General features: G+C 54.7%; 836 protein-coding genes, 17 tRNA genes, 23 pseudogenes, 2 riboswitches and 2 other annotated features (2 of these 880 cut by a window edge). Of the genes and pseudogenes, 542 read left to right on the top strand and 334 right to left on the bottom strand.

The genetic code is table 11. The annotated features are described in order from the left end of the window. Positions 1 to 695, top strand: the 3' portion of a protein-coding gene (locus BFV63_RS16120; protein WP_045330514.1) for a nickel/cobalt transporter. The gene continues 286 nt to the left of window position 1, outside the view; only the last 695 of its 981 coding nucleotides appear in the window; the start codon falls outside the window, past its left edge; the stop codon is at positions 693 to 695. A gap of 61 nt (positions 696 to 756) precedes the next feature. Here BFV63_RS16120 and suhB read toward each other — a convergent pair whose 3' ends face one another. Continuing rightward, positions 757 to 1,560 carry an inositol-1-monophosphatase gene (suhB, locus tag BFV63_RS16115; RefSeq protein WP_003860668.1) on the bottom strand — a complete coding sequence of 268 codons (804 nt, stop codon included), beginning with the start codon at positions 1,558 to 1,560 and terminating at the stop codon, positions 757 to 759. A 132-nt stretch (positions 1,561 to 1,692) separates the two neighbouring features. Here suhB and trmJ point away from each other — a divergent pair, with 132 nt between their 5' ends. From trmJ to sseB, 11 genes are all read left to right on the top strand, one after another. Continuing rightward, complete coding sequence (gene trmJ / locus BFV63_RS16110; RefSeq protein ID WP_003860666.1) at positions 1,693 to 2,418, top strand: tRNA (cytosine(32)/uridine(32)-2'-O)-methyltransferase TrmJ; 726 nt, start codon at positions 1,693 to 1,695, stop codon at positions 2,416 to 2,418. A gap of 216 nt (positions 2,419 to 2,634) precedes the next feature. Continuing rightward, positions 2,635 to 3,126 (top strand): Fe-S cluster assembly transcriptional regulator IscR, encoded by a 492-nt coding sequence (iscR, locus tag BFV63_RS16105; protein ID WP_003860665.1) that lies wholly within the window; start codon positions 2,635 to 2,637, stop codon positions 3,124 to 3,126. A gap of 117 nt (positions 3,127 to 3,243) precedes the next feature. Then, entirely contained in the window at positions 3,244 to 4,458 is a 1,215-nt protein-coding gene (gene iscS / locus BFV63_RS16100) for a cysteine desulfurase (RefSeq protein WP_003860663.1), read from the top strand. A 24-nt stretch (positions 4,459 to 4,482) separates the two neighbouring features. Further along, the gene (iscU, locus tag BFV63_RS16095) at positions 4,483 to 4,869 is read left to right on the top strand and encodes a Fe-S cluster assembly scaffold IscU (protein ID WP_003860661.1); all 387 of its coding nucleotides are present in this window, start codon (positions 4,483 to 4,485) and stop codon (positions 4,867 to 4,869) included. A gap of 13 nt (positions 4,870 to 4,882) precedes the next feature. Further along, positions 4,883 to 5,206 (top strand): iron-sulfur cluster assembly protein IscA, encoded by a 324-nt coding sequence (gene iscA, locus BFV63_RS16090; RefSeq protein WP_003860659.1) that lies wholly within the window; start codon positions 4,883 to 4,885, stop codon positions 5,204 to 5,206. 76 nt (positions 5,207 to 5,282) lie between these two features. Continuing rightward, a complete protein-coding gene (gene hscB / locus BFV63_RS16085) occupies positions 5,283 to 5,798 on the top strand; it encodes a co-chaperone HscB (RefSeq protein WP_032609855.1) in 516 nt (171 codons plus the stop codon). A gap of 14 nt (positions 5,799 to 5,812) precedes the next feature. Continuing rightward, positions 5,813 to 7,663 (top strand): Fe-S protein assembly chaperone HscA, encoded by a 1,851-nt coding sequence (hscA, locus tag BFV63_RS16080; RefSeq protein ID WP_050870816.1) that lies wholly within the window; start codon positions 5,813 to 5,815, stop codon positions 7,661 to 7,663. Position 7,664: 1 nt separating this feature from the next. Then, entirely contained in the window at positions 7,665 to 8,000 is a 336-nt protein-coding gene (fdx, locus tag BFV63_RS16075; RefSeq protein ID WP_003860652.1) for an ISC system 2Fe-2S type ferredoxin, read from the top strand. 1 nt (position 8,001) lies between these two features. Further along, positions 8,002 to 8,202, top strand: a complete 201-nt coding sequence (iscX, locus tag BFV63_RS16070; protein ID WP_003860650.1) for a Fe-S cluster assembly protein IscX — start codon at positions 8,002 to 8,004, stop codon at positions 8,200 to 8,202. A 60-nt stretch (positions 8,203 to 8,262) separates the two neighbouring features. After that, positions 8,263 to 9,549, top strand: coding sequence for an aminopeptidase PepB (pepB, locus tag BFV63_RS16065; protein WP_003860647.1), 1,287 nt, complete (start codon positions 8,263 to 8,265; stop codon positions 9,547 to 9,549). Positions 9,550 to 9,627: 78 nt separating this feature from the next. Next, entirely contained in the window at positions 9,628 to 10,404 is a 777-nt protein-coding gene (sseB, locus tag BFV63_RS16060) for an enhanced serine sensitivity protein SseB (RefSeq protein WP_023325069.1), read from the top strand. A gap of 17 nt (positions 10,405 to 10,421) precedes the next feature. On the opposite strand, the gene BFV63_RS16055 is transcribed toward sseB, so the two are convergent. The 4 genes from BFV63_RS16055 to BFV63_RS16040 all read right to left on the bottom strand — a co-directional run bounded on the left by BFV63_RS16055 (position 10,422) and on the right by BFV63_RS16040 (position 15,051). After that, complete coding sequence (locus BFV63_RS16055; RefSeq protein WP_015572161.1) at positions 10,422 to 11,192, bottom strand: MurR/RpiR family transcriptional regulator; 771 nt, start codon at positions 11,190 to 11,192, stop codon at positions 10,422 to 10,424. Beyond that, the gene (sseA, locus tag BFV63_RS16050) at positions 11,192 to 12,037 is read right to left on the bottom strand and encodes a 3-mercaptopyruvate sulfurtransferase (protein ID WP_017383536.1); all 846 of its coding nucleotides are present in this window, start codon (positions 12,035 to 12,037) and stop codon (positions 11,192 to 11,194) included. The genes BFV63_RS16055 and sseA overlap by 1 nt, the downstream gene beginning before the upstream one ends. Positions 12,038 to 12,126: 89 nt before the next feature. Then, positions 12,127 to 13,494, bottom strand: coding sequence for a 6-phospho-alpha-glucosidase (locus tag BFV63_RS16045; RefSeq protein ID WP_057059253.1), 1,368 nt, complete (start codon positions 13,492 to 13,494; stop codon positions 12,127 to 12,129). Positions 13,495 to 13,506: 12 nt separating this feature from the next. Beyond that, the gene (locus BFV63_RS16040) at positions 13,507 to 15,051 is read right to left on the bottom strand and encodes a PTS transporter subunit EIIC (RefSeq protein WP_063155748.1); all 1,545 of its coding nucleotides are present in this window, start codon (positions 15,049 to 15,051) and stop codon (positions 13,507 to 13,509) included. A 286-nt stretch (positions 15,052 to 15,337) separates the two neighbouring features. On the opposite strand from BFV63_RS16040, the gene BFV63_RS16035 reads away from it, so the two are divergent. From BFV63_RS16035 to BFV63_RS15960, 16 genes are all read left to right on the top strand, one after another. Next, positions 15,338 to 20,290 carry an alpha-2-macroglobulin family protein gene (locus BFV63_RS16035; protein ID WP_048240413.1) on the top strand — a complete coding sequence of 1,651 codons (4,953 nt, stop codon included), beginning with the start codon at positions 15,338 to 15,340 and terminating at the stop codon, positions 20,288 to 20,290. A 1-nt stretch (position 20,291) separates the two neighbouring features. Then, a complete protein-coding gene (pbpC, locus tag BFV63_RS16030; RefSeq protein ID WP_048240414.1) occupies positions 20,292 to 22,619 on the top strand; it encodes a peptidoglycan glycosyltransferase PbpC in 2,328 nt (775 codons plus the stop codon). Between the two features lie 88 nt (positions 22,620 to 22,707). After that, positions 22,708 to 25,086: a DMSO/selenate family reductase complex A subunit gene (locus tag BFV63_RS16025; protein WP_023325065.1), complete on the top strand. Its 2,379-nt coding sequence runs from the start codon at positions 22,708 to 22,710 to the stop codon at positions 25,084 to 25,086. Continuing rightward, on the top strand, positions 25,083 to 25,712 hold the full coding sequence (locus tag BFV63_RS16020; RefSeq protein WP_023314649.1) for a DMSO/selenate family reductase complex B subunit: 630 nt from the start codon (positions 25,083 to 25,085) through the stop codon (positions 25,710 to 25,712). The genes BFV63_RS16025 and BFV63_RS16020 overlap by 4 nt, the downstream gene beginning before the upstream one ends. Further along, the gene (locus BFV63_RS16015) at positions 25,705 to 26,484 is read left to right on the top strand and encodes a dimethyl sulfoxide reductase anchor subunit family protein (RefSeq protein WP_045349786.1); all 780 of its coding nucleotides are present in this window, start codon (positions 25,705 to 25,707) and stop codon (positions 26,482 to 26,484) included. The genes BFV63_RS16020 and BFV63_RS16015 overlap by 8 nt, the downstream gene beginning before the upstream one ends. Further along, complete coding sequence (locus BFV63_RS16010; protein WP_045343141.1) at positions 26,484 to 27,359, top strand: 4Fe-4S binding protein; 876 nt, start codon at positions 26,484 to 26,486, stop codon at positions 27,357 to 27,359. The genes BFV63_RS16015 and BFV63_RS16010 overlap by 1 nt, the downstream gene beginning before the upstream one ends. 124 nt (positions 27,360 to 27,483) lie before the next feature. Next, positions 27,484 to 27,915, top strand: a complete 432-nt coding sequence (gene ndk / locus BFV63_RS16005) for a nucleoside-diphosphate kinase (RefSeq protein ID WP_003860625.1) — start codon at positions 27,484 to 27,486, stop codon at positions 27,913 to 27,915. Between the two features lie 147 nt (positions 27,916 to 28,062). Continuing rightward, positions 28,063 to 29,229: a dual-specificity RNA methyltransferase RlmN gene (gene rlmN / locus BFV63_RS16000; protein WP_003860623.1), complete on the top strand. Its 1,167-nt coding sequence runs from the start codon at positions 28,063 to 28,065 to the stop codon at positions 29,227 to 29,229. A 291-nt stretch (positions 29,230 to 29,520) separates the two neighbouring features. After that, on the top strand, positions 29,521 to 30,528 hold the full coding sequence (gene rodZ / locus BFV63_RS15995; protein WP_069597568.1) for a cytoskeleton protein RodZ: 1,008 nt from the start codon (positions 29,521 to 29,523) through the stop codon (positions 30,526 to 30,528). A gap of 26 nt (positions 30,529 to 30,554) precedes the next feature. After that, the gene (ispG, locus tag BFV63_RS15990; protein ID WP_003860619.1) at positions 30,555 to 31,673 is read left to right on the top strand and encodes a flavodoxin-dependent (E)-4-hydroxy-3-methylbut-2-enyl-diphosphate synthase; all 1,119 of its coding nucleotides are present in this window, start codon (positions 30,555 to 30,557) and stop codon (positions 31,671 to 31,673) included. 81 nt (positions 31,674 to 31,754) lie between these two features. After that, on the top strand, positions 31,755 to 33,029 hold the full coding sequence (hisS, locus tag BFV63_RS15985; RefSeq protein ID WP_045336895.1) for a histidine--tRNA ligase: 1,275 nt from the start codon (positions 31,755 to 31,757) through the stop codon (positions 33,027 to 33,029). A 13-nt stretch (positions 33,030 to 33,042) separates the two neighbouring features. Then, the gene (locus BFV63_RS15980; RefSeq protein WP_003860614.1) at positions 33,043 to 33,663 is read left to right on the top strand and encodes a YfgM family protein; all 621 of its coding nucleotides are present in this window, start codon (positions 33,043 to 33,045) and stop codon (positions 33,661 to 33,663) included. A gap of 10 nt (positions 33,664 to 33,673) precedes the next feature. Then, entirely contained in the window at positions 33,674 to 34,852 is a 1,179-nt protein-coding gene (gene bamB, locus BFV63_RS15975; protein ID WP_003860612.1) for an outer membrane protein assembly factor BamB, read from the top strand. Between the two features lie 112 nt (positions 34,853 to 34,964). Next, on the top strand, positions 34,965 to 36,437 hold the full coding sequence (gene der / locus BFV63_RS15970; RefSeq protein ID WP_003860611.1) for a ribosome biogenesis GTPase Der: 1,473 nt from the start codon (positions 34,965 to 34,967) through the stop codon (positions 36,435 to 36,437). A 301-nt stretch (positions 36,438 to 36,738) separates the two neighbouring features. After that, positions 36,739 to 38,280, top strand: coding sequence for a peptide MFS transporter (locus tag BFV63_RS15965; RefSeq protein WP_003860609.1), 1,542 nt, complete (start codon positions 36,739 to 36,741; stop codon positions 38,278 to 38,280). A gap of 58 nt (positions 38,281 to 38,338) precedes the next feature. Continuing rightward, positions 38,339 to 38,560, top strand: coding sequence for a zinc ribbon domain-containing protein (locus BFV63_RS15960; RefSeq protein WP_032609830.1), 222 nt, complete (start codon positions 38,339 to 38,341; stop codon positions 38,558 to 38,560). Here BFV63_RS15960 and BFV63_RS15955 read toward each other — a convergent pair. Genes BFV63_RS15955 through xseA form a run of 3 tightly spaced genes read right to left on the bottom strand, consistent with a single transcriptional unit; the run spans position 38,557 to position 41,358 of the window. After that, the gene (locus BFV63_RS15955; RefSeq protein ID WP_003860606.1) at positions 38,557 to 38,907 is read right to left on the bottom strand and encodes a protealysin inhibitor emfourin; all 351 of its coding nucleotides are present in this window, start codon (positions 38,905 to 38,907) and stop codon (positions 38,557 to 38,559) included. The two genes, BFV63_RS15960 and BFV63_RS15955, sit on opposite strands and share 4 nt — an antisense overlap. Continuing rightward, a complete protein-coding gene (locus BFV63_RS15950; RefSeq protein ID WP_023325046.1) occupies positions 38,907 to 39,926 on the bottom strand; it encodes a M4 family metallopeptidase in 1,020 nt (339 codons plus the stop codon). The genes BFV63_RS15955 and BFV63_RS15950 overlap by 1 nt, the downstream gene beginning before the upstream one ends. A gap of 58 nt (positions 39,927 to 39,984) precedes the next feature. Continuing rightward, positions 39,985 to 41,358, bottom strand: coding sequence for an exodeoxyribonuclease VII large subunit (gene xseA, locus BFV63_RS15945; protein ID WP_048240415.1), 1,374 nt, complete (start codon positions 41,356 to 41,358; stop codon positions 39,985 to 39,987). Between the two features lie 159 nt (positions 41,359 to 41,517). Between xseA and guaB the strand changes: the two genes are divergently transcribed. Next, positions 41,518 to 42,984, top strand: coding sequence for an IMP dehydrogenase (gene guaB, locus BFV63_RS15940; RefSeq protein WP_003860601.1), 1,467 nt, complete (start codon positions 41,518 to 41,520; stop codon positions 42,982 to 42,984). A gap of 67 nt (positions 42,985 to 43,051) precedes the next feature. Continuing rightward, positions 43,052 to 44,629 (top strand): glutamine-hydrolyzing GMP synthase, encoded by a 1,578-nt coding sequence (guaA, locus tag BFV63_RS15935; protein ID WP_003860599.1) that lies wholly within the window; start codon positions 43,052 to 43,054, stop codon positions 44,627 to 44,629. 102 nt (positions 44,630 to 44,731) lie between these two features. On the opposite strand, the gene BFV63_RS15930 is transcribed toward guaA, so the two are convergent. Further along, positions 44,732 to 45,085, bottom strand: a complete 354-nt coding sequence (locus tag BFV63_RS15930) for a helix-turn-helix domain-containing protein (protein WP_022651570.1) — start codon at positions 45,083 to 45,085, stop codon at positions 44,732 to 44,734. Positions 45,086 to 45,423: 338 nt separating this feature from the next. Here BFV63_RS15930 and BFV63_RS15925 point away from each other — a divergent pair, with 338 nt between their 5' ends. Further along, positions 45,424 to 46,599 (top strand): multidrug efflux RND transporter periplasmic adaptor subunit OqxA, encoded by a 1,176-nt coding sequence (locus BFV63_RS15925; RefSeq protein WP_048240416.1) that lies wholly within the window; start codon positions 45,424 to 45,426, stop codon positions 46,597 to 46,599. Positions 46,600 to 46,622: 23 nt separating this feature from the next. Next, positions 46,623 to 49,775 (top strand): multidrug efflux RND transporter permease subunit OqxB, encoded by a 3,153-nt coding sequence (gene oqxB / locus BFV63_RS15920; RefSeq protein ID WP_003860594.1) that lies wholly within the window; start codon positions 46,623 to 46,625, stop codon positions 49,773 to 49,775. A 67-nt stretch (positions 49,776 to 49,842) separates the two neighbouring features. Here the strand turns inward: oqxB and BFV63_RS15915 are convergent, their stop codons facing one another. The 3 genes from BFV63_RS15915 to BFV63_RS15905 form a co-directional block, all read right to left on the bottom strand. Beyond that, positions 49,843 to 50,322, bottom strand: a complete 480-nt coding sequence (locus BFV63_RS15915; protein ID WP_003860591.1) for an efflux pump transcriptional repressor OqxR — start codon at positions 50,320 to 50,322, stop codon at positions 49,843 to 49,845. A gap of 167 nt (positions 50,323 to 50,489) precedes the next feature. After that, positions 50,490 to 51,878: a sensor histidine kinase gene (locus tag BFV63_RS15910; RefSeq protein ID WP_045345530.1), complete on the bottom strand. Its 1,389-nt coding sequence runs from the start codon at positions 51,876 to 51,878 to the stop codon at positions 50,490 to 50,492. After that, positions 51,878 to 52,555 (bottom strand): response regulator, encoded by a 678-nt coding sequence (locus BFV63_RS15905; RefSeq protein WP_017383516.1) that lies wholly within the window; start codon positions 52,553 to 52,555, stop codon positions 51,878 to 51,880. Before BFV63_RS15905 ends, BFV63_RS15910 begins: the two co-directional genes overlap by 1 nt. A gap of 203 nt (positions 52,556 to 52,758) precedes the next feature. Here BFV63_RS15905 and BFV63_RS15900 point away from each other — a divergent pair, with 203 nt between their 5' ends. Then, positions 52,759 to 53,595: a MipA/OmpV family protein gene (locus BFV63_RS15900; RefSeq protein WP_048240417.1), complete on the top strand. Its 837-nt coding sequence runs from the start codon at positions 52,759 to 52,761 to the stop codon at positions 53,593 to 53,595. A gap of 129 nt (positions 53,596 to 53,724) precedes the next feature. On the opposite strand, the gene BFV63_RS15895 is transcribed toward BFV63_RS15900, so the two are convergent. The 3 genes from BFV63_RS15895 to BFV63_RS15885 are packed head-to-tail and all read right to left on the bottom strand — an operon-like array spanning position 53,725 to position 56,230. Beyond that, positions 53,725 to 54,471: an alpha/beta fold hydrolase gene (locus BFV63_RS15895; protein ID WP_003860584.1), complete on the bottom strand. Its 747-nt coding sequence runs from the start codon at positions 54,469 to 54,471 to the stop codon at positions 53,725 to 53,727. Between the two features lie 10 nt (positions 54,472 to 54,481). Next, positions 54,482 to 54,949 carry a DUF6130 family protein gene (locus tag BFV63_RS15890; protein WP_048240418.1) on the bottom strand — a complete coding sequence of 156 codons (468 nt, stop codon included), beginning with the start codon at positions 54,947 to 54,949 and terminating at the stop codon, positions 54,482 to 54,484. Positions 54,950 to 55,000: 51 nt separating this feature from the next. Further along, the gene (locus BFV63_RS15885; RefSeq protein WP_048240419.1) at positions 55,001 to 56,230 is read right to left on the bottom strand and encodes an MFS transporter; all 1,230 of its coding nucleotides are present in this window, start codon (positions 56,228 to 56,230) and stop codon (positions 55,001 to 55,003) included. Between the two features lie 97 nt (positions 56,231 to 56,327). Here BFV63_RS15885 and BFV63_RS15880 point away from each other — a divergent pair, with 97 nt between their 5' ends. Beyond that, positions 56,328 to 57,218 (top strand): LysR family transcriptional regulator, encoded by an 891-nt coding sequence (locus tag BFV63_RS15880; RefSeq protein ID WP_003860578.1) that lies wholly within the window; start codon positions 56,328 to 56,330, stop codon positions 57,216 to 57,218. Here BFV63_RS15880 and BFV63_RS15875 read toward each other — a convergent pair. Then, complete coding sequence (locus BFV63_RS15875; protein WP_017383512.1) at positions 57,215 to 57,385, bottom strand: YfgG family protein; 171 nt, start codon at positions 57,383 to 57,385, stop codon at positions 57,215 to 57,217. The genes BFV63_RS15880 and BFV63_RS15875 overlap by 4 nt on opposite strands. A gap of 368 nt (positions 57,386 to 57,753) precedes the next feature. Here BFV63_RS15875 and BFV63_RS15870 point away from each other — a divergent pair, with 368 nt between their 5' ends. Continuing rightward, the gene (locus BFV63_RS15870) at positions 57,754 to 59,994 is read left to right on the top strand and encodes an EAL domain-containing protein (RefSeq protein ID WP_023314636.1); all 2,241 of its coding nucleotides are present in this window, start codon (positions 57,754 to 57,756) and stop codon (positions 59,992 to 59,994) included. Positions 59,995 to 59,998: 4 nt separating this feature from the next. On the opposite strand, the gene ppx is transcribed toward BFV63_RS15870, so the two are convergent. The 4 genes from ppx to purM form a co-directional block, all read right to left on the bottom strand. Then, a complete protein-coding gene (gene ppx / locus BFV63_RS15865) occupies positions 59,999 to 61,537 on the bottom strand; it encodes an exopolyphosphatase (protein WP_003860570.1) in 1,539 nt (512 codons plus the stop codon). A 3-nt stretch (positions 61,538 to 61,540) separates the two neighbouring features. After that, positions 61,541 to 63,601: a polyphosphate kinase 1 gene (ppk1, locus tag BFV63_RS15860; RefSeq protein WP_022651559.1), complete on the bottom strand. Its 2,061-nt coding sequence runs from the start codon at positions 63,599 to 63,601 to the stop codon at positions 61,541 to 61,543. Positions 63,602 to 63,829: 228 nt separating this feature from the next. Then, positions 63,830 to 64,471: a phosphoribosylglycinamide formyltransferase gene (gene purN / locus BFV63_RS15855; RefSeq protein WP_006811493.1), complete on the bottom strand. Its 642-nt coding sequence runs from the start codon at positions 64,469 to 64,471 to the stop codon at positions 63,830 to 63,832. Further along, positions 64,468 to 65,505 carry a phosphoribosylformylglycinamidine cyclo-ligase gene (gene purM / locus BFV63_RS15850; protein WP_003860563.1) on the bottom strand — a complete coding sequence of 346 codons (1,038 nt, stop codon included), beginning with the start codon at positions 65,503 to 65,505 and terminating at the stop codon, positions 64,468 to 64,470. Before purM ends, purN begins: the two co-directional genes overlap by 4 nt. Positions 65,506 to 65,771: 266 nt before the next feature. Here purM and BFV63_RS15845 point away from each other — a divergent pair, with 266 nt between their 5' ends. From BFV63_RS15845 to BFV63_RS15830, 4 genes are all read left to right on the top strand, one after another. Continuing rightward, positions 65,772 to 67,202, top strand: coding sequence for a 6-phospho-beta-glucosidase (locus BFV63_RS15845; RefSeq protein ID WP_003860562.1), 1,431 nt, complete (start codon positions 65,772 to 65,774; stop codon positions 67,200 to 67,202). 215 nt (positions 67,203 to 67,417) lie between these two features. Beyond that, positions 67,418 to 68,044 (top strand): uracil phosphoribosyltransferase, encoded by a 627-nt coding sequence (upp, locus tag BFV63_RS15840; RefSeq protein ID WP_003860560.1) that lies wholly within the window; start codon positions 67,418 to 67,420, stop codon positions 68,042 to 68,044. Between the two features lie 82 nt (positions 68,045 to 68,126). Beyond that, entirely contained in the window at positions 68,127 to 69,416 is a 1,290-nt protein-coding gene (gene uraA, locus BFV63_RS15835; RefSeq protein WP_003860558.1) for a uracil permease, read from the top strand. Between the two features lie 96 nt (positions 69,417 to 69,512). Continuing rightward, on the top strand, positions 69,513 to 70,214 hold the full coding sequence (locus tag BFV63_RS15830; protein WP_211482948.1) for a DnaA inactivator Hda: 702 nt from the start codon (positions 69,513 to 69,515) through the stop codon (positions 70,212 to 70,214). A gap of 86 nt (positions 70,215 to 70,300) precedes the next feature. Here the strand turns inward: BFV63_RS15830 and BFV63_RS15825 are convergent, their stop codons facing one another. From BFV63_RS15825 to celB, 3 genes are read right to left on the bottom strand one after another with little or no spacing between them, the layout of a single operon-like run. Further along, positions 70,301 to 71,719 (bottom strand): leucyl aminopeptidase family protein, encoded by a 1,419-nt coding sequence (locus BFV63_RS15825; RefSeq protein WP_023325034.1) that lies wholly within the window; start codon positions 71,717 to 71,719, stop codon positions 70,301 to 70,303. Next, positions 71,719 to 72,675, bottom strand: coding sequence for a glycosylasparaginase (locus BFV63_RS15820; protein WP_032659720.1), 957 nt, complete (start codon positions 72,673 to 72,675; stop codon positions 71,719 to 71,721). Before BFV63_RS15820 ends, BFV63_RS15825 begins: the two co-directional genes overlap by 1 nt. Positions 72,676 to 72,678: 3 nt before the next feature. Beyond that, positions 72,679 to 73,998 (bottom strand): PTS cellobiose transporter subunit IIC, encoded by a 1,320-nt coding sequence (gene celB, locus BFV63_RS15815; RefSeq protein WP_048240421.1) that lies wholly within the window; start codon positions 73,996 to 73,998, stop codon positions 72,679 to 72,681. A 147-nt stretch (positions 73,999 to 74,145) separates the two neighbouring features. On the opposite strand from celB, the gene BFV63_RS15810 reads away from it, so the two are divergent. Continuing rightward, entirely contained in the window at positions 74,146 to 74,970 is an 825-nt protein-coding gene (locus BFV63_RS15810) for a hypothetical protein (RefSeq protein ID WP_023314633.1), read from the top strand. On the opposite strand, the gene arsC is transcribed toward BFV63_RS15810, so the two are convergent. Continuing rightward, complete coding sequence (gene arsC / locus BFV63_RS15805) at positions 74,967 to 75,323, bottom strand: arsenate reductase (glutaredoxin) (protein WP_003860549.1); 357 nt, start codon at positions 75,321 to 75,323, stop codon at positions 74,967 to 74,969. The two genes, BFV63_RS15810 and arsC, sit on opposite strands and share 4 nt — an antisense overlap. 13 nt (positions 75,324 to 75,336) lie before the next feature. Further along, positions 75,337 to 76,800 (bottom strand): beta-barrel assembly-enhancing protease, encoded by a 1,464-nt coding sequence (gene bepA / locus BFV63_RS15800; RefSeq protein WP_003860547.1) that lies wholly within the window; start codon positions 76,798 to 76,800, stop codon positions 75,337 to 75,339. A gap of 220 nt (positions 76,801 to 77,020) precedes the next feature. Between bepA and BFV63_RS15795 the strand changes: the two genes are divergently transcribed. Beyond that, positions 77,021 to 78,085: an AI-2E family transporter gene (locus tag BFV63_RS15795; RefSeq protein ID WP_003860546.1), complete on the top strand. Its 1,065-nt coding sequence runs from the start codon at positions 77,021 to 77,023 to the stop codon at positions 78,083 to 78,085. 82 nt (positions 78,086 to 78,167) lie between these two features. On the opposite strand, the gene bcp is transcribed toward BFV63_RS15795, so the two are convergent. Further along, positions 78,168 to 78,638, bottom strand: coding sequence for a thioredoxin-dependent thiol peroxidase (gene bcp, locus BFV63_RS15790; protein WP_003860544.1), 471 nt, complete (start codon positions 78,636 to 78,638; stop codon positions 78,168 to 78,170). Then, a complete protein-coding gene (locus tag BFV63_RS15785; protein ID WP_000213743.1) occupies positions 78,638 to 79,207 on the bottom strand; it encodes a glycine cleavage system transcriptional repressor in 570 nt (189 codons plus the stop codon). Before BFV63_RS15785 ends, bcp begins: the two co-directional genes overlap by 1 nt. Before the next feature lie 145 nt (positions 79,208 to 79,352). Between BFV63_RS15785 and dapA the strand changes: the two genes are divergently transcribed. The 6 genes from dapA (at position 79,353) to ypfH (ending at position 85,810) form a co-directional block, all read left to right on the top strand. Beyond that, complete coding sequence (gene dapA / locus BFV63_RS15780; RefSeq protein ID WP_003860542.1) at positions 79,353 to 80,231, top strand: 4-hydroxy-tetrahydrodipicolinate synthase; 879 nt, start codon at positions 79,353 to 79,355, stop codon at positions 80,229 to 80,231. Positions 80,232 to 80,247: 16 nt separating this feature from the next. Beyond that, the gene (bamC, locus tag BFV63_RS15775) at positions 80,248 to 81,282 is read left to right on the top strand and encodes an outer membrane protein assembly factor BamC (RefSeq protein WP_003860539.1); all 1,035 of its coding nucleotides are present in this window, start codon (positions 80,248 to 80,250) and stop codon (positions 81,280 to 81,282) included. Between the two features lie 109 nt (positions 81,283 to 81,391). Continuing rightward, positions 81,392 to 82,105 (top strand): phosphoribosylaminoimidazolesuccinocarboxamide synthase, encoded by a 714-nt coding sequence (purC, locus tag BFV63_RS15770; protein ID WP_001171626.1) that lies wholly within the window; start codon positions 81,392 to 81,394, stop codon positions 82,103 to 82,105. Between the two features lie 120 nt (positions 82,106 to 82,225). Further along, positions 82,226 to 83,095, top strand: coding sequence for a KPN_02809 family neutral zinc metallopeptidase (ypfJ, locus tag BFV63_RS15765; protein ID WP_001303362.1), 870 nt, complete (start codon positions 82,226 to 82,228; stop codon positions 83,093 to 83,095). Continuing rightward, positions 83,095 to 85,041 (top strand): tRNA(Met) cytidine acetyltransferase TmcA, encoded by a 1,947-nt coding sequence (locus BFV63_RS15760; RefSeq protein WP_032609805.1) that lies wholly within the window; start codon positions 83,095 to 83,097, stop codon positions 85,039 to 85,041. Before ypfJ ends, BFV63_RS15760 begins: the two co-directional genes overlap by 1 nt. Before the next feature lie 73 nt (positions 85,042 to 85,114). Further along, on the top strand, positions 85,115 to 85,810 hold the full coding sequence (gene ypfH / locus BFV63_RS15755; protein WP_023314628.1) for an esterase: 696 nt from the start codon (positions 85,115 to 85,117) through the stop codon (positions 85,808 to 85,810). A gap of 86 nt (positions 85,811 to 85,896) precedes the next feature. On the opposite strand, the gene BFV63_RS15750 is transcribed toward ypfH, so the two are convergent. From BFV63_RS15750 to BFV63_RS15740, 3 genes are read right to left on the bottom strand one after another with little or no spacing between them, the layout of a single operon-like run. Beyond that, complete coding sequence (locus BFV63_RS15750; RefSeq protein WP_000383991.1) at positions 85,897 to 86,094, bottom strand: YpfN family protein; 198 nt, start codon at positions 86,092 to 86,094, stop codon at positions 85,897 to 85,899. 24 nt (positions 86,095 to 86,118) lie between these two features. Then, the gene (gene dapE, locus BFV63_RS15745; RefSeq protein WP_003863566.1) at positions 86,119 to 87,246 is read right to left on the bottom strand and encodes a succinyl-diaminopimelate desuccinylase; all 1,128 of its coding nucleotides are present in this window, start codon (positions 87,244 to 87,246) and stop codon (positions 86,119 to 86,121) included. A 3-nt stretch (positions 87,247 to 87,249) separates the two neighbouring features. After that, complete coding sequence (locus BFV63_RS15740) at positions 87,250 to 87,606, bottom strand: ArsC family reductase (RefSeq protein ID WP_015572203.1); 357 nt, start codon at positions 87,604 to 87,606, stop codon at positions 87,250 to 87,252. Positions 87,607 to 87,993: 387 nt separating this feature from the next. Between BFV63_RS15740 and ypfM the strand changes: the two genes are divergently transcribed. After that, entirely contained in the window at positions 87,994 to 88,053 is a 60-nt protein-coding gene (gene ypfM / locus BFV63_RS23120; RefSeq protein WP_015572204.1) for a protein YpfM, read from the top strand. Positions 88,054 to 88,162: 109 nt separating this feature from the next. On the opposite strand, the gene acrD is transcribed toward ypfM, so the two are convergent. Beyond that, positions 88,163 to 91,276 carry a multidrug efflux RND transporter permease AcrD gene (acrD, locus tag BFV63_RS15735; protein WP_003863561.1) on the bottom strand — a complete coding sequence of 1,038 codons (3,114 nt, stop codon included), beginning with the start codon at positions 91,274 to 91,276 and terminating at the stop codon, positions 88,163 to 88,165. 141 nt (positions 91,277 to 91,417) lie between these two features. Next, complete coding sequence (narQ, locus tag BFV63_RS15730; RefSeq protein WP_045896665.1) at positions 91,418 to 93,112, bottom strand: nitrate/nitrite two-component system sensor histidine kinase NarQ; 1,695 nt, start codon at positions 93,110 to 93,112, stop codon at positions 91,418 to 91,420. Positions 93,113 to 93,264: 152 nt separating this feature from the next. Between narQ and aegA the strand changes: the two genes are divergently transcribed. The 3 genes from aegA to BFV63_RS15710 all read left to right on the top strand — a co-directional run bounded on the left by aegA (position 93,265) and on the right by BFV63_RS15710 (position 97,052). Further along, positions 93,265 to 95,241 carry a formate-dependent uric acid utilization protein AegA gene (gene aegA / locus BFV63_RS15720; protein WP_059370730.1) on the top strand — a complete coding sequence of 659 codons (1,977 nt, stop codon included), beginning with the start codon at positions 93,265 to 93,267 and terminating at the stop codon, positions 95,239 to 95,241. A gap of 67 nt (positions 95,242 to 95,308) precedes the next feature. After that, entirely contained in the window at positions 95,309 to 95,902 is a 594-nt protein-coding gene (gene nudK / locus BFV63_RS15715; RefSeq protein WP_003863554.1) for a GDP-mannose pyrophosphatase NudK, read from the top strand. A gap of 106 nt (positions 95,903 to 96,008) precedes the next feature. Further along, complete coding sequence (locus tag BFV63_RS15710; protein WP_047653871.1) at positions 96,009 to 97,052, top strand: DUF1176 domain-containing protein; 1,044 nt, start codon at positions 96,009 to 96,011, stop codon at positions 97,050 to 97,052. 59 nt (positions 97,053 to 97,111) lie between these two features. On the opposite strand, the gene tkt is transcribed toward BFV63_RS15710, so the two are convergent. After that, positions 97,112 to 99,100, bottom strand: coding sequence for a transketolase (gene tkt, locus BFV63_RS15705; protein WP_045330443.1), 1,989 nt, complete (start codon positions 99,098 to 99,100; stop codon positions 97,112 to 97,114). A 19-nt stretch (positions 99,101 to 99,119) separates the two neighbouring features. Beyond that, positions 99,120 to 100,070, bottom strand: a complete 951-nt coding sequence (gene tal, locus BFV63_RS15700) for a transaldolase (RefSeq protein WP_045896673.1) — start codon at positions 100,068 to 100,070, stop codon at positions 99,120 to 99,122. A 286-nt stretch (positions 100,071 to 100,356) separates the two neighbouring features. Between tal and maeB the strand changes: the two genes are divergently transcribed. Further along, entirely contained in the window at positions 100,357 to 102,636 is a 2,280-nt protein-coding gene (gene maeB / locus BFV63_RS15695; protein ID WP_032659706.1) for an NADP-dependent oxaloacetate-decarboxylating malate dehydrogenase, read from the top strand. A 110-nt stretch (positions 102,637 to 102,746) separates the two neighbouring features. On the opposite strand, the gene hemF is transcribed toward maeB, so the two are convergent. Both hemF and amiA read right to left on the bottom strand, forming a co-directional pair. Continuing rightward, positions 102,747 to 103,646 (bottom strand): oxygen-dependent coproporphyrinogen oxidase, encoded by a 900-nt coding sequence (gene hemF / locus BFV63_RS15690; protein ID WP_048210140.1) that lies wholly within the window; start codon positions 103,644 to 103,646, stop codon positions 102,747 to 102,749. After that, positions 103,646 to 104,521 carry an N-acetylmuramoyl-L-alanine amidase AmiA gene (gene amiA / locus BFV63_RS15685; protein ID WP_023325022.1) on the bottom strand — a complete coding sequence of 292 codons (876 nt, stop codon included), beginning with the start codon at positions 104,519 to 104,521 and terminating at the stop codon, positions 103,646 to 103,648. The genes hemF and amiA overlap by 1 nt, the downstream gene beginning before the upstream one ends. 212 nt (positions 104,522 to 104,733) lie before the next feature. On the opposite strand from amiA, the gene BFV63_RS15680 reads away from it, so the two are divergent. The 10 genes from BFV63_RS15680 (at position 104,734) to pdxK (ending at position 113,028) form a co-directional block, all read left to right on the top strand. After that, positions 104,734 to 105,159, top strand: coding sequence for a GNAT family acetyltransferase (locus BFV63_RS15680; protein WP_003861292.1), 426 nt, complete (start codon positions 104,734 to 104,736; stop codon positions 105,157 to 105,159). Continuing rightward, positions 105,146 to 105,595, top strand: a complete 450-nt coding sequence (locus BFV63_RS15675) for a DUF2919 domain-containing protein (protein ID WP_003861294.1) — start codon at positions 105,146 to 105,148, stop codon at positions 105,593 to 105,595. The genes BFV63_RS15680 and BFV63_RS15675 overlap by 14 nt, the downstream gene beginning before the upstream one ends. A gap of 63 nt (positions 105,596 to 105,658) precedes the next feature. Beyond that, positions 105,659 to 106,234, top strand: coding sequence for an RpoE-regulated lipoprotein (locus BFV63_RS15670; RefSeq protein WP_045330439.1), 576 nt, complete (start codon positions 105,659 to 105,661; stop codon positions 106,232 to 106,234). Between the two features lie 92 nt (positions 106,235 to 106,326). Next, positions 106,327 to 107,226: a Dyp-type peroxidase gene (locus tag BFV63_RS15665; protein WP_003861297.1), complete on the top strand. Its 900-nt coding sequence runs from the start codon at positions 106,327 to 106,329 to the stop codon at positions 107,224 to 107,226. 175 nt (positions 107,227 to 107,401) lie between these two features. Next, complete coding sequence (locus tag BFV63_RS15660; protein WP_045894686.1) at positions 107,402 to 108,415, top strand: sulfate ABC transporter substrate-binding protein; 1,014 nt, start codon at positions 107,402 to 107,404, stop codon at positions 108,413 to 108,415. Further along, positions 108,415 to 109,248, top strand: coding sequence for a sulfate/thiosulfate ABC transporter permease CysT (gene cysT / locus BFV63_RS15655; protein ID WP_045330438.1), 834 nt, complete (start codon positions 108,415 to 108,417; stop codon positions 109,246 to 109,248). The genes BFV63_RS15660 and cysT overlap by 1 nt, the downstream gene beginning before the upstream one ends. Continuing rightward, positions 109,248 to 110,123 (top strand): sulfate/thiosulfate ABC transporter permease CysW, encoded by an 876-nt coding sequence (gene cysW / locus BFV63_RS15650; protein WP_003861305.1) that lies wholly within the window; start codon positions 109,248 to 109,250, stop codon positions 110,121 to 110,123. Before cysT ends, cysW begins: the two co-directional genes overlap by 1 nt. After that, complete coding sequence (cysA, locus tag BFV63_RS15645) at positions 110,113 to 111,207, top strand: sulfate/thiosulfate ABC transporter ATP-binding protein CysA (RefSeq protein ID WP_045896678.1); 1,095 nt, start codon at positions 110,113 to 110,115, stop codon at positions 111,205 to 111,207. Before cysW ends, cysA begins: the two co-directional genes overlap by 11 nt. A 67-nt stretch (positions 111,208 to 111,274) precedes the next feature. Continuing rightward, positions 111,275 to 112,186 (top strand): cysteine synthase CysM, encoded by a 912-nt coding sequence (cysM, locus tag BFV63_RS15640; RefSeq protein WP_003861311.1) that lies wholly within the window; start codon positions 111,275 to 111,277, stop codon positions 112,184 to 112,186. A 5-nt stretch (positions 112,187 to 112,191) separates the two neighbouring features. Then, positions 112,192 to 113,028: a pyridoxine/pyridoxal/pyridoxamine kinase gene (gene pdxK, locus BFV63_RS15635; protein WP_048240422.1), complete on the top strand. Its 837-nt coding sequence runs from the start codon at positions 112,192 to 112,194 to the stop codon at positions 113,026 to 113,028. Positions 113,029 to 113,072: 44 nt separating this feature from the next. Here the strand turns inward: pdxK and crr are convergent, their stop codons facing one another. The 5 genes from crr to cysZ form a co-directional block, all read right to left on the bottom strand. Then, on the bottom strand, positions 113,073 to 113,582 hold the full coding sequence (gene crr, locus BFV63_RS15630) for a PTS glucose transporter subunit IIA (protein WP_003861316.1): 510 nt from the start codon (positions 113,580 to 113,582) through the stop codon (positions 113,073 to 113,075). A 40-nt stretch (positions 113,583 to 113,622) separates the two neighbouring features. Beyond that, entirely contained in the window at positions 113,623 to 115,350 is a 1,728-nt protein-coding gene (gene ptsI, locus BFV63_RS15625) for a phosphoenolpyruvate-protein phosphotransferase PtsI (RefSeq protein WP_023314613.1), read from the bottom strand. 45 nt (positions 115,351 to 115,395) lie between these two features. Further along, on the bottom strand, positions 115,396 to 115,653 hold the full coding sequence (gene ptsH, locus BFV63_RS15620) for a phosphocarrier protein Hpr (protein ID WP_000487600.1): 258 nt from the start codon (positions 115,651 to 115,653) through the stop codon (positions 115,396 to 115,398). A 317-nt stretch (positions 115,654 to 115,970) separates the two neighbouring features. Then, positions 115,971 to 116,942 carry a cysteine synthase A gene (gene cysK, locus BFV63_RS15615; RefSeq protein WP_003861321.1) on the bottom strand — a complete coding sequence of 324 codons (972 nt, stop codon included), beginning with the start codon at positions 116,940 to 116,942 and terminating at the stop codon, positions 115,971 to 115,973. Positions 116,943 to 117,105: 163 nt separating this feature from the next. Continuing rightward, positions 117,106 to 117,867, bottom strand: a complete 762-nt coding sequence (gene cysZ, locus BFV63_RS15610) for a sulfate transporter CysZ (RefSeq protein ID WP_003861323.1) — start codon at positions 117,865 to 117,867, stop codon at positions 117,106 to 117,108. A gap of 229 nt (positions 117,868 to 118,096) precedes the next feature. Here cysZ and zipA point away from each other — a divergent pair, with 229 nt between their 5' ends. From zipA to BFV63_RS15595, 3 genes are all read left to right on the top strand, one after another. Then, positions 118,097 to 119,164: a cell division protein ZipA gene (gene zipA, locus BFV63_RS15605; RefSeq protein ID WP_048240423.1), complete on the top strand. Its 1,068-nt coding sequence runs from the start codon at positions 118,097 to 118,099 to the stop codon at positions 119,162 to 119,164. Positions 119,165 to 119,232: 68 nt separating this feature from the next. After that, positions 119,233 to 121,248: an NAD-dependent DNA ligase LigA gene (ligA, locus tag BFV63_RS15600; protein ID WP_069597567.1), complete on the top strand. Its 2,016-nt coding sequence runs from the start codon at positions 119,233 to 119,235 to the stop codon at positions 121,246 to 121,248. Position 121,249: 1 nt separating this feature from the next. Further along, positions 121,250 to 121,465: a DUF3820 family protein gene (locus tag BFV63_RS15595; protein WP_003861328.1), complete on the top strand. Its 216-nt coding sequence runs from the start codon at positions 121,250 to 121,252 to the stop codon at positions 121,463 to 121,465. On the opposite strand, the gene BFV63_RS15590 is transcribed toward BFV63_RS15595, so the two are convergent. Continuing rightward, positions 121,462 to 122,457: a bile acid:sodium symporter family protein gene (locus BFV63_RS15590; RefSeq protein WP_003861330.1), complete on the bottom strand. Its 996-nt coding sequence runs from the start codon at positions 122,455 to 122,457 to the stop codon at positions 121,462 to 121,464. The two genes, BFV63_RS15595 and BFV63_RS15590, sit on opposite strands and share 4 nt — an antisense overlap. An 89-nt stretch (positions 122,458 to 122,546) precedes the next feature. Here BFV63_RS15590 and BFV63_RS15585 point away from each other — a divergent pair, with 89 nt between their 5' ends. Continuing rightward, positions 122,547 to 123,488 carry a LysR family transcriptional regulator gene (locus BFV63_RS15585; RefSeq protein ID WP_003861331.1) on the top strand — a complete coding sequence of 314 codons (942 nt, stop codon included), beginning with the start codon at positions 122,547 to 122,549 and terminating at the stop codon, positions 123,486 to 123,488. Here the strand turns inward: BFV63_RS15585 and BFV63_RS15580 are convergent. The 5 genes from BFV63_RS15580 to BFV63_RS15560 form a co-directional block, all read right to left on the bottom strand. Beyond that, the gene (locus tag BFV63_RS15580) at positions 123,479 to 123,820 is read right to left on the bottom strand and encodes a FlxA-like family protein (RefSeq protein ID WP_003861333.1); all 342 of its coding nucleotides are present in this window, start codon (positions 123,818 to 123,820) and stop codon (positions 123,479 to 123,481) included. The two genes, BFV63_RS15585 and BFV63_RS15580, sit on opposite strands and share 10 nt — an antisense overlap. A 137-nt stretch (positions 123,821 to 123,957) precedes the next feature. Further along, positions 123,958 to 124,033, bottom strand: a tRNA-Lys gene (locus tag BFV63_RS15575). 4 nt (positions 124,034 to 124,037) lie between these two features. Beyond that, positions 124,038 to 124,113, bottom strand: a tRNA-Val gene (locus BFV63_RS15570). Between the two features lie 29 nt (positions 124,114 to 124,142). Further along, positions 124,143 to 124,218, bottom strand: a tRNA-Val gene (locus BFV63_RS15565). Positions 124,219 to 124,259: 41 nt separating this feature from the next. Continuing rightward, a tRNA-Val gene (locus BFV63_RS15560) sits at positions 124,260 to 124,335 on the bottom strand. 258 nt (positions 124,336 to 124,593) lie between these two features. On the opposite strand from BFV63_RS15560, the gene gltX reads away from it, so the two are divergent. Beyond that, positions 124,594 to 126,009, top strand: coding sequence for a glutamate--tRNA ligase (gene gltX, locus BFV63_RS15550; RefSeq protein ID WP_003861336.1), 1,416 nt, complete (start codon positions 124,594 to 124,596; stop codon positions 126,007 to 126,009). Between the two features lie 52 nt (positions 126,010 to 126,061). On the opposite strand, the gene BFV63_RS15545 is transcribed toward gltX, so the two are convergent. Both BFV63_RS15545 and BFV63_RS15540 read right to left on the bottom strand, forming a co-directional pair. Next, positions 126,062 to 126,448, bottom strand: a complete 387-nt coding sequence (locus BFV63_RS15545; RefSeq protein ID WP_017383469.1) for a YfeC-like transcriptional regulator — start codon at positions 126,446 to 126,448, stop codon at positions 126,062 to 126,064. A 1-nt stretch (position 126,449) separates the two neighbouring features. Beyond that, positions 126,450 to 126,809, bottom strand: a complete 360-nt coding sequence (locus BFV63_RS15540) for a YfeC-like transcriptional regulator (protein ID WP_003861339.1) — start codon at positions 126,807 to 126,809, stop codon at positions 126,450 to 126,452. A 217-nt stretch (positions 126,810 to 127,026) separates the two neighbouring features. On the opposite strand from BFV63_RS15540, the gene BFV63_RS15535 reads away from it, so the two are divergent. The 3 genes from BFV63_RS15535 (at position 127,027) to BFV63_RS15525 (ending at position 129,621) form a co-directional block, all read left to right on the top strand. After that, positions 127,027 to 127,102: transfer RNA gene (locus BFV63_RS15535), tRNA-Ala, on the top strand. A 41-nt stretch (positions 127,103 to 127,143) separates the two neighbouring features. Next, a tRNA-Ala gene (locus tag BFV63_RS15530) sits at positions 127,144 to 127,219 on the top strand. Between the two features lie 212 nt (positions 127,220 to 127,431). After that, positions 127,432 to 129,621: an EAL domain-containing protein gene (locus BFV63_RS15525; RefSeq protein WP_032659683.1), complete on the top strand. Its 2,190-nt coding sequence runs from the start codon at positions 127,432 to 127,434 to the stop codon at positions 129,619 to 129,621. Between the two features lie 45 nt (positions 129,622 to 129,666). Here BFV63_RS15525 and nupC read toward each other — a convergent pair whose 3' ends face one another. After that, a complete protein-coding gene (gene nupC / locus BFV63_RS15520) occupies positions 129,667 to 130,854 on the bottom strand; it encodes a nucleoside permease NupC (RefSeq protein WP_003861341.1) in 1,188 nt (395 codons plus the stop codon). A 345-nt stretch (positions 130,855 to 131,199) separates the two neighbouring features. Between nupC and BFV63_RS15515 the strand changes: the two genes are divergently transcribed. Beyond that, positions 131,200 to 132,438, top strand: coding sequence for an Nramp family divalent metal transporter (locus BFV63_RS15515; RefSeq protein WP_003861343.1), 1,239 nt, complete (start codon positions 131,200 to 131,202; stop codon positions 132,436 to 132,438). Positions 132,439 to 132,471: 33 nt separating this feature from the next. Here the strand turns inward: BFV63_RS15515 and ypeC are convergent, their stop codons facing one another. Further along, positions 132,472 to 132,819 (bottom strand): DUF2502 domain-containing protein YpeC, encoded by a 348-nt coding sequence (gene ypeC, locus BFV63_RS15510; RefSeq protein ID WP_003861345.1) that lies wholly within the window; start codon positions 132,817 to 132,819, stop codon positions 132,472 to 132,474. Between the two features lie 126 nt (positions 132,820 to 132,945). Next, positions 132,946 to 133,944, bottom strand: a complete 999-nt coding sequence (gene mgrA / locus BFV63_RS15505; protein ID WP_048240425.1) for an L-glyceraldehyde 3-phosphate reductase — start codon at positions 133,942 to 133,944, stop codon at positions 132,946 to 132,948. 186 nt (positions 133,945 to 134,130) lie between these two features. On the opposite strand from mgrA, the gene ipdC reads away from it, so the two are divergent. Then, on the top strand, positions 134,131 to 135,789 hold the full coding sequence (ipdC, locus tag BFV63_RS15500; protein ID WP_069597566.1) for an indolepyruvate decarboxylase: 1,659 nt from the start codon (positions 134,131 to 134,133) through the stop codon (positions 135,787 to 135,789). On the opposite strand, the gene BFV63_RS15495 is transcribed toward ipdC, so the two are convergent. Further along, positions 135,790 to 137,025, bottom strand: a complete 1,236-nt coding sequence (locus tag BFV63_RS15495; RefSeq protein WP_045896737.1) for an ion channel protein — start codon at positions 137,023 to 137,025, stop codon at positions 135,790 to 135,792. It lies immediately after the preceding gene. Positions 137,026 to 137,230: 205 nt separating this feature from the next. On the opposite strand from BFV63_RS15495, the gene glk reads away from it, so the two are divergent. Beyond that, the gene (gene glk, locus BFV63_RS15490) at positions 137,231 to 138,196 is read left to right on the top strand and encodes a glucokinase (RefSeq protein ID WP_003861352.1); all 966 of its coding nucleotides are present in this window, start codon (positions 137,231 to 137,233) and stop codon (positions 138,194 to 138,196) included. Positions 138,197 to 138,231: 35 nt separating this feature from the next. Here the strand turns inward: glk and BFV63_RS15485 are convergent, their stop codons facing one another. Further along, the gene (locus BFV63_RS15485; RefSeq protein ID WP_003861354.1) at positions 138,232 to 138,963 is read right to left on the bottom strand and encodes a LytR/AlgR family response regulator transcription factor; all 732 of its coding nucleotides are present in this window, start codon (positions 138,961 to 138,963) and stop codon (positions 138,232 to 138,234) included. Positions 138,964 to 138,976: 13 nt separating this feature from the next. Further along, the gene (locus BFV63_RS15480; protein ID WP_003861356.1) at positions 138,977 to 140,674 is read right to left on the bottom strand and encodes a sensor histidine kinase; all 1,698 of its coding nucleotides are present in this window, start codon (positions 140,672 to 140,674) and stop codon (positions 138,977 to 138,979) included. A gap of 386 nt (positions 140,675 to 141,060) precedes the next feature. Between BFV63_RS15480 and alaC the strand changes: the two genes are divergently transcribed. Then, positions 141,061 to 142,296 (top strand): alanine transaminase, encoded by a 1,236-nt coding sequence (alaC, locus tag BFV63_RS15475; RefSeq protein ID WP_023314600.1) that lies wholly within the window; start codon positions 141,061 to 141,063, stop codon positions 142,294 to 142,296. A gap of 58 nt (positions 142,297 to 142,354) precedes the next feature. Here alaC and ypdK read toward each other — a convergent pair whose 3' ends face one another. Next, a complete protein-coding gene (gene ypdK, locus BFV63_RS23115; RefSeq protein ID WP_099458937.1) occupies positions 142,355 to 142,426 on the bottom strand; it encodes a membrane protein YpdK in 72 nt (23 codons plus the stop codon). A gap of 359 nt (positions 142,427 to 142,785) precedes the next feature. After that, positions 142,786 to 143,706, bottom strand: a complete 921-nt coding sequence (lpxP, locus tag BFV63_RS15465; RefSeq protein WP_086527955.1) for a kdo(2)-lipid IV(A) palmitoleoyltransferase — start codon at positions 143,704 to 143,706, stop codon at positions 142,786 to 142,788. Positions 143,707 to 143,974: 268 nt separating this feature from the next. On the opposite strand from lpxP, the gene BFV63_RS15460 reads away from it, so the two are divergent. Then, positions 143,975 to 145,354, top strand: a complete 1,380-nt coding sequence (locus tag BFV63_RS15460; RefSeq protein WP_003861362.1) for a diguanylate cyclase — start codon at positions 143,975 to 143,977, stop codon at positions 145,352 to 145,354. Positions 145,355 to 145,367: 13 nt separating this feature from the next. On the opposite strand, the gene BFV63_RS15455 is transcribed toward BFV63_RS15460, so the two are convergent. Beyond that, positions 145,368 to 145,439 (bottom strand) — tRNA-Arg (locus tag BFV63_RS15455). Between the two features lie 75 nt (positions 145,440 to 145,514). Beyond that, the gene (locus tag BFV63_RS15450; protein WP_003861364.1) at positions 145,515 to 146,444 is read right to left on the bottom strand and encodes a formate/nitrite transporter family protein; all 930 of its coding nucleotides are present in this window, start codon (positions 146,442 to 146,444) and stop codon (positions 145,515 to 145,517) included. A gap of 314 nt (positions 146,445 to 146,758) precedes the next feature. Between BFV63_RS15450 and mlaA the strand changes: the two genes are divergently transcribed. Continuing rightward, positions 146,759 to 147,511, top strand: a complete 753-nt coding sequence (mlaA, locus tag BFV63_RS15445; protein WP_003861365.1) for a phospholipid-binding lipoprotein MlaA — start codon at positions 146,759 to 146,761, stop codon at positions 147,509 to 147,511. A gap of 44 nt (positions 147,512 to 147,555) precedes the next feature. Here the strand turns inward: mlaA and fadL are convergent, their stop codons facing one another. Then, positions 147,556 to 148,839: a long-chain fatty acid transporter FadL gene (gene fadL, locus BFV63_RS15440; RefSeq protein WP_003861367.1), complete on the bottom strand. Its 1,284-nt coding sequence runs from the start codon at positions 148,837 to 148,839 to the stop codon at positions 147,556 to 147,558. Between the two features lie 372 nt (positions 148,840 to 149,211). Between fadL and BFV63_RS15435 the strand changes: the two genes are divergently transcribed. The 4 genes from BFV63_RS15435 to sixA all read left to right on the top strand — a co-directional run bounded on the left by BFV63_RS15435 (position 149,212) and on the right by sixA (position 153,877). Further along, entirely contained in the window at positions 149,212 to 149,496 is a 285-nt protein-coding gene (locus tag BFV63_RS15435) for a YfcZ/YiiS family protein (protein ID WP_003861368.1), read from the top strand. A gap of 228 nt (positions 149,497 to 149,724) precedes the next feature. Further along, positions 149,725 to 151,035 (top strand): acetyl-CoA C-acyltransferase FadI, encoded by a 1,311-nt coding sequence (gene fadI / locus BFV63_RS15430; protein ID WP_032609764.1) that lies wholly within the window; start codon positions 149,725 to 149,727, stop codon positions 151,033 to 151,035. After that, positions 151,035 to 153,182, top strand: a complete 2,148-nt coding sequence (fadJ, locus tag BFV63_RS15425) for a fatty acid oxidation complex subunit alpha FadJ (protein WP_048240427.1) — start codon at positions 151,035 to 151,037, stop codon at positions 153,180 to 153,182. The genes fadI and fadJ overlap by 1 nt, the downstream gene beginning before the upstream one ends. A gap of 209 nt (positions 153,183 to 153,391) precedes the next feature. Further along, complete coding sequence (gene sixA / locus BFV63_RS15420) at positions 153,392 to 153,877, top strand: phosphohistidine phosphatase SixA (RefSeq protein WP_003861375.1); 486 nt, start codon at positions 153,392 to 153,394, stop codon at positions 153,875 to 153,877. Between the two features lie 46 nt (positions 153,878 to 153,923). On the opposite strand, the gene smrB is transcribed toward sixA, so the two are convergent. Beyond that, positions 153,924 to 154,475 carry an endonuclease SmrB gene (gene smrB / locus BFV63_RS15415; RefSeq protein ID WP_015572246.1) on the bottom strand — a complete coding sequence of 184 codons (552 nt, stop codon included), beginning with the start codon at positions 154,473 to 154,475 and terminating at the stop codon, positions 153,924 to 153,926. A gap of 145 nt (positions 154,476 to 154,620) precedes the next feature. On the opposite strand from smrB, the gene prmB reads away from it, so the two are divergent. From prmB to BFV63_RS15385, 6 genes are read left to right on the top strand one after another with little or no spacing between them, the layout of a single operon-like run. Further along, on the top strand, positions 154,621 to 155,553 hold the full coding sequence (gene prmB / locus BFV63_RS15410; RefSeq protein WP_003861381.1) for a 50S ribosomal protein L3 N(5)-glutamine methyltransferase: 933 nt from the start codon (positions 154,621 to 154,623) through the stop codon (positions 155,551 to 155,553). 60 nt (positions 155,554 to 155,613) lie between these two features. Then, the gene (gene aroC / locus BFV63_RS15405; protein ID WP_003861383.1) at positions 155,614 to 156,699 is read left to right on the top strand and encodes a chorismate synthase; all 1,086 of its coding nucleotides are present in this window, start codon (positions 155,614 to 155,616) and stop codon (positions 156,697 to 156,699) included. A 2-nt stretch (positions 156,700 to 156,701) separates the two neighbouring features. Continuing rightward, a complete protein-coding gene (gene mepA / locus BFV63_RS15400) occupies positions 156,702 to 157,526 on the top strand; it encodes a penicillin-insensitive murein endopeptidase (RefSeq protein WP_069597565.1) in 825 nt (274 codons plus the stop codon). Then, positions 157,526 to 158,335, top strand: coding sequence for a sulfite exporter TauE/SafE family protein (locus tag BFV63_RS15395; RefSeq protein ID WP_003861386.1), 810 nt, complete (start codon positions 157,526 to 157,528; stop codon positions 158,333 to 158,335). Before mepA ends, BFV63_RS15395 begins: the two co-directional genes overlap by 1 nt. After that, positions 158,335 to 158,880 carry an elongation factor P hydroxylase gene (locus BFV63_RS15390; RefSeq protein ID WP_069597564.1) on the top strand — a complete coding sequence of 182 codons (546 nt, stop codon included), beginning with the start codon at positions 158,335 to 158,337 and terminating at the stop codon, positions 158,878 to 158,880. The genes BFV63_RS15395 and BFV63_RS15390 overlap by 1 nt, the downstream gene beginning before the upstream one ends. 13 nt (positions 158,881 to 158,893) lie before the next feature. Beyond that, entirely contained in the window at positions 158,894 to 159,172 is a 279-nt protein-coding gene (locus BFV63_RS15385; RefSeq protein ID WP_003861391.1) for a YfcL family protein, read from the top strand. Between the two features lie 58 nt (positions 159,173 to 159,230). Here BFV63_RS15385 and mnmC read toward each other — a convergent pair whose 3' ends face one another. Continuing rightward, complete coding sequence (gene mnmC, locus BFV63_RS15380; RefSeq protein WP_048240429.1) at positions 159,231 to 161,228, bottom strand: bifunctional tRNA (5-methylaminomethyl-2-thiouridine)(34)-methyltransferase MnmC2/FAD-dependent 5-carboxymethylaminomethyl-2-thiouridine(34) oxidoreductase MnmC1; 1,998 nt, start codon at positions 161,226 to 161,228, stop codon at positions 159,231 to 159,233. 158 nt (positions 161,229 to 161,386) lie between these two features. Between mnmC and fabB the strand changes: the two genes are divergently transcribed. Beyond that, complete coding sequence (gene fabB / locus BFV63_RS15375) at positions 161,387 to 162,604, top strand: beta-ketoacyl-ACP synthase I (RefSeq protein WP_003861395.1); 1,218 nt, start codon at positions 161,387 to 161,389, stop codon at positions 162,602 to 162,604. Between the two features lie 68 nt (positions 162,605 to 162,672). After that, positions 162,673 to 163,850, top strand: a pseudogene (locus tag BFV63_RS15370) (arabinose transporter). 87 nt (positions 163,851 to 163,937) lie between these two features. Here the strand turns inward: BFV63_RS15370 and flk are convergent. Beyond that, on the bottom strand, positions 163,938 to 164,942 hold the full coding sequence (flk, locus tag BFV63_RS15365) for a flagella biosynthesis regulator Flk (RefSeq protein WP_032659659.1): 1,005 nt from the start codon (positions 164,940 to 164,942) through the stop codon (positions 163,938 to 163,940). Between the two features lie 111 nt (positions 164,943 to 165,053). Here flk and pdxB point away from each other — a divergent pair, with 111 nt between their 5' ends. The 15 genes from pdxB to hisP all read left to right on the top strand — a co-directional run bounded on the left by pdxB (position 165,054) and on the right by hisP (position 179,147). Beyond that, the gene (gene pdxB / locus BFV63_RS15360; protein WP_023314591.1) at positions 165,054 to 166,190 is read left to right on the top strand and encodes a 4-phosphoerythronate dehydrogenase PdxB; all 1,137 of its coding nucleotides are present in this window, start codon (positions 165,054 to 165,056) and stop codon (positions 166,188 to 166,190) included. A 66-nt stretch (positions 166,191 to 166,256) separates the two neighbouring features. Beyond that, positions 166,257 to 167,270 (top strand): aspartate-semialdehyde dehydrogenase, encoded by a 1,014-nt coding sequence (locus BFV63_RS15355; protein ID WP_048240430.1) that lies wholly within the window; start codon positions 166,257 to 166,259, stop codon positions 167,268 to 167,270. Next, positions 167,270 to 168,082, top strand: a complete 813-nt coding sequence (gene truA / locus BFV63_RS15350) for a tRNA pseudouridine(38-40) synthase TruA (protein ID WP_048240431.1) — start codon at positions 167,270 to 167,272, stop codon at positions 168,080 to 168,082. The genes BFV63_RS15355 and truA overlap by 1 nt, the downstream gene beginning before the upstream one ends. Before the next feature lie 28 nt (positions 168,083 to 168,110). After that, a complete protein-coding gene (locus BFV63_RS15345; RefSeq protein ID WP_003861406.1) occupies positions 168,111 to 168,770 on the top strand; it encodes a DedA family protein in 660 nt (219 codons plus the stop codon). Between the two features lie 154 nt (positions 168,771 to 168,924). Next, positions 168,925 to 169,830: an acetyl-CoA carboxylase, carboxyltransferase subunit beta gene (gene accD / locus BFV63_RS15340; protein ID WP_003861408.1), complete on the top strand. Its 906-nt coding sequence runs from the start codon at positions 168,925 to 168,927 to the stop codon at positions 169,828 to 169,830. A 70-nt stretch (positions 169,831 to 169,900) separates the two neighbouring features. After that, positions 169,901 to 171,169: a bifunctional tetrahydrofolate synthase/dihydrofolate synthase gene (gene folC / locus BFV63_RS15335; protein ID WP_017692992.1), complete on the top strand. Its 1,269-nt coding sequence runs from the start codon at positions 169,901 to 169,903 to the stop codon at positions 171,167 to 171,169. Next, positions 171,159 to 171,845 (top strand): cell division protein DedD, encoded by a 687-nt coding sequence (gene dedD / locus BFV63_RS15330; protein WP_003861412.1) that lies wholly within the window; start codon positions 171,159 to 171,161, stop codon positions 171,843 to 171,845. Before folC ends, dedD begins: the two co-directional genes overlap by 11 nt. 253 nt (positions 171,846 to 172,098) lie before the next feature. After that, a complete protein-coding gene (cvpA, locus tag BFV63_RS15325) occupies positions 172,099 to 172,587 on the top strand; it encodes a colicin V production protein (protein ID WP_000262116.1) in 489 nt (162 codons plus the stop codon). A 33-nt stretch (positions 172,588 to 172,620) separates the two neighbouring features. Continuing rightward, on the top strand, positions 172,621 to 174,138 hold the full coding sequence (gene purF / locus BFV63_RS15320; RefSeq protein WP_008502595.1) for an amidophosphoribosyltransferase: 1,518 nt from the start codon (positions 172,621 to 172,623) through the stop codon (positions 174,136 to 174,138). Positions 174,139 to 174,227: 89 nt separating this feature from the next. Then, positions 174,228 to 174,797 (top strand): UbiX family flavin prenyltransferase, encoded by a 570-nt coding sequence (locus tag BFV63_RS15315; RefSeq protein ID WP_023314587.1) that lies wholly within the window; start codon positions 174,228 to 174,230, stop codon positions 174,795 to 174,797. A gap of 290 nt (positions 174,798 to 175,087) precedes the next feature. Beyond that, complete coding sequence (argT, locus tag BFV63_RS15310) at positions 175,088 to 175,870, top strand: lysine/arginine/ornithine ABC transporter substrate-binding protein ArgT (protein ID WP_048240432.1); 783 nt, start codon at positions 175,088 to 175,090, stop codon at positions 175,868 to 175,870. A gap of 226 nt (positions 175,871 to 176,096) precedes the next feature. After that, entirely contained in the window at positions 176,097 to 176,879 is a 783-nt protein-coding gene (gene hisJ, locus BFV63_RS15305; RefSeq protein ID WP_063155741.1) for a histidine ABC transporter substrate-binding protein HisJ, read from the top strand. Between the two features lie 88 nt (positions 176,880 to 176,967). Next, positions 176,968 to 177,654 carry a histidine ABC transporter permease HisQ gene (locus BFV63_RS15300; RefSeq protein ID WP_015572256.1) on the top strand — a complete coding sequence of 229 codons (687 nt, stop codon included), beginning with the start codon at positions 176,968 to 176,970 and terminating at the stop codon, positions 177,652 to 177,654. Next, positions 177,651 to 178,364 carry an ABC transporter permease gene (locus BFV63_RS15295; protein ID WP_003861424.1) on the top strand — a complete coding sequence of 238 codons (714 nt, stop codon included), beginning with the start codon at positions 177,651 to 177,653 and terminating at the stop codon, positions 178,362 to 178,364. The genes BFV63_RS15300 and BFV63_RS15295 overlap by 4 nt, the downstream gene beginning before the upstream one ends. Positions 178,365 to 178,373: 9 nt before the next feature. Next, positions 178,374 to 179,147, top strand: a complete 774-nt coding sequence (hisP, locus tag BFV63_RS15290; RefSeq protein WP_003861426.1) for a histidine ABC transporter ATP-binding protein HisP — start codon at positions 178,374 to 178,376, stop codon at positions 179,145 to 179,147. A 140-nt stretch (positions 179,148 to 179,287) separates the two neighbouring features. Here hisP and BFV63_RS15285 read toward each other — a convergent pair whose 3' ends face one another. From BFV63_RS15285 to yfcG, 4 genes are all read right to left on the bottom strand, one after another. Next, the gene (locus tag BFV63_RS15285) at positions 179,288 to 179,788 is read right to left on the bottom strand and encodes a GNAT family N-acetyltransferase (protein WP_022651543.1); all 501 of its coding nucleotides are present in this window, start codon (positions 179,786 to 179,788) and stop codon (positions 179,288 to 179,290) included. 44 nt (positions 179,789 to 179,832) lie between these two features. After that, the gene (locus BFV63_RS15280; RefSeq protein WP_048240434.1) at positions 179,833 to 180,726 is read right to left on the bottom strand and encodes a TIGR01777 family oxidoreductase; all 894 of its coding nucleotides are present in this window, start codon (positions 180,724 to 180,726) and stop codon (positions 179,833 to 179,835) included. Positions 180,727 to 180,739: 13 nt separating this feature from the next. Then, positions 180,740 to 181,108 carry a dihydroneopterin triphosphate 2'-epimerase gene (folX, locus tag BFV63_RS15275; RefSeq protein ID WP_003861432.1) on the bottom strand — a complete coding sequence of 123 codons (369 nt, stop codon included), beginning with the start codon at positions 181,106 to 181,108 and terminating at the stop codon, positions 180,740 to 180,742. A 75-nt stretch (positions 181,109 to 181,183) separates the two neighbouring features. Then, positions 181,184 to 181,813 (bottom strand): GSH-dependent disulfide bond oxidoreductase, encoded by a 630-nt coding sequence (gene yfcG, locus BFV63_RS15270; protein WP_003861434.1) that lies wholly within the window; start codon positions 181,811 to 181,813, stop codon positions 181,184 to 181,186. 140 nt (positions 181,814 to 181,953) lie between these two features. Between yfcG and yfcF the strand changes: the two genes are divergently transcribed. The 3 genes from yfcF to yfcD are packed head-to-tail and all read left to right on the top strand — an operon-like array spanning position 181,954 to position 183,828. After that, a complete protein-coding gene (gene yfcF / locus BFV63_RS15265; RefSeq protein WP_048240435.1) occupies positions 181,954 to 182,598 on the top strand; it encodes a glutathione transferase in 645 nt (214 codons plus the stop codon). Positions 182,599 to 182,654: 56 nt separating this feature from the next. Next, positions 182,655 to 183,206, top strand: coding sequence for a phosphodiesterase (gene yfcE, locus BFV63_RS15260; protein WP_017692997.1), 552 nt, complete (start codon positions 182,655 to 182,657; stop codon positions 183,204 to 183,206). Positions 183,207 to 183,261: 55 nt separating this feature from the next. Further along, positions 183,262 to 183,828: an NUDIX hydrolase YfcD gene (yfcD, locus tag BFV63_RS15255; protein WP_003861439.1), complete on the top strand. Its 567-nt coding sequence runs from the start codon at positions 183,262 to 183,264 to the stop codon at positions 183,826 to 183,828. Positions 183,829 to 183,831: 3 nt separating this feature from the next. On the opposite strand, the gene BFV63_RS15250 is transcribed toward yfcD, so the two are convergent. Beyond that, on the bottom strand, positions 183,832 to 184,851 hold the full coding sequence (locus tag BFV63_RS15250) for a LacI family DNA-binding transcriptional regulator (protein WP_003861441.1): 1,020 nt from the start codon (positions 184,849 to 184,851) through the stop codon (positions 183,832 to 183,834). Between the two features lie 236 nt (positions 184,852 to 185,087). Here BFV63_RS15250 and BFV63_RS15245 point away from each other — a divergent pair, with 236 nt between their 5' ends. From BFV63_RS15245 to BFV63_RS15225, 5 genes are all read left to right on the top strand, one after another. Further along, positions 185,088 to 185,531 (top strand): PTS sugar transporter subunit IIA, encoded by a 444-nt coding sequence (locus BFV63_RS15245; RefSeq protein ID WP_022651541.1) that lies wholly within the window; start codon positions 185,088 to 185,090, stop codon positions 185,529 to 185,531. 79 nt (positions 185,532 to 185,610) lie between these two features. After that, positions 185,611 to 185,883, top strand: a complete 273-nt coding sequence (locus BFV63_RS15240; protein WP_048240437.1) for a PTS sugar transporter subunit IIB — start codon at positions 185,611 to 185,613, stop codon at positions 185,881 to 185,883. Between the two features lie 21 nt (positions 185,884 to 185,904). Continuing rightward, entirely contained in the window at positions 185,905 to 187,296 is a 1,392-nt protein-coding gene (locus BFV63_RS15235) for a PTS ascorbate transporter subunit IIC (protein ID WP_022651540.1), read from the top strand. Next, positions 187,293 to 188,123: a transketolase gene (locus BFV63_RS15230; RefSeq protein ID WP_022651539.1), complete on the top strand. Its 831-nt coding sequence runs from the start codon at positions 187,293 to 187,295 to the stop codon at positions 188,121 to 188,123. Before BFV63_RS15235 ends, BFV63_RS15230 begins: the two co-directional genes overlap by 4 nt. Further along, the gene (locus tag BFV63_RS15225) at positions 188,116 to 189,069 is read left to right on the top strand and encodes a transketolase family protein (protein WP_069597563.1); all 954 of its coding nucleotides are present in this window, start codon (positions 188,116 to 188,118) and stop codon (positions 189,067 to 189,069) included. The genes BFV63_RS15230 and BFV63_RS15225 overlap by 8 nt, the downstream gene beginning before the upstream one ends. 107 nt (positions 189,070 to 189,176) lie before the next feature. On the opposite strand, the gene pta is transcribed toward BFV63_RS15225, so the two are convergent. Together pta and ackA are read right to left on the bottom strand one after the other, a co-directional pair. Then, on the bottom strand, positions 189,177 to 191,318 hold the full coding sequence (pta, locus tag BFV63_RS15220; RefSeq protein WP_022651538.1) for a phosphate acetyltransferase: 2,142 nt from the start codon (positions 191,316 to 191,318) through the stop codon (positions 189,177 to 189,179). A 75-nt stretch (positions 191,319 to 191,393) separates the two neighbouring features. Then, the gene (gene ackA, locus BFV63_RS15215) at positions 191,394 to 192,596 is read right to left on the bottom strand and encodes an acetate kinase (RefSeq protein WP_015572267.1); all 1,203 of its coding nucleotides are present in this window, start codon (positions 192,594 to 192,596) and stop codon (positions 191,394 to 191,396) included. Positions 192,597 to 192,933: 337 nt separating this feature from the next. On the opposite strand from ackA, the gene yfbV reads away from it, so the two are divergent. The 4 genes from yfbV (at position 192,934) to BFV63_RS15195 (ending at position 196,555) form a co-directional block, all read left to right on the top strand. After that, a complete protein-coding gene (gene yfbV, locus BFV63_RS15210; RefSeq protein ID WP_003861459.1) occupies positions 192,934 to 193,389 on the top strand; it encodes a terminus macrodomain insulation protein YfbV in 456 nt (151 codons plus the stop codon). Between the two features lie 92 nt (positions 193,390 to 193,481). Further along, positions 193,482 to 193,976, top strand: coding sequence for a YfbU family protein (locus BFV63_RS15205; protein ID WP_003861461.1), 495 nt, complete (start codon positions 193,482 to 193,484; stop codon positions 193,974 to 193,976). Positions 193,977 to 193,987: 11 nt separating this feature from the next. Next, positions 193,988 to 194,647 carry a sugar phosphatase gene (locus BFV63_RS15200; protein WP_003861463.1) on the top strand — a complete coding sequence of 220 codons (660 nt, stop codon included), beginning with the start codon at positions 193,988 to 193,990 and terminating at the stop codon, positions 194,645 to 194,647. A gap of 75 nt (positions 194,648 to 194,722) precedes the next feature. Further along, complete coding sequence (locus tag BFV63_RS15195; protein ID WP_023314585.1) at positions 194,723 to 196,555, top strand: SLC13 family permease; 1,833 nt, start codon at positions 194,723 to 194,725, stop codon at positions 196,553 to 196,555. 53 nt (positions 196,556 to 196,608) lie between these two features. Here BFV63_RS15195 and yfbR read toward each other — a convergent pair whose 3' ends face one another. Both yfbR and alaA read right to left on the bottom strand, forming a co-directional pair. After that, positions 196,609 to 197,208, bottom strand: a complete 600-nt coding sequence (gene yfbR / locus BFV63_RS15190) for a 5'-deoxynucleotidase (protein WP_003861468.1) — start codon at positions 197,206 to 197,208, stop codon at positions 196,609 to 196,611. Between the two features lie 117 nt (positions 197,209 to 197,325). Next, positions 197,326 to 198,540: an alanine transaminase AlaA gene (alaA, locus tag BFV63_RS15185; RefSeq protein WP_003861471.1), complete on the bottom strand. Its 1,215-nt coding sequence runs from the start codon at positions 198,538 to 198,540 to the stop codon at positions 197,326 to 197,328. 937 nt (positions 198,541 to 199,477) lie between these two features. Between alaA and lrhA the strand changes: the two genes are divergently transcribed. The 14 genes from lrhA (at position 199,478) to nuoN (ending at position 215,987) form a co-directional block, all read left to right on the top strand. After that, complete coding sequence (lrhA, locus tag BFV63_RS15180; RefSeq protein WP_003861473.1) at positions 199,478 to 200,416, top strand: transcriptional regulator LrhA; 939 nt, start codon at positions 199,478 to 199,480, stop codon at positions 200,414 to 200,416. A 631-nt stretch (positions 200,417 to 201,047) separates the two neighbouring features. Next, positions 201,048 to 201,488, top strand: a complete 441-nt coding sequence (nuoA, locus tag BFV63_RS15175; protein WP_003861475.1) for an NADH-quinone oxidoreductase subunit NuoA — start codon at positions 201,048 to 201,050, stop codon at positions 201,486 to 201,488. 15 nt (positions 201,489 to 201,503) lie between these two features. Continuing rightward, a complete protein-coding gene (gene nuoB / locus BFV63_RS15170; protein WP_003861482.1) occupies positions 201,504 to 202,178 on the top strand; it encodes an NADH-quinone oxidoreductase subunit NuoB in 675 nt (224 codons plus the stop codon). An 89-nt stretch (positions 202,179 to 202,267) separates the two neighbouring features. Continuing rightward, positions 202,268 to 204,070 carry an NADH-quinone oxidoreductase subunit C/D gene (gene nuoC / locus BFV63_RS15165; protein ID WP_003861484.1) on the top strand — a complete coding sequence of 601 codons (1,803 nt, stop codon included), beginning with the start codon at positions 202,268 to 202,270 and terminating at the stop codon, positions 204,068 to 204,070. A gap of 2 nt (positions 204,071 to 204,072) precedes the next feature. Beyond that, positions 204,073 to 204,573, top strand: coding sequence for an NADH-quinone oxidoreductase subunit NuoE (gene nuoE, locus BFV63_RS15160; RefSeq protein WP_003861486.1), 501 nt, complete (start codon positions 204,073 to 204,075; stop codon positions 204,571 to 204,573). Then, positions 204,570 to 205,907 (top strand): NADH-quinone oxidoreductase subunit NuoF, encoded by a 1,338-nt coding sequence (gene nuoF, locus BFV63_RS15155; protein ID WP_003861487.1) that lies wholly within the window; start codon positions 204,570 to 204,572, stop codon positions 205,905 to 205,907. Before nuoE ends, nuoF begins: the two co-directional genes overlap by 4 nt. A 54-nt stretch (positions 205,908 to 205,961) precedes the next feature. Then, on the top strand, positions 205,962 to 208,685 hold the full coding sequence (gene nuoG / locus BFV63_RS15150) for an NADH-quinone oxidoreductase subunit NuoG (RefSeq protein ID WP_045894496.1): 2,724 nt from the start codon (positions 205,962 to 205,964) through the stop codon (positions 208,683 to 208,685). Beyond that, positions 208,682 to 209,659, top strand: coding sequence for an NADH-quinone oxidoreductase subunit NuoH (nuoH, locus tag BFV63_RS15145; protein ID WP_003861490.1), 978 nt, complete (start codon positions 208,682 to 208,684; stop codon positions 209,657 to 209,659). The genes nuoG and nuoH overlap by 4 nt, the downstream gene beginning before the upstream one ends. A gap of 14 nt (positions 209,660 to 209,673) precedes the next feature. Further along, positions 209,674 to 210,216, top strand: coding sequence for an NADH-quinone oxidoreductase subunit NuoI (gene nuoI / locus BFV63_RS15140; protein ID WP_003861491.1), 543 nt, complete (start codon positions 209,674 to 209,676; stop codon positions 210,214 to 210,216). 10 nt (positions 210,217 to 210,226) lie between these two features. Then, positions 210,227 to 210,781 (top strand): NADH-quinone oxidoreductase subunit J, encoded by a 555-nt coding sequence (gene nuoJ, locus BFV63_RS15135; protein ID WP_003861493.1) that lies wholly within the window; start codon positions 210,227 to 210,229, stop codon positions 210,779 to 210,781. Next, positions 210,778 to 211,080: an NADH-quinone oxidoreductase subunit NuoK gene (gene nuoK, locus BFV63_RS15130; RefSeq protein WP_003861496.1), complete on the top strand. Its 303-nt coding sequence runs from the start codon at positions 210,778 to 210,780 to the stop codon at positions 211,078 to 211,080. Before nuoJ ends, nuoK begins: the two co-directional genes overlap by 4 nt. Then, positions 211,077 to 212,918 carry an NADH-quinone oxidoreductase subunit L gene (gene nuoL, locus BFV63_RS15125; RefSeq protein WP_003861497.1) on the top strand — a complete coding sequence of 614 codons (1,842 nt, stop codon included), beginning with the start codon at positions 211,077 to 211,079 and terminating at the stop codon, positions 212,916 to 212,918. The genes nuoK and nuoL overlap by 4 nt, the downstream gene beginning before the upstream one ends. A 75-nt stretch (positions 212,919 to 212,993) precedes the next feature. Next, the gene (nuoM, locus tag BFV63_RS15120; RefSeq protein WP_003861498.1) at positions 212,994 to 214,523 is read left to right on the top strand and encodes an NADH-quinone oxidoreductase subunit M; all 1,530 of its coding nucleotides are present in this window, start codon (positions 212,994 to 212,996) and stop codon (positions 214,521 to 214,523) included. A gap of 6 nt (positions 214,524 to 214,529) precedes the next feature. Then, complete coding sequence (gene nuoN, locus BFV63_RS15115) at positions 214,530 to 215,987, top strand: NADH-quinone oxidoreductase subunit NuoN (RefSeq protein ID WP_003861500.1); 1,458 nt, start codon at positions 214,530 to 214,532, stop codon at positions 215,985 to 215,987. Positions 215,988 to 216,150: 163 nt separating this feature from the next. Here the strand turns inward: nuoN and BFV63_RS15110 are convergent, their stop codons facing one another. Together BFV63_RS15110 and rnz are read right to left on the bottom strand one after the other, a co-directional pair. Then, positions 216,151 to 217,155, bottom strand: a complete 1,005-nt coding sequence (locus BFV63_RS15110; RefSeq protein WP_003859465.1) for a chemotaxis protein — start codon at positions 217,153 to 217,155, stop codon at positions 216,151 to 216,153. Between the two features lie 64 nt (positions 217,156 to 217,219). Further along, positions 217,220 to 218,137, bottom strand: coding sequence for a ribonuclease Z (gene rnz / locus BFV63_RS15105; protein ID WP_048240438.1), 918 nt, complete (start codon positions 218,135 to 218,137; stop codon positions 217,220 to 217,222). Positions 218,138 to 218,208: 71 nt separating this feature from the next. On the opposite strand from rnz, the gene BFV63_RS15100 reads away from it, so the two are divergent. The 8 genes from BFV63_RS15100 to menE all read left to right on the top strand — a co-directional run bounded on the left by BFV63_RS15100 (position 218,209) and on the right by menE (position 226,120). Next, the gene (locus BFV63_RS15100; protein WP_048240439.1) at positions 218,209 to 218,673 is read left to right on the top strand and encodes a GNAT family N-acetyltransferase; all 465 of its coding nucleotides are present in this window, start codon (positions 218,209 to 218,211) and stop codon (positions 218,671 to 218,673) included. A 50-nt stretch (positions 218,674 to 218,723) separates the two neighbouring features. Further along, on the top strand, positions 218,724 to 219,029 hold the full coding sequence (gene elaB / locus BFV63_RS15095) for a stress response protein ElaB (RefSeq protein ID WP_017693006.1): 306 nt from the start codon (positions 218,724 to 218,726) through the stop codon (positions 219,027 to 219,029). 86 nt (positions 219,030 to 219,115) lie between these two features. Then, positions 219,116 to 220,411 carry an isochorismate synthase MenF gene (gene menF, locus BFV63_RS15090; RefSeq protein WP_048240440.1) on the top strand — a complete coding sequence of 432 codons (1,296 nt, stop codon included), beginning with the start codon at positions 219,116 to 219,118 and terminating at the stop codon, positions 220,409 to 220,411. Between the two features lie 88 nt (positions 220,412 to 220,499). Beyond that, positions 220,500 to 222,170: a 2-succinyl-5-enolpyruvyl-6-hydroxy-3-cyclohexene-1-carboxylic-acid synthase gene (menD, locus tag BFV63_RS15085; protein ID WP_045345840.1), complete on the top strand. Its 1,671-nt coding sequence runs from the start codon at positions 220,500 to 220,502 to the stop codon at positions 222,168 to 222,170. Continuing rightward, positions 222,167 to 222,943 (top strand): 2-succinyl-6-hydroxy-2,4-cyclohexadiene-1-carboxylate synthase, encoded by a 777-nt coding sequence (gene menH / locus BFV63_RS15080; protein WP_045345841.1) that lies wholly within the window; start codon positions 222,167 to 222,169, stop codon positions 222,941 to 222,943. The genes menD and menH overlap by 4 nt, the downstream gene beginning before the upstream one ends. Further along, positions 222,940 to 223,797 carry a 1,4-dihydroxy-2-naphthoyl-CoA synthase gene (menB, locus tag BFV63_RS15075; protein ID WP_023314580.1) on the top strand — a complete coding sequence of 286 codons (858 nt, stop codon included), beginning with the start codon at positions 222,940 to 222,942 and terminating at the stop codon, positions 223,795 to 223,797. The genes menH and menB overlap by 4 nt, the downstream gene beginning before the upstream one ends. Then, entirely contained in the window at positions 223,797 to 224,762 is a 966-nt protein-coding gene (gene menC / locus BFV63_RS15070; protein WP_048240441.1) for an o-succinylbenzoate synthase, read from the top strand. Before menB ends, menC begins: the two co-directional genes overlap by 1 nt. Beyond that, a complete protein-coding gene (menE, locus tag BFV63_RS15065; RefSeq protein ID WP_048208315.1) occupies positions 224,759 to 226,120 on the top strand; it encodes an o-succinylbenzoate--CoA ligase in 1,362 nt (453 codons plus the stop codon). The genes menC and menE overlap by 4 nt, the downstream gene beginning before the upstream one ends. Here the strand turns inward: menE and BFV63_RS15060 are convergent, their stop codons facing one another. The 3 genes from BFV63_RS15060 to BFV63_RS15050 are packed head-to-tail and all read right to left on the bottom strand — an operon-like array spanning position 226,121 to position 229,070. Next, complete coding sequence (locus BFV63_RS15060; protein ID WP_003859445.1) at positions 226,121 to 227,635, bottom strand: tripartite tricarboxylate transporter permease; 1,515 nt, start codon at positions 227,633 to 227,635, stop codon at positions 226,121 to 226,123. Positions 227,636 to 227,646: 11 nt separating this feature from the next. Then, a complete protein-coding gene (locus BFV63_RS15055; RefSeq protein WP_003859443.1) occupies positions 227,647 to 228,078 on the bottom strand; it encodes a tripartite tricarboxylate transporter TctB family protein in 432 nt (143 codons plus the stop codon). An 11-nt stretch (positions 228,079 to 228,089) separates the two neighbouring features. After that, entirely contained in the window at positions 228,090 to 229,070 is a 981-nt protein-coding gene (locus tag BFV63_RS15050; protein WP_003859441.1) for a Bug family tripartite tricarboxylate transporter substrate binding protein, read from the bottom strand. A gap of 152 nt (positions 229,071 to 229,222) precedes the next feature. Here BFV63_RS15050 and tctD point away from each other — a divergent pair, with 152 nt between their 5' ends. The 4 genes from tctD to BFV63_RS15030 all read left to right on the top strand — a co-directional run bounded on the left by tctD (position 229,223) and on the right by BFV63_RS15030 (position 233,259). Continuing rightward, positions 229,223 to 229,897 (top strand): transcriptional regulator TctD, encoded by a 675-nt coding sequence (gene tctD, locus BFV63_RS15045; protein ID WP_017693014.1) that lies wholly within the window; start codon positions 229,223 to 229,225, stop codon positions 229,895 to 229,897. Further along, positions 229,884 to 231,293 (top strand): sensor histidine kinase, encoded by a 1,410-nt coding sequence (locus BFV63_RS15040; protein ID WP_023314574.1) that lies wholly within the window; start codon positions 229,884 to 229,886, stop codon positions 231,291 to 231,293. Before tctD ends, BFV63_RS15040 begins: the two co-directional genes overlap by 14 nt. A gap of 129 nt (positions 231,294 to 231,422) precedes the next feature. Next, complete coding sequence (locus BFV63_RS15035) at positions 231,423 to 231,965, top strand: YfaZ family outer membrane protein (protein WP_048208320.1); 543 nt, start codon at positions 231,423 to 231,425, stop codon at positions 231,963 to 231,965. 94 nt (positions 231,966 to 232,059) lie between these two features. Next, the gene (locus BFV63_RS15030; RefSeq protein WP_045343019.1) at positions 232,060 to 233,259 is read left to right on the top strand and encodes a nicotinamide mononucleotide deamidase-related protein YfaY; all 1,200 of its coding nucleotides are present in this window, start codon (positions 232,060 to 232,062) and stop codon (positions 233,257 to 233,259) included. Positions 233,260 to 233,290: 31 nt separating this feature from the next. On the opposite strand, the gene glpC is transcribed toward BFV63_RS15030, so the two are convergent. From glpC to glpA, 3 genes are read right to left on the bottom strand one after another with little or no spacing between them, the layout of a single operon-like run. Further along, positions 233,291 to 234,481 (bottom strand): anaerobic glycerol-3-phosphate dehydrogenase subunit GlpC, encoded by a 1,191-nt coding sequence (glpC, locus tag BFV63_RS15025; RefSeq protein ID WP_023324990.1) that lies wholly within the window; start codon positions 234,479 to 234,481, stop codon positions 233,291 to 233,293. Then, positions 234,478 to 235,695: a glycerol-3-phosphate dehydrogenase subunit GlpB gene (gene glpB / locus BFV63_RS15020; protein WP_048240442.1), complete on the bottom strand. Its 1,218-nt coding sequence runs from the start codon at positions 235,693 to 235,695 to the stop codon at positions 234,478 to 234,480. The genes glpC and glpB overlap by 4 nt, the downstream gene beginning before the upstream one ends. Next, complete coding sequence (gene glpA, locus BFV63_RS15015; RefSeq protein ID WP_015572285.1) at positions 235,685 to 237,313, bottom strand: anaerobic glycerol-3-phosphate dehydrogenase subunit A; 1,629 nt, start codon at positions 237,311 to 237,313, stop codon at positions 235,685 to 235,687. The genes glpB and glpA overlap by 11 nt, the downstream gene beginning before the upstream one ends. Before the next feature lie 250 nt (positions 237,314 to 237,563). On the opposite strand from glpA, the gene glpT reads away from it, so the two are divergent. Together glpT and glpQ are read left to right on the top strand one after the other, a co-directional pair. After that, a complete protein-coding gene (gene glpT, locus BFV63_RS15010; RefSeq protein WP_003859423.1) occupies positions 237,564 to 238,916 on the top strand; it encodes a glycerol-3-phosphate transporter in 1,353 nt (450 codons plus the stop codon). A gap of 11 nt (positions 238,917 to 238,927) precedes the next feature. After that, positions 238,928 to 239,980 (top strand): glycerophosphodiester phosphodiesterase, encoded by a 1,053-nt coding sequence (glpQ, locus tag BFV63_RS15005; RefSeq protein ID WP_045331095.1) that lies wholly within the window; start codon positions 238,928 to 238,930, stop codon positions 239,978 to 239,980. A 23-nt stretch (positions 239,981 to 240,003) separates the two neighbouring features. On the opposite strand, the gene yfaE is transcribed toward glpQ, so the two are convergent. The 4 genes from yfaE to ubiG form a co-directional block, all read right to left on the bottom strand. Next, on the bottom strand, positions 240,004 to 240,258 hold the full coding sequence (gene yfaE, locus BFV63_RS15000; protein WP_003859419.1) for a class I ribonucleotide reductase maintenance protein YfaE: 255 nt from the start codon (positions 240,256 to 240,258) through the stop codon (positions 240,004 to 240,006). Continuing rightward, complete coding sequence (gene nrdB, locus BFV63_RS14995; RefSeq protein ID WP_023314567.1) at positions 240,258 to 241,388, bottom strand: class Ia ribonucleoside-diphosphate reductase subunit beta; 1,131 nt, start codon at positions 241,386 to 241,388, stop codon at positions 240,258 to 240,260. The genes yfaE and nrdB overlap by 1 nt, the downstream gene beginning before the upstream one ends. Positions 241,389 to 241,496: 108 nt before the next feature. Beyond that, the gene (nrdA, locus tag BFV63_RS14990) at positions 241,497 to 243,782 is read right to left on the bottom strand and encodes a class 1a ribonucleoside-diphosphate reductase subunit alpha (RefSeq protein ID WP_003859415.1); all 2,286 of its coding nucleotides are present in this window, start codon (positions 243,780 to 243,782) and stop codon (positions 241,497 to 241,499) included. 348 nt (positions 243,783 to 244,130) lie between these two features. Next, entirely contained in the window at positions 244,131 to 244,859 is a 729-nt protein-coding gene (gene ubiG, locus BFV63_RS14985; RefSeq protein ID WP_048240443.1) for a bifunctional 2-polyprenyl-6-hydroxyphenol methylase/3-demethylubiquinol 3-O-methyltransferase UbiG, read from the bottom strand. A gap of 146 nt (positions 244,860 to 245,005) precedes the next feature. Between ubiG and gyrA the strand changes: the two genes are divergently transcribed. Beyond that, complete coding sequence (gyrA, locus tag BFV63_RS14980) at positions 245,006 to 247,642, top strand: DNA topoisomerase (ATP-hydrolyzing) subunit A (RefSeq protein WP_047653831.1); 2,637 nt, start codon at positions 245,006 to 245,008, stop codon at positions 247,640 to 247,642. A 135-nt stretch (positions 247,643 to 247,777) separates the two neighbouring features. Next, complete coding sequence (gene rcsC / locus BFV63_RS14975; RefSeq protein ID WP_069597562.1) at positions 247,778 to 250,624, top strand: two-component system sensor histidine kinase RcsC; 2,847 nt, start codon at positions 247,778 to 247,780, stop codon at positions 250,622 to 250,624. Between the two features lie 111 nt (positions 250,625 to 250,735). Here rcsC and rcsB read toward each other — a convergent pair whose 3' ends face one another. Further along, positions 250,736 to 251,386 (bottom strand): response regulator transcription factor RcsB, encoded by a 651-nt coding sequence (rcsB, locus tag BFV63_RS14970; RefSeq protein WP_003859405.1) that lies wholly within the window; start codon positions 251,384 to 251,386, stop codon positions 250,736 to 250,738. Positions 251,387 to 251,402: 16 nt separating this feature from the next. Further along, positions 251,403 to 254,075, bottom strand: a complete 2,673-nt coding sequence (gene rcsD / locus BFV63_RS14965) for a phosphotransferase RcsD (RefSeq protein WP_003859403.1) — start codon at positions 254,073 to 254,075, stop codon at positions 251,403 to 251,405. A gap of 744 nt (positions 254,076 to 254,819) precedes the next feature. On the opposite strand from rcsD, the gene BFV63_RS14960 reads away from it, so the two are divergent. The 6 genes from BFV63_RS14960 (at position 254,820) to mgtE (ending at position 262,162) form a co-directional block, all read left to right on the top strand. Continuing rightward, positions 254,820 to 255,914: a porin OmpC gene (locus tag BFV63_RS14960; RefSeq protein ID WP_047055377.1), complete on the top strand. Its 1,095-nt coding sequence runs from the start codon at positions 254,820 to 254,822 to the stop codon at positions 255,912 to 255,914. 114 nt (positions 255,915 to 256,028) lie between these two features. Then, positions 256,029 to 257,084, top strand: a complete 1,056-nt coding sequence (gene apbE / locus BFV63_RS14955; RefSeq protein ID WP_048240444.1) for an FAD:protein FMN transferase ApbE — start codon at positions 256,029 to 256,031, stop codon at positions 257,082 to 257,084. Positions 257,085 to 257,156: 72 nt separating this feature from the next. Further along, a complete protein-coding gene (ada, locus tag BFV63_RS14950; RefSeq protein WP_048240445.1) occupies positions 257,157 to 258,215 on the top strand; it encodes a bifunctional DNA-binding transcriptional regulator/O6-methylguanine-DNA methyltransferase Ada in 1,059 nt (352 codons plus the stop codon). Further along, entirely contained in the window at positions 258,215 to 258,865 is a 651-nt protein-coding gene (gene alkB, locus BFV63_RS14945; RefSeq protein WP_032609716.1) for a DNA oxidative demethylase AlkB, read from the top strand. Before ada ends, alkB begins: the two co-directional genes overlap by 1 nt. 76 nt (positions 258,866 to 258,941) lie before the next feature. Next, positions 258,942 to 260,585: a multidrug ABC transporter permease/ATP-binding protein gene (locus BFV63_RS14940; RefSeq protein WP_048240446.1), complete on the top strand. Its 1,644-nt coding sequence runs from the start codon at positions 258,942 to 258,944 to the stop codon at positions 260,583 to 260,585. Between the two features lie 140 nt (positions 260,586 to 260,725). Beyond that, complete coding sequence (mgtE, locus tag BFV63_RS14935) at positions 260,726 to 262,162, top strand: magnesium transporter (RefSeq protein ID WP_006811337.1); 1,437 nt, start codon at positions 260,726 to 260,728, stop codon at positions 262,160 to 262,162. Here mgtE and BFV63_RS14930 read toward each other — a convergent pair. Then, positions 262,125 to 263,420 (bottom strand): SulP family inorganic anion transporter, encoded by a 1,296-nt coding sequence (locus BFV63_RS14930; RefSeq protein WP_032610259.1) that lies wholly within the window; start codon positions 263,418 to 263,420, stop codon positions 262,125 to 262,127. The two genes, mgtE and BFV63_RS14930, sit on opposite strands and share 38 nt — an antisense overlap. 187 nt (positions 263,421 to 263,607) lie before the next feature. Between BFV63_RS14930 and mqo the strand changes: the two genes are divergently transcribed. After that, a complete protein-coding gene (gene mqo, locus BFV63_RS14925) occupies positions 263,608 to 265,257 on the top strand; it encodes a malate dehydrogenase (quinone) (RefSeq protein ID WP_069597561.1) in 1,650 nt (549 codons plus the stop codon). 134 nt (positions 265,258 to 265,391) lie between these two features. Here the strand turns inward: mqo and eco are convergent, their stop codons facing one another. Further along, the gene (gene eco / locus BFV63_RS14920) at positions 265,392 to 265,901 is read right to left on the bottom strand and encodes a serine protease inhibitor ecotin (RefSeq protein ID WP_047653827.1); all 510 of its coding nucleotides are present in this window, start codon (positions 265,899 to 265,901) and stop codon (positions 265,392 to 265,394) included. Between the two features lie 202 nt (positions 265,902 to 266,103). On the opposite strand from eco, the gene BFV63_RS14915 reads away from it, so the two are divergent. Next, complete coding sequence (locus tag BFV63_RS14915; RefSeq protein WP_006811332.1) at positions 266,104 to 266,364, top strand: DUF2534 family protein; 261 nt, start codon at positions 266,104 to 266,106, stop codon at positions 266,362 to 266,364. Positions 266,365 to 266,430: 66 nt separating this feature from the next. Here BFV63_RS14915 and BFV63_RS14910 read toward each other — a convergent pair. The 3 genes from BFV63_RS14910 to BFV63_RS14900 all read right to left on the bottom strand — a co-directional run bounded on the left by BFV63_RS14910 (position 266,431) and on the right by BFV63_RS14900 (position 268,588). After that, positions 266,431 to 266,507, bottom strand: a tRNA-Pro gene (locus BFV63_RS14910). Between the two features lie 73 nt (positions 266,508 to 266,580). Continuing rightward, positions 266,581 to 268,341, bottom strand: coding sequence for an LPS biosynthesis-modulating metalloenzyme YejM (yejM, locus tag BFV63_RS14905; RefSeq protein WP_003859380.1), 1,761 nt, complete (start codon positions 268,339 to 268,341; stop codon positions 266,581 to 266,583). Between the two features lie 19 nt (positions 268,342 to 268,360). Continuing rightward, positions 268,361 to 268,588 (bottom strand): YejL family protein, encoded by a 228-nt coding sequence (locus BFV63_RS14900; RefSeq protein WP_001135586.1) that lies wholly within the window; start codon positions 268,586 to 268,588, stop codon positions 268,361 to 268,363. Positions 268,589 to 268,722: 134 nt separating this feature from the next. On the opposite strand from BFV63_RS14900, the gene yejK reads away from it, so the two are divergent. Then, a complete protein-coding gene (gene yejK, locus BFV63_RS14895; protein ID WP_017383403.1) occupies positions 268,723 to 269,730 on the top strand; it encodes a nucleoid-associated protein YejK in 1,008 nt (335 codons plus the stop codon). A gap of 51 nt (positions 269,731 to 269,781) precedes the next feature. On the opposite strand, the gene rplY is transcribed toward yejK, so the two are convergent. Both rplY and BFV63_RS14885 read right to left on the bottom strand, forming a co-directional pair. After that, entirely contained in the window at positions 269,782 to 270,066 is a 285-nt protein-coding gene (gene rplY, locus BFV63_RS14890) for a 50S ribosomal protein L25 (protein WP_003859376.1), read from the bottom strand. A gap of 125 nt (positions 270,067 to 270,191) precedes the next feature. Next, complete coding sequence (locus BFV63_RS14885; protein ID WP_022651520.1) at positions 270,192 to 271,952, bottom strand: DNA repair helicase RadD; 1,761 nt, start codon at positions 271,950 to 271,952, stop codon at positions 270,192 to 270,194. 151 nt (positions 271,953 to 272,103) lie between these two features. Between BFV63_RS14885 and rsuA the strand changes: the two genes are divergently transcribed. The 3 genes from rsuA to BFV63_RS14870 all read left to right on the top strand — a co-directional run bounded on the left by rsuA (position 272,104) and on the right by BFV63_RS14870 (position 274,647). After that, positions 272,104 to 272,811, top strand: a complete 708-nt coding sequence (gene rsuA, locus BFV63_RS14880) for a 16S rRNA pseudouridine(516) synthase RsuA (RefSeq protein WP_045896180.1) — start codon at positions 272,104 to 272,106, stop codon at positions 272,809 to 272,811. Positions 272,812 to 272,826: 15 nt separating this feature from the next. Next, positions 272,827 to 274,026: a Bcr/CflA family multidrug efflux MFS transporter gene (locus BFV63_RS14875; RefSeq protein WP_003859373.1), complete on the top strand. Its 1,200-nt coding sequence runs from the start codon at positions 272,827 to 272,829 to the stop codon at positions 274,024 to 274,026. Positions 274,027 to 274,302: 276 nt separating this feature from the next. Beyond that, on the top strand, positions 274,303 to 274,647 hold the full coding sequence (locus BFV63_RS14870; protein WP_003859372.1) for a YejG family protein: 345 nt from the start codon (positions 274,303 to 274,305) through the stop codon (positions 274,645 to 274,647). 3 nt (positions 274,648 to 274,650) lie between these two features. Here BFV63_RS14870 and yejF read toward each other — a convergent pair whose 3' ends face one another. The 9 genes from yejF to BFV63_RS14825 form a co-directional block, all read right to left on the bottom strand. Next, positions 274,651 to 276,240, bottom strand: coding sequence for a microcin C ABC transporter ATP-binding protein YejF (yejF, locus tag BFV63_RS14865; protein ID WP_023314556.1), 1,590 nt, complete (start codon positions 276,238 to 276,240; stop codon positions 274,651 to 274,653). A 1-nt stretch (position 276,241) separates the two neighbouring features. Beyond that, a complete protein-coding gene (locus BFV63_RS14860; protein WP_023314555.1) occupies positions 276,242 to 277,267 on the bottom strand; it encodes an ABC transporter permease in 1,026 nt (341 codons plus the stop codon). Beyond that, positions 277,267 to 278,361, bottom strand: coding sequence for a microcin C ABC transporter permease YejB (locus tag BFV63_RS14855; protein ID WP_003859369.1), 1,095 nt, complete (start codon positions 278,359 to 278,361; stop codon positions 277,267 to 277,269). The genes BFV63_RS14860 and BFV63_RS14855 overlap by 1 nt, the downstream gene beginning before the upstream one ends. Before the next feature lie 9 nt (positions 278,362 to 278,370). Then, a complete protein-coding gene (locus BFV63_RS14850; RefSeq protein ID WP_048240458.1) occupies positions 278,371 to 280,176 on the bottom strand; it encodes an extracellular solute-binding protein in 1,806 nt (601 codons plus the stop codon). A 75-nt stretch (positions 280,177 to 280,251) separates the two neighbouring features. Beyond that, positions 280,252 to 281,805, bottom strand: coding sequence for a cyclic di-3',5'-guanosine monophosphate phosphodiesterase PdeN (locus BFV63_RS14845; RefSeq protein WP_048240459.1), 1,554 nt, complete (start codon positions 281,803 to 281,805; stop codon positions 280,252 to 280,254). A gap of 127 nt (positions 281,806 to 281,932) precedes the next feature. Continuing rightward, positions 281,933 to 282,502: a bifunctional murein DD-endopeptidase/murein LD-carboxypeptidase gene (mepS, locus tag BFV63_RS14840; RefSeq protein ID WP_003859364.1), complete on the bottom strand. Its 570-nt coding sequence runs from the start codon at positions 282,500 to 282,502 to the stop codon at positions 281,933 to 281,935. A 415-nt stretch (positions 282,503 to 282,917) separates the two neighbouring features. Further along, positions 282,918 to 283,631, bottom strand: coding sequence for a phosphatase PAP2 family protein (locus BFV63_RS14835; RefSeq protein WP_003859363.1), 714 nt, complete (start codon positions 283,629 to 283,631; stop codon positions 282,918 to 282,920). A 33-nt stretch (positions 283,632 to 283,664) separates the two neighbouring features. After that, positions 283,665 to 284,651 carry a CobW family GTP-binding protein gene (locus tag BFV63_RS14830; protein ID WP_003859361.1) on the bottom strand — a complete coding sequence of 329 codons (987 nt, stop codon included), beginning with the start codon at positions 284,649 to 284,651 and terminating at the stop codon, positions 283,665 to 283,667. Positions 284,652 to 284,774: 123 nt separating this feature from the next. Then, complete coding sequence (locus BFV63_RS14825) at positions 284,775 to 286,241, bottom strand: mannitol dehydrogenase family protein (protein WP_045350241.1); 1,467 nt, start codon at positions 286,239 to 286,241, stop codon at positions 284,775 to 284,777. A 205-nt stretch (positions 286,242 to 286,446) separates the two neighbouring features. Between BFV63_RS14825 and uxuA the strand changes: the two genes are divergently transcribed. After that, positions 286,447 to 287,637, top strand: a complete 1,191-nt coding sequence (gene uxuA, locus BFV63_RS14820; protein ID WP_003859357.1) for a mannonate dehydratase — start codon at positions 286,447 to 286,449, stop codon at positions 287,635 to 287,637. A 116-nt stretch (positions 287,638 to 287,753) separates the two neighbouring features. Here uxuA and yeiP read toward each other — a convergent pair whose 3' ends face one another. Continuing rightward, positions 287,754 to 288,326, bottom strand: coding sequence for an elongation factor P-like protein YeiP (gene yeiP / locus BFV63_RS14815; protein ID WP_003859355.1), 573 nt, complete (start codon positions 288,324 to 288,326; stop codon positions 287,754 to 287,756). Positions 288,327 to 288,490: 164 nt separating this feature from the next. Here yeiP and BFV63_RS14810 point away from each other — a divergent pair, with 164 nt between their 5' ends. Further along, a complete protein-coding gene (locus tag BFV63_RS14810; RefSeq protein ID WP_003859353.1) occupies positions 288,491 to 288,745 on the top strand; it encodes a YkgJ family cysteine cluster protein in 255 nt (84 codons plus the stop codon). Here the strand turns inward: BFV63_RS14810 and setB are convergent. Together setB and BFV63_RS23110 are read right to left on the bottom strand one after the other, a co-directional pair. Beyond that, a complete protein-coding gene (gene setB, locus BFV63_RS14805; protein WP_032609703.1) occupies positions 288,742 to 289,923 on the bottom strand; it encodes a sugar efflux transporter SetB in 1,182 nt (393 codons plus the stop codon). The genes BFV63_RS14810 and setB overlap by 4 nt on opposite strands. 103 nt (positions 289,924 to 290,026) lie before the next feature. Then, positions 290,027 to 290,206, bottom strand: coding sequence for a hypothetical protein (locus BFV63_RS23110; protein ID WP_136129487.1), 180 nt, complete (start codon positions 290,204 to 290,206; stop codon positions 290,027 to 290,029). Between the two features lie 75 nt (positions 290,207 to 290,281). Here BFV63_RS23110 and fruB point away from each other — a divergent pair, with 75 nt between their 5' ends. From fruB to fruA, 3 genes are read left to right on the top strand one after another with little or no spacing between them, the layout of a single operon-like run. Continuing rightward, positions 290,282 to 291,412: a fused PTS fructose transporter subunit IIA/HPr protein gene (gene fruB, locus BFV63_RS14800; RefSeq protein ID WP_003859349.1), complete on the top strand. Its 1,131-nt coding sequence runs from the start codon at positions 290,282 to 290,284 to the stop codon at positions 291,410 to 291,412. After that, positions 291,412 to 292,350, top strand: a complete 939-nt coding sequence (gene fruK, locus BFV63_RS14795) for a 1-phosphofructokinase (protein ID WP_006811313.1) — start codon at positions 291,412 to 291,414, stop codon at positions 292,348 to 292,350. Before fruB ends, fruK begins: the two co-directional genes overlap by 1 nt. A gap of 16 nt (positions 292,351 to 292,366) precedes the next feature. After that, a complete protein-coding gene (gene fruA / locus BFV63_RS14790; RefSeq protein WP_023314547.1) occupies positions 292,367 to 294,052 on the top strand; it encodes a PTS fructose transporter subunit IIBC in 1,686 nt (561 codons plus the stop codon). 46 nt (positions 294,053 to 294,098) lie between these two features. Here fruA and nfo read toward each other — a convergent pair whose 3' ends face one another. Together nfo and BFV63_RS14780 are read right to left on the bottom strand one after the other, a co-directional pair. After that, the gene (gene nfo / locus BFV63_RS14785; protein WP_003859342.1) at positions 294,099 to 294,956 is read right to left on the bottom strand and encodes a deoxyribonuclease IV; all 858 of its coding nucleotides are present in this window, start codon (positions 294,954 to 294,956) and stop codon (positions 294,099 to 294,101) included. A 64-nt stretch (positions 294,957 to 295,020) separates the two neighbouring features. Next, the gene (locus tag BFV63_RS14780) at positions 295,021 to 296,067 is read right to left on the bottom strand and encodes a YeiH family protein (RefSeq protein ID WP_048208341.1); all 1,047 of its coding nucleotides are present in this window, start codon (positions 296,065 to 296,067) and stop codon (positions 295,021 to 295,023) included. A 97-nt stretch (positions 296,068 to 296,164) separates the two neighbouring features. Here BFV63_RS14780 and yieE point away from each other — a divergent pair, with 97 nt between their 5' ends. Both yieE and BFV63_RS14770 read left to right on the top strand, forming a co-directional pair. Beyond that, the gene (yieE, locus tag BFV63_RS14775) at positions 296,165 to 297,031 is read left to right on the top strand and encodes a DNA-binding transcriptional regulator YeiE (protein ID WP_003859337.1); all 867 of its coding nucleotides are present in this window, start codon (positions 296,165 to 296,167) and stop codon (positions 297,029 to 297,031) included. A gap of 170 nt (positions 297,032 to 297,201) precedes the next feature. After that, positions 297,202 to 298,668, top strand: coding sequence for an amino acid permease (locus tag BFV63_RS14770; RefSeq protein WP_003859336.1), 1,467 nt, complete (start codon positions 297,202 to 297,204; stop codon positions 298,666 to 298,668). A 57-nt stretch (positions 298,669 to 298,725) separates the two neighbouring features. Here the strand turns inward: BFV63_RS14770 and BFV63_RS14765 are convergent, their stop codons facing one another. Together BFV63_RS14765 and fghA are read right to left on the bottom strand one after the other, a co-directional pair. After that, positions 298,726 to 300,711, bottom strand: a complete 1,986-nt coding sequence (locus BFV63_RS14765; RefSeq protein ID WP_003859334.1) for a ligand-gated channel protein — start codon at positions 300,709 to 300,711, stop codon at positions 298,726 to 298,728. 268 nt (positions 300,712 to 300,979) lie between these two features. Further along, positions 300,980 to 301,807 carry an S-formylglutathione hydrolase gene (gene fghA, locus BFV63_RS14760; RefSeq protein WP_048240460.1) on the bottom strand — a complete coding sequence of 276 codons (828 nt, stop codon included), beginning with the start codon at positions 301,805 to 301,807 and terminating at the stop codon, positions 300,980 to 300,982. A gap of 137 nt (positions 301,808 to 301,944) precedes the next feature. Between fghA and BFV63_RS14755 the strand changes: the two genes are divergently transcribed. The 7 genes from BFV63_RS14755 (at position 301,945) to mglC (ending at position 310,138) form a co-directional block, all read left to right on the top strand. Continuing rightward, positions 301,945 to 303,093, top strand: coding sequence for a YbfB/YjiJ family MFS transporter (locus BFV63_RS14755; RefSeq protein WP_048240461.1), 1,149 nt, complete (start codon positions 301,945 to 301,947; stop codon positions 303,091 to 303,093). Positions 303,094 to 303,195: 102 nt separating this feature from the next. Then, entirely contained in the window at positions 303,196 to 303,864 is a 669-nt protein-coding gene (gene folE / locus BFV63_RS14750; protein ID WP_003859328.1) for a GTP cyclohydrolase I FolE, read from the top strand. An 18-nt stretch (positions 303,865 to 303,882) separates the two neighbouring features. Further along, the gene (gene yeiB / locus BFV63_RS14745; protein ID WP_045337657.1) at positions 303,883 to 305,040 is read left to right on the top strand and encodes a DUF418 domain-containing protein YeiB; all 1,158 of its coding nucleotides are present in this window, start codon (positions 303,883 to 303,885) and stop codon (positions 305,038 to 305,040) included. 155 nt (positions 305,041 to 305,195) lie between these two features. Continuing rightward, a complete protein-coding gene (gene galS / locus BFV63_RS14740; protein WP_045337656.1) occupies positions 305,196 to 306,218 on the top strand; it encodes an HTH-type transcriptional regulator GalS in 1,023 nt (340 codons plus the stop codon). Between the two features lie 295 nt (positions 306,219 to 306,513). After that, positions 306,514 to 307,512 (top strand): galactose/glucose ABC transporter substrate-binding protein MglB, encoded by a 999-nt coding sequence (mglB, locus tag BFV63_RS14735; protein WP_045337654.1) that lies wholly within the window; start codon positions 306,514 to 306,516, stop codon positions 307,510 to 307,512. 79 nt (positions 307,513 to 307,591) lie between these two features. After that, entirely contained in the window at positions 307,592 to 309,112 is a 1,521-nt protein-coding gene (gene mglA / locus BFV63_RS14730) for a galactose/methyl galactoside ABC transporter ATP-binding protein MglA (protein ID WP_003859320.1), read from the top strand. 15 nt (positions 309,113 to 309,127) lie between these two features. After that, positions 309,128 to 310,138, top strand: a complete 1,011-nt coding sequence (gene mglC, locus BFV63_RS14725) for a galactose/methyl galactoside ABC transporter permease MglC (protein ID WP_003859318.1) — start codon at positions 309,128 to 309,130, stop codon at positions 310,136 to 310,138. 38 nt (positions 310,139 to 310,176) lie between these two features. Here the strand turns inward: mglC and BFV63_RS14720 are convergent, their stop codons facing one another. From BFV63_RS14720 to BFV63_RS14695, 6 genes are all read right to left on the bottom strand, one after another. After that, entirely contained in the window at positions 310,177 to 310,614 is a 438-nt protein-coding gene (locus BFV63_RS14720; protein WP_003859317.1) for a helix-turn-helix transcriptional regulator, read from the bottom strand. Then, entirely contained in the window at positions 310,611 to 311,960 is a 1,350-nt protein-coding gene (locus BFV63_RS14715) for a type II toxin-antitoxin system HipA family toxin (RefSeq protein WP_045331150.1), read from the bottom strand. The genes BFV63_RS14720 and BFV63_RS14715 overlap by 4 nt, the downstream gene beginning before the upstream one ends. Before the next feature lie 134 nt (positions 311,961 to 312,094). Then, complete coding sequence (gene sanA / locus BFV63_RS14710; protein ID WP_003859314.1) at positions 312,095 to 312,805, bottom strand: outer membrane permeability protein SanA; 711 nt, start codon at positions 312,803 to 312,805, stop codon at positions 312,095 to 312,097. A gap of 127 nt (positions 312,806 to 312,932) precedes the next feature. Continuing rightward, positions 312,933 to 313,817, bottom strand: a complete 885-nt coding sequence (gene cdd, locus BFV63_RS14705) for a cytidine deaminase (RefSeq protein WP_003859312.1) — start codon at positions 313,815 to 313,817, stop codon at positions 312,933 to 312,935. A 128-nt stretch (positions 313,818 to 313,945) separates the two neighbouring features. Continuing rightward, on the bottom strand, positions 313,946 to 314,641 hold the full coding sequence (locus BFV63_RS14700) for a CidB/LrgB family autolysis modulator (RefSeq protein ID WP_048240462.1): 696 nt from the start codon (positions 314,639 to 314,641) through the stop codon (positions 313,946 to 313,948). Further along, the gene (locus tag BFV63_RS14695) at positions 314,638 to 315,033 is read right to left on the bottom strand and encodes a CidA/LrgA family protein (RefSeq protein ID WP_003859308.1); all 396 of its coding nucleotides are present in this window, start codon (positions 315,031 to 315,033) and stop codon (positions 314,638 to 314,640) included. Before BFV63_RS14695 ends, BFV63_RS14700 begins: the two co-directional genes overlap by 4 nt. 168 nt (positions 315,034 to 315,201) lie before the next feature. Here BFV63_RS14695 and dusC point away from each other — a divergent pair, with 168 nt between their 5' ends. Then, positions 315,202 to 316,137 carry a tRNA dihydrouridine(16) synthase DusC gene (gene dusC, locus BFV63_RS14690; protein WP_003859306.1) on the top strand — a complete coding sequence of 312 codons (936 nt, stop codon included), beginning with the start codon at positions 315,202 to 315,204 and terminating at the stop codon, positions 316,135 to 316,137. Between the two features lie 44 nt (positions 316,138 to 316,181). On the opposite strand, the gene yohP is transcribed toward dusC, so the two are convergent. Continuing rightward, on the bottom strand, positions 316,182 to 316,265 hold the full coding sequence (gene yohP / locus BFV63_RS23635; protein ID WP_015572324.1) for a small membrane protein YohP: 84 nt from the start codon (positions 316,263 to 316,265) through the stop codon (positions 316,182 to 316,184). Positions 316,266 to 316,469: 204 nt separating this feature from the next. Between yohP and mdtQ the strand changes: the two genes are divergently transcribed. Continuing rightward, a complete protein-coding gene (mdtQ, locus tag BFV63_RS14685) occupies positions 316,470 to 317,888 on the top strand; it encodes a multidrug resistance outer membrane protein MdtQ (protein ID WP_048240463.1) in 1,419 nt (472 codons plus the stop codon). Positions 317,889 to 317,938: 50 nt separating this feature from the next. After that, positions 317,939 to 318,703, top strand: coding sequence for an SDR family oxidoreductase (locus BFV63_RS14680; protein WP_023324964.1), 765 nt, complete (start codon positions 317,939 to 317,941; stop codon positions 318,701 to 318,703). Positions 318,704 to 318,759: 56 nt separating this feature from the next. Here BFV63_RS14680 and BFV63_RS14675 read toward each other — a convergent pair whose 3' ends face one another. Continuing rightward, positions 318,760 to 319,332 (bottom strand): DedA family protein, encoded by a 573-nt coding sequence (locus BFV63_RS14675; protein ID WP_048240464.1) that lies wholly within the window; start codon positions 319,330 to 319,332, stop codon positions 318,760 to 318,762. 157 nt (positions 319,333 to 319,489) lie between these two features. Between BFV63_RS14675 and BFV63_RS14670 the strand changes: the two genes are divergently transcribed. Both BFV63_RS14670 and pbpG read left to right on the top strand, forming a co-directional pair. Continuing rightward, the gene (locus tag BFV63_RS14670) at positions 319,490 to 320,077 is read left to right on the top strand and encodes a Yip1 family protein (protein WP_003859296.1); all 588 of its coding nucleotides are present in this window, start codon (positions 319,490 to 319,492) and stop codon (positions 320,075 to 320,077) included. A gap of 167 nt (positions 320,078 to 320,244) precedes the next feature. Then, positions 320,245 to 321,168, top strand: coding sequence for a D-alanyl-D-alanine endopeptidase (gene pbpG / locus BFV63_RS14665; protein ID WP_003859292.1), 924 nt, complete (start codon positions 320,245 to 320,247; stop codon positions 321,166 to 321,168). Between the two features lie 96 nt (positions 321,169 to 321,264). On the opposite strand, the gene BFV63_RS14660 is transcribed toward pbpG, so the two are convergent. Both BFV63_RS14660 and dld read right to left on the bottom strand, forming a co-directional pair. Then, the gene (locus BFV63_RS14660; protein ID WP_003859289.1) at positions 321,265 to 321,819 is read right to left on the bottom strand and encodes a GNAT family N-acetyltransferase; all 555 of its coding nucleotides are present in this window, start codon (positions 321,817 to 321,819) and stop codon (positions 321,265 to 321,267) included. A 102-nt stretch (positions 321,820 to 321,921) separates the two neighbouring features. Next, positions 321,922 to 323,679 carry a D-lactate dehydrogenase gene (dld, locus tag BFV63_RS14655; protein WP_003859288.1) on the bottom strand — a complete coding sequence of 586 codons (1,758 nt, stop codon included), beginning with the start codon at positions 323,677 to 323,679 and terminating at the stop codon, positions 321,922 to 321,924. Between the two features lie 189 nt (positions 323,680 to 323,868). Here dld and bglX point away from each other — a divergent pair, with 189 nt between their 5' ends. The 5 genes from bglX to BFV63_RS14630 all read left to right on the top strand — a co-directional run bounded on the left by bglX (position 323,869) and on the right by BFV63_RS14630 (position 330,054). After that, positions 323,869 to 326,166: a beta-glucosidase BglX gene (gene bglX, locus BFV63_RS14650; RefSeq protein ID WP_023324962.1), complete on the top strand. Its 2,298-nt coding sequence runs from the start codon at positions 323,869 to 323,871 to the stop codon at positions 326,164 to 326,166. A 136-nt stretch (positions 326,167 to 326,302) separates the two neighbouring features. After that, on the top strand, positions 326,303 to 327,220 hold the full coding sequence (gene osmF, locus BFV63_RS14645) for a glycine betaine ABC transporter substrate-binding protein OsmF (protein ID WP_003859284.1): 918 nt from the start codon (positions 326,303 to 326,305) through the stop codon (positions 327,218 to 327,220). A 12-nt stretch (positions 327,221 to 327,232) separates the two neighbouring features. Continuing rightward, on the top strand, positions 327,233 to 328,390 hold the full coding sequence (locus tag BFV63_RS14640) for an ABC transporter permease (protein ID WP_003859282.1): 1,158 nt from the start codon (positions 327,233 to 327,235) through the stop codon (positions 328,388 to 328,390). Next, positions 328,383 to 329,333, top strand: a complete 951-nt coding sequence (locus BFV63_RS14635) for an ABC transporter ATP-binding protein (RefSeq protein WP_003859280.1) — start codon at positions 328,383 to 328,385, stop codon at positions 329,331 to 329,333. Before BFV63_RS14640 ends, BFV63_RS14635 begins: the two co-directional genes overlap by 8 nt. Then, a complete protein-coding gene (locus tag BFV63_RS14630) occupies positions 329,317 to 330,054 on the top strand; it encodes an ABC transporter permease (RefSeq protein ID WP_003859277.1) in 738 nt (245 codons plus the stop codon). Before BFV63_RS14635 ends, BFV63_RS14630 begins: the two co-directional genes overlap by 17 nt. Here BFV63_RS14630 and BFV63_RS22705 read toward each other — a convergent pair. Beyond that, the gene (locus BFV63_RS22705; protein ID WP_022648678.1) at positions 330,029 to 330,142 is read right to left on the bottom strand and encodes a protein YohO; all 114 of its coding nucleotides are present in this window, start codon (positions 330,140 to 330,142) and stop codon (positions 330,029 to 330,031) included. The two genes, BFV63_RS14630 and BFV63_RS22705, sit on opposite strands and share 26 nt — an antisense overlap. Before the next feature lie 69 nt (positions 330,143 to 330,211). Beyond that, positions 330,212 to 330,952 (bottom strand): HTH-type transcriptional regulator MlrA, encoded by a 741-nt coding sequence (mlrA, locus tag BFV63_RS14625; protein ID WP_045350289.1) that lies wholly within the window; start codon positions 330,950 to 330,952, stop codon positions 330,212 to 330,214. A gap of 218 nt (positions 330,953 to 331,170) precedes the next feature. Here mlrA and BFV63_RS14620 point away from each other — a divergent pair, with 218 nt between their 5' ends. The 3 genes from BFV63_RS14620 to BFV63_RS14610 are packed head-to-tail and all read left to right on the top strand — an operon-like array spanning position 331,171 to position 334,086. Next, positions 331,171 to 332,856: a sensor histidine kinase gene (locus BFV63_RS14620; protein ID WP_003859271.1), complete on the top strand. Its 1,686-nt coding sequence runs from the start codon at positions 331,171 to 331,173 to the stop codon at positions 332,854 to 332,856. After that, the gene (btsR, locus tag BFV63_RS14615; protein WP_003859268.1) at positions 332,850 to 333,569 is read left to right on the top strand and encodes a two-component system response regulator BtsR; all 720 of its coding nucleotides are present in this window, start codon (positions 332,850 to 332,852) and stop codon (positions 333,567 to 333,569) included. Before BFV63_RS14620 ends, btsR begins: the two co-directional genes overlap by 7 nt. Before the next feature lie 46 nt (positions 333,570 to 333,615). Then, on the top strand, positions 333,616 to 334,086 hold the full coding sequence (locus BFV63_RS14610) for a YehS family protein (protein WP_003859267.1): 471 nt from the start codon (positions 333,616 to 333,618) through the stop codon (positions 334,084 to 334,086). Between the two features lie 109 nt (positions 334,087 to 334,195). Here BFV63_RS14610 and metG read toward each other — a convergent pair whose 3' ends face one another. After that, on the bottom strand, positions 334,196 to 336,229 hold the full coding sequence (gene metG, locus BFV63_RS14605; RefSeq protein WP_023324959.1) for a methionine--tRNA ligase: 2,034 nt from the start codon (positions 336,227 to 336,229) through the stop codon (positions 334,196 to 334,198). Between the two features lie 137 nt (positions 336,230 to 336,366). Between metG and apbC the strand changes: the two genes are divergently transcribed. Then, on the top strand, positions 336,367 to 337,476 hold the full coding sequence (gene apbC, locus BFV63_RS14600) for an iron-sulfur cluster carrier protein ApbC (protein ID WP_003859263.1): 1,110 nt from the start codon (positions 336,367 to 336,369) through the stop codon (positions 337,474 to 337,476). A gap of 89 nt (positions 337,477 to 337,565) precedes the next feature. Here the strand turns inward: apbC and BFV63_RS14595 are convergent, their stop codons facing one another. Both BFV63_RS14595 and BFV63_RS14590 read right to left on the bottom strand, forming a co-directional pair. After that, a complete protein-coding gene (locus BFV63_RS14595; protein ID WP_032609688.1) occupies positions 337,566 to 338,045 on the bottom strand; it encodes a GNAT family N-acetyltransferase in 480 nt (159 codons plus the stop codon). After that, positions 337,996 to 338,328: an RcnB family protein gene (locus BFV63_RS14590; RefSeq protein ID WP_003859260.1), complete on the bottom strand. Its 333-nt coding sequence runs from the start codon at positions 338,326 to 338,328 to the stop codon at positions 337,996 to 337,998. The genes BFV63_RS14595 and BFV63_RS14590 overlap by 50 nt, the downstream gene beginning before the upstream one ends. Positions 338,329 to 338,808: 480 nt before the next feature. On the opposite strand from BFV63_RS14590, the gene BFV63_RS14585 reads away from it, so the two are divergent. From BFV63_RS14585 to BFV63_RS14575, 3 genes are read left to right on the top strand one after another with little or no spacing between them, the layout of a single operon-like run. Continuing rightward, the gene (locus tag BFV63_RS14585) at positions 338,809 to 339,948 is read left to right on the top strand and encodes a polysaccharide export protein (protein ID WP_045331179.1); all 1,140 of its coding nucleotides are present in this window, start codon (positions 338,809 to 338,811) and stop codon (positions 339,946 to 339,948) included. After that, entirely contained in the window at positions 339,948 to 340,397 is a 450-nt protein-coding gene (locus BFV63_RS14580; protein WP_045331182.1) for an arsenate reductase/protein-tyrosine-phosphatase family protein, read from the top strand. The genes BFV63_RS14585 and BFV63_RS14580 overlap by 1 nt, the downstream gene beginning before the upstream one ends. After that, complete coding sequence (locus BFV63_RS14575) at positions 340,397 to 342,595, top strand: polysaccharide biosynthesis tyrosine autokinase (RefSeq protein ID WP_048240465.1); 2,199 nt, start codon at positions 340,397 to 340,399, stop codon at positions 342,593 to 342,595. The genes BFV63_RS14580 and BFV63_RS14575 overlap by 1 nt, the downstream gene beginning before the upstream one ends. Before the next feature lie 44 nt (positions 342,596 to 342,639). On the opposite strand, the gene BFV63_RS14570 is transcribed toward BFV63_RS14575, so the two are convergent. The 4 genes from BFV63_RS14570 to BFV63_RS22700 form a co-directional block, all read right to left on the bottom strand. After that, complete coding sequence (locus BFV63_RS14570; RefSeq protein WP_048240466.1) at positions 342,640 to 344,106, bottom strand: pyridoxal phosphate-dependent decarboxylase family protein; 1,467 nt, start codon at positions 344,104 to 344,106, stop codon at positions 342,640 to 342,642. A gap of 18 nt (positions 344,107 to 344,124) precedes the next feature. Further along, positions 344,125 to 345,501 carry a diaminobutyrate--2-oxoglutarate transaminase gene (locus BFV63_RS14565; RefSeq protein ID WP_015572345.1) on the bottom strand — a complete coding sequence of 459 codons (1,377 nt, stop codon included), beginning with the start codon at positions 345,499 to 345,501 and terminating at the stop codon, positions 344,125 to 344,127. A 311-nt stretch (positions 345,502 to 345,812) separates the two neighbouring features. Then, a complete protein-coding gene (locus tag BFV63_RS14560; protein ID WP_032609683.1) occupies positions 345,813 to 346,256 on the bottom strand; it encodes a hypothetical protein in 444 nt (147 codons plus the stop codon). Between the two features lie 185 nt (positions 346,257 to 346,441). Then, positions 346,442 to 347,524 (bottom strand): YadA-like family protein, encoded by a 1,083-nt coding sequence (locus BFV63_RS22700; protein WP_071957448.1) that lies wholly within the window; start codon positions 347,522 to 347,524, stop codon positions 346,442 to 346,444. A gap of 778 nt (positions 347,525 to 348,302) precedes the next feature. Between BFV63_RS22700 and BFV63_RS14545 the strand changes: the two genes are divergently transcribed. Both BFV63_RS14545 and BFV63_RS14540 read left to right on the top strand, forming a co-directional pair. After that, positions 348,303 to 349,661 (top strand): site-specific integrase, encoded by a 1,359-nt coding sequence (locus tag BFV63_RS14545; protein ID WP_025653402.1) that lies wholly within the window; start codon positions 348,303 to 348,305, stop codon positions 349,659 to 349,661. A gap of 110 nt (positions 349,662 to 349,771) precedes the next feature. Beyond that, complete coding sequence (locus tag BFV63_RS14540) at positions 349,772 to 351,220, top strand: ATP-dependent nuclease (RefSeq protein WP_227474036.1); 1,449 nt, start codon at positions 349,772 to 349,774, stop codon at positions 351,218 to 351,220. 319 nt (positions 351,221 to 351,539) lie between these two features. On the opposite strand, the gene BFV63_RS14535 is transcribed toward BFV63_RS14540, so the two are convergent. Further along, positions 351,540 to 352,559, bottom strand: coding sequence for a major capsid protein (locus BFV63_RS14535; protein ID WP_069597559.1), 1,020 nt, complete (start codon positions 352,557 to 352,559; stop codon positions 351,540 to 351,542). 14 nt (positions 352,560 to 352,573) lie between these two features. Continuing rightward, positions 352,574 to 352,945 (bottom strand): hypothetical protein, encoded by a 372-nt coding sequence (locus tag BFV63_RS14530; protein ID WP_069597558.1) that lies wholly within the window; start codon positions 352,943 to 352,945, stop codon positions 352,574 to 352,576. 1,911 nt (positions 352,946 to 354,856) lie between these two features. On the opposite strand from BFV63_RS14530, the gene BFV63_RS14520 reads away from it, so the two are divergent. The 7 genes from BFV63_RS14520 (at position 354,857) to BFV63_RS23440 (ending at position 359,615) form a co-directional block, all read left to right on the top strand. Further along, positions 354,857 to 355,282: a hypothetical protein gene (locus tag BFV63_RS14520; protein WP_063867907.1), complete on the top strand. Its 426-nt coding sequence runs from the start codon at positions 354,857 to 354,859 to the stop codon at positions 355,280 to 355,282. A gap of 25 nt (positions 355,283 to 355,307) precedes the next feature. Further along, the gene (locus tag BFV63_RS14515) at positions 355,308 to 355,568 is read left to right on the top strand and encodes a hypothetical protein (protein WP_063867909.1); all 261 of its coding nucleotides are present in this window, start codon (positions 355,308 to 355,310) and stop codon (positions 355,566 to 355,568) included. Next, positions 355,565 to 355,735, top strand: coding sequence for a hypothetical protein (locus BFV63_RS23250; RefSeq protein WP_007777902.1), 171 nt, complete (start codon positions 355,565 to 355,567; stop codon positions 355,733 to 355,735). The genes BFV63_RS14515 and BFV63_RS23250 overlap by 4 nt, the downstream gene beginning before the upstream one ends. Continuing rightward, the gene (locus BFV63_RS14510; RefSeq protein WP_069597556.1) at positions 355,716 to 356,342 is read left to right on the top strand and encodes a helix-turn-helix domain-containing protein; all 627 of its coding nucleotides are present in this window, start codon (positions 355,716 to 355,718) and stop codon (positions 356,340 to 356,342) included. Before BFV63_RS23250 ends, BFV63_RS14510 begins: the two co-directional genes overlap by 20 nt. Positions 356,343 to 356,429: 87 nt before the next feature. Then, positions 356,430 to 357,002 carry a hypothetical protein gene (locus tag BFV63_RS14505; RefSeq protein ID WP_069597555.1) on the top strand — a complete coding sequence of 191 codons (573 nt, stop codon included), beginning with the start codon at positions 356,430 to 356,432 and terminating at the stop codon, positions 357,000 to 357,002. 136 nt (positions 357,003 to 357,138) lie between these two features. Beyond that, positions 357,139 to 357,477, top strand: a complete 339-nt coding sequence (locus tag BFV63_RS14500) for a phiTE-211 family phage-derived protein (protein WP_069597554.1) — start codon at positions 357,139 to 357,141, stop codon at positions 357,475 to 357,477. Then, positions 357,477 to 359,615 carry a tape measure protein gene (locus BFV63_RS23440; protein WP_234794285.1) on the top strand — a complete coding sequence of 713 codons (2,139 nt, stop codon included), beginning with the start codon at positions 357,477 to 357,479 and terminating at the stop codon, positions 359,613 to 359,615. The genes BFV63_RS14500 and BFV63_RS23440 overlap by 1 nt, the downstream gene beginning before the upstream one ends. Positions 359,616 to 359,684: 69 nt before the next feature. Here BFV63_RS23440 and BFV63_RS14490 read toward each other — a convergent pair whose 3' ends face one another. Next, the gene (locus BFV63_RS14490) at positions 359,685 to 360,251 is read right to left on the bottom strand and encodes a tyrosine-type recombinase/integrase (protein WP_032984030.1); all 567 of its coding nucleotides are present in this window, start codon (positions 360,249 to 360,251) and stop codon (positions 359,685 to 359,687) included. Positions 360,252 to 361,603: 1,352 nt separating this feature from the next. Next, positions 361,604 to 361,700: riboswitch (TPP riboswitch) on the top strand. A 35-nt stretch (positions 361,701 to 361,735) separates the two neighbouring features. On the opposite strand from BFV63_RS14490, the gene thiM reads away from it, so the two are divergent. The 3 genes from thiM to BFV63_RS14475 are packed head-to-tail and all read left to right on the top strand — an operon-like array spanning position 361,736 to position 364,092. Continuing rightward, positions 361,736 to 362,506, top strand: a complete 771-nt coding sequence (thiM, locus tag BFV63_RS14485) for a hydroxyethylthiazole kinase (protein ID WP_032609682.1) — start codon at positions 361,736 to 361,738, stop codon at positions 362,504 to 362,506. Continuing rightward, entirely contained in the window at positions 362,503 to 363,303 is an 801-nt protein-coding gene (gene thiD, locus BFV63_RS14480; RefSeq protein ID WP_023324951.1) for a bifunctional hydroxymethylpyrimidine kinase/phosphomethylpyrimidine kinase, read from the top strand. Before thiM ends, thiD begins: the two co-directional genes overlap by 4 nt. 42 nt (positions 363,304 to 363,345) lie before the next feature. Next, positions 363,346 to 364,092: a GntR family transcriptional regulator gene (locus tag BFV63_RS14475; protein ID WP_003859242.1), complete on the top strand. Its 747-nt coding sequence runs from the start codon at positions 363,346 to 363,348 to the stop codon at positions 364,090 to 364,092. Here BFV63_RS14475 and BFV63_RS14470 read toward each other — a convergent pair. Genes BFV63_RS14470 through BFV63_RS14460 form a run of 3 tightly spaced genes read right to left on the bottom strand, consistent with a single transcriptional unit; the run spans position 364,066 to position 367,294 of the window. Further along, a complete protein-coding gene (locus BFV63_RS14470; RefSeq protein ID WP_045337646.1) occupies positions 364,066 to 365,019 on the bottom strand; it encodes a PfkB family carbohydrate kinase in 954 nt (317 codons plus the stop codon). The genes BFV63_RS14475 and BFV63_RS14470 overlap by 27 nt on opposite strands. Further along, the gene (locus tag BFV63_RS14465; protein ID WP_032609678.1) at positions 365,016 to 366,020 is read right to left on the bottom strand and encodes an ADP-ribosylglycohydrolase family protein; all 1,005 of its coding nucleotides are present in this window, start codon (positions 366,018 to 366,020) and stop codon (positions 365,016 to 365,018) included. The genes BFV63_RS14470 and BFV63_RS14465 overlap by 4 nt, the downstream gene beginning before the upstream one ends. Continuing rightward, positions 366,017 to 367,294 (bottom strand): nucleoside permease, encoded by a 1,278-nt coding sequence (locus tag BFV63_RS14460; RefSeq protein WP_048240478.1) that lies wholly within the window; start codon positions 367,292 to 367,294, stop codon positions 366,017 to 366,019. Before BFV63_RS14460 ends, BFV63_RS14465 begins: the two co-directional genes overlap by 4 nt. A gap of 248 nt (positions 367,295 to 367,542) precedes the next feature. Between BFV63_RS14460 and fbaB the strand changes: the two genes are divergently transcribed. After that, complete coding sequence (fbaB, locus tag BFV63_RS14455; protein WP_000129585.1) at positions 367,543 to 368,595, top strand: class I fructose-bisphosphate aldolase; 1,053 nt, start codon at positions 367,543 to 367,545, stop codon at positions 368,593 to 368,595. Positions 368,596 to 368,991: 396 nt separating this feature from the next. Here fbaB and yegS read toward each other — a convergent pair whose 3' ends face one another. The 12 genes from yegS to yegD all read right to left on the bottom strand — a co-directional run bounded on the left by yegS (position 368,992) and on the right by yegD (position 387,158). Then, positions 368,992 to 369,891 (bottom strand): lipid kinase YegS, encoded by a 900-nt coding sequence (yegS, locus tag BFV63_RS14450; protein WP_048240479.1) that lies wholly within the window; start codon positions 369,889 to 369,891, stop codon positions 368,992 to 368,994. Between the two features lie 170 nt (positions 369,892 to 370,061). Then, positions 370,062 to 370,667, bottom strand: coding sequence for a hypothetical protein (locus tag BFV63_RS14445; protein ID WP_049126625.1), 606 nt, complete (start codon positions 370,665 to 370,667; stop codon positions 370,062 to 370,064). Positions 370,668 to 370,674: 7 nt separating this feature from the next. Beyond that, positions 370,675 to 371,640: an Ssp4 family T6SS effector gene (locus BFV63_RS23190; RefSeq protein ID WP_032609677.1), complete on the bottom strand. Its 966-nt coding sequence runs from the start codon at positions 371,638 to 371,640 to the stop codon at positions 370,675 to 370,677. 410 nt (positions 371,641 to 372,050) lie between these two features. Then, positions 372,051 to 373,412 (bottom strand): prephenate-dependent tRNA uridine(34) hydroxylase TrhP, encoded by a 1,362-nt coding sequence (gene trhP / locus BFV63_RS14435; RefSeq protein ID WP_022651495.1) that lies wholly within the window; start codon positions 373,410 to 373,412, stop codon positions 372,051 to 372,053. Positions 373,413 to 373,563: 151 nt separating this feature from the next. Further along, positions 373,564 to 374,502, bottom strand: a complete 939-nt coding sequence (locus BFV63_RS14430) for a hypothetical protein (protein WP_045350251.1) — start codon at positions 374,500 to 374,502, stop codon at positions 373,564 to 373,566. Positions 374,503 to 374,651: 149 nt separating this feature from the next. Next, on the bottom strand, positions 374,652 to 375,374 hold the full coding sequence (baeR, locus tag BFV63_RS14425) for an envelope stress response regulator BaeR (protein ID WP_015572364.1): 723 nt from the start codon (positions 375,372 to 375,374) through the stop codon (positions 374,652 to 374,654). Next, the gene (gene baeS / locus BFV63_RS14420) at positions 375,371 to 376,774 is read right to left on the bottom strand and encodes an envelope stress sensor histidine kinase BaeS (RefSeq protein WP_006811258.1); all 1,404 of its coding nucleotides are present in this window, start codon (positions 376,772 to 376,774) and stop codon (positions 375,371 to 375,373) included. Before baeS ends, baeR begins: the two co-directional genes overlap by 4 nt. Continuing rightward, positions 376,771 to 378,186, bottom strand: coding sequence for an MFS transporter (mdtD, locus tag BFV63_RS14415; RefSeq protein ID WP_003862087.1), 1,416 nt, complete (start codon positions 378,184 to 378,186; stop codon positions 376,771 to 376,773). The genes baeS and mdtD overlap by 4 nt, the downstream gene beginning before the upstream one ends. Next, positions 378,187 to 381,264: a multidrug efflux RND transporter permease subunit MdtC gene (gene mdtC, locus BFV63_RS14410; protein WP_048240480.1), complete on the bottom strand. Its 3,078-nt coding sequence runs from the start codon at positions 381,262 to 381,264 to the stop codon at positions 378,187 to 378,189. Further along, positions 381,265 to 384,387 carry an MdtB/MuxB family multidrug efflux RND transporter permease subunit gene (locus BFV63_RS14405; protein ID WP_048240481.1) on the bottom strand — a complete coding sequence of 1,041 codons (3,123 nt, stop codon included), beginning with the start codon at positions 384,385 to 384,387 and terminating at the stop codon, positions 381,265 to 381,267. It lies immediately after the preceding gene. Further along, positions 384,387 to 385,589, bottom strand: a complete 1,203-nt coding sequence (locus BFV63_RS14400) for an MdtA/MuxA family multidrug efflux RND transporter periplasmic adaptor subunit (protein ID WP_022651490.1) — start codon at positions 385,587 to 385,589, stop codon at positions 384,387 to 384,389. The genes BFV63_RS14405 and BFV63_RS14400 overlap by 1 nt, the downstream gene beginning before the upstream one ends. A 216-nt stretch (positions 385,590 to 385,805) precedes the next feature. After that, entirely contained in the window at positions 385,806 to 387,158 is a 1,353-nt protein-coding gene (gene yegD, locus BFV63_RS14395) for a molecular chaperone (protein WP_048240482.1), read from the bottom strand. 130 nt (positions 387,159 to 387,288) lie between these two features. Between yegD and alkA the strand changes: the two genes are divergently transcribed. Continuing rightward, on the top strand, positions 387,289 to 388,161 hold the full coding sequence (alkA, locus tag BFV63_RS14390; RefSeq protein WP_047055230.1) for a DNA-3-methyladenine glycosylase 2: 873 nt from the start codon (positions 387,289 to 387,291) through the stop codon (positions 388,159 to 388,161). On the opposite strand, the gene BFV63_RS14385 is transcribed toward alkA, so the two are convergent. Continuing rightward, entirely contained in the window at positions 388,126 to 391,455 is a 3,330-nt protein-coding gene (locus BFV63_RS14385; RefSeq protein ID WP_048240483.1) for a diguanylate cyclase, read from the bottom strand. The genes alkA and BFV63_RS14385 overlap by 36 nt on opposite strands. Before the next feature lie 342 nt (positions 391,456 to 391,797). Here BFV63_RS14385 and udk point away from each other — a divergent pair, with 342 nt between their 5' ends. The 3 genes from udk (at position 391,798) to asmA (ending at position 394,986) form a co-directional block, all read left to right on the top strand. Beyond that, positions 391,798 to 392,439 (top strand): uridine kinase, encoded by a 642-nt coding sequence (gene udk / locus BFV63_RS14380; protein ID WP_000130320.1) that lies wholly within the window; start codon positions 391,798 to 391,800, stop codon positions 392,437 to 392,439. A gap of 91 nt (positions 392,440 to 392,530) precedes the next feature. Next, a complete protein-coding gene (gene dcd / locus BFV63_RS14375) occupies positions 392,531 to 393,112 on the top strand; it encodes a dCTP deaminase (protein ID WP_013097886.1) in 582 nt (193 codons plus the stop codon). 23 nt (positions 393,113 to 393,135) lie between these two features. Beyond that, the gene (asmA, locus tag BFV63_RS14370; RefSeq protein ID WP_045346752.1) at positions 393,136 to 394,986 is read left to right on the top strand and encodes an outer membrane assembly protein AsmA; all 1,851 of its coding nucleotides are present in this window, start codon (positions 393,136 to 393,138) and stop codon (positions 394,984 to 394,986) included. 113 nt (positions 394,987 to 395,099) lie between these two features. Here asmA and BFV63_RS14365 read toward each other — a convergent pair whose 3' ends face one another. Then, positions 395,100 to 396,683 carry a TerC family protein gene (locus BFV63_RS14365; RefSeq protein ID WP_048240484.1) on the bottom strand — a complete coding sequence of 528 codons (1,584 nt, stop codon included), beginning with the start codon at positions 396,681 to 396,683 and terminating at the stop codon, positions 395,100 to 395,102. A 693-nt stretch (positions 396,684 to 397,376) separates the two neighbouring features. On the opposite strand from BFV63_RS14365, the gene BFV63_RS14360 reads away from it, so the two are divergent. From BFV63_RS14360 to ugd, 33 genes are all read left to right on the top strand, one after another. Further along, entirely contained in the window at positions 397,377 to 398,513 is a 1,137-nt protein-coding gene (locus tag BFV63_RS14360) for a polysaccharide export protein (RefSeq protein WP_003862079.1), read from the top strand. A 6-nt stretch (positions 398,514 to 398,519) separates the two neighbouring features. Beyond that, the gene (wzb, locus tag BFV63_RS14355; protein WP_003862078.1) at positions 398,520 to 398,963 is read left to right on the top strand and encodes a low molecular weight protein-tyrosine-phosphatase Wzb; all 444 of its coding nucleotides are present in this window, start codon (positions 398,520 to 398,522) and stop codon (positions 398,961 to 398,963) included. Positions 398,964 to 398,965: 2 nt separating this feature from the next. Beyond that, complete coding sequence (wzc, locus tag BFV63_RS14350; RefSeq protein ID WP_015572374.1) at positions 398,966 to 401,128, top strand: tyrosine-protein kinase Wzc; 2,163 nt, start codon at positions 398,966 to 398,968, stop codon at positions 401,126 to 401,128. Positions 401,129 to 401,279: 151 nt separating this feature from the next. Next, on the top strand, positions 401,280 to 402,122 hold the full coding sequence (gene wcaA / locus BFV63_RS14345; protein ID WP_048240486.1) for a colanic acid biosynthesis glycosyltransferase WcaA: 843 nt from the start codon (positions 401,280 to 401,282) through the stop codon (positions 402,120 to 402,122). Continuing rightward, on the top strand, positions 402,122 to 402,613 hold the full coding sequence (gene wcaB / locus BFV63_RS14340; protein WP_048240487.1) for a colanic acid biosynthesis acetyltransferase WcaB: 492 nt from the start codon (positions 402,122 to 402,124) through the stop codon (positions 402,611 to 402,613). The genes wcaA and wcaB overlap by 1 nt, the downstream gene beginning before the upstream one ends. Further along, the gene (gene wcaC / locus BFV63_RS14335; RefSeq protein WP_045350258.1) at positions 402,610 to 403,827 is read left to right on the top strand and encodes a colanic acid biosynthesis glycosyltransferase WcaC; all 1,218 of its coding nucleotides are present in this window, start codon (positions 402,610 to 402,612) and stop codon (positions 403,825 to 403,827) included. The genes wcaB and wcaC overlap by 4 nt, the downstream gene beginning before the upstream one ends. Further along, positions 403,802 to 405,022, top strand: a complete 1,221-nt coding sequence (wcaD, locus tag BFV63_RS14330; RefSeq protein WP_045350260.1) for a colanic acid polymerase WcaD — start codon at positions 403,802 to 403,804, stop codon at positions 405,020 to 405,022. The genes wcaC and wcaD overlap by 26 nt, the downstream gene beginning before the upstream one ends. Positions 405,023 to 405,038: 16 nt before the next feature. Beyond that, positions 405,039 to 405,785 (top strand): colanic acid biosynthesis glycosyltransferase WcaE, encoded by a 747-nt coding sequence (gene wcaE / locus BFV63_RS14325; RefSeq protein ID WP_003863510.1) that lies wholly within the window; start codon positions 405,039 to 405,041, stop codon positions 405,783 to 405,785. Between the two features lie 16 nt (positions 405,786 to 405,801). Beyond that, a complete protein-coding gene (wcaF, locus tag BFV63_RS14320) occupies positions 405,802 to 406,350 on the top strand; it encodes a colanic acid biosynthesis acetyltransferase WcaF (protein ID WP_003863512.1) in 549 nt (182 codons plus the stop codon). A 24-nt stretch (positions 406,351 to 406,374) separates the two neighbouring features. Continuing rightward, positions 406,375 to 407,496 (top strand): GDP-mannose 4,6-dehydratase, encoded by a 1,122-nt coding sequence (gene gmd, locus BFV63_RS14315; RefSeq protein ID WP_003863514.1) that lies wholly within the window; start codon positions 406,375 to 406,377, stop codon positions 407,494 to 407,496. 2 nt (positions 407,497 to 407,498) lie between these two features. Continuing rightward, positions 407,499 to 408,464, top strand: a complete 966-nt coding sequence (fcl, locus tag BFV63_RS14310) for a GDP-L-fucose synthase (protein WP_003863516.1) — start codon at positions 407,499 to 407,501, stop codon at positions 408,462 to 408,464. 2 nt (positions 408,465 to 408,466) lie between these two features. Next, positions 408,467 to 408,946, top strand: coding sequence for a GDP-mannose mannosyl hydrolase (locus tag BFV63_RS14305; RefSeq protein WP_003863519.1), 480 nt, complete (start codon positions 408,467 to 408,469; stop codon positions 408,944 to 408,946). Continuing rightward, positions 408,943 to 410,166, top strand: coding sequence for a colanic acid biosynthesis fucosyltransferase WcaI (wcaI, locus tag BFV63_RS14300; protein ID WP_023314469.1), 1,224 nt, complete (start codon positions 408,943 to 408,945; stop codon positions 410,164 to 410,166). The genes BFV63_RS14305 and wcaI overlap by 4 nt, the downstream gene beginning before the upstream one ends. 3 nt (positions 410,167 to 410,169) lie before the next feature. Next, entirely contained in the window at positions 410,170 to 411,606 is a 1,437-nt protein-coding gene (gene cpsB / locus BFV63_RS14295) for a mannose-1-phosphate guanyltransferase (RefSeq protein ID WP_003863522.1), read from the top strand. Positions 411,607 to 411,715: 109 nt separating this feature from the next. Then, positions 411,716 to 413,086 carry a colanic acid biosynthesis phosphomannomutase CpsG gene (cpsG, locus tag BFV63_RS14290; protein WP_003863524.1) on the top strand — a complete coding sequence of 457 codons (1,371 nt, stop codon included), beginning with the start codon at positions 411,716 to 411,718 and terminating at the stop codon, positions 413,084 to 413,086. A 46-nt stretch (positions 413,087 to 413,132) separates the two neighbouring features. Further along, positions 413,133 to 414,527, top strand: a complete 1,395-nt coding sequence (gene wcaJ / locus BFV63_RS14285; RefSeq protein WP_003863525.1) for an undecaprenyl-phosphate glucose phosphotransferase — start codon at positions 413,133 to 413,135, stop codon at positions 414,525 to 414,527. 1 nt (position 414,528) lies between these two features. Next, positions 414,529 to 416,007: a colanic acid undecaprenyl disphosphate flippase WzxC gene (wzxC, locus tag BFV63_RS14280; RefSeq protein WP_023324941.1), complete on the top strand. Its 1,479-nt coding sequence runs from the start codon at positions 414,529 to 414,531 to the stop codon at positions 416,005 to 416,007. A 15-nt stretch (positions 416,008 to 416,022) separates the two neighbouring features. Next, a complete protein-coding gene (gene wcaK / locus BFV63_RS14275) occupies positions 416,023 to 417,303 on the top strand; it encodes a colanic acid biosynthesis pyruvyl transferase WcaK (protein WP_006811234.1) in 1,281 nt (426 codons plus the stop codon). Next, a complete protein-coding gene (gene wcaL, locus BFV63_RS14270; protein ID WP_048240489.1) occupies positions 417,300 to 418,520 on the top strand; it encodes a colanic acid biosynthesis glycosyltransferase WcaL in 1,221 nt (406 codons plus the stop codon). The genes wcaK and wcaL overlap by 4 nt, the downstream gene beginning before the upstream one ends. A 12-nt stretch (positions 418,521 to 418,532) precedes the next feature. Next, positions 418,533 to 419,924, top strand: a complete 1,392-nt coding sequence (gene wcaM / locus BFV63_RS14265) for a colanic acid biosynthesis protein WcaM (RefSeq protein WP_048240490.1) — start codon at positions 418,533 to 418,535, stop codon at positions 419,922 to 419,924. Between the two features lie 174 nt (positions 419,925 to 420,098). Beyond that, entirely contained in the window at positions 420,099 to 420,995 is an 897-nt protein-coding gene (gene galF / locus BFV63_RS14260) for a GalU regulator GalF (RefSeq protein ID WP_048240491.1), read from the top strand. 291 nt (positions 420,996 to 421,286) lie between these two features. Continuing rightward, the gene (locus BFV63_RS14255; protein WP_048241819.1) at positions 421,287 to 422,720 is read left to right on the top strand and encodes a lipopolysaccharide biosynthesis protein; all 1,434 of its coding nucleotides are present in this window, start codon (positions 421,287 to 421,289) and stop codon (positions 422,718 to 422,720) included. Then, positions 422,710 to 423,642 carry a glycosyltransferase family 2 protein gene (locus tag BFV63_RS14250; protein ID WP_048240492.1) on the top strand — a complete coding sequence of 311 codons (933 nt, stop codon included), beginning with the start codon at positions 422,710 to 422,712 and terminating at the stop codon, positions 423,640 to 423,642. Before BFV63_RS14255 ends, BFV63_RS14250 begins: the two co-directional genes overlap by 11 nt. 9 nt (positions 423,643 to 423,651) lie before the next feature. Then, positions 423,652 to 424,833: an EpsG family protein gene (locus tag BFV63_RS14245; RefSeq protein WP_072059006.1), complete on the top strand. Its 1,182-nt coding sequence runs from the start codon at positions 423,652 to 423,654 to the stop codon at positions 424,831 to 424,833. Positions 424,834 to 424,836: 3 nt separating this feature from the next. Next, a complete protein-coding gene (locus BFV63_RS14240) occupies positions 424,837 to 425,898 on the top strand; it encodes a glycosyltransferase (RefSeq protein ID WP_048240493.1) in 1,062 nt (353 codons plus the stop codon). Beyond that, positions 425,888 to 426,430, top strand: coding sequence for an acyltransferase (locus BFV63_RS14235; RefSeq protein ID WP_053071050.1), 543 nt, complete (start codon positions 425,888 to 425,890; stop codon positions 426,428 to 426,430). Before BFV63_RS14240 ends, BFV63_RS14235 begins: the two co-directional genes overlap by 11 nt. Continuing rightward, a complete protein-coding gene (locus BFV63_RS14230; RefSeq protein WP_048240494.1) occupies positions 426,427 to 427,566 on the top strand; it encodes a glycosyltransferase family 4 protein in 1,140 nt (379 codons plus the stop codon). Before BFV63_RS14235 ends, BFV63_RS14230 begins: the two co-directional genes overlap by 4 nt. Continuing rightward, on the top strand, positions 427,566 to 428,723 hold the full coding sequence (locus tag BFV63_RS14225; RefSeq protein ID WP_047728961.1) for a glycosyltransferase family 4 protein: 1,158 nt from the start codon (positions 427,566 to 427,568) through the stop codon (positions 428,721 to 428,723). Before BFV63_RS14230 ends, BFV63_RS14225 begins: the two co-directional genes overlap by 1 nt. Before the next feature lie 22 nt (positions 428,724 to 428,745). Then, positions 428,746 to 429,759, top strand: coding sequence for a UDP-glucose 4-epimerase GalE (gene galE / locus BFV63_RS14220; RefSeq protein WP_048240495.1), 1,014 nt, complete (start codon positions 428,746 to 428,748; stop codon positions 429,757 to 429,759). Between the two features lie 94 nt (positions 429,760 to 429,853). Beyond that, complete coding sequence (gene gndA / locus BFV63_RS14215) at positions 429,854 to 431,260, top strand: NADP-dependent phosphogluconate dehydrogenase (protein ID WP_006811221.1); 1,407 nt, start codon at positions 429,854 to 429,856, stop codon at positions 431,258 to 431,260. 89 nt (positions 431,261 to 431,349) lie between these two features. After that, on the top strand, positions 431,350 to 432,435 hold the full coding sequence (gene rfbB, locus BFV63_RS14210) for a dTDP-glucose 4,6-dehydratase (RefSeq protein WP_048240496.1): 1,086 nt from the start codon (positions 431,350 to 431,352) through the stop codon (positions 432,433 to 432,435). Beyond that, entirely contained in the window at positions 432,436 to 433,317 is an 882-nt protein-coding gene (gene rfbA / locus BFV63_RS14205) for a glucose-1-phosphate thymidylyltransferase RfbA (RefSeq protein WP_048240497.1), read from the top strand. A 239-nt stretch (positions 433,318 to 433,556) separates the two neighbouring features. Continuing rightward, positions 433,557 to 434,723, top strand: coding sequence for a UDP-glucose 6-dehydrogenase (gene ugd, locus BFV63_RS14200; protein ID WP_003859477.1), 1,167 nt, complete (start codon positions 433,557 to 433,559; stop codon positions 434,721 to 434,723). A gap of 49 nt (positions 434,724 to 434,772) precedes the next feature. On the opposite strand, the gene BFV63_RS14195 is transcribed toward ugd, so the two are convergent. Next, entirely contained in the window at positions 434,773 to 435,777 is a 1,005-nt protein-coding gene (locus tag BFV63_RS14195) for an NAD-dependent epimerase (RefSeq protein ID WP_048240498.1), read from the bottom strand. Between the two features lie 193 nt (positions 435,778 to 435,970). Between BFV63_RS14195 and wzzB the strand changes: the two genes are divergently transcribed. Next, on the top strand, positions 435,971 to 436,951 hold the full coding sequence (gene wzzB / locus BFV63_RS14190) for an LPS O-antigen chain length determinant protein WzzB (protein WP_045897100.1): 981 nt from the start codon (positions 435,971 to 435,973) through the stop codon (positions 436,949 to 436,951). 38 nt (positions 436,952 to 436,989) lie between these two features. Here the strand turns inward: wzzB and hisIE are convergent, their stop codons facing one another. The 9 genes from hisIE to hisL all read right to left on the bottom strand — a co-directional run bounded on the left by hisIE (position 436,990) and on the right by hisL (position 444,206). Then, positions 436,990 to 437,601 carry a bifunctional phosphoribosyl-AMP cyclohydrolase/phosphoribosyl-ATP diphosphatase HisIE gene (gene hisIE, locus BFV63_RS14185; RefSeq protein WP_048240499.1) on the bottom strand — a complete coding sequence of 204 codons (612 nt, stop codon included), beginning with the start codon at positions 437,599 to 437,601 and terminating at the stop codon, positions 436,990 to 436,992. After that, on the bottom strand, positions 437,595 to 438,371 hold the full coding sequence (gene hisF, locus BFV63_RS14180) for an imidazole glycerol phosphate synthase subunit HisF (protein WP_003859481.1): 777 nt from the start codon (positions 438,369 to 438,371) through the stop codon (positions 437,595 to 437,597). Before hisF ends, hisIE begins: the two co-directional genes overlap by 7 nt. After that, positions 438,353 to 439,090 carry a 1-(5-phosphoribosyl)-5-[(5-phosphoribosylamino)methylideneamino]imidazole-4-carboxamide isomerase gene (hisA, locus tag BFV63_RS14175; RefSeq protein ID WP_048240500.1) on the bottom strand — a complete coding sequence of 246 codons (738 nt, stop codon included), beginning with the start codon at positions 439,088 to 439,090 and terminating at the stop codon, positions 438,353 to 438,355. The genes hisF and hisA overlap by 19 nt, the downstream gene beginning before the upstream one ends. Beyond that, positions 439,090 to 439,680 (bottom strand): imidazole glycerol phosphate synthase subunit HisH, encoded by a 591-nt coding sequence (hisH, locus tag BFV63_RS14170; RefSeq protein ID WP_032609636.1) that lies wholly within the window; start codon positions 439,678 to 439,680, stop codon positions 439,090 to 439,092. The genes hisA and hisH overlap by 1 nt, the downstream gene beginning before the upstream one ends. Further along, complete coding sequence (gene hisB, locus BFV63_RS14165) at positions 439,680 to 440,747, bottom strand: bifunctional histidinol-phosphatase/imidazoleglycerol-phosphate dehydratase HisB (protein ID WP_003859487.1); 1,068 nt, start codon at positions 440,745 to 440,747, stop codon at positions 439,680 to 439,682. The genes hisH and hisB overlap by 1 nt, the downstream gene beginning before the upstream one ends. After that, positions 440,744 to 441,805: a histidinol-phosphate transaminase gene (gene hisC, locus BFV63_RS14160; RefSeq protein WP_048240501.1), complete on the bottom strand. Its 1,062-nt coding sequence runs from the start codon at positions 441,803 to 441,805 to the stop codon at positions 440,744 to 440,746. Before hisC ends, hisB begins: the two co-directional genes overlap by 4 nt. Then, the gene (gene hisD, locus BFV63_RS14155; protein ID WP_048240502.1) at positions 441,802 to 443,106 is read right to left on the bottom strand and encodes a histidinol dehydrogenase; all 1,305 of its coding nucleotides are present in this window, start codon (positions 443,104 to 443,106) and stop codon (positions 441,802 to 441,804) included. The genes hisC and hisD overlap by 4 nt, the downstream gene beginning before the upstream one ends. 5 nt (positions 443,107 to 443,111) lie before the next feature. Beyond that, positions 443,112 to 444,011, bottom strand: coding sequence for an ATP phosphoribosyltransferase (hisG, locus tag BFV63_RS14150; protein WP_003859492.1), 900 nt, complete (start codon positions 444,009 to 444,011; stop codon positions 443,112 to 443,114). A gap of 45 nt (positions 444,012 to 444,056) precedes the next feature. Beyond that, positions 444,057 to 444,180: a sequence feature (His leader region), on the bottom strand. After that, the gene (hisL, locus tag BFV63_RS23100) at positions 444,156 to 444,206 is read right to left on the bottom strand and encodes a his operon leader peptide (RefSeq protein ID WP_099516347.1); all 51 of its coding nucleotides are present in this window, start codon (positions 444,204 to 444,206) and stop codon (positions 444,156 to 444,158) included. Its footprint overlaps the feature before it by 25 nt. A 172-nt stretch (positions 444,207 to 444,378) precedes the next feature. On the opposite strand from hisL, the gene BFV63_RS14145 reads away from it, so the two are divergent. From BFV63_RS14145 to plaP, 4 genes are all read left to right on the top strand, one after another. Then, positions 444,379 to 445,203: an SDR family oxidoreductase gene (locus BFV63_RS14145; protein WP_003859494.1), complete on the top strand. Its 825-nt coding sequence runs from the start codon at positions 444,379 to 444,381 to the stop codon at positions 445,201 to 445,203. 41 nt (positions 445,204 to 445,244) lie between these two features. Next, positions 445,245 to 446,174 (top strand): LysR substrate-binding domain-containing protein, encoded by a 930-nt coding sequence (locus tag BFV63_RS14140; protein WP_003859497.1) that lies wholly within the window; start codon positions 445,245 to 445,247, stop codon positions 446,172 to 446,174. 219 nt (positions 446,175 to 446,393) lie between these two features. Beyond that, positions 446,394 to 446,456 (top strand): membrane protein YoeI, encoded by a 63-nt coding sequence (gene yoeI, locus BFV63_RS23095; protein ID WP_099458931.1) that lies wholly within the window; start codon positions 446,394 to 446,396, stop codon positions 446,454 to 446,456. After that, entirely contained in the window at positions 446,446 to 447,804 is a 1,359-nt protein-coding gene (gene plaP / locus BFV63_RS14135; RefSeq protein WP_003859499.1) for a putrescine/proton symporter PlaP, read from the top strand. The genes yoeI and plaP overlap by 11 nt, the downstream gene beginning before the upstream one ends. A 123-nt stretch (positions 447,805 to 447,927) precedes the next feature. Here the strand turns inward: plaP and sbcB are convergent, their stop codons facing one another. Beyond that, the gene (gene sbcB, locus BFV63_RS14130; protein WP_015572402.1) at positions 447,928 to 449,364 is read right to left on the bottom strand and encodes an exodeoxyribonuclease I; all 1,437 of its coding nucleotides are present in this window, start codon (positions 449,362 to 449,364) and stop codon (positions 447,928 to 447,930) included. A 191-nt stretch (positions 449,365 to 449,555) separates the two neighbouring features. On the opposite strand from sbcB, the gene dacD reads away from it, so the two are divergent. From dacD to BFV63_RS14110, 4 genes are all read left to right on the top strand, one after another. Continuing rightward, positions 449,556 to 450,728: a serine-type D-Ala-D-Ala carboxypeptidase DacD gene (dacD, locus tag BFV63_RS14125; RefSeq protein WP_139124753.1), complete on the top strand. Its 1,173-nt coding sequence runs from the start codon at positions 449,556 to 449,558 to the stop codon at positions 450,726 to 450,728. Between the two features lie 118 nt (positions 450,729 to 450,846). Beyond that, the gene (gene sbmC / locus BFV63_RS14120) at positions 450,847 to 451,320 is read left to right on the top strand and encodes a DNA gyrase inhibitor SbmC (protein WP_023314443.1); all 474 of its coding nucleotides are present in this window, start codon (positions 450,847 to 450,849) and stop codon (positions 451,318 to 451,320) included. Positions 451,321 to 451,411: 91 nt separating this feature from the next. Further along, positions 451,412 to 452,470, top strand: coding sequence for an FUSC family protein (locus BFV63_RS14115; protein WP_003859506.1), 1,059 nt, complete (start codon positions 451,412 to 451,414; stop codon positions 452,468 to 452,470). A 147-nt stretch (positions 452,471 to 452,617) separates the two neighbouring features. Continuing rightward, positions 452,618 to 452,953, top strand: a complete 336-nt coding sequence (locus BFV63_RS14110; protein ID WP_000450410.1) for a DUF496 family protein — start codon at positions 452,618 to 452,620, stop codon at positions 452,951 to 452,953. Positions 452,954 to 453,100: 147 nt separating this feature from the next. Here BFV63_RS14110 and BFV63_RS14105 read toward each other — a convergent pair. Continuing rightward, positions 453,101 to 453,176: transfer RNA gene (locus BFV63_RS14105), tRNA-Asn, on the bottom strand. Between the two features lie 226 nt (positions 453,177 to 453,402). Between BFV63_RS14105 and emmdR the strand changes: the two genes are divergently transcribed. Both emmdR and BFV63_RS14095 read left to right on the top strand, forming a co-directional pair. Continuing rightward, positions 453,403 to 454,821: a multidrug efflux MATE transporter EmmdR gene (gene emmdR / locus BFV63_RS14100; protein WP_023324934.1), complete on the top strand. Its 1,419-nt coding sequence runs from the start codon at positions 453,403 to 453,405 to the stop codon at positions 454,819 to 454,821. 103 nt (positions 454,822 to 454,924) lie between these two features. After that, positions 454,925 to 455,000 (top strand) — tRNA-Asn (locus tag BFV63_RS14095). 135 nt (positions 455,001 to 455,135) lie between these two features. Here BFV63_RS14095 and BFV63_RS14090 read toward each other — a convergent pair. Beyond that, positions 455,136 to 456,590, bottom strand: a complete 1,455-nt coding sequence (locus BFV63_RS14090; protein ID WP_048240503.1) for an AMP nucleosidase — start codon at positions 456,588 to 456,590, stop codon at positions 455,136 to 455,138. A gap of 76 nt (positions 456,591 to 456,666) precedes the next feature. Further along, complete coding sequence (shiA, locus tag BFV63_RS14085) at positions 456,667 to 457,983, bottom strand: shikimate transporter (RefSeq protein WP_057059327.1); 1,317 nt, start codon at positions 457,981 to 457,983, stop codon at positions 456,667 to 456,669. Positions 457,984 to 458,239: 256 nt separating this feature from the next. Here shiA and pagP point away from each other — a divergent pair, with 256 nt between their 5' ends. Then, complete coding sequence (gene pagP / locus BFV63_RS14080) at positions 458,240 to 458,815, top strand: lipid IV(A) palmitoyltransferase PagP (RefSeq protein ID WP_032609626.1); 576 nt, start codon at positions 458,240 to 458,242, stop codon at positions 458,813 to 458,815. On the opposite strand, the gene BFV63_RS14075 is transcribed toward pagP, so the two are convergent. From BFV63_RS14075 to BFV63_RS14065, 3 genes are read right to left on the bottom strand one after another with little or no spacing between them, the layout of a single operon-like run. Then, positions 458,812 to 459,777, bottom strand: coding sequence for an acyltransferase (locus BFV63_RS14075; protein ID WP_057059325.1), 966 nt, complete (start codon positions 459,775 to 459,777; stop codon positions 458,812 to 458,814). The genes pagP and BFV63_RS14075 overlap by 4 nt on opposite strands. Next, the gene (locus tag BFV63_RS14070; RefSeq protein ID WP_045340743.1) at positions 459,774 to 462,836 is read right to left on the bottom strand and encodes an efflux RND transporter permease subunit; all 3,063 of its coding nucleotides are present in this window, start codon (positions 462,834 to 462,836) and stop codon (positions 459,774 to 459,776) included. Before BFV63_RS14070 ends, BFV63_RS14075 begins: the two co-directional genes overlap by 4 nt. Beyond that, a complete protein-coding gene (locus BFV63_RS14065; RefSeq protein WP_048240508.1) occupies positions 462,836 to 463,921 on the bottom strand; it encodes an efflux RND transporter periplasmic adaptor subunit in 1,086 nt (361 codons plus the stop codon). The genes BFV63_RS14070 and BFV63_RS14065 overlap by 1 nt, the downstream gene beginning before the upstream one ends. A gap of 472 nt (positions 463,922 to 464,393) precedes the next feature. Between BFV63_RS14065 and BFV63_RS14060 the strand changes: the two genes are divergently transcribed. The 3 genes from BFV63_RS14060 (at position 464,394) to ldtA (ending at position 468,552) form a co-directional block, all read left to right on the top strand. After that, positions 464,394 to 464,825, top strand: a complete 432-nt coding sequence (locus BFV63_RS14060; protein ID WP_003859525.1) for a universal stress protein — start codon at positions 464,394 to 464,396, stop codon at positions 464,823 to 464,825. Between the two features lie 47 nt (positions 464,826 to 464,872). After that, positions 464,873 to 467,566 carry a cation-transporting P-type ATPase gene (locus tag BFV63_RS14055; RefSeq protein ID WP_048240509.1) on the top strand — a complete coding sequence of 898 codons (2,694 nt, stop codon included), beginning with the start codon at positions 464,873 to 464,875 and terminating at the stop codon, positions 467,564 to 467,566. A 62-nt stretch (positions 467,567 to 467,628) separates the two neighbouring features. Beyond that, positions 467,629 to 468,552: a L,D-transpeptidase gene (gene ldtA, locus BFV63_RS14050; protein ID WP_032659287.1), complete on the top strand. Its 924-nt coding sequence runs from the start codon at positions 467,629 to 467,631 to the stop codon at positions 468,550 to 468,552. A gap of 92 nt (positions 468,553 to 468,644) precedes the next feature. Here ldtA and BFV63_RS14045 read toward each other — a convergent pair. Then, a tRNA-Asn gene (locus tag BFV63_RS14045) sits at positions 468,645 to 468,720 on the bottom strand. Between the two features lie 319 nt (positions 468,721 to 469,039). Here BFV63_RS14045 and nac point away from each other — a divergent pair. After that, the gene (gene nac / locus BFV63_RS14040; RefSeq protein WP_003859531.1) at positions 469,040 to 469,957 is read left to right on the top strand and encodes a nitrogen assimilation transcriptional regulator NAC; all 918 of its coding nucleotides are present in this window, start codon (positions 469,040 to 469,042) and stop codon (positions 469,955 to 469,957) included. Positions 469,958 to 470,053: 96 nt separating this feature from the next. Beyond that, positions 470,054 to 471,004 carry an HTH-type transcriptional regulator Cbl gene (gene cbl / locus BFV63_RS14035; protein ID WP_003859532.1) on the top strand — a complete coding sequence of 317 codons (951 nt, stop codon included), beginning with the start codon at positions 470,054 to 470,056 and terminating at the stop codon, positions 471,002 to 471,004. A 99-nt stretch (positions 471,005 to 471,103) separates the two neighbouring features. On the opposite strand, the gene BFV63_RS14030 is transcribed toward cbl, so the two are convergent. The 6 genes from BFV63_RS14030 to BFV63_RS14005 form a co-directional block, all read right to left on the bottom strand. Next, a tRNA-Asn gene (locus tag BFV63_RS14030) sits at positions 471,104 to 471,179 on the bottom strand. 167 nt (positions 471,180 to 471,346) lie between these two features. Then, the gene (locus BFV63_RS14025; protein ID WP_023324924.1) at positions 471,347 to 473,536 is read right to left on the bottom strand and encodes a TonB-dependent siderophore receptor; all 2,190 of its coding nucleotides are present in this window, start codon (positions 473,534 to 473,536) and stop codon (positions 471,347 to 471,349) included. A gap of 26 nt (positions 473,537 to 473,562) precedes the next feature. Then, complete coding sequence (locus BFV63_RS14020; RefSeq protein WP_048240511.1) at positions 473,563 to 474,888, bottom strand: lysine N(6)-hydroxylase/L-ornithine N(5)-oxygenase family protein; 1,326 nt, start codon at positions 474,886 to 474,888, stop codon at positions 473,563 to 473,565. Beyond that, positions 474,885 to 476,627, bottom strand: coding sequence for an IucA/IucC family protein (gene iucC / locus BFV63_RS14015; protein WP_045350297.1), 1,743 nt, complete (start codon positions 476,625 to 476,627; stop codon positions 474,885 to 474,887). Before iucC ends, BFV63_RS14020 begins: the two co-directional genes overlap by 4 nt. Continuing rightward, positions 476,624 to 477,571: a GNAT family N-acetyltransferase gene (locus BFV63_RS14010; protein ID WP_023314431.1), complete on the bottom strand. Its 948-nt coding sequence runs from the start codon at positions 477,569 to 477,571 to the stop codon at positions 476,624 to 476,626. The genes iucC and BFV63_RS14010 overlap by 4 nt, the downstream gene beginning before the upstream one ends. Then, positions 477,571 to 479,313 carry an IucA/IucC family protein gene (locus BFV63_RS14005; protein ID WP_048240515.1) on the bottom strand — a complete coding sequence of 581 codons (1,743 nt, stop codon included), beginning with the start codon at positions 479,311 to 479,313 and terminating at the stop codon, positions 477,571 to 477,573. The genes BFV63_RS14010 and BFV63_RS14005 overlap by 1 nt, the downstream gene beginning before the upstream one ends. Positions 479,314 to 479,451: 138 nt before the next feature. On the opposite strand from BFV63_RS14005, the gene BFV63_RS14000 reads away from it, so the two are divergent. Further along, positions 479,452 to 480,651, top strand: a complete 1,200-nt coding sequence (locus BFV63_RS14000) for an MFS transporter (RefSeq protein WP_045350299.1) — start codon at positions 479,452 to 479,454, stop codon at positions 480,649 to 480,651. Positions 480,652 to 480,654: 3 nt separating this feature from the next. Here BFV63_RS14000 and mtfA read toward each other — a convergent pair whose 3' ends face one another. Beyond that, positions 480,655 to 481,452, bottom strand: a complete 798-nt coding sequence (gene mtfA / locus BFV63_RS13995; RefSeq protein ID WP_003859539.1) for a DgsA anti-repressor MtfA — start codon at positions 481,450 to 481,452, stop codon at positions 480,655 to 480,657. A gap of 266 nt (positions 481,453 to 481,718) precedes the next feature. Here mtfA and psrA point away from each other — a divergent pair, with 266 nt between their 5' ends. After that, the gene (gene psrA, locus BFV63_RS13990; RefSeq protein ID WP_003859540.1) at positions 481,719 to 482,621 is read left to right on the top strand and encodes an L-proline-binding transcription factor PsrA; all 903 of its coding nucleotides are present in this window, start codon (positions 481,719 to 481,721) and stop codon (positions 482,619 to 482,621) included. Here the strand turns inward: psrA and BFV63_RS13985 are convergent. From BFV63_RS13985 to BFV63_RS13975, 3 genes are all read right to left on the bottom strand, one after another. Further along, positions 482,593 to 483,381, bottom strand: a complete 789-nt coding sequence (locus BFV63_RS13985) for a substrate-binding domain-containing protein (RefSeq protein ID WP_045350300.1) — start codon at positions 483,379 to 483,381, stop codon at positions 482,593 to 482,595. The two genes, psrA and BFV63_RS13985, sit on opposite strands and share 29 nt — an antisense overlap. A gap of 6 nt (positions 483,382 to 483,387) precedes the next feature. After that, positions 483,388 to 484,689 (bottom strand): MFS transporter, encoded by a 1,302-nt coding sequence (gene tcuC, locus BFV63_RS13980; RefSeq protein WP_003859542.1) that lies wholly within the window; start codon positions 484,687 to 484,689, stop codon positions 483,388 to 483,390. A gap of 260 nt (positions 484,690 to 484,949) precedes the next feature. Further along, the gene (locus tag BFV63_RS13975) at positions 484,950 to 486,245 is read right to left on the bottom strand and encodes a serine hydrolase domain-containing protein (RefSeq protein ID WP_069597553.1); all 1,296 of its coding nucleotides are present in this window, start codon (positions 486,243 to 486,245) and stop codon (positions 484,950 to 484,952) included. 95 nt (positions 486,246 to 486,340) lie between these two features. Here BFV63_RS13975 and BFV63_RS13970 point away from each other — a divergent pair, with 95 nt between their 5' ends. Then, positions 486,341 to 487,246 (top strand): LysR family transcriptional regulator, encoded by a 906-nt coding sequence (locus BFV63_RS13970; protein ID WP_032609605.1) that lies wholly within the window; start codon positions 486,341 to 486,343, stop codon positions 487,244 to 487,246. Here the strand turns inward: BFV63_RS13970 and fumA are convergent. Beyond that, entirely contained in the window at positions 487,235 to 488,884 is a 1,650-nt protein-coding gene (fumA, locus tag BFV63_RS13965; protein WP_048240521.1) for a class I fumarate hydratase FumA, read from the bottom strand. The genes BFV63_RS13970 and fumA overlap by 12 nt on opposite strands. Before the next feature lie 52 nt (positions 488,885 to 488,936). After that, a complete protein-coding gene (locus tag BFV63_RS13960; protein ID WP_003859551.1) occupies positions 488,937 to 490,445 on the bottom strand; it encodes an anion permease in 1,509 nt (502 codons plus the stop codon). Positions 490,446 to 491,055: 610 nt separating this feature from the next. Here BFV63_RS13960 and BFV63_RS13955 point away from each other — a divergent pair. Both BFV63_RS13955 and BFV63_RS13950 read left to right on the top strand, forming a co-directional pair. Further along, complete coding sequence (locus BFV63_RS13955; RefSeq protein ID WP_069597552.1) at positions 491,056 to 493,836, top strand: flavocytochrome c; 2,781 nt, start codon at positions 491,056 to 491,058, stop codon at positions 493,834 to 493,836. 58 nt (positions 493,837 to 493,894) lie between these two features. Further along, positions 493,895 to 494,857 carry an FAD:protein FMN transferase gene (locus tag BFV63_RS13950; protein WP_032609600.1) on the top strand — a complete coding sequence of 321 codons (963 nt, stop codon included), beginning with the start codon at positions 493,895 to 493,897 and terminating at the stop codon, positions 494,855 to 494,857. On the opposite strand, the gene dcuR is transcribed toward BFV63_RS13950, so the two are convergent. Beyond that, positions 494,838 to 495,557, bottom strand: a complete 720-nt coding sequence (gene dcuR / locus BFV63_RS13945) for a two-component system response regulator DcuR (RefSeq protein ID WP_032609598.1) — start codon at positions 495,555 to 495,557, stop codon at positions 494,838 to 494,840. The genes BFV63_RS13950 and dcuR overlap by 20 nt on opposite strands. Then, positions 495,554 to 497,170: a sensor histidine kinase gene (locus BFV63_RS13940; RefSeq protein ID WP_023324912.1), complete on the bottom strand. Its 1,617-nt coding sequence runs from the start codon at positions 497,168 to 497,170 to the stop codon at positions 495,554 to 495,556. The genes dcuR and BFV63_RS13940 overlap by 4 nt, the downstream gene beginning before the upstream one ends. A 153-nt stretch (positions 497,171 to 497,323) precedes the next feature. Here BFV63_RS13940 and BFV63_RS13935 point away from each other — a divergent pair, with 153 nt between their 5' ends. Next, positions 497,324 to 498,187: an N-acetylmuramic acid 6-phosphate etherase gene (locus BFV63_RS13935; protein WP_032659244.1), complete on the top strand. Its 864-nt coding sequence runs from the start codon at positions 497,324 to 497,326 to the stop codon at positions 498,185 to 498,187. A gap of 54 nt (positions 498,188 to 498,241) precedes the next feature. Here the strand turns inward: BFV63_RS13935 and ompC are convergent, their stop codons facing one another. Beyond that, positions 498,242 to 499,408 carry a porin OmpC gene (ompC, locus tag BFV63_RS13930; protein ID WP_048240525.1) on the bottom strand — a complete coding sequence of 389 codons (1,167 nt, stop codon included), beginning with the start codon at positions 499,406 to 499,408 and terminating at the stop codon, positions 498,242 to 498,244. A gap of 284 nt (positions 499,409 to 499,692) precedes the next feature. On the opposite strand from ompC, the gene BFV63_RS13925 reads away from it, so the two are divergent. Genes BFV63_RS13925 through BFV63_RS13915 form a run of 3 tightly spaced genes read left to right on the top strand, consistent with a single transcriptional unit; the run spans position 499,693 to position 502,343 of the window. Then, positions 499,693 to 500,394, top strand: coding sequence for a phosphohydrolase (locus BFV63_RS13925; RefSeq protein WP_023324909.1), 702 nt, complete (start codon positions 499,693 to 499,695; stop codon positions 500,392 to 500,394). A gap of 43 nt (positions 500,395 to 500,437) precedes the next feature. After that, positions 500,438 to 501,871 (top strand): DNA cytosine methyltransferase, encoded by a 1,434-nt coding sequence (locus BFV63_RS13920; protein WP_086531994.1) that lies wholly within the window; start codon positions 500,438 to 500,440, stop codon positions 501,869 to 501,871. Continuing rightward, positions 501,852 to 502,343: a very short patch repair endonuclease gene (locus BFV63_RS13915; RefSeq protein ID WP_003859567.1), complete on the top strand. Its 492-nt coding sequence runs from the start codon at positions 501,852 to 501,854 to the stop codon at positions 502,341 to 502,343. Before BFV63_RS13920 ends, BFV63_RS13915 begins: the two co-directional genes overlap by 20 nt. Here the strand turns inward: BFV63_RS13915 and yedA are convergent. Then, positions 502,315 to 503,229, bottom strand: a complete 915-nt coding sequence (gene yedA, locus BFV63_RS13910; protein WP_003859569.1) for a drug/metabolite exporter YedA — start codon at positions 503,227 to 503,229, stop codon at positions 502,315 to 502,317. The genes BFV63_RS13915 and yedA overlap by 29 nt on opposite strands. A gap of 178 nt (positions 503,230 to 503,407) precedes the next feature. On the opposite strand from yedA, the gene BFV63_RS13905 reads away from it, so the two are divergent. The 3 genes from BFV63_RS13905 (at position 503,408) to dgcQ (ending at position 506,364) form a co-directional block, all read left to right on the top strand. Then, positions 503,408 to 504,319 carry a DUF808 domain-containing protein gene (locus BFV63_RS13905; RefSeq protein WP_003859571.1) on the top strand — a complete coding sequence of 304 codons (912 nt, stop codon included), beginning with the start codon at positions 503,408 to 503,410 and terminating at the stop codon, positions 504,317 to 504,319. 77 nt (positions 504,320 to 504,396) lie between these two features. Then, positions 504,397 to 504,579, top strand: a complete 183-nt coding sequence (locus BFV63_RS13900; protein ID WP_003859574.1) for a YodC family protein — start codon at positions 504,397 to 504,399, stop codon at positions 504,577 to 504,579. A gap of 84 nt (positions 504,580 to 504,663) precedes the next feature. Further along, positions 504,664 to 506,364, top strand: coding sequence for a cellulose biosynthesis regulator diguanylate cyclase DgcQ (gene dgcQ, locus BFV63_RS13895; protein WP_048240527.1), 1,701 nt, complete (start codon positions 504,664 to 504,666; stop codon positions 506,362 to 506,364). Here the strand turns inward: dgcQ and BFV63_RS13890 are convergent. Both BFV63_RS13890 and yodD read right to left on the bottom strand, forming a co-directional pair. Beyond that, on the bottom strand, positions 506,349 to 507,149 hold the full coding sequence (locus tag BFV63_RS13890; RefSeq protein ID WP_003859579.1) for a mannosyl-3-phosphoglycerate phosphatase-related protein: 801 nt from the start codon (positions 507,147 to 507,149) through the stop codon (positions 506,349 to 506,351). The genes dgcQ and BFV63_RS13890 overlap by 16 nt on opposite strands. Before the next feature lie 295 nt (positions 507,150 to 507,444). Next, positions 507,445 to 507,672 (bottom strand): YodD family peroxide/acid resistance protein, encoded by a 228-nt coding sequence (yodD, locus tag BFV63_RS13885; protein ID WP_017383339.1) that lies wholly within the window; start codon positions 507,670 to 507,672, stop codon positions 507,445 to 507,447. Between the two features lie 128 nt (positions 507,673 to 507,800). On the opposite strand from yodD, the gene dsrB reads away from it, so the two are divergent. After that, positions 507,801 to 507,989, top strand: a complete 189-nt coding sequence (gene dsrB / locus BFV63_RS13880) for a protein DsrB (RefSeq protein ID WP_003859583.1) — start codon at positions 507,801 to 507,803, stop codon at positions 507,987 to 507,989. Between the two features lie 99 nt (positions 507,990 to 508,088). On the opposite strand, the gene rcsA is transcribed toward dsrB, so the two are convergent. The 14 genes and pseudogenes from rcsA to fliF all read right to left on the bottom strand — a co-directional run bounded on the left by rcsA (position 508,089) and on the right by fliF (position 519,611). Next, positions 508,089 to 508,712, bottom strand: a complete 624-nt coding sequence (rcsA, locus tag BFV63_RS13875; protein ID WP_003859584.1) for a transcriptional regulator RcsA — start codon at positions 508,710 to 508,712, stop codon at positions 508,089 to 508,091. 290 nt (positions 508,713 to 509,002) lie between these two features. Next, positions 509,003 to 509,795, bottom strand: a pseudogene (fliR, locus tag BFV63_RS13870) (flagellar biosynthetic protein FliR); the annotation flags it as partial. A gap of 6 nt (positions 509,796 to 509,801) precedes the next feature. Beyond that, positions 509,802 to 510,071, bottom strand: coding sequence for a flagellar biosynthesis protein FliQ (gene fliQ, locus BFV63_RS13865; protein WP_048240532.1), 270 nt, complete (start codon positions 510,069 to 510,071; stop codon positions 509,802 to 509,804). Between the two features lie 10 nt (positions 510,072 to 510,081). Continuing rightward, positions 510,082 to 510,819 carry a flagellar type III secretion system pore protein FliP gene (fliP, locus tag BFV63_RS13860; protein ID WP_003859589.1) on the bottom strand — a complete coding sequence of 246 codons (738 nt, stop codon included), beginning with the start codon at positions 510,817 to 510,819 and terminating at the stop codon, positions 510,082 to 510,084. After that, positions 510,819 to 511,193 (bottom strand): flagellar biosynthetic protein FliO, encoded by a 375-nt coding sequence (gene fliO / locus BFV63_RS13855; RefSeq protein ID WP_048240533.1) that lies wholly within the window; start codon positions 511,191 to 511,193, stop codon positions 510,819 to 510,821. Before fliO ends, fliP begins: the two co-directional genes overlap by 1 nt. A 2-nt stretch (positions 511,194 to 511,195) precedes the next feature. Next, on the bottom strand, positions 511,196 to 511,609 hold the full coding sequence (gene fliN / locus BFV63_RS13850) for a flagellar motor switch protein FliN (protein ID WP_003859592.1): 414 nt from the start codon (positions 511,607 to 511,609) through the stop codon (positions 511,196 to 511,198). Then, on the bottom strand, positions 511,606 to 512,610 hold the full coding sequence (fliM, locus tag BFV63_RS13845; protein WP_003859594.1) for a flagellar motor switch protein FliM: 1,005 nt from the start codon (positions 512,608 to 512,610) through the stop codon (positions 511,606 to 511,608). Before fliM ends, fliN begins: the two co-directional genes overlap by 4 nt. Positions 512,611 to 512,614: 4 nt before the next feature. Beyond that, the gene (gene fliL, locus BFV63_RS13840; protein ID WP_003859598.1) at positions 512,615 to 513,085 is read right to left on the bottom strand and encodes a flagellar basal body-associated protein FliL; all 471 of its coding nucleotides are present in this window, start codon (positions 513,083 to 513,085) and stop codon (positions 512,615 to 512,617) included. A gap of 106 nt (positions 513,086 to 513,191) precedes the next feature. Further along, positions 513,192 to 514,406: a flagellar hook length control protein FliK gene (gene fliK / locus BFV63_RS13835; RefSeq protein WP_048240535.1), complete on the bottom strand. Its 1,215-nt coding sequence runs from the start codon at positions 514,404 to 514,406 to the stop codon at positions 513,192 to 513,194. Continuing rightward, on the bottom strand, positions 514,403 to 514,846 hold the full coding sequence (gene fliJ, locus BFV63_RS13830; protein ID WP_006811155.1) for a flagellar export protein FliJ: 444 nt from the start codon (positions 514,844 to 514,846) through the stop codon (positions 514,403 to 514,405). Before fliJ ends, fliK begins: the two co-directional genes overlap by 4 nt. A gap of 21 nt (positions 514,847 to 514,867) precedes the next feature. Beyond that, complete coding sequence (gene fliI / locus BFV63_RS13825) at positions 514,868 to 516,238, bottom strand: flagellar protein export ATPase FliI (protein ID WP_045330340.1); 1,371 nt, start codon at positions 516,236 to 516,238, stop codon at positions 514,868 to 514,870. Beyond that, the gene (gene fliH, locus BFV63_RS13820) at positions 516,238 to 516,945 is read right to left on the bottom strand and encodes a flagellar assembly protein FliH (RefSeq protein ID WP_045330338.1); all 708 of its coding nucleotides are present in this window, start codon (positions 516,943 to 516,945) and stop codon (positions 516,238 to 516,240) included. Before fliH ends, fliI begins: the two co-directional genes overlap by 1 nt. Continuing rightward, positions 516,938 to 517,936 (bottom strand): flagellar motor switch protein FliG, encoded by a 999-nt coding sequence (gene fliG, locus BFV63_RS13815; protein WP_003859608.1) that lies wholly within the window; start codon positions 517,934 to 517,936, stop codon positions 516,938 to 516,940. Before fliG ends, fliH begins: the two co-directional genes overlap by 8 nt. Further along, positions 517,929 to 519,611 carry a flagellar basal-body MS-ring/collar protein FliF gene (gene fliF / locus BFV63_RS13810; protein ID WP_045617692.1) on the bottom strand — a complete coding sequence of 561 codons (1,683 nt, stop codon included), beginning with the start codon at positions 519,609 to 519,611 and terminating at the stop codon, positions 517,929 to 517,931. Before fliF ends, fliG begins: the two co-directional genes overlap by 8 nt. A gap of 228 nt (positions 519,612 to 519,839) precedes the next feature. Here fliF and fliE point away from each other — a divergent pair, with 228 nt between their 5' ends. Next, positions 519,840 to 520,154: a flagellar hook-basal body complex protein FliE gene (fliE, locus tag BFV63_RS13805; RefSeq protein WP_003859612.1), complete on the top strand. Its 315-nt coding sequence runs from the start codon at positions 519,840 to 519,842 to the stop codon at positions 520,152 to 520,154. A gap of 74 nt (positions 520,155 to 520,228) precedes the next feature. Beyond that, positions 520,229 to 520,642, top strand: a complete 414-nt coding sequence (gene yedD / locus BFV63_RS13800; RefSeq protein WP_003859613.1) for a lipoprotein YedD — start codon at positions 520,229 to 520,231, stop codon at positions 520,640 to 520,642. 445 nt (positions 520,643 to 521,087) lie between these two features. Here the strand turns inward: yedD and amyA are convergent, their stop codons facing one another. The 4 genes from amyA to fliD form a co-directional block, all read right to left on the bottom strand. Continuing rightward, positions 521,088 to 522,575, bottom strand: coding sequence for an alpha-amylase (gene amyA / locus BFV63_RS13795; RefSeq protein WP_003859614.1), 1,488 nt, complete (start codon positions 522,573 to 522,575; stop codon positions 521,088 to 521,090). 98 nt (positions 522,576 to 522,673) lie between these two features. After that, positions 522,674 to 523,045 carry a flagella biosynthesis regulatory protein FliT gene (gene fliT, locus BFV63_RS13790; RefSeq protein WP_003859615.1) on the bottom strand — a complete coding sequence of 124 codons (372 nt, stop codon included), beginning with the start codon at positions 523,043 to 523,045 and terminating at the stop codon, positions 522,674 to 522,676. Then, positions 523,045 to 523,455 carry a flagellar export chaperone FliS gene (gene fliS, locus BFV63_RS13785; RefSeq protein ID WP_006811147.1) on the bottom strand — a complete coding sequence of 137 codons (411 nt, stop codon included), beginning with the start codon at positions 523,453 to 523,455 and terminating at the stop codon, positions 523,045 to 523,047. Before fliS ends, fliT begins: the two co-directional genes overlap by 1 nt. Before the next feature lie 30 nt (positions 523,456 to 523,485). After that, the gene (gene fliD, locus BFV63_RS13780; protein ID WP_032659217.1) at positions 523,486 to 524,898 is read right to left on the bottom strand and encodes a flagellar filament capping protein FliD; all 1,413 of its coding nucleotides are present in this window, start codon (positions 524,896 to 524,898) and stop codon (positions 523,486 to 523,488) included. A gap of 267 nt (positions 524,899 to 525,165) precedes the next feature. Between fliD and BFV63_RS13775 the strand changes: the two genes are divergently transcribed. The 8 genes from BFV63_RS13775 (at position 525,166) to sdiA (ending at position 532,744) form a co-directional block, all read left to right on the top strand. Then, complete coding sequence (locus BFV63_RS13775) at positions 525,166 to 526,893, top strand: FliC/FljB family flagellin (protein ID WP_023314396.1); 1,728 nt, start codon at positions 525,166 to 525,168, stop codon at positions 526,891 to 526,893. Positions 526,894 to 527,056: 163 nt separating this feature from the next. Further along, positions 527,057 to 527,776 carry an RNA polymerase sigma factor FliA gene (locus BFV63_RS13770; RefSeq protein WP_003859623.1) on the top strand — a complete coding sequence of 240 codons (720 nt, stop codon included), beginning with the start codon at positions 527,057 to 527,059 and terminating at the stop codon, positions 527,774 to 527,776. Between the two features lie 54 nt (positions 527,777 to 527,830). Beyond that, positions 527,831 to 528,382, top strand: coding sequence for a flagella biosynthesis regulatory protein FliZ (gene fliZ, locus BFV63_RS13765; protein ID WP_015570235.1), 552 nt, complete (start codon positions 527,831 to 527,833; stop codon positions 528,380 to 528,382). Positions 528,383 to 528,468: 86 nt separating this feature from the next. Further along, positions 528,469 to 529,269, top strand: a complete 801-nt coding sequence (gene tcyJ / locus BFV63_RS13760) for a cystine ABC transporter substrate-binding protein (RefSeq protein WP_003859627.1) — start codon at positions 528,469 to 528,471, stop codon at positions 529,267 to 529,269. 103 nt (positions 529,270 to 529,372) lie between these two features. Continuing rightward, positions 529,373 to 530,359, top strand: coding sequence for a D-cysteine desulfhydrase (dcyD, locus tag BFV63_RS13755; RefSeq protein ID WP_003859630.1), 987 nt, complete (start codon positions 529,373 to 529,375; stop codon positions 530,357 to 530,359). A 21-nt stretch (positions 530,360 to 530,380) separates the two neighbouring features. Then, positions 530,381 to 531,049 carry a cystine ABC transporter permease gene (tcyL, locus tag BFV63_RS13750; RefSeq protein ID WP_003859632.1) on the top strand — a complete coding sequence of 223 codons (669 nt, stop codon included), beginning with the start codon at positions 530,381 to 530,383 and terminating at the stop codon, positions 531,047 to 531,049. Beyond that, positions 531,046 to 531,798 carry an L-cystine ABC transporter ATP-binding protein TcyN gene (gene tcyN / locus BFV63_RS13745; RefSeq protein WP_003859634.1) on the top strand — a complete coding sequence of 251 codons (753 nt, stop codon included), beginning with the start codon at positions 531,046 to 531,048 and terminating at the stop codon, positions 531,796 to 531,798. The genes tcyL and tcyN overlap by 4 nt, the downstream gene beginning before the upstream one ends. Positions 531,799 to 532,021: 223 nt before the next feature. Continuing rightward, the gene (gene sdiA, locus BFV63_RS13740; RefSeq protein WP_003859639.1) at positions 532,022 to 532,744 is read left to right on the top strand and encodes a quorum-sensing transcriptional regulator SdiA; all 723 of its coding nucleotides are present in this window, start codon (positions 532,022 to 532,024) and stop codon (positions 532,742 to 532,744) included. Between the two features lie 64 nt (positions 532,745 to 532,808). Here the strand turns inward: sdiA and BFV63_RS13735 are convergent, their stop codons facing one another. Further along, entirely contained in the window at positions 532,809 to 533,033 is a 225-nt protein-coding gene (locus BFV63_RS13735; protein ID WP_003859644.1) for a DUF2594 family protein, read from the bottom strand. Next, positions 533,020 to 533,100, bottom strand: a complete 81-nt coding sequence (locus BFV63_RS23520) for a hypothetical protein (protein WP_418235935.1) — start codon at positions 533,098 to 533,100, stop codon at positions 533,020 to 533,022. Before BFV63_RS23520 ends, BFV63_RS13735 begins: the two co-directional genes overlap by 14 nt. A 397-nt stretch (positions 533,101 to 533,497) precedes the next feature. On the opposite strand from BFV63_RS23520, the gene uvrY reads away from it, so the two are divergent. The 9 genes from uvrY to BFV63_RS13695 all read left to right on the top strand — a co-directional run bounded on the left by uvrY (position 533,498) and on the right by BFV63_RS13695 (position 538,776). Beyond that, a complete protein-coding gene (gene uvrY / locus BFV63_RS13730; RefSeq protein WP_003859647.1) occupies positions 533,498 to 534,154 on the top strand; it encodes a UvrY/SirA/GacA family response regulator transcription factor in 657 nt (218 codons plus the stop codon). Continuing rightward, a complete protein-coding gene (gene uvrC, locus BFV63_RS13725) occupies positions 534,151 to 535,983 on the top strand; it encodes an excinuclease ABC subunit UvrC (RefSeq protein WP_045337574.1) in 1,833 nt (610 codons plus the stop codon). The genes uvrY and uvrC overlap by 4 nt, the downstream gene beginning before the upstream one ends. Positions 535,984 to 536,039: 56 nt before the next feature. After that, complete coding sequence (gene pgsA, locus BFV63_RS13720) at positions 536,040 to 536,588, top strand: CDP-diacylglycerol--glycerol-3-phosphate 3-phosphatidyltransferase (RefSeq protein ID WP_003859652.1); 549 nt, start codon at positions 536,040 to 536,042, stop codon at positions 536,586 to 536,588. Positions 536,589 to 536,751: 163 nt separating this feature from the next. Further along, positions 536,752 to 536,827: transfer RNA gene (locus tag BFV63_RS13715), tRNA-Gly, on the top strand. Between the two features lie 51 nt (positions 536,828 to 536,878). Beyond that, positions 536,879 to 536,952, top strand: a tRNA-Cys gene (locus BFV63_RS13710). A gap of 11 nt (positions 536,953 to 536,963) precedes the next feature. After that, positions 536,964 to 537,050 (top strand) — tRNA-Leu (locus BFV63_RS13705). A 291-nt stretch (positions 537,051 to 537,341) separates the two neighbouring features. Beyond that, complete coding sequence (locus tag BFV63_RS23090; RefSeq protein WP_154816366.1) at positions 537,342 to 537,494, top strand: hypothetical protein; 153 nt, start codon at positions 537,342 to 537,344, stop codon at positions 537,492 to 537,494. 2 nt (positions 537,495 to 537,496) lie between these two features. Next, positions 537,497 to 537,820: a hypothetical protein gene (locus tag BFV63_RS13700; protein WP_003859653.1), complete on the top strand. Its 324-nt coding sequence runs from the start codon at positions 537,497 to 537,499 to the stop codon at positions 537,818 to 537,820. A 29-nt stretch (positions 537,821 to 537,849) separates the two neighbouring features. Then, positions 537,850 to 538,776, top strand: a complete 927-nt coding sequence (locus BFV63_RS13695; RefSeq protein WP_048240541.1) for a LysR substrate-binding domain-containing protein — start codon at positions 537,850 to 537,852, stop codon at positions 538,774 to 538,776. A gap of 5 nt (positions 538,777 to 538,781) precedes the next feature. On the opposite strand, the gene BFV63_RS13690 is transcribed toward BFV63_RS13695, so the two are convergent. The 6 genes from BFV63_RS13690 to BFV63_RS13665 form a co-directional block, all read right to left on the bottom strand. Further along, complete coding sequence (locus BFV63_RS13690) at positions 538,782 to 539,252, bottom strand: hypothetical protein (RefSeq protein ID WP_032659207.1); 471 nt, start codon at positions 539,250 to 539,252, stop codon at positions 538,782 to 538,784. 163 nt (positions 539,253 to 539,415) lie between these two features. Then, positions 539,416 to 540,132 (bottom strand): ABC transporter ATP-binding protein, encoded by a 717-nt coding sequence (locus BFV63_RS13685; RefSeq protein ID WP_017384431.1) that lies wholly within the window; start codon positions 540,130 to 540,132, stop codon positions 539,416 to 539,418. Then, on the bottom strand, positions 540,129 to 541,004 hold the full coding sequence (locus BFV63_RS13680) for an ATP-binding cassette domain-containing protein (RefSeq protein WP_003859662.1): 876 nt from the start codon (positions 541,002 to 541,004) through the stop codon (positions 540,129 to 540,131). Before BFV63_RS13680 ends, BFV63_RS13685 begins: the two co-directional genes overlap by 4 nt. Then, the gene (gene livM / locus BFV63_RS13675; RefSeq protein WP_048240542.1) at positions 541,001 to 542,275 is read right to left on the bottom strand and encodes a high-affinity branched-chain amino acid ABC transporter permease LivM; all 1,275 of its coding nucleotides are present in this window, start codon (positions 542,273 to 542,275) and stop codon (positions 541,001 to 541,003) included. The genes BFV63_RS13680 and livM overlap by 4 nt, the downstream gene beginning before the upstream one ends. 11 nt (positions 542,276 to 542,286) lie before the next feature. Then, positions 542,287 to 543,201 (bottom strand): ABC transporter permease subunit, encoded by a 915-nt coding sequence (locus tag BFV63_RS13670; RefSeq protein WP_003859667.1) that lies wholly within the window; start codon positions 543,199 to 543,201, stop codon positions 542,287 to 542,289. A 68-nt stretch (positions 543,202 to 543,269) separates the two neighbouring features. Further along, positions 543,270 to 544,391 carry a branched-chain amino acid ABC transporter substrate-binding protein gene (locus BFV63_RS13665; RefSeq protein ID WP_003859669.1) on the bottom strand — a complete coding sequence of 374 codons (1,122 nt, stop codon included), beginning with the start codon at positions 544,389 to 544,391 and terminating at the stop codon, positions 543,270 to 543,272. A 411-nt stretch (positions 544,392 to 544,802) separates the two neighbouring features. Here BFV63_RS13665 and BFV63_RS13660 point away from each other — a divergent pair, with 411 nt between their 5' ends. Further along, complete coding sequence (locus BFV63_RS13660; protein ID WP_003859671.1) at positions 544,803 to 545,471, top strand: YecA/YgfB family protein; 669 nt, start codon at positions 544,803 to 544,805, stop codon at positions 545,469 to 545,471. Positions 545,472 to 545,787: 316 nt separating this feature from the next. Here BFV63_RS13660 and tyrP read toward each other — a convergent pair whose 3' ends face one another. Next, positions 545,788 to 546,999 carry a tyrosine transporter TyrP gene (gene tyrP / locus BFV63_RS13655; RefSeq protein WP_032634191.1) on the bottom strand — a complete coding sequence of 404 codons (1,212 nt, stop codon included), beginning with the start codon at positions 546,997 to 546,999 and terminating at the stop codon, positions 545,788 to 545,790. A 192-nt stretch (positions 547,000 to 547,191) separates the two neighbouring features. Here tyrP and BFV63_RS13650 point away from each other — a divergent pair, with 192 nt between their 5' ends. After that, positions 547,192 to 547,428, top strand: coding sequence for a YecH family metal-binding protein (locus BFV63_RS13650; protein WP_003859673.1), 237 nt, complete (start codon positions 547,192 to 547,194; stop codon positions 547,426 to 547,428). A gap of 36 nt (positions 547,429 to 547,464) precedes the next feature. On the opposite strand, the gene ftnA is transcribed toward BFV63_RS13650, so the two are convergent. Together ftnA and yecR are read right to left on the bottom strand one after the other, a co-directional pair. Beyond that, a complete protein-coding gene (gene ftnA / locus BFV63_RS13645) occupies positions 547,465 to 547,962 on the bottom strand; it encodes a non-heme ferritin (protein WP_003859676.1) in 498 nt (165 codons plus the stop codon). A 200-nt stretch (positions 547,963 to 548,162) separates the two neighbouring features. Next, positions 548,163 to 548,501, bottom strand: coding sequence for a YecR family lipoprotein (gene yecR / locus BFV63_RS13640; protein ID WP_003859678.1), 339 nt, complete (start codon positions 548,499 to 548,501; stop codon positions 548,163 to 548,165). A 245-nt stretch (positions 548,502 to 548,746) separates the two neighbouring features. Between yecR and BFV63_RS13635 the strand changes: the two genes are divergently transcribed. Then, on the top strand, positions 548,747 to 549,385 hold the full coding sequence (locus BFV63_RS13635) for an RpiB/LacA/LacB family sugar-phosphate isomerase (RefSeq protein WP_003859680.1): 639 nt from the start codon (positions 548,747 to 548,749) through the stop codon (positions 549,383 to 549,385). Positions 549,386 to 549,428: 43 nt separating this feature from the next. Here BFV63_RS13635 and BFV63_RS13630 read toward each other — a convergent pair whose 3' ends face one another. Then, positions 549,429 to 550,847, bottom strand: a complete 1,419-nt coding sequence (locus BFV63_RS13630) for an MFS transporter (RefSeq protein WP_003859681.1) — start codon at positions 550,845 to 550,847, stop codon at positions 549,429 to 549,431. 214 nt (positions 550,848 to 551,061) lie between these two features. On the opposite strand from BFV63_RS13630, the gene azuC reads away from it, so the two are divergent. Beyond that, complete coding sequence (gene azuC, locus BFV63_RS23085; RefSeq protein WP_003859682.1) at positions 551,062 to 551,145, top strand: stress response protein AzuC; 84 nt, start codon at positions 551,062 to 551,064, stop codon at positions 551,143 to 551,145. A gap of 106 nt (positions 551,146 to 551,251) precedes the next feature. Then, a complete protein-coding gene (locus BFV63_RS13625) occupies positions 551,252 to 551,503 on the top strand; it encodes a DUF2766 family protein (RefSeq protein ID WP_003859683.1) in 252 nt (83 codons plus the stop codon). A gap of 80 nt (positions 551,504 to 551,583) precedes the next feature. On the opposite strand, the gene BFV63_RS13620 is transcribed toward BFV63_RS13625, so the two are convergent. Beyond that, positions 551,584 to 552,927, bottom strand: a complete 1,344-nt coding sequence (locus BFV63_RS13620) for an anaerobic C4-dicarboxylate transporter (protein WP_045896088.1) — start codon at positions 552,925 to 552,927, stop codon at positions 551,584 to 551,586. A gap of 141 nt (positions 552,928 to 553,068) precedes the next feature. Then, a complete protein-coding gene (locus tag BFV63_RS13615; RefSeq protein ID WP_032609548.1) occupies positions 553,069 to 553,572 on the bottom strand; it encodes a non-heme ferritin-like protein in 504 nt (167 codons plus the stop codon). A gap of 502 nt (positions 553,573 to 554,074) precedes the next feature. On the opposite strand from BFV63_RS13615, the gene BFV63_RS13610 reads away from it, so the two are divergent. The 6 genes from BFV63_RS13610 to otsA all read left to right on the top strand — a co-directional run bounded on the left by BFV63_RS13610 (position 554,075) and on the right by otsA (position 560,875). Beyond that, entirely contained in the window at positions 554,075 to 554,632 is a 558-nt protein-coding gene (locus BFV63_RS13610; protein ID WP_003859686.1) for a DJ-1/PfpI family protein, read from the top strand. A 316-nt stretch (positions 554,633 to 554,948) separates the two neighbouring features. Continuing rightward, entirely contained in the window at positions 554,949 to 555,938 is a 990-nt protein-coding gene (araF, locus tag BFV63_RS13605) for an arabinose ABC transporter substrate-binding protein AraF (protein ID WP_017384422.1), read from the top strand. Between the two features lie 71 nt (positions 555,939 to 556,009). Continuing rightward, on the top strand, positions 556,010 to 557,524 hold the full coding sequence (gene araG, locus BFV63_RS13600) for an L-arabinose ABC transporter ATP-binding protein AraG (protein WP_003859688.1): 1,515 nt from the start codon (positions 556,010 to 556,012) through the stop codon (positions 557,522 to 557,524). A 14-nt stretch (positions 557,525 to 557,538) separates the two neighbouring features. Next, entirely contained in the window at positions 557,539 to 558,519 is a 981-nt protein-coding gene (araH, locus tag BFV63_RS13595) for an arabinose ABC transporter permease AraH (RefSeq protein WP_003859689.1), read from the top strand. A gap of 153 nt (positions 558,520 to 558,672) precedes the next feature. Beyond that, on the top strand, positions 558,673 to 559,476 hold the full coding sequence (gene otsB, locus BFV63_RS13590; RefSeq protein ID WP_003859690.1) for a trehalose-phosphatase: 804 nt from the start codon (positions 558,673 to 558,675) through the stop codon (positions 559,474 to 559,476). Next, positions 559,451 to 560,875, top strand: coding sequence for an alpha,alpha-trehalose-phosphate synthase (gene otsA / locus BFV63_RS13585; RefSeq protein ID WP_003859691.1), 1,425 nt, complete (start codon positions 559,451 to 559,453; stop codon positions 560,873 to 560,875). The genes otsB and otsA overlap by 26 nt, the downstream gene beginning before the upstream one ends. A gap of 15 nt (positions 560,876 to 560,890) precedes the next feature. Here the strand turns inward: otsA and uspC are convergent, their stop codons facing one another. Next, positions 560,891 to 561,319 (bottom strand): universal stress protein UspC, encoded by a 429-nt coding sequence (gene uspC, locus BFV63_RS13580; protein ID WP_045329912.1) that lies wholly within the window; start codon positions 561,317 to 561,319, stop codon positions 560,891 to 560,893. Positions 561,320 to 562,115: 796 nt separating this feature from the next. On the opposite strand from uspC, the gene flhD reads away from it, so the two are divergent. The 6 genes from flhD (at position 562,116) to cheW (ending at position 567,521) form a co-directional block, all read left to right on the top strand. Further along, a complete protein-coding gene (gene flhD / locus BFV63_RS13575; RefSeq protein WP_003859693.1) occupies positions 562,116 to 562,466 on the top strand; it encodes a flagellar transcriptional regulator FlhD in 351 nt (116 codons plus the stop codon). Positions 562,467 to 562,468: 2 nt separating this feature from the next. Beyond that, positions 562,469 to 563,047, top strand: a complete 579-nt coding sequence (flhC, locus tag BFV63_RS13570; protein ID WP_003859695.1) for a flagellar transcriptional regulator FlhC — start codon at positions 562,469 to 562,471, stop codon at positions 563,045 to 563,047. Between the two features lie 123 nt (positions 563,048 to 563,170). Next, positions 563,171 to 564,058 carry a flagellar motor stator protein MotA gene (motA, locus tag BFV63_RS13565; protein WP_003859696.1) on the top strand — a complete coding sequence of 296 codons (888 nt, stop codon included), beginning with the start codon at positions 563,171 to 563,173 and terminating at the stop codon, positions 564,056 to 564,058. Then, on the top strand, positions 564,055 to 564,984 hold the full coding sequence (gene motB, locus BFV63_RS13560) for a flagellar motor protein MotB (RefSeq protein ID WP_045337563.1): 930 nt from the start codon (positions 564,055 to 564,057) through the stop codon (positions 564,982 to 564,984). Before motA ends, motB begins: the two co-directional genes overlap by 4 nt. Positions 564,985 to 564,988: 4 nt before the next feature. Further along, positions 564,989 to 566,998: a chemotaxis protein CheA gene (gene cheA, locus BFV63_RS13555; protein WP_048240546.1), complete on the top strand. Its 2,010-nt coding sequence runs from the start codon at positions 564,989 to 564,991 to the stop codon at positions 566,996 to 566,998. Between the two features lie 19 nt (positions 566,999 to 567,017). After that, positions 567,018 to 567,521 carry a chemotaxis protein CheW gene (gene cheW, locus BFV63_RS13550; protein ID WP_003859699.1) on the top strand — a complete coding sequence of 168 codons (504 nt, stop codon included), beginning with the start codon at positions 567,018 to 567,020 and terminating at the stop codon, positions 567,519 to 567,521. Between the two features lie 45 nt (positions 567,522 to 567,566). On the opposite strand, the gene BFV63_RS13545 is transcribed toward cheW, so the two are convergent. Continuing rightward, on the bottom strand, positions 567,567 to 568,826 hold the full coding sequence (locus tag BFV63_RS13545) for a dicarboxylate/amino acid:cation symporter (RefSeq protein WP_003859700.1): 1,260 nt from the start codon (positions 568,824 to 568,826) through the stop codon (positions 567,567 to 567,569). Positions 568,827 to 569,252: 426 nt separating this feature from the next. Here BFV63_RS13545 and BFV63_RS13540 point away from each other — a divergent pair, with 426 nt between their 5' ends. From BFV63_RS13540 to bglB, 16 genes are all read left to right on the top strand, one after another. After that, the gene (locus BFV63_RS13540; RefSeq protein WP_003859701.1) at positions 569,253 to 569,825 is read left to right on the top strand and encodes a Csu type fimbrial protein; all 573 of its coding nucleotides are present in this window, start codon (positions 569,253 to 569,255) and stop codon (positions 569,823 to 569,825) included. A 7-nt stretch (positions 569,826 to 569,832) separates the two neighbouring features. Next, a complete protein-coding gene (locus BFV63_RS13535) occupies positions 569,833 to 570,381 on the top strand; it encodes a Csu type fimbrial protein (RefSeq protein ID WP_032659181.1) in 549 nt (182 codons plus the stop codon). A gap of 16 nt (positions 570,382 to 570,397) precedes the next feature. Then, entirely contained in the window at positions 570,398 to 571,159 is a 762-nt protein-coding gene (locus BFV63_RS13530; RefSeq protein WP_022651454.1) for a fimbrial biogenesis chaperone, read from the top strand. Continuing rightward, entirely contained in the window at positions 571,135 to 573,519 is a 2,385-nt protein-coding gene (locus BFV63_RS13525; protein WP_048240548.1) for a fimbria/pilus outer membrane usher protein, read from the top strand. Before BFV63_RS13530 ends, BFV63_RS13525 begins: the two co-directional genes overlap by 25 nt. Beyond that, positions 573,516 to 574,478 (top strand): Csu type fimbrial protein, encoded by a 963-nt coding sequence (locus tag BFV63_RS13520; RefSeq protein ID WP_022651452.1) that lies wholly within the window; start codon positions 573,516 to 573,518, stop codon positions 574,476 to 574,478. Before BFV63_RS13525 ends, BFV63_RS13520 begins: the two co-directional genes overlap by 4 nt. Before the next feature lie 85 nt (positions 574,479 to 574,563). Continuing rightward, entirely contained in the window at positions 574,564 to 576,231 is a 1,668-nt protein-coding gene (gene tar / locus BFV63_RS13515) for a methyl-accepting chemotaxis protein II (protein ID WP_023324886.1), read from the top strand. Between the two features lie 44 nt (positions 576,232 to 576,275). After that, positions 576,276 to 577,877 (top strand): methyl-accepting chemotaxis protein IV, encoded by a 1,602-nt coding sequence (gene tap / locus BFV63_RS13510; RefSeq protein ID WP_048240550.1) that lies wholly within the window; start codon positions 576,276 to 576,278, stop codon positions 577,875 to 577,877. Positions 577,878 to 577,896: 19 nt separating this feature from the next. After that, the gene (gene cheR, locus BFV63_RS13505; RefSeq protein ID WP_003859714.1) at positions 577,897 to 578,763 is read left to right on the top strand and encodes a protein-glutamate O-methyltransferase CheR; all 867 of its coding nucleotides are present in this window, start codon (positions 577,897 to 577,899) and stop codon (positions 578,761 to 578,763) included. Further along, complete coding sequence (locus tag BFV63_RS13500) at positions 578,760 to 579,809, top strand: protein-glutamate methylesterase/protein-glutamine glutaminase (protein WP_003859716.1); 1,050 nt, start codon at positions 578,760 to 578,762, stop codon at positions 579,807 to 579,809. Before cheR ends, BFV63_RS13500 begins: the two co-directional genes overlap by 4 nt. Positions 579,810 to 579,826: 17 nt before the next feature. Continuing rightward, the gene (gene cheY, locus BFV63_RS13495) at positions 579,827 to 580,216 is read left to right on the top strand and encodes a chemotaxis response regulator CheY (RefSeq protein ID WP_000763862.1); all 390 of its coding nucleotides are present in this window, start codon (positions 579,827 to 579,829) and stop codon (positions 580,214 to 580,216) included. Between the two features lie 10 nt (positions 580,217 to 580,226). Beyond that, positions 580,227 to 580,871, top strand: a complete 645-nt coding sequence (gene cheZ, locus BFV63_RS13490) for a protein phosphatase CheZ (protein ID WP_003859718.1) — start codon at positions 580,227 to 580,229, stop codon at positions 580,869 to 580,871. A gap of 150 nt (positions 580,872 to 581,021) precedes the next feature. Then, positions 581,022 to 582,170 (top strand): flagellar biosynthesis protein FlhB, encoded by a 1,149-nt coding sequence (gene flhB / locus BFV63_RS13485; protein ID WP_003859720.1) that lies wholly within the window; start codon positions 581,022 to 581,024, stop codon positions 582,168 to 582,170. After that, positions 582,163 to 584,241 (top strand): flagellar biosynthesis protein FlhA, encoded by a 2,079-nt coding sequence (gene flhA, locus BFV63_RS13480; protein ID WP_003859723.1) that lies wholly within the window; start codon positions 582,163 to 582,165, stop codon positions 584,239 to 584,241. Before flhB ends, flhA begins: the two co-directional genes overlap by 8 nt. Continuing rightward, positions 584,241 to 584,633 (top strand): flagellar protein FlhE, encoded by a 393-nt coding sequence (gene flhE / locus BFV63_RS13475; RefSeq protein WP_048240552.1) that lies wholly within the window; start codon positions 584,241 to 584,243, stop codon positions 584,631 to 584,633. Before flhA ends, flhE begins: the two co-directional genes overlap by 1 nt. 261 nt (positions 584,634 to 584,894) lie before the next feature. Then, a complete protein-coding gene (locus BFV63_RS13470) occupies positions 584,895 to 586,478 on the top strand; it encodes an MFS transporter (protein ID WP_022648498.1) in 1,584 nt (527 codons plus the stop codon). A 4-nt stretch (positions 586,479 to 586,482) separates the two neighbouring features. Beyond that, positions 586,483 to 587,622, top strand: coding sequence for a beta-galactosidase BglB (gene bglB / locus BFV63_RS13465; RefSeq protein WP_048241825.1), 1,140 nt, complete (start codon positions 586,483 to 586,485; stop codon positions 587,620 to 587,622). Between the two features lie 34 nt (positions 587,623 to 587,656). On the opposite strand, the gene argS is transcribed toward bglB, so the two are convergent. Continuing rightward, positions 587,657 to 589,390, bottom strand: coding sequence for an arginine--tRNA ligase (gene argS / locus BFV63_RS13460; RefSeq protein ID WP_023314352.1), 1,734 nt, complete (start codon positions 589,388 to 589,390; stop codon positions 587,657 to 587,659). A gap of 238 nt (positions 589,391 to 589,628) precedes the next feature. Between argS and BFV63_RS13455 the strand changes: the two genes are divergently transcribed. Then, complete coding sequence (locus BFV63_RS13455) at positions 589,629 to 590,189, top strand: VOC family protein (protein ID WP_015570274.1); 561 nt, start codon at positions 589,629 to 589,631, stop codon at positions 590,187 to 590,189. A gap of 78 nt (positions 590,190 to 590,267) precedes the next feature. Beyond that, positions 590,268 to 591,011 carry a copper homeostasis protein CutC gene (gene cutC / locus BFV63_RS13450; RefSeq protein WP_023314351.1) on the top strand — a complete coding sequence of 248 codons (744 nt, stop codon included), beginning with the start codon at positions 590,268 to 590,270 and terminating at the stop codon, positions 591,009 to 591,011. Positions 591,012 to 591,271: 260 nt separating this feature from the next. On the opposite strand, the gene cmoB is transcribed toward cutC, so the two are convergent. The 4 genes and pseudogenes from cmoB to BFV63_RS13430 all read right to left on the bottom strand — a co-directional run. Continuing rightward, a complete protein-coding gene (gene cmoB / locus BFV63_RS13445; protein WP_003859733.1) occupies positions 591,272 to 592,243 on the bottom strand; it encodes a tRNA 5-methoxyuridine(34)/uridine 5-oxyacetic acid(34) synthase CmoB in 972 nt (323 codons plus the stop codon). Further along, positions 592,240 to 592,983, bottom strand: coding sequence for a carboxy-S-adenosyl-L-methionine synthase CmoA (gene cmoA / locus BFV63_RS13440; protein WP_003859735.1), 744 nt, complete (start codon positions 592,981 to 592,983; stop codon positions 592,240 to 592,242). Before cmoA ends, cmoB begins: the two co-directional genes overlap by 4 nt. Positions 592,984 to 593,023: 40 nt before the next feature. Next, a complete protein-coding gene (locus BFV63_RS13435) occupies positions 593,024 to 593,419 on the bottom strand; it encodes an MAPEG family protein (protein WP_003859737.1) in 396 nt (131 codons plus the stop codon). A 51-nt stretch (positions 593,420 to 593,470) separates the two neighbouring features. Further along, positions 593,471 to 593,818: pseudogene (locus BFV63_RS13430) on the bottom strand (DUF72 domain-containing protein); the annotation flags it as partial. Positions 593,819 to 593,871: 53 nt separating this feature from the next. Between BFV63_RS13430 and BFV63_RS13425 the strand changes: the two are divergent. Both BFV63_RS13425 and BFV63_RS13420 read left to right on the top strand, forming a co-directional pair. Further along, on the top strand, positions 593,872 to 595,428 hold the full coding sequence (locus BFV63_RS13425; protein WP_081329673.1) for a recombinase family protein: 1,557 nt from the start codon (positions 593,872 to 593,874) through the stop codon (positions 595,426 to 595,428). A gap of 54 nt (positions 595,429 to 595,482) precedes the next feature. Next, complete coding sequence (locus tag BFV63_RS13420) at positions 595,483 to 595,806, top strand: hypothetical protein (protein ID WP_045626083.1); 324 nt, start codon at positions 595,483 to 595,485, stop codon at positions 595,804 to 595,806. Positions 595,807 to 595,871: 65 nt separating this feature from the next. On the opposite strand, the gene BFV63_RS13415 is transcribed toward BFV63_RS13420, so the two are convergent. Further along, complete coding sequence (locus BFV63_RS13415) at positions 595,872 to 596,795, bottom strand: hypothetical protein (protein ID WP_069597551.1); 924 nt, start codon at positions 596,793 to 596,795, stop codon at positions 595,872 to 595,874. Positions 596,796 to 597,086: 291 nt separating this feature from the next. After that, on the bottom strand, positions 597,087 to 597,422 hold the full coding sequence (locus BFV63_RS13410) for a hypothetical protein (protein ID WP_042893383.1): 336 nt from the start codon (positions 597,420 to 597,422) through the stop codon (positions 597,087 to 597,089). 229 nt (positions 597,423 to 597,651) lie between these two features. Here BFV63_RS13410 and BFV63_RS13405 point away from each other — a divergent pair, with 229 nt between their 5' ends. From BFV63_RS13405 to BFV63_RS13375, 10 genes are all read left to right on the top strand, one after another. Beyond that, entirely contained in the window at positions 597,652 to 598,206 is a 555-nt protein-coding gene (locus tag BFV63_RS13405; RefSeq protein ID WP_069597550.1) for a recombinase family protein, read from the top strand. A gap of 873 nt (positions 598,207 to 599,079) precedes the next feature. After that, positions 599,080 to 599,229, top strand: coding sequence for a type II toxin-antitoxin system HicB family antitoxin (locus BFV63_RS23080; protein ID WP_154598168.1), 150 nt, complete (start codon positions 599,080 to 599,082; stop codon positions 599,227 to 599,229). A 57-nt stretch (positions 599,230 to 599,286) separates the two neighbouring features. Beyond that, entirely contained in the window at positions 599,287 to 599,850 is a 564-nt protein-coding gene (locus tag BFV63_RS13400; protein WP_069597549.1) for a helix-turn-helix domain-containing protein, read from the top strand. A gap of 1 nt (position 599,851) precedes the next feature. Then, the gene (locus BFV63_RS23485) at positions 599,852 to 599,983 is read left to right on the top strand and encodes a hypothetical protein (protein WP_256044401.1); all 132 of its coding nucleotides are present in this window, start codon (positions 599,852 to 599,854) and stop codon (positions 599,981 to 599,983) included. Next, the gene (locus BFV63_RS23075) at positions 599,973 to 600,140 is read left to right on the top strand and encodes a hypothetical protein (RefSeq protein ID WP_154598169.1); all 168 of its coding nucleotides are present in this window, start codon (positions 599,973 to 599,975) and stop codon (positions 600,138 to 600,140) included. Before BFV63_RS23485 ends, BFV63_RS23075 begins: the two co-directional genes overlap by 11 nt. A 162-nt stretch (positions 600,141 to 600,302) precedes the next feature. Beyond that, positions 600,303 to 601,139, top strand: coding sequence for a hypothetical protein (locus tag BFV63_RS13395; RefSeq protein WP_038991815.1), 837 nt, complete (start codon positions 600,303 to 600,305; stop codon positions 601,137 to 601,139). Between the two features lie 407 nt (positions 601,140 to 601,546). Then, positions 601,547 to 602,110, top strand: coding sequence for a hypothetical protein (locus BFV63_RS13390; protein ID WP_069597548.1), 564 nt, complete (start codon positions 601,547 to 601,549; stop codon positions 602,108 to 602,110). Further along, entirely contained in the window at positions 602,110 to 602,370 is a 261-nt protein-coding gene (locus BFV63_RS13385; RefSeq protein ID WP_045626074.1) for a hypothetical protein, read from the top strand. Before BFV63_RS13390 ends, BFV63_RS13385 begins: the two co-directional genes overlap by 1 nt. 1 nt (position 602,371) lies before the next feature. Next, complete coding sequence (locus tag BFV63_RS13380; RefSeq protein ID WP_045626072.1) at positions 602,372 to 602,560, top strand: hypothetical protein; 189 nt, start codon at positions 602,372 to 602,374, stop codon at positions 602,558 to 602,560. Between the two features lie 405 nt (positions 602,561 to 602,965). Further along, complete coding sequence (locus BFV63_RS13375) at positions 602,966 to 603,859, top strand: hypothetical protein (RefSeq protein ID WP_087866529.1); 894 nt, start codon at positions 602,966 to 602,968, stop codon at positions 603,857 to 603,859. Between the two features lie 27 nt (positions 603,860 to 603,886). Here BFV63_RS13375 and BFV63_RS13370 read toward each other — a convergent pair. Beyond that, positions 603,887 to 604,381 (bottom strand): annotated as a pseudogene (locus BFV63_RS13370) (DUF72 domain-containing protein); the annotation flags it as partial. Further along, complete coding sequence (locus tag BFV63_RS13365; RefSeq protein WP_017384353.1) at positions 604,378 to 604,944, bottom strand: hydrolase; 567 nt, start codon at positions 604,942 to 604,944, stop codon at positions 604,378 to 604,380. The gene BFV63_RS13365 and the pseudogene BFV63_RS13370, both read right to left, overlap by 4 nt. A gap of 262 nt (positions 604,945 to 605,206) precedes the next feature. Here BFV63_RS13365 and aspS point away from each other — a divergent pair, with 262 nt between their 5' ends. The 6 genes from aspS (at position 605,207) to ruvB (ending at position 610,462) form a co-directional block, all read left to right on the top strand. Then, positions 605,207 to 606,979, top strand: a complete 1,773-nt coding sequence (aspS, locus tag BFV63_RS13360) for an aspartate--tRNA ligase (RefSeq protein WP_003859743.1) — start codon at positions 605,207 to 605,209, stop codon at positions 606,977 to 606,979. Position 606,980: 1 nt separating this feature from the next. After that, positions 606,981 to 607,424, top strand: a complete 444-nt coding sequence (gene nudB, locus BFV63_RS13355; RefSeq protein WP_003859745.1) for a dihydroneopterin triphosphate diphosphatase — start codon at positions 606,981 to 606,983, stop codon at positions 607,422 to 607,424. A 27-nt stretch (positions 607,425 to 607,451) separates the two neighbouring features. Further along, positions 607,452 to 608,192 carry a YebC/PmpR family DNA-binding transcriptional regulator gene (locus BFV63_RS13350; RefSeq protein WP_003859747.1) on the top strand — a complete coding sequence of 247 codons (741 nt, stop codon included), beginning with the start codon at positions 607,452 to 607,454 and terminating at the stop codon, positions 608,190 to 608,192. Positions 608,193 to 608,226: 34 nt separating this feature from the next. Beyond that, entirely contained in the window at positions 608,227 to 608,748 is a 522-nt protein-coding gene (gene ruvC / locus BFV63_RS13345) for a crossover junction endodeoxyribonuclease RuvC (RefSeq protein ID WP_003859749.1), read from the top strand. An 80-nt stretch (positions 608,749 to 608,828) separates the two neighbouring features. Beyond that, complete coding sequence (gene ruvA / locus BFV63_RS13340) at positions 608,829 to 609,443, top strand: Holliday junction branch migration protein RuvA (protein ID WP_003859751.1); 615 nt, start codon at positions 608,829 to 608,831, stop codon at positions 609,441 to 609,443. An 8-nt stretch (positions 609,444 to 609,451) separates the two neighbouring features. Continuing rightward, positions 609,452 to 610,462, top strand: coding sequence for a Holliday junction branch migration DNA helicase RuvB (gene ruvB / locus BFV63_RS13335; RefSeq protein ID WP_003859753.1), 1,011 nt, complete (start codon positions 609,452 to 609,454; stop codon positions 610,460 to 610,462). A 52-nt stretch (positions 610,463 to 610,514) separates the two neighbouring features. On the opposite strand, the gene znuB is transcribed toward ruvB, so the two are convergent. Together znuB and znuC are read right to left on the bottom strand one after the other, a co-directional pair. Then, complete coding sequence (gene znuB / locus BFV63_RS13330) at positions 610,515 to 611,300, bottom strand: zinc ABC transporter permease subunit ZnuB (protein WP_003859755.1); 786 nt, start codon at positions 611,298 to 611,300, stop codon at positions 610,515 to 610,517. Continuing rightward, positions 611,297 to 612,052: a zinc ABC transporter ATP-binding protein ZnuC gene (znuC, locus tag BFV63_RS13325; protein WP_003859757.1), complete on the bottom strand. Its 756-nt coding sequence runs from the start codon at positions 612,050 to 612,052 to the stop codon at positions 611,297 to 611,299. Before znuC ends, znuB begins: the two co-directional genes overlap by 4 nt. A 77-nt stretch (positions 612,053 to 612,129) precedes the next feature. Between znuC and znuA the strand changes: the two genes are divergently transcribed. The 3 genes from znuA (at position 612,130) to lpxM (ending at position 615,498) form a co-directional block, all read left to right on the top strand. Then, complete coding sequence (znuA, locus tag BFV63_RS13320; protein WP_003859760.1) at positions 612,130 to 613,074, top strand: zinc ABC transporter substrate-binding protein ZnuA; 945 nt, start codon at positions 612,130 to 612,132, stop codon at positions 613,072 to 613,074. Positions 613,075 to 613,089: 15 nt separating this feature from the next. Next, a complete protein-coding gene (gene mepM, locus BFV63_RS13315; RefSeq protein WP_003859762.1) occupies positions 613,090 to 614,409 on the top strand; it encodes a murein DD-endopeptidase MepM in 1,320 nt (439 codons plus the stop codon). Between the two features lie 117 nt (positions 614,410 to 614,526). Beyond that, positions 614,527 to 615,498, top strand: coding sequence for a lauroyl-Kdo(2)-lipid IV(A) myristoyltransferase (gene lpxM / locus BFV63_RS13310; protein ID WP_022651444.1), 972 nt, complete (start codon positions 614,527 to 614,529; stop codon positions 615,496 to 615,498). A gap of 43 nt (positions 615,499 to 615,541) precedes the next feature. Here lpxM and pyk read toward each other — a convergent pair whose 3' ends face one another. Together pyk and BFV63_RS13300 are read right to left on the bottom strand one after the other, a co-directional pair. Further along, positions 615,542 to 616,984, bottom strand: coding sequence for a pyruvate kinase (pyk, locus tag BFV63_RS13305; RefSeq protein WP_003859767.1), 1,443 nt, complete (start codon positions 616,982 to 616,984; stop codon positions 615,542 to 615,544). Between the two features lie 114 nt (positions 616,985 to 617,098). Next, positions 617,099 to 617,968 (bottom strand): MurR/RpiR family transcriptional regulator, encoded by an 870-nt coding sequence (locus BFV63_RS13300; protein WP_003859769.1) that lies wholly within the window; start codon positions 617,966 to 617,968, stop codon positions 617,099 to 617,101. Positions 617,969 to 618,324: 356 nt separating this feature from the next. Between BFV63_RS13300 and zwf the strand changes: the two genes are divergently transcribed. The 11 genes and pseudogenes from zwf (at position 618,325) to BFV63_RS13250 (ending at position 631,999) form a co-directional block, all read left to right on the top strand. Beyond that, positions 618,325 to 619,800 (top strand): glucose-6-phosphate dehydrogenase, encoded by a 1,476-nt coding sequence (gene zwf, locus BFV63_RS13295; RefSeq protein WP_003859771.1) that lies wholly within the window; start codon positions 618,325 to 618,327, stop codon positions 619,798 to 619,800. 233 nt (positions 619,801 to 620,033) lie between these two features. Then, entirely contained in the window at positions 620,034 to 621,845 is a 1,812-nt protein-coding gene (gene edd / locus BFV63_RS13290; protein WP_032659039.1) for a phosphogluconate dehydratase, read from the top strand. A gap of 39 nt (positions 621,846 to 621,884) precedes the next feature. Beyond that, entirely contained in the window at positions 621,885 to 622,526 is a 642-nt protein-coding gene (gene kdgA, locus BFV63_RS13285) for a bifunctional 4-hydroxy-2-oxoglutarate aldolase/2-dehydro-3-deoxy-phosphogluconate aldolase (RefSeq protein WP_003859774.1), read from the top strand. Between the two features lie 333 nt (positions 622,527 to 622,859). Then, positions 622,860 to 625,373, top strand: coding sequence for a DUF2345 domain-containing protein (locus tag BFV63_RS13280; protein ID WP_048240583.1), 2,514 nt, complete (start codon positions 622,860 to 622,862; stop codon positions 625,371 to 625,373). Beyond that, positions 625,370 to 627,484 carry a T6SS effector phospholipase Tle3 domain-containing protein gene (locus BFV63_RS13275; RefSeq protein WP_045329869.1) on the top strand — a complete coding sequence of 705 codons (2,115 nt, stop codon included), beginning with the start codon at positions 625,370 to 625,372 and terminating at the stop codon, positions 627,482 to 627,484. The genes BFV63_RS13280 and BFV63_RS13275 overlap by 4 nt, the downstream gene beginning before the upstream one ends. A 9-nt stretch (positions 627,485 to 627,493) precedes the next feature. After that, positions 627,494 to 628,201: a T6SS immunity protein Tli3 family protein gene (locus BFV63_RS13270; RefSeq protein WP_069597547.1), complete on the top strand. Its 708-nt coding sequence runs from the start codon at positions 627,494 to 627,496 to the stop codon at positions 628,199 to 628,201. A gap of 3 nt (positions 628,202 to 628,204) precedes the next feature. Further along, positions 628,205 to 628,912 carry a T6SS immunity protein Tli3 family protein gene (locus BFV63_RS13265; RefSeq protein WP_039264792.1) on the top strand — a complete coding sequence of 236 codons (708 nt, stop codon included), beginning with the start codon at positions 628,205 to 628,207 and terminating at the stop codon, positions 628,910 to 628,912. Positions 628,913 to 628,915: 3 nt separating this feature from the next. After that, positions 628,916 to 629,623 carry a T6SS immunity protein Tli3 family protein gene (locus BFV63_RS13260; RefSeq protein WP_069597546.1) on the top strand — a complete coding sequence of 236 codons (708 nt, stop codon included), beginning with the start codon at positions 628,916 to 628,918 and terminating at the stop codon, positions 629,621 to 629,623. 3 nt (positions 629,624 to 629,626) lie between these two features. Next, positions 629,627 to 630,335 (top strand): annotated as a pseudogene (locus BFV63_RS23610) (T6SS immunity protein Tli3 family protein). 12 nt (positions 630,336 to 630,347) lie between these two features. Beyond that, on the top strand, positions 630,348 to 630,605 hold the full coding sequence (locus BFV63_RS22670) for a PAAR domain-containing protein (RefSeq protein WP_023324870.1): 258 nt from the start codon (positions 630,348 to 630,350) through the stop codon (positions 630,603 to 630,605). Beyond that, positions 630,605 to 631,999 (top strand): KPHS_23130 family T6SS system protein, encoded by a 1,395-nt coding sequence (locus BFV63_RS13250; protein ID WP_023324869.1) that lies wholly within the window; start codon positions 630,605 to 630,607, stop codon positions 631,997 to 631,999. Before BFV63_RS22670 ends, BFV63_RS13250 begins: the two co-directional genes overlap by 1 nt. Before the next feature lie 61 nt (positions 632,000 to 632,060). Here BFV63_RS13250 and purT read toward each other — a convergent pair whose 3' ends face one another. Then, on the bottom strand, positions 632,061 to 633,239 hold the full coding sequence (gene purT / locus BFV63_RS13245; protein WP_048240584.1) for a formate-dependent phosphoribosylglycinamide formyltransferase: 1,179 nt from the start codon (positions 633,237 to 633,239) through the stop codon (positions 632,061 to 632,063). A 171-nt stretch (positions 633,240 to 633,410) separates the two neighbouring features. Between purT and BFV63_RS13240 the strand changes: the two genes are divergently transcribed. Continuing rightward, positions 633,411 to 634,061: a tellurite resistance TerB family protein gene (locus BFV63_RS13240; RefSeq protein WP_032609515.1), complete on the top strand. Its 651-nt coding sequence runs from the start codon at positions 633,411 to 633,413 to the stop codon at positions 634,059 to 634,061. A gap of 75 nt (positions 634,062 to 634,136) precedes the next feature. Beyond that, positions 634,137 to 636,212 (top strand): oligopeptidase B, encoded by a 2,076-nt coding sequence (ptrB, locus tag BFV63_RS13235; protein ID WP_023314339.1) that lies wholly within the window; start codon positions 634,137 to 634,139, stop codon positions 636,210 to 636,212. On the opposite strand, the gene exoX is transcribed toward ptrB, so the two are convergent. From exoX to BFV63_RS13220, 3 genes are all read right to left on the bottom strand, one after another. Next, positions 636,194 to 636,856 (bottom strand): exodeoxyribonuclease X, encoded by a 663-nt coding sequence (gene exoX / locus BFV63_RS13230; RefSeq protein WP_015570288.1) that lies wholly within the window; start codon positions 636,854 to 636,856, stop codon positions 636,194 to 636,196. The genes ptrB and exoX overlap by 19 nt on opposite strands. Before the next feature lie 24 nt (positions 636,857 to 636,880). Further along, the gene (locus BFV63_RS13225) at positions 636,881 to 637,531 is read right to left on the bottom strand and encodes a carbon-nitrogen hydrolase family protein (protein WP_003859783.1); all 651 of its coding nucleotides are present in this window, start codon (positions 637,529 to 637,531) and stop codon (positions 636,881 to 636,883) included. A 111-nt stretch (positions 637,532 to 637,642) separates the two neighbouring features. Further along, the gene (locus tag BFV63_RS13220; RefSeq protein WP_003859784.1) at positions 637,643 to 637,873 is read right to left on the bottom strand and encodes a DNA polymerase III subunit theta; all 231 of its coding nucleotides are present in this window, start codon (positions 637,871 to 637,873) and stop codon (positions 637,643 to 637,645) included. A gap of 137 nt (positions 637,874 to 638,010) precedes the next feature. Between BFV63_RS13220 and yobA the strand changes: the two genes are divergently transcribed. The 3 genes from yobA to BFV63_RS13205 are packed head-to-tail and all read left to right on the top strand — an operon-like array spanning position 638,011 to position 639,608. Next, positions 638,011 to 638,382, top strand: coding sequence for a CopC domain-containing protein YobA (yobA, locus tag BFV63_RS13215; RefSeq protein WP_045329847.1), 372 nt, complete (start codon positions 638,011 to 638,013; stop codon positions 638,380 to 638,382). Between the two features lies 1 nt (position 638,383). Next, positions 638,384 to 639,253 carry a copper homeostasis membrane protein CopD gene (gene copD / locus BFV63_RS13210; RefSeq protein WP_048240589.1) on the top strand — a complete coding sequence of 290 codons (870 nt, stop codon included), beginning with the start codon at positions 638,384 to 638,386 and terminating at the stop codon, positions 639,251 to 639,253. A 16-nt stretch (positions 639,254 to 639,269) separates the two neighbouring features. Continuing rightward, complete coding sequence (locus tag BFV63_RS13205) at positions 639,270 to 639,608, top strand: YebY family protein (protein ID WP_048240591.1); 339 nt, start codon at positions 639,270 to 639,272, stop codon at positions 639,606 to 639,608. Positions 639,609 to 639,734: 126 nt separating this feature from the next. On the opposite strand, the gene BFV63_RS13200 is transcribed toward BFV63_RS13205, so the two are convergent. Beyond that, positions 639,735 to 639,932, bottom strand: coding sequence for a hypothetical protein (locus BFV63_RS13200; protein ID WP_032609507.1), 198 nt, complete (start codon positions 639,930 to 639,932; stop codon positions 639,735 to 639,737). 45 nt (positions 639,933 to 639,977) lie between these two features. After that, a complete protein-coding gene (locus BFV63_RS13195; RefSeq protein WP_045337549.1) occupies positions 639,978 to 640,958 on the bottom strand; it encodes a VirK/YbjX family protein in 981 nt (326 codons plus the stop codon). A 167-nt stretch (positions 640,959 to 641,125) separates the two neighbouring features. Here BFV63_RS13195 and pphA point away from each other — a divergent pair, with 167 nt between their 5' ends. Then, positions 641,126 to 641,770, top strand: a complete 645-nt coding sequence (gene pphA, locus BFV63_RS13190) for a protein-serine/threonine phosphatase (RefSeq protein WP_045337547.1) — start codon at positions 641,126 to 641,128, stop codon at positions 641,768 to 641,770. A gap of 34 nt (positions 641,771 to 641,804) precedes the next feature. Here pphA and BFV63_RS13185 read toward each other — a convergent pair whose 3' ends face one another. The 4 genes from BFV63_RS13185 to yebS all read right to left on the bottom strand — a co-directional run bounded on the left by BFV63_RS13185 (position 641,805) and on the right by yebS (position 647,556). Beyond that, complete coding sequence (locus BFV63_RS13185) at positions 641,805 to 642,044, bottom strand: YebV family protein (protein WP_003859885.1); 240 nt, start codon at positions 642,042 to 642,044, stop codon at positions 641,805 to 641,807. Positions 642,045 to 642,150: 106 nt separating this feature from the next. After that, positions 642,151 to 643,614 carry a 16S rRNA (cytosine(1407)-C(5))-methyltransferase RsmF gene (gene rsmF, locus BFV63_RS13180; protein WP_048240593.1) on the bottom strand — a complete coding sequence of 488 codons (1,464 nt, stop codon included), beginning with the start codon at positions 643,612 to 643,614 and terminating at the stop codon, positions 642,151 to 642,153. 56 nt (positions 643,615 to 643,670) lie between these two features. Next, positions 643,671 to 646,304 carry a PqiB family protein gene (locus tag BFV63_RS13175; RefSeq protein WP_003859888.1) on the bottom strand — a complete coding sequence of 878 codons (2,634 nt, stop codon included), beginning with the start codon at positions 646,302 to 646,304 and terminating at the stop codon, positions 643,671 to 643,673. Further along, positions 646,273 to 647,556, bottom strand: coding sequence for a membrane integrity lipid transport subunit YebS (gene yebS, locus BFV63_RS13170; RefSeq protein WP_048240595.1), 1,284 nt, complete (start codon positions 647,554 to 647,556; stop codon positions 646,273 to 646,275). Before yebS ends, BFV63_RS13175 begins: the two co-directional genes overlap by 32 nt. A 132-nt stretch (positions 647,557 to 647,688) precedes the next feature. Between yebS and BFV63_RS13165 the strand changes: the two genes are divergently transcribed. The 4 genes from BFV63_RS13165 (at position 647,689) to htpX (ending at position 652,112) form a co-directional block, all read left to right on the top strand. After that, complete coding sequence (locus tag BFV63_RS13165) at positions 647,689 to 648,186, top strand: GAF domain-containing protein (protein WP_032609503.1); 498 nt, start codon at positions 647,689 to 647,691, stop codon at positions 648,184 to 648,186. Positions 648,187 to 648,282: 96 nt separating this feature from the next. Beyond that, positions 648,283 to 648,969 carry an RNA chaperone ProQ gene (proQ, locus tag BFV63_RS13160; RefSeq protein ID WP_003859895.1) on the top strand — a complete coding sequence of 229 codons (687 nt, stop codon included), beginning with the start codon at positions 648,283 to 648,285 and terminating at the stop codon, positions 648,967 to 648,969. Between the two features lie 19 nt (positions 648,970 to 648,988). Continuing rightward, the gene (gene prc, locus BFV63_RS13155) at positions 648,989 to 651,037 is read left to right on the top strand and encodes a carboxy terminal-processing peptidase (RefSeq protein WP_003859896.1); all 2,049 of its coding nucleotides are present in this window, start codon (positions 648,989 to 648,991) and stop codon (positions 651,035 to 651,037) included. A 193-nt stretch (positions 651,038 to 651,230) separates the two neighbouring features. After that, a complete protein-coding gene (gene htpX, locus BFV63_RS13150; RefSeq protein ID WP_003859899.1) occupies positions 651,231 to 652,112 on the top strand; it encodes a protease HtpX in 882 nt (293 codons plus the stop codon). 51 nt (positions 652,113 to 652,163) lie between these two features. On the opposite strand, the gene BFV63_RS13145 is transcribed toward htpX, so the two are convergent. Beyond that, positions 652,164 to 653,537: an MFS transporter gene (locus BFV63_RS13145; RefSeq protein WP_048240596.1), complete on the bottom strand. Its 1,374-nt coding sequence runs from the start codon at positions 653,535 to 653,537 to the stop codon at positions 652,164 to 652,166. Between the two features lie 178 nt (positions 653,538 to 653,715). Between BFV63_RS13145 and kdgR the strand changes: the two genes are divergently transcribed. After that, positions 653,716 to 654,507 carry a DNA-binding transcriptional regulator KdgR gene (gene kdgR / locus BFV63_RS13140; RefSeq protein WP_003859903.1) on the top strand — a complete coding sequence of 264 codons (792 nt, stop codon included), beginning with the start codon at positions 653,716 to 653,718 and terminating at the stop codon, positions 654,505 to 654,507. A gap of 63 nt (positions 654,508 to 654,570) precedes the next feature. Here the strand turns inward: kdgR and BFV63_RS13135 are convergent, their stop codons facing one another. Continuing rightward, on the bottom strand, positions 654,571 to 654,810 hold the full coding sequence (locus BFV63_RS13135; RefSeq protein ID WP_003859905.1) for a YobH family protein: 240 nt from the start codon (positions 654,808 to 654,810) through the stop codon (positions 654,571 to 654,573). A gap of 160 nt (positions 654,811 to 654,970) precedes the next feature. Here BFV63_RS13135 and mgrB point away from each other — a divergent pair, with 160 nt between their 5' ends. The 6 genes and pseudogenes from mgrB to rlmA all read left to right on the top strand — a co-directional run bounded on the left by mgrB (position 654,971) and on the right by rlmA (position 659,328). Next, on the top strand, positions 654,971 to 655,114 hold the full coding sequence (gene mgrB / locus BFV63_RS13130) for a PhoP/PhoQ regulatory lipoprotein MgrB (RefSeq protein WP_003859906.1): 144 nt from the start codon (positions 654,971 to 654,973) through the stop codon (positions 655,112 to 655,114). 74 nt (positions 655,115 to 655,188) lie between these two features. Continuing rightward, positions 655,189 to 655,476 carry a YebO family protein gene (locus BFV63_RS13125; RefSeq protein WP_003859907.1) on the top strand — a complete coding sequence of 96 codons (288 nt, stop codon included), beginning with the start codon at positions 655,189 to 655,191 and terminating at the stop codon, positions 655,474 to 655,476. A gap of 668 nt (positions 655,477 to 656,144) precedes the next feature. Then, positions 656,145 to 656,289 (top strand): annotated as a pseudogene (locus tag BFV63_RS13120) (DUF2627 domain-containing protein). Between the two features lie 12 nt (positions 656,290 to 656,301). After that, positions 656,302 to 656,511, top strand: coding sequence for a transcription antiterminator/RNA stability regulator CspE (gene cspE, locus BFV63_RS13115; protein WP_001062678.1), 210 nt, complete (start codon positions 656,302 to 656,304; stop codon positions 656,509 to 656,511). Between the two features lie 216 nt (positions 656,512 to 656,727). Further along, on the top strand, positions 656,728 to 658,473 hold the full coding sequence (gene ftsI / locus BFV63_RS13110; RefSeq protein WP_069597545.1) for a peptidoglycan glycosyltransferase FtsI: 1,746 nt from the start codon (positions 656,728 to 656,730) through the stop codon (positions 658,471 to 658,473). Positions 658,474 to 658,512: 39 nt separating this feature from the next. Further along, entirely contained in the window at positions 658,513 to 659,328 is an 816-nt protein-coding gene (gene rlmA, locus BFV63_RS13105) for a 23S rRNA (guanine(745)-N(1))-methyltransferase (protein WP_045329821.1), read from the top strand. Here rlmA and mntP read toward each other — a convergent pair. The 5 genes from mntP to manX all read right to left on the bottom strand — a co-directional run bounded on the left by mntP (position 659,325) and on the right by manX (position 663,480). Next, entirely contained in the window at positions 659,325 to 659,891 is a 567-nt protein-coding gene (gene mntP / locus BFV63_RS13100; RefSeq protein WP_048241833.1) for a manganese efflux pump MntP, read from the bottom strand. The genes rlmA and mntP overlap by 4 nt on opposite strands. Before the next feature lies 1 nt (position 659,892). Then, positions 659,893 to 660,094: riboswitch (yybP-ykoY riboswitch) on the bottom strand. Between the two features lie 198 nt (positions 660,095 to 660,292). Then, on the bottom strand, positions 660,293 to 660,751 hold the full coding sequence (locus BFV63_RS13095) for a DUF986 family protein (RefSeq protein WP_003859912.1): 459 nt from the start codon (positions 660,749 to 660,751) through the stop codon (positions 660,293 to 660,295). Between the two features lie 54 nt (positions 660,752 to 660,805). Beyond that, positions 660,806 to 661,657 (bottom strand): PTS mannose transporter subunit IID, encoded by an 852-nt coding sequence (locus tag BFV63_RS13090; protein ID WP_006810994.1) that lies wholly within the window; start codon positions 661,655 to 661,657, stop codon positions 660,806 to 660,808. 12 nt (positions 661,658 to 661,669) lie between these two features. Next, a complete protein-coding gene (gene manY, locus BFV63_RS13085) occupies positions 661,670 to 662,470 on the bottom strand; it encodes a PTS mannose transporter subunit IIC (protein ID WP_003859914.1) in 801 nt (266 codons plus the stop codon). 47 nt (positions 662,471 to 662,517) lie between these two features. Further along, entirely contained in the window at positions 662,518 to 663,480 is a 963-nt protein-coding gene (gene manX, locus BFV63_RS13080) for a PTS mannose transporter subunit IIAB (protein WP_022651434.1), read from the bottom strand. A 463-nt stretch (positions 663,481 to 663,943) separates the two neighbouring features. Between manX and yoaE the strand changes: the two genes are divergently transcribed. Further along, complete coding sequence (gene yoaE / locus BFV63_RS13075; RefSeq protein WP_003859916.1) at positions 663,944 to 665,503, top strand: CNNM family cation transport protein YoaE; 1,560 nt, start codon at positions 663,944 to 663,946, stop codon at positions 665,501 to 665,503. Between the two features lie 6 nt (positions 665,504 to 665,509). Here yoaE and BFV63_RS13070 read toward each other — a convergent pair whose 3' ends face one another. From BFV63_RS13070 to pabB, 4 genes are all read right to left on the bottom strand, one after another. After that, positions 665,510 to 667,108, bottom strand: a complete 1,599-nt coding sequence (locus BFV63_RS13070; protein ID WP_048240598.1) for a cyclic di-3',5'-guanosine monophosphate phosphodiesterase PdeD — start codon at positions 667,106 to 667,108, stop codon at positions 665,510 to 665,512. Between the two features lie 129 nt (positions 667,109 to 667,237). Next, the gene (gene sdaA / locus BFV63_RS13065; RefSeq protein ID WP_003859920.1) at positions 667,238 to 668,602 is read right to left on the bottom strand and encodes an L-serine ammonia-lyase; all 1,365 of its coding nucleotides are present in this window, start codon (positions 668,600 to 668,602) and stop codon (positions 667,238 to 667,240) included. 184 nt (positions 668,603 to 668,786) lie between these two features. Further along, positions 668,787 to 669,365: a CoA pyrophosphatase gene (locus BFV63_RS13060; protein WP_003859921.1), complete on the bottom strand. Its 579-nt coding sequence runs from the start codon at positions 669,363 to 669,365 to the stop codon at positions 668,787 to 668,789. Beyond that, a complete protein-coding gene (gene pabB / locus BFV63_RS13055) occupies positions 669,362 to 670,696 on the bottom strand; it encodes an aminodeoxychorismate synthase component 1 (RefSeq protein ID WP_048240599.1) in 1,335 nt (444 codons plus the stop codon). The genes BFV63_RS13060 and pabB overlap by 4 nt, the downstream gene beginning before the upstream one ends. Positions 670,697 to 670,757: 61 nt before the next feature. Between pabB and BFV63_RS13050 the strand changes: the two genes are divergently transcribed. Next, positions 670,758 to 670,940 carry a YoaH family protein gene (locus BFV63_RS13050; RefSeq protein ID WP_003859925.1) on the top strand — a complete coding sequence of 61 codons (183 nt, stop codon included), beginning with the start codon at positions 670,758 to 670,760 and terminating at the stop codon, positions 670,938 to 670,940. 5 nt (positions 670,941 to 670,945) lie between these two features. Here the strand turns inward: BFV63_RS13050 and BFV63_RS13045 are convergent, their stop codons facing one another. Continuing rightward, positions 670,946 to 671,290, bottom strand: coding sequence for a RidA family protein (locus BFV63_RS13045; RefSeq protein WP_003859927.1), 345 nt, complete (start codon positions 671,288 to 671,290; stop codon positions 670,946 to 670,948). A gap of 133 nt (positions 671,291 to 671,423) precedes the next feature. Between BFV63_RS13045 and BFV63_RS13040 the strand changes: the two genes are divergently transcribed. The 5 genes from BFV63_RS13040 (at position 671,424) to rnd (ending at position 677,803) form a co-directional block, all read left to right on the top strand. Continuing rightward, on the top strand, positions 671,424 to 673,334 hold the full coding sequence (locus tag BFV63_RS13040; protein ID WP_003859928.1) for a DNA repair helicase YoaA: 1,911 nt from the start codon (positions 671,424 to 671,426) through the stop codon (positions 673,332 to 673,334). A gap of 66 nt (positions 673,335 to 673,400) precedes the next feature. Further along, entirely contained in the window at positions 673,401 to 674,096 is a 696-nt protein-coding gene (gene tsaB / locus BFV63_RS13035; protein ID WP_032658967.1) for a tRNA (adenosine(37)-N6)-threonylcarbamoyltransferase complex dimerization subunit type 1 TsaB, read from the top strand. A 37-nt stretch (positions 674,097 to 674,133) separates the two neighbouring features. Beyond that, a complete protein-coding gene (locus BFV63_RS13030) occupies positions 674,134 to 674,715 on the top strand; it encodes a Slp family lipoprotein (RefSeq protein ID WP_003859931.1) in 582 nt (193 codons plus the stop codon). A 203-nt stretch (positions 674,716 to 674,918) separates the two neighbouring features. Further along, positions 674,919 to 676,604 (top strand): long-chain-fatty-acid--CoA ligase FadD, encoded by a 1,686-nt coding sequence (gene fadD, locus BFV63_RS13025; RefSeq protein WP_003859933.1) that lies wholly within the window; start codon positions 674,919 to 674,921, stop codon positions 676,602 to 676,604. Between the two features lie 83 nt (positions 676,605 to 676,687). Then, positions 676,688 to 677,803: a ribonuclease D gene (gene rnd, locus BFV63_RS13020; RefSeq protein ID WP_122975202.1), complete on the top strand. Its 1,116-nt coding sequence runs from the start codon at positions 676,688 to 676,690 to the stop codon at positions 677,801 to 677,803. 86 nt (positions 677,804 to 677,889) lie between these two features. On the opposite strand, the gene minE is transcribed toward rnd, so the two are convergent. Genes minE through minC form a run of 3 tightly spaced genes read right to left on the bottom strand, consistent with a single transcriptional unit; the run spans position 677,890 to position 679,702 of the window. Continuing rightward, entirely contained in the window at positions 677,890 to 678,156 is a 267-nt protein-coding gene (gene minE, locus BFV63_RS13015; protein WP_003859937.1) for a cell division topological specificity factor MinE, read from the bottom strand. A 3-nt stretch (positions 678,157 to 678,159) separates the two neighbouring features. Continuing rightward, positions 678,160 to 678,972, bottom strand: a complete 813-nt coding sequence (gene minD / locus BFV63_RS13010; RefSeq protein ID WP_003859938.1) for a septum site-determining protein MinD — start codon at positions 678,970 to 678,972, stop codon at positions 678,160 to 678,162. Positions 678,973 to 678,994: 22 nt separating this feature from the next. Beyond that, positions 678,995 to 679,702, bottom strand: a complete 708-nt coding sequence (gene minC / locus BFV63_RS13005; protein WP_048240602.1) for a septum site-determining protein MinC — start codon at positions 679,700 to 679,702, stop codon at positions 678,995 to 678,997. Positions 679,703 to 679,825: 123 nt separating this feature from the next. Here minC and BFV63_RS13000 point away from each other — a divergent pair, with 123 nt between their 5' ends. From BFV63_RS13000 to BFV63_RS12990, 3 genes are all read left to right on the top strand, one after another. Beyond that, positions 679,826 to 680,101 (top strand): YcgL domain-containing protein, encoded by a 276-nt coding sequence (locus tag BFV63_RS13000; protein ID WP_006810982.1) that lies wholly within the window; start codon positions 679,826 to 679,828, stop codon positions 680,099 to 680,101. Between the two features lie 47 nt (positions 680,102 to 680,148). Continuing rightward, the gene (locus tag BFV63_RS12995; RefSeq protein WP_003859945.1) at positions 680,149 to 680,808 is read left to right on the top strand and encodes a fumarylacetoacetate hydrolase family protein; all 660 of its coding nucleotides are present in this window, start codon (positions 680,149 to 680,151) and stop codon (positions 680,806 to 680,808) included. 93 nt (positions 680,809 to 680,901) lie between these two features. Next, positions 680,902 to 681,342 carry a cysteine cluster protein YcgN gene (locus BFV63_RS12990; RefSeq protein WP_015570314.1) on the top strand — a complete coding sequence of 147 codons (441 nt, stop codon included), beginning with the start codon at positions 680,902 to 680,904 and terminating at the stop codon, positions 681,340 to 681,342. Between the two features lie 99 nt (positions 681,343 to 681,441). Here the strand turns inward: BFV63_RS12990 and dsbB are convergent, their stop codons facing one another. Both dsbB and nhaB read right to left on the bottom strand, forming a co-directional pair. After that, positions 681,442 to 681,972: a disulfide bond formation protein DsbB gene (gene dsbB / locus BFV63_RS12985; RefSeq protein ID WP_048240604.1), complete on the bottom strand. Its 531-nt coding sequence runs from the start codon at positions 681,970 to 681,972 to the stop codon at positions 681,442 to 681,444. Between the two features lie 46 nt (positions 681,973 to 682,018). Then, positions 682,019 to 683,557, bottom strand: a complete 1,539-nt coding sequence (nhaB, locus tag BFV63_RS12980; RefSeq protein ID WP_023314322.1) for a Na(+)/H(+) antiporter NhaB — start codon at positions 683,555 to 683,557, stop codon at positions 682,019 to 682,021. Positions 683,558 to 683,758: 201 nt separating this feature from the next. On the opposite strand from nhaB, the gene fadR reads away from it, so the two are divergent. Beyond that, entirely contained in the window at positions 683,759 to 684,478 is a 720-nt protein-coding gene (gene fadR, locus BFV63_RS12975) for a fatty acid metabolism transcriptional regulator FadR (protein ID WP_003859951.1), read from the top strand. Between the two features lie 113 nt (positions 684,479 to 684,591). On the opposite strand, the gene BFV63_RS12970 is transcribed toward fadR, so the two are convergent. Further along, complete coding sequence (locus tag BFV63_RS12970; protein ID WP_022651425.1) at positions 684,592 to 686,124, bottom strand: SpoVR family protein; 1,533 nt, start codon at positions 686,122 to 686,124, stop codon at positions 684,592 to 684,594. 321 nt (positions 686,125 to 686,445) lie between these two features. Here BFV63_RS12970 and BFV63_RS12960 point away from each other — a divergent pair, with 321 nt between their 5' ends. The 3 genes and pseudogenes from BFV63_RS12960 to BFV63_RS23435 all read left to right on the top strand — a co-directional run. Further along, the gene (locus BFV63_RS12960; RefSeq protein ID WP_015570317.1) at positions 686,446 to 687,744 is read left to right on the top strand and encodes a D-amino acid dehydrogenase; all 1,299 of its coding nucleotides are present in this window, start codon (positions 686,446 to 686,448) and stop codon (positions 687,742 to 687,744) included. A 9-nt stretch (positions 687,745 to 687,753) separates the two neighbouring features. Further along, positions 687,754 to 688,824 carry a catabolic alanine racemase DadX gene (gene dadX / locus BFV63_RS12955; protein WP_032658963.1) on the top strand — a complete coding sequence of 357 codons (1,071 nt, stop codon included), beginning with the start codon at positions 687,754 to 687,756 and terminating at the stop codon, positions 688,822 to 688,824. A gap of 105 nt (positions 688,825 to 688,929) precedes the next feature. Further along, positions 688,930 to 689,034, top strand: a pseudogene (locus BFV63_RS23435) (hypothetical protein); the annotation flags it as partial. Here the strand turns inward: BFV63_RS23435 and BFV63_RS12950 are convergent. Together BFV63_RS12950 and ldcA are read right to left on the bottom strand one after the other, a co-directional pair. Continuing rightward, positions 688,987 to 690,654 (bottom strand): annotated as a pseudogene (locus BFV63_RS12950) (potassium/proton antiporter); the annotation flags it as partial. The pseudogenes BFV63_RS23435 and BFV63_RS12950 sit on opposite strands and share 48 nt — an antisense overlap. A 97-nt stretch (positions 690,655 to 690,751) precedes the next feature. Continuing rightward, on the bottom strand, positions 690,752 to 691,666 hold the full coding sequence (ldcA, locus tag BFV63_RS12945; RefSeq protein ID WP_045347067.1) for a muramoyltetrapeptide carboxypeptidase: 915 nt from the start codon (positions 691,664 to 691,666) through the stop codon (positions 690,752 to 690,754). A gap of 107 nt (positions 691,667 to 691,773) precedes the next feature. On the opposite strand from ldcA, the gene emtA reads away from it, so the two are divergent. Then, on the top strand, positions 691,774 to 692,385 hold the full coding sequence (gene emtA / locus BFV63_RS12940; protein WP_048240606.1) for a membrane-bound lytic murein transglycosylase EmtA: 612 nt from the start codon (positions 691,774 to 691,776) through the stop codon (positions 692,383 to 692,385). Between the two features lie 37 nt (positions 692,386 to 692,422). On the opposite strand, the gene ycgR is transcribed toward emtA, so the two are convergent. Beyond that, complete coding sequence (gene ycgR / locus BFV63_RS12935; RefSeq protein ID WP_048240607.1) at positions 692,423 to 693,154, bottom strand: flagellar brake protein YcgR; 732 nt, start codon at positions 693,152 to 693,154, stop codon at positions 692,423 to 692,425. A 160-nt stretch (positions 693,155 to 693,314) separates the two neighbouring features. Here ycgR and BFV63_RS12930 point away from each other — a divergent pair, with 160 nt between their 5' ends. Next, positions 693,315 to 695,417 (top strand): TonB-dependent siderophore receptor, encoded by a 2,103-nt coding sequence (locus BFV63_RS12930; protein ID WP_069597544.1) that lies wholly within the window; start codon positions 693,315 to 693,317, stop codon positions 695,415 to 695,417. Positions 695,418 to 695,502: 85 nt separating this feature from the next. On the opposite strand, the gene BFV63_RS12925 is transcribed toward BFV63_RS12930, so the two are convergent. The 3 genes from BFV63_RS12925 to BFV63_RS12915 form a co-directional block, all read right to left on the bottom strand. Further along, positions 695,503 to 697,185: an alpha,alpha-trehalase gene (locus tag BFV63_RS12925; protein WP_048240610.1), complete on the bottom strand. Its 1,683-nt coding sequence runs from the start codon at positions 697,183 to 697,185 to the stop codon at positions 695,503 to 695,505. A gap of 213 nt (positions 697,186 to 697,398) precedes the next feature. Further along, positions 697,399 to 698,409: a type I glyceraldehyde-3-phosphate dehydrogenase gene (gene gap, locus BFV63_RS12920; protein ID WP_047054906.1), complete on the bottom strand. Its 1,011-nt coding sequence runs from the start codon at positions 698,407 to 698,409 to the stop codon at positions 697,399 to 697,401. A gap of 78 nt (positions 698,410 to 698,487) precedes the next feature. Further along, positions 698,488 to 699,468, bottom strand: coding sequence for a GlxA family transcriptional regulator (locus BFV63_RS12915; RefSeq protein WP_023314314.1), 981 nt, complete (start codon positions 699,466 to 699,468; stop codon positions 698,488 to 698,490). Positions 699,469 to 700,316: 848 nt separating this feature from the next. Between BFV63_RS12915 and BFV63_RS12910 the strand changes: the two genes are divergently transcribed. The 42 genes and pseudogenes from BFV63_RS12910 to comJ (BFV63_RS23600) form a co-directional block, all read left to right on the top strand. Further along, positions 700,317 to 700,811: a hypothetical protein gene (locus tag BFV63_RS12910; RefSeq protein WP_006810964.1), complete on the top strand. Its 495-nt coding sequence runs from the start codon at positions 700,317 to 700,319 to the stop codon at positions 700,809 to 700,811. A 23-nt stretch (positions 700,812 to 700,834) separates the two neighbouring features. Beyond that, complete coding sequence (gene tssJ / locus BFV63_RS12905; protein ID WP_015570327.1) at positions 700,835 to 701,338, top strand: type VI secretion system lipoprotein TssJ; 504 nt, start codon at positions 700,835 to 700,837, stop codon at positions 701,336 to 701,338. Between the two features lie 28 nt (positions 701,339 to 701,366). Then, the gene (tssK, locus tag BFV63_RS12900; RefSeq protein ID WP_022651416.1) at positions 701,367 to 702,710 is read left to right on the top strand and encodes a type VI secretion system baseplate subunit TssK; all 1,344 of its coding nucleotides are present in this window, start codon (positions 701,367 to 701,369) and stop codon (positions 702,708 to 702,710) included. 17 nt (positions 702,711 to 702,727) lie between these two features. Beyond that, positions 702,728 to 703,966: a DotU family type VI secretion system protein gene (locus tag BFV63_RS12895; RefSeq protein ID WP_003859963.1), complete on the top strand. Its 1,239-nt coding sequence runs from the start codon at positions 702,728 to 702,730 to the stop codon at positions 703,964 to 703,966. A 2-nt stretch (positions 703,967 to 703,968) separates the two neighbouring features. Continuing rightward, the gene (tssM, locus tag BFV63_RS12890) at positions 703,969 to 707,589 is read left to right on the top strand and encodes a type VI secretion system membrane subunit TssM (protein ID WP_022651415.1); all 3,621 of its coding nucleotides are present in this window, start codon (positions 703,969 to 703,971) and stop codon (positions 707,587 to 707,589) included. A gap of 16 nt (positions 707,590 to 707,605) precedes the next feature. Beyond that, complete coding sequence (tagF, locus tag BFV63_RS12885; RefSeq protein WP_006810959.1) at positions 707,606 to 708,322, top strand: type VI secretion system-associated protein TagF; 717 nt, start codon at positions 707,606 to 707,608, stop codon at positions 708,320 to 708,322. 11 nt (positions 708,323 to 708,333) lie between these two features. Then, the gene (tssA, locus tag BFV63_RS12880; protein ID WP_003859964.1) at positions 708,334 to 709,350 is read left to right on the top strand and encodes a type VI secretion system protein TssA; all 1,017 of its coding nucleotides are present in this window, start codon (positions 708,334 to 708,336) and stop codon (positions 709,348 to 709,350) included. 75 nt (positions 709,351 to 709,425) lie between these two features. Then, positions 709,426 to 709,950, top strand: coding sequence for a type VI secretion system contractile sheath small subunit (gene tssB / locus BFV63_RS12875; protein WP_008502644.1), 525 nt, complete (start codon positions 709,426 to 709,428; stop codon positions 709,948 to 709,950). Positions 709,951 to 709,953: 3 nt separating this feature from the next. Then, entirely contained in the window at positions 709,954 to 711,453 is a 1,500-nt protein-coding gene (tssC, locus tag BFV63_RS12870) for a type VI secretion system contractile sheath large subunit (RefSeq protein ID WP_006810956.1), read from the top strand. Between the two features lie 79 nt (positions 711,454 to 711,532). Continuing rightward, positions 711,533 to 711,958 carry a Rap1a/Tai family immunity protein gene (locus BFV63_RS12865; protein WP_022651414.1) on the top strand — a complete coding sequence of 142 codons (426 nt, stop codon included), beginning with the start codon at positions 711,533 to 711,535 and terminating at the stop codon, positions 711,956 to 711,958. Between the two features lie 3 nt (positions 711,959 to 711,961). Continuing rightward, positions 711,962 to 712,456: a T6SS effector amidase Tae4 family protein gene (locus tag BFV63_RS12860; protein WP_022648411.1), complete on the top strand. Its 495-nt coding sequence runs from the start codon at positions 711,962 to 711,964 to the stop codon at positions 712,454 to 712,456. Beyond that, positions 712,441 to 712,890 (top strand): T6SS amidase immunity protein Tai4 family protein, encoded by a 450-nt coding sequence (locus tag BFV63_RS12855; protein WP_022651413.1) that lies wholly within the window; start codon positions 712,441 to 712,443, stop codon positions 712,888 to 712,890. The genes BFV63_RS12860 and BFV63_RS12855 overlap by 16 nt, the downstream gene beginning before the upstream one ends. A 180-nt stretch (positions 712,891 to 713,070) precedes the next feature. Next, positions 713,071 to 713,553: an Hcp family type VI secretion system effector gene (locus BFV63_RS12850; protein ID WP_014884229.1), complete on the top strand. Its 483-nt coding sequence runs from the start codon at positions 713,071 to 713,073 to the stop codon at positions 713,551 to 713,553. Positions 713,554 to 714,152: 599 nt separating this feature from the next. Continuing rightward, positions 714,153 to 715,169: a hypothetical protein gene (locus BFV63_RS12845; protein WP_022651412.1), complete on the top strand. Its 1,017-nt coding sequence runs from the start codon at positions 714,153 to 714,155 to the stop codon at positions 715,167 to 715,169. Then, the gene (locus BFV63_RS12840) at positions 715,170 to 715,562 is read left to right on the top strand and encodes a hypothetical protein (protein ID WP_032628301.1); all 393 of its coding nucleotides are present in this window, start codon (positions 715,170 to 715,172) and stop codon (positions 715,560 to 715,562) included. A gap of 4 nt (positions 715,563 to 715,566) precedes the next feature. Further along, a complete protein-coding gene (locus BFV63_RS12835; RefSeq protein WP_022651411.1) occupies positions 715,567 to 715,989 on the top strand; it encodes a hypothetical protein in 423 nt (140 codons plus the stop codon). Between the two features lie 90 nt (positions 715,990 to 716,079). Beyond that, a complete protein-coding gene (gene tagH, locus BFV63_RS12830) occupies positions 716,080 to 717,855 on the top strand; it encodes a type VI secretion system-associated FHA domain protein TagH (protein ID WP_045337519.1) in 1,776 nt (591 codons plus the stop codon). Beyond that, the gene (locus BFV63_RS12825) at positions 717,852 to 718,649 is read left to right on the top strand and encodes a PP2C family protein-serine/threonine phosphatase (RefSeq protein ID WP_003859969.1); all 798 of its coding nucleotides are present in this window, start codon (positions 717,852 to 717,854) and stop codon (positions 718,647 to 718,649) included. The genes tagH and BFV63_RS12825 overlap by 4 nt, the downstream gene beginning before the upstream one ends. A gap of 16 nt (positions 718,650 to 718,665) precedes the next feature. Continuing rightward, positions 718,666 to 719,652, top strand: a complete 987-nt coding sequence (locus BFV63_RS12820; RefSeq protein WP_023314307.1) for a hypothetical protein — start codon at positions 718,666 to 718,668, stop codon at positions 719,650 to 719,652. Positions 719,653 to 719,661: 9 nt separating this feature from the next. After that, positions 719,662 to 720,474, top strand: coding sequence for a type VI secretion system accessory protein TagJ (locus BFV63_RS12815; RefSeq protein ID WP_048240614.1), 813 nt, complete (start codon positions 719,662 to 719,664; stop codon positions 720,472 to 720,474). Next, a pseudogene (gene tssE / locus BFV63_RS12810) lies at positions 720,467 to 721,031 on the top strand (type VI secretion system baseplate subunit TssE). The gene BFV63_RS12815 and the pseudogene tssE overlap by 8 nt, the downstream one beginning before the upstream one ends. A gap of 2 nt (positions 721,032 to 721,033) precedes the next feature. Next, the gene (gene tssF / locus BFV63_RS12805) at positions 721,034 to 722,905 is read left to right on the top strand and encodes a type VI secretion system baseplate subunit TssF (protein WP_032628408.1); all 1,872 of its coding nucleotides are present in this window, start codon (positions 721,034 to 721,036) and stop codon (positions 722,903 to 722,905) included. After that, entirely contained in the window at positions 722,902 to 723,945 is a 1,044-nt protein-coding gene (gene tssG / locus BFV63_RS12800; RefSeq protein ID WP_048240616.1) for a type VI secretion system baseplate subunit TssG, read from the top strand. Before tssF ends, tssG begins: the two co-directional genes overlap by 4 nt. A 38-nt stretch (positions 723,946 to 723,983) precedes the next feature. After that, positions 723,984 to 726,599, top strand: coding sequence for a type VI secretion system ATPase TssH (gene tssH, locus BFV63_RS12795; protein ID WP_023314304.1), 2,616 nt, complete (start codon positions 723,984 to 723,986; stop codon positions 726,597 to 726,599). 24 nt (positions 726,600 to 726,623) lie between these two features. Next, complete coding sequence (locus BFV63_RS12790) at positions 726,624 to 728,057, top strand: serine/threonine protein kinase (protein ID WP_022651404.1); 1,434 nt, start codon at positions 726,624 to 726,626, stop codon at positions 728,055 to 728,057. Positions 728,058 to 728,082: 25 nt separating this feature from the next. Then, a complete protein-coding gene (locus tag BFV63_RS12785; protein ID WP_048240618.1) occupies positions 728,083 to 729,549 on the top strand; it encodes a Tle-like phospholipase domain-containing protein in 1,467 nt (488 codons plus the stop codon). 11 nt (positions 729,550 to 729,560) lie between these two features. Continuing rightward, entirely contained in the window at positions 729,561 to 730,307 is a 747-nt protein-coding gene (locus BFV63_RS12780; protein ID WP_032628406.1) for an ankyrin repeat domain-containing protein, read from the top strand. 52 nt (positions 730,308 to 730,359) lie between these two features. Beyond that, positions 730,360 to 730,776, top strand: coding sequence for a hypothetical protein (locus BFV63_RS12775; protein ID WP_023314301.1), 417 nt, complete (start codon positions 730,360 to 730,362; stop codon positions 730,774 to 730,776). 84 nt (positions 730,777 to 730,860) lie between these two features. Then, on the top strand, positions 730,861 to 732,819 hold the full coding sequence (locus tag BFV63_RS12770; RefSeq protein WP_048240619.1) for a type VI secretion system Vgr family protein: 1,959 nt from the start codon (positions 730,861 to 730,863) through the stop codon (positions 732,817 to 732,819). Positions 732,820 to 732,840: 21 nt separating this feature from the next. Further along, positions 732,841 to 733,911: a PAAR domain-containing protein gene (locus tag BFV63_RS12765; RefSeq protein ID WP_048240621.1), complete on the top strand. Its 1,071-nt coding sequence runs from the start codon at positions 732,841 to 732,843 to the stop codon at positions 733,909 to 733,911. 24 nt (positions 733,912 to 733,935) lie between these two features. Beyond that, entirely contained in the window at positions 733,936 to 734,382 is a 447-nt protein-coding gene (locus BFV63_RS12760) for a hypothetical protein (protein WP_048240623.1), read from the top strand. A gap of 14 nt (positions 734,383 to 734,396) precedes the next feature. Continuing rightward, on the top strand, positions 734,397 to 735,470 hold the full coding sequence (locus tag BFV63_RS12755; RefSeq protein ID WP_023314297.1) for a hypothetical protein: 1,074 nt from the start codon (positions 734,397 to 734,399) through the stop codon (positions 735,468 to 735,470). Between the two features lie 482 nt (positions 735,471 to 735,952). Further along, a complete protein-coding gene (locus tag BFV63_RS23505; RefSeq protein ID WP_230246519.1) occupies positions 735,953 to 736,036 on the top strand; it encodes a hypothetical protein in 84 nt (27 codons plus the stop codon). A gap of 209 nt (positions 736,037 to 736,245) precedes the next feature. Then, on the top strand, positions 736,246 to 737,316 hold the full coding sequence (gene tri1, locus BFV63_RS12745; RefSeq protein ID WP_048240625.1) for an ADP-ribosylarginine hydrolase Tri1: 1,071 nt from the start codon (positions 736,246 to 736,248) through the stop codon (positions 737,314 to 737,316). Between the two features lie 363 nt (positions 737,317 to 737,679). Further along, on the top strand, positions 737,680 to 738,117 hold the full coding sequence (locus tag BFV63_RS12740; RefSeq protein ID WP_225535802.1) for a hypothetical protein: 438 nt from the start codon (positions 737,680 to 737,682) through the stop codon (positions 738,115 to 738,117). 58 nt (positions 738,118 to 738,175) lie between these two features. Continuing rightward, positions 738,176 to 740,758, top strand: coding sequence for a type VI secretion system Vgr family protein (locus BFV63_RS12735; RefSeq protein ID WP_048240628.1), 2,583 nt, complete (start codon positions 738,176 to 738,178; stop codon positions 740,756 to 740,758). A 1-nt stretch (position 740,759) separates the two neighbouring features. After that, entirely contained in the window at positions 740,760 to 741,266 is a 507-nt protein-coding gene (locus BFV63_RS12730) for a hypothetical protein (protein WP_223831766.1), read from the top strand. A gap of 208 nt (positions 741,267 to 741,474) precedes the next feature. Further along, positions 741,475 to 741,915 (top strand): DcrB-related protein, encoded by a 441-nt coding sequence (locus BFV63_RS12725; RefSeq protein ID WP_048240630.1) that lies wholly within the window; start codon positions 741,475 to 741,477, stop codon positions 741,913 to 741,915. Positions 741,916 to 741,918: 3 nt separating this feature from the next. Then, a complete protein-coding gene (locus BFV63_RS12720; protein ID WP_225535800.1) occupies positions 741,919 to 746,286 on the top strand; it encodes an RHS repeat-associated core domain-containing protein in 4,368 nt (1,455 codons plus the stop codon). 1 nt (position 746,287) lies between these two features. Further along, positions 746,288 to 746,764, top strand: a complete 477-nt coding sequence (locus BFV63_RS12715) for a hypothetical protein (RefSeq protein ID WP_032628402.1) — start codon at positions 746,288 to 746,290, stop codon at positions 746,762 to 746,764. Positions 746,765 to 746,835: 71 nt separating this feature from the next. Next, positions 746,836 to 747,387 carry a hypothetical protein gene (locus BFV63_RS22660; protein WP_022651387.1) on the top strand — a complete coding sequence of 184 codons (552 nt, stop codon included), beginning with the start codon at positions 746,836 to 746,838 and terminating at the stop codon, positions 747,385 to 747,387. A 281-nt stretch (positions 747,388 to 747,668) separates the two neighbouring features. Continuing rightward, positions 747,669 to 748,034, top strand: a pseudogene (comJ, locus tag BFV63_RS23600) (competence protein ComJ); the annotation flags it as partial. A gap of 32 nt (positions 748,035 to 748,066) precedes the next feature. On the opposite strand, the pseudogene BFV63_RS12705 reads toward comJ (BFV63_RS23600), so the two are convergent. After that, positions 748,067 to 748,474: pseudogene (locus BFV63_RS12705) on the bottom strand (DUF933 domain-containing protein); the annotation flags it as partial. Here BFV63_RS12705 and BFV63_RS23595 point away from each other — a divergent pair. The 3 genes and pseudogenes from BFV63_RS23595 to BFV63_RS12690 form a co-directional block, all read left to right on the top strand. Next, positions 748,461 to 748,619: pseudogene (locus BFV63_RS23595) on the top strand (RHS repeat domain-containing protein); the annotation flags it as partial. The pseudogenes BFV63_RS12705 and BFV63_RS23595 overlap by 14 nt on opposite strands. Before the next feature lie 153 nt (positions 748,620 to 748,772). Further along, entirely contained in the window at positions 748,773 to 749,561 is a 789-nt protein-coding gene (locus BFV63_RS12700) for a macro domain-containing protein (RefSeq protein WP_044704307.1), read from the top strand. Between the two features lie 629 nt (positions 749,562 to 750,190). Then, entirely contained in the window at positions 750,191 to 750,709 is a 519-nt protein-coding gene (locus BFV63_RS12690) for a hypothetical protein (RefSeq protein WP_022651381.1), read from the top strand. A gap of 520 nt (positions 750,710 to 751,229) precedes the next feature. On the opposite strand, the pseudogene BFV63_RS12685 reads toward BFV63_RS12690, so the two are convergent. Next, a pseudogene (locus tag BFV63_RS12685) lies at positions 751,230 to 751,627 on the bottom strand (DUF933 domain-containing protein); the annotation flags it as partial. Between BFV63_RS12685 and BFV63_RS23070 the strand changes: the two are divergent. The 4 genes and pseudogenes from BFV63_RS23070 to BFV63_RS12665 all read left to right on the top strand — a co-directional run. Beyond that, a pseudogene (locus BFV63_RS23070) lies at positions 751,623 to 752,360 on the top strand (RHS repeat-associated core domain-containing protein); the annotation flags it as partial. The pseudogenes BFV63_RS12685 and BFV63_RS23070 overlap by 5 nt on opposite strands. Further along, positions 752,355 to 752,798 (top strand): hypothetical protein, encoded by a 444-nt coding sequence (locus tag BFV63_RS23430; RefSeq protein ID WP_072048882.1) that lies wholly within the window; start codon positions 752,355 to 752,357, stop codon positions 752,796 to 752,798. The pseudogene BFV63_RS23070 and the gene BFV63_RS23430, both read left to right, overlap by 6 nt. An 8-nt stretch (positions 752,799 to 752,806) precedes the next feature. Beyond that, complete coding sequence (locus BFV63_RS12675; RefSeq protein WP_048240633.1) at positions 752,807 to 753,370, top strand: hypothetical protein; 564 nt, start codon at positions 752,807 to 752,809, stop codon at positions 753,368 to 753,370. Between the two features lie 949 nt (positions 753,371 to 754,319). After that, on the top strand, positions 754,320 to 754,838 hold the full coding sequence (locus BFV63_RS12665; protein ID WP_048240635.1) for a hypothetical protein: 519 nt from the start codon (positions 754,320 to 754,322) through the stop codon (positions 754,836 to 754,838). A gap of 650 nt (positions 754,839 to 755,488) precedes the next feature. Here the strand turns inward: BFV63_RS12665 and BFV63_RS23425 are convergent. Next, a pseudogene (locus BFV63_RS23425) lies at positions 755,489 to 755,665 on the bottom strand (hypothetical protein); the annotation flags it as partial. Between BFV63_RS23425 and BFV63_RS12655 the strand changes: the two are divergent. From BFV63_RS12655 to BFV63_RS23420, 8 genes and pseudogenes are all read left to right on the top strand, one after another. After that, a pseudogene (locus BFV63_RS12655) lies at positions 755,624 to 756,913 on the top strand (RHS repeat domain-containing protein); the annotation flags it as partial. The pseudogenes BFV63_RS23425 and BFV63_RS12655 overlap by 42 nt on opposite strands. A 5-nt stretch (positions 756,914 to 756,918) precedes the next feature. Further along, the gene (locus BFV63_RS12650) at positions 756,919 to 757,125 is read left to right on the top strand and encodes a hypothetical protein (RefSeq protein WP_022648388.1); all 207 of its coding nucleotides are present in this window, start codon (positions 756,919 to 756,921) and stop codon (positions 757,123 to 757,125) included. A 447-nt stretch (positions 757,126 to 757,572) separates the two neighbouring features. Next, complete coding sequence (gene comJ, locus BFV63_RS12645) at positions 757,573 to 757,857, top strand: competence protein ComJ (RefSeq protein ID WP_032666353.1); 285 nt, start codon at positions 757,573 to 757,575, stop codon at positions 757,855 to 757,857. Next, positions 757,854 to 758,336, top strand: a complete 483-nt coding sequence (locus BFV63_RS12640) for a hypothetical protein (protein WP_069597543.1) — start codon at positions 757,854 to 757,856, stop codon at positions 758,334 to 758,336. Before comJ (BFV63_RS12645) ends, BFV63_RS12640 begins: the two co-directional genes overlap by 4 nt. A gap of 26 nt (positions 758,337 to 758,362) precedes the next feature. After that, positions 758,363 to 758,839 (top strand): hypothetical protein, encoded by a 477-nt coding sequence (locus BFV63_RS12635; protein ID WP_069597542.1) that lies wholly within the window; start codon positions 758,363 to 758,365, stop codon positions 758,837 to 758,839. A 79-nt stretch (positions 758,840 to 758,918) separates the two neighbouring features. Then, positions 758,919 to 759,299 (top strand): hypothetical protein, encoded by a 381-nt coding sequence (locus BFV63_RS12630; protein ID WP_022651375.1) that lies wholly within the window; start codon positions 758,919 to 758,921, stop codon positions 759,297 to 759,299. Positions 759,300 to 759,315: 16 nt separating this feature from the next. Continuing rightward, complete coding sequence (locus tag BFV63_RS12625) at positions 759,316 to 759,681, top strand: hypothetical protein (RefSeq protein WP_003856647.1); 366 nt, start codon at positions 759,316 to 759,318, stop codon at positions 759,679 to 759,681. Positions 759,682 to 759,781: 100 nt separating this feature from the next. Continuing rightward, positions 759,782 to 760,072: pseudogene (locus tag BFV63_RS23420) on the top strand (YciI family protein). Between the two features lie 54 nt (positions 760,073 to 760,126). Here the strand turns inward: BFV63_RS23420 and ychF are convergent. Next, a complete protein-coding gene (ychF, locus tag BFV63_RS12615; protein WP_003856650.1) occupies positions 760,127 to 761,221 on the bottom strand; it encodes a redox-regulated ATPase YchF in 1,095 nt (364 codons plus the stop codon). A 126-nt stretch (positions 761,222 to 761,347) separates the two neighbouring features. Then, positions 761,348 to 761,932: an aminoacyl-tRNA hydrolase gene (pth, locus tag BFV63_RS12610; RefSeq protein ID WP_006810922.1), complete on the bottom strand. Its 585-nt coding sequence runs from the start codon at positions 761,930 to 761,932 to the stop codon at positions 761,348 to 761,350. 274 nt (positions 761,933 to 762,206) lie between these two features. Between pth and ychH the strand changes: the two genes are divergently transcribed. Together ychH and BFV63_RS12600 are read left to right on the top strand one after the other, a co-directional pair. Beyond that, entirely contained in the window at positions 762,207 to 762,482 is a 276-nt protein-coding gene (gene ychH / locus BFV63_RS12605) for a stress-induced protein YchH (protein WP_003856655.1), read from the top strand. A 121-nt stretch (positions 762,483 to 762,603) separates the two neighbouring features. Continuing rightward, positions 762,604 to 763,662, top strand: coding sequence for a MerR family transcriptional regulator (locus tag BFV63_RS12600; RefSeq protein WP_022651374.1), 1,059 nt, complete (start codon positions 762,604 to 762,606; stop codon positions 763,660 to 763,662). Here BFV63_RS12600 and dauA read toward each other — a convergent pair. The 4 genes from dauA to lolB form a co-directional block, all read right to left on the bottom strand. Next, positions 763,648 to 765,327, bottom strand: coding sequence for a C4-dicarboxylic acid transporter DauA (gene dauA / locus BFV63_RS12595; RefSeq protein WP_032658872.1), 1,680 nt, complete (start codon positions 765,325 to 765,327; stop codon positions 763,648 to 763,650). The genes BFV63_RS12600 and dauA overlap by 15 nt on opposite strands. A gap of 124 nt (positions 765,328 to 765,451) precedes the next feature. Further along, the gene (gene prs, locus BFV63_RS12590; protein ID WP_003856663.1) at positions 765,452 to 766,399 is read right to left on the bottom strand and encodes a ribose-phosphate diphosphokinase; all 948 of its coding nucleotides are present in this window, start codon (positions 766,397 to 766,399) and stop codon (positions 765,452 to 765,454) included. A 125-nt stretch (positions 766,400 to 766,524) separates the two neighbouring features. After that, positions 766,525 to 767,394, bottom strand: coding sequence for a 4-(cytidine 5'-diphospho)-2-C-methyl-D-erythritol kinase (gene ispE, locus BFV63_RS12585; RefSeq protein WP_003856664.1), 870 nt, complete (start codon positions 767,392 to 767,394; stop codon positions 766,525 to 766,527). Next, complete coding sequence (lolB, locus tag BFV63_RS12580; protein ID WP_003856665.1) at positions 767,391 to 768,002, bottom strand: lipoprotein insertase outer membrane protein LolB; 612 nt, start codon at positions 768,000 to 768,002, stop codon at positions 767,391 to 767,393. The genes ispE and lolB overlap by 4 nt, the downstream gene beginning before the upstream one ends. 201 nt (positions 768,003 to 768,203) lie before the next feature. On the opposite strand from lolB, the gene hemA reads away from it, so the two are divergent. From hemA to kdsA, 6 genes are read left to right on the top strand one after another with little or no spacing between them, the layout of a single operon-like run. After that, positions 768,204 to 769,460 (top strand): glutamyl-tRNA reductase, encoded by a 1,257-nt coding sequence (gene hemA / locus BFV63_RS12575; RefSeq protein WP_048240641.1) that lies wholly within the window; start codon positions 768,204 to 768,206, stop codon positions 769,458 to 769,460. Between the two features lie 41 nt (positions 769,461 to 769,501). Then, positions 769,502 to 770,584 carry a peptide chain release factor 1 gene (gene prfA / locus BFV63_RS12570; RefSeq protein ID WP_003856667.1) on the top strand — a complete coding sequence of 361 codons (1,083 nt, stop codon included), beginning with the start codon at positions 769,502 to 769,504 and terminating at the stop codon, positions 770,582 to 770,584. Beyond that, entirely contained in the window at positions 770,584 to 771,414 is an 831-nt protein-coding gene (prmC, locus tag BFV63_RS12565; RefSeq protein WP_003856668.1) for a peptide chain release factor N(5)-glutamine methyltransferase, read from the top strand. The genes prfA and prmC overlap by 1 nt, the downstream gene beginning before the upstream one ends. Further along, positions 771,411 to 771,803: an invasion regulator SirB2 gene (gene sirB2, locus BFV63_RS12560; RefSeq protein WP_003856669.1), complete on the top strand. Its 393-nt coding sequence runs from the start codon at positions 771,411 to 771,413 to the stop codon at positions 771,801 to 771,803. The genes prmC and sirB2 overlap by 4 nt, the downstream gene beginning before the upstream one ends. Positions 771,804 to 771,806: 3 nt before the next feature. Continuing rightward, entirely contained in the window at positions 771,807 to 772,616 is an 810-nt protein-coding gene (gene sirB1 / locus BFV63_RS12555) for an invasion regulator SirB1 (RefSeq protein ID WP_003856670.1), read from the top strand. 36 nt (positions 772,617 to 772,652) lie between these two features. Next, positions 772,653 to 773,507: a 3-deoxy-8-phosphooctulonate synthase gene (kdsA, locus tag BFV63_RS12550; RefSeq protein ID WP_003856671.1), complete on the top strand. Its 855-nt coding sequence runs from the start codon at positions 772,653 to 772,655 to the stop codon at positions 773,505 to 773,507. Positions 773,508 to 773,613: 106 nt separating this feature from the next. Here kdsA and chaA read toward each other — a convergent pair whose 3' ends face one another. Next, positions 773,614 to 774,714, bottom strand: a complete 1,101-nt coding sequence (gene chaA / locus BFV63_RS12545) for a sodium-potassium/proton antiporter ChaA (protein WP_003856672.1) — start codon at positions 774,712 to 774,714, stop codon at positions 773,614 to 773,616. Positions 774,715 to 774,982: 268 nt separating this feature from the next. On the opposite strand from chaA, the gene chaB reads away from it, so the two are divergent. Both chaB and BFV63_RS12535 read left to right on the top strand, forming a co-directional pair. Beyond that, positions 774,983 to 775,213, top strand: a complete 231-nt coding sequence (gene chaB, locus BFV63_RS12540) for a putative cation transport regulator ChaB (RefSeq protein ID WP_003856674.1) — start codon at positions 774,983 to 774,985, stop codon at positions 775,211 to 775,213. Between the two features lie 176 nt (positions 775,214 to 775,389). After that, a complete protein-coding gene (locus tag BFV63_RS12535) occupies positions 775,390 to 776,085 on the top strand; it encodes a gamma-glutamylcyclotransferase (protein ID WP_017384255.1) in 696 nt (231 codons plus the stop codon). Positions 776,086 to 776,115: 30 nt separating this feature from the next. On the opposite strand, the gene BFV63_RS12530 is transcribed toward BFV63_RS12535, so the two are convergent. The 3 genes from BFV63_RS12530 to BFV63_RS12520 form a co-directional block, all read right to left on the bottom strand. Beyond that, positions 776,116 to 776,355, bottom strand: coding sequence for a hypothetical protein (locus tag BFV63_RS12530; RefSeq protein WP_003856678.1), 240 nt, complete (start codon positions 776,353 to 776,355; stop codon positions 776,116 to 776,118). Positions 776,356 to 776,549: 194 nt separating this feature from the next. Then, the gene (locus BFV63_RS12525; RefSeq protein ID WP_048240642.1) at positions 776,550 to 778,334 is read right to left on the bottom strand and encodes a methyl-accepting chemotaxis protein; all 1,785 of its coding nucleotides are present in this window, start codon (positions 778,332 to 778,334) and stop codon (positions 776,550 to 776,552) included. A 106-nt stretch (positions 778,335 to 778,440) separates the two neighbouring features. Next, entirely contained in the window at positions 778,441 to 778,794 is a 354-nt protein-coding gene (locus tag BFV63_RS12520; protein WP_015570354.1) for a DsrE/DsrF/TusD sulfur relay family protein, read from the bottom strand. A gap of 73 nt (positions 778,795 to 778,867) precedes the next feature. Between BFV63_RS12520 and nasR the strand changes: the two genes are divergently transcribed. The 7 genes from nasR to BFV63_RS12485 all read left to right on the top strand — a co-directional run bounded on the left by nasR (position 778,868) and on the right by BFV63_RS12485 (position 791,260). Further along, on the top strand, positions 778,868 to 780,040 hold the full coding sequence (gene nasR, locus BFV63_RS12515) for a nitrate regulatory protein NasR (protein WP_032658858.1): 1,173 nt from the start codon (positions 778,868 to 778,870) through the stop codon (positions 780,038 to 780,040). 227 nt (positions 780,041 to 780,267) lie between these two features. Beyond that, positions 780,268 to 781,515: a CmpA/NrtA family ABC transporter substrate-binding protein gene (locus tag BFV63_RS12510; RefSeq protein WP_023296759.1), complete on the top strand. Its 1,248-nt coding sequence runs from the start codon at positions 780,268 to 780,270 to the stop codon at positions 781,513 to 781,515. A gap of 2 nt (positions 781,516 to 781,517) precedes the next feature. Next, entirely contained in the window at positions 781,518 to 782,396 is an 879-nt protein-coding gene (gene ntrB, locus BFV63_RS12505) for a nitrate ABC transporter permease (protein WP_048240644.1), read from the top strand. Positions 782,397 to 782,405: 9 nt separating this feature from the next. Next, positions 782,406 to 783,194 (top strand): ABC transporter ATP-binding protein, encoded by a 789-nt coding sequence (locus BFV63_RS12500; RefSeq protein ID WP_015570359.1) that lies wholly within the window; start codon positions 782,406 to 782,408, stop codon positions 783,192 to 783,194. A gap of 12 nt (positions 783,195 to 783,206) precedes the next feature. Next, entirely contained in the window at positions 783,207 to 787,193 is a 3,987-nt protein-coding gene (gene nirB / locus BFV63_RS12495; RefSeq protein ID WP_072203149.1) for a nitrite reductase large subunit NirB, read from the top strand. After that, a complete protein-coding gene (locus tag BFV63_RS12490; RefSeq protein WP_057059125.1) occupies positions 787,190 to 789,667 on the top strand; it encodes a nitrate reductase in 2,478 nt (825 codons plus the stop codon). Before nirB ends, BFV63_RS12490 begins: the two co-directional genes overlap by 4 nt. 174 nt (positions 789,668 to 789,841) lie before the next feature. Continuing rightward, positions 789,842 to 791,260, top strand: coding sequence for a YchO/YchP family invasin (locus BFV63_RS12485; protein WP_048240648.1), 1,419 nt, complete (start codon positions 789,842 to 789,844; stop codon positions 791,258 to 791,260). 1 nt (position 791,261) lies between these two features. Here the strand turns inward: BFV63_RS12485 and narL are convergent, their stop codons facing one another. After that, complete coding sequence (gene narL / locus BFV63_RS12480; RefSeq protein ID WP_003856701.1) at positions 791,262 to 791,912, bottom strand: two-component system response regulator NarL; 651 nt, start codon at positions 791,910 to 791,912, stop codon at positions 791,262 to 791,264. Next, entirely contained in the window at positions 791,905 to 793,701 is a 1,797-nt protein-coding gene (gene narX / locus BFV63_RS12475) for a nitrate/nitrite two-component system sensor histidine kinase NarX (RefSeq protein WP_003856703.1), read from the bottom strand. Before narX ends, narL begins: the two co-directional genes overlap by 8 nt. A 309-nt stretch (positions 793,702 to 794,010) precedes the next feature. Here narX and BFV63_RS12470 point away from each other — a divergent pair, with 309 nt between their 5' ends. The 5 genes from BFV63_RS12470 (at position 794,011) to narI (ending at position 802,449) form a co-directional block, all read left to right on the top strand. Next, positions 794,011 to 795,408 carry a NarK family nitrate/nitrite MFS transporter gene (locus BFV63_RS12470; protein ID WP_003856705.1) on the top strand — a complete coding sequence of 466 codons (1,398 nt, stop codon included), beginning with the start codon at positions 794,011 to 794,013 and terminating at the stop codon, positions 795,406 to 795,408. A 381-nt stretch (positions 795,409 to 795,789) separates the two neighbouring features. Further along, the gene (locus BFV63_RS12465; protein WP_048240649.1) at positions 795,790 to 799,533 is read left to right on the top strand and encodes a nitrate reductase subunit alpha; all 3,744 of its coding nucleotides are present in this window, start codon (positions 795,790 to 795,792) and stop codon (positions 799,531 to 799,533) included. After that, a complete protein-coding gene (narH, locus tag BFV63_RS12460; protein WP_017384243.1) occupies positions 799,530 to 801,065 on the top strand; it encodes a nitrate reductase subunit beta in 1,536 nt (511 codons plus the stop codon). The genes BFV63_RS12465 and narH overlap by 4 nt, the downstream gene beginning before the upstream one ends. Then, positions 801,062 to 801,772 (top strand): nitrate reductase molybdenum cofactor assembly chaperone, encoded by a 711-nt coding sequence (narJ, locus tag BFV63_RS12455; protein ID WP_003856710.1) that lies wholly within the window; start codon positions 801,062 to 801,064, stop codon positions 801,770 to 801,772. Before narH ends, narJ begins: the two co-directional genes overlap by 4 nt. After that, positions 801,772 to 802,449: a respiratory nitrate reductase subunit gamma gene (narI, locus tag BFV63_RS12450; protein WP_003856712.1), complete on the top strand. Its 678-nt coding sequence runs from the start codon at positions 801,772 to 801,774 to the stop codon at positions 802,447 to 802,449. The genes narJ and narI overlap by 1 nt, the downstream gene beginning before the upstream one ends. Before the next feature lie 211 nt (positions 802,450 to 802,660). Here narI and BFV63_RS12445 read toward each other — a convergent pair. The 4 genes from BFV63_RS12445 to BFV63_RS12430 form a co-directional block, all read right to left on the bottom strand. Next, a tRNA-Tyr gene (locus BFV63_RS12445) sits at positions 802,661 to 802,745 on the bottom strand. 34 nt (positions 802,746 to 802,779) lie between these two features. Continuing rightward, positions 802,780 to 802,864: transfer RNA gene (locus BFV63_RS12440), tRNA-Tyr, on the bottom strand. Between the two features lie 157 nt (positions 802,865 to 803,021). Then, complete coding sequence (gene purU / locus BFV63_RS12435; RefSeq protein ID WP_003856715.1) at positions 803,022 to 803,864, bottom strand: formyltetrahydrofolate deformylase; 843 nt, start codon at positions 803,862 to 803,864, stop codon at positions 803,022 to 803,024. A gap of 41 nt (positions 803,865 to 803,905) precedes the next feature. Further along, positions 803,906 to 804,370 (bottom strand): YchJ family protein, encoded by a 465-nt coding sequence (locus BFV63_RS12430; protein ID WP_022651365.1) that lies wholly within the window; start codon positions 804,368 to 804,370, stop codon positions 803,906 to 803,908. 113 nt (positions 804,371 to 804,483) lie between these two features. On the opposite strand from BFV63_RS12430, the gene rssA reads away from it, so the two are divergent. From rssA to galU, 3 genes are all read left to right on the top strand, one after another. Then, a complete protein-coding gene (gene rssA / locus BFV63_RS12425; protein ID WP_045333132.1) occupies positions 804,484 to 805,386 on the top strand; it encodes a patatin-like phospholipase RssA in 903 nt (300 codons plus the stop codon). A gap of 89 nt (positions 805,387 to 805,475) precedes the next feature. After that, a complete protein-coding gene (rssB, locus tag BFV63_RS12420; RefSeq protein WP_003856721.1) occupies positions 805,476 to 806,489 on the top strand; it encodes a two-component system response regulator RssB in 1,014 nt (337 codons plus the stop codon). A gap of 199 nt (positions 806,490 to 806,688) precedes the next feature. Then, entirely contained in the window at positions 806,689 to 807,594 is a 906-nt protein-coding gene (gene galU / locus BFV63_RS12415; RefSeq protein ID WP_003856723.1) for a UTP--glucose-1-phosphate uridylyltransferase GalU, read from the top strand. 202 nt (positions 807,595 to 807,796) lie between these two features. Here galU and hns read toward each other — a convergent pair whose 3' ends face one another. Continuing rightward, positions 807,797 to 808,210 (bottom strand): histone-like nucleoid-structuring protein H-NS, encoded by a 414-nt coding sequence (gene hns / locus BFV63_RS12410; protein ID WP_003856724.1) that lies wholly within the window; start codon positions 808,208 to 808,210, stop codon positions 807,797 to 807,799. Between the two features lie 550 nt (positions 808,211 to 808,760). Between hns and tdk the strand changes: the two genes are divergently transcribed. Then, positions 808,761 to 809,375 carry a thymidine kinase gene (gene tdk / locus BFV63_RS12405; RefSeq protein ID WP_032610234.1) on the top strand — a complete coding sequence of 205 codons (615 nt, stop codon included), beginning with the start codon at positions 808,761 to 808,763 and terminating at the stop codon, positions 809,373 to 809,375. A gap of 69 nt (positions 809,376 to 809,444) precedes the next feature. Here tdk and adhE read toward each other — a convergent pair whose 3' ends face one another. Continuing rightward, positions 809,445 to 812,126, bottom strand: coding sequence for a bifunctional acetaldehyde-CoA/alcohol dehydrogenase (adhE, locus tag BFV63_RS12400; protein WP_003856730.1), 2,682 nt, complete (start codon positions 812,124 to 812,126; stop codon positions 809,445 to 809,447). Between the two features lie 480 nt (positions 812,127 to 812,606). Here adhE and BFV63_RS12395 point away from each other — a divergent pair, with 480 nt between their 5' ends. The 7 genes from BFV63_RS12395 (at position 812,607) to BFV63_RS12360 (ending at position 820,487) form a co-directional block, all read left to right on the top strand. Then, positions 812,607 to 813,254, top strand: a complete 648-nt coding sequence (locus BFV63_RS12395) for a YchE family NAAT transporter (RefSeq protein ID WP_017384236.1) — start codon at positions 812,607 to 812,609, stop codon at positions 813,252 to 813,254. A gap of 769 nt (positions 813,255 to 814,023) precedes the next feature. After that, on the top strand, positions 814,024 to 815,655 hold the full coding sequence (oppA, locus tag BFV63_RS12385) for an oligopeptide ABC transporter substrate-binding protein OppA (RefSeq protein WP_003856736.1): 1,632 nt from the start codon (positions 814,024 to 814,026) through the stop codon (positions 815,653 to 815,655). Positions 815,656 to 815,737: 82 nt separating this feature from the next. Then, positions 815,738 to 816,658 carry an oligopeptide ABC transporter permease OppB gene (gene oppB / locus BFV63_RS12380; RefSeq protein WP_003856738.1) on the top strand — a complete coding sequence of 307 codons (921 nt, stop codon included), beginning with the start codon at positions 815,738 to 815,740 and terminating at the stop codon, positions 816,656 to 816,658. A gap of 12 nt (positions 816,659 to 816,670) precedes the next feature. After that, the gene (gene oppC, locus BFV63_RS12375; protein WP_015570372.1) at positions 816,671 to 817,579 is read left to right on the top strand and encodes an oligopeptide ABC transporter permease OppC; all 909 of its coding nucleotides are present in this window, start codon (positions 816,671 to 816,673) and stop codon (positions 817,577 to 817,579) included. Positions 817,580 to 817,590: 11 nt separating this feature from the next. Continuing rightward, positions 817,591 to 818,604 (top strand): ABC transporter ATP-binding protein, encoded by a 1,014-nt coding sequence (gene oppD, locus BFV63_RS12370; protein WP_003856742.1) that lies wholly within the window; start codon positions 817,591 to 817,593, stop codon positions 818,602 to 818,604. Next, on the top strand, positions 818,601 to 819,605 hold the full coding sequence (gene oppF, locus BFV63_RS12365; RefSeq protein ID WP_048240653.1) for a murein tripeptide/oligopeptide ABC transporter ATP-binding protein OppF: 1,005 nt from the start codon (positions 818,601 to 818,603) through the stop codon (positions 819,603 to 819,605). Before oppD ends, oppF begins: the two co-directional genes overlap by 4 nt. A gap of 45 nt (positions 819,606 to 819,650) precedes the next feature. Further along, entirely contained in the window at positions 819,651 to 820,487 is an 837-nt protein-coding gene (locus tag BFV63_RS12360; protein ID WP_003856745.1) for an ion transporter, read from the top strand. A 31-nt stretch (positions 820,488 to 820,518) separates the two neighbouring features. Here the strand turns inward: BFV63_RS12360 and BFV63_RS12355 are convergent, their stop codons facing one another. Both BFV63_RS12355 and cls read right to left on the bottom strand, forming a co-directional pair. After that, on the bottom strand, positions 820,519 to 820,848 hold the full coding sequence (locus BFV63_RS12355) for an HI1450 family dsDNA-mimic protein (protein WP_003856748.1): 330 nt from the start codon (positions 820,846 to 820,848) through the stop codon (positions 820,519 to 820,521). Positions 820,849 to 820,881: 33 nt separating this feature from the next. Continuing rightward, positions 820,882 to 822,342: a cardiolipin synthase gene (cls, locus tag BFV63_RS12350; RefSeq protein ID WP_003856750.1), complete on the bottom strand. Its 1,461-nt coding sequence runs from the start codon at positions 822,340 to 822,342 to the stop codon at positions 820,882 to 820,884. Positions 822,343 to 822,485: 143 nt separating this feature from the next. Between cls and BFV63_RS23065 the strand changes: the two genes are divergently transcribed. The 4 genes from BFV63_RS23065 (at position 822,486) to leuE (ending at position 824,031) form a co-directional block, all read left to right on the top strand. Beyond that, positions 822,486 to 822,659 carry a YciY family protein gene (locus tag BFV63_RS23065; RefSeq protein WP_017384232.1) on the top strand — a complete coding sequence of 58 codons (174 nt, stop codon included), beginning with the start codon at positions 822,486 to 822,488 and terminating at the stop codon, positions 822,657 to 822,659. A 118-nt stretch (positions 822,660 to 822,777) separates the two neighbouring features. Beyond that, a complete protein-coding gene (locus tag BFV63_RS23590) occupies positions 822,778 to 822,906 on the top strand; it encodes a KPN_01571 family protein (protein ID WP_210911827.1) in 129 nt (42 codons plus the stop codon). A gap of 11 nt (positions 822,907 to 822,917) precedes the next feature. Next, positions 822,918 to 823,328, top strand: coding sequence for an Exc2 family lipoprotein (locus BFV63_RS12345; RefSeq protein WP_003856751.1), 411 nt, complete (start codon positions 822,918 to 822,920; stop codon positions 823,326 to 823,328). 67 nt (positions 823,329 to 823,395) lie between these two features. Then, positions 823,396 to 824,031, top strand: coding sequence for a leucine efflux protein LeuE (gene leuE, locus BFV63_RS12340; RefSeq protein WP_022651359.1), 636 nt, complete (start codon positions 823,396 to 823,398; stop codon positions 824,029 to 824,031). Positions 824,032 to 824,064: 33 nt separating this feature from the next. Here leuE and BFV63_RS12335 read toward each other — a convergent pair whose 3' ends face one another. After that, positions 824,065 to 824,361 carry a YciI family protein gene (locus tag BFV63_RS12335; protein WP_003856755.1) on the bottom strand — a complete coding sequence of 99 codons (297 nt, stop codon included), beginning with the start codon at positions 824,359 to 824,361 and terminating at the stop codon, positions 824,065 to 824,067. A gap of 221 nt (positions 824,362 to 824,582) precedes the next feature. Here BFV63_RS12335 and tonB point away from each other — a divergent pair, with 221 nt between their 5' ends. Next, positions 824,583 to 825,311, top strand: coding sequence for a TonB system transport protein TonB (gene tonB, locus BFV63_RS12330; RefSeq protein ID WP_003856757.1), 729 nt, complete (start codon positions 824,583 to 824,585; stop codon positions 825,309 to 825,311). Between the two features lie 38 nt (positions 825,312 to 825,349). Here the strand turns inward: tonB and yciA are convergent, their stop codons facing one another. The 5 genes from yciA to BFV63_RS12305 form a co-directional block, all read right to left on the bottom strand. Then, the gene (yciA, locus tag BFV63_RS12325; protein WP_003856759.1) at positions 825,350 to 825,745 is read right to left on the bottom strand and encodes an acyl-CoA thioester hydrolase YciA; all 396 of its coding nucleotides are present in this window, start codon (positions 825,743 to 825,745) and stop codon (positions 825,350 to 825,352) included. A 98-nt stretch (positions 825,746 to 825,843) separates the two neighbouring features. Further along, entirely contained in the window at positions 825,844 to 828,030 is a 2,187-nt protein-coding gene (locus tag BFV63_RS12320) for a TonB-dependent siderophore receptor (protein ID WP_048240654.1), read from the bottom strand. Positions 828,031 to 828,210: 180 nt separating this feature from the next. Further along, positions 828,211 to 828,750: a septation protein A gene (locus BFV63_RS12315; protein WP_003856762.1), complete on the bottom strand. Its 540-nt coding sequence runs from the start codon at positions 828,748 to 828,750 to the stop codon at positions 828,211 to 828,213. 13 nt (positions 828,751 to 828,763) lie between these two features. Beyond that, positions 828,764 to 829,507 (bottom strand): YciC family protein, encoded by a 744-nt coding sequence (locus tag BFV63_RS12310; RefSeq protein ID WP_048240655.1) that lies wholly within the window; start codon positions 829,505 to 829,507, stop codon positions 828,764 to 828,766. Positions 829,508 to 829,532: 25 nt separating this feature from the next. Continuing rightward, positions 829,533 to 829,937 (bottom strand): YkgJ family cysteine cluster protein, encoded by a 405-nt coding sequence (locus tag BFV63_RS12305; RefSeq protein WP_003856766.1) that lies wholly within the window; start codon positions 829,935 to 829,937, stop codon positions 829,533 to 829,535. Between the two features lie 282 nt (positions 829,938 to 830,219). On the opposite strand from BFV63_RS12305, the gene ompW reads away from it, so the two are divergent. Next, positions 830,220 to 830,852: an outer membrane protein OmpW gene (gene ompW, locus BFV63_RS12300; protein ID WP_003856769.1), complete on the top strand. Its 633-nt coding sequence runs from the start codon at positions 830,220 to 830,222 to the stop codon at positions 830,850 to 830,852. Between the two features lie 29 nt (positions 830,853 to 830,881). After that, the gene (gene ymcF / locus BFV63_RS23630) at positions 830,882 to 831,103 is read left to right on the top strand and encodes a cold shock small protein YmcF (protein WP_463726345.1); all 222 of its coding nucleotides are present in this window, start codon (positions 830,882 to 830,884) and stop codon (positions 831,101 to 831,103) included. A 35-nt stretch (positions 831,104 to 831,138) separates the two neighbouring features. On the opposite strand, the gene yedF is transcribed toward ymcF, so the two are convergent. The 8 genes from yedF to trpL form a co-directional block, all read right to left on the bottom strand. Beyond that, the gene (gene yedF, locus BFV63_RS12295; protein ID WP_003856774.1) at positions 831,139 to 831,372 is read right to left on the bottom strand and encodes a sulfurtransferase-like selenium metabolism protein YedF; all 234 of its coding nucleotides are present in this window, start codon (positions 831,370 to 831,372) and stop codon (positions 831,139 to 831,141) included. Beyond that, the gene (gene yedE / locus BFV63_RS12290) at positions 831,369 to 832,580 is read right to left on the bottom strand and encodes a selenium metabolism membrane protein YedE/FdhT (protein ID WP_045346342.1); all 1,212 of its coding nucleotides are present in this window, start codon (positions 832,578 to 832,580) and stop codon (positions 831,369 to 831,371) included. The genes yedF and yedE overlap by 4 nt, the downstream gene beginning before the upstream one ends. A gap of 174 nt (positions 832,581 to 832,754) precedes the next feature. Further along, positions 832,755 to 833,564 (bottom strand): tryptophan synthase subunit alpha, encoded by an 810-nt coding sequence (gene trpA, locus BFV63_RS12285; protein ID WP_032609356.1) that lies wholly within the window; start codon positions 833,562 to 833,564, stop codon positions 832,755 to 832,757. Beyond that, on the bottom strand, positions 833,564 to 834,757 hold the full coding sequence (trpB, locus tag BFV63_RS12280; protein WP_003856780.1) for a tryptophan synthase subunit beta: 1,194 nt from the start codon (positions 834,755 to 834,757) through the stop codon (positions 833,564 to 833,566). The genes trpA and trpB overlap by 1 nt, the downstream gene beginning before the upstream one ends. Positions 834,758 to 834,767: 10 nt before the next feature. Continuing rightward, positions 834,768 to 836,126 carry a bifunctional indole-3-glycerol-phosphate synthase TrpC/phosphoribosylanthranilate isomerase TrpF gene (trpCF, locus tag BFV63_RS12275; protein ID WP_069597541.1) on the bottom strand — a complete coding sequence of 453 codons (1,359 nt, stop codon included), beginning with the start codon at positions 836,124 to 836,126 and terminating at the stop codon, positions 834,768 to 834,770. A 3-nt stretch (positions 836,127 to 836,129) separates the two neighbouring features. Beyond that, positions 836,130 to 837,725 (bottom strand): bifunctional anthranilate synthase glutamate amidotransferase component TrpG/anthranilate phosphoribosyltransferase TrpD, encoded by a 1,596-nt coding sequence (gene trpD, locus BFV63_RS12270; RefSeq protein WP_003856782.1) that lies wholly within the window; start codon positions 837,723 to 837,725, stop codon positions 836,130 to 836,132. Then, positions 837,725 to 839,287, bottom strand: a complete 1,563-nt coding sequence (locus BFV63_RS12265) for an anthranilate synthase component 1 (RefSeq protein WP_045346340.1) — start codon at positions 839,285 to 839,287, stop codon at positions 837,725 to 837,727. The genes trpD and BFV63_RS12265 overlap by 1 nt, the downstream gene beginning before the upstream one ends. A 23-nt stretch (positions 839,288 to 839,310) precedes the next feature. After that, positions 839,311 to 839,405 (bottom strand) — a sequence feature (Trp leader region). Then, a complete protein-coding gene (gene trpL / locus BFV63_RS23060; RefSeq protein ID WP_071524153.1) occupies positions 839,382 to 839,426 on the bottom strand; it encodes a trp operon leader peptide in 45 nt (14 codons plus the stop codon). It overlaps the preceding feature by 24 nt. Positions 839,427 to 839,553: 127 nt before the next feature. On the opposite strand from trpL, the gene rnm reads away from it, so the two are divergent. The 3 genes from rnm to rluB all read left to right on the top strand — a co-directional run bounded on the left by rnm (position 839,554) and on the right by rluB (position 842,037). Further along, positions 839,554 to 840,447, top strand: coding sequence for an RNase RNM (gene rnm / locus BFV63_RS12260; RefSeq protein ID WP_023314252.1), 894 nt, complete (start codon positions 839,554 to 839,556; stop codon positions 840,445 to 840,447). Further along, positions 840,444 to 841,064, top strand: coding sequence for an L-threonylcarbamoyladenylate synthase (locus tag BFV63_RS12255; protein ID WP_003856793.1), 621 nt, complete (start codon positions 840,444 to 840,446; stop codon positions 841,062 to 841,064). The genes rnm and BFV63_RS12255 overlap by 4 nt, the downstream gene beginning before the upstream one ends. A 97-nt stretch (positions 841,065 to 841,161) precedes the next feature. Further along, positions 841,162 to 842,037 (top strand): 23S rRNA pseudouridine(2605) synthase RluB, encoded by an 876-nt coding sequence (gene rluB / locus BFV63_RS12250; RefSeq protein ID WP_003856794.1) that lies wholly within the window; start codon positions 841,162 to 841,164, stop codon positions 842,035 to 842,037. A 36-nt stretch (positions 842,038 to 842,073) separates the two neighbouring features. Here rluB and cobO read toward each other — a convergent pair whose 3' ends face one another. Next, complete coding sequence (gene cobO / locus BFV63_RS12245; RefSeq protein ID WP_048240656.1) at positions 842,074 to 842,664, bottom strand: cob(I)yrinic acid a,c-diamide adenosyltransferase; 591 nt, start codon at positions 842,662 to 842,664, stop codon at positions 842,074 to 842,076. Continuing rightward, positions 842,661 to 843,422, bottom strand: a complete 762-nt coding sequence (locus tag BFV63_RS12240; protein ID WP_048240657.1) for a YciK family oxidoreductase — start codon at positions 843,420 to 843,422, stop codon at positions 842,661 to 842,663. The genes cobO and BFV63_RS12240 overlap by 4 nt, the downstream gene beginning before the upstream one ends. Before the next feature lie 252 nt (positions 843,423 to 843,674). Between BFV63_RS12240 and sohB the strand changes: the two genes are divergently transcribed. Then, positions 843,675 to 844,721 carry a protease SohB gene (gene sohB, locus BFV63_RS12235; protein WP_048240659.1) on the top strand — a complete coding sequence of 349 codons (1,047 nt, stop codon included), beginning with the start codon at positions 843,675 to 843,677 and terminating at the stop codon, positions 844,719 to 844,721. A gap of 35 nt (positions 844,722 to 844,756) precedes the next feature. Here the strand turns inward: sohB and BFV63_RS12230 are convergent, their stop codons facing one another. Next, positions 844,757 to 845,008 carry a YciN family protein gene (locus BFV63_RS12230; protein WP_003856804.1) on the bottom strand — a complete coding sequence of 84 codons (252 nt, stop codon included), beginning with the start codon at positions 845,006 to 845,008 and terminating at the stop codon, positions 844,757 to 844,759. A 398-nt stretch (positions 845,009 to 845,406) separates the two neighbouring features. Here BFV63_RS12230 and topA point away from each other — a divergent pair, with 398 nt between their 5' ends. The 6 genes from topA to acnA all read left to right on the top strand — a co-directional run bounded on the left by topA (position 845,407) and on the right by acnA (position 852,892). Next, complete coding sequence (gene topA, locus BFV63_RS12225) at positions 845,407 to 848,004, top strand: type I DNA topoisomerase (RefSeq protein ID WP_003856806.1); 2,598 nt, start codon at positions 845,407 to 845,409, stop codon at positions 848,002 to 848,004. A 186-nt stretch (positions 848,005 to 848,190) separates the two neighbouring features. Then, positions 848,191 to 849,165 (top strand): HTH-type transcriptional regulator CysB, encoded by a 975-nt coding sequence (gene cysB / locus BFV63_RS12220; RefSeq protein WP_033486857.1) that lies wholly within the window; start codon positions 848,191 to 848,193, stop codon positions 849,163 to 849,165. Between the two features lie 336 nt (positions 849,166 to 849,501). Then, positions 849,502 to 849,642: a YmiA family putative membrane protein gene (locus BFV63_RS12215; protein ID WP_213083754.1), complete on the top strand. Its 141-nt coding sequence runs from the start codon at positions 849,502 to 849,504 to the stop codon at positions 849,640 to 849,642. Between the two features lie 8 nt (positions 849,643 to 849,650). Beyond that, positions 849,651 to 849,815, top strand: a complete 165-nt coding sequence (locus BFV63_RS23185) for a YciX family protein (protein ID WP_162183706.1) — start codon at positions 849,651 to 849,653, stop codon at positions 849,813 to 849,815. Positions 849,816 to 849,952: 137 nt separating this feature from the next. Continuing rightward, positions 849,953 to 850,051, top strand: coding sequence for a small membrane protein YmiC (ymiC, locus tag BFV63_RS23415; protein WP_032103392.1), 99 nt, complete (start codon positions 849,953 to 849,955; stop codon positions 850,049 to 850,051). A gap of 165 nt (positions 850,052 to 850,216) precedes the next feature. Beyond that, on the top strand, positions 850,217 to 852,892 hold the full coding sequence (gene acnA / locus BFV63_RS12200) for an aconitate hydratase AcnA (RefSeq protein ID WP_048240661.1): 2,676 nt from the start codon (positions 850,217 to 850,219) through the stop codon (positions 852,890 to 852,892). Between the two features lie 36 nt (positions 852,893 to 852,928). On the opposite strand, the gene ribA is transcribed toward acnA, so the two are convergent. Continuing rightward, positions 852,929 to 853,519, bottom strand: a complete 591-nt coding sequence (gene ribA / locus BFV63_RS12195; protein WP_003856813.1) for a GTP cyclohydrolase II — start codon at positions 853,517 to 853,519, stop codon at positions 852,929 to 852,931. A gap of 197 nt (positions 853,520 to 853,716) precedes the next feature. Between ribA and pgpB the strand changes: the two genes are divergently transcribed. The 5 genes from pgpB (at position 853,717) to yciH (ending at position 857,365) form a co-directional block, all read left to right on the top strand. Beyond that, positions 853,717 to 854,484, top strand: coding sequence for a phosphatidylglycerophosphatase B (gene pgpB, locus BFV63_RS12190; protein ID WP_069597606.1), 768 nt, complete (start codon positions 853,717 to 853,719; stop codon positions 854,482 to 854,484). Positions 854,485 to 854,632: 148 nt separating this feature from the next. After that, positions 854,633 to 854,941: a LapA family protein gene (locus BFV63_RS12185; RefSeq protein WP_003856817.1), complete on the top strand. Its 309-nt coding sequence runs from the start codon at positions 854,633 to 854,635 to the stop codon at positions 854,939 to 854,941. A gap of 6 nt (positions 854,942 to 854,947) precedes the next feature. After that, positions 854,948 to 856,117 (top strand): lipopolysaccharide assembly protein LapB, encoded by a 1,170-nt coding sequence (gene lapB / locus BFV63_RS12180; RefSeq protein WP_003856819.1) that lies wholly within the window; start codon positions 854,948 to 854,950, stop codon positions 856,115 to 856,117. Positions 856,118 to 856,301: 184 nt separating this feature from the next. After that, complete coding sequence (gene pyrF / locus BFV63_RS12175; protein WP_003856820.1) at positions 856,302 to 857,039, top strand: orotidine-5'-phosphate decarboxylase; 738 nt, start codon at positions 856,302 to 856,304, stop codon at positions 857,037 to 857,039. Further along, complete coding sequence (gene yciH, locus BFV63_RS12170) at positions 857,039 to 857,365, top strand: stress response translation initiation inhibitor YciH (RefSeq protein ID WP_003856822.1); 327 nt, start codon at positions 857,039 to 857,041, stop codon at positions 857,363 to 857,365. The genes pyrF and yciH overlap by 1 nt, the downstream gene beginning before the upstream one ends. Positions 857,366 to 857,469: 104 nt before the next feature. On the opposite strand, the gene osmB is transcribed toward yciH, so the two are convergent. From osmB to BFV63_RS12155, 3 genes are all read right to left on the bottom strand, one after another. Then, on the bottom strand, positions 857,470 to 857,688 hold the full coding sequence (gene osmB / locus BFV63_RS12165; protein WP_003856823.1) for an osmotically-inducible lipoprotein OsmB: 219 nt from the start codon (positions 857,686 to 857,688) through the stop codon (positions 857,470 to 857,472). A gap of 262 nt (positions 857,689 to 857,950) precedes the next feature. After that, on the bottom strand, positions 857,951 to 858,703 hold the full coding sequence (gene yciT / locus BFV63_RS12160) for a DNA-binding transcriptional regulator YciT (RefSeq protein WP_003856824.1): 753 nt from the start codon (positions 858,701 to 858,703) through the stop codon (positions 857,951 to 857,953). Between the two features lie 37 nt (positions 858,704 to 858,740). Continuing rightward, on the bottom strand, positions 858,741 to 858,923 hold the full coding sequence (locus tag BFV63_RS12155) for a YciZ family protein (protein WP_003856825.1): 183 nt from the start codon (positions 858,921 to 858,923) through the stop codon (positions 858,741 to 858,743). Between the two features lie 191 nt (positions 858,924 to 859,114). Between BFV63_RS12155 and BFV63_RS12150 the strand changes: the two genes are divergently transcribed. Then, positions 859,115 to 859,984, top strand: coding sequence for a crotonase/enoyl-CoA hydratase family protein (locus BFV63_RS12150; protein WP_003856826.1), 870 nt, complete (start codon positions 859,115 to 859,117; stop codon positions 859,982 to 859,984). On the opposite strand, the gene pdeR is transcribed toward BFV63_RS12150, so the two are convergent. The 4 genes from pdeR to fabI form a co-directional block, all read right to left on the bottom strand. Continuing rightward, positions 859,981 to 861,972, bottom strand: coding sequence for a cyclic di-GMP phosphodiesterase (gene pdeR, locus BFV63_RS12145; RefSeq protein ID WP_003856827.1), 1,992 nt, complete (start codon positions 861,970 to 861,972; stop codon positions 859,981 to 859,983). The genes BFV63_RS12150 and pdeR overlap by 4 nt on opposite strands. A 204-nt stretch (positions 861,973 to 862,176) precedes the next feature. Further along, a complete protein-coding gene (locus BFV63_RS12140) occupies positions 862,177 to 864,111 on the bottom strand; it encodes an exoribonuclease II (protein WP_048240663.1) in 1,935 nt (644 codons plus the stop codon). An 88-nt stretch (positions 864,112 to 864,199) separates the two neighbouring features. Continuing rightward, positions 864,200 to 865,186 carry a CMD domain-containing protein gene (locus BFV63_RS12135; RefSeq protein WP_045333123.1) on the bottom strand — a complete coding sequence of 329 codons (987 nt, stop codon included), beginning with the start codon at positions 865,184 to 865,186 and terminating at the stop codon, positions 864,200 to 864,202. Between the two features lie 152 nt (positions 865,187 to 865,338). Beyond that, positions 865,339 to 866,127 carry an enoyl-ACP reductase FabI gene (gene fabI, locus BFV63_RS12130; protein WP_003856831.1) on the bottom strand — a complete coding sequence of 263 codons (789 nt, stop codon included), beginning with the start codon at positions 866,125 to 866,127 and terminating at the stop codon, positions 865,339 to 865,341. A 393-nt stretch (positions 866,128 to 866,520) separates the two neighbouring features. Here fabI and BFV63_RS12125 point away from each other — a divergent pair, with 393 nt between their 5' ends. After that, entirely contained in the window at positions 866,521 to 867,861 is a 1,341-nt protein-coding gene (locus BFV63_RS12125) for a sensor domain-containing diguanylate cyclase (protein WP_032658628.1), read from the top strand. A gap of 8 nt (positions 867,862 to 867,869) precedes the next feature. Here the strand turns inward: BFV63_RS12125 and BFV63_RS12120 are convergent, their stop codons facing one another. Continuing rightward, positions 867,870 to 868,691, bottom strand: coding sequence for a helix-turn-helix transcriptional regulator (locus tag BFV63_RS12120; RefSeq protein ID WP_048240664.1), 822 nt, complete (start codon positions 868,689 to 868,691; stop codon positions 867,870 to 867,872). A 47-nt stretch (positions 868,692 to 868,738) separates the two neighbouring features. Beyond that, the gene (locus BFV63_RS12115) at positions 868,739 to 869,140 is read right to left on the bottom strand and encodes a RidA family protein (protein ID WP_003856835.1); all 402 of its coding nucleotides are present in this window, start codon (positions 869,138 to 869,140) and stop codon (positions 868,739 to 868,741) included. Between the two features lie 132 nt (positions 869,141 to 869,272). On the opposite strand from BFV63_RS12115, the gene BFV63_RS12110 reads away from it, so the two are divergent. After that, on the top strand, positions 869,273 to 869,863 hold the full coding sequence (locus BFV63_RS12110; protein ID WP_069597540.1) for a TetR/AcrR family transcriptional regulator: 591 nt from the start codon (positions 869,273 to 869,275) through the stop codon (positions 869,861 to 869,863). Here BFV63_RS12110 and sapF read toward each other — a convergent pair. The 6 genes from sapF to pspF all read right to left on the bottom strand — a co-directional run bounded on the left by sapF (position 869,860) and on the right by pspF (position 876,220). Next, positions 869,860 to 870,666 (bottom strand): putrescine export ABC transporter ATP-binding protein SapF, encoded by an 807-nt coding sequence (gene sapF, locus BFV63_RS12105; RefSeq protein WP_003856838.1) that lies wholly within the window; start codon positions 870,664 to 870,666, stop codon positions 869,860 to 869,862. The genes BFV63_RS12110 and sapF overlap by 4 nt on opposite strands. A gap of 1 nt (position 870,667) precedes the next feature. Further along, entirely contained in the window at positions 870,668 to 871,660 is a 993-nt protein-coding gene (gene sapD, locus BFV63_RS12100; RefSeq protein WP_003856840.1) for a putrescine export ABC transporter ATP-binding protein SapD, read from the bottom strand. Continuing rightward, positions 871,660 to 872,550 (bottom strand): putrescine export ABC transporter permease SapC, encoded by an 891-nt coding sequence (gene sapC / locus BFV63_RS12095; protein WP_003856843.1) that lies wholly within the window; start codon positions 872,548 to 872,550, stop codon positions 871,660 to 871,662. Before sapC ends, sapD begins: the two co-directional genes overlap by 1 nt. Continuing rightward, entirely contained in the window at positions 872,537 to 873,502 is a 966-nt protein-coding gene (gene sapB / locus BFV63_RS12090) for a putrescine export ABC transporter permease SapB (protein ID WP_003856845.1), read from the bottom strand. Before sapB ends, sapC begins: the two co-directional genes overlap by 14 nt. Further along, positions 873,499 to 875,139: an ABC transporter substrate-binding protein SapA gene (gene sapA, locus BFV63_RS12085; RefSeq protein WP_003856847.1), complete on the bottom strand. Its 1,641-nt coding sequence runs from the start codon at positions 875,137 to 875,139 to the stop codon at positions 873,499 to 873,501. The genes sapB and sapA overlap by 4 nt, the downstream gene beginning before the upstream one ends. Before the next feature lie 88 nt (positions 875,140 to 875,227). Continuing rightward, a complete protein-coding gene (gene pspF / locus BFV63_RS12080; RefSeq protein WP_160858845.1) occupies positions 875,228 to 876,220 on the bottom strand; it encodes a phage shock protein operon transcriptional activator in 993 nt (330 codons plus the stop codon). Between the two features lie 151 nt (positions 876,221 to 876,371). On the opposite strand from pspF, the gene pspA reads away from it, so the two are divergent. The 15 genes from pspA (at position 876,372) to BFV63_RS12005 (ending at position 890,801) form a co-directional block, all read left to right on the top strand. Further along, on the top strand, positions 876,372 to 877,040 hold the full coding sequence (gene pspA / locus BFV63_RS12075; protein ID WP_048240666.1) for a phage shock protein PspA: 669 nt from the start codon (positions 876,372 to 876,374) through the stop codon (positions 877,038 to 877,040). Between the two features lie 49 nt (positions 877,041 to 877,089). Next, positions 877,090 to 877,314 carry an envelope stress response membrane protein PspB gene (gene pspB / locus BFV63_RS12070; protein ID WP_003856853.1) on the top strand — a complete coding sequence of 75 codons (225 nt, stop codon included), beginning with the start codon at positions 877,090 to 877,092 and terminating at the stop codon, positions 877,312 to 877,314. Further along, the gene (gene pspC / locus BFV63_RS12065) at positions 877,314 to 877,673 is read left to right on the top strand and encodes an envelope stress response membrane protein PspC (RefSeq protein WP_045333121.1); all 360 of its coding nucleotides are present in this window, start codon (positions 877,314 to 877,316) and stop codon (positions 877,671 to 877,673) included. Before pspB ends, pspC begins: the two co-directional genes overlap by 1 nt. Before the next feature lie 12 nt (positions 877,674 to 877,685). After that, positions 877,686 to 877,910 (top strand): phage shock protein PspD, encoded by a 225-nt coding sequence (gene pspD, locus BFV63_RS12060; RefSeq protein ID WP_003856857.1) that lies wholly within the window; start codon positions 877,686 to 877,688, stop codon positions 877,908 to 877,910. Positions 877,911 to 878,105: 195 nt separating this feature from the next. Continuing rightward, positions 878,106 to 879,803 (top strand): sugar phosphorylase, encoded by a 1,698-nt coding sequence (locus tag BFV63_RS12055; protein ID WP_048240668.1) that lies wholly within the window; start codon positions 878,106 to 878,108, stop codon positions 879,801 to 879,803. 13 nt (positions 879,804 to 879,816) lie between these two features. After that, the gene (locus BFV63_RS12050) at positions 879,817 to 881,109 is read left to right on the top strand and encodes an ABC transporter substrate-binding protein (protein ID WP_017693335.1); all 1,293 of its coding nucleotides are present in this window, start codon (positions 879,817 to 879,819) and stop codon (positions 881,107 to 881,109) included. A gap of 21 nt (positions 881,110 to 881,130) precedes the next feature. Next, the gene (locus BFV63_RS12045; RefSeq protein WP_045346333.1) at positions 881,131 to 882,012 is read left to right on the top strand and encodes a carbohydrate ABC transporter permease; all 882 of its coding nucleotides are present in this window, start codon (positions 881,131 to 881,133) and stop codon (positions 882,010 to 882,012) included. Next, positions 881,999 to 882,841: a carbohydrate ABC transporter permease gene (locus tag BFV63_RS12040; protein WP_003856865.1), complete on the top strand. Its 843-nt coding sequence runs from the start codon at positions 881,999 to 882,001 to the stop codon at positions 882,839 to 882,841. Before BFV63_RS12045 ends, BFV63_RS12040 begins: the two co-directional genes overlap by 14 nt. A gap of 28 nt (positions 882,842 to 882,869) precedes the next feature. Continuing rightward, positions 882,870 to 883,922 (top strand): D-guloside 3-dehydrogenase, encoded by a 1,053-nt coding sequence (locus BFV63_RS12035; RefSeq protein ID WP_047055162.1) that lies wholly within the window; start codon positions 882,870 to 882,872, stop codon positions 883,920 to 883,922. Positions 883,923 to 883,938: 16 nt separating this feature from the next. Then, positions 883,939 to 884,727, top strand: a complete 789-nt coding sequence (locus BFV63_RS12030) for a 3-dehydro-D-guloside 4-epimerase (protein ID WP_003856868.1) — start codon at positions 883,939 to 883,941, stop codon at positions 884,725 to 884,727. An 11-nt stretch (positions 884,728 to 884,738) separates the two neighbouring features. Continuing rightward, positions 884,739 to 885,797, top strand: a complete 1,059-nt coding sequence (locus tag BFV63_RS12025; protein ID WP_086598565.1) for a D-glucoside 3-dehydrogenase — start codon at positions 884,739 to 884,741, stop codon at positions 885,795 to 885,797. Beyond that, complete coding sequence (locus tag BFV63_RS12020; protein WP_048240670.1) at positions 885,791 to 888,070, top strand: glycoside hydrolase family 65 protein; 2,280 nt, start codon at positions 885,791 to 885,793, stop codon at positions 888,068 to 888,070. Before BFV63_RS12025 ends, BFV63_RS12020 begins: the two co-directional genes overlap by 7 nt. Continuing rightward, on the top strand, positions 888,060 to 888,725 hold the full coding sequence (gene pgmB / locus BFV63_RS12015) for a beta-phosphoglucomutase (protein WP_048240671.1): 666 nt from the start codon (positions 888,060 to 888,062) through the stop codon (positions 888,723 to 888,725). The genes BFV63_RS12020 and pgmB overlap by 11 nt, the downstream gene beginning before the upstream one ends. A gap of 13 nt (positions 888,726 to 888,738) precedes the next feature. Beyond that, on the top strand, positions 888,739 to 889,821 hold the full coding sequence (locus tag BFV63_RS12010; RefSeq protein WP_048240673.1) for an ABC transporter ATP-binding protein: 1,083 nt from the start codon (positions 888,739 to 888,741) through the stop codon (positions 889,819 to 889,821). Positions 889,822 to 889,886: 65 nt separating this feature from the next. After that, positions 889,887 to 890,801 carry an OmpG family monomeric porin gene (locus BFV63_RS12005; RefSeq protein ID WP_032609320.1) on the top strand — a complete coding sequence of 305 codons (915 nt, stop codon included), beginning with the start codon at positions 889,887 to 889,889 and terminating at the stop codon, positions 890,799 to 890,801. A 33-nt stretch (positions 890,802 to 890,834) separates the two neighbouring features. On the opposite strand, the gene BFV63_RS12000 is transcribed toward BFV63_RS12005, so the two are convergent. Then, the gene (locus tag BFV63_RS12000) at positions 890,835 to 891,845 is read right to left on the bottom strand and encodes a LacI family DNA-binding transcriptional regulator (RefSeq protein ID WP_023324782.1); all 1,011 of its coding nucleotides are present in this window, start codon (positions 891,843 to 891,845) and stop codon (positions 890,835 to 890,837) included. 155 nt (positions 891,846 to 892,000) lie between these two features. Here BFV63_RS12000 and BFV63_RS11995 point away from each other — a divergent pair, with 155 nt between their 5' ends. From BFV63_RS11995 to tyrR, 3 genes are all read left to right on the top strand, one after another. Next, a complete protein-coding gene (locus BFV63_RS11995) occupies positions 892,001 to 893,398 on the top strand; it encodes a YcjX family GTP-binding protein (RefSeq protein WP_045336517.1) in 1,398 nt (465 codons plus the stop codon). Then, entirely contained in the window at positions 893,395 to 894,447 is a 1,053-nt protein-coding gene (locus tag BFV63_RS11990) for a YcjF family protein (RefSeq protein ID WP_048240675.1), read from the top strand. The genes BFV63_RS11995 and BFV63_RS11990 overlap by 4 nt, the downstream gene beginning before the upstream one ends. A gap of 111 nt (positions 894,448 to 894,558) precedes the next feature. After that, on the top strand, positions 894,559 to 896,100 hold the full coding sequence (gene tyrR, locus BFV63_RS11985) for a transcriptional regulator TyrR (protein WP_003856887.1): 1,542 nt from the start codon (positions 894,559 to 894,561) through the stop codon (positions 896,098 to 896,100). Between the two features lie 34 nt (positions 896,101 to 896,134). Here the strand turns inward: tyrR and tpx are convergent, their stop codons facing one another. Beyond that, positions 896,135 to 896,641 carry a thiol peroxidase gene (gene tpx / locus BFV63_RS11980; RefSeq protein ID WP_003856889.1) on the bottom strand — a complete coding sequence of 169 codons (507 nt, stop codon included), beginning with the start codon at positions 896,639 to 896,641 and terminating at the stop codon, positions 896,135 to 896,137. 106 nt (positions 896,642 to 896,747) lie between these two features. On the opposite strand from tpx, the gene ycjG reads away from it, so the two are divergent. Continuing rightward, entirely contained in the window at positions 896,748 to 897,713 is a 966-nt protein-coding gene (gene ycjG / locus BFV63_RS11975) for an L-Ala-D/L-Glu epimerase (RefSeq protein ID WP_023324778.1), read from the top strand. Here the strand turns inward: ycjG and mpaA are convergent. Continuing rightward, a complete protein-coding gene (gene mpaA, locus BFV63_RS11970; protein WP_022651338.1) occupies positions 897,704 to 898,417 on the bottom strand; it encodes a murein tripeptide amidase MpaA in 714 nt (237 codons plus the stop codon). The genes ycjG and mpaA overlap by 10 nt on opposite strands. Positions 898,418 to 898,600: 183 nt before the next feature. Here mpaA and BFV63_RS11965 point away from each other — a divergent pair, with 183 nt between their 5' ends. The 9 genes and pseudogenes from BFV63_RS11965 to dbpA all read left to right on the top strand — a co-directional run bounded on the left by BFV63_RS11965 (position 898,601) and on the right by dbpA (position 908,357). Beyond that, a complete protein-coding gene (locus BFV63_RS11965; RefSeq protein WP_023324776.1) occupies positions 898,601 to 900,217 on the top strand; it encodes a peptide ABC transporter substrate-binding protein in 1,617 nt (538 codons plus the stop codon). A gap of 614 nt (positions 900,218 to 900,831) precedes the next feature. Continuing rightward, positions 900,832 to 901,323 carry a type VI secretion system contractile sheath small subunit gene (gene tssB / locus BFV63_RS11960; RefSeq protein ID WP_048240677.1) on the top strand — a complete coding sequence of 164 codons (492 nt, stop codon included), beginning with the start codon at positions 900,832 to 900,834 and terminating at the stop codon, positions 901,321 to 901,323. 40 nt (positions 901,324 to 901,363) lie between these two features. After that, entirely contained in the window at positions 901,364 to 902,899 is a 1,536-nt protein-coding gene (tssC, locus tag BFV63_RS11955) for a type VI secretion system contractile sheath large subunit (protein WP_069597605.1), read from the top strand. A 33-nt stretch (positions 902,900 to 902,932) separates the two neighbouring features. Continuing rightward, positions 902,933 to 903,460, top strand: a pseudogene (locus BFV63_RS11950) (VasL domain-containing protein); the annotation flags it as partial. A gap of 28 nt (positions 903,461 to 903,488) precedes the next feature. Further along, positions 903,489 to 903,978 (top strand): annotated as a pseudogene (locus BFV63_RS11945) (hypothetical protein). Positions 903,979 to 904,294: 316 nt separating this feature from the next. After that, positions 904,295 to 905,425, top strand: a complete 1,131-nt coding sequence (locus BFV63_RS11940; protein ID WP_022651306.1) for a methyl-accepting chemotaxis protein — start codon at positions 904,295 to 904,297, stop codon at positions 905,423 to 905,425. 90 nt (positions 905,426 to 905,515) lie between these two features. Continuing rightward, positions 905,516 to 906,499: a zinc transporter ZntB gene (zntB, locus tag BFV63_RS11935; RefSeq protein WP_032609311.1), complete on the top strand. Its 984-nt coding sequence runs from the start codon at positions 905,516 to 905,518 to the stop codon at positions 906,497 to 906,499. Positions 906,500 to 906,773: 274 nt separating this feature from the next. Next, the gene (gene ynaL, locus BFV63_RS23055) at positions 906,774 to 906,926 is read left to right on the top strand and encodes a proline-rich small protein YnaL (protein WP_015570430.1); all 153 of its coding nucleotides are present in this window, start codon (positions 906,774 to 906,776) and stop codon (positions 906,924 to 906,926) included. Between the two features lie 57 nt (positions 906,927 to 906,983). Beyond that, positions 906,984 to 908,357: an ATP-dependent RNA helicase DbpA gene (gene dbpA, locus BFV63_RS11930; RefSeq protein ID WP_032609310.1), complete on the top strand. Its 1,374-nt coding sequence runs from the start codon at positions 906,984 to 906,986 to the stop codon at positions 908,355 to 908,357. Between the two features lie 43 nt (positions 908,358 to 908,400). On the opposite strand, the gene ttcA is transcribed toward dbpA, so the two are convergent. The 9 genes and pseudogenes from ttcA to BFV63_RS11885 all read right to left on the bottom strand — a co-directional run bounded on the left by ttcA (position 908,401) and on the right by BFV63_RS11885 (position 914,256). Continuing rightward, on the bottom strand, positions 908,401 to 909,336 hold the full coding sequence (ttcA, locus tag BFV63_RS11925) for a tRNA 2-thiocytidine(32) synthetase TtcA (protein ID WP_001186974.1): 936 nt from the start codon (positions 909,334 to 909,336) through the stop codon (positions 908,401 to 908,403). Between the two features lie 49 nt (positions 909,337 to 909,385). Then, a pseudogene (locus BFV63_RS22640) lies at positions 909,386 to 910,625 on the bottom strand (Arm DNA-binding domain-containing protein). Between the two features lies 1 nt (position 910,626). Further along, on the bottom strand, positions 910,627 to 910,839 hold the full coding sequence (gene xisR / locus BFV63_RS11910) for an excisionase family protein (RefSeq protein WP_014884030.1): 213 nt from the start codon (positions 910,837 to 910,839) through the stop codon (positions 910,627 to 910,629). Positions 910,840 to 910,903: 64 nt separating this feature from the next. Then, entirely contained in the window at positions 910,904 to 911,146 is a 243-nt protein-coding gene (locus tag BFV63_RS11905) for a DUF4060 family protein (protein WP_048240684.1), read from the bottom strand. A gap of 38 nt (positions 911,147 to 911,184) precedes the next feature. Further along, positions 911,185 to 911,802, bottom strand: a pseudogene (locus tag BFV63_RS11900) (recombinase RecT); the annotation flags it as partial. 1 nt (position 911,803) lies between these two features. Then, positions 911,804 to 913,045, bottom strand: a pseudogene (locus BFV63_RS11895) (RecE family exodeoxyribonuclease); the annotation flags it as partial. A gap of 140 nt (positions 913,046 to 913,185) precedes the next feature. Next, positions 913,186 to 913,350 carry a YdaE family protein gene (locus BFV63_RS23240; protein ID WP_048240690.1) on the bottom strand — a complete coding sequence of 55 codons (165 nt, stop codon included), beginning with the start codon at positions 913,348 to 913,350 and terminating at the stop codon, positions 913,186 to 913,188. Continuing rightward, positions 913,343 to 913,498: pseudogene (locus tag BFV63_RS23410) on the bottom strand (hypothetical protein); the annotation flags it as partial. The pseudogene BFV63_RS23410 and the gene BFV63_RS23240, both read right to left, overlap by 8 nt. 365 nt (positions 913,499 to 913,863) lie before the next feature. After that, positions 913,864 to 914,256: a helix-turn-helix domain-containing protein gene (locus BFV63_RS11885; RefSeq protein ID WP_022651301.1), complete on the bottom strand. Its 393-nt coding sequence runs from the start codon at positions 914,254 to 914,256 to the stop codon at positions 913,864 to 913,866. A gap of 99 nt (positions 914,257 to 914,355) precedes the next feature. Between BFV63_RS11885 and BFV63_RS11880 the strand changes: the two genes are divergently transcribed. The 6 genes from BFV63_RS11880 to BFV63_RS23180 all read left to right on the top strand — a co-directional run bounded on the left by BFV63_RS11880 (position 914,356) and on the right by BFV63_RS23180 (position 918,072). Further along, on the top strand, positions 914,356 to 914,583 hold the full coding sequence (locus BFV63_RS11880; RefSeq protein WP_022651300.1) for a transcriptional regulator: 228 nt from the start codon (positions 914,356 to 914,358) through the stop codon (positions 914,581 to 914,583). A gap of 4 nt (positions 914,584 to 914,587) precedes the next feature. Further along, positions 914,588 to 915,139, top strand: a complete 552-nt coding sequence (locus tag BFV63_RS11875) for a toxin YdaT family protein (RefSeq protein ID WP_045903090.1) — start codon at positions 914,588 to 914,590, stop codon at positions 915,137 to 915,139. Positions 915,140 to 915,223: 84 nt separating this feature from the next. Beyond that, entirely contained in the window at positions 915,224 to 916,141 is a 918-nt protein-coding gene (locus BFV63_RS11870; RefSeq protein WP_048240695.1) for a phage replication protein O, read from the top strand. Beyond that, positions 916,138 to 916,824: a replication protein P gene (locus tag BFV63_RS11865; protein ID WP_048240697.1), complete on the top strand. Its 687-nt coding sequence runs from the start codon at positions 916,138 to 916,140 to the stop codon at positions 916,822 to 916,824. Before BFV63_RS11870 ends, BFV63_RS11865 begins: the two co-directional genes overlap by 4 nt. A 276-nt stretch (positions 916,825 to 917,100) precedes the next feature. Beyond that, positions 917,101 to 917,550: a carboxymuconolactone decarboxylase family protein gene (locus tag BFV63_RS11855; protein WP_014832179.1), complete on the top strand. Its 450-nt coding sequence runs from the start codon at positions 917,101 to 917,103 to the stop codon at positions 917,548 to 917,550. 303 nt (positions 917,551 to 917,853) lie between these two features. After that, positions 917,854 to 918,072: a hypothetical protein gene (locus tag BFV63_RS23180; protein WP_014832178.1), complete on the top strand. Its 219-nt coding sequence runs from the start codon at positions 917,854 to 917,856 to the stop codon at positions 918,070 to 918,072. A gap of 343 nt (positions 918,073 to 918,415) precedes the next feature. Here the strand turns inward: BFV63_RS23180 and BFV63_RS11845 are convergent, their stop codons facing one another. Beyond that, complete coding sequence (locus BFV63_RS11845) at positions 918,416 to 919,597, bottom strand: diguanylate phosphodiesterase (RefSeq protein WP_048240701.1); 1,182 nt, start codon at positions 919,595 to 919,597, stop codon at positions 918,416 to 918,418. Positions 919,598 to 920,085: 488 nt separating this feature from the next. Here BFV63_RS11845 and BFV63_RS11840 point away from each other — a divergent pair, with 488 nt between their 5' ends. The 6 genes from BFV63_RS11840 to BFV63_RS11820 all read left to right on the top strand — a co-directional run. Beyond that, entirely contained in the window at positions 920,086 to 920,535 is a 450-nt protein-coding gene (locus BFV63_RS11840; protein ID WP_048240703.1) for a VOC family protein, read from the top strand. A gap of 364 nt (positions 920,536 to 920,899) precedes the next feature. Next, a complete protein-coding gene (locus BFV63_RS11835) occupies positions 920,900 to 921,124 on the top strand; it encodes a DinI family protein (protein ID WP_023296481.1) in 225 nt (74 codons plus the stop codon). Positions 921,125 to 921,513: 389 nt separating this feature from the next. Continuing rightward, complete coding sequence (locus tag BFV63_RS11830) at positions 921,514 to 922,116, top strand: DUF1367 family protein (RefSeq protein WP_057059623.1); 603 nt, start codon at positions 921,514 to 921,516, stop codon at positions 922,114 to 922,116. 4 nt (positions 922,117 to 922,120) lie between these two features. Continuing rightward, positions 922,121 to 922,321 carry a hypothetical protein gene (locus BFV63_RS22630; RefSeq protein WP_071957454.1) on the top strand — a complete coding sequence of 67 codons (201 nt, stop codon included), beginning with the start codon at positions 922,121 to 922,123 and terminating at the stop codon, positions 922,319 to 922,321. A gap of 2 nt (positions 922,322 to 922,323) precedes the next feature. Continuing rightward, positions 922,324 to 922,686, top strand: a complete 363-nt coding sequence (gene rusA, locus BFV63_RS11825) for a crossover junction endodeoxyribonuclease RusA (RefSeq protein WP_048241839.1) — start codon at positions 922,324 to 922,326, stop codon at positions 922,684 to 922,686. Continuing rightward, positions 922,683 to 922,746: the start of an antitermination protein gene (locus BFV63_RS11820; protein ID WP_048240707.1), read on the top strand. Its footprint extends 752 nt past the window's final position; the window shows 64 of its 816 coding nt (coding positions 1-64); the start codon lies at positions 922,683 to 922,685; its stop codon lies beyond the right edge, outside the window. Before rusA ends, BFV63_RS11820 begins: the two co-directional genes overlap by 4 nt.

Raw genomic sequence — 922,746 nt, 5'->3', positions numbered from 1 at the left:
TCACGACCTGGCTTGCCACGCATCCGTCGAAGCTGAAATCGAGTATCGGCCTGACGCTGGCTTCTTCTTTACTTCAGGGCGGGGTGGCGATTGCGCTGGTCGTGGTCGTCCTCTCGCTGCTACAGCTGCCGGCTCGCCAGCTGCATATGAGCAGCTTCTGGCTGGAGAAGGGGAGTTACGCGCTGGTAGGCGTGCTGGGGTTGATCCTCTGCTGGCGGGCGCTGAAAAAATTGCGCGCGTTGCTGCAAAAACCAAAATTCAAAGCCTTTACGCCGCATCACGTTCACCATGAAAACTGCGGGTGCGGGCATCAGCATCTGCCGACGCAGGAACAATTACAGAATGGTGACGACTGGCGTGCGCGTCTGATGATTGTGCTCTCAATGGGGATGCGTCCGTGCTCGGGCGCAATCATGGTGCTGTTGTTCAGCAAAGTGACAGGCGTATTTGGCTGGGGCATGCTCTCGGCGCTGGCGATGGCGGCGGGAACGTCTCTGACGATCTCTTCGTTAGCCTTGCTGGTGCACAGCTTCCGTCAGCTGGCGGTAAAACTCAGCGGCAATAAAACGCCGGTATTGTGGCGACAGGTTGGCTGGACGACGCTTGCGTTGGCGGGCGGGGTGATTCTGCTGGTGGCTGCGGTCACGATGTGGATGAGCGCGCTGCCGGTGGGAAGGGGGTTGCGGCCTTTCTAGCCGTATCTGAGGCGTGTTGTAGGCCCGGTAAGCGTAGCGCCACCGGGCTTAACAGACTGAATTAACGCTTCAGCGCATCGCTCAGTTCATCACGCATGTTTGCCAGCATGGCTTTAACAACGCGCGGGTTACCTGCAACGATGTTGCCGGTAGACATATAGTTATGGCCGCCGGTGAAGTCGCAAACAATCGCGCCAGCTTCACGTGCGATCAGCTCGCCCGCCGCGAAGTCCCACGGCTTCAGTGACAGCTCAAAGTAACCGTCAACGCGGCCGGTCGCCACGTAGGCCAGATCCAGTGCAGCAGAGCCAGTGCGACGGAAGTCCGCGCATTCGGTGAACAGCTTGCCCAGGATATTCATATAGGTGGTTGCGTGCTGCTTCGCCTTGAACGGGAAGCCAGTCGCCAGAATGGTGCCGTCGAGATCGCGTGCATTGCTGCAACGCAGACGGTAGCCGTTCAGCTGCGCGCCCTGACCGCGGGTTGCGGTGAACAGTTCGTTACGCATTGGATCGTAAACAACAGCGACTTCAGTACGGCCTTTGATGCGTACTGCAATAGACACAGAGAAGTGTGGCAGGCGTTTAACGAAGTTGGTGGTGCCATCCAGTGGATCGATAACCCATTGAACATCCTGATCGGTACCTTCATGTTCACCGCTTTCTTCGGTGATGATGGTGTGCTGCGGGTAAGATTTGCGGATCGTTTCGATAATAATCGCTTCTGCGGCTTTATCGACGTTCGTCACGAAATCATTGCTGCCTTTCTGGCTGGTTTCTACGGAGTCTGGGGTTTCGTAGTGTTTGGCAATTACATTACCCGCCTTGCGCGCTGCGCGCACGGCGATGGTCAGCATCGGATGCATCGGTCTCTCTCACTGGATGTTAAAGAACAGGAAAATCGGCGCAGAGTATAGCAGCGGGATCGGATTATGTCTCTCGTTTATGATAATATGCCCGAATATTCTTCAGACACTGAATCCAGACATCTAAAAATTATGCTGCAAAACATTCGAATCGTGCTGGTCGAAACATCGCACACCGGCAACATGGGCTCTGTGGCCCGCGCTATGAAAACCATGGGCTTAACGAACCTGTGGCTGGTTAATCCGCTGGTGAAACCAGACTCTCAGGCTATTGCTCTGGCGGCCGGCGCCAGCGACGTGATCGGGAATGCGCAGATCGTGGACACCCTGGACGAAGCCCTGGCCGGTTGCAGTCTGGTGGTGGGGACCAGCGCGCGCTCCCGTACGCTGCCCTGGCCGATGCTGGACCCGCGCGAATGCGGCCTGAAAAGTATCTCAGAAGCGGAACAGGCGCCGGTTGCGCTGGTGTTTGGTCGTGAACGCGTTGGCCTGACCAACGAGGAACTACAGAAGTGTCACTACCACGTGGCGATTGCCGCCAATCCGGAATACAGCTCGCTGAACCTGGCGATGGCGGTGCAGGTCATTGCCTACGAAGTGCGCATGGCATGGCTGGCGACGCAGGAGAAACCGGTCGAACCTAAAGAAGAGACGGCCTACCCGCTGGTGGACGATCTGGAGCGCTTCTACGGTCATCTGGAGCAGACGCTGCTCTCAACCGGCTTTATCCGTGAAGGCCACCCGGGCCAGGTGATGAACAAGCTGCGCCGTATGTTCACCCGCGCCCGCCCGGAAAGCCAGGAGCTGAACATCCTGCGCGGGATTCTGGCGTCGATTGAGCAGAAGAACAAAGCGTAGTGTCGATTTCCCCCTCTCCCCGTGGGAGAGGGCTGGGGTGAGGGCATCAGGCCGCACCTATATTATGAAGGCACAGAAGGTTAAATACCTGACTAAAACAGTCAAGTAAATAGTTGACCAATTTAGTCAGGAATGTCAGACTTGGCCCTGCTATGCAATACCCCCATTTTACAATAAAAAACCCCGGGCAGGGGCGAGTTTGAGGTTAAGTAAGACATGAGACTGACATCTAAAGGGCGTTATGCCGTGACCGCGATGCTGGACGTTGCGCTCAACTCCGAAGCGGGCCCGGTTCCGTTGGCTGATATTTCTGAACGACAAGGGATCTCCCTCTCTTACCTGGAACAGCTGTTCTCCAGACTGCGTAAAAATGGACTGGTGTCCAGCGTTCGTGGCCCGGGCGGCGGTTATCTGCTGGGTAAAGACGCGGGCAGTATTGCGGTTGGCGAAGTGATTAGCGCGGTTGACGAATCCGTTGACGCGACCCGTTGCCAGGGTAAAGGCGGCTGTCAGGGCGGCGATAAATGCCTGACCCACGCGCTGTGGCGCGATCTGAGCGACCGTCTGACCGGCTTCCTGAACAACATCACCCTCGGTGAGCTGGTGAATAACCAGGAAGTTCTGGATGTCTCTGGGCGTCAGCATAGTCAGGATTCACAGCGCAGCACCCGCACGCAGGACGCCATCGACGTTAAACTGCGCGCGTAATTAAAAAGATAAGTATTCAGAATCAGGCCGGGGTGGTCACACCCCGCGTACTCGGTCGTACATCCAGCCGGTTGCCTGATTCCTTGCATTGAAGCGATGTACGGAGTTTATAGAGCAATGAAATTACCGATTTATCTCGATTACTCCGCAACCACGCCGGTGGACCCGCGTGTTGCCGAGAAAATGATGCAGTGTCTGACCCTGGACGGAAACTTTGGTAACCCAGCTTCCCGTTCACACCGTTTTGGCTGGCATGCTGAAGAGGCGGTTGATATCGCCCGTAATCAGATTGCTGACCTGGTCGGTGCCGACCCGCGTGAAATTGTTTTCACCTCCGGTGCGACCGAATCCGACAACCTGGCGATTAAGGGTGCAGCCAACTTTTATCAGAAAAAAGGCAAGCACATCATCACCAGCAAAACCGAACACAAAGCCGTGCTGGACACCTGCCGTCAGCTGGAGCGTGAAGGGTTCGAAGTCACCTATCTGGCGCCACAGAGCAACGGCATTATCGATCTGAAAGAGCTCGAAGCGGCGATGCGTGATGACACCATTCTGGTCTCCATCATGCACGTCAACAACGAAATCGGCGTGGTACAAGACATCGCGACCATCGGCGAAATGTGCCGCGCGCGCGGTATCATCTACCACGTGGACGCGACCCAGAGCGTGGGCAAACTGCCTATCGACCTGAGCCAGCTGAAAGTGGACCTGATGTCCTTCTCCGGTCACAAAATCTATGGTCCGAAAGGTATCGGCGCGCTGTACGTTCGTCGTAAGCCACGTATTCGCATCGAAGCACAGATGCACGGCGGCGGTCACGAGCGCGGCATGCGTTCCGGTACGCTGCCTGTTCACCAGATCGTGGGCATGGGCGAAGCCTACCGCATTGCAAAAGAAGAGATGGAAACCGAGATGGCACGCCTGCGCACGCTGCGTAACCGTCTGTGGGACGGCGTGAAAGATATGGAAGAAGTGTATCTGAACGGCGATCTCGAGCAGGGCGCGCCGAACATCCTCAACGTCAGCTTCAACTATGTTGAAGGCGAGTCGCTGATCATGGCGCTGAAAGACCTGGCCGTTTCTTCCGGCTCTGCCTGTACCTCTGCAAGCCTGGAGCCATCCTACGTACTGCGCGCGCTGGGTATGACTGACGAGCTGGCACACAGCTCTATCCGTTTCTCTTTAGGTCGTTTTACTACCGAAGAAGAGATTGACTACACCATCAAGCTGGTTCGTAACTCCATCGGCCGTCTGCGCGACCTTTCTCCACTGTGGGAAATGTTCAAGCAGGGCGTGGATCTGAACAGCATTGAATGGTCACATCACTAATCGGTACATAAGGAGAATTCAATCATGGCATACAGCGAAAAAGTCATCGATCATTACGAAAACCCGCGCAACGTTGGCTCTTTTGACAACAGCGACGAATCTGTTGGTAGCGGCATGGTCGGTGCGCCAGCATGTGGCGACGTGATGAAGTTGCAGATCAAAGTCAACAATGAAGGTATCATTGAAGACGCGCGCTTCAAGACCTACGGCTGCGGTTCTGCTATCGCGTCCAGCTCCCTGGTCACCGAATGGGTGAAGGGCAAGTCTCTGGACGAAGCACAGGCAATCAAGAACACGGATATTGCTGAAGAACTCGAACTGCCGCCGGTGAAAATTCACTGCTCAATTCTGGCAGAAGACGCGATCAAAGCCGCCATTGCGGATTACAAAAGCAAACGTGAAGCAAAATAATTGAGGTTTGAGTATGTCGATTACCCTTAGCGACAGCGCTGCCGCGCGAGTAAGCTCTTTTCTGGCGAACCGTGGTAAAGGCTTTGGCCTGCGACTGGGCGTACGTACCTCCGGCTGTTCTGGTATGGCTTACGTACTGGAGTTTGTTGACGAACCGGCGTCTGATGACACCGTGTTTGAAGACAAGGGCGTGAAGGTGGTGGTCGATGGCAAAAGCCTGCAATTCCTCAACGGCACTCAGCTGGACTTCGTAAAAGAAGGCCTGAACGAAGGGTTCAAATTCACGAACCCGAACGTCAAAGACGAGTGTGGTTGCGGCGAAAGCTTCCACGTTTAACCGCGCGTCATCCGAAACCCCACCGTGGCTTTGCTACGCGTGGGGTTTGTTCTAACAGGCTACCCCTGAGATTGTTATGGATTACTTCACTCTCTTCGGACTACCCGCTCAATACCCGATCGATCTCCAGGCGCTGACGGTCCGTTTTCAGGATCTCCAGCGTCAGTACCATCCGGATAAATTCGCCAGCGGGACGCAGGCAGAGCAACTGGCTGCGGTATCACACTCCGCCACCATCAACCAGGCCTGGCAAACGCTGCGTCATCCGCTGGCGCGTGCAGAATATCTGCTCTCGCTTCACGGTTTCGATCTGGCGAGCGAACAGCATACCGTGCGCGACGCCGCCTTTCTGATGGAACAGCTGGAGCTGCGCGAAGAGCTGGATGAAATTGAACAGGCTAAAGACGAAGCGCGCCTGGAAAGCTTTATCACGCGCGTAAAGGGTATGTTCGATACCCGCCATCAGCAGATGGTGGAGCAACTGAACAACGAGACCTGGGACGTGGCGGCAGACACTGTGCGCAAACTCCGTTTTCTCGATAAACTGCGAAGCAGTGCTGAACAACTCGAAGAAAAGCTGCTCGATTTTTAATTTCGGAAGCAATTATGGCCTTATTACAAATTAGTGAGCCTGGCTTAAGTGCCGCACCGCACCAGCGTCGTCTGGCGGTCGGTATTGACCTGGGCACCACCAATTCCCTCGTGGCGACCGTGCGCAGCGGCCAGGCGGAAACGCTGGCTGACGAGCAGGGGCGCCATCTGCTGCCTTCCGTAGTCCACTACCAGCAGCAGGGTCACGCGGTCGGGTTTGATGCCCGCGCTAACGCCGCGCGCGATCCGGCCAATACCATCAGCTCGGTTAAGCGCATGATGGGCCGCTCGCTGGCTGATATCCAGACCCGTTACCCGCATCTGCCGTATCAGCTACAGGCCAGCGAAAACGGCCTGCCGATGATCGCGACGTCAGCCGGTTTGCTGAACCCGATTCGCGTTTCTGCTGACATCCTTAAAGCGCTGGCGGCACGCGCCACAGCGACGCTCGGCGGCGATCTGGACGGCGTGGTGATCACCGTTCCGGCCTATTTCGACGATGCACAGCGTCAGGGCACCAAAGACGCCGCGCGTCTGGCGGGCTTGCACGTGCTGCGTCTGCTGAACGAACCGACGGCGGCGGCGATTGCCTACGGCCTCGACTCCGGTCAGGAAGGGGTGATCGCGGTTTACGATCTCGGCGGCGGGACGTTCGATATCTCAATCCTGCGCCTGAGCCGCGGCGTGTTCGAAGTGCTGGCGACCGGCGGAGATTCCGCGCTCGGCGGCGATGACTTCGACCATCTGCTGGCAGATTACATCCGCGAGCAGGCGGGCATCAGCGATCGCAGCGATGCGCACGTGCAGCGTGAACTGCTGGATGCGGCCATCGACGCCAAAATCGCCCTGAGCGATGCACAGTCCGTCAGCGTGAACGTCGCAGGCTGGCAGGGTGAGATTACCCGCGATCGGTTCAGCGAACTGATTGCGCCTCTGGTTAAGCGTACCCTGCTGGCCTGCCGTCGCGCATTGAAGGATGCAGGCGTTGAGGCTAACGAGGTGCTGGAAGTGGTCATGGTTGGCGGCTCAACCCGCGTGCCGCTGGTACGCGAGCGCGTGGGGGAATTCTTTGGCCGCACGCCGTTGACCTCTATCGACCCGGACAAAGTGGTTGCCGTCGGCGCCGCTATCCAGGCCGATATTCTGGTCGGCAACAAGCCGGACAGCGAAATGCTGCTGCTGGACGTCATCCCGCTGTCTCTCGGTTTAGAAACCATGGGCGGCCTGGTGGAGAAAGTGATCCCGCGTAACACCACCATTCCGGTGGCGCGTGCGCAGGAGTTCACCACCTTTAAAGACGGCCAGACCGCGATGTCCATCCACGTGATGCAGGGCGAGCGTGAGCTGGTGCAGGACTGCCGCTCCCTGGCGCGCTTTGCGCTGCGCGGCATCCCGGCGCTGCCAGCTGGCGGGGCGCATATTCGCGTCACCTTCCAGGTTGATGCGGATGGCCTGCTGAGCGTGACGGCGATGGAAAAATCCACCGGCGTGGAATCATCCATCCAGGTGAAGCCGTCCTACGGCCTGACCGATGGCGAAATCGCCTCCATGATCCAGGATTCAATGAGCTACGCCGAGCAGGATGTGAAGGCGCGTATGCTGGCTGAACAAAAAGTTGAAGCCGCACGCGTGCTGGAAAGCCTGAACGGGGCGCTCGCTGCCGATGCCGCGCTGTTAAGCGCCGCTGAGCGCCAGGTGATTGACGACGCTGCCGCGCGCTTAAGCGCCGTGGCCGAAGGCAATGACGCTGACGCGATAGAAGAAGCCATTAAAAACGTTGATAAACAAACCCAGGACTTCGCTGCTCGCCGCATGGACAAATCTGTCCGCGTCGCGCTGAAAGGCCAGTCCGTGGACGAGGTTTAATATGCCAAAGATTGTAATTTTGCCTCATGCGGACCTCTGTCCGGATGGTGCTGTTCTGGAAGCGAAGACCGGTGAAACCATTCTCGATGTAGCCCTGCGTGCAGGTATCGAAGTGGAACACGCCTGTGAAAAATCCTGTGCCTGCACCACCTGCCACTGCATCGTGCGTGAAGGTTTCGACTCTCTCGCCGAGAGCACCGAAGACGAAGACGACATGCTGGATAAAGCATGGGGTCTGGAGCCAGACAGCCGCTTAAGCTGCCAGGCCGCGGTGACCGATGAAGATCTGGTCGTGGAGTTCCCACGCTACACCATCAACCACGCACGCGAGCACTAATATGGGACTGAAGTGGACAGACAGCCGTGAAATCGGCGAAGCGCTCTACGACGCGAACCCGGATCTCGATCCGAAGACCGTACGATTCACCGACATGCACCAGTGGATCTGCGATTTAGAGGATTTCGACGACGATCCTAACGCATCCAATGAAAAAATTCTGGAGGCGATTCTGTTAGTCTGGTTAGATGAAGCAGAATAAATAACAAAACGGGCTGCCTTCAGGCGGCCCGTTTGCTAGTTGCTAATAAGGATAAATAAAATGACCGAAGCGATGAAGATTACGCTCTCGAATCAGCCTGCCGACGCGCGCTGGGGCGAGAAAGCCACCTACAGCATTAATAACGACGGCATTACCCTGCACCTGACGGGCAACGATGATTTGGGCCTGATCCAGCGCGCCGCGCGTAAGATTGACGGCCTTGGCATTAAGCATGTGTCGCTGGAAGGGGAAGGTTGGGACACCGACCGCAGCTGGGCGTTCTGGGCAGGCTACAAAGGGCCGAAAGGCACCCGTAAAATTGAGTGGGCGAACCTCGACGAAGCCGGTCAGAAAGAGCTGGAAAGCCGCCTGAACATTATCGACTGGGTGCGCGACACCATTAACGCACCGGCGGAAGAGCTGGGGCCGGAACAGCTGGCGCAGCGCGCCGTTGACCTGCTGTGCGGTGTGGCGGGCGAAAAGATGTCCTACCGCATCACTAAAGGGGAAGACCTGCGCGAGCAGAACTACATGGGTATCCACACCGTGGGCCGTGGCTCAGAGCGTCCTCCGGTCCTGCTGGCGCTGGATTACAACCCAACCGGCGACAAAGAAGCCCCGGTCTTTGCCTGTCTGGTCGGGAAAGGCATCACCTTCGACACCGGCGGCTACAGCCTGAAGCAGAGCGCATTCATGGACTCCATGAAGTCCGACATGGGCGGCGCGGCGACCATTACCGGCGCGCTGGCCTTCGCCATCACCCGTGGCCTGAACAAGCGCGTGAAGCTCTACCTGTGCTGCGCGGACAACATGGTGAGCGGCAACGCCTTCAAGCTGGGCGACATCATTCGCTACCGCAACGGTAAAAACGTTGAGGTGATGAACACCGACGCCGAAGGCCGTCTGGTGCTGGCCGATGGCCTGATCGACGCCTCTGCGCAGAAGCCGGAGCTGATTATCGACATGGCGACCCTGACCGGCGCGGCGAAAACTGCCCTGGGTAATGACTATCACGCCCTGTTCAGCTTCGACGACAAGCTGGCCGCTCGCCTGCTGGCCAGCGCGGCGGCGGAAAACGAACCGTTCTGGCGTCTGCCGCTGGCCGAGTTCCACCGCAGCCAGCTGCCGTCTAACTTCGCCGAGCTGAACAACACCGCGAGCGCAGCGTACCCGGCGGGGGCAAGCACCGCAGCAGGCTTCCTGTCTCACTTCGTTGAGAACTACCATGAAGGCTGGCTGCACATTGACTGCTCCGCAACCTACCGTAAAGCGGCGGTTGAGCAGTGGTCTGCGGGTGCGACCGGTCTGGGCGTGCGTACCGTAGCGAACCTGCTGACGGCTGAGTAATGCTCTTTGCCCTCACCCTAACCCTCTCCCCATGGGAGAGGGCAGGGGTGAGGGGGAAATTCGACATCTGGAATTGTTATGTCAGAAACCAAAAACGAATTAGAAACCCTGTTGGAGCAGGCGGCGACCGAGCCCGCCCACCGTCCGGCCTTTTTCCGCACGCTGCTGGAATCCACCGTCTGGGTGCCGGGCACCGCAGCGGAAGGGGAGCAGGTTGTCGAAGACAGCGCGCTGGATCTGCTGCACTGGGAGAAAGACGACGGCACGTCGGTGATCCCGTTCTTTACCTCGCTCGAGGCCTTGCAGGAAGCGGTAGAAGACGAACAGGCGTTCGTGGTGATGCCGGTGCGCACGTTGTTCGAAATGACCCTGGGGCAGACGCTGTTCCTCAACGCCAAACTGCCGACCGGGAAAGAGTTTACTCCGCGCGAAATCAGCCACCTGATTGGTGACGAGGGCAACCCGCTCAGCACTCAGGAGGTGCTGGAAGGGGGCGAAACGCTGCTGCTGTCTGAAGTGGCCGAGCCGCCCGCGCAGATGATTGACTCCCTGACCACGCTGTTTAAAACCATCAAGCCGGTAAAACGCGCGTTTCTCTGCTCCATCAAAGAGAGCGCTGACGAAAAGCCTGTTCTGCTGATAGGGATTGAGGCCGACGGCGATATCGACGAGATCATCCAGGCGGCGGGAAGCGTGGCGACCGACACCCTGCCGGGCGATGAGCCGATTGATATCTGTCAGGTGAAGAAAGGTGAGAAGGGGATCAGCCACTTTATTACCGAGCACATCACCCCGTTCTACGAGCGTCGCTGGGGCGGCTTCCTGCGCGATCTTAAGACCAACCGCATTATCTGATTACAGCGGGGTGATCTTCACCCCGTTGCTTCCAGCAGCAGTAAATCCATCAGCAGCACCAGATTCGACTCAAACGACGTCACACCTGCGGCTTCGGCGGCGAAATGTACCGCTTCGTCATAGAGAGCAAAATGCACGTCCGCCATACCCGCCAGCGTATTGGCCGACGCGCGGGTAAACGCGACGATCGTCATGCCGACGTTTTTGGCGATCCGCGCTTTATCCAGTACCTGCTCCGTTTCGCCGCTGCGTGAAACGGCAATAAACACCTGATAGCGCGCGGCGTTGCTGAGAAAAATATTCCGGCTGTCTCCCGGCCCGGAGATGAACGCCGTTTTTCCTAGCACCTGCAACTTCTTGGTCAGGTACTCGGCAAAAAGGTACGAAAACCCGGCGCCGTAGAGAAAGAAGCTCTCTTTCTGGCGCAGCAGGCTGGCAAACTGCTGGCGTTTGTCCTGAGTGACCCACTGGAAGGTCTGCTGATAGTTGGCAACGAACCGGGTAAAAAGCGCGGGCATTTCCGCATGTTGCTCAGGCTGTACGGTGATATGCGGCGTGTCAGAAAGCAGCTGCTTGCAGTGCCAGATAAACTCGCTAAAGCCGCTAAACCCCAGCTTCTGGCACAGCCGCATAATCGTCGCGGTAGAGACAAATGTCGCCTGCGCCAGCTCGCGCACCGTGATGTTGCCCACCAGCAATGGATGCTCAGTGAGGTGGGCGAGGACGCGATACTCCGCGCGGGTCAGCGACGACCCGCGCGTTAACAGCGTTGCCAGGCGGTTATCCATTATTTCGCCGGTTCAACCGGCAGATCGTCTCGTGCACCCCATTCACTCCAGGCGCCGTCGTACAGGGTCACGTCATTTGCGCCAAGGGTTGCCAGCGCCAGGATCACCACGCAGGCCGTTACGCCGGAGCCGCAGCTTGCAATAACCGGACGATGCAAATCCACGCCCTGACGTTCAAAAATGGCACGCAATTCATCGGTGGTTTTCAGCTCGCCTTCAAACACCAGATCGCCCCACGGCACGTTCAGCGCCCCCGGGATATGTCCTCGTTTCAGTCCCGGTCGCGGCTCGTCCGCTTCTGCGTTGAAACGTGGAGCGGGACGCGCATCGACGATTTGCGCCGTGTTTTCGTGGCTCACGACCAGCACGTCGGTCAGGCGCTTGACCACGTTAGCGTCAAACGTGGCATCAAATTCCCCTTCCGGCAGCGTGACGTCACCCTGCTGAAGCGGTAGTTCGTCGCGCTTCCAGCCTGCAAGTCCGCCCGCCAGAATCGATACCTTTTCCACGCCGAAGTTTTTCAGCATCCACCACGCTCGCGGCGCGGAAAACAGATTACCTTCATCGTAAACAACAAGATGTTTATCTTTGCTGATGCCCAGCTCGCGCATCGCCACGGAAAACGCTTCCGGGCGAGGCAGCATGTGCGGCAGGGGAGAGGTGTGATCGGAGAGGGCTTCGATATCAAAAAATACCGCGCCAGGCAGGTGCCCTGCCCGGTATTCAGCGGGAACGTCACGATGCTCCTGGCCCGGAGGGGCCATGCGCGCGTCGATAATCTGAACTTCCGGGTCGTCGCCGTGCTCAATCAGCCAGTCGGCAGCGACAAAATATGAGGTGGACATGGTTGCCTCCATTCTTTTCCGTAAAAAAGGATTGTCGGTGTTTTTTCTGACACCGACAAGCTAACCACGTTCAACTCGCGAGCAAGCCCCTATTTTTTCACCGCTTCACCGTCCTGCCAGGCCTTTTGCAGCGCAGGCCAGTAGTCGCGGTTGGCTTCGATCATCTCATCCAGAATCGCTTTCGCGTGCTCCATGGTTGGCACGGTGCGGTTCAGAGTGAACGCCTGCAACGCTTTCTCGTAGCTGCCTTCGATGGTTGCCTCAACCAGCAGCTGTTCAGAGGCCAGCTGCTGTTGCAGGAGCGTCTGGTGGAACAGCGGCACCTGACCCACGCGGACAGGCTCCGGCCCTTCGGAAGTGATATAGGCAGGCACTTCCACCACCGCATCGTACGGCAGGTTGGTAATCGCCCCGCGGTTTTCCACCATCACCAGATGGCGTTGGCGCAGGTTGAATGCCAGCGAGCAGGCGACATCGACGATAAATTCGCCGTGAACACCTACGTGGAAGGCGTCCGGTAAGATCCCGCTGCGCTGGTACTCTTCGGCGGCGGCGAACAGCTTTTTCTCGCGCCCGTTCATCACTTCGTTGGCGCGGGTATAGTCCGGGTTTTGATGCTCCACAATCTGGTTTGGCATCAGGTAGTACTGTAGATACGGGTTCGGCAGGTACTCCGGGAAGTTATCCATAATCGGCTTGATGTTGCGCCAGGTTTTCACCCATGACGGATCGGAATGCTGCGGGTCGGTTTTTGCGGCATCTTCCGTCAGCAGGCCAAACTTCGCGATATGCTTACGCAGCGCCGGGAGCTTGTCTTCGCCGTCCACCAGCACGCGGGTAAACCAGCCGAAGTGGTTTAGGCCAAAATAGTCCACCTCCAGTTTATGACGATCCACGCCCAGAATGGCACCCATATTGCGCATCGCGGCAACCGGCATATCGCAGATGTTCAGCACGCGTGCGTTGGGGCGCAGGCGACGCACACCCTCAGCGACAATCGCCGCCGGGTTGGAGTAGTTCACGATCCAGGCTTTCTCGTGCGCGTAGCGATCGACCAGATCGATAAGCTCCACCATCGGCAGGATCGTGCGCAGGCCGTAGGCCAGCCCGCCGGGGCCGCAGGTTTCCTGGCCCACCACGCCGTGACGCAGCGGAATTTTTTCATCCTGCTCGCGCATCTTGTACTGCCCGACGCGCATCTGGGCGAAGACAAAATGCGCGCCGCTAAAGGCCACTTCTGGGTCGCTGGTGACCGTAAATTTGATGCTCTGGCTGTGGTCGCGAATAACCTTCTCCACCACGGGCGCGATGGTGTTCTGGCGCGCCTCGTCAATGTCATACAGGCGGATCTCTGCCAGAGGGAAATCGTGCAGACGCACCATCAGGCTTTTCACAATACCTGGCGTGTAAGTGCTACCGCCGCCGGCAATCGACAGAATAAATGGGGGTGTAAACATCTTTAGCTCCTTTCAGAGAAACGTCTCAACGGCTTCTCGCATTTTTTTGACATGCAGCCCGTAGACCACCTGAACGTTGTTACCTTGTTTGATAATCCCTTTCGCGCCGGTCGCTTTCAGGCGCGGTTCGTCGATGATGGCGACGTCCTTCACCGTGACGCGTAAGCGGGTGTAGCAGTTATCCACTACCTCTATATTTTCCCGACCGCCCAGACCCACAACGATCGATTCGCCCAGCCCGTCGTTATTGCCCTTCGCCTGGTACTCCTGCTTGCTGTAAAGGCGTGTCTCCTGGTCCTCATCTTCACGCCCCGGCGTTTTCATGTTGAAGCGCAGGATAAGGAAGCGGAACACCACAAAATAAAGGGCGAACATGATCAGCCCGACCACGATGTACATGGGCCAGTTGGACTTCTCCGTGCCGAGCGGCAGGTTGTAGAGGATGAAATCGATAATCCCGTTGGCGCCGATGGCGTGAACGCCAAACAGCGAGAACAGCATCATGCCGATACCGGTCAGCACCGCATGCACCACGAACAGCAGCGGGGCGACAAACAGGAAGGAGAACTCAATCGGCTCGGTTACGCCGACCAGCAGCGAGGTCAGCGCCGCCGGGATCAGAATCGCTTTCGCAATCGCTTTACGCTCTGGCTTCGCGGTCATGTACATCGCCAGCGCGGCGGCAGGAAGGCCGAACATCTTGCTGATGCCGCGCGCATCCCACACCACGGTACTGCTGAGCTGCTTCACGTCCGGGCAGGCCATCTCGGCGAAGTAGATATTGCGCGCGCCCTGGTAAGCCGTACCGCACACCTCCTGCGTACCGCCCAGTTCGGTATACAGGAACGGCGTATAGACCAGATGATGCAGGCCCGTCGGCACCAGAATGCGTTCAAGGAAACCGTAGATCGCCACGCCAAACGGACCGGACGCTTTGATCGCCAGCGCCAGGGCGCTAATTCCATGCTGTGCGTACGGCCAGAGTTCGCTCATGATCACGCCGAGCAGCATAGAGACAGGCAGCATTACAATCGCGACAAAGCAGTGGCCGGAGTAAATCGCCATCGCGCCGTTAAACTGGACACCGGAATATTTGTTGTACAGATAACCGGAGAGCGCCCCGGTCAGGATCCCGGCGAAAACGCCCATTTCCAGCACCTGGACGCCCAGCACCATGCTTTGTCCGGCGGCTTTCATCTGTTCCGCAGGGGCCAGTTCCCCCTGAAGCTGTAACGTCACGTTCATGGCATTGATAAACACGATAAAAGTTACCAGCCCAATCAGCGCCGCGTAGCCTTTGTCTCGGGTTGCCAGTCCAATGGGGATCCCAACGGCAAACACCAGCGCCAGGTTGACCAGCACCGACACGGCAGACTTGGCGATCAGCTGGCCGACACTCTGGATCAGCGGGTGGCCAAGAAACGGCAGGTACTCGGCCAGATTGCCGTTACCCAGCACATTCCCAAAGGCGATAAACAGGCCGACGATGGGTAAGATAAGTACAGGTCCGTAAAGTGATTTTCCGAAATTTTGTAGGGCGTTCACGGCTCGTTTCATGGCTTTCTCTCTTATTGAACCGCGCACTCAGGGTGCGTCATGGTCATAAAACTAGCAGGCCTGATGCGAGCTTATCCAGCTATCTTCTTGTTTTAAAAACAAATGACGTGAAAGGTAACATGTAACGTTATGCGCTGTGATCGCGGTTCCATCACGGCGTAGCGGCGTGATGCCATTCTGCGAGGTGCTTTCCAGATTATAAAATTGGACTTTTTGTATTAACGAAACTTGCGGATAATACTTATCCGGACGATGACCAACAGGCCCCTCAGGCCAGGGACACAGGATGAAACCGTTTCGCTTAGCTGCGATCTCTCTCGCGCTGCTCACCACCTTTACGCTTGTCGGCTGTGATAACAGCGACGACAAACCTCAGGCCGCTGCCCCCGCAGCGTCTACTGCATCAGAACAGAAAACCCCGGCGACACCGGATCCTGAAAAGCTGGCTAAGCTGGCCGCGCAGAGTCAGGGTAAGGCGTTGACGCTGCTGGATGCCTCTGAAGTGCAACTCGACGGCGCCGCGACGCTGGTTCTGACCTTCTCTGTACCGCTGGATCCCAGCCAGGATTTTGCGAAAACGGTACATGTGGTGGATAAAAAAAGCGGCAAAGTGGACGGCGCCTGGGAACTGGCCCCCAATCTGAAAGAGCTGCGCCTGCGCCATCTGGAGCCGAATCGTAATCTGGTTGTCACCGTCGAACGTGATTTGCTGGCGCTGAACAAAGCGACATTCGGCATTGACTATGAAAAAGCGATTACCACCCGGGATGTTGAACCGACGGTCGGATTCGCCAGCCGCGGCTCGCTGCTGCCGGGTAAGGTGGTGGAAGGGTTGCCGGTGATGGCGCTCAACGTCAACAATGTGGACGTGAACTTTTATCGCGTGAAGCCGGAGTCGCTGGCCTCGTTTGTCAGCCAGTGGGAGTACCGTAACTCGCTGACCAACTGGGAATCTGACAATCTGCTGAAGATGGCGGAACTGGTCTACACCGGCCGTTTCGACCTCAACCCGGCGCGCAACACGCGTGAAAAACTGCTCCTGCCGCTTAAAGATATTAAGCCGCTCCAGCAGTCTGGCGTCTATATCGCCGTGATGAATCAGGCTGGTCACTATAACTACAGTAACGCCGCGACGCTCTTTACCTTAAGTGATATTGGGCTGTCCGCTCACCGTTATCATAACCGCCTGGACATCTTCACCCAGAGTCTTGAAAACGGTGCGGCGCAGTCAGGCGTGACCATTACCCTTCTGAACGATAAAGGGCAGACTCTGGCCGAGGCGAACAGCGACGCCGATGGTCATGCGAAACTGGAAACCGATAAAGAAGCCGCGCTGATCCTGGCCAGTAAAGATGGCCAGACCACGCTTCTTGATCTCAAACTTCCGGCGCTGGATCTGGCGGAGTTTGATATCGCCGGTAACCCGGGTTACAGCAAACAGTTCTTTATGTTTGGCCCGCGCGATCTCTATCGTCCGGGTGAAACGGTGATCCTGAACGGCCTGCTTCGCGACAGCGATGGCAAACCGCTTCCCGAGCAGCCGGTAAAACTTGACGTGCTGCGTCCGGACGGCCAGGTAGCGCGTACGGTCGTTGTGCAACCTGAGAACGGCCTTTATCGCTTCAACTATTCGCTTGATAGCGGCGCCCAGACCGGCATGTGGCATATTCGCGCGAATACGGGGGATAACCAGCAGCGCATGTGGGATTTCCACGTCGAAGATTTTATGCCTGAGCGTATGGCGCTGAATCTGACCGGGCAAAAAACGCCGGTTTCCCCGCAGGAGGATGTGGACTTTAACGTTGTGGGCTATTACCTGTACGGCGCGCCAGCTAACGGCAATTCTCTGCAAGGCCAGCTTTTCCTGCGTCCGCTACGTGACGCGGTGCCTGCGCTGCCTGGCTTCCAGTTCGGTGATATTGCCGAGGAGAACCTGAGCCGCAGCCTGGATGAAGTGCAGCTTACGCTGGACGAACAGGGGCGCGGACAGGTTACCACCGAAAGCCAGTGGAAAGAGGCGCACTCGCCGCTGCAACTGATTTTGCAGGCCAGCCTGCTGGAATCAGGTGGGCGTCCGGTAACGCGACGCGCTGAGCAGGCTATCTGGCCGGCGGCTGAGCTGCCGGGTATTCGCCCTCAGTTCGCCAGCAAGGCGGTTTACGACTACCGCACCGATACTACCGTCAACCAGCCGATCGTCGACGAGAACGGCAACGCCAGCTTCGACATCGTCTATGCCGATGCCAGCGGAGCCAAAAAGGCCGTTTCCGGATTACAGGTACGACTGATTCGCGAGCGTCGTGACTACTTCTGGAACTGGTCCGAGAGTGAGGGCTGGCAGTCTCAGTTTGATCAAAAAGATCTGGTTGAGGGCGAGCAGGAGCTAAACCTCAAGGCCGATGAAACCGGTAAAGTCACCTTCCCGGTGGAGTGGGGCTCATACCGTCTGGAAGTGAAAGCCCCTGATGACATGGTCAGCAGCGTGCGCTTCTGGGCAGGCTACAGCTGGCAGGATAACAGCGACGGCACCGGGGCCGCGCGCCCTGACCGCGTGACGCTGAAACTGGATAAGCCATCCTATCAGCCAGGCGATACCATCCAACTGCACATCGCCGCGCCGGCCGCAGGCAAGGGCTATGCGATGATCGAGTCCAGTGAAGGGCCGTTGTGGTGGAAAGAGATCGACGTACCGGCTAACGGTCTGGATCTCGCTATCCCGGTCGACAAGGCCTGGAAACGTCACGATCTCTATCTCAGCACGCTGGTGGTTCGTCCTGGCGATAAATCAAAATCCGCCACGCCAAAACGGGCGGTTGGCCTGCTGCATCTGCCAATGGGGGACGAAAATCGTCGCCTGAACATCGCACTGGATAACCCGCAAAAAATGCGTCCGAACCAGACGCTTTCTGTGAAAGTGAAAGCCAGCGTAAAAGAGGGGGCTGTGCCACAGAAGGTGAACGTGCTGGTCTCGGCTGTCGATAGCGGCGTGCTGAACATTACCGACTACGTCACGCCGGATCCGTGGCAAGCTTTCTTCGGTCAGAAGCGCTATGGCGCGGACATCTATGATGTTTACGGCCAGGTGATTGAAGGTCAGGGACGTCTGGCCGCACTGCGCTTTGGCGGAGACGGCGATGAACTGAAACGCGGCGGTAAGCCACCGGTGAACCATGTCACCATTATTGCCCAGCAGGCGCAGCCGGTTACGCTTGATGCCAACGGCGAAGGTACCATCACGATGCCGATTGGCGATTTCAACGGTGAACTGCGTCTGATGGCGCAGGCCTGGACGGAAGACGATTTCGGCAGCAGCGAAAGCAAAATCATTGTGGCGGCTCCGATTATCACCGAGCTTAACACGCCGCGGTTCCTCGCAAGTGGCGATACCTCCCGCCTGACGCTGGACCTGACTAACCTGACTGACCAGCCGCAAACGCTGAACATTGCGTTAACCGCAGCCGGTAAGTTGTCGCTCGAAGGTGCTCAGCCAGAGCCGGTTAAGCTGCCGCCTGGCGCACGTAGCACCCTGTTTATACCGGTGCGTGCCCTGGAGGGCTATGGCGATGGGGAAGTGACTGCTCAGGTGACGGGCCTTCAGCTCCCAGGTGAGACGTTTGCGCCGCAGCAGAAGAGCTGGAAAATTGGCGTGCGTCCCGCATTCCCGGCGCAAACCGTGAATACGGGCACGATGCTGAATCCTGGCGAATCCTGGAGTGCGCCAGCACAGCATATCGAAGGTTTCTCGCCTGCCACGCTACAGGGGCAGCTGTTGCTCAGCGGTAAACCACCTTTGAACCTGGCGCGCTACATACGTGAACTTCAGGCCTATCCGTATGGATGTCTTGAGCAGACCACCAGCGGCCTGTTCCCGTCCCTCTACACCAACGCGGCACAGCTGAAGGCACTGGGCATTAAAGGCGATACCGACGATAAACGCCGTGCGGCCATTGATATCGGGATCTCCCGTCTACTGCAAATGCAGCGTGACGATGGCGGTTTTGCCTTGTGGGATAAAAACGGCCCGGAAGAGTACTGGCTGACCGCCTATGTCACGGACTTCCTGGTGCGGGCAGGGGAGCAGGGTTACAGCGTGCCTGCCGAGGCGGTGAATAACGCCAACAGCCGACTGCTGCGCTATTTACAGGATCCGGGCATGATGTCCATCCGCTACAGCGACGACACCCAGGCCAGCAAATTTGCTGTCCAGGCGTATGCTTCGCTGGTGCTGGCGCGTCAGCAAAAAGCGCCGCTCGGTGCGCTGCGTGAAATCTGGGAGCGCCACGCTCAGGCTGCTTCCGGGCTTCCGTTGATGCAGCTGGGCATGGCACTCAAACTGATGGGGGATGCACCGCGCAGCCAGCAGGCGCTGGATCTGGCTCTCAAAACACCCCGTAACGACAGCCGAAACTGGATGGCGGATTACGGCAGCCAGCTGCGTGATAATGCCCTGATGCTCTCCCTGCTGGAAGAGTACAAGCTGCTGCCGGATGCGCAAAACAGGCTGCTGAACGCGTTATCTGAAGACGCGTTCAGCCAGCGCTGGCTGTCTACCCAGGAGAGCAATGCGCTGTTCCTGGCCGGACGATCACTGCAAACCTTGTCAGGTGCGTGGCAGGCAACGACCTCTCTCTCTGAACAGACCCAGAGCAGTGATAAAGCGCAGGTAGAAAACCTGAACGGCGATCAGATTGGTGCGTTGAAGATGACGAATACCGGCACTACGCCGCTGTGGGTACGACTGGACACTACTGGCTATCCGGAGTATGCGCCTCAGCCATCCTCTAATGTCTTGCAGATTGAACGTCATATCCTGGCGACAGACGGCAGCAGCAAGTCGCTCTCTTCTCTGAAGAGCGGTGAACTGGTTCTGGTATGGCTGGAAGTGAAGGCCAGCCAGAACGTGCCGGATGCGCTGGTGGTGGATCTGCTCCCGGCAGGTCTGGAGCTGGAAAACCAGAATCTGGCGAGCAGCAGTGCCAGCTTGCAGGACAGCGGCAGTGAAGTGCAAAACCTGCTGAATCAGATGCAACAGTCTGATATTCAGCACATGGAATTCCGCGACGATCGCTTTGTGGCCGCGGTGCCGGTCAATGAAGGTCAGCCGGTCACGCTGGTTTACCTGGCCCGTGCCGTTACGCCGGGAACCTACCAGGTGCCTGTTCCGATGGTCGAGTCCATGTACGTTCCGCAGTGGCGGGCAACGGGGGCGGCCAGTGGCCCGCTGATCGTTGTTCCGTAAGATGCGGATAGCACGCCTGATTCGCTCCCACTGGCTGTGGCTGGCGGGAGCGCTTCTCGTTTCAGGGGGGCTGATTGTCGTCGCTGACCGCGTGTGGCCGTTGCCCCTGAAAGAGGTCAACCCTGCGCGAGTGGTGGTGGATGAGCAGGGTGTTCCGTTGTGGCGTTTTGCCGACAGCGAAGGCATCTGGCGCTATCCGGTTACCATTAAAGAGGTTTCCCCACGCTATCTTGAGGCGCTGATCCAGTATGAAGATCGCTGGTTCTGGGATCACCCGGGCGTCAATCCGCTATCTGTACTGCGTGCCGCCTGGCAGGATCTCACCTCCGGGAGAGTGGTTTCTGGCGGGAGCACGCTTACCATGCAGGTGGCACGCCTTCTGGATCCGCATCCGCGAACCTTTGGCGGTAAAATTCGTCAGCTGTGGCGGGCGATGCAGCTGGAATGGCATCTCTCCAAGCGTGAAATCCTGACGCTGTATCTGAACCGTGCCCCGTTTGGCGGCACGTTGCAGGGCGTGGGCGCGGCAAGCTGGACTTACCTTGGCAAACCGCCGTCTCAGCTGAGCTATTCCGACGCGGCGCTGCTGGCTGTACTACCACAAGCACCCAGCCGTCTGCGCCCGGACCGCTGGCCGGAACGTGCCGAAGCGGCGCGGAACAAAGTACTCGACCGCATGCTGACTCAGGGCGTCTGGTCTGAGAAGCAGGTGAAAGAGTCCCGTGAAGAGCCGGTCTGGCTGGCCCCCCGGCAGATGCCGCAACTGGCGCCGCTCTTTTCCCGCATGATGCTGAGTAAAAGTCGTGACACAAAAATAGTCACCACGCTGGATGCAGCATTGCAACGACAGCTTGAAGAGCTGGCAATGAACTGGAAATCACGCCTGCCCGCCCGCAGTTCGCTGGCGATGATCGTCGTGGATCATACATCCATGAAAGTGCGTGGCTGGGTAGGCTCGGTAGATATCAATGATGACAGCCGTTTCAGCCACGTAGATATGGTCAATGCGATCCGATCGCCGGGATCGGTTCTCAAACCATTCATCTATGGCATGGCGCTGGACGATGGTCTGATCCATCCCGCTTCGTTATTACAGGATGTTCCAAGAAAAACGGGGGATTATCGTCCCGGCAACTTTGACAGCGGCTTCCATGGGCCGGTCAGTATGAGCGAAGCCCTGGTGCGTTCCCTCAACCTGCCTGCGGTGCAGGTTCTGGAAGCGTACGGCCCAAAACGTTTTGCCGGAATGCTGAGCAACGCGGGATTACCGCTCATTCTGCCTGCGGGGGCACAGCCCAACCTCTCTCTGATCCTGGGGGGCGCAGGCGCACGCCTGGCTGATATCGCTGCCGCCTATAGCGCCTTTGCGCGTCAGGGTAAGGCGGGCCGGCTGCGTTTACAGCCGGGCGATCCGCTGATCGAACGTCCGCTGTTATCGCAGGGGGCGGCGTGGATTATTCGTCGCATTCTCGCTAATGAAGCACAGCCCCTGCCGGACAGTGCGCTGCCCCAGGTAGCGCCGCTGGCGTGGAAAACGGGCACCAGCTATGGCTACCGGGATGCCTGGGCCATCGGCCTGAATGCCCGCTATGTCATCGGAATCTGGACCGGACGCCCGGACGGCACGCCCGTTGCCGGGCAGTTTGGTTTCGCCAGCGCGGTACCGCTCCTGAATCAGGTCAATAACATGCTTCAGTCCCGCTCGATGGTGGATGAAGCGCGCCTGCCGCGCGATCCGCGTCCCGCAAGCGTAGGACGGGGCGTGATTTGCTGGCCGGGGGGCCAGTCCCTGCCTGAAGGGAGCGAAAACTGTCGGCGTCGGCTGTCAACCTGGCTGCTGGAAGGCAGTGAACCGCCTACGCTGCTGCTGCCGGAACAGGAAGGTATTCGCGGGATCCGTTTCCCGGTCTGGCTGGATAAAGAAGGCAAACGCGTTGCGGCGGATTGTCCTGATGCGACAGAAAAAGTGCTGGATGTCTGGCCGCTGCCGCTGGAGCCCTGGCTGCCTGCTGCCGAAAAACGGGCTGCTCGTCTCCCCGCCCGTTCAGCAATTTGCCCTCCGCTGGATAACCATAATGCGGCGCCGCTGATGTTGTCAGGCGTCAGAGAAGGGGCGGTAATTAAACGTCTTCCAGGTGAGAAAAATATTACCCTCAACGTTTTAACCAGCGGCGGGGAGGGGCAACGATGGTGGTTTTTGAATGGCGAACCGCTGGACGGGCATCAGAAGAATTATTCACTGCAATTATATTTGCCTGGTAAATATCAATTAATTGTATTAGATGAAACAGGACAAACGGTGACGGTGAATTTTGAATTAGATCGCTAAGTGTTACTCCTCAAGAGTTAGCTTGATAATTATCAATATTCGTTCCTGAAAAAAAACGAGAATGCGTTTTTATTTGAAGGAACGAGCAATGAAAAAAAATAAACATCAGGGAGAAGGGCTTATTCCCGCCATATCCCGGCGTCATTTTATTCAGGCAGGGTCGGCGCTCGCCGCCCTGCCGTTTGTCGTCAAAACCGGCAAAGTACAGGCACAGGACGCGGCGGTTTCAGACGCTACGCCTGAAGAAAAAGTGGTGCAAACCTGTAGTACGTTTGACTGCGGCGGCAAGTGTGATATTCGTGCTCACGTCAGTGATGGCGTTGTGACCCGAATTTCAACGCGACCGGATAACGCGCTGGATCCGCAGATGCCAGTGATGCGCGCCTGCGTTCGTGGTCGGGCTTATCGGAAATTTGTTTATCATCCCGATCGGCTTAAATATCCAATGAAACGCGTGGGTAAACGTGGCGAAGGAAAATTCGAACGTATTACCTGGGATGAAGCCACCACCCTTATTGCGAATCAATTAAAAACTATTACGCAAAAATACGGTGCTGCGTCACGCTATGTTCATGTGGGCACCGCGGTGTCCGGCGGGACCTTTTCCGGCGATAAAATGGTTCGTCGTCTGCTCAACTTAACCGGCGGCTATCTCGAAAGCTATCACTCGGTCAGTATGGGTAACACGGCGGCGGCAACGCCGTATACCTATGGCACCGCCGCCAGCGGCAGCTCTCTGGACACGCTGCTGGACACCAAACTGGTCATTCTCTGGGGGCATAACCCGACGGAAACCATCTTCGGGCACAGCAACCACTTCTACCAGAAGATGAAGCAAAACGGCACGCGCTTTATCGTTGTTGACCCACGCTATTCCGATACGGTTTCCTCCCTTGCCGATCAGTGGATCCCATTGCTTCCTGCCACGGACAACGCCCTGATGGACGCGATGATGTATGTGATCGTCACGGAGAATCTGCACGATCGCGACTTTATTCAACGCTACACCCTGGGCTTTGACGAAGACGCCATGCCAGAAGGCGTTCCGGCCAATGAATCCCTGATGGCTTACCTGAGCGGTGCAAAGGATGGCGTGGCGAAAACGCCCGAGTGGGCAGAGAAAATCACTCACGTGCCTGCACAAACTATTCGTCAGCTGGCGCGCGACTACGCAACCACCAAACCCGCCGCGCTGATCCAGGGCTGGGGACCGCAGCGTCACAACTGCGGCGAGCGCACCGCGCGCGGCTCGACGATACTGGCCACGCTGACGGGTAACGTTGGGGTGAAAGGCGGCTGGGCAGCAGGCTATGGAGGCTGCGCAAACCGCAAATTTGCGGCCGGGCCAGAGATGCCGGACAACCCGGTCAAAGCCAAAATTTCGGTCATGAACTGGGTGCAGGCTGCTGATGATGCTTCTAAGGTAACCGCGGAAGATGGCCTGAAGGATGCTGAGAAGCTGGACAGCAATATCCGCATCCTGTTCTCGCTGGCGGGCAATTATCTGGCTAACCAGAACCCGGATCTTCATCAGGCAACCCGTGTCCTGGAAGACGAGTCGAAAATCGAGTTTATCGTCGCAAGCGATCTGTTTATGACGCCTAGCGCCAGATACGCCGACCTGCTTTTGCCGGAAACCAGCTTTATGGAACGCTGGAATATCGGCGAAACCTGGGGCACGGCAAGCTATCTGATCCTGTCAGAAAAGCTCATTGAACCTGAATTCGAACGCCGTTCAGACTACGACTGGCTGCGGGAGGTCGCTGCTAAGCTTGGCGTCGAGCCAGCGTTCAGCGAGGGCCGTGACGAAAAAGCGTGGATTGAGCACATCTGGGAGCAGACGCGGCTGTCCATGCCGGATGAAAACCTGCCGGACTTCGCGACGCTACAGAAGACGCGTCAGCATCTTTTCAAAAGCGCGCCGTACGTTGCCTTTGAAGACAACATTCGCGATCCGCAGAATCATCCGTTCCCGACGCCGTCCGGAAAAATTGAGATCTTCTCGAAGCGTCTGTACGACATGCATCACCCGGAAATTCCGGCGCTGTCGCACTACGTGCCTGCCCATGAAGGGCCGGAAGACGAGCTGGCGAAAACCTTCCCGCTCCAGCTGATCACCTGGAAAGGGAAAAACCGCGCTAACTCCACCCAGTACGCCAACCCGTGGTTAATTGAGGCGCAGCAGCAAAAGCTGTGGATCAACCCGCAGGATGCGCAAAAGCGCGGCATTGCGCAGGGGGATACCGTGCGTATTCATAACGCGCGCGGCATTTGCGAGATCCCGGCGGAGGTCACGCCGCGCATCATTCCAGGCGTGGTGGCCATGCAGGCAGGCGCCTGGTGGCAGCCGGACGAGCAGGGTATCGATAAAGGCGGCTGCGCGAACGTGCTCAGTTCCGCCCGTATTACCGCGCTTGCGAAAGGGAATTCCCATCAAACCATGCTGGTGGAGGTAGCTAAAGCATGAGTCAGTTTAAACATTACGCACCGGTGAGCGACAAACAGCTGGGTTTTTATATCGACTCTTCTCGCTGCTCGGGCTGCAAGGCATGCCAGGTGGCGTGCAAAGATAAAAACAACCTTGAGGTCGGACGTCGTTTCCGTCGCGTTTATGAAGTCAATGGCGGGAATTTCATCCCAACCGGGCAGGGCGGCGTCAGCAACAATGTGTTTGCCTACACGCTCTCTATTTCCTGTAACCACTGTGCAGACCCAATCTGCACTAAAAACTGTCCGACCACGGCGATGCACAAGCGTCCGGGAGACGGCATTGTGCGCGTTGATACTGATAAGTGCGTCGGCTGCGGCTACTGCGCGTGGTCTTGCCCTTACGGCGCGCCACAGCTCAACGAGCAGACCGGGCAGATGTCCAAATGTGATTTCTGCGTGGATCTCCAGGCGAAGGGAGAGCAGCCCGTCTGTGTGGCAACCTGTCCACTCGAAGCGATTAAATTCGGGCCGATTGATGAACTGCGGGCGAAGTATGGTGCGGTCTGTGATGTGAAAGGCTTGCCTGATTCCTCCATCACCAAACCAAACCTGGTGATCAAAGCGCATCAGGGCGCAGAGAAAGAGGGGAAATGTCATGCATGAGTTACCGCTGCTGATTTTTACGCTGTTCCTGCAAGGATCGGTTGGCGTTACGCTGTGGCTGGCGTTCGGAAGCACGCAACGTAGCGCGCTGCTGCCGGCTGCCGGAGCGTTTGTGCTGGCGAGCCTGGGGCTGCTCGCCTCCGCGCTGCACATGGGCTATCCGCTTAATGCTCTTAACGCGCTGCGCCACGTATCCAGCTCCTGGCTGAGCCGTGAGATTATCTTTGCCAGTCTTTATCTTGCGGCGCTTGGCTTCGCAACGCTGCTGATGTTTGTCAAAAAGCCAGGCTGGAAGCCACTGTTGGTTGTGGCAGGTCTGGTTGGTTTAGTCGATGTGTTCTGCATGGCGCAGATCTACATGCACGCATCCGTGGTGACATGGCAGCATGTTAACACTCTGGTGCTGTTTATCGGTTCGGTGGGGATTATCGGCTCAGCCTGCATGGCCGTTGGGACGCGTTCCCAGTCAACCGTGCGTGCGGCGGTTGTCATTATCACGCTGCTGGTGCTTGTGCGTCTGGTGATGCAGCCCGTCTGGCTGGCAGATATTACGGCTATGGACCACACCGTGGTGACGTTCCCTCACGCACCGCTACAGATGCTGGAGCAACTGCGAACCGTTCATCTGCTGAGCTGGTGCGTATCCGTTGCGGGTATGCTGTGCTTTGCTGCGGGCGGCTTAAAAGCGGCGCGAGGCACAATGCTGTTGGGCAGCGCCTTGCTAATTGTGGGTGAGCTGATGCTGCGCTTTGTTTTCTTCAGTATTGGCTGATGGGCGGATTAACCTTTGCCCCGGCGATGGACGTGACGCATGCGTGCGTCCGTCGTCGTTTTCGCCACTCTTCCTGCTGTGCCTGCGCGGACGTCTGTCCCGTGCAGGCTTTTTCTTTTACCGACTCAGGCGTCTCGGTTGATGACAGCCGCTGTATTGAATGCGGTGACTGCCTGTTCGTCTGCCCCGCTGGGGCCATCACCGGCATCACGCCGCGAAAACGCTTTCTGAGTGGCGATACGCTTGTTGGGCCGTTTACTGACCGTGCGCCAGGGGTGAATGAGCTTCTGCTGTGGCACGCGCAGTACCACGTTCGTTTTATCAGTATCGACGCGGAGCAGAATCCTGACTGGTTGCTGGCTATTGCCCGGCTGAATCTGGCGCTTCGTCGACGCGGTGAAGCGGCGTGGGCGTTTAAACATATACCCGTCAACGAGGTTAATACCGCCCGGCGTGCGCTGATGCACGTTCCCCGTGAGGATGTCCGGGTCTGTAGCGTCGTGCCCGGTCAGCGTGATCTGCGCAGGGCGTTTTCTGCGTTTAGCGAGGCAGAGATAACTCTCGATACCGAATCCTGCGTACTCTGCGGCGCGTGCTGGCGGAGTTGTACGGAAAACGCGATTCGGTTTGAGAACACTGAACTGGTCGTGGAAACCGGACGCTGTACGGGGTGCGGCGGCTGCGAAGCGGTATGCCAGCATGCGGCGATAAACGTGACGCAAACAGAAGGAACAGCGAAAAGCGTGACCATACCGGCATATGAAGCCGTTTGCCTGACGTGCCACCGTCATTTCTGGTCATTTACGTCTGATGAAAAGCAGTGTCCGCTCTGTTTTCATCATCAACACGGTATGCGAAATACGAGCTGTTGCTAATCTTCGTCTCATTTTAAAAAAATGTTATGCATAACCATAGGCAATGGCGCTATTGCTCTTTATAATCCGCGCCACACCATACTCAGGTATGCAAAAACAACAGAACATTTTACAGAGGTTATCAATGGCTATTGAACGTACTTTTTCCATCATCAAACCAAACGCGGTGGCAAAAAACGTTATTGGCAGCATCTTCGCTCGCTTTGAATCAGCAGGGTTTAAGATCGTTGGCACCAAAATGCTGCACCTGACCGTTGAACAGGCTCGCGGTTTCTACGCTGAGCACGAAGGTCGCCCATTCTTTGACGGTCTGGTCGAGTTCATGACTTCTGGCCCAATCGTGGTATCCGTACTGGAAGGCGAAAACGCGGTACAGCGTCACCGCGATCTGCTGGGTGCAACCAACCCGGACAACGCACTGGCAGGTACTCTGCGCGCCGACTACGCAGACAGCTTCACCGAGAACGGCACCCACGGTTCCGACTCTGTTGAATCTGCTGCGCGCGAAATCGCGTTCTTCTTCGCTGAAGGCGAAGTGTGCCCGCGCACTCGCTAATAATTTCGTAAATGCCGCGTGCAAACGTGGCATCCCTGCGCCAGACTTTGTACAATGCAACGCCCCGGACGAGCAGACTGCTTACCGGGGCGTTTCTTTTCAACCCACCAAGGGCCACAACGTGTAACAACGAGGCCGGAAAAAATTATGTCTGAATTAGTGAATACCTCCGAAGTCGCCATTCCTGCGGTTCCCAATAAAAATGGAAAAATTAACCTGCTGGACCTGAACCGTCAGCAGATGCGCGAGTTCTTTAAAGAGATGGGCGAGAAGCCGTTTCGTGCCGATCAGGTCATGAAATGGATGTACCACTATTGCAGCGACAACTTTGATGACATGACGGACATCAACAAAGTGCTGCGCAATAAGCTTAAAGAAGTGGCTGAAATCCGCGCACCGGAAGTGGTGGAAGAGCAGCGCTCTTCAGATGGCACCATCAAGTGGGCCATTGCCGTTGGCGATCAGCGCGTTGAAACCGTGTATATCCCGGAAGACGATCGCGCCACGCTGTGCGTCTCTTCTCAGGTGGGTTGTGCGCTGGAGTGCAAATTCTGCTCTACGGCGCAGCAGGGCTTTAACCGTAACCTGCGCGTGTCGGAAATCATCGGCCAGGTCTGGCGTGCCGCGAAAATCGTGGGCGCGGCGAAAGTCACCGGTACACGTCCAATCACCAACGTGGTGATGATGGGGATGGGTGAACCGCTGCTCAACCTGACCAACGTCGTTCCGGCGATGGAAATTATGCTCGACGATTTCGGTTTTGGCCTGTCCAAGCGCCGCGTTACGCTCTCTACTTCCGGCGTGGTGCCTGCGCTGGACAAACTGGGCGATATGATTGACGTTGCGCTGGCCATCTCTCTTCACGCGCCAAACGACGCCATCCGTGACGAAATTGTGCCGATCAACAAAAAGTACAATATCGAAACCTTCCTGGCTGGCGTGCGCCGTTACCTGGAGAAATCCAACGCTAACCAGGGCCGCGTGACCATTGAATACGTGATGCTGGATCATGTTAACGACGGTACCGAGCATGCACATGAGCTGGCTGAACTGCTGAAAGATACGCCATGCAAGATCAACCTGATCCCATGGAACCCGTTCCCGGGCGCGCCGTATGGCCGTAGCTCGAACAGCCGTATCGATCGCTTCTCAAAAGTGCTGATGGAGTATGGTTTCACCACCATCGTACGTAAAACGCGTGGCGACGATATCGACGCAGCCTGTGGCCAGCTGGCGGGTGACGTTATTGACCGTACCAAACGTACGCTGCGTAAGCGTATGCAGGGTGAGTCAATCGCGGTTAAAACCGTTTGATTATTATGCAGACACGGCGCATTTTTTGCGCCGTGAAGCATTAATTTACTGAATATTCAGTCACAATCATCACGACTGATTAATAATTACGGTGCGTTTCATACGACTTTCGGGCAGTATGTAACGACGTAACAACAGTTTAGCGTGAAGGCCTGCCAGCGCTGTCATCTGCGGCCCGACAGTCTTATACTGTTTGTTCCAGGTTAACTGACCTAAAGTTTCGCGGTGCGGGTGGCATTGTGACTCACCGGCACCTGAACCCTTATTTTCACGTACCAGTAGTTGTAGCGAATGAATACTGAAGCCACTCACGATCAAAATGCAGCACTCTCCACTGGCGTTCGTCTTCGCAACGCCCGTGAACAACTCGGACTTAGCCAGCAAGCCGTTGCAGAACGCCTGTGCCTGAAGGTTTCCACCGTTCGCGATATTGAAGAAGATAAGGCACCCGCCGATCTGGCTTCAACGTTTCTGCGCGGTTATATCCGTTCTTACGCCAAACTGGTTCATATCCCTGAAGACGAATTACTGCCGATGATGGAGAAGCAGGCGCCTGTGCGTGCGGCAAAAGTTGCGCCGATGCAAAGCTTCTCTCTGGGTAAACGTCGTAAAAAACGCGATGGCTGGCTGATGAGCTTTACCTGGCTGGTCCTGTTTGTGGTTGTCGGCCTGACGGGCGCATGGTGGTGGCAAAACCACAAAGCGCAGCAGGAAGAGATCACCACCATGGCCGATCAGTCCTCCGCTGAGCTTAATCAGTCTGGTAATAACGGCGCGCAAAGCGTGCCGTTGAGCACCGAAGGGGCGACCTCCAGCGAACCTCAGTCGGCAGCAAGCAACACGCCTGCAACCGAGCCAGCGGCGACGCCAGAAGCGACGGCGAATACCGCGCCAGCCACCCAGACCCAGGATCAGAACGCGGTCGTATCACCTTCTCAGGCCAATGTTGATACCGCCCCTGCGGCAACGGCACCGGCAGAGAACACCGCGGCGTCACTGCCAACTGACCCGGCTGGCACGGCGGCACCTGCCGTGGACCCGAATGCGCTGGTGATGAATTTTACGGCTGATTGCTGGCTGGAAGTGACTGACGCGACAGGTAAAAAGCTGTTCAGCGGCCTGCAACGTAAAGATGGCACGTTAAATCTAACGGGCCAGGCACCTTACAAGCTTAAAATCGGCGCACCGGCAGCGGTACACATCCAGTATCAAGGAAAACCTGTCGATCTGAGCCGCTTTATCAGAACTAACCAGGTTGCGCGTCTTACCGTTAATGCCGAACAATCAGCAGCACAGTAACAGACGGGCAATGCGGGAGATTTTACATGCATAACCAGGCTCCTATTCAACGTAGAAAATCGAAACGGATTTACGTTGGGAACGTGCCAATCGGCGATGGGGCGCCTATCGCCGTCCAGTCGATGACCAATACGCGTACTACGGATGTAGAAGCGACGGTCAATCAAATCAAAGCATTAGAACGCGTCGGCGCGGACATTGTTCGCGTCTCTGTGCCTACCATGGACGCCGCCGAGGCGTTCAAACTGATCAAGCAGCAGGTGAGTGTTCCGCTGGTTGCCGATATTCACTTCGATTACCGTATCGCGCTGAAAGTCGCTGAATACGGTGTCGATTGTCTGCGTATTAACCCAGGCAACATCGGCAACGAAGAGCGCATTCGCATGGTGGTTGACTGCGCCCGCGACAAAAACATTCCAATCCGTATCGGCGTAAACGCTGGCTCTCTGGAAAAAGATCTCCAGGAAAAGTACGGGGAGCCGACGCCGCAGGCGCTGCTCGAATCCGCAATGCGTCACGTCGATCATCTGGATCGCCTTAACTTCGATCAGTTTAAAGTGAGCGTGAAAGCGTCTGACGTCTTCCTGGCCGTTGAATCGTATCGTCTGCTGGCAAAACAGATCGATCAGCCGCTGCATCTTGGCATCACCGAGGCGGGCGGTCTGCGCAGCGGTTCGGTAAAATCTGCGATTGGTCTCGGCCTGCTGCTCTCTGAAGGCATCGGCGACACGTTACGCGTCTCCCTGGCCGCCGATCCGGTGGAAGAGATCAAAGTCGGATTCGACATCCTGAAATCACTGCGTATCCGCGCGCGTGGGATCAACTTCATCGCCTGCCCAACCTGTTCACGTCAGGAGTTTGACGTGATCGGCACCGTGAATGCTCTGGAGCAGCGCCTGGAAGACATCATCACCCCGATGGACGTTTCCATCATCGGCTGCGTGGTGAACGGTCCGGGTGAAGCGCTGGTGTCCACGCTGGGCGTGACCGGCGGTAACAAGAAAAGTGGTCTCTATGAGGATGGCGTTCGTAAAGATCGTCTGGATAATAGTGACATGATCGACCAGCTCGAAGCCCGCATTCGTGCAAAAGCGACGATGATGGACGAAGCGCAGCGCATCAGCGTTCAGCAGGTTGAAAAATAACGTGATGGGAAGCAGGCTGCTTCCCATGTATGATTGAACCCATTCTTTGGGTTCTTTTTTGTATATAGAAAGAGAATAAACGTGGCAAAAAACATTCAAGCCATCCGCGGCATGAACGATTATCTGCCTGGCGAAACCGCCATCTGGCAGCGCATTGAAGGCACACTGAAGCAGGTGCTCGGCAGCTACGGTTACAGCGAAATTCGTTTGCCGATTGTAGAGCAGACCCCGTTATTCAAACGCGCGATCGGCGAAGTAACCGACGTGGTTGAAAAAGAGATGTATACCTTTGAGGACCGCAACGGCGACAGCCTGACCCTGCGTCCTGAGGGGACGGCGGGTTGCGTACGCGCCGGCATCGAACATGGTCTCCTGTACAATCAGGAGCAGCGCCTGTGGTATATCGGCCCGATGTTCCGCCACGAACGTCCGCAAAAAGGCCGCTACCGTCAGTTCAACCAGCTTGGCGTGGAAGTGTTTGGTCTGCAAGGACCAGATATCGATGCCGAACTGATTATGCTGACTGCCCGCTGGTGGCGTGCGCTCGGTATTTCTGAGCACGTTTCCCTGGAGCTGAACTCTATCGGTTCTCTGGAAGCGCGTGCGAACTATCGCGATGCGCTGGTGGCGTTCCTGGAACAGCACAAAGAGAAGCTCGACGAAGACTGTAAGCGTCGTATGTACAGCAACCCGCTGCGCGTACTCGATTCCAAAAATCCTGACGTACAGGCGCTGCTGAACGATGCGCCAGCGCTGGGTGACTACCTGGATGAAGATTCTCGCGAACACTTTGCCGGCCTGTGCAAGCTGCTTGAAGCGGCGGGCATTGCTTATACCGTTAACCAGCGTCTGGTGCGCGGTCTGGACTACTACAACCGCACCGTATTTGAGTGGGTCACCACCAGCCTCGGTTCGCAGGGCACCGTCTGTGCTGGCGGTCGTTATGACGGTCTGGTCGAGCAACTGGGTGGTCGCGCAGCACCGGCAGTAGGCTTCGCGATGGGCCTTGAGCGACTTGTTTTGCTGGTTCAGGCAGTTAATCCGGAATTTAAAGCCGATCCTGTTGTCGATATATACCTGGTGGCCTCAGGTGCGGATACGCAGTCTGCGGCAATGCAGCTTGCCGAACGCGTGCGCGATGCGCTGCCGGACGTTAAGCTGATGACCAACCACGGCGGCGGCAACTTTAAAAAACAGTTTGCTCGTGCCGATAAGTGGGGCGCAAGTATCGCACTGGTGCTGGGTGAGTCCGAAGTGGCCATCGGCGAAGTGGTAGTTAAAGACCTGCGCTCTGGTGAGCAAACTACGGTAACGCAGGATGGCGTTGCGGCGCACTTGCGCACTCTATTGGGCTAAGGAGAAGGACTGCGTGGAAATTTACGAGAACGAACACGACCAGGTTGATGCGGTTAAACGCTTCTTTGCTGAAAACGGCAAAGCACTGGTTGTAGGGGTTATTTTAGGTGTTGGTGCGCTGGTAGGCTGGCGTTACTGGAACAATCATCAGGCTGACTCTGCTCGCGGTTCGTCCCTGAACTACGAAAATACCGTTAGCGCAATCCGTGCCGATCAGCCGCAAACGCTGACGGCTGCGGAGAAATTTGCCGCTGACAACAAAAACACCTACGGCGCGCTGGCTGCGCTGGAAGTGGCTCAGCAGTATGTTGATAAAAACGAACTGGACAAAGCCGCTGCGCAACTGTCTCAGGGGCTTGCTGCTGCCAGTGACGATAATCTGAAAGCGGTGATCAATCTGCGTCTGGCGCGTATCCAGGTTCAGCAGAAAAAAGCCGACGACGCGCTCAAAACGCTTGATACCATCAAAGGCGAAGGCTTTGCCGCTATTGTTGCCGATCTTCGCGGTGAAGCACTGCTGAGTAAGGGTGATAAAGCGGGCGCGCGTAAAGCGTGGCAAGCTGGCGTGGATAGTAAAGCTTCACCTGCGCTGAGCGAAATGATGCAGATGAAAATAAATAATTTGTCCGTCTGAGAGGGACCCAATGCAATTGCGTAAATTACTTCTGCCAGGACTGCTTTCTGTTACGTTATTGAGTGGTTGTTCACTGTTCAGTGGCGAAGAAGACGTTGTTAAAATGTCCCCGCTGCCGACGGTTGAAAACCAGTTCACCCCATCTACCGCCTGGGACACTTCCGTAGGCGATGGTATTGGCGATTTTTATTCCAACCTGCACCCGGCATTTGCTGACGGCGTTGTCTATGCGGCCGATCGCAAAGGCACCGTTAAAGCGCTGAACGCTGATGACGGAAAAGAAGTGTGGTCCATTAACCTGGCGGAAAAAGACGGCTGGTTCTCCCGTAAACCTGCACTGCTTTCTGGCGGCCTGACCGTTACTGGCGGTCACGTGTATGTGGGCAGCGAAAAAGCGCAGGTTTACGCGCTGAATGCCAGCGACGGTTCGGTTGCATGGCAGACCACCGTTGCCGGTGAATCCTTGTCGCGTCCGGTTGTTAGCGACGGCCTGGTGCTGATCCATACCAGCAACGGCCAGTTGCAGGCGCTGAACGAAGCCGATGGTCTGGTAAAATGGACGGTTAACCTGGATATGCCAGCGCTGTCTCTGCGTGGTGAATCTGCTCCGGCGACCGCATTTGGTGCCGCCATTGTGGGCGGTGACAACGGCCGAGTCAGCGCGGTACTGATGCAGCAGGGCCAGATGATCTGGCAGCAGCGTATTTCCCAGGCGACCGGTTCAACTGAAATCGACCGTCTGAGTGACGTGGACACCACGCCAGTTATCGTCGACGGTGTGGTTTACGCGCTGGCGTATAACGGCAACCTGACGGCGCTGGACCTGCGTAGCGGCCAGATCATGTGGAAACGTGAGCTGGGTTCCGTGAACGATTTCATCGTCGACGGCAACCGTATTTATATGGTGGATCAGAACGACCGCCTGCTGGCGCTGAGCACCGAAGGTGGCGTAACGCTGTGGACGCAAAGCGATCTGCTGCACCGTCTGCTGACCGCACCGGCACTGTATAACGGCAGCCTGGTGGTGGGCGACAGCGAAGGCTATATGCACTGGATCGATCCAGAGAATGGCCGCTTCGTGGCACAGCAGAAAGTGGATAGCTCAGGCTTCCTGACGGAGCCCGTTGTGGCTGACGGCAAACTGCTGATTCAGGCAAAAGACGGCACGCTGTACGCGATCACGCGTTAATTACCCGGCGGTTGTAGTATACTAAACGGCTCCTGTTCACTCAGGAGCCGTTTTGACATTTTTAAAAACGCTGCGAAAGCGACGTTATTTTGAATTTTATGAGGCTTCAAACATGGTACCTGTGGTCGCGCTTGTCGGGCGCCCTAACGTTGGAAAATCCACTCTTTTTAACCGTTTAACACGCACCCGTGATGCGCTGGTTGCGGATTTCCCGGGGCTGACGCGTGACCGTAAGTACGGTCGTGCAGAGGTGGAAGGACGCGAGTTCATCTGTATCGATACCGGGGGTATTGACGGTACGGAAGACGGCGTAGAAACCCGCATGGCAGAGCAATCTCTGCTGGCTATCGAAGAAGCGGATGTCGTTCTGTTTATGGTGGATGCTCGCGCTGGCCTGATGCCCGCGGATTCTGCTATCGCTAAACATCTGCGTTCACGCGAAAAGCCAACCTTCCTGGTGGCGAACAAAACTGACGGCATCGATGCCGATCAGGCCATTGCGGATTTCTGGTCTTTAGGCCTGGGCGATATTTATCCTATCGCGGCCTCGCATGGCCGTGGCGTCACCAGCCTGCTGGAAACCGTTCTGCTGCCGTGGGTTGATGAAGTAAACCCACCGGAAGAGGTGGACGAGGACGCTGAATACTGGGCGCAGTTTGAAGCCGGAGAAGAAGGAGAGGAAGAGCCGGAAGACGACTTCAACCCGCAGGATCTGCCTATCAAGCTGGCTATCGTGGGTCGCCCAAACGTGGGTAAGTCTACGCTTACTAACCGTATTCTCGGCGAAGAGCGCGTGGTGGTTTACGACATGCCAGGCACAACGCGTGACAGCATCTACATTCCAATGCAGCGCGATGAACGTGAGTACGTACTTATCGACACCGCAGGGGTGCGTAAGCGCGGGAAAATCACCGATGTGGTGGAAAAATTCTCGGTGATCAAGACCCTTCAGGCGATTGAAGACGCCAACGTGGTGCTGCTGGTTATTGACGCACGTGAAGGTATCTCCGATCAGGATCTCTCTCTGCTCGGCTTTATCCTCAATAGTGGGCGCTCACTGGTTATCGTCGTCAACAAGTGGGACGGCCTGAGCAATGAAGTGCGCGAGCAGGTGAAAGAGACGCTGGACTTCCGTCTGGGCTTTATCGACTTTGCCCGCGTTCACTTTATCTCTGCCCTGCACGGGAGTGGTGTCGGCAACCTGTTCGAATCCGTTCGTGAAGCTTATGACAGCTCTACCCGCCGTCAGAGCACGGCGATGCTGACCCGTATCATGAACATGGCTGCTGAAGACCACCAGCCGCCGCTGGTGCGCGGTCGTCGCGTGAAGCTGAAATATGCTCACGCCGGGGGATATAACCCGCCTATCGTGGTGATCCACGGTAACCAGGTGAAGGATCTGCCGGACTCCTACAAACGGTACCTGATGAACTACTTCCGCAAGTCGCTGGACGTGATGGGTACGCCTATCCGTATTCAGTTCAAGGAAGGGGAAAACCCGTTTGCGAATAAACGCAACACCCTGACGCCGAACCAGATGCGTAAGCGTAAGCGTTTGATTAAGCACATTAAGAAAAGCAAATAATCCTTACCGATCTCACTAAAACCCGCGCCTGTCGCGGGTTTTTTTTTCGCTCATTCAAAAGGCCCGCCTTCCCTGTGTGATGTCAATCACTATTCGCTTTGAACCATGTTTATATCTAAGAAAGTAGACAATCGTCGAATTTTCGTCTTAAAGTCCAGGGTTCGGTACTAGACAAAACTAGCGCCTGGTTATCAAATGGTTAACCAACATTTCGCCGCATGTAAAAAATCGATCGGATACGTAACCGTTCGGCGTACATGCTGGTGTTTACAAGCACGACACATACCTTTTCGGGAGAATTATGCAATCCTCTGTTAATCAAAAAGAGAGCCGAACCTTCTTCGGCCATCCTTATCCGCTCGGTTCGCTGTTCTTCACCGAGATGTGGGAGCGTTTCTCGTTTTACGGTATTCGCCCGCTACTGATCCTGTTTATGGCCGCCACCGTGTATGACGGCGGAATGGGCCTGGCGCGTGAAAACGCCTCGGCGATTGTCGGTATTTTTGCCGGCACCATGTACCTCGCCGCGCTGCCGGGCGGCTGGCTGGCGGATAACTGGCTCGGCCAGCAGCGGGCCGTCTGGTACGGTTCGATTTTGATTGCGCTTGGGCACCTGTCGATTGCCCTGTCGGCCATCATGGGCGACAACCTGTTCTTCATCGGCCTGATGTTTATCGTGCTCGGCTCCGGCCTGTTCAAGACCTGTATCTCGGTCATGGTGGGGACACTGTACAAAAAGGGCGATGCGCGTCGTGACGGCGGTTTCTCGCTGTTCTATATGGGCATCAACATGGGCTCGTTCATTGCCCCTCTGATTTCCGGCTGGCTGATTAAAACCCACGGCTGGCACTGGGGCTTTGGTATCGGTGGTATTGGGATGCTGGTCGCCCTGATTATCTTCCGCGTGTTTGCCGTTCCGGCCATGAAGCGTTACGACAGCGAAGTCGGTCTGGACTCCACCTGGAACAGTCCGGTAGTGAAACGTAACGGCGTGGGCGCCTGGCTGCTGGCGCTGGCAGTGGGTGTTGCAATCATCGTTACGTTGATTGCCCAGGGCGTGATTGTGATTAATCCGGTCGCGGTCGCCAGCGTGCTGGTGTATGTGATTGCCGCCTCCGTCGCGCTCTACTTCATCTATCTGTTCATCTTCGCCGGGCTGAATCGCAAAGAGCGCGCAAGGCTGCTGGTGTGCTTTATTCTGCTGGTCTCCGCCGCGTTCTTCTGGTCCGCGTTCGAGCAGAAGCCAACCTCCTTCAACCTGTTCGCCAACGACTACACTAACCGCATGATCGGTGATTTTGAGATCCCGGCGGTGTGGTTCCAGTCGATTAATGCCCTGTTCATCATTCTGCTGGCCCCGGTATTTAGCTGGGCATGGCCGAAGCTGGCGAGCAAAAACATTCGTCCGAGCAGCATCACCAAGTTCGTGATCGGTATTCTGTGTGCAGCGGCGGGCTTTGGCCTGATGATGCTGGCGGCGCAGAACGTACTGAGCAACGGTGGGGCAGGGGTTTCTCCGTTCTGGCTGGTGGGTAGTATCCTGATGCTGACGCTCGGGGAACTGTGCCTGAGTCCGATTGGTCTGGCGACCATGACCCTGCTGGCGCCGGAAAGAATGCGCGGCCAGATGATGGGCCTGTGGTTCTGCGCCAGTGCGCTGGGTAACCTGGCTGCGGGGCTGATTGGCGGTCACGTGAAGGCCGACCAGCTGGATATGCTGCCAGACCTCTTTGCCCGTTGCTCCATTGCGCTGCTGATTTGTGCTGCGGTGCTGATCGTCCTCATTGTTCCGGTACGTCGCATGCTGGAAAATGCGCAAACTAAACCGGCTACCGAAGCCTGATACTATTCAGTCTGCCGGGGCAGTTGTCCTGTCCCGGCCCAACTCAACAGGAGAGAGCATGTCGATTACCTGTCCGGATTGCCACGCAGCGCTCGAGCCGCAAAACGGTATCGCGCACTGCGACAGCTGCAATAAAGATATTCCCCTCGAAGCGCGCTGCCCTGACTGCCATCAGCCGCTTCAGGTACTCAAGGCCTGCGGCACGGTGGATTACTTCTGTCAGAACGGCCACGGGCTGATCTCAAAAAAACGCGTCGAGTTCGTCAGGGCTGGGGCTTAATCGCACACGCAGCCTTCTCCTTTTTGCCATAGCTCAATCAGCGATTCCGGCGCTTCCTGCTCCGGAACCAGCACAATAATATCGGTATACTGCGCCTGATTGTGCCGGGTCCAGATTATCTGAATGCGAAAATAGCGCTGATCGCCGCTGCCCGGAGACGACGCCTGGCCCGGTGGCTGTCCGCGCGGGATAGCCTGTTCCAGAATATTTACCACGCGCTGACGCTGCGCCTCGTTGAGCGTGGAGAGGGCGATTGTGCGCTGACCGCTCAGCTTAGGAATAAAGGCGACGCCGCCTTCCCGGGCCAGCTCAACCACGGCGTCATCCGTCAGTTCCGGTACCTGCATTACAGTACTCCCACCTGTTCCCAGGCTTGTTTAATGGCCGCCCCAACGTCGCTACCGGAGCGTTTCTCGCCGTGGGCGATCGTCAGTTTTGCGAAAGCGTCAAAATCCGCATCCTGCGCCAGGTTGCGATCGCAAACCGTGTCGTACCAGGCATAACCCGCTTTTTCCCAGGCGTAGCCACCGATTGCCGTTGCGGCCAGGTAAAACGCCCGGTTGGGGATGCCAGAGTTAAGGTGTACGCCGCCGTTATCCTCGCGCGTTTTGATAAAATCTTTCATGTGCGCGGGCTGCGGGTCTTTGCCAAGGAGGGGATCGTCGTAGGCGGTGCCGGGTTCAGACATTGAGCGCAGCCCTTTGCCGTTAATCCCCGCTGCCAGCAGCCCTTCGCCAATCAGCCAGTCTGCCTGGTCGGCGGTTTGCTTAAGATAGTATTGCTTCACCAGCGAACCAAACACGTCGGATAACGACTCGTTCAGCGCGCCAGATTGTTCAAAGTAAATGAGCCCGGCTTCGGTCTCCGTCACACCGTGGCTCAGCTCATGCGCCACCACGTCGATGGCAATGGTGAAGCGGTTGAAGATTTCCCCGTCGCCATCGCCAAAGACCATCTGCTGGCCGTTCCAGAAGGCGTTTTGATACTCACGGCCGTAATGCACGGTGCCGGTCAGGATCAGCCCCTTATTATCGAGCGAATCCCGCTGATACTCCTTCCAGAAGAAATCATGGGTGATCCCCAGATAATCGTACGCTTCATCCACCGCCACATCGCCGTTGGAGGGCTGGCCTTCATAGCGCACCTGGCTACCCGGCAGCTCCTGGGTCTGTTTCGCATCGTAGATGTCACGCTCAAGCTGACCGGCTTTATTCACATGCGGCGCGGCGGGTTTGCCCGGCATATGCGCCATCAGGGTTTGCACATGGGTTAATGTCTGACGGGCGCAGCGCTGCTGGGGCTCTGAACCGCTTTCGATAATACGACGAAGAATATACGGAGGGATGACGCTATGAAGATGGGGCATGCTGCTCTCCTTATCAAAAAAGGCAATAGCAGCAGTATAGTTTGTAACCGGCGAAGATTTATCCGCTTTTACGCTGGCGCGTTTTTTTCACCGGTTTGATCTCTTTTACCTCACTCTCGACCCAGCCGTCAGAAAGCCGGGTGGTGAGCACATCCCCGGCTTTAACCTGTTTCGTTTGTTTCAGCACTTTGCCGTCCGTCGCGGTGGTCACACTATAGCCGCGAGCCAGCGTGGAGAGCGGGCTGACGGCTTCCAGATGGGTGACCGCATTGCCCAAACGCTCGCGCGTGGTGCTCAGGCGTGAGCGGATATTTTCCGCGAGGCGGAACTCAAGCTGCTGGATACGCGTTTGTGCGCGATAAATCTTCGGCTGCGGGTTTTGCTGGTTCAGACGCTGCGTGACGCGCTGCTGGCGAGATACCGCCCGCTTAAGCTGGTTATCCAGCGCGAAGTTCATCCGCTGACGCAGACGTTCCAGCACGGTTTGCTGACGCGCCAGACGAAATTGCGGATGCTGCTGTTGCAGACGATGGTGAAGCTGGGTAAAGCGGCGGGTACGGTTGGCGAGGAAGTAGTCCATCGCCATCTCCAGGCGCTGCTGCCCGTTCTGGATCTGACGCAGCAGCTCCTGCTGGTTACGGCTGACTACCTCTGCCGCCGCGGACGGCGTGGGCGCGCGTAAATCCGCGACAAAATCGGCAATCGTCACATCCGTTTCGTGACCGACGGCGCTCACCACCGGGATAAGGCTGGCAAAGATTGCCCGCGCCACGCGCTCGTCGTTAAAGCTCCACAGGTCTTCCAGCGAGCCGCCGCCGCGCCCGACGATCAGGACATCACACTCCTGACGCGCATTCGCCAGCTCAATGGCGCGCACGATCTGCCCCGGCGCATCGTCACCCTGAACGGCAGTCGGGTAGATAATGACGGGCAGGGAAGGGTCACGGCGCTTAAGGACGTGCAAAATATCGTGCAGGGCCGCACCGGTTTTCGACGTGATAACCCCAACGCAGTGGGCTGGTGAGGGAAGGGGTTTTTTAAACTGCTGGTCGAACAATCCCTCAGCCGAAAGCATGGCTTTTAGCTGCTCGTACTTCTGTTGCAGCAAGCCTTCACCGGCGGGCTGCATGCTCTCGACGATAATCTGATAATCGCCGCGCGGCTCATACAGGGTAATGTTGGCGCGAACCAGAACCTGCTGGCCATGCTGAGGACGGAACGTCACGCGACGGTTGCTGTTGCGGAACATCGCGCAGCGCACCTGAGCGGTGTCGTCTTTCAGCGTAAAGTACCAGTGACCGGAAGCAGGCTGCGTGAAGTTAGAGATTTCACCGCTGATCCAGACCTGTCCCATTTCCTGCTCAAGCAGCAAACGCACCGTCTGATTAAGGCGGCTGACAGTATAGATTGAGGGGGATTGAGAGGATAACATGTGAGCGGGATCAAATTCTAAATCAGCAAGTTATTCAGTCGATAGTAACCTGCTGAGAGGTGAGCGCAAGCATTTTTTTCAAAAAAGTGTGGATGCAATCGGTTACGCTCTGTATAATGCCACGGCAATATTTAACCACCCAGGTCAGAGATATTGCCCATGCTACGTATCGCTAAAGAAGCACTGACGTTTGACGACGTCCTCCTCGTTCCCGCTCACTCCACCGTTCTGCCGAATACTGCCGACCTCAGCACGCAGTTGACGAAAACCATTCGTCTGAACATTCCTATGCTCTCCGCAGCAATGGACACCGTGACTGAAGCGCGTCTGGCTATCGCCCTGGCACAGGAAGGCGGCATTGGCTTTATCCACAAAAACATGTCTATCGAGCGTCAGGCGGAAGAAGTTCGCCGCGTGAAGAAGCATGAATCCGGTATCGTGTCCGATCCTCAGACCGTTCTGCCAACCACCACGCTGCACGAAGTGAAAGCCCTGACCGAGCGTAACGGCTTTGCAGGCTACCCGGTAGTCACTGAAGACAACGAACTGGTCGGCATCATTACCGGTCGTGACGTGCGTTTCGTGACTGACCTGAACCAGCCTGTAAGCGTCTACATGACGCCAAAAGAGCGTCTGGTGACCGTGCGTGAAGGCGAAACCCGCGACGTGGTGCTGGCGAAAATGCACGAAAAACGCGTTGAGAAAGCGCTGGTTGTGGACGCGAACTTCCACCTGCGCGGCATGATCACCGTTAAAGATTTCCAGAAAGCAGAACGTAAACCGAACGCCTGTAAAGACGAGCATGGCCGTCTGCGCGTCGGCGCTGCGGTTGGCGCGGGCGCAGGTAACGAAGAGCGCGTTGACGCGCTGGTTGCCGCGGGCGTTGACGTGCTGCTGATTGACTCCTCCCACGGCCACTCCGAAGGCGTTCTGCAACGTATTCGTGAAACCCGTGCTAAATACCCGGATCTCCAGATTATCGGCGGTAACGTGGCAACAGGCGCAGGCGCTCGCGCGCTGGCGGAAGCGGGTTGCAGCGCGGTGAAAGTGGGTATCGGCCCTGGCTCTATCTGTACCACCCGTATCGTCACTGGCGTAGGCGTGCCGCAGATCACGGCGGTTTCTGACGCGGTTGAAGCGCTGGAAGGCACCGGTATTCCGGTTATCGCGGACGGCGGTATCCGCTTCTCTGGTGACATCGCCAAAGCGATCGCCGCAGGTGCCGCAGCCGTGATGGTGGGCTCCATGCTGGCCGGTACCGAAGAATCTCCGGGTGAAATCGAACTCTACCAGGGGCGTTCTTATAAATCCTACCGCGGTATGGGCTCCCTGGGCGCGATGTCCAAAGGTTCCTCCGACCGTTACTTCCAGACCGATAACGCTGCTGACAAACTGGTACCGGAAGGTATCGAAGGTCGCGTGGCGTATAAAGGCCGCCTGAAAGAGATCATTCACCAGCAGATGGGCGGCCTGCGCTCCTGTATGGGTCTGACCGGCTGTGGTACCATTGACCTGCTGCGTACCAAAGCGGAATTCGTACGCATCAGCGGTGCGGGTATCCAGGAGAGCCACGTTCACGACGTGACGATCACCAAAGAGTCCCCGAACTACCGTCTGGGCTCCTGATAAATTTCCGCGCCCGGCTCAATGCCGGGCGCTTTGTTTTGTTTCACTTGCCTCGGAATTAGCGTCAATGACGGAAAACATTCATAAACATCGCATTCTCATCCTGGACTTTGGTTCTCAGTACACTCAGCTGGTGGCGCGCCGCGTGCGTGAGCTGGGCGTTTACTGTGAGCTGTGGGCGTGGGATGTCACGGAAGCACAGATTCGCGAATTCAATCCAAGCGGCATCATCCTGTCCGGCGGCCCGGAAAGCACCACCGAAGAGAACAGCCCGCGCGCGCCGCAGTACGTGTTCGAAGCGGGCGTACCGGTGTTCGGCGTTTGCTACGGTATGCAGACCATGGCGATGCAGCTGGGCGGCCACGTAGAAGGCTCTAACGAGCGTGAGTTCGGCTACGCGCAGGTTGAAGTTGTCACCGACAGCGCGCTGGTGCGCGGTATCGAAGACTCCCTGACCGCAGACGGCAAGCCGCTGCTGGACGTGTGGATGAGCCACGGCGACAAAGTCACCGCCATCCCATCCGACTTCGTGACCGTTGCCAGCACCGAAAGCTGCCCGTTCGCCATCATGGCGAACGAAGAAAAACGTTTCTACGGCGTGCAGTTCCACCCCGAAGTGACCCACACCCGTCAGGGTATGCGCATGCTGGAGCGCTTCGTGCGTGACATCTGCCAGTGTGAAGCCCTGTGGACCCCGGCAAAAATCATCGACGACGCCGTGGAGCGTATCCGCCAGCAGGTTGGCGATGACAAAGTGATCCTCGGCCTCTCCGGTGGCGTGGACTCCTCTGTGACCGCGATGCTGCTGCACCGCGCCATCGGCAAAAACCTGACCTGTGTCTTCGTGGATAACGGCCTGCTGCGCCTGAACGAAGCGAAGCAGGTTATGGACATGTTTGGCGACCACTTCGGTCTGAACATCGTTCACGTGGAAGGCGAGCAGCGTTTCCTGGACGCGCTGAAAGGCGAGAACGATCCGGAAGCGAAACGTAAGATCATCGGTCGCGTGTTCGTGGAAGTGTTCGACGAAGAAGCGCTGAAGCTGGAAGACGTGAAATGGCTGGCGCAGGGCACTATCTACCCTGACGTGATCGAGTCTGCGGCCTCCGCAACCGGTAAAGCGCACGTTATCAAATCTCACCACAACGTGGGCGGCCTGCCGAAAGAGATGAAGATGGGTCTGGTGGAACCGCTGCGTGAGCTGTTCAAAGACGAAGTGCGTAAAATCGGTCTGGAGCTGGGGCTGCCGTACGACATGCTCTACCGTCACCCATTCCCGGGCCCGGGCCTCGGCGTACGCGTGCTGGGCGAAGTGAAGAAAGAGTACTGCGACCTGCTGCGTCGCGCGGACGCGATCTTCATCGAAGAGCTCCACAAAGCTGACCTGTACAACAAAGTGAGCCAGGCGTTCACCGTGTTCCTGCCGGTACGCTCCGTCGGCGTGATGGGCGATGGCCGTAAGTACGACTGGGTTGTTTCCCTGCGTGCGGTGGAAACCATCGACTTCATGACCGCGCACTGGGCGCACCTGCCGTATGACTTCTTAGGCCGCGTGTCTAACAGAATAATCAATGAAGTCAATGGCATATCGCGTGTCGTGTATGACATCAGCGGCAAGCCACCGGCGACGATCGAGTGGGAGTAAGCCCATAACCTTTCCTGCGAAGTTATAAGCAGGTAAGACTGATAAAACCCTCTGTTTACAGAGGGTTTTTCTTTTGTAGCTGATATCCGAACGGGACGTGAGCTACTGGCTCATCTGCCGGGATCCACGGCAGCCGATACTGCGTCGCCATGCCCCTGGCGCCTGACCATACTGACGCTTAAAGCTGCGATTGAAGGACTGCTGAGAGTCAAAGCCCAGCGCGATCGCCACGTTCAGAATCGGTTCATCGCTGTGGGCTAAGCGCTCAACCGATTTTTGCAGCTTTTGCGCGCGAATATATTCGGCGAGAGGGGAGCCGGTATGTTCTTTGAAAAGCCGCTGGAGGTGCCATTTCGAATAGCCGGCTCGCCTGGAGACGGTTTCAATGTCCAGACGGCTATCGAGGTTGTTGTCGATCCAGTCGAGTAAATCGTGAATGAATGCACCCGTATTCATCTTGCTTCCCCCTACGCCACGCATTAAAAAGCATCTTTGTTTGTTGCACTTAAAGGTGACCCGTTTTTACATTAATTGCAAGTTTTATTGTTGCATTTAAATCCCTGTTCAAAACACGTGATTTACCTTTGCCGCAAATAGCACATAAAGTGCAACAATTATTCTTGCACTTAGTTAAGCGCCTTCCTACAATCGCCGCGAATAGTGTATTCGCAACTGTTACAGTTTTGTGGCGATGAACGACACAAATGGCCTTAAGCCAGCTACCGGACAAAGGAAGTGGCGCGGCGTCTCCCGCTGCGTCTTGCCCGGCGGCTACAATAACCGGAATAAAAATAATGAGCCTGCAAAAAACCTGGGGTAACTTTCATCTGAGCGCGATGGGGGTGGTTTTACTCTCCGTGCTTCTCGTCGGGTGCGATGACAGCGTCGCGCAAAATGCCGCGCCGCAAGCGCCCGTTGTCAGCGCTGCTGACGTGGTGGTGAAATCCATTAGCCAGTGGGACAGCTTTAACGGTCGCATTGAAGCGGTGGAAAGCGTTCAGCTGCGTCCGCGCGTGTCCGGCTACATTGAGAAAGTGAATTACACCGACGGCCAGGAAGTGAAGAAGGGCGAGGTGCTGTTCACCATCGATGACCGAACCTATCGCGCCGCGCTGGAACAGGCGCAGGCGAACCTGGCAAGAGCCAAAACGCAGGCCAGCCTCGCGCAAAGTGAAGCCAACCGTACCGATAAGTTGATCAATACCCATCTGGTCTCACGGGAAGAGTGGGAGCAGCGTCGCTCGGCTGCCGTTCAGGCGCAGGCCGACATTCGCGCCGCGCAGGCGGCGGTTGACGCAGCCCAGCTCAACCTGGACTTCACCAAAGTGACTGCGCCTATCGATGGTCGCGCCAGCCGGGCGCTGATCACCAGCGGGAACCTGGTGACTGCGGGCGATACCGCCAGCGTCCTCACCACGCTGGTCTCGCAGAAGACGGTGTACGTCTACTTTGACGTGGACGAGTCAACCTACCTTCACTATCAAAACCTGGCCCGCAGCGGGCAGGGGGCGTCCAGCAATCACACGGCGCTGCCGGTGGAGATTGGCCTGACGGGCGAAGAGGGCTATCCCCATCAGGGCAAAGTGGATTTCCTGGATAACCAGCTTACGCCGGGTACGGGGACCATCCGCATGCGCGCGCTGCTGGATAACTCACAGCGTCAGTTCACGCCGGGACTGTTTGCCCGCGTACGCCTGCCGGGCAGTGCGGAATTTAAAGCCACGCTTGTTGACGATAAGGCGGTGCTGACCGATCAGGATCGTAAATACGTCTATATCGTGGATAAAGACGGAAAAGCGCAGCGCCGCGACATCACGCCCGGGCGTCTGGCCGAAGGTTTACGTATCGTACAGCAGGGGCTGAATCCCGGGGATAAAGTCATCGTCGATGGTTTACAAAAAGTGTTTATGCCGGGTATGCCGGTTAATGCAAAAACCGTTGCCATGACCGCCAGCGCCGCCCTCAACTGATCCCTTACCTGAGAATCCAATCCATGGACTTTTCCCGTTTTTTCATCGACAGGCCGATTTTTGCCGCCGTACTGTCGATTCTGATTTTTATCACAGGATTAATCGCCATCCCGCTGCTGCCGGTGAGCGAATACCCTGACGTCGTGCCGCCAAGCGTGCAGGTGCGCGCCGAGTATCCGGGCGCCAACCCGAAAGTGATTGCTGAGACCGTGGCAACACCGCTGGAAGAGGCGATCAACGGCGTTGAAAACATGATGTACATGAAATCCGTCGCGGGCTCCGACGGCGTGCTGGTGACTACCGTCACCTTCCGCCCGGGCACCGATCCGGATCAGGCGCAGGTTCAGGTGCAAAACCGCGTCGCGCAGGCCGAGGCGCGTCTGCCGGAAGACGTGCGGCGTTTGGGCATCACGACTCAGAAACAGTCGCCCACGCTGACGCTGGTGGTGCATCTGTTTTCGCCTGGTGGTAAGTACGATTCACTGTATATGCGTAACTACGCCACGCTGAAGGTGAAGGACGAGCTGGCGCGTCTGCCCGGCGTGGGTCAGATCCAGATTTTTGGCTCGGGTGAATACGCGATGCGCGTCTGGCTGGATCCGAACAAGGTGGCTGCCCGCGGTCTGACCGCTTCGGACGTAGTGACGGCGATGCAGGAGCAGAACGTGCAGGTCTCCGCCGGTCAGCTTGGCGCCGAGCCGCTGCCGAAAGAGAGCGACTTCCTGATCTCCATTAACGCCCAGGGCCGCCTGCATACCGAAGAAGAGTTTGGCAATATTGTCCTGAAAACAACGCAGGATGGTACGGTCGTCCGCCTGCGCGACGTGGCGCGGATTGAAATGGGTTCCGGGAGCTATGCCCTGCGTTCCCAGCTGAACAATAAAGATGCGGTCGGGATTGGTATCTTCCAGTCTCCTGGGGCGAACGCCATCGATCTGTCTAACGCGGTGCGCGCCAAAATGGACGAACTATCGACGCGATTCCCGGACGATATGAAATGGGCGGCGCCGTACGACCCGACGGTATTTGTACGCGACTCGATCCGCGCGGTGGTGCAAACGCTGCTGGAAGCGGTGGTGCTGGTCGTGCTGGTGGTGATCCTGTTCCTGCAAACATGGCGCGCGTCGATTATCCCGCTGATTGCGGTGCCGGTATCGGTAGTGGGTACCTTCAGTATTCTCTACCTGCTGGGCTTTTCGCTGAATACCCTGAGTCTATTCGGGCTGGTGCTGGCGATTGGTATCGTAGTGGACGATGCCATCGTGGTGGTGGAAAACGTCGAACGAAATATCGAAGAGGGGCTCGCCCCACTTGCGGCAGCGCATCAGGCGATGCGTGAGGTGTCCGGGCCGATTATTGCCATTGCGCTGGTGCTCTGTGCGGTATTCGTTCCGATGGCGTTCCTCTCCGGCGTGACCGGTCAGTTTTACAAACAGTTTGCGGTAACGATAGCCATTTCCACGGTGATCTCCGCCATCAACTCGCTGACGCTCTCGCCAGCGCTGGCCGCGCTGCTGTTGAAGCCGCATGGCGCCCCGAAAGATTTCCCGACCCGGCTTATCGATCGTCTGTTCGGCTGGATTTTCCGTCCGTTTAACCGCTTTTTCCACCGCAGCTCGACTGGCTATCAGGGGCTGGTGAGCAAAACGCTCGGCCGACGCGGGGCGGTGTTTGTGGTTTATTTGCTGCTGCTTTGCGCTGCGGGGGTGATGTTTAAAGCCGTTCCCGGCGGGTTTATTCCGACGCAGGATAAGCTGTACCTGATTGGCGGCGTGAAAATGCCGGAAGGCTCGTCGCTGGCGCGTACCGATGCGGTGATCCGCAAAATGAGCGAAATCGGGATGAATACCGAAGGCGTGGATTATGCGGTCGCGTTTCCTGGCCTGAATGCGCTCCAGTTCACCAATACGCCGAACACCGGGACGGTCTTTTTTGGCCTGAAGCCGTTCGACCAGCGTAAACATTCCGCGGCGGAAATTAACGCGGAGATCAACGCGAAAATCGCGCAAATCCAGCAGGGCTTTGGCTTCTCGATTCTGCCGCCGCCGATTTTAGGGCTGGGTCAGGGGTCGGGCTATTCGCTGTACATACAGGATCGCGCTGGTCTGGGCTATGGCGCGCTGCAAAACGCGGTGAACACCATGTCCGGGGCGATTATGCAGACGCCGGGGATGCATTTCCCCATCTCAACCTACCAGGCTAACGTGCCGCAGTTGGACGTCCAGGTTGACCGCGATAAGGCGAAAGCGCAGGGCGTGTCGCTGACCGATCTCTTCGGGACGCTGCAAACCTATCTGGGCTCGTCGTACGTCAATGATTTCAACCAGTTCGGGCGTACCTGGCGCGTGATGGCGCAGGCCGACGGGCAGTTCCGCGACAGCGTGGAAGATATTGCGAATCTGCGTACCCGCAACAGCCAGGGCGAAATGGTGCCGATTGGCAGTATGGTGAACATCACGACCACCTACGGTCCGGACCCGGTGATCCGCTACAACGGCTACCCGGCGGCGGATCTGATTGGTGATGCCGACCCGCGCGTGCTCTCTTCCGCGCAGGCGATGACGCAGCTGGACGCTATGTCTAAGCAGATCCTGCCGAACGGGATGAATATTGAATGGACGGACCTGAGCTTCCAGCAGGCCACCCAGGGCAACACGGCGCTGATCGTCTTCCCGGTCGCAGTGCTGCTGGCGTTCCTGGTGCTGGCGGCGCTGTATGAAAGCTGGACGCTGCCGCTGGCGGTGATCCTCATCGTGCCGATGACGATGCTCTCCGCGCTGTTCGGCGTCTGGCTGACCGGGGGCGATAACAACGTCTTTGTGCAGGTAGGGCTGGTTGTGCTGATGGGGCTGGCCTGTAAAAACGCGATTCTTATCGTTGAGTTTGCCCGCGAACTGGAAATTCAGGGCAAAGGCATCATGGAGGCTGCGCTGGAGGCGTGCCGCCTGCGTTTACGCCCGATTGTAATGACTTCTATCGCCTTTATTGCCGGGACTATTCCACTGATCCTTGGTCACGGGGCAGGGGCAGAAGTGCGCGGCGTCACCGGGATCACCGTCTTTTCCGGGATGCTGGGCGTGACGCTGTTTGGTCTGTTCCTGACGCCGGTCTTTTACGTGACGCTGCGTAAGTTCGTGACGCGCGGCAAAGCGGAAAGAGAGGTGTTGCCTGCGTAGGACGTAGCAGATAGCAAAAAGCCACCTTCACAATGAAGGCGGCTTTTTTTTTCGCAGTCTGTCAGGATTAAGGCGCTTTTTTATGCTGCGTACAGAGTTCCGGCACCGGATCGCACCCGCTGGTATCGGCTTTTTTCACCTCTTCCAGTGCGCTGGCGACGGTATGGCGCGCTAAAACCGCTAACGAAGCCTGCTCCGCTTCATCAGCGATTGATTTGAAGTACCAGCAGGCGTTGGCGCTGACCACGCAGCGGGCCGGGACGTCAGGACGGGACGCCCACAGCTTTTTATCTTCAGTGACGGAAAGGTAGATATCACGCAGGGTGATCTCTTCAGCCGGGCGGCCAAGGTGAATAGAGCCGTTGCGGCCAAGCGTGGAGACGATAATGCCGTCGCGGGCGAGCGGAACCATTAACTTGCGGATAAAGCTCGGATTCGCCTCCAGGCCGTAGGCCAGGATTGCACTCGTCGAACGTTCACCCGATTGCTCCGCCATCGCTACGCTGAGAACCATCTGCAAAGCTGTCGGGAAGCGGTAATCTAACATTTTTCTGTCCTGGGTTGCGGTGAATCTTGTTCTTTTTGGCACCGCAGAGGTGAATAATCAGTAAGTAACAATATAACAAATACGGTAATTTTATTGAAGCAATCTGCGGCATACGTGAAGTAACGCTGCGCTGACACATGTCAGGACGTGTAGCGCCGGGTTTACGTTCATGCGAACGCCGGATTCGGGAAATCAACGGTCACCATAAGACCACCTTCGGCTGACGTACTCAGATTGACCCTGCCGTTGTGTTGCTGCGTAACGGCTTTGACGATGGCAAGCCCCAGTCCACTCCCGCTTTGGGTCTGATTAGGATCGCGGAAAAATCTGTCGAACACGCGCTCCCGCAGTTCAATCGGGATACCGGGGCCCGCGTCTGAGACGCGCAGCTGAGCGCATTTATCACGCGATTGCAGTTGTACCTCAATGCGTCCACCCTCAGGGCTGTACTTCACGGCATTCTCAATTAAATTGTCGATCAGCGACACCAGACGTTCCCGAATGCCTGCGACATGGATTTCATCGTCGGCGAAGAATTCAAACTCAATTCTGCGTCCGGACGCCAGCGGTTCCAGGGCAGCCATTCGCTCCTGAATAAGCGTTGTCAGCGGCACAGGCGACATCACCGTGCTGATGTGTGCTTCGCTGTGCATCATCAGCAGAAGCTGATTGACGAGACGCGCAGCACGGCTATTGCTGCGAACAATGCCCGCAAGCAGTTCCTGCTGGCTTTCGCTGATGACCCAGGACTGCAATGCCTCGACGTTGATCCGCATCGCGGCCAGAGGCGTACGCAGTTCGTGAGCGGCATCGGCAATAAACATTTTTTCCCTTTCGGCGCTTTCCCGCACCCTGGCCAGAAAGTCATTAATCGCGTCGACCGTCTGGCGAAGCTCTCTGTGTCTGGGGACGGCTTTTAAAGGCGAGAGATCGTCCGGCGTGCGCAATGAAATTTCATCTACCACCTTGTTCCAGGGGCGCATCGCGATGCGGATGGACAGCCACGCGGGGAACAGAAGAAAAGGGATGCATATCATCAGCGGCATGACGTAGTAGCCGCGCGAGTTCAGATAGATAAAGAAATTCCAGCTACCGGCAGGGGTAAAAAGGGTGACCTCCACGTCGGAGTGCGCGGATTTGAGGGTACGGCTTGTCCATGTATGGTCCTCACTCTGGACATGCTGCATGACCCCCAGACGGCTATTTTTTACCCCCGTTGGCGCACCATCCGAAGAAAAAATAATCTCGTTATTCTTGCGAACAATGAGGTTGATGGACAGCTCCGGATCTTCGCCGCCGCCATAGCCCTCCCGCAGAGCCTTGCTGAACGCTGCCAGCACGGCATCACGCGCCTGCGGACGATCGTCCATACTCTCCACCAGGGAAAAAACGGTTTCATAAGTCTCACTGCCCGTCAGTATGGGAGGGCTACGCAGGTCTTCCAGCAAAATGAAGGTTAAAAAGAGACACCAGAGCAACGTAAGCAGCAGCATCTGGGCGACCAGCATTCGCCTGACCAGCGTGGGAAGCCGGAGGTGGTGCCAAAAATTACGCATCAACCTGCCGCCTTCTGAACGGGTACGGTATCAATGACATACCCAACGCCTCTTACCGTTCGCACAAAGCCATCGCCAATTTTTCGCCGCAGGTTACCCATATGCACGTCAAGCGCGTTGCTGAGGTTTTCTTTCGTGCCAAATATCCTTTCTTCCAGATACCGTCGCGTAAGCACGCGATCGGCGCGCAGCATTAACGTTTCAAGCAGCGCATATTCGCTTGCCGTCAGCTCAACGTGGCGTGCGCTCACCGTTACGCGACGCGTCGGAATATGAAGCGACAAACCGCGAATTTCTATTGCCTCATTTTCAAAACCGTAACTGCGCCGCGCAAGGGCTCTCACGCGCGCCAGCAGTTCGGCGAGAACAAAAGGTTTGACCAGATAATCGTCTGCACCTGCATCCAGCCCGCACAGGCGGTCCTGTAGCGTGCCTCGCGCCGTCAGGATGATGACGGGGACGCCCTTAAGCTGTTGACGGAGGCGCGTCATCAGGCTCATGCCATCGCCATCGGGCAGCCCCAGGTCGAGCAAAATAAGTTCCGGCACGCAGATCCCAAGCTGATGCAGCGCATCCTCTTTGCGGCGTACCCATATGACATCAAATCCTTGATCTGCAAGGGCGATACGCACGCCATTGCCGAGATCCAGGTCGTCTTCAATTAGTAGAATTTTCACATTGGTAACTGTATCAACAGTGCATGAAGAACAACTGAAGAAAAAACGGTAACAGGAATTCTTCAGGGTTTACAGAACCTTCACGTGCTTTAGCATTTCTTCATTTACGGCTCATAAGAACCTTAGGGTGAGTATTCAGAATGAGCGCTCTGGCGTTTAACACCGCTTGTATCGCAATCATCTGAATCCAAAGGGCTTCTTTAATGAGAAACATCACACTGCGTAATAGTTTCCCCCGTTCACGCATCGGTCGCAGCATGAAAAGCATCTTGCCGGGGGCCGTCCTGGCGTTACTGGCTACCCCGACCCTGGCGGCAGATCAGCCTCAGGGCAACGTGTTAACCCTGGGAGGCGGCGTGGATGTTGCGCCACGCTATTCCGGTTCGGACAAGAGCCGGGTCTCTGCGGCTCAGGTGGTTGATTACGCGATGGCCAATGGTTTTTTTGTCAGCACCACGCGGGGGATCGGCTACGGCAACAGCTTCGGTAACCTGGACTACAACGCAGCGCTGAGCTATCGCGCAGGACGTAAGGATCGCGACGTAAGCAGCGATTCGATCGCCTCCGGCAGCGACGACCTGCGAGGAATGGGTGACATTAAAGGCTCAGCTATCGTTGTGCCAGGGCTGGGATACAGGGTGACTGACTGGCTGACCGTGCAGTTGCAGGCAGAGGTCCCGGTTTCTGAGAGAGACAATGGTGAAGCTGTGCATTTCGGCATTGCCAGCCCGTTCTATACATCTCCGAAAAATGCGTTAACGCTGGCGCTGACCGGTAGCTGGGGATCCAGTAAGTACGTGCAAACCTATTACGGGGTGAATGCCGCCCAGTCGGCCGCATCGGGTTTTGCCCGACACGATGCCGGATCGGGACTATATGCGTATTCGCTGAACCTGGACTGGACTCATAAGCTCACCTCCCGCTGGAGCCTGCTTGCCGCAGCTGGCGTTACGCAGCTGACGGGAGAGGCTGGCGATAGCCCCATTGTTCAGCGAAAAACGTCTCCTGTGGGAAGTTTGAAGGTGACGTACAGCTTCTGATGGTTAAGAGAGGGGGAAGGCGCGTTTGTGACAAAACCGCACATAACCCCGTTGCAGGAGCCAGAAGTGCATAAAGCCCGCAGGATGGCGTGGCCCGAAGTCGGACCGTTCATCATGCGGGCTTTTTTATCACTGTTGACCCGATAACGCCTGTTCAATCGTACGGGTAACGACGTCCGGCTGGCTGACCATCGATACATGGCTTGCCGCTACCTCCGTGGTGTTGGCGTTGATTTTCTTCGCCATTGCGCGCTCAAGCTCAGGATTGATCATCCGGTCATTTTTGCTGATCACATACCAGCTCGGTTTGTCATGCCAGGCGGCATGCGCGACTTTCTCCCCAAACGCATCGGCCTTAATAGGGCTTTGCGTCGCGGCAATCACGCTGCGCTCAACGTCCTTCACGTCAGGGGCAAAATTCTCGCTGACCGCTTTTGTCGGCAGATATAAATACCCCTCTGACGTTTTAGCGAGGCTGGCGCTCCCTGGCGGAGCAGGATAACTGTCTGCCAGATCTGCGGTCGACTGGCCGGAATCCGGCGCAAAAGCGGCAACGTAAACCAGAGACTTCACCCGCGCATTATTGCCCGCTTCGCTGATTACCGACCCGCCCCAGGAGTGCCCGACCAGCACAACGTCTCCATGAGCCCGGGCGATAGCACGCTGCGTGGCGGCGACATCATCTTTCAGAGACGTGAGCGGAAGTTGTACCGCAATGACCTCGTTATGGTGTTTTTGCAGCCGGGTAATCACCTTATTCCAGCTGCTGCCGTCGGCAAACGCCCCGTGCACCAGCACCACGCTGGCTTTCGTCTCTGCCAGCGCGCTGGTGGAAACCGCCAGCAGCGCCGCTGTTAATACAGACAATGCTTTCATAACAGGCTCCTTAAAAGTGATGGACCGCGGCGTGTGGCGGCACGGTGAACTCAACGGTTTTATGGTCGATGGGCTTATGCGTCGGGTCGGCAACGATGATGGTTACTTTGTGTTTCCCGGCGGGCAGCCCGACCAGGATCACCGGCTCGCCGCTGGTATCAGCCCAGTGCCAGGGCGCGTCATCCACCACAACGTGAATATGGCCGATACGCGGAGTGACTTTCAGCGCGTCGGGTCCAAATACAGGTTCAATGCGCAGGTTTTCGACGCGGTACTGAATAAAGACCGCACCTTTACTCAGCGGTCCCGCCAGCGGTGGGTCGACGATCAGTTTTGCTGGCGGCTGGGGTTTTTCCTGCGGCGCTACGGCGGCCGGGCCATTAACATCAGCAGCGCTCAGGCCATCCAACGGTGCGGCCAGTGCGTCAGCAAAGGACGTCAGCGCAAATACAGGAAGCAGGAAATATCGACGAATCATCTGTGTCTCTCCTCATCAGTTTATTATGGCGAGGGATACAGAAGACCATTTTTATGTATCGGGGATGTTTGCTTCTGCGGGCGTTTTGTACCGGTTTGTCAGCGTAGCGCTCGGGATACAGTGCGATACAGTTTGTTTGCCTGGGCTGCGCACGAGCGCCACTGCGAACCCCGCAATGACCAGCGTCAGTCCTGCGGAAACCCACATTCCGCCTGTTATACCCAGCGACTTATTCAGCCACGCATACGCAAACGGAGAGGCGGCTGCCATCAGTTGGCCTGGAATAAGCAGCAGCCCGGTGCGGCTGGCATAGCGCTCTGTACTAAACAGTTCCAGGGGTAGCGTCGCTTTGACGATAGTCACCAGCCCGTTAATGGCACCAAAGCCGAACACAAATCCGGCGGCACACCAGGCCAGCATGTCGCTGCTCAGTCCGATGAGAAAACAAAGCGGCATGGCGAGCGCAGTGAAAAGCGTCAGTTTTAGCGGAGTGAGGCGCGCCCCTGCCAGCACCTCCATAAGGCGCGCACCGGTCTGCCCCATTCCCCACAGCATGCCGACGGCGACCGGCAGGCCGAAGCTGGCGATAAATTCGGGAAGGTGTGTAGAGGTGCCGTTAGAGACGAAGGTGATGAGAGCAATGAAGGTTGCATAAAGCCAGCCATTACGCCTGTCAAGAGGGGAAACCTGCGTACATGCTTTGGGCTTGACCGTAAAGCGCTGGCGCGGGAAGCGCCGAAGAAGCAGGGCACTGAGCAGACCGAACAGGGCGTAGATCTTCAGCGCATCCTGCCAACCCATCACGTTCAGTAAGGCGTCTCCCAGCGGCCAAAAGACAGCGGACGCCAGCCCGCCTGCCAGGGTGACACGAGAGATTGTCCTGCGTGCCTGCGGTCCGTATAGGTTCACAAGAGCGGAGAAAAGCGCATCATACAGCGACAGGCGCATCCCGATGCCGGTCAGCAACCAGGCGCCATACCAGCCTGAAAGTGTGGGCGTAAAGGCCATTGACAGACAGCTTACGGCGATCAGCAAGGTCCCGCTCATTACCACCCTTTGTCCACCAAAACGCGCCAGCAGAGGAGCGACAAACGGCGAGACAATAGCCATAACCAGCATGGCCAGCGTCAGGCCAAGATAGATTTTGGGGGACGACCAGCTTCGGTCTGCTGTAATGGCATGAGCAAAGGTTCCCGGCATGTAAAAGGAGATCCCCCAGTTAATGAGTTGATTACATCCCGCAGTGAGCGCAAGACGGCGAGGGAGTGCAGGTGTTTCCATTATTTTTCATTCCGTTAGGCAGTTGTCCCGAGCATACAGGGCGCGGTATTGTGCTGGCAGAGCCGTATCCTTATTCACCCTATAAGAGAAACTTTGCATGACGACGCTCAATCTGGGACACCTCGCCACTTTTCGTCTGGTCGTTCAACGCGGCAGCTTTTCTGCGGCAGCAGATGTAATGGGTATTTCCCAGCCCGCCGTCAGCCTGCAAATACGCCAGCTGGAGCAGTTTCTTCAGACGCGGCTGATCGAACGTACGGGGCGTGGAATCAAAGCCACTGCTGCCGGTGAGGCGCTACGGGTGCACGGTGAACGTCTTGAACTGGCGGTTGAGGAGACAATTCGTTCGGTTAGCGCGTTCAATCAGGAAGTGAGCGGCACCATCACGCTCGGCACGGGCGCGACGGCCTGTATTCATCTGCTTCCAGCGCTGTTGCAGCAGCTTCGTGAGGAGTATCCCCTGTTACGGATCGGAGTGACGACGGGAAATACGCCAGATATCGTCAGGGCGATTGAGGAGAATCGGCTGGATATGGGGCTGGTCACGCTACCGGCGAGCGGTCGTACGTTGGCGATTATGCACGCGATGCAGGAAGAGTTTGTCTGGATTGGCGCGCAGGTTCAGCCGGAAGAAGGGGAGCAGTTTACGCCAGACTCTTTATACGCTCAGCCGCTCATTGCGTTTGAGTCGGGCAGCGGTACGCGAACGTTGATTGACGGCTGGTTTGAAGCCCGCGGACTAGCCGTCTCACCGGTTATGCAGCTTGGCAGTATTGAGGCCATCAAACGCATGGTACGTGCAGGGCTGGGCTACAGTATTGTGCCGCGAATGGCGGTGGAGCATGCCGACGACCGGGAGGGATTACGCGTTCAATCGTTAACGCCCGTTCTGCGCCGGCAACTGGCGATAGTGATGCGTCAGGATAAGATCCTCAGCAAAGGGATGACGGTAATTATTCGGCTGTTACAGCGTGAACATGGACGTTAGCGCTCGGGCGAATCCACAACGAGGCCTGATTGCTGCGACTGAATTTTGTCCTGATGGTGATACCAGGCGCCAATGGAGGAATAAACAAAGCGGCCAAAGAAAAACAGGAAACTGATGAGCAGTATGATGCGGGTCATCCGGGTGTTAAATCGATGTCGTTTTCGCATACGCGTAGCCTGACTCACTTTCTTTTCCTGAGTATACCCTTTTGGGCGATACGGCTATTAAGGCACAGCCGCAAGTCTGGGTCAATTCGGCGAAATGTAAAATACCGTCAATGCTTACATTAATTTATGTTATTAAAAACAACGCTTTTATTTATCGCATTGATAATTACAGGAAAAATATTCAAAAAAAACGTAAGAAAGGTTTATTCAGATAAATTAATTTGATTTAGGTCAACCGCATCCCGTCGTTGATATTTAAAATCCCTCCTCCACTGTGCTTGCCAGGAATTTTCCGGGCAACGTGTACGTCAGGTTGGATGCCTGTCTTCCTTTACCCTCTGGAGCGCAAGGGTTGTAAACGAGCATCTATGAATATTCACCACATCCTGAAGCAAAATAAAGACCGCTGGTGGGCACTTCCTCTTATTTTACCCGTCGTGTTACTCCCGGTACTAAGTGTGGCTAATACCTTAACGCAGCTGGGCGACGGTATCGTTGCGCTCTATTATCTCCCGCTCTCTTTTCTGCTGGCGCTGATGTTGTTCTTTGGCCTGGAAGCCCTCCCCGGGGTGGTGGTATCGCTATTTTTACGTTATTACCCCTCCGTTGGGTTATTTGAAACCGTGGCTGGCATTCTGCATTTTATCGTTCCTCTGGTGCTCAGCTGGGGCGGTTATCGCGTATTTGCGCCCCGGCGTAATATGACCGCTTACGGTGACATACGCCTGATGGGGCAGCGTATTTTCTGGCAGGTATTTTGTCCGGCAACGCTTTTTCTGGTGCTGTTTCAGTTTGCGGTTTATCTCGGCATTTATGAGAGCCGCCAGAGCCTCGCGGGGCTAAATCCCCTCAATATTCGGACACTTATTAACTATCAGGGGCTACTGGTGAGCGGGCTGACGGGCGTGCCGCTAAGCTACCTGCTGATCCGCCTGATACGGCATCCGCGCTATATCAAGGGACTGATGTCCCAGCTCCGCGCGCAAATAGACAAAAAGGTGACGGCCGTTGAGTTTGTGGTGTGGTTTTTAGCCCTGGGCGGGTTGCTGGTCATGCTGCTGCTGCCCATGAATGCAAACAGTTCCATTTTCAGTACCAACTACACCTTGTCCCTGCTGATGCCCGTGATGCTCTGGGGGGCGATGCGCTTTGGCTACAAGCTGATGTCACTCATCTGGACGCCGGTCCTGCTGGTGTCGATTCACTTTTTTTATCACTACATTCCGGTGCAAGAGGGGTATGGCATTCAGCTGGCGATCACCTCATCCAGCTATCTGGTCTTTTCCTTCGTTGTGACGTACATGTCGATGCTGGCGACACGCCAGCGCGCCATCAATATTCGCTCCCGCAGTCAGGCTTTTCTCGATCCGGTGGTGCATATGCCCAACCTGCGGGCGCTGTCGCGCGAGCTGGCCAGTCATCCGTGGTCAGCGCTCTGTTTACTGCGCGTGCCCGAGCTGGAGGTACTGGGACGCAATTACGGCGTGATGCTGCGGATCCAGTATAAACAGCAGCTGGCGCAATGGATAAACGGCACTCTTCAGCCCAATGAGCGAGTCTATCACCTCACCGGGTATGACATGGCGGTGCGTCTGGATGCGGAGTCGCATCAACAGCGCATTGAGACGCTGGACGAGCATATCAAGCAGTTCGTTTTTGTCTGGGATGGTATGCCGGTACAGCCTCAGGTCGGCATAAGCTATTGCTATGTGCGCTCACCCGTCAATCACCTCTATCTGGTGCTGGGGGAGCTGGGCATCGTGGCCGATCTCTCCCTTTCTACCAACCACCCGGAAAATCTTCAGCAGCGCGGGGCTGTTCACTTGCAGCGTAGCCTGAAAGATAAGGTCGCGATGATGAGCCGTTTACAGGCCGCGCTGGAGCAGGACGCTTTTACCCTGCTGGTTCAACCCGTTCGCGGGCTGCGCGGCGATTGTTATCACGAGGTGCTGCTGCGAATGCGTGATGATAATGGGGCGCTGATCTTTCCCGAACAGTTCCTGCCCATAGCACAGGAATTTGGTTTATCGTCGCGTGTCGATTTATGGGTACTGGAGCGTACGTTGAGTTTCCTGGCACAGCACCGCCAGCGGTTGCCGGGCCAGCGCTTTGCGATCAACCTCGCACCTTCTACCGTCTACCGGGCGCAGTTCCCGCTTGAAGTGAGCCGCCTGTTAGCTAAATACGCCGTTGAAGCATGGCAGTTGATCTTTGAAGTGACCGAAAGCAGCGCCTTTGGTCATGCGGATCTGGCGGCGTCTACCCTCAGGAAATTACAAAAAATGGGCATCCGGATCGCCATTGATGATTTTGGCACCGGCTACGCCAGCTATGCGCGGTTAAAAAGCGTGGACGCCGACATCCTCAAAATCGACGGCGGTTTTATTCGCAATATTGTCAGCAACAGCCTGGATTACCAGATTGTGGCTTCTATTTGCCATCTGGCCCGGATGAAGAAAATGCTGGTGGTGGCGGAATATGTGGAAACAGAAGAGATACGTAGCGCGGTGCACGCGCTAGGTATCGATTATGTGCAGGGCTATTTGATTGGGTTGCCGGCTGAGCTTGATACGTTGCTCGACACGGAGCCTTCTCAGGAGAGCGCCTGAGCCGTTACGCTGCCGCCTCTGAACTCTCTTCTTCAATCTTCAACAGCCAGCCGGTGACCGCTTCCCAGTACTGCTGCTCTTTTTCCAGATCCAGCAGTACCAGCGCGTTCTGGCTGAACCAGTCGTGCGGGAAGCTCAGCGTCCAGTGATAGTCATCCGTTTTTAGCTTCAGCGTCGGCGGCGTGGTGGTCGCCTGTCGCTGATTATTGAGCAATACGCCCAGGCGCAACAGCTGAATGAGCGGCAGGAACTGCTTTTTCTTAAACAACGTAAAGCGCGGCAGATCGTCGAGCTTGATGGCTTTGCGGTGATAGCGGACCAGCGTCGCCATCATGGTTTGCTGCTCCTGGTTGAAGCCAGGCAGATCGCTGTTTTGCAGAATATAGGCTGAATGGCGATGCATTCCGCTGTGGTTAATGTTCAGCCCCACCTCGTGCAGCATGGCGGCCCATTTTAACAGTGCGGCCAGCTGCGGATGCGCCAGCTTAGGATTTTGCTCCTCCCACTGCTCGTACATCTGCACCGTGGTTTCGAGAACGCGCTTCGCCTGTTCACGGTCGATGTTGTACTGGTTGGCCAGGCTCTGCGCGGTACGGCTGCGAATATCCTGATGACGGAAACGTCCTTCCATCTCATACAGCACGCCTTCACGCAGGGCGCCGTCAGAGAGACGCAGCTCTTTGATCGCCAGCGCGTCAAACACGCCGCAGAGGATCGCCAGCCCCGGTACGAACACGGCTTTGCGTTCGTCGGACAGACCCGGCAAACTCAGGGCGTCGAAGCTCTTATGCTTAAGCACCTCTTCGGTGAGTTTCACCAGGCGCTCGGGCGTAATAAACCCGTCTTTTTCACCCATCGCCAGCAGCACTTCATGGGCCGCTTTAATCGACCCTGATGCGCCCAGCGCCACGTTCCAGCCCTGAATACGGTATTGCCAGGCCAGATTTTCCAGTTTTTGAACGGCGGCCATGCGCGCGCGCTGGAAGTTTTCGCGGGTGATGACGCCGCCCGGGAAATACATCTGCGCGAAGCTGACGCAGCCCATACGGCGGCTTTCCACCAGACGCGGTTCGAAGTCTTCGCCAATCACCAGTTCCGTGGAGCCACCGCCGATATCAATCACCAGCTTGCGGCCTTTTTCCGGCTGCGTATGCTCCACGCCCATAAAAATCAGGCGCGCTTCTTCGTTACCGGAGATGATCTCAATCGGGTAGGGGATAACCTTTTCCGCGCGCTTAAGAAATTCCGGCGCGTTCAGCGCCTGGCGTAGCGTATGCGTTCCAACGATGCAGACGCTGGACGGTGAAAAGCCTTGCAGACGTTCTGCGAACAGCGACAGGCAGTTCAGCCCGCGCTCCATAGCCTCTTCGCTCAGCATGTTACGTGCGTCGAGACCATCGGCCAGATGCACACGCTGCTTCAGACGACCGATGATCTGCATCGCGCCATCCACCTCGCGGGCGATGACCATATGGAAACTGTTTGAGCCAAGATCGACCGCAGCGAACTCCTGCGGGCGTGGGGTATTATCGTTTATTGGCATAGGTTAATCGGGTTGCTCAAGTGATTTAATGTAATCGTAAATCGCCAGCTGCGAGCGCACTTTACGGCGATTGCCGCGCGGTACATAGCGATTACTGAGTTCTTTGTCGATATAACGTGCTTTCACCGTATCGCTGAACAGGATCTCGATAATGTCCAGGATACGCTGCTTCAGGCGAGGATCCAGCAGCGGTGCCGCCACTTCAATACGGTAATCAATGTTACGCGTCATCCAGTCGGCGGACGAGAGGTATACGCGCTTATCACCGGCGTTATCGAAAATATAGACGCGATCGTGTTCAAGATAGCGATCCACAATGCTGATCACGCGGATGTTATCGCTAATGCCTTCCAGTTCCGGAATGAGCGAGCACATGCCGCGAATGAGCAGATTTACCGGAACGCCAGAGCTGGAGGCCGCGTACAGGCGGTCCACCAGCCCTTTGTCCACCAGATTGTTAAGCTTCAGCGTGATGCCGGACGACAAGCCGTTCTGCGCATTGGCAATCTCTTTGTCGATCATATCGTACAGCAGGCGCCGTGAGTTCTGCGGTGACACCAGCAGATAATCGAAGCTCACCGGGCGGTACGGGTTCTCAATGAAGTTGAACACCCGACGCACTTCGTTGGTGATGCGGGCATCGGCAGTCAGCAGCGAATAGTCGGTGTAGATTCTCGCGGTTTTCTCGTTAAAGTTCCCGGTACCGATATGGGCGTAGCGCACCACGTCGTCACCCTCTTTACGGGAGATCAGGAACAGCTTGGCGTGAATTTTCAGCCCCGGCGCGGAGAAGATGACGTGCACGCCCGCTTCCGTCAGTCGGCGCGCCCAGTGGATGTTGGCCTCTTCGTCGAAGCGAGCCTGGAGCTCAACTACCACGGTCACTTTCTTGCCGTTGTGCGCCGCGTGGATCATCGCATCGATGATGCGGGAATCTTTCGCCACGCGATAAATATTGATTTTAATCGCCAGCACGTTCGGATCGAATGAGGCCTGACGCAGCAATTCCAGCACGTGCTCAAAGGTATGATACGGATAGTAGAGCAGTACATCCCGTTCGCGGATGGCGTCGAACCCGTTGCGGAACTTATCGAACCAGATATGGCGCAGGCGCGGCAGCGGTTTGTTCACCAGATTGGCTTTGCCGACGTTCGGGAAGCCAATGAAATCTTTAAAGTTGTGGTAACGCCCGCCGGGAATAATGGAGTCGTAGCGGGAGATGGTCAGCTTATCGCGCAGCATCTCCACCATTGCGTCCGGCATATCACGCTGATAGACAAACCGCACCGGCTCCGCCGTCAGGCGCTGCTTGAGGCTGGAAGACATCAGCTCCATCAGGCTGGCTTCCATCTCATGCACCAGATCGTACTCGGCGTCACGGGTCATCTTCATAGAGTAGGCGTTGAGCGCGTCGTAATCGAAGAAGCCTTTGAAGATATCGTCCAGGCAGTAGCGCAGGATGTTATCCAGCAGGATCATCGGTTTACGTCGGCGCGGGGTTTCCGGCGGCAGGTTTACAAAGCGTGGGACTTTATCAGACGGTATTTCCAGCAGCGCGTAGTTAATGGTCTCACCACGAATGATTTCTACCGCCAGATAGGTGTAGTCATCTTTCAGGAACTGCACCAGATCGGTTTCACGGTTGATCAGAATCGGGGTGATATGCTGGCGCAGATAATGTTTAAAATAGTGGCGCAGCCAGTTTTGCTGATTCGCGGAGAGCTGGCGTTCGTTGATCAGGAAGATTTGGTTGCGTGCCATTTCCAGCAGCAGCTCGTTATAGAGGCCATCAAATTCCTGATCGGCTTTCATGACGCGAGACTGGATTTTTCCAAGCAGATGTCGCGAGTGGGAGTTTAAGCCCTGTTCTTCGCTGATGATGATTCGGCGTTTCAGTTCGGCGAAGCGAACCTTGTAGAACTCATCCAGATTGTTGGAATAGATGCCTAAAAAACGCATACGTTCAATCAGCGGGTTGGTTTTATCGGCCGCTTCCTGAAGTACACGTTCGTTGAATGCTAACCAGCTTAGCTCTTTCTCGATGTATAACTTTTCCTGACCCATTACAGCTCACACTCCAGTTCAATCACAGGACGTGGTAAATCCGTCTCGTCCTTATTATGGCGAGCATTTCCACGATATGTCCAACAGTGCCAGAAAAGTATGACAGTTATTTTTTTATTGGGGAATTTAGAGGGTTGGGGGAGGGGATGTCGGGTGGCGCTGCGCTTACCACGACCTACGGGACCGTAGGCCCGTGCAAGCGAAGCGCCGCCGGGCAATTCAAACACACTACTCTTCGGCAGCATAACCCTGCGGGGGCAACTTCACGCCGTCCAGCCAGGCTGCGCCGTTGCGCATCTCCAGACGTCCATCGACAAACCAGCTTACCACCAGCGGATAAATGGCGTGTTCCTGCGTCTGCACACGTTCGGTCACGTCGTCTTCGTTGTCGCCGTCAAAGACCGGTACTTTTGCCTGCAAAATGACCGGACCGCCGTCCAGCTCGTCGGTGACGAAATGCACGGAGGTACCATGCTCCTCATCGCCGTTCTCCAGCACCTGACGATGGGTGTGCAGACCGGGGTATTTTGGCAGCAGGGAAGGGTGGATATTGAGCAGTCGTCCGGCGTAGTGTGCAACAAAAGCCGGGCTCAGGATGCGCATGTAGCCTGCCAGCACCACCACGTCAGGCGCGTAGGCGTCAATCTCCTGCACCAGCTCACGGTCAAAGGCTTCACGCCCGGCGAACTGGCTGGCTTCCAGCGCGTGCGCAGGAATGTTCGCTTCCCGCGCGCGCTCAAGGCCGAATGCATCGGCCTTGTTGCTGAATACTGCCCGAATGGTGCCATTGATTTTCTTCTGTTTGCAGGCGTCTATGATTGCCTGCAAATTGCTTCCGTTGCCGGAAATGAGCACCACGATGTTTTTCATTCAATGACCACACGCTGTTCGGAATCGGAAGCTTTAATCGTACCGATTTTCCACGCGTTTTCACCTTTTTCTGTCAGCAGCTTAATCGCTTTATCCGCTTCGCTGGCGGGCAGGGCGATAACCATGCCCACGCCGCAGTTAAAGGTGCGGTACATTTCATGCTCGCTCACGTTGCCTGCGGTTTGCAGCCAGTTGAAGACGGACGGCCACTGCCATGAGGAGGCGTCGATCACCGCCTGGGTATTATCCGGCAGCACGCGCGGAATGTTTTCCCAGAAGCCGCCGCCGGTAAGGTGAGCGATGGCGTGCACGTCAACGTTCTCAATCAGCTCCAGCACGTTTTTCACGTAGATGCGGGTCGGGGCCAGCAGGTGATCGGCCAGCGGTTTGCCGTCCAGCTCGGTGGTCAGCGGGTCGCAACCGCTCACTTCGAGGATCTTACGCACCAGAGAGTAGCCGTTGGAGTGCGGACCGCTGGAGGCCAGCGCAACCAGCACATCGCCGTCAGCCACTTTGCTGCCGTCGATAATTTCTGATTTTTCTACCACGCCGACGCAGAAGCCTGCGACGTCATAATCTTCACCGTGATACATGCCAGGCATTTCTGCGGTTTCACCGCCGACCAGCGCACAGCCGGATTGCAGGCAGCCTTCGGCGATACCGTTAATGACGCTGGCTGCGGTATCCACGTCCAGCTTGCCGGTCGCGTAGTAATCCAGGAAGAACAGCGGCTCAGCGCCCTGTACCACCAGGTCGTTGACGCACATCGCCACCAGATCGATACCAATCGTATCGTGACGCTTAAGATCCATCGCCAGGCGCAGTTTTGTACCGACACCATCCGTACCCGAGACCAGCACAGGTTCACGATATTTTTGCGGCAGCGCGCACAGTGCGCCGAATCCACCCAGGCCACCCATCACTTCCGGGCGGCGGGTTTTTTTCACCACACCTTTGATTCGGTCAACCAGCGCATTACCTGCGTCAATATCAACACCGGCATCTTTGTAGCTGAGAGAAGTTTTGTTGGTCACGGCTTAAATCCCCACGCGATTGCATAGCTAGTAAGAAAAATCGGCGCAATTCTAACAGTCCAGGCAAACGTTTGCGAGCCTATTCTCGGCGTGGGGATCTTTTTTTCTGTGCGGCCTGTACAGGGCAACAAACTTGACTCTGTTCACGAAAATGAAACCGGTTTCGGCGATCTGCTTGCAACGGCAATCCCCTTTGCACATCATCAAACTGAAACCGGTTTCTGTAACTGTTTTTGCAGAAAATAACGCAGAATGAGGGATAGCGAATGTCAGGATTTAAAGCAGGTTTTCTGTGGGGTGGGGCCGTTGCGGCGCACCAGCTTGAAGGCGGCTGGAAAGAGGGCGGCAAGGGCGTGAGCGTTGCCGATGTCATGACGGCAGGTGCCCATGGGGTACCGCGTGAAATCACCAACGGCGTGATGGAGGGGAAAAATTACCCAAACCACGAAGCCATCGACTTCTATCACCGCTATAAAGAAGACATCAAACTCTTTGCCGAAATGGGGTTCAAATGCTTTCGCACCTCCATCGCCTGGACGCGTATCTTCCCGAAAGGCGACGAGCTGGAGCCGAACGAAGCGGGACTCCAATTCTATGACGATTTGTTCGACGAGTGCCTGAAGCACGGCATCGAGCCGGTGATCACGCTTTCCCACTTCGAGATGCCTTTCCACCTGGTGACGGAATACGGCGGCTGGCGCAACCGTAAGCTGATCGACTTCTTTGTCCGCTTCGCGAAGGTCGTTTTTGAGCGCTACCAGCATAAAGTGAAGTACTGGATGACCTTTAACGAGATCAACAACCAGGCCAACTTCCACGAAGACTTTGCGCCGTTTACCAACTCCGGGCTGAAATATGCGCCGGGAGAAGATCGCGAGCCGGTGATGTTCCAGGCGGCGCACTATGAGCTGGTGGCCAGTGCTCTGGCGGTGAAGGCGGGGCGCGAGATCAACCCGTCACTGCAAATCGGCTGCATGATTGCCATGTGCCCCATCTATCCGCTGACCTGTGCCCCGGACGACATGATGATGGCGATGAACGCCATGCATCGCCGCTACTGGTTCACCGACGTTCACGTGCGCGGCAAGTATCCGCAGCATCTGCTCAACTACTTTGAACGTCGCGGCTTCGCGCTGGATATTACCGAAGAAGATAAAGTGGCGCTGACCCAGGGCTGCGTGGATTACATCGGGTTCAGCTACTACATGTCTTTCGCTACCAAAGCGACGGCGGATAATCCGACGCTGGATTACGACGAGAGCAAGAGCCTGGTTTCTAACCCGTACGTGCAGAAATCGGACTGGGGCTGGCAGATCGATCCTGTCGGGCTGCGCTACTCCCTGAACTGGTTCTGGGATCACTATCAGCTGCCGCTGTTTATTGTGGAAAACGGTTTTGGCGCGATCGACGTGCAGGAGAGCGACGGCACGGTGAACGACCAGTACCGCATTGACTACCTTTCCGCCCACATCCGCGAGATGAAAAAAGCGGTGGTGGAAGACGGCGTGGATCTGATGGGCTACACGCCGTGGGGCTGTATCGACCTGGTCTCTGCCGGCACCGGCGAGATGAAGAAACGCTACGGCTTTATCTTTGTCGATAAAGATAACGAAGGTAACGGTACGCTGAACCGCAGCAAGAAGAAATCGTTCGACTGGTATAAGCAGGTGATTGCCAGCAACGGAGAGCAGCTATAATTGCCCGGTGGCGCTGCGCTTACCGGGCCTACGGGATGTCCAGGCCGGGTAAGCGTTAGCGCCACCCGGCAGAATCCCGCCCCAAGCCGGAGCCTCGCCTCCGGCTTTTTTGTTTTTGATTGATGTATGTCAAGCAAGATGGGTATGGCGCAATCCGAAAAAAGCGGTATAATCCCGCGATTTTTTTGCGGATGCCACCTCAGAGGAGAAAGAGAATGAAGATTGTGGAAGTGAAACACCCACTCGTTAAACACAAGTTGGGCCTGATGCGTGAGCATGACATCAGCACGAAGCGTTTTCGCGAACTGGCTTCTGAAGTGGGTAGCCTGCTGACCTACGAAGCGACCTCTGATCTGGAAACGGAAAAAGTGACCATCGAAGGCTGGAACGGCCCGGTACAGGTTGAGCAGATCAAAGGTAAAAAAATTACCGTGGTGCCAATCCTGCGTGCGGGTCTGGGCATGATGGAAGGCGTGCTGGAGCACGTCCCAAGCGCGCGTATCAGCGTGGTGGGTATCTACCGTAACGAAGAGACGCTTGAGCCGGTCCCGTACTTCCAGAAGCTGGTCTCTAACATCGATGAGCGTATGGCGCTGGTGGTTGACCCGATGCTCGCGACCGGCGGTTCGATGATCGCCACCATCGACCTGCTGAAAAAAGCGGGATGCAGCAGCATCAAAGTGCTGGTACTGGTTGCGGCGCCGGAAGGTATCGCGGCGCTGGAAAAAGCGCACCCGGACGTTGAACTCTATACCGCGTCTGTCGACCAGGGACTGAACGAGCACGGGTACATCATCCCGGGGCTCGGCGATGCCGGCGATAAGATTTTTGGTACTAAATAATCGAATAACGATAAAGAAGCCGACTTTGATAGTCGGCTTTTTTTTGAATAAAAGCCAACAATGACACTCAGAGGAAAACACTATGACGCGCCGTGCTATCGGGGTGAGTGAAAGACCGCCGCTTTTACAGACAATCCCGCTTAGTTTGCAGCACCTGTTCGCCATGTTTGGCGCAACCGTGCTGGTGCCAATCCTGTTTCACATTAACCCGGCTACCGTGCTGCTGTTTAACGGCATCGGTACGCTGCTTTACCTCTTCATCTGTAAAGGCAAAATCCCGGCCTATCTCGGGTCGAGCTTCGCGTTTATCTCCCCGGTACTGCTGTTGCTGCCGCTGGGTTATGAGGTCGCGCTGGGCGGCTTCATCATGTGCGGCGTGCTGTTCTGCCTGGTCTCCTTCATCGTGAAGAAAGCCGGTACCGGCTGGCTGGACGTGATGTTCCCGCCTGCGGCAATGGGGGCCATCGTTGCCGTCATCGGCCTGGAGCTGGCGGGTGTCGCGGCGAACATGGCTGGGCTGCTGCCTGCGGACGGTCAGTCACCGGATTCTAAAACCATTATTATTTCGCTGGTGACGCTGGGCGTGACGGTATTCGGTTCCGTCCTCTTCCGCGGCTTTATGGCGATTATCCCAATCCTGATCGGCGTGCTGGCGGGTTACGCGCTCTCCTTCGTGATGGGCGTTGTGGATACCACCCCGATTGCCGAGGCGCACTGGTTCGCGCTGCCAACCTTCTACACCCCGCGCTTTGAATGGTTCGCCATTTTCACCATTCTGCCTGCTGCGCTGGTGGTGATTGCTGAGCACGTCGGCCACCTGGTGGTGACGGCGAACATCGTGAAGCGCGACCTGATCCGCGACCCGGGCCTGCATCGCTCCATGTTTGCCAACGGTTTCTCCACCATCATCTCTGGTTTCTTCGGCTCCACGCCAAACACGACTTACGGTGAGAATATCGGCGTAATGGCGATCACCCGCGTCTACAGCACCTGGGTTATCGGCGGCGCGGCGATCATCGCCATTCTGCTCTCCTGCGTTGGTAAACTGGCGGCAGCGATCCAGATTATCCCGGTGCCGGTGATGGGCGGCGTTTCTCTGCTGCTGTACGGGGTGATCGGTGCCTCCGGTATTCGCGTGCTGATTGAATCCAAAGTGGATTACAGCAAGGCGCAGAACCTGATCCTGACCTCCGTTATCCTGATTATCGGCGTGAGCGGCGCGAAGGTGCACATCGGCGCGGCAGAGCTGAAGGGTATGGCGCTGGCGACCATCGTCGGCGTCGGCCTGAGCCTGATTTTCAAGCTGATCTCGGTGATCCGCCCGGAAGAGGTGGTGCTGGACGCGGACGACAGCGAAAAAGCGCCACATTGATCGTCATGCCGGGCGAAGGATCGCCCGGTTCTCTCCTTGCAGGTTCCGTGTTAAACTCCATTCCGATTTTATGTAAGATCTCTGGTTGAGGTATTTCTGAACGGACCGGCACAGCTCTCTCTGCCACTTTATCTCCCTGACGATGAAACTTTCGCGAGTTTCTGGCCGGGTGATAACCCCTCTTTACTGGCTGCACTGCAAAACGTGCTGCGCCAGGAACACAGCGGATACATCTATATCTGGTCACGCGAAGGCGCGGGACGCAGCCACCTGCTGCATGCCGCCTGTGCGGAGCTTTCGGCGCGCGGTGACGCGGTAGGCTATGTGCCGCTGGATAAACGCACCTGGTTTGTGCCTGAGGTGCTGGAGGGCATGGAACATCTCTCCCTGGTCTGCATCGATAATATCGAATGCGTGGCGGGGGACGAACCGTGGGAAATGGCGATCTTTAACCTCTACAACCGCATTCTGGAGTCGGGCAAAACCCGGCTGCTGATCACCGGCGATCGTCCGCCGCGCCAGCTCAATCTGGGGCTGCCGGATCTGGCGTCTCGTCTGGATTGGGGGCAAATCTACAAGCTGCAACCGCTGTCGGATGAAGACAAACTCCAGGCACTTCAGTTGCGCGCCAGACTGCGCGGATTTGAACTGCCGGAAGACGTAGGGCGCTTCCTGCTCAAGCGTCTGGATCGGGAGATGCGCACGCTCTTTGATACGCTCGATCAGCTCGATCGCGCCTCCATCACCGCCCAGCGCAAGCTGACCATTCCGTTTGTGAAAGATATTCTTAAGCTTTGAGTTTTTTGCCCGGTGGCGCTGCGCTTACCGGGCCTACGAAAACCCGTCATACCTTGCAGGCCGGGTAAGGCGCAGCCGCCACCCGGCTAAAGATCCCCCAACAAGTGCTCCACCAGCAGCGGAATCGGTCTTCCCGACGCCACGCTCCGTCCGTTTTCTCGCCACAGCGCCGTCCCGCTGATATCCAGATGCGCCCACGGAATAGTCGGCGGGCAGAAATGGTGCAGCAGCCACGCCGCCGAGGCGCTGATCGCCGCATTGTTGGTCGGCGTGTTGCACAGATCGGCAATCGCGCTGTCGGTTTGCTTTCTCAGCCTCGCATCCAGCGGCAGGGACCACACCTCGTCGCCGCTCCGTTTGCCCGCGAGCGTCAGTGCCTGACGCAACGGCTCATCCTGGGTCATCAGCCCGCTCAGCTCATACCCCAGCGCTTTCACCACCGCTCCGGTTAAGGTCGCCATATCAATAATATAATGCGCCTGCGGATGGCGCTGACTCGCCCAGGCGATAGCGTCTGCCAGCACCAGCCGGCCCTCGGCATCGGTGTTGTTGATTTCCACCGTAATGCCGTTGCAGGCTGTTGCCACCGTGCCGGGCTGCATGGCGTCGGGGCCGATGGCGTTTTCCGCCAGCGCCAGCACGCCCATGATGCGCACGGGTAATTTCTGCTCCGCAACGGTCAGCATCAGCCCGAGCACGTTAGCCGCGCCGCACATGTCATATTTCATGGTGTACATGCCCGCGCCTTCCTTCAGCCACAGGCCGCCGGTGTCAAAGGTAATGCCTTTTCCCACGTAGCAGCGCACCGGGCCATCAGACACGCCGTTATAGTGAATAGCCAGCAGGCGAGGCGGGCAGGTCGCCCCTTTGCCAACGGCGTGCAGTAGCCCCAGCCCCTGCTCAACAATTTGCTTTTCATCCAACACCTCGCAGCGCAGAGCAGGGCTGGCGGCACACAGTTTTTGCGCCTCTTCCACCACAAACTGCGGCGTACAGCGGTCGGATGGCATATCCGCCAGACGTCGTGCCGCAACCATGCCGAGCGCAATGGCCTGCTGCTGGCGGAAGGTCGTCTCCAGCTTCGCCTGCTGTTCCGGCAGGCAGAGGGCAGTGATGCAGGTAAGGCGCAGCGCTTCGTCCGTCTTCTTCAGCTTCAGGTCACTGAGCATGTGCGCCTGATTAAAGAGAAAACGCAGTACCTGCGCCAGCACCACATCGTCGATATCCGTCACGTCCAGCACGAGTTCGGCGCTGGCGGGGGCGGTAAGCAGCGGTCGCAGGGCCGTGATCAACCCTTCGGTCAGGGCGTCATGCCAGAGCGCATCCGGCAACAGAGTGATGCGGGCAAACGGCGCGCAGCCAAAGCGCGCGTCCGCGACGGTGCTCTGCTGGCGCATTTCAGCGATAAGAGCGCTATCCGGTAACAGGGAACTGTCAGCGCGCGCAATCAAATGGCTCTGCGGCTTCGCGTCTGAAAGCGCGTTGATAAACTGGTACGTGATCATCATAACTCCTCAATCGGTGCGCGGATCCGCGCGGCATAGGCCTGCATCCACTCCTCATCTACCGCGTGATAGTGCGTTTTCTCCCGCAGGCGTTCAGTACGGAAAACGGTGAGGGGCTGGCGAGCCGTCGCCACCACGAACGAGAAGGTTTTGATGTTGGTCGCGGCGCCAAATTCTCCTTTGCTGTTCATGCACACCACGGAGAGATCGCCCGCGCGACCGAAGCGCGACATCAGTTTGTCTTCCAGTTCGAACACGACCGAATCCGCCGCCTGCTGCGGCGTCATGCCTTGCGCCATCCGGCGAACGATTTCGTAGCTGGTACAGCCCTTCATCAGATCTTCACCGACGCCCGTGGCGGTGGCCGCGCCGGTTTCGCTGTCGCAGTAAAAGCCGGAGCCGATGATGGGTGAGTCACCGAGGCGACCGCGTTTTTTCATAAACAGGCCGCTGGTGGAAGTGGCGACGCTCATCGAGCCCTGTTTATCGAGGCCGATGATGCCGACGGTGTCATGTCCGTCGTAGGGGCTTAACCCCTTATCCAGCGTTTCGCGGCAGCGCTTACGGTAGTGTTGCATGGCGCGATCCGTGAGCATGGTTTTATCGGCAAAGCCCTGACTCAGCGCCCATTCGCGCGCGCCCTGGCCGACCAGCAGGCTGTTATAGCGCTGACGGCTGAGCGCGTGCGCCACGCGCACCGGGTTGGCGATATCCACCAGATTGCCCACGGCGCCGAACGCCAGCGTGTCGCCGTCCATATAGGCCGCGTCCAGCTCCACCTCGCCGTTCTCTGTCGGCAGCCCGCCGTAGCCGACGGATTTATACAGCGGAAAGTCCTCGACGGCGGCGACGGCATCCACTACCGCCGCAGCGACCGGTTTGCCCGCAGCCAGCGCAGACGCAGATTCCGTGACGCCTTCAAGCGCCATTCGCCAGGTTGCGATAATTCCCCACATGCTTTACTCCTGTTTTGCAAGGGTGGTGTCGGTTTGCGTAACGCTGGCTATTTCCGCCGCGCGGTACTGTTTATCCAGGATACGCATGAAAGGCAGGTACAGCATGGCGCCAATCAGCAGGTTGATCAGCTGCATCACGCTGCCGCTCAGGTGCCCGGTGACGATAAAGCCGCTAATAACCGGCGGCAGCGTCCAGGGGATAAACACCCCGGTGGTGACGGCGACCGCACCAATTTTCATCGCCGCATACTGCACGGTGACCAGCACCAGCGGCACCAGATTGAACGGGATGAGCATGATTGGGTTCATGATCACCGGCAGGCCAAAGAGAATCGGTTCGTTGATGTTAAACACCGAGGCACCCGCACCGAGGCGCGCCACTTCGCGCATGTTTTTGCTGCGGGCGAAAATCAGCATCGCAATCACCAGCGACAGCGTGGCGCCCGCGCCGCCCATCCAGATCATGTCAAAAAACTGTTCGGTGATGATGTGCGGCGGCGTCGTTCCCGCCTGAATCGCGGCGATGTTGTCGGTCTGGTTCTCCATCCACAGCGGACGAATAATCCCGTTGATCATCGAACCTGAGTTAATGCCCACTGACCACAGAATGGTGATGCTGAATACGGTCATCAGCGCCCCGAAATAAGAGGTGCCGTAGTGGCGCACCGGGGTGGCAACCACTTCATAAATAAACTGGTGGATGGTGTGGTAGTGGGTGTTTTCAAAGATGATGCGGATAAGCAGCACCAGAATCATCACCAGCAGGGCCGGGATCAGGGCCGCGAACGACTCCTGCACCGCAGGAGGCACGCCGTCCGGCATTTCGATGACCAGCTTTTTGCGCTTCAGCCAGCAGAACAGTTCCGTCCACAGCAGGGAACCGATCATCGCCACGAACAGCCCTTTGCTGCCAATCCACTCCACCGGCATCACGGTAATGCCGCCGTTTTCCGCCACTTTGATAAAGGGCGTCAGGATCAGAAACGCGACCAGCGCCAGGATGCCGCAGGAGATGCGGTCCTCGCCATAATGCTCAGCCAGGCGGTAGGCCACCAGGAAGCTGATAAACAGCGACATGGTTGAGAACACCGCGTTAAACGGGATCTCTATAATCGCACTCCAGCTCTCACCAAAGGCCTGAGACATAAACTGCTGATAGGCCTGATTCGGAAAGGAGGAGATCACCAGCAGGATGGAGCCGACGATGATAAACGGCATGAATGAAACGTAGGCCCCACGAATGGCCCCAAGATGACGCTGCTGGGCCGTTTTCGCCGCCAGCGGCATCAGTTTTGCTTCAAGAAATCCCAGAACATTGTTCATTGTGAACTCCGTACAAGATTGAGAGGTGTTGTTTATGTTATGTCTGTGGATTATCAGTGAAGCGCGGCGAGCGAAAGGTGAAATCGGTCACAAAGCATTCGCTGCTCTGATATAAATCTCATAAGATTAGTTGCGGAGAGAGACGCGATGGAAATCAAACTGCATGCCAACGCCACCACCACACCGCGTATCCGTCGTTATCTTCAGCAGTCAGATAAAAGCGACAGAGAGCTTGCCGTTGAGTTGGGTATCTCGGTCACCACCGTCAGGCGCTGGCGCAACCGCGACCAGGTTTCGGATAACCACACCACGCCAAAAGTGATACATAAAGCGTTGAGACAAGAGCAGGCAGCACTGATAAATGCTCTGCGTGATATCACCGGTGCACCGCTGGATGAACTGCTGCTGCTGGTGAATGACGGACTCGGGATCGCCGTTTCCCGCGCGACCCTGAACCGCTACCTCAAACCGGCTTCGGTAAGACAAAAGGGGGCGTCGTTGCAGGGCAAAAAGGCGCTGAAGGCCGGTATCATGCCGCAGAAGCTACTTCTGCATCATCAGCCGCTATCGCTGCATATGGACGACGGTGGGGAGCAACACCTGCTCTGGGCGCGTGAACCCGTTAGCGGCTGGTGCTACGCCCGGCTTTATGCCGGTGTCTCGCCGCAGTTGCTGACCCGCTGGACGAACGAGGTGCTGGCTGCCTGTCCGGCTGATATTCAATCTGTTGAGACTTTTGGGCTGGCAGTGAACTTGCCGGAGCATAACGTCACCGTAAAAGTGCATTCACAGTATTATCTTGCCCTTCAGGCCACCGTGCCGTTACGTGAGATCATTCCGCGGGTGAACAGTGAACCGGCGGAAGCGCTGTTGATCCAACTGTGTGAGTTTTACAACCGGGGAAAAGCGCAGAAAAAGCTGGGAGAGCGTACGCCGCAGGCGTTTCTGGAAGCGCTGCGGCGTAACGATTAGACGATCCCGAGCACGTCTTCCGGCGGACGGCCGATACGCGCCTTGCCGTTCGCCACCACAATCGGGCGCTCAATCAGCTTTGGATTGTCGACCATCGCCTGAATCAGCCGATCTTCTGTGAGACTGGTATCGTTCAGATTAAGCGACTTATACAGATCTTCTTTCTGACGCATCAGGTCGCGTGCGCTGCCCATGTTAAGCATCTTCAGCAGCTGGCGGATCGTCTGCGCATCCGGCGGCGTCTCCAGATACAACACCACTTCCGGATCGATGCCGTTAGACTTCAGCAGATTCAGCGTCTCGCGGCTCTTGGAGCAGCGAGGGTTATGGTAAATTTTTACCGCGTCTGTCATGACTTCTCCTTTATTACATCTTCTCGTACGGCTTAAAGCGTTGTTGCAGGCCGCGCAGCTGGTCGATTCGCGCATCGTAGCGGGCCTGTTGCAGGCTGCCAAGCTTCACCTGTGAGCTGGCGCTGCTCAACAGGGAAATGGCCTGATCGAGGCGACCCGCCAGCGCCAGGCCTTCCGCACGCGCGGCCAGCTCCTGATCGCGGTTACCCAGTTGCCCCTGGGCCTGGGCGAGCAGTTCCCAGCCGTTCTGGTCATCTTTATTGTTAAAGGTGTAGCGGTTCAGAATGGTCACCGCCTCGCCGGGCTGGCCGCCCTGTAGGTAGGCGTTCGCCAGGTTAAGCTGCAATACCGGATTGTTGCGAATGTCTTTCGCCCCTTTCAGACGATTGATCGCATCGGTCGCTTTTTTCTGCCCCAGATCGATATCGGTGGCGAGGTCAAGATACCATGGATTGTCAGGCGCCGACGCCAGCAGCGGCTGTAGCGCTTTACGCGCTTCATCGTACTTGCTGGCCTCCATCGCCTGGAGCGCCTGACCATACTGCGCCGCGTTTTTCTCGCGCACGTTGCCTTTCGCCAGCGCGTCCAGCAGATCGCTGGTGAGCTGATTACGTCCGGAGTTGTACATGCCAAGCGTTCTCACTTTGGCCATGTAGAAATCCTGCGAAGACTGCACCACGACCGGACGCATCTGGTTGGCACGGTTACGGGCATCCGAGAGTCGGCTTTCCGGCAGCGGGTGGGTCAACAGAATTTCAGGCGGGCGCGACGAGTAGCGTGCCTGGTCGAGCAGTTTTTCCAGGAAGCTCGGCATGGCCTGCGGGTCAAAGCCGGAACGCTGTAAAACCTGAATGCCGATGCGGTCTGCTTCCTGCTCGTTCTGCTGGGTAAAGCTGATCATCCCCTGACGCGTCCCCGCCAGCGTCCCGGTAAGCGCCGCCATCCCGGCCTGCGGGCTGGCCATCGCCAGCAAAATGGAACCCAGCGCGCCCACCCAGGTCAGGGGGGCGTTACGCTTCTGATCTTCCATCGCACGCGCCAGATGGCGCTGGGTGACGTGCGAAATTTCGTGCGCCATGACGGACGCCAGCTGGCTTTCGTTATCGGAATAACGGAACAGCGCCGAATGCAGCACCACGTTCCCGCCAAAGAAGGCGAAGGCGTTGATTTCGTCGTTATTGATTAAATAGAAATGGAAGGGCGTTTTTACCGAGTCGGCGTGCGCCACCAGCCGCATCCCCAGACCGTTGATGTACTGCACCAGCAAAGGGTCGTTAATCAGCGGAGCACTGCCGCGCAGCTGGCGTACGTAATAATCACCCATCTGCATCTCCTGCCCGATGGAGAGCGTGCTTCCTGCCGTGGTGCCCATGTCCGGCAATGAATCGGACGAGTCAGCGAAAGCGGGCAACACCTGACCCACCGTCACGGCGGCAATCAGTGTCGCAACCAGTGTTTTTCTCAACTGCCTGAACATAACCACTGTCCTGTATTTTGGATGTGCTAATTTGACCGATGAACCCGCATAACGTTCATCTCCGCTGCTCTGCGAGTGTAGCCGTGTTAAGAGATGAAGAAAATCCCATTCATCAGGGTTTTGCGAAACCTGACAGTGAAACAAAAAGGAAAGTCTTTTTTGTGACAGTTAGATACAATTCACCGTCTCACTCCCGCCATTCGATTCAGGGAAGGGTTGTATGCTCGAAATGTTAATGCAGTGGTATCGGCGTCGGTTTAGCGACCCGGAAGCCATTGCTTTGCTGGTCATTCTGGTTGCCGGATTCGGTATCCTGTTCTTCTTTAGTGGCCTGCTGGCACCGCTACTGGTGGCGATTGTACTGGCGTATCTGTTGGAGTGGCCCACCGCGCGTCTGGAACATATCGGCTGTTCCCGCCGCTGGGCGACCAGCATTGTCCTGGTGCTGTTTGTCGGTATTCTGCTGCTGATGTCCTTCGTGGTGATGCCCATCGCCTGGCAACAGGGGATCTACCTGATCCGTGATATGCCCGGCATGCTGAATAAACTGTCTGATTTTGCCGCCACGCTGCCGCGCCGCTATCCTGCGCTGATGGACGCCGGGATTATCGATGCGATGGCCGAAAACATGCGCGCCCGCATCATGACCATGGGTGATTCGGTGGTGAAATACTCTCTGGCCTCGCTGGTGGGGTTGCTGACGCTGGCGGTTTACCTTGTTCTCGTGCCGCTAATGGTGTTTTTCCTGGTCAAAGATAAAGAGCAGATGCTGAACGCGGTGCGCCGCGTGCTGCCGCGCAATCGCGGTCTCGCCGGTCAGGTCTGGCAGGAGATGAACCAGCAGATCACCAACTACATTCGCGGCAAAGTGCTGGAGATGATTGTGGTGGGCGTGGCGACCTGGATTGGCTTCGTGATCTTCGGGCTGAACTACTCGCTGCTGCTGGCGGTGCTGGTCGGATTCTCGGTTCTGATCCCGTATATCGGCGCGTTTGTGGTGACCATTCCGGTAGTCGGTGTGGCGCTGTTCCAGTTTGGTCTGGGTACGGAGTTCTGGAGCTGTTTCGCCGTATACCTGATTATTCAGGGACTGGATGGGAACCTGCTGGTACCGGTGCTGTTCTCAGAAGCCGTTAACCTGCATCCGCTGGTGATTATCCTGTCAGTGGTGATTTTCGGCGGGCTGTGGGGATTCTGGGGCGTGTTCTTCGCCATTCCGCTGGCGACGCTGATTAAAGCCGTGGTCCACGCGTGGCCGGATGTGCCGGCGGTGGAGGAGAAGTAGTTTTGCCGGGTGGCGCTGCGCTTACCCGGCCTACTTATTCTTGTAGGTCGGGTAAGGCGAAGCCGCCACCCGACACTCACTTTCAGGCACTTTCTTTCAGCCACTTCAACACCACGTCGTGGTGGTTGCTGGTTTTGAAATCATCAAACACGTGCTCAACTCTACCGTCAGCGCCAATCAGGAAGCTGATACGGTGAATACCGTCGTACGTTTTGCCCATAAAGGACTTCTCACCCCAGACGCCAAACTGCTCGCAAACCTGGTGGTCTTCATCGGAAAGCAGCGTGAAGTTCAGCAGCTCTTTTTCCGCAAAACGTGACAGCTTCTCTGGCTTATCGGTGCTGATGCCCAGCACTTCCACACCGACCTTTTTCAACTCATCCATGTTGTCGCGTAGACCGCAGGCCTGTACGGTACAGCCCGGGGTCATGGCTTTCGGGTAGAAATAGACCAGAACACGCTGTCCCTGGAAGTCGGTCAAATTTACTTGCTCGCCGTCTTGATCCGGTAAGCTAAATTTCGGTGCGATATCACCGGCTTTCAGTGGGTTCATTACTCAACTCCATCCTGTTCGTGCTGCGAATAATCGACGACGCTTATACTGCCTTGCGCGTGTAATTCTGTACAGAGGGCTTTGAACGCTTGCTCGATATTTGACGCATCCTGCGAGGCAGGGCTGTGTGCGGTAATTTGAATAAACAGCGTCGGGATTGCGTTTTCATCGCCCGGCTGCGTGCGGGAAACCAGTTCGGCAATGTTCATCTGATGGCTGTCAAACAGCGCCGTAAAACGTTCAATCAGATGAGGTGAATCAGGCACTTCAACCTGTACCCAGACCGTGGCAGGCAGAGCCGGACGCGGGCGCGCGGTGGTGCGCTTCATCACAATCAGTAAATCCAGCTCTGCGCCTTTCAGCGGCAGGGTAGATTCGATGAGGGTAATGGCATTCCATGTTCCGGAAAGCAGCATGATGAACGTGAACTCTTCGCCAAGCATAGCCAGCCGGCTGTCTTCGATGTTGCAGCCGCAGCTGCTCACGTGGCGAGTGATGGTATTCACGATACCCGGCCTGTCAGCACCCAGCGCAGTGATAACCAGGTAATGTTGTGATGAGGTTGTCAAACCTGTTCTTCCTTTGCGTGGTTAAGTCTTCCTAAGGAAAGCATAAAAAAAACATGCATACAACCGCCTGAGAGCCTCAGGTCGCTTGCTTTTATTACAGTTCCAAACGTAACATTGAGGCTCTTGTTCGCACAGAGGATGGCTCATGTTCACGGGAAGTATTGTCGCGCTTGTTACACCGATGGATGAAAAAGGTAATGTCTGCCGGTCAAGCATGAAGAAGCTCATTGATTACCATGTCGCCAATGGAACCTCGGCGATCGTTTCGGTAGGGACTACCGGTGAATCCGCTACGCTGAGCCACGAAGAGCACGGCGACGTTGTGATGCTGACCCTGGAACTGGCGGACGGGCGTATTCCGGTCATCGCGGGGACGGGCGCAAACGCAACCGCAGAAGCTATCAGTCTGACCCAACGTTTTAACGACAGCGGCATTGTCGGCTGTCTGACGGTGACCCCTTATTACAACCGTCCTACTCAGGAAGGTTTGTTCCAGCATTTCAAAGCCATCGCTGAACATACTGACTTGCCACAAATTCTGTATAATGTTCCGTCCCGTACCGGTTGCGATATGCTGCCGGAAACCGTTGGCCGTCTCTCGAAAGTAAAAAATATTATCGGGATTAAAGAGGCGACAGGGAACTTAAGCCGCGTTCATCAGATCAAAGAGCTGGTTTCAGACGACTTTATCCTGTTGAGCGGTGATGATGCGACCGCGCTGGACTTTATGCAGCTCGGTGGTAACGGCGTGATTTCCGTGACGGCGAACGTGGCGGCGCGCGATATGGCTGACATGTGCAAACTGGCCGCAGCCGGTCACTTTGATGAAGCTCGCGTGATTAATCAGCGTCTGATGCCGTTGCACAATAAATTATTTGTCGAACCCAATCCGATCCCAGTGAAATGGGCATGTAAGGAGTTGGGGCTTGTAGCAACCGACACGCTGCGTCTGCCAATGACACCGATTACCGACCACGGTCGTGAAATTGTCGCTGGCGCGCTGAAGCATGCCGGTTTGCTGTAAAGTTTAGGGAGATTTGATGGCTTATTCAGTACAGAAGTCGCGCCTGGCGAAGGTTGCGGGTGTTTCGCTTGTTATGCTCCTCGCTGCCTGTAGTTCAGACTCGCGCTACAAGCGCCAGGTGAGCGGTGATGAATCCTATCTGGATGCGCCGCCGCTTGCTGAACTTCACGCGCCTGCCGGCATGATCCTGCCGATCCAGAACGGTGATTATAATATTCCGGTTACCAACGGCAGCGGCCTGGTGGGTAAAGCGCTCGATATTCGTCCGCCAGCTCAGCCTCTGGCGCTCGTGAGCGGCGCGCGCACGCAGTTCACCGGTGATACAGCTTCTCTGCTGGTGGAAAGCGCACGCGGTACAACGCTGTGGCCGCAGGTTGTAAGCGTCATTCAGTCGAAAAACTATACGATTGATAAACGCGACGACGCCAGCCAAGCTTTAACTACCGACTGGATTGAGTGGAACCGTCTCGATGAAGACCAGCAGTACCGTGGTCGTTATCAAGTCTCCGTTAAGCCGCAGGGTTATCAGCAGGCGGTTACCGTTAAGCTGTTGAATCTTGAGCAGGCAGGTAAACCGGTTGCCGATCCGTCCGCCATGCAGCGCTACAGCACTGAAATGCTGAACGTGATTGCAGCGGGTCTGGATAAGAACGCTACCGATGCCGCAAACGCCGCGCAGAACCGTAACGGCTCAACCTTTGACGTGCAGAGCGGTGCAGACGATACCGGTCTGCCGATGCTGGTGGTGCGTGCGCCGTTTAACCAGACCTGGCAGCGTCTGCCAGCAACGCTTGAAAAAGTGGGCATGAAGGTGACTGACAGCACCCGTTCAACGGGCAGTATCACAGCGACCTATAAGCCGCTGTCTGATAGCGCCTGGCAGGAGTTGGGGGCAAGCGATCCACAGCTGCCTTCCGGTGACTACAAAATCCAGGTCGGCGACCTCGATAACCGCAGCAGCCTGCAATTTATCGATCCGAAAGGACACACGCTGACCCAGGCGCAGAACGATGCGCTGGTCGCTGCCTTCCAGGCCGCATTCAGCAAATAATAGTGAGGGCTGGTTATTCCAGCCCTTTTTATTTTCGTGCTACGCAAACGTGTGCGTGGCATAATATGGCCAGTTTTGAATACAAATCATCACACCAGGAGTAATGAAGATGCAGAAGCAAGCTGAGTTGTATCGTGGCAAAGCGAAAACCGTATACAGCACGGAAAACCCGGATCTGTTGGTGCTCGAATTCCGCAATGATACGTCAGCAGGAGACGGCGCACGCATTGAGCAGTTCGATCGTAAGGGCATGGTGAACAACAAGTTCAACCACTTCATTATGACCAAACTGGCCGAAGCCGGTATCCCGACTCAGATGGAAGCGTTGTTGTCCGATACGGAATGTCTGGTAAAAAAACTGGATATGGTGCCGGTTGAGTGCGTGATCCGTAACCGTGCCGCAGGCTCCCTGGTGAAGCGTCTGGGCATCGAAGAAGGTATCGAACTGAATCCACCGCTGTTCGATCTGTTCCTGAAAAACGACGCCATGCATGACCCGATGGTCAACGAATCCTACTGTGAAACCTTCGGCTGGGTAAGCAAAGAGAACCTGGCGCGCATGCAGGAACTGACCTACAAAGCCAACGACGTGCTGAAAAAGCTGTTTGATGACGCGGGCCTGATCCTGGTCGACTTCAAGCTGGAGTTCGGTCTGTACAAAGGCGAAGTGGTGCTGGGCGACGAATTCTCTCCGGACGGCAGCCGCCTGTGGGACAAAGAGACGCTGGATAAAATGGACAAAGACCGTTTCCGCCAGAGTCTGGGTGGCGTGGTCGAAGCGTACGAAGCGGTTGCTCACCGTTTAGGCGTTAAGCTCGACTAAACTGCGCATTTGCCAAAGGATGTTGGCATCCTTTGGCGTCTTATCCTTGTTTACTATGGTAATCCTTTCATTAACCGCCTACGATCATAGCTATTATAAATGGAATAGTTCGAGGTGTTTATGCGCTGGCAAGGGCGTCGTGAAAGTGACAACGTAGAAGACAGACGCAGCAGTGGTGGCGGTGGTCCGTCTATGGGCGGGCCAGGTTTCCGGTTACCCAGCGGCAAGGGCGGCATTATTCTGCTGGTCGTCGTGCTGGTGGCGGGCTACTACGGTGTCGACCTGACCGGTTTGATGACCGGTGAAACCGGGCAACAGCAGCAGTATTCTCAGCGCTCCATCAGCCCAAATGAAGATGAAGCGGCGAAATTTACTTCCGTTATTCTCGCGACGACCGAAGATACCTGGGGTCAGCAGTTCGAGAAAATGGGGCGGACTTATCAGCCGCCAAAACTGGTGATGTACCGGGGCGCAACCCGCACCGGCTGTGGCACCGGGCAGTCCGTTATGGGGCCGTTCTACTGCCCGGCGGACAGCACCGTCTATATCGATCTCTCCTTCTATGACGACATGAAAAGCAAGCTGGGCGCCGACGGCGATTTTGCCCAGGGCTACGTGATCGCGCATGAAGTCGGCCACCATGTGCAGAAGCTCCTCGGCATTGAGCCTAAAGTGCGTCAGATGCAGCAGAATGCGTCTCAGGCGGAGGTGAATCGTCTTTCCGTACGCATGGAGCTTCAGGCCGACTGCTTCGCTGGCGTCTGGGGACATAGCATGCAGCAGCAGGGCGTGCTGGAAACAGGCGATCTGGAAGAGGCCCTGAATGCCGCACAGGCGATTGGTGACGATCGCTTGCAGCAGCAGAGCCAGGGGCGCGTTGTGCCGGACAGCTTTACCCATGGCACCTCAGAGCAGCGCTACAGCTGGTTTAAGCGTGGCTTCGACAGCGGCAACCCGTCGCAGTGTAATACCTTCGGCAAAGCTATGTGATGTTGGGGTTTGAACAGCTGGTTAACCAGCTTCAGCGTACCGGGCACCGCCGGCTGGTGGTGCTCAGCGGCGATGAAGCGTGGACGTTGAGCCAGGTGACCCATCTGCGCGATACGTTACCAGGAGACTGGCTGTGGCTGGAGGAAAACCCCTCTAAGGCCATCAGCGGCCTGCTGGGACGTGAATACCTGCACGCCGTTTTTGACGCGCGAGACGGGTTTGACGTCTCGGCCTTCGCCGCCCTCAGCGGGACCCTGCGCGCCGGAAGCCTTCTGGTGCTGCTGGTGCCGCCGTTCTCCGTCTGGGCCGACAGGCCCGACAGGGATTCTCTGCGCTGGAGCGACAGCGCAGAGCCGATCGCCACCACGCACTTTGTTCACCACTTTTGCCGGATGCTTACCGCCGATTCAGATGCCATCGTCTGGCATCAACATCGTCCTCTGTGCCTTCCCGTTGCGCCAGATTTACCCGCCTGGCAGCCCGCCAGCGGTGAACCGCAGCGCGAGCAGGCTGAAATCCTCGACGCTCTTCTGACCATGCCTGCGGGCGTGGCCGCCGTGACGGCGCCGCGCGGACGCGGAAAGTCCGCCCTGGCGGGCATGTTGCTGAGCGGCATTCAGGGGAGTGCAGTAGTGACGGCACCGGCAAAAGGGGCGACGGATGTCATCGCGCGTTTCGCCGGGGAACGTTTTCACTTTATGGCCCCGGATGCGCTGCTGGCCTCCACCACAGAAGCTGACTGGCTGATTGTCGATGAGGCAGCCGCTATCCCCGGCCCGCTGCTGGAGAAGCTGGTGTCGCGCTTTCCCCGCGTGTTGCTGACCACCACGGTGCAGGGTTATGAAGGCACGGGCAGGGGATTCCTGCTGAAGTTCTGCGCCCGGTTCAGCGGGCTGCGGCGTTATACCTTATCCACGCCAGTTCGCTGGGCTGCCGGATGCCCCCTTGAGCGGATAGTGGCGAACGCGCTGCTGTTCGACGATGCGCTTATCGATCGCAAACCGGCAGGGGAGGTACGTTTAACGTCGCTGGAGCCCGGGATATGGGAGAACGATCCGGCGCGCGGGGCAGGCGTGTATGAACTGCTGTGTGCCGCGCACTACCGAACGTCCCCCCTCGATTTACGCCGGATGATGGACGCCCCCGGCCAGCACTTTGCTGTTGCTCAGGCGGGCGCGGAGATCGCGGGCGCGCTCTGGCTGGTGGAGGAGGGGGGATTACCCCCTGAACTTAGCCGCGCAGTATGGGCGGGGTTTCGTCGGCCGCGTGGAAATCTGGTGGCGCAGTCGCTGGCGGCGCACGGCGGTTCGCCGCTCGCGGCGACGCTGAAAGGCCGACGCGTCAGCCGCATTGCGGTTCATCCCCATCGCCAGCGGGAAGGCATCGGCCAGCGGCTGATCCGCAGTGCCAGCGGAGAAGATTATCTCTCGGTCAGCTTTGGCTATACCGACGAGCTGTGGCGTTTCTGGCGGCAGTGCGGGTTTGTGCTGGTGCGGATGGGCAGCCACCGGGAAGCCAGCAGCGGGTGCTATACGGCGATGGCGTTGCTGCCGCTGAGCGAGGCGGGGCATCAGCTCTGCGAACAGGCGCATCAGCGTTTATGTCGTGATATGCGCGTCCTGTCGGCCTGGAATGGCGAAAAGATCCCGGTGACGGATGCATGGGAAGCTACCCTTAATAGTGATGACTGGCTGGAGCTGGCGGGGTTTGCCTTTGCTCACCGGGCGTTTTCAACCTCGGTTGCGGCGCTAACGCGATTGGTGTTAGCCGTGGACATCCCACTCCCGGCGCTGCGCGGGAAAATGGAAGGGAATACGCACGATTTCGGGCGCAAAGCGCTGCTGGCGAAGCTACGCGAGGAAACCGCACACGCGCTTGAAAGGCTTGATTACTCCCGTAGCCAGCAGCTGAAAGCCGACATTTTGCAATGGCAATTTTTTCAATGACTTCTTCAGTAAAGTGGCATGGTCATTACCCCGCAGAGGCGTAAAATCCTGCTTATCAATTAAGGAGATCGCCATGAAACATGACCATTTTGTTGTGCAAAGCCCGGATACGCCTGCTAAACAGCTCCTGCTTCTGTTTCATGGCGTGGGCGACAATGCCGTCAATATGGGACAGATTGGCAGCTGGTTTGCACCCGTTTTCCCACACGCGCTGATCGTCAGCATCGGCGGCGTGGAGCCGTGCGGTCCGGACGGCCGGCAGTGGTTTTCCGTCGAGGGCGTGACGGAGGAGAATCGTCAGGCGCGTATTGATGCCGTTATGCCAGCCTTTATCGATACCGTGCGTTACTGGCAGCAGCAGAGCGGCGTAGGCGCCGACGCAACGGCGCTGATTGGCTTCTCTCAGGGTTCAATCATGTCGCTGGAAAGCGTAAAAGCGCAGCCCGGACTGGTGTCCCGCGTGATTGCCTTTAACGGGCGTTTTGCGACGTTACCGCAAAGCGCGACCACGCAGACTACGATCCATCTCATTCATGGGGGTGAAGACCGGGTAATTGAGCTTTCGCATGCAGTAGCCGCCCAGGAGACGCTGATGCGCGAGGGCGGAGATGTGACGCTGGATATCGTAGACGATCTGGGGCATGCCATTGACGATCGCAGCATGCAGTTCGCGCTCGATCATCTGCGTTATACCGTACCGAAGCACTACTTTGATGAAGCGCTCAGCGGCGCTAAGCCGAATGACGATGATATCGTCGAGTTTATTTAAACATTTCCCCTCTCCCCAAAGGGAGAGGGAACAAAACCCCCCTCGTCCCTCTGGGGAGAGGGGCCGGGGGTGAGGGGTGTGTACAATTACTTCTTCTGGTCCTTCTTCGGCCAGTCGTCTTCATCGTCCCACTTGTCGTTAAAATCACGGTGCGGCGGAAGATCCGGTTTGTTGGCAAGGAACTTTTTGTGGTCAACGCGCTTGAGATCTTTAATCACGTTAAGCAGCACGCCTACCAGAAATACCAACACCAGAATCCACCAGTACTTTGAAAGCCAGTCCATTCGCTAATCCTCTTTAAGCACCCGTCAGGCGACGAGTTGCTCCATAATACGTTGATACATGCGGGCCAGCAGTTGTAAATCGGCAGCGTTCACGCATTCATTGATTTTGTGAATCGTCGCGTTAACCGGACCCAGTTCGACAACCTGTGCGCCCATGCGGGCGATAAAGCGTCCGTCAGACGTGCCGCCCGTTGTCAGCAGTTGTGGCTTAATTTCATTATAGTGCGCAATGGCGTTCACTACCGCATCCACCAGTTTACCGCGCTGCGTCAGGAACGGCTGGCCAGACAGCCACCAGTCGAGGGTATAGCGCAGCTGATATTTCTCGAGCAGCGCAATCACTCGCGCTTTGATCATCTCGTCAGTCAGTTCGGTGCTGAAGCGGAAGTTAAACTGGACGAAGAGATCGCCGGGAATGACGTTGTTGCTGCCGGTGCCAGCCTTGATGTTGGCTATCTGCATGCTGGTTGGCGGGAAAAATTCATTGCCTTTATCCCATTCAATGCTCACCAGTTCGTTCAGCATCGGCGCGGCGCGGTGTACCGGGTTATCCGCCAGGTGCGGATAGGCAACGTGGCCCTGCACGCCATGAATAGTCAAATTGCAGGTCAGGGATCCACGGCGGCCATTTTTCACCACATCGCCCACCACTTCGGTGCTGGACGGTTCGCCCACCAGACAGTAGTCCAGACGTTCATTGCGCGCCATCAGCGCCTCAACGACCTTCACGGTGCCGTTGTGGGCGCTGGCTTCTTCATCGGAGGTAATCAAAAACGCAAGACGGTTTTTATGGTTCGGATGCTGGGCGACGAAACGCTCTGCCGCCACGACCATCGCAGCCAGGGAACCTTTCATGTCCGCAGCGCCGCGTCCGAAAAGCATGCCGTCTCGAATGGTCGGCTCAAAAGGCGGGTTGATCCAGCGGTCTGCGTCGCCCGCGGGAACTACGTCAGTATGTCCGGCAAACGCCAGCGTCTCCCCCTGACCGCGCCATGCCCAGAAGTTCTGCGTATCGCCAAAATCCATGTGCTCCACGGTAAAACCGATGGCACGCAGGCGCTCAATCATTAATGCCTGACAACCTGCGTCGTCCGGGCTAAGGGAAGGACGGCGAATAAGCTGCTGAGTCAGCTCAATGACCGGGCATGACATAGACTACACCTCAACGAATAAATCTGAATAAAGGGTTTCACTGAAACCCAGCAGCATAGGCTGACCTGGCTTGCAGAGCAATGGGCGTTTGATGATTGCCGGCATTTCAAGCATCAATTTGGCTGCGCTGTCGGCGTCGTTGATCGTGGCCCGGAGAGATTCATCCAGTTTTCGCCAGGTGGTCCCGCGGGTATTCAGCAGCGCTTCCCATCCCAGTTCGTTGATGGCGGAATGGAGAAACGCGGGGTCAAGCCCGTCGGCACGGTAATCGTGGAAGCGATAGTCGATGTTGTGTGCTTCCAGCCAGCGGCGGGCTTTTTTAATCGTGTCGCAATTCTTAATGCCGTACATCACAACCATAGTGAATCCTTTTGTTCTTTTGTGGATTTAATGTTCAATATTTTCGAAGATATATCCTTAAGTGGAATATAACACATTCGGAATTTTTCGGGATTTACAATTCTCCATAATTCAACGAACAGCTGTAAGCTGAATAGTCTTTCATCTTTTAAGCATAGTTGTCCACCCTGTTTAAATTGCCAATAAACTCAGGGGGAAATTAAAAATGCTGTCATTTTTCCGACTATTTCAAAATATTGCTGTAGGTCACATAAAATTTACCCGGCAACGCTCATAGTGATCCTAAACCTACCAGTACAGCGGGGCTCAATCACAGCAATCGGTTAAAGTGGCTTCACAATGATGATACGTTTTCGTAGAATGCGCATAATAATAAGAGAGGTTGTTATGATTGAACGTGAACTGGGGAACTGGAAAGATTTTATCGAAGGCATGCTTCGTAAATGAATTTCCGGTAAGAAATGCAAGAGCACTTAATTAACTAAAATAACCATAGTGTGAAAGAATCACACAATAAAAAGGCGGCCTGTAAAGCCGCCTTTTTTATTTCAACGGGTTATTCCGGCTTATCCTTCAGCGGGAAACGACGACGTATCAGCACAAAGAACAGCGGTACGAAATAGATAGCCAGTATCGTCGCGGATATCATTCCCCCCATAACGCCCGTACCCACTGCGTGCTGGCTGCTGGAGCCTGCGCCGGAGCTGGTGGCCATCGGCAGGACGCCAAATACAAACGCCAGAGAGGTCATCAGGATCGGACGCAGGCGCTGACGACAGGCGTGCAGCGTGGCGGCCATCAGTTCGTGACCTTTGGCATTCATCTCATTGGCAAATTCGACGATCAGAATGGCGTTTTTTGCCGACAATCCGATCACGGTGAGGAGTCCGACCTGGAAATAGACATCATTTTCCAGGCCGCGCATCCAGGTTGCCAGCAGCGCGCCGATGACCCCGAGAGGCACCACCAGCATCACCGAGAACGGCACTGACCAGCTTTCATACAGCGCCGCCAGGCAGAGGAATACCACCAGCAGCGAAAGAGCATACAGGGCAGGCGCCTGAGCGCCGGAAAGCCGTTCCTGGTAAGACATCGCCGTCCACTCCAGGCCAAAGCCGGTCGGTAACTGCTGAACCAGTTTTTCCATAATGTCCATTGCGGTACCGGTACTGACGCCCGGCGCGGCTTCACCGACAATCTCCAGCGCCGAATAGCCGTTGTAACGCTCCAGACGCGGCGAACCGGTCTCCCAGCGTGACGTCGCAAACGCCGAGAACGGCACCATGCCGCCGGTGTTATTGCGCACATACCAGCGGTTGATATCGTCCGGCAGCATGCGGTATTTGGCGGCAGACTGAACGTAGACCTTCTTCACGCGGCCGCGATCCATAAAGTCATTTACGTAGCTTGAGCCCCATGCCGTTTGCAGGGTGTCGTTAATGTCGTCGATGGAGACGCCCAGCGCCTGCGCTTTACGCTGGTCAATATCCACCTGTAGCTGAGGGCTGTCATCCAGACCGTTATGACGAACGCGGGTAAGCTGCGGATCTTTCCCGGCCAGCTCGAGCAGTTTATCGCGAGCAGCCATCAACGCGTCATGCCCGGCACCCGCGTGATCCTGAAGCTCCATATCAAACCCGGCTGAGCTGCCCAGGCCGCTGATGGCGGGCGGGCTGCTGGCGAAAACGCGCGCTTCCTTGATTTTGTTGAACGCTTTGGTTGCACGCTCAATGATGGCAAAGGAGGAGCCGGTATCGCTGTCGCGCTGGTCCCAGTCTTTCAGGCGCACAAACATACGCGCCACGTTCTGCCCGTTACCGCCGGGGCCAGAGCCGACGGTGGAGAAGACGGAGACCACGTTATCTTTCTCCTGAGTATGGAAGTAGTTCTCAACCTTCTGCACCACTTTCAGGGTCTGCTGCTGGGTCGAGCCGCTCGGTAACTGTACGGAGGTAATAAACATGCCGCGATCTTCCAGCGGCAGGAACGAGGTTGGCAGCCGCAGGAACAGGAACACCATGCCGCCGAGCAGCAGGACATAAACCACCATCCAGCGCACGCTGCGGTGCAGTACTTTACCCACGCCCGCTTCATAGCGCGCCGCATTGCGGTTAAACATGCGGTTAAACCAGCCGAAGAAGCCTTTTTGACCGTGGTGTTCGCCCTTATGCAGCGGTTTGAGCAGCGTCGCGCACAGGGCAGGGGTAAGGATCATTGCCACGAGTACGGAGAGCACCATTGCAGAGACGATGGTGATCGAGAACTGGCGATAAATCGCGCCCGTGGTGCCGCCAAAAAATGCCATCGGGATAAATACCGCCGACAGCACCATGGCGATACCGACCAGCGCGCCCTGAATTTGTCCCATCGATTTGCGCGTGGCCTCGCGGGGCGAAAGCCCTTCCTCGCTCATAATGCGCTCGACGTTTTCCACCACCACGATGGCATCATCCACCAGCAGGCCGATGGCCAGCACCATGGCGAACATGGTCAGGGTGTTGATGCTGTAACCGAAGGCATACAGCACCGCAAAGGTTCCCAGCAGCACCACCGGCACCGCAATGGTGGGGATCAGCGTGGCGCGGAAGTTTTGCAGGAACAGGTACATCACGAGGAACACCAGCGCGATAGCTTCGAGCAGGGTTTTCACCACATCTTCGATGGAGGCTTTTACGAATGAGGTGGTTTCGTAGGCGACTTTGTACTCCAGTCCGTGCGGGAAGTAATGCGACAGTTCATCCAGACGCTCTAACACCCGCTGCGCGGTCGCCATTTCGTTGGCGCCGGAGGCCAGTTTTACCCCCAGTCCGGACGCGGCATTGCCGTTAAAGCGACTCAGGTAGTCATATTTTTCCGCCCCCATTTCCACGGTGGCGACATCCCCCAGACGCACTTCCGAACCGTCCTGATTCACGCGCAGAGTAATATTGCGGAACTGGTCAGGTGTCTGGAGCAGCGACTGGGAGTTGATGGTGGCGTTAAGCGCCTGGTTGTCCACGGACGGCGTACCGCCGAGCTGCCCCACGGCAATCTGGGCGTTCTGCGATTCGATAGCGTCGGTGACATCTTTAGCGGTCATCTGCACGCTGTTCAGCTTGTTGGGATCCAGCCAGATACGCATGGAGTACTGCGAGCCGTAGGCGTCGATATCACCCACGCCGTTGATACGGCTGAGCGGGTCCTGAATATTACTGGCGACGTAGTCCGCGATGTCCTGCTTATCCATCGAGCCATCGGTTGAAACAAACGCGATGGTCAAAATATTGGTGTCACCGGTTTTACGCACGGTCACCCCCTGGTTCTGCACCGCCTGAGGCAGTTTACGCAGGGCCGATTGCAGCTGGTTTTGCACCTGCTGCACCGCTTCATCCGGATCCGTGCCCGCCGTAAAGCTCAGGGTTACCGTCGCCTGGCCCGTGGCACTGCTCTGCGAGGACATGTACATCAGGTTATCAAGACCCGTCATGTTCTGCTCGATAACCTGCGTGACGGTATTTTCCAGCGTCTGTGCCGAGGCGCCAGGATAGTTCGCCGTGATACGCACGTTGGGGGGCGCGAGGTCGGGGTATTGCTCAACAGGAAGGGAAGTAATCGCCAGGACACCCGTCAGACACAACAGGATTGCAAGCACCCAGGCAAAAATGGGGCGATCGATGAAAAAATTCGCCATTAAAGTGTGACCTCGTTTTGCTGCACGTCATTATTGTTTATTGCCCGCCTAACTTTAGCGGTAAGGCCCAGGTCAAACGTGGAGAAATAAAGGAGATAATGTAAATTATCATGCGCTTTTTTCAGCGCGCCTTCTTTCCCACTATTTTTCAGCCTGCGCCGCAGGCGTCCGGAACGTTACGCTGACCTGTGTCCCACCCTGTGGCGGCTGAGAAAAGTGTAATGTCCCGCCGAGCCGTCCCGCGCGTTCGCGCATGATATTCAGCCCGTAATGCCCCGGCGGTTCACTGGCGTCGCCGATACCAATACCGTTGTCGCGGATCGTGACCGTGTGAGTGCCGTCCGCGGTGGTGACGCAGCTGACCACAATCTCGCTCGCGTCGGCATGTTTAATCGCATTCAGCACTGCCTCACGCACAATCTGTAAGAGGTGCACCTGTTTTTGCGCGTCCAGCGCCAGCGATGAGAGACGGCAGTCGAGCACCAACTTCGCGCTGGTCTGGCTTTGCAACCCGTCAAGAGACTCCTGTAGCGCGGCAGGAAGATTGGCGTGATTGAGCGTCAGGCGGAAGGTGGTGAGCAGCTCGCGTAGCTGATGCCAGGCGTTATTCAGCTCGCGGGAGAAGTCCGTAATGATGGCCTGCGCCGGGGCATTGTCGCCCGGCACGGCATGCTTCAGCAGCGTAAGCTGAATACGCAAATAGGAGAGCACCTGCGCCAGCGAATCATGCAACTCGCGCGCGATGGTGGCGCGCTCTTCCATCAGCAGCAACTGCTGATAATGTTTCTGCGCCTGATTGAAATAGAGCCCCCGGCCCAGCATCGTCGCCACGCTTTCCATGAGCGGCAGCGGAACATCCCCGGTCGCGCTTTGCCAGCGCAGTTCGCCGTACAGGGTGTCCTGCATTAATACCGGTAAATTGTGCATTTTCTCGCCCGGGGACTCCTGTCCTTCGTAAAGCTGCCAGTCGTCACTGGTGCGCAATTGCAGGTAATTCATCTGCGTATAGTCATGCACAATCTGCAAAATATGCCGGAAGCAGTGGCTGTCTATCTGCCCGGTATTCAACGCCTGTGAGCATTTGAACAGCATTTCGAGCTGCTGATGCGCTTCATTCAGGTGGCGGGTTTTTTCAGCAACGGAGTGCTCCAGGGAACGGTACAGGGTGTGTAATTCCGCCGACATATGGTTGAAGGCGCGGGAAAGCTGGCCCAGCTCGTTGGGAAGCATAATATCCGGCGCGGGGGTATCGAACTGCCCCTGTTCGATACGCTCGCTCGCTGCCACCAGATTATTCAGCGGCAGCACAACCTGACGGCGGATGCGCCGCAGGGTCATCACCGCCAGCAGCAGGATGCCCAGGCCGCCCGTCAGCGACATGAAAATCACCAGCTGTATCTTATGTTCGGTGTAGTGCTGTAGCGCCAGCACAAAGGCATCTATCCGGCCCACGAAATCCTCTATGTGGCTCTGATACCACCCGGTATCGCCGCTGGCGATACGCGTGTCCATCTCCTGCCAGCCAAGCTGCAACTGCTGGTAACGCTGTTTGACGTCCTCTGGCACATACCAGCGGTTTAGCTTCTGCAACGCAGGCGCGCTCAGCGTTTTCTGCCAGACCGCGCGGTGCCCTGCCAGCGACGGGCTGGCGCGCTGCATTTCGTAGCCCAGGCGGTAGCTCTGCATGCGCAGCGATCCGGCGATGTTAATCGCCTCGGCGTCGCGCTGGCTGCTGGCGAGTGTAACCAGCGCAATGGCGCTGATCAGAACGGACAAGACAATCATCGAAAAGAAAGCCCGAGCCAGGCTTCCCGATACGGGGCGTTTAACGGTCACTCATCGGCTTCCTGAATTAAATTGATCTGCCACAGGTTCACTGGAAATAGTTCGCCTTCCAGGGCATTTGAACATTGCGTCGCCATGCCACTGTGGGTAAATACGATAACAATAGAAAGAATAAGGTTATTGAACCAAAAACAGGTGTTGTTATGAATCGTTTTATTATGGCCAACGCTCAACAGTGTATCGGTTGTCGCACCTGCGAAGTTGCCTGTGTGATGGCGCACAACGGGGAGCAGCACGCGCTGAGCGAGCGCCATTTTCATCCCCGCATTACGGTCCTTACCTCAGGCTTGCGAAAAAGCCCCGTGACCTGCCACCACTGTGAAAACGCGCCCTGCGCGCAAAGCTGCCCGAACGGAGCCATCACGCAACACAGCGACAGCGTACAGGTCAATCAACAAAAATGCATTGGCTGTAAAGCCTGCGTGGTGGCCTGTCCGTTTGGCACGATGGACATGCTGATCGCCCCGCTGGAAAACGACAGCGTAAAGGCCTCGGCGCACAAATGCGACCTCTGCCTGGAAAGGCCGCAAGGCCCGGCCTGCGTTGAAAACTGCCCGGCAGAGGTGCTTACGCTCGCCACCCCAGCCGTGCTGGATAAGCTGGTTAAACAGCGCCGACAGCGCAGCGCAAGGCTGGACGCGCTGCCGTGGCACAGCGAGGCGGTTCAGTCAGTCCCTCCGCAAACCAAACGGCAACAGATGCAAAACACCCCGGCGCGCGGTGAGCCGGATAAGCTCAGCCCCGACGCGCGCGCCGGCCATTTTAACGAGATCTACTTGCCGTTTCGCCCGGAACAGGCGCAGCGCGAAGCATCCCGGTGCCTGAAATGTGGCGACCACAGCATTTGCGAGTGGACCTGCCCGCTGCATAACCATATTCCACAGTGGATTGAGCGGATCGGGGCGGGGGATATCGTCGGTGCGGCTGAGCTTTCTCACCAGACTAACTGTTTACCGGAAATTACCGGCCGCGTCTGTCCACAGGATCGATTATGTGAAGGCGCCTGCACCCTGCGGGATGCGTCAGGGGCGGTAACCATCGGGAATATCGAACGGTATATCTCGGATCGGGCGCTGGCGATGGGCTGGACGCCGGACGTCAGCCACGTTAAACCGGTCGGTAAGCGCGTCGCCATCATCGGTGCCGGTCCGGCAGGGCTGGCCTGCGCCGACGTACTGGTGCGCAGCGGCGTCGGTGTGACGGTCTACGATCGCCATCCGGAAATCGGCGGATTGCTGACCTTTGGTATTCCGGCCTTCAAGCTGGATAAATCCCTGTTAGCGCGGCGCAGAGAGATATTCAGCGCGATGGGCATCCGCTTCGAGCTGAACTGCGAGGTGGGAAAAGACGTATCGATGGCCCAACTGCAAAACGACTACGATGCCCTGTTCATCGGCGTAGGGACCTATCGTTCCATGAAAGCGGGTATCCCTCACGAAGACGCGCCGGGCGTGTACGACGCGCTGCCGTTTTTAGTGGCGAACACGCGGAACGTGATGGGCCTTGACCCTGCCGCAGACGAGCCGTTTATCGACACGCAGGGGTTAAACGTGGTGGTGCTGGGCGGGGGCGATACGGCGATGGACTGCGTGCGCACCGCGCTGCGACATGGCGCGGCGAAAGTCACCTGCGCCTATCGGCGGGACGAGGCCAACATGCCGGGCTCAAAGAAAGAGGTTAAAAACGCGAAAGAAGAGGGCGCGGCCTTTGAATTTAATGTCCAGCCGGTTGAGCTCACGCTGGATACCGACGGAAAGGTCAACGGTATCCGGATGCTGCGCACCCGTCTGGGCGAGCCGGATGCGCAGGGGCGGCGGCGTCCTGTCCCGGTGGCGGGCAGTGAGTTTGTCATGCCAGCGGATGCGGTGATCATGGCGTTTGGGTTTAATCCGCACGCCATGCCGTGGCTTCAGGCGCAGGGCGTCGACACCGACGACTGGGGGCGCATCAGGGCCTCCGTGGAGAGCCGTTATCGCTACCAGACCTCGAATCCGCAGATTTTTGCTGGCGGTGATGCGGTACGCGGTGCAGATCTGGTGGTCACCGCGATGGCGGAAGGGCGCCATGCCGCGCAGGGGATCATGGACTGGCTTGGCGTGCCGCCGCGCAACATGCATTAACGCAGACGGGCGACAAAGCGGGCTTCACAGCGTAGTATAAACAGACTCATTTTGCCGTGGAGCCCGTATGTCTCTGAACATTAGCGTTATTAAAGACAAAATCCTTTCTGAAAATTACTTTGTCCTGCGTAACATCACTTACGATCTCACCCGTAAGAACGGGGACGTCATTCGCCATAAACGCGAAGTCTACGACCGGGGCAATGGTGCAACCATTCTGCTGTATAACCGTGAAAAGCAAAGCGTAGTGCTGATCCGCCAGTTTCGCATCGCGACATGGGTCAATGGCAACGCGGACGGACGTCTGATTGAAACCTGTGCAGGTCTGCTGGACGACGATGAGCCGGAAGTGTGTATCCGCAAAGAAGCCATTGAAGAGACGGGTTTTGAGGTGGGGACGGTGCAGAAAGTCTTTGAGCTGTTTATGTCCCCTGGCGGGGTCACCGAGCTGATCCACTTCTTCATTGCGGAATATACCGATGCCCAGCGCACGCACCGGGGCGGTGGCGTGGACGACGAAGACATTGAAGTGCTGGAAATGCCTTTCGCTAAGGCTGTTGACATGGTGAAACGCGGCGAGATCCGCGACGGTAAAGCGGTGATCCTGTTGCAATATCTGCAAACCAGCGGGCTGATGAATGCCGCGGCGGAAGCGCGATAAGTTGTATTTCAGATAAATCTATCCGATAAATCCGATTGAGCCAGCCCGCCCAGGGCACGAAGATACGCCCCAGATTGACCTATTCGTTTGCGGGGCTGTGCCGTTCATGCGCTACTGCGTTTTTCTTCTCTTCTTCATTTGCGTGCTTCCCGCGCCTCGGGTGTGGGCTGCGCCTGCGCAGCAGTCTTTTTCAGACTGGCAGGTGACCTGCAATAACCAGAACTTCTGCGTAGCGCGCAACACTGGCGAGCATCGCGGTCTGGTCATGTCGCTGAGCCGCAGTGCGGGGGCAAAAACGGACGCCAGCCTGCGCATTGATCTCGGTGGGCTTTCGGCGCCTCCGGTGAAAGAGCCTGACATCGCCCCGCGCCTGCTGCTCGACAATGTGCCGCTTAAACTCACGTCGCAACACTGGCAGTTAACCCCCTGGCATCTTAAAACAGACGATACGGGCACCATCACCACGTTTCTGAAAACCATTCAGGAAGGTCAGGCGCTGACTCTGCGCGGGGGGAAGCAGACAATCTCTCTGGCCGGGCTGAAAGCGGCGCTGCTGTTTATCGATGCCCAGCAAAAACGCGTCGGAAGTGAAACGGCATGGATTAAAAAAGGGGATAGTCCACCGCTGAGCGTGCCGCCTGCGCCGGCATTAAAAAAGGTGGCGGTGGTGAACCCCACGCCAACGCCGCTGACGCATAACGAATTGAACGATCTGCTGGATTACGGTAACTGGCGCATGAACCACAGCCAGTGCTCTCTCGATCCGAACCGGCGTGAGGTGCGCGTGACCGCGCTGACCGATGACAAAGCGCTGATGATCATCAGCTGTGAGGCGGGGGCGTACAACACCGTCGACCTGGCGTGGCTGGTGTCGCGTAAAAAACCGTTTGCGGCCAGGAGCGTGAGATTGCGTCTGCCGTTTACCCCTTCCAGCCAGAGTAGCGACATGGAGCTGATGAATGCCAGCTTCGATGAAAAAACGCGCGAGCTGACCACGCTGGCGCTGGGACGCGGGATTGGCGACTGTGGGATCCAGACCCGCTGGCGTTTTAACGGCCAGCGCTTCCGTCTGGTACGCTACGCGGAAGAGCCAAGCTGTGATAACTGGAATGGGCCAGATGCCTGGCCCACGCTGTGGATCACAAGGTAGGGTTTTGCCGATTTGTAGGCCGGGTCAGGCGCAGCCGCCACCCGGCAACGCAGATCGCACTACAGCACGCTCAGCGCCTTCTCCACTACGTTCTCAACGGTAAAGCCGAAGTACGGAAACAGCTTATCGGCCGGGGCGGATTCACCGTAACCCTTCATGCCGACAATCGCCCCTTTCAGACCCACATATTTGTACCAGTAGTCGGCAATGCCAGCTTCAACCGCCACGCGCGCCGCGACGTTTGAAGGCAGCACCGATTCGCGGTACGCCTCATCCTGGGCATCAAAGATATCCGTTGAAGGCAGGGAAACCACGCGCACCGCGTGACCCTCGGCGGTCAGTTTCTCCGCCGCTTTTACCGTGATTTCCACCTCTGAACCGGTGGCAATCAGGATCACGTCTGGCTTGCCGCCGCTGTCTTTCAGGATGTACCCGCCGCGGGCGATATTTTTCACCTGCTCCGGCGTGCGCTCGATCTGCGCCAGGTTCTGGCGCGACAGGATCAGCGCCGTGGGTCCGTTATGACGCTCTACGGCCAGCTTCCAGCCCACTGCCGCTTCAACCTGATCGCACGGACGCCAGGTACTGAAGTTTGGCGTCAGGCGCAGGCTCGCCAGCTGCTCTACCGCCTGGTGCGTCGGCCCATCTTCACCCAGTCCGATGGAGTCGTGGGTGTACACCATGATTTGCCGCGCCTTCATCAGAGCCGCCATACGCGCCGCGTTACGGGCATATTCGACAAACATCAGGAAGGTAGCGGTGTACGGCACGAAGCCGCCATGGTGGGCGATGCCGTTGGCAATGGCGGTCATCCCGAACTCGCGCACGCCGTAGTGGATGTAGTTCCCGGCAATGTCCTCCTTCAGGGATTTAGAGCCGGACCAGATGGTAAGGTTACTTGGCGCCAGATCCGCCGATCCGCCCAGCAGTTCGGGCAGGATTGGGCCAATTGCGTTCAGGGTGTTTTGTGATGCCTTACGGGTGGCAATTTTCGCCGGGTTGGATTGCAGGTTTTCAATCATCGCCTGGGTTTTCTCTTCCCAGTCTTCCGGCAGGCCGCCGCTCATGCGGCGGGTAAACTCAGCCGCCAGCTCCGGATACGCTTTTTTGTAAGCGGCAAACTTCTCGTTCCAGGCCTGCTGCGCTTTTTCACCTGTTTCGCGAGCATCCCAGGCCTTGTAGATCTCTTTTGGGATCTCAAAGGCCGGGTGTTTCCAGCCCAGTTTCTGGCGGGTCAGCGCCACTTCCTCTTCACCCAGCGCCGCGCCGTGCGCCTCTTCTTTGCCCGCTTTGTTCGGCGAGCCGAAGCCGATGGTGGTGCGGCAGATGATCAGGGACGGTTTGTCCTTCACGCTCTGCGCTTCCTGAATCGCTTTTTTCACCGCCTCAGGATCGTGACCGTCGATCTCGTGCACCACGTGCCAGTGATAGGCTTCAAAGCGTTTCGCCGTGTCGTCGGTAAACCAGCCCTCGGTTTCCCCGTCAATGGAGATACCGTTGTGATCGTAGAAGCCAATCAGCTTGCCCAGGCCCAGGGTGCCCGCCAGCGAGCAGACCTCGTGGGAGATCCCCTCCATCAGGCAGCCATCACCCATAAAGACATAGGTGTAGTGATCGACAATCTCGTGGTCGGGCTGGTTGAACTGCGCGGCCAGCGTACGCTCTGCAATCGCCAGGCCGACGGCATTCGCCAGCCCCTGGCCCAGCGGGCCGGTAGTGGTTTCAACGCCCGGCGTATAGCCGATCTCCGGGTGGCCCGGCGTTTTGGAGTGCAGCTGGCGGAAGTTTTTTAACTCCTCAAGCGGCAGATCGTAGCCGGAGAGGTGCAGCAGGCTGTAGAGCAGCATCGATGCGTGACCGTTGGAGAGAATAAAACGGTCGCGATCGTACCAGGTCGGATCGGTCGGGTTGTGCTTGAGGAAGTCGTTCCACAGCACTTCGGCAATATCAGCCATACCCATGGGGGCGCCAGGGTGGCCGGAATTGGCTTTTTGTACGGCATCCATGCTGAGGGCGCGAATGGCGTTGGCGAGCTCTTTACGGGACATAGTTCACTCCGTGGCAAGGTTAAAGTTTGGCAGCGAGAAGATCTTCGAGTTTGCGCTGGTCGACGGCGAACTGACGGATGCCGTCCGCCAGTTTTTCCACGGCCATTGGGTCCTGATTGTGCTCCCAGCGGAATTCCGCTTCGGTCATGGGTTTTGGTTTTGGCAGAACGGTGGAGGTCGGCACAAGCTTGCGGATCACCGTCTCTTCACTCTCCTGAAGCTTTTTCAGCAGGTCAGGGGAGATGGTCAGCCGGTCGCAGCCCGCGAGCGCCAGGATCTGCTCCGTGCGGCGGAAGCTGGCCCCCATCACGATGGTTTCGTAGCGGTGCTGCTTGTAATAATCGTAGATATTACGCACCGATTTTACGCCAGGATCTTCTTCCACCACGTACGGATCCATTGGCTGTTTCGCCTGATACCAGTCGTAGATACGTCCGACAAACGGTGAAATCAGGAACACGCCCGCTTCGGCGCAGGCACGCGCCTGGGCGAAGGAAAACAGCAGCGTCAGGTTGCAGTGGATCCCCTCTTTCTCCAGCACTTCCGCCGCGCGGATGCCTTCCCAGGTAGAGGCAAGCTTGATCAGGATGCGTGATTTATCGATCCCCTGCTCCTGGTAGAGTTCCACCAGGCGGCGAGCCTTGCTGATGCTCTTTTCCTGGTCAAACGAGAGGCGGGCGTCCACTTCGGTGGAGACGCGTCCCGGTATGCTTTTAAGAATTTCCGCACCGATATTGACCGCCAGCTTGTCGCTGGCCTCGGCGACCTGCTGCTCCTGCGTTTTCCCGCGCTGTTTGCCATAGGCAAGGGCGTCATCAATCAGATGACTAAAGTGCGCAAGACCGGCCGCCTTGAGCAGCAGAGAGGGATTGGTGGTCGCGTCTTCCGGCTGGTAGTGACGAATCGACTCGATGTCGCCGCTGTCTGCAACCACGGTGGTAAATTGTTTGATGCCGTCTAGCTGGTTCATAATTACTCCTTGGAAATAAAAGAGTTAGTCGAGTGCGTTAGTTCACACTTCTGAGAAAATCATGATGGACTTAACAAAAAAGCATAGCAGACGGGGGAGGCATTGCTTTCTGAGACGGGTAACATGGCTGTTATAAATTGATAACAATTTTTATTCTGCAATGGTGAGAGTTTGGCAGCCTTCAAAGTTTAGGAGCCTGCCTGCGGCGATACTATGCGGCACACCAGGGTGTGCATAGGAACGTCAACATCACCCTTTTTGACCGAAACGTGAAAGGAATAACAAGATGGATGATCAGTTAAAACAAAGCGCTCTCGATTTTCATGAGTTTCCTGTTCCGGGTAAAATCCAGGTATCCCCGACCAAACCGCTGGCGACCCAGCGCGATCTGGCGCTGGCCTACTCGCCGGGCGTGGCTGCTCCGTGCCTGGAAATCGAAAAAGATCCGCTGGCAGCGTACAAATACACCGCGCGCGGCAACCTGGTGGCCGTTATCTCTAACGGTACGGCGGTGCTGGGGTTAGGGAACATCGGTGCGCTGGCCGGTAAGCCGGTGATGGAAGGGAAGGGCGTTCTGTTTAAGAAATTTGCCGGTATCGACGTCTTCGATATCGAAGTGGACGAACTGGATCCGGATAAATTCATCAACGTGGTGGCGGCGCTGGAGCCGACCTTCGGCGGCATCAACCTGGAAGACATCAAAGCGCCGGAATGTTTCTATATCGAGCAGAAGCTGCGCGAGCGTATGAACATTCCCGTGTTCCATGACGACCAGCACGGCACGGCGATTATCAGTACCGCCGCCATTCTGAACGGCCTGCGCGTGGTAGAGAAAAATCTCTCCGACGTGCGCATGGTGGTCTCCGGCGCAGGCGCCGCGGCCATCGCCTGTATGAACCTGCTGGTGGCGCTGGGCATGCAGAAACACAACATCGTGGTCTGCGACTCCAAGGGCGTGATTTACAAAGACCGCGAGCCAAACATGGCGGAAACCAAGGCGGCCTATGCGGTGGAAGACGATGGCAAGCGCACGCTAGAAGACGTGATTGATGGTGCTGACATTTTCCTCGGCTGTTCAGGCCCGAAAGTACTGACCCAGGAGATGGTGCAGAAGATGGCGCGCGCGCCAATGATCCTGGCCCTGGCGAACCCGGAGCCGGAAATTCTGCCGCCGCTGGCGAAGGCGGTGCGTGAAGACGCGATCATCTGTACCGGACGTTCGGACTACCCGAACCAGGTGAACAACGTGCTCTGCTTCCCGTTCATCTTCCGCGGTGCGCTGGACGTCGGCGCCACGGCGATCAACGAAGAGATGAAGCTGGCTGCCGTTCATGCTATCGCAGAGCTGGCGCACGCCGAGCAGAGCGAAGTGGTGGCCTCCGCCTACGGCGATCAGGATCTGAGCTTCGGCCCCGACTACATCATCCCTAAACCGTTTGACCCGCGTCTGATCGTGAAGATCGCGCCAGCGGTGGCTAAAGCGGCGATGGACTCCGGCGTGGCGACGCGGCCGATTGAAGATTTCGATGCCTACGTCGATAAACTCACCGAGTTCGTCTACAAAACCAACCTGTTTATGAAGCCGATCTTCTCCCAGGCGCGCGCTGACGCGAAGCGCGTGGTGCTGGCGGAAGGGGAAGAGGCGCGGGTGCTGCATGCCACGCAGGAGCTGATCACCTTAGGGCTGGCGAAACCGATCCTGATTGGTCGTCCGAGCGTGATCGAGATGCGTATTCAGAAGCTGGGCCTGCAAATTAAGCCGGGCGTCGACTTTGAGATCGTCAATAACGAATCCGATCCGCGCTTCAAAGAGTACTGGAACGAATACTATTCGATCATGAAGCGTCGCGGGATCACCCAGGAGCAGGCGCAGCGGGCGGTGATCAGCAATACCACGGTGATCGGCGCGATCATGGTTCATCGCGGTGAGGCGGATGCGCTGATCTGCGGCACCATCGGCGAGTACCATGAGCATTTCAGCGTGGTGCAGGAGATCTTCGGCTATCGCGAGGGCGTCCATACTGCCGGCGCAATGAACGCGCTGCTGCTGCCAAGCGGTAACACCTTTATCGCCGATACCTACGTCAACGACGATCCTTCCCCGGAGGAACTGGCGGAAATCACCGTGATGGCGGCGGAAACCGTGCGCCGCTTTGGTATCGAGCCGAAAGTGGCGCTGCTGTCGCACTCTAACTTCGGGTCATCCAAATCCGCGGCGGCGTGCAAAATGCGCCAGACGCTGGACCTGGTGCGCGAGCGTGCGCCGGAGCTGATGATCGACGGCGAGATGCACGGCGACGCCGCGCTGGTGGAGAGCATTCGTAATGAACGTATGCCGGACAGCCCGCTGAAAGGCTCGGCGAACGTGCTGATTATGCCGAACGTAGAAGCGGCGCGTATCAGCTATAACCTGCTGCGTGTGTCGAGTTCTGAAGGGGTGACCGTAGGGCCAGTGCTGATGGGGGTGTCAAAACCGGTGCATGTGTTAACGCCGATTGCCTCCGTGCGTCGTATCGTCAACATGGTGGCGCTGGCGGTGGTTGAGGCACAGACGCAGCCGCTGTAATTAACCCCACCCCTCACCCTAACCCTCTCCCCTGAGGGGAGAGGGGACAGCTCCGAGCCGTCTTTTCACCCTCGCCCCTTTGGGGAGAGGGCCGGGGTGAGGGGTAAGGGTTACACCCAGTCCCGAACCCGAATAAACTCACTCAAGGCAGCCTCCGGGCTGCCTTCTTTTGGCGCGTAGCTGTATTCCCAGCGCACCAGCGGCGGCATCGACATCAGAATGGACTCCGTGCGCCCACCGGTTTGCAGGCCAAACAGCGTCCCGCGATCCCATACCAGGTTAAACTCCACGTAGCGCCCGCGGCGGTAAAGCTGGAACTCACGCTCGCGCACGCCGTAGTCGGTGTCTTTGCGGCGTTCGACAATCGGAATATAGGCGTTGGTAAAGCCTTCACCCACCGCGCGCATAAAGCTGAATGCGGTATCAAAATCCGGGGTGTTGAGATCGTCAAAGAACAGTCCGCCGATGCCGCGCTGCTCGTCGCGGTGCTTCAGATAGAAATAGTCATCGCACCATTTTTTGTATTTCGGGTAAACGTCTTCGCCAAACGGCAGGCAGAGGTCGCGCGCGGTGGTGTGCCAGTGCACGGCGTCCTCTTCGAAGCCATAGTAAGGCGTTAAGTCGAAACCGCCACCAAACCACCAGACCGGATCGGCCCCCGGTTTTTCCGCGATGAAAAAGCGCACGTTGGCGTGGCTGGTTGGCACAAACGGGTTATGCGGATGCACTACCAGCGAGACGCCCATCGCCTCGAAGCTGCGGCCCGCCAGTTCAGGCCGATGCGCCGTGGCGGACGCTGGCATTGCATCACCGTGGACGTGGGAGAAGTTGACCCCGGCCTGTTCAAAAATACCGCCGTTACGCAGCACGCGGCTGCGCCCGCCGCCGCCCGCTTCGCGCTGCCAGGCGTCTTCCTGGAATTCACCGCCGTCTGCGGCGGAAAGTTTCTGGCAAATCGCGTCCTGTAGCTGCATCAGGAAAGTTTTGACCAGCTGTGCATTCGGTTTCATCAACGTTTCCTGGAGTGCGCTTTTTGATTATCGAACCAGTTGAAATAACTGATGACCCCGGAGGCGATGGCGTTCGCGATCTTCTGACGAAACGCCGTGGTGCCGAGTAAACGCTCTTCTTCCGGGTTGGTAATGAACGAGGTTTCCACCAGCACGGACGGTATGGACGGGGACTTCAGCACCACAAACGCGGCCTGCTCGGTGCTTTTGCTGTGCAGACGGTGCACGGGCTTAATCCGTTTAAGGATATGCGAGCCGAGCGTCAGGCTGTTTTTGATGGTATCGGTCTGCACGAGATCAAACAGAACCTGCTGTAACAGATGGTCTTTGTCGGTAGCTTTTTTCCCGGCCACTTCATCCGCCCGGTTTTCACGATCGGAGAGGTATTTCGCCATGGCGCTACTGGCGCCACGGTTGGAGAGAGCGAACACCGAGGCGCCTGCGGCGGAAGGGTTTGTGAAGCCATCCGCGTGAATGGACATAAACAGGTCTGCGCCGTGCTTGTGGGCAATCTCCACGCGATCGTACAGTGGGATAAACGTGTCGCCCGTGCGCGTCAGGCGGGCGTCAATACCGTTGCTGCGTAAAATTGCGCGCACATTTTTTGCAATTGCCAGCACGACGTGTTTTTCTTTCGAACCGTTTCGGCCAATGGCGCCGGTGTCGATCCCGCCGTGGCCTGGATCGAGCATGACCAGACGCTTTGCGCCGGCTTTTTTGGTTTTCGGTTTGCTGTGTCCGTTACTGGTTTTAAGCGTGCTCTCGTCTTTTGCCTGAGCCTGCTTTGCGATGCCCGTTAACGTTAAGGCCGCCAGCCCCGCTTTGAGAACCTGACGACGCGATGTGAGTGCTTTTAATGGTTTGAATGTGCTCATGCGGCCTGAATTGTAAAAATTGGGGTCCTGGTGTTATATCGTATCGCGTTTTGCGTGACGACATTCCTTATTGAGAATTGTTTTACTTTTCATTTCAATACGTGACAAAGTGACATTATGCCAAATTTTGGCGAGTTTTTCCCCGGTTATTGGCTAAATGCCCTGTTCACGCCATAATCACTGTTTTTAAACCCGAAAAGGCGGTTAATACCATGGAGATACGCGTTTTTCGCCAGGAAGATTTCGAAGAGGTGATCACCCTTTGGGAGCGCTGCGATCTGCTGCGTCCATGGAACGATCCGGAGATGGACATCGAACGGAAGGTGAATCACGACGTCAGTCTGTTTCTGGTCGCTGAGGTCAACGGCGAAGTAGTCGGGACAGTGATGGGCGGGTACGACGGCCACCGCGGCTCGGCCTACTATCTGGGCGTGCACCCGGAATACCGCGCGCGCGGCATCGCCAACGCGCTGCTTAACCGTCTGGAAAAGAAGCTGATCGCCCGCGGCTGTCCGAAAATCCAGATCATGGTGCGGGAAGATAACGACGTGGTGCTGGGCATGTATGAACGCCTGGGCTACGAGCATGCGGATGTACTGACGCTGGGTAAGCGCCTGATCGAAGATGAAGAGTACTGAGTTCCACCCTGGCGACTATGATGTTCACGGTCGTCTGCGTCTGCCTTTTTTGTTCTGGTGCGTTCTGCTGTTGCAGGCCCGCACCTGGGTGCTGTTCGTGATGGCTGGCGCGTCGCGCGGGCAGGGCGATACGCTACTGAATCTCTTTTATCCCGATCACGATGCGTTCTGGCTGGGGTTACTGCCCGGTGTACCGGCGGTGCTGGCGTTCCTGTGCAGCGGACGGCGGCAGTTCCTCCCGCGCTTCTGGCGCGCACTTCGCTGGCTATTGATTCTGGCGCAGGTTGTGCTCCTGGTCTGGCAGCCCGTGCTCTGGCTGTACGGCGAGCCGCTTTCGGGTATCGGGATTGCGCTGGTGGTGGCGGATATTGTCGCGCTGCTGTGGCTGGTCACGAATCCCCGTTTACGCGCCTGTTTTACGCAAGAGTCAGATTAAAACGGCACTTTTTGCCGATACTGCACTCCAACAAGCGTTGATTTACTACGTAAGGACGTCTCAATGAAATCGCTGCGTTTACTTTTATGCGCTCTCCCGCTGGCGTTAACCGGCTGTTCCACGCTCTCATCCATCAACTGGTCTGCGGCCTATCCGTGGAACTGGTTTGGATCCTCAACGGAAGTGACCGAGCAGGGCGTGGGCAAAATTACCGCCTCGACGGCGCTGGATCAGGATGCCATTCAGGATGCCATCGGCAGTGATTATCGCCTGCGCAGCGGCATGAAAACCGAGAACGGCAACATCGTGCGCTATTTCGAAGCGTTGAAAGATGACAAGGTGGCAATGGTCATCAACGGCGATAAAGGTACGGTCAACCGCATTGCGGTGATGGATGAAGAGATCCCGACCTCAGGTGGCGTGAAGATAGGTACGCCGTTTGGCGAGCTCTACCAGAAAGCGTTTGGCCACTGCGCCAGTGTGCCGTCGGAGGAGAGCGTGGCGGTCGAGTGTAAGGCCGACGGCAGCCAGCACATTAGCTATGTATTCAGCGGCACCTGGAACGGTCCGGAAGGGTTAATGCCGTCTGACGACACCCTGAAAAAGTGGAAAGTGAGCAAAATTATCTGGAAGCAGTAATTTGCGCCTGAGCAAGCCGCCTCGCTGAAATCCAGGTATAATAGCCGCCATCAATGCCACGCAGTCGTGGCATCTTTTTTTCAGGAGGAGCGATGTCTCAGGTTCAGAGTGGCATTTTGCCAGAACATTGCCGCGCGGCGATTTGGATTGAAGCCAACGTCAAAGGGGATGTGGATGCCCTGCGCGCGGCCAGCAAAGTTTTCGTTGATAAACTGGCCACCTTCCAGGCCAAATTCCCCGAAGCCCATCTGGGCGCGGTGGTTGCCTTTGGCAATACCGTCTGGCGTCAGCTGAGCGGCGGCGAAGGCGCAGAAGAGCTGAAAGATTTTATTCCTTATGGCAAAGGTCTTGCGCCCGCCACCCAGTATGACGTCCTGATCCATATCCTCTCCCTGCGCCATGACGTGAACTTCTCCATCGCTCAGGCAGCGATTGAGGCCTTTGGTGACAGCATCGACGTGCAGGAAGAGATCCACGGTTTCCGCTGGGTGGAAGAGCGCGATTTGAGCGGCTTCGTCGACGGCACCGAAAACCCGGCCGGGGAAGAGACGCGTCGCGAGGTGGCTGTAATCAAGGATGGCGTGGACGCGGGCGGCAGCTACGTGTTCGTCCAGCGCTGGGAGCATAACCTCAGGCAGCTCAACCGCATGAGCGTGCATGACCAGGAGATGATGATTGGCCGCACCAAAGACGCCAATGAAGAGATTGACGGCGATGCGCGTCCGGTCACGTCCCACCTGTCCCGCGTTGACCTTAAAGAAGACGGTAAGGGGCTGAAGATTGTTCGCCAGAGCCTGCCGTACGGCACCGCGAGCGGTACGCACGGCCTGTACTTCTGCGCTTACTGCGCGCGGCTCTACAACATCGAACAGCAGCTGCTGAGCATGTTTGGCGATACCGACGGCAAGCGTGACGCCATGCTGCGCTTCACCCGTCCGGTGACTGGCGGCTACTACTTTGCGCCGTCCGTTGAGCGCCTGCTGGCGCTGTAAATCGCTCTCCATTCGTAGGCCGGGTAAGCGTTAGCGCCACCCGGCAATTTCTCTCGCACTCTTATTCCCTTTTCTGCTTCTAAATCACTAAACGGTATATAAAACCGTTACTCCTTTAGACTCCGTTATAAATATTATGACTATAAGATAGTCATCACATTTATAAGGGTGCGCAATGGCCGTTACTGTACTGAAAAAAGGATCGCTGGCACTGGCAGGTTTACTGCTGGTGGCGCAGGCGCAGGCAACCGAGTTGCTGAACAGTTCTTATGATGTTTCGCGCGAGCTGTTTGCCGCCCTTAATCCCGCATTTGAACAGCAGTGGGCGAAAGAGAACAACGGCGACAAGCTGACCATCAAACAGTCGCACGCTGGCTCATCCAAGCAGGCGCTGGCCATTTTGCAGGGGCTGAAAGCCGATGTGGTGACCTACAACCAGGTCACGGATGTGCAGATCCTGCACGACAAAGGCAAGCTGATCCCGGCGGACTGGCAAAGCCGCCTGCCGAACAACAGTTCGCCGTTCTACTCCACCATGGGCTTCCTGGTGCGCAAGGGCAACCCGAAAAACATACACGACTGGAACGACCTGGTGCGTTCTGACGTCAAGCTGATCTTCCCGAATCCGAAAACCTCCGGCAACGCACGTTACACCTATCTGGCGGCGTGGGGCGCGGCGGACAAAGCTGACGGTAACGATAAAGCGAAAACCGAACAGTTTATGACCCAGTTCCTGAAAAACGTCGAGGTGTTTGATACCGGCGGCCGGGGCGCAACCACCACTTTCGCCGAGCGCGGGCTGGGCGACGTGCTGATCAGCTTTGAATCCGAAGTGAACAATATTCGTAAACAGTACGAAGCGCAGGGCTTCGAAGTGGTTATCCCGAAAACCAACATTCTGGCCGAGTTCCCGGTGGCGTGGGTGGATAAAAACGTCAAAGCCAACGGCACTGATAAAGCGGCAAAAGCCTATCTCAACTATCTGTACAGCCCGCAGGCGCAGACGGTGATTACTGACTATTACTACCGCGTTAATAATCCGGACGTGATGAACAAGCTGAAAGACAAATTCCCGCAGACCGAGCTGTTCCGCGTGGAAGACCATTTCGGTGCCTGGCCTGAGGTGATGAAAACGCATTTTGCCAGCGGCGGTGAGTTAGACAAATTGCTGGCGGCGGGGCGTAAGTAATGTTTGCAGGATCAACAAGACGTGTGCTGCCGGGTTTTACCTTAAGCCTCGGGACCAGCCTGCTGTTCGTCTGTCTGATTTTATTGTTACCGCTCAGCGCTCTGGTGATGCAGCTCTCTGAGATGAGCTGGTCCCAGTACTGGGAAGTGGTCACCAATCCTCAGGTGGTGGCGGCCTATAAGGTCACGCTGCTGTCTGCGTTCGTGGCCTCGATTTTTAACGGCGTGTTTGGCCTGCTGATGGCGTGGATCTTAACCCGCTATCGCTTCCCGGGCCGCACGCTGCTCGACGCGTTGATGGATCTGCCCTTTGCCCTGCCGACGGCAGTGGCCGGTTTGACGCTGGCGTCGCTGTTTTCCGTGAACGGCTTTTACGGTGAGTGGCTGGCGAAGTTTGATATCAAAGTGACCTATACCTGGCTCGGTATCGCGGTGGCGATGGCCTTTACCAGCATCCCGTTTGTGGTGCGTACCGTGCAGCCGGTGCTGGAAGAGTTAGGACCCGAATACGAAGAGGCCGCGGAAACCCTGGGCGCCACGCGCTGGCAGAGTTTCCGTAAGGTTGTTCTGCCGGAACTTTCTCCGGCCTTGCTGGCGGGGGTGGCGCTCTCCTTTACCCGCAGCCTCGGTGAATTTGGCGCGGTCATTTTTATCGCCGGGAACATCGCGTGGAAAACCGAAGTGACCTCGCTGATGATTTTTGTCCGTTTGCAGGAGTTTGATTATCCGGCCGCGAGCGCGATTGCCTCGGTGATCCTTGCCGCGTCGCTGCTGCTACTGTTTTCGATTAACACTCTGCAAAGTCGCTTTGGTCGACGTGTGGTAGGTCACTGATGGCGGAAGTTACGCAATTGAAGCGCTATGACGCGCCCCGCATCAACTGGGGCAAATGGTTTCTGATTGGTACCGGCGTGCTGGTCTCCGCATTCATTCTCGTCGTGCCGATGGTGTACATCTTCGTACAGGCCTTCAGCAAAGGGATTATGCCCGCGCTGCAAAATCTGGCCGATCCGGACATGCTCCACGCCATCTGGCTGACGGTGATGATTGCCCTGATCACTGTCCCGGTGAATCTGGTGTTTGGCGTATTGCTGGCCTGGCTGGTAACGCGCTTTAACTTCCCGGGGCGTCAGCTGCTGCTGACCCTGCTGGATATCCCGTTTGCGGTGTCTCCTGTGGTGGCGGGTCTGGTTTATCTGCTCTTCTACGGCTCCAATGGCCCGCTGGGCGGCTGGCTGGATGAACACGACCTGCAAATCATGTTCGCTTGGCCGGGGATGGTGCTGGTGACCGTCTTTGTCACCTGTCCGTTCGTGGTGCGCGAGCTGGTGCCAGTGATGCTCAGCCAGGGCAGCCATGAAGATGAAGCCGCGGTGCTGCTCGGCGCTTCCGGCTGGCAGATGTTCCGCCGCGTCACGCTGCCGAATATCCGCTGGGCACTGCTTTACGGCGTGGTGCTGACCAACGCCCGTGCGATCGGTGAGTTTGGCGCGGTGTCGGTAGTATCCGGCTCGATTCGCGGCGAAACCCTGTCGCTGCCGTTACAGATTGAATTACTGGAACAGGACTACAACACTGTCGGTTCCTTTACTGCCGCAGCGTTGCTGACGCTGATGGCCATTTTGACCCTGTTTTTGAAGAGTGTGGTGCAGTGGCGTTTAGAGAATCAGGAAAAACGTCAGCATCAGGAGGGAAATCATGAGCATTGAGATTGCCAATATTAAGAAGTCTTTTGGTCGCACCCAGGTGCTGAATGATATCTCGCTGGATGTCCCTTCCGGACAAATGGTGGCGCTGCTGGGGCCGTCTGGCTCCGGTAAAACCACGCTGCTGCGTATTATCGCCGGGCTTGAGCACCAGACCAGCGGACATATCCGCTTCCACGGTACGGACGTGAGCCGCCTGCATGCCCGCGACCGTAAAGTGGGCTTTGTATTCCAGCATTACGCGCTGTTCCGCCACATGACGGTATTTGACAACATTGCGTTTGGCCTGACCGTGCTGCCGCGTCGTGAACGTCCAGATGCCGCCGCCATCAAAGCGAAAGTGACCAAACTGCTGGAGATGGTGCAGCTTGCACATCTGGCGGACCGCTTCCCGGCTCAGCTTTCCGGCGGGCAGAAGCAGCGCGTGGCGCTGGCGCGTGCGTTAGCCGTTGAACCGCAAATCCTGCTACTGGACGAACCGTTTGGCGCGCTGGATGCGCAGGTGCGTAAAGAGCTGCGCCGTTGGCTGCGTCAGCTGCATGAGGAACTCCAGTTCACTAGCGTTTTCGTGACCCACGATCAGGAAGAGGCGATGGAAGTGGCCGACCGCGTGGTGGTAATGAGTCAGGGCAACATTGAGCAGGTTGACGAGCCAGAGCAGCTCTGGCGTGAACCGGCGACCCGCTTTGTGCTGGAGTTTATGGGAGAAGTAAACCGCCTTCAGGGCACCATTCGCGGCGGTCAGTTCCACGTTGGCGCGCACCGCTGGCCGCTGGGGTATACCTCCGCGCATCAGGGGCCGGTGGATCTGTTCCTGCGTCCGTGGGAAGTGGACGTCAGCCGCCGTACCAGCCTGGATTCACCGCTTCCGGTGCAGGTGCTGGAAGCTAGCCCTAAAGGCCACTACACCCAATTGGTGGTACAGCCCCTGGGCTGGTACACCGAGCCGCTGACCGTGGTTATGCGTGACGACGAGCCGCCGCACCGGGGGGAACGCCTGTTTGTGGGGCTGCAACACGCACGCATTTATCACGGCAACGAGCGCATCGAGACGCGCGAGGATATTGCTCTGGCGGAGTCAGCCTGATAGGTTATTGAGTATGTTTTTCGCCCGGTGGCGTGATGCTTACCGGGCTTTTTATTGAGTAAAAATCGTGAATACACTCGAACACACCATCGGCAACACCCCTCTGGTCAAACTTCAGCGCATGGGGTGTGACAACGGCAGCGAAATCTGGGTCAAACTTGAAGGCAATAACCCGGCGGGGTCGGTGAAAGACCGGGCGGCGCTGTCGATGATTGTTCAGGCCGAAAAGCGCGGCGAGATAAAGCCCGGCGATGTGCTGATCGAAGCCACCAGCGGTAACACCGGTATCGCACTGGCGATGATAGCCGCCCTGAAAGGCTATCGTATGAAGCTGCTGATGCCGGATAACATGAGCCAGGAGCGCCGTGCCGCCATGCGTGCCTACGGGGCCGAGCTGATTCTGGTGAGCAAAGAGCAGGGGATGGAAGGGGCGCGAGATTTAGCGTTAGCGATGGCGGAGCGCGGGGAAGGCAAGCTGCTCGACCAGTTCAACAACCCGGACAACCCGTACGCGCACTACACCACCACCGGCCCGGAAATCTGGCAGCAAACCGCCGGGCGCATCACCCACTTTGTCTCCAGCATGGGGACCACGGGCACGATCACCGGTGTGTCACGCTTTCTGCGTGAACAAGATAAGCCAGTGACGATTGTCGGCCTGCAACCGGAAGAGGGGAGCAGTATTCCGGGCATCCGCCGCTGGCCGGCGGAGTATATGCCGGGCATCTTTAATGCGCAGCTTGTGGACCAGGTGCTGGATATTCATCAGCGCGAGGCGGAAAATACCATGCGTGAGCTGGCCGTACGTGAAGGCATCTTCTGCGGCGTCAGCTCTGGCGGTGCCGTAGCGGGCGCGATCCGGGTGGCTGAGTCCACGCCGGGAGCGGTGGTCGTAGCGATTATTTGCGATCGCGGCGACCGTTACCTGTCTACCGGCGTCTTTGGTGAAGAGAGTTATTCGCAGGGGGCGGGGATTTAAGCGTCATGGAGATGATTTTATTCCGGGATAACACCCGGGCGCAGCAAACCGATATTGTCGCCGTACAGTCGCAGGTGGTGTACGGCAGCGTGGGAAACAGCATCGCGGTGCCGAATATTCGCACCCACCGGCTGAACGTTACCGCCGTGCCGACGGTGCTGTTCAGCAATACGCCACACTACGACACCTTCTACGGCGGGGTGATCCCGGACGAGTGGTTCAGCGGCTACCTGAAGGCGCTGGGAGAGCGTGAGATTTTACGCGAGTTAAAAGCGGTGACAACCGGGTATATGGGCAGTGCCAGCCAGATTGTGCTGCTGGCGCAGTGGCTGAAGGCGATCAAAGTGCAACATCCCGATCTGCTGGTGCTGGTTGACCCGGTAATCGGGGATATCGACAGCGGGATGTACGTGAAGCCGGATATTCCTGAAGCTTACCGTGAGCATCTGCTCCCGCTGGCCCAGGGCATTACGCCCAACGTGTATGAACTGGAAGTGCTGAGCGGCAAACCGTGCCGTACGCCGGAGAGCGCCATTGCCGCCGCGCAGGGGCTGCTGTCCAACTCGCTGAAATGGGTGGCTATCACTAGTGCGCCAGTGGCTGACGATCCGCAGAATATCCACGTCGTGCTGGTGAGCGAAGAAGGCGTTACCGTAAGCGCACACCCGCGCGTTGAGACGGACCTGAAAGGGACGGGGGATCTGTTCTGTTCGGAGCTGGTGAGCGGTATCGTCGGGGGTAAAACCGTGGCCGACGCCATTCGCATGGCGGGCGACAGGGTGACTGACGTGATGATCTATACGCAGTCGAAAGGCTATGACGAGCTTATCCTGCCTGCATAAACAAAAATGGCGCCCGAAGGCGCCATTTTACCGTGCGGCAAGAATTACTTCTTGATGCGGATAACCGGGGTTTCACCCACGGTAACGCTGCCAGACAGTTTGATCAGTTCTTTGATTTCGTCCATGTTGGAGATAACAACCGGAGTCAGGGTAGACTTCGCTTTTTCTTCCAGCAGTGGCAGATCGAATTCAATTACCGGGTCGCCAACTTTAACACGCTGGCCTTCTTCCGCGATACGTTTGAAGCCTTCGCCTTTCAGTTCAACGGTGTCGATACCGAAGTGAACGAACAGTTCGATACCGCTATCGGATTCGATAGAGAACGCATGGTTGGTTTCAAAAATTTTACCGATGGTGCCGTCAACTGGAGCAACCATTTTGTTGCCAGTTGGTTTGATAGCAATGCCATCACCAACGATTTTCTCAGCAAACACTACATCCGGCACGTCTTCGATGTTGACGATCTCGCCGGAGAGCGGAGCAACAATCTCAATAGTTCCGGAGTCTTTCTTGTCATCAGAAACCAGAGATTTCAGTTTATCGAACAAACCCATGATCTTCTCCTAAGCAGTAAATTGGGCCGCATCTCGTGGATTAGCAGATTGTTTTTTCTTCAATGAACTTGTTAACCAGCGTCATTAACTCGTCCGTTGTCGGTTGAGCAAGAGCCTGCTCTGCTAACACCTTCGCATCTTCGAAGTTCGTGTTACGGATAATCTTCTTAATGCGCGGGATGGAAATGGCGCTCATAGAGAATTCGTCCAGACCCATACCCAGCAACAGAAGTGTAGCACGTTCGTCGCCTGCAAGCTCACCACACATGCCAGTCCATTTACCTTCTGCATGAGAAGCATCAATAACTTGCTTGATCAAATTCAGTACGGACGGTGACATTGGCTGGTAGAGATGTGAAATCATATCATTACCACGGTCAACTGCCAGGGTGTACTGCGTTAAATCATTGGTACCGATACTAAAGAAATCAACTTCTTTGGCTAAATGACGCGCAATGGTCGCGGCTGCCGGTGTTTCCACCATCACGCCGATCTCAATGGATTCGTCAAATGCTTTACCTTCGTCGCGCAGTTCCTGTTTGTAGATTTCGATCTCTTTCTTCAGTGCACGCACTTCTTCAACAGAGATGATCATCGGGAACATGATGCGCAGTTTACCGAAAGCGGAGGCACGCAGAATAGCGCGAACCTGGTCACGCAGGATCTCTTTGCGATCCATGGCGATACGCACGGCACGCCAGCCCAGGAACGGGTTCTCTTCTTTCGGGAAGTTCATGTACGGCAGCTCTTTGTCGCCACCGATGTCCATGGTACGGACGATAACCGCCTGCGAGCCGCACGCTTCCGCAACCGCTTTGTACGCTGCAAACTGCTCTTCTTCCGTTGGCAGAGCGTCGCGATCCATGAACAGGAATTCAGTACGATACAGACCCACACCTTCCGCGCCGTTGCGCTCAGCGCCGTCAACGTCACGTACGGTACCGATGTTAGCGCACACTTCAACCTGATGGCCGTCCAGCGTGATGGCTGGCAGATCTTTCAGTTTAGCGAGTTCCGCTTTCTCGGTAGCAACCTGCTCCTGAACGGCGCGCAGTTGCTCGATCACATCGTTAGTTGGGTTGACGTAAACCACATTGTTTACGGCATCCAGAATCAGATAGTCGTCGTTTTTAACCTGAGAGGTAACGCTACCGGTACCCACAATGGCTGGCAGCTCCAGAGAACGCGCCATGATAGAGGTGTGGGAAGTACGTCCACCTGCATCAGTAATGAAACCCAGCACCTTGTTCAGGTTCAGCTGTGCGGTTTCAGACGGGGTCAGGTCAGCGGCAACCAGGATCACTTCGTCCTGAATCGCGCTCAGATCGATGATGGCCAGACCCAGGATGTTGCGCAGCAGGCGCTTACCGATGTCACGTACGTCAGCCGCACGCTCTTTCAGGTATTCATCGTCCAGCTCTTCCAGGGCAGATGCCTGACCTTCGATAACTTCATGCGCAGCCGCGTCGGCCGTCATGCCTTTATCTTTAATCAGGGCTATGATTTCCTGCTCCAGCTCCTCATCTTCGAGCAGCATAATGTGCCCTTCGAAGATGGCTTCTTTTTCTTCACCGAAAGTTTCGCCAGCTTTAGTTTTAATCGCTTCCAGTTGCGCAGATGCCTTGGCACGACCGCTCAGAAAACGTTCAACTTCCTGATCAACCTTGTCGGCAGAAATTTTTTTCCGGTCAATGACGATTTCGTCTTCTTTCAGCAGCAATGCTTTGCCGAAAGCGATACCCGGGGATGCTAAAATGCCTGAAATCATAACCCTACCTTACTTGTGACTGATATTGAAAAGAACCCGGTAAACTTACTCGAGTTCAGCCATCAGCTTAACCAGATGCTCAACTGCTTTCTGCTCGTCTTCACCTTCAGCGGAGATGGTAACAACGGTACCCTGAGTCAGGCCCAGAGTTTGCAGCTTGAACAGGCTTTTTGCGCTAGCGCTTTTGCCGTTGGAAGTCACAGTGATTTCAGAAGTGAAGCCTTTCGCTTCTTTAACAAACTGAGCAGCAGGGCGGGTGTGCAGACCGTTCGGAGCGGTAATGGTAACTTCTTGCTGGAACATTGTATTTCCCCAACTTATAGGTTTAGTGTTGTGGAACTAAAGTCTAGCCTGGCGACTTAACTTTAGCCTGTATAGTTAGCGCTGACGTTTCAATCGTCATTAAACATTATGCAGTGAAAGCAAGACTTGAACCAAATCATAAAATCGATTCAGCAGCGCTATTTCGTTCACCGATTAATTTCGCGCATCAAAATAATTGCTGGTTTAAATACCAGACCCAACGGGGTGAAGCAATGCCAGGAGGGGTAAAACTTTGAAGCAGGCCACAAAAAAGCACCTGAAAAGGTGCTTTTTTACGCGTTTTTAACATGCTGGCATCACTGTTGCAGTTCTTTCTCTGTGAAGAGATCGGCAAACAGTGCTGTGCTTAAGTAACGCTCACCCGAAGACGGTAGGATAACCACAATGTTCTTATTGGTAAAGATTTCGTCTTCCAGCAGTTTGAGCGCTGCCGCAACCGCCGCACCGGAAGAGATACCCGCCAGAATGCCTTCCTCGTCCATCAGGCGACGCGCCGTAGAGATGGCTTCTTCATTGGTGATGGCGACCACTTTATCGATCAGCTTCAGATCGAGGTTGCCTGGAATAAAGCCAGCCCCGATACCCTGGATTTTGTGCGGACCTGGTTTGATCTCTTCGCCTGCCAGCGCCTGAGCGATAACCGGCGAGTCGGTTGGCTCAACGGCAACGGTAATCAGATCTTTTTTACCTTTCGTGCCTTTAATATAGCGAGACACCCCGGTCAGCGTACCGCCGGTGCCTACGCCGGAGATAAACACATCAACCTGACCGTCGGTATCTTCCCAGATTTCCGGGCCGGTGGTTTTCTCATGAATTTCCGGGTTGGCCGGGTTGCTGAACTGCTGGAGCAGCAGATATTTTGCAGGATCGCTGGCGACGATTTCTTCGGCCTTCTGAATCGCGCCCTTCATGCCTTTCGCGCCTTCGGTCAGGACCAGGTTCGCACCCAGCGCTTTCAGCAGCTTACGACGCTCAATGCTCATGGTTTCAGGCATAGTCAGCGTCAGCTTATAGCCACGCGCCGCCGCAACATAGGCCAGAGCGATACCGGTATTGCCGCTGGTGGGTTCAACCAGCTCAACGCCAGGTTTCAGCACGCCACGCTTTTCAGCATCCCAAATCATATTCGCACCGATACGGCATTTAACGCTGAAGCTTGGGTTACGAGATTCGACCTTCGCCAGAATGCGTCCATTACCGATACGGTTCAGTCGAACCAGGGGCGTATGACCGATAGTCAGCGAGTTGTCTTCATAAATCTTACTCATGGCCTGTCCTTAACTGTATGAAATTGGGATACCGACCCAGCATACCTGTTGAACAGGTATGGGGAAGTAAGGAAATCGCATATCTATATGCTGCAAGGAAATAATGGGGATCAGTATGGAATAAGGGGCGGCATAAGCCACCCCTCTTTTACACATTTTTGCATTACTTCCATAACGCGTGCTTAGCACGGTAGCAGTCCACCCACATCGCCGTCGCGCCGCATACGGCAACGGGCATGATGAACAAATTCAGGAAAGGGATCATGGTAAACAGGCTGGTCAGCGCGCCAAACTGCATATTGGCAACCTTCTGAGTGCGCAGGGCAGTGCGCATCTCTTTAAACGGCACTTTGTGGTTATCGAACGGATAATCACAGTACTGGATAGCGAGCATCCAGGCGCTGAACAGGAACCACAGCACGGGCGCGACCGTCTGGCCAATCCCGGGTACAAAATAAAGGATAAGCAGCACAATCGCCCGCGGCAGGTACCAGGCGAACTTCTGCCATTCACGCTTCATGATGCGGGGGAGATCTTTCACGAGCCCCAATACGCCCGTGTCAGGTGGCGTCGCACCGGTCAGGCGCGCTTCAAGCTGTTCGGCCAGCAGACCGTTGAACGGCGCGGCTATCCAGTTTGCTATCGTCGAAAAGAAATAGCCGAAAACCAGCAGCACGGAGATAACCGCAATCGGCCAGAGCAGGTAGTCTAGCCACTGTAACCAGTCCGGCACATAGCTCATCAGGGAAGGGATCCACGTTTCCAGTCTGGTGAACAGCCACCAGAAGGCCCCGCCCATCAGAATAATGTTGATCAGTAACGGCAAAATAACGAAGCGTCGAATGCCCGGCAGGGAGACCAGTTTCCAGCCCTGAGAAAAGTACCAGACCCCGCTGCGTGGGGCAGAAGAAGATGTTGAAACCATACCAGGCTGTACTCCTTTTTACACAACCAGTGGAATTGCCCGCCTATATTATCCAGTTACGGGCCAATGACCAGTTCGGAAATGTTCGAAAAACCAGCAAAAAGCACGATTTAGTTCATCTTTATGCTGTGAATGCTCTGCATACACTTGCACTTGACGTAAACGGCAAATACTCTTAGTGAGTAAATGTTTGCCGTGGTGGCAAGGTGTTAGAACAACAGAGAATATAATGATGCAGGATTTGCGTCTGATATTAATCATTGTTGGCGCGATCGCCATAATCGCTTTACTGGTACATGGTTTCTGGACCAGCCGTAAAGAGCGTTCCTCTATGTTTCGCGATCGTCCACTGAAGCGCATGAAGTCCAGTCGTGACGACGATGACGTTGAAGACGACATCGACGGTCTTGACGACGACGGCGTGGGTGAAGTTCGTGTTCATCGGGTCAATACTGCGCCCGGCGCAGCGCATGGAGAGCATGAAGCCCCCCGCGCTCCGCAGCACCAGTATCAACCACCGTATGCCTCTGCCCAGCCGCGCCAGCCAGCGCCGCCGCCAGTGGAAGAACCTGTTCGTCATCCGCCGCACCAGCCTGTGCAACAGCAGCCCGTTGCGCCACAGCCTGTACAGCCGCAACCTGTCCAACAGCCTGCACAGCCAGTGCATCAGCCACAGCCTGTTCAGCAGCCGCAGCCAGTGCATCAGCCACAGCCTGTTCAGCAGCCGCAGCCAGTGCATCAGCCACAGCCTGTTCAGCAGCCGCAGCCGGTACAACAACCGCAGCCGCAGCCTGAACCGCCTGCGCCACAGCCCGCCCCGCGCGCTGAGCCAGAGCCGGTTGCAGAGCCAGAACCGGTTGTTGAAAAGCCGCAGCGTAAAGAAGCGGTGATCATTATGAACGTGGCTGCTCATCATGGCACCCATCTGAACGGTGATGTGCTGCTTAACAGCATCCAACAGGCAGGCTTCAAGTTCGGCGACATGAATATTTTCCATCGCCACCTGAGTCCTGACGGCAGCGGTCCGGCGCTGTTCAGCCTGGCCAATATGGTCAATCCAGGCACGTTTGACCCGGAAATGACCGGTGATTTCGTCACGCCAGGCGTTACGATCTTTATGCAGGTGCCGTCCTACGGTGACGAGCTGCAAAACTTTAAGCTGATGCTACAGTCCGCTCAGCACATCGCCGACGAAGTGGGCGGTGTGGTGCTCGACGATCAGCGTCGAATGATGACGCCGCAGAAACTGCGCGAGTATCAGGACCGCATCCGCGAAGTTAAGGAAGCGAACGCGTAATCGTCGCGTTAACTTCAACTCCTCCTCAACCCCCGCCTGTCGGGGGTTTTTCTCATTGATGGTGCGATATGGACTCAATCGAACAACAACTTACTGAACTGCGAACCACACTTCGCCATCATGAATATCTCTATCATGTTATGGACGCACCGGAAGTGCCGGATGCGGAGTATGACCGCCTGATGCGTGAACTGCGCGAGCTGGAAGCGCAGCACCCCGAACTGATTACGCCCGATTCTCCAACGCAGCGCGTCGGTGCGAAACCGCTGGGCGCTTTCAGCCAGGTGCGCCACGAAGTGCCGATGCTGTCGCTGGATAACGTGTTTGATGAAGAGAGTTTTCTGGCTTTCAACAAGCGCGTGCAGGATCGCCTGAAGAGCGTCGACAATCTGAGCTGGTGCTGCGAGCTAAAGCTGGATGGTCTGGCCGTCAGTATTCTTTATGAGAACGGCGTGATGGTGCGTGCCGCAACGCGCGGCGACGGCACTACCGGGGAAGACATCACCACCAATGTGCGCACTATTCGTGCGATCCCGCTGAAACTGCGTGGCGATAACATTCCCGCCCGGCTGGAAGTGCGCGGGGAAGTGTTCCTTCCGCAGGCGGGCTTCGAGAAGATCAACGAAGAAGCGCGCCGTACCGGCGGGAAAGTGTTTGCTAACCCGCGTAACGCGGCGGCAGGTTCGCTGCGTCAGCTCGATACGCGTATCACCGCGAAGCGACCGCTTACTTTCTTCTGCTACGGCGTCGGGATCCTGGAAGGCGGTGACCTGCCAGATACCCACCTGGGGCGTTTAATGCAGTTCAAAGAGTGGGGATTACCGGTAAGCAACCGCGTGCAGCTCTGCGACTCTCCGGAGGCGGTGCTGGCGTTCTATCACAAGGTTGAAGAGGATCGTCCCACGCTCGGGTTTGATATTGACGGCGTGGTGATCAAGGTTAATTCGCTGGCGTTGCAGGAACAGTTGGGATTTGTGGCACGTGCGCCACGCTGGGCGGTGGCCTTTAAGTTTCCGGCGCAAGAGCAGATGACCTTCGTTCGCGACGTGGAGTTTCAGGTCGGACGTACGGGGGCCATTACGCCTGTGGCGCGTCTGGAGCCTGTGCAGGTGGCTGGCGTGCTGGTAAGTAACGCCACGCTGCATAACGCCGATGAAATTGCGCGTCTGGGGCTGCGAATTGGTGACAAAGTGGTGATTCGCCGCGCGGGTGATGTGATCCCACAGGTGGTTAACGTTGTGGAGTCTGAACGTCCTGCCGACACCCGTGCCATCGAGTTTCCAGCCCACTGTCCGGTATGTGGTTCTGACGTTGAGCGCGTGGAAGGTGAAGCGGTAACGCGCTGTACGGGCGGGTTAATCTGCGGCGCGCAGCGTAAAGAGTCCCTGAAGCACTTCGTCTCCCGCCGGGCGATGGACGTGGACGGAATGGGTGACAAGATTATCGACCAGTTAGTTGAGAAAGAGTACGTCCATACGCCTGCGGACCTCTTTACCCTGACGGCAGGTAAGCTGACCGGTCTTGATCGTATGGGACCGAAATCTGCCCAGAACATTGTTAACGCGCTCGAGGCGGCCAAAAACACCACCTTTGCCCGTTTCCTTTACGCGCTCGGCATTCGTGAAGTCGGAGAGGCGACGGCGGCAGGGCTGGCGGCGTATTTCGGCACGCTGGACGCGCTGGAGAAAGCCACCATCGACGAGCTACAGAAAGTCCCTGATGTCGGCATTGTGGTCGCCACCCACGTTTTCAACTTCTTCGCCGAAGAGAGCAACCGTGAAGTGATCGGTAAATTACTGGAACAGGGCATTCACTGGCCCGCACCGGTAGTGGTTAATGCCGAAGAGATCGACAGTCCGTTTGCCGGTAAAACGGTGGTGCTGACCGGCAGCCTGAGTCAGCTTTCACGCGATGACGCGAAAGCGCGCCTGGTGGCGCTGGGGGCAAAAGTGGCGGGCAGCGTATCGAAGAAAACCGACCTGGTGATTGCCGGGGAAGCGGCCGGTTCGAAGCTGGCAAAAGCGCAGGAGCTTGGCATCGAGATAATCGACGAAGCGGAAATGATGCGCCTGTTAGGAGAGTGACGTGGAAAAAGAGCAGCTCGTTGAGATCGCCAATACAGAGATGCCGTTCGGTAAATATAAGGGTCGCAGGCTGATTGATTTACCGGAAGAGTATCTGCTGTGGTTTGCCCGTAAGGATGAGTTCCCCGCCGGGCGTCTGGGCGAGCTGATGGCTATCACGTTACTGATCAAAACAGAGGGGCTGACCCAGCTGGTTCAGCCCCTGAAACGTCCTTAAACTTTCGCGGCGTGGGTCTCTTCCTGCGCCAGCTTTTCAGTCTGCGCCTTGTAACGCCGCGCCAGTACCGCACACACCATCAGCTGGATCTGATGGAAAATCATCAGCGGCAACACCATCATCCCAATGACGGACGTCGGGAACAGGATATTGGCCATCGGGATCCCGTTGGCGAGGCTCTTTTTCGATCCGCAAAATACAATGGTGATTTCATCGGCCTTGTTGAAGCCGCATTTGCGGGCCACAAAGACGTTAACCGCGATGACAATGGCCAGCAGAACGATGCTTACCACCACAATAAACAGCAGCGATCCAGCACCCACCCTGTGCCAGATGCCGTTCACCACGGCTTCGCTGAAGGCCGTGTAAACCACCAGCAGAATGGAGCTTTGGTCCGTTTTCCCGATCCATTTTTTATGTTTCGCCACAAACTCCCCAATCCAGGGACGGGATAAGTGTCCGAGCACAAACGGCAGCAGCAGTTGCAGACAAATTTTACCCACCTGCTCCAGATTGCCTTCCGCCCCGTGCATGTTCATTAGCAGACCGACCAGCAGCGGTGAAACAAAGATCCCGAGCAGGCTGGAAGCGGAAGCAGAACAAACCGCCGCCGCGACGTTACCGCCCGCCAGCGAGGTAAAGGCAATTGCAGACTGCACGGTGGCCGGCAAAATGCACAGATAAAGGAAACCGGTATACAGCGCCGGATCGACATTCACCGGCGCCCACCAGGCGAACAGCACGCCCAGAACCGGGAAGAGGATAAAAGTGCTGCACATTACCCACAGATGCAGTCGCCAGTGGCTACCGCCTGCAATAATGGCTTCCCGGGAGAGTTTGGCGCCATGCATAAAGAACAGCAGGGCAATGGCTGCCGTGGTCAGTCCTTCAATAACCGGAACGAAACTGCCCCGCGCCGGGAAGAACGAGGCCAGCAAGACGACACCAATCAGGGTCAGCGTAAACGGATCAAGGATACGAAAAAGTTTCATAATCACTCCTGAAAACAGATGCCGCTATTGTGCTTTCTTCCCTTTGAGAAATAAAATTGATTTATTGCATCCATTCATGAATTAAACAGATGAATTATTCGTTACGTCAGCTTCGCGTTTTCGTCACCGTCGCGCAGGCCCGCAGCTTTAGCCGGGCAGGGGAGATCATTGGCCTCAGCCAGTCGGCGGTGAGCCATAGCGTTAAGGAGCTTGAAACGCAAACGGGCGTGAAGCTGCTCGACCGCACGACGCGAGAAGTGGTGCTCACCGAAGCGGGACAGCAGCTGGCAATGCGTCTGGAGAGGCTGCTGGATGAACTGAACAGTACGCTCAGGGATGTCGGCCGGCTCGGCCAACAGCTTTCCGGCACCGTGAGAGTGGCGGCGAGCCAGACGATTTCGGCGCATCTTATTCCCCAGTGCATCGCTGAAAGTAATCACCGCTATCCGGATATTGATTTTGTTTTGCATGACAGGCCGCAGCAGTGGGTACTTGAGAGTATCCGTCAGGGGGATGTGGATTTTGGCATCGTTATTGATCCCGGAGCGGTAAGCGACCTGGAATGTGAAGTGGTACTCTCGGAGCCCTTTTTATTGCTCTGCCGCGATGATGATCCTCTGGCATCGCTGCCGCAGGTGGCCTGGCAGGCCTTGCAGGGGGCAAACCTGGTGTTACAGGATTATGCATCAGGCAGCCGCCCGCTGATAGATGCCGCACTGACCGCGCAGGGTGTTAAGGCAACCATTGTGCAGGAGATCGGGCATCCTGCCACGCTGTTCCCCATGGTCGAAGCGGGGATTGGCATCAGCGTTCTGCCGGCGCTGGCGCTGCCACTGCCGCAGGGGAGTCGTTTAACGGTGAAGCGTTTCGTACCCTGTGTCGAACGCCAGCTGATGCTGGTACGCCGTAAAAACAGGTCTCTTTCCGGCGCGGCGCATGCCTGCTGGGATGTGGTGCGTATGCAGGCCGAACGTTTGATGGAGGCCCGCACACGCGATCCACTTTTTAACGAAACCAATAATCAGACGTAGATATTAATTTGATGTTCTGCGGAGGGCTTATTGATGCCTTCCGCGACTGCCTCACCTTTTTCCTGCTTTGGCATCGCCTCTTCGGCCTGCTGACGCTGCAATTGCGCCAGCTGTGCCTGCAACATAGCCAGCTGAGATTCGAGTAATTCTTGCTGCTTTTGCTTTTCTTCTGCTGTGGCATCACCCATGGCCACTTCTTTGAGCTGCTGAGTGACTTTCGTTATCTGTTTGGTCAGACGGGTGATTTGAGAAGCAATGTCGTTTCCGCCGGAGCTGTTATCTACGCTGCCGATTTCCATCGCCGACAGAGAAACGGGCTTAAGAGTTGTCATATTGAGATCCTTTTCGCCATAAAATAGAGGTATCGGCAAAGAAGGCGTGAGCTTGAGTAAAACAAGCGGTCTGGCTGCAATGGGGATGTGCTATGTCGCAGATAGCAAAAAAGCGCCTTTAGGGCGCTTTTTTACATTGGTGGGTCGTGCAGGATTCGAACCTGCGACCAATTGATTAAAAGTCAACTGCTCTACCAACTGAGCTAACGACCCGAAATGGTGGGCGATGACGGGCTCGAACCGCCGACCCCCTCCGTGTAAAGGAGATGCTCTACCAACTGAGCTAATCGCCCATTTCGGAACTGCTGCGATAAGGTGAGAATGGTGGGCGATGACGGGCTCGAACCGCCGACCCCCTCCGTGTAAAGGAGATGCTCTACCAACTGAGCTAATCGCCCAATCTCAATTCTTATCTACACTGCGAGTCTACCGAAGTAGATGGTGGGTGATGACGGGCTCGAACCGCCGACCCCCTCCGTGTAAAGGAGATGCTCTACCAACTGAGCTAATCACCCCCGCTGTGTGGAGTCGCATTATAGGGAGAGTTGAAAATGAGTCAACGCATTTTCTAAAGTTTTTATTCGTTCGTCGTAAAATTAGTCAAAACGATCGCAAAACGGACTGTGGCGCATGATTTATAAACAAAAACAGCAATCTCGAACCGGATAAAGTGATCGACATTGAGGAATCGGCCCACAGTGATAGAATATTGCCCATTGTTTTCTTCCCGGAATTTGCCGATTACCGGCATCTTTATAACGTAAGGCCATTTCATGAAAATCAAAACTCGCTTCGCGCCGAGCCCGACAGGCTATCTGCATGTCGGTGGTGCACGTACCGCTCTCTACTCCTGGCTTTTCGCACGTCACAACAACGGTGAGTTTGTGCTGCGTATTGAAGACACCGATCTGGAGCGCTCAACGCCGGAAGCAATTGAAGCCATTATGGATGGGATGAACTGGCTGAATCTGGCGTGGGACGAAGGCCCATACTTCCAGACCAAACGTTTTGACCGCTATAACGCCGTAATTGACGAGATGCTGGTGGCAGGCACGGCCTATAAGTGTTACTGCTCCAGGGAGCGTCTGGATGCGCTGCGCGAAGAGCAAATGGCAAAAGGCGAAAAACCGCGTTATGACGGTCGTTGCCGCCATGACCACAGCGAGCATGCTGCTGATGAGCCTTGCGTAGTGCGTTTTGCTAACCCGCAGGATGGCTCTGTTATCTTTGATGACCAGATCCGTGGTCCGATCGAATTCAGCAACCAGGAGCTGGATGACCTCATCATTCGTCGTACTGACGGATCGCCAACCTATAACTTCTGCGTAGTTGTGGACGACTGGGATATGGAAATCACTCACGTGATCCGTGGTGAAGACCATATCAATAACACCCCGCGTCAGATCAACATTCTGAAAGCGCTGAACGCGCCTGTACCGGTGTATGCGCACGTATCAATGATCAACGGTGACGACGGTAAAAAGCTGTCCAAACGTCATGGCGCGGTGAGCGTGATGCAGTACCGTGATGACGGCTATCTGCCGGAAGCGCTGCTGAACTACCTGGTGCGTCTGGGCTGGGCTCATGGTGACCAGGAGATCTTCAGCCGCGAAGAGATGATCGAGCTGTTCTCTCTGAACTCGGTGAGCAAATCAGCCAGCGCGTTCAACACTGACAAACTGCTGTGGCTGAACCATCACTACATCAATACCATGCAGCCAGAATATGTAGCGACTTATCTGCAATGGCACATTGAACAGGCAAACATCGATACCCGTACGGGCCCTGAACTGGCGGATCTGGTGAAGCTGCTTGGCGAGCGTTGCAAAACGCTGAAAGAAATTGCTGAAAGCTGCCGTTACTTCTATGAAGAGTTTGACGCGTTCGACGCCGACGCGGCCAAGAAACACCTGCGTCCGGTTGCGCGTCAGCCGCTGGAAGTGGTGCGTGACAAACTCGAAGCCATTACCGAATGGACTGCGGAAAATGTTCACCACGCAATTCAGGCTACCGCTGATGAGCTGGAAATTGGCATGGGTAAAGTCGGTATGCCGCTGCGCGTTGCGGTGACGGGGGCAGGCCAGTCTCCGGCGCTGGACGTGACCGTTCATGCCATCGGCAAATCACGTAGCGTTGCGCGTATCAACAAAGCGCTGGACTTTATTGCTGAGCGCGAAAGCCAGCAGTAATGCTCGTGTAATACAAAAAACGGCAGGGTAACCTGCCGTTTTTTTATGCCTGTTATTCAGCAATACCAAGACGCGTGAGAAAACCCTGCAACCCTTCACGAGCGAGCAACTTGTGCAAACGTTCCTGTTCGACAGTCGTCATGTTTTCCAGCGAGTCGATAATTTGTGGAAGCAGGCTGGATGAGGTTGCCACGCCGTAGTGGGAAGGGCTTTCCGCCACATGGTAAACAGCCCGACGGTTACGAATGGCAGGAAGGCTAATGATGTGCTCCTTAACGTGCGCATCAATACATATCACCCTCGCTCTTCCGCCTTTTACACCGTTGATACCCTCCGTTTTCCATCCCTTCTGTCGTATCCAGCGATTAACGGTTTGTCGGGCTACGCCCAGACTGTCCGCCAGCTCTTCCGTGGTCATTTTGCTGCGTAATCTTTTCATATCAGCGTTGGTCGCGAATCCCTAAACGTTGTAACAAGCCGGTAATCCCTTCCCGCAGTAACAGCGATGTCATCTGCTTTTGCTCTTCCGGCGTCATTTCATTCGCCAGCGTCAGTAGCAGGGCATGAAGCGAGCCCTCGTGGTACGTATCTGGCAGTTCCGGCGTCTCTGTTGCCCTGCGCGCGCTGCGAATAAAGTCGCGCACTTTTTCATTGACGTGTACCAGACGCGCCTTGCCACCCTGAACGCCTGGCTTTGGCGATGTAATCCAACCCTCTTTGCGTACCCATTTATTGATGGTCTGTCGGCTATAGCCAGTCAGCAGGGCTAACTCTTCTGGCGTCATTCGTTCCTTGATCATACAATTTCCTGAATATCTGTGGGGTTAATTAGTGGTTCATTTTATAGCACCGTTTTACGTGAAAACGTGACAAGCTTAACTCCTGGCTGCGAGCAGGCTCGCAAAGTGATTCATTTGCATGATTTTTCGGCGGTTGAAAGGCGGAGGTTGAATTTGCCGTTGACACTCTGCGGCGGAATTCATATTATGCCGCCCGTCAACATGACAGCTTTACGACGGGGCTATAGCTCAGCTGGGAGAGCGCCTGCATGGCATGCAGGAGGTCAGCGGTTCGATCCCGCTTAGCTCCACCAAACTCTGAACCCAACAGAGTGCGGTAGGTAAAGTAACATGTGGGGCTATAGCTCAGCTGGGAGAGCGCTTGCATGGCATGCAAGAGGTCAGCGGTTCGATCCCGCTTAGCTCCACCAAAATTTAAACCCTCGTCGCAAGACGGGGGTTTTTTTTATATCTTGTAAAATGTTTAGACTCTTTTTGTTGCCAGCAATGTCGTTTTCTATACATCACCTCAATCCAAATCAATAAACAAGTCTATAAATAGACCTGAACTTGATTCGTGCAATTAATAAACCTATTATCCATCCGGTCAATAAGACGATGGTTAAATAGATCACACGGATTAATGAATAGAAAAATTTACAATAATGTAAAAATATTTATGATTGTCCTGGCGTTAAGCCTGATTACGATCCCCTTTTCCCGTTATATCTCCCCGCGCGCTATCGTCAACGAAAATGATGTTTATTTAGCGTGGTTGCCCTTAAGCGCCATGCTCGCCATCGTATTGTTATTTGGACGTCGGGCAATCATTCCTTTACTGATTGGATTTAGTGTTACTAACATTTATTACTTTGATTTAGCATTACTACAATCTTCCGTGTTATTAATTTGTCAGACGTTTGCCGTCTTCGCTGCCTGTGGCGTCATCCGTCTGATGCTGGGCAAACGCTGGCGACACAGCATCCCGAATAAGTACATCGGTATACGTATTTTCTGGCTCGGATTTGTGGTTCCTGTAGGCATCAAATTATCGATGTATCTGGCGGGATATTTATTTGATTTTCCGGTGACAATCTCCTCCTATTTCGGCGAAGGCTCTGCAATTTATAACGTTATCGATATTCAAAGCCTGATTTGTGCCGCCCTGATTTTCACCATGATGTTCTACTACCCGTTAAGAATGATAATTAATCCCCGGTATGCCCGAACATTCTGGCGGCGAAGCGTGAAGCCCCTCTTTTGTCACAAAAAAGTGTTATTTATCGTTGTGTGGCTGATGCTGTTGGTCTCGATGATCGCTATTTTGTGCGCGCCTTTCGAGTCACAGTTTATTGCTGGTTATTTGATGCCAATCGTTTTTATTCTTTTTACCCTGGGGATTGGTCGTCTGAGCTATGCGCTCATCTCTTTACTCTGGGCGGCCTCGGCGCTCATGCTGTTGACCTACAATTATAATTTTCTTAATGGCGTTGAATCGGGCCACTCGCTCTCCTTTATCTTGTCGGTACTGATCTCTTTCGCCATCTGCCTGCTTTACATGTCGCGGATCTATCAGAAAAGTGAATGGCTGAAACAGGGGTGGCAGGAGAGGGCGCTTACCGATCCGCTCACCGGTCTGCCTAACATTCGTGCGCTGGAAGTGTTTTTACAGCACCATCCCGAAGCCAAAATCTGCTGCCTGCGCCTGGATAATCTGGAATTTCTGAGCCGTCATTACGGCATCCTCATGCGTGTACACTGTAAAAAGATGATCACCGCGTCGCTGCAACCGTTATTGCAAAAAGACGAGAAGCTCTTTCAGTTGCCAGGCAGTGAGCTGGTGGTGGTCTTGTTGGGTCCGGGCACGGCTGAACGTCTGCAATATATGGTTGATCATCTGAACAGCCGTAAGATTGTCTGGAACAAGACTGAGCTCGACATTGAGTTTGGCGCCTCCTGGGGCGAAGTGCCGGATGGGGAAAGCCTGCACCACACGCTGGGTCAGCTGAGCTGGCTGTCCGAGCAATCCTGTGGCGGGCATAACGTTCTGGCGTTAACCAACAGTCTGGATGATGTCTCTGGTCAGACGACGGACAGGGTGCTAATGCTGGCCCGCATAAAACGCGCCCTTGATATCGGCGGTCTTCACCTTTACGCCCAGCCAATTCACAACGCGCGCGGAGAAGGGTACTTTGAAATCCTCTCCAGGCTGGAAAGCGATGGCGAGATCATCACCCCTGACCGCTTTATTCCGCTGATTGCTCAGTTCAACCTGAGCCACCGGTTTGACCTGAACGTGTTGGAAAAATTGCTGATGTGGATGCGCAGCCATCCGTCCGGACGTGCAGGAACGCGCTTCTCCGTCAATCTAATGCCGCTGACGCTGATGCAAAATGAGATTGCGGCTGAGATCATCGCGCTTTTTGAACGCTACGCCATTGCGCCGCAAAATATCATCATTGAGATCACCGAGGAACAGGCTTTCTCAGACTCGGGAAGCAGCATCAAAAATATCCAGCAGCTGCGTGATTACGGCTTCCGCATTGCCATAGACGACTTTGGTACCGGCTATGCCAACTTTGAGCGCCTGAAGCGGCTGGAGGCCGATATCATTAAGATCGATGGTTGCTTCGTGAAAGATATCTGCACCGACAGCATGGATGCGATGATCGTGCAGTCCATTTGCAACATGGCAAAAACGAAATCGCTGTGTGTGGTGGCTGAATATGTGGAAACGGCTGAACAACGCGAGATGTTGTTGCGATTTGGCGTAGATTATTTGCAGGGCTATTTGATTGGTAAACCCCAGCCTCTGGCGGCGCTGGAAGCATAAAAAAACCGGGAGCGAGGACTCCCGGTTTTTATTACGCGGTATGAATTAGAGAACCAGTGCTGCAATAGAGGCAGACAGGACGCTCACCAGCGTTGAACCGTAAACCAGCTTCAGGCCAAAGCGAGAAACCACGTTACCCTGCTCTTCGTTCAGGCCTTTAATCGCGCCAGCGATGATACCGATGGAAGAGAAGTTCGCGAAGGAGACCAGGAAGACGGACAGGATCCCTTCCGCACGTGGGGAGAGTGTGCTGGCAATCTTCTGGAGATCCATCATCGCCACGAATTCGTTGGATACCAGTTTCGTTGCCATGATACTGCCCACTTGCAACGCTTCGTGAGCGGGCACGCCCATCACCCAGGCAACCGGGTAAAAGATGTAGCCCAGAATACCCTGGAAGGAGATACCGAGTACGGCCGCAAACAGGGCGTTCAGCGCAGCGATCAGCGCGATAAAGCCAATCAGCATCGCGGCAACGATAATTGCAACCTTGAAACCCGCCAGAATGTATTCACCCAGCATTTCGAAGAAGCTCTGCCCCTCGTGCAGGTTAGACATCTGAATGTTCTCTTCGCTGGCATCCACGCGGTACGGGTTAATCAGCGAAAGAACGATAAAGGTGCTGAACATGTTCAGAACCAGGGCCGCAACCACGTATTTTGGTTCCAGCATGGTCATATACGCGCCCACGATAGACATGGAAACGGTAGACATTGCGGTTGCCGCCATGGTGTACATGCGGTTACGGGACATCTTGCCGAGGATATCTTTATACGCAATGAAGTTCTCAGACTGACCGAGGATCAGTGAGCTGACTGCGTTAAAGGATTCCAGTTTACCCATGCCGTTAACTTTCGATAACAGGAAGCCGATCGCACGGATAACCACCGGAAGAACGCGGATGTGCTGAAGGATACCGATCAGGGCAGAGATGAAGACGATAGGGCAGAGTACCTTCAGGAAGAAGAAGGCCAGACCCTGATCGTTCATGCTGCCAAAGACGAAGTTGGTCCCTTCGTTGGCAAATCCGAGCAGTTTTTCGAACATTTCGGAGAAGCCTTTCACGAAGCCGAGGCCTACGTTGGAGTTCAGGAAGAACCACGCAAGTAAAACTTCAATGACCAGCAGCTGGACAACATAGCGAATACGAATTTTTTTGCGGTCTGTGCTGACCAGCAATGCAAGTGCAGTAACGACAACAAGTGCCAGGACAAAATGAAGGACGCGGTCCATATTTGCTCCAAATATGAGGCAGGTTTAATTTCCGTGCACATTCTATGTAACAAGCACAAAGAAAACGAGATCAAGCCCACACTATAGTTACATCCTGTGACGAGTCTCAAAAATAGTGATCAACAATACATTTTTGTTATGTTAGGTAAATGAGTGAAAAGTTAAGTTTGTGTGCTACGCTTCACAAATGTCTGCGCATTTTCACATTCTGTGACCTTGCTCCACCTGCCTGTCTATCGTTCCTGGCTATCAGAGAAATCATGTTAACCATTTCAAATGAACTTGATAATCATTCTCATTTTGATAGCATAAAACATAGCAAAGGCTATATTTCCAGAGGCAGAAATGACGAATAGTCGCGTAGAGAGTAGCAGCGGCAGAGCGGCACGCAAGCTGCGGCTCGCATTAATGGGACCGGCATTCATTGCCGCGATTGGCTACATCGATCCGGGTAATTTTGCGACCAACATTCAGGCCGGGGCCAGTTTCGGCTATAAACTGCTGTGGGTTGTGGTCTGGGCCAATCTGATGGCGATGCTGATTCAGATGCTCTCCGCGAAGCTGGGTATTGCTACCGGAAAAAACCTGGCGGAGCAAATCCGCGATCATTATCCACGTCCGGCAGTTTGGTTTTACTGGGTTCAGGCGGAAATTATCGCCATGGCCACCGATCTCGCCGAGTTTATCGGGGCGGCGATCGGCTTTAAGCTTATTCTGGGCGTATCTCTGCTTCAGGGGGCCGTGCTAACCGGTATCGCCACTTTCCTGATTCTGATGCTCCAGCGGCGGGGGCAAAAACCGCTGGAGAAAGTTATCGGCGGCCTGCTGCTGTTCGTCGCTGCCGCCTATATTGTTGAGCTGATTTTCTCCCAGCCGAATCTGGCGCAGCTGACGAAAGGGATGGTGATCCCGTCGTTACCCACTTCTGAAGCCGTTTTTCTGGCTGCCGGGGTGCTGGGGGCGACAATTATGCCGCACGTCATTTATCTACACTCTTCATTAACCCAGAATCTGCATGGCGGGACGAGTAAAGAGCGCTACTCCGCCTCGAAATGGGATGTGGCTATCGCGATGACCATTGCCGGATTTGTGAATCTGGCGATGATGGCCACCGCCGCCGCCGCGTTCCACTTTAACGGGCATACCGGGGTTGCCGATCTTGACCAGGCTTACCTGACGCTGGAGCCGTTGCTGAGTCATGCCGCTGCCACTATTTTTGGTTTAAGCCTGGTTGCTGCGGGCCTTTCATCTACGGTTGTGGGGACACTGGCCGGGCAGGTGGTGATGCAGGGGTTCGTACGTTTCCATATTCCGCTGTGGGTTCGCCGCTCGGTCACGATGCTGCCTTCCTTTGTTGTGATCCTGATGGGACTGGATCCGACCCGCATTCTGGTGATGAGTCAGGTGCTGCTGAGTTTCGGGATTGCGCTGGCGCTGGTGCCGCTGCTGATCTTCACCAGCAACAAATCACTGATGGGCGATCTGGTGAATTCGACGTGGGTGAAACGCGCCGGGTGGGCCATTGTGGTCGTGGTGGTGGCGTTAAACTTGTGGTTGCTGATAGGCACAGCCGCAGGCCTGTAAAAGAAAAAGGAGCCGGAAGGCTCCTTTTTGTTGTTAATGGTGATGGCCGTGACCGTGGCCTCTGCCTTTTCCGTGACCCCAGCCGCCACGGCGGTCGTCACGATCTTTCCAGCCTTCGCGGTAGCCGCGTTCGTAAGCCTTACGCTTATCCCAGCCACGGTGATAGCCGTTATCGTGTTTCCACCAGCGGTTTTGACGCCATTCATAATGGCGATGCCAGTAGTCACGGTCGCGCCAGTAGCCACCGTCCCAGTATCTGCCGTAGTCATCACGATCGCCAATTTGTAATTTAATCGATGGCAACAGGGTGATTTCGCCCGCATTGGCGACCAGCGGGGCCGAAGCCAGTAATACCGCTGCAAGAATCAGTGACCTGAACATACTCTTCTCCTTCACGATCGGGGCCGCTGTGCGGCCTGTTAACGCAATTTTACGAGTTGGTAAACATTCGTTTCATCGCCTCAACTCCTAAATCATGAACGAGAGCACTTTTTGCTAAAAGTGTTTTTAATCTGAACTGGACAGGATCGTATCTATCGTCTTGAGCTCTTCTGCCGTGAACCGACAATTTTCAAGCACGCCTGCTGCATCATCAATTTGTCCGGTCTTGCTTGCGCCGATGAGCACGGATGTCACCGCATCGTGGCGCAGGATCCAGGCCAGTGCCATTTGCGACAGCTTTTGCCCCCGTTTTTCCGCCAGCGCATTCAGCTTACGTACCTTTTCCAGCTTTTTGTCGGTGATCTGTTCCGGATTAAGGAACTTACTGCCGCTTGCTGCGCGAGAATCCGCTGGGATGCCGTTCAGATAGCGATCGGTCAACTGTCCGCCCGCCAGTGGAGAGAAGGGGATACATCCCACCCCTTTTTGCTGCAACACGTCCAGCAACCCCTCTTCAGGCGCACGTTCAAACATGGAGTACTTCGGCTGGTGGATCAAACATGGCGTGCCCAGATCCTCCATTATTTCAATCGCCTGCCGTGCCATTTCTGCCGGGTAGTTGGACAGACCGATGTACAGCGCTTTGCCCTGACGCACCACATGGTCAAGCGCTTTCATGGTTTCACGTAGCGGCGTGTGTGGATCCGGGCGGTGGTGATAGAAGATATCGACATACTCCAGCCCCATACGCTTGAGGCTCTGGTCCAGGCTTGCGACCAGATATTTACGCGAGCCCCAGTCACCGTAAGGCCCGTCCCACATGGTGTAGCCCGCTTTAGTGGAGATGATCAGCTCATCGCGCCAGGGCAGGAAATCCTCCTGCAAAATGCGCCCAAAATTACGTTCGGCCGAACCAGGAGGCGGGCCGTAATTATTGGCAAGGTCAAAATGCGTAATACCCAAATTGAAAGCACGCTGTAAAAGTTGACGGCTGTTTTCGAGCAACGTCGCGTCGCCAAAATTATGCCACAGCCCCAACGAGATGGCGGGAAGCTTAAGACCGCTTTGCCCACAGCGGCGATATTGCATTGTCTGATAACGATTTTTGTCAGGCTGATAACCCATTTGTGAGACCTCTGGCGCTGGAAAGAAACATCCGTGTATACGTTTACACTAATCTGAAGAAAATGAGCATAGCGCAGCTTTTTTCGTAAAGCATTCTTTCCAGCCCCTGATTGTCGTCAATTCTGGACACGCTTCACGCTTATTTAATACTCAGAGTGAGGTCAACGTCAGAAGGACACTTATAATATGCGTACCCCCTATTGCGTCGCCGATTACCTGCTGGACCGACTAACAGATTGTGGTGCCGATCATCTGTTTGGCGTGCCGGGCGACTATAACCTGCAATTTCTCGATCACGTGATAGACAGCCCGGACATCTGCTGGGTGGGCTGTGCCAACGAACTGAACGCGTCTTACGCCGCAGACGGCTATGCCCGCTGTAAGGGCTTTGCCGCACTCCTGACGACATTCGGCGTTGGGGAGTTAAGCGCCATGAACGGTGTGGCGGGCAGCTTTGCCGAACATGTTCCCGTCCTCCATATTGTAGGGGCCCCGGGTATGGCGGCGCAGCAGCGAGGAGAGTTACTGCACCATACGTTGGGCGACGGCGAGTTCCGCCACTTCTATCATATGAGCGAACCCATCACCGTTGCGCAGGCGGTGCTTACGGAACAAAACGCCTGCTATGAAATTGACAGAGTCCTGACCACCATGCTGCGGGAGCGCCGTCCGGGCTATCTGATGCTGCCCGCCGATGTGGCGAAAAAAGCCTCTACACCTCCTGTAAGCGCTCTCACTGTTAACCCCGCACCGGCCGATTCAGCCTGCTTGCAGGCGTTCCGTGAGGCTGCCGAAAAGCGCTTGTCTACGAGCAAACGCACCGCGCTGTTAGCGGACTTCCTGGTACTCCGCCACGGTCTGCGCGCGGCCCTTCAGACGTGGGTGAAAGAGGTGCCGATGGCACACGCCACCATGCTGATGGGCAAGGGCATTTTTGACGAACGACAGAGCGGTTTTTACGGCACCTACAGCGGATCGGCGAGCGCCGCGCCGGTCAAAGAGGCCATCGAGGGTGCTGATACGGTGCTGTGCATTGGCACGCGCTTTACCGATACGCTCACTGCCGGATTTACCCACCAGCTTACGCCAGACCAGACGATAGAGGTTCAGCCTCACGCGTCCCGCGTCGGCGACGTCTGGTTTACGGGTATCCCGATGAGGGAGGCCATTGAAACGCTGACAGCGCTGTGTAAAACCTATGTTCGTGATACGCGAGCGCCATCGGATCACAGCAGCTTTTCGTTCCCGACTATTGAAGGGGCGCTGACTCAGGAGAGCTTCTGGCGTACCCTGCAAACGTTTATTCGCCCCGGAGACATTATTCTGGCTGACCAGGGGACGTCTGCTTTCGGCGCTATCGATCTGCGTTTACCGGCGGACGTGAACTTTATCGTCCAGCCGCTGTGGGGATCGATTGGCTACACGCTGGCGGCGGCGTTTGGCGGGCAAACGGCGTGTCCGAACCGACGCGTGATTGTCCTGACGGGCGACGGCGCCGCGCAGTTGACCATTCAGGAGCTGGGATCCATGCTGCGCGACAAGCAGCGCCCGATTATTCTGGTGCTTAACAACGAAGGATACACGGTGGAAAGGGCCATCCACGGGCCGGAGCAGCGCTATAACGATATTGCCCTCTGGAACTGGACGCAGATACCGCAGGCGCTGAGCCTGGCGCCTCAGGCAGAGTGCTGGCGCGTCAGCGAAGCGGAAGCGCTGGCGGAGGTGCTGGATAAAGTGGCACACCATGAGCGGTTTTCGCTGATCGAGGTCATGCTGCCGAAAGCCGATATTCCGCCGCTGCTGAGCGCGCTGACCAAAGCGCTGGAGGCGCGCAATAACGCCTGATTACCTGTCGTTTCGCCATGCCATCAGCATCGGTTTGCCCGCCAGCAGGAGCCAGGCGGGCAACATCACGATACAGAGCAGCGGCAGAAGCGTGGTATCCGGCACGACAACGGCCGCCATAAACAGGCTCAGCCACGCATCGCGCGTGACCACCAGTACCAGCCCCAGAATGGAGCAGGAGACGGTAATCGCCGCAGGGACAGCGTCAACGTGCTCATGCAGCATCAGCCCCAGCGCGACGCCAACAAATACCGCCGGGAAGATACGACCTCCCCGGAAACCACAGGCCGCCGCGACCACCAGCGCCGCCAGTTTCACCAGCGCGAACAGCAGATAATCTGAGACGCTGAAGACCTGGCTGAAGGCCAGCTGCTGCATCTCGTCCAGACCCTTAAACAGCGTAACCGTCCCGCCGATAGCGCCTAAAACGCCCAGAATAAAACCCCCCATGCCCAGAATCAGCACCGGATGCTTCAGCCTGTGCATCAGGCGATGCAGGCGAGGAAGACACCACACCGCGACCATCCCCAACGCAATGGCGATCGCGACGACGACGGCGCCGCTGAAAATATCGGTGAGTTGCATCTGGCCGTAGTGGGGAATGGAGAGTGAAAAATGGGGATGGAAAAACAGGCTGGTGGTGAGGGCTCCCGCAGCGGCGGCCATTAGCGGCGCGAAGAGTTTATCCCAAAGCGGCACCTCATGATCACTGCTGAGCGTTTGCGAAAAAATGAGCGCAGCCGCGACCGGAGTGCCAAACAGCGCCCCGATGGTGCCAGCGGAGGCCAGGATCGTCCAGTCCAGCGCGCCAACGCGCGGGAAAAGACGCGCCCCCAGAAAGACCGCCAGCGCGATATTCACCGCCATAATGGGATGTTCAGGCCCGAGGCTTACGCCGCCCGCAAGACCGATTATCAGCGCGATGATAAGCCCCGGCAGAGCCGAGGGGGAGACAGGCGCGCCAATCAAGGGTTCCAGTGCCGGGTCCGGCCCGGCATGGCCCGGGCTATAGCGGATCACCAGCCCTACGGCAATCCCGGTCAGGGTCAGCATCACCATGATCCAGCCCGGCGAGTCACTGCTGATGCCGAGTTTTACCGGAAGCGCGGTCCATAAAATCGTTTGCAGCACCGCCGCCACTTTCATGACGACGATGAGCACCAGGCTCGACGCCACGCCAATAATCAGCGCCGGGACAGCCAATAACAGCATGGTTCTGGCTCGCGGATGGAGCATGATGATTTCCTTGTACAAAACGGCTTAACGTTACTTTGCACAATCAGCATTGTGGCAATAGTGCAAAAGGTGCTGAAACGGTAAAGTTATTATGTGACGAAGATCGATAATCCATGGGCAGTCACCTTCTGGTCGTTGTTGTTATCACGCCTTGAATTTACAGTGTCCCAAAGATTTATTCTGACTTTAGCGGAGCAGTAGAAGAATGACAAAGTATGCTTTGGTAGGTGATGTAGGCGGCACCAACGCGCGCCTTGCCCTGTGCGATGTGAACAGCGGTGAAATTTCTCAGGCGAAAACCTATTCAGGGCTGGATTACCCAAGCCTGGAAGCGGTGGTTCGCGTCTATCTGGAAGAGCATAAAGTGAGCGTTGAAGACGGTTGTATCGCCATCGCCTGTCCGATTACCGGCGACTGGGTGGCGATGACCAACCACACGTGGGCCTTCTCAATTGCCGAAATGCGGAAAAACCTCGGCTTCTCGCACCTTGAAATTATCAACGACTTCACTGCGGTTTCCATGGCTATCCCAATGCTTAAACCAGAGCATCTGATTCAGTTCGGCGGTACGGCCCCGGTTGAAGGCAAACCGATTGCCGTTTACGGCGCGGGAACCGGTCTGGGGGTGGCGCACCTGGTCCACGTCGACAAACGCTGGGTCAGCCTGCCGGGCGAGGGCGGTCACGTGGATTTTGCGCCGAACAGCGAAGAAGAGGGCATTATTCTTGAGGAGCTACGCGCCGAGATTGGTCACGTGTCGGCCGAGCGGGTGCTTTCTGGTCCGGGTCTGGTGAACCTGTATCGGGCGATTGTCAAATCAGACGGTCGTCTGCCGGAAAATCTGCAACCGAAAGATGTGACCGAACGCGCGCTGGCCGACAGCTGTATTGACTGCCGCCGTGCTTTGTCGCTGTTCTGCGTCATCATGGGGCGTTTTGGCGGCAACCTGGCGCTGAACCTTGGCACCTTTGGCGGGGTCTATATTGCGGGCGGGATCGTGCCGCGCTTCCTCGATTTCTTTACCGCCTCCGGCTTCCGTGGCGGCTTCGAAGACAAAGGCCGCTTCAGGAGCTATGTCCAGGACATTCCTGTTTACCTGATTGTCCACGACAACCCAGGCTTACTGGGATCCGGCGCGCATCTGCGTCAGGTTCTTGGTCAGATCCTCTGACGCTCATTTCCCTCTCCTGCGGGAGAGGGAACGTGCTACAGGTGCATGAGCTGGCGGAACTCTTTCACTCTGCTGCGGCTTACCGGCACCTGAAAATCCAGATCCTTCAGCCGCAATATATAGGTGTTGTTAAACCAGGGTTCGATTTCGCGGATCTTGTTCAGGTTGACGCAGAACGAGCGGTGGCAGCGGAAGAAGTGGGCGGCCGGGAGTTTATTGCAGAATTCGGTGATGTTCATCGCCATGACGTAGGATTCACGCCGCGTATAGACAAATGTCATTTTTTCATGCGCTTCGGCATAGTAAATATCGTCGACAGGCGTGACGATGATCCGTTCGTCCTTCACCAGATTAATCGTGTCGTTTTCCCGCGCTGCCGGGCTGGCACTGGCGGGTAAGGACTGCTGCTGCCACGCGGCTTCCAGCTTATGCAGCATGCTGATAATACGCGACTCCTGGTACGGCTTTAGAATATAGTCAAACGCCTCAAGCTCGAAGGCCTCCACGGCATGCTCTTTCCACGCGGTGACAAACACAATAAACGGCTTGTGGGCGAACTGATTGATATTTTGCGCCAGCAGGACGCCGTCCAGCGACGGAATATTAATATCGAGGAATATCGCGTCGACCCGGTTATGCTGTAAAAATTTCAGCACGTCCAGACCATCCTCAAAACAGCCAACAATCTCCATCTGGCTGTGGGTTTTGATAAGCCAGCTCAACTCCTGTTGAGCCAGAAATTCATCTTCTACGATGATGACTTTCATCTGTTACTCCGGCCTACGGCAACAAGGATATGGGGGCATTCACGGGCGTTCGCTCATTCGGAACATAAAAGGCAATTTCGGTGCCCGGCTCAAGGCGGTGAATATGCAGCCCGTCACCGTACAGCAGTTTGACCCGGTGATGCACATTCAGCAGTCCGATCTTGTTGCCCGGCATTTCGTTTGATTTGACGCGTTCGATAACTTTCGGATCGATGCCGTGCCCGGTATCGCGCACGGCGATACGCACGCGGTTACCGCTTTCCGTTACGCTAATTGTTACCACGCCTTTGCCTTTACACGGCTGAATACCGTGAACAATGGCGTTTTCCACCAGAGGCTGGATCAGCAGGCTTGGGATCACGCAGTTGACCTCTTCATCAATATCGTAAATGACCGTCAGCTTATCGCCAAAGCGAGCCTGCTCGATCGCGATGTAATCCTTGATTTGATACAGCTCTTTTTTGATGTCGATCTGCTCGTCGTCTTTTAGCTCAATGTTGTAGCGAAGATAGCGCGACAGATTAAATATCAGCTGCCGCGCGGTATCCGGATTCAGACGGATGGAAGAGGAGATAGCGTTCAGCGCGTTAAACAGGAAATGGGGATTGATCTTGCTTTGCAGGGCGCGCAGCTCTGCCTTATTTGCCATCTCGCGCAGCTGCTCTGCACGCGAAACCTCAAGTTGAGTGGAGATGATCTGCGACAGGCCAATCGCCATCTCCTGGAGCGAGGAGGTGATTTGGTGCGCATGACAGTAGTAAATTTTCAGCGTCCCCGTGACCACGCCTTTTTCCCACAGCGGGATCACCAGCATTGAGTGGATCTCTGGCGTCCGGTGGGCTTCGTCATTGTTTTTAATGATGATTTTTCCGTAGTTAATCGCCTGTCTGGTGGTCGGGCTGATGGTGTCGTCGCTGTCGCGATAATTGTGCTCACCAACGCCAACGTAAGCCAGCACGTGATCAATATTGGTGATAGCGACCGCATCGGCATGAATATCACGGCGGATGATATCGCAAACCTGACGTAAAGATTCGGCGTTAACGTGCCGGAAAAGCGGCAGCGTCTTGTTGGCGATATCCAGCGCCAGCTTGGCCTGACGCGCGGCGCTGGCCTCTTTTTCGCCTTCCACGCTTTGCACCAGCAGCACGATAAAACCGATACAGACGCTCCCGAGGATCATCGGAATACCGATCTTCGAGACGATATCCAGCCCCAGCGCAACGGTTGGCGCCCAGACGATGACCAGGATCATGGTCAGCGTTTCGCAGACCATCCCCGCGATAATCCCCGCACGCCAGTGCTGCTTTTTCGGGATTTTGCGGTTAATCCAGCCCGAGAGCAGCCCGGCAATAATGCTGGTGATAAAGCAGGGAACTGCCGTCACGCCGCCAATATCAATCAGGTATCGATGGGTGCCAGCGATAATGCCTGTGATAATCCCGACCCAGGGACCAAAGAGGATCCCGCCCGACATGACGGCGATGATGCGCACGTTCACCAGCGAGCCTTCTACCGGCACCCCGGACCAGGTGCTGAACAGGGCAAACATCGAAAAGATAAACGTGACGGCCAGCAGCTCTTTTGGCGAATGGGCAGATTTATGCAACAGTTCGCGGAACAAGCGGATGCGGATAAGGAAAAAGAGACAGATCAGCATTAATGCCGCGCGGTCGAACACCGCGAGGAGCATATTGAAGATTTCGTGCACGGTCAGGCCTGGGAAAACGGGAAAAATCTATGATAGAAAACATAGGGCCTGATGACCAGCTATCCATCAGATTTATCAAATGGGGAAAAACCATAATTCTCAAAGGGGATTGCTGGCTTTTGACTGAAAGCCGGCGCTTTTCCGTTTGGGGAGAAACGTCAGGTAACGATACTGAAAATATTGTGTTAAATTGTAGCGCTTAAAACTGCCTGTTCGCGATAAGGGTTCCGCTTTTCACTGCAATCGCATTCCCGTTTTAGCGCAAAATATTGTTTTGCCGTTATCCTCTCGACAGCGTCTTTTTCTTCAGGTTATTTTCTAAGCACGCCACACGGGTGGCAGCGTCGCTCGGACGGTCCGGGCGCTAACGTGACTCTGAGGAATCTATGGCTGAATTCAGTCCTGAACGCCGTTTTACGCGTATCGATCGTCTCCCCCCTTATGTTTTCAATATTACTGCTGAACTGAAAATGGCTGCGCGTCGGCGCGGCGAAGACATTATCGATTTCAGTATGGGTAACCCTGACGGCCCAACGCCGCCGCACATTGTTGAGAAACTCTGCACGGTTGCCCAGCGTCCCGATACCCATGGGTATTCTACCTCACGCGGCATTCCACGCTTACGTCGGGCGATCTCCCGCTGGTATCAGGATCGTTATCAGGTCGATATCGATCCTGAAAATGAAGCGATTGTGACCATTGGCTCCAAAGAGGGGCTGGCCCACCTGATGCTGGCGACGCTGGATCACGGCGATACCGTACTGGTGCCGAATCCGAGCTACCCGATTCACATCTATGGGGCGGTGATTGCCGGGGCGCAGGTGCGTTCTGTCCCGCTGGTGGAAGGCGTCGACTTCTTTAACGAGCTGGAACGGGCGATTCGTGAAAGCTATCCGAAGCCGAAAATGATGATCCTCGGTTTCCCGTCAAACCCAACGGCACAATGCGTTGAACTCGAATTCTTCGAGAAAGTGGTCGCGCTGGCTAAGCGTTACGACGTGCTGGTGGTACACGATCTCGCCTACGCCGATATCGTTTATGATGGCTGGAAAGCGCCGTCAATTATGCAGGTACCGGGTGCCCGTGATGTGGCGGTTGAGTTTTTCACCCTGTCGAAAAGCTACAACATGGCGGGCTGGCGAATTGGTTTTATGGTGGGAAACAAAACGCTGGTGAGTGCCCTGGCGCGTATTAAAAGCTACCATGACTATGGCACCTTTACGCCGTTACAGGTCGCGGCCATCGCGGCGCTGGAAGGGGATCAGCAATGCGTGCTCGATATTGCCGCTCAGTATAAACGCCGCCGAGATGTGCTGGTAAAAGGGCTTCATGAAGCAGGCTGGATGGTGGAAATGCCTAAAGCCTCTATGTACGTCTGGGCGAAAATTCCTGAGCCGTATGCGGCGATGGGTTCTCTGGAATTTGCCAAAAAACTGCTTCAGGACGCGAAGGTTTGCGTCTCTCCAGGCATTGGCTTTGGTGACTACGGTGACACGCATGTGCGTTTCGCGCTGATTGAAAACAGCGACCGTATCCGTCAGGCAGTGCGGGGCATTAAAAGCATGTTCCGTGCGGATGGCCTGCTTGCAGCGAAGAGCGTTGCGGAACAACCCGAGTCGTAACAGACCCCAAAAAAAACAGGCGCCAACGGCGCCTGTTTTTTTGACTGCATTTTCTTAACTAGATCATCAGAGCAAACGTTCCGGCCCAAACTAAAACAATAACCGAAATGCCCATAAAGAAATATTTCACGTTTCATCGCTCCGCGTATCTTCCGGTACGCATTAAAAAAACAGAGTCCAACTGAGTATAGAGAGTTGAAATCATGCGAAAGGGGAAATCGGAATTATCCCGTTACGTCGCTAACTTCAGCTCTGAATTCTGTGCTTTCCTGTCGCCAGACGGCGCTAATGTACGCCTAAATTTCAGGAGTGACAAGAGGCATTTTTTTAAATAATTTCCGACACTTACGAGTGTCGTGGAACGGCGACAGTTTGATTTCGGTACGCAATAAATGCCTGTTGAGCGACGGTCGATAAAAGCCGTTACGCACTGTGATTACAGGTGTTTGAAAAGGTTAGTTTCTTAGCGAAACTAACCTTCGAAAGGGGTCAGATATAGAGTGAGGCTTCGCCCAGGGGACGGGTTTTAAAGCGGCGGTGCATCCACAGATACTGCTCAGGCGCACGCATAATCTCAAACTCAATCACCTTATTGATAAAGGTCGCGGCTTCACTCTCATCTTCAGGATAGTTCGCCATCTCTGGGGAGATATGCAGACGATAGCCTGACTTATCCGCTTTTCTGACCATGGTCACCGTCAACATCGCGGCGCCTGAGAGACGTGAAATCACAAAGGTACCGTTCGTCGTAGCGACATCTTTAACCGCAAAGAAAGGGGCAAAGCTGCTGCCTTTAGGACCGTAGTCCTGATCCGGGGCAAACCAGACTGCTTCACCTTTTTTCAGGGCGCCAACCATACCGCGCAAATTGTTACGGCTGATCATCGCCTTATTTGAACGCATGCGGCCCCGCGTTTGTACCCATTCCATCAGCGCGCTGTTATGCGGGCGATAGGTTGCCATCATCGGCTGACAAAGGCCCATAACGCGGCCACCCAGCTCAAGCGACATAAAATGCACACCCACAACCATCACGCCGCGGTTTTGCATCTGGGCACGTTTCAGGTTATCCAGACCTTCCACGTCAAACCATTTACGGACACGCTCGTCTGGCCAGAACCAGGCCATACCGGTTTCAAGCAGCGCCATACCGATAGATTTAAAGTTTTCCGCAATCAGCGTTTCGCGCTGCTGCGCATTGTAATGCGGAAAGCAAAGTTCGAGATTTTTTCGGGCAATGGACTCACGACGCTTAAGGAAGTGACGCGATGCGCTGCCGAGCTTCGAACCCAGGAAACGGATCACGGGATAAGGAAGTTGAACCAGCAGCCAAAGTACGCCAAGGCCAAACCACGTAAACCAGTAGCGCGGGTGCAGAAACGCCCGCTGAAATTTGGATTGAGACAAAATAGTGGAACCTATGTAAAGCCTGTGAAGGTAGCGCAGACTTCGCGATACCACGTGCCATTAAGACCGTAGGACGAGGTCATGGTTGCAGGCTTTACCGTTCTTTACGACGTTGCCTGGCCATTGCTGACTTGGGTGGGCGGCATAATGTAGCACCGTTATACATTATGAGCTATCACTCGTTTTTGTTTAAAAAAGCGGCAATTGCGGAGTGGTTTGATTTTGCTATTGTTAAATCTGCGTTCCCGCATGCCTCCTGAAGGTGCAGACCATGGAAACCTACCTGCAAACGGTGAAAGAAGAATGGGTGAAGCTAATTAATGAAACCGATCCCGATGTGCATCGGCTTGCGACTGAGCTTGCCAGGGACAACGCAACGCCCCTGGTCGCTGAATTCTATCGTGTTGTGCTGGCAGATCCGTCGGCAGCTGAATTCCTGACCACCGAACAGGTGGAGAGGCAGCTTCAGGAGGCGCTTCGTCGCTGGCTTATTGATGTGCTCTCATGCCGTGTGGAGCAGGTTGAAGAGCAGATGCGGGCGCAGCAGCGCGCTGCGGATGTTCATGCCCGTATTGGTATTTCGGTTGATTTAGTTGAAATGGGCTTCCGTGTTCTGAAAAAGCTGCTGTTACCTGTCATTACTACCAGCGCCCATTCGCCTGAGGTGAAGCTGCATATTTATCACTACGCGATTAACAGTATCGATCTGGCCATGGAAGTGATGTCGCGGGCCTATGTATTTAGCGAGAACAATGCGGCGAAAGAGGACGAAAATTACCGCATCTTTTCCTTAATGGAGAACGCAGAAGAGGAGAAGGAGAGACAGACCGCGGCGCTGCTGTCATGGGAAATGGTGCTTCTGTATAAGATCACGCTTAATTCCAGTATCGGCAACAGTCTGCCGCTGGGGCAGTCTGAATTTGGACTGTGGTTTAGCCATAAAGGTCGGCACTATTTCAGCGGGATCGCTGAGGCTGGTCATATCTCTCGTCTGATTCAGGAATTCGATGACCTTTTTAACGAGGTCCGTCTTTCAGGGCAGGGTCTGAGTGATAAAGCGCAGCGGGATAAATTCTTGCAGCGAATGCGTAATACGCTCTCGCAAATCATCACGCTTTTGCGCGAACTGTTTGACGAAGTGTCGCGACACGAGGTGGGGGTTGATGTCCTGACCCGCCTGTTGAATCGCCGTTTCCTGCCAACCATCTTCAAACGCGAAATCCTGCATGCCACCCGGGCGGGAACAAAGCTCTCGACGCTGCTGATTGACGTCGACAAATTTAAACAAATCAACGATACCTGGGGGCACAATACCGGGGACGAGATCCTGCGAAAAGTCTCCGGCGCGTTCTACGACAACGTGCGAACCTGTGATTACGTTTTTCGCTACGGCGGCGATGAATTTCTGATTGTGCTAACGGAAATCTCAGAGGTGGACGCGCTGCGAATCGCCGAGCGTATCCGCAGGCGGGTGGAAAAAATCAAGGTTAACTCCCCAACCGGCGATATTATCCCGCTCTCCCTCTCGATAGGCGTGGCGATGTTCAACGGGCATCCCGATTACGAGCGATTGATTCAGGCGGCGGATGAAGCCTTATACGGCGCGAAACGGCGTGGCCGAAACTGCGTGGAGCTTTGGAAGGGGGCGTAAGGAAAGACAGAAGTGTCCCCTGCAGGAATCGAACCTGCAACTAGCCCTTAGGAGGGGCTCGTTATATCCATTTAACTAAGGGGACGAAGCGGCAAGAGTATAGCGTTATTTACACTTTTCGTTAAGCGCATTGCCGCCTGACTGGTCAAAGAGTCACCGTTCACGCCGATTTTTCGGCAGTTTTATCCTTTTTTTCCTGAGCCTTAAGCTCGGCCTTACGCTTGTTGGACATGTCGTTACGGATTTGCGCATGGCTCAACAGCGCAAAGATAAAGGTCCCGCCACAAATGTTGCCTGCGAGGGTTGGCAGGGCGAACGGCCAGAAAAAGTCGCTCCAGTGGAGTGTGCCGTTAAATACCAGATAAAGGATTTCAACGGTTCCGACAACAATGTGCGTGGTATCGGCGAGTGCGATAAGCCAGGTCATCAGGATAATCACCACGATTTTCGCGCTGCCCGCTGAGGGGAACATCCACACCATAGTGGCGATGATCCAGCCGGAAATTATAGCATTAGAGAACATTTCAACCGGCGTGTTTTTCATCACATCCATGCCAATTTTCACAAATGCGTCGCGGGTCGGTTCATCAAATATTGGCATATACTCGAACGCCCAGGCGGCTATACCCGTACCGATGAGGTTCCCCAGCAGCACGACGCTCCACAGGCGCATCAGTAAACCGAAATTACCGAGGGTCGGATTTTGCATGACGGGCAGTACGGCAGTGACGGTATTCTCCGTAAAAAGCTGCTGTCTCGCCATAATGACGATAATAAAGCCGAACGTGTAGCCTAAATTTTCCAGCAAAAACCCGCCCGGTACGCCTTCCAGCTGAACGTGAAATATCCCTTTGGCGAGCAAAGAGGCGCCCATTGACAGACCGGCTGCAATGGCTGACCACAGCAGGGCCATCGCGTCGCGCTCCATCTCTTTTTCCCCGTCCTGGCGAATATGCTCATGAATAGCCATGGCGCGTGACGGCAGGCGATCTTCGTCGACTTCTATCTCTTCTCCCCGGTCTTTCTCCTCACTTTCAATCTCAAGTTCTTCATTGTTCTCGCCAATTTTTTCTTCGTTAATGTCTTTCATAACAGCTCCTTCGGGGTAATTGCTCATTTAAGCGTAGCGGCTTTTAGCGCCTTGCCCGTGGGGATGCTCTTAAATTGCTGTAAATGGCAATAAAGGTGAGACATCTCTTTCAAAGCCAATATAAAATTGCCAGCGAAACGAATTCTGAAAGACAGGCTATGCTGAAATTAGCGTGATGACGCGAGCGGGTCGTCATTGTCCTCGTAGACATCGGTAAGCGTGCTGTTACAATCACTTGCACGTTTCAGGCGGAGCATCACCGGCTCCGTCACAGATGGCATTCAACGATAGCCATATTGAACAGGGAGAAATTTATGAAGCTTCGGCTGTCGGCGCTTGCGCTGGGCGTAACAATGCTTGTGGGCTGCGCCAGCTCTGGCGAGCAAACGGGACGCTCCGATCCTCTCGAAGGATTTAACCGTTCAATGTACAGCTTTAACTATAATGTGCTGGATCCGTATCTGGTTCGTCCGGTTGCCGTGGCATGGCGTGACTACGTTCCGCAGCCGGCGCGTAACGGGCTGAGCAACTTTACCAGTAACCTGGAAGAGCCAGCGGTTATGGTCAACTACTTCCTCCAGGGCGACCCGTATCAGGGGATGGTGCATTTCACCCGCTTCTTCCTGAACTCCCTGCTGGGTATGGGCGGCTTAATTGATGTCGCGGGCATGGCGAACCCGAAATTACAGCGTGAACAGCCGCACCGTTTCGGCAGCACGCTGGGGCATTATGGCGTAGGTTATGGGCCGTATGTGCACCTGCCATTCTACGGCAGCTTTACCGTGCGTGATGATGGCGGCGACATGGTGGATACGTTGTATCCGGTGCTGTCATGGCTCACCTGGCCGCTGTCGATTGGTAAATGGACCGTGGAAGGAATTGAAACACGTGCGCAACTGCTGGACTCTGACGGTCTGCTGCGTCAGTCTTCCGATCCGTACATCATGGTCCGCGAGGCCTACTTCCAGAACCATGACTTTATAGCCAACGGCGGTAAGCTGAAGCCGGAAGATAATCCGAACGCGAAAGCCATCGAGAACGAATTAAAAGATATCGATTCGGAATAAATAAAAAAGGTGAGCGATGCTCACCTTTTTTAATCGTGTTGGAATTAGAACGCGTAGTTGAAGTTGGTACCAAACAGCCAGGCTTTACCTTCAGAGGTAAACTCGTAAGGGCCTTCCTGGAAGGTCACTTTCTGTCCATGCATGTACGACACGCCCGCGTCGATAGAGGCATTCTCGTTGAACGCGTAGGTTGCCCCCGCACTCACCCAGAAACGGTCCTGATCCGGAATGGAGATAGAACGCTTATCTGCCGGTACCGGGCTGTCATCAAATGCCACGCCAGTACGGAACGTCCAGTTGTCATCCATATAATAGGTCGTACCAAGTGCGATACGGTAAGCATCGTGGAAGCTTTCGTCTTTATAGAACAGCGTCTGGCCGTTGCTGCCGGTGGCTTTCAGCTCCTGGAACTGGCTCCAGCTGGTATACGCGAGGCTATAGTGAATAGCCCACTGCGGCGCAACGCGGTTATAACCTGACACTTCCCACATTTCTGGCAGATGCAGTGACAGTGAACCCGGTACGGTTTGATTCGAGGTACCCCATGGAATGGTGGTGCCTGCGCCCGGTACCATACCGTTGACTGGGCTCAGGATGCCGCTTTTGTAATCGCCATCGAAGTCAATCTTCACTTCTGAGCGGTAGGTCAGACCCCAGCGGTTGTTTTTATCCAGTTCATACAGGATACCGGCGTTCCAGCCGTAGCCCCATTCATCGCCTTTCAGGCTGGCAATTTTATTGCTGTTTTTCGGCAGCGCAGCAGTTTGCTCCCCGGAGTAACGCTCGATTTTTGCATCGGCGTAGACAGCATCAAAGCCCAGACCAAAGCTCCAGTTATCGTTCAGACGATATGCGCCGCTCAGGTTGAGGTTCAGGGTCGTCAGGTCGGTTTTACCGCCGTATTCCCCGGCCGGATAGTTGTTATTGAACTCCGTTGCCAGGCCATAGTTAGAGGTGACAGAGGCACCCCAACCAAACTGTTCATTGATTGGCGCAACAAAGTGCAGGTTAGGCACCCACGCGGTCGGCGCAATGTTATCCGCCTTCAGATCTGCGCCGGTGAACTGAGATTTGCCAGAAATATTGACATCAGGATCGATGTAAACCGCACCGGCAGAGAAGGTAGGGCGATCAAACATCATGATCAGCGCCGGGTTACGGCTCGCGTTGCCTGCGTCATCGGCAATCGCACCTTCCCCGGAATACGCACGGCCAAGGCCAGAGGAAGAAAATTCGTTTAACTGGAAGCCCGCTGACCAGGCGGACGTTGAGACGATTGCCACTGCAACTGCTAAAGCAGTTTGTTTGAACAGGGTTTTCTGGCTCATGACCATAACCTCATTGAGTTATTTTTATTCAATAATTGTTACATACCGTAACAGGAGCGCGAAGTGTAGGGTCTGAGGTATGACTTACAAATCAGACCAGTGGCGAGAGTATAGGTCTGACCAGCTGGGATGTTGCAAGTTTGTTTATTAATATTTTCAGATATGTTTCTTGAAACGAGATCTGGTTGGCAAAATTGTGACCAGTGCGATTCCTCTGAAAAGGGGAATTTTGTTTTAGATCATTTTTTAGTGTGATATTGCTCACTTATCCGATTTTGCGCCATTAACGGCTGGAGGGGGCTCGTCCGGGGGCGTAAAATAGACGCATCGTGTTTATCTCGCGCCCTGCGCGAATACAGAGGAAATTGAGCTATGAGTAAATGCAGTGCTGATGAAACCCCGGTTTGCTGCTGTATGGATGTTGGCACCATTATGGACAACACCGATTGCACCGCCTCTTACAGCCGCGTATTCCCTAACCGTGCTGAAGCGGAAGAGACGCTGGCCGCGCTGAGCCAGCGCGCGCGTGAAGTCGAATCCGATCCGTGTGAAATCAAATCCACCTTCACGGAAGTGGAAGGCGGCGTGCAGCTGGATATCGACTTTGTGTTCGCCTGCGAAGCAGAAACGCTGATCTTCCAGTTAGGCCTGCGTTAATACTTTTTGCACGGGCCTATGATCGTGTAGGCCGGGTAAGGCAACGCCGCAACCCGGCAACAAATCTCACAAATGCCTCTGCCATGCAGGGGCATTTTCTTTTTCTTCTCTGTGCCTTAGCTCGCAATTTTTCGCTTCCCCGATTGGCTCAATGTAAAAAAATAGTTAAGACTGTTATCAGGTCAGACCACTTAATGTGCGCGCAAAATTTTTTTACAGGGGAGTGTTATGAGTCAGGCATTACCGCTTATCACCCGACACGGTGACCGCATTGCCATTATCAGCGGGTTACGTACGCCGTTTGCGCGTCAGGCAACCGCGTTTCACGGTATACCGGCAGTCGATCTGGGAAAAATGGTAGTGGGGGAGATGCTGGCTCGCAGCGAGATCCCGCCAGAGGTTATTGAGCAACTGGTTTTCGGCCAGGTGGTGCAGATGCCGGAAGCGCCCAATATCGCGCGTGAAATCGTGCTGGGCACCGGCATGAATGTTCATACCGACGCCTACAGCGTCAGCCGCGCCTGCGCCACCAGTTTCCAGGCGGTGGCGAACGTGGCGGAAAGCCTGATGGCGGGGACCATTCGCGCGGGGATCGCCGGCGGCGCGGATTCCTCCTCCGTGCTGCCCATCGGCGTCAGCAAACAGCTGGCCCGCATCCTCGTGGATGCCAACAAAGCTCGCACTACCGGTGCAAAGCTTAAACTCTTCTCGCGTTTACGCCTGCGTGACCTCATGCCCGTGCCACCTGCCGTTGCTGAATACTCCACCGGCCTGCGTATGGGCGACACTGCCGAGCAGATGGCAAAAACCTACGGTATTACCCGCGAACAGCAGGATGCACTGGCGCATCGCTCGCATCAGCTCGCTGCGAAGGCCTGGTCGGAAGGCAAACTTGCCGACGAGGTTATGACGGCTTATATCCCGCCTTTCCGCGAACCGCTGGTGGAAGATAACAATATCCGTGGCACCTCGACGCTGGAGGATTACGCAAAACTGCGCCCGGCGTTTGATCGTAAACATGGCACCGTTACGGCGGCCAACAGTACGCCACTGACGGACGGTGCCGCCGCCGTGATCCTGATGACGGAATCCCGGGCGAAAGAGCTTGGCATCACACCGCTGGGCTATTTGCGTAGCTACGCCTTTACCGCCATTGATGTCTGGCAGGACATGCTGCTCGGTCCGGCCTGGTCCACGCCCCTGGCGCTGGAGCGTGCGGGGTTGACGCTGGCTGACTTAACCCTGATCGATATGCACGAAGCCTTTGCCGCACAAACCCTGGCAAACATTCAGCTGCTGGCAAGCGAGCGCTTCGCGCGCGATGTACTGGGCCGCGCCCACGCGACCGGCGAAGTGGATCAGAGTAAGTTTAACGTGCTTGGCGGATCCATCGCCTACGGCCATCCATTTGCGGCGACCGGCGCGAGAATGATAACCCAGACTTTGCACGAGCTGCGTCGCCGCGGCGGCGGTTTTGGTCTCGTTACCGCCTGTGCGGCGGGCGGCCTGGGTGCAGCAATGGTTCTGGAGGCTGAATAATGGAAACGACATCTGCATTTAACCTGGCTGTTCGCCTTGATAACGTGGCTGTTATCACCATTGATGTACCCGACGAAAAGATGAACACCCTGAAGGCCGAGTTCGGCGTTCAGGTGCGTGCGATGCTCAGACAGATCCGCGAAAACAAAGCGATACGTGGCCTGGTATTTATCTCGGCAAAGCCGGATAACTTTATTGCCGGGGCCGATATCAACATGATTGCCCGGGCGAAAAGCGCTCAGGAAGCAGAAGACCTGGCGCGTCAGGGGCAGCAGGTAATGGCGGAGATCCATGCGCTGTCGATACCCGTTGTCGCTGCGATCCACGGGGCCTGCCTGGGCGGTGGGCTTGAGCTGGCGCTGGCCTGTCACAGCCGCATTTGTACCGACGATGCGAAAACGGTACTCGGACTGCCGGAGGTACAGCTTGGATTGCTGCCCGGTTCAGGTGGCACGCAGCGCCTGCCGCGTCTGGTGGGCGTCAGTACGGCGCTGGAGATGATTTTAACCGGTAAACAGCTGCGCGCCCGTCAGGCGTTAAAGACGGGTCTGGTTGATGAGGTCGTTCCGCACGCCATCTTGCTTGAGGCCGCCGTTGAGCGGGCGCTGAAAGGTCGTCAGGCGAAACGCCCTCTGCCGGTGCGCGAGCGTATCCTCGCCGGGCCGCTGGGGCGCACGCTGCTGTTCAATATGGTGGGTAAAAAAACCGAGCAAAAAACCAAAGGGAACTATCCGGCAGCGACGCGCATTCTGAAGGTGATTGAAACCGGTTTATCGCAGGGCAGCAGCAGCGGTTATGCTGCGGAAGCGAAAGCCTTTGGCGAGCTGGCGATGACGCCGCAGTCGCAGGCGCTGCGCGGCATTTTCTTTGCCAGCACGGAGGTTAAAAAAGATCCGGGCAGTGAAGCTGAACCGGCTCCGCTGCGCGCCATTGGCGTTCTGGGTGGTGGGCTGATGGGCGGCGGCATCGCATTTGTCACCGCCAGCAAAGGCAAATTGCCCGTACGTATCAAAGATATCAACCCTAAGGGTATCAACCACGCGTTGCAGTACAGCTGGCAGAACCTTGATCGCAAAGTGAAACGCCGCCATATCAAGGCCAGTGAGCGCGATAAAACCCTCGCGATGATCACTGGCGCCACCGACTACAGTGGGTTTGCACACCGCGATCTGGTGATTGAAGCCGTGTTCGAAGATCTGGCCCTTAAGCAGCAGATGGTGGCGGACGTTGAACAGCACTGCGCGCCGCACACCATTTTCGCGTCAAACACCTCGTCTTTGCCGATCGGCGACATCGCGGCGAAAGCCGTGCGCCCGGAGAAGGTAATAGGGCTGCACTATTTCAGCCCTGTCGAAAAAATGCCGCTGGTGGAGGTTATCCCGCATGCCACAACCAGCCCGCAAACTATTGCCACCGTGGTGAAGCTGGCGAAAAAACAGGGCAAAACCCCGATTGTGGTCGCGGACAAAGCCGGCTTCTACGTCAACCGCATTCTGGCGCCGTACATTAACGAAGCGATGCGGTTGCTGACGGAAGGGGAGAAAATTGAGCACGTCGATGACGCTCTGGTGAAGTTTGGTTTCCCCGTCGGCCCAATCCAACTTTTGGATGAGGTAGGAATTGATACGGGGACTAAAATTATCCCTGTGCTGGAAGCGGCTTATGGCGATCGTTTTGCGCCGCCTGCAAACTTTGTTTCTGCAATTTTGAAGGACGATCGCAAAGGCAGAAAAAATGAACGCGGTTTCTATCTTTACGCCGCGAAAGGGCGTAAAAGCAAGAAACAGGTCGACCCTTCGGTTTATGCGCTTATTCCTGTCACGGGTCAGGCAAAATTGTCGGCGGTTCAGTGTGCTGAGCGCTGCGTAATGATGATGCTCAATGAAGCGGCGCGCTGCTTTGGTGAGCAGGTGATCAAGAGCGCACGCGACGGCGACATCGGCGCCGTGTTTGGTATCGGTTTTCCGCCATTCCTTGGCGGTCCGTTCCGGTATATGGATACCCTCGGGGCGGGTGAAGTGGTTGCGATTCTGCAACGTCTGGCCTCGCAATATGGTCCACGGTTTACACCTTGTGACGAATTATTGCAGATGGCGGAACGGGGTCAGACATTCTGGCCCGTAAGGGAAACTGATTGCGTAAACTGAAGTCAAAGAAGGGTAAATCCTGAGGTGATGGAACCTGTTCTGGCGAAATTGTAAACAGAGATTGACTATACTTACGCCATTGAGGTAAAAAACAGCGTTTCATTCACCGAATGGATCAGGCACAATGCCCGGCCATCGGGTTTTCTACCTCAGAGCATTAATCGCGGGTAGTCAACGCCGGTGATTCTGGTTAACAAAAGCGGTGCAATATGCAAGTTTTTATCATGCGTCACGGCGACGCGGCACTCGATGCCGCCAGTGACTCAGTACGTCCTTTAACCGTCTGTGGCTGCGACGAATCCCGTCAGATGGCGACATGGCTTAAAGGTCAAAAAGTGGACATTGAACGCGTTCTGGTGAGTCCGTTCCTGCGGGCAGAACAGACGCTGGATGTGGTAGGGGAGTGTATGAACCTGCCATCCAGTGTGGATGTGCTCCCTGAACTTACGCCGTGTGGCGATGTTGGCCTTGTCAGTGCTTATCTTCAGGCGCTGTGCAATGAAGGTGTCGCTTCCGCACTGGTCATTTCCCACCTGCCGCTGGTCGGCTATCTGGTATCTGAGCTGTGCCCGGGCGAAACGCCACCGATGTTCACTACGTCCGCCATTGCCAACGTCACCCTCGACGAAACCGGCAAAGGGGTCTTTAACTGGCAAATGAGTCCGTGCAACCTGAAGATGGCAAAAGCCATCTGACGTGACGTGCGATATGGCGGGGTGCAGCGTGCCTCCCGCCATCCTGTCAGGGCAACTCTGGCGGCTGCCACTCCTCCACTTCAATCAATACCAGCAATGCGGCATCTCCGCCGTACTCTTTGGGTGCCTGATGAAACGCCATCACGTGCGGGTGCTGAGCCAGCCACAGCGGTGTCTGTTGCTTAAGAATATGTTTGCCGTGGCCGTGCATTACGCAGGCGCAAAAAACATGCTCGCGACGACATGCCGCGATCAACGCCCCCAGCTCCTGTTTCGCCTGCATCTGGGTCAACCCATGCAGATCGAGGAACAGCTCCGGCGAGTAATCTCCCCGGCGTAATTTTTTCAGTTCAAAATGGCTGACGTCTTCGCGCACGTATTTCACCGCACCCTGAGTATTGAGCAGCGGCTGAAACTCATCTGAAAAATAGTGGCTGTTATCGGCCTGCTCCTGGAGCAGACGTTTGACCGGAACCTCGCTGACTTTTTTACGCTGCGGGCGATGGACAATGGTGTCGTGCGTGATTTGACGCGTCCCGGTCATCAGCTGGCGGAAGAGAGCCTGATCCTCCTCGCTGAGCGATGTTTTCTTTTTCATTCGTCATTCTCATCTCGTATTTCCGATAGTGTACCCGACTAAACGCATTTTTTAACCTCAAGCGACACGCGTCATTGCTGATTTATCGCCGTCTTCATGGCAAACTAGCCGCCGAAAATTATGCGAGCATGCCCTGGAGGAAAGAGTGGATAAAATTTTTGTCGATGAAGCAGTAAACGAGCTGCATACCATACAGGACATGTTGCGCTGGTCGGTTAGCCGCTTCAGCGCCGCCAATATCTGGTACGGCCACGGTACGGATAACCCGTGGGATGAGGCCGTTCAGCTGGTGCTGCCGTCTCTCTATCTGCCGCTGGATATTCCGGAAGACATGCGCACCGCGCGCCTGACCTCCAGCGAAAAACACCGCATCGTTGAGCGCGTGATCCGTCGCGTGAACGAGCGCATTCCGGTGGCTTACCTGACCAACAAAGCCTGGTTCTGCGGCCATGAGTTCTATGTTGATGAACGCGTGCTGGTGCCGCGCTCGCCGATTGGCGAGCTGATCAACAACCACTTTGACGGCCTGATTAACCATCAGCCGCAGCACATTCTTGATATGTGCACCGGCAGCGGCTGCATCGCCATTGCCTGCGCGTACGCCTTCCCGGAAGCGGAAGTGGACGCCGTCGATATCTCCACCGACGCGCTGGCCGTCACCGAACACAACATTGAAGAGCACGGGCTGATTCATCACGTCACGCCTATCCGCTCTGACCTGTTCCGCGACCTGCCGACGCTGCAATACGACCTGATCGTCACCAATCCGCCGTACGTGGATGCAGAAGACATGTCCGACCTGCCGAACGAGTACCGTCACGAGCCGGAGCTGGGTCTGGCGTCCGGCTCTGACGGGCTGAAGCTGACCCGCCGCATCCTGGCCTGCGCGCCGGATTATCTGACCGACGACGGCGTTCTGATTTGTGAAGTGGGCAACAGCATGGTACATCTGATAGAGCAGTACCCGGATGTGCCGTTCACCTGGCTTGAGTTCGACAACGGCGGTGACGGCGTCTTTATGCTGACCAAGGCGCAGCTGCTTGATGCACGCGAATACTTCAGTATTTACAAAGATTAATCCAGCGGGCTTCGGCCCGTTTCACAACGCTCAAACACAAACAACAACATCGGAGCCGTGATGGCAGGAAACAGTATTGGACAGGTATTCCGTGTGACCACCTTTGGCGAGTCGCACGGTCTGGCACTGGGTTGTATCGTTGATGGCGTCCCGCCAGGCATCGAACTGACCGAAGCCGATTTACAGCATGACCTTGACCGTCGGCGTCCGGGTACCTCTCGCTACACCACGCAGCGTCGCGAGCCGGACCAGGTCAAAATTCTCTCCGGCGTATTTGAAGGCCGTACCACCGGGACCAGCATTGGTCTGCTGATTGAAAACACCGATCAGCGTTCTCAGGACTACGGCGCGATTAAAGACGTCTTCCGTCCGGGCCACGCTGATTACACCTACGAACAAAAATATGGCTTTCGCGACTATCGCGGCGGCGGACGTTCTTCCGCACGTGAAACCGCGATGCGCGTGGCGGCAGGGGCGATTGCCAAAAAATATCTCCAGCAGAAATTCGGCATCGTTATCCGCGGCTGTCTGACCCAGATGGGCGACATTCCGCTGGCAATCAAAGACTGGGATCAGGTAGAACTTAACCCGTTCTTCTGCGCCGATGCCGACAAGCTGGACGCGCTGGATGAGCTGATGCGTGGCCTGAAAAAAGAGGGCGATTCCATTGGTGCGAAAGTCACCGTGGTAGCCGACGGCGTGCCGGCTGGCTGGGGCGAGCCGGTATTTGACCGCCTTGACGCCGACATCGCCCACGCGCTGATGAGCATCAACGCGGTGAAAGGCGTTGAAATCGGCGACGGTTTTGACGTGGTTAAGCTTCGCGGCAGCCAGAACCGCGACGAAATCACGAAGGCGGGTTTCCAGAGCAACCATGCGGGCGGCATTCTGGGCGGCATCAGCAGCGGGCAGCAAATTATTGCCAATATCGCGCTGAAGCCCACGTCCAGCATTACCGTGCCGGGCCACACGATTAACCGCGCTGGCGATGAAGTTGAGATGATCACCAAAGGGCGTCACGATCCGTGCGTGGGGATCCGCGCGGTACCGATCGCAGAAGCGATGCTGGCGATCGTGCTGATGGATCACTTCCTGCGCCAGCGCGCGCAGAATGCGGATGTGACGACCACCATTCCACGCTGGTAACTATGAAAAAAACCGCAATCGCTCTGCTGGCGCTGCTGGTCAGTGGAGCAAGCCTGGCCGCTACGCCGTGGCAGAAAATCACCCATCCGGTAGCGGGGAGCGCGCAGTCCATTGGCGCTTTCTCCAACGGGTGTATCGTCGGCGCGCAGGAACTTCCGCTGCAATCGGATACCTATCAGGTGATGCGCACCGACCAGCGCCGTTATTTCGGCCATCCTGACCTGGTGCTTTTTATTCAGCGTCTTGGCAACCAGGTGCATAATCTGGGGCTGGGCACGATGCTGATTGGCGATATGGGGATGCCTGCCGGTGGCCGCTTTAACGGCGGTCACGCCAGCCACCAGACCGGACTGGATGTGGATATCTTCCTGCAATTGCCGAAAACGCGCTGGAGCTCAGCGCAACTGCTGAAACCGCAGGTGCTGGATCTGGTCTCGGCCGACGGTAAACGTGTCGTCGCCTCGCGATGGTCGCCGGAAATTTCCAGCATGATTAAGCTGGCGGCAAAGGATAACGACGTCACGCGGATCTTTGTTAATCCGGCCATCAAGCAGCAGCTTTGCCTGGATGCGGGAACGGATCGCGACTGGTTGCGTAAAGTGCGCCCGTGGTTCCAGCATCGTGCCCATATGCATGTTCGCCTGCGCTGCCCGGCGAACAGCCTGGAATGTGAAGATCAGCCGCTGCCACCGCCTGGCGATGGTTGTGGTTACGAACTGCAAAGCTGGTTTGAACCAGCCAAGCCTGGAACCTCTAAGCCTGAGAAGAAGACACCGCCTCCGTTGCCGCCTTCCTGCCAGGCGCTACTGGATGAGCATGTACTTTAATGGATAATTTCGTCGACCTGTTCATGGTGTCACCGCTGCTGCTGGCGGTGCTCTTTTTTGTTGCAATGTTAGCCGGATTTATCGATGCCCTGGCGGGCGGCGGCGGGTTGCTCACCGTTCCGGCGTTGCTGGCGGCAGGCATGAGCCCTGCCCAGGCGCTTGCCACCAACAAACTCCAGGCATGCGGCGGTTCGCTCTCCTCGTCGCTCTATTTCATTCGGCGTAAAGTTGTGAATCTCGCCGATCAGAAGCTCAATATCCTGATGACGTTTATTGGCTCAACGGCGGGCGCGCTGCTGGTCCAGCACGTACAGTCCGACATTCTGCGCCAGATCCTGCCGCTGCTGGTTATCTGTATCGGCCTCTATTTCTTACTCATGCCAAAGCTCGGGGAAGAAGATCGACAGCGTCGCCTTCACGGCCTGCCGTTTGCGCTGATCGCCGGTGGCTGCGTCGGTTTTTACGATGGCTTCTTTGGCCCGGGGGCAGGCTCGTTTTACGCGCTGGCATTCGTGACGCTGGCCGGGTTCAACCTCGCCAAATCCACCGCCCACGCCAAAGTCCTCAACGCGACCTCCAACGTTGGCGGTCTGCTGCTGTTTATCATTGGCGGCAAGGTTATCTGGGCAACCGGGTTTGTGATGATGGCAGGGCAGTTTTTGGGCGCGCGCGCAGGCTCGCGTCTGGTATTAAGCAAAGGGCAAAAGCTGATCCGCCCGATGATTGTTGTCGTCTCGGCGGTGATGAGCGCCAAACTTCTTTATGACAGCCATGGACAGGAGATCCTCACCTGGTTGGGGATGAACTAATGAACAGTACGCATAACTACGAACAGCTGATTGAGATCTTCGATAGCTGTTTTGCTGATGATTTTAATACCCGTCTGATTAAAGGCGACGACGAACCGATCTATCTTCCAGCTGATGACGAGGTTCCGTATAACCGCATCATCTTTGCCCACGGCTTTTACGCCAGCGGTTTGCACGAAATTTCGCACTGGTGTATCGCCGGGAAAGCGCGTCGCGAGCTGGTGGACTTTGGTTACTGGTACTGCCCGGACGGGCGCGACGCCGCCACCCAGGGGCAGTTTGAAGATGTGGAGGTGAAACCCCAGGCGCTGGAATGGCTGTTATGCGTGGCGGCGGGTTTCCCGTTCAACGTGAGCTGTGACAACCTCGAAGGCGACTTCGAGCCAGACCGTATCGTCTTCCAGCGCCGCGTTCATGCGCAGGTGATGGAATATCTTGAGAAAGGCATCCCGGCACGTCCGGCACGCCTGATCGAGGCTTTACAGAATTATTACCACACGCCGGAGATCACGGCGGAACGCTTCCCGTGGCCGGAAGATCTTTAACAGAGGAAAGAAGATGATCGCAGAATTTGAATCACGCATTCTGGCGTTAATTGATGACATGGTGGAACACGCCAGTGATGATGAGCTGTTCGCCAGCGGTTATCTGCGTGGTCACCTGACGCTGGCGGTAGCCGCGCTGGAAGCCGGGGACGATCACTCTGCCGACGCCGTTCACGCGGAAGTCACTCGCAGCCTGGAAAACGCTATTCAGGCCGGGGAACTCTCTCCGCGCGACCAGTCTTTAGTGCTGGGCATGTGGGATAATTTGTTCCAGCAGGCGAAAGCGAAGTAAGTGTATCACCGCCCTCTCCCACAGGGAGAGGGCCGGGGTGAGGGCACCAGACCGCACCCTACTTGACCATTTTCCCCTTCAGCAATTTCCGCACCCACAGTCGGTTTGGATTCAGCCCCGCGAGCGTAACCCTGTCCAGCGGAACCGGCTCGTCGCTCATTTGCGCGGCTAACGCTTCAGCCAGCAGCGGCGCGGAGCACAATCCCCGCGAGCCTAAGCCACCCAGCATAAACAGCTCGGGGTGAACGGGCGCACTTACCGCCGTTTCTTTGCTGTCTGCAAGATCCTGATAGACTTCAAGCGTGGCGTCATAGTCCGGCACGTTTCCCGCCATCGGCAGGTGATCGCGGGTCGCGCAGCGTACGCCGCAGCGCGCCTGACCCTCACTGACATCAACCTCTTTCGCCCACGACGCATCCGGAAAACTGTCGACCAGGCGCTGGCGGTTTTGCTGCTGATCCGCTTCGCTGTAATGCATATCTGTTTCACCGCGATGGTAGCTGGCGCCGATGCAGTGATGGCCGTTGGAGGGATTTTGCGGCGTCAGGTAGCCGTCGTAACACAGCACCTGACGCAGTTTGCTCAGTTGGGGCGCAGTCGGGATATGGCTCACCTGGCCGCCGACTGGATAAACCGGCAATGATGCTGTCTGGGTAAACTGGCTGATATGATGTCCGTTGGCCAGCACAACGCTGGCATGCTGGGCCTCTTTACCGTCAGCGAAACGCAGTTCCCAGTGCGCAGTGCGGCTTAGCGATTGAACCTTATGGGCATAATGCACTGTCAACCCACGCGACTGCCCGAGGGCTATCGCCGCAGAAGTCAGTTCAGCCGGACATAGCCAGCCGCCGAGTGGATACTGAATTCCGCCGCAGCCGGTGTCGACACCAGCGGTCTCAGCAACCTGCTGTGCCGTCACTGCATGGGCGATGTCCTCCGGCAGCCCCAGCGACAGCATTTGTGTGATTTTCTGCTGGCTCTTCTCATCCCAGCCGAGCTGCGTCACGCCGCACCAGTCGTGGTCGAACGCAACAGGCAGGCTATCGTAAAGGCGGCGAGCAAACGTAAACGCCGCCGGGAAGAACTGGAACAGTGCCGGATCGTGTGCACTTAATAAGGGATAAAGCGCGCCCTGACGGTTGCCTGATGCGCCCGTCGCCGGCGCCTCGTCAGCGCAGTAGAGCGTCACCTGCCAGCCACGGTGCAGCAGCGCCAGCGAGAGCAGGGCGCTGGCAATACCCCCGCCCACAATAGCGACCTCACGCGAGGTGCTGGCGCGGCGGGCAAACCAGGGGGCCTGCGCCGGGATCGCCAGATCCTGTTCCATCACCCCGACCAGCATGTCGCGTTTGCGGCCAAAGCCTTTGGTTTTCCGCATGGTAAACCCCGCCTCCTGCAACCCACGACGGACAAAGCCCGCGGAGGTGAAGGTAGCAAGCGTCGCGCCCGGGCGCGCCAGACGTGCCATGGCGCTGAACAGGTGCGGGCTCCACATGTCCGGGTTTTTAGCGGGCGCAAAACCGTCCAGGAACCAGGCGTCCACTTTCTGATTCATTGAGTCATCAAGCTTATCGGTCAGGTCGTTAATATCGCCCAGCCACAGGTCGAGGGTGACGCGTCCGTCATCCAGAATCAGACGATGACAGCCGCCGATAGCCGGTGGCCACTGGGTCTGAAGCTGTTCCGCCCAGTGGGCAAGCTCCGGCCAGCGCTGATGGGCAAGCCGCAGATCGTGCGCGGTAAGCGGAAATTTTTCGAAACTGATGAAATGTAATCTTTGTAAGGTAGCCTCGGGGTATGCAGCGCGAAAACAATCGAATGCCTGCCAGAGGGTCAGAAAATTCAGCCCGGTGCCGAAACCGCTCTCCGCCACGACGAACAGCCTGCGCGGATGTTCAGGGAAGCGGGTGCTGAGATGATTTCCTTCGAGGAAGACATAGCGCGTCTCTTCCAGTCCGTTATCATTAGAAAAGTAGACGTCATCAAAATCTCGGGAAACAGGTGTACCCTCAGCGTTGAATTCGAGGTTGGCAGGTTGTATGGCGTTTTGTTTCACGTAAGTTACTCGTCCGACAGGCAGTGGCACGATCTTAGCGATGTGAGCCCATCGGTGCAAATTTCCACAGAAAATGGCTGATCGGACTTGTTCGGCGTACAAGTGTACGCTATTGTGCGACTCGAAACTTTTTATAGTGCGACTTACAGAGGTATTGAATGAAACGTGCAGTGATTACTGGCCTGGGCATCGTTTCCAGCATCGGTAATAACCAGCAGGAAGTCCTGGCATCTCTGCGTGAAGGACGCTCCGGGATCACTTTCTCTGAAGAGTTTAAAGATTCTGGAATGCGTAGCCACGTATGGGGTAACGTTAAACTGGACACCACCGGTTTAATTGACCGTAAAGTGGTTCGTTTCATGAACGATGCCTCTATCTACGCCTATCTTTCCATGCAGGAAGCGATCAAGGATTCTGGTCTGAGCGAAGACGTTTACCAGAACAACCCACGCGTGGGCCTGATTGCAGGTTCCGGCGGTTCTTCTAAAGCTCAGGTGTTCGGTGCTGACGCCATGCGCAGCCCGCGCGGCCTGAAAGCGGTCGGTCCATATGTTGTGACCAAAGCCATGGGTTCAGCGGTTTCCGCGTGCCTGGCAACGCCGTTCAAAATCCACGGTGTGAACTACTCCATCAGCTCCGCATGTGCGACCTCCGCACACTGTATCGGTAATGCGGTTGAGCAGATCCAACTGGGCAAACAGGACATCGTATTTGCTGGCGGTGGCGAAGAGCTGGGCTGGGAAATGGCCTGTGAGTTCGACGCGATGGGCGCACTGTCCACTAAATACAACGAAACGCCAGACAAAGCGTCCCGTACTTATGATGCACACCGCGACGGTTTTGTTATCGCTGGCGGCGGCGGTATGGTTGTGGTTGAAGAGCTGGAACACGCGCTGGCGCGTGGCGCGCACATCTATGCTGAGATCGTGGGCTACGGCGCAACGTCTGACGGCGCTGACATGGTTGCTCCATCCGGTGAAGGCGCGGTGCGCTGCATGAAGATGGCGATGCACGGTGTTGATACTCCAATCGACTACCTGAACTCCCACGGCACCTCAACGCCGGTAGGCGACGTGAAAGAGCTGGGTGCGATCCGTGAAGTGTTCGGCGACAACAGCCCGGCTATCTCTGCAACCAAAGCCATGACCGGTCACTCTCTGGGCGCGGCGGGCGTGCAGGAAGCGATCTACTCTCTGCTGATGCTGGAAAACGGCTTTATCGCGCCAAGCATCAACATCGAAGAGATGGACGAGCAGGCGGCTGGCCTGAACATCGTGACTGAAACCACCGAACGTGAGCTGACGACCGTTATGTCCAACAGCTTCGGTTTCGGCGGCACCAACGCCACGCTGGTGATGCGTAAGCTGAAAGCGTAAGCGTTTGAAGGTATAGTAGAAGGGAGCCGCGCGGCTCCCTTTTTTTATGCCTGAACACGGAGTTATGCATGAAGGCTGTTACCCCTGAGAAGAGCGCTCCTTCCGGGAACCTTTCCCTTTTCCGCATCGCCTTTGCGGTGTTTCTGACCTATATGACGGTTGGCCTGCCGCTGCCGGTGATCCCCTTGTTCGTTCACCAGGAGCTGGGCTATGGCAACACCATGGTCGGCATTGCGGTGGGCATTCAGTTTTTAGCGACGGTATTAACCCGGGGCTACGCCGGTCGCCTGGCGGATCAGCACGGCGCAAAACGCTCGGCGTTGCAGGGCATGTTTGCCTGCGGGCTGGCGGGGGAGCCTGGCTGCTGGCGGCGCTGTTGCCAATAGATGCAGCGTATAAATTCGCGCTGCTGGTGGTAGGGCGCCTGATCCTCGGCTTTGGCGAAAGCCAGCTGCTGACCGGCACCCTGACCTGGGGAATGGGGCTGGTGGGACCTGCGCGTTCCGGAAAAGTGATGTCCTGGAACGGGATGGCGATTTACGGCGCACTGGCGGCAGGCGCGCCGCTGGGGCTGCTGATCCACAGCCAGTTTGGTTTTGCGGCGCTGGCAGGCACCACCATGGTATTGCCGCTGCTGGCGTGGGCGTTTAACGGTTCGGTGCGTAAGGTGCCCGCCCATAAAGGCGAGCGTCCTTCGCTGTGGAGCGTGGTGGGGCAAATCTGGCAGCCGGGGCTTGGGCTGGCGCTTCAGGGGGTGGGCTTCGCGGTTATTGGTACCTTTGTCTCCCTCTATTTCATGAGCCGCGGCTGGGCGATGGCGGGCTTTACGCTGACGGCCTTTGGCGGCGCGTTTGTATTGATGCGCGTGCTGTTTGGCTGGATGCCGGATCGCTTTGGCGGCGTGAAGGTGGCCGTGTCGTCACTTGTCATTGAGACCGTGGGTCTGGTACTGCTCTGGCAGGCGCCCTCTGCATCCGTTGCGCTGCTGGGTGCGGCGTTAACCGGCTGCGGCTGCTCGCTGATCTTCCCGGCGCTGGGCGTTGAAGTGGTGAAGCGCGTGGCTCCGCAGGTGCGCGGCACGGCGCTGGGCGGCTATGCGGCGTTTCAGGATATCTCATACGGCATCACCGGGCCGCTGGCGGGGCTGCTTGCAACGTCGTTTGGCTATCCTTCCGTATTTCTCGCCGGTGCGGTGTCAGCGGTGGTGGGGATTGTGGTGACGATGGTGGCGTTTCGCAAGCGGTAGTATGTTGCCGGGTGGCGGCTTCGCCTTACCCGGCCTACGGTTCGAGCCGTTGTAGACCCGGTAAGCGAAGCGCCACCGGGCAAATCCTCACGCAACCAGCCAGAAAATCGCCAGCGCAATCACCAACGCGATCAACATCAATCCCGGACGGGCAGAAAGCGTTTTGAACGTATCAACTACGGGGGCAAACAGCGGGCTGTAGATCGGCTGAATGTTTCTTACCTCCGGCACGCCGCCTTCCCGCTCGGCGCGGCGAACAAAGATCTGATTGAGCACATCCTGCACCTGGGCGGTGGTCAGCACCGTTTGCGGCGTAGCCTGCCAGCTCTGCTGAGCGTAATCCCGGATCGTATCGAACTCGTGCGGTTCCAGCGGTTGTTTCAGCGCCGCCTGTACGCTGTGCAGGGTCGGGGCGCTCTGGGTGCTGAGCGTCTGACGCGCCTGGAGCCAGGTGACCAGATGGGTAAACTGTTTTGCCGGGATCATCTCGCCCGCTTTCACACCGGAAAGTTCCAGCATGGATTGCCAGATAAGCTTTGTTGGTTCGCCGGTTGCGGCAGCCAGCTTAGTGACCATCTGCTTGAGCGTATTATGCTCCGCAGGCTGCAATGGCCGTTCTGTAGACGGGCGCTGTTGCGGCTGCGGGATAGAAAGCTGATTGCTTTGCAGCAGGGTCAACACGGTTTTCAGCTGTTCCGGCGAAAGCTGGCTCAGGGCGGTATGACCGTACTGTTGACGGATAAAATCACTCACCGCCTGGCGATTATTCCCCTGGCCCAACAGCTCGGTCAGCTGCGAGATAATCTGGCGGGTGGTATGTTGCTGCTGTGCGCTGGTAAGACGCTGGTTCAGGTTTTGTTCGGCGGCAGGGAAATGGCGCGACTGTAGCGGCGCATCGTTTCTGACGCCCAAATCGTGCTTCACGCCGGCCCACACCTCTGCGTTTTGCTGTGAGGTCAACGCAATAAGACGCGTGATCAGACGCTCCAGTACGGTGCGTTGCTGCGTGGAGAGCGGTTGTTCGCCTGGCGTGTTGGGCGTTACGGGGCCTTCACCCGGAGGGCGCGGAGGCGTACCTGAAATGGGCTGCATCGTCAAAAATCCTTAAAGTCAAACTCTGCGTAACCGGGCGGAGATATATGCCCGGCGGCGAGATTATGGCACACTTGGCAGGTTTACTTCCTCTCAAACAGGTACTCAGACGTGAAAATCCTCGTTGATGAAAATATGCCTTACGCCCGTGAGCTGTTCAGCCGCCTGGGTGAGGTTAAGGCTGTCCCTGGTCGCCCGATTCCGGTCAGCGAACTGGACGATGCAGACGCCCTGATGGTGCGCTCGGTGACTAAAGTAAATGAGGCGCTGCTCACCGGCAAAGGGGTTAAATTTGTCGGGACGGCAACGGCCGGGACCGATCATGTGGATGACCAGTGGCTTAAGCAGGCGGGGATTGGTTTTTCCGCGGCGCCAGGCTGTAACGCCATTGCCGTCGTGGAATATGTTTTCTCCTCGCTATTGATGCTGGCCGAGCGCGATGGTTTTACGCTGAAAGATCGCACCGTCGGGATTGTGGGTGTGGGCAACGTGGGCGGACGTCTGCAAAAGCGTCTGGAAGCCTGGGGAATCCGCACCCTGCTGTGCGATCCGCCGCGTAAGGATAACGGTGATGAAGGCGACTTCCGCACACTGGATGAGCTGGTCGACGAGTGCGACGTCATCACCTTCCATACGCCGCTCTTTAAAGAGGGGCCGTATAAGACCCTGCACCTGGCCGACGAAAAGCTGATCCGCCGTCTGAAGGCTGGCACTATTCTGATAAATGCCTGCCGGGGACCGGTGGTGGATAACGCGGCGCTGCTGGCATGTCTCGACGAAGGACAAGAGCTTAGCGTCGTGCTGGACGTCTGGGAGCCAGAGCCTGATCTCAACGTCGCATTGCTGGATAAGGTAGACGTGGGTACCGCACATATCGCGGGTTATACCCTTGAAGGCAAAGCGCGTGGCACAACCCAGGTGTTTGAGGCTTACAGCGCCTTTATCGGCCATCCGCAGCAGGTGGCGCTGGATACGCTGCTGCCCGCCCCGGAATTTGGCCGCATTACCCTTCATGGCCTGCTGGATGAGGCAACGCTGAAAAGACTGGTGCATTTGGTGTATGATGTGCGCCGCGATGACGCGCTGCTGCGTAAAGTGGCGGGTATTCCGGGTGAGTTTGACAAGCTACGCAAAAATTACCTTGAGCGCCGCGAGTGGTCTTCCCTGTATGTCATGTGCGATGACGCGTCAGCGGCGGGGCTGCTGCATAAACTGGGATTTAACGCCGTTCACCACCCGGCACGTTAATGTCTTCTTAATGCTCCCTGTCGGATGTTCCGGCAGGGACGCTTTTTATTTCTGGAGTAAACCACCATGTCTGAAGGCTGGAACATTGCCATTTTGGGTGCCACTGGCGCCGTGGGCGAAGCCCTGCTTGAAACCCTTGCTGAGCGTCAGTTCCCGGTGGGTGAGATTTACGCACTGGCGCGTACCGACAGCGCAGGAGAACAGCTGCGTTTCGGCGGGAAATCCTTGATGGTGCAGGACGCCGCCGCGTTTGACTGGACGCAGGCTCAGCTGGCGTTTTTTGCCGCAGGTGCGCAAGCCACGGCGTCTTACATTGAAGAAGCGACAAATTCAGGCTGTCTGGTGATCGACCTGAGCGGCCTGTTCTCCCTGGAGCCGGATGTGCCGCTGGTGGTGCCGGACGTCAACCCGTTTGTGCTGGCTGACTACCGCAACCGCAACATCATTGCAGTACCGAACAGCCTCACCAGCCAGCTGCTGACCGCGCTGAAGCCGCTGATCGACGACGGTGGCCTGTCGCGTATTTCCGTGACCAGCCTGCTGTCAGCCTCCGCTAACGGCAAAAAAGCCGTAGACGCACTGGCAGGGCAGAGCGCGAAGCTGCTGAACGGTATCCCGATCGACGAAGATGATTTCTTTGGCCGCCAGCTGGCGTTCAACATGCTGCCGCTACTGCCGGATCGTGAAGGTTCGGTGCGGGAAGAGCGTCGTATCGTCGATGAAGCACGCAAAATTTTGCAGGATGACGGGCTGATGATCTCCGCGAATGTCGTGCAGTCTCCGGTCTTTTACGGCCACGCGCAGATGGTCGGGTTTGAAGCCCTGCGTCCGCTGGCGGCTGAAGAAGCCCGCGACGCGTTTGGCCGCGGAGAGGACATTGTCCTGTCCGAAGAGAGCGAATTCCCGACGCAGGTGTGCGACGCCACCGGCAGCGCGCATCTCTCTGTGGGCTGTGTGCGTAACGATTACGGTATGCCTGAGCAGGTGCAGTTCTGGTCTGTTGCCGACAACGTGCGTTTCGGCGGCGCGCTGATGGCGGTCAAAATCGCGGAAAAACTGGTGCAGGAGTATCTGTACTGATGTCAGATGTGGAACAAAAGCCGGTCCACAGAATTGCCCTCGGCATTGAATACGATGGCAGTAAATACTATGGCTGGCAGCGGCAGAATGAGGTGCGCAGCGTCCAGGAGAAGCTGGAGAAAGCGCTCTCTCAGGTAGCGAATGAACCGATAAGCGTCTTCTGCGCGGGCCGCACCGATGCCGGCGTTCACGGCACGGGGCAGGTGGTGCATTTTGACACCACCTCCGTGCGCAAAGACGCGGCCTGGACGCTGGGTGTAAATGCGAATTTGCCTGGTGACATTGCCGTGCGTTGGGTGAAAGCTGTGCCGGATGATTTTCACGCGCGTTTCAGCGCGACGGCGCGGCGCTACCGTTATGTCATCTATAACCAGCGCCTGCGCCCGGCGGTGTTAAGCCAGGGCGTGACGCATTTTTATGAACCGCTGGATGCAGAACGTATGCAGCGTGCGGCGCAGTGTCTGATTGGAGAGAATGATTTTACGTCGTTTCGTGCGGTGCAGTGTCAGTCCCGTACGCCGTGGCGTAACGTCATGCACATTAACGTCAGTCGGTATGGCGCGTATGTGGTGGTGGATATCAAAGCCAATGCCTTTGTACATCATATGGTGCGGAATATTGTGGGCAGCCTGATGGAAGTGGGCGCCGGACACCAGCCGGAGAGCTGGATTGCAGAACTGCTTGCAGCGAAGGACAGAACGCTTGCGGCAGCAACGGCGAAAGCGGAAGGGCTGTATCTGGTTTCGGTGGATTATCCGGACCGGTTCGACCTGCCAAAACCGCCAATGGGCCCGCTGTTTTTAGCGGACTAAACAAAGGTGCAATTAGGGCTTAGACAATATGGACGTAATACGTTTTCTGATTGATTTCATCCTGCATATTGATGTTCACCTGGCGGAGCTGGTCGCGCAGTACGGCGTCTGGGTTTACGCCATTCTGTTCCTCATTCTGTTCTGTGAAACCGGCCTTGTGGTTACGCCGTTCCTGCCTGGAGATTCACTGCTGTTCGTGGCGGGCGCGTTATCCGCACTGCCAACGAATGACCTGAATGTCCATCTGATGGTCGTCCTGATGATCATCGCCGCGATTGTTGGTGATGCGGTCAACTACACCATCGGGCGGGTGTTTGGCGAGCGGTTGTTCAGTAATCCGGACTCGAAGATTTTCCGCCGCAGTTATTTAGATAAGACCCATGCGTTCTATGAGCGCCATGGCGGTAAGACCATTATCCTTGCCCGTTTTGTGCCTATTGTGCGTACATTTGCACCGTTTGTGGCGGGAATGGGTCACATGTCCTATCGTCATTTTGCCATGTACAACGTGGTGGGCGCGCTGCTGTGGGTGCTGCTGTTCACCTATGCAGGCTACCTGTTTGGCGATCTGCCGGTGGTTCAGGAAAACCTTAAGTTACTGATTGTAGCGATTATTGTGCTTTCCGTACTGCCTGGCGTCATCGAAATTATCCGTCACAAACGCGCGGCGGCAAAGCAAGCGAAGTAAATGCACGCTGGCGGTTCGACCACTTTTTTATCCAAAGTTTCGGGCTGTTATGTTTTAATGTGCAACATTCATGGTCTGTTGGAGGCAAAAATGGCATTATTCGCCTCTTACAGCAAAACTGGCATACGACCAGGTTCAGGCAGAAAGGTTATCAATGAGCTGGATTGAACGAATTAAAAGCAACATTACCCCAACGCGTAAAGCGAGCATTCCTGAAGGGGTATGGACGAAGTGTGATAGCTGCGGCCAGGTTCTGTATCGCGCAGAGCTGGAACGCAATCTTGAGGTGTGTCCGAAGTGTGACCACCATATGCGTATGTCGGCGCGCAACCGCCTGCATAGCCTGCTGGACGAAGGTTCTCTGGTAGAACTGGGCAGCGAACTGGAGCCAAAAGATGTGCTCAAGTTCCGCGACTCCAAAAAATACAAAGATCGTCTGGCCTCTGCGCAGAAAGAGACCGGCGAGAAAGACGCGCTAATCGTCATGAAAGGCACCCTGCATGAAATGCCGGTGGTTGCCGCCGCGTTTGAGTTCTCCTTTATGGGCGGCTCAATGGGCTCCGTGGTCGGCGCGCGTTTCGTGCGTGCCGTTGAGCAGGCGCTGGAAGACAACTGCCCGCTGATCTGCTTCTCCGCCTCCGGTGGCGCACGTATGCAGGAAGCGCTGATGTCCCTGATGCAGATGGCGAAAACCTCTGCGGCGCTGGCGAAAATGCAGGAGCGCGGTCTGCCGTACATTTCGGTACTGACCGACCCAACCATGGGCGGCGTTTCTGCAAGCTTCGCCATGCTGGGCGACCTGAACATCGCGGAGCCAAAAGCGCTGATCGGCTTTGCCGGTCCTCGCGTTATCGAGCAGACCGTACGTGAGAAACTGCCGCCGGGCTTCCAGCGCAGTGAGTTCCTCATTGAGAAAGGCGCTATCGATATGATCGTCCGCCGTCCGGAAATGCGCCTGAAACTGGCCAGCATTCTGGCGAAGCTGATGAATCTGCCAGCGCCTAACCCGGACGAGCCGCGCGAAGGCGTGGTGGTACCGGATCAGGAACCCGAGGCCTGATAACTGAAAAGGGCAGGGCCGAATGGCGCTGCCCTTTTGCTTTCTAAACCGTTAATGACAACCGGGCATCATGGAAAATAAAAGCATTCCTCAAGCCACGTCGCCCCTGGCCGCGTGGCTTTCTTATCTGGAAAACCTGCACAGTAAAACTATCGACATGGGCCTTGAGCGCGTAAGCCAGGTTGCCGCGCGTCTTGACGTGCTGAAACCCGCGCCTTTCGTGTTTACCGTCGCCGGCACTAACGGTAAAGGCACCACCTGCCGCACGCTGGAATCTGTCCTGATGGCGGCGGGGTACAAAGTTGGCGTTTACAGCTCGCCGCATCTGGTGCGCTATACCGAGCGCGTGCGGGTGCAAAACACCGAGCTGGCGGAATCGGCCCATACGGCGTCGTTTGCCGCTATCGAAGCGGCGCGCGGCGAAACCTCATTAACCTATTTCGAATATGGCACCCTGTCGGCGCTGTGGCTGTTTAAGCAGGCGCAGCTGGACGTGGTGATCCTGGAAGTGGGGCTGGGCGGGCGTCTGGATGCCACCAATATGGTGGATGCGGATGTCGCCGTCGTCACCAGCATCGCGCTGGATCACACCGACTGGCTGGGCCCGGACCGCGAGAGCATTGGCCGTGAGAAGGCCGGTATTTTCCGGGCCAATAAGCCTGCCGTGGTAGGCGAACCGGACATGCCACATACCATCGCTGAGGTAGCGAAAGAGAAGGGCGCTCGTCTGCTGCGTCGCGGCGTGGACTGGCAGTATGAGGTGCAGGACAACGGCTGGCGCTTCAGCGATGCGCAGGGCGTGCTGGAGAGTCTGCCCCTGCCGCAGGTGCCACAGCCTAACGCGGCGACTGCGCTGGCAGCCCTGCGCGCCAGCGGATTAGCGGTAAGCGAGCAGGCAATCCGCGATGGCATTCAGAACGCACTGTTACCAGGACGTTTTCAGATTGTGAGTGAGTCACCGCGTCTGATTCTGGATGTTGCACATAACCCGCATGCGGCGGCGTACCTCGCAGGACGTCTTAAATCGTTACCAAAAACCGGGCGCGTGCTGGCGGTTATCGGTATGCTTCATGATAAAGATATCGGCGGCACGCTGGCCTGCATGGAGAGTGTGGTCGATAGCTGGTATTGTGCTCCTCTGGAAGGGCCGCGCGGCGCGACTGCTGAGCAGTTGATGGAACATCTCGGCAAAGGCGAAATCTACAGCAGTGTGGTTTCGGCCTGGCGTGCCGCGATGGCGGAGGCTAAACCAGAAGATACCGTGCTGGTGTGTGGGTCATTCCACACGGTGGCACATGTCATGGAAGTGATGGACGCGGGGAGAACCGGTGGCGAGTAAGTTTCAGAACCGTTTAACAGGAACCATTGTGCTGGTCGCGCTCGGGGTGATTATTCTCCCGGGATTGCTCGACGGGCAGAAAAAGCATTACCAGGATGAATTTGCGGCCATTCCGCTGGTACCCAAACCGGGCGATCGCGACGAGCCCGATATGCTGCCAGCGGCAACGCAGGCGCTGCCTGCCCAGCCGCCAGAAGGCGCAGCGGAAGAGGTGCGCGCAGGTGATGCAGCCGCGCCGTCGCTCGATCCCTCGCGCCTGGCGACGAACAATAACATCGAGATTGATCCGGTGCCGGTAGAACAGCCTAAGCCTGTTGAGAAGCCGAAACCGGTGGAGAAGCCGCAGCCGAAACCGCAGCGGGATAAAGCGGCCGAGCAACTGGCAGCCGCTTCAGAAACGCCACCGCAGGCAAAACAGGACGCGGCCCCTACCGGCAAAGCCTATGTCGTTCAGCTCGGTGCGTTGAAAAATGCAGATAAGGTCAATGAGATCGTGAGTAAACTGCGCGGCGCGGGATACCGTGTTTATACTTCACCCACCACGCCGGTACAGGGTAAAATTACGCGTATCCTCGTGGGGCCGGATGCGTCGAAAGATAAGCTCAAAGGTTCGCTTGGCGAGCTGAAGCAAATCTCCGGCCTGAGCGGTGTGGTGATGAACTACAGCGCCAACTGATAGAAATTATCCCCTCACCCTGGCCCTCTCCCCAAAGGGGCGAGGGGTCGGTTTACTCCCTCTCCCTTGAGGGAGAGGGCCGAGGTGAGGGGGAGGCAGACGTTCACAGAAACGTCAAAGGTGCGGGGCGTTGAGCGTTTTTTCAGCGCCTTTTTTATTTACGCGTGGGAAGGAAATCCCTACGCAAACGTTTTCTTTTTCTGTTAGAATTCGCCCCGAACTGGATGACAGGGCGTTAAATCGTGGGACACATATGGTCTGGATTGATTACGCCATCATTGCGGTGATTGGTTTTTCCTGTCTGGTTAGCCTGATCCGTGGCTTTGTTCGTGAAGCGTTATCGCTGGTAACCTGGGGTTGTGCTTTCTTTGTTGCCAGTCATTACTACACTTACCTGTCTGTCTGGTTCACGGGCTTTGAAGATGAACTGGTCCGAAACGGAATCGCCATCGCGGTGCTGTTTATCGCGACGCTGATTGTCGGCGCTATCGTCAATTACGTGATAGGTCAGCTGGTCGAGAAAACCGGTCTGTCAGGAACGGACAGGGTGCTCGGCATCTGTTTCGGCGCGTTGCGAGGCGTGCTCATTGTGGCCGCGATCCTGTTCTTCCTGGATACCTTTACCGGGTTCTCCAAAAGTGAAGACTGGCAAAAATCGCAGCTCATTCCGGAGTTCAGCTTCATCATCAGATGGTTCTTTGACTATCTGCAAAGCTCGTCGAGTTTCTTGCCCAGGGCATAAACCCTGAGATGTGGCTTAACGAGGAAAAGACGAATGTGCGGTATTGTCGGTATCGCCGGTTTCATGCCGGTAAACCAGTCGATTTATGACGCGTTAACGGTGCTTCAGCACCGTGGGCAGGATGCTGCGGGTATCATCACCATTGATGCAAACAACTGCTTCCGTTTACGCAAGGCGAACGGCCTGGTAAACGATGTATTTGAAGCCCGCCATATGCAGCGTCTGCAAGGTAATATGGGGATCGGTCACGTTCGTTATCCTACTGCTGGCAGTTCCAGCGCCTCTGAGGCTCAGCCTTTTTACGTTAACTCCCCGTATGGCATCACGCTTGCCCACAATGGCAATCTGACCAATGCCCACGAGCTGCGTAAAAAGCTGTTTGAAGAGAAACGTCGCCACATTAACACCACCTCTGATTCTGAAATCCTGCTCAATATCTTTGCCAGCGAGCTGGATAACTTCCGCCATTATCCGCTGGAAGCAGACAACATTTTTGCTGCCGTTGCCGCGACTAATCGCCAGATCCGTGGCGCGTATGCTTGCGTGGCGATGATCATCGGTCATGGCATGGTAGCCTTCCGCGATCCAAACGGCATTCGCCCGCTGGTGCTCGGCAAACGTGATCTCGGCGATGGCCGTTCCGAGTACATGGTTGCCTCCGAAAGCGTGGCGCTGGATACTCTGGGCTTCGAATTCCTGCGTGATGTCGCGCCAGGCGAAGCGGTCTACATCACTGAGAAGGGCCAGCTGTTTACCCGTCAGTGCGCCGACAATCCGGTGAGCAACCCGTGCCTGTTCGAATACGTTTACTTCGCGCGTCCGGACTCGTTCATCGACAAGATTTCCGTTTACAGCGCGCGCGTCAATATGGGGACGAAGCTGGGCGAGAAGATTGCCCGCGAGTGGGACGATCTCGACATCGACGTCGTCATCCCAATCCCTGAAACCTCCTGTGATATCGCGCTGGAGATTGCCCGTATTCTGGACAAGCCGTACCGTCAGGGCTTCGTGAAAAACCGCTACGTGGGCCGCACCTTTATCATGCCGGGCCAGCAGCTGCGTCGTAAGTCAGTACGTCGTAAGCTGAACGCTAACCGCGCCGAGTTCCGCGACAAGAACGTGCTGCTGGTGGACGACTCTATTGTGCGCGGCACGACGTCTGAGCAGATCATCGAGATGGCGCGTGAGGCCGGGGCGAAGAAAGTGTATCTTGCCTCCGCAGCGCCGGAAATTCGTTTCCCGAACGTGTATGGCATTGATATGCCAACCGCTAACGAGCTGATTGCTCACGGTCGTGAAGTAGACGAAATCCGGCAGATCATCGGTGCCGACGGTCTGATTTTCCAGGATCTGAACGATCTGATCGACGCGGTGCGCGCCGAGAACCCGGATATTCAGCAGTTCGAATGCTCGGTATTCAATGGGATCTACGTGACGAAAGACGTTGACCAGCAGTATCTCGACTATCTGGATTCTCTGCGTAACGACGATGCGAAAGCCGTCCAGCTGCAAAACGATCTCGAAAGCTTAGAGATGCACAACGAAGGTTGATGCGTATGCAGGTGAGGGCGCTCGCCCTCACTTGCAACTCCCCGTAAAATCCTGCACAGTCTGCCCTGAAATCAGCAAGGGCGAAAATCATGAAACGACTCATTGTAGGGATCAGCGGTGCCAGCGGCGCGATTTATGGCGTCCGGTTGTTACAGGTGCTGCGTGACGTTGCAGGCGTAGAAACCCATCTGGTGATGAGCCAGGCGGCGCGTCAGACCCTCTCTCTTGAAACCGATCTCTCTCTGCGCGACGTTCAGGCCCTGTCTGACGTTGTCCACGATGCCCGCGATATCGCCGCCAGCATCTCTTCGGGCTCGTTTAAAACGGCCGGCATGGTTATTTTGCCCTGTTCGATTAAAACCCTTTCCGGCATTGTAAACAGCTATACCGACACGCTGGTGACGCGTGCAGCGGATGTGGTGCTGAAAGAGCGTCGTCCTCTGGTGCTCTGCGTGCGGGAAACGCCGCTGCACCTGGGACATCTGCGTTTAATGACGCAGGCAGCCGAACTGGGGGCCGTGATTATGCCGCCGGTCCCCGCGTTCTATCATCGTCCGCAAACGCTGGATGATGTCATCAACCAGACCGTTAACCGCGTGCTGGATCAGTTCGATATCGACCTGCCGGAAGATCTCTTTACCCGCTGGCAGGGGGCGTGAATCTGTGCACAAACAAGGTGCATGAAAAGACAATTTGCCCTGTTTCAGGGCAAAACTGCAACCGCGATCATATCCTCGACATTTAATTCGCTTTTTCCTTTTTTCTCTTTCCGGTTCGTTCGGCAGACCTGCTATCTTTCACCATTAAGGCAGTATCGCAACGTTTTATTAACATATTTAACGTCGTAGTTCTATCCCGACGACAATGTGGCATAAGACCTGCAAGAGCAGCCTGCAACACAACACACAACATAAACCATAATAAAATCACGGTTCTTGAGGGTAAATGTATGAAGAAGACGGTTCTGGCTCTGTCTTTGCTCGTGGGCTTGAGTGCGGCAGCAAGTAGCTATGCAGCGCTTCCACAGACAGTTCGTATCGGTACAGACGCAACCTACGCGCCATTCTCCTCCAAGGATGCGAAAGGCGACTTCGTGGGGTTTGATATCGATCTGGGAAATGAGATGTGCAAACGCATGGAAGTGAAATGCACATGGGTGGGCAGTGACTTTGACGCGCTGATCCCGTCGCTGAAAGCCAAGAAAATTGATGCCATTATCTCTTCTCTCTCCATCACGGAAAAACGTCAGCAGGAGATTGCCTTCTCTGAGAAGCTCTACGCTGCCGACTCACGTCTGATTGCCGCGAAAGGCTCGCCAATCCAGCCGACCATCGACTCGCTGAAAGGCAAACATGTTGGCGTGCTTCAGGGCTCGACCCAGGAAGGTTACGCCAATGCTAACTGGCGCGAGAAGGGCGTCGATGTGGTGGCTTACCAGAACCAGGATCTGATCTACTCTGACCTGGCGGCAGGCCGTCTGGATGCGGCGTTTCAGGATGAAGTCGCCGCGAGCGAAGGCTTCCTGAAACAGCCTGCGGGTAAAGAGTACTCCTTTGCCGGCCCGTCGGTAAAAGACAAAAAATACTTTGGCGACGGTACCGGTATTGGCCTGCGTAAGGATGATACCGAGCTGAAAGCCGCCTTCGACAAAGCGTTTAATGAGCTGCGTAAAGACGGTACCTACGACAAACTGGCGAAGAAATACTTCGATTTCAACGTCTACGGTGATTAATTCCTGAATGAGATGCACTGAAGTGGTGCATCTCTGCGGGGTTGCGTTCCAGTATGGTGCAACGCATGCACCATGCTGGATCGCTGTATGCATAGTTAAGCATTTATAATGCAAAAATTCCCGTTCAAAGGCATTAATCTTTGCCTGAATGAGGGGATTAATGGCACATTAACAACACCCCGTCGTCGTAAAAATCTCGTATTAAGACAGTTTGTTGAGGACAGATATGAAAAAACTGGTGTTGTCACTTTCTCTGGTACTGGCTTTTTCCAGCGCCACCGCGGCATTCGCAGCAATTCCGCAGAAAATTCGTATTGGAACTGACCCAACCTATGCACCTTTCGAATCGAAGAATGCGAAGGGGGAACTGGTCGGTTTTGACATCGATCTGGCTAACGAGCTTTGCAAACGCATTAAAGCGCAATGTACCTACGTTGAAAACCCGCTGGATGCGCTGATCCCGTCTCTGAAAGCGAAGAAAATTGACGTGATCATGTCCTCCCTGTCCATCACAGAAAAACGTCAGCAGGAGATTGCCTTCACGGACAAACTCTACGCGGCGGACTCACGTCTGGTGGTGGCGAAATCCTCTGACATTCAGCCAACCCTTGAATTTCTGAAAGGCAAACGCGTGGGCGTGTTGCAGGGTACTACGCAGGAAACCTACGGCAACGAGCACTGGGCACCAAAGGGGATTGAAATTGTCTCTTACCAGGGCCAGGAAAACATCTACGCAGACCTGACGGCAGGCCGCATTGATGCAGCATTCCAGGATGAAGTAGCGGCAAGCGAAGGCTTCCTGAAACAGCCTGTGGGTAAAGATTACAAGTTCGGCGGTCCGTCCATTAAGGACGAAAAACTCTTTGGCGTTGGCACCGGTATGGGCCTGCGTAAAGAAGACAACGAACTGCGTGAAGCCCTGAACAAAGCGTTCGCCGAGATGCGCGCGGACGGCACCTATGAAAAGCTGGCGAAAAAGTACTTCGATTTTAATGTTTACGGCGGCTAATCGCCCCGTCTGATAACGTGCGGCCCCTCCCGTTCCGGGAGGGGAAAAGACACGGTTCCACCACTCACGAGACGACAGGGCACGCGGTATGCTGTACGGATTTTCTGGCGTTATTTTACAGGGCGCGCTTGTCACCCTTGAGCTGGCTATCAGCTCCGTGGTGCTGGCGGTGCTGATAGGCCTGGCGGGCGCGGGGGCAAAATTATCCGCCAACAGACCGCTGGCGCTGATATTTGAAGGCTATACCACGCTGATTCGCGGCGTGCCTGACCTGGTGCTGATGCTGCTGATCTTTTACGGCCTGCAAATCGCACTTAACGGCGTGACGGATGCCATCGGCATGGAGCAGATCGATATCGACCCGATGGTGGCCGGTATTATTACCCTTGGTTTTATCTACGGTGCCTATTTCACTGAGACTTTCCGCGGCGCTTACATGGCCGTGCCGAAAGGGCATATTGAAGCGGCGACCGCCTACGGTTTTACCTCCTCACAAACGTTTCGCCGGATCATGTTCCCGGCCATGATGCGCTACGCGCTGCCGGGCATCGGGAACAACTGGCAGGTTATTCTCAAGGCAACGGCGCTGGTCTCCCTGCTGGGTCTGGAAGATGTGGTGAAGGCCACGCAGCTGGCAGGTAAAAGCACCTGGGAACCGTTCTATTTTGCGGTGGTTTGCGGCGTAATCTATCTGGTCTTTACGACCGTCTCCAATGGTGTGCTGCTTCTGCTCGAACGTCGCTACTCCGTGGGTGTGAAGAGGGCTGACCTGTGATTGAGATTATTCAGGAGTACTGGAAATCCCTGCTTTGGACAGATGGCTACCGCTTTACTGGCGTGGCGATCACGCTGTGGCTGCTGATCTCCTCGGTGGTAATGGGCGGCATTCTGGCGGTGTTTCTCGCCATTGGCCGCGTGTCGAACAATAAATTTATTCAGTTCCCTATCTGGCTGTTCACCTACGTGTTTCGCGGTACGCCGCTGTACGTACAGCTGCTGGTGTTCTATTCCGGGATGTACACGCTGGAGATCGTGAAAGGCACCGAGATGCTGAACGCGTTCTTCCGCAGCGGTCTGAACTGTACGGTGCTGGCACTGACCCTCAATACCTGCGCCTATACCACCGAGATCTTCGCCGGGGCCATCCGTTCTGTGCCGCACGGTGAGATCGAGGCGGCGCGCGCGTACGGCTTCTCGTCCGTGAAGCTCTACCGTTGTATTATTCTGCCTTCGGCGCTGCGTATTGCGCTGCCGGCGTACAGCAACGAAGTGATTTTAATGCTGCATTCGACGGCACTGGCGTTTACCGCCACGGTACCGGATCTGTTAAAGATTGCCCGCGATATTAACTCTGCCACCTACCAGCCGTTTACGGCGTTTGGCATTGCGGCAGTGCTCTATTTGATCATTTCTTACGTCCTGATCAGCCTGTTCCGTAAGGCTGAAAAACGCTGGTTGCAGCATATAAAACCGTCGACGCACTGAGAATTTATGATGGCTGAGAACAAATTAAACGTAATTGATTTGCACAAGCGCTACGGCGAACATGAAGTGCTGAAAGGGGTGTCGCTGGAGGCTAACGCGGGCGACGTGATCAGTATTATCGGCTCATCAGGTTCGGGTAAAAGTACCTTCCTGCGCTGCATCAACTTCCTCGAAAAGCCGAGCGAAGGGTCGATTGTGGTGAGCGGACAGAACATCAACATGGTCCGTGATAAAGACGGCCAGCTTAAAGTGGCGGATAAAAACCAGCTGCGCCTGCTGCGTACACGCCTGACGATGGTGTTCCAGCACTTCAACCTCTGGAGCCACATGACGGTGCTGGAGAACGTGATGGAAGCGCCGGTTCAGGTGCTCGGCTTAAGCAAGCAGGAAGCCCGCGAGCGTGCGGTCAAATACCTGGCGAAAGTGGGTATCGACGAGCGGCAGCAGATCAAATATCCGGTGCACCTGTCAGGGGGACAGCAGCAGCGTGTTTCCATCGCCCGTGCGCTGGCGATGGAGCCGGAAGTGTTGCTGTTTGACGAACCGACTTCCGCGCTGGATCCTGAACTCGTTGGCGAAGTGCTGCGCATCATGCAGAAGCTGGCGGAAGAGGGCAAAACGATGGTGGTGGTGACGCACGAGATGGGCTTCGCCCGTAACGTTTCTAACCACGTTATCTTCCTGCATCAGGGCAAGATAGAAGAGCAGGGGCATCCGGACGAGGTGCTGGCGAACCCGCAAAGTCCGCGTTTGCAGCAGTTCCTGAAAGGCTCGTTGAAGTAGGTTTGGCCTTTCTCCCTCTCCCTGTGGGAGAGGGCCGGGGAGAGGGCATCAGGCCGCAGAGCCGCCCAATTGCCCGGTGGCGCTTCGCTTACCGGGCCTACAAAAACCGTAGGCCGGGCAAACGCAGTGCCGCCCGGCATTCAACACTCGAGCCGATACACCCAGTCGTCATACCGTACGCCGTTAATCTCGTACGCCTTCTCCAGCACCTGCGTGCGCACAAAACCCGCTTTCTCAAGGACTCGCACCGACCCGACGTTATCCGCCAGCACGTACGCGTTTATCGCCTTCACGCCCGTCTGGTTAAATGCATACTCACACACCGCGCGCAGCGCTTCGCTGGCAATGCCTTTTCCCTGCGCGGCAGGCACAACCGTGTAGCCAATATCCGCCTCTTCACGGTTCGCCGCACTGATTTGCAGGCCGATATCCCCGAGCGGCTTAACGTCGTTGTGCAGACGGATTACAAAGACATGCTCCGCCATCAGGCGTGCGGCAAATACGCGGCGCGTCTCTTTTTCCGGTGTAATAGCGGCCATATAGCGCATGATGGCGGGGTCTTCGCGCAGAGAGCGGAAGAATGCCCAGTCAGAAGGTTCGAAAGGGGTGAGGTTAAGCCGGGTTGTGGTGATGGTTGCCATAGTTACGCCATATCATCCAGACATGGCGTATAACTCTAACATATTCACTGCACCACATCCCCCAGCGCCTCTTCCAGGTCATACCAGCGGAACGTAAACCCGGCCGCTTCCAGCCGTTTTGGCAGCGCGCGTTGCCCGCCCAGTACCAGCACCGAAGACTCACCCATCAGCAGACGAATCGCCGTCGCAGGCACGCGCAGCACCGCCGGGCGATGCAGGGCATGACCCAGGGCATGAGCAAATTGTTCATTACGTACCGGATACGGAGACACCATGTTAAACGGCCCGCGCAGGTCGTTATCCAGCAGCCAGAGAATACCGTTGACCATATCGTCGATATGGATCCACGCCAGATACTGACGACCGTTTCCGATGGGCCCGCCAAGCCCCATTTTAAACGGCGGCAACATTTTACCGAGAATACCGCCTTTCGGAGCAAGCACCACGCCGGTGCGCAGCAGGCAGACGCGGGTGTTATCGCTCTGCGCCCCGCAGGCGATACGCTCCCATTGGGCGCAGAGTTTATGGGTAAACTCGTTGTGCGGCGGCTCTTCTTCGGTCACCACCACTTCACCAAGATCGCCATAGTAGCCTGTAGCAGAGCCTGAAATCAGCACCGAGGGCGGCGTCTCGCTGTTGCGAATCAGCTCAGCCAGCCTTTCGGTCATATTCCAGCGACTGCTGCATAAACGCTGTTTTTGCTCTTCGGTCCAGCGTTTATCGGCGATTGGTTCGCCTGCAAGGTTGATGACGGCGTCAAAGCCGTTCAGATCCTGCCTTTCCGCCAGGCCTTTCCAGATCTCAACGCCGGTGCCCAGCACCTGGCGCGCTTTCTCCGGGCTGCGCGTGACCACGGTAATGTCGTGATGCAACGCCTGTAAACGTGGAATGAGATGGCGACCAATCAGGCCCGTACCGCCGGTGAGCAGGATCTTCATACAACCTCCAGGTTTACGCCTGGCGCTGCCAGCTTAACGTCATGGAGACGGAGTCGGCGTAGCGCAGGGCGTGAAGTTTATCGATCTCCACTTCAGCATAAGTGACCCAGTGGTGTTCGCGTGCGATGTCGAGCACATCCTGAGTTAATTTTTCCAGTAGCGCAAAACGGTTGTTCTCTACGTACTGGATGATGCTTTTGGTGATCGTGCGATAGTTCAACGCGTCATTGATGTCTTCGCTGGCGCGCGCCTTGTCTGCCGGGTAGTGGATCACCACATTCACCACGATATCCTGGCGATTCGCGATCTCCTCCTCTTTGATACCAATGAACGTGCGTAAGCGTAAGTTTTTTATACGAATAATAGCGTCATGCTGGGACATTGCAGGTCTTCTCCGTGTCAGTATTTTCACCTCATCATACATGAGGAGAACACCTGCACCCAACGGGGCGCAGGATCAAATCTGATGGATTTTTTGCATGGCGCGTTCGGTGGCCGGGCGGGTCCGGATGCGCTCAAACCAGTTGTTCACCGCCGGATAAGTGGCCAGGTCGATCCGGTGGCGTTCATGGGTGTTGATCCACGGCCAGCAGGCGATATCTGCGATGCTGTAATGCTCACCTCCCAGCCACGGTGATTTTTCCAGCCGACGGTTCAGTACCCCGTACAGGCGCTGGGTTTCGACCTGATATCGCTCAATGGCGTAAGGGATCGTCTGCGGCGCATAGGCCGTAAAGTGGTGATTCTGCCCCAGCATCGGCCCGAGGCCGCTCGACTGCCAGAATAACCATTGCAGCGTGTGATGACGCTCGCGTAACTCACCGCTCAGGAGCTTGCCGGTTTTCTCTGCCAGATAGAGCAAAATCTCTCCGGACTCAAACAGGCTTAACGGTTTGCCGCCGTCAGAGGGCAGGTTATCAATGATGGCCGGAATTTTATTGTTGGGCGAGATGGCCAGAAAAACGGGGCGGAACTGGTCGCCTTTACTGATATCCACGCGAATGATCCGGTAGTCCACTTCGGCTTCTTCAAGAAAGAGTGTGATCTTATGGCCATTAGGGGTGGGGGCATAATAGAGATCTATCATTCTCAACTCCTGTCAGTGCGAATAGTGTTGCCATGAAAAATCAGTATAGGTGCTTGTTGTAAATCGTGAGTTTTCATCAAGTGACAGCGAGGCAAAGAGATTATATGTTGAGTGAAAACCGATCAGCCGAAGAGGATGTTATGAGCCAGCCTGTAATAACGTTGTGGTCCGATGCGAACTTTTTTTCTCCTTATGTCATGAGCGTTTATGTGGCGCTGGCAGAAAAGGGGCTTACTTTTACTCTGAAAACCGTTGACCTGGACAGCGGCGAACACCTGAAGCCTCAGTGGCAGGGCTACGCGCTCACTCGCCGAGTCCCTGTGCTGGAGATCGACGGTTTTGAGTTGAGTGAATCTTCGGCGATTGACGAGTACCTTGAGGACCGATTTGCCCCGCCTGAGTGGGAACGCATCTATCCTCACGATCTGCAAAAGCGCGCCCGCGCCCGCCAGATCCAGGCGTGGCTGCGTAGCGACCTGGTGCCGATTCGCACAGAACGCTCCACGGACGTGGTGTTCGCTGGCGTCAACAAGCCCGCCCTCAGTGAGGAAGGCTTATCCAGCGCCCGGAAGCTGATTGAAACTGCGTCATCGCTGCTGGCGCAGGGTAACCCCAACCTGTTTGGCGAGTGGTGTATTGCCGACACCGATCTGGCGCTGATGCTCAATCGCCTGATCCTCAACGGGGATGACGTCCCACAACTGCTGGTGGATTACGCCACATTCCAGTGGCAACGCGCGTCGGTACAGCGCTATCTGGCACTCTCTGCTAAGCGCGCGGGCTGATAAGACGGGACGCTTGAGGTATGATAGGGGCAGTCTGTATTCCCGAGGAGTAACTGATGAAACTGATGTTTGCGTCGGATATTCATGGATCGCTGCCCGCGACCGAACGCGTGCTTTCTCTGTTCGCCCAAAGCGGGGCGCAGTGGCTGGTGATCCTGGGCGATGTGTTAAACCACGGCCCACGCAATGCGTTGCCGGAAGGCTATGCTCCCGCGCAGGTGGCGGAAAAACTTAATCATTTTGCCTCGCGCATTATCGCCGTTCGCGGCAACTGTGACAGTGAAGTTGACCAGATGCTGCTGCATTTTCCCATTACCGCTCCCTGGCAACAGGTGTTGATGGAAAACAGCCGTTTGTTCCTGACCCACGGGCACCTGTTCGGCCCGGATAACCTGCCGTCACTCGCCGCTGGCGATGTCCTGGTTTATGGTCATACTCATATTCCGGTGGCGGAAAAGCGCGGGGCGTTTTATCACTTTAACCCCGGGTCTGTCAGCATTCCTAAAGGCGGCAACCCGGCAAGCTACGGCATGTATGAAGACGGGACATTAAGCGTTATCGCACTTAATGATCAGCAAGTTATTGCGCAGATAGCGATTAATCCGTAAGTTACACCACAACTGCAAACGCGCCGAAAGAGCGCTTAGACGAGAAGGTTTCCCGATGGTGGAGCAGAATCATTTGGCAAGTACTGAATGGGTTGACATTGTCAGCGAAGAAAATGAAGTGATCGCGCAGGCCAGCCGCGAACAAATGCGTGCGGAGCGTCTGCGTCACCGCGCGACGTACATCGTTGTTCATGACGGCATGGGCAAGATTCTGGTCCAGCGTCGCACCGACACCAAAGATTTTCTTCCTGGTATGCTGGATGCCACAGCGGGTGGCGTCGTGCAGGCCGATGAAGTGCTGCTGGATTCCGCGCGTCGTGAAGCGGAAGAAGAGTTAGGTATCGCTGGCGTGCCGTTTGCCGAGCACGGGCAGTTTTATTTCGAAGATGAGCATTGCCGCGTCTGGGGCGGGCTGTTTAGCTGCGTTTCCCACGGTCCGTTCGCCTTGCAGGAAGAGGAAGTGAGCGAAGTCAGCTGGATGACGCCGGAAGAGATCACCGCGCGTTGCGACGAATTCACGCCGGATTCCCTTAAAGCACTGGCGCTGTGGATGACCCGCAACGCCAAAAACGAATCCGCTAAACCGGAAAATAAGGCGGAAAAAGAGGAAGAGGCTGAGTAAGCCTTAACAGCTTTCCCGCAGACACAGGCTGGACGCGATGGGTTTATGGTCGCGCCAGTCTCCGTCATTAAGACGTTCCAGTAACGCTTTCCCGGCTTCAATCCCAATCTTGCGATGCGGTACTGCCATCGTCGTCAGCGGCGGCTGACAGACGCGGCTGACGTCGCTGTCGCCAAAACCTACGACCGCTAAATCGTCCGGCACCTTGATGCGCCGACGCTGGCACTCATATAGCGCGCCGCAGGCCAGTTCATCTGATACGCACACCAGCGCATCCAGCTCCGGCCACGCCAGCAGGAACTCTGGCAATTGTGCCGCGCCGGTGGAGAAGTTCGGCGGCATGGCGGCATTAATCACTCTGTTCGGCGCCAGGTGGTGGCGCAGCATCGCCTTGTACCAGCCCTGCAAATGCTGCTGAAAAATCCACTGTTCCTGGTTAGCGCACAGCAGGCCGATATTCTGGTAGCCGCGCTGAATCACCATCTCGGTAAGTTCATACATGGCGGCGACGTTATCAATCCCGATATTCATATCAATCGGATCGGCACGCATTGCACCCATTTCCATCACCGGGATAGAGGCGTTTTTTAGCCAGTGTCGCACGGTATCGGAGTGCTCGACGCTGAGCAGTATCGCCGCGGCGATGTTCGAGGCCAACAGCGTTTCAAGCAGTTTCTCTTCCTGTTCAAGACGATGCTGAGATTCCGCCAGCATGATCTGATATCCGGCTGGCTGGAGCACCTGCTGTAGCCCGGCGAACATCTCGGAACAGCCAGCTTCGGAAAGATTGGGTACAACCATCGCAATCGTCCATGACGATGCCGATGCCAGTGCGCTGGCGGCAAGATTGGGCATGTATCCCAGCTCCTGCACCGCGGCTTCAATTTTTTCACGCAGTTTATCGGAAACCTGTTCGGGCGTGCGGAGGGCACGGGAAACAGTCATCGTGCCTACGCCGGCAAGCTGCGCGACATCCGCGAGCGTTACTTTTCCGGTACTGCGCCGTTTTCGGGTTAAAGACATACATCTTCCTGCTGACAGGACGCGATTCAGTTTCATCCTTCATTTTACGTGACAGGCAGTATACGCCTTAAATCCCTTTTTTTGCTGTGATTTCGCACCATGATAGTAATTTGATAGCGCTATCACAGTTCTGCATGTTAGTTGTTGATAGCGCTATCTTTGTGATCGCGATCGCAGTCATTAATTGATGGGTTGAATAGAGTTTGCCCATGTCTGGTCTTTAGCGGGAGTGAAAAATGCTCAAAAAATGGATATATGATACAACCATCATCCTACAGGATAGCGTTGAAAGCTGGCCCCAGGCGCTGGAACTGTGCGCGAAACCGCTGCTGGATTTGCAGGTCATTGCGCCGGAATATGTCACGGCTATCATCGAGCAGCATCACACGTTAGGTCCCTACTATGTGCTGGCTCCAGGGCTGGCAATGCCCCATGCGCGACCGGAAGAAGGGGCGAAAGGACTTGGCCTGTCATTATTAAAACTGAAACAGGGTGTCTCTTTTGGTGCCGGTGAGTTTGACCCCGTCGATGTGATTGTGATGCTGGCGGCGCCGGACAAGCATAGCCATATCGAAATGATCTCAGCCTTAGCGGAATTATTTTCCAGCGACGAAGATATGGCTGAATTACATCGGGCGAATACGCTGGAGGAGATAAAAACCATCATCGATCGCTTCTGATTTAATTATTTAATCCGATTCATCTCAACATTACGCGTCAGCGTGATGGGGCGTACTCTACTCAAAAAAGGGGATAACAATGAAAATCATGGCTATTTGCGGCTCCGGCCTGGGCAGCAGTTTTATGGTCGAAATGAATATTAAAAAGGTGCTCAAAAAAATGGAAATTGAGGCCGAGGTTGAACACTCCGATCTCTCCTCGGCTACGCCGGGCGCGGCGGACCTGTTTGTAATGGCGAAAGACATTGCCGCAAGCGCCAGCGTGCCGGAAAGCCAGCTGGTGGTGATCAACAATATCATCGATATTAACGAACTCGAAGCGCAGTTGCGCGCCTGGTTCGAAAGACAATAATCCTGATAAGGCGAGGTGGATATGTTTATCCTTGAAACGCTGAACTTCGTTGTTGATATTTTAAAAGTCCCTTCAGTGCTGGTCGGTTTAATTGCCCTGATTGGTCTTGTGGCGCAGAAAAAAGCCTTTTCGGATGTGGTAAAAGGCACAATTAAAACCATTCTCGGCTTTATTGTACTGGGCGGCGGCGCAACCGTGCTGGTGGGCTCATTAAATCCGCTCGGCGGTATGTTTGAGCACGCCTTTAATATTCAGGGCATTATTCCCAACAATGAAGCTATTGTGTCGATTGCCCTGGAAAAATATGGCGCTTCCACCGCGCTCATTATGGCCTTCGGGATGGTGGCGAATATTATTGTTGCGCGCTTTACCCGCCTGAAATACATCTTCCTCACCGGGCATCACACCTTCTACATGGCATGCATGATTGGCGTGATCCTGACGGTTGCAGGCTTCGAGGGGGTCGGGCTGGTCTTTACCGGCTCGTTGATCCTCGGCCTGATTATGGCCTTCTTCCCGGCGATTGCGCAGCGCTATATGAAGCGTATTACCGGCAACGATGAGATCGCCTTCGGTCATTTCGGCACGCTGGGCTACGTGCTGTCCGGCTGGATTGGCAGCAAGGTCGGTAAAGGTTCGCGCTCCACCGAAGAGATGAACCTGCCGAAGAACCTTAGCTTCCTGCGTGACAGTTCAATCTCCATCTCCCTGACCATGATGATTATCTACCTGATCATGGCGGTGAGCGCCGGACGTGAGTACGTGGAGGCCACCTTCAGCGGCGGCCAAAACTACCTGGTGTACGCCATCATTATGGCCATCACCTTCGCGGCAGGCGTGTTCATCATCTTGCAGGGCGTGCGCCTGATTCTGGCGGAAATCGTCCCGGCCTTTACTGGCTTCTCGGAAAAACTGGTGCCCAATGCGCGGCCTGCGCTGGACTGCCCGGTAGTCTACCCGTATGCGCCAAACGCGGTGCTGATTGGCTTCCTGTTTAGTTTCCTCGGCGGGATTGTGGGCTTGTTCATCTGCGGTCAGTTTAGCTGGGTGCTGATCCTGCCGGGCGTCGTGCCGCATTTCTTCACCGGTGCAACGGCGGGCGTGTTTGGTAACGCCACCGGTGGACGCCGCGGGGCAATGATTGGCGCCTTTGCTAACGGCCTGCTGATCACCTTCCTCCCGGTCCTGCTGCTGCCTGTTCTGGGCGCAATTGGCTTTGCGAATACGACCTTCTCGGACGCTGATTTTGGTGCGGTCGGGATTGTGCTGGGCAACCTGGCGCGCTTCCTGTCGCCGTTTGCCATCACCGGACTGGTTGTTGTGTTGTTCGCGCTGCTGGTGGCCTACAACGTCTTCGCTAAAAACAAACCTGCCAGCGGTAACGCGCAGGAAAACCCCGGAGCCAAATCATGAATGAGAATGAAATAACCGAACTGGCGCGTCAGATTCGCCTTGAGACGCTGAAATCCCTTACGCAGCTGGGTTTTGGGCACTACGGCGGCAGCATGTCAGTCGTTGAAACGCTGGCGGTGCTGTACGGCGCGGTGATGAAAATTGACCCGGCCGATCCGGACTGGCCAGAGCGCGATTACTTTGTGCTGTCGAAAGGCCATGCGGGCCCGGCGCTGTACAGTACGCTGGCGATTAAGGGCTACTTCCCGATTGACGAGCTGAGCACGCTGAACCAGAACGGGACGCGTCTGCCAAGTCACCCGGATCGCCTGAAAACACGCGGCGTGGATGCCACCACCGGATCACTGGGGCAGGGGATCTCCATTGCTGGCGGCATGGCGCTGTCGCACAAGCTGGCAGGAAGGCCAAACCGGGTGTTCTGCATCGTCGGTGACGGGGAGCTGAACGAAGGACAGTGCTGGGAAGCCTTCCAGTTTATTGCTCACCATCGACTGAACAACCTGACGGTATTCGTGGACTGGAACAAACAGCAGCTCGACGGCGAGCTGGACGAAATCATCAGCGCCTTCGACCTGGAAGGCAAATTCCGCGCCTTTGGTTTTGACGTGGTAACGGTGAAAGGGGATGACATTCCGGCGCTGCTGGAGGTGACCGCGCCGATCCCTGCGGCCGATGCGCGTCCGCGGGTGGTGATCCTCGACAGCATCAAAGGGCAGGGGGTGCCATACCTGGAACAGCTCAGCAACTCGCATCACCTGCGATTAACTGAGGAGAGCAAAGCGGCGCTCAACGAGACGATTCGCCAACTGGAGGCTTCACATGATTAAGGTTGCACCGACAGGACAGAAAGATGCCGTTGAGATGCGTAAGGTCTACGCGGGTTTTGTGGCAAAACAGATTGAGGCCGGGAGCGAGATTATTGCGCTCGAAGCGGATCTGATGAGTTCGATGGCGATGGACGGCGTAGCGCGTGATTATCCACAGCACGTCATCAACTGCGGCATTATGGAGGCTAACGTGATTGGGACGGCCGCCGGGCTGTCGCTCACCGGACGTAAGCCGTTCGTCCATACCTTTACCGCCTTTGCCAGCCGTCGCTGCTTCGACCAGCTGTTTATGTCCCTGGACTACCAGCGCAATAACGTGAAGGTGATTGCCTCGGATGCGGGCGTGACGGCCTGCCACAACGGCGGGACGCATATGTCGTTCGAGGACATGGGCATCGTGCGCGGTCTGGCGCATTCAGTGGTGCTGGAGGTGACCGATGCGGTGATGTTCGAAGATGTGCTGCGTCAGCTTATCGACCTGGAAGGCTTCTACTGGGTGAGGACCATCCGTAAACAGGCCCCGAGCGTGTATGCCCCGGGGTCAACCTTCACCATCGGCAAGGGCAACGTGCTGCGCGAGGGAACCGATATTACCTTGATTGCTAACGGCATTATGGTGGCGGAAGCGCTGGAGGCGGCGCGCCAGCTGGAGCAGGAGGGGGTAAGCGCAGCGGTCATCGACATGTTTACCCTGAAGCCTATCGATCGGATGCTGGTGAAAAACTATGCCGAGAAAACCGGGCGTATTGTGACCTGCGAAAACCACAGCATTCACAACGGGCTGGGGTCGGCGGTGGCGGAAGTGCTGGTGGAAGCTTGTCCGGTGCCCCTGCGTCGGGTGGGGGTGAAGGAACGATATGGTCAGGTGGGCACGCAGGACTTCTTGCAAAAGGAGTATGGCCTGACGGCACATGACATTGTGTCGGCGGCGCGGGAGCTGTTGTAATAAAAAAAGGCGACCGTGTGGTCGCCTTTTTGTTGCCCGGTGGCGCTGGCGCTTACCGGGCCTACGGTCCTGTAGGCCGGATAAGCGAAGCGCCATCCGGCAAAACATTACTGCTGCTGCGAAGACTGGATCGCCGTCAGCGCGATGGTGTAGACGATATCGTCTACCAGCGCACCACGGGACAGGTCGTTCACAGGTTTGCGCATGCCTTGCAGCATTGGCCCGATGGAGATCAGGTCTGCTGAACGCTGTACCGCTTTATAGGTGGTGTTACCGGTGTTCAGATCCGGGAAGATGAACACGGTAGCGCGACCTGCAACCGGCGAGTTTGGCGCTTTGGATTTCGCCACGTCAGCCATTACCGCGGCATCGTACTGGAGCGGGCCGTCGATCATCAGATCCGGACGTTTTTCCTGCGCAATGCGGGTCGCTTCACGGACTTTCTCTACGTCACTGCCTGCACCAGAGGTACCGGTGGAGTATGAGAGCATCGCGACGCGCGGTTCGATACCGAAGGCAATCGCGGAGTCCGCAGACTGGATAGCGATTTCTGCCAGCTGCTCTGCGGTTGGATCCGGGTTGATCGCGCAGTCGCCGTAAACATAAACCTGTTCAGGCAGCAGCATGAAGAACACGGAGGAGACCAGAGAGCTGCCCGGTGCGGTTTTGATCAACTGCAACGGTGGACGGATGGTGTTCGCGGTGGTGTGAACCGCACCGGAAACCAGACCGTCAACTTCGTCCTGCTCCAGCATCAGCGTACCCAGCACGACGTTGTCTTCCAGCTGCTCGCGCGCAACGGCTTCGGTCATGCCCTTGTTCTTACGCAGTTCAACCAGGCGAGCAACGTAGCTTTCGCGAACCACTTCCGGGTCAACGATCTCAATGCCAGCGCCCAGCTCAACGCCCTGAGACGCCGCAACGCGGTTGATCTCATCCGGGTTACCCAGCAGCACACAGGTCGCGATACCGCGTTCTGCACAGATGGCTGCCGCTTTAACGGTACGTGGTTCGTCGCCTTCTGGCAGAACCACGCGTTTGCCCGCTTTACGCGCCAGCTCGGTCAGCTGGTAACGGAAGGCTGGAGGAGACAGACGACGGCTGCGCTCGGAGGTCGCAGTCAGGGATTCGATCCAGTCCGCATTGATGTAGCCCGCAACGTATTCCTGAACTTTCTCGATACGCTCGTGGTCATCAACCGGCACTTCGAGGTTGAAGCTTTGCAGGCTCAGGGAGGTCTGCCAGGTGTTGGTGTTCACCATGAAGACTGGCAGGCCAGTGGCGAACGCACGCTCGCACAGCTTGCTGATACGCGCGTCCATTTCATAGCCGCCGGTCAGCAGAATTGCACCGATTTCCACGCCGTTCATTGCAGCCAGGCACGCTGCAACCAGCACGTCTGGACGGTCAGCAGAGGTCACCAGCAGTGAACCTGCGCGGAAGTGTTCCAGCATGTGTGGAATGCTACGTGCGCAGAAGGTTACGGACTTCACGCGGCGGGTGTTGATATCGCCTTCGTTGATCACGGTGGCGTTCAGGTGACGCGCCATATCGATTGCACGGGTGGCAATCAGATCGAAGCTCCATGGCACCGCGCCCAGAACAGGCAGCGGGCTGGAATCCTGCAACTTAGCCGGGTCAACTTTGATGACTTTCGCTTTGGAGGAGTCGTCAAAAATTTCGGACAGGTCAGGACGCGTACGGCCCTGCTCATCTACTGGCGCGTTCAGCTTGTTAACAATCACGCCGGTGATGCTGGTGTTTTTCGCACCGCCGAAGCTGCTGCGCGTCAGTTCGATACGCTCTTTCAGCTGCTCTGGGGTATCCGTGCCCTGAGACATCACAAAAACGATCTCTGCGTTCAGGGTTTTCGCGATTTCAAAGTTCAGAGACTGGGCAAACTGGTGTTTACGGGTCGGGACCAGGCCTTCAACCAGCACCACTTCCGCGTCCTGCGCGTTTGCGTGGTAGTTGGCAATGATCTCTTCCATCAGCACGTCTTTCTGGTTGCTGGAGAGCAGAGATTCAACGTGGCTCATCTTCAACGGTTCAGCCGCTGGCAGATTGGAGTTCTTGCGAACGATGGTGGTGGTCTGGTCTGGCGCATCGCCACCGGCACGTGGCTGGGCGATAGGCTTAAAGACGCTCAGACGAACGCCTTTGCGTTCCATAGCGCGGATCACGCCGAGGCTGACGCTGGTCAGGCCGACGCTGGTTCCGGTAGGGATCAGCATAATAGTACGGGACACGGTTTATCCTCTTTCGTTACCGCCGCGTTGGGCGGGTTACAAAACAGCACCGCCAGCATTGCTGGCGGTGTGGAATCAGGCAGTCAGGCGGTGTGCGTCTTGCGCGATGACCAGCTCTTCGTTAGTTGGAATAACGATAGCAGGGCGGGTGCCTTCTTTGTTGATGAAGCCAGACTTGCCGAAGCGGGCAGCCAGGTTACGCTCATGATCAACTTCGAAGCCCAGAACGCCCAGTTTGCCCAGGGACAGTTCACGTACCATTGCCGCGTTCTCACCGATACCACCGGTGAAGATAACAGCATCCAGACGGCCTTCCATCAGCGCGGTGTAAGAACCGATGTACTTCGCCAGGCGGTGGCAATAAACGTCCATTGCACGTTTAGCGTCAGCTTTTTCTGCGTAGTTGTCTTCAACGTAACGGCAGTCGCTGGTGACCTCGGTCAGGCCCAGCAGGCCAGACTCTTTGGTCAGCATTTTGTTGATGTCGTCAACGCTCATGCCCAGGGTGTCGTGCAGGTGGAAGATGATCGCCGGGTCGATATCACCGGAACGGGTACCCATCACCAGACCTTCCAGCGGGGTCAGACCCATAGAGGTGTCAACACACTTACCGTTGCGGATAGCGGAAACAGAACCACCGTTGCCCAGGTGGCAGGTGATAATGTTGACTTCTTCAACCGGCTTGTTCAGCACTTTTGCGGCTTCCTGAGTCACATAGAAGTGGCTGGTACCGTGAGCGCCGTAACGACGGACGCCGTGCTCTTTGTACAGGCTGTATGGCAGGGCATAGAGGTAAGACTCTTCCGGCATGGTCTGATGGAACGCAGTATCAAACACGGCCACGTTTTTGTCTTTCAGACTCGGGAAGGATTTCAGTGCTTCAGCGATACCGATCAGGTGAGCCGGGTTATGCAGCGGTGCGAAAGACGCAGAGTCTTTGATACCCTGAATCACGGAGTCGTCGATTACCACGGAACTGGTGTATTTTTCGCCGCCGTGGACGATACGGTGACCAATTGCGGTCAGCTGAGCAGACAGTTCTGGTTTTTGTGCCAGAATAGTGTTAACGATAAAGTTCAGCGCTTCACTGTGAGCGGCGCCTGCACCTAAAGCCGCTTCTTGTTTGCTGCCGTCCATCTTCCACTTGATACGTGCTTCAGGCAGATGGAAACATTCGGCCAAACCAGAGAGGTACTCGTCACCGTTGAGCGCATCGATGATGGCGAATTTCAGTGAGGAGCTACCGCAGTTCAGAACCAGTACTAACTTACTCGACATGGAAGTACCTATTATTGATACGTGGCTAAAAAAACGTCAGTGAGTCTAAAAGCGTAACGCATGCTGACCCAGACATTTATGATTAACATCATGCCAAACGAACATTCTGGCAGGATGAAAGAAATACCTATGATTTTAAGCCATTTTGAACATTTTTCAGACAATGGCATAATATGCGATAATTTGACGAGTTAACGCTTATCGTCTACGGCCCTATCAGGCTGGCACAGGATACCCGATACGGGGTAGCGATGACAAAATATTTTGAACGTTGTCATAGCCTGTTGTGGTTTTGCACGAAAATTTTAATTTTTATATGTGAAGTTGAGGTACAGCCATGTCGACACCCGAAATCCCGTCCGTGAACTTTTTTAGTCTGTTTCGTCGGGGACAGCATTACGCAAAGACATGGCCGATGGAAAAGCGCCTCGCGCCCATGTTTATTGAAAATCGCACTATTCGCGCCACGCGCTATGCGATTCGCTTTATGCCCCCGATTGCCGTTTTTACCCTGTGCTGGCAGATAGCGTTAGGTGGGCAGCTTGGCCCTGCCGTCGCGACGGCGCTCTTTGCGTTAAGCCTGCCGATGCAGGGGCTATGGTGGTTAGGTAAACGTTCCGTCACGCCACTTCCGCCTTCTATTTTACACTGGTTTTATGAAGTGCGTGGAAAACTGGAAGAGGCTGGCCAGGCGCTGGCACCGGTTGAAGGTAAGCCGGACTATCAGGCGCTGGCGGATACCCTCAAGCGTGCGTTTAAACAGCTTGATAAAACATTCCTCGATGACTTGTGATTGATCATCGAAACGACGACCAAAAGAAGGCACAGTAACAATCAGTTACCGTGTCTTTTTTTTACAGTGCAATGCGCTACAGGAGTCGAAAGATGGAAATGACCCATGCTCAACGTCTGATTTTGTCTAACCAGTACAAGATGATGACTATGCTTGATCCCGATAACGCTGCGCGCTACAGCCGCCTGCAAACCATTGTTGAACGTGGTTTTGGCTTGCAGATGCGCGAACTGGATCGCGAATTTGGCGAACTGAAAGAGGAAACCTGCCGTATCGTTATCGACATCATGGAGATGTACCATGCGCTGCATGTGTCCTGGACCAATCTGAAGGACCAGCAGACCATTGACGAGCGCCGCGTGACGTTCCTGGGCTTTGATGCTGCGACGGAAGCGCGCTATCTGAGCTATGTACGCTTTATGGTGAATACCGAAGGGCGCTACACCCATTTTGATGCGGGTACGCACGGCTTCAACGCCCAGACCCCGATGTGGGATAAGTATCAACGTATGCTGAGCGCGTGGCACGCCTGTCCGCGCCAGTACCATTTAAGCAGCAACGAAATTCAACAAATCATTAATGCCTGACGGAGGTGCGTGTGCAGTGTAAAGGTTTTCTGTTTGATCTGGACGGTACGCTGGTGGATTCGCTGCCGGTGGTGGAGCGCTCGTGGTGCCACTGGGCCGACCGGCACGGCATTGACCATCAGGACGTACTGAATTTCATCCATGGCAAACAGGCCATTACCTCATTGCGGCACTTCCTTGCGGGACGTTCTGAGGAAGAGATTCAGGCGGAGTTCCGCTATCTTGAGCAGATTGAAGCTACCGATACCGAGGGTATCACCGCGCTGCCCGGTGCGCGCGAACTGCTTGAGCACCTGAATGAAGCGCAGATCCCGTGGGCTATCGTCACCTCCGGCTCGGTTCCCGTCGCGCATGCACGCCATAAGGCGGCAGGTTTGCCGACGCCGGACGTCTTCATTACCGCTGAGCGCGTGAAGCGCGGCAAGCCTGAACCGGATGCGTTCCTGCTCGGCGCTGAACTGCTCGGCCTTGCGCCAGCAGAGTGCGTGGTGGTGGAAGACGCGGCGGCAGGCGTGCTGGCCGGGCTGAACGCCGGCAGCCACGTCATTGCCGTTAACGTCCCGGCGGGTTCCCCCCGGCTGGAGGAGGCGGATTTCGTGCTTAACACCCTGACCGCCATCGACGTCTCGAAGGCGTCAGACGGAGTTGTAACCGTCTCGCTAAAAATGTAATCCCATGATATAGCCCCGCATTACCGGGGCTTTTTTATGGCAGAATTGCTTCTCCTCCACTGACAAGGACATGTTGTGAACGGTGAACTGATTTGGGTCCTGAGCCTGCTGTTAATCGCCATCATTCTTTTTGCCACGGGCAAGGTGCGCATGGATGCCGTCGCCCTGTTTGTGATTGTCGCATTCGTTCTGAGCGGTACCCTTTCCCTGCCGGAAGCCTTTTCCGGGTTTAGCGATCCCAACGTTATTTTGATTGCCGCTCTGTTTATTATTGGCGACGGGCTGGTACGCACCGGCGTGGCGACGATGATGGGGTCGTGGCTGGTGAAAGTGGCGGGCAGCAGCGAAACCAAAATGCTGATTTACCTGATGCTGACGGTCGCCGGGCTGGGCGCGTTTATGAGCTCTACGGGCGTCGTGGCCATCTTTATTCCGGTCGTGCTGAGCGTCTGCATGAGGATGCAGATCTCCCCTTCGCGGCTGATGATGCCGTTGAGCTTCGCCGGGCTCATCAGCGGCATGATGACGCTGGTCGCGACGCCGCCGAACCTCGTCGTGAACAGCGAACTGATCCGTGAGGGGCTTGAGGGGTTTAGCTTTTTCAGCGTTACGCCGATCGGGCTGGTGGTACTGGTGATGGGCATTATCTATATGCTATTGACCCGTTTTGCGCTGAAAGGGGAGAAGCAGGATAAAGCCAAAGAGGGCTGGAAGCGGCGCTCTTTCCGCGATCTGATTAAAGAGTATCGTCTGACCGGGCGTGCCCGACGTCTGGCTATCCGCCCGGGGTCGCCTATGGTGGGGCAGAGGCTGGATGACCTTAAGCTACGCGAACGCTATGGCGCGAACGTCATCGGGGTTGAGCGCTGGCGTCGTTTTCGTCGGGTGATCGTTAACGTGAACGGGGTGTCAGAGTTTCGCGCGCGTGACGTCCTGCTGATTGATATGTCCACCGCAGACGTGGATCTGCGGGAGTTTTGTAGTGAGCAGCTGCTGGAGCCGATGGTCCTGCGCGGCGAGTATTTCTCTGACCAGGCGCTGGATGTGGGAATGGCCGAGGTGTCGCTGATCCCGGAATCGGAGTTATTGGGCAAAACCGTGCGTGAAATCGGCTTTCGTACCCGCTATGGCCTCAACGTGGTAGGCCTGAAGCGCGATGGCGTAGCCCTTGAAGGGGCGGTGGTGGATGAGCCGATCCTGCTGGGGGATATCTTCCTCGTGGTCGGCAACTGGAAACTGATTAGCCAGCTCGGGCAGAAAGGCCGCGATTTTGTGGTGCTAAATATGCCGATTGAAGAGAGCGATGCATCACCGGCGCACAGCCAGGCGCCCCATGCAATTTTTTGCCTGGTATTGATGGTTGCCCTGATGCTGACGGACGAGATCCCTAACCCGGTGGCGGCAATAATCGCCTGTCTGTTAATGGGCAAATTCCGCTGTATCGACGCCGAAAGCGCTTACAAAGCGATTCACTGGCCGAGCATCATTCTCATCGTCGGGATGATGCCCTTCGCCCTGGCGCTACAGAAAACCGGCGGGGTGGATTTGATCGTAAAAGGCTTAATGGACGCGGGCGGGGGATATGGTCCGTACCTGATGATGGTTTGCCTGTTCGTCATGTGCGCCACCATTGGTTTGTTCATCTCCAATACCGCAACGGCGGTGCTGATGGCGCCCATTGCGCTGGCGATGGCAAAATCGATGGGCGTTTCGCCGTATCCGTTTGCGATGATGGTTGCGATGGCGGCGTCCGCGGCATTTATGACGCCGGTCTCTTCCCCGGTCAATACGCTGGTGCTGGGGCCCGGGAATTATAGGTTCAGTGATTTCGTGAAGCTGGGTGTGCCGTTCACCGTGCTGGTAATGCTGGTATGCGTGGTGTTAATTCCGGTGTTATTCCCGTTTTAGCGTGAGTGCAGAAACGTAGGCCGGGTAAGGCGGAGCCGCCACCCGGCAAAAAACTACAGCGGCGAATCCTGGCTAATCTCATCCAGTGACAAATGGAAGCTCGGCACAAACACGCGCATAAAGTAGTCCATCTCTTCGCTGCGACGAGATTCCAGCGTTTTTTCCAGACGCGTTTTTGCCAGTAAAAATTCGTTATTCCCGGCGGACAGCTCTTCCAGACACTTCAGGTAGGCGCACAGCGCATCGGCCTGCTTAACCAGGGATTTCTCCTCTTCCGTATACTGATGCTCGTCGATGAGCGGCCCGAAGATATCGCGCAGCTCTTCAGGCACCATGTCGATCAGCTTCTGCTGGGCAATCTTCTCAATAGCTTTATATTCCTGGGCAATCTGCGAGTTGAAATATTTCACCGGCGTAGGCAGATCGCCGGTCAGCACTTCCGATGCATCGTGGTACATCGCCAGCAGGGCGATACGTTCGGCATTCACCTGCCCGTTGAATTTGCGGTTTTTAATCGCGGCCAGCGCGTGCGCGACCATGGCAACCTGTAAACTGTGCTCAGACACATTTTCAGTGCGCACGTTGCGCATCAGCGGCCAGCGGTTGATGAGTTTCAGGCGGGAGAGGTGGGCAAAGAAATGACTCTGACTCATAGGTTACCTTATGTCTTCACTGCGACAGACTTCATTGTGCGGGGAGGAGAGGGAAGATGCAAATTTGCGGATGTTGCAGGCCGGGTAAGCGCAGCGCTACCCGGCGGATAGTCAGCGCTACTGATGGTACCCGGAGAGGAAGCGCCCGAAGCGGCTGATGGCCATTTCGAGATCGTCTTCGCGCGGCAGGGTGACGATACGCACGTGATCCGGCCACGGCCAGTTAAACGCCGTACCCTGAACCAGCAGCACTTTTTCCTGCAACAGGAAGTCAAGCACCATTTTCTGGTCGTCGTGAATATTAAAGCGCTTCGCGTCGATTTTCGGGAACATGTACAGCGCGCCGTTAGGCTTCACGCAGGAGACGCCCGGAATATCATTAATCAATTCCCATGCACGGTTGCGCTGTTCATACAGGCGGCCGCCTGGAACGATAAACTCGCTGATGCTTTGATAGCCGCCGAGTGCTGTCTGGATCGCATGTTGCGCCGGTACGTTGGCGCACAGACGCATGGATGCCAGCATCTCCAGCCCTTCAATGTAGCCTTTCGCATGTTTTTTCGGACCGTTCAGTACCATCCAGCCCTGACGGAAACCGGCAACGCGGTAAGTTTTAGACAGTCCGTTAAAGGTGACCGTTAGCAGATCGGGTGCCAGCGCGGCGATAGAGTGGTGCTGCGCCGCGTCGTACAGGATCTTGTCGTAAATCTCGTCGGCAAAGATGATCAGGTTGTGCTGGCGGGCGATCTCGACGATCTCCATCAGCAGCTCTTTTGAATAGACCGCGCCCGTCGGGTTATTCGGGTTAATGATCACGATACCCCGGGTGCGCGGGGTAATTTTGGCGCGAATATCATCCAGATCCGGGAACCAGTCAGAGGATTCGTCGCACAGGTAGTGCACCGCTTTACCGCTGGACAGGGACACCGCAGCCGTCCACAGCGGATAATCTGGGGCAGGAACCAGCATTTCATCGCCGCTGTTCAGGAGCGCCTGCATCGCCTGAACGATCAGTTCCGAGACACCGTTGCCAATGTAGATATCTTCAACGGTGACGTCGCGCATACCGCGAGCCTGATAGTGCTGCATGATGGCTTTACGGGCGGAGTAAAGCCCTTTTGAATCGCAGTAGCCTTGTGCAGTGGGCAGGTTACGGATCACATCCACCAGGATCTCATCCGGCGCTTCAAAACCAAATGGCGCGGGGTTGCCGATGTTGAGTTTCAGAACCTTATTGCCTTCCTCTTCAAGGCGTTTTGCCTCTTTGAGTACCGGGCCACGGATGTCGTAACAGACGTTGTCGAGCTTGCTGGATTTTTCGATAGGGGACATGAACCTTTAACCTTTTCGCTATTATTGCAACTTCCTGCCGTGGAAGTGTGCACGGAACAATGTACTCCCCCCGCGCTTCGTTTTGAAGGGCGCACAGAAGAAGATTTCGTTCCACCGGGGAATGTCGCTGTGATCGCTTACTCTAACGAGGTAGTGATTTTGTGCCTGAATTTATCGTAATAAAGGTTATTAATGGGTTTTTTATGCTAAAATTTGCATGTAACTATGAATTTTATTCTGGTGTAAATAAAAAGACGATTCGGGCTGATGCATTAGTCCCCCTGAGTGATCATTCGTAAAACCTGAATGCTGAGATACCGATTGCCATATTAGCAAAGCCAGGCTAAAAGTTACTCATGTGAAATTAATGTTAAGGGTTATTAATGAATGGCCTGAATCTAAATTAAACTTTATTTATTATTAACGACGAAAATGCAACTTTCGTTAATTTTAATAAAAAGAGTGTAGTTGCTTATCATTGGCGGTAACTCCTTAATATTGCAATAAGACTTATAAATATAGTGGATTTGGGTTAAGATGTGTTTCGGGAATGCAGCATAGCGATAGGCCTGTTACGTATATCGGCTTCTGCTTTTCTGTATTAATCGATTGTTATTGTTAAAGTTATCTCTGGCTGATTGGGTAAGTCACATCTTGCTACGCTGGCAACGCTGCGATATAGATGGCAGAAAACATGTCTTACTCTTTATGGTATTTACATCGACCTGCAAACAACGAAATATCCTGGACGCAAGAGAATAAAAATAACGTCATGAAACGTGATTTCTGACTGGTGATATACCGCAGTACAATAACTATCTGTCAGGCAGTCTGCCGGGCCGGGATGCGAGGGAAACTCTTCAGAAGGAATTGCTTAACTGTTACACACAGCTTCAACCCGGGCAGCTCCGCACGAGCAACCTGAAAGTGAAAAGATATGATAAATGCAAATCGTCCGATAATGAATCTCGACCTCGATCTGCTGAGAACGTTTGTTGCGGTCGCCGATCTCAACACTTTTGCAGCAGCTGCTGCCGCCGTTTGCCGTACCCAGTCCGCCGTGAGTCAGCAAATGCAGCGGCTGGAACAACTGGTTGGTAAAGAGCTTTTTGCGCGTCATGGACGTAATAAGCTTTTAACAGAACATGGTATTCAGCTTCTGGGTTATGCCAGAAAGATACTGCGCTTTAATGATGAAGCCTGTATGTCATTAATGTTTAGCAACCTTCAGGGAGTGTTAACATTAGGGGCGTCAGATGAATCAGCAGATACCATTTTACCCTTCCTTCTCAACCGAATTAGCTCGGTTTATCCGAAGCTTGCCCTGGACGTTAGCGTTAAACGCAATGCCTTCATGGTTGAGATGCTGACAGAAAACGAGGTTGACCTGGTGGTCACCACGCATCGACCTGGCCAGTTTGACAGCCTGACGCTGCGTACTTCTCCAACGCACTGGTACTGTGCCGCGGAGTATGTATTGCAGAAAGGTGAGCCGATACCCCTGGTCCTGCTGGATGATCCCAGTCCGTTCCGCGATATGGTGCTGGCAGCACTCAACGAAGCCAGTATTCCATGGCGCCTGGCGTACGTGGCGTCAACCTTGCCGGCAGTGCGAGCGGCGGTGAAGGCTGGGCTTGGCGTAACGGCCCGTCCGGTGGAAATGATGAGCCCCGATCTGCGTGTGCTGGGTCAATCCGAGGGACTCCCGTCGTTGCCGGATACGGAGTACCTGCTGTGCCATAACGCCGCCAGCAACAACGAGCTGGCAAAAGTGGTATTCGAGGCAATGGAAAACTACCACAATCCATGGCAGTACGCGGCTGTTACTCCCGAAGGAGGGGATGACTCCCTGATCGTGGAAGGGGATTTTGAGTGATCATTCCCTCAAAATTCTCGTAACAAAATGTAAGTGCAAAAAAGAGCCACTCGCATGATTTTTTCCTGCGAGTGGTTTTTTTTGCTATTCATAACCGCGGGCGGAACAGGGATAAAGCAAATACTGCTTATTTATCAATGCAGAAAATGCTTTTGATTAAGATGTAAACAAGACCTGTTCTAACTTACCTCATACCCCACCGATGTTAAAAAAACAGGAAATATGTTGCTGTTTTTTTGATTGAATTAACAAAAGCGTGTCTCAGATCAAGAAAATACTCCCATTTGGGGGGAGGAATCGTTGGCAAATCCTGTCAAAATAGGAGGGTTATTTTTTTTACTTCCAAAACGGACACGATTCAACAAGATGCATTTGACGGAAAGTCATGTACCCACCAGGGTTAAAGGGCACCAAATGTTAATGAGAATCGCACGTTGTAATTTAATGTGAAGAAACCTTTGTTAAAGTTGACAAAAGGTTATAGAAAGGAGTAAAAAACCCCATCATTTTGCTGTCTATGTCTCATTTCTGACAGTTAGTGTAAGGTTATTTTGTTCCTCCCCATGAATCGATGTGATGCCCATCTGCCAGCAAGAGCAGTGTCGTCGGTATCACTTTTGATGAGTAAGCAATGAGTATGTCAACATCCACAGAAGTCATCGCTCATCACTGGGCATTCGCAATCTTTCTTATTGTAGCCATTGGCCTGTGCTGCCTGATGTTAGTCGGCGGCTGGTTCCTGGGCGGTCGCGCCCGCGCAAGGCACAAAAACACACCTTTCGAATCAGGTATTGATTCAGTAGGTACCGCTCGCTTACGCCTGTCTGCCAAGTTTTACCTGGTAGCCATGTTCTTCGTCATTTTTGACGTGGAAGCGCTTTACCTCTTCGCGTGGTCTACCTCCATTCGCGAAAGTGGTTGGGTGGGCTTTGTCGAGGCCGCAATTTTCATTTTAGTGTTACTGGCCGGTCTGGTTTATCTGGTGCGTATCGGCGCGCTGGACTGGACACCTGTGCGTTCACGCCGTGAACACATCAACCCGGAAAACAGTATCTCTAATCGTCAGCAGTAACAGCGAGGCAATAAGATGGATTATACGCTCACCCGCATAGATCCTAACGGTGAGAATGACCGTTACCCCCTGCAAAAACAGGAGATCGTAACCGACCCCCTGGAGCAAGAAGTCAACAAAAGCGTGTACATGGGCAAGCTCGAACATGCCATGCACGACATGGTCAACTGGGGTCGTAAGAACTCCATCTGGCCATACAACTTTGGCCTTTCTTGCTGCTACGTTGAAATGGTGACGTCATTCACTGCGGTGCATGACGTTGCGCGTTTTGGGGCCGAGGTACTGCGTGCTTCTCCGCGTCAGGCTGACCTGATGGTGGTGGCAGGGACCTGCTTTACCAAGATGGCACCGGTTATTCAGCGTCTTTATGACCAGATGCTGGAGCCAAAATGGGTTATCTCCATGGGCGCATGTGCAAACTCCGGCGGTATGTACGACATTTATTCCGTTGTGCAGGGCGTTGATAAGTTCATTCCGGTGGATGTGTACATCCCGGGTTGCCCGCCGCGTCCAGAGGCCTATATGCAGGCGCTGATGCTGCTCCAGGAGTCAATTGGTAAAGAACGACGCCCGCTTTCATGGGTTGTTGGCGATCAGGGTGTCTATCGCGCGAACATGCAGTCTGAGCGCGAGCGTAAACGTGGTGAACGTATTGCCGTCACCAACCTGCGTACGCCTGACGAAATTTAATTTGCGCCTGTGGGCCTGGAGAACACCTTCGCATATCACTACTCAAATAGCGCGAAGCCAGGCTTAACAGTCACCACGGACCATTTGCAATGGTGAACAATATGACCGACTTAACCGCGCAAGAAGCCGCCTGGCAGACTCGGGATCATCTCGATGACCCGGTCATTGGCGAACTGCGCAACCGTTTTGGGCCGGATGCCTTTACTGTTCAGGCCACCCGCACCGGGGTACCCGTTGTTTGGGTGAAGCGTGAGCAATTACTGGAAGTTGTCGATTTCCTCAAGAAATTGCCAAAACCTTACGTCATGCTGTTTGACTTACACGGCATGGATGAACGTCTCAGAACGCACCGCCAGGGTCTCCCTGCTGCGGATTTTTCCGTTTTCTACCACCTGATCTCAATAGACCGTAATACGGATATCATGCTCAAGGTGGCATTGTCTGAAAACGACATGCATCTGCCGACGATCACCAAACTTTTCCCGAACGCCAACTGGTACGAGCGTGAAACCTGGGAAATGTTCGGCATGACCTTCGACGGCCACCCGCATCTGACGCGCATCATGATGCCGCAGACCTGGACCGGCCACCCGCTGCGTAAAGACTACCCGGCACGCGCCACCGAATTCGACCCGTTTGAGCTAACCAAAGCCAAGCAGGATCTGGAGATGGAAGCGCTGACCTTCAAGCCGGAAGACTGGGGCATGAAGCGCGGCACCGAAAACGAGGACTTCATGTTCCTCAACCTGGGTCCAAACCACCCCTCTGCGCACGGTGCATTCCGTATTATTCTTCAGCTTGATGGCGAAGAGATTGTCGACTGCGTCCCTGACATCGGCTACCACCACCGTGGTGCCGAGAAGATGGGCGAGCGTCAGTCCTGGCACAGCTACATTCCGTATACCGACCGTATCGAATACCTCGGCGGCTGCGTGAACGAAATGCCATACGTGCTGGCCGTTGAGAAACTGGCAGGCATCACCGTCCCGGATCGCGTTAACGTGATTCGCGTAATGCTGTCTGAACTGTTCCGTATTAACAGCCACCTGCTGTACATCTCCACGTTCATTCAGGACGTCGGCGCGATGACGCCGGTCTTCTTCGCCTTTACCGACCGTCAGAAAATCTACGATCTGGTGGAAGCGATTACCGGTTTCCGTATGCACCCAGCCTGGTTCCGTATCGGTGGTGTGGCGCACGATCTGCCGCGCGGTTGGGACCGTCTGCTGCGTGAATTCCTCGACTGGATGCCGAAACGTCTGGCGTCTTACGAGAAAGCCGCGCTGCGTAACTCCATCCTGAAAGGCCGTTCCCAGGGCGTTGCTGCCTACGGCGCGAAAGAAGCGCTGGAGTGGGGGACTACCGGTGCTGGCCTGCGTGCGACCGGGATTGATTTCGACGTGCGTAAAGCGCGTCCTTACTCTGGTTACGAGAACTTCGACTTTGAAGTCCCGGTTGGCGGCGGTGTTTCCGACTGCTACACCCGCGTGATGTTGAAAGTGGAAGAGCTGCGCCAGAGCCTGCGCATCCTTGAGCAGTGCCTCAACAACATGCCGGAAGGCCCGTTCAAGGCGGATCACCCGCTGACGACGCCGCCACCGAAAGAGCGCACGCTGCAACATATCGAGACCCTGATCACCCACTTCCTGCAAGTTTCCTGGGGCCCGGTCATGCCGGCACAGGAATCCTTCCAGATGATTGAAGCGACCAAGGGTATCAACAGCTACTACCTCACCAGCGACGGCAGCACCATGAGCTACCGCACCCGCGTGCGTACGCCAAGCTTCGCGCACTTGCAGCAGATCCCGGCCGCCATTCGCGGCAGTCTGGTCTCCGACCTGATTGTGTATCTGGGTAGTATCGATTTTGTTATGTCAGATGTGGACCGCTAATTATGCACGAGAATCAACAACCACAAACCGAGGCTTTTGAGCTGAGTGAAGCAGAGCGTGCCGCCATTGAGCACGAGATGCACCACTACGAAGACCCGCGTGCGGCGTCCATTGAAGCGCTGAAAATCGTACAGAAACAGCGTGGTTGGGTGCCGGATGGGGCGATCTATGCGATCGCAGAAGTGCTGGGCATTCCGGCAAGTGACGTAGAAGGCGTAGCCACGTTCTACAGCCAGATCTTCCGTCAGCCGGTAGGCCGCCATGTGATCCGCTACTGTGACAGCGTGGTCTGCCACATCACCGGTTATCAGGGCATTCAGGCTGCGATTGAGAAGAAACTCAATATTAAGCCGGGCCAGACCACCTTCGACGGACGTTTTACTCTGCTGCCAACCTGCTGCCTGGGTAACTGCGACAAGGGGCCGACCATGATGATTGATGAGGACACTCACAGCCATCTGACGCCGGAAGCGATTCCTGACCTGCTGGAGCAGTACAAATGAAAACTGTAATTCGTACTGCTGAGACGCATCCGCTGACCTGGCGTCTGCGTGATGACAAACAGCCGGTATGGCTCGACGAATATCAGAGCAAAAACGGCTATGCCGGTGCGCGTAAAGCCCTTGGCGGCATGGCGCCGGACGACATCGTTAACGCGGTGAAAGAGTCTGGCCTGAAAGGCCGCGGTGGTGCGGGCTTCTCCACCGGTCTGAAGTGGAGCCTGATGCCGAAAGATGAATCCATGAACATCCGTTACCTGCTGTGTAACGCCGATGAAATGGAGCCGGGTACCTATAAAGACCGTCTGCTGATGGAACAGCTGCCGCACCTGCTGGTGGAAGGCATGCTGATCTCCGCGTTCGCGCTGAAAGCGTACCGTGGCTACATCTTCCTGCGCGGCGAATACATCGAAGCGGCGGAAAACCTGCGTCGCGCGATTGCCGAAGCCACCGAAGCGGGACTGCTGGGTAAAAACATCCTGGGCACCGGGTTTGACTTCGAGCTGTTCGTGCACACCGGTGCCGGGCGTTATATCTGCGGTGAAGAAACCGCGCTGATTAACTCCCTGGAAGGCCGCCGCGCGAACCCGCGCTCCAAGCCACCGTTCCCGGCAAGCTCCGGCGTGTGGGGTAAACCGACCTGCGTCAACAACGTCGAAACCCTGTGTAACGTCCCGGCGATCCTTGCGAACGGCGTGGAGTGGTATCAGGGCATCTCCTCAAGCAAAGATGCTGGTACCAAGCTGATGGGCTTCTCCGGTCGGGTGAAAAACCCTGGCGTCTGGGAGCTGCCGTTCGGCACCACCGCACGGGAAATTCTTGAAGACTACGCCGGCGGCATGCGCGATGGCCTGAAATTCAAAGCCTGGCAGCCGGGTGGGGCAGGGACGGACTTCCTGACCGAAGCCCACCTTGACCTGCCAATGGAGTTCGAAAGCATTGGTAAAGCAGGTAGCCGTCTGGGTACCGCGCTGGCGATGGCCGTCGACCACGAGATCGGCATGGTATCCCTGGTGCGTAACCTGGAAGAGTTCTTCGCCCGCGAGTCCTGCGGCTGGTGCACACCGTGCCGTGATGGTCTGCCGTGGAGCGTGAAGATCCTGCGTGCTATCGAACGTGGCGAAGGCCAGCCTGGCGATATCGAGACACTTGAGCAACTGTGTCGATTCTTAGGACCGGGTAAAACCTTCTGTGCCCACGCACCGGGCGCCGTCGAGCCGCTGCAAAGCGCGATTAAATATTTCCGCGACGAATTCGAAGCAGGCATCAAGCAGCCGTTCAGCAATACCCATTCGATCAATGGTATTCAGCCGAACCTGCTGAAAGCGCGCTGGTAAAAACAGAATTTTGATTAACGCTCGGTTTCGGCCGAGCCAACTGGAAGCATGCTAATGGCTACGATTCATGTAGACGGCAAAGAATACGAAGTCAACGGGGCGGACAACCTGCTGGAAGCTTGTCTGTCTCTTGGCCTCGATATTCCGTACTTTTGCTGGCATCCGGCGCTGGGCAGCGTCGGTGCTTGCCGCCAGTGTGCGGTGAAGCAATATCAAAACGCGGAAGACACGCGTGGTCGCCTGGTGATGTCCTGTATGACGCCAGCCGCCGAAGGCACCTTTATTTCGATTGATGACGAAGAAGCCAAACAGTTCCGTGAAAGCGTGGTGGAGTGGTTGATGACCAACCACCCGCACGACTGTCCGGTGTGTGAGGAGGGCGGTAACTGCCACCTTCAGGATATGACCGTCATGACCGGTCACAGCTTCCGTCGCTATCGCTTTACCAAACGTACCCACCGTAACCAGGATCTGGGGCCGTTCATCTCTCACGAAATGAACCGCTGCATCGCCTGCTACCGCTGCGTGCGTTACTACAAAGATTATGCAGACGGTCAGGATCTGGGCGTGTATGGCGCGCATGACAACGTCTACTTCGGTCGTCCGGAAGACGGTACCCTTGAAAGCGAATTCTCCGGTAACCTGGTAGAAATCTGTCCGACCGGCGTATTCACGGATAAAACCCACTCTGAACGTTACAACCGTAAATGGGACATGCAGTTTGCGCCAAGCATCTGCCAGCAGTGTTCCCTCGGCTGTAACACCAGCCCGGGTGAACGTTACGGCGAACTGCGTCGTATCGAAAACCGTTACAACGGTACCGTTAACCACTACTTCCTCTGCGACCGCGGTCGTTTCGGCTATGGCTATGTGAACCTGAAAGACCGTCCGCGTCAGCCAGTTCAGCGCCGTGGCGATGACGTCATTACCCTCAACGCTGAGCAGGCGATGCAGGGCGCGGCAGATATTCTGCGTCAGTCGAAGAAAGTGATCGGCATTGGCTCCCCGCGCGCCAGCATCGAAAGCAACTTCGCGCTGCGCGAGCTGGTTGGGGCGGAAAACTTCTACACCGGTATCGCCCAGGGCGAGCAGGAACGTCTCCAGCTGGTGCTGAAAGTGCTGCGTGAAGGCGGTGTTCACACGCCTGCGCTGCGCGAAATCGAATCCTATGATGCGGTTCTGGTGCTCGGGGAAGACCTGACGCAGACTGGCGCACGCGCGGCCCTGGCGGTTCGTCAGGCGGTGAAAGGCAAAGCACGTGAAATGGCAGCGGCGCAGAAAGTGGCTGACTGGCAGATTGCGGCCATCCTCAACATCGGTCAGCGCGCGAAGCATCCTCTGTTTGTGACTAACGTCGACAACACCCGTCTGGACGATATCGCGGCGTGGACCTACTGCGCGCCGGTTGAAGATCAGGCGCGCCTCGGATTTGCCATTGCCCACGCGCTGGACAGCAACTCGCCGGCCGTTGAACTGGATCGCGACCTGCAAAACAAGGTCGACGTGATTGTTCAGGCGCTGGCGGGGGCGAAGAAACCGCTGATTATTTCCGGTACCAACGCCGGTAGCGCTGAAATCATTCAGGCCGCAGCGAACGTTGCCAAAGCCCTGAAGGGACGCGGCGCTGACGTTGGTGTGACCATGATTGCCCGTGCGGTGAACAGCATCGGTCTGGGTATGATTGGCGGCGGCTCGCTGGAAGACGCGTTAAGCGAACTGGAATCCGGTGCCGCTGACGCCGTTGTGGTGCTGGAAAATGACCTGCATCGCCATGCTTCTGCCGCTCGCGTTGACGCCGCGCTCTCCAGAGCGCCGCTGGTGATGGTTATCGACCATCAGCGCACCGCGATCATGGACAAAGCGCATCTCGTACTCTCTGCGGCAAGCTTCGCAGAAAGTGACGGGACGGTGATCAACAACGAAGGTCGCGCCCAGCGTTTCTTCCAGGTTTATGACCCGGCCTACTACGACAGCAACACCGTGATGCTGGAAAGCTGGCGCTGGCTGCACTCTCTGCACAGCACCGTGCAGAGCCGTGAAGTGGACTGGACGCAGCTCGACCACGTTATCGACGCGGTTGTTGAGAAACTGCCTCAGCTGGCGGGTATTAAAGATGCCGCGCCGGATGCAAGCTTCCGCATTCGCGGCCAGAAACTGGCGCGTGAGCCGCACCGCTACAGCGGTCGTACCGCGATGCGCGCCAACATCAGCGTGCACGAACCGCGTCAGCCGCAGGATAAAGACACCATGTTCGCCTTCTCGATGGAAGGGAACAACCAGCCGTCTGCGCCGCGTTCGCAAATCCCGTTTGCATGGGCACCGGGCTGGAACTCCCCGCAGGCATGGAACAAATTCCAGGCTGAAGTGGGCGGTCACCTGCGCCACGGCGATCCGGGCGTGCGTCTGATTGAAGCCTCCGAAACCGGTCTGGACTTCTTCACCACCGTTCCGGCGAGCTTCCAGGCGCAGGAAGGTCACTGGCGTATTGCACCGTACTACCATCTGTTCGGTAGCGACGAAATGTCCCAGCGTTCTCCGGTATTCCAGCAGCGTATGCCGCAGCCGTACATCAAGCTCAACCCGGCGGATGCCGCGAAGCTTGGCGTTAACGCGGGTGCGAACATTGCCTTTAGCTACGACGGCCAGACAATCAGCCTGCCGCTGATTATTTCTGAACGCCTGTCAGCAGGGCAGGTGGGTCTGCCGATGGGTATGCCTGGCATCGCGCCGGTCCTGGCGGGTGCGCATCTTGATAACCTTCAGGAGGCAAAAGCATGAGTTGGTTAACGCCGGATCTTATCGACATCCTGCTGAGCATTCTGAAAGCGGTTGTGATTCTGCTGGTGGTGGTCACCTGCGGCGCGTTCATGAGCTTTGGTGAACGTCGTCTGCTCGGTCTGTTCCAGAACCGTTACGGACCGAACCGCGTGGGCTGGGGTGGTTCACTCCAGCTGGTCGCGGACATGATCAAGATGTTCTTTAAAGAGGACTGGGTTCCGCGCTTCTCGGACCGCGTGATCTTTACGCTGGCGCCGATGATCGCCTTCACCTCGCTGCTGCTGGCGTTTGCTATCGTTCCGGTCAGCCCGACCTGGGTGGTCGCTGACCTGAACATCGGCATTCTGTTCTTCCTTATGATGGCAGGCCTCGCGGTTTACGCGGTGCTGTTCGCAGGCTGGTCCAGTAACAACAAATACTCGCTGCTGGGTGCGATGCGTGCTTCCGCGCAGACGCTGAGCTACGAAGTGTTCCTGGGTCTCTCCCTGATGGGCGTGGTGGCGCAGGCCGGTTCATTTAACATGACCGACATCGTCAACAACCAGGCCGACATCTGGAACGTTATCCCGCAGTTCTTTGGGTTTATTACCTTTGCCATCGCGGGCGTGGCGGTGTGTCACCGTCACCCGTTTGACCAGCCAGAAGCCGAACAGGAACTGGCCGACGGTTACCACATTGAATATTCCGGTATGAAGTTCGGTCTGTTCTTCGTGGGCGAGTACATCGGTATCGTCACCATTTCGGCGTTGATGGTAACCCTGTTCTTTGGTGGCTGGCATGGCCCGTTCTTACCGCCGTTCATCTGGTTCGCGCTGAAAACCGCGTTCTTCATGATGATGTTCATTTTGATTCGCGCAGCGTTACCGCGTCCGCGTTATGACCAGGTAATGTCCTTCGGCTGGAAAGTGTGCCTGCCGCTGACGCTCGTCAACTTGTTGGTAACGGCGGCTGTCATTCTCTGGCAGCAGCCATAAGGGGCTTTGAGATCATGACCTTAAAAGAATTATTGGTAGGTTTCGGCACCCAGGTACGCAGTATCTGGATGATCGGCCTGCATGCGTTTGCCAAACGCGAAACCCGGATGTACCCGGAAGAGCCGGTATATCTGCCGCCGCGCTACCGTGGACGTATCGTGCTGACGCGCGACCCGGACGGTTCCGAGCGTTGCGTTGCCTGTAACCTGTGTGCGGTAGCGTGTCCGGTGGGCTGTATCTCTCTGCAAAAAGCAGAGACGGTAGACGGCCGCTGGTATCCTGAGTTCTTCCGCATCAACTTCTCACGCTGCATTTTCTGCGGTCTGTGTGAAGAAGCGTGCCCAACCACGGCGATTCAGCTGACTCCAGACTTTGAGCTGGGTGAGTACAAGCGTCAGGATCTGGTGTACGAGAAAGAGGATCTGCTGATTTCCGGTCCGGGCAAATACCCGGAATATAACTTCTACCGGATGGCGGGTATGGCAATCGACGGCAAAGATAAAGGCGAAGCTGAGAACGAAGCTAAGCCTATCGACGTCAAGAGCCTGTTACCGTAAGGAGAGGGCAATGGAATTCGCTTTTTATATCTGTGGCCTTATCGCCATCCTGGCTACGCTGCGAGTGATCACGCACACCAATCCGGTGCATGCGCTGCTGTATTTAATCATCTCGCTGCTGGCTATTTCCGGGGTGTTCTTTGCGCTGGGCGCGCACTTCGCCGGTGCGCTGGAAATCATCGTCTACGCCGGGGCCATCATGGTGCTGTTCGTGTTCGTGGTGATGATGCTCAACCTGGGCGGCTCTGAAATTGAGCAGGAACGTCAGTGGTTAAAACCGCAGGTGTGGATTGGCCCGGCGATTCTGTCGGCCATCATGCTGGCGGTGATTGTTTACGCCATTCTGGGCGTCAACGACCAGGGTATCGACGGGACGCCAATCAGCGCGAAAGCCGTGGGTATCACCCTGTTTGGTCCGTACGTTCTGGCGGTTGAGCTGGCCTCGATGCTGCTGCTGGCGGGTCTGGTTGTGGCCTTCCACGTTGGCCGCGAAGAGCGTGTCGGCGAGGTGCTGAGCAACCGCACTGACGACCGCGCGAAAAGAAAAACGGAGGAACGCGCATGATCCCCTTAACACATGGACTGATCCTCGCTGCGATTTTATTCGTTCTGGGCTTAACCGGTCTGGTTATCCGCCGCAATCTGCTGTTTATGCTGATCGGTCTGGAAATCATGATCAACGCTTCCGCGCTGGCCTTTGTGGTCGCCGGCAGCTACTGGGGCCAGACCGATGGTCAGGTGATGTACATTCTCGCCATCAGCCTCGCGGCTGCTGAAGCGAGTATTGGCCTGGCGCTGTTGCTACAGCTCCATCGTCGCCGCCAGAACCTGAACATCGATTCAGTAAGTGAGTTGCGTGGATGAACATGCTTGCCTTAACCATTATTTTTCCGCTGATTGGCTTCGTGCTGCTGGCGTTTTCTCGCGGCCGCTGGTCTGAGAATCTGTCTGCCACCGTGGGCATTGGCTCTATCGGCCTGGCTGCGCTGGTCACAGCGTATGCGGGTATCGACTTCTTTAACAATGGACGTCAGGCCTACAGCGTACCGCTGTGGAACTGGATGTCGGTCGGTAACTTCAACATCGGTTTCAACCTGGTGCTGGATGGTCTGTCTCTGACCATGCTCTCCGTGGTCACCGGCGTCGGCTTCCTGATCCACATGTTCGCCTCCTGGTACATGCGCGGTGAAGAGGGATACTCCCGCTTCTTCGCCTACACCAACCTGTTTATCGCCAGCATGGTGGTTCTGGTGCTGGCCGATAACCTGCTGCTGATGTATCTGGGCTGGGAAGGCGTGGGTCTGTGCTCTTACCTGCTGATCGGTTTCTACTACACCGATCCGAAGAATGGCGCAGCGGCCATGAAAGCGTTCGTCGTGACCCGCGTGGGTGACGTCTTCCTCGCTTTCGCGCTGTTCATTCTCTACAACGAACTGGGCACGCTGAACTTCCGCGAAATGGTGGAACTGGCGCCGGCGCACTTCGAAGCAGGCAACAACATGCTGTGGTGGGCAACGCTGATGCTGCTGGGTGGCGCCGTGGGTAAATCCGCGCAGCTGCCGTTGCAGACATGGCTGGCCGACGCGATGGCGGGTCCAACCCCTGTCTCCGCGCTGATCCACGCCGCGACCATGGTTACCGCCGGTGTCTACCTGATTGCGCGTACCCATGGCCTGTTCCTGATGACCCCGGAAATTCTGCATCTGGTGGGTATTGTCGGTGCGGTTACGCTGGTGCTGGCAGGCTTTGCCGCGCTGGTGCAGACCGACATCAAACGCGTTCTCGCGTACTCCACCATGAGCCAGATTGGTTACATGTTCCTGGCGCTGGGCGTTCAGGCGTGGGACGCAGCCATTTTCCACCTGATGACGCACGCGTTCTTTAAAGCGCTGCTGTTCCTCTCATCCGGTTCGGTGATCCTGGCCTGCCACCACGAGCAGAACATCTTCAAAATGGGCGGACTGCGTAAGTCCATCCCGCTGGTCTATGTCTGCTTCCTGGTGGGCGGCGCGGCGCTGGCGGCACTGCCGCTGATTACCGCGGGCTTCTTCAGTAAGGACGAAATCCTTGCGGGCGCCATGGCGAATGGTCATATCAATCTGATGGTTGCGGGTCTGGTCGGTGCGTTCATGACCTCCCTGTACACCTTCCGTATGATTTTCATCGTCTTCCACGGTAAAGAACAAATTCACGCTCACGCAGGGAAGGGGATTACCCACCACCTGCCGCTGATTGTGCTGCTGGTCCTGTCCACCTTCGTTGGCGCGATGATTGTGCCACCGTTGCAGGGTGTACTGCCGGCAACAACCGAGCTTGAGCACGGTCGCGTTCTGACGCTTGAAATCACCTCCGGCGTAGTGGCTATAGCGGGCATCCTGATTGCCGCATGGCTGTGGCTGGGCAAACGCACGCTGGTAACTGCCGTTGCCAACAGCGCGCCGGGCCGTCTGCTGGGCACCTGGTGGTACAACGCGTGGGGCTTCGACTGGCTGTACGACATGATCTTCGTGAAGCCGTTCCTGGGCATTGCGTGGCTGCTGAAGCGCGATCCACTGAACAGCCTGATGAATATCCCGGCGATCCTCTCTCGCTTTGCAGGTAAAGGCCTGCTGTTTAGCGAGAACGGTTATCTGCGCTGGTATGTGGCGTCCATGAGCATCGGTGCGGTTGTCGTGCTGGCGCTGCTGATGGTGTTGCGTTGATCGTAAAGTGAATTTTATTCGATTCGTTGAAAATCAGGCCCCTGCTGGGGGCCTTAAAAAGGAATGTAAATCGCCATGTTACTACCCTGGCTAATATTAATTCCCTTCATCGGCGGCTTCCTGTGCTGGCAGACCGAACGCTTTGGCGTGAAGATGCCGCGCTGGATCGCGCTGATCACCATGGGATTGACGCTCGCGCTTGGCCTGCAACTGTGGTTGCAGGGTGGCTACTCACTGACCCAGTCTGCGGGCCTTCCGCAGTGGCAGTCTGAGTTTATCCTGCCGTGGATCCCACGTTTCGGTATCACGATCCACCTCGCGATTGACGGTCTGTCGCTGCTGATGGTGGTGCTGACCGGTCTGCTCGGCGTTCTGGCGGTACTTTGCTCCTGGCGAGAAATCGAAAAATACCAGGGCTTCTTCCACCTGAACCTGATGTGGATCCTGGGCGGCGTGATCGGCGTGTTCCTGGCCATCGACATGTTCCTGTTCTTCTTCTTCTGGGAGATGATGCTGGTGCCGATGTACTTCCTGATCGCGCTGTGGGGTCACAAGGCATCCGACGGTAAAACGCGTATCACGGCGGCCACCAAGTTCTTCATCTATACCCAGGCGAGTGGTCTGGTGATGCTGATTGCCATCCTGGCGCTGGTGTTTGTGCATTACAACGCGACCGGTGTCTGGACCTTCAACTACGAAGACCTGCTGAAGACCCCGATGTCCCACGGCGTGGAATACCTGCTGATGCTGGGCTTCTTTATCGCCTTCGCGGTTAAAATGCCGGTGGTTCCGCTGCATGGCTGGCTGCCAGACGCGCACTCTCAGGCGCCAACGGCAGGTTCCGTTGACCTGGCGGGCATCTTGCTGAAAACCGCGGCTTACGGTCTGCTGCGTTTCTCCCTGCCGCTGTTCCCGAACGCCTCCGCAGAGTTCGCGCCGATTGCCATGTGGCTGGGCGTGATCGGTATCTTCTACGGTGCATGGATGGCCTTCACGCAGTACGACATCAAACGTCTGATTGCTTACACCTCCGTTTCCCACATGGGCTTCGTGCTGATTGCCATCTACACCGGCAGCCAGCTGGCGTACCAGGGCGCGGTGATCCAGATGATTGCGCACGGCCTGTCCGCTGCCGGTCTCTTCATCCTGTGTGGTCAGCTGTACGAACGTCTGCATACCCGCGACATGCGTATGATGGGCGGTCTGTGGGGCAAAATGAAATGGCTGCCGGCGCTCTCCATGTTCTTCGCGGTGGCGACTCTGGGTATGCCGGGTACCGGTAACTTCGTCGGCGAGTTTATGATCCTGTTCGGCAGCTTCAACGTGGTACCGACGATCACCGTCATCTCCACCTTTGGTCTGGTGTTTGCCTCCGTGTACTCGCTGGCGATGCTGCACCGCGCTTACTTCGGTAAAGCGAAGAGTGAAATTGCTGCACAAGAATTGCCGGGGATGTCGCTGCGAGAGCTGTTCATCATCCTGCTGCTGGTCGTACTGCTGGTGCTGTTGGGCTTCTATCCGCAGCCGATTCTGGATACCTCGCACTCCGCGATGGGTAACATCCAGCAGTGGTTTGTTAATTCTGCTTCTACTACAAGGCCGTAATTCGCCATGACAATAACTCCACAACAACTGATCGCGCTGCTACCGCTGCTGATCGTCGGATTGACGGTGGTGGTTGTGATGCTCTCCATTGCGTGGCGACGCAATCACTTCCTGAATGCGACCCTGTCCGTTCTGGGTCTGAACGCTGCGTTAGTCTCCCTCTGGTTTGTTGGCCAGGCGGGAGCGATGGACGTCACGCCGCTGATGCGCGTTGACGGCTACGCCATGCTCTACACCGGTCTGGTGCTGCTGGCGAGCCTGGCAACCTGTACCTTTGCGTACCCGTGGCTCGAAGGATACAACGACAACAAAGAAGAGTTTTACCTGCTGGTACTGATTGCTGCACTGGGCGGCATTCTGCTGGCGAACGCGAACCACATGGCCGCGCTGTTCCTTGGTATTGAGTTGATCTCACTGCCGCTGTTCGGCCTGATTGGTTACGCCTTCCGTCAGAAGCGCTCTCTGGAAGCGGCTATCAAGTACACCATTCTGTCTGCTGCCGCGTCGTCGTTCCTGCTGTTCGGTATCGCGCTGCTGTATGCACAGACGGGTAACCTCTCCTTCCTGGCCATCGGTAAGAGCCTCGGCGACGGCATGATGCATGAGCCGCTGCTGCTGGCGGGTCTGGGCATGATGATTGTTGGCCTTGGCTTTAAACTCTCTCTGGTTCCGTTCCACCTGTGGACGCCAGACGTCTACCAGGGTGCGCCTGCACCGGTCTCTACCTTCCTGGCGACGGCGAGTAAAATCGCTATCTTCGGCGTGGTTATGCGTCTGTTCCTGTACGCCCCGGTGGGTGACAGCGAAGCGGTTCGCGTGGTGTTGGGCATTATCGCGTTCGTTTCTATCATCTTCGGTAACCTGATGGCGCTGAGCCAGACCAACATCAAGCGTCTGCTGGGCTACTCCTCTATCTCCCATCTGGGTTACCTGCTGGTGGCGCTGATTGCGCTGCAAAGCGGTGAAATGTCGATGGAAACCGTGGGTGTGTATCTGGCCGGTTACCTGTTCAGCAGCCTCGGCGCGTTCGGCGTGGTGAGCCTGATGTCCAGCCCGTACCGTGGCCCGGATGCAGATTCCCTGTTCTCCTACCGTGGACTGTTCTGGCACCGTCCGATTCTGTCTGCGGTAATGACCGTGATGATGCTCTCTCTGGCGGGTATCCCAATGACGCTGGGCTTTATCGGTAAGTTCTACGTGCTGGCCGTCGGTGTGCAGGCGGGTCTGTGGTGGCTGACGGCGGGTGTCGTTATCGGCTCCGCGATTGGTCTCTACTACTACCTGCGCGTTGCCGTGAGCCTGTACCTGAGCGCGCCTCAGCAGCTCAACCGCGATGCGCCGTCCAACTGGCAGTACAGCGCCGGCGGTATCGTGGTGCTAATCTCCGCGCTGCTGGTGCTGATCTTCGGTATCTATCCGCAGCCGCTGATTGATATCGTGCAGCGAGCGATGCCGCTGATGTAAAAACAAAAAACCCGCCTCGGCGGGTTTTTTATTGTTTTCTCCCTCTCCCCGTGGGAGAGGGCCGGGGTGAGGGCACCAGCCCGCACAGAGTAAAACATGCCCAGGGCGCTACGCTTGCAGGGCATACGGGTCTTGTAGGTCGGGTAAGCGAAGCGTCACCCGACTAAGCTAACTGCTTCCTGCTTATAAGCGGCCCTTCAATCTTCTTCATCGAGCGGTCCAGCACCTCTTCAATCACCGACGATAGCTCATTTAGCTCAAACTTCGCCACATAGCCGTCCGCCTTCACTTTGCGAATATGATCTTCGTTCGCGTTGCCGGAAAGAGACGAATGGATCACCACCGGAATATCTTTCAGTACCGGGTCGGTTTTGATTTTGCGCGTCAGCGTAAAGCCGTCCATCTCCGGCATTTCGAGGTCGGTCAATACCAGGGCAATCTTATCGGTAACGGGGACGCCCTCAGCCTGAGCCTGCGCGGCCAACTGAGTGATTTTCTCCCACGCGTCTTTGCCGGTGATATGCAGCTGGGCCGGGATCTCCATCGCCTGCAATCCCTTCTCCAGCATTGAGCGCGCCACTTTCGAATCTTCTGCAACAATCGCGACAGAGCCAGGCTTGATGTTGAATTTGGTGGTTTCCAGATGGGTGGCGTGCAGATCGTGGTTCGCCGGGGTGATGTCGTACAGGATCTGCTCCACGTCCAGCACCATCGCCAGATCGTTGGTATCCGTCTTCTCGTCCAGGCAGGCAATGCTGGTAATGTAGCGACCGCTGACGGCAGTTTCCGCAGCATGCACCTGCTTCCAGTCCAGACGCATGATGTTTTCCACCGATTCCACAGCAAACGCCTGCACGCTGCGGGCATATTCGGTGATCAGCAGGATGTTCAGCCCGGTGGCTGGCTTGCAGCCGGCGACGGCGGCCAGATCGATCACCGGGATCACCTGGTCGCGAATGTTCACCATCCCCATCAGCGGAGACTTCATTCCCGCCGGTTTGGTGAAGGTCGGCATCGGCACAATTTCGCGCAATTTGAACACGTTGATGCCGAACAGCTCGGATTTATTTTCGTTCAGAGAGGTGCCAAGACGGAACAGCAACAGTTCAAAACGGTTGGACAGGGTCAGGTTCGCCCTGTCATCAATATCTTTCTGGAAATTATCCATTCTACCCTCAAGAGAAATGCTGGCCTTTTAATCGTTATCGGCACGCTGAGGGAAAAATGAAGGACTAAACGCTGACCTGAGCAAAATCTTCCGCCAGCTCGCATGCCGGAAATACTTCCCGACACTCTGCCAGCAGGCTTTCAGCGCCGCGGACGTCATAGCGTGAGCTGACGTGAGTAACAATCAGTTTCCGGACGCCAGCCTCACGCGCCAGCTGCGCCGCCTGACGCGTTGAGCTGTGCCCCCGGCTGTTGGCTTTTTCTTCCATCGCCGCTTCCAGCGTCGCCTCATGCACCATCATATCCACACCCCCGGCAAGCCTGAGCGCCGAAGCGCAGGGGGCGGTATCCCCAAAAATAGCCAGTTTTTTGCCTGGCTGCGGCGGCGCGAGGTAATCCTGACCGTTGATGACGCGCCCGTCTTCCAGCGTGACGGTCTCGCCGTGCTTCAGACGCTGGAACAGCGGGCCAGGTTTCACCCCATCGGCCTGCAACGCGGCGGCGTTCAGCGCACCGGGCTTGTCATGCTCCTCAACGCGATAGCCGTAACATTCCACCGGATGGTTAAGCGGGTAAGCGCGCACCAGGTAATCTCCGTCATCGAACACCAGACCCTCGCCGATCTCTAACACCTCCAGCGGATAATCGGTCCACGAGCCGCTCAGGCGCAGCGTGGTTTCAACGAATTCCTGAATACCCGCGGGGCCATAAATGGTCAGCGGGTTAGCGTTACCGGCCATCGAACGGCTGCACAGCAGGCCCGGCAGGCCAAACAGATGGTCGCCGTGCAGATGGGTGATAAATATTTTATCCACTTTCCCCGGGTGGTATGAGGTATGCAGCAGCTGATGCTGCGTACCCTCGCCGCAGTCGAACAGCCACAGCCCACCGCGGGTAGGATGCTTAAGATCCAGCAGAATCGCCGTCACGTTTCGTGAGCGGGTTGGTACCCCGGCGGACGTACCCAGAAAAATCAGTTCCATAACGCAATCAGCCCTTTGCCGAATGGGAAGGGGTTTAGTATAACGTGATGAACCCCAGGAAGGAGAAACACATGATCCAGTGGCAAGATCTACACCACAGCGAACTGACCGTGCAGTCACTCTACGCCCTGCTCAAGCTGCGCTGTGAAGTCTTCGTGGTTGAACAAACCTGCCCGTATCAGGATATCGACGGCGATGACTTAATCGGCGAGAACCGGCACATCCTCGGCTGGCGCGATAACGAGCTGGTGGCGTATGCGAGGATTCTGAAAAGCGAACAGGATTTTGACCCTGTCGTCATTGGGCGCGTCATTATCAGCGGCCGCGCGCGCGGTGAAAAGCTGGGCTATCAGCTGATGGAAAAAACGCTGGACGCATGCCAGAAACAGTGGCCGGACAAGGCGTTATACCTGGGCGCGCAGGCGCATTTGCAATCATTCTATGGCCATTTTGGTTTTACCCCGGTCACGGACATTTACGACGAAGACGGCATCCCACACATCGGCATGGCACGCGAAGCGAAACAGGCGCAATAGCAATACGTTGTCTATAGTTACCGGACTGGTGTACTAACATGGAGAAAAATATGTCATTTCAATCCTGGGATACCCGAGTCGACGACGACCTGACGCTGCTAAGCGAAACGCTGGAAGAAGTGCTGCGCTCTTCAGGCGATCCTGCCGATCAGAAGTACATTGAGCTCAAAGCCCGCGCCGAGCAGGCGCTGCATGACGTGAAAAACCGCGTCAGTAACGCCTCCGACAATTACTACTACCGCGCCAAACAGGCGGTTTATCGTGCCGACGATTATGTGCATGAAAAACCGTGGCAGGGCATTGGGGTCGGTGCGGCCGTAGGGCTGGTGCTGGGTCTGCTGTTAGCCCGTCGTTAAGCCGGTAAACCACTCCCTACACGTGGGTACTGCTATTTATCGCCAGTACCCCGTATAATATAAGGCTTTAACAGGGAGAGGTTCGCGTGCACTCGATTTTCCTCGCGCTGCAAAGCCTGCGCACTCAGCTTGCGCAAGCATTGCCTGCTATACCCGGTTTACGCCATTTCGATGTCTCTTTCCCGTTAAACGACGCCTTCGATCCGCTGGCCTGGCTGGGTGTGCAGCGATGCTATCCTCAGTTTTACTGGCAACAGCGCAGCGGCGATGAAGAACTTGCCGCCCTCGGAAGCCTCGCCCAGTTTGATTCTCTGGCTTCGGCCTCGCGGTTTTTGCATGCCCATGACGTAGCCAATGACACCCGTATCTGCGGCCTGAACGCCTTCAACCCGGCGCAGGGCAAGCTGTTTTTACCGCGCCTTCTCTGGCGAAGGTCTGGCGGGGTCGCCACGCTGCGTCTGCAACTGTGGAGCGAAACGTCGCTGCGGGAAGATGCCCGTGAGGCGCTGAATTTTGTCGATAACCTGCGTGACGCCGCGCCGATCCGCCCGTTGTCCGTGCAGATTGTGCAGGAAACCCATCATCCGGAAAAACCGGACTGGCTGGCGTTGATTCGTCAGGCGACGGATACCCTTGCTCGCGGCGATTTTGAGAAAGTGGTGCTCGCACGTGCTACAGACATTCAGTGCCAGCAGCCCGTGAACGCCATCGCGCTGATGGCTGCCAGCCGCGCCCTAAACCTCAACTGCTATCATTTTTGTATGGTCTTTGACGCCAGCAATGCCTTCCTCGGCTCGACGCCCGAGCGCCTGTGGCGGCGACGCGGCACGCTGCTGCGCACTGAAGCGCTGGCAGGCACCGTCGCCAGCCATTCTGACGATAAGCAGGCCCAGCGTCTGGGCGACTGGCTGATGAACGACGATAAAAATCAGCGGGAAAATATGCTGGTGGTGGAAGATATCTGCCAGCGTCTTCAGCACCATACCCGGACGCTGGAGATCCTGCCTGCGCAGGTGCTGCGTCTGCGCAAGGTGCAGCATTTACGCCGCTGTATCTGGACCGAACTTAAACAGCCTGACGACGAACAGTGTCTGCATATTTTGCAACCGACGGCGGCGGTGGCCGGGCTGCCGCGACAGGCGGCCCGAGAATTTATTGCGAAAGTCGAGCCGTTTGACCGGGAGTGGTACGCCGGTTCGGCGGGCTATTTATCGCGCGATCAGAGCGAATTCTGTGTGGCATTACGCTCCGCCCGCGTTCACAACGCTGCGCTGCGTCTTTATGCGGGGGCGGGCATCGTCAGCGGCTCCGATCCTGAGCAGGAGTGGCAGGAGATCGAAAACAAGGCCGCCGGGCTGCGTTCCCTTCTCCTAAGGGATTAATACTGATTCGTGCAATCCCGATTCATATCAAAATTCTGACTTTTTCTATTATTTATACTGTGTCGCATTCTTGATACTGGACAATCTCATGTCAGTAAGTTCTTTTAACCGACGCTGGGCGGCGGTGATCCTTGAAGCCCTGACCCGTCATGGTGTCAGGCATGTGTGTATTGCCCCGGGCTCTCGCTCCACGCCGCTCACCCTTGCTGCCGCGGAAAACCGGGCTTTTATTCACCACACCCATTTTGATGAGCGTGGTCTGGGCCATCTGGCGCTCGGGCTGGCGAAAGTCAGTAAAGCGCCCGTGGCGGTGATCGTCACCTCCGGCACGGCGGTGGCGAACCTCTATCCGGCGCTGATTGAAGCGGGATTAACCGGTGAAAAGCTGATTTTACTCACCGCCGACCGTCCCCCGGAACTTATCGACTGCGGCGCTAACCAGGCTATTCGTCAGCCTGGCATTTTTGCCTCGCATCCTTCACAGACGGTCTCGTTGCCGCGCCCCACCCAGGACATTCCCGCCAGCTGGCTGGTCTCAACCCTCGACCACGCCATGAACGCACTGCGCAGCGGCGGGCTACACATTAACTGCCCGTTTGCCGAGCCGCTGTACGGTGAAATGAACGATACTGGCCTCGTCTGGCAACAGCAGCTGGGAGACTGGTGGGAGAGCGAAAAAACCTGGCTGCGCGAGCAGACGCATCTGGAAAGCGCTAAACAGCGCGACTGGTTCTTCTGGCGTCAGAAGCGCGGCGTGGTGATAGCCGGGCGGATGAGTGCGGCGGAAGGTAAGCTTGCGGCGGAGTGGGCACAAACGCTTGGCTGGCCGCTGATTGGTGACGTGCTTTCCCAGACGGGCCAGCCGCTGCCCTGCGCCGACCTCTGGCTGGGGAACGCGAAAGCGGTCACCGAGCTGGCGCAGGCGCAGATTGTCGTCCAGCTGGGATCGAGCCTGACGGGGAAGCGTCTGCTCCAGTGGCAGGCCACCTGTACGCCTGAAGAGTACTGGCTGGTGGACCCGCTCGAAGGACGCCTTGACCCGGCGCACCATCGTGGCCGCCGCCTGGTGAGCGATATTAACAGCTGGCTGGAATTGCATCCGGCGGAAAAACGCAAACCCTGGGCGGTGGAGATCCCGGCGCTGTCACGTCAGGCGTGGGAACTCACCAAAGCGCAGTGCGAGGCGTTCAGTGAAGCCGGGCTGGCGCACCATATCCGCAAATATCTTCCCGAGCAGGGACAACTTTTTGTCGGTAACAGCCTGGTGGTGCGCCTGATTGACGCCTTTTCGCAGCTGCCGGCGGGTTATCCGGTGTACAGCAACCGGGGCGCGAGCGGCATTGACGGCCTGATCTCCACCGCCGCTGGCGTACAGAGGGCCAGCGCGAAATCCACGCTGGCGATTGTGGGGGATCTCTCAGCCCTCTACGATCTCAACGCGCTGGCGCTCCTGCGTCAGGCGTCGGCCCCGTTCGTGCTGATTATTGTGAACAATAACGGCGGGCAGATTTTCTCGTTGCTGCCGACGCCGCAAAGCGAGCGTGAGCGCTTCTATCTGATGCCGCAAAACGTGCAGTTCGAACACGCCGCCGCCATGTTCAGCCTGAAGTACCATCGCCCGGAAAACTGGGACGCGCTGGAGACGGCGCTGAACACCGCCTGGCGGCAGCCTGGCGCGACGCTCATTGAGCTGGTGGTAAACGATGCTGACGGCGCGCAGAAGCTGCAACATCTGCTGGCGCAGGTGAGTCACCTGTGATCCTCGCAGGCGTCACCCAGCCAGGAAATCCAGGCTACCCCTGGCTGGTTTTCCTGCATGGTTTTTCCGGCGACTGTCGCGAGTGGCAGGCTGTCGGGGCGTCGCTGCATGACTACCCCCGGCTCTACCTTGACCTGCCCGGGCACGGTGGTTCAGCGGATACTGACGTGACGGGGTTTGCAGAGTTGAGCGATTTGCTCACGCACACCCTTTTTAGTTACAACATACTAAAGTGCTGGCTGATAGGGTACTCCCTCGGCGGCCGCATTGCGATGTTCCATGCCTGCCAGCATCCAGCGGGGTTAGACGGGGTTATTGTGGAAGGTGGACACCCGGGCCTGCAAGACCCCGATGCGCGCCAGGCGCGGCTGACCTCTGACCGCCGCTGGGCATCACGTTTACGCAGTGAGCCGCTGGAGGCCGTCTTTGCCGACTGGTATCAACAGCCGGTCTTTGCCTCCCTTACTGATGAACAGCGCAAGGCGCTGATCGCGCTGCGCAGCCGGAACAACGGCCCGAGGCTGGCAGAGATGCTGGAAGCCACCTCGCTTGCCGTTCAGCCTGATTTACGTCCCGCGCTCACCGCGCGTGATTTTTCTTTTGACTATCTCTATGGCGAACGTGACGGGAAGTTTGCAGCTATCGCCGCTGAACTTAACGCCACGCGTCATGCTATCCCTCACGCCGGACACAACGCCCACCGGGACAACCCGGAAGCGGTTGCCGCGAGTCTGGCTCAGATACTGCGTTATCGAACAAAGGACACGCTATGATCTATCCTGATGAACACATGCTTTACGCGCCGGTTGAATGGCAGGACTGCTCCGAAGGCTATACCGACATTCGTTACCACAAATCCGCCGATGGTATCGCCAAAATCACCATCAACCGTCCACAGGTGCGCAACGCGTTTCGTCCGTTGACCGTAAAAGAGATGATCCAGGCGCTGGCGGATGCCCGCTATGACGACACTGTCGGCGTCATCATCCTCACCGGGGAAGGGGAGAAAGCCTTCTGCTCCGGCGGCGATCAGAAAGTCCGCGGTGACTACGGCGGATACCAGGATGATGCGGGCACGCACCACCTGAACGTGCTGGATTTCCAGCGCCAGATCCGCACCTGTCCAAAACCGGTGGTCGCGATGGTGGCAGGGTATTCCATCGGCGGCGGTCACGTGCTGCACATGATGTGTGACCTGACGATCGCGGCGGAAAATGCCATTTTCGGTCAGACTGGCCCGAAAGTCGGCTCTTTCGACGGCGGCTGGGGCGCGTCCTATATGGCGCGCATTGTCGGCCAGAAAAAAGCCCGCGAAATCTGGTTCCTGTGCCGTCAGTACAATGCGCAGGAAGCGCTGGATATGGGGCTGGTTAACACCGTGGTGCCGATCGCCGATCTGGAAAAAGAGACCGTGCGCTGGTGTCGCGAAATGCTGCAAAACAGCCCAATGGCGCTGCGCTGCCTGAAAGCGGCCCTCAACGCCGACTGTGACGGTCAGGCGGGCCTTCAGGAGCTGGCGGGCAACGCCACCATGCTGTTCTATATGACCGAAGAGGGTCAGGAAGGGCGCAACGCGTTCAACGAAAAACGCCAGCCGGACTTCAGCAAATACAAACGGAACCCGTAATGCGTCGCGCGCAGGTTTACCGCTGGCAGATACCGATGGACGCGGGCGTGGTGCTGCGTGAACGGCGGTTAAAAACCCGTGACGGCTTTTTCATGCATCTCCGGCAGGGCGAGCGGGAAGGGTGGGGCGAAATCGCCCCGCTTCCGGGCTTTAGCCTGGAAACGCTCGACGAGGCGCAGGCCGCGCTGATGGCCTGGACGCACGCCTGGCGCGAGGGAGAAGATCCGGCGCTGCCGGACGTTCCTTCCGTCGCGTTCGGCATCAGCTGCGCGCTGGCAGAGCTGGACGGCAGTTTGCCGGAGGCGGCGAACTATCGCGCCGCGCCGCTCTGTACTGGCGATCCGGATGAACTTTTCGCGCTCCTTTCCGCGATGCCTGGCGAGAAGGTGGCGAAAATAAAGGTCGGCCTGTACGAAGCGGTGCGCGACGGGATGGTGGTTAATCTGTTACTGGAAGCCATTCCCGATCTGCACCTGCGCCTGGACGCCAACCGCGCCTGGACACCGCTCAGGGCGCAGCAGTTTGCGAAGTACGTCAACCCGGCGTACCGCAGCCGCATCGCGTTTCTCGAAGAGCCGTGCAAAACGCGCGACGACTCTCGCGCCTTCGCCCGGGAAACCGGCATCGCCATCTCCTGGGATGAGAGCCTGCGCGAAGCCGATTTCGCGTTTGCCGCCGAGCCGGGCGTCAGGGCCGTGGTGATTAAGCCAACGCTGACCGGCAGCCTCGACAAGGTGCGCGAGCAGGTTGCTGCGGCCCATGCCGCAGGGCTGACGGCGGTGATCAGTTCATCCATCGAATCCAGCCTCGGCCTGACGCAGCTGGCGCGCATCGCTGCATGGTTAACGCCGGACACCGTTCCCGGTCTCGATACGCTAAACCTGATGCAGGCCCAGCTGATTCGCCAGTGGCCTGGCAGCACCTTGCCGTGCCTCGACGTCGGGGCGCTGGAGCCATTGCGATGAGTTTTACCGACTGGCCGTGGCGGCACTGGCGCACCCGGCGTGCCGATAAACCCGCGCTGCGTTTAGACGATGTAACGCTCAGTTGGACTCAGCTGGGCAAGCGTATCGATCGTCTGGCAGCCGGTTTTCAGTCTCAGGGCGTTGCTGACGGTGACGGCGTCATGCTGCTCGCCCACAACCACCCGCAGACCCTGCTGGCCTGGCTGGCTCTGCTTCAGTGCGGCGCCCGCATTTTGCCGGTGAACCCTCAGCTTCCCCGTCCGCTGCTGGACGTCCTCCTGCCGCAGATGACCCTGCGTTTTGCGCTGGTGCTTAACGGTGAGTATGACGGTCTGCCCGCGCTGGCATTAAGAGAGGGCGAGGGGCAGGGGGGCGTGACGTGGCGGGCAGAACGACTGGCCTCAATGACGCTCACCTCCGGCTCCACCGGTTTGCCAAAAGCGGCGGTGCACACCTGTGCCGCCCACCTTGCCAGCGCAAAAGGGGTGCTGGCGCTGATGCCTTACGGCGAAAGCGACGACTGGCTGCTCTCTCTGCCGCTGTTTCACGTCTCCGGTCAGGGGATTTTGTGGCGCTGGTTACAGGGCGGAGGCCGTCTCACCGTACGCGAAAAACAGCCGCTTGAGCAGGCGCTACAGGGCTGTACCCACGCCTCGCTGGTGCCAACGCAGCTGTGGCGACTGCTTAATTCACACCATCCCGTCGCGCTGAAAGCCGTGCTGCTCGGCGGGGCGGAAATCCCCGTTGCGCTGACCGAACAGGCGCGCGAGCAGAGGATCCGTACATTCTGCGGCTACGGTCTGACCGAGTTCGCCTCCACCGTCTGCGCCAAAGAGGCCGACGGCGCGCCGGACGTGGGCAGCGCGCTGCCGGGCAGAGACGTTCAGGTGGTAAACGGTGAAGTCTGGATCCGGGCGGAAAGCATGGCGGCGGGCTACTGGCGAGACGGCGCATTATTGCCGCTGGTCAATGCGCAGGGCTGGTTCGCCACCCGCGATCGCGGCGAGTGGCATGACGGACGCCTGACCATTCTGGGCCGAATGGACAATCTCTTTTTCAGCGGCGGAGAAGGGATCCAGCCGGAAGCGCTGGAGCGCGTTATCGCCACGCATCCGCAGGTAAGCCAGGCGTTTGTCGTTCCGCTGGATGATGCTGAGTACGGGCAACGTCCGGTGGCGGTAGTGGAATGCGAGCCGGGCACGGATATCACGCTGCTGCCGGAGTGGGTTCAGGGCAGGCTGGCGCGCTTTGAGCAGCCGGTACACTGGCTGGCGCTGCCGTCAGAACTGAAAAATGGCGGGATTAAAATCTCCCGCCAGGCGTTAAAGCAGTGGGTCAATGCCCTGTTGAGGGGCTAATCAGCCGATATCCGGCTGCGGTTTGTGCTGGCGTCGACGGATCCAGCGCAGCACCGGCGGCACGACAATCACCATAATCGCCATTGCCAGCAGGATCTTCGTTACGCTGCTCTCCCACAGGATCCCCATGTTGCCGTTGCTGATGGAGAGGGCGCGGCGCAGGTTCTGCTCCAGCATTTCCCCCAGCACAAACCCTAAAATCAGCGGCGACATCGGGAAGTGCATCTTGCGCAGAATGTAGCCCAGCACGCCGAGCAGCACCATCAACACCAGGTCGAAGGTGGTGCTGTGCACCGCGTACACCCCAACCGCAGAGACGGCGGCGATGGCCGGGACCAGGAACCACAGGGGAATGGTCAGCATGCGGGTGAACAGGCCGATCAGCGGGATGTTCATTACCAGCAACATCACGTTGGCGATCAGCAGGGCGGCAATTAAACCCCAGACGATATCGGGCTGCTCGGTAAACATCGCCGGACCCGGGGTGATGTTATAGAGCGTCAGCGCGCCCATCATTACCGCCGTGGTGCCGGAGCCCGGCACGCCGAGGGTCAGCATCGGGATAAACGAGCCGCAGGCCGAGGCGTTATTCGCCGCCTCCGGCGCCGCCACGCCGCGGATATCGCCTTTGCCGAAGCTGTCGCTGTTACCGCTCAGCTTTTTCTCGGTCATGTAGGTGATGGCGCTGGCGATAGTAGCCCCCGCGCCGGGCAGAATGCCGACGAAGAAACCGATCACCGACGAACGCAGGGTGGCACCCACACACTGCGCCCCCTCTTTGGCATTAAAGAGCATACGTCCGGTTTTACGCACCAGCGTCTGCCCGCTGCTGGTATGTTCCAGCATCAGTAAGATTTCTGAGACAGAGAACAGACCAATCACCACGACGATAAACTGCACGCCGTCGGAGAGATGAACGCTGTCGAAGGTAAAACGATAAACCCCGGTGTTGGCATCCACGCCGACGGTGGCCAGACTGAGGCCAATCAACGCAGACAAAAACGACTTCAGCGGATTCTGCGCCATCATGCTGCCGAGACAGGCGATGGCGAACACCATCAGGGCAAAATACTCGGCCGGACCAAACGCCAGCGACCACTGGGCCAGCGCCGGGGCGAAGAGGATGATGCCGCCAATGGCGATCAGGGAGCCAAAGAACGAGCTGACGGCGGAAATAGAGAGCGCCACGCCGCCGCGTCCCTGCTGCGCCATTGGATAGCCATCCAGCGCGGTCATAATGGCGGCGGCATCGCCGGGCACGTTAAGCAGAATCGAGGAAATACGCCCCCCGTATTCGCAGCCGATATAAACCGTCGCCAGCAGGATCAGCGCCGATTCCGCAGGCAGGTGCAGCGCAAAGGCCAGCGGCAGTAAAATCGCCACGCCGTTGATAGGTCCAAGGCCCGGCAGCAGGCCGACGATGGTCCCGACGAAACAGCCGATCAGGGCGATCACCAGGTTTTCCGGGGTCATCGCTACCGCGAACCCCTGAGAGAGATAGATCCAGGTATCCATAGCGTGCTCCGTTAGTTAAACCATGCGCCAAGCGGCAGGGTCACGTCCAGCAGGCGGTCGAAGGCGTACCAGAGTAAAATGCCCAGTACGACCCCGGAGATCCCCGCCGCAGGCAGCGAGGCGTTAAATAGTATGCCAATCACCATCGTCAGCAGGGCGGTGGCAATCGGGAAGCCGAGCCATTCAAAGCCCCACGCGTACATCAGCAGGACAATCACCATTACCAGCAGACGTTGCAGCGTTCGGCGTGGCGGCCACTCCACGGTATCCGGATGGCGCAGCAGCAGCGCCACCGAACAGAGCAGCATCAGGCCGACAATGCCGACGGGAAAGGGGCGTGGCCCCACGGGTTCATAGCTGTATTCGCTGTGGATCTGCCAGGCGACGAACATGCCGCCAATGCAGAGCAGCAGCCATATCCCGGCAAAAATGCGATCGCTCATAGCGCCTCCGGTTATTTCGCCAGGCCAAAGGCTTTCGCCTGTTCGCGGTAGTCATTCACCTGTTTTTTGACATACTCGTCCAGCTGCTTGCCGTTCAGGTTGAACTCAAACAGCCCGCGCAGATCGCGCTGTTTTTTGAACTCCTCGGTTTGCTGAAGTTTTGCGAAGGTATCCACCCACCACTGGTATTCGGCGTCGGTCACTTTTGGCCCGACGAAGAAGCCGCGGATGATCGGCCAGACCAGGTTATAACCCTGCTCTTTGGCGGTTGGGACGTCTGCCAGCTGGCCCGGCAGACGGTTTTCTGAGAAGACCGCCAGCACACGGATCTTATCCCCGCTCAGGTAGGGCACCATTTCGCTGAGATCGCCCGATACCGCCTGGACGTGATTGCCCATCAGCGCCGTCACCGGCTCGCCGCCGCCTTCAAAGGCCACGTAACGCATCTTGTGCGGATCCACTTTGGCCTGCTGCGCCAGCAGCGCGGCTTTCATCCAGTCCTGGCTGCCGATAGAGGCGCCTGCGCCAATGACCACGCTGTTCGGATCTTTTTCCATGGCGGTCAGCAGATCTTTCAGGGATTTCCACGGAGAGTCCGCGCGCACGGCGATCATGCCGTAATCGGTGCCTACGGTGGCGAGCCAGCGCACGTCGTCCACGTCATAACGGCCAAATTTCCCCTGTGACAGATTCAGCAGCGAACCGCCGGAGAAGGCCACCACTGTGCCCGCTTCGGCAGGGCGCTGGGCGACGATGGCGTTATAGGCTACCGCGCCCACGCCGCCGGGCATGTAGGTAACGCGCATCGGTTTCTCAATGGCCTTCGTCTCTAGCAGGCTGACCTGAATCAGCTTACAGGTCAGGTCGAAGCCGCCGCCGGGTTTGGCCGGGGCGATACATTCGGTACGGGATGGCGCGTCCTGCGCCTGGACGACAGAGGCACTCAACAGCAATACGCTTGCAGCAAGGGTAGAAAGTAATTGTTTTTTCATCGTTTATCCTCACGCCGGAGAACCGGGAGTACGGGTACGGGTGTCTTTTTTCTGATTATGTGAACCACCTTGTAGCGGTTCCGTTGCGTGATTGTTAAAACAATAACCTTTCATTTCCCTTTCACTGCGACACCAACTTTACAGGATGTGATATGCGTCTCTTACTCGCGGAAGATAATCGTGAGCTGGCTCACTGGCTGGAAAAAGCGCTGGTACAAAACGGATTTGCCGTGGATTGCGTCAACGATGGACGGGCGGCCGATCATCTTTTGCAGGGAGAAAACTATGCCGTCGCGATCCTTGATATCGGCATGCCCGGTTTCGACGGGCTGGAGGTGGTGCATCGGCTGAGAAAGCGCGGGCAGACGTTGCCCGTGCTGTTTCTTACCGCCCGCAGCAACGTGGCAGACAGGGTTAAGGGGCTGAATGCCGGGGCGGATGACTACCTGCCGAAACCGTTCGAGCTGGAGGAGCTTGATGCCCGCCTGCGTGCGCTGCTGCGCCGCAGTGAAGGGCGAACCCAGGAGCGCCAGCGGCTGGGAGAGCTGGAGTACGATGATGAAGGCTTTTTTCTGCTGCGCGATGAACCCCTTTCCCTCACGCCGCGCGAACTCTCTTTGCTGAAGGTGCTGATGCACCGCCGGACCCGTCCCGTCTCCCGGCAACAGCTTTTCGACCAGGTATTCAGCCTGAACGACGACGTCAGCCCCGAGAGCATCGATCTCTATATTCACCGCCTGCGTAAGAAGCTGACCGGCAGCGGCGTGCGGATCACCACCCTCCGGGGGCTGGGCTACGTGCTGGAGTGCGGCGATGAAGTGGGTTAAGCCGCAGTCGCTTTACCTGCAACTTTTGCTTTTTCTGGGTTTGCCGCTGCTGCTGTTATGGGGGCTGTCAGCCTTTAACAGCTACGTTAGCGCGCTACAGGCGGCGACGCAGGCCTATGACCGCACGCTGTTATCCTCGGCGCGCACGGTGTCAGAGCGGCTGGTGGTGCACAACGGCAAGCTCCAGGTGAACGTGCCGTGGGTCGTGCTCGACAGCTTCGAGCTGAACATGAACGATCGCCTCTACTACAAGGTCGTGGACCCTGACGGGCGGACGATCTCCGGCTATGACGATCTGCCGAATATGCCCCCCTCCACGTCGCGGACCTCCCACTATCCGGCGCTGGCGTGGTTTTATCATACCGAGTATCGCGGGCAGGCGATCCGCGTGGCGAAGCTGCTCCAGCCGGTTAACGAGGAGAGTGTGTTCGGCATGGCGGAAATCTACGTCGCCGAAACGTTGCAGTCGCGGCGCTATCTGGCCACTCAGCTGCTGTTTTCCTCGCTCGTGTCGCAGGGGCTGCTGGTGCTGCTGACGCTGGTCCTGACCGCGTGGCTGCTGCGTCGCGTGCTGCGCCCGATGCGGCAGCTCTCTTCGCTGATGGTGCGCCGTGAGCCCGGGCTACTGGCCCCGCTGCCGGAGCTGCTGCCCTGGTCGGAAACGCGGCTGCTGATTGTGGCATTTAACCGCTATATCGACAGGTTACGCGGCGTGCTTTCGCGACAGGCGCGCTTTAATGCTGACGCCTCACACCAGCTCAAAACGCCGCTGGCGGTGCTGAAAACCCAGGTATCGGTTGCCCTGACGCGTAACGATCCGGCCCTGTGGCAGGAGAGCTTACGGGCGATGAACGTCACGCTGGATAACACCATCGTGCTGACGGAAAGGCTGTTGCAGCTTTCAGCGGTGAAGCGAAAAGAGCAGGGGGAGCGACAGTTTGCCCCTGTCGATCTGGTGCAGGTGGTGCAAAACTGCTGCTTTTCCCGGCTGGCGCAGGCGCGCAGCAAGGGTATCGATCTCGGTTATGACGGCGTACAGCAACCGGTAATGATTGAGGGTGATGACGTGCTGCTGGGTGAACTCTGCGCCAACCTGCTGGAGAACGCGATCAAATACACGCCGGAGCAGGGCATCGTGACGGTGTACCTGCGCACGGCTAACGATGCCGTTGAGCTGAGCGTGGAGGACAGCGGACCGGGTATTGCTGAAGACCAGATCTCCCAGGCCATGCTGCCGTTTCATCGTCTGGAAAACGTGGGTGATGCCGCCGGGTCCGGCATTGGCCTGGCGCTGGCTAACGATATTGCCCGCCTGCACCGCAGCCATCTTCAGCTGATGCCCAGTGAAAATCTGGGTGGGCTGAGCGTGAAAATGCGCTTTCTGATGCTGATATAAATGCCGATATTATCAAATCGTTACAAACTAATTGCCTGCCGTACGCGGAGTCCATTGATCACACAGGCAGGCAGGTTAAAATCTCGCGGTTTTTGGACATCTCTGAATAAATTGTGCGGGATCACGACAATGAAAAAAGTGGCATTAATGGGCTTAGGCGGCCTGATGTTTGTTTCAGCAGCGGCAAACGCAATTTCCTTCAACGGCTCGGCGGGACAAGATTATACCCATCTGGGCTTCGGTCTTGGCACGGACAGCGCAGGCCTGGCAATGACCGGCGGCTGGACGCATAACGACGACGACGGCGATGCGGCAAGCCTGGGCCTCGGCTTCAACGTGCCGTTGGGTCCCTTCCTGGCGACCGTCGGCGGTAAAGGCATTTACACCAACCCGAACGAGGGCGACGAAGGCTACGCGGCGGCAGTGGGCGGCGGCTTGCAGTGGAAAATTGGCGACAGCTTTGGCCTGTTCGGTGAGTACTACTACTCTCCTGATTCCCTCTCCAGCGGCATCGACAGCTATCAGGAAGCTAACGCCGGCGCGCGCTGGACCATCGTGCGTCCAATCACCATCGAAGCGGGTTATCGCTATCTGAACCTGGCCGGTAAAGACGGCAACCGCGACAACGCCCTGGCAGACGGCCCGTACGTTGGCGTTAGCGCCGGTTTCTAATCCTCTCGGCGCGGCGTTCAGTCGCGCCAGTTTCTCTCTTCCCCCAGTCTTTGATTGCGCTATAGTGTTTTGACCATTGAAATGGGAGAACACAATGATAAACGTGGAAATGTTATCCACTGGCGACGAAGTGCTTCATGGGCAAATCATTGATACCAATGCCGCCTGGCTCGCCGATCTCTTCTTTGAGCAAGGATTATCGTTAACGCGCCGCAACACCGTAGGTGACAACCTTGAGTCGCTGGTCAACGTTCTGCGCGAGCGCAGCGAACGCTGCGACGTGCTGATTGTGAACGGCGGGCTGGGACCTACCAGCGACGATCTCAGCGCGCTGGCCGCCGCCACGGCCAAAGGCGAAGGCCTGGTCCTGCACGAGGCGTGGCTGGCGCAGATGGAGCGCTTTTTCTCCGGGCGTGGCCGCGTGATGGCCCCCAGCAACCGCAAGCAGGCTGAAATTCCCGCCAGCGCGGAACTGATTGATAACCCGGTCGGCACCGCCTGCGGGTTTGCCGTTCAGTTGAACCGCTGCCTGATGTTCTTCACTCCGGGCGTGCCGTCGGAATTTAAAGTGATGGTCGAGCAGCAGATCCTGCCGCGTCTGCGCGCGCGCTTTACGCTGCCTGAACCGCCGCTGTGCCTGCGTCTGACCACCTTTGGTCGCTCGGAAAGCGATCTCGCTCAGAGCCTCGATCACCTGCAACTGCCTCCCGGCGTGTCGATGGGCTATCGCTCCTCCATGCCGATTATTGAACTGAAGCTGACCGGACCGGCGTCAGAGAAAGCCGCTATGCTGGCACTGTGGCCGGAAGTGCGGCGCGTCGCCGGGGAAAGCCTGATTTTCGAAGGCACGGAAGGGCTGCCGGCGCAGATCGCAGCGCATTTGCAGTCCCGCCAGCTGAGCGTGACGTTAAGCGAGCAGTTTACCGGTGGGCTTCTGGCGCTTCAGCTTACCCGGGCGGGTGCGCCGCTGCTGGCCAGTGAAGTGGTGCCGTTCCAGCAGGAGACGCTGGCGCAGACGGCGCGCTGGGCATCCGAGCGCAGAGTGAAGCATTTCGCCGGACTGGCGCTGTTTGTGGGCGGGCTGGATGAGGAGCACCTCAACTTTGCCCTGGCAACGCCGGAAGGAACGCACGCCCTGCGCGTCAGGATGAGCATTACCCGCCACAGCCTGGCCGTACGTCAGGAGGTGTGCGCGATGATGGCGCTGAACATGCTGCGCCGCTGGCTGAACGGGAAAGAGGTCGCCAGTGAGCACGGCTGGATCAACGTCGTGGAATCGCTGTTCGTAGAGTGAGAGTGTGCCGGGGCAGTGTCCCCGGCAACGGTTACGCCAGCGCTTTTGCCAGCAAGGTAATGGGATGTTCACAGCGTTTGCTGGTGGACATCTCGATCTGCCACTTGCAGGTTTCACAGTCCGTCACCACGATATCTGCGCCGCTCTCTTCAATCTGCCGGAACAGCGGCGCGCCAATGGCCTGTGACGTTGGGTAGTTTTCACGCTTGAATCCGTAGGTGCCAGCGATGCCGCAGCAGCGTGAGTCCAGCACCGTCAGCTCCAGCCCCGGGATCAGCCGCAGCAGCTCAAGCGTATAGATCGACCAGCCCATCTTCTCCATATGACATGGCGTGTGATATACCACCTTCAGCGGCAATTTGCCCAGCGGTAACGTCTGCCCGCTGTCCAGTTTGCGCCAGAGAAAACGGGTCGCCAGCTCAATGTGCTCGCGCAGGCCGGTGTTATCCACATCCAGCAGATGCGGATATTCATCGCGCAGCGTGAAGGTACAGGTTGACGACGTCGCCAGTACCGGTATCCCTTTGTCGACGATCGCCTCACGTAAAGAGGTGACGTTGCTGCTCGCCTGCTTGCGCGCTTTGTCGATGAAACCGTTGGCAATCAGCGGAACGCCGCAGCACTTTTCTTTGCTCAGCAGCTGAACGCCCGTCCCCATGGCGTTCAGCACTTTCAGCAGGTCTTTTCCCAGCTGCGGATGGTTGTAGTTCACGTAGCAGCCGTGGAAGAAGGCGACCTGCTCAGCGAACTGCGCCTGTTCTGCCGCCACGGATTTATACCAGCGGCGGAAGGTGCCGTGAGAATATTTCGGCAGACTGCGGTGATGGTCGATTTTGAGCGTCGCATCCAGCAGCCTGCGCACCGGCTTCAGGGCGGTGGCGGCATTGACGACCGGCGCGAAAGGCGTCGAGAGGCTGCCCATTAGATCGGTGTGGCTCAGTATCGCGTCACGCAGCGTCGGTTTTTGCGTACTGTAGCGGGCGCGGGCGCGCTGGATGATATCGCCTATTTTCACGTCCGACGGGCAGGCAACTTCGCAGCGTTTGCAGTTGATGCAGTATTTCAGCGCCTCGTCGTAGAGCGCGCCATCCTTCAGGCGCAGACGCTCCCCGTCGGGACCGGCCTGTTTCGGGCCGGGATAGCGCGGATCGACGCCGCTGACCGGGCAAACCGTGGTGCAGACCGTGCATTTGATACAGCTTTCAAATGGGGTGTCGTTCATTGTGCTCCCTCCCTGCGCTGGATAATCTGCTCCGCGACATGCAGCGCAGTGACGGCGCAGACGCCGCCACCGCAGCCCTGCGCCACGGGATCGTACCCGCCCAGAACCGAGCCGATGGCGTAAAGATTTTCAACCGGTTCCCCGCCCAGCCGCGGGCGCAGTTGGCTGTCGACGATCACGCCGAACTGCTGCCAGGGCTGCGGGGTGAAGAAATCGCTTTGATACCAGTCCGCGCGGGAAGCGCTTTGCCGGACGTCCAGACCGAGGATCGCCTCACGCACGCCATCCCGGCTGCTCAGCAGACCGTTACTGAAGAAACTGCCGCTTGCCAGCACCGTAAAGCGTGCGCGAAGCGGGATGTCGCCGTGGTTGCGGGTCCAGATTTCGCTTACCGCGCCCTCAGCCAGGGTGATTTTTTTCACCTCGTCGCCTGCCATCCAGACGCCACCCTGGGCAACAAACTGACGCTGAAGCTGGGTGTGCAGACGAATGCCGGGCACGGAAGGGGGGAGCGTCGGCAGTAAACCGAGCGTACAGGGCAGGCGCGCCGAGAGCCAGCGCCAGAGCCGGTTGTCCGTTAAGCCAAAACAGGCGGGCATAAACAGGGCGTCGCAGGTCTCGCCGAGCGGTTGAAGCGCCGCGTACAGCTGCGGCCAGTAACTTTCATTATCCAGCAGGCGGGCAATGTTCACCGCACGAAACTCGCTGGGGTTTTCGCGCAGCACGTCGAGTTCGGGGAGAACAATCTCCGCCGTATCCACCTGAACACCCTGCTGTCTGAGAGACGCGGCGGCCAGATGTGGCTGGAAATCGAGGAAGCCGCTGATCCCCACCACCCGCACGCGCTCGGCAGCGATGGGAGCGACAGGCACCTCTTCCGGGCTAAGCCAGGCGGCGCGCAGGGTGCCGAGTGGCGTGACGCGCTGATGGTTTTGCTCGGCGTCACCCTGCATGCGTGCGCCGCAGGCAGTGAGCAGGTGTTCGGTTTCGCAGGCAAAGCGGGCCATATTCTCTGCGCCCGTCAGGCGGTAGGGATGTTCAGGCGGCAGATCGGCGAACGATAGCGCGCCCAGTAAATCCAGCGAGCCGGAGGAGAAGTGCAGAGCACTCTGACCGCGAGTGACAATGGCGCAGCGCAGACCCCGCTGCGTCAGTTTGAGGCCGCACAGCAGGCCCGCCAGCCCCCCACCCACAATCACGGTATCAAATTTCATGGTTGTGCTCCTTCTCCAGACCGCAAAGCCCCTGATAGACCCAGCGGGTAAACTCGCTTTCGCGCAGGGCATCGCCCCAGGCGACGGGCTGAATGCCTTTCCAGCGCTCGTTTAAAAAATCGCTGAGTTGGGCAAGCGACTGGGTTGACGTGGTGGCGTGAAAACGTTGCAGCAGCCCGGCGGCACGGCAGGCGCATAGCTCCCCCTGACAGGTGCCCATCCCGACGCGCGTGCGGCGGCGTAAATCGAGCAGGTTGTTCACCGTCAGGTTTTCCACGGCATACTGCACCTCGCCTGCGGTCACGGCTTCGCATTCGCACACCAGGCTGCGGCTGAGTCGCCCTTCACCGAGCCAGGTCGGGGTGCGGTCGCCGTGGCGGTAAATAGCCGAACCGCGAAGCGGGGCAGGGAGTGAAATGATTTTGTGCAGCGTTTTTTCTGTCGATTGCTGCGAGCCGGGCAGGGCCTGTTCCGCCGTCACGCACGGCGCGGTGTTGCCGAGCTTACGGCAGACGGCATCGGTGGCCCACTGGGCCATCAGCCGGTAGGTCATCAGCTTGCCGCCGGTAATGGTGATAAATCCGTCCATGCCGTCACGTTCGGCGTGATCGAGCAGTACGATGCCGCGGCTGACGTTACGCCCGCTCGGATCGTTATCGCTGGCGACGAGGGGACGCACGCCCGCGTAGGCACGCAGAATACGCGTCTGCGCCATCACCGGGGCCAGCTTTTCCCCTTCGCGCAGCAGGATATCCACCTCTTCAGCGGTGACGCGGTTGTAATCAATTTCGCTGTAGTCCACATGCATTGAGGTCGTGCCGATTAACGAAATGGTGTCCCCCGGCACGAGGATATCGGCGTCAGACGGTTTACGGCAGCGGTTGATGACATGGTTATTGATGCGGTGGTCGAGGATCAGCAGCGAGCCTTTCGCCGGGAACATGCGCACCGACAGGTCCGCGTATTCCGCGATGCGCTGGCCCCAGATCCCCGCCGCGTTGACCACGACGGCGGCATACAGCTCGCGGTGTTCGTTGTACTGCGCATCAAACACGCGCACTCCGCGCACGGTATTCCCTTCGCGAATAAGCCCGGTGACGTGATGCCCGGTCAGGATCTGGGCGCCATGTTCCCGCGCGTCGAGCATATTGGCGGCGGTCAGGCGGAAAGGATCAACGGTTCCGTCCGGTACTTTTACCGCGCCCAGTAACGCCGGGTTTACCGAGGGTTCAAGACGGCGCGCCTGCGCAGGATCGATCGCCTCGGCCTGAATGCCTGCCGCCGTGCAGGCGGTGATAAAGGTTTGCTGAAAGCCGAGGTCGTCTTCTGGAAGGGTGATAAAAAGACCGTTGGTCGGTTCAACGCAGTGGCGGGCGATGCGCCTGAGGATCTGGTTTTCAGCGATACACTCGCGCGCTGACTCAGCGTCAGTGACCGCATAGCGGGCGCCGCTGTGCAACAGACCGTGGTTACGTCCCGTCGCGCCGGTGGCGATATCGTGGCGTTCCAGAAGCGTGACGCTCAATCCCCGCAGGGCGCAGTCGCGTGCGATGCCGGCACCCGTCGCGCCACCGCCAATGATAATCACATCGCTGAAGCGTGGATCGTGAATTGTCATTGCCTTTCCTCTATGTTCGTTTTTTTGCATTTAGCCACATTGATCGTGTGGTTTGTTTGATTTCGAACATAAACGCGCGAAATTCGAAAGTGAAACGTGATTTCATGCGCTTTTTTGCGCATTCTGTCATATTTCTGTAACAATCTGTGCGTTGATTCACAGTAACATTCACCGTGATTTCTTAACATCGCCGCCTCTGTAGCCGGGCGCGAGATGCCCGGTCATTTTTTGAAAGGCCACGGAGGCTGTTATGCTCAGTATCTTTAAACCTGCGCCACATCGGGCGCGACTGCCAGAGGCAGAGATTGATCCTCTCTACCGCCGTCTGCGTTGGCAAATCTTCCTCGGGATCTTCTTCGGGTATGCGGCGTACTATCTGGTACGTAAAAACTTTGCGCTCGCCATGCCGTACCTGGTGGAGCAGGGCTTCTCTCGCGGCGATCTGGGATTTGCGCTGTCGGGGATCTCCATCGCGTACGGTTTTTCAAAGTTCATTATGGGGTCGGTGTCGGATCGTTCGAATCCGCGCGTGTTCCTGCCCGCCGGTCTGATCCTCGCGGCAGCGGTGATGCTGTTCATGGGCTTTGTGCCGTGGGCGACCTCAAGCATTGCCATCATGTTCGTGCTGCTGTTCCTCTGCGGCTGGTTCCAGGGGATGGGATGGCCGCCATGCGGACGCACCATGGTTCACTGGTGGTCACAGAAAGAGCGTGGTGGAATCGTATCGGTCTGGAACTGTGCGCATAACGTCGGGGGCGGGCTTCCGCCGCTGCTGTTCCTGCTGGGGATGGCCTGGTTCAACGACTGGCATGCCGCGCTCTATATGCCAGCCTTTGGCGCCATTCTGGTGGCGATTATCGCCTTCGCTCTGATGCGCGACACCCCACAGTCCTGCGGCCTGCCGCCGATCGAAGAGTATAAAAACGACTACCCGGATGATTACAGCGAGAAGCACGAAGAAGAGCTGACGGCAAAGCAGATCTTCATGAAGTACGTGCTGCCGAACAAGCTGCTGTGGTACATCGCGGTGGCGAACGTGTTTGTCTACCTGCTGCGTTACGGCATCCTCGACTGGTCCCCGACTTACCTGAAAGAGGTGAAGCACTTCGCGCTGGATAAATCTTCCTGGGCCTATTTCCTGTATGAATACGCGGGCATTCCCGGCACGCTGATCTGCGGCTGGATGTCGGACAAAGTGTTTAAGGGCAACCGTGGGGCAACGGGCGTGTTCTTTATGACGCTGGTGACCATCGCGACGGTCGTTTACTGGCTTAACCCGCCGGGTAATCCGGGTGTGGATATGGCCTGTATGATCGTCATCGGCTTCCTGATTTATGGTCCGGTTATGCTGATCGGCCTGCACGCGCTGGAGCTGGCACCGAAGAAAGCGGCAGGCACGGCTGCGGGCTTTACCGGTCTGTTCGGCTATCTCGGCGGTTCGGTCGCGGCGAGCGCCATTGTGGGCTATACCGTTGACTTCTTCGGCTGGGACGGCGGCTTTATGGTGATGATCGGCGGAAGCGTGCTGGCGGTACTGCTGCTGGTTGTTGTGATGATTGGTGAAAAACGTCACCACGCCGAAGTGCTGGCGCGTCGTCAATAAGGAGCATTGCGATGAAATTAACTCAGTTAGCAACCGGCCTGCTGCTGGCGGGCCTGATGACAGGCTCCGCGCTGGCGGCAGATAAGATCGTGATCGCCCACCGTGGCGCCAGCGGTTATCTGCCGGAGCATACGCTGCCGGCAAAAGCGATGGCCTATGCCCAGGGCGCGGATTATCTGGAGCAGGATCTGGTGATGACGAAGGACGACCAGCTGGTCGTCCTGCACGACCATTATCTTGACCGCGTCACGGACGTGGCGGAGCGTTTCCCGGATCGCGCCCGTAAAGATGGTCGCTACTACGCTATCGACTTCACGCTGGCGGAGATCCGCTCCCTGAAGTTCACCGAAGGCTTCGAGATTGAAAACGGCAAGAAGGTGCAGGTCTATCCGGGACGTTTCCCGATGGGCAAATCTGACTTCCGGATCCATACCTTCCAGGAAGAGATTGAGTTTGTTCAGGGACTGAACCACTCCACCGGTAAAAACATCGGCATCTACCCGGAAATCAAAGCCCCATGGTTCCACCATCAGGAAGGGAAGGACATTGCCGCGAAGACGCTGGAGGTACTGAAAAAGTACGGCTACACCAGCAAGCAGGATAAGGTTTTCCTGCAATGTTTCGATGCCGCGGAACTGAAGCGCATCAAAACTGAGCTGGAGCCGAAGATGGGGATGGATCTCAATCTGGTGCAGCTGATTGCCTATACCGACTGGAATGAAACTCAGGAAAAACAGCCGGACGGGAAGTGGGTGAACTACAGCTACGACTGGATGTTTAAGCCGGGCGCGATGAAGCAGATTGCGCAGTACGCCGACGGCATCGGGCCGGATTATCACATGCTGGTGGCGGAAGGCTCAACGCCTGGCCACGTGAAGCTGACGGCGATGGTGAAAGAGGCGCACGCCAGCAAGATGCAGGTGCATCCGTACACGGTGCGTGCCGATCAGCTGCCGCCATATGCCACCGATGTGAATCAGCTTTACGAGGTGTTGTATAAGCAGGCGGACGTGGACGGGCTGTTTACGGATTTCCCGGATAAAGCGGTGACGTTCTTAAAATAGAAAAAGGGCCGTAAGGCCCTTTTTTACATCTCGATCTCAATATCGCCTTTTGCCCGGCAGCAGCAGGGCAAAATTTCCCCTTCACTGATAAAGGCCAGCGGTTCGGTCAGCCAGTCCACCTGGCCTGCGACCAGACGGCAGCGGCAGGAACCGCAATAGCCTTCACGACACTGGTACTCTACCTCAACCTGATGCGCTTCAAGCGCCACCAGCAGAGAAGGATGCTCTTCCTGGCACAACACCTCTGTACCAGAAAGGCTCAGCGTTACGCGGCTCATCAGAGCTGGAAGTCGCTCAGGTCGTCGGTGTTGACTTCAGAGTCAATCTGACCGACCAGATAAGAACTCACTTCCACTTCCTGCGGCGCAACCTGCACGTTATCGGACACCAGCCAGGTATTGATCCACGGAATTGGGTTAGAGCGCGTCTGGAATGGCAGATCGAGACCCACAGCCTGCATGCGGATGTTAGTGATGTACTCCACGTACTGGCACAGAATGTCTTTGTTCAGGCCAATCATGGAGCCGTCGCGGAACAGGTAGTCTGCCCACTCTTTCTCCTGCTGGGCGGCCTGCAAGAACAGGTCGTAGCACTCCTGTTTGCACTCTTCGGCGATTTCCGCCATCTCCGGGTCGTCCGCACCGCTGCGCAGCAGGTTTAGCATATGCTGGGTGCCGGTCAGGTGCAGGGCTTCGTCACGGGCGATCAGACGGATAATTTTGGCGTTACCTTCCATCAGCTTGCGCTCGGCAAAGGCGAAGGAGCAGGCGAAGCTCACGTAGAAGCGGATCGCTTCCAGCGCGTTGACGCTCATCAGGCACAGATAGAGCTGCTTTTTCAGGGCCCGCAGGTTTACGGTAACGGTTTTGCCGTTCACGTTATGCGTGCCTTCGCCCAGCAGATGCCAGTAGCTGGTCATCTCGATCAGCTCGTCGTAGTAGTGCGCAATGCCTTCGGCGCGCTTCTGGATCTGTTCGTTGGTGACGATATCGTCAAACACCACCGCCGGATCGTTCACAATGTTGCGGATGATGTGGGTGTAAGAGCGGGAGTGGATCGTCTCGGAGAACGCCCAGGTTTCTACCCAGGTTTCCAGCTCAGGAATCGAGATTAGCGGCAGCAGCGCCACGTTCGGACTACGTCCCTGAATGGAGTCCAGCAGCGTCTGGTACTTCAGGTTGCTGAGGAAGATGTGCTTTTCGTGTTCCGGCAGCGCCTGGAAATCGATACGGTCGCGGGAAACGTCAACTTCTTCCGGACGCCAGAAGAAGGAGAGTTGCTTTTCAATCAGCTTTTCGAAGATGTCATATTTTTGCTGATCGTAGCGTGCCACGTTGACCGGCTGGCCGAAGAACATCGGCTCTTTGAGCTGGTCGTTTTTCGTCTGTGAAAAGGTGGTATATGCCATTGCGGTGAGTCCTGTGGTGTTATTTCCCCTCACCCCGGCCCTCTCCCACAGGGAGAGGGGGAAAGAGTTCCCTCTCCCTGTGGGAGAGGGTTAGGGTGAGGGAATTTATTAGATCTTACATGCGCCGCTTTCGCAGCCATCGTCCTGAATTGACGGCGCCAGGTCGTCCTGGGCGTCTTCCGCACCATCACGGGTGTTGTGATAGTACAGCGTTTTCACGCCAAATTTGTAGGCGGTCAGCAGGTCTTTCAGCAGCTGCTGCATCGGTACCTTGCCGGACGGGAAGCGCGTCGGGTCGTAGTTGGTATTGGCAGAGATCGACTGGTCGATAAACTTCTGCATGATACCCACCAGTTGGAGGTAGCCGTCGTTGTTTGGCATTTCCCACAGCAGCTCGTAGTTGTCACCCAGCGTTTCGTAATCCGGTACCACCTGACGCAGCACGCCGTCTTTCGACGCTTTAATGCTGACGTGCCCGCGCGGTGGCTCAATACCGTTAGTGGCGTTGGAGATCTGCGAAGAGGTCTCGGACGGCATCAGGGCAGAGAGCGTGGAGTTACGCAGGCCGTGAGTTTTAATGGACTCGCGCAGGCCTTCCCAGTCGAGGTGCAGCGGCTCGCTGACGATCGCATCCAGGTCTTTTTTATAGGTGTCGATCGGCAGAATGCCTTTCGCGTAGGTGGTTTCGTTGAACCACGGGCACGCGCCTTGCTCTTTCGCCAGCTCGTTAGAGGCTTTCATCAGGTAGTACTGGATCGCTTCGAACGTCTGGTGCGTCAGATTGTTGGCGCTGCCGTCGGAGTAACGCTTGCCGTTTTTCGCCAGCCAGTAGGCGAAGTTGATTACGCCGATACCTAAAGTGCGACGGCCCATTGCGCCGCGTTTTGCCGCCGGGATTGGGTAATCCTGGTAGTCCAGCAGGGCGTCGAGGGCACGAACAGCCAGCACCGCCAGCTCTTCCAGCTCGTCCAGGCTCTTAATGGCACCCAGGTTGAACGCAGAGAGCGTACACAGCGCGATTTCGCCGTTTTCGTCGTTCACATCGTCCAGCGGTTTGGTCGGCAGGGCGATCTCCAGGCACAGGTTAGACTGGCGCACTGGCGCAACCACCGGATCGAACGGGCTGTGGGTGTTGCAGTGGTCAACGTTCTGGATGTAGATACGGCCGGTAGAAGCACGTTCCTGCATCATCAGGGAGAACAGATCGACCGCCTTCACGCGCTGCTTACGGATGCTGTCGTCTTTTTCATATTTGGTGTACAGACGCTCGAACTCATCCTGATCGGCGAAGAACGCGTCATACAGGCCCGGGACGTCGGATGGGCTGAACAGGGTGATGTCTTCCCCTTTCAGCAGGCGGGTGTACATCAGCTTGTTGATCTGCACGCCGTAGTCCATGTGACGCACGCGGTTGCCTTCCACGCCGCGGTTGTTCTTCAGAACCAGCAGGCTTTCCACTTCCAGGTGCCACATCGGGTAGAACAGGGTCGCAGCGCCACCGCGCACGCCGCCCTGAGAGCAGGATTTTACTGCCGTCTGGAAGTGCTTGTAGAACGGGATACAGCCGGTGTGGAACGCTTCACCGCCGCGGATTGGGCTGCCAAGCGCACGGATACGACCGGCGTTGATGCCGATACCGGCACGCTGGGAAACGTATTTCACGATGGCGCTGGAGGTCGCGTTGATGGAATCCAGGCTGTCACCACACTCGATCAGGACGCAGGAGCTGAACTGACGGGTAGGGGTACGCACGCCAGACATGATTGGCGTAGGCAGAGAAATCTTGAACGTAGAGACCGCATCGTAGAAACGCTTCACGTAGTCCAGACGGGTTTCGCGTGGATAATTAGAGAACAGGCAGGCTGCCACCAGAATATAGAGGAACTGGGCGCTTTCGTAGATCTCACCGGTTACACGGTTCTGAACCAGGTATTTGCCTTCGAGCTGCTTCACCGCCGCGTAGGAGAAGTTCATGTCGCGCCAGTGATCGATAAACCCGTTCATCTGCTCGAACTCTTCTTCCGTATAGTCTTCCAGCAGATGCGTGTCGTATTTGCCCAGCTCAACCATTTTCACTACGTGATCGTAAAGCTTCGGCGGCTCGAACTGACCGTAGGCTTTTTTACGCAGGTGGAAAATCGCCAGACGCGCAGCGAGGTACTGATAATCCGGTGCGTCGCGGGAGATCAGATCTGCCGCTGCTTTGATAATGGTTTCGTGGATATCAGACGTTTTGATGCCGTCGTAGAACTGAATGTGAGAACGCAGTTCAACCTGGGAGATAGATACGTTGTTCAGTCCTTCTGCTGCCCAGTCGAGAACTCGATGGATTTTGTCCAGATTGATACGCTCGGTGGTACCGTCGCGCTTTGTCACCAGCAGACTCTGATTCATGTGGGTTTTTACCTGTCCGTGAAATAAAAAATATCCCCCGCTTATCCACAGACCCGTCTTGTGACTAACTCTGTGGATAAATACTACATATAGGGGTTTTGCGATAAGAAGAACGCTATATGGTGAGTATTCTAGTAAGGATTCTTTTCAGTACAAGGGTTGATTTTGACGTTAAATTGAGGTTGTGAAAGGGTAAAAAAGGCTAAGTCCTCGTGCCGTAAGGCCTGGAAGAGATGTCAATAATTAAGAAAAAAAATTCAAAATTTGATCGAGTGCTGATTTCTTCAACGGGAGGTCAGAATTGCGCAACATGATGTCGCGCAATCTTTATAAGAATAACGAATGACGTTAGTCGTTTTTGGCGGTTGTGTGCAACATATAGTTAACATCCACGCCCGGGGCAAGTTTGAATTTATCGGTCAACGGGTTGTAGTGCAGGCCCGTCATGTGCTGCTCCTTAAGCCATGTCTGGTCAACCCAGCCCAGCAGTTCGGCAGGCTTGATGAACTTCTTCACGTCGTGCGTCCCTTTCGGCACCATGCGCAGCACATATTCCGCGCCTACCACGGCCATCAGCCAGGCTTTGCCGTTGCGGTTGATGGTCGAGAAGAAGACCTGTCCACCCGGTTTCACCAGGTTTGCACAGGCGCTGACGACCGACTGCGGATCGGGAACGTGCTCCAGCATCTCCATGCAGGTCACCACGTCATACTGGTGCGCATGTTTTGCCGCGTGCTCTTCCACGGTTTCCTGAACGTATTCTACCTGTATGTCGGACTCCAGCGCATGAAGACGCGCAACCTGTAGAGGTTCGAAGCCCATGTCCAGACCGGTGACGGTGGCCCCTTCACGCGCCATACTTTCCGCCAGGATGCCGCCGCCGCAGCCGACGTCGAGCACTTTCTTACCGAACAGACCGCCGGAACGCTCCGCGATATAGCCCAGACGCAGCGGGTTAATACGATGCAGAGGTTTGAACTCACCTTCGAGATCCCACCAGCGGGACGCCACCGCTTCAAATTTGGCAATCTCTTCGTGGTCAACGTTGTGAGCCACCGGGGATTTTTCGGCATTCATGGGCGCTTTTACTCCTTATTTAGCAAGACAAATGAGTATATCAGGCAATCCCTGTGAATAAAGCGTATAGGTTTACCTGTATCACCGCGGCTGTGTTATAATTTGCGACCTTTGAATCCGGGATACAGTAGAGGGATAGCGGTTAGATGAGCGACCTTGCGAGAGAAATTACACCGGTTAACATCGAGGAAGAGCTGAAAAGCTCCTATCTGGACTATGCGATGTCGGTCATTGTTGGCCGTGCGCTGCCGGACGTCCGCGATGGCCTGAAGCCGGTACACCGTCGCGTACTATACGCCATGAACGTATTGGGCAATGACTGGAATAAAGCCTACAAAAAATCTGCCCGTGTCGTTGGTGACGTAATCGGTAAATACCATCCTCATGGTGATTCCGCGGTGTACGACACCATTGTCCGTATGGCGCAGCCCTTCTCGCTGCGTTACATGCTGGTAGATGGTCAGGGTAACTTTGGTTCTATCGACGGCGACTCCGCCGCGGCAATGCGTTATACGGAAATCCGTCTGGCGAAGATTGCCCATGAGCTGATGGCTGACCTGGAAAAAGAGACGGTTGATTTCGTTGATAACTACGACGGCACGGAAAAAATTCCTGACGTCATGCCAACGAAGATCCCAAACCTGCTGGTGAACGGTTCGTCCGGTATCGCCGTCGGTATGGCAACCAACATTCCGCCGCACAATATCACGGAAGTGATCAACGGCTGCCTGGCCTACATTGACGATGAAGACATCAGCATTGAAGGGCTGATGGAACACATCCCGGGCCCGGACTTCCCGACGGCGGCAATCATCAATGGCCGTCGCGGTATTGAAGAAGCGTACCGTACCGGTCGCGGCAAGATTTACATCCGTGCCCGCGCCGAAGTGGAAGCGGACGCCAAAACCGGCCGTGAAACCATTATTGTTCACGAGATCCCGTATCAGGTGAACAAAGCGCGACTGATTGAAAAAATCGCCGAGCTGGTAAAAGAAAAACGCGTTGAAGGCATCAGCGCGCTGCGTGACGAGTCTGACAAAGACGGTATGCGCATCGTGATTGAAATCAAGCGCGACGCGGTGGGTGAAGTTGTGTTGAACAACCTTTACTCCCAGACTCAGCTTCAGGTCTCCTTCGGTATCAACATGGTTGCGCTGCACCATGGCCAGCCGAAGATCATGAACCTGAAAGAGATCCTGAGCGCGTTCGTGCGTCACCGCCGTGAAGTGGTGACTCGCCGTACCATCTTCGAACTGCGCAAAGCGCGCGACCGTGCCCATATCCTTGAAGCACTGGCCGTTGCGCTGGCGAACATCGACCCGATCATCGAGCTGATCCGCCGTGCGCCGACGCCAGCAGAAGCGAAGGCGTCGCTGGTTGCGCGTCCATGGGATCTGGGCAACGTGGCGGCGATGCTGGAACGTGCCGGCGATGACGCTGCGCGTCCTGAGTGGCTGGAGCCGGAATTCGGCGTGCGTGACGGTCAGTACTACCTGACTGAACAGCAGGCCCAGGCGATTCTGGATCTGCGTTTGCAGAAACTGACCGGCCTTGAGCATGAAAAACTGCTCGACGAGTACAAAGAGCTGCTGGAGCAGATTGCCGAGCTGCTGCATATCCTGGGTAGCGCAGAGCGCCTGATGGAAGTGATCCGTGAAGAGCTGGAGCTGGTTCGCGATCAGTTCGGCGACGAGCGTCGCACCGAAATCACGGCCAACAGCTCTGATATCAACATTGAAGATCTGATCAACCGCGAAGACGTGGTAGTGACGCTGTCTCACCAGGGCTACGTGAAGTATCAGCCGTTGACCGACTACGAAGCTCAGCGTCGGGGCGGTAAAGGCAAATCTGCGGCGCGTATTAAAGAAGAAGACTTCATTGATCGTCTGCTGGTGGCGAACACCCATGACACGATCCTCTGCTTCTCCAGCCGGGGCCGTCTGTACTGGATGAAAGTCTATCAGCTGCCGGAAGCAAGCCGTGGCGCGCGTGGACGTCCAATCGTCAACCTGCTGCCGCTGGAAGCGAACGAACGTATCACCGCCATTCTGCCAGTACGCGAGTACGAAGAGGGCGTGAACGTCTTTATGGCGACCGCGAGCGGTACCGTGAAGAAAACCGCGCTGACCGAATTCAGCCGTCCACGTTCCGCCGGGATTATCGCGGTGAACCTGAACGAAGGCGACGAACTGATCGGCGTGGATCTGACGTCCGGTTCTGATGAAGTGATGCTCTTCTCTGCCGCCGGTAAAGTGGTGCGCTTCAAAGAGAACGCCGTTCGCGCAATGGGTCGTACGGCGACCGGCGTGCGTGGTATCAAGCTGGCGGGTGAAGACTCCGTTGTTTCCCTGATCGTTCCTCGTGGCGAAGGCGCAATCCTGACCGTCACCCAGAACGGCTACGGTAAACGTACGGCGGAAAGCGAATACCCGACCAAGTCTCGCGGCACGCAGGGCGTTATCTCCATCAAAGTGACCGAGCGCAACGGTTCCGTTGTTGGCGCGGTGCAGGTGGACGACGCGGACCAGATCATGATGATCACCGATGCCGGTACGCTGGTGCGTACGCGCGTGTCTGAGATCAGCGTGGTAGGTCGTAACACCCAGGGCGTTATCCTCATCCGCACTGCGGAAGATGAAAACGTCGTCGGTCTGCAACGCGTTGCTGAGCCGGTGGATGACGAAGAGCTCGACTCTATCGACGGCAGCGTCGCGGAAGGGGATGATGAAATCGCCCCGGAAGCGGACATCGATGATGAAGCAGCGGATGACGCTGACGAGTAACGTCTCCTGACGCATAAAGGGCCGGTTTCCGGCCCTTTTGTTTTGCGCAAGCAGACAAGTGAACGTTGCGACAAGCCGCGTTTACCGCTACCTTAACCACATTCTTTTTGACCCCGACGGCGGAGCCTCGCCCCTTTGAAATACCTCGTCTCCTTTCGTACCACGTTAAAAGTCTCCCGCTATCTGTTTCGGGCGCTTGCGCTACTGCTATGGTTGCTGGTGGCACTGCTCTCGGTGTTTTACATCGTTAACGCGTTACACCAGAAAGAAGCGGAGATCCGCCAGGAGTTTAATTTGAGCTCGGATCAGGCTCAGCGCTATATCCAGCGTACGTCTGACGTGATGAAAGAGCTTAAGTATATTGCTGAGAATCGACTGACGGCGGAGAACGGCATTCTTGCCATCCGCGGTCGGGATGAAAAAACCGAAGTGCCTGATTTCGAACCGCTCTTCCCGGATTCCGATTGTTCCGCCATGGGCAAAGCCTGGCGTGGTTCACTGGAGTCCCTGTCATGGTTTATGCGCTACTGGCGCGATAACTTCTCGGCCGCTTACGATCTGAACCGCGTCTATCTGATTAGCAACGAAAATCTCTGCATGGCAGATTTCGGCCTGCGGGATATGCCCGTCGAACGTGAAGACGCGCTGAAAAGTCTGCATGAGCGCATAGTGAAATATCGCAATGCGCCTCAGGAAGAGCGCGGGAACAACATCTTCTGGATAAGCCAGGGGCCGCGCATGGGGGTCGGCTATTTCTATGCCCTGACTCCGGTTTACCTCGGAAACCGCCTGCAAGCGCTGCTGGGGATTGAACAAACCATCCGCATGGAAAACTTCTTCACGCCGGGCAGTCTGCCGATGGGCGTGACCATTCTGGATGAAAACGGCCATCCGCTCATCTCCCTTACCGGGCCTGAAAACCGCCTGAAGGTGGAACCCAGCTGGATGCAGGAGCGGTCATGGTTTGGCTATACCTCCGGGTTCCGCGAGCTGGTGCTCAAGAAAAGTTTACCGCCATCGTCGCTGAGCATTGTCTACTCGCTGCCGGTGAATAAGGTGCTGGAGCGCATTCGCATCCTGATCCTTAACGCCATTTTGTTGAACATCGCGGTAGGTGTCGCGCTGTTTATGCTGGCGAGAATGTATGAGCGGCGGATCTTTATTCCGGCGGAGGCGGATGCTCAGCGTCTGGAGGAGCACGAGCAGTTTAACCGTAAAATTGTCGCCTCGGCACCGGTGGGGATCTGCATCCTGCGTACTCAGGACGGGACAAATATCCTCAGTAACGAGCTTGCCCATAACTACCTGAACATGCTAACGCATGAAGACCGCCAGCGGTTAACGCAGATCATCTGTGGGCAACAGGTTAACTTTGTGGATGTGCTGACCAGCACCCACACCAACCTGCAAATCAGCTTTGTCCATTCGCGCTACCGTAATGAAAACGTGGCGATTTGCGTGCTGGTGGACGTCTCTGCGCGCGTGAAAATGGAAGAGTCGTTGCAGGATATGGCGCAGGCGGCGGAGCAGGCCAGTCAGTCGAAATCGATGTTCCTCGCGACCGTCAGTCATGAGCTGCGTACGCCGCTGTACGGTATTATCGGTAACCTCGATCTGCTCCAGACCAAAGAGCTGCCGAAAGGGGTCGACCGGCTGGTGACGGCCATGAACAACTCGTCCAGCCTGCTGCTGAAAATCATCAGCGATATTCTCGACTTCTCTAAAATTGAATCCGAGCAGTTGAAAATAGAGCCGCGCGAGTTCTCCCCGCGCGAGGTGATGAACCATATCTGCGCTAACTATCTGCCGCTGGTGGTGCGTAAACAGCTTGGGCTGTACTGCTTTATCGAGCCGGATGTGCCCCTGACGCTGCATGGCGATCCGATGCGTCTGCAACAGGTCATCTCAAACCTGCTGAGCAACGCCATCAAATTCACCGATATCGGCTGTATTGTGCTGCACGTCTGTCGGGCAGGGGAGTACCTGACCATTCGCGTGCGCGACACGGGGGTGGGGATTCCGGCGAAAGAAGTTGTTCGCCTGTTCGATCCGTTCTTCCAGGTAGGAACCGGCGTCCAGCGTAATTTCCAGGGGACCGGGCTTGGTCTGGCTATTTGCGAGAAGCTTATCAGCATGATGGACGGGGATATCTCTGTCGATACTGAGCCGGGTATGGGCAGCCAGTTCACCATTCGTATTCCGCTCTATTCGGCGCATTATCCGGCGAAAACCACGGTCGACGGCCTGAGCGATAAGCACTGCTGGCTGGCGGTGCACAACGCCTCCTTACATGATTTCCTGACCTCAATGCTGACCAGCAGCGGCGTGCGGGTTTCGCGCTACGAAGGCCAGACGCCGGGCGCGGATGACATGCTGATCACCGACGTTGAGCCGGAACAGGCGTGGGCGGGGCGCGGCGTGGTGATGTTCTGCCGCCGTCATATCGGTATTCCGCTTGAGCGTTCGCCTGGAGTATGGGTGCACAGCGTGGCGACACCGCACGAGCTGCTGGGCTTGCTGGCGCGCATTTACAGCGTGCAGCTTGAAGACAGCGACGGCGCCACCGTGCTGGCTTCCCCTGATGAGCTGGCGTCGGTGAATGACGATATGATGATTCTGGTCGTCGACGATCATCCGATTAACCGTCGTCTGCTCGCAGACCAGCTTGGCTCTCTGGGCTATCAGTGTAAAACGGCCAATGATGGCGTGGATGCCCTGAATGTCTTAAGTAAGAACCATATTGATATTGTGCTCAGCGATGTGAACATGCCTAACATGGACGGCTACCGTCTGACGCAGCGTATCCGACAGCTGGGGCTGACGCTGCCGGTGGTGGGGGTGACAGCCAACGCGCTGGCGGAGGAGAAGCAGCGCTGTCTGGAGTCGGGAATGGACAGCTGCCTGTCGAAGCCGGTCACGCTGGATGTACTGAAGCAGACGCTATCCGTCTATGCGGAGCGGGTACGAAAAGCGAGACAATAAAAAAGGCCCGAAAGGGCCTTTTTTATGTGCCCGGCGGCGCTGCGCTTGCGCGGGCCTGCGGGGTTTGTAGGCCGGGTAAGCGCGAGCGCCACCCGGCATAGACAGCGAAGATCAGTCTTTGTCCGTTGCGCTCAGCGTCACGGAAGAGAGATAGTTCAGCAGGGCGATATCGTTATCCACACCCAGCTTCATCATCGCGGATTTTTTCTGGCTACTGATGGTTTTAATACTGCGGTTCAGCTTCTTGGCGATTTCAGTGACCAGGAAACCTTCAGCGAACAGACGCAGAACTTCACTCTCTTTAGGCGAGAGACGCTTGTCGCCATAACCACCCGCGCTGATTTTTTCAAGCAGGCGTGAGACGCTCTCAGGAGTGAATTTCTTCCCTTTCTGTAGCGCCGCCAGCGCTTTTGGAAGATCGGTAGGTGCGCCTTGTTTCAGCACAATCCCTTCAATATCGAGATCCAGAACGGCGCTCAGGATCGCCGGGTTATTGTTCATGGTCAGAACAATGATCGAAATGTCCGGGAAGTGGCGTTTAATGTATTTGATGAGCGTGATCCCATCACCGTATTTATCTCCAGGCATGGAGAGATCGGTAATGAGCACGTGCGCATCAAGTTTAGGCAGGTTGTTAATGAGGGCTGTGGAATCTTCAAATTCACCGACTACATTCACCCACTCGATCTGTTCAAGTGATTTGCGAATACCGAACAGTACAATCGGATGGTCATCGGCAATAATTACGTTCATATTGTTCATGTATAAGGCTACCTTGCTACAGCAAGCTCTTGACGTAAGCGTCAATGTCGCTGATGTATTTTTCAATGCCAGAGGCATCTTTCTCACGAATTAGATGTTCCAGCGTTTCACATAACTGCTTGCCGGGAACCAGATTAAGCATGGCAAACACCCCTTTAAGCCGGTGTGCTGTCTGTGCCAGCGCTGCAAAATCCTGCGCAGCGGACTCAGTATACAACCGCTTAACATCATCTGGTACTGTATCAACGAAGAGCGAATAATATCCGCTGGCATGGAGTTCGGCATTTTCATCGCCGCCTAACGGTGACTCCAGGATCTCTTCCTGCGCCAGATTCTCTTCAATCAGTTGTAATACAGCTTCCTGCATTGCATTGCTCATATTAAAGTTGACGCGCAGCTGCCCAGGGCCGATTTTCCGCACGCCTGGCTCATCATCGCTTAAAAGCAAGCCTGAGGCAGTAAGATTAGACGGATTATCAGTTAAAAATAGATCAAATTCTTGACTCGCGAGCCTTTCGTCCGGGGTAATGCAGGACGCACCCCAGTTTTCCAGCTGACGTACGACGATATTTCGGATCTCACTGGAGGTCACATCCACCATCACCACCACATCGTCCAGCAGACGCTCTTCATCCTCTTCCTGTGGATTCGCCGCCATTTTAACGTGTAAAGAGTAGCGGGTGCCGAGGGATTCGCGCGCCTTAATGTTCAGATGACCGCCCAGCTTACGCGCCAGCTGATCGCAAAGCCAGAAGGTGAGGGCATTCGCCTTACCGTAGTGGTCGCGCTGGGTATCGTTCAGGAACGGGAAGTGCAGGTTATCAATTTCGCTCACGGTCACGCCTTCGCCCGTATCCAGGATGCGGAACGTCAGACGATCGTCGGTGGACTCATCGGTGCTGACTTCAAGGGTGATCTTGCCGATCTGCGTCGTGGTGACGGCATACTGAATCAACATCATCAGGATGCGACGCAGGGCATCGCGATCGCCATGACGTTCGTCGTTGGCCGGTAAATGGTTGTTGATCAGCAGCTGGAGTCCCTTGCGCTTGATCACCGGCAGGACTTCCGGCACCACCTCATCAATCAGGTCCTGGATGGAGAAGAGCGTAGGGGTGCCCTTCCAGATGTCATTCTCCAGCATGTTCGCAAGCTGGATTTCGTCCACCAGACGAACCAGTGAATCGGCCTGGCTGCTTAGCTGTCGGCTTTCTGGCGTGCTCAGATCAGCAATCTGCGTGGCGAGTGACTTCAACGGCTGTTTAAAGGCATCGCCAATATTTTGCATAAACGCGGCGCGGCCATGCTGGTTTTTCTCGTACAGTCTTTGCGCCTGCTTGAGCTTTTTATTCACCAGCACTTCGCGATCCTGATCGCGAATGATGAAGATTTGCGTGCGCGACGCGACCTGACTGCGGAACTGACGGATCTCATACAGTTCATTATTAATGGTGGCCTGGATGACACCCTGATGCTGGTCCGCCATGGCCGTAATATTTTGCAGGTTAAGATGCGGCAGAAGGTGATCGGCAATTTTATTGCTCATTACCGTGCGGTTTGCCTCCTGATCGTGAACGAGCACCCCAAGCGGCAGCACGGAAATAATCTCTTCATTCAGGGCACGAAGAATGCGCAGCTCGTTGCTGGTCCCGGCTGATACCGACGTCGAGTCGCTCTGGCGGCCCGACTGGAAACGGAAGGTGCTGTAACCAAACAGCGCCAGCGCCAGCAGGCCGATATTCAGCAGCAGCGGCAGCAGAATGTTTTGCAGAGTATCAAGCATCAGGGTGCCAAAAGGCACCTGCCACACCAGACGCATACCGGTTGAGTTGAGCGATGAGGCAATCTCAATCTTTGAGCCATTAAATGAGATCGCTACGCTGTCCGCGCCTTCTTTATCCGACGGCGAGCGCATATTTTGGGTGCTATTGTCTGGCTCCAGACGGAAGCTGTCCAGCGGCATATCCGGTGGGATGAGATCGTTAATCGGCAGGTCGAAGGCAACCACGGTCGCCAGATGGCCCGGCTGGTTAAAGGTGGTTCGCAGCGTAAAGTAGTGACCATTCTGCCAGGCAAGACGGCGTAATGACGAGAAACTTTCGCGCTCGTCCAGCGCGTTGGCCTGTTGCAGCATTTCTGCCCGACGGGAATCGACAATACTGCCAACGGTGGTCTCTTTAAAGCCCGACGAGAGATCCTTAAGCGGCAGGGTTGAGATCAGGATCATGCTGTTGTCCTGACCGTTCAGGTAATACATTGACCACGGTACGGTCTCGGCGCCCCACAGGGTGTCCAGATAGGAGGAGATCCGCTGCGTCATCTCAAGCGTTGCGCTGTCGTGCGAGCCGAAAATCAGGGCTTCCGTCTTGCGCTGCGGTTTTTCAAGGTAATACACATCCTGCTTAAGGCGCGTTTCCTGCAACCCTTCGCCTGACGAGGTGGCAGGCGCGGCAGCGATATTGTCGTAGATTTGCCAGGTCGCATAGCGCCACGTATCAATGCGTTTATGCACCGCATGGGTGATATCGACGATTTGATAGCTTTTATCTTTAAGCCAGGTGTTAACGGCGCTCTGGATCATCACTCCCATTGTGACTAACAGCACAACGATCAACAGAAGAAAGAAACGGGTGATGCTGCCCGGTAGAAGGGAGAATTTGCTCGGGGCGGTAGTTTCAGTCTGACTCATCGATGTGTTTAACCCGTAATGGCCGCGCGGTAATGGGATAGGGCAGTATAAAGGGTAATAACTGAATTTCCAGCGTCGTTATCGGTATAACCTTGACTTTTTATCCGGGTAACCGGCTTCAACGTCCCCGGGTGAAAGGTGTACAAAACCCCGTGAAATGTATAAATACGCCATCGCACCGGCAGAAAAATAGCACGAATAAACAAGAAATTAATTTCGATAGCATAAAAACAATTAAGTGCAAGCCGTATTCGGGATTTAGTTAATAGTCGTTATCATTACCAAGCGGTAGCACATTAAATGTAGGTTGACGTAAAGAAAGGTAAAAAAAAAACCGAATGCGAAGCATCCGGTTCAATTAGGGATAAACAGACATTCAGAACTGAATGACGGTAATAAATAAAGTTAATGATGATAGCGAGGGTTATTTTAGTGGTGTTGAAGGGAATTTTTTTGTCATTCAGTGCTGTACTGTTTTTTACGGCAATTTGCTGAATTTAATGCGATATATTTTTGTTTTGATTATCCGTGCTATATTTTTAAACTATTAATGCTCTGTAAAAGTTCCTCCAAATTTACAAATTGAAACATCTTGATGGTAAAGTGAAACATCTTCAAAGTTTTCGTATCATATTCCTGTTGGATTATTCTGCATTTTTGAGGAGAATGAACTTGCCGACTGGTTAAGAGGGTTGACCAGTAAGCAGTGGTAAATAATAAGGCATATAACAGAGGGTTAATAAAATGAAAGTTAAAGTACTGTCCCTCCTGGTACCAGCTCTGCTGGTGGCAGGCGCAGCAAATGCGGCTGAAATTTATAACAAAGACGGCAACAAATTAGATCTGTACGGTAAAGTGGATGGCCTGCACTATTTCTCTGATGACGACAGTGCAGACGGCGACCAGACCTACATGCGTCTAGGCTTCAAAGGCGAAACTCAGGTTAACGACCAGCTGACCGGTTACGGCCAGTGGGAATACCAGATCCAGGGTAACTCTGGTGAGAACGAAAACAACTCATGGACGCGTGTGGCGTTCGCAGGTCTTAAATTCGCTGATGCGGGTTCATTCGACTATGGTCGTAACTACGGCGTTGTTTACGATGTAACTTCCTGGACCGACGTTCTGCCGGAATTCGGCGGCGATACCTACGGTTCTGACAACTTCATGCAGCAGCGTGGTAACGGCTTCGCGACCTACCGTAACCAGGACTTCTTCGGTCTGGTTGATGGTCTGAACTTCGCGTTGCAGTACCAGGGTAAAAACGGCAGCGCAAGCGGCGAAGGCCAGACCAACAACGGTCGTGAGGCACTGCGTCAGAACGGTGATGGCTACGGCGGCTCTCTGACCTATGATCTGGGCGAAGGCTTCGCTATCGGTACGGCAGTCACCAGTTCTAAACGTACTGCTGACCAGAACGCTGCGCGCTACTACGGTGAAGGCGATCGCGCAGAGACCTACACCGGTGGTCTGAAATACGACGCGAACAACATCTACCTGGCTGCACAGTATACTCAGACTTACAACGCGACCCGTGCGGGCGACCTGGGCTGGGCTAACAAAGCGCAGAACTTCGAAGTGGTTGCGCAGTATCAGTTTGACTTCGGTCTGCGTCCATCCGTGGCGTACCTGCAATCTAAAGGTAAGGACCTGGAAAACGGCTACGGCGACCAGGATCTGCTGAAATATGTTGATGTTGGCGCGACTTACTACTTCAACAAAAACATGTCCACCTACGTTGATTACAAAATCAACCTGGTTGATGAGAACGACTTCACTCGCGCAGCAGGTATCGGTACTGACGATATCGTCGCGCTGGGTCTGGTTTACCAGTTCTAATTGCTCATACAGCGACAAAGGGGCCAACAGGCCCCTTTTTTCATGCTTTTTTAGGGTCTTACAAATACGCTGTTTTAGTGTACTCTTGCCGCCCTGGCATGAGGATAATAACCAATGGATATGACTTTTTTACGCGCCAGCGTTCTGGCGACTTTTTTACTCCTGACCGCGTGTGACTCTTCCACACAGCCCGCAAAAATCGACGTACCCGCCGCGACGGTGCTGGAAGGGAAAACCATGGGGACCTTCTGGCGCGTCAGCGTGATGGATATTGATAAATCCTGCGCTGAAGAATTACGCGGTAAAATTCAGGCGCAGCTGGATGCCGACGATCAGCTACTCTCTACCTATAAAAATGACTCAGCGCTGATGCGTTTCAATCGCTCCAGCAGCACCTCGCTGTGGCCGGTGAGCGAAGCGATGGCCGATATCGTCACGGAATCGATGCGCGTGGGCTACAAAACCAACGGCGCAATGGATGTGACCGTGGGGCCGCTGGTGAACCTGTGGGGATTTGGCCCCAACAAGCAGCCGGTGACTACACCCGATCAAGCCGCCATCGACGACGCCCGCGCCCGTACAGGGTTACAGCATCTGGCGGTGATCTCCCAGTACGGTCAGCAATACCTGCAAAAAGATATTCCCGACCTGTTTGTCGATCTCTCCACGGTAGGCGAGGGGTATGCTGCGGATCATCTCGCGGCCCTGATGGCGCAGGAAGGCATTCCGCGTTATCTGGTTTCCGTCGGGGGCGCGCTCGTCAGCCGGGGCATGAACGCCAGCGGCAGGCCGTGGCGAGTGGCCATCCAAAAACCAACCGATCAGCAGAACGCGGTGCAGGCGATTGTCGACATCAACGGGCACGGTATAAGCACCTCCGGAAGCTACCGCAACTATTACGAGCTGGATGGCAAACGTATCTCGCACGTGATTGATCCGCAAACCGGACGCCCGATTACCCATAACCTGGTGTCCGTGACGGTGATAGCCCCAACCGCGCTGGAAGCGGATGCCTGGGATACCGGATTGATGGTGCTCGGCACGGAGAAGGCCAAAGAGGTGGTGCGTCAGGAAGGGCTGGCCGTCTATATGATCACCAAAGAGGCTGACGGATTTAAAACCTGGAGTTCGCCGCAGTTCAATAGCTTCCTGGTGAGCGAAAAAAATTAAAAAGCAAGGTTGCGGGTTTTTGTTCGGTGGCGTTCAGGCAAGCTGAGCGTATGCTTGTAAGAGGAGCCGATGATGAAAAACACAACCTATCTTACCGATGAGGATCGCTGGCAGGCCGTACTGGTCCGCGATCCGCGTGCGGATAACCAGTTTGTCTTTGCCGTGCAGACGACCGGCATTTATTGTCGTCCGTCCTGCCGCGCCCGCCACGCGCTGCGTAAAAATGTCTGCTTTTATCCTGATGCTCACCAGGCCGCGCAGGCGGGTTTCCGCCCCTGTAAGCGCTGTAGGCCGGACCAGGTCGACCCTATGGCGCAGAAAAAGGCCAACATTGCGCTGGCCTGTCGACTGCTTGAACAGGATGCCGCGCTGAACCTGGAGGCACTGGCGCAGCAGGTTGCCATGAGTCCGTTCCATTTCCACCGCTTGTTTAAATCCTTCACCGGCATGACGCCGAAAGCATGGCAGCAGGCCGCGCGTGAACAACGCCTGCGCAGCCTGCTTGCACAGGGCGGTAAAATCACCGACGCCGTACTGGCCGCTGGCTTCCCGGACGGCAGCAGCTACTACCGTAAAGCCGATGGCGCGCTGGGCATGACGGCAAAACAGTACCGCAACGGAGAGGCTGCGGTCCGCTATGCCATCAGTGATTGCTCGCTGGGCCGCTGTCTGGTGGCCGAAAGCGAGCGCGGGATCTGCGCAATACTGCTGGGTGATGACGATGCCGGGCTGACGGCTGAACTGCTGTCACTGTTTCCGCTTGCCGTCCGTGAACCGATGGAAGGCGCGTTTGCCGGGCGTGTTCGTCAGGTTATTGCCTCTGTCGACAGCCGCGCGACGCCGCTGACGCTGCCGCTGGATATCCGTGGTACCGCCTTCCAGCAGCAGGTCTGGCAGGCGCTGCGGGATATCCCCTGCGGTAAAACGGCAAGCTATCAGCAGGTGGCGAAGGCCATTGGTAAACCCAATGCCGTACGTGCCGTGGCGGGGGCCTGCGGTGCCAACAAACTGGCGATAGTCATCCCCTGTCACCGCGTGGTGCGTAACGACGGTGCGCTGTCGGGTTATCGCTGGGGAGCAGCGCGTAAGATGCTATTGTTGAAACGTGAGGCGAACAACCCGGAGGAATAATGCTCGATCTTTTTGCTGATGCTGAACCCTGGCAGGAGTCGCTCGCGCCGGGGGCGACGATCCTGAGACGCTTCGCGCTTTCCCGCGCGGCGGCGCTGTTCGACGGCATTAAAGCCGTCACCGCCCGTTCGCCGTTTCGCCATATGGTTACGCCAGGCGGGTATACCATGTCCGTGGCGATGACCAACTGCGGCGAACTGGGATGGGCGACGAATGAGCGGGGCTATGTATATGCCGCGTACGATCCGCTGACGGATCAGCCGTGGCCGCCGATGCCGGAGGCGTTTCAGGCGCTGTGTCATGATGCCGCCGTGGCGGCCGGCTATCCTGATTTTCGACCCGATGCCTGTCTTATTAACCGCTATGCCGTTGGGGCAAAGCTCTCCTTGCATCAGGATAAGGACGAGCCGGACCTGCGCGCGCCGATTGTCTCGGTATCCCTTGGGCTGCCCGCTGTCTTTCAGTTTGGCGGCCTGCGGCGCAACGACCCGCTCAAACGGCTGATGCTGGAGCATGGCGATGTGGTGGTCTGGGGCGGGGAATCACGGCTTTTTTATCACGGTATTCAGCCGCTTAAACCAGGCGATCACCCGGTGGCGGGGGCGTTTCGCTACAACCTCACGTTCCGCCAGGCAGCGTACAGAGAATAAAAATAAGAATTATTCTTGATGTGTGTGAAAGGCAGTTTACACTGCTGGCTGATTTTTCTTGTCCGGATTGCTCTGCATGCAACTACTTCTTCTTGTCTGGCGGCAGTATCGCTGGCCTTTTATCGCGGTGATGGCGTTAAGCCTTGCCAGCGCGGCGCTGGGGATCGGCCTGATTGCCTTCATTAACGTGCGTTTGATCGAAATGGTCGACACGTCACTCTCCGTCCTGCCGGAATTTCTGGGTTTACTGCTGCTGCTGATGGCAGTCACGCTCGGGTCACAGCTGGCGCTGACCGCGCTCGGCCACCACTTCGTTTTCCGTCTGCGCAGTGAGTTCATCAAACGGATCCTTGATACTCAAGTGGAACGCATCGAACAGCTGGGAAGTGCTTCTCTGCTGGCGGGGCTGACCAGCGATGTGCGCGCCATTACCATCGCCTTTGTGCGCCTGCCGGAGCTGGTGCAGGGGATCATCCTGACCTTTGGCTCGGCAGCCTATCTCGCCTGGCTCTCCAGCAAAATGCTGGCGGTAACGGCGCTGTGGATTGTTATTACCATCTGGGGCGGGTTCCTGCTGGTATCACGCGTCTATAAGCACATGGCGGTGCTGCGCGAAACGGAAGACAAGCTCTATAACGATTACCAGACGGTGCTGGAAGGGCGTAAAGAGCTGACGCTGAACCGCGAGCGCGCCGAACATATCTTCAACCATCTCTATATCCCGGATGCGCACGAATATCGTCATCACATTATTCGCGCCGATACGTTCCACCTGAGCGCTGTGAACTGGTCCAACATCATGATGCTGGGCGCGATTGGCCTGGTGTTCTGGATGGCGAACAGCCTGGGGTGGGCGAATACCAACGTGGCGGCAACCTACTCCCTGACGCTGCTGTTTTTACGCACGCCGCTGCTGTCGGCCGTTGGCGCACTGCCGACGCTGCTGAGCGCACAGGTGGCCTTCAACAAGCTGAAGAAGTTCGACCTTGCGCCGTTTAAGGCTGAGTTCCCGCGCCCGCAGGCCTTCCCGAACTGGCAAACGCTGGAGCTGCGTAACGTTACCTTCCGCTATCAGGATAACGCCTTCTCAGTGGGGCCGATCAACCTGACCATTCACCGCGGCGAACTGCTGTTCCTGATCGGCGGTAACGGCAGCGGCAAATCCACGCTGGCGATGCTGCTGACGGGCCTCTACCAGCCGCAGTCGGGTGAAATTTTGCTGGATGGTAAAGCGCTGAGCGCGGAGAAACCGGAGGACTACCGCAAGCTCTTCTCGGCGGTATTTACCGACGTCTGGCTGTTCGACCGGCTGCTGGGACCGGAAGGGCAGCAGGCGGATCCGGCGCTGGTGGAGAAGTGGCTTGCGCACCTGCAAATGTCGCACAAGCTGGAGCTTCAGGATGGCAAAATCCTGAATCTCAAGCTGTCGAAAGGGCAGAAGAAGCGCGTGGCGCTGCTGCTGGCGCTGGCCGAAGAGCGCGACATCATCCTTCTGGATGAATGGGCCGCCGATCAGGACCCGCACTTCCGTCGCGAGTTTTATCAGGTCCTGCTGCCGCTGATGCAGGCGATGGGAAAAACCATTTTTGCCATCAGCCATGACGATCACTACTTCATTCACGCCGACCGTCTGCTGGAGATGCGCGACGGCAAGCTGAGCGAGCTGACCGGCGATGAGCGCGATGCGGCGTCACGGGACGCGGTGGCGCGTACGGCCTGATTGCAATTGTGCCGGGTGAACCCCGGCACACTAATTTTTCATATATGCCGTTTTTTTCTCCATCCCGACCCGCCGTTTATTCTTATTTACATATCCCCGCGCTATGCTTAACGCCAACTCATTTAATGGATTTATGATTGATGTCGGTATTAAAGAAAAACAGCGCCAGGCAGCGTGACCAGGAGCGTGCGCGGCTCATCTGGCTCCTGACGACCGATAAAGCGGTCACGTCAACGTTATTGGGTAAGCTAACCCTGGCTGAGCAATATGATGTCGGCACGCTGGCCGACGATATTGCTGAGGTAGGTGCGCTGGTTGCACATTTACCACCTCCGGATCTGGCGGACACCCTGGAGGCATTGCCTTCCGAGGAGCGCCACGCCCTGTGGCGGCTGGTGCAGGATCACGAGCGCGGTCAGGTGCTGCTGGAAGCCTCGGAAAACGTCTGGGATGACCTTATCGATGAGATGAGCGACCGGGACATTCTTGACGCACTGCAAACGCTGGATATCGATGAGCAGATTTACCTCGTTCAGCATCTTCCGCGCAACCTGACCGGACGCCTGCTGGCTTCCCTGCCTGCCGAAGAGCGGGCGCGCGTGCGTCAGGTGATGCACTACGAGAAAAACAGCGTCGGCGCGATCATGGAGTTTGGCGTCATCACCGTGCGTCCGGACGTCACCCTGGGGACGGTGCAGCGCTATCTTCGTCGCCTGGGCAGTATGCCGGACAACACCGATAAACTGTTCGTCACCTCGCGGGATAAAACCCTGCTCGGGGAGCTGGAGCTGAAAACGATCCTGCTGAACAGCACCCAGCAGCGGGTGAGTGAGGTCATGGAAACCGAGCCGATGGTCTTCTCGCCGGAAGACGATGCCGAAAAAGCGGCGCGTACTTTCGAACGTGATGACCTGGTGAGCGCGGCGGTGGTGGATTCGGTGGGCAAGCTGATGGGGCGTCTGACCATCGATGAGATCGTTGACGTGGTCTATGAAGAGACCGATAACGACCTGCGTGCCCTTGGCGGGATCAGTGCCGAAGACGATGTTCATGCCTCCGTCGGCAAGGCCGTCAAAACCCGCTGGGCGTGGCTCGCCATCAATTTATGCACCGCGTTCGTGGCGTCCCGCGTTATTGACGGCTTCGAACATACCATTTCCCAGCTGGTGGCCCTGGCGTCGCTGATGCCGATTGTGGCGGGGATCGGCGGGAACACCGGCAACCAGACTATCACCATGATCGTTCGCGCCCTGGCGCTGGAAAACATTCAGCCGGGTAATTTTTCGTGGCTGATTTTCAGGGAGATGGGCGTCGCGCTGATTAACGGCCTGGTCTGGGGCGGCATCATGGGCGGTATTACCTGGTGGCTGTACGATGATATGGCGCTGGGCGGGGTCATGATGCTGGCGATGGTGCTGAACCTGCTGGTGGCGGCGATGATGGGCGTGATTATCCCATTGACGATGACCCGGCTGGGGCGCGACCCCGCGGTGGGGTCGAGCGTGATGATCACCGCCATTACCGATACCGGCGGTTTCTTTATTTTTCTTGGACTGGCGACGATTTTTCTTCTGTAGCCAGTGCTTTTTGCTTAAGTCGGGCAGGGAGGATGAACATCATCACAATCCCGCCCAGCACGCCAATCGCCAGGTTGCCGGTGTAAACCGTTGCCACAACCGTCACCAGCATCACGACGGTTTCAGCCACCGGCGCGTTTTTCAGCGTTCCGGGCTGAACGCTATGCCAGCTAAAGGTCTTGACGGCCACAATGGCCATAATACCCGCCAGTACCGCCATCGGGATTTTGGCCATCACCTCGCTGAGCGCCGTAACCAGCACCAGCAGTACGATACCCGCCGCAAGGGTGGAGATACGGCTTCTGCCTTTCCCCATCTCCACGTTTACGATGGTCTGCCCAATCATCGCGCAGCCCGCAATGCCACCGTAGAACCCGGCCATAATATTCCCCACGCCCAGACCGATGCTCTCGCGACGCTTACTGGAGGGGGTCGCGGTCAGTTCATCCACCAGTTTTGCCGTCAGCAAGGATTCCAGCAGGCCAACGAAAGCGATACTTAGCGCGCACGGCCAGATAATGCTCAGGGTTTCCAGATTGAGCGGCACCAGCAGTTGCGTAAAGCCCGGCAAACCGCCGCTCATGGAGCCTTCATCCCCTACCGTCGGCAGAATTTGCCCGCTGGTGACGGTGAACAAAGTCAGCAGCACAATGGCAATCAGCGGGGAGGGCACGCTTTTGATATAGCGTGGCACCCACAGCACAATCAGCAGCGTCAGCACGAACAGGCCCACAATCAGCGGGCTTCGGCTCCAGAAATGGGGCACCTGGGCAAAGAAAATCAAGATGCCAAGGGCGTTAACAAACCCGGTCATCACCGACTGGGGAATAAAGCGCATCAGCCGCGCCATACCCAGCGCGCCGAACAGGATCTGAATCATGCCTGCCATCACCACCGCGGGCAGAATGTACTGTACGCCGTGTTGATGGACCATCGGGCCAATCACCAGCGCGACGGAACCTGCCGCCGCCGTCACCATGGCCGGACGCCCGCCGAGCAGGGAAAGGGCGAAACAGAGCACCACGGAGGCGATAAGACTCACTTTCGGATCCACGCCCGCGACCACGGAAAACGAAATCACTTCCGGGATCAGCGCCAGCGCGGTAATCACACCGGCCAGGGTTTCGCGCATCAGACGGTGAGGCGAACGTAAAACAGTGGCGACATGGCCTTCTTGAGGTACAGACGAGTGGGGTAATGACATAACAATTCGCTGGTAGGGGCAGGCTTCCGTGCGCGCGATCACAAAGTGCAGCATCATAGCCAGGAAAATCGTCGGGTGCCAGCCTGTCTGCCAAAACCCTACAAACAATCCATCATTAAATTTCACAATTACAATAATTTCGTAACCTTTAAACAATATTTAAAAGTTGCTACCGTGCCACCGCAGCGTGTTTCACCTGTAATTTCCACGCATCAAGCACTATTCAACTAAGGCATAAATGATGAAAAAAATGACTGCCGTGCTCTTTTCTCTGGCCGTGGGGCTGAACGCCGTCTCGCTGGCGGCGAAGGCTTACGCACCAAAAGAGCAGGAAACGGATGTCCTTTTAATTGGTGGCGGCATCATGAGCGCCACGCTGGGAACGTATCTTCAGGAATTAGAGCCGAACTGGTCCATGACCATGGTCGAGCGCCTCGATGGCGTGGCACAGGAAAGCTCTAACGGCTGGAACAACGCCGGGACGGGGCACTCGGCACTCATGGAACTGAACTATACGCCGCAGAAAAAGGACGGTTCCATTAGTATCGAGAAGGCGGTAGAGATCAACGAAGCGTTCCAGATCTCACGTCAGTTCTGGTCTCACCAGGTGAACAGCGGTGTGTTGCACAATCCGCACTCCTTCATCAACACCGTACCGCACATGAGCTTTGTGTGGGGCGATCAAAACGTCAACTTCCTGCGCGCGCGCTACGCTGCCCTGCAACAGAGCACGCTTTTCCGCGGGATGAAATACTCTGAAGATCACGCTCAAATCAAAGAGTGGGCGCCGCTGGTCATGGAAGGCCGCGATCCGAACCAGAAAGTGGCGGCGACCCGCACTGAAATTGGTACTGACGTTAACTACGGTGAAATCACCCGTCAGCTGGTGGCCTCTCTGAAGAAAAAAGAGAACTTTAACCTGCAACTCAGCTCCGAAGTGCGTGGTTTCAAGCGCAATGCGGATAACAGCTGGAGCGTGACCGTTGCCGATCTGAAAAACAACGAAGCCGAGCATGTGATTAAGGCGAAGTTCGTGTTTATCGGTGCGGGCGGCGCGGCGCTGAAACTGTTGCAGGAGTCCGGTATTCCGGAAGCGGACGACTACGCGGGCTTCCCGGTTGGCGGCCAGTTCCTGGTGTCGGAAAACCCGGAAGTGGTTAACCGTCATCTGGCGAAAGTGTACGGTCAGGCCTCTGTGGGCGCACCACCGATGTCCGTTCCGCATATCGACACCCGCATGCTGGACGGTAAGCGTGTAGTGCTGTTCGGGCCGTTCGCCACATTCTCCACCAAGTTCCTGAAAAACGGTTCCCTGTGGGATCTGTTGAGCGCGACCACAACGTCAAACGTCAAGCCAATGATGGACGTGGGGCTGGATAACTTCGATCTGGTGAAATACCTGATTAGCCAGGTGATGCTCTCTGATGAAGAACGCTTCGAGGCGCTGAAAGAGTACTATCCGCAGGCGAAGAAAGAAGACTGGCGTCTGTGGCAGGCAGGTCAGCGTGTGCAGATCATCAAACGCGATCCGAAAGAGGGCGGCGTGCTGCGTCTGGGTACCGAAGTGGTAAGCGATAAGGATGGCACCATTGCCGCGCTGCTGGGGGCATCTCCGGGGGCGTCTACCGCTGCGCCAATCATGCTGCACCTGATGGAAAAAGTGTTTAAAGACAAAGTATCCAGCCCGGAATGGCAGGCGAAGCTGAAAACCATTATTCCATCCTACGGTACGAAGCTGAACGGTAACGTTGAGGCCACGGAACAAGAGCTGGAATACACCAGCCGCGTTCTGCAACTGCAATACGTCAAACCGCAGGCTGCGGATGCTGCGCCAAAGGCAGAGCTGAAGCCTCAGGCGGAAAGCAAGCCGGTAGCGGATATCGCGCTGTAAGGTAAACGCAAAACGGTAACATCCGTTACCGTTTTTAGTGTTTTCACCCTCTCCCGGTGGGAGAGGGTTGGGGTGAGGGCGCCAGAACGCACCCTTTCCAGGTCGGGTAAGCGTGAGCGCCACCCGACTTATTTTTAACGAACTACCGCTTGTCCTACCGTCTCATCCGCCTTCCATACGCGATATTTCACATCCACGTTTTCCGGCGTATATACGACGATCGGCAGCTTGCTGTTATAGCGCAGCAGACTGTTATCGCCCAGATACGCGGTAATAAATTTCTTCTCTTTCTTGCCGTCCGGGCACGCCATCATGGTGGAGACTGGCGAGGTTACTTTGTCGAAGACATAGTAGTCATAGCCCCAGCCTTCCAGCGTTTTGCTTTCCAGCTGGCCGCCCAGGCGATGCTGGTTGCAGTCCACTTCCAGCGTCTGGCCGATTAACAGCTCAACTTTGAAATTTGCTTCATCCTGCTGAGCCGGGAGCTGAATAACCTGGCGCTTCATCCCTTTGTCCGCTTGCGGATACGGAGCAACTTTTTCCAGCGGCTGCTCTTTCTGGGTTTCGCTGGCGAAAGCACTGCTGCTGGCGCACGCAGCGGCGATGAGGGCGATGGCAAATTTAGGTGCGTTTTTCACTATCATTCCTTTTTGTTAAAACGATCCTGGAAAGACTAACATAATATACGTGAATGGTTGGCGTAATTTACTCACATTTTCATTTTAAACGGAGTAATGCACTGCTTTTGTGTTCTTTTATTGGTGTTTAATGCTGTAGTGGAGTCGGTGCGGCGATCGTGTTATTTTACGCGTTAATTATTGTTATTTATCTGTAAAGGGAGGAGAGATGGTACGGGAAAAACTGAAGACACCTGAAGGCCGCAAGTTCCTGCTGGCGTTACTGGTTGTGTTTATGATTGCTGCTGCATGCGTGGGGCGAGCAACCATTGTCGGTGTGATTGAGCAGTACAACATCCCGCTCTCTGCCTGGACAACCAGCATGTTTGTCCTGCAATCGGCGATGATCTTTGTTTACAGCCTGGTGTTCACCGTGCTGCTGGCGATTCCGCTGGGGATTTTCTTTCTCGGTGGGCGTGAAAAACACTAAGCATTGCGCATGCGGAGACAGGCAATAAAAAACCAGCCATAAGCGGCTGGTTTTTTTGTGTAGTTTTGGTCGGCACGAGAGGATTTGAACCTCCGACCCCCGACACCCCATGACGGTGCGCTACCAGGCTGCGCTACGTGCCGACGCATAAAAGGAATACTACTCTATTCCTTTTTGAATGCAAGGGGCAAGCAACGCTAACTGATTCATAAATAATCAGTTAGCGATAAAGCGCTTCTCGTCTGTCAGCACCTGCAACAGCAAACTGAGCTGCGGTTTCTGGTCTTTCAGCTTCTCACCTTCGAGGCTATACGTCTGGTAATTGCCGTTGCTGTTCAACACCAGGGACAACGTCGGTGTGGTCACCACCAGCGTGTTTCCGCCAGCAGCCGTGACCCAGTTATGACGCCGCGTGGCGCTAAAGAGGTCTTGGCCCTGCGAGTACTCAATTGCCGGTGTGCTGACGTGCAGCAGCCGCTGCATTAACGTGGTCATGACGTCTTTATGGTCGGTCAGCATGTTGATGCGCTGCGCGGGAGTGCCCGGCCAGTGGATCACCAGGGGAACATGCAGGTTCGGACGCGACCACTCCATGCCCTTCGCCTCGTCGCCGAGCGGCACGCCATGCCCCGCCGTGATAATCACGACCGTATTATCCAGCTTGCCCGCGTCGCGCAGGGCGGTCAGCACGCGGCCGATCTGCGCATCAACATCGCCCGCCGCACGGCTATAGCGGCGCGCGAAGCCTTTCTGATTGCTGTCATCAAGCGTTGTGCCGTTAAACGCAACCCAGGAGAACCAGCGGTTATCTTCCTGCGCATAGCGCTTCAGCCAGTCTATCCACTGGTCAGCGGTCCGATCGTCAGACTGGCTCTGCGCGGCGGGCAGTGAGAAATCAGACAGCAGCGCCTGGCGGTACAGCGAGCTGTTGAAACCATCAGAGGCGAACAGCCCCAGCTGGTAGCCCTGCTGATTAAGCCCGGTAATCAATGCCGCCGGAATACGGGCCGACAGCACGCCGTCCATATAGCTCGGTGAAATGCCATAGAACAGGCCGAAAATACCCGCGTCGGTCGAATTACCGGAGCTCATATGCTGAGTGAATACGATATTGTTCTCAGCGAATTCAGCCAGCGCTGGCATCTGCTTCTCATAGCGGGAATAGTTCAGGCCATCGACGGTAATCAGCAGCACGTTCTGACCGCGCCCCATGTCGCGATATTTCAGATCGCTCAGGGGATACTGCACGCTGACCGCTTCCGGATTACCCTGTTCGACCAGACGACGCTGATACTCCTGCGCGTCCAGCAGGCCGTGTTTTTCGAGGAAACGACGCGCCGTCATCGGATAGGAGAGCGGCAGGTTTGCGCGCTGCATGGTAATCGGGCGGTAGAAGTTCGCATCTGCCCAGATATACATCAGGTGCGAACCGATAAATGAGGCGAAAAAGAGCGCCGCGACGGGCTTCGCATAATGGCGGCGTCGGGTCAGACTGCGGAGTTTTTGCCAGCTCCACGTGGCGAACAGCATTTCGATCAGCAGGATAATCGGCACGCTGATAAACATCAGCTGCCAGTCGCGCGCGGTCTCGTTCTGATCCGGGTTAATCACCAGCTCCCAGACGACAGGATTCAGGTGCAGGTGGAATCGGGTAAAGACTTCGCTGTCGATCAGCAACAGCGTCATGCCCGCCGTTGCAAGAATGGCAGACAGGAAGCGCATCAGCCGCTGCGACATGACGATAAACGTCAGTGGGAACAGGATCAGCAGATAGGTGGCGAAGACCAGAAAGCTAAAGTGACCCACAAGGCTCATCCACGAGTAGACGCGCCCGGTTAATGTGGTTGGCCAGTCCGCCACAAACAGATAACGGCAGCCGAGCACCATCGCCAACAGAATGTTGAACAGGGCAAACCAGTGCCCCCAGCTGACCATCTGGGAGACTTTTTCACGGTAGCGCTGACGATTCGTCACCATAAACTGTTGTTCGTTTCCCTTAGTGTGCCTGGTCGTCGCTAACGGAGGACTGCAAAGCCTGGGCGAAAGATTTGGCGATCGCCTGACGCTGAGCCGGAGCAACGCTGGTATTGATCAGGTTGGTAACCATATTTCCCAAAACCATCAGGGAGAGATCGGTTGGCGTTTTATGTTTTTCCAGTACGTTGACCAGCTCACTGAGCAGTTGTTCAACGTGTTCGTCACTGTAGCGGGAATGTTGTGGCATAAATCAAAATCAGTTTGTTGGGAGAAGGGCGACATATTACCGTAGCAACAGCTTTTTTTCCCCTTTTTTATCTTCTGTTGCACACATGCGTTGGTGGTGGTTGAATACCGCCCGGTCTAAAAGGAGAGTTTATCATGAGTCTGGAAATCAACCAGATTGCCTTGCACCAGCTTATCAAGCGTGATGAGCAAACCCTTGAAGTGGTGCTGCGCGATTCGTTACTGGAACCAACGCCTACCGTTGTCGAGATGATGGCGGAGTTGCATCGCGTCTACAGCGCGAAAAATAAAGCCTATGGCTTGTTCAGCGAAGAGAGCGAACTGGCGGATAGCCTGCGCCTGCAACGTCAGGGCGAAGAGGATTTCCTGGCATTCAGCCGCGCTGCTACTGGCCGTCTGCGTGACGAGCTGGCGAAATATCCCTTCGCCGATGGCGGTATCGTCCTGTTCTGCCACTACCGCTATCTGGCGGTAGAGTATCTCCTGGTCACCGTGCTGAATAACTTAAGCAGCATGCGCGTGAACGAGCAGCTGGATATCAGCTCAACGCACTACCTGGATATCAACCATGCGGATATTGTGGCGCGTATCGATTTAACCGAATGGGAAACCAACCCGGAATCGACGCGCTACCTGACCTTCCTTAAAGGTCGCGTGGGCCGCAAAGTGGCCGATTTCTTTATGGACTTCCTCGGTGCCAGCGAAGGGCTGAATGCCAAAGCGCAGAACAAAGGTCTCCTCCAGGCGGTGGATGACTTTACGGCTGAGGCGCAGCTTGATAAATCTGAGCGTCAAAACGTGCGTCAGCAGGTTTACAGCTACTGCAACGAGCAGTTACAGGCCGGGGAAGAGATTGAGCTGGAGTCGCTGTCCAAAGAGCTGGCAGGCGTCAGCGAAGTCAGCTTCCAGGAATTTACCGCGGAAAAAGGCTATGAGCTGGAAGAGAGCTTCCCGGCGGATCGCAGTACGCTGCGTCAGCTGACGAAATTTGCCGGTAGCGGCGGTGGGTTAACCATTAACTTTGATGCCATGCTGCTCGGGGAACGTATCTTCTGGGACCCGGCCACCGACACGCTGACCATTAAAGGCACGCCGCCGAATCTGCGCGACCAGCTTCAGCGTCGCACCTCAGGCGGTAAGTAACAGCCATAAAAAAACCCCGCAAACGCGGGGTTTTTCTCGACAGGTTTGCGATTACGCGCGAACGAAGTCGATGTGAGTCAGTTTTGGCTTGAACGCGTGACGCTGAACAGCCTGAACTTTCACTTTTTCTTCTTTACCGCCAACAACGATGGTCAGAACTTCGCTGTAGAACTCAGCTTTGGTCTGCATGTTCCATACTTTGTCGTGATCCAGTTCAATAGCAACTGGAGCAGCTTCGCCACCGTAAACGATAGCCGGGAACTTGTTTGCGGTACGCAGGCGGCGGCTCGCACCCTTACCCTGCACGTTACGTACTTCTGCTTCGATAGTGAACATTGATTTCTCTCTGTATTTAAAACCCTACTACAGGCGACCCAGCAGCAGGTGCGTGTTCTGCCTCACGGATGTGAAGCGGGCGGCATTTTATACTCAAATGGCTCGCGCATCAACGAAAAGTCCCGTTAACCGCGCAATTCGTTTGCCCGGCGAAAGCGTCCTTCATAGTCAAAGACCTTCTCACGTACCTGCCAGAACTGCCCTTTTTTGCGGGCGACAACAAAATCAGGATGCCGCAGCAACGCCTGCTGGCGCACGATATCGGCAACGGTTAGCCAGCGCAGCGGTACGCCAGGCGTGCGGGTATGCGGGCGGATAAAGAGCTGCTCGAACGCGGTGCGCTGGGCGGACGTCTGGACCCGGAACCGCTCGCTGACGTCTGCGCCATCCTCGTCGTAATAGGTGATTTTTAGCCACTCGCCTTTTTCATCCGCGCCGGGTTGTAAGGCCATGCCGGAACAGCGCAGCACCAGCGCATCCTTTAGTTTCAGCGCTGCTTTCAGCATGTCGTCCGGGTCGACTAGGACCGTGTCGCACTCCCGACAGCGGCGGGCGGCAATGTCGTTTTCAGCGTTGCACTGCGGGCAGTTTTTGAAGCGGAAGCGGAAATCACACTGTTCGCGATGGCCTTCATCGTCTTCAAACCAGCCCTGACAGCGGCGGCCAAAATGTTCAATCAGCGTGCCGTCGGCGGTGGTTTTCCCCCAGAAGGTGTTGGCAAACCCGCAGGCAGGGCAAAAAACCTGAACGGGAACGTTGTCGCTCTTGCCTTTTGGCGTGCCTACTTCTGGCGAATAGAGATCGTGCGGGTTACCGGCGTAATCAAGGATCAGACAGTCGGTTTTGCCCGGCGCCAGACGCAGCCCGCGGCCAACAATCTGCTGATACAGGCTGACGGATTCCGTCGGGCGAAGAATCGCAATCAGGTCGACGTGCGGGGCGTCAAAGCCGGTGGTTAGTACGGAGACATTCACCAGATAGCGGAACCGCTGAGCTTTGAAGTCCTCGATCAGGCTGTCGCGCTCCGGGCCGGGGGTTTCACCGGTAATTAACGCCGCGTCGTCGGCGGGCAGCAGCCCCGTAATTTCGCGCGCGTGTTCGACAGTGGCAGCAAAAATCATCACCCCTTTGCGCGTTTGTGCGAACTCTTCAATCTGGCTGATGATATGCGGCGTGATCCGCTTCTGTTTTTTCAGCTCATGGTTAAGATCTGCCTCGCTGAACAGCCCGTTGCTCTGCGCCTGTAAGCGGCTGAAATCGTACTGCACGACGGGCATATCCAGCCGCTCCGGCGGCGTCAGGTAGCCGTGCTTGATCATGTAGCGCAGCGGAAGCTCATAGATACAGTCGCGGAACAGGGCCTTTTCATCGCCACGCACCATGCCGTGATAATGAAACTGATAAATCCAGCCCTTGCCCAGACGAAACGGCGTGGCGGTGAGGCCAAGCAGACGGAGGTGAGGATTCACCTTTTTCAGATGAGTGAGGATTTGCTGATACTGGCTGTCGTCGTCATCGCTGATGCGATGACACTCATCGACAATCAGCAGGGAAAACTCGCTGCGAAACAGTTCCAGGTTGCGCGCAACGGATTGTACGCTGCCAAACACCACTTTTCCGTGGCTCTCTTTGCGCTTCAGTCCGGCGGCAAAAATGTCGGCCTCCAGGCCGAGCGCGCAATATTTGGCGTGGTTTTGCGCCACCAGCTCTTTGACGTGCGCCAGCACCAGCACGCGTCCGCGGGCCAGGCGCGCCAGTTCGGCAATCACCAGGCTTTTGCCGGCTCCGGTCGGGAGTACGATGGCGGCGGGCTCCCGATGCTTGCGAAACCAGGCGAGGGTGGCATCAACGGCTTCCTGCTGATAGGGGCGTAATGTGAACGTCATGGCTTCTCTATTCAGTTAACTCGCATATAGTATGCCACGAAACTTTTTCCCTTGAGTGGCGCAACCAGACCATTATACTGAACTGTTTCTGACTGCTTCTTTTTCGGACGCGTAGTCCGACTTCCAGCACCATTAAGGCTAAAAAGATTTCATGCGACTTGATAAGTTTATCGCTCAGCAACTCGGCGTAAGCCGCGCTATTGCCGGGCGTGAAATTCGCGCCAGCCGCGTAACCGTGGACGGCGACATTGTGAAAGACAGCGCTTTTAAACTCCAGCCTGAGCACCAGGTGGAGTATGACGGCAACCCGCTGACCCAGCAGAATGGCCCGCGCTACTTCATGCTCAACAAACCGGAAGGTTACGTCTGTTCAACGGACGATCCGGATCACCCGACGGTGCTCTACTTCCTCGACGAACCTGTGGCGCACAAGCTGCATGCGGCAGGGCGACTGGATATCGATACCACCGGCCTGGTGCTGATGACCGATGACGGCCAGTGGTCGCATCGCATCACCTCCCCGCGCCATCACTGTGAGAAAACCTATCGGGTGACGCTTGAGTCTCCGGTCTCGGATGACACGGCAGAGCAGTTCGCAAAAGGCGTTCAGCTGCATAATGAAAAAGATCTGACCAAACCGGCGGTGCTGGAAATCATCACTCCAACCGACGTGCGCCTGACCATCAGTGAAGGCCGCTATCACCAGGTGAAACGGATGTTTGCCGCCGTGGGCAACCACGTTGTGGGGCTGCATCGTGAACGTATCGGCGCGATTGCACTCGATCCAGACCTGGCGCCAGGGGAATATCGCCCGCTGACGGAAGAAGAGATTGCCAGCGTCGGGCTGCCTTCACGCTAAATTCAGGAGAACCCTGTGACCACCAGGCCACACTCGTCGTTTAAAATCGTATTTATCCTTGGCCTGTTGGCCATGCTGATGCCGCTGTCTATCGATATGTATCTGCCCGCGCTGCCGGTGATTTCCGCGCAGTTTGGCGTACCGGCAGGCAGCGCACAGATGACGCTCAGCACCTACATTCTTGGTTTTGCGCTCGGCCAGCTCTTTTATGGCCCAATGGCAGACAGCCTGGGGCGTAAACCAGTTATTCTGGGGGGGACATTGATATTTGCCGCGGCGGCGGTGGCCTGCGCGCTGGCGCAGAGTATCGATCAGCTGATTGTGATGCGTTTCTTCCATGGCCTGGCGGCGGCTGCGGCAAGCGTGGTAATTAACGCGCTGATGCGCGACGTCTACCCGAAGGAAGAGTTCTCACGCATGATGTCGTTCGTCATGCTGGTCACGACAATTGCGCCGCTGGTCGCCCCCATGGTGGGCGGGGCGGTGCTGGTTTGGTTCAGCTGGCATGCGATTTTCTGGATCCTGGCGATTGCCGCGCTGCTGGCCTCGGTGATGATCTTCGTCTTTATCGATGAAACGCTGCCGGTCGAGCGACGTCAGAAGTTCCACGTTCGCACCACGCTTGGCAACTTTGCCTCGCTGTTTCGCCATAAGCGTGTGCTCAGTTATATGCTTGCCAGCGGCTTCAGCTTTGCCGGAATGTTCTCGTTCCTGAGCGCGGGGCCGTTTGTGTACATCGAACTGAACCATGTGTCACCCCAGCATTTTGGTTACTACTTCGCGCTGAATATTGTGTTCCTGTTTGTGATGACCATTATCAACAGCCGCTTTGTCCGGCGGGTTGGGGCGCTGAATATGTTCCGCGCCGGGCTGTGGATCCAGTTCGTGATGGCTATCTGGCTGGTATTGAGCGCGTTGCTGGGCGTCGGTTTCTGGGCGCTGGTGGTGGGCGTGGCGGCGTTTGTCGGCTGCGTGTCGATGGTTTCATCCAACGCGATGGCGGTGATCCTCGACGAATTCCCGCATATGGCGGGTACCGCCTCGTCGCTGGCAGGAACGTTCCGTTTCGGGATTGGCGCGATAGTCGGGGCGCTGCTCTCGACGGCGACGTTTAATACCGCCTGGCCGATGCTGTGGGCGATTGCCCTCTGCGCGACCTGCTCCATTCTTTTTTATCTTTACGCCAGCCGGCCGCGAAAGACGGCGCATAAATGACCACTTAAGGCCCGATACGGGCCTTTTTGTTGACCCATATCAACCAACCCTACGTTCGTTTACCCTGTGTTTGTTTCTTTTATGTAAAATCTATTTATGTAAAAAGTCACATCATTGTATTTAAAAAGGTTGAGTTAGATCGCAGAAACGGGTACATATAGCGCCGACGCGAGCCTGCAACGCCTATAAAATCCGCTAAACAGTGCAGGTTGTCGATGATGTGTTACTATAAATGTAAATAAATTGTGAAGTAAATTTGCTTCCGGGGATCTGAACGTGAATACATTACAACTCTCCATTGTCCATCGCTTGCCCCAGAGCTATCGCTGGTCGACGGGTTTTGCAGGTTCGAAAGTTGAACCGATTCCGCAAAGCGTTGCCGGGGAGGATAATTGCCTGGTGGCGCTCAAACTGCTCAGCCCGAGCGATGAAAATGCGTGGCCGGTTATGGAACGTCTCAGCCAGGCGCTGACGGACATCGAAGTGGACAGCTCCGTGCTGGAATGCGAAGGTGAGCCGTGCCTGTTTGTTAACAGCCAGGATGAGTTTGCCGCCACCTGTCGTCTGAAAAACTTCGGCGTGGCCATTGCCGAGCCGTTCTCCGGTCAATACCCTTTCTGAGTGCTAGTCAGCGGACAATAGCTGGCGCGTGTAATCCTGCGTCGGCGCGGTGAATACGCGCTGGCACTCTCCCTGCTCCACGACTTCTCCCTGCCGCAATACCACCACCTGATGGCAAAGCGCACGCACCACCTGTAAATCGTGGCTGATAAAGATATAGGCCAGCCGATGCTTTTCCTGTAGCCCCTTCAGCAGCGCCAGAATTTGCGCCTGCACGGTGCGGTCCAGGGAAGAGGTTGGCTCGTCCAGCACGATCAGCTCCGGTTTCAGGATCAGCGCGCGGGCAATCGCTATACGCTGGCGCTGTCCGCCAGAAAACTCAGCCGGATACCGGTGCCGGGTCTCGGGATCTAAACCCACTTCCTCCATCACCCGCTTCACGTCGATTTCACGCTGTTGCGCCGTCATTGTCGGCTGGTGGACGCGCAGGCCCTCTTCAATAATCTGTAATACGCTCAGGCGCGGGTTAAGCGAAGAGTTTGGATCCTGAAATACCACCTGCATCCGCGGGCGGACAGGAAGCATCATCCGGCGATTCAGGTTTTGCAGCGGCATGCCGTCAAAGACAATGCTTCCCTGAGAGGCGATCAGGCGCAGCAGCGCCAGGCCGGTGGTGCTTTTGCCCGAGCCGGATTCGCCCACAAGCCCAAGCGACTCACCCGGACGCAGAGCGAAACTCATGTCTTTCAGGACATGATTGTGATCGACCACGCGACGGAGAATGCCTTTGCGGATCGGGAATGACACCGACAGCCCCTCAACGCTCAGCAACGGCGCGCAGTCAGCGTTAAGCGGAACCGGGTCGCCAGCGGGTTCGCTATCGAGCAGGCGCTGTGTATACGGGTGCTGAGGCGCGCTCAGCAGGGCGGATGCCCGGTTCTGTTCCACGCAGCGGCCGTTTTGCATCACGGCCACCGTGTCAGCAAGCTTTTTCACGATGCTCAGGTTGTGCGTAATGAACAACAGGCTCATGTTCAGCTCGTCGCGAAGCTCGCGCAGCAGTTGCAGAATTTGCGCCTGCACCGTGACGTCCAGCGCGGTGGTGGGTTCATCGGCAATCAGCAGTTCGGGGCGTGTGAGCAGGGCCATTGCGATCATCACGCGCTGGCGCTCGCCGCCGGAAAGCTGGTGCGGGAAATCGTTCAGCCGTTTCGCCGCATGACGAATACCGGTGCGTTCAAGGCAGTCCAGAATTTCACCCCGCGCTGCCTCTTTACGCATTCCCCGATGAAGGGACAGCACTTCATAGAGCTGTTTTTCCAGCGTATGCAGAGGGTTGAGCGACACCATCGGCTCCTGAAAAATCATGGCGATCTTATTGCCACGAATGCCGCGCAGGGTTTGCTCGTCAGCGTTCAGCAGCGATTGTCCATGGAACAGAATATCCCCCTGCGGATAGCTGACCGGCGGGGAGGGGAGCAGGCGCAGCACCGAAAGTGCCGAGACGCTTTTACCGGAACCGGATTCCCCGACCAGCGCCAGCGTCTCTCCGCGCTGGATCTGCAACGATAAATCCGTCACTACCGTGCGTGATTCGCCCTGCTTTGAAAACGCAATCGACAGGTTTTCTATGCTCAGAAGAGGCCGGGTCATGTCATACCGCCTTGTTGGGATCGAAGGCATCGCGCACGGCTTCGCCAATAAAAATCAGCAGGGAAAGCAGCACCGCCACGGAGAGGAATGCGGTGATGCCCAGCCAGGGGGCCTGGAGATTGTTTTTGCCCTGCAACAGCAGTTCGCCAAGGGACGGTGAGCCCAGTGGCAAACCGAAACCAAGAAAATCAAGCGACGTCAGGGTGGTAATGGAGCTGCACAAAATAAACGGCAGGAAGGTGAGGGTCGCCACCACCGCATTGGGAAGCATGTGGCGGAAGATAATTGCGCGATCGCTCACGCCTAACGCTTGCGCGGCGCGAATATAGTCGTAATTCCGCGTGCGCAGAAACTCCGCGCGCACCACGCCGACCAGCGCCATCCAGCCGAACAGGACGGTGATCCCGAGCAGCCACCAGAAGCCAGGCTGTACCACACTGGACAGCAGGATAATCAGAAACAGCGTTGGCATACCGGACCAGACTTCAATCACGCGCTGTCCCCATAAATCTATTTTACCCCCGTAATAGCCTTGCACGGCGCCCGCCACAACGCCCATTACGCTGCTAAAGAGCGTCAGCATCAGCCCAAACAGGAGCGAGATGCGGGTGCCATAGAGGATACGCGCCAGCACATCGCCGCCGTTGGCGTCCGTTCCCAGCCAGTTTTGCGCGGAAGGCGGCGAAGGGAAGGGGGTAGACGTGGCGAAGTTAATACTGTTCGCGCCAAAACGAATCGGTGCCCAGATAGCCCAGCCGTGCTGCGCTATCTGCTCACGTAACCAGGGATCCTGGTACTCGGCTGGCGTCGCAAATGGGCCGCCAAAATCGCTTTCGCTATAGGTAGTAAGCACCGGTACATACCAGCGGTCTTTGAAATGCACCAGCAGGGGTTTATCGTTGGCAATCAGTTCCGAACACATACTTAAAGCGAACAGGACGGCGAAGATCCACAGCGACCAGTAGCCGCGACGGTTGTGGCGAAAGCGCGCCCAGCGGGCCTGATTGACGGGGCTTAAACGCGACATCAGCGGCCCTCAAAATCGATACGGGGATCGACCAGCGTATAGCTGATATCGCTGATGATGTTCAGCAGCAGGCCGATCAGGGTGAAAATGTAGAGTGTGCCAAACATCACCGGATAATCACGGGAGACGGTGGCCTCATAGCCCAGCAGCCCTAATCCGTTGAGCGAGAACATCACTTCTATCAGCAACGAGCCGGTAAAAAACATACTGATGAACGTGGCGGGGAAACCTGCAATCACCAGCAGCATGGCGTTACGAAAAACGTGCTTCCACATGATCTGCTTTTCACCGACGCCTTTGGCGCGCGCGGTGACGACGTACTGTTTGCGGATCTCATCAAGAAAGGCGTTTTTGGTCAGCATCGTAAGCGCCGCAAAACCGCCGATGACCGTCGCCAGCACCGGCAGCGTGATGTGCCAGAAGTAATCGGTGATTTTCTGATACCACGGCAGCGTGCTGAAATCCGCGGAGACCAGCCCACGCAGCGGGAAGAGGTCGAAATAACTGCCGCCTGCGAAAAACACAATCAACAGCACGGCAAACAGAAACGCCGGAATAGCGTAGCCGATGATAATAAACGTACTGCTCCAGATATCGAAACGGCTACCGTTGTAGACCGCTTTCCTTATCCCCAGCGGAATGGAGACCAGATAAATAATCAGCGTCCCCCACAGTCCGAGCGTGATGGAAACCGGCAGGCTTTGTTTGATCAGGGTTAACACCGAGGCGCTGCGAAACAGGCTGTCGCCAAAATCGAAACGGACATAATCCCATAGCATCCTGAAATAGCGCTCGTGCAGCGGCTTGTCAAAACCATAGCGATGGGTGATCTCGGCGATCACCTCCGGATCCAGTCCCCGACCGCCCCGGTAGTGGCTTTCGCTGATGTTGCCCACGCCCGTCCGGGCATGGCTGGCCCCCATTCCTTCGCCGCCGCCGCCCGGCATGCCGCCAGCGTGACCAAATTCTATTGCCGCAATCGCCTGGTCCACCGGACCGCCGGGGGCGATCTGGACGATAAAAAAGTTAATGGTAATGATGGCCCACAGCGTCGGGATCACTAACAGCAGCCGGCGGATAAGATAAGCGCCCATCGTCACTCCTTAACGCCGCTCTGCGGGCAATTTTGCGGCTTTATTCACGTCATACCACCAGGTGTCAAAGCCGAGGGTGTAAACCGGGCGAACGGCAGGCAGGGAGAATTTATCCCAGCGGGCCACGCGATCTTCGCCCATATACCACATCGGCAGCATGTAATAGTTCCAGGTTAATACCCGATCGAGCGCGCGGCCAAGCGGCAGAAGCTTGTTCTTATCGCCCTGAGCGGCCACAATTTTTGCAATCAGCGCATCAATCACCGGGCTCTTTACGCCCGGGGCGTTGTAGGAGGAGTCGATATACCCCGATGCCCAGGAGATTTGCAGATCTGAACTCGGCCACGGCTGGGCGGCCCACAGGGTCTGCATCATATCGTAATCGCGACTGCGCTTGCGGTTAGTCAACTGGGCCATATCGACCTGGCGGATATTCATAGTGACGCCAAGCCGGGCAAGGTTCTTCTTAAACGGCAGCACCCACTGATCGTTTGCGCCAGAGGCAATCAGCAGTTCGAAGCTGAGCGGTTTACCGGTTTGCGCATTAACCCGTTGCCGATTTTTCAGCACCCAGCCAGCGTCATCCAGCAGGTTGCTGGCTTTCAGCAGGTTGTCCCGGTCGAACCCGTTTCCGTCGGATTTGGGCGGTTCAAATATGCGGGTGAACACCTCCGGCGGTAGCTCCGCTTTCATTGGCGCCAGCAAAACCAGCTCGTCCGCGTGGGGATAATCACGGGCGGCATATTCAGTATTCTGGAAATAGCTGTTCGCCCGGCTGTAGGCTCCGTAAAACAGCGCTTTGTTCATCCATTCGAAATCAAACGCCAGGGTAATGGCTTCACGCACCCGACGATCGGAAAAAACCGGGCGCTGAATATTAAACGCCAGCCAGCGCGTGTCCTGCGCAGATTCGTTTTTGTGTTCGTCTTTAACGATATAGCCTTTCGCGAAATTTTTTCCGATATAGCGGGTCGCCCAGTTTTTGGCGCTGTTCTCGACACGTAAATCAAATGCGCCTGCCTTAAATGCCTCGAAGGCCACGTTATCATCCAGGTAGTAGTCGTAGCGGATTGTATCGAAGTTCCAGCGGCCCCGGTTTACCGGCAGCGTGGCTGCCCAGTAATCTTTCACACGGGAATAGATCACATACTGGCCCATTCGCCAGTCGGTAATGCGATACGGCCCTCCGGCCAGCGGCGGGGTAGAGAGGGGATCGCTCAGCTTATGGTTTTTCCAGAAGGATTCGGGCATGACGGGCAGGGAGAACAGGCTCAGCATATTCTCTTTGTTCGCCTCAGGGAGTTCGATTCGCACGGTCAGCGGGGCGATGGCTTTCACCGTGGTGCCCTTGTACACCAGACGAAACTGTGGCACGCCTTCGGTCATAAATTTATGAAAGGTGAACGCCACGTCGCGGGCGCTAACCGGCGTACCGTCGTGAAAACGCGCCCGCGGATTAATCGCGATTTCTGCCCAGCTGAAATCTTCGGCGTAACGTACGTTCTCGGCGACCAGGGGATAATAGCTGCCGGGCTCGTCGTCGGAGGTGACGAACAGCGTGTCATAGAGGGATTCGGTACGCGCTGCCGCTACGCCGCGCAGGGCAAAGCGGTTAAAGTTGTCAAATGTTCCCGTGGCGGAAAGCGTCACGTTTCCGCCTTTCGGGGCGGCTGGGTTGACATAATCGTAGTGGTTAAAGTTAACTGCGTACTTCGGCTCGCCAATGACGGCAAAGGCCGTGCTCTCTTTGATGGTCTGCGCCTGGCTCGACAGGCTCACCAGCGCCAACAGCGTCAACACAACGCGCATAATCATAGTGCGGCGGATCCCTTTGTTCACAGACAGGCTCGGTTGAACAGAATAATAAGGGACAGCGCCGTGATTGTGAAATTATTCCCCGAGCGTGATATCGGGTTGCCACGTCCTGAACAGCTCCAGCGGCATCGGGCGGCCAATCCAGTAGCCCTGAAGATAGTTTACGCCATGCTCGCGCAGCCACGCCGCCTGCTCGGGCGTTTCAACACCCTCGGCGACGGTTATCATATTCAGACGTTCTGCCAGCGTCAGCACCGCGTCAAGCACTGGCGAGGTGACGGTTTCAGTCCCGATGGCATTCACGAAGCCACGGTCAATTTTCAGGTAATCCATCGTGAAGCGTTCCAGATAGATCAGCGCGCTGTGGCCAGTGCCAAAATCATCGATAGCGATTTCAAAACCTTCATTGTGCAGCCATTCGAACAGCTGATTTGCCTCGCGGTGGTTAATCATGTCGCGCTCGGTTATTTCCAGCACAATCTGGAAGTGATCGGGCGGAAGGGCGGCGAGAAACGCGCGCATATCACCTTTAAAGCTTTCCGCATGCAGATGCCCGGGCGCGATGTTGATCCCAAACTTGGCCCCAGGCGGGAGCACCGTTTGCAGAACAGGGGCATCGCGGATAATCAGGTCAAAAAGATGCAGCGTCAGCGGGACAATCAGCTTCTGCGCTTCAGCGAAGTTAATAAAGGCATCCGGTGGAATTTCGCCCATCACCGGATGCTTCCAGCGCATCAGGACTTCCAGCCCGGTCATTCTGAGCGACTGCGCATCCACGACGGGTTGATAGACCACGTAAAACTGGTCGTGCTTGATGGCCGTGAGGATCTCTTTTCCCGGATTGAGACGGATAGTAAGAATATAGAAATTCAACAGGCCCGCCGCGATACCGCAGACCAGGCCGAAAAACACCGCGTAGAGCAGTTCATCGGTTGTCCAGGCTTGCGCATAAACGTTAACGGTCAATGGAATATTTTTCAGCGTGGCGCTACGGGCAGGGACGTCAGGCAAATCCCGCGCCTGGATCAGCATTCCGGACTGTGTAGATAACGCGGAATCGCCAATGACGATCGATATCCCGGCAAATTCATCCTGACGTGACGTATAGAGAAGATAAGGCGACAGGTTGAGGTTGACGGACGTAAACACGCCGCCGTCTTTCACCAGCGGATTGCGATACCAGATGGCGATCGCGGGCTTATCCGGCAGCATTGGCGTGCCCGGCAGGAGCGCGATATCAACAGGTTTGCTGATATGTAGCTGAGGGATAAGCTTTTCCATCGGGGTATTCATCGGGCCTGTTGCCGAGGAGCAGAAGGCCTGTTTATCCCTGACCAGCAAAAAGGCGCGCACGTTGATGCTAAAGGCCGCCCGGGAGGTCAGGGCGGCACTCACTTCCTCGCAGCTGTTCAGCGTGAGTGGCTGGAGCGTATCAATCGACATTTTGAGCTCATCGAAATAGCTCTCCATGTAAACGCTTAAATCGGTAATGAGAGTATCGAATCTGACGTCTCGCTTGTGATAACTCCAGTAAAACTGTAATGCTCCCAGAAGCAGGGCAGTGAATAACCCTGTAAGGAAACTGATAAACAGTATCTTGCGGTTGCTGGAGAAGTAGCGGGTTAACATAGATGTCGTGATTCCTGAAATGCCGCTGGATAGTTATCAGTGTAACGGGCAAAAAAAAACACTGCCGGAGCAGTGCTTTTTTTATCGTATCGCCAGCCAAGGGATAACCAACGATACGACAACAATATTAACTACGGCTCAGAACGCGGCGAGCTTCGTTGTAGCGTTTCTTCCAGTAAGGTTCGTTCATGCTGGAAATCGTCACACCGCTGCTGGTGGAAGCATGGACAAACTGATCGTTACCGATATAGATGCCAACGTGTCGACCGGTTGAACCTGCTCTGAACAGGACTAAATCGCCCGTGCGTAGTTTAGTGCGCGAAATGGATTTGCCCATCTCCTGCTGTTCATAGGTAGAACGCGGAAGGTCTAACCCAAACTGCTCACGGAACGTACGCTGTACGAAAGCGGAACAATCGATGCCTTTCTTGGTGCTGCCGCCCAGACGGTAACGCACGCCTTTCCAGTCAGCATACTGATCCATAATACGCGACTTAACGTCGAGATTACGTACCATATTTTCAAATTCATCCTGAGAGGCTTGCAGTGAAGAGGAATCTTCCATTCCCACAACACGCGTCTCAGGATGCATATTCTTCGCGGTATTCGTCGTACTACATGCCGAAAGCAGAACCGCCACTGCAATCGCCGGGATCCCCCGCAAGATATATCTCAAGATTGGTTGAGATTTGACCATTTTGTTTGTTTTCCCTTGAAGTCCTTAACGAAAATATCGTTATAAAAATGCCAACCGTGACGAGACTAATTATCTGTTCACAATGAGACAATTCTTTATGGTGAAAACTGTGGCTCAACGCACAAAATTATTCACCATGATAATAATTATCTCAGTGGGGCAAAACGAGTTCGAGGTTAACCGATTGCACGGGGTATTGCGAGCAAAAAAGTCCGATTTTTTATAAGAAAATGTGATACACAAAGTTACAGCGCGGAATTGCTCAAAATGCCGCCATTCATACCGATAATCCCTGCAATTGCTTCATTTTTATCACGAATTGTATGACAGGATGATGACAGCGTTGAATGACGCCGGAAAGAAGAGACTCAGGGACCGAAAACGATCCCCGATGAATGGTGTTAATTTGCGTTATTTATTTGTTTCTGACTTGTTTAAATTTACCGGGAAGATAGCGATCAAAAATACCTATTACGCGATCGCTCAGTGGGGTCATCAGCACCCACGGTAAACCAATTAACACCGCCGTGAGGGAGCCTACGGCGATATCTGTCAGCCAGTGAGCACCAATCATCACTCGCGGGAATGCAAATACCACCACAATAACCAGGGCGATGGCGAAGGCTTTTTTACCAAAATAGCGCAGCATGAAGCCTGCAAAAATCAGCAGCATCATACCGTGGTCGCCCGGGAAACTGTCCTTCGAGGCATCTTTGGTTGGAATATGAAGCAGCTCGCTGACGCGGTTAATATTCGGGAAAAAGAGCGACGGACTGGCGCGTTTAACCGGCATCAGATGCTGCGCCAGCTGGTTGATAATCACGGCCGTCAGCAGCATCACCAGGCCGATAATCAGAATACGGCGACGACCCGTTTTGTCTTCCTTCAGCCAGAAGGAGAGCATCAGACAGCCCATTGCCAGCAGCGAACAGCCGTCAAACGCGCGGTTGTTGGTGATCGCCACCAGCCACAGGAAGGCTTCACTCTTCGCCAGCGCCTGGTTAAAGAAGTGGAACAGCCCGGAATCCAGCGGGAACCAGAAACCGTGATCCGCCGGGATATACCAGGAGAAAAAGAGCGCCAGACCGGCAGCGTTGAGCAATAAAATAGCAGGAAGTCGAGTCGTCATAGTCTTCAGCAATGTGTGAAATCAGGGGCAACGTTAGCCGCCCAAACTTAAACGAAGCTTCAACAGGCTTGACTGGAGAGCATTCCAGTCGGTATTAACCGCACTAATTAACTCTATCCGGCTGTCGGGTGGCGCGACATTCTGGGTTTCAATAAAGAAATCCTCGCCCTGACGGTTAATGCGCACCAGACCATCCGGAGTGCGCATGATCCCTTTTACCCGCTCAACCGGCGCCAGTCTCGCCCATTCCAGTATACCAATGGTGTCGAAAACCGTATCGGCATCGAAGATCCACCCGCAGGCCTGGTGCCCCTGACCGCTGTTCAAATTTCGACGCCAGCGCTGATGTTCCGGCAGGCTCAGTGCAGCCAGGCCTTGCTTCGCGCCGTGGCTATGCGAATGCTCTGCGCTGGCAGGCAGTTGCGTCTGGTTGAGGCGGGGAAGATCGAGCAGGGCGCCATCAATGTTGCCCTGGGTGGTCTGCACGTATTGACGTCCACCGCCAGCCTGCTGCCACCAGGACTCGAACGCGGCCTGACTCTCAGCCGTCGCGCGATCGGATTTATTCGCCACGATAATATCTGCCGAGGCGAGCTGGTCGCGGAAATTGTCGTTGTTGATCGTTTTTTCATCCAGCAGCTGGCGGGGGTCGAGCAGGCAAAGCGTCGCACGCAGCTCAAGCCACGGCTCGTAGACCGGGGCGGTCAGTAAATCAAGGATTTGCTTAGGATGACCCAGCCCGGTAGGCTCAATCAGCAACCGGTCCGGCTTGCCCTGACGCAGCAGCGTATTCAGCCCGACCTGCATCGGCAGACCATTCACGCAGCACATACACCCGCCCGGGATCTCTTTCACCATCGCGCCGCTGTCGGCGAGCAACGCGCCGTCGATGCCGACTTCGCCAAATTCGTTGACCAGCACGGCCCACTTTTCCGCCGGATCTTTATTGGCCAGCAAATGCAGAATGGACGTAGTTTTACCGCTGCCGAGAAAACCGGTGATCAGGTTGGTTTTGGTCACGTGCGCTCCGATAAATAATTGTGATGTAGTAACAACTACCTATCATCCTGACGAAAAAATCGGGCATTGAGAAGAGGGAGGGCGAACGGAGCGTAAAACCGTTCGCCTTAAACGCAATAATCGCTAAATTTTTAACGTTTCGATAACGGCCTGGTGCGCGCCGAGCCGGACGAGGCGCTGGTACGCGCCGGTAATTGCCTCGACAAAGACAGGGTTTTGCGGCAGGTTGTCGCCAAAGATTTCATTTAACGTCAGCAGGGCGCTAACGCGTTCTGCGTCGCTGCTGGTGGCGACAATGGCCTGAAACTTGTCGCTCAGCGGATCGCGGACGTCAATGGCGTTGCCCTGTTCGTCCGTACCGCTGACGTAGCGCATCCAGCCCGCCACCCCCAGCGCCAGTAATGGCCAGGCGGTGTTACGCTCAAGATGCATGCGGATCCCATCCAGCATGCGCTGAGGCAGCTTCTGGCTGCCGTCCATGGCGATTTGCCATGTACGATGCTGTAGGGCCGGATTGGCGAAGCGGTCAAGCAGGCTGTCAGCATAGGCTGTCAGATCAACGTTGGTGATGCGCAGCGTAGGGGCCTGCTCATTCAGCATCAGCCTGCGGGCAGCCTCGCGGAAGCTGTCGTCCTGCATACATTCATTTATGTGCGCGTAGCCGGCAAGGTAGCCCAGATACGCCAGGAAGGAGTGGCTGCCGTTCAGCATCCGCAGCTTCATCTGCTCCCAGGGCAGGACATCCTCAACCATCTGTACGCCTGCAACCTCCCATTCCGGACGCCCGGCGACAAAGTTATCTTCTACTACCCACTGAATGAACGGTTCACAGCTGATGGCGCAGGGATCTTCAACGCCAAGTTCCTGGGTGATTTCCGCGAGTGAGGCGTCGGTGGCGGCGGGCACGATTCGGTCGACCATGGTACCAGGGAAGCTCACGTGCGCCTCGATCCATGCGGCCAGCTCTGCGGAACGCTTTCCGGCCATGCCGAGAACGGCATTTTTCACCACGTGGCCGTTGTCGGGAATATTGTCGCAGGAGAGCACGGTAAACGCCGGCAGGCCACGCTCGCGGCGGCGATGAAGCGCTTCGACCAGAATACCCGGTGCGGAATGTGGTTCAGACGGATGCTCGAGATCGTGCAGGATACGGCTGTTCTGCATATCCAGTTTTCCCGTCGCCGGATCGATGCAGTAGCCTTTTTCGGTAATGGTGAGGGAGACAATTGCCACCTGCGGTTCGCAGAATTTCTCAATAATGGCTGCCAGCGAGTCGAGTTTGGCGTTAAGGCACTCTTTTACCGCACCGATAATAATGGGCTGATTGCCTTCGGCACCTTTCTCCAGCACGGTAAACAGATGATCCTGCGCCCGGAGCTGGCCCATAAGGACATCGCCGCTAAAGAGGCTAATCTCACAAATTCCCCAGTCGCCTCCTCTGGCATTCAGTACCCGGTTTGTTAACAACGCCTGATGCGCCCGGTGGAACGCGCCAAAACCGAAATGGACGATGCGGGAGCGTAACTGCTCGCGATCGTAGCGGGGCTGCTGGACATGAGCAGGAAGCGCGGTGGAGGCAATAGTCTTCATGTAGTACACACCTGATTAACCATTAATTAACAATGCCAGTGTAAAGTTATATGACAACAAATTAAATTGGTAAGCCGTAAATATCCCTGTTATGTGAGTTTGATCAATCAATGTCACGCGCTGTATTGACCACTTCGATTAAACATGTATGGTAGTCGTCATTGAGGTAACACATATTGGTATAACAACTTGAGAGGGTGGGGCAATGGAACAAACCTGGCGTTGGTACGGGCCGAACGATCCGGTTTCTCTTGATGATGTGCGTCAGGCTGGCGCAACGGGTGTGGTCACGGCGCTGCATCATATTCCGAACGGTCAGGTGTGGCCGGTGGAGGAAATCCAAAAGCGTCAGGCTCAACTGGCAGAGAAGGGGTTAACCTGGTCTGTTGTGGAAAGTATTCCGGTTCACGAAGATATCAAAACCCACTCCGGTGAGTGTGATACCTGGATTGCGAATTATCAGCAGAGCATTCGTAACCTGGCAGCCTGCGGTATTGATACCGTCTGCTACAACTTTATGCCGATTCTGGACTGGACGCGTACCGACCTGGAATATGTAATGGCCGATGGTTCGAAGGCGCTGCGTTTCGATCAAATCGCTTTTGCGGCTTTCGAGCTGCACATTCTGAAGCGTCCGGGTGCGGAAGCAGACTACACCGCCGAAGAGCAGCAGCAGGCGCTGGCGTGGTTCAATGCCGCCAGTGAAGCGGACATTGAGAAGCTGGTTCGCAATATCATCGCGGGCCTGCCGGGGGCGGAAGAGGGCTATACCCTCGATCAGTTCCGCGCGCGCCTGGCGGAATATGGCGATATCGATAAAAACCAGCTGCGTGAAAACATGGCGCACTTCCTGCGCGCTATCGTGCCGGTGGCAGAAGAAGTCGGCTTGCGGCTGGCGGTTCATCCGGACGATCCACCGCGTCCTATCCTCGGCCTGCCGCGTATTGTGTCTACGATTGAAGATATGCAGTGGCTGAAAGAGACGGTGGATAGCATCTACAACGGCTTTACCATGTGTACGGGCTCGTATGGGGTGCGGGCGGATAACGATCTGGTGCGGATGATCGAAACCTTCGGCGATCGCATTCATTTCACCCACCTGCGTGCAACCTGCCGTGAAGAGAATCCAAAAACCTTCCACGAAGCAGCCCATCTTGGCGGCGACGTGAACATGGTTGCGGTGGTGGATGCCATTCTCTCTGAAGAGGTTCGTCGTAAGCAGGCGGGAGATGTTCGTCCTATCCCGTTCCGTCCGGATCACGGGCACCAGATGCTGGACGATCTGCGCAAGAAAACGAATCCAGGGTATTCGGCGATTGGCCGTCTGAAAGGGATGGCGGAAGTGCGCGGTATAGAGCTGGCGCTGAAAATGACGAAGTATCCTGAACTTCTTTAAGTCTCATTGCCCGGTGGCGCTACGCTTACCGGGCCTACGAAAAACCGGCTCTGAGGCCGGTTTTTGTGTTTTTGTAGGCCGGGTAAGGCGTAGCCGCCACCCGGCAAATGCCACAATCAGTCAGCACGACCCATATAGCGTTTTTCTTCGATATGGATACGGATTTTCTCGCCCGCCGACAGGTACTCTGGCACCTGTACGACCAGACCGGTAGTCAGGGTAGCCGGTTTGTTACGCGCACTTGCAGACGCGCCTTTGATGCCCGGTGCCGTTTCAACGATTTCCAGATCAACTGTCTGCGGCAGCTCCAGCGCCAGCAGCACGCCATCCCAGGTCAGCACCTGCATGTCCGGCATTCCACCTTCAGGAATAAACAGCAGCTCTTCTTCGATCTGATCTTTGGTGAAGATATACGGGGTGTAATCTTCTTTATCCATGAACACGTATTCGTTGCCGTCAATGTAGGAAAAATCAACGTAGCGACGGGTCAGGGTTACGGTATCGACGATATCGTCGCCTTTAAAACGTTCTTCCACTTTCAGGCCGGTGCGGACATCGGAGAAACGCATTTTGTACAGCGTTGCTGCGCCACGGGCGCTGGGTGCCTGAATGTCGATATCTTTCACAATCAGCAGTTTGCCGTTGTAATTCAGTACCATACCTTTCTTAATTTCGTTCGCTCTTGGCATTGCAGTAATCCTGTTTACGGGAGGTAAAAAATATCGCGCCAAATTACTCGCGCGCGGCCTTTCAGGCAAGCGGAATTCGTGGGTTTTGCTATCAATACATAAAAGGTGTTACTGTGCGCGCAATGCCCGACTGCGCGGGCATCTGCCACCAACAGAGAGCATGTATGGATTGTCGTTCCGACTGTGGCGCGTGCTGTACCGCACCGTCCATCTCAAGCCCCATTCCAGGCATGCCGGAGGGCAAGCCTGCCAATACCCGCTGCGTTCAGCTCTCTGACACTAACCTGTGCATGATCTTTGGCTCGCCCCTGCGCCCGAAGGTGTGCTCCGGGCTCCAGCCAACCGCCGAAATGTGCGGCAGTACGCGGCAGCAGGCCATCACTTATCTGCTTGAGCTGGAAGCGCTCACCGCGCCTTAAACGTCTTTGATCCGCGTCAGGCAGCTCAGCGTCATGACGCACATCACCAGCGCAATCCAGAACACCGTATGATAGTTCCAGATTTCAGCCACAACGCCCGCCAGTGAGCCTGCAATAATCCAGCCCACGCGGGTGGTATTCGTATAAAGGGTGGTGGCAGAGCCTGCCTGACCCGGCATCAGGTCCTGAAAGTAGAGCATGCCGATACCGGCCAGAATACCGATGTAAATGGCGTTCAGCAGCTGTAAAGCCAGAAGCAGGGCTGGCGTATGAACCGTCAGCATACCGACATAAAACAGCAGCCCGGCTACGGCGGCGACGCGCATCAAAAAGCGCTTGCCGAAGCGCTTCGCGTAATAGCCCGCAATCAGCATGGTGGGGATCTCAAGCCCCGCGGCGGTTCCCATCATGATCCCGGCCAGCTTCTCCGGCAGATGCAGCTCATCAATAATAAACAGCGGCATATTAATGATATAGAGGCTGTTCGTTCCCCACATCAGCGTACAGATAATGAATAACAGCAGTGCGTCGCGGCGGTTGCGTCGCGGAGCTTCCAGCGTACCAGTCGCCACTTTCGGCTCTTTACGCATGGAGGGCAGGAAGAACCAGACCATCGCGCCGCATACCACGAAGGCCACGGCTGCGCTGAGGTACATCACCGTAAAGCCAAAACCCATCGCCAGCGCGTAGGCAAGCGGGGGGCCAATCACCCACGCCAGCGACACCTGCGCGCGCAGTATCGAGCTGAACATCACCGCTTCCCGCCCGGTGTGGTCGGCATGCTCGCGGGCAAGGGCGAACATCTGCGGGTTGGCGGTCGAGCCGAAGCTGCTCAGGAAGACGCCCACGAACAGCAGAATGAAGTAGTTACGGTTCCAGGCAAACAGCAGGCAGGCAAATACCCCGAGCAGGCAGCAAAAAACGATCAGGCTTTTGCGATCGCCTTTGCGGTCTGAACGACCGGCAAGAAACTGGCTGACAAAAATGCCAATGATGGCGCTCCCGGTAAAGAAGAAGCCAACCATCGCCGGGCGGGCGTGGACTTCGTTGGTCAGAAAGAGGCTCAGCGTAGGCGTTTGTAACGCACCGGCAATACCGGTGAGGAAAGCAACGATCAAAAACGCCGTTGACGTCAAATCAAAGGGCTTTGGTGAGGCGGCAGCGGGGGTGTTATGCATGTTCAGTCTTTGCGAGTAACAGAGAGAGGCGGAGTTTACGCCGCCCGTCATTAAATAAACAGAGGGTAAAGTCAAGATTGCTACAAAAAATCAAAATGGCATTTCACTTTCGCGCCGCCTCGCTGAAGCGTGCTGAACCTGTTTGCTGAACATCAACAAAATCCCCTGAACTGAAGAAGAAATGTGCTGCACTTCTAAATTCTGCAACAAGAAATGTAACTTTTCTTGCAACCTTTTGTAGAAAAGACAAGACTTCTTGAAACGTTTCAGCGCTATCTTGCATGTCCTGAAGAAGCAGGTTAGCGCCTATTTTCTCAGTTAAGCTGAAACGATTCAATTTCAGCAGGAGAGGAGAATCATGTTCCAGTTATCTGTTCAGGATATTCACCCGGGCGAACAGGCCGGGAATAAAGAAGAGGCTATTCGCCAGGTCGCCGCTGCGCTCGTGCAGGCTGGCAACGTGGCTGACGGCTACGTCAACGGCATGCTGGCGCGTGAACAGCAGACCTCCACCTTCCTCGGTAACGGTATTGCAATTCCGCACGGCACCACGGACACCCGCGATCAGGTGCTGAAAACCGGTGTGCAGGTCTTCCAGTTCCCGCAGGGCGTGCTGTGGGGCGAGGGTCAGGTGGCTTATGTGGCGATCGGCATCGCGGCCAGCGGTGACGAACACCTGGGCCTGCTGCGTCAGCTGACGCACGTGCTGAGTGATGATGCCGTCGCGGAACAGCTTAAATCCGCCACCACTGCTGAAGAACTGCGTGCCCTACTGATGGGCGAAAAACAGAGCGAAGCGCTGAAGCTGGATAATGAAACCCTGACGCTGGACGTCGTTGCGTCCGATCTGGTAACGCTCCAGGCGCTGAATGCGGCTCGCCTGAAAGAGGTCGGTGCGGCGGATACCGCTTTTGTGACGCGCGCAATCAATGATAAGCCATTAAACCTGGGGCAGGGCATCTGGCTGAACGACAGCGCTGAAGGTAACCTGCGCAGCGCTATCGCGGTCAGCCGTGCTGCGGTTGCCTTTGAGACCGACGGCGAACGCGCCGCGATGCTGGTAACGGTTGCCATGACTGACGATCAGCCGGTTTCCGTGCTGAAGCGTCTGGGCGATCTGCTGCTGAACAATAAAGCTGAAAAACTGCTGAACGCAGACGCGGCGACGGTGCTGGCTCTGCTGACCAGCGACGATGCGCTGACGGATGACCTGCTGAGCGCAGAGTACGTGGTGCGTAACGAACATGGCCTGCATGCCCGTCCGGGCACCATGCTGGTGAATACCATTAAACAATTTGAAAGTGAGATCACCGTGACCAATCTGGACGGTTCGGGTAAACCAGCCAACGGGCGTAGCCTGATGAAAGTTGTCGCGCTGGGCGTGAAGAAAGGCCATCGTCTGCGCTTTACCGCGCAGGGTGCGGATGCTGAACAGGCGCTGAAAGCGATTGGCGACGCCATCGCGGCTGGTCTGGGGGAGGGCGCATAATGAGCAGACGTGTTGCGACCATTACGCTGAACCCGGCTTACGATCTGGTGGGGTTCTGCCCGGAAATTGAGCGTGGCGAAGTTAACCTGGTGCGGACGACCGGCCTGCATGCCGCAGGGAAAGGCATTAACGTGGCGAAAGTGCTGAAAGATCTCGGCATCGACGTCACCGTTGGCGGCTTCCTCGGTAAAGACAACCAGGACGGTTTTCAGCAGCTGTTCAGCGAGTTGGGCATCGCCAACCGTTTTCAGGTTGTGCAGGGCCGTACCCGCATTAACGTTAAGCTGACCGAGAAAGACGGTGAAGTGACCGATCTGAACTTCTCCGGCTTCGAAGTGACCCCGGCTGACTGGGAGCGCTTTGTTGCCGATTCCCTGAGCTGGCTGGGCCAGTTTGACATGGTGTGCGTCAGCGGCAGTCTGCCCTCCGGCGTCAGCCCGGAAGCGTTCACCGACTGGATGACGCGCCTGCGCAGCCAGTGCCCGTGCATTATTTTCGACAGCAGCCGCGACGCGCTGGTCGCCGGTCTGAAAGCCTCTCCGTGGCTGGTTAAGCCTAATCGCCGCGAACTGGAGATCTGGGCGGGCCGTAAGCTGCCAGAATTAAAGGATGTGATTGACGCTGCCCATGCGCTGCGCGAGCAGGGTATCGCTCACGTGGTGATTTCGCTGGGTGCAGAAGGTGCCCTGTGGGTTAACGCCTCCGGGGAATGGATTGCCAAACCGCCTTCAATGGAGGTGGTCAGCACCGTGGGTGCCGGGGATTCGATGGTTGGCGGTCTGATCTACGGTCTGCTGATGCGCGAATCCAGTGAACATACCTTACGTCTTGCTACCGCCGTTGCGGCCCTGGCCGTGAGCCAGAGCAATGTCGGTATTACCGATCGTACCCAGTTAGCCGCGATGATGGCGCGCGTTGACTTAAAACCTTTTAACTAACAGCAGGAGAGGAATAATGAAAACGCTGCTGATCATTGACTCCGGTCTCGGACAGGCTCGTGCCTATATGGCGAAGACCCTGCTGGGCGCGGCGGCACAAAAAGCGCACCTGGATATCATTGATAACCCGGGTGATGCTGAAATGGCGATTGTTCTGGGCGACAAAATCCCCGCTGACAGCGCCCTGAACGGCAAAAAAGTGTGGCTGGGTGATATTAATCGCGCGGTGGCACATCCTGAACTGTTTCTGAGCGAAGCAAAAGGTCATGCGACGGTTTACAGCGCACCTGTTGAGGCGGCGCCGGTTGCCGCCGTTGGGCCGAAACGCATTGTTGCGGTAACGGCCTGCCCGACAGGTGTGGCGCACACCTTTATGGCGGCTGAAGCCATTGAAACCGAAGCGAAAAAACGTGGCTGGTGGGTGAAGGTTGAAACTCGCGGCTCTGTTGGCGCGGGCAATGCCATCACGCCTGAAGAGGTGGCGGAAGCCGATCTGGTGATTGTGGCGGCGGATATCGAAGTGGATCTGGCGAAGTTTGCCGGCAAGCCGATGTACCGTACCTCTACCGGCCTGGCGCTGAAGAAGACCGCGCAGGAGTTTGATAAGGCGCTGGCAGAAGCCAAACCGTATCAGGCAACCGGTGCGGCTAAAACTGCGACTGAAGGGAAAAAAGAGTCTGCGGGTGCGTATCGTCACCTGCTGACCGGCGTGTCCTACATGCTGCCGATGGTGGTGGCGGGCGGCCTGTGTATTGCGCTCTCCTTCGCCTTTGGTATCGAGGCGTTTAAAGAGCCGGGCACGCTGGCGGCCGCGTTGATGCAGATTGGCGGCGGCTCCGCGTTTGCGCTGATGGTGCCAGTGCTGGCGGGCTTTATCGCCTTCTCCATTGCTGACCGTCCGGGTCTGACGCCGGGTCTTATCGGCGGTATGCTGGCCGTGAGCACCGGTTCTGGCTTTATCGGCGGTATCATTGCCGGTTTCCTCGCCGGTTATGTGGCGAAGCTGATCAGCTCGAAGCTGAAGCTGCCGCAGAGCATGGAAGCGCTGAAGCCTATCCTGATCATCCCGCTGATTTCCAGCCTGGTGGTCGGTCTGGCGATGATTTACCTGATCGGTAAGCCGGTCGCGGGCATTCTGGAAGGTCTGACCCACTGGCTGCAAACCATGGGGACGGCGAACGCGGTGCTGCTGGGCGCAATCCTCGGCGGTATGATGTGTACCGACATGGGTGGTCCGGTGAACAAAGCGGCATATGCGTTTGGCGTTGGCCTGCTGAGTACCCAGACCTACGCGCCGATGGCGGCGATCATGGCGGCAGGTATGGTGCCACCGCTGGCGCTTGGCCTGGCGACGATCATTGCCCGTCGTAAGTTCGATAAAACGCAGCAGGAAGGCGGTAAAGCTGCGCTGGTGCTGGGCCTGTGCTTCATCACCGAAGGCGCAATTCCGTTTGCGGCGCGCGATCCAATGCGTGTTCTGCCGTGCTGTATCGTGGGTGGTGCGGTGACGGGGGCTATCTCCATGGCCGTAGGTGCGAAACTGATGGCGCCGCACGGCGGTCTGTTTGTCCTGCTGATCCCTGGCGCCATCACGCCGGTGCTGGGTTATCTGCTGGCGATTGTTGCCGGTACGCTGGTGGCGGGCCTCTCTTACGCGGTGCTGAAACGTCCGGAAGCGGAAGTTGTGGCGAAAGCAGCGTAAGCGGTAAGCAATAAAAAAGCCGGGTGCTAATGCAACCCGGCTTTTTTTATGCCGCCTGTTCAGCGGTTTGCTGTGCCTTCAGCCAGGCAATCTCTTCTGCCCAGATGTCCGGATTGATGGTTTCCAGCACCATCGGAATACCGTCGAAGCGAGCGTCCTGCATGATAAAGCGGAACGCATCGTGGCCGATGTTGCCTTCGCCCAGGCTGTGATGGCGGTCAACGCGACTACCAAAGGCGCTTTTCGCATCGTTTAAGTGCATACCGCGAAGATATTTAAAACCAACAATACGCTCGAACTCCTCGAAGGTATTTTTTGTGGCCTCAGTTGTGCGCAGGTCATAACCGGCCGCAAACGCGTGGCAGGTATCAATGCACACGCCCACGCGGGATTTGTCTTCCACGCCGTCGATGATCGCCGCCAGATGCTCAAACTTAAAGCCGAGGTTGCTGCCCTGACCGGCGGTATTCTCAATCACTGCCGTCACGCCCTGGGTTTTATCCAGCGTCATGTTAATTGACTCGGCGATGCGCGCCAGACAGGCGTCTTCGTCGATTTGCATCAGATGGCTGCCGGGATGGAAATTCAGCAGCGTTAGCCCCAGTTGCTCACAGCGCTGAACCTCATCCAGGAACGCTTCGCGGGATTTTTCCAGCGCCTCGGCAACCGGGTGACCGAGGTTAATGAGGTAGCTGTCATGGGGAAGGATCTGGCCAGGCCCGTAGCCGTATTTCTCGCAGGCGGCTTTAAAGTCATCAATCACTTCCGCGGTGAGGGGAGCTGCGCGCCACTGGCGCTGGTTTTTGGTGAACAGGGCGAAAGCGGTCGCCTCGATTTCGGCGGCGCGAATGGCGGCATTCGCAAGGCCACCAGCAGCGCTGACGTGCGCTCCAACATATTTCATAAAAAGACTCCTGTTAACCCGAAATGCCTATGATAACGGGTTAACAGGAGAAGGACGAGATGGTTTATGCCAACAGGCTGTGTACCGCAAGGTTAATCGCACCGCCGCCAACTATCAGCCAGATGAACAGCACCAGCGCCATCAGCAGCGGTTTCGCCCCGGCTTTTTTCAGCGCGCTGACGTGCGTGGTGATGCCCAGCGCCGCCATTGCCATCGCCAGCAGGACCGTATCCAGCGTGACCAGCATATCCACCATCGCTTTTGGCAGCAGGTGGAAAGAGTTGAAGACAGCGACCACGATGAACAGGATCGCAAACCACGGAATGGTGATTTTGCTTTTCTCGCTGCCGCCTGCCGGAGCAAGCTGTTTAACCTGCGCCGCGAGGAAAATCAGGAACGGGGCCAGCATCATCACGCGCAGCATTTTGGCGATGACCGCCGCGTTTTCCGCTTCCGGGTTAATGGCGTGACCTGCCGCCACCACCTGCGCCACTTCGTGCATGGTTGAGCCGATATAAATGCCGTAGGTTTCCGGACTAAACCAGTGCGCCACCAGCGGATACATGGCCGGATACAGGAAGATCGCCAGCGTACCGAAGATAACTACCGTCGCGACGGCAACCGTGACTTTACTGGCTTCGGCTTTAACGACGGGTTCTGTTGCCAGTACCGCCGCCGCGCCGCAGATGCTGCTACCCGCACCGATCAGCCAGCTGGTCTGTTTGTCCAGCCCAAAGATCTTCTGGCCGATAAAGCACGCCAGTAAAAAAGTGCTCGAAAGGGTCAGGACGTCAATGGCAATCCCGCTGACCCCCACATCCGCAATCTGCGAAAAGGTGAGACGGAAGCCATAAAGGATGATCCCGAGACGTAATAAATGCTGCTTGGCGAAAATCACGCCGCCGTCGCAGGGTTTCCAGATGTGCGGGTAAACGGTGTTCCCGACCACCATGCCGAGCAGAATGGCCAGCGTCAGGGCGCTGAACCCTGCACCGGCAACCGCCGGTATACTGCCACCCCATAAGGCCACGCCGGTAACCACGGCGCTGAGCGCGAGACCCGGCACGAAGTGCCACACTGTACGATGATGTTGTAAGGTGATTTCTGACATAACCTTCTCCTTTGTCTGGCTAAAGGTTACGGCGCTCTGGCTTAAAAATAAAATTGATTATATATTTATAATCAATCTTTATAAGTGGTAAGCAACCATGCACATTACATTGCGTCAGCTGGAAGTTTTTGCCGAGGTGCTGAAAAGCGGCTCGACAACCCAGGCGTCACAAATGCTGGCGCTCTCGCAGTCCGCCGTTAGCGCGGCCTTGACCGATCTTGAAGGGCAACTGGGCGTCCAGCTTTTCGACAGGGTAGGGAAGCGGCTGGTGGTGAACGAACATGGCCGCCTGCTGTATCCGCGTGCCCTGGCTTTACTGGAGCAGGCGACGGAGATCGAACAGCTGTTCCGCGAGGACAACGGCGCTATTCGCGTCTACGCTAGCAGCACGATCGGTAACTACATCCTGCCGGAAGTGATTGCCCGCTACCGCCGGGATTTTCCGACCCTGCCGCTGGAGATGAGCGTCGGCAACAGCCAGGACGTGATCAACGCGGTGATTGATTTCCGCGTGGACATCGGGCTTATCGAAGGGCCGTGCCACAACGTGGATATCATTGCGGAGCCCTGGCTGGAGGATGAGCTGGTGGTGTTTGCCTCTCCGGCCTCTTCTTTACTCCAGGGCGAGGTCACGCTGGAGCGGCTGGCGCAAGCGCAGTGGATCCTGCGAGAGCAGGGCTCCGGCACGCGTGAGATTGTCGATTATCTGCTGCTGTCCCATCTACCGCAGTTCCAGTTAGGGATGGAATTAGGTAACTCCGAGGCCATTAAGCATGCCGTACGCCATGGTCTGGGCATTAGCTGTCTTTCCCGACGGGTGATTGCCGAACAGCTGGAAACCGGCTCACTGGTTGAGATCCCCGTTCCGCTGCCGAAGCTGGTGCGCACGCTGTGGTGCATCCATCATCGTCAGAAACACCTTTCCAGCTCGCTCCAGCGTTTTCTGCGCTACTGCGAGATGTAAAAGCGCACCTCACCCTGGCCCTCTCCCCAAAGGGGAGAGGGAAAAATTATGCTTTACTTATAATCCTGGCCGAGTCATGAAGCTCTCTTATAACTGAGTATTTCTGCCGGAAGCAACGCAGATCGTCTGCTACAATCGCGCCTCATTTATTGAATGGACAGCATTTTCACATGGTTTCAGAAACTAAAACCACACAAGCGCCCGCGCTACGTCGCGCACTTAAGGCGCGTCACCTGACGATGATCGCCATTGGCGGCTCAATCGGTACAGGTCTTTTCGTTGCCTCTGGCGCAACGATTTCGGCAGCCGGCCCGGGTGGGGCATTATTCTCTTATATCCTGATTGGCCTGATGGTCTACTTCCTGATGACCAGCCTGGGTGAACTGGCGGCATACATGCCGGTGTCTGGTTCGTTTTCGACCTACGGACAAAAATACGTTGAGGAAGGCTTCGGCTTCGCTCTGGGCTGGAACTATTGGTACAACTGGGCGGTGACCATCGCCGTTGACCTCGTCGCGGCACAGCTGGTAATGACCTGGTGGTTCCCGGACACGCCCGGCTGGATCTGGAGCGCCCTGTTCCTGGCGGTCATCTTCCTGCTGAACTACATCTCCGTGCGCGGTTTCGGCGAAGCGGAATACTGGTTCTCTTTGATTAAAGTGGCAACCGTCATCATCTTTATCGTCGTCGGTGTGGCGATGATCGTTGGTATTTTCAAAGGGGCTGAACCGGCGGGCTGGAGTAACTGGACAATAGGCGATGCGCCGTTTGCCGGGGGCTTCTCGGCGATGATTGGCGTGGCGATGATTGTCGGCTTCTCCTTCCAGGGTACCGAGTTGATTGGCATTGCGGCCGGTGAATCCGAAAACCCGGAGAAGAATATTCCGCGCGCGGTGCGTCAGGTGTTCTGGCGTATCCTGCTGTTCTATGTGTTCGCGATCCTGATTATCAGCCTGATCATTCCGTATACCGACCCAAGCCTGCTGCGTAACGACGTAAAAGACATCAGCGTCAGCCCGTTCACGCTGGTCTTCCAGCACGCGGGTCTGCTCTCAGCGGCGGCGGTGATGAACGCGGTGATCCTGACGGCGGTACTGTCTGCGGGTAACTCCGGGATGTACGCCTCCACCCGCATGCTCTACACCCTGGCCTGCGACGGTAAAGCGCCGCGTATTTTCTCGAAACTGTCTCGCGGTGGCGTGCCACGCAACGCGCTGTATGCGACCACGGTGATTGCGGGTCTCTGTTTCCTGACCTCCATGTTCGGCAACCAGACGGTCTACCTGTGGCTGCTGAACACCTCTGGTATGACGGGCTTCATTGCCTGGCTGGGCATTGCCATCAGCCACTACCGTTTCCGTCGCGGGTACGTCAAGCAGGGGCATGATCTGAATAACCTGCCGTACCGGTCAGGATTCTTCCCGCTGGGGCCGATCTTCGCCTTCGTTCTGTGCCTGATTATTACCCTGGGTCAGAACTATGAGGCCTTCCTTGCGGACACCATTGACTGGGGCGCCGTCACGGCCACCTATATTGGCATTCCGCTGTTCCTGATCATCTGGTTTGGCTACAAACTGACGAAAGGAACACGCTTCGTTCGCTACAGTGAAATGGATTTCCCGGAACGATTTAAATAATAACCGCACTTCCTCTCTTTTAGCCCGCTCAGTTGAGCGGGCTTTTTTATGGGCAGATCAGAAGCTGTAGGTCATGCCAACGGTATAGCGGCGGCCATCCAGCACGGTGTCATACGTATCGTAATCAATCTGCTTATCGAGCACGTTATACACACCGGCAGTAACCAGCAGGTTTTTGTTGGCGTTGTAGCGCATACCGACATCAACCTGAGTGTAGGACGGCGTACCCTGGGACATTGACGTGCGGCTCAGGTACTCAGACGTTTTACCGCGCAGGTTCAGACGGCTCCAGAACCCGACGTCTGGCGTCGCCTGCCAGTCCAGGGTGGTGTTGAACATGTGTTTCGGCATTTTGTTCAGTGGCTTGCCGGAGAACTGGCCGCTCTTCTGCTCGGACTCTGTATAGGTGTAGTTTGCAGTCCAGTTCACATCACGCGTGATCTTCCACCCGAAGGAGGACTCCACACCGCGCATGTTGGCTTTGTCCACGTTGACGCGATCGCTGACGAAATCATAGCTGTGACCGCCAATCGTACAGGCGGGATCGGCGCTGCTGTTACAGCGGCGAACTTCCGTAATTTTGTCCTTGAAGTCGGTATTAAACAGCGTTACGCCGGCATTCAGGTCATCGTTGTTATCCCAGAGCAGGGCGAGCTCTTCGCTCAGGCTCTTCTCTGGTTTCAGATCCGGGTTGCCGACGATGATACCGTCAAGACGGCCGCCACCTGTCACCTGGCCCCAGCTGGCAGACGACTGACGCAGATCCGGCGCACGATAGCCAGCAGAAACCCCGCCTTTCAACGTCCACTGATCGGCCAGGTGCCATACGCCGTAACCGCGCGGCGTCCAGTTAGTACCGTAGTTTTGGTCTTTGTCCATACGCAGGCCGCCGGTCAACGTAAAGCTTTCCGTCATTGACCATTCATCTTCGGCAAACAGGGCCCAGCTCCAGCGCGTCAGTTTGTTCAGGCCGTCAGCAGCTTCCAGCTGATTACCGTTGTCGCGCAGTTTCTCATAGCGATACTGCCCGCCGAGGGTCAACGTATGATCGCCGAGGAAAATTTGGTTCTGGTTGTTGAAGGTGGTGTTATAGGAGCGCATTTCGCGACCTGGATTATTGGTCTCTTCCTGCTGGATATAGCTGGTGGTATTGAAGTCTTCGTAATAACCACTGTGGGTTAACGAGTAGGTCGTGTGCTCATAGCGCGAGTCGCTTTTGGTATTTGGCGTACAGGTTGTTCCCCGGCAGGTTTCAGCCGCTTTCGACATCCCCGGGGTGCTGTTTCTGTCCTGAAGTTCGCGAGCAAAGTCGAGGTCGAAATCGTTCTTCTCGTCCGGCGTGAAGTTCAGCGTAATGCCACCGTTACGCATTTTCTGCTCGTTATAGCCGTTCACGATTTTATCTTCTGCGCGGCGTGACAACAGCCCCGTCACCTTTGCGCCCAGAAGTCCGTCGATCAGGGGACCAGAGGCGTAGGCGTTGGTCTGGAAGATATCGCCGGAATCATGATTTTCCTGGAAGGTTGCATCGCCATGCAACGAACCGGTCCAGGCTTTGGTGTTCGAGACTTTTTTGGTAATGACGTTAATGACGCCACCCATCGCATCGGAGCCGTAAAGCGAGGACATCGGGCCGCGGATGACCTCGATGCGCTCAATGGACTCAAGCGGCGGCAGCCAGCCTTGTTCAATACCCGAGTTGTCGCTGTTGGGGCGGGTGCTTCGCGTACTGACGCGTTTGCCGTTCACCAGGAACAGGGTGTACTGAGAGGCCATGCCGCGAATACTGATATCACTGCTGCTCCCGCCGCCAGTGACGACAACACCCGGGACATCTCTCAGGGCATCGGTAACATCACGGTAGGCTTTATCTTCAATCTGCTGTTTCGAAATCACAGAGATGGAGGCGGGGGCATTCTGGATCTTTTGTTCAAAACCCGTTGCAGTGACGACAACGGTGTCCTGATCGGCTGCGTGAACGAAGGGGGAACATGTGGCAGCGCCAATGGCGACGGCCAGGAGCTTAATGCGTGGTATTGTCATTTGTACATTCCGTATAAAAATGAAAAAAACTCCATCGGGATAACCCTGAGAACTGTATGTTTTTGTCTTGTAAGAACTCTTTGAGATGGAGAAGAGTCTGGAATTGTACAAAAGAATGTAGAATTGTAAACACAAATGATAATTGAAATCATTTGTGTTTGAGCGATGGCGACGGAAAACAGGCTGGATTCAAGCGGATAGAAGTATGTAAAGAGGGGGAGGGGAAAGACCCGGCAGGCAGGAGGCGCTACCGGGCAAAAGGTGGAACTTACCTGAACAGATGTTCCGCATGGAAGCGGAGATGATCCTCAATAAAGGACGCCATGAAGTAATAGCTGTGGTCGTATCCCGGTTGAATGCGCAGCGTTAGCGGCCAGTCCTTCTGGCGCGCGGCTTCCGCCAGCACCGCAGGCTGTAACTGCCCGGCGAGGAACTGATCGGCATCACCCTGATCCACCAGCATCGGGATAGCGTCTTCTGACTGGCTCGCCAGCATCAGCGCGCAGCTATCCCATTCCTGCCATTTCTTTACATCTTCACCCAGATAGTGCCTAAAGGCTTTTTGCCCCCAAGGCACCTGCGTTGGGTTCACAATCGGCGCAAATGCGGACACGCTGGTGTATTTCCCCGGATTTTTCAGCGCCATTATCAGCGCCCCGTGGCCACCCATCGAATGTCCGCTTATCGCGCAGCGCTCGCTGACCGCGAACTGAGAGTGCACCAGGGCAGGCAGTTCATCGCGAATGTAGTCATACATGCGGTAATGGCTCGCCCACGGTTGTTCCGTGGCGTTGAGATAGAAGCCAGCGCCTTTACCCAAATCGTATCCGGCATCGTCGGCCACGTCCTCGCCACGCGGGCTGGTATCTGGCATCACCAGCGCAATGCCCAGTTCGGCGGCAATACGCTGGGCGCCCGCTTTGGTGGTGAAGTTTTCGTCGTTGCAGGTCAGGCCTGAAAGCCAGTACAGCACCGATGGATTGTCCGCAGGGGGCAGGAAAATGCTGAACGTCATAGCACAATTCAGCGTGGTGGAGTCGTGCCGCCAGCGCTGCTGTCGACCTTCAAAACAACGATGCTCTTCGAGCAGTTCCATGCAGGGCTCCTTATACGAAAGACTATTCATAAAACGCATAATACAGAGTTTTCATTGACCTGTGAGCAACTTTCACTTTCGCAGGACGGCGAGATGTTGCATCATAAATTTACTTTTCTTTAACAATTGGAGCGATCATGTCGCTGCGTATCGCGCTCAGCGGATTTGTGGTTCTGGTCGTGGCGATGGGGATAGGACGCTTCGCCTTCACGCCTCAGGTGCCGCTGATGATAGCCGCCGGGCAACTCACGCTTACCAGCGCGGGGCTGGTGGCGGCAATGAACTATCTGGGCTATCTGGTGGGGGCATGGGATGCCATGCGTGCCCATCGCTTCGTTGAAACGCGCCTCTGGCTTGGCATCACCGGTGCGGTGGCGCTGACGCTGCTCTCCGCGGCGGCAGAGAATGCCGTCGTTCACGGTCTGCTGCGCTTTGTGATCGGATGCATGAGCGGCTGGTCGATGGTGCTGATTGCCGCCTGGACCAACGAGCGGCTGGGGCAGCTGGGCAAACCGGGACTCAGTGCGGCCGTCTTTGCCGGACCCGGGGCCGGCATCGCCCTGAGCGGCCTGCTGGCGGTCTATATTCAGGCGAAATCCTTGTCCGCCGGGGCGGCATGGCAAATCTACGGCGTACTGGCGCTGGTGCTGATCGTACTGGTGGCGCGCTACCTGCCGCGCGCAGGTCAGCTTCATCGCCCTGGTACCGCGCCTGAGCCGTTGCTGCTGACTGCGGATCTCCGGCGTCTGGTCTGGAGCTACAGCCTGGCAGGGTTCGGCTATATCCTCCCGGCGACCTTTTTATCGCAAATGGCGGCGGTGCGTTTTCCCGGCAGCCTGTTTGCCCAGTTTGTCTGGCCAATATTTGGCGCCGCCTCGGTGGTGGGGATTGCGCTGAGCATTGCCCTGCGGCATACATCAAGCGCTAACCGCAGGCTGGCGATTGTTCTTTGGTTACAGGGGATTGGCGTGCTGGCGGCCTGGTTGCTGCCGGGCATAGGCGGCTTGCTGACGGGTGGGCTGCTGGTGGGCGGCGGGTTCCTCTGCGCCGTGCAGCTCTCTCTTCTGTACGGTCGCGAGCTGGCGCCAGACCACACGCGTTACATGGCGGGACTGCTAACCACCGGGTATGCCATTGGTCAGCTGGTGGGTCCGGTCACGTCGGCTCTGTCGACCTGGCTCACGCACCGTCTGGAACCTGCGCTGGGGCTGGCGGGGATCGCGCTGTTCGTTGGCGGAGCGTTAGTCTGGAACCGTCAGGCTGAAAGGCAACAGCAATTGCAATAATTATCGTCGTGAATACTGGATTATGTGCGTCGCCTCACGCACAATGAGCGCACACTTTTGCCACAACGAGGGCAAAAGACGCCACACCTGCAGGAGAAAAGAATGTCATCACTCAGTAAAGAAGCAGCCCTTGTCCATGAAGCGCTGGTTGCGCGCGGTCTTGAAACGCCACTGCGCCCGCCCGTGCAGGAGCTGGACAATGTTACCCGCAAGCGTCTGATCGCCGGCCATATGACGGAGATCATGCAACTGCTGAATCTCGATCTGAGCGACGACAGCCTGATGGAGACGCCGCACCGCATCGCGAAGATGTACGTCGACGAAATTTTCTCCGGCCTGGATTACGCGAACTTCCCGAAAATCACCGTCATTGAAAATAAGATGAAGGTCGATGAGATGGTGACGGTACGCGATATCACGCTGACCAGCACCTGCGAGCATCACTTTGTGACCATCGATGGTAAAGCGACGGTGGCCTATATTCCAAAAGATACGGTCATTGGCCTGTCCAAGATCAACCGCATCGTGCAGTTCTTTGCCCAGCGTCCGCAGGTGCAGGAACGTCTGACGCAGCAGATCCTGACCGCACTGCAAACCCTGTTGGGGACTAACAATGTGGCGGTGTCTATCGACGCGGTGCACTACTGCGTGAAAGCGCGCGGCGTGCGTGATGCTACCAGCGCAACCACCACCACTTCGCTGGGCGGCCTGTTCAAATCGAGCCAGAACACCCGCCAGGAGTTCCTGCGCGCCGTGCGTCACCACAACTAATCAGACAGGGCAGGGACCATGGAGCGAAACGTCACGCTCGATTTTGTTCGCGGCGTCGCCATTCTCGGTATCCTGCTGCTGAATATCAGCGCCTTCGGTCTGCCGAAGGCCGCCTATCTGAATCCTGCGTGGTATGGCGACATCACGCGTAGCGACGCCTGGACGTGGGCAATCCTCGATCTCTTTGCACAGGTGAAATTCCTGACCCTCTTTGCGCTTCTGTTTGGCGCGGGACTTCAGCTTCTCCTCAAACGCGGTACGCGCTGGATCCAGTCGCGTTTAACGCTGCTGGTTATCCTCGGTTTTATTCACGGGCTGCTTTTCTGGGACGGCGATATTCTGCTCGCGTATGGTCTGGTGGGCCTGATTTGCTGGCGGCTGATCCGCGACGCACCCGGTGTGAAAAGCCTGTTTAACACCGGCGTGATGCTCTATGTCATGGGACTGGCCGTGTTATTGCTGCTTGGCATGATTGCCGATGATTCCACCAGTCGTTCATGGATCCCGGATGCGGCCAACCTGCAATATGAGCAGTTCTGGAAGCTGAAAGGCGGCATGGAAGCGATCGGCAACCGGGCCGATATGCTCGGCGATAACCTGCTGGCGCTGGGCGCGCAATACGGCTGGCAGCTGGCGGGGATGATGCTGATGGGTGCAGCCCTGATGCGCACCGGCTGGCTGAAAGGGGAATTTAGCCTGCGACACTATCGTCGTACGGGTGCAGGGCTGGTGCTGCTCGGCGTGATCATCAACCTCCCGGCGGTGATGATGCAGTGGCATCTACAATGGGATTACCGTTGGTGTGCGTTCCTGTTGCAGGTGCCGCGCGAACTGAGCGCGCCGTTCCAGACCATTGGCTATGCGGCGCTGATCTATGGCTTCTGGCCCCAGCTTTCTCGCCTGTGGATCGTCAGTGCGGTGGCCTGCGTTGGGCGGATTGCGTTAAGCAATTACATCCTGCAAACGCTGATATGCACCACGCTTTTCTACCGATTCGGCCTGTTTATGAAATTCGATCGCCTGACGCTACTGGCGTTTGTTATTCCGGTCTGGATTGTTAACGTGGTGTTTTCAGTTGTCTGGCTGCGTTTTTTCCGTCAGGGCCCGCTGGAATGGGCATGGCGACAGTTAACCGCTCGTGCTTCGGACGTGTCATTGCGTAATACATCCAGATAACGATCTGGATCACAATCATTAACAAAACGGATGTAAGCGTTTTCATCTGTGTGAGCTTCTTCACGTAGTCTCCTCTCTCTCGCTGCCAGAATAGCCACCTTGCTAAACACAGGGGGTGTCTGTGAGTTGCTGCAATCCTTTAAAGGGTGGTGAATATGATCACCATTCGTGACGTCGCCCGCCAGGCGGGTGTTTCTGTTGCTACTGTCTCCCGTGTGCTGAACAACAGTGCGCTGGTCAGCCCTGAAACGCGTGAAACCGTAATGAAAGCCGTGACCCAGCTGGGGTACCGGCCAAACGCCAATGCCCAGGCGCTGGCGACGCAGGTCAGCGATACCATTGGCGTAGTGGTGATGGACGTGTCGGACGCTTTCTTCGGCGCGCTGGTCAAAGCGGTGGATGTGGTTGCCCAGCAGCACCAGAAATATGTGCTGATTGGCAACAGCTATCACGAGGCTGAAAAAGAGCGTTATGCCATTGAGGTACTGATCCGCCAGCGCTGTAACGCCCTGATTGTGCACTCTAAAGCCCTGAGCGATGAAGAGCTGGCCGGGTTTATGGAGCAGATCCCCGGCATGGTGCTGATCAATCGTATCGTCCCCGGCTACGCGCATCGCTGCGTCAGTCTGGATAACATCAGCGGCGCGATGATGGCGACGCGGATGCTCATCAGCAACGGCCATCAGCGCATAGGTTATCTGGCTTCCAGCCACGGTATTGAAGACGACATGATGCGCCGCGAGGGCTGGCAAAACGCCCTGAAAGAGCAGGGCATTGCGCCGCTGGAGAGCTGGGTAGGTACCGGTTCGCCGGACATGCAGGGCGGTGAAGCGGCAATGGTTGAACTGCTGGGGCGTAATCTTCAGCTGACGGCCGTGTTTGCCTATAACGACAGCATGGCGGCAGGTGCGCTTACCGCGCTGAAAGATAATGGCATTGCGGTACCGCAGCATTTATCGCTGATCGGTTTTGATGATATCCCCATTGCCCGTTACACCGATCCGCAGCTGACAACGGTACGTTATCCCATTGCGTCGATGGCGAAACTGGCGACAGAGCTGGCGTTACAGGGGGCGGCTGGGCTGTTAGATCCTGACGCAACGCATTGTTTTATGCCGACTTTAGTACGCCGCCATTCGGTCGCTATCCGGCAAACTGTGGCTCCGATCACTAACTGATAACATCACGTGATGTAACCGTTTTCAATCTGTGAGTAAATTCACAGTATCTTAACAAGCCGCTGTCTATGATGTCAGCGTTTTAGGGGCTGAAACACAATGTAACGGTGATTATTCACTTTTACCGTTATCAAAATGCCTCAAACAACGAATAAAACGCATTTCTGGAGCGTTACCGAACATGGAAGCTGGACATTTTAAAAGTGAACTTCGGCGATCAGTAACGTTTTATTAACATCTGCCCGCCGACCGTTTTTCACAAGAACTACCCTGCATAAAAAAAACCGGAGATACCATGAATAAGAAGGTGTTGACTCTGTCTGCTGTCATGGCAAGCATGCTTTTTGGCGCAGCAGCACACGCAGCGGATACCCGTATTGGCGTGACTATCTATAAATACGACGATAACTTCATGTCCGTTGTGCGTAAAGCAATTGAAAAAGATGCTAAATCAGTGCCAGACGTGCAGCTGCTGATGAATGACTCCCAGAATGACCAGTCCAAACAGAACGATCAGATTGACGTTCTTCTGGCAAAAGGCGTGAAAGCGCTGGCTATTAACCTGGTTGACCCGGCTGCGGCAGGCACGGTGATCGAGAAAGCGCGCGGCCAGAACGTGCCAATTGTCTTCTTCAACAAAGAACCTTCCCGTAAAGCGCTGGACAGCTACGACAAAGCGTATTACGTGGGTACCGACTCCAAAGAGTCCGGGATTATCCAGGGCGATCTGATTGCGAAACACTGGGCGGCGAACCCAAACTGGGATCTGAACAAAGATGGTCAGATTCAGTTCGTTCTGCTGAAAGGCGAACCGGGCCATCCGGATGCTGAAGCACGTACCACCTACGTTATTAAAGAGCTGAACGACAAGGGCCTTAAAACCCAGCAGCTGGCGTTAGACACCGCAATGTGGGACACCGCTCAGGCGAAAGATAAGATGGACGCGTGGCTGTCCGGCCCTAACGCCAACAAAATTGAAGTGGTCATTGCCAACAACGATGCGATGGCAATGGGTGCGGTAGAAGCGCTGAAAGCACACAACAAATCCGCCATTCCTGTATTCGGTGTGGATGCCCTGCCAGAAGCGCTGGCGCTGGTGAAATCTGGCGCTATGGCCGGTACCGTGCTGAACGATGCTAACAACCAGGCGAAAGCCACCTTCGATCTGGCGAAAAACCTGGCCGATGGTAAAGGTGCCGCTGACGGGACTAACTGGAAAATTGACAACAAAATCGTTCGCGTTCCCTACGTGGGCGTAGACCAGTCCAACCTGGCTGAGTTTATCGGTAAATAAGTTATCTGCATTGTCTTCACTGGGCGCAATTCGTTGCGCCCTTTTATAACGCGATATGCGAGGCCAACAAGGTATAATTATGGTCAGCACAACTACTCAGTCGTCCGGTGAATACTTGTTGGAAATGACCGGTGTCAATAAGTCATTCCCCGGTGTTAAGGCGCTCGATAATGTTAATTTAAAAGTTCGTCCTCACTCTATTCATGCATTAATGGGTGAAAACGGTGCGGGTAAATCAACATTATTAAAATGCCTTTTTGGGATCTATCAAAAAGATTCTGGCAGCATTCTTTTTCAGGGAAAAGAGATCGACTTCCATTCAGCGAAAGAAGCGCTGGAGAACGGTATCTCGATGGTACACCAGGAATTAAACCTGGTCCTGCAACGTTCAGTTATGGATAATATGTGGTTGGGTCGTTATCCAACCAAAGGTGTCTTTGTCGATCAGGATAAAATGTATCGCGACACCAAAGCCATTTTTGATGAGCTGGATATTGATATCGACCCGCGCGCCCGCGTCGGGACATTATCCGTTTCCCAGATGCAGATGATCGAAATTGCCAAAGCGTTCTCCTATGATGCGAAAATTGTGATCATGGATGAACCGACATCGTCATTAACGGAAAAAGAGGTTAACCACCTTTTTACCATTATTCGTAAGCTGAAAGATCGCGGCTGTGGCATTGTCTATATCTCACATAAAATGGAAGAGATCTTCCAGCTGTGCGATGAAATCACCATCCTGCGCGACGGTCAGTGGATTGCCACCCAGCCGCTGGAAGGGCTGGACATGGACAAGATCATCGCCATGATGGTTGGCCGTTCTCTGAACCAGCGCTTCCCGGATAAAGAAAACAAGCCAGGCGAAGTGATTCTGGAGGTGCGTAACCTGACCTCGCTGCGTCAGCCGTCTATCCGCGATGTCTCTTTCGATCTGCACAAGGGGGAGATCCTTGGCATCGCAGGGCTGGTGGGCGCTAAGCGCACCGATATCGTGGAAACCCTGTTTGGTATCCGTGAGAAAGCCGAAGGCACCATTACGCTGCACGGTAAGAAGATCAACAACCACAACGCCAACGAAGCCATTAATAATGGCTTTGCGCTGGTGACGGAAGAGCGTCGTTCCACCGGTATTTACGCTTATCTGGATATTAACTTTAACTCGTTAATTTCTAATATTCGCAATTACAAAAACAAGGTCGGGCTGCTGGATAATTCCCGCATGAAGAGCGATACCCAGTGGGTGATTGACTCCATGCGCGTGAAAACGCCGGGCCACCGCACGCAAATTGGCTCACTTTCGGGAGGAAACCAGCAGAAAGTCATTATTGGTCGCTGGCTATTAACCCAGCCTGAAATTCTGATGCTGGATGAACCTACGCGCGGTATCGACGTGGGTGCAAAATTCGAGATTTATCAGCTTATCGCAGAGCTGGCGAAAAAAGATAAAGGGATCATTATTATTTCTTCCGAAATGCCGGAATTGTTAGGGATCACAGACCGTATTCTGGTTATGAGCAATGGTCTCGTTGCCGGTATTGTTGAAACCAAAACGACAACGCAAAACGAAATTTTGCGTCTTGCGTCTTTGCACCTTTAAGATCAGGGGCTCCTCATGAGTGCGTTAAATAAAAAAAGTTTTCTCACTTATCTGAAAGAAGGCGGTATTTACGTTGTTCTTTTAGTCTTGCTGGCGATTATTATTTTCCAGGACCCTACGTTCTTAAGTCTGCTGAACTTGAGTAACATTCTGACCCAGTCTTCCGTACGTATTATTATCGCGCTTGGCGTGGCGGGACTTATCGTTACCCAGGGGACTGACCTTTCGGCAGGGCGCCAGGTGGGTCTGGCGGCGGTCATTGCGGCGACCCTGTTGCAGTCGATGGAAAACGCCAACAAGGTATTCCCGGAGATGGCGACCATGCCGATTTTCGTGGTGATCCTGATCGTGTGTGCCATCGGCGCGGTAATTGGCCTGATTAACGGCATCATCATTGCTTACCTGAACGTGACGCCATTCATCACTACGCTTGGCACGATGATCATCGTTTATGGTATCAACTCCCTGTACTACGATTTCGTCGGCGCGTCTCCAATCTCTGGCTTCGACAGCGGCTTCTCGACCTTCACGCAGGGGTTTGTTGCGCTCGGCAGCTTCCGTCTCTCCTATATCACCTTCTATGCGCTGATTGCGGTGGCATTCGTCTGGATCCTGTGGAACAAAACCCGCTTCGGTAAAAACATCTTTGCTATCGGCGGTAACCCGGAAGCGGCGAAGGTCTCCGGGGTCAACGTGGCTCTGAACCTGCTGATGATTTATGCCCTGTCCGGGGTCTTCTACGCCTTCGGCGGGATGCTGGAAGCAGGCCGTATCGGCTCTGCAACCAACAACCTCGGCTTTATGTACGAACTGGATGCGATTGCGGCCTGCGTGGTTGGCGGCGTCTCCTTCAGCGGCGGCGTGGGTACCGTGCTGGGCGTGGTGACCGGTGTGATCATCTTCACCGTTATCAACTACGGCCTGACCTACATCGGTGTGAACCCGTACTGGCAGTACATTATCAAGGGTGCGATCATCATCTTCGCGGTTGCCCTGGATTCACTGAAGTACGCGCGTAAGAAATAAGCGCTGGAATGAAAGAACCCGCAGCGATGCGGGTTTTTTTATGAGAAAAGTGAAGCGATAAGCGATTTTGAAACGGGCACTAGTCCGGTTTGAAGCCCAAAGGGTTTAAAGATTTTATTTATGACGTCAGCGGAATAATTGCCTCTGTTATTTTCTACATCCGACAATGTTTTCCGGGATACGCTGACCAGCTTTGCATATTCATCCTGCTTCAGCCCTAACACCTCGACCCTGAGCCTTTTCAGCGCCTCTCCCTGTGTGATTTTCCCCAGCAAAATGTCCCGTATGGCTGCATGCAGTACAGCCTGGCGATCGAGAGTACTAATCCGCGTTAAGCCTTGTGTAACGCGTTGCCTCTTCACTACCGATGGTTTATCCGGCTCTTCCGCCTCGTCATGATGTCGCTTTTTATTTACGCTGCGTACTTGAGCTAATGTCTGTAAAAGCTCTGATTCAGCTTCATTAGGTGTTTTCATAATAAACCCCAACGGGAAAGTTTATCCGGGATGTAGCGAAAACCCATCGCGGGCATTTCCATTATCTGTTCGGGAACGCCTCGCGCCGCCAGCCTTTCCGGGAGATCAATAAGCTGAACGGCTGTTTCATGCAGAGCATCAAGTAATGTTGCGGGAGGGATCCACTCCGCCAGCGTTTGTGCGATAGTGTTGAAATTATAATCCCCCCCTGATTCGCAAGATAATGACCACTTCAGGGTTCTTGGTATCCCTTCAGGATCGGCTTTCATCGGCGCAAAGTCATATACAGGGGAGAGCATAATTTGATTTTCAGCCTTCACAAAGGCGGTATTTCGCCCATGGTTGTCACTATTTCCAAAAATAATATTTAGCAGATCGCGACGCACCCATTCTGTTACAAATCCCGGAATATCAAACTGATAACCCTGCTGCTGGACCATATGGCTGGAGGTGATTTTATTAATTAACGCGCGCAACGTTGTCTCATGATCAAGGAGGGTGCCGGGTGCCTTTTGTAATAGCGAATACACCGATTCCATACCCAGCCTGACCAGTTGGTCCTGCTCATTTCTCACTATGTCGAAACGCGGTAACCACAGAGACGGGTAATGGCTACCTTCTTCAAGGCGCATTGTTTCCACTGGGATCGTGGAAAAACCCATCGCGTTAAGCTCATGATAATAATGGAATTCAGCTCGCAGAATATTACAATCCACTTCTGTCCTGTTACCGCGTGGATATTTAACCAAATAATAGCGGTCCCGGTTATCCGGCTCGTTTTGCCAGGTATCGATCCAGATGGCATCAGTTTCACTACAGCGCAGCAAAAGTTTAGGCGCTTCACCGCCAGCACCGGTTGCACCACCCGCCGCCGCGCCTCTTTCCTGGGCATAATCCAGAAAATCGGCCGCACGATCGATGACGTCCGCAACCGTAAACGTTTTAGTGCTGGCGAATTTATTCCATTCTGGGACGGATTCCTTTATGCGCAAATTCCCCACAGGGGACATTGTGCCAAATTTCAGCAATAAGAAATTTTGCTGGCCAACGGGTAACTCACTGATGTCGAGCGCATTAATCCAGTAACGGCGGCTTGCTCCGGCGGGAATGATATCGTCGATAAATCGCAGCCAGCCCGGTTGGCCATGGTCATCAAAAAAGAGTGATACAGGGTGATTGACTGAGACTGCGTGAAAATCATCATAGTCGAGAAAATTAATCGCATACTCAGTAAGATAGTCTAACTGCGTGATATTCCAGTCATTTTTTTCACTTCCAGGATATTTGATGAGAGCGATATCCGTCCATGTTTCGTTCAGATATGCCTGTACGGTTAACGTCTCCATCTCACCTCCAAAACGCGACAATGTGTAAAATATTACTCATAGTCAGTGATATAAACAAGTATTGCTACTTATATCACTCATTAGGTATCTAAAAAGAGAGTAATGCGTTTTATATCACGCACTGTAGATCTGGATTACTTCTTCTGAATTTCCAGCAACTGCTCTGGCGTTACCGCCGGATAACCCTGCGCATCCTCCGGCACTTCGTGCATCGTTGGGATCGGCACCAGCGGACCTAAAAAGCGCGGTTCACGTTTGAACAGGTACAGGTCAGCCAGCGCGCCGAAACGGGCGCCAAACTCACGCACGCGCACGCTCAGCATATCTTTTGGCGATGGCACCGCATAACACTGCGCCTGAATGCCCATATGCAGGGCGATAAACAGCGCCCGCTCGCAGTGGAAACGCTGGGTAATGATGATGAAATCATTGGTGTCGAACACCTTGCGGGTACGCACGATGGAATCAAGCGTGCGGAATCCGGCGTAGTCGAGCACGATATCGGCCGGGTCGACGCCTGCGGCAATCAGATCTTTGCGCATCGTCACCGGCTCGTTATAGCTTTGCAGCGCGTTATCGCCGCTCAACAGCAGATAGTTCACCTTGCCGCTGTTATAGGCGTTCAGCGCGCCCTGAATACGATACCGGTAATACTGATTTATGACGCCGGTGCGGTAATACTTGGCGGTGCCAAGCACCACGCCAACCTGACGGTAGGGGAGGTCCTGTAGGTCATCAAAAATGTAGGGGGCTGTTTTCCAGCTCATCCAGCGGTCGAGACCCAGCACGATCAACAGCAGTATGCCGACCAGGACAGACAGGCTGTAAAACACGCGCTTTAACATGCAGATGGCTCGTACCGATGATGAAATTTCCCTCAGGCTACTGTACCCGCCTGGTTAGCGCAAGAAACAGCGATTCAACTGAGGGGTTTTTCGTCAGACTGGCGGGCAACTCTGCCCGCCGAACAGATTATGCCAGCAGCACGCGGTCAATGGTTGAACAGCCCAGCGCTTTCAGCGTGGCTGCGGTCGCGTCCCACTGGATCAGCGGCGCATCGGCCTTTTCAGCCAGGATTGCGCGCTGAATATCCGGGTAGTCATACCCGTTCAGGCTAAGCAGGTTCAGGGCGCCCTGAAGCGGAGGCAGCGTCGGGTTAAACGCGGCGTTCTCTGCGTAACTGCCGGTGAAGATGCGGCCGTCGCGGCACTGAAGGGCGACGCCGCTTGGAGATTTGCTGTATGGCGTGTGGCTTTTATTGGCGGCGGCAATGGCCGCTTCGCTCAGCTCATCCCCTGAGAGCGCATAACCGTGGTCCTGCTCGTCCATCAGCAGGGTTTTGATCTCAAGATCTTTCGGGCCGAAAGCATCCGGCAGGTAATCACGCAGCGTATGCGGTGCGCGTCCCGGCAGGTTGATACGCAGTTCAAGACCGCTGTTCAGCTCATTCATAAACTGGCGGCAGTGGCCGCAAGGGGTATAGTTGACGGTGATGGCGCGCAGGGCTTTTTCGCCGCGTAGCCAGGCGTGACTGATGGCGCTCTGCTCCGCATGGACGGTTTGCTGCATGGTCGCACCGAGAAACTCCATGTTTCCGCCGAAGTACCAGGTCCCGCTCACACCGCGCGCAATTGCGCCTACGTTAAAATGGGAAAGGTCAGCGCGGGCGCAGGCAGCCGCCAGGGGCAGCAGGGCGAAAGCCAGCGCGTCTTCGTCCAGCCCCGTTGCCTGTTTAAGCGTCGTGACCTGATCTGCCGTCAGCAGGGCGGGGAAATGCGCATCCGCCAGAACCGGAGCCAGGGCTGATTGCAAATTCTCTGCAAGCTGAGAGAAAGCAGCTTGAAAACGTGGATGCATGACGTTGCCTCATCAAGGTTAATGGATCGGTAGTGTACGGAGCCGTACGGCCTTTATATGTGATCCAAATCTCATTATGTGTGCAACTTATGAAATGAAAATGAAATTTGCGCGACGCATCGCAAATTTTAGCCCATTACTGCCAGAATAATCGGGAAGATAAACGGCGCGACCAGGGAAGTGATAATCCCGCAGATCACCAGCGCCAGCGAGCTGAATGCCCCTTCCTGATAATCGAGTTCCGCGCAGCGTGCGGTGCCCAGCGCGTGCGAGGCGGTACCCATCGCCAGACCGCGTGCCGCTTTGGTACGAATTTTCATGATATTCAGCAGCGTATGACCAAACACCGCGCCCAGGATACCGACGAAAATCACGCACACGGCGCTGATGGCCGGAATGCCCCCGATGCTGCCGCCCACGGCCATGGCAATCGGCGTGGTGACGGATTTAGGCAGGATAGAGGCGGCGATCTGCGGCGATGCGCCCATCATTAAGGCCACCGAGGTGCCGGTGATCATCGCAACAAGGCTCCCCACGAAGCAGATGGTTATGATGGATTTCCAGCGCGCGCGGATCTGAAGCAGTTGCTCATATAAAGGAAACGCCAGCGCCACCACGGCAGGCTGCAACAAATCGTTAAGGATCTTGCTCCCGGCGAAGTAACGCTCATAAGAAATGCCGGTGAGCAGCAGAAAAGGAATAATCACCACCATGGCGACCAGCAGCGGGTTGAGCAACGGCATTTTGAAACGCACCGCAAGCTTACGCGCAGCAAAGAACACCACCAGGGTTAACGGCAGGGACCACCAGATATTCGCCATCATTTTTTTGTTTTCTCCCCGACGACCTTACGTTCGCCATGCACAATGTGTGAACTCCAGCTGACGACCAGGAAAACCACCAGCGTACTGATGGCGCAGGAGACCACAATCGGGCCGAACTGCGCTTTAAGCACATCGTAATACTGCATAACCCCAACGCCGATAGGCACAAAAAGCAGGGCCATGTAGCGAATGAGAACGAAGCACCCTGGGTTGACCCATTTTGCGGGCAGCACCTGTAATGCCAGCAGTACAAACAGGATCAGCATGCCGATAATGCTGCCAGGTATCGTAATCGGCAGCAGCGAAGCGATAAAAATGCCGGCGTACAGGCAGGCATAAATGAGGACGAAGGCGCGAAGGTATTGCCAGATAGTATTCAGTGATTTGCTCATGGTGAAAGTCCTTGCTGAGACGTATTCATCATACAATTAAACCTGAAAATGTGCCACGGATCACATCATGAATTTTGGGCATACCAGACATTCCGGAATGGAACGCCGGGCTTTCAACATACATAGAGAGCAGCTACTATAGCGCGTCTTTTTTCACAGGTACTCAGAATGCGTGTTTTACTGGCCCCGATGGAAGGCGTGCTCGACTCTCTCGTGCGCGAGCTGCTTACCGAGGTGAACGATTACGATCTCTGCGTGACGGAGTTTCTGCGCGTGGTCGATATGTTGCTGCCAGAAAAATCATTTTATCGTCTCTGTCCGGAACTGCATCGTCAGAGCCGCACGCCGTCCGGTACGCTGGTGCGCGTCCAGCTGCTCGGCCAGTATCCTGAGTGGCTGGCTGAAAACGCCGCCCGCGCGGTAGCGCTTGGTTCGTACGGCGTCGATCTTAACTGCGGCTGTCCGTCAAAGCTGGTCAACGGCAGCGGCGGGGGGGCGACGCTACTTAAAGATCCGGAGCTGATTTATCGCGGCGCAAAGGCCATGCGTGAGGCAGTGCCATCGCATCTGCCGGTGACGGTCAAAGTCCGTCTGGGATGGGACAGCGGCGATAAGCAGTTTGAAATTGCTGACGCGGTGCAGCAGGCGGGCGCCACCGAGCTGGTGGTGCACGGGCGAACCAAAGAGGATGGTTATAAAGCCGAGCGCATTAACTGGCAGGCGATTGGCGAGATCCGCAAACGGCTTACGATTCCGGTGATTGCCAACGGCGAAATCTGGGATTACGAGAGCGCGCAGGCCTGCCTCAAAGAGACCGGCTGTAATGCCGTGATGATTGGCCGCGGTGCGCTGAACGTGCCGAACCTCAGCCGGGTGGTGAAATATAATGAACCGCGGATGCCGTGGGCGGATGTGGTGAAACTACTGCAAAAATACACGCGGCTGGAAAAGCAGGGCGATACCGGCTTGTATCACGTCGCGCGCATTAAACAGTGGCTGAGTTATTTGCGTAAAGAGTACGACGACGCGCTGGGATTATTTCAGGAGATCCGTACCCTACAGACGTCTGCGGATATTGCCCGGGTGATCCAGTCGAAGTCCTGAGCGAAGTGTGAAGAGTTTGCCCGGCGCGGAGCCGGGCAACGGAATCAGAAAATCATCTTGAATACGCCGGTTACCACCAGCAGCCCTATCAGAAATATAATCAAAATAACCCACAATAATATTTTCATTCGCCTCTCCTGCGTATGTCTGTCGAAGTAAGTGTAGCAGTCAATTCATAATTAGCATGAATACATGAAATTAACTCATTGTCTTGGGGAATAAATTTCCGGATATGAAAATGTATAACAATATGCGGATTGCCACGCGTTACTAAAAAACGGAACGTCAGTAAGCGTAAGTTGCGCCTTTATTTTTTTTGAGTTCATGGCGTAATGAAACGTTCTCTTACTTTATCTCTGAGTGCTCCTCTTGTTTTTATGCTGGCCGCCTGCGCGCCGGAACATGCCACGGTGTCACCAGTAAAAACGCAAGCCGCCGCCGCAACTGTAAATACCCAACTGCGTCATGCCGACTGGCCAAAAAGCGAATGGTGGAAAGACTTTAACGACCCCCAGCTCAACGCGCTGATCGACAAAGCGCTGGCGGATGCGCCGGATATGCAAATTGCCCGTCAGCGTATCACCCTGGCGGAAGCACAGGCGAAAGCCGCTGTCGCTGCTGAGGGTCCACAAATGGATTTTTCCGCAGATGTGGAACGGCAAAAGATGTCGGCAGAGGGGTTGATGGGGCCATTTGCACTGACCGACCCGGCAGCGGGGACCACCGGCCCCTGGTATACCAACGGCACCTTTGGTCTGACGGCGGGTTGGGATCTGGATTTATGGGGTAAAAACCGCGCCCAAATTGAGGCCCGCATCGGTAAGGTGAATGCGCAAAAAGCGGAGCTGGAGCAGACCCGCCAGCTGCTCGCCAGCAGCGTCGCGCGGCTGTACTGGGACTGGCAGACCGAGGCCGCGGTGGGTGACGTGCTCGCGCAGATCAAACGGGAGCAGGAAAATATCATCGGTGCCGATAGGGAGCTTTATCAGCACGGCATTACCTCCTCGGTGGAAGGGGTTGAAACGGATATCAGTGCCAGCAAAACCGATGAACAGCTCGCTGACGTGCACGGCAAAATGAAGGCCATTGAGGCGCGTCTGAATGCGTTGACCAATACCCCTTCAGTCACGCTCGCACGGCATGCCTTACCTGACGCAGAGGCATCGCTGCCATCAACGCTCGGTTATGAACTGCTGGCTCGGCGCCCGGATTTGCAGGAGGCGCACTGGTATATCGAAGCATCCATGAGCGAAGTCGATGCCGCCAGAGCCGCGTTCTACCCTGACATCAATTTGATGGCGTTTTTGCAGCAGGATGCATTGCACCTGAGCGACCTGTTCCGCTCATCTGCGCAGCAAATGGGCGTAACCGCGGGGCTGACGCTGCCAATTTTTGACAGCGGTCGGTTGAATGCGAACCTGGATATCGCCCAGGCGCAAAACAACCTCTCCGTGGCGAACTACAACAAGGCCGTGGTAGATGCCGTAAACCAGGTCGCCCGGACGGCCAGCGAAGTGGAAACGCTGACCGCCAAAAATCAGCACCAGCAGCAGATCGAAAAAGATGCGGCGCGCGTCGTCGCGCTGGCGCAGGCGCGCTTCAGGGCGGGGATCATTGCCGGCTCCCGGGTGAGTGAAGCAAAAATTCCGGCGCTCAAAGAGCGTATTGCCGGGTTGATGCTGAAAGGTCAGTACGTGGATGCCACGCTCCAGCTCACCTCCGCGCTGGGTGGCGGATATCATCACGGCTAACATTGCGCATTATCTATACTTACCTCTTTGCAGATTTTCAGGAGGTGAGTATGACGCGAGTCGCAATTGTTACCGCATCGGATTCAGGAATTGGCAAAACGACGGCCCTGATGCTGGCCGAGCGCGGGTTTGATATCGGGGTGACCTGGCACTCAGATGAGGAAGGGGCGCTGGCAACCTGCCGTGAAATTGAAGCGCGCGGGCAGCGTGCCGAGGCCATTCAACTCAACTTAAGCCATTTACCGGAAGGCGCAAAGGCCATTGAAACCCTGATTACGCGTTTCGGGCGGCTGGATGTGCTGGTTAACAATGCCGGGGCGATGAACAAAGCGCCATTTCTGGACCTGTCGTTTGACGACTGGCGGCACATATTCACCGTTGACGTGGACGGCGCGTTTCTCTGCTCGCAAATCGCGGCGCGTCAGATGGTGAAGCAGGGGGAAGGGGGGCGGATCGTGAACATCACCTCGGTGCATGAACATACGCCATTGCCGGACGCCAGCGCGTATACGGCGGCCAAACATGCGCTGGGCGGGTTAACCAAGTCGATGGCGCTGGAGCTGGTTAAACATAAGATTCTGGTGAACGCCGTTGCGCCCGGTGCGATCGCCACGCCGATGAATGATATGGACGACAGCGAAGTGAAAGAAGGCTCAATGCCGGAAATCCCGCTGGCACGGCCAGGGCATACCAAAGAAATTGCCAGCCTGGTGGCGTGGCTGTGTGACAGTGACGCCAGCTACACCACCGGGCAGTCGTTTATCGTTGACGGCGGTTTTATGCTGGCGAATCCGCAGTTTAAGCCGGAAGGGTAGATACCCTTCTCCCTCTCCCTGTGGGAGAGGGGCGGGGTGAGGGCAGCAGGCCGAACTCACTCTTCATCCCGCCGCTTTTCACGATGCTTCAGCCACAGCCGTACCCCAATCACCACCGCAACCACCAGGATCAACCACGCCCAGTGCTTCAGGTGCTGGTCAAGATTATGCAGCCATGGGCCAATCACTTCGCCACCCACGTAGCCAAGCGTGGTGAAAATCAGCGCCCAGGCAATCGCCCCGAGAATGTTCAGCGGCAGGAAAATTTTCGGTGGTAAACGACTCGCGCCAATCAGTATCGGCCCAATGATGCGAAAACCGTACATAAAGCGGGTACCAATCACAAACAGATAAGGATGTCGCTGGATCAGCCGCTGGGCGCGGCGAATTTTCTTTTGATGCCTGGCAAAACGTTGCAAAAGCGTCGGGCCAAAGCGCAGCCCCAGAAAATAGAGCAGCTGATCGCCAATCATACCGCCCAACGCGACGGCGGCGACCACCAGCGAGAATTTCAGCAATCCCTGGTGTGCGGCCACCCCGCCCAGCAGCGTGATAGTTTCGCCTTCCGCCACGCTGCCGATCACCAGCGCGGCGTATCCATATTGTTCAATAAGACCGTTGATATCCATTACGTAAACGTCGTCTCCCTTACTGTGCCTGCGTTAATCATATACCCCATCCATTAACCGCGCGGCAATCAACAGAAATTTCCCACTGTACATAAAATAATCTAAAGCCTGCATTATACTTAAGCTATCGCTGACGGGCCGACAACAAGGGGGCGTTATGAACCATGTCTGGGGACTTTTCTCCCATCCCGATCGTGAAATGCAGGTCATCCGTAACGAGAACGAAACGGTCGCGCATCACTATACCCACCATGTCCTGCTGATGGCAGCGGTGCCGGTGGTCTGCGCATTTATTGGTACTACGCAGATAGGCTGGAACTTTGGTGACGGCACCGTGGTTCAGCTTTCCTGGTTCACCGGACTGTACCTGGCCATTCTGTTTTATGGCCTGATGCTGGCCGGGGTGGCGGTGATGGGGCGGGTCATCCACTGGATGGCGCGCAACTATCCGCAGCGCCCGTCGCTGGCACACTGTATGGTCTTCGCCGGATACGTCGCGACCCCGCTGTTTTTAAGCGGTATTGTCGCGCTCTATCCACTGGTCTGGCTGTGCGCGCTGATCGGTACGGTTGCCCTCTTTTATACCGGTTATCTGCTGTATGTAGGGGTGCCAACCTTCCTCAATATCAATAAAGAAGAGGGCCTGAGCTTCTCCAGCTCTACGCTTGCCATCGGCGTACTGGTCCTGGAGGCGCTACTGGCCCTGACAGTTATTCTTTGGGGTTATGGATACCGTCTCTTCTAAGTTCCCTGCATTGCTGGCGTAAATGCCAGCAATGCAGCATCTGGTTATGATTCTCCGCTGGCGACAACGCACGGTGACCGCTATGATGCCGAAGCCAGCCTGTGTTTATCCGTCGACACAGGCGGTGTACGTCATAACGTGCGTGAATCATTATCAGAAGTCTCATCATGCTGAAATTTCGAGTGTCACTCCTTAGTCTTGCGCTGCTGTTGGGCGTCTCCGCTACCGCGCCAGCCATCGCCAAAACGACCGCAGTCGCCACCGCTGCTGCGCAACCCCAGATTGCGTCCGGCAGCGCGATGATCGTTGACCTGAATACCAACAAGGTGATCTACGCCAGTCATCCGGATCTGGTGCGCCCGATCGCTTCCATAACCAAAGTCATGACCGCGATGGTGGTGCTTGATGCACGACTGCCGCTGGACGAAAAGCTAAAAGTGGATATCAGCCACACGCCAGAGATGAAAGGGATCTACTCTCGCGTGCGTCTGAAAAGTGAAATCAGCCGTAAAAATATGCTGCTGTTGGCGCTGATGTCCTCAGAGAACCGCGCGGCGGCGAGCCTTGCCCACCATTATCCTGGCGGTTACGACGCGTTTATCCGCGCGATGAATGCCAAAGCCAAAGCGCTGGGGATGAAAAATACCCATTTCGTGGAGCCAACCGGTCTGTCGATCCATAACGTCTCGACGGCGCGTGATTTAACAAAGCTGCTGATCGCCAGTAAGCAATACCCGCTGATTGGTCAGCTCAGCACCACGCGTGAGGAGATGGCGACATTCTCGAACCCGGCGTATACGCTGCCGTTCCGCAACACTAACCATCTGGTGTATCGCGATAACTGGAATATTCAGTTAACCAAGACCGGATTCACCAATGCGGCAGGACACTGCCTGGTGATGCGCACCGTATTTAACGGTAAGCCAGTGGCGCTGGTGGTGATGGACGCCTTCGGCAAATATACCCACTTCGCGGATGCCAGCCGCCTGCGTACCTGGATTGAAACCGGGAAAGTGCAGCCGGTGCCGGCTTCAGCGCTGGCGTATAAAAAGCAGAAAGCGGAACAGATGGCGACGGCGCAGAACGATTAGGAAAAAGCAAAACGGTAACGCATGTTACCGTTTTTTATGTTTTCTCCCTCTCCCTGTGGGAGAGGGCCGGGGTGAGGGCACCAGACCGCACTGCGTTTATTCCGGCAGCGTCCAGTCCCCGTCGTTGAGCGGGCGCTGCATCATCACCGTGTCCCGCCAGTCGCCTTTTTTATATCCCACACTTCTGAGCTGACCCACAATTTCGAAACCGTGCTTTTTATGCAGCCGCAACGACCCGGGGTTATTTTGCCCGTCGCCGACCACGGCAATCATCTGCCGCCACGGTCCTTGTTCACAACGGGCGATCAGTGCCTGGAGTAAGGCCGAGCCAAACCCGCGGCCGGTGGTGCTGGCATCCACATAAATGGATTCTTCAAGGGTATAGCGATAAGCCTGGCGTGGACGATAAAACGTGGCGTAGCAGTAGCCGACAACAATGCCGCGATACAGCGCAACCAGCCACGGTAAACCGCTGTCGGTCACGCTCTTCATCCGCTGACGCATCTCATCGACGGTGGGGGGAACTTCCTCGAAGGACGCACGGCCATGAAGCACATGCCAGGCGTATATCGCCGAGATGGCATGCGCATCGTCAGGAAGGGCGTCGCGCACCTCGATTTCAGTTTCGGGGAAAGTTTCTACAGCCGACATGTTCTGCCCGCTCCTTGTTTGGAAAGCCAGAGAAACGTTTCTCTGGCAACAGGCAGATACTCTAGTACGTTTGAGGAGAGCTTAACAATCTCTTAAATTTGGCTATATGAGTTCATCAGAGGCTTGCGTATTGTGCTGCTCTGATTCGGCACTCTCTTTCCAGTATTTCTTCCGCGTTGTCTTACCAATGCCGGGGTTCATACTGTTTGTAGGGTCATTTTTGCGATAAAACTGTTTAAGCGTCTCCGGCGCTTTATACAGGTGTCCCACGTTGTGCTCGGCAGGATATTGCGCGCCACGCTCGTGCAGCAGCGCCAGCATCTGTTCTTTCAGCGCGTGTGCATCAACCCCTTTTTTCACGATGTAATCCTGGTGGAAGACATAGCACATAAAGTGGCCGTAATAGAGCTTATGCACCAGCTTGCTGTCGATCTCCGGCGGCAGATGTTCAAACCACTCGGTATCGTTGCGACGCAGGGCGATATCCAGCGCCAGAATATCCTCCACTTCTTCGGAATGCACCGCCTGATAACGGATAGCGGCACCCGCCGCGGCGAAACGATGCAGGAAGGCTTTGCTGCCTTCTTCCGGCGTGCAGGCAAAGAAATCCCCGTCGGCGGTTTTGAAGAATTCGGTGAGCCAGCTCTGCGCTTCGTCAATTCCGTCCCCGGCCATTTTCAGCAGCAGATGGTGCTCATACTTGTCGCGCCAGGTCTTCATCCGCTCCGGTAAATGCGCCGGGAAGACGTTGCCCAGCTTCTGCATAAAGCGGTCGGTGAAGTGCGGCTTGAAGAGCGACACTTTCTCCAGCATCGCATCGGTGCGGCCCTTCATGGTGAAGAAGAACGGCATTTTGTCGGTGCCGAGCTTGTCGATCATCAGGAAGGTATCTTTGCCGTAGCGCTCGGCGATGTCGTAAATGTCCCGGTGCATATACTCGCCCGCCACCGGCAGGTGAGTGAACTCGGCCAGAATATGACGGCGGATCTCCGTCAGCACCTCCGGCTGATTGGTGCCGATGTAAAACACCTGCTGCTTTTTCTCTGCCGGGAAGGTATCGAGGCGCACCGCAAAAACGGCCAGCTTGCCCGCGCAGCCGGAGGATTCAAACAGGCGATCCGGATCGGCGTTATAGCGCGCCGGTGTATCGGCATTGATATCGCGCACGCGGGTGATGTAATCGTGGTCATGCGCGTGACGGCCATCGTGCTGAACGTCTTCGTCCTTCACGCGGTCATCGTCAAGTTTGCTGAGGATCTGCTCTGGCGTTACGCCCAGATCGATCCCCAAATGGTTAACCAGCGTCAGCTTGCCGTTTTCATCGATACGGGCAAACAGCGACATCTCCGTGTAGGCTGGGCCGCGCTGCACCAGCGAGCCGCCGGAGTTATTGCAGATCCCGCCGATCACCGAGGCACCAATGCACGACGAGCCGATCACCGAGTGCGGTTCGCGACCCAGCGGCTTAAGCGCCTTTTCCAGCGAGTAGAGCGTGGTGCCGGGGAAGGCGAGTACCTGTTCGCCCTTGTCCAGCAGGTGCAGTTTGTCGAGGCGCAGGGTGCTGATAATCACGATGTCACGATCGTAATCGTTGCCGTTCGGCGTGGAGCCTTCAGTCAGGCCGGTGTTAGCAGCCTGCATTAAAATAATCTTGTCTGCCGCAACGCAGGCGCTGAGCACGCGCCACAGTTCGAGCAACGTACCGGGGAAGACCACCGCCAGTGCCTCGCCCTGACCGGAGCGGAAGCCCTTGCGGTAGCGGGCGGTTTTAGCCGGGTCGGTAAGCAGGTGAGAGTGACCAACCAGGCGCGACAGTTCGTTAATAAATGTAGTGTTATCGTCAGTTCGAACAGAAGACATCTTCCACTCCTTGTGGTGGGGCAAATTTCTCGCTGTAAAGCATAGCGCGATTAGCCGTTGAGCGGTCGGGTATTCATGAGAAAAATCAGAGAATAACCCTGCAAGGTTTTCAGGCTTTGTGGCACACTGCGCTTTTCGCACGGTCTGGCCGGGTGCTTCCCGCGGTTATTGATGAGAGAGAATAACAACATGAAATGGCTATGTTCTGTAGGTGTCGCCGTCAGCCTGGCGCTGCAACCTGCGCTGGCAGAGGATTTGTTTGGTAATCACCCGCTCACGCCCGAAGCCCGCGACGCCTTTGTCACGGATTTACTCAAAAAAATGACGGTCGATGAGAAAATCGGCCAGCTGCGCCTGATCAGCGTCGGCCCGGATAACCCGAAAGAAGCCATTCGCGAGATGATCAAAGACGGGCAGGTAGGAGCCATTTTTAACACCGTTACCCGCCAGGATATCCGCAAGATGCAGGATCAGGTGATGGAGCTGAGCCGCCTGAAAATCCCACTGTTCTTCGCTTATGACGTGGTGCACGGCCAGCGTACCGTCTTCCCGATCAGCCTCGGCTTAGCCTCCTCCTTTAACCTCGATGCGGTGAAAACCGTCGGGCGCGTATCGGCATATGAAGCCGCAGACGACGGCCTGAACATGACCTGGGCGCCGATGGTTGACGTCTCCCGCGATCCGCGCTGGGGCCGCGCTTCGGAGGGCTTTGGAGAAGACACGTATTTAACCGCCACGATGGGCAAAACCATGGTGGAAGCGATGCAGGGCAAAAGTCCGGCAGATCGTTACTCGGTGATGACCAGCGTCAAGCACTTCGCCGCCTACGGCGCGGTGGAGGGCGGTAAAGAGTACAACACCGTCGACATGAGCCCGCAGCGCCTGTTTAACGACTACATGCCGCCATACAAGGCAGGGCTGGACGCGGGCAGCGGGGCGGTGATGGTAGCGCTGAACTCGCTGAACGGCACGCCTGCCACCTCCGATTCGTGGCTGCTGAAAGACGTGTTGCGCGACCAGTGGGGCTTCAAGGGCATCACCGTTTCTGACCACGGCGCGATTAAAGAGCTGATCAAACACGGCACGGCGTCTGACCCGGAAGATGCGGTACGCGTGGCGCTTAAGTCCGGCATCAACATGAGCATGAGCGACGAGTACTACAGCAAATACCTGCCGGGGCTGGTGAAGAGCGGCAAGGTGACGATGGCGGAGCTGGACGATGCCGCTCGCCACGTGCTGAACGTGAAATATGACATGGGACTGTTTAACGATCCTTACAGCCATCTGGGGCCGAAGGATTCAGACCCGGCGGACACCAACGCCGAAAGCCGTCTGCACCGTAAAGAAGCCCGGGAAGTAGCTCGCGAAAGCCTGGTGCTGTTGAAAAACCGTCTCGACACGCTGCCGCTGAAAAAAACCGGCACCATTGCCGTGGTCGGTCCGCTGGCCGACAGCAAGCGCGACGTCATGGGCAGCTGGTCCGCCGCAGGCGTGGCGGATCAGTCCGTTACGGTGCTGACCGGCATTAAGAGCGCCGTGGGTGATAACGCAAAAGTGGTTTACGCCAAAGGTGCGAACGTCACCGACGATAAAGACATCGTGACCTTCCTCAACCAGTATGAGGAAGCGGTGAAGGTGGATGCGCGCACGCCGAAAGAGATGCTCGACGAAGCGGTTAAAGCCGCGAAGCAGTCCGACGTGGTGGTCGCCGTGGTGGGTGAAGCGCAGGGGATGGCGCACGAAGCCTCCAGCCGTACCGATATTACCATTCCGCAGAGCCAGCGCGATCTGATCGCGGCCCTGAAAGCCACCGGCAAGCCGCTGGTGCTGGTGCTGATGAACGGGCGCCCGCTGGCGCTGGTGAAAGAAGATCAGCAGGCTGACGCCATTCTGGAAACCTGGTTCGCCGGTACCGAAGGCGGTAACGCCATTGCCGACGTGCTGTTTGGCGATTACAACCCGTCCGGCAAGCTGCCGATGTCCTTCCCGCGCTCCGTCGGGCAGATCCCGGTTTACTACAGCCACCTGAACACCGGTCGTCCGTATAACGCCGACAAGCCGAACAAGTACACGTCCCGTTACTTCGACGAAGCTAACGGCCCGCTCTATCCGTTTGGCTATGGCCTGAGTTACACCACCTTCAAGGTGTCTGACGTCAAAATGTCGGCGCCGACCCTGAAGCGTGACGGCAAAGTGACCGCCAGCGTAGAGGTGACCAACAGCGGCAAACGCGAAGGCGCGACGGTGATCCAGATGTACGTTCAGGACGTCACGGCCTCCATGAGCCGTCCGGTGAAACAGCTGCGCGGCTTCGAAAAGGTCAACCTGAAACCGGGCGAAACCAGAACGGTCAGCTTCCCGATTGACGTAAATGCGCTGAAGTTCTGGAATCAGCAGATGAAATACGATGCTGAGCCTGGCAAATTCAACGTCTTCATCGGCGTGGATTCCGCCCGCGTGAACAAAGCCGAGTTCGAACTGCAATAATCTTACCTTTCTCCCTATCCCCCGCCTGGCGGGGGATGCCTCTCATCTTGTACGAAAAACGGTTAAATTCACTGTTTTAAGCTACGCTTTTCTCTCAAGCCTATGAAAAAGGCCACAAAATAATGAGGAAAGCAGAATGACGATGATTAAGGGGATAACAGGGTCGGCGGTGCTTCTGGCGGCGCTGAGCCTGCCGTTACAGGCCGCAGAGCCGGTTAAGGTGGGTTCCAAAATTGATACCGAGGGCGCGTTGCTCGGCAATATCATTTTGCAGGTACTCGAAAGCCACGGCGTGAAAACGGTCAATAAAGTACAGCTTGGCACCACGCCTGTCGTGCGCGGTGCCATCACTTCCGGCGAGCTGGATATCTACCCGGAATACACCGGCAACGGGGCATTCTTCTTCAAGGATGAAAACGATCCGGCCTGGAAAAATGCCAAAGCCGGGTACGAAAAAGTCAAAAAGCTGGACGCAGAAAAAAATAAGCTGGTCTGGCTAACGCCGGCACCGGCCAACAACACCTGGACCATCGCGGTGCGCAAAGATATCGCCGAGAAAGGCAAGCTCACCTCGCTTGACGATCTCAGCCGCTACCTGAAAGAGAAGGGCGAGTTTAAGCTCGCGGCCTCGGCAGAGTTTATCGAGCGCGCTGATGCCCTGCCAGCGTTTGAAAAAGCCTATGATTTCAAGCTCGATCAGGCACAGCTGCTCTCTCTGGCAGGCGGCGACACGGCAGTGACCATTAAGGCGGCGGCGCAGCAAACCTCCGGCGTCAACGCGGCGATGGCCTACGGCACAGACGGCCCGGTCGCGGCGCTTGGCCTGCAAACCCTGACCGACCCGAAAGGCGTTCAGCCTATTTACGCCCCAACCCCGGTCGTGCGCGAGGCGGTGCTGAAAGCCTACCCGGATATTGCGGAATGGCTCAAACCGGTATTTGAAAAACTGGATGCGAAAACGCTGCAACAGCTGAATGCCAGCATTGCCGTTGAGGGGCTGGATGCCAAAAAAGTGGCTGCCGACTTCCTGAAACAACAAGGACTTGTGAAGTAACGGGATAAGGCTGTGCCAATAAAATGCCATAACCGCGTCCTGCTGCTGTTGGCCTGTGTGGCCATCGCGGCGGTCGCGTTACCTTTTGTGAATGTCGCGCCAAACCGTCTGGTGTCGGGCGAACCGCGCGCGCTCTGGCAGATCTGGGCATTTACGCCGCTGCTGCTGGGCGCGGCGCTGGCGAGTACTGTTGCTTTAGCCTTCTGGCCGGGGCGAACCGCCCTGTGGCTGACGTTTTTGCTCAGCGAAGCGCTGTTTATCGTACTGTTCTGGAGCGCGGGACAGGCGGCAACGCAGATGGCCGCGGTTGAAAGCCCGCTGGCGCGCACGTCGGTTGGTAGCGGGCTGTGGCTGTGGCTGGCACTTTGTCTGCTGGTCTGTAGCGATGCCATTCGCCGTCTGACGCCGCAACCCGTCTGGCGCTGGCTGCTGAACGCGCAATTCTGGGTTATCCCTCTGCTGATCCTCTTCAGCGGCGATCTGAATCAGCTCTCGCTGTTAAAAGAGTACGTCAACCGCCAGGAGGTATTTGACAACGCGCTGGCGCAACATCTGACGATCCTGTTCGGGACGCTGATCCCGGCGCTGCTGCTGGGCGTGCCGCTGGGCATGTGGTGCTACCGACATACCAGCCGCCAGGGCGCCGTCTTTACCGTGCTCAACGTTATTCAGACCATCCCCTCCGTCGCCCTGTTTGGCCTGCTGATTGCCCCCCTCGCCGGTCTGGTGAAATCCTTCCCTGCGTTGGCTGCGGCAGGCATTGCCGGAACCGGGCTGACGCCAGCGCTGATTGCCCTTGTGCTGTATGCGCTGCTGCCGCTGGTGCGCGGCGTGGTGGCGGGGTTAAGCCAGGTTCCGCCCGACGTGCTGGAAAGCGCCCATGCGATGGGGATGAGCGCGCGCCAGTGTTTCTGGAAAATACAGCTGCCGCTTGCGCTTCCGCTGCTGGTTCGCAGCCTGCGGGTGGTGACAGTGCAAACCGTGGGGATGGCGGTGATTGCCGCGCTGATCGGGGCGGGCGGCTTTGGGGCACTGGTCTTCCAGGGGCTGCTCAGTAGCGCGCTGGATCTGGTGTTGCTGGGCGTCGTGCCCACAATTGCGCTGGCGGTCGTACTGGATGCCCTGTTTGCCCTGTGGCTCGCGCTGCTCAGGAGAAGAGCCAATGATTGAATTTCATGATGTGAGTAAAACCTTTGCGGGCCGTCCGGCGGCAAGCCACCTTAATCTGCATTTTGCCGAGGGGGCGTTCTCGGTATTGATCGGGACATCGGGGTCGGGAAAATCCACGACGCTGAAGATGATCAATCGGCTGGTGGAACACGACAGCGGGACGATTCGCTTTGCCGGAGAGGAGATCCGCAGCCTGCCGGTGCTGGAGCTGCGGCGGCGTATGGGCTACGCCATTCAGTCCATCGGCCTGTTTCCCCACTGGACGGTGGCGCAGAACATTGCCACCGTGCCACAGCTGGAAAAATGGTCCCGGGGGAAGATCAATGAGCGTGTCGACGAACTGATGGCGCTGCTGGGCCTGGACGCGTCGCTTCGTAACCGCTATCCGCACCAGCTTTCCGGCGGACAGCAGCAGCGGGTCGGGGTGGCGCGCGCGCTGGCCGCTAACCCGCAGGTACTGCTGATGGATGAGCCCTTCGGCGCACTGGATCCGGTCACCCGCGGCGCACTTCAGGCCGAGATGAGCCGCATCCACCGTATTCTCGGGCGCACCATCGTGCTGGTGACGCATGATATCGACGAAGCACTGCGGCTGGCCGATCGTCTGGTACTGATGGATCACGGCGAAGTCGTCCAGCAGGGTACGCCGCTTGAGCTGTTAACCTCGCCGGCGAATGATTTTGTGCGTGAATTTTTTGGCCGCAGCGAGCTGGGCGTCAGGCTGCTCTCGCTGCGCACCGTCAGGGACTATCTGCGTCCGCAGGATGCGCAAATCGGTGGTGAACCGCTGCACGATGGGATGAGCCTGCGCGATGCCCTGTCGGCGTTTGTCGCCCGGCAGTGTGAGGTGTTACCCGTTTCGGACGGGCAGGGGACACCATGCGGGACGATCCATTTTCGCGATCTGCTGGCGGGGGAGGTGACGCGTGAAGTGGGTCCGTGATCCGTTACTCTGGCTGACAGGGCTGTTTATCGCCTTACTCTACCTGATGCCGCACAGCGCGGCGCTGTTTAATGCGCTTATTCCCGGGCTGCCACGTCCGGTATACCAGCAGGAGAGCTTTGTTAATCTCACCCTGGCGCACTTCTGGCTGGTGGCAGTGTCAAGCGTGATTGCCATCGTCCTGGGCACAGGCGCCGGTATTGCGGTGACGCGGCCTGCGGGCAGGGAGTTCCGTCCGCTGGTGGAGACCATCGCCGCAACGGGGCAGACCTTCCCGCCGGTGGCCGTGCTGGCGATTGCCGTGCCGGCGATCGGTTTTGGGCAGGAGCCTGCCATCATTGCGCTGATTTTGTACGGCGTGTTGCCCATTCTGCAAGGGACGCTGGCAGGGATTGCGGCGGTGCCTGCATCGGTGCTGAGCGTAGCGGAAGGAATGGGGATGAGCGCCTGGCAGCGGCTGGTGAAGGTCGAACTGCCGCTGGCCGCACCGGTGATTATCGCTGGCGTGCGAACGTCCGTGATAATCAACATTGGTACGGCAACCATCGCCTCGACGGTCGGAGCCAATACGCTGGGAACGCCGATCATTATCGGGTTAAGCGGGTTTAATACGGCTTACATCATTCAGGGGGCGATTCTGGTTGCGCTGGCGGCAATTGTGGTGGATCGCCTGTTTGAACGCCTGGCCGGATACCTCAGCCAACACCGCCGCGAACAATAAATGAATAACCTGCAAGCATAACGCCACCGATACCGCTGACAGCCATCAGTGCAAAAAGGGTAATTACGGCCAGTTTCGTTGCCTTCATCATGTGCTCCTGTTGTTAACGGAACAATTATACGGTGAAGCGCAGCTGTTAATGAACCATTAAATGCCGTTACGACGCATTTGGACCCAGTGAGTAAACGGGATAACCATGTTCGCGCCACTCCGTAAGGAGCTGCTGCTGGGAAGCGGAGGGGACTTCGCCGCACCAGACCAGCAGCGTCTGTCCCTCAAACAGTTCCGGCCTGAGCTGGGCCAGGGAGTGGGCAAGCACGTCAACGCGCCAGCCCTGCTGGGTGGCAATCCAGGCTTCGAGCCACAGCCGGGTGGTATCGTGTACGTTCCAGCCGATCACCAGTGCATCTTTGCTGTTTTTATTCCGCGCTGAGGCAAGACAGACGGAAATATAGTTAATCAGCACGCCATCAAGCATGCTGAGCAGCGCCTGTAAGGTGGTTTGCTGACACTGAAGCCGACGCCGTAGGGGAATAAAAAGATGAGTGATCAGGGTTTGCGCCGGGTAGTCTCGACCCTGTTCTTTGATCCAGCCGCGCAGACGCTGCAAATTGCCGGTCTGCAACAGCCTCAGCAGCGTTTCCTGCTGCTCGCGCCAGAGATGTTGCGTATCAGGATCGTCCTGGCTCAGAAGCGATTTTACCTTGCCGACCTGTACGCCGTTGTCGATCCAGCTTTTGATCTCGCGGATCCGGTCAATATCCGCATCGTTAAACAGGCGGTGCCCGCCGTCCGTTCTTTGCGGCTTAAGCAATCCATACCGTCGCTGCCACGCCCGTAGCGTAACGGGATTGATATCACACAGGAGTGCCACTTCACCTATTGTGTAAAGCGCCATTTTCGCCCCCAGGCTTGCGCGTCCCCAGCTTAACTGTAGACCCACTTTGCGGAACCAGGAAGATTTGATTTTTTTTTGTACAAATTATACGAAAGAAAGGTTATCTCCGGCAAAAGGTGTGATGACGGACACGATTTATCGCTTTTTTGGCACGTTTCAAAGAAAGTTAACCGCTATCAGTGTATGTTACGCGTTTTTAGAATGTGCGGTTTGTGAGTATGTACGAGTTTAATCTGGTGCTGCTGTTGCTTCAGCAGATGTGCGTGTTCCTTGTCATCGCCTGGTTGATGAGCAAAACGCGCCTGTTTATCCCGCTGATGCAGGTCACCGTCCGTCTGCCGCACAAATTCCTCTGCTACGTCGTATTTTCCATATTCTGCATTATGGGGACCTGGTTTGGTCTCCATATTGAGGATTCCATCGCCAATACGCGTGCCATCGGCGCGGTAATGGGCGGGCTGCTCGGAGGCCCGGTTGTCGGCGGTCTGGTGGGGTTAACCGGCGGCCTGCACCGCTATTCGATGGGCGGTATGACGGCGCTAAGCTGCATGATCTCCACCATTGTCGAAGGGCTGCTCGGTGGTCTCGTCCACAGCTATATGATTAAGCGCGGACGGCCGGATAAAGTGTTCAGTCCCCTTACCGCCGGGGCGATCACCTTCGTGGCGGAAATGGCGCAGATGGCGATCATCCTGCTGATCGCGCGCCCGTTTGACGATGCGTTACATCTGGTCAGCAGTATTGCCGCACCGATGATGGTCACCAATACCGTAGGTGCGGCGCTGTTTATGCGCATTTTGCTCGACAAACGCGCCATGTTCGAAAAATACACCTCGGCATTTTCTGCCACCGCCTTAAAAGTTGCGGCGTCGACGGAAGGGATCCTGCGGCAGGGATTCAACGAGGAGAACAGCATGAAGGTGGCGCAGGTGCTGTATAAAGAACTGGATATCGGGGCCGTGGCGATTACCGATCGCGAAAAGCTGCTGGCGTTTACCGGCACCGGCGACGACCACCATCTGCCGGGCAAACCGATCTCATCGGCCTATACCCTGCGCGCTATTGAAACGGGTGAAGTGGTGTATGCCGACGGAAATGAAGTGCCGTACCGCTGTTCCCTGCATCCGCAGTGCAAACTCGGCTCTACGCTGGTCATTCCCCTGCGGGGCGAAAATCAGCGCGTTATGGGCACCATTAAGCTTTACGAAGCCAAAAACCGCCTGTTCAGCTCCATCAACCGCACGCTGGGGGAGGGGATCGCCCAGCTGCTTTCGGCGCAAATCCTGGCGGGGCAGTATGAACGGCAAAAAGCGCTGCTGACGCAGTCAGAAATTAAGCTCCTGCACGCTCAGGTGAATCCGCATTTCCTGTTTAACGCGCTTAACACGCTGAAAGCGGTGATCCGCCGCGACAGCGATCAGGCCGCGCAGCTGGTGCAATTTCTGTCGACCTTTTTCCGCAAAAATTTGAAGCGTCCCTCGGAGATCGTCACCCTCGCGGACGAGATTGAGCACGTAAACGCCTATCTGCAAATTGAAAAAGCGCGCTTCCAGTCACGTTTACAGGTGTCGTTATCCGTCCCGGATGAGCTGGCGTATCAGCATCTTCCGGCCTTTACCCTGCAACCGATTGTAGAGAACGCCATTAAGCATGGGACCTCGCAGCTGCTGGGTACCGGAGAAATCATGATTTCCGCTTCCCGTTTTAACCACCATCTGGTGCTGGATATCGAAGACAACGCGGGGCTGTATGAAGCTTCCGCGTCAGGCGGTCTGGGCATGAGCCTGGTGGATAAACGCCTGCGCGCGCATTTTGGTGACGACTGCGGTATCACCGTCGCCTGTGAGCCAGACCGCTATACCCGAATTACCTTACGATTGCCGCTGGAGGAGAACGCATGTTAAGAGTGCTGATTGTTGATGATGAGCCGTTAGCACGGGAAAACCTGCGTGTCCTGTTGCAGGAGCAGAATGATATCGAGGTTGTGGGGGAATGTGCCAATGCCATTGAAGGCATCGGTGCGGTGCATAAACTGCGCCCTGACGTGTTGTTCCTCGATATTCAGATGCCGCGCATCAGCGGGCTGGAGATGGTCGGCATGCTCGACCCGGAGCACCGTCCCTATATCGTCTTTCTGACGGCCTTTGATGAGTACGCGGTAAAGGCGTTTGAAGAGCACGCGTTTGATTATCTGCTGAAACCGATTGAAGAGAAACGGCTTGAAAAGACCCTGACCCGTCTGCGCCAGGAGCGTACCGCGCAGGACGTGACGCTGCTGCCGGAGCATCAGCAGCCCCTGAAGTTTATCCCCTGTACCGGGCACAGCCGGATTTACCTCCTGCAAATGGACGACGTTGCCTTTGTCAGCAGCCGTCTGAGCGGGGTATACGTCACCAGCGCCGAAGGCAACGAAGGCTTTACCGAGCTGACCCTGCGCACGCTGGAGAGCCGCACGCCGCTGATCCGCTGCCATCGTCAGTATCTGGTGAACATGGCGCACCTGAAGGAGATCCGCCTGGAAGATAACGGCCAGGCCGAGCTGGTGTTACGTGCCGGGCAAACCGTTCCCGTCAGTCGTCGCTACCTGAAAAGTTTGAAAGAGGCGATAGGGCTGTAAAACTGATACACTGCGCGCCATTGCATCATCGACATTCGAAGGCTCTATGCTAAGTAACGATATTCTTCGTAGCCTGCGCTACACCCTGAAAGCGAACAATAATGACATGGTGCGCATTCTTGCGCTCTCCGACATGGAATCCACGTCCGCCGGGTTCGACACCTGGATGACTAAAGAAGATGAAGAGGGTTTTGTTCGCTGCCCGGACATCATTCTGTCGGGCTTTCTGAACGGCCTGATCTACGACAAGCGCGGCAAAGATGAATCTGCTCCTGAGCTGGCGCTGGAGCGTCGGGTGAACAACAACACGGTGCTGAAAAAACTGCGTATTGCTTTCTGCCTGAAAACTGACGACATTCTGGCGATCATGACCGAGCAGAAATTTCGCGTGTCGATGCCGGAAATCACCGCCATGATGCGCGCGCCGGATCATAAGAATTACCGCGAGTGTGGGGATCAATTTCTGCGTTATTTCCTGCGTGGGTTGACGCAGCGGGTGCATAACCAGAAGGGGTGATTTTTAGCCGGATGGCGGCTTCGCCTGACCCGGCCTACAAAACCCGTCGGCCCGTGCAAGCGTAGCGCCGCCAGGCAAAAAAAAGCCGGATTCTCATCCGGCTTTTTTATTACTTCACCTGCTGACCCGGCTTCGCGCCTTCGTCAGGGCTTAACAGGAAGATGTCTTTTCCGCCCGGGCCTGCGGCCATCACCATCCCTTCGGAGATGCCGAAGCGCATTTTACGCGGCGCCAGGTTTGCCACCATCACGGTCTGACGACCGATCAGCACCTGCGGATCAGGGTACGCGGAACGAATGCCGGAGAAGACGTTACGTTTCTCGCCGCCCAGATCCAGCGTCAGACGCAGCAGTTTGTCAGAGCCTTCCACGAACTCCGCGTTTTCGATCAGCGCCACGCGCAGGTCGACTTTAGCGAAATCATCAAAGGTGATGGTCTCCTGAATCGGATCGTCCGCCAGCGGGCCGGTCACCGGTGCGGCAGCCGCTTTCACCTCTTCTTTGGATGCTTCCACCAGGGCTTCAACCTGCTTCATCTCGATGCGGTTGTACAGCGCTTTAAAGGTGTTCACCTTGTGGCCGAGCAGCGGCTGCTGGATGGCATCCCAGGTCAGTTCGGTGTTCAGGAATGCTTCCGCGCGGGCTGCCAGCTGCGGCAGAACCGGCTTCAGCCAGGTCATCAGCACGCGGAACATGTTCAGACCCATGGTGCAGATCGCCTGCAAGTCGGCGTCGCGACCTTCCTGTTTCGCCACCACCCACGGCGCCTGCTCGTCCACATAGCGGTTGGCCACGTCTGCCAGCGCCATGATTTCGCGAATGGCTTTACCGAATTCACGGCTTTCCCAGGCTTCGCCAACCGCAGCGGCGGCGTCGGTGAAGGTTTTATACAGCTCAGGATCGGCCAGTTCGGCAGAAAGCACGCCGTCAAAGCGTTTGGCGATAAAACCTGCGTTACGTGACGCCAGGTTCACCACCTTGTTGACGATGTCCGCGTTCACGCGCTGCACGAAATCTTCCAGGTTCAGGTCGATATCGTCGATGCGGGAAGAGAGCTTCGCGGTGTAGTAGTAGCGCAGGCTGTCCGCGTCGAAGTGGTTCAGCCAGGTGCTGGCCTTAATAAACGTCCCGCGAGATTTAGACATCTTCGCGCCGTTCACCGTTACGTAGCCATGTACGAACAGGTTGGTCGGCTTGCGGAAGTTGCTGCCTTCCAGCATTGCTGGCCAGAACAGGCTGTGGAAGTAAACGATGTCTTTACCGATGAAGTGATACAGCTCGGCATCGGAATCTTTCTTCCAGTATTCGTCGAAGCTTACGGTGTCGCCGCGCTTGTCACACAGATTCTTGAAGGAGCCCATGTAGCCAATCGGCGCATCCAGCCAGACGTAGAAATATTTGCCCGGCGCGTTCGGGATTTCGAAGCCAAAGTATGGCGCATCGCGGGAGATATCCCATTGTTGCAGACCGGATTCGAACCACTCCTGCATTTTGTTCGCGACCTGCTCCTGCAATGCACCGCTGCGGGTCCATGCCTTCAGCATTTCGCTGAACGACGGCAGGTCGAAGAAGAAGTGCTCGGAGTCACGCATCACCGGCGTCGCGCCGGAAACCACGGATTTCGGTTCGATAAGCTCGGTCGGACTGTAGGTCGCGCCGCACACTTCGCAGTTATCGCCGTACTGGTCCGGGGATTTACATTTCGGACAGGTGCCTTTAACGAAACGGTCCGGCAGGAACATGCCTTTTTCCGGATCGTACAGCTGAGAAATGGTGCGGTTTTTAATGAAACCGTTCTCTTTCAGACGGGTGTAGATCAGCTCTGACAGCTCGCGGTTTTCGTCGCTGTGTGTGGAGTGATAGTTGTCATAGCTGATGTCAAAGCCAGCAAAATCGGTCTGATGCTCCTGACTCATTTCGGCGATCATCTGTTCCGGGGAAATGCCCAGCTGCTGCGCTTTCAGCATGATCGGCGTGCCGTGGGCATCGTCCGCACAGATAAAGTTCACCTCGTGGCCGCGCATTCGCTGGTAACGGACCCAGACATCAGCCTGGATATGCTCCAGCATGTGGCCGAGGTGGATTGAGCCGTTGGCGTACGGCAGGGCGCACGTTACCAGAATTTTTTTCGCGACTTGAGTCATAGTAGGCATTACTTCTTTTAACTGTGAAAAGGGTTTTCGATATTACCAAAAGGGGCATTATTAAGTAAGCACAAACCGCGGCCTTTCAGGTAAACTTGTTTGTCTAAGGTCTTATTCACAAGAACAAAGGAGTCGGGATGAGTTCTCAATCCCAGGCCAAATCACCGGAAGCCTTACGAGCAATGGTCGCCGGGACGCTGGCTAATTTTCAGCATCCAACCCTGAAGCACAATCTCACGACGCTGAAAGCGCTTCATCACGTCGCATGGCTGGACGATACGCTTCACATCGAGCTACAGATGCCGTTCGTCTGGACCAGCGCCTTTGATGCCCTGAAAGAGCAAACCAGCTCTGAGCTGCTGCGCATTACTGGCGCAAAAGCAATTGACTGGAAGCTAAGCCACAGCATCGCCACGCTCAAGCGCGTGAAAAATCAGCCGGGCGTTAACGGCGTGAAGAACATCATCGCCGTCAGCTCTGGCAAGGGCGGGGTGGGTAAATCATCTACCGCCGTGAATCTGGCGCTTGCACTGGCGGCAGAAGGGGCGAAGGTCGGCATTCTGGATGCGGATATCTATGGCCCGTCCATTCCAAACATGCTGGGAGCGGAAAACCAGCGTCCAACTTCGCCGGACGGCACCCACATGGCGCCAATCGTGGCGCACGGTCTGGCGACCAACTCCATTGGATATCTGGTTACTGACGATAACGCGATGGTCTGGCGTGGCCCGATGGCCAGCAAGGCGCTGCTGCAAATGTTGCAGGAGACAATGTGGCCTGACCTCGATTATCTGGTGCTGGACATGCCGCCGGGCACCGGTGATATCCAGCTGACGCTGGCGCAGAACATTCCGGTTACCGGCGCCGTCGTAGTCACCACGCCGCAGGATATCGCGCTGATCGACGCCAAAAAAGGCATTGTCATGTTCGAGAAGGTAGAGGTGCCGGTACTGGGTATCGTCGAGAACATGAGCATGCATATTTGCAGCAACTGCGGGCACCATGAGCCCATCTTTGGTACCGGCGGTGCGGAGAAGCTGGCTGCGCAGTATCACACCCAGCTGCTGGGGCAGATGCCGCTGCATATTTCCTTGCGTGAAGACCTGGACAGCGGGAAACCAACGGTGGTCAGCCGCCCGGACAGCGAATTTGCCCAGATGTATCGCCAGCTTGCAGGGCGCGTTGCGGCGCAGCTCTACTGGCAGGGGGAAGTGATCCCGGGTGAAATCGCCTTCCGCGCGGTGTAACGCCTCTGCGCGTTAGTGCCGGGTGACGGCTTTGCCTTACCCGGCCTACCTCGATTTTGTATGTCAGGTAAGCATAGCGCTACCTGACTTTACCCAAGCCGATAGTGCATCAAATAATACTCCCCGTCCGGAGAATCTCCCGTCGCTTCAATGTGCCAGCCGTGGCGATGGTAAAACGCAATAGCCCGTTCATTCTTCACCAGACACTTCAGCGCGCCTGTACTGGTAAACGTCTTCTGTACTTGTTCCAGTAACAAATGACCCACTCCCAGACGCTGATACTGCGGATCGACAAACAGGTTGTGCAGAAAATTATCGTTCGTCCAGACTGAGGCAAAGCCAAGTCGGTGCCCATCCTGCTCCGCCACCCAAATCTCTTCGTCCAGGGTTGCCGCGTCAAAATCTTCAAGCTGCCACGCAGAACTGTCCAGCCACGGCCAGGCTTCACGCCGGGCGTGGAGGAACAGCGTGCGCAGGAAAGGGCGATCGCTCTCCTGCCACGGACGGATTAGGATCGTATCAGCGGTGATAGAAAATATCTCCGTTATAGGCTTTGTAGATTTTGCCATCGGCATCGCCAATCAGAACATAATTCTCGCCCATGTAGGTCCAGTGTGTGCCGGCATCGGGCGCAGGAAGGTTACGTAGCTGGTACTGTTTGATGGTGTACTCGGGCGTCTGATACTGCGCGGGCGCGGTGTCGCCAATTTTGAACTTCGTAAAATCGGCAATAAACTCTTGTTCTTCGTAGGCCTTGATGCCGGAAGGCGCTGTCGACGCTTGCGGTGCAGCGTGCGCGGCCCCCGCCAGTGACACTAATACACCCAGAAGCAACAATTTACGCTTAGCCATTTTTTCTCCAGTCATATCGTTACTGATACTTTTTGTGTGCAGATCCGCAAACGGATGGCAGACAGTTCATTTTAAGTATCCTCACAGGGTGAGTTTGCAAAAAATGTAACAAAAGCGCACGGTTTTGTGTAGTCGCAACCGTCATTAATTATTTCTTCGATGAATAAATATTGGCTTACGCAGATAACATAATTATGGGTTTATTAATTAATTCTGAAAAAACTTTTTCAAAGCAAATTTACAAAGATCCAGGCATGCATTAAACGAATAGAACATTTAAGATTGCCCGAAACCCTCTTTCCTAATCCGTAAGTCAGACGATGCATGGCTGTAAAAGCCAGGCCGCAGGAATGCTGTGGTTTTTTAAATATTACTGCCATCACTGTTAATTAATTTAGCGGTAAGGAGTTGTTTTAGAATGGAAAGCATCATTTCGGCACGTATTCGATAATCAATACTATAAAAAGATATTTTTACTCAATGAAAAACACAACAGTCTTTTCGATATTGTTTTTAATTATTACGCCATTATCTGGCTGCGTATTTTCACCGGGTCAGCATCTGGATCTTGCTGGAAAACAGGTGATGGCCACAGAAAATGCAAACGATCGTCTGGAAAAGCGGATTGATGTTTATCCTCTTACGCCTTCGTTAATTGAAAAATTGCGACCATCGGCCCTGAAATCTCAGGCAAATCCTAAGCTGGATGAACAGGTCAAAAACTGGGAATACCGTATCGGCGTTGGGGATATTTTGACCGTCACCGTCTGGGATCACCCTGAACTGACAACCCCGGCAGGGCAGTATCGCAGCGCCAGTGACACCGGTAACTGGGTTAATGCCGACGGTACGCTTTTCTATCCTTATGTCGGTAAATTGCAGGTGGCAGGCAAAACGGTCGCACGGGTACGCGAGGAGATCACGGCCCGGCTGAACAATGTCATTGAAAGTCCGCAGGTGGACGTCAGCGTCGCCTCTTTCCGCTCGCAAAAAGCCTATGTGACGGGCGAGGTGGTGAAGTCGGGGCAGCAGGCTATCACCAATATCCCGTTAACGGTAATGGATGCCGTGAACGCCGCAGGGGGGCTCTCTGCCGACGCGGACTGGCGCAATGTCGTGCTGACGCATAATGGGAAGGATATGCGCCTCTCGCTATATGCGCTGATGCAGCATGGCGATCTCACCCAAAATAAGCTGCTCTATCCCGGCGATATTCTGTTTGTCCCCCGTAACGATGCGCTGAAAGTGTTCGTCATGGGCGAGGTCGTTAAACAGAGCACGCTGAAAATGGATCGCAGCGGCATGACCCTGGCCGAAGCGCTGGGCAATGCGGGTGGGCTGAACCAGAATATGGCCGATGCCACCGGAATTTTTGTCATTCGTTCGCTGCCGAAAAGCGAGCGTTCAGAGAAAATTGCCAACATCTACCAGCTCAATGCTCAGGACGCATCAGCCATGGTGTTAGGCACCGAGTTTCAGCTTGAGCCTTATGACATTGTCTATGTCACCACTGCACCACTGTCCCGCTGGAATCGCGTGATATCACAGCTTGTTCCGACCATCAGCGGGGTGCATGACCTTACCGAAACGGTTCGTTACATCAGATCGTGGCCGCAATAATGTTCAAATCAATACTCGTGGTTTGCACCGGAAATGTCTGCCGTTCTCCGATTGGGGAGCGGCTTTTACGCCAGCACCTGCCCGACAGACATATCGCCTCGGCGGGGATATACGGGCTTGAGGGGTGCCCGGCGGATGACAGCGCCCAGGACGTCGCCTGGCGGCATGGGATCTCCCTCGACGGTCATGTGGCGCGCCGGCTGACACGCAATCTGATGCAGGGAGCCGATCTTATCCTGGTGATGGAGCCGGAACATCTTCGCTTCATTGCGGCCATGGCGCCGGAGAGCAGGGGAAAGTCGCTGCTTTTTGGGCAATGGCTGGAGCCGCAGGATATCCCCGATCCCTACCGTAAAAGCCGGGAAGCGTTTGAATATGTGTTCGGGCTATTGGGTAAAGCCAGCCAGGAATGGGCACGTCGTTTAGGTCAGAAAGGAATGAAGCATTAATGTCGTCTTACACAACAGACAATTATGGTGCAGCGGCACCCCAACAACATGAAGTCGATCTCGTTCGTTTGCTCGTCGAGATGATCGACCACCGCACGATGATTCTGTGCGTAACATTCCTGTTCACCCTATGCGCCGGTCTCTATGCCTGGGTTACGCCCCCTGTTTATCAGGCGGATGCCATGGTGCAAATAGAAAGCAAACAGGATAACAGTCTGCTTAAAGGGTTGAGTCAGCTGGGCACCGATGTTTCGCCGGATGTTGCCCCTGAAATTTTACTGCTGAAATCACGCATGATCCTCGGCGAGACCGTCGACAAATTAGGTCTGACGCAGCAGGCAAAGCAGCGCGTTTTGCCTGTGGTGGGGCGTCTCTGGCAGCGTCTGCAAGGGCGCGGGCAGGGTAAGATCACGTTAGGCGAACTCCAGATCCCGCAGGTGGAAGGCAAGGCGCAAGGGCTCACGCTGACCGTACAGGAAGCGGGAAAATATCACCTGACGGGCGAAAACATTGAGGCAGACGGTCGGGTTGGGAAAACGCTGGTCACGCAAGGGATCGTTCTGCTGGTGACGTCGATTGAGGCGACGCCAGGCACGCAATTTTCGCTTAAATCGTTGACGCGGCTGGAGACGATCAACGCCCTGAAGAAGAGCCTCACGGTTGCGGAGTCGGAGAAACAGAGTGGTATCGTGACCTTAACCCTGACGGGTGAAGATCCTGACAACATCGCCCGGGTGCTGAATGCGATTGCTGACAATTATCTTCAGCAAAATATCGCGCGCCAGGAGGCTCAGGATTCTCGTAGTCTGGATTTTTTACAGGAGCAGTTGCCGAAAATCAGAGCGGATCTGGATCAGGCTGAAGCACGGCTGAATGCTTATCGGGCGCAGCGTGACTCGGTGGATCTGTCTTTAGAGGCAAAATCCGTACTGGATCAGGTAGTGAACGTTGAGAACCAGCTAAATGAGCTGACGTTCCGGGAGGCAGAGATCTCCCAGCTCTTTAAAAAGAGTCACCCTACCTATCGTGCATTGCATGAAAAGAGACAGACCCTTGAGCGGGAACGGGATCGCCTGAATAACCGTGTGTCAGCTATGCCCTCCACGCAGCAGGAGATTTTACGCCTGAGCCGCGATGTTGAGTCGGGCCGCACCATTTATTTACAGCTATTGACGCGTCAGCAGGAGCTGAATATTTCCCGCTCCAGCGCTGTCGGGAACGTGAGGATCATTGATGAGGCGGTTACGCACCCGGATCCGATAAAGCCGCGAAAAGCGTTAATCATCATTCTTGGCGCGCTGTTCGGCCTAATGCTCGCAATGGGGACCGTGTTGGTACGCCAGGCGTTCAAACGTGGGATCACGCTTTCCGAGCAGCTGGAAGCGCAGGGGCTGCCGGTTCTGGCTACGTTGCCACGTTCCCAGTGGCTGTGGAGTAAAACGCATTTGCGCAGAAAAAATCCGTTCTCTCGTCGCTGGAAACACAAAACCTCGGATGTGCCTTTCCTGCCCGTCGATCGCCCTGCTGATATGTTTGTTGAAGCGGTACGCGGGCTGCGAACCAGTCTGTATTTCGCCATGATGGAGGCTGAGAACCGCATTGTGATGATTTCTGGCCCCACTCAGGACTGCGGAAAAACGCTGGTGGCGACGAATCTGGCGGCCGTCGCCGGGCAGAGCGGTCAGCGGGTGCTGTTTATTGATGCGGATATGCGCCAGGGCTATGTTCATAATATTTTTGGCCTGGAGAACCGCTACGGGTTGTCCTGCCTGCTCGAAGGGAAATGCGACTTTACAGAGGTCATCCAGCATGCTGAAAAAGCGGGAATTGACGTCATCACCTGCGGCCCGGAACCCCTGCGTCCGTTAGAATTGCTGTTAAGCGAACGCTTCCTTGACATCATGTCCTGGGTTAACGAGCAATATGACATTGTCATCATCGATACACCGCCAGTCCTGGCCGTCACCGATGCCTCGCTGGTCGCCAGAGCAGCCGGAACAACGCTAATGGTTGCCCGTTTCGATAAAACCAGCGTGAAAGAGATGGAGAATACTGTTAAACGTCTCCAGCATGTTGGTGTGAAGGTCAGCGGCACAATCCTCAACGATATTGTTAAATCCGCAGCGCTGTTTTACAGCTCGGGGTACAGCCAGTGTGATTACGGTTATGCTTCGAAGAAAAAAGGAGACAGGCGTTAGAGCGGGAAAAACAATCCCTCTCCCGGGTGGGAGAGGGATAAGCATTACTTCGCCATCACTTCCTGCGCGGTACGCTCAACCAGAGACAGCAGGACTTTAACATCCTCCAGCGTCACGGTTGGGTTCAGCAGAGTCAGCTTCAGGCAGGTGATACCGTTATGCTCGGTCACACCGACGTTTGCACGGCCAGACTCCAGCAGCGCATCGCCAATTTTCTGGTTCAGCAGGGCAATACCGGCGTCATCCATTTGCGCCTGCGGACGGAAGCGGAACAGCACGCTTGCCAGTTGGGGTTGCATCACCAGTTCCAGAGCAGACTGCTCTTTCACGTAAGCCGCAACCTGCTGTGCCAGCGTCACGCCGTGATCGATGATTGCCGCGTATTGCTCCTGACCCAGCGCTTCCAGGCTCATCCACAGTTTCAGCGCGTCGAAACGGCGCGTGGTTTGCAGAGATTTGGAGACCAGGTTAGGTACACCTGCTTCTTCATCGAACTCAGAGTTCAGATAGGCCGCCTGATAGCGCATCAGCTCATAGTGATGCGCTTCCTTCAGCAGGAACGCACCGCAGCTGATGGTCTGGAAGAACTGCTTGTGGAAGTCCAGGGTGACGGAATCCACCAGCTCGATACCGTCCAGGTAGTGACGATACTGCTCAGACATCAGCAGCGCGCCGCCCCAGGCCGCATCAACGTGCACCCAGATATTCTGTTTCGCAGCCAGCTCAGCAATAGCACGCAGCGGATCGATAGCACCCGCATCGGTCGTACCGGCCGTGGCCACAATCGCCAGGATCTGCTCGCCGTTCGCGTTGCACTGTTCGATTTTCGCCGCCAGATCGGTGAGATCCATGCGGGAGAATTCGTCCGTTTTCACCTGCACCACGGACTGGTAGCCCAGACCCATCAGCGCCATGTTTTTCTGCACGGAGAAGTGTGCGTTTTCCGAGCACAGAACGCGGATCTTACGCAGATCGCCTGTCAGACCGTCCTGCTGAACAGAATGGCCCTGACGCGCAAAGAACGCGTCACGCGCCAGCATCAGCCCCATCAGGTTACTCTGGGTACCGCCGCTGGTGAAGACGCCTGCGTCGCCAGCCTGATAACCCACGCGGGTACGCAGCCACTCGATCAGTTTGATCTCAATGATGGTTGCGGACGGGCTTTGATCCCAGGAGTCCATACTCTGGTTGGTGGCGTTAATCAGTACTTCCGCCGCCTGGCTAACCACCAGGCTTGGGCAGTGTAGATGCGCCACGCACTGCGGGTGATGAACGGACAAGCTGTCTTTCAGGAAGAACTCCACGGCGCGTTCAATCGCCGCTTCGTTGCCCAGCCCTTTCGGGTTGAAATCCAGCTTAATACGGTCGCGCAGCTCCGCGACCGTTTTGCCCTGGTACATCTCAGGCTGTTTCAGCCACTGCATCACAGCCTGAGTGCTTTGTTCAATCGCCTGCTGGTAAGCTTCAATGCTCTGCGCAGAGGAGAACAAAATTGGGTTTGAATCAGACATCGTAATCAATAACTCCGGTTACGCCGGGCTAACGCCCGCAGCAAGCAGTGCCTGCTCGAATTTATCCAGGAAGACTTTCAGCTCGTCATCGCTGATCAGCAGAGAAGGCAGCAGACGCAGAACGATACCGTTACGGCCGCCACGCTCCAGAATCAAGCCTGCTTCGAAGCACTTCTTCTGAATCAGTGCAGACAGCTCGCCGTCGCCCGGGAAGCAACCCATGTGGTCAGCGGCTTCGTGCGGCTTAACGATCTCAATACCGATCATCATGCCCAGGCCGCGAACGTGACCGATAACCGGATAGCGTTTCGCCATCTCTTTCAGCTGGCCTTTCAGCCATTCGCCCTGTGCGGCCACTTTGCCCGCGATATTCTGGTCTTTCAGGATCTTCAGCGTCGTCAGACCGGTTGCCATCGCCAGCTGGTTGCCGCGGAAGGTACCGGTATGGTGGCCTGGCGCCCATGCATCGAACTGCTTTTTGATACCGAGCACGGCCAGCGGCAGACCGCCACCGACTGCTTTAGACATCACGATGATGTCTGGCTCGATACCTGCGTGTTCGAAGGCAAAGAATTTACCGGTACGGGCAAAGCCAGCCTGGACTTCGTCGAGGATCAGCAGGATACCGTGTTCCTGAGTGACTTTACGGATGCGCTGCAACCACTCAACAGGCGCCGGGTTCACGCCGCCTTCACCCTGAACGGCTTCGAGGATCACCGCGGCAGGTTTACGCACGCCGCTTTCAACGTCGTTAATCAGATTTTCGAAGTAGTAGGTCAGCGCCTTCACGCCCGCTTCACCACCGATACCCAGTGGGCAACGGTACTCGTGTGGGTAAGGCATGAACTGGACTTCTGGCATCATACCGTCAACCGCTTCTTTAGGAGACAGGTTGCCGGTGACGGACAGTGCGCCGTGGGTCATACCGTGGTAACCACCAGAGAAACTGATGATACCGCTACGACCGGTCACTTTTTTCGCCAGCTTCAGCGCCGCTTCAACGGCGTCAGCCCCGGACGGGCCAGTGAATTGCAGGCAGTACTCTTTGCCCTGACCAGGCAACAGAGAGAGAAGGTATTCTGAAAACGCGTCTTTCAGCGGCGTGGTCAGATCCAGGGTATGTAACGGCAAGCCGCTGGTAATGACATTTTGGATGCTTTTCAGCACATCAGGATGATTGTGTCCAAGCGCGAGGGTGCCTGCGCCTGCTAAACAGTCAAGGTATTCTTTATTATCTGCATCGGTGATCCACACGCCTTCTGCTTTTGTGATCGCTAAAGGCAGTTTGCGCGGATAACTCCTGACGTTAGATTCAAATTCGGCCTGACGGGCCAGATAGGTTTCGTTGCTTTTGTGGGCATCTACGGTGTCAATACGGACTTTATCCGTCATCATATCACTCCTACAACCGCCGCTTCGTTATGAGCCACGATTGAATAAAAAGTTAAAAAACAGATGGGGCCTGAAAAAAACGCCGCCAATATAGAGCCTTTTGTCACCGGGCTCAATGGTTAATTTGTTTACTGTTTTGTGACACAGGGCACAGGGCAGGGAAGAACGCCGTTTGTATGGGGAAGATTGCACTTTATGCTAAATAAAAACAGCAGCTTACGTATGATTTGTCAGCATTGTAAAATCAGACAAAAGAGTGTGACAAATCGTGCGATTGGCAGGCGAAAAGGAGGCAGAGAGCCTCCTTACGCTGTTTATTTCTGACTAACGCGTAAAACGCCGTGTTCGCGTCCCTTCGTTTTATTCCATGACGCGTCCGTAATACCGTTTTCATCCAGGCTTATCGATATCACAAAACCGTTACCATGGATCTCATAGAAATTGGCATTCAGACGTTTAACGCTGGCTTTTTTGCCGTTCACGGTAGCGCTAAAAAAGCCGTTAGAAAGCGTGGCGTTAACCGTATCCGACGAGAACGAGGCTTCACGCAGGGGATCGTGAACGGATGCCGTTGGTTCGTGTTGTGCCGTGTTTTCCGCTTTGGTTTTGCTGACATCGCAAGAGCCATTGCCAGCGCTAATTTGCGTGCATCCCGAACGCTCTAATTGAGCGCGATAATGGGCGTTTATGGCGTGCGCAGGCGAGACACAACCTGCAAGCACGGTACCACTTATGACTAACATCATTAATTTTTTCATTTTATTGCCTTAAAAACGACACAAATACCAGGAGACATACATCACGCCGATCCAGATCCCGAACGAAATCAGCATTAGGTACAGGGCTACCGAAATAAAAATATATTTAGACATCTTTTTGTATCAACGAAATGCTCATCCGTTAAAATGAGGTTTTATACTTGTCCCGACGATTGTTTTACGCTTTAAAAGCCCATACCAATCCCAACCGAAGCGCCCATATTATTCGCAGTGTCATCTGAGAAGCTCACTTTCGCGATGACATGGGAATTAAAGTTAACGGACGCACCGACAGCAAGCGCGCTCTCACCGTTGTAAGTCGCACCACCAGCAGAGAACATGACGCGCTGATTGGTTTGCACTTGTGGCAAACCCGCCATCGCCATCGCCCCTGAAATACCGGCATTAGCCTGCTTCTTATTATTGTCCACTTCATCACGCAGAGATTTAAATTGCTGGCTGGTGTTAGTATTCATTGCCTGTAATGACTGCCTGGTGGCTTGCAGATCCTGCGTGGCGGCAGTAACAGCCAGGCTATTTTTAGCGACCTTCGCCTGGGTAGCTGTATCCAGCTGTCGTTGTGTCACGGTGGTTGTCACACCATCTTTACCGTTATGACCGTCTGCACCGTCGCGACCGTTTCTTCCCGCAATGCCTTGTGCGCCAGTATCACCCTTATCACCTTTCATACCTGTCGCGCCAGCATCGCCTTTTTCACCCTTCGCGCCAGTTACACCGGTATCCCCTTTATCGCCCTTTGCGCCGGTATCCCCTTTATCACCCTTTGCGCCAGTCGCACCGGTATCCCCTTTATCACCTTTCGCTCCATCTGCACCGTTGATGGGTTTAGGTGCATTTTCGAGAGCAGTAAGGCGGCTATCCTGAATATTATCGACGTGTTGAAGGTTGATAATGGCTGTGCCGTTAGTCGCCACACCCTGTAAGGCCGTCTCACTTTTCAGACTGGCGGTATCGGCAAGTGCGCCAGCAAGCAACGCTTTCTGATGTGCGTCGTTAGCCATTTTATCCACGACTAACACGCCCAGTTTTGTGGACTGAAGGTCGTCGTTAACCTGCGTTAAGCGGTTATCCGTTGCGCTATCACGGTTAATACTATCAGCGTTGTTTTGTGTAATTTGATCTTGATGGTCATTTACAATATTAGTGATTTGCTGATCGTCCCAAACCGTATTCGCGGCTTCAGCCTGGCTCATTGTACCCGCTAAGACAATGCCCATTACAAAAATAGCAGTAAAGTTTTTATTCATAGATTTCATTTAAAAAGCTCACATCATTAATTATCGAAAATACTGAAGCTGAACAGCTTTATTTTTTGGATTTAAAAAACGGTTGAAGATTATCTAAATCTTATTTAGTAACGAGAGTGAACTATCAATTAAACGCAAACCAATGATGTTGATCTAAGTCATAAATACTATGAATAGTTCCGAGGGCGTAAAAGTCATTTTGCGGTTGTTATTAATGTAAACATTAAAGTGAAAATGACGAGGGAAATGAGAGGGTAAGATTAAGTAATTGACAGAAATAAATTTCTGCAAAATAAATGTTTACATTGATGCCTGAGTTTATTTCATACGAAAGCAGGTGGGCTGTCTTATAAAATCACTCCCGGTGAGTCATTATGGATAAAAATAAAATTTCTCAGCACAGAAAGTGAATATTATATTTAATGAGTTCTTAACAAATATGGCGGGATAATTAACTGAACAATAATGTATACATATTGAGCGTAGTTAATATCTTGTCGTTTATTGTTCGTTACAGGGGGTTAACGGACAGCCCAAAACTCCTTGCACCCGGGTTACCCCCCGGTTACACTACATGACTACGAAATGCCATTTTGTAAGTAACTGTTTTATAAGTAATTTGACTCGGGGTGCCCTTCTTTGTGAAGGCTGAGAAATACCCGTATTACCTGATCTGGATAATGCCAGCGTAGTCTGGCTGTTATCCATTGATAATCAAAAGAAATTTCTAGCTTTAACGTCCTGTTTTGATAGTTCATTACTCAATGAGGCTTTCAGAATGGGCCACAGAACCATACGTCACACCATCACACGCAACGGGATTTATTACGTCCGTTTCCGCTTGCCCGGTAATAAATATTTTCGCAAGTCTCTGGAGACTGACAGCCACACCCAGGCTCAGTTGCTCATGTCTTTTGCTTCTCCTGTAATTCCTCTGGTTCAACGTGGAACCATCCAACCGGATCACTTCGGTAAGCGTCTTTCTGAATATGGCAATAGCCTGAAGCAGCAGAATGAACAATGGCTGGCGCACCAATTTCTGAATGATGAGCAGTGCAATATTCAGCCGATAGTTGCTCAGGAATACCGCGAGATTGTCACTCCTTCGGGAGATGAGGAAGAACAAATAGAAGCACAACCAAAGGAAGTACTAACGCTGGCTGGCGCCTGGAACATGTACAAAAAGGAGAAAGCCCAAAACTGGACGAAGGCTATCTCTCAAGCCAATGAGCGCTTTATTGAGGTGATGTTGATTGTCTTGGGTTCATCAACTGATGTAACCACGATTACCAAGCAAGACATTAAACAGGTAATGGAGGTTGTTGAAAACTTGCCTAAGCGTGTTGTGCAGCCTTATCGGTCGATGACTGTTCAGCAGCTAATCGAGTGTGATGATGTCCCGCCCGAAGATTTGGTTGGCGCTGAGTCTATCCACAAGCATTTGAAGATTTACAAATCGCTCTTTAAAACCTTCCTCACTGACAATAAAGATATTCTGGAGAAGTCTCCGACTGATGGAGTAGTCGCCGCACCGTCGAAAGCGAGGTTTGGAGCATACAGTGCAGCAGAAATGAGAAAGTTTGTGGAGTGGGCGCTCAAGCAGCCTGACGGTTGGCAGAAGTGGATCACTCTTTTGTTGGCGTACACGGGAGCCAGAAGAGGGGAGATCGCCAAGCTGGAGAAATCACAGATCAAATTTGATGAAGATAGCCAGCGGTACTATCTCCTGATCGCTGAAGGAGGACAGGGTAAAACCGAGAACGCTACAAGACAGGTGGCGATACATCCCAAACTGATCGAGTGGGGTTTCCTTGATTTCGTTAACCGTCAATGGAAAGAGAAAATTTTCTCCCCTGTGTCTGGCAAAAACATGCCGAAGATCGGCAAAGTTTTAGCAGATGTGCGAGATCAGCTTGGCATTCCTTATCTTGATGACTATGGGCAGCGGCGATTGGTGCATAGCTTCCGACATACCATGATTTCAACCTGTTTAGCTGGCTGGGTTGGCAACTTAGCGCACTTGCAGCAGGTTGTAGGGCATGAGAAAAGCGGGGCAGGGATCACTAGAAGATACTTACACATTTTTCCTCTGAAAACTGTGTGTTACGTCATTGATGGATTGTGTTGGAATGGCTAATAATTTGGGTGATGTCATAGTTTTACTGAATTTTCAGTGATATAAATCATGTAAAAATAAGGTGTTCTACGTAAGGTTATTTTTCTATACACAGCTAGCATAAAGGATTAATGATGTTTATTAAAAAACTGAAGATAGAAAATTTTAAAGGGTATCACGGGGAAGATAATGAGTTGGAATTCAATATCCCTGATGGAGAAACGGAAGGTAGTGGACTTAATATATTTGTGGGTGAAAACAACGCCGGAAAATCCACTGTATTTGAAATTATAGATTTTATAAAGGATGGAACCAAAAAGAACATTGAGGATCTTATATGCAAATCAGATCCGGCTAATATTGCTGAGAAGCTTTCAGCCGAGCTAACCTTCACTGGAAACTTATCAGAAGTAATTGCCGCTCATGTACAAGCTAATAAAGTTGCAGCATTCACCTCGCATGTTTTTGAGGACGAGGGTGTTAATTATTTCAGAGTGAAGAGGTGTAGTGAGGTAGGGGAGAAGAAAATATTATTTTGGAACGGAAATGAATTTGTTAACCCAAGTGGTATAGATGCCCCATTTAAGAAGTTTTATGATAATAACTTCATTTGGGCTGATACAAACCCAAGCAATGAAGCAAAGTTTGGCTCTACAACTATATGTGGTTCGCTTCTAAAAGAAATTGCTTTAGGCCATATTGAAACGGATGAGTATAGAGCGTTTTCTGAGCAATACCATCGCGTATTCAATCACCCTGAATCAGAGTTGAGACAGAAAATATCATTAGTCGAAAATCAAGTTAGAGAGGTTTTCTCATCTCAATTTGGTATGGCAGATATTTCTTTCATTTTTGAAGAGTTGCAGGTAGAGAATTTCTTCAAAACTATTTCCATCATGATTGATGATGGGGTGAATGTCCCAATGGGAGAAAAGGGGCATGGTATGCAAAGGGCACTAGCCCTATCATTACTTCAGGTGTACGCTGAGATAACGTGTAATGCGCATGGTGCGGGGATTAGTAAACCATTTTATCTTTTCATTGACGAACCTGAAATATGTCTTCATCCTTCAGGGCAGCAAAAGCTTTTAGAAGCTTTAATGATTATCTCCAAAAGTAGACAGGTTTTTGTTACAACGCACTCTCCTTTCCTTTTGTCCTCCCCTTACCTTAAAAATATCGGTCTGTTTGTTTTCAAAAAAGAGAATAATAAAAATGTTGTGGAAAGGGCTGATACTTCTCCATGGTTCCCTTGGTCTCCATCGTGGGGCGAGATTAATTTCAAAGCATACAATTTAGCAACCGTTGAATTGCATAATGAATTATATGGTTATTTGCAGGAGAAAAACTCCTGTCCAAGCGAAAAAACAATGGAGCAATGGCTAAATTCAAAGGGAATTGCGTTTGATAAAGTATGGGTTAAAGAATTTAAAGGTGCGGCACAACCGCCAGCGGATACTACATTACAAACATTCATCCGTAATCATATACACCACCCAGAGAATGTTACAATGCAATCTCATCGCTATACACAACAAGAATTACTAACTTCAATCCAACAAATGGTTGGGCTTCTATAAAGAAAAAGGCGAGCCGTTTGGCTCGCCTTTTAATATTAATTTAATAACTTGCGCTTTTTAGATAATAGTACGCTTAGAGCATATTCAAATCCGTGTTGCGCCTCTAGACGGCATAGGGTGATATTACAGATCCCCAACTCCTTACACAGCGCCTTTCGATTAATTACTTCCGCCGCGCCTGATACATAGACTTGACCAGCGCCGGGGATATTGATTGAAACTTTCATGTGTTACCTCAGTGTAAAAGTAAAAATGAATATAACCGGAAGAGATAACCCCCAGCCGATACCCAAAGGGCGCGACCGGGGGGCATTTTGCATTACTTCAGCTTGACGTTCAGCATGTAGTTCGGGCGCAGGTTCAGCGGAATGAAGCTCGCCTCCTGGTGAACGGTCACCATGCCATAACGGTCAGTCATTACTTTCTGGTAGTATGGGCTGATCACGCCTTTAGCGGCAATATCCTGATTACGGGATGCTGGGCCGTGTACCAGTTTGAACGGGTTACGTTCTGCTGTATTGAACTTAGGAACGAACAGGCCGGAACCTTCTTCGATTTCGTAGCGGTCATCGTCCGCCAGAATGAAAGTAATGTTGCCAATGCTGAAGGAGTCATAACCCGCAGTGTTAACCGGGATTAGAGCGCCTTTTGCAGCTTCAGCCACCTTATTGGTGATCAGGCTGGTTACTTCCGGGTGGCTCGCCAGAACGTCATACAGATCCGGGGAGCAGAAGCAGAAGAATCGCTCCAGATAGGAGCGGCTCGCGCCGTACTCTTTAACCAACATCCTGCGAATCTTCGAAAGCTGGGAATACACGTTGGAACCCGCTGATCCGTCCAGTTCAAAGTCCAGCGGGGCAGTACCAAACACAGCGTTAAAATCTACGTCGCCGTCATCGGTTTTAGCCGCTTTCGCTTCCTGTTTGAACAGGGCGCGGGCCAGCGTACTTTCAACCGTTTCCAGGTGATGGTTACGCATACGGATAGCTTTAGACGCGATCACTTCAGAAATAGCCGCAACCTGATCCGGGTTAGCCGGGCTGATCAGACCTTGCCAATCAGCGGTTTTTACGTCCGCTTCGGTGGCGTAGTGTGGGATCTCCTGGTCACGCAACAGAGGCTTATCCATTTTGATGGAGTTAACTTCGGTGCCGTAGCGGGCTACCTGTTCCAGTTCAGAGACTTGAGTCTCTACGATGTCCAGAACTTGAGCGTTTGGAGTGGTGGAGTTAACACCGGAGAAGATACCCAGATCAGAGATCAGGTAATTACCCGCTGGCACTTGTTTAAGTGCCGCTACAGTGTCCAGCTTTTCAAACTGTTTAAAATCAATAGCCATTGTGTGTGATTTCCTTATGCTTTGAAGTAATCGGCGTTGATAGCCAGGCGAATATCACCGGAGGCTGTCAGCGCTTCCAGTGCGGCTTTTTTGCTCGCGGCATCTTTAGCACGTAGGGCAAAATCGGTAATCACGAGGTGTCTGTCACAAATGACTAGGGTTTTGGGCTTGCCATCGGCGGACATATTGGAAAGGTTAATGATCGGCTTGCCAGCATCAGCGTCGGCGGAGTCGAACAGGGCAAAGGTTTTGCCGTCCAGAATGTCACCGCAAAAAACGTCAGCAGGCAGTGACGGGGCGGTGACTTCGGTACGGTCAAACAGGCTGGAGGCGTAATTCACGATTACGTCACCTTGCGTTACCGGGTAGCGCTCGGAAGTTTTCATAAAGGTTTTCCTTATGGAGGGTTTTAGACGTGGGAGAGACCACAGGTGATCCGGCGTTGCACCGGATATCAGGACAGCCAGAACGGCGGGCCGGAATGGGTTGGAAGATGGGAGGCCGTGGGGTGGATAAAAGAAAAGGCGGCTATCCTGCCGCCTCTCTTCGTTCCTGACTCTCTCTCACCCTCTAGGGTAGGGGGAGGTATAACCTCTTTTTTGTGGTCACTCATCCGCCAGCGTCACGGGAGCAACCGCCAGCCATTGGACAAATAACCACTAAAAAGAACCCGGAAGGAGAAACCGGGATGAAGGTAATGTTAACTCACTGTCTTATCACTTGTTTTCCTGTGCAGCCTCAGAGCCTTACATGATTTGCTTTCATGGTTCAGCAAAGAAGCCACAGAGGAAAACGGGCACCCTGAACGCGCCCGGAAACCATCGACACAAATCAATAGTTTATCGTTGCAACTGGGGAACCACCCCCGGCCCAACTGTGTACCCCGTGGAGGGTCGATACAATCGAAGGAGATCCGCTTGTATTCTGAAGAGCCGCAGTTAGCGACGCTTTAGAATAGGGCCTGTGGCGCAAGCCCTATGATTTTAGAGGTGTTTTGGATCGTAGGAGAAACTACAATCGGCGGAACTTGAGGAGAGGACCGCACACAAAGCATTCTGGCAAGTGGAGTTGAAAGAACACTTTGGGTGAGGGCCGGGCGGGGAGAAGCCGCCCGGCCCTCTACAGACCCCAACAGGTTGGCTAAAACCTACGTTCTGTAATGGTGCGGGTGGCAAGCTGCAAAACGGTAATTTCGATATGCTCACCACATCCCACACCATGTATAATATTTTAACACGAATGATTATCATTTTCAATAAAAATTAATTGCATTGTGTTAAGTCTTATGATATGTGCGTCCTCCACATATGACGGGCCATACCTGCATTAATTTTTATTAATGGGTGGGTGGAATTGAAGGGGGGGTATGTAGCCCTGAAAGGCACACTAAACAATAATAGATATATAAGACCTCGCTACGCTCGCCCTCCGGGTCCGTCTTATTGATCTTATATAACAACTTCATTCAATAACTAATTGTTTACACAATTAATTATTTCATTTGTTATTATATGATCTTAAAACCTTCTCGCCCTTCGGGCTTACCAGGTTTTAGGCCGGGGGCCTGTTTCCCACAATGTGGAGTCTCGCCTGTGTGGCTCACTCCTGGGGAGGAAGAATCTTCCGGGCGGAAATATTTTCCGGCCTATCCCGAAAGAGAAGCAGGGCGGAAATATTTTCCTACCTGATCGCCTCTTGGGCGGAAATATTTTCCGGGCGGGGCGGAAAAATCTTCCGACAATAAGACTATAGATAAACCTACCCACACCCGATAAGACTAGAACCCCCAGGGCCAGGTCAAGACCTTAAAGAGAGTGTGAGTAATTATTGATTGAACAATCAAGAGATCAGACTCTTTAGGAAAGAGCCTTACAGGCTCGCCTCCCTTTTGGGGCAATCGCAGGAACAGAAACCGCAACGCGGTTTTCTTTTCCTGCTCTTTGGGAAACACCGTAGCGATGCGAAGGTGACACGATGGCGGCGGGGTGGGGTCCCCGGCCCGGTACACAGTGCCGTATACAGTACAGAACCACAACCCCACAGGAACCCACCTAAACGTGCCGCTATGGCGCTTTCTCATACGTAGACAGGGAAACACCCTATAAACGCCCTGTGCCTCACTGAGAGCGTTACAGAGGCTTTCTGTGCCACTAGCACAATAAACAACTGAGCGCAAGATAAATCAAGAAATTTGTTGCGAATCATTGTCAAATAGTGTAAAATAGATATTGTGATGAGGGAGTTAATCGGGTATGCAATTCCCCATAATACTATAACTAACCTGAAAGGAGATTGCAATGAGTATTTACCTCGATGTTGAAAAAATGGTTGAACGTGTCGATCAGCGTGACCTGACCCGTAAGACCCTGACAGAAACCCGTAGCCGGATGAAAGCCGCCGGACGTATGAGAGAAGTAGAAGCGATTACGCAGGCCCTTGAATTGACCAAATCCAGCGCCTCCGGCGTTATGCGCCAGTCTCAACGTATCGCTGCAAAGGTCACCGAGATGGACGCAGAAAAAGCGCTTGAAATGAAAGCAACCGTTGCGCTGTTCGCTTCCAAGCCTACAGATCTGCAAGCGTCCATTGTGCTGGCGTTCCAATCCCTCTTTGAGGCAAAAGGCGTCCCGATGGAATATGACGAGGTAATGGCCTACATCATGTTAAATGCGGCGGATCATTTTGAGCGTATCACCGGGGAATTGCCTGTAATTGTTCACTAATTAATCAACAATGGGGAGGGGAAATATGTTGCACCAGTTTACGGATCTTTCGGAAAGTCGCCTTGTGAATGGGTACGCCTCACAGATCATTAACTCGATCCGGGATGACGACAGCGCCCCCGGATTGTATGACGACATTTACAGCATGTTACAGCAGGTTGAGCCGTCCAGAAGGGTGACGCTGGGAAATCCGGCGATCACGGCCCCGGCGAAATGGTGGGGTGAATTTTTCGGCCTGAGTCTGTCAGCCGATGACATCGACGAACTGAAGGAGATTAACCTTTGAAAATTGATTTTCCGAAAGAACAAGCCGATCAGCTTTATGCACTGGTAAGGGCGGGCGGTGGTGCCCCTCATACCATCGTAAAGGAGGCGTTAGCCGCCTACCTGAAAAACCATCCTCTTTTAGTCGCTTCCGCAGAAGGAAAACAGAATGCCAGCAACAGCAAGTAAGCCATTTACCGCCGTTTGTCACGAACTGGCAGACATTGAGAAGATCAACGGCAAGGTATTCACCATGAACATGGTTTACACCTATGCACTGATCGAGGGTTACCAGACCAATGGGCAAACCGCCTATTTCTCACAGGAGCTTTTATCCCGCCGTTTGGGCCTGACTGACCGATCAGTTAGGAATTTGCTTCGGGAAATGGTGGAGATGGGCCTGATCAACAAGACCGGGCAGATCGGCGGCAAGACGTGCCATTACACTGTAAACCCGATCACCCCGGAAATGGTGGGTACAGTGGAAGCGGAAGCACCGCAGGAACAGCCGCAGAAGGCCACAGCGGAGCGGGAAGAAATGCAGGAACCCAACCACACGGCGGAGCCTGTAGAAGCGCCTGAAGCGCCGGAGATTGTGCCAGCAACGCCAGGACCTACCACGCCGATCACATTGATGACGGTTTACAGTGAGAAGGTGGAAACGGTGGGAGAGGGGCTTGTACAAGCTGATCCCCAACCGGGGGAAACGGCCTCTGTGGTGCCAGCGGTGACGCCATACCCAAGAGGGGAAATCAAGGAGCCATACAGGTATTGGGATTTAGACCCAGCTTTTTGATTTTGTTAAATTTCAAATAAAAATCCCCATTATCCTCATTTTGTCAAATCCCCCGTGTGAAGTCAACCCCTCTGATAGGAGATTCTCTTGAGCATTATCACAACTGAAGTGAAAGCATTAACCCCGGAAGAGGAAGAGAAGATCGCCGCCCTCTCTCTGAAGCTGGCAACCAGCAAGCCGCGCCCCCTGATGGATGAAAAGAAGCTGACAACGGATCAAATCGTCCAAATCAAGCGGGCCTGTGTGATGGGTCATAGTGCTAAGGCGATCTGTTCAGCTTTCAATGTGTCGTTAGCGTATGCCCTGAAGATGAAACGGGAATACAACCCTGTGAAGTATCAAAAGGCCGTGCTGACCCTTCCCGAGAAAGCCGTGATGATTCAGCAGATGAAAGCGGACAATCTCCCGGATCAGATGATTGGTGAGATGTTGGGGATCAACGTCAAGACGGTGCAGACGCTCACCCGTGTGGCCCCGGCCCGCTATCTTGTGGATCAGATGCTTCCATACGATCAAGTTTTGGCTAACCTCCGAGCGCCTCGCTATCTAGCCAACCCGGTTTACAAGTTGGGAACCAGCATGACACGAGTACGCAAGATTATTAGCGCCGGGCGGAAGGAACTCCGCACAGTGATCATCTCCTCCAAACGAGCCGCATAACCACCCCCCGGCCCGCCGGGCCTAACTCCATTGAAACTTTTATTTCTCCTTTTCGGGCGTTGGTCCCTGTGGACGCTCTACGCCCTAATAAATCTCTATTTTCTCTTTTGCCCTCTCGCTAAGTAAGGATCACCTCATGGAAGCATACAAAACACTTTTGGCCCAACTGGAACAGGCCAAAGCGTTGGAACGTCAGAAAGCCACACAGGCCGAAGTGACTAAATCAGCCGCCGCTCTGTCAGAACTGGAAGCATTGATCGACCAGTACAAAGAAACCCTCTCAGAGGGTCCAGAATCAGGCCCGGCCCGGAATGTAAAAAGCCGTGGAATTGCATTGTGTCACAAGGATCAGGGGTTCAGCGCTAACGGGCGCTCTGTATCACTGCTAACTAAATCTGTGGAAGGTCTCCGCCGTGTGAACATTAACAAGGCAAGCCGTCCGCTTATGGCTACCAAACTGGAAGGGGCTGAATAATGGCAAGTGGAAACGTGATCATCACGAAAACCGTAAACCGTACAATTTTTACTGTAGATTCAAGTAGCTACAAAAAGACGGTAGGCAAGATCCGCAGTGTGGGGAAAGAGTGGGACAAAGTAGCGTCCAAGATGAAGCCCCTACGCCTCAAGTTTGAGGAAAACGGCTATACCAAAGCCCGCCGCAAACAGCAGGATGAAGCCGCAAAAGCGGCAATGGCAGAGGCCAAAGCTAAAGCCGCAACGGAAGCCAAAGCGGCAAAAGCCCAACTGGTAGCGGAGCGTAAACTCCAGACAATCCGCGCTAAAGCTATCCGCTTCAGCACTTCAGCCGCTAACGCCAATGTTACCCCGGCCCAACGTGCTGGACACCTCCAGGAGTTTGGACAGCTTACCCGCCAGTATCACGCCGGGTCTATGGCATTGCAGGAATATAACGCCAGAGTGTCACGCCTTCAGCAAACCATGCGCCAGCAAGGCCGGGTAGGCATGAGGGGAGCCACAATTCCAGTAACCGCCAAAGTTAACAAACTGGACACCTCCATGATCGAGGGTGCAGGCGGGGCGATCACCATTGCCGCAACTGTGGCGCTCTCCGGCAAGATCATGAACACCGGGCAGGATTTTGAATCCGCGCTTTCTGGTCTGATAGCGATCACCGGTTCCACAGATAAGGCCGCTAAAGAGTTTGATTATCTCCGTGATCAGTCCAACCGTTTGGGCCTGGATTTACTCAAGACCAGTAAAGACTATACCCAGTTTGCCGCCGCTGTTGGTGACAAGCTCCCTAAAGACCAGATGCGATCCATCTTTGAGGGTGCAAGTGAATGGGGCCTTGTTACTGGTGCAGACTCCGAATCCCAATCACGCGCCTTGCGTAGTTTGAATCAGATGATGTCTAAAGGCACGGTAATGAGTGAAGAACTCAAAGGCCAATTGTCTGAAGCTCTTCCGGGCGCTGTGGGGCTGTTCGTTAAGGCTCTTAACCAGATGAAAGGCCGTACAGACCTGACAGAAAAGGATCTGTTTGACCTGATGCAACAAGGGAAGCTGTTCTCTAAGGACATCCTCCCGGAAGTGGCGAAACAGATGAAAGCCGCAGCTCGTAACGGTGGCGCTCTGGATAAGGCTATGAAGTCCAACCGGGCAAGCTGGCAGCGCCTGCAAACCAGTATGCAGAACGCTATGAACGTGTTTTTTACTTCTGGCTTTGGTAACTCACTAACCAGCGCTTTCGACGCTATCAGCGCCGCTGTTAACGGCTCTGGTGGGGCCTTTGAGATGTTCGGGCATATCGCCGGGAAAATTGTTGAGGGTGCCACAGATGCGTTTACAGAGTTGCATGACACTGTGATCCTGACCTTCCGCATTATTGAGTATTACGCCAGCAAGATGGGGATCACTGGTGAGCAGCTTAAATCCTGGGGCGAAATGGCAGTATACGCCGCCGGGGTGGCTCTGTTCGCCGGGTCTATCTGGAAGTTGGGCGGTGCCTTTAAATGGTTGTTGACCATGCTTAACCCACTAACCAAATTACTGGGGGTCATGAAAGGGATCGCCGCTATTGGTGGCATTGAAGCCGCTACAACTGGCGGATCTGGTGGGGAAGGTAAAGAGAAGCCAAACAAACCGGGCCGGGGTCCGAAAGTTGGTAAGGCCGGGGGCCTTGCGGCTCTCTCTGGCGGTCCTGTTGGCTGGGGCATTGCGATCGGTTCGGTAGGTGGGGATTATGCCTGGGATAAAGTCATGGACGCTAACGACGCCATGTATGGACAGGACACCACCGCCGGGGGCAATCTGAAGAAAGATAGCCCGCTGGGTAAACTGTGGGATTTCATCCACAGCCCAGATCTTCCGACCAATCCAAACTTTGCCAAACCAGAAGAGAAAACAGGGTGGGTAAGCTCTTACTCCAATCCGGGTTATGTTCCTCCTGCGCCGACGATTACAGCGCCACAGCTTAAAGTTGATATGGCAGGTAATCCACTGATGACGCCGCCAGCGTGGCTAAACCAGCCGCTTAACGTGAACGTCAATGTGAAAGTGCAGGATGGGCAGGTTAGGGATCTGGTCCGCTCTGAAGTTGAGACCAACAACCAGCAGGCTTTCAACATGCTGATGCAGGGCGGGCCGAACTAACCGCCCATACAAAAAAGGCTCCCCTAGTGGGAGCCTTTTCTCTTTTATACTTTCTAATATCCTGGCTTTTCATAACAGATCCTCTATTGAATATTTATCACTAAAATCATCTACTTTGCGTTGTGTGGCCCCAATGTAATGGAGCGTACTGGATAACGATTTGTGCCCCAATGCCTTACTGATTACGGCTATATCCTCCCCATTGTCATATCCGATAGTTGGTTTACTCTTCCTCATGCTGTGGGTCGAAAGATTCAGCCCCAGCTTTTCCCCGGCGTAGCTAATTTCCTCATGCAATTTAGAGCGGCTCACAGGCTTTCCCTTGCTCCTGTGGCTGTCCAACTGTAAGAGGTACACATGATCAGGGTTCGCCTCTCTCCGGGCCGCTATGATGCGTTTAGCGGTATCGGTGAGCCTCACTCGGACAGATTCACCTGTTTTCTGTTGGGACAGGACAAGGTGATCGCCTTTGATGTCGTCATAACGGATAGAGCGCAGATCCGACACCCTCAGCATTAATTCATAACCCAGCAACCAGGCGTCACGGTAAAGCGTCAGCCCCTTGCCCTGTTTGAGTAACTCTGTCGCTACCGCTTTCACTTCCTGAACTGATTTACAGCCCTCTACGAAATTCATTCTGTACCCTCCAGAACCTAACTGTGATCAATTATTGATCAAAAACAGTCACTTGTAAACTACAAAAATGATTAATTTTAAGATATGTCTTTTTAGTGAATTAAATCGGGTTTAATCGCGTTTAATGGCAGAGTAATGACCCAGCAGGGGAGGTAATGGGCTGTTTATGTGGGTAAAAGATGGTTACTTAATGAACTATCACCACAAGGCGGGTAAGGTGATTTGACTCCCCCAGCGCCTTTAAGTTACTGTATTTGTGGGAAATTAATTGTTATTTCGTAATGGTGTTGCCTGGCAAATTTTCAATTTACCCTCAAGAAAAAATTCCCAGCTTTTTTATCCACATATGAGAATCAATATCATTTGTAAACGATAGCTATTCTCAATACCAACCGGGGCGAAAGCCTTCGCCCCTCAGAGGGCCTCTGTAGACCCGCTTTCTGTATGCGCCTGTGGCGCTACAACTCTTAACCCTGTGGGTTTGTATTGCTTGCCACAAAATAACGCGCCACAGGCGCACAGGGGAGGCGGACGCCTCCAGGGTGGCCCGGCGGGGCCACTGGTCCATAGGGTAAAAGGACAGAATGGTATTGTGTTGTTATTAAGTAATTGAGAATAAAGGGATATCTGAGCGAGCGCACTGTAAGAGCGGAAGGTTGGACAATGTTTGACCAGAATGCAGGCCATCCGGTAGGGAGTGCCCCCAGATATTTGGCGAAAATACTCTCATCACCCGGGGCCTCAGATCGAGGGGCCTAGCAACAATATCCAAACTCCCGGATATTTTCCCACCCAACTGGAAGGAATCCGCCCCTATTTTCTGTTCGTGTATAGGTTAGGCTGAGGGAGGCTTGCCAATGTACACCCCCTGGATTTGGTGATCTGTTAAGTTATTGATTTTGATCGATTTTAGATCAATCATCCGTTGCCGGGATTACCCCCCACCCAGACGGATGGCACACAATGAATAACGATAAAGCAAACCACCCTAAACACTTCCAATACTTGGGCCGCATGGTCACTGTTTACCCTACATACATCATTATTGACGGTATCAAGATCAGCCGTTCCCGTCTTTCCTTTGCATTCCAATTGGAATTGGCAAAAGCACTTCGACTGCATGAAGAAAGCGTATGCAGAAAATAAATTTCATTTAAATCTTCACGACTGAATAATTTACTTAAGCCGCCTTATGGGCGGTTTTTTTTTGTGCCTGCCATTTATCTGTGGGTCACAACGTGAGACACAAACTGGGACACAGAGGATTTTTTAGGGTTGAGTCTTTGGCTTCCCGCTGGCATGATCCAGAACAGGGATTAACGGGACGTTAATCGCAAGCTTTTGATTTTGTTTTATTTGACTCGGGGTGCCCTTCTTTGTGAAGGCTGAGAAATACCCGTATTACCTGATCTGGATAATGCCAGCGTAGGGAAGTCAGATGCCTACCCGGTCATCGCTTCTTCACGCACGGCAGGAGCGAAACCATGCAGCCTGACCTGCTCGACTCACACGTTTTACATCAATTCCGAACCCGTTCCCCGCTCACGCACTGTATGACCAACGATGTCGTGCAGACCTTCACCGCCAACGTGCTGCTCGCGCTGGGCGCTTCCCCGGCAATGGTGATCGAAGCCGAGGAAGCGGAACAGTTTGCCGCGCTTGCCGATGCTCTGCTCATCAACGTGGGTACACTCACCGCACCGCGCGCCCAGTCGATGCGTCGGGCTATTGAGAGCGCTGTAGCCGCGGGCACACCCTGGGTTCTGGATCCGGTTGCGGTTGGCGCGCTGGCGTTCCGCACCCGTTTTTGCCAGCAAATATTATCCCTTAAACCTGCGGCCATTCGTGGAAACGCCTCCGAAATCCTCGCCCTTGCCGGAATGAGTGCGGGCGGGCGCGGGGTTGATTCCACCGATACGGCAGCGAGCGCGTTGACCGCTGCGCAGACGCTCGCCCGTCAGACCCATGCCGTTGTGGTCGTCACAGGAGAAGTGGATCACATCACTGATGGTCAGCGAACCCGTACGGTCGCGGGCGGCGACCTGCTGATGACCCGCGTGGTAGGAACTGGCTGTGCGCTCTCGGCGGTCGTCGCCGCCTGCTGCTCGCTGCCTGGCGACAGGCTTGATAACGCGACGGCTGCCTGCGGCTTTATGAAGCGCGCAGGGTCAGTTGCCCTGACTCAAAGCCGGGGGCCCGGCAGCTTTTCCTCCGCGTTTCTGGACGCGCTTTACGCGCTGGAGGAACAGGTATGACACGCATAAATGCCCTGACTATTGCGGGAACCGATCCCAGCGGCGGAGCGGGGATCCAGGCAGACCTGAAAACCTTCTCTGCGCTCGGCGCTTATGGATGCTCGGTTATCACCGCGCTGGTGGCGCAAAACACGCGCGGTGTACAGTCGGTGTATCGCATTGAGCCGGATTTTGTCGCCGCACAGCTGGATTCGGTATTCAGCGATGTACGTATCGACACCACCAAAATTGGCATGCTCGCAGAGGCGGACATTGTTGAAGCGGTCGCGGAACGTCTCAAACGTTATCAGATAAAAAACGTGGTGCTCGATACCGTGATGCTGGCCAAAAGCGGCGATCCGCTGCTCTCCGCCTCGGCCGTCGACACCCTGCGTAAAAAGCTGCTGCCGCAGGTGGCGCTGATCACGCCAAACCTGCCTGAGGCCGCCGCGCTGCTGGATGCGCCACACGCGCAAAACGAACGTGAAATGAAAGAGCAGGGCAATGCGCTGCTGGCGATGGGGTGTCGCGCGGTACTGATGAAAGGCGGTCATCTCGATGATGCAGAAAGCCCGGACTGGCTCTTCACCCACGATGGCGCGCAACGTTTCACCGCCCCGCGCGTACGGACCAAAAACACCCACGGCACGGGCTGTACGCTCTCGGCGGCGCTGGCGGCGCTGCGTCCCCGAAACGCGAACTGGGCGGATACGGTACAGGAGGCGAAGATCTGGCTCTCGGACGCGCTGGCAAAAGCCGATTCTCTGGAAGTGGGTCACGGTATTGGGCCGGTTCACCATTTTCATGCATGGTGGTAAGCCGTATACTGGCATAAAACCTTATGCCAGAGAAAAACAGAGATGGAACAAGCGCATACCCGGTTAATTGCTCAACTCAAGGAACGAATTGCCGCACCGGACAACACGCCGCTGTATCTGAAATTTGCCGAAACGGTTAAAAACGCGGTACGCAGCGGCGTGCTCGCGCACGGTAATATTTTGCCTGGCGAGCGCGATCTGAGCCAGCTTGCCGGTGTGTCGCGCATTACGGTGCGTAAAGCGATGCAGGCGCTGGAAGAGGCTGGCGTCGTCACCCGCGCGCGTGGATACGGGACGCAAATCAACAATATCTTTGAATATTCGCTAAAAGAGGCGCGCGGGTTTTCTCAGCAGGTGGTGCTGCGGGGCAAAACGCCCAACACGCTGTGGGTTAATAAACGCGTCGTGAAATGTCCGGAGGAGATCGCCCGCCACCTTTCCCTTGCGCCAGACAGTGATGTATTTCTGCTTAAGCGCATCCGCTATGTGGATGACGATGCAGTATCGATAGAGGAGTCCTGGGTACCAGTAGGATTAATTCCCAACCCGGACGACATTGGCGTCTCGCTTTATGATTACTTCCGCAGCCAGAATATCTTTCCGCAGCGCACCCGGTCCCGCGTCAGCGCCCGGATGCCGGACAGCGAGTTTCAGGCGCATATCAAGATGGACGATAAGATACCGGTGCTGGTGATCAAGCAAGTCGCGCTCGATCAACAGCACCGGCCAATTGAGTACAGCATCAGCTACTGCCGCAGCGACCTATACGTCTTTGTGTGCGAGGAGTAGGGCCTCGCGCGTGGGGGCGCAGTCGCCACCGCGATGGCTGACTACCCAGGCGGCTACGGCATTGCCAAGCTGCACCGCCTCTGGCAGTGACCATCCCGCGGCCAGACCGGCAAGGGTACCTCCCGCATGGCTGTCACCCGCGCCGATGGTATCGACCACGGTAGCAGGAAACGCCGGAACGTGTCCGGAAGCGTCACCGTCATACCAGACCGCCCCGTCTTTATCATGGCGTACGATCAGCGCAGCGCCAAACCTCTGCTGCCACCGTGTGCCGAGCTCTTCCACGCTTACGCCAAGCCATTCTGCGGCAAGTTCCGCCTCCTGACGATTAAGCGAGACAATCGGTTTGCAGGCCATAATCCTTGCCATCAGCGGGTCGGGAATATCCGCGATGCGCGGACCGAAATCGATAAAGAGCGTCGCATCCTGAAGACTTTCCAGCCAGGCCGTCAGCAGCTCACCGCTGGGGGACGCCAGCTGGTAGCCGGACAAAGAGATCAGGCTCCCTGCCGGCACGCTTAACCCGTCCAGCCAGCGCTGCTGCCACTGATTCTCCACGCCGCTGAACGACATAAAGGTCCGTTCACCGTCAGGCTCCACCAGCGCCAGGCACCAGCCGTTATCACCCGTTTCCGCTTCCACGGCGCTGTGCAGATCCTGCTTCGCCATGGCGTTACGGATAATATCGGCCCACACGCCGTGGCCGACAGGAAGCGCGTTTTGCGCAGCAATGCCGAGCCGCTTTAGAGCGATGGCGATATTCAGCGCGCAGCCGCCAATATTCACTCCCTGTTGCTTCAGTTCGATATCACACCCGCGCCAGGGCAGGGCGTAGGCGTCGGCAATCACGTCGATGACCGCCGCGCCGAGCACCGTTACGGGACGCGTGGCGTGAAGGGTTTCGAGACGGCGGGCAAAAGCACTCATACGCCCTCCCTGTGCTCCCGGAAGTGCAGCAGTTTTTCACAGTAGTGGCCGAAATCGAGCCGGTTTACGGCATCAAGTTCGTTTTTGAGTGCCGGATCAATGGCCTGTACACCGTGCAGCGCACCGCAGATGGCCGTTGCCATCGCGCCGATAGTGTCAGTATCACCGCCCAGGTTGGCGCATAACACCGCGCAGCGGTTCGGATCGGTGCCCGCGAGTTCGACCATCGCAATCGCCGCCGGAACGGACTCAAGGGTGCTCGTGCCCGCGCCAATAAGCTGATAGATCTGCTCGCTGGCGGACTCGGTACCGTTGGCTTCGCGCACGGTTTTCAGGGCCAGCTCAATACGAGCGGAAAGCGATGCGCTGAAGGTGGTCGTGTTCGCCTCCTGCGCCGCACGGGCAATACCCGGCAGGGCATCGGCGATGTGATGCCAGCGCTCGCCGTCGATAGCGCGTGAAACCGCCCAGGCGATCACCACCGCACCGGCGATGGCGAGATCCGATTTATGGGTCGGGCTGGAGGCTAACGCAACCTGTTCCACAAAGTGCGCCAGACGCGTGGCCGGCAGCAGGCATCCCAGCGGGGAGGCGCGCATCGCCGCACCGTTGGTGACGCCGTTGTTCTCCAGCTGGCTCACCGGCTTGCCGTCACGGATGGCGTTCAGGGCAATTTTGGAGGTCGGGCCGAGCACATTCTTATTGAACGCGTCAAAATCCAGCGCCCAGTCCAGAATATGCTTACCGATAACGTCAGGGTTAATTTCCCCGTCGCATTCGATAATCGCGTCGGCCAGGCACAGCGCCATTGACGTATCATCCGTAAATTCGGCCTGCTTAAAGTAACAGGCGGCATTATTCTCAGCCGGGCCGGGTAAGAAACGGTCGATCCAGCCGAAGTGCGCTTTCACCCGCTTGCGCGGCCACAGCTCCGACGGCATCCCCATCGCATCCCCTAACGCCTGCCCGTAAAGAGCACCGAGAATACGGTCTTGTTTCATTTAACTTCCCCTAGTGTCAGCGCGGTATCGCCATCAACCACCTCAATTGCGGTGATCTCTTTATCCGATTCGCGGAAAAACAGCATAAACAGCACGGCAATCACCACAATCATGATTGCACCAAACGTCCACATTCCGGCCCAGTTGAAGGTCAGCCCATTCACCGGCTCTTTATATGCGAACATTTTTTCCATCATCACGCCGCCGAGACGGTAACCTAGCAGGCTACCAAAGCCCTGACAGCACAGCGTGATCAAGCCCTGCGCCGCGTTGCGCATATGCACGGGCGCTTTTTTATCCACGTAGATGTACGCGGTGACGTAATAGAAGTCATAGCTTACGCCGTGCAGCAGAATGCCGAGGAACAGCAGGGCGTAGGTGAAGTATTGCTCGGCGCCGCCGTAAACAAAGAAACCGTAGCGAATGGCGGCGGTGATCAGACCCAGCAGCAAGACCTTCTTAATACCAAAGCGTTTGGTAAAGAACGGCAGAGCGAGCATGAAGAAGATTTCAGAGAACTGGCCGAGGGTCATCCAGCCGGTGGCGTTTTTCATCCCCACTTCGGTGAGATAGCCGTTGGCAAAGATGTAGTAGAAGGCCAGCGGCATGGCGAACAGGAACGAGCAGAAGAAGAACACCAGGAAGTTTTTATCGCGCAACAGGATCAGCGCATCCAGCCCCAGCATCACTTTGAAATCCAGCTTGCCGGTACTCTTCGGCGGGGTATTCGGCAGGAACAGCGCGAAGACGCCAAGCAGAAGGGAGCTGGCAGCGGTCATCAGCAGCGGAATATTGGTGTCAGAGATGTCGCTATAGCCCATCATCTGCGGCAGGAAGCCGCACGCCAGGCCGGAGGCAATCCAGCCGATGGTGCCCATCACGCGGATGCGCGGGAAATCAGCCTCTACGTCATCGACGTTTGCGAAGGCGATGCTGTTGGTCAGCGCGATGGTCGGCATATAGGTCAGGGAGTAGGCCAGCAGCAGCGGGAAGAAGGTGCTGAACTGGGTTTGCTGTGCTGCGAAATACATCAGAATCGCGCCAGCGAACATCAGCACGGCCAGCACTTTCTGGGCGGCGAAGAAACGGTCCGTCAGCGAGCCGACCAAGATAGGAGAGAGGATCGCGGCAATCGCGGTACAGGCATACGACCAGCCAATTTCCCCGGCGGTAAACCCGCTCTTACTCAGCCACAGCCACAGCGGCACAAACCATGCGCCCCAGATAAACCATTCAACGAACATCATGAATGACAGTTGGACTTTCGTTTTCATTTTTTAATCCTGCATGTCAGAGGTACGCATGTAACATACCATGTGATAATACCTTTTAAATACCTTTAAGGCGATTGTTTGATCAGTGTAACAAAAATGTTGTACACGAAACGAGCCAGCAGATTGTGCTTAAAAAAGTTGCAAATGGTGGAAAATAGGTTAAGTCGGTACCAGGCTTACTCTGCCTGCAAAAACGTGGGCTTGGATCACACGCTCCGACATCATGTCGGACTTACGGGAGCATCACTATGACTGATATTGCGCAGCTGCTTGGCAAAGACGCCGACAGCCTTTTACAGCATCGTTGTATGACCATTCCAGCCGACCAGCTTTATCTGCCTGGCCATGATTACGTAGACCGGGTCATGGTTGACAACAACCGTCCGCCTGCCGTACTGCGAAACATGCAGACGCTTTACAATACCGGCCGTCTGGGCGGGACCGGCTATCTCTCCATTCTGCCCGTTGACCAGGGCGTAGAGCACTCGGCGGGAGCGTCGTTTGCTGCTAACCCGCTCTACTTTGACCCGAAAAACATTGTCGAGCTGGCGATTGAAGCAGGGTGTAACTGTGTGGCATCGACGTATGGCGTGCTGGCCTCCGTTTCTCGCCGCTATGCTCACCGCATTCCGTTCCTCGTCAAGCTGAACCACAACGAAACCCTGAGCTACCCAACCGAATATGACCAGACGCTGTACGCCAGCGTCGAGCAGGCGTTCAACATGGGCGCGGTGGCGGTCGGGGCAACCATCTATTTCGGCTCTGAACAGTCGCGACGTCAGATTGAAGAAATCTCCGCGGCGTTCGAGCGTGCCCACGAGCTGGGCATGGTAACCGTGCTGTGGGCCTATCTGCGTAACGCGTCATTCAAGAAAGACGGCGTGGATTACCACGTATCAGCGGATCTGACCGGTCAGGCAAACCACCTGGCGGCAACCATCGGCGCGGACATCGTGAAGCAGAAAATGGCCGAGAATAACGGCGGCTATAAAGCGGTGAACTTTGGCTATACCGACGACCGCGTGTACAGCAAGCTGACCAGCGACAACCCGATCGATCTGGTGCGCTACCAGCTGGCGAACTGCTACATGGGCCGCGCCGGGCTGATTAACTCCGGCGGTGCGGCAGGCGGTGAAACCGACCTGACCGACGCGGTGCGCACGGCGGTCATTAACAAACGTGCGGGCGGTATGGGGCTGATCCTGGGCCGTAAGGCGTTTAAAAAATCCATGGCCGACGGCGTGAAGCTGATTAATGCGGTTCAGGATGTCTATCTGGACAGTAAAGTCACGATTGCCTGACGCCACCGTATCCCTCTCCCCCGTGGGCTGAGGGTTCCTCACAAAATAATGCCTGCACAAACGGCCCCCTCTCCCTTGAGGAGAGGGGGGCTCAGTCGCCACCACCCTGGCGACCCGGGCTCCCGGCGGTAAATCGCCGCTTCGCGGTCCCTTCGGCTTATTCCTTCCGGCTTATCGGGGACGGGCGGAAGTAACATCCCTGTACAGCCCGCCCTCTCGGCGCATCCCTGCGCCTCGCCCCGGCCTACAGGAAACGCCTCAGCGATTTACAGCCGGACCGAGGCATCGCTGAAAGCCCTCAGTTATTCTGAGGCAACGTTATCGCTTTTGATTTCAAATTACTGGGGAACCCTCAGCCCTGTGGGGAGAGGGCATTATCGCGCACGCTGTAAAAAATCAGCGCAACAGCACACAGTCCGGCGGCAAACGGCACTGCAACGCCCCGGGCAAGACCTCAATGCGGAATCGCTCGCCGCTGAGCGGCTCTCCGTCGAGGTTAAAGGTCATGCCGTGTGGGGCGATCACTTCAAACCACGCGGATTTCCCGTCGATGATATTGGGGCTCTCCTCTGGCTGCGTCAGCGTCGTAAACAGCGCAGGCAGCAGCCCGTCGCCGGTAAAAATACGCAGCTGTAATTGACCGTCGTTGATCAATGCTTCCGGGCAAAGCTGCTGACCGCCCCCCGCCTGCCGCCCGTTGCCGATACCAATCACCAGCGCGTCGCCCTGCCAGTGGAAGTTCTCACCGTGAATTTCACAGCTGTCGGGCTTGAGGGTGTCCATGCGCATTAGGCCATGGATGAGATACGAAACGCCGCCCAGCGCGGCCTTCAGTTTTTCCGGCGTTTCGCTGGTAATGCGGGTGCCGAAACCGCCCGTCGCCATATTGATAAAGCAGGTTTTTTCATTCACCTGCGCAATATCGACGGCGGTCGCTTTCCCGAGGATAGCCAGTTGCAGTGCTTTGCCTACATCCTCCGGAATACCGGCGCTGGTGGCAAAATCGTTGGCGGTACCGAGCGGTAAAATCCCCATCGCCGGGCGAGCTGCGGCGTTGAGGTCAATGAGCGCACCGGCGATCTCGTTGATCGTTCCGTCGCCGCCGCCGGAAATGATGGTCTCAGCGCCTAACCTGATACCTTCATCGATATAGCGCGCCGCATCGCCTTTTTCAAAGGTCACCCGCACGTGAATGCGCGCGCCATCTTCACGCAATTCGGTAATCGCCTGGCGCAGCAGATCGTTGCCTGCACTCTTGCCGTTAAGAATTAATAAACTGTCTGGATAGGTTGCCATCCGGGTTGCTCCCTTTTTTAGCTATAGAAAGAGTGTATCCCAGAGAGGGAAAAAGCGGGTAAGAACAGGATGAAAGGCAAAAAATAAGCCCGCGTAAGGGCTTTGAAATCGACTAAAGAACCCCGTAGCGCTTACAGTGCATACTACTGCCGCTCAATTGACTATTGTGGTCAACGTTTGAGGTGTGACATTGGCCTTGCCTCGATTTTGAGCTGCTTACGCCAGACCCGATTATGTAGCGTTAGCGCAATGGAGCGGTAAAAAATCGATGAATTCATCCACATAATGTTCAGAAAGAAAAATCCCAGCCCCAGCAAAGAGGTTATTTGCGGTGTGTAGTTCTCAACAGGGCCGAATAAAAGCGAAATCCCCGTCCAGATGAAATAAATGATGCTCATTATGCCTGTCAGCGTAATGACGAAAATATGCAGTTTATATCCAGGTAAAGAACCTCGTGTAGTCAGAAACATCGTGCTCATCACTACCAGACAATACACAATCGCTGCAATGAATACTCCCATCATAACCTTAAATTCGGGTAAGCCGAGCCAGCGAAACAGCAACAACCAGAGGGACACTTGCAGCATGGCGTAGCAAAAAATAGCCAGTAACGTGCTCACTGCCAAAGGAATTCCTGTCATATGGACGCCCACAGGAACGCCGAACCGATCTTTTAACTGTTCTTTTAATGTTTCAAGCTGGTTGAGATCATCGGTCGCCATTTTACTTTTAACCAAAGCACTTAATGCAAGGCTATCTTTAATGTATTTCATCATGGACGGGTCAATAACTTCCTGTAAATGAAAAAGACTGAATTAAACCAAAAATGTATTTACCCGTTTGTGCAACATTCTGTGGATTTCTGATATTTCCTGAGATGGCACTTCCAACGAAGGCAGAAGAATTTGAAATGGTATTCAGCAACTCACGCTGTAAGAGCAACTGCAACGCTTCTGACGGATAACGTTTGGGATACACGCCTGCCTTCATTGCTGCTTTTACACCTGAATTCGAGATGCCGGGATTGCGGATACGAATAATCTCCTCTGTTAATCGCGTACGGTCGGCCCGGCTCATTTTTTGTAATAAGGAGAGCAAACTCTCAGACGATGAACGGTTAAGAAGGCGATATGTTAATGCAGCGCTTTTTAAACCCGCAGCAGCCCCGGCAAGAGAAATCGCATCCAGGGCTGTGTTGGTTGCTGTATACCACTCCTGGGAATCCATCCACGCAACGTAATCATCATGATTCATAGCAATCAACGATAGTCGGCCAAGCCCATTTGCACATTGAATTCCAGTTGCTACACCACCGGCTAAAATCACAGCGGCTATAGCACCGGAAGACCCTGCAGTGAGAGGTATAGCCATACCGGCCCCTGCCGCAAGTACAACAGTAAGAATTGCGGCTCCGCAGGAAATTGCCGTTGAACCAATTTCAGTTGCCAGGGAAGGGGAATTAATCGTCGCCGTTGTTGCCTGAACAGGGTTAACTAATGCGGCATTTACTTTGGTTATGACTACATGACTAACCGAGCTTTCGTTTGGTGTCGCAATCCTTCTTGATGGCCGTACTAGCCACTGACGTGTACCGTCTGAGTAGATAATCCCGGCCTGGCTAAAATTTCTGCTACAGTCCAGTTGACCTGCAAGTGCTGTGAAATTTATATCGCCGCCAGAGGCAAGACCAAGACTGCGTGCGAGTTCGTAATCTGGAAGATCCTTTGAAAATTGTCCTGTGAATGTCACTTCATCTCTCCGTCCGTGTGAAACGTTGATTGTTAATAAATCAAGAGTAAAGGTCCTGTTAACACTTAAAATTAGGAATGTTCCGAATAGTGTTCATCCCTCTCAAATCCATTAAAAAATGTGATTAGGATCCTTTGTTCGTTCGATTTGCTTAGATGATACGCCTAATGCTGACACAAACCTTTCCCGGGTCAATGCAACGCCATATTTATCAGGGGGAAAAATTTCAGGAGTTAACAAAAAAAATAAGCCCGCGTAAGGGAGATTACGCAGGCTAAGGAGGTGGTTCCTGGTACAGCTAGCATTTATGGGTTATGTTTTTCAGCGGGGGGATAATACCCGTATTGAACGAAGCGGTATGTGATCCGATTCTAAGAATTATCCCAGCGTGAAAAAATCCCGTTGATTGACTATTTGCCGTGTGGATTTCGGGTATTTTCACCTTCAAAATTACGCATCAGCAGCGCAAACTCCAGCTCCACCTCTTCAGGAACCGGCAGCCAGACCACATGGCCGTCGCCAGGTGCGACCTCAATCGCCTCACCTTTTTTGTTTTCCAGGTGCTCCAGTCGGAAGTTCATGTTGCCCTGCGGCGTCATCAGCTCCAGGCTGTCGCCTTTAGTGAATTTGTTTTTTACGGCGACGGCGGCCAGCGGGCCTTTACGCTCGCCGGTGAAGTCGCCTACAAACTGCTGGCGTTCGGAAATCGAATAGCCATGCTCGTAGTTCTGGTAGTCGTCGTGAGTGTGACGACGCAGGAAACCTTCGGTATAGCCGCGATGCGCCAGACCTTCCAGCGTTTCCAGCAGGCTGGTGTCGAACGGTTTACCGGCAGCGGCATCGTCGATGGCTTTGCGATATACCTGTGCGGTACGGGCGCAGTAGTAGTAAGACTTGGTGCGGCCTTCAATTTTCAGGGAGTGTACGCCCATCTTGGTTAAACGCTCGACGTGCGCGATGGCGCGCAGATCTTTAGAGTTCATGATGTAGGTGCCGTGCTCGTCTTCGAAGGCGGTCATGTACTCACCCGGACGTTTGGCTTCTTCGATCATAAACACGCTGTCGGTAGGCGCGCCAATTCCCAGCGTTGGCTCAACGTTGGTGACCGGAATCGGCTCGTGTTTATGCACGATGTTACCGATGTCATCCTCTTTCCCTTCCTGAACGTTATATTCCCAGCGGCAGGCGTTGGTGCAGGTACCCTGGTTCGGGTCACGCTTGTTGATGTAGCCAGAGAGCAGGCAGCGGCCGGAGTAGGCCATGCACAGCGCGCCGTGAACGAAGATTTCGATCTCCATATCCGGCACTTGGGTGCGGATCTCTTCGATCTCTTCGAGGGACAGCTCGCGGGACAGAATGACGCGGGTCAGCCCCATCTGTTTCCAGAATTTCACCGTTGCCCAGTTGACGGCGTTAGCCTGCACTGAGAGGTGAATGTCCATCTCCGGGAAATTCTCCCGAACCAGCATGATTAAACCCGGGTCCGACATGATCAGCGCGTCCGGCCCCATCTCCACGACCGGCTTCAGGTCGCGAATGAACGTTTTCAGCTTGGCGTTGTGCGGCGCGATGTTCACCACCACGTAGAATTTTTTGCCCAGGGCATGCGCTTCGTTGATGCCGAGCTGAAGATTCTCGTGGTTGAATTCGTTGTTACGCACGCGCAGCGAGTAGCGCGGCTGGCCCGCGTAAACGGCGTCGGCACCATAGGCGAAAGCGTAACGCATATTTTGCAGCGTTCCCGCCGGGGAAAGAAGTTCCGGTTTAAACATGTTTGTTCTCGTTCTGATGACAGGTCAGATCCGCATGCACCTGGTGCAGCGGTAAGGGGAGATCCCCCACTTTAAGGGCGGGCATTGTAGCGCTGCGGGGCGGGGAGGTAAAGCGCCTCACCCCTTTCAGATGACATAATACTTCGTATCTTTAAACCATTAGCGATATGACATACAAACACAAATATATTAAAGCCAGTAGAATAATACCGGCGATAAGAATGAAACCAATGGCATTCATCGTAGCCGTTCCAGAATACTTGACTGTCCAGATGGCAACCGTTCGGATGTTATGCAGTATTTTTGTGATCATATAGCTGATGAAAACAATAAGCAGCGTCAATTGCGTAAACATGGAAAGGTAAAACATGATCGCCTGCGGAATGAAGTAGTTAGATATTGCCCCTTTTGAGGTAAAGATAATCATGGTTTCGTTATCGATGAAATCCAGTGAAGAACGTATCACTTCCAGCGGGTTCCATGTCATTACAGGTCTGTCTTCAAAATACAGGCCTTGCTGGATATAGAGGTCCTCAATCGAAGCATTTTTAAGATGGGTGATGATAAGTGTAAATGAGAGCATAACACCCAGAACAATTGAAGAAAAATAAACGATCGATTTTACAGACGAAAACCCTTTCGATAGACCTGCGTTAATGTAAGCTCTGATAAGATAAATTGACATCACATCAAGCAGTAAAGAGTACCAAAAGCCAAAATGAATAAAGTCATGTAAAGCAACTTCAATGGTCAATGGCAGATGTTGAGGAATGATGTGCTCAGGATTTCTAAAAGTCAGCACCCAGAGATACCAAACTACAAATAAGATACTGGAATATAAAACCAATAAAAACGGGATGGTAATTAATTGCCTTTTTGAGAATGCATGATTACCGAATGCCAGGAAAAAAGCGCTTACCCATTGCTCGGAAAACTTGGTTATTCTGTTTTTTTTAGGTATGAGGAGTTCTATTTTTTGTATTGCTTTTGTTTTCATTTTTTTATTATAAGCAAATAACCCCAGAAAAAGGCTGGCAACGCTTATAGCTGTGGTGATGATAATGAATAAATTACCAATAAAATTTTGCATTTCTTGAAGCCGTAATATAGTGATTTATTTCGTTTTTAACATCAAACATTACAGTTTGCAATTGTCAAATCAGGTAGGCGTGTTGTTAGAAAGTGAATGTTATGAAGAACGATGATTACCTGGGCAGGTAATCATCGTTAAAGCAAATATTAAGCAATCCTGCACGCATCCGCTTCCCAGCGATACCCCACGCCGTACACCGCGCGAATAAACGACTGGTCGGCGTCCAGCGCCTCCAGCTTGCGGCGCAGGTTTTTGATGTGGCTGTCGATGGTGCGGTCGGTCACCACGCGGTAATCGTCATACAGATGGTTAAGCAGCTGCTCGCGGGAAAACACTTTGCCCGGCTCGTGGGAGAGCGTTTTCAACAGGCGAAACTCTGCGGGGGTGAGATCCAAAAGTTTGCTGCGCCAGCTCGCCTGGAAACGGCTTTCGTCGACGATCAGCGGGCTTTGCGCATCCAGCACCTGCAATTCACGCTGCGGCTTACAGCGGCGGAGGATGGTTTTCACGCGAGCGACCACCTCCCGCGGGCTGTAAGGCTTGCAGATGTAATCGTCGGCGCCGATTTCGAGCCCCAGCAGACGATCGATCTCTTCGATTTTGGCCGTCACCATCACGATGGGCACATCGGAGAAACGACGAATTTCGCGGCACAGGGTTAGGCCGTCGGTACCCGGCAGCATCAGATCCAGCAGGATCAGATCCGGCGGCGTCTGGCGCACGTAGGGCAGCACCTGGTCGCCGTGGCTGATAAGCGTTGGCGCGTAACTCGCAGCGCGCAAATAGTCGATCAGCAGTTGCCCAAGTTTAGGCTCGTCTTCCACGATCAAAATACGCGGTGTGTTGTCGTCAATCGGTAACTCGGTCATGCTTCCCTCGATAAATCCCGTTCCAGAGGTAACTCTACTGTAATGCTAACCCCGCCAAAAGGCGAATGGGCGGCGCGGATGGTGCCGCCATGGGCCTCCACAATGTTAACGCAAATGGCCAGCCCAAGGCCGGAACCGCCGCTGGCGCGGTTGCGTGAACCTTCGGTGCGATAGAAGCGCTCGAACAGTTTTTCCAGCTGCGCATCCTTCACGCCAGGGGCGGAGTCCGCAAAGGTCAGGGCAAAGCGCCCGTTTTCCTGCCTGCCGGAGATATGCAGCGCGCCGCCGCCGTCGGTGTAGCGGAGGCTGTTCTCCAGCAGATTATTGAACAGCTGCATCAGGCGATCTCTGTCGCCGAACACCACCGCACTGTCCGGCAGCGAAAGGTTGATTTTCAGGTCACGGCTGGCGAAGCGCTCGCGGAATGCGCCGGTCACGACTTCAAGGATATTGATCACATCGATCGGTGCTTTCTGGTAAGCCAGGGCGCCTTCGTCGGACATGGAAAGCTGATGCAGATCGTCCACCAGTTTGGTCAGCGTACCGACTTCCGCCTGAAGCGAGGCCACCGACTCGGGGGTGAACTGCCGCACGCCGTCCTGAATCGCCTCCAGCTCGCCGCGCAGCACCGCCAGCGGGGTGCGCAGCTCGTGCGAAATGTCGGCCATAAAATCGCGGCGCATCTGCTGGTTTTTTTCCAGCGTGCTGGCGAGCTGGTTGAAGTCCTGCGCCAGCTTGCCCAGTTCATCCTGGCTGCGGGTGTCCACGCGGGTCGAGAAATCACCCGCCGCCAGCTTGTGCGTGCCTTCCACCAGGCGCTTAACCGGCGCCAGCAGGCCGCGCGCCAGCGGGAAGGTGGCGAGCGCCGCAAGCAGGGTAGAAAGCGCGACAATCAACCAGCTGGTCTGACGCTGCTGGCGGTCAAAGTTGATGTCGGTGTTGCGCGTCAGCCGCTCGACCGGGGAGGCGATAACCCAGCCCACCGTGGCGCCGTTCGAGGTAATGGCGCGCTTTGTGCCGTCCGGCGGTACCGGAGAGCGTGGGCCAACGAGCACGCGCATCTCCTGATCAATTACCCAGAACTGGGTGCGCCAGCCGTGCGGCGGCATGCCCGGTCCCGGACGGTCGTCGTCATTATCGTGCTCCAGCGAGCGCAGAATTTGAAATATAAAGCGATCGTTGTTGCGCAGAAAACGCCAGTTACCGTGCAGGCTATACTGTTCCCCCAGCGCGTCGCTTAAGCCCTGTAAACGCTGTTCGTTACCGTGCTTGATGTAGTCAATAAAGCCGCGCTCAAAGCTGACCCGCACCGCCCAGTGCATAGTAATCAGCAGGACGATACAGGTGGCGAAAATCGCCACAAAAAGCTTACCGGTGATCCCCGGACGCCAGAATTTCATGGTGCACTCCTTTTGCCGCGTCGGATCACGACGTTTTTGGTCGTGTCATTCGGCACTCTGGCAAAGATAAAAGCGGGCAGAGCGATAATTACCGCCATGCTGAGGTAAGTGTATAAAAAGACCTGATGCGCGACGGGGGTGTCGGCGCTGAGATGGTGCTGACCGTACATGCCGAGCAGCAATCCGGCAACCGTGACCCCCACGCTCATGGAGAGCTGCATGATCATCGACAGCAGACTGTTACCACTGCTTGCCAGCTCGTCCGGCAGATCTTTCAGCGTCAGGGTGTTCATCGACGAGAATCGCATGGAGTTGATGATCCCCTGGCAGAACAGCACCAGCGGCAGGATGTAGTACCAGCCCAGCAGCGCCACGGCCATAAACAGCAGGCAGACCAACGCCAGCCCGATCGTGGCGGCCACCAGCACGCGGCGATAGCCAAAGCGGTTCACCACCTGCACCACAATACGCTTCATCCCCATGCTGCCAAGTACCATCGGGATCATCATCAGCCCGGCATGGAACGGCGAGAAGCCCATCCCAATCTGTAAAAATACCGGCGTCATAAACGGCAACATGCCGCTGCCGATGCGTCCGGCAAAGCTGCCGAACAGACCAAGACGGTAGGTGGGATTCTTGAACAGATTTAGGCTGAACAGCGCGTTAGCGTTACCTCTGGCATGCCACAGATACCAGAGAATGGCGGTGACACCCAGCGCTACCAGCAGGGCGAGCGACAGGGAGGAGATCCCCAGCCCTTTTTGCCCGTCGAGCGCGAGGGTAAGCGTCGCCATGCCAGCTGCCAGCAGGATGAAGCCAAAGAAATCAAAGCGCCGGGTCTGCATTTTATAGTTCGGCATCAGCGTCAGGGTGGCAATCGCGCCGATAATACCGACCGGCAGGTTGATCAGGAAGATCCAGTGCCAGGAGGCATACTCCACCAGAATCCCGCCCAGCGCCGGGCCAAGCAGCGGGCCGACCTGACCGGGCAGGGTGACGAAGGTCATCGCCGCCATATACTGCGCGCGCGGAACAATTTTCATCACCGTTAACCGCCCGACGGGTACCATCATCGCGCCGCCGACGCCCTGTAGCACGCGCGCCATCACCAGCTGGTCGAGGGTATTGGCCTGGGCGCAAAACAGCGACCCGGTGGTAAACAGCACAATGGCGGTGAAGAAGATGTTTCGCACGCCGACTTTATCCGCCAGCCAGCCGCTGGCAGGCAGCATCACGGCGACCGTCAGCACGTAGGCGACAATCACCATATGCATGTGCAGCGGGCTCTCCCCCAGGCTTTTCGCCATCGAGGGGAGGGCGGTGTTCACGATAGTCGTGTCCAGCGACTGCATAAAGAAGCCGAACGCGACGATCCACAATTGCCAGCGAACGTTACTGGGTAGGTCGGTCATTTACTCGGTCACCGTGGTTCTCTTTTTACGCGAAAAACGCAGCCGCAGGCGGTCAAAGAACAGATAGACTACCGGCGTCGTGTAGAGCGTCAGCAGCTGGCTCATCACCAGGCCGCCAACGATCGTGATCCCCAGCGGCTGGCGTAGTTCAGAGCCGTCACCGCCGGATATGACCAGCGGCAGCGCGCCGAACAGCGCGGCCAGCGTGGTCATCATGATCGGGCGAAAACGCAGCAGACAGGCCTGGAATATCGCCTCGTCCGGCGTCAGGTTGCCGTTGCGCTGGGCGTCCAGGGCAAAGTCGACCATCATTATCGCGTTTTTCTTCACGATGCCAATCAATAGCATGATCCCGATAAGCGCGATAAGACTGAATGGGGCACCGAACAGCTCCAGCGCCAGCAGCGCCCCCACGCCCGCAGAGGGAAGCGTGGAGAGAATGGTCAACGGGTGCACGTAGCTTTCGTACAGCACGCCCAGCACGATATAAACCGTGGCAATGGCCGCCAGAATCAAAATAACCTGCGAGTTCATGGTGTCCTGGAACACCTGCGCCGTACCGGCAAAGCTGCCGCGCACCGAGGAGGGCACCCCGAGCTGGGTCATGGCGCGATTAATGGCATCGCTGGCCTCAGACAGCGACGAGCCGGTTGGCAGGTTAAACGAGACGGTCGAGGCGGCGGAAAGCCCCTGGTGGTTCACCGACAGCGGGGCGTTCGACGGCTGCCAGCTGGCGAAGTACGACAGCGGAATCGCCTTACCGTCATCATTGATCACAAACATCTTGTCCAGCGCGCTGATGTCCTGGGTGTAGCGCGGATCCACCTCCATCACCACCTTGTACTGGTTCATCGGCTGATAGATGGTAGAGACTTCACGCTGCCCGAAGGCGTTGTTCAGCAGGCTGTTGGCCGCCTCCACGTTAATGCCCAGGCGGGCCATGGTTTCACGATCGTAGGTGAGCGCCATCTCCGCACCGTTGTTTTGGCTGTCAGAGTTCACGTCCGCCAGCTGCGGCAGCGCGGCCAGCGCTTTACGGATCTTCGGCTCCCACTCGCGCAGGGCGGCTAAGTCATCCGAGAGCAGGGTGTACTGATAGCTGGCGTTAGCCTGTCGTCCGCCGACGCGGATATCCTGAACGGCCATCAAAAACAGATTTGCCCCCGGCTCTTTGGCAAGCTTCAGCCGCAGGCGGTCAATGATCTGCTGCGCCGTTTCGTGACGTTCACCGCGCGGCTTAAGGGTAATAAACATCATCCCGCTGTTAACGCGCGAGCCGCCGGTAAAGCCGGTGACGTTATCCACGGCCGGATCTTCCCGGATGATTTTCATAAAGTCTTGCAGTTTGCCGCGCATCGCCTGGAACGAAATGCTCTGGTCCGCCTGAATGCCCCCCATCAGCACCCCGGTATCCTGCTCCGGGAAGAAGGTTTTCGGGATGGTGATATACATCCAGACGTTGAGGACGATGGTGCCGATCAGCACCAGCCCGACAATACGCGTGTGGTTCAGCACCCATTTCAGCGATTTGCCGTAGCCGGACTGCATCGCCATCAGGACGCGGCCAAAGCCTTTCCTGCGCGGCTGCGAGTGCGGTTGGCTGCGCTTTAGCATCCAGCCGCACATCATCGGCGTCAGCGTCAGCGAAATCACCAGTGAGATACCAATGGCGACGGAAAGCGTGACGGCAAATTCGCGCAGCAGTCGCCCCGGCAGGCCGCCCATCAGCAGCAGTGGCAGGAATACCGCTACCAGCGACAGGCTCATGGACAGGACCGTGAAGCCCACTTCGCGCGTCCCCTGAAGCGCCGCCTGGAGCGGCTTCATGCCCGCTTCCAGATGGCGCGAGATATTCTCCAGCACCACGATGGCGTCATCCACCACAAACCCGGTGGCAATCGTCAGCGCCATCAGCGACAGGTTGTTAAGGCTAAAGCCGCACAGGTACATGGCGGCAAAGGTGCCTATCAGCGATACTGGCACCGCCACCGCCGGGATCAGCGTCGCGCGCCCCGAGCGCAGGAACAGGAACACCACCAGGATCACCAGCGCGACGGAGATGATCAGCGTTTGCTCTACCTCCTCAAGCGAGGCGCGGATGGTGGGGGAGCGGTCCTGCGCAATCTGGAGATCGATGGCCGCCGGAATCGTTTCCTGAAGCTCCGGCAGGCGCGTGCGGATGCTGTTCACCGTCTGAATGATGTTGGCTTCCGGCAGCTTGCGGATCATCAGCAAAATCGCCGGTTTGGCGTTGGTCATCCCGGCGTTACGCACGTCCTGCACCGAATCGGTGACGCTGGCGACGTCGCTCAGGCGCACCGCCGCGCCGTTGTTGTAGTGAATAATCAACGGCTGATACTCGGCGGCGGTTTTCAGCTCGTCGTTAGTCTGGATCTGCCAGCGGTGGCTGCTGTCCTCAATCGCGCCCTGCGGCTTACGCACGTTGGCGTTGCTGATGGCGGAACGCACGTCGTCCAGCGACACGCCCTGGTTAAACAGCGCCTGCGGATTCAGCCCCACGCGCACGGCGGGCAGGGAGCTGCCGCCGACGTCCACGTCGCCCACGCCGTCAATCTGGGCGATGGTTTGCGCCAGCTGGGTGGAGGCAAAATCGTACAGCTCGCCCTGGGAGTAGGTCTCTGACGTGAGCGTCAGGATCATGATCGGCGCGTCGGAGGGGTTGGCCTTGCGATAGGTTGGACGGCTCGGCATGCCGCTCGGCAGCAGGCTTTGGGCGGCGTTAATCGCGGCCTGCACGTCACGCGCCGCGCCGTTGATGTCCCGGTCGAAATTGAATTCCAGAATGATGCGCGTGCTGCCCAGCGAACTGCTGGAGGTCATCTCGTTAACCCCGGCAATTCGACCAAGCGAGCGCTCAAGCGGCGTCGCCACCGATGAGGCCATGGTTTCCGGCGAGGCACCCGGCAGCGAGGCGCTGACCATGATCACCGGGAAATCGACCTGCGGCAGCGGGGCCACCGGCAGCAGCCGGAAGCCCAGCACGCCGCACAGGGTGATAGCGACGGAGAGTAAAATCGTCGCCACCGGACGGTAAATGAAGAGGGCGAAAAACTTCACTTACGCCTCCTCTTCACGTTTCGGGAAGCGGCTTTTCGTCCACAGGGCCAGACGGTCAAACAGCAGGTAGATAACCGGCGTGGTAAACAGCGTCAGCACCTGGCTTACGAGCAGGCCGCCGACCATCCCGATGCCCAGCGGACGGCGCAGTTCGGCCCCCACGCCGGTGCTCAGCATCAGCGGCAGCGCGCCCAGCAGGGCGGCGAGGGTGGTCATCAGGATCGGGCGAAAACGCAGCAGACAGGCCTGGTAAATGGCCTCGCGCGGCGCCATACCCTGCTCGCGCTCGGCGGCCAGCGCAAAGTCGATCATCATGATGGCGTTTTTCTTCACGATGCCGATAAGCAGAATGATGCCGATGATCGCAATCACGTCCAGTTCGCTCCCCGCCAGCATCAGCGCCAGCAGTGCCCCCACGCCCGCCGTCGGCAGGGTGGAGAGAATGGTGATCGGGTGGATAAAGCTTTCATACAGCACGCCAAGCACGATATACATCGCCACCACCGCCGCGACAATCAGCCAGACGGTGCTGCCCAGCGCGGCCTGGAACGCCAGAGTACTGCCCTGGAACTGGGTCTGAATATCTGACGGGAAGCTGAGTTCGTTCTCCGCACCCAGAATGGCCTCCACCGCTTCGCCCAGGGAATAACCGTCCGGCACGTTGAACGAAATGGTGGTGGATGGGAACTGATCGAGATGGTTAATCGACAGCGGGGTGTGACGCTCTTCCACGCTGGCAATGGCGCTGAGCGGCACAATTCCGCCGTCTTTGCTGGTCAGGCGTATCGAGTCCAGCGCGGCAAGCCCGGGCGTGTTCTCGGTGTTATGTTCCAGCACCACGCGATACTGGTTCGCCTGGGTGTAAATGGTGGAGATAAGGCGCTGGCCAAAGGCGTTATACAGCGCGTTATCCACGTCGGACATGGTAATGCCCAGACGGCTGGCGGTGTCGCGGTTGACGTTCACGTACGCCGCCAGCCCTTTATCCTGCCAGTCGCTGCTGACGTCAGAAATCTGCGGCAGTGCTTTCAGCTTGTCCACCAGCTGCGGCACCCAGGTGCTGAGTGCATCAAGCGAGGTGGCCTGGAGCGTAAACTGGTACTGCGTGCGGCTCACCTGCGTATCAATGGTTAAATCCTGGATCGGTTGCAGATACAGCTCAATGCCCGGTACGCGCGCCACAGCGCTTTGCAGACGCTCAATAACCGCGTTGACGCGATCGTCACGGTCATCGAGCGGTTTAAGGTTAATTTGCAGGCGCGCGCTGTTAAGCGACGGGTTGGTGCCGTCCACGCCCACGTAGGCAGTCAGGCTTTCCACCGCCGGATCTTTCATGATGATCTCAGACACCTGCTGCTGGCGCTGCGCCATGTTGGCGAAGGAGACCGTCTGTGGCGCCTGAAGCGTGCCCTGAATAATGCCGTTGTCCTGAATCGGGAAGAAGCCTTTCGGAATGAAAACCCACAGCATGACGCTGAGCGCCAGCGTGCCGAGGGCCACGCCGAGCGTCGCCCAGGGATGGTTCAGGACTTTCGCCAGCACGCGGCCGTAGGCGGCAATAATGCGCTCGAACATCCGCTCGGAGGCGAGGGAGAAGCGGTTTTGCTTGCGCAAAGATTCGTGGCTCAGCATGCGGGCGCACATCATCGGCGTCAGCGTCAGCGACACCACGGCAGAGATCAGAATGGCGACCGCCAGCGTCACGGCAAACTCGCGGAACAGCCGCCCGACGATATCGCCCATAAACAGCAGCGGGATCAGCACCGCAATCAGCGAGAAGGTGAGCGAAATAATGGTAAAGCCGATCTCCCCCGCGCCCTTCAGCGCGGCGGCTAACGGCTTTTCACCTTTCTCGATATAGCGCGAGATGTTTTCGATTACCACGATGGCGTCGTCCACCACAAACCCGGTGGCGATGGTGAGCGCCATCAGCGTCAGGTTGTTAATCGAGAAGTCGAGAAATACCATTACCGCGAACGTCCCGACCAGCGAGAGCGGCACGGCAACGGCGGGAATGATGGTTGCCGGAACGTTGCGCAGGAACAGGTAGATGATCATCACCACCAGCGCAATCGCCAGCATCAGCTCGAACTGGGTGTCAGTCACTGACGCGCGAATATTCGTGGTGCGGTCAGAGAGCACTTTCACGCTGACCGATTTTGGCAGGCTTTCCACCAGCTGCGGCAGCATGGTGCGAATGCTGTCGGCGGTATCAATAATGTTCGCGCCCGGCTGGCGCTGAACGTTCATGACAATCGCCTGCTGCTTATTGGCCCACGCCCCGAGCCAGCTGTTTTCCGCGCCTTGTTCAACGGTTGCCACGTCGCCGAGGCGGATCGGTGCGCCGTTCTGGTAGGCAATAATCAGCTGACGGTATTCATCGGCGGACTGCATCTGGTCGTTGGCGGAGAGCGTGACCGCGCGGGTCGGGCCGTCCAGCGAGCCCTTCGCTGAGTTAACGTTGGCGCTGCTGATGGCGGTGCGAATGGTTTCGCTGGTTAACCCCAGCGCGGCAATGGCCTGGGCATTGAGCTTAACGCGCACCGCGGGGCGTTGTCCCCCTGCGAGCGTCACCAGCCCGACGCCTGTCACCTGCGAAATCTTCTGCGCCACGCGGGTTTCGACCATGTCTTCCACCTGTGTCATCGGCATGGCGGAGGAGGTGACGGCAAGCGTCATGATCGGCGGGTCTGCCGGGTTCACCTTGCTGTAAACCGGCGGGTTCGGCAGGTCAGACGGCAGCAGGTTGGTGGCGGCGTTAATGGCGGCCTGCACCTCCTGTTCCGCGACGTCCAGCGACAGCGCGAGCTGGAACTGAAGCGTGACGACCGAGGCACCGCCCGAGCTCTGGGAGGACATCTGCTTCAGGCCAGACATCTGGCCAAACTGACGCTCCAGCGGGGCGGTGATGGCGGACGTCACCACATCCGGACTGGCGCCCGGATAGAGGGTGACAACCTGAATAGTCGGGTAGTCCACTTCCGGCAGCGCCGACACGGGCAGAAAACGGTAGCCAATGATCCCGGCCAGCAGGATCGCCACCATCAACAGGGTCGTCGCAACTGGACGTAAGATAAACAGGCGTGATGGCCCACCTGTAGAGCTCGGCGGCATCACCTGCATCAGGCTTTTGCTCCTGTATTCTGCGCTTCCACCACCTCGACCTGCGCCCCTTCGGTCAGCCGGTCAATACCGTCGGTTACGACGCGGTCGCCTGCGGACAGCCCGGCGCTGATCACCACCGTCTGACTGTCCTGGATCCCGGTTTTCACCAGGTGTTTGCTGACCTTGTTTTCGCTGTTCAGCACCCAGACAAAGTTGCCTTCACTGCCCATTTGCAGGGCCGCCGTCGGGATCACCACGGCGTTTTCTTCGGTCGCGACCAGCATTCGCGCATTGACGAACTGATTCGGGAACAGGGCATCGTCCTGATTGTTGAAGCGTGCTTTTAACTTGATGGTGCCGGTGGTGGTGTCGATCTGGTTATCCAGGCTCAACAGCGAACCTTCGCTCAGCTTCTGCTTGTTGGTGCGATCCCAGGCTTCAACTACCAGCGATTTTCCGGCCTTCTGCGCCTGTATCACCGTCGCAATGTCGCTTTCCGGCAGGGTAAAGACGAGATCGATAGGGTGCGTCTGGGTGATCACCACGATGCCCGTGGTATCGCCGCTGGAGATTTGGTTCCCGATATCAACCTGTTTCAGGCCCACGCGGCCGTCAATCGGCGCGGTGATCCGGCTCCAGTCGAGCTGGAGCTGGGCGCTGGCGACCGCGGCTTCGTCGGCCTTGATGGTGCCCTGAGATTCACTGACCAGAGATTGCTGGGTATCCAGCTCCTGGCGCGACACGAGGTTGGTTTTTACCAACTGCTGATAGCGGGCTAAATCGCGGCGGGCATTGGCGAGGGTGGCTTTGTCTTTCGCGAGTTGCCCCTGCGCCTGCGCCAGGGCCACCTTAAACTGGCTTGGATCGATTTCCGCCAGCAGATCGCCCGCTTTCACCTGTTGACCTTCCTGGAAGTGGATGGCCATCAGCTGACCGTCTACGCGGCTACGTACCGTCACGGTGTTGGCGGCAGTGATGGTTCCCAGCCCGGAGAGATAACGAGGCACCGCTTTATTCACCGCCGTTGCCGCCTGCACCGGTGCCAGCGCACCGCCGCGCATACCGTGGCGCCCGCCGCCCGTTGGGCGTTGTGAGGGGCTACTGGCGCCAGCAGGTGCCGTGGAGTTCGCGGACTGGCTGTGCCAGTACCAGGCGGCGGCCAGGACCACCACAATCAGACCAGCGGCGATTGCCCAGCGGGATTTGTTACTGCCTTTCATCGTTATACGTTCTCATCCTGAAACTCTTTCGGGGAATGATACTAGTTTAGTCAGGTAACACAGTGGAAAAATGGAGGAAATATGGAAGACTGTCAGGAATGGTCTGAGTGTGGTGCCGCGGTTTCGCCTTCGCCGGGTGGCGCTGCGCTTACCCGGCCAACGGTTGGAGGATCTTGTTGGCCGGGTAAGGCGAAGCCGCCACCCGGCACAACTCCATTAGCTAAACACCACCTGCGCCCAGCGCGCCAGCCCTGCCGTAACGGAGCCAAAGTCATCGCCGCCGGCAATCGGGATCCCCGGCAGCTGTTCCGCCAGCGCTTTCTTGATCAGCGGCGAACGGGCGCTACCGCCGGTCAGGTAAATCACGTCCGGCTTCACTTTGCCATTCTCAAGCGCCAGCTGCACCTGCTCCAGAATACGCTGAAGCGGCTGAGTCAGCGCCATTTCCAGCCCTTCCTGGGTGATAGCCGTAGCCAGATCGTCACTGATAAACGGCAGCGAAACCGCATGCTCAGGACGATCGGAAAGGGCGATTTTGCTCTCTTCGGCGGTGCGCACCACGCGGTAGCTCAGGCGCTGACGCCACACCTTATACAGCAGCGCGACCTTCTCTGCATCCTGTGCATCACGCACCAGATCGTTGAGGAAACGGCCATTCGCGGTGCTGTAAAAATCACTCTGGGCAGGGACGTCGTTGATGGCAATCGCGTTCCACCACGGCAGGATCGGCAGGGCGATGCCTTTCTCGGTTTGACCGCCCATGCCGAGCAGCGGCATCAGGCTCTTGAATGCCAGGGCAATATCCAGATCGTTACCGCCCACTCGGCAGCCGCTGTGCCCCAGCAGACTGTTTTCACGATCGCGACGGTGATGCCACTTCGGACCCATCAGCAGTAATGAGCAGTCCGTCGTACCGCCGCCGATGTCCACTACCAGCACCCGTTGTTCTTCTGTCAGCGTGGCTTCAAAATCCAGCCCCGCTGCAACCGGCTCATACTGGAATACCACGTCACGGAAGCCAGCCCGGTGCGCTGCACGCTCAAGGATCCCCTGCGCCTGCTGGTTGGCTTCGTCGCCGCCCAGCCCCTGGAAGTTGATCGGACGGCCAATCACCGCCTGGGTGATGGCATCCGGCACCTGGGACTGCGCCTGATTGCGGATGTGCAGCATCATCGCGCAGACCAGATCTTCAAACATCGCCACTTGCTGTGGCTTCAGGCCGCTGGCGCCGAGGAAGGATTTCGGCGATTTAACGAAGTAGACCTCTTCCGGATCTTCAATGTACTGCCCGAGGGAAGAGAGGCCGAACTGCACGCTGGAAGGGGTAACGTCGATATCTTCCTCGCGGTTAAAGCTGACCGCACGGCGCAGCAGCGCCTGGGTTTCCGCTGTGGTAGCAGGAACCTGATGATGGCGGAACAGCCACTCGCTCACCGCTTCACGCGTCGGCGCACAGAGCATTGACGGCAACAGCGTACTGCCGTTTTCCATTTTCAGGAGCTGCGGTTGTCCGTTTTGCATTATCGCAACCGAGCAGTTTGCGGTGCCGTAGTCGAATCCAATAAACACAATAAATCCCCATGCCGGTGAGAAGGGGCGAGACTTTAGCGAAATGTCTGCCAGGCGACAACAGGAATATGAAAGCAAGGCGCAACGCGATCTTTCGGTTTATGCTGAGGTAAATACAAAAGGAGAGACAATGTACACCCTGAACTGGCAACCGCCTTACGACTGGTCGTGGATGTTTGGCTTTCTTGCCGCGCGTGCGGTCACGGGGGTTGAGACCGTTACGAAGGATTACTACGAGCGCAGTTTTGGCTATGCCGGGCACCAGGGCGTTTTCCGGGTTACGCCAGACAGCGCAACCCATACGCTTGCGGTGTCGCTTAGCCCTGGCCTGATCCCGGTGGCGGATATCTGCCTGGACCGCATCGCCCGCCTTTTTGACCTCGATTGCGACCCGCAGCACATTGCACAGACCCTCGGCGATCTCGGCGCGGCGCGGCCGGGGTTACGTTTGCCCGGCGCAATGGATGCTTACGAGCAGGGCGTGCGCGCCATTCTCGGACAACTGGTAAGCGTGGCGATGGCGGCTAAACTGGCGTCACGGGTGGTGGCGCTGTGCGGTGAACCCATCCAGGACGCGCCGGGCTACCTCTGCTTTCCTCCGCCAGAGGTACTGGCCGCGGTGGATCCGCTGGCGTTGAAAGCCCTCGGGATGCCGCTCAAGCGTGCGGAGTCGTTGATTCATCTGGCGCAGTCGGTGGTGGACGGTGAATTCCCGCTGTTCCCGCCCGCGAACGTTGAGGACGGGATGAAGGCGCTACAGCAGCGCCCCGGCATCGGGCGCTGGACCGCGAATTATTTGGCCCTGCGCGGCTGGCAGGCGAAGGATGTTTTCCTGCCGGATGATTATCTGATTAAACAGCGCTTTGCCGGTATGACGCCCGCGCAGATCCGTCGCTACGCCGAGCGCTGGCAGCCGTGGCGCTCGTATGCGCTGTTACATATTTGGTACACCGACGGCTGGTCGCCGTCAGTTGATGGCGAAATAGCTGGTATTCAGCAGTAGATCGAGCGGCTGCGCTTCCCCAATGGTGTCGCCGTAGATAAAGTCAACGCCGATGCCCGACAGCGTATTCATCATGATCGACTGATGGCATGGCCCGGCAATGGTTTTTATGCCCAGACGCTGGGCATGGCCCTGAATGATGGTCACCATCATCTCGTCCATCAGATTGCCGTGGACGTTGGTCACCACGTCTGCATCCAGCAGCAGATAATCAGCGGTGTTGGCGCTGAGCTGGCTGAAGACGTTCATATCGCGTCCAACCCGCGTCAGCACCACGCGACAGCCAGCCTGACGAAGCTTTTGCAGACCCTGCTGCACGTTTTCATCCGTATTGCTCAGCACATCAGCGGCAATCGCCAGATGCAGCAGCCGCGCCGGCAGCGGACCTTTGGAAATGAGGTCGAGCAGCTCATCCACCAGCGTGACGCTGGCTAAACCCGCTTCTGAGAGCGGCAGCGCGACGCCCATTCCTTTGGCCGCCACCTGTGCGGCATAGGTACGGAAGAATTCGCTGAAGATACGTCGGTCCAGGGCGTGCAGCAGCTCCGGCTCCGCCAGCCCGGCGCGGAAGGCATGCTCTTCCAGCACTTCCCCCTGGCTGGTCCACAGCCGCAAGGAAATCAGCCAGAAGCTACTGCTCTCGGGAATGCGCGGCGAGGCGACGCTGCGGGCGATCATCAGCAGATGGTTATCTTTAATCATGTGCCACTGCTCATCCAGCGACATCATGCTGCGCGTGCTGTGGATCCGCTCCTGCTGGGGTTCGTAGACGGTGACCACGCCGCGCCCGCTGTTTTTCGAGGCGTAGCAGGCGATATCGGCCTGAGACATCACTTCCGCAGCCTGATAATTGGTGTCGTCAATCAGCGTAATCCCCGCACTGGCACCAATGCGGTGCAGGCGTCCTTCCCAGGAAAAATGATAGTTGTTGATGGCGTCGATCAACCGGCCCGCAATGTAGCGTGCGCTTTCGACGTTGCAGTCCGGCAGCAGCAGGCCAAACTCGTCGCCGCCCAGACGCGCCAGCACGTCGCTGGAGCGCAGCATAGTCAGCATCAGCGAAGAGAGTTCGCGCAGGAGCGCGTCGCCCGCCGCGTGACCTGCGGTATCGTTCACCGCCTTAAAACGGTCAAGATCGATAAAGACCAGCGCGTGATGCTGATGGGTCTCCTGTACTGTCTGCAACAGACGCTTCAGATGGTTTTCAAAGCTGACGCGGTTCGCCAGGTGGGTCAGGGCGTCATGTGAGGCGCTGTAACTCAGCTGGCGCAGCATTTTGCGCGACTCGGTCACGTCCTGAATCACCAGCACCGAGCCGATGGTGTTACCTTCCAGAGTGCTGAGGGGGGTAATGCTGTAATGAATGTCGAAACTGCCGCCATTGCGGCAGTTAAGCACCACGTCCTGTTCGATATCGGTACGGGACATATCGCCGCTGTGGATGTTTTCCATTAACGGACCGTTCTCGCCGAAGGTAATGTGCAGCACCTTCAGAACGGGCTGACCCAGCGCTTCGCTTTGCGACCAGCCGCTCATCTTCTCGGCGACCGGGTTCATAAAGGTGATGTTCATGTCGATATCGGTGCACAGCACCGCTTCGCCGATGGAGTCGAGGGTGATATGCAGGCGCTCTTTTTCCTGGAACAGCGCCTCGTTCAGCTGCTTCACCTCGGTCATATCCATGTTGATCCCTAACAGCCGCTCCACTTCGCCCTGTTTGTTCAGTACCCGGTTCGCCAGCGAACGAATGTGGCGGATGCCATCCTTGACGCGAATGCGAAATTCCAGCTTGAAAGGCACCCTGGCCTGAAGGGATTCTCGCAGCACCTGTTCGGCGTGGGTGCGATCTTCAGGCACCATGGCCGCATGCCAGAGCTGCCAGGTGGGTTTAATGTGCGGGGGGATCTCGTACAGCTCAAACATCCGCTTATCCCAGCTGATCACGTCCGGCTCGAGATCCCACTCCCATATCCCTATGCCACCGGCTTCGTTCGCGAGGGTGATACGCTCCATCAGACGCTTATTGACCCACTCGGTCTGTTTCAGGTCGTTGATATCTTCAATCTGGGCAATAAAGTAGAGCGGGGTGCCGTCGGCATGGCGCACAACGGAGACGGCCAGCAGCGCCCACACCACCTCTCCGCTGCGAGTGTAGTAGCGTTTTTCGAGGCTGTAGCTATTGATCTCCCCGTTAATCAGCTGTCCCAACTGCTCCAGGTCGGTATTTAAATCTTCTGGCCAGGTTAACTGCTGAAACGTGAGCGACTGGAGTTCAGACTGGCTGTAACCGAGGAAATTGCACAGCGCCTTGTTGGCCTGGAGCCACTGGCCCTCAATGCCCACCAGCGCCATACCAATCGCGGAATATTCCATCGCATTACGAAAACGTTCTTCGCTTTCCGTAATATGTTTACGCTCGGCCCGGAAGGCATACATCACCATCGTCATAATATTGGCGGGGAGCAGCATCATCAGGAAGGGGAGCCACGGCGCGTTGAAGGTGACGATCATGGAGGAGGGCGTCATGGAGAGCGGATTTCGCGCCATCATCAGGGACACCATCATGATGGTGAATAAAAATATCAGGAACGCTTCCATACGCGGCAGACGTACCGCGCTCCACATCAGCAGAACGATGATGCAGGTGAATGGCCACGGCAGCCAGGTGATTGCCGTCCAGCAAAGAACCAGCGTAACGACCAGGGTCACCAGCGTTTCCAGCAGCAGTTTCGGATTGCGGTGGCGCAGCAGGTAATGCGGTTTAAACAGCAGACCTAAAGGCACCAGCGCCAGCGCGCCAATGGCCTCTGAAAGTACCCAGACAAGGAAATTACGCAGCGGCTCCGCGCTCGGCACCAGAAAATGAACCAGAACGCCCCCCACCAGCGGCGGCACAAGGGCACTGCCGAGGGCAAGCCGGACCCAGTCGTTGAGGTTTTGCAGCGGATTATACCAGGGGAGCAGTTTACGCAGTAACAGCGCGCCAACCGTGGCCTCAATGATATTAATCGCCGTGTAGGTGATGTTGAGCGATGCCCATGAAAAGAGCATCCACGAGGCAAAGATATTGCCAAAAGAGCAGGCGAGGGCAATGCCGGGCCACATTTTTCCCGCGTGGCGGTAAAACGCTACCATCATTATTGAAGTCGGGAACCACAATGGCGCCAGCAGCGTACCGAAGCGAGTCAGTTCGAGGGAAAATAAGGTGAAGATGAACGTGACCAGACCCAGACAGACAAGCCGCAGTAAAGGATGTGGGGTAGTAACCAAAACCCGCTGGTATTGTTTATTCATTACCGCTCTATCCAGGGACGCCATGTTGTCAGGAGCCAGGTCCGGACGCGTGAAATTAATAATTTGGTTTATGCTAGTACAAACATTTTACAATTCATATGCCGAGTGCTCAGATTTTGACTTCATAGACTTATAAAATAGTTACTCTGCGAAGAATGGTGATGAAATGGTGAAAATCCGCGCGTAAAAATTTCGCTAAAGGCGTGAAACGGCGCTTTTCAGCCCGCCTCGCATAACCTGCGCATTCGACTGGTATCACGCCCCCGAAATCCCTATAATTGCCGCGTTTGACGCTCCGGCGTCGTCCTTCCTTACATCCAGGTTAATCAGGTCGCTAAATTTATGACTGATAAGTCTCATCAGTGCGTCATCATAGGCATCGCCGGCGCATCGGCTTCAGGTAAAAGTCTTATTGCCAGTACGCTTTATCGCGAACTGCGTGAACAAGTGGGTGATGAGCATATCGGTGTTATTCCCGAAGATAGCTATTACAAAGATCAATCCCATCTTTCGATGGAAGAGCGCGTAAAAACCAACTACGACCACCCCAGTGCGATGGATCACAGCCTGCTGTTCCAGCATCTGGAAGCGCTAAAGCGCGGCGAGGCAATTGAGCTGCCCGTCTACAGCTACGTGGAACATACCCGCACCCAGGAAACGATCCGTATCGAGCCCAAGAAGGTGATTATCCTTGAAGGGATTTTGCTGCTCACCGACGCCCGTCTGCGCGAATCAATGAACTTCTCGATTTTCGTCGACACCCCTCTGGATATCTGCCTGATGCGGCGTATCAAACGCGACGTTAACGAACGCGGCCGCTCCATGGACTCGGTGATGGCGCAATATCAGAAAACCGTTCGCCCGATGTTCCTGCAATTTATTGAGCCTTCGAAACAATACGCCGATATTATCGTGCCTCGTGGCGGTAAAAACCGTATTGCCATTGATATCTTAAAAGCGAAAATCAGTCAGTTTTTTGAATAAGCCGTGTGAATTGTGTACCGTTCAGAGATAACCTGGTTTTGCCCTGACGCCGTAAGGCTTCAGGGCGCGATGCACGAAAGGAGAAAGTGCCATGCGTCTTTGTGACCGCGATATAGAAGCCTGGCTGGATGAAGGCCGCCTGTCTATCACCCCGCGTCCGCCGGTTGAGCGTATTAACGGCGTGACCGTCGATGTGCGTCTGGGGAATAAATTCCGCACCTTCAGCGGCCACACGGCACCGTTTATCGACCTCAGCGGGCCGAAAGACGAAGTCAGCGCGGCGCTGGATCGCGTCATGAGCGACGAAATCGTCATCGACGAAGGAGAGGCGTTTTATCTCCATCCTGGCGAACTGGCGCTGGCGGTGACCTTTGAATCGGTCACGCTGCCAGCGGATCTGGTCGGCTGGCTTGACGGACGCTCTTCCCTGGCGCGTCTGGGCCTGATGGTGCACGTCACCGCGCACCGTATCGATCCGGGCTGGTCGGGCCGTATCGTGCTGGAGTTCTTTAACGCCGGTAAACTGCCGCTGGCGCTTCGTCCGGGAATGATGATTGGTGCGTTGAGCTTCGAACCGCTGACCGGCCCGGCAGACCGTCCTTATAACCGCCGTCAGGACGCAAAATATCGCGACCAGCAGGGTGCGGTTGCCAGTCGTATCGATAAAGACTGATCTGTGAGTTCACTGAGGAAGCCATGAGAAGAGTTCTGACAACGCTGATGATTTTGCTGGTGGTGCTGGTGGCTGGCCTTTCAGCGTTGGTGCTGCTGGTTAACCCGAATGACTTCCGGGCCTACATGGTGCGGCAGGTGGAAGCGCGCAGCGGGTATGAACTCAAGCTGGACGGGCCCCTGCGCTGGCACGTCTGGCCGCAGCTCAGCATTCTCTCCGGACGTATGTCGCTCACCGCGCCGGGCGCCGCGCAGCCGCTGGTGACGGCGGATAACATGCGTCTTGATGTTGCGCTCATCCCGCTCTTATCCCATCAGCTCCAGGTTGAACAGGTGATGCTGAAAGGGGCGGTGATTCAGCTTACGCCGCAAACCGAAGCCGTTCGTCAGGCGGATGCGCCGGTCGCACCGCGTGAAAACACCTTGCCTGACGTCCCCTCTGATACCGGCTGGTCGTTCGATATTGGTAATCTGAAAGTTGCTGACAGCGTGCTGGTTTTCCAGCATGAGGATGACGAACAGATCACCGTACGCAATATCAATCTCAGGATGGAGCAGGACGCCAATCATCACGCCACCATGGAGTTCTCCGGGCGGATCAACCGCAATCAGCGCGATCTCAACCTGTCGATGAACGCAAACGTGAACGCTTCTGACTATCCGCACCAGCTGACGGCGGACGTTCAGCAGCTCAACTGGCAGCTGACCGGCGCGGATTTACCCGCGAAGGGGATTGCCGGCCAGGGCACGATGCAGGCGGTGTGGCATGAAGAGCGCAAACAGCTCGAACTGAACGCGCTCAACCTCCAGGCCAACGACAGTTCCCTGAAGGGGCAGGCGAGCGTCACGCTTGATGAGAAACCTAAGTGGGTGCTGGATCTGCAATTCGACAAGCTGAATCTCGAGAACTTGCTTCCGCTCCAACCGGTGAACGCGACCGATGAGGGAGCCACGCAGGTAGGGCAAAGCCAGGCCACGCAGTCGCGTCCGGTGATCTCCTCAAATCTCGATCTGCCTGACTACAACGGCCTGCGCGGATTTACCGCCGACATTCTGCTGAAAGCGAACAGCGTGCGCTGGCGTGGAATTGATTTTACCGACGTCAGCAGCCAGATGTTCAACCACAACGGCCTGCTGGTCATCTCCGAGCTCAGCGGAAAAATGGGAGCAGGGAACCTCTCGCTGCCGGGCACGCTGGATGTACGCAAAGACGTTGCCAGCGCCGCGTTCCAGCCGCGTCTGGAAAACGTTGAAATTGGCACCATCCTGAAAGCCTTTAATTACCCAATTGCCCTCACGGGGCAGCTGTCGCTGGCAGGGGATTTCTCTGGCACGAAGATTGATGCGGATGCCTTCCGTCGTAGCTGGCAGGGGCAGGCGCACGTTGAGCTGAAAGATACGCGCATGGAAGGGCTGAACTTCCAGCAGCTGGTGCAGCAGGCGGTAGAGCGCAGCAGCAGCGTGAAAGCGAATGAAAACTACGACAGCGCAACCCGTCTCGACAGCTTTACCAGTGAGCTTGCCCTCGACAACGGTCAGCTCTCGCTGGACGACATGCAGGGCACTTCGTCACTGCTGGCGCTGACCGGAACCGGCGCGCTGGATCTGGTGAAAGAGACGGCAGACACCCGCTTCAACGTCCGCGTGAAGGCTGGCTGGGAAGGCGAAGGCCAGCTTGTAGAGTTCCTGAAAGAGACGCCGATACCGCTGCGCGTTTATGGAAAATGGCAGGCGCTGAATTACAGTTTGCAGGTCGATCAGATTCTGCGTAAGCACCTTCAGGATGAAGCGAAACGTCGGCTGAATGACTGGGCGGACCGCAATAAAGAGTCTCAGTCAGGTAAGGACGTGAAAAAACTGCTCGATAAGCTGTGATGCCTGTTGTGCCGGGTGGCATGTACGGCCTGATGCCCTCACCCCGGCCCTCTCCGACGGGGAGAGGGAGCAAACACTAAAAACGGCAACGAGGTTGCCGTTTTGCTTTTTACCTACACCTCAAAATCCATCTCATCTTCACCGCGCAGCGGTATCAGCTGCACCTTCTGCACGCGATGGCTCTCAACCTGCAAGGTTTTGAGCATGTAATCCCCCACCTGAACCTCTTCCCCCGGCTGCGGAATACGTTGCAGATTTTCCATCAGCAAACCGGCGATGGTGTGGTATTCGCGCTTCTCGTCCAGCGGAAGCGGAACGAACTGCACCAGATCTTCGAGCGGCATGTGGCCGTTGGCGGTCCAGCTGCCGTCGGCGTTTTTCTGAATATCGTGGCGCGCATCGATCTCATCCACCTCATTAGGCAGATTACCGGCGATGGTTTCCATCACGTCGCTGAGCGTCACCAGCCCTTCCACAGAACCAAACTCATCAACGACAAACGCGAAGTGGGTGCGCGCGTTGCGGAACTGCTCCAGCGCGGAGAGCAGCGGCAGCGCTTCCGGGAAGACCAGCGGCTGGCGCACCAGCGCGCGCAGGTTTAGCGGCTCGCCGTGAAGCTGCTGTTGCAGCAGGTCAATCACGTGTACCACGCCCAGCAGCTCTTCTTCCTCTTCACCGCCGGTCACGACCACGCGGGTGTGCTGGTTTTTATCCAGCAGGGCACGGATCTGCTCTTCCGGCGCCGTCAGGTCAATATGCTCAATGTCATGGCGGGAGGTCATGATACTGCTCACTGTGCGCTGGTTGAGGTTAAGCACGCGCTCTATCATCCGGCGTTCCTGCGGGTTGAAGATCTGCCCGTCGCTGTGGTCGGCAAGCATCGCCGCGGATTCAGCATCCAGCTCGGCATCCTCTTTTTTGCCGCTCAGCAGGCGCATCACCGTATCTGCGGTGCGCTGCCGTAATGTCTGGTTCGCGGAAAGAAAACGGCGACGGTTGAAAATGGCCAGCTGGTTGAGAAACTCAATCAGCACCGAGAAACCAATGGCGGCGTAAAGATACCCTTTCGGGATATGGAAGCCAAAACCATCCGCTACCAGGCTAAAGCCAATCATCAGCAGGAAGCTCAGACAGAGGATGACGATAGTCGGGTGACTGTTCACGAAGCGCGTCAGGGCTTTACTGGCGAGCACCATCAGGGTGATGGCGATGATCACGGCGGCCATCATCACCGCCAGACGGTCAACCATCCCGACGGCCGTGATCACGGAGTCGAGAGAAAAGACGGCATCCAGCACCACTATCTGTGCGACCACCGGCCAGAATTTAGCGCCGCGTCGCTGGGTGGGGTTTTCACTGTCTTTTCCTTCCAGCCGCTCATTAAGCTCAACCGTGGCTTTGAACAGCAGGAACAATCCGCCGAAAAGCATGATCAGGTCGCGGGCGCTAAAGCTCAGACCCTGCACGCTGAATAAGGGTTTGGTCAGCGTCACCAGCCACGAGATTGAGGCCAGTAACAGCAGACGCATCACCATGGCGAGCAGAAGACCCGTCACGCGGGCGCGGTCGCGTTGTGAAGGGGGTAATTTATCGGCAAGGATGGCGATAAACACCAGGTTATCAATGCCGAGCACTAATTCGATGACGACCAGCGTCACCAGCCCGGCCCAGATTGATGGATCGGCAATCCATTCCATAGTAAATGCAATACCTTCTGTTATATGACTAATGTCACACTTCGATCATGGATAAAGCCGACGGAAATTGCAATGCCGGGGTGAGATTTCTCTTAATGCTACACTCAGGTAAACCCCATTTGCCGGGCGGTGTAAATAAGTTAATTGCGAAGATTCAATTACAGAAGTCGTTATTTAGGAAATATCGCAATAAATGGTCCGGCGATCTATTTTGTCAATATAAAGAAAATCCGAAAACCTTAAAACTTTGCTCTTAATATTAATCTTAAAAACGAATATTAGGACGGTTGTCTCCTTGCCTGCTATTAGGTTAGCTGCAACAATTCTTCCAGCATCAAATGTTAAAACTCCTTGTTGCTATTTTTGTTTCGGTCTTTGGTGAAGGTTATACATTATCAATCGCCCCTGTGAGGCGTTTGATATATTTCGCAAAAGGCCTTATCCAAGAGGGTGTCTAACCATAACGCATTGTTTAGTCAGTGGATTGGTAACTGAAAGCCAAGGGCGGTAGCGTGCCTGAAAGCGTGTGAATCAGCCTCAATTATTCTGTCAATAGCCAATGGATGAATAAGCTTTTTTTAGGACTGATGCCAGTTATATTGCTAAATGATTAACTGCATTCTGATTGTCACCACGACCCGCGCTTATTTTAATTGCACAGGATAATTACTCTGCCAAAGTGATAAATAATCAATGATGAAATCCAAAATGAAATTGATGCCATTATTGGTGTCTGTGACCTTGATGAGTGGTTGCACGGTCTTTCCCGGCAGCAATATGTCGACAATGGGCAAGGATGTGATTAAACAGCAGGATGCTGATTTTGATCTCGACAAAATGGTGAATGTGTATCCATTAACCCCACGTCTGGTGGAACAATTACGGCCACGTCCAAATGTTGCTCAGCCAAATATGTCTCTGGACCAGGAAATTGCCTCTTACCAGTATCGCGTGGGTCCGGGTGACGTCATTAATGTGACCGTCTGGGATCACCCGGAGCTGACCACGCCTGCGGGCCAGTACCGCAGCTCAAGCGACACCGGTAACTGGGTACAGTCCGATGGCACCATGTTCTATCCCTACATTGGCAAAGTGCACGTCGCGGGTAAAACGCTTGCTGAGATCCGTAGTGATATTACCGGCCGCCTGGCGCAGTACATTGCTGACCCGCAGGTGGACGTTAATATCGCCGCGTTCCGATCCCAGAAAGCCTATATCTCTGGCCAGGTCAATAAATCCGGCCAGCAGGCCATCACTAACGTCCCGCTCACCGTTCTCGATGCGATCAATGCCGCAGGCGGCTTAACCGACGGCGCTGACTGGCGCAACGTGGTGCTAACCCACAACGGCAAAGAGCAGCGCATTTCGCTTCAGGCGCTGATGCAAAACGGTGACCTGACCCAGAACCGCCTCCTCTATCCGGGCGACATTCTGTACGTGCCGCGCAATGACGATCTGAAAGTGTTCGTGATGGGTGAAGTGAAGAAACAGAGCACCCTCAAGATGGACTTCAGCGGTATGACCCTGACCGAAGCGCTGGGCAATGCGGAAGGCATCGATCTGACTGCCTCCAACGCGAGCGGTATCTTCGTGATCCGTCCTATCAAAGGCGAGAACGCGAAGGGCAAGATTGCCAACATCTACCAGCTGGATATGTCCGACGCGACGTCGCTGGTCATGGCAACGTCGTTCCGTCTCCAGCCGTACGATGTGGTCTATGTCACCACCGCGCCGGTTGCCCGCTGGAACCGTCTGATCAACCAGTTGCTGCCTACCATCAGTGGCGTTCGCTACATGACGGATACGGCGAGCGACGTTCATAACTGGTAAGCCGCGATGTTTAACAAAATTCTGGTGGTGTGCGTGGGGAACATTTGCCGTTCCCCCACGGCTGAAAGGCTGTTGAAAAATTACCAGCCTGCGTTAACGGTCGACTCCGCAGGGCTGGGCGCGCTGGTCGGAAAAGGTGCCGACGAACGTGCCGCAAGCGTTGCCCTTGAGCATAACCTCTCACTCGACGGGCACGTTGCCCGTCAGGTCTCTGGCAGGATGTGCCGGGAATATGACCTGATCCTCGCGATGGAAAAACGCCACATTCACGCGCTGTGCGATATCGCACCGGAGATGCGCGGCAAGGTGATGCTGTTTGGTCACTGGGATGGTGAGCGCGAAATTCCCGATCCGTATCGCAAGAGCCGCGAGGCCTTTGAGGCGGTATACACCTTACTAGACCAGTCTGCCCGTCAGTGGGCGCAGGCACTGAAAGCTCAGCAGGGATAACAATGACAGAAAAAACAAGACCTTCTGCCGCCCCGACGTCGGGCAGTGATGAAATCGATATCGGTCGCCTGGTCGGGACCGTTATTGAAGCGAAATGGTGGGTGCTGGGTATTACCGCCATCTTTGCCGTGGCGGCGATCGTTTATACGCTGTTCGCGACGCCTATTTACAGCGCCGACGCGCTGGTGCAGATCGAACAAAATACCGGAAACTCGCTGGTTCAGGATATCGGCTCGGCGCTGGCCAACAAGCCGCCGGCATCGGAAGCCGAAATTCAGCTGATTCAGTCGCGCCTGGTACTGGGCAAAACGGTTCACGACCTGGGGCTGGATATTGCGGTCACCAAAAACACCTTCCCGGTGTTTGGCGCAGGCTGGGATCGCCTGATGGGGCGCAGTAACGATACGGTAAAAGTGACCGACTTTGTGATCCCAAAAGGGGCAGGGGACCAAACCTTTACCCTGACCGTGCTGGGACCAAAACAGTATCAGCTGACCAGCGACGCGGGCTTCAGCGCGCGCGGCGAGGTGGGACAGATGCTGACTAAAGAGGGCGTCAGCATCAAGGTCAGCGCAATTCAGGCGCATGAGGGCGGGGAGTTTACGGTCACCAAATTCTCGACGCTCGGGATGATCAACAACCTGCAAAACAACCTGACCGTCACCGAAAACGGCAAGGATACCGGCGTTCTGAGCATGACCTTCACCGGTGAAGACAAGGATCAAATCCGCGACATCCTTAATAGCATCACCCGCAACTATCTTGAGCAGAACGTAGAGCGCAAGTCAGCGGAAGCCGCAAAAAGCCTGGCGTTCCTCAGTAAACAGCTGCCGGAGGTGCGCGCCCGTCTGGATGACGCTGAGAACAAGCTGAACGCGTACCGTCAGGACAAAGATTCCGTCGATCTGCCGCTGGAGGCGAAATCGGTTCTCGACTCCATGGTGAATATTGATGCGCAGCTGAACGAGCTGACCTTCAAAGAGGCGGAGATTTCCAAGCTCTATACCAAACGTCACCCGGCGTACCGCACTTTGCTGGAGAAACGTCGTACCCTGGAAGAAGAGAAGGCGAAGCTGAATGACCGCGTGACCGCGATGCCGAAGACGCAGCAGGAAATTGTACGCCTGACGCGTGATGTGGAATCCGGCCAGCAGGTTTACATGCAGCTGCTGAACAAACAGCAGGAGCTGAAAATCACCGAAGCCAGCACCGTCGGCGACGTGCGTATCGTTGACCCGGCGATTACCCAGCCGGGCGTGCTGAAGCCGAAGAAGGCGCTGATTATCCTCGGCAGCATTATTCTCGGCCTGATGCTTTCCATTGTCGGCGTGCTGCTGCGCTCGCTGTTCAACCGCGGTATCGAAAGTCCGCAGGTGCTGGAAGAGAACGGGATCAGCGTGTACGCCAGCATCCCGCTCTCCGAGTGGCAGAAGTCCCGTGACAGCGTCAAAACCGTTAAGGGCGTCAAGCGTTACAAACAGAGCCAGCTGCTGGCCGTGGGTAACCCGACTGACCTGGCGATTGAAGCGGTGCGCAGCCTGCGTACCAGCCTCCACTTCGCCATGATGCAGGCCAAAAACAACGTCCTGATGATGACCGGCGTTAGCCCATCAATCGGTAAAACCTTCGTCTGCGCCAACCTGGCGGCGGTGGTGAGCCAGACCAACAAGCGCGTGCTGCTGATCGACTGCGACATGCGTAAGGGCTACACCCACGAGCTGCTGGGGACCAACAACGTTAACGGACTGTCGGAAATCCTGCTCGGTAAAGGGGAAATCAGCGAGAGCGCCAAGCCGACGTCGATTCCGAAATTTGACCTGATCCCGCGTGGCCAGGTGCCGCCGAACCCGTCTGAACTGCTGATGAGCGAGCGCTTCACGCAGCTGATTGAGTGGGCGAGCAAAAACTACGACCTGGTGCTGATCGATACCCCACCAATTCTGGCGGTTACCGACGCCGCCGTGGTAGGGCGTCATGCGGGCACCACGCTGATGGTCGCACGCTATGCGGTGAACACCCTGAAGGAAGTGGAAACCAGCCTGAGCCGCTTTGAGCAGAACGGTATTGAGGTGAAGGGGGTCATTCTGAACTCCATCTTCCGCCGCGCGACCGGGTATCAGGATTACGGCTACTACGAGTACGAATACAAGTCTGACAGTAAATAACAAAATGCACCCCACACCCCTCACCCTAACCCTCTCCCCAAAGGGGAGAGGGGACTGTTCGGTGCTGGATTTGGGGGACGAACGTAATGATAACCACTGGATGCCTTTCACCCTCTCCCCTATGGGGAGAGGGCCGGGGTGAGGGGAAAATATGACCACACAACGCCCTTTGATTTCTATCTATATGCCGACATGGAATCGTCAGCAGCTGGCGATCCGCGCGATTAAATCGGTCCTGCGTCAGGATTACGATAACTGGGAACTGATTATCGTGGATGACTGTTCCTCCTCTTACGAACAACTGCAAAAGTTTGTTGAAGACCTGAACGACCCGCGCGTGGTGTACACGCACAACGCTATCAACTCCGGGGCGTGTGCGGTGCGCAACCAGGCGATTATGCAGGCGAAAGGGCAGTATCTGACCGGTATCGACGACGATGACGAATGGACGCCAAACCGTCTGTCGATCTTCCTGTCGCACAAAGCGCAGCTGGTGACCCACGCGTTTCTGTATGCCAATGACTATGTCTGTCAGGGCGAGGTCTATTCGCAGCCGGCCAGCCTGCCGCTGTATCCGAAATCACCGTATTCCCGCCGCCTGTTCTACAAGCGCAACATTATCGGCAACCAGGTGTTTACCTGGGCATGGCGCTTTAAGGAGTGCCTGTTCGATACCGAGCTGAAGGCGGCGCAGGATTACGACATTTTCCTGCGGATGGTGGTGGAGTACGGCGAGCCGTGGAAGGTGGAAGAGGCCACGCAGATCCTGCACATCAATCACGGGGAGATGCAAATCACCTCGTCGCCGAAGAAATTCTCGGGCTACTTCCATTTTTACCGCAAGCACAAGGACAAGTTTGACCGTGCCAGCCGGAAGTATCAGCTCTTCACCCTGTATCAGATCCGTAACAAGCGCATGAACTGGCGCACGTTGCTGACGTTGCTGTCGATACGTAACGGCAAGCGTCTGGCTGACGGGCTTCGGGGGAAATAATGTTTCTGGAAGATTGTCGCGCTAACAGCTGGAGCCTGCGCCCGTGCTGCATGGTTCTGGCCTACCGTATTGCGCACTTTTGCTCGGTGTGGCGCAAAAAAAATGTGCTGAACAATATCTGGGCCGCGCCGGTGCTGGTGCTGTACCGCATCATCACCGAATGCTTTTTTGGCTATGAAATTCAGGCCGCAGCCACCATTGGCCGCCGCTTTACCATTCATCACGGTTATGCGGTGGTCATCAACAAGTTCGTCGTCGCGGGTGATGATTTAACCATTCGCCACGGGGTGACGATCGGCAACCGCGGGCCAGACAGCCTGGCCTGCCCGGTCATCGGCAATAACGTCGAGCTGGGCGCCAACGTGGTGATGATCGGGGACATTACCGTGGGCAATAACGTGACGATTGGCGCAGGCAGCGTGGTGCTGGACAGCATTCCGGACAACGCGCTGGTGGTGGGCGAGAAAGCCCGCGTGAAGGTGATAAAATGAACATTCTGCAATTTAACGTACGCCTCGCAGAGGGCGGGGCGGCAGGCGTAGCGCTGGATCTGCACCAGCGCGCGCTGCAAAAAGGATTACAGTCGCGCTTCGTTTACGGTTACGGCAAAGGTGGCAAGAAAAGCGTCAGCCATGATAACTATCCGCAGGTGCTGAAGCAGACGCCACGTCTGACCTCCATCGCCAATATCGCGCTGTTCCGCCTGTTCAACCGCGACCTGTTCGGCAACCTGAATAATCTCTACCGCACCGTCACCCGCACTCGCGGCCCGGTTGTGCTGCACTTTCACGTGTTGCACAGCTACTGGCTGAATCTGGAAGAGGTGGTGGCGTTTTGTGGCAAGGTGAAGGCGCATAAGCCGGATACCCGATTCGTCTGGACGCTGCACGACCACTGGAGCGTGACCGGACGCTGCGCCTTTACCGACGGCTGCGAAGGCTGGAAAGATAACTGCCAGAAATGCCCTACGCTCAGCAACTACCCGCCGGTGAAGGTCGATCGCGCGCATCAGCTGGTTGAGGGTAAGCGTCAGCTGTTCCGCGATATGCTCTCGCTCGGCTGCACCTTCATCTCTCCAAGCCAGCACGTGGCGGATGCTTTTAATAGCCTGTACGGAGCAGGGCGCTGCCAGATCATCAACAACGGTATTGATGTGGCGACGGAAACGATCCTGGCCGAACTGACGCCCGTAGCCGTTACCGCCGGTAAGCCGAAAATTGCGGTCGTCGCCCATGACCTGCGTTACGACGGCAAAACCAACCAGCAGCTGGTGCGCGACATTATGGCGCTCGGCGACAAGATTGAGCTGCATACCTTTGGCAAATTCTCCCCGTTTGAAGGCGCTAACGTGGTGAACCACGGGTTTGAAACCGACAAACGCAAACTGATGAGCGCGCTGAACGGTATGGACGCGCTGGTGTTCAGCTCCCGCGTGGACAACTACCCGCTGATCCTGTGCGAAGCGCTCTCCATCGGCGTGCCGGTGATTGCCACCCACAGCGACGCCGCGCGGGAAGTGCTGGAGAAATCGGGCGGTAAAACCTTCAGTGAAAACGAGGTGCTGCCGCTGGTGCAGTTGTCGAAGGCCGATATCGCGCAGGCTGTTTTTGGCACTGACCTGGAATCGTTCCGCAACCGCAGCCGTAAAGCGTACAGTGGACAACAGATGCTGGAGGAGTATGTCTCGTTCTATCAGAATCTGTAGTTATCTGCTGCTGCCGCTGATCTACCTGCTGGTCAACGTTAAGATTGCCCAGCTCGGTGAAAGCTTCCCGATCACTATCGTCACCTTCCTGCCGGTTCTGCTGTTGCTTTACGTTGACAAGCTTAACCTCAAAAAGCTGATGATTGCGCTGGGCATCGGGTTTGGTCTGACGGCGTTTAACTACATCTTTGGACAGTCGCTGGACGCCAGCAAATATGTCACCTCCACCATGCTGTTTGTTTATATCGTTATCATTATTGGCATGGTGTGGAGTATTCGCTTTAAAACTATTTCTCCGCACAATTATAGGAAAATCCTCAGGTTCTTTTATATTGTCGTCGGGCTGATTGTTGTGCTTGCGGCAATGGAGATGGCGCAAATTATTCTCACAGGCGGAAGCAGCCTGATGGAAATAATTTCGAAATATCTTATATACAGTAACAGCTATGTACTGAACTTCATTAAGTTTGGTGGCAAGCGTACAACCGCGCTCTATTTTGAACCGGCGTTTTTTGCTCTGGCATTAATCTCAATTTGGCTCAGCATCAAACAGTTCGGTATCAAAACCCCCAAGACCGATGCTATGATTCTTGCAGGAATCGTTCTGTCAGGGTCGTTCTCCGGGGTAATGACGTTTATTCTGTTTTACCTGCTGGAGTGGGCGTTCCAGTACCTGAACAAAGAGGCGATTAAGAAAAAACTGCCGCTGGCGATAATCTCTCTGACGGTATTTTTAGTGGGCGTGATATTTGCGTTTCCGTACATTTCTGAGCGTCTGGGTGATTTGGGAACGGAAGGGTCATCGTCCTATTATCGCATCATTGGTCCACTGGTGATGGTGGGTTATTCCTTAACCCATATAGATGGCGTAGTAAGATTCGGCTCACTTTATGAATATGTTGCATCATTCGGAATCTTTAACGGTGCGGATGTCGGTAAAACCATAGACAATGGTCTGTATCTGTTAATTATCTATTTTTCCTGGTTCGCCGTACTGTTGACACTGTGGTATCTGTTTAAAGTTTTCAAAATGATGATTAACGCGTTTGGTGATAACCAGAACTTTCGCGTGCAACTTTATCTGTTCACACCGGTGTCGTTGTTTTTTACCGGGTCAATATTTAGCCCGGAATATGCATTCTTAATTGTATGTCCGTTTATTTTGCGCAAGGCGCTGAATATTACGAGCATATGACGAAATGAGGTGATTTATGTTTCTTAGCGTCATTACTGTCGCCTTTCGTAACTACGAAGGGGTGGTAAAAACCTGGCGCTCGCTGCGCAACCTGGCGCGCGATCCGAGCCTCACGTTTGAGTGGATCGTGGTCGATGGCGGCTCGAACGACGGCACGGCGGAGTTCCTGGAAAAACTCAACGGTGAGTTTAACTTACGTTACATCAGCGAGAAAGATAAAGGCATTTACGATGCCATGAATAAAGGCATCAACATGGCGCAGGGGCGTTACGCCATCTTCCTCAATTCCGGCGATGTGTTCCATGAAGATGTGGCGCTGTTTGCCCGTCAGCTGGCGCGCCAGAAAGAAGATGCCATGTTTATCGGTGATGCGCTGCTTGATTTCGGCGAGGGGAAAAAAGTGCTGCGCGGTGCGAAACCAGGCTGGTATATCTACCACAGCCTCCCGGCCAGCCATCAGGCTATTTTCTTCCCAATGAGCGGTCTGAAAAAACAGCCTTACGATTTGCGCTATAAAGTGTCATCAGATTATGCCCTGGCCGCCAGCCTTTACAAATCTGGCTACCCGTTCCGTCGAATTAAAGGACTGGTATCTGAATTTTCAATGGGCGGCGTGTCAACCTCGAATAATCTGGAACTGTGCCAGGATGCGAAAAACGTGCAGCGTAAAATATTACGCGTGCCGGGGTTCTGGGCGGAATTATCTTATTTCTTACGTCTGAAAACGACGGGTAAAGCGAAAGCCTTATATAACAAAGCCTGAGATATAAGGAAACGTAATGCAGGAATTAAATGGATTCTCCGTACCGAAAGGTTTTCGGGGCGGGAGCGGTATTAAAGTTCAACTGTGGTGGGCTGTACAGGCAACGTTATTTGCCTGGTCGCCGCAAATACTGTACCGCTGGCGCGCATTTTTACTGCGTCTGTTCGGCGCAAAAATAGGAAAAAACGTAGTCATTCGACCTTCGGTGAAAATTACTTATCCCTGGAAATTAACGCTTGGGGATTACGCCTGGGTTGGGGATGACGCAGTGTTATATACCCTTGGCGAGATTACGATTGGCGCAAATTCGGTGGTTTCACAGAAGTGTTATTTGTGCACCGGCAGCCACGATTTTATGAGCCCGCATTTTGATATTACCGCTTCGCCTGTTGTGATCGGTGAAAAATGCTGGCTGGCAACAGACGTCTTTGTTGCACCCGGTGTTTCTGTTGGCGATGGCACGGTAGTCGGTGCCCGCAGCAGCGTTTTTAAATCGCTTCCGGCAAATAAAATTTGCCGTGGCAACCCCGCAGTGGTGATACGCGAACGCGTTGAAACTGATTAAATTCATAAGTAGAGGAATATAAACATGTCTAAAGTCGCTCTCATCACCGGCGTTACCGGGCAGGATGGTTCTTACCTGGCAGAGTTACTGCTGGAAAAAGGGTATGAAGTTCACGGTATTAAGCGTCGTGCCTCTTCATTTAATACCGAGCGTGTCGATCATATCTACCAGGATCCTCACGCGGCGAACCCGAAATTCCACCTGCATTACGGCGACCTGACCGATACCTCCAACCTGACCCGCATCCTGCAAGAAGTACAGCCGGATGAAGTCTACAACCTGGGCGCGATGAGCCACGTTGCGGTCTCCTTCGAATCCCCGGAATACACCGCTGACGTGGACGCCATGGGTACGCTGCGTCTGCTGGAAGCGATTCGCTTCCTGGGTCTTGAGAAGAAAACTCGCTTCTACCAGGCATCTACCTCTGAGCTGTACGGCCTGGTGCAGGAAATTCCGCAGAAAGAGACCACGCCGTTCTACCCGCGTTCTCCGTACGCTGTGGCGAAACTGTACGCCTACTGGATCACCGTGAACTACCGTGAATCCTACGGCATGTACGCCTGTAACGGCATTCTGTTCAACCACGAATCTCCACGTCGCGGCGAAACGTTCGTGACCCGCAAAATCACCCGCGCGATCGCTAACATCGCTCAGGGCCTGGAGTCTTGCCTGCACCTCGGCAACATGGATTCCCTGCGTGACTGGGGCCATGCGAAAGACTACGTGAAAATGCAGTGGATGATGTTGCAGCAGGAGCAGCCAGAAGACTTCGTGATTGCGACCGGCGTGCAGTACTCCGTACGTCAGTTCGTTGAGATGGCTGCGGCACAGCTGGGCATCAAGCTGCGCTTCGAAGGCACCGGCGTGGAAGAGAAGGGTATCGTTGTTTCCGTGACCGGCCATGACGCACCGGGCGTGAAGCCAGGCGACGTGATTGTCCAGGTTGATCCGCGTTACTTCCGTCCTGCTGAAGTGGAAACCCTGCTGGGTGACCCAACCAAAGCGCACGAGAAGCTGGGCTGGAAACCAGAAACCACCCTGCAAGAAATGGTATCCGAGATGGTGGCCAAAGATCTTGAAGCAGCGAAAAAACACTCCCTGCTCAAGTCTCATGGCTACGAGGTTGCCATCGCGCTGGAGTCCTGAGAATGACAAAACAACGTATTTTTGTCGCCGGTCATCGCGGAATGGTGGGTTCCGCGATTGTTCGCCAGCTGGAACAGCGCGGTGACGTGGAGGTGATTGTTCGCACCCGCGACGAGCTGAACCTGCTTGACAGCAAAGCGGTGCAGGACTTCTTCGCCAGCGAACGTATCGACCAGGTGTATCTGGCGGCGGCGAAGGTGGGCGGCATTATAGCTAACAATACCTACCCGGCGGATTTCATCTACGAGAACATGATGATTGAGAGCAACATCATTCACGCGGCGCATCTGCACAACGTGAACAAGCTGCTGTTCCTCGGCTCATCCTGTATCTACCCGAAAATGGCGAAGCAGCCGATCGCCGAGAGCGAACTGTTGCAGGGCACGCTTGAAGCCACCAACGAGCCGTATGCGATTGCCAAAATTGCCGGGATCAAGCTGTGTGAATCCTACAACCGTCAGTATAACCGCGACTATCGCTCGGTGATGCCGACCAACCTGTACGGACCGCACGACAACTTCCACCCGAGCAATTCCCACGTGATCCCGGCGCTGCTGCGTCGTTTCCACGAGGCGACTGCCGAAAACGCCCCGGACGTGGTGGTGTGGGGCAGCGGTACGCCAATGCGCGAGTTCCTTCACGTGGACGATATGGCGGCGGCCAGCATTCACGTCATGGAGCTGGATCGCGAAGTGTGGCAGGAAAACACCGAGCCGATGCTGTCGCACATTAACGTCGGGACCGGCGTGGACTGCACCATTCGCGAGCTGGCGCAGACCATCGCGCAGGTGGTGGGCTACAAAGGACGCGTGGTGTTTGACGCCACCAAACCGGACGGCACGCCGCGCAAGCTGCTGGACGTGACCCGTCTGCATCAGCTGGGCTGGTATCACGAGGTCTCACTGGAGCAGGGGCTGGCCAGCACCTACCAGTGGTTCCTGGAAAACCAGCACCGCTTCCGGGGGTAATGATGTTTTTAAGTCAGGAAGATTTTGCCACGGTAGTGCGTTCCACTCCGCTGATCTCAATTGATTTGATCGTGGAGAACGAACGCGGCGAGTTCTTGCTGGGGAAACGAACCAATCGTCCTGCACAGGGCTTCTGGTTCGTGCCCGGCGGGCGCGTGCAGAAGGATGAGACGCTTACAGATGCGTTTGAGCGTCTCACTCTGGCGGAACTGGGCCTGCAACTGCCGATGGCAGCGGGCCAGTTTTACGGGGTCTGGCAGCACTTCTATGACGATAACTTTTCAGGCACCGGGTTCACCACGCACTACGTCGTGCTGGGGTTCCGCCTGAAGGTGAGTGAGGCAGACCTGCGTCTGCCTGATTCTCAGCATGACGATTACCGCTGGTTAACGCCAGAGGCGCTGCTGGCAAGCGACAACGTCCATGACAACAGTCGGGCGTACTTCCTTGCGGAACGTCAGGCCGAGGTGCCAGGTCTATGAAAATCCTCGTCTACGGAATTAACTACTCGCCGGAGCTTACCGGTATCGGGAAATACACCGGCGAGATGGTCGAGTGGATGGCGAGCCAGGGACATGACGTGCGGGTGATTACTGCCCCGCCGTATTACCCGGAGTGGAAGGTAGGCGAACGCTATTCCAGCTGGCGCTACCGCCGCGAAGAGGGCGCCGCGACCGTCTGGCGCTGCCCGCTCTACGTGCCGAAACAGCCCTCGACGCTGAAACGTTTAATTCATCTGGGCAGCTTTGCCCTGAGCAGTTTCTTCCCGCTGATGGCGCAGCGTCGCTGGAAGCCGGATCGCATCATCGGCGTGGTGCCGACCCTGTTCTGCACGCCAGGCATGCGCCTGCTGGGAAAACTCTCCGGCGCGCGCACCCTGCTGCACATTCAGGATTATGAAGTGGACGCCATGCTCGGGCTGGGTATGGCCGGGAAAGGCAAGGGCGGCAAGGTGGCGAAGCTCGCCAGCGCCTTTGAGCGCAGCGGCCTGCACAACGTGGATTACGTCTCGACCATCTCGCGCTCGATGATGAACAAGGCGCAGGAGAAGGGCGTCCCGGCGGAAAAAGTGATCTTCTTTCCGAACTGGTCCGAAGTGGCGCGCTTCCGCGATGTGACAGACCAGGACGCGCAGGCGTTGCGCGCGCAACTCGGGTTGCCTGCTGAGCAAAAAATCATTCTTTACTCAGGCAACATCGGCGAAAAACAGGGGCTGGAGAGCGTGATTGACGCCGCGCTTCAGCTGAGCGAACACCCGTGGATGTTCGTGATAGTCGGGCAGGGCGGTGGTAAAGCGCGGCTGGAAAAAATGGCCAGCGAGCGCGGACTGACCAACATCCGCTTCTTCCCGCTTCAGACTTATGACGCGCTGCCCGCGCTGCTGAAAATGGCGGACTGCCATCTGGTGGTGCAAAAACGCGGCGCGGCGGATGCGGTGCTGCCGTCCAAGCTGACCAACATTCTGGCAGTGGGCGGAAACGCGGTGATTACGGCAGAAGCCGCAACAGAATTAGGCCAGCTGTGCAACAGCTACCCGGGCATTGCCGTTTGCGTGGAGCCTGAATCGGTTCCTGCGCTGGTGACCGGAATTGAGCAGGCACTCGCCATGCCAAAAGAGAACACGGTGGCACGTGAATATGCCGAACGCACGCTCGAGAAAGAGAACGTGCTGAGCCAATTTATTGCAGATATACGGGGATAAATCATGAGTCAAACCACTTTGTATCCGGTCGTAATGGCGGGTGGATCCGGGAGCCGGTTGTGGCCACTGTCCCGCGTGCTTTATCCAAAACAATTTCTGTGCCTGAAAGGCGACCTCACCATGCTGCAAACGACGGTTAACCGTCTGCACGGCGTGGAGTGTGAAAGCCCGGTGGTGATCTGTAACGAGCAGCACCGCTTTATCGTTGCCGAGCAGCTGCGCCAGCTGAACAAACTGACCGAAAATATCATTCTGGAGCCTGCCGGACGCAACACGGCGCCTGCCATTGCCCTTGCGGCGCTGGCGGCAAAACGCAGCAGCCCGGACTGCGACCCGCTGATGCTGGTGCTGGCGGCTGACCACGTCATCCAGCAGGAAGAGGCCTTCCGCGACGCGGTACGCGCCGCGATTCCTTACGCTGAGAACGGCAAGCTGGTGACCTTCGGCATCGTGCCGGATCTCCCGGAAACCGGCTATGGCTACATTCGCCGCGGCAGCGTTACGCCTGGTGAAGGCGACAGCGTGGCCTTTGACGTGGCGCAGTTTGTCGAAAAACCGAATCTGGAAACCGCGCAGGCGTATGTCGCCAGCGGTGAATACTACTGGAACAGCGGTATGTTCCTGTTCCGCGCCGGTCGCTACCTGGAAGAGCTGGAAAAATATCGCCCGGATATCTTAAGCGCCTGCGAAAAAGCGATGGCGGTGGTGGATCCGGATCTCGATTTTATCCGCGTGGACGAAGAAGCCTTCCTCGCCTGTCCGGAAGAGTCCATTGACTATGCGGTGATGGAACGTACGGCAGATGCGGTAGTGGTACCGATGGATGCGGGCTGGAGCGACGTCGGCTCCTGGTCGTCACTGTGGGAGATCAGCGCGCATACCCCGGAGGGTAACGTCCATCACGGGGATGTGATCAGCCACAAAACGGAAAACAGCTACGTCTACGCCGAATCTGGCCTCGTCACTACGGTAGGGGTGAAGGATCTGGTGGTCGTGCAGACCAAAGACGCGGTGCTGATTGCCGACCGTAATGCCGTGCAGGACGTTAAAAAAGTGGTGGAGAAGATCAAGGCCGATGGTCGCCACGAACACCATATTCACCGTGAAGTCTACCGCCCGTGGGGCAAATATGACTCCATCGACGCCGGCGAGCGTTATCAGGTGAAACGCATCACCGTGAAGCCGGGAGAAGGGCTGTCGGTGCAGATGCACCATCACCGCGCCGAACACTGGGTGGTGGTGGCAGGGACCGCCAAAGTGACCATCGACGGTGAAGTGAAGCTGCTCGGTGAAAACGAGTCCATTTATATTCCGCTGGGCGCCACGCACTGTCTGGAAAACCCGGGGAAAATTCCGCTCGACTTAATTGAGGTGCGTTCCGGCTCCTATCTGGAAGAGGACGACATCATCCGCTTCCAGGATCGCTACGGGCGCGTGTAGCACTCCGCATCATGCCCGGTGGCGCTGCGCTTACCGGGCCTACGAATGAAAAAAATAAATTTGGCCATTACATGGTCAGGGCCAACTGTTGCCTGAAAAAGGGGTCATCATGGAAAAATTAACCTGCTTTAAAGCCTACGATATTCGCGGCAAGCTGGGCGAAGAGCTGAACGAAGACATTGCGTGGCGCATCGGCCGCGCGTACGGCGAATATCTGAAACCACAAACTATCGTGCTGGGCGGCGACGTGCGTCTGACCAGCGAATCTCTGAAGCTGGCGCTGGCGAAAGGGCTACAGGACGCGGGCGTCGACGTACTGGACATTGGCCTTTCCGGTACCGAAGAGATCTATTTTGCCACCTTCCACCTGGGCGTGGACGGCGGTATCGAAGTGACGGCCAGCCATAACCCGATGGACTACAACGGCATGAAGCTGGTGCGCAAGGGCGCGCGTCCTATCAGCGGCGACACCGGTCTGCGTGACGTGCAGCGTCTGGCCGAGGCCAACGACTTCCCGCCGGTGAACGAAGCGAAGCGCGGCAGCTATAAGCAGATTAACCTGCAAAAAGAGTACATCGACCACCTGCTGGGCTACATCAATGTGGCAAACCTCAAACCGCTGAAGCTGGTGATTAACTCCGGCAACGGCGCGGCAGGCCCGGTTGTCGATGCACTTGAAGCCCGCTTTAAGGCGCTGAACGTGCCGGTGACCTTCGTCAAAGTGCACAACACGCCAGACGGCAACTTCCCGAACGGTATTCCTAACCCGCTGCTGCCGGAGTGCCGCGACGACACCCGCAACGCGGTGATTGAGCACGGCGCCGATATGGGTATCGCCTTTGACGGCGACTTCGACCGCTGCTTCCTGTTCGATGAGAAAGGGCAGTTTATCGAAGGCTACTACATCGTTGGCCTGCTGGCGGAAGCGTTCCTCGAGAAAAACCCGGGGGCGAAAATCATTCACGATCCGCGTCTTTCCTGGAACACCGTCGACGTGGTGAAGGCCGCGGGCGGCGAGCCGGTGATGTCCAAAACCGGCCACGCGTTTATCAAAGAGCGTATGCGTGAGGAAGACGCCATCTACGGCGGCGAGATGAGCGCCCACCACTATTTCCGTGATTTTGCCTACTGCGACAGCGGGATGATCCCGTGGCTGCTGGTGACCGAGCTGCTGTGCCTGAAAGGGCAGAGCCTGGGCGAACTGGTGCGCGACCGCATGGCGGCGTTCCCGGCGAGCGGCGAGATCAACAGCAAACTGGCGCAGCCCGCTGAGGCCATTGCCCGCGTAGAGCACCACTTTGCCATTCATGCGCTGGAGATTGACCGTACCGACGGCATCAGCATGGCGTTCCCGCAGTGGCGCTTTAACCTGCGCTCGTCCAATACTGAGCCGGTGGTGCGCCTGAACGTGGAGTCCCGCGCCGATACCGCGCTGATGGAAGCCCGAACGAAGGACATTCTGGCGCTGTTGAATCAGTAATAACTGCCCCTCCTGGTAGGAGGGGGAACCGAATACAGGAACAACGATGACAAATCTAAAAAAGCGCGAACGAGCGAGAACGAATGCATCGTTAATCTCTATGGTGCAGCGTTTTTCTGATATCACCATCATGGTCGGCGGACTGTGGGCGGTGTGTTGGGTCAGCGGGCAGTCGTTCTTATACATGCACTTGCTGATGGCGTTGATTGCGCTGGTGGTGTTTCAGATGATCGGCGGCATGACCGATTTCTATCGTTCATGGCGCGGCGTCAAAATGACCACCGAACTGATGCTGCTGCTCCAGAACTGGACCTTAAGCCTGATTTTCAGCGCAGGCCTGGTGGCGTTCAGCCATGATTTTGATAACCGTCTTGTGACCTATCTCTGCTGGTATCTGTTAACCAGCATTGGCATGGTGGTCTGCCGCTCGCTGATCCGCTTTGGCGCGGGCTGGCTGCGCAACCGCGGGTATAACCGTCGCTTCGTTGCCGTGGCGGGCGATCTGCCGGTGGGGCAGGTGTTGCTCGACAGCTTCCGCAAAGAGCCGTGGTTAGGTTTTGAAGTGGTCGGGATTTATCACGACGCGAAGCCCGGCGGCGTGCCGTCCGACTGGGCTGGTAACTACGAACAGCTTATTGACGATGCGAAAGCCGGCAAAATTCATAACGTCTACATCGCCATGCAGATGAAAGATGAATCCCGCATCAAGAAACTGATGCGCGAGCTGGCGGATACCACCTGCTCGGTGATCCTCATCCCGGATGTCTTCACCTTCAATATTCTCCACTCCCGTATTGAAGAGGTGAACGGGGTACCGGTTGTTCCGCTGTACGACACGCCGCTGTCGGGGATTAACCGCGTGCTGAAGCGCGTGGAAGATATCGTGCTTTCGTCCCTGATCCTGCTGCTCATCTCCCCGGTGCTGTGCTGCATTGCGCTGGCGGTAAAGCTCAGCTCGCCGGGGCCGATCATCTTCCGTCAGACCCGATACGGCATGGACGGTAAGCCGATCATGGTGTGGAAATTCCGCTCCATGAAGGTGATGGAGAACGACAAGGTGGTGACCCAGGCGACGCAGAACGATCCGCGAGTCACCCGTGTGGGCAACTTCCTGCGCCGTACCTCGCTCGATGAGCTGCCGCAGTTCATCAACGTGTTCACCGGCGGGATGTCCATCGTCGGGCCTCGTCCTCACGCCGTGGCCCATAACGAGCAGTACCGTACCCTGATTGAAGGCTACATGCTGCGCCATAAGGTGAAGCCGGGCATCACCGGCTGGGCGCAGATCAACGGCTGGCGCGGCGAGACCGATACGCTGGAAAAAATGGAAAAACGCATCGAGTTCGATCTGGAGTACATCCGCGAGTGGAGCCTCTGGTTCGATATCAAGATTGTTTTTCTGACCATTTTCAAAGGTTTCGTGAACAAAGCGGCGTACTAAGATGAGCTTACGAGAAAAAACCATCAGCGGTGCGAAATGGTCAGCCATGGCCACCATCGTCATCATTGGCCTCGGCCTGGTGCAGATGACGGTGCTGGCGCGCATTATCGATAATCACCAGTTTGGTCTGCTGACCGTCTCGCTGGTGATTATCGCCCTGGCCGATACGCTGTCGGACTTTGGTATCGCCAACTCCATTATCCAGCGCAAAGAGATCAGCCATCTGGAGCTGACCACCCTCTACTGGCTGAACGTCGGGCTGGGTATCTTCGTTTTTGTGCTGGTGTTCCTGCTGAGCGATGTGATTGCCGGCGTGCTGCATAACCCGGACCTGGCGCCGCTGATGCGCACCCTGTCGTTCGCTTTCGTGGTGATCCCGCACGGGCAGCAGTTCCGCGCGCTGATGCAGAAAGAGCTGGAGTTCAACAAAATCGGCATGATTGAGACCAGCGCCGTGCTGGCGGGCTTTACCTTCACCGTGGTCAGCGCCCATTTCTGGCCGCTGGCGATGACCGCCATCCTCGGCTACCTCGTTAACTCTGCCGTGCGCACGCTGCTGTTCGGCTTCTTTGGCCGTAGGATTTATCGCCCGGGGCTGCATTTTTCGCTGGCGTCTGTTTCATCCAACCTGCGCTTCGGCGCGTGGCTGACGGCAGACAGCATTATCAACTACGTAAATACTAACCTCTCCACGCTGGTGCTGGCGCGCATTCTGGGCGCGAGCGTCGCGGGTGGCTACAACCTGGCGTATAACGTCGCGGTTGTCCCGCCGATGAAGCTCAACCCGATTATTACCCGCGTCCTGTTCCCGGCGTTCGCCAAAATTCAGGACGATACCGAAAAGCTGCGCGTGAACTTTTACAAGCTGCTCTCCGTGGTGGGGATCATCAACTTCCCGGTCCTGCTGGGGCTGATGGTGGTCGCCAGCAATTTCGTACCGCTGGTGTTTGGCGAGAAGTGGAACAGCATCATCCCAATCCTGCAACTGCTGTGCGTCGTGGGGCTGCTGCGCTCGGTGGGGAACCCGATTGGTTCTCTGCTGATGGCAAAGGCGCGCGTGGATATCAGCTTCAAGTTCAACGTGTTTAAAACCTTCCTGTTTATTCCGGCAATTATTGTGGGCGGGCACATGGCGGGTGCCATTGGCGTGACGCTCGGCTTCCTGCTGGTGCAAATCGTCAATACCGTGCTGAGCTACTTCGTGATGATCAAACCGGTGCTGGGCTCCAGCTACCGTCAGTACATCCTCAGCCTGTGGCTGCCGTTTTATCTCTCCTTGCCGACGCTTGCGGTGAGCTACGGCCTGGGCGTGGTGCTGAACGGACATCTGCCGCTGGCGGCGCTGCTTGCGGTGCAGGTCGCGGCAGGCGCGCTGGCGTTTGGCGTGATGATTGTGCTGTCACGCAATGCGCTGGTGGTCGAGATGAAGCGCCAGTTTTGCCGTAACGAAAAAATGAAAACGCTGCTTCGCGCAGGCTAATTTTACGAGGCCATTATGAAATTACTTATTCTTGGCAACCATACCTGCGGCAACCGTGGCGACAGCGCCATCCTGCGCGGTTTACTGGATGCAATTAACACCCTTAAGCCTGAGACTGAAGTGGATGTGATGAGCCGTTATCCGGTCAGCTCATCCTGGTTACTGAACCGCCCGGTGATGGGCGACCCGCTCTACAGCCAGATGAAACAGCACAACAACGCTGCGGGCGTGATGGGGCGCGTGAAGAAAGTCCTGCGTCGCCGCTATCAGCATCAGGTGCTGCTTTCTCGCGTAACCGACACCGGCAAGCTGCGCAACATCGCCATCGCGCAGGGCTTTACCGATTTTGTGCGTCTGCTGTCCGGCTATGACGCCATTATTCAGGTGGGCGGTTCGTTCTTCGTCGATCTCTACGGCGTGCCGCAGTTTGAGCATGCGCTTTGTACCTTCATGGCGAAAAAGCCGCTGTTTATGATCGGCCACAGCGTCGGGCCATTCCAGGATCCGCAGTTTAACCAGCTGGCGAACTATGTCTTCGGCCACTGCGACGCGCTGATCCTGCGTGAATCGGTCAGCCTCGACATGATGAAGCGCAGCGAAATTGACACCACCAAAGTGGAGCACGGTGTAGACACCGCCTGGCTGGTGGATCATCAGGATGACAGCTTCCAGGCCAGCTACGCGGTACAGCACTGGCTGGACGTGGCGGCAAAGCAGAAAACCGTCGCCATTACCCTCCGTGAACTTGCGCCGTTCGATAAACGCCTCGGCACGACCCAGGCGGCGTACGAAAAAGCCTTTGCCGACGTGGTGAACCGCGTGCTGGACAGCGGTTACCAGGTGCTGGCGCTTTCCACCTGTACCGGTATCGACAGCTACAACAAAGATGACCGTATGGTGGCGCTCAACCTGCGCAACCTGGTGAACGATCCGTCCCGCTATCACGTGGTGATGGACGAGCTGAACGATCTGGAGATGGGCAAGCTGCTCTCCGCCTGCGACCTGACCGTGGGCACGCGTCTGCACTCGGCCATTATCTCGATGAACTTCGGCACGCCAGCCATCGCCATTAACTACGAACACAAGTCCGCGGGCATTATGCAGCAGCTCGGTATGCCGGAAATGGCCGTTGATATTCGTCATCTGCTGGACGGGTCGCTGGGTGCGATGGTGGGCGACACGCTCGGCCAGTTGCCTGCGATCAACGAACGTCTGGCGGTGGCGGTAAAAGCCGAACGCGAAAAAGGTATTGGCATGGTGAAATCCGTACTCGACCGCGTCCGGGAGGGGAAATGAAGGTTGGTTTCTTCTTACTGAAATTTCCGCTGTCGTCTGAAACCTTTGTGCTGAACCAAATCACCGCGTTTATCGATATGGGGTATGACGTGGAGATTATCGCCCTGCAAAAGGGCGATACGCAAAACACCCATGCGGCGTATACCCGGTATGGGCTGGAGGCAAAAACCCGCTGGTTGCAGGATGAACCCGCCGGACGGATGAACAAACTGCGCTATCGCGCCGGACAGACGCTGCGCGGCCTGCATCGCGCCTCGACGTGGCGGGCGCTGAATATGTCGCGCTATGGGGCGGAGGCCCGCAACCTGATCTTATCCGCCATTTGCGGGCAAACGGCCCAGCCGTACCGGGCCAATGTCTTTATCGCCCACTTTGGCCCGGCGGGCGTAACGGCGGCAAAACTGCGTGAGCTGGGGGTGATTGACGGCAAAATCGCAACCATTTTCCACGGTATCGACATCTCCAGCCGGGAAGTGCTGAACCACTACACACCGGAATATCAGCAGCTGTTTCGCCGTGGCGACATGATGCTACCGATAAGCAACCTGTGGGCCGGGCGCCTGAAAACCATGGGGTGCCCGAGCGAGAAAATCACCGTTTCACGCATGGGCGTAGACATGGAACGCTTCACCCAGCGACCGGTCAAGGTGCCGGGCAAGCCGCTGCAAATTATCTCTGTTGCCCGCCTGACCGAAAAGAAAGGGCTGCACGTAGCCATCGAAGCCTGTCGCCAGCTGAAGGCGCGTGGTGTGGACTTCCACTACCGCATCCTGGGTATCGGGCCGTGGGAGCGTCGCCTGCGCACGCTGATTGAACAGTATCAGCTGGAAGACGTGGTCGAGATGCCGGGCTTCAAGCCGAGCCACGAAGTGAAAGCCATGCTTGATGACGCGGATGTATTCCTGCTGCCTTCCGTAACCGGCGCCGACGGCGATATGGAAGGCATTCCCGTGGCGCTGATGGAGGCGATGGCCGTCGGCATTCCGGTGGTCTCGACCCTGCACAGCGGCATCCCGGAGCTGATAACCTCTGAGCATTCTGGCTGGCTGGTCCCTGAAAACAATGCGCTGGCGCTGGCGGATCGTCTGGCCGCGTTCAGCAATATCGATCAGCAAACGCTGATCCCTGTGCTGCAAAATGCGCGGCAAAAAGTTGAAGCAGAATTCAATCAGCAGGTGATTAATCGCCAGTTAGCGAGCCTGCTGCAAACGCTGTAACGCTGAGGTTGTATGCTGAAAAAGATTACCCGACGCCGATTTGTCTCTTCTTTATCCGTCCTGGCTGCCATGCCGCTGCTGTCGCCCCGCGCTGCGCGGGCGGCGACCGGGAAGACGGTTTCTGTCGATCGCTACAACAATAACGACTGGATCGCCGCCTTTAAGCAGGCATTTACCGAGGGCGATACCGTTGTTGTTCCCGCCGGGTTAACCTGTGAAAACATCAATACCGGCATTTTCATTCCTGATGGCAAAACCCTGCTGATCCGCGGTGCGCTGAAGGGCAACGGCCGCGGGCGGTTTGTGCTCCAGGAAGGCTGCAAGGTCATCGGGGAAGGAGAGGGGCGCACGCATAACATTACGCTGGACGTGCGTGGCTCCGACTGTGTCATTAAAGGGCTGGCGATGAGCGGCTTCGGCCCCGTCACCCAGATCTACATCGGCGGTAAAAAGCCGAGAGTGATGCGTAACCTGCTTATCGATCGCATTGCCGTGAGCCAGGCCAACTACGCCATTCTGCGCCAGGGTTTCCATAATCAGGTGGATGGTGCGCGCATTACCAACAGCAAATTCAGTCATTTGCAGGGTGACGCGATTGAGTGGAACGTGGCGATTAACGACCGTAACATCCTGATCTCTGACCACGTGATCGATAACATCAACTGCACAAACGGCAAGATCAACTGGGGCATAGGCATTGGGCTGGCTGGCAGCACGTACGACAATGACTATCCGGAACAGCAGACCGTTAAAAACTTCGTGGTGGCGAATATCACCGGCAGCAACTGTCGGCAGCTGGTGCATGTTGAAAACGGTAAACACTTTGTGATCCGTAATATCAAGGCCAGCAATATTACTCCCGACTTCAGTAAAAAGGCCGGAATTGATAACGCAACGGTAGCTATTTATGGTTGTGATAATTTCGTTATCGATAATATCGATATGGTGAACAGCGCCGGAATGTTAATCGGGTATGGCGTGATCAAGGGCGATTATCTGTCGATACCGCAAAACTTCAAACTTAACGATATTCGCCTGGATAACCGACAGCTTGCCTATAAGCTGCGCGGGATACAGATTTCCTCCGGCAATGCTACGTCGTTTGTTGCCATCACCAACGTTGAGATGCAGCGGGCAACGCTTGAGCTGCATAACAAACCCCAGCACCTTTTCTTACGTAATATCAACGTGATGCAGGAGTCAACGACGGGGCCGGCTTTGAAGATGAACTTCGATTTGCGCAAAGACGTGCGCGGGAAGTTTATGGCCAAAAACGAGACGCTGTTGTCGCTTGCGAACATAAAAGCGGTTAATGAAAAGGGGCAGAGTTCGGTGGATATTGATCGGGTCGATCAACACGTGGTGAATACGGAACGGTTGAATTTTGCGCTGCCGCACAGGTGATCATAAAGGTTATTTTGCGACTATTCCTGGTATGGAATCGCGATCTATTCAGATTACAACTACTGTAATTTGTGGTGGGGTGACCTAAGATTACTTCATATTTACGGTAAAACATGCTGGCGAAAACAGGTTTAAAAGCTATAATTCGTCAACCATTTTAAGGTGGAAGAAATAATGATTAATTTGAAAGCAGTCATACCGGTAGCGGGTTTGGGCATGCACATGTTGCCCGCCACAAAGGCCATTCCTAAAGAGATGCTGCCGATCGTTGACAAGCCGATGATTCAGTACATCGTCGACGAGATTGTTGCTGCGGGGATCAAAGAAATCGTTCTGGTGACGCACTCTTCTAAGAACGCCGTCGAGAACCACTTCGACACCTCTTATGAACTCGAAGCGCTTCTTGAGCAGCGCGTTAAGCGTCAGCTTCTGGCAGAAGTTCAGTCTATCTGTCCTCCTGGCGTGACCATCATGAACGTGCGTCAGGCGCAGCCGCTGGGTCTGGGCCACTCAATCCTCTGCGCGCGGCCAGTGGTGGGCGATAACCCGTTCATCGTGGTTCTGCCGGACATCATTATTGATACCGCTTCCGCCGATCCGCTGCGTTATAACCTGGCGGCAATGGTCGCTCGCTTCAATGAGACGGGCCGCAGCCAGGTGCTGGCGAAACGTATGAAGGGCGATCTCTCCGAGTATTCTGTTATTCAGACTAAAGAGCCACTGGAGACAGAAGGGCAGGTGAGCCGGATTGTTGAGTTTATCGAAAAACCCGATCAGCCGCAGACCCTGGACTCTGACCTGATGGCAGTCGGCCGTTATGTGCTGAATGCGGATATCTGGGCCGAACTGGAAAAAACTAAGCCGGGTGCCTGGGAGCGTATTCAGCTGACCGATGCGATTGCTGAGCTGGGGAAAAAGCAGTCGGTTGATGCCATGCTGATGACCGGCGACAGCTATGACTGCGGTAAGAAAATAGGATATATGCAGGCGTTTGTGAACTATGGCCTGCGTAACCTGAAGGAAGGGGCGAAGTTCAGAAGCCGGATTGAGAAGTTGCTGGCTGACGGTTGATTTATCTCTCGAATGCATAAACGGCAGATGTTGTTTGGTTATGTTTATCATAAACAAATTATCATTGCCGTTTTTTATTGTCGCCTAAGGTAATATTAGCTTTCTATCAGTTACATAAAGTTATCAAATTCAAATGAAGGGTGATTTGTGCTTGTTTCTTAAAGCAATTAGGACGACAATTAACACCAACTTTTCCTCTTTTTAGATTCCAAAATCACTATTAACATTAGCTCAGTGCACTGGTAGCTGTTAAGCCAGGGGCGGTAGCATTTGTTTCGAAAAGGTAAATACTTGAAAGAAAAGCAGCATGATCTTAAAGCCGGATTTAAGTGGAGTGCAATTGAACGCATTATAACGCAATTTGCACAGTTATTAGTCCTGTTAGTATTAGCGAGAATCTTAGGACCTAAAGCTTATGGCTTAGTTGGTATGTTAACAATTTTTATAGCTGTTTCACAAACACTAGTTGACAGCGGTTTTTCGTCTGCTTTGATAAGGCGCAATAACAATACACAAAAGCAGTATTCAACAATTTTTTGGTTTAACTTCGGGACTGCATTGTTTTTATACATTGTAATTTTCTTTAGTGCAAAAGAAATTAGTCATTTTTTCAACGAACCGCAATTAGAAAAGATAATAAAAGTTTTAGGTTTGGTTATCATCATCAATGCCTTATGCATAGTTCATAGAACCAAACTTACGATCAATCTAGATTTCAAAAGTCAATCACAAATATCATTTTTATCAGTGTTAATTAGTGGTGTTGGTAGTATTGTTGTAGCTATTAATGGAGGAGGAGTTTGGTCGATTGTATTCAATAATATCCTTTTTTCATTATTATCAACAATTATGTATTTTTATAAATGTAAATGGGTTCCTAATCTAGTTTTTAATAGAAGATTTTTTTATGCTACTTCGAGATTTAGCGGCAATTTATTAGTAGCATCTTTATTGAATACATTTTTCGATAATTTGTACCAATTAGTTATAGGCAAATTTTTCAACACTTCACAAGTTGGTTTTTTTACACAAGCTAAAAATTTAACTCTGTTACCAACTAATACATATTCGGCAATAATACAACGAGTTACTTATCGCTATTTTAGTGAGATCAAGAATAATAGAACAATGCTGAACGAACAATACGAAGAAACAGTTAAGTACGCAACTGTTATTTTTTTTCCATTAATATTTGGGTTGGCCTTTTTTAGTGAAAACATAGTTAGTATAATATTAGGTAAAGAATGGATAATTACTGCCCGTTATATTTTCGTATTATGTTTCTGTTATTGTTTTTATCCTATTCATGCACTAAGTTTAAATGTTCTTAATGTATACGGAAGATCAGATCTTTTCCTGAAACTAGAAGTATTTAAAAAAATACTCATATCATTGTTAATGATAGCTACTATTAAATTTGGTATAGAATGGATGTGTTGGGGGTTGGTTTTGTACTCCGTTATTGCAACTTATATAAATTCAATTTATACAAATAAATTTTTAGATACAACTTTTATGAAATTGCTGAGTATTATCAGTCCGGCTTTTATAATATCGCTGGTTTCTTTTTTTGTTTCACATCTAATAATCAATAATTTGTCAAATGAATTTCTTAAGCTTGGAGGTTTACTATTCGGTTGTTGCGTATATTTTATGACTTATTATGTGTATGATAAAAATACTGTAAAAACAATATATTTTTGGGTAAAGCGCAATGACAAATAGAACTACTTCGATTTCCGTTGTTATTCCAGTTTATAACTGTGAAACAACAATAAAAAAAACCATCGATTCTGTTCTTGCTCAGGAAAATATAGATTTCGAAGTTATCATCGTGGATGATGGTTCTACAGATAGAAGTGCTGAAATCATAACTGAGTATGATGATGCGCGCATACGTTATTTTTACCAAGAAAATAGTGGGATAAGTTGCGCTTTAAATTATGGCATTTCTAAATCTAATGCTCCATTTGTAGCTAGAATTGATGGTGATGATGTAGCTTTACCAAACCGATTTAAAAAACAATATGATGTCCTTAAAAGTAATACACAAGTATGTCTGGTAGGAACAGCTGTTGATTATATTAACTCCAAAGGGGCTGTTATTGGCAGGACATTCCCCTACGTATTTCGCTTTAGCGCATCAAAAATATTATTACGGCAAAATTTATTTGCCCATCCTTCGGTTATGTTTAGGAAAGATATATTTATAAGAGCTGGAGGATACCCAAATGAATTATCAGGAATATGTGAAGATTATTATCTTTGGACACGGATGATTAAGTTTGGAGAAATGATAAACTTATCTGAATCCCTTACGCAGTATCGAATTTCTGAAGGGCAAATTACAGATTGGGTACCTAGTAAAGAATATTACAGTCTTATCAGAAAAATAATAGCATGTAATTTCATAGATTCTGGGCTAGTATCTAAGTTGAAAGAAACTAAAGAAAATGACAAAAAAGTTAACGATATAAATAGTAAAACTATTAAATTTAAGCGGGAGCAAGCTATTAAAAATAATTTATTTAACAGATTTTATTGCTACCTTATAAAATATAAAATTCCGAAATATGATGCAGCAAAATACATATGTATAATAAAGAGCATGATCGTATATATACGCCACACCCTAAATAAAATATAGGGAAAATCCGTGAACGCTAATTTATTTTTAACTCTTACATTATTTATAATAAATCCTATGCTGGGTACATTATCTTCTATTATTGTACTTGCTAGAATTGAATCTATTAGTATTTTCTTAATCTCATTAATGGGAGGGATTACAGCCTATAATCTGGTTCCTTATGAAACAATGGATTTAGCTACTCATTATTACAAATTTGAAGCGCTGAAAGGAATCAACTATTATTTTATCTTTGATGAGGGGATTAATGTTTTATTCTATTTTTATATGAAGGCACTAGGAGATCTCGGCTTCAATAAAGAATGGGTACCGTTTTTTAGCACATTTTTTGGATACTTTTTTTTATTGACATCATTGAAAAGAAATTTACCAGCATCACTGCGAGATAGCACTAGAATATATTTATATTTGCTGTGGTTTTTGACTATATCCTTTTTATCTTTGAGTAATGGAATAAGAAGTGGGTTGTCAAGTGCACTATTTATTTACGCATTGCAATATGCCTATAATAAAAAAATGTTTAAAGCAATTCTTTGGGGTATAATTTCAACATTAGTACATAGTTTTGTAGCCCCTTTACTTTTTATCATTATAGTTATAAATTTTTTAAATAAATTTTTCTCCAAGCGGATGCTAAAGATATGCCTCATTGCATGCATAGTGGTATCTGGGTTTGTTGGTGTTCTTGCGATCCTTGAAAATATTATTTCATCATTATCATTCATTCCCTACATTGATCAAATATATAAAATTTATATTGTTGGTGATCGTTGGGGTAGTTCTGCGGAGTTCGATTTAAATACTAGAATTGCACAGTTTATTACTCAATTGCCATTCTTTTTTTCAGTCTTTATATTATTGATATCTAATCGGAAAAATATTATCTTTATAACTGCTGTTCTCATTTCATGTATATCAATAATTACTTTTCAATTCTGGGTTATTAGTGAGCGTTATCAATATGTGACAATATTAACAACAACATTTTATCTGATCTCAAAAGAAAGCACGTTCTTATTACCTAAGAGGTTTTTATTATTAACTTTATTTATATTGCAAATTATAGTAACGATATGGGCATTTTATCGCTTTAGATATATGATAATCCCAAGTATAGCTTTTATTACCTACCCTTTTCTTTTCTGTTTTTATCGCACTTTGGATTTATCAAAATTAATAAAGGTTTAAGTTATGAAGCGTAGAGTACTTCACATTGTTGGGACGTTAGACGTAGGTGGTATAGAGAAATGGGTTTGCAATATGATCAACTATGAGTTAAATAATAAAAACGAAATTGATTTTTATATATTTTCATTGGATTGTTCTCGTGATAAAATAGTCCCGCAAATACAATTACCAAGAGGAAAAATATTCTTTTCAAGTTCAAACTCAATTATTGGGAGAATTTCAAGTTTTGTGAAATTAATCAGACGGATAGAGCCAGACGTTATACACTTCCATCCCGGTTATTCTTCAGGTATCTATTTAACACTTGCTAAATTCTTTTCTAAAAATATAAGAATTGTGCATTCTCATTCAGATAGAAGAAGTATTGATTTCAAGATTAGCAAGTTGCGGAAATGCTATATAGCTATAATGAAGTTTTTTATAAGGTACTTCAGCGATTATAGAATAGCTGTATCAAAAAAAGCGGGCGATTCATTATTTGACGAGAATTACTTTATCCATCACTGCGGTGTGCCAGAACCCCAAAAACTTACCGCTAAAGAAGAGCAAGATAAGCAAAAAAGATCAAGCTACAAAATTTACCATATAGGACGTAATTCAGAGGCTAAGAATTATCCCTTTATCTTGGATCTGGCCGAAAGTTTATTAGAAAATAAAGATATTCAATTTTACTGCTTAGGTGCCGGTTTAGAAAAAATACATAGTGATGCCGTTCGACGTAATATAAGTAATATAAGTTTTCCCGGATTTATTGAAGATCCAAGTTACGAGATTTTACTTAATGCTGATTTATTTATATTGCCCTCATTATGGGAAGGATTACCACTGAGTGTTGTTGAAGCTCAAAAATGTCGTATTCCATGTTTAGTATCAAAAAATGTAACACAGGAATGTAATATTGGTTTAGCACATTTTATCAAACTTGATGTGGATACTTGGAAATTGGCTATACTTGAATACAAAGAGAATAACCTTAGTGATTGCCAAATTGATAACATGAAATTCTCACTCGAAATTGACATGTGTTATTTTAAAAAATTATATGGAATAAATTATGTTAATTAAAGCTTTCCGTAAATTTGGGCAAATTTTAAATACAACTATTTACAAGGTTTTGTTTAAGAGACTGTATGTTAATCCTATAAAATCACATTTTTTTGGCGTATTAACTATTGAAAAAGAAGGAGAGGTTGTTATAGAGGATCTGTTTCGCGCTCGCAGAGGTATGTGTATTAATTGTAAAGGCGGAAAGATAAAAATAGGGAAGTCAGTTTTTTTTAATAATAACGTTTCAATTAATTGTCAGCAAAGTGTTTCAATAGGGGATAACGTCTTAATAGGTGAGAGTGTTAAAATTTATGATCACGATCATGACTATCGTAAAGGAAATATTGAAAAAAGAGATTCCTTCATTTGTTCCCCTGTAAATATTGGGCATAATGTATGGATTGGTAGTAATGTGCTGATTTTGCGAGGTGTAACGATTGGAGATAATTGCATTATTAGCGCTGGTTCGATTGTGACGAAAAGTATTCCAAGCAATAATATATTAATTCAAAAACATATTTCCGAATACAAGGAAATAAAAATATTATGATTAAAGAAACAAAAATACTCTTCATCGATAGTTATTATAATTCTCTTTATGGCGCGCAGAAAAGCATGCTTAATTTAGCGGAAAAACTTAAAGAACGCAATTTAGAAGTTGTTATTGCGTCAGTTGCGCAAGGCGACCTTCTTAAAGAGGCTAGTTATAAAGGATTTAATATATTTTGCTTTGATTTAAACTATTATCTACTACGTTCTATATCGGTTAACAATACCTTTTTAAAAAAAATATGGTATCTTTGTGTATTATTCTTGACATGGTGCAAGATACTTTTTAAGTACATTTTTCAGTTAAAAAAATATGATGTTATATGTATTAATGATATTAGAACCTGTATTTTACTATTGCCATTGATAATAATTTATCAAAGAAAGATGATATGGTATATACGCATTCGTGAAGAACAGAAAAAAATTGTTTATATACTATCGCACTTCTTCTCTACTGTTATATTTATATCTTCAGATTTACAAGAATCTACACATTTATCTAAAAGAACTAAAACCGAGAAGCTTCTTACAGGATTTCCAAATCATGATCTTAAGCTCAAAGAAAGTATCTTGAATGAAGTTAAGTTTGTCACTGTTGGTTCAATTAATGCTCGTAAAAACCAAATCGAAGTTTTAAATGTATTTAAACGACTTGATAAAAAAATAAATTCGAAATGTACATTAGATATTATCGGTTCATATGAACCTGAAGATTACGATTATTACAAAACATTAGAAAAGAAAATTTCAGATGATTGTTTATTAAAGGATAAAGTACAGATCAAAGGATATAGTAATAATGTTATTAATGAATTAGAAGAATATGACGTATTTATTTTTTCTTCATTGAGGGAAGGATTGCCACGTTCAGTCATAGAAGCGTTGCAGGCAGGATTGTATGTAATAGCAAGACCGGTTGATGGAATAAAAGATATTATATTAATGGATGATTTAGGTTTTATTTACTCGAGGCTAGATGATTTTGATGATTTTACAGTTAATAAAATTTCTCTATATACTAAAAAGAAAAATTTAAAACAAGCTCGCAATGCTTTTGTTAATAACCGATTCGATAATGATAAATATGTTGATAATTTTTTGAAAATAATTAATTCAGTCTTAGGTAAAGCTTGATGAAAGTTGGTAAAAAGATAAAGATCGTGCATGTACAATTGCTTCCGCTATTAAGTGGAGTACAACGGGTATCCCTTCAAGAATTCCTATTATTGAATAGTGATCGATATGAGAAAATTCTTATTTGCAAAGAGCCCGGCGATTTAACCAAAGAGTCCGAAAAAGTTGGTGTTAAATGTTTTTATGTGCCCTCGCTTGTAAGAAATATATCGCCATTCAAAGATTTTAAATCTTTTATTAATTTATTATCGTTATTTAAATACATTAAAGCAGACATTGTCCACACACATTCTGCTAAGACTGGTGTTCTTGGCCGAATTGCAGCAAAATTAGCTGGTGTACCAATTGTAATACATACAGTACATGGATTTTCTTTCGAAAGTACTAATAATAAAGCTATATCTTTCGTATATAAGTTTGTAGAATTTGTAAGTGCTTTTTTTAGTGACAGAATTATTTGTTTACATAACGAAGATAAAAAAAAATGTATAAATATTCTGAAGGTTCCTAAGGAAAAGATTTGTATATTGCCTAACGGTGTTGATTTAGATAAATTTCACCCCGTAGAAGAAAAACAAAAAAAACTTTTAAGGGCGAATTTCAACCTCCAACACGCTTCACTTATATTTACAATGGTTGGTCGATTATGGGATCAAAAAAATCCACTCTTGTTAGTTCAAGCGGCACAAAAGTATTTGCGATGTAATTCTGAATCAAATGATGTCTTTATACTTGTAGGCGATGGTGATCTGAGAATTAAAATTGAGGAATTAGCGGCTAAAGAGATAAATGCTGGGAAAATTATTTTATTGGGATGGCGAAATGATATTGCTGAAATTCTTTCTTTAAGCGATGTATTTATCTTACCTTCAAAATGGGAAGGTATGCCATTGGCCATACTTGAGGCGCAAGCTGCGGGTTTACCTTGTATCGCTTCTGATATAGCTGGTAACAAATCCTTAATCAAAGATAATATCAACGGTATATTGTTTAAGAATGATTCGGTGAATAGTTTGCTAACAAAAATAAAATTAATGTCATTGGCGGACGAAAGAAAGAGAATTAGTCATAATGCTATGGATATAGTTAAAAAAGATCACTGTATTCAATCAAGGATTAAGGAAATAGAATCTTTATACGAAAGTTTGCTTAATTAATAGAATATTATAAAGGTGACCTATGAATATTTTACTTACTGGTGGTGCTGGATATATTGGTAGCCATATAGCAGTGGAGTTACTACTTAAGGGTTATAATGTTTTTTTATTTGATAATCTTTCGAATTCCAATGAAATTGTTGTAGAAAAGATACATCAGATTACCGGTAGAAAACCTTTCCTTTACAAGGGGGATTTATTATCTTTTGATGAGTTAAAATCTTTTTTTTCTAACTATCATATTGATCAGGTAATCCATTTAGGCGCTTTAAAATCAGTAGGTGAGTCAGTTGGTAAACCTATCAAGTATTATCTCAATAACATAACTGGTACTCTAAATTTAGTTAAGGTTATGGATTATTTTGGGATTAGGGATCTAATATTTAGTTCATCAGCAACTGTTTATGGAAATCCTAGAACGCTACCATTGACGGAGTCCTCACCTACAGGAGAAGTCCAAAACCCATACGGTTATACTAAATTAATGGTTGAACATATATTAGAAGATTTATGTCGTTCTAATTCAGAATGGAATATAACTTCTTTGAGATATTTCAATCCTGTAGGTGCTCACCCTAGTGGATTAATTGGAGAAGATCCACAAGACATACCTAACAATATCCTTCCATATATTACTCAGGTAGCTATAGGAAAACGAGAGCAGCTCTTTGTTTTTGGGGATGACTACAATACTAAAGACGGAACTGGTGTGCGAGATTACATTCATGTTCAAGATCTTGCTTTAGGACATATAGCTGCATTAAAACGAATAAAAGAACAAAAAAAATACAAAATATATAATTTAGGTACTGGAAGAGGATATTCAGTACTCGACCTTATTCACACTTTCGAGAAAATTAACCGTATATCAATTCCATACATAATAACTGACCGACGTGAGGGCGACATTGCCGAGTGCTGGTCCTCCCCAGCCCTTGCTCAACAAGAGCTGGGATGGAGAGCATGTAAAACACTAGACGAAATGTTGAAGGACGCATGGAATTTTCAAGTTAAAAACCCTAATGGTATGAAATAATAAACTGTTAATTAACATATTATTTATTGATATGTTATCATCTCAAGCATTTACAGTTGTTCTTAATGATAACCAAATTTCATAGGAGTAAAGCATGTCCAAGCAACAGATCGGCGTTGTCGGTATGGCAGTGATGGGGCGCAACCTGGCGCTCAACATCGAAAGCCGTGGTTATACCGTCTCCGTTTTCAACCGCTCCCGTGATAAGACCGAAGAAGTCATCGCTGAGAATCCAGGCAAAAAACTGGTTCCTTTCTATACGGTTAAAGAGTTCGTTGAGTCTCTGGAAACACCTCGTCGTATCCTGTTAATGGTGAAAGCGGGCGCAGGTACCGACGCTGCTATCGATTCACTGAAACCGTATCTGGATAAAGGCGACATCATTATCGATGGCGGCAACACCTTCTTCCACGACACCATTCGTCGTAACCGTGAACTGTCTGCTGAAGGCTTCAACTTCATTGGTACCGGCGTATCCGGCGGTGAAGAGGGCGCTCTGAAAGGTCCATCCATCATGCCTGGCGGTCAGAAAGAAGCGTACGAACTGGTTGCGCCTATTCTGACTAAAATCGCAGCCGTAGCTGAAGACGGCGAGCCATGCGTGACCTATATCGGTCCTGATGGCGCTGGTCATTACGTGAAAATGGTTCACAACGGCATTGAATATGGCGACATGCAGCTGATTGCTGAAGCCTACTCTCTGCTGAAGGGCGGTCTGAACCTCTCCAACGAGGAGCTCGCAGAGACCTTCACCGAGTGGAACAAAGGCGAGCTGAACAGCTATCTGATCGACATCACCAAAGATATCTTCACCAAGAAAGATGAAGAGGGTAAATACCTGGTCGATGTGATTCTGGATGAAGCGGCGAACAAAGGTACCGGTAAATGGACCAGCCAGAGCTCTCTGGATCTGGGTGAGCCGTTGTCCCTGATCACCGAATCCGTATTTGCACGTTATATCTCTTCTCTGAAAGAGCAGCGTGTTGCGGCATCTAAGGTGCTGTCTGGTCCTCAGGCTAAACCCGCTGGTGACAAAGCTGAATTCGTTGAAAAAGTCCGTCGTGCACTGTACCTGGGTAAAATCGTCTCTTACGCGCAGGGCTTCTCTCAGCTGCGTGCAGCTTCAGACGAGAACAACTGGGATCTGAACTACGGTGAGATTGCGAAGATCTTCCGTGCCGGCTGTATCATTCGCGCCCAGTTCCTGCAAAAAATCACCGATGCCTATGCTGAAAATGCGGGTATCGCCAACCTTCTGCTGGCGCCTTACTTCAAGCAGATTGCTGACGAATATCAGCAGGCGCTGCGTGATGTTGTTGCGTACGCGGTGCAGAATGGTATCCCGGTTCCAACCTTCTCCGCTGCGGTGGCGTACTACGACAGCTATCGTGCTGCCGTTCTGCCAGCGAACCTGATTCAGGCACAGCGTGACTACTTCGGTGCGCATACCTATAAGCGTACGGATAAAGAAGGTGTGTTCCACACCGAATGGCTGGATTAATATACGGTTAGCCATGCCATCAAGCCCGGTAGCGATACCGGGCTTTTTTATCTTACCCGATCCACCTACTGTTTAATGGAATAGATTGCGTGAAAATTCTAGTTACTGGCGGTGCCGGTTTTATCGGTTCCGCGGTTATCCGACATATTATTAGCAATACTCGGGATAGCGTTGTTAACGTTGATAAATTGACCTATGCCGGTAATCTGGAATCCTTGCGTGAAGTAAGCGATAGCGAGCGCTATGTTTTTGAGCATGCCGATATATGTGATAAAGAGGCAATGGCGCGTATTTTTGCTACCCATCAGCCTGATGCGGTAATGCACCTGGCTGCCGAGAGCCATGTCGACCGTTCTATTACCGGTCCCGCTGCGTTTATTGAAACCAATATTGTTGGCACGTATAACCTGTTAGAAACGAGCCGTGCTTACTGGTCTTCACTGGACGAGGCAGCAAAATCCGCCTTCCGTTTCCATCACATTTCAACTGATGAGGTTTACGGCGATCTGCCTCATCCCGATGAACATTATGACTCCACCCCGTTACCGCTGTTTACCGAGAAAACAGCGTATCAGCCAAGCAGCCCTTACTCAGCGTCAAAAGCGTCCAGCGACCATTTAGTTCGAGCCTGGATACGCACCTATGGTTTACCTGGGATTGTGACAAATTGTTCGAATAATTATGGCCCATACCACTTTCCTGAAAAGCTGATCCCTCTTGTTATCCTTAATGCGCTGGATAATAAACCATTGCCGATCTACGGTAAGGGCGATCAAATCCGTGACTGGTTATACGTTGAAGATCATGCTCGTGCACTGTATACGGTTCTGACTACGGGTAAGCCGGGCGAAACCTATAATATTGGCGGCCATAACGAGAAGAAAAATATTGAAGTCGTTCAGACAATTTGTGATCTGCTCAATGAAATGGTACCGAAAGAAACATCCTATCGCGCACAAATTACTTATGTCGCGGACCGACCAGGTCACGACAGACGTTATGCAATTGATGCTCATAAAATTAGCGACGAGCTCGGATGGACTCCTCTGGAAACCTTTGAAAGCGGCATCCGTAAAACGGTTGAATGGTATTTGAATAACCAGGAGTGGGTTTCGAATGTGAAAAGCGGGGCCTATAAGAGCTGGATTGAGCAGAATTATGGGGAGCGTAAGTAAATGACGAAACGTAAAGGGATTATATTAGCTGGCGGATCGGGTACACGTCTTTATCCCGTGACTATGGCCGTAAGTAAGCAATTGTTGCCAATTTACGATAAGCCAATGATCTATTATCCGCTCTCTACGCTTATGCTGGCAGGTATACGAGATATTCTGATTATCAGCACGCCTCAGGACACTCCGCGTTTTGAACAACTGCTCGGAAACGGTAGCCAGTGGGGATTGCATATCCAGTATAAAGTGCAACCAAGTCCTGATGGACTGGCACAAGCTTTTATTCTGGGTGAAGAGTTTATCGGTGAGGATAATTGTGCGCTGGTATTAGGCGATAATATTTTTTACGGACACGATCTCCCCAGACTGCTTGAAGGCGCAGCAAGCCAGCAAGAGGGTGCGACCGTATTCGCCTATCATGTCAGCGACCCGGAACGCTATGGCGTCGTTGAGTTTGATAAAGACGGTACTGCAATTGGTCTTGAGGAGAAGCCTCAGCAACCCAAGAGTAATTACGCAATAACCGGTCTTTATTTTTACGACAACGATGTGATTGAGATGGCCAAAAGTTTAACGCCGTCCGAGCGAGGTGAACTCGAAATTACCGACATCAACCGCATCTATATGCAGCAGGGACGATTGTCTGTCGCGATGATGAGACGCGGTTATGCCTGGCTGGATACCGGAACGCATCAGAGTATGATCGAGGCAAGCAATTTTATCGCCACAATTGAAGAGCGACAGGGGCTAAAAGTTTCATGTCCTGAAGAGATTGCGTTCCGACGAGGTTTTATTGATGCCGAACAACTTCGGGTACTCGCTGACCCATTGAAAAAGACAGGGTATGGTCAGTATCTGCTGAATCTGACCAAGGGATTAGTCTGATTTGACGAAGTAAGCAGTTTTCCTCTGCTTGCTATCGACTGCCCTTTAACGTCTTATTGTCGCTGTAAAACAGGTACTTTGCTTAGTGTAACGACAGAACTTTTTGTTGAGCAAAAACATTTTTCAAAAAACCTGAAACCTTGACAGCGAATGAAGGTTAGCGATAAAAAACGCTTAGTTAATCATTGTGGTGACTGTGTTATGGTCATCAAAAACTCAAACGTGTAGAAGTCAAACAAATGAAAATAACCATCTCCGGAACAGGCTATGTTGGTCTCTCAAACGGTATTCTGATTGCACAAAACCATGAAGTGGTTGCGCTGGATATCGTGCAGGCAAAAGTGGACATGCTTAACCAGAAGAAGTCCCCGATCGTCGATAAAGAGATTGAAGAGTACCTCGCGACTAAACCGCTGAACTTCCGCGCTACCACGGACAAAGAAGACGCTTACCGCGATGCGGATTTCGTCATCATCGCCACCCCAACCGACTACGATCCTAAAACCAACTACTTCAATACCTCAACCGTTGAAGCGGTGATCAAAGACGTTACGGCAATCAACCCGAACGCAGTGATGATCATCAAGTCGACAATTCCAGTGGGTTTCACCAAATCGATTAAAGAAGAGTTGGGTATTGATAATGTCTTCTTCTCGCCGGAATTTCTCCGCGAGGGCAGGGCGTTATACGATAACCTGCACCCATCCCGTATCGTGATTGGCGAGCGTTCCGAGCGCGCAGAGCGTTTTGCTGCGTTGCTTCAGGAAGGCGCAATCAAAAAAGATATTCCGGTGCTGTTCACCGATTCCACCGAGGCAGAGGCCATTAAGCTTTTCGCCAATACCTATCTGGCGATGCGCGTGGCTTACTTCAACGAACTTGACAGCTACGCAGAGAGCTTAGGTCTGAACACCCGTCAGATCATCGAGGGCGTGTGTCTTGACCCGCGTATCGGTAACCACTACAACAACCCGTCATTCGGTTACGGCGGCTACTGTCTGCCAAAAGACACCAAGCAGCTGCTGGCTAACTATCAGGCGGTGCCGAACAACCTGATTTCTGCCATTGTGGATGCCAACCGCACGCGTAAAGACTTCATCTCGGATTCTATTCTCGCTCGTCAGCCAAAAGTGGTGGGCGTGTATCGCCTGATCATGAAGAGCGGTTCCGATAACTTCCGCGCTTCTTCCATTCAGGGGATCATGAAGCGTATTAAGGCGAAGGGCGTGCAGGTCATTATTTATGAACCGGCGATGCAGGAAGATGAGTTCTTCCATTCGCGTGTGATCCGCGATCTGGATGCGTTTAAGAAAGAAGCGGATGTAATTATCTCCAACCGTATGGCGGAAGAGCTGGCGGACGTGAAAGATAAAGTCTATACCCGCGATTTGTTCGGCAGCGACTGATCAAAATCGTGATATAAAAAAACCCGGCACTGTGCCGGGTTTTTTGTTTTTAAACGTTATAGAAGTTGCGGTACCAGTCGACGAAGTTTTTCACTCCTTCTTTGACTGAGGTTTGTGGTTTAAACCCAATAACGTCATACAGCGCTTTGGTGTCCGCACTGGTCTCCAGCACGTCCCCCGGCTGGATCGGCATCATATTTTTCACCGCTTCTTTCCCCAGCGCCTCTTCAAGCGCGGTGATGTAATCCATCAGTTCGACAGGTGAGCTGTTACCGATGTTATACACGCGATACGGGGCAGAGCTGGTTGCTGGCGAACCGGCTTCGACCGTCCAGTCGGCATCGGCCTGAGGAATAACGTCCTGTAGGCGGATAATCGCCTCCGCAATATCATCGATATAGGTGAAGTCGCGCTTCATCTTGCCGTAGTTGTATACGTCGATGCTGTTGCCTTCAATCATGGCTTTGGTGAATTTGAACAGCGCCATGTCCGGTCGGCCCCATGGGCCATACACGGTAAAGAAGCGCAGGCCAGTGGTAGGCAGATTGTACAGATGCGAATAGGTATGCGACATCAGCTCGTTAGCTTTTTTGGTTGCCGCATACAGGGATACCGGATGATCCACGGAGTCGTCAGTAGAAAACGGCATCTTACGGTTGAGGCCGTAGACAGAGCTGGATGAAGCATACAGAAGGTGCTGAACCTTATTGTGGCGACAGCCTTCCAGTACGTTCAGGTGACCTACCAGGTTTGCATCTGCGTAGGCATGCGGGTTTTCCAGCGAGTAACGCACTCCCGCCTGGGCGGCAAGATGGATCACGCGGTCAAATTTCTCATTGGCGAAGAGCGCAGCCATGCCCTCGCGGTCCGCTAAATCAAGCTTGTGGAAGGTGAAACTCTCGGATTTGAGCAGTTCGAGGCGAGCGAGCTTGAGGTTAGGGTCATAGTAATCATTCAGATTATCAATCCCAACAACTTCATGCCCTGCATCAAGCAGGCGCTTGCTGACATGAGAACCGATAAAGCCCGCCGCGCCCGTTACCAGAAATTTCATAGTTTCCTCATTTAGTCTGTGTTCTTGTTGATGCCACTGGGCATCAAAGTCCATCTATGATAACGCGTTGGAATCGACATACATAACCCATCTTTCCGATATAACTCATCGGATTCTTATAGAAAAATCGCCAGCAACAGATACACTAAGGAAACAAGATTATTTTTGCCCTTTTTCATCTGTTAGGGATTGTATGACGCAAAACAACAATAGCCTGGTCACACGCAACAATGACCCGGAGCAAATTGATTTACTGGATTTAGTGCTACAGCTGTGGCGTGGTAAGTGGGTAATTGGAGCATTCGTTGCTGCTTTTATCGTTCTTGCCGTTGTTTACATCACTGTTGCTAAAGAGAAATGGACGTCATCCGCCATCATAGCCCAGCCAGATGCGGCACAAATCGCCACTTATTCCAATGCGTTGAATATCCTCTATGGTGGGGCAGCTCCATCCATGCTGGATATTCAGAATCGTGCTATTGGTCGTTTTAATTCTTCCTTCTCGGCATTAGCTCAGGCGCTGGAGAATCAGGAAGATCCGGAAAAACTGACTATTGAGCCTACCGTAAAAGGGCAAAGTTTACCTTTAACCGTAAGCTATCAGGGCGAATCCGCTGATGCAGCTCAAAAGCAATTAGCTCAGTATATTCAGCAGGTTGATGAGCAGACGGCTAAAGAACTGACGCTTGACCTCAGAGATAACCTCAAGCAGCAGATCACAACCCTGAACGACTCGCTTCAAAACCAGGAGAAAGTGGCACAGGAGCAGAAAGATCTGCGTATCAAACAGATCTCTGAAGCTTACAAGAATGCGGAAGCAGCTAATATTAGTACTCCACAGCTCCAGCAAACGCAGGATGTCACTCAGGAAACCATGTTCCTGCTGGGTACCGTAGCGCTCAAGTCAATGATTGATAACGAAGCGTCACGTCCGCTGGTCTTCTCAGGCGCTTACTACCAGACCAAACAAAACTTACTTGATATTCAGAACCTCAACGTTAACCCAGACACCATTCACGTCTATCGTTACGTTATGAAACCTAATCTGCCTATCCGACGTGACAGCCCTAAAAAGGCCATCACCCTCATCCTTGCCGTTCTCCTCGGCGGGATCATCGGTTCTGCTGTCGTCCTCGGCCGTAACGCGCTGAGAAACTACAAACCAAGAGCCTGATTTACACACAAAAAAAGACCGGGTTTCCCCGGTCTTTTTTATTTATGCCGTTTCCGCAAATTCTCAATCACCGTCGTTAAATCCAGCTCCTGATCCTGAAGCAGCACCAGCAGGTGATACATCAAATCAGACGCTTCGTTCGTCAGCTCCTCACGGTCATGCACGGTGGCCGCCAGCGCCGTTTCAACGCCTTCCTCACCCACTTTCTGCGCAATACGTTTGGTGCCGCTGGCGTACAGCTTCGCCGTGTATGAGCTCTCAGGATCCGCTGATTTACGTTCTGCCAGCAGCTGTTCCAGCTGATAGAGAAACAGCCACTGGTGGCTCGCCTCACCGAAGCAGCTGCTGGTGCCTTTGTGACAGGTCGGCCCAATCGGGTTGACCAGCACCAGCAGGGTGTCGTTGTCGCAGTCTGGCGTAATGCTGACCACGTTCAGGAAGTGGCCCGAGGTTTCCCCTTTCGTCCACAGGCGCTGTTTGGTGCGCGAGAAAAACGTCACCTTGCCGGTATCGATCGTTTTTGCCAGTGCCTGCTGGTTCATGTATCCCAGCATCAGCACTTCGCCTGAAACGGCATGCTGTACAACCACCGGCAGTAATCCGTCAGTTTTTTCCCAGTCCAGCTGCGCCTGTTGTTGCTCTGTTAACATACCCTGATCTCCACGCCCTGGTCGGCCAGGTACGTTTTTAACTCACCAATATTGATAATCTGTTTGTGGAACACGGAAGCGGCCAGCGCGCCGTCCACGTTCGCATCGCGGAAGGCTTCAAGGAAGTGTTCCATGGTGCCTGCACCGCCGGAGGCAATCAGCGGAACCTGGCAGACCGCGCGCACTTTTTTCAGCTGCTCGAGGTCGTAACCGTTACGAACGCCGTCCTGGTTCATCATGTTCAGCACGATTTCACCTGCACCGCGTTTTTGAACTTCCTGCACCCAGTCCAGCGTCTCCCATTGGGTGACGCGCGTGCGGCTTTCATCGCCGGTGTACTGGTTAACGTGATATTTGCCCGTCGCGGTATCAAACCAGGTGTCGATCCCCACGACAATGCACTGTACGCCAAAGCGGTCCGCCAGACGCGTAATCAGCTCCGGATCTGCAAGCGCAGGGGAGTTAATCGAAATTTTGTCCGCACCGAAAGAGAGAATTTTCGCCGCATCGTCAGCAGATTTAATCCCGCCCGCTACACAGAAGGGAATATCAATCACCTCTGCCACGCGCGCCACCCAGCTTTTGTCCACCACGCGGCCATCGCTGGAGGCGGTGATATCGTAAAATACCAGTTCGTCTGCGCCTTCTTCGGCATAGCGTTTTGCCAGCGGAACGATGTCGCCAATGATCTCGTGGTTGCGGAACTGCACGCCTTTTACAACCTGACCATCACGCACGTCCAGGCAGGGAATTATCCGTTTTGCCAGCATTGAATCGCCTCCTTCACCGTAAATTTGCCTTCCAGCAGCGCGCGACCCACGATCACGCCGCGTACACCGGTTCCGCGCAGAGCGGCGATATCCGCCAGGTCGCCAATACCGCCAGAGGACTGGAACGCCACCTGCGGATAACGCGCGCAAACCTCTTCATACAGCGAGACGTTAGAGCCTGCGAGCGTACCATCGCGTGAAATATCCGTGCACAGGACGTGCTTCAGCCCTACGGGGAGATACATCCCGACCAGCTCTTCCAGCGTTACGCCGGAGTTTTCCTGCCAGCCGCTGACCGCGACCTGCTTATTACCCTGCTCGTTAATGCGTACATCCAGCGCCAGCACCAGCGCATCCGCACCGAAGCGGCGGAACCAGCCCTTGACCGTCTCAGGATCTTTCACAGCGGTCGAACCGACCACCACGCGCGCCACGCCCGCGTCCAGTAAGGCGGCAACATCGGCTTCCGTACGCACGCCGCCGCCCACCTGCACCGGGACGTCCACGCCAGCCACCAGTGTTTTAAGCAGCGGGATCTGGCGCTTCGCCGGATCTTTCGCGCCGGTCAGATCGACCAGATGCAACACCTCAGCGCCCTCGGCGGCGTAAGCCTGTAACCGCGGCAGCGGGTCGTTGCCGTAGTCGCGCTGCTGCCCGTAATCGCCCTGGTGGAGACGAACAACCGTGCCGTCAATTAAATCTAAAGCGGGAATTATCATCACATCTCCAGGAAATTTTTCAGCAGTTGCGCACCGGCGGCACCGGAGCGTTCCGGGTGAAACTGCACGCCGTAAAAGTTATCTTTCTGCACGGCGGCGGTGAACGCCTCGCCGTAATTGCACTGGGCGATGGTGTAGGTATTCACGGGCATGGCGTAGCTGTGGACGAAATAGAAGTACGCGCCGTCTTCAATACCCTGGAACAGCCTGTTGCCCGCTTTCGGATAAACGCGGTTCCAGCCCATGTGCGGCAGCGGCAGGCCGTGGTCGGTCATTTTCGGCACGTCTTCTTCTATAATGCCCAGCAGATCGACACCGTTGCTCTCTTCGCTGCGGCGGCCAAGCAGCTGCATCCCGAGGCAAATGCCCAGCACCGGTTGAGTACAGGCTTTGATGAGATCTACCAGCTCGCGCTCATGGATCTGATCCATCGCCGCCTGGGCGGTGCCAACCCCCGGCAGAAAGAGTTTATCTGCGCGCAGCACCACGTCCGGGTCGCGGCTCACCAACGGCTCGTAGCCGTGGCGCATAATCGCCGACTGTACGGAGTTCAGATTGGCGCATCCGGTGTCCAGAATCACCACGTTCATTACAGCACTCCTTTCGACGAGGGCAGGGCGTCACCTTCCACGCGGATCGCCTGGCGCAGGGTACGGCCAAAGGCTTTGAACAGGCTCTCGACGCGGTGGTGATCGTTTTTGCCTTTGGTTTTCAGGTGCAGCGTCAGGCCCATAGTGTAAGAAAGCGAGCGGAAGAAGTGTTCCACCATCTCGGTGCTGAGATCGCCCACGCGCTGGTAGGTGAAGTCAGCTTTATATTCCAGGTGCGGACGTCCGGAGATATCCATCGCGCAGCGCGCCAGGCACTCGTCCATCGGCAGAACAAAGCCGAAGCGGTTGATGCCGCGCTTGTCGCCGAGCGCCAGCTTCAGGGCTTCGCCCAGCGCCAGGCCGGTATCTTCCACGGTGTGGTGATCGTCGATATACAGGTCGCCCTTAACCGTGATCTCCATACGGAAGCCGCCGTGCGTGGCGATTTGATCCAGCATGTGGTCAAAGAAACCGACGCCGGTGTGGATCTTGCTGCCGCCTTCGCGGTCGAGCCAGACCTTCACGTCGATCTGCGTCTCTTTGGTGTTGCGTTCAACGTGGGAATAGCGGTCGCGTCTGGTGAGCTGCTCGCCAATCATCGCCCAGTTTAGCGTGTCGCGGTTATAGCGCAGACCCGCAATGCCCATGTTTTCCGCCAGCGTGATATCCGTGACGCGATCGCCAATCACATAGCTGTTGGCTTTATCCAGCGCCTCTTCAGCCAGATAACGTTCAACAAGCTTCAATTTTGGCTTGCGGCAGTCGCACTCGTCGGCAGGCATATGCGGGCAGATCAGCACCTCGTCGAAGGCGATGCCCTGCGAGGTCAGCACCTGCATCATCAGGTTGTGCGGGCCGTCAAAGTCCGCCTGCGGGAAGCTGTCGGTGCCCAGACCGTCCTGGTTGGTGATCATCACCAGCTTATAGCCTGCTTTCTGAAGCTTCAGCAGCACCGGGATCACGTCGGGTTCAAACGCCAGCTTGTCGAAACGATCGACCTGAAAATCGCTGGGTGGCTCCGAGATGATGGTGCCGTCACGATCGATAAAGAGATACTTCTGACTCATACTTTCTCCGCTTTCAGGGCGTCAATCACGCGCTGGCTCTCTGCACGGGTGCCGACGGTAATACGCAGGCAGCCGCTCAGGGTAGGTTGTTTATTCTGGTCTCGTAAGATAATGCCCTGATCCCACAACGATTTAAATATCGCGCTTGAGGCGGTGAAGCGCACCAGGATGTAGTTGGTTTCCGAGTCGAACACCTCTTCCACGCACGGAATCGTTTTCAGGGCATCGACAAGATACTGACGCTCTTCCAGGATCTGCGCCACACGCTCGCGCATCGCGCTGATGCCCTGCGGGGCCAGCGCCTGTGCCGCAATATCGGCAACCGGCGTTGAGAGCGGATACGGGGCGATGACTTTCAGCAGCAGGTCGATAATCGCTTTATTCGCCAGCGTAAATCCACAGCGAAGGCCGGCGAGGGCGAAGGCTTTGGAAAGGGTACGCAGCACAACGAGATGCGGATACTCTTCAAGCCAGCCTGCCAGTGTCGCCTGTGGGCAGAACTCAATGTAGGCTTCGTCGGCCACGACCAGCGCTTTGCCGCGCGTCATTTCCAGCAGAGAACGGATATCCTGCGGATTGATAATCTGCCCGGTCGGGTTGTTCGGGCTACAGACAAACACCACCTTCACGCCGTCGAGGTTATCGGCGATGCCCTGCAAATCCAGCTGCCAGTTGTCCAGCGCCTGCACGTTGCGGCAGGCCACGCCAAAGGTTTCGGCGCTGACGCTGTACATCCCATAGGTGGGCTGGCAGTACATCACCGCGTCTTTACCCGGCTCGCAGAAGGCGCGGATCAGCAGCTCAATCCCTTCATCCGCTCCGCGGCTGACCAGCACCTGCTCAGGCTTCACGCCTGTATACTGCGCATAGTTCTCGATCACCGCTTTCGGCTGACACTCCGGGTAGCGGTTCAGCGTCTGCTGCGACAGCTCAAAGGCCACCGGCGTGGGGTATTCGTTGGCATTCAGCCAGACGTCGCCGTTGCCGCCAAGACGACGCGCAGACTGATAGGGCGTCAGGCGACGGACATTTTCACGGGCTAATTCTTCGATGTTCATGCTTGCTCCTTCAGGGCGGCAACGCGCAGCGTCACGGCATTTTTGTGGGCAGTCAGACGTTCGGCGGCGGCCAGGGTTTCAATGGTCGACGCGAGCGAGGCAAATCCCTCGCGGGAGAGTTCCTGCACGGTCATGCGCTTCTGGAAATCTGCCAGCCCCAGGCTGGAGCAGGTTGAGGTATAGCCATACGTGGGCAGCACGTGGTTGGTGCCGGAGGCGTAATCCCCGGCGGATTCCGGTGACCAGTCCCCGAGGAACACTGAGCCTGCGCTGGTTATGCTGTCGACCAGATCGCGCGCGTTACGGGTCTGAATAATCAGGTGCTCAGGACCGTACTGGTTGGAGATGGCGATGCACTGGTCAAGATCGCGAGCCACAATCAGGCGGCTGGCCAATAGCGCCTGACGCGCCGTTTCCGCACGCGGCAGGTCAGCCAGCTGACGCTCAACGGCGTCGCCCACGCGTTTTGCCATGTCGGCATCTGGCGTCAGTAAAATCACCTGCGAGTCAGGGCCGTGCTCGGCCTGCGAGAGCAGGTCAGAGGCCACGAAATCTGGTGTAGCGCCGCTGTCGGCAATCACCAGCACTTCAGACGGACCGGCAGGCATATCAATCGCCGCGCCGTCCAGACGCTGGCTGACCTGACGCTTCGCTTCGGTTACGTACGCATTGCCCGGACCAAAGATTTTGTCGACCTTAGGAATGGATCCCGTCCCGAACGCCAGGGCGGAAATCGCCTGCGCACCGCCCACTTTATAGATCGCCTGCACGCCGCACAGCTTCGCCGCGTACAGGATCTCGTCGGCGATCGGTGGCGGAGAGCAGAGCACCACCTTCTGACAACCGGCAATACGTGCCGGGGTGGCCAGCATCAGGACGGTCGAAAACAGCGGGGCAGAGCCGCCGGGAATATAGAGGCCGACGGACGCCACCGGGCGCGTCACCTGCTGGCAGCGCACGCCGGGCAAGGTTTCCACATCCACCGCCTGCAATTTCTGCGCGGTGTGGAAGGTATCAATATTTTTCACCGCGACGGCCATCGCCTGTTTGATGTCATCACCCAGACGATTGCTGGCATCAATGATTTCCTGCTCGGTAACCTGTAAAGCGCCGACTTCCGTCTTGTCAAACTTTGCGCTGTACTCGCGCAGCGCGTCGTCCCCGCGGGCTTTGACGTTATCGAGGATCTCCGCCACGGTGCGGGTGATGCTCTCCGAAGCGGAAATTGCCGGGCGCATCAGCAGCTCGCGCTGTTGCGCGTCGCTACAGGTATTCCAGTCGATGATTGTGTTAAAGCTCATGGTCGTTACTCCATCATCTTCTCAATTGGCAGCACCAGAATGGAGCTTGCGCCCAGCGCCTTCAGTTTTTCCATGGTTTCCCAGAACAGGGTTTCGCTGCTCACCATGTGCATCGCCACGCGCTGCTGGTCGCCCGCCAGCGGCAGAATGGTTGGACGCTCAGCGCCCGGCAGCAGGGCAATCACTTCCTCCAGACGCTCGGTTGGCGCATGCATCATGATGTATTTGGATTCACGCGCCTGAATCACGCCCTGAATGCGGGTCAGCAGTTTGTCGATGAGCTGCTGTTTGGCGTCGGCCATCTCGCCGTCGCGCTGGATAAGGCACGCTTTGGAGCGGTAGATCACCTCCACTTCGCGCAGGCCGTTCGCTTCCAGCGTGGCGCCGGTGGAGACGAGGTCACAGATGGCATCGGCCAGGCCCGCACGCGGCGCCACTTCAACGGAGCCGTTCAGCAGACAGGATTTAAACTGCACGCCTTTTTGATCGAGGTAACGCTTCAGCAGGTGAGGGTAAGAGGTGGCGATACGTTTGCCGTTCAGCGCGGCCGGGCCGTCCCAGGCTTCATCGACCGGCGTGGCCAGCGACAGGCGGCAGCCGCCAAAGTCCAGACGACGCAGGGTAAAGTAACGCGGATCTTCGCCCTGCGCGCGGCGGGTTAATAACTCTTCTTCCAGTACGTTTTCGCCGATGATGCCGAGATCAACGACGCCATCCATCACCAGGCCCGGGATATCGTCATCACGTACGCGCAGAATGTCGATCGGCATATTTTCAGCCAGGGCGATCAGGCGTTGGGTGTGCAGGTTGATTTTAATCCCGCAGCGGGCCAGCAGTTCGCGTGAATCGTCGCTTAAACGGCCTGATTTTTGAATAGCTATGCGTAAACGTGAGTTATCTAACATTCTGTGTTCCTCGTTAACCTGTTTTAACCTGTCTGAATGCGGTCCAAAAAAAAGCCCCCGGAAGAAGATCTTCCGGGGGCTTTTTCATGCGTTCATGCACCACTGGAAGATCCAAACGTCTTCCAGCACACATCGCCTGAAAGACTAGTCAGGATGATGGTGATGATGGTGGTTTTTAAAAGGAACGCGTGTCATATAAATTCTCGTTGAATGCTTATGCATTTGATGTCTTTTAACCTAAACCAGTTGTACGCCATAAAGCAAGGGCTTTTTTTGATCATTAATTCATTTCATATTGATGGTATGAATTGTGCGTTCCACCAGGCTGGCGTAGCCTTATAACAGGCATCGTTAAGCGGAGAATGTAATGAAAAAGGTCGCGATTGTCGGGTTAGGATGGTTAGGAATGCCACTGGCGATGTCATTAGCCGCGAAAGGCTGGCAGGTGACAGGGAGTAAGACCACCCGAGATGGGGTTGAAGCGGCACGCATGTGCGGCATTGATGGTGTCGAGCTGCGTCTCGAACCCGAGCTTATCTGCGATACCGACGAGCTGGATGAACTGATGAATGTGGACGCGCTGGTCATTACCTTACCGGCGCGGCGCAGCGGCCCGGGCGAGACGTTTTACTTGCAGGCGGTGCAGGAGATTGTCGACAGCGCCCTGGCGCACCATATCCCGCGCATCATTTTCACCAGCTCCACCTCCGTCTATGGCGCTATCGACGGTACGGCGAAAGAAAACACCGAGCGCCGTCCGGTGACCGCCAGCGGCCGGGTGCTGAAAGAGCTGGAAGACTGGCTGCACAATCTGCCTGGTACGCAGGTGGATATCTTACGTCTGGCCGGGCTGGTGGGGCCGGGGCGTCATCCGGGGCGCTTCTTTGCCGGTAAATCCGCGCCGGATGGCCAGCACGGGGTTAATCTTGTGCACCTTGAGGATGTTATCGGCGCCATAGAACTGCTTTTACAGGCTCCGAAAGGGGGGCACATCTATAATATATGTGCGCCTTCGCATCCGCCGCGTAGTACCTTTTATCCGCTGATGGCGCGCCAGCTTGGCCTGGCGCCGCCGGTATTCAGTGATGCGCAGGGGGAGCGCAAAGGCAAAATTATTGATGGCAATCGTATTTGCCATGAACTGGGATTTGAGTATCAGTATCCCGATCCGCTGGTAATGCCCATGGAATAATTGCGCCGGCGGAGACAATCGCACACCGCAAGGGGGCGAAGATGAAACCGCTGCTGGATGTTCTTGTTATTCTGGATGCGCTGGAAAAAGAGGGGAGCTTTGCCGCCGCCTCGGCGAAGCTCTATAAAACCCCTTCGGCTCTGAGCTACACCGTGCAAAAGCTCGAGAGCGATCTTAATATCCAAATCCTTGACCGCACCGGGCATCGCGCGCGTTTCACCCGTACAGGGCAGATGTTGCTGGAAAAAGGGCGTGACGTGCTGCATACGGTTCGCGAGCTGGAAAAACAGGCCGTCAAACTTCATCAGGGCTGGGAAAATGAGCTGGTGATTGGGGTTGATGATACATTCCCTTTCTCCCTGCTTACCCCGCTTATTGAGGCGTTCTATCAGCGCCACAGCGTCACCCGGCTGGTTTTTATCAATGGCGTGCTGGGCGGTTCCTGGGAGGCCCTGACGCAGGGCAGGGCGGATATCATCGTTGGCGCGCTGCATGAGCCTCCCCAGTTGAGCGAATTTGGTTTTGCGCGGCTGGGTGTTCTGGAGCAGGTTTTTGCCGTTGCGCCTCATCACCCGCTGGCGAATGAACCGGAGCCGGTTACCCGACGCGTCATTAAAAACTATCGTGCCATTGTGGTTGGAGACAGTTCTCGCCCCGAGTGCGGCATTTCATCGCAGATGCTGGATGAGCAGGAGGCCATCACCGTTTTTGATTTTAAAACCAAGCTGGAGCTGCAAATAAGCGGCCTGGGGTGCGGTTACCTTCCCCGTTATTTAGCGCAGCGGTTTATTGACAGCGGAGCGCTGGTGGAAAAACAAGTTTTAGCGCAGAGCAGTAACGAATCGGTATGGGTGGGCTGGAATGAACAGACCGCCGGGCTTGCCAGCGCCTGGTGGCGAGACGAAATTTTAGCAAATAGTGCTATCGCGACAGTTTACACTCAGGCAGATGATGGTAAATCAACCAGTTAGAAAAATTATTTTATGGGCAGGTTTCTCAATGTATTGCCTTTTGTATCTTGAATAGGGCAAAATGCCGCCGCTGCAAACAAATAAATAATCGACGATATAAAAGGCGTCGGTTATTTTTTTTTGCATGTACGAAACGAAACTAAAAACCAAGAGGCCGGGCTTCGTACCGGATAGATACTTACTAAAATCCGACAGTTGTTGTCGCTGAGGAAGAAAGAAATGGGGCAATTTTTCGCTTACGTGGCGGTTATCACCGTAAAGGAGAATAACTATGTCGCATAACGCAACTCCAAACACCTCTCGCGTGGAATTACGTAAAACGCTTACGTTGATTCCGGTTGTCATGATGGGCCTTGCCTATATGCAACCGATGACGCTGTTCGATACATTCGGTATCGTTTCAGGCCTCACGGACGGTCATGTGCCGACGGCTTACGGCTTTGCACTGATTGCGATCCTCTTTACCGCGCTCAGCTACGGTAAACTGGTGCGCCGTTATCCGTCTGCCGGTTCCGCCTACACCTATGCCCAGAAATCCATCAGCCCGACGGTAGGCTTTATGGTGGGCTGGTCTTCGCTGCTCGACTATCTGTTCGCGCCGATGATCAACATTCTGCTGGCAAAAATTTATTTTGAAGCGCTGGTGCCATCGATTCCATCCTGGATGTTCGTCGTGGCGCTGGTGGCCTTTATGACGGCCTTCAACCTTCGCAGCATCAAGTCCGTTGCCAACTTTAACTCCGTTATCGTTGTGCTTCAGGTTGTACTGATTGCCGTGATCCTCGGCATGGTGATTTACGGTGTGTTCCACGGTGAAGGCGCGGGCACTCTGGCGAGCAGCAAGCCGTTCTGGTCTGGTGATGCGCATGTGATCCCGATGATTACCGGGGCGACGATTCTGTGCTTCTCCTTTACCGGTTTTGATGGTATCAGCAACCTGTCTGAAGAAACGAAAGATGCAGAGCGCGTAATTCCGCGTGCAATCTTCCTGACGGCGCTGATTGGTGGCCTGATCTTTATTTTCTCGACCTATTTCCTCCAGCTGTACTTCCCGGATATCTCTCGCTTCAAAGATCCGGATGCTTCTCAGCCGGAAATTATGCTCTATGTGGCGGGTAAAGCGTTCCAGGTCGGCGCGCTGATCTTCTCCACCATCACCGTACTGGCGTCCGGTATGGCCGCGCATGCAGGCGTTGCGCGTCTGATGTACGTTATGGGCCGCGATGGCGTATTCCCGAAAAGCTTCTTCGGCTACGTGCATCCAACTTGGCGTACCCCGGCGATGAACATCATTCTGGTCGGTGCGATCGCGCTTCTGGCGATTAACTTTGACCTGGTGATGGCAACGGCGCTGATTAACTTTGGTGCGCTGGTGGCGTTTACCTTTGTTAACCTGTCGGTGATCTCTCAGTTCTGGATCCGTGAAAAGCGTAACAAGACGCTGAAAGACCACTTCCAGTATCTGTTCCTGCCGATGTGTGGTGCTATGACCGTGGGCGCGCTGTGGGTTAACCTGGAAGAGAGCTCAATGGTGCTTGGCCTGATTTGGGCAGGTATCGGCCTGGTTTACCTGGCCTGTGTGACGAAGAGCTTCCGCAACCCGGTTCCTCAGTACGAAGACGTCGCGTAAGACTGCGTCGGGTGGCGGCTACGTCTTACCCGACCTAAATACCCCGCAGGCCCGCGTAAGCGAAGCGCCATCGGGCAAAAAAAAAGCCGGAGACATCGCCTCCGGCTTTTTTGTACCCGCTATTCAGACAATCTCTTGCGCATACTGGAACAGCGCTTTCAGCAGCGCCTGCTTCTCAGCATTCCCTTCATACTGACCGTAAAGCATCTCCAGCTCCTGGGCGTAGCTATTAAGAAACTCCGGCGTAAACACGTTGCGCCGATGCTGTAACCAGCGCTCCTGCTCTGCTTCATCCAGCGTGCCGGGATAGTTGCGCGCGCGATAATTAAACATCAGCTTCTCAATGCGCTTATCTGCGAAGGTGATATCCAGCGCGGGCAGGTTACGCGGGTCGGTTTGCAGCACGATATTCATCGCCGCGCGATCGGCGTCGCTGAAGAAGCCGTTATAAAGCTGCGCATCCACATTCTCAGACGGCACGAACGGCTCTGCTTCGGCAAAAATGGCGACGACTTTCTCGCGCACCTGCGGGTTGTCGCGCAGCACTTTCAGGTTATCGAGGCAGTGCTGACGGTTAATCCCCAGCCGGTCGGCGTCTTCCGGGCGTAGCGTGTTGGCCTGCGCCAGCACCGGGCACTTATTAATGTGCACCAGTTTTACCGGTACGGCTGGCAGGTCACCCAGCGCCTCTTTCGGCGTATAGAGCCGTTCACGTAAGGTGTCGCTGTCGAGCTCAAGCAGCGGGGAGATATCTCCGGCAAGATCCACCATGATGACGGCGTTACGGTTGTCCGGATGCCAGGCAAGCGGCGCCACCCAGCTTGTATTCCCGCGCCACGCACCGAACATCCCTGAAATATGCACCAGCGGTTTCATCTGCGGCACGTCAATTAGCGTCATCAGCTTTTGCTTGCTGCGATGGCTCAACAGATACTCAAACAGGCGCGGCTGCGCGGTTTTTACAAGTTTCGCCATAGCGATGGTCGCGTAAACGTCTGCCATCGCGTCGTGGGCATTGCTGTGCTCAATGCCGTTGGCCCGCGTCAGGTGCTCGAGCCTGAAGCTCGGCAAGCCGTCGTCGTTCTCCGGCCAGTTAATCCCCTCCGGGCGCAGCGCATAGCAGGCGCGCATGATATCCAGCAAATCCCAGCGTGAATTACGGTTCTGCCAGCTCCAGGCATACGGATCGTAGAAGTTGCGGTAGAAGATATTGCGCGTCACTTCATCGTCAAAACGGATATTGTTGTAACCCACCACGCAGGTATTGGGCACCGTGAACAGGTCGTGGATGCGACGGGCAAATTCTGCTTCGCTAACGCCTTTATCCCGCGCTTCCTGAGGCGTGATGCCCGTCACCATCACCGCGCCCGGCTGCGGCAGATAGTCATCGGCGGGCTTACAGTAAAACACCTCGGGTTCGCCGATGACGTTAAATTCGTCATCGGTACGGATAGCCGCAAACTGCGCCGGTCGGTCCAGCGCCGGATGGGTGCCAAAGGTTTCGTAATCGTGGAACAAAAAAGTCGGGCGCGCGGCAGAGTCAGACACCAGTAATCTCATCCTGTTAAAAATTGACGTCTCTATGGTAAACGATTGGGGTGAGCAGTCCGAATAAAAAGCACCGTCAGGCAAGAAATTTGCGAGATTTGTTCCGAAAAAATCTGCGTGCTGTCACATTTTTTTGCAATTAAGGCAGGTAACGACATCAGAACTCCCGTAAAAAGGTCATCGATTTTTACTGACCTGAGGATATACCGTTGAAACGCCGTCTGTTTATTGCTGTTTCTTTACTCGCTTCGAGTATTTCATCCGCGCTGGCTGCCGAGCCGCTGGATTTTTCACCTCAGCCGCCTGCCATCCAGGCTGGCTCCTGGGTATTGATGGATTACACCACGGGTCAAATCTTAACGGCGGGCAACGAACATCAGCAGCGCAATCCGGCGAGCCTGACCAAACTGATGACGGGGTACGTTGTCGATCGCGCCATTGATAGCCACCGCATCAGCCCCGATGACATTGTGACGGTCGGACGTGACGCCTGGGCAAAAGGCAATCCGGTCTTTGACGGTTCGTCGTTGATGTTTCTGAAGGAGGGCGATCGGGTTTCCGTGCGCGATCTCAGCCGCGGCCTGATTGTTGATTCCGGCAATGATGCCTGCGTGGCGCTGGCGGATCACGTGGCGGGCGGTCAGCCGCAGTTCGTCAGGATGATGAATGACTATGTTGAAAAGCTGAACCTGCGCGATACCCACTTCGAAACCGTACACGGGCTGGATGCACCGGGTCAGCACAGCTCCGCCTACGATCTCGCCGTGCTTTCACGGGCCATCATTCACGGCGAGCCTGAGTTCTACCACATGTACAGCGAGAAGAGCCTGACCTGGAACGGCATCACCCAGCAGAACCGCAACGGCCTGCTGTGGGATAAGACCATGAACGTGGATGGTCTGAAAACGGGACACACCTCGGGCGCGGGCTTTAACCTGATTGCCTCAGCGGTGGACGGTCAGCGTCGACTGATTGCGGTGGTGATGGGGGCAGACAGCCCGAAAGGACGTGAAGATCAGGCGCGCAAGCTGCTGCACTGGGGACAGCAAAATTTTGATACGGTGCAGATCCTGCATAACGATAAAAAAGTGGGAACCGAGCGCATCTGGTACGGTGATAAAGAGCAGATCGCGCTGGGCACGGATCAGGACTTCTGGCTGGCATTACCCAAATCGGAAGTGCCGAACATCAAGGCGAAATACGTGATGGATAAAAAAGAGCTGGAAGCGCCGATCGCCGCGCATCAGCGGGTAGGGGAGATCCAGCTGTACGATCGTGACAAGGTGGTCGCGCACTGGCCATTGGTTACGCTGGAAAGCGTTGAAAAGGGTGGGCTTTTCTCCCGTCTTGGCGATTATCTGCATCATAAACTCTGACCTTTTCGGGCAGACTGGCAGTGTTGCGAGTCTGCTCACATAATAAACACTCCTGGTTTGCCGATAATCTCGATTCTGCTTTACAGTGTATATATATACAGTAATAAACGGAGGCAGCATGGACTACAGCATCAGGCAGCAACAGAAACGTACGATTGCAGGCTTTCATCTCGTGGGGCCGTGGGAAAAGACGGTCAAGCAGGGATTTGAACAGCTGGTCATGTGGGTAGATGGTCGTCATATTCAGCCGCAGGAGTGGGTGGCCGTTTATTATGACAATCCGGATGACGTGCCGGCAGAAAAGCTCCGCTGCGTTACCGCCGTAACGGTAGTAGACGATTTCACTATTCCTGAAAACAGCGAAGGGGTGATGATGACCGAAATTGCTGCCGGAGAGTATGCTATTGCCGCCGCGCGCGTTGAAAATCATGATTTCGCTACTCCATGGTATCAGTTCTTCAACTCCCTGCTGGAAGACAGCAAATTCCAGATTGCAGCAAAACCCTGCTTCGAACGCTATCTGAACGATGGCAATGCTGACGGCTACTGGGATATTGAGATGTTTGTACCGGTAGAGCACAAAGTGGGATAATCCTGCGAAACGCAGGGTTTTTCAGCCGGGCGCGATCCACCCGGCTGAAAACACAGTACAATTGTGGTTTGCCGTAGAGCTGGAGACGGGTGTGCGCCCCGACAAGTCATTAACCCCTTTTGAAATTCGGTTATACAAACATTATCGCGTGGTGCACGGTTGCCGCATTGCGCTGGCGTTTGTGTTGACCTTCGTACTGGTTCGTTTGCTGGATATCCCGGAAGGGACGTGGCCGCTGATCACGCTGGTGGTGGTGATGGGGCCGATCTCATTCTGGGGGAACGTGGTCCCGCGCGCTTTCGAACGCATAGGCGGTACCGTTTTAGGCTCAGCGCTTGGGCTTATCGCCCTGAAGCTGGAGCTGATTTCATTTCCGTTCATGTTGCTGTGGTGCGCGGTGGCGATGTTTCTTTGCGGATGGCTGGCCCTCGGCAAGAAACCGTATCAGGCGCTGCTGATTGGCATTACGCTCGCGGTTGTGGTCGGCGCACCGGCGGGCGATATGACCACGGCATTGTGGCGAAGCGGGGACGTGATCCTCGGCTCGTTGCTCGCCATGCTGTTTACCGGCATCTGGCCGCAGCGCGCCTTCCTGCACTGGCGCATTCAGATGGCAAACTACGTCACGGCATTTAACCGGGTCTACCAGGCCGGGTTTTCGCCGAATCTGATTGAGCGTCCGCGGCTGGAAAAGCATCTGCAAAAAATCCTCAATGATGTGGTCAAAATGCGCGGGTTAATTACGCCAGCAAGCAAAGAAACCCATATCCAGAAAGCCATCTTTGAAGCTATTCAGACGGTCAGCCGTAATCTGGTCTGTATGCTTGAACTGCAAATCAATGCCCACTGGGCCTCACGCCCCAGCCATCTTCTGATGCTCAACGCGCATACGCTGAAAGAGACGCAGCAGATGACGCAACAAACCCTGCTGACCATCGCTCATGCGCTCTATGAAGGTAACCCGCAGCCGATACGGGCAAACAGCGAGCGGCTGAACGAAATCGTCGCCGAGCTCAAACAGCTGATGAATGAGCGCCAGGGCGACAATGTGGCGGAAACGCCCATCCATGGTTATGTCTGGCTGAGTATGGAGCTGGCGCGGCAGCTGGAGTTGTTATCGCAGCTGATTTGCCGGGCTCTGCGCAAATAAAAAGCGTATGTGATGCCTGCTGCTTCGATTCAGCAACAATTAGGGTTATGATGGTTTTAAACGATATACTCATTGTCATTCGCAGCCGCTGTCTGTTAAAACGGTTGCTTTAACGAATCCGAATCTCACATTATCAGGGGTGTAAAAATGGAAACTACCAAGCCTTCGTTCCAGGATGTTCTGGAGTTCGTCCGCCTGTTCCGCCGCAAAAACAAGCTACAGCGCGAAATCCAGGACGTAGAGAAGAAGATCCGTGACAACCAGAAACGTGTCCTGCTGCTGGACAACCTGAGCGACTACATCAAGCCAGGTATGAGCGTTGAAGCTATTCAGGGCATCATCGCCAGCATGAAGAGCGATTATGAAGATCGCGTTGATGACTACATCATCAAAAACGCTGAGCTGTCCAAAGAGCGTCGCGACATCTCCAAGAAGCTGAAAGTGATGGGCGAAATCAAAAACGTCGACGCTAAAGGCGAGTAATCGCACACTCTGTTGCCCGGTGGCGCTGCGCTTACCGGGCCTACAGGACTGTTATCACGTAGGTCGGGTAAGGCGAAGCCGCCACCCGACAATTTTACCGAACGCAAAAAAGCAAAAAGCCTGCTCTAAAAGCAGGCTTTTTAAATTTGGCTCCTCTGACTGGACTCGAACCAGTGACATACGGATTAACAGTCCGCCGTTCTACCGACTGAACTACAGAGGAATCGTTGTGGAGGCTTATCTTAGCGGCGAAAAAAATTTTGTCAAACCTGATCTCAGGCAAAAGCGTTTGTTTGATGATTCTGTCGTCATTTTGTTGTAAATCCAAACATAATTTTATGGAAAATACTTTGCAGGATACGCATTTCTGCCCCATCATTTGAAATGGAGTTTCAACTTTCTCGCTAAGGTCCATTTTGAACGTCACCGCACCCCTACGCCAGGCGATTATGCGCACGCCCTGGTATGCAAAACGTAAAAGTTATCGAGTTCTCTTCTGGCGTGAAATCACCCCCCTTGCTGTGCCTATTTTCCTGGAGAATACCTGCGTCCTGTTGATGGGCGTGCTGAGCACATTCCTGGTGAGCTGGCTCGGTAAAGAAGCTATGGCCGGGGTAGGGCTGGCGGACAGTTTCAATATGGTGGTGATGTCCTTCTTTGCCGCTATCGATCTCGGTACGACGGTGGTGGTGGCGTTTAGCCTGGGTAAGCTCGATCCGAAGCGTGCCCGCGAAGCGGCCAGACAGTCGCTGATGATCATGACCCTCTTTTCGATCATCCTTGCGGCGGTTATCCATTATTACGGCAAAGAAATTATCGACTTTGTCGCGGGAGAAGCGACCAGTGAGGTGAAGGATCTGGCTCTCACCTACCTGGAAATGACGGTGCTGAGTTATCCGGCGGCTGCCATCGCGCTGATTGGTAGCGGTGCGCTTCGTGGAGCAGGGAATACCAAAATTCCGCTGCTGATCAATGGCGGCATGAACATCCTGAACATCATTATCAGCAGCGTTTTGATTTATGGCGTCTTTTCCTGGGAGGGGCTGGGCTTTGTCGGCGCGGGTTTAGGGCTGACCATTTCCCGTTATATTGGTGCGGCAGCGATAATTGGCGTACTGATGGCGGGAATTACGCCATCGCTGCGCCTGACGCTGAAAAGTTATTTCCGTCCGCTTAACTTCGCCATTATCTGGGAAGTGATGGGGATCGGGATTCCGGCCAGCATCGAATCCGTGTTGTTTAACGGCGGGAAACTGCTGACGCAGATGTTTGTTGCCGGGATGGGAACAGACGTCATCGCCGGCAACTTTATTGCCTTCTCCATTGCCTCACTCATTAACCTGCCGGGAAACGCGCTGGGGTCGGCGTCGACGATCATCACCGGCAGACGTCTCGGAAAGGGGCAGATAGGGCAGGCGGAACGGCAGCTTCGGCATGTCTTCTGGCTTTCAACCATTGGACTGACGGCTATTGCGTGGGGAACTGCGCCTTTTGCCGGGCTGATGGCCTCGTTCTATACGCATGAAAATGACGTGAAAGAGGTCGTGAAGGTGCTCATTTGGCTCAACGCGGCGTTTATGCCAATCTGGGCCGCGTCCTGGGTACTTCCTGCCGGGCTGAAAGGGGCGCGCGATGCCCGGTTTGCGATGTGGGTCTCCATGCTCGGCATGTGGGGCTGTCGCGTCGTGGCGGGCTACACGCTGGGGGTAATGTTAGGTATGGGCGTTGTCGGCGTCTGGCTGGGGATGTTCCTTGACTGGGCCGTGCGCGGCGCGCTGTTCTACTGGCGCATGGTGAGCGGGCGCTGGCTGTGGAAATATCCGCGAAAAAAACCGGAGCAGGAGGTTTCGGAAACGGCAAGTGCCTGACAAATGTGCGAAGTGGAGAATAAATCGGCAAACGATTGAAAATCTGCATTCACCCTTTGACATCCTCAGGGCGCATCGATAATATGCGCCCCGTTCACACGATTCCTCTGTAGTTCAGTCGGTAGAACGGCGGACTGTTAATCCGTATGTCACTGGTTCGAGTCCAGTCAGAGGAGCCAAATTTAAAAAAGCCTGCTTTTAAAGCAGGCTTTTTGCTTTTCTGCGTTCGGTAAAATTGTCGGGTGGCGGCTTCGCCTTACCCGACCTACGAAATCCCAGGCCGGGTGAGTGGTATGCGTGATGTGTCCTTGTTATCAGCGGAACGGTGGCTCATTGAAGGTGCGCAGCTTGCGGGAATGCAGTTTTTCGCCCTCTGCACGCAGTAAATCGATGGCGCGAATACCAATCTGAAGGTGCTCTGAGATCGCCCCTTCGTAAAAACGGTTCGCCTGGCCCGGCAGTTTGATCTCGCCGTGCAGCGGTTTATCGGACACGCACAGCAGCGTGCCGTAAGGGACGCGGAAGCGGTAGCCCTGCGCGGCAATGGTGGCGCTTTCCATATCGATTGCGACCGCACGGCTAAGATTGAAACGCAGGGCGGAGGCGGAATAGCGCAGCTCCCAGTTACGATCGTCGGTGGTAACGACCGTACCGGTACGCAGGCGCTGTTTCACCTCTTCACCCGGCATGCCGCTCACCTCTTTGGTGGCGTCGTACAGAGCGCGCTGCACTTCCGCGATACTCGGGATAGGAATATCCGGCGGCAGAACCGCGTCAAGAACATGGTCGTCACGCAAATAAGCGTGGGCGAGGACGTAATCGCCAATCAGCTGGCTTTCACGCAGGCCGCCGCAGTGGCCGATCATCAGCCAGACGTCCGGGCGCAGTACCGCCAGATGGTCGCAGATGGTTTTCGCATTCGACGGGCCAACGCCGATGTTAATCAGCGTAATGCCCTGACCGTCGGCGGTGATCAGGTGCCAGGCTGGCATCTGGTGCTTTTTCCACGCCAGGTCGGAGATGGCCTCTTCCGGTGCTTCGGTTTCGGCGGTGATCCAGATCCCGCCCGCGCAGGAGAGGGCGACGTAAGGGCTGTCCGGGTCGAGGATCTGGCTACAGCCCCAGCGGACAAATTCGTCTACATAGCGGGTGTAGTTGGTAAACAGCACGAACGGCTGGAAATGTTCGGCTGGCGTGCCGGTGTAGTGGCGCAGGCGTGCCAGCGAGAAATCGACACGGCGGGCATCAAAGTGCGACAGCGGTGAAAACTCTGCCGGGTGATAGATCCCGTCCGCCGTCTCATCGCCAATCTGCGACAGCTCAGTGGTCGGGAAATGACGGGTCAGCCCTGCGCTCATGGAGCGATCCAGCGTCAGCGCTGAGCCGTCTATCACGTACGGGTAAGGGATCTCGTGCAGGGACGGCTCAACGCTGATATGCGCGCCGTAATCCTGATACAGCAGGGTAAGCTGCTCTTCCAGGTAGGGGCGGAACAGCGCAGGTCGCGTGATGGTTGTGCTGTAACAGCCGGAGTGGGTGAAACGCGCATAGGCGCGGGTTTTCGGATTACTGCTGGCGCTGCCGTCCCAGGTGACAGAGAGCGATGGATAAACAAAAAGGCCCTGGGTTCTGGCCTTTTCATCGGGAAGTTTCCCTGTTTCGATATAGTCACTGATGGCGCTGCGCAGTGCATTGACGGACTGTTCATACAGCGCGTCGAGTTTTTCCAGCGCCTGAGCCGGGGTCAGGCTGGAGCCCTTATTATTCATGTCTGTCTCCTTGTTCCACAGGTGTGCGGCTATACCCGATAGTATGCCACACGCCTGTGAAACAAAAGTGAGGAGATCAGCTGTGCGCGGTTTCCTTCATCAACAGGGCGGTGGCAGCAGAAAGCAGGCAACCCGCCAGCAGATAAATCGCCACGCTATGCCAGTTACCGCCGGAGAACGTCACCAGCGCGGCGGCGATAAACGGCGTAAACCCGCCGCCGACCACGCTCGCCACCTGATATCCCACGCCCGCGCCGCTGTAGCGGTAGCTTGCGCCAAACAGCTCGGTAAACATTGGCTGCTGCACGCAGACCACCATGTCGTGAGCGATGTTCGCAAGCATGATCGCGAAGAAGACAATCCAGAAGACCGACTGTGCCTCCAGCGCCATAAAGAACGGCCAGGCGCTAAGTGTGCCGATGAGCGCGCCCGTGATATACACCCGTCGACGCCCATAGCGATCCGCCAGCCAGGCGAAGCAGGGGATGGTCAGGCAGCTGATCCCGCCCACCACCAGGCCAATATTCAGGAACAATTCCCGCGGCAGGCCGAGGTTTTGCGTGGAATAGTTGAGGGCAAAGGCGGTGACGATATACATCGTCAGCAGTTCGCACAGGCGCAGGGCGATAATTTTCAGAAAAGCGCCAGGGTGCTGCACCAGCGCTTCCATCACCGGCAGCCGTTTTTTGGCGACCGGTTTTTCGCGCTGCTGCCGCTCAAACTCAGCCGACTCTTCCATGCCGTTACGGATCCACAGGGCCACCACGACCAGCACAATGCTGAAGATAAACGGAATACGCCAGCCCCAGCTCAGGAACTGCTCGTCTGTCGTGAGCTGGCTTATTAGCGACACCAGACCCGTGGAGAGCAGCAGACCCACGCCATAACCTACCTGCACGCCGCTGCTGTAGAACGCTTTCTTGTTCTTCGGCGCGCTTTCCACGGACAGCAATGCCGCGCCGCCCCATTCGCCGCCAACGGCAAAGCCCTGAATGGCGCGCAGCGTCACCAGCAACACCGGGGCCCACCAGCCAATCGATGCAAAGGAGGGCAAAATACCGATTAGCGCGGTGGCAATACCCATCATCCACACGGTGAGCATCAGCATACGTTTACGGCCAAGGCGATCGCCGAAGTGGCCGAAAATTATCCCGCCCAGCGGACGAAACAGAAAACCGACGCCGAAGGTGGCAAACGCAGCAAGCGTGCCCATGGCGGGGCTGATCTGGGGAAAGAATTCACGGTTAAAGACCAGCGCAGCGGTAATACCGTAGAGCAGAAAGTCATACCAGTCGACGACGGCGCCTGCGAAGCTACCTAAAGCGGCGCGGCGGGCGCGGTTAAGCGAAGGTGTCTCCTCGTTGCGGCGAGCGGAGATAAGGGTGGAGTCCATAGTTGTCCTGTCTGTACTGATTTTTAATTATTGGTATAAGAAAAGGTCACTCACATCACGGCCGTCATATTGGCGGAACGTATGAGACTACCGCGACACGCGGCCTGAGAAAACGTTTTTATCTTTCCTGAAAGCGCAGAATAAATAAATTTCATCTTATCGGGCGACAACATAAATCAGCCTGTTTGGCTCCGGTTAGGGCTGAATGGTTTACAGTAATAATGATCGCTGTGTGACGTAAGCTGAGGGAATAACGATGCAACGCCTCTTTCCTGCACTGTGGGTAGTCCTGTTTTTAGTCGTATCTCCGCTGCATGCGGAGCAGAAAGTCTATGGCGAACAGCGTATTCATCGCTGGTGGGATGCAGTAACGGACGATATTGCGCAAACCTGGGAACAGCCGGATCGTTACGATCTCTACCTTCCGTTTTTGAGCTGGCATGCACGCTTCATGTATGACAAAGAGAAAACGGATAATTACAACGAAATGCCGTGGGGCGGGGGGCTGGGCGTGTCTCGCTACAACGACGAGGGCAACTGGAGCGCGCTGTTTGCCATGATGTTTAAAGATTCCCACAACGAGTGGCAGCCCGCGATGGGTTACGGCTGGGAGAAGGGGTGGTATCTGGATAACGCAAAAGATTTCCGTCTGGGGCTCGGGGCCGCCGCGGGGATCACCGCGCGCGACGACTTTGCCAACTATGTCCCGCTGCCGTTTATCTTCCCGCTTTTCTCTGCCGGATATAAGCGTGTTACCGTCCAGTTCACGTATATTCCCGGAACCTACAACAACGGCAACGTGCTGTTTGCCTGGCTGCGCCTGGGCTTTTAGAGGGTGATCACTTTTTTGGCCACTGCGTTGGACAGGATCAGCAGCGAAAACAGGACCGACGTAACAAAGGTAAGCACAATCAGAACAAGTTTGGTGCTGAGGGACGTCACCGGAATGAGCGCGGTCAGCAGGTGAAACACCGAGTAGTGCATGATATAGACCCCGGTCATCGTTTTGCTAATGGCGGCCAGCACGGACTCTTTAAACTCCGCATTGCGGCGAAACCGCACGCCATTTGCCGCAATCACCAGGGCAATAATCAGAATGTAAATTTGCGATCCGGTGAGGATAAAGGCGTTTCTGTCTGCTTTAAATAGCGCAAAAAAGAAGTGCCGTTCGTAAAACCATGTGAAGAGATAGATAAACGGTATCGCAATCACCGCGGCCCTGACCACGTTTTTGCGGCCGATCCACGCCGCGATCTGCGGATCGCAAAAGAGCTGGCCTGTCAGATAAAACAGCAGCCACGTCCACAGGCGATACTGCGGCGACAATGAAAGGACGTGGGCATCAGGATAGAGGGCCGACAGCAAATCGTACCCGTATGAGAAAAGCAGCAGGGCGGCAATCACCCCGCAAAAGAGCGTTCGTCGCTGGCTGAGCCGCTCCACCACCGGGTGAAACGTGTAAATCACGATAAACGCGAACACGAACCAGGGCTGGATCAGATATCCGCGCTGATAGGGTTCCCACAGGTAGTAAATAGTTACCCAGAACAGAAAGACGATCACCAGGCGTTTGATCTTATCCAGCTGCCAGCGCGTGCCGTGTCGGGATTGCCCGTCCAGATACCCTGCAACCACAAAAAATAACGGTGTGGCGATGGTCGAAATGAAGGTTAAAAAACCGAGGATCCAGTGATAGTCATAATCGTAATGATCCCAGGTGTTGTAGATGGTGAAAAAGGTAACCGCCGTCATACAGCCCAGCGTCTTGATGATATTCAGCCCTGTCGCATTCATTGTTGTTCAGCTTTGTCCTTACGATGGAAACACGCGTAAATTACGGGGAGTACCAGCAGCGTCAGGATTGTAGCAAACCCAAGCCCAAACATAATCACAACGGCCATGCTCTGGAAGAACACATCCAGCAGCAGAGGGGCGAGGCCGAGTACGGTCGTAAAGGCGGTGAGGAGGATGGGACGCAGGCGCGACGTGGCGGCGTAAACGATCGCACTGTGCTGATCCTGCTGCGCTTTCTGCTGTTCTATCTCTTCCACCAGCACAATGCCGTTGCGGATCAGCATCCCGCTCAGGCTCAGCAGGCCAATCAACGCCATAAAGCCAAAGGGGATGCCGGTAATTAAAAACCCCGGCGTCACGCCGATCAGCGCCAGCGGCACGGTCAGCCAGATAGCGACGGCGTTTTTCACCGAACTGAACATTAGCACCGTGATCACAAACATCACCAGATACCCGATCGGCAGCGTAGTAAATAGCCCCTGCTGCGCTTCGCTGGAATTCTCCGCGTCCCCGCCCCACTCAATGCTGTAGCCGTGGGGCAGAGGCAGGGCATCTATTTGCGGCTTCACGCGGGCGAGAATATCGCCGGACGTTTGCTGGCTTAGCGGGTCAGGGTCGGTCTGCACGGTCAGCACGCGCGAGCGGTCGCGACGCAGGATCAGCGGATCTTCCCACTCCAGCGCGAAGCCGCTGACGACGTTGCTCAGCGGAATATACTGCTGCCGGGTCTGGCTCCAGACCAGGACGTTGTTCAGGTGGTTGGCGTCCAGCCGCTCGCTTTCCGGCGGGCGCACCACCACGGGTAACAGATCGCTTCCTTCTCTGTACAGGCCTGCCCGGCTGCCGGAGAAATTCATCTCCAGTGCGTTATCGACGTCCTGCTTATCCACGCCAAGCTCACGTCCGAGCGCGGTGACGTACTGCGGGCGGATCACTTTGCTGCGGTTTTGCCAGTCGTTCCTGACGCTGTCCGTCGCCGGATCGCGCGTAAGAATGTTGTCTACCTGGCTGGCGATCAGACGCAGCCTGTCGGGATCGGGGCCTTTAATACGCACTTCAATAGCGCTGTCGCCGGAGGGGCCAAACATCACCCGCTTCGTGCTGGCGTTAACCTGCGGATAGTTCCGGGCGATGTACTCATCAACGTGGCGGGTCAGGGCGGGGATGTTACGCTGGTCGTCCATTCTCACCATGATTTGCGCATAGTTGCTGTACTGCCGCTGTCCGCTGTAGGTCAAAATAAATCGCATACTTCCCTGACCAATCGTCGAGACCGTGGTTTCCACGCCAGGCTGGCCGTTAATGGTTTTCTCGATATCACTGGTCATCTTCTCGGTCCATTTAATGTCGGTACCGTAAGGGAGCCAGAGGTCGACAAAGAAAATCGGCGTGCTGGAGGAGGGGAAGAAGTTCTGCCGCACCGAGCCAAAGCCCCAGATGGCGGCTGCCAGCAGTGCGGCCATCACCACCAGCGTTGGCGCTTTACGCCGTAACAGCGCGTTGAGCACCGCCTGATAGATCCGATAGATGCGTTTGTCATAGGGATCCGTTTCGTCAGCCTCTGGCGGCGCAGCGTCCCGTTTAAACAGCCACCATTTGATCAGCACCGGTGTAATGGTGAGGGCAGAGAACCAGCTCAGCATGAGCGAAATCAGCAGAACCTGAAACAGCGACTTACAGTATTCGCCGGTAGAGTCCTGCGACAGCCCGACGGGCGCAAAGGCCAGGATGGCGATCACCGTCGCACCCAGCAGCGGCAGCGCAGAACGGCGAATAATGTTGCTAATGGCGTTCATCAGGGACGAGCCCTGCTGCCGGGCTATCAGTACCCCTTCGACAATAACAATGGCATTGTCGACCAGCATGCTGAGGGCGATGATCAGCGCGCCCAGTGAAATGCGCTGTAGTTCAATACCCCAGAGATACATGATCAGCAGCGTACCCAGCACATTAAGCGCGAGGGAAAAGGCGATAATGATCCCGCTGCGTAAGCCCATAAAGATCAGCAACACACCGACGACAATCGCCAGCGCCATCAGGAAGTTAATGATAAATCCGTTAACGGAATGCCCGACCTCCGCCGCCTGATCGTAGAACAGGTCGATATGGATACCTGCCGGTTTCTCGGCTGACATCTGCTCAAGCTTCGCCTCCAGGGCATCTCCCACGTCGATCACGTTAACGCCGGGGATAAAGGAGACGCCCATGGTGACGGCTTCTCTGCCGTTGGCATGGTAGATGCTGGCAGGGGAGGCATCCAGCCCGCGTGAAAGGGTGGCAATATCCCGTAAGCGGGTAGCCGCCCCAACGCCCGGCGGGGTCACGATGAGATCGGCCAGCTCGTCAATACTCTCGAATTCACCGGTAGGATGCAGACGAATTGACTCGGTACCGGAGGGGATCTCTCCCGCGCTGGAGACCACGTTCAGCCTGCTGAGCTGGGCAGAAAGCTGGTTCAGCGTTATCCCGCGCGCGGCCATTTTGCTCAGAGAAATATCCACGTTAATCTGCTGGGTGAGGGCTCCGCCGATGGCCACTTTGCCCACGCCTGGCACGAGGACCAACTCCCGGCGCAGCTGCTCGGCATACCGGACCAGTTCCGGATTGCTGAATTCATCGCCGGAAATGGCAAAGAAAAAGCCGAACACATCGCCAAAATCGTCATTCACAAACGGGGTCACTACGCCGGGTGGAAACTGTCGGGCGGCATCACCCACACGGCGACGCAGTTCATCCCAGATTTGCGGCAGCGCATTTGAGTGGTAGCGCGAGGCTATATTGACCGTAATCTGCGACAGGCCGCTGGAGGAGATGGAGCTGACGTTATCCAGGTAAGGTAATTGCTGAAGCGCGTTTTCCAGCGGCAGGGTGACCTCTTCCTCAACCTGCTGCGCCGACGCGCCCGGATAATGGGTGATCACCACCGCCGTTTTGATGGTAAACGCCGGATCTTCCAGTCTGCCGATGTTCAACAGGGCAATAATGCCGCCTACGCCCAGCAGCAAAATCGTCAGCCAGACGCGAACCGGGTTGCTGATAAACTGACGAGAGATATCCATTACAGTCCCCGTTCACGCGTCCAGATACGTACCGGCTGGTTGGGATGTAACTCCCCAACGCCTGCGGCCACCACGCGTTCACCCGCCTTAAGCCCACCGACGATGATGACCCCCTCAGCGCTGACTTGTCCCACGCTGATCTTACGATCTTCAAGGTGCAACGTATCGCCTTCGCCCGTCACCACCCAGACGTGTGGCTCATTGCGCGGGCGGTTATCCGGGTTAAAGACCGCTTCAACCGGCACCACCAGCGCCTCACTGCCGACGCCCGCCGGTAGGTTGGTTAAATTGATGGTGACCGTTCCGCTGACGCCGCCCACGACGGGAAAATCATCCGGGCGGGGCATGGTTAAAATTACCTGCCAGGTCAAAGTGTTGCTGTCGCTACTGCCTGAGTGCTCTTTGTACACAGCGGTAAACTCGTGACCGGGCAGGGCGTTGATCCTCACTACCGGTTTGTATTGCGCATTGCGAATATCGAAGGTGTTAAACAGGTTCTCTGGAAGGCTGAACACCACGTCCAGCAGATCGGTACGGGTCAATGTGACGACGGGCTGGCCGGCTGAGACGACCTGATGGTTTCGCACATGTACGCTGGCCGCTGTCCCGCTAAAGGGGGCGACGAGCGTCATCTGACTCAATTCTTCGCGTGCAATCTGAAGCGCGGCGTTTGCAGAATCGCGGTTTGCGCGCTGGACATCCATCTCGGCCTTCGACACGGCCTGGCGTCCTGCCAGGGTCTGGAAGCGGTCGAATTGCCGCTGAGCCAGGGTCGCCGCCGTTTGCCTGTCGTTCAGACGCTGCCGGGCTTCGCGATCGTTAAGACTGGCGAGCCGTTGCCCCTGTTTGACAACGACACCCTGGCGAATGTCCAGGGTCTCAATCTGCCCGGCACGTTTGAACGCAAGATCCGTGGCGTCGCCGGATTCGATACGGGCGGGAAAGACGCGCTGCTGCGCGTTGCCAGCCTTCACCACCTCTGCGACTTTTACCATTTTCGGCAGGGGCGCGGCGCGGTCGGATTTCGGATCGCACGCCGTCAGCAGCAATAAAACAGCAGGCAGAAGAGAGAGGTAGCGCTTCACAGTATTCCCCTGATAATAATTGTTTTATTTATTTCGTCATCAATGCTGGGGTGGCGCTATTCTGCCAGGGCCGAGACGACCACATAGGTAAATAAACCGATTGCTGTGCTGGCGATAATGGCGAGCGCAATAAACAAACCAAGGCGAATCAGGCTTAAACCGTACATGCATTCCTCCATGAGGTTGAAGGTGGCGCGGGATAAAGAGAATGAACGTGTTGCATGCCTGACTATGAGCATAGTCGGTGAATAAATAAATGTTAAATAACCATTATTAGTGGCGTGACATACTCAGGCGAAACAAGCGTTACAATAGCGTATCCCCTTTGAATAACATCCTGATATTCCTGTGCTACGTTTAATAGCATCCATTCCTTTTTTCCGTAAAAGGCATTCACGCCTGTACCCATGGGGTTGATGCGATCTCTCCTGATTCACTCACTGTTGTGTTGGTTATAAAAAGGATGCTTGATATGTATAAAACGATTCTGGTGCCGGTGGATGTATACGAAACAGCGTTGTCTGATAAAGCGCTACAGCATGCCCAATTCCTGGCGCAAAGCGCATCGGGTAATGTCCATCTGCTGTACGTTATGCCAAAGTTCTCGGCGGAACTGACCCGCGGTTTTATTGCAGACGCGAGAAAGATGGATGAATATATGATTAATAATGCTAAAGAAAAACTGGCTGCGCTGGTAAAAAAAATCAACCTGCCGGAAGCAAATGTCCATCTGCATGTTCGCAGCGGGAATATACGTGATGAGGTAATCAAACTGGCGGATGAACTTAACGTCGGTGCGATTATTGTGGGATCGCGTAATCCCAATATTCAAACCCATTTATTAGGGTCAGAGGCGGCGAGTATCGTTCGTTATGCGCATGTTCCTGTTTTCGTTATTCGTTAATGACATGAAAGCAAGGTGATTTCTGAAAAGAACCCGAGGAAGGAACGATGAAAACAGAAAAGCCTCACCGCCCGTATTATCAACAGACCGTTGATGAAACCCTGACAAATATCCAATCCAGCCTCGACGGACTTAGCAGTACAGAAGCCACCGCCAGGCTGGAAAAATACGGCGAAAACGCCTTACCGCAAAAACCGGGTAAACCTGGCTGGCTGCGCTTTCTGGCCCATTTCAACGATGTCCTTATTTACGTCCTTCTGGCGGCGGCGTTGCTGAAGCTGATAATGGGACACTGGGTGGATATGTTTGTCATTCTTGGGGTGGCTATCATTAACGCCCTGATTGGCCATATTCAGGAGAGCAATGCGGAGAAGTCGCTACAAAGCATTCGTAATATGCTCTCCAGCGAGGCTGTGGTCATCCGGCAGGGCAACCATGAAACTATCCCGACGACAGCGCTGGTGCCGGGAGATATCGTGGTGATACGCGCCGGGGATCGCATTCCTGCCGATCTTCGCGTGATAGAGGCGCACAACCTGCGGGTGGAAGAAGCTATTCTCACCGGCGAATCCACGGTAGTGGAGAAAAGCAGCGATGTGCTCAGCGGCGAACTCCCGTTAGGTGACCGTTACAATCTGCTGTATTCGGGCACCACCGTCAGCTCCGGCGGGGGAAAAGGGCTGGTGGTGGCAACCGGTGGGGAGACCGAACTCGGCCATATCAACCAGATGATGTCAGACATTGAAAAACACCGTACCCCGTTGATGGTGCAAATGGACAAGCTCGGCAAGACCATTTTTATCACCATTCTGGTGATGATGCTGGCGCTGTTCGTTTTCAGCCTCATCTTCCGCGATATGCCCGTTTCAGAGCTGGTGCTGTCGCTGATTAGCCTTGCGGTGGCGGCGGTGCCGGAAGGATTACCGGCCATTATCTCGATCATCCTCTCGCTGGGCGTGCAGGCGATGGCGCGTCGCAAGGCGATTATTCGCAAGCTGCCTACCGTGGAAACGCTGGGGGCGATGACGGTTATCTGCTCGGATAAAACCGGCACCCTGACCATGAATGAGATGACGGTAAAAGCGGTGATTACCGCGGACACCACCTACCGCGTCGAGGGAGACAGTTACGAACCGGTGGGCGCTATTCACCCTGTTGACGATCCAACACCGGTCACCGTGACCCAGGGGTCTGTGCTTGAGCGCTATCTGCGCACCGTCGATCTCTGTAATGACAGCCAGCTGATCAAAGATGAGCAGGGGCTGTGGAAAATCACCGGCGGGCCAACCGAAGGCGCGCTGAAGGTGCTGGCGGCCAAAATCCCGCTTCCGACAATTGACGCCGAATTGCGCAGTAAAATCCCATTCGATTCGCAATATAAATACATGTCCACCCTTTATCGCCTGGGCGACGAAGAGGTGATGTTAATCACCGGTGCGCCGGACGTCCTTTTCCGTCTTTGCCTGCACCAGCAGACCCAAAACGGGCTGGAGCCGTTCAACCTGCACTATTGGGAAGAGAAGATTGAAGAGTATGCGCGCGAGGGATTGCGCATGGTGGCTGCGGCCTGGAAACCGGCCGCCAGCGGGCAGCGCGAGCTGACGCATGCGGATCTGCAAGAGGGGGTCATACTGCTCGGCATTGCGGGCATGATGGATCCCCCGCGCCCGGAAGCCATTTCGGCCATTGCCGACTGCTTGCAGGCGGGCATTCGCGTGAAAATGATTACCGGGGATCATCCACAAACGGCGATGAGCATTGGACAGATGCTGGGTATTGGCAACGCGGCGAGCGCCATTACCGGGCGCGAGCTGGAAGCGATGGACGACCACCAGCTGAGCGAGGCGGCGCAAAAATACGATATCTTTGCCCGAACCAGCCCGGAAGATAAATTCCGCCTGGTGCAGGCGCTGCAAAGTAAGCAGGAAGTGGTCGGAATGACCGGGGACGGGGTGAACGATGCGCCTGCGCTGAAGCGGGCGGATGTCGGCATCGCGATGGGGATCAAAGGTACTGAAGTCACCAAAGAAGCCGCCGATATGGTGTTAACGGATGATAACTTTGCCACCATTGCCCGGGCGGTCCATGAAGGGCGTCGGGTCTACGACAACCTGAAAAAGACCATTTTGTTCGTTATCCCGAGCAACATCGCCCAGGCCCTGCTGATCATTATTGCCCTGCTGGCGGGGAACCTGATCCCGTTAACACCGGTACTGATCCTGTGGATGAACATGGCAACCTCGGCAACGCTGTCGTTTGGCCTGGCGTTTGAAGCGGGTGAGAAGGACATCATGAACCGGCCGCCGCGTAAGTCTAACCTGCATGTGATGGACGGTTATGCCATCTGGCGAGTGGTGTTTGTCGGCCTGATGATTGCCATCAGCGCCTTTGTGCTGGAGGCCTGGCTGCAACCTCGCGGCTACTCGCCGGAGTTCATCCGCACCGTGTTGCTGCAAACGCTGGTCACCGCCCAGTGGTTTTACATGCTCAACTGCCGCGTCACCGACGGTTTCTCCCTGAGTAAAGGTCTGCTGGCTAATAAGGGGATATGGATCGTGAGCGGCGTACTTCTGGCTCTTCAGCTTCTGATCATCTATGCGCCGTTCATGCAAATGCTGTTCGGTACCGAAGCGCTACCGTTCCGCTACTGGATCATTACCTTCCTGATTGGGTTTGCGATGTTCATGATTGTTGAAGCAGAAAAAATCCTTACCCGGAGATGGCGCACGACGAAAAGATGACTGAATGAGCAGGCTAAGCCTGCCCACCGGCAGGCTTTCTCTTTGACTGAGTACAGAACACTATGATTCGATTTGCCTCGTTCGTTTTTACGCTTGGTATTCTGGTTCCCGCTGCATCTGCTGTAACCTACCCCCTCCCTCCCGAGGGCAGCCGCCTGGTGGGGGCGCCGATCACCATCACTGTGCCTGAGGGCAATACTCTGCCGCTCGAAGCGTTTGCAGCGCAGCACGGACAGGGGTTGAGCAATATGCTGGAAGCCAACCCGGGGGTGGATCCGTTTTTACCGCGAGCCGGAACACAGCTTGCGGTACCCCAGCAGCTTATTCTGCCGCCAACGGTGCGCGAGGGAATTGTGGTGAACGTCGCGGAAATGCGGCTTTACTATTATCCACCCGGCAGTAACACGGTTGAGGTGCTGCCTATTGGCATCGGTCAGGCCGGGCGCGAAACGCCGCGTAACTGGGTAACCGCCGTTGAGCGCAAACAGGAAGGCCCAACCTGGTCACCCACGCCAAATACGCGACGTGCTTACGCGAAGGAAGGGAAAACGTTGCCCGCGTTCGTTCCCGCCGGGCCGGATAACCCGATGGGGCTGTATGCCCTTTATATCGGCAGGCTGTACGCGATCCACGGTACTAACTCAAATTTCGGCATTGGTCTGCGCGTCAGCCAGGGCTGCATTCGCCTGCGTAATAACGATATCAAATACCTGTTCGATAACGTTTCGGTGGGGACGCGGGTACAGCTTATCGATCAGCCCGTAAAAGTGACCACGGAGCCGGACGGTAGCCGTTGGGTAGAGGTTCACGAGCCGCTTTCACGCAATCGCGCGGAATTTGAATCGACAAATAAGGTGCCGCTGCCCATTTCAGCCGCACAAAGGACGCAGCTGATAAGTGAAGGGGCGGGCGCTGAACTGGAACGGCGGTCGGGGATGCCGGTGAAGCTTGCTATGACTGGTAGCGCTTCGCTTGCCGGGCCTTGAGTACCGTAGGTCGGGTAAGCGGAGCGCCACCCGACAAACTTACCGAACGCAGAAAAGCAAAAAGCCTGCTTTAAAAGCAGGCTTTTCAAATTTGGCTCCTCTGACTGGACTCGAACCAGTGACATACGGATTAACAGTCCGCCGTTCTACCGACTGAACTACAGAGGAATCGTGTGAACGGGGCGCATATTATCGACCTCCGTACGCCTTGTCAAAGGATGTATCGCCCACTTCAGACTGTTTGCTGACAAAACCAGCAAAGTGACGTTTTTGCCAACGGAATGCACCATTATTGTGCAGATATACCCCGAATGGGGCAGATCGGAAACCGTTGTCCCCGTCTCAAAAAAGGCATCAGTGATTGGCTTTCCTTATTTTCAGCCGCTTAGCAGAGACATACACCCGCTGCAAAAACTGGCATTCATATTGCAAAACCTGTTTAACAACACAGCCGTTACCGGCACGCTATTTTCGAACAGGGGGCAACATGAACTTAAGACGACTGAAATACTTCGTAAAAATCGTCGATATCGGCAGCCTGACCCAGGCGGCTGAAGTGCTGCATATCGCGCAGCCTGCGCTGAGCCAGCAGGTCGCGACTCTGGAAGGCGAAATGGACCAGCAACTGTTGATCCGCACCAAGCGCGGCGTAACGCCTACCGAAGCGGGAAAAATTTTATATACCCATGCCCGCACGATCCTGCGTCAGTGTGAACAAGCGCAGCTGGCCGTGCACAATGTGGGTCAGACCCTGAGTGGCCATGTCTCTATCGGGCTGGCGCCGGGAACGGCCGCATCGTCGGTAACCATGCCGCTGCTTCAGGCGGTGCGAGCAGAGCTACCGGAAGTGCTGGTTTATCTGCATGAGAACAGTGGTTCCGTGCTCAATGACAAACTGCTCAACGGTCAGCTGGATATGGCGGTGCTGTACGATCGCTCCCCGGTTGCCGGGATCACCAGCCAGCCGCTGCTGAAGGAAGATCTTTATCTGGTCGGTACCCGTGATTGCCCTGGCCAGAGCATTGATTTAACCGCTGTGGCAGAGATGAACCTGTTTCTGCCGCGCGACTACAGTGCCGTGCGCGTGCGCGTTGACGAAGCGTTTTCGCTGCGCCGTCTGACGGCGAAGATCATCGGCGAGATCGACTCCATCTCCACGCTGACTGCCGCCATTGCCAGCGGCATGGGTGTAACGGTTCTGCCCGAGTCTGCCGCACGTTCACTGTGCAGCGCGGCAAACGGCTGGATGGCCCGTATCACCACGCCATCCATGAGCTTACCGCTGTCGTTAAATATGTCCGCGCGCGGCTCCCTGTCACCGCAGGCGCAGGCGGTGAAAGAGATCCTGATGTCTCTGGTCAGTAAGCCGTCGCTGGAAAATCGCGAGCTGCAACTGGTCAGCTGATATTCCAAATAAGCATAAGATGCTGGTTTTTATTATTTGTTCTCCAGCCCGGCTGACTCTAACAATAGCCTTATGTCAGATGCGCCGGAGTGAATTGTGAATTTCCAGCAACTTAAAATTATTCGTGAGGCGGCCAGGCGGGATTACAACCTGACCGAAGTCGCCAATATGCTTTACACCTCTCAGTCGGGCGTCAGCCGGCATATCCGCGAGCTGGAGGAGGAGTTAGGCATTGAGATTTTTATCCGTCGCGGCAAGCGCCTGCTGGGTATGACCGAGCCAGGCAAGGCATTACTGACCATCGCTGAGCGCATTCTCAACGAGGCCAGCAACGTTCGCCGGCTGGCGGATCTCTTTACCAACGACGCTTCCGGTGTGCTGACTATCGCCACCACCCATACACAGGCGCGCTACAGTCTTCCGACGGTTATCAAAGCATTTCGTGAGATCTTCCCGGACGTACGTCTCGAACTGATCCAGGGCACGCCGCAGGAAATCGAAGTGCTGCTGCATAACGGCGGAGCCGATATCGGTATCGCCAGTGAACGGCTGAGCAACGACCCGCTGCTGGTGGCGTTCCCGTGGTTCCGCTGGCACCACAGCCTGCTGTTACCCGCCGATCACCCGCTGAATCAGGTTTCGCCGTTGACGCTGGAAGAGATCGTCAAATGGCCGCTGATTACCTACCGGCAGGGCATTACCGGGCGCTCGCGCATTGATGAAGCGTTCAAGCGTAAAGGGCTCACGCCGGACGTGGTGCTGAGCGCGCAGGATTCCGACGTGATCAAAACCTACGTCGAGTTAGGGCTGGGGATTGGCCTGGTGGCCGAGCAGTCTGGCGGAGAATATGAGGCCGGAAATCTGGTGCGTCTGGATACGCGTCACCTGTTCGATGCGAATACCGTCTGGCTGGGGCTAAAGCGCGGGCAGCTTCAGCGTAACTACGTGTGGCGTTTTATTGAGCTATGCAACGCGGGCCTGTCGGTGGATGAGATCAAACGCCAGGTGATGGAGCCGGAAGAGGTGGCGATTGATTATCAGATTTAGTCGCTAATCAGTAGGCCGGGTAAGGCGCAGCCGCCACCCGGCAAATTTACCGAACCCACAAAAGCAAAAAGCCTGCTTTAAAAGCAGGCTTTTCAAATTTGGCTCCTCTGACTGGACTCGAACCAGTGACATACGGATTAACAGTCCGCCGTTCTACCGACTGAACTACAGAGGAATCGTGTGAACGAGGCGCATATTATCGACCTGCGTGCGCCTTGTCAAAGGGGAAAACACCGTTTTTGTTCGTTTGTCGACAATTTCAGCAAACCGATGATTTAATAGCAAATTTGCTTTCAAATTGCACAGCAAATCGCGCCGCCCGCAGACAGGCGGCGCGCAGGATCAGAACAGAACGGAGTAGTTCAGACCAAACGTACGTCCACGGCCTTTATAAGTATAAAGACCCGGTGCGCCGTAGGTTGGGCTATACAGCCCCGGTGCGCGCTGGCCCCAGGCGGTGGTGTAGTCTTTGTCCAGCAGGTTCTCCACGCTGAAGCTGACTTTGCCCACCGGCAGGGCGTAGCTACCCAGGAAATCAACGGTGTTATAGCCATCAATCTTCTTACCGTCGGCGTCAGACACGTCAAAGGTTTGTGTGCTCTGCACGCGTAGCGTCCAGTCGCCCGGCGCCCAGTTGACCCATGCGCTGGCTTTAGACGGGCTGGCGCTGTCGACCGTCAGCTTCTCCCATTTACCGTTTTCACGCGTTTCGGACTTGATGGCGTTAAAGTTCGCCCCGGTGCTCCAGTCGCTGTCGGTGAAGAAATAATCCACCTGGCCTTCAACCCCATAGATACGACGTTTGTCGTCCTCCAGGTTGATGGTCATGTCGCTCTTGTTGATGGTGATGGTTTTATCCGAGAGCGAGTAGTATGCCGCCACCTGAGTACGCAGGTTATCGCCGGTGAAGCGCCAGCCGAGCTCGTAAGCATTGACCTTAATCCCGTCCAGCGTTGAGTCGTTCACATTGACGCTGTTTTGCAGACGATAGTGACCATCGACCAGCTGATAGGTGCCGGAGCCGTAGTACTTCGCCAGGTCCGGGATCTCGAAGCCCTGGGAGAAGTTAAACCACAGCTGTTGCTGTTCGGTCAGACGTCCAAGGATCCCGGCGTTAAACAGGAAGTTGTTGTAGTCGGTTTTCCCGCCCGGCACCGCGTCAGCGGAGGTGGCTTTGCCCGTGGCGATTGCCTGCTGCTGGGCGTAACCGACAAAATCGTCCACCTTGTTTTCGGTGTACTGATAACGCACGCCGCCGCTCAGGGTGATGGCGTCAATGTCATAGCTGGCTTGCAGGAACGGCGCGAGGTTGGTAATGCTGTAACCCGGATAACGGCCCACGTTGTAGGCATTGTCCAGCTCCATGCCGCCGCTCGCCGCCGCTTTGCTTAAGTCGAAGAACTGCTGGTTGGCATCGAACGTTTCATGGTCGGCATCCACGCCCCAGGTGAGGGTCAGGTCGTCCATCGGCTTGCTGTTCAGCGTCAGCTTGCCGCCGTAAAAATCGGTTTTCTGCTGGGACGCGCCAATGCTGGTCACCGCGCCTTTGCTCAGCGTCGGGAACGGGTAGTAGGTCAGGCTCTCGTCACGGTAGTAAATCTGCGCAACCAGATCCTGACCCCAGAAATCGGTGTTCGAGTATTGCAGGTTGATCAGGTGACGCTCAGTGCCCGGGATACGGTCAGAGTTCAGGTTGTCTTTGTTATAGGCTTTGGCATCGCCCGTGACCGCAGCGAAATTCTCCCCAAGGAACAGGCCGTGCTTGCCGTCAGATTCGCTCTTGTAGTACTGCGTGGTTAACTGGAGCTGCTGATGATCGTCGATGTTGATGGTGCCTGTCCCCATCACGTCGATACGGTCGGAATACTGCAAGCCGGTCTGGGTGTTATCGATAATCACCTCGTCGCCGTTGCCGTCATACCAGCCGCCGTAGCGCTGATAGGAGACCGACAGACGACCAGAGGCGTTGTCATTGCCGCCGCTCACGGCTGCGGAGACGTTCTCATCATGGTCGTTATGGCTGTTAAACCCGCTTTTTGCCCCGGTCTGGAACTCCACTTCGGTCTCCGGCTGGCCTTTTTTGGTGACGATGTTCACCAGCCCGCCGGTACTGCCGCCGCCGTACAGCGAGGTGGCGCCGGAGATCACTTCGATGCGGTCAATGTTGAACGGATCGATAGAGTCGAGCTGGCGGCTGTCGCTGCGGGACGAGTTCAGACGTACGCCGTCCACCATCACCATCATGGAGCGACCGCGCAGGTTCATGCCGTAGTTGGTACGTCCCTGGCTGCTGACGTCCATGCCGGGGATCAGCTGGGCCAGAACGTCTTTAATCTCTTTCCCGCCCTGAACCTGCTGCTCAATTTCCGCCCGCTCAATAACCCAGGTGGTTTGCGCCATCTCTGCCACGCTGCGATGTGCCCGGCTGGCGGAGACCACAATATCTTCTTCCTTTTGTTCTTCCGCCCACGCAGAGGTAGAAAGCATGGCAAGCAAGCACGGATTTAAAACCCAAAGATGAGAACGTTTCATTGTTATGTTGATCCTGAATGTGTGTGTCAGTACTCGGTGGTCTTTATTAATGATTTAAAAACCTGGCTGCTCTCCGGGCTGGTGGTGCTCCGCCAGTGGATCACGCCGGGGGTGGTTGCCAGCTCAAACGGCTCGTCATCGTGAGCGCGATTCAAAATTCGCGCCGCGCGCCAGGCCATCAGGCTGAGCTGGGGTTCGGCAATACCGAGACGGTGCATCCCGGCATTCACGGCAAACAGGCGGTTGCTCTGCGGGCCGTCCCATTCAAGGGTAAAATCGTTGTTGATGCAGAAGGCTTCATCCTCATCCAGACGCAGTCGGGAAGAGAGCGGGACGAGAAAAGCAGGCTGCACGGCGCGGTAGCCGGTGGCGAAAATCACCACGTCGCTTTCAAGCTGTTCGCGCCCGCCGTCCAGGTGATGCTGGATGCTGAGGCGAGGTCCGGTTTCCTGGCGCGTCAGCGCCGTCACCGAGCGGGACGGCATCAGGTGCGCCCAGGGTTTTTCACGCAGCACTTCGAAACGGTGGTACATGGCGCGGTAAATCGCCAGCAGGGACTCGGTGGTGATCCCGTCGGAGGTCATTTTCTGCTCCTGCAACATCTGACGTCGGGCGTCGTCACCGAGGGTCGAGAAGCTGTCCACATACTCTGGCGTGAAATACTCGTTAGCAAACGCGGCTTCATCCAGCGCGTTGTAGTTGTTGCGGCGCGACACCCAGTTGAGGCTCAGCGGCTGGCCCCATTCCCCACGGAAGATATTCAGGAACAGATCCGCACCGCTCTGGCCGCCGCCGACGACGGTGACGCGCTTGCCCGCTAAATCCGGCGTGCGCAGCATCATTTCGCTGGCGTGGAAGCAGGTATCGTCCTGCGCGGTGACGCAGTCTGGCAGATTGATCTGCTTCCCAATCCCCACGCAGACGTGCCGCGCCAGGAAGCGATCCCGCTGGGTCACGATCTCAAACAGGCCGTTTTGCTCATCAAAGCTGACCTGCTGTACCTGCTGGCTGAAGGCCAGGTTGGTGAGGTTATCCGCCGCCCAGCACAGGTAGTCGGCAAACTCCTCGCGCGACACGGTGCGCTGCTCGGTGGTGAGGAAACGGTAGAACTTTTTGCGCTGTACCAGGTAGTTCAGGAAGCTGTGGCGGTTGGTTGGCTCTACGGCGCTGACCAGATCCTTCAGGAAGCTGGTCTGCATATGGCAGTCCGGCACCATCATCCCCGGGTGCCAGGAGAAGTGCGGCTTGCGTTCAAGAAACAGCGAGCTAAAACCGTCCAGCCCCTCCGCCAGCGCGGCAATACTGAGGTTGAACGGACCGATACCAATGCCGATGAAATCATAGGTTTTCATTGCGCTGACTCCCGGGAGGCCAGAAAAAGAGGGTTATCAAGATCGCAGACGTAGTTCGGCAGCATGCGGCTGCCGCCGTCGTGTTCAGAGAAGGTCAGTTTGACCGGGTTGAGGATCACGCGAATAATCTGCGGCTTAAACAGGTCGAACTTCGCGAAGCGCGCCGCAAGATCCGGATGGGCGGCCATATAACGATGTAACACCAGCGCCAGGATCTGATAGAAGCGGGTTTCATTCACGCCGCATTGCAGGGTGAGGCGGGATATAAAGCGCAGCACCGTGACAAAGTTGCCGGTTTGCAGGTCGTGGATGATGTAATCCGCGCTGAGGCGCGCCGTCACCGCTTTTACCTGCTCCGGCAGGCTCTGCGCCTGCGGGAAATCTTCATCCACCAGGCGCATATCGCCCTGGAAATCCTTCAGCAAAATGCGCTGCGGAACGTAATCTTTCATCACCAGCGTGACGTTCTGGCCGTGGGCGATGAGCGCCACCCCGTAGCGACAGAGCAGGTGATAGAAGGGGATCACCGTCGCCTCAAACAGCTTTTCCAGCCATGCGTCAGCGGTTAACCCCGAGCGTTTGATCCATGCGTCAATCAGCGGGCGCCCCTGATTATCGGTTTCCATCAGCGCCGCCATCAGCACCGCCTGTTCACCATCCTGTAAATAGCAGGATGGGTTCTCGCGCCAGATCACCCCCAGCATCTCCTGATAGCGGTACGGCGCCTCAGGCAATGCGGCATAACCCGGATGCGACAGATATCCGGCAGCGGGTTCGCCAAGCACCTGCGCCCCGGAGCGAATCAGCGTGGCATCGCTGGCAAACTGCTGCTGTAGCCAGCGCGAGGCCAGCGGACCGGCGGCAATATACTTGCCCGGAATACCGCGATAGCAGGAGGTGTTGTAGATGGTCAGCGGCAGCTTGATGTCATACGGCGCGCGACGGCTGGCGTTGGTCAGCGTGCGCAGGGACTGCTGCGCCAGATACTCATCGCCGAACTCACCCAGCTCCACCATTTCACCGCGTGCGAGCTGCGCCAGGAAATGAATGGCAATTTTTTGCTGCCACTGCCACGGGTGCAGCGGCACCGGCAGCCAGCTATCATCCAGATCCAGCTCCTGCCAGCGGGCGTCGAACCGCTCGCGCTCGGCATCGTCCATGGCGCTGGAGAGCAGGGCGTTAATATCGCAATCGGCGTCGCTGCTCCAGACCAGACGATCGCGCTGCACGGCGACCCAGTGCAGACGAAAACGCCCGCGATATTCCGGCGCGTACAGGCGCAGGGCATCCAGCCCCCAGCCGCGGCGTCCCTTGTTGAAAATAAACTTCGGGTGACCGCGCATCAGGCACTGTAGCTCGTCCGGGTCAAGGTGGATCAGCGCATCGGCATCCAACGTTTCACGCGCCTGCAACAGCTGCATGTCGCCCCGCAGCGTGGCGTAGAGATCTTCCATGTGCTCCGCTGTTTGCGCGTCGCTCATCTCCAGTACGGTGGCCAGTTGCAGCAGCGCGTTTTCCGCTTCGACCGCCGCGCCGCTGGTGGTGGTCAGGGTATCAGGGTCAATATGCAGCCAGCCCCAGATCCCACGCGTGGCGCGAAACTGCCAGCACGCGTTGCCCATACTGATGCGCCAGTAGTCCGCCGAATCCGGCTCGGCGCGCAGGGTGCGTTCATATTCCAGTTCGGCGAGGATCTTCGCCACCATCTCGCGGTTCACTTTCTGCCAGAGCGCGTTCACAGTTCCACCTCGTGGAAGAAGCGATGACGCTCGCTCATGATGAGACGGGAGCGTTTGTGCGGGAAGTCGAACTCTTTCACCGTGTCGAAACCGGCGGACGCCAGATGGCGGAACAGACGCTGGTTGTCGAAGCGCGGTTCCGCCACAATGCGCGCCGTGCGCGGTTCATCGAGATACAGATAGTGGCTCAGGCCGCGCAGCCAGCTGCGGATATACTGCGCTCCGCGCCAGTTCTCTTCGCCCACCAGCATATGCAGCCCGCGGTCAAAGGGCTGCCAGCGATAGTGGCGGCCAATGCGGTCTTCCGCCGCCCAGTAGAGTTCAAAATAGCCGAATGGCTGATCGTCAAAGCAGCCGATCACCGGATAGCAATAGGTCGAGTCGAGCTGGCGACGCAGGTAGTTCTCCTGCTCGGCCTGCGGGCCGGCCATCTCCCAGAAAGCGTTCACGCGTGGGGTGTTCATCCAGCGGGTAAAACGCTCGCCGTCCAGCGCCACGTCCGCCACGCGGAAGCTCAGGGTGCGCTTAATCTGCGGATCGTAACGGCGATACACCTCGCCCTGTGGGCGGTGAGGGCGCAGCGGGAAGTACAGCTGACGGCTTTCGTCAAACTGCATTCCGCCGCTCGCCTGCGGGCGTTCGCCTTTCAGCCACAGCGGCAGCTGCCAGAAAATTTCACGCGCCAGATAATCTCCGTGAACGAGGCTAAACAGCGCCTGCGCCTGAGGTTCATCCTGCCAGGCTGCCCACGGCAGGGTAATGCCGGTCAGGGCGGGCGCGGCAACAAACAGCTGGTCGAGGGCGTCCACCAGCCAGCCGTCCGGGAGCCCGATCAGCCGCTCCATAACCGCGCTGCCGTCGAGACCCAGCGTCAGCGGCAGGTTTTGTTCCGTGACCGTGCAGCGAAAGCCGTAGCCGGAATGGACGATATTCGCGTTTGCCATCACGCCTTCTCCTTATAAAACGGGTTGCTGAAGTCGAAATAGATCACCGCCGGATCGACGATGGTGTTTTCGTTGCGATCGTGCAGATAGCAGAAGAAGTTGCCTTTACAGTTCCAGGTCGGGCTGTCGAGCACATAATCAAGGCAGCGGGTCTGCTTCGCCGTCGTGCGCAGTTCGGCCAGCGCGTCACGCACGCGGGACATCAGGTTCTCTTCGCTGTCGAAACCGGCAGCGGCGAGCGCGGCGGTGACGGCAAGGGTAGAGTTCAGCAGCAGGTAATAAGGGAAGTAGCGCAGCAGCTGGCTCTCACCGAAGCGGTTTTCAACTTCGGTTTCACCTGCCTCATTCAGCCACGCGTCGGCCCCTTCGGTCCAGGCGCTGCCCTGGCAGTCACGGTAGATCAGTCCAACGGGGAAATCCTGCTGCATCTCAACGAGGATATTTTGCTGGTGCGCCAGCAGGACCAGACCGTAGTCCGCCTCGGCGCTGAACAGCGGAAGCAATACGCGGTCGCAGTAGGCATCCAGCCAGCAGCGCGCGGCCTGGGCGAGGGGTAAGTCCAGACGCTGGCTCAGACGACGCACCGCCGCGGCGAGCAGACTGTCGCCGCCGTCCGGCGCGGCCTGGGTCAGGCTCACCAGCACGTTGGTTTGCGTTTCAGGGGTATCGAACAGCAGATTGACGCGCAGGGCCATCAGGCTCTCTTCCTGAATGACGCCGTGCTCATCGCGCAGCCCCGCCCAGCCGTCCTCCTGCATCACGCGCATGGTCGGGTAGCGCGCCTGGAGCCCTTGCCAGCGTGCCGTTTTCGCCAGCCGCGCCAGGCGCATGCCGCGCTTAACCTCTTTCACCGACAGCGTGCGCACGGAGTTGGTTAGGCGCACGCTCAGGGAAAACTTAATCATGTCGCTGTTGGTTTCACTGTACAGCGAGCGGGAAGAGCTGGTGGGTAGCCATGGCGCACCGGCTTCGCCCAGATCGCGCAGGGCGCCTTTTTCTACCAGACGCTGGCACCAGTCCTGCTCCAGCAGATAGTCGGCCTGCCACGGGTGCATCGGCAGTAGCCAGCAGGTGTCGGTGAAGTGACCGAGAAGAGCCGGCGCGCTCTGCGCTGCAAAGCGCAGCAGACGTTCCCGCAGGGAGACATTCAGGCTGTCGCCGGTAATCAGCTCATGCTCAACCGCAAACCAGCGCAGCGGGAAGCGGGAGGCGAAATCCGGCAGATAGCGACGCGCCTCGGCCTCGTTAAACGGCTCGTGCGACTTTGGGGCAGGATGAAAAGCATGGCCGACCAGCAGCGCCTGTTCCGCTTCGGCAAAGGTCAGCGGCTTATCGCGCAGGTTTGCCCAGTTGTGGCGTAAATCAATGGCCTGCCAGGTGTGTGTATGGCTTTCCAGGACGCGCTGCTTAAAGCGAGCCAGCGTATCGGCATCCAGAGCGCCTTTAACCGTCTCTTTTTCAATAATTAAATCAATCAGTTGAAGGAATGTGACCGTGTCACCGCCGTCGCTGTCGGCCTGAATCAGCGTTGCCGGGAAAAGATACTGGTGATGCTGTGTGGGGGAGAAATAGCGTACCGGAACCCGAATGGCCTGGGTTGGGGAGAGCGGGATATGAATCAGTGATAACTCATCCGCACGGGTTGCGGGAAGATAGTGCCAGTCCTTCGTTTCGCGCAGCAGCGCGTTCAAAAAACACTGGGCCGCAACATCTGTACCGGCGGAGCGGAGCAGAGTACGCATAGTTGTACCTCATTCCATGACTGATAATAATTCTCGTTATGATATTCATTCTGTTTACAGTGGCAACTATTTTTGCAATATTTGTTTTCATAAACTTCATAATTTCCACACATTTATTGACATTATCTTCACAATTTTATGCGCACCCGTACCGAGAATCTCACTGACGTTGTGGCCCCGAAAGCTAACTGGTCCCTGGCACTGGGCGCCGGTTTATTAGGTATTGGACAAAACGGTTTGCTGGTCATGCTGCCGCAGCTGGTCTCCCTGACCGGATTGTCGCTCTCCGTCTGGGCCGGGCTGTTGATGTTCGGCTCGATGCTCTTTTTACCCGCATCGCCCTGGTGGGGACGCCAGAGCGAGCGGCACGGCTGTAAGATCGTTATGCTGGCCTCGCTGGGCGGCTACCTGGCGAGCTTCGTCGTGATGGCGCTGGTAGTCTGGGCGATGGCGAACGGCGCGCTGAATGCCCTCTGGGGAATGGCGGGCCTGGTTCTGTCGCGCATGCTGTACGGCCTGACGGTATCAGGGCTGGTGCCTGCGGCCCAGACGTGGGCCATTCAACGCGCGGGGTTGGATAAAAGGATGGCGGCGCTGGCGACGATAAGCTCTGGCCTGAGCTGCGGGCGTCTGCTGGGACCGCCTCTTGCCGCGCTGATGCTCGGCGTCAGCCCGGTCGCACCGCTCTGGCTGATGGCGCTGGCGCCGTTGATCGCGCTGCTGCTGGTGCTGCGCGAAGCCGCCGATCCCCCGCTGCCGCCGGTGGCGCACCAGTCGACGCGGTTACAGGCCTCCATGCTGCCTTTCCTGGTGCTGGCGCTGCTGCTGGCAGCGCTGGTCAGCCTGATGCAGCTTGGCTTATCGCCGCATCTTCATCCGTTATTCAATGGCGATGTCGTGCAAATCAGCCATCATGTCGCGCTATTGCTGAGTCTGGCCGCCCTGGCGACCCTGGCGGCGCAGTTTCTGGTGGTACGCCCGCAGCATTTTACCCCGAGAGTTTTACTCTTAATTGCCGCAGTGCTGATGGTGGCGGGTCTTGGGCTGATGTCTCTCGCCAGTTTAGCCCTGTTCTATGTGGGCATTGTCATCACTTCGCTGGGGGCCGCCATGGCAACGCCGGGATACCAGCTTTTGCTCAACGATCGGCTGACGACGGGCAAAGGCGCAGGGGTGATCGCCACCAGCCATACGCTGGGCTACGGGGCCAGCGCGCTGCTGGTACCCGTGGTGACGCGCTTTTACGGTGAGCAGTTTTTGATTACTGCCGCATGGGGAATGGCGCTGCTGTTTCTCGCGGTGAGCGTGTGGGTACGATCGACCGATCGTACCCCTTAAACATTAGTGGAACGGATGAGAGGATGTGCTGGCTGCGTCCTCACTTTGCCGCAGACGCTGGAGTGGATCCTGCTGATAAAACTGGCAAAAACGCTGCCATAGCGCCGGGAAGCGCGGGGCAAAAAGCTCAGGTGCGCTAAAGAAATACTCGGACAGCACCGCAAAGCACTCGGCGGGATCGGTCGCGGCGTAGGCATCAATGCTGGCCGCGCTTTCACCCACCAGGTCGATCTCATCCTGAATGTTTTCCATCGCCGCGTGCAGGTCGTGCTCCCATCCCGCGACTTCACGCAGCGGGATCAGCGGCACGCCGCTGGCGCGATCGCCGTTACGGGTATCCAGCTTATGCGCCACTTCGTGAATGATCAGGTTGAAGCCCGAGGCATCGAACGAGTCTTGAATATCCAGCCAGTTGAGGATGATTGGCCCTTGCTGCCAGCTCTGCCCGGACTGCACCATACGCTGGTTGTGCACGAGCCCGATGTCATCCTCCCACTCATCATCGACGATGAACGGCGCCGGGTAGATCAGCACTTCGTGGAAGCCATCCAGCCATTCGATACCCAGCTCCAGCACCGGCAAGCAGAAGAGCAGGGCGATGCGCGAATTTTTAAGCGGATCCAGTTCGAAGCCCTGTAGCGGTACCAGCCGTTTTTGCTGTAAAAAACGCTCGGCCAGCTGAATCAGCTTTGATTGCTCTTCAGGCAAGAGATTCGCCAGCACGGGGATCGCCAGAGCCTCATCCCAGGGGAGCGCCATATTTCGACCAGCGTCGTTCGTTTTCCAGGGCCACTTAATCATCGCTTTGCTCGTTACTCGCACGTGAACAAAATGGAAAGGTCAGGGGCTGTTAGCATGCCAACATACTCTGTTAAGCAGTATGACACTCCTCATCGGCTGCATGCAGAGTGGCGGCCTGTTTAAGAGGAATCCAGCCCGCATAAACTATCACTATGTGCCGTCATGTTGATAGCGCTTTAGGGGTATCCCCTTCATTTTGTGAAGTATGTCGTGCGCGGCTATGATAAATCTCTTCTTACCCTACCGTGCTTAAGGATCCCGTCAGTATGCCCGTCAATTTTGACCTCAACGATCTCTATGCCTTCCGCGCTTTACTGGAATACGGCAATTTCCGTCTTGCGGCAGAATCTATCTGCCTTTCCCAGTCGGCGTTGAGTCGCAGAATTGAAAAGCTGGAGGCGGCACTGGGGACAAAACTGTTCGACAGAACCACCCGGCGCGTCACGCTGACCCTGTATGGACAGACCTTTGCCGACCGGTGCGGGCAACTGCTTGCTGACGTGGAGTCCATGCTTTCGGATATCGATAAGGCCAGCGAAGAGCGCACGGGGCTGATCACCGTGGCGACGGTGCCGTCAGCCGCCTGTTACTTTATGCCGGATGTGATCCGCCGCTTTCAGTCCCGTTACCCCCGCGTGCGCATAAAACTGATCGACAGCAGCGCCGGAAATGTTATCGAGGCCGTCACCCGCGGACAGGCGGATTTTGGTATCTGCTTTGCCCGGAGTTTGCAGCCCGACATCGAGTTTGTCCCGCTGGTGGAGGATGTCTACGTGGCCGCCTGCCGACGCGACAGCCCGCTTGCAAAAAGAAAAAGCCTGACGTGGCAGGCTTTTTATCAGCAGGATTATATCGGTCTGGATAAGACCTCCGGCAACCGCAATCTTCTCGACCAGCGGGTCGGGCATATTCGGCCTGAGCGCCCCAGCATCTGCGAAACGCGGCACGTGACGACCATGCTGGGGATGGTTGAAGCCGGGATCGGCATTGCGGCCGTTCCCGCCATGTCAATGCCCCGCGCAGAGCATTCGCTGCTGACGTCGGTACCTTTAACCGAGCCTGAAGTCAGGCGAACCGTGGGGCTGATCCGCCGCCGCGGTCGGATCCAGTCCTATATTGCTGCCGAACTCGAAACGCTGATTACCGAGCAGTATCGCGAGGTGCATTGACGGGCGTTAAGCCCGTTGCCGTAATGACGCTGGCGGCCTGTGGCGAAGAGAGAAAGGCCAGCAGCGCTTTTCCCTGTTCGGGATGGTCAGCCTTCTGCGTTACGGCTCCGGCGAAACGGGTAATGTACTGAATGTCGTCAGGCAACTTACCGACAAACGTCACCCCCGGGACCGGCAGAAGCTCGCTCACCTGCTGAAAGCCGAGGTCGTATTTCCCTTTTGCCACTTCAGACGCCACCGGGATACGCTCAACCCGGTGCGCTTTATCGTGGACCTGGCCGTCTATGCCCAGCTTACGGAACAGCTGGCTCTCAACATACCGGCCGCTGGCGCTGTCGGAATAAGCCATGGAATGCGCCTTCAGCAGCGTTTGCCGCAGGGCAGGCACCGTACTGATATCCGGCACCGGCGCGCCCGCTTTGACGACCATCCCGACGGGCGAATCCGCCAGCTCCACGCGGGAGCCCGCCGCCGTCCTGCGATCCTGTTCCAGTTTCGCTAGCGCATCGCCCACCATAATCACCACGTCCGCTTTTTCGCCCCGGGCGAGCCGGGCCGGAATGGCCTGCGGCGTTTTGCCCATCGACGGGCCGGAGATCACAATGAGCCTGTCGCCGCTTTGCGCTTCGTACTGCGGCGTCAGCTTCTCCAGCGCCGCTTTGAAGCCGCCAGAAATCATCACCGTCACATCCTGCGCAAGCGCGCCCGCGCTGAGGGTGGCGAAGGTCAGGGCGGCAATCACCGTTCTGAATGTAAGCATGAGGGATCACTCCTTAACGGCAGTTTGCAGGATTAACGTGCGACGACGATAGAGATAGAGCGTTGCCAGCAGGGCGCAAACGGCGGCAAAGCTCATCCAGTAGCCCGGGGAGGCTTTGTCGCCGGTGTACTCAATTAAGGCGGTCGAAATCACCGGCGTGAAACCGCCAAAGACCGCCGTTGCCAGGCTGTAAGCCAGCGAGAAGCCCGCCACGCGCACCTCTGCTGGCATGATCTCAGTCAGGGCCGGGATCATCGCGCCGTTATACAGACCGTAGAGGAAAGAGAGCCACAGCAGCACGGTCAGCATCATTGAGAAGCTCGGAGCTGCCGCCAGCATCGTCAGCGCCGGATAGCTGGTTGCCAGCGCCAGCAGCGTCATGGCGATCAGCACCGGTTTACGCCCGAAGCGATCCGACAGCGCGCCGCCCACCGGCAGCCAGATGAAGTTGGACACCGCCACCAGCAGCGTGACCAGAAGACTGTCCGACGCGCTGAGCATCAGGACTTTTTTACCGAAGGTCGGCGCGTAAACGGTGATCAGGTAAAACGCGGTGGTGGTCATCGCCACCATCAGCATGCCCGCGACGACGACCGGCCAGTTGGCGAGCAGCGTTGTGAAGACCTGACGCATCGCCAGATGGTGGCGACGGGCGCTGAATTCCTCGGTCTCTTCGAGCTTGCGGCGCAGGAAAAAGATGAACGGCACAATCAGACAGCCAAACAGGAACGGAATACGCCACCCCCATTCGCGAATGGCACTCTCTTCCAGCACCACATTCAGCGCGAAGCCCATCGCCGCCGCGATCATAATGGCGACCTGCTGGCTACCTGACTGCCAGCTGGTATAGAAACCCTTGCGGCCCGGCGTGGCGATCTCCGCCAGATAAACCGAAACCCCGCCCAGCTCGGCACCTGCCGAAAAACCCTGCAACAGGCGGCCGGTCAGCACCAGCAGCGGTGCCCACAGGCCAATGCTCTGATAAGAAGGGATCAGCACAATCAGAAAGGTTCCGGCGGCCATAATCGACAGGGTGACGATCAGCCCTTTACGGCGGCCCACTTTATCAATGTAAGCCCCCAGCACAATGGCCCCGATCGGACGCATCAGGAAGCCCGCGCCAAAGACGGCGAAGGTCATCATCAGTGACGCAAATTCACTGCTTGCCGGGAAAAAAGTATGGGCGATGTAGGTGGCATAAAAGCCGAACAGAAAGAAGTCGAATTGCTCAAGAAAGTTGCCCGACGTGACGCGGAAAATCGCGCCCGCTTTCGCACGAACCGTTGCAGGTGAGGTTGAGGAAACCATGATTATCTCCAGTTTTATAGCGACGTTATGCTCGTCTGTTTCTGAAAACTGGATCAGGAAGTGGAAATTAATAAGCGCAAATAGCGCATAAACCGATGCGTGTGGTGCATTAATGACAATGCGTTGACCAGTATTTACATATTCAACAATAACTTAACATTTCGATGATCTTTTATTTACCACGTTTCGCTAAGTCGCTGATATATCAGTTTTGTGACACCGCGCAGATGAGAAGCCAGGCGGGGCCTGGCTTGGGATTATCAGCGCAGCGCGTTCGCAATCGCGCTAAACATCAGCGACGCTTCCAGCGGCTGGGCGCTGAATGACGGCTCTGCCTGCGGCCAGGTGGACCACTGGACGATAACCAGATTTTCTTTATGATTAACCATGATCATCTGCCCAAAAATACCCAGCGCCCACAGGGAATCCTTCAGCGAATTTTCGACTTTCGGCTCCACATTTGTGGCGGTGGCTGGCACTTCATTGTTCCACCACTGGTAGCCGTACAACCCCTTCGGATGCGCCTCGGACACCGATCCTTTGGCCTGTGTCCAGGCTGAGGACTGTTTCACCCAGCCCTCGGGGAGGATCTGCTTTCCGTCCGGCAGGGTACCGTTATGCAGGATAAACTCCCCGAAACGCCCCCAGTCTTCCAGCGTGGCGTTGAACCCATGCGCACCCACGTCGTGCTGGCCTTTGCTGTAGGCATGCCACACGCCGTCGCTCGCCATACCGTACGGCTGCCAGATGCTTTTCTCCAGATACGCCGCGAGCGTCATGCCGGTGGCGCGCTCAAGCACATCGCCTAACAGCCAGGCACCACCCGAGGAATAGGACCAGTTTTCGCCCGCCGGGTGTTCACGGTGTAACCCCTTCACCAGGGTGCGCACACAGTCGTAGGTGCCCGGTTTCGCTTCGCATTCGGTAAGCCGGGCGAAGTCAGATTGCGCGTTGGTGTAATCTTGAGTCCACGCCACGCCCGAGGTGTGGGTGATGAGCTGTTTCAGCGTTACGCCCTCCCAGGCGGTGCCTTTTAAATCCGGTTCGTATTGGGTGACAAGGTCGTCCAGGGAGTGGATTTTCCCTTCTTTAATCGCAACACCCACCAGCGCGGAGACCACGGATTTGCCCACGGAACGCGACGTCCAGAGCGTAGAGTCGGTATTGCCTTCTCCCAGATATTTATAGGCCACTTTGCCATTTTTCAGCACCAGCATGCCGCTGACGTTCTGGCGTTTCAGGTAATCCTGAAGATTGTAAATCTTACCCTTCACCTGATAGCGGGCATCGGTGAGCGGTTTTTCTGCGGGCAGCAGTGGCGTAGCGTTGCCGTGGCGGAACACATCGCCCGCGTAGTTGCGGTAGTCATTGCGAAAGCCCACCACGCGATCGGCCTGGCTCCAGGTGAGCATGGTATGTGCGTCCGGGAGTCTGGCATCGAAAGGCGCCGGACAGGTCGTGAGGTCGGTACCGTTGCAGGCCGCCATGACGGCGGGCGAGAGCAGGCTGCTGATAACCAGCGCCGCGAGCAGTGTGCGGTTTGTTTTGATTTTCATATTTATCTCGTTTGGCTCAGGAAGGACTTCAGTTTAAGAACCTGAGGCCTATAATAAAAAACGCGTTATGGGGGAAAATCCCCCGGAAAAATCGCGTGGAGAATGACGTGGCATCACTGATCTATTCCTTTGCCCAGCTTGAGGCGTTCACCGCCGTCGCTGAGCACGGCAGCCTGATGAAGGCGGCCAGTAAACTCGGCAAAGATCGTACAACCCTGCGGGATCTGATCGATTTCCTTGAGGATGGGCTGGGCTACGCGCTGTTCCTGCGGGAGGGGCGTAGCCTGCGCCTGACGCCGGAGGGGGAGCAGCTTCAGCGGCAGGCGCACCTGCTGATGCGGCAGGTCAAAGCGTTTGAGGCGTTTGCCCGTACGGTGCCGGACAGCGCGACGCAGGACATTGCCCTCGTTTACGATCCGTTCACCCCCAGAGCCTTTTTGCAGGCGCTGATCGCTACGCTGGCGACGAAAAAGATCCGCCTGAGCCTGACCAGCGCATCGCGCGATGAGGCGGAAGCCATGCTGGCGAACGGTCAGGCCGATCTGGGGATCTGCCAGGCGCGCAACCGCAGCGTGGGCAATGAGATGGAGTGGCGGGCGCTGGGGGCGATCGAAATGGATTTTTACGCCGCAACGGCGCTTTTTGCGGAGGTTGCGTCGCCGGTGTCGCTGCTCGATCTCTCTCTGGTTCCACAGGTGGTTATGCATGCCGCGTCAGACGAGCCGGTTGCCCGTCGCCTGCAAATTTCAGGGCACACGCTTTTCACTAACGAACTGGAGATGCTGCGCGGCCTGCTGGAGCAGGGCTGCGGCTGGGGATTTTTGCCGACCCATCTTCACGCAACGCAGTGGAAAAACGTAAAAAGGCTGCCCACCGAAGTGGGCAGCCAGGGGATAAGCCAGACGATGGTCACCATCTGGAAGCCGGGCAGCGACAAGCGCGGGTTGATCAACGATACGCTCTCGCAGCTTCCGGCGTTATGGAAACGCTCAGCGCTGTAAGCACCCTTTGCACTGTTTATTCTGGATCTGCTGAAAGAAGTCGTTGCCTTTGTCATCCACCAGGATAAACGCCGGGAAGTTCTCCACTTCAATTTTCCAGATGGCTTCCATTCCCAGTTCAGGATAGGCCACGCACTCCAGACTCTTGATGCTGTTTTGCGCCAGTACCGCCGCCGGGCCGCCAATGCTGCCGAGGTAGAAGCCGCCGTGCTTATGGCAGGCGTCGGTGACCTGCTGGCTGCGGTTACCTTTGGCCAGCATGATCATGCTCGCACCGTTGGATTGCAGTAAGTCTACGTAGGAGTCCATACGCCCGGCGGTGGTCGGGCCTAAGGAGCCAGACGCGTAACCTTCTGGCGTTTTCGCCGGGCCTGCATAGTAAATCGGGTGATCTTTAACGTACTGCGGCAGTTCTTCCCCGTTGTCGAGCAGCTCTTTCAGCTTCGCATGGGCGATGTCGCGCGCCACAATAATGGTGCCGTTCAGCGACAGGCGGGTGGAGACAGGGTGCGCGGAAAGCTGCGCCAGAATGTCGGGCATCGGCTTGTTCAGATCAATGCTTACCACGTCGCCTTCTCCCTGCTGGCGCAGGGATTCAGGAATATACTGGCCCGGATTGTGCTCCAGCTTCTCAATCCAGATCCCCTCGCGGTTAATCTTCGCCTTGATGTTGCGGTCAGCGGAGCAGGAGACGCCCATGCCGATCGGGCAGGAGGCGCCGTGGCGCGGCAGACGGATTACGCGAATATCGTGCGCGAAGTATTTCCCGCCAAACTGCGCGCCCAGGCCGAGGTTTTGCGCTTCCTGAAGCAGTTCCTGCTCGAGCTGGACGTCGCGGAACGCCTGGCCGTGCGCGTTGCCTTCGGTTGGCAGGCCATCGTAGTAGCGCGCAGAGGCGAGCTTGACGGTTTTCAGCGTGGCTTCCGCAGAGGTGCCGCCGATAACGAAGGCGATATGGTAAGGCGGGCAGGCCGCGGTGCCCAGGGTCCGCATCTTCTCAACCAGATAATTTTTCAGCTTCGCCGGGGTGATCAGCGCTTTGGTTTCCTGATACAGATAAGTTTTGTTGGCGGAACCGCCGCCTTTCGCCATGCACAGGAATTTATACTCGTCACCATCAACGCTGTAGAGGTCGATCTGCGCGGGCAGGTTGGTGCCGGTATTCACCTCTTTATACATATCCAGCGCCGCGTTCTGCGAGTAGCGCAGGTTGTCTTCAATATAGGTGTTATACACGCCCTGACTCAGCGCCGCTTCGTCGCCGCCGCCGGTCCAGACGCGCTGGCCTTTCTTACCCATAATGATTGCCGTACCGGTATCCTGACAGGTGGGCAGCACGCCTTTCGCCGCAATTTCGGAGTTGCGCAGGAATTGCAGGGCAACGTACTTATCGTTCTGGCTGGCTTCCGGATCGTTAAGAATGGCGGCAACCTGCTTCTGATGAGACGGACGCAGCATAAACGCGGCGTCGTGGAAAGCCTGCTGCGCCAGCAGGGTCAGGGCTTCCGGCTCCACTTTCAGCACTTCCTGACCGTCGAACTCGGCAACGGAGACATGCTCTTTGGTCAGCAGATAGTATTCGGTGTCGTCATGCGCGAGAGGGAAGGGGTTCTGGTAAATAAAGGGTTTGTTTGACATAGCTTGCTCCACAAAAATAAAACCGCCGGAGGATATGTCCGGCGGTCAGGAATCAGAACATCATGGACATCCACGGGTAACCAATCAGCAGCAGGGCCGCCAGGAAGATGGCACCGAAGATGGTGCCGAGGCGCCAGTAGTCTTTGGTTGGCAGGTAACCGCTACCGTAGTAAATCGGACTTGGACCCGTACCGTAGGGGGTAATGATCCCCATCACGCCCAGTGAGGTCACCATCAGCAGGACGAACACTTCCATATTCATGCCCGGAATGGTGGAGGCGATGGTCAGCATCGCCGGCAGCAGCGCCGTGGTGTGCGCGGTGGTGCTGGCAAACAGGTAGTGCAGCAGGTAGAACGCCAGCAGCAGGACGATGGTCGCCACGCCCGGAGAGATACCGCTCATCAGCAGGCCGCCTTCTTTACCCAGCCAGCTGATAAAGCCGGTGGAGGAGAGGCCGTCCGCCAGCGCCACCAGGGTGGCGAACCACACGAAGGTGTTCCAGGCGGCTTTGTTGCCGGTGATGTCGTTCCACTCCAGTACGCCGGTCCACAGCATCAGGCCGACGATGAGCAGGGCAGCCATCGCGGGCTCAATCCATGCGGCTGCGAAGATCCACATCAGCAGCGCACAGCACACGAACACCAGCAGCAGGATCTCATTGCGCGACAGTTTGCCCAGTTTTTCCAGTTCACGGGTCGCCCACAACGGTACTTCGTTGTTTACCTTCACTTCCGGCGGGTAGAACCAGTAAGCCAGCAGCGGCATGGTCAGGATCAGCAGAATACCCAGCGGCAGGAAGGCGAGGAACCAGGTCCCCCAGGAGATATCAATTCCGACCGTGCTTTTTACCAGCGCCAGCGCCAGCAGGTTAGGTGCCAGAGCGGAAAGGAACATCGAGCTGGTGATACAGGCCGCGGTAATTGCCACCCACATCAGATACGAACCGATTTTGCGCGCGCTTGGGTCGTTGGGTTTTGAACCGTACAGCGGCGGCAGGTTGGCGATGATCGGGTAGATGGTCCCACCGCTGCGCGCGGTATTGGACGGGGTAAACGGGGCCAGCAGCAGGTCTGCGAAGGTAATGGCGTAACCGAGCGTCAGGCTGCGACGGCCCAGATATTTCACCAGTATCAGCGCCAGGCGGCGGCCGAAGCGGGTTTTGTCGTAGCCCGCAGCAAACATAAAGGCACCGAAGATCAGCCACACGGTGGAGTTACCAAACCCGCTGACCGCCCATTTAAAGGAGGCGCCCGCCAGCTTGAATTTTGGGTCAGCCAGCTGTTCCGGGCTAAAGAGCACCCACTGGCTGCACAGCGCAATCGCCACGACGCCGGTAAGACCGATCACGGCGCCCGGCAGCGGTTCGAAAATTAACCCGACGATGACGCCGACAAAGATGGCGAAGTAGTGCCACGCATAAGGCGGCAGCCCGTCCGGAACGGGAACAAACAACAGCAGGACGGCAACAATGACGGGCAGGGCCATCATCAGCAGGCGTTTTGCTGTTCCATTTGATGCCAGATTCGCCGCAGGAGGCGTTACAGCAGTTTTTGTTTTCATAGTTTCACGTCTTAAGTTGTCAAAAATTCGTCGTACATCGAAAACACAAATTCGATTGCTTTATTCGTTTTGCTTTTTTTAGTTATTTAAGGTGCGTTTTTGTGTTTTCAGTAATAGCGATTTAACGCATTTTTGTTTGCGCCAAATAAAAAATGATGATGTTTTTATATTGCTCTTTTGAATGCCATAACTATTGATCACGATCAAAAAAACGGAACTGAATGGCTATTTTTATATTTTTTATAATAACCACTCTGAGTAGTGTGGTTATTCGCTGATTTTACGCATTTTATGTATCAAAACTATAACATTTAAATTTTGGTGCTTTTGCTTGTTGTTGTTTTATTTGGTTTTTTGATAGTTGTGGTGTATTGGTTTGACCTTTTGTGATTTAACTTTTTTTAAATTATTGTGAACGAGTGAAACATTCCCGCTAACACCAATGTGTTATTAATGTTATCGAAGGGATTAAATAGTTTATTAACTAACGTAATGGCTTTAGAAACTAAAAAAAGCTTTATATTACTATCATGACATCGGCAAAAGACACGAAATAAAAAAATCATCCCGATAACGAATTCTTAATTTTTTAAAGTTTGGAGTTTCAATTATGAGCACTAACGAACGTATTTTAAGCCCCTTCACATTACCGAATGGTACTGAACTGAAAAACCGTTTGTTAATGGCCCCGATGACAACCTGTACCGGTTATTACGATGGCACCGTGACCAGCGAGCTGGTGGAGTACTACCGCGCCCGCGCGGGCAGCATCGGCACCATCATCGTTGAGTGCTGTTTTGTTGACGATCTCGGCCTGGCGTTCCCGGGCGCAATTGGCATTGATAACGACGAGAAAATCGCCGGGCTGGCAAAAATCGCTGACGCCATCAAGTCAAAAGGCTCCAAAGCCCTGCTGCAAATCTACCACGGCGGCCGTATGGTCGACCCAAAACTGATCGGCGGTCGCACGCCGGTTGGCCCAAGCGCCGTTGCCGCGCCGCGTGACGGTGCCGCCACGCCGGTTGCCCTGACCGCGGAAGAGGTGGAAGGCATGATCGGCAAGTTTGGCGAAGCCGTGCGCCGCGCAATTCAGGCCGGGTTCGACGGCGTCGAAATCCACGGGGCGAATACCTATCTGATCCAGCAGTTCTTCTCCCCGAACTCCAACCAGCGCGACGACGAGTGGGGCGGCAGCCGCGAAAACCGCGCGAAATTCCCGCTGGCGGTGCTGGACATTACCCACAAGATGGTGCGCCAGTACGCGGACGACGCGTTTATCATTGGCTACCGTTTCTCTCCGGAAGAGCTGGAAGTCCCGGGCATTCGCTTCGAAGATACCCTGTATCTGCTGGAAAAACTGGCCGCGCGCGGGGTGGATTATCTCCACTTTTCCCTTGGCGCCGCCCTGCGTCCTTCTATCGTCGATACTCAGGACCCGACGCCACTTATCGAAAAATACTGCGCCATGCGCTCAGACACGCTGGCTCAGGTACCGGTGATGGGCGTTGGCGGCGTGGTGAATGCCACGGATGTGAATGAAGCGCTGGCTCACGGTTACGACCTGATTGCCGTTGGTCGTGCCACCATCGCCTATCCGGACTGGACCGATCGCATCGCGGCGGGCGAAAGCCTGGAGCTGTTTATGGACAGTACCCGACGCGAAGAACTGAGCATCCCGGAACCGCTGTGGCGCTTCTCGCTGGTGGAAGCGATGATCCGCGACATGAGCATGGGCGAATCTAAATTCAAACCGGGCACCTTTATTGAAAAAGTGCAGGACGATGCTAACGAACTGGTGATTAACGTCAGCCTCGAAACCGATCGTATTGCCGATATCGAACTGGCCTCCGGCCCGAGTGAAGACGTCGAGTTTGTCACCAGCTTCGAAGAGATCCGTACCCGAATTCTTGATGCCAACACTCCGCACGTGGATGCTATCACCGGCGCAACCAGCCAGAGCGAGGCGGTGAAAAAAGCGGTCTCGAAGGCGATGCTGAAATCCAGCAAAGCGCTGGCAGCGGAAGAGGGCGCTGACCCGAATGAGACTAAAAGCGTGGATGTTGTAGTGGTCGGCAGCGGCGGCGCCGGTCTTGCGGCGGCGATTCAGGCGCATGACGAAGGCGCGAGCGTGCTGATCGTCGAGAAAATGCCAACCATCGGCGGGAACACCATTAAAGCCTCGGCCGGGATGAACGCGGCGGAGACCCGCTTCCAGCGCGTGAAGGGTATTCAGGACAGCAAAGAGCTGTTCTACCAGGAAAGCCTGAAAGGCGGTGGCAACAAGAACAACCCTGAACTGCTGCGTCGCTTTGTCGAGAACGCGCCGCAGGCCATCGAATGGCTGGCCACGCGCGGCATTATGCTGAACGACATTACAACCACCGGCGGGATGAGCATCGACCGTACGCACCGTCCTAAAGACGGTTCCGCAGTGGGCGGGTATCTGATCAGCGGCCTGGTGCGTAACGTCAACAAGCGCAACATCGAGGTGATGCTGGATACCTCCGTGAGCGACATCATCTTCGAAAACGGCGAAGTGACCGGCGTGCGTCTGACCACCGAAGAGAACGAAACCCTCACCGTGGCAACCAAAAGCGTGATTGTCGCAACGGGTGGCTTCAGCGCCAACAGCCAGATGGTGGTGAAATACCGTCCGGATCTGGCAGGGTTCGTTACCACTAACCACAAAGGGGCGACCGGGGGCGGTATCGCGCTGCTGGAGCGTATCGGTGCAGGCACAGTGGATATGGGCGAAATTCAGATCCACCCAACCGTTGAGCAGAAAACGTCGTATCTGATTTCCGAATCCATCCGCGGCGGCGGGGCGATTCTGGTAAACCAGCAGGGCAACCGTTTCTTTAACGAAATGGAGACCCGCGATAAAGTCTCGGCGTCAATCATCGCGCTGCCGGAGAAATACGCTTACATCGTCTTTGACGAGCATGTTCGCGTCAAAAATAAAGCCGCGGATGAGTACATCGCGAAAGGGTTTGTTACCAGCGCCAGCTCGCCAAAAGCCCTGGCGGAAGCGCTGGGGATGGATCACCACCAGTTCCTGGCAACGCTGGAACGCTACAACGTCTTTGTGGAGAAACAGCACGATGACGACTTTGGACGTACCACCGCGCTGCGTGCGCCAATCAACGAAGGGCCGTTCTACGCCATTCAGATTGCACCAGGGGTTCACCACACCATGGGCGGCGTGACCATCAATACCGATACCTGCGTGCTGGACAGCAACCACAACGTATTGCCGGGAGCGTTTGCTGCGGGTGAGGTTGTCGGGGGCATCCACGGCGGTAACCGCATCGGCGGTAATGCGGTGGCAGATATCATTATTTTTGGTACGCTTGCAGGACATCAGGCGGCTATGCGTTCGAAAACACGGTAAGGCTCCTGTTTCCCCGGCGGCGCGGTGCCTGCCGGGGCTACACCTGAGGACTCATGCAATGCCTGATAGCCATCGCGTTTACAGCTACTCCGCCGTTCTGATGGGCTCGCCCATCCTCCTGAAACTCTTTTCCCATGACGAAGCGCTTGCCTCCCGCGTGTTTCGCCTGATCAAACAGTACGAAGATCTGCTCACCGTTAACCGTGCGCACTCCCAGGTAATGGACATCAACCATGCGGCTGGTCAGCATCCGGTTGCCGTCAGTCGTCCGGTGTTTGAGCTGATCCGCTGCGCGAAAGCGGCAAGCCTGCTTAAAGACAGCGCCTTTAACCTGGCGATCGGCCCGCTGGTGAAATGCTGGAAAATTGGCTTTAAGGGGGACGCGGTACCGCCCGCGGACGAGATCGCCGCCTTGATGGGCATCACGGATCCTGCGGACGTGGTGCTGGATGAAGCCAATAGCAGCGTGTTTCTTACTCGCCAGGGAATGGAGATCGATCTGGGTGCTATTGCTAAAGGCTATATCGCCGACAGGGTGCGGGATCACCTGCATAAAGAGGGCGTTGAACTTGGGCTGATCAACCTTGGCGGCAACGTCCAGACGTTAGGTTCGCCGGAGGGCGGCTGGCGCGTCGGCCTGAAAAAACCGTTCGCCGGTGACGCGCTGATTGGCGCTATGACGGTAGAGAACCGGTCGGTGGTAACGTCAGGCACCTATGAGCGCTATTTCGAGCAGAACGGCAAACGTTATCACCACATACTTGACCCGCGCACCGGCTACCCGCTGGATAACGAACTGGACAGCGTGACGATTATTTCGCCAGACTCTCTCGACGGCGATATCTGGACCACGCTGATCTACGGCATGGGTGTGGAAAAGGGCTGCGCCGCGCTGCGTTCGCGCCCCGATATTGAAGCCATTTTTGTCACCAAAACAAAAGAAGTGGTGATCTCCTCGATGCACCACTTCCGTTTTACCCTTCTGGACGACAGCTACCGAATTACTGGCAGTACTGTTTGAGCAGTCCGACCTGTTCCGGCTGCAAACGGTAGCGATATACCGGTCGGCCGGTAGCGCCGTAATGAATGCTGGTGAACAGGATATTAATTTGCGCCAGCCAGATCAGGTATTTGCGGCAGGAGACGCGGGAAATGTTGACCGCATTCGCCAGATCGTCGGTGGAAAATTCTATCTCCGGATGGCTGTCGATCCACTGGCAAATGGTGCGCAGCGTCTGCGGCGTTAGGCCTTTCGGTAATTTTTTGCTGTCAGCCAGCTCCGGCGCGCCGCCGTGGATCAGCCTGTCGACGTCGGCCTGTTCATAATACTGATGCGATCCCATCAGGTTGCGCTTTGCCTTCCAGCCGTTCAGCGCCTCTTCAAAACGCGGGAACTGGAACGGTTTAATCAGGTAATCCACCACGCCATAGTGCATGGACGTCTGGATTGTTGCGGCGTCGGAGGCCGACGAGATCATGATGACGTCAATCGGGCGGCCCGACGCGCGAATGATGGGCAGCAGATCCAGCCCGTTATCCTGCTGCATATAGACATCCAGCAGCACCAGATCGATCGGCTGGCCTGGGTTGGCGATCAACGCCTCGGCCTGGTTGAGCGTGGAAGCGACGCCGCAGCAGCTAAAACCCTCAACGCGGTTAACATACAGACGGTTGAGGTCGGCTACCATGGCGTCATCATCGACAATTAACACATTTATCACGCGATATTCCTCTCGCTATCCCAGGGGATCTGAACAAAAAATTGGGTAAATACGCCAGGTTCAGACTCGACGGTAATATCTCCGCCCAGATTCTGGATCTGCTGACGCGCAAGGAACAGCCCAACGCCGCGGTTTTCACCTTTTGTTGAGTAGCCCTTTGTAAAAATAGCCTCCAGCCGCTCGGGATCAATACCGGGACCGTCATCGCTGACCTCACCGCTCAGCCAGCCGTTCTGATAATGCAGCAGCAGGCCGATCTCGCCTTCCGGCTGGCCTTCCATCGCATCCAGGGCATTTTCGATTAAATTGCCCAGCACGGTGATCAGCACCGCAACCTGCTCTTCATTGGCGGTGTCAGGAAGCTGACTCTCCTCCGCCAGCGTCAGGGTCACTCCAGCCTCTTTGGCGCGGTTAATTTTACCCAGCAGGAAACCCGCAATGACCGGCGATTTAACTTTGCGCTGTATCGCGCCGATATCCGTCTGATAATTCTGCGCGGTCTGGATGATGTACTCCTCCAGCTTATCGTAGCGCTTCATGTGCAGCAGGCCGAGGATCACGTGCAGCTTGTTCATAAACTCATGCGTATGGGAGCGCAGGGCATCAACATAGTTGACCATGCCATCGATACGCTGCATTAACTGGCTGATTTCGGTCTTATCGCGGAAGGTGCTGATTGCCCCGATCACCTGATTCTGGCTTTTCACGGGGACCATGTTGCACAGCAGTAGCCGTCCGTTACAGCCGATCTCCTGATCCTGGCGAGCAATGCCGGTTTTCGCCACTTCCCGCAGGCTGGCCAGCAGTGGTTCGCCGCTGCTCTCGGAGTGCTCACCCGAGCTCAGGAGCAAAATCTCTCTGGCGGTGTGGTTAATCATCGTCACGCGCCCGTGCATATCCACGGCCATCACGCCTTCGCGCAGGGACTGCAACATGGCCTGGCGCTGCTCAAAGAGGGCTGAGATCTCGTAAGGCTCCAGCCCAAAGAGGATACGCTTCAGCACCCGGACCAGACCCCAGATCGCCACTGAGCTCATCAGAACGCTGAATAAGATGGTCCACACGGCGTTGAGCCGCCCGCGGGCAATCTGATCTTCAACTTTATTCAGCGAAATACCCACCACCACCACGCCGATCTGTTCGTGCTGGTCGTCATACACGGGCGTAAAGACGCGCAGCGCTTCCGCGAGCGCACCGCGGTTAACGGAGACGTTCTCTTTCCCTTCCAGGGCGGGCGTCAGATCGTCGCCAATAAAATGCAAACCTAACAGCGCTTCGTTTGGATGGGAATAACGGATCCCACGCAGGTCGGTGACCACGGTAAACAGCAGGTCGTTGCGCTTCGTCACCGCCTCGGCAATCGGCTGGATGATGCCAGCCTGCGGCGATTCCATTAGGCCACGCTTGATCTCCGGGCTGTCGGCCAGCGTCCGGGCGATACCCAGCGCGGTATCTTTCACGTCATCGCGCGTGGCGCGGGTGATCTGCACAGAGTAGAGCGCGAAGACCACCAGCAGCACCGAGCCGATAATCGCGCACACCATCAGCGTAACCAGCGTATTCAGCTTCATAGGGCGCTTGCGCGTCGGGGGGAAAGGCTGCAAATCGCTCATTAACACTCCGCGATGAAAAAGAAAGGGCTAATTATCGCTGATGACGGGCGTTTCATAAAGCCATGTAAAGAGAGGCGTTTCGTGAGCCTCCTCTCAGGTGACCTATATAAAACACTTTATAGTGTGTGGGTACTCATAATAAGGAGGCAGTTTATGAGCATTATGCTTACCGGTACGGCCAGGGAAAGACGGCACGCCAGCACGATGAACATCGACAGATTATCGACGCTGGATATGCTTAACGTCATACACCAGGATGACGCACAAATCACTTCTGCACTTACCCCTCACTTAAGTATGCTGGCTCGCGTGGTGGATAACGCGGCGGCGACGCTTAGCCACGGCGGACGTCTGGTGCTGACCGGCGCGGGCGCGTCCGGACGCATGGCTGAGCAGGCGGCAGAAGCGTTTGCGCCGGGCAAACACCCCGTCATTGCGATGACAGCAGGCGATAACGCCGGAAGCTACGCGAGCGGCGTTGCCGACCTTCAGACGATAGAATTTGGCGAGCATGACATGATGCTGGCGCTGTCCGTCAGCGGCAAAACCCCATGGGTATGGGGCGCGATGCGTCATGCGTGGTCTCTGGGCTCAACGGTTGCGCTCATTACGGAGGATGCGCAAAGTGAAGCGGCGCAGCTGGCGAGTATGGTCATTGCTCCCGATCTGGGCGCGGATGTGGTGGCCGGGTATACCAACGCTAAAGCAGGCATTGCGCAAAGCATGATCCTGCATATGATCACCACCGGTCTGGCGGTACGGACAGGACGGGTGTACAGCAACCTGCGCGTTGATCTGGAGGCAAGCAACACCAGATGGGCCGAACGACAAATTGCCATTGTGATGGAAGCGGGGGGATGTAGCCGGGCGCAGGCGAAGGCCGCGCTGGAAAGCTGTAACCACCAGTGCAAAACGGCGGTACTGATGGTGCTGACGGGTCTGAATGCCTGGAAAGCGCATGAATTGCTGGCGCAGAATAACGGGTTTGTTCGCCTGGCCTTGCAGGAAGCGCCATAACATTTCAGCGTCAAATAAAAAAGCCCGCGTTGCGGGCTTTGCTATTTATGGGGATCAGAACTGGTAGATCATACCGATGCCAACGATGTCATCGGTAGCAATACCGTTGTCATTGTAGAAGGCATCATCTTCGTCCAGCAGGTTGATTTTATAATCAACGTAGGTGGAGAAGTTCTTGTTGAAGCTGTAGGTCATGCCCACGTCGATATAGTTAACCAGATCCTGGTCTACATAGTCATAACCATTGCCTGGATGATAATCGTTACCACCCAAATCGATGCCTTTAGAATAGACCCACGCCAGGGATGGACGCAGACCGAAGTCAAACTGGTACTGTGCTACGGCTTCAAAGTTCTGGGTTTTGTTGGCGATGCCACCGTTGCCGTACGGAGTCATGTTACGGGTTTCCGCATACATCATGGCCAGGTAGACATCATTAGCATCGTATTTAGCGCCGATTGTCCACGCTTCCGCACGTTCACCGCCAGCATATTTGCTGAAGCGGTTATAGGTGCCAGCGCCGTAAGCGACCTGGTCGTTAGTACGGTCAGAGGAAGAATAAGCCGCACCCAGCGTCAGGCCGAAATCGAAGTCATAGGTGGTAGACATACCGAAGCCGTCGCCGTTCTGGAAACGAACATCATCATGACCGTTTTTGGTGCCTTCCTGATTTTCGTTTGCGTTAGCACCTTCGTTAGCACCCTGGTATTGCAGCGCAAAGTTCAGGCCGTCGACCAGACCGAAGAAGTCATTATTACGGTAGGTCGCCACACCGTTAGTACGGCCAACCATATAGTTGTCGGTCCAGGTATAGGAGTCGCCACCAAATACCGGCAGCATATCTGTCCAGGCTTCAACGTCATACACGACGCCGTAATTACGGCCATAATCGAATGAGCCATATTCGCCGTATTTCAGGCCAGCAAAGGCCAGACGGTTAAAAGAGGTGTCGCCTGCGCCTTCGGTATCGTTAGCGTAGGTTTTATATTCCCACTGGCCGTAACCTGTCAGGTCGTTCGTGATCTGCGTTTCGCCTTTGAAACCCACCTGTACATAGGTTTCATCGCCGTCGTCGCCTGGGTTGTCGGAGAAGGTATGACGCGCATCAACCTTACCGTACAGGTCAACTTTGTTGCCGTTTTTGTTATACATTTCCGCTGCATTTGCTGCGCCAGCCATTAATAACGCGGGTACGAGAATTGCCAGAACTTTTCTTTTCATTATATATTCCCTTTAAATATAAATTGTCTGAATATATGTAATTACCCTCCGTAACTACATGGCTGATACTATTCTATGGATTATTATTTAGGTTCAAAAATAAATGTAATTAAACTGGTAAAAATATTACAAAATATTTCTTTTTATCTCTTTATTTTTCATGTGAATTAATTAATTGAAAATATAGCGGGTAATTATTATTAAGTATTTCGTAATTCTATTTATTAAAGATTTTGATTCGGATGTATTATAATTCACTCTCTTTTGAGCAACAGGATGGGATGATGGAACTTGCGCAGTGGCAGCACCGTTATGAGCGCTGGCTCGACGAAAATCATTTTACTGATGATGCGGCGCACGATATCGCCCATTTTCGCCGCGTCTGGATGACGGCGCAGGGTATTATGGCTGACGAGGATAGCGATCCGCTGGTTGTGTTGACCGCATGCTACTTCCATGACATTGTCAGCCTGCCGAAAAATCACCCGGAACGTAGCCACTCCTCGCGGCTGGCAGCGCGAAAAACGCGCGAGATCCTCAGTCGCGACTTTCCTGATTTTCCGCCGGATCGTTATGCAGCCGTTGAGCATGCTATTGAAGCGCACAGCTTCAGTGCCGGTATCGCGCCGCAAAGCCTGGAGGCCAAAATTGTGCAGGATGCCGACCGGCTGGAGGCGTTAGGCGCTATCGGCCTGGCGCGCGTCTTTGCCGTCTCCGGTGCGCTGGGCGCCGCGCTGTTTGATGCCGACGACCCGTTCGCCGGAACACGAGCGCTGGATGATAAAGCCTTCGCGCTCGACCACTTTCAGACCAAACTCCTGCGTCTGCCGGACACTATGCAAACCGCGCGGGGGCGCAAACTTGCGCGTCACAATGCCGATTTTCTGATCCAGTTTATGGCGAAGCTGAGTGCCGAATTACAGGGCGATTACCTCGGAACCGACAGCCAGATATTGACCCATTTCCGTCGCAGTGTGCGATCCTGAACTGTGGTACTCTGTTTTCTGTCTTTATTGTCCGGTTAAGAGAATGCAGGAAAATCGATCAGTGACTGTGCCCGCGCCTGAGCGGGTTGAGAAATCAACGGCAGCCGTGCAGGCACTCCTGCGTCAGCTGCTGGAAATGTATGATGCTAAAACGCTGGCAAACCAGCTGGTGGCCCATGGCGAGAGTCACTGGAGCCCGGCGATACTCAAGCGGTTGCTGATAAGCGACAGGGCAGGGCACCGCCTGAGCGACGGCGAGTTCCTTTATCTGCGCAACCTGCTGCCGCGTCCACCTGCTGCGCATCCGAATTATGCCTTTCGATTTATCGATCTCTTTGCCGGTATCGGCGGCATTCGCCATGGCTTTGAAGCTATTGGCGGGCAGTGTGTGTTCACCAGTGAATGGAATAAACATGCCGTCCGTACCTATAAAGCCAACTGGTATTGCGACCCCGACGCGCACCAGTTCAACGCGGATATTCGTGATGTCACGCTGAGCCACAAAACTGGCGTCAGCGATGAAGAGGCCGCCGAACACATTCGCAATACCATTCCGGCGCACGATGTGCTGCTGGCAGGCTTTCCGTGTCAGCCGTTCTCGCTGGCTGGCGTGTCGAAAAAGAACGCGCTGGGACGCGCACACGGCTTTGCCTGTGATACGCAGGGCACACTGTTTTTTGACGTTGCCCGGATTATTGATGCCCGCCGCCCGGCAATTTTTGTTCTGGAGAACGTCAAGAATTTAAAGAGTCATGACGGCGGCAAAACCTTCCGCATTATCATGCAAACGCTGGATGAACTGGGTTACGACGTGGCGGATGCAGAGGATATGGGGCCGGACGATCCGAAAATTATCGACGGCAAACACTTCCTGCCACAGCACCGCGAACGTATTGTGCTGGTGGGCTTCCGCCGCGATCTCAACCTGAAAGGCGATTTTACGCTGCGTGATTTGCCTTCGCTGTATCCGGCGCGCCGCCCGACGGTGGCCGATCTGCTGGAGCCGGCCGTCGATGCGAAATTCATTCTGACCCCGGTGCTGTGGAAATACCTCTATCGCTATGCCAAAAAGCATCAGGCCAAAGGCAATGGCTTTGGGTTTGGCATGGTCAATCCGCTTAATCCTGACAGCGTGACGCGTACGCTGTCGGCGCGCTATTACAAAGATGGCGCGGAAATTCTTATCGATCGGGGCTGGGATAAGGCGCTGGGCGAAAAAGATTTCGACGATCCACAGAACCAACAGCACCGACCGCGGCGCTTAACGCCGCGCGAGTGCGCTCGCTTAATGGGCTTTGAGACGCCGCAGGGCTACAGTTTTCGCATCCCCGTGTCGGACACCCAGGCCTATCGTCAGTTTGGCAACTCGGTGGTAGTGCCCGCCTTTGCCGCCGTAGCTAAACTGCTGGCCTCACGTATCAGCAAGGCCGTTCAGCTTCGTCAGAGTGAGGCCGTCAATGGCGGACGTTCACAATAAGGCCACGCGCAGTAAAAACATGCGTGCCATCGGCACGCGTGATACCGCGATCGAAAAACGGATCGCGGGCCTCCTGACCGCCGTCGGGTTTGAATTCAGGGTTCAGGATGCCACGCTTGCCGGGCGTCCTGATTTCGTCATCGACGCGTACCAGTGCATCATCTTTACCCACGGCTGTTTCTGGCATCATCATGACTGCTATCTGTTTAAAGTCCCGGCGACACGCACCGACTTCTGGCTGGACAAAATTGGCAGGAACGTCGAGCGTGATAAACGCGATGTTTCGCAGCTTTACGCTCAGGGCTGGCGGGTGATGATTGTCTGGGAGTGCGCGCTGCGCGGAAGAATGAAGCTGAATGACGTGGAACTGACGGAGCGGCTGGAAGAGTGGATCTGCGGCGGCGGTCAGGCCGCGCAGATCGATACCCAGGGCATTCACCCGATCACGGTTTCTCCACCTCACACGTCGTAACAATCGGTTTCGCGGGCAGCAAATATTTACCCAGCGTGACCAGCACCACGGCAAAGACAATCACGCCCAGCGCCAGCCATTCAATCGTCGACAGCACTTCGCCCGCAAAACCGGTACCCAGCAGCACGGCCACCACCGGGTTAACGTAGGCGTAGCTGGTGGCAACCGCCGGTGAGACGTTGCGGATCAGGTACATATAGGCGTTAATGGCGATAATGGAGCCAAACAGCGCCAGATACCCGACGGCCAGGAAACCTGAAAGGTCTGGCATCGCCGTCAGTTTTTCACCCGTCAACGCGGAGGCCATCAGCAGCACAATGCCTGCCGCGAGCATCTCAATGGCACCCGCCATCATCCCGGAAGGCAGCTCGATGCGGGAACCGTAGACCGAGCCGAAGGCCCAGCTCATGGAGCCGATCATGATCAGAACGGCAGCCCAGGGGTTCCCGCTCAGGTTACCGCCGCTGTTCAGCAGGATGATACCCACAAGCCCAATCGCGATGCCCAGCCATTCGAGCTTACGGGTGCGGATCCCGAAGAGACGACTAAAGCAGAGCGTAAACAGCGGCACGGTCGCGACGACCACGGCGGCGATGCCTGACGGTACGTTCTGGTGCTCGGCGACGGTTACCGCGCCATTGCCCACCGCCAGCAGCAGCAGGCCAATCAGGGCGGCGTTAAGCAAGGGACGCAGCGGCGGTAGCCTGTGGCCGCGCAGCAATAAAAATGCCATCAGCAGCACGCCGGCCGTAAGGAAACGAATACCGGCCATCATCAGCGGGGGCCAGCTTTCCACGCCTATACGAATGACAAAATAGGTGGATCCCCAGATGATATAAAGAGAAAAGAGTGCTCCAATGAGCGGTAATAAATGCCGAAAACGCATAGTCCCTCACGACGAAATAAAAAGTTCGCTCATAGTTAACGCCAAAACTATCGGGCTGGCGAGTGCTTTAATTGTGTAGTTAATGTGAAATTTTTGTTGACGTGAGGTGCCTGTTTCCGGGCGGTGAGTTTTGTTCCATACTATTCACTTAATTAGCAAAAAAAGAAGGATAGAGATTTTGGCAGGAAGTAGCTTATTAACATTGCTGGATGATATCGCCACCTTGCTGGATGACATTTCGGTTATGGGAAAACTGGCGGCGAAAAAAACCGCCGGGGTACTGGGAGATGATTTGTCGTTGAACGCGCAGCAGGTCAGCGGCGTGCGGGCGAACCGTGAGTTGCCGGTGGTGTGGGGCGTAGCGAAAGGATCCTTTATTAACAAGGTGATCCTCGTTCCGCTGGCGTTGCTGATTAGCGCCTTTATACCCTGGGCCATTACGCCCCTGCTGATGATTGGCGGGGCGTTCCTGTGCTTCGAGGGTGCCGAAAAAGTGTTGCATATGTTCGCTGCACGCAAAGAGAAAGACACCCCGGAAATGCGCCAGCAGCGTCTGGAAGCGCTGGCCGCGCAGGATCCAAAAACGTTCGAGCGCGATAAGGTCAAAGGCGCGATCCGTACTGACTTCATCCTCTCGGCCGAAATTGTGGCGATTACGCTGGGGATCGTCTCAGAAGCCCCTCTGATGAACCAGGTGCTGATCCTGTCCGGCATTGCGATCCTCGTGACGATAGGGGTTTATGGTCTGGTCGGGCTGATCGTCAAGCTGGACGATATCGGATTCTGGCTGGAAAAAAAATCCAGCGCAATTGCGCGCGGCATCGGGAAAAGCCTGCTGGTGGTAGCGCCGTGGCTGATGAAAACCTTATCCGTGGTGGGAACCCTGGCAATGTTCCTGGTCGGCGGCGGAATTATCGTGCACGGTGTTGCTTCGCTGCATCACATGATTGAACATTTTGCGTCAGGCCAGGGAGCGGTAGTCGCTGCGATCCTGCCCACACTGCTTAACCTCGTGCTGGGCTTTATCGTCGGTCTGATTGTGGTAGCCGTTGTTAAGCTGGTTGAAAAAGTACGCGGGAAATCGCATTAATTATTGCTGACCCCGGGTGCAAAAAGACTATTCCTCGTCTAAATTGAAAACGTTTCACCCTGATACAGGAGGCAGGTATGGTCTTTTTGATCAGTGATGAAGTTAAGCCTAAAAATGGTGGTCCAGGCATGATCGTCACCGGGTATTCCAGCGGAATGGTGGAGTGTCGGTGGCATGATGGATACGGCATTAAGCGGGAGGCTTTTCGTGAAGACGAGCTTCAGCCTGCTAATAAAAGGCAAAAACGCGACAAGGCTTAATCACACAACGCCCGGCCTTGCCGGGCGTTTTTACTGGCAGAAGACTTATCATATCGGATGGTGAGCGACAATCAGGGAGTGTGTGTGCAGCACGATACCTTTGTTGTAAAACAATCTTTTTTGCAGTGGCTGCATAAGCGTAGCAATCCCAGTTTGATTGTTAACCTCTGTTTTATCGTTGTCCTGATTTTTTCCACTCTCCTGACCTGGCGCGAAGTTGTGGTACTGGAAGATGCTTATATCTCCAGCCAGCGTAACCATCTGGAAACGGTTGCCAGTGCGCTGGACAGACAGCTTCAGTTCAGCGTCGATAAAATGCTGTTTTTTCGCCACAGCATGCATGATGCGCTGGAAACGCCGCTGGCGTTTGGCGCGCTGCATGATGCGGTAAAGCGTTTTTCGCAGTTGCGCACGTCTCCCACCTGGCAAATTGCGGTTGATAAACGGCGCACATTACCGATCAACGGTGTTTCGGATGCCTTCGTTGAAAAGACCACTCTTCTGAACCGTGATGATGAGTACCTTGATAATGAATTGTCCGCGGCGCTTGAAGTGGGGTATTTACTGCGTCTGGCATCCAGCCCTTCCCGCAACGAAGAGCGCGTGATTTATGTCTCTCGCGCCGGATTCTTTCTGGAAACGGATACGCCGGGAAATTCCAGCGATATCGTGCAGCGCTATTATCATCTGGTCACTCAGCCCTGGTTTACCCAACAGTCCGAGCGTGAAAACCGTGCGCGTGCCGTGCGCTGGTTTATCTCGCCGCCTTCCTCTTTTGTGGGCAAAAAGCCGCTGATTACCGCCAGCGTGCCGGTTTATTACCATCACGTCTGGTATGGCGTGGTGGCGATGGATTTCACCTTTGCCACCCTGCGTCGCCTGCTGGTGGAAGCCGTGGGCGATAACCCGGAAGGGGAATACCAGCTGTATGACAGCCGGCTTACCCTGCTTGCGACATCTGAGTCACCTGCTGTGGACGTTAATCATTTTGACGCGCGCGAATTAGCCCAGTTAGCGCACGCGATAGAATCGGATTCCGAAGGCGGCATTCGTCTGGGGAGTCGTTTTGTCAGCTGGGAGCGTCTTGACCATTTTGATGGCGTCATCCTGCGCGTGCACACCCTGGATGAAGGGGTGCGCGGCGATTTCGGTAGCATCAGCATTGTGCTGGCATTGCTTTGGGCGCTGTTCACCGCGATGCTGCTCATCTCATGGCTGGTGATCCGGCGCATGGTTAGTAATATGTATTCGATGCAGAACTCGCTGCAATGGCAGGCCTGGCATGACCCTCTGACCCGGCTGAATAATCGTGGATCGCTGTTTGATCAGGCGAAAATACTGGCGAAGCAGTGTGAACAGCAGTCGCTTCCTTTCTCGGTCATTCAGATCGATCTTGACTGCTTCAAGAGTATCAATGATCGGTTCGGGCATCAGGCGGGTGATAAGGTGTTGTCCCATGCCGCGGGGCTGATTGCCAGCACCCTCCGTGATAAAGATATTGCCGGACGTGTCGGGGGGGAAGAGTTCTGTGTGGTGCTGCCCGGCATGACGCTTGAAGAGGCGGCGGAAGTCGCAGAGCAGATCCGCGAGCGTATCGACAGCAAAGAGATCCTGATTAAGAAAAGTACCACCCTGCGCGTGAGTGCGTCGTTTGGCGTCTCTGGTGCGCAGGAGAAGGGCAATTATCACTTCGAAAATCTGCAATCCACCGCCGATGCGCGTCTGTATGAGGCGAAACAGCGCGGGCGTAACCGGGTCATCTGGCAAGATCACCTCAAAAAGTAATCAAGTCCCTCGCACCAGCCGGTCGGCCCGGTGTGCTGAGTGTGATAAACCCGGGCTGGATCGTTGTTTATAAGGCTGATACCCTCCCGGTTGAAGCCTTTCACCACCACGGCGAAGCCTACGCTGTCCAGCAGCGGGGCATCATTGGGGCCGTCGCCCAGGCCCAGCGTCGTCGGTTCGTAGCCCTCGTGCAGGCGATACTGGTCCACAAGCCAGTGAACCGCCACGTCTTTGCCGCAGCAGGTGTCCAGAATATGCCAGAAGCGTGCACCCTGGACGATCTTCAGCCGCTGCCGGGCGAGTTCGGCGGCAAAGTATCTCATTTGTTCATCACTGTCACGCCAGATCAGCGTCACGGAAGCCTCGTGCTTGCGCGCAAGCACCGAACGGGGACGGCTCAGCCCGGTCCATTCGGCGACTACGTGCTCGTCCACATCATCGAAGGTGGTGAATTTCAGATGCATCTCCTGGCGTACCCGGGCAATACACTGCCGGATATCGTCATGCTTCTTTTCTGAGATGAACCGTGCGGCGTTTTCCCACCGTACGTCAGGCTGGATCACCGCGCCGTTTTCCGCAATGTAGGGCAGCCCGCCAAGCCCCAGTTCCTGCTGGATGTCATCCATCTCGGACGCGGTTTTGCTGCTGCACAGAATGACCGGTATCTGTTCATCCATTAACTTTTCCAGCCACGGGGCCGCAGGCTGCCAGTCAAGGGTGTGAAAATCCAACAGCGTGCCGTCGAGGTCGGTAAAGACAAGAAGAGTCTCCTCAAGCGAAGGCATAATGTCTCCCGGATGATGATTTTTCCTAAGAAAAATCTTAAAAAAAATAGGCATTGAAGCGCCGTTTAAGTGGAATCGATCCCGACAAACCCACACGCGGCGCAGGTTTATACTCATAACCAAAATTCACATGTATAAAATATAATATTCGCTAAGAGAATATATGCTTGTAAGACAATTCTGTTGGGGATAATGTCTTACTTGCATCAGATTTCCTGGTGTAACGAATTTACAAGTGCTTCTTGCATAAGCAAGTTTGATCCCGGTCATCCCCATGACCGGGATTTTTTTCGTCTTAGCGGTTCGTTTCCGAGACGCTAAAGTCATGGATATCCAGCTCGAATGCTTCAGCCAGTTCACGGTAGGTATGGTAATCCCGACCATTGACCACGACACGGTCTGAATTATCCTCCGCGCGATGAACTTCGGACTCACTAATTTCATTGATGGCGGCAAGCAGGGCATCGACATCCACTTCAACCTCACGCTTAATGGTGTCGCTGTACTCTTTGTCAGTCTTCATGGCGGGCTCCTCATTTAACCGTCTCAACAGCTAAGTATAGACCGCACACAAAAACGCCATTCGCGCCAGGCGGCGATGCCAGGCAATGTAATTTGTTCTACACTGGCTCAAAACCACAGGAGGAATGTATGAAGGTCAACGATCGGGTAACCGTCAAAACGGACGGTGGGCCGCGCCGCCCGGGCGTGGTTCTGGCAATAGAAGAGTTTAATGAAGGCACAATGTATCTGGTGTCGCTGGAAGATTACCCGCTCGGCATCTGGTTCTTCAACGAACTGGGGCACCCGGATGGGATCTTTGTGGAAACGGCGGAATAGGGCGGCGTCGGGGGCGTCTTCTCCCCGGCTCCGGCTGCTTAAAAGCAAAATCTCTGGCCAGGCCAGAGATCAAGGTAGGGTACAACATGGCCGTGCAAATTAGCGCATATTAACGAAAATCCCATTCGTCACATTATCTGTCAGGCGTACGACATGGTATATCACTTGCTTATTATGCGTTTTAATTTTCCTTTTAATATTTCCTTTGTGTGACGATACTGTTTTTGCCTTGATATTCATCTGGTCTGAGATCTGAATTGTCCCTTGTCCAGCCATCCACATTCTTAGCATACTTGATTCAGTTCTGCTTAATGATAGGGTGGGTAAGTTAATCGCCCCTACATTCTTAACTTCTTTATTCAAATAATCGCCCAGAATGTCATCAAGTGACTCTGGTTTAATCGATTTCGAGCTGATTAATAAGTTTTTACGCACCAACAAATACTCATCGAAATGAATATTGGCGATCGCCATAAAAACAATAAACAGGGTCTTAGGATGCTGATTAATGATCTGCTTAATGTGCTGACTGTTAGCGGGGTCGTGAATGAAACAGTCCTCATTAATAAACACCACGCCGGGCTTGTGGGCGTCACAAGCGGCTGCGAGTTCTTCAACGGTGTGTGCATCGTTGATGTCTCTCTTTCTAACCCCTCTGCTTGCTAAGTACCCGGTTAACCCTAGCCGGGTGTAGCTGCATAAATCCATAATGATCGTTGACATGGCATACCCTCACTCAATGCGTAACGATAATTCACCACCTGCCTGAGAGCTCATAAACAGCCATACGGGATGGAAAAAATCTAATAAAACCTGTGAGCATGACAAAGACTTTCAGGCGAACTCACTATCCCGTAAAGTTACGTATAATTTGCCAGGAATCATCTTAAAGTAAAGTAAATATTAAGTATTGTGAGGTGGTTAGAAACATTTAAACCGCGTCAGATATATCCTGGTAGATGTTTTTCGAGATTATTTTTAGGAATATCCTCAGAAAGACATTGCAAACACTGCGGGTTATTATTTGCGTGGTAGTTCGCTAACAATATCCGCTAACAGATTGAATATCTCACTGAATAAATGTTCGCAGAAGGGGGCGATAAGTGGCATCAATAATGACATTAATAAAAGGCCAACCGTCAACGTCACCGGAAAGCCGATGACGAATACCGACAGCTGCGGAGCCATTCGGTTGAGTAAACCTAATGCGAGGTTAACGGTGAGCAGCAGGGTAATGATCGGCAGCGCCAGCATCAGCCCGTTGAGGAAGATCAGCCCGGCAGCCCTCACCAGCGCCAGAAACGCGTTGCTGTTGACCGGGTTGTCGCCAATCGGCAGCGTGTGGAAGGTGTCCACCAGCATCGAGATGAGCCACAGGTGGCCGTTGAACGAGAGAAACAACAGCATCGCCAGCAGGTCGATAATACGTGCCAGCACGGGCATATTCAGGTGGCTGCCCGGGTCAACGAACGTCGCGAAAGACAGGCCCATTTGCAAACCGATAAGTTCACCCGCCGTTCGTACCGCGGCGAAGGCGAGCTGCATCGTGAACCCGACCGCCACGCCAATCATCACCTGTTGCAGGGCAATCCAGACGGCGTTCGGGGAAAAAATCGGAATATCCACCGCCGGCAGGGAAGGGGCAACGATAATCGTGATAACCATGCCCAGCCCAATTTTGACGCGTTTAGGCACCGACTTTTCACTGAGTATGGGGGCGGTGGAGATCAGCGCCATGATGCGCAGCATCGGCCAGAAATAGATCCCGAGCCACTGAACAAACTGATCGCTGGTGAAATGCAGCATCGTCCGTCAGCCGATGATGTAAGGCAGATTGGTGAACAGGTTGCGCATATAGTCCAGCAGCAAATTGAGCATCCATGGCCCGGCAACGATAATCGCCACGAAGACGGCAATGATCTTCGGGATGAACGACAGGGTCATTTCGTTAATCTGCGTGGCGGCCTGGAGAATACTGATAATCAGACCGGTGGCTAGCGCAACCAGCAGCAGGGGCGCGGCGACGGCAATCGCGACTTTCATCGCCTCCGTGCCCATCATCATGACCGACTCAGGCGTCATTGCGCGCTCCTCAACTGTAGAAACTCTGCGCCAGCGAGCTGACCAGCAGCTGCCAGCCGTCGACCAGCACGAACAGCATGATCTTAAAGGGCAGGGCAATGGTCGCGGGCGGAACCATCATCATCCCGAGCGCCATCAGGACGCTGGCGATCACCAGGTCAATAATCAGGAACGGAATGAAAATGGTGAAGCCAATCTGGAACGCGGTTTTCAGCTCGCTGGTGACATACGCTGGCAGCAGGATGCGCATCGGCACCGCTTCCGGTCCCTGTAACTCGCCCGTGTTAGCGAGACGGGCAAACAGGGCCAAATCCGCTTCGCGCGTCTGGCGAAGCATAAATTCACGTAATGGCTGAGCCCCCTTTTCCAGGGCAACCTGCATGGAAATTTTATCTTCGCTGAACGGCTGGTACGCCTCGGTGTAAATCTTGTCGATAACCGGCGACATAATGAAAAAGGTCAGGAACAGGGCTAAACCCAGCAGCACCTGATTGGGCGGTGCGGACGGTGTGCCGAGCGCGTTGCGCAGCAGACCAAACACAATGATGATGCGGGTGAAGCTGGTCATCATCAGCAGGATCGCCGGGATAAAGGTCAGCGAGGTGATGAACACCAGCGTCTGCACGGACAGGGACCAGCTTTGTCCCCCGTTCGCCAGCGGCGTGGAAACCAGCCCCGGCAGTTGCGCATACACAGAGGGCGCGAACAGGCCCAGGCCTGCCAGCGTAAGGAATAACAAACGGCGCATCAGGATCTCCCGGGACGCTTGAGCAAACTCTTCATAACGGACTGGAAATCCGCAGGGGCCTGGGCGTTAGCCTCCACCGTGGCAGGCGCAGGGGGCAGCGTGTGAAGAACGTTAATGCTGGAGGCGGTCACGCCCAGCACCAGTCGCGCATCTTCCACCTCCACAATGACCACGCGTTCGCGCGGTCCTAGCGGGGTGCTGGCGCTGACCTTCAACCCGCGGGTACCGGCCGTTTTCCCCGCCAGACCGAAACGCTTTGCCAGCCAGGCGGCGATAAGGATAAAGGCAATAATACCGAACAGCGCGCCGCTCACCTGGAGCAGCGGTGAGCCGGGTACGGCGGAGGGCGCGGACAGTGTTGCCTGGATTTTCATACTTAACGGCTCAGACGACGCATACGTTCGGAAGGGGTAATGATGTCGGTGATACGTACGCCGTATTTATCGGCCACCACCACCACTTCGCCTTGTGCAATCAGGTAGCCGTTGATCAGAATATCCAGCGGCTCACCCGCTAAACCGTCAAGCGCCACCACGGAACCCTGCGTCAGGCGCAGCAGCTCTTTAATGGTCATGCGGGTACGACCCAGCTCAACGGTCAGCTTGACCGGAATGTCCATAATCAGGTCGATGTCCTGCAACGTGCCGCTGACGTCGCCGCCGCCTAACTGCTGAAAGACCGCGTCTGCCGCGCTTTTCGTCGGCGTCGTTTTCTGCTCGTTTAACGCGTCAGCCCACAGATCGTCCAGTGCTCCGCTGTTTTCATCGGACGGATTGTTCATGTCACTCATTTGGGCTGTTCCTCATTCAGCGAATTCAAAATCGGGTTGATCAAGTGCTCAACGCGTAACGCATACTGGCCGTTAATCGTGCCGTACTGGCTTGTCAGCACGGGTACGCCATCCACATGGGCAATAATGCGGTCGGGTTTATCTATCGGCAAAACGTCGCCGGGTTGTAATTTCAGGATCTGCGATAACCGCATGGAGATGTCGGCAAAGTTGGCTACCAGCTCCAGCTGCGAGTGCTGCACCTGACGCACCAGGTTCTCACGCCAGTTCTGATCTTCGTGACGTGAGTTCTCCAGCGGCGGGTTCACCAGCAGTTCGCGCAGCGGTTCAATCATGCTGAACGGCAGGCAGATGTTGAACTCGCCCGTCAGGTTGCCGATCTCGACGTGGAACGGGGTATTCACGACGATGTCATTCGGGGAGGTGGTGATGTTGGTAAATTTCACCTGCATCTCGGAACGCACGTACTCCACTTCCAGCGGGTTAATCGCTTTCCACGCGTCGCTGTAGGATTCCAGCGCCAGCTTCAGCATGCGGTTAATCACGCGCTGTTCGGTATGGGTAAACTCGCGGCCTTCCACTTTGGTCGGGAAACGGCCATCGCCACCGAACAGGTTGTCCACTGCGATGAACACCAGGCTTGGCGAGAACACCACCAGGCCGGTACCGCGCAGCGGTTTCAGATGGATCAGGTTAAGGTTGGTTGGCACCGGCAGGTTGCGGGCAAACTCATGATACGGCTGAATGCGGATGGCACCGACGGTGATATCCGGGCTACGACGCAGCAGGTTAAACAGCCCCATACGGAACTGACGTGCGAAACGTTCGTTGATGATCTCCAGCGCCTGTAAACGCTCGCGCACCACGCGACGCTGGGTATTGGGATCGTAGGGACGAATATTATCGTCGCCGGTCAGACCCGGTTTCGGTTCGTCACTCTTATCGCTGTCGCCGTTGAGCAGCGCATCGATTTCTGCCTGAGAAAGAATACTGTCGCCCATGTCGTTACCGCAGAATGAAGGCTGTATACAGAACGTCAGTGACTTCCTGCTTAGGTTGGCCGTTTACCAGCGGGGTCGCCAGCGTCTGTTTGATGGCATCGACCAGCTTTTGCTTGCCCACATCGGTGGCGAGCGCGGAGGCATCCTGACGAGAAAACAGCAGCAGCAGACGGCTACGCACTTCTGGCAGGTAGTCGTTCAGACGTGCACGGGTCGCTTCATCTTTCAGACGCAGCGTAATACCCACGTAAAGCACGCGATCCGCATCGCCCAGGTTCACGGTGAACGTATCCAGCGGGTAGAAGACCGGCGCCGGTGGAGGCGGCGCTTCAGCTTTGGCGGCCGCGCTGGAGGGTTCCTGCTGCATACGCCAGTAACTGTAGCCTGCGGTGGCGCAGGCCGCGAGGGTAATCAACACCAGCAGCGGGATCCAGATGGAACGCTTGCTTTTTTTGGTGATAGCGGAGTCTGTCATCTGATACGAGCTTCCTGTTTCGGTACAGCTTAATACGGTGATTATCCCGTGTCCGGCTTAGGTCAAAGCGTGGAAAAGACGGGGATAATCACGTTACCTCTGGCGTTTAGGCAAAGATGTCTACGGCACGGCTGCCGCGCGCGGCGGATTGCAGGGCGGCAGGGGCAGGCAATAACTCTTCACTCTCATCGTTAAACCCGCCATGCTGGCCGGAACGCGAAGCGTGCTGTTGCTGCCCGGATGAGGACTGCTGCTGCCCGGCAAAGCCCTCGCTGCTGACGCTGCTTTGGGAAAGCTGAATGCCGTTTTCCGCAAGCTGCGTGCGCAGGATCGGCAGGGCCGCTTCCAGCGCCGCGCGAACGTGGCTGTGGGGCGAAACCATCTGCAACTGTGCCTGGTTGTCATCCAGCTTAAGCGAAATTTGCACCTGACCCAGATCTTCCGGGTGCAGACGCAGCTCTGCGGTCTGCTGTCCCTGTCTGGTGAACAGGGTGATGTGCTGGCTCAGATTCTGCTGCCATTCGTGCGTGCCCAGCGGCTGGCTTAACACCGGCGCTGTCGCAACTGTAGCGGCAGGCTGTGAAGGCGCCAGGTGACTGACGATCGGGGCCAGCGTCGCGGTTGGGCTGGCGGCAGGCGATGCCGCGCTCGCTACGTCCTGCTTCTCCGCGACGGCGGCGACGGCTGGCGTAACGGCTGCCGTGGCGGGCAGCGAGGTGTCGCTGTCCTGAACCGGCATTTTTTCCTGACCCGTTAACGCATGGCTAAGCGGCTGATGCTGGCCGTTATCCGTCTGGGCTAGCGCAGAGGGGAGGGCGGCACGGGGGGCGATCTCCCCGGTGCTCGCAGGCTGCGTCGCTACCGGGGTGGTGGTCTGCTGGTGCGGTAACATCGCCATCAGCGCGCTTAACCCGGCCAGCTCCTCTTCTTCAGTCGTGGTCTCGCCGTTTGTTTTCGCCTCCGGCTGGGTTAGCGCCTTCAGCGCATCCGTATTCGCGGCGGGTTTTAGGCCGGAGACGAGGCTTTGCAGGGAGACGGCGGTATCTTCATCAGTTAGAGTCTCCTGACGGGAGAGCAGTTCGGCGATTTTGGCCTGGAGCGTGGTATCACCGTTTTTTTCCTGTGCCGCTGTCGAGAGCTTGCTGCCCGCCGCTTTCAGATCCGCCAGCGTCAGCGGGGCATCTTTGCCTTTGCCAGTGGTCTCGGTCAGCGCGCCCGCCAGCAGAGAGAGAAAATCTTGCGCGCCCTCAGCGCCTTTCCCGGCAAGCGTGCCGCCGGACGGGTCGCTGTCGGTCATCAGCAGTTGTTGCAGTGTGATCATTCAGGTTTCCTCATTGATGCGCGCTGGGCAAACTCATCCATTTTTTTCTGATCCAGACGGTTTTCCGCCAGGGTCGAGGCTGCAATCTGCCGGTCCTGTAGGGTTTGCCAGGCCTGCAATCGCTGTTTTTTCTCGCGCCAGAAATTCAGCGCGGTATCGACTTTTTGCGTCCACTGGTTGAGCTGCTGGCGATGCTGTTCAATCGCCTTTTCCAGCGTCTGGATAAACTGCTGATAGTTAATCCAGCGCTGGCTACCAATGCCCTGCGTCATGTCGGTGTTAAGGTTGGTGCGATATTCATGCTGATAGTCGATTAACATCTTCAACTGTTCTTCAGCCTGCTGGCACCCGCGTCGCATTGCGCCAAGCTGCAATGCGGCATCATCAACTTCTTTTTCAGCCAGATCTTTCAGCGTTGATAACGCGCTGTTCTGCGCCATGACCTTCGCCCTCCACCTGTGTTACACCTGCGGGAAAATCAGCTCCAGTGCCTGGAGGGAATCTTCCCAGTCGGCGCGTTCAAAAATACCCTGTTGCAGAAATGCCTCCAGCTGCGGCCAGAGGGCAATCGCTTTATCGAGCATCGGATCGCTGCCTTTGGCGTACGCCCCGACGCTTACCAGATCGCGGTTGCGCTGGAAGCTGGAGAGCAGTTGTTTGAAGTTACGCACGCGGGCGTAGTGTTGCTCGGTGATCAGGGCCGTCATCGCACGGCTGATCGACGCTTCAATATCAATCGCCGGGTAGTGCCCGGCTTCGGCCAGACGGCGCGACAGCACGATATGGCCGTCGAGGATCGCGCGCGCGGAGTCGGCAATCGGGTCCTGCTGGTCATCACCTTCGGTCAGTACCGTATAGAACGCGGTGATGGAGCCGCCGCCGCTGATGCCGTTCCCCGCGCGCTCAACCAACGCCGGGAGCTTGGCGAAGACCGACGGCGGGTAGCCTTTGGTCGCGGGCGGCTCGCCGATGGCCAGCGCAATCTCACGCTGCGCCATCGCGTAGCGGGTCAGGGAGTCCATAATCAGCAGCACGTGCTGGCCCCGGTCGCGGAAATCTTCCGCAATACGCGTGGCGTAGGCGGCACCCTGCATACGCAGCAGCGGCGACACGTCCGCAGGCGCCGCGATCACCACCGAGCGGGCGCGGCCCTCCGTACCCAGAATGTTTTCAATGAAATCTTTGACTTCGCGACCACGCTCACCAATCAGGCCAACGACGATCACGTCAGCCTGGGTATAACGCGCCATCATGCCGAGCAGGACCGATTTACCCACGCCGGAGCCGGCAAACAGCCCCATACGCTGGCCGCGTCCCACGGTGAGCAGGGCGTTAATCGGCCGCACGCCGGTATCCAGTACGTGCTCGATTGGCGTGCGTTGCAGCGGGTTGAAGGGTTGGGTGATCAGCGCGCCGGTTTCGGTGGTATCAGGGGAGGGCAGGCCATCGAGCGGTTTGCCGCTTCCGTCCAGGACGCGGCCCAGCAGCGCCGGACCGAGCGGGAGCTGTTTGCCGCTTTGCAGGCCGTCACCGCTAATGTTTTTCGCGTAGACGCGGGCGCCGGGCAAAATCCCTTCCACTTCTTCAAGGGGCATCAGAAACAGGCGCTGACCGTTGAACCCGACCACTTCGCTTTCCACTTCACGCGTCTCCCCCCCGTCCTGCCGCTCAATCACGCAGGTGGCGCCGAGCGGAAGTTGCAGCCCCGTGGCTTCCAGAACCAGACCGGTGGCGCGCGTCAGGCGTCCATAACGACGAACGGATGGCAGCTGCGCCATCTTCGTTTCAAAATTATCAAGCGTGTTAAGCCAGCGCGTAAGGCGAGCGGTCATCAGACGACTCCCGGTGCCGCCAGGCGGCACAGTTCCTGCCAGCGGGTCGCGACGCTGGCATCCAGATCGCCCTCATCCGCCGAGACCTTACAGCCTCCGTGATGAAGTGACGGATCGCCGCGCAGCCGCCAGCCGTGCAGGCTCAGCGTCGCGCCGAGGCTCTCTTCCACGCGCTGCAAATCATCAGGATGAACGCGCAGCTGCGGTTTGCCGCTGAACAGCGGCTCCTGCTGGAGCAGCCCCTGGATCTGCTTAATCAGCGCGGCGTTATCCACTACCGGCGTCTGGCCGATAACCTGACGGGCCGCCTCCAGCGCCATCTGCATCAGGCGCGAGGCAATCACGCTGTCGAGCGCATCCAGCGTATGCTGAAACTCGCTCACCAGCTGCTGCATGCGAGCATGTAGCGGCGCCTGCTGCTGGCGCGCCTGCTCGATGCCCTGCTCTAAACCTTTCGCCAGCCCTTCCTGATAACCCTGTGCGTGCCCGGTCTGACGGCCTTCGTTCATCCCTGCATTGAAGCCCTGTTCGTGCGCCTGCATTTGCATCTGGGCCAGCAACTGGGCGCGCTGTTCCTCTTCACTCAGCTCGGGTTCGCCCGCCCCGGCGTCGCCCTCGTCGGACGACACAACGGCAGGGGTGAACTCTGCGCTGGGAGGGGAGAGGTCGTCAGGCGTCCAGCGCTTCCACGACAGTTCATCAGACATAGGTGTCGTCTCCGCTGCCAATCACCATCTCGCCGGTTTCGGCCAGTCGACGAACAATAAGCAGGATCGCTTTCTGTTCGTTTTCCACCTGAGACAGACGCACCGGGCCACGGTTGGCCAGGTCGTCGCGCAGGATATCGGCCGCACGCTGGGACATGTTGCGCAGGAACTTCTCGCGCAGCGGCTGCTCGGCGCCTTTGAGGGCGATAAGCAGCGATTCGGAGTCCACCTCCTGGAGCAGGCGCTGGATGCTGCGGTCGTCCACTTCGACCAGGTTTTCGAACAGGAACATCTCGTCGATAATTTTCTGCGCCAGCTCGCCGTCGAACTCGCGTACCGCCGTAATAACCGCCTCTTCCTGCTGCGTTTTCATCAGGTTGATGATTTCCGCTGCCGTTCTCACGCCGCCCATTTTGCTGCGCTTGAGGTTCTGGCCGTCGAGCAGGTTGTTCAGCACTTCGGTCAGCTCCGCCAGCGCGGCTGGCTGGACGCCGCCGAAGGTGGCGATACGCAGCATCACGTCGTGGCGCAGGCGCTCGTCGAACAGCGCCAGAATATCGGCCGCCTGGCCCCGTTTGAGGTGGACCAGAATGGTGGCGATAATCTGCGGGTGCTCGTCGCGAATAAGATCGGCGGCGCTTTGCGGCTCCATAAAGTTGAGCGTTTCGATCCCACTGGCGGTGTCGCGCGTTTCGAGAATATCTTCCAGCAGGCTGGCGGCGCGCTCTTCGCCCAGCGCCTTAACCAGCACGGAGCGCAGGTATTCGTTGGCGTTGACGTTGAGGGCGGCAAACTGCTCGGCTTCCTGCTCAAACTCCGCCAGCACCTCGGTCAGCTGCTTGTTAGAGATCTGGCGCACGTTGGCCATCGCCGCGCTGAGGATCTGCACTTCTCGCTGGGAGAGGTGTTTAAACACCTCCGCCGCGCGATCTTCCCCAATGGTCATCAGCAGGATGACGCTCTTATCGGTGCCTGTAAGCGTATTACTCATGTTCGTTACCCATCCAACCGCGGATGACCAGCGCGACGACGCGCGGATCGTTATCTGACATTTCGCGAATGCGCTGGCTCATCACCTCTGCGCCCATGCGCTGGTTAGCACGACGCTGCTGCATCTGTTCATCTTTGCTGAGACGAACTTCAACCGCTTCTTCCTCGTCCGGACGCGCGTTCTTCTGTTCCAGCGCGGCTTTCTCGGCTTCAGCACGACGCTGTAGCTGAGGACGAACGCCCTTACGCCACAGCAGCCACGCGACAATCAGCACCAGCAGCCAGCGGCCTGCGGACATCAGCTGATCGAAGAACGCCTGCTGTTGCCAGAACGGCAGTTCGCCACCGGTCTCATCCACCGGGTTGAACGGTGAGTTCACAACGTTGAGGGTATCGCCACGTTTTTCAGAGAAGCCCATCGCTTCGCGGGTCAAATCTTCGATCTGCTTCATCTGCTCCGCCGTGAGCGGCAGCGGTTTACCGTCCGGCAGCGTTTTGTAGTTCACCACCACGGCAACAGAGAGACGCTGAATATCGCCCGTGTTCAGTTTGGTATGGCGGATGGTCCGGTCGACTTCGTAGTTGGTCGTTTCGTTACGGCTGCTGTTACGCGGGCCGGTACTGTTCGCGGTCGAGGTCGTCTGCTGATTCGTTTGCTGACCGTTCTGCGGGTTTGCCGGCGGGGTGGAGATTGGCGCGGCGTTGGCAGGTGCAGGCTGGTTAGAGAGCGCGCCCGGCACACCGCCAGGATACTGGCCGCCGACCTGTTCCGACTCATTGATCTGACGCGAGCGTAACACGGCGCGGGAGGCATCCCCGTTCGGAGCGTACTGCTCTTCGGTTTGTTCTTTATTCGAGAAATCAATCTGCGCGGTGACTTGCGCGTGTACGTTGCTGCTGCCGACCACCGGGCCCAGAATCGCTTCGATGCGACGCTGGAGACGGCCTTCCACATCCGCGGCGTATTTCAGCTGAGCGTCATTGAGATCGCGCCCGGCGGTGTTGGACTGCGTCAGCAGATGACCACTCTGATCCACCAGCGTGACGTTACCTGGCGGCAGACCGGCCACCGCGCTGGAGACCAGGTGCGTAACGGCGCTGATCTGCCCTTCATCCAGCGCACGGCCAGGTTCGAGGTTAACGGTCACAGAGGCAGAAGGGGACTTTTGTTCGCGGACAAACAGGGACGGCTTAGGCATCGCCAGGTGCACACGGGCACTTTTCACCGGGCCTAAGGTTTCAATCGTACGGGCCAGCTCACCTTCCAGCGCGCGCTGGTAGTTAACCTGCTCGCTGAACTGGCTGATGCCGAATTTTTCCTGATCCAGCAGCTCAAACCCAACCGCGCCGCCTTTCGGCAGCCCCTGCTGGGCGAGACGCAGGCGAAGCTCGTGCACTTTATCTGCCGGTACTTCAAGTGCACCGCCGTTATCGGCAAAGCGATACGGGATGTTCATCTGGGTCAACTGGGTGACGATGGCACCGCCATCCTGGTCGGAAAGGTTGCTGTAGAGCGTGCGGTAATCGGGGCTTTTTGCCCATAAGACCATCGCGACAACGATCGCAATGGCGGCAGCGCCTGCCACAATCAACGGGATCTTAGGGTTGGCGCGAAGGCGGTTCATCCACTCGAGTGATTTATTCTGTGGCGCTGTCGATGCTGCTGTCGCACTCATTGCGCACCTCTTAAATCCTGGTGGTTTACGTTATTCGTGTAGAGAAACAAAACTGACTCCCGGGTCGGCAAACACGACAAAAGTTCCATACTGATGGCCCTGCCATTATTTGATGATTCGGGATTTTCTATGCGTCAAATAACCTGGTTTTTTAACGCTATTTACCGCCATTATCTTATTGACAAGCTGTTAGTCTTGACCTCGTAAAAAACCATCCAGGGGAGAGTCATGGCTATACAGGGCATTGAAGGGGTACTCAGTCAGTTACAGGCGACGGCGATGACCGCCCGTAATCAGAGCGTGGCTGACCAGCCGCCGGGCGTTAGCTTCGCCGGTCAACTGCATGCGGCGCTGGACAGGATCAGCGACAAGCAAAACGCGGCCCGTACCCAGGCTGAGAGATTTACCCTTGGCGAACCCGGCGTGGCGCTCAACGATGTGATGGCCGATCTGCAAAAAGCGTCGGTGTCATTGCAGATGGGGTTGCAGGTGCGTAACAAGCTGGTGTCGGCATACCAGGAAGTCATGGGGATGCAGGTGTAAACCTTCCAATCTTACGCTGGCAGCCTGATGGCTTTAATGCCACAATATTTTTTTCTTCGCATGCAGGAAAGATGATGAAAAAAGTAGCAATTGTGGCTGCGATGCTGACGTTAGCGGGATGTGTTCAGGTTGATAACTATCAGGAAGTGATTAAGCACCCGGTACCTTCGCAACTGGCAGGTTACTGGCAGTCGAAAGGTCCGCAGAGCGCGATGGTGAGCCCGGAAGCGATCGCCACGCTGGTGGTGACGCCAGAAGGGGATACGCTGGATTGCCGTCAGTGGCAGCGCGTTATCGCGGTGCCGGGTAAGATCATGCTGCGTTCAGATGATTATTATAACGTGACGCGTAAGCTGGATGTCTATCCGCTGGAGCGTGATGGGGCGGCGCTGGAGTATGACGGTATGGAACTGTACAAGGTTGACCGTCCAACGGTGGAATGCGCAGATTACCTGAGTAAGAATCCGCTGGAGAGTAAGCTTCCGTAACTTTTAACCCGAAGCAAAAAACTTGTTTGAGAACGACTGAAGGCTTTCAGCGATGCTCTGGTCCGGCTGTAAATCGCTGAGGCGTTTCCTGTAGGCCGGGGCGAGGCGCAGGGATGCGCCGAGAGGGCGGGCTTTACAGGGATGTTACCTCCGCCCGTCCCCGATAAGCCGGAAGGAATAAGCCGAAGGCACCGCGAAGCGGCGATTTTCCGCCGGAAGCCCGGGTCGCCAGGGTGGTGGCGACTGAGCCACCCTGGCACGTTCACCGGTTATGTTGTGACAGAGTAGCAAGGAACATAACGTGAACGGAATGACCACCAGAGCCGTATGTTCCCCCTCACCCCAGCCCTCTCCCTCAAGGGAGAGGGGGCCGTCTGTGCAGACATTATTTTGTGAGGATGGCGTACGCTTCGGGAGCGGGTCCGCAGACCGCACTGTTCCAGCCCTACAGCGCGTCCTCAATCACCCAGACGCTGACGCTTCCCCCGTTACAGAAGAACGTCCCTTCGCCATCCGCCGCCGTGGTCACGGTTTCCTCGCGGTTGCCTAAAAAATCACGCCAGGTCTTATTGCCGTAATTTTCCCCGAGGCAGATCGTCTTCTCGCCGTCATCACCATTCGACAGCACCACCACACAGCCCGGGTGCTCCTCAGTCCCGCTGCGGCTGAACGCAATGCAGTTTGGATGATCGAAAAACAGCGTCTGCACGCCGTGGGCAAAACGCTGCCGGGCGAGGATAAGCTCGTGGAGTTGTTCAATCACCGGCATATCGATGTGATACGTCTCGCCATCCCCGCCGGTGTCGTCATAGCTGGCGCCAAAAAGATCCGGGTAGAACACGCTCGGCACGCCGTTTTCACGCAGCAGGATGAGCGCGTAGGCCAGCGGTTTGAACCAGGCTTCAACTGGGGCTTCCAGCGCCTGCAAGGGTTGGGTGTCGTGGTTGGCAACCAGCGTCACGGCATGGAACGGATCGGCTTCCACCAGCGTACCGGTGAAAATCTGGCTCATATCGTAGTCGCGTCCCTGGCGTGAGGCTTCGTGAAATTTCATTTGCAGTGGCGCATCAAACAGCATGGTTTTGCCGTCCACCTGATTGATGTAGTGCTGCAATTTATCCACTTCGTGTGACCAGTATTCCGCCACGATAAACAGCGGCTGCGGGGCCACCTCCTGGACGTGCTCAATCCACTCTTTATAGAACCAGGCCGGGATGTGTTTTACCGCGTCAAGGCGGAAGCCGTCGCAGTGGGTTTGCTCCATCACCCAGCGCGCCCAGTATTTGATCTCCTCCGTCACCGCGTGGTTGCGAAAATCAATATTTTCACCCATCAGGTAATCGAAATTGCCCATCTCGTCGTCGACCTGATCGTTCCAGCCTTCGCCAGTGTAGTCGTTCACGATTTTGAAGATACCGTCCTCATTGGGGTTTTCAATGTGGTCGATACCGCTAAAGCATTTGTAATCCCAGATGAACTGCGAATACTGGCCGGCCCGAACGGGAAAGGTGTAGCGCGTCCAGGCTTCGCATTCGATGATCTCATCGCTGATTTGGGTACGATCCTGCGCATCCACCCGCTGCACGCGGACGGGTTCCTTCTCATCGGCCCCCATTTTGTGGTTGACCACCACGTCCAGAAGTACCGCAATCTGGTTGCTTTTTAAGGCGTTGATGGCCTCCAGCAACTGGGCTTTATCGCCGTATTTGGTGGCGACGCTGCCTTTCTGGTCAAACTCACCGAGGTCGAAAAGGTCATAAGAGTCATACCCGACGGAATAGCCGCCGGATGCCCCTTTGTAGGCCGGCGGTAACCAGACCATATTGATGCCGATTTCGTTCAGGTTGGGGGCTAATGCCGTGACTTCTCGCCACAGTTCACCGCCGGTGGGGTAGTACCAGTGAAAACATTGTAAAAGTGTTGGGTTGCGCATGCACCATCTCCATGAGGTCGCGAAACTCAAGTATGGAGCAGGTTTGGCAGAAATGCCTGGCGAACGAAACGGTTAACGTTTGCCCGCCAGTTAAATGGCTAATTGATATCGCTATTACTTTGCGGAACCAGGACATGACCGCCCTGGTTACCGTAGGTGGAGAGAACGGTTTTCTGGATGGAGGATTGACCAACCAGCTTCGCCAGTTCATCCATTCTGGCTTGCAGCAACGTTTTTACCTGGCCTTCGTTGTCCAGGATCACCCGCAGCGTCGGGCGAAGCTGCTCCTGAATCTGCGTCGAAGGTTCACTTTCCTGAGTGAGACGAGCCAGTGAGTGCACCGCATTAACATAGTCGGTTTCACAGATGATCAGATCATCCCATAGTCCCTGCCGGGCCAGTCGCAACATCAACTGGCTCTGCTCAAGGAGTTGCTGATAAAGGGCATAAAGTTGCGGTGCGTTACTCATTAGACGGCGTCCTGGACAAGAGTTGGTATACCTGCTGCCTCCTTCCAGCCATCCGCAATATTGCGCAGTAAATTTTCCACCTCTTCGATGGCACTGGCATCATTGCGAAGGTTGGCCTGAAGCAGGCGACGAACCATATAGGCATAGAGAGCGATCAGGTTTTGTGTTAACTCGTCTTTACTCTCTTCATCCAATCCGACCTTCAGGCCATTTTCGATGATATTAATCGCTTTGGAGAGCGCCAGCCCTTTTGCCTGGATATTACCGTCTGCAAGGAACAGACGTGCCCGTACCAGTGCGCTGAGGGCTCCATCAAATAGCATGATAACCAGCTGCTGCTGGCTGGCGCTCATCACCGCGCTTTCAACTTCTATCTTTGCGTAGGCTTGCGTGCCTTTTGCGCCGTACATGTTATCCCCCTAGGGTCTGATTAGCGTTTACTACTTGTTGCTGGACGTATTTTCGAACTGCTGCGTCAGGTAACTGCTGGTAGAGTTCAGCGAGTTCATCATGACGTCTAATTGCGTAAACTGTTCTTTATACCGCGCTACCATGGTGTCGATACGCTCGCTGGCCGCGTTATATTGCTTAGTTAAATTGTTCAGGGTTTTACTGACGCCATCTTTGGCAGCCTGAATGATGCCGGTGCTGGAGAGCCAACCTGTAAGGTTTGTTCCAACGGTGGTGGTGATACCGGATGTTTTCCCGTCACCGATCAGCAGGTCTTTGATACCAGCCGCGCTGTTTTTCATTGCCGCGCTAAGCTTGTCATCATCCACTTCCAGTTTACCGGTGCTTGGGTCGGTAGTGATGCCAGCTTGAGCAAGGGTCTTGATATTGGAACTGGTGTGAGGGTTATTCAGCACGCTTCTCAACTGAGTCTGAATAGTGCGTAGCGTACTGTCGCCTAATAACGCGCCGTTGCTGGTATTCTGAGCGTCTGAACCCGCGTCCACAGCAGTATATTTTGTGAGGCTGCTGAAAGTATCTTGCAGGGAGTTATACGCCGTCACCCAGTCGTTTATCGCTTTGGTCGCTTTAGTGTTATCGGTAGTGATCGTTAAGGTCTGATTACCGGTTGTCACGTCGTTCAGGTTGAGAGTGATATCTTCCAGCGCATCACTGATTGTATTGCTGCTGTTTTCAATATCAACGTTATTAACTTTCAATAGCGCATTTTGGGCCGTAACGCTTTCCATCATGCCGTTAGCGGTATCTGCGCTATTACCGTTGTAGCCCATGAAGGACTGAAGTGCCGTATCGCCGCTGACACTAATAGTCATGGCATTGTCTTTACCGGTATCTTTCGACGTAATGGACAGACGATACTCACCATTACCGACGTTAATAATACTGGCACTTACGCCAGCATCCGCTTTGTTGATCGCATCTCGGATACCACTCAGAGATGAGTTTTCCGCACTGATATTAATAGTGACAGGTTTCTTGTCACCACCTTGCTGAATGGTGATGGTGCTGTCCGCTGTCGCAATCGCCGTTTTATTATCACTTTGCGTTTTAGCTGTTGTCAGGGTTTGCGCCTGCGCAAGCTGCGATACGTTAATGGTGTATTTACCCGCAATCGCGCTGCCGCTGGTTGTGGCACTGAAGGCTGTGCTGCTGCTGGCGGTGGTAGTCGCTGTAAACAGATCGGCTTTGCTAAGTGCAGTATTTGCCGTCTGGAAGGATTCCAATGCACTTTTCAGCGTGCCGTAGGCACTAAGTTTTGCTGTATAGGAAGTTTGCTGCTTAGAGATCGGCGTCAGCTGTGCTTTTTGTGCAGCGGTCAGACTGTCCAGAATGTCGCCTAACTGCAAACCTGATCCGACTCCCAACGTAGAAATACTTGCCATATTTATTCCTTAATGTAACGACACGTAGAACGAATAGTGGGGTTATCGGCCTCAACTCAGGAAAGTTTACGGTTAGATTCTTTTTTTTAATGGCGAGAATAGCGCTAATAGAGAAGAGTATTTCTGTGGCTAAAAAAATGATGCGATCCTGAAAAAAAATCTAAAGGTTGTTTTGGACCAGATGATAACACCTTTGACGGCGATGAAGCCGAAGGGTGGAAACCCAAATCTAATCCACAGATTTGATGAACAACAGGAAACGAAATCATGGCACAAGTCATTAATACCAACAGCCTCTCGCTGATCACTCAGAACAACATCAACAAGAACCAGTCTTCAATGTCTACTGCCATTGAGCGTCTGTCATCCGGTCTGCGTATCAACAGCGCAAAAGATGACGCAGCAGGCCAGGCGATTGCTAACCGCTTCACCTCCAACATCAAAGGTCTGACTCAGGCTGCACGTAACGCTAACGACGGCATCTCTGTTGCACAGACTACTGAAGGCGCACTGTCTGAAATCAACAACAACTTACAGCGTATTCGTGAGCTGACCGTTCAGTCTTCTACTGGTACTAACTCTAAGTCTGATCTGGACTCAATTCAGGATGAAATCAAATCCCGTCTGGACGAAATTGACCGCGTGTCTGGTCAGACTCAGTTTAACGGTGTTAATGTGCTGGCTAAAGACGGTTCCATGAAAATTCAGGTTGGAGCGAACGATGGCCAGACCATCACTATCGACCTGAAACAAATCGACTCTAAAACTCTTGGTCTGACCGGTTTTAACGTTAATGGTCAGGGCTCTGTGGCAAACACTGCTGCTACCAAGGATGAACTGGCAGCGGCAGCAGCTACAGCAGGTACAACACCATCCACCGATGCTGCCGGTGTAACCAAATACACTGTAGACGCAGGTCTGAATAAAGCCACTGCTGCAAACGTATTTGCAAATCTGTCTGATGGTGCAATTGTCGATGCCACAATTTCTAATGGTTTTGGGACAGCGACAGCGACTAACTATACCTACAACAAAGCAACAAATGATTTCAGCTTCGGGGCGACCATCGCTGCTGGTGCGGCAGCTGGTGACAGCAATAGCGCTGCACTGCAATCCTTCCTGACGCCGAAAGCAGGGGATACTGCTAACCTGAGCGTTAAGATTGGTGGTACTTCTGTTGATGTTGTGCTGGCGAGTGATGGTAAAATTACTGCTAAAGATGGTTCAGCACTGTTTATCGATTCAACAGGTAACTTGACTCAAAACAGCGCCGGTACAGTTGCCGCGGCAACGCTTGATGGTCTGACTAAAAACCATGACGCTACAGGTGCAGTGGGTGTTTCAATTACTACGGCTGATGGCGCAACTATCGCTCTGGCGGGTTCTGCTGACGCAGCAACAGGTTCTCAATCAGGTACAATTACACTGAGCAACGTTCGTATCAGCGCTGATGCTCTGCAATCCGCTGCTAAAGGTACTGCTCTCAATATAGATAATGACGCTGATGGTACTGACGATATTTCTATTAGCGCAACTGGCGTTGTTACCACTGGGGGCGCGGCTACTTATACAGCGACTGATGGTACTCTGACTACTACCAATACCGTTGATTACTTCCTGCAAACTGATGGCAGCGTGACCAATGGTTCTGGAAAAGCTGTTTACACTGACGCAGCAGGTAAATTCACTACCGACGCAGCGACTAAAGCTGCTACTACTACCGATCCACTGAAAGCATTGGACGATGCTATCAGCTCCATCGATAAGTTCCGTTCTTCTTTAGGTGCCATCCAAAACCGCCTGGGTTCTGCTGTCACCAACCTGAACAACACCACCACCAACCTGTCTGAAGCGCAGTCCCGTATTCAGGACGCCGACTATGCGACCGAAGTGTCAAATATGTCTAAAGCGCAGATCATCCAGCAGGCCGGTAACTCCGTGTTGGCCAAGGCTAACCAGGTTCCTCAGCAGGTTCTGTCTCTGCTGCAAGGTTAATCGCCTGATTACGCTTAAACCCCGCTTCGGCGGGGTTTTTTCTATCCACGCACAAGCGTAACCCCCCAAATAACCCCTCATTTCACCCACTATTCACCCGATTAAAACCCCTCCAGAATCGGATAATCATGCCGATAACTCAACTAACGCAGGGCTGTTTATCGTGAATTCACTCTATACCGCTGAAGGTGTAATGGATAAACACTCGCTGTGGCAGCGTTATGTTCCGCTGGTGCGTCACGAAGCATTGCGCCTCCAGGTGCGTTTGCCGGCGAGCGTGGAACTGGACGATCTGCTACAGGCGGGCGGTATCGGGTTATTGAATGCAGTTGACCGGTACGACGCTCTGCAAGGAACGGCATTTACGACTTACGCAGTGCAGCGTATTCGTGGTGCGATGCTGGACGAGCTGCGCAGCCGCGACTGGGTGCCGCGCAGCGTTCGCCGCAACGCGCGCGAAGTGGCGCATGCGATGGGGCAGCTGGAACAGGAGCTGGGGCGCAACGCGACGGAAACCGAAGTGGCGGAACGTCTGGGCATTCCTGTTGAAGAATATCGTCAGATGTTGCTCGATACCAATAACAGCCAACTCTTCTCTTATGATGAGTGGCGCGAAGAGCATGGCGATAGCATCGAGCTGGTGACGGATGAACATCAGCAAGAAAACCCGTTACACCACTTACTGGAAGGGAATTTACGCCAGCGCGTGATGGAAGCGATTGAAGCTTTACCGGAACGTGAGCAACTGGTGTTAACCCTCTATTACCAGGAAGAGCTCAATCTCAAAGAGATTGGTGCCGTGCTGGAGGTGGGCGAGTCACGGGTGAGCCAGCTGCACAGCCAGGCCATTAAACGCCTGCGCACAAAACTGGGTAAGTTATAGGTGAGTCATTCGCCTTGGAAATGCCGCACAACGTATTGACAACCAGGAGTTATCATGACGGTGCAGCAATCTAAAAGACGGCCTTTAAGCCGCTACCTGAAAGACTTTAAACACAGCCAGACGCATTGCGCCCACTGTAAAAAATTACTCGACCGCATCACGCTGGTTCGTCGCGGTGAAATCGTGAATAAGATTGCGATTTCCCGCCTCGATACGCTGATGGATGAAGCCGCCTGGCTTGAAGAGCAAAAAGAGTGGGTAGCGCTTTGCCGTTTCTGTGGCGATCTCCATTGCAAAGAGCAAAGCGACTTCTTCGATATTATCGGCTTCAAGCAGTTCCTGTTTGAACAAACCGAGATGAGTCACGGCACCGTGCGTGAATACGTGGTTCGCCTGCGCCGCCTGGGTCAGCATTTGACCATGCAAAATATCTCCCGCGATCTGCTGACGACCGGATACCTGGATGAAAATCTGGAGCCCTGGCTGCCCGCCACCAGTACCAACAATTACCGCATCGCGCTGCGAAAGTATGCACAATATAAAGTCCAGATGCCGGGCGTCATAAAGCAGAAAGTCCGCGCCGGAACAACTTCTGATATATATTAAAAAAGAATAAGATGTAGCGCAGCCGCCTTTGACGTTGCAGGCGATTTCTCTACACTACTCAAAAATTCCACTGTATCGGAGTACTTATGAAATTAGCACTTCTGGGTCGTCAGGCGCTGATGGGGATGATGGCCGTTGCGCTGGTCGCGGGGATGAGCGTGAAAACGTTCGCGGCAGAGAATCTGCTCAACAAAGTTAAAGAGCGCGGCACGCTGCTGGTTGGGCTGGAAGGAACCTATCCTCCGTTCAGCTTCCAGGGTGACGACGGTAAACTGACCGGTTTTGAAGTGGAGTTTGCGCAGGAGCTGGCAAAACACCTCGGCGTTAAAGCCTCCCTGAAACCCACCAAATGGGATGGGATGCTGGCGTCACTGGACTCCAAACGTATTGACGTGGTGATTAACCAGGTAACCATTTCTGACGAACGTAAGAAGAAGTATGACTTCTCCACGCCGTACACCGTGTCCGGTATTCAGGCGCTGGTGAAGAAAGGTAACGAAGGCAGCATCAAGTCCGCAGCGGATCTGAAAGGTAAGAAAGTCGGCGTCGGTCTGGGCACCAACTACGAAGAGTGGCTGCGCCAGAACGTGCAGGGCGTGGATATCCGTACCTACGATGATGACCCGACGAAATACCAGGATCTGCGCGTAGGCCGTATCGACGCCATTCTGGTGGACCGCCTGGCAGCGCTGGATCTGGTGAAGAAAACCAACAATACCCTGGCTGTCGCGGGTGATGCGTTCTCCCGTCAGGAGTCCGGCGTGGCGGTGCGTAAGGGTAACGAGGATCTGCTGAAAGCCATCGATGGTGCCATTGCTGAGATGCAGAAAGACGGTAGCCTGAAGGCGCTTTCTGAGAAGTGGTTCGGCGCAGACGTGACGAAATAAGTCTCTGACTGACAAAAAAAGGCGCTTTTAAAAGCGCCTTTTTTATTTCTCGCGCGTCTGCGTGCATAATGAAATAACAATTGTTTGCGTGACCGGAGGAACCATGTCACTACAGAATTTAACGCGCTTTCCCCGTCTGGAATTTATCGGCGCACCCACGCCGCTGGAGTTTCTCCCGAGATTTTCTGACTATCTGGGGCGCGATATTTTCATTAAGCGTGACGATGTGACGCCCATGGCGATGGGCGGAAATAAGCTGCGCAAGCTGGAATTTCTCGCCGCCGATGCCCTGCGCGAGGGGGCGGATACGCTGATCACCGCCGGGGCAATTCAGTCTAACCACGTTCGCCAGACGGCGGCAGTGGCGGCGAAGCTGGGACTCCACTGCGTAGCCCTGCTGGAGAACCCGATCGGGACGCAGGCAGAGAATTACCTGACTAACGGTAACCGTCTGCTGCTGGATCTGTTCAACGTGCAGGTTGAAATGGTCGACGCGTTGACCGACCCGGCAGCACAGCTCGACGAGCTGGCGACGCGTCTGGAAGCGCAGGGTTTTCGTCCGTACGTGATCCCGGTTGGCGGCTCGAATGCGCTGGGTGCCCTCGGCTATGTTGAGAGCGCGCTGGAAATCGCTCAGCAGTGCGAAGGCGCGGTAAGTTTATCCTCGGTGGTGGTGGCGTCCGGCAGTGCGGGGACCCATGCCGGTTTAGCGGTCGGGCTTGAGCAGCTGATGCCGGAGGTCGAGCTGATTGGCGTGACGGTATCCAGAAGCGTTGCGGACCAAAAGCCGAAAGTCGTCACCCTGCAACAGGCGGTGGCTGAACAGCTTGCGCTTCAGGCGAAGGCGGAAATATTGCTGTGGGATGACTATTTCGCGCCGGGCTATGGCACCCCCAATGATGAAGGGATGGAGGCCGTTAAGCTGCTGGCCCGTCTCGAAGGTATTCTGCTTGACCCGGTCTATACCGGTAAGGCAATGGCGGGCCTGATCGACGGCATTGCCCGCAAGCGCTTTAAGGATGAAGGACCTATTTTGTTTGTTCATACTGGCGGAGCGCCTGCGCTGTTTGCCTATCATCCTCATGTCTAAAAATCAGGTAGAAAAATAATAATGCAAGAAAGTATTCAACTGGTTATTGATTCGCTGCCGTTCTTGCTTAAAGGCGCGGTGTTTACTTTACAGCTCAGTATCGGCGGGATGTTCTTCGGGCTGGTGCTCGGGTTTGTGCTGGCACTGATGCGCATGTCCAACATCTGGCCGGTGCGGTGGCTGGCGCGGTTTTACATCTCCGTGTTCCGCGGAACGCCGCTTATCGCCCAGCTGTTTATGATTTACTACGGGCTGCCACAGTTCGGTATCGAGCTGGATCCGATCCCGGCGGCGATGATTGGCCTGTCGCTGAATACGGCGGCGTACACCTCTGAAACGCTGCGTGCGGCGATCTCCTCCATCGATAAAGGGCAGTGGGAAGCGGCGGCCAGTATCGGGATGACCCCGTGGCAGACGCTGCGCCGGGCGATCCTGCCCCAGGCGGCGCGCGTGGCGCTGCCGCCGCTGAGCAACAGCTTTATCAGCCTGGTGAAAGACACCTCCCTTGCGGCGACCATTCAGGTGCCGGAGCTGTTCCGTCAGGCGCAGCTGATCACCTCGCGTACGCTGGAAGTGTTTACTATGTATCTGGCGGCCTCGCTGATTTACTGGGTGATGGCGACGGTGCTGTCCGCTCTGCAAAACTATTTTGAAAACCAGCTTAACCGCCAGGAGCGTGATCCAAAATGAGTGCAATTGACGTCAAAAACCTGGTGAAAAAATTCCACGGGCAAACGGTGCTGCATGGCATTGATCTTGAGGTTGAGCAGGGCGAAGTGGTGGCAATTATCGGCCCGAGCGGGTCAGGCAAAACCACGCTGCTGCGCAGCATCAATTTACTGGAGCAGCCCGAAGGCGGGACGATCCGCGTGGGTGATATCACCATTGATACCGGGAAACCTATCAGCCAGCAAAAAGGGCTGATTCGCCGCCTGCGCCAGCATGTCGGCTTCGTGTTCCAGAGCTTTAATCTCTTCCCGCACCGCACGGTGCTGGAAAACATTATTGAAGGGCCGGTCATCGTCAAGGGGGAACCTAAGGAGGACGCGACGGTCCGCGCCCGCGAGCTGCTGGCGAAGGTTGGCCTGGCAGGGAAGGAGACGAGCTATCCGCGTCGCTTATCTGGCGGGCAGCAGCAGCGTGTCGCCATTGCGCGCGCGCTGGCGATGCGCCCTGATGTGATCCTGTTTGACGAACCCACATCCGCGCTCGACCCTGAGCTGGTCGGGGAAGTGCTGAACACCATCCGACAGCTGGCGCAGGAGAAACGCACGATGGTGATTGTGACGCATGAAATGAGCTTCGCCCGCGACGTTGCCGATCGGGCTATTTTCATGGATCAGGGGAGAATAGTTGAGCAGGGGCCAGCTAAAGCGCTGTTTGCCAATCCGCAGCAGCCCCGTACCCGCCAGTTCCTTGAAAAATTCTTAATGCAGTAGCATTTTAGCGTTCAATTTGCTCCAGATGCCGCTTCTGGAGCAAATTATCCTCCCTTAAACTCCGTTCTGTTGCTTTTTTATTCCGCCTGAAGTGGATAAGCCATCGCCAAATTAAAGATAATCTGCCTGTGGCCGATATTTTATATAAATAATCATGCTAAATGTGTTAGGTTATATTCACCATAATAATGATTATCTTTATCAGAGGCTTCATTCGGCAAGTATGAGGGATATAGACTTTTTCACCTGGCGACGGGAATGCGTCCTCCGGTTTCAGCAAATGACCTGTGCTGACGAGGTATATCAGGAACTTCAGCGACAAACGCAGGCGCTTGAATTCGATTATTATGCGCTTTGTGTTCGACACCCTGTGCCATTTACCCGCCCGCGAACCTCCGTCCATTCCAGTTATCCGCAACAATGGATGGCGCAATATCAATCCGAGAATTATTTCGCCATTGACCCGGTACTGAAGCCGGAGAATTTCATTCAGGGACATTTGCCCTGGACGGATGAATTATTCACGGATGCCCAGCAATTATGGGACGGCGCGCGGGACCACGGTTTACGCAAGGGAATAACGCAGTGTCTGATGATGCCAAATCATGCGCTCGGTTTCCTTTCCGTGTCATGTACCAGCTTACAGGCACACTCGATATCCAGTGAAGAAGTTGAGCTGCGTTTACAAATGCTGGTCCAGATGGCGCTCACTACGCTGTTGCGCTTTGAACATGAGACGGTGATGCCGCCTGAAATGAAATTCAGCAAGCGTGAACGGGAAATTCTGAAGTGGACCGCAGAAGGGAAGACGTCGGCAGAAATCGCCATCATTCTTTCCATCTCGGAAAATACCGTCAATTTCCACCAGAAGAATATGCAGAAGAAATTCAACGCACCGAATAAGATCCAGATAGCGTGTTATGCCGCGGCGACGGGACTTATCTGACTGATATCACGTTCTGCGTGTCAGACGAGAAAACGGCTGAATGCTTTGCATCCAGCCGTTTTTGTTACTGGCGGTAGGCTTGTTTAATTTGCTTAACCGTATTGGCAAAAACAGCGGATTCCGCCTGGTCTTCCATCTGCGCGATCTGTTTTTCCATTTTAATGATCACACGACCAGCATCAGCCTGGCCCATCGCCTGTAGCATAAGCGTCAGCAGCGACTTCAGGCAGTTTACTTCCTGTGCCAGTTCCTGGTTATTCTCGGCAGTGGCAAATTCAGGTGTGCTCATTTATTTTCCTCATTATAAAACAGCGCATGAGCGCGACGATGAAAGTTAAGGCGGCGGAGTATACCACAAGCTATGGCAAAAAATGCAGTGGTTGTTTTTTATACTTGTCGCGCCGCGATTATTGGTCGACGCGGATTATGAAGGTACTCTGTCCAATATGTTAGCGGCAATTAAATGTTTATCCCCGGTTCGTCATTCGTTAATTGTTGTTACAAAAAATCGCGCGCTCTTTTTCGTTTGAGTTAACAACTGTTTTAGTAACTTTTTGAAAATCGATGCTAGAAAATAGCGGTAAAAGCCCAGCGGACAAGGGTTTTCTTTCCACTTGCTGTACAGCCTAATTTCCAAAAACGAGACCAGAATCGTATAGCCGATTTTTTAGCGTTTTAATCTTGCATGGAAAACCGTTAATATAAACCCAATTAGCAGTCAGTAGCGTTATCCCTATTCTGGAGACATTTCCTTTGATCAACGTCCTTCTTGTTGATGACCACGAACTGGTGCGCGCAGGGATACGACGCATTCTTGAAGATATAAAGGGTATTAAAGTTGCCGGCGAGGCGTGCTGTGGCGAAGATGCCGTCAAATGGTGTCGCGCTAACTCCGCAGACGTGGTGCTGATGGATATGAACATGCCCGGTATTGGCGGGCTTGAAGCCACGCGCAAAATCGCGCGCATGTTCGTTGATACCAAAGTTATCATGCTGACCGTCCATACCGAAAATCCGCTGCCTGCCAGGGTTATGCAGGCGGGTGCTGCCGGGTATCTCAGTAAAGGCGCCGCGCCGCAGGAAGTTGTCAATGCGATCCGCACCGTATACGCCGGGCAGCGTTACATCGCTTCTGATATTGCTCAACAGATGGCTCTGAGTCAGATTGAACCGGAAAAAACGGAATCTCCGTTTGCCAGTTTGTCTGAGCGCGAATTGCAGATTATGCTGATGATCACTAAAGGTCAGAAGGTGAATGAGATCTCAGAGCAGTTGAATCTCAGCCCGAAAACGGTCAACAGCTATCGCTATCGGATGTTCAGTAAATTGAACATTCACGGTGATGTCGAACTGACTCACCTGGCCATTCGCCATGGTTTGTGCAATGCGGAGTCGTTAATAAGTCAGTGAGTGAAGCGTTCGATTCAAAAGCATTTCTGAAAACCGTCACCAGCCAGCCGGGCGTCTACCGAATGTACGACGCTGGCGGTACGGTTATCTATGTCGGTAAGGCAAAAGATCTGAAAAAACGCCTTTCCAGCTATTTCCGCAGCAACCTTGCCTCCCGTAAAACCGAAGCGCTGGTCGCACTTATACACAACATTGATGTCACCGTAACGCATACGGAAACGGAAGCGCTGCTGCTTGAGCACAACTATATCAAGCTGTATCAGCCGCGCTACAACGTCCTGTTGCGCGATGATAAGTCCTACCCGTTTATCTTCCTGAGCGGTGATACCCATCCTCGCCTGGCGATGCATCGTGGCGCTAAGCATGCGAAGGGTGAATACTTTGGCCCTTTCCCGAACGGTTATGCCGTACGCGAAACGCTGGCGCTGTTGCAAAAAATCTTCCCCGTTCGCCAGTGTGAAAACAGCGTCTACCGCAACCGTTCCCGGCCGTGCCTGCAATATCAGATTGGCCGCTGCCTGGGGCCGTGCGTTGAAGGGCTGGTAAGCGAAGAAGAGTACGCGCAGCAGGTGGAATATGTCCGCCTGTTTTTAGCCGGGAAAGACGATCAGGTGCTGACGCAACTGATTACTCGTATGGAAAAAGCCAGCGCGGCGCTGGAATTTGAAGAGGCCGCACGCATCCGCGACCAGATCCAGGCGGTGCGCAGGGTGACCGAGAAGCAGTTTGTTTCTAATACGGGCGACGACCTCGATGTTATCGGCGTAGCCTTTGACGCCGGTCTGGCCTGTGTTCACGTGCTGTTTATTCGTCAGGGCAAAGTGCTCGGCAGCCGCAGCTACTTCCCGAAGGTGCCGGGCGGCACTGAGCTGGGTGAAGTGGTGGAGACTTTTGTCGGCCAGTTTTATTTGCAGGGCAGCCAGATGCGTACGCTGCCCTCGGAGATCCTTCTAGACTTCACGCTCGACGATAAAACCCTGCTGGCAGATTCGCTTTCAGAGCTGGCAGGCCGCCGGGTGAATGTCCAGACGAAACCGCGGGGCGATCGCGCGCGTTATCTGAAGCTGGCGCGAACCAATGCCGCCACGGCGCTGACCACCAAACTGTCCCAGCAGTCGACCGTCAGTCAGCGTTTAACCGCCCTTGCTACGCTGCTCAAGCTGCCGGAAGTGAAACGCATGGAATGCTTCGACATCAGCCATACGATGGGTGAGCAGACCGTGGCGTCGTGTGTGGTCTTTGATGCGAATGGCCCCCTGCGGGCAGAGTATCGTCGCTATAACATCACCGGCATTACGCCCGGTGACGATTATGCCGCCATGAACCAGGTGCTGCGCCGTCGCTATGGTAAAGCGATTGAAGAGAGCAAAATCCCGGACGTTATCCTTATCGACGGCGGGAAAGGGCAGTTGGGGCAGGCGAAGGCGGTATTCGAATCGCTCGACGTAGAGTGGGACAAGAACCATCCGCTGCTGCTAGGGGTAGCGAAGGGGGCAGATCGTAAGGCTGGCCTGGAAACGCTGTTCTTTGAGCCGGAAGGCGAGGGCTTTAGCCTGCCGCCGGATTCCCCTGCGCTGCACGTGATCCAGCATATTCGCGATGAGTCGCACGATCATGCCATCAGCGGGCACCGTAAAAAACGGGCGAAAGTGAAAAATACCAGTACCCTTGAGACGATTGAAGGCGTCGGGCCAAAACGTCGCCAGATGCTGTTGAAGTATATGGGCGGATTGCAAGGATTACTCAACGCCAGTATGGAAGAAATTGCAAAAGTGCCGGGTATTTCGCAAGGGCTGGCAGAAAAGATCTACTACTCGTTGAAACATTGAGGGCTCTGTAGCAACATAGAGCTAAATTTTACTGACAACAGACAGTTACCGTCATCATGCGATTTAATATCCCTACGTTGCTCACTCTCTTTCGCGTTGTGCTCATTCCGTTCTTCGTCCTGGCATTTTACCTGCCGGTCGTCTGGGCGCCTTTTGCCTGTGCGCTTATTTTCCTGATCGCTGCCGTGACGGACTGGTTTGACGGTTATCTGGCGCGTCGCTGGAACCAGAGCACCCGCTTTGGCGCATTCCTCGATCCGGTTGCGGATAAGGTGATGGTAGCAATCGCGATGGTGCTGGTCGCGGAACATTATCATACCTGGTGGGTGACGCTGCCTGCCGCGACCATGATTGGACGTGAGATTATTATCTCTGCCCTGCGCGAGTGGATGGCGGAGCTGGGTAAACGCAGCAGCGTGGCGGTGTCCTGGATTGGGAAAGTTAAAACCACTGCGCAGATGGCGGCGCTGGTGTGGATGCTGTGGCGTCCGAATGCCTGGGTTGAGTGGGCCGGCATTGGTCTGCTGTGGGTTGCGGCGGTGCTGACATTGTGGTCAATGCTGCAATATTTGAACGCTGCGCGCGGTGATTTGCTTGAACAGTGATCGTTTCGGCTTAATTTTCAGCAAACGATCCTGAGATGCAAAAAATAACGTTGACTCATAACGTCATATCAGTAGAATGCAACGCATCGAACGGCGGCACAGTTAGCCGGACGATAATGAAATCAAGTGGTTAGGAAGTCGTTAAATAGTTACTTGATGACATGCGGGAATAGCTCAGTTGGTAGAGCACGACCTTGCCAAGGTCGGGGTCGCGAGTTCGAGTCTCGTTTCCCGCTCCAGATTAAAGCATCGGCAGTTTGCGGGTGCAGGTCGAAAGACAACAGATTTAAGGCGCGTTAGCAAAGCGGTTATGTAGCGGATTGCAAATCCGTCTAGTCCGGTTCGACTCCGGAACGCGCCTCCACTTTCTTCCCTGGCCGGATGGTGGAATCGGTAGACACAAGGGATTTAAAATCCCTCGGCGTTCGCGCTGTGTGGGTTCAAGTCCCACTCCGGCTACCATGGGAAAAGCAGAATAATCAAAGCAATAAGCAGTGTCGTGAAACCACCGAAAGGTGGTTTTTTTGTGCCTGCAATTCCCCCTTCCTGACAACAAATCTTATTTTTCGTGCCTGACCCATGCACAACCATAATTTTTCGATCATTATGCGTCGAGGGCGTTTCCTTATCGCGTAAATTCTTATATCTCCGTTTCATCGATTGCCCTGCGGCAGCTTCGCAGATAACTTCATTTGGATTTTCCTTAGAAAAAGTGGAAGAGCTTGCAAATGGGCTGGGCAAGGGTATCAACAAATGATCAAAACATTGTTCTCCGGCGACAAGCTCTCGAACGTACAGGATATGAACTACGGTTGGCAAGAGGCATCTAAAACCGCAATGGCGCTGGATTTGACCACTGGGAGCATTACGGGATGGCAGATGTACCAGATAGCTAAAGAGAACTGATTATGTCGCAAGAATTAGAATTTTCGCTTCATCCACCCGTTTGGCCTGCCATCGTCTATTTTGTTGTATCTGTTGCAATTTTTTTCTTGCTTTATCTCGGGAAACTAAAAGTTAACAGGCTGCATAAATACCCGCTATTTATCGCATATATGGTGTTTGTAATCGCTGTTGCAGCCGTTCAGATAAACATCTTTGCTAATGGCTACGAGTTTGTCCGCAGCTTTTTGCATATCGATTTTGACCCCTATCGATATGACTCGGTATATTGGGGATCATTGTTTTTCTCCATAATTTACTTGCTGGCGTTGCCCCGGAACAAGTTTTAGCATAATGAAATTTTCATTTAAGGGACGTTATGTCTTTACCGCCATTGTATGCACTGCGTGCGTTTGAAGTTGCTGCGCGGTTGAACTCCTTCAGTAAAGCCGCTGAAACGCTCAATATTACGCCGGGTGCGGTCAGCAGACATGTTCGTACCCTTGAACTGTGGTTCGACTGCGAGCTTTTCAAAAGGCAAGGTCCTCGCGTGGAGGTCACTGAAGCCGGGCGAGTGCTTGCCGGACAGCTGAACGAGAGCTTCACGAGCATTGAATGGGCCTGCCGGGCATTTCGCAGTGAAAACCACCTGCTGCGGTTAAAAGCACCCAGCACCCTGACCATGAGATGGCTTCTCGACGTGCTGCGATCTTTTCGCAACAACCATGCAAAACCACAGGTTGAGATTGCCAGCGTCTGGATGGACATTGATACCGTTGATTTCAATCTTGAGCCCTACGACTGCGCCATCCTTCTTGGTAATGGCCGTTTTGGTGACACAACGGAAAGTCAGCTGCTTTTTCATGAATGGCTTATCCCGGTTTGTACTCCATCACTTATCGAACCGGCCCGGCAACGGCTTCCGCAATGTGATTTGATCCATCCTTCACCGGACAGACGTGACTGGCGGCGCTGGCTGCGAAGAACAGGATTGTTCCCGGGGCTCGATATGAGCAGCGGTATGGTGTTCGATACCCTTGAACAGGGAAGTATTGCCGCGATGAACGGGCACGGCATCGCTATCGCCGACCTGCATCTCACGCTTGATGCCCTGAAAAGCGGCCTGCTGGGCCTGCCGTTCAGGGAAGCTATTGCGACAGGGGATGGCTACTACCTCGTCTGGCCAACAAATTCACTCAAAAGAGAGAGCATTCAGCATCTTCTGGCCTGGCTGCAAAACCATACCCCGGTCGTTCCGGCGCTGGATATCGATTATCTGGAATACGATGACAGTCGGGTTTATTAATACCGTTATGAATAAGATATGTTTGCCATCTTTTTATAACGTTCTGGCAAAGCGCTGTTCAGGCTGAGTACCTTATCCAGAATATAAAATGCTGGCGTGTTTTTCTGTTGCTCAGCGTCAATGATTGCCGCGCGTAATAGCGTGGCGGCAGACGAAATCTTGTGAAAATAGTCCTCAGACTCGGGCGTCTGTAATTCACCTGAAGTGGCGTAACGCACGTCCGGCCAGCCGGAGAAGTCGAGCAGCGGAAGGGGCTTTCCTGCTTCAGGATGACAGGCTGAAATCAGCGCAGCCGCTTGCTTAGGGTCGCGATGGGCAACGGATAGCATGTATACGCGCTGCGCAAACGGTGACAGAGCCTCAGAGTGATGTTTCGTCGCCATAAGCATGGCCATAAAATCCTGTAAATCATCGGCTGAATCGGTGTCAGGTGGTAATACAGTTTTCAATAACTGATATAACGCATCAAGTGTCATATTTGCCCCGGATCCTCTTATCATTATTATTCAGTTTGCGGCTGAACGTTTTATCGACCCGCGCAAAGGCGGGTCGTGAAGATGATATTTGAATGCGGTCGCATCAGAAAAACGATTAATAATGGCAATCACTGTGAGTTTTTCTCACTATAGCCTTTTCGTTTCACACTCCACCCAGGTACGCCTTCCTCACCTCCGGATCCTTCAGCAACGCCTCGCCGCTGCCGCTTAACCGAATCTGGCCGTTAACCATCACATAGCCGCGGTCGGACAACTTCAGCGCGTGGTGCGCATTCTGCTCGACCAGAAAAATCGTCATTCCGTTACGGGCCAGTTCGCGCAGCGTCTGGAAGATCTGTTTAACCACGATTGGCGCGAGGCCGAGGCTGGGTTCATCCAGCAGCAGAAGTTTAGGACGGCTCATCAGCGCGCGGGCGATAGCCAGCATTTGCTGTTCACCGCCTGAAAGCGTCATCGCCCGCTGGTTACGTCGCTCTTTGAGGCGAGGGAAGAGGTCGAACATGCTTTGCATATCTTCCGCTGCATGCTGATTGCCGACGGGGATTGTCCCCATCAGCAGGTTCTCTTCTACAGACATATCCGGGAAAATGCGTCGTCCCTCAGGTGCCTGCGCGATGCCGCCGGTGGCAACATAGTGGGTAGATTTGTGGCTGATATCCTCGCCGCAGAAGAGGATCTGCCCGTTGCGGATCCGGGGCTGACCAAAGACAGACATCAGTAATGTTGACTTCCCCGCGCCGTTAGCGCCAATCAGGGCCACGGTTTCCCCTTTGTTAACCTCAAGCGAAACCTGCTTCAACGCCTGGATCACCCCGTAGAAAACATCCACATCCTGAAACTGAAGCATCGGTTCGCTCACAGATTTACCTCGCTTTCGTCGGTGCCCAGATACGCGGCAATCACTTTTTCATTGTGCTGAATCTCAGCCGGTTTACCTCTGGCAATTACATCGCCGTGATCGAGCACAATGATGTCATCTGAAATGCCCATCACCATCCCCATATCATGCTCGATCAGCAAAACCGTGATGTCATGGTGGTCGCGCAGGAACCGGATGATCTCACTCAGCTTGTGCGTCTCCACCGGGTTCAGGCCGGCAGCAGGTTCATCGAGACAAATCATCTCCGGGCCGGTACACATGGCGCGGGCGATTTCGAGGCGTCGTTGCTGACCATAGGACATTTCCCCGGCCAGACGGTTCGCGCAATCCACCAGATCCACCACCTCCAGCCAGTAAAACGCCCGGTCCAGCGCATCGTTTTCTGCCCGACGATACGCAGGGGTGTTCAGCACCCCCGCCAGCAGATTGCGGTTGACGCGCATGTGCTGTGCCACCAGCAGGTTTTCCACAACGGACATCTCGCGGAACAGGCGGATGTTCTGAAACGTGCGCGCAAGACCCGCGCGGTTCACCAGATGCGTGCCGCCAAACATTTTATAGAACAGGCGTTGACCAAGCTGCGCCGGGTTGAGCCAGTCGCCCGGCTGGAATTTCTGGCCGAGCACCTGAATGACATTTGTGGTTTTATTTCGTGCATTGAACAGAATGTTGCCGCCGGAGGCCCTGTAGAAACCGGTCAGGCAGTTAAAGACGGTCGTTTTTCCCGCGCCGTTAGGCCCAATGAGTGCGGTAATGGAGCCGCGCTGCACCTCAAGATTGACGTCGTTTAAGGCCTTGATCCCGCCGAAGTGCATCATCAGATGTTCTACACGTAAAATCGTTGCGTTCATGGCGCCACTCCTTTACGCACGGCAAATCCGCTGCGGTTGATGCGGATCAGACCGCGAGGACGCCAAATCATCATCACCACCATCAGCATGCCAAACAGCAGCACCCGGTATTCCGCAAAGCTGCGCAGCAGTTCCGGCGTGACGGTCAGCACAAAGGCGGCCAGTACGACGCCGACGGTGGAGCCCATCCCGCCCAGGACCACAATGGCGAGGATCAGGGCCGATTCAAAAAAGGTGAAAGAGGTCGGGTTAACAAACCCCTGGTAGGTGGCAAAAAACACCCCGGCGATACCTGCCGTCGATGCGCCCAGGGTGAAGGCCGAGAGTTTGACCAGAACGTGATTCAGCCCCATGGAACGGCAGGCAATCTCATCCTCACGGAGCGCTTCCCACGCCCGTCCAATGGGCATTCGGGTCAGCCGGTGTTTAATGTAGAGCACCAGCATGACTACCAGGAAAAGTACCGCATAGATGAAAATAAACTTCATGTTGGGGTTATAGGTCAGGCCGAAGAACTCGTGGAAGGGGACGCCGCCTTCTTTGGCGCGTCGGCCAAACTCAAGGCCAAAAAAGGTTGGGGCAGGGGCTGAAACGCCGTTTGGCCCGCCGGTGAAGGTGAGCCAGTTGTTCAGCACCAGGCGGATGATCTCGCCAAACCCGAGCGTGACGATGGCGAGATAATCCCCGTGCATGCGCAACACCGGAAAGCCAAGCAGGGCGCCTGCGCCCGCGGCCATTAGCGCCGCCAGCGGCAGCATGCTCCAGAACCCAAGCCCCAGATACTGATACCCGAGCGCCAGCCCGTAAGCGCCGATGGCATAGAAGGCGACATAACCCAGATCCAGCAGCCCTGCCAGGCCAACAACAATGTTCAGCCCAAGACCGAGCAGGACGTAGATCAGTCCGAGAATGGCAACCGTCAGAAGGTATTTCGTTGCTACAAACGGGAAGCAGATCGCCAGCGTGACAATCAGCGGAATGATCCAGCGCATGCGGCTTTTATACGCCGGCGGCCGGACATACACGCCCGCATTGTCGGATTCAAACCGCGTCTGTAAACGTCTTCCGGCCGCCGTAGCTGAAAAGGCGCTCAGCAAAAAACGTCCCACCATCACCGTGCCAACAATCCACGCCAGCCGCTGGCCGTCAAAGGTAAAGCTGTAACCATCCAGTATCACACCCGCAATCGGGCCGAAAATAATCAGGGCGATCATTCCAGAAAAAATTGCGTCCAGAATGCAGCGCTTCAGGGAAAAACCGTCAGAGGTCATCGCGTTGTTCCTTACACTTTAGCCACGACAGGGCGGCCCAGCAGCCCCTGAGGACGGAAGATCAGAATTAAGACCAGCAATCCAAACGAGAACACGTCTTTATAATCCGAGTTCACCATCCCGGAGAATTGCGCTTCTGCGACGCCCAGAATCAGCCCGCCAAGCATCGCACCGGGCAAAGAGCCGATGCCGCCCAGCACCGCCGCCGTAAAGGCCTTGATGCCGATAACAAACCCGACGTAAAAATCAAAGGTGCCGTAATTCATGGTGATCAGCACGCCCGCCAGCCCGGCCATGGCTGCGCCGATAACAAACACCAGCGAAATTATTCTGTCAGTGTTGATACCCAGGATGGAGGCCATCTTACGATCCTGCTGTACCGCACGGCACATGCGTCCTAAGCGGGTACGGTTGATAATCCAGGTCAGCACCAGCATGCCCGCGAACGAGGCGATGAGGATAAAGACTTTGGTATAGGTTATCTGGACAAACCCTTCGCCAAGGTGAAAACGCAGCACGCCATCAAGCATGGTGGGCACGCCCTGCTGGCGCGGGCCCTGGCTGAGCTGGACGTAGTTTTGCAGTATCAACGACATCCCGATGGCCGAAATCAGCGGCGCCAGACGCGTCGAGTTGCGTAGCGGCTTATAGGCGATGCGCTCAATCGTCCAGCCATAAACGCCAGTGACCACGATGGTGAAAACCAGCGTCCCCAGGATCAGCAGCGGAAAGGAGTGGAGTCCAAAAAACGCCAGCAGGGCCAGGCCAATGGCCGAGAGATAGGCGGAGATCATATACACTTCGCCGTGAGCGAAATTGATCATACCGATGATGCCGTACACCATGGTGTAGCCGATGGCGATAAGACCGTAGACCGACCCCAGCGTTAAGCCATTAATTAATTGTTGCAGAAAGAATGTACTCATGGTCGCGCACCTGAATAAAGGGTTACGCCGACAGTCAGACCTGCCGGCGCTGAGCAGATTCCGTCCCGTTATGGCACTTCTTTATATTTGCCTTTGTCATCCCACTGGTAGACCACGTAGTCAGAGACTTTGAGGTCACCTTTGCTGTCCCAGGCTTTTTTACCCATCACCGTGTCGACAGGGTTGGCCTTCAGCCACTCGCTGGCTTTTGCGGAATCCGTCCCTTTCGTGGCCTTGAATGCCGCCGCGATAGCCTGCACAGACGCGTAGGCGTAGAGGGTGTACCCTTCAGGTTCAAATTTACCGGTGCGGAATTTCTCGATGACGGCTTTTCCGTCCGGGATCAGGCGCGGATCTTTACCGAAGGTCATGTAAATACCGTTGGTGTACTGTGCCCCACCGGCGGCGGTGACCATCTCTTCATTGACGATACAGTCTCCCGAGAAGAACTTCGCCTGCACGCCCTGTTCACGCATCTGGCGAACCAGCGGGCCCGCTTCCGGGTGACAGCCCCCGAAGAACACCACGTCCGGTTTTTGTGCGCCGATTTTGGTCACCAGCGCGTTAAAGTCTTTCTCCCCGCGGGACAACCCTTCGTACATCACCTCCTTAACGCCGCGTTTCGCCAGCGCCGCTTTAGTGGCATCCGCCAGCCCCTGACCGTAGGTGTCTTTATCGTGGATGATGACCACCCGTTTGGCTTTCAGCTTATCAAGAATAAAATCGCTGGCGACCTGGCCCTGCTGGTCGTCACGTCCGCACATGCGAAATATGTCGCTCATGCCACGTTCGGTAATCAGTGGGTTCGTTGAGCCGGGAGTGATGGAGAGGATCCCGGCATCGCTATAGACCTCGGAGGCGGGCATGGTCGACGAAGAGCAGAAGTGGCCGACGACCGCTTTCACCTTATCCTGATCGACTAAGCGGTTGGCAACGGCGACGGCCTGTTTGGGCTCGCAGGCGTCGTCGCCCTGAACCAGTTTGATTTTCTCACCGTTGATCCCGCCGGCGGCGTTAATGTCTTCCGCCGCCTGCGTAGCGCCATGCCAGTATTGATCGCCGTAGGTTGCGTTCGGGCCTGTGAACGGCCCGGCCACGCCGATGACGATATCGGCCTGCGCGGAAAAGGCCGTCACCAGACAACCGGCCAGCACCAGGGAGAGGGGAGTTTTGGTAAATTTCAGCGACATTATTATGTTCCTTAGCAAAGAGGTTTTTGCACCAGGTATAAACCCGAACGCCTGATGGCATCGTAAATCCAAAAACAAGAGCGAGAACAAAATGCACTTTAGAAGCAATCTCATGCTTAATACGGCGAGGATCCCACGCACCGCGAAGCGCGCAGAACATTAAGCAAAAAGGTTGCCAGAATGGTTAATCCCTTGACCGGGTCACAACACGTTGAGTATAGAGCGCCGTTTTATGCGCCTTTGCGGGATGATATGAATTTACAGCGGAGATCACATCTCCTTAACAACAAAGCCCATAAGTTGTGCAACGGTCACGATTTGCACGTTTTTGCAGCAATAAAGACCTAAACTTCAGATAGGCACGCGCGGCGATATATGTCAGGATCGTTTTTTTTATCAGGAGTATCAGCAATGGCTGAAGGCCCATTAAATGAAAGCGAGATGGCGTGGCTGGAAGAGACATTAATCTCTTACGGTCACGACGATGCATCCGTTATTGACGTGTCCGAACTGGACGGCATGCTTACCGCAGTACTTTCCGGTCCCGTTGTGGTGGAGCCCGACACCTGGCTGGTGGCGGTCTGGGGTGGTGAGAAATATATTCCTCGCTGGAAAAACGATCGTGAGATGAACCGTTTTATCGATCTCTGCTTTAAGCACATGAACGATATTGCCGAGCGTTTGAGCGAATACCCGGATCAGTTTGAACCGCTGTTTGGCTATAACGACGTTGACGGTCAGAGCTATACCGTGGTGGAAGAGTGGTGCTATGGCTACATGCGCGGCGTGGCGCTGACGGACTGGTCATCCCTGCCGGAAGCGCTGGAAGCGGACCTGGCGGTGATTGCCCTGCACGGGACGGAAGAGAACAGCGAGAAGCTGGATGCGCTGACCGAAGAGGAGTATATGGCCAGCATCGAGAGCATTCAGCCTGCGGCGCTGCGCTTGTATAACTACTGGGTGGCTAACCCGCAGCAGCCGGAAGCGAAAAAGCCGATCGTGAACGGGTCGAAGGTGGGGCGTAACGACCCGTGCCCGTGCGGGAGTGGGAAGAAGTTTAAAAGCTGCTGCCTGCATTAAATCATTAATTACTGTGGCCTGAATGGGGCACGGGTGTTGAGTCCCCGCTAAAATCGGCGAACCGGAGACCAGATGACAAGGGCTGGACGCCATGGATGGCGGCCAGAGGCGAATCGAGACAGGATGTCGAGTTGAGCCGACCGCAGGCAGATGGTCGGGAGGTGAGCGCAGTGCGAAGCACCGATTTTCCGCGGGGCCGCGGGGATTGATAAGGGGGCCGCGGCGGCCCCCTTATCCCGTTCACATGCTGTGAAAAAATTATATTCTGTTGATCTTAAGGTGAACGGAACAGTACCTCAGGACCTGTATAAATAAGTTATCCCACTTCCGGCAGCATCCCCGCTGCAATCAAAATCTGCACCAGAATAATCGCCACACCGCACCCAAACACCACGCACAGCATTGGCGTACCGCCCGCTACGCGATACCCCTGCTGCGGATGTTGCTGGCGGCTCTTCCACGCCAGCAGGGAAGGCAGCAGCAGGGCCAGTACCGATAACGCCACGCCGGCATACCCCAGCGCCATCACAAACCCGCGCGGGTAAAAGAGCGAGAAGGCCAGCGGCGGCAGGAAGGTCATCGCCCCCGTCTGTAAGCGTCCCGCAACGGTATTGCGACGCTGGAACAGATCCGCCATATAGTCAAACAGACCAAGCGCCACGCCGAGGAAGGAGGTTGCCAGCGCCAGGTCTGCAAACAGATGTACCGCCAGCTCCACGTGTGAAGAGGCCACCACGTTACGCAGGGCAACCAGGAATCCATTCAGACCAGAATGCTCTGCCATCAGGCCGATAAAGGTATTGGAATCAATACTGCCCAGCGTCACCAGCTGCCAGAACAGGTAAGCAATCAACGGAATGGCGCTGCCGATAACAAAGACGCGGCGTAGCTTGCGAATATCACCGTTCATATAGCTCACGATGCTCGGTACGCTGCCGTGAAAACCGAAGGAGGTGAAAATAACCGGGATGGCCGAAAGCGCCAGACCTTTCTCCAGCGGGAGGGAGAGCAGGTTAATCTTGTGAACATGCGGTGCCAGCAGCACCAGCATCACAACAAGGAAAAGAATTTTGGCGCTGAACAAAAAACGGTTAAACAGATCGACCAGCGATGTGCCCGCACAAACCACGCCGCCACCAATCAGCGTAAAGACAATGGCGCCTGTTTCCGGTGAAAGCAACGCACCGAAGCCGTCATTGATACTTGACGCAATCAACTCTCCGGCGCCGCTGATGTAAGCGGCAGTCAGGGCGTACATCAGGAACATCATGCTGAAACCGGTGATCCACTGCCCGTAGCGTCCAAGATAGCGTGCAGCCAGGGAGCCTAAGCCAGTATCGGCAGGGACATGCTGATAAACCTCCAGCAATAATAGCGCGGTGTAACACATCAGGGCCCACAGACCGCCCAGCAGCACTACGGTAACCCCAAACCCGACGCCAGCGGCAGCCAACGGCATGGCCAACATTCCTGCGCCAATTGTCGTTCCGGCGACGATAAAAATACTTCCCAGAGTTCTGTTCTTCACGCTTTCCTCTACAACGCTTCCATACCGCGACTCATTCTGCGGCGCAGAGTAAGGGAAAAGCCCGGTCTCGTCAAATCACCGTTACATAGGGTGTAAAAATTAATTTACAAAAAGAAAAGGGTAACCTGAGCCAGCGCAAAGCGTGCCGTGGAGGGAGCGTTTAGTCTGCTTTTTTATTTACGAGAGGTAACCATGTCAATTCACGGACACGACGTGCTGAATATGATGATTGAGTCAGGTGAGCGGTATACTGAGGAGAGTCTGGTTGAGGCGATACATGCCCGCTTTGGCGAAGCGGCGCGTTTCCATACCTGTTCAGCTTCAGAGATGACGGCCGCGGAGCTGGTGGCGTTTCTGGCGGCGCGCGGAAAATTCATTCCGGCAGCAGACGGATTTTCCACTCACGAAAGTAAAATTTGCCGTCATTAAATAAAACGGTGCTGAAAACTCAGCACCGCTTTTCTGTTAATTCTGCGTGTCGAGCGTCGACAGCTCTTTATCAATGAAGTACAGACCTTCCCCGGATTTACCTGCCAGAGATAATTTATCCAGCACGGATTTAAACAGCTTCTCTTCTTCGTGCTGTTCAGCCACATACCACTGAAGAAAATTAAAGGTTGGATAATCCTGGCTGGTCATGGCGGCATGAGCCAGTTCATTAATTTTCTGGGTGATCAGCTGTTCGTGCTCATAGGTGGCGCGGAACAGTTCATCAAGAGAGCCGTATTCGGCAAAAGGGGATGCCACGTTATCAATACGCGGCAGGCTGCCGGTGTCCGTCAGGTAATCAAACAGACGCTGCATGTGCGTCATCTCTTCCTGGGCATGACGACGCAGGAAGGCGGCCGCTCCTTCAAAGCTGTGATAGCTGCACCAGGCGCTCATCTGCTGATAAAGCAGGGAAGAAAAAAGCTCAAGATTCATTTGCGCATTGAGCTTGTCGATCATTTCAGTTTTTAACATGGTGCAGCTCCGGTTTATTAATTCTGGTTCACGATGAGCGACACTATAATTTGTTATTTAATTATTTGCAAAAAGTAAAATAAATATTTCTTTATTAAAAATACGAATGGGAATAAAACGCATTGCCGCTATTTATATTTATTAATGAGAATTGTTTTAGTTCTTATTAAATAAACTGCCAGCGTGACTGGCAGTAGCGGTTAATACCACGGATTCTGGCTGGAAGAGGTAACAGCATATCCCTGACATTTATACTGAATGGTCACACTTTCGTTCAGACAGAGTGAACCGCTGATCAGGGTGCAGGTTTTAATTGGCTGCCCGTAGGCTGACGCGGTGGCGTAGCCCATATGTTGACAGGCTTTGGTTGCCGTACCGTTATTAACATACTCATCAGACCAGGCGTTTTGCAGCATGGCCTGGCCATAGTCGAGGCGCACAATTCCGTTTGGGGCATCCGTACTGCTGATTTCTGCCTGACGGTTGATACTGCACCCAGCGAGCAACAGGATCGTTCCGGCTATGATTATACGTTTCATGGTTCACTCTGCGTGACGGGAAATACGCCATTGTAACCAACGCGATGTGACGCAATGGCCGGAATAGCCGGAGGATCTGCCCTCTCACTGTGCAACGAGCCGGGCCACCGCGCGAAATTGTGAGCGCATCTTTGTTTTTTAAAACAAGTTTTCACTTAATTTGAAAGTGTGTTTGTTTGATAGTAAGGTTAAGTGGAAAAAGTATCCACAGCGGGATCGCCCGCCATGCATTCAGGAGAGACAAGATGAAAATTGCACTGATGATGGAAAACAGCCAGGCCGCTAAAAATCCCATCATCCTTAATGAGCTGAAAGCCGTTGCTGATGAGAAAGGTTTCCCGGTCTATAACGTCGGTATGAGTGATGAGAACGATCATCATCTCACCTATATTCACCTGGGCATCATGGCGAGCATTCTGCTTAACGCTAAAGCTGTCGATTTTGTTGTCACCGGCTGCGGTACCGGGCAGGGCGCGTTGATGTCCCTGAACATCCATCCGGGTGTGATTTGCGGTTACTGCATCGATCCTGCGGATGCCTTCCTGTTTGCGCAAATCAACAACGGTAACGCGCTTTCTCTGCCTTTTGCAAAGGGCTTCGGCTGGGGGGCAGAACTGAACGTACGCTTTATCTTTGAGAAAGCGTTTACCGGACGCAATGGCGAAGGTTATCCACCAGAGCGTAAAGAGCCGCAGGTGCGTAACGCCGGGATCCTGAACCAGGTGAAAGCGGCGGTGGTGAAAGAAAACTATCTGGATACCCTGCGAGCAATCGATCCTGAGCTGGTTAAAACCGCCGTCTCAGGCCAGCGCTTCCAGCAGTGCTTCTTCGAGAACTGCCAGGACAAAGAGATCGAAGCCTTCGTGCGCGGTATTGTTGGCTGATTCCGTTTTGCCGGGCGGTGCGTTGCCTGCCCGGCAGATAGCGTTACTTTTTCGATGAGACCGCGCTGCCTGCATCTTTGGTCAGACGCAGCGTGTCAACCATTCCCACCAGGCAGATTAGTGCGATCGCCACAAATGCCAGCCGGAAGCTCATTCCCGGCATGCCGGCAATCCCCATCGCCTCACTGACTTTTTCCCCGATACGAATACCAATCGCCCCGAGCGTGATCCCAAGCCCCACGGCAAGCTGCGTTGCGGTTGAAAACAGAGTATTGGCATAGCTCATCTGCACCGATGGCACATCCGCAAAAGCCAGCGTACTGATGGCTGTAAACTGAATCGAACGGAAAACGCCGCCCAGATAGAGGATCAGCATGACGAGCCACGCGGGCGTCTGCGGCGTCAGAAACGCGCAGGCCAGCAACGCCAGGACATTCAACGCACCGTTAATCAGCAACAGCCGCTTAAACCCCAGGCTGCGGATAAGCGGCGTCGTCGCCGGTTTAATGGTGAGATTGCCAACGAAAACCGCCAGCACCAGCAGGCCCGAATGGAACGCGTCCATGCCAAAGCCGACCTGGAACATCAGCGGTAACAGGAACGGAACCGCGCTGATGGAGGCGCGAAACAGCGATCCGCCATACAGGGTGACGCGAAACGTCGGCACCTGCATCGCATCGAGTCTGATCATCGGCCAGGTTGTCCGCTTAAAGTGACGCAGTGCCAGACTTAACGCGACGATACCGACGATAAACAGCGTGGCGGTTAATCCTGTTCGCAGAGGCTCTGCGCCCATCAACTCCATCGCATAAACCAGGCTCACCATGGCAAGGGTGGTGACAACAAAACCCGGTAAATCAAACGGTCGGCGCGTATCTTCATGCAGGTCTGGAATGATGCGCAGTGCCAGCAAAATGGCGATTATCCCCAGCGGCACGTTAATAAAGAAGATCCAGCGCCAGTCGGCATAGCTGGTAATGAACCCACCCAGCGGCGGGCCGATGATCGGCGCGACCAGCGCAGGCCACGTCAGGGTGGCGATTGCCGTGATGAGCTGATGTTTTGGCGTGGTGCGTAGCACGGCCAGGCGACCCACGGGCACCATCAGCGCGCCACCCATGCCCTGAAGGACGCGCATCGCGACGAACTGATCGAGCGTGGTGGACAGGCCGCAAAATACCGAGGCCAGCGTGAAGATTGCCAGCGCGAGGGCAAACACTTTTCGCGCGCCGAAGCGGTCGGCGATCCAGCCGCTGGCGGGGATCAGCACGGCCAGGGTGATCAGGTAGGCGCTGATGCCGATATTCAGATCCACGGCCTGTACACCGAAGCTTTTTGCCATGTCCGGCAGCGCGGTGGCAATCACCGTCCCGTCCAGAAACTCCATAAAGAAAGCACCGGCCACCAGCAGCGCCGCAGGCGATAATCCACGGCTCTCTTTGCCGGATACGTTTTCACTCATTCTCTTCCTGCCCGCTCAAAAAATTTTATAAACATTTACTGGAATTTATAAGACTGTAACGTGCAGATTTATCATGGCTTTTTTTAACAAACCAGCAGCACTGAGGGTTTAATAACCGTGATGCAGGTCACAAAATGGTTGATTTTTGTGATGGTGGTCATATTATAAGCGTATTGACAATAACACCTGCATAACACGTTACTGGAGCAACATAATGAAACTGCGCAAAATCCTGAAAAGCATGTGGGCAAACTACTGCACAACGTTTAAAGACGTCCCACCGGGTGCGATGTTCTGATAAAAAAACCTGCTTCGGCAGGTTTTTTTATGTCTGCGGACGACGAGAGGGAGATGGAAGGGCGTCTGTTTTGCTACTATGGCGGCCTTTGAATAAGGAGAACCCCATGTCACAAAACCTGAGCGCCGATCAGGAACTGGTATCTGACGTCGTCGCCTGCCAGCTGGTTATCAAACAAATCCTTGATGTGATTGACGTTATCGCGCCGGTTGAGGTACGCGAAAAGATGTCGACCCAACTGAAAAACATCGATTTCACCAACCATCCTGCTGCGGCGGACCCGGTTACGCTCCGCGCGATCCAGAAAGCGATCGCGCTGATTGAACTCCGCTTCACACCGCAGGGTGAGTCACACTAAAATAAACCGATGTTTTAAAATTAGAAACCCTTTTCTGCTTTTACGTCGAAGGGCGACAGAGCCTGTCGCCCGCAGAAGGATCAGAAGAACGTCTGTACCAGCAGATAGCTCACCACGCAGGCACAGCTGACGCCAATCAGCCCCGGCAGAATAAAGCTGTGGTTGATGATGAATTTACCGATGCGGGTGGTGCCGGAGCGATCGAACCCGATACAGGCCAGATCGCTCGGATAGGTCGGCAGCACAAAGTAGCCGTAGGATGCCGGGAAGAAGGCCACCAGCATTTTCGGCTCGATGCCCAGCATCAACCCCATCGGGGCGACCGCGGTCAAGGCCGCAGCCTGGCTGTTGACCAGTTTTGATACCAGGAACAGCACGATGGCATACGTCCAGGGATGACTCTTCACCACCCCCTCCAGCGCCATTTTCAGCTCGTCGAGATGCGCCTGAAAAAAGGTATCGCTCATCCACGCCACGCCAAACACCGAGAAAATCGCGACCATCCCCGCCTTAAATACCGCCCCGTTTGAAATGGCCGACGCATTTACCTTGCAGGTCATCAGCATGATGGCCCCGGCGATCAGCATCATCATTTGAATGACAAGGTTCATCGACAGTGCTGTCATTTTCCCTTTGATCTCAAACGCCGGACGCAGCTCGGGCAGCGCACCCAGCAGGACCACAACGGCAATCCCGGCGAAGAAGATCCACGTGGACCAGTAGGCCTGTTTCGGGAAACGCTGATCCATCAACGTCTCCGTTCCTCCATAGATAAACTCCCGCTGTTTCGGATCTTTCAGCTTTTCCTGAAATTCAGTATCGTCTGCGAGGTTTTTCCCCCGGCGCAGGCTCCACAGTGCCGCAATGGCGACGCCAGACAGTGAGGCCGGTACGGAAACGGCGAGGATTTCGAGGATCCCCCACGCGTGACCGATGCCGTGCTGCGCACCCAGAATCGAGACCAGCGATACGACGGCCACGGAAACGGGGGAGGCGGTGATCGCCATCTGAGAGGCCACCGAGGCCACCGCCATCGGCCGTTCCGGGCGAATGCCTTTTTTCAGGGCGATATCCGCGATAATGGGAAACATGGTGTAGACGACGTGACCGGTCCCGCAGAGGAAGGTCAACATCCAGGTGGTAAACGGTGCGAGAAGGGTGATGTGTTGGGGATGTTTACGCAGCAGGCGCTCTGCGAATTGCATCATTACATTCAGGCCACCGGCGGTCTGTAGCGTGGCCGCACAGCCGATGACGGCGAGGATTGTGAGCATCACGTCAACGGGCGGTTTACCGGGTTGCAGACCAAAGACAAAACTTAAAATAAACAGGCCGATACCGCTTATCAGCCCCAGGCCCATCCCGCCGAAGCGGGTGCCTATCAGCAGGCAGAGGATAATGACAATAAACTCAATGGTGATCATGATGCTCCCTCGTCAATGAATGTAATTAAACAAATCATTACACGATGTGTGGTTATTCATTGGGAGCAAGATCTGATTTGTTAAATGTCAGCAAAAGCAGGGAGTTGGTACCCACCCCCTGACGGGAGCGGGTGAAGGGACTTAGTGGTGTTGCACGGTAGCTATGTCGAGAAGATGGCGGTCCGTCTGCTCCAGACAAATCCCCGCACGTTTCGCGTTGCGGATTTCATCTGCGAGCGTCTTTAGCAGCATGCCATCCTGCTGCTGCTCTCTGTCCATATCGCGTAAAAACGTGAGGGTAATGATGTCCCGTTGCGCTTTGGCTTCATCAGCCAGTTTGCTCAGCTTCGCACAGCGTTGCTCATACTCTTCGAGCGTTTTCTGGAACAGTTCTTCCAGAGAAGTGTAATTATCTTCAATCGTTTCAAGCTCTTTGACGGTAGGGTTTGCCCCGACAGCTTTCAAAAAGTTAAAGACACGCATCATGTGCGTGACGTTACTTTGCGCCTGAGTACGAAAGAAGGTGGCAGTGCCGTTGAGGCTTTTTCTGGAACACCACGCGCTCAAATGCAGATGCAGATTTGAAGCATAAAACTCCAGGTTCATCTGGGCATTCAGTTTTTGCATCATCGTTTGGGTAGTCATTCTCATATCCTTATTGACTGTGGGACTTGATGTCCGCTACTTAACCTGACCCGGCAGGTATTGACGATTGAATGGCAGAAATAGATTTCTGCAAGGTAAAAACTCGAAAATTCACTTCCTGTGTTCGATTTAAATAAGCATACGCTTCTCTTCGACTTAAGAAAACTCTTAGTTGGGCTGTGTTTACCATAGATTACAAATTTAAATATAGCCCAGAATAGAAAGAAGGTTACGAGATTGGTAATTATATAACGTGTTGATTTAAAAGGGTGTAAAATCAATTTTGCTCATTTTTATCGTTTCAGGAAACGTTCTTTGGCGGGAAATTCTGTAAAAGTGATAAATCAGAAATAATATTTGCAAATATATCCTGTCGTATCAAATTTGAGCTAAATCAATTTTCACTCAATATACGGTTCTGTGATCGCGGCGCAAGATTGTGATCTGATAACGCGAGAAAATGAAACGATGTTTTACATTGTTTCATTATTTGAGGTTTATGATGGCTAACGTTGCGGTGCTGCTGGCACCTGGTTTTGAAGAAGCAGAAGCGATTATCACTATTGATATTCTGCGGCGTTTACAGATTGAGGTGGAGACGCTGGCCTGCGCGGAGTCCCGTGCGGTAGTGAGTTACCATAATATCCCCATGGTGGCTGACAGTACGTTAACGGAGCGCATTAATAAGCTGTATGACGCGGTCGTATTGCCCGGTGGGCCGCAGGGGAGCGTCAATCTTGCTGCTAACCAGGAGGTGATCCGCTTTGTTTCCGCGCATGACGAGCACGGCAAACTTATCTGCCCGATCTGCTCTGCGGCCGCGCGGGTGCTGGGCGGTAACGGGCTACTGAAGGGGCGCCGCTACGTCTGTTCCGGCGATCTGTGGCAGAGCGTTGATGATGGAGTATATGTAGATGCGCCGGTCGTGGAGGATAATAACCTCATCAGCGGCAAGGGGCTGGGGCACGCTTTTGACTTTGCGCTGACGCTCTCTGCTCATTTGTTGGGTGACGACGCCCCCGTGCGCGATCATGCTGAACACATCTATTACCGCTGGTAAATTTTCTGCCGGACGCTAAGGCGTCCGGCTTACAGGGATTTCTTAGCTGACCTTATGGATAATCCTGCTTAACTCCTTTCCATTTGTAGGACAATTACGTCCTTTTTTATGTCATTTTTCGCTGAATTTATGTACGCAATTACTGTAATTCTGCGGTGTGATGTCGCTCTCTTATGGATGATTAATTTCCCGCTAAAACTATCTCCAGCAATAACGCTTATAACAAGGTAAGCGCTAATGCCTTGTTTTAAGTCCGATTAAATAAGTTGTTCGCCATTATTCCCTACAGATAAGAATGCTTAAGCTGGAGTTTACCATGCACAAATTTACTAAAGCGCTGGCGGCCATCGGCCTGGCTGCCGTTATGTCACAATCCGCTATCGCTGAAAATTTAAAGCTCGGTTTTCTGGTTAAACAGCCTGAAGAACCGTGGTTCCAGACCGAATGGAAATTTGCTGATAAAGCCGGAAAAGATTTGGGATTTGAGGTAATTAAAATCGCCGTACCTGACGGTGAGAAAACGCTGAACGCCATTGATAGCCTGGCGGCCAGCGGTGCGAAAGGTTTCGTTATCTGTACGCCGGATCCAAAACTGGGGTCAGCGATTGCCGCGAAAGCGCGCGGTTACGACATGAAAGTGATTGCGGTGGACGATCAGTTCGTGAACGCCAAAGGTAAACCGATGGATACCGTTCCGCTGGTAATGATGGCGGCCACTAAAATCGGTGAGCGTCAGGGCCAGGAGCTCTATAAAGAGATGCAAAAACGCGGCTGGGATGTCAAAGAGACCGCCGTGATGGCCATTACCGCTGACGAGCTGGACACCGCCCGTCGTCGTACCACCGGGTCCATGGACGCCCTGAAAGCGGCTGGCTTCCCGGAAAAACAGATCTACAAAGTCCCGACCAAATCCAACGATATTCCGGGCGCCTTTGATGCGGCGAACTCCATGCTCGTCCAGCATCCGGAAGTGAAGCACTGGCTGGTGGTGGGAATGAACGACAACACCGTACTGGGCGGCGTGCGTGCAACGGAAGGCCAGGGCTTTAAAGCACCGGACGTGATCGGGATCGGCATTAACGGCGTTGACGCCGTGAGCGAACTGTCTAAAGCGCAGGCGACCGGCTTCTATGGCTCACTGCTGCCAAGCCCGGATGTCCACGGCTATAAATCCAGCGAAATGCTCTACAACTGGGTGACCAAAGGGGTTGAACCGCCGAAATTCACTGAAGTGACCGATGTGGTGCTGATCACCCGCGATAACTTCAAAGAGGAGCTGGCGAAAAAAGGACTGGGCGGTAAGTAATACGCTGTGATTGCGCCCCTCACTCACCGTGAGGGGCCAGACGTACACACTACAGGAATCACGGAGTCGTTATGCAACAGTCTGATCCGTATCTCTCTTTCCGCGGCATCGGAAAAACGTTCCCCGGTGTAAACGCGCTGACCGATATCAGCTTCGACTGCTATGCCGGCCAGGTTCACGCCCTGATGGGGGAGAATGGCGCGGGAAAATCCACGCTGCTAAAAATTCTCAGCGGCAACTACACGCCCACCACCGGCACGCTGGCTATTCGCGGCGAAGAGGTGGCCTTTGCCGACACCACGGCAGCGTTAAATGCGGGCGTCGCCATCATCTATCAGGAGCTGCATCTCATTCCTGAAATGACCGTGGCGGAGAACATCTATCTGGGCCAGCTTCCGCATAAAAGCGGCGTGGTCAACCGCTCGCTGCTCAATTATGAAGCGGGCTTGCAGCTCAAGCACCTTGGGCTGGATGTCGATCCGCAAACGCCCCTTAAGTATCTCTCCATCGGCCAGTGGCAGATGGTGGAAATTGCCAAAGCGCTGGCGCGTAACGCCAAAATTATCGCCTTCGATGAGCCAACCAGCTCGCTCTCGGCGCGTGAAATAGAAAATCTCTTTCGCGTGATCCGCGAGCTGCGCAAAGAGGGCCGCATCATTCTGTACGTTTCTCACCGTATGGAAGAGATTTTTGCCTTAAGCGATGCCATCACCGTGTTTAAAGATGGACGCTACGTGCGCACCTTCACCGATATGCAGCAGGTTAATCACGATCAGCTGGTGCAGGCGATGGTCGGACGCGATCTGGGTGACATTTACCACTGGAAACCGCGCGAGTATGGCCCGGAGCGTCTGCGTCTGGATAACGTCAAAGCCCCAGGCGTGCGCACGCCCATTTCACTCTCGGTGCGCAGCGGCGAAATCGTCGGGCTGTTTGGCCTTGTGGGGGCAGGGCGCAGCGAGCTGATGAAAGGGCTGTTTGGCGGGACGCGCATAACCCAGGGCCAGGTTTTCGTCGACGGGAAAAAGGTCGATATTCAGAAGCCTGCGCAGGCGATTAACGCGGGGATTATGCTCTGCCCGGAGGATCGAAAGGCAGAGGGCATTATTCCGGTGCACTCGGTGCGCGACAACATCAACATCTCTGCCCGGCGCAAGTTCATCCGCGCGGGATGTCTGATTAACGACGGCTGGGAGGCGAGCAATGCGGATCACCATATCCGTTCGCTGAACATTAAAACCCCCGGCGCTGAACAGCTGATCATGAACCTGTCCGGCGGTAACCAGCAAAAAGCCATTCTGGGGCGCTGGCTATCGGAAGATATGAAGGTCATTTTGCTGGATGAACCAACGCGCGGTATTGACGTGGGGGCGAAACACGAAATCTATAACGTCATCTATGAACTGGCAAAACGTGGTGTGGCGGTCCTGTTCGCCTCCAGCGATCTGCCCGAGGTGCTGGGCGTCGCCGACCGCATTGTAGTGATGCGTGAAGGCGAAATTGCCGGTGAATTGCTGCATGAACAGGCGAATGAACAACAGGCGTTGAGTCTCGCCATGCCTAAAGTTAGCCAGGCTGTCGCCTGAGTAAGGAGTCAATGATGTCCTCTGTTACTACATCCGGAGCGCCGAAGTCGGCTTTCAGTTTTGGCCGCATCTGGGACCAGTACGGCATGCTGGTGGTCTTTGCTGCCCTCTTCGTCGCCTGCGCGATTTTTGTGCCGAACTTCGCCACGTTCATCAATATGAAGGGGCTGGGGCTGGCTATCTCCATGTCCGGCATGGTGGCCTGCGGAATGCTGTTCTGCCTGGCCTCCGGTGATTTTGACCTGTCGGTCGCCTCGGTGATTGCCTGTGCAGGCGTCACCACTGCCGTGGTGATCAACATGACCGAAAGCCTGTGGATCGGCGTGCTGGCCGGGCTGCTGCTCGGCGTGTTGAGCGGCCTGGTGAACGGGTTTGTCATTGCGCGCCTGAAGATTAACGCCCTGATTACGACGCTGGCGACCATGCAAATCGTGCGCGGTCTGGCCTATATCATCTCCGACGGCAAAGCGGTCGGGATCGAAGACGAGCGTTTCTTCACGCTGGGCTATGCCAACTGGCTGGGGCTGCCTGCGCCAATCTGGCTGACGGTAGGCTGTTTGATCCTGTTCGGTTTCCTGCTCAACCGCACCACCTTTGGCCGAAATACCCTGGCGATTGGCGGCAATGAAGAGGCGGCGCGTCTGGCGGGTGTCCCGGTCGTACGGACCAAGATCATTATCTTCGTGCTTTCCGGGCTGGTATCGGCGGCGGCGGGGATTATTCTGGCGTCGCGCATGACCAGCGGCCAGCCTATGACCTCCATTGGTTATGAGCTGATCGTTATCTCAGCCTGCGTTTTGGGGGGCGTTTCCCTCAAGGGCGGCATCGGAAAAATCTCATATGTGGTGGCGGGGATCCTGATTCTGGGGACCGTGGAGAACGCCATGAACCTGCTCAATATTTCTCCGTTCTCTCAGTACGTCGTACGCGGCCTGATCCTGCTGGCAGCGGTGATCTTCGACCGTTACAAGCAAAAAGCGAAGCGTACCGTCTGATTTATTTTTAGCCACTAACCTGCTCAACTATTAACCATAGTTGATCCCCTGACCGGCCCGCCAGTTTTGTTGACGGGCCGGTTGCTAAATGGCGAGCACCGTCACACTGTCTATACTTACATGGCTGTTTTGTTCACTGTAAGGAGGATTAGGGTGGCTGACTTGTTAACCGCACCGCCTGTACTGCCCGGAAAATTTGCTTTCTTTTTTGACCTCGACGGGACGCTCGCCGGGATTGAACCGCATCCGGATGACGTTGTTGTACCGGACACGGTGTTAGAGAATTTGCAGCAGCTCTCCCGACAGAACGAGGGGGCACTGGCATTGATTTCAGGGCGCTCAATGGCCGAGCTGGACGTGCTCGCCAGTCCTTATCACTTTCCGCTGGCCGGTGTGCACGGAGCGGAGCGCCGCGATATCCATGATCAACTGCATATAGTTTCACTCCCCGACACGCTGATTCAGGCGCTGCATGCGCAACTCTCTTCGGCTCTGGAAATGCTTCCCGGTACGGAACTGGAAGCCAAAGGCATGGCTTTTGCGCTGCACTACCGTCAGGCGCCCCATCATGAGGCGGCGATATTTTCGATAGCAAGAAGCGTGGCCGAAGCCCATCCGGAGCTGGCGTTACAGCCGGGTAAATGTGTGGTCGAGATTAAACCGGCAGGAATTAACAAAGGCGCTGCCATTGCAGCGTTTATGGCGGAAGCGCCGTTCAAAGGGCGTACGCCAGTCTTTTTTGGGGATGACCTGACCGACGAGGCCGGGTTCAGGGTGGTAAACCAGGCCCAGGGCATGTCTGTCAAGGTTGGATCTGGTGAAACCATTGCCGGATGGCGGCTGGATAATGTCGCCAGCGTCTGGCAGTGGATATCTGACGTCGCTAACCAGCAACAACAACAAATAGCGCAAAACAACGGGAGAAATCATTATGGGTCGCTTAGTCGTCGTCTCTAATCGCATCGCACCGCCGGATGATAAAAAAGCCAGTGCCGGTGGCCTGGCGGTCGGGGTATTAGGTGCCCTCAAAGCCGCGGGTGGTCTCTGGTTTGGCTGGAGCGGGGAAATCAGTAACGAAGAGAAACCGCTAAAAAAGGTGTCACGGGGCAATATCACGTGGGCCTCCTTCGCCCTTAGCGAGAAGGATTATGATGAATATTATTCCGAGTTCTCAAACGCCGTGCTGTGGCCAGCGTTTCACTATCGTCTGGATCTGGTGAAATTCCAGCGTGAATCCTATGAAGGCTACATGCGCGTCAACGCGCTGCTGGCAGATAAACTACTGCCGCTGATCGAAGAAGACGATATCTTATGGATCCACGATTATCATCTGCTGCCCTTCGCCAGGGAGTTGCGGAAACGGGGTGTGAATAACCGAATCGGTTTCTTCCTGCATATTCCGTTCCCGACCCCGGAGATCTTTACGGCGCTGCCGCAGCACGAGGAGATCCTGGAGGCGCTGTCAGATTACGACCTGCTCGGTTTCCAGACGGAAAATGACAGGCTGGCCTTCCTCGACAGCGTGTCGGGCAAAACCCGGCTGGTCACTCACGGCGGTAAATCTCATACCGCGTGGGGACGAAATTTCCATACCGAAGTCTACCCGATCGGTATTGAGCCAGACGAAATTGCCGAGCAGGCCTCCGGTCCGCTGCCGCCGAAGCTTGCCCAGCTCAAGGACGAACTCAAGCACGTTAAGAATATCTTTTCGGTTGAGCGACTGGATTATTCCAAAGGGTTGCCGGAGCGATTCCTCGCCTATGAAACCCTGCTGGATAAATTCCCGCAGCATCATGGCAAGATCCGCTACACCCAGATAGCGCCGACCTCGCGCGGTGAGGTTCAGGCCTACCAGGATATTCGTCACCAGCTTGAGACCGAAGCAGGGCGCATCAACGGGCGCTATGGCCAGCTCGGCTGGACTCCACTTTTCTATCTGAATCAGCATTTTGAGCGCAAAATCCTGATGAAAGTGTTCCGCTATGCGGACGTCGGGCTGGTCACGCCGCTGCGCGACGGGATGAATCTGGTGGCAAAAGAGTATGTAGCAGCACAAGATCCTGCTGACCCGGGCGTGCTGGTGCTGTCCCAATTTGCCGGTGCGGCAAACGAGTTGACCTCAGCGCTGATTGTGAACCCTTACGATCGCGATGACGTGGCAAATGCCCTGAATCGCGCGTTAACCATGCCGCTTGCGGAACGCATTTCACGTCATTCGGAAATGATGGAGACCATCGTCAAGAATGATATCAACCGCTGGCAGGCGCGTTTTATTGACGATTTACGCGCGATCCAGCCGCAAAGTCAGGAAGGTGATCTGCAAAAAAAGATCGCGACCTTCCCTAAACTCGCCTGATTTCCTTCGGGGGCATCAATTGCCCTCGAGAGGCACCAGCAGGACATCCACCTGGCTTGACGAAACGATGGATTTTGCCGAGCATGCCGCCCGGGAAAAAAAGCTCTGGTTATGATTTCCGCAAATGACCAGGTCAATATTCTGTTTCCGACAAATGTCGAGAATATGTTCACTTAATTCCCCGGTGGCTATCACCGTCTGATGGACAGGATAGTTTGCCCGCTCAACCAGCTCGCGCAGAAATTGCTGCGTTTCTTCCTGAAGAACCTCACGAATATCTTCCAGCATAGGCGCTGCCAGTTGGTTATACATTTCGGGTTCAGCTGCCAGGGTGATCAGACTTATGCGGGCGTTGTTCGGGCGGGCAATGGAAACGGCACGGGCGACGAGTTGATGACTTTCTGGGGAAACCGCAACAGAAACAAGAAGATGGGAGTAACTCATCACACACTCCTTTTATGTCAGAATGACACGTTTCTCAAGCTTTACCGCGAATCTGCCGCTTCTGCAAGAGGTACATGCGACAATAGTGTGAACCTTATCATAATTATTCATTAATTATTCTTATAAGAAGAATAACGAAATGGCGGCGCTAAATGAAAGTAATTAACAACTTAACGTAAATCACACATTTAGCCTTCCGTGCTGTTAAATCGCGTTAACCGATCGTCAACGCAAGCGTGATGCTGACCCCTGGAAGCTCCTGTCTCGAATTGAAAGCTTAACCTGCTGTTTTTACTTAATTAACTCTGGCTGTTCCCTGACGTTCGCGCCCGTTCAGACGCGGAAGGGCAGCGCTTCTCCGACATAGCAATTTTCATACCCGATCCACTCATCCCTCTGCATGAGTATTCGTTCCATAAGAATATAACCAAGCTTCGGTTGCTCAATAAATAGTCAAATTACAAGTCACGCTGATGGATTTATGGGTTACATTCGCGTAAATTATGTGACGAAGATCACATTTTTTTTAAATTCCAGGGGGGGCTGCATTGTATGTGTCAAAACTGACGAGTAGAGTTTGCGTCGAATTAGGAAAAATCTTAGTTATTTGTAAGAAAAGATAAAATGTGTAACCGACATTTTGGCCATGTTAACCGGTCACGCGCTTTACGACGTACAAACCTAAATTCAACTATGCATTTGGCCTTTTCTTTTTATACCGGGTGATTTCCCGGCGACATCACGGGGTGCGGTCTTTCCGCATAAAAATAATAGTTGGTTATTCGGGATGGGAAAAATGCATACATCCGAGTTGCTAAAACATATTTATGACATCAATTTGTCGTATTTATTGCTCGCGCAGCGTTTGATTAGTCAGGACAAACCGTCAGCGATGTTTCGTCTGGGTGTTAACGAAGAGATGGCAACCATGCTGGGTGGATTAACCCTCCCGCAAATGGTCAAGCTGGCTGAAACCAATCAACTTGTCTGCCAGTTCCGTTTTGATAACCCGCAGACCATTACGCGTCTGACTCAGGAATCTCGCGTGGACGATCTGCAACAAATCCACACCGGTATTCTTCTCTCCACCCGTCTGCTCAACGAAATCAGCCAGCCTGATGACGTAGCCCGGAAGAAAAGGGCTTAACAATGAGCGAAAAAAGCATTGTTCAGGAAGCCCGTGATATCCAGCTGGCAATGGAACTCATCACGCTGGGCGCGCGTTTACAAATGCTGGAAAGCGAGACGCAGTTGAGCCGTGGTCGTCTGATCAAGCTGTACAAAGAACTGCGTGGTAGCCCGCCGCCAAAAGGCATGCTGCCGTTTTCCACTGACTGGTTCATGACCTGGGAGCAGAACATTCATGCTTCCATGTTCTGTAACGCCTGGCAGTACCTGCTTAAAACGGGGTTATGCAGCGGCGTTGATGCCGTGATCAAAGCCTACAAACTTTACCTTGAGCAATGCCCGCAGCAGGAAGAGGGACCTCTGCTGGCGCTGACCCGCGCCTGGACGCTGGTGCGTTTTGTTGAAAGCGGCATGCTTGAATTGTCGCGCTGCAACTGCTGTGACGGCAATTTTATTACCCACGCGCATCAGCCTGCGGGCAGCTTCGCCTGTAGTTTGTGCCAGCCTCCATCCCGAGCCGTAAAAAGACGTAAACTTTCCCGGGATGCTGCCGATATTATTCCACAACTGCTGGATGAACAGATCGAACACGCTGTTTAACCCGAACCTGTGGGCAAGATTCCAGCAGCGGTAAGCGATTACCGCTGCTTTTTTTTACCCTGCGTTCAGGTCTCGCGCTCGAAATGAACGTCCTGCCATAGTCACTAGCGGAAGGATGATGTCGTGCTTATCTTATTAGGTTACCTGGTAGTTCTCGGTACAGTTTTCGGCGGTTACATGATGACCGGCGGGCACCTTGGAGCACTCTATCAACCGGCTGAACTTGTCATCATCGGCGGTGCAGGGGTAGGGGCTTTTATCGTTGGTAACAACGGTAAATCGATCAAGGGCACGCTGAAGGCGATTCCGCTGCTGTTTCGTCGCTCGAAATACACCAAAAGCATGTATATGGATCTGCTGGCGCTGCTCTATCGCCTGATGGCGAAGTCACGTCAGCAGGGGATGTTCTCGCTGGAGCGGGACATCGAAAACCCGAAAGAGAGCGAAATTTTCGCCAGCTACCCGCGTATTCTGGCCGACGCGATGATGCTCGATTTTATCGTCGATTACCTGCGCCTGATCATCAGCGGCAACATGAACACCTTCGAAATTGAAGCCCTGATGGACGAAGAGATTGAAACCCATGAGAGCGAATCCGAAGTGCCGGCCAACAGCCTGGCGCTGGTGGGCGACTCGCTTCCGGCGTTTGGCATCGTGGCGGCGGTAATGGGCGTGGTACATGCCCTGGCCTCGGCGGATCGCCCGGCGGCTGAACTGGGCGCGCTGATTGCCCACGCGATGGTGGGGACGTTCCTCGGTATTTTACTGGCCTACGGCTTTATCTCCCCGCTGGCGAGCGTGCTGCGCCAGAAGAGCGCCGAAACCACCAAAATGATGCAGTGCGTGAAAATTACGCTGCTCTCAAACCTCAACGGTTATGCCCCGCCGATCGCCGTCGAATTTGGTCGTAAGACGCTCTACTCCAGCGAACGTCCGTCGTTTATCGAACTGGAAGAGCACGTGCGCGCGGTGAAAAACCCCAACCAACAGACGACAACTGAGGACGCATGAAAAACCAGTCCCATCCGATCGTCATCGTAAAAAAGCGCAAGCATAAGGCGCACGGGCACGGTTCTCACGGCTCCTGGAAGATCGCGTACGCCGACTTTATGACCGCCATGATGGCGTTCTTCCTGGTGATGTGGCTGATCTCCATCTCCAGCCCGAAAGAGCTTATCCAGATTGCGGAATATTTCAGGACGCCGCTGGCGACGGCGGTCACCGGCGGGCCGCGCATTTCGAACAGCGACAGCCCGATCCCCGGCGGCGGTGACGATTACACCCAGCAGCAGGGCGAAGTGAAAAAACAGCCTAACATCGACGAGCTGAAAAAACGGATGGAGCAGGCGCGCCTGAAAAAACTGCGCGGTGACCTGGATCAGCTGATTGAAGCGGACCCCAAGCTGCGCGCGCTGCGTCCGCATCTGAAAATTGACCTGGTACAGGAAGGGCTGCGTATTCAGATCATCGACAGCCAGAACCGGCCGATGTTTAAAACCGGCAGCGCCGATGTCGAGCCCTACATGCGCGATATTCTGCGTGCGATTGCACCGGTACTGAACGGTATTCCTAACCGCATTAGCCTGTCCGGACACACGGATGATTTCCCGTACGCCACGGGAGAGAAAGGATACAGCAACTGGGAGCTTTCTGCCGATCGCGCCAACGCCTCGCGTCGCGAGCTGGTGGCGGGTGGGCTTGATGATGGCAAGGTCCTGCGCGTGGTCGGCATGGCTGCAACCATGCGCCTTACCGACCGCGGACCGGATGACGCCATCAACCGTCGTATCAGTCTTTTAGTGCTGAACCAGCAGGCGGAGCAGGCCATCCTGCATGAAAACGCCGAAAGTCAGAATGAGTCACTGGACGATTTAAAACAGCCTGGGGCCGTCCCTTCGGCTGCCGTTCCAACATCGCCACCAGCCAATCCGAGGTGATAGCGTGAGCATGGATATTACCGATTTTTACCAGACATTTTTTGATGAAGCCGACGAATTGTTGGCCGATATGGAGCAACATTTGCTGGATCTGGTGCCCGAGGCGCCGGACTCAGAACAGCTCAATGCCATCTTCCGTGCGGCGCATTCCATTAAAGGCGGAGCCGGAACGTTTGGATTTACCATTTTGCAGGAAACCACCCATTTAATGGAAAACCTGCTGGATGAAGCACGACGCGGTGAGATGCAGCTCAATACCGACATTATCAACCTGTTTTTGGAAACGAAAGATATTATGCAGGAACAGCTCGACGCCTATAAAAGTTCGGCAGAGCCTGATGCCGCCAGCTTTGAATACATCTGCAACGCGCTGCGTCAGTTAGCGCTGGAAGCCAAAGGTGAGGCGTCTGCGCCCGCTGTCCCTGCGGCAAAACTGAGCGTTGTTGACGCCGTGGCCGAACCCGCTACGGCGCCTGACGCGCCCGCAGGAAAACTGCGCGTGGTGCTGTCACGTCTGAAGGAGAACGAGGTCAACCTGCTGGAAGAGGAGCTGGGGAACCTGGCGACGCTCAGCCACGTGGTGAAGGGCAAAGACAGCCTGGCCGCGACGCTTGACGGCGGGATCGGTCAGGATGACATCGTGGCAGTGCTCTGCTTCGTCATTGAAGCGGATCAGATTGCGTTTGAAACCGAGGCGGGGGCCGTTGAAGCGCCAGCTCCGGCAGAGAATACCCCTGCGGTAGTTGCCGCTGCCCCGGCACTGAAAGCCGTGCCAAAAGAGACGGCTGCCCCGGCCCGCGGTGAAAAACCGGCGGCGCGTTCCAGCGAGTCCACGAGCATTCGCGTGGCGGTGGAGAAAGTGGATCAGCTAATCAACCTGGTGGGTGAACTGGTGATCACCCAGTCGATGCTGGCCCAGCGTTCCAACGAGCTGGACCCGGTGACTCACGGCGATCTCATCACCAGCATGGGCCAGTTACAACGTAACGCCCGCGATTTGCAGGAATCGGTGATGTCCATCCGCATGATGCCGATGGAATATGTCTTCAGCCGCTTCCCGCGCCTGGTGCGCGACCTGGCCGGCAAGCTCAACAAACAGATCGAACTCACGCTGATGGGCAGCTCCACCGAGCTGGACAAGAGCCTGATCGAACGCATTATCGACCCGTTAACGCACCTGGTGCGTAACAGCCTCGACCACGGCATCGAGCTGCCGGAAAATCGCGTGGCAGCCGGAAAATCGCCCGTGGGCAACCTGATCCTGTCAGCGGAACATCAGGGCGGCAACATCTGCATCGAAGTGACCGATGACGGCGCGGGCCTGAACCGCGAGCGCATTCTGGCGAAGGCGATCTCGCAGGGAATGGCTGTCAACGAAAACATGACGGACGAAGAAGTGGGCATGCTGATTTTTGCCCCGGGCTTCTCAACCGCAGAGCAGGTCACCGACGTTTCCGGCCGTGGCGTGGGCATGGACGTGGTGAAACGTAACATTCAGGAGATGGGCGGTCACGTTGAGATCCAGTCTAAGCAGGGTGCAGGCACCACGATTCGTATCCTGCTGCCGCTGACGCTGGCCATTCTTGACGGCATGTCCGTTAAAGTGGCGGACGAAGTCTTTATTCTGCCGCTGAACGCGGTGATGGAGTCCCTCCAGCCGCGTGAAGAAGATCTGCATCCGCTGGCGGGCGGGGAGCGCGTGCTCGAAGTACGCGGCGAGTATCTGCCGCTGGTGGAACTGTGGAAAGTGTTCGAAGTGGACGGGGCAAAAACCGAGGCCACGCAGGGTATCGTTGTGATCCTGCAAAGCGCCGGACGCCGCTACGCGCTGCTGGTTGATCAGCTGATTGGTCAGCATCAGGTGGTGGTTAAGAACCTGGAAAGCAACTACCGCAAAGTGCCGGGGATCTCTGCTGCCACCATCCTGGGTGATGGTAGCGTCGCGCTGATCGTCGATGTATCGGCACTTCAGGGATTAAATCGTGAACAACGTGTGGCGAACACAGCCGCCTGATTAAGTAAAAGGTAATAACATGACCGGTATGAGTAACGTAACGAAACTGGCGGGCGAGCCATCGGGGCAGGAATTCCTGGTTTTCACTTTAGGTGATGAAGAGTACGGTATCGACATCCTGAAAGTGCAGGAAATTCGTGGTTACGACCAGGTAACGCGCATTGCGAACACGCCAGCGTTTATCAAGGGTGTGACCAACCTGCGCGGTGTGATTGTGCCTATCGTGGACCTGCGCGTGAAATTCAGCCAGGGCGATGTGGAGTACAACGATAACACGGTGGTGATCGTCCTGAATCTGGGGCAGCGCGTGGTGGGGATCGTGGTGGATGGCGTGTCTGATGTACTGTCGCTGACCGCAGATCAAATCCGTCCTGCGCCGGAGTTTGCGGTCACGCTGTCGACGGAATACCTGACGGGGTTGGGTGCGCTCGGCGAGCGTATGCTAATTCTGGTGAATATTGAGAAGCTGCTGAACAGTGAAGAGATGGCGCTGCTGGATATTGCGGCGAATCATGTAGCATAAAATGAAGCCGGGTAAGCGTCAGCGCCACCCGGCTCTTTTGTATCCTTACGCCTCCTGCTCCACCAGCTCTGCCTCCGCTTCCCGCGCCCCTTCATTCTGCGACAGCATCGCCGTCGCAATCCCGTTCCCCAGCACGTTAATGGCGGACCGTCCCATATCCAGGAAATGATCAATCCCCATCAGCAGCAGGATCCCGGCCACCGGAATGTTAAAGCTCGGAATGGTTGCCGCCAGCACCACCAGCGACGAGCGCGGTACACCCGCAATGCCTTTCGAGGCCAGCATCAGCGTTAACATCAGCACCGTCACCTCGGTGAAACTCAGGTGAATGTTGTACGCCTGGGCGATAAACATTGAGGCGAACGAGCAGTAAACCATGGAGCCGACCAGGTTAAACGAGTAGCCGATCGGCAGGACGAAAGAGGCGATATTCCGTGAACAGCCGAAGCGCGCTAACTGCTCCAGCGTTTTCGGGTATGCCGCTTCAGAGCTGCTGGTGGTAAACGCGACCAGCACCGGATCTTTCAGCATCGCCACCAGACGAAAAATCTCTTTTTTCAGCACCATGTAACCTACCGCCAGCAATACCAGACAGGTCAGAAGGATCGCCACATAGTAACCGCCAATAAACGAGGCATAGTTCAGCAAAATGCCCAGCCCCTGGGTGGCAATGACGGACGAAATTGCGGCAAAAATGGCCAGCGGCGCAACGTACATCACGTAGCCCGTCACCTTCAGCATAATGTGGGAGACCACATCCAGCGCCGCGACCAGCGGGGCGTTGAATTTTTGGCCCAGTGACGCGCCGCCAATGCCGAAGAACATCGAGAAGACCACAATTTGCAGGATCTCATTGTTCGCCATCGCGCCGGCAATGCTGGTTGGAATGGTATGTGACAGGAAGGCTTTCAGCGACATCCCACTAACGGCCAGGCCGGTATCAACCGTCTCTGTGGGAATGCTCAGGTTCAGACCGCTGCCGGGTTGTTCAAGGGTAACAATAAACAGCCCCACCAGAATGGAAAGCACAGATGAACTGATAAACCACACCATCGCTTTACCCCCGACGCGCCCAATCGTCGACGTTTCACCCAGCTTCATAATGCCCACCGTCAGGGTGCTGAACACCAGCGGGGCAATCACCATCTTAATCAGCCGCAGGAAAATATCGGTCAGTAGCGTAATGTTCTCCGACCAGGCCTGTATCGCGTCGGACGAAGCATACTCATGGATCGCCGCACCTGAAAGAATACCCGCCAGCATGAAAATCACGATGAAGAGCGTGAGTTTGTTTGCACTTGCCACAAAAAGATCCTCTATGCGCTAAAAGAGTTTCCTGCGTCGATGCATACAAAATTTTTATTTAAGCGCAGGAAAATATTCGAGGCATAAATTGAAGTAAAGCTGCGTGAGTTACAACTTGTTTTTAATTTTTATGAAATTCGTTGTTTTTATCATAACGATATATTGTGATGCAGATCACATTACACGCGATATATCCTCAGATTAAGCAAGAATAATGCCCGTTTTATTTTGCTAACTCTTTGTAATGTTTGTTAATAGTCTGTTAATTGGGGGCGGGTGTCTCACCTTCGTTGAAAGTGGTTGAAGCGTGAACCATAAACTAAATTCTCAGTAACCGCGCCGGGGAATGTTTAAGCGGGGCTAACATACTGAACAGTATGAATAAAATATGGCAAGCGGACCATTATTTCTTCTGGAGGGTGGTAAATGAAAAGAAAACTTCTTTTTATCTGCGCGGGTACACTGCTAACGGCGGCGACTGTCGGTCAGGCGCTGGCAGTCACCAGTAGCGGTACTATCGGGGCGACGCTGACGTTGACGAACGGTTGTTTGATCAACGGCTCGCCAACGCAAAACGGCATTAACTTCGGGACACTCGATTTCGGGACCCATCCTGCGACATTCTCCACCCTGACAACCCAGTTAACCGGGGCCAGCGGCGGAAATACCTTTACCATTCAATGTACCACTGCCAGTTACACGGTGGCGATCACCGGCAACACCAACGCGACCGCACCCGGAACTGTTGTCGGCACCCCCGGCACACCCGCCCGATATCTGGTGAACACCGCCAATGCGGCACAGGGCGTGGCATACAGCCTCTATAGCGACAGCGGGTACAACAACGTGATTGCTAACAACGCCGCGTTGCCCGTAGCTTCCACAGCGGGCGGGGTGAACAGCTATACCCTCTACGGGCGCATAACGGGCGGCGGCAATAGCGTAACGGTTGTACCGGGAACCTATACCGACACGATTAACGTCAGCGTCACCTACTGATTCAGCCATGAAGGCATTGTGTTTATGTCTGCGCGAAAGCGCAGAGGGCGTCGTGCACCCTTTTTTGGCCCTGATCGTCGGGCTGATGATGATCTGCGACGCCAGGGCGGTGACATCCCAGTCCTTCAGGGTGAGCGCGACGGTAGTACCAGGATGCTCGGTGAGTACCGGCACGGGCGGGCGCTTTGGGACGCTGGATTTTGGAACCCGCAATGGCGTGGACAACACGCCGGTCAGCACCAGCTTTGTCGCCGACGGCGCGTTGTCCATCGCCTGCACACCGGGTGTGGCGCTAAGTATGAGCATTAACGGCGGTCAGAATTTTAGCTCTGTGAGGCGGATGACGCGTTCAGGCGGGACAGAGGTGGTCGGTTACCGGCTCTACAGCAGCAGCTCACTGGCCGCGAACAGTGAAATTGGCGTTAACCAGGCCATACCGATTACCTATACCAACAGCAATAATATCGCGCTGCCTCTTTTTGGCGTCGCGCTCCTGACGGGGTTTAGCCTGCCGGGAACATATTCAGATCAACTCACCGTGACCTTGTCATGGTAGGAAAGGGAGAACATCGATGAAGCCATTTTTCAGGCGATCAGGCCTGGTGGGTCTGTTGGGGGCAACGGCTCTGGCAGCGGGCCAGGCGCAGGCAGCGGCAACCATTCTTTTGTGGCCCATCGATCCGTGGCTTTCGGCAGAGGCGAGAGCAACTGAATTGTGGATCCAGAATCAGGGCAACAGCGCCACGACAATGCAGATACGCATTGTGCGCTGGAAACAGGAGGGCGGATATGAGCGTTACACCGCCCAGCAGGATGTGGTCGCCAGCCCGCCGATCGTGACTATCGCTAAAGGCAGTAAACAGCTTATTCGCCTGATCAAGCAGGGGACGATCCCGTCGGGGGTTGAGCAGGCCTACCGCATTATTGTGGATGAAATTCCCCAGCCGGATGCCAAAGCGGAACCGTCCATGGGCCTCAAACTGCAAATGCGCTATTCGATTCCTTTATTTGTTTATGGGCAGGGGATCCCCACCCTCAACGAAGGGGCACACCACGCGCTGGCGAACACCCAACAGCTGAGCTGGCGGGTCGTTCAGGAGGGAGGGAAACCCGCGCTTCAGGTCCGTAATCAGGGGGATGTTCATGTCCGGCTCAGCCAGGTTGCGGTTGAGCAGGGCGGGCAAAAACGCACGGTTGCCGAGGGGCTGCTGGGTTATGTGCTGCCAGGCAGCACCCGAAGCTGGCCGCTTCCGGCAGGGATTTATCAGCCGAACCGGATGAGCGCGCAAATTAATGCCAGGGATACGCAATGGCAATCGACGCCCGTCAACTGAAACCGGCGATGATGGTCCTGCTTTGCGTCAGTACCAGCGCCTTTGCCGAAACCGGTGACGACAGTTTACCGCCGCCGCCGGATGCACGGACGATGAACGGCGAAGCAGTATTCCAGCTCGCCCTGGTGCTGAACCACTATGACACGGGTCTGGTGGTGCCGGTGACGCAGCGCGAGGGTGCCTGGTTTATTTCAGGCGCGGATTTGCTCCGCGCCGGGCTGCCGCCCGCGCATGTGCCTGCCGGAGAGGTGAATCTCTCGACGCTTACGTCGGTACGCGCAGAGTACGACAGCACGGCCCAGCGTCTGTTGCTGACGGTCCCCCGGGACTGGGTCGCCGCGCGGATCACGCCGTTCAGCGAACAGAACACGCATAGCAAGCCGCACTATGGCCGCGGCGCGTTGCTCAATTACGACGTTTATACCAACCATTCCGAGCACACGGGCGGCCAGGCGTCGGTCTGGCACGAGTTCCGCTATTTCAATGAGGATTATTCGTTTTCATCGACGGGTTACGCCCGGCAGAATTTCACCGGTAACAGCGGGCAGCAGGAAGGGTACGTGCGCTACGACTCAACGTTTCTGATCACCAACGAGGAAGATGCCACCACCTGGACCGTCGGGGACGTCATCAGCGATGCGCTGAGCTGGAGCACCAGCGTGCGCATGGGCGGGATCAGCTACGGGCGCGACTTCTCCCTGCGTCCTGATCTGGTGACCTGGCCGCTGCCGGCGTTTTCCGGCGAGGCGGCTGTCCCGACCTCGGTCGATCTCTTTATTAATGGCTACCGTTCCGGCTCCACCCGCCTTCAGCCGGGGCCGTTTACCCTCACCAATCTGCCGTATATCAACGGTGCCGGGGATGCGGTGCTGGTTACCACTGATGCGCTGGGTCGTCAGGTGAGTACCACGCTGCCGTTTTATGTCAGCAGCGATCTGCTTAAGCAGGGGTTAAGCGACGGCGCCGTGACGCTGGGCAGCCTGCGGCGTAACTACGGTATTGAGAATTTTGACTATGGCCCGGCGGCGGGCAGCGGATCGTATCGCTACGGGGTGACCGACTGGCTGACGCTGGAGGGGCATGCGGAAGGGGCGGAGTCGCTGGCGCTCGGCGGTGCGGGCACGGTGCTGAAGCTCGGGCGTTTTGGCGTGGTAAATACCTCGTGGACCCAAAGCCGCATGCGCGGCGATAGCGGCGGCCAGATAAACTGGGGCTATCAGTACAACACCAGCGAGTTTAGCGTAGCGACCCAGCATACCCGGCGCGACCGTGGCTTCGGCAACCTCGTCCTGTACGATCAGGCCACCGTTTATGATGAAAATGATAACCCCGTTGCCAGCCTGAGCCGCAATACCGACCAGTATTCCTTAACTTTTAACCTCGGCGGTTACGGCAATATCGGCGCGGCGTGGATCGGGGTTGAAAGTTTTGACAGCAAAAAAACTGAGCTGCTCAACCTCTCCTGGAGCCGTAATTTGTGGGGCTCAAGCAGTATTTATCTGGCTGCCAGCCGTGACCAGCAGCGGGGCGACTGGACGGTTGCGCTGTCGTTGCAGGTTCCCCTCGGCGAACGTGACAGCGCCGCCGTCACCTTTGAAAACACCCCTGACGCAGGCAGCACTCAACGCATTAACTACAACCACTCGATGCCTTCAGACGGCGGCTTTAGCTGGAACATGGCCTGGGCCAACCAGTCGCGGTCGAGTAACTATCAGCAGGCTACGCTCGGCTGGCGGAATAACAACGTGGAGCTACAGGGCGGCGGCTACGGTGAGAAGGGCATGATGACCTGGTGGGGCGAGGCGATGGGTTCTGTTGTGCTGATGGACGGTGAGCTGTTTGCGGCGAACAAAATCAACGATGCGTTTGTGGTGATCAGCACCGACGGACATCCGGACGTACCCGTCAGCTACGAAAACCAGCCGGTTGGTAAAACCAATAACAAAGGTTATCTGTTGGTCAGCGGCGTTTCCGCCTATTACCCGGCAAGCTACCGCATTGATACCCTGAACTTACCTGCGGATACCCGGCTGAAAGAGACCGAGCGTCGGGTGGCGATTCGTCGGCATAACGGTTATCTGGTGGATTTCCCGATGGAGCAGGAGCGGGTTGCCAGCGTCATTCTGCACGATGCGCAGGGCAATGCGATCCCGGTGGGAAGCCAGGTCAGACGCGCATCCCGCAGCAGCGCGGTTGTCGGCTATGACGGCCTCGCCTGGCTGGAAAACCTCAACGATGTGAATCCGCTTGAGGTCATCACCCCGGAGGGTAAACGCTGTACGGCAACGCTGACCGTTGGCGCAAACCCTGAGCATAAGCTGCAAACCTACGGTCCGCTGACCTGTCGGGAGGCGCCGTGAGACGCCTGTTAATCGCGCTTCTGCTGCTGTGCTCCGGCGGCAGCTGGGCGGCCTGTACCGTCAGTACGGTGAATGCCTCGTTTGGCAGCGTCACCTCGTTCGCTCTCAGCGGCACCGGGGAAGTGGAAACGACGGGCACGCTGGTGGTGACCTGCGATACCGTTCTCAACCTGTTAACCAACGACTCGGTGACGCTGAATTACACTTCGGCATCCGTCTTTGCGAATAGCCGGGCGACCATGAAGCGTACGGACAACGCGGCTATTACCGATGTCATTCCTACGCGCCTGTGCGGGGCGTCCGGCTGCGGCGGAAACAGTGAAATACAAATCAGCAAAGCCTATACCTGGAGCGGAAACACGCTGCTCGGGCTGCTGGGTTCAAGGCGCTACAACATTCCCCTTTATTTCCGGACCGTAATGGGGCAGAACGTCACCGCCGGGCCGTATCAGGTGTTGTTAACGTTCAGCATTAACTACAACGTGTGCGCCGTTGGCGCGGTCGGAGCGTGCCTGACCCCGCAAACCGGCACGGCAACCACCTCGATCCTCCTCAACATGACCGTCACCAACGATTGCAGCACCATGACCACGCCGGACGTGAATTTTAACAGCGCGCCGCTGGTGCAAAATTTTCCCACCGTTTCACAGTCGGTTGCCGTCACCTGTACCAAAGGCAGCACCTACACCATAGGCATTAATAATGGGGCAAATGCCCTGAACAACGTGCGTCGTATGGTCAGCGGCAGCAACTTCATGAGTTACGACATCTACAAAGAGGCGACCAGCAACCGCTGGGGTAGCAGCGGCAGCGAGCGCTGGGCCAGCGCCAGCTCATCGCAGGTCAGTACGGACGGGCTTTTACGTACCTACAACTACACCGCCAAAGTTCTGACCAGCCAGGCCACGCCGCCTGCCGGAACCTACACCGACACGCTGATTGTCGACGTCGCATTCTGACTCCCGCGCTTTTCCCTTTCGCAAATGTAAAGTTCCTGTGGCCTGTGCCGATAACACCGTTAATAAATCTATGAGAAGGTGTTGTATGTTGAACCGTATCCGCGTTGTCACAATGCTTATGATGGTGCTGGTCATTTTCGCACTTCTTCAGCTTACTTCTGGCGGCCTCTTTTTCTCGTCGTTAAAACAGAACCAGGACAGCTTCGCGGCCTCGAACGATTTGCGAATGCAGCAAAGCGAACTGACCACGACCTGGGATCTGATGTTGCAGACGCGTATCAACCTGAGCCGCTCGTCTGCCCGCATGATGATGGACCCAAATAACCAGCAGAGCAGCGCAAAAACGGAACTGCTGAAGAATGCGCGCGCCACGCTGGCAGACGCGGCGAAACATTACGACGCCTTCAAAAAAATCGCCCCTCAGCCGGCAATGGCGCAGGCGAGCGCGAACATAGATGAAAAATATCAGGCCTACTTCGCCGGCCTCACGGAGCTGGTGCAGTTCCTGGAGAAGGGCAATATGGACGCCTATTTCGCGCAGCCGACCCAGGGAATGCAGAACGCCCTCGGCGCGGCGCTCGGCGAGTACGCCAAAGCCAGTGGCGAGCTTTATCACTCCGCCTTTACGCAAAGCCAGAACGACTACCGTTTCGCGAAATGGCAGATGGCGGTTCTCGCCCTCGCGCTGGTCATTGTGCTGGTGGCCGTGTGGTACGGCATTCGTCATATCCTTCTTAACCCGCTTGGCCGCGTCATTGCCCATATCCGTGATATAGGCCGGGGCGATCTCACGAAAACGCTGTCCGTTATTGGCCGCAATGAGATCTCCGAGCTGGCAACCAGCGTCGACCATATGCAGCGTTCGCTGATTGATACCGTCGCCAACGTGCGCGAGGGGGCGGATGCCATCTATACCGGCACGAGTGAAATCGCGATGGGCAACAACGATCTTTCGTCCCGTACCGAACAGCAGGCGTCCGCTCTGGAAGAGACGGCGGCCAGCATGGAGCAGCTCACCGCGACCGTGAAGCAGAATGCCGACAACGCCCGTCAGGCGTCGCAGCTTGCAGAAAGCGCGTCCGACACCGCCCAGCGCGGCGGTCGGGTGGTCGACGGCGTGGTGAAAACCATGCATGACATTGCCGACAGCTCGAAGAAAATCGCCGACATCATCAGCGTTATCGACGGCATCGCCTTCCAGACCAACATCCTGGCGCTGAACGCGGCCGTTGAAGCGGCGCGTGCGGGCGAGCAGGGCCGCGGGTTTGCCGTAGTCGCCGGCGAAGTGCGTAACCTCGCCAGCCGCAGCGCCAATGCGGCGAAAGAGATCAAAGCTCTGATTGAAGACTCTGTTTCACGCGTGGATACCGGCTCGGTGCTGGTGGAAAGTGCGGGTGAAACCATGAATGACATCGTGAATGCCGTGACGCGCGTGACGGACATCATGGGTGAAATCGCCTCTGCATCGGATGAGCAGAGTCGTGGTATTGACCAGGTCGCCCTGGCGGTATCGGAAATGGATCGTGTGACGCAGCAAAACGCCGCCCTGGTGCAGGAGTCCGCTGCCGCGGCCGCTGCGCTGGAGGACCAGGCGAGCCGCCTGAAAATGGCCGTCTCGGCGTTCCGCCTTACTTCAAAAACAACAAATACGGTCAGCTCGCGATCGGTGTACGGCGAAGCAGCCCCGGCGCCCGTGACAGCACGTACGCGCGCAGCGGTGACCGGACAAGATGAAAACTGGGAAACATTTTGACTGACAATTAAACCGCGGCTGCTTGCCGCTTGATGGGAGCGTGGATGTTAAATCGTATTCGTATCTCGACCACACTGTTTTTGATTCTGATCCTGTGTGGGGTTTTGCAGGTTGGCAGTAACGGGTTGTCTTTCTGGGCGTTTCGCGATGGCTATCAGTATTTGCAGGAAGTTGAGACGAGTAATCAGCAGCGCTCCGCACTGGCACAAACGCGTGCCGTGCTGTTGCAGGCAAGCACTGCGCTGAACAAAGCAGGGACGTTAACCGCGCTGAGCTATCCGCCGGAGGATATTAAGGCGCTGATGGTTGTGGCCCGCAGCAGCCTGAAGCAGGCCGACGCGCAGTTCAAGGCCTTTACGGCGCAGGAGGCGGTCAGTGAGAAAGAGAAAGCGCTCAAAGTCGCCATGAAAAAGACCTTTGATGTGTGGTACGGCGATCTCGACCATCAGGCGACGTGGCTGGAGAACAACCAGCTTTCTGACTTCCTGACCGCGCCGGTGCAGGCGTCTCAGGCGGCGTTTGACGACAGCTTTAACGCATGGCAGCAGGATATTAACCAGTTTGTGGCGCGTGCCGGTGCGGACAGCCGTACCAGTTACCGCATGTCAGGGATGATATTCCTGACCATGGTAATCCTGGCGGCCCTGCTGACCGGCGGCTCGCTGTGGTGGTCGCGCAAAATGATCGTCCAGCCGCTGGCCATCGTCAGCAGTCACTTCGACAGTATTGCGAAGGGCGACCTGGCGCGTCCGGTGGCCGTGTATGGCAGGAATGAAATATCAGCGATTTTCGCCAGCCTGAAGGAGATGCAGAGTTCGCTGCGGGAAACGGTAAGCAACGTTCGCCAGGGCAGTTACGCCATGCATACCGGGATCTCCGAGATTGCGGCAGGCAATAACGACCTCTCTTCCCGCACTGAACAGCAGGCGGCATCGCTGGCGCAGACGGCGGCCAGCATGGAGCAGCTGACCGCGACGGTAAGCCAGAACGCCGATAACGCGCGTCAGGCGTCCGACTTGTCAAAACAGGCAGCGATGACGGCGAAACGTGGGGGCGATCAGGCTTCTCACGTTGCCAGCACGATGCAGGAGATTGCCGCCAGCTCGCAGAAAATTGGCGACATTATCAGCGTTATCGACGGTATCGCGTTCCAGACCAATATTCTGGCGCTGAACGCGGCGGTGGAAGCGGCGCGTGCCGGCGAGCAGGGGCGCGGGTTCGCGGTGGTTGCCGGTGAAGTCCGAAACCTCGCCAGCCGCAGCGCCAATGCGGCGAAAGAGATCAAAGGGCTGATAGAAGAGTCGGTCTCCCGCGTTCAGCAGGGCTCCGCGCTGGTGGATACCGCCGCGCAGACCATGCACGAGATAGTCACCTCCGTGACGCGGGTTAACGACATTATGGGCGAGATTGCCTCGGCGTCTGATGAACAACGCCGTGGTATTGAGCAGGTGGCGCAGGCCGTTACACAGATGGATCAGGTTACACAGCAGAACGCCTCACTGGTGGAAGAGGCGGCGGCTGCGACCGATCAGCTGGCAAACCAGGCGGATCACCTTACCGGGTTAGTCGCCGTATTTAATGTGAAAGAGCACGTTGAAGCAGTAACAGAAGTCGGACGGTCACAGGCCGTGCCCGTTGTATCCTGAATGTGATTGAGAAGGCGCTATGACATCACCCATGCCCTCAGGGCAAACGTCATTATTGTTGCAGATGACACAGCGCCTCGCGCTGTCCGACGCGCATTTTCGTCGGATATGTCAGTTAATCTACCAGCGTGCGGGGATCGTGCTTGCGGACCATAAGCGAGACATGGTCTACAACCGGCTGGTGCGGCGCTTGCGCACGCTGGGGCTGGACGATTTTGGCCGCTATCTGAGCATGCTCGAAGCGAACCAGAACAGCGCCGAATGGCAGGCATTTATCAACTCATTAACCACCAACCTGACCGCGTTTTTCCGCGAGGCGCATCACTTCCCGGTGCTGGCGGAACACGCCCGCCGCCGTGGCGGAGAGTATCGCGTCTGGAGCGCGGCGGCCTCTACCGGGGAAGAGCCGTACTCGCTGGCCATCACCCTGGCGGACACCCTGGGCATGGCGCCGGGTCGCTGGAAAGTGTACGCCAGCGACATCGACACGGAAGTGCTGGAAAAAGCCCGTAACGGCGTTTATCGCCAGGATGAGCTGAAAACGCTGTCTCCCCAGCAGCTACAGCGTTACTTCATGCGCGGTACCGGCCCGCATGAAGGACTGGTGCGCGTACGCCAGGAGCTGGCGAACTGCGTGGAATTTGCCCCCGTTAATTTACTGGATAAGCAGTACAACGTGCCGGGGCCATTCGACGCCATTTTTTGTCGTAACGTGATGATCTATTTTGATAAAACGACGCAGCAGGACATTTTGCGTCGCTTTGTTCCGTTGCTCAAGCCTGACGGTTTACTGTTTGCCGGGCACTCGGAAAACTTCAGCAACCTCGTGCGTGAGTTTAGCCTGCGTGGGCAAACGGTATATGCGCTGAGTAAGGAAAAAGCATGAGTAAAATCAGGGTATTGTCTGTCGATGATTCGGCGCTGATGCGTCAGATCATGACCGAAATCATCAATAGCCACAGCGATATGGAGATGGTGGCGACAGCGCCCGATCCGCTGGTCGCGCGGGATTTAATCAAAAAATATAACCCCGACGTGCTGACGCTGGATGTTGAAATGCCGCGCATGGATGGCATCGATTTCCTGGAAAAATTAATGCGCCTGCGCCCGATGCCGGTGGTGATGGTGTCATCTCTGACCGGTAAGGGTTCAGAAATCACCCTGCGCGCGCTGGAGCTGGGGGCGGTGGATTTTGTCACCAAGCCGCAGCTCGGCATTCGCGAGGGGATGCTGGCGTACAGCGAGATGATCGCCGAGAAGATCCGCACCGCGTCCCGGGCGAAGCTTGCCGCGCATAAACCGACGGCAGCCCCGGCAACCCTGAAGGCGGGGCCGTTACTCAGCTCGGAAAAGTTGCTGGTGATTGGCGCGTCAACCGGAGGAACAGAGGCAATTCGCCATGTACTCCAGCCATTGCCGCTCTCAAGCCCGGGTATTCTGATTACGCAACATATGCCGCCGGGCTTTACCCGCTCGTTCGCGGAGCGCCTGAATAAGCTGTGCCAGATCAGCGTGAAAGAGGCGGAAGACGGCGAGCGCGTGCTGCCGGGTCACGCCTATATCGCCCCGGGTGACAAGCACATGGAGCTGGCGCGCAGCGGGGCGAACTATCAAATCAAAATTCATGACGGGCCGCCGGTTAACCGGCACCGTCCGTCGGTGGATGTGCTGTTTCATTCGGTGGCGAAACATGCGGGGCGCAACGCCGTTGGGGTGATCCTGACGGGGATGGGTAACGACGGCGCCGCCGGAATGCTTGCGATGCACCAGGCTGGCGCCTGGACGATTGCGCAGAATGAAGCAAGTTGTGTGGTGTTCGGCATGCCGCGCGAGGCCATCAATATGGGTGGCGTAAGCGAAGTGGTCGATCTTAGCCAGGTAAGCCAGCAGATGCTGGCGAAAATCAGTGCCGGACAGGCAATACGTATTTGACTCAGGAGTATTATTTTATGGCGGATAAAGAGCTTAAGTTTTTGGTTGTGGATGACTTTTCCACCATGCGTCGCATTGTGCGCAACCTGCTGAAAGAGCTGGGCTTCAACAATGTTGAAGAAGCAGAAGACGGGGTGGATGCGCTGAACAAGCTCCAGGCTGGCGGGTTTGGTTTTGTGATTTCCGACTGGAACATGCCGAACATGGACGGTCTCGAACTGCTGAAAACCATCCGCGCGGATGCAGGCATGGCCTCTCTGCCGGTGCTGATGGTGACCGCAGAAGCGAAGAAAGAGAACATTATTGCCGCTGCACAGGCGGGCGCAAGCGGCTACGTGGTGAAGCCATTCACCGCGGCGACTCTGGAAGAGAAGCTCGGGAAGATCTTCGAGAAACTCGGCATGTGAGGTGATGGATATGTTGCAACCTGCTATGAAACCCGTTGAAGAACATTCGCCGAGCGACATTATTGCCCGCATTGGTAGCCTGACCCGCATGCTGCGCGACAGCCTGCGTGAGCTGGGGCTGGACCAGGCGATCGCCGAAGCGGCGGAAGCCATCCCTGACGCGCGCGACCGTCTGGACTACGTCGTGCAGATGACCGCGCAGGCGGCCGAGCGTGCGCTGAACAGCGTTGAAGCCTCGCAGCCGCACCAGGATGCCATGGAGAAGGGTGCGAAAGCGCTGAGCAAACGCTGGGATGAGTGGTTTGAGAACCCTATTGAGCTGGCGGATGCCCGCGAACTGGTAACGGATACCCGTCAGTACCTGGGTGACGTGCCGGGCCACACCAGCTTCACTAACGCCCAGTTGCTGGACATCATGATGGCGCAGGATTTCCAGGACCTTACCGGCCAGGTGATCAAGCGCATGATGGATGTGATTCAGGAGATTGAACGTCAGCTGCTGATGGTGCTGCTGGAGAACATTCCGGAACCGGCTGCCCGTCCGAAACGCGAGAACGAAAGCCTGCTCAATGGTCCACAGCTTGACACCAGCAAAGCGGGCGTGGTGGCAAGCCAGGATCAGGTGGACGATCTGCTGGATAGCCTTGGTTTCTGATTGCCCGTTCTGCCTCAGGTCGTTAACGCGGCCTGAGGCAGCTCAGAACAAAAACAGCGAAAAGAGCCCGAATAAACGGGCTTTTCCCGCCATTGGATTTTCTCTGCGCTGGCATGATACCCGTGAATTAATGGGCTGCGAGCAGGCACAGTGGCAGAAGAGAACGACGACAAAACAGAAGCCCCCACACCCCACCGACTTGAAAAAGCCCGTGAGGATGGGCAGATCCCCCGATCCCGAGAGCTGACATCCCTGCTGATCCTGGTGGTGGGCGTCTGCATAATCTGGTGGGGCGGGGAGATGCTCGCCCGCAGACTGGCGGGAATGCTCTCTGCTGGCTTACGTTTTGATCACAGCATGGTCAATGACCCCAATCTGATCCTCATTCAAATCATCAACCTTGTGAAAAGCGCGATGATCGCCTTGCTGCCGCTGATCGCGGGCGTGGTCATCGTGGCCCTTGTTTCGCCGGTCATGCTCGGTGGCCTGGTGTTCAGCGGTAAATCGCTGCAACCGAAATTCTCCAAGCTCAACCCGCTACCCGGTATTGCGAAAATGTTCTCCGCGCAAACCGGGGCTGAGCTTCTTAAAGCGATCCTGAAATCGCTTCTTATGGGCAGTACAGCCGGGTTTTTTCTGTGGCACCACTGGCCGGAGATGATGCGCCTGATCAGCGAGTCCCCGATGACGGCGATGAAAAATGCCCTGAACCTGGTCGGGTTATGCTCGCTGCTGGTGGTACTCAGCATTATTCCGATGGTGGCGTTCGACGTTATCTTCCAGATCTATTCCCATATCAAAAAGCTGCGAATGTCGCGTCAGGACATCCGCGATGAATATAAACAGATGGAAGGCGACCCCCACGTTAAGGGCCGTATCCGGCAGATGCAGCGTGCCGCCGCGCGTCGGCGCATGATGGAAGATGTGCCGAAAGCCGACGTCATCGTCACCAACCCGACCCACTACTCCGTGGCGCTTCAGTACGACGAAAACAAAATGAGCGCGCCGAAAGTGGTGGCGAAAGGGGCCGGGCTGATTGCGCTGCGCATTCGTGAAATCGCGACGGAAAACCGCGTACCGATCCTGGAAGCACCGCCGCTGGCCCGTGCGCTGTATCGCCACGCGGAAATTGGACAACAGATCCCGGGCCAGCTCTACGCCGCTGTCGCAGAGGTGCTGGCCTGGGTGTGGCAACTGAAACGCTGGCGTTTAGCGGGCGGTCAACGACCTGTAAAACCTGAGAACCTTCCGGTGCCTGAAGCACTGGATTTTTTGAACGAGAAGGACACTGATGGCTAATCTGGTGGCAATGTTGCGCCTGCCCGGCAACCTGAAATCGACGCAATGGCAGATCCTTGCCGGACCGATTCTGATCCTGCTAATTCTGTCGATGATGGTGCTGCCGTTACCGGCATTTATTCTCGACCTGCTTTTCACCTTCAACATTGCGTTGTCCATCATGGTGTTGCTGGTGGCGATGTTCACCCAGCGCACGCTGGAGTTCGCCGCGTTTCCAACAATCCTGCTGTTCACCACGCTGCTGCGCCTGGCGCTGAACGTTGCCTCCACGCGTATCATCCTGATGGAAGGGCACACCGGCGCGGCGGCGGCGGGCAAGGTGGTCGAAGCCTTCGGTCACTTCCTGGTGGGCGGCAACTTCGCCATCGGTATCGTGGTGTTCGTCATTCTGGTGATTATCAACTTCATGGTTATCACTAAAGGTGCGGGGCGTATCGCAGAAGTAGGCGCGCGCTTCGTGCTCGACGGGATGCCGGGTAAGCAGATGGCCATCGACGCCGACCTGAATGCCGGGCTGATCGCGGAAGATGAAGCAAAAAAACGCCGTGCCGAAGTGACCCAGGAGGCAGATTTCTACGGCTCCATGGACGGTGCGAGTAAGTTTGTGCGCGGTGACGCCATCGCGGGCATTCTGATCATGGTGATTAACGTCGTCGGCGGCCTGCTTGTCGGCGTGCTGCAACACGGCATGGACATGGGCCACGCAGCGGAAAGCTATACGCTGCTGACCATTGGTGATGGTCTGGTGGCGCAGATCCCGGCGCTGGTGATCTCCACCGCGGCGGGTGTGATTGTGACCCGCGTCAGCACCGATCAGGATGTAGGCGAGCAGATGGTGGGGCAGTTGTTCAGCAACCCGCGCGTTATGCTGCTCTCCGCGGCGGTACTGGGCCTGCTCGGTATGGTGCCTGGCATGCCAAACCTGGTATTCCTGCTGTTTACTGCCGCGCTGCTGGGCCTTGCCTGGTGGATGCGTGGCCGTGAAACGCAGCCTAAGGCAGAGCCAGCGCCGGTCAAAATGCCTGAGAACACCCAGGCGGTGGAGGCCACCTGGAACGACGTTCAGCTCGAAGATTCGCTGGGGATGGAAGTGGGGTACCGCCTGATCCCGATGGTGGATTTCCAGCAGGATGGTGAACTGCTTGGCCGTATCCGCAGCATTCGTAAAAAATTCGCCCAGGATATGGGCTTCCTGCCGCCGGTGGTCCACATCCGGGACAACATGGATCTCCCGCCCGCGCGCTATCGCATCCTGATGAAAGGGGTAGAAATCGGCAGCGGTGATGCGTACCCCGGCCGCTGGCTGGCAATTAACCCGGGCACGGCCGCAGGCACGTTGCCGGGTGAGCAGACGACCGACCCGGCCTTTGGTCTGGCGGCAATCTGGATTGAGAGCGCTCTGAAAGAGCAGGCGCAGATCCAGGGTTACACGGTTGTTGAGGCCAGTACCGTGGTGGCGACGCACCTCAACCATCTGATTGGCCAGTTCTCTGCGGAACTGTTTGGTCGTCAGGAGGCGCAGCAGCTGCTCGACCGCGTAACGCAGGAGATGCCGAAACTGACCGAAGATTTAGTGCCGGGCGTGCTGACCTTAACCACCCTGCATAAAGTGCTGCAAAACCTGCTCGACGAGAAGGTGCCCATTCGCGATATGCGTACCATCCTTGAGACGCTGGCCGAACATGCGCCGCTGCAAAGCGATCCGCACGAACTGACGGCGGTGGTACGCGTGGCGCTCGGACGCGCCATTACCCAGCAATGGTTCCCGGGAACCGGCGAAGTGCAGGTCATTGGCCTGGATACACCGCTGGAACGGCTGCTGCTTCAGGCGTTGCAGGGCGGTGGCGGGCTGGAGCCGGGTCTGGCGGACAGATTACTGGCGCAAACCCAGGAGGCGCTGGCGCGTCAGGAGATGCTGGGCGCGCCGCCGGTGCTGCTGGTGAATCATGCGCTGCGTCCGCTGCTGTCGCGCTTCCTGCGCCGGAGCCTGAACCAGCTGGTGGTGCTGTCGAATATGGAGCTGTCCGATAACCGCAATATTCGCATGACGGCGACCATAGGAGGGAAATAATGCGGAAGTGGCTGGGGATCTTACTTTTCCCGCTGGCGGCGCAGGCCGCAGGCGAGGGGGCATGGCAGGCCAGCAGTATAGGCTTAACGCTCAACCATCGCGGGGAGTCGATCTCCTCCCGTCCGTTGTCCGCCTCTGAGCCCGTGTCCGGGCAGATGACGCTGGTGGCCTGGAATTACACCCTGACGGGACCCACACCGGCCGGGTTGCGGGTGCGTCTGTGCTCGCTGACCCGCTGCGCGGAAATCGAGGGACAAAGTGGCACCACCCAGGCCTTCAACGGGGTGTCTGCTCAGGAGCCTTTACGCTTTATCTGGGAAGTGCCAGGCGGTGGACGTCTGATCCCGGCGCTGAAAGTTCAGCGCAACGAGGTGCTCGTCAACTACCGCTAACTGCCTGCCTTTTCACCAGTCTTCAGGCATTTCTGAAGGCTGGCTCGCAAAATTGACCTTCCCTTTTGATACAAAAGAAACGCTGTTTTATAAATCAGTGACACGCGTATTGACACTCTTTGCATTTTTGCCATTCACCCCTTTGTGATGGCAGAAACAGAAAGGTATCAACAGGTCGATACTTTTACTGTAGCCGTGTAAAAACTCCCGGACGAGGTTTGCTTACAGGGAGTCTCCCAAAACTGATTAGGGTTGACGGCAATGAAAACACGTAAAATTGGACTCGCAAATTATCTTGCTTACGGGTCAGGGGACTTCCTCGGGGCGGGAACCACCGCCCTGACGGCCGCCTGGCTTTTGTATTTTTATACCACCTTCTGTGGACTCACACCGATTGAAGCAACCTTTATCTTCGCCGCCGCAAGGGTGCTGGATGCGGTTGTCAGCCCGTTAATGGGCTTTTTAACCGATAACTTTGGCACCACCTGGCTGGGCAAGCGTTTTGGCCGTCGTAAGTTCTTCATCCTGCTCGGTATTCCCTGCGTTTTCAGCTACTCGCTGATGTGGGTAGGGGACATGAGTTTCTGGTACTACCTGCTGACCTATCTGATCTTTGATATCGTCTACACCATGATCCTGGTGCCATACGAAACGCTGGTGCCGGAGATGACGGACGATTTCAAACAGAAAACCAAATTCTCCGGGGCGCGTATCTCTATGGCGCAGATGTCCGCTATTCTGGCTTCCTTCCTCCCGGGGATCCTGCTCACGCATTTCGGCAAAGACAACGCGATCTCCTTCTTCTATGCAAGCCTGGTCTTCTCCGTACTCTGCGCACTGATGCTTACGTTCGTCTGGTTCTTTACCTGGGAGCGCCCGCGGGAAGAGTGGTCTGAAGCGGCCCTGCGTGCTGAAGAAGAGAAGAAAAAGCTGACCCTTGGGCAGAGCCTGAATCGCCTTTTTGTTGAATTAAGTTCGACGCTGCGTATCAAGATTTTCCGCCAGCATCTGGGGATGTACCTTGGCGGCTACATCGCACAGGACGTCTTTAATGCCGTGTTTACCTATTACGTGGTATTTGTGCTGATGCAGGAGGCGTCAATGGCGTCCAACCTGCTGGGCACGATGGCCATCTTCCAGTTCCTCGCCGTGATCGGCATGATCCCGCTGTGCATTCGCTTCGGACCTGCGCCGTCTTACCGCATGGTGGTCGTGCTGTTTGGCCTGGCCTCGCTCTCTTACGCGGTGCTTTATTACGCGGGCCTGAGCGACGTTTACGCTCTGCTGCTGCTGATCTCTGCGGTTGCCGGTCTTGGTCGCGGGGGGATCAACTACGTACCGTGGAATACCTACACCTACATTGCTGACGTGGACGAAGTGATCACCGGTCAGCGTCGCGAAGGGATCTTCGCGGGCATCATGACGCTGACCCGTAAAGCGTCCCAGGCCGGTGCGGTAATGCTGGTGGGGATCGTAATGCAGATGTCTGGCTTTGTCAGCGGTCAAAAAGTGCAGCCTGCGGAAGTGAGCCACACTATCCTGATGATCCTGAGCGTCGGCACCATTCTGGTACTGTTCTGCGGCTTCCTGGTCTCCCTGCGCTTCAAACTCAATTTGCAGACCCACAGCACCCTGCGTGAAGAGACCGCGAAAATGCGCGAGTCCGGCCATGCGATGCCGGAGGCGGCGACCCCGCAGGCCCGCGCCACCGTGGAGATGCTGGCCGGTATGCCGTATGAATCCCTGTGGGGCAACAACAATATCGGTTATCTGAATCGCAATAAGCCGGCGGCCCCTTCGCTGAAGGATCGCGCGGTACTGAATTCGACATACAACAGAGGTTAAGATGATGAAAGTTTGGCCTGTCAAACATAGCCCGTTACTGCGTCAGCCTGAGCGCTTTATCGCCAGGGATGAGCTGAAATCGCTGATTCAAAAGGTGACGCATAACCTGGTCAATATCCACGACAAAACGGGTGAGTTTTTGCTGCGGCTGGACGACGGGCGCGTGATCGACACCAAAGGCTGGGCCGGATGGGAATGGACCCACGGCGTCGGTTTATACGGTATCTGGCAGTATTACTGCCAGACCGGTGACGAAGGCATGCGCGAGATTATCGACAGCTGGTTTACTGACCGTTTCGCTGAAGGCGCAACCACCAAAAACGTAAATACCATGTCGCCGTTCCTGACGCTGGCGTATCGCTACGAAGAGACCAAAAACCCGGCCTGGCTGCCGTGGCTGGAAAGCTGGGCGGAATGGGCGATGAATGAGATGCCGCGCACCGAACATGGTGGCATGCAGCACATCACCCTGGCGGAAGAGAACCATCAGCAAATGTGGGATGACACGCTGATGATGACGGTGCTGCCGCTGGCGAAAATCGGCAAGCTGCTGAACAAGCCGGAGTACGTCGAGGAGGCGATCTATCAGTTCCTGCTCCACGTACAGAATCTGATGGATCGGGAGACCGGGCTGTGGTTCCACGGCTGGAATTACGACGGCAATCACAACTTTGCCCGGGCTCGCTGGGCGCGCGGCAACAGCTGGCTGACCATCGTGATCCCGGATTTCCTCGAGCTGGTAGATCTGCCGGAAAACAACGCCGTTCGTCGCTATCTGGTGCAGGTACTGAACGCGCAGATCGCCGCACTGGCAAAATGTCAGGACGAGAGCGGATTGTGGCATACGCTGCTGGACGATCCTGATTCTTATCTGGAGGCGTCGGCCACGGCAGGGTTTGCCTACGGCATTCTGAAAGCCGTGCGCAAGCGTTATGTCGGCGCAGAGTACGCAGAGGTGGCGGAGAAAGCGATTCGCGGTATCGTGAAAAACATCTCGCCGGAAGGGGAGCTGCTGCAAACCTCGTTCGGGACCGGGATGGGAAGCGATCTTGAGTTTTATCGCCAGATACCGCTCACGTCGATGCCGTACGGGCAGGCGATGGCGATACTGTGCCTGACGGAGTATTTGCGGAAGTATTTCTGATAATAAAAAACCCGGCGCTTGCCGGGTTTATTTTTTACATACGCTCTACGGTTTCGATACCCAGAGTATCCAGACCGAGCTTCAGGGTCTTCGCCGTCAGCTGCGCGAGCTTCAGGCGGCTGTGGCGCACCACTTCGCTCTCGGCAGAGAGGATAGGGCAGTGTTCGTAGAAGCCAGAGAACAGACCGGCCAGATCGTACAGGTAAGCACACATAACGTGCGGCGTACCGTCACGCGCGACCACGGAGAGCGTCTCTTCGAACTGAAGCAGGCGGGCAGCCAGCTGTGCTTCACGGTCTTCGGTAATAGACACCGTAGCATTCGCCAGCACGCTTTCGTCGATATTGGCTTTACGGAAGACGGAGAGTACGCGGGTGTAAGCGTACTGCATGTATGGCGCCGTGTTGCCTTCAAACGCCAGCATGTTGTCCCAGTCGAAGATATAGTCGGTGGTACGGTTCTTGGAGAGATCCGCGTATTTCACCGCGCCAATTCCCACCGCGTTAGCAAGTTTCTCCAGCTCGTCAGCAGGCATGTCCGGGTTCTTCTCGGCCACCAGGCGACGCGCGCGTTCCAGCGCTTCATCCAGCAGATCGGAAAGCTTCACGGTGCCGCCCGCACGGGTTTTGAACGGCTTACCGTCTTTACCCAGCATCATGCCGAACATGTGATGTTCCAGCGGCACGGAATCCGGCACATAACCCGCTTTACGCACGATAGTCCACGCCTGCATCAGATGCTGATGCTGACGGGAGTCGATGTAATACAGCACGCGGTCCGCATGCAGGGTTTCGTAACGGTATTTCGCACAGGCGATGTCGGTGGTGGTGTAAAGATAGCCGCCATCCTTTTTCTGGACGATCACGCCCATCGGTTCGCCTTCCTTGTTTTTATACTCATCAAGGAACACCACCGTTGCGCCTTCGCTTTCCACCGCCAGATTTTTAGCTTTCAGGTCCGCCACAATGCCTGGCAGCATCGGGTTATACAGGCTTTCACCCATCACGTCGTCACGGGTCAGGGTCACGTTCAGACGATTATAGGTAAGCTGGTTCTGGGACATGGTAATGTCCACCAGCTTGCGCCACATCTCGAGGAAGTACGGGTCGCCACCTTGAAGTTTCACCACGTAGCTGCGCGCGCGCTCGGCGAAGGCTTCGTCTTCGTCATAGTGCTTTTTGGCTTCACGGTAGAAACCTTCCAGGTCTGCCAGCGCCATTTCGCCTGCGTTTTCCTGCTGCTGTTTTTCCAGATACGCGATCAGCATGCCGAACTGCGTGCCCCAGTCGCCTACGTGGTTAGCGCGGATCACCTTGTGACCAAGGAACTCCAGGGTACGCACTGCCGCGTCACCGATGATGGTGGAGCGCAGGTGACCGACGTGCATCTCTTTCGCCACGTTTGGCGCGGAGTAGTCAACCACCACGGTCTGCGCTTCTGGCTGAGCCACGCCCAGACGGTCAGATTTCAGCGCCGCGTCAACGTGGCTTGCCAGGAATGCAGGCTCAAGGAAAATGTTGATAAAGCCTGGACCGGCGATTTCGGTTTTGCTGGCGATGCCGGTGAGATCCAGATGCGTCAGTACCTGCTCAGCGAGCTGTCGCGGCGGCATGCCCAGTTTTTTAGCCACTGCCATCACGCCATTAGCCTGATAGTCGCCAAACTGTACTTTCGCTGACTGACGAACCTGTGGTTCGCAATCCGCAGGCGCACCTGCGGCAATCAGTGCCTGACTGACTTTTTCTGAGAGAAGAGCCTGAATATTCACCTGGATACCTTACGTTTTTGATGCGGGTAAAAAACACCCACGCCAGTTTAAGAATTTAGGGCGGGAGTATACTGCAAATGCCTTCGGGCGTCAGCCCTGCGGGGGGCGAAGATCGCTCGGAATCCAGGCGAAGACGGTATGCATAATCATGCAGTCGAAAAAACCGTGATTCTGCGGTTGGTCGACAGGGGGCAACAGAGTAAATTAGCGGCTTTGCTACACGAAACGAGACTGACCTATGGCGAACTGGCACACCATTGACGAACTGCATGATATTTCCGCAGATTTACCGCGCTTCACCCAGGCGTTCACAGAACTTGCCACCCGTCTCGGGCTGGATATCGCGCCGCTTGAGGCCGATCACATCTCTTTGCGCTGCCACCAGAATGCCACCGCCGAACGCTGGCGGCGTGGCTTTGAACAGTGCGGAGAACTGCTGTCGGAGAATATCATTAACGGTCGCCCGATCTGCCTGTTCAAACTTCACGCGCCGGTAACGGTGGCGCACTGGCAATTCACCGTTGTGGAACTGCCCTGGCCAGGAGAGAAGCGTTATCCGCACGAAGGCTGGGAGCATATCGAAATTGTTCTGCCTGGGGAACCCGAGACGCTGAACGCCCGTGCGCTGGCGCTGCTTTCCGACGAGGGGTTAAGCCAGCCGGGTATTTTCGTCAAAACCAGCTCGCCAAAAGGGGAGCGCGAACGCTTACCGAACCCTACGCTTGCCGTAACGGACGGCAACGTGACGGTGAAATTCCATCCCTGGACTATCGAGCAGATCGTCGCCAGCGAAGCGTAAGCATTGTGAGCGTCGATCCAGACACCAATCGGGCAACGTGCCACGATGATACGTTGAGTGAAATTTAAGGAGGATGACATGGCGCTGCTGGAAATTTGTTGTTACAGCGTGGAGTGTGCCGTCACTGCGCAACGGCACGGGGCCGATCGCATCGAGCTTTGCGCGGCACCGAAAGAAGGAGGATTAACCCCGTCCTCTGGCGTGCTGAAATCAGCCCGTCAGGCCATCACTATTCCGGTGCACCCGATTATTCGCCCGCGCGGCGGTGATTTTTGTTATACGGCGGGTGAGTTCAGTGCCATGCTTGAGGATATCGCCCTCGTCCGTGATTTAGGTTTTCCGGGGCTGGTGATCGGTGTACTGGACGAAGACGGCAACATCGATCTTCCGCGTATGCGTCAGGTCATGCGCGCCGCCCGGGGGATGGTGGTCACTTTTCATCGTGCGTTCGATATGTGTCAGGATCCGATACAAGCCTTTGATACGCTGGCAGAACTGGGCGTGGCGCGCGTTCTGACGTCGGGCCAGCAGTCCTCGGCTGAAAAAGGACTGAAATTAATTACGGAACTAAAAGCACATTCCGGTGTTCCAATAATCATGGCGGGCGCAGGAGTACGCGCCAGCAATCTGGAACTGTTTTTAAACGCAGGGGTGGAAGAGCTGCACAGCTCAGCGGGTAAATGGATACCTTCACCCATGCGTTATCGCAATACAGGGTTGTCAATGTCGACGGATGCTGAAGCGGATGAGTACTCGCGCTACGGTGTGGATGGAGAGTCGGTTGCGGTAATGAAATCGTTGATTGAACGTCATCACGTGTAGCAACGTACCGATTTTTACCGCGCATCATGTCGCCCAATATGATGCTTGCTTGTACCAGGCCCCTGCAAATTACACAGGGGCCTTTTTTTCTCCTTCATATTTCAAGCCGCAGCCGCGTTGGCCGCCTCGCTCACCCCGGTCACTTACTGATGTAAGCTCCCGGGGATTCGCTGCGTTGCCGCCTTGCTGCAACTTGAACTATTTTGGAGAAAACGTGCGACGCGTAGGCCGGGTAAGGCGCAGCCGCCACCCGGCACAAACTACGGCTTCGTCGCAATCAATACCGCACGCATCGGGGCCGGATAGCCTTCGATGGTTTTACTGTGATCGTCCGGGTCGAGGAATTGCTCCAGCGATTCGGTGATCATCCAGTCGGTGCGACGCTGTTCTTCAATCGACGTCACGCACACATCGGCGATGCGTACATCGACAAACCCACATTTCTCCAGCCAGTTCTTCAGCGCCAGCGCGGAAGGGATGAAGTAAACGTTGCGCATCTGCGCATAGCGATCGCCCGGCACCAGAACGGCATGTTCATCGCCTTCGATAACCAACGTTTCGAGCACCAGTTCGCCGCCGCTGACCAGCTGATCTTTCAATTGCCAGAGATGCTCCAGCGGGGAACGACGGTGGTACAGCACGCCCATCGAGAAAACGGTATCAAAGGCTTTCAGGGCAGGGAGTTGCTCGATACCCAGCGGCAACAGGTGCGCACGCTGGTCGTTACCCAACAGCTTACGCACCGCTTCAAACTGGCACAGGAACAGCTGCATCGGATCGATACCGACGACCAGATGCGCGCCTGCGCCGATCATGCGCCACATGTGATAGCCGCTACCGCAGCCCACGTCCAGAATGGTGCGCCCGGTCAGGTCGGATAAATGCGGCAGAACGCGATCCCACTTCCAGTCAGAGCGCCACTCGGTGTTGATGTTTACGCCGTAAAGTGAAAACGGCCCTTTGCGCCACGGCATCAGGTTACGCATCAGCGTTTCGATGCGGTTGATCTGCCCGGCCGGGAGCGGCTCTTCGCTCTCCGCCGTCACGCTGTGCAGTAAATCCAGACGATGAGGCGTCAGTTCAGGCAGAAACTCCACGGCGTTGGACCACTGCTTCAACAGACCATGCTGCTGATCGCGCTGCCAGGTGGCAATTTGCGCAGGCAGGGTTTCCAGCCAGTGGGAAAGATGGTTTTTGGCAATCAGCTGATAGAAATTACCGAACTCGATCATGCTGCGTCTCCGGCTTTCAGCGCCACCAGAGAACCAAAGTTAAAGCACTGGAACCACAGTTCGCTGTGTTCAAATCCGGCTTTGCGCAGGCGCGCTTTGTGGGTTTCTACGGAATCCGTCAGCATGACGTTTTCAAGCATGCTGCGCTTCTGGCTGATCTCCAGCTCGCTGTAGCCATTTGCACGCTTGAAATCATGGTGCATGTTGAACAGCAGTTCGCCCACGCTGGCGTCTTCAAAGCTGAATTTCTCAGACAACACCAGCGCGCCGCCCGGGTTAAGGCCTTGATAAATTTTATCCAGCAACCGCTGACGATCGTCCGGCACCAGGAACTGAAGGGTAAAGTTCAGAACCACCATCGAGGCGTTCTGAATGTCGATATCGCGGATATCGCCTTCTACCACCTCCACAGGCGTAGGGGCTTTATACGCGTCAATGTGGCGACGGCAGCGTTCGACCATGGCCGGTGAGTTATCGACAGCCACAATCTTGCAGCCTTCGTGATGAACGTTACGACGAATGGACAGCGTTGCCGCTCCCAGCGAACAGCCCAGGTCATAGACCTGCGTGCCGGGTTGAACAAAACGCTCCGCCAGCATGCCGATCATGGAGATAATATTGGAATAACCGGGAACAGAGCGCTGGATCATATCCGGGAAGACTTCGGCTACCCGTTCATCAAAGGTCCAGTCGCCCAGGCTGGCGATAGGCGCGGAAAAAAGCGTGTCGCGATCTGACATAACGTAAAAATCCGGGAAAAATAAAGGGGCATATTGTGCGCTAATGGAAGGAGAAAACCAACTCCCACGGCATATACCAAAGGTTAGCCAGCACCATCAGCAAAAGCGAGCACCAGGTCGCGCTCATGCCGGAACGACGCCAGCGGATCAGGCGGTGGTGAAAACCATAATAATGCATCAAACGCCCTGCTATCAGCAGCAGCCCGCAGACGTGCACCATCCAGGTTTCAGCGCCATCCATCTCCATTAACAGCAGTAAAATTAACGCGACGGGAATGTACTCGACCGCGTTGCCGTGGATCCGGATTGCGCTTTGCAGCTCAGAAAAGCCCCCGTCACCGTACGAGACGCGGTACTGCATTCTCAGGCGCACAACATCAAATGAAAACTTAATCAGCAGTAATGCACCTAACACCGCATACAGCGCGCTGACCATACTAACTCCCTGTTTTTGGCAGATGGCACGTCTCTATGATAGGGGGTGATTTCAGAAAAGAGAAGATTGTTGTGGGATGGACGGCGCGGGGCCAACCGACGGAACCGCCTGCTGCAAGGCCTGCCAGAGAGCATCGACCAGTTCAGACGCCTGTGCGATATCCGGCGTATGTAAAAAAAGGTACGGCGTGGTGGTGTGCTCCCATTTCGCCAGCGTTTGCAGCCAGACGGCGAACATCTCCTCATTTTGCTGCATGTTATCGCTGCCGATAAACCGGACCATCGGGTTCTGCGCCGTTACGATCGCATGGACGGGCACTTTCGGTTTTTTGCGCTGGGCATCAACAACGGCTTCGCTGTGCGGGATTGCGCTGTGCACGGGGCGGCTGTCGAGGATTACACCTTTCTTATGATACACTTCTTCAATCTCTTCATCACTAATCATAAACCCCCATGCCAAAAGCAATCTCATACATACGATTTTCTACAAAAATTCAATCAGTTGGTGACTCTACTAAGCGTCAAAGCAAGTACATTAACGATTGGTTAAAACGAAATCCTGATTACTATTTAGACGAATCACTACGTTTTCAGGATTTAGGTATAAGCGGCTTCTCTGGTGCTAATGCTAAGTCTGGTGCATTCGGTGAATTCTTAGCCGCTGTGGAATCTGGATATATTGAATCGGGTTCAGTCTTACTTGTCGAATCTTTGGACAGGGTAAGCCGTCAGGACATCGATACAGCAGGGGAACAGCTTAGAAAAATTCTCAGGGCTGGCGTTGAAGTGGTGACCCTTGTCGATAACGAGTGGTACACGAAAGAAAGTCTCAAAGATTCGCTTTCCATGATTAAAGCAATGCTGGTGATGGAACGAGCACACGAAGAATCCGCGATGAAATCTACCCGTTTAAGGTCTGTATGGGCTGCTAAAAGGGAACGTGCAGCTAACGGTGAAATCATGTCTAAGCGTTGTGCAGCATGGTTAAAAGTCTCTGAAGACCGTTCACACTTTGAATTCATCCCTGAGAATGTAAAGGCTGTTCAACGTGTCTTTCAGCTACGGTTAGAGGGCTTGTCTCACGTCAAGATAGCCAAGCAAATGAATGATGAAGGGTTTTCCACTCTGAACCAGTTCAAATCCGTTACAGGCGGCTGGTCTCAATCATCGGTCACAGAGTTACTTTCAAACCGTTCGGTGATTGGTTACAAAGTCCCTTCTAAATCAATGGCTGTTAAGGGTGTAGCTGAGATTTCTAACTATTACCCCGCAATAATCACCGATGAGCAATTCTACGCTGTACAGCAGCTTAAACAGGGTTCAGGACGTAAACCTTCCTCTGACTTACCTTTGCTAACAAATCTCTTCAAGGGCGTTCTCAGATGCTCTGAGTGTGGCTTTATTGTCGTTGTTGCGGGTGTGTCTGCTAAAAGGTCTGGTATTTACAAATGCTCAATGAAGAGTGAAGGGCGCTGTAATAGTGTTGGGTTCAGCAGATTGCAGACTGACCGCGCATTGGTTCAGGGGCTGCTTTACAATACTAACCGTCTTTCACTCAATCGTAATAACGGCTCTGCTATAGGCTCTCTTCAAAGTGAGCTAGAAGAGCTTCACAAACAGCGTGAGAGGCTTATTAAGCTGGCTATGCTGGCAGATGATACCGAATCTATGGCTAAGGATTTGAAAGCCCTGAATAGCCAGATTAAGGACGCTGAAAAGGCTGTCTCAGAGGTTCACCAGCGAGAGCAATCAAGCCAGCTTGAGACAATCAGTCATCTTGATTTGACTGTGAAGAAAGACCGGATAGAGGCGCAAATTATCATTAAGCGGATAGTGAAAGAAATCCAACTTAACACGGCTGGAAAGAAATGTGATGTCTTCTTACACAACGGCTTGAAGCTGCTTAACTTTCCACTTGATAGGGTGGTTGACGGTGAAATCTTCTTAGAAGTCTTGCCAGTGTTAGAGGCTGATGAGTTCGATTTTGACACTTACAGGATGATTGAGTAAGCCCTCTAAAGAAGGTAACTTATTGCTCAAACAAAAATATTCTCAGGGGTAGTTATGGCTAACAAAAAACATAGTGTGTTTAAAGCCCTTTCAATGGGCTTTGAAAAAGTTCTTGATGAGCGTGGTTATGATAATGGCGCTTATTACGTCAAGGATGGCAAGATTTGGATTTTTGATATTGTAGCTTTAAAGCAAAAGTTAGGTGTCTCTTCAAATGAAGAATTAGAAGCACAAGATTATGATGTTGAGACATACCTTTCACTGGAAAAAGAGCCGAATGAATTAGCTGCACTATATGAGGATATGGCTGTTGAAGATGGTGAAGCGGTTTATCTTGAAGGTGGAATGTATCTTTATCCTGATGGCTCAATTCGCTAACTATTAGCTATATTGGTAAGTTAGAATCTCAGTGAATTAATGGGGCGATTTCGCCCCTTTCTTACTCAGAAGTTATCTCTCAATACTTCATCATATCTTTCAATTAAAGTTAACTGCTTTTTACTATCTCTGTAGCTATCAACCCATCTATCAACAGCTTCATCAAAGATGAATAAAAAGTCTGTAAAGTTGAAATATACAATTTCATCATGATACTGAGTCGGATGACCTTTTTTGCAAATGGCAATGCTCAGGCGTCGATGCTTTTTCTTCAGAACATCTCTGGAGTTGAGGTTGGTCATGTGCAATAAAGAGTTCCTCAACTGATAGACTTCATCAGGTGTAATGTCTAACTTGCTGATTTCTGAATAGGTATCGAGCCATTGTTGGAAGTTCCTTTTCACGTCACCATATTCAAGGTAAGCAATGGTATCAATTAATGAAACAAGTAGCTTAAAGCTTGATATATAGTGTTTTTGATTAAAGAGAAGCTTCACAGGCTCCATGTGGTCATCATTAATCAGCTTTTTGAGGTGGAATTTACTCCCTGTTAAATACTTATTAAGGTAGTCTGGAATGTCAAGAACCCCCTCAATATGATAGTTAGGGGTGTGTTCATTCCTCAATTGTTCATCTACCGGATGCTTAATATGATATTGTAACTTATTCTGAACAACTGGTGTAACGATTAGTAAAGGGTTAGCAGGGGCTTTAACAGCCTCAAGAGCCAACTCAAAGGGGGCGTAGCTATTACCCACTCTCAAGTTTGTGTTGTACCTTGTAAGTGTCAGTTTTTTGTCATCATCGAGTACAGAAGGGTGAATGTCATGAAATGCCCTACAAGAAGCTAAATCAGTTTCTAACTGCTTGCTTAAAAATTCCAGTTTTTGATTATCGTCACCATCTCGTTCATGCGCAACGATTCCGCAATGTGTGATGTGAACACCATCAGGACAAAAGCAGAAGATGTTATAAATGGTTTCTTTCATTTCCTTTGAAGCTCCTTATGCTGTGTCATCCTTATCATCTTAGTGAAAAGTTAGTTTGTGAGACAGTTGTTTAGCCGCTATGGTTAGCCAGATTTCCTTTTCGATTCTTGAAATTTCCATAGTGACCCCTTCAATGACTTGCTAACGCTGAAGAATAGCCGTTTAGATGGCTAAATTAACAGTGAAAAACAGTGTTCATAGGTGGCTTAAAAACACCTATCTAAACAAGCATTATCAATAGCTGTAGCCTATTAACTGTTCTTTATTCAGAACAGGCATTATTCAGTGAATTTAATCCTGTTTAAATTTCTTCTTTGCTCCAAAGTAACCGCCAGCAGTTGAGGCCGCTATATAGGTAATCATAATCTGAATGGTATTGCGGGAAACATCCGACACAAAGTCATCATCAAAGATGCTTATATAGCCATCAGACGTATCAGCCACACGTTGAATCAGGTCAATAAGCAATATGTGATTCAGATATAAAAAGGCCGCAACGTTAAAGATGGCAAGTACCCACCCCAACTTGCTCAACTCTTTACCTTTACACCATAAGTATGAGGTCATCCCACAACTGAACGAACAATAACCGATGATTGGGGCAATCAATGCCGCTGTGTGTAACATGCTCTTACCGTCTATGTTAGGGGCTATCAAGTGGCTTTTAAGATAATTGATTGGTCATGTGGTTACAATCAACCCTCAGTCGATGCAGTCTCAAAAGGAAGTGGTTTTGATACTGCTGAAAAGGGTCTCTAAAGGTGTGATTAGCTCGTCTCAAAAGGTTGATTTTGAGTTTTGATACATGTATCATTTTGAGACTAGGTTTTGAGACAACTTTCAGGGAATCACCATAATGTCATCTGTAATCGCTTACGTTCGAGTTTCAACTTCTGACCAGACTATTGAGAACCAGAAGAAACAAATCAATGAGGCTGGTTATCAGGTGGGTAAATGGTTCTCTGATGAGGCTGTATCAGGTGGCATTAAGGCAACAGAGCGTAAAGGGTTCGGTGACCTACTGAGCTATGTACGTGAAGGGGATACACTGGTAGTTATCGGGATCGACCGCTTAGGCCGTAATACCATCGACGTATTATCCACGGTTGAGACTTTACAGGCTAAAGGTGTGAAGGTTATCAGCTTGCGTGAGGGGTTCGACCTTTCTACACCAGTGGGTAAGGCAATGCTCACTATGATGGCTGGATTGGCTTCTTTAGAGAAAGACTTGATAGCAGAGCGCCGCACAGCTGGCATCAAACGTGCTCAGTCAGAAGGGGTTCACTGTGGCAGACCGATTAAAGCAACAGCTGAACAGGTTCAGGAACTTCTTTCACAGGGAATGTCACCAAAGCAGGTGCAGGGTGAGTTACAGATTAGTAAGGCGACTTTCTATCGACTGAACAAGTAACAATTGTATGGTGATTCACAATGCCCCTTCGTTGGGGCTTTTTTATGTCTGGCGTTTATCAGGATCCCTGTAACGCATTCTAAGCAGTCTTTGTTATTAACCTATGGGTTAGGGTTACTATCATTAAATAATCGCTTAGAGCGCTGTACAGGCTCAGATATGTTCATTTTTTGCCATTGGTATGGAATCTTTGAAAAGGGCGCTACTAAGCAGAGAGATTCAGACTATCCAAAATCTTCAAAGTTGCTTTAGATATGCTGAAAGTTTCCGGTAAAGCTGAAATAAAAATAGGTCTGAAAATTTTTTAGAAAAATAATATTTGTGAAAATTCATCCACCAGCTTCAAAGCCTCTTTCACGGATCCCGATATGATTTATTGAAGGCTACAAGGTGGAAACCAGAATCACCGATGAGCGAAGCAAGGTGAGGTTAGAGGGGCTTCTTTAAAGAACTCTTAAAAGATACTCAGAGACAAGAAGATGAAAAACAAAGAACAAAAAGAATCTGTTAAGAGGTTTTAGGGTAGCATAAAAAACAATCGATTACAATCGGTTAAGGTAAATAAATCATGGTGATTCAGGGCGTTAGCCCTCTTTACAGTAATCTATTTAGTTATTCTGTTCTCTTCTCTATTCTTATCTTTATTCTAATAGTGTTTCCTTTTGGCATACCCCCTATGCCGTTTTGGTACACCCCCCATTCCCTTTTGGTAGACCCCCTATACCGTTTTGGTATCCCCACCCTTCAACTAATCATGCAAAAAAGAATCCCTTATACTATTTGAGATTAAAAATCAAACAAATATGTTGACAGATTGTTAATGTATTGTTACAGTATTTCTATAGCTTATTGAATTGCATGAAGGAAAGCCCAATGAGAAAAGACATCCCACAGCAAGTAACAATCCGCGTTGAAGTATCACACGCCATTCACCGTAAAATTGTTGAAATGGCAGCGAAACAGGGTGTTAGCTACTCAGCCCTGATTAAAAACATGATTCGTGAAAATGTAATCACAGCTTAAACCGAACAATATACGGCCTTGTTAAAAGGCATTTCTGATATTAGGAAAATCCCATGAATGAAACTCTATGAAATCCCGTTTACCCCCGCTTATAGTGATGTAACCCGAATCACTTCTTTCAACGGTGTTAAGTTATCTCTTTCAGCTAAAATGATTTACCTGTTTATGGTAGGTCTTCAAAGAAACGGTCAAGAAGTCTTCCCCTCAATTAATTACCTGTGTGAATTGTTTGGTATTGGACGAAAGGTTGCTATAGGGGCTTTAACCCAATTACATGAATCATGTCTTATTAGTTCTATTCAGCGTTATGATAGTTCTAAGGTGTACACAGTTGAAATCATGCCACCTGAATTAATTAAACGCCACCAGCAAGATAATAAACCTGAATCAGTATCTGAACCAGAGACCATAATTACCAGTGATTCTAATAATGTCCTTCCCTTTCCAGTGATTGAAGGAGATGAGAATCCATTTATTGACGTTGTAGAAGAGATTGAACCAGTTATTATCCGTCTTTCTAAACCAAAGCCTAAATCAGAAAGTAAACTGAATTATCTTTTTGTCAGTGATTCAGAGGAAGACGACGAACCAATTAAAATGCCAGTTTATGAGGAATTGTAAAATGAAATACGTAGTGGTGCATATTGCGCCAGCACTAATAAAAAAGCTAGAAGCGCTATCTAAGCTGTACGGCCTGAGCCGTCAGAAGACCTTAGAAATTATCGTGAAAGAGGAGTTAAACAATGCCGGATAAGAAACAGGCTTCAGTAGTCAATATGCCAGTCAAGACGCTTGAACTATTGAGTCAATTAGGTGAAAAATATGATTTAACACGACAGCAGACCTTAGCGGTGTTGCTCAATAAGAAAATGAATGAGATTAGTGGTTGTGATAAAATAATAGTTGTGTGACTTTAACAATGCAAAGGTATCACTACTGTGAGTGGAAGCAGACAATATGAACCTTTCAGTTGATAAAATTGGTAGTTATTGCTTTTCGCTATAGCACTCAATTCTATTGCAGTATATAATATAGCCGTCACTAAGTATTCATTATTGATAATGAGGCAACAGATGAAAGCTGTGGATTTAATAAAGAAAATGGAATTGTATGTTCATTCCGCACTTTACGCTTGTGAGTTGGCCGTCGCTGCTAATTCGGCAATGTCATTTTCGGAGGAGAAATGGTCTACTGGCCCAAGTTTACATAGTGCAGCAAACCGTCCAAGATTGGATAAAACAATCCTCCCATTAGCCCTGAAGACATCCGAACTATTCCAGCTTGCAATACATGTTATTAATGACTTTAAAACTCCAGAAAAAGGAAAAGGTGGGGGGCGAAAGTTCATTAATATTCATGAAATGACTAAGCCTGAAGAAATTATGTCGGCGCAAACAATTCTTTACTTGTTTTGCCTGCTGGAAGAATATGAATTCTATGTCTACGAAAAGGAATTGTCCTCAAATTTACAGAGGATTTGTAATGATGATAAATACACCTTGAAAGATGTAGAAGAGTATGGCATAGAAGGCATTAGAAGAAAAAGCATTGACAGGCATATGGCAGAGTATCAATTCTCCTCATGTCGTAAAAGAATTAAACGGTGGGGGAGGTTGGGTGTAAAAGAGTTATCTGAAAATCAGATTTCTCTTTATGAAGTCATCTCAAAAAGACGAAATGAACTTACCCATTTATCATCACCTGAACCAGCTTCAAGACTTGAGGCATTGAACTACTATTTAGTTTGCCGAAATATTGTCCGGTATATATCGATATGCTTCGGTGATAAAAGTATCGATGAAGTTGATGTTGACTGGGAAGTTTGGTCTGAGCTAGAGCATAGCATTCAAAATGATAGTTCAGTTAATGATTTGGCAAAAATGGTTCGAGATGGTGGCGCCAGAGAGTAAAGCTTGAAATTATATAATTGTGGCTTTATAAGGTTTTTATCTAAAGCTTTATAGTGAGGCAATCAAAAGATTTTAGGATGTCAGCCATGTAAAAGGTTTTTGCTCGTCAGGTTTATCCGAGAAATAATCACTTAGAAACTGTTGACAATTTGTTAATGTATGAAAGAATGGTTATATGAGTTAGGGGGTATTTCACCATCCATCAATCCCCGATTTATTATCTGACTCCTCAGTTCCTTCTGTTTATCTTCTTTGGCATCCATCCCGAACGAGTGACGGGAATTCCTCTTGAGAAGATGAACAGCCCTAATTTGAAAACATTGAACCGTGTCCCGTAACATTAAGTTGGCTGGATGCGGTTTTGTGCTTTCTGAAATCTAAGCAAACCAGACTAAGAGTAATTACTAATGACTAATTTAAATCAAGCTGTAAGAATTGAATCGCCAGTTGCAAGCATTTCCCACTTATTACCGTTCGAACAGAAACAGCATATTGAAAAGTTGTACTTCCCACGGATTCAACAGGCCACTGACCGAATGAGTAAAGCTGAATTTGAATATCAAAACGCTCTAGAATCCCGCTCAGTGCTTATTCAACAGAAGACGGCTGAGTATTTGGCTAACCCGTCTGAAAGACACGGTTTTAAAGTTGTTCAGGTTTACCCAACAAACCAGCAATCTGTGATTCAAAGCATGGCTGAACAAGGTTATATCGTTCATCGTGTAGGAATGGGCTTAATCTATTTTATCTCATCTAAAAAGAATGCTCTGAAAGACGCAACTGATAAAGCTGAAGCTGAAGCTGAATTAGCCATTGAAAAGATGATTGAACGTCTGAAGGTAAAAACCTCTGAAGCTGTACACCAGCGAAACAAGATTGTGATTGAAGCCCGTAAAGCTCGGGATGCTGTAAAAGACTTTACAGATTACCTGAACGTGATTGTCACCGATTCTGAAGAGGTGACCGAATAATGAGTATTCCAATGAAAGGGCTGTCCAAACGTGGCAGCTATAATCATCTTACTGACTCAATGGAATTCAAATATTTCAACGGTCAAAATGAAATCAGTGAATCAACCTTTAAAGCACTCTCTTCAGGTAATAAGCCAAAGCCCTCAGTGAAGCCAGCTAAAGCGGTGACCACGTATAAGGTGAAGCCTAAGCCAACAATTGAACAGCAAAGAGATGCAGCCTTGAAAGAGGCTATTAAACAGATGGTAAGCGGGGGCTGATATGGAAGATACAATTAACGCCCCTATTAACTATTACGATTCTGAAAAGCGTCTAATTGTTGGTCACAATCTGGTTGGAAAAATCCACCCTCAATTATTTGATAAGCTGGTTCGCCGTTCAAACGATGGTTCAACCCGTTGCCAGCAAGCCCGAATCACCAGCTACTTAGAAGGACTCTTAAATGGCTAATACTTTCACTAACCCTGATAAGCCTTGCATTCATTGCGGCTCACTTATCCGTTATGTCTCATCGGGTAGATGTGTGGACTGTTCAAAGACACGTAGACAGCCGCCTAAACCAAAGCCACAGATTGTACGGGTAACCGCTTCAGCAGCAAGAGCACCGTTTCACTCTGAAGGTGGGGATAACCGAAATAACATCATTGTGAAGCTGTCTGATAAGGCTCTTAACCGTCTGGATGAGATTGGTTACTCGTTGGTTAAGAAGTACCGTTTAGCAGGTTACACGCAAGAACGAATCCGAGTGGTTGCTCTCTCTCATTTGCTTGAAGCTGTTTAACCCCTCTCATTAATCCCGCCGTATTCATGTTTATCAATCGATTAGCCATCTTCTAATTGTAAGGGTTGCCGAGGGTGGCCATTCATGTTGCCAGTATTGTTTCGAAAAATATTTTGAACGATTATGATAAGAAAAAGCTGAGAATTAGAGGTTCAATAATGGATGGAGGTCTCACTGATTCAGTGAAACATGCTTTAGAACAGAGGATTAAGAGTCCCTTGTGGGGGTTCATTATTCTGGCGTGGACATGGTTTAATTGGCCTAACCTAGCAATGTTGTTCATGAGTGATGCGCCTGTAAAGTTCCGAATCGATTACATCCTTTCACAGGATTATTTCTATCTGTATTACGTGTTTGCCCCCATCCTCTCTGGCAGCATTTTGGCTGTTGTCTCACCCTATGCTCAGTGGCTCCTGTCTCAGGCACATAGGTGGGCTGATGACAGATACAAGGATAATGTTTTTCAGTCCAAGGAGAGAGTGTTTCAAGATAACATCAAGCTATCAAAGCTTAAGGTTCAATCAGATATGGCAGTGGATGTTGAAATTGCCAAAATCAACGCTGATATACAGACTGAAGTCGAAAGAGGCAAGCGCGAGCAGATACTAACTGAAGAGCTTGAAACCCAAAAGAAAATCCTTGATGAAAAAATTGAACTTCTTACCAAAAAACTTGAGGATGAGAAAGCCGATTTTGAAGAGTTGTTAAAGGAAAAGCAAAAGATTCAAGATATTGCGATAAACGTTACGACTCTGTTAGAAAAAGCCCTAAGACTTGATGACAGAAGGTCAGTTCAGCAATTGGTGGATGAAATTTCTGATTTGTTCAGCGTGGAAGACTTCGAGCTTTCAGAACAAAGGAATGCTCTGAAGAATGGTATAAGGAAAAAACGGAGCGTAGCTGAATTTATTGAAGAGGTTAAACTCAACCAAAGCGAAACATCAGAGATTAATCTTCAAAATAAGTGATTTCAGTCTGAGAGGGAAAGTGTATCAATAGAAAGGTCTCTTCAGGATCACGCGGTTGACCGATCGTTCATGCAGGCCGCGATTGAGCGCTTTCTCCGCGTCGCCTTTGGCAAAGAATTCCGGATGCCTCACTTCTACGCCGTAGGTGAAATCAAGTGGCAGGGCCTCGAGAAACTGCCAGAGGGCGGGCAGGTCGCGTGGGCCAAACGTGGCGGGAAGCTGGAGCCAGTACTGGCCAATACGGTTGGCCAGAGGCGACATCCGGGTGAAAAACTCGTGGGTTAAATCATCGCAGTTGCGCAGCGCGGCGTTGTGGGAGATGGTCGCCGGGAATTTAAAGCAAAAGCGGAAGTCGTCGGTGGTTTGCTCGCGCCAGCGTTCGACGATCTCCGCGCGGGGCAGAGCGTACAGCGTGGTATTGCCCTCCACGCAGTTAAAGTGTCGGGCATACTCTTCAAGGTTGGTAATACCCAGGCGCACCCATTTCGGGTGCGACCACTGGGGCAGGCCCACGTACATCATAGCGCGCTGAGGATCTCATCCGTGCTGCGCACGCGACCGATACGCGGGAAGATATGGGTCATGCTGCCCTGGTGCTGATCCGCAGAGGCTGCGCTGCACGCATCTTCCGCGATCACCAGGTTAAAGCCCAGCTCCCAGGCGTTACGGGCGGTGGATTCCACACCAATGTTGGTGGAGATCCCGCACAGAATAATCGTGTCGATCCCGCGACGGCGCAGCTGGAGCTCCAGGTCGGTGCCGTAGAATGCGCCCCACTGGCGTTTGGTGACTTCTATATCGCTGTCGCGTTTACCGAGCGAGACAGGATATGTCCACCAGTTGTCCGGCAGCGCCTGCGCCGGGGCCTGAGCATCAACCGGCTGTTTTAACGCTTCGGCGAAATCAGCGGACCAGCCGACGCGCACCATAACAACAGGCGAGCCGCTGGCGCGGCATTTTTCTGCCAGGCGCGCAGCGCGGCTGACCACATCGTCAGCGGTGTGCGGACCACCGGCAAAAGGCAGAATGCCTTCCTGTAAATCAATGACCACAAGGGCGGTTTTGGTGGCATCAAGTGTAAACATCGTCGCTCCCGTCAAATGATTGCTTTTCTACACCTTACGACGTGATGGCCTGTTATCGGTCGGATAATTTTGTTAATTTTTGTGAGAATAGGCAATAAGAGTTCAGCAAACGCGCGTCAGGTCGTGCTTCGCTCTTATCGTGCGGCAGAATTTCCAGTATAATAGCCGCCTTTTTTCATCCAGTTGTGACATACAGAAAGCTGCGACATCGTAGCCTGCGAGACAGGCGACAATCAGCCTGCGGCTAATTAAGGGATATCTCATGCGTACAGAATATTGCGGGCAGCTGCGTCAGTCCCACGTCGGGCAGCAGGTCACCCTGTGTGGTTGGGTCAATCGTCGTCGCGATCTTGGTAGCCTTATCTTTATTGATATGCGTGACCGCGAAGGTATCGTTCAGGTGTTCTTCGATCCGGATCGCGCTGATGCGTTGAAGCTGGCTTCTGAGCTGCGCAATGAGTTCTGCATTCAGGTGACGGGCACCGTGCGTGCGCGTGACGAGAAAAACGTCAACGCCGACATGGCGACCGGCGCTATCGAAGTGCTGGCGTCCGATCTGACGATCATCAACCGCGCGGAAGCGTTGCCGCTGGACTCCAACCACGTCAACACCGAAGAAGCGCGTCTGAAATACCGCTACCTGGATCTGCGTCGTCCGGAAATGGCTCAGCGCCTGAAAACCCGTGCGAAAATCACCAGCCTGGTGCGCCGTTTTATGGATGACCACGGTTTCCTTGATATCGAAACCCCGATGCTGACCAAAGCCACGCCGGAAGGCGCGCGCGATTACCTGGTGCCATCCCGCGTCCATAAAGGCAAATTCTATGCGCTGCCGCAGTCTCCACAGCTGTTCAAACAGCTGCTGATGATGTCTGGCTTCGATCGCTACTATCAGATTGTGAAATGCTTCCGCGACGAAGACCTGCGCGCTGACCGTCAGCCAGAATTTACCCAGATCGATGTGGAAACCTCCTTCATGACCGCTGAGCAGGTGCGTGAAGTGATGGAAGCCCTGGTGCGTAGCCTGTGGAACGACGTGAAAGGCGTTGAGCTGGGCGATTTCCCAATCATGACCTTCGCGGAAGCCGAGCGTCGCTACGGCTCCGACAAACCAGACCTGCGTAACCCGATGGAGCTGGTGGACGTGGCAGACCTGGTGAAAGCCGTTGAGTTCGCGGTCTTTGCTGGCCCGGCTAACGATCCGAAAGGCCGCGTGGCGGCACTGCGCGTGCCGGGCGGTGCTGCCCTGAGCCGTAAGCAGATTGACGACTACGGCAACTTCATCAAGATCTACGGCGCGAAAGGTCTGGCCTATATTAAAGTAACCGAGCGTGCAAAAGGTCTGGAAGGCATCACCAGCCCGGTGGCGAAATTCCTGAATGCGGACATCGTGGAAGCGATCCTTGAGCGCACCGGTGCGCAGGACGGCGACATGATCTTCTTCGGCGCAGACAACAAGAAAGTGGTTGCGGATGCGATGGGTGCGCTGCGTCTGAAGCTCGGCAAAGACCTGAACCTGACCGACGAAAGTAAATGGGCGCCGCTGTGGGTGATCGACTTCCCGATGTTTGAAGACGACGGTGAAGGCGGCCTGACCGCGATGCACCACCCGTTCACCTCGCCAAAAGACATGACGCCGGCAGAGCTGAAGGCAGCACCGGAAGACGCAGTGGCAAACGCCTACGATATGGTCATCAACGGCTACGAAGTGGGCGGTGGTTCCGTGCGTATTCACAGCGGTGAAATGCAGCAGACCGTGTTCGGCATCCTGGGCATCAACGAACAGGAGCAGCGCGAGAAGTTCGGCTTCCTGCTGGACGCGCTGAAATACGGTACGCCTCCGCACGCGGGTCTGGCTTTCGGTCTTGACCGTCTGACCATGCTGCTGACCGGCACCGATAACATCCGTGATGTGATCGCCTTCCCGAAAACCACTGCCGCCGCGTGTCTGATGACCGAAGCGCCAAGCTTTGCCAACCCGGCCGCGCTGGCTGAGCTGGGCATTGAGGTGGTGAAGAAGGAAGAGAAAAACTGATATGGCATATAAGCGTCCCGTTTCGGTTCTGGTGGTCATTTATGCAGAAGACACGAAGCGGGTGCTGATGTTGCAGCGGCGCGACGATCCGGATTTCTGGCAGTCGGTTACCGGCAGCCTGGAAGAGGGGGAGACCGCACCGCAGGCCGCCGCGCGTGAAGTAAAGGAAGAGGTCGCCATTGATGTTGCTTACGAGCAACTGACCCTGAAGGACTGTCAGCGCACGGTGGAGTTTGAAATTTTTAGCCATTTACGTCATCGCTATGCACCGGGAATTGAGCGCAATACGGAATCATGGTTCTGCCTTGCGCTTCCCCATGAGCGGGAGATCGTGTTCACGGAACACCTGACCTACCGCTGGGTGGATGCGGCGGATGCCGCCGCACTGACCAAGTCGTGGAGCAACCGGCAGGCGATTGAAGAATTTGTAATTAACGCTGCCTGAGAAGGCGCGATTTTTGGAGAACTTTTTATGGCAGGTCATAGTAAGTGGGCCAACACCAAACACCGCAAAGCGGCACAGGATGCCAAACGCGGTAAAATCTTTACCAAAATCATTCGTGAGCTGGTGACAGCGGCGCGTCTGGGCGGCGGCGATCCGGCCTCTAACCCACGTCTGCGCGCAGCGGTGGATAAAGCCCTGTCCAACAACATGACGCGTGACACCCTGAACCGTGCAATCGCACGTGGCGTGGGCGGTGATGAAGACGCGAACATGGAAACCATCATTTATGAAGGTTACGGTCCTGGCGGTACGGCGGTGATGGTTGAGTGCCTGTCCGACAACCGTAACCGTACCGTTGCGGAAGTGCGCCACGCGTTCACCAAAACCGGCGGCAACCTGGGCACTGACGGTTCTGTAGCGTACCTGTTCAGCAAAAAAGGCGTCATCTCCTTCGAGAAAGGCGACGAAGATGCGATCATGGAAGCGGCGCTGGAAGCCGGTGCGGAAGACGTGGTGACCTACGACGACGGCGCTATTGATGTTTACACCGCATGGGAAGAGATGGGGGCCGTGCGTGATGCGCTGGAAGCGGCTGGCCTGAAGGCGGATAACGCTGAAGTCTCCATGATCCCGTCTACCAAAGCGGACATGGATGCGGAAACCGCACCGAAACTGCTGCGTCTGATCGACATGCTCGAAGACTGCGACGACGTACAGGAAGTGTACCACAACGGTGAAATCTCTGATGAGGTTGCAGCGACTCTCTGATGAGAGCGTGTAGATCCGTTACAGGAGACGCGTGATGTCGATTATTCTCGGGATTGACCCAGGCTCACGCGTCACCGGGTATGGCGTTATCCGTCAGGTGGGACGCCAGTTAACCTACCTCGGCAGTGGGTGTATTCGCACCAAAGTGGACGATCTGCCGTCGCGCCTGAAGCTCATCTATGCGGGCGTGTCGGAGATCATCACTCAGTTTCAGCCGGACTATTTCGCCATCGAGCAGGTCTTTATGGCGAAAAACGCTGACTCGGCGTTAAAGCTCGGTCAGGCGCGCGGCGTGGCGATTGTTGCCGCCGTGAACCAGGATCTGCCGGTGTTCGAGTATGCGGCCCGTCAGGTTAAGCAGACGGTGGTGGGCATTGGTAGCGCGGAGAAAAGCCAGGTGCAGCACATGGTGCGTACCCTGCTGAAGCTCCCTGCGAACCCGCAGGCCGACGCCGCGGATGCGCTGGCCATTGCGATTACCCACTGTCACGTCAGCCAGAATGCGATGCAAATGAGCGAGTCGCGGCTCAATCTGGCGCGAGGCAGGTTACGATAATGACAAATCAGGCTGGATGTTTATCCAGCCTTTTTTTATTATGTCGGCAGATAATTTCTTCCAGAACGCAGGAGCGTCACGTGATAGGCAGACTCAGAGGCATCATCATTGAAAAACAACCCCCGTTAGTGCTGCTGGAAGTGGGTGGCGTGGGCTATGAAGTCCATATGCCGATGACCTGCTTCTACGAGCTTCCGGAGGCGGGCAAAGAGGCGGTTGTCTTTACCCAGTTTGTGGTGCGTGAAGACGCTCAGCTGCTGTACGGATTCAATAACAAACAGGAACGCACCCTGTTCCGCGAATTGATCAAAACCAACGGCGTCGGGCCGAAGCTGGCGCTTGCGATTCTGTCCGGTATGTCAGCGCCACAGTTTGTGAACGCCGTTGAGCGTGAAGATCCGGCTGCGTTAATTAAACTTCCGGGCATCGGGAAGAAAACTGCCGAGCGTTTAATTGTCGAGATGAAGGACCGCTTTAAAGGTCTGCATGGCGATCTGTTCACGCCGGCAGCCGATCTGGTGCTGACTTCCCCGGGCGCGCCTGCATCGGATGATGATGCCGAGCAGGAAGCGGTTGCCGCGCTGGTGGCGCTGGGCTATAAACCTCAGGAGGCCAGCCGGATGGTGAGCAAAATTGCTAAACCGGATGCCAGCAGTGAAACCCTGATTCGTGAAGCGCTGCGCGCTGCATTGTGAGGTAAAGGATGATTGAAGCAGACCGCCTGGTATCGGCAGGCACCATTCAGCCAGATGACGTGGTGGATCGCGCGATCCGTCCCAAACTGCTGGATGAGTATATCGGCCAGCCGCAGGTTCGTTCTCAGATGGAGATTTTCATCCAGGCGGCAAAGCTGCGCGGCGATGCGCTCGATCACCTGCTGATTTTTGGTCCGCCGGGGTTAGGTAAAACCACCCTGGCGAATATCGTCGCCAACGAAATGGGCGTTAACCTGCGTACCACTTCCGGCCCGGTACTGGAGAAAGCAGGGGACCTGGCGGCGATGCTGACCAACCTCGAACCGCATGACGTGCTGTTTATCGACGAGATCCATCGCCTGTCGCCGGTGGTGGAGGAAGTGCTCTATCCGGCAATGGAGGATTACCAGCTGGATATCATGATCGGTGAAGGTCCGGCCGCGCGCTCGATCAAAATCGATCTGCCACCGTTTACCCTGATTGGCGCCACGACCCGCGCCGGCTCGCTGACCTCTCCACTGCGTGACCGTTTTGGTATCGTGCAGCGTCTGGAGTTTTATCAGGTGCCCGACCTTCAGCATATTGTGGGGCGCAGCGCGCGCTACATGGGGCTGGATATGAGCGAAGAGGGGGCGTTTGAAGTGGCGAAGCGCTCCCGCGGTACGCCGCGTATCGCCAACCGCCTGCTGCGCCGGGTGCGTGACTTTGCCGAGGTGAAGCACGACGGCACTATATCGGCCGAGATCGCCGCCCAGGCGCTGGATATGCTGAACGTCGATGCTGAAGGTTTTGACTATATGGACCGTAAGCTGCTGCTGGCGGTGCTGGATAAGTTCTTTGGCGGGCCAGTAGGGCTGGATAACCTGGCGGCGGCAATTGGCGAAGAGCGTGAGACTATCGAAGATGTGCTGGAGCCGTATCTGATCCAGCAAGGCTTCTTGCAGCGTACCCCGCGCGGTCGTATGGCGACGGTGCGGGCGTGGAATCATTTCGGCATTACGCCGCCCGCGATGCCGTAAGTAGCGATAAATTCTAGCCCCGGTAAGCGAAGCGCCACCGGGGACATGCTGACTACTGCGCGGTCTTTTTCATCATACTGAAAATAAACAACACCGCCGCGCACAATACCACCGACGGCCCCGCTGGCGTGTCATAAAACGCCGAGAAGGTTAACCCGCCCGTCACCGCAATCATTCCGATAATCACCGCGATACCGGCCATTTGCTCCGGCGTACGCGCAAAACGGCGCGCCGTGGCGGCAGGGATTATCAGCAGCGACGTGATGATCAGCGCGCCGACAAACTTCATCGCCACGCCGATGGTTAACGCCGTCACCAGCATCAACAGCAGCTTCACGCGCTGAAGCTTCACGCCGTCGACAAAGGCCAGATCCGGGCTGACGGTCATCGCCAGTAAACTCCGCCACTGCCACAGCAGGATCCCGAGCACCACCGCCACGCCAATGGCAATGGAAATGAGATCTTCGGGCGTGACGGCCAGCAGATCGCCAAACAGGTAGGCCATCAGATCTACGCGGATGTTTGACATCAGGCTCACTACCACCAGGCCCAGCGACAGGGCGCTGTGCGCCATAATGCCGAGCAGGGTATCAATTGCCAGGTGAGGGCGTTTTTCCAGCCAGACCAGACCGGCAGCCAGCAGCAGCGTGACGACAATCACCGCATAAAACGGGTTCACGTCCAGTAATAAACCAAACGCGACACCCAGCAATGAAGCATGGGCCAGCGTATCGCCGAAATAGGACATTCTGCGCCAGACGACAAACGAGCCGAGTGGACCCGCGGCGCAGGCAAGCATAATCCCGGCCAGCCAGCCGGGCAGTAACAGTTCAATCATGAGTGTCCATTTCCCCGACGCAGGACAATTCGTCCCTGTAAATCATGGCGGTGATTGTGATTATGGCGATAGATGCCCAGCTGTTCGGCGCCACGATGGCCAAACATGGAGATAAATTCGGGATGCATTGACACCACTTCCGGCGTGCCGGAACAACAAATGTGATGGTTCAGGCACAGTACTTCGTCGGTTTTGGCCATCACCAGATGCAGATCATGGGAGACCATCAGCACCGCGCAGTTAAGCTCCCGACGGAGCTGGTCAATCAGATCGTACAGCGCAACCTGACCGTTGACGTCAACACCCTGCGTCGGCTCGTCCAGGACCAGCAGCTGAGGGCTGCTGAGCAGGGCACGGGCAAGCAATACGCGCTGGGTTTCACCGCCCGACAGCTTTTGCAAGGGCGCCTCAACAAGATGTCCCGCCTGAACGCGTTTCAGCGCCGGGAGGATATCCGCTTTACGCGTACCGGGACGGAGGCGCAGGAAGCGGCTCACCGTCAGGGGCAGGGTGGCATCAAGATGTAATTTTTGCGGCACATAGCCGATACGCAATTTGTCTTCGCGGACGATAACACCTGCGTCAGGGGCTACCAGGCCTAATACGACGCGCACCAGCGTCGATTTGCCTGCACCGTTAGGGCCGAGCAGCGTGAGTATTTTGCCGGGCTTCAGATTCAGCGACACGTCAGAAAGGACGCGGCGCTGGCCGAATGAGACCGAAACATTTTCAAGAGAAACTAAAGTCGTCATGTCAATTTAAGCTTGCAGAAGTCATCGAATGTTATAATATCACATTCCACGCATTCATTACGATGATTAGTCGCATTATGTTACAGAAAAATACGCTTCTTTTCGCAGCTTTATCCGCTGCTCTTTGGGGTACAACAGCACAAGATGTTAACGCCGCTGTTGTCGCTTCGCTTAAACCGCTTGGATTTATCGCCTCTGCCATCGCGGACGGGGTCACTGAGACACAGGTTCTGCTGCCTGACGGGGCTTCCGAGCATGATTATTCTCTGCGTCCATCTGATGTAAAACGCTTACAGAACGCGGACTTAGTCGTCTGGATTGGTCCTGAGATGGAAGCGTTCATGCAGAAGTCAGCCAGACAGCTTCCCGCTGAGAAACAGGTGACGATTGCCGGGCTGTCCGGCGTGAAACCGTTACTCATGAAAGGAGCTGAGGACGAGGGTGATGAGCATGACCACGACCATGCTCATGGTGAAAAAGGTGACGACCATCACCATCACGGTGAATACAACATGCATCTCTGGCTCTCCCCAGAGATAGCGCGGCTTACAGCGGTTGCAATCCACGACAAATTAGTGGAACTTATGCCGCAAAGTCGAATCAAACTCGACGCCAACCTGAAGGATTTTGAGGCTCAATTAGCCGCAACCGACAAACAGGTGGGTAACGAGCTCGCACCGCTTAAAGGAAAAGGGTACTTCGTTTTTCATGATGCCTACGGGTATTACGAGAAACATTACGGTCTGACCCCGCTGGGGCATTTTACCGTCAACCCTGAAATTCAGCCTGGTGCGCAGCGTTTACATGAAATCAGAACACAGTTGGTTGAGCAAAAAGCGACATGCGTTTTTGCTGAGCCACAGTTCAGGCCAGCGGTCGTAGAAGCCGTGGCCAGGGGAACATCCGTGCGCATGGGAACCCTTGACCCGCTAGGTACGAACATCCAGTTGAGCAAAGCGAGCTATTCGCAGTTCCTCAGCCAACTGGCGAATCAGTATGCGAGCTGCCTGAAAGGAGATTAACGAGGAAGTGAATACGTGCAACAGATAGCCCGCTCTGTCGCCCTGGCATTTAACAATCTGCCTCGACCCCACCGCGTTATGCTGGGGTCGCTTACAGTTCTCACATTAGCGGTCGCCGTCTGGCGGCCCTATGTTTACCACCCGAGTTCCGCCCCAATCATCAAAACCATCGAACTGGAGAAGAGCGAGATCCGCTCTCTGCTGCCCGAGGCCAGCGAGCCTATCGATCAGGCCGCTCAGGAAGATGAAGCGATTCCCCAGGATGAGCTGGATGACAAGATCCAGAATGAAGCTGGCATTCATGAATATGTTGTATCCACTGGCGATACGCTGAGCAGCGTCCTGAACCAGTACGGTATCGACATGGGCAACATCAGCCAGCTCGCCGCATCCGATAAAGAGCTGCGTAACCTGAAAATTGGTCAGCAACTTTCCTGGACCTTAACGCCCGACGGCGATCTGCAACGTTTGACCTGGGAGATGTCCCGTCGCGAAACCCGCACCTACGATCGCACTGCAAACGGTTTCAAAATGACCAGTGAATTGCAGCAGGGCGACTGGGTTAACAGCGTCATGAAAGGGACCGTCGGCGGCAGCTTTGTTTCCAGCGCACGCGATGCCGGCCTGACCAGCGCTGAAATCAGCTCGGTGATCAAAGCCATGCAGTGGCAGATGGATTTCCGCAAACTGAAAAAAGGCGATCAGTTCTCTGTCCTGATGTCCCGCGAAATGCTGGACGGTAAGCGCGAGCAGAGCCAGCTGGTGGGCGTTCGTCTGCGTTCAGACGGCAAAGACTACTACGCTATTCGCGCGGAAGACGGTAAGTTCTATGACCGCAGCGGTACGGGTCTGGCAAAAGGCTTCCTGCGTTTCCCAACGGCGAAACAGTTCCGCGTCTCCTCCAACTTTAACCCGCGTCGTCTGAACCCGGTAACGGGCCGCGTAGCGCCGCACCGTGGCGTTGACTTCGCTATGCCGCAGGGCACGCCAGTGCTGGCGGTAGGAGATGGTGAAGTGGTCATGGCGAAACGCAGCGGTGCTGCTGGCTATTACGTTGCTATTCGTCACGGTCGTACGTACACCACCCGCTACATGCACCTGCGTAAACTGCTGGTCAAACCGGGCCAAAAGGTGAAACGTGGCGATCGCATCGCGCTGTCCGGTAACACCGGCCGGTCGACGGGGCCGCACCTGCACTATGAAGTGTGGATCAACCAGCAGGCGGTTAACCCGCTGACGGCGAAACTGCCGCGCACCGAAGGGCTGACCGGAAAAGATCGCAAAGATTACCTGGCGCAGGTGAAAGAGGTGATGCCGCAGCTGCGCTTCGACTAAGCTCTCCTGATTTAAAAAGCCGGCGTCAGTATGCGCCGGCTTTTTCTTTTGTGCGCGGGCGGCAGCCTCGCTACACTATCCGCATATATTTTTGCGTCACCAGACCCTGGAACCCGCATGGAAACCAAAAAAAACAATATTGAGTACATTCCTGAGTTTGAAAAATCTTTTCGCCACCCGCGTAACTGGGGCGCCTGGATTGGCGTATACGCGTTTGCTGGCATGGCGTTGCTACCTGCTTCCCTTCGCGATCCGGTGCTCGGTAAAGTGGGGCGCCTGGCAGGGCGCTTGGGTAAAAGCGCGCGCCGACGCGCGCAAATAAACCTGTTGTACTGTTTCCCGGATAAAAGCGACGCCGAACGCGAAGCAATCATTGATGACATGTATACCACTGCGCCGCAGGCGATGGCGATGATGGCGGAACTGGCGCTGAAAGGGCCGGAGAAGATCGTCGAACGCGTTGACTGGAAAGGGCTGGAGATCATCGACGAGATGCGTCGCAATGATGAAAAGGTGATTTTCCTGGTGCCGCACGGCTGGGGGGTCGACATTCCGGCGATGTTAATGGCGTCGCAGGGCCAGAAAATGGCGGCGATGTTCCATAATCAGGGAAACAAAATCTACGATTTCGTCTGGAATACCGTGCGCCGTCGCTTTGGCGGACGCTTGCACGCCAGAAACGATGGCATTAAGCCTTTCATTCAGTCGGTACGTCAGGGTTACTGGGGCTACTATCTGCCCGATCAGGACCACGGTCCTGAGCACAGCGAGTTTGTCGATTTCTTCGCAACCTATAAAGCCACGCTACCAGCGATTGGTCGCCTGATGAAAGTCTGCCGCGCCCGCGTGATCCCACTGTTCCCGGCTTATGACGGTAAAACGCATCGCCTGAGCATTGAGGTACGTCCGCCGATGGACGATCTGCTGACCGCAGACGATCACACCATCGCACGCCGCATGAATGAAGAGGTGGAAGTGCTGGTGGGGCCGCATAAGGAGCAATATACGTGGATCCTGAAGCTGCTCAAAACGCGTAAACCTGGCGAAACAGAGCCGTACAAGCGTAAAGAACTTTTCCCGAAGAAATAGGAAACCTTCACCCCTCTCCCCTTAGGGGAGAGGGGATCAGAGCTTACTCTACGGTCAGTACGCGGGTGGTATTGGTTGAGCCGATGGTGCTCATCACGTCACCCTGCGTCACGATAACGATATCACCGGATACCAGATAACCTTTGTCGCGCAGCAGGTTCACGGCATCGTGCGCGGCGGCCACGCCGTCGTTGGTGCTGTCGAAGTATACTGGCGTCACGCCGCGATACAGCGCCGTCAGGTTCAGCGTACGCTCGTGACGGGACATGGCGAAGATCGGCAGACCGGAGCTGATACGGGACGTCATTAGCGCGGTACGGCCAGATTCGGTCATGGTGATGATCGCCGTGACCCCTTTCAGGTGGTTGGCTGCGTACATCGCGGACATCGCAATCGCTTCTTCCACATTGTCGAACTGGATATCCAGGCGGTGCTTGGAGACGTTAATGCTTGGGATCTTCTCTGCACCCAGGCAGACGCGCGCCATGGCGGCCACGGTTTCCGCCGGATACTGGCCCGCCGCGGTTTCCGCTGACAGCATCACCGCGTCAGTACCATCCAGCACGGCGTTCGCCACGTCCATGACTTCTGCACGGGTCGGCATTGGGTTGGTGATCATGGATTCCATCATCTGGGTGGCAGTGATCACCGCGCGGTTCAGCTGACGCGCGCGACGGATCAGCGCTTTCTGGATACCGACCAGTTCAGGGTCGCCAATTTCCACGCCCAGGTCACCACGGGCAACCATCACCACGTCAGACGCCAGGATCACGTCGTCCATCGCGTCCTGATCGCAGACCGCTTCAGCGCGTTCCACTTTTGCAACGATTTTCGCATCGCAGCCTGCATCGCGCGCCAGGCGGCGAGCATAGTTCAGATCTTCACCGCAGCGCGGGAAGGAGACGGCCAGATAATCCACGCCGATCTGCGCTGCGGTCACGATATCCGCTTTGTCTTTATCGGTCAGCGCTTCGGCAGACAGGCCACCGCCGAGTTTGTTGATGCCTTTGTTGTTGGAGAGCGGGCCGCCGACGGTCACTTCGGTGAACACCTTCATACCCTGAACTTCCAGCACTTTCAGCTGTACGCGTCCGTCGTCCAGCAGCAGGATGTCGCCAGGCACAACGTCAGCAGGCAGACCTTTGTAGTCGATACCCACTTTTTCCTTATCGCCTTCACCTTTGCTCAGGTTGGCGTCCAGCAGGAATTTATCGCCGATGTTGAGGAAGACTTTGCCTTCTTTAAAGGTCGATACGCGGATTTTTGGACCTTGCAGGTCACCGAGGATAGCAACATGGCGGCCCAGTTTAGCTGCGATTTCACGCACTTTGTCGGCACGTAATTTATGGTCTTCTGGCGTACCGTGAGAGAAGTTCATACGCACCACGTTAGCACCCGCGGCGATAATCTTTTCGAGGTTATTATCGCGGTCGGTGGCCGGGCCTAAGGTGGTGACGATCTTGGTTCTGCGAAGCCTTCTGGACATGTAATACTCCGTTGACTGAAACAACTTTGGTGTTGCGTGAACATAGAATCGGCCTTCATCTATCGCAATGCAGTAGCGAGGGGACCGAATGCCGTAAATCGTACTTCGTCGTTATTAGGGAACATCGCTCTTTATAAGCAATTCTTTATCAAAACGCGATTCTTTCAGGGCTTCCTTGACCCGCTTCAAGTTATCCCGGAATTTTGCGCCCCGGCGTAAGGTAAAACCGGTCGCCAGTACGTCGATGACCGTCAACTGCGCCAGGCGGGAGACCATCGGCATGTACATGTCGGTATCCTCCGGTACGTCCAGGGTAATGGCGAGCGTCGCTTCCCGGGCGAGCGGCGTACCTGCCGTCGTCAGGGCGATGACCATCGCATCGTTGTCACGCGCGAGCTGCGCCAGCTCCACCTGGCTCTTGGTGCGGCCCGTATGAGAGATGAGTACCACGACATCATCTTCGCTACAATTCATACAGCTCATGCGTTGCAGCACAATGTCATCGGAGTAAATCACCGGCACGTTAAAGCGAAAGAACTTATTCATGGCGTCATGCGCCACGGCGGCGGACGAGCCAAGGCCAAAGAAGGCAATCCGTTTGGCCTGCGTGAGAAGATCGACCGCGCGATTTACTGAACTCATGTCCAGAGACTGGCGAACGTGGTCGAGCGTGGCCATTGCCGATTCAAATATTTTTGCGGTGTATGCATCAACGCTGTCGTCTTCATCGACATTGCGATTAACATACGGGGTGCCGTTTGCCAGACTTTGGGCCAGATGCAGTTTAAAATCAGGAAAGCCGCGCGTGTCCAGACTACGACAGAATCGATTGACCGTCGGTTCGCTGACGCCCGATTCCTGTGCCAGAGCGGCGATGCTTGAATGAATCGCCTGAGCGGGCGCGGCGAGAATAACTTCAGCCACTTTGCGCTCGGATTTGCTAAGGTGTTCCAGTTGAAACTGGATTTTTTCCAGCATGTTCATTGTTAACAAGACGCTCATGAGGGCATAAACGATTTCATAAAGAGATGAAACCTTGATTCGATTTAGCCGATATTACCCCCAGGACTCCCGAAAGGGTAATCGTCGACAAGAAATGTTGTTGTTTTTTTTCATTACTTGATCGACGTCGGGTTTTGCTCTGACCCCGTTGCGCAAAGAATCGACGTTTGTTGCGTCATCAGACGGGCGTAATGGCCCAGGCGACGAAAAATCACCGTATCGCACGTGACGTTAAGCGCTAATGGTTTCAGGAAACGCGTAAAAGCAGTACAGTGCATTGTAATAAAATTACAACGATACCTGGCAGAGTACCAGGCGATCTAACTGAGGAGAATGACATGGCGGTAACGCAAACAGCCCAGGCATGTGACCTGGTCATTTTCGGCGCGAAAGGCGATCTTGCACGCCGAAAATTGCTGCCTTCCCTGTATCAGCTCGAAAAAGCGGGCCAGATCCATCCCGACACCCGGATCCTTGGGGTAGGGCGCGCAGACTGGGATAAGGAGGCTTATACCAAAGTCGTGCGTGAGGCGCTCGAAACGTTCATGAAAGAGAAAATCGATGAAAGCCTTTGGGATAAGCTGAGCGGGCGTCTCGATTTCTGCAACCTGGACGTCAACGATGTAGGCGCCTTTACCCGTCTGGGTGAAATGCTTGACCAGGAAAATCGTGTCACTATTAACTATTTCGCCATGCCGCCAAGCACCTTCGGCGCCATCTGCAAAGGTCTGGGCGAGGCGAAGCTGAACGCCAAACCGGCGCGCGTAGTGATGGAGAAACCGCTGGGTACGTCGCTGGCGACCTCGCGTGAAATCAACGACCAGGTAGGCGAGTTCTTTGAGGAGTGTCAGGTTTACCGTATTGACCACTATCTGGGCAAAGAGACGGTACTGAACCTGCTGGCGCTGCGTTTTGCCAACTCCCTGTTTGTGAACAACTGGGACAACCGCACTATCGACCACGTGGAAATTACCGTGGCGGAAGAGGTGGGCATCGAAGGCCGTTGGGGCTACTTCGACCAGGCCGGCCAGATGCGTGACATGATCCAGAACCACCTGCTGCAAATTCTGTGCATGATTGCCATGTCTCCACCGTCAGATCTGACGGCCGACAGCATTCGTGACGCCAAAGTGAAAGTGCTGAAATCACTGCGCCGTATTGACCGCTCCAACGTGCGTGAGAAAACCGTGCGCGGCCAGTACACCGCAGGTTTTGCCCAGGGGAAAAAAGTTCCTGGCTATCTGGAAGAAGAGGGCGCGAACAAGTCCAGCAACACCGAGACGTTTGTGGCGATCCGCGTGGATATCGACGACTGGCGCTGGGCCGGTGTGCCGTTCTACCTGCGTACCGGGAAACGTCTGCCGGCAAAATGCTCCGAAGTGGTGGTCTACTTCAAAAATCCGGAACTGAACCTGTTCAAAGAATCCTGGCAGGAACTGCCGCAGAATAAACTGACCATCCGTCTGCAACCGGACGAGGGTGTGGATATTCAGATCCTGAACAAAGTGCCGGGTCTTGATCACAAACACAACCTGCAAACCACCAAGCTCGACCTGAGCTACTCTGAAACCTTCAACCAGACGCATCTGGCCGACGCTTACGAGCGTCTGCTGCTGGAAACCATGCGTGGTATCCAGGCGCTGTTCGTCCGCCGCGATGAAGTGGAAGAGGCGTGGAAGTGGGTCGACTCCATCACCGAAGCGTGGGCAGCCGATCAGGACGCGCCAAAACCGTATCAGGCGGGAACATGGGGACCTGTCGCCTCCGTTGCGATGATCACCCGTGATGGCCGCTCCTGGAACGAGTTTGAATAACCACCTTCTCTAGCCCAAAGGTGTTATTTTACCGGTAACATGATCTAACACAGCAAGTGGCATAATTTTTATCTTTTAAGCTCCGCGTGGATTCACCCGCGGAGCTTTTTTTATTACACTCCCTTCAGACATTTTGCCCCTGTGCTCCGGATATCAGGCGTTTCAGCGTTGTTAACAACCGTCAGAAACTGTGTAAACTCCCGAGCCTGGACAGATAAATTAGAGGAGCTTTTATGAATCCGACATTGTTACGCGTAACACAACGCATTGTTGAACGCTCGCAAGAGACCCGTGCTGCCTACCTTGCCCGCATCGAACAGGCGAAGAGTGAAACGGTCCATCGCTCACAGCTGGCCTGCGGGAATCTGGCCCACGGCTTTGCGGCCTGCCAGCCTGGTGATAAAGACGCGCTGAAAAGCATGTTGCGTAACAATATCGCCATCATTACCTCCTATAACGACATGCTTTCAGCCCACCAGCCGTATGAGGTCTACCCGTCTATCATCCGCAATGCGCTGCACAGCGTGAACGCGGTGGGCCAGGTTGCAGGCGGCGTGCCGGCCATGTGTGATGGCGTAACCCAGGGCCAGGACGGTATGGAACTGTCCCTGCTGAGCCGCGAAGTGATCGCCATGTCGGCGGCAGTGGGCCTGTCTCACAATATGTTTGATGGCGCGCTCTATCTGGGCGTGTGCGACAAAATCGTCCCGGGGCTGGTGATGGCCGCGCTGTCGTTTGGCCATCTGCCAGCGATTTTTGTGCCGTCAGGCCCGATGGCAAGCGGTCTGCCAAACAAGGAAAAAGTCCGTATCCGCCAGCTGTATGCCGAAGGAAAAGCGGACCGTCAGGCACTGCTGGAAGCGGAAGCCGCGTCTTATCACGCGCCGGGCACCTGTACATTCTACGGTACGGCCAACACCAACCAGATGGTGGTGGAGTTTATGGGGATGCAGCTACCGGGCTCGTCGTTCATCCAGCCGGATGCGCCACTGCGTAAAGCGCTGACCGAAGCCGCAGCCCGTCAGGTGACGCGCCTGACCGGTAACGGCAACGAGTGGATGCCAATGGGCAAAATGGTGGATGAAAAAGTTATCGTAAACGGGATTGTCGCCCTGCTGGCGACCGGCGGTTCAACCAACCATACCATGCACCTTGTCGCGATGGCGCGCGCGGCGGGCATTCTGATTAACTGGGATGACTTCTCCGATATCTCCTCCGTGGTACCGCTGATGGCGCGTCTGTACCCGAACGGTCCGGCGGACATCAACCACTTCCAGGCCGCGGGCGGCGTGCCGGTGCTGATGCGCGAGCTGCTGAAAGGCGGCCTGCTGCATGAGGATGTCAACACGGTGGCGGGCTTTGGCCTGCATCGCTATACCCTTGAACCCTGGCTGAACAACGGTGAGCTGGACTGGCGCGAAGGAGCGAGCGACTCGCTCGATCCTCAGGTTATCGCAACCTTCGAACAGCCGTTCTCTCCTCACGGCGGCACCAAAGTGCTGAGCGGTAACCTTGGACGTGCCGTGATGAAAACCTCTGCCGTGCCGGAAGAGAATCAGGTGATTGAAGCCCCGGCGGTGGTGTTTGAAAGCCAGCACGACGTTTTACCTGCTTTTGACGCGGGTCTGCTTGATAAAGACTGTGTGGTCGTGGTGCGTCATCAGGGACCAAAAGCGAACGGGATGCCAGAATTACATAAACTTATGCCGCCGCTTGGTGTATTATTGGACCGCCGTTTCAAAATTGCACTTGTGACCGATGGACGCCTCTCGGGGGCATCCGGTAAAGTGCCTTCAGCGATTCATGTCACCCCGGAAGCCTACGACGGCGGCCTGCTGGCGAAAGTGCGTGATGGTGACATGATCCGCGTTAACGGTCAGACAGGCGAGTTAACCCTGCTGGTGGACGAAGCAGAGCTGGCGGCGCGTCAGCCACATATTCCTGACCTGAGCGCATCCCGCGTGGGTACCGGACGCGAAATGTTTGGTGCGTTGCGTGAGAAACTCTCCGGTGCGGAGCAGGGCGCAACCTGTATTACGTTTTAAGACGACTTGATTTTAACGATCTGGCGAGAGAAAACTCTGATGAAAAACTGGAAAACAAGTGCAGAAGCAATCCTGACTACTGGCCCTGTCGTGCCGGTTATTGTGGTAAACAAACTGGAGCACGCTGTCCCAATGGCGAAGGCGCTGGTTGCGGGTGGCGTTCGTGTTCTGGAAGTGACCCTGCGTACGGCCTGTGCGATGGATGCGATCCGTGCTATCGCCAAAGAAGTGCCGGAAGCGATCATCGGTGCAGGTACGGTTCTGAATGCGCAGCAGCTGGCGGAAGTGACCGAAGCGGGCGCACAGTTTGCCATCAGCCCGGGGCTGACCGAGCCCCTGCTGAAAGCCGCAACCGAAGGTTCTATTCCGCTGATCCCGGGTATCAGCACCGTTTCTGAACTGATGCTGGGCATGGACTACGGCCTGAAAGAGTTCAAATTCTTCCCTGCTGAAGCGAACGGCGGCACCAAAGCGTTGCAGGCGATTGCGGGCCCATTCTCCCAGGTGCGTTTCTGCCCAACGGGCGGCATCTCTCCGGCAAACTACCGTGACTACCTGGCGCTGAAAAGCGTGCTGTGCATCGGTGGCTCCTGGCTGGTTCCGGCGGATGCGCTGGAAGCAGGCGACTGGGATCGCATCACTAAACTGGCTCGCGAAGCGGTAGAAGGCGCGAAACAGTAACAAATGCCCAATGCATAAAGCAGGCCCTCTGGCCTGATGCTGGTCACTTTATGTGACCAGCATGTATAAGTTCTTCTTCTCTACACAACATTTCTAATATCCCTAACCCCAGGCGTATTATTTTTCATTATTAAATAATCCTTCACTTATATATTTGATGAATAAATCATTCTGAATTTATGTGTGATAAAATTGTCTGGTCCTTTTTTATTTATTCTGTGAATAGATTCACTTCCCGTGAATTAATTCAACCTGAAGTTGGGTATTTTAATGGGGGAGCGATGGGTGTATTGTTTTTAATGAACGGAATGTTTGTTAAAAGGATAGCTAATAATGTCAGGGGAATCTGAGGTAGCTCAAAGGCAGGACACGTTAAACAGATATTTATTGTATTTCCCGCGTAGCAAAAATGTTATTTCAGATGTTCATTCTTTTACAGGAAAAGAGATATTAAGCGAGCCTTATCGCTATACCATTCGCTTTACCAGTCCGGATCTAAACATTGCCATTAATGCTGTTCTTAATCAAAGGGCTGAGTTTATTCTGCGTGCACCCAATCTGGAAGCCTCATGGCATGGGCAAACCTCCTGGCTGCCGGTTCGCCAGATTAATGGCACGATCACCCAATTTTCGCGGCTGATGTCTTCAGGTGACGAAGCACTGTATGAATGCGTGCTGGAGCATGAGCTGGCGCTGCTGGATCAAAATTACCGTTCTGCGGTTTACATGAACATGACAGTCCCGGAGCTCGTTACAAAGCTGATGAAGGACAGTGGTCACTTTGACGGCTACAACATTGATTTTGACCAACTGAGCCACAGTTATCCACGACGGGAAATGATCGTTCAGTGGAAAGAAACCGATTTGCGGTTCATCCGTCGGCTGCTGGCAGAGATAGGGATCTGGTTCCGATTTGAGAATCACAACAAAGTGAAAACGGAAACCGTCGTTATTTTTGGGGATTCTGCGCGTCGTTACAACTTCAGCGACAAACAGATGCCTTATGTCCGACATTCAGGCATGACCAGTTATAGCGAATACATTACCGATCTGGAGGAGCAGCACGGCCTGATCCCCAAAAATGTGTTGGTTCGCACCTATAACTACCGTGACCCGCAATCGCCGCAGACGGATAAGACCGTTAAAACGAGCGATATTCCCGAAGGTGTAACGACAGGCCAACACTATCACTATGCCGATCACTATCTGACTGCGGGGGATTTTCACGGTGAAGAGGCGGAAACCGCCGCATTTTACGCTCGTCTGCGTTATGAACGCCTGTTGAACGGACAGAGTCTTCTGGGGGCGACAACCAGCGATCCCGAGCTTCAGCCAGGCATTATGTTTTATCCCTCAGGGCCTGTACCTGACGGGTTTAAGTCCGGGTTTGTGATAACTGCGATGACTATCCGCGGCAGCCGTGCTGAACACTATCGCGCCGTACTTTCTGGGATCCCCTATATCCAGGGCTATAGCTTCCGTCCTGAATACTTATCCCGGCCGGTGATAGCCGGAACGGTGCCCGCCAGAGTGAAGGCTATCGGGGGAGATAAAACCTATGCCGGACTTGATGCGGTTGGGCGCTACAGGGTTAAGTTCGATTTTGACCTTGATGAAAAACGGGTCGGATTCGAAAGCGCCCTGGTACGCCTCGGCAGGCCGTACGCCGGTGACACCTTTGGTATTCACTTTCCGCTACTGGAGGGGACTGAAGTTGCCGTTGGTTTCGAAGGCGGCGATCCGGACAGACCTTTTATCGCGCATGTCATGCACGACGGCAGCCACCCGGATTTAGTCACAAACCGTAACGATACCCGAAACGTGATCCGCACGGCCGCGTTGAACAAGATCCGTCTTGAAGATCGTCGCGGGCAGGAGCACATCAAAATCGCTACGGAGTACGGCAAAGGGCAAGTGAGTGTGGGTCACCTGGTTGATGCTGAAGGCAAAAAGCGCGGGGAAGGTGTGGAGGCTCGCACCGACGACTGGATGGCGCTGCGTGCTGCGAAAGGCGTGATGATCACCACGGAAGCCCAGCCCCGCGCGGGGGGTAAGCAACTGGATATGACAGCGGCTATTACACAACTTGAAAAGGCGTTATCGCTGGCGATGACCCTACAACAAAGTGCGCTTACGGCAGGTGCGAGTAATGTGGAAACCGATCGGCAAAATGCGCTCAGCCAGACGCTGAGTCATCTCGCGGAGCCCGGTATTTTGGCATATGGAAAAAGTGGAATTGCGCTGGTTACGCCGGACAGCCTGCAACTTTCCGCCGGGAAAGACCTGATTGCCACAGCGGGCGGGAATGCCAGCGTGAATGTGGTGAAAAAATTCTCGCTGGCCGTAGGGGAAAAACTGTCGCTGTTTGCCCGCAAACTCGGCATCCAGATGATTGCCGGTGCGGGGGATATTACGACGCAGGCGCAGCGGGGCGAAATGCACATGCTGTCGCAGCAGGATTTCACGCTGACGAGCACCGCCGGGAAAATGAACGGCAGTGCCAGAAAGGGAATGCAGTTTGTCTGCGGGGGCGGCGGGATCCGTATCAGCCCGACCGGACTGGTCACCATTTTCTCGCCGACGGGCATTGAGCTCAAAGCGCCGAGCCTGAAATACGACGGTCCGGAAAGTGTGTCGGTACCGACGCCATCCTTTGAGAAAGGCGCCTTTAAACTTCGCTACAAACTGCACGCCGGCGATGATCCGGAGCAAATTCTGGCAAACAAAAAATTCAGGCTGACCAGTGCATCCGGACAGGTGGTGGAAGGCGTGACGGACAGCTGCGGTCGTTCACCCCTGCTCGATGCTGACGACCTCGACAGCTATAAAATGGAGATAATGGAATGACGGAGGCGAAGACAAAACCCTACGCTCCACGGGTGGTATCAGAAGGCGATATTCCGGTACACAAAACCCTGGGCGAAGTCGCCCAGACGCGCAACGTCGGGATACCGCGTCCGATGCCCGGCATTGTGATCCTCGTCCATGGCGTGAACGACGTGGGTGAAGCCTACCAGAACCAGGAGAAAGGTATACTTGCCGGGCTGGGTAAGCGACTTAACCGGCAGGATTTTTACGCCCACGAATGGAAAGACTACAGAATTATCACTCCAGGGCGTTCCCCCATCATCCCGTTTTACTGGGGATATAAACCGGTTACGCATGCTGATTACCGGGCGGACCAGAAGCGCTACCGGGAGGAGGTCGGGAAGCTGAGTGACAAAGCGCATCTTCCCTATGATGCGTACCAGGAAGATAACGAGACGAATAAAAAGTCGCTGGGTAATGACGGAAAAGGGCCGTTTCAGTACCAGAACGATAACTTTAAGAACGCACTTGATAAGAGTTTTGCCAAGGGGGGCGGGACCTTTGCCAACGCGACGACGACGATCCCGGATATGCTGGGGCCCGGCGCCGGTGGCTTCGGCGTTGCCGCTGCGGGATTTGCCTCGCTGCACTTCAATGATGGCGATTTTACCCATCCCATTTATGAAAACCCGCACCGCATTTACCAGTTTTTTGCCGCTCAACGGCTGGCGGATTTGATTATTCAGATTCGTCAGCCGTTAGTAACTCAAAACGATGTTATCAATATCGTCGCTCACAGTCAGGGCACGATTATTACTATGCTGGCAAATATGCTGGTGAAACAGGCCGGATACGATCCGGTAAATTGTGTGATTCTTAATCACTCACCATATTCTCTTGAGTCGCGCGTGGCTGAAAATATTCAGCCGGGTTATCAACAGACCGACGACGCCAGACAGCAGACATTTAAAAATTTCTGTCGCCTGATGCATACGCAATGGAAAGGTGGCGGGAAAATGGCCGAGAGCGAATTACTTGCTCTGGAGGCCTCCTGTACCCTGCGTAAACCTTCCGATAATCCGCTGCGAACGGATGGCAGATATTGCCGAAGCAACGACGGTAAAGTGTATAACTACTTTTGCCCGAACGATGGCGTCGTGTCGCTGGAGAATGTGCAGGGGTTTGGCTGGCGAGGCATTCCTCAGAATATTGCCAGTGATATACCTAATCTGTTTCAGCGCGTGTTTTACCAGCATGGTGAAGTAGGAAACATCCCTGACGCTAACCCCTTTGAGCTACCACCGCGAAATGAGGGGGATGCAAAATATGCCTTTCTCACGAACGCCAGTTACAGCGCTCGCGATGTGGTGATAAACGGTGAGGAGTTACCGGAACCTTTTATTTTCAAACTTCAGGGGGAGGATAATCACCCGGATAACGATCCTAAAACCAGTGATAAACCGTATACCTATTATGTCGATCCGGACAGCCCGGACGCCTACATTTCCTATTCCGCCAAAGCCAGCGCCATTAAGCGCACGGTAACGACAACCTTTGCAGTGAACCGCTATCAAAATATTGGCTGGCAGCCGGGTCACGTTTTATCTGCTTCAGAGCTTAAAGAAGAGAGTTTTGAACGCAAGCATGAGGTTATTTATGGTGAGGTGTCAGGTTCGCGTGATTTTCAGTTAGTTACCCTTACCTGGAAGAAAACACCGGAAGAACTGCAAGCGGAATGGCAGAAAATCGACCCGGTGGGCTACAGCCAGCACTCCTCTATTGTGATGAGCGAATTTGCGCCATCGCACGCTATGGCGTTTGATTTGGCTATTGGGCAGTGCAAATCATTCGATTATCAGGCGGGGAAATTTTGGGAAGGGTTGTTACATCGTGCAGACTGGCGCGATCCTCAGAATGAAAATCCCTATGCAAGGGCATATTACCGGACGGGTAAGCTAGATGAACCTACAACCAAATTTTTCATGAATAAGCCATATGACGTGCTGCCGAAAGGTGAGTATGGGGTGGTAAATAAGTTCAATAATGCAACGACTGTCAAGCCGTCCAGTGATCTTGTCGCAGGGAATCAGGACGTCGCAAATCTGCAATGGGACATGCCAAAGCCCATAAGTGACAGTCAACTGGCTTAAGGATAGAGCATGAAAATATCATTTATGGGTCTGATGGCCACTGCTGTTTTACTGGCGATCGGATGCCAGGCGAAAGAACCGCCAACGCAGGTGGTGTACCGGTTCGATGATCATCGTTATCTCGAACTGAAAGGCTGGGGCTGCGAAGGCGAACTCTGGTACACGGATACTGAGCTGGGTATACATACCCAACCTGTTAGCCAATTTTACAAGATCTTCACCAAAAAATTCATACCTCCATCGGAGCGTTATATAGCTATCCCTACCTGGGGCTCTCCAGGAACAATAATTTCAAAAGATTATGGTAAAACCTGGTCCCCTCAGTTTTATTCAGCGGGTTCTAACGAACCAAATGGAGATTCTTCACCGCCCTACGATGACATTATTTCCTTTACTGTTGTTAAGGACCAGGGATTTATGCTGACCAAACACCGGCTGTATATGTCGTCAAAACCGTTTGAAGACCCGCGCATTCTGCCCGGCGGGCCGGGGATTGCCTATACCGTGGATGACGGAATGGGAAATAAAGTAAGCGGGAAGCTGGACCCCCGTTCCCCTGGCTGGGCGTGGGGAATGGTCTACATGACTAAGCAGGGACTCGAGGGCAGCACGCAGCAACTTAAGGCTAACTGGCAAGATTTACCCGACAGCGTACCCGAGGTGAAGGGCTATACCGGCTGGGATCATATGCGCTGTGATATGGATGCGGGGCGATAACTGATGAAAGGATTATGTACCGTTCTCGCAGCTACGTCCGTTGTGCTGGCGACCGGATGCCAGGCGAAAGAACCACCAACGCAGGTGGTGTACCGATTTGATGATCATCGTTATCTCGAACTGAAAGGCTGGGATTGTGAAGGCGAACTCTGGTACACGGATACTAAGCGAGGCATTCACACCGAACCCGTAAGTCAGTTTTATCGACTCTTTACCCGTAAATTTATTCATCCATCAGAGCGATATATTGCACTGACGGGATGGGGCGCGAGTGGATTCATAGTATCTAAGGACTATGGGAAAACGTGGCACTCCGTAGCGTTTTCACCAAATCATAATGAACCCAATGGCGATGACTACGCGCCTTATGAGGATATTCTTTCTTTCACCGTCGTCAACGATCAGGGTTTTTTACTGACCAAACATCGGCTGTATATGTCGTCGAAGCCATTTGAAGACCCGCGCATTCTGCCCGGTGGGCCGGGGATTGCCTATACCGTGGATGACGGAATGGGAAATAAAGTCAGCGGGAAGCTGGAACCCCGTTCCCCTGGCTGGGCGTGGGGAATGGTCTACATGACTAAGCAGGGGCTCGAGGGCAGCACGCAGCAACTTAAGGCAAACTGGCAGGATTTACCCGACAGCGTACCCGACGTGAAAGGCTACACCGGCTGGGATCATATGCGCTGTGATATGGATGCGGGGCGATAACTGATGAAAGGATTATGTACCGTTCTCGCAGCTACGTCCGTTGTGCTGGCAACCGGGTGCCAGGCGAAAGAACCACCGACACAGGTTGTTTACCGGTTCGATGATCATCGTTATCTCGAACTGAAAGGGTGGGATTGCGAAGGTGAACTCTGGTATACGGATACTCGGCGGGGTATTCATACCCAACCTGTTAGCCAATTTTACAGGATCTTCACCAAAAAATTTGTTCATCCTTCTGAACGATATATTGCCATACCCACCTGGGATGACCCAGGAACAATAATTTCAAAAGATTATGGTAAAACATGGTCTCCCCAGTTTTTTTCGGTAGGGCCTAACGAGCCCGATGGTACTAACCAACCATCCTATGAGGATATTATTTCTTTCACCGTCGTCAACGATCAGGGTTTTTTACAGACCAAACACCGGCTGTATATGTCGTCAAAACCGTTTGAAGACCCGCGCATTCTGCCCGGCGGGCCGGGGATTGCCTATACCGTGGATGACGGAATGGGAAATAAAGTAAGCGATACGCTGGACCCCCGTTTCCCTGGCTGGGCCTGGGGAATGGTCTATATGACTAAGCAGGGGCTTAAGCACAGCACGCAGCAACTTAAGGCAAACTGGCAGGATTTACCCGACAGCGTACCCGAAGTGAAGGGGTACACCGGCTGGGATCATATGCGCTGTGATATGGATGCGGGGCGATAACTGATGAAAGGATTATGTACCGTTCTCGCAGCGACGTCCGTTGTGCTGGCGACCGGATGCCAGGCTAAAGAACCGCCCACACAGGTTGTTTACCGGTTCGATGATCACCGTTTTCTCGAATTGAAAGGCTGGGGCTGCGAAGGTGAACTCTGGTATACGGATACTTTTCGGGGTATTCATACCAGGCCCGTCAGTCAATTTTATCGGATTTTCACCAAAAAATTTGTTCATCCTTCTGAACGATATATTGCCATACCCACCTGGGATGACCCAGGAACAATGATTTCTAAAGATTATGGTAAAACATGGTCTCCCCAGTTTTTTTTCGGTAGGGCCTAATGAGCCCGATGGTACTAACCAACCATCCTATGAGGATATTATTTCTTTCACCGTCGTCAACGACCAGGGTTTTTTACAGACCAAACACCGGCTGTATATGTCATCAAAGCCATTTGAAGACCCGCGCATTCTGCCCGGCGGGCCGGGGATTGCCTATACCGTGGATGACGGAATGGGAAATAAAGTCAGCGGGAAGCTGGACCCCCGTTCCCCTGGCTGGGCGTGGGGAATGGTCTACATGACTAAGCAGGGGCTCGAGGGCAGCACGCAGCAACTTAAGGCTAACTGGCAAGATTTACCCGACAGCGTACCCGACGTGAAAGGCTATACCGGCTGGGAGCACATGCAATGCAACATGGATGCGGGAAAATAGGGAGATAAAGCGATGAAAGGCGTCATTAGGTTAAACGATCCGCTGATAAGCGGAGGAAAAGTCACTAAGGCCTCTGGGGCAGACTTTATGGGGCAGCCCGTGGCCTTAAAAGATGATCTTGCGCAGTGTCCGCTCCATAAAGGGACGTTCGCAATCACTGAATGTCACCCAACCTGGACCATGCATGGCCGTGGGGTTGTGGTAGATGGCTGTCGCGCGGCGTGTGGATGTGAAATCAAAAGTACCTTACCTGTGGCGGGAGCTTCGTAATGCGCGCGTGGTGGTTATACAAACAACAGCCAGACCCGGATTCCACTGTGCCAGTCGTCATGATTGTTTTCCTCTATGTGATAGCCGTCGCAATGGGCCTCGCGATCCGGGCTCTCACCTGGCCTGAACAGGAACACGTTACGGCTCTCTTTTTTGTGCCTTCAGTTATTCTGCCCATCTGTGTTGTATCGTTGCTAGTTTTTACAAGTTTCATATTTCATGACGCCAACATTCATTATGCTGAAACCCGAAAATTCATAGCAAAAGAGCAGGAGATTAATTTAAAGGCGTATGCGCGAAAAAATATCGCTATCGCAGCATGGTCTGCAATCACCCCCCTGGAGGAACCCGCGCTGAATATGTTGAAACTGGAAGGCGAATTTCCGCTGGCACCGAAAACGCCGGTTAATATTCAGCTGGAAGATCGCTTCGACCAGACCAGGAATGAACAGATGTTTTACCGCTTACTGGACCCGATGGCAGAAAAATTGAAGGACTATAACTACCGTATTTTTGAAACCGTTGTCTGGGTTCACGGAGGGAGTGGATCCTGCATTGATGAACTGAGGCGCACTCTGGAGCGGTTGGGTATTGAAACGGCAAGCACGTGTAAAATTGAGTACAGCACAGAATGTCCTGACTACGCGATCGTTAGCCAATGGATGAACTTATCTGATTACAGAGTTGAAAACCGGTTGATTGTTATCGTTGATTTACATGAAGAAAGCGGCGAATCAAAGAGCATGGAAAATGCATGTGCATTCCTGCTAACCAGTCATTATGTCCGGGAGGAGGGCGAAAAACCGGTATATTTATATCAGCCTATGTCTGACGTGACCGATGTAGAGGACAAAATGGCGGTCTTCCTTGAGACGGGTTCGGTACTTACGCCGAAAAATCTCTGGTATACCGGGCTGTCCCGTATTGAAAAATATCCATTAATGCAGGCACTGGATAAAAAAGCGCTCACGGTGGAACGGCTGGATATCGATGCCTCTCTGGGCGCAAAGAGTGCCGGGTATCGGTGGCTGGCTCTGGCATTTGCGGCGGATGCGGTCAAATATGCCCAGGGGGAGCAACTGGCAGCTTATTCAGACAAAAACAAATTTTGTATTACTTCGCTTTCCTCCATGAAGACAGCTATCCCAAAAAAACTTACCTGGTGTAACTGGAGTAATCCCCTTTATCCTGCGGGGATGGCGGCTTTATTCTGCGTGTTATCCCTCATTGCCTATCGTATCAGTTTCCTGGCGCAAAACGATCCGCCAGCAATCTGGGAACTGATTGCGAGCATCATCATTCCCTTCGTTATTTTTATTGGCCTCGGTATTTTTGTTTTCATCTCGAAAACGAATGAAGCCTACGAGGATATGGAATACGAATGGAAGCGATAGAAACGGAACAATGTTAATCATGTAATGTGGCTGGTCGCTTAGTTGACCAGCCTTTAGTTATTTACCCTGTCACTTTTACCGCAGTGGCCGCTATTTTCGCTCTCGCGACGGCTTCGTCCACGTTTTCCCCGGTTGCTAATGCCACGCCCAGACGACGGCTTCCGTCGATCTCCGGTTTGCCGAACAGTCTGACCTGTAAGCCTGCACCAACCGCACCTTCGACGTTATCAAAGGTGACATTCTGGCTGGTCAGCTGCGGCAGGATCACCGCGGAGGCTGCCGGGCCGTATTGACGGATGCCGCCAACCGGCAGGCCGAGGAAAGCGCGCACGTGCAGCGCGAACTCGGAGAGATCCTGTGAAATCAGCGTAACCATCCCGGTATCGTGCGGGCGAGGGGAGACTTCGCTGAAGATCACCTCGTCGCCGCAAACAAACAATTCCACGCCGAACAGGCCGTAGCCGCCCAGCGCCAGCACCGTCTTGCGGGCGATCTCCTGCGCGCGTGCCAGCGCCAGCGCGCTCATCTGCTGCGGCTGCCAGGATTCTCGATAATCGCCGTCTTCCTGACGATGACCAATCGGGTCGCAGAAATAAACGCCGTCCACGGCACTGACGGTAAGCAGGGTAATTTCGAAATCAAACTTCACCACGCCTTCCACGATGACGCGCCCGGCACCGGCACGACCGCCCTGCTGGGCATAGTCCCAGGCCTGGTCCAGCGTGCTGCTGTCGCGGATAAAGCTCTGCCCTTTGCCGGAGGAGCTCATTACCGGCTTAATGATGCACGGGTAGCCAATCTTTTCGACGGCCTGGAGAAACGCAGCTTTATCCCCGGCAAAACGGTAGCTGGAGGTCGGGAGCTGTAATTCTTCTGCCGCCAGGCGACGAATGCCTTCCCGGTTCATGGTCAGTTTTGCCGCAGTGGCGCAAGGCACTACGCGCTGGCCTTCCTGCTCAAGGGCAACCAGCATCTCAGTGGCAATGGCCTCAATTTCAGGCACCACGAAATCCGGTTTTTCCTCGGCAATTAACGCCCGCAGGGCATTGCCGTCAAGCATATCGATGACGTGCGAGCGATGCGCAACGTGCATGGCAGGGGCGTTCGCGTAACGGTCCACCGCAATCACCTCCACGCCCAAACGCTGGCATTCAATGGCCACTTCTTTACCCAGTTCACCCGATCCCAACAGCATGACGCGCGTCGCGGCAGGGCGCAGCGCGGTTCCTAAAAGAGTCATAAAAATCCCCCTGAAAAAGATGCGGGTAGTATAAACGAAAACGTTTGCGTCTGTCTTGTATGGGGTTAACCGGACAAGGGGGAAATTTGCGCTTCTTTAGCACTGACAGACATTTCCTGACACCCGCTCGCTTAGGCTGTGAAGATTACGCACTGTTACGTGAGGAAAAATATGTCAGGCTGGATGAATCAACTGCAATCCCTGTTGGGACAAAAAGGCTCGTCGTCGGGCGAGCAGGGTCTAAGCAAGCTGCTGGTGCCGGGTGCGCTTGGCGGGCTGGCCGGTTTGCTGGTTGCCAATAAATCATCGCGGAAACTGCTTACCAAATACGGTACCGGCGCGCTGCTGGCGGGCGGAGGGGCTATTGCAGGCTCCGTCTTATGGAACAAATACAAAGACAAGGTGCGCAGCGCGCATCAGGATGAACCGCAGTACGGGAAGCAGGTATCACCGTTAGATTTACGCACCGAGCGCCTGATCCTCGCCCTGGTCTTTGCAGCCAAGAGCGACGGGCATATTGATGCCAGTGAACGTGCCGCAATTGAACAGCAGATGCGGGAAGCGGGCGTTGAGGAGCAGGGCAGGGCGCTGGTGGCGCAGGCCATTGAACAGCCGCTCGATCCGCAGCGTCTGGCGCAAGGCGTGAAAAACGAAGAAGAGGCGCTGGAACTCTATTTTCTGAGCTGTGCCGCCATCGATATCGATCACTTTATGGAGCGCAGCTACCTGAACGCCCTGGGCGATGCGCTGAAGATCCCCCAGGACGTTCGCGAGGGAATTGAGCAGGATATTCAGCAGCAGAAGCAGACTCTCGCGGGCTAGAAGGCCATGTTTCGCTTGCATCATACGCGTGTTTTGCCAACCTTATAGGATGTAAAACGAAAAAGTAAGAATGCCATGCCTCCAAAAGCCCGACGTACTCCTTATGCGATCACCACGCATGGCGATACGCGTATCGATAACTACTACTGGCTGCGGGACGATTCTCGTTCCCGGCCAGAGGTGCTCGACTATCTGCACGAGGAAAACGACTATGGCCGCCAGGTCATGGCCAGCCAGCAGGCGCTTCAGGATCAGCTCCTGAACGAAATGGTGCAGCGTATCCCCCAGCGTGATGTCTCTGCCCCGTGGTGCAAAAACGGTTATCGCTATCGCCATATTTATGAGCCGGGAAACGAATATCCCATCTACCAGCGCCAGTCTGTGCTGAGCGCCGAGTGGGACGAATGGGAGATCTTGCTGGATGCCAACAAACGTGCTGCCCACAGTGAGTTTTATACGCTGGGCGGCATGTCCATTTCCCCCGATAACGCCATTATGGCGCTGGCTGAGGATTACCTCTCCCGCCGCCAGTACGGTTTGCGTTTCCGCAATCTTGAAACGGGAAACTGGTATCCCGAAATGCTGGATAATGTCTCCCCCGATTTCGTCTGGGGTAACGATTCAGAAACGGTCTACTACGTTAAAAAGCATGCCTCAACGCTGCTGCCTTATCAGGTATGGCGTCATACGGTGGGGACCGATTCCGCCGACGATGAATTAGTCTACGAGGAAAAAGACGAAACGTTCTATGTCAGCCTGCACAAAACGTCGTCTCGCCACTACGTGATCATTTTCCTCTCCAGCGCCACCACTTCAGAAGTGCTGCTGCTGGATGCAGAGCTGCCGGATGCGCAGCCGCTGTGCTTCCTGCCGCGCCGTAAAGATCATGAGTACAGCCTGGATCACTTCCAGCACAGCTTTTACCTGCGTTCGAACCGCGAGGGCAAAAACTTTGGCCTTTATAAAACCAAAGTGCGCGATGAACGCAAATGGGAAGTGTTAATTCCCGCGCGCGATCAGGTGATGCTGGAGGGGTTCACCCTGTTTACCGACTGGCTGGTGGTGGAAGAGCGTCAGCGCGGACTGACCAGTATCCGCCAAATCAACCGCAAAACCCGCGAAGTGGTGGGCATTGCGTTCGATGACCCGGCTTACGTAACGTGGATCGGCTTTAACCCGGAACCGGAATCGTCCCGCCTGCGGTACGGCTATTCGTCGATGACCACCCCGGATACGTTGTTTGAACTGGATATGGACACCGGGCAGCGTCAGGTGATTAAACAGGCTGAGGTCCGGGGTTTTGAGTCGGAAAATTATCGCAGTGAGCACCTGTGGGTGAGCGCACGCGACGGCGTTGAAGTCCCTGTATCGCTCGTCTATCACAAGGCGCACTTCAACAAAGGTAAAAACCCCATCCTCGTCTATGGCTATGGCTCCTATGGATCAAGCATGGACGCCGATTTCAGCAGCAGCAGGCTGAGCCTGCTCGACCGCGGTTTTGTTTATGCGATTGCCCATATTCGCGGGGGCGGCGAACTGGGTCAGCACTGGTATGAAGACGGAAAATTTCTCAAAAAGAAAAATACCTTTAACGACTACCTTGATGTCTGCGATGCGCTGATCGCGCAGGGTTATGGCGATCCGCAGCTCTGCTTTGGCATGGGGGGCAGCGCCGGGGGCATGCTAATGGGCGCCGTGATCAACCAGCGGCCTGAACTGTTTAAAGGCGTTATCGCCCAGGTGCCGTTTGTGGACGTGGTGACGACCATGCTGGATGAGTCCATTCCACTGACCACCGGGGAGTTTGAGGAGTGGGGGAATCCGCAGGATGAAACCTATTATCGCTACATGAAAGAGTACAGCCCGTACGATAACGTCGAGGCGAAAGCCTATCCGCATATGCTGGTGACCACCGGCCTGCACGATTCCCAGGTGCAGTACTGGGAGCCCGCGAAATGGGTGGCGAAGCTGCGTGAGCTGAAAACTGACGATAATCTGCTGCTGCTGTGTACCGATATGGACTCAGGGCACGGAGGGAAATCAGGGCGATTTAAATCCTATGAAGGGGTGGCGCTGGAGTACGCCTTTTTGATTGGCCTGGCGCAGGATACGCTGCCAGGCCGGGCGGGGACTCAGGCTTCGCCTAAATAATGCTTCAGCGTCAGGCGCAGTTCCGGGCTCATTCTGTCGAGGTTGTTGTACAGCCAGCGCAGATAGCCCGGATCTTTGTCCGCCACTTCCGATACTGGCTTCCCGCGATATTTACCGAACGTAAAGGTAGTCAGTAGCGCGGGGCGCCCGGTAATGGTCGCCATATCGTCTGGCGTCCAGCCGGAAGTATTCATGATATCAATCAGGAGCGCTGCGGTGATGTAGCAGTCATAGAGGGCACGGTGATGATGCAGCCCTTCCGGCGTTCGCACGCTGAGTTTGCGCGACTTATACAGCGCCATATTGCTGTATTTGATCCCTGGCCACAGACGGCGCGCCAGCTTCATGGTGCAAATCCATTCGCCGGGCATCTCCGGCAGCACGCGGCGGTCAAAGCTGGCGTTATGGGCGACATACCACTGGCTACCGTGGTAAAGAGGGATGATCTCTTCAATCCACGGCTTATCCGCCACCATCGATTCCGTAATGCGATGTATAGCCATCGCCTGCGCACTGATGGGACGATCCGGGCGCACCAGATGGCTCATTGGGTTGACTATCTTTCCGTCAATCACGTCGACAGAAGCGACTTCCACAATTCCACCCTGCAAATCACAGGTTTCGGTATCGATAACGCGCAGCATTGATCGCTCCTGATCCTAAAATGCCTAGCCTAATGGAATGATATCGCCTTGCCAACCCTGTTGGCCTAAAGAACCGGTTAGCAGCAGTTCTCCCTTATCGGCACGTACAATCAGCTGACCTTTTTCATCCCATAACGCGCTACCGCCGCGCGCGTTCGCCATTAATACCGCGATGGCGTACTTGTGCGCGAAGCGTTGTAACGAACCGATCGATTGTCGCCAGCGGTGCTCGCCCACGGCCAGGCTGCTGGTGAACAGCGTTGCCTCCGGGTCCAGTTCCGGGGCGTCAGCCTGGTTATCCACGATGGTTAACCTTTTATCGCCAGGAATAACACCCGCACCGTTGCCCTGCGGATAACGCCGGATGGTCGACAGGTTAGGGGTGAAAAGCGCGAGTCCTTTCTGGCGCTGGCCGTGTTGCTGGAGCGTAATACCAGCAATCACCGTGATGAAACGTGACTGGGCGGCGTGAAGGAGGGGGGCAAGCTGCAAATCGTCAGGAGGTGGGGGTAAGGATGTTCCGCCTGGGCCGGTAAGCGAAAGCTCCGGAAAGACGATCAAATCGCACCCATGCCAGGCAGCTTCGGCAATAAAGTGCAGGTGATGTTTTACGTGCTCATCAACACAGTTGTGCCGCGGGGCATACTGAGCCGCGGCAATATTCCATCGTGACATCGTGACTTCCTTATACACTAAGTCGCTGGGATTTTAAGATTACACCTAAATTTATCAGGGTTTTCTTATCCTGCCACATAACGCGTAAGGAAGTGTAACGAGACGTTAAGCTTATTTAACTTTAGGTTCGTACGGCAGGCGCGAGAGATTGACGGAGGCGAGGCGATGCGCAATGAGACGTTCGCGAAACCAGTCGCGCAGATGTGCGGGTTGTTCACGCTCTACCACTTCAGCTACGACGGGCATGTTGTAACGCTCTTTGAATGCGACACCCGCGGCGGCGAGATCGACATTCACTTTGTCCATCTCGTCCTGAGGAAGGGCGGCCAGGTTAACGTTCATTTCCTTCTCCTTTTTCTGCGGCGGCAACGTTACCGCGATTGTTCAACGATGACAAGGGAGCAAAGGATGTTCCTCGACTCGTTAATTATACAGAGTTATTCTTTAGCATTCAGGCATAACGAAAAGGAATGATTGTGATGCACTTTACCCCTTCCCGCGTCGCGTGCGCGCTGGCATTTCTGCTCTCTTCAGCAACCGCGACCTCAGCTCTGGCCCATGCGCATCTTAAGCAGCAATCCCCGCAGGAAAATACCGTTGCGGTGGCACCAGAGGTCATTACCCTGAACTTCTCGGAAGGCATTGAGCCTGCCTTCAGCGGCGTGGTGGTGACGGACGCGCAGCAGCACAAGATCCAGACCGGCGCGGTGAAGCGTGACGAGAAGGATAACGCAAAGCTGATTGTTCCTCTTGAGAAACCGTTGCCGACCGGCACCTACACGGTGGACTGGCACGTGGTCTCCGTGGACGGCCACAAAACCAAGGGCAGCTATCACTTTAGTGTGAAATAGTATGCTGGCCCTGAGCTACGTCGCGTTACGCTTTATCCATTTTGCTGCGCTGATGCTGCTTTTCGGCAACGCGCTTTACAGCGTCTGGTTTGCACCGTCTTCGTTGCAGCGCCTCATGACCCGGCGTTTCCAGCGGCAGCAGAAACTCGCGGCCTTAATCAGCCTGATGGCGGCTCTGCTGATGTTTGGCCTGCAAAGTGGGTTGATGGGCAACGGCTGGAGCGATGTCATTCGTCCGGCGGTCTGGCGCAGCGTGCTGGGAACGCAATTTGGCGGCGTCTGGTTGTGGCAAATGGTGCTGGCCGCTGCGACGGCGGGCGCTGCATGGCTTACCCCGCAAAAAGGCTCACGGCTGTTACTGCTCGTGATGGGGCAGCTGGTGCTGTTGGCGGGCGTGGGACATGCCGCGATGAACGGTGGCGCACCGGGAGCATTGCATCGTCTCAACCATGCGCTTCACCTGCTCTGCGCCGCGACCTGGGTGGGTGGTTTACTGCCGCTGCTGTTTTGTATGCGTCTGGCGAAAGGCCGCTGGCAGCCAGCCGCTATCTTTACCATGATGCGCTTCTCCCGCGTGGGGCATTACGCCGTGGCAGGCGTGCTGCTGACCGGGATAATCAATACGCTCTTTATTGTTGGCATAAACGTGCCGTGGCATGCGCCTTATGTCCAGCTGTTGTTGTTCAAATGTGCGCTGGTCATGATGATGGTGGCAATTGCGCTGGCGAATCGGTATTTTCTTGTGCCACGCTTTCGCCCGGAGGCCGGGCGGGAACAACAGATTTTTATCAGGATGACACAGGCAGAGGTAGTGCTGGGCGCGCTGGTACTGGCGGCCGTCAGCCTGTTCGCGACCTGGGAACCCTTCTGACAAGGTTAAATAACATATGAAAAAGACACTGCTTTCTCTTTTACTTCTCACCTGTGCCAGCAGTGCGCTGGCCGCGCCGCAGGTCATCACCGTCAGCCGGTTTGAAGTGGGCAAGGACAACTGGGCATTTAATCGTGAAGAGGTCATGCTCACCTGCCGTCACGGTAACGCGCTGTATGTCATCAATCCCAGTACGCTCGTGCAGTATCCGTTAAATGACGTAGCGGAGCAGCAGGTGGCCAGCGGGAAAAGTAACGGACAGCCTGTCAGCGTGATCCAGGTGGATGACCCGGCAAACCCCGGGCAGAAGAAAAGTCTGGCACCGTTTATTGAGCGCGCTGAAAAGCTCTGCTAGCCGTCAGGTTTCCAGTAAAAAAAAAACCGCAGGTGCTTGTAAAAGCTCTGCGGTTTTTCACATTTAGTGATGTTCTGACGCTTTTTTTCAGACCACTTTTACTGTGGACTGGAAAACCTGACGTCGTCATCTATTCTTAAAGGGCAAGGCGATTGAGCCTGCATTAATGCCAACTTTTAGCGCACGGCTCTCTCCCAAGAGCCATTTCCCTGGACCGAATACAGGAATCGTATTCGGTCTCTTTTTATCTGCATGAAAATAAACGATAAAATCCGGTTTTCGTCTCAGCAGAAGGTTCACTTCCTGTGCGCCTGCCTCAAACATACCACAACCCGGCAGGCGTAAGTCCAGTCCTTTTTGGCTGTTTTGTTAAATTTTTGTTTGTATTTTGCCTGAGACGACTACGGGATCAATGCGCGCCTGTACGGAAGCCGCAATATCATCAAGTAACGCAAAGCGGCGACGGTATTCGGCGCGTTTTTTGCTGGCAATCTCCTCCAGTGCTTTACGCTCCATCTGGAGCGGCAACTGCCAGCAGAAGGGGGAGAGTTTCTTTCCGTTCAGGCCTTCCCAGAACTCGTCGTAGCTGGCGTGAAAATGACGGCCTTTGCTCAGACGGTAGCGCAGCGCGCGGAAAACATGGCCTTCATCGCTGACGGCAAAAATCGCGCTGATGTTCGAGCGTGAGGCAAGCTGGAAGATCACCTCCATCAGCACGCGTTTCGGGAAAAGACCATGGCAGGCACGGGTAGCCTGCTTAATCACCTCCCGTGAAACATGACGACGTGGACCCTGAAGGCCGCCGATCACCAGCACCGTACGGCCGTTACTGCGTGCGACACAGAACGTCAGGCTGGCAAGCAGCGTATTGTCATTGTCGTGCAGCCAAAGCGTGCTTTCGCCTTCGCGTTCGGCCTTACCTGCGGACGAGGCGTGGACGGTATAGATTTCGCCGTTTTTTGCCTCGAACCGGACAACCGGCACCTCTTGCGGGCTGGTCAGCGCGTGGGCGAGGGCGATGTTTTTCAGACTATCAATCCACTGATAGTGGCTGACGATAGCATCGGCCCGGTCGTTTGAGTTCAGGCCGCGCATCAGATACTGGCGGTGAGTTTTGCTCGGCAAGGTAATTTGAGAGGTGAGCAGCCTGTCGAAATCATCGCGCCCGGACAGGGCCTCCAGCATGCGATGGGTGGAGGACCAGAATAAAAGCGAGCGCAGAAGGAACTTTAACCGGTAATCACGTTTGTGCCAGATTGGGCCGGGAACGCGTTTTCCTCTCACCAGTTCAGAAATAATATTTGTGCGATGCGGATAAAAAACATCGTTTTGCAGGTGTATGTTTGACACGTGAAAATCCCTCTTTTTATTCCGCTCTATTTTAAAGGCCAGGGAATAAGGGATTAATAGCGCAGCGATCTTTATTTCCGGCTGGTTTATGGTTTGTTTGGATTCGCGAAATCCGACGCCAGTTCATGACATTTTCTGTGGCAGCTATACTTCTTACAGGAGGCGTTATGTATCAGAAAATAGAGGGAGAACACTGGCGTCATGTCTGGGTTGTCAGCGATATTCATGGTTGCTATCAGTGGCTTATGGATGAGCTGAAACGACGACATTTTAATCCTGATACGGATCTGCTGATCTCGGTGGGGGATATTATCGACCGCGGGCCTGACAGCGTAAAATGTTTACAGCTGATGCAGGAAAACTGGTTTTATGCGGTACGCGGTAATCACGAGCAAATGGCGTTAGATGCGCTTAAAAATAATGATTTTAGTCTCTGGTCGATAAATGGCGGTAACTGGTTTACCGGTCTTAAGGACGCTCAACAAAAACAGGTGAAGGGTTTACTCAACGCGTGTCGGGACTTACCGCACATTATTGAAATAACCTGCAAAAACGGTCTCAACGTGATTGCTCATGCGGATTATCCCTCCGCCGAATATGGCTGGCATAAGCCGGTGGATGCCCAGCGCGTGCTGTGGGATCGCGACCGGTTAATGGGCTTTATGGTGGGCAAAGGGCAGGGCATTAGCGGCGCGGATCACTTCTGGTTTGGACATACGCCTGTGGACAAACGCTACGATTTTAACAATCTGCACTACATTGATACGGGGGCAGTATTCGGGGGCTTTCTGACGCTGGCGCAGCTTCAGTAATAAATAACCCGCCTTCGGGCGGGTTCTCTTTGGGTCAGGCAAGACGCAAGACCCAGGCATCGGTTTTACTGTCGTAATGCTCACGGTACAGAACGGAATGTTCCCCATCAAGGATTGCCGGGACGCTGGTATCTGCATCCCAGGCGTCCAGCTGCATGCACAAATCCGGATCGGATTTGCAGGGAATACTTAACGTTCGTTCGCCTTGTGATTCGCCGCGCAATTCAGCGTCGTCGATTTCAAAAGCGCCAATGCGTACGCTGGTTTTCGTCATAATGCTCTCCGGTTTGTTGCCCAAAATCTGGTATGACCAGTGCAGTCACCCATTTTTGATCCTAGACAAGGAGAGCGAAATCGCCAGTAAAAAAATGCGCTTTTTTTCAGGCGCTGCGGTTGTTACCGGTAAACAGGCGGCCATCGCGTACCAGTTCGCGCGGATAGCTGTTTTTCAGCCGCGAGCCGACTTTTTTCGCCAGCCCCAGCGGATAGCCCTGATACGTCACGATGACTTCATCCTGTAACGGGCCGTCTTCCGGGTAAACGTCACGACCGCGATACCACTCTTCCGCTTCCTGATGCGTCAGGGCAAAGGTGTTCTCACTGCCGGCCAGCGCAATGACCGCTTCGTGCTGCCAGCGATAGCCTTTGTTGTGGATCTCCGCCAGGCGAATACCGAGGCGGGAGAAACGCACCTTACCAATCAGCGGTTCGATGTTGACCGGGAACAGCCACAGCTCTTTGTCACGCATCCAGAGGCGCAGGCTCTCATCCCAGTGCAGGCCGACTTTGCTCGCAGCCGCTTGCGCCTGTGCCGCCTCACGGCCTTTGACCGGCGCGAACGGGAAGTTGCCGACCTTAAACTTAGGGGCAGGCAAGGGATCGACGGCGCGGGTTTTACGCAGACGGGCAACAAAGAAGCCTTCGCAATCGTAAATCTGCGGGAAGACATGCAGGAAGCCTTCAGGCGTGGCCGCATGGCTGGCCGAGTCGAAGAGGGTGTCCAGCGGCAGAAACTCGACGGCATCCACATAGCGTTGCTTGAGCCACAGGCAGACGTCCTCGTTTTCATCGCGATTCAGCGTGCAGGTAGAGTAAACCAGCGTCCCGCCTGGGCGCAGGGCATGAAACGCGCTGTCGATCAGTTCGCGCTGCGTGGCGGCGATCTGCAGGTTGCTTTCAACGGACCAGTTTTTTAACGCATCAGGATCTTTACGCACCACGCCTTCGCCGGAGCAGGGCGCGTCGAGCAGGATGGCATCAAAGGCTTCCGGCAGGGCAGCGCCAAACACGCGACCGTCGAAGTGCGTTAACGCGACGTTGTGGATCCCGCAGCGGCTGATATTGGCGTGCAGGACTTTGACGCGGCTGGCGGAAAATTCGTTGGCGAGGATCGCGCCGCGGTTGTTCATCCGGGCGGCAATCTGCGTGGTTTTAGAGCCCGGCGCCGCCGCGACATCCATAACCCGCTCAGGCTGGTTCCCGTCGGCAAACAGCGCAGCAACCGGCAGCATGGAGCTGGCTTCCTGAATATAAAACAGCCCGCTCAGGTGCTCGGCGGTGCTGCCGAGCGGCAGGCTCTCCTCTTCATCCCGTTCGATCCAGAAACCCTCTTCACACCACGGCACTGGCGTTAATTGCCAGCCGTACGGGGAGACGAGATCCAGAAACGCCCCGACGCTGATTTTCAGCGTATTGACGCGAATACTCCGGCGCAAAGGGCGCTGGCATGCGGCGACGAAATTGTCGAAAGAGAGATGAGCTGGAAGCGCCTCGCGCATCTGTGCGAGGAATTGTTCGGGAAGAAATACGGAGTTTTGAGCCACGGGCACACCACAGGGAAACATTCAGGTGCGCAGTGTAACATAAAGGCTCCGGCGCGTTGACACCGGAGCCTGCGAGATTAACGCGGCAGCGCCGTTCCCCATTCGCGCCACTCTTTCGGTTCACTTTCCAGCAGCAGGAAGTGTTTACCTGCCTGCGCCTTAGGCGCCAGAGGCGTGCCAGGCGGCGTCGCGAAGGCAATGCCGCCGCGAATGAACTGGTTAAAGGTCCCCGTTTTGACCACGCCACCGGTCAGGCCGAAGTCCAGCGAGTAGCCTGAAGCGAGCCAGAACACCGAGTTGTTGCGAACCAGATGCTGATAACGCTGGCTGATGCGCAGGCCGACCATCACGCGATCGGACAGATTACCCAGCGTCAGGCTTGTTACTGTCCCCACTTCAATGCCGCGGAACAGGACCGGCGTACCGATGCCCAGCGAACCGGCTTCCGGCACTTCAACCACAATGCTCAGACCGTCCAGATAACGGGAGTCGGTGATGGTTGCCTCCTGCAACTCAAATTCACGACGCGCGTTGCCGCGACCCGGTTCAACGTTTATGTACGGTTGAAGTATGGTGTCGAGATGCTCAACCCCTGCGGCAGAAATTTGCGGCGTAACCACCGAGAAGCGCGAGCCTGCCCGGGCGAACGTCTGCACATATTCCGGATAAAGCACGGCGGTCGCCTGAACTTCGTTGCGCGCGGTGATCAGCGTCAGCTTCTGGACCTGCCCGATATCAATGCCGAGATAGCGGATGGGCATGCCTTCAGCCAGTTTACCGGCATCAAAGGTGTGCAGGGTAATCTGCCCCCCGACCGCACGCGCCGCGGTTTCGGACGGGAAGAGGATCCGCTTGTCACCTTTACGCATGTTGCCGCCCGCGCCGCTCAGGTTATCGAAGCTGATCGCACCGCGCAGGGCACGGGAGAGGGGAGACGCCTGTACGGTCAGCCCGCTGCCGTTGAGCTGCACTTTCGCGCCGCCTTCAGCCCAGAACACGCTGTTTGGCGTGAGCAGCTTGCGGTACTCCGGCTTGATATGCAGTTCGATATCAAACGCGTCCGCACGAGGACGAACGGTGATCACTTCCCCGACTTCAAACTTACGATAAAGCACGACGGAGCCTGCCTGGACGTCCGGCAGCGTTTCAGCGCTTAAGGTCAGCGTGGTGGTCGGCAGGTCGCCAAGGCTGTTTTCAATGGCTTTGTCCAGATTGGCGAACAGCGGATAACTCTCGCGCAGCGCACCTTTGCTGCCCGGCAGAATGCGGATCCCGCCGTTAACCCACTCGCTGGCGCTGGCGCCGAGGAACTCAACGCCGTCCAGACCCACCTTCACGTCGACCCGGCTGTTAACCACAAATTTACTGTCGCCGTGAACCAGATTGCTGTACTGCGGATCGATGGCGGCGGAGAAGGAGACCCCTTTTTCTGTCAGCTTACGTTCGAGGACCTGGCCCACCTGCACACCGTGCAGGATCAGCGGTTGCCCGGCTTCGATACCGTAGCTTTCCGGCGCATTCAGCGTAACCGTCAACACGCCCGGTTTTTGCAGCAGGGCTTTATCCGCCGGGGCGATAACAAAGTTTTTGTTCGGCGCGCCTTCACCGGGGATCAGCTCAAAGGTGCTTCCCGTCAGCAGGGAACTGATGCTGGCGTCGCTGAGGGAGAGCTTCGGATTACGCAGTTCAATGCGCGTTTTTTCCCGCAGGAGATCCACCACGCTCGGATCCACCGTCATTTCGCCGGTAACGGAGCCGCCCGCATTGAGGGTTAATTTTGTCAGTTGCCCGACCTCTAAACCCTGGTACATCAACGGGGTCGAACCGGCTTTCAGGCCTTTGGCATCCGGCAGGGTCAGCTTGACGATGACGCCGCGCTGGCTGTGCGCCAGGTCGGCGTACAGGCCAAAGGTATCTTCTGCGGCGGCAGGGCTGGAGTCAGCAGGTGAGTCGAAGGCGATAGCGCCATTCACCAGCGCCGCCAGGCTCTCAAGCTTCACTTTCGCACCGCTTAAGCTCAGGTCGGCATCGACGCCGGAGACGTTCCAGAAGCGACTGCCTTTTTTCACCAGGTTGGTAAAACGGCGCTCGATGAGTACATCAATGGTCACGCCATCTTTGTTCGGGTTAATGGCGTAGTCGTAAACGCGACCAACCGGAATTTTGCGGAAATAGACCAGAGAACCACTGTTCAGCGAACCCAAATCCGGCGCGCGGAGGTGGATCATCAAATCGCCGTTATTCAGCCGATATTTCGGCTGGGTGTCCAGCGCAACAAAGTGATCCTGTGGCTCGCCTTTGCCGGGCATCATGCCGATATAGTTACCGCCCACAAGCGCATCCAGCCCGGAAACGCCGGCCAGGGAGGCTTTAGGCGTGACCAGCCAGAACTGCGTTTCGGCGCGCAGGGCATCCTGCATATCAGACTTAATGCTCGCCCGGACCTGAATTTTGTTCAGCCCTTTGCCGAGGGAAATATCCTGCACGGTACCCACTTCCACCCCCTGGAAGCGAACGGGGGTACGTCCGGCGACAATGCCGTCCGCAGACTGGAAATCAATCGTGATGGTACTTCCGCGATCTTCATAGCTCGTCCAGATAAGCCAGCCTGCGATCATCAGCGCGATGACAGGTAGCAACCAGAATGGCGAAATGCGGCGTTTTGTTTTAATTCTCGCTTCAGTCGGCGAAGCGGGCGTTTCCTGACTCATGTGCGTCCCAAAGTAAGCGGCTGTCCAGCCATTCCACTGCAAGAATAGTCAATATCACCGCAGAGCCGAAATAAAAAGCTGCGGGTCCCATGGTAAAAGCAAGTAACTGATCGCGATTGATGAGCGACATCATCAGCGAAATCACGAACAGATCCAACATCGACCAGCGACCAATCCAGGTCACGAATCGCAGAAGCAGGATGCGGGTGCGTAGTCCTTGTTCGCATTTAAAGTGAATGCTGATAAGCAGCGTAAACATCACCACCACTTTGGTAAAGGGCACCAGAATACTGGCGATGAAAACAATGACGGCGACCCCCACGTTACTGTGCGCCAGAGAGATAATCCCTGAAAGGATAGTATCTTCCTGACGGGCGCCGTTCACATAAATTACGGAGATCGGCAGCATGTTGGCCGGGAACAAAAATACCAGGGAGGCGATAAGCGCCGCCCAGCATTTTTGCAGGCTGTTGTTGCGTCGCAATCTTAACGGAATGTGGCAGCGCGGACATCTCCCGCGTTTATCCGGAAAACCGGTGTAATGGCACCCCAGGCAGACGCGCAGGTTGTCATCAGGCCGGGTCGCGGGACGCTGCGGGTAAAATCGCTCCCAAAGCTGTTCAACATTGAGATGAATCAGGGTCAGAATACTCAGCAGGACCAGTGAAATAAACGCAAAAAGGCCAATGCCAGGTTGTAAAAATGCATAATCCTGCACCTTGATAGACGCCACGCCGACGCCCACCAGATAGATGTCCAGCATCACCCACTCCTTGAGCTTTTCCAGCATGAGCAGGACGGGGCGCAGGTTCATCCCCAGTATGTTGCCAAACCACAGGTAGGCAATTGCCGCGACCAGCACCAACGGCGCGCCGACGACGCAGAACAGCACCATGGCGGCCGTAAGCGGATCGCCCTGGCGCGTCATCTGCCAGATCCCCTGCAACACGTTAGCGTCAATACGCACGCCAAGCAGGTAGAGCTTTAACAGCGGCTCGGTCCAGGCGAAGGGCATCAGCAGTAGCATGGTGACCGCCATTGCCGCCAGACGCGTCAATGACCAGTCCCGGCCATCGCGAATTTTGGCATCGCAGCATGGACAAAAAGCACTTTGGTGCGATTTCATCTTCGGCAACATAAAAAGCGTATCGCACTGGGGACAACGCTGATAATGTGCACGGGGCAGAGCCTTGCTTACCGTACGGACAACGATCTTTCGTGTCGGCGTAATTTGGGGTGTTTTTAGGGCCATCAGTCGCACACAGATTAGTATTGTTGAAAGTTATAATAACTCATGAACGGATTCATCTTGAGCATGAGCGCATTTAATGCTTATTTTAATAGGCTATGCGGTAACTATGTAAGATAACTAAGTGATTGAATAATGAACAAAACAGAATTCTACGCGGATCTGAATCGCGATTTTAAGGCATTAATGGCAGGGGAAACCAGTTTCTTAGCCACTCTGGCAAATACCAGTGCGTTACTGTTCGAACGCCTTTCTGACGTGAACTGGGCGGGCTTTTATCTGCTGGAAGGCGACACGCTGGTACTGGGGCCTTTCCAGGGGAAACTCGCCTGCGTGCGTATCCCGGTAGGTCGCGGCGTGTGCGGTACCGCAGTGGCGACCCGTCAGGTTCAGCGTGTCGAAGATGTTCATGCGTTTGACGGCCACATCGCCTGCGATGCCAGCAGCAATTCTGAAATCGTACTGCCGCTGGTGGTTAAAAATCAGATTATTGGCGTTCTGGATATCGACAGCACGGTCTTCAGTCGCTTTACTGCCGAGGATGAGCAGGGGCTGCGCGCGCTGGCCGCAAACCTGGAAAATGTTCTGGCAGACACCGATTATCATAAATTCTTTGCGAGCGTCGCAGGATAATCAACGGATAACGTAGCATTTACTGATAGCGTCATTATAATGTCGCCTGTTCATGCCTGCGCTTGTTGGCAACGTCCGTTGTAATCAGGAAATTTCATGGAAAATCAACCTAAGTTGAATAGCAGTAAAGAAGTTATCGCATTTCTGGCCGAGCGTTTCCCGCAGTGCTTCAGCGCTGAAGGTGAAGCGCGTCCTCTGAAAGTCGGTATCTTTCAGGATTTGGTCGCGCGCGTTGAGGGGGAGATGAACCTCAGCAAAACGCAGCTTCGTTCTGCCTTGCGCCTTTATACCTCGAGCTGGCGTTACCTGTACGGTATCAAGCCGGGTGCGACCCGTGTCGACCTTGACGGCAACCCGTGCGGTGAGCTGGACGAGCAGCACGTAGAACATGCGCGTAAGCAGCTTGAAGAAGCCAAAGCTCGCGTGCAGGCACAGCGTGCGGAACAGCAGGCGAAAAAACGCGAAGCCGCAGCGGCAAACGGTCAGGAAGACGCCCCTCGTCGCGAGCGTAAACCGCGCCCGGCACCGCGTCGTACTGAAAATAACGATCGCAAACCGCGTGCTGACAAACCAGCAGCTAAAGCCCCACGTGCGCCGCGCGAAGAGCCGCGCCACACCCCGGTTTCTGACATCAATGCGCTGAGCGTAGGTCAGTCTCTGAAGGTGAAAGCGGGTAACAACGCGATGGACGCCACCGTACTGGAAATCACCAAAGATGGCGTTCGTGTACAGCTGACTTCTGGTATGTCAATGATTGTACGCGCAGAACACTTGTTGTTCTGAAACGGAGGCCGAGCCTGGCATGAACACTTTTTTTAAGCTCACCGCGCTGGCTGGCCTGTTTGCTATAACAGGCCACGCTTTCGCTGTGGACGATATTACGCGTGTTGATCAAATTCCGGTTCTCAAGGAAGAGACTCAGCACGCGACGGTGAGTGAGCGCGTGACGTCGCGCTTTACTCGTTCGCACTATCGTCAGTTCGATCTCGATCAGGCCTTTTCGGCCAAAATCTTTGACCGTTATCTGAACTTGCTGGATTACAGCCATAACGTACTGCTGGCCAGCGATGTCGAACAGTTCGCTAAACGCAAATCCGAAGTGGGTGATGAGCTGCGCTCCGGAAAACTCGATCTGTTCTACGATCTGTACAACTTATCGCAAAAGCGCCGTTTTGAGCGTTATCAATACGCGCTGAAAGTGCTGGAACGTCCTATGGACTTCACCGGCAACGACACCTTTAATCTGGACCGCAGCAAAGCGCCATGGCCGAAAGACGAGGCTGAACTGAATGCGCTGTGGGATGGAAAAGTCAAATATGACGAACTGAGCCTCAAGCTCACAGGCAAAGACGAGAAAGAGATCCGTGAGACGTTAAACCGTCGCTACAAGTTCGCTATTCGCCGACTGGCGCAGACCAACAGTGAAGATGTTTTCTCGCTGGCGATGACCGCGTTTGCGCACGAAATTGATCCGCACACTAATTATCTCTCTCCACGTAACACCGAACAGTTCAATACCGAAATGAGCCTGTCTCTGGAAGGTATCGGTGCTGTGCTTCAGATGGACGATGACTACACCGTAATCAACTCCATGGTGGCCGGTGGCCCTGCATCGAAAAGCAAAGCGATCAGCGTAGGCGACCGTATTGTCGGTGTGGGCCAAACCGGAAAGAGCATGGTGGACGTGATTGGCTGGCGTCTTGATGACGTAGTTGCGCTGATCAAAGGGCCGAAGGGCAGCAAAGTTCGCCTGGAGATCCTGCCAGCCGGTAAGGGGACCAAAACCCGTATCGTTACTCTGACCCGTGAGCGTATCCGTCTGGAAGATCGCGCGGTGAAAATGTCGGTTAAAACCGTGGGTAAAGAGAAGGTTGGCGTTCTGGATATCCCTGGTTTCTACGTCGGCCTGACCGATGATGTGAAAGTGCAGCTTCAGAAGCTTGAAAAGCAGAATGTCAGCAGCGTGATCATTGACCTGCGCAGCAACGGCGGCGGGGCATTGACCGAGGCCGTCTCGCTTTCCGGGCTGTTTATCCCGTCTGGCCCGGTGGTACAGGTGCGCGATAACAACGGTAAAGTGCGTGAAGATGCGGATACCGATGGTGTGGTCTACTATAAGGGGCCGCTGGTGGTGCTTGTCGATCGCTTCAGCGCCTCTGCATCGGAAATCTTCGCTGCTGCCATGCAGGATTACGGCCGGGCGTTAATCGTCGGCGAACCGACGTTTGGCAAGGGCACCGTTCAGCAGTACCGCTCTCTGAACCGTATTTACGACCAGATGCTGCGCCCTGAATGGCCGGCGCTGGGCTCAGTACAGTACACCATTCAGAAGTTTTACCGCGTCAACGGCGGCAGCACGCAGCGCAAAGGCGTGACGCCGGATATTATGATGCCGACAGGTACCGAAGAGACGGAAACGGGCGAGAAGTTTGAAGATAACGCGCTGCCGTGGGATAGCATTGATGCCGCGACATTCGTGAAATCGGGTGATATGAAACAGTTCGGACCGGAACTGCTGAAAAATCACAACGATCGCATCGGGAAGGATCCGGAATTCCAGTACATCATGAAGGACATCGCGCGTTTCAACGCCCTGAAAGCAAAACGGAACATTGTGTCTCTGAACTACGCTCAGCGTGAGAAAGAGAACAATGAAGATGACGCGACACGTCTGGCGCGTATCAACGATCGCTTCAAACGTGAAGGCAAGCCTCTGCTCAAAAAACTGGACGATCTGCCTAAGGATTACCAGGAGCCCGATCCGTATCTGGACGAGACGGTGCATATCGCGCTTGATCTCGCGAAGCTGGAAAAAGAGAAACCTGCTGTGCAACCTGCTCCGACAAAATAATCCCCCAACAGGCACAAGAAATTGTGCCTGTTTCTTTTTGTTCCTCATCCTTCCGTCAGGCAGATTTCCAATTGTGTAAAGTTGTGTCTTTCTGGTGACTTACGCCGTCTGGATGCTTGAAAATAGCCGTAATACCCATACGATGTGGGTAATCGCATAGTGCGTTTTGTTAAACTGAGGTTAAAAGAATATTATGATGCGAATCGCGCTCTTCCTGCTCACCAACCTGGCGGTGATGGTGGTATTCGGGCTGGTGCTAAGCCTGACGGGAATTCAGTCGAGCAGCGTTCAGGGTCTGTTGATTATGGCGCTGCTGTTTGGTTTCGGTGGCTCTTTCATTTCACTGCTAATGTCGAAGTGGATGGCACTGAAATCCGTGGGCGGTGAAGTTATTGAGCAACCGCGTAACGATATGGAGCAGTGGCTGATGAGCACGGTTGCTCAGCAGTCAAAGCAGGCGGGCATTGCCATGCCACAGGTAGCCATCTACCACGCGCCGGATATCAACGCGTTTGCTACCGGTGCGCGTCGTGACGCGTCCCTGGTGGCCGTCAGCACCGGTCTGCTGCAAAACATGAGCCGTGACGAAGCGGAAGCGGTTATTGCTCACGAGATCAGCCACATCGCCAACGGCGATATGGTCACCATGACCCTGATCCAGGGCGTGGTGAACACCTTCGTTATCTTTATTTCCCGTATTCTGGCGCAGATTGCTGCCGGGTTTATGGGTGGCAACCGTGATGAGGGTGAAGAGAGCAACGGCAACCCGCTGATCTATTTTGCTGTTTCAATGGTGCTGGAGCTGGTGTTCGGTATCCTGGCAAGCATTATTACCATGTGGTTCTCCCGTCATCGTGAGTTCCATGCGGATGCCGGTTCCGCGAAACTGGTGGGTCGTGAAAAGATGATTGCTGCGCTGCAACGTCTTAAAACCAGCTACGAGCCGCAGGAAGCAAACAGCATGATGGCCTTCTGCATCAACGGCAAGTCAAAGTCGCTGAGCGAGCTGTTTATGTCTCACCCGCCGCTGGATAAACGTATTGAAGCGCTGCGTAGCGGCGAATATCTGAAGTAACGTAATCGGGTTGAAAACAACCGGGCAGGAGTCCTTCTCCGCCCGGTTTTTTTATGCCTGCGCCCTTGGTTGGGTGACACGAAGACCGCTAATGACAGCCGCGAGGGTCGCCAGTGTCCCTGCGGTAATCAGCGCAACGTGTGTCGCATTCTGCCCGGCCAGGTTAAACATCAAGGCTACCAGTGCGGCCCCGGTGCTTTGCCCTAACAGTCTTGCCGTGCCCAGCATCCCGCTGGCGCCACCGCTGCGATGACGTGGGGCAGAGGTGATAATCGTGTGGTTATTAGGGGACTGGAACAGACCAAAACCGGCCCCGCACAGGATCATGCGCCAGATAATATCCAGATCCCCTGGCGAGGCGGGCAGGAGCGCCAGTGCAAACAGTCCCACCGCCATGACAACCAGCCCAATCGCCCCCAGAAGCCCGGCATGAACGCGCTCAATAAGGTAACCGGCCAGCGGGGCCATCACCATGGTTGCCAGAGGCCAGGGCGTGAGCAGCAAGCCTGTTTCCACTTCCGAACGGCCAATCACGCTCTGCAAAAAGAACGGCAGCGCAACCAGCGCCAGCATCTGGGCGCAGAACGAGCAAATGGAGGTACAAATGGATAGCGAAAACAGCGGAATACGCAGCAAATCCACCGGCAGTAACGGCACGGGCAGCGCCAGCTGACGTCGTACGAAGAAAAATCCGATGATAAGCATTGCAACGATTTCTGCGGCAATGAGCGACAGAGACTGCCCCTGCGCAAATCCGCTCAGCGCGGTAATCAGCAGGCCAAAGGTCAGCGCGTTCATCACGGCGCTGGGCAGGTCAAAACGCGGCATGGTGTTTTTCGGACCATTTTCCGGAAGATAGCGCAGGGCGAAGAAGATCGCCACAATACCCAGCGGCACATTAATGGCAAACAGCCACTGCCACGAGGCAACGGACAGAATGGCGGCGGCAATCGTCGGCCCGGCAGCGGACGACACGGCCACAATAAAGGAATTAATGCCCATGCCGCGCCCCAGGTGGCGGTGAGGATAGATAAGCCGTATGAGGGCCGTGTTCACGCTCATTAGCGCCGCGCCGCCAAAGCCCTGCGCGATACGCGCCAGGGTGAGGGTGTGCAGTGAATCGGAAAGGGCACAGAAGAGCGAGGTGAGGGTAAAGACCACCAGCCCGCACTGGTAAACCCGGCGATAGCCAAACATATCGCCCAGGAAAGAGAGTGACAGGAGGGAAATCACAATTGCTATCTGGTACGCGTTCACAATCCAGATGGAGCTTGCGGGAGAAGCATTAAGGTCTTTTGCAATGGTAGGAAGAGCAACGTTGGCAATCGCACCGTCAAGGACAGCCATCGAAATACCGATGACAATAGTGGCAATTGCCCCGTACCTCTGCGGTAAGGGCAGGCCATCAGAAACGTTTTTTTGCATGAGAAAAGAATGACTCAGCGTGAAATTATTTTCAGAGTAACTATTTTAGCATCGTTATTTCGGTTTTATGTCGCAGATTTGTAACGAAGTAAACCCAGATAGATTGCAGCACGCATCACACGAATTTATAATAAAAACCGGTTCTGATTTTTATAAAACACTCTCCATGAGGTGATAAATGGCAATCGCAGATTTGGATAAGCAGCCAGATTCTGTTTCTTCCGTGCTGAAGGTGTTTGGCATCTTGCAGGCGCTCGGAGAAGAGCGTGAAATTGGTATTACAGAGTTGTCGCAGCGTGTGATGATGTCGAAAAGCACCGTTTATCGCTTTTTGCAGACGATGAAATCATTGGGTTATGTCGCGCAGGAAGGAGAATCAGAAAAATATTCTCTGACGCTGAAACTGTTTGAACTGGGCGCCCGCGCCTTGCAGAACGTGGATCTGATCCGCAGCGCTGACATTCAGATGCGTGAACTTTCACGACTGACGAAAGAGACAATTCACCTCGGTGCGCTGGATGAAGACAGCATTGTTTACATCCACAAAATTGACTCCATGTACAACCTGCGCATGTATTCACGCATCGGTCGTCGTAACCCGCTCTACAGCACCGCAATTGGTAAAGTACTGCTGGCCTGGCGCGATCGCGAAGAGGTGAAGCAGATCCTTGACGGGGTGGAGTACAAACGCAGCACCGACCGCACCATTACCAGTACGGATGAACTGCTGAGCGTGCTGGATAACGTGCGTGAGCAGGGTTACGGGGAAGATAACGAAGAGCAGGAAGAGGGGCTGCGTTGCATCGGTGTGCCGGTATTTGACCGCTTCGGCGTTGTCATTGCGGGCCTGAGCATTTCGTTCCCAACGCTGCGTTTCTCTGAAGAGCGTCTTCATGAATATGTGGCGATCCTGCATACCGCAGCGCGCAAAATTTCAGAGCAGATGGGATATAACGATTATCCGTTCTGATCGACGCTTTCAATAAAAACGCCGCAACAGTGCGGCGTTCTTGTAAGCGAAATTCAACGCTGATTAACCGTTATCAATCACATCAGATGATTTACGCAGCACAGGACAGTTGGTTAACCCGATGATCCCGCTGTCGGAATGAATGTACTGCGCCGTGCTTACCCCCCGGGCGGTAAGATATTTACACTGGATACCCAGACCCGCGGCATTTTCTTTGCTTCCCATTAATACGCCGTACCCACTTAATAACAGGCCGATCCACACAATGGCCAGTACAATTACTGTACGAATAAGTAAACGCATCGTTGCCTCTTTTTTCTTTGTTGTCATGGAGTAAGCGTAACGGGTTTACGCAGTGAAACAAGTGCACGATTCCGAAAAGCGTCTGTTGAAGGTACAGTTAGCCCCTGTTTAAGATAACCGTGATAACCTGGCTGCATCAGGTCATAAGACGGAGTGTGGAGTGAAAAAAATACGCTGGGTAATTCTGATTATAGTGTTGATAGCTTGTGTGGTGCTGTGGACGCAGACTATCAATGTGATGTGCGATCAGGATGTACAATTCTTTAGCGGCATTTGTTCAATCAATAAGTTTATCCCCTGGTAGAGGCCATTTTTACGCTGAGTGATGTCCTTACGTGGCGGCAGTGGTAAAATGACTGTTTTTACTGAGGTGGTGAAATGGGTGAGTTACTGAATTCGGGGCTGCTGAGCATTGCATCCCTGGTAATGTCTTTGGTGGTGCTGGTCGTTGGGCTGGTACTGTGGTTCTTCGTTAACCGCGCCAGCTCCCGCACAAACGAGCAGATTGAACTGCTGGAAGCATTGCTCGATCAGCAGAAACGGCAGAATGCGTTGCTGCGTCGTCTGTGCGAAGCCAACGAGCCGGAGGAGAAAGCGGTACCTAAGGACGCTGTTGCTCAACAACAGGACGAGGAAGACTTCATTCGCCTGGTAGCCGAACGATAGTTTGCCCGGAAAGGGAGGTGGCCTGACGTACGGCGTAAATCCCCTCCCTTATCAAATGTGATCCACAACATCCCAACATATAATTAAGCAGCAGTTAACTATTGTTTCAGCATACTGAAAACTGGTGAATATTTATCCTTATTCGATAATTACCGTTTCGTTGAATAAATTGTGTGTTTTATCTTTCCCGAAGTGTTTTATTTTTATCGAAACGTTTTGCTTGCCTTGTTTTGAGGCAGAGTCATAAAAATTTCATTATTTTGGTGCAGAATAACGCTAATTAAATGGTGGATTTTAATACAATTAGCAAAATGTAATTAACATCGTATATTCCCTGACACATGTCGGTGCGTTGCAATGTTTTCAGCATAACTTTTCACAAAATGTTCTAACTCAGTCATTCTTTTAAAGAAAATCAGGGATTGGGATGGACGCTTTGAAATGATTGAGCTATGTTTAAAAAGTCTTTGATTACAGGGCACGTCAACGCACCCTGCGGGCAGTGAGGTCAGGTAGCGCTTCATTTGACAATTCGCATAACTGTGCAGATTGTTATGGAGTAACACCTGAATTTGTGCGGCGGATCGAGACATGTTTAAAAATGGCTTGCCATATTAAACGTTGTGTGTGATAACACGTTTTGGGTCAAACGAGGTACAGTTCTGTTTATGTGTGGCATTTTCAGTAAAGAAGTCCTGAGTAAACACGTTGTCGTTGAATACCGCTTCTCTGCCGAACCTTATATTAGTGCCTCAAGCAGTAATGTCTCAGTTTTATCTAAGTCAAAGCCTGCGGGCTAAGAAAACACTCTAAGGAATTTTGCAAATGGCAAAGATTAAAGGTCAAGTTAAGTGGTTCAACGAGTCTAAAGGTTTTGGTTTCATTACTCCTGCTGACGGCAGCAAAGATGTGTTCGTACACTTCTCTGCAATCCAGGGTAACGGCTTCAAAACTCTGGCTGAAGGCCAGAACGTTGAGTTCGAAATTCAGGATGGCCAGAAAGGCCCAGCTGCGGTTAACGTAACTGCTATCTGATCGAATCACTGCTGACTGAAGCGCTCAGCGCTTCGATCCCAGACATAAGCCTCGCCGATGCGGGGCTTTTTTATTCACTTATTTTTCAAAATATTACGTAATCCTCCGCTGTTATTATCTTGTTGCAAACCCGCGAGAATATTAGCATTGTTTTCCCGCCTTATTATCAGCTTTTCCCGTTAAATCAGGGCGTTGATCAACAGCCCTGGGGTTAAGGTGAAAAAAAAGACAATAACGACCACCGGAAACTTTACTCCGGCACGTTTTGCACTTCTGTGTCTCGCTATCTTTTGTAGTCTTGCGTTTCTGCTGGGCCGCGTGGCGTGGCTGCAAATTATCAAACCGGATAATCTGGTTAAGCAGGAGGATATGCGCTCCCTGCGCGAAGTGGCGATAGACGCCCCGCGGGGGATGATTGTGGACCGTGAAGGACGACCCCTTGCGGTGAGCGTACCTGTCCAGGCCGTCTGGGCCGATCCCAAAACAGTGCTGGAAAAAGGGGGGATCGGTTATGATTCGCGCTGGCAGGCCCTGGCAAATGCCTTACACCTTTCTCTGAGCACGCTCGCATCGCGAATCAACAGTAACCCGCACGGGCGATTTATTTACCTTGCCCGTCAGGTTGATCCCTCCCAGACAAAGTGGATCGATAAGCTGCGTCTTCCGGGTATCAACCTTCGCGATGAGTCCCGCCGCTTTTATCCTGCCGGGCACGTGGCGGCGAACCTGATTGGCTTCACCAATATTGATGGTCAGGGCATTGAGGGTGTCGAGAAAAGCTTCAACACGCAGCTTACCGGGAAGGCAGGCGTGCGGCTGGTCAGGAAAGATCGCTACGGACATGTGGTGGAGAACCTCACGGAGGTGGCTCCCGTACCTGCACATAATATCCAGCTTAGTATCGATGAACGCCTGCAAACTATCACTGAAGACGCGCTGGATAATGCCGTGGCGTGGAACAAAGCTGAGTCAGGCGCGTCGGTGCTGATTAATATCCAGACGGGCGAAATTCTGGCAATGGCGAGCTTCCCCGACTTCAACCCCAACAACCGGGAAGGGGCAACGCTGGATGATTTTCGCAATCGCGCGATCAGTGACACCTTTGAACCTGGCTCTACCGTTAAGCCTCTGGTGCTGATGACGGCGCTACAGCAGGGGCTGGTACAGCCTGACAGCGTCATAGACACGCATCCCTACACCATTGATGGCCATCGTATCCGCGATGTGGGCTACTATCCCGAGCTGACGATGACCGGCATCCTGCAAAAATCCAGTGACACGGGCGTGTCCCGTCTTTCGCTGGCGATGCCTGTGCAACGGTTACTGGATACCTATAAACACTTTGGCTTTGGCGAGAGTACCGGGCTTGGCTTAACGGGAGAAAGCGCAGGTTTACTGCCGCAGCGGAAATTCTGGAGCCAGTTAGACCGGGCGACCTTTGCCTTTGGATATGGCCTGATGGTAACCCCCCTCCAGCTGGCGCATGTGTATGCCACCATCGGCAGCTATGGCATTGAACGGCCTCTGTCCATCACCCGAATCGATCCGCCGGTGATTGGCAAGCGGGTGATGCCCGAGGAAATTGTTCACGAGGTGGAGCACATGATGGAGAGCGTCGCATTACCCGGCGGTGGTGGAATCAAAGCGGCGGTGCGTAACTATCGCGTGGCGATAAAAACCGGGACGGCCAAAAAAATCGATGAACACGGTAAGTATGTGGATAAATACGTCGCCTATACCGCAGGCGTTGCGCCTGCCAGCGATCCCCGTTTTGCGCTGGTGGTGGTGATTAACGATCCGCAAAACGGTGCCTATTACGGCGGGGCCGTTTCCGCGCCCGTTTTCAGCGAAATTATGGGGAACGTTCTGCGTCTGGAAAACGTAAAGCCTGACGGGCTGCCGGCAGATTCTGACCATCTGATCGTGATGCATCACCCAGCCGTTTATAACCCTGGCGAATAGCGGTACACTTCGCCTTTTGGTTTACGCCCTGGAGCTGTCATGTCTTTCAGTTGTCCCCTTTGCCACGCGCCGCTGACGCGCGCGGAGAAAACGTTTATCTGTCCACAGGGACATCAGTTTGACCGGGCGAAAGAGGGCTATGTAAATCTTCTGCCGGTACAGCACAAGCGCTCCCGGGACCCGGGTGACAGCGCGGAGATGATGCAGGCGCGCCGGGCGTTTCTCGATGCCGGGCATTATCAACCGCTCAGGGATGCCGTTGTCGCCTTACTCCGTGAATATCTGACAGAAGGCGCATCCGCCATGCTGGATATCGGCTGCGGCGAAGGTTACTACACCGCCACGTTTGCTGACGTGGCGGCTGAGAAGGGCGCCGAAACGTACGGGCTGGACGTATCTAAAGTGGCTATCCGTGCGGCAGCCAAACGCTACTCAGCGGTAACGTTCTGCGTGGCCTCCAGCCACCGCCTGCCGTTTGAGGAAGCGAGTATGGACGCCGTGGTGCGTATCTATGCGCCGTGCAAGGCTGAGGAGCTGGCGCGCGTCGTTAAGCCCGGTGGCTGGGTTATCACCGTCACGCCAGGGCCGCGTCATCTGCTGGAGCTAAAAGGGCTGATCTATGATGAAGTTCACCTGCATGCGCCTCACTCTGAACAGCTGGCAGGCTTTGCGTTAAAGCAGGCGCAGTCGGTAGCGTATGAAATGATGTTGCAGGGAAGTGAAGCGGTGGCGTTACTGCAAATGACGCCGTTTGCGTGGCGGGCAAAACCAGAGGTGTGGGAAACGCTGGCAGCGCAGACAGAATTTCGCTGCCAGACGGATTTCAGCATCCATTGCTGGCAGCGCGAAGGTTAACCCGCGAAGTGTGCCCAAAGGATTTGGGCACCAATCCCGATCAACACGATACCGCCCAGAATTTCGGCGCGTTTGCCTAACAGCGGGCCAATGAACCGACCCACCATCATCCCCAGCGTTGACATGATCAGCGTGGCGCAGCCAATCGCCAGCGCGGTGGCGATAATATTGACCTGCAAAAACGCCAGACCGACACCCACGGCCATTGCATCCAGGCTGGTTGCGATGGCGGTTGTCACCAGAAGCCAGAAGCCGTGGCGTTGCAGCGGCGCATCATCTTCATCGCCGTTGCCACGAAAACCTTCAATCACCATACGTCCGCCGAGGAACACCAGCAGCACGAAAGCAATCCAGTGATTCCACTCCAGCACAAACTGGTTGGCGAGCATCCCCAGTCCCCAGCCGATAAGCGGCGTCAGCGTTTCGATAGCGCCAAAGATGAGACCGGTACGCAGGGCTTCGGAAAATTTAGGTTTATGGAGAGTGGCACCTTTGCCGATAGAGGCGGCAAATGCGTCCATGGACATGCCAAAAGCCAGAAGGATCGTAGCGGAGATATTCATAAGAGCGTCCAGACCGGGGATATCCATATGACACATCACTGCCCCCAGTAAACAGCAGTTGATGTATCTATGGTCTCGCCTGATCGCTTCTGGCACAGTAATTGTGCTTAAAAACGATCCGTACGCGCCACGTTTTTCAACGAGTATGTTGACACGTACATTTCCCGCAGGCAGGAAATCGGCTACTCCCCAACGACGGGCGCAACCTTAACATATTTTGAGAATATAAAACAACAACGAAGATGGCTTTATATAGCCACTATGTTGATAACGATTTTCATTTAGATTTATGCGTGAAAATATCGTTAATAAATATAAGTCAATTAACAGAGGAGATATAGCACCGGCTATATTGCTGGTTCAAGAATAATGCAATATATAGCCGATGCTATAATTATAAATCATTGAGTTTTAACAAGTAATTTGTATATCTTTTCCAGGTCATCAATATTTCTGACCCGGATGAGCAGGCGGCGTTGTTCTAATTGCATCACCAGAACCCCGTCTTCGGATAAATTCATCTCTTTAATACGGTTATATTCTATCCAGACATTGGCGAAGAAGAATCCGTGTTTTTTAAAAATGAGTTTTGGCGAGCGGATCCAGAACAGGTAAATCGCCATTAATGCCAGCGCACATAATAACCATGTGGTTAATATTGCGCCGTGGCTGGTCACATTATTGTAAATGAGGATGACTACCAGACCGGCGAAGATAAACGCATCAATACGTCCACGGCGTAAGAGGGGAAGGGTCAGCAGCGTCTCGCCGTGGCGGCGAGGCATAATAAACTCGTCATAGATCGCGTAAGCCAGAAGGGCAACAATAAATAAAACCAGTACGGTGTCCGTGACAGTCATTCATCCTCCAGATAAAAAGACCGGGGGCAAGCCCCCGGTCAGTAAAGCATTTTATTACAGACCCAGCAGGCCGACAGCGTAGCCCGCGATACCGATGACGAAGAAGCCAACGATGATCCAAAGCGGGTTCACTTTCTTACGCAGCAGCCACATACAGGCGAAGGTTAACAGCAGCGGTACCAGGCCCGGCATCAGCTGGTCCAGAATGGTCTGCACGGTGGTAACGCGCGTCTGACCATCCTGACCGGTGATCGTTGATACCACCAGCGGGATGTTTACGTGCGTCCACTTGTTAACCAGCGCCCCCATTACAAACAGGCCGAGAATTGACGCCCCCTCAGTCAGTTTTTGCAGGAAGCCGCCGCCCATATCCTTAACGATATCCACACCTTTACGATAGCCGTACGCCACGCCGTAGTAACGGGTCAGCAGACGCACCGCGTTGAACAGGATGAAGAACAGCAGAGGACCGAGCAGGCTGCCGCTCATGGCGATCCCGGCGCCCAGCGCCGCAAAGACCGGACGCACGGTACCCCAGAAAATCGGGTCGCCCACGCCTGCCAGCGGCCCCATCAGACCAACTTTGATACCGTTGATGGCACCATCGTCGATTTCAGCCCCGTTCGCACGCTGCTCTTCCATCGCCAGCGTCACGCCCAGAACCGGCGCCGCAACATAAGGATGGGTGTTGAAGAATTCCAGATGACGCTTAATTGCCTGACGGCGTGCTTCGTTGTTTTCCGGATACAGGCGTTTGATGGCCGGCACCATGGAGAAGCAGAAGCCGAGCGCCTGCATACGTTCGAAGTTCCATGAACCCTGAAACAGGTTAGAACGGATGAACACGCCACGAATATCACCCGGAGTGAGTTTTTTCTCAGTGGTAGTTTTTGTCATATCAACCATTTCGCTCACCTGTTAGTCCAGTTCGTTATCGAGATCGTTGTTACCAGCAGCCTGCGCAGGGGCACCCGCGACACGGTTGTATTTCGGGCTGAGCTGGATATAAAGAATCGCCATCACCGCACCAATCACACCCAGCGCAACCAGGTTGAAGTTGGTGAACGCAGCGGTAACGAAGCCGAGGTAGAAGAATGGCATCAGGTAGCCCGCGCGCATCATGTTGATGACCATCGCATAACCGACCACCACGATCATACCCCCGGCGATATTCAGACCGCTGGTGACCACTTCAGGGATCGCATTCAGCATGCCCTGAACTTCGCTGGTACCGACAGAAATCGCCACGATAACTGCAGGGATCGCGATACGCATCGCTTGCAGGAACAGGGAAGAAACGTGGATCCAGGAGAGCGCGGTGAGGTTGCCGTTTTCGGCCGCCTTATCCGCCGCGTGCTGGAAGGCCACGGTAATAGTACGGACAATAATGGTCAGCACCTGACCCGCTGCGGCCAGCGGGATGGCCAGCGCGATACCGGCACCAATACTCTGATGACCGGCGATAACCAGAACGGTCGAAATAATGGACGCCAGCGCGGCATCTGGCGCAACTGCCGCACCGATGTTCATCCAGCCGAGGGCGATCATTTCCAGGGTACCACCGATGATGATACCGGTTTTCATGTCACCGAGAACGGCGCCAATCAACGTACAGGCCACCAGAGGGCGGTGGAACTGAAATTCATCAAGTACGGACTCCATACCCGCAATACACGCGACGATGAACACCAGCACAATCTGAAGAGTAGTAATCTCCATTGCACTTCTCCTATTACATAAGCTCTATATGAAAAACCGGCCCGGGCTTATTTCCCCACTTTGCCGATCAAATCCATCATTTTCAGTTTCTGATCCGTGGAAACCTTACGGGCTTCCAGCTCGATACCGCGTGCATTCAGCTTGTTGAAGGCCTCGATATCTTTCGCATCCACTGAAATCGCGTTGTTGACCTGCGTTTTGCCCTGACGGAAAGCCATACCGCCAATGTTAACGGAGGTGATTTTCACGCCGCCTTCAACAATGCGTTCAACGTCTGTCGGGTTGGTGAACAGAAGCATCACGCGTTCGCCCGCGTATTTCGGGTTGTTGTAAACGCGGATCATTTTGGCGACATCCACGACGTGCGCGGTGACGCCCGGCGGTGCAACCTGGGTAAGAAGGGTTTTACGGACAGTGTCGGCGGCCACTTCGTCACTGACCACGATGATGCGTTGTACGTTGGTCTCTTTGGTCCAGCGCGTCGCCACCTGGCCGTGGATCAGACGGTCATCAATACGCGCAAGGCCGATAACCATGTAATCGTTCGGACCCATTGGCTTCGCCGGTGCAGCGGCTTTTGGTGCAGCAGGGGCAGGGGCAGGTTTTTCAACCGGCTGCGCTTTCAGCGCCTTCACGCCTTCGCGACCGGTTTCCACCGCCAGCGCCACCAGCTCGTCAAAGCCTGGGTTGTCGTCACGCGCCATGAAGGTTTCCACCAACATCGGGATATTCACCCCGGCGACGACTTCATAATGCTCTTTATCGACGACAATGCGGCTGGCAGCGTTGAACGGGCTGCCGCCCCATGTATCCACGAGAAACAGCACGCCTTTGCTGGTATCCAGCTTCTCAAGCTGAGCAGTGTATTTTTCAATCAGCGTCTCGGCATTTTCACCGGGAACGAAATCGATCCAGCCGACGTTTTCCTGCTCGCCCAACAGCATTTCTGCCGTTTTGAGTAACTGCTCCGCAGCCCAACCATGTGTGCCTATGACAATAGCAATGGTCACTTGCTACCTCCTTTTATTATCATTTATACGTCTGCCAGGCAGGCGTACTGAGAATCGTATTGGCGAACCGAATCGATTCAGATAAGGGTTAGAGTTCAAAAAAACTAAGACTTCCGCGAATTATTTTAGATAGTGAAAAAATAATTTATGTGATGAAGATCCGTAATTTAGCTACGCCTTACAGATTTTTCTCTAAGATAATCCGCGTGTGTTACAGAAGTTTGCAAAGGAACGTAAATCTTTGCTAAAAACCAATTGTCTCTGATATGTTTAGCGTCCGTTTAATTATTCAGGAGTATAGGGCTACAGCCCACTATATGGACCGTCACCGACGTCAGTCATCTTCCAGGCCATTCCGCGCCTTAATCACCGGCGATCTTCGCCACGCATCGACTCTCATTCCCTTTGAAATGCCCGACATTAGCGGGGCACCGTTTTGTCATTCCTTTAGCAGGAGCGTGTCATGGAATTCTTAATGGACCCGTCAATCTGGGTAGGCTTGCTTACGCTGGTCGTGCTGGAGATCGTTCTCGGTATTGATAACCTGGTGTTTATCGCCATCCTCGCAGATAAACTGCCGCCGAAACAGCGTGATAAAGCCCGTCTGATCGGCCTCTCGCTGGCGCTGATCATGCGTCTGGGCTTACTGTCTGTTATCTCGTGGATGGTCACCCTGACGAAGCCCCTGTTCACCGTCATGGATTTCACCTTCTCCGGCCGCGATTTAATTATGCTGGTAGGGGGACTGTTCCTGCTGTTCAAAGCCACAACAGAGCTGCATGAACGGCTGGAGAACCGGCAGCACGATGATGGCCACGGTAAGGGTTATGCCAGCTTCTGGGTGGTTGTTCTACAGATTGTGGTGCTTGATGCGGTCTTCTCACTGGATGCGGTGATTACGGCGGTCGGCATGGTGAACCATCTGCCGGTGATGATGGCGGCGGTGGTGATTGCGATGGCGGTAATGCTGCTGGCGTCGAAACCGCTGACGCGTTTCGTCAACCAGCATCCGACGGTCGTTGTGCTGTGTCTGAGCTTCCTGCTGATGATTGGTCTGAGCCTGGTGGCAGAAGGGTTTGGCTTCCATATTCCGAAAGGCTACCTGTACGCCGCGATTGGCTTCTCGATTCTGATCGAGCTGTTTAACCAGATTGCGCGCCGTAACTTTATTAAGCAGCAGTCGAATCAGCCGCTGCGAGCCCGTACCGCAGATGCGATTCTGCGACTGATGGGCGGGCGTCGTCAGGTGAACGTGCAGGCTGATAACGAGAACCGCAACCCGGTTCCGGTGCCGGAAGGCGCGTTTGTGGAAGAAGAACGCTACATGATCAATGGCGTGCTTTCGCTGGCTTCCCGCTCCCTGCGCGGTATTATGACGCCACGCGGCGAAATCAGCTGGGTGGACGCCAACCTGAGCGTCGACGAAATTCGTCAGCAGCTGCTCTCCTCGCCGCACAGCCTGTTCCCGGTCTGCCGGGGTGAGCTGGATGAGATCATCGGTGTGGTACGCGCGAAAGAGATGCTGGTGGCGCTGGAAGAGGGCGTTAACGTCGAGGCCGTAGCGGCCGCGTCGCCCGCTATCGTGGTGCCTGAAACGCTGGATCCGATCAACCTGCTGGGCGTATTGCGCCGTGCTCGCGGGAGCTTTGTTATCGTCACCAACGAATTTGGTGTGGTACAGGGCCTGGTGACGCCGCTGGACGTGCTGGAAGCCATTGCCGGTGAATTCCCTGATGCGGATGAAACCCCTGAAATCGTTGCCGACGGTGACGGCTGGCTGGTGAAAGGCACCACCGACCTGCACGCGCTCTCGCACACGCTGGGCGTCGAAAACGTGGTCAATGATGATGAAGATATTGCCACCGTGGCGGGGCTGGTGATCTCCGTTAACGGGCAGATCCCGCGTATCGGTGATGTGCTGGAGCTGCCGCCGCTGCAAATTACCATCGTCGAAGCCAACGACTATCGCGTTGATATGGTGCGTATTGTTAAAGAGCACTCTGCGCACGACGAAGAAGAGTAACGTTATCTAGCGTAACGGCAGTAAGGGCACGATGTGTCCGTTGTGACGGGCTGGCGGAGAGTGACTTTCCGCCAGCCATTTCGGAAACTCGCGCAGCGGCATTGGCCGCGCATACAAGTACCCCTGCAAAATATGTACGCTGTGACGGCGCAGGTAGCGTGACTGCTCCTCGGTTTCCACCCCTTCCGCAACCAGTTCAATATTCAGCCGCTGGCCAAGCGCAATAATAATATCTGTTACCGTTGAGTTCACGGCGTCGGTGCCGATCGCGGTGGTGAAGGATTTATCAATTTTCAGCACATCCGGATGCAGTTTTTCTAGCCATGAAAGTGAGCTGTTGCCGGTACCAAAATCATCAATCGCAAGTTTCACCCCTTTGCGGTGCAGCTCCCGCACGATGCGGTAATCCACATCCAGCAACGCATCGCGTTCGGTTAACTCCACGATCAACTGTTGAACAGGGCTGGCGTTAAACCAGATGCGGTTGAGATCCTGGATAAGCGCAGCGCGGCGAAAATGGCTGGCGGCCACGTTAATGCCGATATGGAAATCGCGCGAGGCAGGGAAATAGCCTATCTGCCGCACCGTTTCGCTGATGACGTAGCGGGTAAGCGGAACAATCAGGTTATGTTCTTCGGCCAGAGGGATAAAGACATCGGGCGAAATCCATCCCTGACGCGGGTTGTTCCAGCGCAGGAGGATCTCGACGCCGACGCATTCCCGGGTGCGGGCATTCACCAGCGGCTGGCAGAAGAGTTCAAACTCCCGGGCCGCAATTCCCATGTTGATTTCCCAGGTGAAACTGATTCGCCGCGCCGTGGCGAGCCAGGCGATATAGCCCATCAGTAAGCTGAGCATCAACGCCAGCGGCAGCTGGGTAGGCAGATTTTTTAACGCCATTTCGCCAGGCCCGGGGCCGCTCACCGTGACGCTGAAAGGGTAATGTTGTGACGACTGTTCCAGCAGGGAGGCGTTTTCATCGAAGGTCGGCGTAGTCGTCACCTGTTGCCCGTCGCGGAGGAAGTTATCTCCTACTCTCAGGACAACGTCGGTGATCTGCGGCCGCTGCGGCTCGAGAATCATTTTAGTGATGAGATCGATATTCACCACCTCCATCACCCCGTCGTTGCCGTCGCCCGCAACGGGAGACCACTGAATCAGTACCGGGCTGCCTTTTACCAGCCACCGGTCAGTCGACAGCAGCAGCCTGGATTCACTGACTGGAAGCTCCGGCACAAACTCACTGACGGGCACATTACGGCTGCCAAAGACGCTTGAGCAATACAGTATTCCGTCTTGAATGAGGGCGATGGAGCGTACGGTCTGGAGGATCGCCGCCTGTTTTCGCAGGATTAGATTTGCTTCGGAACAGGGTATGCCAACCAGTGAAAGTAGCGTTTCACGCTGGGCCTCTAACGAGAGAAGCACCTTATCAAGCGCACGCACGGTGTGGTGGGTAAAGTCGTGGATCCGATCCTGATTTATGTTGCGCTGTGAAATAAAGCGAATGCCCAGCGTCAGGACGAGCGTAACGAGCGCAACCGTGACACAGACGATAACGCGTTTTCGGCGATAGTCTTTAATGATCGTTTGTGCAGTTTGCATGAACGGTCGCCTGTTAAGCACCGGCCAGAAAAGCCAGACGCAACAGTGACAGTGTAGTGGGGAATACGTGAAGCGACGAGACGAGAGGGGAAAATTCGCCCATCTGTTGCAGATGGGCGAAAGGAAGGCTTAGTCGCACTGCACCTTAATGGCCAGACCGCCGCGCGAGGTCTCACGGTACTTCGCGTTCATGTCCTTGCCGGTTTCGTACATGGTTTCAATAACCTTATCCAGCGACACGCGTGGCTCGCTGGTACGGCGCATCGCCATACGCGAGGCGTTGATCGCTTTGACGGAGGCGATGGCGTTACGCTCAATGCACGGCACCTGCACCTGACCGGCAACCGGGTCACAGGTCAGACCGAGGTTGTGCTCCATACCGATTTCCGCCGCCACGCACACCTGCTCAGGGCTGGCGCCCAACAGTTCCGCCAGACCCGCTGCCGCCATAGAGCAGGCCACGCCCACTTCACCCTGACAGCCTACTTCGGCACCAGAGATGGACGCATTCATTTTGTACAGCGCGCCGATAGCGCCTGCCGCGAGGAAATAACGGATATAGATATCCGGTGTCACGGGCTCAATAAAGTGATCGTAATAGGCCAGCACCGCCGGAACGATACCGCACGCGCCGTTGGTCGGCGCCGTCACCACGCGACCACCCGCTGCGTTCTCTTCGTTAACCGCGAGGGCAAACATGTTCACCCAGTCGACCACGTTCATTGGGTCATTGGAGAACTTGTCGGTGGTGACCAGCATGCGGCGCAGCGCAGAGGCACGACGCGGTACGCGCAGAGGCCCAGGCAGAACACCCTCGGTGTTCATCCCGCGGTCAATACAGGCGCGCATGGTTTGCCACACGTTAGCAAAATAGTCTTCGATCTCTTTCTTGCTGTGCAGCGCCAGTTCGTTCTGCATCACCATGCCGGACAGGGACAGACCGGTCTCTTTGCAGTAGCCCAGCATCTCGGTGGCCGATTTAAACGGATAGGGCACATTGACGTCGCCCGCGCTCTCTTTACCAAAGTGTTCTTCGTCAACGATAAAGCCGCCGCCGATGGAGTAGTAGGTTTTACTGTAGATCTCTTTTTCGCCGCTCCAGGCGTGGATGGTCATGCCGTTTTCATGCAGCGGCAGGTTGTCGCTACGAAAACGCATCCCGTCATCCTGCGGGAAGTCCACTTCGTGCTGACCGTTAGCCAGCAGTAAGCGTCCGCGCGTTTCCACGTCGCGGATAAATGCCGGAATGGCATCAATATCAACAGTGTCCGGCATATTGCCTGCCAGACCCATAATAATGGCGATATCGGTGTGGTGGCCTTTACCCGTTAATGACAGTGAACCGTAAACGTCTACGGCGACACGGGTAACGCTTTCCAGTAATCCTTTTTCGACCAGATCATCGACGAACTGTTTACCGGCCTTCATCGGCCCTACAGTGTGGGAAGAGGAAGGACCAATCCCCACTTTGAACATGTCGAATATACTAATCACTTTCACACTCCTGACAGGGTTACTGGGGTTCCAGTAACGATGTTATAACTGCGCATAGTGTAAGAGGGAACACCAACCTCGGCTTAACTATTCACATGAATTAAACTAATGGTTAACGATGGTTTTGCTAATAGCGCGACGCCGATCGCAAACATGCCAGAAAAGGGTGGAATGTAAAGTATAGTCAAGGCTTCAGGCCGATTTGCAGGGCCAGCTCACGAATGATGCCTGCCGTCATGCCCCAGACAAAATAATGCTGATACCACGACAGCCAGACCCGATGATCGTGTCCGCGGCGGTGAATATCCAGTGGGTGATAGCGGCCCAGACGAAGGGCCTCTTCCAGCGGCATTTCGAACACCGCTGAAACTTCATCGACGCTGGCGTGATACTGAAGATCGGGCGGAATAATGCCAACGACCGGCGTGACCTGAAAACCGGTTACGCTGTCCACTGGCGGCAGCACGCCGATCACCTCGACTGTCTCCGGGGGGATCGCCACTTCCTCATGCGCTTCACGCAGTGCGGCGGCAATCAGGGATGCATCGGTGCTGTCCACCGCGCCGCCCGGAAACGCAACCTGACCGGCGTGTTTTCGCATATGCGGTGAGCGCTGGGTAAGCAACAGACCCGGCTGCTCACGGCGCACGACCGGGATCAGCACCGCCGCCTGACGTTGATTCAGCGTGGCGCGGCTAACCTGGGGCCGCAGAAGCTGAAAGCGCGACAGAAAATCATCCAGCGTCAGGTTGTCTTTCTTCACCGTAAATTCTCCAGTTGTTTCAGGATACGATTCACTTTATCAAAGGTTTCCTGATATTCCGCCTCGACCTGGCTATCGGCCACAATGCCACCGCCTGCGGAACAGTACAGGTTACCGTCGCACGCCGTCAGGGTGCGAATAGTGATGCTGGTATCCATGGTGCCGCACAGACTCACATAGCCGATGCTGCCGCACCAGGCGTTGCGGCGATGTGGTTCCAGTTCGTCGATGATCTCCATCGCCCGGACCTTCGGCGCGCCGGTGATGGAGCCGCCCGGAAACGCGGCGCGGAGCAGATCGCAGGCGGTTCGCGAGGCCGGCAGGCGTGCGGTGATGGTGCTGACCAGATGATGCACCGCCGGGAATGGCTCCACGACGAACAGCTCCGGCACGCGCACGCTGCCCGGCTCGGCGACGCGACCAATATCATTGCGCATCAGATCGACAATCATCAGGTTTTCAGCACGATCTTTGGGAGAGGCCGCCAGCGTCTCCGCCTGCTGGCGGTCGGCGTCGGCGTTGGCAAGGCGCGGCAGTGTGCCCTTTATTGGGCGGGTCTGAATCATACCGTCAGCCAGGTGGATAAAACGCTCAGGCGAAAGGCTGAGTATGGCGCCGTGTTCAAAGCGTAAAAATGCACTGAACGGGGCCTTATTGCTGGCATTGAGGCGGGTAAACGCCTGCCATTCGTCTCCCTTGTACTCCGCCTGGAAACGCTGGGCAAGGTTGACCTGATAACAGTCGCCACTGTGAAGATACGCCTGCACACGGGAGAATTTTTCCGCGTATTCCTCCGCGCTCATGTTCGAGCGCCAGCCGGAGGTCAGCATAAAGTGTTCCGGGGCGGCGGGCCGTTGCGCCTCAAGCCAGGCCAGACGCGCCTGTACGTCCCGGTGGCTCAGCAGAGAAACCGTCTGCTTACGGTGATCCACGATCAGCGCCCAGTCATACAGCCCCACCGCCATATCCGGCAGGGAAATATCCGCCTGCGCATGCTCGGGCAGCTTTTCGAAACGGCGACCCAGATCGTAACCAAACAGGCCCAGCGCGCCCCCCTGGAAAGGCAGATCCGGATCAGGTGTGGCAGTTAAGCCCAGAGCATCGATCTCGTTCTGAAGCCGCATCAGCGGATCGTCCGTTGGCGACAGCGCATCGGTCGTCAGCGTTTTAACCGGGTCGGCCACCAGAATATCAAAGCGGCTGTAGGGGTGATCCGCATGGCCGGAGTGCAGCAGCATGGCAAAAGGAAGGTGGCTCAGACGGGCAAACCAGAACTCCGCGGCGTCAGCACGCCAGGGCAAGGTCATAACAGTGGGGAAGCGCATGTTCATGTATGGCATACTACCGGGCAGCGTGAAATAATTAGCGCGAATAATTTAGCAGGAGTTAACGATGTTTGCAGGTTTACCTTCTCTCAGCCATGACCAACAGCAGAAAGCCGTTGAACGTATTCAGGAGCTGATGTCCCAGGGGATGAGCAGCGGACAGGCAATTTCCCAGGTCGCGGAAGAACTTCGCGCCACCCATACCGGCGAGCGGATCGTGGCGCGCTTTGAGGATGAAGATGAAGAATAACCGGCTTACACTGCCGCGATAATCTTGATCTCAACCTTATATTCCGGTTTCATCAGCGTGGCCTGTACGGTGCAGCGTACAGGCGCGTGACCCGCCACCACCCACGCATCCCATGCTTTATTCATCGCCGCGAAATCGTCTTTATTCGCCAGAAAAATCGTCGCATCCAGAATGCGGGATTTGTCGCTGCCCTGTTTTTCCAGTACGGCGTCGATCTGCGCCAGGGTGTTGGCGGTCTGCTCGAAGGCGTCGGCGTCCAGATTGGCAGGGACGCCGGTGTAGTACAGCGTCTGGTTGTGGATCACCACATCAGACCAGCGGGCTTCGGCATCAATGCGCGTAATTGTCATAAACGTATCCTCGTTATCTTTCGTCGTCAGGCGGCAAGACTGCCATAATGTTCCGCCGTCGTCACTATTTGGGGTGGCACCGGAGAGAAGGGGCTGACATAATCCCTGTGCAAAAATACAGTGAGAGAACACCGTGGCAGACGATTTTTCCCCAGAAGGTCAGTTAGCACAGGCTATTCCCGGCTTTAAACCGCGCGAACCCCAACGTCAGATGGCGCATGCCGTTGCGCACGCTATCGACAAGGCGCAGCCGCTGGTCGTGGAGGCCGGTACCGGTACGGGGAAAACGTATGCTTACCTCGCTCCTGCGCTGCGGGCGAAAAAGAAGGTGATCATCTCTACGGGATCAAAAGCGCTCCAGGATCAGCTCTACAGCCGCGATTTACCCACGGTGGCGAAAGCGCTGAAATACAAAGGGCGTCTGGCCTTGCTGAAAGGGCGTTCTAACTACCTGTGTCTGGAGCGTCTTGAACAGCAGGCGCTGGCGGGCGGCGACCTGCCGGTACAAACCCTGAGCGATGTGATCGTCCTGCGCGCCTGGGCCAACCAGACGGAGGAGGGGGACATCAGCACCTGCGCGAGCGTGCCGGAAGACTCCCCGGCCTGGCCGCTGGTGACCAGCACCAATGACAACTGCCTCGGCAGCGACTGCCCGCTGTATAAAGACTGTTTTGTGGTGAAAGCGCGTAAAACCGCGATGGACGCCGACGTGGTGGTGGTGAACCATCACCTGTTTCTTGCGGATATGGTGGTCAAGGACAGTGGTTTCGGCGAGCTGATCCCGGAGGCGGAGGTGATGATCTTCGATGAAGCCCATCAGCTACCGGACATCGCCAGCCAGTATTTTGGGCAGTCGCTTTCCAGTCGTCAGCTTCAGGATCTGGCGAAAGATATTACCATTGCCTATCGCACCGAACTCAAAGATACCCAGCAGTTGCAGAAGTGCGCGGACCGCCTGGCGCAATGCGCACAGGACTTCCGCTTACAGCTTGGCGAGCCGGGCTATCGCGGCAACCTGCGCGAACTGCTCGCAGACAAAAATATCCAGCGCGCGCTGCTGCTGCTCGATGATGCCCTTGAACTCTGTTACGACGTGGCGAAACTGTCCCTCGGACGTTCAGCGCTGCTGGACGCCGCCTTCGAGCGCGCCACGCTTTACCGTGGGCGGCTGAAGCGGCTGAAAGAGATCAACCAGCCGGGCTACAGCTACTGGTACGAATGTACCTCGCGCCACTTCACCCTGGCGCTCACGCCGCTGACCGTTGCTGATAAATTTAAAGAGGTGATGGCGCAAAAGCCCGGCACCTGGGTCTTTACCTCGGCCACGCTGTCGGTCAATGACGATCTGCACCACTTTACCGAGCGCCTCGGCATTGAGCAGGCGGAATCCCTGCTTCTGCCGAGCCCGTTCGACTATGAGAGACAGGCGCTGCTGTGCGTGCCGCGCAATCTGCCGCTGCCTAACCAGCCGGGCGCGGCGCGCCATCTGGCGGCCATGCTGAAGCCGATGATCGAGGCCAACAACGGGCGCTGCTTTATGCTCTGCACCTCACACGCCATGATGCGCGATCTGGCCGAGCAGTTCCGCGCCACCATGACGCTACCAGTGCTGTTGCAGGGAGAAACCAGTAAAGGCCAGCTGCTCCAGCAGTTTGTCAGCGCCGGTAATGCCCTGCTGGTGGCGACCAGCAGCTTCTGGGAAGGGGTGGACGTGCGCGGCGACACGCTCTCGCTGGTGATTATCGATAAGCTGCCGTTTACATCGCCGGACGATCCGCTTCTGAAAGCGCGCATGGAGGACTGCCGTCTGCGCGGGGGCGATCCGTTCGACGACGTCCAGCTGCCGGACGCGGTCATCACGCTTAAACAGGGGGTAGGGCGACTGATCCGCGACGTCACCGATCGCGGGGTGCTGGTGATCTGCGACAACCGCCTGGTGATGCGTCCCTACGGCGCGACCTTCCTCGCCAGCCTGCCGCCCGCGCCGCGCACGCGGGATATTAAACGCGCGGTCCGCTTTCTGGCGAACCCGACGGCGGAGTAATTCTTCCCGGAGTGTGTTAAGATGCGCGCCATTTTGTGACTGACCATTGCGAGAGCGCGACGACTGATGCGAATTCTGGCTATTGATACCGCGACAGAGGCCTGTTCCGTTGCCCTGTGGAACGACGGTACGATTTTTGCTCATTTCGAAGAGTGCCCACGGGAACACACCCAACGTATTCTGCCCCTGGTAAAAACCATTTTAACCGAGGGCAACACCGCCCTGACTGACCTCGACGCGCTGGCCTACGGCCGTGGTCCGGGCAGCTTTACGGGCGTACGTATCGGGATTGGCATTGCGCAGGGGCTGGCGCTGGGCGCTGACCTGCCGATGATCGGCGTCTCCACGCTTGCGACCATGGCCCAGGGAGCATGGCGCATGACCGGCGCCACCCGCGTGCTGGCTGCGATTGATGCCCGCATGGGGGAAGTCTACTGGGCGGAGTACACCCGTGACGAAAACGGCGTCTGGCACGGCGAAGAGACGGAAGCGGTGCTTAAACCTGAAGCCGTCACCGGGCGCCTGAAACAGCTCTCCGGTGAGTGGGCGACGGTCGGAACCGGCTGGGCGGCGTGGCCGGAGATGGCGAAGGACACCGGCCTTACGCTGGTGGACGGTAACATGCTCCTGCCCGCCGCCGAAGATATGCTGCCGATTGCCTGTCAGCTGTTTGCCGCAGGAAAAACCGTGGCGGTTGAACACGCTGAACCGGTTTATTTACGAAACACCGTCGCGTGGAAGAAACTTCCTGGCCGCGAGTGAATCTCAGTAACAGGAACTGAGAAAAAGGAGTCGCATCATGGCGGTTCAGACTAAAGTTGTACGCTTTTTTATGGCAGGCGCGGTTGCCATAGCACTGAGCGGGTGCGTCACCGTTCCTGATGCGATCAAGGGCACCAGCCCGACGCCACAGCAGGATCTGGTACGCGTGATGAATGCCCCGGAGCTGTATGTCGGGCAGGAAGCGCGGTTTGGCGGCAAGGTGGTTGAAGTGCTAAACCAGCAGGGGAAAACCCGGCTGGAGATTGCCACCGTTCCACTGGACGACGGTGCGCGGCCTGTTCTGGGTGAAGCCTCGCGCGGGCGGATCTACGCTGACGTCAGCGGCTTCCTCGATCCGGTAGATTTCCGCGGGCAGCTGGTGACCGTCGTCGGGCCGATTACCGGTTCGGTGGCGGGGAAAATCGGCAATACGCCATACAAATTTATGACCATGCAGGTGAACGGCTACAAACGCTGGCGTATCGCCCAGCAGGTGGTGATGCCGCCACAGCCAATCGATCCGTGGATGTGGGGACCGCATCCGTATCGTTACGGCTACGGTGGCTGGGGGTGGTACAATCCAGGCCCTGCACAGGTTCAAACAATAGTAACTGAGTAAGTTACTGTTATTGCTAGGAAAGAGACAGCGGCTCAGCCGCTGTCTCTGTTTTTTTACGGATAAAACGAAAAAAAAGAGTGACGCGCTTCGCAACCTGCAATCTGAACAATTAATAAACTGGTACGCTGAGTTAATATAATGTTAACAAACTGTTTATTATCGGGGCTGTGATGACGACGAACACTCATTTCAGAGGTGATGCATTGAAAAAGGTTTGGCTTAACCGTTATCCCGCGGATGTCCCTGCGGAGATCAATCCTGACCGTTATCAATCCCTGATTGAATTATTTGAACACTCGGTACGGCGCTACGCTGACCAGCCCGCGTTTGTGAATATGGGCGAAGTGATGACCTTCCGTAAGCTGGAAGAACGCAGCCGGGCGTTTGCGGCCTATTTACAGGAAGGGCTGGGCTTGCAGAAAGGGGATCGCGTCGCGCTGATGATGCCAAACCTGCTGCAATACCCGGTGGCGCTGTTCGGCATCCTCAGGGCAGGGATGATCGTGGTTAACGTTAACCCGCTCTATACCCCGCGCGAGCTGGAACATCAGTTGAATGACAGCGGCGCGGCGGCGATTGTGATTGTCTCCAACTTTGCCCACACGCTGGAAAAAGTCGTTGAAAAAACTCAGGTTAAGCACGTCATCCTGACGCGCATGGGTGACCAGCTCTCTACCGCGAAAGGTACGCTGGTCAACTTTGTCGTTAAATACGTTAAGCGGCTGGTGCCGAAATACCACCTGCCGGATGCCATCTCCTTCCGCCGCGCCCTGCATGCGGGCTACCGGATGCAATACGTAAAGCCGGAGATCGTGTCCGAGGATCTGGCCTTCCTGCAATACACGGGCGGCACCACCGGCGTGGCGAAAGGGGCGATGCTGACCCACCGTAACATGCTGGCGAACCTTGAGCAGGTTAACGCCACCTACGGGCCGCTGTTGCACCCGGGCAAGGAGCTGGTGATCACCGCGCTTCCGCTGTATCACATTTTTGCGCTGACCATGAACTGCCTGCTGTTTATCGAGCTTGGCGGTCAAAACGTATTGATCACCAACCCGCGCGATATCCCGGGGCTGGTCAAAGAGCTGGCGAAATACCCGTTCACCGCCATGACCGGCGTGAACACCCTGTTTAACGCGCTGCTTAACAATAAAGAGTTCCAGCAGCTCGATTTCTCCACGCTGCACCTCTCCGCGGGCGGCGGGATGCCGGTTCAGCAGGCGGTTGCCGAGCGCTGGGTGAAACTCACCGGGCAGTATCTGCTGGAAGGCTATGGCCTGACGGAGTGTGCCCCGCTGGTCAGCGTTAACCCGCATGACATCGACTACCACAGCGGCAGTATCGGTCTGCCGGTCCCGTCGACGGAAGCAAAACTGGTGGATGATGAGGATAACGAAGTGCCTCACGGTGAGCCAGGGGAGCTATGCGTCAGAGGGCCGCAGGTGATGCTGGGCTACTGGCAACGTCCGGATGCCACGGATGAGATCATCAAAGACGGCTGGCTGCACACGGGCGACATCGCGGTGATGGATGACGAAGGCTTCCTGCGCATCGTCGATCGCAAGAAAGACATGATCCTGGTGTCAGGGTTTAACGTCTATCCGAACGAAATCGAAGACGTGGTGATGCAGCACAGCGGCGTGCTGGAAGTGGCGGCGGTGGGCGTTCCTTCCGGCAGCAGCGGTGAAGCGGTGAAGATATTTGTGGTCAAGAAAGATCCTTCTCTGACCGAGGATGCGCTGATAACGTTCTGTCGCCGTCAGCTGACGGGCTATAAAGTGCCGAAGCTGGTGGAATTCCGGGATGAGCTGCCGAAATCCAACGTCGGGAAGATATTACGACGAGAATTACGTGACGAAGCCCGTGCCAAAGTGGACAATAAGGCCTGAGCTTCACGTTAATCGCCCAGACGCCGGTTAAGCCGGCGTTTTTTATGGGCGCAAACAAAAGAGAGTCCGATTTGAATTACCAGATGATCACTACCAACGACGAGCTGGCTTCGCTGTGCGAGGTGACGCGTGAATTTCCCGCTATCGCCCTGGATACGGAATTTGTCCGCACCCGAACGTACTATCCGCAGCTGGGTCTGATTCAGATGTATGACGGCAAACACGTGTCATTGATTGACCCCCTCGGCATTACCGACTGGGCGCCAATGCGCGATCTGTTGCTGGATACCGCCGTGACCAAATATCTGCACGCGGGCAGTGAAGATCTGGAAGTCTTTCTCAACACTTTTGGCATCATGCCGCAGCCGCTGATTGATACCCAGATCCTCGCGGCGTTCAGCGGTCGTCCGCTCTCCTGGGGCTTCGCCGCGATGGTGGAAGAGTACACCGGTCTGACGCTGGATAAGAGCGAATCGCGTACCGACTGGCTCGCGCGTCCCCTAACGGCGCGTCAGCTTGAATACGCCGCGGCAGACGTCTTTTACCTTCTTCCAATTGCCGGCCAGCTTATGAAAGAGGCTGAGGCGTCCGGCTGGCTGTCTGCCGCACTGGACGAGTGCCGCATGACGCAGCAGCGTCGTCAGGAAGTGGTTGATCCGAAAGAGGCCTGGCGTGACATCACCAACGCCTGGCAGCTGCGCACCCGCCAGCTGGCCTGTCTGCAACTGCTGGCTGACTGGCGTCTGCGTAAAGCACGTGAGCGCGATCTGGCGGTTAACTTCGTGGTGCGTGAAGAACACCTGTGGGCGGTGGCGCGCTATATGCCGGGTAGCCTTGGCGAACTGGACAGCATTGGCCTTTCCGGGAGTGAGATCCGTTTCCACGGTAAAACGCTGCTCGCGCTGGTAGAGAAAGCTCAGCAGCTGCCGGAGGACGCACTGCCAGAACCACTGCTTAACCTGATGGATATGCCGGGCTACCGCAAGGCGTTCAAAGATATCAAAGCGCTGGTGCAGACGGTGGCGGGGGAAAGCAAACTGAGTGCCGAACTGCTGGCTTCACGTCGTCAGATTAACCAGCTGCTGAACTGGCACTGGAAGTTGAAACCGCAAAATGGTTTACCGGAGCTGGTCGCCGGATGGCGGGGGGAACTGATGGCCGAACGCCTGAATACCCTGCTGGAAGGGTATCCGCGCTAAAGAATTGTAGCCCCGGTAAGCGCAGCGCCACCGGGGAAATTGCCGGGGGGCGCGATGCTTGCCCGGCCTACAAAACCACAACCGGATTAACGCGACTCTTCCGCTTCCGGAAGCGTGACGTTCAGCTCCAGAATCGAAATATCCCCGTCTTTTTGCTCCAGCTGAACGGTGACCATTTCCGGGTCAATCTGCACGTATTTGCAGATCACTTCCAGAATGTCTTTGCGCAGCTGCGGCAGGTAGTGCGGTTCGGCGTCGCTACGACGACGTTCCGCCACAATGATTTGCAGACGTTCTTTTGCGATGTTGGCGGTGCTTTTTTTCCGCGAGAGAAAAAAGTCCAGTAATGCCATAACTTATCCTCCGAACAGGCGTTTGAGGAAACCTTTCTTCTCTTCTTCAATGAAGCGGAAAGGACGTTCTTCTCCCAGCAGACGGTCAACGGTATCCGCATACGCTTTACCCGCGTCTGCCTGTGTATCCAGGATCACGGGCTCGCCCTGGTTAGAGGCGCGCAACACGGACTGATCTTCCGGGATCACGCCAACCAGTTTGATGCGCAGGATCTCCAGCACGTCTTCCATGCTCAGCATGTCACCTTTGTTCACCCGGCCCGGGTTGTAGCGGGTCAGCAGCAGGTGCTCTTTGATTGGCTCCTGGCCATTTTCCGCGCGACGGGATTTCGATGCCAGAATGCCGAGAATACGGTCGGAATCACGTACTGACGAGACCTCCGGGTTGGTGGTGATGATGGCTTCATCCGCGAAGTAGAGCGCCATCAGCGCGCCGGTTTCGATACCGGCCGGGGAGTCGCATACCACAAAGTCGAACTCCATCTTTTTCAGATCGTCGAGCACCTTTTCCACGCCTTCGCGGGTCAGGGCGTCTTTATCACGGGTCTGGGACGCCGGAAGAATGTAGAGGTTCTCGGTACGCTTATCTTTAATCAGCGCCTGGTTAAGGGTGGCATCGCCCTGAATGACGTTCACGAAGTCATACACCACGCGACGCTCGCAACCCATGATCAGGTCCAGGTTACGCAGACCGATATCGAAGTCGATTACGACGGTTTTCTTTCCCTTCTGGGCCAAACCAGTAGCGATGGCCGCGCTGGAGGTGGTCTTGCCAACGCCTCCTTTACCCGAAGTCACAACAATAATGCGTGCCATAGAAATTCCTTGTTAAAAGGGATCAATTTAACGGTTGAACGGTCAAAGCGTTATCTGCCAGTTGCAGACGGGCCGCTTTGCCATAAAATTCGGCTGGGATTTTATCGCTCAGCCAATATTCACCTGCGATAGACACCAGTTCTGCCGTCAGGTGAGTACAAAAAATTTGTGCTTCTCGATCGCCGCTGGCGCCCGCAAGCGCACGTCCACGCATCATACCGTAAACGTGAATATTGCCATCTGCAATCAGTTCAGCGCCCGCACTGACGTGGCTTGTAACAATCAGATCACAGTTTGGCGCATAAACGCGCTGACCGGAACGAACCGGCAGATCAATCAATCGCGTTTTTGTGACTGGGGCTACATTTTGCGCCGGAGGCGGGGGAGCGGGAACGGTTGCAGGCGTTGCACGTGGGGCTTTTTCTTTGCCCTCGTTTAACAAGGGCAAACCCGCGCGTTCAATTTCGGCTTTTAACTCTGCGTCTTTGCAGCCGCTAATGCCCACGATGCGCAACCCCGTGGAGGCGACGGCCTGCTGGAGCCGCTTCCAGTTAATCGGCCCCTCAAGGTCGCTTACATTGACGACGACAGGAGCATGCTTAAGAAAAGCGGGAGCCTGCGCGATTTTGTCTTCTAACGCCTGACGAATAACCTCGGGTTTTGCATCATGCAAATGAACCACTGATAAGGTGAAGCTACTGCCTTTAAGCTCGATGGGCGTATTTGACATCCTGGCCTTACTCAATTTGCTATTAACCGCAACACATCGCCGCGATATTCCGAAGAGTATCAGGCATGTTATAGTCAGGAGTATATTGAGGCAAGCAACCACCCGTTAATTCAGAGTAAAAACATGTTTTGTGTGATCTACAGAAGTACCAGCCGCGACCAGACCTACCTTTATGTCGAAAAGAAAGACGATTTTTCCCGCGTGCCTGAAGAATTAATGAAAAGCTTTGGCCGACCGCAGCTGGCGATGCTGCTGCCGCTGGACGGCCGTAAGAAGCTGGTGAACGCCGATCTGGAGAAAGTCAAAAAGGCGTTAACCGAGCAGGGCTATTATTTACAGCTTCCGCCGCCACCGGAGAATTTATTAAAACAGCATCTTGAGGTGAGCGGAAAGAAATAAGCCCGGGTCCTTCCGGGAACAACTCATCAACCGATTAGGGGTCGACCATGTATCAACATCATAACTGGCAAGGTGCATTACTGGATTATCCCGTCAGCAAAGTGGTCTGCGTGGGCAGCAACTATGCAAAACATATTCAGGAGATGGGCAGCGCCGTGCCGGAAGAGCCGGTTCTGTTTATTAAGCCAGAAACCGCACTGTGCGATATTCGCCAGCCGCTGGTTCTGCCGCAGGGACTGGGCTCGGTGCATCATGAAGTGGAGCTGGCGGTGCTGATCGGCGCGACGCTGCGCCAGGCGACCGAAGAGCATGTAGAGAAAGCGATTGCGGGTTACGGTGTCGCGCTTGACCTGACGCTGCGTGATGTTCAGGGCAAAATGAAGAAAGCGGGGCAGCCGTGGGAAAAAGCGAAGGGTTTTGATAATTCATGCCCGATTTCCGGTTTCATTCCGGTGAGTGAATTTACCGACGATCCGCAGAACACGCCGCTCAGCCTGAAGGTCAACGGCGAGATCCGCCAGCAGGGAACGACCGCTGACATGATCCATAAGATCGTTCCGCTGATTGCCTACATGAGCCGCTTCTTCACCCTGAAACCTGGCGACGTGATCCTCACCGGCACTCCGGAAGGTGTGGGGCCGCTGCTTAGCGGCGACGAACTGGATGTCAGTTTTAACGGCCTGTCGCTGAAAACCCGCGTGCTGTAAAAGCACCTTGCCGCCTGAAAAGGGCGGCAAAACTTGCATCAACGTGCCAGACTCGTTATAAGGTGCGCTCTATTTTGACGTGTGGACATCCCGATGAACGACATTCCTTTCTGGCAAAGCAAAACTCTCGACGACATGACCGACGCGGAGTGGGAATCGTTGTGTGACGGCTGCGGGCAGTGCTGCCTGCATAAGCTGATGGATGAAGATTCGGACGAGATCTATTTCACCAACGTAGCCTGCAAGCAGTTAAACATCAAAACCTGTCAGTGCCGCAACTATGAGCGCCGTTTCGAATATGAGCCGGACTGCATCAAGTTAACCCGTGAAAATCTACCGACCTTTGAGTGGCTGCCGCATACCTGCGCGTATCGCCTGCTGGCGGAAGGGAAAGATCTTCCCACATGGCATCCGCTGTTGACGGGGTCGAAAGCGGCGATGCACGGCGAACGTATTTCCGTGCGCCACATTGCGGTGAAAGAGTCCGAGGTGCGGGACTGGGAAGACCACATTATGAATCACCCTAATCGGTGATAATAAAAAACCCGCCGAGGCGGGTTTTTTATTGTTCACAATTGTGTCGAGTGGCGCTGCGCTTACCCGACCTGCAAAACTGACGTTGCCGTTCTGCTTTTACCTTCCAAAAAGATCGCGTTTCTTTGGTTTGAACGGCTGGGCAATCAGCACCAGCAGCGCCACCACAAAGTAGGCGACAAAAATGCCCACCAGCCACTGCGGCATCTCCAGCGTCAGGAATTCCCACTGGCGTACAGAGCAGTCACCGGAGGCCACAAACACCTGCGGCAGCCATTTATCCAGCGGCAGCCAGCTCGGGAAGCGGGCGGCAAAATCGCAGGTCATAAACGGCGACGGGTGAAGCTGCATTTGGGTGTGCTCCCAGGCAAGCGCAATGCCTTTCCCGGCGCTGTACAGCCAGATGGCAATTGCCGCATAGCGTAACGGTGATTTGGGTGCAATCGCACCTACCAGACCCGCGCCCATAATGCCGAACAGCGCACAACGCTCATAAATACACAGTACGCAAGGTTTCAGCCCCATCACATGCTGAAACCACAGCGCGACCATTTCCAGCGCAAAGGCGGTCAGAGCCATCAACAACCACGCTCCGCGACCGCATGAGCACTGGTTCAAAAATCGCAACATAATCATTTCCCTGGAACATGCTTAGACAGCGCAGTGTAAACGAATTTTAATGCGCCGCAAGTATACCTGCTTGCAATAACCATTGCGTACAGGGAACGAGAGTAATTTTGATGCACAGTAAACCAACCAGGGTAAGCACCAGCGTATACGGCAGCGCCATCCAGACCATTCTTCCATAAGAAAGTCGTATGAGTGGCGCCAGTGCCGAGGTCAGAAGGAAGAGGAATGCCGCCTGACCGTTCGGGGTTGCCACGGAGGGGAGGTTGGTTCCGGTGTTGATCGCCACCGCCAGCAGCTCGAACTGTTCACTGCTGACAATCCCTTGCTCCATCGCGGCTTTGGCCTCATTGATGTATACCGTCCCGACAAAGACGTTATCGGATATAGAGGACAACAGACCGTTAAACAAATAGAACAGCGTTAGCTGCGAATCTGGCGTAGCCTGAAGCACAAACGCGATGATCGGCGCGAACAGATGTTGGTCAATAATCACCGCCACGACGGCAAAAAACACCGCCAGCAGGGCGGTAAACGGCAGCGCTTCGGTAAAGGCTTTTCCAATAGCATGTTCGTCCGTAACGCCGCCCAGGCTGGTTGCAAGGATAATTACCGACAGGCCAATCAGCCCCACCTCGGCAAGGTGGAAGGCCAGCGCAGCGATAAGCCACACGCCGATGAAGCCCTGTGCAATCAGGCGCAGCGTCTCCTGGCGCGTGCGTTGTTTGCGGCTCTGCTCGTCAAACTTATGCAGCTCCTGGCGGACCTGATCGGGCAACGTCGCGCCATACCCAAAGAGGTTGAATTTTTCGACCAGCACACAGGTGGCTAACCCGCAGACCAGCACGGGTACGCTGACCGGCGCCATGCGCAGGAAAAATTCGCCAAAATGCCACTCAGCTGCTTTGGCGATAATCAGGTTTTGCGGCTCCCCGACCATGGTCATCACGCCGCCCAGCGCCGTCCCCACGCCCGCATGCATCATCAGGCTGCGCAGAAATGCGCGGAACTGTTCCAGCACATCGCGGTTGTGCGCCTCAACGTGGCTGTCGTCCTGCAAGTTATCGCCAGGACGAGACGAGGCTACCCGGTGGTAAATCCCGTAAAAGCCGACGGCGACGCTGATCACTACCGCCACGACCGTCAGCGCATCCAGGAAGGCAGAGAGGAAGGCTGCGGCGAGGCAAAAAGCCAGCGAGAGCAGCGTTTTCGACGGAATGCTCAGCAGCAAACGGGTGAAGATAAACAGCAGAAGCTGCTTCATAAAGTAGATCCCCGCCACCATGAAGATCAGCAGCAGCAGGACTTCAAGATTCGACGCTATTTCGTTTTTAACATGCTCCGCGCTGGTCATTCCAATGACCACGGCTTCCAGCGCCAGCAGCCCGCCGGGCAACAGCGGATAGCACTTCAGCGCCATCGCCAGGGTAAAGATAAACTCGGCGACCAACATCCACCCGGCAACGAAGGGATCCAGCAAAAAGATAACGGGATTAACGACCAGGAATACCAGTAAAGTGAGTTTGTACCAGTCAGGTGACTGACCTAAAAAGTTGCGCCACAGCGCGCGCCCAAATGAAATTTCCACGACAGACGTCCTTTCCCCGTAAAATAAGACAAGACATCAGTATACGCAAAAATGGCGGCAGAGCGGGGGATTAAGCCATTTGTAAATTTCATAAAAATGAAACGGCGATCCCTCTTTTCTGTCTCTGCTGCGCTATCTGCCTCTGCACGCCTCTGGTATGATGAGTGTAATTTGCTAAAGCTGTGTAATGGAAATCTCACTATGGTCATTAAGGCGCAGAGCCCGGCGGGTTTCGCGGAAGAGTACATCATTGAAAGCATCTGGAATAATCGTTTCCCTGCGGGATCAATTCTACCTGCTGAACGCGAACTCTCTGAACTGATTGGCGTCACCCGTACCACGCTGCGAGAAGTGCTCCAGCGTCTGGCGCGCGATGGCTGGTTGACGATACAGCATGGCAAACCCACTAAAGTGAATAACTTCTGGGAAACGTCCGGGCTGAACATTCTGGAAACGCTGGCGCGTCTCGATCACGAAAGCGTACCGCAGCTGATTGATAATCTGCTTTCCGTGCGCACCAACATCGCCACCATTTTCATCCGCACCGCGTTTCGCCAGCACCCTGAAGATGCGCTGAAGGTACTTGCTACCGCCAATGAGGTGGAAGACCACGCGGATGCCTTTGCGACCCTGGATTACAACGTGTTCCGTGGTCTGGCGTTTGCTTCCGGCAATCCGGTTTACGGTCTGATCCTGAATGGAATGAAAGGGTTATATACGCGCATTGGTCGTCACTACTTTGCTAACCCTGAAGCCCGCAGTCTGGCGCTCGGCTTCTATCATAAACTGAGCAAACTCTGCACCGAAGGGCTGCACGATCAGGTCTATGAAACCGTGCGTCGTTACGGCCACGACTCCGGTGAAATCTGGCACCGGATGCAGAAAACGCTGCCGGGTGATTTAGCGATTCAGGGCCGGTAAAAGAAAAAACCTCTCGATTGAGAGGTTTTTTTCGCCGGGTGGCGGCTTCGCCTGACCGGGCCTACATGTCCCGTAGGCCCGGTAAGCGTAGCGCAACCGGGCAAAAAATCCCACTACAGCGTATTCAACCGCGCCGGACACCGCTCCAGCAGCTCCACGCTGCCATCTTCGTTCTGCTGCTCCAGCAAGACGTCAAATCCCCACAGGCGATGCACATGCTTCAGCACTTCCTTACGCCCCTTATCCAGCGGCGCGCGGTTGTGCGGAATATAGCGCAACGTCAGAGAGCGATCGCCGCGCAGATCCACGTTCCACACCTGAATGTTCGGCTCAAGATTACTCAGATTGTACTGGGACGACAGGCGCGAGCGGATCTCGCGATAGCCCTCTTCGTTGTGGATCGCGGAGATCTCCAGGAAGTTGTTGCGGTCATCATCCAGTACGGTGAAGAAGCGGAAATCACGCATGATCTTCGGCGACATGAACTGGCTGATAAAGCTCTCATCCTTAAAATCACGCATCGCGAAGTGCAGCGTTTCCAGCCAGTCGGAACCGGCAATATCCGGGAACCAGTATTTGTCCTCTTCGGTGGGCGACTGACAAATACGCTTGATATCCTGGAACATGGCAAAGCCGAGCGCGTACGGGTTAATACCGCTGTACCACGGGCTGTTATATGCCGGCTGGAACACCACGTTGGTGTGGCTGTGCAGGAACTCCATCATAAACCGTTCAGAGACTTTTCCCTCGTCATACAGGTGGTTCAGAATGGTGTAGTGCCAGAAGGTCGCCCAGCCTTCGTTCATGACCTGGGTCTGCTTCTGCGGATAGAAATACTGGCTCACCTTGCGCACGATGCGCAGGATCTCACGCTGCCAGGGCTCCAGCAGTGGGGCGTTTTTCTCCATAAAGTAGAGCAGGTTTTCCTGCGGCTCGGAAGGGTAGCGACGCGCCTCGGCGACGGTTTTCTCCTCTTCACGTTTTGGCAGGGTGCGCCACAGCATATTCACCTGGCTTTGCAGATACTCCTCGCGGCTCTTCTGCCGGGCTTTCTCCTCCTGCAAGGAGATCTTCTGCGGACGCTTATAGCGGTCAACGCCGTAGTTCATCAGCGCGTGGCAGGAGTCCAGCAGTTTCTCAACCTCGTCCACGCCGTAGCGCTCTTCGCAGTCGGTAATGTAGTTACGGGCGAAGATGAGGTAATCAACGATTGAGCTGGCGTCCGTCCAGCTGCGGAACAGATAGTTATTTTTGAAGAACGAGTTATGTCCATAGCAGGCGTGCGCCATCACCAGCGCCTGCATGGTAATGGTGTTCTCCTCCATCAGATAGGCAATACATGGGTTAGAGTTAATGACGATTTCATACGCCAATCCCTGCTGCCCGTGCTTATACAGCCGCTCTGTCTCAATGAATTTTTTACCAAACGACCAGTGCGGATAGTTAATCGGCATCCCGACGCTGGAGTAAGCGTCCATCATCTGTTCCGAGGTGATGACTTCAATCTGATGGGGGTAGGTATCCAGACGATAGAGTTTGGCCACCCGGTCGATCTCCGCCAGGTAGACATCCAGCAACTCGAAGGTCCAGTCGGGTCCATCGCTCAGACGGGTGCTGTCCCTGGACATGGAATCTAGTGTAGCCATTAGCGCGCCCTCGTTGTTGGTCGCTCTCTCTGACTGGAGAGCCTCCTTTCAAGCATAGATCACCCCATTCAAATACGCGGGGCGCAGAAATTTTTTCTTTGCGATTTCACGTTTTCGATACGGCAAAAAAAGCGGTGCTCACAGAATTTTCTACTGGTTAAAAATAACGCGCAGCAGGAGATCCCAAATAAGCGCTATCCCCTGATACAGCGGGATATGTGAGTTGAGTCACCATAAAAAAGTCATATGTTGAATAATATTTTCAACTAGGTTATCAATCTGTAATTAGATGATTGTTCTTTTGCTCATAATGGAGTGGCTATGCGTGTTGTCATACTGGGAAGTGGTGTCGTTGGCGTAACCAGCGCCTGGTATTTAAGTCAGGCGGGACATGAGGTTACCGTTATCGATCGCGAATCCGGTCCGGCGCTGGAAACCAGTGCGGCGAATGCGGGGCAAATCTCCCCGGGCTACGCTGCGCCGTGGGCGGCCCCGGGCGTTCCGCTGAAGGCGATCAAATGGATGTTTCAGCGACATGCGCCGCTGGCGATCAGCCTCGACGGCACGCAGTTCCAGCTTAAGTGGATGTGGCAGATGCTGCGCAACTGCGACACCCGCCACTATATGGAAAACAAAGGGCGCATGGTGCGTCTGGCGGAATACAGCCGCGACTGCCTGAAGGCGCTGCGTGCCTCAACGGGCATTGAATATGAAGGACGCCAGGGCGGCACGCTTCAGCTGTTCCGTACCGCGCAACAGTACGAAAACGCGACCCGCGATATCGCCGTGCTTGAAGATGCGGGCGTACCGTATCAGCTGCTGGAAGCCAGCCAGCTGGCGCAGGTGGAGCCAGCGCTTGCCGAGGTCGCGCACAAGCTGACGGGCGGTCTGCGTTTACCGAACGATGAAACCGGCGACTGCCAGCTTTTCACCCAGCGTCTGGCGCGCATGTGTGAGCAGGCCGGGGTGAAATTCCGCTTCAATACTTCTGTCGACAAACTGCTGTCGGAAGGGGAGAAGATTTACGGCGTGAAGTGTGGGGAAGAGGTAATCAAAGCCGATGCCTACGTGATGGCGTTTGGCTCCTACTCAACCGCGATGCTGAAAGGGATCCTGGATATCCCGGTCTATCCGCTGAAAGGCTACTCCCTGACCATTCCTGTGAAAGAGGACAGCGGTGCGCCGGTCTCGACCATTCTTGATGAAACCTACAAAATCGCCATCACCCGCTTCGATAACCGGATCCGCGTCGGCGGCATGGCGGAAATCGTGGGCTTTAATACTGAGCTGCTTAAACCGCGTCGTGAAACGCTGGAGATGGTCGTGGGCGATCTCTTCCCGCGCGGCGGCTTCATTGAGCAGGCGACGTTCTGGACCGGCCTGCGCCCAATGACCCCGGACGGCACGCCGATTGTGGGCCGTACGCCATACAAAAATCTGTGGACCAACACCGGCCACGGTACGCTTGGCTGGACCATGGCCTGCGGTTCGGGCCAGCTGCTGAGCGACCTGATCTCCGGGCGGACGCCGGCAATTCCGTTTGACGATTTGAGCGCCGCACGCTATCAATCAGGGTTTACCCCATCGCGTCCACAACACCTGCACGGCGCGCATAATTAAGGAGTCGCAATGTCCCGTCCTATTCTGGCCCAGCTGGATTTGCAGGCGCTGAAGGATAACCTGCAAATTGTTCGCCGTGCTGCGCCGGGTTCTCGTGTCTGGTCGGTGGTGAAAGCCAACGCCTACGGTCATGGTATCGACCGTATCTGGAGTGCGCTCGGCGCCACCGATGGTTTTGCCCTGCTGAATCTGGAAGAGGCCATCCTGCTGCGCGAGCGCGGCTGGAAAGGACCGATCCTGCTGCTGGAAGGATTCTTCCATGCGCAGGATCTGCCTCTGCTGGATAAGTACCGCCTGACGACCAGCGTTCACAGTAACTGGCAGATCAAGGCGATTCAGGACGCGAAGCTGCATGCCCCGCTGGATATCTATCTCAAAGTGAACAGCGGGATGAACCGTCTGGGCTTTCAGCCTGAACGGGTGCACACGGTCTGGCAGCAGCTTCGTGCGCTGAAAAACGTCGGTGAGATGACGCTGATGGCGCATTTCGCCGATGCGGAAAAGCCGGACGGAATTGCCGATGCCATAGTCCGCATTGAGCAGGCGGCAGAAGGGCTGGACTGTCCGCGCTCGCTGTCGAACTCAGCGGCAACGCTCTGGCATCCTGAAGCGCACTACAACTGGGTGCGTCCGGGGATCGTTCTGTACGGCGCGTCACCCTCAGGTCAGTGGCAGGATATCGCCAACAGCGGCCTGAAGCCGGTGATGACGTTACGAAGCGAGATTATCGGCGTGCAGACGTTAAAAGCGGGCGATACGGTGGGCTATGGCAGCCGTTATCGGGCAGCGGGCGAACAGCGTATCGGTATCGTGGCGGGGGGCTATGCAGATGGTTATCCGCGCATCGCCCCGAGCGGCACGCCGGTGTGGGTCGATGGCGTGCGCACCGGCACGGTAGGCACCGTCTCAATGGACATGCTGGCCATTGATTTAACGCCGTGTCCCCAGGCGGGGATCGGGTCACCGGTTGAGCTGTGGGGCAACGAAGTTAAAATTGATGATGTGGCCGCTGCGGCGGGCACCGTTGGGTATGAGCTGATGTGCGCGCTGGCACCCAGAGTGCCTGTTGTGACGGTGTAACTTGTGTATGTGCCGGGTGGCGGCTTCGCCTTACCCGGCCTACAAAAGCCCGAAAGTAGGTCGGGTAAGCGTTAGCGCCACCCGGCAAAAAAGCAGCTACTCCGCCTCTTCCTCCATCGGCCTTACGCCGACTTTGCGCACCGCATTATCTTCTTTCTCGGCTACCGTCCAGATCATCCCGGCAAACTCCACCTGGTCACCGACGACCGGCGCAGCCCCTAATAATTGCTGAATAATTTCACCCAGTGTTTGCTGGTTATCGCGATTCTCCAGTCCACCTTCCAGGCCATAAATCAGCGCCACATCCGCAAAGCGGGCGCTGGCTTCGAGGATAAAATCGCCGAAGAAACGCTGATCCAGCGCCACCGGGGGCGACTGGCTGAACAGCTTGCCGAGGGCAGGCAGGTCGCGCTCGCGGCCAATCACGCAGAGAATATCGTTCTCACGCAGCCGCGTGCTGCCGGTCGGGTGAAGCAGGGCGTTATCCCGGAACAGGGCGGCAATGCGCGTTTCAGCGGGCATATGCAGATCGCGCAGGGACGCGCCCACGCACCACTTATCGGCGCTTAGCTGGTAGACAAACTGTTCCCAGGGATTCTCAGGGTGAATATCCAGCCCCACGCGGGAGACCGGCCAGCCAATGGGCGGTACCACCACTTTGGCTTTTTTCGCCGCCCAGCCCAGCGACGTACCCTGGAACAGCAGCGACACCAGCACCACGAAGAAGGCGACGTTGAAGAACAGGCGGGCGTTGTCCAGCCCGGCCATCATCGGGAACACTGCCAGAATAATCGGCACCGCGCCGCGCAGACCCACCCAACTGATAAATATCCGCTCACGCAGGTTAAACCCGCGGAACGGCAGCAGCCCGGCAAACACCGACAGCGGACGGGCGAAGAAGATCATCCAGGCCGACAAAAGCAGCGCCGGAACGGCGATAGGCAGCAGGTCCGACGGCGTCACCAGCAGGCCCAGCACCAGGAACATGGCAATCTGCGCCAGCCAGGCCAGACCGTCGAAGTTCTGCAAAATGGCGTGACGGTTGCGAATCGGTCGGTTGCCCAACAGGAAACCGCAAAGGTAAACCGCCAGAATACCGCTGCCGTCCAGCGCGGTGGTGACGGCAAAGATCAGGATCCCGCCGCTCAGGGCCAGCAGCGGGTAAAGGCCGGAAGGCAGCGTAATACGGTTGATCGTCTGCTGTAACAGGTAACCGCCGCCGAGACCAATGATAATCCCCAGGCCAAACTGCTGGAGGATGTGCCAGGCGAACATCCAGCTCAGGCCGGTTTCATGCTGCTGGATCATCTCAATCAGGGTGATGGTCAGGAACACCGCCATCGGATCGTTACTGCCGGATTCAATCTCCAGCGTGGAGCCAACACGTTCGTTCAGCCCCTTGCCGCCGAGCAGCGAGAAAACCGCTGCCGCATCGGTCGAGCCGACAATCGCGCCAATCAGCAGGCCTTCCATAATATCGAGGTTAAACAGCCAGGCCGCCATCATACCGGTCAGGCCGGAGGTGATCAGGACGCCGACGGTCGCCAGAGACAGCGCCGGGCCTAAGGCCACGCGGAACGAACTTGCCTGGGTGCGCATACCGCCGTCCAGCAGGATGACCGCCAGCGCGAGGTTACTCACCATATAGGCGAAAGGGTAATTATCGAAGGGGATACCGCCGATTCCGTCGACTCCCGCCAGCATGCCGATAGCCAGGAAAATGACAAGAATAGGTATGCCAAGGCGCGATGAAAATGAACTTAATAAAATGCTGAAGGTTACCAGGATGGAACCCAGAATGAAAAGACTGATTATCGCTGTGGCACCCAATGTCGTCTTACTCCCACCTCAATGTGAACGCTGTTATTAAAACCCTAACATATTAACAACGGTAACAGCGTTTTATTGAGGGGGAATAACGGCTTTTTTATGCCTTTAAGACCGGATGACCGCTGATTGTTAACCGACTGCCTGAATTATCGTGTACAAGGTGCGCCCGGGCACCCAGCGGCAGCGTAACGGTTTGCTGCTCATGGCCGAAATCCAGGCCGGCGATCACCGGGATATCCAGGTGGGAACGAATGAAATCAATCATCGTCTCCAGGGAATAGCCTGCATCGTAATCGTTGGGGGCTGAACCGCTAAAACTGCCCAGCACAATGGCCGACTGCCGATCCAGGAGCCCGGCGTGATACAGCTGCAACAGCATACGTTCGACACGGAACGGGTGTTCATTGATATCTTCCAGCACCAGTATGCCATCCGTGATCTGCGGCAGCCACGGCGTACCAATTAGCGACACCAGCATCGCGAGGTTGCCGCCCCACAGCTGTCCTTCACATTCCCAGTGCGGTCCATTGCCTTGCCACTCGATGGTGAACGTCGGGTTTTGCAGGGCGCGCCAGAAATGGTCCTGCGTAAACGCATCCAGCTCCGGCGCGCCAAAGTTACCGGCCAGCATCGGGCCGCTAAAGGTAATGACGTTATGCAACGCCAGCAGGCCGAGCTGGATCGCCGTGAAATCGCTGTGTCCGCAGATTAACAGCGGATCCTGCTGCTGGCGCGCGGCCAGCCCGGCCCAGTCGATGCTCTCCAGCAGCCGGCTTGCGCCATAGCCGCCGCGCACGGCCAGCACAATGGTGTTTTCACCTTCCAGCGTCGCCAGGCTGTTGATATCGCTCAGTCTCTGCGCCTCCGTACCGGCAAAACGCTGCATGCGGCGGGGGATAATTGTCTGATTTTCTACCTGATGGCCCATTTCCAGCAGGCGTTGAACGCCCCGCTGTGCCGCCTCCTGATTGATGCAGTAGCCTGACGGTGCGATGAGATGAAACTGAGGCATGGCAATTCCTTGCTGAATGAGAATCTAATTGTCTATATCATGCCGCTTATACGCCGCCTGCTTCAAGGGGCGACGTACCGCGATGACCGGCTATAAGGATAGATGACGTGAAATTGAGATGGTTTGCTTTTTTGATTGTGCTGCTCGCTGGCTGTAGTTCAAAACATGATTATCAAAATCCCCCCTGGAACCCTGAAGTGCCGGTAAAGCGGGCCATGCAGTGGATGCCGATCAGCGAACAAGCCGGAAAGGCCTGGGGCGTGAGCCCGCGTCTGATCACGGCGATCATTGCCGTGGAGTCCGGCGGCAACCCGACGCTGGTGAGTAAATCGAATGCGGTGGGGCTGATGCAGTTAAAAGCCTCGACGGCGGGAAGAGAGGTCTATCGCTACATGGGCTGGAAGGGACAGCCATCCACCAGCGAGCTGAAAAACCCGGAGCGTAATATCTCTATGGGAACCGCTTACCTGAGCATTCTCGAGCATGGCATTCTGAAGGGGATTGACGATCCGGAAGTGATGCAATATGCACTGGTGGTGTCGTACGTTAACGGAGCCGGCGCGCTGCTCCGAACCTTCTCATCCGTTCGCAAAGAGGCGATAGAAGAGATTAACGATATGGATAAAGATGAATTCTTCGAGCACGTTGTGAAGAATCATCCGTCAGCACAGGCTCCACGTTATATCTGGAAAGTCCAGAAAGCGATGGACGCTATGTAACGCCTTTGTCGGGCGGCAGCACGCTGCCCGACGCCTTTCAGCGCACTTTATTCGCGCGTTCCCGCGCTTCACGCTCCAGTGAGAAGATGATGCGCTGTAGTTCGCGCTCGGCGCCTGGCCCGACATTCAGAAAGCGAAAGCTCAGTCGCGGCGTGGTAATGGTTTCGTTTTTGCCGTCCACCACCTTGCGCTCGCTGATGGCAATCAGCTGGGCGTCAAACCAGAAGCGTCCCCATCCGCCCATATCCAGCTCGATCTGACTAAAACGCATACCTTCCACCAGCCCTTCCGGCTTCGGCATATCCATCAACGCTCCCATGCCGCCCAGCGACAGGTCGAAGAGACGAAAGCGGATCTCTTTTTTGTCCGGCATTTTTGCCTTACAGAAATAGGCCGGGTGAAGCGGAGCGCTGATGCGAAAAAACTCCCGGCGTTGCACGAACCAGAGGTTAGCGGGCAGGGGAGCGATAAACGCAGGCAAACCCTGGTACGCGATCGTGGTCAGACGAGGCAGCACAAACTCGACTTTCGCCCCCTGCGTTTCGGCCATCACCGAGAGATTCTCTGCCTGTAGCGCGGCACGGTTTTCATCGCTCTGGCTACCCAGATCGACGATCAGGTGCTCTGCCGTCACGTCCAGGATCTTGCTGATAAACTGGCTGGTTGACCAGTTGATGCGCAGCGGCACCTCGCCTTTTTTCAGGTCGCGTAACACCCCTAATACAGCCAGCGGATTTTGTTTCAGGAACTGCTCACTGTAGCTACTCACGCCAGATGGCTCCTCGATAGATGACAGACTGTCTCTGGGTTATCGGCACGCGGGCATGAAACTTAATACAAACGATCTGTTTTTCTCCGCCGATATTGATTTGCTAATGGAAATGATAATAATTGCCGTTCCCAATACCATCTAATAACAAGACGACACTATGAGCACTTCACGTTTTGCGTTATGCGCGTTGGCAGGCGCCGTCACGCTGGCATTGCAAACACAGGCTTTCGCAGAAGAATCCACCATCGTGGTGACAGGCACAGAGCAGGGCAGCGCGCTTCCTGCCTGGACCAACAGCGCCACGAAATCAGCCGTCGCGGAAAGTAAAACGGCGCAGGTGATCAACACCATTGCCGCTAAAGAGATTGAGCAGCGGCACGCCAGTTCGGTAAACGAGATCCTGCGCTATGCGCCGGGCGTTTCCACGGAGGTGCGCGGGAGCACCTCTTACATGAGCGAGTACAAAATCCGCGGGTTCAACGTCGATCAGGAGTTCTACAACGGCCTGCAACTTCCCTATAACGTCACCGGGAACACCAAAGCGCGAATCGATCCGCTGCTGATTGAGAGCGTCGATATCCTGAAGGGGCCGTCATCCGTGCTGTATGGCGGCGGCTCACCGGGCGGGCTGGTCAATATTCAGAGTAAAAAGCCGCAGAAAGAGGCGAAAACGGAACTGGGCTTTAATACCGGAAACCGCAATCTGAAGGAGGGATACCTGGACTCCACGGGGCAGATCGCGAACAGCGACTGGAACTATCGCCTGCTGGGCAAAGCGACGGAAAGTGACGAACAGGCGCACACCACGCGCTATGAAAACTATCTGGTGGCCCCCTCCGTGACCTGGCAGCCTGATGACAAAACGCGCCTGACCATTGACGCGCTGGCGCAAAATACGCCGAGCCTGACGCCGTCTGATCCGATGCCGCTAAGCTATCTGCGGTCTAAATACGCCGATCGTCGTGACTATGCCGGGGATGAGTGGAGCGGCTTTAAGCAGCGCCAGTGGATGCTGGGATACAGCTTTGAGCATGAGTTTGACAGTGGCTGGGGCTTTAACCAGAAAGCGCGCTACTTTGACGTGGACACCCACCAGCGCAGCGCCTATTCCACCGGGACGGGCAGCGAGGTCTACCAGCTTAACCGCTTCGCCTATACCACGGATGAAGATTTGCAGAGCTTCAATATTGATAACCAGGTCACCCGAACCGTCGCGCTGGGGGACTGGAAACATCATCTGCTGGCGGGCTTTGACTACCAGAAGCTGAACTCTCACTTCCATTATCGTTACGCCTCATCCACCCCGGGTATCGATATGCGTCATCCGGATCACTCGCAGATCGATAACGATGCGCTGGGGCTTGAAACCGCGCAGAAAAACCGACTCAGCTATCAGCAGAATGGCTATTACCTCCAGGATCAGATTGCGTTTGGCGGGCTGAACGTGCTGGCCAGCCTGCGCTATGACGACTACCGTTCCGTCACCACTAACTATCTGCAAAACGGTGACAAAGCCTGGGTATCGCAGGATCGCCTCACCAAACGACTGGGCGCGCTTTATGCCTTCGACAATGGACTCTCGCCGTTTATCAGCTATTCAGAAGGGTTCGCCCCAGTATCGCCGCAGGGCACGCTGACCGCGAAAGACGTTAAGCCCACCACCAGCAAGCAGGTGGAGGGTGGGGTGAAATACCTGCTGGCGGAATACGCAACCACCTTCACCGCCTCGGTGTTTAACATTCGTCAGAAAAATGTGGTGACCAGCGATCCGGGCTTCCTCAACTATCGCCAGACCGGGGAAGTGGAATCGAAAGGCGCGGAGCTTTCCGCTATGAGTCGTCCAACGGATAACCTGACGCTGATTGCCAACTATGCCTACACCCACGCCATCAATACCGAAGATGACAAGTACCAGGGCAAACGACCGACGCAGGTCCCTGAGAACGCCTTTAATCTGTGGGGCGATTACACCTTCGACAGCACGCCGCTGAGAGGGGTAACGCTGGGGGGAGGCGCACGCTACACCGGGCCGATGGAGATCTCGCCAGCCAACGACGCAGGCAAGCTGGGCGGTACGACGCAGTACGATCTGGCGGCATCTTACCGCATGGGTGAACTGGCGCCATCGCTGGAGGGGCTGACGCTGAAAGCGAGCGCGCAGAACGTCACCAACAAAGAGACGCTCACCTGCTATGACGCGACCAACTGCTGGATAGGCCGCGACCGCACCTTCCAGGTCGGGGCGAGTTACAGCTTCTGAAAAAAGCCCGGTGGCGCTAGCGGGTCACTTTATTGCACGGAACCTGACCCTCGCCCCTTTGGGGAGAGGGTCAGGGTGAGGGGCGCTACTGCGCCGCCTGTTTCGCAGGTGCAACATCATCGTTTGCCGCAGGCTGATTCTCCGGTACGGTGTCGCATGGCTTCTCTTTCGGGCAGACCATGTCCAGCATCCTGAGCGTCACGCCGTTACTCCAGCCGAAACCGTCCTGCAACGGATACTCACCGCCGCCACCGCCGGTACCGGTCGAAGAGACATCGTACTTCTCAACCAGTTTCTTCTCGCGATCGTAGGTATGCTGAACGTTTTTCAGGAAACGCCAGGTCACGTCCATCGCCACTTTCTGCTGACCATAGTTCTGCAACCCTTCCACCGCTACCCACTGCAACGGCGCCCAGCCGTTCGGCGCATCCCACTGCTGCCCGCTGTTGATGGTGGTGGTAGAAATACCGCCCGGTTTCAGCAGGCGCGACGATGCGGCTGCGGCCACTTTATCGGCGCGATCCTGTGATGCGGCCTTCACATACAGCGGGAAGAGGGCCGCGGCAGTCAGCTGATTACGCACCTTCCTGGTTTTCAGATCGTAATCCGCATACCAGCCCTCTTTATCGTTCCACAGGTGGCTCTCCATGGCTTTCTGACGCGCGGAGGCCAGCGCGTCATATTTACTTGCGCTGGCGGTATCCCCGTCTTCCTGGCTGGCACGGGCCAGCAGTTTTTCCATCTTAAACATCAGCGCATTCAGATCCACCGGCACGATGCTGGTGGTGCGGATGGTATCCAGCTTCTGAGGATCGTCCATCCAGCGGGAGCTGAAATCCCAGCCCGAGGCCGCGGCAGAGCGCAGATCGCGATAGATCTCGGTGGCCGGACGGTTAGGGTTATTTTTGGCGGTGGTGACGTCATCCAGCCACGACTCAGGGCGCGGCGTGTCCCGATCGTCCCAGTAGCGGTTGAGGATCGAGCCGTCATCCAGCTTCACCACGCGTTTGTTCGCCTGACCAGGCTGGAGCCCATCAGCCCCCTCCATCCAGTAGGCATACTCTTTTTCCATCTGCGGTCGGTATTTCTTTAACGCGTCGCTGTCATGCGTGGCCAGCAATTCCACCATCAGCGAGAAGAACGGCGGCTGAGAGCGGCTCAGGTAGTAGGTGCGGTTACCGTTAGGGATATGGCCCCAGGTATCAAGCTCGTAAGCGAAGTTGTCCACCATGTCGCCGATCTTATCCCAGTGGCCGCTCTCGGCCAGCCCCAGCATGGTGAAATAGCTGTCCCAGTAATAGACTTCGCGGAAGCGTCCTCCCGGCACGACATAGGGTTTTGGCAGAGGCAGGAGGGAGTCCCATTTGTTCGCTTTGTCGGTGGTGCGGGTCAGAACAGGCCACAGATCGTCTATGTGTTCGCGCAGGCTCTGGCCCTCAGGGGGAACATATTTCTCACCCTCCTTCGGCAGGATAAAGTTCATCTCCACGAAGTGGCGCAGGTCAAAACCGGACTGGGTATGCTGCATCCGGTAATCCGCCAGGATCATTAGCGGGTCGCTTTTGGGAACGGCATCCGCGAAGGTTTTCTGATCCGGGAACAGTTTGGCGCTCTGTACGTCATTAAAGAGGGGGCCAAGAAGAATATCAGGTGAGCTTTGCTGGCTCGTTGGCTGGTCTTCAGCATAACCAAATGCGGTAACACCGAGTAGTGCGCCTGCCAACGCAAGGGATAAAAAAGCGGGGCGTCGTGCGCGAGGTCTTATCATCGGTTCGTCTCCTGTCTTCACTGAGCAGCGTGACCGCTGTTGTCAATTACCTGAAAACCTTAGACGAATATCGTTAACTTCGCGTGTTGAATATCCCATTTTTCACATAACCAGATAATTCGGGTGCGCTTTCACAACACCGGGGGTGGATTACTTAATTTTTAACCACATCACAGAAAGGCCGGGTAAGCTTCAAGCCACCCGGCTTAAGCCCTACAACCCTTTTTTATCCATAAGCACCGCCAGATCCACCAGACGGTTCGAGAAGCCCCATTCGTTGTCATACCACGACAGGATCTTCACCATATTCCCGCCAATCACCAGCGTTGAAAGCCCGTCGATGATCGATGAGCGCGGGTCGCCCTGATAATCACGGGAGACCAGCGGTTCATCGCTGTAGCCCAGGATGCCTTTCAGCGGCCCGCTGATGGCGGCCTGACGGAACGCGTCATTCACCTCTTCGGCGGTCACGTTGCGGCTCAGCGTCACCGTCAGATCGACAATCGACACCACCGGAACCGGTACGCGCAGGGAATATCCGGTGAGTTTACCGTCAAGTTCGGGGATCACTTTCCCGAGCGCTTTTGCCGCGCCGCTGGAATAAGGCACAATCGATAATGCTGCCGCGCGCGCGCCGCGCAGATCTTTTTCCGGCTGGTCATGCAGCGCCTGGCTGTTGGTGTAGGCATGCGTGGTGTTCATCAGCCCGTGTTCAATGCCAAACTGTTGGTGCAGCACCTGCGCCGCTGGCGCCAGACCATTAGTGGTGCAACTCCCGTTGCTGACCACAAAATGCTGGGCCGGATCGTACAGCGTGTGGTTCACGCCCATTACCACCGTCAGATCATCATTTTTAGCCGGGGCGGAAATAATGACGCGTTTTGCGCCGCCGCTCGTGATATGCACCGCTGCTTTTTCACGTTCGGTGAAGAAGCCGGTCGCTTCGATTACCACCTCAACGCCAGCGTCTTTCCACGCAATGTTTGCCGGGTCGCGTTCACTGAATACGATGATGCGTTGCCCGTCAACCTGTAGCGCGCCGTCCGCCGCTTCAACGGGCACCGGCAGCGTGCCGAGCAGAGAGTCATATTTCAGCAGATGGGCGAGGGTTCTACTGTCCGTCAGATCGTTAATGGCCACAATCTGGAGATCCGGGTTGCCCAGCGCCGCGCGAAGAACATTACGTCCGATACGGCCGAAACCGTTAATACCGACCTTAACCATGATGCACTCCTTATCTGTGTTGTCTGGAGTGACTTTAGGCGTCAGGTCGGATGGCGTAAATGACAAAAAAGGATCAGATTACGCCATTCTGCGGCAGTGGAAGCGCTGGCGATATTCGCCCGGCGTGAGATGAAGCTGCTTTTCAAAAACGCGGCGAAGGTTGATGCTGGTCCCAAACCCGCTTTTTTCGGCAATGACCTCAAGCGGATACGAGGTCTGCTCCAGAAGCTGTCGTGCGGCGGCCAGGCGCGCTTCGGTGACATAACGGGCCGGAGGTACACCGACGTCACGCGTGAACACGCGGGTGAAATTGCGCGGACTCATGGCGACCCGTTCGGCCAGCCTTTCGACGCACAAATCTGCGGTGAGGTTTTGCAGGATCCAGCTTTGCAGTTCGCTAACCGGTCCGGTCGCGCCGGACTGCTCCAGTTTATAGCGGCTGAACTGTAGCTGGCCGCCAGGCCGACGCAGGTACATCACCATATCCTGCGCCACGTTGCGGGCGAGGGTGAAGCCGTAATCATCCTCCACCAGCGCCAGCGTCAGATCAAACCCGGAACTGACGCCGCCGGACGTCCAGACGGGGCCATCCTGAACATAGAGCGGGCCGCCCTCAACGTTGACCGCAGGATAGCGGGTTTTCAGGGTTTCCAGCAGCCGCCAGTGGGTCGTCGCCCGGCGCCCATCGAGCAGTCCTGCCTGTGCCAGCAGCAGGGCCCCGCCGCAGACAGAGGCGACGCGGCGCGCATGCGGCGCGGCCAGGTGCAGCCAGTCCACCACCGCGGTGCTTTCCTGTTCATTCATGCCACGACCGGTAATGATGATCGTATCCAGCGGCTCGCGCGGATCCAGCTCCGGCAGGCGATAGTCCGCCAGCAGGTTTAAGCCGGACTGGCCGTGGATCACCAGGTGAGGCTGGGTGGTGGCGATAATGATGCAGTAGCGGGGCTGCGCCAGGCCGTCCGGGTGCAGCCGGTTGGCCTGCATCAGAATGTCGGCGATACCGGCAGCCTCAAACAACATGCCACCGTCAGGTACGATAATCAGGATCTTCTTCATGTCCTGAAAAGTACCTTTATCACAAAATAAGTCAAGCGGCAGACAAACACCGTCGCAGAGACAAATGAGGCGTGCCGGGTGAAAGCCTGGAACGGCAGATGTTGGAAAGAAGTAAAAGAAATATGTAGTAACGGTAAAACTTTTTGCGTTAGGTTTACTGTTACTGCCGCTGAAACCCCCAGTTTATGGGCTGCAATGAAGTGTTCTGAACAATAAGAGAACAAAAAGATGTAGCCATGCTTAATTATTAAGGCTCAAAAAATAACCTCGGAGGATAATTTCGAGTAGGTTATTTCGGATCGCAAAATTAAATCCCTGCCATTTTCTTCACCGTCATTTGTTAATGCGGGACGCACGCACCCAATAAAAGTTATCTTCCAGATGCAACAATGAAAATATCCCAGATATATCCCACAGCGCACAGAAAAAATGAAATTCTACTAATTATGGTAGTGGCGATAATAAGGGGTTACGTTAATGATAGTGGTTCTCTTTTGCCTTTTTAGCCATTAATTTTCATACAGTTACGCTAGAAATTCGTCTAAGAAAAAGACGATTTCAGCTAAGTGCGCATTTTTTATGAGATTAATCCTATAATGCATTGGGCGTATCATTAAACGCCATTAAGCAGGCAAGAAATATTGAATTGATGACAAGCTCATGTAAACTTGTCTACCGTTTGTCAAAATATGTCAGGAGCATGCTGGGCCCATTTCTGTTGGGTTCGTGCGGTAGCTATGCCTTAAAATAGTTACCTGCTGAAAATATCCCGACTATTTTAACAATAGCACCTAAGTCAAATTTTATCCCCCTCTCTTCATCCTCTAAATATCGCTACGGAAAAGCATATGAAACTGCGTGTATTGTTATCACTTCTGTTTGTTATGGCGGTGGCGGGCTGTAAGGCGCCGCAAAAACCAGCGATCACCGATGATACGATTGTGACCAGCCAGGTGAATGGCATCACGCTGACGCACCGTCACGCTGTTACCCCTCCGGCGGAGTTCACTCAAGTGAATGAACCGTATCGTGCCATGTACCCGGCATCCCTGATGAGCCGTCCTGACTACGGTGGAAAAGTGATCCGTACGCTTGAGACCGGCAAAACTTACGTCGTGCTGGGGCAGGTTGAACATTTCTGGATGGCGCTGGCCGATGAAGGGAGTGAACAGCTGATTGGTTATGTGCCGATGCGTGCCGTGATCAAGGCTGACCAGTACGAAGCCACCGTGCGTAAACAGGCACTGCGCCCGAAAGCGCGTAAGAAAACCACCTGTGTTGATGTCGATGGCAACAGCAAAGCCTGCAAAGACAGCGCGAACGGTACCTGGATCCTGAACTAAACGGGTTTCACGAGCATATTTTTATGAATAATAAAAATTTTCATCGGATGTGGTTCCCTTTTTTTGCGTTGATTTTCGCTCTGATCGGTGGTTGTACGTCGTCTTCACACAGCGACCCCTCCCGCTACAATCTTCAGTTTCAGGCTCATCCTCAAATCAATGATTCTGCGCCGCTTAAGGTCAGAGTGTTGCTGCTGAAATCCGATGCGGATTTCATGTCCAGTGACTTCTACTCCTTACAGAACAACGCGTCAGCCACGCTTGGCGCGAATCTGCTGAACAGCGATGTGTTCTTCCTGATGCCGGGCCAGCTTTCGAAAACCCTGAGCGGGCAAAGCTCACCGGAAGCGCGTTATATCGGCGTGATGGCGGAATACCAGGCGCTGGACGGCAAAAAATGGCGCGTCTCACTTCCTTTGCCTGTTCCCGGCGAAAACGCGATTTACCAGTTCTGGAAATGGTCCGCAGATGAACTCCAGGCCAGCGTCTTCCTTGACGTAAATGGTATCCGGGTCATCAGCCAGTAACGCCCTTCATAACAGGAAAGAGATCATCATGACGAAAGCAGAAAAGGTCGTCTGGACCGAGGGCATGTTCCTGCGTCCCCACCATTTTCAGCGGACAGAAAGTTACCTCCTCAACCACGTTCGTGAGTGGGGGGCCTTGCAGCGTTCGTATCTCTGGGGCTTTCTCGACCTTGAGCTGGATGAAGCGATGCTTCGCCAGGGCTGTATTGCCCTCAGCTACTGTAGCGGTTTGCTGCCTGACGGCACCTTTTTCCAGGTGCGCAGCGACCGCAACGGTCCGGCTCCGCTAAAAATCCCCGATAATCTCACCAATGAAAAGGTGGTGCTTGCGCTGCCGGTTCGTCGCGGTGGCCGTGAAGAGGTGATTTTCAGCGAGGAGCAGTCTTCTCTGGCGCGTTTTATTACCTTTGAACAAGAGGTGGAAGACGACAACGCGATGTCGGTCGGGGAGGCGACGGTTCAGTTTGGCCGCCTGCGTCTGACCCTGATGCTGGAGAAAGATCTGACGGCAGAATGGACCGCCATCGGCGTGGCGTACGTCGCTGAAAAGCGTAACGACAACCACGTGCGGCTGGATAACAGCTACATCCCGCCAATGCTGAACGCCAATAACAGCCCGCAGCTGTACGGCATGATCAATGACCTGCACGGCTTGCTGGTGCAGCGTAGCCAGCAGATCGGCGGCCGCCTGCGTCAGCCGGGGCGTTTCAATACGTCTGAGATGGTTGAGTTCACGCTTCTCTCGCTGATCAACCGCCACCTTGGCGATGTCTCACATTTAAAAACGCTGCCGCTGCTTCATCCGGAAGCGCTCTGGCGCAGCTGGCTGCCGTTTGCCACGGAGCTCGCCACCTGGACGCCGCAGCGTACCGCAGAGAGCATACTGCCGGTATACGACCATGACGATCTCGCCGTTTGCTTCAGCAAACTGATGCTGATGCTGCGTCAGGGACTGTCGCTGGTGATGGAAGATCATGCCATCCAGCTGCCGCTGCACGAACGCTCCCACGGTCTGAACATCGCCACCGTGCCGGAGACCAGCATGGTCCGCGAATTTGGCTTCGTGCTGGCGGTAAAAGCCAATGTCCCCGGCGAACACCTGCAAACCCATTTTCCTGCCCAGATGAAGGTTGCGCCAGTCTCGAAAATCCGCGATCTGGTTCAGCTTCAGCTGCCGGGCATCATGCTTCGGGCAATGCCCGTCGCGCCGCCGCAGATCCCGTGGCATGCAGGCTACAGCTATTTCGAACTCGAAAGGGGCAGCGAACTGTGGCACGAGATGGACAAGTCCGGGGCATTCGCGCTGCATCTCGCAGGGGAATTCCCGGGTCTCGATATGGAGTTCTGGGCCATCCGTAGCCCGACAGAATAATAAAGCGAGCGCTTAATATGCAGGAACGACAGGATACCGGCAGTGATGCCGTGTTTACCGGAGCCAGTGGGAACAATCAGCTGGTGGCGGCCGCCAATCCGCTGCTCAATGCGATTCCGCAAATCCGTCATTCGGTTTCCCACGACGATCAGGTCGGGCTGCGCCAGCGCCTGATTGACGAAATTCGCCGTTTCGAGGTGCGATGCCAGCAGGCGGGCTTACCGTATGAAGTGATTGTCGGCGCGCGCTACTGCCTCTGCACGGCGCTGGACGAAGCCGCCGCGCTGACTCCCTGGGGAAGCAGCGGCGTCTGGTCAAGCAATGGTCTGCTGGTGACGTTTCATAACGAAACCTGGGGCGGCGAGAAGTTTTTCCAGCTGCTGGCGCGTCTGTCGCAGAATCCGCGCGAACACATTCTGCTGCTGGAGATGATCAACTACTGTCTGCTGCTCGGCTTTGAAGGCCGCTACCGCGTACTGGACAATGGCCGGACCCAGCTTGAAACCATCAAACAGCGCCTGTGGCAGATGATCCGTGGCGTGCGCGGCAGCTACCCGCCGCCGCTCTCGCCGCACCCGGAAGATCGCCCCGTTCTGCGCAAGCTCTGGCGGCCGATGATCCCACTCTGGGCGTGCGTGGCGCTGGTCGGCTTTATCGCCTGCCTGTTCTATATCGTGCTGAACTGGCGTCTGGGTGATAACACCAGCCCGGTGCTGGCGAAAATTTACCAGTCCCAACTGCCGGAAACCACGATCCAGCAGCCTGCGCGTCAGCTGCCGGCGGTGCTGAACCTGCGCGGCTTCCTGAAACCAGAAATTGATGCCGGTCTGGTGGCCGTTAAGGATGAGGCGGATCGCAGCGTGGTGATCCTGAAAGGGGACGGACTCTTTGCCTCGGCCTCAACGGTGGTGCGCGATCGCTATGAGCCGGTCATCGACCGCATCGCCCAGGCGATGAATAACGTCAGCGGCAAAATTCTGGTGGTGGGGTACAGCGACAACGTGCCGATCCGCAGCGCACGCTTCGCCTCCAACTATGAACTCTCGCTTGAGCGCGCCCGTTCGGTGCAAAAACAGCTCCAGGGTAGCCTCTCGCAGCCTGAGCGCGTCAAAGCCGAAGGGCGGGGCGAGATCAACCCGGTAGCGCCTAACACCACGCCTGAAAATCGCGCCCGTAACCGCCGCGTGGAGATTACGCTGCTGGTGTCGCCTGACAATACCCAGGCCGAGCTGAACGGATTGCCGCAAGGAAACTAAGGATGCTGACTACTCTACTTTCTATACTGACCAATCGCATTCTGTGGAGCTTCCTGGGCGTAACGGCGCTCGCGGCGGTCATCTGGATGATTGGCCCGCTGTTGTCCATCGTAGATACCCGCCCGCTTGAATCAGAGCAGAACCGCGTCATCAGCATTGCGGTGGTCTACCTGATTTGGGCCCAGAGCCACATTCTGCCGCGGCTGTATAACGCCTGGCTGAACCGTAAGCTGATGGACAAGCTCAACGAAAATACCACCAGCCCGGAGGCGGCCGATCCGCAGAAACGTCTGAACAGCGAGGAGCAGATCCTTGCCGGGCGTTTCGATGAAGCCGCCCAGATGCTGAAAAAAGCCCACTTCAGCAAAGCGGGACATGGCGCACAGTGGACGCAGCGCTTCAGCACGCAATACCTCTATCAGCTGCCGTGGTACGTCATTATTGGCGCGCCAGGTTCCGGTAAAACCACCGCGCTGGCCAACTCCGGGCTGCAATTCCCGCTGGCGGATCGCTTCGGTAAAACCGCGCTGCGCGGCATTGGCGGCACGCGCAACTGTGACTGGTGGTTTACCAACGAGGCGGTTCTGCTGGATACCGCGGGGCGCTATACCACTCAGGAGAGTGAGCAGGTTCAGGACGCCGGGGAGTGGCTGGAATTTATCAACCTGCTGCGTAAATACCGCCGTCGCCAGCCCATCAACGGCGTGATTATTACTATCAGTATTTCCGACCTGCTTTCGCAGTCCGCTGAGGCCTCCCGACAGCAGGCGGTCAACCTGCGCCAGCGTCTCTCCGAGCTGCATGAACAGCTGGGTATTCGCTTCCCGGTTTATGTGATGGTGACCAAAGCGGACCTGCTTAAAGGCTTCCGCGCCTGGTTTGCGGATTACGACAAAGCCCAGCGCGACCAGATCTGGGGCTTTACGCTGCCGTGGGAGCAGACCAAACACGCCGATTACGATCTTATGGGCAACTTCCAGCAGGAATTTTCCCTGCTGCAACAGCGTCTGGATGCGGGCCTTCCGGAAACCATGCTCAAAGAGCATGACGCCAAAACCCGTGCGGAAGCCTATCTCTTCCCGCAGGAGTTCGCCGCGCTGCGTCCGCTGCTGGCAGACTACCTGAGCACGGTCTTTGCCCGCTCAAACTTCGAAACCGAATTTTCGCCGCGCGGCATCTACTTCGCCAGCGGCACCCAGGAAGGGATGCCGTTTGACCGCGTGATGGGCGAGCTGAACCGCGCGCTCTCCTTACCTGAAGGGGAGGAAAGCACGCGCTGGGATTCGGTGAGCAAAGAGGCGCCGATCCCGGGCGCGAAGGGTCAAAGCTTCTTCATTAAGAACCTGCTGCAAAACGTGATTTTCCAGGAAGCGGGTATCGCCGGGGAAAACCGCTGGTGGGAGCTTCGCAACCGCGCCGTGATGTGGTCCGGCTACGCGGCGCTGCTGGCTCTGCTGGTGATCCTGGGTGGCCTGTGGCTGACCAGCTACGCTAAAAATAAAGCCTATCTGGAAGAAGTGGACGCAAAAGTGCCGATGCTGGAGCAGCAGAGCAAGGCGCTGCAAAACCAGCCCCAGCGCGATCTGTTTGCGCTTCTGCCGCTGCTTAACAGCCTGGTGGATCTGCCGAAAAGCGATGCCTTCGACGTTAACAACCCGCCGGTTTCCCGCCGCATGGGGCTTTATCGCGGGGATGACGTCAGCGATGCCTCGCAGTCTCTGTATCAGAAGGCGCTGGATCAGATGCTGCTGCCTGCCGTGGCGATGCACATTACCACCTGGCTGCGCAACGACAACGGCAGCGACGTGGAATACAGCTATGAGGCGCTGAAAGCCTATCAGATGCTCTACCAGCCGAAGCACTATGACGGTAAATTCCTGCACTCGTGGGTAATGCTCAACCTGCAACGCAACCTGCCGCAGAACGTGACGCAGGCGCAGCTTCAGGAGCTGGAATGGCACCTGACCCAGCTGCTGGAGCCAAAAATTCAGGCTTCACCGTATGCGCAGGATGAGGATCTGGTGGCCCGTGAAAGGGCGCTCATCAACCAGCAGCCGCTCTCAACACGCGTATATGGCCGCCTGAAACGTCTGCTGGAGCATGATGAGAACCTGAAGCCGGTTTCGCTTTCAGATCTCGGCGGCCCGCAGAGCGAGCTGGTGTTTTCCCGTAAGAGCGGCAAGCCGGTGAGTGAGGGCGTGCCGGGGCTCTATACGCCGGACGGGTACTGGAAGAGTTTTAACGACCAGATCGACAGCGTGACCACCGCCCTGCACGAGGACGATGCCTGGGTGCTGGGAGCAGCCACCGCCCAGGAAGATAAACAGCAGATCGATAACGCCGTGCGCCAGCTCTACATGCGCGACTTTATCGTCAACTGGGATCGCTTTCTCGCTGACATTCAGCTCAACAACAGCGCCGATCTTTCCCAGCGCATCAACACCGCGCGCCTGCTTTCAGGCACCAACTCGCCGCTGCGCCGTCTGGTACTTAACCTGAGCAAGGTGCTGACCCTGTCGCGCACTGCGCCTGCCCCGGAAGATGCGCAGAAAGCGGAAGACCAAAGCAACCGCGCCACTCGTACGCTGGAAGCGCTGTTCAGCAACGGTGACAATGCCCCGACGCAGGGCGCGGTTGTGACGCAGGCGCCTGAGCAACTGGTGACCGACCACTATGCGCCGATGATTGAGCTGGCGCAGCCGCTGGAGAAGGGCGGTAAGACCATCGTCTTTGATGATTTTCTCAAGCAGGTTGACGAGCTTTATCGCTACCTGACAGCCGTTCAGGATGCAGCAAACAGCGGTATGCCCGCGCCGGGCGGCGATGCCATCAGCCGCCTGCAAGCCAGCGCGGGCCGTCTGCCGGGCGGGCTGCAAACCATGTTCAGTAATATGGCCGTCGGCGCCAGCAGCGATACCCAGCGTCGCGATCTGGAGAACGTGCGTAAGCGCATCAACGTGGAAGTGGGTGGGTTCTGCCGTCAGGCGATTGCCGGGCGTTATCCGCTGGTGCGCAGCGCCAGCACCGAGGTGACGCCGGACGACCTGGCTCGCATGTTCGCGCCAGGCACCGGTCTGATGGACACCTTTTTCCGCGACAACCTGACCAACAAGGTGGACACCACCCAGGCGAACTGGCGCTTTATGCCGGGCATCGACGGTAAAACGCTGCCAGGCAGCGAAGGCCTGTTGCGTCCGTTCCAGCAGGCGCAATCTGTCCGCGATGCCTTCTTTGCCAACGGCGCGACCACGCCATCCTTTAAGGTGACGGTGCGCACCGTGCGGATGGACAACACCATTCTGAACCTGACGCTGGACGTGGACGGTCAGCTGCTGCGCTACAGCCACGGTCCGCAGGCGGTGCAGATCATGACCTGGCCGGGGCCGGGCGGGACGAACCAGGTGCGTATGCAGCTCGGTCTGGCCAATGGCAGCACCGCAACGCTGGTGACCAACGGTTCCTGGGCGCTCAACCGCTTTTTCGACAAGGCGCGCACCAGCCCTGGCGCGGGTAGCCTGAGCCGTCAGGCCACGTTCAACGTCGACGGACATCAGGTCACGCTGGAGTTTGCCCCGAACAGCATCCGCAATCCGTTCCAGCTTCCCCGTTTCTCATGCCCATAACCGCAAGGACAGCCGTATGACGAATACCCCTGCGATGAACCGATATAGCTGGTATGGCAAATTACCCAGCGCCGGAGATTTTTTGCAGCGTCGCTTTCCGGATACCCTGCAACGCCAGTGGTCGCACTGGTTCCAGGTCGGCCTGCTGGCCTGGCAACAGGAAGAGCAGCGCAGCGGCGAGCGCCCATTTTCAAAAGCCCCGGTGTGGAACTTTGTCGTCCCGCCGATGCTCGGTAGCCAGATGATTCAGATGGGCTGCCTGCTGCCGGGCCGTGACAGCGTAGGCCGCCACTATCCGGTATGCCTGCAACTGAGCTTCACCCCCGCCGAGTGGTCATCCCGCCTGCTCGGGCAGGCTGAGAGCTGGTACCAGCAGCTTGGCCGTCTGGGGCTGCACGCGGTGCGTAACAGCTATTCTGCCTCCCAGCTGGATGAAATGCTGATGACCATCCCAGCGCCCCAGCCGGTTGAGCCGCAAAAGCGCTCCGACATTCTCGACGTGATTGGCTATGACGACGAGGGTCAGAGCACGCTGGGCTGGCCGCAGGCGGCGGAGTGTTTTGATCCGCTGCGCCAGACCAGCTACTGGTGGACAAACCGCTGCGACGGCTATCCGCTGTACACCCACGTCCACAGCGGAAACTTTACCGGGCAGCTCTTTACGCTGCTGTTCGATCCGGCAGGCGGCGCCCGTCCGGGCCGCCACGGTCTTTACCCGCCTATGTTTGAATAAGCAGGGATCTTATGAATATCGATGAATTTCTCGCGCCGATAAGCCCCGATAACCCCTGCGGTGAAAACCTGGAGTACGACGCTGATTTCCAGGCCATGGGTCAGGCCAGTCAGGGTAAAGCCGAGCAGCAGTTTGGCGACACCATCATTCCGGCAGAGCCTGCCGACTGGAACACGGTGGAAAAACTCGCCACCAGCCTACTGGGACGCACCAAAGATCTTCGCGTCATGCTGGCGTTAACCCATGCCTGGACACGTCGTCGCGGGCTGGCAGGTTACGCCGACGGGCTACTGCTGGTGCAGGAAGCCCTGTCCCGTTACTGGGAGCAACTTTACCCGCTGCTGGAAGAGTATGGCGAAACCGATCCGTTCTACCGCATCAACGCCCTCGCCGGGCTGAGTGATAAATCTGACCTGACGGTCGCGGTACGTAACGCCTCACTGCTCCGCTCAAACGGCGATGAGATTTCGCTCCGTGACGCCCAGGCGCTGCTTGACGGCAGTAAAACCGAGTGTCCGGATTATCCGGGCGGGCGTCCACGACTGATCGATGAGCTGGCCCGGGGCGATCAGCCCGGCACCGAAGCGGTAATCGTGATCAACGAACGCCTGCTGGCCATCCGCGAACTGCTTACCGGCTATCTCGGGGAAAGTGGCGTACCGGAGATGGAACAGCTGCTGAAAACCGTCGGGCTGGTCGCCAGCGCGTGTCAGGTGACCGACATCAGTAAGCTGCTGCCGAACCGTGACGCGCAGGCTGAACAGCACGCTGAGCCGCAGCCTGCGGCAGCGCAGCCCGTTCAGCCGGTCACCGACTGGCGCAGCGTGCAGGTGACCAGCCGCGCCGACGCGCAGCTAATGCTGGAAAAAGCGAAACAGTACTTTGCGCAGTACGAACCCAGCCATCCCGCACCGCTGATGATTGAACGGGTGCAGCGGCTGTCTGAACTCAACTTTATGGACATTATTCGCGACCTGGCGCCAGACGGCGTTAACCAACTGGAAAACATCTTTGGACGCCGCGAATGACGCGTCCTGGCATTATGACGACAGGCATGGAGTCTGCCGTTTCACCTTCACCGCGCATCTTTGATGGAGAACATCATGGCAATGAGTAACAGTGGACAGAAATTCATCGCACGCAACCGTGCTCCCCGCGTGCAGATCGAATACGACGTAGAGATCTACGGTGCAGAACGCAAAATTCAGCTGCCGTTTGTGATGGGCGTTATGGCCGATCTGGTTGGCAAGCCGGTGGAAAACCTGCCAGCCGTCGACGAGCGTAAATTCCTGGAAATCGACATCGACAACTTCGACGAACGCATGAAGGCGCTGAAGCCGCGCGTGGCGTTCCAGGTGGATAACACCCTGACCGGCGAAGGTAAGCTCAACGTCGATCTGACCTTTGACAGCATGGACGACTTCCTGCCGGACGCGGTGGCCCGTAAAGTAGAGCCGCTGAACAAGCTGCTGGAAGCCCGTACCCAGCTCTCCAACCTGCTGACCTACATGGACGGCAAAAACGGCGCGGAAGAGCTGATTGCAAAAATCCTTCAGGATCCGACGCTGCTCAAATCCCTGAGCCAGTTGCCGAAAAATGACGAAAGTGCGAAAGGTAGCGAGGAATAATCGATGAGCAACCAGACTCAACAACACGATCAGCAGGCGGGCCAGGCGTTCAGCCAGGACGAGTTCAGCGCGCTGCTGAATAAAGAGTTCCGCCCGAAAACCGATCAGGCGCGCTCTGCCGTAGAAAGCGCGGTTAAAACCCTGGCGCAGCAGGCGCTGGAAAACACCGTGACCTTCTCAAACGATACCTACCGCACCATTCAGAACCTGATTGCCGGTATTGACGAGCAGCTTTCGCAGCAGGTGAACCAGATCATTCACCACGAGGAGTTCCAGAAGCTGGAGAGCGCCTGGCGCGGCCTGAGCTACCTGGTGAACAATACCGAAACCGACGAGATGCTGAAGATCCGCTTTATGAGCATCTCCAAGCAGGAGCTGGGCCGCACCCTGAAGCGCTACAAGGGCGTGGGCTGGGACCAGAGCCCGATCTTCAAAAAAATCTACGAGCAGGAGTACGGCCAGTTCGGTGGCGAGCCGTTTGGCTGCATCGTAGGCGACTACTACTTCGACCACAGCCCGCAGGACGTTGAGCTGCTGGGCGAGATGGCGCGCATTGGCTCCGCGGCCCACTGTCCGTTCATCACCGGTACCGCACCGGGCGTGATGCAGATGGAGTCCTGGCAGGAACTGGCTAACCCGCGCGATCTGACCAAAATCTTCCAGAACACCGAATACGCCGCCTGGCGTTCACTGCGTGAATCGGAAGATGCCCGCTATCTGGGCCTGGTGATGCCGCGCTTCCTGTCGCGCCTGCCGTACGGCATTCGCACCAACCCGGTCGACAGCTTTGATTTTGAAGAGCAGACCGACGGCGCGAACCACAACAGCTACTCCTGGGCGAACGCGGCCTATGCGATGGCGGCCAACATCAACCGCTCCTTTAAAGAGTACGGCTGGTGCACCTCGATTCGCGGCGTCGAATCCGGCGGGGCGGTGGAAAACCTGCCGTGCCACACCTTCCCGAGCGATGACGGCGGCGTGGACATGAAGTGCCCGACCGAGATCGCCATCAGCGATCGCCGTGAAGCGGAACTGGCGAAAAACGGCTTTATGCCGCTGGTTCACCGCAAAAACTCCGACTTCGCCGCCTTCATCGGCGCGCAGTCCCTGCAAAAACCGGCCGAGTACCACGACCCGGATGCCACCGCTAACGCGCGCCTGGCCTCCCGTCTGCCTTACCTGTTCGCCTGCTGTCGTTTTGCTCACTACCTGAAGTGCATCGTGCGCGACAAAATCGGCTCCTTCCGCGAGCGCGAAGAGATGGAACGCTGGCTGAACGACTGGGTGATGAACTACGTCGACGGTGACCCGGCGAACTCCTCCCAGGAAACCAAGTCCCGTAAACCGCTGGCGGCGGCGGAAGTGCAGGTGCAAGAAATCGAAGACAACCCGGGCTACTACGCCGCGAAGTTCTTCCTGCGTCCACACTACCAGCTGGAAGGTCTGACCGTTTCCCTGCGTCTGGTATCTAAACTGCCGTCGCTGAAGACGAAGGACGCGTAATGACGATTGCCGGCCCGAAGGGGCCGGCCATCTGAGCGGAAGAGCTTAGCTTATTTCTGTCAGTGAATAAGGATAGACGGTGAAACATATACTTGTGATCGCGACCAGTTTGCTGGCAGTTTCTACTCTCGCAAGCGCTGACGCTGGAAATTACAAATACCCTCAAGCGGAAGCATTGCCTCAGGATGACACATCGAACTTCCAACGCGATCCGACGCTGTTAACAGGGTACGATTTAAATCTGAGTGCAGAGCGTTTTGCTAAAGCCTGGCTGTCGAAAACGAATGAACGTGAACGCATTAAGGCAAATATGTATCTTCTCGGCGTAGTCGACGCGTCTGAGGGCACTGCATGGTGCAAGGGCAGGCCTTTTTTGCCAAATACAATACATGAGTTTCTCTATTCTCGTTTTGCGAACTTATCGAAACAGCAAGGCGAGGAGCGCGCTTCAAAAATCATCATTGACGGCATGAAAGAATTACGCCCGTGCAAAAAAGGAGAGTGACAAATGAGACCATTATACGAACAACTTAAACGTCAGCATTACTCTTCAAATCACACACGCGCGGGTTTTGCCTCGGGTGAACAGGTTTTTTCAGAAATTGGCTACGATTATTCGACGATTATCAAGCAACAACCGGCATACGAAAATACCTGTGCGGTAAGAATGAGCCTGGCATTGTTAAAATGCAATGTTGAATTTACAGGGCGTTTACCCATAAAGACCGGTCCCTATAAGGGAAAAACAATCGAGCCTGGCGCAAAATTACTTGCCGATCAGCTTTATAAATCCCATGTGTTTGGCAAGGCAGAAATCTTTAAAGACCGCGAGGCTGGTGCACGCTCAATGTTGGGCCGAAAAGGTGTTGTTTTCTTCAATAAAATTGATGGGTATGGCGGTGGTCATATCGACCTTATCGAGCCTCTGAGTAATAATTCTTTTATATGTAACTCCGATTGCTTTCCGTACTGTCAGGAAATCTGGTTTTGGGAATTAAAATAATTATATTCAGGTGTTTAAAGACCGTATTTCTTTTGCTCACTTGCTTATCTTTTTCTGCTCGCGGTGACAACCCTTACGTTGATTTTTATCAGCAGCAAACATACCGGCAGGTGGTTAAAGATTTTGTCCTGGCGCGCTGCCTTGCGCAGGTAGCAGATAAAGGCAGTCAATTTTCTGCTGATGCGGCCCGCAGTGCGAGTGCATTTATTGAATGGATACCGTTTGATGCTGAAAACGGTACTGACAAAGTTAACGCCATTATTGGGAAGTATAAAAACCAAATTAATGGTTTCCACTCGGAGCGCAAACCTGATGTAAAAGGCGTAACCTTAAATTGTCTACGTCTTTATCATAGCGACGAACTGAATAAACTGGTTCCGCAGCTCATCATTGGCGATCCTGATCGTACCTGGATTCAGGATAATCCGCAGTAGTAAAAGACTTCACATTCTTTCCGTTCATTCAGGGGGAATGTAAGACTGTCAAATGACACGGGTCGTTTGATATGAGGCAGAGGTAAAATATGGACGGTTTTATTCAGCCCCATGCTTTCCTGTTTGCCATATAAGGGCTTTTTCGAAAGCAATATTGTTCATCCACGAAGAGTAGATATTATGGCTATTGATATGTTTCTGAAGGTCGAGGGTGTTACGGGCGAATCTAAAGATTCTAACCACACCGGCTGGACTGATATTACCTCCTTCTCCTGGGGCGCGTCCCAGCCGGGTAATATGAGCGTTGGTGGCGGCGGCGGTGCCGGTAAAGTTAACTTTAACGATCTGCACGTTAACGCTCTGATCGACAAATCCACTACAGCAATCCTGAAACACTGCGCAAGCGGTAAGCACCTGACCAAAGTTGAACTGTCCGTCTGCAAGGCGGGTGGTCAGCAGGTTGAATATACCCGCATCACCCTGGAAGACGTTCTCGTGACTTCCGTTCAGTACACCGGTGCCGACAACGGCGATACCGTTGGCGTGACCTATGCATTCCAGGCTGCGAAAGTGAAACAGCAGTACTGGGAGCAGACCACTGCCGGTGGTAAAGGTGCTGAAAGCAGCGCTGGCTGGAACATCAAAGAGAACAAAGAAGCGTAATTGTTCATCCATGACCGGGGAACCTCCCCGGTCACGATGATTGGTTCCAAATATGTTGCAGATGAATGATGATTAGAGAGTTAAGCGTAATATTAATCGCATTAGCCTGTAGTGCTTGCATTTCACCACCTGCACAGTATAAGAAACTTTCTGTTACGTTAAAAAAACAAAATCCCTTGTTTTGATATCAGACTGGATGCAAATTTTAATGGGCCTGTATCAGTTTTCGCACCATCTGTAATGAAACGCGTTGGTAATCAATGGAAAACTATTAATTCTCATGACCAACTTCCAGCAATGCATATCTGATTACAGAGGAGTGTATTCGTCTGAATGAGGTTGACTGGCGCAAAAGTGAGTATGATGTTGTATTGAAGATTGTCAATGAAAAAACTGCTATTCGATATGCTGCACGGTTAATATTAAAGAAAGGTATAAGTTGCGAGTTACTTTTAACGGCAAGTGAATGATATAATTTTCAAACCTCGGTGTTTTCGAGAGTGCATCGGCGTTTGAATGTTTATTTAATTATAAAATAATTAAACAATTCACCACTGCAAACTCTGGACAACTATGTGTGTTGATTAAAGGGTTTAAATATGACACATCGTTCAACCGTTAGCCCGGGCTACTGTGTGGTCCAACACCCTGGAACTTTAGATTATCAAGCTCGATTATTGTTTAATAATGTAAATAGCGAAGCCGCTAGATACTTTATGCAAATAAACAATGACACACCTTGGTTAAAACCAGGGCAGTTACTCATAGTGGCTGACCCAGACAACACGAATCAGTCATCGCAACTGAGTATTCTTTCCAGGGCAAAACAGAAAATTAACCATGCGCTGGCATCATTAAACACATCGGTTGCAGAGTATCTCCACGCTAATTATGACAATATTTCCGCATTGACTTCCTTAGGTGATAAACTAGCTGGGAATGCTGGTGATTTAGGTGAGAAATATTTCAGGCAAATTGAAAATATACTCATTAAAATTGAGAGGACTTATCAGAATCAGTTTATATCCCAAGGTTCTTTAATTGGTCAGCAGTTTTATATGGAAAGAAGGGTGTTATTCTCTCAGCTAAAACCTTTATTAAATAACCTAAGCAAGCTAACACTTAAGATTCAAACCTACGAAAATATTAAAAAAGCATTGAACTTATCAAGCCGCTCTATCGTCCATGAATGGAGTACGGTTGGTGTCGGCGCGATCCCTGGATATTCAGATTATATTGTACGCTCTTCTCGCGCGGCTAGTATTATGAAAGCAGGGGGCTGGATCTCACTAGGTTTCTCTTTTTTGAATACTTCTAATGATGTTTATAAAGCCTGTACTGTCGATCGTGAAGATGAATGTGGAAAAGTTGCTGTTACTGAATATAGTAAGTTTGGTGGAGGTACGCTTGGTGCTGCGGGAGGAGCCTGGGCTGCGTCTTTAGGTACTGGGGCTCTTTGCGGTGCAATGGGAATACCTACGATGGGTACTGGTGCCCTTGTGTGTGGAATTGTTGTAGGACTAGGCGCTACTTCTGCGGGAGCCTGGATGGGTACTAAAGGAGGGGCTGAATTGGGTGAAGGGATTAGTAACTTGATTTTTTCTGGGGACGAATAAATGTATGGAGATTTGCGTTTAATATTGCTTTTATTGGTTTTTTTAGGACTGTTTGCTTCTTTGTGTTTTTATTTTTATTTTTATCGTAAATATTCCCTGGAGCTATCAAAATCATTTCATATTTTGAGTGATAAGCAATATTTAGATGTAAACGATTATCTTTTTTATGAACAACTTGGTCTTCCCGGATTTGCGCATCGTGTGTTCCTTATGAAAAGGATTTTGGCTGGAAAAGCCACAAAGCAAAATAGCAAAAAAAATCTCCCTCCGGAGGCAGAGGCATTAGTATCATCGATATACGATTTCTCATGGATAAAAATGTTTTACAGGATGACACTTTTTGTTGTCTTTTTGATGCTTCTATTGTTCTTATTGATTGCTACAGGACCCTAAAAGCATGTCATCTTTATGCCTGGCAAATATAACGTTATTGTTTCTTGTGCTTTTATTTATTAACGTTGTAATCATGGATGTTTACAGTTCTCGGTTTTTTAAAAAACACGAGTCAGATTATAAGTGGCTCCTCTCTGAATATCGCCAAAAAGGCTATGATATCGACCTGATAACAAATTATGCATCGTTTTTTGGTTCACTGGCGAATTATCATAAAATAATCTGGTTTGTTCGTCTTCGCAAAGGCGTGAAGATGAAATTTACCAAAGACAGAAATGTTCAGGACGATGCCTATAAATTCGTTCAGGCATTACCGGAAGAGAGAATCGGCTGGATATTAAAACTGCATCGACGCTATAAAGCTCAGGCCTTTCTTTTCACGCTATGGCTGCTTATTGGCATTATTTTCCTGAATGTAGTCAAATAATTTTAATCAGCCCATAACCCCCAAACCCCGCCGTTTTCACCCCCGAGAGCGGCAGCGTTTGAGCGCTAATCATACCAGCAGGAATACGCCATGCGATTCACGATTATTTCTACGAAACCCGGTCATCAGCCGCCGCAAAGCAGCTGTGATTTTTATGCCCCGGGCGGCACCATTGGGCGCGGTACGGATAACAATCTGGTGCTGCCGGACAATGACCGCACTATCTCGCGTTTGCAGGCCATCGTTCACGTCGACGCCAGTGGCGAATGCCGCGTCACGAACCGCGGCAGCGTTACCCGCGTGGTACTGAATGATATCCCGCTGGAGCGTGGGCGTCAGGTTGAGCTTCAGGATGGGGATATTCTCGGTATTGATGATTATCGCATTGAAGTCAGCGAACTCATTCATGACACCCAGCCCGTAAGCCGCATGGCGGCCAGCATGCAGCAGGCGCGCCCAGCGGCGACACCTGCTCCGGCGCCACAACCGAAACCGGCCAGCGCCGCGCCTCGCGGAAAAGCTGAACCTACGGCCGTGCCGTCGGAAATCTGGGACAGCCTGATGCAGGAGTTTTCCATCTCCGACAGCATCTCCAGCAACCGGGCAAAACCACAGCCCGCGGCATCCCACGATCCGTTCTCTCAGCCTGCGGCCCCGGAGCGGAATGCCGAAGATCCGCTGGCAATGTTTAACGACGCCGAACCGTCGCTTGAACGTAAAAACGTTGACCCGGACACGCTGTTCAGCGATGAAGCGTTGTTTAAAAAAGAGAGCATCTTTGACGATGTCACCCCTTCAACGCTGGTACAGCCGGACGAAAGCAAACCTGCCCAGCCAAAGGAAGAGGCGTCGGACGAACTTGATCCGTTAGCCCTGTTTGGCGGGTCGGCGAGCGCACCTGCCGCGCGTCACGATGACCCCCTCGGCCTGATGGGTGGCGCGCCGTTAACCCATCCGGATGAAATCGTGGCCGATAAGCCGGAGCCAAAGCCTGAACCGCAAGCCGCACAGGAAGAGGATGCGCTGGCCAGCTCACCGCTGTTCGATCCGGAACCGACTGAACCACAGGATGCGCCGCGCGCGGAAGAAGAGCCCGCGCGTCCCGATTACGCTGGCTTCACCATGCCAACGCCGCAGGCCGTGGCGCGCAGCAACGCGCAGGCGCCTAAAGGCCGCCTGCGTATCGACCCGGTTAAAAACGCTGCTTCGCCTGCTGCCTCCGCGCAGACCGGCGAGCGGGGCGAGGTGCTTCAGGGCGAACTGCTGGAGGCGCTGCTGGAGGGCATGGGCCTGAGCGAAATGCAGCCGGTACCGCAATTCGACCGGGAAAATATGCGTCAGCTGGGGCAGATCCTGGGCATGTTCTCGCAGGGGACCGTGGCGCTGCTCTCCTCGCGCTCCATCCTCAAGCGTGGGGTGAAAGCCGATATGACCATGGTGCTCGACGATGCGAACAACCCGTTCAAACTGTTGCCGACCGGGAAAACGGTGCTGATCCAGATGTTCGGCACGCCGATGCCGGGCTTTATGCCGCCGACCAAATCGGTGCGTGATGCGCTAATCGATCTCCAGGCGCACCAGCTGGGGATGATCTCCGGTATCCGCGCCATTATCGCCGCCATGCTGCAATCCTTTAATCCGGAACAGCTGGAAGAGCAGGCGAAGCAGAACGGGATGACGTCACGCCTGGCGCTGCCGGGCAGCCGTAAAGCCGCGCTGTGGGATTATTTCGTTCGCAGCTATGGCGAGACGGCGGGCGAGATCGAGGACGACTTCCATACCCTGTTTGGCGAAGCCTTCCTCCATGCCTATGACATGGAGGTCAATCAGTACAAAGACTCACAAAGCGGATCGGAAGAAAAATGAATATCGCAACGGCTTCTCTCTCCCGCCAGGGGACGCGCGCCAGCAACCAGGATCAGACGGGAGAAACCATCGGGGAACGTTCAGCCTGCTTTGTCGTCTGTGACGGCATCGCGGGCCTGCCGGGCGGCGAGGTGGCCGCTGAGCTGGCCCGCAACAGCATTATTTCCCGCTTTGACGGCGACAAGCACCTTAATGCGCAGCATATTCGTGACTACGTCCAAACGGCGAACCGCACCATCCTCAGCGAACAACAGGCCGTGCAGGACTATCGCCGCATGGGCACCACGCTGGTCAGCCTGTTTATCGACAGGGATTACCGTCTGGCTTACTGGGCGCACGCCGGAGACAGCCGCCTGTACCTGTTTCGCCGCGGCTGGCTGTGGCATGTCACCACCGATCACAGCCTCGTCCAGCAGATGAAAGATGCCGGGCATCAGACCGACGATCTCAACAGCAACCTGCTGTATCTGGCGCTGGGTATTGAGAATGGCGGACCGGAAGCGAGCTACAGCGATGTCGTGCAGGTTGAGGACGGTGATGCCTTCCTGCTCTGCACCGACGGTTTCTGGCACGGCGTCAGCGAAGAGCAGATGAAGCAGTCGCTGCACATGGTCAATACGCCACAGGAGTGGCTGACCTTAATGAACCAAATCATTCAAAAGAATGCCGAACAGGAGGGCAATGCTCAGGATAACTATACCGCCGTGGCGGTGTGGATGGGCAACCCTCAGGACACCACTTTGCTGCATACGCTCTCTGACGCAGCACAATTTCTTCCCTGCGGAACTGATTAGACACACAAGGATTGATATGAAACTTTGGCTATCGGGTTTGGCTCTTCTGACGGTGGCGACCACCGCACAGGCTGAAAACTTCCGCATCGTGCAGTCTCCTGCGCAGAAGCTGGATATCTGGATCGACAACATTAAAGACAATACGCCGCAAAGCTGGTGTAAGGCGGACGTGGCGCTGCGTATCGTGGCGAACGGCAAGAAAGAGGTTTCGGTGCTGGAAAACTTCGTGCCGCGCCTTGGCTCGCTGCTGGAGCACCAGTGCAGCAAGCTGAATACCCTGAACTGGACGCTTAACGATCCGGAAGGCACGACGCTTGCCCGGGGCACAGCGGCTAAAGCACAGGACTGGGCGCTGGTGGTGAAACAGCAGGAAACGACGGCGGCAACGACCACCACCTCAGGCGCGCTGCTGCCGCCTGACCAGAATCCGGAGACGCACACCGTGGCGGCAGATCGTACGCCATGGCAGGAGTTCACCCTTCAGGACGGTTGCCACCTGCGCACCTTCTGGGAGGGCGGTTCCTCCGCGCCGGCGCTGTTTATTCCGGATTCCGACACCACCCGCTGCGGCAACGGTAGCTGGCTCAGCGGCCACACCGTGGTGACGCAAAATCGTAACGGGGCGCAGAAAGCGATTCCGGTCACCTACATTCACGGCTTCCCGGTGATGGGACTGAACAACGCGGTCGATCCTGAAAAGGCGCTGATCACCTCCGTCAACAAAGAGCGCATGGTCTTCAGCACCCCGAACAGCGACCAGAGCTGGATGATCCTGCCGTACGACAGCACTCTGAACGGCTGGAAGAGCAACGGCACGGTGGCGGTGGAAATCACCCGTGAGATCGCCAGCGACGACGCCAGACTCCAGGCGCGTATCGCAGAGGTGAAGAAGATCTGGAGCGCATGGGTTGCACCGGGCGCGGAGCTGAACGTTGTTCTGATTGACACGCTGCGTCCGCAGCTGCGCGATCCGGCAGTGGGCGCCTGGCGCGCGGCGAATTAAGGGGGGGCTATGAATACGCTTTATCAACGTCTGGCGGGTGAGTCGATTAGCGACGCGCTGCTTCGCCTGGAAGCCGAAATCAAAGCTCGTCCGGCGGATGCCGATCTGCGCGCCGCGTTTGTGCAGTTTCTGATCCTCAGCGGCAACTGGGCGCGCGCCCTGACCCAGCTGAAGAGCTGGCTGGCGCTGAAGCCGCAGGCAAAACCAACCGTAACGCTGCTGGAGCAGGCCATTCAGGGTGAACAGCAGCGGGCGCGCGTGTTCGCGGGAGAGGCGCGACCGGCAATGCCCGAGGCGCAGTGGCCGTGGCTGTCGACGTTAGCCCAGGCGCTGACCGAACGCGCCGGGCAAGCGCAAACGCTGCGCCTGGCGGCACTCGAACAGGCCCCGGCAAGCCGCGGGCAGGTCACGCTGGAGAATGAAGAGAGCCACACCTTTGAATGGCTGATGGACGGCGATGCCCGTCTGGGGCCGGTGTGTGAAACCCTGGTCAATGGCCGCTATTTCTGGGTGCCGTTCTGCGCCATCGATGCGATCCGTTTTCAGGCTCCGGCCAGCGTGACCGATCTGGTGTGGCGTCATGCGCTGGTCCGCCTCACGGACGGCACCGAGCAGGTGTGTCAGATCCCGGCGCGTTATCCGTTTGCTGACGGCGCTTCCGATAGCGTTAGACTGGGGCGCACCACCGAGTGGCTCCCGCTGGACGATGACGGCGCCCTGTATGAAGGCATGGGACAGAAAGCCTGGCTGAGCGAGCAAAGCGAAAGCCCGCTGCTTACCCTGAGGCTGGTGACATTTACCTCGGATGGTGCGGATGAGTAATACCGCTGGCGAAGGCGATCTGCTGCGCAGCGGCTGGCAGGCCCGCAGCAGGCAGGAGAAAGTGGGGGCGCGCGACAAAATGCAGCCCTCACTGCTGGATCGCCTGACGGATAACGATCCGGAAAAAAAAACGCGAGTCCGCCAACAGCAATCTGATTACCCACGCCGCGCTGCGTCGTAACGTCCTGCGGGATTTACAGTGGTTGTTTAATACCATCAACCACGATGCCTCCAGCGATCTGAGCGGGCTGACGCAGGTGAGCCGTTCCGTCGTTAACTTCGGCGTCGCGCCGCTGGCGGGGAAAAGAATGTCTGATATCGAATGGCACGACATTCAGCGCAAGCTCACCGAAGCGATTATTAACTTTGAACCGCGGATCCTGCCCCAGGGGCTTCAGGTTCGCTGCGTGTCCGATACCTCCTCGTTAGATCTGCACAACGTTCTGTCTATCGAAATCAAAGGCCGCCTGTGGTGCGTGCCGTATCCGCTGGAGTTTCTCTTTCGCACCGACGTCGATCTGGAAAACGGCCATTTTGAACTGAAAGATGCGGGGTAATGATGGAAAGCAAACTGCTCGAATATTACAACCGTGAACTGGCCTATCTGCGCGAGATGGGCGCGGAGTTCGCCGAACGCTACCCGAAAGTGGCGGGGCGGCTCGGCATGCGCGGCATCGAAGTGGCGGACCCGTACATTGAGCGCCTGATGGAAGGTTTCGCCTTCCTGACCTCCCGCGTGCAGATGAAAATGGACGCCGAATTCCCGCGCTTTTCACAGCGTATGCTGGAGATGATTGCGCCAAATTATCTGGCGCCTACGCCGTCGATGGCGATCGCTGAAATTCAGCCCGACAGCAGCCGGGGCGACCTGAGCAAAGGCTTTATTGTGCCGCGCGGCACCATGATGGACAGCCTGGCGCTGAAAAAAACCGGCGTTACGTGCAGCTATACCACGGCGCACGAGGTGAACCTGCTGCCGTTAAAAATTGAGCGGATCGAGCTGGGCGGCGTTCCCGCCGATCTGCCGCTGGCCCAGCTCGGCCTGAGTCAGCGGGGGATCAGCAGCGCCTTACGGGTCCGCATTGCCTGCGATGGCCCGCAGCATCTCGGGCACCTGGATTTTGACCGCCTGGAGTTCTTCTTAAGCGGCCCGGACATCGAGGCGCTGAAGCTGCTGGAGCTGGTGATGGAGCACCACGCGGGCATCGTCTGCCAGACGGTCAGCAAGCAGCCCCAGCGCCAGCTGCTGTCGTCTGACGCCCTGCGTCAGGAAGGCTTTGATGCGGACCAGGCCCTGCTCCCGGACGATCTGCGTAACTTTGACGGCTATCGCCTGTTGCAGGAGTACTTCGCGTTCCCGGCGCGTTTTCGTTTCATCAGCCTGAGCGGGCTGGGCAAGTTGATCCAGCGCTGCGAAGACGAAAAAGCGTTTGATATCTTCATTCTGCTCGACAAGAGCGACGATCAGCTGGAGCGCGTGGTGGATGCCAGCCACCTGGCGCTGCACTGCACGCCGGTGATCAACCTGTTCCCGAAAGTGGCGGCCCGGCAGAAGCTGAGCGAAAGCCAGCATGAATACCATCTGGTGGTGGATAACATCCGCCCGCTGGATTATGAAATTTATGCCGTGAAAAAAATCTATGCCAGCGCGGATGGTCAGCGGGACGACCAGACGTTTCGTCCGTTCTGGAGTACCTGGAGCGGGGACGCGGGCAACTACGGCGCCTATTTTTCCCTGCGTCGTGAGCAGCGCGTTCTCTCCGAACACGCGCTGCGCTATGGCACCCGCACGGGCTATATCGGCTCGGAGGTCTTCGTCTCGCTGGTGGATGCGCAGCACGCGCCGTGGCAGGAAAACCTGCGCTATATCTCCGCCGAGGTGCTGTGCACCAGCCGTGACCTGCCGCTGATGCTCCAGCAGGAGCTTGGGCAGTTTATTATGGCCGACTCCATGCCGGTGAAGGCGTTAACCCTGCGTAAAGGCCCGACGCCGCCGCGTCCGGCACTGGCCGAAGGGTTCAGCACCTGGCGGCTCATCAGCCAGCTGCAAATGAACTACCTTAGCCTGATGGACAGCGAAAACGAAGAGGGCGCTGCCGCGCTGCGTCAGCTGTTAGGGCTGTACGCCAACCTCGCCGAGACGCCGGTTGCCCGTCAGGTGGATGGCGTTCGTCACTGCGTGCTGGAGCCGGTGCACCGCCGCGTGCCGGAACCCGGCCCGGTGGTGTTCGCCCGCGGGATCGGCATCACCCTGACGGTGGACGAACGCGCCTTTTCCGGCGCCAGCCCGTGGCTTTTCGGCAGCGTGCTGGAGCGCCTTTTTGCCCGCCTGGTCTCCATCAACAGCTTTACGGAGTTCACGCTCAAGAGCCAGCAGCGCGGCGAAATCGGCTACTGGGCGCCGCGTATGGGTAAAAGGGCGCTGGTATGAGTGAAGTTGCCCCTGCAACGCTGCGCGTGCATCGCCTGACGCCGCTGCCCGATGCGTTCTGGCACGGAGTGCGCGAGACGCCGTGGCGCTACGATCTGTTCCAGCTGTTAAGACGAATTGATGCCCAGGGCGGCGAGCGTTACCCGCTGGGACGCGCGCCGCTGCCTAAATTTGAGCCGCTGCGTATTGGTCAGCAGCCTTCAATGGGCTTTGCGCCCTCAACGGTTGCTGAGGTCCGGCAGCGGGAAGAGAACGGACTGCATGAGGTTTCCATTCTGAGCTTCGGCCTGTTTGGTCCTAACGGCCCACTGCCGGTGCACATGACTGAGTATGCCCGCGAGCGTATTCATCATCATCAGGATCACAGCCTCAGCGCGTTTGCCGACCTCTTTCACCACCGCCTGACGCTGCTGTTCTACCGCGCCTGGGCGGACGCGCAGCCTGCCGTTTCACTGGATCGCGACGACAACAGGCGCTTCGAAGGGTATCTGGCATCGCTGATTGGCATGGGGCAGCCTGCCCAGATGTCGAAAGGCAGCCTGAGCGCGCATGCCCGCTTTACTCACGCCGGGCACCTGACCCGCCACGGGCGGGACCCGGAAGGGCTGGAGAAAATCCTGCGCAACTATTTCAACGTGCCGGTCAGGCTGGTGGCCAACGTCCCGCAGTGGATGCCGCTCTCAACGAGGGAGCAGGCACAGCTGGGTGAGGGGCGTCGCCTGCCGCGCATGGGAGAGTCCGCTTTTCTCGGCATTGCGGTACGCGACGTGCAGCATAAATTCCGGCTCGAGATTGGCCCGTTGAGCGCAGACGACTACAACCGTTTTCTGCCGGGCGAAGGATGGGTCACCGAGCTGCGCGACTGGGTGCGACAGTACGCCGGGGTGGAATTTGAATGGGAAACACGGGTGATCCTGCGCGCCGATGCGGTGCAGGGCGCCACGCTCGGCAGCGCCGGGCGATTAGGGTACAACACCTGGCTCGGCCTTCAGCCTCACCCTGTTCCGCGTGGCGATCTGGTGTATCGCGCAGAGCGATAATCCTTCCGTATACCGAATCATTGTTAATGGAAACTAACATGTCAGAAATTAGCCGTGCCGTGCTTTTCGGCAAACTGGATACGCTGTTATTTACCTCTCTGGAAAGCGCGACTGCCTTCTGTAAGCTGCGCGGCAACCCGTACGTTGAGCTGGTGCACTGGCTGCATCAGCTGATGCAGCAGCAGGATGGCGATCTGCAACAGGTCATCCGTCACTTCGCCCTTGATGAACAGCAGCTGACGCGCGATATCGTGGCGGCGCTGGATGCCCTGCCGCGTGGCGCGAGTTCCGTGTCTGATCTTTCCGAGCATATCGACAGCGCCGTCGAGCGCGCCTGGGTCTACGGCTCGCTGAAGTTTGGCGTCAGCCGCATCCGCGGCGGCCATTTGCTGATCGGCATACTGAAAACGTGGAATCTGGCTAACGTGCTGAAAAGTATTTCGGCGCAGTTCACCCGTCTTAACGTTGAGGTGCTGGTCGAGCAGTTCGACGCCATTTGCGCCAGCAGCAAAGAGAGCCAGCAGGCCGCCGCCGCTGCGGACGCGCCTGCCGGGGCAGTACCGGCTGCGCAGGGCACGCTGGCGCAGTATGGTCAGGATCTGACGGCGCGCGCCCGGGAAGGCAAGATTGACCCGGTGGTGGGGCGCGATGAAGAGATCCGCCAGATGGTCGATATCCTGATGCGTCGTCGCCAGAACAACCCCCTGCTGACCGGGGAAGCCGGCGTCGGGAAAACCGCAGTGGTGGAAGGGCTGGCGCTGCGTATCGCCGACGGCGACGTGCCGGAGCCGCTGCAAAACGTTCAGCTGTGGCTGCTGGATATCGGCATGCTTCAGGCCGGAGCGGGCATGAAAGGGGAATTTGAGGCGCGCCTCCAGGCGCTGATTAACGAGGTGCAGTCCAGCGCCACGCCAATTATTCTGTTTATCGATGAGATCCACACCCTGATTGGCGCTGGCGGTCAGCAGGGCACCGGCGATGCCGCTAACCTGCTCAAGCCTGCCCTGGCGCGAGGCCAGCTGCGCACCATCGGCGCGACCACCTGGGCGGAATACAAAAAATACATTGAGAAAGATCCTGCGCTGACCCGCCGCTTCCAGACCGTACAGGTTCACGAGCCGGATGAAGCGAAAGCCGTACTGATGCTGCGCAGCACCGTGTCGCCGCTGGAAACCCATCATCAGGTTTTACTCCTCGACGAAGCGGTCAGCGCGGCGGTGAAACTGTCGCATCGCTATATCCCTGCGCGTCAGCTACCGGATAAAGCGGTGGCGCTGCTGGATACCGCCTGCGCGCGCGTGGCCGTCAGCCAGAGCGCGCCGCCTGCTCAGCTGGAAGACTGTCTGCGTCACCTTGCTGCGCTTGACGTGGAAATTGAGATCGCAGAACGCGAAGCGCGCGTGGCGGCCGGTGATGCCGAGCGCGTCACGGCATTACGCGCCGAACGCGACGCGTATGAGACAAAACGCGAAGCCCTGGCCCGACGCTGGGAAGAAGAGCGCAGCCTGGTGCAGGAGATTATCCGTCTGCGTGCCGCGCTGTTTGCGGCGGTAGATGAGGATACGGCCGAGCTGCACGGCCAGCTGGCAGAACAGCAGCAGGCGCTGAAGATCTTACAGGGTGACGAACCGCTGCTGTTTGCCGCGGTGGATGAGAACGTGGTGGCTGCGGTAGTCTCAGACTGGACCGGGATCCCGCTGGGCCGGATGGTGAAAAATGAGATTGACGCGGTGCTGAACCTGGCCGACACGCTGAACCAGCGGGTTATTGGTCAGCGTCACGGTCTGGATCTGATTGCCCGTCGGGTAAAAACCTCGCGGGCGAAGCTTGACGATCCGAACAAACCGGTCGGCGTATTCATGCTCTGCGGGCCATCCGGCGTGGGTAAAACCGAAACCGCGCTGGCGCTGGCAGAGTCGCTTTACGGCGGCGAGCAGAACGTCATTACCATCAACATGAGCGAGTTCCAGGAAGCGCACACCGTTTCGACGTTAAAAGGTGCGCCTCCGGGCTATGTGGGCTATGGTGAAGGCGGCGTCTTAACCGAGGCCGTGCGCCGCCGTCCCTACAGCGTGGTGCTGCTGGATGAAATTGAAAAAGCGCACCCGGACGTGCACGAGATCTTCTTCCAGGTCTTCGACAAGGGCTGGATGGAGGACGGCGAGGGGCGCCATATTGATTTCCGTAACACCATTATTATTCTGACCTCTAACGTCGGCACCGACCTGATCGCAGCCATGTGTGCCGACCCGGAACTGATGCCGGAGCCTGACGCGTTAAGCGGCGCCCTGCGCCAGCCGCTGCTGGAGGTGTTCCCGCCTGCGCTGCTGGGCCGCCTGCTGGTGGTGCCGTATTACCCGCTGAGCGACGAGATGCTGGGGCAGATTGTGCGTCTTCAGCTCAGGCGCATTCAGCGTCGTCTGGAAGAGAATCACAACATTATTTCTGAATTTGACGACAGCGTGGTCGAACAGATTGTTCAGCGCTGTACCGAGGTTGAGTCGGGCGGGCGTATGGTGGATGCGATTCTGACCAATACGTTGCTGCCTCAGATGAGCCAGATTTTACTTACCGCCAGCCGCAGCGACCAGCAGTACCGACGTCTGCATGTCACCTGCGAGCAGGGCGAGTTCCACTGTCAGTTTGCCGCGTAATAATCATCAAGAGAACTGTAAAAGATGACGGATAATGATAACAATCGGACTGTCCCAAACGCGCTCCCGGTCGGGTACCGTTTCAATGAGTTTGAGATAAAAGAGGTGATTGGCGGCGGCGGATTCGGCATCGTCTATCGCGCCTGGGATCACCAGCTCGAACGCACTATCGCTATCAAAGAATTTATGCCTTCCTCCCTCGCCGTGCGCGGCGAGGATATGACGCTGGTGCTGCGCAGCGAGCGCTTCGGCAAAGCGTTTTCTGCCGGTCTGAACAGCTTCATCCAGGAAGCCCGCCTGCTGGCGCGCTTTAACCACCCGAACCTGCTGCACGTACTGCGTTTCTGGGTGCAAAACGACACGGCCTATATGGGGACGCTGTTTTACAGCGGTACCACGCTGTCGCGTCTGCGCGAAGAGAAACCGGAGCTGATTAACGAGGCGTGGATCCGCCGCATGCTGCCAATGCTCTTCGGCGCCATCAAAACGATCCACGACGAGGGTTATCTACACCGCGACATCTCGCTGGATAACATTCAGATTCAGGATAACGGCCTGCCGGTGCTGCTCGATTTCGGATCGGCGCGCCGCACCATCGGTAATCTCTCGGATGAGACGGAAACCATGCTGCGTCCGGGCTTCGCGCCTATCGAGCAGTATACCGACGACAATGAAAGCGAGCAGGGGCCGTGGACGGATATCTACGCGCTCGGCGCCGTATTGCGCACCCTCATCGTCGGCTCTCCGCCGCCGGTCAGCGTGGTGCGTTCGATTCAGGACACCTGCAAACCACTGGTGGAGCTGATGCCGCAGGGTTATTCCATTCCGCTGCTTCAGGCCATCGACAAGGCGCTGGCGCTGCATATGGAAGACCGTCCGCAATCCATTGAGGAGTTTGCGGCGCTGATCGAGATGCCCGTCGCCGGTATCGACGAGGTGCTGACCGCGAAGAAGACCGGCACGATGCTGGTGCCGGTGGAAGAGGAGGCATCTGCTTCCGCGCTGGACTGGCGACGTTACAAGCTTCCGGGGCTGGTGGCCGCGGGCGTGCTGGTTGGGGTGGTTGCCGGTGCGATGCTGTTCGGCGGCGGCAGTCAGGAAACGCCAGAGCAGACGGCGCAAACCCCTGCCGTGAGCCCTCCGGCTGAGACCTCATCCCAATCGGAAACCAGACCGGCAACGGCAGACGTGAGCGAGCCGGTAGCGCCACCTGCTACGGCGCAGCAGAGTGCGCCGCCTGTCGACGCCAGCCCGGTCGCGCTGGTCTACATCCGCATGCTTGATGGCGAGACGCTGAAGGTGAACGGCGAGTCTAAAGCGCTGCGTCCGGGGAATAACGGTTACGCATCGCTGAAATTGCCTGCGGGCGAGACCCGCATTGAACTGGAAGGCAATGGAAGAACGCGTACCCAGACGCTGGATATTGCGAAGCCAGGCACCTGGCTGGTGAATCCGTAAGCCTGCGGGTAACAGGACGGAGCGAATGTATAACATCAAGTTTGTCTATCTGTTCCACGAGAACGTCTCGCCAGCGCTGTTTGCGAAAATAATCCGCCCGTCCGTTGCCGGACAGTGGATTATGTCGGTTCCCGACCATTCGCTGCGCTCACTCTTCACGCGCTACGATCTGCTGCGCACGATCACCGGTGCGAATCCTTATCAGTCCGGGCGCGATACCCGTACGCTGATCGCGCAGGATTTAGAGATGGGCAGAGTGGTTGCCATTGACGAAAGTTTTCGTGACTGGTCATCAGTAACGGAAATTTTTTATATCAACGCCAAAGGGCAACTCCAGGCTGCCTCGCTGGTCGGCCTGGGCTGGTATCCGGTGAGTACGATTGTTGACCGCTACGAAACTATGGTGAGAGCGTACGGATCTCGCCCTGCGCCAACGGTACTGCCAAAACAGGTGGTGAAATCTAAAACGGCACAGGTGCCGGATGAACCTACTCCGGGCAAGGACGGTAAAACCTATGCCGGGCAGCTTCAGAAGATGACCAAAGCAGAACGCTGGCAGGCGCGTAAAGATCTGATCGCGAAGGGGAGCAATAGCCTTTATCCGGATGCCCAGATCGCCGCGAAACGTCTGGCGGCGAATAATATCGCGGTGGAAAAAGCGAAGCTTGCGGAAAATATTTATAAGACCGTGAACCCGCTGGAAACCACACCGGGCGTGCCGGAGGGATGGACGGATATCAGTAATGACGATGCGCTGTTAGGAAAGTTCGGGCTGAACAAATCCATGCTCTTTGACGATGATACGTCCCCCAATTTTCTGGCGCGCGTCTATCAACCGAAGCCGGAAGTGTTTGGTGCAGATATGAACCCCACGCTGGTATTCAGGGGATCGCGCGAGCCTGGCTTCGCCTCTCTGTCTGAGAATGTCTCCTCTCTACTGACCAAAGGGGAACTGGCGCCGGTGGTAAACGGGGCTGACTGGTCGAATAACTTCTCACAGGGCATGGGTATGGCTTCAGATTATTATAAAAAGGCCGTGAGTATCGGTAAGGAGCTGGCAAGGTCAGGCCAGAATATTGATATTGCCGGTCATTCCCTTGGCGGTGGTCTCGCCTCTGCAACCTCTATGGGCAGCGGGAAAGCGGGGTGGACGTTTAACGCCGCCGGCCTCAATGCCGGAACCGTAGAAAAATACGGCGGTAAGATATTAGGCAGTACGGATAATATCCAGGCGTATCGGGTTGAAGGTGAACTGCTGACGAAGATTCAGGAAGTTAACCCCTGGGAAGATCTGAAAACGATGAAAGGGCATGTCCCTTCGTGGATCCTCAAAGAGGAAATCTCTGCGCTGAGCCCTAATGCTGCCGGAATACCCCATGACCTTCCCGGTGGAACCGGAAGTGCGCTGGACCGCCACGGGATTAATCAGGCGATTGATTGCATAGAGCAACAGAAGGATGAGGATATTTCGATAATCGGGAGTCGATTGTGAAAAAAGGGTTGATGGCTTTTGTCGCGTTATGTTTTTTATTCATGATTCAGGGGTGTAAGCAGGATATGGACCTTAATCCACAGGACTACTTCAGCGGTCAGCAGCTTGAACTGGCGAAAGCGATTGAAGAAGGCGATGTCGACGCGGTGAAGACGCTTGCACCAGACAGCGATCTTAATAAACCGGGAAAGCAGGATATGACCCTGCTTTTTTGGGCCATCGGCAACGCGATTAATGATAAAAAGACATCGCCCCATTTAAAGGTGATTACGTTGCTTGTTAAGGCTGGCGCAGATCCGCTCCAGCCTCGACCGCAGGGAAAAAGCAGTCCTGCCGAATTTGCCCTAAAGGGAGACAGTGCGGACTGGATCGACGCGATGCTGGACGGTGGCCTCTCACCCAACGTGAAAGATAAGGTTTTCCACGAACCGATCGTCTTCCAGTCGCTTAAAGCGAAAAATACAGAGACGCTGGAAGCCATGCTCGATCGCGGTGCTGACGTCAACTCAACCAATTCACTGGGTAAAACGCTGGTGTTTGATGCGCTGGATAACCAGGCTTACGATCATGTCTTGTTGCTGCTCGATCGTGGAGCGGATCCGTCAATTAAGGCCAAAAATGGCTGGTCGATGAGCAATGCGCTCGCGGACGCGCTTAATGGACTCGAGCGAGGCAGTGAGCAATACGAGAAATTAAACGAAATAAAAGAGAAGCTCATCCAGAAGGGGGGCGAATGGCCACCCGCGCCGGTTAAGTGATTGCTCAACTGTCATGAACGCCAGAGATAAGGTTTTCGTTTTCTGGGGATGCATGGATGCCCTGGCCGTTGTCTTATATTGTGCCCAGTCCATGCGGCATGACAAGATCCCTTTTATTTCCGATATACACGCCTTCAGTACGGTTGTGAACACGCTGTCTGCTGGTGGGTATAGCGCTCTGGTTATTCTTTTCTTTATTCTCGATTTTTTGTTGTTGCTCTCTTTTATTGCCTCAGCATGGTGCTTCTTCGCCCGGAATTTATACGCGAGCAGACTGGCACTCTATCAGGAAATACTGCGTCTGGTTGGGTTTCGCTACTCAGTTTCCCTTTTTCCCCTCGTGTTAAGTTTCACGGGCGTGATGAATGTCTGGCTAAATGGATTTTTATTCATTTTGTCAGAGTTTCTGAAAATCTATTCCCTGTGGATTTATAAATATGAAGGGGAAAGGCCCCCGGTTAAAGAGTAAGACGGCCAATAACCAGAACATTCACGTTTAAAAAAGCCTTGCGTTAAAAATATTCTCAGCATAAACCATTACGGAATAAAGATTATGCTCAACCGAATTACCGTCCAGCTCCCGGCCGAGGGGCTGCTTTTCTGGAAACTCTCCGGCCGCGAGGCGATGTCCGAGTCGTTCGCGCTGACGCTGACCCTGCTCGGCACGGATGCGCGCATTGACCGCAGCAGGCTGCTCGGTCAGCCGGTCACAGTGACCATCCCCACGCAGAGCCTGCTTACTCCCCGCTTTATCAACGGCAAGGTGACGCGCGTGGCGGTGAGCGCCGTTGAGCTGACGGGCACCCGCTACGCGGTGTACCAGCTGACGGTGGAGCCGGACCTGTGGCCGATGAAGCGCGACCGCAACCTGCGTATCTTCCAGGGCCAGACGGTACCGCAGATTGTCAAAACCCTGCTGGGTGAGCATCAGGTTAACCTCGAGGACAAACTCACCGGCAGCTACCGCGTGTGGGACTACTGCGTGCAGTATCAGGAATCGAGCCTGGACTTCATCAGCCGTCTGATGGAGCTGGAGGGAATTGCGTACTACTTCAGCCACGAGGCCGACAAACACACCCTGGTGCTCACCGACGCCGCCACCCAGCACCAGCCTTTCAGCGGCTATGAGGTCATTCCTTACCACCAGACGCCGTCCGGCGGCAGTACGGATGAAGAGGGCATCAGCCAGTGGGCGCTGGAGGACAGCGTGACGCCGGGGATTTACAGCCTCGATGACTATGACTTCCGCAAGCCGAACGCGTGGCTGTTCCAGGCCCAGCAGAACCCGGCGTCACCGAAACCGGGCAGCATCGACGTGTACGACTGGCCGGGGCGCTTTGTGGAGACGGGCCATGCGGAATTCTACGCCCGCATCCGTCAGGAACGCTGGCAGGTGGAGCATCAGCAGATTCAGGCGACGGCCACGGCGGCGGGCATTGCGCCGGGCCACATTTTTACCCTCACCAACGCGCCGTTCTTCAGCGATAACGGCGAGTATCTGGTGACGGCGGCGGGCTACCATTTCGAGGAGAACCGCTACGCGAGCGGTGAGGGGGAGACCATTCACCGCACCGATTTCAGCGTCATTCCGGCGTCGGTGTCCTACCGTCCGGCGCAGAGCACGGCGTGGCCGCGCACCTACGGCCCGCAGACGGCGAAAGTGGTGGGGCCGCAGGGGGAGAGTATCTGGACGGACAAATATGGCCGCGTGAAGGTGAAGTTCCACTGGGACCGCCTGGCGAAGGGCGATGACACCAGCTCCTGCTGGGTGCGCGTGTCGAGCGCCTGGGCGGGCCAGGGCTACGGCGGGGTGCAAATCCCGCGCGTCGGCGATGAGGTGGTGGTGGACTTTATCAACGGCGACCCGGACCGTCCGATTATCACCGGTCGCGTGTATAACGACGCGAGCATGCCGCCGTGGGCACTGCCGGCTGCGGCGACGCAGATGGGTTTTATGAGCCGCAGTAAGGATGGCCACAAAGATAATGCCAATGCCCTACGATTCGAGGATAAGGCTGGGCAAGAGCAGATCTGGATTCATGCTGAAAAAAACATGGACACCGAGATCGAGAACTGCGAGACACATGACGTAGGGGTAGACCGTAAAAAAATTATCGGCCGGGATGAGCACGTAACGGTTAAGCGTAACCGGGACGTGAACGTGGGGGCGAATTCAACCAGCAACACGGGTAATCAGCACAAATTCAATGTAGGTAAAAACCAAACCGTATTGACTATGGATAAAGAGGGAAATGCTCTGCTGGAAGCGACAACCTCGATTAAGTTAAAGGTGAATGATAACTACATTCTTATCACGCCATCGACAATTGAAATTATCGTTTCCGAAGGGACACTCAAGGCTGAGAGTATTACTGTGGCATCCTTCAAAGGGACGGAGTTGACGAAGTTAGGCGGCGGAATAAATGCCGAGATGAAAGCTAATGATACTCTTCATCTCAATGGTACAAACCTGACAGATATTAAAGGCGCTGTTGTTAAAATTAACAGCTAATATGTAGAAGGATTTTTGAACATGGGACAGCCTGCCGCCAGAGCGACCATAGATGTCAGCGCACATTCGGGGCCAATACAGTCGGGAAGCCCGGACGTCATCATCGGTGGTTTTCCCGCCGCTCGAAAGGGTGATACGTTATCCTGCTCGACGCACGGCAGCGGTATTATTGTGGGGGGCTCCGGTACTGTCTTCGTTAACGGTATGCCACTTGCACGTCAAGGAGACAAGACGAAGTGTGATGTTAGCGGCTCACCGGCACCTGCCATACCGAAAGCAGCAGCACCTCAATATTGGGGGGGCACGCTGGCGAAAAATGCCGGCGAAGATGGGATGATGCACGGCGAACATTTTGATGCTCGTGTTCTGGGTGCGTACGCCAGCCTCGAAGATAAAAACCTCAACGGTGATTTTGATACCGCTTCAGCTGGTTTTGCGTTGGCGGATATTACAATTGGGAATATGAAAAGTAAGGATCTGCTACGGGCAGAAATGCGTAATAAACTCGCCGTCGCCAATGCGACGGGGTCTCTGTATGGTGGCGGCAACGATATTTATGGCTTGAATGCGAATGCCGCTGCGACAGGTGAGCAATACGGTGGTTCGGTTGCTGCGGGTAAAGAAGGAACGTTGTATGGTGGAGTATCAGGGGATGTAACTATTGGTACAGCAGAAGCTAAAGCCGTATTAGAAGTTTATACCGGCAATGATGGGAAGTATGGTTTGACTGCTGACGCCGGTGCGGAAGCGAAAGGAGTGAAAGGCGAAGTTTCGGGTAACCTTGATATTCTGGGCATCGTTTCCGGAGAAGCAAAAATCGACGGTAGCTTTGGGTCTGCTGGTCTCGCGGGAGGTGGAAGCGCTTTCTGGGACACTAGAGATTATTCCGTTAACGTCAGGGTGACTGGTGGGGCTGCAGGGCTTGTAGGGCTTAAGGGTGATGCAAGTCTAAAAGTGGCATTCAAGCCTATACTGGATTTCTTTGACTATTTGTATGGCGAAGAGGATGAGCCAGCCGTCACCTCTGTTCTGACAGAAAGCGGGGATGGGACAATTATTACCGGGTGTGTTACTGTTTTGATAGGCGATTAAGGGATGTGAGAGGACAATGAAATAATGAAATGGGCTGGCTTAACGATTTTTATTTTAATCACTTTGATCTATATCTGGAATGGAAAAGATCTGTATACAAAAGAAGAATGGCGTGGCTTTGGAATAAAATTCATTTCAGTACTGATTGGTGCATTTGTATTGGTCATTGTTTTGGTTGGCTTTTCTAAGTTCATCCCGTTGCTTACCAGAGAAACTGCACGGTCATTATCAGTAATAATACCAGCTTCCTTTATGGCAGTGCTTCTGTCGAAGTTTTTTGTCGTGATGTTGAATAATATTTTCGATATTATTATGCGATATCACAAGCGCTATAACACTGCAGCAAACTATACAAAATTATTATCACTATCTGGTAAGTATGGGGCAAAATTACGCCTGGTAGTAAAGTGTCTAGCCTCGTTAGGCTGTATCTTAATGTTCTATGGTATCTGGTTTGGCAGCACTGTCTGAGTTGAAGAGGTTTTATGAACACTGGTAATAATTATGCTTTTCCCATCGTCTCAACCGCAAGCAATGAAGAGATTAAGGCGAACTACTGGAAATGCCTGTATACCTCTGCTGATAAAAAAATGCTTCAGTACTGGGTGATTTTGCCAAATCGTGTTAAGCCAGCTGAACTGACCCCGCAGCACCTTCCTGAGGTCGGCTTGACTAACTTGGGTCGCTATGCCACCGATGATGCGCAACCCTATATGGAAGTTTGGGCCGCTTATGAACGCTGTCAGTGGGAGATGAATCCCTCTGATTGGCTGTTTAATAAACTGGAACTGATGGGCGAGAAAGTGTTGAATCAGCGCTTGATTGCTCATCCTTCCGGTAGTGGTCTTTTTGCAGATGTGTTAACTCTCAAAACGCACTCGTCCGGCGACGAGGTCATTTCACGTTATACCGTACAGAAAGATTACAATCCGCAAGAAGGAGGCGGAAATTATTTCCTGATTAAAGCGGCCTGTGCCGCTCGCGACTACCCTGCGCTGGCGAATGATATTTACTTTACTGTAGTGAACTGGGATTTACTGCATCGTAGTAACTTGGTTCTGGCTGAACTGCTTAAGACCGTGAACCTCAGTGCTAAAAACAGCAGTGGATTTAAAGTACCGGAATCCTGGCAGGTGAATCCCCTTACAGAAACGCGCCTGGTGGTCGAGCACTCGTTTGATGGCATTAACTACGGTGTCATTAATCTTTGCTTTTTTTCGCAGGAGATGTTGTTTACCGCGCAGGATGTTTTTAGCGTTTCGATTAAACGGTTTCACGATCGAGAACCTGCCGTTACGCTTAAGACTGAAGCACTTGCTACTATTCCAAATGAGTTTAATCCATCCCTCGGAAAAACACTGTGGACTTGCCGGGGGGAAATGTTCAGCGCAGAGGAAGAAATGCGCGCTGTTTACCAGTGCTATATTTTTAGCGTGGGCAAAGTCTGGTGCTATGCAGAACTGATTGGCAGACACCGTAACTATCATGATTACCACTTCGAGGCGAATAAACGCTGCCTCGAAATCATCCTGTCAACATTCCATATAGAAAATGTCTAATCTTTGACTCGATATTCAGGACAAATTCAAGCGTACGCGTAGCTTTTCTTTTTTTAGATGATCGGTGACTTTGTCGGTTTCCCTGCCCTGTCAATATCATCTCCACCATAAACCGTCACTATCAGGAGTCGAGCCTGGACTTCATCAGCCGTCTGATGGCGCTGGAGGGATTGCTATACCGATATCCGTCAGGAGCGCAGGCAAGTAAGTCGGGCATCAGAAAATTCACACCACCACGGCGGCAGTGGTTACGCCAGAGCACGCTTTCAAAGATTCTTTCAAGTGAAAAGGATATATTTAAGTTGGATCATGAGTAAAGAAAATTATACCGCGCTGGATTATATCAATGATGCTATTGATGCAATTAATAGTCGATTAGAGCAATATCCTACATTTCTTTATATGTTATGGAGAAGAATCAGTAAGATTATATTAAATCTATTCTCATTGGTGTTGAAAAATATAAAAGTAAATTACACACATTGAATCTCGGAGTGCTTGCGTCCAAAGAGTTTGATACTACTGATGACGAAATTTCTCAGCATTGTCCAATGCTAGGTATATAGCTTCGCAAATGGGACAAGGATTTAAGATTATTCTTCCTCATGAGCAAGGCGTAGAATACTTAAAAAGGCAAAAAAGATATCGCAAGTGATGCGCAGTGTTTGATTACAATCTCCCTTCTTCAAATTAATCAAAGATTTTTTGGTAAGAGAAAAGATGAATAATGGTCTGTCATATGACCCCCCCTGTTGCTCTATTTAAAGGGTGTGTGATGCAAGATCTTCACAGTAAAGACTCAGTAATCAATCATTATGCCGATCGTTATCAATGTTATATGCCAATTGATGTCCGTAATGGATTAAGAAGCAATAGTATAGATGCGTCGAATTCATCTCTCCCATGGGATGTAACATTACCTTTAGTCACGACTGAAGATGTTTCACGTGATAAAGCGCTTGGGGCGTTTGTGGGATTGGCTGTTGGGGACGCCGTCGGCACCACTCTTGAGTTTAAGAAAAGAGACAGTGAACATGTAGCAGATATGATTGGTGGCGGGCCTTTTCAATTAAAACCTGGTGAATGGACAGATGATACGTCCATGGCATTATGTCTGGCAGAGACTTATCTTTCAGAAAACAGAATGCACACCGATGTGCTTAGAAAATATCTCCTGAAATGGTATCTTGACGGAGAAAATAGCAGTAATGGTCGGTGCTTCGATATCGGCAATACGACGCGGTTCGCGCTTGAACAGTATATGCGTCTCGGACCTTCCTGGTATGGTAATACAGAGAAACACACTGCTGGTAATGCTGGGGTTATTCGTCAAGCACCGGTGTCTATCTTTCGTCGAAAATCACTGCGTGCGATTTACTTCGAATCACAGGCTCAGAGTCGAGCAACGCATGGCGCGGTAGAATCAATTAACGCATGCCAATTTCTCGGATTGGTATTGCACTATTTAATCAACGGTTATCAAAAAGAAGAAGCTTTTTCGCCTCATGTTTTCCCACTGTGCGCGCGTGTAATGATCATAAACGCGGGTGAGTATAAGCAAAAAACTCGCGACCAGGTTCGTTCAAGTGGTTACGTTATTGATACGCTTGAGGCCGCGATGTGGTCCGTATGGAATACGGATAATTTCCGCGATGCCATTCTACTGGCAGCTAACCTTGCCGATGATGCTGACAGCGTTGCAGCGACGGCGGGACAAATCGCGGGGGCATTATATGGTTATTCCGGTATTCCGCAGGAGTGGAAAAACAAACTCGTACAGCACGAACGTATCGCCAAAATGGCTGGTGAACTGTTCGATAGAGCTCCAGAGGATAATTTTTTATAATTATATTAGTCATCTGGCACGGGTATTGTACCGTGCCTCTTTCTTTGTCTGTACCTAATGTTTTGTTAGCTAAAAACATCGCTGCGTGTCAAACATTTTAAAATACGGATTCTTTCAGGAGAGAAGATGTGGTTACCATGGTTTGTGGATAAAAAATTATATTAAGCTGGGTTGAACTAATGGTGTCATCCGTATAATCAATCAACAGTTCGGGCCAAATATTACGCCTGGTAGCAAACTCTATCGCCGCGTTAAGCTGTATCTTGTTGTTTTATGGTATTTGGTTTGGAAAAGGAGTGTGATGCGAAGTGAGATGACGACACGACAATGCCTGGAGAACAACATGTATAAATGTGGTACGTTATGATTCAATGGCTTTTCTTTATTCTCTTTATGATGTGGACACTAGCGCTTATCTGGAATGGAAAAGACTTATTCAGTAAAAAACAATGGCTCCTTGCTGGGTTGATGTTCGTTCTGGTGCTAGTGGCTACGGTTGTTATTGGTTTTACGTTGAAATGGTTAGCTCTGTCAATGTCATTATTCTCCGTCGCAACGGCGAAACACTATTCGATTATCTTTTCCATGTCTTTGCTGTGCGTATGGGGACTAAAAATTACCGTTGTGCTGCTCTGCACGATCTTTTCCGGGATTATAAGGGGGCACAAAAAATACAATGCTGAAAATTATGAAGCAGTATCGTCTATAACACGCGTCATTGCGCCTGGCTTACTTATCGTTGCTAAAAGCGTAGTTTCCCTGGGTAGCGTCCTTATGTTTTCAGGTTTATGGCTTAAATAAGCACGATAAAAAAATATCTCAATGAACACCGAGATTAGTCCATAGTGGAATAAAGATTATGCTCAACCGAATTACCGTTCAGCTCCCGGTTGAGGGGCTGCTTTTCTGGAAACTCTCCGGCCGCGAGGCGATGTCCGAGTCGTTCGCGCTGACGCTGACCGTGCTCGGCACGGACTCGCGCATTGACCGCACTAAGCTGCTGGGCCAGCCGGTCACGGTGACCATCCCGACGCAAAGCCTGCTGACGCCCCGCTATATAAACGGCAAGATTACCCGGGTGGCGGTCAGCGCCGTTGAGCTGACGGGCACCCGCTATGCGGTGTACCAGCTGACGGTGGAGCCGGACCTGTGGCCGATGAAGCGCGACCGCAACCTGCGTATCTTCCAGGGCCAGACGGTACCGCAGATTGTCAAAACCCTGCTGGGTGAGCATCAGGTTAACCTCGAAGACAAACTCACCGGCAGCTACCGGGTGTGGGACTACTGCGTGCAGTATCAGGAGTCGAGCCTGGACTTCATCAGCCGCCTGATGGAGCTGGAGGGGATTGCGTACTACTTCCGCCATGAGGCGGACAAGCACACCCTGGTGCTGACCGACGCCGCGACGCAGCATCAGCCGTTCAGCGGCTATGAGGTCATTCCTTACCATCAGACGCCGTCCGGCGGCAGTACGGATGAAGAGGGCATCAGCCAGTGGGCGCTGGAGGACAGCGTCACGCCGGGGATTTACAGCCTCGACGACTATGACTTCCGCAAGCCGAACGCGTGGCTGTTCCAGGCGCAGCAGAACCCGGCGTCACCGAAACCGGGCAGCATCGACGTGTACGACTGGCCGGGTCGCTTTGTGGAGACAGGCCATGCGGAGTTCTACGCCCGCATCCGTCAGGAGCGCTGGCAGGTTGAGCATCAGCAGATTCAGGCCACCGCCACGGCGGCGGGCATTGCGCCGGGCCACATCTTCACCCTGACCAACGCGCCGTTCTTCAGCGACAACGGCGAGTATCTGGTGACGGCGGCGGGCTACCATTTCGAGGAGAACCGCTACGCGAGCGGTGAGGGGGAAACCATTCACCGCACCGATTTCACGGTCATTCCGGCGTCGGTGTCCTACCGTCCGGCACAGTCCACGGCGTGGCCGCGCACCTACGGCCCGCAGACGGCGAAAGTGGTGGGGCCGCAGGGGGAGAGTATCTGGACGGACAAATACGGTCGCGTGAAGGTGAAGTTCCACTGGGACCGTCTGGCGAAGGGCGATGACACCAGCTCCTGCTGGGTGCGTGTGTCGAGCGCGTGGGCGGGCCAGGGCTACGGCGGGGTGCAAATCCCGCGCGTCGGCGATGAGGTGGTGGTGGACTTTATCAACGGCGACCCGGACCGTCCGATCATTACTGGTCGCGTGTACAACGACGCGAGCATGCCGCCGTGGGCGCTGCCGGCTGCGGCGACGCAGATGGGCTTTATGAGCCGGACAAAAGACGGTTCCGTGGACAACGCCAACGCCCTGCGCTTTGAGGACAAGGCGGGCGCAGAGCAGGTGTGGATCCAGGCCGAACGCAACATGGACACCAGCGTTAAAAATGATGAAACGCACACCGTTGGCGGCGCGCGCAGCCATTACGTGAAGAAAAATGAGCTGCATCGCGTGGAGGCTAATCAGATCCAGGCCGTGAAAGGCGGAACCGAGATCCTGACGGGTAAAGGCAAGCTGGATGCAGCGGTGGAGCAGTACGTCATTGCTTCCGGGACGAAGCTGCGGCTGGTCTCGGGCGAGAGTGCTATTGAGCTTAACGCTAACGGCAAAATTAACCTGATCGGCAAAGAGTTTAACTTCTTTGTGGAAGGGGATGGGTATATCACCACAGGCGGTAAGCTGCATCTGAATACGTCGGGCACCAAGCCGGGCACAACGGCGCCGGGATCGGGGCATAAAGGGGATATTGATGCGGCGGTGCAGGAGAAGTTTTCTCCGAATAAAAGTGCTAAGAATCCGGCTCCCGCAGCTTCAGCGCCAGCAGCAACCAGACCAAAACCAACAACAAAATTTGCATCAGCGCCACCATTAAAAGGGAGTTACGTCTATCAAAATAATTCCTACAACTCTGATGTGATGCCCTTCAGTGAAGATGTAGTTAAGGAAATCAATAAGTCACCAACGCTTCAGACACAATTAAAAGATCTAAAAGATAAAGGGTGGGCTATTCAGCCGGGAGCAGCAGGAGGGGGGAGTTACGCTGATACGAATAACAAATTGATTGTCATGGACCCTGAACACATGGAAGATACAGCCACAACGGTGCAAACTCTGGCACATGAGGCAGGGCATGCAACTTATCCTGTTGCGGTAGATTCTTCGAGTAAGGAAAGCTTCATCAACAGCCAGCTTATGGATGAAGGTGGAGCAACGCTGAATAACATTAAAATACAACGCGAGATCCTTGCAAACGGCGGTATTGATATTGATATAGCGGGAAGTGCCGAAAACCTAAAAGCATATAATTCTGCCTATGATAAAATGGTAAGTGGTGAGTTATCTCGCATTGATGCAGCCAAAGCAATAGGAAAAGTGTATGGTAAAGGCGAAATAGCCTCAGGGACTAATCTAAATTATAATGATTACTATGGAGGATTCTATGGAAAGTAGGATGATTAAAGCTACATTCCTCATTGTTCTTCCACTATTTTCAATATTTACCTATGCAGGGCATAATAAAATGAATCAAGATTCGTTGTGGCAAATGATTAAAGAAATGAAATCAGTGTGGGGTAAACAAGTTGAGGATGTCAGTAAACTGTTTAACCAACCGCTGATTAATAATACACAGGAGAAAGAAGACCGTTATACTTCAGCTCCCTTTACGTTAACTGATGGCACACGGATCAGTAATGTGGATGTTCGTTTATGGGGAAATGGTGATAACAGCGTATCTTTGGTTTCTTTCGTAGTTAATCAACCATGTATTACTCTTGATCAAGTCAAATCTCATTTTCCGGATCTGAAATTGTCTAATATCCCTCGCGGAAACACGCCGGGACAATCAGTTGGATATCGCACCCCTACCGATGAACGCGGGCTGGCATGGGCATTTAGCTTTCCAGTTCTGAATCAGGAATGCCTGGGCAGGGTAGTTATGTCACGCTACGAACAATAAGTTGCGAGGCAATTTTACGGGCTGTGAAAGAAGATAATTATCAAACGGCTAATAATATCGCTGCCCCTAAAGTTTTTGCGGAAAAAAAGAAAGTGCTAACGTTCTAATGATCATATTTCTCTGAGTCGCTAAGCAGTAATTAATATTGGCGGTATAAATTTTAGCGCTTTTAATTTTATTTTTCTAATAAATCATCCCGAGTTCACTTATGAAATACACCCTCCAGGAAGGTTCCTTTACCCTTTTTCCTGCCGCCTGGCAGGACAACAGCATGAACATCATTCGCGATGACGAAAGCGGGCTGTCCGTGGTGGTCAGTCGCGGCGTTATCCCGGACGGCAGCAACTACGAACAAGAGTTTCACCGCCAGTGGGACGTGCTGCGCCCTCAGATGGGGGAGATCGCCCAGAGCGAATTTCAGCACGTAAAAGCCGGGCCTGCCGGCAACATTGATGGGTTAGAAGTTGAGACCACCTTTGACCGTAACGGCCAGCGCCTGTGGCAAAAACAGCTGGCCGTGCAGACGCCAGGCAAACCGGTACTGATGATTTTTACCCTCTCGGCCTTAAAAGCCTTTACGGAAGAGGACGAGGCGCGCTGGAGCGCACTGAAGCAGAGTCTGACGCTAAACGACAACCGGAATGTGTAAGGCATGAGCGATAACAACGCGGCCCGTAAGGGCGACGAGATTATTCACTCCAGCATTTTTGCTGATATTACCAGCATTGTGGCGGAAGGTGCCGCCTATGCGGTGATTGGCGCGGCGGTGGGCGCGGCAGCGACCGTCGCGGCCCCACTGCTCGGAGCCGGGGCCGCAGCAGCAGGCGTGGCGGCGATTGGATCCAGCTGTCTGTTGAGCGGCATTATTGGTGGGGTTCTGGCGAACGTCGCCGGGATCACCGACGATATCAGCAACGCCGCTGAAGGATTAGGCAATGCGCTTTTCCCGCCGTCGCCTGCGGGTAAAATCACCACCGGTTCGAGCAATGTTCTGACAAATAAACTTCCCGCTGCACGCGCCGCCGGGACGTTAACGCCTGCCGATACCCCGTCCCCTGAGCCGCAGTCGCCGGGCAGCTTTGCCGACTACGCGGGTATGCTGCTCTCCGCTGCCGGACAGTTTGGCAGCGAAATGTGGCAGCCGAGCGTTGCCTCAGCCGCCGCAGGGACCTCGCCGCTGGAAGAAGACAAGGTGGCGTGTGATAAACACTCCGGGCCACAGTATCTGGCGGAAGGCTCCAAAAGCGTCTTTATCAACGGGCAGCCCGCGGTGCGTGCGAAAGATCGCACCACCTGCGAAGGCACCGTTTCCGACGACGTCTCCCCGAACGTGATCATCGGCGGCGACACCCTCACGGTCCGCGATATCAAAAGCGGTAAAACGCCGGGTCTGGCGTTGGGGATGATTGCGCTCTCCCTCCTGCGCGGGCGTCCGGGCAAGATCCTGAAAAACATGCCCTGCGCGCTGGCTGCTGCCGGTGGCGGGATGCTGGCTGATATGGCCGTCAACGCCGTGTTCGGCTCCTCGCACCCGGTTCACGCCGCTACCGGCGTGAAGGTGCTGAACGACGACGATGAACTCGATTTCTCGCTGCCGGGGCGCTTTCCGCTGCGCTGGCAGCGCAGCTACAACAGCCTGACCATCCGCGAAGGGCTGTTTGGTCTGGGCTGGGCTACCACCTTTGACAGCTATCTGACGCTGGAAGAAAACAATGCCACCTGGTTCGATGAAACCGGGCGCGAGCTGAGCTTTGAACTGCCGCCGGTCGACCGCGCGTTTTACAGCATTAGCGAAGGCATCATTATCCGCCGCAATGAGAGCGGCGACGTGGCGATAGCCGACGATGACGGCGCGGTGTGGCGTCTGTATAAACCGACCCGCGCTAACCCAGCCATCATGCGCCTGGCCTCCCTCAGCGACGAATACGGCAACGCGTTGCTGACGGAATGGGACGAGCACGGCAGGCTGATCGGTCTTCACGACGAGCCGCGAGCGATCGATGTCACCCTGCGCTATGACGATGAACGTTTCCCGCAGCGTGTTACCGCAGCCAGCCATCTCGACGGCAACAAAACCTGGCCGCTGATGCAGTGGGGGTACGATGCGCGCGGCCAGCTGGCGAGCGCGACGGATGCCTCCGGCGTGGTGACGCGTGAATACCGTTACAACGACCACGGCCTGATGGTCTGGCACCGCTTGCCGGGGGGGCTGGAGAGCGAATACCGCTGGCAAAAATTCGACCACTGGCGCGTGGTGGAAAACCGCACCAGCACCGGCGACGGCTGTCGCTTAACCTATGATCTAGCCGCCGGGCTGACGACCGTCGAACACTACGACGGTCAGACGCGAAAGCATTACTGGAACGCGCAAAACCTCATTGTTCGCTACGTTGACGAGAGCGGTGAGAACTGGCGCTACGAGTGGGATGACAACGAACTCCTAACGCGTCGCATCGATCCGCTGGGTAATGCCGTTACCTTCGTCTATGACGACATGGGCAACCGGGTGCAGGAGATCGACGCCGACGGCAACACCCGCACCACCACCTGGCTGGAGCACCGCGCGCTTCCCGCGGCCATTATCGAAGCTGACGGCAGCGCCACCCGGTTCTGGTACGACGAACATCACGGGCTGAAGCGCGTGGTGGACCCGATGGGGCAGACCACGCTGCTGCGTCGGGACGAGTTTGGTCAGGTTGTGGAAGAAGTCGATGCCGCCGGGAACAGCCGCTACCAGGAGTACAACGAGGCCGGGCAGATGGTGCGTGCGACGGACTGTTCGGGCCGTGTGACACAATACCGTTATCATCCGCTGGGCTGGCTGGTGGCTGAGACAGCCGCCGACGGTGAAGAGACTCGCTACCGCTACGACGCCGCAGGGCGTCCGGTGCAGCTCGATCGCCCGGAAGGCTGGACGGAATCGCTCAAATGGAACGAACGTGGCCTGCCGGTGAAGCATGCGGGCGCCGACGGGAAAGAGAGCGAGTTCAGATACGACGAAGCGGGGCGCTTAACCGCCACCCGAAATACGCAGGGTGAAGAGGTGCGCCGCCGCTGGGACAGCCGCGGGCGTCTGATTGCCCTGGAAAACGAGAACGGCGAAGCGTATCAGTTCCGCTGGGGGCCAGACTCGCTGCTGCTGGAAGAGGTGGGGTTTGATGGCGTGGCCTCGCAGTATCGCTATGACGCCTGCGGGCGCACGATTGCGCGCACCTTTGCCGCCGGTCATCCGGAGGCCATCACCCATGCCTTTGCCTGGAGCGCGAGCGGCCAGCTGGTCGCCCGCACCACGCCGGAAGGGCAGACCCGCTACCATTACACGCCGTCCGGCCTTCTGAGCCGGATTGGGCTTCATCCTGCGCTTTCAGCCGACGTGTGGACCACCGAGGCAGAGCAGGAGCTTGTGTTTGAGTATGACGCGCTCGGGCGCGTCACGCGCGAAGCGGGCGAGCATGGTGAGCTGGCGTGGGGATATGATGCGCTGGGCAACCGCACCTCCGTCACGCTGCCCGATGGCCGCGAGCTGAAACAGTTCTACTACGGCAGCGGGCATCTGCTCAGCATTGCCCTCGATAAGCTGTCGGTCTCCGACTTTACCCGCGACGAGCTTCACCGCGAGACCAGCCGCACGCAGGGGCTGCTGACCACCCGCAGCGAATACGACCGCCTCGGCCGACTGCACCGCCGGGACGTTTTTACCGGCAATGCCCAGCGCCCGTCGCCGCGCCGCTGGTCCCGCCGCTGGGATTACGACTATCGCAATAACCTGGTGCGGGAAGAGCGGGACGATAACCCGTTCAGCTGGTACCGCTGGCAGTACGACAGCGCCGGACGTCTGCTGGTTCAGGACGGCACGCTGCCCGGCCAGGAGCAGTGGCGCTGGGATGCTGCCGGTAACCCGCTCGAAGGATCTGCTGAGAAGGTCACGCACAACCGTCTGACGCACCTCAACGGCATTCGCTGGCGCTATGACATCCACGGCCGCACCGTGGAGAAGGATAACGGCCAGACCCGCTGGCACTACCGCTACGACGGCGAGCACCGCCTGACGGAGGTCATCAGCCAGCCGCGGGACCGCAACAGGCCGCAGACGCAGGTCAGCTTCCGCTATGACCCGCTCGGGCGACGCATCAGCAAAACGCGCCGCCAGATGCTGGGCGGACAGCCAACCGGCAAGCCGGTCACCACGCGGTTTGTCTGGGAAGGGTTCCGGCTGTTGCAGGAGGTGCACGGGGACGTGCCGCTGACCTACGTCTACAGCGATCAGGACAGCTACGATCCGCTGGCACGTATTGACGGCGTTGATGCCCCGGAAATCTTCTGGTTCCACTGCCAGCCCAACGGCACACCGGAGCGGATGACGGATAGCGAAGGGCAGGTGCGCTGGGAAGGGGTGAACAGTGCCTGGGGCAAACTGCTGCGGGAAAGCGAGACGCAGGTATCAGGATATTCCCAGAACCTGCGTATGCAGGGGCAATACCTGGATCGTGAGACAGGGCTGCACTACAATCTGTTCCGGTATTATGACCCGGACTGCGGAAGGTTTACGCAGCAGGACCCGATAGGGCTGGCGGGGGGGATAAACCTTTACCAGTATGCGCCGAATGCGCTGGGGTGGGTGGATCCGTGGGGGTTAAAATGTGGTTTTTCTCAAAAAGATCGTATAACACAAAGATGGGTGGATAGATTAACAGGGAAAAAACCCGCTGATGTTCATAATATTTTGACATCCAAAGGTTGGACGAGAACATATCCACAAGCCAATAAACCAGGAGCTATCCAACATATTCAATATGTCAAAACAACAAAATCAGGTACTACGTACAAATTAGATTATCATCCCGGAGGGACTCCAACTCAACCTAATATTCATGGTAATGATTACTGGAAAGTTTATCGCGAAGTTGATGGTGCTGATGTAGTATATGGGAGAATTGGTCATGGAGAGTTTAAAAATTATGATTTAATAACCGATTCACCTGTTTATGTTGACGGAGTTTTACTTAATGGGGGGGTATAAAATGATTGATTTTAATGCTGATATTTTATCAGGAAGAGCACTAGGTAACGTTTTTTTGGGGGATAATATCAGTAAGTACATAAGCGAGTTATATGCTGGCTATAAGGTAACTTACTTTGATTATTTCTTGCCTGATGATAAGAAAAGGCTTGCATATATTGTAGATGACACAATGACAATCGCTACCCTTGAAGATGGAACGATCATTTCTATTGGTTGTAACGTAAACTATAAGGGGAGGTATAATAAAATATTACAAACAGGTCAAACGATGGGGGAAATAATAGGGTTGACTTACAAACAGCGTATATTTAATGGCTGTATTATTATAAATGACGACTTTGGTTTTTCATTCGAGTTGCCAGCGCCATATGATGAAATTGCAGATAGCATTGCACATGTTCCACTAGATCTTGTTCTTAATGAAATCCGTGTTGCTGATTACTCTGATTGGAACCCACAAAAAATAAAACGCTGAAGTGTGGGTTAGGGTTGATCCCTCGGATTATTTACTTTACCTAAAACCCTAGGTAAGCATTTTCTGGAGTCATGACATCCACTGTCGTAAGTAAAATACCCAGCGCCCGTCGCAGCGCCGCTGGGATTACTACTACCGCAATAACTTGGTGCGCGAAGAGCGGGACGATAACCCGTTCAAATGGTACCGCTGGCAGTACGACAGACAGTGCCGGGCGTCTCCTGGTTCAGGACGGCACGCTGGCCGGAGAGGAGCAGGGGGTCTGGGATGCAGCCGCTAACCCGCTCGAAGGTTCTGTTGAGAACATTACGCACAACCGCCTGGCGCAGCTGAATGATATTCGCTGGCGTTATAATACCCATGCTTGCACTGTAGAGAAGGATAACGGCCAAACCCGAGGAACCGCAACAAACCGCAGACGCAGGTCAGCTTCCGCTACGATCCGCTCGGTCGCCGCATCAGTAAAACGCGACGCCAGAAGCTGGGCGGACAGCCAACCGGCAAGCCATCACCACCCGGTGTGTCTGGGAATGACTGCCTACTGGGGGAAGCGCACGGGGATGTGCTGTTCACCTACGTCGACGAAAGTGGTCAGGACAACTACGATTTGCTGGCGCGTGTAGATAGTGTTGATGCTTCATATATCTTCTGGGTCCATTGCCAATCCAACGGCACGGCACAACTTATAACTGATATCTAAAAGCAGTAATTTTGGTGCAGGTTCGAGTATTGGTAATGTTTTTCCATAACAATCATATGGAACAAGAATAAAAGTCTAGGGAATATAATGAGTGATAAGATCATGCAAACAGTAGATCTGCTAATTTCACATAGTCAAATATTGTTACGATCCAGAGACTATGACGAAAAGCTGAGTCAGTAGGGAAAAGGTAATGTTTCTCAAGGCGCTGTTTTACATAAGGATTATGTTGTATTCGATCCATTACCAGAGGACGCATTTGGAGCAAACGTCAATATCAAAATAGATAATGCTTTTAAATTAGATCAAAATGCACAACGCTGCATTGTTGTTCCATTTTTTATTACGGATAAAAATAAGATCCAGATCGCATCTGCGACAGAGAAATTTGATGTAAGCATTAACGTAACCGGCAAGATTTATTCGCTCTTTTATGAGGTTTGTGAAGGGGACGAGATTTATTATAATTTTACTCTTGTGCCTGAAAAAGAAGCAATCCCTGCTAAGTTTTTATTAGACGACCCTTGGGGAGGGAAAAAATACAATCCTCTAAAAGAGGGTTTTTTTTAAAGTTAATAATAACTAAATCGAATGAAAAAAAATCATACGTTAAACAAGAAGTTCACCACATGAACCTCGTTAACGAAGTAATCTTTCCCTTCCGTACGCATCTTGCCTGCTTCTTTCGCGCCTTGCTCACCCTTGCAGGTGATAAAGTCTTAAAACGCGATAGTCTGCGCACGAATGAAGCCCTTCTCAAAGTCGGTGTGGATCTTACCGGCCGCGTGAGGCGCAGTCGCACCGACAGGGATGATTCACGCGTTCACTTCTTTCACGCCCGCGGTGAAGTAGGTTTGCAGGCTGAGCAGCTCATAGCCCGCGCGGATCACGCGGTTCAGCCCCCGCTCGGCCATGAACTCTTTATGGTCGCCGTCGATGATTTCAGCGATATCAGATTCAACCGCGGCGTAAACCGCTACCTCTACAGAACCTTTACCGCTTGAAGACTCTGCTGAGAAGGTCACGCACAACCGTCTGACGCAGCTGAACGTCATTCGCTGGCACTACCGTTATGACGGTGAACATCACCTGACGGAGGTCATCAGCCAGCTGCGGGACCGTAACAGGCCGCGGACGCAGGTCAGCTTCCGTTACCCTCATACATTGTGACATTCCCAACAGTCAATCAATATAGAGGTGATCCTTTGGGTTATCATCAAGCGTTACAGGTAAAATTAGATGTAACTGGCTTAGATGTAATTGAACCCCGGAAAAATACATTTTTGATCTTAAACACAAAAGATCTCGTTGTCTCTAAAAGAATTGTTAAAAGTGGGAGGAGTTGTGGTTGAGGTGAAAAAATATTATAAAGGAAGTGTTGATTTTATTGCAGGTGAAGGGACTATTCTCAATGAGTTCATAGGAGAAGTAGCCACGCGACAAATAAATATTATAGATGGAAATTATTATGCTTCTTCCTCTTTGCTAGATAAAAAAGAAAAAGTTGGCTTCCTGCTGTATGATGGTAAGAAAAGCGACCTGAACTTAAGTGACGCCGAAGAAATTTCAAATGAGGAATTTGAAGTTTTCTGGCAAACATCAACGGGTTCATTGCAAGAAAAAAAGCGAATAAAATACTTGTCTGGAGATGCTGTGGAACCTTTGAAAAAATCCACAGTTATTGCTCATATTGTGAATAATAAAGGGAAGTGGGGTAAAGGTTTTGTTCTGTCCCTTTCAAATAAATATCCTGCGGCAAAAAAAAGCTATCTTAGTTGCTTCAAAGAAAATAACTTCCCAGAATTAGGGGTGGTTGATTTTGTTATGGTTGATGCTCAGGAGAAGATATTTATTGCGAATATGTATGCGCAGGATGGTATAAAGAAAAATATCAACGACAAAAAACAATACGTATGTTATGACTCTCTGAAAGTTTGTCTTGAAAAATTATCTGACTTTGCTTTAGTTAATCGCCTTTCTATACAAATGCCAAGGATAGGAGCTGGCCTCGGTGGTGGTGATTGGAATGTTATAGAGTCCTTAATACTAAAAAATATTTGCTATAAAATGATTGATTGCAATGTAATAACTTTATAATTTTAAATAAAATTTAACCATAGATTATGGTGTTTTTGGCGGTTTCTTAGGCAAAGTTTTTTATTTAAAAGGACATGATCTTAAGTATTATAATATCTATAACAATATACTATTGATCAAGGGAACGAGTTTCACGACAACCAAAAATACGCCGAGGCTTTAGAGCAAAACCAAAAAGCCTGGCAAGCGCTTCCTGAGCCAAAGCTCGAATGGGAACTCGCCAACTGGATCGCTGCCTGCATGTACAGCGCATGTTTTGATCTTGCGGATTATGCTGAGGAAAACAAATGGGGAAAAACGACATTACGGACACGTGGATCGGATATAGACACTGCACCCTTAATCGATCTCGGCATGGTCTGTTATGAGTTAAATCAATTCGAGGAAGCGTATAAATATTTTAACGATGCTTATAACTACAGCAAAGAGCGTGCGTTTCAGGATAGACCTAAAAAATATCTAGAGTTCTATCTGCGCAAAAGGGATAAGTTCGTTACTCTATAAAAAAATCAAACATTACGCGTGGATCCGACAACGCCAGGTAGGTCGTGTGAATTACCATCAATATGGGCAGAATGGCTTGAAGAAGTAGCGATTCCAGGCTCCGGGAATGTAAGATAGGTTACTATATGAATATCAATAAAGATGACGAACTCCTTGTGATAGTTAAGTATGAAGGAAGATTTTATTGGTTCGTTGCGTTCAAGGAAATGTGGGTCTTAGACAGAGTAAAATGGGTAGAGGATTTTGTGAAAAGTGGGGTGGAAATAAACCTACAGAATACCCATAAGGAAAGATATGACATACCAGTTGTAAATGAAGAAAACGCGCAGATATTCATTGAAGGTTTAATTAACGATGGTTATTCATACGATAAGGATGACATTGCTGAGGAGTTTTATAAAAGGCTTTCGCAAAAAACAATTTGGTGGGATATATATGAACTTATGCCGGATTTATTTATAGACTTTGATAATAAAAGATTATATTCGGAATATGTTGAGAGTATGCATTATCAAGAATATGTTCCTGATGGTTGGCAAGGTGAACTTGTTGATTTTTGCAGTAATGGATCGTTACCTCAAGATGAAATGTTCTGGATAAAAAATGAAACTGATCATAGAAGCGTTTTGATCGCTAAAGGATAAAATATATTTTCGGCAAACCATTTTTAGACATTGCAATGGTCGATTCAACACGCCAATTTGTGTTTGTGTTAAGCGAGACAAAGCCGTTACCAATCGTTTTGACCATCTTCAACGCTCAGGGTGAAAAACTATTTTGGTCTGCATCTCCTGAAAGTGCTATTTTCTATTACCTAACATTAAACCAGTCAAAGAAAGTGGTTGTTGTATGTAATTTTACAGTAATACAAAATGGCTGGCATAATTGGTTTTATTCTTGGGATATGAAGCGTAACGCGTTGTCTAGATCAGGACCTTCGTACTAAATTCACATTTAACATTAAAATTACAGCGACAAGAGTGCCTGAAACTGGCGTACGCAAAGGGGGTATACCTGCTAAAGGTGAGAGACTTGCCTGACCAGCAGAGCGTTTACACCAGCACCCTTTTCAGACGTTAAAATTTGCGACTGCCGACATCATTCTCTTTACCATGTAAAAAAAAAATCCACGCCCAAGCGGGGATTTTTCCCATTAAAAACAACTCAAAGGTTAAACAAGAAGTTCATCACATCGCCATCTTTAATGATGTAATCTTTGCCTTCCGCACGCATCTTGCCTGTTTCTTTCGCGCCTTGCTCTCCCTTGTAGGTGATAAAGTCTTCAAACACGATAGTCTGTGTACGAATAAAGCCTTTCACGAAATCGGTGTGGATTTTATCGGCCGCCTGAGGCGCAGTCGCACCCACAGGGATGGTCCACGCACTTCTTTTACGCCCGCGGTGAAGTAGGTTTGCAGGCTGAGCATCTCATGGCCCGCGCGGATCACGCGGTTCAGACCCTGCTCGGCCATGAAATCTTCACGATCGGCGTCGTTCATTTCAGCGATATCGGATTCAACCGCGTTCCAAAACGCTACCACTACAGAACCTTTATCGCTTGAAGAGTCTGCTGAGAAGGTCACGCACAACCGCCTGACGCAGCTGAACGGCATTCGCTGACGCTATGACATCCACGGCCGCACCGTGGAGAAGGATAACGGCCAGACCCGCTGGCACTACCGCTACGACAGCGAGCATCGCCTGACGGAGGTCATCAGCCAGCCGCGGGACCGCAACAGGCCGCAGACGCAGGTCAGCTTCCGCTATGACCCGCTCGGACGACGCATCAGCAAAACGCGCCGCCAGATGGTGGGCGGACAGCCAACCGGTAACCCAGTCACCACCTGGTTTGTATGGGAAGGGTTCCGGCTGTTGCAGGAAGTGCACGGGGATGTGCCGCTGACCTACGTCTACAGCGATCAGGACAGCTACGATCCGCTGGCACGTATCGACGGCGTTGATGCCCCGGAAATCTTCTGGTTCCACTGTCAGCCGAACGGCACGCCGGAACGGATGACGGATAGCGAAGGACAGGTGCGCTGGGAAGGGGTAAACAGCGCCTGGGGCAAGCTGCTACGGGAAAGCGAGACGCAGGTATCAGGATATTCTCAGAACCTGCGGATGCAGGGGCAATACCTGGACCGTGAGACAGGGCTGCACTACAATCTGTTCCGGTATTATGACCCGGACTGCGGAAGGTTTACGCAGCAGGACCCGATAGGGCTGGCGGGGGGGATAAACCTTTACCAGTATGCGCCGAATGCGCTGGGGTGGGCAGATCCGTGGGGGTTGACTCCTGACGATCTCATTCGTTACCGGCCACATGATTCTCTTTCTGCTCAAGGTGGAGCTAGAAGCTCTGCTATTTCTAGGGCATGGGTGCAAGAAAAAGCCTTATTGCAGGATGGTGGGGCTGGCACAAGAAATTGGACAGCGCAAGAGAGGGATTTAATTTTGAAGACTCCCAACAAGAGCCTAACCTCTGTGATGTCCCGGGCAGGCTATACCGGGCATCATATCAATTCGGTAGAAGGCAATGGTACACTTGGTTCCAAATGGCAAGGTGATCCGAGGAACATTGTATTCTTGAAAAATCATAACCATCCCGACAAGTTCAATGAGCATGTCCATGGTGATCAAGGACATAGAGGGAATACTAAGAACTCGACGCGTGGGCGCTTAATCGATAGAGAAAGAACACTAAAATCTAGACAACGATGTAAGCAATTATAGGTGGAAAGATGAACATAAAAAATGCAGTCCAAGATCTTGTGAACAAATTTAAAATGAATGAATTGAATATGGGAGAGATAGACTATACAGACGATGAAAATGAGATTTCTTTTCCCGTGAATTTAAATGGGGAGGTTGATTTTTTTTATCGTCATTTGATTTTAAATGACAGTCCAACATTTGATGGTACTTTTTATTTACAGATTATTGAACCTCAAGATCTCAACGAAATATTATCCGGTTGGCGAGTTCAAAATGATACGGCTTGGCGCGATGAATATATAATCTTTGCTGAAAGAAATGGTGACGTTCTTTTTTGTGACACCCAAAATCTAACATCTCCTGTTTATGGTAGCATTCAAAAACGAAACTTTATAATTTCTGGTTCCTTAGCTGACTTTTTGAATGCTTTTTGTTCTGCTATTGAGATGGAACAAAATAATTATGATGGTGATGCTACAGATGATGAATTTAATTTAAGAGAAGATTTTCTGGAAGATATCGATGTGATGCTTAAAACTAAACTAAAAGATGTTGAGGTTGAAGGGTTTAAGAAATTCTTTTTTGGTTAGTTTTTAAATTTTTTAATAATAAAGATTTACTGTCTTAGATACCTCCTTGCTTCTAAAAGCATTTATTTCTTATTCCCCTTTTTATAGGTGAGGAGGTTTATTTGCTATTGCTAATGAATAAACACATGAATAATATTTACATCTCTTATAGAAAAAGGAAACGAATTTCATGATAAAAAAATAAGCCGAGGCTTTAGAGCAATAACAAAATGTCCGGCAGGCTCTTCCTGAGCCGCAGATCGAATGGAAAATTGCCAACTGCAACTCTGCGTACATGTACAGTGCTTGCTTTTCTCTCAAGGAGAACGATGAGGCGAAAAAATGGGGGGAGAGGATACTTAGTACACGTGGATCGGATATAGAGACAGCGCCGTTAATCGACCTCGGCATGGTTTTTTATGAGTTGAATCAATTTGATGAAGCGTACAAATATTTTAATGATTCTTATAACTACGTCAAAGAACGAACGTTTCAAGACAGAGCTGAAAAATACCTTGAGTTCTATTTTCCTAAGGGTGCGCAAGTTCGTTTTTTTCATAAAAAACAAATCAAACTTTAAACAAGAAGTTCATCCCATCGCCATTTTTAACGATTTGATTTTATGCTTTCTGCACGCAACTTACCTTTTTCTTTACGTCATGCTCATTCTTTTAAGTGTAAAGTCTTTAGATATTAGACTCTGAGCATTTAAAAGTCTTTTACCAGCTGTACGCAATAATGAAATTATGACAACTGCGATCGTCTGCTGGTAATCCACCTCGAACGACTTGCTGGAAAGTACACGCACAACCCCCTGACGCATGCTTAATCCGTTAAATCAAGGGGTATTGGCTCCTAAGCACGTTGATCCAACAACGCCAGGTAGATCGTATGTATTACCATCAGTATGGGCAGAATGGCTTGAAGAAGTAGCGATTCCAGGCTCCGGTAATGTAAAATAGGTTACTATATGAATATTAATAAAGATGATGATCTCCTTGTGATAGTAAAGAAAGAAGGAATATATTATTGGTTCTTGGCGTTCAAAGAAATGTGGGTTTTAGATAGAATTAAATGGATAGAGGATTTTGTGAAAAGTGGGGTGGAAATAAATCTACAGGATGTCCATAAGGAAAGATATGACATACCCGTAGTAAATGAAGAAAACGCGCAGATTTTTATTGATGGGTTAATTAAAGATGGCTATTCATTCGATAAGGATGACATAGCTGATGAGTTTTTTAGTAGGCTTTCGCAAAAAACAACTTGGTGGGATATATATGATCTTATGCCGGATTTGCTTATAGATTTTGATAATAAAAGACTATATTCGGAGTCTGTTGAAAGTATGCATTATCAAAAATATGTTCCTGATGGTTGGCAAGGTGAGCTTGTTGATTTCTGCGGTAATGGAACGTTACCTCAAGATGAAATGTTCTGGATAAAGAATGGAACAAATCATAGAAACGTTATCATTGCTAAAGGGTAAAAAAAATTTTCAGCATACCATTTTAGATTATGCAATGGTCTTACAACACGCGAGTTAATTTTTGTGTTAACCGATAAAAAGCCATTATTAACCGTTGTAACCCTATTTGATGCTTAGGGCAAAAGCTTCTTTGCCTGCACTGCCACGAGGCACATTTTTCTATTACTTAAAAATCATCTGAACGAAGAAGGGGTTGTTGTCTTTAGCTATGTGGAAAACCAAAATGGCTGGCATGATTGGTTTTATTTAAATGGTATGAAGCGTAACGCGTTGTCTCGATCAGGCCCTGCTTATTATGATAAAATGCGATTCAAAACTTTTAACGATTCCCGCTCGCAAAAAAAAGGATTTAGAAGATATATTATTGTCGACCGGCAGACCTCTCCTAAGAAACGGTGGTGTCAGCCTCGCTAAGTATTAGAGTCTGGCCTTACTTGTTGAGTGATTAATCGAGGTGCCTTTTCAGACGTTAAAGCTTGCGACTACACAAATCATTTCTTTGGAGGTGAGCAAGAAGTCAGATCTCTAAGATATTTTTTTGACTCCCTAATAAAAAATGTACGTGAAAGCGTGGATTTTTCCCGTTCATAAAAATTAAACGTAAACAAGAAGTTCATCACATCGCCATCTTCAACAATGTAGTCTTTTCCTTATGCACGCATCTTGCCTCCTTCTTTCGCGCCTGGCCCTTCCTGACCCAGCTCTTCCATAAACTCTTCACGGTCGGCATCGTCCAGTTCAGTATTATCGGATTCAACCGTGGCGCAAACTACTAACACTAACGAACCCGCAGCGAATATGACCGTCTTGGCCGCCTGCATCGCCGGGATATAGTTACCGGTAATTTTCAGTGCTCTTGGTTGCACCGCTGGGATACTACCGGTAACCCGCTCGAATGATCTGCTGAGAAGGTTACGCACAACCGGCTGACGCAGCTGAACGGCATTCGCTGGCGCTATGACGTCCACGGACGCACCGTGGAGAAAGATAACGGACAGACCCGCTGGCACTACCGCTACGTCGGCGAGCATCGCCTGACGGAGGTGGTCAGCCAGCCGCGGGACCGCAACAAGCCGCAGACGCAGGTCAGCTTCCGCTACGATCCGCTCGGTCGCCGCATCAGCAAAACGCGCCGCCAGATGCTGGGCGGCCAGCCAACCGGTAAGCCAGTCACCACGCGGTTTGTCTGGGAAGGGTTCCGGCTGTTGCAGGAAGTGCACGGGGATGTGCCGCTGACCTACGTCTACAGCGATCAGGACAGCTACGATCCGCTGGCGCGTATCGACGGGGTTGATGCCCCGGAAATCTTCTGGTTCCACTGTCAGCCGAACGGCACGCCGGAACGGATGACGGATAGCGAAGGACAGGTGCGCTGGGAAGGGGTGAACAGCGCCTGGGGCAAGCTGCTGCGGGAAAGCGAGACGCAGGTATCAGGATATTCTCAGAACCTGCGCATGCAGGGGCAATACCTGGATCGTGAGACAGGGCTGCACTACAATCTGTTCCGGTATTATGACCCGGACTGCGGACGATTTACGCAGCAGGACCCGATAGGGCTGGCGGGAGGGATTAACCTTTACCAGTATGCGCCGAATGCGCTGGGGTGGGTGGATCCGTGGGGGTTGAGCCGCGAGTGTAGCGGTAAAACAAAACCTGATTTCTATGTTGGTCCAAATGGCCCTAGTTCGACTATGCCTTCTACAGCATATCGTTATATGGATAGCAAATATGCTCCACAGACAATAGAAAATAAATCAGCCCCGTTAAGTTATTTTGGGTATACGAAATATAAATCTGCACATGAAGCCAGGGACGCCTATCAAATTTTTTATGAGAAAGGTAATCCTGATTCATGGAGTGATGCACGTTTATTAGGTGAGTTTGATACATTACAACTGTATAAAAATGGAGTGCCTCAGGTGCAAGTACCTCTTGCCAATGGTGGTCGAGGGCCTGGATATGAGCTTTTCACCAGTGCATATCCTGAGTATGGTAAAGGTGGGGCATTACAGTTGCTACCAATCGAACGTAATTACCCTGTTATTTTTGAACGTGTTACTATAATTCCGGAGTAAAAGCGATGACAGATGAAGAGTTACGAAAGAATCTTGTTTTTTTAATAAAAAAATATGTTCCGGAAAGTCAACAAAAAGCATTTTATGATGATATATCAAAGTCTACTGTGCCAGTGAAAGGTATTTTAGCTGACTTTAATAAAATCAAAACCAGAACTGTTGATGAAGTTGATGGAGATTTAATACGGGATATTTACTTTTATTTTTGTTGACAGATAATTACGTGGGGGATTTATTTTTCCGTTCGTTTTTTATATTTTTTTGGTTGGGAATGGCTCGGTAAAGAGATGAAAATTATCTTTACCGGCAATCAAAATATCAGCAATGGCGTTTAGGAAATTATTAGTTACGCTGATCTCACAGAAAAAATAATTGAAAATATTTAATTATGCTGGTGATTTGTATAATGGAGAGGACTAAATCAGGCGGTTAGTTGTTGCCGAATATCCTAATTAAACTATAATGGGGGTTTCAGGGTTTGCGCTTGTTACTAACCTGCTGCTCAAAGTTTGAGCAGCAGGGGAAGGGTGCTTCCCCTATCAGTTTTCATATTACAGCTAATCATTAACCCCTTAAAGAATTTCACAAGCATTTTATTTTTAATGGACTGACCCCACATTATCGGTAGAACGATAATAAAAATCGAGGTAATGTAATGAATGATAAAAAAAATACAAATAGTTGAGCTACTGATTTCACATAGTCAAATGTTGTTACGATCCAGAGACTATGACGAAAAGCTGAATTACTGGGGAAAAGGCAATGTTTCTCAAGGTGCTGTTCTTCACAAAGATTATGTTATATTCGACCCATTACCAGAGGACGCATTTGGAGCCAACGTCAATATCAAAATAGATAATTCTTTTATATTAGATGAAACTGCTCAACGCTGCATTGTAGTGCCATTTTTTATTACAAATAAAAATAAGCTTCAGGTCGCATGATTGAATTTAAATTCAACCCGATTACCGGTGAGCTAAACCTTGATGGTCTTCCTTTAAAAATAGATACTGAAGAAGGCTTTTGTAAGTGTGATTTATACCACGAATTAGTAAAACGCAAAGCTGTAAATAAAAATATGTCGAATCACTACCTTGTTGACTCAGTAATGTTTTTCGATAAAGAATTTCAAGTTACTATACGCCCGGTGTGCTATGGTTTTCATTTTATGCTTCATCTTGTTGATAAAAATAGTCAATACTATAAATCATTAAATGATTGGAATGCACGAACTAATGTTCACATGCTAAATGAATCAGTGAAAAGCCTGTCTGATTGGCTGAAAGAATCACTGAACCTGGACACGCCTGATACCACGGAAACAGACATCATTAGGTGGAACTTTGAGTGCGGGCGGGTTTCAGTCTCATATGAGACAAAGTCATTTAATCATGGGGTATATATAGTTTGGAATATAAAGTAGTCACTTCCAAAAAAGGTGGTTTAGATATGTTAGAAATGAAACTTGATGTTCATACTGGATTTGTAGAAATTAACAACTACCCCATCGAATTAAAAGATGTTGATACTTTTAAAAATTCCGCATTTTACAAGTTTTTCTCGCCATTGACTACAGTAGGTCCTTTTTATTTCGCTATCGATAATATTAAATGGAAAGATCAAGTTTTCATTTTGGAACTGAGGCCTTCAGCATTTTCTTTTTCTCCATCATTATTCCTTACTAGTAAGGATGGAAGTTTTTATAAAACGTTAGAGGATTGGGATAAAAGGGCTAGTCTGAGTAATTTATCGGATGAGCAGCAGCGTTTGACAGTATGGGTTGAGAATGAAATAACATCAAAGCCTAATCTTAAAATTAACAATCCCCCATATGGATTTCAATGGAGGCATGAATGGGGAAATATTGTTGTACAGTCTAATGAAAAAAGCTTCGATTGTGGTGTTTATATAGAATGGAATGTTTGACTAAATGATGTTAATGATTAATAAAATCCTCCATTTCTTATAGCCTTAATTTTTTATTGATAAACTTAAAATTTAAATAATGAAACTTACTAATCGACTGAAAAAGAAGTTATTAGTCCTTGATGGCATTGACAATGATTTCATAGAGTATGGAAAGGAAATAACATGCCCTGAATGCGAGGGGGTAATAGTCTACTCTATCGTAAACTCATATGAGTTTGACACGCTCACAGAAGAGGTAAAATGCTTTTTGGTTAAGAAAATGAGAGGTGTGAAGCTTGATAGTGAACATAAGAAATATAGCTATGATGAAAGCCAATTAGATGTTTCGAAAAACACATGTTCAAAGTGTTTAAAAGAGTTTTCCGCTATATTAACGTATAAAGAAGTGCAGCCAGCCCGATACCGGGTATATCTTGTGGGGCTTTTTGAAGGTGATTTGAAGCAGATCAAACTTTAAACGTTGAGGTTTACCAATGATTGAAAATCTCATTTGTATTAAAGAAAAAGACCTGCTTCAATGGGCGTGTGGTGAAAGTAACATACTGGTTAGTGTGCCATTTTTAAGCTATGCATTGGTCGACTTAACACGCCAGTTAGTCTTTGTGTTAAGCGAGCCTAAGCCATTACCAACCGTTTTGACCATCTTCAATGTGCAGGGCGAAAAACTATTTTGGTCTGCCCCTCCTGAAGGTGCGACTTTCTATTACTTAACATTCAACCTGTCAAAGGAAGTGATCGTTGTCTGTAGCTATCCAGCAAAAAAAAATGGCTGGCATGATTGGTTTTATTCCTGGGATATGAAGCGTAACGTGTTGTCTCAATCGGGCCCTGCGTATTAAGTTCAAAAGCGCCAAAAAAATGATAACTATAACCGGTGGCAAAAAAGGAACTGTATCAGCAGTTATATCAAGCAGTTTAAAAAAGGCTACGAGGAAAAAGATGACTACGGTTTACATTGTCATATTGACGTATATAAACCCCTTGAGGAGGTTGACGCAACGATACCTTCTCATGTTGAGTGACTAAAAAAGGGTATTCAGAGGGGATATTTCTGACTTCCGGAAGACGGATCCCAAGAACTGGTGGGGTCATTCTCGCTAAATCTGAGAGTCCTGCATCTCTTAAAGAGCGCTAGCGTGAGGGCTCTTTTCAGGCGTTAGGCTTGTGTCTGCCGAAATCATTCCCTTAGATTCCAGCATGAAAACTGATCTCTTAGACAATGTGTTTTAACCTCACAATAAAAAAATCCACGCCAAAGCGTGGATTTTTTTTATTCAAAACAAATCAGACGTTAAACAAGAAGTTCATCACGTCGCCATCTTTAACGATGTAATCTTTCCCTTCCGCACGCATCTTGCCTGCTTCTTTCGCGCCTTGCTCACCCTTGTAGGTTATGAAGTCTTCAAACGCGATAGTCTGCGCACGAATGAAGCCTTTCTCGAAGTCGGTGTGGATCTTACCGGCCGCCTGAGGCGCGGTCGCACCCACAGGGATGGTCCACGCACGCACTTCTTTTACACCAGCGGTGAAGTAGGTTTGCAGGTTCAGCAGCTCATAGCCCGCGCGGATCACGCGGTTCAGGCCCGGCTCTTCCAGACCCAGCTCGGCCATGAACTCTTCACGGTCGGCGTCGTCCAGCTCTGCAATATCAGATTCAACGGCAGCGCAAACCGCAACCACTACAGAACCTTCAGCCGCGGCAATTTCACGCACTTTGTCCAGATACGGGTTGTTCTCGAAACCGTCTTCGTTAACGTTGGCGATGTACATGGTTGGCTTCAGGGTCAGGAAGCTCAGGTATTTGATCGCCGCTTTGTCTTCGTCAGTCAGGTTTTTCAGCGCGCGCAGCATGCCGGCATTTTCCAGCTGTGGCAGACATTTTTCCAGCGCAGCCAGTTCCGCTTTCGCGTCCTTGTCGCCGCCTTTGGCTTTCTTCTGCACGCGGTGAATGGCGCGCTCGCAGGTGTCGAGGTCAGAGAGGGCCAGCTCGGTGTTGATGACGTCGATGTCGTCAGCCGGATCCACTTTGTTGTTTACGTGAATGATATTGTCGTTCTCGAAGCAGCGCACAACGTGGCCGATCGCTTCGGTTTCACGGATGTTGGTCAGGAACTGGTTGCCCAGGCCTTCACCTTTGGAAGCGCCTTTTACCAGGCCCGCGATGTCCACGAACTCCATGGTGGTTGGCAGAATGCGCTGCGGCTTCACGATTTCCGCGAGCTGGTCCAGACGCGGATCGGGCATAGGAACAACACCGGTGTTCGGCTCGATGGTACAGAACGGGAAGTTCGCCGCTTCAATACCTGCTTTGGTGAGCGCGTTGAACAGGGTGGATTTGCCCACGTTTGGCAGACCGACGATACCGCATTTGAATCCCATTTCTAAATCACCTTAATCTCTTGATAATCAATCCGTTAACGATAACCGATTGAAGAAAAGTAAATAACTACGCCTATTATACACGTAACCCACGTGCCGCGCGGTAAAAATGCCGCAGGGCCTTGTTTATTGCGCTTTGAAAGCGTGCAGTCGATTGGTGGCTTTCGTCAGGCCGTCCTGAAGCCAAATCTCGGTGCAGCGGGCCGCTTCGTCTACCGCTTCGTCAATCAGCTTCTGCTCAGAAACCGGGGGTTTACCCAGTACGAAACCAACAACTTTGTTTTTATCGCCCGGATGGCCGATTCCCACGCGCAAACGGTGGAAATTAGGGTTATTACCCAGTTTGCTGATGATGTCTTTAAGGCCGTTGTGGCCGCCATGACCGCCGCCCAGTTTGAACTTCGCCACCCCTGGCGGCAGGTCCAGTTCGTCGTGGGCCACCAGGATCTCATCCGGATTGATGCGATAAAACGTTGCCATAGCTGCCACGGCTTTGCCGCTCAGGTTCATAAAGGTGGTTGGCACCAGCAACCGCACGTCAGCACCCGCAAGATTGATGCGTGAGGTATACCCGTAAAACTTGGGTTCTTCACGCAGGGGAGCGCGCAAACGCTCCGCCAGCAGATCAACATACCAGGCACCGGCGTTATGGCGGGTAGCAGCATACTCTGCGCCCGGATTGGCGAGGCCGACAATCAGTTTAATCGTCACGATTTACTTCCTAATGGGTTCCAGATCTGGCGCGTAGTTTACTGTCTGGCGCGCCGCTTGACAAAGTTCTGCCTGCTGTACACCGAAATGCGAATAATTTCTTCTTTGAACAATTAGAATTTCAAGCTGTTCAATGTCTTATTTGTAAATTTTTGTCCGGGAGTTATCAGTAAATGTGATCATTCACGCAACTCATATAAGAGGCGTTGTCTATACTTTACACACAAGGAGAAGGGGCTTTTCCCCTGACAACCCAAAGTTCCGGAGGTGACATATGAAACGCAAAAACGCTTCAATGCTCGGTAACGTGCTAATGGGGTTGGGACTGTTCGTGATGGTCGCCGGTGTCGGTTATTCAATCTTAAACCAATTACCGCAGCTTGACCTCCCACAATACTTTGCGCATGGCGCGGTGCTGAGTATCTTCCTCGGTGCGGTACTGTGGCTCGCCGGGGCGCGCGTGAGCGGACATGAGGAAGTCTGCGATAAATACTGGTGGGTGCGTCATTACGATAAACGATGCCGCCGCGACCAGCGCAAGCATAGCTAGTGCCCCATAAAGAACACCGAAACGACTTCATCTGAAGTCGTTTTTTTTTTGCATGACGCATTGACCCTCACGTAACGTAAGGCTTCAGAGTAACGACACTGGCAGAACAAAAGGAGCCGTTATGTTGATACAGGTGGGAGAACTGGCGAAACGTGCCGGGATCACCGTGCGGACTTTGCATCACTACGAGCAAACAGGGCTGTTGTTACCTTCTGCCAGAAGCGCGGCAGGCTACCGGCTTTATAACCTGGCGGATGTGCAGCGTCTGCATATGATCCAGACGCTGGCAAAAGCCGGGCTGGAGCTTGCCGAAATCAGGGATTTTCTGAAACAGCGTTCGCTGTCATTAGCCGAATTACTCGACGGGCAAATCACTCTGCTGGACAAGCAACTGCGTAGTATCCATACGCTGCGCAACCGGCTGGTGGAATTGCGTACCGGGCTGACCGACGATGCGACGCCGGATCTGGAATCCTGGCTACAGACTCTGGAGTTAATGAATATGTACGATCGCTGGTTTAGCAAAGAAGAGTTGCAGCAACTGCCGTTTGCGGTAGAGAAAGAGGCGCTGGCGGATATCTGGTCGGGGCTGGTGAGGGAGGTTAAACACTTGCTGGAACAGAACGTCAGCGTCACGGACGCGCGGGCGACCGATTTGGCTTCACGGTGGATGGAACGCCTGGAGCAGGATACCGCAGGCAAACCGGAATTTTTGACCCGCCTGAACGAGATGCACAGCGTGGAGCCGCAGATGCAGGAGCAAACCGGCATTACGCCGGAGATAACTGATTACATCACGCGGGCGTTTGCCGAATCAAAGCTCAGCATCTGGGAGAAATATCTCACTGCCGAAGAGATGGCCTTTACCCGGGCGCACTACTTTGACCGGATGATGGAGTGGCCGCCGCTGGTGGCGAAGCTGCATCAGGCGCAGCGAGATAATCTCAGTCCCGCTTCTGACGATGCGCAAAAGCTGGCAGAAAAGTGGCTGGTTTTATTCCAGTCCTATGCGGGAACAAACCCGCAGACCCAGCAAAAATTTCGCCTCGCCATGCAGCAGGAGCCGCATCTGATGAAAGGCACGTGGATGACGCCTGCCGTGCTTGAATGGCTCCAGCAGGCGATCGGGGTGATGATGCAAAGACGCGTCTCTGCATCAGATGACTCACAGATCCGCTAATGCAGCTTCACGGTTAGGGTAGAAGGACAATCGGCCAGGGATCGGCTGCACGCCTGCGCGCGCCATGGTGCGCAGGGGCTGGAATTCGAGGTTACTTATCCGCAGCTCGCAGCCTTCCGGCAGGCGGGCAACAAAGCGCTGGAAGGCATCCAGACCGCCGGCATCCAGCACCGGGACGGCATCCCACTTCAGCACCACAATCCGTTTGCCCGCGATGCGGGATTCCAGATCGCTGAACAAACCTTCCGCTGCGGCGAAGAACAGCGGACCAATCACGCGCAGCACCAGCACATCGTCAGGCACCTCAACGTTAACCGGGGAGAGACGCGTCATCTGCGCGATGCGGCGCATAAACAGCAGCGAGGCCAGCACTATGCCGACGCTGATAGCGATAACCATATCGAACAGCACGGTCAGCGACATGCAGATCAGCATCACGATAATGTCGTCTTTCGGCGCGCGGCGCAGCAGGTTAACCACCTTATGCGCCTCACTCATGTTCCAGGCCACCATCAGCAGCAACGCAGCCATGGCAGAGAGCGGAAGCCATGAAAGCAGCGGGGCAAGGATCAGCAGCGCCATGATCACCAGCAGGGAGTGAATGACCGCCGAAACCGGTGATGTCGCGCCCGCACGTACGTTCGCGGCGGAACGGGCAATCGCAGCCGTAGCCGTAATACCGCCGAAGAACGGTGCAACGATGTTCCCTAAGCCCTGGCCGACCAGCTCGCTATTGGCTTTATGCTTAGTGCCGGTCATGCCGTCGAGCACAACGGCGCACAGTAGAGATTCAATCGCGCCCAGCATTGCCATGGAGAATGCAGCGGGCAGCAGAGCGCGAAGGGAATCCCAGCTCAGGGTGAAGCTGGAGCCCGGCATGTCCCACGGCAGAACCAGCTGCGGCAGCAGCTGCGGAATGCCGCTGCCCTGTGAGCCGTCCGCCAGAACATAGTGGAACTGGGAGCCAATGGTGGCGACCTGTCCACCGAGCAGGTTGACGGCGCCCATCACCGCGCAGCCCAGCAGCAGAGCGGGCAGATGGCCCGGGAGACGAATGCCTAAGCGAGGCCAGACGATGAGTGTGCCGAGGGTAACGATGCCAATGGCCGCATCGCCCAGGTTGGCCGTCGGCAACGCCATAAACAGCGCGCCCACTTTCTGTAAATAGTGCTCCGGAACATGGGCCATTTGCAGGCCGAGGAAATCCTTAATCTGCATGGTCCCGATGGTAATCCCAATCCCCGAGGTGAACCCCAGCGTTACGGAAAGGGGAATATATTCAATCAGGCGACCAAAGCGGGCCAGACCAAACAGAATTAAAAAGATGCCGGACATCAGGGTGGCAACCAGCAGGCCTGCCAGACCAAACTGTTGGGAAACCGGGTAGAGGATCACCACAAAGGCGGCCGTCGGGCCGGAGACGCTGAAGCGGGACCCGCCCGTCAGCGCAATCACAATCCCCGCAACGGCCGAGGTGTACAGCCCGTACTGCGGCGCGACGCCGCTACCAATCGCCAGCGCCATCGCCAGCGGGATGGCAATAATCCCGACGGTGATCCCGGCTATCAGGTCACGAACAAAGCGTGACGACGTGTATTTCTCTTTCCAGCAGGCGTCGATGAGGGCGCGAAAGGGCAGAACATGTGAGGAGGTTACTTTTTTCACAATTATCTATCATCCGTGTGCGCATCATCTGTCATATGAATGGCAGGTGAAGGAGGCATAAGTCATACAAATAAATACTATAAACAAAAAAACCCGCCGCAGCGGGTTTTTTGGCCGTGTTCGATCAGTGTTCGAACATTGCAGAGATGGATTCTTCGTTGCTGATACGACGAATCGCTTCGGCCAGCATCCCGGACAGAGTCAACGTACGCACGTTTGGCAGCGCTTTGATCTCGTCACTCAGTGGGATGGTATCGCACACCACAACTTCATCAATGACGGAGTTACGGAGGTTGTTTACCGCATTGCCGGAGAAGATCGGGTGAGTGGCGTAAGCGAATACGCGTTTCGCACCACGCTCTTTCAGCGCTTCAGCGGCTTTACACAGTGTACCGCCGGTATCGATCATGTCGTCCACCAACACGCAGTCACGGCCAGCCACGTCACCGATGATGTGCATCACCTGAGAAACGTTAGCGCGCGGACGGCGTTTGTCGATGATCGCCATGTCGGTATCGTTCAGCAGCTTTGCGATAGCACGAGCACGTACCACGCCGCCGATGTCCGGAGAAACCACAATCGGGTTGTCCAGATTCAGTTGCAGCATGTCTTCCAGCAGGATTGGGCTGCCGAATACGTTATCAACCGGCACGTCGAAGAAGCCCTGAATCTGCTCTGCGTGCAGGTCGACCGTCAGTACGCGGTCAACGCCGACGCTGGACAGGAAGTCAGCGACTACTTTAGCGGTGATTGGCACACGCGCGGAACGGACGCGACGGTCCTGACGTGCATAGCCAAAGTAAGGAATAACAGCAGTGATACGGCCAGCAGAAGCACGACGCAGCGCGTCGACCATAACAACCAATTCCATCAGGTTGTCATTCGTTGGAGCACAGGTGGACTGGATGATGAAAATATCACCACCGCGTACATTTTCATTAATTTGTACGCTGACTTCGCCGTCGCTAAAGCGACCTACAGCGGCGTCGCCGAGGGAAGTGTACAGGCGGTTGGCAATACGTTGTGCTAGTTCCGGGGTGGCGTTACCAGCAAAAAGCTTCATATCAGGCACGAGAAGAACCTCAGGCATGCGTCCAGTGGTGGATAGCGTTCGCCGCAAACTGCGGGGCCTAAGCAAACGCTATCCAGGCGGTGTATTAAAGAGCGCGATGCAACGTCTGGAACAGGGTGACGTTGTCACCGAAACTCAGTCTGCGCCAGAATGGCCTGCTGTAGGGGGGAGATGTTCATCCCGCGCGCTACAAAACCATGCAGCCAAACCGGCGCTTGCTCAAGCACCTGACGGGCGGCGGTTTCGGTGTCAAATTCAGCAAAGACACAGGCCCCTGTACCGGTCAGGCGCGACGGCGCGTATTCTAACAGCCAGGAAAGCACCGCATCAACCTCGCGAAAACGTTTTCTTGCGATATCCTCGCAATCGTTGCTGAATTCACAATTTAATAACGTTTTTATTGACCGTACCGGGGTATTTCTTTTCAGGTCAGGATCTTTAAAGATGACCGGGGTAGGAATGCTCACGCCAGGGTGAACGATCAGATACCATTTTTCCGGCGGATCGACCGGCGTGAGGATTTCACCGACACCTTCAGCGAACGCCGCGTGGCCGCGCACAAACACCGGTACATCGGCGCCCAGCGTCAATCCTAACGCTGCCAGTTCGTCCGTCGTCAGACCGCAGTCCCAGAGGTGGTTAAGCGCCACCAGTACGGTCGCGGCGTTCGATGAACCGCCACCAAGACCGCCGCCCATTGGCAGGCGTTTGTCGATACGGATATCCGCACCGCTTCCCGCTGGCAGACGACCCGACGACGACGCCGTTTTCATCAGAAGGCGAGCAGCGCGCACGATCAGGTTATCCTCATGCGCCACGCCGTCGACCGGCGTCAGCAGGTGAATCTGCCCGTCCTGACGCGGTTCGATGGAGATCGTGTCGCCGTAATCGACAAACTGAAACAGCGTTTGCAGGGTGTGATAGCCGTCAGCGCGCTGTCCGGTGATGTAGAGAAACAGGTTCAGTTTTGCGGGAGAGGGCCAGTGGGTCATCATTTAACGATCCAGTTGTCCATTTTCAGCTTGATACGCTGGCTACCCTGCGTCAGCTCCATATTGGACGGCAGCGACGGTTGAGTCTTGCTGTCATACGCGCTGTACACCACTTTCCAGGTTTTACCGCCCTGAGTGTAATTTACCTGGCTCAGACGGTATTGATCGTCGAGCGTGTAGTCGGTTGCGTCACCCGGCAGGCCAAGGATCCACTGGCGCAGACTATTGAGCGGAATCGGCATCCCGGTCAGCTTGCCAATCATCTCTTCGGCGTCGGTTGCCGTGTAGTGCTGGCCTTTGTTATCGGTAATCTGCGCTTCGCCAGGCTTCGCGTTCAGCTCCAGTTCGGTGCTGCCCAGCGGGTTCAGCAGCAGCAGGCGATAGTTGTCCTGACCCGTTTGCTGCCAGAAGAAGCGAGCGTAAACTTTTTGCTCGTCAGAGAGATAAGCAAATGCACCGCGGGTCTGATACTGGCTTAATTTCAGCACGTCCTGCTGGTGCTGGCGCCACTGCGGTGAGTCAGGGCTTTTGCCCGGGCCTTTCGGCTGATGAACGGAACAGGCGGTCAGAACCAGGGCCGCCAGAGGCAGCAGGCGAATCATTCGGGTCATAATGATGACAAATCCTTGAGATACGTTGCAGTTATAACTGTTAATGCTAGCGTTGAAGGGTGCCACCGTCTACGTTCAAATTATCTCAAAGCGTGGCGTAAGCTATTACTCCGAAAGGGGGCAGTCTCTTTTATTGATCTCGCGCATCCTGTATGATGCGTCCTGCTAACCTTATTAACGCTGGTACTACTCCCGCTCAACATGACCCTATTAGCACTCGGTATTAACCACAAAACGGCCCCGGTTTCACTGCGAGAACGCGTTACGTTTTCGCCGGATACGCTCGACCTGGCGCTGGACAGCCTGCTTGCACAGCCGATGGTGCAGGGTGGCGTGGTGCTGTCGACGTGCAACCGTACCGAGCTCTATTTAAGCGTGGAGGAGCAGGACAACCTTCACGAGGCTCTGATCCGCTGGCTATGTGACTACCACAACCTCAACGAAGAAGAGCTGCGCAACAGCCTGTACTGGCATCAGGATAACGATGCGGTCAGCCATCTGATGCGCGTGGCCAGCGGTCTGGATTCGCTGGTGCTGGGCGAGCCGCAGATCCTCGGCCAGGTGAAAAAAGCCTTCGCGGATTCCCAGAAAGGGCATCTGAAAGCCAGCGAACTTGAACGAATGTTCCAGAAGTCATTCTCCGTGGCGAAGCGTGTGCGAACCGAAACCGACATTGGCGCCAGTGCGGTTTCGGTTGCTTTCGCGGCCTGTACCCTTGCCCGTCAAATCTTCGAATCGCTGTCGACCGTCACCGTACTGCTGGTGGGGGCGGGCGAAACCATCGAGCTGGTGGCGCGCCATCTTCGCGAACACAAGGTGAAGAAGATGATCATCGCCAACCGCACCCGCGAACGTGCACAGGTGCTGGCAGATGAAGTGGGCGCTGAGGTGATTGCGTTGAGCCACATCGATGAACGTCTGAAAGAGGCGGACATTATTATCAGCTCTACCGCCAGCCCGCTGCCGATTATCGGGAAAGGGATGGTCGAGCGTGCGCTGAAATCCCGCCGCAATCAGCCGATGCTGCTGGTGGATATCGCCGTTCCGCGTGATGTCGAACCGGAAGTGGGCAAACTGGCGAACGCCTACCTGTACAGCGTGGATGACCTGCAAAGCATCATTTCGCACAACCTTGCCCAGCGTAAGGCGGCGGCTGTGCAGGCGGAAACTATCGTTGAGCAGGAAACCAGCGAATTTATGGCCTGGCTGCGCGCGCAAAGCGTCAGCGAGACCATCCGCGAATACCGCGGTCAGGCGGAGCAGGTGCGTGATGACCTGACGGCCAAAGCGTTAGCGGCCCTTGAACAGGGCGGCGACGCGCAGGCGATTATGCAGGATCTGGCCTGGAAACTGACCAACCGCCTGATCCATGCCCCAACCAAATCTCTTCAGCAGGCTGCCCGTGACGGGGACGATGAACGCCTGACAATTCTGCGCAACAGCCTCGGGCTGGAATAGCGCCCTATACCCATTTTCTAAGACAAGGTGCATTTACGCCTATGAAGCCTTCTATCGTCGCTAAACTGGAAGCTCTGCACGAGCGCCATGAAGAAGTCCAGGCGCTGCTCGGCGATGCCGGGACCATTGCCGACCAGGAACGTTTTCGCGCGCTGTCGCGTGAATACGCGCAGTTAAGTGATGTTTCAAAATGCTTTACCGACTGGCGACAGGTCCAGGAAGATATCGAAACCGCGCAGATGATGCTCGACGATCCTGAGATGCGCGAGATGGCGCAGGAAGAGTTACAGGATGCGAAAGCGCGTTCAGAAGAGATGGAGCAGCAGCTTCAGGTGCTTCTGCTGCCGAAAGATCCGGACGATGAGCGTAACGCCTTTGTGGAAGTCCGCGCCGGTACCGGCGGCGACGAAGCGGCGCTGTTCGCCGGGGATCTGTTCCGTATGTACAGCCGTTATGCCGAATCCCGTCGCTGGCGCGTGGAGATCATGAGCGCCAACGAAGGCGAGCATGGCGGCTACAAAGAGGTTATCGCCAAAATCAGCGGTGACGGCGTGTACGGTCGACTGAAATTTGAATCCGGCGGCCACCGCGTGCAGCGCGTGCCTGCGACGGAATCGCAGGGGCGCATTCATACCTCGGCCTGTACGGTGGCGGTGATGCCGGAGCTGCCGGAAGCGGAACTGCCGGATATCAACCCGGCGGATCTGCGCATCGACACCTTCCGCTCTTCAGGGGCAGGTGGTCAGCACGTTAACACCACCGACTCCGCTATCCGTATTACTCACCTGCCCACCGGGATTGTGGTTGAGTGTCAGGATGAACGTTCCCAGCACAAGAACAAAGCTAAGGCGTTATCCGTGCTGGGCGCCCGTATCCACGCGGCGGAAATGGCGAAACGCCAGCAGGCGGAAGCCTCTACCCGCCGTAACCTGCTGGGCAGCGGCGACCGTAGCGATCGTAACCGCACCTATAACTTCCCGCAGGGGCGCGTAACCGACCATCGCATCAACCTGACGCTCTACCGTCTGGATGAGGCAATGGAAGGCAAGCTCGATATGCTGATTGAGCCTATCGTGCAGGAATACCAGGCCGACCAGCTGGCGGCACTGTCCGAGCAGGATTAATGGATTTTCAGCGCTGGTTACGCCATGCCGCCAGTGAGCTTTCCGCAAGTGAAAGCCCGAAGCGTGACGCCGAAATTCTGCTTGAGCATGTGACGGGTAAAGCCCGCACGTATCTGCTGGCTTTCGGCGAAACCGCGCTGACCGCTGAACAGCAATCGCAGCTGGAGACGCTGCTTGCCCGCCGTAAAACCGGCGAGCCGGTGGCGCATCTGGTTGGCGAGCGCGAGTTCTGGTCCCTTCCACTGTACGTCTCAGCGGCCACGCTGATCCCGCGCCCGGACACCGAGTGTCTGGTGGAGCAGGCGCTGGCGCGGTTACCGGCGCAGCCGTGTCAGATCCTCGATCTCGGCACCGGCACCGGGGCGATTGCGCTGGCGCTTGCCAGCGAGCGGCCAGACTGCACCGTGACGGCGGTAGACGTGATGCCTGATGCGGTCGCCCTCGCGCGGCGCAACGTTGAACGGCTGGGGCTGAACAATGTTTCCGTTCTGCAAAGCAGCTGGTTTGCCGCGCTTGAAAGCCGCATGTTTGAAATGGTTGTCAGCAATCCGCCCTACATCGACGAAGACGATCCGCATCTCGCGCAGGGGGACGTGCGTTTTGAACCCTTGACCGCGCTGGTCGCTGCGAATCAGGGACTTGCGGATCTCGATCACATTGTGACAACGTCACGGCAACATTTGCTTCCCGGTGGCTGGCTGCTGGTGGAACATGGCTGGACGCAGGGAGAGGCGGTGCGAGCGCTGTTTACGCATGCCGGATACGCTGCCGTGGAAACCTGCCGGGATTACGGCGGCAATGAACGTCTGACGCTGGGGCAGCGGTCATGAGCCTGTTTACGCTGCTGATCTCCGTTCACCTGGTTTCCGTTGCCCTGACCATTGGCTTTTTTATTGCCCGCTACTGGTGGCGCTACAACAACAATCCGCTGATTAACGCCCGCTGGGTACGCATCGCCCCGCACTGTATCGACACGGTGCTGTTCCTTTCCGGAGCCGGGTTAATGTGGAAGACCGGCTATCTGCCATTTACTGATAAAGGCGCATGGCTGACTGAAAAGCTGTTTGGCGTTATCATCTACATCGTTTTGGGTTTTATCGCGCTTGGGCGTCATCGTCCGCGCAGCCAGCAGACAGGGTTTATCGCCTTTTTGCTGGGTCTGGTGGTGCTGTACATCATCATTAAACTCGCCACCACAAGAATACCGTTACTGGGGTAAGTCATGAGGTCCTTAGCCGATTTCGAATTTAACAAAGTGCCGCTCTGCGATGGTATGATCCTGATTTCAGAGATGATCCGCGACGATTTTACGTCACAGTACGTTTACGCTGAACTGGAGAATCTGGTCAGCCTGGCGCGCGAAGAGATCAATCAGGCACGTCCGCAGGACTGGCAATTAGAGAAGCTGATTGAGCTTTTCTACGGCGAATGGGGTTTCTGCGACACGCGAGGCGTGTACCGCCTGTCTGACGCACTGTGGCTGGACCAGGTGTTGAAAAATCGTCAGGGCAGCGCCGTCGCGTTGGGCGCCATTTTACTGTGGGTTGCGCACGAGCTGGAGATTCCACTGGTGCCGGTCATTTTCCCGACGCAGATGATTTTGCGGGCGGAGTGGCTGGACGGTGAGATGTGGTTAATCAATCCGTTTAACGGCGACACGCTGGATGAGCATACGCTGGATGTCTGGCTGAAAGGCAACATCAGCCCGATAGCTGAGCTGTTCAATGAAGATCTCGATGAAGCCGATAACGCCGAAGTGATCCGCAAGCTCCTGGATACGCTGAAGTCTGCGCTGATGGAAGAGCGTCAGATGGAGCTGGCCCTGCGCGCAAGCGAAGTGCTGTTGCAGTTCAATCCGGAAGATCCGTACGAAATCCGCGACCGCGGCCTGATTTATGCGCAGCTCGACTGCGAGCACGTGGCGCTGAATGATTTAAATTATTTCGTCGAACAATGTCCGGAAGACCCGATCAGCGAGATGATCCGCGCGCAGATCAACGCGATCGCGCATAAACACATTACACTGCATTAATCTTAATTCCGATTCACACCTGAATAAGGCGATCCTATGAAACAAAAAGTGGTTAGCATTGGTGATATCAACGTGGCAAACGACCTGCCGTTCGTGCTGTTTGGCGGTATGAACGTGCTGGAATCCCGCGATCTCGCTATGCGCATCTGCGAACACTACGTGACCGTGACCCAAAAACTGGGCATCCCGTACGTGTTTAAAGCCTCTTTTGACAAAGCCAACCGCTCCTCCATTCACTCATACCGTGGCCCGGGCCTGGAAGAGGGGATGAAGATTTTCCAGGAGCTGAAACAGACGTTTGGCGTGAAAGTGATCACCGACGTGCACGAGGCGTCTCAGGCACAGCCGGTGGCTGATGTGGTAGACGTGATTCAGCTTCCGGCGTTCCTCGCTCGCCAGACTGACCTGGTAGAAGCGATGGCGAAAACCGGTGCCGTGATTAACGTGAAAAAACCGCAGTTCGTGAGCCCAGGCCAGATGGGTAACATCGTCGACAAGTTTATCGAAGGCGGTAACGACCAGGTTATCCTGTGCGACCGTGGTTCAAACTTCGGTTATGACAACCTGGTTGTGGATATGCTGGGCTTCAGCGTGATGAAGAACGTCTCTAACCAGTCTCCGGTGATTTTCGACGTGACCCACTCCCTGCAATGCCGCGACCCGTTTGGCGCCGCGTCTGGCGGGCGTCGTGCGCAGGTGACCGAACTGGCGCGCGCCGGTATGGCAACCGGCCTGGCGGGTCTGTTCATTGAAGCGCACCCGGATCCGGCTAACGCGAAATGCGACGGTCCATCCGCGCTGCCGCTGGATAAGCTGGAGCCGTTCCTGAAACAGATCAAAGCGATTGACGATCTGGTGAAGAGCTTCGACGAGCTGGATACCAGCAACTAATAAAAAAACCCGCTTCGGCGGGTTTTTCTTTGCCCGGCGGCGCTACGCTTGCGCGGGCCTACGGGTTTTGTAGGCCGGGTAAGCGCAGCACCACCCCGCAAAAAAATTACGCAAATATCGTCATCAGATACGCAATAAACAGCGCCATATGCGCCGCGCCGTTCAGCACATTGGTGCGGCCGGTGGAGAAGGAAATCTGGCACAGCAGCAAGGATGCCACCATCACAATCATCTCTGGCGCACCCAGCGCAAACTGCAATTCATTTCCCGTCATAAAGGCAATCAACGTCACCACCGGAACGGTAAGGGAGATGGTCGCCAGAACAGAGCCAAAGAACAGATTCATCGCACGCTGCACCTGATTATTGAGCACCGCTTTCAGCGCTCCCAGGCCTTCTGGCGACAGGATCAACAGGGCCACCAGGAAACCGGTAAAGGCGACCGGCGCGTTCAGTTCAGTTAACAGCGCCTCCAGCGGGTTCGCATTCATCTTGGTGACCGCAATAACGGCAATCAGATGCACGATCAGCCAAACCGTGTGCCACGCGCTGCTGTGAGCCGACGGCTTACCGTGATGCGGGTCATCGTCGTCACCGTCGTCTTCATGCTCGTAAACAAACAGGCTCTGGTGCGTTTTGGTCTGGATCAGCAGGAACACGCCGTACATCGCCGCGGAAATCAGCGCCACCAGCAGCGCCTGGCCGGTGGTGAAATTTGCACCCGGCAGCGCCATCGGGAATACCAGCACAATAATCGCCAACGGGAACAGGGCAATCAGGTACTGTTTAATGCCAAAAAGGTTCATGTACTGGGTGGCAAATTTGCGACCACCTAATAAAAGTGAAAAACCGACCAGGCCGCCGGTAACAATCATAATGATGGAATAGAGCGTATCGCGCATTAGCGTTGGCGCGGCGTCGCCGGTGGCCATTAATGCGGAAATGAGACTGACTTCAAGAATCACAACCGAAAGGCTTAAAATTAATGACCCATACGGCTCTCCAAGACGGTGGGCTAAAACATCCGCATGGCGTACCACGCTAAATGCGCTGGTTAAAATACCCACCAGAGCCAGAATATTGATCCCCACAACCACTGGCAATGACTGACTGCTTCCCCAGAAGAGCAGCACAGCCAGTGCCAGAACCGGGAAAATGAGAGAGGTCTCCTTGTGGCGGGTTTTCACCGCCTCGTGTGTTGCTGTCATGTGTTTCTCCAACAATGCAGGTGCTTGTAATTATAGATAGATTTTAAAGGTATTAAACTAACAGAAATCTGTTAAATACCCTGTATTTTTTACTTAGTTTTACCCTTTATTATAATTTTTATGCCTGAGGCTTATAATGGCCTATCTCTGTTAAATATTAATTTAATAACAATGACTTGCATTTTTATATTGTTCATTTCTTTCTGTTGGCTGGCACCCTCGCGTATCGTCGTCCACACTTATCTTTTAGCCAAAAGAGAGGTTAACGATGCCATACAAATCGAAAAGCGAATTACCAGATAACGTGCAAAACGTATTGCCTGCCCACGCCCAGGATATCTACAAAGAAGCCTTTAACAGCGCCTGGGATCAGTACAAAGATAAAGAAGATCGCCGGGACGATGCCAGCCGCGAAGAGACGGCCCATAAGGTGGCCTGGGCCGCCGTAAAAAATGACTATGAGAAAGGGGACGATGATAAATGGCACAAAAAGAAATAGCCGCGAATAATACGCTGCCTCCCTTTTGACATTTCAGGCGGTTGACCTGCCGCTGTATTGCATCTGGCCCGCGAATTGCTTATCGTTGCTCAACTGCTGTTAAAATGAACAGCACAGAATGCCGGGAAGGCGAATTACAGATGTCGCAAGGAAGCATGCAGTGGCGGAGGTGGAATGTGTTAACGCGTGATTTCTTGATGAAGGCAGATTGTAAGACGGCATTTGGTGCTATTGAGGAATCGCTTCTGTGGTCGGCTGAACAACGTGCGGCGTCGCTTGCGGCAACGCTGGCCTGCCGCCCGGATGATGGCCCGGTCTGGATCTTTGGTTACGGCTCGCTGATGTGGAACCCGGCGCTCGAATTTGTTGAATCGGCAACCGGAACGCTGCCTGGCTGGCACCGCGCCTTCTGTTTGCGCCTGACCGCCGGACGCGGCAGCGCGTGTCAGCCAGGACGCATGCTTGCACTAAAAGAGGGCGGGCGCACCACGGGCGTGGCATACCGGCTGCCGGATACCACGCTGGAAGATGAGCTGACGCTGCTGTGGAAGCGCGAGATGATCACCGGCTGCTATATGCCCAGCTGGTGCAAGCTGGAACTGGATGACGGCCGCACCGTCAACGCGCTGGTGTTCATTATGGATCCGCGCCACCCGCTGTATGAAGCCGACACCCGAACCCAGGTGATTGCCCCGCTGATTGCCGCCGCCAGCGGACCGCTGGGCACTAACGCCCAGTACCTTTTCTCGCTCGATCAGGAGCTGACGCGTCTCGGTATGCAGGACGACTGTCTGAGTGAGCTGGTGGTGAAGGTGAAAGCGCTGCTGGAAGGGAACCCGCTCAGCAATACGCTGCGGCCGGGTTTTGCCTGATAATACGCCCGGCTGGCCGGGCGTTTATGGTTATGCCGCCACGTAACTTACGGAATGTTCGAGCGACTGGCTGTGGCTGTCGATCAGCACATCCCAGGTGCCGGTGTAAGGCACCGTCAGCCAGGCCTTATCGTCCTGGACGGTAAGGATATCTGCCTGCGATTGTTTCTGTCCTTTCGAACTTATCAGATGGATGCGGCAACGCTCTGAGCAACGCACCACTACCGTATCCCCGCCAAACAGTTTCAGACTTGTTTTCACTCGTGCCATTTTATACCCCGTCGTTTTTGCCCATCCCGAGCGTGATGTTGTTCACAATTTACTCATTGCATAACACCAAAGGGGCAGGGGTGGGATGCTGATTTCGATCAAAAAATGGCGCAACGATTAAACAAAAATGACAAAATCCCTGAAACCTTTCAGCGGACGCGCGTTTACCCTGCTTAACGCGCGCCCGGGAAAAATTATATGCGGAAATGGCCAGCGGTCTCAGCAAGGTCGCCCGCCTGGCTTTGCAGCGCGCTGGCCGCCGCAGCAGACTGTACAACAAGCTCGGCGTTCTGCTGCACCATGCGATCCAGGTGAGTCACCGCGTGGTTAATCTCATGGATCCCTTTCATCTGCTCCCGGGTGGCAATGGATATTTCACGCATAATGCCAGACACGCTGCCGACGCTGGCGCGGATCTCATCCATGCTGTCGCCCGCAAGGTGCACAAACCGGGAGCCGGTTGCTACGCTTTCGGTGGTGGAATCAATAAGGGATTTGATCTCTTTCGCCGCCTGAGCGCTGCGGCTGGCCAGGTTACGTACTTCCCCCGCAACGACCGCGAACCCACGGCCTTGTTCCCCGGCACGCGCCGCTTCCACCGAGGCGTTAAGCGCCAGGATATTGGTCTGGAAGGCGATGCCGTCAATGACGCTGGTGATATCGCCGATTTTCGCGGAAGCCAGTTCGATGGACTGCATGGTGCTGATGGCCTGAGCGACGACGTCGCCGCCGCGGGATGCGGCGGCAGAGGCCTTGCTCGCCTGTTCGTTCGCTTCTGCTGCCGACTCGTTTGACTGCGTAACGGAGGCCGTGATCTCTTCCACGGCGCTGGCGGTTTCGCGAAGGCTTGATGCCGCCTGCTCGGTACGCCCGGAAAGATCCTGATTACCCGCCGCAATCTCATGCGCGGCGTTTTTCACTGAGGCGCTCGCATCACGCAGCTGGACCATCACCACAGAAAGCTTATCGCTGAAGGCGTTAAACGCCTGCGCGATTTGCGCCACTTCATCGCCCCCCTTATCCGGCAGACGCTGCGACAGATCGTTAGTACCGTTGGCAATGTTGTTCATCGCGTCACGGATACCGGACAACCGCTTAAGCAGGCGGGCAATCAGGAGGTGCATGAGGGCTCCGCTCAGCAGGGCGAGGATCGCCAGCGACAGTGCAGATGCTTTAAGCAATGAGCGCATCCCGGCGGTGGCATCGCCGTTATCAAGCGCCACAACCAGCAGCCAGTGCGTCCCCGGCACGGCGGTGGCCAGGAACGTTTTTTCGCGTCCGTTTGACGTTCCGTCAACCAGGTTGCCGCTTTTCAGAGTGGCAAAATCGGTCCCTTTGATCGTTTCAGTAAACGGCTTAAGCGTCAGCGCAGGATCGCTGCCGGCAATTACGGTGCCGTTGCTGTCCAGAAGCAGTCCGCTGCTGGCCGGAGTCGGGTGAATACCGCGCACGTTAGCCACCACGCTGTCCATTGCCACATCGCCCGCCACCACCGCTTTCAGGGCGCCTTGCTCTTTAACGGGTACCGCGAACGTCACCACCAGTTTCCCGGTGCCCGCGTCCACATAGGGTGCAGTCACTACCGGGCCATCAGCGCTGACGACCTGCTGATACCACGGGCGAAGGGTGGGATCGTAATCAGCGGGTACCCCGGTTGGGTCAGAAAATTTAGCCGTTTTGCTGGCATAACCCACGTAGACGTTGGTGAATCCACCCGCCAGCGCAAGCTGTTTAAACACCGGAACCGGATCGTCGCTGAGCGCGACCGACTGCGCCGAAGTGATGACGGTTATTTTGCTGTTCACCCAGTCGGCAATCGCCATGTTGTGGCTGGCGCTGGTGCTGGTCAGAATATCGCGCTGCGACTGCTGGTTATCCTGGCGCGTGACCTGAAAGTTAATAATGGTATTAAGAAGAAGGGCGACGATCAGACAGCCTGTCGTCGCAGCAATGATGCGGGCGCGAATCGAACTGAACATAAGTGTAATACCTGCTGTGTTGTTTCCATGCCTATCGGCAACGGTGCAGGTAAACTTGATGCTGAAACCGCGTCCATAAGAAAATAATATTTTTAGCGGGTTATTATTAAAAAGTTAATACTTTATCGGCGGAAAGCGTCCATTCAGCCAGCTCCACCAGCGTACCAATTTCCACGCCATCAATCAGCGGCAGCCCGGTAATGCCGCGCCCGTCGGTACAGGTTTTGCACAGTTTGACCGGAACGTTTTGCGCGGTCAGGATCTCCAGCATTTGTTGAATGTTGTAGCCCTCTGCGGGTTTTTGCCCCTTCAGCCCGGCCGTGACGGCGTCGGACATCAAAAAGAGGCGCAGCTCCAGCTCACTCTCCTTATCGCGCAGCGCGATTGCCAGGCGCAGGCTGTTAAAAAGGGATTCACTGCCGTAGGCCGCACCGTTGGCGACGATCACAATCTTCTGCATGTTGACTCCTGTTCTTTGAAAAGGCACGAATATTGCTTCTCGTACCGAAGAATACGTATCGGGGAGAGAAACGATGACGATAGTGGCTGGCAGTTCCCCTGGCGCAACCGAATGGTTCCAGCGTGCGAGAATGTTGCGCGAGGAACAGCTCGGCAGACTGGCGCAGCTGGGCGCACTGGTGAACGGCATCAGTCGACTGGTGCATATGCTACAGTGCGAGCGCGGTGCGTCAAATGTCTGGCTCTGCTCGCAGGGCAAATTGTACGCGCCTGAATGCAAGGCCAGCAGGGCCCTGGTGGATGTAAACCTCGCCGCATTGCACCTTCAGTTTAACGAACCGCTGCCGGGCAGCGCCCTGTGCGAACGTATTGCCAGCGCACTGCACGGCCTTGAGACGCTAACGGCGCTGCGTGATGGCGTTACAGGTCAATGCGTCACCGCGCCGCAGGCGATGGAACATTACAGCCGCATACTGCGTCATTTGCTCAGTATCGTACCCCAACTCAGCGACAGCATTGACGATCCGCACATCGCGGGCCGATTTGTGGCCCTTTACAGCCTGATGCAGGGCAAAGAACTTGTGGGACAAGAGCGGGCGCTGGGGGCTATTGGTTTCACCCAGGGATTCTTTGACGATGAAACCCGCCAGCGGCTGGTGGATCGCATTGATGGCCAGCAGGCCTGCTTTGAGGTTTTTATCTCCCATTGCACTCCAGACGTGCAGGAGTCATTTACCCTCAACTGCCTGCCGGGTCTGGAGACTGAAAAACTCAGGCGTGAAGCGTGCACCCGCCAGCCTCCGGCAGATAACGGTGATACCGCCCTCAAATGGTTTGCCCTGCAAACCGCGCGCCTTGAGCACCTGCGCACGCTGGAGGAGGTGGCAATTGCCGATCTGATGACGGCAGTTGAGGAGCGCCGCTATAGCGAAAACCTGCACGCAGACGATGAACACGACGATATCCTGGCGCGATTTCCGGATAAACCGCTGCTGCCGCTGGTGCGCCAGCAGGCGCGTGAAATTGAGCAACTCTCCCGTCAGCTTGCTTCCCTGCGCGACACGCTGGAGGAGCGTAAGACCATCGACAAAGCCAAAAGCGTGCTGATGACGCACCAGAACATGAGCGAGGAGCAGGCGTGGACCGCCCTGCGCAAAATGGCGATGGATAAAAACCAACGCATGGTAGATATCGCCCGTGCGCTGCTTACGGTGAAAAATCTGTGGAAGATACCCCCTGGGGAGTAGTTGCACAGTCAGTGGGCAATTTATGCCTGATTGAGGTGCGTAATACAGCGCTCTTCTTGCAGAAACCCCGTAACGCCGGGGATGAAAAGCTGGCATTACCTTTGCATTAACAGATTAACCATTTTCGACGATGCGCCAACGGCGGTGCATGCGTCTTCAGGATAAAGGCGTCCAGCGGTGCTTCAGCACCGTCGGGCGCTTTTTTTTGCCTTTTTTCAGGAGCAATTATGGCGGATTTGTCGAGACGGCGGTTATTGCAGGCCAGCATGCTGGCGAGTGGTGCGATGCTGTTGCCGGGTGTCATGCAGGCCGCATGGGCGGCGGGGTCAGATAAGCCGGAGCAGGATACCGTGCGTATCGGGTTTATACCTCTGACCGACTGCGCGCCCGTGGTTATCGCGGCCCTGAAGGGGTTCGATAAAAAACACGGCATTACTATTGTGCCGACCAAAGAGGCGAGCTGGGCGGCGGTGCGCGACAAGCTGGTGGCGGGCGAACTGGACGCCGCGCACATTCTTTACGGCCTGCTGTACGGTCTGGAGCTGGGTATCGCGGGCAAGCCGCAGCAGATGGCGAACCTGATGACCCTCAACCAGAACGGTCAGGCCATTACGCTCTCCAGCGATCTGGCGGAGAAGGGCGTTCGTGACCTCGACGGGCTGAAAAAGCTGATTGCGCAGCAGGCGCCGGGAACCTACACCTTCGCGCATACCTTCCCGACGGGAACGCACGCCATGTGGCTCTACTACTGGCTGGCCAGCGCGGGGATTAACCCGTTTGACGACGTGCGCACCGTGGTGGTGCCGCCGCCGCAGATGGTGATGAACATGCGCATTGGCAACATGGTCGGGTTTTGCGTTGGCGAGCCGTGGAACGCGCGGGCGATTAACGACCGCATCGGGTTTACCGCCGCCACGTCACAGTCCATCTGGGCCGATCACCCGGAAAAGATCCTCGGCACCCGACGCGACTGGGTGGCGAAAAATCCGCACACCGCACGGGCGCTGGTGAGCGCCGTGATGGAAGCCGCGCGCTGGATCGAGGCGTCAGCGGAAAACAAACGCGAAACCGCGCAGATCCTCTCGCGCCGCGCCTGGCTCAACTGCAAGGAACAGTATCTCACCGGACGCATGCTCGGCGAGTACGACAACGGGGTCGGTCAGCGCTGGCAGGATGCGCACCCGATCCGTTTCTTCAACGAGGGTGCCGTGAGCTACCCGTATCTCTCCGACGGCATGTGGTTCTTAACCCAGTTCCGCCGCTGGGGCTTGCTCAACGCCGCGCCGGATTACGCGGGCATTGCACAGCGCATTAACCAGACCGCGGTCTGGCAGGATGCCGCGACCGCCGTGGGCGGCATGTCCACACCGTCATCACCGTATCGCAGCAGCACCCTGATGGACGGCACCGTCTGGAACGGCACCGATCCGGAAGGGTACGCCAACCGCTTCGCCATTCACCGTAAAGGGGCCTGAGTATGCAGCATCTGCAAAATGCAAAACCACAAGAGACGTCAGAGAGCGGGGAAGTGATAGTCCTGCCTCCGTTACAGGTTCGCCGTCGTGCGCCCGCGTTTACGCGTCGGATGAATGATTTTTTACAGCGCGTCATCCCGGCGCTGCTCGGTCTCGGCCTGCTGGTGGTGCTCTGGCAGCTGGCGGCGATAAACAGTAAAGGCTTTCCGACGCCGCTCAGCACGCTCGATTCGGCCATGACCCTGTTTGCCGATCCGTTTTATCGCGACGGGCCAAACGATATGGGCATTGGCTGGAACGTGCTGGCGTCGTTGCAGCGCGTCGCCATCGGCTTCGGTCTGGCGGCGCTGGCGGGCATTCCGCTGGGCTTTTTGATTGGCCGCTTCACCTTTTTCTCCCGCATGTTCAACCCGCTGATCGCGCTACTGCGTCCGGTCAGCCCGCTGGCCTGGCTGCCTATCGGCCTGCTGCTGTTCCAGAAAGCGGAGCCTGCATCGAGCTGGACTATTTTTATCTGCTCCATCTGGCCGATGGTCATTAACACCGCCGAAGGGGTGCGCTGTATTCCGCAGGACTACCTCAACGTGGCCCGGGTGCTGAAACTCTCAGAGTGGACCATCATGCGCCGCATTCTTTTCCCGGCCGTGCTGCCTGCGGTGCTGACCGGGGTACGTCTTTCCATTGGCATTGCCTGGCTGGTGATTGTCGCCGCCGAGATGCTCACCGGAGGTTTAGGCATTGGCTTCTGGATCTGGAATGAGTGGAACAACCTCAACGTCGAAAACATTCTCATCGCCATCGTCATCATTGGCGTGGTCGGGTTGCTGCTGGAGCAGGGGCTGATGCTGATCGCCCGTCGCTTTAGCTGGCAGGAAAAATAAGGAGTGAAGATGAAACCGTTAATTCAGGTCCAGGCCGTGAGCCAGCGTTTTTCCACCGCCAGCGGCGAGTTTCTGGCGCTGCAAAACGTCTCTTTTGATATCCACGAGGGCGAAACCGTCAGTCTGATTGGTCACTCCGGCTGCGGCAAGTCGACGCTGTTAAACCTGATCGCCGGGATCACGCTGCCGACGGAAGGCGGGCTGATTTGCGACAACCGCGAAATCGCCGGGCCGGGGCCAGAGCGCGCGGTGGTGTTTCAGAATCATTCGCTGCTGCCGTGGCTGACCTGCTTCGACAACGTGGCGCTGGCGGTGGATCAGGTCTTCCGTCACACCATGAGTAAGGCCGAGCGCAAAGCGTGGATTGAGCACAATCTCGACCGGGTGCAGATGGGCCACGCGCTGCATAAGCGCCCCGGGGAGATCTCCGGCGGTATGAAGCAGCGCGTCGGGATTGCCCGCGCGCTGGCGATGAAGCCGAAAGTCCTGCTGATGGATGAACCCTTCGGCGCGCTGGATGCGCTGACGCGCGCCCATCTTCAGGACTCGGTGATGCAGATCCAGCAGGCGCTGAACACCACCATCGTGCTCATCACCCACGACGTGGACGAGGCGGTACTACTCTCTGACCGCGTACTGATGATGACCAACGGCCCGGCGGCCACCGTGGGTGAGATCCTGCGCGTCGATCTGCCGCGCCCGCGCAACCGGGTGCAGCTGGCGGACGACAGCCGCTATCACCACATGCGCCAGCAGATCCTCCATTTCCTCTACGAAAAACAGCCGAAAGCGGCGTAATGAGGGGGCACGATGCGACTGGTCATTATCGGTAATGGTATGGCGGCAACCCGGCTGATTGCGTCGCTCACCGGGCGTGTTCCCGGTCGTTTCGCTGTCACCGTCATCGGTGACGAGCCGGAGCAGGCATACAACCGCATCCAGCTTTCGCCAGTGCTGGGTGGCGAAAAGCAGGCGGAGCACATCTGTCTGCACGATGAAGACTGGTACACGGCACGAGGCGTGACGGTGCTGCGAGGAGAAACGGCGCTCGCAGTAGACGTCAACGCGCGTGAAGTGCATACCTCTGCTCGCACGCTGGGCTGGGATGCGCTGGTGTTTGCTACCGGTTCTACCCCTGTTGTGCCGCCGATCCCCGGCGGCGATGCGCCGCATGTGTTCACCTTTCGCACCCTGGCAGAAACCCGCGCCATCCAGAATATCTCCGGGCCGGCGGTAGTGCTGGGCGGCGGAGTACTCGGTGTGGAGGCAGCGGCAGCGCTGGCGCGCAAGGGTGACAACGTCACGCTCGTGCATCGCGGTCCGTGGCTGATGGAACAGCAGCTGGATCAGCAGGCGGGACTGTTGCTGGAAGAGGCGCTGGCGGCGCGGGGCGTTAGCTGTGAACTCGCCTCCGGCATCACCGCCATCGCTGACGATGCCGTGACGTCGCTCGACGGACGCCGCATTGCCGCCACGCGCGTGGTGCTGGCAACCGGCGTGCAGCCCAACGTTGCGCTGGCAAATGCCAGCGGCATTCGCTGCGCGCGCGGCATCGTGGTGGATCAGCAGATGCAAACCTCCGTGCCGGGTATCTACGCCATCGGCGAGTGCTGCGAAATTGACGGCCAGACGTTTGGCCTGGTGGCCCCCTGTCTGGCGCAGGCGGATATTCTTGCCGCGCGGCTGGCCGGGGAGGTCACCGCGCCGTTTACCCTGACCGACAACGGCGTGCGCCTTAAGGTGACCGGCGTGGAGCTGTTCAGCCTCGGACGCGCGACGGCGCAGGCGGACGATGTGGTCTGGAGTTCATGGGACCCGCTGACCCGTCACTATCGACGTTTACTGATCCATCAGGGGGCGCTGGCTGGCGTGCTGCTGATGGGTGACTGCCGCAGCGCGGCAACCTTTACCGATTTACTGGCAACGGCTGCGCCCGCCCACGCGGACTGGCTGTTCGATCGTTTCACAACGCAACCGCAGGTTGCAGGACAGAACGCTATGACAAAACCTACTCTGGTGGTGGTTGGGCACGGTATGGTCGGCCATCATTTCCTCGAAGACTGCGTTAACCGCAATTTGCATCAGCAGTATCAGATTATTGTTTTTGGCGAAGAGCGCTATGCCGCCTATGACCGCGTGCATCTGTCGGAATATTTTGGCGGACGCAGCGCGGACTCGCTCTCGCTGGTGGCGGGGGAGTTCTTTGCCGATAACGGCATTGAGCTGCGCCTCTCGCAGCAGATCGTTGCTATCGATCGTGATGCACACGTAGTGCGTACCGCCAGTGGCCATGAGACTCACTGGGACAAGCTGGTGCTGGCGACCGGCTCGTACCCGTTCGTACCACCCGTTCCGGGCAACGATCTGCCGGGGTGTTTTGTCTACCGCACCCTCGACGATCTGGACAACATTGCGGCCCATGCGGCAGGCTCTCGCCGCGGCGTGGTAATTGGCGGCGGCCTGCTGGGTCTGGAGGCGGCGAATGCACTTAAGCAGCTCGGGCTGGAAACTCACGTGGTGGAGTTTGCGCCGAACCTGATGGCGGTGCAGCTCGACAGCGACGGCGCGGCAATGCTGCGCAAGAAAATTGAGGCGCTGGGCGTAGGGGTACACACCAGTAAATCGACGACGGAGATTGCCACCGCAGACGACGGGCTGGTGCTGCGCTTTGCCGATGGTGAACAGCTGGAAACGGACATGGTGGTCTTCTCTGCCGGTATTCGTCCGCAGGACGTGCTGGCGCGCAGCAGCGGGCTGGTTATCGGCGAGCGCGGCGGGATCTGCATTGACGACGGCTGCCGGACTTCCGATCCGGACGTGCTTGCTATCGGCGAATGCGCGCTGTGGGAGGGAAAAATCTTTGGCCTGGTGGCCCCGGGCTACCAGATGGCGCGCGTGGCCGCCGCTGTGCTGGCGGGTGAGGAGAAGCGCTTCACCGGCGCGGATATGAGTACCAAACTCAAGTTGCTGGGCGTGGATGTGGCGTCGTTTGGCGATGCCCATGGGCGCACGCCGGGCGCGCTGAGCTACCAGTGGACGCACGGGCCGCAGCAAATCTACAAAAAAATTGTGGTCAGCCACGACAGCAAAACCCTGCTGGGTGGCGTGCTGGTGGGCGATGCCAGCGAATACGCCACGCTGGTGCAGATGATGCTCAACGGCATCAGCCTGCCAAAAGAGCCGGAAACGCTGATCTTACCCGCGTCGTCAGGCAGCGCGCCGAAAGCGCTGGGCGTGGCGGCGCTGCCGGAAAGCGCGCAGATCTGTTCGTGTCATAACGTCAGCAAAGGGGATATCTGCCAGGCGGTAAGCGCGGGCGCAACGGATATCGGCGCCATTAAGCAGTGCACCAAAGCGGCGACCGGCTGCGGAGGCTGTAGCGCGCTGGTGAAGCAGGTGATGGAGTTCCAGCTTGCGGAGCAGGGCGTGGAGGTGAAGAAAGATATCTGCGAACACTTCCCGTACTCGCGTCAGGAGATTTACCACCTGGTGCGCGTCAACCATATCCGCACCTTCGACCAGCTTATCAGCCGCTACGGTCAGGGGCACGGGTGCGAGATCTGTAAGCCGCTGGTGGGATCGGTATTGGCTTCCTGCTGGAACGAGTATCTGCTGAAACCGGTGCATCTGCCGTTGCAGGACACCAACGACCGCTATTTCGCTAATATTCAGAAGGACGGAACGTACTCTATCGTCCCGCGGATGCCTGCGGGTGAAGTGACCGCCGACGGGCTGATCGCCATCGGCCAGATCGCGAAACGCTATAGCCTTTACAGCAAAATTACCGGCGGGCAGCGTATTGACCTGTTTGGCGCCACGCTCGAACAGTTGCCGGGAATCTGGCAGGCGCTGGTGGAGGCCGGGTTTGAGACCGGACATGCCTACGGGAAATCTCTGCGCACGGTGAAATCCTGCGTCGGGTCGACCTGGTGCCGCTACGGCGTGCAGGATTCCACCGGCCTCGCGGTCAGGCTGGAGCACCGCTACAAGGGCCTGCGCGCGCCGCACAAAATCAAAATGGCGGTCTCCGGCTGTACCCGTGAGTGCGCAGAGGCGCAGAGCAAAGACGTGGGGGTGATTGCCACGGACAAAGGCTGGAACCTCTATCTGTGCGGCAACGGCGGGATGAAGCCGCGCCACGCGGACCTCTTCGCCAGCGATCTGGACGACGAAACGCTGATCCGCACCGTTGACCGTTTCCTGATGTTCTACATTCGCACGGCAGATCGTCTGCAACGTACCAGTACCTGGATGGATAACCTGGAAGGCGGCCTCGACTATCTGCGCGAGGTGATCCTCAACGACAGCCTGGGGATCGCCCACGAGCTGGAGCAGGAGATGGCTCGGGTGGTGGAGACCTACCAGTGCGAATGGCAAACCACCCTAAACGATCCTGACCGCCTGGCGCTGTTTCGCACCGCGGTGAATGTCCCTGCCGCGGCGGAGAGCAAGCGCTGGCAGGAAATTTGTAATATCGATGAGATCCCGGAGCAGGCGGGCATCGGTGCGCATCTTGGGCGCAAACCGATTGCGCTGTTCCGCTTTGGCAAAAACGTTTATGCCCTCGACGATCGGGAGCCGGGTAGCCGCGCGAACGTGCTTTCACGCGGCATCCTCGGCGATGCGGCGGGGGAACCGGTGGTGATCTCGCCGCTCTACAAGCAACGTATTCGTCTGCGCGACGGCTGTCAGGTGGAGAATGGCGAACCCGTGGTGCGCGCCTGGCCGGTAAAAATTGAAAACGGCAAGGTATGGGTTGGAAATGAAGAGCTGGTGATGCGTGCGGAGGCCTCATGACCGAAACCCGGACAACGTGCCCTTACTGCGGGGTGGGCTGCGGCGTGGTCGCCAGCGCAGACGGTGAAAAGGTGAGCATTCGGGGGGATGAAACTCATCCGGCGAATTTCGGTCGTCTGTGTGTAAAAGGATCTGCCCTCGGGGAAACCACGGGGTTGCAGGGACGCCTGCTGCGCCCGGTGGTCGATGGCCGGGAGGTGGCATGGCCGCAGGCGCTGGGCGAAGCGGGCGAGCGGCTACGGAACATCATCAACGAATGGGGGCCGCAGGCGGTGGCGTTTTATGCCTCCGGCCAGCTGTTGACCGAGGATTACTATGCCGCCAACAAGCTGATGAAAGGCTTTATCGGGGCGGCGAACATTGATACCAACTCGCGGCTGTGCATGTCATCGGCGGTGGTGGGCTACAAACGCGCCTTCGGTGAAGACGTGGTGCCGTGCAGCTACGAGGACGTGGAAAACAGCGATCTGGTGGTACTCGTTGGCTCAAACGCGGCCTGGACGCATCCGGTGCTGTATCAGCGGCTGGTGCAGGCAAAGCACAACAATCCGCAGATGAAAGTGGTCGTGATCGATCCGCGTAAAACCGCCACCTGCGATATAGCCGATCTCCACCTCGCGCTCAGACCCGGCAGCGACGCCGGGCTGTTTGTGGGGTTGCTCAATCTGATTCAGGGGCGGGGCGAGTGGCCGATCCCTCGCGTGGCGGCGTTTTGCGATCTGCCTTCAGACGAGATTGGCACCTTCTACGACTGGTTTATCACCGCGCCACGCGCGATCACGCTCTACACCATGGGGATCAACCAGTCCTCCACCGGCAGCGACAAGTGTAACGCCATCATTAACGTGCATCTTGCCAGCGGGAAGTTCAACCGTCCTGGCTGCGGCCCGTTTTCGCTGACCGGACAGCCAAATGCCATGGGCGGGCGGGAAGTGGGCGGGCTGGCGAATCAGCTGGCGGCGCACATGAACTTCGAGCCGGACGATCTTTCGCGCGTGGCGCGTTTCTGGGGAACGGAACGGCTGGCGCAGACCCCGGGCCTGATGGCGGTGGAATTGTTTGACGCCATTGCGCGCGGCGAGGTGAAGGCGGTGTGGATCATGGGCACCAACCCTGCCGTGTCGCTTCCCGACAGCCACGCGGTGTGTCAGGCTCTGGCAGCCTGCCCGCTGGTCATGGTATCTGAGGTGATGCAGGAGACGGACACCAGCCGGTTTGCCCATATCCGTTTTCCCGCCCTGGGCTGGGGCGAGAAAAACGGCACGGTGACCAATTCTGAACGCCGTATCTCCCGCCAGCGTGCCTTTCTGCCTGCGCCGGGCGAGGCCAGACCGGACTGGTGGATAATCGCCCGGATGGCAGACCAGCTCGGTTATGGCGATGCCTTCGCCTGGGAACACCCTCAGGAGATATTTTGTGAACATGCGGCGCTGACGGCGTTTGAAAATAACGGCGAACGGGCGCTAAACCTGCGCGAACTGGCGTCGCTGTCGCGAGAGGCGTGGGACGCGCTGGCGCCTTATCAGTGGCATGCCGGTGATTTCCCGCAAAGAAATCTTGTACCGGTTGATCCTTCCTCGCATGGGGCAGGCGTCGACGAATTGTACCCCTTGATACTGAATACCGGGCGGATCCGCGATCAGTGGCACACCATGACGCGCACGGGGTATGTTCCGCGCCTGATGCAGCATATTGATGAGCCTTTTGTTGAGATGAACGCAACCGATGCGGCGCGCGCTGGGCTGACTGACGGCCAGCTGGCGCGGATAAGCTCCCCGCGCGGGGTGATGGTTGCCAGAGTACGTATCTCCACCGCGCAGCGTGCGGGCGAGCTGTTTGCGCCGATGCACTGGAACGCGCAATTTGCACGGCAGGGGAAGGTCAATGCGTTGGTAGAAGGGCGGATTGATGCTGGTTCCGGCCAGCCGGAGAGTAAACAAACCGCGGTGAGGATCATGCCCTGGCTACCGGCCTGGCAGGGTGAACTGTATGCCCGCGAGCTGCCAGCGCTGCCGCCGTCGGTCTGCTGGTGGCGTAAAGCCTCACGTCTGACGGTGGCGGGGGAGCAGCCGTTGCTGTCGTGGGTCAGGGCGTACGCCAGCGGTCGGGGCTGGCAGTTACAGGTGGCACAGACGGGAGAACGCAGCAGCGTGCTCGCCTGGCATCACGGCGAGCTGATGCTGGGCTACTGGGAGGGCCATACGCTGCCGGCGCTGGCGCATGCGTTTATTGAAGAAGCCTTTGCTGCTGCACCCGTACAACTCGCTGAACGCCATGCGCTGCTGCACGGACAACGGCCGGGCGAAGATGCCGATCCCGGGCGAATTATCTGTAGCTGCTTCAGCGTGGGTGAAAATACGATACGTAAGGCGATAGCCGGAGGCTGTGATTCTGCCGCAGCGCTGGGCGTGAAGCTGCGCTGCGGCACGAACTGCGGCTCCTGCGTGCCGGAGCTGAAAGCGCTGTTGGGATAATAGTGCAAGGGCGTCGGTTGGCGGCTTCGCACCGGTACGAATTTGTAGGTCGGGTAAGGCGAAGCCGCCACCCGACAAATCTTTTCAGGATATTCCTGAAATTTCTGTTAAGACTGGTTTTCAGGGCTTATGGCGTTAACATAATAAGTGTTTGTTCATAAACACAGGTTCTGATTGACGACGTTGAAGGCTGTATCGTCCCGCATCCGTTTTTTGCTGTTACTCCCCCTTTTTACGGCTGGAGCCCTTCACGGTGCGCCGAAATCCTTCGTGCAGCAGGCGCAGAATCCGTTTGATAATAACGGCGATAGCCTGCCGGATCTCGGTATGGCGCAACCGACCACCGAAGGCGAAAAGCATCTGGCTGAAATGGCAAAGGCCTTCGGTGAAGCCAGTATGACCGATAACGGCCTGACGGCCGGGCAGCAGGCGCGACAGTTCGCGTTTGGCAAAGTGCGGGATGCCGTCAGCGGTGAAGTCAACGAGCAGATTGAATCCTGGCTTTCACCCTGGGGAAACGCCAACGTCAATGTACTGGTGGATGACGACGGCAACTTTAACGGCAGCAGCGGTAGCTGGTTTATCCCCTGGAACGACAACACCCGTTATCTGAGCTGGAGCCAGCTTGGCCTGACGCAGCAGACAGATGGGCTGGTGAGCAATGTCGGGATCGGGCAGCGCTGGGTTGCCGGAAACTGGCTGCTGGGCTACAACACCTTTTACGACAACCTGCTGGAAGACAACCTGCAACGTTCCGGGCTGGGCGCAGAGGCGTGGGGTGAAAACCTGCGCCTGTCGGCCAATTACTACCAGCCGTTCGCTGGCTGGCAGCCGCGTTCCGACATCCGCGAGCAGCGCATGGCGCGCGGGTACGACGTAACGGCCAAAGCCTGGCTTCCCTGGTTTCATCACCTGAACACCAGCGTCAGCTTTGAACAGTATTTTGGCGATAACGTCGATCTGTTTAACAGCGGTACGGGGTATCACAACCCGGTTGCGGTCAACCTGGGGCTGAACTATACCCCCGTACCGCTGGTCACCCTGACGGCTGCCCATAAGCAGGGGGAGAGCGGCGTTAGCCAGAATAACCTCGGGCTGAAGCTCAACTATCGTTTTGGCGTGCCGCTGGCGAAACAGCTTTCCGCCGGGGAAGTGGCGGCGACGCGCTCGCTGCGGGGCAGCCGCTATGATTCACCCGATCGCGATAATCTGCCCGTGATGGAATTCCGTCAGCGCAAAACCCTCTCGGTATATCTGGCCACGCCGCCGTGGGATCTTAAGCCAGGCGAAACCGTGATGCTGAAGCTGCAAATTCGCAGCAAGCACGGTATCCGGCAGATCCACTGGCTGGGTGATACCCAGGCGCTCAGCCTGACCTCACCGGCAAACGGCAACAGCAGCGATGGCTGGAGTGTGATCATGCCTGCATGGGATGATTCAGAAGGGGCGAAAAACGCATGGCGGCTAACGGCCGTGGTGGAAGATAAGGATGGGCAGCGTGTCTCCTCCAATGAGATCACGCTTTCCGTGGTGCAACCGCTCGTCGCAATGCCTGCCGACGATCCACGGTGGAAGTTGCTGCCGGATGAGTAAGTTAAAAAATGCGCTCCTGATGCACCCAGACGGCGGCTTCGACGCGGGATTTTAACTTCATTTTTTTCAGCATGTGTTTGACATGCACTTTGACCGTGCTCTCGGTGATGTCCAGACGGCGGGCGATCATTTTATTCGGCAGCCCCTGGGCAATCAGCTTCAGAATGTCACGCTCGCGCGGTGTCAACTGGCTGACGTCGCGGTCAGACGTGGCGCGGTTCGCACGCAGGCTGGCGGCCAGTACCGGCGTTAACGCTTCACTCAGCACCATCTCGCCTGCGGCAGCCTGTTGCAGCGCCTTGAGCAGATCTTCCGGCTCCATATCTTTCAGCAGATAGCCGTCTGCCCCTCGCTTGAGGGCGGTGACCACGTCTTCTTCATGGTTTGAGACGCTGAAGACCACCACCCGGCCAGAGAGGGATTTCTCCCGCAGCTTGTCGAGGGTTTCCAGGCCATTCATGCCCGGCATGTTGAGATCGAGCAAGATCAAATCAGGATCGAGCGATTCGGCAAGTTCAATACCCTGTTCGCCGTTGCTGGCTTCCCCGACGACGGTGATATCTGGCGCCATGCTGACAAGCTGTTTAACGCCAGTGCGCAGCATCGGATGATCGTCAATCAACAGGATAGATGCCGGTTCCTGATTAGTCATGGTTTTCTCCTTGAGCAGTTATGAGGGGCTTTTCGGGTATAAAGGTGACCACTACTTCGGTGCCACCTGACTCTCCCCGGCGAACCTGGCAATCACCGCGCAGGCTTTGCGCGCGGTCTCGCATGATAATTAAACCATAATGGTTCGTTCGTTCGGCATTTTCCGGCACGCCGCGGCCGTTATCCTGAACCCTGAGCTTCACCTGATTATCCTGGCAGCTGACGGTGACCGTAACGGCCGTCGCCTCGGCATGCTTGAGCACGTTGCTCAGGGCTTCACGGGCAATTTGCAGCAAATGGATCGCCTGGTGAGAGGGGACAAAACGCGGTGGCAGCTGGTAATCCAGCTTCACCGGGAAGCCCAGCCGGGCACTAAACTCCTGACAGCTGGACTCCAGCGCAGGGCGCAGCCCCGGCTCGGTGAGCTGCAAACGGAAGGTGGTCAGCAGCTCGCGAAGCTGAACCCACGAGGTGTTAAGCTCGTTGCGGATCTGGCTGAGCAGCTGTTTGCTGCTCTCGGGCATGCCTTCGTCCTGCATTTGCAGGCAGCTCACCTGCATCTTCATGCAGGAGAGGGACTGGGCGATGGAGTCGTGCAGCTCGCGGGCGATGGTGGCACGCTCCTCCATCACGATCAGCTGCTGCTGTTTCTCCTGGTGGCGGTCGAGCGCCAGCGTGGCCGTGAGCTGCTCAACAAGCGTATCGACCAGCTGCTGCTGGTCGTGGCTCAGGTGACGTCCGGCGGGCAGGGTGGCCAGCAAAATACCGTACTGGGTATGGCTGTCCATCAGCCGCCACTTGAGGGTCGTGCCGCTGGTGGTAAGCGGCGGCAAGCCGCGCGGGCACAGATGACACCCTTTATCGTCGCAGGAGATGTCCGACTGACAGGTAAATTCCTGATGGTTTTCCTCATCTTCAACGTCGTAAACCCGAAGCTCAAGATCGCGGAGCAGAGTCAGGTTTTGCAGGCCGTTCAGTACTGGCGAGAGACGTTCGCAAAGCGGTACCTGCATATGCAGGCGACGGTTCGCCTGCCAGAGGAAAGAGAGGATCTCGTTTTTTTGCTCAAGCCCGGCGGTTTTCTCCTGGACGCGTTGTTCCAGTACCGCGTAGCTCTCTGATAGCTCTGCCGACATGGTATTGAGCGCCTCGCCAAGCATCGCCATTTCGTTGCGCCCGCTGATGTGCGTGCGCTGGGTAAAATCGCGCTGTGTGACGGCGCGGGCCATCGCCAGGAGCTGTTTCCAGGGGTTAAGCAACCGCGCGCGCAGCCAGATAACCGTGAAAATCAGCAGCAAACCCATAAACAGCGCCATTGCGCGGTGAACCATCACCACACGGTCAATGCGTAACTCTGTGGTGCGATCGAATGAGGAGACAAGATGATCGATGCGTGACACAAACCCGGCGACATCCTGGGCGACCGTTTCCCGGTCTTCCGCCCGCTTTAAGCCGGGCTCCAGCTGGGTATGCCAGTAGCCCTGAAGCGCCTTAAGCTGAGATTGCTGACCGTCACGGATGGCGGCTCTTTCCAGTTCAGGGCTGAATGCGGTACGCTCCATTTCGTCGATAAGCGGTTGGTCAGCCTGCGTCAGCGGCACCGACGCCAGTAGCCGGTAACTCTGCATACGTAGCGAGCCTGCCTCGTTGATGGCATGCGCGTTACCCTGTACACCCTGTACCAGCCAGCCAGAAATAGCCATGCCGGTCACACCGATAGCGGTGGACAGCAGAACAATAAGCGCCAGCTGGTTAACCAGCGTCAGCGGAGATAAACATCTTTTTAACATAGAGTTGCCGGGCTCCTGACGTGACCTGATTGCAGGAATGGCGCTATTCTGGTGCATACCCTGGAGTATACCCATACCAATAAAGGATTACCTCTAAATTGCCATAGGGGTAACGGTTAGTGGGTGGACGAAGCAGGGATGCCTCAGCACCGTGAAAAACCACACCTTTTTTACGTTTTGCATCTACTCATTAAGAGTGATGGCTTTTTTTTTGCCGCAAAACCTCCCACTTTTCCTTTGATTTATATCAACTTACCGCCGCTCTAAAGCCCTAATGTTTGCAGCATCATTCGAGAATCAGAGGTGTCTATGAGTCACTCTTCCGCTCCCGAAAGGGAAACTGGTGCCGTTATTACAGACTGGCGTCCAGAGGATCCGGCGTTCTGGCAACAGCGCGGCCACCGTGTAGCAAGTCGTAATCTGTGGATTTCCGTTCCATGTCTGTTACTGGCGTTTTGCGTCTGGATGTTGTTCAGTGCGGTTGCGGTTAACCTGCCAAAAGTGGGCTTTACCTTTACCACCGACCAGCTGTTTATGTTGACCGCGTTGCCGTCGCTTTCAGGCGCACTGCTGCGCGTTCCTTATGCGTTTATGGTGCCGGTCTTTGGTGGTCGTCGCTGGACGGCTTTCAGTACCGGGATCATGATCATACCGTGCGTGTGGCTCGGTTTTGCGGTGCAGGATACCTCCACACCGTTTAGCGTGTTCGTGATTATCTCTCTGCTGTGCGGTTTTGCGGGGGCGAACTTTGCGTCCAGTATGGCAAACATCAGCTTCTTCTTCCCGAAAGCGAAGCAGGGTGGCGCGCTGGGCATTAACGGCGGTCTGGGTAACATGGGCGTGAGCGTGATGCAGCTGATTGCCCCGCTGGCGATCTCTGTCTCCATCTTTGCGGCCTTTGGCGGCGGCGGTGTGACGCAGCCCGACGGTTCCGTGCTGTTCCTGCAAAACGCCTCCTGGATTTGGGTACCGTTCCTGGTGGTCTTTACCCTGGCGGCGTGGTTCTTCATGAACGATCTGTCCGCGTCCAAAGCGTCATTGAGCGAGCAGCTGCCGGTTCTGAAGCGTGGCCACCTGTGGGTGATGGCGCTGCTGTATCTGGCGACCTTCGGCTCGTTCATCGGTTTCTCCGCAGGCTTTGCCATGCTGTCTAAAACCCAGTTCCCGGACGTGCAGATCCTTCAGTTTGCCTTCTTCGGTCCGTTTATCGGCGCGCTGGCACGTTCGCTGGGCGGGATGATCTCCGACCGTCTGGGCGGGACGCGCGTTACGCTGGTGAACTTTGTTGTAATGGCCATCTTCTGTGCGCTGCTGTTCCTGACGCTGCCTGCGGGTGGTGAGGGGGGTAACTTCTTTGCCTTCTTCGGCGTCTTCATGGTGCTGTTCCTGACCGCCGGGCTGGGCAGTGCGTCTACTTTCCAGATGATCTCTGTCATCTTCCGCAAGCTGACCATGGACCGCGTGAAAGCGCAGGGTGGGAGCGACGAGCAGGCAATGCGTGAAGCCGCCACCGATACCGCTGCGGCGCTTGGGTTTATCTCTGCGATAGGCGCGATTGGCGGCTTCTTTATTCCAAAAGCGTTCGGTATCTCACTGGATCTGACCGGCTCACCGGCGGGTGCGATGAAAGTATTCCTCGTCTTCTATATCGCCTGCGTGGTCATCACCTGGCTGGTATATGGCCGTAATACCAAGAAAAACAAGTAAGCTTGATTATCCGTTTGCGCGGCCTGAGTGCCGCGCTTTTTTTAATCGCTGAATAGTTACAACATACTAATGGCGTTACCCGTGGTCACCCGCAGGTAACGCTGTGATCGCCATCGCTTTACAGGTGTTTCTACCCCTTAATACCTAAGATGTTAAATTTTGCCTCGCTTATTGTACGATAAATAAAATATATCTATATAAATCAAAAGGTTAAGAAATATTAACGGCTACCGCTTTGGTGGTATTTGATCTAATACCACCCCTGAGAGTCCCCCTTCGTCTTGATCGTTATCAATTCTCACCATCTTTCATAGCGTTACCTTCGCTGCAAATCAGCAATGTCGATTTAGAGAGCCACAGGCTCCACACAGGAGATACCCGATGAGCAAATTTTTGGACCGGTTTCGCTACTTCAAACAGAAGGGTGAAACTTTTGCCGATGGGCACGGCCAGGTTCTGGATACCAACCGGGACTGGGAAGACGGTTACCGTCAACGCTGGCAGCATGACAAAGTTGTCCGTTCTACCCACGGCGTAAACTGCACTGGCTCATGTAGCTGGAAGATTTTCGTTAAAAACGGTCTGGTGACCTGGGAAATGCAGCAGACCGATTATCCGCGTACCCGTCCGGATATGCCGAACCACGAGCCGCGTGGCTGCCCGCGTGGGGCCAGCTACTCCTGGTATCTCTACAGCGCAAACCGACTGAAATACCCGCTGATGCGTAAACGCCTGATGAAAATGTGGCGTGAAGCGAAAGTGCAGCACAGCGATCCGGTTGATGCCTGGGCCTCCATCATTGAAGATGCCGACAAAGCGAAAAGCTTCAAGCAGGCGCGTGGTCGCGGTGGTTTCGTTCGCTCTTCCTGGAAAGAGGTGAACGAGCTGATTGCGGCTTCCAACGTCTACACCGTGAAAACTTACGGTCCTGACCGTGTGGCAGGCTTCTCGCCAATCCCGGCGATGTCGATGGTCTCTTACGCCTCCGGCGCGCGCTACCTGTCACTCATCGGCGGAACCTGCCTGAGCTTCTACGACTGGTACTGCGACCTGCCGCCAGCGTCGCCACAGACCTGGGGCGAGCAGACCGACGTGCCGGAGTCCGCTGACTGGTACAACTCCAGCTACATCATCGCCTGGGGCTCTAACGTTCCGCAGACCCGTACCCCGGATGCGCACTTCTTTACCGAAGTACGTTACAAAGGGACCAAAACCGTTGCCGTGACCCCGGACTACGCCGAAATCGCCAAGCTGTGCGACCTGTGGCTGGCGCCGAAACAGGGTACCGATGCCGCCATGGCGCTGGCGATGGGCCACGTAATGTTGCGTGAATTCCACCTCGACAAGCCAAGCCAGTATTTCACCGATTACGTGCGTCGCTACACCGACATGCCAATGCTGGTGATGCTCGAAGAGCGTGACGGCTATTACGCCGCAGGCCGTATGCTGCGTGCCGCGGATCTGGTGGACGCGCTGGGTCAGGAAAACAACCCGGAGTGGAAAACGGTCGCCTGCAACAGCAACGGCGAGCTGGTGGCGCCAAACGGCTCTATCGGCTTCCGCTGGGGCGAAAAAGGCAAATGGAACCTGGAGCAGCGTAACGGCACCACGGGTGAAGAGACGGAACTTCGTCTCAGCATGCTGGGCAGCCAGGATGAGATCGCCGATGTCGGCTTCCCGTACTTTGGTGGTGAAGGTTCCGAGCACTTCAACAAGGTTGAGCTGCAAAACGTTCTGATGCACAAACTGCCGGTTAAGCGCCTGCAACTGGCGGACGGTTCTACTGCTCTGGTCACTACCGTCTACGATCTGACCATGGCGAACTACGGCCTGGAGCGCGGCCTGAACGATGAAAACTGCGCGACCAGCTATGATGACGTGAAGGCTTATACCCCGGCCTGGGCGGAGCAGATCACCGGCGTGCCACGCGCGCAGATCACCCGTATCGCGCGTGAATTTGCGGAAAACGCCGACAAAACCCACGGTCGCTCCATGATCATCGTCGGTGCCGGTCTGAACCACTGGTATCACCTCGATATGAACTATCGCGGCCTGATCAACATGCTGATCTTCTGCGGCTGCGTCGGGCAGAGCGGCGGCGGCTGGGCGCACTACGTGGGCCAGGAAAAACTGCGTCCGCAGACCGGCTGGCAGCCGCTGGCGTTTGCCCTTGACTGGCAGCGTCCGGCCCGTCACATGAACAGCACCTCCTACTTCTATAACCACTCCAGCCAGTGGCGCTACGAGACGGTTACCGCCCAGGAACTGCTGTCGCCGATGGCGGATAAATCCCGCTACAGCGGCCACCTGATTGACTTCAACGTGCGCGCTGAGCGTATGGGCTGGCTGCCGTCTGCGCCGCAGCTGGGCACGAACCCGCTGCGCATTGCGGAAGCGGCGAAGAAAGCGGGCATGTCACCGGTTGACTACACCGTTAAATCCCTCAAAGACGGCTCAATCCGCTTCGCGGCAGAACAGCCGGAGAACGGTAAAAACCATCCGCGTAACCTGTTCATCTGGCGCTCTAACCTGCTGGGTTCGTCCGGTAAAGGCCATGAATACATGCTGAAATACCTGCTCGGTACCGAAAACGGTATTCAGGGTAAAGATCTCGGCAAGCAGGGCGGCGTGAAGCCAGAAGAAGTTGAATGGAAAGACAACGGTCTGGACGGCAAGCTGGATCTGGTGGTAACGCTGGACTTCCGTCTGTCCAGTACCTGCCTGTACTCCGATATCGTGCTGCCTACCGCCACCTGGTACGAAAAAGACGACATGAATACGTCGGATATGCATCCGTTTATTCATCCGCTGTCTGCGGCCGTTGACCCGGCATGGGAATCAAAAAGCGACTGGGAAATCTACAAAGACATCGCGAAGAAATTCTCCGAAGTCTGTGTAGGGCACCTGGGCAAAGAGACCGACGTGGTGACGCTGCCAATCCAGCACGACTCCGCTGCCGAACTGGCGCAACCGCTGGACGTGAAGGACTGGAAAAAAGGCGAGTGCGACCTGATCCCAGGCGTAACCGCGCCGCACATTATTCCGGTTGAACGTGATTACCCGGCAACGTACGAGCGCTTTACCTCTATCGGCCCGCTGATGGAAAAAATCGGTAACGGCGGGAAAGGGATCGCCTGGAACACCCAGAGTGAAATGGACCTGCTGCGCAGGCTCAATTACACCAAAGCGGACGGCCCGGCGAAAGGCCAGCCGATGCTGAACACGGCGATTGATGCGGCGGAAATGATCCTGACCCTGGCCCCGGAAACCAACGGCCACGTGGCGGTGAAAGCCTGGGCGGCCCTGAGCGAGTTTACCGGTCGTGACCATACGCACCTGGCGAAGAATAAAGAGGAAGAGAAAATCCGCTTCCGCGATATTCAGGCCCAGCCGCGCAAGATTATCTCCAGCCCGACCTGGTCTGGCCTCGAAGATGAACATGTGTCCTATAACGCCGGATACACCAACGTTCACGAGTTGATCCCATGGCGCACGCTGTCTGGCCGTCAGTCTCTGTATCAGGATCACCAGTGGATGCGTGACTTCGGTGAAAGCCTGCTGGTTTACCGTCCGCCAATCGACACCCGCTCCGTGAAAGCGGTGATGGGTGCGAAATCGAACGGTAACCCTGAGAAGGCGCTGAACTTCCTGACGCCGCACCAGAAGTGGGGTATCCACTCCACCTATAGCGACAACCTGCTGATGCTGACCCTGTCGCGCGGGGGGCCAATCGTCTGGATGAGCGAAGCGGACGCCAAAGATCTGGGTATCGAAGATAACGACTGGATTGAAGTGTTCAACAGCAACGGTGCCCTGACGGCACGTGCGGTGGTGAGCCAGCGCGTACCGGCCGGGATGACCATGATGTACCACGCGCAGGAACGTATCGTTAACCTGCCGGGGTCTGAGATCACCGAACAGCGCGGCGGTATTCACAACTCCGTGACCCGTATTACGCCGAAGCCGACCCACATGATCGGTGGCTATGCCCAGCTGGCCTACGGCTTTAACTACTACGGCACCGTAGGATCGAACCGCGATGAGTTCGTGGTGGTACGTAAGATGAAGAATATTAACTGGTTAGATGGCGAAGGTAATGACCAGGTACAGGAGAGCGTAAAATGAAAATTCGTTCACAAGTCGGCATGGTGCTGAATCTGGATAAATGCATCGGCTGTCATACCTGCTCAGTCACCTGTAAAAACGTCTGGACCAGCCGTGAAGGTATGGAGTACGCCTGGTTCAACAACGTGGAAAGTAAGCCGGGCACCGGCTTCCCGACCGACTGGGAAAACCAGGAGAAGTGGAAGGGCGGCTGGATCCGTAAAATCAACGGCAAACTGCAACCGCGCATGGGTAACCGTGCCATGTTGCTGGGAAAAATCTTCGCTAACCCGCATCTGCCGGGCATCGATGATTACTACGAGCCGTTTGATTACGACTACCAGAACCTGCACAACGCGCCGGAAAGCAAACACCAGCCGATCGCCCGTCCTCGCTCGCTGATCACCGGCCAGCGCATGGACAAAATTACCAGCGGTCCAAACTGGGAAGAGATTCTGGGCGGCGAGTTCGAAAAACGCGCCAAAGACCAGAACTTCGAGAACATGCAGAAGGCGATGTACGGCCAGTTCGAAAACACCTTCATGATGTACCTGCCGCGCCTGTGCGAACACTGCCTTAACCCGGCGTGCGTGGCTACCTGCCCAAGCGGCGCCATCTACAAGCGTGAAGAAGATGGCATTGTGCTGATCGACCAGGACAAGTGCCGCGGCTGGCGTATGTGCATCACCGGCTGCCCGTACAAAAAAATCTACTTCAACTGGAAGAGCGGTAAGTCTGAGAAGTGCATCTTCTGCTACCCGCGTATCGAAGCCGGTATGCCGACCGTCTGCTCAGAGAGCTGCGTAGGTCGTATCCGCTACCTCGGCGTGCTGCTGTACGACGCGGACGCGATTGAAAATGCCGCAAGCACCGAGAACGAGAAAGATCTGTATCAGCGTCAACTAGACGTCTTCCTCGATCCAAACGATCCGAAGGTTATTGAGCAGGCGCTGAAAGACGGTATTCCGCAGAGCGTGATTGACGCCGCACAGCAGTCTCCGGTGTACAAAATGGCGATGGACTGGAAGCTGGCCCTGCCGCTGCACCCGGAATACCGCACGCTGCCGATGGTCTGGTACGTGCCGCCGCTGTCTCCGATTCAGTCTGCGGCGGATGCGGGTGAACTGGGCAGCAACGGCATTCTGCCGGACGTGGAAAGCCTGCGTATCCCGGTTCAGTATCTGGCCAACCTGCTCACCGCCGGGGATACCCAGCCGGTACTGCTGGCGCTGAAACGTATGCTGGCGATGCGTCACTTCAAACGTGCGGAAACTGTTGACGGCGTGAACGATACCCGCGCGCTGGAAGAGGTTGGTCTGACCGAAGCGCAGGCGCAGGAGATGTACCGCTATCTGGCAATCGCTAACTACGAAGATCGTTTCGTGGTGCCGAGCAGCCACCGTGAACTGGCTCGCGAGGCCTTCCCGGAGAAAAGTGGGTGTGGCTTTACCTTTGGCGACGGTTGCCACGGGTCAGACAGCAAATTCAACCTGTTCAACAGCCGCCGCATCGACGCGATGGATGTGACCAGCAAAACGGAGCCGCACCAATGATTGAACTCGTCATTGTTTCGCGTCTGCTCGAGTACCCTGATGCTGCGCTTGTGCAGCATCAACAGGAACTCTTTGATGCACTCGCGTCATCTGAAAACCTGGATAAAGAGGATGCCCAGAAGCTGGGCGTTTTCCTCCGCGATCTGCTGGCGCGCGATCTTCTTGATGCGCAGGCAGACTACAGCCAGCTGTTTGACCGGGGTCGTGCCACGTCTCTGCTGTTGTTCGAACACGTTCACGGTGAATCCCGCGACCGTGGTCAGGCGATGGTGGATCTGATGGCCCAGTACGAGCAGCACGGTTTGCAACTCGACAGCCGCGAGCTGCCGGATCACCTGCCGCTGTATCTGGAATATCTGGCGCAGTTGCCGAAAGAGGAAGCGCTGGGCGGGTTGCAGGATATTGCTCCCATTCTGGCGTTGCTCGGCGCGCGTCTCCAGCAACGTGAGAGCAGCTATGCAGTCCTGTTTGATCTGCTGGTGAAACTGGCTAACGCCTCGGTTGACAGTGAAAAAGTGGCGGAGAAAATCGCGGATGAAGCCCGGGACGATACCCCACAAGCACTGGATGCCGTCTGGGAAGAAGAGCAGGTGAAATTCTTTGCTGACCAGAGCTGTGGCGAATCTGAAATCTCCGCGCATCAGCGTCGTTTTGCCGGAGCGGTGGCTCCGCAATATTTGAATATCTCTAACGGAGGACAGCACTAATGCACTTCCTGAATATGTTCTTCTTTGACATTTACCCGTATATCGCGGGCACCGTGTTCCTGGTGGGAAGCTGGCTGCGTTATGACTATGGCCAGTACACCTGGCGTGCTGCCTCCAGCCAGATGCTGGATCGTAAAGGGATGAACCTGGCGTCAAACCTGTTCCACATCGGGATTTTGGGGATTTTCGCCGGTCACTTCCTGGGGATGCTGACCCCGCACTGGATGTACGAAGCGTGGCTGCCGATTGACGTGAAGCAGAAGATGGCGATGCTCGCCGGTGGCGCCTGCGGCGTGATGACCCTGGTGGGTGGTCTGTTGCTGCTGAAACGCCGTCTGTTCAGCCCACGCGTGCGGGCTACCACGACCGGAGCGGACATCCTGATCCTCTCCCTGCTGATGGTGCAGTGTGCGCTTGGTCTGCTGACCATTCCATTCTCTGCGCAGCATATGGACGGCAGCGAGATGATGAAGCTGGTGGGATGGGCGCAGTCTGTCGTGACCTTCCGCGGGGGCGCCTCTGAGCATCTGGACGGCGTGGCGTTCATCTTCCGCGTTCACCTGGTGTTGGGTATGACCCTGTTTGTGCTGTTCCCGTTCTCTCGCCTGGTGCACATCTGGAGTGCGCCGGTGGAGTACCTGACGCGCAAATATCAGGTTGTGCGTGCTCGTCGCTGATTCGCTGTATTAATACAACCCCGCATATGCGGGGTTTTTTTTGTCTCCGATCCAGGGTTTCGTGCGGATGCCGGGTGGCGGTTGCGCCTTACCCGGCCTACAGAATTCACTATGCTCGAATCGAACCTTGGTCGAAGCTTCTTATCCTTCCCCGCATGGGAGAACCATGGGGCATTGTGCTTTGAGAGAGTGCTGTAGCATCTGGAAGTGATGGTGGTGGGGGAAGGATTCGAACCTTCGAAGTCGATGACGGCAGATTTACAGTCTGCTCCCTTTGGCCGCTCGGGAACCCCACCAGGGGTAATTCATATTTTGAGGTAAAGCTGGAGATGGTGGTGGGGGAAGGATTCGAACCTTCGAAGTCGATGACGGCAGATTTACAGTCTGCTCCCTTTGGCCGCTCGGGAACCCCACCACGGGGTAATGCTTTTAACTGGCCTGCTTCCTGTTGGAAGCGGGGCGCATCATATCAAATGAGACGCCCCTGTAAAGCATTCCTTTAGGAAAATGAAGCTGTTTGCCTGCTTTTTATCCGTAAAGGCGTAAAGCTAATCAATTCATTTTCCGAGGGATTAAAGAATAATCGTTCTGTTGCCGTACACAAAGACGCGCTGGGCAAGTACCTGATACAGCGCACGGCTTAGTACGTTCTTCTCAACGTCACGGCCAGCACGCATCATATCTTCTGCCGTGTAGGTGTGATCCACGTGAATCACGTCCTGCATGATGATTGGGCCTTCATCCAGATTATCATTCACGTAGTGCGCGGTTGCGCCAATGATCTTCACCCCACGCTCGTATGCCTGGTGATACGGACGCGCGCCAATAAAGGCTGGCAGGAAGGAGTGGTGGATGTTGATAATCTTGTTCGGGAAGCGCGCCACGAAGGATGGCGTCAGCACGCGCATATATTTCGCCAGCACCACGTAGTCCGGGTTATGCGCTTCAATCGCAGCAGCCATCAGGTTGTCGTGCTCTTCACGGGTATGGCCTTCGTGACTGACCAGCTCAAACGGAATGTCGAAACGTTCTACCAGCGTACGCAGCGTCTCGTGGTTGCCAATGACGGCGGCAATTTCGACGTCCAGGCCACCGTAGTTGGCTTTCATCAGCAGATCGCCCAGGCAGTGCGCCTCTTTGGTGACCAGAATGACAATACGGCGACGGCCCGCCGGGTTAAGCTCACGCACCGAGCCTTCCGGCAGGGCGCTGTCCAGATCGGCAAGCAGGGTTGTGTCGTTGAAAATGCCTTCCAGTTCGGTACGCATAAAGAAGCGACCGGTACGGTGGTCAACGAACTCGTTGTTCTGCACGATATTCAGTTCATGCTTGTAGCAAATGTTGGTAATTCGTGCGATCAGCCCTTTTTGATCGGGACAGATAGTGCGCAGAACTTTACGTTGTAATGATTGCATCGCCGGGAAATCCTGTTTATGTATTTGCGAAGTCTGAGTTGTCAGGCATTACTGCCGCAACACTTTTTAAATTTTTTTCCTGAACCACAGGGGCAGGGATCGTTACGACCGAATTGCGGACGTGTGCCGTCAATATAATACCATTGCCCGCTGTCCTTTAAGAACCGTGACCGTTCAATGATGGCGCCGGGTTTGTTTTGTTCGCTAAAGCGGGCGACAAAACTGACATAGCCCTCGTTCGCATCGCGGCCGGGAGCGGCTTCAAAGACGGTGAGGCCCAGCCAGACGGTGTTAGCAAATCCGGCTTCAATCTCTTGGCTAAAATCGGCAGCATGGCAGGACGGATGCCAGGTTTTAATCAGGTAGTCTGCGTTTTTGATCACAAAAGCAGTATACCGCGAGCGCATAAGGTGTGACGGGTCTGGTGCAACCTGCTTGCCAGAAAGATATCGCTGGCAACATAGGCTATACTCCAGAGCGCTACCACAGGGGCAGAGTTGAGACACGATTCTCTTCCTGGAACAAAAAATAAGGCGTTAAACGCTTAAGGTAGCAATATGTTAACTGAGCAGGTGCGTTGACGCTATGTCGGGAATCCAGGGGAAGTAAAACAGGGCTAATGAGAAAGGTAAAAATTGGACTGGCGTTGGGCTCAGGTGCTGCCCGGGGTTGGTCACATATTGGCGTTATCAATACCTTAAACCAGATGGGGATTGACGTTGATATTGTTGCAGGATGTTCTATCGGGTCGCTGGTCGGATCTGCGTACGCCTGCGGTAAGCTCCCGGAGCTTGAAAGCTGGGTGCGCTCCTTCAGTTACTGGGATGTGCTGCGCCTGATGGATCTCTCCTGGCAGCGTGGCGGCCTGCTGCGCGGCGAACGCGTGTTCAATCAGTTTCGCAAGATAATGCCCCTCGCTGACTTCAGCCACTGCCAAATGCCTTTCGGGGCCGTTGCAACCAACCTCAGTACGGGCAGGGAGTTATGGCTCACCGAAGGGGATATTCATCTCGCCGTTCGTGCATCCTGTAGTATGCCTGGATTAATGGCGCCTGTGCCTCACAATGGCTACTGGCTCGTTGACGGTGGCGTAGTGAATCCTGTCCCTGTCTCTCTGACGCGCGCCATGGGGGCGGATATCGTCATTGCCGTGGATTTACAGCACGACGCTCACCTTATGCAGCAGGATTTGATGCCGGTTAATCTTCAGAGCGATGACACGGAAGAGGAGAAACTTGCCTGGCATGCTCGATTACGCGGCAGAATAGGGCGCCTGGCTGCCCGTCGCGCGGTGACCGCACCGAACGCCATTGAAATCATGACGACCTCTATTCAAATTCTTGAGAATCGCCTGAAGCGAAACCGTATGGCTGGCGACCCTCCGGATATTCTTATTCAACCCTATTGTCCACAAATCTCTACCCTTGATTTCCACCGGGCTGAGGCCGCCATAGCAGCGGGCTCGTTAGCCGTCGAAAAGAAAATAGATGAACTGTTGCCTTTTGTGCGTACAGCACGTTGAGCACTTTTTTGATTACTTCAGCAAAATCTGACAGGCGATAGTACCAATAGCATGCCACTATTGAGTAACTGTCAGCCAGGGGAGGAACCATGACACAGCCATTGGCCGGAAAACATATTTTGATAGTAGAAGACGAGCCCGTTTTCCGATCGCTACTGGATTCGTGGTTATCCTCACTGGGTGCAACCACGTCCCTTGCCGAAGATGGCGTCGAGGCACTGGAAAAAATGGCCAGCATGGCGCCGGATCTGATGATCTGCGATCTTGAGATGCCGCGCATGGACGGATTAATGCTGGTAGAAAACCTGCGTAATGAAGGTTATCAGACACCGATACTGGTGATCTCGGCCACCGAAAATATGGCGGATATTGCTAAGGCGTTGCGTTTAGGTGTGCAGGATATTCTGCTCAAACCGGTTAAAGATTTGAACCGTCTGCGTGAAACGGTGTTGGCCTGCCTGTATCCCAATATGTTTAATTCCCGGGTGGAAGAAGAAGAACGTCTTTTCCAGGACTGGGATGCTTTAGTCAGTAATCCTCTCGCGGCCGCGAAGCTGCTTCAGGAACTTCAGCCGCCGGTGCAGCAAAATATCTCTCATTGCAGAGTAAATTATCGCCAGCTGGTAGCGGCTGACCAGCCTGGACTGGTGCTGGATATTGCGCCGCTCTCGGATTCCGACCTCGCTTTTTATTGCCTGGATGTTACCCGAGCGGGAGATAACGGCGTTCTGGCGGCCTTATTACTCCGGGCGCTGTTTAATGGATTGCTACAGGAACAATTATCCCATCAGGGGCAACGACTTCCTGAGCTAGGCAGTTTACTAAAACAGGTCAACCAACTTTTTCGCCAGGCCAATTTACCGGGGCAGTTCCCGCTTCTGGTTGGCTATTATCACAGCGGGTTGAATAACCTTATTTTGGTGTCTGCGGGATTAAATGCCACACTGAATACTGGCGAACACCATATTCAGGTGAGTAACGGCGTGCCGTTGGGTACGCTGGGAAATACTTACCTTAATCAAATTAGCCATCGCTGCACCTCCTGGCAGTGCCAAATTTGGGGTGCCGGAGGGCGGTTACGCTTAATGTTGTCCACGGAGTAAGCAGTCAGATTTTATTTTTCAGATTGCTTTACCTGTGTTTTTGCTGGCAGTGCTACTATCGCTGCAAGTTTCATGCGTATTTGTCTTAATTGATCGGCAACGCGTTCTTTTCAGACCCGTATTAGTGGCTGAGACTGTATACTCAACGCGTTATTCAATGCATAAAAGTTCAAAACTTGAACAGTTCAGGAGAATTTCAATGGCTGCCCTTAATTCGAAAGTCAGAAAGGCCGTTATCCCGGTGGCGGGATTGGGTACCAGGATGTTGCCAGCGACGAAGGCAATCCCAAAAGAGATGCTGCCTCTGGTTGATAAGCCATTAATCCAGTATGTCGTGAATGAATGTATTGCAGCAGGTATCACCGAAATTGTGCTGGTGACGCATTCATCTAAAAACTCTATCGAAAACCATTTCGATACCAGTTTCGAACTCGAAGCAATGCTGGAAAAACGCGTTAAGCGCCAGCTGCTGGAGGAAGTGCAGTCTATTTGTCCTCCACACGTTACCATTATGCAGGTTCGTCAGGGCCTGGCGAAGGGCCTGGGGCATGCAGTATTGTGCGCACATCCTGTAGTGGGTGATGAGCCGGTCGCGGTTATTCTGCCTGATGTGATCCTTGATGAGTACGAGTCCGATCTTTCCCAGGAAAACCTGGCGGAAATGATTAAACGCTTCGACGAAACCGGCAGCAGCCAGATTATGGTTGAGCCAGTCGACGACGTGACCGCTTACGGCGTGGTTGACTGCAAAGGCGTTGACCTGCAACCTGGCGAAAGCGTACCGATGGTTGGCGTTGTTGAAAAACCTAAAGCGGACGTCGCGCCGTCTAACCTTGCTGTTGTTGGTCGTTACGTACTGAGCGCTGAAATTTGGGCGCTGCTGGCGAAAACGCCTCCGGGTGCGGGCGATGAAATCCAGCTGACGGATGCTATCGATATGCTGATCGAGAAAGAGACCGTGGAAGCCTACCATATGAAAGGTAAGAGCCATGACTGCGGGAATAAGCTCGGTTATATGCAGGCATTCGTCGAATATGGTATTCGCCATAACAGCCTGGGTGAAGAATTTAAAGCCTGGCTCAAAGGTAGCGTGGGTATTAAGTAATAAACTCACCAGCCTGTGAACAAGACCGGTGTGGCGTCGCCCACCGGTTTTTTTATGCCTGTCACTCTGTAAATGACGGGGGATTGTCAAGGACGTTAAATACGGAGCCTCACAATATGACAGAATGTAAGGAGATGTTCGGGCGGATATTACAGGCATAAAAAATCCCGCATTAAGCGGGATTTTTCAGAATCTTTCCAGATTAATCCTTGATCAGGAAGTCATCCAGTTGTTTACCTTGTTCGTCCATTGCTTTCTTGATTACAGCAGGAGTACGGCCCTGGCCAGTCCAGGTTTTCTCTTCGCCGTTCTCATCGATGTAGCTATATTTAGCAGGACGTGCCGCGCGTTTTGCTTTGGTACCGGTTTTAGCCGCAGCCATGCTGTTCAGCAATTCGTTTGGATCGATACCATCGGCAATCAGCATTTCGCGATACTGTTGCAGTTTACGTGTACGTTCTTCGATTTCAGCCGCAGCTGCGCTTTCTTCTTCACGACGTTCGTTAACTACAACTTCTAATTTTTCGAGCATTTCTTCAAGCGTCTCAAGGGTACATTCTCTTGCCTGCGCACGAAGAGTACGGATGTTGTTCAGAATTTTAAGTGCTTCGCTCATTGTAGTAATCTCAAACTTATAATGGGGGTGGGTTTGTTGTCCTAATAATAGAGCCTTAATTTCACTTGTGCAATAGGTGGGAATGTAAGGAATTCAAAAAATACAAAATAAACGACGCTATTATTAATTACGCTAACTTAAATTTCATTGTTTGTTGGGGCTGCGAGATATCGTTTCAAACGGCAAAAGCGCGTCATTTGCATGTTTGTTTTGTGACTTTTACCTCAGGAATTATAGTTGCGGTTGATAAATATCAGCCTTTTGTATTACCCCGTGTAAACGCAGCGAAGCCAGGAATAGTTAATAAATAGTGAATTTTAATGAACGAAGAAGACACTATAAAAAGAAGTGTTATCTCTGGTTGCGGTCTCACCTTATTGTCAGTGTTTAATGCCTTTACTGCCTGTTTTAACGCATTATTTTGCGCTACTCGCGAAGGATTTACCGGTGCATGGCAGGTTGGAGTGTGCTGCTCGCCGCAGCTGACGGTACAAAATATGGTACAATGATCCATCGGGAATATTTCACATTGATTAGGGTTCTACGGCCAATGGCACAACTTTATTTCTACTATTCGGCAATGAATGCAGGGAAATCGACGGCGTTACTGCAATCCTCATACAATTATCAGGAGCGGGGGATGCGTACCGTTGTTTATACCGCCGAAATCGACGATCGCTTTGGGGCAGGGAAGGTAAGCTCAAGAATAGGGCTTTCATCGCCTGCAAGGCTGTTTAACCCTCAAACGGACCTGCTGGAGGACATTCGTGTCGAGCATGCCTCTAAGCCTGTCCATTGCGTGCTGGTAGATGAAAGCCAGTTCCTGACCCGTGAGCAGGTCCATGCGCTTTCAGAGGTCGTTGATGAGCTGGATATTCCCGTTCTTTGCTATGGATTACGTACCGATTTTCGTGGGGAGTTATTTGCCGGCAGCCAGTATCTGCTCGCCTGGTCGGATAAGCTGGTTGAGCTGAAAACAATCTGCTTTTGTGGCCGCAAGGCAAGTATGGTTCTTCGCCTGGACCAGTCGGGTAAACCCTATGCTGATGGCGAGCAGGTGGTGATAGGAGGCAATGAACGTTATGTCTCGGTCTGCCGCAAGCATTATAAAGAGGCGTTGGCTGTAGGCTCGCTGACGGCGTTACAGGGCGACAATCGAAAATAACAAGAATGTTTTACCGATCCTCAGATATAAAAAAACCCGCTGCTGGCGGGTTTTTTATCACACTGTCAACTAAGCGTTTTTCTTCGCTTTCTTGTCAGCCTTTACAACTGCGGGGATTTCAACTTTTACGGCTGCGACATCGCTTTCAGTGAAGTTACGACCGTAATAAGTATCCAGCAGGATCTGTTTCAGTTCGGAAATCAGTGGGTAGCGCGGGTTAGCACCAGTACACTGGTCATCGAATGCATCTTCAGACAGCTTATCTACGTGAGCGAGGAAGTCAGCTTCCTGAACGCCTGCTTCGCGGATAGATTTAGGAATACCCAGTTCCGCCTTCAGACTTTCCAGCCATGCCAGCAGTTTTTCGATCTTCGCGGCAGTACGGTCGCCCGGTGCGCTCAGACCCAGGTGATCGGCGATTTCAGCATAACGACGGCGCGCCTGTGGACGGTCGTACTGGCTGAAGGCTGTCTGCTTGGTTGGGTTGTCGTTGGCGTTATAGCGGATAACGTTGCTGATCAACAGGGCGTTCGCCAGACCGTGAGGAATGTGGAACTGTGAACCCAGCTTGTGCGCCATGGAGTGACAAACACCCAGGAAGGCGTTAGCAAACGCGATGCCCGCGATGGTTGCCGCACTGTGTACACGTTCACGCGCTACAGGGTTTTTCGAACCTTCGTTGTAAGAAGCTGGCAGGTTTTCTTTCAGAAGTTTCAGCGCCTGCAAAGCCTGACCGTCAGAGAACTCAGAAGCCAGTACGGAAACGTAAGCTTCCAGAGCGTGAGTGACCGCATCCAGACCACCGAACGCACACAGTGATTTCGGCATTTCCATGACCAGGTTGGCGTCAACGATAGCCATATCTGGCGTCAGTGCGTAGTCAGCCAGCGGGTATTTCTGACCGGTTGCGTCATCAGTCACAACGGCAAATGGAGTCACTTCTGAACCAGTACCGGAAGTAGTGGTGACGGCGATCATTTTCGCTTTCACGCCCATTTTCGGGAACTTGTAGATACGTTTACGGATATCCATAAAGCGCAGCGCCAGTTCTTCGAAGTGAGTTTCCGGATGCTCGTACATCACCCACATAATTTTCGCGGCGTCCATTGGGGAACCGCCACCCAGTGCGATGATCACATCAGGTTTGAAGGAGTTCGCCAGTTCAGCACCTTTACGGACAACGCTCAGGGTTGGGTCAGCTTCAACTTCAAAGAAGACTTCAGTTTCGACGCCAGCCGCTTTCAGAACAGAGGTGATCTGGTCTGCATAGCCATTGTTGAACAGGAAACGGTCAGTCACGATGAGCGCACGTTTGTGGCCATCAGTAATCACTTCATCCAGCGCGATTGGCAGAGAGCCGCGGCGGAAGTAGATAGATTTCGGAAGTTTGTGCCACAACATGTTTTCAGCTCGCTTAGCAACGGTTTTCTTGTTGATCAGGTGTTTTGGACCAACGTTTTCAGAGATGGAGTTACCACCCCAGGAACCACAACCCAGAGTCAGGGAAGGTGCGAGTTTGAAGTTGTACAGATCACCGATACCACCCTGAGAAGCAGGGGTGTTGATCAGGATACGTGCCGTCTTCATCTTCTGACCGAAGTAAGCAACACGCTCAGGCTGGTTATCCTGATCGGTGTACAGGCAAGAGGTGTGGCCGATACCGCCCATTGCCACCAGTTTCTCTGCTTTTTCTACCGCGTCATCAAAATCTTTCGCACGGTACATTGCCAGCGTTGGGGAGAGTTTCTCGTGAGCAAACGGCTCACTTTCATCAACGACTTTCACTTCACCAATCAGAATCTTGGTGGTAGCAGGGACGCTAAAGCCAGCGAGTTCAGCAATTTTATACGCTGGCTGACCTACGATAGCTGCGTTCAGTGCACCATTTTTCAGAATCACGTCCTGAACGGCTTTCAGTTCTTTACCTTGCAACAGGTAGCCGCCGTGGCTGGCGAAACGTTCACGAACGGCGTCGTATACCGAATCAACCACGACAACAGACTGTTCAGATGCGCAGATAACGCCGTTATCGAAGGTTTTAGACATCAGCACAGAAGCAACTGCACGCTTGATATCTGCCGTTTCGTCGATCACAACAGGAGTATTACCTGCGCCTACGCCGATGGCTGGTTTACCGGAGCTGTATGCTGCTTTAACCATACCAGGACCACCGGTCGCCAGAATCAGGTTAATGTCCGGGTGATGCATCAGAGCGTTGGACAGTTCAACAGAAGGTTGGTCGATCCAGCCGATGAGATCTTTTGGCGCACCCGCAGCAATGGCTGCCTGAAGCACGATATCTGCTGCTTTGTTGGTGGCGTCCTTCGCACGTGGATGCGGAGAGAAAATGATTGCGTTACGAGTCTTCAGACTGATGAGAGATTTGAAGATGGCGGTAGAGGTTGGGTTAGTGGTTGGAACGATACCGCAAATGATGCCGATCGGTTCTGCGATGGTGATGGTGCCGAAAGTATCGTCTTCTGACAGCACACCGCAGGTTTTCTCATCTTTATAGGCGTTGTAGATATACTCTGAAGCAAAGTGGTTTTTGATCACTTTATCTTCAACGATACCCATGCCGGATTCGGCAACGGCCATTTTAGCGAGAGGGATTCGAGCATCAGCAGCAGCCAGAGCGGCCGCGCGGAAGATTTTATCAACCTGTTCTTGGGTGAAATTGGCATATTCACGCTGGGCTTTTTTTACGCGCTCGACGAGGGCGTTCAGTTCAGCGATATTGGTAACAGCCATAATGCTCTCCTGATAATGTTTAAACTCTTTTAGTAAACCAGCGCTCGATACGTCTGACAGTATAGTCAGAGCCGATCCCACTTGCGTAACACACAGTAAAACAAAGGATTACTCACTGCTCCAGCTCACTAATTTACTAAAAGAGCCTTACCTTAGCATCATACCTTTTTGATAGGTGATCTCCCTGGCGGCGTAACCAAGATTACTCACTTCTGAGTACGAAAATTATGATCAAGATCAATTTTGTCCTAAGCTGATACCTTTCAGCAGGGTTATTTTGTGCTAATTATTCTACTGTTAAATAATTAAGTAACTATTGGAAGCGGCAATATCATTGATTACACAAATGTTTAACATCATGAATTGATAACGTTTAAGAACAGATTTCTGGTGAAGTGTACGGCTAAAAAGCGTATCTTCAGCGCGGATTTATCATGACACGCAGTTTCTCCCTGGACATGCTCAATTGCGGAGCTTAATGTGATTCAAACGCTCTTTGATTTCCCTACATATTTCAAGTTTTTTATCGGCTTGTTTGCTCTGGTTAACCCGGTAGGGATCATCCCTGTCTTCATCAGTATGACCAGCTATCAGACGGCTGCGGCACGAAATAAAACCAACCTGACGGCAAACCTTTCGGTGGCGATCATCCTACTTACGTCTCTTTATCTCGGGGACGCCATTCTTCAGGTCTTCGGCATCTCGATTGATTCGTTCCGTATAGCAGGCGGGATCCTGGTGGTGACGATTGCCATGTCGATGATCAGCGGCAAGCTGGGGGAGGATAAACAGAACAAACAGGAAAAATCAGAGACAGCTATCCGCGAGAGCATTGGGGTTGTGCCACTAGCACTGCCGCTGATGGCGGGCCCGGGGGCGATCAGTTCCACCATTGTCTGGGGAACGCGCTACCACAGCCTGATGCACCTGATTGGCTTTTCCGTCGCCATTGCGCTGTTCGCGCTGTGCTGCTGGGGCGTATTTCGTATGGCGCCATGGCTGGTTCGCTTGCTGGGACAAACGGGCATTAACGTGATTACCCGTATCATGGGTCTGTTGTTAATGGCGTTGGGCATCGAATTTATCGTTACCGGTATAAAAAGTATTTTCCCCGGGTTAGTACACTGACTTTCATTTGAAAGAGCGGAGCCAGCGGCTCCGTTTTTTTTACGTGATTATCTGCAAATCATATAAATAAAGTTGAAATAGGCGCCAGTCATAATAAGTTCTACTAATAACCCTCTTTTGTTGTTTTTCAAGAGGTTGTTTATTTTCATTTCCCCTTGCCGCGCATAAATCCCTCAAACCCTCTGTTATTTTACTCACATGATACTCTGGGGCTTGCTGACAGATAACCGAAATGATATTAGTAATTTCGAGGCTGACTCAGACGAATGTGCTAAATAATAATCAATTGTTAAATTATCGTGAAAATTCGTTCAACTAAGCCATGTCGTCGCGTTTGGAGCAACAAAATTTCTTATCTGTATGAATTATATCTCTTTTTGTTGATTTCGGCGTAAGCCAGGGTTAGCGCCTTAGTTATGCCAGCCATCGTAAAAGAGAAATGCTTAACAAATTTGCAAAATGTATTGGCGAGAGTTGGCACCATTTGGTACTTTCCGGCCTTATATTTTGCAGCATTAAACAAGTTGATGAGAACTATTTTCATATAGCCCTCACGTAAGATATCCAATGCATCTCTCTGACAGGGGAAAGGTGTAAAGAATCGACGCAAGACCGCCGTACGAGCGGTCAGTAATAATGAAGTCGGTGATAGCAAGAAGTAAAAAAGAACCTGACAGTAGCAAAAAAAACTCCTGCGCTGTACAGGCCCCAACAGGGGATTACACAACTGGCGAAGGCCAGTCATTATAATGAGTGGAGTATCAACACAATGTCCATCATCACAAAAAAAAGTCTGGTAGCGGCGGGGATTTTAACTGCGCTAATCGCGGGCAACGCTGCAATGGCTGCGGACGTTCCTGCTGGTGTTCAGCTGGCTGAGAAGCAAACGCTGGTACGTAATAACGGTGCGGAAGTGCAGTCTCTTGATCCGCACAAAATTGAAGGTGTTCCAGAGTCTAACGTTAACCGCGATCTGTTTGAAGGTCTGCTGGTGACTGACGTAGACGGCCACCCGGCTCCGGGCGTGGCGGAAAAATGGGACAACAAAGATTTTAAAGTCTGGACCTTCCATCTGCGTAAAGATGCCAAATGGTCCGACGGTACGCCGGTTACCGCCGAAGATTTCGTCTATAGCTGGCAGCGTCTGGCGGATCCAAATACCGCCTCCCCGTATGCGAGTTACCTCCAGTATGGCCATATTGCCAATATCGATGACATCATCACGGGTAAAAAGCCAGTAACCGACCTGGGCGTAAAAGCCATCGATGCCAATACCTTTGAAGTGACGTTGAGCGAACCTGTTCCGTACTTCTATAAGCTGCTGGTTCACCCGTCCGTCTCCCCGGTACCAAAATCCGCGGTAGAAAAATTTGGTGAAAAATGGACGCAGCCTGCGAATATCGTGACCAACGGTGCATATAAGCTGAAGGACTGGGTCGTTAACGAACGTATGGTGCTGGAGCGCAACCCGCAGTATTGGGATAATGCGAAGACCGTTATCAATCAGGTCACCTACCTGCCAATCTCTTCTGAAGTGACGGACGTAAACCGCTACCGCAGTGGTGAAATCGACATGACCTATAACAACATGCCGATTGAACTGTTCCAGAAGCTGAAAAAAGAGATCCCGAAAGAAGTTCACGTCGATCCGTATCTGTGCACCTACTATTACGAAATTAACAACCAGAAAGCACCGTTCACCGACGTACGTGTTCGTACCGCACTGAAGCTGGCTCTGGATCGCGACATTATCGTGAATAAAGTGAAGAATCAGGGCGACCTGCCAGCTTACAGCTACACCCCGCCTTACACCGACGGTATGAAGCTGGTTGAACCTGAATGGTTCAAATGGTCCCAGGAAAAACGTAACGAAGAAGCGAAAAAACTGCTGGCTGAAGCTGGCTATACCGCCGACAAGCCGCTGACCTTTAGCCTGCTGTACAACACCTCTGATCTGCATAAAAAACTGGCTATTGCCGTCGCGTCTATCTGGAAGAAAAACCTCGGCGTGAACGTGAAGCTGGAAAACCAGGAATGGAAGACCTTCCTCGATACGCGCCACCAGGGAACCTTTGACGTGGCACGTGCAGGATGGTGTGCGGACTATAACGAACCGACCTCATTCCTGAACACCATGCTGAGCGACAGTTCGAACAACACCGCACACTATAAGAGCCCGGCGTTTGATAAGCTGATTGGCGAAACCCTGAAGGTGGCAGATGACGCCCAGCGCGCCGATCTGTACGCGAAATCAGAACAACAGCTCGATAAAGACTCTGCGATCGTTCCGGTTTACTACTACGTTAACGCCCGCCTGGTGAAACCATGGGTAGGGGGTTATACCGGTAAAGACCCGTTGGATAATATTTCCGTTAAGAATCTTTATATTATCAAGCATTAATGGCAATACGTGGGGCGAGCGAGCTTGCCCCACTGTGTCTATTTTGTAACATTCATCAGGCACACGCCAGAAGGTACGGGCAATGTTGAAATTTATCCTGCGTCGCTGTCTTGAAGCGATTCCAACGTTATTTATTCTAATTACAATTTCCTTCTTCATGATGCGTCTTGCACCGGGCAGTCCTTTTACCGGTGAACGCACGCTTCCGCCAGAAGTTATGGCCAACATCGAAGCGAAATACCATTTAAACGATCCTATCACCACGCAGTACTTCAACTATCTGAAGCAACTTGCACACGGTGATTTTGGTCCGTCATTTAAATATAAAGACTATTCCGTTAACGACCTGGTGGCGTCCAGCTTCCCGGTATCGGCTAAATTAGGAGCTGCTGCATTTATCCTGGCCGTTGTTCTCGGTGTCACTGCGGGCGTTATCGCCGCGCTTAAACAAAATACCCGATGGGATTACGCCGTAATGGGGGTCGCAATGACCGGGGTGGTTATCCCCAGCTTCGTTGTTGCGCCGTTGCTGGTCATGATATTCGCCATAACCCTGAAATGGCTTCCCGGAGGCGGCTGGAACGGCGGGGCGCTGAAGTTCATGATATTGCCGATGGTGGCATTATCTCTGGCCTACATCGCCAGTATCGCCCGTATTACCCGCGGTTCAATGATTGAAGTCCTGCATTCGAACTTCATCCGTACCGCCCGTGCGAAAGGGCTGCCGATGCGCCGGATTATTTTCCGTCATGCCCTCAAGCCTGCACTGTTACCGGTACTCTCCTATATGGGGCCTGCTTTCGTCGGCATTATCACCGGTTCAATGGTGATTGAAACCATTTATGGCCTGCCGGGTATCGGGCAGCTGTTTGTTAACGGGGCGCTTAACCGTGACTATTCGCTGGTGCTGAGCCTGACGATCCTCGTGGGCGCGCTGACCATTCTGTTTAATGCCGTTGTCGATGTGCTGTATGCCGTTATCGACCCGAAAATCCGTTACTAACTGGAGCACGCCATGATGTTGAGTAAGAAAAACAGCGAGGCGCTGGAAAACTTCAGTGAAAAGCTGGAGGTTGAAGGTCGTAGCCTTTGGCAGGACGCCCGCCGTCGTTTTATGCATAACCGTGCCGCCGTTGCCAGCCTGGTCGTGCTGGTGCTTATCGCGCTGTTCGTAACCCTGGCGCCAATGCTCTCTCAGTTCACTTATTTCGATACGGACTGGGGCATGATGTCCAGCGCGCCGGATATGGAATCCGGGCACTATTTCGGTACCGACTCTTCGGGACGTGATTTGCTGGTGCGAGTGGCGATTGGTGGCCGTATCTCCCTGATGGTTGGCATCGCGGCGGCGCTAGTGGCGGTGATCGTCGGCACGCTTTACGGTTCGCTTTCCGGATACCTCGGCGGGAAAGTGGACTCCGTGATGATGCGTATGCTTGAAATCCTGAACTCCTTCCCGTTCATGTTCTTCGTCATTCTGCTGGTGACCTTCTTTGGTCAAAATATCCTGCTGATCTTCGTGGCGATCGGGATGGTGTCCTGGCTGGATATGGCGCGTATTGTGCGCGGCCAGACGCTGAGCCTCAAACGTAAGGAGTTTATCGAAGCCGCACAGGTTGGTGGCGTTTCTACCGCCAATATTGTGGTGCGTCATATCGTTCCTAACGTGCTGGGCGTGGTGGTGGTATACGCCTCCCTGTTGGTGCCAAGTATGATCCTGTTTGAATCTTTCCTGAGCTTCCTGGGATTAGGTACGCAAGAGCCGCTGAGTAGCTGGGGCGCTCTGTTAAGTGATGGCGCAAACTCCATGGAAGTGTCACCGTGGTTACTGCTGTATCCGGCGGGCTTCCTGGTCGTCACCCTGTTCTGTTTCAACTTTATCGGCGATGGCCTGCGTGATGCCCTCGACCCGAAAGACCGTTAAGGAGCGCCGTCATGACTATTATTGAAACGGCAACCGCGCCACAGGCGCAACAGCGGACCAGCGCACTGCTGGACGTTAAAGACCTCCGCGTGACGTTTAAAACCCCCGACGGTGATGTTACTGCCGTTAACGATCTCAACTTCGACCTGCGTGCCGGTGAAACGCTGGGCATTGTGGGCGAATCCGGTTCCGGTAAATCCCAGACCGCATTCGCGCTGATGGGCCTGCTGGCATCAAACGGCGTGATCGGTGGTTCGGCGACGTTTAACGGAAAAGAGATCCTGAATTTGCCGGAACATGAGCTGAATAAGCTGCGCGCCGAGCAGATTTCAATGATTTTCCAGGACCCGATGACGTCCCTGAACCCCTATATGCGTGTGGGCGAACAGCTGATGGAAGTGCTGATGCTCCACAAGGGGCTGGGTAAAGCCGAAGCGTTTGAAGAGTCCGTCAAAATGCTGGATGCGGTGAAAATGCCTGAGGCACGTAAGCGCATGCGCATGTATCCGCACGAATTCTCCGGCGGTATGCGCCAGCGCGTCATGATCGCGATGGCATTGCTTTGTCGGCCAAAACTGCTGATCGCTGATGAACCGACCACCGCTCTGGACGTGACCGTCCAGGCGCAGATCATGACGTTGCTGAACGAGCTGAAGCGCGAGTTCAACACCGCCATCATCATGATCACCCACGATTTAGGCGTCGTTGCCGGGATCTGCGACAAAGTGTTAGTCATGTATGCAGGTCGCACGATGGAATACGGTAATGCCCGCGATGTGTTCTACCAGCCAGCCCATCCGTACTCTATCGGGTTGCTGAATGCCGTACCGCGCCTTGATGCGGAAGGGGAGTCGCTGCTGACTATCCCGGGTAACCCGCCAAACCTGCTGCGTCTGCCAAAAGGCTGTCCGTTCCAGCCGCGTTGTCCGCATGCGATGGAAATCTGTAACAGCGCACCGCCGCTGGAAGCGTTTGTCCCTGGCCGTCTGCGCGCCTGCTTTAAGCCGCTGGAGGAGCTGGTATGAACGCAATCGACGAAAAAAGAAATGTGCTGCTCGAAATCGCTGACCTGAAGGTCCATTTCGATATCAAAGACGGTAAACAGTGGTTCTGGCAGCCTGCCAAAACCCTGAAAGCGGTGGATGGCGTCACGCTACGCCTGTACGAAGGGGAGACCCTGGGCGTGGTGGGTGAATCTGGCTGCGGCAAATCGACATTTGCGCGTGCGATCATCGGCCTGGTGAAAGCCACCGACGGGAAAGTGGCCTGGCTTGGCAAAGATCTGCTGGGGATGAAGCCGGATGAATGGCGCGACGTGCGCAGCGACATCCAGATGATTTTCCAGGATCCGCTGGCGTCCCTGAACCCGCGTATGACCATTGGCGAAATCATTGCCGAGCCGCTGCGCACCTATCATCCGAAGATGCCGCGCCAGGAAGTTCGCGATCGGGTGAAAGCGATGATGCTCAAGGTGGGTCTGTTACCTAACCTCATAAACCGCTACCCACATGAGTTTTCCGGCGGTCAGTGCCAGCGTATCGGTATCGCACGCGCGTTGATCCTTGAACCAAAACTGATTATCTGTGATGAACCGGTTTCGGCGCTGGACGTCTCCATCCAGGCCCAGGTGGTTAACCTGCTACAGAAACTGCAACGGGAAATGGGGCTGTCGCTGATCTTCATCGCCCACGATCTGGCGGTGGTAAAACACATTTCGGACCGTGTGCTGGTCATGTATCTGGGCCACGCCGTGGAGCTGGGTACGTATGATGAGGTGTACCACAATCCGCTGCACCCTTATACCAAAGCGCTGATGTCTGCGGTTCCCGTTCCGGATCCCGATCTGGAAAAAAATAAAACCATTCAGCTTCTGGAAGGTGAACTGCCTTCGCCAATCAACCCGCCTTCAGGCTGCGTATTCCGTACGCGATGCCCAATAGCCGGGCCGGAATGTGCAAAAACACGACCGGTTCTGGAGGGCAGTTTCCGACATGCGGTTTCCTGCCTGAAAATAGACCCGTTATAATCGCAAGGGCTGACATGATGTCAGCCCTTATTTTTCGAGGTTAATGTGTCGCGATTATTCACGTCGGCCCGTCAGCGGCTGTATCACCTTTTATTTGATCCTGAGACGGTTTCCGGTCGCCGTTTCGAAGGCCTGTGTGGTTTATTTGCCCTGATTAGCGTCATTATTATCTTTATCGAATCCGGCGCCGGAACGCAGTACCATATGACGTATGAGGAGTGGCACGTTTTCGTCTGGCTGGAATTGATTGTCACGCTGGTGTTTACCGCGGAATATGTGCTGAGGGTCATTAGCTGGCCAAATCCGGCGAAATACGTTTTCAGCTTCTGGGGATTTATTGATTTAGCCACCATCCTGCCGCTGTATGTCATGTGGCTGTGGCCTGAGATCAGTCTGAATTATGTGTTTGCATGGCGCGCAATGCGGGCGATTCGCGTGTTACGAATTCTCAAACTGCTGCGCTTTATGCCGTCGCTGCGGGTTTTTTGGGTCGCCATTGTTAGCGCCCGCCACCAGCTGATTCTCTTCTATTCGTTTATTGCTATCGTGATGATCGTTTTTGGCTCCCTGATGTATTTAATCGAAGGGCCAAAATACGGGTTTACCACGCTTAATGCGTCTGTTTACTGGGCTATCGTCACGGTGACCACCGTGGGCTATGGCGATATTACCCCGCATACGCCGCTCGGACGTATTGTGGCATCGGTTCTTATCCTGATCGGCTATTCAGTTATAGCGATACCAACGGGGCTAATTACCACCCATATGAGCAGCGCCTTCCAGAACAGCAAGCAGCAACGCAAATGTCCGAATTGTCAGCAGGGGAATCATGAACCCGGCGCGCGGTTTTGTCACCGCTGTGGAAATGCCTTACCGGATTAAATAAAAAAGGCTGCGCGGGCAGCCTTTTTTATTATTCGCGCCAGAGAATATGGCACAGTTTGTGATCTTTCTCGCGGCACAGCAGGACGCGGGCAAAGATGTCGTTAATTTCTCCGCCGTCTTCATCTGCCAGGCCAATCACCACCTCTGCGAAGAAGTCCGGGTTGAGGTCAAAATCGACGTGTTCGGCCCAGTCTTCAGCCGGATCGAACAGCTCAGCACCGCCACGCTCTTCAAATTGCAGGTTGAAAAGAATGACGTCAGCAGGGTCGAGATTATCGACCGCCAGCTCGAGAAAAATATCGTAGGCCTGTTCGAGCGTTTCGTCTTCGGTCAGGCGATTGTTCAGATCCATTTCCATGATGACTACCTGTTAAACATCGTTGGGCACGTTTTACAGCAATGGGCTAAAGAAGTAAAACAGTCGTTCGGCAATTCGCTGCCACAGCGGACGTTTCGCCCACAGTCTGGCGTCCAGCAGGCGTGAGCGGGAGATATAATCGTCCTGAACCGCTGCCAGATCGCCACCGAACCCGGCGTCATCAATGACCAGCGTAATTTCAAAATTCAGCCATAGACTGCGCATATCGAGGTTAACGGTGCCCACCAGGCTCAGCTCTCCGTCCACCAGCACGCTCTTGGTATGTAACAGCCCGCCTTCGAACTGATAAATTTTAACGCCTGCGGCCAGCAGCTCACTAAAGAACGCGCGGCTTGCCCATCCCACCAGCAGCGAATCGTTCTTGCGCGGCATAATAATGCTCACATCCACTCCGCGCTGTGCCGCTGTACAGATGGCATGCAGAAGGTCGTCGCTGGGAACGAAATAGGGCGTGGTCATGATCAGATATTCCCGCGCGGAGTAGGCGGCGGTCAGCAGTGCCTGATGGATCAGATCTTCCGGGAAGCCAGGACCGGATGCGATAGTGTGGATAGTGTGCCCGCTGGCTTCCTCAAACGGCATGATATTGCCATCCGGGGGCGGGGGAAGAATGCGTTTACCGGTTTCAATTTCCCAGTCGCAGGAGTAGACGATACCCATTGAGGTCGCGATCGGTCCCTCCATCCGCGCCATCAGATCGATCCATTGCCCCACGCCGGAATCCTGCTTGAAGAAGCGGGGGTCAACCATGTTCATGCTGCCGGTGTAGGCGATATAGTTATCGATCAGAACCATTTTCCGGTGCTGGCGGAGATCCATGCGGCGCAGAAAGACGCGGAAAAGATTCACTTTCAGCGCCTCGACCACCTCGATACCGGCGTTGCGCATCATGCCTGCCCACGGGCTACGGAAAAAGGCCACGCTGCCGGCGGAGTCCAGCATCAGGCGGCAGTGGATACCGCGACGTGCAGCGGCCATTAGTGATTCGGCGACCTGGTCCGCCATGCCGCCCGGCTGCCAGATATAAAACACCATCTCGATATTATGCCGTGCGAGCTGGATATCACGGATCAGCGCCTGCATCACATCATCGGAAGAGGTCATCAGTTGCAGTTGATTACCTTTTACCCCAGCAATCCCCTGGCGGCGTTCGCACAGCTTGAACAGAGATGCGGCCACGCTGCTGTTCTCTTCAGCGAAGATATGCTTGCAGGCTTTAAGGTCGGCAAGCCATTTCGCCGTGGAGGGCCACATGGCGCGGGCGCGTTCGGCGCGGCGTTTACCCAGATGAAGTTCACCGAAAGAGAGATAGGCGATGATGCCCACCAGCGGCAGAATATAGATAATCAGAAGCCAGGCCATGGCGGAAGGTACCGCTCTGCGTTTCATCAGAATGCGCAACGTCACCCCGGCAATTAACAGCCAGTATCCTAAAATGACCAGCCAACTCACCACGGTGTAGAAGGTTGTCATAAATAAAAAATCCTTTTGAAAGCGTATTGTTATGAGTTTACGCATCAGGATTCATCTGGCAAATAAAAACACCAGATAAAAGCGCTGGTTTGCCGCCTGCTTAGGCATATAATGGCATCTCTGTTAGAGAAAGAGTTGTAGACATGAAGCGCAGTAGAACTGAAGTTGGGCGCTGGCGCATGTTGCGACAGGTGAGTCGTCGTAAGGCTCGTTGGCTGGAAGCACAATCCCGCCGCAATATGCGTATCCACGCCATCAGAAAATGTGGCCTGAACAGACACCGTAACGCGCTGTTGTTCGCGGTCCAGGACATCTGAAAAGCATGAAGGGCACCGTAAAGGTGCCCATTAAACATCCAGGCTATCAATTTTTGCAGTCTCTTCCCATCTGCTTTCCGCGATATACTGAGTCCCCTTAACGTCATGATATTAAAAGATGAATCCTTATCTCTGGATTTTTATTGTACTTTTGGCGCTGGATGCGCTCAGGGAAGATTTAGGACTTTCGTCATTTTCCTCATTGGCAGATTATGTTTTCGCATGCGGAATACATTGGCTTTATTAAAGGAACAAAGGATGAACGGAAAAGTAATGGCAGCACTCTTTGGGATTGCGATATTAAGCGGTTGTGCCAGCAGCAAAACCTCACCCGAACGGCACGCGTTTTATTTCGTGTCGCATCAGTCCAGCTTTACTGGCGGCAATTACACCTCCAGCGTGCAGAAAAATTATCAGCTGAACGTGGCGCAGTTCCGCGAGCTTTATGCCCGGGGCAAAGCTGACCGCGCGGAAGGGCGGACTCAGGCTGAAGCCAGTGAATACGCACAAAGCATTCGCGATCAGCTAAAAGAAAATGCGACGTCTCAGGAATTGTTCGCAGGCAACACGAAGGATAAATGGTCATCGGACATGGACAGTAAAGACGCCATATTATTTGGCAACGAACTGGCCGCGACTTATCTTGATGGCTATAACGGCGTACAATAGCGCAACTGATTAAGGGGATACCGTAATTACCGGTATCCCCGCTGTTTTTGAGCGAAAGGAGTGAGACGTGTTTGCGGAGTTTGGTGTACTGAATTTCTGGACCTATGTTGTCGGCGCATTTTTTATCGTGCTGGTTCCAGGACCGAACACCTTGTTTGTGCTGAAAACAGGGATTGGCCACGGCGTTAAGAAAGGCTATCTGGCAGCCACCGGTGTGTTTATTGGTGATGCCGTGCTGATGTTTCTGGCCTGGGCGGGCGTCGCCGCGTTGATCCAGACCACTCCGGTATTATTTAATATTGTCCGCTATCTGGGCGCGTTTTATCTGCTGTGGCTGGGCGGGAAAATGCTCTGGTCCGTTATGATGCGTCAAAAAAATGCGCACGAAAGTAGCGCCGAACCGGCAAGCGCAATCCTTAAGCGTTCGCTGGTGCTGAGCCTGACGAACCCGAAAGCGATTCTCTTTTACGTGTCGTTCTTCGTACAGTTCATTGATGTCAATGCGAAGAATACCGGCACGTCGTTCCTGATCCTCGCCACAACGCTTGAGCTGATCAGCTTCATGTACATGAGCTTCCTGATTTTCTCAGGCGCGTTTGTCACGCGTTACCTCAAAACCAAAAAGAAACTGGCGAAGCTGGGGAACGGGCTGATAGGTCTGCTGTTTGTCGGATTTGCGGCGAGGCTGGCGTCGCTGCACTGAATGAAGAAAAGGCTCCCGAGGGAGCCTTTCGTTTCAGAATACTTTTTTATACGGACGAACCGTGACTTTCTCGTACACGCCGGCTGCGACGTACGGGTCTGCTTCTGCCCAGGCCTGCGCGGCTTCAAGAGATTCAAACTCGGCAATCACCGTGGAGCCGGTAAAACCCGCCGCGCCCGGATCGTTGCTGTCAACGGCAGGCATCGGGCCTGCGGTCAGCAACCGACCTTCATCCTGTAGCAACTGTAAACGCGCCAGATGGGCAGGGCGAACGGAAAGACGTTTTTCCAGAGAATCAGGTACATCTTCAGCGTAAATCACGTAAAGCACGGCAAAGCTCCTTAACCGGTAAAAGTGACAATTACGTTATGTGAAAGCACAAATGACTGCAATGTAAAGATAATAACAATGTTAAAACCCTGATCTGGATGCCCCTTTTTTGCCCTCATGTAAGCTTAAATTGCGCCAGGACAAAGTGTCTTATTGAATATGATTGCTATTTGCATTTAAAATCAAGGTTCGGTTTTTTAACGTTGATGATTATGACTTCGATGACCCTTGATTTACCTCGCCGCTTTCCATGGCCGACGCTGCTTTCCGTCGTTATTCACGGTGCTGTCGTGGCGGGTCTGCTCTATACCTCGGTTCATCAGGTTATTGAAATGCCGGCGCCCGCGCAGCCAATTTCTGTGACCATGGTATCGCCTGCGGATCTTGAGCCGCCGCAGGTTGCGCCGCCGCCGCCACAGCCCGTTGTTGAACCCGAGCCAGAGCCAGAGCCCGAGCCGGTTCCTGAACCGCCGAAAGAAGCGCCGGTGGTGATCCATAAGCCGGAGCCGAAACCTAAGCCGAAGCCAAAACCCAAGCCGGTCAAAAAGGTGGAAGAGCGTCCGAAACGCGAAGTGCGTCCGGTTGAGCCACGCGCCACGCAGCCGGTTGAAAATGTCGCCCCGTCACGTCCGCTGATGAATAACACCACGACCGCGACAAAACCGACGGTAACGGCGCCAGCAGGCCCGCGCGCGCTGAGCCGTAACCAGCCGCAGTACCCGGCACGTGCTCAGGCGTTACGTATTGAAGGGCGTGTACGGGTGAAATTCGACGTTACGGCCGATGGACGTGTCGATAACGTGGAAATCCTGTCCGCACAGCCGGCGAATATGTTTGAACGTGAAGTTAAATCGGCCATGCGCAGGTGGCGCTATGAAGCCGGTAAACCCGGCAATGGGTTGATTGTGAACATTGTCTTCCGCCTGAACGGCGGGGCACAGATGGAATAAAAGAAGCCTCCGCAAGGAGGCTTTTTTTTACCTGAGGATCAGCTCCGTGGGAGCTGGCGGGGCTTACCGTCGCTATCCACCGCCACATAGATGAATAATGCTTCCGTCGCCTTATAGCGCTGACCAATCGGTTCAGAAGAGACTTTTTTTACCCATACTTCAATGTTGATGGAGACAGACGTATTGCCGCGTTTTACGCAGCGTGCATAACAGCACACCACGTCCCCCACCGCGACAGGGCGCAGGAAGGTCATGCCATCGACCCGGACTGTCACCACGCGCCCGTGTGCAATCTCTTTTGCCAGGATTGCACCGCCCATATCCATCTGCGACATCAACCAGCCGCCAAAAATATCGCCATTGGCATTCGTATCCGCAGGCATTGCCAGTGTGCGTAAAACCAGTTCGCCCTGTGGGGCGTCATTTGTTGTCATTGTTTTTAAACTCGTAACTGAAGACTTCAGGCGGGATGCTACTATGATTTCTGGCTGGAGAGAATAGGGTTAGCGCCCGCAGAGCAGGCGCCTTAGGGTCAGAAGGACAGGGTCACGCCTGCGTAATACGCACGGCCTGGTTCGTTATAGGTCGATGCACCATCATTTTCACGGTAAATCTGCTTGTCAAAGAGGTTGCTGATGCCGGCATTCAGGCGCAGGTTTTTGGTCAGCTGATAGTTACTGCCGATACCCACGATGGAATACGCGCCGATCTCTCTGTTGGACATCGCATTTTCCTCTTTGCGGATTTCAGCGTTTTCTCTGGGCTTCTGGCGGCCGTACATCGTCCAGCTTACGTTGGCTGAAAGCTTGCTGTTAACCTCCCAGTCCAGCATGGTGTTGACGGTATATTTGGGGATAATCGACAAAGGGTTGCCGGTGTCCTTACTTTCAGACTGAATCATATACGTCGCATTGGTACGCCATGTTAGCGTGTCGCGGATAACCGGGACGGTGAGATTGCCCTCCAGCCCCTCAACAACAGCCTTTCCTCCGTTCTGCCACTGAAGGATATTTGCGCCGCTGCTTGTCTGGCCCAGCACGTCCGTTCCTGAAACGATCTTGTTTTTGTAATCGTTGCGGAACCAGGTTATGCCAGCCTCGTAGCCTTCCAGCGCAAAGGCCAGGCCAATCTCTTTGTTCACGCTGATTTCCGGATCCAGATCCGGGTTACCTAACAGGTAACAGCTTCCTTCGGAAACGTTGTTCGGGCAGCCATTACCGCGGGTGGAAAGCAGATAGCCTTCGCTGGATTGATACAGGTTTGGCGCTTTAAATACCCGAGCGATACCCGCTTTAACCTTGAACATGTCACCCAAATCCTGGGAGACGTTCAGGCTAGGACTCCAGTTGCTGCCGAACTGATTGTGATAATCAAAGCGGATCCCTGGGATCAGGTTGGTGCCCTGACGCGCTTCAATATTGTCCTCAAGATAGATGCCGGTGAGGTCAGCGCTGTTTTTGCTGTTGCGCTCAGAAGCCGTGCCGGGAACGCCGTTAATCACTTCTCCCGACACATTTGTCGCCTGCATTGAGGCCGGATCGTTCAGTTCATCACGGTTCCATTCTGCACCCACGGTTAGCGTCTGTTCGACCAGCCAGAAGAAAGGAATGTTCAGTTCACCCGTTGAACGGTATGACTCCAGCCGGCTGGTATCGTATTTATCGCTATTGATCATCCCCTCAACTTTGCCCGTAGAGCCTTCTTCCAGGCGGGTGTTGTTGGTCTTTTCATAATAGACACCGAACTTTGACTGACCCCAGTCCCAGATGCCGTTGTGCGTAATGCCATAAGACTGGCGGTACATTCGGTTGGTTTCGTGTCCATACAGGGACGACACCAGACCGTCAGGGCTGACGTTGCTGTTGCTGTATTGAGTATCACCCGCGTAGATATTGCCCTGGCGGCTGTAGCTGTAGTCGAAATCGATAATCTGCTGTGGCGTGAGTTTCCAGGAGAGCAGGGCATTGATGTCCTTGTTGCGCACGCCTTCACGTCCGGCGGCGTAAGAGCCGTTTTGCGCGGTGTTGATGTCCTGAGCATCTGCGTCGGTTTTGTTGATATTCCCGTACAGGCGCATCGTTAACGCATCGCCCGCAAGAGGGCCGCTCAGATCAAAATTAGCGCGTTTTGTCGCCCCCTCTTTATCATTTTCAGGCTGGTTAGTGTACAGGGAGAGTGAGCCGTGCCAGTCGTTGGTCGGGCGTTTGGTAATGATGTTGACGACGCCGCCGGCCGCCCCCGAACCATAGCGGGCGGCAGCAGGTCCCCGGAGCACTTCAATGCGCTCAACCATCTCTGGCGGAACCCAGTTAGTATCCCCGCGGGTATCGCGCTCCCCGCGCCAGCTGTAGCGCACCGAGTTACGTGACGTCACCGGCACACCGTCAATCAGAATCAGCGTGTTCTCCGGCCCCATACCGCGGATGTCGATCTGGCGGTTGTTACCGCGGCTGCCTGTCGCGCTGTTTCCGGTGAGGTTAACCCCGGGCATTTTGCGAATAATTTCTGAAAGATCGTTAACCGGTGGATCCTTTTCTATGTCCTTTGCCGTGATGATGGAAACCCCCGGCTGTTGCTTCAGCGCCTCTTCAGCGGTGGCCTGAACAACCATTGTTTCACCATCGGCGAGAGTCTCTTCCGCTGCGTGTGCGCTCTGGTATAGCGTTGAAAAAATGGCGAGCGTAAGTGTAGCCGGGGCAAATCTTATTATGTTATTCATCAACTCATTTCCATTTGTTAAAAATGCGATGACGAATATTAATGATAGTCATTCTCATTACAATAAAGTGACAGCAATCTCCATAAAATCTTCATGATTCAGACATTTTCGCAGGAAGGATGTAGAGAAAAGAGAAGGCGGGAAAAGAGGCCAGACCGCGTGGCGATCTGGCCAGAAGGATCAGTGCTTGTCATCCTGCGGCATGTGGCGATAAATATAAACGCCGCTGAGCAGGGTGAAGATAAGAGTCAGCGCCGTCAGGCCAAACACCTTGAAGTTGACCCAGATATTCTGCGGGAGCCAGAATGCGATATAGATATTCGCCAGACCACACAGAATAAAAAATAGCGCCCAGGCGATATTCAGACGCCCCCACACAGCCTGCGGCAGGGTCAGTTCTTTCCCCAGCATGCGCTGGATCAGTGGCTTCTTCATCACCCACTGGCTGATGAGGAGTGCGCCCGCAAACAGGCCGTAAATCACCGTGACCTTCCATTTGATAAATTCATCATTGTGGAAGAACAATGTCAGACCACCAAACACCGCCACCATCAGGAAGGTGATGAGCGCCATCTTTTCAACTTTGCGATAGCGAACCCAGCTGTAAATCAGCACCACAGCCGTTGCCACAATCAGCGCCAGCGTGCCGGCATAAATGTCGTACAGCTTATAAAAAGCGAAAAATACGATCAGCGGTAAAAAATCAAGAAACTGCTTCATTCTGCGATCCCAGTTACTGACGAATTAACATGTACAGGCGGAACAAATAGACCAGCAGCACGGCTGAAATCAGATTGCTCAGCGTATTGGCGACAACCGCTCCGACGTTTGGCGTTAACACCGCAAAATTCGGCGCAAACAGCAACAGCAGAGTCTTGGCCAGCAGCCAGCTGATAACGGCCGGGGCGACCAGTCGCATATTGGCCCATGCGAGCCTGATGCTGCTGCGCATGGCGGTGAAAATGCCCAGTTTGTCCTGCACAACCATTACTGGCGCGAATGAAAGCACGATAGCCAGCAGCACGCCCGGAACGACCACCAACATGATCCCCATCTGGACCAGCAGCGTGGTCAGGAAGATGAGGATAAACAGCTTTGGCAGCACCGGAGCACTGGCCCCGATTGCACGTAACGCGCTGACGCGTTGGCCGGCAGATACCAGTTGGATCATCAGCAACACGCCACCCGCCAGAATGGCGTTGCCAATCAGACCCGAGAAGGTAGATGCCGCAGATGCGCGCAGCAAGATTTGCTGTTGCTCAGGCGTCATATTCTGCACAAGGTCAAACAACCCTGCGCTGCCTGCAAGATGCTCCCCCTGGCTCAGCGTGGCAATCTGTTCATCACTGGGTGAGAACGCATGACCCAGCACCACCGTAATAAAGGCGCACAACAACGCGATCAGTAAAAAGGTAATGAACTGATTGCGGAAAAAATTTCCCGTGTCACGGTAGACAGACTTCGCCGTGATAGACATGCACTCTCCTTGAGTATTGCAGGTGTTAATTAGCCGGCAATTGTACACCGGATAACACGCTGGTGGCAGCATCAAGGCTTGTATGGAAAAGCATATCTTTGTAAAGCGGCGGTAATCCATAGCGGGCGCGGGCGCGATTGCATGCCTCATTGACCTGCCCATCCTCTCCCGACATCGCGAAAGTGCGACACGGGCTGGGGCGATCCGCGTAAATGGAGCAGCGGGTGGATACCCCAGGTTCACCTTCCAGTGCCACACAGCGGCTCTGTTTTTGATTGGTGCCGCGCATACAGCGCAGAAAAGGGGTTAAGGGTTCAGTGAGATCGACCGGAACGGTGCCGCCGCCATCGCTGGCTTCAGCCCAATAGAAAGAGACTCGAAAATACGCACAACAGGCTCCGCACGTCATGCACGGGTTATGATCACTCATGGCACACCTGCAAAAGTAGAACGCATCAAATCACATTGTGAGAGCGATAAATTATCCAGCCGCTACAGGAAGCGCAAGAGAGGGAAAACAGAAAATTTTGTAACCATGAAATGCCAAAAATTGACGCGGTAACAACTTATTGCTTTATGAGGTGTCACCAAAAATTAACCTAGATCAATGAATGTTAACTTACTGGTTTTAATGTGATCTGTGTTAGATCACTTATTACTCATTTGTGAGTATATTCTCCTCCGCAATTAAAACCACAACGATGGAGCGGATATGAAAAAATTAGCGGTGGCAGCCCTTATCTTAAGCAGTCTCTCTGGCGGCGCTTACGCGCATGAAGCAGGTGAATTCTTTATTCGTGCCGGTTCGGCAACGGTACGTCCAACGGAAGGGTCCGACAATGTGCTGGGTATGGGCGGGTTTAACGTCAGCAATAACACCCAGTTAGGCCTGACGTTTACGTATATGGCAACGGATAACATTGGCGTCGAGCTTTTAGCCGCCACGCCATTCCGTCACCGCGTCGGTTTAGGACCGACCGGGGACATTGCCACGGTGCACCATTTGCCACCAACGCTGATGGCGCAGTGGTACTTCGGAGATTCCAGCAGCAAGGTGCGCCCTTATATTGGTGCAGGCGTTAACTACACCACCTTCTTTGATGAGAAATTTAACGATACCGGTAAAGAGGCCGGGCTCTCCGATCTCAGCCTGAAAGACTCGTGGGGCATGGCGGGACAGGTTGGTCTGGATTATCTGATTAATCGTGACTGGCTGATCAACGCCTCTGTCTGGTATATGGACATTGATACGGACGTGCGCTTTAAAGCTGGCGGGCAGCAGCAAAGTATCAATACCCGTCTGGATCCGTGGGTATTTATGTTCTCAGCAGGCTATCGTTTCTGACAGAAGATATATCCCCTGTCAGCCGGTGATTGCTGTATGGTGGTTGTTCCACACACCTGTCTGGAGGGGATATCCCCAACATCAAATTTGAGTGTCCGGTTTGTGCAGGTAAACAGTTTCAGTTCACGACGTTCAGCCCAGCACATAGCCTACCTCACGGTGCTATCTGTTCCGTTTGCGGAACACGTCTCACCATTCATTCATGCCTGCCGAAGCTCAGACGACGACGGTGGCCAAAGCCAGTAAACTAGAAAAGGCCTCTGAGAGGCCTTTTTCGATCGTGAAATCACTTCTGAATTAAATAACGAATGGTTGGTCCGTCCTGCTGGATATCCAGCACGGTATAGCCGTGATTTTTGGCATCAAGCGGAATGTTATTGATCGACTGGGGGCAATCGCTCACCACTTCCAGAATTTCACCTTTCTTTAGCTGCGGTAGCGCTTCAAGCGTGGCGACGGCCGGGTAAGGGCAAGGTTCACCCACCATATCGAGACGATAATCAGGCACGATCTCTTTCATGCGGCATTCTCCTGAGTTTCAGTTTTGGCGGTGGCGCGTCGGAAGAAGCGCTTCTCTTGTGCAACAACCAGTAAGAAGGCGATGAGCAGCAGGGCATAGGTCACCAGGAGCCCCCCGAGTGGACCAAAGGTTTTCAGCAGGTTGACCTTGTCCCAGTTTGTTACCAGCACCGGAGAGACGTCATCCCAGTAGCAGGCCAGAAGGGTAGAGCCAATCACGTTACCCAGACCCACCCACCAGTAATGCACCTGGCCTTCCACAGCGCGATACATCCAGCCGGTTTCACACCCGCCCGCCAGCACGATGCCAAAGCCAAACAGCAGCCCGCCAATCACGGCATTTGGGCCCGCCCACATAATTTTTGGCTCCACGCCGAGCTGAACATAGCTGAAGATGCCAATTGCGCTCACGGCCATGCCGGCAATGATCGCCTTCGCCATCATGGTGCGTCCGGTGATCCACATATCGCGAAACGCGGAGGTAAAGCAGATCTGCGCGCGTTCAATCAGCAGACCAAAGCCGACGCCGAACAGCATGGCCAGACCGAGTTTGGGCTGATTCATTGCCGTGCAAATCGCCCAGGCAACCATAGCAAAAAAGACCAGCATACCGAGGCGGAAACGACGACGCGCCTGATCGGGTTTTTGCGTTAACGGAGAGGCAGCGCTAACTTTCGTCATTTTCACCGGAATGCGGAACAGCGGCAGCAGGGTGAATTTAGCACCGAAGTAGGAGCCGATGGCGGTGGCGACGGCAAAGAACCAGGCATGCAGCGAGAACTGCGGAATGCCGGTAAAGAACGCGGCCAGATTACAGCCCATCGCCAGACGAGCGCCAAACCCGGCAATGATGCCGCCGACCACGGCCTGCATAATGCGGATGCGGCTTTTCGGCATGCGCAACTTAACGTTGTTGGCCCACAGCGCGGCCGCAAAACAGCCGCCGAACATGCCAATGATCATCATTCCGTCGATGCGGGTCAGCGGTGTGCCCTCAAGATGGATCAGTTTGAAGTAGCCCCACTCTTCGGCATGGACGCCTGCCAGCTGTAATAGCTGCCCACCCCAGCGGGTAAACTCGCCCGTAACAGCCCAGAAGGTGCCGGTAATACCGAAATAATAGGTAGAGAGAATGCCTGCCGCGATAACGGCCGGAACAGGTGACCAGAACTTAACCAGGTAAGTCTGTTTGAAGGAATACCATGACATGAATAACCTCTGAACTCAGAAGGGTAACGCTAAAAAGAGCCCAGATCATACGCTTACGCGAAAGTTTGGAAAGTCATTCACACCGAAAATATCGACAGGATCAATTTTGACCTGCTTCTTTCAGGAAGAGAGGAGGGAAAACCGCCTGACGCCGGGGCCAGACGGTGTTAACGGTTACGCCTTGCGCGTGGCCGCTTTCATGGATGTGACGAATGCGTGTAATTCAGCCAGCATCTGCTGTGGCTTATCCACGTTCTTCTCGATAATTTTCACGATAGCCGAACCCGAAATGGCCCCGGCGGCTTTCGCGTCAATCGCCGCAGTAACCTGATCCGGTGAGGAAATGCCAAAGCCCTGAAGCGGCGGTGCAGCATGGTATTCTGCAAGCTTCTCCACCAGATGATGCAGCGGCAGCGCGGCTTTGTTTTCCGCACCGGTGACGCCCGCACGGGAGAGCAGGTAGGTGTAACCTCGTCCGTAAGAGGCAATCTGGCGCAACAGATCGTCATCGGCATTCGGTGGACAGATGAAAATCGGCGCGACGTTGTGGCGCATTGCCGCCTGACGGAATGGCGCAGACTCTTCAACGGGCACGTCAGCCACCAGCACGGAGTCAACGCCCACGCGGGCGCACTCTGCGTAAAACGCATCAATGCCGCGGCTGAACACCAGGTTGGCGTACATCAGCAGGCCGATCGGAATGGTCGGGTGCTTCTGACGGATCGCCGCCAGCATTTCAAAGCACTGGCTCGGCGTCACGCCCGCGGCAAACGCGCGTAGCGTTGCGTTCTGAATGGTCGGGCCATCCGCCAGCGGATCGGAGAACGGAATACCGAGCTCCAGCGCGTCGGCACCGGCATCAATCAGGGTGTCGATAATCTTCAGCGACTGCTCCGGGCCGGGGTCGCCCAGCGTCACGAAGGGAACGAACGCGCCTTCCTGGCGGGCTTTCAGTTGTGCAAATGCGTTGTCGTAGCGTTCCATCAGATTTCCCCTCGTGCTTTCAGAATATCGTGAACGGTGAAGATATCTTTGTCACCGCGACCGGAAAGGTTTACCACCAGCAGCTGCTCTTTTTCCGGGTTTTCCTTCATCATTTTCAGCGCGTGCGCCAGCGCGTGGGAAGACTCCAGCGCCGGGATGATCCCTTCATTGCGGCACAGCGTTTTGAAGGCCTCCAGCGCTTCGTCATCGGTGATGGAGACATAATCCGCGCGGCCGGTGCTGTTCAGGAACGCGTGCTGCGGCCCTACGGACGGGAAATCCAGCCCGGCAGAGATCGAGTAAGACTCCTCAATCTGCCCTTCATCGGTCTGCATCATCGGGGCCTTCATGCCGAAGTAGATCCCCACGCGGCCATGCTTCAGCGGCGCACCATGCTCGCCCGTTTCAATGCCGTGGCCGGCAGGCTCAACGCCAATCAGCCCAACGCTGGTTTCGTCGATAAAATCGGCAAACATGCCGATGGCGTTAGATCCGCCGCCAACGCAGGCGATCACCGCATCCGGCAGGCGACCCTCTTTTTCGAGGATCTGCGCTTTAGTCTCTTCGCCGATCATGCGCTGGAATTCACGCACGATGGTCGGGAACGGGTGCGGGCCCGCGGCGGTACCGAGCATGTAGTGGGCGGTTTCGTAGCTGCCAGACCAGTCGCGCAGCGCTTCATTACAGGCATCTTTCAGCGTGGCAGAACCGCTGTGCACCGGGATCACTTCCGCCCCCATCAGACGCATACGGAACACGTTTGGCGACTGGCGCTCAACGTCCTTCGCCCCCATGTAAATGCGGCATTTCAGGCCGAGCAGGGCGCTGGCGAGCGCTGAGGCCACACCGTGCTGCCCCGCGCCGGTTTCGGCGATGATTTCGGTTTTACCCATCCGCTTCGCGAGCAGCGCCTGGCCCAGCACCTGGTTAGTTTTATGCGCGCCACCGTGCAGCAAATCTTCACGCTTAAGATACAGCGTAGTTTTAGTGCCTTCGGTCAGGTTGCGGCACTTTGTCAGCGCCGTCGGACGACCGGCGTAGTTTTTCAGCAGGTCAGTAAACTCCGCCTGAAACGCCGGATCTTTCTGTGCGCTCACGAACGCTTCTTCCAGCTGGCGCAGCGCGGGCATCAGGATTTGTGGGACATACATCCCACCGAACTCACCAAAATACGGGTTAAGTAATGTCGTCATCTTCTCTTCCTTAATATGCACGCAGAGTTTTAAATACCGATGCCAGCTTGCTGGCGTCTTTAATGCCCGGTTGGGACTCTACGCCTGAATTGAAATCGAGGCCGGCGCAGCCGGTTTTGGCCGCTTCCACACAGTTATCGGGGCTTAATCCCCCCGCCAGCAGGACATTGTCCAGCACTTCGCCACGCAGCAGTGACCAGTCGAAACGCTGCCCCGTGCCGCCCTGGCCGTTGTCGAGCACGTATTTATCAACATGCTTCAGGTTACGCGCGGGCAGGGTGGCGCCAACGCTTTGCGCTTTCCAGATCTGAACCTGAGGCGCCAGAGCATGTCGCAGAGCATCAATGTACGCCTGATCTTCATCGCCATGCAGCTGAACCGCGCTCAGGGATAACGCGTCCGCTTTAGCCGCAACGTCGTTAATATCCGCATCGCGGAACACGCCCACGTAGTTCAGTGGCGCAGCCGCCATCACCTTGCGCGCCTGTTCCTCATTAACGGCGCGAGGAGAGGACTCAACAAAGATCAGACCACCATAGATTGCGCCCGCTTCATATGCGGCCTGCGCATCCTGTTCACGGGTCAGGCCGCAGACTTTGTTCTCACCCAACAGCACGCGGCGCACGGCCGCATTAAGATCGTCGTGTTCCATCATCGCGGAGCCGATCAGGAAACCGTTGGCAAAGTGGCTGAGTTCGCGCACCTGAGCGTAGCTGTTTATCCCGGATTCGCTGATCACCGTGACGCCCGCGCCCAGACGCGGCGCAAGCTGGCGCGTACGGTTGAGGTCAATCGACAGGTCGCGCAGGTCGCGGTTGTTAATGCCGACCACTTTGGCTTCCAGCGCGATGGCGCGCTCCAGCTCCTCTTCGTTGCTCACTTCGGTCAGTACGCACATATTCAGGCTGTGCGCGACGGCGGAGAGCTGGCGATACTGCTCGTCATCCAGCACGGAGAGCATCAGCAGGCAGGCATCGGCCTGGTAAAAGCGCGCCAGCCAGATCTGATACGGGTCGATAATAAAGTCTTTGCACAGAATCGGCTGCGGCGCGATGCCGCTGACTACGGGCAGAAAATCGAAGCTGCCCTGAAAATATTTCTCATCCGTCAGCACAGAAATGGCAGACGCATGATGCTTGTAGATACCGGCAATACGCGCCGGGTCGAAATCGTCACGGATCACGCCTTTGGACGGAGACGCTTTTTTACACTCCAGAATAAACGCGGTACGCGCGCCCTGAAGCGCATCATAAAAACGACGGCTGCTCGGAACGACGTCATTCTGAAAACTGGCGAGCGGCTGCTGTTGCTTGCGGGCTTCCACCCAGATGGCCTTATCGGCGACGATTTTCGCTAAAACGGTCTGCATTATTTACCCTCTTGCCGCAAGTGCGGTAACGCGATCGTAAGCTGCACCGGAGCGCAGTACGGCCAGAACTTTTTGGGCGTTGGCTTTCAGATCTTCCTCGCCATGTAAACGCATCAGCATGGCTACGTTGGCCGCCACGGCGGCCTCATGGGCGGCCTCACCTTTACCTTGTAATAAGCGCGTGAGAATGTCACGGTTTTCTTCCGGCGTGCCGCCCGCCAGGGCGTCCTGATGGTACGGGGTCAACCCGAAGTCAGCGGCCTCAAGCTGATAGTTCAGCACTTCGCCGTGATTCAGTTCCGCCACCAGCGTGGGCGCATGCAGGGAAACTTCATCCATCCCGCCGCTGTGTACCACGGCGGCGCGTTGGTAACCGAGGACGCGCAGCGTCTCCGCAATCGGCAGGACCAGCTCCGGGCTGTAAACGCCAATCAGCGCCAGCGGCGGGTGCGCCGGGTTAATGAGTGGACCGAGCACGTTAAACAGCGTGCGGGTTTTAAGCTGCTGGCGAACCGGCATCGCGTGGCGGAAACCGGTGTGATACTTCGGCGCAAACAGGAAACAGACGCCCAGGTCATCCAGCGCTTCACGGGAACGCTCGGCGTTCATGTCCAGGTTGATACCGAAAGCTGCCAGCAGGTCGGACGATCCTGAACGGCTGGACACGCTGCGGTTGCCGTGTTTCGCCACTTTCAGACCGCATGCCGCGGCCACAAAGGCGCTGGCGGTGGAAATATTGATACTGTTACTGCCGTCGCCACCGGTCCCGACAATATCGGCAAACGGGTAGTCCGGGCGCGGGAACGGGGCGGCATTTTCCAGCAGCGCGGTTGCGGCACCGGCGATCTCCTGCGGGCTTTCGCCGCGCACTTTCATGCTCACCAGCGCAGCGGCCAGCTGCTCAGGCTTCAGCTCGCCGCGCACGACGGCGGAGAACAGCTGGTGGCTCTCCTGCTGGCTCAGGGTCTGAGCCTGATACAGTTTTTCCAGAATCGGTTGCAGGGTGTTGGTCTGCTCCAGCTTTTGCAGCGCCCAGTCGAGCGTTTGCTCCAGCAGGCGCGCGCCGTTGGACGTCAGGATAGATTCCGGGTGGAACTGCATCCCGCAGACGCGATCCGCATCATGACGCACCGCCATCACCATCCCTTCAAACGAGGCGTTAATGGTCAGCCCGGCCGGAATGTTGCTGCCAACCAGCGAGTGGTAACGCGCTACCGGAAGCGGGTTCGGCAGCCCGGCAAACATCGCCTGACCGTCATGTTCAATACTTGACGCTTTGCCATGCAGGATCTCCCCCGCCTGACCCACGTAACCGCCGTAGGCTTCGACAATCGCCTGATGGCCAAGGCAGATGCCGATAATCGGCAGCTTGCCGCGCATACGGGTCAACAGCTCAGGCATACAGCCTGCTTCGCTCGGTGCGCCTGGGCCCGGGGAGAGCATCAGCACCGGGTTTTGCATGGTCGCCAGACGGTCAATCAGCGTCTGGGCCGGAACGTGGTTGCGATAGATAACGACATTGTGACCATTCGCACGCAGCTGATCTGCCAGGTTGTAGGTAAAGGAGTCGATATTATCGAGCAGCAGAATGTCAGCCATCAGAAAATCTCCTGTGCATGGTGTGCGGTAGCAATGGCGCGCAGTACCGCGCGCGCTTTACTGCGGGTTTCGTCGGCTTCCGACTGCGGAACAGAATCCAGCACAATTCCGGCCCCGGCCTGGACGGTGGCAATGCCGTCCTCAACGTAGGCGGAGCGGATCACGATGCAGGTATCGAGGTCACCGTGAGCGGTGAAATAGCCCACGGCACCACCGTAGCTGCCGCGACGGCGTCCTTCCGCTTCGGCGATCAGCTGCATAGCGCGGACTTTCGGCGCGCCGCTCAACGTGCCCATGTTCATGCAGGCGCGGTAGGCGTGCAGGACGTCGAGGTCGTGGCGCAGCTCACCCACCACGCGGGAGACCAGGTGCATGACGAAGGAGTAGCGGTCGACTTTGGTCAGGTCCGCCACGTAGCGGCTGCCAGGCGTGCAAATGCGTGCCAGATCGTTACGCGCCAGGTCAACCAGCATCAGGTGTTCGGAGAGCTCCTTATGGTCGGTACGCATTTCCAGTTCAATGCGGCTGTCGAGATCGCGGTCCAGGGAGCCATCGGCACGACGGCCGCGTGGGCGGGTTCCCGCTATCGGGTAGATCTCAATCTGGCGGCTGGTGGCGTCGTACTTGAGGGAGCTTTCCGGCGACGCGCCAAACAGGGTGAAATCATTGTCCTGCATAAAGAACATGTAAGGGCTTGGGTTGCTCTTTTTAAGCACATCGTAAGCCGCCAGCGGCGACGGGCAGGGCAGTGAGAAGCGACGGGACGGCACCACCTGGAATATCTCCCCGGCACGAATCGCTTTTTGCATCTGACGCACCACCGCGCCGTACTGATCGTCGGTCTGACTCACCTCGCAGGTCATCTTTTCAACACGCTGCACCGGGAGTGCGGGCGGTGCTTCCGACATCTGCTGTTGCAGTTGGGCGATGCGCTGCGCGAGGCGATTTTTCTCAGACGCAGACGGCGTGTACAGGCTGGCCTGGATGCGGGTGTATTTTCTCTGATGGTCGATCACCAGCAGGGTTTCGGCCAGGTAGAAGCAGTAGTCCGGGCAGCGGTTACCCTGCTCGGTTTGGGGTAAATCTTCAAAGCCAGCAACCAGGTCGTAAGCAAACAGCCCGCCAAAGAACATTGCTTCGCGCTCATCTTCCGGTACGGCCACCAAATTTTGCAGCAGACGGAAGGCGTCAAAAACGGAGAGCGAGCAGAGGCGGGCATCCTCATCCAGCAGCTGGCTTACCGGTGGGAAATGCAGAATTCTCAGGTCCGGATGACGCTCATTTTCAATACCTGAAGGCAGAGCCGCATCCAGCAGCGGCAGCAGCGACGCGCCATTCTCAGATAACGCCTTAATAGTGACAGTATCACCCGCTGCGGTAATGCGCAGCGCGCTGTCAACCAGCAGCAGGCTTTTGAGATCGTCCTTGCTGTCGATATCAGCAGATTCCAGCAGCAGCGTCGCAGGACGTGCACCGCACACCTGATGAAACAGCGCGGTAGGGTTATGGCGATAGGCCGCCTCGCAGGTCAGCAGTTCGAGGTGGGGTTTGGCTGTTTGCATGTTGTTGTTCTCATATTCTGTTCAAAAAAAAGCCCGCTGGGTAGCGGGCTGGGTATCTGTTTGCTTATCGCAGACGCGTGACACTGCCCGAAGATCAGGAAGTACGCCACCAACCGTGCAGAGCGAAATGTGCTGTCATTTTCAGATACCTTTCTCGTGTGAACTTGCGTACTAGTTAACTAGTTCGATGGCGTGTTGTCAACCCCTGATTTCAGTATTTCACGGTTAGTCGGTATCATAGGGGCTTCGGATGTCTCCAACCTGTTATGGGAAGTGCTTTGAGCGATACCACCTACGCCGTAATTTATGATTTACACAGCCATACGCAGGCTTCAGATGGCCTGCTGACACCCGAAGCCCTGGTCCATCGCGCCGTTGAAATGCGTGTCGGCACGCTGGCAATAACCGATCACGATACCACTGACGGCATTCCCGCCGCGCGCGCCGAGATTGTCCGCAGCGGACTGGCGCTGGATCTGGTGGCCGGGGTTGAGATCTCGACGGTCTGGGAAAACCACGAAATTCATATCGTTGGCCTGAACATCGATACAGAACATCCGGCCATGCGTGCTTTTTTGCAAGAACAAAAAACACGCCGCAATCAACGCGCGGAGATGATTGGCGAACGTCTGGAAAAAGCGCATATTCCCGGTGCGCTGGAAGGCGCGCGAAAGCTGGCGAACGGTGGGGCGGTGACGCGCGGCCATTTCGCCCGTTTTCTGGTGGACGCTGGTAAGGCGACGACCATGGCGAATGTCTTTAAAAAGTATCTGGCGCGCGGGAAAACCGGATACGTTCCCCCACAGTGGTGTACAATAAAACAAGCTATTGATGTGATTCATCATTCTGGCGGTAAGGCCGTGCTGGCCCATCCGGGGCGGTATAATCTTTCTGCTAAATGGCTGAAAAGACTGCTGGCACACTTTGCCGAATGCGGCGGTGAGGCGATGGAAGTTGCCCAGTGTCAGCAGGCACCCAATGAACGTTCGCAGCTCGCGACCTACGCCCGTCAGTTTGGCCTGCTTGGCTCACAGGGTTCAGATTTCCATCAGCCCTGCGCGTGGATTGAACTGGGGCGCAAGCTCTGGTTACCCGCGGGCGTTGAGCCTGTCTGGCAGCTCTGGGAACAGCCACAGCAAATTGAAGAGAGGGAAGTATGAGTCAGTTTTTCTATATCCATCCGGATAACCCCCAGCCACGTCTGATTAATCAGGCCGTGGAGATCGTCCGCAAAGGCGGCGTTATTGTCTACCCAACCGATTCTGGCTATGCGCTGGGCTGTAAAATCGAGGACAAAGGGGCGATGGAGCGCATCTGTCGCATCCGCCAGCTGCCGGACGGCCACAACTTCACCCTGATGTGTCGCGATCTCTCTGAGCTGTCGACCTATGCTTATGTTGATAACGTGGCGTTTCGCCTGATTAAGAACAACACGCCCGGTAACTACACCTTCATTCTGAAAGGGACAAAAGAGGTACCGCGTCGTCTGTTGCAGGAAAAACGTAAAACCATCGGCATGCGCGTGCCGTCGAACCCGATTGCCCAGGCGCTGCTTGAAACCCTCGGCGAGCCGATGCTCTCCACATCGCTGATGCTGCCGGGCAGTGAGTTTACCGAGTCCGACCCGGAAGAGATCAAAGATCGTCTGGAGAAGGTGGTGGAGCTGATTATTCATGGCGGCTATCTTGGCCAGCAGCCGACCACCGTGGTGGATCTCACCGAAGATGCGCCAGAAGTGATTCGTGAAGGCGTGGGCGATGTTAAGCCTTTCTTGTAAGGGTGTAAGCAGATATACTACGCGGCCATCAAAGCAGGGCGCCGCCCTGTTTTTGACCTGATTCGACGCCTGTGAAGGCGACACCTGAGGAAGCTCAATGAGCGAGAAGTTACAGAAAGTGCTGGCGCGTGCCGGCCACGGTTCGCGCCGTGAAATCGAAGCCATTATTGAAGCAGGCCGCGTGAGTGTGGACGGTAAAATCGCCACGCTCGGTGACCGCGTTGAAATCGTACCGGGGCTGAAGATCCGCATTGACGGCCATCTTATCTCCGTGAAAGAGTCTGCTGAACAGATCTGCCGCGTACTGGCTTACTACAAGCCGGAAGGCGAACTGTGTACCCGCAACGATCCGGAAGGCCGCCCGACGGTGTTTGACCGTCTGCCAAAACTGCGTGGCGCCCGCTGGATTGCCGTAGGGCGTCTGGACGTGAATACCTGCGGCCTGCTGCTGTTCACCACCGATGGTGAACTGGCAAACCGTCTGATGCACCCGAGTCGTGAAGTGGAACGTGAATACGCCGTTCGTGTTTTCGGCCAGGTTGATGAGAATAAACTGCGCGACCTGTCGCGTGGCGTTCAGCTGGAGGACGGCCCTGCGGCGTTCAAAACCATCAAGTTTACCGGTGGTGAAGGCATTAACCAGTGGTACAACGTTACCCTGACAGAGGGACGTAACCGCGAGGTGCGTCGTCTGTGGGAAGCGGTCGGTGTCCAGGTGAGCCGTTTGATTCGCGTCCGCTATGGCGACATTCTGCTGCCGAAAGGCCTGCCACGTGGCGGCTATACCGAACTGGATCTGACGCAAACCAACTACCTGCGCGATCTGGTTGGCCTGACGCCAGAAACCACGTCGAAAGTAGCGGTAGAGAAAGATCGTCGTCGCATGAAGGCGAATCAGATCCGCCGTGCGGTGAAGCGTCACAGCCAGGTTAGCAGCAATCGCCGCTCTGGCAGCCGTAATAACAACGGTTAATCGAAAAGCCCGGTGAATATACCGGGCTTTTTTTCTTCAGTAATCTATCCCCATTTGCGCTTTGATACCCGCATCGAACGCATGCTTAACCGGACGCAGCTCGCTGACGGTATCGGCCAGCTCCAGAATATCCCGATGACACCCGCGCCCCGTGACGATAACCGTCTGATGCGCTGGGCGGTTTTTCAGGGCAGCCAGCACGGCCTCCAGAGGCAGATAGTCGTAGGCGACCATATAGGTGATCTCATCCAGCAACACCATGTTAAACGACGGGTCAGAGAGCATCCTTTTGGCATGCTCCCAGACGGCGAGGCAGGCTGCGGTATCGGTTTCCCGGTTCTGGGTATCCCAGGTAAAACCGGTCGCCATCACCTGAAACTCAACGCCATGCGGCTCGAGCAGATTACGCTCGCCGTTGGGCCATTCACCCTTGATAAACTGGATCACGCCCACTTTCTGCCCGTGCCCGACTGCGCGGGTGGCGGTACCAAATGCGGCGGTGGTTTTGCCTTTACCGTTGCCGGTAAACACAATGAGGATCCCGCGCTCGTCCTGAGCGGCCGCCACGCGTGCATCAACCTGTTCTTTCAGACGCTGCTGGCGCTGCTGATGCCGATCTTCACTCATTGCGATATCCCCGGTTTGCGGCCTGGCTGGGCATCGAATGTCATTCCGGTTTTACGACGGCTGTCGTCACCCATCAGCCACAGGTAAAGAGGCATAATATCGGCCGGGGTTTTAAGCTTTTGCGGATCTTCTGTCGGGAAGGCGCTGGCACGCATTTTGGTGCGCGTACCGCCCGGGTTAATACAGTTAACCCGCAGGTGGCGGCTTTGGTACTCTTCGGCCAGCACCTGCATCATTCCTTCGGTGGCAAATTTTGAGACGGCGTAAGCCCCCCAGTTCGCACGCCCCTGACGCCCCACGCTGGAGGAGGTAAAGACCAGCGAGCCGGAATCGGAGTTGAGTAATAAAGGAAGCAAGGCCTGGGTCAGGAAAAACGTCCCGTTGACGTTAACCTGCATCACCTGCTGCCAAATCTCCGGATCCTGTTCATCCATCGGGCGCACTTCGCCCAGTAACCCCGCGTTGTGCAGTACGCCATCCAGACGCGGATAATGTGTGCTGATACGCTGGGCAAGGGCCTGACATGACGCTGGCGTACAGGTCAGCAGATCGAGCGTATACCAGGGCGTGGGGTTACCGCCGGCGTTTTCGATTTCACGGGCGACGGCCTTGAGCTTTTCTTCATTACGTCCCAGCAGAATAAGGCTCGCACCGTATTCAGAATAGGTCAGCGCCGCTTCGCGACCAATCCCGTCGCTGGCACCGGTAACCAGAATGATGCGGTTCTGTAGAAGGTTTTTTTGTGGCTGATAATGCACGGTGGCTCCTCAGGCGCATTGGGCGTGACTTGCACCTTTATTTATGACTTTTCGGCTTTATGCCCGAAACAGCGTCAGAATTCAATCAGTCTACAGGACAGATCGCTGGGAAATTAACAATTTGCAAAGATTTAAACCAGAAACGGGGGATTCCTGAAGCCGCCTCGCAGAGGTAATGTCCAGAGCGAGACGCCTGCGCAGGGCTGTTGTACACTGGCGTGAAAGATTCGTGGTTAAATCAAGGTGGAACGCGTGGAATTACTTTCTCAGTATGGGTTGTTTTTGGCCAAAATCGCGACGGTGGTTATAGCTGTCGCGGTGATTGCCGTCCTGATTGTCAACCTGACGCAGCGTAAGCGTCAGCGTGGTGAGTTACGCATTACCCGCCTGAGCGAACAGTATAAAGAGATGCAGGAGGAGATGTCTCTGGCGCTGCTTGACGATCATCAACAGAAGCTGTGGCTAAAAGCCCAGAAGAAAAAACATAAGCAGGACGCCAAAGCTGCGAAGGCGAAAGCTAAACTCGCCACGCCACAGGCTGACGCAAAACCGCGCGTCTATGTGCTCGATTTTAAAGGTAGCATGGATGCGCATGAAGTCTCCTCACTGCGTGAAGAAGTGACGGCGGTGCTGGCCGTGGCGACAGTCCAGGATCAGGTGGTGGTACGCCTTGAAAGCCCGGGTGGCGTAGTGCATGGGTATGGACTGGCGGCTTCGCAGTTACAACGTCTGCGGGATAAACAGATCCCGCTCACCGTAGCGGTAGATAAGGTCGCGGCGAGTGGCGGCTATATGATGGCGTGCGTGGCGGATAAAATCGTCGCGGCACCGTTCTCCATTATCGGCTCGATTGGGGTAGTCGCGCAGATCCCTAACTTCAATCGTTTCCTGAAAAATAAAGAGATCGACATTGAACTGCATACGGCGGGCCAGTACAAACGTACGCTGACGCTGCTCGGCGAAAATACCGAAGAGGGACGGCAGAAATTCCGGGAAGATCTGAACGAAACCCACCATCTGTTCAAAGATTTCGTGCACCGCATGCGCCCAACGCTGGACATTGAGCAGGTGGCTACGGGCGAACACTGGTACGGCACGCAGGCGCAGGAGAAAGGGCTGGTGGATGAAGTGGGTACCAGCGACGACCTCCTGCTCAACCTGATGGAAGGCCGTGAGCTGGTGGGGGTGCGCTTCACCCGACGTAAGCGCCTGCTCGACCGTTTTACCAATAGCGCGGCAGAAAGCGCGGATCGCCTGCTGCTACGCTGGTTGCAGCGCGGACAAAAGCCGCTGCTGTAAAGAAAAACGCGAGGCAGATGCCTCGCGTTTTCGTTTTAATCGACCAGGTGGTACTTCTCTGAGAGGGTATGCGCCAGGTATTTAAACATGTTAAATACGGCGGTGCTTTTTGGGGTGGGTAATCCTTGTTCATCAAGGAAGTATTCACCGCTGAACACCAGCACGCCATTACGTTGTTCCACGCCAGTCGCTTCAATCCCCGCCAGGGTGTCTTCATGGTCGCGAATGAGTTTGTTTGCTTCGATAAGCAGTGAAGCTCGGTCAATGGGTTGGGTCGTATTCTGCATATTCCACTCCTTAAACAGTGACAATAGTCTACGCCTGGGTCGCTTCGGGGGCAAATTTTCCCTGTTATCCGAGGGGATAAGGAACAGGGGCTGGCTGGCGGGATTTGCTTTTGCATGCTAATAAAGTTGCGTAACGAATTTTATCAGGTACAGTGTGCGCTTTCGTCATTCTGGCAACAGAATTGCTTGACATTCGACCGGGAATTCGTCACGAATGAACTTTGATGTGAGAAAAATACCCGAAAACTCAATGACCTGGATGTCGCCATTCTGACGTTCGGTAACACATAGGGGTTGATATCCCCTGACGACGTCGCAATATCAATGGCTCGTCGTCAGCGGAAGGGAAATCAACGTGCGGCGTATTCCTGGAAGAATTAAATTAGGTAAAGGTGAATATGGGTAAAGCTCTCGTCATCGTTGAGTCCCCGGCAAAAGCCAAAACGATCAATAAATATCTGGGCAATGACTACGTGGTTAAGTCCAGCGTTGGTCACATTCGCGACTTGCCGACCAGTGGCTCAGCCAGCAAAAAGAGCGCAGACTCTACCTCCACCAAAGGGGCTAAAAAGCCTAAAAAGGATGAACGTAGCGCGCTTGTCAACCGCATGGGTGTTAACCCATGGCACAACTGGGATGCACATTACGAAGTGCTGCCAGGCAAAGAAAAAGTCGTTAACGAGCTGAAACAGCTTGCTGAAAAAGCAGACCACATTTATCTCGCAACCGACCTTGACCGCGAAGGGGAGGCCATCGCATGGCACCTGCGGGAAGTGATCGGGGGTGATGACAAACGCTACAGCCGTGTAGTGTTCAACGAAATTACAAAGAATGCGATTCGTCAGGCGTTTGAAAAGCCGGGTGAACTGAATATCGACCGTGTTAACGCTCAGCAGGCGCGTCGCTTTATGGACCGCGTTGTTGGCTACATGGTCTCGCCGTTGCTGTGGAAAAAGGTCGCTCGCGGCCTGTCTGCGGGGCGTGTGCAGTCTGTTGCTGTTCGTCTTGTTGTTGAGCGTGAACGCGAGATCAAAGCGTTCGTCCCGGAAGAGTTCTGGGAAGTGGATGCGAATGTCACCACGCCGGGCGGCGATGCGCTGCCGTTGCAGGTGAGCCACCACAACGACAAACCGTTCCGACCTGAAAATCGCGATCAGACCATGGCCGCCGTGGCGCTGCTGGAAAAAGCGCGTTATCAGGTTCTGGATCGTGAAGACAAACCGACCAGCAGCAAGCCTGGCGCACCGTTTATCACGTCAACGCTTCAGCAGGCGGCGAGTACGCGTCTGGGTTACGGCGTGAAGAAAACCATGATGATGGCCCAGCGTTTGTATGAAGCGGGTTACATCACCTACATGCGTACTGACTCCACCAACCTGAGCCAGGACGCTGTCAACATGGTGCGCGGCTATATCGAGGACAACTTCGGTAAGAAATATCTGCCGGACAGTCCTAATCAGTACGCCAGCAAAGAGAATTCTCAGGAAGCGCACGAAGCGATTCGACCTTCTGACGTTTCGGTTCTGGCAGAATCGCTGAAAGATATGGAAGCGGACGCCCAGAAGCTGTATCAGCTGATCTGGCGCCAGTTCGTAGCCTGCCAGATGACGCCAGCGAAATACGACTCCACCACGCTGACCGTCGGCGCGGGTGATTTCCGCCTGAAAGCGCGCGGCCGTATTCTGCGCTTCGACGGCTGGACAAAAGTGATGCCTGCGCTGCGTAAAGGTGATGAAGACAGAACGCTGCCTTCAGTCAACAAAGGTGACGAGCTGTCGCTGGTTGATCTGGTCCCGGCTCAGCACTTCACCAAGCCACCTGCGCGCTTTAGCGAAGCATCGCTGGTGAAAGAGCTGGAAAAACGCGGCATCGGTCGCCCGTCCACCTATGCGTCAATCATTTCGACCATTCAGGATCGTGGATACGTTCGCGTTGAGAACCGTCGTTTCTATGCTGAAAAAATGGGGGAGATTGTCACCGACCGTCTGGAAGCGAACTTCCGCGAGTTGATGAACTATGACTTCACCGCGCAGATGGAAGACAGCCTTGATGAGGTTGCCAGCCATAAGGCAGAGTGGAAGAAAGTTCTCGACAGCTTCTTCAGCGATTTTACCAATCAGCTTGAGAAAGCCGAGAAAGATCCTGAAGAGGGCGGCATGCTGCCGAACCAGATGGTACTGACGAGCATCGACTGCCCAACCTGTGGCCGTAAAATGGGGATCCGTACCGCGACCACGGGCGTGTTCCTCGGTTGCTCTGGTTATGCGCTGTCGCCGAAAGAGCGTTGCAAAACCACCATCAACCTCGTGCCGGAGAACGAAGTTCTCAACGTGCTGGAAGGGGACGATGCGGAGACTAACGCACTGCGCGCCAAACGCCGCTGTAAGAAATGCGGCACGGCGATGGACAGCTACCTGATCGATCCAAAACGCAAACTGCACGTTTGTGGCAATAACCCGACCTGCGATGGTTATGAGATCGAAGAAGGTGAGTTCCGCATTAAGGGCTATGACGGTCCGATCGTTGAGTGTGAGAAATGTGGTTCCGAAATGCACCTGAAAATGGGACGCTTCGGTAAGTACATGGCATGCACCAACGACGACTGTAAAAACACGCGTAAGATCCTGCGTAACGGTGAAGTTGCGCCGCCGAAGGAAGATCCGGTTCCGCTTCCTGAGCTGCCGTGCGAGAAGTCAGACGCGTATTTCGTGCTACGTGACGGCGCTGCCGGGGTATTCCTGGCGGCCAACACCTTCCCGAAATCGCGCGAAACCCGTGCGCCGCTGGTAGAAGAGTTGTACCGCTTCCGTGACCGTCTGCCGGAAAAACTGCGTTACCTGGCCGATGCGCCACAGCAGGATCCGGAAGGCAACAAAACCGTGGTGCGCTTCAGCCGTAAAACGAAGCAGCAGTACGTGGCGGCAGAGAAAGAGGGCAAAGCGACCGGATGGTCAGCCTTCTTTGTCGACGGGAAATGGGTTGAAGGCAAGAAATAATCTTTCCTTACCGTAACTTACCTGTGAAAGGGCCGGACTTCCGGCCCTTTTTTATTACGTAGTTATTATTTTTTGTTCCGTACTATACAGCCTGGCTATAAATGATATAGTGGTTATAGTTAACCCGTTTTTTATTATCAAATCGTCTTAAGCGATTGACGCATGCGCTAAATCGGATGGTCTGGCATGAAATTACAGCAGCTTCGCTATATCGTTGAGGTCGTCAATCATAACCTCAATGTCTCTTCCACCGCAGAAGGTCTTTATACCTCTCAGCCCGGCATCAGCAAGCAGGTGCGTATGCTGGAGGATGAGTTAGGTATTCAGATATTTGCCCGCAGCGGTAAGCACCTGACGCAGGTCACGCCGGCTGGACAGGAAATCATACGCATCGCACGGGAAGTGCTCTCCAAAGTCGACGCCATTAAATCCGTCGCCGGGGAACATACCTGGCCCGATAAAGGTTCTCTGTATATTGCCACCACGCACACCCAGGCGCGTTATGCGCTTCCCGGGGTGATCAAAGGTTTTATCGAACGCTATCCCCGCGTTTCCCTGCATATGCATCAGGGCTCACCGACGCAAATCGCAGAGGCCGTGTCTAAAGGCAATGCAGACTTCGCTATCGCGACGGAAGCGCTCCATCTGTACGATGATCTGGTCATGCTCCCGTGCTACCACTGGAACCGCTCTATTGTTGTGACCCCGGATCACCCGCTGGCGGGGAAGGATGAAGTGACAATCGAAGAACTGGCGCAATACCCGCTGGTGACCTATACGTTCGGCTTTACGGGCCGGTCTGAACTGGACACCGCGTTTAACCGCGCCGGATTAACGCCACGGATTGTCTTTACGGCGACGGATGCGGACGTCATAAAAACGTATGTGCGTCTGGGCCTGGGCGTTGGGGTTATTGCCAGCATGGCGGTGGATCCTGTCTCAGACCCGGATCTGGTGCGTCTGGATGCGCATGATATTTTCAGCCACAGCACCACCAAGATAGGTTTTCGTCGCAGCACGTTCCTGCGCAGCTATATGTATGATTTTATTCAACGCTTCGCGCCACATTTAACGCGCGACGTGGTGGATACAGCTGTAGCGTTACGCTCCAATGAAGACATCGAAGAGATGTTTAAAGACATTAAACTTCCCGCCAAATAATCACACCCGGTATCTTTCTGGTACGGAAAGATACCGTCATTCCCCTTTAAACCTGAATTAGAATTATCATCATCTACGTCCACTGTCATATATCGTCATAACCCATTAAATGACTATGGTTTTACTGTCGCAAATTTGCGACAAAAGTAGAAACTAATTTACAGGTGTGCAAATTATTCTTTTCAATTATTTATTTCGGGTCAAAAGATTGAATTTTCCCAGGCCCAGATACGTAAATTCACTGGCTTTTCGGCTAAAGTTTCTTTAGGATTTATCTCATCAGATGATTACTTGTGCCAATTGTTTGGTCTCTAAATGATAAGCGATGTCGATTGTATGAGGTTAGCAATGCCGTCAGGAAGTGAAGAACCGCAAAGGGATCCCGCGCTTAAGCGTAAAGCCTGGCTGGCGGTCTTTCTTGGCTCTGCCCTGTTCTGGGTGGTGGTTGCTCTTCTTGTCTGGAATTACTGGGGTTGATTATGGTCATGACGGTGCGTACAGAAGCGAGAAAAGAGATGTGTCAGCTTCGTGACAATGCTCACAAAGCCCGTAAGGCGCCAGCAACCAGCGTGCCAGCTTCCTGGAAACTGACGCCACAGCAGCAGGCCTTTATTGATGTGTTCGCGGAAGACGAACCCAAAAAACAATAATTTTGAATTTTGCGTAATGATGCAAATAGTCTGAATAAAGACTGTGCGCTTTTGTACTCCTTAATAAATACACATCAGCAATATAGAACGAGGGCAGACCTCGCAACCTTAAATAATTAAAGTCTGGTGTCCCTATGATGAATAACATGACAACCGTAAAATACTGGTCATGGCTCGGCGTATTCTCAGCGTCGATCCTCTTCTGGTGTCAGCTCCTCTGGCTGGCCTTGCACTAAATCGTAAAACCTCGCCACGGCGGGGTTTTTTGTTTTATCCCTCGTGTTGGACCATTCCTAAATTTATCAATTTGGGTTGTTATCAAAACGTTACGACATCTTTGTGTTATCTTTAATTACAGCCCTGATGATTGTCAGGACATCCCTGTTTTTAAGGAGGAGCTTATGTCGTTAACCCTACGCGAAGCCAGTAAGGACACATTACAGGCGGAAAATAAAACCTGGCGCTACTATAGCTTACCGCTGGCTGCCAGAACGCTTGGGGACATTTCGCGGTTACCCAAGTCGTTGAAAGTCTTAATGGAAAACCTCTTGCGCTGGCAGGATGGCGACTCGGTTACCGAGGAGGATATCCAGGCTCTGGCAGGGTGGCTGAAGAATGCACATGCAGACAGAGAAATTGCCTATCGCCCGGCCAGGGTGCTGATGCAGGATTTCACCGGCGTACCAGCGGTTGTGGATTTGGCTGCCATGCGTGAAGCCGTTAAGCGTCTCGGGGGCGATACTGCTAAGGTTAACCCCCTGTCCCCGGTAGACCTCGTCATTGACCACTCCGTCACCGTCGATCACTTTGGTGACGACGATGCTTTCGGCGAAAACGTCCGTCTGGAGATGGAACGTAACCATGAACGCTACGTATTTCTGAAATGGGGTCAGCAGGCGTTCAGCCGCTTCAGCGTTGTTCCACCGGGCACCGGCATTTGTCACCAGGTCAACCTGGAATATCTCGGCAAAGCCGTCTGGAGTGAATTGCAGGATAAAGAGTGGGTGGCTTACCCGGATACGCTGGTGGGCACCGATTCACACACAACCATGATTAACGGCCTTGGCGTTCTGGGTTGGGGCGTCGGTGGTATTGAAGCGGAAGCGGCCATGCTCGGCCAGCCGGTATCAATGCTCATTCCCGATGTGGTGGGCTTTAAGCTGACCGGTAAATTGTCCGAAGGCATCACCGCCACGGATCTGGTTCTGACGGTCACCCAGATGCTGCGTAAGCATGGTGTGGTGGGTAAATTCGTTGAATTTTATGGCGATGGTCTTGATTCCTTGCCGCTGGCGGACCGGGCCACCATCGCCAACATGGCGCCGGAATATGGCGCGACCTGCGGCTTTTTCCCGATTGATAGCGTTACGCTGGAGTATATGCGCCTCAGTGGTCGCAGCGAGGAGCAGGTGGCTCTCGTTGAGGCCTACACCAAAGCGCAGGGCATGTGGCGTAACCCGGGTGACGAGCCGGTATTTACCAGTACGCTGGAACTGGATATGGGCACCGTTGAGGCAAGCCTCGCAGGGCCAAAACGTCCGCAGGACCGCGTCGCCCTGAGCAACGTTCCCAAAGCCTTTGCCGCCAGCAATGAGCTGGAGGTTAACGCCGCGCAAAAAGATCACCGTCCGGTGGACTATGTTCTGAACGGGCATCAGTATCAGCTTCCTGACGGCGCCGTGGTGATCGCCGCTATCACTTCCTGTACCAACACGTCCAACCCGAGTGTGTTAATGGCTGCCGGGCTGCTGGCAAAAAAAGCGGTAGAACTGGGGCTCAAGCCACAGCCATGGGTTAAAGCCTCTCTGGCGCCTGGTTCGAAAGTGGTTTCCGATTATCTGGCGCAGGCCAGACTCACGCCTTACCTCGACGAGCTGGGCTTCAACCTGGTGGGCTACGGCTGTACGACCTGTATCGGTAACTCTGGTCCACTGCCTGAGCCTATTGAAGTGGCGATCAGGCAGGGTGATTTGACCGTTGGCGCGGTACTTTCTGGTAACCGAAACTTTGAAGGGCGTATTCATCCGCTGGTGAAAACCAACTGGCTGGCCTCGCCGCCGCTGGTTGTAGCCTATGCGCTGGCCGGAAACATGAACATTAACCTGGCGACCGATCCGATTGGTCACGATCGCAAAAATGAACCGGTCTATCTGAAAGACATCTGGCCATCATCGCGTGAAATTGCGCGCGCGGTAGAGAAAGTTTCCACCGAGATGTTCCGCAAAGAGTATGCGGAAGTGTTCGAAGGCACAGCGGAATGGAAAGCGATCGACGTGGTGGGTTCCGATACCTATGACTGGCAGGATGATTCCACCTATATTCGCCTGTCGCCATTCTTCGACGAAATGCTGGCGGAGCCTGCACCGCTGAAAGATATTCACGGCGCGCGGATCCTGGCGATGCTGGGCGATTCCGTCACCACCGACCATATCTCTCCGGCGGGGAGCATCAAGGCGGACAGTCCGGCAGGTCGGTATCTGCAAAGCCGTGGCGTGGAACGTCGCGATTTCAACTCCTACGGTTCGCGCCGTGGTAACCACGAAGTGATGATGCGCGGGACCTTTGCCAACATCCGCATTCGCAATGAAATGGTTCCGGGCGTGGAAGGGGGCATGACGCGCCACCTGCCGGATACAGAGGTCATTTCAATTTATGACGCAGCCATGAAGTATCAGCAGGAGGGGACGCCGCTGGCCGTTATTGCCGGTAAAGAGTACGGCTCCGGTTCCAGTCGCGACTGGGCGGCAAAAGGTCCGCGTCTGCTCGGGGTTCGCGTGGTGATTGCCGAATCCTTTGAACGTATCCACCGCTCAAACCTGATCGGCATGGGGATCTTGCCGCTGGAGTTCCCGCAGGGCGTGACGCGTAAAACGCTGGGTCTGACCGGGGAAGAGCAGATTGATATCAGCGGTCTGCAAAATCTGCAACCGGGTAAAACCGTTCCGGTGAAATTAACGCGCGCAAATGGTACGACAGAAGTGCTGGATTGCCGGTGTCGTATTGATACGGCAACAGAGCTGACCTATTACCAGAACGACGGCATTTTACATTATGTAATTCGTAAGATGCTGGACTGATAAAATCGCCCGGCACATGTGCCGGGCGTTTTGCGTTTACTCGCTCAGCAGATGCCCCATTTTGGCGGCTTTAGTATCGAGGTAGTGCGCGTTTTTCGGGTTGCGGCCGACAATCAGCGGCACGCGTTCCACGATATTGATGCCCGCTTCAGTGAGGATTTCCACTTTCTTCGGGTTATTGGTCAACAGACGCACTTCGTCCACGCCCAGCAGCTTGAACATATCTGCGCACAGGGTGAAATCGCGCTCGTCAGCAGCAAAGCCGAGCTGATGGTTCGCTTCGACGGTATCGTAGCCCTGATCCTGCAACGCGTAGGCGCGGATTTTATTCAGCAGGCCAATATTGCGTCCTTCCTGACGGTGATACAGCAGAACGCCACGTCCTTCCTCTGCGATATGAGAAAGGGCGGCTTCAAGCTGGAAACCGCAGTCGCACCGCAGGCTGAACAGCGCGTCACCGGTCAGACACTCTGAATGAACGCGGGACAGCACCGGCGTTTGCCCCGAAATGTCGCCGAATACCAGGGCGACGTGATCTTGCCCGGTTGCCAGTTCTTCAAAACCCACCATCAGGAAATCGCCCCATGGGGTTGGCAGTTTGGCTTCTGCCACACGTTTAAGCTGCATGTGATTCTCCAGACCAGGCTGACACGTTTCGTGCCTTTGCCCCATTATGCTTTCTGTATTGGACTATTTTGCCACAAGCCCGGCAACTTCACCTAATCACCACCACGCTTTACAAACGTTAAACGCACAATCCGACATATCCACCTGAATGAAGAAATTCAGTTATGATTGTGGTGCTTAGTGAAAAAGGAGAGGACATGCTTTCGATTGCCAGACGAACGGCCGCAGGTGCCGCCGTATTGCTCGTTATACCCCTGGTCGTTTGGTTCTCCGGCTGGATGTGGCAGCCCGGACAAAACGAGACGTGGCTGAAAGCCCTATACTGGATAACCGAGACGGTCACCCAGCCGTGGGGGATTATTACACACGTGCTGCTCTGTGGCTGGTTCCTGTGGTGCCTGCGCTTTCGCCTTCGTGCGGCGCTGGTACTGTTTGCCATTCTCGGCGGGGCCATACTCATCGGGCAGGGGGTGAAGTCGTGGGTGAAAGATCGCGTGCAGGAACCCCGTCCTTTCGTCGTCTGGCTGGAAAAAACGCACCATGTTCCGGTGGATGAGTTCTACAATTTAAAGCGTAAAGATCGCGGTGCGCTGGTAAAGGAGCAACTTGCGGAACAGCAGGATATCCCGACCTTTTTACGCAAACACTGGCAAAAAGAGACCGGCTTTGCGTTTCCTTCCGGGCATACGATGTTTGCTGCCAGCTGGGCGCTACTTGGCGTAGGACTGCTGTGGCCGCGTCGGCGTATCCTCACGATTGCGATTTTGCTGGTCTGGGCGACAGGCGTAATGGGCAGCCGGATGCTGCTGGGGATGCACTGGCCGCGTGATTTGGTGGTGGCAACGCTGATCTCGTGGGTACTGGTGACGCTGGCGACCTGGCTTGCACAACGTTTTTGTGGACCCCTGACGCCGCCGCCGGAAGAGAAGGAAGAAATAGCCGAAAGGGAGTCTGGCGGAACCTGAAGGTTGATATTCCGCATTTTGACCATAAATCCATGTAGGGCGCATTACTTTTTCCATTTCGCGCCCGCCACTAAAATGGTAGCTTATAAGGCTGATTGCAGTGAGTTGAACACGCTTTATACGCTCGAACCACATAACGGGAAGTCATGTGAAATATTTACTCATTTTCTTACTGGTGTTGGCGATTTTTGTCATTTCAGTCACATTGGGCGCGCAAAACGATCAACAGGTAAGTTTCAACTATCTGCTGGCGCAGGGCGAGTACCGGGTGTCGAGCCTGCTGGCTGTGTTATTCGCGGCGGGGTTTGTCATCGGCTGGCTTGTATGCGGCCTGTTCTGGCTTAAGGTTCGTGTTTCTCTTGTTCGCGCTGAACGTAAAATTAAACGACTTGAACATCAACTTACGCCTGCGTCTGACATTCCGGCGAGCTCTGGTGTGCCGGTAGTCAAGGAATAATCGAATATGCTGGAGTTGTTGTTTCTGCTTTTGCCTGTCGCCGCAGCCTATGGCTGGTATATGGGCCGCAGAAGCGCGCAACAAACAAAACAGGATGAAGCAAACCGACTCTCCCGTGACTACGTAGCGGGGGTGAACTTCCTGCTGAGCAATCAGCAGGATAAAGCGGTGGATCTGTTCCTCGATATGCTTAAAGAGGATACCGGCACCGTTGAGGCGCATCTCACCCTGGGAAACCTGTTCCGCTCGCGCGGAGAGGTTGACCGTGCCATTCGTATCCACCAGACCTTGATGGAAAGCGCTTCGTTGACCTATGAGCAACGGTTGCTGGCCGTGCAGCAGCTTGGGCGGGATTACATGGCCGCGGGGCTTTACGATCGCGCCGAGGATATGTTCTCTCAGCTGGTGGATGAGACGGACTTCCGTATCGGTGCGCTTCAGCAGCTTCTGCAAATCTATCAGGCCACCAGCGACTGGCAAAAAGCGATTGATACCGCTGAACGGCTGGTCAAACTCGGCAAAGACAAACAGCGCGTCGAAATTGCCCACTTCTATTGCGAGCTGGCTCTCCAGCAGATGGGTAGCGATGACATGGATAAAGCCATGGCACTGTTAAAGAAAGGCGCAGCGGCCGATCGCAACAGCGCGCGCATCTCGATCATGATGGGGCGGGTCTTTATGGCTAACGGTGATTACGCCAAAGCCGTGGAGAGCCTGCTTCGCGTTATCGATCAGGATAAAGAGCTGGTCAGCGAAACGTTGGAAATGCTGCAAACCTGCTATCAGCAGCTCGGTAAGCAGGACGAGTGGGTTGCGTTTCTGCGTCGCTGTGTTGAAGAGAATACAGGTGCCACAGCCGAGCTGATGCTGTCAGATGTCGTCGAAGAGCATGAAGGGAGCGATACCGCCCAGGTATACATTACCCGTCAGTTGCAGCGTCATCCTACCATGCGTGTCTTCCATAAGCTGATGGATTACCACCTTAATGACGCAGAAGAAGGGCGCGCTAAAGAGAGCCTGATGGTGCTGCGAGACATGGTGGGTGAACAGGTGCGCAGCAAACCGCGCTATCGCTGCCAGAAATGCGGCTTCACCGCCTATTCGCTCTACTGGCATTGCCCTTCCTGCCGGGCGTGGTCCACCATTAAGCCAATCCGAGGTCTGGACGGACAGTAATTTTTTAAAACGCTGCACTTTAGTTACAACATACTAATGGTTACAGTAATTCCATCAGCACCGTGCGGTCTGGGGTTCAGCAGGAAAAGCATTCGATTCTGTTCATTTACCCCGAGGGCAGGTAGAATGCACGCCGTTTATCTGTTCCGCGCCGCTGCGCGCCCATAGACGAAAAGGGCTGGTCATGACGTCTGTTACATCCTCCACTTCCCGCGTAGTTACCGATTCTCCCGTAGTTGTTGCTCTGGATTACAATAACCGTGACGCCGCACTGGCCTTTGTTGATGGCATTGATCCCCGCGATTGCCGTCTGAAAGTAGGCAAAGAGATGTTTACGCTGTTCGGCCCACAAATCGTCCGCGATCTGCATCAACGTGGTTTCGACGTTTTCCTCGACCTGAAATTCCACGACATTCCAAATACCACTGCGCACGCCGTTGCTGCGGCAGCTGAACTCGGCGTGTGGATGGTTAACGTACATGCATCGGGCGGGGCACGCATGATGACGGCTGCGCGCGAAGCGCTGGTGCCGTTTGGTAATGACGCTCCGCTTCTGATCGCCGTCACCGTGCTGACCAGTATGGATGAATCCGACCTGCGCGACCTGGGTGTGACGTTGTCACCTGCCGAACATGCAGAGCGTCTGGCGCGCCTCACGCAACAGTGTGGTCTCGATGGCGTGGTCTGTTCGGCTCAGGAGGCGGTTCGCTTCAAATCTGAGTTAGGCCGCGATTTTAAACTGGTGACGCCAGGTATTCGTCCAGCAGGCAGCGAGTCAGGGGATCAGCGACGTATCATGACGCCAGAGCAGGCGCTGAGCGCGGGTGTAGACTATATGGTGATTGGTCGCCCGGTGACGCAATCCGCTCATCCGGCAGAGACCCTGAAAGCGATTAATGCATCACTGAAAAAGGGGGCATAATGCGTGACGCCAACAGTCGTCTGGTCTATTCAACGGATACCGGGCGCATTGAAGAGCCAAAAGAGAAAGCTGAACGTCCAAAAGGCGATGGTATCGTGCGAATTCAGCGCCAGACCAGCGGCAGAAAAGGGAAAGGCGTTTGCCTTGTCACCGGCATTGACCTGGATGATGCAGACCTGGTAAAGCTCGCCGCTGAGCTTAAAAAGAAGTGCGGATGCGGTGGGGCAGTAAAAGACGGCATTATTGAGATTCAGGGCGATAAACGAGATTTAATTAAAACGCTGCTGGAAGCCAAAGGAATGAAAGTCAAACTGGCGGGCGGCTAAAATAAATGAGCCACGGACATTGCCGTGGCTCTTTTTTTTACGTGCGTAAGTCAGACCTGAAAATACTTAATATATTATTATGCCGGTGAGAGCCGTTATGGTGATTATTTGCCCACCTGGTGACCGATAATACCACCTACGGCAGCACCACCTAATGTACCCAGCGTACTACCATCCGTTAATACTGCACCACCAAGCGCACCAGCACCGGCACCAATCGCGGTGTTACGGTCACGTTTAGACCAGTTAGAGCAAGCGCTCAGGGACATTGCTACAGTGATTGCCAGAACAGCGGCGGCTAATTTTTTGCTGGTAAAGGTCATAATACTTTCTCCTGAATTATCGATTCACGGAAAGGAATGCACTTTAAGTATAGACAATATCCATACTTAAATTCTGTTCCCGTGAAAGCTGGTCGCGCAGGCGTTTCATCATCACGCAGGTGATAGTCACTTCCTGTTATATCGCTAATACTAATTTTACGTGTTTAGAACGGTTTCAACAGGTAAAAACTCTTAAAGGAAGGGTCGGAATACTCTCAGAGAAAGGTTTAAGTGCGCCCATTATTCGGGCGCAGCAGGATAATCAGGCTGTTTTTTTTACAATATCGACAGTCAGACCGTCTTGTTCTAATTGCTGGCGATATTCATCACGCAAACGCTCATCCGTGATTACACGGCTGAAGCGCGAGGCCGGCCCCATCGTATAAGGGTGTACGGCGCCAAACTTAGAGCTGTCGGTCAGCACAATCGCTTCACACTCTTTGGCGAGTACGGCGTTAACCACGTCTGAACGCATCATGTCGCGGCCGGTAAAGCCGGTGTCGGGCTGCCAGCCATCAATACCTATGAATGCCTTACTGAAGTGAACTTGCTGAACATATTGGCGCGTTAATGGCCCCACCATGCTTTCGCTTTTCTTCTGGTAAATGCCGCCCAGCAGAATCACCTCGCAGCGAGTTTCCTTCAACAGATGGGCAATATAGCTGCTTACGGTGATGATGGTAACGTCTTTTTGATCGGCAAGCGTGCGCGCCAGAAGGGCGTTACTGCTGCCATTTTCAATAAAGACGGTCTCACCGTTATTCACCAGGGATGCAGCAAACTCCGCCAGCTCCCGCTTGAGCGCATAATTGTTCATCATGCGGGTTTCAACGTCGTCGCTGTCCAGTGGAACGGCATATCCGTGCGCACGCCGCAGGTAGCTCTGTTTTTCCAGAAGATTCAGATCCTGACGAATGGTGACTTCAGAAACGCCGGTGGCTTTAGCGAGATCGACCACGCTTACGCGTCCCTGATCGATCACCATCTGCAAAATGATTTGTTGTCGGGAGTTCATAGCATCCATTTAAAAGGCAAGGTCGGAAACGACGTGGTTACACTTCCCACGGGGCTTTAGGTTGAGTGGATTCTGGAGCGTTATCAGCGCCGTTCTCAGCCAGCAGTTCAGACTTGAGGATCTCAAGATTACGGATAGCAGAGTGATAATCGCCTGCGACAAGAATATCCAGCACAGTATCAATACGCTGCGCCACGGCTGTTGCATCAATGTTAGACATAAGCTCACCCTGAAGCGAAAAGTTAATATTATCAATGATGCAGAAAATTGATTCAAAAGAGAAGGTAAAAAATGCAATAACCAAAGCCCATAAATGAAAGTGATAAATTTAACCCCCGTCTGCTGCGGGTTGTAGGGGTGGATTAGTCTAAAACTGCGCGCAACGCGCTTTTTTATAAGAGGAATTCGACTATGACAGTTATCAACCAGACAACCTGCACATTGTTTACTGATGCTGAACGATTCACTCAACTGGCGGCTTATTATGAGGCCGAACGGCGTACGGTGTGGATGATGTTACGCGCCACGCCACGGCCTTGCTTCAACCATGCGCTGATCGAGGAGATCATGAATCTCTCCTGGCTGGTTCGACAGTCCGGATTTGTCGTTGATTTTTGGGTCACCGGATCGCTGGTCCCCGACATCTACAATACCGGCGGTGATTTACAGTTCTTCGTTGAGTGCATCAAAAACAACCGACGCGAAGCGTTACGCGCCTATGCCCGGGCCTGTGTGGACTGCGTTCATGCCGCCTCGCGAGGGTTTGATACCGGCGCTGTCACGCTGGCTATGGTGGAAGGAAGCGCTTTAGGGGGCGGGTTTGAAGCCGCGCTGGCGCATCATTTCATTCTGGCCCAGCGCGATGCCCGATTAGGCTTTCCGGAAATCGCGTTCAATCTGTTCCCGGGCATGGGCGGCTATTCACTGGTGGCGCGTCGTGCCGGCATGAAAATGGCGGAGGCGCTGATCTACAAAGGTGAGACGCATACGGCGGAATGGTATGAGCAGCATGGTCTTGTGGATCTCTTATTTGAGCCGTTACAGAGCTATGTTTCGGTGCGGACGTTTATCGACACGCTACAGCCGAAGCTGAACGGCGTAAGGGCCATGCTGCGTGCACGTACGCGCGTGCTGCCACTTCCGCGAAGCGAGTTGATGGACATTACTGAGGATTGGGTTGATGCCGCCTTCTGCCTTGAACCGAAGGATATCGCCTACATGGAGCGGCTGGTTATGCTGCAAAATCGCCATCAGGCGACGGGCTTACGCAAAGCCAGCTAACGGACATTCCTGGCCTGATAACGTTTTAGCCATCGCTCGAATGCGGCAGCGGGCATGGGCTTAGCAAAAAGATAACCCTGCCGTTCGTTGACGCCATTCTTCGTCAGAAAGGCGTCTTCTTTTGCACTTTCCACCCCTTCAGCAATGACCTGCAAATTTAACGCCTGCGCCACGGCGACTATCGCACGCACCAGCGACTGTGAAATGGACTGCTTATGGATATCCCGCACGAAAGACTGGTCAAGCTTAATGGCATCGATAGGGAAGCGCGCCAGTTGCGACAGGGAAGAGTACCCCGTACCAAAGTCATCCAGATGAATTTGCGCTCCCAGGCGGCTAAATTGCTGGATCACTGACAGGGCCAGTTCTTCATTTTCAATGAGACAGCTTTCGGTCAATTCCACGTCAATCGGGCAGTATTCAAAATTCAGGTCTTTCAGCGCCTGCTTCAGGTCACTGAAGATGGTCTGGTCCGCCAGCTGACGGGCGGAGACGTTGACCGCGACGCGCATGTTGATCCCCTTGTCGCGCCATTTTGCTACCTGGCGCACCACATCAAGCATAACCCAGCGGCCCAGAGGCACAATCAGCCCTGATTCCTCGGCATAGGAGATAAACTCCATCGGCGGGATCAGGCCACGCTCTGGCGACTGCCAGCGCACCAGCGCCTCCAGACTTCTGACTTCGCCGCGCCAGGTCATTTTGGGCTGGTAGTGGATTAACAGCTGATCGTTATCCAGCGCTTTACGCAGGTTGGTATCCAGCCACAGGTATTCAAATACGCGCTGGTTCATCTCTGGCGAGAAGACGCAGAATTTGCCCCGGCCATTTTCTTTGGCGGTGTACATGGCGGTGTCGGCATTGCGAATGACGCTTTCGCGATCGTTACCGTGCTGGGGCGCAAGCGCGATGCCCAGCGAGCAGCCGGTGTAAACCTCAATCAGCCCGATGCGGAAAGGTTGACGCAGTCGGGTCAGTATTCGCGACGCCATCGCTTCCAGCGCGCCCTGCGAGGTATCGGTGGCCATCACGATAAACTCATCCCCACCCAGGCGCGCCAGGGTTTGTCCTTCGTCCAGGCAGCTCAGGATCGCCAGCGCAACGGCCTGTAGCAGCTGGTCGCCAAACATATGCCCATAGGCATCGTTCACTTTTTTAAAATTATCCAGATCGAGGTAAACTACGCCAACCTGCGTGTCACCCCGAGCGGTGATGGCATCAGAGATCAGCTCATGGATGGCATTTCGGTTAGGCAAACCGGTAATCGTATCCGTATTGGCGAGAACGCGCAGGCGCTCCTGGGCCCGACGCTCCTCGGTTATGTCGGTACCTGAACAGATGAGGAAAATTTCATTTTTTCCGCTGCCGCTGTGAACAAATTTATTTCTGAAGAGAAACAGGCGCTGCCCCTTGCGGGTCTTGATCCAGCGTTCAACTTCGTAGGAGCTGCCGTTACGAAAAAAACCGGTGATGTTGCGTTTGGAGGCCGCGGCTTCGCTGCGGCTCATAAACAGTTTGAACACGTTTTGCCCGATAACTTCCTGTTCCTTCAGGCCCGTATATTCTTCACTTAAACGGTTGAAGCGCTGAATATTCCCGTTCTGGTCGAGGATCACAATCACGGAGTTAGCCTCGGAAACTACCTGTTCGGCGAAGGAGAGCCCCTGCGCCAGGTCGCGCGCAACGGAAGGGGTATCGTTCCAGGCTGATGCCGTTCCTGCCCACTCATTTTTGTTAATTTTACGGCCGACAAGATGAACGGGAACGTCCACACCGTACAAAGGCAGGGTCATGGCAATGCTGGAGGTGATTACGGTGAGCTGGCGGATCAGCGCGGCCTGTTCATCATCCAGCGCAACCACCTGAATGATGTCAGCGCTTTCACTGGCAGCAAGATGCAGAGCATTGCTGTCTGCTGTCAGTCGCCACCAGGGGCTATGCGTACCCATGTAACGAAACAGCAAATTCTGCTCCAGATCGTCCATCACGTTTTCTCCCGCGGCTGCTGAGTAGCGCACAAATTATTCATTTGCAGTCGACAATGACGGCTCTCTTTTACTGTAGATAATTCTGGAGAAATGTGGCGTTGGGAAACAGAAAAGTGTGAGAAAAAACGATGATTTTGCGGGAGATAATTCAGGAGAGAACTCCCGGCCACCCCTTAACGGAACGGCCAGAAGTTTACGCGGTTATCAGGCGACAGGGCGCGCGATAATACTGCGGGTTTCCATGCGCACTTCAGCGATGGTGACATCAATCACGTCAGTGACCTTGTAAACCGTTTCGCCTTTAATTTGCACGGTCCCGTTTTCCTGGCTACAAACCAGTTCGTCGCGGACGGCATGCAGGAACGGGGCAGGAATAAAGGCAACGGCGCCATTATCCACCAGGCGAACGCGCATACCGCCGCGGCTGATGTCAATGATTTCAGCCGGGAAACGGGTATCAGTCCCTGCCTTATCATTCAGGAAGCGCGCGTACAACCAGTCGCCGACATCACGCTCCGCCATACGGTTGAGACGGCGACGTTCTGCCATCTGCAATGTCGTACCATCCTGTGGGCGGGCAACAGATTCCCCTTTGATGATCGCTTTCAGCAGACGATGGTTAACCATGTCGCCGTACTTACGGATCGGGGAGGTCCAGGTCGCATAAGCCTCAAGGCCAAGGCCGAAGTGCGGGCCAGGCTCGGTGCTGATTTCCGCAAAGGACTGGAAGCGGCGAATACGGCTGTCGAGGAACCCTGACGGCTGTGCGTCCAGCTCGCGGCGCAGTTTGCAGAAACCTTGCAGGGTCAGCACTTCCTCAGGATCGACGTGTACGTCATGGGTTTTCAGCAGGGCAGCCAGCGCTTCGGTGTTCGCCGGATCAAACCCGGTGTGCACGTTGTAAATGCCAAAGCCTAATTTGTCGCGCAGCACGCGTGCAGCACATATGTTGGCGGAAATCATCGCTTCTTCAACGATGCGGTTGGCAATACGGCGCGGCTCAGCGACGATATTCAGCACTTCACCTTTTTCACCCAGCACAAAACGGTAGTCCGGACGATCTTTGAAGACCAGCGCGTGAGTTTGACGCCATTCGCTGCGGCTCAGGCAGACGCGGTGCAACAGACGAATTTGTGCGGCAATGTTGTCCGACTCGGGTTTCCAGTTGCCCGTGTTCTCCAGCCAGTCGGACACGTCGTCATAGGCCAGCTTGGCTTTGGATTCGATGGTGGCGGCGAAGAATTCAATATCTTCTTCAATGGTACCGTCAGCCGCAATGGTCATCCGACATGCCAGCACCGGACGTACTTCATGCGCACGCAGCGAACAAAGATCGTCGGAAAGTTCACGCGGCAACATCGGAATGTTAAAGCCCGGCAGGTAGTTGGTGAACGAGCGCACTTTGGCCATCTCGTCCAGCCTGCTGCCTTCGACAATCCATGCGGTAGGGTCGGCGATGGCGACGGTCAGATGCAGTTTGCCATCGACTGTCTCTTCGGCATACAGCGCATCGTCCATATCCTCGGTGCTGGCGCTGTCAATGGTGACAAAGTCCAGCGCCGTCAGATCGCGACGTTCCAGACCTTCGTCCTGCATTTCAGTCGCCACGCCATCAGGCGCTTCTTTTTCGAGATTGTGGCGCGCCAGCGTCACCCACCATGGGACGAAATGGTCGTCGCCGAAGGTAATGTATTGGGTAAGCTCGGCGTAGAAACCGCGATCGCCTTTTAAAGGATGACGGCGCATCTCAGCAACCGCCCAGTCACCCTCAACAAAATCATGCTCAACGCCACGCGCGGCGCGGCACGGAATAGCATCTTTCAGGAAAGGATGGTCCGGCACGACGGAAAGACGATCGTCTTTTTTATGCACTTTCCCGACAAAGCGGGTCAGGAAAGGTTCGATCAGTGCTTCCGGCTCGGCAGACTCTCGTTCCTTTTCGGTATGAATAACGGCCGAAATACGGTCGCCATGCATCACTTTCTTCATCTGAGGAGGCGGAATGAAGTAGCTCTTCTGCCCATCAACTTCAAGAAAGCCAAAGCCCTTTTCCGTGGCTTTTACGACCCCTTCTGCACGCGGCGTCTGGGAATGCAGTTGCTGTTTAAGCTGCGCTAGCAGCGGGTTGTCCTGAAACATAATGTTCTATTTTCGTAGCCATTGAGCGGCTGACAGTTTTACGCGAATCTCACTGCTACAGCAAGCGCTCTTTAGGTAAAGAGTATGGTTATTCCTCTTTGCCGAGCGCCACACGCAGACGGTCCAGCCAGCCATAAAATGCATCTCGGGTTAGCAGATTGATGGCCTTCTCTGGCGAGAGACCTGACCCGGTCAGGGGCGTTAACTGGGCGGCGCTAAAGCGATCCGGAGAGGCGACGAGCAGCGCACGAGCGGCTGAGATCATCGAAGACGCGGGGCCTTCACTTAGCGGATGGTTAAGCAGAATTTCGCCCGTCAGATTAAGCAGCATCGGCTCATGACACAGCACAGGGGTGAGCGCTTCAAGCGCCGGTTCCGCCTGCCAGCGTGAGAGCGCCTCAAGCTGAAGCGCACTGGCATATTTTAGCTCAACCGCGGGTAGCGTGGCGGTCCATCTGCTGAAGCTAACCGGCAGCGTATGGGGCTGAATGTGGTGCCCGGGCAACCAGCGTACCGGATGGCCAAGCAATGCCTGAAATACCGCGACCACTCGCGCCTGAAAACCGACAAAGCCGATGATCTGGTTGATAAGCACAATGTCATACGTTGTGAGTCCAACCTCATCAAGCTGGTTTTGGGCTTTGTCATCGATCACATCGGGTGAGCTTGCTAACTGGCGGGCATACTGGGTAATTTCTGCAAGGCGTCGATTGCTTTCCCGGGAGGAGTCCGGCCCCGGTAGAGGGGCGAGCAGGGCAGCGTAGTGGTTACAGAGCCGCTGAACACCACACGCCTGGGCAACCGTTAATGCCGTGCTCAGCCTGTCGTAGGCGCTGAGCGTATGCAGACGGCTCACGGGAGTATCAAGCGGGAACAAAAGATGACACAGGGTTCGGGCAGGCGCAAGCCAACCAGCACAGCTTGCGAGAATGTCATCGGGCAGGGCTAAATCGAGCAAAAAACGGTCGTCGACGTTAGCGGCTTCGGGCACCAGCGGCAGAACGTCCGTCTGCGAATGATTCGACTGGGTTTCATGATACCAGTGGCCTTTGCCGGAAAAACGGCGTTGTTCCATGGGCGTTCCTTGATCTCAAAATGGCGATCAATATCCTGGCGTAAGGCGGATGAGGGGAAAAATATTGTTAGGTGATAACAAATAGCAGAACGGAATAACGAGGAGCGGGGCGGTGAGAAACTCTCTTCCCTGGCGGGAAGAGAGTGACAAGCTTATTTGATTTCCAGCTCGTTCATTGCAGCGATGTTGAAGCCGCCGTCAACGTGAACCACTTCGCCGGAGATACCTGCGGAAAGGTCAGAGCACAGGAATGCCGCAGAGTTACCCACATCTTCGATGGTAACGGTACGACGAATCGGGGTAACCGCTTCGCAGTGTGCCAGCATTTTACGGAAATCTTTGATACCGGAAGCGGCCAGGGTACGGATTGGACCCGCAGAAATAGCGTTAACACGCACGCCTTCAGGACCCATTGCGTTCGCCATGTAGCGCACGTTGGCTTCCAGAGACGCTTTCGCCAGACCCATAACGTTGTAGTTAGGGATAGCACGTTCTGCGCCGAGGTAGGACAGGGTCAGCAGGGCTGCGCCCGGGTTCAGCATCGCGCGGCAGGATTTTGCCATTGCAACGAAGCTGTAGGAGCTGATGTCGTGGGCGATTTTGAAGCCATCACGGGTAACCGCGTTCACATAGTCGCCGTCCAGCTGGTCGCCAGGAGCGAAGCCGATGGAGTGAACAAAACCGTCGAATTTCGGCCATGCTTTTGCCAGTTCAGCAAACATGCCATCAATGCTTTCGTCTTGTGCAACGTCACATTCCAGAACAATGCTGGAACCCAGCTGCGCGGCAAATTCTTCAACACGGCCTTTCAGCTTGTCGTTCTGGTAGGTGAACGCCAGCTCAGCGCCTTCGCGATGCATTGCCTGTGCGATGCCGTATGCGATGGACAGTTTGCTGGCAACGCCAGTCACCAGAATGCGCTTACCGGAAAGAAAACCCATAGCTTTAATCCTTATATTCATTGCTTATTTTGCCTTGTAATTCATAGCGTTACAGGCAGTATTTCAAAATCATTCGAAATTAGCTCGAAATTATAGCCCACTCACAGCCCCATGTGTCACGATATTTCTCGCTCCTGCGCCGTGAATGGGCTCACGGAAGAGGTTGAACTGACTCTTCATCAGGCCGTTTCGTGTGTATCCCAGCAGTATATCACCGCACGCGGGGTTCGCCTCATCCAACCAGCGGGCACCGTGACGCCGCCCTCATGCTGATGTGTCCAGCGCCTTTTGCGCAAAATGATCCGTTTAGCCCTTTAAACGCTTTAAAATTGCGCGAGGGTCGATAACGGCTATGCCATTTTGCGTCTTTATCTGTGTGCGGTAAGAAGGAAGATGAAAAATATAACGTTGGCCGAAAAACTGATCATGCTGTCAGGTGCGGCGCTTTTTGCGCTTATGATCGCGGTGAACTCCTTTTGCGTGAATGATAATCCTGGTTTCAGGGTGCCTATGACCACCTATTTGATCGTCATGATTGCGCTGTTCTTTCTGGATACCATTATCTTTATTTTTATCCAGATGCTGTATGCCTCCGACCGATCGCGTTTTTCCTTATTCATTCTGAGCCTGGCATTTCTTAGTGGGCTGGTTTATTTCATTGAGACGATCATTGTCATTCAGCTTCCGGAGCATGCTGGTTTTACCCAGGCGGCAAAAACCAACGATACGGCGGTATTCTATTTTTTTCGGCAGCTGAGCTTTATCGTATTACTGGCGCTGGCGGTCCGTGTGGAAAAAATCACGATACGATCCACGCTCAGATTCCGAAATAAGATCAGCATGACGTTAGCATTAATGATGACACTGGTTATGTTTCCGATGCTGGCCCATTATCTCAGCAGCTACCATCCGGCCTGGACATTAACGATTGCAGCATACGAAGATGAACATCATTATCCTGTCTGGGATATCAGGTACGTAAACGTTCTGATCCTGCTCTGGTCGGCTTTACTTTGTTATATGATCTCTGTGACACGCCTGGCGTCCGGGATCTGGAACAGTATTATTGTGGTTTGCCTTTCCGCCATCGTTTACAATTTTTTCCTCTTACTGCTTGATACTTACAATCTGTCGCTCTGGTATATCAGCCGGGCAGTAGAGGTCCTCAGCAAATTATTTGTGATTTGTACCTTAATATTCCATGTCTTTAACCTGTTGAAAATTTTCGGCGATCGGGTTGATCGCGATCCGCTTACTCAGATCTACAACCGTAAATATTTTTATGAGGCACTTCCGCGGGTCCGCTCGCTCAGGACAGAAAAGGGGACCAGCATTATGATGCTGGACATCGACAACTTTAAGTCGATTAACGATAACTGGGGGCATCTTGTGGGGGATCGCGTGATTCTGGCGGTCGTGGATATTATCAAAGACAGCATTCGCGATAACGACATCTTTGCCCGACTGGGAGGCGAGGAATTTGGTCTGCTGCTGCCGGATACCGACGGTAAGCAGGCTATGGCCGTCGCGGAGCGTATTCGCCAGAACGTTCAACAGCGCACCGGGCCGGGCTATCATTATGCTCTCCCTGTAAAGGTCACATTAAGTATCGGCGTGTGCTCAGCCATTCAGAATAACGTCAACGGCAATGATATTATGCGTGACGTGGACGAGGCGTTGTATGAGGCTAAGCACAACGGTAAAAACAGAATTGTTACCAGACAGGCTGAATGAAGCTGAGGTTACAGGATGGGGATGAAAACATCAAAATCGACAGACTCGTCGCTGTACCCATTAATTTTCATCAGGTAAATACCGTCGCGCAACGTCAGGCGTTGATTTACCATCGCCTTAACGAAGGCAATCTTGTTAAACGCGCTGTAGATTTCCCAGCTACCGCTAAAGGGCATTCTTGCGTATCTCCCACGCACAATGCAGGATTTTTTATTTGTCACCGTGTCGCTTTGTAACGCGTACGATATTAATACCTCGACCAGATACGATCGGCTTTTGCCTAACTCGGGGCGGCGGGGCATCAGAATAATTTTATCGATATCATGGCGGTTTTCTGTCAGGAGCTTTTTGATTTTTTTAGTAATATCATGCACTGAGGTATCAAAAAGATGATCGTGTTCGATAATTTCATACGTATAGATAAACGTTTCATCCAGATAGCAGACCTCGAGCTCAGGCGTTTCATGTTCGCTTAATAAAAAAGAGGGCTGTAAGATGTCAAAATTCCACCCTCTGGCACATCTGTACTCAGAGGGTGTCAGCCCCATCATTTTTTTAAAGGCTCTGGAAAATCCCTGACTGCTCTGGTAATGGAATAAATACGCAATATCCGTCACCGGAATCGACGTCATTCTCAGCATAATGGCGGCACGGCTTAACCTCCGTCGGAGAATATATTCACCTAAAGAGAGCCGATACTTCTCTTTAAACCATGTTTCGATGGTTCTTCTGCTGTATCCAATATCTGCAACCAAATCACCAATGTGTAAAATAGTAAAGTTATTTTCTTCTACCCAGGAGAGAATATAGTTGCTGATGCTGTCTTTCATTTGTGCGTCAGTGATAGCTTAACGGTAAATCAGTTTACTGCCAGATGTTAATTCGCGGGCGTAGGGATCCTGGCGATAACCTTAATTTCGAAATCAAAACCCGCAAGCCAGTTAACGCCTATTGCTGTCCAGTTTGGGTAAGGGGGGTGCGGAAACGCCAGTTTTTTCGCCTCCATGATGGCGGGGAACTGGTTTTCAGGATCGGTATGAAATGTCGTGACATCAATCAGATCGTCAAAAGTACACCCTGCGGCTGCCAGAGTCGCCCGTAAATTATCGAACGCCAGCTGCACCTGAGCGGGGAAGTCGGGTTCAGGTGTGCCATCGCTGCGGCTGCCAACCTGACCGGAAACAAATAACAGATCGCCAGAGCGGATTGCTGCTGAATAGCCATGCTCTTCATAGAGGGCATGTCGATTAGCCGGAAAGACGGGGTCACGTGGATGCATGGCTTTTCCTTTTCTGTCAGAGGTATTGTTGTGCTTACGCAGTAGAAGTAACATACGCGATGTATGTCAAAAATGTAATCCACATACGCCGCGTATGTCAAATTATAATTACCGCTTAATGAAGGAAGTCCCATGGCTACAAAACGTCGTGCTGAAACGGCCCAGGAAAATCGCGAGAGAATGATTCAGGCGGCGCGGAAGGCATTTGCTGAAAAAGGCTATGCCGCAGCGTCAATGGATGAACTCACGGCAAGCGTGGGGTTAACACGCGGCGCGCTATATCATAATTTCAACGACAAGAAGGGATTACTGGCGGCGGTGGTCGCGCAGATAGACAGCGAAATGGCAGCAAACGCGAAAGCGATTGCCGCCGCCGCCGATGATGACTGGGAGCGACTGCTGGCGGAGGGCATCGCCTATATCAAAATGGCGCTCGTTCCGGAAGTTCAGCGTATCGTCCTTCTTGACGGCCCGGCTGTTCTGGGTGACCCGGCGCAATGGCCCAGCCAGAACAACTGCCTTGAGTCGACCCGTCAGACCATCGAAAAAATGATGGAGTGCAACGTAATCAAAAAGATGGATGCCAGAGTCGCAGCCCATCTGCTGAACGGCGCTGCGCTGAATGCGGCTCTGCTGATTGCCGCGAGTGATGAACCGCAGAAGACCCTTCCGCATGCTATAGAGGTGTTTACTCTGCTGGCAAGCGGGTTACGCAACGGCTAACGATCTTTACGCCACGCGTCCGCCGTCAATGCTTCACCAAAGTGTCCGGCAATCAGGCGTTTTGTCAGGTCATGGAGCGGGGAGGCCAGTACGTCAGCGGTACTGCCGCGCTCGACCACTTCTCCCTGGTGCATTACCAGCACCTGGTCGCTGATGTGTTTCATCATGCCCAGGTGCTGAGTCACGTAAATATACGAGATCCCCTGCTTTTCCTGTAACTCCAGCATCAGGTTAATGAGCTGCGAACGCATCGACATATCCAGCGACGCCAGCGCTTCGTCGGCGATAATAACTTTCGGGCGCAGGATCAGCGCGCGGGCCAGACCGAGACGCTGTTTTTGGCCCGGGGCCAGCATGTGCGGGTAATAGCTGACATGGTCGGGCAGGAGGCCTACCAGACGCAGGGTTTCGACAATCCGTTTGCGACGCGCTTCCGGCTCCAGGTCGGTATTCAGCCGCAGCGGGAAATCCAGGATCTGGGAAATACGCTGGCGCGGGTTCAGGGACGTCGACGGATCCTGAAAAATCATCCGGATGCGCTGACTGCGAAAAGAATAGTCCCCAAATTCCAGAGGATGATCGTCAATCAGTATTTCACCGCCGCTTGGCTCGACCATGCCCGCGAGCATTTTTGCCAGGGTCGATTTGCCCGAGCCGTTTTCACCGATAATCGCCAGCGTCTGCTTTTCGCGCAGCGTAAAGCTCAGCGGTTTAACCGCCTCGACGGTCTGACGGTGAAACAGGCCGGTGCGATAGCGAAAGGTCTTACTCAGGTTACGTACTTCCAGTAAGGTTTCGACCATTTCACTCTCTCTCCATGTTCAGCGGGAAATGACAGGCAAACAGATGGTTTTTCGGCCCTGTCAGGCGCGGTGTTTCAATGCATTTACGCTGAGCATACGGGCAACGTGGTCCCAGACGGCAGCCAATGGGCAGCGATTCCAGCAGCGGTATCGCGCCAGGCAGCGTATTCAGACGGCTTTTGTGCGGCATCGCGCTGCCAAAGTCCGGGATCGCCCTGATCAGCGCCTGCGTGTAGGGATGATGTGGCGTCGTCACCAGGTCTTCACTTGGCGCGGTTTCTACCGTCTGGCCGCAATACATTACATCAATTTTATCCGCCCACTTGCTCAGCATTTGCAGGTCGTGGCTGATCAGCAAAATGGTGGTGTTGTTATTCTGGTTCAGACGCGTGAGCAGGCGGAAAATCTGCGCCTGGGTGGTTGGCTCCATCGCGTTCGTTGGTTCGTCCGCAATCAGCAGACGCGGCTGATTCGCCAGGGCGATGGCAATCATCACTTTCTGGCATTCACCGTCGGTCAGTTCGTAGGGGAAACTGCGCATCGCGTCTTTATGGTCTTTGATCCCGACACGGTGCAACAGCTCAATGGCACGGCGTTTGCGCCAGCCGAAACGCTGCCACCAGCGGCCTTTATAGGTCCAGCCGGGGATGTTCTGCATCAGCTGTTTCCCGACGCGCTCGGACGGATCGAGACAGGATTGCGGCTCCTGGAAAATCATCGAGACGTTATGGCCCACCAGTTTACGGCGTTCGCGCGGGGAGAGACGCAACAGATCGATATCGTCGAAGCGCATACGATCGGCGGTCACCCGCCAGTTGTCTTTCGCCACGCCGCAAATGGCCTTGGCGATCAGACTTTTCCCCGAACCCGATTCGCCCACCAGCCCGCGGATTTCGCCCTCTGCGAGCGTAATGCTGATGCGATCCACGGCCTTGACCCAGCCTTCGCCCGTTTTAATTTCTATCGTGAGGTTGCGGATATCGAGTAACGGCATTATTGCACCCCCGCATTGATTGCGCGGCGGATCCCGTCGCCCAGCAGGTTAACGAGCAGCACGCTCACCATGATGGCCGCGCCCGGCAGCATGACCGTCCACGGCGCAACGTAAATCAGCTCCAGCGCATCGCCGAGCATGGCGCCCCATTCCGGGGAGGGAAGCTGCGCGCCAAGGTCCAGGAAGCCCAGCGCTGCGATATCCAGAATCGCCATCGACAGGGCGCGGGTGATCTCCGTCACCAGCCCGGCGGCAATGTTAGGCAGCACGGCAAACCACAAAATATTAAACGTGGTGGCGCCATCCAGACGGGCGGCGACGACATACTCTTTTTCCAGCTCGTCGTGAACCAGGCTGTAAACCGAACGCACCATGCGCGGCAGAATGGCCAGCCAGACGGCGAACATCGCATGGGTGAGGTGCGGCCCCGCGAAGGCCACGACGATAATCGCCAGCAGCAGTGAAGGAATAGAGAGCAGGGTATCAAGAATATGGTTAAGCACGGCCGACCGCAGCCCGTGGGTTGAGCCGGCAAAAATGCCCAGCGCCAGGCCGCAGATCGCGGCAGCCAGGGTGACCACGAACGCGCCGCCTACCGTAGGTGCGGCGCCGCTCAGTAAACGACTTAGCACGTCGCGTCCGAGATCGTCAGTCCCCAGGAAGAACGAAACCTCCCCGTAACGCGACCACGACGGCGGTAAAAGCTGATAACCAAGGAACTGCTGATCGATGCCATACGGTGCAAACCACGAACCCAAAACGCACAGCAACACGAGGCCAATGCAGCCGTAAAAGCCGATCATCGCCGTGGTGTCGCCGTAAAAATTACGCCACACGGTACGTAGCGCACCGGGCGTGCGCTTTTCGCTGTAGACGTTATCGTAAGGCATACCATTCCTTATGCTTCAATGGGTTGGCCATGGCACCCAAAATATCGGAAACAACGTTAACAATAATGACCAGGGAGCCAATCACCATCACGCCGGCAGAGATCGCCGCGTAATCCTGCTGGCGAATGGCGTTGATCATCCAGCGTCCAAGGCCCGGCCAGCTGAAAACCATCTCGGTGATCATCGCCAGCGTCAGCATGGTTGAAAATTGCAGCCCAAGACGTGGGATTACGGGTGGCAACGCATTGTGCAGCACATGGCGACGGAGAATCGTCAGGCGAGACAGTCCGCGCGTGGCGGCGGCCTTCACATAGTTTTGATCGAAGACGTCGATAGTGCTGATACGCATCAGGCGAATTACTTCGGTCGTCGGCGCGACGGCCAGCGTGAGCACCGGCAGCACCATGTGGCGCAGCGCGCTCACGATCATTTCGTCGCGCCAGACTGAATCAGAAAGCCAGGCGTCAACGATGGCGAAGCCGCTCACCGTTTGCACGTTATACAGCAGATCAAAACGGCCAGATACCGGCAGCCAGCCTAACGTCAGTGAGAAGAAGAGGGTAAGCAGTAGCGCCAGCCAGAAAACAGGGATGGAAAAGCCAATTAAGGCAAGCGCGCTGATGAATTTATCCTGCCACTTATTACGATAAATGCCCGCCAGCATCCCCACCGGGATCCCCACCATGAGGGCAAAGCCAAAGGCGAGTACACACAGCTCCATGGTGGCCGGGAAAACCACTTTCAGCTGCTCGGAGATGAGCTGTCCGTTAATGCTGGACACGCCAAAATCCCAGTGTAGCAGGCCATTAAACCAGAACAGCCAGGCGTCCCAGAGGGATGAGCCCTGAAGCGGGGCGTGCGGCGTAAAGTAGCTCAGGCTAAAGCCGACAAAGGTCAGGAAGAACAGGGTGACCAGCAGTAACAGCAGCCGACGCAAGGTAAATATAATCATGGTTTCTTCACCTCTTGTTCTTTCTCACGGGTGACGCCCGCGAAGGAGGCGTTACCAAACGGGCTGAGTACCAGCCCTTTAATATCGTAACGGTAGGCCTGGAGGCGCAGGGAAGAGGCAAGCGGCAACACGGGAAGTTCTCTGGCCAGAATATTTTGCGCTTCATCATAGGCCTCAATGCGTGAGGCAAGCTGTTGAGACGCCAACGCTTTTTGCAGCACGGCATCAAATTCCCGGTTACACCAGTGGGCGTAGTTGGTCTGGGAGTTGATTGCCGCACAGCTCAGCAGAGGACGGAAGAAGCTGTCCGGGTCGTTACTGTCGGTGGACCAGCCAGCCAGCGTTAAGTCGTGATTCATGTCCATCAGACGCGCCTCCTGGAAACGGCCTTCGACAGGCACGATGATCACCTTAACGCCCACCTGCGCCATATCAGCCTGCAACAGCTCAGCCGTTTTAAGCGGGCTGGGGTTCCACGCCTGAGAGCTGGTGGGCACCCACAGCTGTAGCGTCAGGTTTTCTGCCCCCAGCGCTTTAAGCTGTTCGCGCGCTTTCGCCGGATTATATTCGGTAATCTTCGCCTCGCCGTCATAGGCCCAGGAGGCGCGCGGAAGAATAGAGGCGGCGGTTTCCGCGGTCCCGTAGTAAATCGACTGCATCAGACGCTGATTGTTGATCGCTAACGCCAGCGCATGGCGCACGGCCGGATTATTCAGCGGCGGCTTATCGGTGTTAAACGCCAGATAAGCGATGTTCATTCCCGGGCGCAGTGTCAGGCGCAGGCGTGGGTCGTCGCGCAAAATGGTCAACTGGCTGGCCGCAGGCCAGGCAAGCACGTCGCACTCGCCGGTCAGCAGTTTGGAGAGTCGGCCTGTTCCACCTGAACCCAGATCGACAATGACCTGCGGCATCAGCGGTTTGCCGCGCCAGAAACGATCGTGGCGTTGCAGGCGAATGTATTGTCCGGCGCGGTACTCTGCTAACTGGAACGGACCTGTGCCCACAGGCTCACGATCGAGACGTTCCTGACGATCCTTTTTCGTCAGCTGATCTGCGTATTCGGCTGACATGACCGAGGCGTAGTGCGTCGCCAGATGCCAGAGGAAGGAGGCGTCCGGGCGCGTCAGGCGAAACTCAACCGTGCGGTTATCCAGCTTACGAACGCTTTTGACCGAGTCCGCGAATTGCAGACTGTCGAAATAGGGGAAGTTCCCGCCATTAACGTTATGCCACGGATGATTGCGGTTGAATATGCGCTGGAAGGTGAAAACCACGTCATCCGCGTTGAGTTTACGGGTTGGCGTAAACCACGGGGTGTGCTGAAAGGCGACATCATCGCGTAGACGAAAGCGGTATGTAGCGCCGTTATCAAGCACTTCCCAACTTTCAGCAAGCTCCGGAACCAGCCGATAGGTATAAGGATCGACGTCGAGCAGGCGATCGTAGAGCTGTGCGGCCAGCGTATCAACAATCAGGCCGCTCCCCGCTTTTTGTGGGTTAAAGGTATCAACTTGCCCGCTGACGCAATAGACGAAACCACTCTCTCGGATATCAGGGGGCACAGCGCGATCGGGCGCAGCAAAGGCCAGATTGCTGAACAGACCGAGTGCAAACAGGGACGATAAAACCAGGCGCATAGTTTTTAAGGTTTTTAGATTCGATCTGCAAAGTGTATCGCACTTACGCCTGCTTCGTAAAAATGTCTGGGGGTAAGTGCTGATAATGTCAGCGCATTTGATGTTTTTTGAGCAATGCCCTTAACTGATGGTAGGTCAGGCCCAGCAGTTCAGCCGCCCGTTTCTGATTATATTTCGCCTCTTTCAGGCTCTGCTCGAGCAAGTTTTTTTCCTGCTGATGCTGGAACTGGCGTAAATCGAGCGGCAACGCCGGATCCTGCTGGCGCGTCGCCGGAGCCGGGGGCTGTTTATCCTCGCGACGAAACGGATCGAGAATAATGTTGTCCAGTTCGGTCTCGCTGCTGCCATGCCGGTAAACGGACCGTTCCACCACGTTTTTCAGTTCACGAATATTGCCCGGCCAGTGGTAACCGAGCAGGGTCCCGGTGGCCCGTTCGCTGAAGCCCGGAAAGAGCGGCAGACCCAGTTCCCGGCACATCTGAATGGCAAATTGATCGGCCAGCAGCATGATATCGCTGCGCCGCTCCCGCAGCGGCGGCAGCTGAACGACATCGAAAGCCAGCCTGTCCAGCAGGTCGGCGCGGAATTTGTCTTCTGCCACCATCGCGGGCAGGTCGGCGTTAGTAGCGCACACCAGGCGAACGTTAACCTGGAGCGGCTGACTGCCGCCAACGCGTTCCAGTTCGCCATACTCAATGACGCGCAGCAGCTTTTCCTGCACCAGCATCGGCGCGGTCGCCAGCTCGTCGAGAAAGAGCGTTCCGCCATCGGCGCGCTCAAAGCGTCCGGGATGGCGTTTTTGTGCGCCGGTAAAGGCGCCAGCTTCATGACCAAACAGCTCGGTGTCGAGCAGATTTTCATTCAACGCCGCGCAGTTAAGGGAAATAAAAGGGCCGTCCCAGCGGCCAGACAGAAAGTGCAGGCGGTTAGCGATAAGTTCTTTACCCGTTCCGCGCTCACCGATAATCAGCACCGGTTTATTCAGCGGCGCGAGGCGCGAAACCTGTTCAAGCACTTCCAGGAAGCTGTTGGCTTCGCCAAGCAAATTATCTTTATATTCAGCCATGATGAAATTAACCACTCCTTAGTGATATTCACCAGGTGAGAATAGCCGCTGGATGGATAAACATCAATCACATTGAGTAAAATCAATAAGATAAAAAGTTGGCATGGGATTTGTATTATCTGTTCAGCAGGGCATCGCCCGATAACAGAACTTTGAGGATTGAATTATGGGTATTTTTTCTCGTTTTGCCGACATCGTGAACGCCAACATCAACTCGCTGCTGGAGAAAGCGGAAGATCCGCAGAAGCTGGTGCGCCTGATGATTCAGGAGATGGAAGACACGCTGGTTGAAGTACGCTCCACCTCCGCCCGCGCGCTGGCAGAGAAAAAGCAGTTAACACGTCGTATCGAGCAGGCGACTGCCCAGCTTAACGAGTGGCAGGAAAAAGCGGAACTGGCGCTGCGTAAAGATAAAGAAGATCTGGCCCGCGCTGCGCTGATTGAGAAGCAGAAGCTGACCTACATGGTTGCCACGCTGGAACATGAAGTGACGCTGGTGGATGATACTCTGACGCGTATGAAGAAAGAGATTGGTGAGCTTGAAAACAAACTCAGCGAAACCCGTGCACGTCAACAGGCGCTGGCGCTGCGCCACCAGGCTGCAAGCTCGTCCCGCGACGTGCGTCGCCAGCTGGACAGCGGCAAACTGGATGAAGCAATGGCGCGTTTCGAATCGTTTGAACGTCGTATCGACCACATGGAAGCGGAAGCCGAAAGCCACAGCATCGGTAAGCAGAAAACCCTGGATCAGCAGTTTGCTGACCTGAAGGCCGATGATGAAATTAGCGAGCAACTGGCTGCGCTGAAAGCCAAAATGAAACAAGACAACCAATAATAATTCCTGCGGCACCTGAGCGTGCCGCATCGTTAGACAAGGAGTACACATGAGCGCGCTTTTTCTGGCTATACCCCTGACCATTTTCGTGCTGTTTGTTCTGCCCATCTGGTTATGGCTGCACTACAGCAACCGCTCTTCACGCGGTGAGCTGTCGCAGAGTGAACAACAGCGGCTGGCGCAGCTCTCTGCCGAGGCAAATAAAATGCGCGAACGTATTCAGGCGCTGGAAGCCATCCTGGACGCGGAACACCCAAACTGGAGGGAACGGTAATGGCTGGACTGAATCTGAATAAAAAACTGTGGCGGCTCCCACAGCAGGGCATGGTTCGGGGCGTTTGCGCCGGGCTGGCGCACTATCTGGATGTCCCGGTAAAACTGGTGCGTGTGGTCACCGTATTGTCGATTTTCTTCGGTCTGGCCTTTATTACACTGGTGGCATACATCATTCTGTCGTTTGTACTCGATCCTATGCCGGAAGGTGAGCTGAATGCTGAGAACACGCCAACCAGCAGCGATCTCCTGAACGCGGTGGATGAACAGCTGAGCGCAGGGGAGAAGCGATTGCGCGAGATGGAACGTTATGTCACCTCCGATACCTTTACGCTGAGAAGTCGTTTTCGTCAGCTTTAAGAGAGAACTTACATGAAACAAAACTGGCAACAGGCCGGTCAGAAGGTAAAACCCGGCCTGAAAATCGCAGGTAAACTGGTTCTGATGACGGCGTTACGTTATGGCCCGGCCGGTGTGGCGGGTTGGGCGATCAAGTCTGTTGCCCGCAAGCCGGTCAGAATGATGCTGGCGGTCGCTCTGGAGCCGCTGTTACAGAAACTGGCAAAACGCGTTTCCCGGCGCTACTTGTCACGCTAGATCCTCCCGCATAAGCCCTTTCTCCCCCAGAGAAGGGGCATGACTTTCCTTTCTGCGTTTCTTCTGCTTTTCTGCTTTCTTTGCGGCAGCTCACAATAATGCGTTGCGCTGCGCTGAGAATGCTGCTTTCTGCCCCCGGGTCCGTTGACAGTTATTTTTCATGGGAGTAGATTGCCACTCCGTGGGACCGCTACCATGGAAAATAATGTGAACGCAAAAATTAAAAAACTCATCAATCATATCTACGGTGAATCATTTTCAGATGCACACCTTAACGTGTTATTAACTAAGCTTGAAAAAGCGGCGACTAATATTACGGAAAAGCGTAAGTCAGGCTGGGATGAAAAAGACGTTGTGCTGATTACCTATGCCGATCAGTTCTCCACAAAAGGGGAGCAAGCGTTGCCGGTATTTACCCGGTTCTATAATGAATGGCTTTCTCGTACGTTTTCCCATGTCCATCTGTTACCTTTTTATCCGTGGTCTTCGGATGATGGATTTTCCGTTATTGATTATCACGAGGTTGCTCCTGAAACAGGAACCTGGCGAGATGTCGCGGAATTAAAACATTCAGCCAGCTTAATGTTTGACTTCGTTTGCAATCATATGTCAGCGAAAAGCGAATGGTTTGCTAATTATCTTGCGCAGAAGCCGGGCTACGAAGATTTCTTTATTTCTGTCGACCCCGAAACCGATTTATCCGCGGTGACGCGTCCACGCGCATTACCGCTGCTGACGCCGTTCACGCTTCATGATGGCAGCGTTCGTCATCTGTGGACCACATTCAGCGATGACCAGATCGATCTCAATTTCGCCTCGCCGCAGGTGCTGATTGCCATGGTTGACGTTCTGCTCCATTACCTCATGGAAGGGGCGCGTTATATCCGTCTGGATGCGGTCGGGTTTATGTGGAAGATCCCGGGAACCACCTGTATCCATCTGGAACAAACCCATTGCCTTATCCAGCTGTTCCGCGCCATTACGGACGCTGTGGCGCCTGGAACGGTGATCATCACTGAGACAAATGTTCCCCACAAAGACAATGTCTCTTACTTCGGTGATGGTGAAAATGAAGCCCAGATGGTCTATCAGTTTTCCTTACCTCCGCTGGTGCTGCATGCTGTTCATCGTCAGGATGTTAAAGCCCTATGCCAGTGGGCGGGGTCACTGGCGCTGCCTTCAACTCATACCACCTGGTTTAATTTCCTGGCCTCGCATGATGGTATCGGTTTGAACCCGTTACGCGGCATCCTTCCGGAATCAGAGATCCTCTCGCTGGTTGAAAAGCTTCAGCAGGAAGGCGCGCTGGTCAACTGGAAAAATAATCCTGACGGTACGCGAAGCCCCTATGAAATTAATGTCACCTATCTTGATGCGTTGAGTTTGCGAGACAGCTCAGATGATGAGCGCATTGCGCGGTTCATCCTGGCGCATGCTGTGTTGTTAAGTTTTCCTGGCGTACCGGCTGTATATATTCAAAGCATTCTCGGTTCGCGTAACGATTATGAAGGTGTCGAACGTCTTGGATATAACCGCGCAATAAACAGGAAGAAATACACCGCAGGTCAGGTTGATCTGGAACTCAATAATAAGAAGAGTATACGTTATCAAATTTATTCTCGTTTGAGTGAGTTTATTGCTATTCGTCGCGGCGAGAGTGCGTTCCATCCGGATAGCCAGGCTATTTTTGACGCAATCGGCGAACATATCCTTAAAATTGTTCGTGTTGCTGAAAATGGCGAGCGAATGACAGCATTATTTAATTTTAGCAATAAAATGCAGACCATTTATGGACAAACGCTCTTTGGTAGGGAATTACTATCAGGACACGATATTAGCGGTACGGAACTGAACCTCAATCCATGGCAGGTAATGTGGATTAAAGAAAACTAAAAAGGACCCTAAAATGAAAATGCCCAAAATTGTGCTGTTATCAGCACTGGTTTCGTGCGCCCTGTTATCAGGCTGTAAGGACGATAAAGCATCTCAGGTCACCATTGAGTTTATGCACTCGTCGGTAGAACAGGAGCGTCAGGCAGTTATTACGAAACTGATCGAAAAATTCGAGAAAGAGAACCCGACTATTACGGTGAAACAGGTACCCGTTGAGGAAGATGCCTATAACACCAAGGTCATTACGTTGGCCCGTACCGGCGCGCTGCCGGAAGTAATTGAAGTCAGCCATGACTACGCCAAAGTCATGGATAAAGAGCAACTGCTGGACCGTGACGCGATCGGCAACGCGATTAAAGCCGTCGGTGAAGATACCTTTTATGACGGCATTTTACGCGTTGTTCGCACTGAAGACGGCAAGGCATGGACGGGGGTGCCGGTTAGCGCCTGGCTGTCCGGCGTCTGGTATCACAAAGATGCGCTCGCGGCAGCAGGAATCGAAGAGCCGCACAACTGGGAGCAACTGCTGAAGGCCAGTCAGGCGCTCAACGATCCGGCGAAAAAACATTACGGTATCGCGCTGCCAACCGCAGAAAGCGTCATGACCGAGCAGGCTTTCTCGCAGTTTGCGTTGTCAGGCGGAGCCAACGTCTTTGATGCAAACGGCAACGTGAAAATCGATACCCCTGAAATGTCGAAAGCGCTGGCGTTTTATCGGGCACTGGCCGCGAACACCATGCCGGGCTCGAATGATGTCATGGAGATCAAAGACGCCTTCATGAACGGCTCTGCGCCGATGGCCGTTTACTCCACCTATATCCTGCCCGCGGTCTACAAAGATGGCAATCCGGCCAACCTGGGGTTCGTGGTCCCGACGGAAAAATCATCAGCCGTGTACGGCATGATCACCTCGTTGACGATCACGACCGGCCAGACCGAAGAGGAAACGCAGGCGGCAGAAAAATTTGTGACCTGGATGGAGCAGGCTCAAAACGCGTCTGACTGGGTGATGATGTCCCCTGGTGCGGCGCTGCCGGTGAACAAACTCGTGGTGGGCACTGAGAGCTGGAAAAACAACGACGTGATCAAAGCCTTTGGTCAACTGCCTTACGAGCTGATTGCGCAGTTCCCGAACGTCCAGGTATTTGGCGCCGTAGGCGACAAAAACTTTACCCGCATGGGAGATGTTACCGGGTCCGGCATTATCAGTTCCATGGTGCATAACGTAACGGTGGGACAAAAAGATCTCAATGCGACGTTAAGCAACAGCCAGAAGAAACTGACTGACCTGATCTCACAACGATAGGAGCGCTTTGCGAAGGGAATTATGAAGACGTTGTTTTCTGGTCGTTCAGATATGCCTTTCGCCATGCTGCTGTTGGCCCCCAGCCTGATTTTGCTGGGGGGCCTGGTGGCCTGGCCAATGATTTCCAACATTGAAATCAGTTTTTTACGTTTACCGCTGAACCCGCGTATTGATGCGGTGTTCGTCGGCCTGGATAACTACATTCGCATTCTGGGCGATGCTGCGTTCTGGCACTCCCTGTGGATGACGTTCTGGTATACGGCCCTGGTCGTGCTCGGCAGCACCGGGTTGGGACTGGCCGTATCGATCTTCTTTAACCGTGAATTCCGCATGCGGAAAACGGCACGTTCACTGGTGATTCTGTCCTACGTGACGCCGTCTATTTCACTGGTATTTGCCTGGAAATACATGTTCAACAACGGCTACGGGATTGTGAACTACCTGGGCGTTGATCTGCTGCATCTCTACGATCAGGCGCCGCTGTGGTTCGATAATCCTGGCAGCAGTTTTGTCCTGGTTGTGCTGTTCGCCATCTGGCGTTACTTCCCGTACGCCTTTATCTCGTTCCTCGCAATTTTGCAGACCATTGATAAATCATTGTACGAAGCGGCAGAGATGGACGGGGCGAATGCCTGGCAGCGTTTTCGTATCGTGACGTTGCCCGCCATCATGCCGGTGCTGGCCACGGTGGTCACGCTGCGAACCATCTGGATGTTCTACATGTTTGCGGATGTGTATCTGCTCACCACCAAGGTCGACATTCTGGGCGTATATCTCTACAAAACCGCCTTTGCGTTCAATGACCTGGGTAAAGCAGCCGCCATTTCCGTTGTGCTGTTTGTGATCATCTTCGCGGTCATTCTGCTGACCAGAAAAAGGGTAAACCTCAATGGCAACAAATAAACGCGTTCTGGGCCGTATCGGTTTTTATCTGGGACTGGCGGTATTCCTGATTATCACGCTGTTTCCGTTTTTTGTAATGTTGATGACGTCATTCAAAAGCGCGAAAGAGGCGATCTCGCTGCACCCGACCATTCTGCCGCAGGAGTGGACGCTACAGCACTACATCGACATCTTTAACCCGCTGATTTTCCCGTTTGTGGATTACTTCCGTAACAGCATGGTGGTGTCGCTGACCTCCTCGGTCATTGCGGTGTTTCTCGGCACGCTGGGCGCATATGCGTTATCCAAACTGCGCTTTAAAGGGCGTACGACGATCAATGCGAGCTTCTACACCGTCTATATGTTCTCCGGGATCCTGCTGGTGGTGCCGCTGTTCAAAATCATCACCGCGCTCGGCATTTATGACACCGAACTGGCGCTGATCATCACCATGGTGACGCAGACGTTGCCTACCGCGGTCTTTATGCTGCGCAGCTATTTCGACACCATCCCGGACGAAATCGAAGAAGCCGCGATGATGGACGGCCTGAACCGCCTGCAAATCATCTTCCGCATCACCGTCCCGCTGGCGATCTCGGGTCTGGTGTCGGTCTTTGTCTACTGCTTCATGGTGGCGTGGAATGACTATCTGTTCGCCTCCATTTTCCTGTCCAGCGCCAGCAACTTCACGTTGCCGGTGGGGCTGAACACGCTCTTCAGTACGCCAGATTACATCTGGGGTCGCATGATGGCGGCATCGCTGGTAACGGCACTTCCGGTCGTCATTATGTATGCCCTGTCTGAACGTTTCATTAAAAGTGGTTTGACCGCCGGCGGCGTGAAGGGCTGAGGCGGCCGATATTAACAAGGAGTCAGTCATGAAAAAATTAGTTGCGACAGCGCCTCGTGTAGCGGCGCTGGTGGAATACGAAGATCGTCCTGTTGCAGCACATGAGGTGAAGATTCGTGCCCGTTATGGTGCCCCGAAACACGGCACCGAAGTCGTGGATTTCCGCGCGGCAAGCCCGTTCATCGATGAAGAGTTCAACGCTGAGTGGCAGATGTTTACCCCGCGTGAAAAAGGTGCAGCGCGCGGCATCGAATTTGGTAAATTCCAGCTGGGGAACATGATCGTCGGCGACATTATCGAATGTGGTGCGGACGTGACGGAATACCAGATCGGCGACAGCGTCTGCTGCTACGGCCCGTTGCAGGAAACGGTCATCGTAAACGCGGTGAACAACTATAAGCTGCGCAAAATGCCGCAGGGCGCATCCTGGAAAAACGCCGTTTGCTACGATCCGGCGCAGTTCGCCATGAGCGGCGTGCGTGATGCTAACGTCCGCGTAGGGGATTTCGTCGTGGTTGTGGGGCTGGGCGCGATTGGCCAGATTGCGATTCAGCTGGCGAAAAAAGCCGGCGCGTCAGTGATTATTGGTGTCGATCCTATCGAACATCGCTGTGAGATCGCCCGCCGTCACGGTGCGGACCACTGCCTGAACCCAATCGGTACCGATGTCGGTCTGGAAATTAAGAAACTGACCGGCAAGCAGGGCGCCGATGTGATCATCGAAACCAGCGGATTTGCAGATGCGCTGCAATCTGCGCTGCGCGGTCTCGCCTACGGTGGAACGATCTCCTACGTGGCTTTCGCCAAGCCGTTTGCGGCAGGCTTCAACCTTGGTCGCGAAGCACACTTCAATAACGCCAAAATTGTCTTCTCCCGCGCATGCAGTGAACCCAACCCGGATTATCCGCGCTGGAGCCGCAAGCGTATTGAAGAGACCTGCTGGGAATTGCTGATGAACGGTTATCTCAATTGCGAAGATCTGATCGACCCGGTCGTCACCTTCACCACCAGCCCGGAAAGCTATATGAAGTATGTCGATCAGCACCCGGAACTCAGTATCAAAATGGGCGTCACTTTTTAAGCTAAGGACAGCAATCATGAAAATCGCAACACAAAACCAGGCCTTTTTCCCGACCGCTATCATGGAAAAATTCGAATACATCAAAGCGATGGGATTTGATGGCTACGAAATTGATGGCCGACTGCTGGTGGAAAACCTCGACGAAGTAAAAGCGGCTATCAAAGCCACCGGCCTGCCGGTCACGACGGCTTGTGGCGGATACGATGGCTGGATCGGGGATTTCATTGAAGAACGCCGCCTGAACGGTCTACAGCAGATTGAACGCATTCTGGAAGCGCTGGCAGAAGTGGGCGGAAAGGGGATTATCGTTCCGGCTGCCTGGGGGATGTTTACCTTCCGTCTGCCGCCAATGACTTCGCCACGTAGTCTGGACGGCGATCGCAAAGCGGTCAGCGCTTCCCTGCGCTGGCTGGATGAGGTGGCAGCGCGCACCGGTACTACCGTCTACCTGGAGCCGCTGAACCGCTATCAGGATCATATGATCAACACTCTGGCCGACGCGCGTCGTTATATCGAAGAGAACGGCCTGAAGCACGTGCAGATCATCGGTGATTTCTACCACATGAATATTGAAGAAGACTCCCTGACGGAAGCGCTGCATCAGAACCGCGACCTGCTGGGTCATGTGCACATTGCTGATAACCACCGCTATCAGCCGGGCAGCGGCAGCCTCGATTTCGCCAGCCTGTTCGATCAGCTGCGTGCCGATAATTATCAGGGTTACGTCGTGTACGAGTGCCGGGTGCGTGCCGACGATCCGGCTCAGGCCTATAAGGACTCTCTCACTTACTTGCGTGAATGCTAAGGATGACGAGCGTGATGAGTGCTTCTACACCTTTGCCTCTGCGCGTCGCCATCATTGGCGCCGGGCAGGTTGCAGACAAAGTGCATGCCTCGTATTACGCCACGCGCAGTGATGTTCAAATGGTGGCTGTCATGGACAGCCGCCTTGAGCAGGCACAGGCGTTCGCGGAACGTTATGCTATTCCATCGGCATGGCAGGACGCTCACGAGATGTTGCAGGAAGTAAAACCGGATGTGGTGAGCGTCTGTTCGCCTAACCGGTTCCATTTTGAACATGTGATGGCGGCTCTCGAAGCAGGTTGTCATGTGATGTGTGAAAAGCCGCCGGCGATGACGCCGCACCAGGCGGATGAGATGCGTCTCGCGGCGCGCAAGGCCGGAAAAGTCCTCGCGTACGATTTTCACCATCGCTTTGCGCTGGATACCCAGCTCCTGCGCGATGCGGTAATGAACGGAACGCTCGGTGAAATTTACTTCACCTCCGCGCAGGCGCTGCGTCGTTGCGGTGTGCCGGGGTGGGGCGTTTTCACCAATAAATCGCTCCAGGGCGGCGGGCCGCTGATCGATATCGGCATTCACATGCTGGATGCCGCGATGTATGTGCTGGGTTTCCCGCCCGTGAAGCGGGTAACCGCGCACAGCTTCCAGAGACTGGGGAACCGTAAACACACCGGCCAGTTTGGCGAATGGGATCCTGCGCAGTTTACCGTAGAGGATGCCCTGTTTGGCACGATTGAGTTTTGCAACGGTGGCATTCTGCGTCTGGACACCTCTTTTGCGCTTAATATCCGCGAGCAGTCGATCATGAACGTCTCTTTCTGCGGTGAGAAGGCGGGTGCAACGCTGTTCCCGGCACACATTTATAACGACGAAGCCGGAGTTTTACAGACGCTGACCCAGCGGGAAGAGGCTGACGGTCGCCGACATCTGCGCAGTATGGACGCGTTTGTTCGCCACGTAATGGGCGAGCCGGTCATGATTGCCGATGCGGAGCAGGGGCTGGTGATCCAGCAATTAGTCGCGGCGTTATATGAAGCCGCGGAAACAGGGGAAAGCGTGACGTTATGCTGAACCAGTCTGTATTAACCGATCCGGGCTTTTGCCCGCATAGCCTGAATAAGTACGCGTCCATTATGGCCTGCGGCAATGGCTACATGGGCATTCGCGCCACGCATGAAGAAGATTACACCCAGCAGACCAGAGGCATGTATCTCGCGGGGCTGTATCATCGCGCGGGACGCAACGAAACCACAGAGCTGATCAATCTGCCGGATGTCACCGGGGGTGAAGTTGAGCTGGACGGCGTCAATTTCACGCTCCTTTCAGGCGAAATTCTTGAGTGGCAACGCGAGCTGGCCTTTGCTAACGGCGAACTGCATCGTAACGTTGTCTGGCGTTCGCCGGACGGAAAACGCTATCGCCTCGAGAGCCGTCGTTTTGTTTCGCTGGACCAGTTGCCCTTAGTGGCAATGCAGCTCTCGATTACACCGCTTGATGGCGCCGCTCAGGCCGTGCTGAAAACCGGCATAGATGCGACACAGACGAACAGCGGCAGGCAGCATCTGGATGAAATCTCGGTCAGGGTTTTTGACCAGCACTACATGCAGGGTGTGTATGAAACGCAGGACCGGGCGTCTGAAGTTGTTGTTTCGGCGTTTTGTCAGCTCTCCGCTAAGAGCGACAGCTGTTTCACCGCCAAAAATCGTCGCCTCAGCGTTCATCATTCTCTGACCATTACGCAAGGTGACACTGTCACACTTGAGAAGATTGTCTGGCTGACGCATCGCAGCGATAAAGCGATCTCACAGGAGTCTTTCGCCCGCAACGCGCTGGCCGATCTCAAAGTCTGCGCGGCAAGAGGCTACGATGCGTTGCTTGAAAGCTCAGCGTACGCCTGGGAAGCGGTCTGGCGTGATGCTCGGGTGGAAGTGACGTGTGCAGAACAGCAGGATCAGCTGGCGCTGGATTACGCCGTCTGGCACCTGACGACAATGACGCCTGCTCATGATGAGCGAAGCAGTATTGCGGCTAAAGGGCTGACGGGTGAGGGGTATAAGGGACACGTCTTCTGGGATACCGAAATTTTCCTGCTGCCGTTCCATCTGTTTACCCGTCCACAGATTGCCCGCAGCCTGCTGCGCTATCGCTGGTTGAATCTTTCGGGCGCGCGTGAAAAAGCACGGCGTAACGGTTGGCCGGGCGCGTTGTTCCCGTGGGAAAGCGCCGCCAGTGGACAAGAAGAGACGCCAGAATTCGCAGCCATTAACATCCGCACCGGGGTTCGCCAGAAGGTCGCCTCCGCACTCGCTGAACATCACATCGTGGCAGATATTGCCTGGGCCGTTGTCGCTTACTGGCAGGCAACACACGACGATGCCTTTATGCGCAATGAGGGCCTGACGCTGCTGATGGAAACCGCTTCGTTCTGGATGGGACGCGCGACGGAAATTAATGGTCGTCTTGAGATCCATGACGTAATCGGACCGGATGAATACACCGAGCATGTCAACAACAACGCCTACACCAACTATCTGGCCTGGCACAACGTTGCCTGCGCGCGTCAGTTTATGGCGATGTTTGGGCGTGAAGATGCGCGTTTTACGGAGAATGCCGGGACGTTTCTGGCGCGCCTGTGGCTGCCAGAGGCCGACGCAGAGGGTGTGATCCCGCAGGATGATACCTTCATGGCAAAACCTGCCATCGATCTGAGCCGCTTTAAAGCCAAAGCGGGTAAGCAAACCATTCTGCTTGATTACTCTCGCGCGGAAGTGAACGAGATGCAGATCCTGAAGCAGGCCGACGTGGTGATGCTTAACTACCTGCTGCCGGAACGGTTTACGCCGCAGCAATGTGCCGCCAATCTGGCCTTCTACGAGCCACGCACGATCCATGATTCATCCCTGAGTAAAGCCATTCACGGCATTGTGCTCGCACGCTGCGGTGACACCGAGGGGGCGTATGCCTTCTGGCGCGATGGGATTGCCATCGACCTGGGGGACGACCCGCACAGCAGTGATGACGGTATTCATGCCGCCGCCACCGGTGCGATCTGGTTGGGCGCCATTCAGGGATTTGCTGGCCTGCACATTAGCGAAGGGGAGCTGCATCTTGCGCCGAAGCTGCCTGCTCACTGGCAGAAACTCGCCTTCCCGCTGCGGTGGCGGGGCGCAACAATGCACATTACCTGTGAAGATGACCAGTTAACCATTGAAACCACCGCACCTGTCACGTTGACGCTGTGGGGTAAAACGCTGCATGTTTCAGGGCGAAAGGTCTGTGAGCGTAAGAACTTTCTTGTACCTGTTAATGGGACCGCTACCACGGAGGGGCGCCATGACGCTTAACGCTGTTGTATTCGATCTGGACGGGGTGATCACCGATACCGCGCATCTTCACTTTCTGGCCTGGCGCGCCGTGGCGGAGGAGATTGGTATCACCTTCGATGAAGTATTTAACGAACAGCTGAAGGGAATAAGCCGTATGGACTCCCTCCAGCGCATTCTGAAACATGGCGGGAAAGAGGGGATGTTCAGTGACGAGCAGCGCCTGGCGCTGGCGACGAAAAAAAACGCGCTTTACGTCCAGTCGCTGGCATCACTGACGCAGGATTCGCTGCTGCCGGGTATTCGCGACGTGCTGGCGGATATTCGCGCCGCGAACGTCAAAATTGGCCTGGCATCCGTATCGCTTAATGCTCCTGGGATTTTGCACGCGTTGGGTATTCATCAGGCTTTCGATTTTTGCGCCGATGCTTCGCGTATTAGCCGCTCAAAGCCGGACCCGGAAATCTTCCTTGCGGCCTGTAAAGGACTGAACGTGCGTCCTGAAGAGGCCATTGGTATCGAAGATGCCGCCGCAGGGGTAGATGCGATCAACGCCGCAGGAATGCTGTCGGTCGGGATTGGGCCTGGCCTGAACCATGCGGGATTACAACTTCATTCAACGCAGGAACTGACCTGGGAACGCCTGACGGCGTTCTGGGCATCCCGGGCGTATTGATAAGGAATTAATAATGGCTCAACTGTCTCTGAAACACATTCAGAAAATTTATGATAACCAGGTCCACGTGGTGAAGGATTTCAACCTCGAAATTGAAGACAAAGAATTTATCGTCTTCGTCGGTCCATCGGGCTGTGGGAAATCCACGACGCTGCGAATGATTGCCGGCCTCGAGGAGATCAGCGCGGGTGAACTGATTATTGACGGGGTTTGCATGAATGATGTTCCCGCAAAGTCCCGTGATATCGCGATGGTCTTCCAGAACTATGCGCTCTATCCGCATATGACGGTCTACGACAACATGGCGTTTGGCCTGAAAATGCAAAAAATTGCGCCCTCCGTCATTGAAGAACGCGTTACCTGGGCGGCACAGATCCTGGGCTTGCGCGATTATCTCCAGCGTAAACCTGGCGCGTTGTCCGGCGGTCAGCGTCAGCGCGTGGCGTTAGGCAGGGCGATAGTGCGCGAAGCGGGGGTGTTCCTGATGGATGAGCCCTTATCCAACCTCGATGCCAAACTTCGTGTGCAGATGCGCGCTGAAATCAGCAAGCTGCATCAGAAGCTTAATACCACCATGATTTACGTGACGCACGATCAGACGGAAGCCATGACGATGGCGACCCGCATCGTGATTTTAAAGGACGGCATCATTCAGCAGGTGGGCGCGCCGAAGCAGGTCTACAACGAGCCGGCGAATATGTTCGTTGCAGGATTTATTGGCTCACCGGCGATGAACTTCATTCGTGGCGCAATCGACGACCGCTATTTTGTGACGGAAACGCTGCGTCTGGAGATCCCGGAGGACAAGCTGTCCGTACTGAATGCGCAAGGTTACCAGCGTAAAGCGGTTGTCTTTGGGATCCGTCCGGAAGATATTCTCACCGTACAGCGAAGCGGCGAAAACATCACGGCGGAGATCAGCGTTGCTGAGCTGACCGGGGCTGAATTTATGCTTTATGCCACCGTGGGTGGGCATGAACTGGTTGTCCGTGCGGGAGCGGCGGATGATTACGTTGCCGGAGATAATATCGGCATCCAGTTCGATATGAATAAGTGCCATTTCTTCGATGCTGATACTGAAACAGCTATTAGATAAGAAAGGTGTTCGCCGGAAATGAAAGTTTCCGGTTTTTTGTATGTTAATTATAAAGGAATATTTTAATGAGTACTCTACTAAGAAGTGCTGCGCTCGTCCTGTGCGCAGGGGTGAGCTGCGCGCAAGCAACTGAATCAGCCAAACAGTGGGAATTTAATATTGGCGCCATGTATGAAATTGAAAACGTCGAAGGTCAGGCCGACGATAAAGATGGATTATATGAACCCTCCGTGTGGTTTAATGCCACTTGGGATGCATGGACCATTTCGCTGGCTATGTATCAGGAAGGGCCGGTTGATTACAGTAGCATGACGCGCGGCACCTATTTCGATCGTCCCGAAGTAGAATTACGCTATCGTATTATTGGTACCGATGATTTCACGCTGGGACTGACGGGTGGTTTCCGTAATTACAGCTATCATTTCAAAGATGAGGATGGCGCGAAAGCGGGCAGCGCAAATATGCAGCGCTATAAAATTCAACCGGACTGGGATGTAAAATTAACCGATGACTGGCGTTTTGGCGGATGGTTTGCCATGTACCAGTTTGCGAATGACCTGGCAAAAACCGGTTATTCTGACAGCCGTGTTGAAACGGAAACCGGTTTTACCTGGACAATTAACGAAACCGTCTCTGCAAAAGTTAATTACTATTTAGAGCGGGGTTTCAATATGGACAGTTCACGTAATAACGGTGAATTCTCCACTCAGGAAATCCGTGCGTATATGCCTGTTTCATTAGGACAGACAACCCTGACGCCGTATACTCGTCTTGGGCTTGACCGCTGGACAAACTGGGACTGGCAGGACGATCCGACACGTGAAGGGCATGATTTCAATCGTCTGGGATTGCTCTATGCTTATGACTTTGCGAATGGCCTTTCCATGACGCTGGAATATGCCTACGAATGGGAAAACCATGACGAAGGCGAAAACGATCGCTTCCACTATGCGGGGATCGGCGTGAATTACGCGTTCTGACAGGATGTTACCAGGGGCGTTTGCCCCTGGTTTTTAGCGTAATGAAGCCGCATCTGAAAAATGCGTTTCAACCAATACCTTATGCGGGGCAGGTTTACCCGCAATGCACCTGAACAACAAATCGCAGCTCTCTTCGCCCAGCTTTCTCGTGGGGATATCAAAACCGCCTGGTGCAGGGGTTAAAATGAGAGATAGCATCGGGTCGCTGTATCCTGCCATTGCGACCTGTTCCGGGATCGTCAGATTTAGCTCATCCGCGGCACGATAAAGACTCAGCAATTTCATGCTGTCCGTCGCAAAAACCGCATCAGGCGGGTTGTCTGATGAGAGTAGCTGACAGGCCGCCTGAAGCGCGCTTTCATGGGTATATCCGCCATCAATAACCCAGTCCGGATTAATCGCAATACCGTGCTTCTCAAGGCTCGATTTATAGCCCGCCAGGCGATCGATAGAAACGTGATAATCGAGAGGGGCATGCAGGCAGGCAATTTTAGTGCGACCATGTGTGATAAATGAGTCGGTTAATATGGCGCTGTCGTGGAAATTATCCGTGTCGACAGAATAGATATTCTGGTAATTGCCTTCCACTTTACCAATAACGACCACGGGCACACCGTATTCGTCCAGCGTCGCGAAAAAAGACTCGTTCGCCGGCGAGCTTAGCATGATGATCCCTTTGATCATCTTCTGCTTTATTTTACCCACGCATTTTTGCAGATCATCTTCGCTGCTTTTGGACGTTTGTAAAATAACATCAAAACCTTCTTCTTCTGCTTTTGCCGTTATGGCATGCAGTACATCAGAGAAAAACGGATTCCCTGCGGTGGTTTTGGTTGAACGGGTCGAAATAACCATAATGGCGTCGAAGCCAGAAGAGGTGAGTGCGCGGGCAAGTTTATTCGGTTGATAATTTAATTCTTCTATCGCCTTCAACACCTTTTCGCGCGCTTCAGGAGAAATATTCGTTTGTTTATTCAGAACGCGCGACACGGTTGATTTCGAAACGCCAGCAACGCGGGCAATATCATAGATGGTGGGTGACATACACCTTACTCACTCCAGACGGACAGCAATTGCGCCCATCTTACTGGAGAGAAAACGGCAATAGCAATAATTAAGAATTGATAATCAACGATCTGCCCCAATTTACTGTATTCTGAAGTGACTTTTTTCAGGGTTCCAGGCAATGAAGGACGGCGATGAAGCGACTTAAAAACGAATTCAATTCTCTGGTGAACCGTGGCGTTGATCGCCATTTGCGTCTTGCCGTGACGGGGCTGAGCCGCAGCGGTAAGACAGCATTCATTACGGCGATGGTCAATCAGCTGTTGAACCTGCATGCAGGGGCGCGCCTGCCACTGCTTAGCGCAGTGCGCGAGGAGCGGTTGCTGGGGGTGAAACGCGTACCGCAACGTGATTTTGGCATCCCCCGTTTCACCTATGATGAAGGTCTGGCGCAGTTATACGGGGAACCTCCCGCCTGGCCCACCCCGACGCGTGGCGTGAGCGAAATCCGTCTTGCGCTGCGTTTCCGCTCGAATGAATCCCTGATGCGTCACTTCAAAGAAACGTCCACGCTCTATCTCGAAATTGTGGATTATCCGGGAGAATGGCTGCTCGATTTACCGATGCTGGCGCAGGATTACCTGAACTGGTCCCGACAGATGACCGGTTTGTTGCAGGGGCAGCGGGCAGAGTGGTCGACCAAATGGCGCCAGCTTTGCGAAGGGCTGGACCCGCTGGCGCCGGCGGATGAAAACCGTCTGGCCGTCATAGCCGAAGCCTGGACGGATTACCTGCATCAGTGCAAGCAGGAGGGGTTGCATTTCATTCAGCCGGGCCGCTTCGTTCTGCCGGGTGATTTAGCCGGTGCTCCCGCGCTACAGTTTTTCCCGTGGCCGGACGTTGACAGCATCGGCGAATCGAAACTGGCGCAGGCGGACAAGACCACCAACGCCGGTATGCTCCGCGAGCGATACAATTATTACTGTGAGAAGGTGGTTAAGGGCTTTTATAAAAATCACTTTTTACGCTTTGACCGCCAGATCGTGCTGGTGGACTGCCTGCAACCGCTCAACAGCGGGCCGCAGGCGTTCAATGATATGCGGCTGGCGCTGACGCAGCTGATGCAAAGCTTTCATTATGGCCAGCGTACGCTGTTTCGCCGTTTGTTCTCGCCGGTCATCGACAAGCTGCTGTTTGCCGCCACAAAAGCTGACCATGTGACGGTCGATCAGCACGCCAACATGGTATCCCTGCTGCAACAGCTGGTGCAGGATGCCTGGCAGAATGCGGCCTTCGAAGGGATCAGCATGGACTGTCTGGGGCTGGCGTCCGTACAGGCAACGCAGAGTGGGTTGATTGACCTGAATGGCGAGAAAATTCCGGCCCTGCGGGGCAACCGTCTCAGCGACGGTGAGCCGCTCACGGTCTATCCGGGGGAAGTTCCGGCGCGTCTGCCGGGCCAGGCATTCTGGCAAAGCCAGGGTTTTCAGTTCGAAGCCTTCCGTCCGCAGAGCATGAACGTTGACCAGCCATTGCCGCATATCCGTCTGGATGCCGCGCTGGAGTTTTTAATTGGAGATAAATTGCGATGACGGAACCGTTAAAACCACGCATTGATTTTACCGGCCAGCTTGAGCAGTCCCCGCATGAGGCGTTTAAAACGGCGCAAACCTTCAGCGGCCCGCAGGCCGACAACTTTGCTCCCGTGCTGGCAGACGAGCCGATGGTTGAAGAGGGGCAGGCGGAAGCGGTGGTTGATGCGGCACTGCGCCCGAAACGCAGCCTGTGGCGTAAGATGGTGACCGCCGGGTTAGCCCTTTTTGGTGTGAGCGTAATCGGCCAGGGCGTGCAGTGGGGCGTCAATGCCTGGCAAACGCAGGACTGGGTGGCGCTGGGGGGATGCGCCGCCGGGGCGTTGATTGTTGGTGCGGGCGTTGGCTCAGTCGTCAGCGAGTGGCGTCGCCTCTGGCGTTTGCGTCAGCGTGCCCACGAACGCGATGAAGCGCGGGATCTGCTGCACAGTCACGGCACAGGAAAAGGGCGTGCTTTTTGTGAAAAGCTTGCGGCTCAGGCCGGGATAGATCACTCTCACCCGGCGCTTCAGCGCTGGTATGCGGCGATCCACGAAACCCAGAATGACCAGGAAGTGGTCACGCTCTATGCGCACATTGTTCAGCCGGTACTGGATGCGCAGGCTCGTCGTGAGATCAGCCGTTCGGCGGCGGAATCTACCCTGATGATCGCCGTCAGTCCGCTGGCAATGGTGGACATGGCCTTTATCGCCTGGCGCAACCTGCGTCTGATCAACCGCATCGCCAGGCTGTACGGCATTGAGCTTGGCTATTACAGCCGACTGCGCCTGTTCAAACTGGTGTTGCTGAATATCGCCTTCGCCGGGGCAAGCGAACTGGTACGGGAGGTCGGGATGGACTGGATGTCGCAGGATCTTGCGGCGCGTCTCTCTGCCCGGGCGGCGCAGGCGATTGGTGCCGGTCTGCTGACGGCACGCCTGGGTATCAAAGCGATGGAGGTTTGTCGTCCACTCCCCTGGATCGATGGCGATAAGCCGCGGCTGGGGGATTTCCGTCGCGAATTGATTGGCCAGCTTAAAGAGACGCTCAATAAAAAACCTGCTCAGTGAGGTTTTGTTTACTAATCGTGCGGGCTGTCAATATTTGTTGACAGCCACCTTCCCGAACACCGTGATCTGACATATCATTTTACTGTTATTGGCTTAAACGGTGAATTTCCCATGCGTCTGGAAGTCTTTTGTGAGGACCGTCTCGGTCTGACCCGCGAGTTACTCGATCTTCTTGTTTTACGTAGCATTGATTTACGTGGCATAGAGATCGACCCTGTCGGGCGAATTTACCTCAATTTTGCCGAAATTGAATTTAATACCTTCAGTAGCCTGATGGCGGAAATCCGCCGTATCGCTGGCGTTACGGATGTACGTACCATCCCCTGGATGCCGTCCGAGCGGGAACATCTTGCGCTGAGCGCGCTGCTGGAAGCAATGCCGGAGCCGTTTCTCTCTCTCGATCTGAAAAATAAAGTCGAGCGCGTTAACCAGGCCAGCTGCCAGCTGTTTGCGCAGACTCAGGAAAAACTTATCGGGCACCACGCCACGCAACTGATCACCGGTTTTAATTTCCAGCGCTGGCTGGACAGCAACCCGCAAAATACCCATAGCGAGCATGTCGTCATCAACGGACAGAATTTCCTGATGGAGATCACGCCGGTCTACCTGAAAGGGGAAAATGCCGCGCGGGTGCTGACCGGCGCAGTGATCATGCTGCGCTCCACGGTGCGAATGGGGCGTCAGTTACAGAACCTTTCCAGCCAGGACGTCGGCGCATTCAGCCAGATTATTGCGGTGAGCCCGAAGATGCGTCATGTGATCGACCAGGCGCGCAAGCTGGCAAATCTTACGGCGCCGCTGCTGATTACCGGGGATACCGGTACGGGGAAAGATCTGCTGGCGCATGCTGTGCACATGGCCAGCCCGCGTGCGGCAAAACCGTATCTGGCGCTGAACTGCGCCTCTATTCCTGAAGATGCCGTTGAAAGTGAGCTGTTCGGGCATGCACCGGAAGGTAAAAAAGGCTTCTTTGAACAGGCGAATGGCGGCTCGGTGCTGCTGGACGAGATTGGCGAAATGTCGCCACGCATGCAGGCGAAACTGCTGCGTTTCCTCAATGACGGCACGTTCCGCCGCGTGGGGGAAGATCATGAAGTTCACGTGGACGTGCGCGTCATCTGCGCCACCCAGAAAAACCTGGTGGAGCTGGTGCAGAAAGGGGTATTCCGCGAAGATCTCTACTATCGTCTCAACGTTCTGACGCTCAATATTCCGCCGCTGCGCGATTGCCCACAGGACATCATGCCGTTGACAGAACTGTTCGTGGCCCGTTTTGCCGATGAGCAGGGCGTGCCGCGTCCGAAGCTCTCTGCCGACCTGGGCACCGTGCTGACGCGTTACGGCTGGCCGGGCAATATTCGTCAGCTTAAAAATGCGGTCTATCGCGCATTAACTCAGCTTGAAGGGTATGAACTGCGCCCTCAGGATATTCTATTGCCGGATTACGATGCCGGGACGGTCTCGGTAGGCGAAGAGGCAATGGAAGGCTCGCTGGATGACATCACCAGCCGTTTCGAGCGTTCGGTGTTAACGCAGCTATATCGCAGCTATCCGAGCACGCGCAAGCTGGCTAAACGTCTTGGGGTGTCACATACCGCGATTGCGAATAAGTTGCGCGAGTATGGGTTAAATCAGAAGAAGGGTGACGAATAAATAAAAAAGCCTCTTTGCAGAGGCTTTTTTACGTTTAGGCTTTAAGCGCCTCAAGTGCAGCGGTGTAATCCGGTTCGGTAGTGATTTCGTTGACCAGCTCACTGAAAACAACGTTGTCGTTTTCGTCGATCACCAGCACCGCTCGAGCAGCCAGACCCTTCAGCGCGCCTTCGGAAATGGCAACACCGTATTTCTCCAGGAAATCAGGGCTGCGCAGAGTGGAAAGGGTGATGACGTTGCTCAGGCCTTCAGCGCCGCAGAAGCGGGACTGGGCAAACGGCAGGTCAGCAGAAATGCACAGCACTACGGTGTTGTCCATTTCGGTCGCCAGCTGGTTGAATTTACGCACTGATGCAGCGCAAACGCCAGTATCGATGCTTGGGAAAATGTTCAGGACTTTACGTTTGCCAGCAAACTGGCTCAGCGTGACGTCAGACAGATCTTTAGCCACCAGAGTAAAAGGCTGTGCTTTGCTGCCAGACTGTGGGATGGAACCTGCAACAGCAACCGGGTTGCCCTGGAAATGAACGAGTTGTGACATAGATATCTTCCTGTTTACAAATAGTTAACGTCGTGGCTAGTGTATGTCATCCGCAGTTAGCACGGCAAACCAATTTTCTGCCTTTCCGGCCTGCAAGGAGTCAGTGATGAGAAGCGTTAAGGTCTATGAAGAAGCCTGGCCATTGCACACCCCGTTTGTGATCTCGCGCGGCAGCCGTAATGAGGCCTGCGTGGTCGTGGTTGAATGTGAAGAGGACGGCGTAAAAGGCGTCGGAGAATGTACCCCTTATCCTCGCTACGGAGAAAGCCTGGCGTCAGTCATGGCGCAAATTATGACGGTGGTGCCCGAGTTGCAGGCGGGCCTGACGCGTGAGGCTCTTCAGCTTCGGTTGCCGGCCGGCGCGGCACGCAACGCGATTGACTGCGCACTCTGGAGTCTGGAAGCGGCGAAACGACAAAAACCGCTGCCTGCGCTGCTGGACGTTACGCTGCCGCAATCGATCGTCACCGCGCAAACGGTGGTCATCGGTGAACCAGAGCAAATGGCCGCCAGCGCTCAGGCGTTGTATGCCACAGGTGCAACATTATTAAAGGTGAAGCTCGATGATCGTCTGATTAGCGAACGCATGGTCGCCATTCGTGCGGCGGTACCTGATGCCACTCTTATCGTCGATGCGAACGAATCATGGCACAGCGAAGGGCTGGCAGCCCGTTGTCAGCTGCTTGCCGATCTGGGCGTTGCCATGCTGGAGCAACCCCTCCCGGCAGAAGACGATGCCGCGCTGGCGAATTTTATTCATCCGCTTCCCGTCTGTGCAGACGAAAGCTGTCATACCCGTGAGAGCCTGTCAGCCCTCAAGGGACGTTACGAAATGGTGAACATTAAGCTGGATAAAACAGGTGGATTAACCGAGGCTCTGGCTCTGGCACAAGATGCGCAGGCGCAAGGCTTTGCTCTGATGCTGGGCTGTATGTTGTGTACGTCCAGAGCGATCGGCGCTGCACTCCCGCTGGTGAACAGCGTGCGCTTTGCCGATCTGGACGGCCCAACCTGGCTGGCGGTTGACGTCTCACCCGCGCTGAATTTTACCTCCGGCGTACTTCATCTTTGAGGCTGCCAGCGCAGGAGATCTGTCATCGCCCGCAGGTATTTTTCGCTCGCTTCATCCGAGGAGATGGGCGGAAACTCTGCGGTGATACAGTGAAGGCTGAGGTCTGCGCACCAGCTGCCAAACGACCCGGGTGTTTCATAGCCAACGCTGCTCACCAGAGGTAGAGCAAACGCATCCGCCAGCCACTGCCCGAGCGCCGTATGACGAGGATCTTCAATACAGGCGAGGGGATCGTGGAAAGAGACAACCCAGGCCGGGTGGATCTTATGAATAAGCTGGCACAGCGCCTGAGTCTCCGGTTCGGAACCGGGTTTGTCTCCTGTGAGCAGGACCACATCTCGCTCCTGCGCCGAACTGTTCCAGCGATACACCGTTTCACCGGCGCGCCAGTTTGCCGCCGGGAAGTTCCTGTTCAGGTCAACGCCGCGTGCATTCGCCCGTAATCCAAGCTGACAACCGTCCGGGTTGACGGACAAAATCACATGATGACGTCGTAAATCGGGGGCCAGCGTACGTAGCGCGCACGAGAGCGTCACGACAGACGAGTTTTCATCGCCATGCGTGCCTGCAATGATTAAGCCGCTATTGCGATCGGCCTTGGGGGCCGGAAACCAGATCAGCGGCGCGCCTAAAAATGAGCGTCCATAATGTTCAGTTCCTGGCGGGAAGGCACCGCGTTCCGTTCTTGGTCGGGTAGTTGCCATAGTAAACCCTGATGATAAAGTCACTTCTGGCAGTGTTGTGCAAAAGCCGCGCTTAATCAAATAGTTTCCGTGTGTGTGGAAAATTGCCTGACATCAACTTTCCGGAGGAAGCATTTGCATTTCTCCGTTTCGAAACAAATAATTACGCATCTGCCTGTTACCTGACATCATTAAGGGGATCGTATGAAGCATCCTGTTTCGCTTCTTTGTACTGCGCTGTGGCTGTGCGGGCTTTCTTCACTTTCATATGCCGCGGAGGTTCCCGAAGGAACGGTTCTGGCGCAAAAGCAGGAGCTGGTTCGACATATCAAAGATGAGCCCGCTTCGCTCGATCCGGCAAAAGCGGTGGGATTGCCGGAGATACAGGTAATCCGCGACCTCTATGAAGGGCTGGTGAATCAGAACGAAAAAGGGGAGTTAGTTCCCGGCGTGGCGACGCGCTGGCAGAGCAATGACAATCGCGTCTGGACGTTCACGCTGCGGGATAACGCTAAGTGGTCTGACGGTACCCCGGTGACGGCACACGATTTTGTCTATAGCTGGCGTCGTCTGGTTGATCCTAAAACAACGTCACCTTTCGCCTGGTTTGCGGCGCTGGCGGGCATTAACAATGCCCAGGCCATTATCGACGGCAAAGCTGCTCCGGATACGCTCGGCGTGACGGCGGTGGATGCTAAAACGCTGCGCGTGCAGCTTGACAAACCGCTGCCCTGGTTCAGCAATCTGACGGCTAACTTCGCGTTTTATCCTGTTCAAAAGGCCAATGTGGAAAGCGGTAAGGAATGGACGCGCCCTGGCGCGCTCATTGGCAACGGTGCGTATGTGCTGAAAGATCGCGTGGTGAATGAAAAACTGGTGGTTGAGCCAAATTCTCATTACTGGGATAACGGCAGGACGGTGCTTAAAAAAGTCACCTTTGTGCCGATCAACCAGGAGTCCTCAGCGACCAAACGCTATCTTGCGGGCGATATCGATATTACAGAATCGTTTCCGAAAAACATGTACCAGAAGCTGCTTAAAGATATTCCGGGACAGGTATATACACCGCCACAGCTTGGGACCTATTACTACGCGTTTAACACGCAAAAAGGCCCAACCGCGGATGCCCGCGTACGTCTCGCGCTCAGCATGACTATAGACAGACGTATTATGGCGGAAAAAGTCCTGGGGACCGGTGAGAAACCGGCCTGGCATTTTACTCCCGATGTCACTGCGGGCTTTACGCCGGAAACCTCGCCATTTGAGCAGATGTCGCAGCAAGAGCTGAATGCGCAGGCGAAAACGTTGTTGCAGGCGGCAGGCTATGGCCCTCAGCGTCCGCTAAAATTAACGCTGCTGTATAACACGTCTGAAAACCACCAGAAAATCGCGATTGCCGTTGCATCCATGTGGAAGAAAAATCTGGGTGTTGACGTTAAGTTGCAGAATCAGGAGTGGAAAACCTACATCGACAGCCGCAATACCGGGAATTTTGACGTCATCCGTGCATCGTGGGTAGGGGACTACAACGAGCCGTCGACATTCCTGTCGCTGCTGACCTCCTCCCATAGCGGGAATATCTCACGATTCAACGACCCTGCTTACGATAAGATTATTCATCAGGCGACGCTCGAAACCACTGAAAAAGCGCGTAATGCCGACTACAACATGGCCGAGAAGATCCTCACCGAGAAAGCACCGATTGCCCCTATTTATCAATACACCAATGGACGTCTCATCAAGCCATGGGTTAAAGGTTATCCGATAAATAACCCGGAGGATGTTGCGTACAGCCGTACAATGTATATTGAAAAGCATTAAAAAGAGGTCAGGGCGCTACGTGATTATGGTAAACATCCATTAACCGCATAAGCGCCCGCTCTCAGGGAGCATGATTTTACAGCCTGGTTAATACCGTATATCCCCTTCATATCAGCCCATCACTCATTGTCATGATGAATATCTTCAGAGAGATTCTTTCTCCCGTTTATCGAAAAACGCGTAGTCATTTATTCGCCATTCCTGTAGCAGTATAGTCATTACTGTTTTCAAGATTAAATTTGTCCGATACAGGATTTTTTCATATTCAGGCCATTTATTGAATTAAAACCTTATTTCTCTGCGCTGTTACGGGGCGTGTTAATAAATGCATTGATGTAAATCAATTATTCAACCTCATGGAACAATAAGTTCAATATTTCCAAACAAAGCAGTCATTCCTGCCAAATTAATGTGAATAAATGGTTAATTTTTACTGTATGTCATGTATCTATGGCATTTATGAGTACAATAATTTAGTGGAATATTCTTAAGAAAAGTCCAATGTTAGATCTTTGATCTGAAAAGTTGATTTCAAATGGACATTTGCTCTAATATGGCTTTGTAAAGAAACGTCACTCACTTAACATTTATTTCTTTTAAAGAAAGGGATTGCTATGGCCGATTCATTCCAGAATGAGGTGCCCAAGGCACGCATAAACTTAAAGCTGGCTCTGCATACAGGTGGCGCGCAGAAGAAAATAGAACTGCCGCTTAAACTCCTCACCGTCGGTGATTTCAGTAATGGAAAAGAGAATCGCCCATTATCGGAAAGGGAGAAAATTAACGTCAATAAAAATAACTTCAACAGCGTACTTTCGGAATTTAACCCGGAAGTGAATCTGACGGTTCCTAACACAATGGCCGGGGATGGTTCGGAGGAAAGCATAAACCTGAATTTCTCCGATATTAAGGATTTCGAACCTGAACAGGTTGCCCGCCAGATCCCCCAGCTCCTCGCCATGCTGGCCATGCGTAATTTATTACGCGACCTCAAATCCAATCTTCTTGATAACGCTACTTTCAGAAAAGAACTCGAGAAAATTCTTAAAGACCCGGCGCTGTCTCAGGAATTACGCGACGAAATGAGTGCACTGGCCCCGAAATAAGCGGCATGTGTAATTTAATGGATTAACCGGGAATATGCTGATGTCTGTGAATACTGAAACCGCCTCCGCGCAGGGGCAGACCACCGTACTGGAAAAAGAGGGCGTTTACGCCTCCCTGTTTGAAAAAATCAACCTGACCCCGGCCTCCAGCCTGGGTGATATCAATGCGTTTCTGGATGACGCCGCGCTTTCTGACGCTCCGGCGGGTGAACGCCTGACGGCGGCGATGCAGGTGTTTATGGACTGCATCCGCAAATCCGGTCAGCCGGTGGAGAAGCTCGACAAAACGCTGATTGACCACCATATCGCTGAGCTGGATTTCCAGATTAGCCGTCAGCTGGATGCCGTAATGCATCACCAGGAGTTCCAGAAGGTGGAGTCCCTGTGGCGCGGCCTGAAGCAGCTGGTGGACAGCACCGACTACCGCCAGAACGTGAAAACCGAAATTCTGGATGTGTCGAAAGAAGATCTGCGTCAGGACTTTGAAGACGCGCCGGAACTTATCCAGAGCGGCCTCTACTGGCACACCTATACCGCCGAATACGACACCCCGGGCGGCGAGCCGATTGGCTCCGTGATTTCATCCTATGAATTTGACGCCAGCCCGCAGGATGTGGCGCTGCTACGCAACATCTCTAAAGTATCAGCTGCCGCACATATGCCGTTTATTGGCTCTGTCGGTCCGAAATTTTTCCTGAAAGACTCGATGGAAGAGGTCGCTGCAATTAAGGATATCGGCAACTACTTCGACCGCGCCGAGTACATCAAGTGGAAATCTTTCCGCGACACCGACGACGCCCGCTACATCGGCCTCGTGATGCCGCGCGTGCTGGGGCGTCTGCCGTATGGCCCGGACACCGTACCGGTACGCAGCTTTAACTACGTTGAGCAGGTGAAAGGCCCGGATCACGAGAAATACCTGTGGACCAGCGCGTCGTTCTCCTTCGCGTCAAACATGGTGAAGAGCTTCATCAATAACGGCTGGTGCGTGCAGATCCGTGGCCCGCAGGCGGGCGGGGCGGTGAAAGATCTGCCTATTCATCTGTACGATCTGGGCACCGGCAACCAGGTGAAAATTCCGTCTGAGGTGATGATCCCGGAGACCCGCGAGTTTGAGTTTGCCAACCTCGGCTTTATCCCGCTCTCGTATTACAAAAACCGCGACTATGCCTGCTTCTTCTCGGCGAACTCCGCGCAGAAACCGGCGTTGTACGACACCGCAGATGCCACGGCCAACAGCCGCATCAACGCCCGTCTGCCGTACATCTTCCTGCTGTCGCGTATTGCGCACTACCTGAAGCTCATCCAGCGCGAGAACATCGGCACCACCAAGGACCGCCGTCTACTGGAACTGGAGCTGAATACCTGGGTGCGTAGTCTGGTGAAGGAAATGACCGATCCGGGCGATGAGTTGCAGGCTTCTCATCCGCTGCGTGACGCGAAAGTGGTGGTGGAAGATATCGAAGACAACCCGGGTTTCTTCCGCGTGAAGCTGTTTGCGGTGCCGCACTTCCAGGTGGAAGGCATGGATGTGAACCTGTCTCTGGTGAGCCAGATGCCGAAAGCGAAAGCGTAACGTAAGGCAGGAAGCATGAGAACGGAACAACCGTTACCTGAAGGACTCTCTACAGCACAGTTGCAGGCGTTGCAACAAACGTCACCGCCACCTGAACCGGGGATCAGTAAGACACAGCAGATGTTAGCGCAGCTTTTACACCTGAAACCAGACTGGGCAGTAAGCTACGGCGACCGTCTGGTGCAGCAGGCGCTGACGCTGTGGCCTGAAGAGGCCAAATCCCTGGCGCAACAGTGGCACACGCAGATTAGCGTTGCCGGGCTTGCAGAGTCAGATCTGAATGGCTGGCATCAGGGGATGACGCAGTTACAGCAGTTGACGAACAGGCTGAACGCGCTGGATGAACAGAAGGGGAAGTACATGACGGTGAGTGAACTGAAATCAGCCGTGTTTGCCATGTCGCAGTCCTTCAGCCATACCGTTCCGCTTGAGGAGCAGCTTCGTCTGCTTTCCATTTTACCGGCCGGGCAACCCCTGTCAGCAGCGCAGCTAAACCAGACCGAACAGCATCTTCAGCAGTTGATTGCCAGCTATGCTCTGCTGAAGCACCAAAAAGAATAATGAGACTGGCGAAAAACACGGAGTTGACATGTCAGCAAGAGAGCGTTTTTTTAAGAAAGTGCAACAGAGTATCGGGGACAAACCGATCTATGTTAATACGGCTGAGGCCGAAGTCAGGGCGTTTTTGTAAGCGGATGGAGGATCTTGCGCAGCAAATCATTACATGGTTTGAAGGTTCTGGTATTGAAATATTTTTATCTAAAAAACATATCACCGATTTAAGTACCGTTGGCTACAGCCTTAGTAGCGGTATATGTCGTTATGCTATTACGACGATCATTTTGCAAAATGGGGATCGCAGCGTCACCATTATGCCAGAACAGGTGATCAGGGGGGCGGAGAAGGGGTGTGTGACGATGAGTATTACTGTCCCCGATAGTCTGTCGGGGGCGAGGATATTCCATTTAAGCATGGCGCCTGAAGCAGGCTGGTATATTCGTCGCGGGCATCAAAGTGCAAAAGAGAATATCCTCATGACTGAGGACTGTTTTTTCCAGGCTATCGACTGTCTGGCCTGAACGTCAGCTACCCTAACGGAAGGGGCGTGCAATAACGTAGTTAATATATATTAACTACGTTAACTTATTAAGCACCACTAAACATCGGCACTCTACAGTATCTCTCCTTAAATATATAATTACCGTTATTGAAGGAGTATCAGTAACCAAACGACAAGCCAGATATTTACCGTAACACATGCTTTTTATCCGCCTTAAGTAAAACTGCACAAATTAAACTGCAAAACAACAAACCAGCGACGAACGTGAGGACAAATTCGTATGGCAATGCTATAACCCTTAATGCCAACCAAAATATAATGCCCCAGGAAAACGTATGCTAAGAAATATTAGTGTCAGAACGTTCATTGTCTATTTCCTTTTATGTGTATTTTTGGTAAGTGATGGAGTTATAGCGCTATTTTCACGGAATTCTTCGCTTTTTATTGCAGTCATAATTGTACAATTCATCGCATTATTTTTACTCTGGGCGTACATGACAAAATATCTTGTGACGCCGATCAATACTGTGAAAAAAAGTATTGAAGAAGTGACGTCAGGCAAACTTGGCGTGTCGATACCTGAATTTGGCAACAACTGTGCGGGACGTCTGATCCCGGGGATTAATAGTCTCTCCAGCAACATTGCAACGCTGGTCCGTGAGATCCGCGCCTCCTCGCAAACCGCGATGACCCTGTCAGATCAACTCTCTTCACGCAGCGCGCAGCTTTCCGTCAAAACAGAACAGCAGTCAGCTTCGCTGGTGCAAACGGCAGCCAGCATGGAAGAGATGGCTGCAAGTACAAAAAATAATGCCGACAATACCCGTTTAGCCAGCGAACAGGCGAATCTCGCGACGTTGCAGGCGCGTAAAGGCGGAGAGTTAATGGGGCAGGTCGCGAACAATATGCAGTCGATTACCGACTGCGCCCAGCAAATGACAGAGATTATCTCGCTGATTGACGGTATCGCTTTTCAGACCAATATTCTGGCGCTTAACGCCGCCGTTGAAGCGGCAAGAGCGGGCGACCATGGTAAAGGGTTTTCTGTGGTCGCGGGCGAAGTGAGAAGCCTTGCGCATCGTAGCGCCGAAGCGGCAAAAAATATTAAGTCATTGATTGAAGTTACCAGCCATAACGTGACACAGGGCGTTAACGTGGTCTCTGAAGCCGAAAAAAATATGCATGATATTGTTACCGGTTCGGGCAATGTGAGCAGACTGATGGATGAAATATCCGCCTCAACATCAGAACAGGAAAAAGGTATTTCACAAATTACGCAGGCATTGTCTGAGCTTGAACGCGTAACGCAGAGCAACGTGTCGATGGTTGAAGAACTCAATGGATCGTCAGATGTGCTGCGCAATCAGGTGATTGAGCTCCAGACACGAACACGTAATTTCCGTCTGGAAAATGAGCTCCAGGCTGACAATGCGTTAAGAAGCCGCGAATGGGCGGTGAATTCCTGAGCGTATTCAGGACGATGCCTCACATAATTATTGCTTAACCCTCGGCGAAAGCTAGACTGACACCGAAAGAGATAAAACGGTGGAGGCGCTGTGGAGAGCATCGAAGGGTCTGAGGTTAACGTACCTGACGCAGTTTTTGCATGGGTGTTTGATGGACGTGGCGGCGCAAGGCCGCTTGAAGATCAGGATCATATCGACAACGAACATCCATGCTGGCTGCACCTCAACTACACGCACCCGGACAGCGCCGAGTGGCTCGCGTCCACGCCGCTATTGCCCAACAACGTTCGGGATGCGCTGGCGGGAGAAAGTCTCAGACCCCGCGTCAGCCGGATGGGTGAGGGGACGTTAATTACGCTGCGTTGTATAAACGGCAGTACGGATGAGCGTCCGGATCAGCTGGTGGCCATGCGTGTTTATATGGATGAACGGCTGATTGTTTCCACCCGCCAGCGAAAAGTGCTGGCGCTGGATGACGTCATTAACGATCTGAAAGAGGGCACGGGACCAACGGATTGCGGCAGCTGGCTGGTGGATGTGTGTGATGCGTTGACCGATCATGCCAGCGAGTTTATAGAAGAACTTCACGATAAAATCATCGATCTGGAAGATAACTTGCTCGATCAGCAAATCCCCCCACGTGGTTTTCTGGCGTTGCTGCGTAAACAGCTCATCGTGATGCGCCGCTATATGACCCCCCAGCGCGACGTTTATGCGCGACTGGCCAGCGAACGCATGAGCTGGATGAACGACGATCAGCGCCGCAGAATGCAGGATATCGCTGACCGGCTCGGACGTGGTCTGGACGAGATTGACTCATGTATTGCCAGAACGGCAGTCATGGCGGATGAGATAGCCCAGGTAATGCAGGAGTCGTTAGCCAGGAGAACGTACACCATGTCGCTGATGGCGATGGTCTTTTTACCGAGTACCTTCCTGACGGGGTTGTTTGGCGTAAACCTCGGAGGGATCCCCGGCGGTGAATATCACTATGGCTTCACGACATTTTGCGTCATGTTAGTGGTTTTGATTGGCGGTGTTGCGTGGTGGTTGCATCGTAGTAAATGGCTGTAAATTTACGCTTTTCTGTGGCAGAGTCGGCTTCAAAACGACATTTTAATTGAGCGAAGTCAATAAACTCCGACCATGTTAGGTGCAATATTACTCCCGCAGGTGAATGCAACGTCAAGCGATGGGCGTTGCGCTCCATATTGTCTTACTTCCTTTTTTTGAATTACTGCATAGCACAATTGATTCGTACGACGCCGACTTCATAGTCGGCTTTTTTTTGCCTCCTGTTTATCTGCGTCTACCCTTTAGGGGTCAGCACCCTAATCTGGAGGAAAAGATGAGTATGCTACTTGCCCTGCAACGCCTGAACACCTGGCAGTCCGATCCGGTGCCCACCGATCCGACGCCGATACCCGACCCTGTCCCACGTCCGCAGCCGATGCCTGATCCACCGCCGGATGAAGAGCCGATTAAATTGTCGCATCGTTAGCGCAGATCTGCGAGGATACGCGCCATCTGACTGCAATCATTACTACGAGAGTATATTGTGACCGCTTTTTCCACGCTGAACGTTCTGCCTGAAGCCCAACTGGCTAACCTGAATGAGTTGGGCTACCTCACTATGACCCCTGTCCAGGCCGCCGCGCTGCCGGCTATCCTTGAAGGCCGTGACGTGCGCGTGCAGGCGAAAACCGGCAGTGGAAAAACGGCTGCATTCGGGCTAGGCCTGTTACAACACATTGATGCAACCCTGTTTCAGACTCAGTCCCTGATACTCTGCCCGACGCGCGAGCTGGCCGACCAGGTCGCGGGTGAGCTGCGTCGTCTGGCGCGTTTTTTGCCTAACACTAAAATTTTAACGCTCTGCGGCGGGCAACCGTTTGGTGCGCAGCGCGATTCCCTTCAGCACGCGCCGCATATCATTGTGGCAACGCCGGGCCGTCTGCTCGATCACTTGCAAAAAGGCACCGTTTCACTCGATGCACTGCAAACGCTGGTGATGGATGAAGCTGACCGCATGCTGGATATGGGCTTCAGCGATGCGATTGACGAAGTGATCCGCTTTGCGCCAGCCACGCGTCAGACGCTGCTCTTTTCTGCCACCTGGCCTGAGGCGATTGCGGCGATCAGCGGGCGCGTGCAGAAGAACCCGCTGACCATTGAAATCGATACTGTCGATGCGTTGCCGGCGATTGAGCAGCAGTTCTTCGAGACATCGCAGCAGGGCAAAATTCCACTGCTACAAAAATTGCTGAGCCAACACCAGCCAGCGTCCTGCGTGGTGTTCTGTAATACCAAAAAAGACTGTCAGGCGGTGTGCGATGCCCTGAATGATGCCGGGCAGAGCGCATTATCGCTGCATGGTGATCTGGAACAGCGCGATCGCGATCAGACGCTGGTGCGTTTCGCTAACGGCAGCGCTCGCGTGCTGGTTGCAACGGATGTGGCGGCCCGTGGTCTGGATATTAAATCGCTTGAGCTGGTGGTGAATTTCGAACTGGCATGGGATCCGGAAGTGCATGTCCACCGCATCGGGCGTACTGCGCGTGCGGGTAACAGTGGTCTCGCCATCAGCTTCTGCGCACCTGAAGAGGCGCAGCGCGCTAATATTCTTTCGGAAATGCTGCAACTGAAACTCAACTGGGTGAATACCCCAGGTAATATCAGCATCGCTCCGCTGGCGGCGGAAATGGCCACCCTGTGCATCGACGGCGGTAAAAAGGCCAAAATGCGTCCCGGTGACGTTCTGGGGGCGTTAACAGGGGATATCGGTCTCGACGGGGCAGATATTGGCAAGATCACGGTCCACCCTGCGCATGTCTACGTAGCGGTTCGCCAGTCGGTTGCGCATAAGGCCTGGAAACAGTTGCAGGGCGGGAAGATTAAAGGGAAAACCTGCCGCGTTCGACTGCTGAAGTAAGCTTAAAACGCGTCTCAGAAACGATATCTGAGACGCTGCCAGGTTACTTGACTTCTACCACGTTCAGGCGCAGTTCATCGAATTGCGCATCCTCTTCCTCTGGCTGCCAGCCAGCAGGCTGCATCGGGATCTCTTCGCGATCAAACGCCAGATCCCCGCCATTCACCACCTCTGAACCGTGGTTAATCCCTTTGAAATCGAACAGTTCAACGTCGGCGAGGTGCGAAGGCACCACGTTCTGCATGGCGCTGAACATGGTTTCGATGCGGCCCGGATAGCGTTTATCCCAGTCACGCAGCATGTCGCCAATGACCTGACGTTGCAGGTTCGGCTGTGAGCCGCACAGATTGCACGGAATGATAGGGAAGGCTTTGGCCTGAGAGAAACGCTCAATGTCTTTCTCGCGGCAGTAGGCAAGTGGGCGGATCACGATGTGTTTGCCGTCGTCGCTCATCAGCTTCGGTGGCATTCCCTTCATTTTGCCGCCGTAGAACATATTCAGAAACAGCGTTTGCAGAATGTCGTCCCGGTGATGGCCAAGCGCAATCTTGGTGGCACCCAGTTCGGTTGCGGTGCGGTACAGAATGCCGCGACGCAAACGTGAGCAGAGCGAGCAGGTCGTTTTGCCCTCTGGGATCTTCTCTTTAACAATGCCGTAGGTATTCTCTTCTACGATTTTGTACTCAACGCCCAGGTTCTCAAGGTACTCCGGCAGGATATGCTCCGGGAAGCCAGGTTGTTTCTGATCGAGGTTAACCGCGACCAGGGAAAAGTTCACCGGTGCGCTTTGCTGTAGATTACGCAGGATCTCCAGCATGGTGTAGCTGTCTTTACCGCCCGACAGGCAGACCATGATGCGATCGCCTTCTTCAATCATGTTGAAGTCTGCAATGGCTTCGCCCACGTTACGGCGCAGTCGCTTTTGCAGTTTATTCAGGTTGTATTGTTCTTTCTTGTTAATTTCTTGATTTTGTTGCATTTATTACTACCTTCGGAGCCAATAGGGGCATAATAGGGGCAAAAATTTTTCAGCGTGCGAGCTTATCGTTAAGCATCAGCACCTGTTCGCCATTCATTTCTTCAATCCACGCACCGTAGACTTCATAAACCATTTGCGCGTTTTCATGCCCCATCTGGCTGGCTATGAAAGACGGGTTAGCGCCGGCAGATAAAAGCCAGCAGGCAAAAGTATGCCGCGTATGGTACGGATTCCGGCGGCGAATACCAGCACGTTTTACAGCTGCGTTGAATCTCGCACCGATGCTCGATAAAGAGTAGTAGGCTTTCTGTTCTCCTTTGCGCATCCGGGGTATGAAAACGAATCGCAGGCTTTGATTTTCCACTGCGCCATACTCGCGATGATTAAAGACAATTTCGGTTTTAGGCTGTAGTGCTGTCAGCTTGCGCTGTGCTTTCAAGGCTTCAAGCGCCGGCTCTAATAGGGTGATAACCCGGTTACCTGCTTCGGTTTTTGGTGGGCCGAACATGCCCAACGCATTAAGATTGCGCTTTATATGGGCTGTACCTTTTTCCCAGTCAATATCTTCCCAGGCAAGAGCTGCAAGCTCTCCATGACGGACACCAGTATAAACTGCGAACGTCCACATATTGAGGCTTTGGCCACGCTCGGATTCCGCAAGCAAACTAAACTCCTGCTTCGTTAAAGGATCCGGTTTTACTTTCCCTTTGTGTAGTTTCTTGATCCCTTCAAAGGGTTTGCCACTGATAAAGCCAGATTTTTGTGCAAACCGAAGAAGGGAGCACAGAAGCGATATATAGTTGTTCACGGTACGCACAGTGCGTCCCTGTTTGTTACTTCTGGGATTTGCCAGGTAAAGTGTCTCACCGTTCAACAGCTCCTTTCTGTATTTTAGAATGTCGCTGTGGCGTATAGTTGAAACAGGCGTATCTCCGTTAATGATGTGCATTAACGTACCGAGTTGTGAGCGAGTCTTACGCATGGTATTCGCGCTAATTTCGGTTTCTTTAATGCTCGTCCACAGTTCACACAGCTCTGAAAAGGTTTGAACTGAAACAGTGGTTACGGTTTTTTTTTGCTCTGGACGATGAAGGAAAGCGCTGGTGGTAATCAAACTCTCCAAGGTTGATCTCACTAACGATCACAGCCCGAAGATTCCCGGCTTTTTTGATGTTCGCCGGGGTGTTAATCCAACCTTTGAGAATTTCGCGGCAACGCTTTCCCCGGTACATAAACCAGATACAAATCTTATTGTTTCTGATTTCGACACCTGTAGGCAAAGCTGCCATCTTACGCATCCCTTATTAACTGATTAATTCTCGGATAGTTGTACCAGGTGGTGCCACGCAAGGTTTTTTCGCCAGAAGGAGATACCCGTTTAAAATGGACACCTTCCACCCAACAGCCCTGGCGATACTTCTCAATCTGTCGTTCGGTCAGGCCTGTTTTTTCTGTGAGTCTTGCGCCAACAACCCATTCTTCGTTAAAAATTACCTGCGACATGGTTCACCTCAGGTAACCGGCATGAGTATAGATATGCCGGTCTTTAGTCGTTGATATTTCGGTTTCAGTTTGCCTGGCCGGGCAGGGAACGCAGTCGGCGCATACCGGTCATTGCTGTGGCCACGTAGCTTGCCTTGCAGTTCACTACCTCGACCCAGACCTTCACGCCTTCCACTCTCACCGTATAGGTCTCTTTCATGTTGCTGCGCCCATAGTCGCCGTATCTTTGCTGGTGGGCTGCGAGTGCGATTTCACATGCCTGGCGAGCCAAAGGGGATTGCTTACTGCCACGATTAATCAGTCGCATTTCTTCTCCTTGAGGGAGGGTTTCCCCTCCCGATCTCGTTAGTCCACGTATTCCGGTTTCATATCCGCCAGGGTGATGCTGAACTGACCATGCAATTCGTCGCCCAGATGGCGTTTCGACGCTGCAAGAACGCGCTCTACTTCCGCGAACCGCGCAGCTGCATCCGGCTCATCTGAAGATGGCAAGGAATTGATGGCTGCTTCGACTTTGTTCCGTGCATCAACCAGGTAATAACGCTTCACGGCCTTGTTTTTCAGCTCAGTGAACAGGGCAGAACCCAGTGTTGCTTTCACGGTTTCAATATCTGCGCGCAGAGCTTTAGCGCTATCCACATCCTGAGCCGCCTCGATGCGGTCACGGAAATCATCAGCAAGTGCATAAATATTTTGAGCTGATTCCTGAGCCGTTTGAGTCGTAGTGACGTTGTCACCTGAAATGTCTGCAAGGCTAACGTGCTGCGCCGGTGCAGGGTTTACCTCTCGTTCTTCTCGGCGATCATCCAGTTCATCAGGGGTGTAAACGCCCAGAATCACATCCGGGCAGAACAGTCTGGCCCAGCGTTTGACAGCCAGATATGCCAGCTGCTGGCGTGGGTCGTCAGCCCACAGGGTAGAGTTTCGGGTTCGGGCCTGAGCCAGCAGCAAATCGAGTTCCCTTGTCCAGAGTGTGATGCGCGCCTTCGCCGCGATCCGTTACATAGCCACCGTCGGCATTAGTACCAGAATCGGTGCGCTGAACATTACTGATGCGATTACCGGCTGCCCACTCGCGAACGAGAATGCCGCGGTCAATATAATCAGTCGCAGCCCAGATTCGGGTAAAACGAAGTACCAGAGCGAGTTCGTGACGCTTCTCCTGGCTGAACACCTTGCGAATGGCATCGGTGTAGCGCCACAGGTCTTTGGTATCGTAACCCTTCACCTCTTCGCAGTTTTCTGCCGCCAGCAGCAGGTTCTGGACGTAGCCGTTGTCAGTGTCCATCTCCAGCGCGCTGATACCTTCGTATTCTTCGCGGGTTAAGTGGTGGCGCAGTTCGTCGACGGTAAACTGGGCGAGTAACTGCTTGCGGAAGGGCATACGCACGACTGGATAACGAGTGGTTTCGTCATCATTCTCGTCAATCTGGATACCGTTATCAGGTTTGAGGTCATGACCAGTTGTAGCGTCGGCGTCGCTGGTGCTTTCTGATTTGAGAAGAGCAAGCTTTCCGCTTCTCCACTCTTCAACTAACTGATTGCGGTCGCCGGCATCAGCTCTCGCCCAGTCAGCCATGAATGCAGCAATAATTTCTTTGTTGTGCGCTTCATCTGGCGTGAATATCTGTTTAATCGCCTGGACTAGTTTCCACTCAGCGTTCAGACTGAGTTCGGCAACTTCTGGAATGCCGTTTTTCGCCAGCAGCAGGTTCTGGAGATAGGTGTTGCCTTCATCCAGAGACATTTCGCTGGCAGCCAGTTGCTGCTCTTTAGTGATGTGTGACTGGAATTTGTCGCTGGTCAGGTGGACGGCAAAACGGACCGCTGAAGTGCGGTTTTCAAGCGGGACACTCTCGACGGTAGTTTCGACTTTAACAGTCGTTTCCGGTGCAGCAGTGTTGTCCACGGCTCCAGTTGACTCAGCACCAGCCTTTGGCAGCCAGGTGCGACCATCGTCCTGGAGGGCGTAGCGTTTGCACCAGGTGTAATCCACGGTGCTTTCTTCAGGCAGATCGTTGTAAACAGGGAAATCGGTGCGAACTGGTTTGGCGTAATCCTTACCACGGCCGGTTTCAATACCAGCATCTTCCAGCTCGACATCGAGCTGGAGGTTGGCACGGGCTTCTGATTTAGCAGTGAACCAAATCACTGCGTCTTCTTTGCCAGATTTCTGCGTAGCCTTAACTACATAGAAAAATTCCATGTGAGATCCTCTTTTTTGGATGTAAGATCCCCGGGCCAGAGATAGCGCCCATTGGGTGAACTTTGGTTTTTTAAGTAGTTTTCCGGTGTAACTTTGGTCGGGAGCACCGGACGTACGGGCCGCCTTGCGCGGCTTTTACGTTATGCCTCCTGGGCCATCTGGTCGTACGAAGCACAACGTTCAGAGCAGTATTCTTTTTCTTTGCGCGCCAGCTGTGAGCCGTTGCGATAGAGAAGGGTACTTTTGACTACTTTCTCCGGTTCAACCGGCTTGCCGCAGTACCCGCATTTTGTTGAGTCACACATCTGGATTCCCCTTTTGCGCCAGCAAGTAGCACAAGCGGCGAAGAATCACCTCGATGAAATTCAGCTTTACTGCCTGCTGCCGTGATGGTTTGCGTGCGAAATCAATCATTCTCACCCTCGTTTGCCTTATCGCCGGCCAGCGGAACGTTTACACCTGATGCGCGTTAATCTCTCCACCTCATCCGAATATTCGTATGCCATCGGCGGCTACTTCGTGGGCGTCCTGCCTTGGTGGAACGTGATGCGTCTTGTTGAGTTAGATTAAACACAAAGTTTAAGTTGCAGTCAACAAAATGAGTAATTTTAAATAAACAAAATGTTTATATGATGCTTATGGAGAGTGAAATTTTGTTCTTTGGAGGCAAAAAATTCGACGAAATGGTACAGGCAGGAAGTCCGGGGAATGGACGCTTAGTACAAGGGATGTGCTAGTTATTCGAGGCGCATAAAAAAAGGCCACTTTATGGCCATTTCTTATAGTAGATCTTTACGAATCATTGCTGAAAGGATTACTCAATCATCCTGCGAACGAATCCGGCCTTTCATATACTTATCATATAGTTCGTCCAGCTCTTTCAGGCGAAGCGCGAAGATGCGAAGCATGTTCTGTTGCTCTTCTTCGGGAAGCTGACGGTAAAGTTCCAACAGGCGTTGTTCGTCCGGCTTCAGTCCATCTTTCTCGCCAACATCTTGGCCAAGCAGCCACTCAAGGCTCACCCCAAGCGCATCCGCCAGCTTAATCGCTGAGCTTTTACCAATCGTCCCGCGTACGAACCAGTTATTGACCGATTGAGCACTGACGCCACAAATACGGGCCATGTCTGATTTGGTCAACTTCTTGAGCTCAAGAACCTCGTTAAGCCGCTGAACTTGTGGGTGGTTAATCTGATGAGTTTTTTCTTTCATGGACGAATTCTAAACCAAATGTTTATTAGCTCAATATTCAAAATGTTGACATAAACATAAACAAAATGTTTAATTGCGTTGTTGTTACAGGAGCTATTTATGAAAGCAATTGATAAAGCAATTACTAAAGCAGGAACTGCTACGCGCTTAGCCCAACTGCTAACCGTAAGCGCCATGACTGTTAGTCATTGGCGAAATCGATATCAGGGCGTCGTCCCGGCAGATCGAGTTTTGCAAATTTATGGGGTTACCGGCGTAACTCCGCACGAGTTGCGCCCAGATCTCTACCCAAACCCAACAGACGGTTTACCCAAACAGGAGCCTTAACAAAATGCAGACTGTTTCATTCCAACAGAGTAACAGAGCTTCCTCTAATTCACTGATATTCCAGTGTCATCAAAGCGAATCGGCAGTGAAGGATATCGATCATCGCGATATCTGCTCAGCGGTACGAGCTTGGGCGGCGGCAGAAGGGCGCGTAGCTGTAGCACTTCAAATCCAAGAAGCGGCGGAAGAACTTCAACTTGATGGCGTGGATTTCTCAGGCCAGGCCGATGTCTGGAACGTGAAGCTGTTCCGCTGGCTCGACAACAAAGAAGACTCCGCATCGTACCGAAAGAACATCGAACAGCTGGTGCCCGCGATCATGTCCGTATTACCGCTTCGATACCGCGACCGTGTCGTTAAGAACGACTCGTTTGCCTACCGGATGGCCCGGCTGGAAAAAGAGGTGAGTGAGGCGAAGCAAGCTTTGATGCTCGATGCACCGAAAAAGGAAAAGCTGAAGGAGTTAGGAGAGGGGATTTTCGAAATGTTCAGGATCGATCCGGACCTTACGGCGCCACTGCTGGCGATGGTCACAACCATGCTGGGGGCAATGTGAAGACTTCAGAAAAGGCGAAAGCCGGTCTGCGCTAACAGAACCGACTTTCAGGTGCAAAAACGGAGTGTAATTGCGGAGCTAAGTATGTCAAACACAGCTGAAATTATCAATTTCCCCAACAGAACTGAACAACCGGGAGGTCGTATGGCCGACCTGTCGAACGGGTATACCAAGGTCGCTAACGAAATCCAACAGCTCAAGCCTCGTCTGAGAATGTCAGGCCGGGAGTGGCAGTGTTTTGAGGCGGTGATCTGGCTTACCTACGGCTGGAACAAGAAACAGGACCGCGTTACGAACACGGTGATCGCTGAGCTTACAGGGCTGAGTGATTCGCATGTTTCTGATGCGCTCAAATCACTCGCAGAACGTAAAATTATCTTCAGTCAGAAGCAGGGCGTGATGAAAACGGTCGGTATAAATACTGACCTTTCAGCCTGGATTTTAGACAAACCGAAAACGGGAAAAACCTTCCCGAAAACGGGAAAAGTGTTACCGAAAACGGGAAAAATCTTCCCGGAAACGGTAGACACCCAAGACTATAACAAGAACAATATTAAAAGATCCTCGTCTCGGAACTCTGACGAATCCCGAAACCAGAAAACTCAAAAGTTTCTCTCACGCCATCCAGAAGCTGCCGCCGGGATATACACCCCGGCAGGTAAATCATGGGGATCCGCTGACGACCTCAAGGCCGCTCGCTGGATTTACGACAGGCTTCTCACCGTCAACGCTTCGCTATCCGAACCAAACTGGGCTGAATGGGCAAACACCATCAGGCTGATGCGCGTCCAGGATAAGCGTACGCACTACGAAATCTGTGACCTGTTCCAGTGGGCTAACCGGGACGAATTCTGGAAAGACAACATCCTGAGCCCTTCGAGTCTGCGCAAGCAGTGGGATCAGCTCACTACCAAGCGGCTGCGTGCAACCGGAACGGCAAAGCCATCCCGGAGCGGCATCGACCTGCTTAACACCGACTGGATTGACGGGGTGCTGGAATGAAAAACCTTGCCGAGAGCATTCGCAATTTTGACCGGGAACAGGCTTGCCGCGTGGCGCACAATCTGCCTGAGCAGTACACCGAACGCGAACAAACGCAGCAGGTGGCGCAGATTATCAACGGCCTGTTTGTACAGCTGGCGGCCGCGTTTCCTGCAAGCCTGGTTAACCGAAGCCAGGACGACGTTGACGAAATCCGCCGCCAGTGGGTGCTGGCCTTCAAAGAAAACGGGATAAACACCATGGAGCAGGTTGAAGCCGGCATGCGTATGGTGCGTCGCCAGGAGCGTCCATTCTTGCCATCGCCTGGCCAGTTCATCAAGTGGTGCAGGGAAGGGCGTTGCGTGCTGGGGGTCACCACCGCAGACGTGATGGCTGAATACTGGAAGTGGCGCAAGCTGGTGTTTCGGTACCCGAGCAGTGAGCAGTACCCCTGGCCGAAGCCGGTTTATTACCACATTTGCCTCGAGCTGCGGCGTCGCGGAACTGATGGCCAACTCAGTCACAAAGAGCTTGAGCGTGAGGCCGGTGATATTCTGGATAGGTGGGAAAAGCGGGTGCTAGCCGGGAAGCCGATTCCGCCTATTCGTCGGGCGTTGGCTGCGCCAGTTGCTCCGAAAGGGCCGACACCGGCGGAGCTTTTGAAAACTAAATATCAACGGATGAAAGCAGATGGCAGGGCATAGTGAGGAAATGGTCTGTTATGAGCGAGAAGCGGACTCTACCGTGGATTTTATCAACACTCAGGGTTTGCTTTTAAAAATTGTTATCCAGTTTTACTGCATGAGGTATCCCATAATTGTCCTACCGTTTTACTCATTTATTGTCTCTTTTATCTATGACATCAATGGTTAAGATTACAACGTCTGAGCAGACGTACTAATTTAAATTCTGTCATTCAGTCGTAGCGATCCTGTGAGGCATCTTTTTATTTTAAACAACTCAAAAAGGTGGAAATAACGATGAAGCGTCCAAACTGGTTTCAAGTTTCCGATAAAGGTGGCAAGGCTATAGCAGCGCTCCATCATTACGCCACTACTGGTACAGGTTTACCTGCCGAGCTGATCCATTTAATTTTTTTAAGAGTTTCCCAGATCAATGGTTGTGCACACTGCATAGATATACATACTCGCGATCTTATCAAGAGTGGCATGTCCGTCGAAAAGATTGTATTGGTGCCTGTCTGGCGAGAAGCTACCTATTTATTCTCGGATATAGAGCAAGCTGCCCTCTCATGGGCGGAAGAAGTTACCCGTGTTAGTGAAACACATGCTTCCGATGAAGCATATTCCGCAGCGCTTTCTGTATTCGGTGAAAAAGATTTGGTTGAACTTACCATTGTTATTGCCACCATGAATGCCATTAATCGTATGGGTATTAGTTTTCGAATGAAGCCGCTTGCTAAAGCTTGACAGATGTAAATAGCTCCCATAAGGGACTCTGGAGCTATATTAAAGTCTGCTTCTGGCACACAAATGACATCCCAGCCTGTGCATGACCGTAAAAACTACCTTCACTTGATAAGCCGCTTCGGGTTATGAAGAGGCGCTTGTGTGACATGCTGGGTAACCAATTTAGGCGTTTACTGAAAGCCTGGTTGTCCTCAAGTGAAACGACCCTTAGAAATTTCTATGGCGAAATAATCACATAAGTCTTCTCCACGTGTGTTATAAGCGAGTTTGAAATCGCCACCACTGGCGGTTAAGAGGCATCTCATGAAACTACGTATCACAAGAGCAATCGGCCTCAGCAAGTTCTCGCCACGTTGGGTTAAGGTTATCTGTTTACGGTTGACTAAAAACGATATTGAGCGCTCCCTCAACGCTCTTCTGGCCACAATCGATGAATCTGAACTTACCCCTGAGCAAGTCAAAGCATTAAGGGAATGCATTGACAGAATTAACATCGCAAGGGGGAAGGGTATGCAGGCGTGAGCACGTTTGATAAAAGGTAAGCCAGCACTGTATATGCGCGGCACGTTTGCTGCGCAAGTATCGCTGACTGCTCGATACCAGCTGAGCTTTAAAAGCCAAATATGATTGGATGAAAGCTGGTAGGAGGGTATGGGGATGAACTGGTTCTTCGTAAACGAAATTGAGGCCAAATATCTAAGCCTGCTCCGTTTACCGCATTTTAGCTGAGTACTGAAGCATTGCTTTTGCACCCGCCGGGCCCGCTGACTTTTCACTATATATTAGTTTATCCGCTTCCAGCTTGACACCCATCGATTATGACTGCGTTAAGCCTATGAAAAAGTAATAAGTCTACAAGTTTTTTTTAACATTCTATGAATTCATTAGATTCTGGCCAGAAGATCTTCAAATATCCATTTTTATCATATTTTGAAAAAAGATTGCCCTGGAAGCAAAATATACCAGCGGATTCTAGCCACATCCATTCTTCTGGTTGTTCGACACCTGTTGCACAAATCCTTATCTCTAAAAGTTCGCCGCAACGTATTAAACTTTGTAGTATCGCCTGCTTAGAGCCGTCCTTATGTATATTATGGATTAGTTGAGGGTGTATTTTGAGCTTCTCAGGCTGAAATTTCGAAAGAAACAATAAACCTGCATTTCCCACACCAAAGTCATTAATAGCAACACTTAAACCGCAGCTTTTGAGAATCTGCACGGAATGCGCGAACTCATCAATTTCAGGGATTATTTCGCTCTCAGAAAATTCAACTAAAACTTGTTCTGGGTGTAAGTTACTTTCTCTGATGTAATCGAGCAAAATCTCAATCGCATTCGGCACCCTCAGTAAGGTTAAAGGCAGGAGTGTTATTGATACTCGTTGTGAAGAGGTAATGAAACCCCCTGCAATTTTTAACAAATCTTTCTTCGATTCCAAATCAAAAAGTAAATTATTGACTTTTATAACGTCATTATCTGATTTAGCATTCAAGACAAAAGAATGAATCTGGGCAGCGAGAGGGTCTATAACTGCATACATGTCTTCGATAATGGCGGGATCAACTGATGATACATCTATTTGATCGGATGAAAAAAACCAACTGAACCTATCAGGAAGTTCATAATAGTTATCTGTCTCAGCAGAATCTATAAATGTACGGAAAAACCTTAAGGCTCTGTCGTTGTAAAGCATTTTATGTTGGGTTGTTCCACGTTGAAGAACCCTGTCCAGACACTCTTCTTTACTGAATAGTCTTATATCAATTAATTCCATGCCTGAGCGGCCAAATCGTCGATAGGGGGCATAATCGGATAAGAGTTCTACAATGTTAAAGTGAAGTGTATCTAGGCAAATCTTTTCATAGATTTGCATTACAGCTGCTTCATCACCTTCAAGAAGCTGTAAGAAATGAATCCCATTGAAAAGTAAAACACCAGTTACTCCCGCACGTTCATTTCGGGAATTGGCTTCACTGACCATGTCAATAATGGATTGAATTGGTGCATCAGCTCGCAGGTGGCTTCGGTAGATGAGAGTAGTAAGCATAGTTGCACACTTTTAAGGATTTTCTTCTAAAGTAGCATGAGAAAGGACAGTTAGTGCTATTTTACTGAAAAAATTTACAAAAAAGAGTTCTGTGACCATAAAATTGTCTATGAAGAGTAAAATGCTTAACAAAAAAAACCATTCAATAAACGTGGTTAAAGCCCGCGAGATATGTTTGGCTCTGCAACATCAAATCGCCTGGTGTGCACACGTGACAAAGTAAAAATTAATTCTAAGATTGTGGTAGTAAAAATGATTACATGGAGTTTCTAATGGTTTTTATTGCGGCTTTAACTTTATCTTTTCTTCTGTGCGTAGCGGGCCTTATCTTCATTTTGCTGGAGTTAGTTAGCATAGGCTGCGACCCTGAACGACATTGAACAATACGTGCAAGAAATCCAGCAAATTATTGATTGAAAGGCTCTTGACCTCAGGTTAACTTGAGCTTTTAAGATGGCGATTCTGGAGATAGTCAAAGGATTAGCCTAATGAAAGAGATTGATGTCGGTTTTACGCACGTTGCGTTTGTTGTTAGAGATTTGGATAAAAGTATTGATTTTTACGGCCGTTATGCTGGCATGGAAGTCGTACACAGGCGAGAGCCTGACCTTCCGGAGGCACGTAAAGTCGCGTGGTTAAGTGACCTAACTCGCCCTTTTGCGCTTGTCCTTGTCCAGGTTGATGCTGTGACTGACACCCCTTTAGGTAATTTTGGTCACTTGGGAGTAGCTTGTTCAAGCATTGAAGAAATCGACAATAAAATAGCGATGGCCAGGATGGAGGGCATCTTGCGAAAAGAACCTGTTCAGACAGGGGAACCGGTAGGTTATTATGTCTTCTTCGCTGATCCTGATGGTAACACACTTGAACTTTCTTATGGTCAGAAAGTCGGGATCGAGGCTTTTCGTCATTATGATACAGTGCCTGCATCTCAGTAAATTTCGATAACCGGTTGGATTACATTACGCTCTGGTAATGTTTCATATCGTTTTAGAGCTTGCTGACTAATTTGTGCTAGTAACAGCAAGCTCCATATTAGCCTTTACAGATTTTCATTTTATTAATCTCATTTCTAAGCCACAATTTAGTAGCGTAACTGCACCAAACTCCGCTGAAATCTATTCAACATAACTATTGTGTAGACCTCCAAATCTGAGATCTGCCCCATATCGTACTTAAAACATATACCTGTAAGCCTGAAAGCGCTCCATAGTGCGAACACTCTTTAATCGTTGCAAAATCCGTGAGATACGTTTATAAATATACTGTATATGCATACAGTTGTTCATTGCGGAGGGAAAAATGAAAATCGAGTTAACCATTGATCGCATGAAGAAACTTCCTGTTGGAGCTATACCTGCGCTCGAGTCAGAACTGCTCAAAAGACTTAGCAAGCAGTTTGATGGTTGCCAGATTACGATTAAGCGTGCCAGTAATGATGGTTTGACTGTTTTCGGGGGCGACAAGAAAGAGGTCGAACATATCGTGCAGGAGACTTGGGAAAGCGCGGACGAGTGGTTTTATTAATCGCGTGAATTTGACTGGAGCAGTTTCAAAGAGTATCGCTGTTTGCGTTCCCCTGGCTGTTCCCGATTACTGTTTGCCGCGTCAATAAGTCGCTCTGGGGGGAAATAGTGTGTAGTGCAGATGCCTTTAATGCAGATGATCAATGGTACGACGTGGTCAGAAGGGCCGATAATGCAGTTATCTATAGCTTCCCGGCGGAAGGGAGATATCTGGTTTATCGAGTAAATGGAATAGTTTCATTACGACCCTTACTCGAAGAGGAAGAAATCTTCACTCTTAACGGGTTTATGCAATTTGCAAAACGGCTTGGGTACCGAATTACACCACCGTCTGATATCATTCTTTCATAGGCCTGAACACCCTATACCTGATGCGCCACGGAGAGAACCATGGCGCTAGAATTACAACTTATCAAACACCACTCAGGAATACTGATCCCGGCAACCCCCGAGACCAGCGATATCCTGCAATCCAAAACCCGGCTCGGCGATGTTCTTGTTGCCGAATTCAGGCGGGTTCGCAAGCCGGCATTCCATCGACGCTTTTTCGCGCTTCTTAATCTCGGATTTGAATACTGGGAGCCAACCGGCGGGGCGATCTCAAGTAACGAGCGTAAGCTGATTACTGGCTACGCCAAGTTGCTGGCTTCGTATGGTGGTAATGAGGGGGCGCTGATCGATGCTGCTGAGCAGTATCTTGAGCAGGTTGCATACCGCCGGGTCACAAACGGCATCAGCCTCTGTAAATCCTTCGATGCTTACCGCTCCTGGGTGATCGTCGAGGCAGGGCACTTTGATGCCATTCAGCTGCCAGACGGAACACTCAAGAAGCATCCTCGTAGCATCTCGTTTGCCAACATGGACGAATTCGAGTTTCAGCAACTCTATAAAGCTGCGCTCGATGTCCTCTGGCGCTGGGTCCTGTCCCGTTCATTCCGCAGTCGTGATGAGGCCGAGAATGTCGCCGCGCAGCTGCTTGGCTTCGCGGGGTGATGGAATGAAGTATTCCTGGTTCCACCACACCGATTGCAGCACCGAACAGGCCGACGAACTGGTTAAGCGTTACAAGGCGCGCGGAGTACGTGTTGAGCGCAGCCTAAACCCGGATTACGTGACCTGGACTGTAAGTGCATTCTTGCCGACCTCAAATACACCAGCGCGCCCGGACAGCCGCTGGCGAAACCGGATGTGGGGGTGAACGTGAAAACATATCAAATCACTTTGCCCTGGCCGCCGAGCAATAACCGGTATTACCGGCACAACCGCGGGCGCACGCACATTAGCGCTGATGGCGTTGCGTACCGCTATGCAGTCGCCAGCGTCATTCGAAGCGCCCGGCTTAATATCCGCACGGCCGCACCACTCAAAATCCGTATTGAATGTCACATGCCCGACCGCCGACGCCGCGATCTGGATAACCTGCAGAAAGCTGCATTTGACGCTCTAACCAAGGCGAGATTCTGGCTGGATGACTGCCAGGTTGTCGACTATCGCGTTGTGAAAATGCCTGTCGTTAAGGGCGGGAAGTTAGAACTCACCATTACCGAGTTGGAGAACGCATGAATCTTGAAAACACCCTCAAATATCACTTCGCCAAATCGACGATGATTAGCGACTCTCCGC

Source organism: Enterobacter hormaechei subsp. xiangfangensis (genome assembly GCF_001729785.1).
In the GTDB taxonomy this organism is placed as follows: Bacteria; Pseudomonadota; Gammaproteobacteria; order Enterobacterales; family Enterobacteriaceae; genus Enterobacter; species Enterobacter hormaechei_C.
Note: the sequence above shows the minus strand (reverse complement) of the source record. Positions and strands in the feature narration are given on the sequence as shown.

Coding starts and splice junctions, on each gene's coding strand:
- BFV63_RS15890 (WP_048240418.1), bottom strand. CDS start 54,949: ATGATTCGTCGATATTTCCTGCTTCCTGTATTTGCGCTGACGTCCTTT.
- BFV63_RS15545 (WP_017383469.1), bottom strand. CDS start 126,448: ATGAAAAGATTACGCAGCAAAATGACCACGGAAGAGCTGGCGGACAGT.
- wcaD (WP_045350260.1), top strand. CDS start 403,802: ATGTCTCGTTCTATCAGAATCTGTAGTTATCTGCTGCTGCCGCTGATC.
- BFV63_RS11830 (WP_057059623.1), top strand. CDS start 921,514: ATGGCGCTAGAATTACAACTTATCAAACACCACTCAGGAATACTGATC.
- pgsA (WP_003859652.1), top strand. CDS start 536,040: ATGCGATTTAATATCCCTACGTTGCTCACTCTCTTTCGCGTTGTGCTC.
- BFV63_RS12255 (WP_003856793.1), top strand. CDS start 840,444: ATGAGTCAGTTTTTCTATATCCATCCGGATAACCCCCAGCCACGTCTG.
- BFV63_RS15240 (WP_048240437.1), top strand. CDS start 185,611: ATGAAAATCATGGCTATTTGCGGCTCCGGCCTGGGCAGCAGTTTTATG.
- BFV63_RS12265 (WP_045346340.1), bottom strand. CDS start 839,287: ATGCAAACAGCCAAACCCCACCTCGAACTGCTGACCTGCGAGGCGGCC.
- BFV63_RS14530 (WP_069597558.1), bottom strand. CDS start 352,945: ATGAAAACTTCCGAGCGCTACCCGGTAACGCAAGGTGACGTAATCGTG.
- iscU (WP_003860661.1), top strand. CDS start 4,483: ATGGCATACAGCGAAAAAGTCATCGATCATTACGAAAACCCGCGCAAC.
- rssA (WP_045333132.1), top strand. CDS start 804,484: ATGAGAAAGGTAAAAATTGGACTGGCGTTGGGCTCAGGTGCTGCCCGG.
- BFV63_RS13660 (WP_003859671.1), top strand. CDS start 544,803: ATGGCTGAAGGCCCATTAAATGAAAGCGAGATGGCGTGGCTGGAAGAG.
- dapA (WP_003860542.1), top strand. CDS start 79,353: ATGTTCACGGGAAGTATTGTCGCGCTTGTTACACCGATGGATGAAAAA.
- BFV63_RS13265 (WP_039264792.1), top strand. CDS start 628,205: ATGAAAGGATTATGTACCGTTCTCGCAGCTACGTCCGTTGTGCTGGCG.
- tssB (WP_008502644.1), top strand. CDS start 709,426: ATGGCAATGAGTAACAGTGGACAGAAATTCATCGCACGCAACCGTGCT.
- truA (WP_048240431.1), top strand. CDS start 167,270: ATGTCAGATGTGGAACAAAAGCCGGTCCACAGAATTGCCCTCGGCATT.
- BFV63_RS14755 (WP_048240461.1), top strand. CDS start 301,945: ATGTCGCTGCGTATCGCGCTCAGCGGATTTGTGGTTCTGGTCGTGGCG.
- menE (WP_048208315.1), top strand. CDS start 224,759: ATGAGTTTTACCGACTGGCCGTGGCGGCACTGGCGCACCCGGCGTGCC.
- mgrA (WP_048240425.1), bottom strand. CDS start 133,944: ATGGGTTATCAGCCTGACAAAAATCGTTATCAGACAATGCAATATCGC.
- ntrB (WP_048240644.1), top strand. CDS start 781,518: ATGCAGCATCTGCAAAATGCAAAACCACAAGAGACGTCAGAGAGCGGG.
- cysB (WP_033486857.1), top strand. CDS start 848,191: ATGAAATTACAGCAGCTTCGCTATATCGTTGAGGTCGTCAATCATAAC.
- BFV63_RS13415 (WP_069597551.1), bottom strand. CDS start 596,795: ATGAAAGAAACCATTTATAACATCTTCTGCTTTTGTCCTGATGGTGTT.
- rnm (WP_023314252.1), top strand. CDS start 839,554: ATGGGAAGTGCTTTGAGCGATACCACCTACGCCGTAATTTATGATTTA.
- BFV63_RS13135 (WP_003859905.1), bottom strand. CDS start 654,810: ATGCGTTTACTTATTCGTACAGTAATTGTACTGGCCATTGTGTGGATC.
- BFV63_RS22670 (WP_023324870.1), top strand. CDS start 630,348: ATGAAAGGCGTCATTAGGTTAAACGATCCGCTGATAAGCGGAGGAAAA.
- mepA (WP_069597565.1), top strand. CDS start 156,702: ATGAAAAAAACCGCAATCGCTCTGCTGGCGCTGCTGGTCAGTGGAGCA.
- BFV63_RS13625 (WP_003859683.1), top strand. CDS start 551,252: ATGTCACAAAACCTGAGCGCCGATCAGGAACTGGTATCTGACGTCGTC.
- dsbB (WP_048240604.1), bottom strand. CDS start 681,972: ATGTTGCGATTTTTGAACCAGTGCTCATGCGGTCGCGGAGCGTGGTTG.
- pgpB (WP_069597606.1), top strand. CDS start 853,717: ATGCTTTCGATTGCCAGACGAACGGCCGCAGGTGCCGCCGTATTGCTC.
- BFV63_RS14885 (WP_022651520.1), bottom strand. CDS start 271,952: ATGACGTTCACATTACGCCCCTATCAGCAGGAAGCCGTTGATGCCACC.
- yciH (WP_003856822.1), top strand. CDS start 857,039: ATGCGTGACGCCAACAGTCGTCTGGTCTATTCAACGGATACCGGGCGC.
- nuoH (WP_003861490.1), top strand. CDS start 208,682: ATGAGTTGGTTAACGCCGGATCTTATCGACATCCTGCTGAGCATTCTG.
- BFV63_RS13165 (WP_032609503.1), top strand. CDS start 647,689: ATGAACAAAACAGAATTCTACGCGGATCTGAATCGCGATTTTAAGGCA.
- sapB (WP_003856845.1), bottom strand. CDS start 873,502: ATGATTATATTTACCTTGCGTCGGCTGCTGTTACTGCTGGTCACCCTG.
- BFV63_RS22660 (WP_022651387.1), top strand. CDS start 746,836: ATGACATCCACTGTCGTAAGTAAAATACCCAGCGCCCGTCGCAGCGCC.
- BFV63_RS12000 (WP_023324782.1), bottom strand. CDS start 891,845: ATGTCACCCACCATCTATGATATTGCCCGCGTTGCTGGCGTTTCGAAA.
- BFV63_RS14475 (WP_003859242.1), top strand. CDS start 363,346: ATGGAACAAGCGCATACCCGGTTAATTGCTCAACTCAAGGAACGAATT.
- BFV63_RS14490 (WP_032984030.1), bottom strand. CDS start 360,251: ATGAATTTCGTAGAGGGCTGTAAATCAGTTCAGGAAGTGAAAGCGGTA.
- xseA (WP_048240415.1), bottom strand. CDS start 41,358: ATGTTATCCTCTCAATCCCCCTCAATCTATACTGTCAGCCGCCTTAAT.
- BFV63_RS13470 (WP_022648498.1), top strand. CDS start 584,895: ATGAAAACACGTAAAATTGGACTCGCAAATTATCTTGCTTACGGGTCA.
- BFV63_RS13380 (WP_045626072.1), top strand. CDS start 602,372: ATGGAAGATACAATTAACGCCCCTATTAACTATTACGATTCTGAAAAG.
- prc (WP_003859896.1), top strand. CDS start 648,989: ATGAACACTTTTTTTAAGCTCACCGCGCTGGCTGGCCTGTTTGCTATA.
- BFV63_RS12675 (WP_048240633.1), top strand. CDS start 752,807: ATGAACATAAAAAATGCAGTCCAAGATCTTGTGAACAAATTTAAAATG.
- tdk (WP_032610234.1), top strand. CDS start 808,761: ATGGCACAACTTTATTTCTACTATTCGGCAATGAATGCAGGGAAATCG.
- tagF (WP_006810959.1), top strand. CDS start 707,606: ATGACGAATACCCCTGCGATGAACCGATATAGCTGGTATGGCAAATTA.
- BFV63_RS12530 (WP_003856678.1), bottom strand. CDS start 776,355: ATGGCACGAGTGAAAACAAGTCTGAAACTGTTTGGCGGGGATACGGTA.
- cpsG (WP_003863524.1), top strand. CDS start 411,716: ATGGAAAAATTAACCTGCTTTAAAGCCTACGATATTCGCGGCAAGCTG.
- narX (WP_003856703.1), bottom strand. CDS start 793,701: ATGTTAAAAAGATGTTTATCTCCGCTGACGCTGGTTAACCAGCTGGCG.
- glpT (WP_003859423.1), top strand. CDS start 237,564: ATGCTCAGTATCTTTAAACCTGCGCCACATCGGGCGCGACTGCCAGAG.
- kdgR (WP_003859903.1), top strand. CDS start 653,716: ATGGCAATCGCAGATTTGGATAAGCAGCCAGATTCTGTTTCTTCCGTG.
- BFV63_RS15235 (WP_022651540.1), top strand. CDS start 185,905: ATGTTTATCCTTGAAACGCTGAACTTCGTTGTTGATATTTTAAAAGTC.
- BFV63_RS13700 (WP_003859653.1), top strand. CDS start 537,497: ATGTCGCAAGAATTAGAATTTTCGCTTCATCCACCCGTTTGGCCTGCC.
- BFV63_RS12765 (WP_048240621.1), top strand. CDS start 732,841: ATGGGACAGCCTGCCGCCAGAGCGACCATAGATGTCAGCGCACATTCG.
- BFV63_RS14560 (WP_032609683.1), bottom strand. CDS start 346,256: ATGAAAAAATTAATGATGTTAGTCATAAGTGGTACCGTGCTTGCAGGT.
- BFV63_RS23240 (WP_048240690.1), bottom strand. CDS start 913,350: ATGTGTGACTCAACAAAATGCGGGTACTGCGGCAAGCCGGTTGAACCG.
- wcaB (WP_048240487.1), top strand. CDS start 402,122: ATGTTTCTGGAAGATTGTCGCGCTAACAGCTGGAGCCTGCGCCCGTGC.
- BFV63_RS15300 (WP_015572256.1), top strand. CDS start 176,968: ATGCTGTACGGATTTTCTGGCGTTATTTTACAGGGCGCGCTTGTCACC.
- BFV63_RS16055 (WP_015572161.1), bottom strand. CDS start 11,192: ATGGATAACCGCCTGGCAACGCTGTTAACGCGCGGGTCGTCGCTGACC.
- tar (WP_023324886.1), top strand. CDS start 574,564: ATGTTGAACCGTATCCGCGTTGTCACAATGCTTATGATGGTGCTGGTC.
- ldtA (WP_032659287.1), top strand. CDS start 467,629: ATGATTCGATTTGCCTCGTTCGTTTTTACGCTTGGTATTCTGGTTCCC.
- ypeC (WP_003861345.1), bottom strand. CDS start 132,819: ATGTTCAGGTCACTGATTCTTGCAGCGGTATTACTGGCTTCGGCCCCG.
- ruvB (WP_003859753.1), top strand. CDS start 609,452: ATGATTGAAGCAGACCGCCTGGTATCGGCAGGCACCATTCAGCCAGAT.
- yecR (WP_003859678.1), bottom strand. CDS start 548,501: ATGAAACGTATAATCATAGCCGGAACGATCCTGTTGCTCGCTGGGTGC.
- BFV63_RS12120 (WP_048240664.1), bottom strand. CDS start 868,691: ATGAAAGACAGCATCAGCAACTATATTCTCTCCTGGGTAGAAGAAAAT.
- cls (WP_003856750.1), bottom strand. CDS start 822,342: ATGACAACCTTCTACACCGTGGTGAGTTGGCTGGTCATTTTAGGATAC.
- fadJ (WP_048240427.1), top strand. CDS start 151,035: ATGGAAACGACATCTGCATTTAACCTGGCTGTTCGCCTTGATAACGTG.
- BFV63_RS14595 (WP_032609688.1), bottom strand. CDS start 338,045: ATGGCAAAATCTACAAAGCCTATAACGGAGATATTTTCTATCACCGCT.
- araH (WP_003859689.1), top strand. CDS start 557,539: ATGTCCTCTGTTACTACATCCGGAGCGCCGAAGTCGGCTTTCAGTTTT.
- BFV63_RS12470 (WP_003856705.1), top strand. CDS start 794,011: ATGAGTCACTCTTCCGCTCCCGAAAGGGAAACTGGTGCCGTTATTACA.
- BFV63_RS15050 (WP_003859441.1), bottom strand. CDS start 229,070: ATGAAAAAACAATTACTTTCTACCCTTGCTGCAAGCGTATTGCTGTTG.
- BFV63_RS13365 (WP_017384353.1), bottom strand. CDS start 604,944: ATGTTTACACTTGATGCCACCAAAACCGCCCTTGTGGTCATTGATTTA.
- nuoL (WP_003861497.1), top strand. CDS start 211,077: ATGAACATGCTTGCCTTAACCATTATTTTTCCGCTGATTGGCTTCGTG.
- cobO (WP_048240656.1), bottom strand. CDS start 842,664: ATGAGTGAAGATCGGCATCAGCAGCGCCAGCAGCGTCTGAAAGAACAG.
- BFV63_RS14225 (WP_047728961.1), top strand. CDS start 427,566: ATGAAAGTTGGTAAAAAGATAAAGATCGTGCATGTACAATTGCTTCCG.
- BFV63_RS13095 (WP_003859912.1), bottom strand. CDS start 660,751: ATGACTGTCACGGACACCGTACTGGTTTTATTTATTGTTGCCCTTCTG.
- apbE (WP_048240444.1), top strand. CDS start 256,029: ATGGATATGACTTTTTTACGCGCCAGCGTTCTGGCGACTTTTTTACTC.
- cheY (WP_000763862.1), top strand. CDS start 579,827: ATGGCGGATAAAGAGCTTAAGTTTTTGGTTGTGGATGACTTTTCCACC.
- BFV63_RS15895 (WP_003860584.1), bottom strand. CDS start 54,471: ATGAAAGCATTGTCTGTATTAACAGCGGCGCTGCTGGCGGTTTCCACC.
- BFV63_RS23485 (WP_256044401.1), top strand. CDS start 599,852: ATGAAATACGTAGTGGTGCATATTGCGCCAGCACTAATAAAAAAGCTA.
- BFV63_RS15885 (WP_048240419.1), bottom strand. CDS start 56,230: ATGGAAACACCTGCACTCCCTCGCCGTCTTGCGCTCACTGCGGGATGT.
- nuoA (WP_003861475.1), top strand. CDS start 201,048: ATGAGTATGTCAACATCCACAGAAGTCATCGCTCATCACTGGGCATTC.
- BFV63_RS11995 (WP_045336517.1), top strand. CDS start 892,001: ATGAAGCGACTTAAAAACGAATTCAATTCTCTGGTGAACCGTGGCGTT.
- BFV63_RS13985 (WP_045350300.1), bottom strand. CDS start 483,381: ATGCTTACATTCAGAACGGTGATTGCCGCCCTGACCTTCGCCACCCTC.
- yedF (WP_003856774.1), bottom strand. CDS start 831,372: ATGAAAGAGATCGTGCCTGATTATCGTCTCGATATGGTGGGTGAACCT.
- tssB (WP_048240677.1), top strand. CDS start 900,832: ATGGCCGATTCATTCCAGAATGAGGTGCCCAAGGCACGCATAAACTTA.
- BFV63_RS12625 (WP_003856647.1), top strand. CDS start 759,316: ATGATTGAAAATCTCATTTGTATTAAAGAAAAAGACCTGCTTCAATGG.
- flhE (WP_048240552.1), top strand. CDS start 584,241: ATGCGGAAGTGGCTGGGGATCTTACTTTTCCCGCTGGCGGCGCAGGCC.
- aroC (WP_003861383.1), top strand. CDS start 155,614: ATGGCAGGAAACAGTATTGGACAGGTATTCCGTGTGACCACCTTTGGC.
- narL (WP_003856701.1), bottom strand. CDS start 791,912: ATGACTAATCAGGAACCGGCATCTATCCTGTTGATTGACGATCATCCG.
- BFV63_RS14385 (WP_048240483.1), bottom strand. CDS start 391,455: ATGAATAAACAATACCAGCGGGTTTTGGTTACTACCCCACATCCTTTA.
- BFV63_RS12860 (WP_022648411.1), top strand. CDS start 711,962: ATGAGACCATTATACGAACAACTTAAACGTCAGCATTACTCTTCAAAT.
- yegS (WP_048240479.1), bottom strand. CDS start 369,891: ATGGCAACCTATCCAGACAGTTTATTAATTCTTAACGGCAAGAGTGCA.
- fliI (WP_045330340.1), bottom strand. CDS start 516,238: ATGACCGCTCGCCTTACGCGCTGGCTTAACACGCTTGATAATTTTGAA.
- BFV63_RS16035 (WP_048240413.1), top strand. CDS start 15,338: ATGAAACCGTTTCGCTTAGCTGCGATCTCTCTCGCGCTGCTCACCACC.
- BFV63_RS12755 (WP_023314297.1), top strand. CDS start 734,397: ATGAACACTGGTAATAATTATGCTTTTCCCATCGTCTCAACCGCAAGC.
- fruA (WP_023314547.1), top strand. CDS start 292,367: ATGAAAACGCTGCTGATCATTGACTCCGGTCTCGGACAGGCTCGTGCC.
- wcaI (WP_023314469.1), top strand. CDS start 408,943: ATGAAAATCCTCGTCTACGGAATTAACTACTCGCCGGAGCTTACCGGT.
- iscX (WP_003860650.1), top strand. CDS start 8,002: ATGGGACTGAAGTGGACAGACAGCCGTGAAATCGGCGAAGCGCTCTAC.
- BFV63_RS12820 (WP_023314307.1), top strand. CDS start 718,666: ATGAAACTTTGGCTATCGGGTTTGGCTCTTCTGACGGTGGCGACCACC.
- pabB (WP_048240599.1), bottom strand. CDS start 670,696: ATGAACATGCGCTTCCCCACTGTTATGACCTTGCCCTGGCGTGCTGAC.
- pbpG (WP_003859292.1), top strand. CDS start 320,245: ATGCTGAAATTTCGAGTGTCACTCCTTAGTCTTGCGCTGCTGTTGGGC.
- BFV63_RS14465 (WP_032609678.1), bottom strand. CDS start 366,020: ATGAAACAAGACCGTATTCTCGGTGCTCTTTACGGGCAGGCGTTAGGG.
- BFV63_RS14305 (WP_003863519.1), top strand. CDS start 408,467: ATGTTTTTAAGTCAGGAAGATTTTGCCACGGTAGTGCGTTCCACTCCG.
- cheW (WP_003859699.1), top strand. CDS start 567,018: ATGACCGGTATGAGTAACGTAACGAAACTGGCGGGCGAGCCATCGGGG.
- uxuA (WP_003859357.1), top strand. CDS start 286,447: ATGGAACAAACCTGGCGTTGGTACGGGCCGAACGATCCGGTTTCTCTT.
- fliT (WP_003859615.1), bottom strand. CDS start 523,045: ATGAGTAACGCACCGCAACTTTATGCCCTTTATCAGCAACTCCTTGAG.
- copD (WP_048240589.1), top strand. CDS start 638,384: ATGCTGGCCCTGAGCTACGTCGCGTTACGCTTTATCCATTTTGCTGCG.
- BFV63_RS15710 (WP_047653871.1), top strand. CDS start 96,009: ATGCGCTACTGCGTTTTTCTTCTCTTCTTCATTTGCGTGCTTCCCGCG.
- BFV63_RS14365 (WP_048240484.1), bottom strand. CDS start 396,683: ATGGAATGGATTGCCGATCCATCAATCTGGGCCGGGCTGGTGACGCTG.
- nuoF (WP_003861487.1), top strand. CDS start 204,570: ATGAAAACTGTAATTCGTACTGCTGAGACGCATCCGCTGACCTGGCGT.
- BFV63_RS15435 (WP_003861368.1), top strand. CDS start 149,212: ATGAGTAAATGCAGTGCTGATGAAACCCCGGTTTGCTGCTGTATGGAT.
- suhB (WP_003860668.1), bottom strand. CDS start 1,560: ATGCATCCGATGCTGACCATCGCCGTGCGCGCAGCGCGCAAGGCGGGT.
- wzxC (WP_023324941.1), top strand. CDS start 414,529: ATGAGCTTACGAGAAAAAACCATCAGCGGTGCGAAATGGTCAGCCATG.
- BFV63_RS13185 (WP_003859885.1), bottom strand. CDS start 642,044: ATGACGAAAACCAGCGTACGCATTGGCGCTTTTGAAATCGACGACGCT.
- hisP (WP_003861426.1), top strand. CDS start 178,374: ATGGCTGAGAACAAATTAAACGTAATTGATTTGCACAAGCGCTACGGC.
- yfcD (WP_003861439.1), top strand. CDS start 183,262: ATGGTGGAGCAGAATCATTTGGCAAGTACTGAATGGGTTGACATTGTC.
- galS (WP_045337656.1), top strand. CDS start 305,196: ATGATCACCATTCGTGACGTCGCCCGCCAGGCGGGTGTTTCTGTTGCT.
- ycjG (WP_023324778.1), top strand. CDS start 896,748: ATGAGAAGCGTTAAGGTCTATGAAGAAGCCTGGCCATTGCACACCCCG.
- BFV63_RS14700 (WP_048240462.1), bottom strand. CDS start 314,641: ATGATGGCGAATATCTGGTGGTCCCTGCCGTTAACCCTGGTGGTGTTC.
- BFV63_RS12490 (WP_057059125.1), top strand. CDS start 787,190: ATGACCGAAACCCGGACAACGTGCCCTTACTGCGGGGTGGGCTGCGGC.
- ispG (WP_003860619.1), top strand. CDS start 30,555: ATGCATAACCAGGCTCCTATTCAACGTAGAAAATCGAAACGGATTTAC.
- upp (WP_003860560.1), top strand. CDS start 67,418: ATGAAGATTGTGGAAGTGAAACACCCACTCGTTAAACACAAGTTGGGC.
- BFV63_RS13435 (WP_003859737.1), bottom strand. CDS start 593,419: ATGGTCAGCGCGCTGTATGCGGTGTTAGGTGCATTACTGCTGATTAAG.
- chaB (WP_003856674.1), top strand. CDS start 774,983: ATGCCATACAAATCGAAAAGCGAATTACCAGATAACGTGCAAAACGTA.
- BFV63_RS15585 (WP_003861331.1), top strand. CDS start 122,547: ATGAATTATTCGTTACGTCAGCTTCGCGTTTTCGTCACCGTCGCGCAG.
- shiA (WP_057059327.1), bottom strand. CDS start 457,983: ATGGACTCCACCCTTATCTCCGCTCGCCGCAACGAGGAGACACCTTCG.
- BFV63_RS12910 (WP_006810964.1), top strand. CDS start 700,317: ATGAAACTGCGTGTATTGTTATCACTTCTGTTTGTTATGGCGGTGGCG.
- yobA (WP_045329847.1), top strand. CDS start 638,011: ATGCACTTTACCCCTTCCCGCGTCGCGTGCGCGCTGGCATTTCTGCTC.
- dusC (WP_003859306.1), top strand. CDS start 315,202: ATGCGTGTTTTACTGGCCCCGATGGAAGGCGTGCTCGACTCTCTCGTG.
- hisB (WP_003859487.1), bottom strand. CDS start 440,747: ATGAGTCAGAAGTATCTCTTTATCGATCGTGACGGCACCATCATCTCG.
- pspC (WP_045333121.1), top strand. CDS start 877,314: ATGGCTGGACTGAATCTGAATAAAAAACTGTGGCGGCTCCCACAGCAG.
- iscA (WP_003860659.1), top strand. CDS start 4,883: ATGTCGATTACCCTTAGCGACAGCGCTGCCGCGCGAGTAAGCTCTTTT.
- BFV63_RS14780 (WP_048208341.1), bottom strand. CDS start 296,067: ATGTCAGAAATCACCTTACAACATCATCGTACAGTGTGGCACTTCGTG.
- cdd (WP_003859312.1), bottom strand. CDS start 313,817: ATGCATCCACGTTTTCAAGCTGCTTTCTCTCAGCTTGCAGAGAATTTG.
- BFV63_RS14635 (WP_003859280.1), top strand. CDS start 328,383: ATGATTGAATTTCATGATGTGAGTAAAACCTTTGCGGGCCGTCCGGCG.
- rlmN (WP_003860623.1), top strand. CDS start 28,063: ATGTCTGAATTAGTGAATACCTCCGAAGTCGCCATTCCTGCGGTTCCC.
- pbpC (WP_048240414.1), top strand. CDS start 20,292: ATGCGGATAGCACGCCTGATTCGCTCCCACTGGCTGTGGCTGGCGGGA.
- BFV63_RS11840 (WP_048240703.1), top strand. CDS start 920,086: ATGAAAGAGATTGATGTCGGTTTTACGCACGTTGCGTTTGTTGTTAGA.
- BFV63_RS13955 (WP_069597552.1), top strand. CDS start 491,056: ATGAGCACTAACGAACGTATTTTAAGCCCCTTCACATTACCGAATGGT.
- BFV63_RS15810 (WP_023314633.1), top strand. CDS start 74,146: ATGGAAATCAAACTGCATGCCAACGCCACCACCACACCGCGTATCCGT.
- BFV63_RS14590 (WP_003859260.1), bottom strand. CDS start 338,328: ATGGCTAAGCGTAAATTGTTGCTTCTGGGTGTATTAGTGTCACTGGCG.
- BFV63_RS13240 (WP_032609515.1), top strand. CDS start 633,411: ATGTCAGGCTGGATGAATCAACTGCAATCCCTGTTGGGACAAAAAGGC.
- fcl (WP_003863516.1), top strand. CDS start 407,499: ATGACAAAACAACGTATTTTTGTCGCCGGTCATCGCGGAATGGTGGGT.
- BFV63_RS14825 (WP_045350241.1), bottom strand. CDS start 286,241: ATGAAGACTATTGCCTCCACCGCGCTTCCTGCTCATGTCCAGCAGCCC.
- purU (WP_003856715.1), bottom strand. CDS start 803,864: ATGCAATCATTACAACGTAAAGTTCTGCGCACTATCTGTCCCGATCAA.
- BFV63_RS13500 (WP_003859716.1), top strand. CDS start 578,760: ATGAGTAAAATCAGGGTATTGTCTGTCGATGATTCGGCGCTGATGCGT.
- BFV63_RS11905 (WP_048240684.1), bottom strand. CDS start 911,146: ATGCGACTGATTAATCGTGGCAGTAAGCAATCCCCTTTGGCTCGCCAG.
- BFV63_RS12600 (WP_022651374.1), top strand. CDS start 762,604: ATGTTGATACAGGTGGGAGAACTGGCGAAACGTGCCGGGATCACCGTG.
- tssC (WP_006810956.1), top strand. CDS start 709,954: ATGAGCAACCAGACTCAACAACACGATCAGCAGGCGGGCCAGGCGTTC.
- narJ (WP_003856710.1), top strand. CDS start 801,062: ATGATTGAACTCGTCATTGTTTCGCGTCTGCTCGAGTACCCTGATGCT.
- fbaB (WP_000129585.1), top strand. CDS start 367,543: ATGACTGATATTGCGCAGCTGCTTGGCAAAGACGCCGACAGCCTTTTA.
- BFV63_RS12020 (WP_048240670.1), top strand. CDS start 885,791: ATGCTGAACCAGTCTGTATTAACCGATCCGGGCTTTTGCCCGCATAGC.
- BFV63_RS15580 (WP_003861333.1), bottom strand. CDS start 123,820: ATGACAACTCTTAAGCCCGTTTCTCTGTCGGCGATGGAAATCGGCAGC.
- ubiG (WP_048240443.1), bottom strand. CDS start 244,859: ATGAATGCCGAAAAATCCCCGGTGGCTCACAACGTTGACCACGAAGAG.
- BFV63_RS15750 (WP_000383991.1), bottom strand. CDS start 86,094: ATGGACTGGCTTTCAAAGTACTGGTGGATTCTGGTGTTGGTATTTCTG.
- dadX (WP_032658963.1), top strand. CDS start 687,754: ATGTCCCGTCCTATTCTGGCCCAGCTGGATTTGCAGGCGCTGAAGGAT.
- oppB (WP_003856738.1), top strand. CDS start 815,738: ATGTTGAAATTTATCCTGCGTCGCTGTCTTGAAGCGATTCCAACGTTA.
- BFV63_RS12840 (WP_032628301.1), top strand. CDS start 715,170: ATGTATGGAGATTTGCGTTTAATATTGCTTTTATTGGTTTTTTTAGGA.
- pyk (WP_003859767.1), bottom strand. CDS start 616,984: ATGTCCAGAAGGCTTCGCAGAACCAAGATCGTCACCACCTTAGGCCCG.
- nuoK (WP_003861496.1), top strand. CDS start 210,778: ATGATCCCCTTAACACATGGACTGATCCTCGCTGCGATTTTATTCGTT.
- nupC (WP_003861341.1), bottom strand. CDS start 130,854: ATGGACCGCGTCCTTCATTTTGTCCTGGCACTTGTTGTCGTTACTGCA.
- BFV63_RS16045 (WP_057059253.1), bottom strand. CDS start 13,494: ATGTTTACACCCCCATTTATTCTGTCGATTGCCGGCGGCGGTAGCACT.
- galE (WP_048240495.1), top strand. CDS start 428,746: ATGAATATTTTACTTACTGGTGGTGCTGGATATATTGGTAGCCATATA.
- BFV63_RS14535 (WP_069597559.1), bottom strand. CDS start 352,559: ATGGCTATTGATTTTAAACAGTTTGAAAAGCTGGACACTGTAGCGGCA.
- BFV63_RS12990 (WP_015570314.1), top strand. CDS start 680,902: ATGAACGACATTCCTTTCTGGCAAAGCAAAACTCTCGACGACATGACC.
- wcaA (WP_048240486.1), top strand. CDS start 401,280: ATGACCACACAACGCCCTTTGATTTCTATCTATATGCCGACATGGAAT.
- arsC (WP_003860549.1), bottom strand. CDS start 75,323: ATGACAGACGCGGTAAAAATTTACCATAACCCTCGCTGCTCCAAGAGC.
- oppD (WP_003856742.1), top strand. CDS start 817,591: ATGACTATTATTGAAACGGCAACCGCGCCACAGGCGCAACAGCGGACC.
- trpCF (WP_069597541.1), bottom strand. CDS start 836,126: ATGCAGACCGTTTTAGCGAAAATCGTCGCCGATAAGGCCATCTGGGTG.
- sapD (WP_003856840.1), bottom strand. CDS start 871,660: ATGCCGTTACTCGATATCCGCAACCTCACGATAGAAATTAAAACGGGC.
- gyrA (WP_047653831.1), top strand. CDS start 245,006: ATGAGCGACCTTGCGAGAGAAATTACACCGGTTAACATCGAGGAAGAG.
- folE (WP_003859328.1), top strand. CDS start 303,196: ATGTCATCACTCAGTAAAGAAGCAGCCCTTGTCCATGAAGCGCTGGTT.
- BFV63_RS12520 (WP_015570354.1), bottom strand. CDS start 778,794: ATGCAGAAGATTGTGATCGTCGCCAACGGTGCGGCCTACGGCAGTGAA.
- BFV63_RS12785 (WP_048240618.1), top strand. CDS start 728,083: ATGTATAACATCAAGTTTGTCTATCTGTTCCACGAGAACGTCTCGCCA.
- BFV63_RS12055 (WP_048240668.1), top strand. CDS start 878,106: ATGGAAAATAATGTGAACGCAAAAATTAAAAAACTCATCAATCATATC.
- pspA (WP_048240666.1), top strand. CDS start 876,372: ATGGGTATTTTTTCTCGTTTTGCCGACATCGTGAACGCCAACATCAAC.
- yfbV (WP_003861459.1), top strand. CDS start 192,934: ATGTCGACACCCGAAATCCCGTCCGTGAACTTTTTTAGTCTGTTTCGT.
- sixA (WP_003861375.1), top strand. CDS start 153,392: ATGCAAGTTTTTATCATGCGTCACGGCGACGCGGCACTCGATGCCGCC.
- ptsI (WP_023314613.1), bottom strand. CDS start 115,350: ATGATTTCAGGCATTTTAGCATCCCCGGGTATCGCTTTCGGCAAAGCA.
- BFV63_RS12650 (WP_022648388.1), top strand. CDS start 756,919: ATGACAGATGAAGAGTTACGAAAGAATCTTGTTTTTTTAATAAAAAAA.
- BFV63_RS15390 (WP_069597564.1), top strand. CDS start 158,335: ATGAACAGTACGCATAACTACGAACAGCTGATTGAGATCTTCGATAGC.
- cmoB (WP_003859733.1), bottom strand. CDS start 592,243: ATGATCGAGTTCGGTAATTTCTATCAGCTGATTGCCAAAAACCATCTT.
- BFV63_RS22705 (WP_022648678.1), bottom strand. CDS start 330,142: ATGAAGGCAACGAAACTGGCCGTAATTACCCTTTTTGCACTGATGGCT.
- wcaE (WP_003863510.1), top strand. CDS start 405,039: ATGTTTCTTAGCGTCATTACTGTCGCCTTTCGTAACTACGAAGGGGTG.
- BFV63_RS13680 (WP_003859662.1), bottom strand. CDS start 541,004: ATGAACGCAACGATTTTACGTGTAGAACATCTGATGATGCACTTCGGC.
- purC (WP_001171626.1), top strand. CDS start 81,392: ATGCAGAAGCAAGCTGAGTTGTATCGTGGCAAAGCGAAAACCGTATAC.
- znuB (WP_003859755.1), bottom strand. CDS start 611,300: ATGATTGAACTGTTACTGCCCGGCTGGCTGGCCGGGATTATGCTTGCC.
- BFV63_RS15665 (WP_003861297.1), top strand. CDS start 106,327: ATGTCTCAGGTTCAGAGTGGCATTTTGCCAGAACATTGCCGCGCGGCG.
- tcyL (WP_003859632.1), top strand. CDS start 530,381: ATGCAAGAAAGTATTCAACTGGTTATTGATTCGCTGCCGTTCTTGCTT.
- yejK (WP_017383403.1), top strand. CDS start 268,723: ATGAGTCTGGAAATCAACCAGATTGCCTTGCACCAGCTTATCAAGCGT.
- BFV63_RS13145 (WP_048240596.1), bottom strand. CDS start 653,537: ATGCAAAAAAACGTTTCTGATGGCCTGCCCTTACCGCAGAGGTACGGG.
- fliN (WP_003859592.1), bottom strand. CDS start 511,609: ATGAGTGACATGAACAATCCGTCCGATGAAAACAGCGGAGCACTGGAC.
- alaC (WP_023314600.1), top strand. CDS start 141,061: ATGGCTGAATTCAGTCCTGAACGCCGTTTTACGCGTATCGATCGTCTC.
- BFV63_RS12630 (WP_022651375.1), top strand. CDS start 758,919: ATGAAACTTACTAATCGACTGAAAAAGAAGTTATTAGTCCTTGATGGC.
- fliS (WP_006811147.1), bottom strand. CDS start 523,455: ATGTACGGCGCAAAAGGCACGCAAGCCTACGCAAAGATAGAAGTTGAA.
- yieE (WP_003859337.1), top strand. CDS start 296,165: ATGCACATTACATTGCGTCAGCTGGAAGTTTTTGCCGAGGTGCTGAAA.
- BFV63_RS14940 (WP_048240446.1), top strand. CDS start 258,942: ATGCAACTACTTCTTCTTGTCTGGCGGCAGTATCGCTGGCCTTTTATC.
- BFV63_RS12960 (WP_015570317.1), top strand. CDS start 686,446: ATGCGTGTTGTCATACTGGGAAGTGGTGTCGTTGGCGTAACCAGCGCC.
- fghA (WP_048240460.1), bottom strand. CDS start 301,807: ATGGAACTGCTCGAAGAGCATCGTTGTTTTGAAGGTCGACAGCAGCGC.
- sirB1 (WP_003856670.1), top strand. CDS start 771,807: ATGAGGTCCTTAGCCGATTTCGAATTTAACAAAGTGCCGCTCTGCGAT.
- BFV63_RS14005 (WP_048240515.1), bottom strand. CDS start 479,313: ATGCGTACTCTGCTCCGCTCCGCCGGTACAGATGTTGCGGCCCAGTGT.
- BFV63_RS15590 (WP_003861330.1), bottom strand. CDS start 122,457: ATGAAACTTTTTCGTATCCTTGATCCGTTTACGCTGACCCTGATTGGT.
- fumA (WP_048240521.1), bottom strand. CDS start 488,884: ATGTCAAACAAACCCTTTATTTACCAGAACCCCTTCCCTCTCGCGCAT.
- BFV63_RS12500 (WP_015570359.1), top strand. CDS start 782,406: ATGAAACCGTTAATTCAGGTCCAGGCCGTGAGCCAGCGTTTTTCCACC.
- glk (WP_003861352.1), top strand. CDS start 137,231: ATGACAAAGTATGCTTTGGTAGGTGATGTAGGCGGCACCAACGCGCGC.
- bglX (WP_023324962.1), top strand. CDS start 323,869: ATGAAATGGCTATGTTCTGTAGGTGTCGCCGTCAGCCTGGCGCTGCAA.
- BFV63_RS11845 (WP_048240701.1), bottom strand. CDS start 919,597: ATGCTTACTACTCTCATCTACCGAAGCCACCTGCGAGCTGATGCACCA.
- ypfJ (WP_001303362.1), top strand. CDS start 82,226: ATGCGCTGGCAAGGGCGTCGTGAAAGTGACAACGTAGAAGACAGACGC.
- cysA (WP_045896678.1), top strand. CDS start 110,113: ATGAGCATTGAGATTGCCAATATTAAGAAGTCTTTTGGTCGCACCCAG.
- flhA (WP_003859723.1), top strand. CDS start 582,163: ATGGCTAATCTGGTGGCAATGTTGCGCCTGCCCGGCAACCTGAAATCG.
- BFV63_RS13385 (WP_045626074.1), top strand. CDS start 602,110: ATGAGTATTCCAATGAAAGGGCTGTCCAAACGTGGCAGCTATAATCAT.
- BFV63_RS12930 (WP_069597544.1), top strand. CDS start 693,315: ATGAGCACTTCACGTTTTGCGTTATGCGCGTTGGCAGGCGCCGTCACG.
- mntP (WP_048241833.1), bottom strand. CDS start 659,891: ATGAATATCTCCGCTACGATCCTTCTGGCTTTTGGCATGTCCATGGAC.
- fliM (WP_003859594.1), bottom strand. CDS start 512,610: ATGGGCGACAGTATTCTTTCTCAGGCAGAAATCGATGCGCTGCTCAAC.
- BFV63_RS12215 (WP_213083754.1), top strand. CDS start 849,502: ATGAGGTTAGCAATGCCGTCAGGAAGTGAAGAACCGCAAAGGGATCCC.
- pepB (WP_003860647.1), top strand. CDS start 8,263: ATGACCGAAGCGATGAAGATTACGCTCTCGAATCAGCCTGCCGACGCG.
- pdxK (WP_048240422.1), top strand. CDS start 112,192: ATGGAGATGATTTTATTCCGGGATAACACCCGGGCGCAGCAAACCGAT.
- BFV63_RS12845 (WP_022651412.1), top strand. CDS start 714,153: ATGACACATCGTTCAACCGTTAGCCCGGGCTACTGTGTGGTCCAACAC.
- galF (WP_048240491.1), top strand. CDS start 420,099: ATGATTAATTTGAAAGCAGTCATACCGGTAGCGGGTTTGGGCATGCAC.
- BFV63_RS15250 (WP_003861441.1), bottom strand. CDS start 184,851: ATGTCTTTAACCCGAAAACGGCGCAGTACCGGAAAAGTAACGCTCGCG.
- BFV63_RS14770 (WP_003859336.1), top strand. CDS start 297,202: ATGGTTTCAGAAACTAAAACCACACAAGCGCCCGCGCTACGTCGCGCA.
- BFV63_RS13425 (WP_081329673.1), top strand. CDS start 593,872: ATGCCAAAAGCAATCTCATACATACGATTTTCTACAAAAATTCAATCA.
- amiA (WP_023325022.1), bottom strand. CDS start 104,521: ATGAGCACATTCAAACCATTAAAAGCACTCACATCGCGTCGTCAGGTT.
- bamB (WP_003860612.1), top strand. CDS start 33,674: ATGCAATTGCGTAAATTACTTCTGCCAGGACTGCTTTCTGTTACGTTA.
- araF (WP_017384422.1), top strand. CDS start 554,949: ATGCACAAATTTACTAAAGCGCTGGCGGCCATCGGCCTGGCTGCCGTT.
- lapB (WP_003856819.1), top strand. CDS start 854,948: ATGCTGGAGTTGTTGTTTCTGCTTTTGCCTGTCGCCGCAGCCTATGGC.
- tssJ (WP_015570327.1), top strand. CDS start 700,835: ATGAATAATAAAAATTTTCATCGGATGTGGTTCCCTTTTTTTGCGTTG.
- BFV63_RS15110 (WP_003859465.1), bottom strand. CDS start 217,155: ATGGATAATTTCCAGAAAGATATTGATGACAGGGCGAACCTGACCCTG.
- BFV63_RS15540 (WP_003861339.1), bottom strand. CDS start 126,809: ATGATCAAGGAACGAATGACGCCAGAAGAGTTAGCCCTGCTGACTGGC.
- BFV63_RS12775 (WP_023314301.1), top strand. CDS start 730,360: ATGGATGCCCTGGCCGTTGTCTTATATTGTGCCCAGTCCATGCGGCAT.
- tssG (WP_048240616.1), top strand. CDS start 722,902: ATGAGTGAAGTTGCCCCTGCAACGCTGCGCGTGCATCGCCTGACGCCG.
- mglC (WP_003859318.1), top strand. CDS start 309,128: ATGAGTGCGTTAAATAAAAAAAGTTTTCTCACTTATCTGAAAGAAGGC.
- BFV63_RS13890 (WP_003859579.1), bottom strand. CDS start 507,149: ATGCCTTCGCTTGAGGAGACTCTTCTTGTCTTTACCGACCTCGACGGC.
- cspE (WP_001062678.1), top strand. CDS start 656,302: ATGGCAAAGATTAAAGGTCAAGTTAAGTGGTTCAACGAGTCTAAAGGT.
- ackA (WP_015572267.1), bottom strand. CDS start 192,596: ATGTCGAGTAAGTTAGTACTGGTTCTGAACTGCGGTAGCTCCTCACTG.
- sirB2 (WP_003856669.1), top strand. CDS start 771,411: ATGAGCCTGTTTACGCTGCTGATCTCCGTTCACCTGGTTTCCGTTGCC.
- manY (WP_003859914.1), bottom strand. CDS start 662,470: ATGGAGATTACTACTCTTCAGATTGTGCTGGTGTTCATCGTCGCGTGT.
- flhC (WP_003859695.1), top strand. CDS start 562,469: ATGAGCGAAAAAAGCATTGTTCAGGAAGCCCGTGATATCCAGCTGGCA.
- bcp (WP_003860544.1), bottom strand. CDS start 78,638: ATGAACCCACTGAAAGCCGGTGATATCGCACCGAAATTTAGCTTACCG.
- hisIE (WP_048240499.1), bottom strand. CDS start 437,601: ATGTTAACAGAGCAACAACAGGCGCAGCTGGACTGGGAAAAAACTGAC.
- BFV63_RS15900 (WP_048240417.1), top strand. CDS start 52,759: ATGAGAAACATCACACTGCGTAATAGTTTCCCCCGTTCACGCATCGGT.
- ptsH (WP_000487600.1), bottom strand. CDS start 115,653: ATGTTCCAGCAAGAAGTTACCATTACCGCTCCGAACGGTCTGCACACC.
- gmd (WP_003863514.1), top strand. CDS start 406,375: ATGTCTAAAGTCGCTCTCATCACCGGCGTTACCGGGCAGGATGGTTCT.
- BFV63_RS11865 (WP_048240697.1), top strand. CDS start 916,138: ATGAAAAACCTTGCCGAGAGCATTCGCAATTTTGACCGGGAACAGGCT.
- mdtD (WP_003862087.1), bottom strand. CDS start 378,186: ATGACCGACCTACCCAGTAACGTTCGCTGGCAATTGTGGATCGTCGCG.
- BFV63_RS13275 (WP_045329869.1), top strand. CDS start 625,370: ATGACGGAGGCGAAGACAAAACCCTACGCTCCACGGGTGGTATCAGAA.
- ppk1 (WP_022651559.1), bottom strand. CDS start 63,601: ATGGGTCAGGAAAAGTTATACATCGAGAAAGAGCTAAGCTGGTTAGCA.
- fadR (WP_003859951.1), top strand. CDS start 683,759: ATGGTCATTAAGGCGCAGAGCCCGGCGGGTTTCGCGGAAGAGTACATC.
- livM (WP_048240542.1), bottom strand. CDS start 542,275: ATGACCTCTGACGGTTTTTCCCTGAAGCGCTGCATTCTGGACGCAATT.
- gltX (WP_003861336.1), top strand. CDS start 124,594: ATGAAAATCAAAACTCGCTTCGCGCCGAGCCCGACAGGCTATCTGCAT.
- hemF (WP_048210140.1), bottom strand. CDS start 103,646: ATGAAACCGAATGCACAGCTGGTCAAAACTTTCCTGATGCAGCTACAG.
- BFV63_RS14140 (WP_003859497.1), top strand. CDS start 445,245: ATGAAACCGCTGCTGGATGTTCTTGTTATTCTGGATGCGCTGGAAAAA.
- bepA (WP_003860547.1), bottom strand. CDS start 76,800: ATGTTCAGGCAGTTGAGAAAAACACTGGTTGCGACACTGATTGCCGCC.
- BFV63_RS13695 (WP_048240541.1), top strand. CDS start 537,850: ATGTCTTTACCGCCATTGTATGCACTGCGTGCGTTTGAAGTTGCTGCG.
- BFV63_RS13915 (WP_003859567.1), top strand. CDS start 501,852: ATGGCGGACGTTCACAATAAGGCCACGCGCAGTAAAAACATGCGTGCC.
- BFV63_RS12715 (WP_032628402.1), top strand. CDS start 746,288: ATGATTGATTTTAATGCTGATATTTTATCAGGAAGAGCACTAGGTAAC.
- nuoM (WP_003861498.1), top strand. CDS start 212,994: ATGTTACTACCCTGGCTAATATTAATTCCCTTCATCGGCGGCTTCCTG.
- tssM (WP_022651415.1), top strand. CDS start 703,969: ATGCTGACTACTCTACTTTCTATACTGACCAATCGCATTCTGTGGAGC.
- ugd (WP_003859477.1), top strand. CDS start 433,557: ATGAAAATAACCATCTCCGGAACAGGCTATGTTGGTCTCTCAAACGGT.
- BFV63_RS12770 (WP_048240619.1), top strand. CDS start 730,861: ATGCTCAACCGAATTACCGTCCAGCTCCCGGCCGAGGGGCTGCTTTTC.
- BFV63_RS14675 (WP_048240464.1), bottom strand. CDS start 319,332: ATGGATATCAACGGTCTTATTGAACAATATGGATACGCCGCGCTGGTG.
- oppF (WP_048240653.1), top strand. CDS start 818,601: ATGAACGCAATCGACGAAAAAAGAAATGTGCTGCTCGAAATCGCTGAC.
- BFV63_RS14930 (WP_032610259.1), bottom strand. CDS start 263,420: ATGCTGCACTTTGTGATCGCGCGCACGGAAGCCTGCCCCTACCAGCGA.
- BFV63_RS12915 (WP_023314314.1), bottom strand. CDS start 699,468: ATGAAGAAGATCCTGATTATCGTACCTGACGGTGGCATGTTGTTTGAG.
- bglB (WP_048241825.1), top strand. CDS start 586,483: ATGAAAGTTTGGCCTGTCAAACATAGCCCGTTACTGCGTCAGCCTGAG.
- BFV63_RS12640 (WP_069597543.1), top strand. CDS start 757,854: ATGATTGAATTTAAATTCAACCCGATTACCGGTGAGCTAAACCTTGAT.
- BFV63_RS14090 (WP_048240503.1), bottom strand. CDS start 456,590: ATGAATAATAAGGGCTCCAGCCTGACCCCGGCTCAGGCGCTGGAAAAA.
- BFV63_RS14520 (WP_063867907.1), top strand. CDS start 354,857: ATGAGTATTTACCTCGATGTTGAAAAAATGGTTGAACGTGTCGATCAG.
- yfcE (WP_017692997.1), top strand. CDS start 182,655: ATGAAACTGATGTTTGCGTCGGATATTCATGGATCGCTGCCCGCGACC.
- crr (WP_003861316.1), bottom strand. CDS start 113,582: ATGGGTTTGTTCGATAAACTGAAATCTCTGGTTTCTGATGACAAGAAA.
- BFV63_RS12155 (WP_003856825.1), bottom strand. CDS start 858,923: ATGTCTAACATTGATGCAACAGCCGTGGCGCAGCGTATTGATACTGTG.
- hisD (WP_048240502.1), bottom strand. CDS start 443,106: ATGAGCTTTAACACAATCATCGACTGGAATACCTGTAGCGACGCGCAA.
- sbcB (WP_015572402.1), bottom strand. CDS start 449,364: ATGAGATTACTGGTGTCTGACTCTGCCGCGCGCCCGACTTTTTTGTTC.
- BFV63_RS15915 (WP_003860591.1), bottom strand. CDS start 50,322: ATGTTAGATTACCGCTTCCCGACAGCTTTGCAGATGGTTCTCAGCGTA.
- BFV63_RS13620 (WP_045896088.1), bottom strand. CDS start 552,927: ATGATCACCATTGAGTTTATTGTCATTATCCTCTGCCTGCTGATAGGC.
- BFV63_RS15385 (WP_003861391.1), top strand. CDS start 158,894: ATGATCGCAGAATTTGAATCACGCATTCTGGCGTTAATTGATGACATG.
- BFV63_RS12635 (WP_069597542.1), top strand. CDS start 758,363: ATGTTAGAAATGAAACTTGATGTTCATACTGGATTTGTAGAAATTAAC.
- BFV63_RS14445 (WP_049126625.1), bottom strand. CDS start 370,667: ATGATGAAATACATTAAAGATAGCCTTGCATTAAGTGCTTTGGTTAAA.
- amyA (WP_003859614.1), bottom strand. CDS start 522,575: ATGCGCAACCCAACACTTTTACAATGTTTTCACTGGTACTACCCCACC.
- ompC (WP_048240525.1), bottom strand. CDS start 499,408: ATGAAAAGAAAAGTTCTGGCAATTCTCGTACCCGCGTTATTAATGGCT.
- asmA (WP_045346752.1), top strand. CDS start 393,136: ATGAGAAGAGTTCTGACAACGCTGATGATTTTGCTGGTGGTGCTGGTG.
- alaA (WP_003861471.1), bottom strand. CDS start 198,540: ATGTCCCCTATCGAAAAATCCAGCAAGCTCGACAACGTCTGTTACGAC.
- dld (WP_003859288.1), bottom strand. CDS start 323,679: ATGTCTTCTGTTCGAACTGACGATAACACTACATTTATTAACGAACTG.
- folX (WP_003861432.1), bottom strand. CDS start 181,108: ATGTCCCAGCATGACGCTATTATTCGTATAAAAAACTTACGCTTACGC.
- BFV63_RS15205 (WP_003861461.1), top strand. CDS start 193,482: ATGGAAATGACCCATGCTCAACGTCTGATTTTGTCTAACCAGTACAAG.
- trhP (WP_022651495.1), bottom strand. CDS start 373,412: ATGTTTAAACCGGAACTTCTTTCCCCGGCGGGAACGCTGCAAAATATG.
- BFV63_RS14070 (WP_045340743.1), bottom strand. CDS start 462,836: ATGGATATCTCTCGTCAGTTTATCAGCAACCCGGTTCGCGTCTGGCTG.
- BFV63_RS12995 (WP_003859945.1), top strand. CDS start 680,149: ATGTATCAACATCATAACTGGCAAGGTGCATTACTGGATTATCCCGTC.
- BFV63_RS15820 (WP_032659720.1), bottom strand. CDS start 72,675: ATGTGGGGAATTATCGCAACCTGGCGAATGGCGCTTGAAGGCGTCACG.
- ynaL (WP_015570430.1), top strand. CDS start 906,774: ATGAGTATGCTACTTGCCCTGCAACGCCTGAACACCTGGCAGTCCGAT.
- elaB (WP_017693006.1), top strand. CDS start 218,724: ATGTCATTTCAATCCTGGGATACCCGAGTCGACGACGACCTGACGCTG.
- BFV63_RS14620 (WP_003859271.1), top strand. CDS start 331,171: ATGTACGAGTTTAATCTGGTGCTGCTGTTGCTTCAGCAGATGTGCGTG.
- nuoG (WP_045894496.1), top strand. CDS start 205,962: ATGGCTACGATTCATGTAGACGGCAAAGAATACGAAGTCAACGGGGCG.
- sanA (WP_003859314.1), bottom strand. CDS start 312,805: ATGTTAAAGCGCGTGTTTTACAGCCTGTCTGTCCTGGTCGGCATACTG.
- BFV63_RS13630 (WP_003859681.1), bottom strand. CDS start 550,847: ATGAGTGAAAACGTATCCGGCAAAGAGAGCCGTGGATTATCGCCTGCG.
- BFV63_RS13775 (WP_023314396.1), top strand. CDS start 525,166: ATGGCACAAGTCATTAATACCAACAGCCTCTCGCTGATCACTCAGAAC.
- BFV63_RS12035 (WP_047055162.1), top strand. CDS start 882,870: ATGAAAAAATTAGTTGCGACAGCGCCTCGTGTAGCGGCGCTGGTGGAA.
- btsR (WP_003859268.1), top strand. CDS start 332,850: ATGTTAAGAGTGCTGATTGTTGATGATGAGCCGTTAGCACGGGAAAAC.
- wcaM (WP_048240490.1), top strand. CDS start 418,533: ATGCTGAAAAAGATTACCCGACGCCGATTTGTCTCTTCTTTATCCGTC.
- mqo (WP_069597561.1), top strand. CDS start 263,608: ATGAAAAAAATGACTGCCGTGCTCTTTTCTCTGGCCGTGGGGCTGAAC.
- BFV63_RS11990 (WP_048240675.1), top strand. CDS start 893,395: ATGACGGAACCGTTAAAACCACGCATTGATTTTACCGGCCAGCTTGAG.
- hisH (WP_032609636.1), bottom strand. CDS start 439,680: ATGAACGTGGTGATTCTGGACACCGGATGCGCCAATCTGAACTCCGTA.
- rnz (WP_048240438.1), bottom strand. CDS start 218,137: ATGGAACTGATTTTTCTGGGTACGTCCGCCGGGGTACCAACCCGCTCA.
- osmF (WP_003859284.1), top strand. CDS start 326,303: ATGACGATGATTAAGGGGATAACAGGGTCGGCGGTGCTTCTGGCGGCG.
- menC (WP_048240441.1), top strand. CDS start 223,797: ATGCGTCGCGCGCAGGTTTACCGCTGGCAGATACCGATGGACGCGGGC.
- BFV63_RS14915 (WP_006811332.1), top strand. CDS start 266,104: ATGGTACGGGAAAAACTGAAGACACCTGAAGGCCGCAAGTTCCTGCTG.
- accD (WP_003861408.1), top strand. CDS start 168,925: ATGAGCTGGATTGAACGAATTAAAAGCAACATTACCCCAACGCGTAAA.
- BFV63_RS12510 (WP_023296759.1), top strand. CDS start 780,268: ATGGCGGATTTGTCGAGACGGCGGTTATTGCAGGCCAGCATGCTGGCG.
- htpX (WP_003859899.1), top strand. CDS start 651,231: ATGATGCGAATCGCGCTCTTCCTGCTCACCAACCTGGCGGTGATGGTG.
- fliJ (WP_006811155.1), bottom strand. CDS start 514,846: ATGGCGCAGAACAGCGCGTTATCAACGCTGAAAGATCTGGCTGAAAAA.
- BFV63_RS12125 (WP_032658628.1), top strand. CDS start 866,521: ATGAAAAATATAACGTTGGCCGAAAAACTGATCATGCTGTCAGGTGCG.
- BFV63_RS15955 (WP_003860606.1), bottom strand. CDS start 38,907: ATGCAGGTACCGGAACTGACGGATGACGCCGTGGTTGAGCTGGCCCGG.
- BFV63_RS14570 (WP_048240466.1), bottom strand. CDS start 344,106: ATGTCTGATTCAAACCCAATTTTGTTCTCCTCTGCGCAGAGCATTGAA.
- BFV63_RS15485 (WP_003861354.1), bottom strand. CDS start 138,963: ATGAAAGTCATCATCGTAGAAGATGAATTTCTGGCTCAACAGGAGTTG.
- BFV63_RS15875 (WP_017383512.1), bottom strand. CDS start 57,385: ATGCGAAAACGACATCGATTTAACACCCGGATGACCCGCATCATACTG.
- exoX (WP_015570288.1), bottom strand. CDS start 636,856: ATGCTGCGCGTTATCGATACCGAAACCTGTGATTTGCAGGGTGGAATT.
- xisR (WP_014884030.1), bottom strand. CDS start 910,839: ATGTCGCAGGTAATTTTTAACGAAGAATGGGTTGTTGGCGCAAGACTC.
- cutC (WP_023314351.1), top strand. CDS start 590,268: ATGGCGCTGCTGGAAATTTGTTGTTACAGCGTGGAGTGTGCCGTCACT.
- BFV63_RS12045 (WP_045346333.1), top strand. CDS start 881,131: ATGAAGACGTTGTTTTCTGGTCGTTCAGATATGCCTTTCGCCATGCTG.
- yejF (WP_023314556.1), bottom strand. CDS start 276,240: ATGACCCGGCCTCTTCTGAGCATAGAAAACCTGTCGATTGCGTTTTCA.
- tyrR (WP_003856887.1), top strand. CDS start 894,559: ATGCGTCTGGAAGTCTTTTGTGAGGACCGTCTCGGTCTGACCCGCGAG.
- pspB (WP_003856853.1), top strand. CDS start 877,090: ATGAGCGCGCTTTTTCTGGCTATACCCCTGACCATTTTCGTGCTGTTT.
- BFV63_RS15880 (WP_003860578.1), top strand. CDS start 56,328: ATGACGACGCTCAATCTGGGACACCTCGCCACTTTTCGTCTGGTCGTT.
- BFV63_RS12690 (WP_022651381.1), top strand. CDS start 750,191: ATGAATATCAATAAAGATGACGAACTCCTTGTGATAGTTAAGTATGAA.
- araG (WP_003859688.1), top strand. CDS start 556,010: ATGCAACAGTCTGATCCGTATCTCTCTTTCCGCGGCATCGGAAAAACG.
- BFV63_RS23180 (WP_014832178.1), top strand. CDS start 917,854: ATGAAACTACGTATCACAAGAGCAATCGGCCTCAGCAAGTTCTCGCCA.
- BFV63_RS12725 (WP_048240630.1), top strand. CDS start 741,475: ATGAAATACACCCTCCAGGAAGGTTCCTTTACCCTTTTTCCTGCCGCC.
- gndA (WP_006811221.1), top strand. CDS start 429,854: ATGTCCAAGCAACAGATCGGCGTTGTCGGTATGGCAGTGATGGGGCGC.
- BFV63_RS13220 (WP_003859784.1), bottom strand. CDS start 637,873: ATGAACGTTAACCTGGCCGCCCTTCCTCAGGACGAGATGGACAAAGTG.
- cysZ (WP_003861323.1), bottom strand. CDS start 117,867: ATGGTTTCAACATCTTCTTCTGCCCCACGCAGCGGGGTCTGGTACTTT.
- nasR (WP_032658858.1), top strand. CDS start 778,868: ATGACGATAGTGGCTGGCAGTTCCCCTGGCGCAACCGAATGGTTCCAG.
- BFV63_RS13125 (WP_003859907.1), top strand. CDS start 655,189: ATGGGTGAGTTACTGAATTCGGGGCTGCTGAGCATTGCATCCCTGGTA.
- flk (WP_032659659.1), bottom strand. CDS start 164,942: ATGCAGCCCATTTCAGGTACGCCTCCGCGCCCTCCGGGTGAAGGCCCC.
- tap (WP_048240550.1), top strand. CDS start 576,276: ATGTTAAATCGTATTCGTATCTCGACCACACTGTTTTTGATTCTGATC.
- wcaL (WP_048240489.1), top strand. CDS start 417,300: ATGAAGGTTGGTTTCTTCTTACTGAAATTTCCGCTGTCGTCTGAAACC.
- wcaC (WP_045350258.1), top strand. CDS start 402,610: ATGAACATTCTGCAATTTAACGTACGCCTCGCAGAGGGCGGGGCGGCA.
- acrD (WP_003863561.1), bottom strand. CDS start 91,276: ATGGCGAATTTTTTCATCGATCGCCCCATTTTTGCCTGGGTGCTTGCA.
- purT (WP_048240584.1), bottom strand. CDS start 633,239: ATGACTCTTTTAGGAACCGCGCTGCGCCCTGCCGCGACGCGCGTCATG.
- iscR (WP_003860665.1), top strand. CDS start 2,635: ATGAGACTGACATCTAAAGGGCGTTATGCCGTGACCGCGATGCTGGAC.
- BFV63_RS14565 (WP_015572345.1), bottom strand. CDS start 345,501: ATGATGACGGATAAAGTCCGTATTGACACCGTAGATGCCCACAAAAGC.
- ada (WP_048240445.1), top strand. CDS start 257,157: ATGAAAAACACAACCTATCTTACCGATGAGGATCGCTGGCAGGCCGTA.
- ndk (WP_003860625.1), top strand. CDS start 27,484: ATGGCTATTGAACGTACTTTTTCCATCATCAAACCAAACGCGGTGGCA.
- hscA (WP_050870816.1), top strand. CDS start 5,813: ATGGCCTTATTACAAATTAGTGAGCCTGGCTTAAGTGCCGCACCGCAC.
- BFV63_RS13205 (WP_048240591.1), top strand. CDS start 639,270: ATGAAAAAGACACTGCTTTCTCTTTTACTTCTCACCTGTGCCAGCAGT.
- cysK (WP_003861321.1), bottom strand. CDS start 116,942: ATGAGTAAGATTTATGAAGACAACTCGCTGACTATCGGTCATACGCCC.
- bamC (WP_003860539.1), top strand. CDS start 80,248: ATGGCTTATTCAGTACAGAAGTCGCGCCTGGCGAAGGTTGCGGGTGTT.
- BFV63_RS23185 (WP_162183706.1), top strand. CDS start 849,651: ATGACGGTGCGTACAGAAGCGAGAAAAGAGATGTGTCAGCTTCGTGAC.
- BFV63_RS12315 (WP_003856762.1), bottom strand. CDS start 828,750: ATGAAGCAGTTTCTTGATTTTTTACCGCTGATCGTATTTTTCGCTTTT.
- azuC (WP_003859682.1), top strand. CDS start 551,062: ATGAAACTGCGCAAAATCCTGAAAAGCATGTGGGCAAACTACTGCACA.
- BFV63_RS14765 (WP_003859334.1), bottom strand. CDS start 300,711: ATGACAATACCACGCATTAAGCTCCTGGCCGTCGCCATTGGCGCTGCC.
- tagH (WP_045337519.1), top strand. CDS start 716,080: ATGCGATTCACGATTATTTCTACGAAACCCGGTCATCAGCCGCCGCAA.
- ompW (WP_003856769.1), top strand. CDS start 830,220: ATGAAAAAATTAGCGGTGGCAGCCCTTATCTTAAGCAGTCTCTCTGGC.
- BFV63_RS13350 (WP_003859747.1), top strand. CDS start 607,452: ATGGCAGGTCATAGTAAGTGGGCCAACACCAAACACCGCAAAGCGGCA.
- BFV63_RS15100 (WP_048240439.1), top strand. CDS start 218,209: ATGATCCAGTGGCAAGATCTACACCACAGCGAACTGACCGTGCAGTCA.
- mglA (WP_003859320.1), top strand. CDS start 307,592: ATGGTCAGCACAACTACTCAGTCGTCCGGTGAATACTTGTTGGAAATG.
- BFV63_RS15925 (WP_048240416.1), top strand. CDS start 45,424: ATGAGCCTGCAAAAAACCTGGGGTAACTTTCATCTGAGCGCGATGGGG.
- BFV63_RS22630 (WP_071957454.1), top strand. CDS start 922,121: ATGAAGTATTCCTGGTTCCACCACACCGATTGCAGCACCGAACAGGCC.
- BFV63_RS15740 (WP_015572203.1), bottom strand. CDS start 87,606: ATGGTTGTGATGTACGGCATTAAGAATTGCGACACGATTAAAAAAGCC.
- yciT (WP_003856824.1), bottom strand. CDS start 858,703: ATGAACTCCCGACAACAAATCATTTTGCAGATGGTGATCGATCAGGGA.
- BFV63_RS14845 (WP_048240459.1), bottom strand. CDS start 281,805: ATGTTAACCCGCTACTTCTCCAGCAACCGCAAGATACTGTTTATCAGT.
- BFV63_RS12730 (WP_223831766.1), top strand. CDS start 740,760: ATGATTAAAGCTACATTCCTCATTGTTCTTCCACTATTTTCAATATTT.
- BFV63_RS14810 (WP_003859353.1), top strand. CDS start 288,491: ATGGATTGTCGTTCCGACTGTGGCGCGTGCTGTACCGCACCGTCCATC.
- wzzB (WP_045897100.1), top strand. CDS start 435,971: ATGACGCAAAACAACAATAGCCTGGTCACACGCAACAATGACCCGGAG.
- dsrB (WP_003859583.1), top strand. CDS start 507,801: ATGAAGGTCAACGATCGGGTAACCGTCAAAACGGACGGTGGGCCGCGC.
- BFV63_RS13960 (WP_003859551.1), bottom strand. CDS start 490,445: ATGAAAACAAAAACTGCTGTAACGCCTCCTGCGGCGAATCTGGCATCA.
- lolB (WP_003856665.1), bottom strand. CDS start 768,002: ATGACCCGAATGATTCGCCTGCTGCCTCTGGCGGCCCTGGTTCTGACC.
- BFV63_RS13070 (WP_048240598.1), bottom strand. CDS start 667,108: ATGCAAACTGCACAAACGATCATTAAAGACTATCGCCGAAAACGCGTT.
- yebS (WP_048240595.1), bottom strand. CDS start 647,556: ATGGCCCTAAAAACACCCCAAATTACGCCGACACGAAAGATCGTTGTC.
- wcaK (WP_006811234.1), top strand. CDS start 416,023: ATGAAATTACTTATTCTTGGCAACCATACCTGCGGCAACCGTGGCGAC.
- setB (WP_032609703.1), bottom strand. CDS start 289,923: ATGCATAACACCCCCGCTGCCGCCTCACCAAAGCCCTTTGATTTGACG.
- BFV63_RS14960 (WP_047055377.1), top strand. CDS start 254,820: ATGAAAGTTAAAGTACTGTCCCTCCTGGTACCAGCTCTGCTGGTGGCA.
- fliD (WP_032659217.1), bottom strand. CDS start 524,898: ATGGCAAGTATTTCTACGTTGGGAGTCGGATCAGGTTTGCAGTTAGGC.
- BFV63_RS13000 (WP_006810982.1), top strand. CDS start 679,826: ATGTTTTGTGTGATCTACAGAAGTACCAGCCGCGACCAGACCTACCTT.
- BFV63_RS15285 (WP_022651543.1), bottom strand. CDS start 179,788: ATGGCAACCATCACCACAACCCGGCTTAACCTCACCCCTTTCGAACCT.
- cheZ (WP_003859718.1), top strand. CDS start 580,227: ATGTTGCAACCTGCTATGAAACCCGTTGAAGAACATTCGCCGAGCGAC.
- BFV63_RS13250 (WP_023324869.1), top strand. CDS start 630,605: ATGCGCGCGTGGTGGTTATACAAACAACAGCCAGACCCGGATTCCACT.
- alkB (WP_032609716.1), top strand. CDS start 258,215: ATGCTCGATCTTTTTGCTGATGCTGAACCCTGGCAGGAGTCGCTCGCG.
- BFV63_RS12355 (WP_003856748.1), bottom strand. CDS start 820,848: ATGGAAATGGATCTGAACAATCGCCTGACCGAAGACGAAACGCTCGAA.
- fliO (WP_048240533.1), bottom strand. CDS start 511,193: ATGAAAATCCAGGCAACACTGTCCGCGCCCTCCGCCGTACCCGGCTCA.
- tpx (WP_003856889.1), bottom strand. CDS start 896,641: ATGTCACAACTCGTTCATTTCCAGGGCAACCCGGTTGCTGTTGCAGGT.
- BFV63_RS14660 (WP_003859289.1), bottom strand. CDS start 321,819: ATGTCGGCTGTAGAAACTTTCCCCGAAACTGAAATCGAGGTGCGCGAC.
- BFV63_RS15960 (WP_032609830.1), top strand. CDS start 38,339: ATGTCGATTACCTGTCCGGATTGCCACGCAGCGCTCGAGCCGCAAAAC.
- fliG (WP_003859608.1), bottom strand. CDS start 517,936: ATGAGTAATACGCTTACAGGCACCGATAAGAGCGTCATCCTGCTGATG.
- mgtE (WP_006811337.1), top strand. CDS start 260,726: ATGTCGGTATTAAAGAAAAACAGCGCCAGGCAGCGTGACCAGGAGCGT.
- fliF (WP_045617692.1), bottom strand. CDS start 519,611: ATGAGTGCGACAGCAGCATCGACAGCGCCACAGAATAAATCACTCGAG.
- tssA (WP_003859964.1), top strand. CDS start 708,334: ATGAATATCGATGAATTTCTCGCGCCGATAAGCCCCGATAACCCCTGC.
- BFV63_RS12005 (WP_032609320.1), top strand. CDS start 889,887: ATGAGTACTCTACTAAGAAGTGCTGCGCTCGTCCTGTGCGCAGGGGTG.
- gap (WP_047054906.1), bottom strand. CDS start 698,409: ATGGTTAAGGTCGGTATTAACGGTTTCGGCCGTATCGGACGTAATGTT.
- BFV63_RS15495 (WP_045896737.1), bottom strand. CDS start 137,025: ATGCTCCATCCGCGAGCCAGAACCATGCTGTTATTGGCTGTCCCGGCG.
- pphA (WP_045337547.1), top strand. CDS start 641,126: ATGTATCAGAAAATAGAGGGAGAACACTGGCGTCATGTCTGGGTTGTC.
- argT (WP_048240432.1), top strand. CDS start 175,088: ATGAAGAAGACGGTTCTGGCTCTGTCTTTGCTCGTGGGCTTGAGTGCG.
- BFV63_RS23590 (WP_210911827.1), top strand. CDS start 822,778: ATGAATCCTTATCTCTGGATTTTTATTGTACTTTTGGCGCTGGATGCG.
- ymiC (WP_032103392.1), top strand. CDS start 849,953: ATGAATAACATGACAACCGTAAAATACTGGTCATGGCTCGGCGTATTC.
- BFV63_RS13535 (WP_032659181.1), top strand. CDS start 569,833: ATGAAGGCATTGTGTTTATGTCTGCGCGAAAGCGCAGAGGGCGTCGTG.
- trpA (WP_032609356.1), bottom strand. CDS start 833,564: ATGGAACGCTACGACAACGCATTTGCACAACTGAAAGCCCGCCAGGAA.
- BFV63_RS15395 (WP_003861386.1), top strand. CDS start 157,526: ATGGATAATTTCGTCGACCTGTTCATGGTGTCACCGCTGCTGCTGGCG.
- ftnA (WP_003859676.1), bottom strand. CDS start 547,962: ATGTTAAAAACTGAAATGATCGACAAGCTCAATGCGCAAATGAATCTT.
- tcyJ (WP_003859627.1), top strand. CDS start 528,469: ATGAAATTAGCACTTCTGGGTCGTCAGGCGCTGATGGGGATGATGGCC.
- hisG (WP_003859492.1), bottom strand. CDS start 444,011: ATGTTAGATAACTCACGTTTACGCATAGCTATTCAAAAATCAGGCCGT.
- BFV63_RS12815 (WP_048240614.1), top strand. CDS start 719,662: ATGAATACGCTTTATCAACGTCTGGCGGGTGAGTCGATTAGCGACGCG.
- motB (WP_045337563.1), top strand. CDS start 564,055: ATGAAAAACCAGTCCCATCCGATCGTCATCGTAAAAAAGCGCAAGCAT.
- BFV63_RS14680 (WP_023324964.1), top strand. CDS start 317,939: ATGACGCGAGTCGCAATTGTTACCGCATCGGATTCAGGAATTGGCAAA.
- yodD (WP_017383339.1), bottom strand. CDS start 507,672: ATGAAGACTGACAAAGAGTACAGCGACACCATTAAGCGTGAGGTTGAA.
- BFV63_RS12665 (WP_048240635.1), top strand. CDS start 754,320: ATGAATATTAATAAAGATGATGATCTCCTTGTGATAGTAAAGAAAGAA.
- hns (WP_003856724.1), bottom strand. CDS start 808,210: ATGAGCGAAGCACTTAAAATTCTGAACAACATCCGTACTCTTCGTGCG.
- BFV63_RS23065 (WP_017384232.1), top strand. CDS start 822,486: ATGAAGCGCAGTAGAACTGAAGTTGGGCGCTGGCGCATGTTGCGACAG.
- BFV63_RS14235 (WP_053071050.1), top strand. CDS start 425,888: ATGTTAATTAAAGCTTTCCGTAAATTTGGGCAAATTTTAAATACAACT.
- ypfH (WP_023314628.1), top strand. CDS start 85,115: ATGAAACATGACCATTTTGTTGTGCAAAGCCCGGATACGCCTGCTAAA.
- BFV63_RS11875 (WP_045903090.1), top strand. CDS start 914,588: ATGCAGACTGTTTCATTCCAACAGAGTAACAGAGCTTCCTCTAATTCA.
- BFV63_RS13610 (WP_003859686.1), top strand. CDS start 554,075: ATGGCTAACGTTGCGGTGCTGCTGGCACCTGGTTTTGAAGAAGCAGAA.
- cpsB (WP_003863522.1), top strand. CDS start 410,170: ATGAGTCAAACCACTTTGTATCCGGTCGTAATGGCGGGTGGATCCGGG.
- fruB (WP_003859349.1), top strand. CDS start 290,282: ATGTTCCAGTTATCTGTTCAGGATATTCACCCGGGCGAACAGGCCGGG.
- BFV63_RS15460 (WP_003861362.1), top strand. CDS start 143,975: ATGGAAACCTACCTGCAAACGGTGAAAGAAGAATGGGTGAAGCTAATT.
- BFV63_RS15230 (WP_022651539.1), top strand. CDS start 187,293: ATGAATGAGAATGAAATAACCGAACTGGCGCGTCAGATTCGCCTTGAG.
- BFV63_RS12320 (WP_048240654.1), bottom strand. CDS start 828,030: ATGAATAACATAATAAGATTTGCCCCGGCTACACTTACGCTCGCCATT.
- fliQ (WP_048240532.1), bottom strand. CDS start 510,071: ATGACGCCTGAGTCGGTCATGATGATGGGCACGGAGGCGATGAAAGTC.
- BFV63_RS14020 (WP_048240511.1), bottom strand. CDS start 474,888: ATGAAAACCTATGATTTCATCGGCATTGGTATCGGTCCGTTCAACCTC.
- psrA (WP_003859540.1), top strand. CDS start 481,719: ATGCCCGTCAATTTTGACCTCAACGATCTCTATGCCTTCCGCGCTTTA.
- yejM (WP_003859380.1), bottom strand. CDS start 268,341: ATGGTGACGAATCGTCAGCGCTACCGTGAAAAAGTCTCCCAGATGGTC.
- znuA (WP_003859760.1), top strand. CDS start 612,130: ATGTTACAGAAAAATACGCTTCTTTTCGCAGCTTTATCCGCTGCTCTT.
- BFV63_RS14000 (WP_045350299.1), top strand. CDS start 479,452: ATGCGCACCCGTACCGAGAATCTCACTGACGTTGTGGCCCCGAAAGCT.
- pagP (WP_032609626.1), top strand. CDS start 458,240: ATGCAACGCCTCTTTCCTGCACTGTGGGTAGTCCTGTTTTTAGTCGTA.
- hisA (WP_048240500.1), bottom strand. CDS start 439,090: ATGATAATTCCCGCTTTAGATTTAATTGACGGCACGGTTGTTCGTCTC.
- mlrA (WP_045350289.1), bottom strand. CDS start 330,952: ATGGCGCTTTACACAATAGGTGAAGTGGCACTCCTGTGTGATATCAAT.
- yfbR (WP_003861468.1), bottom strand. CDS start 197,208: ATGAGTCAGAGTCATTTCTTTGCCCACCTCTCCCGCCTGAAACTCATC.
- BFV63_RS13090 (WP_006810994.1), bottom strand. CDS start 661,657: ATGGTTGATATGACAAAAACTACCACTGAGAAAAAACTCACTCCGGGT.
- menD (WP_045345840.1), top strand. CDS start 220,500: ATGTCAGTAAGTTCTTTTAACCGACGCTGGGCGGCGGTGATCCTTGAA.
- BFV63_RS14860 (WP_023314555.1), bottom strand. CDS start 277,267: ATGTCGCGTTTAAGCCCCGTCAATCAGGCCCGCTGGGCGCGCTTTCGC.
- BFV63_RS12780 (WP_032628406.1), top strand. CDS start 729,561: ATGGCTTTTGTCGCGTTATGTTTTTTATTCATGATTCAGGGGTGTAAG.
- ligA (WP_069597567.1), top strand. CDS start 119,233: ATGGACTCAATCGAACAACAACTTACTGAACTGCGAACCACACTTCGC.
- BFV63_RS13400 (WP_069597549.1), top strand. CDS start 599,287: ATGAAACTCTATGAAATCCCGTTTACCCCCGCTTATAGTGATGTAACC.
- topA (WP_003856806.1), top strand. CDS start 845,407: ATGGGTAAAGCTCTCGTCATCGTTGAGTCCCCGGCAAAAGCCAAAACG.
- cvpA (WP_000262116.1), top strand. CDS start 172,099: ATGGTCTGGATTGATTACGCCATCATTGCGGTGATTGGTTTTTCCTGT.
- BFV63_RS14585 (WP_045331179.1), top strand. CDS start 338,809: ATGAAAAACACAACAGTCTTTTCGATATTGTTTTTAATTATTACGCCA.
- uraA (WP_003860558.1), top strand. CDS start 68,127: ATGACGCGCCGTGCTATCGGGGTGAGTGAAAGACCGCCGCTTTTACAG.
- BFV63_RS14540 (WP_227474036.1), top strand. CDS start 349,772: ATGATGTTTATTAAAAAACTGAAGATAGAAAATTTTAAAGGGTATCAC.
- zipA (WP_048240423.1), top strand. CDS start 118,097: ATGATGCAGGATTTGCGTCTGATATTAATCATTGTTGGCGCGATCGCC.
- BFV63_RS14405 (WP_048240481.1), bottom strand. CDS start 384,387: ATGCAGGTGATGCCGCCGAGCTCTACAGGTGGGCCATCACGCCTGTTT.
- rcsA (WP_003859584.1), bottom strand. CDS start 508,712: ATGTCAACGATCATTATGGATTTATGCAGCTACACCCGGCTAGGGTTA.
- tal (WP_045896673.1), bottom strand. CDS start 100,070: ATGAACCAGCTAGACGGCATCAAACAATTTACCACCGTGGTTGCAGAC.
- BFV63_RS12525 (WP_048240642.1), bottom strand. CDS start 778,334: ATGTTCAGTTCGATTCGCGCCCGCATCATTGCTGCGACGACAGGCTGT.
- BFV63_RS13540 (WP_003859701.1), top strand. CDS start 569,253: ATGAAAAGAAAACTTCTTTTTATCTGCGCGGGTACACTGCTAACGGCG.
- BFV63_RS13530 (WP_022651454.1), top strand. CDS start 570,398: ATGAAGCCATTTTTCAGGCGATCAGGCCTGGTGGGTCTGTTGGGGGCA.
- BFV63_RS14580 (WP_045331182.1), top strand. CDS start 339,948: ATGTTCAAATCAATACTCGTGGTTTGCACCGGAAATGTCTGCCGTTCT.
- BFV63_RS13455 (WP_015570274.1), top strand. CDS start 589,629: ATGGCGAACTGGCACACCATTGACGAACTGCATGATATTTCCGCAGAT.
- rssB (WP_003856721.1), top strand. CDS start 805,476: ATGACACAGCCATTGGCCGGAAAACATATTTTGATAGTAGAAGACGAG.
- tssK (WP_022651416.1), top strand. CDS start 701,367: ATGACGAAAGCAGAAAAGGTCGTCTGGACCGAGGGCATGTTCCTGCGT.
- menB (WP_023314580.1), top strand. CDS start 222,940: ATGATCTATCCTGATGAACACATGCTTTACGCGCCGGTTGAATGGCAG.
- BFV63_RS15950 (WP_023325046.1), bottom strand. CDS start 39,926: ATGCCCCATCTTCATAGCGTCATCCCTCCGTATATTCTTCGTCGTATT.
- tri1 (WP_048240625.1), top strand. CDS start 736,246: ATGCAAGATCTTCACAGTAAAGACTCAGTAATCAATCATTATGCCGAT.
- oqxB (WP_003860594.1), top strand. CDS start 46,623: ATGGACTTTTCCCGTTTTTTCATCGACAGGCCGATTTTTGCCGCCGTA.
- BFV63_RS14010 (WP_023314431.1), bottom strand. CDS start 477,571: ATGGCAAACGCGAATATCGTCCATTCCGGCTACGGCTTTCGCTGCACG.
- nrdA (WP_003859415.1), bottom strand. CDS start 243,782: ATGAATCAGAGTCTGCTGGTGACAAAGCGCGACGGTACCACCGAGCGT.
- eco (WP_047653827.1), bottom strand. CDS start 265,901: ATGATAGTGAAAAACGCACCTAAATTTGCCATCGCCCTCATCGCCGCT.
- dapE (WP_003863566.1), bottom strand. CDS start 87,246: ATGTCATGCCCGGTCATTGAGCTGACTCAGCAGCTTATTCGCCGTCCT.
- maeB (WP_032659706.1), top strand. CDS start 100,357: ATGGATGATCAGTTAAAACAAAGCGCTCTCGATTTTCATGAGTTTCCT.
- fadI (WP_032609764.1), top strand. CDS start 149,725: ATGAGTCAGGCATTACCGCTTATCACCCGACACGGTGACCGCATTGCC.
- BFV63_RS23075 (WP_154598169.1), top strand. CDS start 599,973: ATGCCGGATAAGAAACAGGCTTCAGTAGTCAATATGCCAGTCAAGACG.
- nuoI (WP_003861491.1), top strand. CDS start 209,674: ATGACCTTAAAAGAATTATTGGTAGGTTTCGGCACCCAGGTACGCAGT.
- BFV63_RS14850 (WP_048240458.1), bottom strand. CDS start 280,176: ATGATTATGCGCGTTGTGTTGACGCTGTTGGCGCTGGTGAGCCTGTCG.
- adhE (WP_003856730.1), bottom strand. CDS start 812,126: ATGGCTGTTACCAATATCGCTGAACTGAACGCCCTCGTCGAGCGCGTA.
- emmdR (WP_023324934.1), top strand. CDS start 453,403: ATGCGCACGCCCTGGTATGCAAAACGTAAAAGTTATCGAGTTCTCTTC.
- kdsA (WP_003856671.1), top strand. CDS start 772,653: ATGAAACAAAAAGTGGTTAGCATTGGTGATATCAACGTGGCAAACGAC.
- BFV63_RS12835 (WP_022651411.1), top strand. CDS start 715,567: ATGTCATCTTTATGCCTGGCAAATATAACGTTATTGTTTCTTGTGCTT.
- znuC (WP_003859757.1), bottom strand. CDS start 612,052: ATGACGACTTTAGTTTCTCTTGAAAATGTTTCGGTCTCATTCGGCCAG.
- BFV63_RS15245 (WP_022651541.1), top strand. CDS start 185,088: ATGCTCAAAAAATGGATATATGATACAACCATCATCCTACAGGATAGC.
- BFV63_RS14195 (WP_048240498.1), bottom strand. CDS start 435,777: ATGAAATTTCTGGTAACGGGCGCGGCGGGCTTTATCGGTTCTCATGTC.
- BFV63_RS12050 (WP_017693335.1), top strand. CDS start 879,817: ATGAAAATGCCCAAAATTGTGCTGTTATCAGCACTGGTTTCGTGCGCC.
- BFV63_RS12740 (WP_225535802.1), top strand. CDS start 737,680: ATGATTCAATGGCTTTTCTTTATTCTCTTTATGATGTGGACACTAGCG.
- BFV63_RS14360 (WP_003862079.1), top strand. CDS start 397,377: ATGATGAAATCCAAAATGAAATTGATGCCATTATTGGTGTCTGTGACC.
- BFV63_RS13050 (WP_003859925.1), top strand. CDS start 670,758: ATGTTTGCAGGTTTACCTTCTCTCAGCCATGACCAACAGCAGAAAGCC.
- nuoJ (WP_003861493.1), top strand. CDS start 210,227: ATGGAATTCGCTTTTTATATCTGTGGCCTTATCGCCATCCTGGCTACG.
- BFV63_RS14110 (WP_000450410.1), top strand. CDS start 452,618: ATGGAAACTACCAAGCCTTCGTTCCAGGATGTTCTGGAGTTCGTCCGC.
- smrB (WP_015572246.1), bottom strand. CDS start 154,475: ATGAAAAAGAAAACATCGCTCAGCGAGGAGGATCAGGCTCTCTTCCGC.
- BFV63_RS12760 (WP_048240623.1), top strand. CDS start 733,936: ATGAAATGGGCTGGCTTAACGATTTTTATTTTAATCACTTTGATCTAT.
- nirB (WP_072203149.1), top strand. CDS start 783,207: ATGCGACTGGTCATTATCGGTAATGGTATGGCGGCAACCCGGCTGATT.
- fliK (WP_048240535.1), bottom strand. CDS start 514,406: ATGATCACACTGCAACAACTGCTGATGACCGACAGCGACCCGTCCGGC.
- BFV63_RS13665 (WP_003859669.1), bottom strand. CDS start 544,391: ATGTCGCTGAAATTTACCAAAACTCCCCTCTCCCTGGTGCTGGCCGGT.
- yeiP (WP_003859355.1), bottom strand. CDS start 288,326: ATGCCAAGAGCGAACGAAATTAAGAAAGGTATGGTACTGAATTACAAC.
- sapF (WP_003856838.1), bottom strand. CDS start 870,666: ATGGTCGAAACCTTACTGGAAGTACGTAACCTGAGTAAGACCTTTCGC.
- BFV63_RS13420 (WP_045626083.1), top strand. CDS start 595,483: ATGGCTAACAAAAAACATAGTGTGTTTAAAGCCCTTTCAATGGGCTTT.
- fliZ (WP_015570235.1), top strand. CDS start 527,831: ATGACGGTGCAGCAATCTAAAAGACGGCCTTTAAGCCGCTACCTGAAA.
- glpC (WP_023324990.1), bottom strand. CDS start 234,481: ATGAACGACACCCCATTTGAAAGCTGTATCAAATGCACGGTCTGCACC.
- BFV63_RS11870 (WP_048240695.1), top strand. CDS start 915,224: ATGTCAAACACAGCTGAAATTATCAATTTCCCCAACAGAACTGAACAA.
- BFV63_RS14230 (WP_048240494.1), top strand. CDS start 426,427: ATGATTAAAGAAACAAAAATACTCTTCATCGATAGTTATTATAATTCT.
- BFV63_RS13410 (WP_042893383.1), bottom strand. CDS start 597,422: ATGTTACACACAGCGGCATTGATTGCCCCAATCATCGGTTATTGTTCG.
- BFV63_RS13735 (WP_003859644.1), bottom strand. CDS start 533,033: ATGAGCACACCTGAATTTGCCACTGCCGAGAATAACCAGGAACTGGCA.
- BFV63_RS14430 (WP_045350251.1), bottom strand. CDS start 374,502: ATGCAAAATTTTATTGGTAATTTATTCATTATCATCACCACAGCTATA.
- BFV63_RS15660 (WP_045894686.1), top strand. CDS start 107,402: ATGGCCGTTACTGTACTGAAAAAAGGATCGCTGGCACTGGCAGGTTTA.
- BFV63_RS14720 (WP_003859317.1), bottom strand. CDS start 310,614: ATGAAAACACCTAATGAAGCTGAATCAGAGCTTTTACAGACATTAGCT.
- BFV63_RS14610 (WP_003859267.1), top strand. CDS start 333,616: ATGCTAAGTAACGATATTCTTCGTAGCCTGCGCTACACCCTGAAAGCG.
- ychF (WP_003856650.1), bottom strand. CDS start 761,221: ATGGGATTCAAATGCGGTATCGTCGGTCTGCCAAACGTGGGCAAATCC.
- ppx (WP_003860570.1), bottom strand. CDS start 61,537: ATGCCAATAAACGATAATACCCCACGCCCGCAGGAGTTCGCTGCGGTC.
- BFV63_RS14900 (WP_001135586.1), bottom strand. CDS start 268,588: ATGCCACAACATTCCCGCTACAGTGACGAACACGTTGAACAACTGCTC.
- trpB (WP_003856780.1), bottom strand. CDS start 834,757: ATGACGACATTACTTAACCCGTATTTTGGTGAGTTCGGTGGGATGTAT.
- minC (WP_048240602.1), bottom strand. CDS start 679,702: ATGTCAAATACGCCCATCGAGCTTAAAGGCAGTAGCTTCACCTTATCA.
- BFV63_RS14055 (WP_048240509.1), top strand. CDS start 464,873: ATGAAAACAGAAAAGCCTCACCGCCCGTATTATCAACAGACCGTTGAT.
- BFV63_RS15060 (WP_003859445.1), bottom strand. CDS start 227,635: ATGGATACCTGGATCTATCTCTCTCAGGGGTTCGCGGTAGCGATGACC.
- acnA (WP_048240661.1), top strand. CDS start 850,217: ATGTCGTTAACCCTACGCGAAGCCAGTAAGGACACATTACAGGCGGAA.
- hscB (WP_032609855.1), top strand. CDS start 5,283: ATGGATTACTTCACTCTCTTCGGACTACCCGCTCAATACCCGATCGAT.
- ispE (WP_003856664.1), bottom strand. CDS start 767,394: ATGATGACCCACTGGCCCTCTCCCGCAAAACTGAACCTGTTTCTCTAC.
- hisC (WP_048240501.1), bottom strand. CDS start 441,805: ATGAACATCGAAGAATTAGCCCGTGAAAATGTCCGTCGCCTGACGCCC.
- proQ (WP_003859895.1), top strand. CDS start 648,283: ATGGAAAATCAACCTAAGTTGAATAGCAGTAAAGAAGTTATCGCATTT.
- cysT (WP_045330438.1), top strand. CDS start 108,415: ATGTTTGCAGGATCAACAAGACGTGTGCTGCCGGGTTTTACCTTAAGC.
- rcsD (WP_003859403.1), bottom strand. CDS start 254,075: ATGAGTCAGACTGAAACTACCGCCCCGAGCAAATTCTCCCTTCTACCG.
- BFV63_RS15055 (WP_003859443.1), bottom strand. CDS start 228,078: ATGAGCGATCGCATTTTTGCCGGGATATGGCTGCTGCTCTGCATTGGC.
- wcaJ (WP_003863525.1), top strand. CDS start 413,133: ATGACAAATCTAAAAAAGCGCGAACGAGCGAGAACGAATGCATCGTTA.
- yfaE (WP_003859419.1), bottom strand. CDS start 240,258: ATGAGCCGCGTAACGCTGAGCCTTTCTGGTACAGAGGTGTTGTGCCAG.
- BFV63_RS12895 (WP_003859963.1), top strand. CDS start 702,728: ATGCAGGAACGACAGGATACCGGCAGTGATGCCGTGTTTACCGGAGCC.
- BFV63_RS23110 (WP_136129487.1), bottom strand. CDS start 290,206: ATGCAAGATAGCGCTGAAACGTTTCAAGAAGTCTTGTCTTTTCTACAA.
- BFV63_RS14075 (WP_057059325.1), bottom strand. CDS start 459,777: ATGAATGCGACAGGGCTGAATATCATCAAGACGCTGGGCTGTATGACG.
- BFV63_RS13225 (WP_003859783.1), bottom strand. CDS start 637,531: ATGTCACGATGGAATATTGCCGCGGCTCAGTATGCCCCGCGGCACAAC.
- rcsB (WP_003859405.1), bottom strand. CDS start 251,386: ATGAACAATATGAACGTAATTATTGCCGATGACCATCCGATTGTACTG.
- dcyD (WP_003859630.1), top strand. CDS start 529,373: ATGTCACTACAGAATTTAACGCGCTTTCCCCGTCTGGAATTTATCGGC.
- BFV63_RS13175 (WP_003859888.1), bottom strand. CDS start 646,304: ATGAGTCAGGAAACGCCCGCTTCGCCGACTGAAGCGAGAATTAAAACA.
- fabI (WP_003856831.1), bottom strand. CDS start 866,127: ATGGGTTTTCTTTCCGGTAAGCGCATTCTGGTGACTGGCGTTGCCAGC.
- BFV63_RS15930 (WP_022651570.1), bottom strand. CDS start 45,085: ATGAATACGGGTGCATTCATTCACGATTTACTCGACTGGATCGACAAC.
- pyrF (WP_003856820.1), top strand. CDS start 856,302: ATGACGTCTGTTACATCCTCCACTTCCCGCGTAGTTACCGATTCTCCC.
- BFV63_RS13950 (WP_032609600.1), top strand. CDS start 493,895: ATGCCTGATAGCCATCGCGTTTACAGCTACTCCGCCGTTCTGATGGGC.
- BFV63_RS23440 (WP_234794285.1), top strand. CDS start 357,477: ATGGCAAGTGGAAACGTGATCATCACGAAAACCGTAAACCGTACAATT.
- sdiA (WP_003859639.1), top strand. CDS start 532,022: ATGAGGGATATAGACTTTTTCACCTGGCGACGGGAATGCGTCCTCCGG.
- oppA (WP_003856736.1), top strand. CDS start 814,024: ATGTCCATCATCACAAAAAAAAGTCTGGTAGCGGCGGGGATTTTAACT.
- BFV63_RS11940 (WP_022651306.1), top strand. CDS start 904,295: ATGCTAAGAAATATTAGTGTCAGAACGTTCATTGTCTATTTCCTTTTA.
- tsaB (WP_032658967.1), top strand. CDS start 673,401: ATGCGAATTCTGGCTATTGATACCGCGACAGAGGCCTGTTCCGTTGCC.
- BFV63_RS13200 (WP_032609507.1), bottom strand. CDS start 639,932: ATGTTTGAGGCAGGCGCACAGGAAGTGAACCTTCTGCTGAGACGAAAA.
- BFV63_RS13260 (WP_069597546.1), top strand. CDS start 628,916: ATGAAAGGATTATGTACCGTTCTCGCAGCTACGTCCGTTGTGCTGGCA.
- BFV63_RS12850 (WP_014884229.1), top strand. CDS start 713,071: ATGGCTATTGATATGTTTCTGAAGGTCGAGGGTGTTACGGGCGAATCT.
- rfbA (WP_048240497.1), top strand. CDS start 432,436: ATGACGAAACGTAAAGGGATTATATTAGCTGGCGGATCGGGTACACGT.
- ldcA (WP_045347067.1), bottom strand. CDS start 691,666: ATGCCTCAGTTTCATCTCATCGCACCGTCAGGCTACTGCATCAATCAG.
- osmB (WP_003856823.1), bottom strand. CDS start 857,688: ATGACCTTTACCAGCAAAAAATTAGCCGCCGCTGTTCTGGCAATCACT.
- fadL (WP_003861367.1), bottom strand. CDS start 148,839: ATGAGCCAGAAAACCCTGTTCAAACAAACTGCTTTAGCAGTTGCAGTG.
- BFV63_RS13935 (WP_032659244.1), top strand. CDS start 497,324: ATGAGCATTATGCTTACCGGTACGGCCAGGGAAAGACGGCACGCCAGC.
- mpaA (WP_022651338.1), bottom strand. CDS start 898,417: ATGGCAACTACCCGACCAAGAACGGAACGCGGTGCCTTCCCGCCAGGA.
- BFV63_RS15345 (WP_003861406.1), top strand. CDS start 168,111: ATGGACGTAATACGTTTTCTGATTGATTTCATCCTGCATATTGATGTT.
- prmC (WP_003856668.1), top strand. CDS start 770,584: ATGGATTTTCAGCGCTGGTTACGCCATGCCGCCAGTGAGCTTTCCGCA.
- nudK (WP_003863554.1), top strand. CDS start 95,309: ATGTCTCTGAACATTAGCGTTATTAAAGACAAAATCCTTTCTGAAAAT.
- tssF (WP_032628408.1), top strand. CDS start 721,034: ATGGAAAGCAAACTGCTCGAATATTACAACCGTGAACTGGCCTATCTG.
- BFV63_RS14470 (WP_045337646.1), bottom strand. CDS start 365,019: ATGAGTGCTTTTGCCCGCCGTCTCGAAACCCTTCACGCCACGCGTCCC.
- BFV63_RS13650 (WP_003859673.1), top strand. CDS start 547,192: ATGTCAATTCACGGACACGACGTGCTGAATATGATGATTGAGTCAGGT.
- BFV63_RS12790 (WP_022651404.1), top strand. CDS start 726,624: ATGACGGATAATGATAACAATCGGACTGTCCCAAACGCGCTCCCGGTC.
- folC (WP_017692992.1), top strand. CDS start 169,901: ATGGAAAATAAAAGCATTCCTCAAGCCACGTCGCCCCTGGCCGCGTGG.
- lrhA (WP_003861473.1), top strand. CDS start 199,478: ATGATAAATGCAAATCGTCCGATAATGAATCTCGACCTCGATCTGCTG.
- hemA (WP_048240641.1), top strand. CDS start 768,204: ATGACCCTATTAGCACTCGGTATTAACCACAAAACGGCCCCGGTTTCA.
- tctD (WP_017693014.1), top strand. CDS start 229,223: ATGCGTCTCTTACTCGCGGAAGATAATCGTGAGCTGGCTCACTGGCTG.
- sapA (WP_003856847.1), bottom strand. CDS start 875,139: ATGCGCCTGGTTTTATCGTCCCTGTTTGCACTCGGTCTGTTCAGCAAT.
- BFV63_RS12970 (WP_022651425.1), bottom strand. CDS start 686,124: ATGGCTACACTAGATTCCATGTCCAGGGACAGCACCCGTCTGAGCGAT.
- BFV63_RS14025 (WP_023324924.1), bottom strand. CDS start 473,536: ATGAAACGTTCTCATCTTTGGGTTTTAAATCCGTGCTTGCTTGCCATG.
- BFV63_RS13300 (WP_003859769.1), bottom strand. CDS start 617,968: ATGAACATGCTGGAAAAAATCCAGTTTCAACTGGAACACCTTAGCAAA.
- yedD (WP_003859613.1), top strand. CDS start 520,229: ATGAAAAAAGTAGCAATTGTGGCTGCGATGCTGACGTTAGCGGGATGT.
- BFV63_RS12040 (WP_003856865.1), top strand. CDS start 881,999: ATGGCAACAAATAAACGCGTTCTGGGCCGTATCGGTTTTTATCTGGGA.
- yedE (WP_045346342.1), bottom strand. CDS start 832,580: ATGTCATGGTATTCCTTCAAACAGACTTACCTGGTTAAGTTCTGGTCA.
- BFV63_RS23080 (WP_154598168.1), top strand. CDS start 599,080: ATGAGAAAAGACATCCCACAGCAAGTAACAATCCGCGTTGAAGTATCA.
- BFV63_RS14145 (WP_003859494.1), top strand. CDS start 444,379: ATGAAAAAGGTCGCGATTGTCGGGTTAGGATGGTTAGGAATGCCACTG.
- BFV63_RS13270 (WP_069597547.1), top strand. CDS start 627,494: ATGAAAATATCATTTATGGGTCTGATGGCCACTGCTGTTTTACTGGCG.
- BFV63_RS15225 (WP_069597563.1), top strand. CDS start 188,116: ATGATTAAGGTTGCACCGACAGGACAGAAAGATGCCGTTGAGATGCGT.
- metG (WP_023324959.1), bottom strand. CDS start 336,229: ATGACTCAAGTCGCGAAAAAAATTCTGGTAACGTGCGCCCTGCCGTAC.
- galU (WP_003856723.1), top strand. CDS start 806,689: ATGGCTGCCCTTAATTCGAAAGTCAGAAAGGCCGTTATCCCGGTGGCG.
- BFV63_RS13900 (WP_003859574.1), top strand. CDS start 504,397: ATGGTCTTTTTGATCAGTGATGAAGTTAAGCCTAAAAATGGTGGTCCA.
- mtfA (WP_003859539.1), bottom strand. CDS start 481,452: ATGATTAAGTGGCCCTGGAAAACGAACGACGCTGGTCGAAATATGGCG.
- fliP (WP_003859589.1), bottom strand. CDS start 510,819: ATGCGCCGTTTGTTATTCCTTACGCTGGCAGGCCTGGGCCTGTTCGCG.
- BFV63_RS13030 (WP_003859931.1), top strand. CDS start 674,134: ATGGCGGTTCAGACTAAAGTTGTACGCTTTTTTATGGCAGGCGCGGTT.
- nuoE (WP_003861486.1), top strand. CDS start 204,073: ATGCACGAGAATCAACAACCACAAACCGAGGCTTTTGAGCTGAGTGAA.
- BFV63_RS11835 (WP_023296481.1), top strand. CDS start 920,900: ATGAAAATCGAGTTAACCATTGATCGCATGAAGAAACTTCCTGTTGGA.
- yeiB (WP_045337657.1), top strand. CDS start 303,883: ATGGAGCGAAACGTCACGCTCGATTTTGTTCGCGGCGTCGCCATTCTC.
- BFV63_RS16020 (WP_023314649.1), top strand. CDS start 25,083: ATGAGTCAGTTTAAACATTACGCACCGGTGAGCGACAAACAGCTGGGT.
- BFV63_RS14835 (WP_003859363.1), bottom strand. CDS start 283,631: ATGACGACTCGACTTCCTGCTATTTTATTGCTCAACGCTGCCGGTCTG.
- rnd (WP_122975202.1), top strand. CDS start 676,688: ATGATCACTACCAACGACGAGCTGGCTTCGCTGTGCGAGGTGACGCGT.
- BFV63_RS14510 (WP_069597556.1), top strand. CDS start 355,716: ATGCCAGCAACAGCAAGTAAGCCATTTACCGCCGTTTGTCACGAACTG.
- yciA (WP_003856759.1), bottom strand. CDS start 825,745: ATGACAACAAATGACGCCCCACAGGGCGAACTGGTTTTACGCACACTG.
- BFV63_RS13670 (WP_003859667.1), bottom strand. CDS start 543,201: ATGAGTACATTCTTTCTGCAACAATTAATTAATGGCTTAACGCTGGGG.
- wzc (WP_015572374.1), top strand. CDS start 398,966: ATGACAGAAAAAACAAGACCTTCTGCCGCCCCGACGTCGGGCAGTGAT.
- BFV63_RS12345 (WP_003856751.1), top strand. CDS start 822,918: ATGAACGGAAAAGTAATGGCAGCACTCTTTGGGATTGCGATATTAAGC.
- nac (WP_003859531.1), top strand. CDS start 469,040: ATGAACTTAAGACGACTGAAATACTTCGTAAAAATCGTCGATATCGGC.
- guaA (WP_003860599.1), top strand. CDS start 43,052: ATGACGGAAAACATTCATAAACATCGCATTCTCATCCTGGACTTTGGT.
- comJ (WP_032666353.1), top strand. CDS start 757,573: ATGATAAAAAAAATACAAATAGTTGAGCTACTGATTTCACATAGTCAA.
- dcd (WP_013097886.1), top strand. CDS start 392,531: ATGCGTCTTTGTGACCGCGATATAGAAGCCTGGCTGGATGAAGGCCGC.
- fruK (WP_006811313.1), top strand. CDS start 291,412: ATGAGCAGACGTGTTGCGACCATTACGCTGAACCCGGCTTACGATCTG.
- BFV63_RS14545 (WP_025653402.1), top strand. CDS start 348,303: ATGGGCCACAGAACCATACGTCACACCATCACACGCAACGGGATTTAT.
- sseA (WP_017383536.1), bottom strand. CDS start 12,037: ATGTCCACCTCATATTTTGTCGCTGCCGACTGGCTGATTGAGCACGGC.
- fliL (WP_003859598.1), bottom strand. CDS start 513,085: ATGACAGACTCCGCTATCACCAAAAAAAGCAAGCGTTCCATCTGGATC.
- narH (WP_017384243.1), top strand. CDS start 799,530: ATGAAAATTCGTTCACAAGTCGGCATGGTGCTGAATCTGGATAAATGC.
- hisJ (WP_063155741.1), top strand. CDS start 176,097: ATGAAAAAACTGGTGTTGTCACTTTCTCTGGTACTGGCTTTTTCCAGC.
- trmJ (WP_003860666.1), top strand. CDS start 1,693: ATGCTGCAAAACATTCGAATCGTGCTGGTCGAAACATCGCACACCGGC.
- fliE (WP_003859612.1), top strand. CDS start 519,840: ATGGCTATACAGGGCATTGAAGGGGTACTCAGTCAGTTACAGGCGACG.
- baeS (WP_006811258.1), bottom strand. CDS start 376,774: ATGAAATTCTGGCGTCCGGGGATCACCGGTAAGCTTTTTGTGGCGATT.
- BFV63_RS14060 (WP_003859525.1), top strand. CDS start 464,394: ATGTATAAAACGATTCTGGTGCCGGTGGATGTATACGAAACAGCGTTG.
- yedA (WP_003859569.1), bottom strand. CDS start 503,229: ATGCGTTTTCGGCATTTATTACCGCTCATTGGAGCACTCTTTTCTCTT.
- lpxM (WP_022651444.1), top strand. CDS start 614,527: ATGGAAACCAAAAAAAACAATATTGAGTACATTCCTGAGTTTGAAAAA.
- cheR (WP_003859714.1), top strand. CDS start 577,897: ATGACATCACCCATGCCCTCAGGGCAAACGTCATTATTGTTGCAGATG.
- BFV63_RS15040 (WP_023314574.1), top strand. CDS start 229,884: ATGAAGTGGGTTAAGCCGCAGTCGCTTTACCTGCAACTTTTGCTTTTT.
- BFV63_RS14250 (WP_048240492.1), top strand. CDS start 422,710: ATGACAAATAGAACTACTTCGATTTCCGTTGTTATTCCAGTTTATAAC.
- oppC (WP_015570372.1), top strand. CDS start 816,671: ATGATGTTGAGTAAGAAAAACAGCGAGGCGCTGGAAAACTTCAGTGAA.
- ipdC (WP_069597566.1), top strand. CDS start 134,131: ATGCGTACCCCCTATTGCGTCGCCGATTACCTGCTGGACCGACTAACA.
- BFV63_RS13615 (WP_032609548.1), bottom strand. CDS start 553,572: ATGACTACCCAAACGATGATGCAAAAACTGAATGCCCAGATGAACCTG.
- rplY (WP_003859376.1), bottom strand. CDS start 270,066: ATGTTCACTATCGAAGCAGAAGTACGTAACGTGCAGGGTAAGGGTGCG.
- ptrB (WP_023314339.1), top strand. CDS start 634,137: ATGCCTCCAAAAGCCCGACGTACTCCTTATGCGATCACCACGCATGGC.
- BFV63_RS15035 (WP_048208320.1), top strand. CDS start 231,423: ATGAAAAAAGTGGCATTAATGGGCTTAGGCGGCCTGATGTTTGTTTCA.
- BFV63_RS12720 (WP_225535800.1), top strand. CDS start 741,919: ATGAGCGATAACAACGCGGCCCGTAAGGGCGACGAGATTATTCACTCC.
- BFV63_RS14575 (WP_048240465.1), top strand. CDS start 340,397: ATGTCGTCTTACACAACAGACAATTATGGTGCAGCGGCACCCCAACAA.
- hisF (WP_003859481.1), bottom strand. CDS start 438,371: ATGCTGGCAAAACGGATAATTCCCTGCCTGGACGTGCGTGATGGTCAG.
- BFV63_RS11855 (WP_014832179.1), top strand. CDS start 917,101: ATGAAGCGTCCAAACTGGTTTCAAGTTTCCGATAAAGGTGGCAAGGCT.
- ruvC (WP_003859749.1), top strand. CDS start 608,227: ATGTCGATTATTCTCGGGATTGACCCAGGCTCACGCGTCACCGGGTAT.
- nfo (WP_003859342.1), bottom strand. CDS start 294,956: ATGAAATATGTTGGAGCGCACGTCAGCGCTGCTGGTGGCCTTGCGAAT.
- chaA (WP_003856672.1), bottom strand. CDS start 774,714: ATGACAGCAACACACGAGGCGGTGAAAACCCGCCACAAGGAGACCTCT.
- BFV63_RS15280 (WP_048240434.1), bottom strand. CDS start 180,726: ATGAAGATCCTGCTCACCGGCGGTACGGGCCTGATTGGTCGCCATCTC.
- yfcF (WP_048240435.1), top strand. CDS start 181,954: ATGAGCCAGCCTGTAATAACGTTGTGGTCCGATGCGAACTTTTTTTCT.
- flhD (WP_003859693.1), top strand. CDS start 562,116: ATGCATACATCCGAGTTGCTAAAACATATTTATGACATCAATTTGTCG.
- BFV63_RS15515 (WP_003861343.1), top strand. CDS start 131,200: ATGACGAATAGTCGCGTAGAGAGTAGCAGCGGCAGAGCGGCACGCAAG.
- celB (WP_048240421.1), bottom strand. CDS start 73,998: ATGAACAATGTTCTGGGATTTCTTGAAGCAAAACTGATGCCGCTGGCG.
- tcuC (WP_003859542.1), bottom strand. CDS start 484,689: ATGGTTTCCTCAACCTCACCTGCAACGGTTCGTGCGAAAGCGGGCGCG.
- BFV63_RS14400 (WP_022651490.1), bottom strand. CDS start 385,589: ATGAAAGGCAGTAACAAATCCCGCTGGGCAATCGCCGCTGGTCTGATT.
- BFV63_RS22700 (WP_071957448.1), bottom strand. CDS start 347,524: ATGAATAAAAACTTTACTGCTATTTTTGTAATGGGCATTGTCTTAGCG.
- BFV63_RS14670 (WP_003859296.1), top strand. CDS start 319,490: ATGAACCATGTCTGGGGACTTTTCTCCCATCCCGATCGTGAAATGCAG.
- yfcG (WP_003861434.1), bottom strand. CDS start 181,813: ATGATAGATCTCTATTATGCCCCCACCCCTAATGGCCATAAGATCACA.
- BFV63_RS14240 (WP_048240493.1), top strand. CDS start 424,837: ATGAAGCGTAGAGTACTTCACATTGTTGGGACGTTAGACGTAGGTGGT.
- mlaA (WP_003861365.1), top strand. CDS start 146,759: ATGAAGCTTCGGCTGTCGGCGCTTGCGCTGGGCGTAACAATGCTTGTG.
- prfA (WP_003856667.1), top strand. CDS start 769,502: ATGAAGCCTTCTATCGTCGCTAAACTGGAAGCTCTGCACGAGCGCCAT.
- BFV63_RS16040 (WP_063155748.1), bottom strand. CDS start 15,051: ATGAAACGAGCCGTGAACGCCCTACAAAATTTCGGAAAATCACTTTAC.
- BFV63_RS11965 (WP_023324776.1), top strand. CDS start 898,601: ATGAAGCATCCTGTTTCGCTTCTTTGTACTGCGCTGTGGCTGTGCGGG.
- BFV63_RS13925 (WP_023324909.1), top strand. CDS start 499,693: ATGGAACTTGCGCAGTGGCAGCACCGTTATGAGCGCTGGCTCGACGAA.
- BFV63_RS15670 (WP_045330439.1), top strand. CDS start 105,659: ATGAAATCGCTGCGTTTACTTTTATGCGCTCTCCCGCTGGCGTTAACC.
- BFV63_RS14515 (WP_063867909.1), top strand. CDS start 355,308: ATGTTGCACCAGTTTACGGATCTTTCGGAAAGTCGCCTTGTGAATGGG.
- trpD (WP_003856782.1), bottom strand. CDS start 837,725: ATGGCTGACATTCTGCTGCTCGATAATATCGACTCCTTTACCTACAAC.
- BFV63_RS13920 (WP_086531994.1), top strand. CDS start 500,438: ATGCAGGAAAATCGATCAGTGACTGTGCCCGCGCCTGAGCGGGTTGAG.
- BFV63_RS16015 (WP_045349786.1), top strand. CDS start 25,705: ATGCATGAGTTACCGCTGCTGATTTTTACGCTGTTCCTGCAAGGATCG.
- mdtQ (WP_048240463.1), top strand. CDS start 316,470: ATGAAACGTTCTCTTACTTTATCTCTGAGTGCTCCTCTTGTTTTTATG.
- minE (WP_003859937.1), bottom strand. CDS start 678,156: ATGGCATTACTGGACTTTTTTCTCTCGCGGAAAAAAAGCACCGCCAAC.
- BFV63_RS14715 (WP_045331150.1), bottom strand. CDS start 311,960: ATGGAGACGTTAACCGTACAGGCATATCTGAACGAAACATGGACGGAT.
- tssC (WP_069597605.1), top strand. CDS start 901,364: ATGTCTGTGAATACTGAAACCGCCTCCGCGCAGGGGCAGACCACCGTA.
- ychH (WP_003856655.1), top strand. CDS start 762,207: ATGAAACGCAAAAACGCTTCAATGCTCGGTAACGTGCTAATGGGGTTG.
- plaP (WP_003859499.1), top strand. CDS start 446,446: ATGTCGCATAACGCAACTCCAAACACCTCTCGCGTGGAATTACGTAAA.
- glpA (WP_015572285.1), bottom strand. CDS start 237,313: ATGACAATTCACGATCCACGCTTCAGCGATGTGATTATCATTGGCGGT.
- cysW (WP_003861305.1), top strand. CDS start 109,248: ATGGCGGAAGTTACGCAATTGAAGCGCTATGACGCGCCCCGCATCAAC.
- BFV63_RS11880 (WP_022651300.1), top strand. CDS start 914,356: ATGAAAGCAATTGATAAAGCAATTACTAAAGCAGGAACTGCTACGCGC.
- otsA (WP_003859691.1), top strand. CDS start 559,451: ATGGGTCGCTTAGTCGTCGTCTCTAATCGCATCGCACCGCCGGATGAT.
- rodZ (WP_069597568.1), top strand. CDS start 29,521: ATGAATACTGAAGCCACTCACGATCAAAATGCAGCACTCTCCACTGGC.
- ttcA (WP_001186974.1), bottom strand. CDS start 909,336: ATGCAACAAAATCAAGAAATTAACAAGAAAGAACAATACAACCTGAAT.
- thiM (WP_032609682.1), top strand. CDS start 361,736: ATGCAGCCTGACCTGCTCGACTCACACGTTTTACATCAATTCCGAACC.
- thiD (WP_023324951.1), top strand. CDS start 362,503: ATGACACGCATAAATGCCCTGACTATTGCGGGAACCGATCCCAGCGGC.
- ribA (WP_003856813.1), bottom strand. CDS start 853,519: ATGCAGCTTAAACGTGTGGCAGAAGCCAAACTGCCAACCCCATGGGGC.
- edd (WP_032659039.1), top strand. CDS start 620,034: ATGAATCCGACATTGTTACGCGTAACACAACGCATTGTTGAACGCTCG.
- BFV63_RS15845 (WP_003860562.1), top strand. CDS start 65,772: ATGTCAGGATTTAAAGCAGGTTTTCTGTGGGGTGGGGCCGTTGCGGCG.
- BFV63_RS12825 (WP_003859969.1), top strand. CDS start 717,852: ATGAATATCGCAACGGCTTCTCTCTCCCGCCAGGGGACGCGCGCCAGC.
- alkA (WP_047055230.1), top strand. CDS start 387,289: ATGTACACCCTGAACTGGCAACCGCCTTACGACTGGTCGTGGATGTTT.
- BFV63_RS12465 (WP_048240649.1), top strand. CDS start 795,790: ATGAGCAAATTTTTGGACCGGTTTCGCTACTTCAAACAGAAGGGTGAA.
- BFV63_RS15525 (WP_032659683.1), top strand. CDS start 127,432: ATGAATAGAAAAATTTACAATAATGTAAAAATATTTATGATTGTCCTG.
- sseB (WP_023325069.1), top strand. CDS start 9,628: ATGTCAGAAACCAAAAACGAATTAGAAACCCTGTTGGAGCAGGCGGCG.
- BFV63_RS15450 (WP_003861364.1), bottom strand. CDS start 146,444: ATGAAAGACATTAACGAAGAAAAAATTGGCGAGAACAATGAAGAACTT.
- nuoB (WP_003861482.1), top strand. CDS start 201,504: ATGGATTATACGCTCACCCGCATAGATCCTAACGGTGAGAATGACCGT.
- BFV63_RS15795 (WP_003860546.1), top strand. CDS start 77,021: ATGCTCGAAATGTTAATGCAGTGGTATCGGCGTCGGTTTAGCGACCCG.
- BFV63_RS12140 (WP_048240663.1), bottom strand. CDS start 864,111: ATGTTTCAGGACAACCCGCTGCTAGCGCAGCTTAAACAGCAACTGCAT.
- BFV63_RS15030 (WP_045343019.1), top strand. CDS start 232,060: ATGATAAACGTGGAAATGTTATCCACTGGCGACGAAGTGCTTCATGGG.
- udk (WP_000130320.1), top strand. CDS start 391,798: ATGACTGATAAGTCTCATCAGTGCGTCATCATAGGCATCGCCGGCGCA.
- BFV63_RS13045 (WP_003859927.1), bottom strand. CDS start 671,290: ATGACAATTACGCGCATTGATGCCGAAGCCCGCTGGTCTGATGTGGTG.
- sapC (WP_003856843.1), bottom strand. CDS start 872,550: ATGCCTTACGATAACGTCTACAGCGAAAAGCGCACGCCCGGTGCGCTA.
- BFV63_RS12115 (WP_003856835.1), bottom strand. CDS start 869,140: ATGCATCCACGTGACCCCGTCTTTCCGGCTAATCGACATGCCCTCTAT.
- purF (WP_008502595.1), top strand. CDS start 172,621: ATGTGCGGTATTGTCGGTATCGCCGGTTTCATGCCGGTAAACCAGTCG.
- glpQ (WP_045331095.1), top strand. CDS start 238,928: ATGAAATTAACTCAGTTAGCAACCGGCCTGCTGCTGGCGGGCCTGATG.
- BFV63_RS12305 (WP_003856766.1), bottom strand. CDS start 829,937: ATGAGTGATCATAACCCGTGCATGACGTGCGGAGCCTGTTGTGCGTAT.
- BFV63_RS15315 (WP_023314587.1), top strand. CDS start 174,228: ATGAAACGACTCATTGTAGGGATCAGCGGTGCCAGCGGCGCGATTTAT.
- tkt (WP_045330443.1), bottom strand. CDS start 99,100: ATGTCCCGTAAAGAGCTCGCCAACGCCATTCGCGCCCTCAGCATGGAT.
- BFV63_RS13940 (WP_023324912.1), bottom strand. CDS start 497,170: ATGAGCGATTTGCAGCCTTTCCCCCCGACGCGCAAGCGCCCTATGAAG.
- rsmF (WP_048240593.1), bottom strand. CDS start 643,614: ATGTTTCCCTGTGGTGTGCCCGTGGCTCAAAACTCCGTATTTCTTCCC.
- aegA (WP_059370730.1), top strand. CDS start 93,265: ATGAATCGTTTTATTATGGCCAACGCTCAACAGTGTATCGGTTGTCGC.
- nuoC (WP_003861484.1), top strand. CDS start 202,268: ATGGTGAACAATATGACCGACTTAACCGCGCAAGAAGCCGCCTGGCAG.
- glpB (WP_048240442.1), bottom strand. CDS start 235,695: ATGAAATTTGATACCGTGATTGTGGGTGGGGGGCTGGCGGGCCTGCTG.
- tssH (WP_023314304.1), top strand. CDS start 723,984: ATGTCAGAAATTAGCCGTGCCGTGCTTTTCGGCAAACTGGATACGCTG.
- BFV63_RS13690 (WP_032659207.1), bottom strand. CDS start 539,252: ATGACACTTGATGCGTTATATCAGTTATTGAAAACTGTATTACCACCT.
- BFV63_RS23090 (WP_154816366.1), top strand. CDS start 537,342: ATGATCAAAACATTGTTCTCCGGCGACAAGCTCTCGAACGTACAGGAT.
- yoaE (WP_003859916.1), top strand. CDS start 663,944: ATGGAATTCTTAATGGACCCGTCAATCTGGGTAGGCTTGCTTACGCTG.
- pspD (WP_003856857.1), top strand. CDS start 877,686: ATGAAACAAAACTGGCAACAGGCCGGTCAGAAGGTAAAACCCGGCCTG.
- BFV63_RS15355 (WP_048240430.1), top strand. CDS start 166,257: ATGTCTGAAGGCTGGAACATTGCCATTTTGGGTGCCACTGGCGCCGTG.
- minD (WP_003859938.1), bottom strand. CDS start 678,972: ATGGCACGCATTATTGTTGTGACTTCGGGTAAAGGAGGCGTTGGCAAG.
- BFV63_RS11885 (WP_022651301.1), bottom strand. CDS start 914,256: ATGAAAGAAAAAACTCATCAGATTAACCACCCACAAGTTCAGCGGCTT.
- BFV63_RS12110 (WP_069597540.1), top strand. CDS start 869,273: ATGGCTACAAAACGTCGTGCTGAAACGGCCCAGGAAAATCGCGAGAGA.
- BFV63_RS12925 (WP_048240610.1), bottom strand. CDS start 697,185: ATGATAAGACCTCGCGCACGACGCCCCGCTTTTTTATCCCTTGCGTTG.
- wcaF (WP_003863512.1), top strand. CDS start 405,802: ATGCAGGAATTAAATGGATTCTCCGTACCGAAAGGTTTTCGGGGCGGG.
- rluB (WP_003856794.1), top strand. CDS start 841,162: ATGAGCGAGAAGTTACAGAAAGTGCTGGCGCGTGCCGGCCACGGTTCG.
- BFV63_RS14460 (WP_048240478.1), bottom strand. CDS start 367,294: ATGAAAACGAAAGTCCAACTGTCATTCATGATGTTCGTTGAATGGTTT.
- rsuA (WP_045896180.1), top strand. CDS start 272,104: ATGCGACTTGATAAGTTTATCGCTCAGCAACTCGGCGTAAGCCGCGCT.
- iscS (WP_003860663.1), top strand. CDS start 3,244: ATGAAATTACCGATTTATCTCGATTACTCCGCAACCACGCCGGTGGAC.
- aspS (WP_003859743.1), top strand. CDS start 605,207: ATGCGTACAGAATATTGCGGGCAGCTGCGTCAGTCCCACGTCGGGCAG.
- BFV63_RS12150 (WP_003856826.1), top strand. CDS start 859,115: ATGACAGTTATCAACCAGACAACCTGCACATTGTTTACTGATGCTGAA.
- BFV63_RS13975 (WP_069597553.1), bottom strand. CDS start 486,245: ATGAAAATCAAAACAAACCGCACACTGCTCGCGGCGCTGGTTATCAGC.
- BFV63_RS12230 (WP_003856804.1), bottom strand. CDS start 845,008: ATGCAGAATACGACCCAACCCATTGACCGAGCTTCACTGCTTATCGAA.
- mepS (WP_003859364.1), bottom strand. CDS start 282,502: ATGGTCAAATCTCAACCAATCTTGAGATATATCTTGCGGGGGATCCCG.
- pgmB (WP_048240671.1), top strand. CDS start 888,060: ATGACGCTTAACGCTGTTGTATTCGATCTGGACGGGGTGATCACCGAT.
- BFV63_RS15680 (WP_003861292.1), top strand. CDS start 104,734: ATGGAGATACGCGTTTTTCGCCAGGAAGATTTCGAAGAGGTGATCACC.
- BFV63_RS16025 (WP_023325065.1), top strand. CDS start 22,708: ATGAAAAAAAATAAACATCAGGGAGAAGGGCTTATTCCCGCCATATCC.
- BFV63_RS12030 (WP_003856868.1), top strand. CDS start 883,939: ATGAAAATCGCAACACAAAACCAGGCCTTTTTCCCGACCGCTATCATG.
- BFV63_RS15870 (WP_023314636.1), top strand. CDS start 57,754: ATGAATATTCACCACATCCTGAAGCAAAATAAAGACCGCTGGTGGGCA.
- BFV63_RS13280 (WP_048240583.1), top strand. CDS start 622,860: ATGTCAGGGGAATCTGAGGTAGCTCAAAGGCAGGACACGTTAAACAGA.
- BFV63_RS13395 (WP_038991815.1), top strand. CDS start 600,303: ATGAAAGCTGTGGATTTAATAAAGAAAATGGAATTGTATGTTCATTCC.
- kdgA (WP_003859774.1), top strand. CDS start 621,885: ATGAAAAACTGGAAAACAAGTGCAGAAGCAATCCTGACTACTGGCCCT.
- tonB (WP_003856757.1), top strand. CDS start 824,583: ATGACCCTTGATTTACCTCGCCGCTTTCCATGGCCGACGCTGCTTTCC.
- BFV63_RS16010 (WP_045343141.1), top strand. CDS start 26,484: ATGGGCGGATTAACCTTTGCCCCGGCGATGGACGTGACGCATGCGTGC.
- BFV63_RS14500 (WP_069597554.1), top strand. CDS start 357,139: ATGGAAGCATACAAAACACTTTTGGCCCAACTGGAACAGGCCAAAGCG.
- mglB (WP_045337654.1), top strand. CDS start 306,514: ATGAATAAGAAGGTGTTGACTCTGTCTGCTGTCATGGCAAGCATGCTT.
- baeR (WP_015572364.1), bottom strand. CDS start 375,374: ATGACCGAGTTACCGATTGACGACAACACACCGCGTATTTTGATCGTG.
- tcyN (WP_003859634.1), top strand. CDS start 531,046: ATGAGTGCAATTGACGTCAAAAACCTGGTGAAAAAATTCCACGGGCAA.
- yohP (WP_015572324.1), bottom strand. CDS start 316,265: ATGAAAATATTATTGTGGGTTATTTTGATTATATTTCTGATAGGGCTG.
- narI (WP_003856712.1), top strand. CDS start 801,772: ATGCACTTCCTGAATATGTTCTTCTTTGACATTTACCCGTATATCGCG.
- BFV63_RS13390 (WP_069597548.1), top strand. CDS start 601,547: ATGACTAATTTAAATCAAGCTGTAAGAATTGAATCGCCAGTTGCAAGC.
- fliH (WP_045330338.1), bottom strand. CDS start 516,945: ATGTCTGATGAACTGTCGTGGAAGCGCTGGACGCCTGACGACCTCTCC.
- nudB (WP_003859745.1), top strand. CDS start 606,981: ATGGCATATAAGCGTCCCGTTTCGGTTCTGGTGGTCATTTATGCAGAA.
- rlmA (WP_045329821.1), top strand. CDS start 658,513: ATGTCTTTCAGTTGTCCCCTTTGCCACGCGCCGCTGACGCGCGCGGAG.
- BFV63_RS15910 (WP_045345530.1), bottom strand. CDS start 51,878: ATGCGTAATTTTTGGCACCACCTCCGGCTTCCCACGCTGGTCAGGCGA.
- BFV63_RS13405 (WP_069597550.1), top strand. CDS start 597,652: ATGTCATCTGTAATCGCTTACGTTCGAGTTTCAACTTCTGACCAGACT.
- BFV63_RS13635 (WP_003859680.1), top strand. CDS start 548,747: ATGAAAATTGCACTGATGATGGAAAACAGCCAGGCCGCTAAAAATCCC.
- BFV63_RS12310 (WP_048240655.1), bottom strand. CDS start 829,507: ATGTCTATCACGGCGAAGTCTGTCTACCGTGACACGGGAAATTTTTTC.
- der (WP_003860611.1), top strand. CDS start 34,965: ATGGTACCTGTGGTCGCGCTTGTCGGGCGCCCTAACGTTGGAAAATCC.
- purN (WP_006811493.1), bottom strand. CDS start 64,471: ATGAAAAACATCGTGGTGCTCATTTCCGGCAACGGAAGCAATTTGCAG.
- sbmC (WP_023314443.1), top strand. CDS start 450,847: ATGGACTACAGCATCAGGCAGCAACAGAAACGTACGATTGCAGGCTTT.
- fdx (WP_003860652.1), top strand. CDS start 7,665: ATGCCAAAGATTGTAATTTTGCCTCATGCGGACCTCTGTCCGGATGGT.
- BFV63_RS15675 (WP_003861294.1), top strand. CDS start 105,146: ATGAAGAGTACTGAGTTCCACCCTGGCGACTATGATGTTCACGGTCGT.
- BFV63_RS12135 (WP_045333123.1), bottom strand. CDS start 865,186: ATGGAACAACGCCGTTTTTCCGGCAAAGGCCACTGGTATCATGAAACC.
- BFV63_RS13525 (WP_048240548.1), top strand. CDS start 571,135: ATGGCAATCGACGCCCGTCAACTGAAACCGGCGATGATGGTCCTGCTT.
- nrdB (WP_023314567.1), bottom strand. CDS start 241,388: ATGGCATATACCACCTTTTCACAGACGAAAAACGACCAGCTCAAAGAG.
- BFV63_RS14695 (WP_003859308.1), bottom strand. CDS start 315,033: ATGAGCAAATCACTGAATACTATCTGGCAATACCTTCGCGCCTTCGTC.
- BFV63_RS15965 (WP_003860609.1), top strand. CDS start 36,739: ATGCAATCCTCTGTTAATCAAAAAGAGAGCCGAACCTTCTTCGGCCAT.
- BFV63_RS14855 (WP_003859369.1), bottom strand. CDS start 278,361: ATGGGCGCTTATCTTATCCGCCGGCTGCTGTTAGTGATCCCGACGCTG.
- guaB (WP_003860601.1), top strand. CDS start 41,518: ATGCTACGTATCGCTAAAGAAGCACTGACGTTTGACGACGTCCTCCTC.
- apbC (WP_003859263.1), top strand. CDS start 336,367: ATGAGTTCTCAATCCCAGGCCAAATCACCGGAAGCCTTACGAGCAATG.
- nuoN (WP_003861500.1), top strand. CDS start 214,530: ATGACAATAACTCCACAACAACTGATCGCGCTGCTACCGCTGCTGATC.
- BFV63_RS12010 (WP_048240673.1), top strand. CDS start 888,739: ATGGCTCAACTGTCTCTGAAACACATTCAGAAAATTTATGATAACCAG.
- zwf (WP_003859771.1), top strand. CDS start 618,325: ATGGCGGTAACGCAAACAGCCCAGGCATGTGACCTGGTCATTTTCGGC.
- fabB (WP_003861395.1), top strand. CDS start 161,387: ATGAAACGTGCAGTGATTACTGGCCTGGGCATCGTTTCCAGCATCGGT.
- BFV63_RS15825 (WP_023325034.1), bottom strand. CDS start 71,719: ATGATCACGTACCAGTTTATCAACGCGCTTTCAGACGCGAAGCCGCAG.
- cmoA (WP_003859735.1), bottom strand. CDS start 592,983: ATGTCAGATCGCGACACGCTTTTTTCCGCGCCTATCGCCAGCCTGGGC.
- wzb (WP_003862078.1), top strand. CDS start 398,520: ATGTTTAACAAAATTCTGGTGGTGTGCGTGGGGAACATTTGCCGTTCC.
- uspC (WP_045329912.1), bottom strand. CDS start 561,319: ATGAGTTACTCCCATCTTCTTGTTTCTGTTGCGGTTTCCCCAGAAAGT.
- BFV63_RS12735 (WP_048240628.1), top strand. CDS start 738,176: ATGCTCAACCGAATTACCGTTCAGCTCCCGGTTGAGGGGCTGCTTTTC.
- BFV63_RS15760 (WP_032609805.1), top strand. CDS start 83,095: ATGTTGGGGTTTGAACAGCTGGTTAACCAGCTTCAGCGTACCGGGCAC.